Genomic DNA, 906,003 nt, shown 5'->3' with positions numbered 1-906,003 from the left:
GCAGGCAGCCGAGGAATACGGTCGGGAAATCGATGGTATCAAGCGCGCACAGCAGCAGTCGCTCTTCCTGGCGCAAGCCGGCCTCGCGCAGCGCGCCGGCAAAGCGGCGGGCGCGGGCATCGAGTTCGGCATAGGTCAGCGACGTGGTGTCATCGATATACGCGGTCTTGCCGCCGCGCCCGGCCCCGAGATTGCGCGACAGCAGGTCCTCGGCGGCGTTATAGCGTGGCGGCAGCGCCGCGATGCCACTGGCGGCACCGGCGGCACCGGCGGCGGTATCTGGGGGCGTCATGTCTGCACTCCTTGGTGTCGCACGCCGCGGCCTGCCGCTGGCCGGCAGGCATCGCGCCGGCGTCAGGCCAGTCGCTGTTCTGGTGTCCGGCAGTCTTGCACGCCGGCACTCGCTTGTTGATGCATTTTATTTCATATCAGCTATTATGCAAGCGAGGGAATGCACTATAGGACAGGGATTGTCGACGGTAGCCGCCTGAGGCGCCACTTGGCGCGCCGGGCCTGACCGTATAATGCGCCCTTGCATTGATTGCCGGACCCAACCCGACCCACACCATGCGCCGCGATTCCGCCCCGCTGCCCGCCGCCAACGCCGGAAATGCCGACAGCGCCGCCGAGGCCGACACGCGCCCCGCGCCTGCCGCCAACGGCGAACGCGACCCCTACCTGACGCAGCTGGGCGAGCGCATCCGCTCGCTGCGCGCCTCGCGCGGCATGTCGCGCAAGGACCTTGCCCGCGGCGCCGGCGTCTCCGAGCGCTACCTGGCCAACCTGGAAACCGGCACCGGCAATGCTTCGGTGCTGCTGCTGCGCCAGGTGGCGGGCGCGCTCGATGTGCCGCTGCCGGTGGTGCTGGCCGAAGTGGACAGCCTCAACGGGCAGCAAGCCAGCGAGTTCGCGCAGATGGTGCAATGGCTGGCGCAGTTGCCCGCCGGCGACCTGGCGCGCGTGCGCGAAGCCTGCCGCCACGCGCTGGCACCTGAAGAATCCGGCGATGCGCGCCACCGCCGCATCGCGCTGATCGGCCTGCGCGGCGCCGGCAAGTCGACGCTGGGGCGCGCGCTGGCAGCCGCCCGGGACGTGCCCTTCGTCGAACTGAACAACGTGATCGAACAGGAAGCGGGCGCCAGCCTGTCCGAGATCCACTCGCTGTACGGCCAGGCCGCCTACCGCCGCTACGAAATGCGCGCGCTGGAGCGGACCCTGCGCGAGCACGACCGCATGGTGCTGGCCACGCCCGGCAGCCTGGTCTCGGAACCCGCCACCTTCAACCTGCTGCTGGCCCAGTGCTACACCGTCTGGGTGCGCACCTCGCCCGAAGAGCATATGGCGCGCGTGGTAGCCCAGGGCGACATGCGGCCGATGGAAGGCAACCGCGAGGCCATGGCGGATCTGCGCCGCATCCTGCAGGCGCGCGCGCCGCTTTATGACCGCGCCGATATCTCGATCGACACCAGCGGCCAGGACGCCGCCACCTCGCTGCAGCGACTGCGCGCCCAGTTGCACGGCGTGGGCGCCTGATCCCGCCCATTGGCGGGCCAGCGTGACTGACAAAGTCATTGCACCGGCCGTCTCTATGCACTATATTTCATCAAAAGCCGCAAGGCACTATAGTGCACTCAGGAGACAGCCATGTCCATGCCGGCAACCGCCCTGCAACGCCCCGACGACACAGACAAGCCTGCGCCCGTCACCTTCGAGCGCCATCCCGACCAGTACCGCCACTGGAAACTGACCTTCAACGGCCCGGTTGCGACGCTCGCCATGGACGTCGATGAAGAAGGCGGCCTGCGCCCCGGCTACGCGCTCAAACTCAATTCCTACGACCTCGGCGTCGATATCGAACTGCACGACGCCCTGCAGCGGATCCGCTTCGAGCATCCGGAAGTGCGCACCGTGGTGCTGACCAGCGCGCGCGACCGCATCTTCTGCTCGGGCGCCAATATCTTCATGCTGGGGCAGTCGTCCCATGCATGGAAGGTCAACTTCTGCAAGTTCACCAACGAGACCCGCAATGGCATCGAGGATGCCAGCCGGCACTCGGGACTGAAGTTCATCGCCGCCTGCAATGGCACGACTGCCGGCGGCGGCTATGAACTGGCGCTGGCCTGCGACGAGATCGTGCTGGTCGATGACCGCTCGTCCGCGGTGAGCCTGCCCGAAGTGCCGCTGCTGGGCGTGCTGCCCGGCACCGGCGGCCTCACGCGCGTGACCGACAAGCGCCATGTGCGCCGCGACCACGCCGATATCTTCTGCACCACCACCGAGGGCGTGCGCGGGCAGCGCGCCAGGGACTGGAAGCTGGTCGATGATGTGGTCAAGCCGGCCCGCTTTGCCGGGCACATCGCCGAACGCGCGGCGGCGCTGGCGGCCACCAGCGATCGACCGCAGGGCCACCACGGCATCACGCTGACGCCGCTGTCGCGTGCTGTCGAGCCGAACGGCTACCGTTACGAGACCGTGCGCGTGCATGTCGATGCCGCGGCGCGCAGGGCCACGCTGACCGTGTTCGGACCGGACAAGCACCAGCCAACGGATCTCGCTAGCCTGGTCGCGGCCGGCGCGCAATGGTGGCCGCTGAAAATGTCCCGTGAACTCGACGATGCCATCCTGACGCTGCGCGCCAACCATCTCGATATCGGCATCTGGGTACTGAAGACCGATGGCGCCCCCGCCGCGGTGCTGGCGGCCGATGCACTGCTGCAGGCACACGCCGGCCACTGGTTCGTGCGCGAGACCATCGGCATGCTGCGCCGCACGCTGGCGCGGCTTGATGTGTCCTCGCGCAGCCTGATCGCGCTGATCGAGCCGGATTCCTGCTTTGCCGGGACGCTGCTGGAGCTGGCGCTGGCCGCCGACCGCAGCTACATGCTGCACCTGCCCGACGCCCCCGACGACGCGCCGCGCGTATTCGTCTCCGCGCTCAACTTCGGCCACTACCCCATGCCCAACGGGCAAACCCGGCTGTCGGCACGTTTCTACGGCGACGAAGTCGCGCTCACGGCGGTGCAGGAACACATCGGCGCGCCGCTGGATGCGCTCAGCGCCGACTCGCTCGGCCTGATTACCGCCGCGCCCGACGATATCGACTGGGAGGACGAGATCCGCATCGCGCTGGAAGAGCGCGCCAGCCTGTCGCCGGATGCGCTCACCGGGATGGAAGCCAACCTGCGCTTCGGCGGCGCCGAGACCATGGAGACGCGCATCTTCGGCCGCCTGACCGCATGGCAGAACTGGATCTTCCAGCGCCCCAACGCCGTCGGCGAGAACGGCGCGCTGAAGGTCTTCGGCAGCGGCAACAAGGCGCGTTTCGACTGGGACCGCGTGTAGCGGCCGCGTCGCACCAGACAACACAGGAGACAGCACGTGAGCATCGACTACAGCCAGAAGATTCCCAATAACGTCAACCTGTCCGACGACCGCGCGCTGCAGCGCGCGCTGGAACACTGGCAACCGGCCTTCCTCGACTGGTGGCGCGACATGGGGCCCGATGGCTCGCACAACTTCGATGTGTACCTGCGCACCGCGGTGTCGGTCGATCCATCGGGCTGGGCGCATTTCGACCACGTCAAGATGCCGGACTACCGCTGGGGCATCTTCCTGCAGCCGGCCGACCCCGAGCGCAAGATCCACTTCGGCGAGCACAAGGGCGAAGCCGCCTGGCAGGAGGTGCCGGGCGAGCACCGCGCCAACCTGCGCCGCATCATCGTCACGCAGGGCGACACCGAGCCGGCCTCGGTCGAGCAGCAGCGCCACCTGGGCCTGACCGCGCCCAGCCTGTACGACCTGCGCAACCTGTTCCAGGTCAACGTGGAAGAAGGCCGCCACCTCTGGGCGATGGTGTACCTGCTGCACCGCTATTTCGGCCGCGACGGCCGCGAGGAAGCCGAGGCGCTGCTGGAGCGCCGCTCGGGCGACCAGGACAATCCGCGCATCCTCGGCGCCTTCAACGAGCGCACGCCGGACTGGCTGTCGTTTTTCATGTTCACCTACTTCACCGACCGCGACGGCAAGTTCCAGCTGTGCGCGCTGGCCGAGTCCGGCTTCGATCCGCTGGCCCGCACCACGCGCTTCATGCTGACCGAGGAGGCGCATCATATGTTCGTCGGCGAATCGGGCGTATCGCGCGTGATCCAGCGCACCTGCGAGGTGATGCGCGAGCGCGGCATCGAAGACCCGGCCGAGGTGCGCGCCGCCGGCGTGATCGATCTGCCGACCCTCCAGCGCTACCTGAACTTCCACTACAGCGTCACCATCGACCTGTTCGGCGCCGACCAGTCGTCCAACGCCGCCATCTTCTACAGCGCGGGCCTGAAAGGCCGCTTCGAGGAAGGCAAGCGCGCCGACGACCACGTGCTCAAGGGCAATGTCTACCGCGTGCTGGAAGTGCGCGACGGCCACCTGGGCGAGCGCGAGGTGCCGATGCTCAACGCGCTCAATGAAGTGCTGCGCGACGACTACATCAAGGACAGCATGGGCGGCGTGGCGCGCTGGAACAAGGTCATCGAGAAGGCCGGGATCGCGTTCCGCCTGACCGTGCCGCACAAGGCCTTCAACCGCAAGATCGGCACGCTGGCCAATGTCCATGTGTCGCCCGAGGGCCAGTTGATATCCGAAGCCGAATGGCAGGCCAACGCGCGCAACTGGCTGGCCACCGAGCAAGACCGCGCCTTCGTCGCCTCGCTGATGGGCCGCGTGACCGAGCCCGGCAAGTATGCCAACTGGATCGCGCCGCCGGCGGTGGGCATCAACCGCCAGCCGATGGATTTCGAGTACGTGCGTTTCAACTGAACCAGAACAACCAGGCAGGCCAGGGAGACACCGGAGACACGCCATGGGCGCCCCCGACATCATCAAGCAGCACCTGATCGATCCGGAAATCTGCATCCGCTGCAATACCTGCGAGGACACCTGTCCGATCGATGCCATTACCCACGATGACCGCAACTACGTGGTCAGGGCCGACGTGTGCAACGGCTGCAACGCCTGCCTGTCGCCCTGCCCGACCGGCGCCATCGACAACTGGCGCACCATGCTGCGCGGCCAGGCCTACCCGATCGAGGCCCAGCTGTTGTGGGACGAACTGCCGGCCGAGGTGCCGTTGCCGGATCTGGCCGGCCTGGGCGAAGCGCCGGATGCAAGCGCCGACAGCGGCGCGGCCGCCGCGGCGGCCACCGACACCGCCATCCAGTCCGTGGAGACCAGCCACCACACCTCGGCGCGTGCGCCGTGGTCGGCGGCCCATCCCTATGTGAACCTGCATGGCGTGCGCGCGCCGGTCGCGGCGACCGTGGCAGGCAACTACAGGCTCACCGCCGACGACGCATCCAGCGACATCCACCATATCGTGCTGGATTTCGGCACGCACTTCTTCCCGATCCTGGAAGGCCAGTCGATCGGCATCGTGCCGCCGGGCACCGATGCGTCGGGCAAGCCGCACTACATCCGCATGTACTCAGTGGCCAGCCCGCGTGACGGCGAGCGCCCGGGATACAACAACCTGGCGCTGACGGTCAAACGGGTGGACCAGGACCACGACGGCAAGCCGGTGCAGGGCGTGGCCTCCAACTACCTGTGCGACCTGGCCAAGGGCGACACGGTGCAGGTGGTGGGCCCGTTCGGATCGACCTTCCTGATGCCCAACCATGCCGAGGCCAGCGTGATGATGATCTGCACCGGCACCGGCTCGGCGCCGATGCGCGCCATGACCGAGCGCATGCGCCGCAACATGGCGCACTTCAGCGGGCGCCGACTGCTGTTCTTCGGCGCCCGCAACGCCAACGAACTGCCCTACTTCGGCCCGCTGCTGAAGCTGCCCAGGGACTTCCTCGATATCCACTTCGCCTTCTCGCGCGACCCGGCAACCCCGCGCCGCTATGTGCAGGATGCGATCCGCGAGGCGGCCGGCAGCGTGGCCGCGCTGCTGGGCGACACCAATGGCCATGTATATATCTGCGGCCTGAAGGGGATGGAAGAAGGTGTGCTGGCGGCATTTGAAACGGTCTGCGCCAACGCGGGTCTCAACTGGAAGGCGCTGGAAACCACAATGAAGGCGGAAGGCCGGCTGCATATCGAGACCTATTAGCCGAAAACGACAAAACACCTTCGCAACTTGCTGATTTATTCAGCAAGTGCTTCCCTTCTGAAATGCATCGCCTATAATATTTCTCAAGAAACAGGAGCAAAGGCGATGCAATCCAGGCGGATTCCGGAAACCGATCCCGCCGGCGGCCCCGACCCCGGCACCACGCTGACCAAGGCGGTCATGCGCGCCGCTGGCTTTCTCGGCATCAGCCAGGCCATGGTGGCAAGCGTGCTGGGCATCAGCACGGCCTCGGTGTCGCGCATGGCGTCGGGCGGCTATGTGCTCGATGCGCACCGCAAGGAATGGGAGTTCGGCGTCCTGTTCGTGCGCCTGTTCCGCTCGCTGGATGCCATCCTGGGCCATGGCGACCAGGCCCGGCTATGGCTGACCAATGAAAACCTGGCGCTGGGCGGCAAGCCCCTCGAATTGATCCGCTCAACGGAAGGTCTGGTCCGTGTCGTTCACTACCTGGACGCCACCCGCGGTCGCATCTGAGCGCCGGCAGTTCGCGCTCACGCTGTGGCGGGCGGTGGAAGCCCAGCATGTCGTATCCACCATGGCGCTGGTCGACAGCCTGGAAGAACAGGCTGTGCTGGAAGCCGTGCTGGACGCCGGCAAACCCGCCGTGCCCGCCGAGGCACGCCACCTGCACTACCTGCTGTTCACCCCGTTCCGCTATCCGCCCTCGCCCTGGGGCTCGCGCTTTCGCGCCAGCCAGGATCCCGGCGTGTTCTATGGCGCCAACGAGATCCGCACCGCCTGCGCCGAACTCGGCTACTGGCGCTGGCGCTTCCTCAACGACAGCCCGGCGCTGCCGCGCATCGACGCCCGCGCGCAGACACTGTTCGAAGTGCGCGTCGACACCTCGGGCGTGGCCCTCGACGCACCGCCCTTCGACCAGGACCGCGCCACCTGGGCCGACCCCGACCACCACGAGCCCTGCCAGGCCTTCGGCCGCATCGCGCGCGAAGCCGGCCTCGGCATGATCCGCTACACCTCGGTACGCGACCCGCAGCACGGCCCCTGCGGCGCCGTGCTGACCCCGCGCGCGTTCTCGCACCCCACGCCGCTGGCCACCACCACCTGGATGCTGACCGTGCGCCGCGAGCGCGTGATCTGGCAGCGGGACGACCTGCAGCAACGCGACAGCTTCGAGTTCGAAGCCGCGCTGTGGCAGCGCACAAGCGATGACGCGGACAACGGCTGAACCTCTACCCCGTGCCGGCGATCTAATCGTTATGGCAGGCGGCATTGCGCAGCGCTGGAAAGTATTTCCAAACAGGTGTTGCATTGCGCAACCGGATGTCATATAATCTTTTCTTCGACGGACGCGGGGTGGAGCAGTTGGCAGCTCGTCGGGCTCATAACCCGAAGGTCGCAGGTTCAAGTCCTGCCCCCGCAACCAACCGCATGATGCGTATCATGCGCGGCGCCGTCAAAGCAGATAAACCCGCCACTGGCGGGTTTTTTGTTTTTTGCTGCAACCCAACGCCGGCACACCACGCTGGTGTCTCGATGCCAGCCTCCGCGCCGTAGCAGGCGGCGCTGACCCTGACCATTGGTGCCCCACTGCCCCAATCACCCCTGCCGACCTCCTCCGCGAGGGTGATACACTTTCGCCATTCCTCCCGGACGCCCCTCATGAAATTCTGCTCGAACTGTGGTCATGCGGTCGTGTTGCGCGTGCCTGACGGCGACAACCGCCCGCGCAGCGTTTGCGACAACTGCGGCACCATCCACTACGTCAACCCCCGCAACGTCGTGGGCACGATCCCGGTGTGGGAGGACAAGGTCTTGCTCTGCAAGCGCGCGATCGAGCCGCGCTACGGGTTCTGGACCCTGCCGGCGGGCTTCATGGAGATTGGCGAGACCACCGCGCAGGCCGCCTCGCGCGAGACGCTGGAAGAAGCCGGCGCGCGCGTGCAGGTCGGGGAGCTGTTCTCGATCCTGAACGTTCCGCATGTGCACCAGGTACATCTGTTCTACCTGGCCACGCTGGATGACCTGGATATCGCCCCCGGCGAGGAAAGCCTGGAGGTCAAGCTGGTGGAAGAGGCCGATGTGCCCTGGGATGAACTGGCTTTCCCCACCGTAATCCACACGCTGCGCTGCTTCTTTGCCGACCGCGCCGCCGGCCGGTTGCAGGACGGCAGCTTCCGGCTGCACAGCCTGGACATCGACAAACCCATGCGCCCGCTGACCAGCCGGGCGACGGTTACCCCCTGAGCGGCGGGCCTGCCGCGCATCGCCCCGCCCCCGGCGCAGCCCGCATGATTGCCTGGCTGGACCCGCAAGATCCGTTTCCCCCGGTAGAGCACGCGCTCGGGCCCGATTCCGAGGCCCCGGGGCTGCTCGCCGCCAGCCGCGAGCTGTCGCCCCAGCGGCTGCTGCTGGCGTATCGCCAGGGCATCTTTCCGTGGTACTCAAGTGGCCAGCCGGTGCTGTGGTGGAGCACCGATCCGCGCATGGTGCTGGCCCCGCCGGCGCTGCGCATCTCGGTCAACCTGCGCAAGACGCTGCGGCGCGTGCTGCGCGATGCCGACTGGGAGATCCGCGTCGACGACGACTTCCTGGCGGTGATGCGCGCCTGCGCAACCACGCCGCGCGACGGCCAGGACGGCACCTGGATCACCGACGACATCATTGCCGCATACGGTACGCTGCACGGCAAAGGCATGGCCCATTCGGTCGAAAGCTGGTATCGCGGCGAGCGCGTGGGCGGCCTGTATGGCGTGGCGCTGGGACGGATGTTCTTCGGCGAATCGATGTTCGCGCACCGCACCGATGCCTCCAAGATTGCGCTGGCGGCGTTGTGCGCATTCCTCGGCAACCACGGCGTGGCGATGATAGACTGCCAGCAGGAAACCGACCACCTGGCTTCGCTGGGTGCGCACCCGATCCCCCGTGCACAATTCGTGGCCCATGTGCGGGCGGCGACGGCGCAGCCGGCGATCAGTCCGTGGCGGTTCGACAAATCGGTGCTGGAGCGCTGGGCCGCACCGTCCCGCCCGGAGCCCCCTGAGTCATGAGCAAGCTGAAGGAACTACCGCTCTCCGCGCTGCAGTTCTACGCCACGGCGCCCTACGCTTGCAGCTATCTCGACGGCCGCATGGCACGCTCCCAGGTGGCCACTCCAGCGCACCTGATCAACGCCGATGTCTATTCGCGCCTGGTACGCGCGGGCTTTCGCCGCAGTGGCATCTTCACCTACCGGCCGTATTGCGACGAATGCCATGCCTGCACGCCGTGCCGCGTGGTGGTCGACCAGTTCACGCCGGACCGCTCGCAGCGCCGCGCCTGGAGCCGCCACCAGCACCTGCAGGCACTGGTGGCACCGCTGACCTACGTCGAAGAGCATTATTCGCTGTACCTGCTGTACCAGTCGATGCGCCACGCCGGCGGCGGCATGGACCAGGACAGCCGCGACCAGTACGAGCAGTTTTTGCTGCAGAGCCGCGTCAACTCGCGCCTGGTGGAATTCCGCGAGCCGCCGGGCTCGCCCGAGGCCGGGCGCCTGCGCATGGTCAGCATGATCGACGTGCTCGACGACGGGCTGTCGTCGGTCTATACCTTCTACGATCCACTCGAACGCAACGCCAGCTACGGCACCTACAACATCCTCTGGCAGATCCGCCAGACGCGTGAACTGGGCCTGCCGCATCTCTACCTGGGCTACTGGATCGCCGACAGCCGCAAGATGGCCTACAAGGCACGCTTCCGGCCGCTGCAGGTGCTGACCGGCAACCACTGGCATGCGTTCGAGGACGAAGCCGGAACCGGGGATGGCGCCGAGGCCAGCCCGGCGCCACCGGCCACCCACGAGTAGGCTGATCCCGCAGCCCGTCTGCGCGGGCAAGCGGCCCAGCCGCTACAATGCCGGCCTGGTCCTGACTTCTGCGCCGCCCCGCCGGCCGCCTGCCACGTGCTCAACGCGCTCTACCCCCTGTTTCGCCCCGCCCTGTTCTCGATGGATGCCGAGGACGCCCACCATTTCACGCTGAACAACCTGCTGCGCGCCCATCGCATGGGCCTGGGCGGCTGCATCGGCAACAAGATTGCCGAGGATCCGCGCACGGTCATGGGGGTGCGTTTTCCCAACCCGGTCGGGCTGGCCGCCGGGCTGGACAAGGACGGCGCCTATATCGACGGGCTGGCCGCGTTGGGCTTCGGCTTTGTCGAAGTTGGCACGGTCACGCCGCGCGCGCAGCCGGGCAACCCGCGCCCGCGCATGTTCCGGCTGCCGCAGGCGGATGCGCTGATCAACCGCATGGGCTTCAACAACGGCGGCGTCGATGCCTTCGTCGCCAACGTGCGGGCATCGCGCTGGAAGGCCGAGGGCGGCGTGCTGGGGCTGAACATCGGCAAGAACGCCGATACCCCGATCGAACGCGCCAATGACGACTACCTGTACTGCCTGGAGCGCGTCTACCCGCACGCCAGCTACGTGACGGTGAATATCTCGTCGCCCAACACCAAGAACCTGCGCCAGCTACAAGGCGCGAGCGAGCTGGACAGCCTGCTGTCGACGCTGAAGGACGCGCAGCAGCGCCTGGCCGACCAGCACAAGCGCTATGTGCCGCTGGCGCTGAAGATCGCGCCGGACCTGGATGCCGACCAGATCGGCAATATCGGCGACGCGCTGGTACGGCACAGGATCGATGGCGTGATCGCCACCAACACCACGATCTCGCGCGAAGCGGTCAAGGGCCTGCCGCATGCCGAGGAAGCCGGTGGCCTGTCCGGCCGCCCGGTATTTGAAGCATCGACCCGCGTGGTGCGCGCGCTGCACGGCGTGGTCGGCGACGCGGTACCGATCATCGGCGTGGGCGGCATCTTCGGTGGCGCCGATGCGCGCGCCAAGATCGACGCCGGCGCGAAGCTGGTGCAGGTCTACAGCGGCCTGATCTACCGCGGCCCGGCGCTGGTGCGCGACTGCGCCGCGGCGCTGCGCGGCTGAGCCCGGCCCACGCCAACGACACGCAAACCGCCATGGAAACCATCCGACTCGGCCGCAGCGACCTGCAGGTCTCGCGCATCTGCCTGGGTACCATGACCTTCGGCGAGCAGAACACCGAAGCCGAAGGCCACAGCCAGCTGGACTACGCCTTCTCGCGCGGGATCAATTTCATCGACACGGCCGAGATGTACCCGGTCAAGCCGAGCGCCGGCACCTACGGCCAGACCGAGCGCGTCGTCGGCACCTGGCTCAGGCGCCAGCCGCGCGACCGCGTGGTGCTCGCCACCAAGGTGGCGGGTCCGGGCCGCATGCCGTGGATCCGCAACGGCGATGACCTGACCCCGGCGGGTATCCGCGCTGCGGTGGACGAATCGCTGCGCCGGCTGCAGACCGACTATATCGACCTGTACCAGATCCACTGGCCGGCGCGCAATGCGCCGATCTTCGGGCAGCTCAGCTTCGATCCGCGAAATGAGCGCGAGTGCACCTCGATCCAGGCCCAGCTCGAGGTCATGGGCGAACTGGTGCGCGCCGGCAAGATCCGCTACGTGGGCGTATCGAACGAGACCCCGTGGGGCGTGGCCGAGTTCGTCCACCTGGCCGAGCAACACGGGCTGCCGCGCATCGCCACCGTCCAGAACCCGTACAACCTGGTCAATCGCAGCTTCGAGCAGGGGCTGGATGAAGCGTGCTTCCGCACCGATGTCAGCCTGCTGGTGTACAGCCCGCTGGCGTTCGGGCAACTGACCGGCAAATACCTGGCGGGCGATGCGGCCAGCCCGGTTTTCAACGCCGGGGCCAAGGGCCGCCTGTCGCGCTTCCCCGCCGACTGGAGCCCGCGCTACATGCGCGCGGAGACCATGGCGGCCTCGGCCCGCTATGTCGAACTGGCGAAAAGTGCCGGCCTGTCCCCTGCCACGCTGGCGCTGGCCTGGTGCTATTCGCGCTGGTTCGCCGCCAGCACCATCGTCGGCGCCACCACGCTGGCCCAGCTCGAGGAAAATCTCGACGCCTGGAACGCGCAATTGCACGAAGATCTGGTCGGCGCAATCGGGGTAATCCACAAGCAAATCATGAATCCTGCGCAATAAAATGCGCCCCGATGGCGGATAGCGGGCATCTGACAGCATCCGATGCCCCACATCCGCATGATGACTGCCCATATCGTGCGCGGGAAATGGTATCCTCGCAGGCTTATCGCTGTCGCATCCGACGCGCCCGCGCACGCTCCCTCCAGCCGCAGGAAGCCGCCGCGCCCGCCCGGACCGGCATCGTGCGCCAGCATGCGCGCGGGCCAGGACAGCGGACCGAACCATCCGCGGCCGTATCCAATCCAGAACCGAGTTTCGGGGGAGCACAGACAATGAAGTCCATCAAGGGTCTCGCAGCAACCAAGTCCATCCTGGGCGGCGCCGTGGCGCTGGCACTGCTGTACGGCGGCGCCGTGCAGGCCCAGACCGTCAAGGTGCTGTCGATCGTCGACCATCCCGCGCTGGACGCCATCCGCGACGGCGTGCGCGACGAACTGAAGGCCGCCGGCTATGACGCCGACAAGAGCCTGAAGTGGGAATACCAGAGCGCCCAGGGCAACACCGGCACCGCGGCGCAGATCGCCCGCAAGTTTGTCGGCGACAACCCGAACGCCATCGTTGCCATCGCCACCCCGTCGGCCCAGGCCGTGGTTGCCGCCACCAAGACCGTGCCGGTGGTGTACTCGGGCGTGACCGATCCGGTCGCCGCGCAGCTGGTCAAGAGCTGGTCGGCAACCGGCACCAACGTGACCGGCGTGTCGGACAAGCTGCCGCTGGACAAGCAGGTCGCCCTGATCAAGCGCGTGGTGCCCAAGGCCAAGACCGTGGGCATGGTCTACAACCCGGGCGAAGCCAACTCGGTGGTGGTGGTCAAGGAACTGAAGGAGCTGCTGGCCAAGGAAGGCCTGACGCTCAAGGAAGCCGCCGCGCCGCGTACCGTGGACATCGGCCCGGCCGCCAAGAGCCTGATCGGCAAGGTCGACGTGATCTACACCAACACCGACAACAACGTGGTGTCGGCGTATGAGTCCCTGGTCAAGGTCGCCAACGAATCCAAGATCCCGCTGGTCGCCGCCGACACCGACAGCGTCAAGCGTGGCGCCGTGGCCGCGCTGGGCATCAACTACGGTGACCTGGGCCACCAGACCGGCAAGGTCGTAGTGCGCATCCTGAAGGGCGAGAAGCCCGGCGCGATCGCCTCGCAGACCAGCGACAACCTGGAACTGTTCGTCAACACCGGCGCTGCCGCCAAGCAAGGCGTCACGCTGTCGCCGGAGCTGGTCAAGGAAGCGAAGACGGTCATCAAGTAAGCCCTGCCAACCCGCCGCCGCAAGACGGCGGATGCTCCGCCAGGCCTACCCGGCCCGGCGGGACAGAACAGGGCGAGGCGGCCGGCAGCCCCACCCGGGCACGCCGGCCCACCCGCCCCGAAACCGGCGCCAAGGCAGCCGCCGGACCCCGCAACAGGATTCCCCCCATGTCCCTCTTTTCCCTTCTGGGCGCCCTGGAGATCGGCCTGATCTTCAGCCTGGTGGCGCTCGGGGTGCTGATCTCCTTCCGCATCCTCAATTTCCCCGACCTGACCGTTGATGGCAGCTTTCCGCTCGGTGGCGCCGTGGCCGCGACGCTGATCGCCGCCGGCCAGGACCCGTTCGTGGCCACCGCCGTGGCGATCGCAGCCGGCGCGCTGGCAGGCTTCATCACCGGCTGGCTCAATGTGCGCCTGAAGATCATGGATCTGCTCGCCAGTATCCTGATGATGATCGCGCTGTACTCGGTCAACCTGCGCATCATGGGCCGTCCCAACGTGCCGCTGATCACCGAACCGACGCTGTTCACCATCCTGCAGCCCGATTGGATGCCCGACTACGTGCTGCGCCCGCTGGTGCTGTTCGTGGTGGTGGTGGTGGCCAAGGTCGGCCTGGACTGGTTCTTCAGCTCGCAGCTGGGCCTGGCGATGCGCGCCACCGGCGCCAACCCGCGCATGGCCCGCGCCCAGGGCATCCCCACTGGCCGCGCCACGCTGGCCGGCATGGCGTTGTCCAACGCGCTGGTGGCACTGGCCGGCGCGCTGTTCGCGCAGACCCAGGGCGGCTCCGATATCTCGATGGGCATCGGCACCATCGTCATCGGCCTCGCCGCGGTGATCATCGGCGAGACCATCCTGCCGGCACGCCGCCTGATCTGGACCACGCTGGCCGTGGTGCTGGGCGCCATCCTGTACCGCTTCTTCATCGCGCTGGCGCTGAACAGCGAATTCATCGGCCTCAAGGCGCAGGACCTGAACCTGGTCACCGCCGCGCTGGTGACGATCGCGCTGGTGCTGCCGGCGACCCGCAAGAAGCTGTTCGCCCGCAAGAACGGAGGTGCCTGAGATGCTGCGCGCACAAGACCTGAAGCTCACCTTCAACCCGGGCACCCCGATCGAGACCCGCGCGCTGCGCGGGCTCAGCCTGGAGATCCCGAGCGGCCAGTTCGTGGCCGTGATCGGCTCCAACGGCGCCGGCAAGTCGACCTTCCTGAACGCGATCAGCGGCGACCAGATGGTTGACTCGGGCCGCATCACCATCGCTGACACCGACGTCACGCGCCAGCCCGCATGGGACCGCGCCCACCTGGTGGCCCGCGTGTTCCAGGACCCGATGGCCGGCACCTGCGAGGCGCTGACCATCGAGGAAAACATGGCGCTGGCGATGGCCCGCGGCAGCCGCCGCGGCTTCCGCCCGGCGCTGAACCGCGCCTCGCGCGAGCTGTTCCGCGAGAAGCTGCGCCTGCTCAACCTGGGCCTGGAAAACCGCCTGACCGACCGCATCGGCCTGCTCTCCGGCGGCCAGCGCCAGGCAGTGAGCCTGCTGATGGCCTCGCTGCAGCCGTCGCGCATCCTGCTGCTGGACGAGCACACCGCCGCGCTGGACCCGAAGACCGCCGCCTTCGTGCTGGAACTGACCGCCCGCATCGTCGAGGAAAGCAAGCTGACCACGATGATGGTGACGCACAGCATGCGCCAGGCGCTGGACTACGGCCAGCGCACGGTGATGCTGCACCAGGGCCAGGTGGTGCTGGACGTGTCGGGCGACAAGCGCAAGGGGCTGGATGTGCCGGACCTGCTGCGCATGTTCGAGCAGACCCGCCACGAGCAGCTGGACGACGACGCGCTGCTGCTGGGTTGACGAAGACCTGCAGCGCGAAAAGGACGGGGGAGCTTCGGCTCCCCGTTTTGTTTTGCAGCACCGCGTGCGCCAAGTGGCAAGCGAAGCGCCATCAACACTCAGTCGATCGTGATGTTCCGCTGGCGAATCACGCCGGCCCAGCGCGTGCTTTCCTTCTGGATGGTGGCGGCAAGCTGCTGCGGCGTGCCGCCCGCCGCCTCCATGCCCAGCGTCGCCAGCCTCTCCTTGAGCGAGGGGTCGGCCAGCACGGCATCGACATGCTGGCTGAGCTTGCGCACGATCTCCGCGGGGGTACCGGCCGGCGCCATCAACGCGTACCAGGAAACCGCCTCGAATTTCGGGAAGCCCTGCTCGGCGATGGTCGGCACCTCGGGCAGGATCGCCGACCGCCTGGCACTGGCAACCCCCAGCGCATGCAGCCTGCCGGCCTTGATATACGGCAGCGCCACCGAGAGCGGCGCGAACATCATCGTCACCTGGCCACCGACCACATCGGTCATCGCCGGGTTGATGCCCTTGTACGGGACATGGTTCAGCCTGATATGGGCGTCGAGTTGCAGCAACTCGCCCGCCAGGTGGGCCTGGCTGCCCGCGCCGGGGGACGCGAAGCTCAGTTCGCCCGGCTTCTGCGCGGCCAGCTTGCGCAGGTCCGCCAGCGACCGGGCCGGCGTGGCGGCATTGACCACCAGCACGTTCTCGACGGTGGCCAGCATGGCCACCGGCGCCAGGTCCGACGGCTTGTACGGCAGGTTCGGCATCAGCGTGGGGTTCACCGCGATATTGCCCACCGGCACGACGACCAGCGTATAGCCGTCAGGCGCTGCCTTGGCCGCCATGTCGACGCCGATGTTCCCCGCCGCGCCGGCCTTGTTATCGACCAGCACGCTCTGGCCAATGGCCTTGGCTATGCCCTCGCCAACCACCCGGCCGAGCACGTCCGCCGGGCCGCCGGCAGCAAACGGCACCACGATGCGCACCGGCTTGACGGGATAGCCCGGCGGCTGGGCAAGCGCGGAAGTGGCCGCAAGCCACGGCGCGCAGGCCGCCACGCAGGCGAGCACGCCATGCATCGCCACACGCCGCAGGCCTGCCAGTACGGCGGGCTTCACAGCAGTTTCTGTCTCTACAGCGGGTTTCACAGCGGACTTCATCTCAGTTCCCCTATTCGGCGGTTATCAGGCCTGGCTCCCCCACCGCGCCGGCTCCGGCATCGGTCAATGCAAATCCCGCCTGGTCGGCTTCGCGCGCCATGGCGGGCAACACGGCATAGTCGGCGGGCCGCACTGCGGCAAAGCGTGCCAGCCCCAGCATGGCCAGCAGCGCCGTGCCGGTTGTGCCCTCATGCAGCGCCAGCAGCGCAGTACGCACGCGCTCGCACTGCCGCGGATCGATCCGCGCCGCGGCCACCAGCGGCGGAATCGGCGTGGCTTTGGTGACCTCCAGCGTTTTCAGCTGCGCCACCAGCGTGGGCTCGAAGCGGCGCAGCAGGTCCAGTACGTAGCTGTCGATCACCCCCACCTCGGCACGCCCGCCGGTCACCGCTGCGATGACTTCGCGCGGGGTCGGCGTGGGCACCTCGGTCGCGCGGTACAACGCACGCGTGCCCGCCGGCGCCAGCCGCATCAGGTGATGGCGCGGCGCGTTGTAGCCCGAGTTGGACTCAGGCAGCATGCATGCCAGCCGTCCGCCGAAGGTCTGCGCCAGCGTCTGCTCAGGCGCATCGGCGCGCACAATGAACTCCGTGAAATAGACCGGGCGCCCGCCGTAGCGCGGCAGCGCCGGCACCGGCGCCGCCAGCAGTTGCGGCGAGACCGGCGCGCGCGCATAGGGATAGCCGCACATGAACACGCAGCCGCAATCCGGCCGCGCCCACAAGGCGCTGACCGGGGCGGGTGCGGCGTGCTCGACATACGGCAGGTCCACGCCGGCGCGCTCGGCCACGTGCGCCAGCAGCGCACGCCATGCCTGCCCGGCCGGCGCGCTCACCGAATACATGCGGGCGCTGGCGATCATGCGTAGACGAGCCTCTGGCCCAGGCCGCGGCTTTCGGCCTTCTTCAGGATGGCGTGGCCCAGCGCAATATCGCTCAGGGACAGCCCGCGGTGCCAGAACAGGTTGGTCTCGTCATCGCTCTGGCGGCCCGGCTTGCGCCCCGCCGCGATCTCGCCCAGTTCGGCATAAAGTGTCTGCTCCGACAGCTTGCCGGCCTCCACATGTGCCCGCAGCGAGCCGAACATGCCCCCCTTGCACTGCCCCCAGTCGTCCACCACCAGCCTGGCCATGATGTCGGTCAGCGACAACTCGACCGCGCTCATGGTGCCGTAGGGCACGACAAAGGCGCCGCGCTTGATCCAGTCGGTCTTGAGCATCGGCGTCGGGCGCTCCAGGCGCGAAGCCTCGACCACGATGTCGGCATCGCGCACGCACGATTCCCAGTCTTCTGTCACCACGATCTTCTTGCCGAGATCGCGCTCCAGCCGCGCGGCGAAGGCGTTGCGGCTTTCCGGGCGGCGCGAGTGCACGCGGATCTCGTCGAAATCGAACAGGCTGTCGAGCAGGCGCACATTCCAGTAAGAGGTGCCGCGCGCGCCGATATGGCCCAGCACCTTGCTGTTGCGGCGCGCCAGGTACCTGGCGCCGAGCGCGGTGAGCGCCCCGGTGCGCGCATCGGTGATGAAGGTGGCGTCAACCATCGCCACCGGGATGCCGGTACGCGGATCGAACAGGTTGAGCATGGCCATTTCCGATGGCAGGCCGAGCTTGTAGTTGTCGACAAAGTCACCCACGATCTTGACCCCGGCCAGCCCCAGCGGCGCCACGTAGCCGCGCAGCACATTGAAGTGGCCGTTGAACGCGGGGTCGGGAATCAGGTGCACGCGCGGCTCGATCACGGTCTGCCCGTTGCCCTGCGCCACCAGCGCCTGTTCGACCGCGTCCAGGATCTCGGCGTCGGTCATCTCCAGGCGGGCGATGTCCTTGCCGTTGAGATAGGTGAGATGGATGTCGCTCATACAGTCCTTTCCTCCAGGTTTATGCCTGCACACTGCCGGTGCGCCTTGCACCGCATCGCGGCCGCCGCGTTTCAAGGTGGTGCCGTGCCTGCCTTGCAAAGGCCCGGCGTGTTTCGATGGAATTCAGTTTAGGGTTGGCGCCATTGACTGTCATATGCTTATATGTCCACCAGCCTTAACATCAGGTTAATGCCATGAAAATGAACCTGCGCCAGATCGAGGTGTTCCGCGCGGTCATGCTGACCGGCTCGATCAGCGGTGCGTCGAAGCTGCTCTATGTATCGCAGCCGGCAATCAGCCGGCTGATGTCGCACACCGAGCAACGCCTTGGACTGGAGTTGTTCCGCCGCACCAAGGGACGCCTTTACCCCACGCCGGAGGCGCGGCGCCTGCTAGGGGAAGTGAATGCGGTCTACGAGGGCATCGAGCGCGTCAACGAGATCGCCGAAGACCTTGCCGCCAACCGCACCGGCAGCCTGCGCATCTCATGCAGCCCCAACCTGGGCCAGACCGTGCTGCCGCGCGCGATCGCCCGCTTCCGCGCGGCGCACCCGGCGGTGCGGGTGGTGGTGCGCACGCAGATTCCGGGCAATATGCTGCGTGCGGTACTGTCGGGGCAGGTGGACCTGGCGGTGTCGAACATGCCGCTGGTGCATCCCAACCTGGAGGCACGGCTGCTGGTGAAGAACCCGATCGTGGCATTGGTGCCGGCAGGCCATCCGCTGGCCGCGCGCAAGTGGGTGCGCCCGGCCGACCTGACCGGCGAAGACCTGATCGGCTACGGGCCGGATGTCCCGTTCGGCCTGCTGGTGCACGAGATGTTCGGCAACGAGGGCGACCAGCCCGACATGCGGGTCCAGGTGGAGCAGGCGCATGTGGCGCGCGCATTGGCGCAGGCCGGCGCCGGCATCGCGCTGGTCGACGCCATGACCGTGTTTGGCGCGGCCTGGCCCAATATTGTCGCGGTGCCGGTGCGCACCAAGGTCAATGCCTCAGTGCAGATTTTCCATATGCAGACCGAACCGCTGTCACGGCTGTCGCTGGAGTTCGTCGATACGCTGACGGCGATGATGAGGCGCTGACGCGCCGCACCGCGGGCTTCAGACTGTCGCGGCCTTGTCCAGCCAGCGCCGCAGCTGGTCCGTCACCGCCGTGCTCGAGAACGAGCAGCTGTCCTGCGCGAAGACCGCGGACATCTCCATCCGGCGCAGCAACTCCTCCATCGCCTGTCCGTAGACCGGCGGCAGCGCCAACGCGCTGCCGGCGTCGCGCCATGCGCGCACCAGGTCGGCGGCCGGCATCGACCCCGCCAGGTGCTGGTCCAGGGCGGCACGCATGCGTACCAGTGCCTCGCTGTTGGCTGCGCTCATGAACGCGCCCTCCTTTCCTTGTACAGTTCGCGGAACGTGCGGCCCGGCGGGGCCGGCATGTCGCGGGTTTCGGTCCAGCCCTTGCCCGCCAGCGGCAGGCTGGCAATCAGCTTGTTGCTGCCGCCCATACGGCCCAGCACCCAGGCGCCGATGCGCGTAGCCAGGGCATACAGCTCCGGGCGTTTGGCGACGTAGCCCCACGCCTGCAGCGCGAAGCGCTCCTGCCACGGGCGCAGCCCGCGCTCCATCTGTTTCTCGCGCAGCTTGCGCAACAGGTCGGACAGCGGGATCGACGCCGGGCAAACACGGTTGCATTCGCCGCACAGGGTCGCCGCCTGCGGCAGGTCCACCGCATTGGCCAGGCCGACATAGCTGGGCGTCAGCACGCTGCCCATCGGGCCCGGATAAACCCAGCCGTAGGCGTGGCCGCCGATCTTCTGGTAGACCGGGCAGTGGTTCATGCAGGCGCCGCAGCGGATGCAGCGCAGCATTTCCTGGAAGTCGCCGCCGATCAGCCCGCTGCGCCCGCCATCGACCAGCACGAAGTACATATGCTCGGGGCCGTCGCGCTCGCCCTCGGCGCGCGGGCCGGTCAGCAGCGAGAAGTAGTTGGAGATCGCCTGGCCGGTGGCCGAGCGCGGCAGCAGGCGCATCACCGTGGCCAGGTCTTCCAGCGTCGGCAGCACCTTTTCGATGCCGGTCACGGCCACGTGCACGCGCGGCATCACCGTGCACATGCCCTCGTTGCCCTCGTTGGTGACGACCGCCACCGAACCGGTCTCGGCAATGATGAAGTTGCCGCCGGTGACGCCCATGTCGGCGCTCAGGAACTCGGGCCGCAGCACTTCGCGCGCCTCGCGCGTCATCTCCGGGATCTCGGTCAGCCGCGGCTTGTGGTGGACCCTGGCGAACAGGTCGGCGATCTCGTCCTTGTCCTTGTGCACCACCGGCGCAATGATGTGCGACGGCGGCTCCGAGTCGTTGATCTGCAGGATGTATTCGCCCAGGTCGGTCTCGATGCTCTGCACGCCCATCTCGCCGAGCACCTGGTTCAGGCGCATTTCCTCGGTCACCATGGACTTGCTCTTGATGACCTTCTTCACGCCGTGCTTCTGCGCGATCCCGGCCACCAGGCGCGCGGCATCGGCGGTGGTCTCGGCAAACAGCACCGTGGCGCCGCGCCTGGTCGCGTTCTCTTCGAAGGTGGCGAGCCAGACGTCGAGGTTTTCCAGCGCGCGGTTACGGCGCTCTTTCAGGGCCTCGCGCGTGGCATCGAAGTCGATATCGCGGATCGCGTCGGCGCGCGCCGTGACGAACTTGGTTGAAAGCTTCTTCAGGTTCTGCTGCAGGCGCTGGTCGGCCAGCTTCTGGCCGGCGCGCGTCTTGAATTCCATGCTGTGGACTTGCATGTCGCTCTTCCGGATGTCAGGCGTCGCCCGCCAGCACCTGCGCGATATGCAGCACGCGCGTGCTGCTGTCGCCGGTGCGGCGCAGGCGGCCTTCGATATTGAGGATGCAGCCCAGGTCGCCCAGCACCACGGCATCGGCACCACTGGCCTTGATGTTGGCGCATTTCTCGTCGACGATGGCCGTGGAGATATTGCCGTACTTGACCGAGAAGGTGCCGCCGAAACCGCAGCAGGCCTCGCAGTCCTTCATCTCGGTCAGCTGCACGCCTGGCAGGCGCGAGAGCAGCGCGCGCGGCTGCTGCTTGACGCCCAGTTCGCGCAGGCCGGAACAGGAATCGTGATAGGTGACATGGCCGGAGAAGGTCGACGGCAGCGTCTCGATCCTGGCCACGTTGACCAGGAAGTCGGTCAGCTCGAACACGCGCTCGCGCAGGCGCTCATAGCGGCCGTTCAGTTCCGGGTCGTCGCGCAGCAAGTCGGCGTAATGGTGGCGGATCATGCCGCCGCAACTGCCCGACGGCACCACGATGTAGTCGAACATCTCGAACTCGCGCAGGAATTTCTCCGCCAGGTCGCGCGATACCGCGCGCTCGCCCGAGTTGTAGGCCGGCTGGCCGCAGCAGGTCTGCGCCTCGGGCACCATCACCTCGTAGCCGGCGCCTTCCAGCAGCTTGAGCACGGAAAACCCGATCTCCGGACGCATCAGGTCCACCAGGCAGGTAGCGAACAGACCGACTCGCATTGTTGACTTCTCCAGACCCCGAAACCCCGCAATTATGCGCGCTAGGCGCCGCGCGTGGCGCACAAACCGTTCACCGGCGTCGTGAATCCGGTGCAATGCACGACACTTCCGGGCGTGACATCACCGGCCGATTCTTACGGTAATGTCATTTCACCTATTGAAATTTTCACAATGCGAGATAGAATCAGGCAGACGCTTAAAAATGCCGCAAGGCAACATTTCTCCTTTTTCCAGCTATGTCCGACGCAGACAAGTCACCCGGCAAGACGTCCATCCAGGTCATCGAGCGCATGATGACCCTGCTGGACGCCCTCGCGCAGCACGCCGACCCGGTCAGCCTGAAAGAGCTGTCGCTGGCCACGGGGCTGCACCCCTCCACCGCCCACCGCATCCTCAACGACATGGTGGCCTGCCGCTTCGTCGACCGTTCCGACCCCGGCAGCTACCGGCTCGGCATGCGCCTGCTGGAACTGGGCAACCTGGTCAAGGCGCGCCTGTCGGTACGCGACGCGGCACTGGCGCCGATGCGCGCGCTGCACCGTGTCACTGGCCAGACCGTGAACCTGTCGGTGCGCCAGGGCGACGAGATCGTCTATATCGAACGCGCCTACAGCGAGCGCTCGGGCATGCAGGTGGTGCGCGCCATCGGCGGCCGCGCGCCGCTGCACCTGACCTCGGTCGGCAAGCTGTTCCTGGCCGCCGATGAGTCGGCGCGCGTGCGCAACTATGCCACCCGCACCGGGCTGGCCGGGCATACCCGCACCTCGATCACCGACCTGACCAAGCTGGAGCGGGAGCTGAACTGGGTGCGCTCCAACGGCTATGCCCGCGACAACGAAGAACTGGAGCTTGGCGTGCGCTGCATCGCCGCCGGCATCTATGACGACTCGCGCCGGCTGGTGGCCGGGCTGTCGTTGTCGGCACCGGCCGACCGGCTGCAGGACAGCTGGCTGCAAAACCTGAAGGACACGGCGCTGCAGATCTCGCGTGGCATGGGCTATGTGACCGAAGCCGCGGCCTGATCCCCGCTGTACCCGCCACCGCCAGCGCGCGGGCTGCCATCATGGCAGTCCGCGCGTTTTGCTTTGGAGCGCCGGCCAGCCTCATGCAATGGTTTACCCTTAGTTTTCAGATAACCAGCAAACCTTATAATCGGCCGCCATGCGAACCCGCGCCGTCACCCTCACCGAACAGGTCACCCGCCAGCTGCGCGCCGATATCGAAAGCGGCGCCTACCCCGTCGGCAGCCGGCTGCCGACCGGCAGGCAACTGGCCGAGCAGTACGGCGTCAGCGCCGCGGTGATCCGCGAAGTCACGGAACACCTGCGCTCGCAGGGCTTTGTCGAGTCCCGCCAGGGGGTCGGCTGCACAGTGCGCTCACGCACCGGCGTATCCGGCTTCCAGTTGCCGCGCGAGCCCGATATCGACGCCAGCGGGCTGGCTGACCTGTACGACCTGCGCATCGACCTGGAAGGCGCCGCCGCGGCGCTGGCCGCCGTGCGCCGCACGGACGAAGACGTGGCCACGCTGAGCGCCTTGCTGCAGCGCCTGCACGCCCGCCTGTACGATCCGCAGCCGGCGGCGGATATCGACGCGGCCTTTCATATCGGCATCGCCGCCGCCACCCACAATCCGTACTACCGCCAGCTGCTGCAATACCTGAACCTGCAGCTGCACCAGGCCGTGGCCACCGCGCGCGCCAATACCCTGCGCCAGCCAGGGCTGGCCGAGACCGTGCATGCCGAGCACGAAGCGATCGTCGACGCCATCCGCCGCGGCGATGCCACCGCAGCCCGCGCGGCAGCCGTCGCACACCTGCAGTGCGCAGCACGCCGGCTTGGCCTCTCGTTGCGCATGCGTGCCGATGCCCCGCCGGCGGCCTCCGCCGCGAGCCCCCCTTCCCTTTCCTGAAACCACACCGCCATCATGCCAAACGGACCATTCGCCCAGCGGCTCACCGAAGCCCTCGGCGCCGATACCGTCCTGACCAACCCTGACGACATCGCCCCGTGGCTGTCCGACTGGCGCGGCATCTACCGTGGCCAGGCCCAGGCCGTGCTGCGGCCGCGTACCGTGGATGAGGTCTCGCGCGCGCTGGCGCTGTGTCAGCAGGCCGCGGTGCCGGTGGTGCCGCGCGGCGGCAATACCGGCTTGTGCGGCGGCGCCACACCCGATGCGCAGACGCAAAACGTGGTGCTGAGCCTGGACCGCATGAACGCGGTGCGCGCGCTCGACACCGTCGCCAACACCATGGTCGCCGAGGCCGGCTGCATCCTGGGCAACCTGCGCCGCGCGGCACAAGACGCCAACCGCTTGCTGCCGCTGTCGCTCGCGGCCGAAGACTCGTGCCAGATCGGCGGCAACCTGGCGACCAATGCCGGCGGCGTCAACGTGGTGCGCTATGGCATGACGCGCGAGCTGGTGCTGGGCGTGGAAGCCGTGCTGCCCAACGGTGAGGTCTTCCACGGCCTGCGCACGCTGCGCAAGGACAATACCGGCTACGACCTGAAGCAGTTGCTGATCGGCTCCGAAGGCACGCTCGGCGTCATCACCGCCGCGGCGCTGCGGCTGTTCCCGCGCACCGATACGCGCAGCGTGGTGCTGGCGGCGGTGGCTTCGCCCGCGCAGTCGCTGGCGCTCTACGAACTGCTGTTCGAACAATGCGGCGCACGCCTGCAGGCGTTCGAGTTCTTCACCGGCGACTGCCTGGACCTGGTGCTGACCCATGCGGAAGGCGTGCAGGAGCCGTTCGCGCAGCGCTACCCCGCCTACGTGCTGGTGGAACTGGCCGACACCACCGATGAAGCCGCACTGAACGCGCTGCTCGAGCGCGTCGTCGGTGAAGCGCTCGAGCGCGAGCTGTGCCTCGACGCCGCCGTGTCCGCCTCGCTCGCGCAACTTCAGGCGCTGTGGAAGCTGCGCGAGGAAATCTCGGAAGCCCAACGTGCCGACGGCCCGCATCTGAAGCACGACGTGTCGTTGCCGATTGAACTGATCCCGGCCTTCATGGCCTCGATGGAAACGCGGCTGCGCGCGCTCGATGCCGCCATCCGCCCCTTTGTCTTCGGGCACTTCGGCGACGGCAACCTGCACTACAACCTGTCGCGCCCGGCCGGCGCGCCGAAAGACTGGGCCGCCACCCGGGGGGACGCCGTGACTGATGCGGTGCTGGACGAAGTCATGCGCCATGGCGGCAGCATCAGCGCGGAGCATGGCATCGGCCAGCTCAAGCGCCATGCCTTCCTGGCTGCCAAGGATCCGCTGGAATTGCGCCTGATGCGCGAGATCAAGGCCGTATTCGATCCTGCCGGGATCATGAATCCAGGCAAGCTGCTCTGACGGCTGCCGCCGGCACCAAAGAAAAACGCGCCGCAGGACGGCGCGTTTTTTCCGGTCAGGCGTTCCGTATCAGATGCCGCGCGATTGCTGAGATGCCAGCACCGCGTGCGCGCTGTTCGGGCCCTGCGTCAGGTTCGGCGATGCCGGGAAGGCGCGCGGCTGCGGGGACGACGGCGCCGGCGAATGCTCCAGCCAGTCCTTGACGCGGGTGGCATCGGCAAAGCGCGACAGCTTGCCGACGGAATCCAGGAACACCATCACGACATTGCGGCCCTGGACCTTGGCCTGCATCACCAGGCACTGGCCAGCCTCGGAAATAAAGCCGGTCTTCTGCAGCCCGATGTCCCAGTTGCCGCCGCGCACCAGGCGGTTGGTGCTGACGTAGTGCTGGGTGCGGCCCAGCACGTTGACCTCATGCTCGGTCTGCGTCGAGAACTCGCGGATGGTCGGGTTGCGGTACGCGGCATTGACCATGCGCACCAGGTCCGTCGCGCTCGACACATTGCCGCTCGACAGGCCGCTGGAATCGACAAAGTGGCTGTCGTTCATGCCCAGCTCCTGGGCCTTGCGGTTCATCGCCTGCACGAAGGCCGGCAGGCCGCCCGGATAGTTGCGGCCCAGCGCCGAGGCGGCGCGGTTCTCGGACGACATCAGTGCCAGCAGCAACAGTTCCTGGCGCGGCAGCTGCGTGCCGAAGCGCAGCCGCGAGCTGCTGTGCTTCTCGGTGTCGCGGTCATCCTCGGAAATGGTCAGCACTTCGTCCATCGGCAGGCGCGCGTCCATCACCACCAGCGCGGTCATCAGCTTGGTGATCGAGGCGATCGGCAGCACGGCGCTGGCATTTTTCTGGAACAGCACCTCGTTCGAGTTCTGGTCCATCACCAGGGCCACGCTGGAGCGCAGCGCCAGGGCATCGTCCGTGGCGCGCAGGCCCATGGCTTCGCCCAGCGAGGGCTTGGCGGGCGTAAACGCGGCACGCACCGGTGCCGCGCGTTGCGCCATCACGACGTGGCGCTTGCCGTTCTTCAATACGATGACCTTGCGCGAGGACGCTGCCTCGCCCTTGGCCACTTTGCTGTGAGAGCTCTTGGTAGCTGCCTTCGAAGCACCATTTTTCTCGGCGTTAGCCGATTTTGCGTGCTTTTTAGACGTTTTTTGGGTGCTTGCGGACGTGGTGGCCGCGTCGGCCACAGGCGCCGCGACCATCGACACCGACACCAGAACTGCGGCGGCTACGGCGGACAGGGGCGTGGAGCCGAAGAATCTGGAAAAAATGGAATCAGACCGGAACATGATTCGTTCAGCGCATCAGGGATGGCGCTAGTGTAGGAAAGAAAGAAATTGTTAGCAAGATTAAAGACTTACAGACGCTCCTTAAAGTTCGATTAGCAAACATTTCCACATTGCGAAAAAAGTACGCAATACATCACGTTCGCTATCGAACCACGGCGCGCTTGACCCAAGCGCAGTCCGATTCACCTTGCTACCCCTTGGTAACGACGCCGCCAATACGGGAAAGTCGCTTGCTATATCGGCATCCATCGTTACATGTTGAAACAGAATTCACTATGAGAGAAAACGCGCGAACCCGCTGACCGGTTCACGTTCCGTGGTCAGCCGGTTTGCAATGGCCTCCGGATCGGCAAACCCCAGCGACATGCCGCACACCACCATTTCCTCGGGCGGCAGCCGCAGGTGACTGGCAATGATCTTGTGGAACTGTGTGAACGCCGCCTGCGGGCAGGTGTCCAGCCCGCGCGCCCTGGCGGCGACCATGATGCTTTGCAGGAACATGCCGTAGTCCAGCCAGCTGCCCTGCTCCATGATGCGGTCGATGGTGAAGATCATCCCCACCGGCGCGTCGAAGAAGCGGAAATTGCGCGCGTGCTGTTCGTGCATGCGGGCCTTGTCCTCGCGGCTGATCTCCAGCAGGCCGTACAGGTCCCAGCCCACCTTGCGCCGCCGCGACAGATAGGGATCGGCCCACTCGCGCGGGTAGTACGGATACTCCTCCAGGTACTTGCTGTCGCGCTCCGGGTCCTCGTAGGCGGCCAGCACATCGGCGCACAGCTTCGCCTTGGCCTCGCCGGACAGCACATAGACACGCCACGGCTGCGCGTTGGTGCCCGAAGGTGCGCGGCTGGCCACGGCCAGGATCTCTTCGACGGTGCGGCGCGGCACGGGCGTGTCGAGAAAGGCCCGCACCGAGCGCCGCGTGAGGATCGCACGATCCACGCAGTCCGCGGCGTCCTGCGAACCGAGCTGCATCTCGTGGGACATCTTGTTCATCTCCTGTTGCCCCGCCTACCCTTGCACCCCCGTCGCCACCAATGGCAGCAGCGCCTCGCGCAGCGCGCCCGGGAGCGGTACCGGACGGCGCGTGGCGCGATCGACATAGACGTGGATGAAATGCCCTTGCGCCGCGGCGATCTCGTTGTCGCCGCTGAAGAGCCCGACTTCATAGCGTACGCTGGACGTGCCCAGCCTGGCCACGCGCAAACCCGCTACCACGGTCTCGGGGAAGCTCAGCGAAGAGAAGTAGTTGCACTGCGTCTCGATCACCAGCCCGATGGTGTCGCCCGAAGCGACATCGAGCACGCCCTGCCGGATCAGGTAGGTATTCACCACGGTGTCAAAATAACTGTAGTAGACAACGTTGTTAACGTGGCCATAGACATCGTTGTCCATCCAACGCGTGGTGATCGGCTGGAAGTACGGATAGGCACGGCGCGATTCGGCTTGCGGTTTCATGGGGCGGGAAAGAGACAGGACGCGCAACAGGACGGAATAGGAATACTCTGAAACAGCCGCATCAGCGGAACGAACGCGCGGCGGCTAGCGGCGGATGACAAGCGCAACACCAAGCGCCGCAAGCACCATGCCCGCGGCGGCCAGCGGCGGAAAGCGCTCGCCGAACAGCAGCCAGGCCATTACTGCGGTGGTGGGCGGCGTCAGGTACATCAGGCTCGACACCTTGGTCGCCGCGCCCTGCCTGATCAGCAGGAACAACAGTGAGATCGCTCCGATCGACAGTGCCACCACCGACCACGCCAGCGCGCCCAGCATGGCGGCATTCCACTGCACCACACGGGTTTCGAACAGGAACATAAACGGCACGCACGCCAGCGCGGCCGCGGCAAACTGGATCACCGAGCCCATGCGCAGGTCGAATACCGGGCAGAAGTGCCGCTGGTAGACCGTGCCGACGGTGATGCTGAGCAAGGCACCGCCCGCCAGCGCCAGGCTTGCCGGCGTCAGCCCGCTGGCCCCCAGCTTGTTGGCCACCACCAGCGCCACGCCGGCGATGCCCAGCAGCAGGCCCAGCCACTGGCGCGCGCCGATGCTCTCGCCCATGCGCGTGGCGATCGCCGCGGTCAGGACCGGCTGCATGCCGACGATCAGCGCCGACACGCCCGCCGGCATGCCAAGCTTGATCGCGGCCCACACGCCGCCCAGGTAGCCCGCCTGCAACAAGAGGCCAGCCACGGCGATATGCCCGACCGCGCGCCAGTCTGTCACCGCCGTGCCTGGCCGGCGCGGCAGCGGCACGCGCGCCAGCACCACGAACGGCACCATCAGCACCAGCACGCCGGCAAAGCGCAGGAACAGGAAGGTCATCGGCTCCGCATACGGCATGCCGTATTTGGCAACGATAAAACCCGTGCTCCAGATCAGCACGAACAGCCACGGCATCGACGTCACCCACAGCGTGGCGCGAGGGCTGGTCACGGCTGCGTGGCCTGACTTCATCACATCGCTCATGACGCCACCGCCAGTTGTGCGCGGCGCGCGTGATACTGCGCGGCGAGGCGCACGGTCTGCGCGTGCACGGCGACAGTGTCTTCGATCTGGTTGCCATAGCCGCCGGCCATCGCCACCGCCACCGGCAACTGGCGAGCCTGCGCGGCATCGAACACCAGGCGGTCGCGCCGGGCCAGGCCTGCCGTGGTCAGCCTGAGCCGGCCAAGACGATCGCCCTCATGCGGATCGGCGCCGGCCAGGTAGATAATCAACTCCGGCTCGAAGCGGCTGAACAGCGTGTCCAGCGCGGCCTGCAGCGCCTGCGCGTAGGCATCGTCGTCACAGCCGTCCGGCAGGCCAACGTCCAGGTCGCTGGCTTCCTTGCGGAACGGATAGTTCTTCTCGCCGTGCAGCGACAGCGTGAACACCGATGGATCGCCCTGCAGGATCGAAGCTGTGCCGTTGCCCTGGTGCACGTCCAGGTCGATCACGGCCACGCGGCGCACCGCGCCGTCGCGCTGCAGCACCCGTGCCGCGATGGCGGCATCGTTGAAGACGCAGAAGCCGCCGCCCTTGTCGGCATAGGCGTGGTGCGTGCCGCCTGCCAGGTTCACGGCGATGCCTTCGCGCAGCGCCGTCCGGCAGGCCTCGATGGTGGCGCCCGCCGAGCGCCGCGAACGCTCCACCATGGCTTCGGACCACGGAAAGCCGATCTCGCGCTGGCGCGCAGCGTCAAGCGTGCCGGCCGAAGCTGCCCGCACATATTCTGCCGTGTGCGCCAGCAACAGCGCATCGTCGCCGGCGCGCGGGGCCTCGGCCAGACACAGGCCCGGCACCTGCGCCGTGACGGCATCGCGCAGCATGCTGTACTTGCACATCGGGAAGCGGTGCCCGGGTGGCAAAGGCAGCACAAAGTGGTCGGCATAGAAGGCGAGCATGGAGTGGCCTGGCGATTCTGTTCACGTCTTGTTGGATTCCCGGCGCCGGCCAGCCGTGCGGGCGCGGGCAGCCTGCGATGGTAGCACCCCTGCACCGCCGTCGCCCGGAGGGCCCCCGGATGGCGCCGCAGCCACTTCCCCGGCGCGTCTGCAACAGCCTCTTGTGCATCGCACAAAATCCGCTTGACATTGCATCCGGCGTCCCTAAAATGGGAATTGTTGCGGCGCATCAAACAAAGAAATGCGCCTGAACCTACCCACGCGCCTGGGCTGGCCGAAGCGGGCTCAACACCGTCACGGTCCTGACATCTAGGTGGCTTAATTTGCTTGACCTTGAAGTTCACCACTGGAGACCAGCAATGATCCTCACCCCGGAACAAGTTGCAGCAGCACAAAAGGCCAACCTCGAAACGCTGTTCGGCCTGACCACCAAGGCATTTGAAGGCGTCGAGAAGCTCGTCGAACTGAACCTGCAGGTCGTCAAGACCACGTTCGCAGAAAGCGTTGACAACGCCAAGAAGGCGCTGTCGGCCAAGGACGCGCAGGAACTGCTGGCCATCCAGGCCGCAGCCGTGCAGCCGGTCGCAGAAAAGACCCTGGCCTACACCCGTCACCTGTATGAAATCGCTTCGGAAACCCAGAGCGAGTTCACCAAGGTAGCCGAAGCCCAACTGGCCGAAGGCTCGAAGAAGGTGCAAGCCCTGGTCGACAACTTCGCCAAGAACGCCCCGGCCGGTTCGGAATCGACCGTAGCCATCGTGAAGTCGGCGATCTCCGCTGCCAACAACGCCTACGAGTCGGTGCAGAAGGCGACCAAGCAAGCGGTCGAAATCGCTGAGACCAACTTCCAGGCTGCTGCCACGGCTGCCACCAAGGCTGCCCAGCAAGCCAGCGCCACGGCCCGTACGGCCACGGCCAAGAAGACGACGGCTGCCTGATAGCTGTCTCTGTTGAAGATGGACCGGCTGCGGCCGGTCCGTTGGCAAAGCATATCGACGCCTCGCGTTTGCGGTGTGTTTTGCCAACGATGAAGGTAATGCCTGACCGAGTTGCACCGGCGCTGCCTTCTCTGCCGATGTCTCCTCGGTACCGCGGTCTCCTAGTCCAACGTATCGTTAAGCCCGACCTCCAGAGGTCGGGCTTTTTTTGGTTCAACGAGGAATTCCAGGAAATCCCTGTAGCGGCCGGGACGGGTCCCAGAGCGGGACGCCTTCTTCATGAATGGTCCTTGTGCTGCTTGCTGCTCACTGTTACCGACAACACATCCAGGTCGAAGAACGGGCTGTCCGCCGGAGGCGGAGGCAATCCTGCCCCCCAGCCGGCGATGGCATGCTTGATGTACTCTGCCATCTGCTCGTCGGCAACGTCCCTGGGCTGGTCGATTGTCACGACATAGCGGCGATTGCTCATGGCGGATCCTTTATGGCGCCAATGACCGGCAACCATGTGGTCAGTATAGGCTTCGAGGGTATTGGGCGGCTCCGCCGCTACAGGCACCCTGGCCGCGACACAGACGCGTCGTGGCAGCCAGGACCCGTGGACGCCGAAGAAATCCCGGCGGTTAATTGCGTAATAGCCCAAGAAAAAGCCCGCCAATCCAGGCGGGCCTTTCTGTTTGCAGCAACCGGCGCTCAGCGCTTGCGCGGCGGCGGCACGTCCGTGCACGTGCCCTCGTAGATCTCCGCCGCCATGCCGATCGACTCACCCAGCGTCGGGTGCGGGTGGATGGTCTTGCCGATATCCACCGCATCGGCCCCCATCTCGATCGCCAGGCAGACCTCGCTGATCAGGTCGCCGGCATGCGTGCCGACGATGCCGCCGCCGATCACGCGATGGGTTTCCTCGTCGAAGATCAGCTTGGTGAAGCCTTCGTCGCGGCCGTTGGCGATGGCGCGGCCCGAAGCCGCCCAGGGGAACACGCCCTTGCTGTACTTGATCCCCTTGGCCTTGCACTCGTCTTCGGTCACGCCGGCCCAGGCCACTTCCGGATCGGTAAAGGCCACCGACGGAATCTGCTTGGCATCGAAGTAGGCCTTCTCGCCATGTGCGGCTTCTGCGGCCACGTGCGCTTCGTGCACGGCCTTGTGCGCCAGCATCGGCTGGCCGACCACGTCGCCGATCGCGAAGATATGCGGCACATTGGTGCGCATCTGCTTGTCGACGTCGATAAAGCCGCGGTCGGTCACGGCGACGCCGGCCTTCTCCGCGCTGATGCGCTTGCCGTTGGGCGAGCGGCCCACCGACACCAGCACCAGGTCGTAGCGCTGCGGCTCGGCCGGCGCGGCTTCGCCTTCGAACTTGACGTAGATGCCATCCGGCTTCGCGTCCACCCCGACGGTCTTGGTCTTCAGCATGACCTTGCCGAAGCGGTCCTTGTTCTTCTTTTCCCAGACCTTGACCAGGTCGCGGTCAGCGCCGCCCATCAGGCCGTCGAGCATTTCCACGACGTCGATATCGGCACCCAGCGTGCTGTACACCGTGGCCATTTCCAGGCCGATGATGCCGCCGCCGATAACCAGCATCTTGTTGGGCACTTCGGGCAGTTCCAGGGCGCCGGTCGAGTCGACGATGCGCGGGTCTTCCGGGATGAAGGGCAGCTTCACCGCCTGGCTGCCGGCGGCGATGATGGCCTTCTCGAAGCGGATCACGGTCTTCTTGCCGGTCGAGCGCTTGCCCTCGCCCTCGGTCAGCTCGACTTCCAGGTGGTGCGGGTCGAGGAAGTTGCCGATGCCGCGCACCACCTGCACCTTGCGCGCCTTGGCCATGCCGGCCAGGCCGCCGGTCAGCTTGCCGACCACCTGGTTCTTGTAGTGACGCAGGCCGTCCAGGTCGATCTTGGCTTCGCCGAACAGGATGCCGTGGGCGGCCAGCGCCTTGGCTTCGTCGATCACGGCGGCGTTGTGCAGCAGGGCCTTGGACGGGATGCAGCCCACGTTCAGGCAGACGCCACCGAGCGTGCTGTAGCGCTCCACCAGCACGGTGTTCATGCCCAGGTCGGCGGCACGGAATGCGGCCGAATAGCCGCCGGGGCCGGCGCCCAGCACCAGCATTTCGCACTGGATGTCGGCGCCGCCGCTGTGGCTGGCGGCCGCGGGTGCAGGTGCCGGGGCTGCGGCGGCCGGCGCAGGGACCTGGGCCGGAGCCGGGGCTTGCGCGGGCGCCGGGGCGGCCGCTGCCTGCTGGGCCTCGATGGTGCAGATCACCGCGCCCTGGCCGACCTTGTCGCCCACCTTGACCTTGACCTCGACCACCTTGCCGGCGGCCGACGAGGGCACGTCCATGCTGGCCTTGTCGGACTCCAGTACGATCAGGGACTGTTCCACTTCGACCGTGTCGCCGGCCTTGACCAGCACCTCGATCACTTCCACCGCGTCGAAATCGCCGATATCCGGCACCTTGACTTCGATCACACTCATGTTTGCTCCTCTATGCGCGCCTGCCTTTCGGCTTCAGGGCGCGCCGTCGTTGTTGGTTGCCGTGCTGCCGGGTGCCGCATTGCCGCTCGCCGTACCGCCAGCCGCCGCCGGGGCATCGCCCTGGTGCAGTTGCACGGTATGGACCTCGATCGGACCCGCCGAACTCTTGTCGAACTCAACGCCCGCATCGACGCCGATGCGCGCGATCTCGCCCGCATCCAGGTCCGGCCGGTCGTACACCGCATGCATCGCGCCCAGCGCATAGTTGCGGCCCGAGCCGATGCCCCAGAAGCGGTCGAACGAAAACACCTCGCGGTACGAGTAGACGCCGAAGATACCCGCCGGATTGGCGATCAGGCATACGATCTGCGACGACTCGTAGGGATCGTCATCGTCTTCCTTGGTGTTGACGAAGTAGTCCGACTTCAGCTTCTCGTGCACCTTCAGGAAGGTACGGAACACGTCGTCGCGCGAGCCCAGCCGGCACTCTTCGCCCAGGCCCGCCAGCAGCGTGCGCATGACCGGGAAGTGCGCCGTGGTCCCGGCCAGCGCGATAAAGCCGTCGCCCACCGGAAACACCTTCTGGTTGCGCTCGTAGGCGCGCGACAGGCGCGTATCGCCGAACGTGACCAGCGCGTCCGCGGCGATCGCCACTTCGGCGCCCTTCCTGACGACCACACAGGTAGTCATGGCTCGCTCCCGGTTGCGCGTGGTGCGCCGGGCGGGCCAGGCTGTCGCCCCGCCCGCCCGGCGCGACCCCGCTTACAGCAGGATCCGGCGGAAGTCCGCCAGCAGTTGCCCGAAGTACGTGTTGAAGCGCGCGGCCTCGGCGCCATCGATGACGCGGTGGTCCCACGACAGCGACAGCGGCAGCGTCAGGCGCGGCACGAACTGCTTGCCGTCCCAGACGGGCTTCTGGAACGACTTGCACACGCCCATGATGGCCACTTCCGGCGCATTGATGATCGGCGTGAAATACGTGCCGCCGAGTCCGCCGAGCGACGAGATCGAGAAGCAGCCGCCCTGCATCTGGTCCGGCTTGAGCTTGCCGTCGCGCGCCAGCTTGGCCAGCTCGCCCATTTCCTGGCTGATTTCCAGCACGCCCTTCCTGTCGGCATCCTTGATCACCGGCACGACCAGGCCGTTCGGGGTGTCGGCGGCAAAACCGATGTTGAAGTATTTCTTCAGCACCAGGTTGTCGCCGTCCAGCGACGCGTTGAAGTTCGGGAACTTCTTCAGCGCCGCGACCGTGGCCTTGATCATGAACGCCAGCATCGTCACCTTGATGCCGGACTTCTCGTTTTCCTTGTTCAACTGGACGCGGAAGGCTTCCAGCTCGGTGATGTCCGCTTCGTCATGGTTGGTGACGTGCGGGATCATGACCCAGTTGCGGTGCAGGTTGGCGCCCGAGATCTTCTTGATGCGCGACAGGGCCTTGCTTTCGATCTCGCCGAAGCGGGTGAAATCGACCTTCGGCCACGGCAGCAGGCCGAGCTCGCCACCACCGGCGCCAGCCGCGGCGGCCTGCGCGGGCGCGGCGGCCTGGCCGGTCATCACGCCCTTGACGTAGTTCTGCACGTCTTCCTGGGTGATGCGGCCCTTGGGGCCGGTGCCCGGCACGCGCGACACGTCCACGCCCAGCTCGCGCGCGAACTTGCGCACCGAGGGGCTGGCGTGGGCGGCCTTGCCGGTTGCGCCAGCGGCGGCCGGCGCGGCAGCAGGCACAGCGGCCGGAGCCGGGGCGGCTGCGGGGGCCGGCGCCGGTGCTGGCGCGCTGGCGGCAGCGGGAGCCGGTGCGGCGGCGGGCGCGGCGGCAGCCGCAGCGGCGCCTTCCAGAATCAGCAGCAGCGTGCCTTCGGACACGTTGTCGCCAACCTTGACCTTGACTTCCTTGACCACGCCGCTTTGCGGCGAGGGCACGTCCATGGTGGCCTTGTCGGATTCCAGCGTCACCAGCGCGTCTTCGGCGTTGATGGTGTCGCCCGGCTTCACATGGACTTCGATGACGGGCACGGCGTCGTAGTCGCCGATATCGGGCACCTTGACTTCGATGGTGCCGCCACCGCCGGCGGCCGGGGCTGCTGCCGGGGCGGGAGCCGGTGCGGGGGTTGCGGCCGCGGGCGCCGGAGCCGGGGCCGGCGCTGCGGCAGCTGCGGCAGCGGCAGCGGCAGCCGGTGCGGCGGCGGGCTCGTTGGCCGCCTCCAGCATCACCAGTACCGAGCCTTCGGACACGTTGTCGCCTACCTTGATGCGGACGTCCTTGACCACGCCGGCCTGCGGCGAGGGCACGTCCATGGTGGCCTTGTCGGACTCCAGCGTCACCAGCGCGTCTTCCGCGTTGATGCTGTCGCCGGGTTTCACATGCACTTCAATGACGGGAACGGCGTCATAGTCGCCGATATCCGGCACCTTGATTTCAATCGCTTGACTCATTCAGTGTCTCCTGGGCAGGCCGGCACGCGCGACGTCCGCAAGCGGCGAGATTACCTTCGCCGCCCGCTTCTGTCACGCCGCCATGCCGCATGGCGCCGTCCGGCCTCTGGCCGGGGCGCCCGCGGCACGGCGCTGCCGTACTGCGGGGGTTGGTGCAGGCTGCCGGATCAGACCGACATCGGGTTGGGCTTGTTCGGGTCGAGGTTGTACTTCTTGATGGCCTCGGCAACCTTGTCGCGGCCGATCGCACCCTCGTCGGCCAGCGCCTTGAGCGCGGCCAGCGTGACCCAGTAGCGGTCCACTTCGAAGAAGTGGCGCAGCTTCTCGCGCGTATCCGAGCGGCCGAAGCCGTCGGTGCCCAGCACCACGTAGCGGCGCGGCACGAACGGACGGATCTGCTCGGCGAAGGCGCGGATGTAGTCGGTGGAGGCGATCACCGGGCCGCGCGCCGACTTCAGCTTCTGCGCGACAAACGCTTCGCGCTGGGTCTCGGCCGGGTGCAGCAGGTTGAAGCGCTCGGCGGCCTGGCCGTCGCGGGCCAGTTCGGTGAAGCTCGGGCAGCCCCACAGGTCCGACTCGACGCCCCAGTCTTTCTTCAGCAGGTCGGCGGCGGCGATCACCTCGCGGAAGATCGTGCCCGAGCCCAGCAGCTGCACGCGCGGCGCGTTGCTGTTCTCGACGCCCTTGCGGAACTGGTACATGCCCTTGACGATGTCTTGCTCTACGCCAGCCGGCATTTCCGGATGCTCGTAGTTCTCGTTCATCACCGTCAGGTAGTAGTAGACGTCTTCCTGCTCGGCATACATGCGGCGCAGGCCGTCCTGCATGATGACCGCCAGTTCGTACTGGAAGGTCGGGTCGTACGAGATGCAATTCGGGATCACCGCGTGAAACACGTGCGAGTGGCCGTCTTCATGCTGCAGGCCTTCGCCGTTCAGCGTGGTGCGGCCGGCGGTGCCGCCCAGCAGGAAGCCGCGCGAGCGCATGTCGGCGGCGGCCCAGCACAGGTCGCCGATACGCTGGATGCCGAACATCGAATAGTAGATGTAGAACGGGATCATCTGCACGCCGTGCGTCGAGTACGACGTGGCGGCGGCGATCCAGTCGCACATGGCGCCGGCTTCGTTGATGCCTTCCTGCAGCACCTGGCCAGTCTGCGACTCCTTGTAGAACATCAGCTGGTCGTGATCTTCCGGGACGTACTTCTGGCCTTCCTGGTTCCAGATGCCGACCTGGCGGAACAGGCCTTCCATGCCGAAGGTGCGCGACTCGTCCGGGACGATGGGCACCACATGCTTGCCGATCTGCTTGTCTTTCAGCAGCGTGTTCAGGATCCGCACGAAGGCCATGGTGGTGGACACTTCGCGGCCTTCGCCAGTGGCCTTGAGCAGGGCTTCGAACGCCTTCAGCTCAGGCACCGGCAGCGCCTCGGCCTTCTGGCGGCGGGCCGGCAGGTAGCCGCCCAGGTTCATGCGCGCCTGGCGCATGTATTCCAGTTCCTTCGAGCCTTCCTCGAAGGTGACGTAGGGCACGTCTTCCAGCTTGTCGTCGGCGACCGGGATGCTGAACTGGTCGCGGAACTTGCGGATCGCGTCCACCGGCATCTTCTTCTGCTGGTGGGCCACGTTCATGGCCTGGCCGGCGTCGCCCATGCCATAGCCCTTGATGGTCTTGGCCAGGATCAGCGTGGGCTGGCCCTTGTGCTCGCTGGCAGCCTTGTAGGCGGCATAGATCTTGTGCGGGTCGTGGCCGCCGCGGTTCAGGCGCCAGATATCGTCGTCGGACCAGTCCGCCACCATCGCCTTGAGCTCAGGCGTGTTGAAGAAGTGCTCGCGCACGTAGGCGCCGTCCTTGGCCTTGAAGGTCTGGTACTCGCCGTCCACGCATTCCATCATGCGCTTCATCAGCAGGCCCTTGGTGTCGCGTGCCAGCAGCGAATCCCACTTGCTGCCCCAGACCACCTTGATCACGTTCCAGCCCGCGCCGCGGAACTCGGACTCCAGCTCCTGGATGATCTTGCCGTTGCCGCGCACCGGGCCGTCCAGGCGCTGCAGGTTGCAGTTGATGACGAAGACCAGGTTGTCGAGCTTCTCGCGGCCGGCCATGCCGATCGCGCCCAGCGATTCCGGCTCGTCGGTCTCGCCGTCGCCGAGGAAGGCCCAGACCTTGCGGTCGCCGGCCTTGGCCAGGCCGCGGCTGTCCAGGTACTTCATGAAGCGGGCCTGGTAGATGGCCATGATCGGGCCCAGGCCCATCGACACCGTCGGGAACTGCCAGAAGTCCGGCATCAGCCACGGGTGCGGGTATGACGAGATGCCCTTGCCGTCCACTTCCTGGCGGAAGTTGTCGAGCTGGTCCGGCGTCAGGCGGCCGAGCAGGAAGGCGCGCGAATACACGCCCGGAGCCGAGTGGCCCTGCACGAAGACCAGGTCGCCGCCGCTCTGTTCAGACGGGGCGCGCCAGAAGTGGTTGTAGCCGACGTCATACAGCGTGGCCGCCGACGCGAACGACGAGATGTGGCCGCCGACGTTGGTGTGCTTGTTGGCGCGCAGCACCATCGCCATGGCGTTCCAGCGGGTGTACGAGCGGATCCGGTGCTCGATGTCCTGGTCGCCGGGGATGCGGGCCTGCTGCTCTACCGGAATCGTGTTGATGTACTGCGTCTCGGCATGGAACGGCTGCGTGACGCCGTTCACGCGTGCGTATTCGATCTGCTTGTCGATCAGGAAAGCGGCGCGCGACGGGCCTTCGGCGGCCAGGACGCCCTGCAGGGCGTCGAGCCATTCATGGGTTTCCTGGGGATCGGCGTCGTTGGCGCTCGAGGCGCCGAGAATCTGCTCTGGTACGGCGGACATGACTGTCTCCTGGGTGAATTCTTTGCTTCCGCGCCCGCGCTGGCAGCGCCCGGACACGCTCTACGTATGACTCGCACCGACTTGCGGATTCCGGCGCCATGCTGCCTTGCATCGGGGCCGCCGCCGGGAAACCTGTTCCGGTCTCTCCGCGCGGCAGGCGCATGGCTACCGCCCGCATTCTTGGGTCGAAGCGATTCTATGGAAGGCGAAAGTCCAACACAAGGGAAATTTTCAAATTGCGGTATCGTTTTTTATAATGTGGAATTATGTGGCAGTGCACAAAGAATCCCCGGCAGACGCGCCTGCCCTGTGTCACAAGCCCGCCTGCCGCAGCAGGCGCCGCCGGGATTTCATTGGCGCTTTCCCCAAGCGACGCACCGCAATAATCTCGGTACACTGGCCGGTCAGCCGTCAATCCCTCCCATGCCGTTTTTCAGCCGCCTCGATCGTTTTTTCCGCAACCTGCGTGCAGCCGTGCTTCCCTCCGACGTGTCGGGTACAGCCAAGGCGGCGGGCGGCGACCCCGCGCACGGCCCGCACGCGCCTTCGCCGGCGGCCGGACTGGGTCCGGTCGAGGTGCTGGGCCCCGATGACGGCGCCCCGGTAGCGCCGCCGCGCGGACTGTGGTGGCTGCGCTGGCGCAACCTGGTTGCCACCAGCTGGTTCATGTTCATCCCGCTGGTTGCCATCGTGCTCTTCACGGTGGCGATGGGCGTGATCCTGTGGTCGCTGCACGAGACCGAGCGCCAGCAGCAGCGCGACGCGCTGTACCGCGACGCCGCCTGGGCGCAGCAACGCGTGCGCCTGTCCCTGCTGAGCAACCAGGACCAGCTGGCCTCGCTGGCGCGCGATATCGCCGCGGCGCAACTGGAGCAAGGCGCCTACCGCACCGCGGCGCAGGAAATCCTGCGCGAGAACCCCGAGATCGTCTTCATCAACTGGCTCGATGCCACCCGGCACGGCCGCTGGTCGCTGCCCTCGACCTCCGAATTCGCCAGCCGCCTGCGCGAAAACCAGGACCAGCCGCTCGAGCCCGAAGTGCTCGACACCTTCGACGCCGCGCGCGAGACCCAGCGCGTGGTCTACTCGCGCCCGCTGGTCAACGAGCGCGGCGACAGCTTCATGCTGATGGAAGTGCCGATCGTGCGCGACAACGAGTTTCTCGGCACGCTCGGCGCGCTGTACTCGATCAACGGCATCCTGACCCACCTGCTGCCGCCCGAGCTGACCGAGCGCTACCGCTTTTCGCTGATCGACAAGAACAACCAGACCCGCGCCAGCACCTCGCTGCGGCCGGTGCCTGGCAATGCGCTGTCGTACGAGGTGCTGCTGGATCCGCCGGGCCACTCGCTGTCGCTGCGCGCCGATGCCTACCCGCCGCCGTCGAACCTGCCCAACAACATGCTGCTGTGGCTGGTGGTGGGGCTGTCGTGCTTCCTGCTGTGGAGCCTGTGGAGCATGTGGCGCCATACCAGCCGCCGCTCCGAGGCGCAGCGCGCGCTGCTGGCCGAGACCTCGTTCCGGCGCGCGATGGAAAACTCGATGCTGATCGGCCTGCGCGCGCTCGACCTGAACGGCCGCATCACCTACGTCAACCCCGCCTTCTGCCGCATGACCGGCTGGCAGGAGAACGACCTGGTCGGGCGCCTGCCGCCCTTCCCCTACTGGCCGCCCAATGACCAGCAGGAGATGCAAAAGCAGATCGACCTGACGCTGCAGGGCAAGTCGCCCGCGGGCGGCTATGAGATGCGCGTGATGCGCCGCGACGGCAGCAGCTTCTATGCGCGCATGTACGTGTCGCCGCTGGTGGACAGCCGCGGGCGCCATACCGGCTGGATGAGCTCGATGACGGACATCACCGAGCCCAAGCGCGCGCGCGAGGAACTGGCCGCCGCGCACGACCGCTTCACCACGGTGCTGGAAAGCCTGGATGCCGCGGTGTCGGTGCTGGCCACCGACAAGGCCGAGCTCCTGTTTGCCAACCGCTACTACCGGCAGCTGTTCGGCTGGGAGGCCGAAGGACACCTGAAGCTGGCCGGCGACGAGCTCGACAAGGACCAGGTGTCGAGCGACAACACCGATTACGTCGATGCGTACGCCGGCCTGCCCGCATCCGAGCTGATGCCGTACGCGTCCGACGCGCGCGAGGTGTTCGTGCCGGACATGCAGAAATGGTTCGAAGTGCGCCGCCGCTATATCCAGTGGGTCGACGGCCACCTGGCGCAGATGCAGATCGCCACCGACATCACCGTGCGCAAGGCCGCCGAGGAAATGGCGCGCCAGCATGAAGAGCGGCTGCAGTTCACCAGCCGCCTGACCACCATGGGCGAGATGGCCTCGTCGCTGGCGCACGAGCTGAACCAGCCGCTGGCGGCGATCAACAACTACTGCATGGGCGCGGTGGCGCGGCTGCATTCGGGCCGCAGCACGCCGGAGGACCTGATCCCGGTGCTGGAGAAGACCTCGGCGCAGGCGGTGCGCGCCGGCACCATCATCAGCCGCATCCGCGGCTTCGTGAAACGCAGCCAGCCGCAGCGGCGCGAGGCCGCGCTGCATGACATCGTCGCCGACGCGGTGGGCCTGGCCGACCTGGAGGCAACGCGCCGCCGCGTCACCATCCTGACCCGCCTGCCGACGCCGCCGCTGACGGTCTATGTCGACCCGGTGCTGATCGAGCAGGTGCTGGTGAACCTGCTCAAGAACGCGGTCGAGGCCATGGCCGGCCTGCCCGCCCTGCGCGCCGGCGGCGTGGTGCGCCTGCACGCGCGGGTGGAGCCGGGCGAGATCGGCGACAACGTCCATATCGACGTGATCGACCAGGGCCCGGGCGTGGACGAGGCCACCAAGGAGCGGCTGTTCGAACCCTTCTTCAGCACCAAGTCCGACGGCATGGGCATGGGGCTGAACATCTGCCGCTCGATCATCGAGTCGCACCAGGGCCGCCTGTGGGTGGAGAACAACGTCGACGGCATCGGCTGTACATTTAAGATCATGCTGCCGCTGCAATCGGCGCTGGCCGAGCCGTAAGCCGGACCCCAGGCCTCTGTTGCCGGGGCCTTCGCGCCCGGACCTGCCCAGGAATTCCAGAAAATGCCGGCCGCCCCATTTCCCCCATGTGGGGGGCCTGTCTCGCCACAGAGGGTCGCTGCCGGTTACACTTCGCAGCAATGAATTGTTGTCCCCAGGAGACTCCATGACCGCAACGCCAAACCCCACGCCCCACCGCGGCGAGACCGTATTCATCGTCGACGACGATGAAGCCATGCGCGACTCGCTGACCTGGCTGCTGGAGGGCAATGGCTATCAGGTGCGCAGCTTCACCAGCGCCGAGCAGTTCCTCGCCGCCTACGATGCCAGCCAGGTGTCCTGCCTGATCCTGGACGTGCGCATGCCCGGCATGAGCGGCCCGGAGCTGCAGGAGCGCATGCTGGCCGAGCACATCGACATTCCCATCGTCTTCATCACCGGCCACGGCGATGTGCCGATGGCGGTATCGACGATGAAGCGCGGCGCGATCGACTTTATCGAAAAGCCCTTCGATGAGTCCGAGCTGCGCGCGCTGGTCGAGCGCATGCTGACCAAGGCCCGCGCCGACCACTCCACCGCGCGCGAGCAGCGCGCCGCCAAGGACCTGCTGGGCAAGCTGACCACGCGCGAGCAGCAAGTGCTGGAGCGCATCGTGGCCGGCCGCCTGAACAAGCAGATCGCAGACGACCTGGGCATTTCCATCAAGACCGTTGAGGCGCACCGCGCCAACATCATGGAAAAGCTCAACGTCAACACCGTCGCCGACCTGCTGCGCCTGGCGCTGTCGCGCAACAGCTGAGCGGCTGGCGCCTGCCCAGCCTTGTCCGGTGCGGCCCACAGCCGCACCGGCTGCCGTCCCCGCGCGCCGTCCGGTGCAGCGCCTTCCTGCCGCTTCCTGCTTTCCCCGTCAGCCGTTCAGGCATTCCTCGTCCCGGACTGTAACCACCCATTGTGGCCGATAGACCACAGCCATCAGCACCACCGCGCCCAGCCAGGGACAGCAAGGCCGGCAAGGGACCGGACAACAGGCACGCGAGCGTGGTGTGCATGCGGCCGACGCTACCGGCGCCGCCGCGGCGCTGCCCTTGCATCCGGTCAAGCTCCGTGCGGCAAGCCCCAGGCAACCTTTATAATTCCGCCTTTGGCCCATCCCGCGCCCTGGCGCGGGGCGGCGCTTCCACCCTCCCGGCCACAAACCCGCCTGCCTCCATGCCTGCCCAACTGATCGACGGCAACGCCCTTGCCAAACACATCCGCTCCGAAGCCGCCCTGCGCGCCGCCCGCCTGACCGAGCGCGGTCACCGGCCCGGCCTGGCCGTGATCCTGGTCGGCGAGGACCCGGCCAGCCAGGTTTACGTGCGCAACAAGGTCAAGGCCTGCCAGGACAACGGCTTTCATTCTTCGCTCGACCGCTACCCGGCCGACCTGTCCGAGGCGGAACTGCTGGCCCGCATCGACGCACTGAACCAGGACCCGAACATCCACGGCATCCTGGTGCAGCTGCCGCTGCCCAAGCATATCGACAGCCACAAGGTGCTCGAGGCGATCGCCCCGGAAAAGGACGTCGACGGCTTCCACGTGGCCAATGCCGGCGCGCTGATGACCGGCGCCCCGCTGTTCCGCCCGTGCACGCCCTACGGCTGCATGAAGATGCTGGAATCGGTCCAGTTCCCGCTGCGCGGCGCCCGCGCCGTGGTGGTGGGCGCCTCCAATATCGTCGGCAAGCCGATGGCGATGCTGCTGCTGCAGGCTGGCGCCACCGTCACCATCTGCAACAGCAAGACACGCGACATCGGCGCCCACACCCGCGACGCGGATGTGGTGGTGGCCGCGGTCGGCAAGCGCAACCTGATCACGGCCGACATGGTCAAACCCGGCGCGGTGGTGATCGACGTGGGCATGAACCGGGACGACAACGGCAAGCTGTGCGGCGATGTCGACTTCGCCGGCGTGCGTGAAGTCGCGGGCTACATTACACCGGTGCCGGGCGGCGTCGGCCCGATGACCATCACCATGCTGCTGGTCAACACGCTGGAAGCCGCCGAGCGCGCCGCCGGCTAAGGCCCCCGGCGCACCTGCGGCGCACGATAAGCCACCCGGGGCACTGGAAAATCCGGCGCCCCGGCCCAATCTGCGGGATTATTGCCTGACCGAGGCCAGCCAACCGAGAACACGCCATGGACCAAGCCGCCAACGCTACCAATCCTCTGCTGGACTTTTCCGACCTGCCCCGCTTTGCCGAGATCCGGCCCGAGCACATCAGCCCGGCGCTGGACGTGCTGCTGGAGCGCGCGCAGCAGGCCGTCGCCCGTGCCGAAGACCCCGCCACCCCCGCCGACTGGGCCAACGCCGTGCAGGCGCTGGAAGCCGCCACCGAGCCGCTGGGCCGCGCCTGGGGCGTGGTCAGCCACCTGAGCGCGGTGGCCGATACGCCCGAACTGCGCCGCGCCCACGCCGAGAACCTGCCGCGCATGACCGAGTTCTGGTCCTCGCTCGGCCAGAGCCTGGCGCTGTACGACAAGTACAAGGCGCTGGCCGCCAGCCCCGCGTTCGCCGGCATGAGCGCGGCGCGCCACCAGTTGATCGAGAACGAGCTGCGCGGCTTCCGCCTGGGCGGCGCCGAGCTGCCAGAGGACAAGAAGCCGCGCTTTGCCGGGATCCAGGAGCAGCAGGCCCAGCTGTCCAAGGCCTTTTCCGACCACGTGCTCGATGCCACCAACGCCTACGGGCTGTACGTCGAGGACGAAGCCCGCCTGTCCGGGCTGCCCGACGATGCGAAGGAAGCCGCCCGCCACGCCGCGGAAAAGGAAGGCAAGGCCGGCTGGAAATTCACGCTGCATTTCCCCTCCTACTTCCCGGTGCTGCAGTACGCGGACGACCGCGCGCTGCGCCAGACCCTGTACGAAGCCAACGTCACGCGCGCCTCGGAGCTGGGCCTGCAGCACGGCCAGGGCCAGGCCGACTGGGACAACACCGCCAATATGCGCGAGCAGCTGGCACTGCGCCGCGAAGAGGCGCAGATGCTCGGCTACCAGTGCTACGGCGAAGTCTCGCTGGTGCCGAAGATGGCCGAATCGCCGGCCGAGGTGCTGAAGTTCCTCGACGAGCTCGCCGTCAAGGCGCGCCCCTACGCCGAGCAGGACTGGGCCGAGATGAAGGCCTTTGCCGCGACCGAGCTCAACCTGCCCGAGCTGGCGCCGTGGGACGTGGCCTATGCCTCGGAAAAGCTGCGCCAGCAGCGCTATGCGTTCTCCGAGCACGAGGTCAAGCAGTACTTCCCGGAAGCGAAGGTGCTCGAAGGCCTGTTCGGCGTGGTGCAGAAGCTGTTCTCGGTGCGCATCGAGCCCGAGCAGGCGCAGACCTGGCACCAGGACGCGCGCTTCTTCCGCGTCACCACGGCCGAAGGCACGCTGCTGGCCCAGTTCTACATCGACCTGTACGCGCGCGAAGGCAAGCGCGGCGGCGCCTGGATGGACGACGCGCGCGGGCGCAAGGTGCTGGAGCAAGGCGGCGTGCAGACGCCGGTGGCCTACCTGACCTGCAATTTCTCGGCGCCGGTGGGCGGCAAGCCCGCGCTGTTCACGCACGATGAAGTGATCACCCTGTTCCATGAGTTCGGCCACGGCCTGCACCACATGCTGACGCAGGTCGGCGAGCTGGGCGTGTCGGGCATCAACGGCGTGGAATGGGACGCGGTGGAACTGCCGTCGCAGTTCATGGAGAACTTCTGCTGGGAGTACGAGGTGCTGACCGGCATGACCCGGCACGTCGACACCGGCGAGCCGCTGCCGCGCGCGCTGTTCGACCGCATGCTGGCCGCCAAGAACTTCCAGAACGGCATGATGACGCTGCGCCAGATCGTGTTCTCGTCGTTCGACATGCACCTGCACACCGACTTCGACCCGGCCGGCGCCGCCTCGGTGCTGGACCTGTCGCGCCAGATCAACGACCGCGTGCACGTGGTGCCGCAGCATCCGCTGTCGCGCTGGCCGAACACCTTCAGCCATATCTTCGCGGGCGGCTATGCGGCGGGCTACTACAGCTACAAGTGGGCCGAAGTACTGTCTGCCGACGTGTATGCCGCATTTGAAGAGGCCGCGCAACTGTCGGGCACCGTGCTCGACAGCGAGACCGGCGCGCGCTACCAGCGCGAGATCCTGTCGGTCGGCGGCAGCCGCCCGGCGATGGACTCGTTCGTCGCCTTCCGCGGCCGCGCGCCGCAGATCGACGCGCTGCTGCGCCATGGCGGGATGACGGCATGAGTGCGACATTGCCTGCCAACGGTCCCCTGCGCATTGCTTCCTGGAACGTCAATTCCCTGAAGGTGCGCCTGCCGCAGGTGCTGCAATGGCTGGCCGAGCAGGACCAGGCCGGCGCGCCGGTCGACGCGCTGTGCCTGCAGGAACTGAAGCTGCCGGACGACAAGTACCCGCTGGCCGAGCTGGAGAACGCCGGTTTCCACAGCATCTTCACCGGGCAGAAGACCTACAACGGCGTGGCCATCCTCGCCCGCGACGCCAGCATGCCCGCCCCCGCCGACGTGGTGCGCAACATCCCCGGCTTCGACGACGCGCAGCAGCGCGTGATCGCAGGCACCTACGGCGACCTGCGGCTGGTCTGCGCGTACTTTCCCAACGGGCAGGCGCTGGACTCGGACAAGTTCGTCTACAAGCTCAAGTGGCTGGAGGCGATGACAGCCTGGCTGCGCGAGGAGATGCAGCGCTATCCCAGGCTGGCGCTGCTGGGCGACTTCAATATCGCGCCGGAAGACCGCGACGTGCACGACCCCAGGAAGTGGGAAGGCCAGAACCTGGTCTCGCCACAGGAGCGCGCCGCGTTTGCGGGGCTGGTGGAACTCGGCCTGGCCGACGCGTTCCGCAAGTTCGAGCAGCCCGAGAAGAGCTTCTCGTGGTGGGACTACCGCATGATGGCATTCCGCCGCAACGCGGGCCTGCGCATCGACCACATCCTGCTGTCGCCGGCATTGACCAGCGGCTGCAGCGCCTGCGTGATCGACCGCGTGCCGCGCAAGTGGGAGCAGCCGTCGGACCACACGCCGGTGGTCGCCACGCTTGACTGCCGCTGAACGCGCCCTGGCGCCGCGCGCGGGTTCAGGCAAGTCCGGACAAGCCCCGCTCGCACCGCGGCGCCGTGCCCGCTACACTGCGGGCATGAGCCACTCCACCCAGGCCATGTTCCGCCATCGCAACCTTCCTCACCTGCTGCTGCAAGCGCGCGAGACATTGCTGGCCGGCTTTCGCCCGATCCTGCGGCAGTTCGGCATCACCGAGCAGCAATGGCGCGTGATGCGCACGCTCAACGAACGCGAACCGATGGAGCCCAACCAGCTGGCCGAGGCCTGCCTGATCCTGAGCCCCAGCCTGACGCGCATGCTGGGCGGCATGGAAGACGCCGGGCTGGTCGAACGGACCCGCTCTGCCACCGACCAGCGCCGCCAGCTGGTCAGCCTGACGCCGTCGGCGCGCGCCATCATCGTGCAGATGGAGCCATTGATCGATGCACGCTACCAGCAGCTGGCACAGCAGCTCGGCGCCGAGCGGCTGACCGAGGTCTACCGCGCGCTCGACGCCATGCTGGCCGGCCTGGCGCCGCAGCAGAACCCGCCCGAATCCGCTGCCGCGCCACCGGCTGCGCGCGGCGGCGCGGCCGGCTGAGCCAGTTTCCTTCATTGCCGATGGCCCCGTCCCCTGCCGAATCCCTCCTGCCGCGCCTGTTCCCATGGAGCCAGCGCGTCGACAAGACCACGCTGCGCGCCGACCTGGTGGCCGGCCTGCTCGGCGCCGTGCTGGTGCTGCCGCAGGGGGTGGCCTTCGCCACGCTGGCCGGCCTGCCGCCGCAATACGGCATCTACAGCGCGGTGGTGCCGTGCATCGTGGCGGCGCTGTTCGGCTCGAGCTGGCACGTGATGTCGGGGCCGACCAACGCCAATTCGCTGGCGCTGTTCGCGATGCTGAGCCCGCTCGCGTTTGCCGGCAGCCCGGCCTATATCGGGCTGGCGCTGGCGGTCACCATCGTGGTGGGCGTGATGCAGCTGGCGGTGGGCACGCTGCGGCTGGGCTCGCTCGCCAACTTCATCTCGCCGTCGGTGCTGCTTGGCTTTACCTGCGGCGCGGCAACGCTGATCGGCCTGTATGCGCTCAAGGACCTGTTCGGGCTGGCGGTGCCCACCGGCACCAGCGCCTTCGGCGTGCTGCGGCACCTGTTCGAGAACATCGACACGATCAACTGGGGCGCGGTCACGGTAGGCGCGGTCACACTCGCGGTGACGCTGCTGTGCAAGCGGCTGTGGCGGCGCCTGCCGTTCATGCTGCTGGGCCTGCTGGCCGGCTACGGCATGGCGCTGCTGCTGAACCAGTCAGGCGCGGGCGGCACTCATCACGTCAACGTGGTCGGGCCAATCCCGTCGGCGCTGCCGCGCTTCCATCTTCCCGACGTGGACTGGCGCAAGCTGCCCGACCTGCTGGGCATCGCCTCGGCGCTGACCATCGTCGCGCTGGGCCAGTCGATCTCGATCGCCAAGGCGGTGGCGCTGCGCTCCGGCCAGCATATCGATGCCAATCGCGAGTTCATCGGCCAGGGCCTGTCCAATATCGCGGGCGGCTTCTTCTCCGGCTATATCTCGTGCGGCTCGCTCAACCGCTCGGTGCCCAACTTCGAAGCCGGTGCGCGCACGCCGCTGGCGAGCATGTTCTCGGCATTGTGGCTGGTGGCGCTGGTGGCTGTCAGCGCGCCGCTGCTGGCGCAGATCCCGATGGCGGCAATCGCCGCGATGCTGCTGCTGGTGGCATGGGGCCTGCTCGACATCGCGCGGCTGCGCCGCATCTTCACGCTCAGCCGCACGGAATTCGCGATCGCCATCGGCACCTTCGCCGCCACGCTGGTGATCCGGCTGGAGATGGCAGTGCTGCTTGGCACCGTGCTGTCGCTGGTGGCCTACCTGTACCGCACGTCGCGGCCGGCGGTGCGCAGCCTGGTGCCGGATGCCGACGATCCCGGGCGGCGCTTCACGCCGCTGGACGAGCTGCGCCGCCCGCAGCCGGAATGCCCGCAGCTGAAGCTGCTGCGCATGGAGGGAGCAATCTACTTTGGCGCCGTGCAGTACGTGACGGATCGCCTGCACTGGCTGCGCACGGTCAACGCCGGCCAGACGCACCTGCTGGCGATGACCAAGAGCATGAACTTCATCGATCTTGCCGGCGCCGAGATGTGGGAATACGAACTGACCGAGCGGCGCGCGCTGGGCGGCGACCTGTACTTCCACCGCCCGCGCACACAGGTGCTGCAGACCTGGGCGCAGACCGGCTTTGCCGACAAGCTCGGCGCCGACCATATCTTCCCGACCAAGCGGCAGGCGCTGCACACGATCATCGGCCAGCTCTCGCCGGGCATCTGCGCGCAATGCACGGCGCGGATCTTCGAAGAATGCGCGTCGCGGCCGGGTCCCCCGGCGGCGGCACAGCCCGCACGCGCATGAACTGAAGCGCCCGCACGCGCGAGCGCTCGGCAACGATGCGGCTGCAATAAAACTGAAAAAAACGGGGAAACCGGAATCTGCCTGCGCCGGCGGAGCCGGCTGGCACGCAAGGCCGGACGGCCCTACGCTCTGCTGCCTGACAACAGATGGGCGCCCGCGGCATGCCTGGGGCTGGCCGGGGCATCCATCCGCATCAGATCGGCGCCACGTGGGCGCGCTTGACGACGATTGGCTGGGGCGCGCCCTGCTCGATCAGCACCACGGCGGCGCGTTCGATGGTTTCGCGACCGGCGCGGAATGCTTCTTCCAGCGACAGTACCTGGTCGGCACTGAAGCCTTCCCACAGTGCTTCGCGTGTCACCACGCAAGTCACCTTCTCGCCATTGACAAGTGCCTGGAACAACAAGCCTTCGTTATTGATGTCGTAGCGCTCTTGCTCTTGGAATTTGATATCCATCGGTGCGGCCCTCCATATGCAAGTGGAGAAACATCCTAACATGGCTCCGGCAAAATCGTATGGGTACCACCCATGCGAATGCGCTCATTCGGAAGACCATCGCGGCTGCCGTTCGGTTCCATCCGCATGCAGCCTCGCACGCTGGTCACAATGCGGGCGGTTGCTGCGGCAACCGCATCAAACATTTGACAGCGCCAGAAATCATGCTAGAATCTCGTTCTTCGTTGGGGCGTTAGCTCAGTTGGTAGAGCAGCGGACTCTTAATCCGTAGGTCGAGTGTTCGAGTCACTCACGCCCCACCACCGAATACAAAAAGGCCGGAAGCAGCAATGCTTCCGGCCTTTTGCTTTGCAGGCCCGCTTTGTGCGCCCGCCCGCCTCCCTGATCCGCCGTGGCGCAGGCACGTGCCCACGCCACGGCGGCCCTGCATCAGGCGCCCTGGCTGGCCCGCTCGAACAGCGTGCGCGCCAGCGCGCGATGGCGCAGCAGCACATTGGGCAGGTCGGCGGTCAGCAGTGCACCGTCGCGCACCACTTCCCTGCCGTTGATCACGCTGGCCGCGACATTGGCCGGGGTGCAGAACACCAGCGCCGCCACCGGGTCATGGCCGCCGCCGGCAAAGCCGACTTGCGACATGTCGAAGGCGACAAAGTCCGCCGACATGCCCGGCGCCAGCGCGCCGATATCGTCGCGGTTGAGCACGCGCGCGCCTCCCAGCGTGGCGATTTCCAGCGCCTCGCGCGCGCTCATCGCCGCCGGCCCGTAGCCGACGCGTTGCAGCAGCATCGCCTGGCGCGCCTCGCCCAGCATATGCGCGCCGTCGTTCGACGCGCTCCCGTCCACGCCCAGCCCCACCGGCACGCCCGCGTCGCGCATGGCACGCACCGGAGCAATGCCGGACGCCAGCCGCATGTTCGAGCACGGGCAATGCGCCACGCCGGTGCCGGTGCGGGCAAACAGCGCGATGCCTTCCTCGTCCAGCTTGACGCAGTGCGCGTGCCACACATCGTGGCCAACCCAGCCCAGGTCCTCGGCATACTGCGCCGGCGTCAGGCCGAATTTCTCGCGCGAGTAGGCGATGTCGTTATCGTTCTCGGCCAGGTGCGTATGCAGCGACACGCCGTAGTGCCGCGCCATGCTGGCCGATTCGCGCATCAGGTCGCGCGACACCGAGAACGGCGAGCACGGCGCCAGCACCACGCGCAGCATCGCGTGGCGTGCGCTGTCGTGGTACTGCTCCACCAGCCGCTGGCTGTCGCGCAGGATCGCATCCTCCTCTTCCACCACCACGTCCGGCGGCAGGCCGCCCTTGCTGCGGCCCACGCTCATCGAGCCGCGCGCGGCATGGAAGCGCATGCCCATCTCGTGCGCCGCGGCGATCGAGTCATCCAGGCGCGAGCCGTTCGGGAACAAATACAGGTGGTCGCTGGTGGTGGTGCAGCCCGACAGCATCAGCTCGGCCATCGCGGTCTTGGTCGACACCGCGATCATTTCCGGAGTCAGGTGCGACCACAGCATGTACAGGTTGGTCAGCCACGAGAACAGCTCGGCATCCTGCGCCGCCGGCACTGCGCGCGTCAGGCTCTGGTACATGTGGTGGTGGGTGTTGACCAGGCCGGGGGTGACCACGCGGCCGCGCATGTCGAGCACCTGCGCGCTGCCGTCGTCGACCATGCGCCGGTATTGCGGCGGCAGTTCAGCGGTGGAACCGACCCATTGCACGGCGGGTCCTTCGGCAACCAGCGCGCCGTCGCGGATCTCGCGGCGCTGGGCGTCCATGGTGACCAGCACGTCGGCGTTCAGGGCAATCAGGGTCATCGGGGAATTCCTTCTGCAAAGCGAATTGGAGGACTGGATGACCACCAGTCTACGGCGACGCGGTGCTATCCCCCAAGCGCAGAATTCCGACCATCCTGTCCACAAAAAGTGGACAACTGCGTGACTAGCGGGCCTGCGCGAACAATATGGCCAGCGCGTCGCCGATGCGCTCGGCCATCAGTTCGGCCGCGGCGCTGAGCGGGCCGCGCGCGCGCGCCACCAGCGTCAGCGTCTGGCCCTGCAGGTGGCGGTCGCGCAGCGGCACATAGACCAGCGCCTGGCGGGTGCGCTCTTCCATCACATCGAGCGGGTTCAGCAGGGCGATGCCGGTGCCCAGCATCACCAGTTGCCGGATCAGCGCGGTCGAGGTGGACTCCGCCACCGGCGAGACTTCGATCGCATTGCGGGCGAACGCCGCATCCAGGATGGCCCGGATCGACAGCGACGGCGCCGGCAGGATCAGCGGATAGCCGACGCACTCGCTCAGCAGCGCCGATTGGCTGGCCGCCAGCGCATGGCCGGGCGGCACCACCGCGCCGATCTGCCAGTCGCTGGTCGCCAGCACGCGGAAGGCGGGCAACTCAGGCAGGTCATAGCCGAGCCCCAGGTCGGCATCGCCCTGCTCCACCGCCGCGATGATGTCGGCCACCGGCAGGTCATTGACGCGCACCACGATGCCCGGATAGCGCTGACGGAAATCATGCACCAGCGACGGCATCAGCGACCCCGCCAGCCCCGCCGTAACCGCCACCGTGACCTCGCCGCGGCGCGCGCCCTTGAAGTCTTCGATGCGCTCGCGCAGCGCGTCGTGCTCGCGCAGGGTCTGGCGCACATGGGCCAGCACCATCTCGCCCAGCGGCGTCAGCCGCAGGCGCTTGTTGATGCGCTCGAACAACGGCGCACCGAGCTCCGCTTCCAGGTCCAGGATCTGCCGGTTGACCGCGGTCGGCGCCACGTGCAGGTGCTCGGCCGCCCTGCGGATCGAACCGCGGCGGACGACCTCGTCGAGATAGCGCAGGACTCTGGCGTGCATGGACTGGGCAAACGGGTGGATTGGGCGCCGCCGCGCAGGATGCGCATGGCGGCCTGGCATTGTAGCGGCCAGTGCAGGTTGGCTCGCGAAAATTGCGCAAAGCCTATTGCGTCTTATCAGATACCTTGCTACAATCTTTTTCTTCGTTGGGGCGTTAGCTCAGTTGGTAGAGCAGCGGACTCTTAATCCGTAGGTCGAGTGTTCGAGTCACTCACGCCCCACCAGCGAATTCAGGAAAAGCCGGAAGCCTTGCTTCCGGCTTTTTGCTTTTTCGCGATCACCTTCGTTCCCCTCTTTCTTTCCGCGCACGGTCGGCAGCACCGCCGGTTTCTTGATACGCGGGTTCTTACCAATTCCCTTGCATGCGCTTTCCCGGTTGAATCGCTCCCGCGCCCTTTGTGGAACATAGTTCCGTATCGCGGAACTATCGCAAGGTGCCGGCCGTACCGCACCCCGGCACGGCCAGGTCATGCCAGCACGGGAACCCCTGACAGCGCGGGGCACGGACAATGGTCTCGTGCCCGCAGAAACCTGCAGCCCGCCTGGCGAATCAGTGAAAGAAGAACGGAGGCACCCTTTGAAAGCAGTCCTTAACGCCGGCGCAGCCGCCTGCATCGCCGCCCTTGGCCTGGCCCACGGCGGCCTGGCACAGGCCCAGTCCTACCCCACCAAGCCGATCCGCCTGATCGTGCCGTTCGCGGCCGGCGGCACCACCGACATCGTCGCGCGCGCGGTCTCCGAGGCGCTGGGCCGCGAACTGGGCCAGCCGGTAGTGGTTGAGAACCGTGGCGGCGGCGGCGGCGCGATCGGCGCCGACGCGCTGGCCAAGTCCACGCCGGATGGCTACACGCTGGGCATCGCCACCGTCAGCACGATGGCGACCAATCCCGCCACCAACGCGAGGAACCCCTACGACCCGCTCAAGGACTTCGCGCCGATCACCAACCTGGTCAACGTGCCCAACGTGCTGACGGTCAACCCGAAGGTGCCGGCCAAGACCCTGAAGGAATTCGTCGCCATGCTGAAGGCCAACCCGGGCAAGTACAGCTATGCCTCGGCCGGCAGGGGCAGCATCTCGCACCTGGATGGCGAGCTGTTCAAGGACATCACCAAGACCGACATGGTCCACATCCCCTACCGCGGATCGGGCCCGGCGCTGAACGACACGCTGGCTGGCCAGGTCAGCGCGCAGTTCGACAACCTGCCGTCGTCGATGCCCCATATCCAGGCCGGCAAGCTGCGCGCACTGGCCGTGGCGGCGCCCAAGCGCGTCGAAGGCCTGCCTGATGTGCCGACCTTTGCCGAAGCCGGCATGAAGGACATGAACAACATGGCCTGGTACGGCCTGGTGGCCCCTGCCGGCACGCCGGCGGCGATCATCACGCGCGTGCACGATGCCGCGGTCAAGGCGCTGCAGGACCCGAACGCCAGGCGCCGCCTGGCTGACAGCGGTGCCTACACCGACGGCAACACCCCGGCGCAGTATGCCGCGCAGATCAAGCGCGAACTGGACCTGCGCAAGAAGATCGCACACGACCAGAACATCACACTGGAATAAGACGGAAGGGAAAAAGCTTCCCGCGAGGGGGTCACGACCGGCTGCCATGGCAGCCGGTTTTTTTATGGCCGGCGCTTGAAAATGCACCCTATGCCACACACATGTACCTGATTCCTGTTGCATTTGATCGCGCACAGGACGCCGGCAACGCCGTCGGCGTTCAATACGAGTAGAAGAAACTTTCACTTTGCGGACACGCGCCGACTCGGTACATTTACCGGGTGCTCCGCAACGGGCGCCGGCAATCGCCGGCCAACGTCCGGCCCCCAAACCGGCTTCGCGCAGGCGCTGCGCAGCCGTCATTCGCGAGGATTAGAAAGATGCTGAAGAAGACCGTTCCGACCCTGATCGTTGCAGCACTGGCTGCACTGGGCGCGACCCAGGTGTACGCGCAGAAGAACTACACCGAAGGCGGCGACCTCTACGGCGGCAGCCACACCAAGAAGGCCAGCCCGCACCAGAACCCGGCCAAGTCCGGCAAGTTCGACCCGTACACCGACGGCGCCAAGCAGTCGACCAAGTCGGAGCTGACCAATTCGGGCAAGAAGGTCGACCCGAATACGGATGGCGCCAAGACCGGCAAGTTCGATCCTTACACCGACGGCGCCAAGGCCGGCAAGTTCGATCCCTACACCGACGGCGCCAAGGCGCCCGCCAGCCAGGGCGGCAAGGCGCAGTAAGCCTGCTGCGCCGCCAAGCGGCGGCACCACGGCAAACAGCCCGCTTGCGCGGGCTGTTTTGCTTTCTGGCGCAGGTCGAATTCAGGCGGCCAGCGCCTGGGCCGGCCGCATGGTGCCGCGGTCGCGGAAGCCGACATGCCAGGACAGCGCCTCTTCCAGCAGGTGCGGGGTCTGGCCGCCGTGCGTGCTGGCGCGCCGGAAGTAATCGCCCAGCAGTTCGCGGTATTGCGGGTCGGCACAGTTGGCGATGATGGCGCGCGCGCGCTCGCGAGGCGCCAGGCCACGCAGGTCGGCCAGGCCATGCTCGGTGACGATCACGTCGACGTCGTGCTCGGTATGGTCCACATGCGCCACCATCGGCACGATGCTCGAGATATCGCCGCCCTTGGCCACCGACTTGGTCACGAATACCGACAGGTGCGCATTGCGCGCAAAGTCCCCGGAGCCGCCGATGCCGTTCATCATGTGCGTGCCGCCCACATGCGTCGAGTTGACGTTGCCGTAGATGTCGCACTCCAGCGCCGTGTTGATGGTGATCAGGCCCAGCCGGCGCAGGATCTCCGGATGGTTGCTGATCTCCTGCGGACGCAGCACCAGGCGCGAGCGATAACGGTCCAGGTTCGACAGGAAGCGCTGGTACACCTCGCGCGTCAGCGTCACCGACGAGGCCGAGGCAAACGCCAGGCGCCCGGCGTCCAGCAGCTCGATGGTGCTGTCCTGCAGCACCTCCGAATACATCTGCAGGTCGCGGAACGGTGAATCCACCATGCCATGCAGCACCGCATTGGCGATGGTGCCGATGCCCGCCTGCAGCGGCTGCAGCGAGGGCGAGAGCCTGCCGGCGCGGACTTCGTGCTGCAGGAATTCATTGAGATGGCCCGCGATCTGGCGCGTGCCGGCATCCGGCGGCAGCGCGTTGGAGGGGCTGTCGTCTTTGGCGGTGATGACGATGGCCGCGATCCTTTCGGGATCGATGGCGATATACGGCAGGCCGATGCGCTGCTCGGGCGCGATCAGCGGGATCGGCTGGCGGTACGGGCGCTGCACCGGGAAGTAGATGTCGTGCAGCCCTTCCAGCTCCAGCGGCATGTTCAGGTTGATCTCGACGATCACCTTGCGCGCCAGCATGGCGAAGCTGGCCGAGTTGCCGACCGAGGTGCTGGGGACGATGCCGCCCTGCTCGGTGATCGCCACCGCTTCGACCACCGCCACGTCCACCGGCGCGATCTGGCCCGAGCGCAGCTGCTCCACGGTCTCGGACAGGTGCTGGTCGATGAACATCACCTCGCCGGCGTTGATCTTGCGGCGCAGTGTCGCATCGGACTGGAACGGCAGGCGGCGCGCGATCACGTCGGCCTCCGCCAGCACCCGGTCAATGTCGTTGCCCAGCGAGGCACCGGTCATCAGGGTGATGCGCAGCGGCTCCGTTGCCGCCCGCCGCGCCAGCGCGAACGGGACTTCCTTGCAGTCGCCCGCGCGCGTGAACCCGCTCATGCCCACCGTCATGCCGTCGCGGATCAGCGCGGCGGCCTCGTCGGCCGAGACTACCTTGTCGTGAAGCCTGGCCAGGCGAATGCGTTCCTTGTACATCGTCATCTCCGGTCTGACGGCCGGCCCCGTGCCCGCGCCGCGCGCCCCGTGCTGGCCTGAAGGCGCGTTGGCGGGGTCTTAGGCAAGCAGTGTAGCCAGCCATCATTATTCCGGTTGTGATTTAAAATCATGGCACCCAGTCGCTTTATTCATAAACTGGCACGGGCTGCGCGAGACCCGCTCGGCACTATGCCCTTGCTCCGACTCAGGACATTCCCGCAGTGTCATAAAACAGGCAAAAGATTCTGGTAGTGTCTCGCCCATCGGTCGACCCAGCCCGCCAGAGAGGCTGTGGCGTCCGTGCCGCCCGGGCCGGCCATGCTCCGGCCTTTCTGGCGCCCATCAAGGGCGCACAGTGCATCGCAGTGGCGGCAAACCACAACAGGAGACGCCATTCATGCAACCAAGACCCCTCGAACCCAGCGAGCCGGTTGTCCTTGCCCTGATTGACGCGGTAACCGCCTGGCAGGGTGCGTTGAACCAGACGCTGCGCACCTCAGGCCTGAATTACGCCCAGTGGCTGCTGTTGCGGGCCATCCGCCACGGTGCCTTCGTGCGCGGCGCGCCCCTGGCAGGTCCGATGCCGATCGATGCCGCGCGATCCGAGACGATGCTGGACGAGTTGCAGCGCGACGGCTGGATCGAGTTCGCCGCAACCGAGGCGCCCCGCATTGCGGAAGGCGCGGCCAACCGGCTGCAGCGCGCCGCACAGGCCCTCAGCGCGCTGCACAGCGTGTCAGTGGCCGCGTTCAGTTCGCAGGAGCGCGCGGCGCTGGGCAGCCTGCTGGAGCGGATGAAGACCACGCTGAACGGCCACACTTCGCGCCAGATCCGCGCAGGCAGCGATGCCGCCGGGCAGGACAAGCCCGTGCCGCCCGTCCATTGCCCCGGCCTGCCGCCGGTCGCGCACCGGCCTGCCGCCTGCCCCACCCTCGCCGCGACGCGCTTCTGAGCGCAGCGCAAGCCGGTCCCGCAGGTTGCCTCGGGACCGGACCGCTTCCCCTCCCTCGCCATCGCCGACACCCGCCACATTGTTGCGCCGGACTCGCGGTTTTTTCCTAAAGTATGAGCATGCCCCGGCACATGCTGCGGTGGCCCATCGACACCGCGAGGAGGGAATATGCCGCAGGAGAACGAAGACAAAGTCGCGCACCTGCTGGATGAACTGGCCGGCTTCGCGCGCGAGCGGCTGCCGGCGGCGATGTTCAGCGTGGCCGAGCCCTTCCTGCAGCACTACTTCGATCAGACCGACGCCGAGGACCTGCTGCGGCGCGAAGTCGCCGATCTCTACGGCGCCGTGATGGCGCACTGGCAGACGGCACAGAAATTCACCCCCGGCAGCGCCCGCATCCGCGTCTACAACCCCAACCTGGAAGAGCACGGCTGGCACTCCGACCACACGGTGGTGGAGATCGTCAACGACGACATGCCCTTCCTGGTGGATTCGGTGACGATGGAGATCAACCGCCAGGGACTGGCCCTGCACTCGGCCATCCATCCCGTGTTCCGGGTCTGGCAAGGCCCGGGCGGCGGCATCGAGCGGATTGCCCCGGGCGGGGCCGGCAAGGCCGGCGACACTTCGCGCCTGGAATCCTTTATCCACTTCGAGATCGACCGCAGCGGCGAGGCCGCGCGGCTGGAGGCGCTGCGCAGCGGCATCGCGCAGGTGCTGGGCGACGTGCGCGCGGCCGTGGAAGACTGGCCGAAGATGTGCGACATCACCCGGACTACCATCAGCGCCATGGCGCAAGCGCCGGACGCCGCCTCGCCGGACAGCGTCGAGGCGCGCGCCTTCCTGGAATGGATGATGGAGGATCACTTCTCCTTCCTCGGACAGCGCGACTACCAACTGGTGGCGCGGGACGGCCGCTATTTCCTGCGCGGCGTGGCGGGCTCCGGTGCGGGCATCCTGCGCGAAAGCCTGCGCGAGCCCGATGCCGAAGACCTCACGCTGCTGCCCGCGGCGGCCACCGCCATCATCGAAGGCAGCTCGCCGATCTTCCTGACCAAGGCCAATTCGCGCGCCACCGTGCACCGGCCGGGCTATCTCGACTATGTCGGCGTCAAGCTGCTCGATGAAAACGGGCAGCTGTTCGGCGAACGGCGCTTCGTCGGCCTGTACACCTCGACCGCCTACATGGCGCCGATCGCGGAGATCCCGCTGGTGCGGCGCAAGTGCGCCAATATCCTGGCGCGCGCCGGCTTCCTTGCCAAGGGCCACCTGTACAAGTCGCTGGTGACCATCCTGGAGCAATACCCGCGCGACGAGCTGTTCCAGGCGACAGAGGATGAACTGTTCGACATCACCACCGGCATCCTGCGGCTGCAGGAGCACCAGCGCACGCGGCTTTTTGTGCGGCGCGACCGCTTTGACCGCTTTGTCTCGTGCCTGGTGTTCGTGCCGCGCGACAAGTACAACACCGACCTGCGCCAGAAGATCCAGAAGCTGCTGACCGCGGCCTTCCACGGCACCAGTTGCGAGTTCACCCCGCTGCTGTCGGAATCGCCGCTGGCGCGCATCCAGCTGACCGTGCGCGGCGAGCCCGGCAGCATGCCGTACGTCGACACGCACGAACTGGAAGCACGCATCGTCCACGCCAGCCGCCGCTGGCAGGACGACCTCGCCGAGGCGCTGCACGAAAGCCACGGCGAAGAGCAAGGCAACCGGCTGCTGCAGCGCTATGGCGGCTCGTTTCCCGCGGGCTACCGTGAAGACTATCCGGCCCGCACCGCGGTACGCGATATCGAGCTGATGGAGCACGCGCTGCGCGGCAATGGCATGGCGATGAACCTGTACCGCCCGATCGAAGCCGCGCCGGGGGCATTCCGCTTCAAGGTCTACCGCGCCGGCGAACCGATCGCGCTGTCGCTGAGCCTGCCGATGCTGGAGCACCTGGGCGTGCGCGTGGATGAGGAACGCCCCTACCTGATCGAGCCCGACAGCGGCGTGCCGGTGTGGGTGCACGACTTCGGGCTGGAGATCGCCGACAGCGGCGGCGCGGCGGAGTTCGACATCGCGCGCGTCAAGGCGCTGTTCGAGGATGCGTTCGGGCGCGCGTGGCGCGGCGAGATCGAGAACGACGACCTGAACCGGCTGGTGCTGCGCGCCGAACTGGCCGCGCGCGACGTCACCATCCTGCGCGCCTACGCCCGCTACCTGCGCCAGGTGGGGTCAACCTTCAGCGACGCCTATATCGAACGCGCGCTGACCGGCAACGCCGCCATTGCCGCGATGCTGGTGGCGCTGTTCGTGGCGCGCTTCGACACCTTCAGCCAGGTCGCCGCCGACACCGCCCGCCAGGCGCGCTGCGACAAGCTGCTGGCCGATATCGCCGCGGCCCTGGACAAGGTGCCCAACCTGGACGAAGACCGCATCCTGCGGCTGTTCCTGGGCGTGATCAGCGCCACCGTGCGCACCAACTACTTTCATCGCGGCGAGGACGGCCAGCCGCGCCCCTACGTGTCGTTCAAGTTCAATCCCGCGCTGGTGCCCGGCCTGCCCGAGCCTCGCCCGATGTTCGAGATCTGGGTCTACTCGCCGCGCGTGGAAGGCGTGCACCTGCGCGGCGGGCGCGTGGCCCGGGGCGGGCTGCGCTGGTCGGACCGGCGCGAGGACTTCCGCACCGAAGTGCTGGGCCTGATGAAGGCGCAGATGGTCAAGAACACGGTGATCGTGCCGGTAGGTTCCAAGGGCGGCTTCGTGGTCAAGCGCCCGCCCCCGCCCACCGACCGCGACGCCTTCCTGCAGGAGGGCATCACCTGCTACCAGACCTTCCTGCGCGGGCTGCTGGACCTGACCGACAACCTCGCCGGCGGCCAGCTGGTGCCGCCGCCCGAGGTGGTGCGCCACGACGACAACGATCCCTACCTGGTGGTTGCCGCCGACAAGGGCACCGCCACGTTCTCGGACTTCGCCAATGCGATCTCGGCCGAGTATGGCTTCTGGCTGGGCGATGCCTTCGCTTCGGGCGGCTCGGTCGGCTACGACCACAAGAAGATGGGCATCACCGCGCGCGGCGCGTGGGAATCGGTCAAGCGGCATTTCCGCGAGATGGGTGTCGATATCCAGACCACCGACTTCACCGTGGCCGGCATCGGCGACATGTCGGGCGACGTGTTCGGCAACGGCATGCTGCTGTCGCCGCATATCCGGCTGGTGGCGGCCTTCGACCACCGGCATATCTTCCTCGATCCCGATCCCGATCTGGCGGGCAGCCTGCAGGAACGCGCGCGGCTGTTCGGCCTGCCGCGCTCGAGCTGGGCCGACTATGACGCCACGCTGATTTCCGCCGGCGGCGGCATCTATCCGCGCACCGCCAAGACCATCGCGCTGTCGCCGCAGGTGCAGGCGGTGCTGGGCATCACGGCGGCGGCGCTGTCGCCGGCCGAACTGATCCACGCGATCCTGATGGCGCCGGTGGACCTGCTCTACAACGGCGGCATCGGCACCTACGTCAAGTCCAGCCTTGAAACACACCTGCAGGCGGGCGACCGCACCAACGACGCGGTGCGCGTCAACGGCAATGACCTGCGCTGCAAGGTCGTCGGCGAAGGCGGCAACCTGGGCTTCACCCAGCTGGGCCGCATCGAGTTCGCGCGCAAAGGCGGGCGCATCAACACCGATGCCATCGACAACTCGGCGGGCGTGGACTGCTCGGACCATGAGGTCAATATCAAGATCCTGCTCGGGCTGGTGGTGGGCGACGGCGAGATGACCGAGAAGCAGCGCAACAAGCTGCTGGCCGAGATGACCGACGAGGTCGGCCTGCTGGTGCTGCAGGACAACTACTACCAGACCCAGGCGCTGTCGGTGGCCGGGCGCGGCAGCGCCGCGCTGCTCGACGGCGAAGCGCGGCTGGTGCGCTGGCTGGAACGCGCCGGGCGACTCAACCGCGCGCTGGAGTTCCTGCCGTCGGACGAGGAAATCGCCGAGCGCAAGCTTGCCAGCGAAGGGCTTACCTCGCCCGAGCGCGCCGTGCTGCTGGCCTACAGCAAGATGTGGCTGTATGACGAGCTGCTCGGCTCCGACGTGCCCGAAGACGCGCTGGTCTCCGGCCTGCTTTCCGATTACTTCCCGGTGCCGCTGCGCCAGCGCTACGGTGAGGCCATGCAGCGCCACCCGCTGCGCCGCGAGATCCTGTCGACGCACCTGACCAATATGCTGGTCAACCGCATCGGCGCCACCTTCGTGCACCGGATCATGGAAGAGACCGACGCGCGTCCGGCCGACATCGTGCGCGCCTGCCTGATCACGCGCGATGTGTTCGGCCTGACCGCGCTGTGGCAGGAAATCGATGCGCTCGACAACCGCGTGGCCGACGCCGAGCAGGCGCGCATGTTCGGCGCCGTGGCGCTGCTGCTGGAGCGCGCATGCCTGTGGTTCATCCGCTATCTGCGCACCGGCAGCAAGACCACGGAAGACCTGACGCGCTTTGCGCAGGCGGCGCAGTGGCTGGTGCCGCAACTACCGCAGCTGCTGCCGCAGGCCGATGCCGCGGCGTTGACGGAGCGCACCAGGGCGCTGACGGACGCAGGCGTCGACGAAGCGCTGGCCGTGCGCGTGGCCGGCAGCGAAATCTCCGCCGCCGCGCTCGACATCGCCGAAGTCGCGACGGCATGCGAACGCAGCCTGAATCTGGTGGCTGGGGTCTATTTTGCGCTGGACAGCCACCTGAGCTTCAGCTGGCTGCGCGAGCGCGCGCTGGCGCTGCCATCGGACACGCACTGGGACCTGCTGGCCCGCACCACCACGCTGGAAGACCTGGGGCGGCTCAAGCGCGCGCTGACAGTCAGCGTGCAGTCGCACGCGGACGGGCTCGATACGCCTGAAGCCATGATCGACGCCTGGCGGGCCAGCCGCCATGGCGCGCTGGAACGCTTCACGCGCATGCTGGCGGACCAGCGCGCCTCGGGGGCCGCAGGGCTGTCGATGCTGTCGGTGGCGGTGCGCGAGATCGGCATGCTGGAGCGCGGCTGACGCCGCGCTTGCCAGCTCTAGCGCTTACTCGTCCGTGTCGATGTCCACACCGGCACCGCGCGGACGCAGTTCCAGGCCGAGCAGGATCAGCAGCTCGAACGCATCGGACAGCTGGTGCTTCTGCCTGGGCAGCAGGCTGGCGTACGGCATGTCATAGATCGACTGGTGCGCGGCGCGCTCGCCCTTCAGGCCGCGGTCGCGCGCGATATCCGACAGCAGCGCGGCAAACCCGGAGAGGTCCTGCGCCGCCAGCGCCGAATTCAATACCTTCGCAATCACATCGGGCGAAGCGTTTGCCCAGCCCATGCGTTCAGCATTGGAAGCGGAGTCTAGGGGGAGGTCGGCAAAGTCCATATTCTGTTTAACGGTCCTGCCCAAACTAGCTTAAGCCGCCAACGATGTGAATTTGACCCCACACAGGTGGGGTGACATGGCCTGCCGCCGGACCGGGCTAGCGCGTCGGCTTTGCGCCGGTCTTTGGGCGGCCCCTCTCGGCTGTCTTTGCGGGCGCCTTTGCTGGCACCTTTTCGGCGGCCTTTGCGGGCACCTGGCGGTAGACCGTGCTGCCATCGCGCGCCGTGCGTGCCTCGACATGGTTGCGCGCGCCGCATTGCGGGCAACGGAACACCGGCCCCTGCCCTTCATTGCGGATCTGGATCTCGTCCAGCTCCCAGCGTGCGCCGCAAGCCTGGTTCCCACAAACAAACATGAATACTCCTGGAAAGTGACGCCAATCGTGAGTCCGGGGCGCGATCCGGGGCGGACACGGCCCGCCGGGCAGGCAGTCCGCACTTGCACCGCCGCGATTATCGGGCCAGTCGTCCGGCGGCGGGCGAATTTCAACCGTTGCGCTGCACCCATTGCCGCGCCCAAGCAATCGCCGCCGATCGCGCCTCCTCCGCCGTCACATGCGTGGTCGGCGGCCCGCCGCCCTCCAGCACCACGGCGCCCGACTCCCAGATATCGCACAGGGCCTTGAACCGCCCCATGCCCAGCGCATGGCAAAACACATGGACGACGAAGCCGCGGTACTCCACCACATCGGTGGCATCCACGGTCAGCGCCTGGTCCGCGGTGGCATCGGACGGCACCATCGGCGCATCGCGCCGGCGCAGCGCCCGCTCCTGCGCGGCGGCACGCACCAGCATCGCGCAGGAACCGCCCGCCACCGCGCCGAGCACCACGCCCAAGCCGAACCAGCAAGCCTTGCTTCCGCACCTCGCCATGGCACCCCCGTAGCGACCCGGCCGGTCCTGGCACGACAGTGTTATGCGACCGGCCTTGGTTTCAGGTTATACCAATCCGCGGCGAGACCACTTGGAAGCGGCTGGCGGCTTGTGTGAGCCACGGCCCAAAAAATGAGAATCGAGGGGGATGACCGAACGGCAGGCCGGGACTATACTGTACATCCATACAGTATCAGGACACTGCCATGCCCTTGTACCAGTCCGATTCCATCCTGCTCGAGGCCCACTACTTCGGCGACGCCACCGAAACCCTGCGCCTGCCCTGCGGCAGCATCAGTGTGAACGCCGGCGCCATCGTCGTCGACGGCATCGAGCCACGCCAGCTGCAATCCCTGCGCTGGACGCCCGACTTCCTGTCTTTCGACGCTCAGGGCACCCGCCACCGCTATCCAGTGAGCCGCCCGGCCGTGGTCGGTCCGGGACAGGCACGCTTCGCGCTGCTTTAAGCTACGCATTCCGCCTCCCCGATGCGCCACGCGCCCTGCCCCCATGCCAGACCTCAGCCCGACCGCCCGCCAACTGATCCGCTCCCTCGACCTGCAGCCGCATCCGGAAGGCGGCTATTACCGCGAAACCTATCGCAGCGAAGAACAGGTCGCGTGCCAGGACGGACACGCCCGCGAGGCCTGCACCGCGATCCACTACATGCTGTGCGGCAACGATTTCTCAGCATGGCACCGCATCCGGTCCGACGAACTGTGGCACTACCACGCCGGCTCGCCGGTGGACGTGCACCGGATCGTGGACGGTGCCATCGCTACGCAGCGCCTGGGCGACCCGCTGCGGCATCCCGGCGCGGCCTTCCAGGCGATGGTGCCCGGCGGCCAGTGGTTTGCCGCCGAACGCGTGGATCTGGACGACGGCGTGGACTTTGCCCTGGTCGGCTGCACCGTGGCGCCGGCCTTCCAGTTCAGCGAATTCGAACTGGCCGACACAGCGGCGCTTGCCGGGCTGGCAAGGGGATATGACGCGCTGTTGCGCAGGCTGTCGCGATAGGCATCGCATAAAAAAAAAACAGCCCGCCGCCGCGGGGTGCGGGCGGGCCGATGAGTACAGCAGGGCCAGTCTAAGCCGGAGGGCAAAGGCGCCATGGCGAGAGAACCCGGGTATCCGGGGGCCTTTTTCTGGCTTCCGGTCCTGGCCGCGCGGGAATCCGACCCGCGAAATCCCTTTGCCAATAAAGTTAGCAATTTGCTAATATCCACGTGCACGCCATCGAATTCAGCAGGCAAGCCGCACAAGCCCTCAAGGCAATGCCCCGGAACGTCGCGACAATCATCCGCGCCAAGCTCGACGCGCTTGCGGTCGATCCTTACGCGCCAAACCCGAATGCCGGAAAGCTGGCCGGCCGTGAAGGCTACCGCCTGCGCGTGGGCGACTGGCGCGTGCTGTACCAGATCGAGAATGGCCGGCTGGTGATCATGGTGCTGGCAATCAAACCGCGTAGAGGCGCCTACCAATGACAGAAATCCAGTTCATCGAACGCGATGGGCAGCGTGAATTCGCGGTGGTGCCCATTGAAATCTGGGATCGCGTGAAGCACCTCTTCGAAGATCTTGAGGACATCGCGCTCTTCGATGCCGCCAAGGCTAGGGATGACGGCCTGCGTATCCCGGCGGCAGTCGTCGACGCCGAACTGGCCGGCGACCACCCTATCAAGGCCTGGCGCGAATACCGTCGCATGACACAGGATGCCGTCGCCACTGCGGCCGGCGTGAGCACGCCTTACCTGAGCCAGCTCGAGAATCGCAAGCGCGACGGCACCATCGAGGTGTTGCAGAAAATTGCTGACGCACTCGACGTGCCGATGGATGTGCTGGTGGAACCCAACGGCGGGTAAGCCACTCCGGACCTCACGCCGCCGCTGCGAGCATCGCAACGGGCATTGGACACGCCCGTATCCCGTTGCGGCTCGTTGGCAAACGCGGCGCAAACAAAATAAAAAACCCGCCTGGCTATTCACCAAGCGGGTTTCTGTCTGGTCGGGGCGAGAGGATTTGAACCTCCGACCACCTGCACCCCATGCAGGTACGCTACCAGGCTGCGCTACGCCCCGAAGCAAAAGATTATAACAGAAGCATTTCGCGTATGACTAGCGGGTGACGTCGAAATTATCCATGCTTCGCAATCTCGCGCAGTTGCGCAAGCAGGTGCTGGACTTCGACCAGTTCATTGCGCAAGCCGGCGATATCGACCGACAGTGCCGTTGTGCTTTCGTCATCGGCTTCCGCGGCTTCCTGCGCTGCCGTCGCCGCACTGTGGTGGCGGCCTTCATCGAGGCGGTTGCGCGCACCGTTGATGGTGAAGCCTTGCTCGTACAGCAGTTCGCGGATGCGGCGGATCAGCAGGACTTCGTGGTGCTGATAGTAACGGCGGTTGCCGCGGCGCTTGACGGGCTTGAGTTGCGTGAACTCCTGCTCCCAATAGCGCAGGACGTGCGGCTTGACGGCGCAAAGCTCGCTCACCTCACCGATGGTGAAGTAGCGCTTGGCCGGGATCGGCGGCAACGCGATGCGGTCGCTGGATTTGTCCGACATGTGGTATGTAGACGAGCGTCAGGCCATGCCGGCCATGAGGTTGGCGCGCACCGGGTGCGCGCCCAGAAGAATACCGATGCCGGCCGCGGGAAGCAATCCGCCGTTCGGGGGACGCGTCAGCCGGCGATGTCGGCGCGTTCTTCCACCAGGCCCTTGAGCTTCTGGCTGGCGTGGAACGTCACCACGCGGCGCGCGGTGATCGGGATGACTTCGCCGGTCTTGGGATTGCGGCCGGGACGCTGCGGCTTGTCGCGCAACTGGAAGTTGCCGAAGCCGGACAGCTTGACGCTGTCGCCCTGCTCCAGCGCTTCGCGGATGACGTCGAAGAAGGCTTCGACCATGTCCTTCGATTCGCGCTTGTTCAGGCCCACCTGGTCGAACAGCATCTCGGCGAGCTCGGCCTTGGTCAGCGTGGGAACTTCGGTCGCGCGGGCGTCCGGCATTGCATCGTCAAGGGAGGAAGCCTGCCGGTCGCTCATCTCACCCAGTGCTGCAGCGGTCATGGAATTCGCGTCTCGATCATTCATGTCGATCGCTCGAGTGTCTGTCTGGCGATCCGCCCGGGGCTGGCCCGGGCGCCCTTGTTTATCGTGTGTCCGTCGCGTACTTGTCGCGTACTGGCGATGGCTTAGCCGCGCAGCCGGGCCTGGAAGGCCTCTGTCAGCGCGTCGACCATGCAGCGCACTGCGCTGTCGACGGTTTCGTCCTGGAGGGTCGACCCAGTATCTTGCAAGGTCACCCGGAACGCAAGGCTTTTCTCGTCCGCGCCGATGGCAGTGGAAGCGCCCTTGGGACGGAACTCGTCGAACAGCACGAGGCTCTGGCAGTAGCGGCCGTAGCCCTGCTTTTCCAGTGCCGCGCGCATGGCGTCGAGCAGGTCCTGCACGCGTACCGTCTGCTTCACGACCACGGCCAGGTCGCGCACGGCGGCCGGGAATTTGGAGATCTCGGTGTACGCCGGCAGGCCGGTATCGCGCAGCGCGTCGAGCTGCAGTTCGAACAGCACCGGCGCATGCGCCAGCTCGTACTCCTGCAGCCAGCGCGGATGCAGTTCACCGACCACGCCAACCGGCTTGCCGTCGAGCAGCACGCGCGCGGCGCGGCCCGGATGCAGCGCCGGGTGCGACACCGGCTCGAAACGCGGCACGCGCGGATGGAACAGCGCCTCGACATCGCCCTTGATGTCGAAGAAGTCGACGTTGCGCGTGGGGATGCCCCACTGCTCCTCGAAGGCCGGGCCGTAGGCGACGCCCGCGGCCATCATCGGCTGGTCATAGCCGACCACCGTCAGGCCGCCGTCCTGCACGCTGCCGTCGCGATGGAACACGCGGCCCACCTCGAACAGGCGCACGCGCGCGGCCTTGCGGTTCAGGTTGTAGCGCACCTTGTCGACCAGCCCGCCGATCAGCGTCGAGCGCATCACCGCCAGCTGGCTGGCGATCGGGTTCAGCAGGCGGATCGGGTTGTCGTTGGCGGCGAAGTCGCGCTCCCACTGCTCTTCGACGAAGGCGAAGTTGATCACCTCCTGGTAGTCGCGCGCGGCCACGGCATGACGCACCACGTGGGTGGAGCGGCGGGCCTCGTCGGTCGGGCGCATCTCGCTTTCGGCGATCGGCGGACGCGCCGGGATGCGCTCGAAACCATAGATGCGGGCCACTTCCTCGATCAGGTCTTCCTCGATCTCGATATCGAAGCGGTAGCTCGGCGGCGTGACTTCAAACACCTCGCCGTCGGCGCCCTGCGTGCGCGTGAACGGCAGCCGCAGGCGCTGGAACACATCGGCAATGGCCGCCGGCGACAGCTCGATGCCGAGCACGCGCTCGGCGCGCGCCACGCGCAGGCTGACCGGCTTGCGCTGCGGCAGGTTGACCACGTGGTCGTCCACCGGGCCGGCCTGGCCGCCGCAGATCTCGAGGATCAGCGCGGTGATGCGTTCGATGTGCTCGACGGTGGTGGCGTAGTCCACGCCGCGCTCGAAGCGGTGTCCGGCGTCGGTCGAGAAGTTGTAGCGGCGGCCACGGCCCTGGATCGCGGCGGGCCACCAGAATGCGGCCTCGAGATAGATGTCCGTGGTGTCCAGCGTCACGGCGGTGCTGTCGCCACCCATGATGCCGGCCAGGCTCTCGATTTCCTTGTCATCGGCGATCACGCCGACCTGCTCGTCGACCTCGATGGTATTGCCGTTGAGCAGCTTGATCTGTTCGCCCTTGCGGCCCCAGCGCACGTCCAGGCCGCCGTGGATCTTGCTCAGGTCAAACACGTGCGACGGACGGCCCAGCTCCAGCATCACGTAGTTGGAGATATCGACCAGCGCGGAAACGCTGCGCTGACCCGAGCGCTCCAGGCGCTGCACCATCCAGTGCGGCGTGGCCGCGCGCGCGTTGACGCCGCGGATCACGCGGCCGGAAAAGCGGCCGCACAGGTCCGGGGCCGATACCTTGACCGGCAGCTGGTCCTGGATCGTCACCGCCACCGGCTTCATCTCGGGCAGGGTCAGCGGAGCGCCGGTCAGGGCCGACACTTCACGCGCCACGCCATGGATCGACAGGCAGTCGGCCTTGTTCGGCGTCAGCTTGATGACGAAGACCTGGTCGTCCAGGTCGAGGTACTGGCGGATGTCCTGGCCGACCGGCGCATCGTCCGGCAGCACCATCAGGCCGCCGTGGTCTTCCGACAGCTTCAGTTCGCGCGCCGAGCACAGCATGCCGTAGCTGTCCACGCCACGCAGCTTGCCGACCTTGATCTCGAACGGCTTGCCGCCGTCCTCGGCCGGCGGCAGCACGGCGCCCACCAGTGCGCACGGCACCAGGATGCCCGGCTTGACATTGGGCGCGCCGCAGACGATCTGCAGGGTCTCGCCGGTGCCGGCATCGACCTGGCACACGTTGAGACGGTCGGCGTTGGGATGGCGCTCGGTCGACAGCACGCGCGCGACCACGATCTTGTCGAACGGCGGCGCGACCGGGCCCACCTCTTCCACTTCCAGGCCAGCCATGGTCAGGGTGTGCGACAGCGCGTCGGTGGAGATCTTTTCAGGGTTGGCGAAGGTGCGAAGCCAGGATTCCGAGAATTGCATGGCGCTTCTGATCCGGTAAGTATTCTGTGTAGTCGATGTCGAGTGAGGCGGCGGCGCGTCAGGCGAACTGGCGCAGGAAACGCACGTCGCCCTCGAAGAACAGGCGCAGGTCGTTGATGCCGTAGCGCAGCATGGTCAGGCGCTCCAGGCCGGAGCCGAACGCAAAACCGATATAGCGCTCGGGATCGAGGCCCATATTGCGCAGCACGTTCGGATGCACCTGGCCCGAACCGGAGATTTCCAGCCACTTCCCATTACCGAAGGCCATGTCGATCTCCGCCGACGGCTCGGTGAACGGGAAGTACGACGGGCGGAAGCGCACCTGGATGTCGTCGCGCTCGAAGAACTTGCGCAGGAAGTCGGTGTACACGCCCTTGAGGTCGGCAAAGCTGACGTCCTCGCCGATCCACAGGCCTTCGACCTGGTTGAACATGGGCGAGTGCGTGGCGTCGCTGTCGACGCGATAGGTGCGGCCCGGGCAGATCACCTTGATCGGCGGCATCGCCTTGCCGGCATACTTCTCGACGTGCATCTTCGCATAGCGCACCTGCATCGGGCTGGTGTGCGTACGCAGGAGCAGCAGCTTGTCTTCGCTGTCTCGGCCGTCGACGTAAAAGGTGTCCTGCATCGAACGCGCCGGGTGGTTGTCCGGGTTGTTCAGCGCGGTGAAGTTCATCCAGTCGGTCTCGATCTCGGGGCCGTCGGCCACATCGAAGCCGATCGAGCCGAAGATCTGTTCCACGCGCTCCCACGTGCGCATCACCGGGTGCAGGCTGCCGCGGCTGACCGCGCGGCCAGGCAGCGTGACGTCGATAGCCTCGGCGGCCAGGCGCGCGTTCATCAGCGCGTCGGCCAGCCCCTGGCGGCGCGCCTGCAGCGCGGCTTCGACCTGCTGCTTGACCTGGTTGATGCGGGCGCCTTCGGTCTTGCGGGTGTCCGGGTCGAGCTTGCCGAGACCCTTGAGCAGCTCGGTCAGCGCGCCGGTCTTGCCCAGGAAGCGGGCCTTTTCGTTTTCCAGCGTGGCGTTGTCGTTGGCGGCGGCGAAGGCGGCCTGGGCATCGGCGACAATTTGATCCAGATCCTGAGACATGGCGGCGGTCGTGGGATTTTTGGCGTCGGGCCGGTACGCGCCGGTCCGACGTGGGTTGGCACTACGTGCGGTGTTCGTTTCGAATACGGTCTCGGCAACGCGATGGCGGCCACCGAAACGGCATTCGAAATAAAAACGGGGCTCGGTGAGGAGCCCCGTTTCAGCGGACCTTGCGGTCAGCGGTCGACCTTGCGGTCGGTGCTTGCCCGGCTACGCTCGCGCGCGGCCGCAGCCGGCATCAGGCAACGGTGGCTTTCACCTGGTTGACGATGGCGGCAAAGGCAGGCTTGTCGTGAATAGCCATGTCCGACAGCACCTTGCGGTCCAGTTCAATCGAGGCCTTCTTCAGACCGTTCATGAACACGCTGTAGGTCATGCCATGCTCACGCGTCGCGGCATTGATACGCGCAATCCACAGGGCGCGGAACACGCGCTTCTTGTTGCGGCGATCGCGGTATGCGTACTGGCCAGCACGCATGACCGCCTGCTTGGCGATACGGTAGACGTTATTGCGACGGCCGCGGTAACCCTTGGCAGCGTCGATGACTTTCTTGTGACGGGCCCGTGCAGTGACCCCACGCTTTACTCGAGGCATGTAATGCTCCTTTCGTTTTCGTTAGGGGTTATGCGTACGGCATCATCGCGCGCACCGACTTCAGGTTCGTCTCATGGACGTCCTGGGTACCGCGCAGTTGACGCTTGTTCTTGGTGGTCTTCTTGGTCAGGATGTGACGCTTGAAGGCCTGGCCACGCTTGAACGAACCGTTCGGACGGGCAGTAAAGCGCTTGGAAGCGCTTTTCTTCGTCTTCATCTTCGGCATGAAAAACTCCAGCTCATATGACATGCATGCAGGTGGACGGCTCACGCCGACGCTTGCAAGACCCGCATCCACTTGTTGTTGCGCGTGCATCCCTTGCGGGCGACGCGCGGCTTCTGCACGAAGCAACGCCGGGATGCCTGGCATCCCGGCCGCCGCATCGCGCAAGAATTACTTCTTCTTCTTGGGGGCGAGCACCATCACCATCTGGCGCCCTTCCATCTTCGGCATCTGCTCGACCTGGCCGATTTCTTCCAGGTCCGCCTTCAGGCGTTCGAGCATGCGCGCGCCGATTTCCTGGTGCGCCATCTCGCGACCACGGAACCGCAGCGTGATCTTGGTCTTGTCGCCGTCTTCCAGGAAGCGCTTCAGGTTGCGCAGCTTGACGTTGTAGTCGCCATCATCCGTACCCGGCCGGAACTTGACTTCCTTGACCTGGATGATTTTCTGCTTCAGCTTCGCCTCGTGGGCGCGCTTGGCTTCCTCGTACTTGAACTTCCCGTAATCCATGATCCGGGCGACGGGCGGGACCGCGTTCGGCGCGATCTCCACCAGGTCCAAGTCCTTATCTTCAGCCAGCCGGAGCGCGTCCATGAACTTGACGATGCCGAGCTGTTCGTTATCAACCCCTACCAGGCGCAGCTCAGGCGCGCTGATTTCCCGGTTGATGCGATGACCTTTGTCCGTAGCGATGTTGCGTTACCTCAAGAAGACAAAAAAACAAGCCGTGCTCTCCACCCATCAGGCTTTGCTGGCGACGTCGTTTTGCAGACGCTCAACAAACGCGGAGACGGGCATCACACCCAGATCCACATTGCCACGGGCACGCACGGCCACTTGATTGGCATCCCGCTCCTTGTCGCCCACTACCAGCAGGTAGGGAACCTTTTGAAGCGAATGCTCGCGGATTTTATACGTAATTTTCTCGTTACGCAAATCGGCCTTGGCCCTAAACCCTTGTTTTTGCAGCAATTGCACGACGCTTTCAGCGTACTCTGCCTGCGAATCCGCAATATTCATGACCACCACCTGCTCCGGCGCCAGCCAGGCCGGCAGCGCGCCGGCGTGATTTTCCAGCAGGATGCCCAGGAAGCGCTCGAACGAGCCCAGGATGGCGCGGTGAAGCATCACCGGGCGCTTGCGCGAGTTGTCCTCGGAGACGTATTCGGCATCCAGGCGTTCCGGCAGCACCAGGTCCAGCTGCAGCGTGCCGCACTGCCACGAGCGGCCGATCGCGTCCTTGATGTGGTACTCGACCTTCGGGCCGTAGAAAGCGCCCTCGCCCGGTAGTTCCTCCCAATCCACGCCGCAGGCGCGCAGCGCCAGGCGCAGGCCCTCTTCGGCATGGTCCCAGATCTCATCCGAGCCGGCGCGCTGGTCCGGGCGCAGCGACAGCTTGACCTTCACATCCTTGAAACCGAAGTCGTCGTAGACCGAGAACGCCAGTTCGTTGAAGGCCTTGGCCTCCGCGACGATCTGCTCTTCCGTGCAGAAGATGTGCGCATCATCCTGCACAAAGCCGCGCACGCGCATCAGCCCGTGCAGCGCGCCGGACGGCTCGTTGCGGTGGCAGGCGCCGAACTCGGCCAGGCGCAGCGGCAGGTCGCGGTACGAGCGCAGGCCGTGGTTGAAGATCTGCACGTGGCCCGGGCAGTTCATCGGCTTGATCGCGTAGTCGCGCTTCTCCGACTCCGTGACGAACATGTTCTCTTTGTAGTTCTGCCAGTGGCCTGATTTTTCCCAAAGCGAACGGTCCATCACCTGCGGCGTACGGACTTCATCGTAGCCCGCATCCGTCAGGCGGCCGCGCATGTGCTGCTCCACGGCCTGCCACACCTGCCAGCCCTTCGGGTGCCAGAACACCATGCCGGGCGCCTCTTCCTGCAGGTGGAACAGGTCAAGCGTCTTGCCCAGCTTGCGGTGGTCGCGCTTCTCGGCCTCTTCCAGCATGTGCAGGTAGGCCTCCTGGTCTTCCTTCTTCGCCCAGGCCGTGCCGTAGATGCGCTGGAGCATCTCGTTGTTGGCGTCGCCGCGCCAGTAGGCGCCGGCCACCTTCATCAGCTTGAAGACCTTCAGCTTGCCCGTGGACGGCACGTGCGGGCCGCGGCAAAGGTCGACGAAACTGCCTTCGCGGTACAGGCCGATTTCCTGGTCAGCCGGGATCGAGCCGATGATCTCGGCCTTGTACTTCTCGCCCATCGACTCGAACAGCGCCACCGCCTCGTCGCGGTTCCACACTTCGCGCGTGACCTTCTCGTCCTTGCGGGCGAGTTCCGACATCTTCTTCTCGATGGCGGCCAGGTCTTCGGGCGTGAAAGGACGCTTGTAGGCGAAGTCGTAATAGAAGCCGTTTTCGATCACCGGCCCGATCGTCACCTGCGCCTCGGGATACAGCTCCTTGACGGCATAGGCCAGCAAGTGGGCCGTGGAGTGGCGGATCACGTCGACGCCATCGGCGTCCTTGTCCGTGACGATGGCCAGCTCGGCATCGCGGTCGATCCGATAGCTCGTGTCGACCATCTGGCCATCCACCTTGCCGGCCAGCGCGGCCTTGGCCAGGCCGGAACCGATGCTCTGCGCCACTTCGGCAACCGTTACCGGGCCGGGAAACTCGCGGCGGGACCCATCCGGCAGCGTGATTGCGATCATTTCGACTCTCCAGGTTCCGCCGGCCGCGCCTTGCGCATCGTCCGAGCGGATCAAACTGCATCTTGTGGCACCGGCCCGCATGCCTGCGGGGCTGGCGATTCATGCTTTACTGCCCTGCACCGCAGCGCGCGAAGGCGGCAGCTTAGCAGGGTGCTGGCAGGCGACAGACGAAAAAAAAACGCGGCCAAGGCCGCGTTTCTCTTTATCAAACCCGATCCAACCGGGTCGAAGGCGCACCTCGACTACTGTCGCTTGCCAGCGGTAGTAGTTCGCGGTGTCATAACCATGATGCCCTTCCGTTCCGTATGGGGTTGAATCGGACTTGCCGCACTTCTTTTTACTGCTTTACTGCAATTCGTTGGTAGGCTCGATTGGACTCGAACCAACGACCCCCACCATGTCAAGGTGGTGCTCTAACCAGCTGAGCTACGAGCCTAGCGAAGCCGCAAGTATAGCATCACTTTCTTTTCGCCTGCAACACCCCCTGGACCTCTTCGATCAGCTGCAGCGCGCGCTGCAGCTGCGTCGCCTCGGACACCTCGGCGGTGAACTGCATGCGCGCCACGCCCTTGCTGGAGAGTGTCTTGACACCGGTGACGTTGATCTTCTCCCGCGACAGCACTTCCGAGATATCGCGCAGCAAGCCCTGACGGTCGATCGCCTCGACATGGATGTCGACCGGATAAACCGCGGCGTGGCTCTTCTGCCCCCACTCGGTCTGGATCACCCGCTCCGGCGCGCGCGCCGCCAGCTGCTGGAAGGTGTGGCAGCTGCGCCGATGAATTGACACGCCGCGCCCGCGCGTGACAAAACCGACGATATCGTCCGGCGGCGCCGGCTTGCAGCAGCGCGACATCTGCGTCATCAGCGAATCCACCCCCACCACCAGCACGCCGCTCTTGGCGCCGCGCGCCACGCTGGTAGCGCGGCTCTTCTTGGTGACGGCGTCTTCCTCGCTCAGCGGCGCCTGGACCTCGCCCTCCGGGTGGCGCAGCGCGTGCTCAACATGGCGCAGGCTGAACTCGTCCTTCGCCACCGCCGCGAACAGTTCTTCCGGCGTCTTGAAGCCCAGCCGCGCGGCCAGGTCTTCCAGCTTGACCGCGGTCTTGCCTTCGCGCTGCAGCGTCTTGTCGATCAGCACCCGGCCCTGCGCGATGGTTTCCTGCGAATCGAGCGCGTTGAACCACGCGCGCACCTTGGCGCGCGCGCGGCTGCTGGCCAGGTAGCCCAGGTCCGCATTGAGCCAGTCGCGCGACGGCCCGCCCTGCTTGACCGCGATGATCTCCACGGTCTGGCCGTTCTTCAGCGGCGTGTTCAGCGGCACCATGGTGCCGTCGACGCGCGCGCCGCGGCAACGGTGGCCGAGATCGCTGTGCAGGTAGTAGGCAAAGTCCACCGCGGTCGCGCCCTGCGGCAGCGCCACCACGCGCGCCTGCGGCGTGAGCACGTAGATGTGGTCGTCGATCGCGGCGTGCTTGATCTGCTCCCACGACTCATCGTGCGCCACGCTGTGGTCGGCGTCGTCCTTCCACGCCAGCAGCTGGCGCAGCCACGCTATCTTCTCGTCATAGCGCTCGCTGGCGGAGAACTGCCCGGCATAGCCGCGGCTGCCCGCCTCCTTGTAGCGCCAGTGCGCGGCCACGCCGTATTCGGCGAAGTGGTGCATCTCGTGGGTGCGGATCTGCACCTCGAACGCGCGCCCGTCATCGCCGATCACCACCGTGTGCAGCGACTTGTAGCCATTGGCCTTGGGCCGCGAGATATAGTCGTCGAACTCGCGCGGGATCGGCTGCCAGATATGGTGGACGATACCGAGCACCGTGTAGCAGTCCTTGATATCGTCGACGATCACGCGGAAGGCGCGCACATCGTACAGGTCGGCAAAATCCAGCTCCTTGCCGCGCATCTTCTTCCAGATGCTGTAGATGTGCTTGGGCCGGCCGCTGACCTCGGCACGGATGCCGGCCGTTGCCAGTTCGGACTGCAGCCGTTCGATGGCGCTGGCGATATAGCCTTCGCGCTCGATGCGCTTCTCGTCCAGCAGCCTGGCAATGCGCTTGTAGGTATCGGGCTGCTCGAAGCGGAACGCCAGGTCCTCCAGCTCCCACTTCATCTGCCAGATGCCCAGGCGGTTGGCCAGCGGCGCGTAGATGTCCAGCGTTTCGCGCGCCACGCCGGGCAGCGGCGCCTGCTTGGTCTCGGCCAGCCAGCGCAGCGTCTGCAGCCGCGAGGCCAGGCGCACCAGCACCACGCGGATGTCCTGGGCAAATGCCAGCAACATCTTGCGCAAGGCCTCGACCTGCTCGTGGCGGGCCTGCGCTTCGTTCTTGGAGGTGGAGGGCTCGGCGTCGGGGCGGCTGCCGGCGATGGCGCCGATGCGCAGCAGCTGCCGCACGCCATCGACCAGCCGCGCCACCTCGTCGCCGAAGCGCGGCGCGATCTCGGCCTCGGTGCCGGGCACGAATGCCGCCAGCCCGAACAGGCAGGCAGCGGCGCGCGCGGCATCGTCGACGCGCAGGCCATCAAGAATGCGCAGCATGCCCTGCGCGTGCGACAGCACGGTCTCGCCGGTGGGCAGCGCCACCCCGGCGCCGTGCTCGCGCACGTAGGCCAGCGCGCGCTCGACCAGTTCGGTGTCCGGAATCCCCGCGACCCGCCCGGTCAGGTCGGTCGACGTCACCATGTCACTACGCCTGCATCAGTTGAGCGCAGCGGTCACCACCACTTCGATCAGGTAATCGGGATTGGCCAGGCGGGCTTCGACGGTGGCGCGCGGGGGCGTGTTGCCTTGCGGCACCCAGGCGTCCCAGACCTCGTTCATCTCTCCGATCAGGTCGACGTTGGTGAGGAAGATCTGGCACGACAGGATGCGGGTCTTGTCGCTGCCGGCCTCGGCCAGCAGTCGGTCGATATGGCCAAGCACCTCGCGCGTCTGGCCACGGAGATCGGCCTTGGGATCGACCTCGGGCACCTGCCCGGCCAGGTAGACCACGCCGTTGTAGACCGCGTATTCGGACAACCGCTTGCCCACGTGGGCGCGCTTCAGTTCAAGGTTACTCATGACAATGCGTTGACGGATAAAAACAAGGCCGGCGTCAAATGCGATCAGGTCCCGGTAAAGAACTGCCGGGCGATCGCGATCTGCGCCGGATCGACAAAGGTCGGGGCGTGGCCCACGTCGGGCACTTCCACCGAGCTAATATGCTTGCCGCGCGCCACCATCTCCGCGACGGTATCGCGCAGCAGCAGGTCGGACTGCGCGCCCCGCACCACCAGCACCGGGGCCTCGATGGCCTCGAAGCTGCGCCAGAGCGCGGCCTCGCCCGCGGCAATGGCCTCGGGCGTGGACTTGCGGAACGGCACCGCCAGCTGCGGATCGTAATGCAACCCCCATTCCAGGCCGTCGGTGCCCTGCACCGGCTTCAGGATGGCGGCATTGAGTTCGCGCCACTGCTCGGGCGTATGGCGCCCGAACGATGCGCTGATGGTCTGCAGGTAGGCCAGCCCCTCCTCGAAGGTCTTGAAGCGGACCGGCAAGCCCAGGTAGGCGCCGATGCGCTCCACCGCGGAAGGCGCCAGCCTGGGGCCCACGTCGTTGAGCAGCAGCTTGCGCACCGGCGACTTCGGCAGCCCGGCCAGTCCCATGCCGATCAGGCCACCCATCGAGGTGCCGAACCAGTCGACCTTCTCCACGTTGAGCCGCGCAATCAGCGTGACCATGTCCGCGACATACTGCGGCACCACATAGCCGTTGGGGTCCGCCAGCCATTCGGAGCGGCCGCGCCCGGCCACGTCGGGGCAGACCACGCGGTAGTCGCCGCACAGTGCGGCGGCCACGGCGTCGAAGTCGCGGCCGGTGCGCGTCAGGCCGTGCGCGCACACCAGCACGCGCGGATTGGCGGGGTCGCCCCACTCGTGGTACGCCATGCGGTGCAGGCCCGCCGGACTGATGCACTGGACAAAACCGAGGCGCGGACTGGCAGACATCTGGACTCCCTGACGAACCCGACCGCGGAGCGCTGAAAGGCGCCGCCGCCGGAGGTTGAGCAAAGCTGGATTGTACGCTGCAGCGGGTACAATGCCACAGCACAGTGTCTGCGCCCCGCATGCGCGGCCGCGCACCGCCACGGCGCGCGCCGCCAACCCTGTGGCATTCCTTCTGTGGCATCCCTTTCTCTCGACGGAGGCTTACATGCTCAACGGCAAGACCGCACTGGTGACTGGCTCGACCAGCGGCATCGGGCTCGGTATCGCGAAAGCGCTGGCGGCCCAGGGCGCCAACATCATCGTCAACGGCTTTGGTGACGTCGACGCCGCAAAGGCCGAGATCGCGCAGGCCGGCCAGGGCATCCGCGTCGGCTACCACGGCGCCGACATGAGCAAGGCGGCCGAGATCGAAGACATGATGCGCTACGCGCAGTCCGACTTCGGCGGCGCCGACATCCTGGTCAACAACGCCGGCATCCAGTACGTGGCCAGCATCGAGGATTTCCCGCCCGAGCGCTGGGACGCGATCATCGCCATCAACCTGACCTCGGCCTTCCACACCACGCGCCTGGCGCTGCCCGGCATGAAGCAGAAGGACTGGGGCCGCATCATCAACGTGGCCTCCACCCACGGGCTGGTGGCGTCGGCGCAGAAGTCCGCCTACGTGGCGGCCAAGCACGGCATCGTCGGCTTCACCAAGGTGACCGCCCTGGAAACCGCGCAGACCGGCATCACCGCCAACGCGATCTGCCCGGGCTGGGTGCTGACCCCGCTGGTGCAGAAGCAGGTCGAAGCCCGCGCGCAGAAGGAAGGCATTTCCGTCGAGCAGGCCAAGCACGAACTGGTAATCGAGAAGCAGCCTTCCGGCCAGTTCGTGACGCCCGATGAGCTGGGCGCGCTGGCCGTGTTCCTGTCGTCCGAAGCGGCCCGCCAGGTCCGCGGCGCGATCTGGAACATGGACGGCGGCTGGGTGGCGCAGTAAGGAGCCAGCGATGCAACGACGCAGTTTCCTGCGCGCGCTGGCGCTGGGCGCGGTCTCGGCCGGGGCGCTGGCACCGGTGGCGGGCGCGCTGGCGCAAGCCGCCAGGCCGCTTGCCATCGACGTCTACAAGAGCCCGCTGTGCGGCTGCTGCGAGGATTGGGTCAGGCACCTGCGCGGCAACGGCTTCATCGTGAAGGTGCATGACGTCGAAGATACCGGCGTGTACCGCCAGCGCTTCGGCATGCCGGAGCGCTTCGGCTCATGCCATACCGGGTATATCGGCGGCTACGCCATCGAGGGCCATGTACCGGCGGCGGATATCCGCAAGCTGCTCGCCGCAAAACCCAAGGCCGTCGGCCTGGCAGTGCCGGGCATGCCGGTCGGCTCGCCCTGCATGGAACAGGGCCCGCGCAAGGACCCGTTCGACGTGCTGCTGGTCAAGGCCGACGGCGCCGCCAAGGTGTTTGCCAGCTACAACAAGCAGGCCGGCTGACTTCCGTACCCATGAAAAAGGCCCCGCCGGTTCGCACCGGCGGGGCCTTTTTCCTTTCCGCAGGCCGCTGGCCGCTTACAGCAGCGGCGCGCCGGTCTTGGCCTGGATTTCCTCGCGGCTGACGCCCGGAGCCGTTTCCACCAGCTTCAGGCCTGCGTCGGTCACGTCGATCACGCCCAGGTCGGTGATGATGCGGTTGACCACGCCCAGGCCGGTCAGCGGCAGGTTGCAGTCCTTCAGGATCTTGATGTCCTCGGTGCCGTCCTTCTTCTTGGCGGTGTGTTCCATCAGCACCACCACGCGGCCCACGCCGGCCACCAGGTCCATGGCGCCGCCCATGCCCTTGACCATCTTGCCCGGGATCATCCAGTTGGCCAGGTCGCCCTTCTCGCTGACCTGCATCGCGCCCAGGATCGCCAGGTTGATGTGGCCGCCGCGGATCATCGCGAACGAGTCCGCCGACGAGAAGATCGACGAGCCCGGCAGCGTCGTCACGGTCTGCTTGCCGGCGTTGATCATGTCGGCGTCGACCTCGTCCTCGGTCGGGAACGGGCCGATGCCCAGCAGGCCGTTCTCGGACTGCAGCCACACTTCCATGCCTTCCGGCACCCAGTTGGCCACCAGCGTCGGCAGGCCGATGCCCAGGTTGACGTAGAAACCGTCCTGCAGTTCCGCCGCGGCGCGCGCGGCCATTTCGTCACGTGTCCATGCCATGATGTCTCTCCCTCTTACTTGGCGGCACGCACGGTGCGCTGCTCGATGCGTTTCTCGGGGGTGGCGTTCAGCACCAGGCGCTTGACGAAGATGCCGGCCAGGTGGATCTCATCCGGGTCCAGTTCGCCGGTTTCGACAATGTGCTCGACCTCGGCCACGGTGAACTTGCCTGCCATGGCGCACATCGGGTTGAAGTTGCGCGCGGTGCGGCGGAACACCAGGTTGCCGGCCTTGTCGGCCTTCCAGGCCTTGACCAGCGCCACGTCGGCGGTCAGCGAACGCTCCATCACGTACTGCTCGCCGTCGAATTCGCGGACTTCCTTGCCTTCGGCGACGATGGTGCCGACACCGGTCTTGGTGAAGAAGGCCGGGATGCCCGAACCGCCGGCGCGCAGCTTCTCGGCCAGCGTGCCTTGCGGGGTGAATTCCAGCTCCAGTTCGCCCGCCAGGTACTGGCGCTCGAACTCCTTGTTCTCGCCCACGTAGGACGAGATCATCTTCCGGATCTGGCGCGTGGCCAGCAGCAGGCCCAGGCCGAAGCCATCGACGCCGGCGTTGTTGGAGATGCAGGTGAGCTGTTTGACGCCGCTGTCGCGCAGCGCGGCAATCAGCGCCTCGGGGATGCCGCACAGGCCGAAACCGCCTACAGCGATCGTCTGGCCGTCGCGGACGACGCCTGCAAGCGCTTCTGCGGCGCTGGCGTAGACCTTGTTCATGCTTCGCTCCTTCCTCGGTAGTCCCTGTCGATCCTCCCGCCACCGGGTTGTGCGGCGGGCGACGCAGGGAAATTGTAACGGTACAATCGGCAACTGGCGGGCGACCGTCACCGCAACTCGTCCGACCGACAGCATACGCAAGCACAGCCGGCTACGCCATTACGTAAAAATACATAAGCAGATGCCCGCAATCGACTACCGGACCGCCTTCCAGCTCGCTCCCGTGGGCCTGGTGCTGTCACGCGAACGCGTGATCGACGACTGCAACGAGGAGGTCTGCCGCATTTTCGGCACCACGCGCGAGGCGCTGCTGGGCCAGTCGTTCCAGGTGCTCTACCCCACCGTCGACGAATTCGAGCGCACCGGGGCGCGCATTGCGCCGATCATGGGCACGCGCGGCATGTACTCGGACGAGCGCATCATGAAGCGCGCCGGCGGGGAACTGTTCTGGTGCCATGTCACCGGCCGCGCGCTGGACCGCTCGCAGCCGCTGGGCGCCGGGATCTGGACCTTCGAGGACCTGTCGCAGAAGCGCCAGGTCACGGCCGAGCTGACCGCGCGCGAACGCGACATCGCGGCGCAGCTGGTGGAGGGGAAGACCAGCAAGCAGATCGGCAAGCTGCTGGCGATCAGCCCACGCACGGTGGATATCTACCGGGCGCGGCTGATGAAGAAGTACGGGGCCAGCACGTCAGTGGACCTGGTGCAGCGGCTGGTCCACCATTGACGCGCCCCGCGGTGCGGCAGAGGAGCGCGGTTTTGGGTGCTCCCAAGCCGCTCGAACTGCCCTGAGCAAGGTGTTCTCCCTCTCCCCTCATGGCTTGCCTTTACCCACAACTTCCGGCGGCTTACTCGTTTTTCTGGAAGATCCGATACATTTCGGTGATTTCGTGCAAAACGAGGAAGCCGCGCCAGAGGACAGTAGCACCGGGGGGATCGTCGTTTTTGCGACCCAGGTAGCCACCGAGCTTGGCGATCCAAAGGACCGCTTCGCTGAGTTTGGGTGCCTGCTCCGGTGGCTTGGTTGTGCCGTGCGTGCGGCAGTACAAGGCCTGCCATTCGAGCGACTGCAATAGCACCGAGCAAGGGATATCGGCTTCAAGCCGGCCGAGCATGGTCGCGTACATGATGCGCCAGCCGATCACGGCGAACAGCGCCGTGGCGCGCAGGAACCGCTCCAGCGTCCCGAACTGCCGAGCCTCGATCTGGCAGCCACTTTTCAGGACACGATGCCAGGATTCAATGGTCCAGCGCCGGGCATACCAGCTCAGCCGTTCCAGCACATCTTCCAGCGTTTGGGTGGGCATCGAACTGAGCAACATCCATTCGAGCGGCTCAACACCTTCGGGCGGATCGATTTCCAGTGCGTGAATGGCAAACACTTCGAGGCTTGGTAGGGCCTCTGCGCCGCGGCTGCGCGGCGGTCGCAGTTGGACGGGCACACAGCGCAAAGCCAGTCGGGCGCTACGCGCTTGCCTGGCGCCACTCCTGGGCACGTGCAGGACGGTCTCCCCAAGTACGGGGGCCGCAGCAACCGTCTCCCACAGATACTTCTCTGGGTGATCCACGCCCCGATTCCAGGCGGCCCGCACCAACCAGTCCACCCCCGCTGGGCGCTGCGCCAGGAACACGTCGTACACATCGCCCTCGCGATCGCTGACGGCAACAAGGTGCGTGTCCGGACACTGCATCTTGAGCGGCTCAAGGCATTCCAGCCCCTCCAGCCACTTCACGCTTTCCTTGTCACGAATGGACAGCGCCCGGCGCTGCCTGGCCTTGCCCGATGCTTGCGGCGCACGCACCCACGTCTTCATGCTCAACACGCCCAGTGGCAGGCCCTCAGGCGTCACCGCCAGCACGCTGTGCAACATGAATCCGCGCAAATTGCCGCCCGTGCCGTGACCAAGTCCCTCAGTCGCGGGCAAATTTGCCAGATTGAATTCCGTGGTGTCCTGCACCGCCAATACGACAGGTACCTGCTGCATGCGACCCACGGTTTGAACGACGTGGCTCGCCAGTATTCCGTCCGGGTCGACCGCCTCATTATCAAAGAAGCGATATGCCGCCTTGAGTTGGGCACCACTCAAGGCCTGCGGGAACGAAACATGGGCTTTTTGCGCTAGTCCGCGCGCCAATGCCACAAGGCGCTGCGTGCGACGTGCATCGCCCAACTGAGCGCCACCGAATTCGTCGCTGGCCCAGTCTTCCAGATCTTCCGTATCAGACAAAATTGCCACCACTGATTGTCAACTTCCCCGAAGTTAACACCGTCCAATCCCGTTTACAACCTTTCCTATCGAGATGTGGGTAAAGACAAGCCTCATGGGGAGAGGGTTGGGGTGAGGGGTGGTCTAGCTGGGAACCACAAGAAGCGGGGCCAACGGTTTTTCCAGCACGTTGGCTCCGGCCAGCGCCCGCCCTCACCCCCACCCCTCTCCCGCAGGCGGGAGAGGGGAGCTTGCTGCCAGCGTCGTCGCGAGCGAGCAAGCCGAACGCTCAACCCTCGATAATCGCCCTTATCTCCGCCGGCACCGGCACCGATTTTTCCTGCGTGTAATCGCACCACACCACCTTGGCCCCACCCTCCGCCCAGACCACGTCGGGCATGTCGGTACGCCGGATCTCCATGCGGGTCTCGAAACTCGTGCGCCCCAATTGCCCGGCATGGACCCGGCACTCGATATCGCCCGGGTAGCGCAGCTGCTTGAGGAAGGTCATATGCGCATTGATGATGACCGGCCCCTGCCCGCTCGCATCCTTGCCACCGCGGCCCAGCGATGCGAACCACTCGATGCGCGCCTGCTCCAGGTACTGGAAATAGACGGTGTTGTTGACATGGCCCATGGCATCCATGTCGCCCCAGCGGATCGGCATGACCACCGTATAGACGTGCTTCATCACAGCCTCCAGATGCAAAGGCCCGTCGAATCCGGCGGGCCCCCTGCGTGGCTTAGCGCTTGGCGATCGCGCCTTCGGCCTTGGTCACCAGGTCGGCGCCGATCTGCTTCTTCCACTTGTCGTAGACCTTGGCGGTGGCCTTGCGGAAACCGTCGTGCTCGGCCGGCGTCAGGTGCGTGACTTTCACGCCGTGCGCCTCCATGTCCTTCCACGCCGGCGCGCCCGGCTCGGCCAGGCCCTTGCGGGCCAGCGCGATTTCCTGCTTGCCGGCGTCGATGGCGGCCTGCCTGACGATTTCGCGGTCGGCCGGGGTCCAGCTTTCCCAGATCTGCTTGTTGACCACGAAGATCAGCGGATCGGCCACATAGCCCCAGGTGGTGACGAACTTCTGGCCCACCGTGTACAGCTTGGCGGCGGCGAACACCGACTGCGGGTTCTCCTGGCCGTCGACCGCGCCCGAGGCCATCGCCGGCTGCGCATCGGCCCAGCTCATCTGGGTCGGGTTGGCGCCGAGCGCGTTGAAGGTCTCGATATACAGCGGCGAACCCACCACGCGCAGCTTCAGGCCCTTGAGGTCCTCAGGCTTGCGAACCTCGCGCTTGGAGTTGGACACCTCGCGGAAGCCGTTCTCGCCCCAGGCCAGCGGCACCACGCCGGCCTTTTCCAGCGTGGTGAAGAGCGACTTGCCGACTTCGCCCTGCGTGAGGGCGTCCAGCGCCTTGTAGTCAGGCATCAGGAACGGCAGCGAGAACAGGTTCAGTTCCCTGACCTGCGGCGACCAGTTGATGGTCGAGCCCACCGCCATGTCGATCACGCCCTGGCGGATCGCCGAGAATTCGCGCGTCTGGTCGCCGGCCACCAGCGAGGTGCCCGGGTACAGCTTGATGTTGATGCGGCCGTTGGTGCGTTGCTTGACCAGGTCGGCCCAGATCTCGCCGCCCTTGCCCCACGGGAAGGCCGGGCCAAGCACCAGCGACATCTTGTACTCGGACTTGTAGGTCTGGGCCATCGCGCCGGCGGGGGCGAAGGCGGAAGCGGCAATGGCGGCTGCCGTTGCGAGCATCAGGGCACGACGTTTCATTTCATCTCCTCTCGGGAAAGCGTGAGTTCTTGTTGGTGAATGCGGAACATCAATAGCCGAGGTAGTCCGGCAGCCAGGTCGCCAGCGGCGGATAGGCCAGCACCATCAGCATGGCGACAAACATCGCCAGCAGCATCCAGATCACCCAGGGCACGGTCTCTTCCATGCGCACGCGGGCAATCCGGCACGACACCATCAGGTTCACGGCCAGCGGCGGCGTGAACTGGCCCAGCGCCACCTTCAGCGTCAGCACCACGCCGAACCACACCGGGTTCCAGTGGAAGGCATTGGAGATCGGCAGCAGCAGCGGCACGAAGATCAGGAAGATCGAAATGCCGTCCAGGAACATGCCCACCGTCATCAGCAGCAGCACGATCAGCGCCAGCACGCCGTACTCGCCCAGCCCGGAGGTGGCAATGGCCTGCGCCAGCGGGTCGATCACGCCCAGCGTTGACAGCGCATAGGCAAAGATGCCGGCCAGCGCCACCACCAGCAGGATCACCGCCGAGGTCTCGGCCGCCTCCTGGAAGATGGTGAACAGGTCGCGCATGCCAATGCTGCGGTAGATCACCATGCCCACGAACAGGCCGTAGACCACCGCGACCACGGCCGCTTCGGTCGGCGTGAACCAGCCGGCGCGCATGCCGCCCAGGATCAGGAACGGCGCAACCAGGCCCCAGGCCGCTTCGCGCAGGCTCTTCCAGAACGGCGGGCGCGGCAGTCCGGCCTCGATCGCGCCCATATTGTGCTTGCGCGCCAGCCACACCGCCGGGACGATCAGCGCGACGCCGGCCAGGATGCCCGGGATCATGCCGGCCGCAAACAGCGCCGGCACCGATGCGCCAGGCACCAGCACGCTGTAGATGATGAACGCGACCGAAGGCGGGATCAGGATGTCGGTCGCGGCGGCCGCGCCAACCACGGCGGCGCTGTACGAACCGGGATAGCCCGCGCGCGACATCGCCGCGATCATCACCCCGCCCACCGCGGCCGCGTTGGCCGGGCCGGAGCCGGAGATGCCGCCGAGGAACATCGCCACCAGGATCGCCACCAGCGGCAGCATGCCGGGGCCGCGGCCGACGATGGCGATGGCAAAGGTCACCAGCCGCTGCGCCACGCCGGAGCGGTCGAAGATCGACCCCACCAGCACGAACATCGGGATCGCCAGCAGCGGATACTTGGCCAGCCCCGCATAAAAGTTCTGCGGCACGGCCAGCAGGCCGAACATCTGGGTATCCAGGTTGGACAAGCCGATGGCAACCAGGCCGCCCAGGCCCAGCGACACGCCGATGGGCACGCCCAGCAGCATCAGGCCGATAAAGACCACGAACAGGATGATGGCGACGAAGGTCATTGCGCCGCCTCCGTCGTGCCTGCCCTGGCTGCGTGCAGCGCCTTCAGGGCGCGCACGTTGCGCACTGCCAGGCCCAGCGCGCGCAGCGCGATGCCGGCCGACAGCAGCGGCAACCAGATCGAGTACCACCAGCTCGGCACGCCGATGCCCGGCGAGGTCTCGCCGAAGGTGTATTCGTCCCAGGTGATGCGCGCGCCCAGCACCGCCAGCGCGATGAACATGACCGCAACGGCCAGCGCCGACAGGATCGCCAGGCGCCGCTGCCGGGCCGCGCTGCCGCGCTCGAAGAAGAATTCGATGCGGATATTGCGGTCGCGCGCCACCGCCGCGCTGCCGGCGACCAGCGCCAGCACGATCATCAGGAAGACCGAGAACTCCTCGGTCCAGGCAAACGATTCGTCGGTGAAATAGCGGACCACCACGTTGGCGAAAGTGATGCCGACCAGCAGCACCATCACGATCACGCCAATCCAGTCCTCGATGCGGGGCGATACCCGGAATTCAGCGTCCTGCGCTTCGTCGGCGGCCTGCGGGATCAGCGCGGAATCGACGACGTGTTGCGGCACAGCGTTGCGCCGTGCCTCTTCTTGTGGCTCCATCTCCCCGGCCTCCGGTCCAGGGCCGCTCGGGCCATCCGGCCACCGCGGCGTTTTTTTACTTGTATGTAAAGACTTAATCTGCAGACATGGCGGATTATGCCAAGACTGGCCCGCTACGCACGAATTTTCTGACTATTGATTTGTGCTGGCGACGGCGCGCCCAAGGGGGCCGGATAAGCTCTGGGGCCGCAATTTAGGTATCCCGCGCCGCTTACGGCGCGCGCCGGGATGCGGGGGCGTTGCGCCCCCACTGCCAGGAATGAGGCGGTCAGACCATGCCGTCGTCGGCGGTGATGACGGCCCCGTTGATGAACTGCGACTGGTCGGATGCCAGCAGCAGCAACAGGCCGTCGAGGTCCTCGGGCTTGCCCAGGCGCTTGCGCGGCAGCATCTGGATCAGCTTCTGCCCGGCGTCCGAGTCCCAGTGGTGGTGGTTGATATCGGTGTCGATATAACCCGGGCAGATGGCGTTGGTATTGATGCCGTGGCGGGCCCATTCCAGCGCCATGGCCTTGGTCATGTGCACCACGGCCGCCTTGCTCATGCAATAGACGCCGATCTGCGACAGCACCTTGAGCCCGGCCACCGAGGCGATATTGACGATGCGCGCCTGCGGCAGCGGGCTGCCGTTGCGCTCGGCGCCCTTGGCGCGCGCGATCATGCGCTTGGCCACTTCCTGGGCGACGAAGAAGGCGCCGCGGGTATTGGTGTCGAAGACGAAATCGAAATCGTCGGGGGTCACGTCGGTCAGCTTCTGCGTGGTCGACACGCCGGAGTTGTTGACCAGGATGTCGATCGAGCCGGCTTCCGTCTCGGCGTGCGCCACGGCGGCGCGGATGCTGTCCGGGTCGGTGACGTCCAGGCGCACCACGTGGGCGCTGCCGCCCTCGGCCTCGATGGCCGCGCGCAGCTCCTTGAGCCGCTCGCTGCGGCGCGAGGCCAGCACCACCTTGGCGCCGGCGGCGGCCAGCACCGTGGCAAAACGCGAGCCCAGCCCGCTTGAAGCGCCGGTGACCAGCGCGACCTTGCCTTCCAGATTGATCGACAAACCCATGATGACCTCTTGTGCGGGAGCCCCTCTGGCCTGTTCGGGAGCAGAAGGCAGCATATCAGAAAAAAGAACGACCGTTCCAAAAAAATCCTTGCCTGTGGGTGGCGAGTCCCGGACAATGCCGGAGATTCTAAGAACTTGGCCAGCAAAGGGAAAGAGGGAAAACGCGCGATCCGGCAGTCTTCGGGCGCCGTTCGGGCGGCGTTCAAGACCGAAACGCCGCCAACTCGCTTCCTGCGGCTCCTGTCCGCGCGCCGGGCCGGGTTCTCAGCAAAACGATCACCGCATTTCCCACAATTGCCAGCAAGCAGCAAAGAAACAGAGGGTTAGAGACAATGGATCAGCAACAGCTCCTGGAGCAGTTCGGCCCGCGCGAAGCCATGGAATACGATGTGGTCATCGTCGGCGGCGGCCCCGCCGGCCTGGCCACCGCCATCCGCCTGAAGCAACTCGCGCAGGAGAAAGGCGCCGACGTCAACGTGTGCGTGCTGGAAAAGGGCTCCGAGCCCGGCGCCCACATCCTGTCGGGCGCCATCATGGATCCGCGCGCCCTCAATGAGCTGATCCCGAACTGGAAGGAACTGGGCGCGCCGCTGAATCAGGCCGTCACCGAAGACAAGTTCCTGTTCCTGAACGAGTCCGGCTCCAAGGGCACGCCGCCCGCGCTGCTGCCCGAGTGCTTCCACAACGAAGGCAACTACATCATCAGCCTGTCGAACTTCGTGCGCTGGCTGGGCCAGCAGGCCGAGGCGCTGGGCGTTGAGATTTTCCCGGGCTTCCCCGCCGCCGAAGTGCTCTACAACGAGGACGGCTCGGTCAAGGGCGTGGCCACCGGCAACATGGGCATCAACAAGGAAGGCGAGCCCACCGAGAATTTCCAGCTGGGCATGGAGCTGCATGCCAGGTACACCATCTTTGCCGAAGGCGCGCGCGGCCACCTGGGCAAGCAGCTGATCGCCAGGTTCGGGCTGGATGCGGGCAAGGATCCGCAGAGCTACGGCATCGGCCTGAAGGAACTGTGGGAAATCGACCCCGCCAAACACAAGCCTGGCCTGGTGGTGCACACCGCCGGCTGGCCGCTGGATCCGGCCACCTACGGCGGCTCGTTCCTGTACCACATGGAAGACAACAAGGTTGCGGTCGGCTTTGTGGTCGGCCTGGACTACACCAACCCGTGGCTGTCGCCGTTCGAGGAGTTCCAGCGCTTCAAGACGCATCCGGAAATCCGCCAGTACTTCGAAGGCGGCAAGCGCCTCTCCTACGGCGCGCGCGCCATCACCGCCGGCGGCCTGCTGTCGCTGCCCAAGACCGTATTCCCGGGCGGCGCGCTGGTCGGCTGCGACGCCGGCTACCTGAACGCCTCGCGCATCAAGGGCAGCCACGCCGCCATCAAGACCGGCATGCTGGCCGCCGAGGCCGCCTACGACGCGCTGCAGGCCGGCCGCCAGCACGACGAGCTGACCGCCTACCCGGCCGCGTTCGAGCAGAGCTGGCTGCACAAGGAACTGCTGCAGGCCAAGAACTTCAAGCAGTGGTTCAAGAAGGGCCGCACCACCGCCACGCTGATGACCGGCATCGAGCAATGGCTGCTGCCCAAGCTGGGCATCCGCAACCCGCCGTGGACCCTCCACCGCGTGAAGCCGGACCACGTGTACCTGAAGCCGGCCGCCGAGTGCCAGAAGATCGAGTACCCGAAGCCGGACGGCAAGCTGACCTTCGACCGCCTGAGCTCGGTGTTCATCAGCAACACCAACCACGAAGAAAACCAGCCGGCGCACCTGACGCTCAAGGACGCCAGCGTGCCGGTCAACATCAACTGGGACAAGTACGCCGGCCCCGAGTCGCGCTACTGCCCGGCAGGTGTGTATGAGTTCGTGCAGGACGAGACGTCGGGCAAGGAGCGCCTGCAGATCAACGCGCAGAACTGCGTGCACTGCAAGACCTGCGACATCAAGGACCCGACCCAGAACATCGTCTGGGTGACGCCGGAAGGCGGCGGCGGTCCGAACTACGTCGGCATGTAAGCCTGGCGCGCCAGCGGCAGGCATGTGAAAACGGCACCGGAAACCCGGTGCCGTTTTTGCATCTGCGGCCGGCAGCGCTGGCGCATGAAGACAATCAGAACATTGGCGGGATGCCGCTAAACGGCCTCTACAGCCGCGGGCTGCAGGGGCATGCGGGTGCTGGACAGCAGCTGTTCGTAGATGTAGCACTGCAGCAGCGTCAGCTCGCGCTCGGCCAGCACATCGAAGGCCACGCCGAAGGCCGGGAAGTCGGCGTCATCGCTGGCCGCACCCGGGGGCGCAACGCGAATCCAGCCATCGATGGTGACCTCGCTGTCCAGTGACGCCGTCCGCAGCTGGAAGCGCAGCCGCACGCGGCTGCCCGGCGCGGGCGCCGGTGCGGTGGTCTGCACCAGTGCGCCGCCGGTGCTGAGGTCTGACAGCAGCGCCAGGCGCGCCGCGCCGGTGTCGATGGCGTCGTCATCGCCGGGCTCGGTCAGGTAGGCCGCCAGCCGCGTGGGCACGCGCGCCGCCTTGCGCACCGGCGTGGCATGCTGCTGCACCGGCGCCGACAGCACCAGGTAGCGGAACGGGCTGCGGCACACGGCGGTGATGGTCGAGGTGAAGCTGTGGATGGCCTGCCCCGAAAAGCCGCGCAGCAGCACGGCATCGCCTGCCTGCAGCGGCAGGTCGCGCCCGCCCATCTGCGGCCAGGTGACAAAGAGGCCCTGCTCGATAAAGCCGATCAGCCGGCTGGCGGCCGGGCGCGCGGCCTCGCCGTCGAGCTTGATATGCAGCAGCGTGCCGACCTGCAGGCCGAGTGGCCCGGTACTTGGACGCAATTCGTCATCGGCATCGTCGCCGCCATCTTCGCGACACACCACGCCGTGGCGGAACACCAGCGCCAGGTCGCGTTCATCGGGAATGACGTTGCCGCTGCCGAGCACCAGGTTGCCCTCGCCATCAAGCAGCGACCAGGGCAGCGGGTATCCGACGGGAAGTTCGTTAGGTGTGAGCTGGATCATGGCTGTTCGCAGTAGGCCCCGGGGTGGACGCCACGGGGCATGGCAAGCCCTGGGCGGAGCTGACGCGCAGGATCCGCCACCTGTATAGGGTTTCTATCGGCGCCGGTGCGGCGAAATTAAGTGCGCGATGATTGACCGAGGCCGCATGTGTAGCATTCGCTCCCTGCGAAAACCTTGACGCGCCGCAAAGTTATCGCCAGAATCACCAAAAGCTGTCTGACAGCCTGACATATCTAGCCATGACCATTCTGCCCCGCCCGGCCTCGCTGGCCAGCCGCATTGCCCAGACCCTGCACGACGACATCCTCGCCGGCCGCTACGGTGCGGGCGCGCGACTGCCGGCGGAGGCGAACCTGGCCGATACCTTCGGCGTGAGCCGGCCGATCGTGCGCGAGGCCATCGCGCAGCTGAAGGCCGATGGCGTGCTGGTGACGCGCAAGGGCTCGGGCGCTTATGTGTCCGAGACACCGGGCGGCCAGGCCTGGCGCGTGGCCAGCGCGCCCGACGGCGGCCCGACGCTGGCGCAGCTGTTCGAGCTGCGCCGGGTGGTGGAAACCGCCTGCGCCGAAATGGCCGCGCAGCGGCGTACGAGTTCCGATATCGACGCCATCCGCGCCGCGCTGGCGGTGATGCAGGCACAGGCCGACGGGCACGGCGACATGACCAGCGCTGCCGCGACCGACATGGCCTTCCACCATGCCATTGCCGAGGCCGCGCACAACCCCTGCTTTACCGGCCTCACGGATTTCGTCAGCCAGCAGATGCTGGCCGCGCGCCAGCGCGCCTGGGAGAACACCGCGCGGCTGAGCGCGGCGACCGGCGCGCCGCGCGCTGCCGACCAGGAGCATGCGGCACTGGCCGAAGCCATTGCCGCCGGCGACGCCGCGGCAGCGCGCCATGCCGCGCAGCAGCACCTTGCGGCGGCCGCCGCACGCCTGGGCCTGCCGGCCTGAGCCCCGAACACACAGGACATTGGAGCAAGGAACAACCATGGAACAAGTGGATTGCGTCGTCATCGGCGCCGGCGTGGTGGGACTGGCCGTGGCACGCGCGCTCGCGCTGCAGGGCCGCGAAGTGATCATCCTGGAAGCCGAGAACGCCTTCGGCACCATCACCAGCGCGCGCAACAGCGAGGTCATCCACGCCGGCATCTACTACCCTGCCGGCTCGCTCAAGGCGCAGCTGTGCGTGCGCGGCAAGGCCATGCTGTACGACTACTGCGCCAGCCACCATGTGGCGCACCAGCGCTGCGGCAAGCTGATCGTGGCCACCAGCGAGGCCCAGGTGGCCACGCTCGAAGGCATCCGCGCCAAGGCGGCGGCCAACGGCGTCGACGACCTGCGCCTGATCAGCCGCGCCGAGGCGCAGGCGCTGGAGCCGCAACTGCAATGCCATGCCGCGCTGCTGTCGCCGTCGACCGGCATCGTCGACAGCCACGGCCTGATGACCGCGCTGCTGGGCGATGCGGAAAACGCCGGCGCGATGCTGGCGGTGCAGTCGCCGGTGCTGGGCGGCGCGGTGACGCCGGACGGTATCCGGCTGGAGATCGGCAGCGAGGATGGCAGCGCCACCACGCTGCTGGCGCGCACCGTGGTGAACTCGGCCGGGCTGACCGCGCCCGAACTGGCGCGCCGCATCGATGGCATGCCCGAAGCCCACATCCCGCCGCAGTACTACGCCAAGGGCTGCTATTTCACGTTGGCCGGCCGAGCGCCATTCTCAAGGCTGATCTACCCGGTGCCCGAGGCCGCCGGGCTGGGCGTGCACCTGACCATCGACCTGGGCGGCCAGGCGCGCTTCGGCCCCAATGTGCGCTGGATCGACGAGATCGAATATGGCGTGGACCCGGCCGACGCCGATGGTTTCTATGACGAGGTGCGCCGCTACTGGCCGGGGCTGGCCGACGGCGCGCTGCAGCCGGGCTATGCCGGCATCCGTCCCAAGATCAGCGGCCCGCGTGAAGCGGCGGCGGACTTCCGCATCGACGGCCCCGCCGTGCATGGCGTGCCGGGGCTGGTTCACCTGTTCGGCATCGAGTCGCCGGGGCTGACCTCGTCGCTGGCCATCGCCGAACGGGTCTGCGCGGCGCTGGCCTGAACGGCGTCATCGCCTTCCGCGCGGAAGCTCATCACGGCACAGACCGCGCCGGCGGCCGCCGCAATGGCGGCCAGCCCGAAGGTATGCTCCGGCGCCAGCGCGTTCCAGGTCCAGCCCATCGCCAGCCCGCCCAGCGTGCCGCCGACGCCGTAGGAAATGCCCGTGTACAGCGCCTGCCCGCGCCCCTGCAGCGGCCCGGCAAACCATGTCTGCAGCCGCTTCAGGCTGGCGCTGTGATGCGCGGCGAAGGTGGCGGCGTGCAGCACCTGCACCAGCGCCATCAGCCAGGCAAACTGCGCGAAGTAGCCGGTCAGGCCGAAGCGCAGCGCCGCCAGCACGAAGGTGCCGGCCAGGATGGTGCGCAGCGCGTAGCGCGCGAACAGCAGGCCCTGGTAGTAGAAGAAGACGATCTCGGCGACCACGCCGATGGTCCACATCACGCCGATGGCGAACTTGCCGTAGCCCAGCTTCGCCAGCCACAGCGAATAGAACACATAGAGCGCGGCGTGCGCGAACATCATCAGGAAGGCTGAGGCCAGGAACCAGGCCACGTCGGGCCGGCGCAGCAGCGGCAAGGCGCGCGGCGGCGCCGTGCGCGGACCTTCGTCGGCGGCGTCGCGCATGCTCAGCACCACCCCGGCCAGGATCGCCAGCAGCGTGCTGGCCACCCACGGGAAGGCGCGCATGCCGACTGCTTCGAACAGCGCCCCGCCCGCCAGCACCGCGCCGATGAAGCCGACCGAGCCGAACATGCGGATGCGGCCGTAGCTATGGTCGAAGGCGCCGTAGCGGCGCAGCGTGGAGATGGTCAGGGCATCGCCCAGCGGCGACATTGCACTGGTCAGGAGGCTCAGCGTCAGCATCATCGCCATCATGCCGCCGTAGCTGCCGACGCCCGGCAGCATCAGGAAGGCCAGCAACGAGGTGAACGCGCTCACGCGCAGGATGCGCACGCGCGTGTGCATCACGTCGGACAGCCAGCCCCACAAATAGGGCCCGACGATGCGGCTGACCTGGAAGCTCGCCATCAGCACGCCGATCTGCACCGGGTTGAAGCCGCGGTCGGCGAAATACAGGCTGACGTAGGGCGAGATCAGGCCGACATAGCCATAGTAGCCAAGGTAGAAGAGCCCGAAACGGGCATAGTCGGGGCGGCCGGCGCCGCTGGCGCCGCCCTCGCCGCCCGCTGGGTGCGGCGTCAACTCAACGGGTCTGGCCGGCCTGCGCGGGGATGCGCGGCGTTTCGACCCTGACGTCGCCGCACTGGGCGCGGTGGCGCAGCGCGTGGTCGATCAGCACCAGCGCCAGCATGGCCTCGGCGATCGGCGTGGCGCGGATGCCCACGCAGGGGTCGTGGCGGCCGAAGGTCTCGACGGTGGCGGCGTTGCCGGCCTTGTCGATCGATTCGCGCGGGGTGCGGATCGAGGAAGTCGGCTTGATCGCGAGCGACACGGTCACATCCTGGCCAGTGGAGATCCCGCCCAGCACGCCGCCGGCGTTGTTGGTGCGGAAGCCCCCGGCGGTCAGCTCGTCGCCATGGACGCTGCCGCGCTGGGCCACGCTGTCGAAGCCGGCGCCGATCTCGACGCCCTTGACCGCGTTGATGCCCATCATGGCGTGGGCGATATCGGCGTCGAGCTTGTCGAAGAGGGGCTCGCCCAGGCCCACCGGCACCTTGCTGGCTACCACATCGATGCGCGCGCCGACGGAGTCGCCGTCGCGGCGCAGCGCGTCCATATAGATTTCCAGCTCGGGGATGATGTCGGCATTGGCCGCGAAGAACGGGTTCTCCGGCACTTGCGACCAGTCCGTGAACGGCACGGCGATCTCGCCCAGCTGCGACATATAGCCCCGGATTTCGGTGCCGTACTGTTCGCGCAGCCACTTCTTGGCCACCGCCCCGGCCGCCACCACCGGCGCGGTCAGGCGCGCCGACGAGCGGCCGCCGCCGCGATGGTCGCGGATGCCGTATTTCTGCCAGTAGGTGTAGTCGGCATGGCCCGGGCGGAAGGTCTCGACGATATTGCCGTAGTCCTTGCTGCGCTGGTCGGTGTTGCGGATCAGCAGGCAGATCGGGGTGCCGGTGGTCTTGCCCTCGAACACGCCGGACAGGATCTCGACCTGGTCGGGTTCCTGGCGCTGCGTGACATGGCGCGAGGTGCCGGGCCGGCGACGGTCCAGGTCGCCCTGGATGTCGGCCTCGGTCAGCGCCATGCCCGGCGGGCAGCCGTCCACCACCGCGCCGATGGCGGGCCCGTGCGATTCGCCGAAGGTGGTAACAGTGAAAAGCAGGCCAAGGGTGTTGCCGGACATGATGGAAACCGCACAGGAATTGGGGACGGCCTCCATTGTAAGGCCAATGCCGCCCCGCTGGCGGCCCGGCGGGCTCAGGCGGCCGCGCTTTGCGCCACCAGGTCCGGGTAGAACTCGGCCCGCATCCGCGCCATATAGGCCACCAGGTTGGCATGCCCCTCCGCCGCGGTGCGGATCGGGGTGTCGAATACGGGGCACAGCAGGCTGCCGGCGAAGGCAAACAGCGTGGCGTCGGCCCCGCATGGCAGGTTGCCCATCAGGTAGGGCTTGTCGCCGAGGATGTCGGCGATCGAGGTCACGCCCTTGCTGGCCAGCGCCACCAGGTCCTCCTCGCTATGCCGGCCCAGCCCCTGCCCCCACAGCGTCTTGCGCACCTTGTAGCGCACCAGGCGCTCGGCCAGGCCGCGCACCGGCGCCGGCACGCCGCGGAAGAACTGGGCCGGCCCCTTGTCGAAATTGGCCTGGTCCAGCCAGCGCACCCGCGCCACCGCCCAGTACAGGTGGTCTTCCATCAGCTTCTCGGCGGCCCAGGCGATGCCGCGCTCGGCCGCGTTCAGGCCGGCGTCGAAGTCGATGTGGTAGGTCTTCTCGATATGCCAGCGGATCATGGTGGAATCCGCCACGATCCGGCCCATGTCGTCCAGGTAGGGCAGCTTGCCCTTGGGCGCGCGCCGCAGGCTGCCGCGCCGCGCCTGGTAAGGCAGGCCGGCCAGCTTGAGCAGCATCTCGGCCTTGGTGACAAAGGGGCTGGCGTCGGGCAGCCCGAAGGCAGGGCCAAACGTGTAGAGCGTAATCATCGTCGATCCGGTTTGCGCACCATGGATTTAACGCCAGTCGCCACGCAGGGCCTGCACCATCTGCTGCAGCCCTTCGGGCGTGGCGGCCTCCGGCGGCACCGGCTCGCCCACCACCAGTTCCAGCCGGTTCAGGATGCCGCGCCGGAACGGCCGCGACATCGCCGGCGCATCCTTGCGCGAGAAGAAGCTGCCCCACAGCCCGCGCAGCGCCATCGGCACCACCGGCACCGGCGTGCGCTGGATGATCTGCTGCACACCCTGCCTGAACGGGTTGATGTCGCCGGTCGCGGTGATCTTGCCTTCCGGGAAGATGCAGACCAGGTCGCCCTCTTCCAATGCTTGCGCCACACTGTCATAGGCGCGCTTGAGCATGTCCGGATTCTCATGCGCCGGCGCGATCGGGATCGCGCGGGCCTGGCGGAAGAACCACGACAGCAGCGGCACCTTGAAGATATTGTGGTCCATCAGGAAGCGCACCGGGCGCGGGCTGCAGGCCATCAGCACCACCGCGTCGGCAAAGCTGACGTGGTTGCAGACCAGCACTGCCGGGCCGTCGGCGGGGATGCGCTCGGCATTGACGCGGCGCAGCCGGTAGACGGTATGGACCAGGATCCACGCGATGAAGCGCAGCAGGAATTCCGGCACCAGCGAGTAGATATAGACCGCCACCGCCGCATTGAGCAGCCCCACCACCAGGAACAGGTGCGGGATGCTGTAGCCGGCCTGCGTCATCGCCACGCCCAGCAGCGAAGCGGCGATCATGAAGAAGCTGTTCAGGATGTTGTTGGCGGCAATGATGCGGGCGCGGTGCGTGGGCGCGCTGCGGCTCTGGATCAGCGCGTACAGCGGCACGCTGTAGAAGCCGCCGAACATGGCCAGCAGGAACAGGTCCGCCAGCACGCGCCAGTGGTGCGGCTCGGCCAGGAAGCCGCCGAGGCCGCTGAGCGCCGCCGGCGGCTGCCCCTGGCTGGCAAAGAACAGGTCGACCGCGAACACAGTCATGCCGATCGACCCGAACGGCACCAGGCCGATCTCGACATGGCGCCCGGACAAGCGCTCGCACAGCAGCGAACCGGTGCCGATGCCCACCGAGAACACCGCCAGCAGCAGTGTCACCACGTTCTGGTCGCCGCCCAGCACATCCTTGGCATAGCTGAAGAACGAGGTCAGGAAGGTGGCGCCCAGGAACCACAGCCACGAGATGCCCAGCAGGCTCAGGAATACCGTGCGATTGCCGCGCGCCAGCACCAGGTTGCGCCAGGTCTCGGAGAACGGGTTCCAGTTGATGCGCAGGTCCGGCTGCGGCGCCGGCGAGGCCGGGATGCGGCCCGACACCAGCCGACCCGCCACGGCAAGGGCCACGCACACCGCGCCCACGTACATCGGCCCCACGATGGTGCCGCCCTGTTGCAGCCCTGCCAGTTCGCCGCCGATCAGGGTCCCGATCAGGATCGCGACAAAGGTGCCCATCTCGACCATGCCGTTGCCGCCGACCAGCTCGCTTTCATCGAGGTGCTGCGGCAGGTAGGCGAACTTGACGGGCCCGAACAGCGTGGAATGCAGCCCCATCAGGAAGGTGCCGGTGTACAGCAGCGGGGCGCTGTGCCAGGCAAAGCCGGCCAGGCCAAGCAACATGATGGCGATTTCCAGCGACTTGACCAGCCGGATCAGGCGCGACTTCTCCAGCTTGTCGGCGATCTGCCCGCTGGTGGCCGAGAACAGCACGAACGGCGCGATAAAGATGGCCGAGATCAGGAAGGCCGCGCTGCGCGCGTCCACGCCCTCGAACAGCGCCGTGTGGTAGGTCACCAGCGAGGTGAAGGCGACCTTGAAGAGGTTGTCGTTCATCGCCCCCAAGAACTGGGTCCAGAAGAACGGGGCGAAGCGGCGCAGGCCGAGCAGTCGGAACTGGCTGTGTTGGCTCATGGATGGGCCGGTCGGTCAGGGAACCGCCGCCGAAATGGAAACGCCGGCAAGTTTGCCGGAGCCGGCGCCCGGCCGCCACCCCGCCACGCCCGCGTGGCGTCAATTGAGAAAAACTTCAGAATGCCCGTCGTTCCCGCGAAGGCGGGAATCCAGTGACTTTCAAAGACGCTGGATTCCCGCGTGCGCGGGAATGACGGTAGATTCTGCCCCACTCACTCGGCGTGCTCTTCCGGCCAGTCGCGGATATAGGCCTTGAGCATCTTGTTCTCGAAGCTCTGGTCCTCGACCACGGCCTTGGCAACGTCGTAGAAGGAGATCACGCCCATCAGCGTGCGGTTGTCGAGCACCGGCAGGTAGCGCGTGTGACGCTCCAGCATCATGCGGCGGACCTCGTTGACATCGGTCTCCATGGTGCAGGTCAGCGGCGCATCGTCCATCACCTTGCGGATGCTGGTGCTGCCGACATTGCCGTGATTGCGGGCCAGCGTCTCGATGATCTCGCGGAAGGTCAGCATGCCGACCAGGTCGCCGTACTCCATCACCACCAGCGAGCCGATATCGTGCTCGGCCATGGTGTGGACGGCTACCAGCAAGGAGGTGTCAGGCGTCACGGTATAGAGCGTATTGCCCTTGATCTGGAGGATGTCGCTGACTTTCATGTTGGTCTCCGCTGCCTGCGCTCAAACTGAGGGCACCGCTCCGGCCAGGGGCACGGGGGGCGATACCGGTCACATTGTTATCTGTCTATGGGTGTGCGGGCACTGTCCGCCCGTTGGCCGATGCTAGCCCAAACCCGCCGTCCAAGTAAAGCGGGAGGCCGGTTTGCGGGCCGCGGCTGCGCGTGGGCAGGCACACGGTGCTACGATGCTGGCCGGAGACAACTCAAGGCCCACCGACCATGTCCGGAACCCGCTTCGACACGCTGGCGCTGCACGCCGGCGCCGCGCCCGACCCCGCCACCGGGGCCCGCGCCACCCCCATCCACCTGACCACGTCTTTTGTGTTCCGCGACAGCGAGCACGCCGCGTCGCTGTTCAACATGGAGCGCGCGGGGCACGTCTACTCCCGTATTTCCAATCCCACCGTGGCCGTGCTGGAAGAGCGCATCGCCGCGCTGGAAAACGGCGCCGGCGCCATCGCCACGGCCTCGGGCCAGGCCGCGCTGCACCTGGCGGTGGCCACGCTGATGGGTGCGGGCTCGCACGTGGTGGCCTCGTCGGCGCTGTACGGCGGCTCGCACAACCTGCTGCACTACACGCTGCGCCGCTTCGGCATCGAGACCACCTTCGTCAAGGCGCGCGACATCGACGCCTGGCGCGCCGCGATCCGCCCCAACACCCGGCTGCTGTTCGGCGAGACCCTGGGCAACCCGGGGCTGGACGTGCTGGACATTCCCACCCTCGCGCAACTGGGCCAGGACAACGGCATCCCGCTGCTGGTGGATTCCACCTTCACCACGCCCTACCTGCTGCGCCCGTTCGACCACGGCGCCGGCCTGCTCTACCACTCGGCCACCAAGTTCCTGGGCGGCCATGGCACCACCATCGGCGGCGTGCTGGTCGAAGGCGGCACCTTCGACTTCGAAGCCTCGGGGCGCTTCCCGGAGCTGTCGGAGCCGTATGAAGGCTTCCACAACATGGTATTCACCGAGGAAAGCACGGTGGCGCCCTTCCTGCTGCGCGCGCGCCGCGAGGGCCTGCGCGACTTCGGCGCCTGCATGAACCCGATGGCCGCCTGGCAGCTGCTGCAGGGCGTCGAGACACTGCCGCTGCGCATGAGCCGCCATGTCGACAACACCCGCAAGGTGGTGCAGTTCCTGGTGTCGCACCCGATGGTGGAATCGGTGTCGTATCCGGAACTGGAATCGCACCCCGACTATGAACTGGCCAAGCGCCTGCTGCCGCGCGGCTGCGGCGCGGTGTTCAGCTTCAACCTGAAGGGCAACCGCATGGCCGGCCAGCGCTTTATCGAGAGCATGTCGCTGTTCTCGCACCTGGCCAACGTGGGCGACGCGCGCTCGCTGGTGATCCACCCGGCCTCGACCACGCACTTCCGCATGGACGCGGCGGCGCTGCAGTCGGCCGGCATCACCGAAGGCACGATCCGGCTGTCGATCGGCCTGGAAGACCCGGATGACCTGATCGACGATCTCAAGCGCGGCCTGAAGGCGGCCGAGAGGGCCATGAGCGCCAAGGGAGGGCAAGCCTGATGGAACTGAACGTTGCCGGCCAGCCGGCCTACGCCTATACCGGCGGCAAACCCTTCGATCCCGCCCTGCCCTGTGCCGTGTTTGTCCACGGCGCGCAGAATGACCACAGCGTGTGGGCCCTGCAGACGCGCTGGTTCGCCAACCACGGTTTCTCGGTGCTGGCGGTGGACCTGCCGGGCCACAACCGCAGCAAGGGCGCACCGCTGGCCACTGTCGAAGCGATGGCCGACTGGGTCATGGCCCTGGTGGCGGCCGCCGGCGTGAAAGCGCCGGCCTTCGTCTTCGGCCACAGCATGGGCTCGCTGATCGCGCTGGAATGCGCGGCGCGGCATGCGCAGGCGGTGCGCGGCATCGGCCTACTGGCCACGGCCTACCCGATGAAGGTTTCGGACGCGCTGCTGGACGCCTCGCTCAACCGCGAGGACGAAGCCATCGCCATGGTCAACGCCTGGTCGCATTCGAGCCTGGCCAACAAGCCGTCTTCGCCCGGGCCGGGCGCGTGGATGCATGGCGGCAGCCAGCGGCTGATGGAGCGCGTGTCGCGCAACAACCCGCAGGCCCATGTGTTCCACAATGACTTCTCGGCCTGCAACGCCTACGCCCAGGGCGAAGAGGCCGCGGCCGCGGTGGCCTGCCCGGCGCTGTTCATCACCGGCACCAAGGACATGATGACGTCGCCCAAAGCGGCCCAGGCGCTGGCCGGCAAGATGGCCAAGGCGAGCCTGGTGACGGTGCCCTGCGGGCATGCGTTGATGGGGGAGCGGCCGGATGAAGTGCTGGACGCGCTGGCCGGCTTTGCGCGCAAGGTGGTCGCTGCTGGCTAAGTTTGGCCCCGGGTGGCTGGCCGGCTCCGCCGGCAGCCACCCTCCCGACACCTCGGCGCAGTAGGTCTACACTGCACAAAACAAGACCTGCCGGAGACAGCCATGGCCCACGCCCGCGTGCGCGAGTTCGAGAATTTCGCGGCTTTCTATCCCTATTACCTGAGTGAACACCAGGACCGGACCTGCCGGCGGCTGCATTTTGTCGGGTCGACGGTGGCGTTGCTGTGCCTGGCGGCAATGGTGGTGACCGGCAATGCGTGGTGGCTGCTCGCCGCGGTGGTGGCGGGCTATGCCTTTGCGTGGGTCGGGCACTTTTGGTTCGAGAAGAACCGGCCGGCTACGTTTCGGCATCCGGTTTATAGCCTGATGGGGGATTGGGTGATGTATGGGGATATCTGGAGGGGGAGGATTGCGTTTTGAGGGGGGGGTTGGTTGTTTGGGTGGGGGGTATGTCGGTCGGGTTCGATGTTGTCGTAGGTTTTGCCGCCTGGTTCCGCCCTGCTGGGCGGGTCACTTTTTGTCCGAGCCCTCCATGTCAGGATAGTTGTCGCCTCGCCGCCTTTCGATGAAGGACAATGGAGGGCGGTAACGGTTGGAAGATGAAGCGTTATCCGGCGGAGTACAAGGAATGGGTGGTTGAGCAGATGATGCCGCCCTTGAATCGGTCGGTTGTGGAGTTGGCCAAGGAGACGGGTGTCACGACGGTGAGCCTGCGTACGTGGCGCAACGAAGCCCGAGAGCAAGGACAGGTTGTGCCAGGCAACGGCAAGCAGAGTGACAAGTGGTCAAGTGCGGACAAGTTCCGGGTGGTGCTGGAGACAGCGCCCCTGAGCGAGGCGGAGCTGTCCGAATACTGCCGCAGGAAGGGCATTCAGCCGGAACAGATCCGGCAGTGGCGCGCCGCCTGTGAGCAGGCTAACGCGAAGACGCTGGCCAAGCCCGGCCTGGCGCAGCGCCGCGAGGAAGAGACTGCCCAGAAACGGATCCGCGATCTGGAGCGCGAACTCAAGCGCAAGAATGCGGCGCTGGCGGAGACAGCGGCGCTGCTGGTGCTGCGAAAAAAAGCCGAGGCGATCTGGGGAAGGGACGAGGAGGACTGATCAACGTCTCGGATCGCCGCGAAGCCATCATGTTGATCGATGAAGCGGTAAAGAGCGGTGCGCGTCAAGCCAGCGCCTGCAGGGAGTTGGGCCTGAACGAGCGCACCTTGCAGCGCTGGCGTCATGTGCCTGCGGATGGCCGCCCGGGCGCGCAGCGCCCAGTGCCGGCCAATAAGCTCAGCGAGGCGGAGCGGCAGGCCGTGCTGGCCGCGGCCAACCAGCGCGGCTACGAGAGCCTGACGCCGCACCAGATCGTGCCGAAGCTGGCCGACGAAGGCCGCTATGTGGCCTCGGAGTCGACGTTCTACCGCGTGCTCAAGGCCGAAGGCCAGGCGCGCCGGCGCGGGCGCAGCCACAATGCCAAGTCCTCGCGCCCGCTGACTACACACCGCGCCGACGGACCGAACCAGGTGTGGTGCTGGGACATCACGTGGATGCCCACGACGGTGAAAGGTCGCTTCTTTTACTGGTACATGATGCAGGACATCTACAGCCGCAAGCTGGTAGTCAACGAGGTGCACGAGAGCGAATCGGCTGAACATGCCAGCCAACTGCTGTCGCTAGGCTGCCTGCGCGAGCAGACCGCCGGGCGGCCGCTGGTGCTGCATTCGGACAATGGCAGCGTCATGAAAGGAGGGACGATGCTGGCGACGATGGGTTACCTGGGCGTGCAGCCCTCATACAGTCGCCCGCGCGTGAGCAATGACAACGCTTACGCAGAAGCGCTGTTCCGCACAGCCAAGTATTGCCCGCTGTGGCCGGATCGGCCATTCGATACGCTGCAGCAAGCGCGCGATTGGGTCCATCGGTTCGTGCACTGGTACAACGAGGAGCACCGCCACAGTGGCCTGAAGTACGTCACGCCGAACCAGCGGCACCGCGAGGAAGCGGTGCCCCTGCTGGCGCGACGCACGATGCTGTATCAGGCAGCCCGCACCCGACATCCGCAGCGCTGGTCGCGGGGAATCCGGAATTGGAAGCTGGAGCCAGTGGTCTACCTGAACCCCGAGCGAGCTGAATAGGAACCCAAGGAATACCGGAAAGCTGCATGACGGCGAACGCGACAACTACCTTGACACACACCGGAGCGACAAAAAGTAACCAAAAAACGCGTCGCCTCTGGCGGCTGGCCACCAATTCCTCGGTGCGGGTGGTTCGGGCGGCGGTGATTTCCGTTCGGTGGGGTTGGTGGTTCGACCCTGCTACGCACCCTGTCTGTGCCCACATCAACGGACTATTGGACGAACCCGACTTTAGGCTATTGGCAGCCTACTAACCACGGCGTCGGTGGGACGCCTTCGGCTGCGCTACGCGCACGTCCTAAGGGGGCAGAACCAGTGGCCACATCCTGATTTTTTCCTTTGGCCCGGCATCATCCGCGACAACGCCGTGCGAGCGCAGCGACGCGCTCCGTGCCCGAGCACCCGACCTACGATACTGAGTGCGCGCAGCGCAGCCGTAGGCGTCCTACCGATAACCTCGTTAGAAGGCTGCCAACAGCCTAAAGTCGGGTTCGTCCAATAGTCCCTGGACGCAAGGCACATCCCGGGAGCGTAGCAGGGTTGAACCACCTACCCCCACCGAACGGAAATCACCACCGCTCGAACCACCCACACCGTGGAATGGGTGGCCAGCCGCCTGAGGCGACGCGTTTTTTGGTTACTTTTTGGCGCTCGGCCAAAAAGTGACCCGCCCAGCAGGGCGGAACCAGGCCGTAAAACCTACGACAACATCAAACCCGACCGACATAACCAAACCAACGAACAGAACGCCCCATCCCTCAAACCTGCCCATGCCACCCCGGCGGCACCACCTCCAGCGTCCGCCGCTGCCCCGCCCCATTTCCATCCCCCGCCGGAGGCAAATCCACCGCCTGCTGCCGGAACACCGCCTCCAGCGTCTGATCCAGCTGCGGATTATCCAGGATCGACTTGAGCGCATCAGCCCCCCGCAACTCCTGCGCCAGCGCCGTGCGCGGCAACCGCGGCAGGTTCAGCACCAGCCGGTCATGCAGCGTGCGCAGCGTCACCTGCGACGGATCGCACAGCAGCGCCCAGTGAGCCTGCCCACGCTCCTGCTGCAGGCGCCCGATCAGGTGCATGGCCTTGAGCTTGCCGAGCAGGCCCGCGAGGTAGTCGGCCTCGACCCGCAGCTTGCGGCCCAGGTCCAGTTCGCCGACGCTGCGCGGCACTTCGTCGCGCGCGCGGTAGAGCAACAGCAGCACACCCAGGGCATCGAAGAACTCACTGCCGGCAAAGGTGCGGCGCCGCCAGTAGCCCTGCCGGATCACCGGCAGGTTGGCGGCGATGGTGGCACCCAGCAGCGTCACCAGCCAGCTCAGGTAGATCCACAGCAGGAAGATCGGCAGCGCCGCAAAGGTGCCGTAGACCGCCGTGTAAGTCGGGATATGCGTGATGAAGTAGCCGAAGCCGCGCTTGGCGCACTCGAACGCGATTGCCGCCACCAGGCCCGCCACGATGGCATCGCGCCACTCAACATAGGCATTGGGCACGGCCGTGTACAGGAAGGCAAAGGCCAGCGCCGACAGCAGCACCGGCGTCGCGCCCACCAGCAGGCCCAGCCCCACCGGCATGGTGCCGACATAGCCCGCCGAGATCGAGATCAGGTAGGAGCTGATCGACAGGCTGGCGCCGATCAGCACCGGCCCGAAGGTCAGCACGGCCCAGAACACCAGCACCCGCTGCGCCAGCGGGCGCCGCTGCTTGACGCGCCAGATTGCGTTAAGCGCGTCTTCCACGGTGAGCATGGTCAGCACGGAAGTGACCATCAGCGCTCCCAGGCCCATCGCGGTCAGGCCACGCGCGCTCTTGGCGAACATGCCGAGGTAGCGCTGGATCGATTCGCTGACGCTGCCGGGAATCAGGTTCTGGAACAGGAACGCCTCGATGGCGTTGCGGAAGTCGCGGAATACCGGGAACGCGGCCAGCAGCGCGAACGCCACCGTCAGCACCGGCACCACGGCCAGCACGGTGGTGAAGGTCAGGCTGGCCGAGACCTGCGGCAGCCGGTCTTCGCCGGCGCGGCGCAGTGCATAGCGCGTCAGGGCGCGCAGCTTCTGCAGGTTCCATTCCCGGCGCAGGCGGGCGACGCGGGTTCCAATCATGCGCAAACAACCTCCTGGATCTGGTCTGTCGGATCGATGAGCGCCCCCGCTGAACCCGGGGCGCGAGGCCGATGGGAGATGACGCGGGGGGCGCATCTATAATACGCGCATTGTTTCCGGCATCTTTTGTGCAGCGCCCCTCCACCGCCGGCCATCCCGCTCCATGACCGACATCCTCGTCCTGTACTACAGCCGCCACGGCAGCACCCACAAACTTGCCGAACTGATCGCCAACGGAATCGACAGCGTCCCTGGCGCCCAGGCCCGGCTGCGCACGGTGCCGCCGGTATCCACCGTCTGCGAGGCCACCGCATCCGATATCCCGGCCGACGGCCCGCCGTATGCCGAGCTGCGCGACCTGGAGGAATGCGCCGGCCTGGCGCTGGGCAGCCCCACCCGCTTCGGCAACATGGCCGCGCCGATGAAGTACTTCCTGGACGGCACTGTGGGCCAGTGGCTGTCGGGCGCGCTGACCGGCAAGCCGGCCTGCGTGTTCACCGCCACCGGCAGCCTGCACGGCGGACAGGAAACCACGCTGCTGTCGATGATGCTGCCGCTGCTGCACCACGGCATGCTGATCCTGGGCCTGCCGTATTCGGAAAAGGGCCTGATGACCACGGCCTCGGGCGGCACGCCCTACGGTCCCAGCCACCATGCCCACGGCGACAACCGCGGCCCGGTCACGGAAGACGAATCGGCGCTGGCCATCGCCATGGGCCGGCGGCTGGCGCAGACCGCGCTGCGCCTGGCGGGAGACGCGGCATGACCCCCGTTTCCAACAGCGACCAGGCGCTGCACAGTCCCTGGCTGTTCCGCTTCAGCGTCGGCAGCCTGCTCGCGCTGATGGCGCTGTGCATCGCCTGGGAATGGTTCCTGGCGCCGCTGCGTCCGGGCGGGTCGTGGCTGATCATCAAGTTCCTGCCGCTGCTGCTGCCGCTGCGCGGCGTGCTCACGCGCAACCGCTACACCATGCAGTGGTCGTCGATGCTGATCCTGCTGTTCTTCACCGAAGGGATCGTGCGCGCCACCAGCGACCGGGCGCCCTCCTCCACGCTGGCGTGGGTGGAGGTGGCGCTGACGCTGATGTTCTTCACCAGCACCATCCTGTACCTGCGCCCATACAAGCGCCGCGCCCGCGCGGCCGGCAAGGCAGCCGCGCCCAAGTCCTGAACCTCATCCCGCCATCGCCATGACCTCGCCTCAAGACTCCTTCCTCGCACTGTGCCGCGCCGCGCTCGGTGCGCAGCATGTGCTGACCGACGCGGCCGACAAGGCGCCCTACCTGACCGACTGGCGCAAGCGCTACAGCGGCGAGGCGCTGGCGGTGCTGCGCCCCGGCACCACCGAGGAAGTCGCCGAGGTGGTCCATGCCTGCCATGCGCACAAGATCGCCGTGGTGCCGCAAGGCGGCAACACCGGCCTGTGCGGGGGCGCCACGCCGGTGGCAGGGCAGGACCAGGTGGTGGTCTCGCTGCAACGCCTCGCCCGCATCCGCCAGGTCGATCCGCTCAACAACACCATCACCGTCGAGGCCGGCGTGGTGCTGCAGCACCTGCAGGACGTGGCGCGCGAGCACGGCCGGCTGTTTCCGCTGAGCCTGGCGGCCGAAGGCAGCTGCACCATCGGCGGCAACCTGTCGACCAATGCCGGCGGCACCGCGGTGCTGCGCTACGGCAACACGCGCGAGCTGTGCCTGGGGCTGGAAGTGGTGACGCCGTCGGGCGAGATCTGGCACGGCCTGCGCGGCCTGCGCAAGGACAACACCGGCTATGACCTGCGCGATCTCTTTATCGGCGCCGAAGGCACGCTGGGCATCATCACCGCGGCGGTGATGAAGCTGTTCCCGCTGCCGCGCGCCTCGGTCACGGCGCTGGCCGCGGTGCAGAGCCCGCGCGCGGCGCTGGCGCTGCTGGCCATCGCGCAATCGCACGCGGGCGCCATGCTGACCGGGTTCGAGCTGATGTCCGCGCTCAGCATGACGCTGGTGACGCGGCACTTCCCGCAACTGCGCTACCCGTTCGCTGACATCCACCCGCAGCTGGTGCTGCTGGAACTGTCCGACAGCGAAAGCGAAGCCCATGCGCGCGGCATCTTCGAGACCATGATGTCGACCGCGTTCGACGCCGGCGTGGTGGCCGACGCAGTGGTGGCCGAATCTGTGCAGCAGTCGTGCGATTTCTGGAACCTGCGCGAGCATATCCCGCTGGCGCAGGTGGAAGACGGCAAGAACATCAAGCACGATATCGCCGTGCCGGTGTCGCGCGTGGCGGACTTTATCGAAACCACCGACGCGCTGCTGCAGAACGCCTTCCCCGGCGCGCGCATGGTGACCTTCGGCCACCTCGGCGATGGCAACCTGCACTACAACGTGTCGCCGCCGGAAGGCGTCGACCATGACGCGTTCCTGGCGCACCAGGACCAGGTCAATCGCATCGTGCACGACAGCGTGCGCTCGCATAACGGCTCGATTTCCGCCGAGCACGGGCTGGGCCAGCTCAAGCGCGAGGAAAACCGGCTCTACAAGAGCGAAGTCGAGCTGGCGATGATGCGCGCGATCAAGGGCGCGCTCGATCCGATAGGGCTGATGAATCCAGGCAAGGTGATCTGAGCGCGCCGCGCCGTCATCGCGCCAGGGCCTCGCGGATATGTCCCGCCACCTCCTCCAGCAACTGGTCGAGATGGCCGCGCAGCACGGCGAAGCCTGCGTGCGGCGCAAACCGTGCCTCGTCCATATAGAGTGCACGGTTGATCTCGATCTGCAGGCTGTGGCGGCCGCGCGCGGGGTCGGCATAGGCACGGATCAGTTCCGCCCCCTTGTATGGCCAGTTGATACCCACCCGGTAGCCGAAGCCGCGCAGGCACTGCGCCACCAGGTCGATGAACGCAGGCGAGCACGTAGCACCGTCGCCGTTGCTGACCACGACGTCCGGCCGCTCCGCGCCGTTGTCCACGTTCATCGCATTGCCGCGCGACTTCATCGAATGGCAGTCGATGTGCCACACCGCGCCCGAGCGCGCATGGTGCCGCGCCAGCACGCCGGCCAGCGCGGCGTGGTAGGGGTCGTAATAGGTCTTCAGCAGGTACTCCGCCATGTCGGGCGACAGTGGCGCGGCGTAGACCGGCACGCCCGGCAGCGCCAGCCGGCGCAGCACGCCCATGCCGCGCCCGGCCTTGTCGCTGGGCTGCACGGCATAGGGCATGGCGCCGTCGATCAGCGCGGGATCGATATCGTCGCGGGCGCGGTTGACGTCCACCATCCAGCGCGGAAAGCCCGCGCACAGCAGCGTGCCGCCCACCATCGGCGCATGCGCGAACAATTGGTCGACATAGGCGTCCCAGCCCGTCAGCAGGGCTTCGGGCGGCGCGGCCAGCGGCAGGGTCTCGGCATGCACCAGCCCGCTGTGCGGGGAGTCCACCACCAGCGGCAGGGCCGCGCCGGCAGGTTCAGTCAGCGAATAAGGAAGAGCCATTATCAGAATTTGTGCTGGATGCCGATGCCCACCGTGGTCACGGTGTCACCGGGCTTGTGCGAGTTGGGGTCCTCGCGGTCAACGAAGGCGTAGGGCATGGTGCGCTTGCTCAGGCTGTAACCGTAGGCGGCCTGCACCTTCTTGAGCCGGCCCTGCGGGTCGCGCTGCACCGCGCGCTCCATGTAGTTCACGGTGAGCTTGTGGGCGCCATAAGGCACGGTGAAGCCGACCAGCCAGTACGGCACGTCGGTACGCGTGGTGGCAGTGCCGGCGTAGCGGTCGCGCCCGTAGATGCCGTAGAGATTGACCACGGTGAAGTCATAGGAAGCCACCGCCTGCACCTTGTCGCGGAAATCATTGGCCACCAGTCCGCCGGTCTTGGCATCGCGTGAATAGCCCACGCCCGCGGCAAAGTTGCCGGCGGCGTAGTTCAGGCCAAGGTCGTACTGCCGGAAATCGTCCTCGGCCTGGACCGGGGATTTGGCGTTGGGCGTCGCTGGATCGGGACCCGCCAGGTTCACGCGCGCCCGCACCGAAAAGCCGCCGAACGTTGGCGTCACATAGCCCAGCGCATTCGACACGCGGTTGCGCGCATTCAGCACCTTGGTGCCGATGGCGGTGGCGCCGGCATCATGGATGGCGAAGTCGACGTTCTGCGTCACCTGCGAATAGATCGGCGACCCCACGATCGCCGCCGAATCCAGCCGCCCCAGCGCGATCGCGCCGAAGCCGCCCTCCAGACCAACAAAGGCATTGCGGAACTGCGGGTTGGTGGCCATGCCGGTATCGGCGAAAAACCCCTGCTCCAGCCCGAACGCGGCGCGCAGCCCGCCGCCCAGGTCTTCGCTGCCGCGCATGCCCCAGCGCGAGGCATTGTCGGTCATCTGCGTGGCCCCGCCATCCGGGCCCTTCTGGTATTCGATATCGGTGTCGAGGCGACCGTACAGCGTCACCGATGCATCGGCCGCCGCCGACAGCATCGCCAGCGCGCCGCCGATGCAGGCGCGTCCGAGCGCGCTCTTGGTCTGGATACTCTTCATGCTTCTGCTCCCTCTTCGTTATGTGCCATGCACAGGTCCCCTCGGTTGGTCCCAGCTGCCGCGTGGTCTGCCCACGCAGCGCGCACGCTCCCCGCCATCCCGCGCAGGCGGGATGGATGCGATGCAACGCAAGCGTTCAGCCGCGCCGGGCGGCGGCTATCTATTGAGCTTTCCCTAATTCGCGACAGTGCAAAAACAACCACAGTCATTCCCGCGCAGGCGGGAATCCAGCGTCTTTGAAGTCACTGGGTTCCCGCCTGCGCGGGAACGACAAGCAAGAAGCGTTGTCGTGAAATTCGGAAACATCAATAGTCATTCAGATGGCAGGCGGAAAGCCGTCCGCCGATATCGCGCAGCGCGGGTACTTCGGCCGTGCAACGGGCGCTCGCATGCGGGCAGCGCGGATGGAAGGCACAACCACTGGGCGGCGCCAGCGGGCTGGGCAGCTCGCCGCGGATCGGCTGGTGCGCGGGCGGGCTGGCGCCCAGGCGCGGCGCGTCGGCCAACAGCGCGCGGGTATAGGGATGGCTGGGCGCGGCGAACACCTCGCGCGCATCGCCGCTCTCGACGATGCGGCCCAGGTACATGATCACCACGCGGTCCGACATATGCTCCACCACCGCCAGGTTGTGGCTGATGAAGACATAGGTCAGTTCATGTTCCCGCCGCAACCGCATGAACAGGTTGATGATCTGCGCCTGCACCGAGACGTCGAGCGCGGAAACGGCCTCGTCGCAGATCAGCAGGCGCGGACGCAAGGCCAGTGCGCGGGCAATGGCCACGCGCTGTCGCTGCCCGCCGGAGAACTCATGCGGGAAGCGCTCCGCGTAGCCGGGATCGAGGCCCACCTGCTGCAGCAGGTCGCCGGCGAACGACGCCGCGCGCGCCCGCTTGACGATGCCGTGGTACACCGCGCCTTCGGTAATGGCCTGGCCGATGCGCAGCCTCGGGTTGAGCGAGGCATAGGGATTCTGGAACACCATTTGCACCGCGCGGTGATAGCCGGCGGACGCGATATCGGCGCGCTTGCCTTCCCACGCGATCTCGCCGACCGTCTGCGGCAGCAGCCCCGCCAGCATGCGGCCCAGGGTGGACTTGCCGCAGCCGGACTCGCCCACCACGCCCAGCACCTCCCCCTTGCGCACCTGCAGCGAGACATCGTTGACGGCATGCACCGCCTGCACCGGATTGCCGGCCATGCGCGCCAGCAGGCCGGGCTTCAGCGAGAAGCGTTTCTGCAGGTTGCGCGCTTCGAGCATGACTGTCATGCCGCCTCCAGGGGATAAAAGCAGCGCAGCGTCCGGCCGCGCACGGTAGTTTCGGGGGGTGCCTGGCGGCACGCGTCCTGCGCGCGCGGGCAGCGCGGCGCAAAGGCGCAGCCCGGCGGCAACGCGGCCAGCGCCGGCGCGGCGCCCGGAATCGCGCGCAAGGTTTCGCCGCGCATCGCCGGCGTGGGCAGCGAATCCAGCAGGCCTCGCGTGTACGGATGCAGCGGCCGCTCGACCAGGTCGGCGACGGGGCCCTGCTCTACCACCCGGCCCGCGTACATCACGCAGACGCGGTCGACGAGGTCCTTGACCACCGCCAGGTCATGGCTGATCCAGATGGCGGCGGCGCCGGTCTCGCGCACCAGCTGCTTCATCTCGTAGAGGATCTGCGCCTGGATGGTGACGTCCAGCGCGGTGGTGGGCTCGTCGGCAATGATCAGGTCCGGGCGGTTGATCAGCGCATTGGCAATCGCCACGCGCTGGCGCATGCCGCCCGACAACTCGTGCGGATAGGCGCGCATGCGCTCCTCCGGCGCGGGAATGCCCACCCGCGTGAGGGCATCCACCGCCTGCGCATGCGCCTGCGCGCGGGTGCGGCGATGGTGCACCAGCACGGTCTCGGCCAGCTGGTCGCCCACGCGCATCACCGGGTTCAGCGACATCATCGGGTCCTGGAACACCATCGCGATGCGGTCGCCGCGCAGCGCCTGCCACTGGCGCGATGTACACGCGCGCAGCTCCTGCCCCTTGAAGCGGACCGAGCCGCCGGTGACGCGCCCGGGCGGATCCAGCAGGTTCATCAGCGAGAACGCCGTCACCGACTTGCCCGAGCCGGACTCGCCGACAATGCCGAGGATCTCGCCCGGCTCCAGCGCGAACGAAACCCCATCCACCGCCTTCGCCGCCCCGCGCGCAAACGCGAAGCTGGTGCTCAGGCCGGAAACTTCCAGTAGTGCCATGCCGGGCTCCTTATCCTTCCAGCCGCGGATTGAGCACGCGGCGCAGGCGGTCGCCCACCAGGTTGATCGAGCCGATCAGCAGCACCAGGGCCACACCCGGGAAGATGCTGATCCAGTACTTGTTCGACAGCATGTATTCAAAACCATTGGCAATCAGCATGCCCAGCGACGGCTGCGTGCGCGGCAGGCCAATGCCCAGGAAGCTCATGGTGGCCTCGAGCGTGATCGCATGCGCGATCTGCAGCGTGCCGGTCACCACCAGCGGCGCCATGCAGTTGGGCAGGATATGGCGGAACATCACGCGCAGCGCCGGCAGCCCCTGGCCGAGCGCGGCCTCGACATATTCCTTGCGCCGCTCCACCTGCGCCGCGCCGCGCACGGTGCGGGCAAAGTAGGCCCACTGTACGATCACCAGCGCCAGCAGGGTCTTGTCCACGCCCTGCCCCAGCACCGCCAGCAGGATCAGCGCCACCAGCACCGCGGGCAGGCTCAGCTGCAGGTCGACCACGCGCATGATCGCGGCATCGGCTACCCCGCCGAAGTACGCGGCGGCCAGGCCAACGGCGCTGCCCGCCATCAGCGCCACCACCGCGCTGATCACGCCCACGCCCACACTGATGCGGATGCCGTAGAAGATGGCGCTGAGCAGGTCGCGCCCGGCGCCGTCCGTGCCCAGCCAGTAGTGCGCGTGGCCTTCGTAGCCGACGCTGCCCGGCGGCAGTTCGGAATCGATCACCGATACCGTGGCGAGGTCATACGGATTCTGCGGGCTGATCACGTGGGCCAGAACGGCCACCAGCAGCAGTGCCACCAGCAGTGCCAGCGCGGCGGCAGAAACGCGGTTGGCGCAGAAGCGCCGCAGCAGCGAGGGCCGTGCCGCAGGCGGCGCGGCAGGCGACGGTTCCGCCGCCTGCGCTAGCGCAGGCACGGCAGTGTCGATTTCAGATACAGGCAGGGACATCGGTTCAGTCTCGTTCTTCTGCAGGGGGAAAGGCTTGCGGCAGCGTGCGCGGGCGGAGCTATGCCGCCTTGTGCCGCAGGCGCGGATCGAGCACCACGTAGAGCAGGTCCGCGCGGGCGGAGCTATGCCGCCTTGTGCCGCAGGCGCGGATCGAGCACCACGTAGAGCAGGTCGACCACCAGGTTCAGCACCACGAACAGCACCAGCGTGACGAGCAGGTAGGCCACCACCACCGGGCGGTCCAGCGCCAGCACCGAATCGATGATCAGCTTGCCCATGCCGGGCCAGGAGAACACTGACTCGGTCACCACCGAGAACGCAATCAGGTGGCCGAACTCCAGGCCGACCACGGTCACGATCGGGATCAGCACATTGGGCACCACGTGGCGCAGCACCAGCCGCGTCCCGCCCACGCCCTTGGCGCGGGCAAACTTGATGTACTCCTGCCCGGCTACTTCGCGGGTACCGGCTTCGGTGAGCCGCGCCACCAGCGAGATCTTGAACAGCGACAGCGTCAGCGCCGGCAGCAGCAGGAAGCGGATGCCCTCCCAACTCGTCACCGACAGCGGCACGCCCAGCACCGTGCTGACCGGGCCGCGCCCGCCCGAGGGCAGCCAGCCGAGGTTCACCGAGAACACCAGGATGCCGATCATGCCGATCCAGAACGTGGGCATGATCACGCCGCCCAGCGAGCACGCCATCAGCATCCGCGCCAGCCGGCTATCGGGCCTGAGGCCCGCGCACACGCCCATCGGGATGCCGATGCCCAGCGACTGCAGCAACGCGGTCACGGCCAGTTCCAGCGTGGCCGGCACGCGGCTGACGATCAGCTCGATCGCCGGCCGGTTGTAGATGAAGGAATCGCCCAGGTCGCCGTGCAGGGCGCCGTGCAGGAAGCGCAGGTATTGCCGGGACATGGGCAGGTCCAGGCCGAGCGCGTGGCGCGCCTCGGTGATCTCCTGCTCGGTGGCGGTAGGGCTGACCAGCAGGTGCACCGGGTCGCCGATCAGGTTGACGGCGCAGAAGGTCAGCACCGACATGAGCCACAGCACCACGAGGCTCTGCAGCAGCCGTTTGACAAGGGTTTCGAGCATGATGGTTAAGGCGGGATAGTCCGCGGCACGTGTCAGCGTTGCGGGGCGGCCGGCGGCACCGGGCGGATATTGCTGGCATAGGTGAAGCCGTCGCTGCGCGGCTGCACGGCAAGCCCGTCGCGATAGGCCCACGCCGCGCGCAGGTGATGAAGCGGCACGATGCCCGCGTCGGCGGCCAGCATCTCGGCCGCGCGCTGCTGCACCTGGTCGCGCGGCGCTGGCGCCATGGTGCGCATCGCTTCCCCGATCAGCGCATCCACCGCCGGGTTGGCATAGCCGCTGCGGTTGTTGGCGCCCAGCCCGGCCGCCTTGTCCTGCGCATGGGCCACCGCCACCAGCGGCTCCAGCGAATCGCCGCTGACCGCGCCGATGCCCAGCAGGAAGGCGCTGAACTCCGGCTTGCCGCCCTCGCCGCCCGAGGTGGCGCGGGTGATATAGACCGAGTACGGCAGCGTGCGCACCTCGGTGCGGATGCCGGCGCGGGTCAGCATCTGCCCCACCGCCTCGCAGGTCTTGGCGTCGTTCAGGTAGCGGTCGTTGGGGCAATGCAGCGTGAGGCGAAAGCCCTCGGGATAACCCGCCTCGGCCAGCAGGCGGCGCACGCGGGCGGCATCGGCACGCGGCGCCGGCACCGCCGGGGCAAAGCCGAAGAAGCCCTGCGGCACCATCTGCCCGGCCGGCACGGAATCGCCCTTGGTCACGCGCGCCGCGATCAGGTCGCGGTCGATGGCCAGGCTGATGGCCTGGCGCACCCGGGCATCGCGCAATGGATTGGCCGCCAGCGGCTGGCCCGCATTGCTTTGCACATAGGGCGACACCGTGCGCGCCTGGTCCAGCTGCAGGTAGTTCAGCATGTATGACGTCGCCGACACGGTGCGGATGCGGCCGTTGGTGCGTGCAAAGGCTTCGGCGATGCTGGCCGACGAGGCGTCGATCACATCCACCAGCCCGGACAGCAGCGCCGAGGCCCGCGCCGGCTCCTTCGGGATGAACTGGAACACCACGCGGTCCCACGGCTGCGGCCCGCCCCAGTAGCCGGGGTTGCGCGCCAGCGTCAGCTGCTGGCCGTGCTCCCAGGCCACCAGCTTGTACGGGCCGGTGCCGATGCTGGCGCTGCCATGGGCAAAGTCCGCCTCGCGCACGGCCTTGCCCAGCGAGCGCGGCAGCATCGCCACCATGCCGAGGTTCTGCGGCAGCGCCGGGTTGGCCGAGCGCGTGCGCACGCGCAGCGTCAGCGGCCCCGTCACCTCCACCCCCGCAACCGATTTCAGGTAGGTGCGGAAGGTGCGCGCGCCGGGCAACTTCATGGCGCGCTCGATCGAATAACGCGCATCGTCGGCAGTGAACGGCTCACCGTTGCTGAAGCGTACGTCCGGGCGCAGCTGGAACTCCCAGTTGCGGTCGTCCAGCTGGCGCCAGCCGGTGGCAAGCAGCGGCATCGGGCGCAGCGCGTTGTCCAGGCCGACCAGGGTCTCGTACACATGGCCCCACAGGTTGCGGCCGGCGGCGTCCAGCACATGGGGATCGGCCGCGCTGATCTCGGCCTTGTAGCCGATGCGCAGGTCGGCGGCATGCGCAGCCTTGCCGCCCGCAAGCAGCGTCAGGGCGGCAATGGCAACGGCGGCGATACGTGACGCGAGGTGGACAGCAAGGCGAGGCATGGGGATCTGGTTCGTTTCTCGAAACATTGTTTCATTCTGTGATACCGCGTATCGAAGAATAAGACATCGAGACCCATGTCGATAAGCAGGGTTTACCCCTGTGATGCGTGCGGGCAAAGAAAAGCGGCGCCGAAGCGCTAATGCCGTTCAGTTAGCGACTGTCGTTCCCGCGCAGGCGGGAACCCAGTGACGTCATCCCCAAAGGGGACGTGAAAGACGCTGGATTCCCGCCTGCGCGGGAATGACGGTAGGGCTTGGAACTTGACTGAACGGCATTAGCGCCGAAGCGCCGCTTTGAGATGCAGGGAAATTGCGCGGACCTGCCGCGCCTGGCCGGGTTCAGCCGCCGGTGTAGCCGAGCGCCCGGGACAAGGCCGCGGCCTCCGCCACCACCATCGCCACATGCCGGTCCAGCGCCTCCTGCGTGGTCCGGCTGGCCGGGCTGGCGATACTCAGCGACGCCACCGCGGCACCGCTGTGGTCGCGCAGCGGCGCCGCGGTGGACACGGCCTCGGCATCGCGCTCGCCGACCGACACGGCATAGCCGGCGGCACGGATCGCTGCAAGCTCGTCGCGCAGGGACTGCGGCGCGATGATGGTCTTGTCGGTGAAGCGCTCCAGTTGGTGCGCCAGCACCGCGTCCAGCACCTCGGGCGCAGCGAAGGCGAGCAGCAGCTTGCCGGAGGCCCCAACGTGCAGCGGCCGGCGGTTGCCGATCTCGGTATGCACGCGCACCGATTGCATCGACTCATGCCGCGCCACGCAGACCGACTCCAGCCCGTCGCGCACGCGCACGATCACGTTCTCGCCGCAGGCCGCGCCGATCGCCGCCAGCCGCGGCCCCACCAGCTTGACCAGGTCGAACTGCTCGCGCGCGGCATTGCCCACCAGCAGTGCGTTATAGCTGAGCTTGTAGACCGCAGCCGGCGACTCGCGCGCGATCAGGCCGCGATGCTCCAGCGTGGTCAGCAGGCGGAACGCGCGCGCCTTGGTCAGCCCGGCCCGGCGAGCCAGCTCGGTCACGCCCAGCGATGGGTGTCCGGCCACCAGCATCAGCAGGCCCAGGGCTTCATCCACCGCTTCAACGATGTAGGTCATCGATTTTTCTTGCACAGATTTCAGAAATGTCCAACGCGATTGTAGCGGTCGGCGCAAACATTCGGCATGCACTGCGTCACGCGAACATGCGGTTTCAGGAGTCCGCCAGGAATGTTGATTCAGGCAGAGCCTCCGGCATGGGGCCGTCACCCGCGAATCCAGCAATCTGACAATTCCGAATCCAGGCCTCAGCTTATGATCGGCGGGACTCGCTGCACCTCGTGCAAAGATCAGAAATAACGGAGACAACCTTGTACCTGACCAGAGCCCTGCACCGCTCGCTGCAGCAGCAGCCGGACCAAGTCGCCACCATCTTCCGCGGCCGGCACCGCACTTACCGTGAATTCTGTGATCGCGTCGCGCGCCTGGCTGGATCGCTGCAGGCGCTCGGCATGCAGCCGGGCGACCGTGTCGGCATCCTCGCGCAGAACTCCGACCGCTACCTCGAATACGCCATGGCAGCCTGGTGGGGCGGCGGCGTGCTCAATCCGGTCAATGTGCGCTGGAGCGTGCCTGAAGTGGTCTATTCCCTGGACGATTGCGACACCGGCATCCTGGTGATCGACGACCAGTTCCTGCCGATGGCCGCGGGCATCCGCGACACGGCCAAACGCACGCCGGTACTGATCCATGCCGGCGACGGCGCCGCGCCCGACGGCATGCTGTCGTTCGAGCAGCTGATTGCGCAAGCCGCGCCGGTGCCCGACGCGCAGCGCGGTGGCAACGACCTCGCCATCATCATGTACACCGGCGGCACCACGGGCTTTCCCAAGGGCGTGATGCAGACCCACGGCACGCTGTGGTGCGGCTGCCTGCAGCGCATGGCGGATACCCCGCCGCTGCGCGGCGGCCGGGCGCTGCATGTCAATCCGTTCTTCCATGTTGCGTCGATGGCGCGCGTGCTGAACCAGTTCCTGGCAGGCGAGACGCACGTGATCATGCCCATGTTCGAGCCGCGCGAGATGCTTGAGACCATCGAACGCGAGCGCATCACCGAACTGGCGCTGGTGCCGACCATGATCCAGATGCTGATCAGCCACCCGGGTTTCCCGAAGCATGACCTCAGCAGCGTGCGCCGCCTTGGCTACGGGGCTTCCGCCATCAGCGCCGCCGTGCTGGAGCAGACCATGGAGAAACTGCCGGGCGTGGACTTCGCCCACTCCTACGGCATGACCGAGTCCATGATCGTCACCACCAACCCGCCCGAGAACCACAGCCCGGCGGCGCGCGCGCAGGGGCTGCACCTGTCCGCCGGATGCGCCGGCATCGGCATCGAAGTGAAGATCGTCGATCCGGATGGCAACGAGGTGCCGCGCGGCACCGTGGGCGAGATCCTGGTGCGCAGCGCCGGCGTCACGCCTGGCTACTGGAACCGCCCGGAAGACACCGCAAAGGCCTTGCGGGACGGCTGGCTGCACACCGGCGACGGCGCCTGCATGAACGAGCAGGGTTATATCTTCATTGTCGACCGCCTCAAGGACATGATCGTCAGCGGCGGCGAGAACGTCTATTCCGCCGAAGTCGAGAACGTGCTTGGCCGCCACCCGGCCGTGGCGATGAGCGCCGTGATCGGCGTGCCGCATGAGAAATGGGGCGAGGCCGTGCATGCGGTGGTCGTGCTCAAACCCGGCATGCAAGCCACCGGCGCGGAAATCCAGGAGCATTGCCGCGCCCATATCGCCGGCTACAAGTGCCCCAAGACCGTGGAGTTCCGGCAAGCGCTGCCGCTGTCGGGCGCGGGCAAGATCCTCAAGCGCGACCTGCGCGCGCCGCACTGGGAAGGCAAGACGCGCGCGGTGAACTAGTCGCCGGGCAGCGCCTTGACACCGCTCTTCCTGTGCGGCATAGGCTGGCGCGCGCCGGGCCGCGGCGGGCGGCGTGGCACCGGTGGCCGAACGCTTCCTGCACCGGGCACGCCCGCAACGAATACAGCCTTTGGCACATCCGAATTCAAGGCAAGGGTTATGCTGCGTAATATTCTTGATCTTGCATTGCCAGTCCGTGCGTAGCGCAATTTGAAGTACCAGAGGAGAACAGATGAGCATCAACGGCAAGGCCTACATCGTCGGGGCCTACGAGCACCCCACCCGCAAGGCACCCGACAAGACGGTGGCGCAGCTGCACGCCGAAAGCGCCAAGGGCGCGCTGCAGGATGCCGGCCTGACGCTGGCCGACGTGGACGGCTATTTCTGCGCCGGCGACGCGCCGGGGCTGGGCGCGGTCAACATGGTCGACTATCTGGGCCTCAAGGTGCGCCATATCGACTCCACCGACACCGGCGGCTCCGCCTACCTGGTCCATGTGTCGCACGCGGCGCAGGCCATCGCGGCCGGCAAGTGCAACGTGGCCCTGATTACGCTGGCAGGCCGCCCGCGCTCCGAGGGCTCCAGCGGCACGCAGGCACGCAACTGGGGCGCCAACCTCCCGGACATGCCGTTCGAAAGCCCCTTCAGCCCGGTCACCGTCAACCTGTATGCGATGGTGGCCATGCGCCATATGCACGAGTACGGCACCACGGCCGAACAGTTGGCCTGGATCAAGGTGGCGGCGTCGCACCACGCGCAGCACAACCCGCACGCGATGCTGCGCGACGTGGTCACGGTCGAAGATGTGCTGAACTCGCCGATGATCTCCGACCCGCTGCACAAGCTCGACTGCTGCGTGGTTTCTGATGGCGGCGGCGCGCTGATCGTGGCCCGCCCGGAAATCGCTGCCACGCTGAAACGGCCCAGGGTGAAGATCCTCGGCGCCGGCGAGCACATCAAGGGCCAGCTCGGCGGCGAAGTCGACCTGAGCTGGTCCGGCGCGCGCGTCTCGGGCGCGGCGGCGTTTGCCGAAGCGGGCGTCACACCGGCCGACATCAAGTACGCGTCGATCTACGACAGCTTCACCATCACCGTGCTGATGCAGCTGGAAGACCTGGGTTTCTGCAAGAAGGGCGAAGGCGGCAGGTTCGTCGCCGACGGCAACCTGATCTCCGGCGTCGGCAAGCTGCCCTTCAACACCGACGGCGGCGGCCTGTGCAACAACCATCCGGCCAACCGCGGCGGCATCACCAAGGTCATCGAGGCCGTGCGCCAGCTGCGCGGCGAGGCGCACCCGGCGGTTCAGGTCGCCAACTGCGACCTGGCGCTGGCGCAAGGCACCGGCGGCTACCTGGGCTCGCGCCACGGCAGCGCCACCCTGATCCTTGAACGTGAATAATGCGCGGGAGCAATGACATGACGACCCCACACATCCCCACCGTCTACAAGGCGCCCGACGAACAGCCCGACAACCTGCCCTTCTGGCAGGCAGCGCGCGAAGGGAAACTGCTGGTCAAGGTCTGCGACGAGTGCGGCAAGCCCCACTGGTACCCGCGCGTGCTGTGCCCGTTCTGCATGGGCACCACCTCGTGGCAGCAGGCCAGCGGCCGCGGCACCATCTACACCTTCAGCGTGACGCGCCGCGCCGGCCCCAACCCGTTCTGCATCGCCTACGTGAAGCTGGACGAGGGGGTGACCATGATGACCCATATCGTCGACTGCGACCTCGACACGGTGCGCATCGGGCAGAAGGTGCAGGTGAAGTTCTCGCCCAGCGATGGCGGCGCACCGGTGCCGACCTTCACGCTCGCCTGACAACAGGCAGCAAACAGAACGGCGCGCCGGTCCGCAAGGTCCGGCGCGCCGTTTTTCCGTCAGCCGTCAGAGCCGACGGGGCATATCGCCTTCAGGCCGTCAGCACGTCCCTTGCCGGCATCGCGACATCGCGCCGGCTGATGGTCCATGCCATGAAGGGGTCCGCCGCGCTGCGGTGCTGGGTCCAGCGCGTGTGGCAGGTATCGCACTGATGCTCGCGCGTCTGGCATTGCACGCCGGCGGCAAGGCTGCGCCACTGCATGTCGCCCAGCGGGCGCAAGGCACCGTGGCCGTTGGCGCAGCGCGCATCCAGCCGCAGCCGCTCGCAGCGGCGGCATAGCGGCCGCGCCGTCGCGGCGGGCGGCACCTGGCCCTGATCGGCTGTCGCCGCCGCTGGCTGCGCTGCGGCGCCCTGCGCATCCTCCATCTGCGCGGTCGAGCCAAGGCGGCAGCGCGTGCGGTGCAGCGCCGCCCAGTACAAGGCGCGCACCGCGTCGGAGCCGTCGCGCATCGCCGCTGCGCGGCAGCGTTCGGCCTGCCGGTGCAGCGGCAGCCCGAACTCGGCCGCCGAGGCAAAACAGACCACCTGCTTGCGCGGCGAGGCGTCCTCGATCCAGCGCTCGAACAACTGCGCCAACTGATGGCGGCAGGCGTCGTCATCACCGTCGGCCTGCGCGAGCGCAAGACGATGCGCACGCCGGCTCAGCGACCGCACTTCCTGCCTGAGTTCGCTCAGGACCGGCAACAGGCGTGCGGCCTGTCGTGTCCGCGTTGGCGATGCGATGGCGCGCTGGGTATTGCTCACTTCTGGCTCCGGCACATTCAGCTTTCGGCACGCACGGGCGGGCCGCATGGTGAGCCGATTATAGGAGCGCGTTTGTGCACTGCAGAGAAGGTGGGCGGGGTCCTACCTGATACGGGTGGGGGCCCGTCGCGCCTGCTTTTGGTCTACTTGCGACCAGTGCAAAAGGAGAACCACCATGGGTGTACTGAGCGGAATCCGCGTACTCGAATTCGAAGCCATCGGGCCAGGCCCGTTCGGCGCAATGCTGCTGGCCGACATGGGCGCCGACGTGCTGCGCATCGACCGCCCTGCGGCGCCGCAAGACCTGGGGCCCAAGTCGGCCACCGGCAAGCGTGTCGATGTGACCGGCCGCGGCCGGCGCTCGGTCACGCTGGACCTGAAGCAGCCCGAGGCGCAGCGCGCGGCGCTGGCGCTGGTGGAACGCGCCGACGTGGTGATCGAAGGCTTCCGCCCCGGCACCATGGAGCGCCTGGGCCTGGGGCCCGACATTGCGCTGGCGCGCAACCCGAAGCTGGTCTATGCGCGCATGACCGGCTGGGGCCAGACCGGCCCGCTGGCGGACCGTGCCGGCCACGACCTGAACTATGTCGCGCTGTCCGGCGTGCTGTCGGGCATCGGGCGTGCCGGGCAGGCCCCGGTGCCGCCGCTGAACCTGGTCGGCGACTATGGCGGCGGCGGCATGCTGCTGGCGCTGGGCGTGGTGGCGGCGCTGCTCAACGTCCAGCGCGGCGGCAAGGGCCAGGTGGTCGACGCCGCCATGACCGAAGGCGCCGCGCAACTGGGGGCCGTGTTCTGGGGCCTGCTGGCCTCGGGCAACTGGCGCGAGGAGCGCCAGGCCAACGTGCTCGACGGCGGCGCGCCCTGGTATGACAACTACCGCACGCGCGACGGCAAGTACATGTCGATCGGACCGGTTGAAGGGCGCTTCTACGCCGAACTGCTGGACAAGCTGGGCCTGGCCGGCAAGGAGCTGCCGGCCCAGTACGACCGCAAGGGCTGGCCGGTGCTGCGCGAGCAGTTCGAGGCCGTGTTCCTCACGCGCACGCGCGACGAATGGTGCGCCGTGTTCGAAGGCAGCGATGCCTGCATCGCGCCGGTGCTGGAATTCAGCGAAGCGCCCGAGCACCCCCATCACCGCGCGCGCGGCAGCTTTGTCGAAGTCGCGGGCGTGGTGCAACCGGCACCGGCGCCGCGTTTCCTCGGCACGCCTTCCGGGATCTCCGGTCCCGCGCCGGCGCGCGGCGAACATGGCGCCGCCGCGCTGCGCGACTGGGGTTTCGATGCCGATGGCGTGGCAATGCTGCAGGCACAGGGCCTGGGCGTGATGCCGCCGCGCTGAAGCACACACCCGCGCGCGGCACTCGCCGCGCCGTGCAGTCCTGTCTCCACCTGGCCGCCGCTGTCCGGCCGCGTGCTTTGCTCCGGCCCCGCGCCGGAGCATTCGTTTTTATGGCGGCCGGCGACGCGACACTAGGGCAATCCCGCCCAGCCGATATGGGTGGCGTGCAAGGTGCCGCGCATCCGATAACGTCTTGCTGCAGTCTTTGCTGCGCGGTTCCCTACTCCATTCACGAGGTATCAAATCATGCGCATGAAATCCCTGATCGCAATGGCAGTGATGGCGTGGAGCGCCGCCTGCGGCGCCCAGAGCTACCCGTCGCGGCCAATCACATTCGTCGTCCCCGGGCCGCCCGGCGGCGCCACTGACACGGTGGCGCGCGCGCTGGCCGAGGACATGGGCAAGCGCCTGGGACAAACCATCATCGTCGACAACAAGCCCGGCGGCGCCGGCGTAATCGCCGTGCAGGCCGTCACGCGCGCCGCGCCGGACGGCTACACCATCCTGCTCACCCACTCGGCGCCGCTGATCAACACCCCGCACATGTACCGCAACGTGCCGTACGACGTGCGCCGTGACCTGGCCTTTATCACCGAAGTGAGCCTCGCCAAGCTCCTGCTGGTAGTGAACCGGGACGTGCCGGTGAAGAACGTACAGCAGTTCCTGGACTGGGCAGCGAAGAACAAGGGCAAGGTCAGCTTCGGCTCCTATGGCGTCGGCACCTTCCCGCACCTCGTCGGCGCGCACCTGAACCAGGAGCGCGGCCTGGACATGGCACACGTGGCCTACAAGGGCGAAGCGCCGATGGCGCAGGACATGATCGCCGGCAACATTGCCTGGGCCATCGGCTCGATGGGCACGCTCGGCCCGCATATCAAGAGCGGCAGGCTGACTGCCCTGGCAGTGATGGACGACAAGCGCATCAAGGAACTTCCTGACGTTCCGACCATTGCCGAGGCCGGGCTGAAAGGGCAGGAGATGCGCTCGCCGGGCTGGCTAGGCCTGCTCGCGCGCTCCGGCACCCCCGCGGCGGTATTGTCCCAGCTGGAGACAGCAGCGCGAGCGTCGATCCAATCGCCGGCGATGCGCGAGCGGCTGGATGCGTTGGGCATGACTCCGGTGGGCAACTCGCCGGCTGAGTTCAGGCGCGAGTTCGAGGCGACCGAGCCCGTGATTGCCCGGATGATCAAGGCCAGCGGCGCCACCGCGGAATAAGGCAGGCGCTCCCGGGCGCCTGGAAGGCGGGCAGTAGCCGCGAGCGCGGTCAGCCCGGCCGCTGTGCCGCGCGCTACCAGGATGGCATCGTAGCGACGCAACTCCTTGGGCTTGGCGTGGATCTGGCGCAGGTTCCACTTGACGGTGTCCACACTCAGGTTGAGCGGCAGGATCTCGCGCTCGCGCCTTGACACCCGGCAAGCGCCTCCCCACCTGTTCCGGGCGCCCCGGAAGTGCAGCCTGCGCCGCAACCCGGCGCCCTCGCGCGCCGGCCGGTGCGCCTTGGCCGCCGCGCCGCGTCTGCCAGTACAATCGCTGCAAGGTGCTGCCTTGCGGGGCACCGCCCTGCCTCACCGGCATTCCACCAGCAGCGCGCTGCCTCGCCCATGCCCCAGAAGCCCGCCAATACACCAACCAATCCGGCCACCCAGACGCCTGCACTTACGCCAGCCAATCCGCCCGCGCCAGTCTCGCAGCCGTCCCGGCCGGCATCGCTGCGCAGCGCGGCGCGCGTGGTCGCGCGCGAGCGCCTGCTGGCGCAGCTGACCGAGGCCCGGCGCCGGCGCTGCGTCGTGCTGCAGGGCCCGGCCGGCTATGGCAAGACCGCGCTGCTGACGGCGTGGCGGCTAGACTTGCTGGCGCTTGGCTTCGACATGGCCGCGCTGACGCTGGAGCCCGCCGACAACGAACGCCAGCGCTGGCTGGACCGCCTGCTCGGCAGCCTGTCCGAGGTCAGCCCCGCGCTGACGCGCGAAGCCATGGTGCTGGCCGACCGCGGCACCGACGACGAAGCCGTCGAGCGCGCCATCATCGCGCTGGTGCGCGGCATTACCGCCCATCCGCGCGACGTCACGCTGGTGCTCGACGACGTGCACCACCTGACTTCGCCGCGCGTGCTGGAGCCGCTGCAATGGCTGCTGGACTATGCCCCGGCCAACTTCCACGTGGTGCTGGCCTCGCGCGCGGCGCTGGCGCTGTCGCTCGGGCGCCTGCGCGACCAGGGCATGCTGCTGGAGCTGGACCAGCGCGACCTGCGCTTCACGCTGGCCGAATCGCAGCATTTCCTGCGCGCCCAGCTGGGCGACATCAGCACGCGCGATGCGCGCATGCTGCATGAACTGACCGACGGCTGGGTCGCCGGCCTGCAGCTCTTTGCCGCGCACTGGAAACGCAAGAAGGCCAATGCCAGCAGCCTCACCTTTGCCACGGGCTTCGTGCAGGCCAGCGTGCAGGATGCCGGCGCCTTTGCCGAATATTTCGAACGCGAGGTGCTGTCGCGTCTGGCGCCGGATGAAGCCGAGCTGCTGGTGCGCGCCGCCGCGTGCGAGCGCTTCACCGCGTCGCTATGCGAAGCGCTGGGCGAACGGGCGCTGGGCGAAGCCGAAGTCCTGGCGCTGCTGGCGCGGCTGGAGCAGGAGAACCTCTTTATCACGCCGGCGCAGGGCCCCGAACGCGAAGCCTGGTACCGGCTGCATCCGCTGCTGCGCGAAACCCTGGCCCAGCGTTTCCGCTCGCGCGGCGAGGCGCAGCGGCGCGCCGTGCACGCGGCCGCGTGGCGCTGGTTCCGCGACCATCGCATGCTGGAGGAGGCGGTGCGCCACGCGGTGCTGGCCGGCGACGCCGACACCGCCGCCGACCTGGTGCAGCGCTATGCCGACACCCTGATCATGCGCGGCGAGGTGCGCAAGGCGCTCGGCCTGCTGCGCGCCATCCCCGCCGACCAGATCCAGGCGCGCCCGGAACTGCGCCTGCTGGCGCTGCGCACGCAGATGTTCTCGCGCGACCTGGATCAATGCGCCGCGGCCGCCGACCGGCTCGAGGCCGATGTCCCGCCAGGCGACGCCTCGATGCGCTACCGCCTGGCATTGCTGCGCTTCTCGCTGATGCTGCTGCGCGACGACAGCCAGGGCGCGCTGGCGCTGCTGCCGCAGGTCGAGAGCGCGCCCGCCGACATGCCGGCGCTCTTTATCGGCTCGCGCAACAACCTGCTGTCGTGGCTCTACATGCACCTGGGCGACTACGAGCGCGCCCGCCGCATCCAGACCGAGGCGCCGCCGCTGGTGGTCGATGGCGTGCCGCTTCTGGGCACCGCCAGCGGCATGCTCAACGGCCGCTGCATGATCGGCTTCAGCCATGCGCTGGAAGGCAACATGGGCCTGGCCGAGCGCGTCGCCCGCGACGTGCTGCGCGAGGTCGAGCAGGTAGGCCACGGCGCCGGCGCCGAGCCGGAATACTTTGCCGCGGCGCTGCTGGGCGAAGCGCTGTACGAGCAGAACGACCTGGAGGCGGCCCGCCGGCTGCTGGAAGACCGGGTCGACGTGCTCGAGCGGGTCTCGATCCCGGACTCGGTGCTGCGGGTGCACACCGTGCTGGCCGCCGCCCATTGGATCAGCGGCCACCGGCTTGACGCCTTCGCGCAGCTGGAGCGGCTGGAAGACTACGGCACGCAGCTGCGCCTGGACCGGCTGGTCGCGCAGAGCCTGGCCAACCAGGTCCGGCTGCACCTGGCCGGCGGCGACATTAGCGCTGCCGAGGCCACGCTGGCCCGCCTGGACGCCATTGCCGCGCGCCACCGCAACGCGCCGCGCGGCTCGCTGGATGCGATCCACATGGTGACCGAGCGCGCCCACGTGCTGCTCTGCCTGGCGCATGACGACATGCGCGGGGCCGCGGCGCGCGTGACGCCGCTGTTGGCGTATTGCGAGGCGCGCGGCTGGCAGCGCCACGTGGCGCAGCTGCATATGCTGGCGGCGGTGGTGGCATCGCGCCGCGGCGATACCCAGGCGGCGCGCGCCCATGTGCTGGAAGGCCTGCGCCGCGGCCACCGCCTCGGCCTGATGCGCAGTCTGATCGACGCCTGCCCCGGCGCACTCGGCCAGATCGCCGGCGTGGCCGCCGACACCACGCTGGATCCGGTGCTGGCCTTCTACGTCGAGCGTCTGCGGGCCACCGTGCCGCCGCGTGCCGCCGAAGCCTCGGCGTCGGGCACCGCAGCGCCTGGCGCGGCCCGGGCCGACCTCCGCGTTGAGGAGCTGAGCGACCGCGAGGCCGATGTCGTGCGCCTGCTTGGCCAGGCCCTGCCCAACAAGAAGATCGCGCGCACGCTGGGCCTGTCGCCCGAGACCGTGAAATGGCACTTGCGCAACATCTTCCGCAAGCTCGGCGTCAGCAGCCGCGACGAGGCCGTGGCCCGCGCCCGCGACCGCGAGCTGAACCAGGCCGGCGGCGCCCAGCCGCCTGACGCGCCGCGCTGACGGCGCGCCCCTCGCCCTACCGCTCCCCCTCCCCAGCGCCGCGCGTCCCCTGCGTGGCCCCCCCTTGGCCGTCTCCGGCCACCTGACGCGGGTGGTGTTCGCCGCCCCCTCCTCCCCGGTACCTTAGCGCCATACCAGTGGCCGCATACCTTGGCCGAGGCAACCTCCCGCAGACCGATATCCGGAGTCACCCAATGGAAATCAACCGCACCATCTATCGTGACGACCACGAGATGTTCCGCACCACCGTGCGCCGCTTCTTTGAACGCGAATGCCTGCCGAAGCAGGCCGAGTGGGACAAGGCCGGCAAGGTCGACCGCGAAACCTGGCTCAAGGCCGGCCGCGAAGGCCTGCTGTGCGCCACGCTGCCGACCGAGTACGGCGGCGGCGGCGGCGACTTCGGCCACGCCGCGGTGTTTGCCGAGGAATACGCCCGCGCCGGCCTGAGCGGCGTCGGCTTCGGCGTGCACTCGGACATCATCGCCCCATACATCGCCCGCCTCGGCAATGAAGAGCAGAAGCAGCGCTGGCTGCCCAAGGTCTGCTCCGGCGAATACATCCTGGCCATCGGCATGACCGAGCCGGGCACCGGCAGCGACCTCAAGGCGATCCGCACCACCGCCATGCGCGACGGCGACGAGTACGTCATCAACGGCAGCAAGACCTTCATCAGCAACGGCCTGAATGCCGACCTGATCATCATGGTCTGCAAGACCGACCCCGCCGCCGGCGCCCGCGGCGTCAGCCTGATCGTGGTCGAGGGCGACCGCGAGGGCTTCCGCCGCGGCCGCAAGCTGGAGAAAGTCGGCCAGCATGCGCAGGACACCGCCGAGCTGTTCTTCGACAACGTGCGGGTGCCGGCGGCCAACCTGCTGGGCGAGGAAGGCAAGGGCTTTGCCTACCTGATGGCCGAACTGCCGCAGGAGCGCCTGTCGATTGCCGTCGGCGCCGCCGCCAAGCTGGAAGCCTGCCTGGAGCACACGCTGGCCTACGTCAAGGACCGCAAGGCCTTCAACCAGACCGTGTGGGACTTCCAGAACACCAAGTTCAAGCTGGCCGACATCAAGACGCAGGCCATCTCGGTGCGCCTGATGATCGACCACTACATCGGCGAGCACATCCGCCGCCGCCTGACCCTGGAAGAAGCGGCCATCGCCAAGCTGCATTCGACCGAGGTGCTGGGCACCGCGCTGGACCAGATGGTGCAGCTGCATGGCGGCTACGGCTACATGATGGAGTACCCGGTGGCACGCGCCTTTGCCGACATGCGCGTGACCCGCATCTACGGCGGCACCAGCGAAGTGATGCGCGACCTGATCTCGCGCAAGCTGTAAGCACCGCCCATCCCCAGACATTCATCGGAGGACACACATGACTCGCAAGGTATTCGTCGCCGGCGCCGGCATGATCCCGTTCAGAAAGCCGGGCAGCAGCGACAGCTATGACGTGATGGGCGCCACGGCCGTGCGCCAGGCGCTGGAAGACGCCGGCCTCGGTTACGAGGACGTGCAGCAGGCCTACGCCGGCTACGTGTATGGCGATTCCACCTGCGGCCAGAAGGCGCTATACCAGGTCGGCATGACCGGCATCCCGGTGGTCAACGTCAACAACAACTGCTCCACCGGTTCGTCCGCCCTGTTCCTGGCGCGCCAGGCGGTGCAGAGCGGCGCGGTCGACTGCGCGCTCGCGGTCGGCTTCGAGTTCATGCAGCCGGGCGCGCTGAAATCGCGCTGGGACGACCGCGCGCCGGCGCTGGAGCGGGCCATCAACCTGGTCGACGAACTGGTCGACCGCAAGGACCTGCCCAATGCCATCCGCCAGTTCGCCGGCGCCGGCAAGGCCCATATGGACAAGTACGGCACCCGGCTGGAAACCTTCGCGAAAATCCGCGCCAAGGCCAGCCGCCACGCCGCCAACAACCCGCTGGCCGTGTTCCGCAACGTGATGACCACCGAGGAAGTGCTGGCCGCGCCCGCGCTGTGGGAGGGCGTGATCACGCGCGTGATGGCCTGCCCGCCGACCTGCGGCGCCGCGGCCGCGATCGTGGTGTCCGAGGAATTCGCCCGCAGGAAAGGCCTGAAGACCGACGTGCTGATCGCCGGCCAGTCGCTGACCACCGACCGCCCCAGCACCTACGACGCACGCGACATGATCCGCGTGGTGGGCTTCGACATGACCCGCGAGGGCTCGCAGCAGGTTTATGAGCAGGCCGGCGTCGGCCCGCAGGACATCGACGTAATCGAGCTGCACGACTGCTTCGCGCAGAACGAGCTGCTGACCTACGAAGGCCTGGGGCTGTGCCCGGAAGGCGGCGCCGAGAAGCTGATCAACGACGGCGACAACACCTATGGCGGCAAGTGGGTGGTCAACCCGTCGGGCGGCCTGCTGTCAAAGGGCCACCCGCTGGGCGCCACCGGCCTGGCGCAATGCTACGAGATGGTCCAGCAGCTGCGCGGCAAGGCCGACCAGCGCCAGGTGGAAGGCGCGCGGCTGGCGCTGACGCACAACCTGGGCCTGGGCGGCGCGTGCGTGGTCACGCTGTACCAGAAGCACGCCTGAGCACGGCAAGGAGACCCTGATGATCGACAAGAAACATATCGGCAAGGTGGTGGCTGACTTCCGCGCGGCCGCGCCAGCCAGCCAGCTGCGCTTCTTCGCCAAGGCTACCGGCCAGACCGATCCGGTCTATATCGATGAAGCCGCCGCGCGCGACGCCGGCCACCCGGGCCTGCCGCTGCCGCCGACCTTCCTGTTCTCGCTGGAACTGGCAGGGCCGGCCACCGGCTGGCGCGACGAACTGGGCATTCGCATCGACCGCATCCTGCACGGCGAGCAGTCATTCACCTACCACCGCATGGCCTACGCCGGCGACACGCTGCACTTCAAGTCCACCATCTCCGACATCTACGACAAGAAAGGCGGCGCGCTGGAATTCGTGGTGCGCGAGACGCGCGTGACCAACCAGGACGGCGCGCACGTGGCCGACCTGCGCAGCGTGCTGGTGCATCGCAACGGCTGAACCGGAGAACCCGCATGAGCAAACTGAGCTTCGACCAGGTCAAGGTCGGCGACACCCTGCCCCCGCTGACGCTGGAGCCGGTCAACCGCACCACGCTGGCGCTGTTCGCCGGCGCCTCGAACGACCACAACCCGATCCATATCGACATCGATTTCGCGCGCAAGGCCGGCATGCCGGACGTGTTCGCGCACGGCATGCTGTCGATGGCCTGGCTGGGCCGCCTGCTGACGCAGTGGGTGGATCAGCGCCAGCTGCGCCAGTTCGGCGTGCGCTTTGTCGGCATTACGCACCTGGGCCATCGCATCACCTGCACCGGCCACGTCGTGGAAAAGCTGGAAGTCGACGGCGAGAAGCGCGTCAGGCTGGAAATCCAGACCGCCAACCAGTATGGCGAAAGCAAGATCCTGGGCGACGCCGTCGTTGCCCTGTAAATCCAATCGAGCACAAAGGAGTCAGCAATGGGAGCACTTGAAGGCAAGGTGGCACTGGTCACCGGTTCGGGCCGCGGCATCGGCAACGCCATCGCCATGCGGCTGGCGCGCGAAGGCGCGCGCCTGGTCATCAACGACCTGGATGCCGAGCCGGCGCAGCAGACCGTCGAGGAACTGAAGGCAATGGGCGTCGAAGCCGTGGCCTGCGTGGGCAACGTGTCCGCGCCGGACTTTGCCGACCGCTTCATCAACACGGCGATGAGCAACTTCAAGAGCATCGACATCATCGTCAACAACGCCGGCTTCACCTGGGACGACGTGGTGCAGAAGATGAGCGACGAGCAGTGGTACGCCATCCTGGACTGCCACATGACCGCGCCGTTCCGCATCCTGCGCGCCGCCTACCCGCATATCAAGGCGCTGGCGGCAGCCGACAAGGAAGCCGGCCGCGAGGTGTACCGCAAGATCGTCAATATCTCGTCGGTGTCCGGACTGAACGGCAATGCCGGCCAGATCAACTACTCCGGCGCCAAGGCCGGCGTGATCGGCATGACCCGCGCCATCGCGCGCGAGTGGGGCCGCTTTAACGTCAACGTGAATGCGGTCGCGTTCGGGCTGATCCACACTCGCATGACCTCGGCCGACGCCAAGGCCGGCGCCACGGTCAACATCGAAGGCCGCGAGATCCGCGTGGGCCTGAACCCGGAAGCGCTGAAGACGCACGCCCAGCGCAACCCGCTCGGCCGCGGCGGCACCCCGGAAGAAGCCGCGGGCGGCGTGTATCTGTTCTGCTCGCCGGACTCCAACTACATCACCGGCCAGGTGATCGCTGTCGCCGGCAACGTGCAGTAATTGCAGCCACACCGGCACGGGGGCTCGCTCAGGCGAGCCCCTGTTTTTTTGTGCGGCGCCGTCCAGCGATGGCGGCGACCAGGCCACTACCGCCCTTCCAGCTCGAAACTCTGCTTGTAGCTGTAGCGCTCGGCGGGATGCACGCTGAGCGTGACCTCGATGACTTCGTCGTCGACAAAATAGGTCCGGACGATGCGCAGCGCGGCGCTGCCCGGCTCGACCTGCAGCAACTCCGCCTCGTCCTGACTCACCAGCGCGCCTTGGGTGTCCTGGTCGACGCGCGTCACGCGCGTGCCGAACCGCCGCTCGATCAAGTCATGCACCGGCACGTTCAGCGTCGCGCCCAGCCTGGGCAGGCGCGCGTAGCGCGGACTGACGTAGATGTCCGCCAGCGAGATCGGCAAGCCTGCGCCCAGCGTGCTGCGCAAGCCGGCGATATGCAGCCACTTGTCCGCGCCCTCCGCCCCGTCCGCCGGCAGCGGCACCCGGCCCTCGCCCGGCGCCACCATGTGCCGGGAAAGAATGCGGAAGTCCGTCTCCTGCGCATAACGGGCAATGTCGTCCAGCCCGGAGATGCTCTGGTTATAGCGCGCGCGGGCCTGGTTGCTGAGCACGCGCGTGCCGATGCCCTGCTGGCGCGACACCAGGCCCAGATCGATCAGCGCCTTGATGGCCTGGCGCACGCCGTAGCGGCTCAGCTGGTACTTGCGGACCAGTTCGGGCTCGGCCGGCAACTGGTCGCCCACCGCCAGCCGTCCGGCCAGGATCTCTGCCATCAGTTCATTGGCGACCGCCAGGTATTGGGGCTGAGCGGCCCGCAGGAGTTGTGACTGGGAAGTCATGCGGATCCGGGAATCATTCGAATGTTGACATGATACAAAGTAGCGCTATACTCGACAACATTCGAATGTTTGAACATTCGAATTGGCCGCCCCGGCCGCAGGGAGCCAGTCATGATGAACGCACCGATGTACTTCATGGTAATCGCCACCGACAAGCCCGAAGCGCTGGCGCTGCGCAATGCCACCCGCGCGCGCCACCGCGACTGGCTGCGCGGCAGCCATGCCCGCGTCACCGTGGTTGCCAGCGGCGCCTCGCTGGCGGGCGACAGCACCGTGATGAACGGCTCGCTGCTGATCGTCAGCGCCGCCAGCCATGACGACGTGGTCGCGTTCAGCCACGAAGACCCGTACTACCGCGCCGGCCTGTTCGCCAGCGTGGACATCCGCCGCTGGGACTGGACCTTCGGCGGCCCCAACGGCCCCACCGCCTCCGTCAACCCCATCTGAAAGGCCACACCATGCACTGGATCATCTACGCCGTCGACCAGCCCGGCATGCTGCCGACGCGCCTGGCCAACGTCGACAAGCACCGCGCCTACCTTGCCGCCCATCCGATCCGCACGCTGGTGTCGGGCCCGCTGGTGGACGATGCGGGCCACGACATGCAGGGCAGCTTCTTCCTGGTCGAGGCCGATACCCGCGCCGAAGTCGAAGACTTCAACCGCAACGACCCGTTCTGGTCGCTGGGCATCTGGGAAACGGTGCGCATCCATGCGTTCTACAAGCGTGTCGACGATCGCGCAGCGGGAGCGCCGCAATGAGTGCCGACTCATGCGTCGACACCAGGAGCCTGTCATGAATATCGGCTGGATCGGGGCGGGCAAGATGGGCCTGCCGATGCTGGCAAGCCTGCTGGCGGCGGGCCATGCCGTGCGCGTGGCGGAATTGTCCGAGCCGGCGCGCCAACAAGCGCAGGCGCTGGGCGCAACCCTAGCGCAGCTGCCGGAAGAGGCCGCTCGTGGCGCGCAGGCCGTGTTCTCGTCGCTGCCGGACGATGCGGCGCTGCTGGCCGTGGCGCCAGCGGTGTTCGCCGGCGCGCAGCCCGGCATGCTGTACGTGGATACCAGCACCGTGTCGCCGCAGGCCTCCGCCACGGTAGCGCGCGCCGCGGCAGCGGCCGGCGTGCGCTACCTGCGCGCGCCGGTGTCGGGCACGCCGGTGCAGGCGCGGGAGCGCACCCTCGCGACCATGGTGTCCGGTCCGCGCGATGCCTTCGAGGCGGCGCTGCCGCTGCTGTCGGCGTGGGGCCAGCCGCCGCGCTACCTTGGCCCGGACGAACAGGCGCGCAGCATGAAACTGGTGCTCAACCTGATGGTCGGCACCACCGCGGCAATGATGGCCGAGGCGCTGGCCCTGGGCAGCAAGGGCGGCATCCGCTGGGACGACCTGCTCGACGTGATGAGTTCCAGCGTGCTGGCCTCGCCGCTGATCAAGGTCAAGGCCGCGCAATTGCGCCGGCGCGACTTCAGCCCGCTGTTCTCGTGCATGCAGATGGCCAAGGACCTGCGCCTGATCCTGGCCGCCGGCGGCGATGCCGGCGTGCCGCTGCCGCTGGCGGCGCTGGTCAGCCAGCTCAACGGCGTATCGCTCGCCCACGGCCATGGCGGCGACGACTATATCGCCAGCGTGCTCACGGCCGAATTGCTGGCCGGGACCGCGCCCATCCTGGACGGCACCGGCAACGCGTCATGACCGCTTATGACGACCTGATCGTCGGCGCGGGCGCGGCGGGCTCGGTGCTGGCCAACCGGCTCTCGGCGCACGCGCAGCGGCGCGTGCTGCTGCTGGAGGCTGGCCAGGACGTCCGCCCGGGCGCCGAGCCCGCCGACATCCGCAGCATCTTCCCACTGTCCACCTTCAACCCCGCCTACATGTGGCCGGACACGCTGGTGCACTGGGGCCGTGCCAACGGCACCCCGCCTTCCTTCTTCCCGCAGGGCCGGGTGCTGGGCGGCACCTCGCAGATCATGGGCATGTTCGCGCTGCGCGGCCGGCCGGAAGACTACGACGAATGGCGGGCGCTCGGCGCGGCAGGCTGGGGCTGGGACGACGTGCTGCCCTGGTTCCGCAAGCTGGAGTCCGACCAGGACTTTGCCGGCGCGCTGCACGGCAGCGACGGCCCGGTGCCGGTCCGGCGCGAGCCCCCGGCAAGCTGGTCGCCGTTGTCGCGGCGGCTGCACCAGGCCTGCGGCGCGCGCGGCTTCGCGCATATCCAGGACATGAACGCCGACTTCGGCGACGGCTACGGCACGCTGCCGATCAGCCGCTATCCCGACAAGCGCGGCTCGGCCGGCATCTGCTACCTGGATGCCACAGTGCGGGCGCGGCCCAACCTGGACGTGCAGACCGGCATCACCGTCACGCGCCTGCTGCTGGAGCGCCGCGACGGCGCGCTGCATTGCACCGGCGTTGCCGGCACCGACGCGCAGGGCCAGGTGCGCGAATTTCGCGCGCGCCGCGTGCTGCTGGCAGCCGGCGCGCTGCGCACGCCCGCGCTGCTGCTGCGCAGCGGGATCGGCCCGGCCGGCGAGCTGGGCCGGACGGGCATCGCCCCGCAGCTCGACCACAAGGGCGTGGGCCGCAACCTGCAGAACCACGCCATCCTGTACGTGGTGGCCTTCCTGGCGCGCGCCGGGCGCGAACCGCGCGGCGTGCGGCCGGCCTGCGCCACCACCATGCGCTGGTCATCGGCGCAGCCGGGCGGCACGCCGGGCGACATGGGCATGTATATCCGCAGCTGGCTGTCGTGGCACGCGCTCGGGCATCGCATGGCTTCGCTGGCACCGGTGCTGAACAAACCCTGGTCGCGCGGCACGGTCACGCTGTCGCCGCAGGCGCCGCTGGACAAGGCCGTGGTCGAGTTCAACCTCATTGACGACCCGCGCGACCTGGCCCGCATCACCGCGGCTTTCCGCTTTACCGCCTCGCTGTTCGATGCCCTGCACGGCCTCTGCGGCACACCCTACGTCCTGGCCGACGCCGGCAACCTGAGCCGCCTGATGCGCTACAACGAGCCGACCCGCGCCAACGCCGTGCGCGCCGCCGCGGCAGCACGGCTGATCGATGCCATGCCGGGGCTGGGCCAGCGCACGGTGGCACGGCTGTCGAAGATGACGCCGGCCGCCGAAGTGCTGCGCAGCGACGAAGCGCTGGCCAGGTACGCCCGCCGCAGCATCAGCGGCACCGGCCACGTCAGCGGCACATGCCGCATGGGCCCGGCCGGCGATCCGCTGGCGGTGGTGGACCCGCACGGGCGCGTGCACGGCATGCATGGGCTGTATGTCGCCGACGCCTCGGTGATGCCCACCGTCCCCAGCGCCAACACCCACCTGCCGACCATCATGGTCGCCGAGAAGATTGCGGGAGGGCTGCCACGCTGAACGGCACCGCGCCGGGACCCCCAGCTCCTCTCAACCACCAAAACAACCAGAAGCAAGAACTACAGGAGACACCTCATGAAACGCACCCTCATCCGCAACGCGAACGTCATCACCGTCGACCCGGCCATCGGCAACCTGGACAAGGGCGACGTGCTGATCGAAGGCGCCAGGATCGCCGCAGTCGGCACCGGCCTGCAGGCGGCAGATGCCGAGATCATCGACGGCACCGGCACCATCGTGATGCCGGGCATGGTCGATACCCATCGCCACGTGTGGCAGACCACGCTGCGCAATATCGCCGCCGACTGGACCCTGGACCAGTACTTTGCGGGCGTGCGCGGCCAGCTTGGCGAGCATTTCCGCGCCGGGGACATCTACACCGCCAACCTGGCGGGCGCCTGCGAGGCCCTCAACGCCGGCATCACCACCGTGCTCGACTGGTCGCACAACATGAACACCCCCGCGCATACCGATGGCGCGGTGCAGGGCCTGCGCGATTCGGGCGGGCGCTTCGTGATGTGCTACGGCAATTCCAACGCCGAATGGCTGCCGGTCAGCGACCTTCCCACTTCGCGCGATGCCTACCGCGTCAAGAAGGAGCATTTCTCGCGCGCCGACGACCTGGTGCAGATGGGCATGGCATTGCGCGGCCCGCAGTACGCCAGCGAGAAGGTGACCATCGACGACTGGGCCCTGGCGCGCGACCTCGGCGCACTGATCTCGGTGCACGTCGGCGACGGCGCCTGGGGCAAGAACCGGCCCGTGGCCTGGCTGGCCCAAAACGGATTGCTGGGCGAGGACGTGGTCTGCGTGCATTGCAACTCGCTCGCCGACGATGAATTCCGCATCATGGCCGACCACGGCGCTTGGGCTTCGATGACCCCCGACATCGAACTGCAGATGGGCCACGGCTGGCCCGCCACGCGCCGCCTGCTCGACGTTGGCCTGGCGCCCACGCTGGGCGTGGACATCGTCACGTCCAACAGCGGCCACCTGTTCCAGGTCATGCGCACGGTGCTGCTGGTCGAACGCGCCTGGGCGCATCACCACGCCGACCATGCCGGCGAGACCGTGCAGCGCCTGCCGATCGACACCGCCGATGTGCTGGCCTTTGCCACCATCAACGGCGCGCGCGCGCTGGGCCTGGCCGACCGCATCGGCTCGCTGACGCCGGGCAAGGACGCCGACATCGCCATGCTGCGCGCCGACAACCTGGAAATGGCGCCGCTGAACAACGCGGTCGGCGCGGTGGTGCTGGCCGGCCATCCCGGGCTGGTGGATTCGGTATGGGTGGCCGGCAAGGCCGTCAAGCGCCACGGCAAGCTGGTGAATGTCGACGTCGCGCGGCTGATCGGCGACCTGGAGCGCTCGCGCGACCATGTGCTGGCCCAGGCCGGCGTCGCCCCCGGCGAGCGCTTCCTGCCGGCACCCTACGCTCACTGAAACGAACCGCGCCAAGGACACCACCATGCAAAACATGACTGAAGCCCAGTTGACCGACGTCGTCCTGCAGCGTTACCAGGACACCCCCGATCCGCGCCTGCGCGAGATCCTGCAATCGCTGATCCGGCACCTGCACGCCTTTGTGCGCGACGTGAAGCTGTCCGAAGACGAGTGGATGCGCGGCATCCTCTACCTGACCTCGGTCGGCCAGATCTCCGATGACAAGCGCCAGGAGATGATCCTGCTCTCCGACAACCTCGGCATCTCGATGCTGGTCAACATGATCAGCGCGGGCGTGGCGCATGCCGCGACGGAATCGACCGTGGTCGGGCCGTTCTATGTGCCGGGCACGCCGGAACGCCAGTGGGGGGAATCGATCCAGCAGTTGCCGTGCGACGACCCGCCCCTGTTCGTCACCGGCCGCGTGCTTGACCTCGACGGCGCACCGGTGCCCGGCGCGCAGATCGAGCTGTGGCAGACCAACTCCAACGGCATGTACGACATCCAGGATGCCGCGCAGCCCGAGCACAACCTGCGCGGCTGGTACCGCGTCAACGATGCGGGCGAATTCCTGGTGCAGACCGTGCGGCCGGTGCGCTACCCCATCCCCACCGACGGGCCGGTCGGCGAGCTCCTGCAGGCCACCAACCGCCATCCGTGGCGCCCCGCCCACCTGCACGTCAGGATCACCGCGCCGGGCTGCAAGCCGCTGGTGACCCATATCTTCGATGCCGAGGACCCCTACCTCGATTCCGACGTGGTGTTTGCCGTGAAGCAGTCGCTGGTGCGCCGGTTCGAGCCGGTCGCAGCCGGTGAGCGCCGCCGCGAATACGGCATCGGCGGTCCCTGCCTGGAGCTGCGCTACGACTTCACGATCGAGCGCGTGACGCCGGCGGGCTAAGCCCTCCTCCGCCAGCGTCAGCCCACGTCCTTCAGCTCGATCAACAGATCCTTCGCCGCCACACGATCCCCCTGCTGAACATGTACCGCCGCAATCTCGCAGTCCCGGTCCGCAGCGATATGGGTCTCCATCTTCATCGCCTCCAGCGCCAGCAGCGTCGTGCCCGCGGCCACGCGCTGCCCCGGCTGCACCGCCACGGTCACGATCGAGCCAGGCATGGGGGCGGCGACATGCAGCGGGTTGTCGGGCTCGGCAACCGGCCGGCTATGGCGCGCCGCGGCCGCTTGCGTGGTGCTGCGCTGCTCGACCAGCGCGGTGCGCGACTGCCCGTTCAGCTCGAACTGGACCTTGATCAGCCCCTCCTCGGCATCGGGGTGCGTGCCTTGCAGCGAGACCAGCAGGGTCTTGCCGGCGGCGATGTCGATGGCCACTTCTTCCTGCGGCTGCAGGCCGTACAGATAGGCCGGCGTGGGCACCACCGAGGTATCGCTGTAGTTGCGCACATGGGCGTGGTACTCGCCGGCCTGCTTGGGGTACATCAGGTACGAAGCCAGCTGGCGGTCGTCGAGCGGCTGTTCGCACGCGGCTTCGCCCGCGGCGCGCGCCGCGTCGAGATCGACCGGCGGGATCTGGTCGCCGGGCCGGTACGGCGCGGGCGGCTCGCCGCGCAGCACCTTGCGCGACAGTGCCGCGGGGAAGCCGTCGGGCGGAAAGCCCAGTTCGCCCTTGAACAGCGACACCACCGATTCAGGGAAGGCGATTTCCTTGGCCGGATCGCACACATCGGCGGCGCTCAGGTCGTTGGCCACCATCATCAAGGCCAGGTCGCCGACCACCTTGGACGTCGGCGTCACCTTGACGATGTCGCCGAACATCTGGTTGACCTCGGCGTAAGCGCGCGACACCTCAGTCCAGCGATGCTCGATGCCGAGCGAGCGCGCCTGCTCGCGCAGGTTGGTGTACTGGCCGCCGGGCATCTCGTGGCGGTACACGTCGGCGGTGCCGGCGCGGATTTCGGATTCGAATGGCGCGTAGTAGCGGCGCACCCCTTCCCAGTACATCGACGCTTCGTGCAGGCGCTCCAGGCTGAGGCCGGGATCGCGCTCGCTGCCGGCCAGCGCCGCGGCAATGCTCGACAGGTTGGGTTGCGAGGTCAGCCCGCTCATGGCGTCGAGCGCGCCGTCGACGGCGTCGCAGCCGGCCTCGATCGCGGCCAGTGCCGAAGCGGCCGAGATGCCGCTGGTGTCGTGGGTATGGAAATGCACCGGCAGCCCGGTCTCTTCCTTGAGTGCCCTGACCAGCGCCGCGGCCGCCTGCGGACGGCAGATGCCGGCCATGTCCTTGATGCCCAGCACATGCACGCCGGCCTGCTGCAGCTCGCGCGCGATGCCGACGTAGTACTTCAGGTCGTACTTGGCGCGCGACTTGTCGAACAGGTCGCCGGTATAGCAGATCGCGCCTTCGCACAGCGCGCCGCTTTCGCCGACGGCATCGATCGCGACGCGCATATTGCGCACCCAGTTCAGCGAATCGAACACGCGGAACACATCCACGCCGGCGCTGGCGGCCTGGCGCACGAAGAAGCGCACCACGTTGTCCGCATAATTGGTGTAGCCGACCGCGTTGGATCCGCGCAGCAGCATCTGGAACAGCACGTTGGGAACGCGCTCGCGCAGTTGCTCAAGGCGCTGCCACGGGTCTTCCTTGAGGAAGCGCAGCGCCACGTCGAAGGTGGCCCCGCCCCAGCACTCCAGCGAGAACAGTTGCGACAGCTCGCGCGCATAGAACGGCGCGATCGGCAGCATGTCGGCGGTGCGCATGCGCGTGGCGAACAGCGACTGGTGCGCGTCGCGCATGGTGGTGTCGGTCAGCAGCACCCGCTTCTGCTCGAGCATCCAGCGCGAGAACTTCTCCGCGCCCAGTTCGCGCAGCCGGTCGCGCGTGCCGTAGGGCAGCGCACCGCTGGTGTCCAGGGCGGGCAGCACCGGTGCGGACAGCGGCAGCGATGGCAGCGTGCGGCCGCTCATCTCCGGGTGCCCGTTGACGCTGACCTCGCCCAGGTAACGCAGCAGCTTGGTGGCGCGGTCCAGGCGCTTGGTGAACGCCAGCAGCTCCGGCGTCAGGTCGATGAAGCGCGTGGTGACGTCGCCGGACTTGAACGCCGGATGGTTGATGACGTTTTCGAGGAACTGCAGGTTGGACGCGACGCCGCGGATGCGGAACTCGCGCAGCGCACGGTCCATGCGCCGGATCGATTCGGGCGCGGTCGGCGCCCAGGTGGTGACCTTGACCAGCAGCGAATCGTAGTACGGCGTGATCACCGCGCCGCCATAGGCGGTGCCGGCATCCAGGCGCACGCCGAAGCCGGCCGCGCTGCGGTAGGCGGTGAGGCGGCCGTAGTCCGGCAGGAAGCCGTTCTCCGGGTCCTCGGTAGTGATCCGGCATTGCAGTGCATGACCGTTCAGCGAAATGGCTTCCTGCACCGGCACGCCCGCGGCGCGCACGACGATCTCGCCGTTCTCATTACGCGTGTTCTCGGTCATGCCGATATGGCCGCCTTCGGTCACGCGGATCTGCGCCTTGACGATGTCGATCCCGGTGACCATCTCCGTGACCGTGTGCTCGACCTGGATGCGCGGGTTGACTTCGATAAAGTAGAACTGGCCCGAGTCGGCATCCATCAGGAATTCGACCGTGCCGGCATGGGTGTAGCCGACCGCGCGCATCAGCCGCAGCGCCGATTCGCACAGCGCGGCCCGGCCGGCATCGTCGAGGTAAGGCGCGGGCGCGCGCTCCACCACCTTCTGGTTGCGCCGCTGCACGGTACAGTCGCGCTCATAGAGATGCACGAGGTTGCCGTGCGTGTCGCCGAGCACCTGCACTTCGACGTGGCGCGCGTTGCGCACCAGCTTTTCGACATACACCTCGTCGTTGCCGAACGCGGCCAGCGCCTCGCGCCGCGCCGCGGCCAGCGCCCCCTCAAGGTCCTGCTCGCTTTCCAGCACCCGCATGCCGCGTCCGCCGCCGCCCCAGCTTGCCTTGAGCATCAGCGGATAGCCGACGCCGGCGGCCAGGCGCTTGCACGCTTCCAGGTCATGCGGCAGCGGATCGGTTGCCGGCATCACCGGCACGCCCGCCTCGATCGCCGCGTTGCGCGCCGCCACCTTGTTGCCAAGCTTGCGCATGACCTCGGGCGACGGGCCGATCCAGCGGATGCCGGCGTCGATCACGGCCTGCGCGAAGTCCGGGTTTTCCGACAGGAAGCCATAGCCGGGATGAATGGCGTCGACCTTCGCCTGCCTGGCAATGCGCAGGATGTCGTCGATGTCGAGGTAAGCCGCCAGTGGCTTCTTGCCTTCGCCGACCAGGTAGCTCTCATCGGACTTGAAGCGATGCAGCGCGAGACGGTCTTCCTTCGAATAAATCGCCACCGTGCGCACGTTCATCTCGGCGGCGGCGCGCATCACGCGGATCGCGATCTCGGAACGGTTGGCAATCAGCAGGGAGCGGATAGGGGCGTAGTCCATGGGGGTGCAAGGAAGCGACCAGCCATGCGCAACCGCCACGGCAGGGTCAGGTGATCGGGAATGCAGCAAGGGCGCCAGGCTTGCCCGGGCTGCTACTCGTAATGTGCAAATGCGGTGTGCGAATCCATCCAGTCATGATGCGCCGATGCAGCGGCCCATGCCCAGTTGGTTCGCTTTGGCGACTGCCTGTCACGCTCGCCGTGCTCGTTTCGATTCTGGCCGGCACGCGGCTGATCGCCATCTCCGGCAAGCTCGCGGCTATGCGCGCCGGCTCCGTTACGTCCGTAGTACATCGCGGTGCATTCCTCTTCAAGGCCTAGGGCGCCTGCCCTCAACACAACACGATGGCCAGAGGGCGACGGCAGATTGCAGGCACGATGAAGTCCGCGCCTATCCTGTGCGCAGCGCGCAAGAAGCGGGCCACGCTGCATCCTTCTGATTTGAAAGGGATTTCAGAGTACGGAACACGATTTGAATTTCATAATTGAAATTCACTCTTTCAACTCAAGCATGGCACCTAGCGCGCCACACCAGTCTTGTCGATGCACAACGCGAACTCGATGCACTCCGCCGTCGGCCCCGCCCACGGACCAAAACCGATCCAGCCGTGGCCCCTGAGCGTGACCTCATCGCGGCGCAGGATGAATGGCTCGCTGCCGTCCAGGCTGACATGGGTGCCGTTCGAACTCCTGTCGATCAGCACATACCTGCCGGCGCGGGGCTCGGCCATGGCCTGGAAGCGGGATGCCAGCCGGTCCGTCACGACGATCGTCATGCCGGCGTCGCGCCCGATCGTGACCGGCGCCGAGGCGGCACTCATTTCCACCACCGTGTCCCGGTAGCGGAGCGTGAGAAAGCTGGCGTTCAGCAACGGCTGGTTGAAACCCGCAATCAGGGTCAGGTCGGTGGCCTGCTGCCAGATCGCCTCATACAGCTCGACCGGCTGCTCCCTGCCGCGCACTTGTATGGGGTACAGGTAGCGCGTCATCTGGCGCAACGGCGCGGGCAGGTCCGTCACCGCATCCTTGCTGGTGATGATCTGTCCGCGCGAGGCCAGCTTGGACAGGCGGGCGGCAAGATTCACGGCATCGCCGAACACATCGCCCGACGCCTCGCACAGGATCGGACCATGGTGGAAGCCGATATGGGCCGACATGGAAAAGCCGGCCACGGGCGGAAGCTCGGAAATGGCTTGCTGCATGTCGAGTGCTGCCCGCAGCGCCTGCTCAGCGGAGGGGAACAGCACCATGACCTCGTCGCCGATCGTCTTGACGAGGCGGCCCTGCGTCGCCTCGGAACAGGATCGCATCGCACCGATGCAGCGGCCGATCGCGGCAAGGGCGGCGGCGTTGCCAGCCCGCTCATAGAGCCGGGTACTGCCGCTGACATCCGCAAACAGTACCGACCCCTCTGACGCTTCGTGCAGCAGTTCCCGGTCCATGCGCATCCCGATCTGTCCGGCCAGCCAGCGCCGGGCGGCCCGGCAATAGGTGTGACCACATGCCCGGCGCCACGCCCCGCATGTAGGGCATTCTGGCACCGCCGATCCCGATGCTCAATATGAATCTGCCTGCTGCACCAGGCGCCTTCCCGCCCATTGATACCCCGGCGCGGAAGGCATCTAATCGTTCATACAAGGGCCGGATGTGAAGAGGCTATATGCGCTGCGATAGCTGCGGCTCCGACAACCCCGACGGAGCCAGATTCTGCAAGGATTGCGGGGCCAGGCTTGCACGGCGCTGCCCAAGCTGCGGCCATGAAGGGGGCTCCGCGGACAGGTTCTGTACCGCATGCGGCGCATCCTTCGCCATCCCCGCCGGCGGGCCATCCGGCAGCGCCCAGCCGAGCGCACCCGCCCCCATCGACTACACGCCACGTCACCTCGTCGAGCGCATTCTGGCCGAGCAGGCTGCGATGGAGGCCAGGGGATCCACCGCGGGTGAACGCAAGACCATTACCGCCCTGTTCGCCGACATGGCCGGCTCCACGGCCCTGATCCACGACCTGGATCCCGAAGCGGCACGCCACCTGATCGACCCCGTCATGGCCCTGATGATGGAGGCCGTGCATCACTATGAGGGCTATGTCGCCAAGTCCCTGGGAGACGGCATCCTGGCCCTGTTCGGCGCCCCCATCGCCCATGAAGACCATCCGCAGCGCGCCCTGTATGCGGCGCTGCGGATGCAGGATGCCATGCGTCGGCACAGTGACCGCATCCGGCTCGAACAAGGCATACCGCTCCAGATCCGGGTGGGGATCCATGCCGGCGAGGTGGTGGTGCGCTCCATCCGCAGGGACGACCTGCACACGGACTACGATCCCGTGGGACACACGATCCACATCGCCTCGCGGATGGAAACCATTGCCACGCCTTCATCCATTCTCGTCAGCGAGTCGGTGCGCAGGCTGACGGACGGGTATTTCGACTTCAAGGCCCTCGGCGCAACCCAGGTAAAAGGCATTCCGGAACCTCTTGCCGTGTACGAGGTGCTGCGCCCGGGGGTGTTGCGCACGCGCCTGCAAGTGGCGCAGCGGCGCGGCCTGGCGCAATTTGTCGGACGCCAGGACGAGCTGGCGCATTTGCATGGGGCCCTGGACCGCGCCAGGACGGGAAGCGGGCAGATTGTCGGGGTGGTCGGGGAAGCCGGGGTCGGAAAGTCCCGACTGTTCCACGAATTCAAGGCGCTGTCACAGCACGGCTGCATGGTCCTGGAGACGTTTTCCGTCTCGCACGGCAAGTCCTTTGCCTATTTGCCGCTGATCGAACTGGTGAAGAACTACTTCCAGATCGAGGTACAGGACGATGAACGGAGGTGCCGGGAAAAGGTTGCAGGCAGGGTGCTGATGCTCGACCGCACGCTGGAAGACCTCTTGCCGTATCTGCTCCACCTGCTGGGCGTCGCCGACCCGAATTCGGCGTTGCCCAACATGGACTCGCAGATCCGGCGCCAGCGCACGTTCGAGGCGATCACGCGCCTGCTGGTCCGCGAAAGCCACAATCAGCCGCTCGAACTCCTGTTTGAAGATCTGCAATGGCTGGACAATGAAACCGAGGCATTCCTGGATGTGCTCGTTGCGCACTTGCCGGGCGCCAGGATTCTGCTGCTGCTGAATTACCGGCCCGAGTATCGTCATGAGTGGCGTGAAAAGGATCACTACACGCAGCTCAGGCTGGATCCGCTGGGCCAGGTCGAGGCCGGGCAACTCCTCGCCGCGCTGCTTGGCGAAGATGCCACGCTCGCGCCTCTCAAGACGCTCATCATGGAGAAGACGGAAGGCAATCCCTTTTTCATGGAGGAAGTGGTGCAGACCTTGTTCGAGGAGAAGGTTCTGCACGGCGAGCCTGGCCATTGCCGCATCGAGAAGACCCCGACGGCCCTGCATATCCCGACCACGGTGCAAGGCGTGCTGGCAGCCCGCATCGACCGGCTTCCCCGCGCCGGGAAAGACTTGCTGCAAAGCCTTGCCGTGATCGGCAAGGAGTTTCCTTACAGCCTGATCCAGCGGGTTGTGGCGCAGCCTGATGACCCGTTGCACCGGCTCCTGGCCCAGCTGGAAGCTGGCGGATTCATCTACGAGCGGCCCGCATTCCCCGACACGGAATACACGTTCAAGCATGCGCTGACCCAGGAGGTCGCCGGCAGCTCGCTGCTCACGGAGCAACGCACCGCGCTGCATGAACGCACGGCCCATGCGATCGAGGCCCTCTTCCATCATCAGTTGAAGGATTACTACAGTGAACTGGCACGGCATTACAGTCTTAGCGGCAATGATCCGAAAGCTGTGGAGTACCTGCTGGCCACCGGACAGCAGGCCGTTCAGCGCTCCGCCTATCAGGAAGCCATCCGTCAACTGAATGCCGCCCTGGCATTGCTCAAGCGCCTGCCCGACACCGCCGAACGCGCACGCCAGGAACTCGCTTTGCGACTTGCCATCGGACCGGCGCTGATTGCCGCCAGAGGCTTTGCCTCGCCCGAGGTGGAAGCCACTTACAGCCGTGCCCTGGCATTGTGCAGCCAGGTTGGGGAAACTCCGCAGCGCTTTCGAACACAAGTGGGATTGCGCACCTATTTCTCTCTGCGAGCAGAACACGCGAAGGCATACCAGCTCGGGAAGCAACTCCTTGGGCTGGCCAGGAAGGCGCAAGACCCCGAGTTACTGGCGGAGGCGCATATCTCGCTGGGAACGACGTTGTATTACTCGGGAAAGTTCACGGCTGCGGCAGCCCATCTGCGGAATGCACTAGAGCGCTTCGCCAAAGAACCGCATCGCGATCACCTCAATTTTCATGGCGTGGACCCGGAGGTACGCGCGCTATCCATTTCGGCTCTGGTCTTGTGGTGTCTCGGCTATCCCGACCAGGCCAGCAGGAATGCGCAAGGGTCCCTCGCGCTGGCCCGGAAGCTGTCCCACCCGTTCAGCCTGGCGCACGCCCTTTCCTTTGCCGCGGAACTGCACCAGTTCCGCCGCGATCCCAGGCTCACGCAAGAGTACGCCGAGGCCTGCATCGCGCTCTCGACCGAACAAGGCTTCCCGTTCTGGCTGGCATGGACAACCATCCTTCATGGCTGGGCGCTCTCCGAGCAGGGACAGCAGCAGGAAGGCATCGCGCAGATGCGCCAGGGACTGGCCGCCTACCAGGCCACGGGGGCGGCGCTGGGGTATTCGCACTTCCAGGCACTGTTGGCCGAGGCCCATGGGCACATCGGACAGATCGAGTCGGGCCTGAGCGCGCTTGCCGAGGCGAAGGACGCCGTGGAAAGGGTCGGGGAACGCTATTGCGAAGCGGAGTGGCATCGGGTCAAGGGAGAACTGATCCTTCAAAGTTCAGGCCCCGACGGCCTCAGGCCTGGCGGTGAGGCAGAAGCAGAAGCGTGTTTTCGCAAGGCGATCGCGGTAGCGCGCCGGCAGCATGCCAAATCCCTTGAGTTGCGGGCGGTCCTGAATCTGGCGCGGCTCTGGCAACAGCAAGGCAACATCGAACCGGCCAGGCAACTGCTGGCGGAGATCCGGCGCGCATTCACCGAAGGTTTGGACAACGCGGATATGCAGGACGCGGCGGCTGGCGTGCACCGCCGCCCATGAGGGGACCTGTTCCGGCAAGAATTGCCTGGACGGCCATTGCGCCGCTCTGCGGCCGCGATGGGGAAAGATGGAGGCACAAAAAACAAAACCCCGGAAGACCGCGATCTTCCGGGGTTCGCCGCCATTGCTGGCGGAGACGGAGGGATTCGAACCCTCGATCCAGGTTTTGGCCCGGATGCTCCCTTAGCAGGGGAGTGCCTTCGACCTCTCGGCCACGTCTCCCAAACTTGCGTTGTGTGAGGGAGCCACACAACGAAGCGCGTATTCTAGCGACGCTGCGCGCGTTGGTCAACGAAAAATCGATGACACAACACAAAAATCAAATCGCGCCGCCAGAAGTGTTCACGAACGGATTACACCTGTTCCAGTTCGAAGGCCTTGTGCAGGGCGCGCACGGCCAGCTCCATGTACTTCTCGTCGATCAGCACCGAGATCTTGATTTCCGAAGTGGAGATCATCTGGATGTTGATGCCCTCTTCCGCCAGGGTGCGGAACATCTTGCTGGCGATGCCCACGTGCGAGCGCATGCCCACGCCCACCACCGAGACCTTGGACACCTTCGGGTCGCCCGACACGCTGCCGGCGCCGATATGCGACTTCACGCCGTCGTTCAGGATGGCCAGCGCGCGCTGGTAGTCGCCGCGCGGCACGGTGAAGGTGAAGTCGGTCTTGCCGTCGACGGACTGGTTCTGGATGATCATGTCGACGTCGATATTGGCGTCGGCGACCGGGCCCAGGATCTGGTAGGCGATGCCGGGCTTGTCCGGCACGCCCAGAACGGTGATCTTGGCTTCGTCACGGGCAAAGGCGATGCCGGAGATGACGGCTGCTTCCATGGTGGAGTCTTCCTCAAAAGTGATCAGCGTGCCCGAGTGCATTTCCTGCTCGAGCGGCATAAGCGGGTCGGTCAGCGACGACAGCACGCGGGTCTTCACGCGGTACTTGCCGGCGAACTCCACGGAGCGGATCTGCAGCACCTTGGAGCCGAGGCTGGCCATTTCCAGCATTTCTTCGAAGGTGATCTGGTCCAGGCGGCGGGCGTCTTCGACCACGCGCGGATCGGTGGTGTACACGCCGTCCACGTCGGTGTAGATCAGGCACTCGTCGGCCTCGATGGCGGCGGCGATGGCCACGGCCGAAGTGTCCGAGCCGCCACGGCCCAGCGTGGTGATGTTGCCGTCGTCGTCGATGCCCTGGAAGCCGGTGATCACGACCACGCGGCCGGCGTCGAGGTCGCCCAGGATGCGCTCGTCGTCGATCGATTCGATGCGTGCCTTGGTGTAGGCCGAGTCGGTCTTCACCGGCACTTGCCAGCCGGTGTAGCTGACCGCGTCGATGTCCTCGCCGTGCAGCGCGATGGCCAGCAGTGCCACGCTGGCCTGTTCGCCGGTCGAGGCGAGCATGTCCAGTTCACGCGGATCGGGCTGCGGCGAAATTTCCTTGGCGAGTCCCAGCAGGCGATTGGTCTCGCCCGACATGGCCGAAGGCACCACGACTACGCGGTGACCGGCGCGGTGCCACTTGGCCACGCGCTTGGCGACATTCTTGATGCGTTCCGTGGAACCCATCGAAGTGCCGCCGTATTTGTGAACGATGAGAGCCATCTTCTTGTCGACGCCAGCGATTGTGCAAAGCCATTGAAAATACACGAACACGCCCCGTCAGGCAAGGCGGGAGCGGGGCCCGGGCTGCAGATCGGATGTGATGCTGGCGGCGACCCGGCCGTTTCAGTGCGGCGGCGTCGCCACCGCCGGCGGCCGCGGATGCCATTCCACGCGCCAGCGCGGCGCCGCCGGGGCGTCCGGCCAGCGGCGGTGCATGCCGAGGCCGGCGGCCAGCACCAGGGTGTCGCCCGCCCACAGCAACGGCAGCCAGGCCCGGCGCCAGGCCGGGATGCCGGCTTCCTGGCAGGCTTGCTTCAGCGCCCGGGCGGGGCCGCCGGGGCGCAGCACGATGCGCTCGCCGCCGCTGCGGGCGGCCAGGCGCAAAGGCTGGCGCAGCACCGCTTCAGGCACGCCGAAGGTATCGTCGCGGAAGAAGTGAAGTTCGCCGCGCCATGCCGGCACGACAATGCGCGCCTCGCCGCGCCAGTCCAGCATCACGGGTGCCGGCGCGGCTGCCGGTGGCGGCGTGCAGGCCAGCACGCGGTCGCGGAAGCGGCGCAACACCAGGCCCTCATGCGCGATCGCGGGCTCGCCGCCGGCATGCGTGACCAGCTGCTCGCGCATCGCCGCCAGCCGTGCGGTGGACGGCGCGCGCACGCTCAGGTCGCGCAGCCAGAAGCGCAGCACGGCATCGGCATGCGCCGCGGGCAAGGCGCGCAGGCCAGCCAGGTCGAGTTCGGAAAGCGTGTCGGGATCGCGGCCGGGGTGCGCCAGCGCCGCCAGCGAAGCCGAGGCCAGCTCGCCGATCAGTTGGCCAGCCTGGGCGAAATGCGCTGCCGCCTGCACCACGTTGGCCGACAGCGCCGGAAAAGCCTCCAGCAGCGCCGGCAGGTGCGCGCGCAAGGCATTGCGCGCGTAGCGGGCATCGGCATTGGACGGATCGTCGACCCATTGCAAGGCGTTGGCGGCGCAGTAGTCCTCGATTTCGGCACGGGACACGTCCAGCCAGGGGCGCAGCAGCATCACGCCGCTGCCCTCATCCAGCGCGCGCATGGCGGGCATGCCGGCCATGCCCGCCACGCCGGCGCCGCGAAACAGCCGCAGCAGCACGGTCTCGACCTGGTCGTCCTGGTGATGGGCAAACAGCAACAGGTGCGCCCCGCTGTCGGCGCACATCGCCGCCAGCGCGGCGTAGCGCGCACGGCGCGCAGCCGCTTCCACGCCCTCGCCCGCCTCCGGCTGCACCGACACCCGCCGCACGAAATAGCCGACCTGCCACTGCGCGCACAACGCGGCGCAGAATCGGTCCCAGTCGTCGGCCTCGGCTTGCAGGCCGTGGTGGACATGCAGCGCCACCACGCGCGCGCCAACACCCCACGCCGCCGCAGCCGCGCGGGCGGCATGCAGCAGCGCGACCGAATCGCGACCGCCCGACAGGGCCACCGCGATCGTTGCCGCGCCCTCGCCCGCACCGCCACCAGAAACAACAAAGGCCGCACCGGCCTGGAGGGCCTGTGCGACCTTGTCGGTCAGCCGGGCGGACGGGTCAGTCCTGGGTGCCGGTTTCCTTGAACTTGCCATAGGCCAGCAGGCGCTCGTAGCGGCGAGCCTGCAGATCCTTCACGCTCATGCCCTGGAACTGGCGCAGCGACTCGGCCAGCGCGCGCTTGAGCATCGCCGCCATGCCCTTGTAGTCGCGGTGCGCGCCGCCCAGCGGCTCGCTCACGATCTTGTCGATCAGGCCCAGCGCCTTCAGTCGGTGCGCGGTCAGGCCCAGCGCCTCGGCGGCTTCCGGTGCCTTCTCGGCGGTCTTCCACAGGATCGAGGCGCAGCCTTCGGGCGAGATCACCGCGTAGGTGGCGAACTGCAGCATCTGCACCACGTCGCCCACGGCAATCGCCAGCGCGCCGCCCGAACCGCCTTCACCGATGATGGTGGCGATCAGGGGCACCTTCAGGCCGGCCATCACATACAGGTTGTGGCCGATGGCCTCGGACTGGCCGCGCTCTTCGGCGTCGATGCCGGGGAATGCGCCCGGGGTATCGACAAAGGTGAAGATCGGCAGGCCGAACTTGTCCGCCAGCTCCATCAGGCGCTTGGCCTTGCGGTAGCCCTCGGGCTTGGGCATGCCGAAATTGCGCAGGGCGCGCTCTTTCGTGTCACGGCCCTTCTGGTGGCCGATGACCATGCACGCCTGGCCATTGAAGCGCGCCAGGCCGCCGATGATCGACAGATCGTCGGCAAAGGTGCGGTCGCCGTGCAGCTCGTGGAAATCGGTAAAGATCTCGCGCACGTAGTCCAGCGTGTAGGGACGCTGGGGGTGGCGGGCGATTTGCGCAACCTGCCACGGGGTCAGGTTGGCGTAGATATCTTTGGTCAGCTGCTGGCTCTTGCCGGCCAGCCGCGAAATCTCTTCGGAAATATCGACAGCCGAATCGTCCTGCACAAAGCGCAGTTCTTCGATCTTTGCCTCGAGTTCGGCAATGGGCTGCTCAAAATCCAGGAAGGTGGTTTTCATAAAATCACACGTACCTGTCTGTGAAGGGGCGCATTCTACCGGAATTTGGTCGCTATCTTAGCGCCTGCCAGATAGCCCGGACTGCACCTGCCACTAAATTTTCTTGCCGCGATGCCTAATACGTCACTGGCAGCGGGTCGAGACTGCGCCACATATACCACGTTGCGACCGTGCGCCAGGGCTCCCAGTTGGCCGCGACCTCGCGCGCTTCGCTGCGCGTGACCGGTTCGCCGCTGAAGTAATTGGTGGAGATCGCATTGATCAGGCCGACGTCGTCAAGCGGCAGCACATTGGGCCGCATCAGATTGAACATCAGGAACATCTCGGCAGTCCAGCGGCCGATGCCGCGGATCTGGGTCAGTTCGGCGATGACGGCTTCGTCGTCCATATGCGCCCACTCGGCGACGTGCACCGTGCCCGCCTTGAAATGGTCGGCCAGGTCGATCAGGTATTCCGCCTTGCGCTTGGACAAGCCGCAGCCGGCCAGTTTCTCGGGTCCGGCGCGCAGGAACTGCGCCGGTGCCAGCTTCGGGCAAGCCGCATGCAGCCGCTCCCACACCGACTGCGCCGCCTTGACCGAGATCTGCTGGCCCACCACCGCGCGCGCCAGCGTGACGAACGGGTCGCCGCGCGACACCAGGTGTGCCGGGCCGTAGGTCGGGATCATCTTGCGCAGGATGCGGTCGCGCTTCATCAGGTCGGCGCAGGCCTCGTCCCAGTAGGCGGGGCGCACCGCGTCGATGACGGTTTCAACCGGCAGCGGCACCGCATCCGCCTCGGGCAGCACGGCCTTGGCATTGCGTGTGCCTTTTGCCGTGTCCTTGCCATCGGGCAGCGGCGCCTCCTTGGCGCCGGCCTTGTCCGGGCGCGGGCCGGCCGCCTTCGCACGGCCCCGCGTGGCGGCAGGCGCGACGGGCGTCGTGGCGGTGGCGGGCTTGCGCGCGGCAGCGTTCAAGCACGCCTCCACTCGGTGGCACCGCCCGGCTTGTCTTCCAGCACGATGCCCGCTTCCAGCAGTTGCGCGCGGAGGCGGTCCGCCTCGGCAAAGTTGCGCTCGAACTTGGCGGTCTTGCGCGCGGCGATCAGCTTTTCGATCTCGTCCGGCGACGGGCCGTCGTCGGACTTGCCGCCCTGCAGGAAGGTGTGCGGATCGCGCTCGAGCAGGCCCAGCGTGCCGGCCAGCGCCTTGAGCTGGCGCGCGGCCGCGGTCGAGCCGGTGCGGTTGATCTCGCTGGCCAGGTCGAACAGCACCGACATCGCGATCGGGGTGTTGAAGTCGTCGCCCATCGCCTCGGCAAACCGCTTGGCGTGCGGCTCATCCCAGTCCACCGCGCAGCCGCCCGGCTGGCTGTCCTTGAGCGCGGTGTACAGGCGCGTCAGGGCGTGGCGGGCATCGTCCAGGTGCGCGTCGCTGTAGTTCAGCGGGCTGCGGTAATGCGCGCGCAGGATGAAGAAGCGCACGACCTCGGCGTCGTACGACTTCAGGACCTCGCGGATGGTGAAAAAATTGCCAAGCGACTTGGACATTTTTTCGTCGTTGATGCGCACGAAACCGTTGTGCATCCACATATTGACGAAGGGCTTGCCGCTGGCGCCTTCAGACTGCGCAATCTCGTTCTCGTGGTGCGGGAACTGCAAGTCAGCTCCGCCGCCATGGATGTCGAAATGCTCGCCCAGCAGCGCGCAGCTCATGGCGGAGCATTCAATGTGCCAGCCCGGGCGGCCGGCGCCCCACTTCGATTCCCATTTGGTCTCGGGCGGCTCGCTGGCCTTGGCGGATTTCCACAGCACGAAGTCCAGCGGGTCCTGCTTGGCATCGTTGGCACTGACGCGTTCGCCGGCGCGCAGGTCTTCCAGCGACTTGCCCGAGAGCTTGCCGTAGCCGTCGAACTTGCGCACCGAATAGTTCACGTCGCCGTCGCTGGCCTGGTAGGCCAGGCCCCTGGCTTCGAGCTTGCCGATCATGTCAAGCATCTGCGGCACGTAGTCGGTGGCGCGCGGCTCATGGTCGGGACGGATCACGCCCAGCGCGGCCGCGTCCTCGTGCATGTACTGGATGAAGCGCGTGGTCAGCTCGCCGATGGTCTCGCCGTTCTCGGCCGCGCGGCGGATGATCTTGTCGTCGATGTCGGTGATGTTCTGCACATATGTCACCTCGTAGCCGGCGGCGCGCAGCCAGCGGTGCACCATATCGAACACCACCATCACGCGAGCGTGGCCAACGTGGCAGTAGTCGTACACGGTCATGCCGCACACATACATGCGGACCTTGCCGGGTTCGATTGGCACGAATGGCTGTTTCTCACGCGCGAGCGTGTTGTAGATGTTCAGAAGCTGCATGAAACGAAGTGAGTGGTGAGAGGAGACTGCCGGGTTCGCACAGCAGGCAGCGCGGGCCGTGGCCACCGGCGCAATACCGTCGCGCCCCATATCTTACCGGAAGGCGGTGCGCGGGTTGGGCCCGCAGCGTTGCACTGCCGGGGCGCACGCAAGTCGCGCACCATGCGCCGCCATGGCATCGCCTTCGTGCCGGACTTGCCGCTTTGCTAGAATGCCGCGGAGTATAACGGACCCGTCCTCAATGAGCCTGCCGCTGCCCTCCCCGTCCTTCGCCACGCCCGCCGCCGCCGCGCGCCGGCGCGGCCATCGCGCCGTACTGCCCCTGCTGGCCCTGGCGGCCGCCCTGGCTGCCCCCGCCCAGGCGCAGACCGGCCCGCTGTCGCTGGCCGCGCCCACCGCACCGGCCGGCGGCATCCAGTCGACCGACCCGGGCATGAGCGAGGCTCAGCAGGCCGCCAATGCGCGCCGCTATGACGAGGCCATCAAGGGCTTCGATCGCGTGCTGGCCGCCAACCCGCGCAATGCGCAGGCTCGCTTCCAGCGCGCCTGGGCCCTGGCCCAGTCCGGCCGCGAGGATGCGGCCATCCAGGCCTTTGCCGAGATGGCGCAGGACTTTCCGGAACTGCCCGAGCCGCACAACAACCTGGCGCTGCTCTACGCCAGGCGCGGCGACCTGAAGCGCGCCGAGGCCGAGCTGCTGCTGGCCACCCAGGTCAAGCCGGGCTTTGCCATCGGCTACACCAACCTGGGCGATGTCTACCGCCGCCTGGCCGAGCAGTCGTACGCCGAGGCGCTGCGCCGCAATCCGGGCGATGCGCGCGCCAGCGCCGGCCTGCGCCAGCTGAACCCCGCTTCCGCCCCGGCGGCGGCACCGGCAAAGCCGGCCGCACCCGCCGGCAGCCGCAAGGCGGCACCGGCCGGGCGCCAGGCGCCTGCCAGCGCCCCCGCGGCCGACTGACGGCATCCATCCGCATGCCCGGGCGCCGCGCGCCCGGGCCGTGTCCATCCAGACCTACCGGAGTTCCATTCATGATCCGTTCCCGTCGCATCGTCCTGGCCGGCCTGACCGCAGGCGCCCTGGCGCTGTCTTCGTTCAGCGCGCTGGCCCAGCAGAAGGCCGCCGAGCGCGTCCAGTTCGTCACCAGCGCCGGCAAGTTCACTGTCGAGCTCTACCCGGATGCCGCGCCCAAGACCGTCGCGAACTTCCTGGAATATGTGAAGAGCGGCTTCTACAGTGGCACCATCTTCCACCGCGTGATCAACGGCTTCATGGTGCAGGGCGGCGGCTTTGACCGCGACATGAAGGAAAAGCCCACGCGCGCGCCGATCCCGCTGGAAGCCCGCAGCGGCCTGAAGAACAAGGCCGGCACGCTCGCCATGGCACGCACCAGCGACCCCAACTCGGCCACCGCGCAGTTCTTCGTCAATGTGGTGGATAATCCGAGTCTTGACTACCCGCAGCCGGACGGCAACGGCTACGCAGTCTTCGGCAAGGTGGTGGAAGGCATGGACACGATCGACAAGATCAAGACCGTGCCGACCACGGCCTACGGCCCGATGCGCAATGTGCCGGCCACGCCGATCGTGATCGAGTCGGCCAGCGTCGTCAAATAATTACCGAACAGAGGAAACCGCCATGTCCAAGGTCCAGCTCCACACCAACCAGGGTGTCATCACCATCGAACTCGACGCCGAAAAGGCCCCGAAGTCGGTTGAGAACTTCCTGTCGTATGTCCGCAAGGGCCACTACGACAACACCATCTTCCACCGCGTGATCAAGAACTTCATGATCCAGGGCGGCGGCTTCGAGCCCGGCATGAAGCAAAAGGGCACCGACGCCCCGATCGAGAACGAAGCCGGCAACGGCCTGAAGAACGACCGCTACACCGTGGCCATGGCGCGCACCAACGCGCCGCACTCGGCCACCGCGCAGTTCTTCATCAACGTGGTCGACAACGACTTCCTGAACTTCTCCTCGCCCACCCCGCAGGGCTTCGGCTATGCCGTGTTCGGCAAGGTGGTCGACGGCACCGACGTGGTCGAGCAGATCAAGGGCGTGCGCACCGGCAGCTCGGGCTTCCACCAGGACGTGCCGCTGGAAGACGTCGTGATCGAGAAGGCCGTCATCGTCGAGTAAGCCGATGCCTGCCGATTGCGGTCCCGTGCGCGCCCACGTGCCGGCTTTATCCTTCCGACACCACGCATGACCGCAATCCCCCACACGCCGGTGGCCGGTCCCCTCGAGGTACAGGCGCCGGCGTGGTTCATTTCAGACCTGCACCTGACGCCCGGCATGCCCCGCACGCTGGCGGCCTTCGAGCGCACGCTCGAACGCGCCGCGCAGCGCGCACGCGCGCTGTTCATCCTGGGCGACTTCTTTGAATTCTGGGTCGGCGACGAAGAAACCGACTCGCCGCTCGCGCAACGCGTGGCGGGCGTGCTGCGCGCGCTGGCCGCGCGCGGCGTGGCGGTCTACCTGATGCACGGCAACCGCGACTTCCTGCTGGGACAGCGCTTCGCCCGCGCCGCGGGCGCCACGCTGCTGCCCGACCCCACCGTGATCCACTGCGCCGGCGAGCGCGTCGTGCTGAGCCACGGGGACATGCTGTGCATCGACGACGAACGCTACAACCGATTCCGCCGCTGGACCCGCAAGGGCTGGGTGCAGCGCGTGTTCCTGGCGCTGCCGCTGAAGGTGCGTTTGTCGATCGCGCGCAAGCTGCGCGCGGACAGCGAAGGCAACCGCGCCAGGCAGTTGAGCGCCGGCGCGGCCGTGCCGGTGATCTACGGCGATGTGGCACCGGCGGCCGCGGCCGAATTGCTCGGCGCGGCGGGGGCATCGCTGCTGGTCCATGGCCACACGCATCGCCCCGCGCGGCATGAAGAAGCCGGGGGCGTGCGCTGGGTGCTGACGGACTGGGATCTCGATGGCGCGCATCCGCGTGCCGCGGTGCTGCAACTGGATCGCGACGGGTTTCGTCTGCTGCCGCAGACGGACTGACCGGCAGCGCCGGCGCAGTCCGTCTCGCCATCCGCTCACTTCATCAGCTTGCGCAGCACGCTCGCGTCGAAGGGATCATTCGGCGTGTTCTCCAGGTGTTCGCCAAGCCGGTCGAGCGCGGCCAGCACCGCTTCGATGCGGTCGTGCTGGGCCGCCGCATTGTCGATCAGGCTCTTGAGCGCCAGCGACACCGGATCGTCCGCATTGGGCGTGATGCCGTAGGCCGAGAACTCCTGCCTGGCGCCCAGCTGCGCGGATGGCGCATCCGGCAGGATGACGCGGGCCGGAATGCCCACGGCAGTCGCGCCTGGCGGCACCGGCTTGAGCACCACCGCGTTGGAGCCCACGCGCGCACCGTCGCCCACCACGAATCCGCCCAGCACCTTGGCGCCCGCGCTGACCACCACGCCGGCGCCCAACGTGGGGTGGCGCTTTTGGCCCTTGTACAACGAGGTACCGCCCAGCGTCACTCCCTGGTAGATGGTGCAATCGTCGCCGATCTCGGCGGTCTCGCCGATCACCACGCCCATGCCGTGGTCGATGAACACGCGCCGGCCCAGCTTGACGGCCGGGTGAATCTCGATGCCGGTCAGAAAGCGCGACCAGTGCGAGATCCAGCGCCCCAGCCAGTGCAAGCCCGCGTTCCAGCATCCGTGCGCAAAGCGGTGGAACACCACGGCGTGCAGGCCGGGATAGCAGGTCAGCACTTCGAGGCGGCTGCGCGCGGCGGGATCGCGCAGCATGATCGTGTCGATATCTTCCTTCAGGCGAGAGAACATCTTGGTCGTGTCGTGGTGCCGCGCCGTGCGCCGCGCCACGCGGGCTGGTGCCCGGGGCAGGGTCGCCGGCGCGGTCGGTGGCCGGTGGGGACGGGATCAGGGAGTGTAAGTGATTTGCCGGACCAGTCTCTGGCGCCGGCATTTGGCCCCTGATCCGTCAGGGACATTCCATCGATGCCGCGATCAACATCGCCCGGGCTCGCGCAAACCCGCGGCAGCACGGCAACCACCCGCGCACCAGCTGCGTGCGCTTGCCTTGCCTTGCATCGAATCGCCACGGGTTGCTGCCACTGTCCTTGCTCCTGTCACCGGTCCCCTTGCGGGCCCGGCTGGTGTTGCGCGGCGATCAGCATGTGCTTGGCGATGCCGCGCAGGATGTTCACTTCCTCGCGCTCCAGGCCGCTGCGCGCCAGCAGCCGCCGCAGCCGGGTCATCAGCTTGCGCGGGTTGGACGGATCGAGAAAACCGATCGCCTCCAGGCCGGTCTGCAGATGCCCGAACATGGCCTCGACCTGCTCGGCCGTGGCCGGCTCACCAGCATAGCCGATATTGGCGCCCGCGTCCGGGGCCGCCTCCAGCAGTGCCAGGCGCAGTTCGTAGGCGATGAGCTGCACCGCCTGTGCCAGGTTCAGCGAGGTATAAGCGGGATTGGCCGGGATATGGGTGACGGCGTTGCAGCGCTCGACCGCCTCGTTGGGCAGTCCGTAGCGCTCGTTGCCGAACACGAACGCCACGCCGCCGCTGCCGGACAGCGTCTGGCGCGCGCGTTCCGCGGCGGCGCGCGGCAGCAGCCGCGGCGGGCCGAACTCGCGCTGGCGGGCCGTCATGGCCACGGTCAGCGCGGCGCCCGCCAGGGCCGCGTCGATCTGGTCGACGATCACGGCGCCGGCCAGCACATCGTCGGCACCGCTGGCCATGGCGATGGCCTCGGGGTGCCGCAGCACGTCCGGCTCGCGCGGCGAGACCAGCACCAGGCTGCCGAAGCCCATGGTCTTGATCGCGCGCGCCACCGAGCCGACGTTGCCGGGGTGGCTGGTTTCGACCAGCACGAAGCGCACGCGCCCGAAGGCGTCGCCGCCGGTGTCGCCGCTTGTGCCATGGGAAGCGGGCTGGCTCGTATCAATTGCCGGGTTCATATACAATTCGGGATTCTTCTTTGGCGCGGCGCCAGGTTTTTGCTTGCTCGCGAGTCTTTCGCGGCACTTTTGCGAGTTTTCTCAGCAGAGCGCAGCAGAACCGGCGACGCCCGACGTTCTTCTACAATCCGTTGTGTTGTCAGCTGCCCATGAGCGGGCGTGCGGCGCTTTGGCGCCCCGCCGCGCGGTCGTGGCCGGCCTGGAGAGATTCATGCATCCGATGCTCAATATCGCCATCAAGGCGGCCCGCAAGGCGGGATCCATCATCAACCGCGCGTCGCTCGACGTCGATCTGGTGCGCGTCTCGCGCAAGCAACACAACGATTTTGTCACCGAGGTGGACCGCGCCGCCGAAGCCGCGATCATCGAGGTCCTGCGCACGGCCTACCCGGAACACGGCATTCTAGCGGAAGAATCCGGCCAGTCCTGGGCCGAGGGCGAAGACCCCCGCGAGTACACCTGGGTCATCGACCCGCTGGACGGCACCACCAACTTCATCCACGGCTTCCCCCAATACGCGGTCTCGATCGCCCAGCTGCACCGCGGCACGCCGGTGCAGGCCGTGGTCTACGACCCGACCCGTGACGAGCTGTTCACCGCCAGCAAGGGTGCCGGCGCCTTCCTGAACAACCGCCGCATCCGCGTCACGCGCCGCGACAAGCTGGCCGACTGCCTGATCGGCACCGGCTTCCCGTTCCGCGACCTGGAAGGCATGGACGAATACCTGGAAATGTTCGCGCTGATGACCCGCAGCTGCGCCGGCCTGCGCCGCCCGGGCGCCGCCGCGCTGGACCTGGCCTACGTCGCCTGCGGCCGCCTGGACGGCTTCTTCGAGCGCGGCCTGAAGCCGTGGGACATGGCCGCCGGCATGCTGCTGATCACTGAATCGGGCGGCCTGGTCGGCAACTACGCCGGCGAACCGCGCCAGATGGAACAGGGCGAAGTGCTGGCCGGCAACCCCAAGGCGTTCGCCCAGATGGTGCGCCTGCTGTCGCCGTTCTCGCTGGACCACGCCAAGCCCACCGCCGCCTGACACCGGCACATGGCCTGACGGCCATGCCCCCGACGCCCGCCGCACCCCGGCGGGCGTTTTGCTTTATGCGCGGCGCCGGTCAGATCATTCTCAATCCTCCGACGGCCATGATCCTGGTCAAGGTCGCACCACCCTGCCCTCCCCAGAATGAATCCATGCGCCACGCCCCGTGCGCGCGGATCCAGCACAGGAGAGCCAGCATGTTCCCCGAATACCGCGACCAGATCACCGCCCTGAAGACCCAGGATGCCCGCTTCGCGCGCCTGTTCCACCGCCACAACGCGCTGGACCAGGAAATCCACAACATGGAGTCCGGGCTGGTGCCGGCCTCCACCTTCGAGATCGAGCGGCTGAAAAAGGAAAAGCTCCGGCTCAAGGACCAGCTCTACGAGATCCTGCGCACCACCGCTGCCTGACGGAGGACCGCAGATGACCGATCGCGACACCCTCCAGCCGTCGCACACCGCCACCCCGCCACGTCCCCGCGCCACAGCCCGGGGCGATGTGCTGCCCACCACCTCGGCGCTGTCGGCCCGGCGCAATGAAGTCGACAGCGCCGTCGACGCCGCGGTGCAACTCGCGGCCAGCAGCATGCAGGACATCCTGGCCAGCCGCGCCGGCCACGGCGCCGGCATGCTAGAGGCCATGCGCACGCTGCTTGACGGCCTGGCGCCCGACGAGGCCGCGCAACTGCGCAGCCTCATCCTCGAAGGCGATCCCGCCGCGTGGCAGGCCGGGCGCAAGCGGCATCCGGACGATGAGCTGTCCGCGGGCTGGCGCGAAGGCGCGTACCCGTACCAGAACCTGATGTCGCGGCGCAATTACGAGAAGCAGAAGTACCGCCTGCAGGTGGAGCTGCTCAAGTTCCAGGCCTGGGTGCGCGAGACCGGCCAGCGCGTGGTGGTCGTGTTCGAAGGCCGCGACGCCGCCGGCAAGGGCGGCACCATCAAACGCTTCATGGAACACATGAACCCGCGCGGCGCGCGCGTGGTGGCGCTGGAAAAGCCCTCCGAAACCGAGCGCGGGCAATGGTACTTCCAGCGCTATGTGCAGCACCTGCCTGCTGCCGGCGAGATCGTGCTGTTCGACCGCTCCTGGTACAACCGCGCCGGCGTGGAACATGTGATGGGCTTCTGCTCGACGCGCGAATACCAGGACTTTCTGCAGCAGGCCCCGGACTTCGAGCGGCACCTGGTGCGCAGCGACATCCACCTGTTCAAGTTCTGGTTCTCGGTCAGCCAGAAAGAACAGCGCCGGCGCTTCCGCGAGCGCGAGATCCACCCGCTCAAGCAATGGAAGCTCAGCCCTGTCGACGTGGCCTCGCTGGACAAGTGGGACGACTACACCCGCGCCAAAGAGGCAATGTTCGCCCATACCGACACCGCCGATGCGCCGTGGACCGTGATCCGCTCGGACTGCAAGAAGCGCGCGCGGCTCAATGCGCTGCGCTTCATCCTGGCGCGCTTCTCCTACGCCAATCGCGATACCAGCGCCATCGGGCAGCCCGATCCGCTGATCGTGGGGCGCGCGCTGGCAAATTAAGCCACCACAGTGCCGCCGCAGCCGCTCCGCGGCACTGCGGCGGCAGCCCCGTGCTGTACCATATCGCCCATATTCGATAACGCCCCTTCGCGCCCTGGCCACAGGCCGCCGGATGACCGCCCGGACGCCCCGCGCGGCCGCCATCCGGCATGCGCGAGGCGGTGATCCGAGCGGAACGGGCGGCATCGCGCAGGCCCACCGCCAGACAGGCTAAATGGCAATGGGATTGCAGAAAAAGACCGACCCGGAACAGGCGCAGGCAGATTCGTCCGCGAGCCGCCACACGCCCATGATGCAGCAGTATCTCCGCATCAAGGCGGACCACCCCGACACCCTGCTGTTCTACCGCATGGGTGACTTCTACGAGCTCTTCCACGACGATGCCGAGAAGGCCGCCCGCCTGCTCGACATCACGCTGACCGCGCGCGGCGCGTCCAACGGGGTGCCGATCCGCATGGCCGGCATTCCCTTCCATTCGGCGGACCAGTACCTGGCGCGCCTGGTGAAGCTGGGCGAGTCGGTGGCGATCTGCGAGCAGATCGGCGACCCCGCCACCAGCAAGGGGCCGGTGGAGCGCAAGGTGGTGCGCATCGTCACCCCGGGCACGCTGACCGATGCCGCGCTGCTGCCGGACAAGGCCGACACCTTCCTGATGGCGGTGCACCAGCAGACCACGCGCCGCGGCGTCAGCAAGACCGGGCTGGCGTGGCTGAACCTGGCCAGCGGCGAGCTGCGCCTGATGGAATGCGAAGCGGCCCAGCTGGGCCGCGAGCTGGAGCGCATCCGGCCGGCCGAACTGCTGTATGCGGACGGCATCGAGTTGCCCGCGCTCGCCTGCGCCCGCACCCGCCTGCCCGAATGGCATTTCGACCAGGACGCCGGCACGCGCCGGCTGCGCGAGCAGCTTGGCGTGGCCAGCCTGGACCCGTTCGGCTGCGCCGGGCTGGGTGCCGCGCTGGGCGCGGCCGGCGCGCTGCTGAACTACGCCGCCACCACGCAGGGCCAGTCGCTGCGCCATGTGCAGGGCGTGAAGGTCGAGCGTGAATCGGAATATGTGGGCCTGGATTCCGCCACGCGGCGCAACCTGGAGCTGACCGAGACCCTGCGCGGCGGCGAGTCGCCGACACTGTTCTCGCTGCTGGACACCTGCTGCACGGCCATGGGCAGCCGCGCGCTGCGCCACTGGCTGCACCACCCGCTGCGCGACCCGGCAGTGCCGCAGGCGCGCCAGCAGGCCATTGGCGTGCTGATCGACCAGGGCACCGATGCCCTGCGCGCGGCGCTGCGCCGGCTGGCCGATGTCGAGCGCATCACCTCGCGGCTGGCCTTGCTCAATGCCCGCCCTCGCGACCTGTCCTCGCTGCGCGACACGCTGCGCGCGCTGCCGGACGTGCGGGCCTGCATCCTGGCCGACCAGGACAGCATCCTGCTGGCGCAGACCCGCGACGACCTCGCCGTGCCGCATGAGTGCCTTGACCTGCTGGTGCGCGCCGTGGCCGAAGAGCCGGCCACCGTGGTGCGCGACGGCGGCGTGATCGCGCGCGGCTACGATGCCGCTCTCGATGAGCTGCGCGATATCTCCGAGAACTGCGGCCAGTTCCTGATCGACCTGGAAGCGCGCGAACGCGCCCGCACCGGCATTGCCAACCTGCGCGTCGAGTTCAACCGCGTGCACGGCTTCTATATCGAGGTCACCAACGGCCAGGCCGACAAGGTGCCCGACGACTTCCGCCGCCGCCAGACCCTGAAGAACGCGGAGCGCTACATCACGCCCGAACTGAAGGCCTTCGAGGACAAGGCGCTGTCGGCGCAGGACCGCGCGCTGGCGCGCGAGAAGCAGCTCTACGACGGCCTGCTGCAGGCGCTGCTGCCGCATATCGGCGAGCTGCAGCGGGTGGCGGGCGCGCTGGCGCGCCTGGACGTGCTGACGGCGCTGGCCGAGCGCGCGCAGACGCTGGACTGGTCCGCGCCGGAGCGCGTCGCAGAGAACGTGGTCGACATCGTGCAGGGCCGCCATCCGGTGGTCGAAGGCCAGCTCGCGGCGGAGTCGGTGGCGTTCATTGCCAACGACTGCCAGCTCAACGAAGCGCGCAAGCTCTTGCTGATCACCGGCCCGAACATGGGCGGTAAATCCACCTTCATGCGCCAGACCGCGCTGATCGTGCTGCTCGCTTGCGTGGGCGCCTATGTGCCGGCGCGGCGCGCGGTGATCGGGCCGATCGACCGCATCTTCACCCGCATCGGTGCCGCCGACGACCTGGCCGGCGGGCGTTCCACCTTCATGGTCGAGATGACCGAGGCCGCCGGCATCCTGCACCACGCCACCTCGGCCTCGCTGGTGCTGATGGATGAGATCGGGCGCGGCACCTCCACCTTCGACGGGCTGGCGCTGGCGTGGGCGATCGCGCGCCACCTGCTGTCGCACAACCGCAGCCATACGCTGTTTGCCACGCATTATTTCGAGCTGACGCAGCTGCCGCAGGAGTTCCCGCAGGCGGCCAACGTGCACCTGTCGGCGGTGGAGCATGGCGACGGCATCGTCTTCCTGCATGCGGTGCAGGACGGCCCCGCCAGCCAGAGCTACGGCCTGCAGGTGGCGCAGCTGGCCGGCGTGCCGCAGCCGGTGATCCGCGCCGCGCGCAGGCACCTGGCCTGGCTGGAACAGCAGTCCGCCGAAGCCACGCCCACGCCGCAGCTGGACCTGTTCGCGGCACCGCCGGCGCCGGAGGACGACGATGACGATTTCGGCGGTGCGCCGGCGGCGGTGTCCACCGCGCTGGCACCCGAGCAGGCCGCGCTGCTCGACGCGCTGGCCGACCTGGATCCCGACACCCTGACGCCGCGCGCCGCGCTGGAGGCGCTGTACCGGCTCAAGGCGCTGGCAGGCGAGGCAGCCGAGACGGCATGAGCGCCCCGCGCCGGGCCCTGGTCACCCTGTTGTTCCCACTGCTGTGCATGGCCGGCATGGCGGCGGCCGCGCCCGCAGGCCGCGCGGGCAAGACACCAGCCAGGCCGCAGATCACGCGCGTAGCGCTGATTGCCGACCTGCCGCAATGGCCGGCGGCGGAGGCCAATGCGGCGGCGCTGCTCGACTATTTTGCCGAGAGCAAGCTGGACCTGGTGATCCATGCCGGCGGCATCAAGGGCGATACGGAATCGTGCAGCGATGCGGTGCTGAGCAGCCGCCAGCAGCTGCTGGACCAGTCGCCGCTGCCGCTGGTCTACGTGCCGGGTGAAACCGACTGGTCCGAGTGCCGGCTGCCGGTCAACGGCAGCTTTGATGCGGTCGAGCGGCTGAACCGGCTGCGCGAGCTGTTCTTCCCCGAGGATGCCACCCTGGGACAGCATCCACGGCCGGTGCTGCGGCAATCGGACCAGGCACTGTTCCGCAGCTTCCGCGAAAACATGCGCATGAGCGTGGGCGATGTGCTGATCGTTGGCCTGAACGTGCCCGGCGATAACAACCACTACCGCAATGAAGGCGGCCGCAACGGCGAATTCGAGGACCGGCGCGAGGCCAACCGGCAGTGGCTGGCGCGCGCGTTCTCGGTGGCCCGGCAGCGGAACCTGAACGGCATCGTGGTGGTCGTCCACGGCGACCCGCATTTTGCCAACGGCTGGGAGAAGAAGGGCCGCCCGACGCTGCTGGATGGCTTCCTGCGCCACCGCACCCGCGATGGCTACCTGGAGTTCAAGCGCCAGCTGCGCGAGCTGAGCGCGCGTTTCAGCGGCCAGGTGCTGCTGGTGCATGCAAGCGGGAGCGGGACCGAAAGCGGCTTCGGCATCGACAAGCCGCTGCGCGATGCCGCCGGCAAGGTCCTGCAGAATTTCACGCGCGTCTCGCTGCCGGCCGGCACGGTCTCGCAATGGGCCGAGCTGGTGATCACGCCCGCCGCGGCGTCGCCGTTCGCGGTCGTGCTCAAGGACGGGCCGGCGCAGCACTGACCGGCGGCTGAAAGCAAAGAAGCCGGCAACTGCCGGCTTCTTTGTGGATGCGCTGGTTGCGCGCGCTCAGTGCAGCGTGCGCGGCGTATCGTCGTCCTCGTCCTCATCCACCACTTCAACGCCCGAGGCGCCGTGGGCGTGGCCGTGCTCGATTTCCTCGGCGGTGGCTTCGCGCACTTCGGAAACCTTCAGCCAGAAGCGCAGCGCCATGCCGGCCAGCGGATGGTTGCCGTCCAGCACGACCTTGTCCTCGGCCACGTCGGTCACGGTGTAGATGACGGAGTCTTCTTCGTCGCCGTCCTCGGGCATGCCTTCGAACTGCATGCCGACTTCCAGCGGCTCGGGGAAGCGGTTGCGCGGCTCGACCTTCACCATATCGGCGTCGTAATCGCCGAACGCGTCTTCCGGCTCAAGCTGCAGCTGGGTCTCGAAGCCCGTGTCATGGCCGTCGAGCGCTTCCTCGATCTTGGGGAACGTGCCATCATACCCGCCGTGCAAATAGACCATGGCTTCATCTGACTCCTCGATCAGATTGCCTTGCGCGTCCGATAGCTTGTACATCACGGACACTACCGTGTTCTTAGCGATTTTCAATTCTTGACTCCATGAACGATTCCGCATTATACGCGCAGGCCCTGCCCCCTGGCCCCGTCGATCCAGACACTCCGCTCGACCTGCTTGGTGGCATGACGCCTGCTGCATTCATGCGGGATGTCTGGCATCGCAAGCCCCTGCTCATTCGACAGGCGGTGCCGGGAATCGTGCCGCCTGTGTCGCGCGATGCGCTTTTCGACCTTGCCGACCGCGACGACGTCGAATCGCGCCTGGTGACGCACTTCCGCAACCGCTGGAAGCTCGCGCATGGCCCATTTGCGCGTGAAAACCTGCCCGCCGTCAAGACCCGCCAGTGGACTTTACTGGTGCAGGGCGTCAACCTGCACGACGCCGCCGCGGCGGAACTGATGGGCCGCTTCCGCTTCGTGCCCGATGCGCGCCTGGACGACCTGATGATCAGCTACGCCTCCGACGGCGGCGGCGTGGGTCCGCACTTCGATTCCTACGACGTGTTTCTGCTGCAAATCTCGGGCCGGCGCCGCTGGCGCATCTCGTCGCAGACCAGCCTGGACCTGATTCCCGACATGCCGCTGAAGATCCTTGCCGACTTCGGCGCCGAACAGGAATGGGTGCTGGAACCCGGCGACATGCTGTACCTGCCGCCGCAATATGCGCACGATGGCATTGCCGAGGGCGAATGCATGACCTGCTCGATCGGCTTCCGCGCGCCGGCTTATCGCGAACTGGCCGGGCACTTCCTGGCCTGGTTGTCGGAAACGGTCGAGGATAACGAAGACCTCGGCGGCCGCTATGCCGATCCCGGCGAGCGCGCCGCCACGCGCCCCGCGCAATTGCCCGCCGGCATGGCCAAGGCAGTCGCCGAGCGGCTCAAGGCGCTGCAATGGAACAGCCAGATGGTGTCGGAATTCCTCGGCAGCCATCTGTCCGAACCCAAACCTGGTGTTGAATTCGCGGAGATAGCCGACATCCCGCTGCGCCGTTACGCGACAATGGCGGCCCGCCATGGCGTCGTCCTTGCCCCGGCATCGATCGCGCTTTACGACCGCGCCAATTTCTTCCTGAATGGAGAAGCCTACGAACCACCGGCCGAACTGATGCCGTGGTTGAAAAAATTGGCCGATTATCGGCAACTTAGTGGCAGAGATGTTGCTGATTGCGCGGACCTACCCGATCTGATGGAAACATTCCATCACTGGACGCTGGAAGGATGGTTGCAGTTGGGTCCACGGCTGTAATAATGCGTAACATTGCGAATCAGCAAATTTTGGCGCTACACAAGCCGGGAAAACGCGGATATAATCGTCGGCTGGCTAGTACTGCGGACCACTGCATATGTCGGCACCCGGGAGGGCCTCTATTTTGCAGTTCAAGAGCGATAATTACCGGTAATTATTCATCGCCTGTTTTTCGTTATTACAAGTTAAAGGACGAACAATGAAGAAGTCTCTCCTGATCGCATCGCTGCTGGCCGCTGTTGCTCTCGCTGCTTGCGGCAAGAAGGAAGAAGCTGCCGCTCCGGCCGCTGAAACGGCTGCTCCGGCTGCTGCCGCTCCGGCTGCTGAAGCTTCGGCTCCCGCTGCTGCAGCCCCGGCTGCTGCCGCTGCTGACGCTTCGGCTCCGGCTGCTGAAGCCTCCGCTCCGGCTGCTGACGCTTCGGCTCCGGCTGCCAAGCAGTAATCGGTTCCGTACCGATATAAAAAACCGGCCTTCGGGCCGGTTTTTTTATTTTGGGCGCCACTACCGCGCTGCGCCCCGCAGCGCCCTCTTCGCACGCACCAATCCCTCAGGCGCGCACCGCCTGCCAGTCCAGGCCCTCGTCCTGGTCTGCCACCAGCACCTCGGAGGGCAGCGCCCCCAATGCCGCCGCCAGCGCGCCGGTGGCCAGCTCCCGCGTATTGTTCTGCTTGCTGAGATGGGCGGCGACCACGCGGTTCAGGCCGGCATGGGCAACCTGCGCCAGGATGCTGGCCGCGACCTCGTTGGCCAGGTGGCCGAAGTCGCCGCCGATGCGCCGCTTCAGAGAGGCCGGATAGACCGAGTTGCGCAGCATTTCGCGGTCATGGTTGCATTCCAGCACCAGCGCATCCACGCCCGACAGGCGCGCCGTCACATAAGGCGTTTCCATACCCGCGTCGGTCAGCACGCCCAGCCGCGCCTGCCCGTCCGACAGCACGAACTGCACCGGCTCGCGCGCGTCGTGCGGCACGGTGTAGGGCAGCACCTGCAGGTCGCCGATGGCGAAGGCATGGTCGGCACAGCAGACCCGCACGTCGGCAGCATCGGCACCGCGCAGGTGCGAGGTCGCCAGCCACGTGCCGTGGCTGGTGTAGACCGCCAGGCGATGGCGCGCGGCAAAGGCATAGGCCGAGCCGACATGGTCGCCGTGCTCGTGCGTGACCAGCACGGCGTCAAGCTGGTCCGGCGTGACACCGAGGCGCTCCAGGCGCCGGGCGGTCTCGCGGATGCCGAAGCCGCAGTCCAGCAGCACGCGCGTAGTAGTGGTGTCTTCGCGGGATTCGATCAGCAGCGAGTTGCCGTCGCTGCCGCTGCCGAGGAAGGCGAAGCGCATCATGGCCGCGCCCTCCCCGCCAGGCACCGGCCAGAACGGCCGGCTGGCAAGCCAGCAGTCATGCGCCGGCTCAGTGCAGTTGCTCGTCGAGCAGCGACAGGATGCGCTTGCCGATTTCGCTGTTCTCCGGCTGGCCGGCTTCGTTGAGCACCGTCACCAGCGTGCCGCTGCCCGTGCCCTTGAGCGCCACGCGATACTTCTTGGCGGTCTTGGGGTCGTCCGGCTTGGTGAACAGCTTGGAGAAGAAGCCGCGGCTGTCGACGTTGGCGCGCGGATCGACATAGCGCACGTAGTACAGGCCCTGGGCGCGGTCGCGGTCTTCGACGGTGAAGTTCACGCGGTCCAGCGACAGGCCGACCGAGCGCCAGGCGCGGTCGAACGGCTCGGGCAGCTGCAGCGCCGGGGCACCGTTGACCTGGGCCAGGTACGACTTGTTCTGCGCGGCGCCGTCGGCGGCCGCGGCAGCGGTCGCACCGGCGGCCGCGCCAGCAGCCGCGGCGGCCGTGTTGCCTGCCGGCTCCGGGTTCTTGGCCATGCGGTCGGCCTGCTCCTTCTGCACGCCCAGGCGCTGGGCCAGGCGCGACAGGAATTCGGCTTCCAGCTCGGGATCAGCCGGGCGCGGCGTCCAGACCGTGCTCGACTTGTCGACGCCGGTCAGCTGTTCCTGCGCACCGCGATGGCTGATGTAGACCTCGAGCGTGCCATTCTGCGCGCGCTCGACGCGGGTGCGGAACTTGTCGCGCTCGGAGGTCGAGTACAGGCCGTCGAACACCTTGCCGATGGTATTGCGGATGATGTCCTGCGGGATCTTGGCGCGGTTCTCGGCCCAGTCGGTTTCCATGATGCCGGTCTCGGGCGAGTCCTGCACCAGCAGGAAACCGCTTTCCTGCCAGAAGCCGCGCAACTGCTGCCACAGCTGGTCGCCGCGCATGCCGTTGCTGATCACCAGCCAGCGCTGGTTGCCGTCGCGCTCCATGCGGATGCCCTGCGCCGAGGGCAGCACGTTCTCGCTCGGGGATTGCTCGCGCACTTTGGTGGCCTGGCTGTAGGTCGACAGCGTCGAGGTGCCGTTCACATCGGGCACCGAATACCGGCGGTCGCCTTCCAGCTTGGTCAGGTCGGGCGGCACGTCCAGCGTGGGCGTGCGCTTCGAGGCCGACGACTTGTAGTCGATCTTGTCAGGCTGCATCGCCTCGTTGATGCTGCTGCAGCCGGTGATCACGCCGGCGGCAAGCACGGGCACAACCAGTGCGGCGCGGCGGACTTGCGTCGCACCGCGGCGGTTAAGCTTCAGTTTCATTGACACGCAATCCTAGTAGATGGGGCGGACAACAGGGCGCCGTGGAAAATCAGGCCAGCAGGCCGGCGGCGGCCAGTGCCTTGCGGACATAGTCGTGGTTGCCCTCGGACAGCGGGGTCAGCGGCAGGCGGATACCGCCTTCCATCCTGCCCATCTGCTGGAGCGCCCACTTGACCGGGATCGGATTGGCTTCGATGAACATGGCCTGGTTCAGCCCGATCAGTTCCATGTGCAGGCGGCGCGCGGTGACGACGTCGCCCTTCCGTGCCGCGGCGCACATCTCATGCATCTTGCGCGGCGCCACGTTCGCGGTGACCGAGATATTACCGTGGCCGCCCAGCAGGATCAGCGCAACGGCCGTGGGATCGTCACCGCTGTAGATGGCAAAGCCTTCCGGCGCGCCCTTGATCAGCTGCGCCGCGCGGTCGATATTGCCGGTGGCTTCCTTGACGCCGACGATGCCCGGCACCTGCGCCAGGCGCAAGATGGTCTCGTTGTTCATGTCCGCGACCGTGCGGCCCGGCACGTTGTACAGCAGCACCGGCAGGTCCACGGCCTCGGCGATGGTGCGGAAATGCCGGTACATGCCTTCCTGGGTCGGCTTGTTGTAGTACGGCACAACCTGCAGCGAGGCATCGGCACCCACCTTCTTGGCGAAGGCGGTCAGCTCGATCGCTTCCTTGGTGGAATTGCCGCCGGTACCGGCGATGATCGGGATGCGCTTGCCGGCCTGCTCCACGGCAACGCGGACCAGTTCGCAGTGCTCCTCGACGGTAACCGTCGGGGACTCGCCAGTGGTGCCCACAATCACGATGGCGTCGGTGCCCTCGGCCACGTGCCAGTCGACCAGTGCGCGCAGGGCCGGGAAGTCCAGGCTGCCGTCCTCATGCATCGGGGTGACGATGGCGACGATGCTGCCGGTAATCTGTGTCATAACGTTAAGGAATTCGGGATGCGAATAACGGGATTGTACCGGAACCGCGAGCCGCTTCGACCGCTGCCCGGACAGGGGTTGATACCAACTGTTTCAACGCGTGCGGCGCGATTGCCGCCGACAGCGCGGCGCCCCGCTCAGGGATCGAGCCGGTAGCGTGGCGGCGCGGGCGCATCGGCCGCGGCGGCCGCCTCGCGTACCGCACAAATGCGCTGCACGAAGGCTGTTTTCGGCACTTCTGCCAGGCCATCTTCATAGGCCACCACGCGCAGGCCGAACTCGCGCGCCACCTCGAGCAATTCGCCCGGCCGCAGCAGGAAATCCGGCCGCGACGGCTTGCCCACGGTCTCATTGCCGGCGGCGAAGGTCTCATGGATCCAGAACCCGCCTGGCGCCAGCGCCGCCGCCAGGTCCGGCCACAGCGGCCGGTGCAGGTAATTGGTGACGACAATGGCGTCGAACGGCGCCTCGCCGGCCAGCGGCCAGGCGCCCTGCTCCAGGTCGGCCACCCGCCCGGTCACGCCGGCCGGCAGGCCGGCGATGGCTTCGGCGTCGCGGTCGACCGCCAGCACCGTGTGGCCGCGCGCGGCCAGCCAGGTGGCGTGGCGCCCGTTGCCGCAAGCCAGGTCCAGCACCCGCGCACCTGGACGCAGCAAGTGGGCCCAGCGAGTAATCCAGGCGGACGGCGTTGAAATTCCGGCATGCAAGAGCGTCATGGCGTTCCCCGCCCCCTCAATGCAGAAGCATCACGATCGGGCGCAGCAGCAGTTCGATCAGCGCCATCAGCACATTGACTACCGGCGTCATCCAGATCGTCGTGATCACGCCCGCGGCCACCAGCGCCAGCACCACGAAGATGCCGTACGGCTCGATGCGCGACACCGCGCGGGCAATGCCCTGCGGCAGCAGCGCGGTCAGCACGCGGCCGCCGTCCAGCGGCGGCACCGGGAACAGGTTGAAGGCTGCCACCACCAGGTTGACGCGCACGCCCGCCAGCGCCATCTCGCCGAAAAACGGCTCGCGCACGCCGGCCCAGGTCAGGCCGATGGCCAGCAGCACCCAGACGAAGGCTTGCACCACGTTGCTGGCCGGACCGGCCAGCGCCACCCACATGCCGTGCCAGCGCGGATTGCGCAGGCGCTCGAACACCACCGGCACCGGCTTGGCATAGCCGAACACGAACTGGCCGCTGGTCATGATGTAGAGCAGCAGCGGCACCGCGATGGTGCCGATCGGGTCGATATGGCGGATCGGGTTCAGGCTGACGCGCCCGAGCGCATAGGCCGTGTTGTCGCCGAACACCTTGGCCACGTAGCCGTGCGCGGCTTCGTGCAGCGTGATGGCGAACAGCACTGGCAGGGCATAGACCGCGAAGGTCTGGATAAGGGAGGAATCCATGGTCCTTATTGTAACGGCCCGGCGGCGCCCGGGCGCACGCGGGTGCACCCGTCCGGGAAGGTGGCGGTGCCGGAGGAACTCAGAGCCCGAAGCGCCCGACGTCGCCGCGGCCCGCGCGGATCAGCTCGGGTTCGCCGCTGGTCAGGTCGATCACCGTGGTCGGCTGCGCCGGCGCCGGGCCGCCGCACACCACCAGGTCGAGCTGCTTTTCCAGCCGCGCGCGGATTTCCGCCGGGTCGTTGAGCGGTTCCTCGTCGCCGGGCAGCTGCAGCGTGGCCGAGATCAGCGGCTCGCCGGTCTCGCCCAGCAGCGCCAACGGGATCGCGTGTTCAGGCACGCGCACGCCGATGGTCTTGCGCGCCGGATGGGACAGCCGCCGCGGCACTTCCTTGGTCGCTTCCAGGATGAATACATAAGGACCCGGCGTGGCGCCCTTGAGCCAGCGGTATTGCCGGTTGTCGACGCGGGCAAAGTTGCCCAGCTCGGACAGGTCGCTGCACATCAGCGTCAGGTGGTGGCGGTCGTCGATGCCGCGCAGCCGGCGCAAGCGCTCGACCGCGGCCTTGTCGTCGAGCCGGCAGGCCAGTGCATAGCTGGAGTCGGTCGGCAGCGCGATCAGCCCGCCCTTCTGCAGGATCTGGGCGGCCTGCTTGATCAGGCGCGACTGCGGATTGAGCGGATGGATCTCGAAGTACTGTGACATGGGCCAGGATGGCGGATTCGGACGGAGCGGAGCGGAATCTGGGGGATACCCCGGCCAGGCCGGGCGCGCGCTTACCAGTTGTGCCAGACGGGCGTGACCGAGGCCGGCAGCGGCGGCAGCGTGCCCAGCCCCACGCGCCCTTCGCCGGGGCCGTGGAAGTCCGAGCCGCGCGAGGCCAGCAGCCCGTAATGGCGGGCCACCTCCGCGTAGCGGCGGTACTGGTCGGGCGTATGGCTGCCGGTCACCACCTCGACCGCGCCGCCGCCCAGCGAGGTGAATTCATCGAACAGCGCATCGTGCTGGGTATCGGTGTAGTGATAGCGGCCGGGGTGCGCCATCACGGCGATGCCGCCGGCCGTGCGGATCCAGCTGACCGCTTCGGCCAGGCTGGCCCAGCGGTGGCCGACATAGCCGGGACGGCCTTCCGACAGGTACTCGCTGAACACGTCGCCAATGGTGGCGCAACGGCCCTGGTCGACCAGCCAGCGCGCAAAGTGCGTGCGCGAGATCAGGTCCGGGTTGCCCACATAGCGCAGCGCCCCTTCATAGGCGCCGGGGATGCCGACCCTGGCGAGCGCTTCCGCGATATCGCGCGCGCGGCGCGCGCGGCCCGAGCGGGTATCGGTCAGGCCGTCGATCAGTTCCGGGCAGTGCGGGTCGATCTGCAGGCCGACGACATGCACGGTCTGCCCGGCCCAGGTCACCGAAATCTCCACGCCCGGCACGTAGCGCATGCCGAATTCCTCGGCCGCGGCGCGTGCCTCGGCCTGCCCGCCCAGTTCGTCGTGGTCGGTCAGCGCCCAGTACGCGACCCCTGCGTCACGGGCGATTGCCGCCACAGCGCGTGGCGCGAGCGTGCCGTCGGAAACGGTGGAATGGCAATGCAGGTCGGCATTGATGGCGTGGGCGTTTTGCATGGTGTCATTCTACTCCCGTCGCCCCCTTCATGCGTGACGCCGGCGCACCCTGGCGGGCCGCGCCAAAGCCATGCCGGCAACGCTGGCGTCGGCGGAAACCGGGGTGCCGCGGGGTATAGTCGGGCTTTGCACCGTCTATTTGCGGGCACCTGGCGTGCCCGCCACGCCCAATGCCCACCGCTACCCCTGCTGCCGCCGCACCCGTCACCACCACCGATGTCCTGATCGTGGGCGCCGGCCCGGTCGGCCTGTTCGCCGCGTTCCAGGCCGGCGTGCTCGGCCTCAAATGTGAACTGATCGATGTGCTCGACCGAGCCGGCGGCCAGTGCACCGAGCTTTATCCGGAAAAGCCGATCTACGACATCCCCGCCGTGCCGGGCTGCCTGGCGCAGGACCTCGTCGACCGGCTGCTGGAGCAATGCGCGCCGTTCGCCTTCCCGATGCACTTCGGCCAGCGCGCCGAAAGCGTGTCCGAAACCGCGGCACCGCCGGCAGCGGACGGCCATGCCGCCCATGAGCGCCTGCTGGTGACCACCGACGGCGGCAAACGCTTCGACGTTGCCGCGGTGCTGATCTGTGCCGGCGCGGGCGCCTTCGCGCCCCAGCGCGTGGCGCTGCCCGAGGCGCCGGCGCTGGAAGGCCGCCACGTGCACTACGCCGTGCGCGACGTGTCGCGTTTTGCCGGCAAGCGCGTGGTGGTGGCCGGCGGCGGCGACTCGGCGCTGGACTGGGCGCTGGCGCTGCGCAAGGTGGCCGCGCGCGTGACGCTGCTGCACCGGCGTGAGGGCTTCCGCGCAGCCGACGGCACCGTCGCGGAAATGCGCGAGGCCGTGGCCGCGGGTGAGATGGACTTCGTGGTCGGCATGCTGGGCGCCTTGCGCACCGATGGCCAGGATGGCGCGCTGACCGAGGTCGGGGTGCGCACCCGCGACGGCAGCACGGTGCTGCCCGCCGATGAACTGGTGGCGTTGTATGGACTGGTATCCGAGCCGGGCCCGATCGCGCAATGGGACATGGACTTGCGCGCCGGCCGCATCCTGGTCGACACCACCACCTACGAAAGCTCGCGCCGCGGCATCTTTGCTGCGGGCGACATCGCGTTCTACCCCAACAAGCAGAAGCTGATCCTGTCAGGCTTCCACGAGGCCGCGCTGGCGCTGCGAAAAGCCTACCACTATGCCTTCCCGGAAAAGGCCCTCGTGCACGTGCACACCAGCAACAACGCCGCGCTCAAGGAAAAGCTCACGCACGCCTGAGCGGCGGCGCGCCACGCTCACACCGGGCCGCAGAACGACTCAACCAGCGCCGCCACCACGGCGGGCTGGTCGTGATGCAGCATGTGGCCGGCATCTTCCACCACCGCCTCGCGGAAGTCACGGAAGGCGCGGAAGCGCTCCTTGAATTCGTCGATGGTCTGCCTGTGGGCGATATGGCGCAGCGTGTCCGAATCGCGCGCTTCCACGTGCAGCACCGGCGCGCTGACCTGCTCCCAGATCGCCATCACTTCATCGACCCGGTACAGCATCGGGTTGACCAGCTTGTGCGCGGGGTCGCCCAGGATCTCCCAGCGGCCGTCCGCGTTGCGGCGCGACCAGTGCGCGGCCAGGAAGGCGGCACGGTCGTCAGGCAGGCGCGGGTTGGTCTTCTGCAGCCGGGCGGCGACGCCGTCCACGCTGTCATAGGTCTTCAGTTCCGAGCCGGCACGCAGTTCGTCGAGCCAGCGCGCATAGCGCTTTGGCGCATGCTCCGGCCGCGCCGCCGTCATGCCAAAGCCCTCCAGATCGACCACGCGGCGCACGCGCTGCGGGCGCAGGCCGGCATACAGGCAGATCACGTTGGCGCCCATGCTGTGGCCGACCAGGTCGGCCTGGCCGTCCGGCGCGTAGTGGTCGAGCAAGGCCTCCAGGTCGGCAATGTAGTCGGCGAACCAGTACGACTGCGTGCCGGGGTAGCGCGTGGGCCAGTCGGTCTCGCCAAAGCCGCGCCAGTCGGGCGCGATCACGTGCCAGTCGCCGCGCAGGTGGTCGACCAGGAACTGGAACGACGCGGCCACGTCCATCCAGCCGTGCAGCATGAACAGCTTGCGCGCGCCGGGCGTGCCCCAGTGGCGCACGTGGTAGCGCAGCCCGCGCAACGTGATAAATTCGGACCGCGAGGTTTCCTTGATTGTCATTGTCTCCACCCTTGCGTCGCGGTCTTCCCGCCGCGGGGGCTGGCGCGGGAAGCCACAACAAAATAGAACGATCGTTCGCTTGCGGGCATTATAGCGGCCAGCGCCGCTTGCAGCGTGCCGTGCCAGGCGGACCTTCAGGAGACCCTGGATGGCCGCAGCTGCCTTGCCGGCAAGCCGGCGCGACGACTACCGCGCCCTGTACGAATCTTTCCGCTGGGAAATCCCGCCGCATTTCAATATCGCCGAAGCCTGCTGCGGCCGCTGGGCCCGCGACCCGGCCGCGATGGACCGCATCGCGGTCTATACCGAGCACGAGGACGGCCGCCGCAACGCGCATACCTTTGCCCATATCCAGGCCGAGGCCAACCGCCTGTCGGCGGCGCTGCGCGCGCTGGGCGTGGCGCGCGGCGACCGCGTGGCGATCGTGATGCCGCAGCGGATCGAGACCGTGATCGCGCATATGGCGATCTACCAGCTCGGCGCCATCGCCATGCCGCTGTCGATGCTGTTCGGCCCCGAGGCGCTGGCCTACCGCATCGCGCACAGCGAGGCCAGCGTGGCGATCGCCGACGAGACCTCGATCGACAACGTGCTGGCCGCGCGCCCGGAATGCCCGGCGCTGGCGACGGTAATCGCCGCCGGAGACGCGAATAGCCGCGCGCACGGCCGCGGCGACCACGACTGGGACGTGCTGCTGGCGGCGCAGCTGCCGGGCTTTGTCGCCGAGCAGACCAAGGCCGACGAGGCCGCGGTGCTGATCTACACCAGCGGCACCACCGGCCCGCCCAAGGGCGCGCTGATCCCGCACCGCGCGCTGATCGGCAACCTGACCGGCTTTGTCTGCTCGCAGAACTGGTACCCGCAGGACGACGACGTGTTCTGGAGCCCGGCCGACTGGGCCTGGACCGGCGGCCTGTGGGACGCGCTGATGCCGGCACTGTATTTCGGCAAGCCCATCGTCGGCTACCAGGGACGCTTCTCCGCCGAGCGCGCCTTCGAGTTGCTGGAGCGCTACGCCGTCACCAACACCTTCCTGTTCCCGACCGCGCTCAAGCAGATGATGAAGGCCTGCCCGGAGCCGCGGCAGCGCTACGACATCAGGCTGCGTGCGCTGATGAGCGCCGGCGAGGCCGTGGGCGAGACCGTGTTCGGCTGGTGCCGCGATGCGCTGGGTCTGATCGTCAACGAGATGTTCGGCCAGACCGAGATCAACTACATCGTCGGCAACTGCACCGCGCAGAACGACGGCGAGCGCCTGGGCTGGCCGGCGCGGCCGGGTTCGATGGGACGCCCCTACCCCGGCCACCGCGTGCAGGTGATCGACGATGAAGGCCGCCCATGCCCGCCCGGCGAGGACGGCGAGGTCGCGGTGTGCGCGACCGACAGCGCCGGTCATCCGGACCCGGTGTTCTTCCTCGGCTACTGGAAGAACGAGGCCGCCACCGCGGGCAAGTATGTCGAACGCGACGGCCTGCGCTGGTGCCGCACCGGCGACCTGGCGCGTGTCGATGCCGACGGCTACCTGTGGTACCAGGGACGTGCCGACGACGTCTTCAAGTCCTCGGGCTACCGCATCGGGCCCAGCGAGATCGAGAACTGCCTGCTCAAGCATCCGGCGGTGTCAAACTGCGCCGTGGTGCCCTCGCCCGATCCCGAGCGCGGTGCCGTGGTCAAGGCCTTCGTGGTGCTGACGCCGTCGGTGGCGCGCTCGTTCGACGGCGACGCGGCACTGGTCGCGGAATTGCAGGCCCATGTGCGTGGGCAGCTGGCGCCGTACGAGTACCCGAAGGCGATCGAGTTTATCGACCAGTTGCCGATGACGACGACCGGCAAGATCCAGCGGCGGGTGTTGCGGCTGCTCGAGGAGGAACGCGCAAGGGAAGGCCGCCAGTCGGCCTAACCCGCCGATGCCTCCAGCCATGCCAGCTCATCCTCGTCGAAGCCGGCGGCGCGCCGCGCATCCAGGTTGAACGGCCCGCGCAGCTTTGGCGCGCGGTATTGTTCAGCCAGCTGCGCATAGGTGGCAACGGGATCGAGGCCGCGCTGGGCGCACAGCCAGCGGTACCAGTGGTTGCCGATGGCGACGTGGCCGACCTCGTCGCGCAGGATGATGTCGATGATGGCCGCGGCGGCATGGTCGCCGGCGCCGGCCAGCCTGGCGCGCACCGGCGGCGAGGCGTCGAGCCCGCGTGCCTCCAGCGTGCGCGGCACCAGCGCCATGCGCGCCAGCACGTCGCCGGCGGTCTTGTCGGTCATCTCCCACAGGCTGTTGTGCGCAGGGAAGTCGCCATAAGCCGCACCGAGCGTGCCGAGGTGGTCGGCCAGCAGCGTGAAGTGGCAGGCCTCTTCATCGGCCACGCGCAGCCAGTCGCGGTAGTAGCCGGGCGGCATGCCGGGGAAGCGCCAGGCCGCGTCCAGCGCGAGGTTGATGGCGTTGAACTCGATATGGCACAGCGCATGGATCATCGCCGCGCGCCCGGCCGGGGTATGCAGCGAGCGGCGCCGCTCGACGCCCTGCGGCGCTACCAGCGGCGGCCGCTCGGGGCGTCCCGGGATGGCAAGGACGGCATCGGCCTGGATCACCTCGCCGGCGGCGAGCGCTTCGTCCGGCAACGTCATCGCATGGCGGTAAAGTGCCCGCGCCGCCACGGACTTCTGCCGCGGATCCGTCATGCACAGCACCGCCAGCGCATGATGGCGCGGCGAAAGTGACGGATCAGGCGAAGCGGCGGCGGGTGTTTTTTCTGGCATGGGCGTAAAATTCGGGACTGCCGCCATTGTAGGGTCTGGCCGGTACCCGACTGCCGCGCAGTCCCCGGGGCGCCATGCGCCCACGCTCCACCCCGGCCCTTTAAAGTCCGGCGGCAACCCCCACTTCAACAAAAGACTTTCGTGCAGGAGACCTCATGGCGCTTTACCAGCTCGGCGACGTCAAGCCCAATATCGACAGCGATGCCTACGTGGCCCCCGAAGCCACCATCATCGGCAACGTGACCCTCAAGTCCCGCGCCAGCGCCTGGCCCGGTGTCGTGATCCGGGGCGACAACGAGCCGATCGTGGTGGGCGAGGACACCAATATCCAGGAGGGCTCGGTGCTGCATACCGACCCGGGCTGCCCGCTGACCCTGGGCGACAAGGTCTCGATCGGCCACCAGGCCATGCTGCATGGCTGCACCGTGGGCGAAGGCACGCTGATCGGCATCCAGGCCGTGGTGCTGAACCGCGCCGTGATCGGCAAGGAATGCCTGGTCGGCGCCGGTGCCGTGGTGACCGAGGGCAAGGTCTTCCCGGACCGCTCGCTGATCCTGGGCGCGCCGGCCAAGGTGGTGCGCGAGCTCACCGATGCCGACGTCGCCAACCTGTACCGCAACGCCGAGACCTACGCCACGCGCCAGGCCCTGTACAAACAACAGCTCAAGCGGATCGGCTGACGACCGCCGCGGCAACTTACCGAATCATCGACAGATTATTGTGACCGATACCACCACCCCCGACACCCTGCAGAAATTCCTGTTCGACGCGGCCCCCGTGCGCGGCGAGCTGGTGCGCATGGAAGCCACCTGGCAAGAAGTGCTGGGCCGCCACAGCTACCCCGCACCGGTGCGCCGGCTGCTGGGCGAGATGATGGCCGCCGCGGCGCTGCTGTCGGCCAACCTGAAGTTCAACGGGGCGCTGGTGATGCAGCTGCACGGCGACGGCCCGGTGCGCATGCTGGTGGTGGAATGCCTGTCCGACCTGTCGATGCGCGCCACCGCCAAGCTGGCCGAGGGCGCGCAGATCGCCGACGACGCCACGCTGGCGCAGATGGTCAACGCCCACGGCCATGGCCGCTTTGCGATCACGCTGGATCCCAAGGACAAGCTGCCGGGCCAGCAGCCATACCAGGGCATCGTGCCGCTGTCCGATGCGCACGGCCCGCTGGCCTCGATCAGCGCCGTGCTGGAGCACTACATGCAGGCGTCCGAGCAGCTCGACACGCGCCTGTGGCTGGCCGCGGACGACCACGTCGCCGCCGGCATGCTGCTGCAGAAGCTGCCGGCCTACGGCGGCACCGCGGAAGTCGGCGAGACCGGCGCGCCGCTGGCCAGCCATGCCAAGGCGCAGGACCTGGACACCTGGGACCGCGCCGTGCAGCTGGGCACCACGCTCAAGGCCGACGAACTGCTGGCCGAAACGCCCGACACCCTGCTGCGCCGCCTGTTCTGGGAAGACCTGCAGGACGCCGGCCTGCGCGTGTTTGAGCCGCTGACACCGCATTTCCACTGCTCGTGCTCGCGCCCCAAGGTGGCGGGCATGCTGCAGTCGCTGGGCCAGGATGAGATCGAAGGCATCATCGCCGAGCGCGGCCATGTCGAGATCCACTGCGACTTCTGCGGCCAGCGCTATGAGTTCGACCCGGTCGACTGCGCCCAGCTGTTCTCCGCGACCCATATCGCCACCGGCGCCGGTGCCGGCGCGCAGCAGCACCACTGAGCCGCCGCGGCGGCACGGCCCGGGCAGGCTCGGGGCGGCACGGCGGAAACATCCGCCTTGCCGTCCGGTCCAACGGCTGTACGATGGCAGCATCCAGTTGCCGACCAGCGAGCCTGAGAACAACCATGTCCGCCCGAGCTACCTCTCCCCTGCCTGAATCCCCTGCCATGACACCGCGCGTGCTGCGCAGCGCTGCTGCCGGCGCTGCGCTCGGCGCGCTGCTGCTGGCCGCCGGCTGCGCGGAAATCCCGCGCGACGCCAACGGCTGGCCGCCCACCGCCCGGCTGGCGCCCAACGCCATCCCGCCGGCACCGCTGACGGCGGAGGACAAGCAGAAGCTGAGCGCGCTGAACCAGCAAGTCCTGCGCGACCAGGCGGCCGCCATCGCGTTCGACCAGCAGGCGGCAGCCGCACGCGCGGCCTATGGCTATCCGAATACCAGCTGGAACCTGTATTACGGAGGATGGGGTGGCGGCCACTGGGGTGACGGCGTCGGCGTCGGCATGCCCGGCTGGGGCTGGGGCGGCTATCCGTACGGCTGGTGGTGACGGGCAGCCGGGGGGCTGGATCCAAGCCCACCGACAGTGAGAGACAAGACGCCTCTTAGTGGCCGCCTCTGCCGGCCACCGAATTCGGCGGCGGCGGCAACGGCGGCGTGGCGCTGACCTTGGGCGCCGGCGCGACAAACTGCACGAAAACCTCGCCTTCCCGCACCATGCCCAGCTCATAGCGGGCACGTTCCTCGATTGCGCCGGTGCCGTCCTGCAGGTCGGCGACTTCCCCTTCCAGCTTGGCGTTGCGCAGCTTGAGCGTCTGGGTGCGGGTGCCCTGCTCGGTCAGTTGCCGGTTCAGGTCCCACACGCGCAGCCACCCGCCCTTGCCCAGCCAGAGCGGATACTGGATGGCAAGCAGCAGCACGAACAACAGCAGCGAGATCAGGCGCATGAAAAAGTTGCGGACAGGAATTTCCGCACAATGATCTGCGAACTTGGCCTGGAAGGCAATTGCCAGGCAGATTTCGATACAAAAACGGCGGCGGCCGGGCAATGCCGGCCGCCGCCATTCCATCCGCTTGCCGCTATTCCCGCGCCAGCGGGAACAGCCGGGCAAGGTGTCAGCGCAGGTTGTAGAACGCGCCCTTGCCCGGGTAGCTGGCGATATCGCCCAGGTCTTCCTCGATGCGCAGCAGCTGGTTGTACTTGGCCATGCGGTCCGAGCGCGACAGCGAGCCGGTCTTGATCTGGCCGGCGTTGGTGCCCACCGCGATGTCGGCGATGGTGCTGTCTTCGGTTTCGCCCGAGCGGTGCGAGATCACGGCGGTGTAGCCGGCGCGCTTGGCCATTTCGATGGCGGCAAACGTTTCGGTCAGGGTGCCGATCTGGTTGATCTTGATCAGGATCGAGTTGCCGATGCCCTTCTCGATGCCTTCCTTCAGGATCTTGGTGTTGGTGACGAACAGGTCGTCGCCCACCAGCTGCACGCGGCTGCCCAGCTTCTCGGTCAGCGTCTTCCAGCCGTCCCAGTCGCCTTCGGCCATGCCGTCCTCGATCGACACGATCGGGAACTTGTCGCACAGGTTGGCCAGGTAGTCGGCGAACTGCGTCGAGGTCAGCTTCAGGCCTTCGCCTTCCAGCTGGTACACGCCTTCACCCTCGTGGTAGAACTCGCTGGCGGCGCAGTCCAGCGCCAGCAGCACGTCTTCACCGGCGCGGTAGCCGGCCTTCTCGATGGCCTGCACCACGGTGTTCAGGCATTCCTCGTTGGACGAGAAGTTCGGGGCGAAGCCGCCTTCGTCGCCCACCGCGGTGGACATGCCCTTGTCGGCCAGGATCTTCTTCAGCGCGTGGAAGATCTCGGCGCCGCAGCGCAGGGCTTCGCGGAAGCTGGTCTGCGACACCGGCATGATCATGAATTCCTGGATGTCCAGGCTGTTGTTGGCGTGCGCGCCGCCGTTGACGATGTTCATCATCGGCACCGGCAGTTGCATCGCGCCCGAACCGCCGAAGTAGCGGTACAGCGGCAGGCCGGCTTCTTCAGCGGCGGCCTTGGCGACAGCCATCGACACCGCCAGCATGGCGTTGGCGCCCAGGCGGCCCTTGTTCTCGGTGCCGTCGAGGTCGATCAGGGTGCGGTCCAGGAAGGCCTGCTCGGAGGCGTCCAGGCCCATGATGGCTTCGGAGATTTCGGTGTTGATGTGCTCGACGGCCTTCAGCACGCCCTTGCCCAGGTAGCGGCTCTTGTCGCCGTCACGTAGTTCGATGGCTTCGCGCGAACCGGTGGAGGCGCCCGACGGCACGGCCGCACGGCCCATCACGCCGGATTCCAGCAGCACGTCGCATTCGACGGTGGGATTGCCGCGCGAGTCGAGAACCTCGCGACCGATGATATCTACGATTGCACTCATGAATTCCTCTCTGACTGTTGATTCTTGCTGCTGCTGATTACTTCAACCTGTGCGCGTGTCAGGCGCATGTCATGCGCGCATCCCGTGCGCGCATGGCTGCCGCCAGGCACCAGCCGGTCAGGCGGCGCCCTCGACCACGATCATGTTCATCTTCGCCGCATGCTCGCGCGCCTTGCGCGCGGCGCGGTAGGCCTCGCCGTCGTGGAAGGCCTTGGCGGCTTCATAGCTGGGGAATTTCAGCACCACGACGCGCGTCGGCGCCCACTCCCCTTCGAGCGGCTCGGTCTTGCCGCCACGCACCAGCACTTCGGCGCCATGGATCTGCATGGCCTTGCTCGAAAGCACCTTGTATTCCTCGTACTGCTGGGGGTCGGTCACGTCGACGTAGGCGATGATAAAGCCCGCGGCCATGGAGTATCTCCCGATTTTTTGTATGGTCTTTCGATATGGTTTGTCACCGCCGGCGCCAGGGAACGGCGCGGCGGCGGCAAACCCGGCCCGCTCAGGCGCAGGCCGGCCAGCCGAAGTTGTCTTCCAGGAACCCGGCGCGCTTGACCAGCGTGTCCAGGTCCTTGAGCACGGCCAGCAGTTCCTTCATGCGCGACAGCGGCACCGCGTTGGGGCCATCGGACAGGGCCTTGCTCGGGTCCGGGTGCGTTTCCATGAACAGGCCCGCCACGCCGGTGGCGACGGCGGCGCGCGACAGCACCGGCACGAATTCGCGCTGGCCGCCCGAGCTGGTGCCCTGGCCGCCCGGCAGCTGCACCGAGTGGGTGGCGTCGAACACCACCGGGGCACCGGTCTCGCGCATGATCGCCAGCGAGCGCATGTCGGACACCAGGTTGTTGTAGCCGAACGAGACACCGCGCTCGCAGGCCATGAAGACATCGTCGGGCAGACCGGCTTCGCGCGCGGCATCGCGCGCCTTGTCGATCACGTTCTTCATGTCGTGCGGCGCCAGGAACTGGCCCTTCTTGATGTTCACCGGCTTGCCGCTCTGGGCGCAGGCACGGATGAAATCCGTCTGGCGGCACAGGAAGGCCGGCGTCTGCAGCACGTCGACCACGGCGGCGACGGGCTTGATCTCGTCGATCTCGTGAATGTCGGTCAGCACCGGCACGCCGATCTCGCGCTTGACCGTCGCCAGGATTTCCAGGCCCTTTTCCATCCCCAGCCCGCGGAACGACTTGCCCGAAGAACGGTTGGCCTTGTCGAACGACGACTTGTAGATGAACGGGATGCCCAGCGCCGTGGTGATCGCCTTGAGCTCGCCGGCGGTATCCAGCGCCATCTGCTCGGACTCGATCACGCACGGACCCGCGATCAGGAAAAACGGCTTGTCGAGGCCGGCCTCGAATCCGCAGAGTTTCATGACAATCTCCTCTCGTGCCGCCCGGGGGTCAGGCGCCCTTGCGCTGCTGGCTGGCCAGCGCGGCTTCGACGTAGGCCTTGAACAGCGGATGGCCGTCGCGCGGCGTCGAGGTGAATTCCGGGTGGAACTGCACGCCGACGAACCAGGGGTGCATCGACTCCGGCAGTTCCATCATTTCCGGCAGGTTTTCCGTCGGGGTGCGCGCCGAGATCACCATGCCGGCCTTTTCCAGGGTCGGCACGTAGTGGTTGTTGACCTCGTAGCGGTGACGGTGGCGTTCGTTGACCTCAGCGCCGTAGATCGCAGCGGCCTTGGTGCCTTCCCTGACCGGCACGCGCTGGGCGCCCAGGCGCATGGTGCCGCCCAGGTCGGAATCGGCCGAGCGCTGCTCGACCTTGCCTTCGCGGTCCATCCACTCGGTGATCAGCGCGACCACCGGGTGTTCGGTTTCCAGGTTGAATTCGGTCGAGTTGGCATCGGTCATGCCGGCCAGGTGGCGGGCAAACTCGATCACGGCCAGCTGCATGCCCAGGCAGATGCCCAGGTAGGGGATCTTGTTCTCGCGGGCGTACTGGATCGCGCGGATCTTGCCTTCCGTGCCGCGCTTGCCGAAGCCGCCCGGCACCAGGATGGCGTCCAGCGGGGCCAGCACCTCGAGGTGGCCCGATTCCAGCTCCTCGGAATCGATGTACTCGATGTTGACGCGCGTGGCGGTGTGCATGCCGGCGTGGCGCAGCGCCTCGATCAGCGACTTGTACGACTCGGTCAGGTCGACATACTTGCCGACCATGCCGATGGTGATCTCATGCTCGGGGTTTTCCTGGGCGTTGACCAGCTTCTGCCACATCGACAGGTCCGCCGGCCTGGGATCCAGGCGCAGCTCTTCGCAGATCAGGCGGTCCAGGCCCTGCTCGTTGAGCATCTGCGGGATCTTGTAGATGCTGTCAGCATCCCACACCGAAATCACGGCGTCCTGCGGGATATTGGCGAACAGCGAAATCTTGGCGCGCTCGTCGTCCGGGATCGGGCGGTCGGCGCGGCACAGCAGCGCTGTCGGGGAAATGCCGATTTCACGCAGCTTCTGCACCGAGTGCTGGGTCGGCTTGGTCTTGAGCTCGCCGGCGCTGGCAATGAACGGCACCAGGGTCAGGTGCACGAAGGCGCAGTGGTTGCGGCCCATGCGCAGGCTCATCTGGCGCGCGGCTTCCAGGAACGGCAGCGATTCGATGTCACCGACGGTGCCGCCGATTTCCACCAGCGCCACGTCGGCCTTGCCGTCGTGCGAAGCGGCGGCGCCCTTTTCGACAAACGCCTGGATCTCGTTGGTGATATGCGGGATCACCTGCACGGTCTTGCCCAGGTATTCGCCGCGGCGCTCCTTGCGGATCACCGATTCGTAGATCTGGCCGGTGGTGAAGTTGTTCGACTTGCGCATCTTGGCCGAGACGAAACGCTCGTAGTGGCCGAGATCCAGGTCGGTTTCCGCACCGTCTTCCGTGACAAACACCTCGCCATGCTGGAAAGGGCTCATCGTGCCGGGATCGACATTGATGTAGGGATCGAGCTTGAGGAGGGTGACTTTGAGGCCGCGCGACTCAAGAATGGCCGCGAGCGAGGCAGCAGCGATGCCCTTGCCGAGAGAAGAGACGACGCCACCGGTGACGAAGACGAATTTGGTCATAAACCGAGCTTGCCGGGGAAATCGGGATTATACATGAGAGCCCGTTTCCCGCCGACCCGGAAATTGTGACAGCACCCCTCCTCGGCGGGGCTGCAACAGGCTTTCCCGGTGCGTTGCGGCGCATGCGCCGCACGCCAGCCTCAGCACCCCTCGCGGCGCATCGCGCCGATCAGGTCGCGCACCAGTTGCGCCGTCTCCTGCGGCCGTTCCATGGGGTACAGATGGCCGCCTTCGATAAAGCGCAAGTTCGGCCCCACCAGCTTGCGGGTCGCTCCCAGGCCGCACTGCCGCACCTCGCGCGAGCGCGTGCCGGCGACAAAGCCGACCGGCACCGGGGCGCCGCCGGCCACCTTGCGCCCGAGGCTGGTCGGCAGCGTGCGGTAGATCCAGTATTCGACCTCGCGGTCAAAGCGCAGCCGGCGCTCGTCGTCCTTGCCGGTCGGCTCGGTGCCGTGGATGGCGTAGTCGCGCAACACCTCCTGGTCCCACACGGCAAAGTTGGGCTTGGAGCGGAAGTGTTCCCACACCGCCTCGGCATCCGGCCAGTGGGTGCGCCGGTTTTTGGTCACCGCCGCCGGGCCCGGCTTTTCATCCATGCCCAGCATCTGGGCGGTCTTCAGCAGCGACGCGCGCCAGCCGGCGATGATCGGCGAATCCAGCATGACCACGCCGCGCACCCGCTCCGGGCGGCGCAGCGCTGCCATCAGCGACAGGAAGCCGCCCAGCGAATGGCCCACCAGCCACACCGGCTCGCGGTACTGGCGGTCGATCTCGCCCAGCAGTTCCTCCACCAGGTGCGGCCAGCCGCGCGTCACCGGGAATTCGGGCTTGTGCCCGTAGCGGTCGACGGCGCGGAATTCGAAGTCGCCGTCCAGTTCGCCAAACAGCTTGCGGTAGGTCGTGACCGGAAAGCCGTTGGCATGGGAAAAATGGATGATCTCGCGCATTGCCGCTCTCACTCCTGCGTGCGCGGAGGGTTGCGCCGGGCGCGCACCGGCTGGCCCCAGCAGTCGGTTTCGCCGGTACGCGTCAGCGGAAATTCCGCCGTCGCGCCGGCCGCCCAGTCCGGATTGTGGATTTCGCCGAACACCTGCCGCAGGCGCTGACCCCAGGTGTCGCGGATCATGCGGAAATAGGCGTTGCGCTCGTCGATATTGACGAAGCGCGACACGCATAGCGAATCGGCCTCATAGACCAGCAGGTCCAGCGGCAACCCCACTGAAATATTGGACTTGAGCGTCGAGTCCATCGAAATCAGCGCGCACTTGGCGCCCTCGTCCAGCGGCAGCGACGGGTGCACCACGCGGTCGATGATGGGCTTGCCGTACTTGGCCTCGCCGATCTGGAAGTAGCAGTTCTCGGGCGTGGCCTCGACGAAATTGCCGGCCGCGTAGATATTGAACAGCCGCACGCGTTCGCCGCGCACCTGGCCGCCGAAGATCAGGCTGACATTGAATTCGATGCCGGCATCGCGCAGCGCGTGCGCGTCGCGCTTGTGCACCTGGCGCACCGCTTCGCCGACGATGGAGGCGGCCTCGAACATGTCGCGCGCGGTCCACAGCGAGCGCTTTTCGTCATGGCTTTCGGCCAGGATCTGGCGCACCGACTGGCTGATCGCCAGGTTGCCGGCGGTCATCAGCACCATCACGCGGTCGCCGGGCTCTTCGAACACCGTCATCTTGCGCGACGTGGAGATGGCGTCCACCCCGGCATTGGTGCGGGAATCGGACAGGAGTACCAGGCCGGTATCCAGCCGCATGGCTACACAGTACGTCATGGCTTGTCTTGGTATTCTCAGGGCCAGCCGGAAGTGGCCGCCCGTGGCCTGCATCACTCCGGATTCTAGCGCTGGTGCACCGGCACCGCGCCTCGTCTGGAATCAGGCACCTAATCAGGTAGAAAGTGGCGTTATGGTTACCTCGACTTCCAAGGTCTCGCCGGACCCCCCTTCCAGGATGCCCCGGACTGGTGCCGCCGACGCGTAATCGCGCCCCACTGCCAGCCGTATGTGGCGCTCGTCGGTCAGGCAGCCGTGCGTGATGTCGACGCTGCACCAGATCTCGCGCACCGGGTCCAGGCATATATCGGCCCAGGCATGGCTGGCCAGATCGGAGGCGGCCGGATCATAGAAGTATCCGCTCACATAGCGCGCCGGGATGCCCAGCGCCCGGCACGCCGCCACCATCACCTGCGCCTGGTCCTGGCACACCCCGCTTCCCAGCGCGAAGGCATCGGCCGCCGAGGTGCCGACATCAGTCGTATTCGGCTTGTAGCGCACCCGCTCACCGATGCCTTGCGCCAGCGCCAGCAGCGCCGGAATGTCATGGCCCGCGGCCAGGAACGGCGCGGCAAACGCCTGCATCTCAGGCGGCGCCGTGGTCAGTGGCGTGCTGCCAAGGAAGTACAGCGGCGACACCCGCGACTCGCCGGGCGGCGGCGCATCGCAGAACGCATGGTGGCCGTCGCGGTCGAGATCGCCATGCGGCGGCAGCACTTCCACCTCGCCCGTGGCTTCGATGGAGAGTGTGCTGGTCGGCCCTGCCACCGTGAAGTTGTGCACGATATTGCCGAAGCCGTCGCGCGCCGCCGACGGATTGCCGGGCGTCACCAGTTGCCACCTGTGCACGGACTGCAGCGGGCCCGAGCGCGGCTCGAGCCGCACTTCGTGCACGCTGCGCCGCACCGGTTCGGCGTAGCGGTAGACAGTATGGTGATGGATCTTGTATTTCACGGTATCAGGGCGCGGCGGCGGCCCATCTCAGGCAGCCAGCAGCGGCACGAGGAAGTCCCGGCTGATGCCATTGCCGAGGTCGCCGATGCGCTCCAGGAAGCTGGTCAGGTACGCATGCAGGCCGACGGCGAAAATATCGTCGATGCGCGCGTACTTCAGGTCGGCGTGGAGTTTACCAGCCTGCCGTTCGGTTTCCGCCGATTGCTGGTTGCGCACCGTGTGGAGGATGGCCACCACCTCGTCCATGCTCGACACCAGCGAACGCGGCATGTCCGGACGCAGGATCAGCAGCTCGGCCACGCGCTGCGGCGTGATGACGGCGCGATAGACCTTGCGGTAGACCTCGAAACCCGAGACCGAGCGCAGCACCGCGGCCCAGTGGTAGAAGTCGTTCTGGTCGCGATTGGCATTGCTCTCGTCGCTGCCCGACGCCTGGAACTTGACGTCCAGGATCCGCGCGGTATTGTCGGCGCGCTCCAGGAAGGTGCCCAGCCGCATGAAATGAAAGGCATCGTCCTTGAGCATGGTGCCGAACTGCACCCCGCGCGCCAGGTGCGAGCGGAACTTCACCCATTCAAAGAAGCGCGCCGGGTCTTCCTTCAGCACGCCGTCGGCGATCAGGCGCTGCACCTCCAGCCAGGTGGTGTTGACGGTCTCCCAGACTTCGGTGGTCAGCGAGCCGCGCACCGCGCGCGCGTTCTCGCGCGCCGCGCGCAGGCAGCTCATGATGGACGAGGCATTGGTCATGTCGCGCACCATGAAGTCGATCACATCGTCGCGCGACAGCAGGCCGTACTTGTGGTCGAAGACATCGGTCAGCTCGGAGATATCGAGCATGGCCCACCAGCCCTGCTCGGCCACTTCGGCAGATTGCGGCAAGAGCGAGGTCTGGTAGTTGACGTCGAGCATGCGCGCGGTGTTCTCCGCGCGCTCGGTGTAGCGGGCCATCCAGAACAGGTGGTCGGCGGTGCGGCTCAGCATGTGGGCTCTCCTGGCGTGGCGGCGGTCGCCATGGCGGTCATTGCGGCGGTCATCACGTTGTTCGCGTTCATCGTTCCAGCACCCAGGTGTCCTTGGTGCCGCCCCCTTGCGAGGAGTTCACCACCAGCGAACCTTCACGCAGCGCCACCCGGGTCAGGCCGCCGGGCACCATGCGCACTTCCTTGCCCGACAGCACGAACGGGCGCAGGTCGATATGGCGCGGGGCGATGCCCGCCTCCACATAGGTCGGGCAGGTCGACAGCGCCAGCGTGGGCTGCGCGATGTACTGCTCCGGCCTGGACCTGACCACCTCGCGGAACGCATCGATCTCGGCCCGGGTCGCGGCCGGCCCGACCAGCATGCCGTAGCCGCCGGCGCCGTGGGTTTCCTTGACCACCAGCTCGTCCATGTGGTCCAGCACGTAATGCAGGTCGTCCGGGCGCCGGCACATATACGTCGGCACGTTGCTGAGGATGGCCTCCTCGCCCAGGTAGAAGCGGATCATGTCCGGCACATACGGATAGATCGACTTGTCGTCGGCCACGCCGGTGCCGATCGCATTGCAGATGGTCACGTTGCCGGCACGGTAGACCGACAGCAGCCCCGCCGCGCCCAGCGACGAATCGTGGCGGAACACCAGCGGGTCGAGGAAGTCGTCGTCGACGCGGCGGTAGATCACGTCGATGCGCTGCGGGCCCTGCGTGGTGCGCATGAACAGGTGGTCGTCCTCGACGAAGAGGTCGCTGCCCTCCACCAGCTCCACCCCCATCTGCTGCGCCAGGAACGCATGCTCGAAGTACGCCGAGTTGTACATGCCCGGGGTCAGCACCACCACCGTGGGATCGGCGATCGCCTGCGGCGACACGCCGCGCAGCATGTCGAGCAACAGGTCGGGATAGTGGGCCACCGGCGCCACGCGGTTGCGCGCGAACAGGTCGGGGAACAACCGCATCATCATCTTGCGGTTTTCCAGCATGTACGACACGCCCGAGGGCACGCGCAGGTTGTCTTCCAGCACGTAGAACTCGCCCTCGCCGGCGCGCACCACGTCGATGCCGGCCACGTGCGCATAGATGTCGTGCGGCACGCTGACGCCAAGCATCTCGGGGCGGTACTGGGCGTTGTTGTAGATCTGGTCGGGCGGGATCACGCCCGCGCGGATGATGTCCTGGCCGTGGTAGATATCGTGGATAAAGCGGTTCAGCGCGGCCACGCGCTGGCGCAGGCCTCTTTCCAGCAGCGCCCATTCGCTGGCCGGGAAGATGCGCGGGATCACGTCGAACGGAATGGTGCGCTCGGTGCCGCTGTTGGCTTCGTCCTTGTCGCCGTAGACAGCAAAGGTAATGCCCACGCGCCGGAAGATCAGGTCGGCCTCGGCGCGCTTGTTGCCCATCGTGCTTTCGGACTGCCGCGCCAGCCAGTCTGCGAAATGCCGGTAATGCGGGCGAACCGCCCCTTCAGGCAATGCCTGTCCCGCCTGGATAACCATCGGCGCCCCGTCAGTGCGCCAGTCCAGCATCTCGTCGAAATACCGCCCCGCCATGATGGCCGTTCCTCCATGTCGCGGACTTCCGGTGCTACCGCTTCATTGCGACGTCGCGGTCGCTGCCGGCTGCCCTGGTTTTGCCCTGGCTGTCCTGCCCTGGCCCGCCGCGCGCTGTCCGTCCTGCGGGTGCCGCGGTGTTGCCGTCGAGTCACTGGCCCTTTCAGCATACCCGTGCCGGCGAAAGCCGCAAGGTAACTAACCGGCACTGGTACGGGAAATGAACTAGCAAGATGCCTGCCAGGGCACGCACAAACGGCCGCCAGCGAGGCTGGCGGCCGTTTGTGCGAAGCGTGGGAACGCGCCGCCCCGAACGGTGCGCGGCGTCAGCAGGCCAGAGGGTCAGCGCGCCGCGCCGGCGCCTTGCGGCGCGGTGGCCTGCAGGATGGTGCCGACCAGCGCCTCGGGAGACTGCTGGATATCGAGCACCAGCGCATCGCTGGGTTCCTCCAGGGTATTGAACTGGCTTTGCAGCAGGTCGGCATTGAAGAAGTGATCGGTGCGCGCGGACAGGCGCCTGCCGATCAGCGACGGATCGCCCTTCATAAAGACAAAGGTCACGCCGCCGTCGGGCGGGGTCAGGCGGTCGCGGTAGGCCTGGCGCAGCGCCGAGCAGGTGAACACATGGGTGCGGCCTTCGGCCCGGGCCGTGTCGATGGCGGCGCGCATGGCGGCCAGCCAGGGCCAGCGGTCTTCGTCGGTCAGCGGGATGCCCGCGTGCATCTTGGCCTTGTTGGCGTCGCTGTGGAAGGCATCGGCGTCATCGAAGCCGCAGCCCAGGCGCTGCGCCAGCAGCTGGCCAACCGTGGTCTTGCCGCTGCCGGAAACGCCCATCAGGATATAAATCATGTCTGCTCCGTCGGTCTTGGTATCGGATGGTGTCGCCATCCTTGTCTGTACTTGCTTGTCCTGAACGTCGTTCCCGCGCATACCCAAGGGCACGTGGGCGGGAACCCGGTGACTTCTTCCCCGAAGGGGACGTGAAAGACGCTGGATTCCCGCCCACGCGCCCTTTGGATAAGCGCGGGAATGACGGAAGTGATTGAGGCTATTGTGCGACGGTTTGCGCCGCTGCGGCAGGAACGGAGGCGCCTGCGCCGGCTTCGGCATCCGCCTCGGACAGGTCGAGTGCGCTGCCGCCCTCTTCCGCGATGCGCGCATGGCGCCGGAACAGGCCGAACAGGCCGCGCCCCAGGCTGAACTGCGCGAAATCGTCGGCGGGCGCGGCGACCCGTTCGCGCGCGGCGAATTCGGCTTCGTCGCCCAGCCATTGCAGGGTGCCGGCGACGGCATCGACACGGATACGGTCGCCGTCGCGCACGCGCGCCAGCGCGCCGCCGGCCAGCGCCTCGGGGCCGACGTGGATCACCGCCGGCACCTTGCCCGACGCGCCCGACATGCGCCCGTCGGTCACCAGCGCCACCTTGTGGCCGGCGTCCTGCAGCGCGCCCAGCACCGGGGTCAGGCGGTGCAGCTCGGGCATGCCGTTGGCGTTCGGACCCTGGAAACGCACCACCGCGATCAGGTCGCCGGTCAGCTCCCCCGCATCGAAGGCAGCCTGCAATGCCTCCTGCGCATCGAACACCCGCACCGGCGCTTCCACCACGCGGTGCTCCGGCGCCACTGCCGAGACCTTGATCACGCCGCGGCCCAGGTTGCCCTGCATCAGCCGCAGCCCGCCCTCGGCGGAGAATGGCGCCGCGGCCGTCGCCAGCACCTGCGCGTCGCCGCTTTGCGCCGCGCCGTCGCGCCAGCGCAGCACGCCGTCGGCCATCACCGGCTCCTGCGCATAGCGGGCCAGCCCGGGGCCGGCCACGGTCTGCACGTCCTCGTGCAGCAGCCCCGCCTGCAGCAGTTCGCGGATGACGAAGCCGGCACCGCCCGCGGCATGGAAGTGGTTCACATCGGCCGAGCCGTTCGGGTAGACGCGCGCCAGCAGCGGCGTGATGCGCGACAGCAGGTCGAAATCGTTCCAGTCGATGACGATGCCCGCGGCGCGCGCCATCGCCACCAGGTGAATGGTGTGGTTGGTGGAGCCGCCGGTCGCCAGCAGGCCGACCATGGCATTGGCGATGGCGCGCTCGTCGACAATGCGCGCCAGCGGCAGGTACTCGTCGCCGCGCGCGCGCAGGGCGATCGCGCGCTGCGCCGCCGCGGCCGTCAGCGCGTCGCGCAGGCCGCTGTCCGGGTGCACGAAGGCCGCGCCCGGCAGGTGCAGGCCCATGATTTCCATCAGGAACTGGTTGCTGTTGGCGGTGCCGTAGAAGGTGCAGGTGCCGGCACCGTGATAGGCCTGGCATTCGGCTTCCAACAGCGCCTCGCGCCCGACCTGGCCAGTGGCGTAGAGCTGGCGCACGCGCGCTTTCTCCTTGTTGGGCAGGCCGCTGGCCATCGGGCCGGCCGGCACGAACACCATCGGCAGGTGGCCGAACTGCAGCGCGCCCATCAGCAGCCCGGGCACGATCTTGTCGCACACGCCCAGCATCAGCGCCGCATCGAAGGTGTTGTGCGACAGCGCCACCGCGGTGCCCATGGCAATCGCGTCGCGCGAGAACAGCGACAGCTCCATGCCCGGGTTGCCCTGCGTGATGCCGTCGCACATCGCCGGCACGCCGCCCGCCACCTGCGCCACCGCGCCCACCGCGCGCGCGGCCTCGCGGATCACGGCGGGGTAGCGCTCGTACGGCTGGTGCGCAGACAGCATGTCGTTGTACGCGGTGACGATGCCGAGATTGGGGGCATGGTCGACGCGCAGCTTCAGCTTGTCGTTGGCCGGCAGCGCGGCAAAGCCGTGCGCCAGGTTGGCGCACGACATGCCGCGCAGCGGCCCCAGTTCAGCCTGCGCGCGCTCGCAGCGGGCAAGATAGGCGGCACGGCTGGCGCGGCTGCGCGCAACGATGCGGTCGGTAACGGCCAGAAGCTCGGCATGGACAGCGGAAGGCATGGCTCAGACGTTCCTTGTGGGCTAGGTGGCGACGCGATAATGCCGCGCCATCGCTTGTAGATTTTCTACAGATTGCCACCATTATACCGAGCAGGATCGCGCCGTCGACCCGCTCATGCGTCACAATCGTGCAGAAACTCCCGAAATCAGGGCAAACCCCGAGGGCGGGCCACGCACCATTTCGGGCAAGATGCGACGCCATCCGATGTAGAATCTCTACATAGCCACAAACCCCGACCCCACAGCCCCCGCCGCCATGCGCGACCGAATCATTGCCGTCTACGACACGCTCCGCCCCTCTGAACGCCGCCTGGCCGACTATGTCGCACGGCACGGCGCCGCCGTGATCCGGCTGTCGATGCCTGAGCTGGCCGAGCGTGCCGGCGTGTCGCAGCCCACCATCGCGCGCTTCTGCGCGGCGCTGGGCTACGACGGCTTCCGCGAATTCAAGCTGCAGTTCGCGCAGAACCTCGGCGGCGGCACGCCCTTCGTGCACCAGGACGTCGCGGCCGACGACCGCCCAGCGGACATCGCCGGCAAGGTCTTCGACCGCACCATCGCCACGCTGATGAGCGTGCGCAATGCCCTGTCGGCCGACCAGATCGAGCATGGCATCCAGCTGCTCGCCGGCGCGCGCCGCATCGAGTTCTACGGCTGCGGCAACTCGGGCATCGTCGCGCTGGATATCCAGCACAAGTTCTTCCGCCTGGGCATGCCGACGGTCGCGTACTCGGACCCGCATGTGTTCAGCATGTCCGCCGCGCTGCTGGCCCGCGGCGACGTGGCCGTGCTGGTCTCCAACAGCGGCCGCACCTGGGACATGCTGACCGCCGCCACGCTGGCGCGCAGCAGCGGCGCCAGCGTGCTGGCGATCACGCACAGCGGCTCGCCGCTGGCGCGGCTGGCCGACGTCTGCGTGTTCTCCGACGTGGAGGAAGACAGCGAGGTCTACACGCCGATGACCTCGCGCATCAGCCACCTGGTGCTGGGCGACGTGCTGGCCGCTGGCGTGGCACTGGCGCGCGCGGACACCGTCGCGCCCCGCCTGCAGCGCGCCAAGGCGCATCTGCGCGAACGGCGCATCGCCGGAGCGGAACCGGCGCCGGCAAGAAGCCGCGCGACGACCAGGGCGACGCCGGAGCCGGCCGCCCCCGCGCCGGCAGCCACGCGCACGCGCCGCCGCAAGGGTAACTGACCCGAACGCCCTAGCGCGGCGCCGCCGGCCGCGCCCGCCAGTAGCGCGGCTGCGCCTGCCTGAACATCGACAGCGCGTACCCCGCAGGCGTGGTCGTCATGGTCACCGCTCCGGTTTCATCAGTCCGGTAGCGCAGCACGCCGGCGCGGCCGTAGCGCTCCCACACCTCGGCGCCCGGATGCCGATAGCGGTTGGCATGACCCAGCTGGAACACCGCCGCCGACGGTCCCACCGCCTCCACCCAGGCCTCGCCCGACGAGCTGCCGCTGCCGTGATGGGCCACCACCAGCACGTCGGCACGCAGCGCCTCGGCCGGCAGCCTGTCGATCAACGCACGCTCCTGCGCCAAGCCGATATCGCCGGTCAGCAGCAGGCTGTGCGCCGCCGCGTCCACGCGCAGCACGCAGCTGCGCGCATTGCTGGCCACGGCGGACTGCTGCGCCTCTTCGGCCAGCGGATGCAGCACGGTAAAGCGCACGCCGTCCCACTCCCATTGCTGCCCCGCCGCGCATGGCGGCCATTGACCTGCCTGCGCCCCAAGCAGGGCATGACCGACCGGCGCACCCGTGCTGCGCGCCGCCACGGCCACCGCCGTCTCAACGTCCGCCACGCCGCCGGCATGGTCGGTGTCTTCATGGCTGACCATCAGGTGGTCGAGCCGGCCGATCCCCTCGCCACGCAGCCACGGCACCACCACCTGCGCACCGGCGCTGGACCCAGACCCATAGGCTGGCCCGGCGTCATACAGCAACGCATGCGAACGCGTGCGCACCAGCACCGCCGTGCCCTGCCCCACGTCGAACATCGCCGCGCGGAACTGGCCATGCGCCACCGGCGGCCCGCGCGCCAGCAGCATCGGCAGCAATAGCAGCCCGCCGTGCAGGCGCACGCGCGCCGTGGCGACCGGCGCGACCAGCAGCCCGACCCCGAGCGCAGCCAGCACCAGGGCCAACGGCCCGGCACCGGCCGCTTCCCACATCGCCCACGGCAGCACGGATAGCCAGTCCAGCACGGCGGCCAGCACCACCATCGCCAGGTGGGCCACGGCCAATACCGGCATGGCAAGCATCATCGGCAAGGCCGCGCCGAGCAAGGCCAGCGGCGTCACCAGCAGGCTGACGACCGGAATCGCCACCGCATTGGCGAGCGGCGACACCACCGATACCTGTCCGAACAGCAGCAGTGTCAGCGGCACCAGCCCGATGGTTACGGCCCACTGCGTGCGCGCCCCGGTGGCGAGCGTGGCGCGCAGGCGTTGCCAACGCCCCGCCGCCACGGCATCCCGGCCCGGCCGGGCGGCGAAGAAGATCACCGCCACAGCGCCAAACGACAGCCAGAAGCCGGGCAGCATCACCGCCCACGGATCCAGCAGCAATGCCACCAGCGCCGCCCACGCCAGCACCACCGAGGCGGGCGGCGCGCGCGCGCCCCACACCGCAATGGCGGCCACGCAGAGCATGGCCACGGTGCGCAGCGCCGGGATCTGCATGCCGGCCAGCAAGCCGTACCCGAGCGCGCTGGCCACGGCCGCCACCAGCGCGGCCTGCCGGGCCGGCAGCCACAGCGGCAACGGCCGGCGCAGCCAGCGGCCGAGTCCGAACGACTGCCGCCACAGCAGCCCGGCAAGCGACGCCGCCATGCCGGCGATCATGGTGATATGGAGGCCCGAAATGGCCACCAGGTGACTGACGCCGGTGCGCCGGAACAGCTTCCAGTCGTCCGCCTCGATGCCGCGCTGGTCGCCGATGACCAGGGCGATCAGCACCGCGCCAAAGCGCGCATCGGCCGGCAGTGCCGCGCGCAGGTGATCGCGCACCGCGGCGCGCCGGGCTTCGATGCGCCACGCCAGCCGCTCTCCCGACGCATCCTGCGGGGGGGCCAGTGCACGGCGCACATAACCGGTGGCGCCATAGCCTTGCGCCAGCAGCCAGTAGGTGTAGTCGAAACCGAAAGGATTGGCGAGCCCGCGCGGCCGCCGCAGGCGGACCGTCAGCGTGAGACGCTGCCCGGGACGCAGGTCGGGCGGCGCACCACGCCAGTTGAGGATCACGCGGCGCGGCAGATGCTGGCCCGTTTCGCCCTGCTCCACGGTAAAGGCAAAACGCGTCCCGGCGGCGGCATCGGCCGGCAGGCCCGACACCACGCCGCGCACGTCGAGATCGCGCGCTTCCAGCGTCGTCGGCAGCCAGTCGCGCAGGCACAGTTCGGCCCGCCAGGCCGCCCAGCAGAAGGCGGCGCCGAATGCCAGAACGGCAAGCGCCGGGCCATATGGCACGACGTGCAGGCGCCTGCCCCACAAGGCCATGCCGAGCGTGACCAACGCCAGCACCACAGCGCCCAGGTGCAGGCCAACCTGCGGCGGCAGCGCTGACTGCTGCTGCAGCGTCCAGCATCCCGCCACGAACGCCAACACAAACCGACGCACGGTACCTCCCCGACCGAACTTGCATAGCCGGAGTTGTACCCGCGCCAACGCGCGGCAAGCTTGTCAGCCTGTCAAGAAGGATTGGAAGTTGTGTGTCCGGCGGGAATCCGCGGCGCCATGGTGTCCGCAAACGCTGCCAGCCGCGGCATCGCCTCCACGGCATTGCGCCAGGTCGCCTGCGCCAGCGTCATCGCATCGATGCCGCGCAATTCGCTCATCACACGCGCCACGCCCGCCACCTCCGCCGGCGTATTGCGCGCCTTGTGCTGTTCGCCGAACGGGTCGTCCGACAGCCACGCCGGCGCAATATCCGGCGCATCGGTTTCCAGCACCAGCGCTTCCAGCGGCAGTTCCGTCGCCAGCCGTCGGATCTGGCGCGCGCGGCTGAAGGTGACGTTGCCGCCGAAGCCCAGCTTCAGGCCCTGCTCGACAAAGCGCCGCGCCTGCTCGTCGCTGCCGTTGAAGGCATGAGCAATGCCGCGCTTCACGCCCAGCTTGCGCAGTTGCGCGCCAACCTGGTCCTGCGACTTGCGCACATGCAGCAGCACCGGCAGGTCGAACTCGCGCGCGATTTTCAGCTGCTCGATGTAGAGCCAGGTCTGGTGATCCGCATCCAGCCCGGCGACGAAGAAATCGAGCCCGATCTCGCCGATGCCGACAAAGCGTGGATCGCCCATGCTGGCCGCCACCTCGCGCCGCAGCGTGTCGAGGTCGGGCGGGCTGGCACCGGGCGAACACAGCGGATGGATGCCCAGCGCGTAGACGCAGCGCGCGTCCTGCTGCGCCAGCGCGCGCACCGCCTCGAAATTCCACACTGCCACCGCCGGCACCACCATGCCGCGCACGCCGGCAGCCTCGGCCGCGTCGGCGACCTGCTGGCGGTCAGCGTCGAACTCGCTGGCGTCGAGGTGGCAATGGGTGTCGATCCACATGGGCGCGGCCGGCTCAGCGTTCCTGGTGCAGGTGCCCGTCGCGCAGCCGCAGCACGCGGTCGCAGCGGCCGGCGAGGTCCAGGTCGTGGGTGACGATGACAAAGCTGGTGCCAAGCGTGCGCGACAGTTCCAGCATCAGGTCGTAGACGCCGCCGGCGGTGTGGTCGTCGAGGTTGCCGGTGGGTTCGTCGGCCAGCACGCAGGCGGGCTGGCCCACCAGCGCACGGGCGATGGCCACGCGCTGGCGCTCGCCGCCCGACAGTTCGCCCGGGCGGTGCCTGGCGCGCCCGCCCAGACCCACCCGCTCCAGCACGGCTTGCGCCGCGCCGCGCGCGTCATGCTGGGTCAGGCCGCGGATGCGCATCGGCATCGCCACATTGTCCAGCGCGGTGAATTCCGGCAGCAGGTGGTGGAACTGGTAGACAAAGCCCAGCGAGCGGTTGCGCACCACGTTGCGCTCGCGTTCGCGCAGCGAAGTGAAAGGCTTGCCGAGCAGCGCGACCCGGCCCGAGTCGGGCTCGTCGAGCCCGCCCAGCACATGCAGCAGCGTGCTCTTGCCCGAGCCGGAGGCGCCGACAATGGCAACCTTCTCGCCCGCATCGACGCGCACGTCGACGCCGCGCAGCACGTCCACGTCGAGTTCGCCCTGGCGGAAGCGCTTGGTGAGTCCTTCGGCCACCAGCACCGGCGAGCCGGTGCGCGGCTGGCCCGACGCGGGCGCGGGAGTATCGGCTTGCAGCACGGCCTCACTCATAGCGCAGCGCCTCCGCCGGGTTGACGCGGGCGGCACGCCAGCTGGGATAGAGCGTGGCCAGCGTGGCCAGCACGAAAGAGATGATGCCGATGGTGGCGATGTCGTTCACACGGGGATCCGAAGGCAGTTCGCTGATGAAATAGATGTCGCGCGGCAGGAACTGCACGTGCAGCACCCGCTCGATGAAAGGCACGATCACGTCGATATTGGTGGCGATCAGCGTGCCGCCGGCCACGCCCAGCACCGTGCCGATAAAGCCGATGGCCACGCCCTGCACGATAAAGATCTTCATGATCGAGCCCGGCTGCGCGCCCATGGTGCGCAGGATGGCGATATCGGCCTGCTTGTCGGTGACGGTCATCACCAGCGTGGACACCAGGTTGAATGCGGCCACTGCGATGATCAGCGTCAGGATGATGAACATCATGCGCTTCTCGGTCTGCACCGCGGCAAACCAGTTGCGGTTTTGCTTGGACCAGTCGCGCAGGTAGAGCTCGCCCGAGAGGGTGCCGGCCAGCTCCTGCGCCACCTGCGGCGCGCGCTGCATGTCCTGCAGCTTCAGGCGCACGCCGGTGGGGCCGCTCAGGCGGAACAGGGTCTCGGCGTCATGCATGTTGATCAGCGCCAGCGCGCTGTCGAACTCGAAATGCCCGGACGAGAACACGCCCACCACGGTGAACTGCTTGAGCCGCGGCAGCACGCCCGCCGGCGTGATGGTGCCCTGCGGCGCCACCAGCGTGACCTTGTCGCCGACCTGCACGCCCATGGCGTTGGCCAGCTCGTTGCCCAGCGCGATGCCGAAGCCGCCCGGCTCCAGCGCGGTCATGCTGCCGGACCGGAACTGGCTGCCGATGTCGGAGACCTTGGGCTCCTGCGACGGCTCCACGCCGCGCAGCAGCACGCCGCGCACGGCGTCCTCGCGGGTCAGCATGGCCTGGGCCGCCACATAGGGCGCGGCACCGACCACTTCCTTGTTCTGCAAGGCCTCGGCCGCAGTCTTCTGCCAGTCTGGCAGCGCCGACGGGCCGATCACCTCGATATGCGACAGCACCGACAGCATGCGGTCGCGCACCTCCTTCTGGAACCCGTTCATCACCGACAGCACCACGATCAGCGCGGCCACGCCGAGGGCGATCCCCAGCATCGAGATCATCGAGATGAAGGAAATGAAGGTGTTGCGGCTGGCGCGCTTGCTGGCGCGGGTATATCGCCAGCCGATCTGCCATTCGTAGGGAAAGTTCAAGAGGATTCCTGTTGTTTCGGGAAAGCGCCGGCGCCCGGTGGAGGTGCGCCGGCCAGCCGGGAGTTTACAATCTCGCCACCATGATGACGCACCTGACCCTGATTGTGCCCTTTTCCGTCCCGCCGGGCGCCGGCGACGACGGCCGGGACGATGTCGTTCCCGGCGCCCTGCTGCGGCAATTGGAGCTGCCGGCGCTCGGAAAGTTGCTGACCCGGGCCGCGCCCGGCCCGCGCGAGCGGCACGACGACCCCTTCCTGCGCAGCCTGCCGCAGGAGCGCTGGCTCGCCGGCAAGGCGGGGCTGGACACGGCCCGGGTGCCTCTGGCGCCCTATATGCGGCTGGCCGACCGTGGCGGCGCCGTCCCGGCCGCCCCCGACGGACAGTCCTGGACCTGCCTGCAGCCGGTGCACATCCACGCCGCGCGCGATCACCTGGTGCTGATGCCGCCCGGCCAGCTGGGCATCCGGCAGCAGGAAGCCACGGCGCTGCGCGCCGCCGTCGACGCACTGCTGCAGGAATCCGGCATTGCGCTGGAGACGCCCTGCCCGCAGCGCTGGTACCTGCCCGAGGCCGTGTTCGGCCCGCTGGAGGCCACCACGCCGCTGCGCGCGGCGGGCCGCAATATCGATATCTGGATGCAGGCCGGCGAGCGCGCCCGCGACTGGCGCCGCCTACAGAACGAGATCCAGATGACCTGGTACGACCACCGTGTCAACCAGGCCCGCGAGGCCGCCGGCGAGGCGCCGGTCAACTCGGTCTGGCTGTATGGCGGCGGCATGCTGCAGCCGGTGCCGCGGCTGGCCGACACGGTGCTGAGCAACGATCCCTTCCTGAGCGGCCTGGCCCTGGCCGCCGGCAGCCGCGTGCTGCCGGTGCCCGCCGGTCTGGCCGGCAGCGCCGGGACGGAAGGCACGGTGCTGGCCATGCTCGACGGCGCCACCGAAGCGCATATCGCCGAAGACTGGGGCCTGTGGCTGGACCGCATGCATGCGCTGGATGCCGACTGGTTCGGCCCGGCGCTGGAAGCCCTGGCGGCCGGCCAGGTCGGCGCCATCACGCTGGTGCTGGGCGGCGAGAACCACTTTGCCGAGTTCACCGTGCGGCGCGCCGACCTGCGCAAGTTCTGGCGCGGCATGGGCCAGCGCGGCGACTGGCGCGCGCTGCTGTCCGACCTCGCCTATGCCGCCTGAAGCCGCCTGACACGCCGCCCCGCCCCCATCCGAAACATCACCTGCCGCCCCGCTCATGACCCGGATCGCCATCCGCCAGTATTCCCCCGAACACGCCAGCTCGCTGGCCGCCTCCGGCCTGCATCCCACGCTGGCCCGCATCCTGGCCGCGCGCGGCGTCGCGCGCGCCGCCGAGCTGGCGACCGACCTGCCCGAACTGGTGCCGCCCGCGGCGATGAAGGGCATCGGCCACGCCGCGGCCTACCTGGCCGACGCCATCGCCGCCGGCAAGCGCCTGCTGATCGTGGCCGACTATGACTGCGACGGCGCCACCGCCTGCGCGGTGGGCGTGCGCGGATTGCGCATGCTGGGCGCGCGGGTCGAGTACATCGTGCCGAACCGCTTCGAGTACGGCTACGGCCTGACTCCGGAAATCGTCGCGCTGGCGGCAAAGCAGCAGCCGGACGTGATCGTCACGGTCGACAACGGCATCGCCAGCGTCGACGGCGTGGCCGCGGCCAATGCGCTGGGCATCGACGTGGTGGTGACCGACCACCACCTGCCCGGCTCGGAACTGCCGCAGGCCGCGGTGATCGTCAACCCGAACCAGCCGGGCTGCGAATTCCCCAGCAAGAACCTGGCGGGCGTGGGCGTGATGTTCTACGTGCTGCTGGCGCTGCGCGCCGAGCTGCGCCAGCGCGGGGTCTACACGCAGGCGACCCAGCCGCCGCTGCAGACGCTGCTGGACCTGGTGGCGCTGGGCACGGTTGCCGACGTGGTCAGGCTGGACACCAACAACCGCATCCTGGTGGCGCAGGGCCTGCGCCGCATGCGCGCCGCACGGATGCAGCCGGGCGTGGCGGCGCTGTTCCGTGCCGCTGGGCGCGACGCATCGCGCGCCAATACCTTCGACCTGGGCTTCGGGCTGGGTCCGCGCCTGAACGCGGCCGGGCGGCTGGCGGACATGTCGCTGGGCATTGAATGCCTGCTGACCGACGATGCCAACCGCGCCTGGGAGATCGCGCAGGAGCTGGACAGCATGAACCGCGAGCGGCGCGATATCGAGGCCGGCATGCAGCAGGAGGCGCTGCAGATCCTGGAGCAGCCGCTGGCTGGCCCGGACCCGTCGGCACGCTTTACTGTCAGCGTATTCAACGACACCTGGCACCAGGGCGTGATCGGCATCGTGGCGTCGCGGCTGAAAGACAAGTTCCACCGCCCCACCATCACCTTTGCCCCCGGCGACGAGGCCACCGTCAAGGGCTCGGGCCGTTCGATCCCTGGCTTCCACCTGCGCGATGCGCTGGACCTGGTGTCCAAGCGCCATCCCGGCATGCTGCTCAAGTTCGGCGGCCATGCCATGGCGGCCGGGCTGACCGTGCGCGCCGAGCGCTTTGCCGAATTCCAGGAAGCCTTCGAGGCGGTCGGCCGCGAATGGCTGACCGACGACCAGCTGGCGCGCGTGATCGAGACCGACGGCGACATCGAGGACCAGTGCTTCAGCCCCGAATTCGTCACCCTGCTGGAGCAGCAGGTGTGGGGCCAGGGCTTCCCGGCGCCGACCTTCTGCGGCGAGTTCGACGTGCTGCGCCAGAGCGTGCTCAAGGGCAAGCACCTGAAGCTGCAGCTCGGGCGCGGCAGCCAGCGCTTCGACGCGATCTGGTTCAACCATGCCGACTCGCTCGGCGCCAGCGCCCAGGTGGCGTACCGGCTCGACAACAACACCTTCAATGGCGTCACCCGCGTGCAGCTGGTGATCGAGCACGCGCAGTAGCGTGCTCCCCGGGGGGCGATACGCCCGTTCAGCCGCGCGACGGCAGGTAGGCCATCGGGTCGACCGGCTTGCCGTTGCCGCGCACCTCGAAATGCAGCTCGCTCTCGCTGGCGCCCATGCGGCCCACCTCCTGGCCCGCCGACACCTGGGCCCCTTCCGTGACCAGCGGCTGGTCCAGGTTGCCGTAGACGGTCAGCCAGTCGTCGTTGTGCTTGACGATCACCAGCATGCCGTAGCCACGCAGGTTGCCCACGTGGATGGCGCGCCCCGCGGCGGCGGCGCGCACCGTGCCATTGGCCGGCACGGCAATGCGCAGGCCCTTGCTGGCCGGCGGCGCGTAGCCCCCGGTAACCCGGCCATCGGCCGGCCACTGGAGGCGGATGCCGCTGGCGGGCGGCCTGGACGAGCCGCTGTCGACGCGCGGGGTATCGGTCACGGTCTGGCCGGTGCCGGTGGAGGCCGGGGCGCTGCCTGACGCACCACCCGGCGGCCGCACGCGGATCAGCTGGCCCACCTCGATCTGGCCGGGGCTGGTGATGTCGCTGTTCCAGCGGGTCAGGTCGCGCACGCTGCGGCGGTGCTTGCGGGCGATCGAATACAGCGTGTCGCCGCGTTCCACGCGGTAGTAGCCGTCCGGCACCGGGCCGCCGGTGGTGCCGCAGCCGGCCGCAACCGCGGCCGCGGCGGCCAGCAGCAGGCCCAGCGCGCGGCGCCGGCCTGGTTCGATGTCATGTCTGGTTTGCGTCATTCGTCCCTGTTCTTTGTCGTGCCGGGGGGCGGCTTGCGACCGGTATTATCGCCGCCCGGCACGGGGCGGCCCGCCGGATAGACCGCGCGGGGGCCGTTCCGTTCGGTTTGCGGCGCGCCCGGAGCGGCCCGGAAGCCCCGATCCGCCGCGCCAATCCGCTATAATTCAAGGTTTTCGAAGCGCAGGAACATCATGGAAGCAGAACGCCTCAACGCCATCTCCGGTGCCATCTCCGATCTCCGTTCCCGGACGGAAGATCTACGGGGGTATCTTTGACTACGATGTCAAAGTAGGAAGGCTGGACGAAGTCAACGGCTTGCTGGAAGACCCCGACGTCTGGAACAACCCCAAGCGGGCCCAGGACCTCGGCAAGGAAAAGAAGATGCTGGAGGGCGTGGTTGGCGTCCTCGGCAAGCTCACCGACGACCTCAGCGGCGCCGAAGAGCTGTTTGAACTCGCCAGGGAAGAAGGCGACGACGACACGCTCGAAGCGATCGAGACCGACGTCAAGGGCTTCGAGGCCATCGTGGCGGACATGGAATTCCGCCGCATGTTCGCCGGCGAGATGGACCAGGCCAACGCCTTTATCGACATCCAGGCCGGCGCCGGCGGCACCGAAGCGTGCGACTGGGCCTCGATGCTGCTGCGCCAGTACCTGAAGTACTGCGAGCGCAAGGGCTTCAAGGCCGAGGTGCTGGAAGAGTCCGAGGGCGACGTGGCCGGCATCAAGAGCGCGACCATCAAGATCGAGGGCGAATACGCCTTTGGCTACCTGCGCACGGAAACAGGCGTGCACCGCCTGGTGCGCAAGTCGCCGTTCGATTCGTCGGGCGGGCGCCACACGTCGTTCTCGTCGGTGTTCGTCTACCCCGAGGTCGACGATTCGTTCGAGGTCGAGGTCAACCCGGCGGACCTGCGCGTGGATACCTACCGCGCTTCGGGCGCGGGCGGCCAGCACATCAACAAGACCGATTCGGCCGTGCGGATCACGCACATCCCGACCGGGATCGTGGTGCAGTGCCAGAACGACCGCTCGCAGCACCGCAACCGCGCCGAAGCCATGTCGATGCTGAAATCGCGCCTGTACGAGCACGAAATGCGCAAGCGCCAGGCCGAGGCCGACAAGCTCGAAGCCGGCAAGACCGACGTGGGCTGGGGCCACCAGATCCGCTCCTACGTGCTGGACCAGAGCCGCATCAAGGACCTGCGCACCAACGTGGAAATGTCCAACACCCAGAAGGTGCTGGACGGCGACCTGGATCCGTTCATCGAGGCCAGCCTCAAGCAGGGACTGTAGGCAGTACCCGCCGTCCGCCCTGCCGGCGCGGCCGGCGGCGGCACAGCAACCTATCCACCGCTGTACCGCCGCCCGCGCCACACCGGCACGGCGGCAGAGCGACATCTCGACCGGGGCACCATGAGCGAAGCCAATCACCTCTACATCATCACCGGCGCCTCGCGCGGGCTGGGCGCGGCACTGACCAATGCCCTGCTCGTGCCGGGCAACCGCCTGATCTGCGTGGCGCGCAGCCGCAACAACGAGCTCGAGCGCATCGCCACCATGAGCGGCGTGCCGGTGGCCTGGCACCTGCAGGACCTGTCGCAGGCCGGCCCGGCGGCATCCTGGCTCGCCAGCGTGCTCGACACGCTCGACCTCCCGCCGACCAGCGCCACGCTGATCCTGAACGCGGGCGTGGTCGAGCCGATCGGCCCGGTCGCGAATCTGCAGGAAAAGACCCTGGTGCCGCACCTGCTGACCAACCTGGCGGCGCCGATGACGATGACCGCGGCCTTCCTGGAGCGCACCGAGAAGTTCGGCTGCCCGCGCAAGGTGCTGGCGATCTCCTCCGGCGCGGCGCGCCGCCCGGTCGAAGGCTGGAGCGCCTACTGCGCCGGCAAGGCCGGGCTCGACATGTTCATGCGCTCGGTCAACGCCGAGTACGCCCAGGCCGAGGCACCGCGCACCGTGCGCGCGGTGGCGCTGGCCCCGGGCGTGATCGACACCGGCATGCAGGCCACCATCCGCAATGCCGACTTCGCCCAGGTGCAGCGCTTCCGCGAGCTCAAAGCCAATGAACAGCTGGCGTCGGCCGAGGAAACCGCCGGCCGCATCGTCGCCTACCTGCACCGCCCGGATTTCGGCAGCACCGAGCTGGACGATCTCCGCAACCACTAAGCCGCACCCATCAAGCCATCTGAATCCGCGCGCGGCACGCCGCGCGCGATCCGACAAGACATCATGACTGAACCGAACCGCGCCCAGGCCAAGCCAGCCGCCGCAGACACCCCCGCCGTCGACGAGAACAAGATCATCGCGGAGCGGCGCGAGAAACTGGCCGCGCTGCGCCAGCAAGGCGTGGCCTTCCCCAACGATTTCCGCCCCACCCACCAGGCCGCCGCGCTGCAGGCGCAGCACGCCGAGACCGAGCAGGCCACGCTCGAGGCCGCGCCGGTCGAGGTCGCCATCGCCGGGCGCATGATGCTCAAGCGCGTGATGGGCAAGGCCAGCTTTGCCACGGTGCAGGACGGCAGCGGCCAGATCCAGTTCTACATCACGCGCGACAAGGTCGGCGAAGAGGTCTACGCCGCCTTCAAGCACTGGGACCTGGGCGACATCGTCAGCGCCCGCGGCGAGCTGTTCCGCACCAACAAGGGCGAGCTGTCGGTGCAGGTGCGCGAGCTGCGCCTGCTGTCCAAGTCGCTGCGCCCGCTGCCGGACAAGTTCCACGGCCTGGCCGACCAGGAAATGAAGTACCGCCAGCGCTATGTCGACCTGATCGTGTCGCCGGAGACGCGCAGCACCTTCCGCGCCCGCACCAACGCGATCTCGTCGCTGCGCCGCCATATGGCCGATGCCGGCTTCATGGAAGTGGAAACGCCGATGCTGCACCCGATCCCGGGCGGCGCCGCGGCCAAGCCCTTCATCACGCACCACAATGCGCTGGACATGCAGATGTTCCTGCGCATCGCGCCTGAGCTGTACCTGAAGCGCCTGGTCGTGGGCGGCTTCGAGCGCGTGTTCGAGATCAACCGCAACTTCCGCAACGAAGGGGTGAGCCCGCGCCACAACCCCGAGTTCACCATGATGGAGTTCTACGCGGCCTACACGGACTACCGCTGGCTGATGGACTTCACCGAGGACCTGATCCGCAAGGCCGCCATCGATGCCCGCGGCAGCGCCGTGCTGACCTACCAGGACCGCGAACTCGACTTGTCGAAGCCGTTCCATCGCCTGACCATCTGCCAGGCGATCCAGAAGTTCGCGCCGCAGTACACCGACGCGCAACTGGCCGATGCCGCGTTCCTGCGCACTGAGCTGAAGAAGTTCGGCGTCAACACCAACGCGCCGCAATTCCTCAATGCCGGCCTGGGCACGCTGCAACTGGTGCTGTTCGAAGAAACCGCCGAAAGCCAGCTGTGGGAGCCGACTTTCATCGTCGACTATCCGGTCGAGGTCTCGCCGCTGGCGCGCGCCTCGGACACGGTGCCGGGCATCACGGAACGCTTCGAGCTGTTCATCACCGGCCGCGAGATCGCCAACGGCTTCTCGGAGCTGAACGATGCCGAGGACCAGGCCGACCGCTTCCGCAAGCAGGTCGAGCAGAAGGACGCCGGCGATGAAGAAGCCATGTACTTCGACGCCGACTACATCCGCGCGCTGGAATACGGCATGCCCCCGACGGGCGGCTGCGGCATCGGCATCGACCGCCTGGTGATGCTGCTGACGGACAGCCCGAATATCCGCGACGTGATTCTGTTCCCGCACCTGCGCCGGGAAGACTGATGGCTTGCTCCCCTCCCGCTTGCGGGAGCGGGGCAGGGGGTGAGGGCAGGCACTGGCATACCTGCACGTCTCACTTCGTCGATACCCCCGCCCTCACCCCAACCCTCTCCCGCAAGCGGGAGAGGGAGCCCACAATCGGTCGTCGAGATCACCTCGCACCACCTACCGATTGTTACAATCTCCACCGCATCAGCCGGCACATACACAAGCCAACCCATTGATAAAAAAGACTTTTTCCGCCTACATATATTTACAAAATCAAACGGAAATCGTCCCCCGCTTCAGCCACACTGGTTCCATCCCCACGCGGCCTTCGCCGCACCGGAGCCATAACAATGCAAAGCCAAGCCACCCCGAACGACAACACCCCTGCCCCGCTGCCGACGCAACGCCGGCTGCATCCGCTTGTCGGTGCGGCAGCCGTCGCCGTGGTGATCGCCAGCCTTGCCGCAGTCGCCGCCGTGACCGGCGTGCTGCCGATCGGCAAGGCCAGCCCTGACCTGCAGTCGCAGGCCGGTGCGCAGGCAGGCCCGCAAGGACCGCTGCCGGTCACTGCGGCCCCTGCCCCCGGCAGCACCACCCGGCCGCCGGTCTATGACGACGGCCAGCCGCGCCTGGCCAGCCAGGACGCCGCCCGTTCGTCGCAGGCCGCACCGCGCGCCGCCCCGGCACGCCAGCAGGCCGCGCCGCGCGACAGCGAAGCCGGCAGCAGCCAGGGCGCCGATGCCGAACGCCAGCTCCCCAAGGGCAGCCCCTATGCCGGCCGCATTGTCGCCGTGACGCCGGTCCAGACCCAGAAGCCCAACACCAGCGGCCTGGGCGCGCTCGGCGGCGCCGTGGTTGGCGGCCTGCTGGGTAACCAGGTCGGCAAGGGCAACGGCCGCATCCTCGGCACCGTGGTCGGTGCCGTGGGTGGCGGCGTGGCCGGCAACCAGATCGAGAAGGCCGTCAGCAAGGACACGCACTACGAAGTGCGCGTGCGCATGGACGACGGCAGCCACCGCAGCTTTACCTACGAGAAGGACCCCGCCGTACAGGTGGGCGAGCGCGTACACCTGGAGAACGGCGCACTGGTGCGTGGCTGACCCGGCTCTCCCCCCGCGGCACAAAAGCAAGAGGCCGGCGAGATGCCGGCCTCTTGCTTCAATCTGATACGACGGGCGTTACTCCGCTTCCTGGATCCAGGCCTGCTGGATCGCCTCCAGGATCTTCTCGCCCGAACGCTCGGGCACGTCGGCAAAGCCCTCGAGCTCCAGCACCCAGCGGCGCAGGTCGGTAAAACGCACGCCGCCCGGATCGACGTCCGGGTACTTGTCGTACAGGGCAGCCGCGATGGCGTAGGTATCGGTCCACTTCATGAGGTGTTTCTCCGCTGAGGTCAGTGCCGGGCCGCTCAGTGGCTTTCCTTGGCGTGGTTGATGGTGTACTTCGGGATCTCGATGGTCAGGTCTTCCTCATCGACGATGGCCTGGCACGAGAGGCGCGAGTTCGGCTCCAGCCCCCAGGCCTTGTCGAGCAGGTCTTCTTCCTTCTCTTCGGCCTCGTTGAGCGAGTTGAAACCCTCGCGCACGATCACGTGGCAGGTGGTGCAGGCGCACGATTTCTCGCACGCATGCTCGATCGCGATGCCGTGCGAGAGCAGCGCATCGCAGACGCTGACACCCGTCTCGGCTTCAATCACCGTCCCATCCGGGCAGTATTCGACGTGGGGCAAAACTATGATCTGTGGCATCTCGTGTCCTGGTATCTTTAATGCGGTGCAGGCGTGGTGATCAGCCCAGCTCCTGCACCTTGCGCCCCGCCAGCGCGCTCTTGATGGAGCGGTCCATGCGGCGGGCGGCGAATTCGTCGGTACCGTGCGACAGCTTCTCCACCGCGGCGTGGATGGCGTGATGGTCCTCGCCGGCGGCGATCTCGCGCACCGTGGCCATCAGCGCTTCCACCGCGGTGCGTTCTTCCGCCGACAGCAGGTCGCCATCGGTTTCCAGCGCGCGCTGCGTGGCTTCGACCAGCCGATCGGCTTCCACGCGCTCTTCGGCCAGCGCGCGGCTCTTCATGTCGTGCTCGGCTTCGCGGAAGCTGTCCTGCAACATGCGCGCGATATCGTCGTCGGCCAGGCCGTACGACGGCTTGACCGTGACCGAAGCCTCCACGCCCGAATGGGTCTCGCGCGCGGTCACCGACAGCAGGCCGTCGGCGTCGACCTGGTAGGTCACGCGGATGCGCGCCGCGCCGGCCACCATCGGCGGGATGCCGCGCAACTCGAAGCGCGCCAGCGAGCGGCAGTCGCTGGCCAGCTCGCGCTCGCCCTGCAGCACGTGGATCGCCATCGCGGTCTGGCCGTCCTTGAAAGTGGTGAATTCCTGCGCGCGCGCCACCGGAATGGTGCTGTTGCGCGGGATGATCTTCTCGACCAGGCCGCCCATGGTTTCCACGCCGAGCGACAGCGGGATCACGTCGAGCAGCAGCCAGTCTTCGCCCGGGGCATGGTTGCCGGCCAGCAGGTTGGCCTGCATCGCGGCGCCCAGCGCCACCACGCGGTCCGGGTCCAGGTTGGTCAGCGGGGTCTGGTCGAAATAGTCGCCCACCGCCTTGCGGATCGACGGCATGCGCGTGGCGCCGCCCACCAGGACCACGCCCTTGACCTCGTCGGGCCCGACGCCCGCGTCGCGCAGCGCCTTGCGCACCGGTGCCAGGGTCTTCTGCACCAGGTGCGCGGTGACCTGATCGAAGATCTCGACCGTCAGCGTCAGGTGGACGATCTCGCCGGAGTCCAGCACGGCGTCGATCACGGTGTTGTCGCTTTCCGACAGCGCTTCCTTGGCCGCGCGCGCACGCACCATCAGCAGGCGCATGTCCTGCGCCGACAGCGGCTGCAGGCCGGCCTGCTCGACGATCCAGCACAGCAGGCGCTGGTCGAAGTCATCGCCGCCGAGAGCCGAGTCGCCGCCGGTGGCGAGCACCTCGAACACGCCCTGCGTCAGCTTGAGCACCGAGATATCGAAGGTGCCGCCGCCCAGGTCATAGACCGCGTAGATGCCTTCCGAAGCGTTGTCCAGGCCGTAGGCAATGGCCGCGGCGGTGGGCTCGTTGAGCAGGCGCAGCACTTCCAGGCCGGCCAGGCGCGCGGCGTCCTTGGTTGCCTGGCGCTGGGCCTCGTCGAAGTACGCCGGCACCGTGATGACCGCGCCGACCAGGTCGTCGCCAAGGCTGTCCTCGGCGCGCTGGCGCAGCGTGGCCAGGATCTCGGCGGAGATCTCCACCGGGCTCTTCACGCCGGCGGCAGTCTTGATCTGCAGCATGCCCGGCGCATCGACAAAGTCATACGGGCTGTGCTCGATATTGGTCACGTCGCGCAGGCCGCGGCCCATGAAGCGCTTGACCGAAACGATGGTGTTCTTGGGGTCGCGCACCGCTTCTTCCTGGGCCCGGTACCCGATATGGGTGGTACGGTCCGGCAGGTAGCGCACGACCGAGGGCAGCAGCGCGCGGCCGCGCTCGTCGCCCAGCACTTCGGGGATACTGCTGCGCACCGCGGCCACCAACGAGTTGGTGGTGCCGAGGTCGATGCCGACGGCCAGGCGGCGTTGGTGGGGCGCCGGCGACATGCCGGGTTCGGAAATCTGGAGCAGTGCCATGGTAATTCTTCGCTGTCTTGTACGGCAGGGAAACCGCCATGCGGGCGGCATGGGGGCGGTTTTCGCGCCGGGCGCCATTGTGTCACGGCCCCGGCAATCTTGCCGGTCAGTCTTCCAGCCGGTCGATGGCCTCGCTGGTATCGTGCTCGATCTTCTCGATAAACATCAGTTGACGCACCGCGCCGCCGGCCGCCTCGTTGTCGCCGGCATCCAGCAGCGCGCCGAGCGCATCGTGACGCTCGCGCTTTTCCTGGCGCAGGCTGCGCAGCAGCGCATCGAGCCGGTCCACCGCGCGTTCTTCCACCGCTTCCTGCAGCGCCTCGCGCCATTCCATCTGCTGCATCAGGAAGGCCGGCGCCATCGCGGTGTTGTTCTCGGCCTGCACATCGACGCCGCGCAGCCCCAGCAGGTAAATGGCACGCCGCAGCGGCTGGCGCAGCGTGCGGTAGGCTTCATTCGCGTGCGCGGCCCATTGCATCGCCACGCGGCGCTCGGCATCGCCCGCCTTGGCGAAGCGGTCCGGATGCGCCTGCGACTGCACCGTCAGGTACGCCGCATCCAGGGCGGCCTCGTCCACGCCGTACTGCACCGGCAGACCAAACAGTGCAAAAAAATCGTCTTTCAACTGCTTCCCCAAGAAAAAGGAGCGGCCGCGCCGCCCCTTAGTCCATCACCGCTGCCGCTGGCCGGTCAGGCGCGCTGCCGCGCCCACTCGGCCGGCGGCTCGTTGCGGTCGCACTTCAGGCAGTTCACCCGCGTGCCGATCATGCCGGCGCGGCCCTGCTCGCTCTGCGTCCACGGCCGCGACTGCCACGGCGGATCGTGCCTGACGTGCTGGCCGTGGCCGCATTCGAGTTCGGCCACCCAATGGCCTTCCTCGTCACGATGGAACCCTGTGATGCCGCGCTCCACCATGCTGGCGCGTGGCCTGGCTCAGACCGTGAAAGACTCGCCGCAGCCGCACTCGTCCTTGACGTTGGGGTTGTTGAAGCGGAAACCTTCGTTCAACCCCTCACGCGCGTAGTCGAGTTCAGTGCCGTCGATATACGGCAGGCTCTTGGCGTCGACGATGACCTTGATGCCGTGCGATTCGAACACCGCGTCTTCCGGCAGCAGTTCGTCCACGTATTCCAGCTTGTAGGCCAGGCCCGAGCAGCCGGTGGTCTTCACGCCCAGGCGCAGGCCCACGCCCTTGCCGCGGCGTTCCAGGTAGCGGGCCACATGCTTGGCCGCTTTCTCGGTCATGGTGATCATCGTTGCGTCTTCCTTCGTCGATGCCGTGGTCAGTGCGACAGAATCAGGCAGCCTTCTGCTCGGCGCCGTGCTTCTTCTTGTAGTCTTCGACGGCGGCCTTGATCGCGTCTTCGGCCAGGATCGAGCAGTGGATCTTCACCGGCGGCAGCGCCAGTTCTTCGGCGATCTGGGTGTTCTTGATCTCCAGCGCCTGGTCCACGGTCTTGCCCTTGACCCATTCGGTCACGAGCGAGGACGAAGCGATAGCCGAGCCGCAGCCGTAGGTCTTGAACTTGGCGTCTTCGATCACGCCGGCCTCGTTGACCTTGATCTGCAGCTTCATCACGTCGCCGCAAGCCGGCGCGCCGACCATGCCGGTGCCGACCGCGTCGTCGTTCTTGTCGAACGAACCGACGTTGCGGGGGTTTTCATAGTGGTCGAGAACCTTGGTGCTGTATGACATTTTGCTTACCTCTTGCGTATCTTTGCGGGGGTATTGCTTTTATTCTGCTGATCTGCGGCGGACGCGTCAGTGCGCGGCCCACTGGATCGAATTCAGGTCGACGCCGTCCTTGAACATCTCCCACAGCGGAGACAGGTCGCGCAGCTTGCCGATCTTGCTCTTGAGCAGCTCGACGGTGTAGTCGATTTCCTGCTCGGTGGTAAAGCGGCCCACCGTGAAGCGGATCGAGCTGTGGGCCAGTTCGTCGTTGCGGCCCAGCGCGCGCAGCACGTACGACGGCTCCAGCGAGGCCGAGGTGCAGGCCGAGCCCGACGACACCGCCACGTCCTTGATCGCCATGATCAGCGACTCGCCTTCGACGAAGTTGAAGCTGACGTTCAGGTTGTGCGGCACGCGGTGTTCCAGGTCGCCGTTCAGGTAGACCTCTTCCATGTCCGACAGGCCGTTCCACAGGCGGTCGCGCAGCATGCGGATGCGTTCGTTTTCAGTCGCCATCTCTTCGCGGGCGATGCGGAAGGCTTCGCCCATGCCGACGATCTGGTGCGTGGCCAGCGTGCCGGAGCGCATGCCGCGCTCATGGCCGCCGCCGTGCATCTGCGCTTCAATGCGCACGCGCGGCTTGCGGCGCACGTACAGCGCGCCGATGCCCTTGGGGCCGTAGGTCTTGTGGGCCGAGAACGACATCAGGTCGCACTTGAGCTTGCCCAGGTCGATCGCCACCTTGCCGGTCGCCTGCGCGGCGTCGCAATGGAAGATGATGCCCTTCTCGCGGCAGATCTCGCCGATCTGCTCGACGTCCTGGATCACGCCGATCTCGTTGTTGACCAGCATCACTGAGACCAGGATGGTGTCCGGGCGCAGCGCCTGCCTGAACACGTCCATGTCGAGCAGGCCGTCTGCCTTCACGTCCAGGTAGGTCACTTCAAAGCCCTGGCGTTCCAGCTCGCGCGTGGTGTCCAGCACGGCCTTGTGCTCGGTCTTCACGGTGATGATGTGCTTGCCCTTGCCCGCATAGAAGTTCGCGGCCCCCTTGATCGCCAGGTTGTCCGATTCGGTTGCCCCCGAGGTCCACACGATCTCGCGCGGGTCGGCGCCGACCAGTGCGGCGACCTGCTCACGCGCTTCTTCCACCGCGCGCTCCGCTTCCCAGCCGTACGCATGGCTGCGCGAGGCGGGGTTGCCGAACTGCTCGCGCAGGTACGGAATCATCTTGTCCGCCACGCGCGGGTCCACCGGCGTGGTGGCCGAGTAATCCATGTAGATGGGGAAATGTGGGGTGCTCATCGTTATGACTGCCTTGTAAGGGACCGCTGATCGCTGTTTTGCTGTCGTTGCCCGGGCGCGTTCAGGACTGCGCCAGGCTGAAAACTGAATTCACCATTCTGGCCCGGACCGGCTTTTCCTGCTTGTCGGCCTTGCCGCGCGCCGCGGCCGCCACCGGCTGCGCGGCGTCTTCGCGCATGTCGTGGAGCACCGTCGCGGGCTGGCGCTCGCGCTGCTGGTCCACCAGGTTCTTGAGGGAAACGGAGTCGAGGTACTCGACCATCTTCTGGTTCAGCGTGGCCCACAGTTCGTGGGTCATGCAGCGCCCGGAGCCGTCATCTCCGTTACAATTGCCCTTGCCGCCGCACTGGGTGGCATCCAGGGGCTCATCCACCGCGATGATGATGTCCGCAACTGTGACGTCTTCGGCCTTGCGCGCCAGACTGTAGCCGCCGCCCGGGCCGCGCACGCTTTCGACGATCTCATGCCGGCGCAGCTTGCCGAACAGCTGCTCCAGGTAGGACAGCGAGATCTTCTGCCGCTGGCTGATGCCGGCGAGCGTGACCGGTCCCTGGTCCTGGCGCATGGCCAGGTCGATCATCGCAGTGACCGCGAAGCGGCCTTTGGTGGTCAGTCTCATGGTGCAGGGCTCTGGGGTGAAGCGAATACTTGATCGTTTCCGTCAAGTATAAAGGTACCCGACTAATTCAGTCAACTACCCTTGCCGCAGTGCACCACCCGCCATCAGGCTTCGCGCCCGCCCGCGGTCGTTTCCGGGCCTGCCACGCCGGGCGGCATCACCAGCGTTCGTGACAGCGCTGCGCAAGCGGCCGGAAGACGGCGGATGGCGCCGGCGTCAGCCGGCGTTGCCTTGCAGCCGCTGACGCAGCTCGGCCACCAGGCCGTCGCAGGCGTCCTCGATATAGTCGAGCACGCGCTCGAAGCCATCTCCCTCGCCGTAGTACGGGTCCGGGACCTCGTCGGCGTCATGGCGGGTGGCGAAGCTCATCAGCAGGCGCACCTTGTCGCAGGCATCCGGACACAGCCGCATCAGGCCGGCCAGGTTCTCGCGGTCCATCGCCAGGATCAGGTCGAAGCGGTCGAAGTCGGGCACGCCGACCTTGCGCGCACGCAGTGCCGACAGGTCGTAGCCGCGCTGCAGCGCGTGGCGCTGGGTGCGGGGGTCGGGCGCGCGGCCGAGGTGGTATTCATGCGTGCCCGCCGAATCGAGCTCCACCAGCGGCTCCAGCCCTGCCGCCGCCAGCTTGGCGCGCAGCACGCCCTCGGCCGTCGGGGAACGGCAGATGTTCCCCATGCAACACATCAGGATGGCGTATTTCTTCATCGGATCGAGGCTTGGCGGGAGTGGCATGGCAGGCGCAATTCTACCCGCAGCCCCCCGCAGCGCTAGGCCAGTTGCCTGGCCAGCCGCTCGCCATGCGCAAACCCGGCCACTTCCGCGGCCTCGGCCGATTTGTAATGGTCGGTGATGAGCGAGGTCTCGGTCAGCGTGCCCGCGGCCCGGATATTGGTGCGGGGGCGGCAGACGCGCACGGTGTAGGACCATTCGCTCTGCGAGCGTTGCCTGACCTGGACCTGCACTTCGTGGGTTTCATAAACCTTCTTCTTCCATTCACCGATTTCGGTCATTGTGGTTCTCCACGGAAAATGGGGGATGCGCGGCTGGCCGGCTAGTTGACCTCGCCCGCGTCGATCGCGCGCATGGCGCCGGCCTCCGCCAGGGCAATGGCCGCTTCTTGCGTGGGCGCGTCGCCCGCTATCGCCTCGAAACTTGGGCCAGACGGCTCGCCGAAGGCATCGGCGATGCGCATCCGCGCCGCAAACCCGCCCGCGGCATTCGGGATCGCGCTGACCACGATCGCGTAGCCGCCGTATTCAAACTGGCGTTCCATCGCAACTCCTCCTCGGCGCGCACGGCAGCCTGGCCGCCACGCCCTCCATGACGCATTTCACTATAGGCCAGCCCGGGCCGGCATCGTGCGGATCAGGCGGGTGGCAAGGCACCATCGCCGCTGGCGCCGAACACCTGCGCCTTGAGCTTGGCCAGCTGGTCGCGCACCTGCGCCGCCTGCTCGAACTCCAGGTTGCGGGCATGGTCGAGCATGAGCTTCTCCAGCCGCTTGATCTCCCTGGAGACCTGCTTCTCGCTCATATCCTCGTAGCGGGCCTGCTCCTGCGCGGCCTGCAGCTCGGCCCTGGCATCGCTGACGTTGTAGACGCCGTCGATGATGTCCTTGATGCGCTTGACCACGCCGCGCGGCGTGATGCCGTTGGCCTCGTTGAACGCGATCTGCTTGGCGCGGCGGCGCTCGGTCTCGCCGATGGCCTTCTTCATCGAATCCGTCATGCGGTCCGCGTACAGGATCGCGGTGCCGTTGACGTTGCGCGCGGCACGCCCGATGGTCTGGATCAGCGAGCGCTCGGCGCGCAGGAAGCCTTCCTTGTCCGCATCGAGGATCGCCACCAGCGACACCTCGGGAATATCCAGGCCCTCGCGCAGCAGGTTGATGCCGACCAGCACGTCGAAGGTGCCCAGGCGCAGGTCGCGGATGATTTCCACGCGTTCCACGGTGTCGATATCCGAGTGCAGGTAGCGCACCTTGACGCCGTTCTCGGACAGGAACTCGGTCAGCTGCTCGGCCATGCGCTTGGTCAGCGTGGTCACCAGCACGCGCTCGCCGGCCTCGACACGGGCGTGGATCTCGGACAGCAGGTCGTCCACCTGCGTGGTCGCCGGGCGCACCACGATGATGGGATCGACCAGTCCGGTCGGACGCACCACCTGCTCCACCACCTGCCCGGCATTCTCTTTCTCGAACTGCGCGGGCGTGGCCGAGACAAACATCACCTGGCGCATCTTGCGCTCGAACTCGTCGAACTTCAGCGGCCGGTTGTCCAGCGCCGACGGCAGCCGGAAGCCGTAATCCACCAGCGTGGTCTTGCGCGCGCGGTCGCCGTTGTACATGCCGTTGAGCTGCCCGATCAGCACGTGCGACTCGTCCAGGAACATCAGCGCGTCCGGCGGCAGGTAGTCGACCAGCGTCGGCGGCGGATCACCGGGGCGTGCACCGGACAGGTGCCGCGAGTAGTTCTCGATGCCTTTGCAGAAGCCCAGCTCGGACAGCATCTCCAGGTCGAAGCGGGTGCGCTGCTCCAGCCGCTGCGCCTCGACCAGGCGGTTTTCCTTGTGGAAGAATTCCAGCCGCTCGCGCAGCTCCGACTTGATCGCCTCGATCGCGCGCAGCACGGTCTCGCGCGGGGTCACGTAGTGGCTCGACGGGTAGACCGTGAAGCGCGGGATCTTCTGGCGCACGCGGCCCGTCAGCGGATCGAAGAATTGCAGCGACTCGACTTCGTCGTCGAACATCTCCAGCCGCACCGCCATCTCGGCGTGTTCGGCCGGGAAGATGTCGATGGTGTCGCCGCGCACGCGGAAAGTGCCGCGCTGGAAGTCGGTCTCATTGCGCGTGTACTGCATCGCGATCAGGCGCGCGATCACATCGCGCTGGCTGATCTTGTCGCCGGCGCGCAAGGTGAGAATCATCTGGTGGTATTCGGTCGGGTTGCCGATACCATAGATCGCCGAGACGGTTGCCACGATGATGGTGTCGCGGCGCTCCAGCAGGCTCTTGGTCGCCGACAGCCGCATCTGCTCGATATGCTCGTTGATCGACGAGTCCTTCTCGATAAACAGGTCGCGCTGCGGGACGTAGGCCTCGGGCTGGTAGTAGTCGTAGTAGCTGACGAAGTACTCGACGGCATTGCGCGGGAAGAATTCACGGAATTCCGCGTAGAGCTGCGCCGCCAGTGTCTTGTTCGGGGCAAACACGATGGCCGGCCGCCCCATCCGGGCGATCACGTTGGCCATGGTGAAGGTCTTGCCCGAGCCCGTGACGCCCAGCAGCGTCTGGAACGACAGGCCGTCTTCCACGCCCTCCACCAGCTGCCGGATCGCCTCGGGCTGGTCGCCGGCGGGCGGGAACGGCTGGTACAGCTGGAACGGGGAGCCGGTGAATGTGACGAATTTGTCTTCGTCCAGGGCCGGCGCGGCTTCGGCAAGGTTCGTCATAGGGGCGGAATCAGGGAAATACCTCAGGAAAACGGGCGGATACGCTAGAATCTTGGGGTTGTCAGCCCCGCTTCAATCCAGGAAGAGACCGGGCCTGCCAGCCCCCAGCGCAGTACGGAGCATTCTACGCCTTCCGTTTTCTTACATAGCCGACCACGAGATTCCAAATGAGTTTGTTTTCTGCCGTCGAGATGGCCCCGCGCGACCCGATTCTGGGCCTCAACGAAGCCTTCAATGCCGATACCCGCCCGACCAAGGTCAACCTGGGCGTTGGCGTGTACTTCACCGACGAAGGGAAAATCCCCCTGCTGCGCGCCGTCCAGGAGGCAGAAAAGGCCCGTCTGACCACGGCCACCCCGCGTGGCTACCTGCCGATCGAGGGCATCGCCGCCTATGACCAGGCCGTGCAGACGCTGCTGTTCGGCAAGGAATCGCCGCTGATCACGGAAGGCCGTGTGGTGACGGCCCAGGCACTTGGCGGCACCGGCGCGCTGAAGATCGGCGCCGACTTCCTGAAGCGCCTGTACCCGGACGCCAAGGTCGCCATCAGCGACCCGAGCTGGGAAAACCACCGCGCCCTGTTCGAATCCGCCGGCTTCCCGGTGGTCAACTATGCCTACTACGACGCCCCCAGCCACGGCCTGAACTTTGCCGGCATGGTGGAATCGCTGAAGTCGTTCGCGGCCAATACCATCGTCGTGCTGCACGCCTGCTGCCACAACCCGACCGGCGTCGACCTGTCGCCCGAGCAGTGGAAGCAGGTGGTGGAACTGGTCAAGGAACGCAACCTGATCCCGTTCCTGGACATGGCCTACCAGGGCTTTGCCGACGGCATCGACGCTGACGGCGCCGCCGTGCGCCTGTTCGCCGATTCGGGCCTGCCTTTCTTCGTGTCGAGCTCGTTCTCGAAGAGCTTCTCGCTGTATGGCGAGCGCGTGGGCGCGCTGTCGATCGTCACCACCGGCAAGGAAGAAGCGCAGCGCGTGATGTCGCAGGTCAAGCGTGTGATCCGCACCAACTACTCCAACCCGCCGACGCACGGCGGCACCGTGGTCGCCACCGTGCTGAACAGCCCGGAACTGCGCGCCATGTGGGAAGAAGAGCTGGCCGAAATGCGCGACCGCATCAAGCTGATGCGCCACGCGCTGGTGGACAAGCTCGCCGCCAAGGGCGTGCCGGGCGACTTCTCCTTCGTCAAGGCCCAGCGCGGCATGTTCTCGTACTCGGGCCTGACCTCGGCCCAGGTGGACCGCCTGCGCAACGAGCACGGCATCTACGCCGTCGGCACCGGCCGCATCTGCGTGGCCGCGCTGAACAGCCGCAATATCGACGCTGTGGTCGATGCCATCGCTGCTGTGATGTAAAAGACCTTTCGCCCGGCCATCCCGTCACGGGTAATGGCTGGCGCAAGCGTCACAAAGCAATGCACAAAAAGCGGCTTCGGCCGCTTTTTGCATTTGTTTACGATTTATCAGCCAATGTCATCAAGAAATCAGCCATTTACCTTATTGTTTTCCGCAGCTAAGGAAGTACTTTAAGGTATATGCTGCATAGCAAGATCGTCAGCACGGTCGTTCGATTAAGGGCATAATCGCCGGCACGATCCAAGGTGTATTGTCAGTACATTAGTACTTGGTGGTACGTATTTCCAAGCAAGACCCAGGCAGAAAACGGCATGCTCTACCAATTGCATGAGTTCCAGCGCTCGATCCTGCACCCGCTGACCGCGTGGGCCCAGGCGACCGCGAAGACCTTCACCAACCCCCTCAGCCCGCTCTCGCTGGTTCCCGGCGCTCCCCGCCTGGCTGCCGGCTACGAGCTGCTGTACCGGCTCGGCAAGGAGTACGAGAAACCGGCGTTCGACATCAGGTCGGTGCGCTCCAACGGGCGCGACATCCCCATTGTCGAGCAGACCGTGCTGGAAAAGCCCTTCTGCAAGCTGGTGCGCTTCAAGCGCTATGCCGACGACCCGGAAACCATCAAGCTGCTCAAGGATGAGCCGGTGGTGCTGGTGGCCGCGCCGCTGTCGGGCCACCATGCCACGCTGCTGCGCGACACGGTGCGCACGCTGCTGCAGGACCACAAGGTCTACGTGACCGACTGGATCGATGCACGCATGGTGCCCGTGGAGGATGGCGCGTTCCACCTGTCGGACTACATCTACTACATCCAGGAATTCATCCGCCATATCGGCGCCGAGAACCTGCATGTGATCTCGGTGTGCCAGCCCACGGTGCCGGTGCTGGCCGCGATTTCGCTGATGGCCTCGGCCGGCGAACAGACGCCGCGCACCATGACCATGATGGGCGGCCCGATCGACGCGCGCAAGAGCCCCACCGCGGTCAACTCGCTGGCGACCAACAAGTCCTACGAGTGGTTCGAGAACAACGTCATCTACACCGTGCCGGCCAACTACCCCGGCCACGGCCGCCGCGTCTACCCGGGCTTTTTGCAGCATGCCGGTTTCGTGGCGATGAACCCGGACCGGCACCTTTCCTCACACTATGACTACTACCTGAGCCTGGTCGAAGGCGATGCCGACGACGCCGAGGCCCACGTGCGCTTCTACGACGAATACAACGCGGTGCTGGACATGGCGGCCGAGTACTACCTCGACACCATCCGCGAGGTGTTCCAGGAGTTCCGCCTGGCCAACGGCACCTGGGCCATCGACGGCAAGCCGGTGCGTCCACAGGACATCAAGACCACCGCGCTGATGACCATCGAGGGCGAGCTGGACGATATCTCCGGCGCGGGCCAGACCGCCGCCGCGCATGACCTGTGCGCCGGCATCCCGAACAACCGCAAGCAGCACCTGAACGCGGAGCGTTGCGGCCACTACGGGATCTTCTCGGGCCGGCGCTGGCGCGACGACATCTACCCGCAGCTGCGCGACTTCATCCGCAAGTACCACCCCGCCTCGGCCAAGTAAAAGTAATCGCCCGCAACTGCGGTCATGCCGTTCAGTTGGCGACTGTCGTTCCCGCGCAGGCGGGAACCCAGTGACGTCATCCCGAAAGACGCTGGATTCCCGCCTGCGCGGGAATGACGGTAGGGCTTGAGACCTTAACTGGACGGCCTTGCCGCAACTGCGGGCGATTTTTCTTGCGGGCGCCTCCCGGCAACTCAGGACTTCTTCAGGTAGCTCAGCAGCATTTCCGTGTGCAGTTCGGCAAAGCGCTCGTGCTCCTGCTGCGAAGCCACGTCGCGCCCGATCACGGCACTGATGGTGTAGCGGTTGGACAGCACGTAGTAGCCCAGCGCCGAGATCGTCAGGTAGAACTGCGGCACGTCGATATTGTCGCGGAACACGCCCTGTTGCTGGCCGCGCCGGATCACATCGGCGAGCACGTCGACCACCGGGTTGATCAGTTGCTGCAGATGGGCGGACTTCTTCAGGTGCCGGGCCTCGTGCAGGTTCTCGCTGTTGACCAGGCGGATGAACTCGGGGTGCTCGTAGTACCAGTCCCAGACAAAGCGGGCCAGCGCGCGCACGCCGTTGACCGGGTCTTCGTCGATCAGGTGCAGCTGCTCCTCGTCGGCGCGGAAATTTGCGTACTGCTTCTCAAGCACCGCCAGGAAGAGGCCTTCCTTGCTGCCGTAGTAGTAATACAGCATGCGTTCATTGGTTTCCGCGCGCCGGGCAATCTGGTCGACGCGGGCGCCGGCCAGCCCCCCCTTGGCGAATTCCTCGGTGGCCGCTGCGAGGATGCGTCGGCGCGTCCCTTCCGGGTCGCGTTTGGTCTTGGGCTCAGTTGACATGGGGTGTGGTCGATCGTTGCGCGGATTATGGCACAGGCCGGAATGCGGCAATCCTGGCGTGCGACGCGCATCATCGCCGTTTCTGTCCGCCGGCGAAATCGGGGATAATCCTTGCGGCACGAAGGCCGCGAGGGTCCGCAGAGGCCCCGGTGCCGCAGGGCTCCCTGGCATATTGTCCGCCGCCGGGCGCGGCTGTTATGTCGCCAACCCCTCACAGCACCCCGCAAATATCATGCTTTGCCCGTCCCCGGTCCGGCTTTGGCCCCGGTTTTGTTCCCTGATTTCCTGTCCGTTGTCGTGAATCCCGCCGTCAAGTCCCTAGCCGACCGCATCGAGGCACTGCTGCCGCAGACCCAGTGCACCAAATGCGGTTTCAACGGCTGCCGCCCCTATGCCGAAGCCATGGCCAGCGGCGAAGCCGCCTGCAACCGCTGCCCGCCCGGCGGCGTGGAAGGGATCGCGCGCCTGGCCGCGGTGCTGGGCACCGAGCCGCTGCCGCTCGATCCGGAACGCGGCGCCGAGCAGCCACGCGCGGTGGCCCGCATCGACGAGAGCCTGTGCATCGGCTGCACGCTCTGCATCCAGGCTTGCCCGGTCGACGCCATCGCCGGCGCCGCCAAGCAGATGCATACCGTGATCCCGGCACTGTGCACCGGCTGCGACCTGTGCGTGGCGCCCTGCCCGGTCGACTGCATCGACATGATCCCGGTCACCGGCACGCGCACCGGCTGGGCCGCGTGGTCGCAGGCGCAGGCCGATGCCGCGCACGCGCGCTACCTGGCGCGCAATGCGCGGCTGGTGCGCGAGCGCGAGGAAAACGACGCGCGCCTGGCCGCCAAGGCCGCCGCCAAGCTGGCCGCGGTGCAGGCCGAAGCGCCGGAGAACGACGCCGAGCGCGCCGCGCAGGAACGCAAGCGCGCCATCATCCAGGCCGCGATCGAACGCGCCCGGCAAAAGCAGCAGGCCGCGCAGCCGCGCAATACAGAAAACGTGTCGGCCGCGGTGCAGGCCCAGATCGACGCCGCCGAAGCGCGGCGCGCGCGTGCAGGCCTGACTGCGCCGGAACCCGACCGGAAGGCCGGCCAGAATCCCGATACCGACCCAGCAGGGAAACCATGAACGCCGCCAAGTGCCGTGCCATCTTCGAAACGCTGCGCGAAGTCAATCCGGCCCCGGCCACCGAACTGGAATACAGCTCGCCGTTCGAGCTGCTGATCGCCGTGCTGCTGTCGGCGCAGGCCACCGACGTGGGCGTGAACAAGGCCACGCGCCGGCTGTTCCCGGTGGCGCATACCCCGCAGCAGATGCTGGACCTGGGCGAAGCCGGCCTGAGCGATTACATCAAGACCATCGGCCTGTACAAAACCAAGGCCAGGCATGTGATGGAGACCTGCCGCATCCTGGTCGAGCGCCACGGCGGCAAGGTGCCGCCTGACCGCGAAGCGCTGGAAGCGCTGCCGGGTGTGGGCCGCAAGACCGCCAACGTGGTGCTCAACACGGCGTTCGGCGAGCCCACCATCGCGGTCGACACGCATATCTTCCGGGTGTCGAACCGCACCGGGCTGGCGCCGGGCAAGACCGTGCAGATCGTCGAGCAGAAGCTGCTCAAGTGCGTGCCGCACGAATTCCTGCACGATGCCCACCACTGGCTGATCCTGCACGGCCGCTACGTGTGCAAGGCGCGCAAGCCGGAATGCTGGCATTGCGCGATCGAGCCGCTGTGCGAGTTCAGGGAAAAAACGCCGGCGCCGCAACTGTAACCCCGGGGGCGCAGCAGGCGGCGCCCTTAGTCCGGCTCGCGCGCCAGCACCAGCGCCAGCTGTAGCGCGGTGCGCGCGACCACCTCGACACCGGGGGTGTAGCCGTGGCGGATCCAGCGCACGGCGATATGGACCACCCCGCCCGCCACGCCCGCCGCCAGCAGCGGATCGAGCTGGCGCGCCGAAGGCAGCAGGGCTTGCGCCAGCAGCCCGCCGAATTCATCCAGCGAATCCGCCAGCGCCCCGTCGACGTGCTTGCTGACGCCGCGAATTTCCACCAGGAACACCCGCGCCGAACGCGGCTCGCGCTGCAGCGCCCCGAAATAGGCACGCAGCATGGCCAGCGCCCGCTGCTGGCCGTCGCCGCCGGCGCCCTCGCCCGCCAGCGCGAGCGTGTGCAGCAGCCGGTGGGTCACCGTTTGAAACGAAGCCAGCAGCAAGGCTTCGCTGTTGGCGAACGATTCATAGAAATACCGTTCGGTCAGGCCCGCGGCGTCGCACACCGCCTTGACGGTAGCGTTCTGGTAGCCGCGCTCGCCGTAGACCTGCACGGCCGCGGCAATCAGCTGCGCACGGCGTTGGGCACGCCGTTCCTCGGCTTCGGCGCCGCGGTAGCGGCGCGCGGGGGTGAGCTCGGTCGTCATGGGCGCCATTATGACATTCCCTATTGTCAGAATACTTGCCGGATGGCTTCTGACAATCTATGTTGTCAGAAGCGCCACCCGTCCGGATGCCCTCGCCATGACCGCCCCCAGTTCCGATGACGCAGTCCTTGATGTCCTGATCGTAGGCGCCGGCCTGTCCGGCATCGGCGCCGCGCGCCAGCTGCAAACGCGCTGCCCGGGCAAGCGCTACGCCATCCTGGAGGCCCGCGAGGCCATGGGCGGCACCTGGGACCTGTTCCGCTACCCGGGCATCCGCTCGGATTCGGACATGTACACGCTGGGCTACCGCTTCAAGCCCTGGCGCGGCGCCAAAGCCATCGCCGACGGGCCGTCGATTCGTGCCTACATCCGGGAAACGGCCGAGGAAGCCGGCATCACGTCACATATCCGCTTCGGGCATCGGGTCGTCAGCGCGGCGTGGGACAGCGCGCAAGCCTGCTGGACGGTCGAAGCCGAGCGCACCGCGGACCACAGCCGGCTGCGCCTGCGCTCGCGCTTTCTCTATGTGTGCGCGGGCTATTACAGCTATGCCGAAGCCCACCGGCCCAGGTTTGCAGGCGAGGAGCAGTTCCGCGGCCGCATGGTGCACCCGCAGTTCTGGGACGAATCGCTCGACTACGCCGGCAAGCGCGTGGTGGTGATCGGCAGCGGCGCCACGGCGGTCACGCTGGTGCCGGCCATGGCGAAGAGCGCGGCGCACGTGACAATGCTGCAGCGCTCGCCCACCTATATCGTGACGCGCCCCGGCGAAGACGCCATCGCCCACAAGCTGCGCCGCGTGCTGCCGGAGCGGCTGGCCTACGCTGCCACGCGCTGGAAAAACGTGCTGCAGGGCATGATGTTTTTCCAGCTCGCGCGGCGCCGGCCGGATCGCGTCAAACAGCGCCTGATCGGCATGGCGGCAGCGCAACTGGCGCCGGACTTTGACGTCGGCACCCACTTCACACCCCGCTACAAGCCGTGGGACCAGCGCCTGTGCCTGGTGCCCGACGGCGACCTGTTCGGCGCGATCCGCGACGAGCGCGCCGCGGTGGTGACCGATACCATCGAGCGCTTCACCGAAGACAGCATCGTGCTGGCCAGCGGCAAGGCGCTGGCCGCGGATATCGTGGTGGTGGCCACCGGCCTGAAGCTGAACATGCTGGGCGACATTGCGGTGACCGTGGACGGCCACCCGCGCCGCCCCGCCGAATGCCTGGCCTACAAGGGGATGATGCTGAGCAACGTGCCCAACCTGGTGCTGGCCTTCGGCTACACCAATGCCTCGTGGACGCTCAAGGCCGACCTCACCGCCGAGTACGTCTGCCGTCTGCTGCGCCATATGGACCGCCATGGGCACCGCATGGCCGCGCCGCACGCACCCGCTGGCGTGCAGCAGACCCCATTCCTGGATTTCACCTCCGGCTACGTGCAGCGTGCCGCCGGCGTGCTGCCGCGGCAAGGCGACCGCAAGCCCTGGCGCGTGCATCAGAACTACCTGAAAGACCTGCTGACGATCCGGCACGGGCGCATCGCGGACGGCGTGCTGCGCTTCGACGCCCCGCCGCCCGCTCCCCTTGCGCACCGGGTGCACGCGGCAGAGCGGGACAGCCAGGACACCACGACCGACGACACGGTGCCGGCCGTTGCAGCCGGCGAGGTGCAAACATGAACATCGTCCTGACTATCTTCGCCGTACTGATCGGGCTGTGTCTGGTACTGGGCGCGTTGCTCTACCTGTTCACGTGGCGTACTGCCCGGCGCATCGAAGCGGCCATGCCGCCGCCCGGCCGCTTTATCGACGTCCCCGGCGCGCGCCTGCACGTGGTGGAGCGCGGCCAGGGCCCGGCGGTACTGCTGGTACACGGCCTGTCAGGCCAGCTCGAGAATTTTGGCTACGGCATGATCGGGCCGCTGGCCGAGAATTTCCGCGTGATCGCCGTCGACCGCCCCGGCGCGGGCCACTCCACGCGCACGCCCGGCAGCGCCGCCGACCTGCCGGCGCAGGCCGATGCCCTCGCCGCGCTGTGCGACAAGCTTGGCCTGGAGCAACCGCTGGTGGTGGGCCATTCGTTGGGTGGCGCGATTGCGCTGGCGCTGGCCATCCGCCATCCCGGGCGCGTGGGCGGGCTGGCACTGATCGCCCCGCTTACGCACCCGCCCAAGGCGATCTCGCCGGTGTTCAAGGCCATGACCGTGCCGAGTGCATGGCAGCGCCGGCTGATGGCATGGACGCTGGTGGTGCCGATGTCGATCCGGCACCGCGCGGAAGTCATGGATATCGTGTTCGGCCCGGACCCGGTGCCGGACGACTTCCCGACCCGCGGCGGCGGCCTGCTGGCACTGCGGCCGCGCCACTTCCTGGCCGCGTCTGAAGACCTGCTCGGCGCCGCGCAGAGCCTGCCGGCCATGCTGGGCCACTACGGCACGCTGCGCGTGCCGGTCAGCGTGCTCTACGGCCGGGAAGACCGCATCCTGGACTTTGCCGAGCATGGCGAAGCGCTCGTCGCCAAGGTGCCGGGAGCCACGCTGACATTGGTCAGCGGCGGGCATATGCTGCCGGTGACCGCCATCGATACCAGCGTCGAATTCGTGCGCAAGGCCGCCGCGCGGCAGCAAATGTCCGCGCCCGCGCAGGCGCAGTTCGCTTGACCCAAGGAGCCTCCGACCATGGCCACCTCGACCGCCTCCAACCCCTACAAGCAGGATGTCTTCACCGCGCTCAAGGCCGTTCGCAAGCTGATGGCCAATGGCAATGACACGGAGCAGGTGTTCCGCATCATGCGCGCGCTCAACGGGCCGTCCATGCCCCGCAACTTCAGCCGCCTGCTGAGCACGACCGACGGGCGGCGCATGGTCTACCAGCGCATCGAACTGGCCGAGCGCCTGTCCGATCCGGCATACGTCGCCAGGTTCGCACCGGGCACCGTTGGCGCGGCCTATCGCGCGTTCCTGGAACAGACCGGCTACAGCGCCGACGGGCTGGCCAAGGTCTCGAACCTGGACCAGGAACCGGTGGTCGAGGACGCCTACATGTGGTTCGGCCGGCGTACGCGCGACATCCACGACATCTGGCATGTGCTCACCGGCTACCGGGCCGACGAAAGCCTGGGCGAGGCCGCGCTGGTGGCGTTCAGCTATGCGCAGACCGGCGGCAAGGGCTGGGCCTTCATCGCCATCGCGGCGTCGCTGAAGAGCCTGCGCGTGAGCGGCAGCCTGGCCTTTGCGCGGGCCGTGCTGGAAGGCTATCGGCTGGGCCGCCGGGCGCAGTGGCTGTTGGGCGAGGATTACGAGAAGCTGCTGCACGAACCGATCGACGCGGCTCGCGCGCGGCTTGGCATTGCCGAGCCGCGCCGCTACCTGGCCTGCAACCCCATGCAGGAATGGACGGCTTGACACCACCGCCTGCCAACAAAAAAGCGACCACCGGGGGTCGCTTTTTCTGTTTGATGCGCAGCGTGCTCAGACGATGCGGCAGGCTTCGTCGAACGACAGGCGCGGGCCGCGCGGGAACAGCTTGTCGGCCACGCCATAGCCCAGGTTGCACAGGAAGTTGACCTTCCACTTGCCGTCCGGGAAGAAGGCCGCGTTGACCTTGTCGGCGTCGAAGCCGCCCATCGGGCCGCAGTCCAGGCCCAGCGCGCGCGCCGCCAGGATGAAGTAGCCGCCTTGCAGCGAGCTGTTCATGAGCGCGTCACGGGCGATCTTCTCGTCGTTGCCGGCGTACCAGGAGCGGGCATCGGCGTGCGGGAACAGCTTGGGCAGCTGGTCGTGGAAGGCGGTGTCGAAGGCGATGATGGCGGTCACCGGCGCCGAGCGGGTCTTGTCGACGTTGCCGGCCGACACGCAGTCCACCAGGCGCGCCTTCTCGGCGGCGCTCTTGACGAACACGATGCGCGCCGGGCTGCTATTGGCGGCGGTCGGGCCGAATTTCATCGCTTCATAGATCTGGTGCAGCACGGCGTCGTCCACATGGCGGTCCTGCCACACGTTGTGCGTGCGGGCTTCGGAGAACAGCTGCGCCAGCGCGGCGTTGTCGATCTGGGACATGCGCTTCTTTCCTGTACGAGATTTGAGAGAAGCCGCGATTGTACCCAACGGTTTGCGCGGCCCGCGACAGCGCCTTTGAGCAAGCTGTTCAATTCCCTTGCACATCGGCGCGCGCCGGCGCCGGCGCGCTGCCACGGCGGGTCAGCCACAGCACGCCGGCCAGGATCAGCCCGCCGCCGACGGCCTGCGCCGCGCCGATATGCTCGCCCAGCAGCAGCGCGGCCAGCAGCACGGTGACCACCGGCTCCAGCGTCGACAGCATCGACGCCTGCGCCGCGCCCAGCCGCTGCAGGCCGGCGAAGAAGGTCAGGATCGCCAGCACCGTCGACAGCAGCGCGATGCCCGCCAGCGCCAGCCAGCCGCCGGCGTTGGCCGGGAACTGCGGCGGCGTGCCCGCGCCCAACCGCAGCAGGCCGGCGGCGCCGTAGACCAGCGCCGCCGCGGTGCAGATCACCGTGGTGGTCGCGATCGGGTTGACGCCAGCGGTCACGCGCGCGCCGATGATGATGTAGACCGAATAGATCACCGCCGCCGCCAGCCCCAGCGCGATCCCCAGCGGCGAGCCCTCGCCGCCGCCGACGGTCAGCCCCGCGCCCGCCGAGCACAGCACCAGCGCGACCACCGCGGCGGTGGTCAGCCGCTCCTTGAGGAAAACCGCCGCCAGGATCGTCACGAACAGCGGATAGAGGTACAGCAGCAGCGCCACCAGGCTGGCTTGCGCATGGTTGAGTGCGCTGAAGAAGCAGAACGACTGGCCGACATAGCCGATGCCCCCCATCGCCGCCAGCGCCAGCACGCGGCGCCATGGCGGCAGGGCGATGCCGCGCGTGCGCATCACCCACGCCAGCGCCACGGCGGCCAGCGCGAAGCGCACCAGCAGCATCCCGTACACATCCGCGCCGGCCGCGTAGGCAAAGCGCGCGAAGATCGCCATGGCGCCAAAGGCGCTGGCCGAGAGCGCGATCAGCAGCACGCCGGCCAGCTTGTCGCGGGCGTGGGCCGTGGCGGTGGAAGGGGAAGCGGTCATCGGGCGGGCGGGAAGTCGGCGATCCCGCATTCTACTTGGCGGGCAGGCGCGGCCAGCGTGGGGAGCGGGCCTCGTTTACAATGTCGCCACCATGTTCAATCCCTCACGAGAAGAAGTCCGCCGGTTCTTCTGCGATGCCTGGCAGAAGCAGATCACAGGCGGCGTACTGACCCCGCTGGAAGCCATCGCCGTCGACTGGATCGGCGAGCACCCCGAGTACCACGACCTGCTGCGCGACGCCGAAGGTGCGCTGGCGCAGGACTACACCCCCGAGCAAGGCCAGACCAACCCCTTCCTGCACCTGTCGATGCACCTGTCGATTTCCGAGCAGGTCTCGGTCGACCAGCCGCGCGGCATCCGCCAGGCCTATGAGGCACTGGCGCGCCGGCTGGACTCGCCGCACGAAGCGCAGCACCAGGTAATGGAATGCCTCGGTGAAATGCTGTGGCAGGCACAGCGCACCGGCCGGCCGCCCGACGGCGACCACTACGTCGACTGCGTCAGGCGCCGCGCCAGCCGCTGAGTCCGGTTCGCGTCAGGCGCAGCGTACAATTCGTCACAACCCTCCGGCGGGTGCGTGGTAGGCTTTGCGGGTCCGTATTTTCCCTAGCCGCGTTGCCGTCACATGGCGGCGCGGTGCGCGCAAGCCATGTCCCGTACTGCCCTTCCCCGCCGGCGCCGCCTGGCGCCCGCCGGCCGTGCCCTTGCTCCGCTGTGCCTGTCGCTGATGCTGGCCTGGCCCCTGGCCGGTCACGCCGGCGTGGCGCTGCTGCAGCCGCCGCGCGTGATCGACGGCAACCAACCGCTGACGCTGACCCTGATCGTCAGCGCCGACGACACCACGCGCCGCTACCGCATCCCCGACACGCTGGAAGTGACCGCCTCGGGGGACCTGCAGGCGCCGGTGCGGCTGGTGCTGTGGCGCGAGGTCCCGGGCCCGGCCGTGGTCAACCTGCGCCGCGGCGAGCATCGCGCCATCCACTACACCGCGGCCCTGCCGCCGGCCCTGCGCGGCCAGGTGCGGCTGGATGCCACCGGCATCGACGCCGCGCCGGTCCTGGTCACCCTGAACCGGCTGCCGCAACCGGACAAGTCCGCCACGCCCGCCGCACCCCTTGCCGCCGCCCCCGCTGCGGCCGCCAGCCAGGCGAAGGTTGCTGCCGGGACTGCCGAGGCCGCGCCCGTGCCGGTAACCCCCGTCACCACGGCCGGCGCCGCTGCCCCCGCACCGGCCGACCTGCGCGACAGCGCCCGGCTCTCGTTCCACGACCCGATGTACTTCATCGTCGGCGCGCATGACGGCGCCAATGCCAAGTTCCAGCTCAGCTTCAAGTACCGCATCTTCGAGGGCGAGGTCCCGGCCTCGAAGAGCCTGTTCGACAACCTGTACTTCGGCTACACGCAGTTCTCGCTGTGGGACTGGAACAAGGAGTCCAAGCCGTTCCGCGACACCAACTACCGGCCCAGCCTGTTCTACTACCTGTCGGATACGGGCGTGCGCAACAACGCCATCAGCCGGCTGTCGCTGGCGACCGGCCTGGAGCATGAGTCCAATGGCCGCGCCGGCGACGATTCGCGCAGCATCAATACGGTCTTCGTCAAGCCGACCTTCTACTTCGGCGACCAGAACGACTGGCACTGGCGCGTTGCGCCCAAGCTCTACGCCTATGTGGAAAAGGGCGAAAACCCCGACATCGCCCATTATCGGGGCTTCATGGACCTGGGCATCGCCTACGGGCGCCCGGACTCATGGGCGTTTTCGGCCACGCTGCGCAAGGGCACGCGCAAGTGGTACGGCAGCGTTGACGCGCAGCTCACCTACCCGATGGCGCGGCTGATCCCGGGCACCGCCGGCTACCTGATGGCGGGCTATTTCGTCGGCTATGGCGAGAGCCTGCTCGACTACAACCGCAAGCTGCCCTGGCAGTTCCGCATCGGCTACGCGCTATCGCGCTGAGGTCTAGCCCGCCAGCGGCTTGCCGCAGGCCTTGAGCCGCGCATTGGCCACCGCCGCGGCAAACTGGCCGTGGCCATGCCAGCCGGTGGCGCGGCCCAGCCTCTTGCCGTTCCGCAAGAACATGAACACGGGAATGCCGTGCAGGCCGAAGCGCCGCCCCAGTTCGGGGTGTGCATAAACGTTGGCGTGCAGCCAGTGCAGCTCCAGCGCCCGCACCGGTTCTGGACTGGCCAGCATGGCCTGCTTGGCCATCTCGCAGTTGAAGCAGTCCACGCCCCAGAAGAACACGCACACCAGCGCATCGCCGGCCTCGGCGATGGCGGCGTCGATGGTGGTGTCATCGACCTCGCGCATGGCGAACGCGTCGAAAGCGCGGTGGTCGGGATGGGCGTCCCGGGACGGCTCGGGCGCGCCGGCCGGCGGTTCGGTGCTCATGGTTAGCTCCAAAAGGACAAAACGCCCGGGCCAGCAGGCACCGGGCGTCAGGTCAGGAGCCGGGAGCGGCACGCCGCCGCATCCCGGCCGCTTGCCCAGGTGCCGATTTACTTCGGTGCCGCCACCGTCACCAGCGCCGGCCGCAGCACGCGTTCGGCAATGGTGTAGCCGCGCTGGAGCACGGACACCACGGTGTTGGCCTCCTGTTCCGCCGGCACCATCGAGATGGCCTGGTGGCGGTGCGGATCGAATTTCTCGCCCACCGGGTTCAGTTCAACGATCTTGCCGCGCTCGAAGGCCGTGGCCAGCTGGCGCGCGGTCAGTTCCACGCCTTCGCGCAGCTTGGCGATATCGCCCGAGCCGTCGGCCAGCGCGGCCTGCAGGCTGTCCATGACCGGCAGCAGGTTGTCGGCAAAGTTCTCGATAGCGAATTTGTGCGCCTTGGCGACATCTTCCTGCGCCCGGCGGCGGATGTTCTCGCCTTCGGCAACCGCGCGCATGTACAGGTCATAGTGCTCGCGCGCCTTGGCTTCCAGGGCGGCCAGCTGGGCCGCCGCGTCGTCCACGACAGCGGCTTCCGGCGCGCCGGCCTCCTGGCTGGCGTTGGCGGCGGTGGCCGCCTCGTCGCCCGCGGGCGTCGGCGTCTGGGTGGATGGCGTCTGCTTCTGTTCTTCCATGTCGATCCGTATCAATACATTGTCGCGGCCCGCCGATGGCGCGGCTGCGGGTGGTAAATCGGCGTGTGTCCGGCTCAGGTGGTGGCACGGCGCCAGTTTTCAAGTGTGGCGCCGGCGAGACGCGGAAATACACCGTTACAAAGCGTGGCCAAATGCAATCGAGGCCTTATTGCTTTGCTGCATTGCACTCACTAAGATTCTTAGTAAGAAAAATGACAAAAATACCGGGAGCCTTGGAGATGGTTCATTTCTGTGCCTCTTCCGAAAGGTTGGCCATGCACAAGCTGCCAGTCGTGACGCTCTGCCTCGTGGCCGCATTGGCGGTCATGACCGTCTTTATCTGCCTTTCCGGCGCATTCACCCCGCGCGATACGGAGTATGGCAGCGGCAAGGCGGTGTTCAAGCACTACATCGTCCCCTTCGTCATCCAGCAGGAATAGGTCGCTGGCATCCAATACCGCTGCGCGGCGGCGCCGGAGTCATCCGGGCCGCCGCGTTGTCGTTTCAGCCCTTCAGGTGATCGATCCGGCGCCGGTCGCGCTTGGTCGGGCGCCCCTGGATCTGGGCCGATGGCTCGGGCTCCAGGCGCCGGCGCTCGGCATCGGCCAGCCGGCGGGACTGGCTTTCGGCACTTTCCTCATACAGCGTCTGCGCCACCGGCGCCGGGCCGCGCGCCGGGGCAATGCCCTTGACCACCAGTTCCCAGCGCTGCTGGTGCGCTTCCAGCACGACCTTGTCGCCGGGCTTCACCTCGCGCGAGTTCTTGCACGGCTGGCCGTTGACGCTCACCTTGCTGCGCTCCACCGCTTCGGCGGCCAGCGAGCGCGTCTTGAAGAAGCGCGCGCACCAAAGCCATTTGTCGATGCGCTGGCGCGCACCCGGCTCGAAATCCACGTTCATGCCGCCGCCCCCCGGGTCTGCGCGCGCGTGCGCCGCGCTTCCAGTTCATGCGGATGCGGCGTGGCCAGCGGCCAGCCCTGCAGGTGCTGCAGCGCGATCTCCGCCATCGCCGCGACCCACGGCGCGGCATCGTTCATGCACGGAATGAAGTGGAAGTCCTTGCCGCCCGCGACCTTGAATTCAGTCTGCCCTTCCATGGCGATCTCTTCCAGCGTCTCGATGCAATCAGCCGGGAAGCCCGGGCAGAACACGTCCACCCGCCCCGCGCCGACCTTGCCCAACTCAGCCAGCGTTGGCGCGGTATAGGGCTGCAGCCATTCCGCCTTGCCGAAACGAGACTGGAACGTCACTTGATATTGCCCGGGCTGCAGCCCAAGCGCCTCGCCCAGCAGGCGGCCGGTCTTCAGGCACTCGCAGTGGTAGGGGTCGCCCAGCTCCAGCGTGCGCCGCGGCACGCCGTGGAACGACAGGATCAGCTTGTCGCCGCGGGCAAAGTCCGGCATGCCGTGCTGCGTCCAGTAGGCGCCGACCTGCTGGTGCAGCGCCGAGATATAGGCCGGGTGGTCATGGAAATGCTTGACCAGCCGCAGTTCGGGCTGGTTGCGCCACTGGCCCAGCACGCGGAACACCTCGTCGAAGGCCGTGGCCGTGGTGGTGCCCGAGTACTGCGGATACATCGGCAGCACCAGCACCTGCTCGCAGCCCTGGTGGCGCAGCGCCTCCAGCACCGAGGCGATCGAAGGGTTGCCGTAGCGCATCGCGCACGCCACCGTCACTTCGTGGCCGTGCTGGTGCATCAGGCGCTGCAGCGCATGGGCCTGGCGCTCGCTGTAGACCAGCAGCGGCGAACCCGTCATATGGGCCTCGCGCAGCCAGATCGATTCGTATTTCAGCGCCGAGGCGCGCGAGCGCAGCGGCAGGATCACCCCGTACAGCAGCGGCAGCCAGGCCGCGCGCGGGATCTCGACCACGCGCGGGTCGGACAGGAATTCCTTCAGGTAGCGCCCCACCGCCTTGGGTGTGGGGGCGTCCGGGGTGCCCAGGTTGACCAGCAGGATCGCCGTGCGCGGCGCCTGGCCGTGCTGGTAGGCCGGTTCGGGAGAAAACGTCATGTCGCTTCCGTATTGGCACGGTGCCCGGATGGCACCGGTGCGGCGCAACGGCGATTGCCGCGCTCGCCAGGAATGGAGCCGCTTGTCAGACCAGCCAGTCTTTCCACTAGTTCTGGCTCAGGGCGCTGGACAGCAGCCGCGCGGTGATGTCGACGATAGGAATCACGCGCTCATAGGCCATGCGCGTGGGGCCGATCACGCCAAGCGTGCCGACGATCTGCCCGTCAACCTCGTACGGGGCGGTGATGACCGCCATGTCTTCGATCGGCACCAGCCGGCTCTCGCCGCCGATAAAGATCTGCACGCCCTGCGCATGGCTGGACACGTCCAGCAGCTGCAGCAGGCTGGTCTTGTGCTCGAACACGTCGAAGAGGCGCCGCAGCTTGTCCATGCTGGAGGCCAGGTCGTCAACTTCCAGCAGCTTGCGCTCGCCGCTGATATAGACGTGGTCGTCGTCCTCGTCCGCGACGGTGCTGCCGGCCTCGACCGCGGCCTGCATCAGTTGCGACATGTCGCGGCGCAAGTCCTGCAGCTCGACCCGCAGGTGGCCGCGCACTGTGTCGAAGCTCATGCCGGCATAGTGCGAGTTGAAGAAGTTGGCCGCCTCGATCAGCTGAGCCGGCGTGTACGGCAGTTCGGTCTGGATGATGCGGTTTTGCACGTCGCCCTCGGGGCTGACGATGATCAGCAGGATGCGCTTGTCCGACAGCCGCATGAATTCGATCTGCCGGAATGCCTGCGCGCGGCGCGGTGTCATCACCACCCCGGCAAAGTGCGACAGGTTGGACAGCGTGCGCGCGGCCGCCGTGATCATGCGCTGCGGCCCCAGTTGCTGGCCGCCCAGCTGGTCCTGGATCTGGCCGGTCAGCTCGGCCAGGTCGGCGTTGCGCTCGAGCGGCTTGGCCGTCAGCATCGAATCGACGAACAGCCGGTAGCCGCGCGGCGTCGGGATCCGGCCGGCGGAGGTGTGCGGACTGGAAATGAAACCCATTTCCTCCAGATCGGACATCACATTGCGGATCGTCGCCGGCGACAGGTCCAGCCCCGAGTACTTCGACAGGGTGCGGGAGCCGACCGGCTGGCCTTCGGCGATGTAGCGCTCGATCAGGGTCTTGAGCAGCGTTTTGGAACGTTCATCCATGATGCCCCGATTTTACGCAAGTTTTGGACCTTCTGGCGCCCGGCCCGGGTGACCTGCCGGCCCCTGCTGACAACCGTCACGGCGGTATGGTCTAATCCCCGCATGTCCGCCCCCCCTAAAGCCAGCGCCGTGCGCACTCCATTCAAGACCGTCGCCCTGGTGGGCCGGTACTCCACTGCCGGCATCGAAGGGCCGCTGGAGGAGATCGCCTCCTATATCCTGCGCAACGGCCAGGATGTCGTGTTCGAGCGCGAGACCGCGCTGGCCACCGGGCTGACCGGCTACCCTGCCCTGTCCGCCGAGGAAATCGGCCGGCAGGCCGACGTGGCCGTGGTGCTGGGCGGCGACGGCACGCTGCTGGGCATCGCCCGTCAGCTCGCCGGCCACAACGTGCCATTGATCGGCGTCAACCACGGGCGGCTGGGCTTCATGACCGATATTGCGCTCGACGACGCGCATACGGTGCTGCCCGACATGCTCGACGGCCGCTACGAGGCCGAGACCCGCCTGCTGCTGGAATCGCGCGTGGTGCGCGACGACATGGACATTTTTTCAGCGCTGGCCCTGAACGACGTGGTGGTGAACCGCTCGGGCATCTCCGGCATGGTCGAGCTGGCGGTGTCGGTGGACGGCAACTTCATGTACAACCAGAGGTCCGACGGCCTGATCGTGTCGACCGCCACCGGCTCGACCGCCTATGCCCTGTCCGCCGGCGGCCCGATCCTGCATCCGACGCTGTCGGGCGTGGTGCTGGTGCCGATCGCCCCGCACGCGCTGTCGAACCGGCCGATCGTGCTGCCGCACGATGCCGAGGTCACCATCGAAGTGGCCAGCGCGCGCGATGCCAGCGTCAACTTCGACATGCAGTCGCTGACCTCGCTGCTGCCGGGCGACCGCATCGTAGTGCGGCGCTCGGGCAAGACCATCAACTTGCTGCACCCGGTCGGCTACAACTACTACGCCACGCTGCGCAAGAAGTTGCACTGGCACGAGTTTCCGTCCGAAGACAACCGCCTCTGAGCCGCCCCTCAAGCCTCAGCCCGAACCCATCGGACCGACTACCTTCCACGCCACGATGCTGCGCAGCCTGTCCATCCGTGATTTCGTCATCGTCGATACGCTCGACCTGGACTTCGCCTCCGGCTTTACCGTCTTCACCGGCGAGACCGGCGCCGGCAAGTCGATCCTGATCGATGCCCTGGCACTGGTGCTGGGCGAGCGCGCCGACGCCGGCGTGGTGCGCGAAGGCGCGCCGCGCGCCAGTGTCAGCGCCACCTTCTCGACCCACCCCGCGCTGGACGCCTGGCTGGCCGAGCGTGAACTGAACAGCGACGAAGACGGCGGCGTGCCGACCGTGCTGCTGCGCCGGACGGTCGATGCCGGCGGCCGCAGCAAGGCCTTTATCAACGGCGCCGCCGCCACGCTGGCACAACTGCGCGAAGTCGGCGACCAGCTGGTCGACATCCACGGCCAGCACGCGCACCAGCTGCTGCTGCGTCCCGATGCGCAGCGGCTCCTGTTCGACGCCCACGCCGGCCTGACGCAACAGGCCGGCGCCGTGGCCGAGGCCTGGCGCGCGTGGCGCGCCTGCGTGCGCCAGCGCGAGGCGGTGGAACACCAGTCGCGCGAAATGCAGCTCGAGCGCGAGCGTCTCGAATGGCAGGTCGGCGAACTGGACAAGCTCAACCCGCAGCCGGGCGAGTGGGAAGAGATCCAGTCCGAGTACAACCGGCTGTCGCACGCGGCCGGCCTGATCGACGGCAGCCGTGCCGCGCTCGAGGCGCTGTCCGAAGCCGACGGCTCGGTGCTGTCGGCGCTGAATACCATCGTCCACAAGCTGCAGCAACTGGCCGATGTCGATCCCGCGCTGCGCGATGTGCTGGCCGCGCTCGAGCCCGCCCAGGTCCAGGCCGAGGAAGCCGCGCACTCGCTCACGCGCTATGTCGACCGGCTCGAGCTCGACCCCGAGCGGCTGCAGGCCGTGGAAGAACGCATGCAGGCGCTGCACGCCACCGCGCGCAAGTACCGCCTGCCGCCCGAGCAGCTGCCCGACGAACTGATCGCGCGCCGCCAGCAGCTCGACGACCTGCAGGCCGCGCAGGACCTGAACAAGGTGATGGCGCGCGAGGCCGCGGCCAAGGCCGCCTACCTGACGCTGGCGCAGCATCTCAGCCACGCCCGCAATACCGCCGCGCAAGCGCTGTCCGCCGCGGTCACCGACGCCATGCAGGGCTTGTCGATGGCCGGCGGCAGCTTTGTCGCCGCGCTCAACCCGCTCGACGAAGGCCAGAGCTACGGGCTCGAGCAGGTCGAGTTCCTGGTGGCCGGCCACGCCGGGGTGAGCGCGCGGCCGCTGGCCCGGGTGGCCTCCGGCGGGGAACTGGCGCGCATCAGCCTGGCGATCTCGGTGATCACCAGCGAAGCCTCGCCCACGCCCACGCTGATCTTCGACGAGGTCGATACCGGCATCGGCGGCGCGGTGGCCGAGGTGGTCGGCCGGCGCCTGCAGGAGCTGGGCCGCGCGCGCCAGGTGCTGTGCGTGACCCACCTGCCGCAAGTGGCGGCACAGGCGGGCACGCACCTGCTGGTCAGCAAGGAAACCACCGCCGCGGGCGACGGCTCGGTGACGCGCTCGCGCATCCGGGTGCTGGACCCCGCCGGCCGCGTGGTCGAGACCGCGCGCATGCTGGGCGGCGCCACCGTCACCGCCACCACGCTGCAACATGCGCAAGAGATGCTCTCGCAGGGCATGGCCGACAACCCGGGCAGCCAGCCCGCGCGCGCTGGCAAGGACGCCAGGCGCAGCCGCCGCGCCGCCGCCGGCTGACGGGTCCGTCGCATCGTTTGCCCCCCTATACACTGACAGGAGCCTCACCATGACCCGCCAAGCGCCGCCTGCCGGCTTCCGGTCCCGCCCGCGCGCCTCGCTGCGCGCCGTGCTGGCCATCGCCACCGCCGCATCGGCCGCACTGCTGGCACTGTCCGCCTGCCAGGCCCAGCCCAAGGCCTCGGCGCCGCCGCCGGGCAGCATCAGCGATGACCGCGCCATCGGCGACATCATGGTCCGCTTCAAGCCGCCGGCGGTGAACCTGTCCGAAGACGCCGGCAAGCTGCTGGCAGAGATCAAGGGCCCGATCCGCTATGTGGTCAAACGCCCGATGTCCGGCGGCGTGTGGCTGGTCACCGCGATCTCGGCGTCGGCGGACGCCACCATGCAGCAGGCGGTCGAGACCCTGCGCGCCACGCCGCGCATCGAGACCGCCGAACCGGACCGGCTGATCAAGCCCAGCCGCAATATCCCCACCAGCCGCGACATGCCGCAAAGCTGAGGCCAGCATTGCATCAGTACGGAAGCCTTGCATTAGGGACAGGAACCGGACCTTCGGTCGCCCTTGCGCAACCCGGCTGGATCGTATTCGCTACATAACATGCCCGGCGCCACCCGAGCCAGAGCGCGCCACGCCCCAGGGAGGAGTACATGCCGCAATCCGCGCAGCCTGTTTTCTGTCGCAGCTTCATGGCCCGCCGTTGGCGGGCAGTCGTCCTGGCCACGGCCGCTGTATGCGGCGCGGCGCCGACCGGCGCGGCACTCGCTGCCGGTGCGCATGCCGCACCGGCCTATACCGGCCATATCATCGTGCGCTGGCGCGACGACACCACGGCCGCAGCCGATGGCATCGGCGCCAGCAAGACCCCCGCTGCCACGGATGCGCTCAAGCAACTGAGCGAACGCACCGGCATCGCCGTCACGGCGCGCCGGGCCATGGGCGGCAACCTGCAGCTGGTGCAAGTGCCCGACGATGTGGCGGCCGACCCGGAAGCGGCCGCGGCCCGGCTGCGCCAGGACCCGCGCATCGCCGATGCCGTGCCCGACCGCTGGCTGAAGCTGCATGACACCCTGCCCAACGATCCCGAGTTCCAGGTCAACCAGCCCTACCTGATGGGCACGGGCACCGCGGTGGGCGGCGCCAACCTGCCGCGCGCGTGGGACCGCAGCCGCGGCAGCAGCGGCGTGGTGATCGCGGTCGTGGACACTGGCTACCTGCCACACCCCGACCTGGCGGCGCGGCTGCTGCCGGGGTACGACTTCATCAGCAACCCCACCATCTCCAATGACGGCGACGGGCGTGACAGCGACCCGACCGACGCCGGCGACAACGTCCCGGCCGGCTTCACCTGTCCCGGCAGTTCCACGCCCACGCAGACGGCCACCTATAACAGCTGGCATGGCACGCGCGTGGCGGGCGTGCTGGGCGCGCTGACCAATAACGGGCGGGACATCGCCGGCGTCGACTGGAACGCGCGCATCCTGCCGGTGCGCGTCTCGGGGCGCTGCGGCGCGCTGCTGTCCGATACCGTCGACGGCATGCGCTGGGCCGGGGGCCTGTCGGTGCCGAACGTACCGGACAACCCGACGCCGGCGCGCGTCGTCAATATCAGCCTGGGCGGTGGCACTTGCAGCAGCATCGAGCAGCAAGCCGTCAACGACCTGAATGCGCGCGGCGTGGTGGTGGTGGCCGCCGCGGGCAACAACCGCGGCGCAGTAGAAGCGCCGGCCGACTGCAGCGGCGTGATCGCGGTCACCGCGCATGCCAATGACGGCGAGAATGCCAGCTATGCCAATGTCGGACCGCAGGTCACGCTCAGCGCGCCGGGAGGGGGGTGCGGCAACTCGAAGCTTGTCAATGGCCAGTGCACGGTCACGCCCTCGGTCATTCGCACCCTGAGCAACGACGGCAAGACTTCCCTTGGCAATTATGTCGTGTCGTCGTCTGCAGGTACCAGCTTCGCCGCGCCGATGGTCTCGGGCGTGGTGTCGCTGATGTTCGCGGTCAACGGCGCGCTGACGCCGGCCCAGGTCACGGCAGCGCTGAAGGCTTCGGCGCGCCCGCACCCTTCGGGCACCTATTGCACCACCAATCCCGGCGTGTGCGGCGCCGGGCTGCTCGATGCCGACGGCGCGTTGCTGGCAGCAGCGAATACGCCGGCAGCGCCTGCACCAGCCTCGAATGGCGGTGGTGGCGGCGGCGCGGTGGCGCCCTGGACCGCGCTGCTGCTGGCAGTGGCCGGCCTGCTCACCTTCGCGCTGCGGCGCCGCGTGTAGCAGCCAGCCGGGGCGGCTCAGGCGGCAGCGCCGTTGCCGCGCGCCGGCCGCCGCGCCAGCCACCACTCCTGCAAGACCCAGCACAGCAGGCCGGCCACCGCGCCGGCCGCGTGCGCGGCGCGCACCACGCCAAAGCCCCAGGCCGGACTGAACACCACCGGCGCCAGCCAGGATTGTTCCACCCAGACCTTGGCCAGCACGCCCAGGCACAGCAGCACGCCGGTGGCGCGCGCCAGGCCCGGTGCCCGCAACAGCCCGAGCGCACCCCACAGCGCCAGCCCGTGCAAGGCGCCCGAGAGCCCGCCATACCAGGCGATCGCCGGCACGCGCAGCAGCACCACCTGCACGGCAATGCCGCAGGCGACCAGCACCAGCAACAGGCTGCGCGCGCGCGCCACGCGCGCGGAGATGGCCAGCACGCCGGTCGCGGCCAACGCATCGGCCAGCCAGTGATGCGCGTCCAGGTGTACCCACATGGCCGTGGCCAGGCGCCACCACTGCCCGTCCACCCGCACCGCATCGCGCAGGTACAGGCCGTGCGCGTGCCACCACGGCATGAAGGTGAAGCAGGCCGACAGCGCCCACACCAGCGCGATCGCCGCGAGCAGCCCCGGCCACGATGCCCCGGCGGGTGCCGGCGGGCCTGCCGCGGGGTCAGCCCTCACCGAACACGGCCTGCCACAGCGCGCGCACCTGCGCGGTCTGCGCGGCCACCGACGCCGGCGCCACGCGCGCGTGGGCCTGGCCGTCGAGGCGCAGCTGGTGCTGGCGTGCGCGGAACAGCCGGTAGGCATCGCCCACCGCCAGGGCCAGCGCGGCATCGATCAGGCCCAGCTCGCCGGCTTCGCGCAGCAGCGCGATATTGCCGGCGTTGCGCGTCAGCTGCGGATGCCCGCGGCTGTGCAGCAGCACCAGGTACTGCACCGTGAATTCGATATCGACCATGCCGCCGCGATCGTGCTTCAGGTCGAACAGGTCGGTCGGATTGGGATGGCCTTCGGCAACCTTGTGGCGCATCTGCACGATCTCGCCGCGCAGCGCGCCGGCATCGCGCTCCTGGCACAGCACCTCGTCGCGCAGCGCCTCGAAGCGGGCGCCGATGGCGGCGTCGCCCGCGCAGAAGCGCGCGCGCGTCAGCGCCTGGTGTTCCCACACCCAGGCGGTGTTGTCGCCCTCGCGCAGCTGGTAGCGGCGGAACGCATCGAAGCTGGTCACCAGCAGGCCGGCCGCGCCGTTGGGGCGCAGCCGCGTGTCGACATCGAACAGCGCGCCGGCCGCGGTATGGCTGGTGAGCCAGGTGATCAGGCGGCGCGCATAGGCGGCGTAGACATCGGGCGCGCGCTCGTGCTCGTCGTCATAGAGGAAGATGATGTCCAGGTCCGAGGCATAGCCCAGCTCCTTGCCGCCCAGCCGGCCGTAGGCGATCACCGCGAAGCGCGGGGCCTCCCGGTGCCGCGTGGCCAGCTGGCGCCAGACCGTTTCCAGGGTGGCCTCGAGCATGGCATCGGCCAGGTCCGACAGGCGGTCGGCCACCTGCTCCACCGTCAGCATGCCCTGCAGGTCCTGCAGCAGCACGCGGAAGGTCTCGACATGGTGCTCGCGCCGCAGGATGTCCATCTGCTGCTCGATCTGTCCTTCGGCGGCCAGCAGCCGTTCATGCAGCCGCTTGCGGAAGGCGGCCCAGTCGGGCGCGCCGGCCAGCGCGTCGCTGTCGAGCAGTTCGTCCAGCAACTGCGGATGGCGCGTCAGGTAGGCTGCGGCCCAGCGCGAGGCATGCAGCGTCTGCGCGACGCGGTCCATCGCCTGCGGGTATTCGGACAACAGCGACAGGTAGGAGGCGCGGCGGCTGATCGCCTCCAGGAAATCGATAAAGCGCGCGATGGTGCTGTCGGCATCGTCCTGGCGCGCGGCCAGGTCCAGCGCGCGGTTCACCAGCTGGTCGAAGCGCGCGCGGCTGGATTCGGACAGCGCGCGATAGCGCAGCGACGAGGCGATCGCGCGCAGCCGGTCCAGCAGCCCGGTGCAATCGGTGAAGCCGGCGGCCTGCAGCCGATCGCACGGCGCGGCGCCGTCGCCTTCGCTGTCGGCCTCGTCTTCCAGCGGGTTGTCCTGCGCGCGCGCGGCATTGTCGTCCATGACGATGCCCGGCCACAGGGCCTCGCACGGCCCGGCATCCGGACTGGAAAAGGTGGCTTCGAACTGCTGCGCGACGGGGTCTTGCAGCGCCGCCAGCCGTGCCAGCAGCCCGGGCCAGTCGGTGCAGCCCATCATCCGGGCCACCGCCAGTTGCTCGTCGGGCGAAGTCGGCAGGTGGTGGGTCTGGGCGTCGTCGCGGTACTGCAACCGGTGTTCAAGCTGGCGCAGGAAGCGGTAGGCATCGCCCAGCTGCCCGGCCTGGCCGGCGGGCAGCAGGCCGCGCTCGACCGCCACCGCCAGCACTTCCAGCGTTGGCCGTATCCGCAGCGCGGGATCCTGTCCGCCGCGGATCAGCTGGAACACCTGCGCCATGAATTCGATCTCGCGGATGCCGCCGCGCCCCAGCTTGATATTGAACGAGCGCTGGTTGACACCGTGCCCGGCCAGCCCGCCGCTGCGCTTGGCGGCCTCGCTGCGGATCTGCGCGTGCAGCGAGCGGATCGCGGCGATCACGCCGTAGTCCAGGTAGCGCCGGAACACGAACGGCGTGGTCAGCCGCGCCAGCAGGCCGGCGGTGCGCTGCGCATGCGGCGTGCCGAGCGCCGACACCACGCGGCCCTTGATCCAGGCATAGCGCTCCCACTCCCGGCCCTGCACCACCAGGTATTCCTCCAGCATGCCCAGGCTGCACGCCAGCGGGCCGGCGTCGCCGTTGGGGCGCAGCCGCATGTCGACGCGGAACACGTAGCCGTCGGCGGTGACCTCGGCCAGCAGGTTGATCAGCCGGCGGCCGAGGCGGATGAAGTACTCGTGGTTGGACAGGCTGCGCGAGCCGCCCTGGGTCTCGCCGTCCTCGTCGTAGAGGAAGATCAGGTCGATATCGGACGAGACATTGAGCTCGCGCCCGCCCAGCTTGCCCATGCCCACCACCACCAGTTCCTGCACCTCGCCGCTCTGGGCGCCGACCGGGCGGCCGAAGGTGGCGGCCAGGTCGTCGCCCAGCATCGCCAGGCCATGCTGGATCGCCAGCTCGGCCAGGTCGGTCATGGCGCCGGTGACCTCGCCCAGCGTCGCCAGGCCGCGCAGGTCGCGCTCGATCACCGCGCACATGACCTCGGCGCGCAGCCGGCGCAGGGTGCGCTTGGCGGCTTCCTCGGCGTCGGCCGAGGGCTCGTGCAGCGCCTGCAGCCGGGCCTGCATCCAGTCGCGCGTGAGCGGCTGCGCCACCGCGGCGGCGAGGATGGCGGGCAGGTCGGGCCGGGCCTGCAGCACGCGGCGCGCGTAGTGCGAATACGCAGCCGAGTACAATACGTGGCCGCCTGCCTGGGCACCCTCGTCATCCGGCCGCAGACCCTGCGCCGCAGTGACGGCAAAGGCACCGGCGGCCATGCCGCCAGGGCCCTGCGCAGCCGCAGGATCCGGCCGGTTGGCCGGATCCTGGGTGGCGCGCGCGCCATGTTGGTCAGCAGCGTCGCCAGCGGCGGAACTCGTCGGATCAGAGGCAGTCATTCCAGTATTTGAAATGCGAGAAAAGGTGCGGCCAGAGGTGCGCCCGATGCCAGCGCCCCGCTGCACGCGCAGCGGGCGCGCCATCGTCACCTGCGGTGCGCGCAGCTTGCGCGTTCTTGTTTCAGCCGGCCGGGCACCAGATTGGAGAGCGGCTAGTATTGTCGGATAATCTGCGCATGTCCAGCCGCGCCCCACAACCCGCTGACAGTTCTCCCCCCAATGGCGGCGCGGGTGGGCACGAGGCCGCCTCCACGCTGCCGGCCTCGGCCACCATGAGCTCCCAGGGAATCGACGCCAGCGGCGCCCCGCGCAAGCCCTCTGCCGGCGCCCGCGCGGGTGCGTTCGCGCGCGCCGGCGCCCGCGCCATGGTCGCGGCCGTGCGCCACCCCGTCTGGCGCGGCCTTGGGCGCGCGCTGATGCGCCTGGCGCTGGTGCTGGCCGCGCTGGTGCTGGTGGCAGGCCTGCTGATCCGCTTTGTGCTGTGGCCGCAGGCTTCGACCGCGCGCCAGTGGCTGGAAGAGCGCAGCTCGGTGGCGCTGTCGGCCAAGGTCAGCATCGGCTCGCTCGATACCTACTGGGACGGCTGGCACCCCGCCTTCCGCGCCCGCGGCCTGCGCGCCGTGGATGCCCGGCAGCACACGCTGGTTGCGGCCGCCACGCTCGACGGCAAGCTGGCGTGGCGTTCGCTGTTCAGCATGGACCTGCAGTTCGTCAGCCTGAGCGCGACCGGCACCGACATCCTGGTGCGCCGCACGCCCGAGGGCCAGTTGCTGGTCGGCGGCATGGTGGTCGATTCGCCCGGCGGCCTGCAGGACGACGCCCGCTTCCTGGGCTGGCTGATGTCGCAGGGACGCGTGGCGCTTTCAGACGGCAGGCTGCGCTGGCTGGACGAGAAGGCGGGCCTGCCCCAGCTCGACATCGGCGAGATCCGCCTCGACACCCGCCGCGAGGGCGCGCGCCACACGCTCAGGCTGGAAGCGAGCTCGCCGGCACTGGGGCCGCGCCCGCTGGTGGTGCAGTCCGAGTTCCGCAACGACTACCTGCGCAGCGCCGGCAACTGGCGCTACTGGACCGGCCAGGCCAGCTGGGACCTCAGCCAGCTGCAGTTGCCGGTGTTGCAGCGCTACCTGCTGATGTTCGAGCGGGTCGCCAGCGGCACCTTCAGCACCGACGGCAGCATCGAGTTCCGCCAGGGGCGCATCGTGCGCAGCCAGACGCGGCTGCGCGCCAGCGGCGTCGACCTGCTGCTGGCCGGCGCCGCCGCGCCGCTGCGGCTGGCTAACGCGCAGGCCTTCCTGCTGCACCGGACCGAGCGCGACGGCAGCAACCTGCTGACCGTCGACACGCTGCTCTGGCAACCCCTGCAAGCCCGGCCGCCCGCCCAGCCAGCCGACGGCGACGTACCCGCCGCCGACAGCAGCTGGCGCGAAGGCATGCGCAAGGTCACCATCGGCTGGGCCAACGCCAGCGATGGCAGCCTGCGCAAGTTCACGCTGAAGGCACCCTCGCTGGACCTGAACACGGTGCGCGCGCTGGCCACCTCGATGCCGATCGATACCGCCGTGCTGCGCCGCCTGCGCGCGCTGCAGCCGGCCGGCCACCTCGACAACCTCAACGTCACCTGGAGCCGCGAGCGCGCCGGCATGCTCGAGCGCGGCGGCGGCAAGCCGCACTACAGCATCCAGGGCACGCTGCGCAATGTCTCCGTCAACGGGCAGCCCGCCGTGCCGGCAGTGGACGCCGACGGCCACCCGCGGCTGGGCACGCCCGGCTTCTCGCACCTGTCGGGCACCTTCGCCTTCGACGACCAGCAAGGCAATGCGCGCTTCGAGGGCAACGACGCGGCGCTGGTGCTGCCGGGGCTGTTCGAGGATCCGCGACTGCCGTTCGACCAGATCGGCGGCGAGGTGCGCTGGCAGCACAGCGGCGGCAAGCTCGTGGTCACGCTGGAGGGTGTCCGCTTTGCCAATGCCGACGCCGCCGGTTCGGTGCGCGGCACCTGGCGCGAAGGCGGCGACGGCACCTCCGGCATCGCCGACCTTGCCGGCGACATGACGCGTGCCAGGGTCGCGCGCGTGCCGCGCTACCTGCCGCTGAGCATCCCGGCCGGCACCCGGCATTACCTGGACGGCGCGCTCGCGGGCGGCGAAGCGGCCGGTGTCAGCTTCGTGCTGCGCGGCGACCTGGCGCACTTCCCCTTCCACGCGCCGCATGAAAAGGCCGGCGAGTTCCGCGTCGAGGTGCCGATCGAACACGTCAGCTACCAGATCGCCCCGCATGAAGCCGCAACCGCGGCCGGCACCACGGGCGGCGCGCCGCCCTGGCCGCCGTTTACCGATATCGCCGGCCGCGTGGTGTTCGACCGCGGCGGCATGACCTTCCTGGCGCGCCGGGCGACGGTTCAGGACATCGCCGGGGTCACGCTGCAGGATGTCAGCGGCCGCATCGACGACCTCAGCCCGCGCGGCAAGCTGGTGATCGACGGCAGCGCCAGCGGGCCGGTGCAGGGCTTCCTGCGCTATATCGGCGCCTCGCCGGTGCGCGAATGGACCGCGCACGTCGCCGACGCGGCCCAGGCCCGCGGCAACGGCGAGCTGAAGCTGAAGCTCGACATGCCGCTGGAGCACGCCAGCGCGGCCACGGTGGAAGGCCGCTTCCGCTTTCCCGGCAACGATGTCGTGCTCAGCCCGCAGCTGCCGCAACTGGGCAACGCCAACGGCGCCATCACCTTCAACGAGCGCGGCTTCGGGCTGGAGAACATGCGCGCCCGCCTCCTCGGCGGCGACGTCCGTCTGGGCGGCGGCACCCAGCCGGACGGCGCCACGCGCGTGACCGCCAGCGGCCAGGCCTCGGCCGCCGGGCTGCGCGAGGCCGCCGCCAACTCGGCGCTGGCGCAGCTGGCCGGGCGGCTCGAAGGCAGCACCGGCTACAGTGCGGTGATCAGCACGCGCGAGCACCAGTTCCAGGTGCAGATCAGCTCCGAACTCAGCGGCATGGCCATCAACCTGCCCGCGCCGCTGGCCAAGGCCGCGGCACCCGAGCTGCCGTTGCGCGTGGAACTGCGCCCCGCCGGCAGCCAGGTCCGCGCCGGCACCAACGAACTGGCAGTGCAACTGGGCAATGCGCTGAACGCGCGCTACCTGCTGCGCCGGGATGGTGGCAGCAATGGCATCGAGGTGCTTGCCGGCGGCATCGGCGTGCAGCAGGCGTCGCCACTGCCGGCAGCCGGCGTCAGCGTTGCCGCCACCTTCGACGAGCTCGATATCGATGCCTGGCGCGCGGCTTTCGCCGACAGTAATGCCGGCAGCGCCGGCCCCGCCGGCGATGCGCCCTCCCCGTTCATGCCCGGCCGCATTGCGCTGCGCGCGCGCGCGCTGCACGGCATGGGCCGCACGCTGGACGACGTCACCCTGGACGCCAGCCGCGAAGCCGACGGCTGGGATGCGAAGGTCGACTCGCGCCAGGTGGCCGGCGCGTTGCAATGGCGCCCGGCCGGGCCGTCGGCCACGGGTTCGCTGCGGCTGCGGCTGGCACGCCTGAACGTGCCCGATGCCAACGACGAGCGCAACGTGGTGGATGCGCTCGCCGGCAGCATCGACGAGCTGCCCGCGATCGACCTGGTGGCCGACCAGTTCATGCTGCGCGGGCACGATTTCGGCAAGCTGGAAGTCAAGGCACATACAGGCACCAGCGGCGCCGACCCGGTCTGGACGCTGGACAAGCTGCAGATCGAGCAGCCCGGCGCCACCCTGACCGGCAGCGGCAGCTGGCGCGTGCCGCGCCGCCTGCGCGCCGACGGCAATGCCGAGCGCCGCACGCTGCTGTCGTTCGCCATCGACGTGCGCGACGCCGGTGCCACGCTGGACCGGCTTGGACTGGCGCACACGCTGAGCGACGGCAAGGGCAAGCTGGAGGGCCGCGTGGCCTGGCGCGGCTCGCCGCTGTCAATCGACTATCCGACGCTGTCGGGCAAGCTGTCGCTGGACCTGGAAAACGGCCAGATCCTGAGTGTGGAGCCCGGCGCCGCGCGCCTGCTGGGCGTGCTCAGCCTGCAGGGCCTGCTGCGCTTTGCCACGCTGGACTTCCGCACCCTGTCGGGCCGCGGGCTGCTGTTCGACCGCATTACCGGCAGCGGCACCATCGAAAACGGCGTGGGCACGATCCAGGACTTCAATCTCAAGAGCCCGCAGATCATCGCCAGCATGAGCGGCACCGCCAACCTGCTGCGCGAGACGCAGGACCTGCGCGTGGAGGTGGTGCCGCGCATCAACGCCACTTCCACCTCGATCGCCGCGGCCTTTATCAACCCGGCACTGGGCATCGGCACGCTCGCCGCCCAGCTGCTGTTCGCCGACGAGTTCTCCAGGATGTTCACCCAGCGCTACCGCATCGCCGGCACCTGGGCCAACCCGCAGGTCGGCAAACTGGAGGACAATAAGGCGCCAGCCCCGACCCTCCCGAACCGTGCGGATCCCGCCTTCCCGCGCTGAGGAAAACAACGCCCATGACCGCCCCCGCCCCGTTCCGCGTTGCCGCCGTCCAGACCGTGACCGGCACCTCGCTCGACGCCAATCTCGCGCGCGCCGATGCGCTGATCGCCGAGGCCGCCGCCGGCGGCGCGCAACTGGTGCTGCTGCCCGAGTACTTCTGCATGATGGGCCGCTCCGAATCCGACAAGGTGGCCGTGCGCGAGCACGACGGCGACGGTCCGGTGCAGCAGTTCCTGGCCGATGCGGCGCGCCGCCACGGCATCTGGCTGGTCGGCGGCACGCTGCCGATGTGGTGCGACGACCCGGCGCGGGTGTACAACACCTCGCTCGCCTTCGACCCGCGCGGCGAGCGCGTGGCGCGCTACGACAAGATCCACCTGTTCGGCTTTACCCGCGGCGCCGAGAGCTACGACGAGTCGCGCACCATCCTGGCCGGGCGCACGCCGGTGAGCTTTGATGCGCCGTGCGGCCGCGTGGCGATGTCGGTGTGCTACGACCTGCGCTTTCCGGAGCTGTACCGGGGCCTGGCCGCGGACGGGGGCGCCAGCCTGATTCTGATGCCGGCCGCCTTCACCTACACCACGGGGCAGGCGCACTGGGAGATCCTGCTGCGCGCCCGCGCCATCGAGAATCAATGCTACGTGCTGGCGGCGGCACAAGGCGGCAAGCACGAGAATGGCCGGCGCACCTGGGGCCATTCGATGCTGGTCGACCCGTGGGGCGAAGTGCTGGCGATGCTGCCTGAAGGCGAAGGCGTGGTCGGCGGCGTCATCGACCCTGCCCGCCTGGACGAAGTCCGGCAGAACCTGCCGGCATTGCGACACCGGGTGCTGTAGCATGTACGCAAACGCGGGGGCCGCCACCGGCGCCCGCCCAGAGGATTTATTGCCGCGCCGGCCGCAAGCCGGCGCGCCCCCAGCAAGAAAGGACATCTCATGAACGCCGGCGATCTCGGAATCCGCAACCTGGCCACCGCGCAGCAACTGCTGCTGGCGCCGTACGGCCTGGACGAGGCCAGGCTCCAGCGCGTGCTGGCCGATATCTTCACGCACAAGGTCGACTATGCCGACCTGTACTTCCAGTACACCCGCAACGAGGCGTGGAGCCTGGAAGAAGGCATCGTCAAGTCGGGCAGCTTCAGCATCGACCAGGGCGTGGGCGTGCGCGCGGTCTCGGGCGACCGCACCGCCTTCGCCTATTCGGACGACATCAGCCTGGCGGCGCTGTCGCAGGCCGCGGCGGCCACGCGCACCATCGGCCGTGCCGGCAGCGGCCGCGTCAAGGTGGCCGGCGAGCTGGCCACGCACGCCGGACGCAACCTGTACACGCCCAACGACCCGCTCGAATCCATGAGCGCGGCGGAGAAAGTCGCGCTGCTGGAGCGCGTCGAGCGCATGGCGCGCGCCAAGGACCCGCGCGTGGTGCAGGTGATGGCAGGCCTGGCCGGCGAGTACGACGTGGTGCTGGTGGCGCGCAGCGACGGCGTGATCGCCGCCGACGTGCGCCCGCTGGTGCGGGTCTCGGTCACGGTGATCGCCGAACAGGGCGGGCGCCGCGAGATCGGCTCCTCCGGCGGCGGCGGCCGCTATGCCTACGGCTACTTCACCGACGAGCTGCTGCAGAAGTACGTGGATGAAGCCGTCTCGTCGGCGCTGGTCAACCTGGACGCGCGCCCGGCGCCGGCCGGCGCGATGACCGTGGTGCTGGGCCCGGGCTGGCCCGGCGTGCTGCTGCACGAAGCCGTCGGCCACGGCCTGGAGGGCGACTTCAACCGCAAGGGCTCGTCGGCCTTTGCCGGCCGCATGGGCGAACGCGTCGCGGCCAGGGGCGTGACCGTGGTCGACGACGGCACGCTGGCCAACCGCCGCGGCTCGCTCAACCTGGACGACGAAGGCAACCCGACCCAGTGCACCACGCTGATCGAGGACGGCATCCTGCGCGGCTATATCCAGGACACGCTGAACGCGCGCCTGATGAAGATGCCTGTCACCGGCAACGCGCGCCGCGAAAGCTATGCCGCGCTGCCGATGCCGCGCATGACCAACACCTACATGCTCAACGGCGACAAGGACCCGCAGGAGATCCTAGCCAGCGTCAAGCGCGGCCTGTATGCGGTCAACTTCGGCGGCGGCCAGGTGGATATCACCAACGGCAAGTTCGTGTTCTCGGCCAGCGAGGCCTACATGATCGAGGACGGCAAGATCACCTACCCGGTCAAGGGCGCGACGCTGGTCGGCAACGGCCCGGAATCGCTCAAGGACGTGACCATGATCGGCAACGACATGCGCCTCGACTCGGGCGTAGGCGTGTGCGGCAAGGAAGGCCAGAGCGTGCCGGTGGGCGTGGGCCAGCCGACGCTGCGCATCGAGAACATGACGGTGGGCGGCACGGCCTGAGCAAGCAATCACACGGAGCGAACCCAACTGTTTTGGGTGCCCCAAGCCGTCCGAGCTAGCCTAAGCAAGGTGTTCTCCCTCTCCCCTCATGGGGAGAGGGCCGGGGTGAGGGGTGGTTTAGCCAGGAACCACAAAAAGCGGGGCCAACGGTTTTTTCCAGCATAGCGGCTTCGGTAGACGCCCACCCCCACCCCTCTCCCGCAGGCGGGAGAGACCGCCGCATGCGGCCCATGCCGACTTGCCGTACCAGGAACCAGTACTACAGTGGTTGATACTCGGCATGACGCGCAGTGTGGCCGCGTCCCCTCTGGTGCACATTCTGTCGCCCGTGGGAGAGACTGGCTCCGGCAGATGACATTCGGCTTGTTTGGTGAGCGTTGTTAGCTTCCCGCTAGGTAGGTTTGTTTCCATTTTTGTGTCTACCGGGCACGTTGGCGCCGAGCCTTCCGAGCAAGAGGAGGCCGCAGATGAAAACGCTACCGATATTGGATGAACGCGCCACCGGCATCGACGTGGGCAGCCAGAAGTTGCACGTGTCCATCGCGGGTGACACGCCACGGGTCTTTGGCACCATGACCCAAGACGTGTCGATGCTGATCAACTGGCTGCGTGATGAAGGCGTGCGCTCGGTGGCCATGGAGGCGACCGGGGTGTACTGGCTATACCTGTACGGCGCGCTCGAGGCCGCCGGCATCACGGTTCTGGTGGTCAATGGCCGGCAGGTACGCAATCTGCCCGGACGCAAGACCGACATGGCCGACTGTCAGTGGCTGGCCACGCTGCATGCGCACGGTCTGCTGCACTCCGGCTTCGTGCCCCCGGCCGCCATCCGCCGGCTGCAGGACTATTTGCGCCTGCGCCAGGATCACATCACGATGGCCGCTAGCCACGTGCAACACATGCAAAAGGCGCTCGAGCGCATGAACATCAAGTTCCATGCGGTCATCAGCGACCTCACCGGTGTCAGTGGGCTCAAGGTCATCGAGGCCATCCTGGCCGGTCAGCGCGATCCCGCCTGCCTGCTGACGCTATGCGACGTGCAAATCCGCAAGCACAAGGCCGATCGGGTCAAGGAATCGTTGCGCGGCATGTGGAAGGACGAACATCTGTTTGCCCTACGCCAAGCCTTTGAGGGGTGGCAGTTCTACCAACACCAGATCGCCGAATGCGATCGCGCGATTGAACAGGTGCTGCACGAGCTCAGCGGCCCGCACCGTGACGACGATCCGGCGGCCTCGCCGGCCAAGCCGGGTGGCACGCATACGCCCAAGATCGACGGCCTGCACCGCATGCTGCTGCAACTGTGCGGCGGCAATGATCCCACCCAACTGCCGGGGCTGGCCGACTACTCGCTGCTGCTGGTCATCGGCGAGGTCGGCACCGACTTGAGCCGTTGGCCCAGCGAAAAACACTTCACGGCGTGGACCGGGCTCGCCCCCGGCGCCCATCAGAGTGGCAAGCGCCATGGCCACCAGTCCCGCCACCGCAACCGCACCGGTGAACTGTTCTGCCACATGGCACGCAGCCTGGCCAACAGCGTAGACAAGGCCCTGGGCGGCTTCTATCGCCGCCTCAAGGCCCGCCGGGGCGGACTCATCGCCAACAAGGCGCTCGCCCGCAAGCTCGCTGCCTTGTTCTGGCAGACCATGGTCAAGGGCGCAGACTACGTCGAAAAAGGCCTGCGGCATTACCAGGCCCGCGCCGCGCAGTCCGAACAGTGCGTACTGCGCAAGCTCGCGCTGAAACATGGTCTGGCTCTCGTGCCAGTAAAAACAATGGGTTAGCGAAGGTTCCTAGGTAGGGGAGCCTGCCGCAAGCGCAATCGGCAATCACACTTACGGCCGCACCTCGTACACCAGGTTGAACGGCGTCTGCGCCGCGCGGCGGAAGCTGCGGAAGCCGGCCCGCTCCGCCACCCCGCGCATGCGCGCCTCGCCCGCCTGCGCGCCCAGGCACAAGCCGACTTCCTGCGAGCGCGACGCCGGCGTGCAGATAAAGGTGGACGCGGAATAGAACACCCGGCCCACCGGATTCAGGTTCTGCTCCAGCGTGTCGTTGGCAAACGGCTCCACGATCATCCACGTGCCATCGGCGCGCAGGGTCTCGCGCACGTGGCGCGCAGCGCCGACCGGATCGCCCATGTCGTGCAAGCAGTCGAACACCGCTACCAGGTCATAGTCCTTGCCGCCAAAGTCTTTGGCGCTGGCCACTTCGAAGCGCACACGCTCGGCCACGCCGGCGCGGCGCGCGGCTTCAGTGGCATGGCGCACCGAAGGCTCGTGGTAGTCAAAGCCGATAAAGCGCGATGCCGGAAACGCCTGCGCCATGATGATGGTCGAGGCCCCATGGCCGCAGCCCACGTCCGCCACCGTCGCGCCGGCCCTGAGCCGCGCCTCCATGCCGTCCAGCGCGGGAATCCATTCGGAAACGAGGTGCGCCGAGTAGCCGGGCCGGAAGAAACGCTCGGTGCCGTGGAACAGCGCGGGATCATGCTCGTGCCAGCCCAGCCCGCGGCCGTTGCGGAAGATATCGATCATCTTCGGGATGGCGCGGAACTGCGCCACTGCGATCTGGAACGCGCCGGGGATGAAGGCCGGACTGCCCTCCTGCGCCAGCGCATAGGCCTGCTCCTCGTTCAGGCTGAACTGGCCGGACGCCGGGTCATAGTCGACGTAACCGCTGGCCGCCTGGGCCGACAGCCATTCGCGCAGGTAGCGTTCGTCGGTATGGGTCTTTGCCGCCAGCACTTCGGCGGTCATTGCTTTTTCCGCCAGGGCCTTGTACAGGCCGAGTTCATCGCCGACGACCACGGTCGCGGCATGCATCACCGCGCCGATATCGTTGACGAATTTTTCCATGAAGGCATTCAGCCTCGCTTCATCGACGCTCATGATGCACCTCCCCGTGCGCACTGCTCCCCGGTTCCAATATAGCCCCCGGACATGGGGGGGAAAGCCGAAAAGCAACGGCGGCACAAGGCTTGCGCGGTATCGCTGCAAGCCGCCGGCGATCGGTGCGCCAGCGCACCGCATGGCGTCATCGACACTTGCCAACCCCGGCAAAAGGCGCTATAAAGATGCTTCGTCGCGCGACAAGCAACCGATGCGCGGCGAAAATTGACCGACCGGCGCGCAATTTCCTGCCTTTCTGCCACGCAGTGCAGCATAAATTCAGCGCCCGCGAAGAAAATCGATTCAAGCTGACCCAAGCCAACGTCTTTTTCCGCCATGTCCGCCAAGTTTTACTTTTACTTTTTTAGCGATCTCACACCGCTGGCGGATAGAGAGGGACGGCTGTAAGCAGCGCCCTGAATACAAAAGAAACCGCCAGCGACCCTGGCGGTTTTTTTATGCCCGATTGTTTCCCCCACAGACTCACGACCTCACAAGAATCCTGGAGCCATCATGCTGAAGAACACCGACGACCTGCGCATTCGCGAACTCAAGGAACTGCTGCCGCCCGCGCACCTGATCCGCGAGTTCGGCTGCTCCGAACAGGCTTCGGACGTGATCTACGGCGCGCGCCAGGCCATGCACCGCATCCTGCACGGCATGGATGACCGCCTGATCGTCATCATCGGCCCGTGCTCGATCCACGATACCCGCGCCGCGCTGGAATACGCCAAGCTGCTCAAGGTGCAGCGCGAGCGTTTCGCCGGCGAGCTGGAAGTGGTGATGCGCGTGTACTTCGAAAAGCCGCGCACCACGGTGGGCTGGAAGGGGCTGATCAACGATCCGCACATGGACGGCAGCTTCAAGATCAACGACGGCCTGCGCACCGCGCGCGAGCTGCTGCTGAACATCAGCGAGATGGGCGTGCCCACCGGCACCGAGTACCTCGACATGATCAGCCCGCAATATATCGCCGACCTGGTCAGCTGGGGCGCGATCGGTGCCCGCACCACCGAGTCGCAGGTGCACCGCGAGCTGGCCTCGGGACTGTCGTGCCCGGTGGGCTTCAAGAACGGCACCGACGGCAACGTCAAGATCGCGGTCGATGCGATCAAGGCCGCGTCGCAGCCGCACCATTTCCTGTCGGTGACCAAGGGCGGCCACTCGGCGATCGTGTCGACCTCGGGCAACGAGGACTGCCACGTGATCCTGCGCGGCGGCAAGGCGCCCAATTACGACGCGGCCAGCGTGCAGGAAGCGTGCGACGCCATCTCCAAGGCCGGTCTGGCCTCGCGCCTGATGGTCGATGCCTCGCACGCCAACAGCAGCAAGAAGCATGAGAACCAGATCCCGGTGTGCGCAGACATCGGCCGCCAGATCGCCGGCGGCGACCAGCGCATCATCGGCGTGATGGTCGAATCGCACCTGGTGGCGGGCCGCCAGGACCACGTGCAGGGCCAGCCGATCGAGGAACTGACCTATGGCCAGTCCGTGACCGATGCCTGCATCGGCTGGGACGATTCGGTCGGCGTGCTCGAGGGCCTGGCCGAATCCGTGCGCCAGCGCCGGCTGGTGTCGGGCAGCGGCAACTGATAGCGCCGCGGGGCCCCGGCCCCGCGGCCGCGAGGCGACAAAAAAGCCGCTTCCCGGAAGCGGCTTTCTCTTGTTGACGCGAACGCCTTTACTTCTTCAGGATCAGGTCGCCCGGCAGCGATTCGATATAGGCAGCGATGTCCTTCAGCTCCTTGCGGGTGAAGGGGCGCGGCTTGCCGTCCTTGTCGGTCACGGCCGGGTTGGCGTTGACCTGGCCGGCCATGATGGCGTTGGACCGGCCCACCAAGGGGTTGCCCGACACCTGGTACGAGGCCAGCGCGTGGTACAGGTAGTCGGCGTGCTGGCCGGCCAGCTTGGGATAATCCGGCGAGATCGGGGCGTTCAGGCCCGCGCCGTGACAGGCCACGCAGTTGCCCTTTTCCACCAGCGTCTTGCCGTTGGCAAGGTCGGCGGCCGAGGCCGGCATGGCGGCTGCACCCAGCACGAGTGCGCCGAGCGCGAACGAAAGCGTCTTGAGCGTCTTCATGTGGGGTCTCTTACTTGAGGGAATTGTTCTGCGTGCCGGCCTTCTGCTGCGAGTAGTAGGCTGCCACGTTGGCGATGTCTTGCTCGGTCAGCGTCGCGGCGATGCTGCGCATGGTCGGGTGCTTGCGCTCGCCCTTCTGGTAGGCCTTGAGCGCGTTCTCGATGTACTTGGCGCTCTGGCCGCCCAGCATTGGCACTTCATAGACTTCGGGGAATGACGCACGGTAGCCCGGAATGCCGTGGCATCCGATGCACATTGCAACCTTGTCCCTGGCAGCGTCTCCATTGCCCTTGACTTCCTGTGCCTGCGCAGCCGTTGCAGCCGCGCCCAGCACCACCATCGTGAGGAGCTTTTTCATTGTCTTTGCGGATTGGAAGTTAAACCGTGTGACCTGCCCTGCCGGGCGGAGACGGTTTCAGAATGCTGCTGGGGGAAAACCAGGGCAGCCAGTCTGATTGCCGAGGTGCAACCCGCCAGACATGTCGCATCCGGTCTGTTGCCGTGATGTGGAACACCATTCTGGAACCACCTCTCGCATCGCCGCGACCCGGAAGGGCCGCTGGGACTTCTGAACGCGGACTGCCGGATACTGGAGAACTGGACGTGGGGGCGCGTCAAACCGCCGCATTGTACCGCAGCCGGCACCTGCCAGTCCAGCTACCGGGCCCGGCCGCCGGCGGCCTGTCAGCGCGCCCCAACACGAACCGCAAAGGTCTTTTATACTGGCTGATCCCGGGAATCTGCACGACCGTTCGCGAATGCTGCCGCCAGCAGCGCGCGGGCGTCCTGCACCGGACCCTGTTTCCAAAACGAAAGCGCGCATGACAGCGCGAAGAGACCGCGCCAAGCACGCCAACCCGGCCCTCGATCCGAGGCCGTCACCTCAGGTTGCCTCATGTCAAACACCGCCAACGCTTCCGCCCAAGATTCCACCGCCCAGCAGGTCCGTTTCGAGGGCAGCGACCAGTATGTTGCGACCGACGACCTCAAGCTGGCCGTCAACGCCGCGCGCACGCTGCAGCGCCCGCTGCTGATCAAGGGCGAGCCCGGCACCGGCAAGACCATGCTGGCCGAGGAAGTCGCCGCCGCGCTGGGCATGCCGCTGCTGCAGTGGCATATCAAGTCGACCACCAAGGCGCAGCAGGGCCTGTACGAGTACGACGCCGTGTCGCGCCTGCGCGACTCGCAGCTGGGCGACGACCGCGTCCACGACATCCGCAATTACATCGTCAAGGGCGTGCTGTGGCAGGCCTTTGAAGCCGACGAGCAGGTCGTGCTCCTGATCGACGAGATCGACAAGGCCGACATCGAATTCCCCAACGACCTGCTGCGCGAACTCGACCGCATGGAGTTCTATGTCTACGAGACGCGCGAGCTGGTCAAGGCGAAGCACCGGCCGCTGGTGATCATCACCTCGAACAACGAGAAGGAACTGCCCGACGCCTTCCTGCGCCGCTGCTTCTTCCACTACATCAAGTTCCCCGATACCGAGACGATGCAGCAGATCGTCGACGTGCACTACCCCGGCATCAAGCGCGAGCTGGTGGCGGCCGCGCTGGAATCGTTCTACGAGATGCGCAACCTGCCCGGCCTGAAGAAGAAACCGTCCACCTCGGAGCTGATCGACTGGCTCAAGCTGCTGATGGCCGAGGATATCCCGCCCGAGGCACTGAAGAGCCCGGACAAGAAGGCCGCGATCCCGCCGCTGCATGGCGCGCTGCTTAAGAACGAGCAGGACGTGCACCTGTTCGAGCGCCTGGTGTTCATGAACCGCGCCAACCGCTGAGCGCGCCGGCCATGACCGCTTTTGCCAAACCCGTGACCCTGGCCGGCAAACACGCCACGCTGGAGCCGCTGCGCGCCGAGCACGCCGACGGCCTGCGCGCCGCCTGTGCCGACGGCGAGCTGTACAAGCTGTGGTACACCAGCGTGCCGGCGCCCGAGCGCATGGAAGCCGAGATCGCGCGGCGCCTGGGCCTGCAGCAGCAGGGCTCGATGCTGCCGTTCGCGGTGCGCGACGCCGCCGGCGAGCTGGCGGGCATGACCACCTACATGAACATCGACGCGGCCAACCGGCGCGTGGAGATCGGCTCGACCTGGTATGCAGGCCGCGTCCAGCGCACGCCGCTGAACACGGAATGCAAGCTGATGCTGCTGGGCCATGCCTTCGGCCAGCTCGACTGCATTGCCGTGGAATTCCGCACGCACTGGATGAACCAGCAGAGCCGCGCCGCCATCGCGCGCCTGGGCGCCAAGCAGGACGGCGTGCTGCGCAACCACCAGCGCATGCCGGACGGCTCGCTGCGCGACACCGTGGTGTTCTCGATCATCGCCAGCGAATGGCCGGCGGTGCGGCAACACCTGCAATTCCAGCTCGACCGTCCGCGCTGACGCGGCCCCCGACTGAAAGCGAGGCATCATGCTGATCGATTTCTTCTTCTCGCTGCGCCACGCCAAGCTGCCGGTCTCGGTCAAGGAATACCTGACCATGCTGGAAGCGCTCAAGGCGCAGGTCATCTCGCCGTCGATCGACGAGTTCTACTACCTGTCGCGGATGACGCTGGTCAAGGACGAGAAGCACTTCGACAAGTTCGACCAGACCTTCGCCGCCTATTTCAAGGGCGTCGAGAGCCTGGTCGACTGGAAGTCCGACATCCCGCTCGACTGGCTGCAGAAGACGCTGGAGCGCGAACTCTCGCCCGAGGAAAAGGCCAAGATCGAGGCCATGGGCGGCCTCGACAAGCTGATGGAGCGCCTCAAGCAGCTGCTCGAGGAGCAGAAGGAAAAGCACGAGGGCGGCAACAAGTGGATCGGCACGGGCGGCACCTCGCCCTTCGGCCACGGCGGCTACAACCCCGAGGGCATCCGCATCGGCGGCCCGTCCAAGGGCAACCGCACCGCGATCAAGGTGTGGGAAGCGCGCGCCTACAAGGACTATGACGACCAGGTCGAGCTCGGCACGCGCAACATCAAGGTCGCGCTGCGCCGGCTGCGCCGCTTCGCGCGCGAAGGCGCCGACACCGAGCTGGACCTGGACGACACCATCCACTCCACCGCGGCCAATGCCGGCCTGCTCGACATCAAGCTGCGGCCCGAGCGCCACAACAAGGTCAAGGTGCTGATGCTGATGGACGTGGGCGGCTCGATGGACGACCACATCAAGCGCGTGGAAGAACTGTTCTCGGCCACCAAGACCGAGTTCAAGCACCTGGAGTACTACTACTTCCACAACTGCCTGTACGACTACGTGTGGAAGAACAACCGCCGCCGCCACGCCGAGAAGCTGGCCACGTGGGACCTGCTGCACAAGTACACGCCCGACTACAAGATCATCTTCGTCGGCGACGCCACCATGAGCCCGTACGAGATCCTGCAGCCGGGCGGCTCGGTCGAGTACAACAACCCCGAAGCCGGCGCGGTGTGGCTGAACCGGATGACCGAGCAGTTCCCGCACTTCGTCTGGCTAAATCCGGAGCCCGAAGGGCTGTGGCAGTACCGGCAGTCGATCACGGTCATCAACCAGCTGATGAAGGGCCGGATGTATCCGGTGACGCTGGCGGGGCTGGAACAGGCGATGAAGGTGTTGTCGAAGTAAAGCTGATCACTGCCCACGCGCCTGCCGGTTTGCTCCCCTCTCCCGCTTGCGGGAGAGGGGCAGGGGGTGAGGGCAGGCCGTGGCATACCACCAGCCTGAACTTCGTGGAAATTCCTGCCCTCACCCCAACCCTCTCCCGCAAGCGGGAGAGGGAGCACCCAAGCGGCAATTCGAATCCCCTGGCTGCCCTCTTCTCACCTCAGTCCACCGTAATCCCCGCCTGCCGGATGAACTTCCCGTAGCGCGCACGATCCGCATTCTGCCGCTCGGCAAACGCCTGGATGCTCAGCGGCGCCACCGCACCGCCCAGCTTGTTGACGTTCTCCTGCAACTGCGCGCCGGCAAGCGTGCGGTTGATCTCGCGGTTCATGCGTTCGACGATGGCCGGCGGCGTGCCCACAGGTGCATAGACGCCGAAGGTCGAGTCGCCGTCCACATCCTGCAGGCCGGCTTCAGCCAGCGTCGGCGCGTCGGGGTATTGCGCCGCGCGCTTCGTGCTGGCCACCGCCAGCAGCCTGAGCTTGCCGCTGGCCACGTGCTGCAGGCCGGGGCCCGGATCGAACATGAACTGCACCTGGCCTGCCAGCAGGTCGCTCAATGCCGGCGCGGCACCCTTGTAAGGCACGTGCACGGCGTCGAGCTTGCCGGCGCGCTTGAACATCTCGGCGGCGATATGGGGCGTGCTGCCGTTGCCCGCCGAGCCGTAGCTGAGCTTGCCCGGATGCTCGCGCACATAGGCGATGAACGCGTCCAGCGTCTTCGCCGGCACCGACGGATGCACCAGCAGGTAGACCCGCACCAGCGCCACCGACGCGACCGGGGTCAGATCCTTGAGCGGGTCGTAGGGCATCTTCTTGTAGAGGAAGGGATCGATGGCCACCGCGCCGCCCGAGGTCAGCAGGAAGGTATAGCCATCGGCCGGCGCCTTGGCCACGACGTCGCCGCCGACGATGCCGTTGGCGCCGGGGCGGTTGTCGACCACCACCGGGCGCTTCAGCGCCTCTGACAGCCCGGGCGAGATGCCGCGCGCCAGCGTATCCGCGGCGCCGCCGGCCGGGAAATTGACGACCAGGCGGATCGGCTTGTCCGGCCACGCCTGCGCGGCGGCGGGCGCACTCACTACGGCCAGCAGGCCCAGTGCGCACAGTGCCGCGCAAACGGGGCGCGCAATACGGTGGGGGAATCGCATGATGGTTGTCTCCTGTTTCATGATTTGGTACTGCCTGCCGGGGCGCTCTGCGGCGCCGCTCAGAACGGATATTGCCGGGGCGTGGTCTGCACCGTGATCCAGCGCAGTTCGGTGAAAGCATCGATCCCGGCCTTGCCGCCGAAGCGGCCATAGCCGCTCGCCTTGACGCCGCCGAACGGCATCTGCGCCTCGTCGTGCACGGTCGGGCCGTTGACGTGGCAGATGCCGGATTCGATGCGGCTCGCCACCCGCATCGCGCGCGCGACGTCGCCGCCGAACACCGCGGCCGACAACCCGTAGGCCGAATCGTTGGCGCAGGCGATGGCCGCTTCCACGCCCTGCACGCGCACCACGGCCTTGACCGGCCCGAACGACTCCTCGCGATAGATTTCCATGTCCGGCGTCACGTGATCCAGCACCGTCGCCTGCATCAGCGTGTCCGCGGCCTTGCCGCCGCAGACCAGCCGCGCCCCCTTGGCCAGCGCATCGTCGATCATCGCGTTGCAGCGTTCGACCGTGCTCATGTCGACCACCGAGCCCAGCACCGCCGGGCCGGTGCGCGGATCCGCCAGCGGCAAGGCGGCGGCACGCGCGGCAAAGCGCGCCACGAAGGCGTCGGCGATGCTGGCATCCACCACGATGCGCTCGGTGGACATGCAGATCTGGCCCGAGTTGGCGAAGGCGCCGAAGATGGCGCCATCCACCGCGGCGTCCAGGTCCGCATCGTCGAGCACCACCAGCGGCGCCTTGCCGCCGAGTTCCAGCACCACGGGCTTGAGGTAGCGCGCGCAGGTCTGCGCGATCAGCCGGCCCACGCGGGTTGAGCCGGTGAAGTTGATGCGGCGCACGGCCGGGTGGGCGATGATGGCCTCGACCACCGCGGCGGCATCGGCCGGGGCGTTGGTGACGAAGTTGACCACGCCCGGCGGAAAGCCCGCCTGCGCGAGTGCATCGACGATCAGGCCATGCGTGGCCGGGCAGATCTCGGAACCCTTCAGGATGACCGTGTTGCCGCACGCCAGCGCCGTGGCCACGGCGCGCACGCCCAGGATCACCGGCGCATTCCACGGTGCGATGCCCAGCACTACGCCCGCACCCTGCCGCACCGCCATGGCCAGGCTGCCGGGCACGTCGGAGGGGATTACCTCGCCGTTGATCTGCGTGGTCAGCGCGGCCGCCTCCTGCAGCATGCCGACCGCAAGGTGCACATTGAAGCCGGCCCACATCGCCGACGCGCCCGTCTCCGCCGCCATCGCGGCGGTGATCGCCTCGGCCTTGCCGTCGAGTGCCTGCGCGGCACGCATCAGCAATGCGCGCCGTTCGCCCGGACCGGTGTCGCGCCAGGCGGGAAAGGCGCGCGCGGCAGCGTCGGCCGCAGCCAGCGCGTCGGCGGCCGTGGCGGCGGGCGCGCGCGTGGCCACGCTGTGGTCAAGCGGGTTGCGGCGCTCGAAGGTGGCACCGTTGGCGGCCTGCGTGCGCTCGCCGTTGATCAGCATCGCGATGCTTTGCATCGTAGGGTCTCCTGGAATGGTCTTTCGTCTGTCGTCTGCAGCGGCGGCTCAGGCCACCGCAACCTCCACCACGGTCGGCGCGCGCGTCCGCAGGGCCGTCGCCAGCGTTTCGCGCAATGCGCCTGCGTCGGTCACCCGCACCGCCTCGCAACCGTGCCCGCGCGCGATCGACACGAAATCCAGGTCGGGCAAGGCCGTGCCGACCAGCGGATCGCCGCTGCCAAAGCCGAAGGTCGGCGCAAACTCCTGCAGGGCAGCGTAGCGCCGGTTGTTGAGCACAATGAACGTGATCGGCAGGCCCAGCTGCGCGGCACTCCACAGCGCCTGGATCGAATACATGCTGGAGCCGTCGCCAACCAGCCCGATCACCTTGCGCCCAGGCTTGCCCAGCGCGACGCCCACTGCCGCGGGCAGGCCGTAGCCAAGCCCGCCGCTGCACATCGTATAGAAGGTCTCGCTGCGCAGGATGGGCAGGTAGCGATGCATCACCGGACGCGCGCTGGGCGCTTCTTCAACCACGATGGAATCGGGGTCACGCAGTTCCGCCAGCGTCTGCAGGACATAGGCGACGCTCATCGGCGCACCGGGCTCGGCGCGCGGCGCCGGCACGCGCGGGCGCGGCGCTTCGCGCCGCGGCGGCGCCGGGCGCGCCAGCAGGTCGGCCACGCCCTGGCGGATGCTGCCGACCGCGGCCGTGCCCACCGGCGCCCATGCGGCGATATTCGGATCATCGATCAGCTGCACCACCTGGGCCCCGGGCGGCGCATGGGGACCAAACCCCTCGACGTGGTAGGTGAAGGCCGCCGCGCCCAGCGCGAACACAAGGTCGTGGCCCGCCAGCAGCCCGACGATCTTCTCGCGCATCGCCGGCAGGAAGCCGGCAAACAGCGGGTGGTCTTCCGGAAAGCCGCAGCGCCCCGACATCGGCGCCACCCACACCGCAGCCTGGTGCCGTTCGGCCAGGCGCACCACATCGTCCCAGGCGCCGTCGCGGTCCACCGCCGCGCCCACCACGAACGCTGGCCGGCGGCTGGCATCGAGCGCATCGCTGATCTGCGCCAGCAGTGCCGGCTGCACGCGGCTCTCGGTGCTGACCGTGCGCGGCAGCACCGGCTCGCACGGCCGGGCCCAGTCATCGGCAGGCACCGAGATCAGCACCGGCCCGCGCGGCGGCTGCATGGCGATGTAGTAGCCGCGGGCAATCGCCAGCGGCACGTCTTCCGCCCGCGCCGGCTCGCAACTCCATTTCACATAGGGCTTGGGCAGTTCGGTGGCCTGGGCTGAAAACAGGAAGGGTTCGAACGGCAGGATCGAGCGCGCCTGCTGCCCGGCCGTGATCACCATCGGGGTGCGGTTCTTGTGGGCCGTGAAGATGCTGCCCATGGCATGGCCGACGCCGGCCGCCGAATGCAGGTTGACGAAGGCCGCATTGCGGGTGGCCTGGGCATAGCCATCGGCCATGCCGACCGCCACGGACTCCTGCAGGCCGAGGATATAGCGGCAGTCGTCGGGGAAATCGAGGAACAGCGGCAACTCGGTGGAGCCGGGATTGCCGAAGATGGTGGTCATGCCGAACGCGCGCAGCAGGTCCAGCACTGCAGTGCGCACGGTGGTCGGATCGGCGGAAGCGGCAGGCGAGGCGGAACTGGCCATGGTCGTGGAGGCTCCAGTGCGGGATCGGAAGTAAATCTTGCCGGCCAGTATGGTCAATACCGCCTTGCCCTGAAATTGCCGTTTCGGGGCAAAGTCATTACGATTCGGCATGACCCTCGATCTGCGCCAGCTTCTCGCCTTTCTTGCGGTGTGCGAACACGGCAGCCTGGGCCGCGCCGCCGCACAGCTGAATGTGACCCAGCCGGCGCTGAGCCGCACCATCCAGCGGCTGGAAGCGCAGCTGGATGCGCCGCTGTTCGAACGGTATGCCACCGGCATGGTGCTGACCGCCTGCGGCGAGGCTCTGCTGCCGCACGCCAACCTTTTGCGCCACGAAGCCGAGCACGCCACCGAGGCCGTGCGCGCGCTGCGCGGGCTGGCGGCCGGCACCATCCGCGTGGGCGCCGTTGCCAGCGTGGCCAGCGTGGTGCTGCCGGAGGCGATCGAGGCGGTGCTGGCGCGCTGGCCCGGGCTGCGCGTGCGCATCGTCGAAGGCGTGGGAGACTTCCTGGCCGATGCGCTGTTGCGGCGCGAGATCGACCTCGCCATCGGCATTGCCTTGCCCGAGAACGAGGAAATCTGTGCCGTGGCGGATGTGGGCTGGAGCGACAGCAGCTTCGTGGTCGCCGCCGCCGGGCATCCGCTGCTGGGCCGGCCGGCGCTGCGGCTGGCGGATACGGCTGGCTGCCGCTGGGTCATGCCGCCGCGCGGCACGGCACCATTCGACGAACTGCAGCGGCTGTTTGCGCGGGCCGGGCTGCCGCCGCCGGAGATCGTCGCCGAAACCCGCTCGATCATTGCGCTCAAGGCGCTGGTGGCACGCGCGGGCTTCCTCAGCTGGATGGCCGCGCCGATGTACGAGGCCGAGCAAAAGGCCGGCATGATCCTGCCCCTGCCCATCGAAGGCGCGCAGGCGCCGCGCCGGCTGGCGGTCTACCGGCGCCGGCAAGGCATCCTGCCGGCGCCGGCCGCGAAGCTGCTGGAACAATTGCGGCAGCTGACTTCGGGCAATGGCTGAGCCGCGGCCCGCGCCTCAGCCCGGCCGCGCCAGGTCGGCCCCCTCCATCATCCACGCGCGGAACGTGCGCAGCGCCGGCAGGTGCTGCTTCTGTTCGGGGTAGCACAGGTAATAGCCCTTCCTGGCCAGCACCTGGGCCGGGTGCGCCACCACCAGCGCGCCCGTGGCCAGTTCTTCCTCGATCAGGCAGCGCGGGATCAGCGCGATGCCCAGCCCCGACAGCGCCGCCTGCGTGAGCAGCGAAAACTGGTCGAAGCGCGCGCCGCTCCAGGCCTCGCGCGTGGGCACGCCCAGCGTGGCGAACCAGTCGGGCCAGGCTTCGGGCACGGTGGTGTGGTGCAGCAGCGGATAGCGCAGCAACGCGTCCGGGGTGAGCGCCACGCCGCCAGGCTCGGACGCCAGCAGGCCCGGGCGGCAGACCGGCAAGACCTCGCGCCCGGTCATGTAGTCGGCCAGGCTGCCGGGCCAGACGCCGTCGCCGAAGCGGATGGCGGCGTCCAGGTCCGGCTCGGAGAAATCGTAGCCCTGTGCATGCGGCACGAATTCCAGCATGACCTCCGGGTGGCGGGCGAAGAACTGCGGCAAGCGCGGGATCAGCCACTTGGCACCCAGGGTCGGCATGCTGGCGATATGCAGCACGCCGCCCCGCCCCTGGCGCGCCATCAGTTCCAGGGTGGCGGCCTCGAGTTCGTTCAGGCTGGGGCCGATGCGCTCCAGGTAGCGCTCACCGGCCGTGGTAAGCACCAGGCGCTGGCGCACGCGCTGGAACAGTTCCACGCCGAGATAGGCCTCCAGGCTGCGCACCTGCTTGCTGACTGCGCCTTGCGTGACATGCAGCTCACGGGCGGCTACGGTGAAACTGCTATGACGCGCTGCCGCCTCGAAGGCCTGCAACTCAGTCAGCGACGGACATAGGCGTCGCATAAATCACCTCTACTTCACGACCAAATGGAATGAGCCAAGGATTTTATTTCGTTTGCGGCGCGCTCGCCCGGACGCGCAGAATCGTGAAATCCACTTTATTCCTCTCCTCGCCCTGGATCCCTTCATGCAACGTCGCCATCTTCTCCAAGTCCTGGCCGCCGCTTCGGCCGCCGTCGCCGCAGGCATTGCCTTCAGCGCCGCCGCCCAGACCGGCTATCCGACCAAGCCGATCACGCTGGTCGTGCCCTTCCCCGCCGGCGGCACCACCGACATCGTCGCGCGCATCGTTGCCGACAAGCTCGGCCAGCAATTGGGCCAGGCCGTGGTGGTGGACAACCGCGGCGGCGCCGGCGGCAGCATCGGCACCGCTTTCCTGTCCAAGGCCGCGCCGGACGGCTACACGCTGGGCATTGCCACGGCCTCGACCCATGGCATCAATCCGGCGGTCTACCCGCACCTGTCCTACGATGCAACCAAGGACTTCACCACCATCACCAACCTGGCCTCGGTGCCCAACGTGATGAGCATCAACCCGGCGGTCAAGGCCACCGACATGAAGTCCTTCATCGCGCTCGCGCACGCGCAACCCAACAAGCTGGCCTATGGCTCGGCGGGTAACGGCAGCGTCTCGCACATGATGGGGGAACTGTTCAAGATGAGCAGCAAGACCGAACTGCTGCACGTGCCGTACAAGGGCGTGGGCCCGGCGCTGAACGACGCGCTGGCCGGGCAGGTGCAGGTGCTGTTCGACAACCTGCCGTCGTCGCTGCCGTTCATCGAGAGCGGCAAGCTGCGTGCGCTCGCCGTGGCGGCACCCAGGCGCGTGGCCGCGCTGCCCAACGTGCCGACCTTCGCCGAACTGGGCCTGGGCGAAGTCAACGACACCGCCTGGTTCGGCCTGATCGCGCCGGCCAACCTGCCCGCGGATATCCAGGCCCGGCTCAACGCCGCCGCGCTGAAGGTGCTGGCGCTGCCGGAAGTGAAGGCGAAGCTGGACAAGCTGGGTGCCAGCCCGGTGGGCGATACCCCGGCGCACTTTGCCGCCCAGATCAAGAGCGAAGTGGCCAAGAACAAGCGCGTGGCCGCCGCCGCCAGGATCTCGCTCGACTGATTCCACAGCCACACCATGACCGACACCGACCGAACCACCGCGGACCGTCCGTTCTACCTGTACCAGCCCGAGGGCGAGCCCGCGGCGCTGTTCCTGGACTCGCCGCACAGCGCGACGATCTACCCGACGGACTTCCGCCCCGACCCCGCGCTGCCGCTGCCGCTGCTGCGCCAGGCCGAAGACACCTTTGTCGACGAACTCTACGCCGGCGCCCCGGCGCGCGGCATCCCGCTGCTGTGCGCGGGCTTTCCGCGCAGCTACCTGGACGCCAACCGCGCGCTGGAGGAAATCGACGAAACCCTGCTCGACGCGCCCTGGCCTGGCGCGAAGCAGGAAACCTCCAAGACCCGGCTGGGCAAGGGCCTGGTCTGGCGCGTGCTGGACACCGGCGAGGCCATCTATGACCGCAAGCTGAGCGTGGAAGAAGTGCAGGCGCGCATCAACCGCTGCTACCTGCCCTACTACGCGCAGCTGCAGAAGCTGGCGGACCGCGCCGTCTGCAGCCACGGTAGCGCCTGGCACATCAACTGCCATTCGATGCCGAGCCACGCCGCGCCGTTCGCCACCGAGTTCCCGGGCCTGGAGCATCCGGACTTCGTGGTGGGCGACCGCGACGGGACCACCTGCGACAAGCGCTTCACCGACCGGGTCCAGGGCGTGCTCAAGGACCTGGGCTATGACGTCTGGCGCAACCACCCATACAAGGGCGTGGAGATCGTGCGCGTGGTGGGCCAGCCCCAGGCCGGCCGCCACAGCCTGCAACTGGAGGTCAACCGCAAGCTCTACATGGACGAAGCGGGCCTCACGCATACCGCGGGCTTCGCCAGGCTGCGGCATGATCTGAACACGCTGCTCGACGAGCTGCTGCGCTTTACCCGCGCGATGCCGTCGCGCGTGGCCTGAAGCGGGCCGCGCTCGCTTGCGGGTTCACCGCAGTGGCGCGGCTCGGACGGTTCGTGTTAGCGCAAGGATCACTTCCAGCGCGTAGCCATGCGCTGGAAGACTGGGTAACAAGATTTAGGAACTTTGTCGGATAGGTTTCCTCTATCATGGCATTCCTTTGCGAACCCATCCTGCCTGGCGGCATCATGGAACCCAACGGGGTCCCTTGGGCCGGCAGGCAACTCCAAGCACGCACACACCGCTCACACCGTGATCCGACGAATCTCCGAACTGCTCGGCAGCCGGCTCCGCATGGTGGCTGCCGCAGTAGCCGGTGCGATCGCGCTGGCAGGCTGCGCCAACCTGCCGGCCGACGAGGCCGGCGCCGCCGCCAGCCCGGCCCCGGCACCCGCCGCAGCGCCCGCCCCCGTACCGGCTGCTTCCACCCAGCCCCCCACCAAGACCATCACCCTGCCCGACCGTGGCCGCGTCAGCCTGTCCGAGTACCGCGCGCGCATGCGCGAACAGCTGATGAAGACCGAGAACGCCACCAGCGACGTGGCGGACTGCGCGGCCCATGCCAGCTGGGTGGTGCCGCGTTCGGCCACCTACGATGCCCTGAAGATCCCCACCGGCGCCCTCGCCGCGGGACAAGCCACGACCGAACCCTGGAGCGGGCGCTTCTCGCCCGGCAAGCAGGCCGTGCCGGTCAGCTCGGTGGTCACGTTCGCCGCTACCGCGCACAAGCGCCGCGGTGATGATGACTGGCAGCCGGTGAAGGTGCGCTGCGGCTATGACGACGGCATGATGCTGGCGTATGAATTGCAGGACAGCAGCGGCGCCACCATCAGCGAACCGGCCGCCGCGCCGGCCGTGCACACCGCCACGCACACTTCGGCCAGCAAGAGCCGCAAGGGGGCCAAGGGGAAGGGCTCGGCGTCGAAGTCATCGGCGAAGGCGGCAAAGTCTTCCTCGAAAACTTCGACGAAAGCGGCGACGTCGGCCAAGCCGACCAGCAAGCCGAAGAAGAAGCAGTGAGGAGGCGGTGTTAAAAGTCACTGGATCCCCGCCTGCGCGGGGATGACAGAGTGGAAGTGCACAGCGCTGCGGACCTGATCTGCGCTTGCTCTTCAAATCTGCGTCGTTCTCGCGAAGGCGGGAACCCAGTGTCTTTCAACGTCCGTTGCCGGGACTCAGCCCAGGTAGTCCAGGATCGCCTGCAGCATCGCCGTCCCCAGCAGCGCGCTGCGCGCGCCGTTCCAGCCGACTGCCGGATCGGGCAGGTCGGCATTGTCCTTGAACGGCATCTCCAGCGTCAGCGCCAGGCAGCCGAAGGTGTGGCCGATGTACTTGGACGCCAGCTTGAGCGCGTCGGCGTTGTACTTGCTGGCCGCATAGCCGTGCACGTCCTGGAAGTCCGGCGAGGCCCGCTTGAAGGCTTCGATAAAGCGCAGCTGCTCGCGCCGGCGCGCTTCGGTAAAGCCCGGCAGCATCTCGCTGCCGGCGACGAAGTTATACGGCAGGCCCTCGTCGCCATGGATGTCGAAGAACATGTCGCAGCCGCTGGCCTCGATGGCGCGGCGCACGTAGTAGACCTCGGGGCTGGTATCCGCGCTCGGCGTCATCCACTCGCGGTTCAGGTTGGCGCCGGCGGCGTTGGTGCGCAGGTTGCCGCGCGCCGAGCCGTCCGGGTTCATGTTCGGCACGATATGGAAGACCGCGCGCTCCAGCAGCTTGCGCGCGACCGGGTCGCCCGCCCACATGCCGGTGCCGGTCAGGCGCTGCAGCACACCCTCGACAAACCATTCGGCCATGCTCTCGCCCGGGTGCTGGCGCGCGATCATCCAGATGGTCTTCTTGCCGGGGCCGGGCTGGCCCAGCGTGACGCGGGTCATGTCGCGCCCGTCGACGGTGCTGCCCAGGTGCGACAGCCGCGCCAGCGGCGAGCGCTGGCAGGTCGCCAGCAGCGACAGGTGGCGCTCGTCCGGATACGGCTCGAAGTACGCGAACCAGATGCTGTCGTGCCCGGGCGTGCATTCCACCGTCATCACGTGGCCGTCAAAGCGCGTCGGCACGCGGAACCAGTTGGCGCGGTCGTACGAGGCCACCGCGCGGTAGTCGCGCCAGCCATCGGGATAGGTGCAGTCACCCGCGTTCAGGAAGTGCATCCGGCACGCCTGCCCCGCCGCGCCCTGCAGGCGGAAGTGGAACCACTGGCGGAAGTCGGCGTTTGAATCGGCGCGGATGCGCAGGCGGATATCGTCGGCGCGGTCGAGTGCCTCGACCTCGATGGCGCCGGAGTCGAATTGCGAAGAGATATGCAAGGCGGAAGGCATGGCGGGCTGTCTCGTGGCGATGGGTTTCAGTCTTCCAGGCGGCGGCGGAACACCCAGCGGGTGGCATCCGAGGCCGCCTTGTCGAAGGCGTAGCCGTCCTCGGCAAAGCGCTTGAGCTTTTCCGGCTCGGTCACGCGATGCGTCACCGCGTAGCGCGCCATGGTGCCGCGCGCGCGCTTGGCATGGAACGAAATGATCTTGTAGCGCCCGCCCTTCCAGTCCTCGAACACCGGCGTGACGATGCGCGCCGCCAGCACCTTGGGCCGCACCACCTTGAAATATTCCTCCGAGGCCAGGTTGACCAGCACCGGCGCGCCTTCCTGCTTGAGCGCGGCCATGTCGGCGTTGATCATCTGCGTGACATCGTCGCCCCAGAACGCGTACAGGTCCTTGCCCGCGACGTTGTCGAGGCGCGTGCCCATCTCCAGCCGGTAGGGCTGCATCCAGTCCAGCGGGCGCAGCACCCCATACAGGCCAGACAGGATGCGGATGTGCTTCTGCGCAAAACCAAGATCGTCGGCCGACAGCGCCTTCGCATCCAGGCCGTCGTAGACGTCGCCATTGAAGGCCAGCACCGCCTGCTTGCTGTTGGCCGCGGTGAACGCTGGCGACCAGTCGGCGTAGCGCGTCACATTGAGCACCGCGAGCTTGTCGGAGATGTCCATCAGCGCGCCCACGTCCTGCGGCGCGAGCTTGCGCAGGCGCTCGATCAGCATGGCGGAACGGTCGATAAAGCGCGGCAGCGTATGGGTCTTGATGCGCGGGGGAGTCTCGTAGTCCAGCGACTTGGCGGGAGACAAAACGATGAGCATGGCAAAATCGCGGCAGTAGCCAAGGACAAACAAGCCAAGATTGTAGCGAATGCGCCTCGACACCACCGGAACCACCCTCCTCGCCAGCCCCGCCGGCATCACATCTGCGCCGCGCGTGGTGCTGGACTCCAACATCTGGGTGGACCTGCTGGTCTTCCGCGACCCGCACGTGGAGCCGATCCGCGCGGCGCTGGAAGCCGGCACCATCGCCCCGGTGATCCGCGCCGACTGCCGCGAGGAACTGCGCCGGGTGCTGGCCTATCCGCAATTTGCCCGCTTTGACGTCGATATCGATGCCGCGCTGGCCACCGTCGACCGCCTCGCCAGCCTCGAGGCCGCGCCGCCGCAGGCCGACTACGACGCCATCCGCCTGCCGCGCTGCAAGGACACCGACGACCAGAAGTTCGTGGAACTGGCGCACTTTGCCGGCGCCGCGTGCCTGGTCTCGAAGGACAAGGCCGTGCTCAAGCTGCGCACCCGCCTGCGCCGCAGCAGCGGCGTTGAGGTGATGACGCCGCCGGCGTTTGGCGCCTGGCTGGCCGCGCTGGGCGCCGCCACCGCCGCCGATCCGCTTTAGAATGGCGGCTCCCGGCGCTGCCCCTGCGGTGGTGCCGCACGCCTGACTGCAATCCCGTCCCTACCGCATCGACAAGCTCGCACCATGTCCGCAGACACCACCCTCGCCCCGCTGACCCCGCCCCCTTCGCGCCTGCCCGGCGTCGGCACCACCATCTTTACCGTGATGTCCGCGCTGGCCGCCGAGAAGAACGCGGTCAACCTGGGCCAGGGCTTCCCGGACTTCGACTGCGACCCGAAGATCATCGATGCCGTGACCGGTGCCATGCGCGCCGGCCATAACCAGTACCCGCCGATGGCGGGCGTGCCGCGCCTGCGCCAGGCCATTGCCGGCAAGATCGCCAGCCTCTACGGGCACCAGTACAGCTGGGACACCGAGATCACCGTCACCGCCGGCGCCACCCAGGGCATCCTGACCGCGATCCTGTGCGCGGTGCATCCGGGCGACGAGGTGATCGTGCTGGAGCCGTGCTACGACAGCTACCTGCCCGCGATCGAACTGGCCGGCGCCACCGCCGTGCCGGTCACGCTGGAGGCGCCCGAGTTCCGCGTGCCCTTCGACAAGCTCGCCGCCGCGATCACGCCGCGCACGCGCATGATCCTGATCAACACGCCGCACAACCCCACCGGCACGATCTGGCGCGCGGCCGACATGGACCGGCTGGCGCAGATCCTGGCCGGCACCGACATCCTGCTGCTGTCGGACGAGGTCTACGAGCACATGGTCTACGACGGCCAGCCGCATGCCTCGGTGTCGCGCCACCCGGAACTGGCGCGCCGCAGCTTCGTGATCTCCAGCTTCGGCAAGACCTACCACGTGACCGGCTGGAAGGTCGGCTACGTGGCCGCGCCGGCCGCGCTGATGGCCGAATTCCGCAAGGTGCACCAGTTCAACGTGTTCACGGTGAACACCCCGGTGCAGTACGGGCTGGCCGACTACATGGCCGATCCCGCGCCCTACCTGCAGCTGTCGGCGTTCTACCAGGCCAAGCGCGACTTCTTCCGCGCCGGGCTGGCCGGCAGCCGCTTCAAGCTGCTGCCGTCGGACGGCACCTACTTCCAGTGCGTCGACTACTCCGCCATTTCCGACCTCAGCGAGGCCGACTTCGCCATGTGGCTGACGCGCGAGATCGGCGTGGCCGCGATCCCGGTCTCGGCCTTCTACTCGCAGCCGCGTGAATCGGGCGTGGTGCGCTTCTGCTTTGCCAAGAAGGAAGAGACGCTGGCACTGGCGCTGGAGCGGCTGGGCAAGCTGTGATGAGAAGAAGAACGCCCACAAATATATCGTGGGCGTTTTTTCATTCTGCAGAGCATCACAAGCTACCGGTTCGCTCCCCTCTCCCGCTTGCGCTTGCCTTTACCCACAACTTCCGGCGGCTTACTCGTTTTTCTGGAAGATCCGATACATTTCGGTGATTTCGTGCAAAACGAGGAAGCCGCGCCAGAGGACAGTAGCACCGGGGGGATCGTCGTTTTTGCGACCCAGGTAGCCACCGAGCTTGGCGATCCAAAGGACCGCTTCGCTGAGTTTGGGTGCCTGCTCCGGTGGCTTGGTTGTGCCGTGCGTGCGGCAGTACAAGGCCTGCCATTCGAGCGACTGCAATAGCACCGAGCAAGGGATATCGGCTTCAAGCCGGCCGAGCATGGTCGCGTACATGATGCGCCAGCCGATCACGGCGAACAGCGCCGTGGCGCGCAGGAACCGCTCCAGCGTCCCGAACTGCCGAGCCTCGATCTGGCAGCCACTTTTCAGGACACGATGCCAGGATTCAATGGTCCAGCGCCGGGCATACCAGCTCAGCCGTTCCAGCACATCTTCCAGCGTTTGGGTGGGCATCGAACTGAGCAACATCCATTCGAGCGGCTCAACACCTTCGGGCGGATCGATTTCCAGTGCGTGAATGGCAAACACTTCGAGGCTTGGTAGGGCCTCTGCGCCGCGGCTGCGCGGCGGTCGCAGTTGGACGGGCACACAGCGCAAAGCCAGTCGGGCGCTACGCGCTTGCCTGGCGCCACTCCTGGGCACGTGCAGGACGGTCTCCCCGAGTACGGGGGCCGCAGCAACCGTCTCCCACAGATACTTCTCTGGGTGATCCACGCCCCGATTCCAGGCGGCCCGCACCAACCAGTCCACCCCCGCTGGGCGCTGCGCCAGGAACACGTCGTACACATCGCCCTCGCGATCGCTGACGGCAACAAGGTGCGTGTCCGGACACTGCATCTTGAGCGGCTCAAGGCATTCCAGCCCCTCCAGCCACTTCACGCTTTCCTTGTCACGAATGGACAGCGCCCGGCGCTGCCTGGCCTTGCCCGATGCTTGCGGCGCACGCACCCACGTCTTCATGCTCAACACGCCCAGTGGCAGGCCCTCAGGCGTCACCGCCAGCACGCTGTGCAACATGAATCCGCGCAAATTGCCGCCCGTGCCGTGACCAAGTCCCTCAGTCGCGGGCAAATTTGCCAGATTGAATTCCGTGGTGTCCTGCACCGCCAATACGACAGGTACCTGCTGCATGCGACCCACGGTTTGAACGACGTGGCTCGCCAGTATTCCGTCCGGGTCGACCGCCTCATTATCAAAGAAGCGATATGCCGCCTTGAGTTGGGCACCACTCAAGGCCTGCGGGAACGAAACATGGGCTTTTTGCGCTAGTCCGCGCGCCAATGCCACAAGGCGCTGCGTGCGACGTGCATCGCCCAACTGAGCGCCACCGAATTCGTCGCTGGCCCAGTCTTCCAGATCTTCCGTATCAGACAAAATTGCCACCACTGATTGTCAACTTCCCCGAAGTTAACACCGTCCAATCCCGTTTACAACCTTTCCTATCGAGATGTGGGTAAAGACAAGCGCTTGCGGGAGAGGGGCAGGGGGTGAGGGTGGGCGCTGGCATACCAACGCCTTTACTTCGTTGACACTCCGGCCCTCACCCCAACCCTCTCCCGCAAGCGGGAGAGGGAGCACCCAAGCGGCAATTCGAACCGCTGGCTACTTGTTCTTGCTCATCATCAGCTCGAGATTGGCCTTGCGGTCGGCATTGACCTTCTGCACCGATTCACGCGCCGACAGCGTCTTCAGGTAGTCCTTGACCGGCAGCTCGGCCAGCAGGTCGGTACCGTAGATGATCTTGGTGCACGACGACACCAGCGGCAGGTGCACCGCGGCGGCGCAGTCGGCCAGCGTGAAGGTGTCGCCGGCGATATACGGCGAGAATTTCGCCAGCCTGGCGAAGGCGGGGACATAGCGCGTGAGCAGCTTGTGCTGGCGCTCCTTGACGCCGTCGCTGACCTTGCCGCCGAAGAAGGCCTCCGGGTACAGCTCGCGCGCGGTCAGTTCCAGGTACAGCTCCATGAAGACCGTGATCTCGCGCACCTTGGCGGCCTGGAACGGGTCGCGCGGCAGCAGCGGCGTCTGCGGATAAGCTGCCTCCACATAGTCGACGATCGCTTCGGACTCGCACAGTGGGCCGGATTCGGTGATGATGTAGGGCACCTTGCCCGCGGGCGTGGCCGCCGGGTCGGTCTGGCCGATCCAGGCCAGCACCTCTTCGAACGGCACGTTCTTTTCCAGCAGCGCCAGCTTCACTTTGTTGTAATAGTTGCTGGCGGCAAAACCGCAGAGCTTCAGCATGTCGTCTCTCTCCGTTGTTGGAATGATCCCCGCATCGCACGGCGTGGATGGGTCGCAGCGGGTGATTGTGGACCATCCGGGGTCTGCAGTGTACCGGCTGGCCGATCAGCGCACGCCGCCTGCCCTGCCCATCTGTCGCGGAAGGTGCAAAAAACGTACGATCGTGCTAATTTAACCACAACTTTTGGGACAAATGATGAGCACTTTCACCATCGATACCCTGGGTATCGTCGGCACCGGCGCCATGGGCCGGGGCATCGCGCAGATCGCCGCGCAGGCGGGCCTGACCGTCAGCCTGTACGACGCCAACCCGCAAGCGGTGGCCGCCGCGCGCCAGTACCTGCAGGAAACGCTGGCCAGGCTGGCCGACAAGGGCAAGATCAGCGCCGCCGACGCCGAAGCCACGCTGGCCCGCGTCAAGCCCTGCGGCGCGCTGGAAGACCTGGCCGGCTGCGGCATGGTGCTGGAAGCCATCGTCGAGAAGCTGGAGGTCAAGCGCGACCTGATCGCCAAACTGGAAGCCGTGCTGCGTGAGGACGCCATCATCGCCTCGAATACGTCGTCGCTGTCGATCACCGCGATCGCCGTGGGGTCGAAGCACCCGGGCCGCATCGCCGGCTACCACTTCTTCAACCCGGTGCCGCTGATGAAGGTGGTCGAGGTCATCGACGGCCTGTCGGGCAACCCGGCGGTGGGCGACGCGCTGATGGCGCTGTCGCGCCGCATGGGCCATACGCCGGTGCGCTGCAAGGACATGCCCGGCTTTATCGTCAACCATGCCGGCCGCGGCATGAACATCGAAGGCCTGAAGGTCGCGCAGGAAGGCGTGGCCGGGTTCGCCGACATCGACAACATCATGCGCGAGCAGGCCGGCTTCCGCATGGGCCCGTTCGAGCTGATGGACCTGACCGGGCTGGACGTGTCGCATCCGGTGATGGAATCGATCTACAACCAGTTCTACCAGGAACCGCGCTACCGCCCCTCGCCGATCACGGCGATCCGCGCGGTCGGCGGGCTGATCGGACGCAAGGCCGGCGCCGGCTTCTATGCCTACGCCGATGGCCAGAAGCAAGTACCGGCCGCTGCCGTGGTGCCGGGCGCGCGCCCGCCGAGCGTTTGGGTGAGCCACGCCAGCGAGCGCGGCCACGCCATGGTGACCAAGCTGCTGGGCGCGCTGGGCGTGACGCCGGAAGGCGGCAACAAGCCGTCGGCCGACGCGCTGATCATCGTCACGCCGCTGGGCCTGGACGCCACCACCAGCGCGCTGCAACAGGGCCTGGACCCGGCCCGCACCGTCGCCATCGACACGCTGCTGCCGTTCGAGGCCACCAAGCGCCGCACGCTGATGACCACCCCGGCCACCAGCGCCGCCGCGCGCGACGCCGCGCACGGCCTCTTTGCCGGCGACGGCGTGCCGGTCACGGTGATCCGCGACTCGGCCGGCTTCGTTGCGCAGCGCATTCTCTGCTGCATCATCAACATCGCCAGCGATATCGCGCAGCAGCGCATTGCCACGCCGACTGACATCGACCTCGCCGTCAACCTCGGCCTCGGCTACCCGAAGGGCCCGCTGGCGCTGGGCGACGCGGTCGGCCCGCAGCTGGTGCTGGAGACGCTGCGCAACATGGAAGCGCTGACCGGCGACATGCGTTACCGCCCGAGCCCGTGGCTGTGGCGCCGTGCCGGCCTGGGCCTGTCGCTGCTGGCCGAAGAGCAGTAAGCCCGCCACCGACCCACCGACCGAGCCACGCCCATGCCTGCACAGTTGCTTTCCCATCGCGTCGATTCGACGCTGGTGCTGACCATCTCGAACCCCGAGGCACGCAATGCGCTGCACCCGGACATCTATGCTGCCTCGCAGCAGGCGCTGGAGCAGGCCGCGGCCGATGACTCGGTGCGCGCGGTGATCCTTACCGGCGCCGACGGCATGTTCTGCGCGGGCGGCAACCTGAACCGGCTGCTGGGCAACCGCAGCCAGCCGCCCGAGGTGCAGGCCGCCAGTATCGAGGTGCTGAACCGATGGATCGAGTCGCTGCACGCCTTTCCCAAGCCGATCATCGCGGCAGTGGAAGGCGCGGCCGCGGGCGCGGGCTTTTCGGTGGTGCTGGCGTGCGATTTCGTGGTTGCCGCCAGCGACGCCAGGTTCGTGATGGCCTACGTCTCGGTCGGGCTCACGCCGGATGGCGGCGGTTCGTATGAACTGGCGCGTGCACTGCCGCGCCAGCTTGCAAGTGAACTGATGATGGAAGGCAAGCCGGTCAACGCCGAGCGGCTCGCGCAGTTCGGCCTGGTCAACCGCGTCACGCCGCCGGGCGAGGCGCTGGCCGAGGCATTGCGCCTGGCGCAGGGCATCGCGAAGCAATCGCCGCACGCGGTGGGTCGCATCAAAGGCCTGATCAACCATGCGGGCACCGCCTCGCTGGCCGAACATTTGCTGGCTGAGCGCGACAGCTTCGTGGCCGCGCTGCATCACCCCGACGGCGGCGAAGGCATCAGCGCCTTCCTGGAAAAGCGCAAACCGCAGTACCGCTGAAGCGGGCGCCTGGCGCCCTGGCTTCACCCAGACGGCCAGCCCGCGGCAGACGGGCATGCCGACACAATGCAAGGAGACAACGCATGGAATTGCCGCCGTCCTCGCGTCGCCGCATCTACCTGATGCGGCATGGTGCTGTTTCTTACTTCGATGAGGCCGGGCGCCGCACCACCCTGCCCGAGATGGTGCCCCTGAACGAGACCGGCCGCATGCAGGCCACCGCCGCCGGCCGCGCCTTTGCCGCCGAGCAGATCCGCTTCGACCGCGTCGTCGTCAGCGGCCTGCCACGCACGGTGGAGACCGCGGAACGCGTGCTGGCCGAGCTGCCGGAGATGGAGGGCATCATCCCTGAAGTCTGGCCAGAACTACAGGAGATCCGCGGCGGCGACCTGTCCGCGATTGCCGACCAGGACCTGCGCGACGCCTTTGTCGGCGCCTTTGAAGGCGAAGTGCCAGAAGACAAGCGCTTTCTCAACGGCGAGACCATCGGCGCATTCCTGGATCGCGTGCTGCCGGCGCTGGCGCGCCTGCGCGCCGACCCGGGCTGGGACACCGTGCTGATGGTGCTGCATGGCGGCACCAACCGCGCCATCCTGTCGCAGGCCATCACCTGCGGGCGGCGCGTGTTCTTCGGCTCGCTGCTGCAGACCGCGGGCTGCATCAATGTGCTCGACATGGGCGGCGACCCGTTTGACTGGGTGGTGCGCATGACCAACTACTCGCCGCCCACGCCGGTGCACAGCGGCACGCGCCACACCACCATGGAAGTGCTGCTGCACCAGTATTTGCGCGGACGCCAGCCGGCCGGCTGAGCGTACGCGAAAGCCATCCCTACATCGATCGAACCCGAACAGAAAACCAACGGAGACAGCATGACCAGCAACGTATCGCACTTCGAGGGCACGCGCCCGGTGGCGGACCAGCAGCGCTTCGACACCGCCGCGCTGGAGGCCTGGATGCGCCAGCACGTGGACGGCTTCGCCGGCCCGCTGACCGTGGAGCAGTTCAAGGGCGGCCAGTCCAACCCGACCTTCAAGCTGGTCACGCCGGGACAGACTTACGTGATGCGCGCCAAGCCCGGCCCCAAGAGCAAGCTGCTGCCGTCGGCGCACGCGATCGAGCGCGAATACCGCGTGATGGCCGCGCTGGCCGGCAGCGACGTGCCGGTAGCGCGCATGTACGCGCTGTGCGAGGACGAGTCCGTGATCGGCCGCGCCTTCTACATCATGGAATTCGTTGCCGGCCGCGTGCTGTGGGACCAGTCGCTGCCGGGCATGAGCACGGCCGAGCGCAGCGCCATCTATGACGAGATGAACCGCGTCATCGCCGCGCTGCACACGGTCGACTACAACGCCATCGGCCTGGGCGACTACGGCAAGCCCGGCAACTACTTCCAGCGCCAGATCGAGCGCTGGACCAAGCAGTACAAGCTGTCCGAGACCGAGTCGATCCCGTCGATGGACGCGCTGATGGACTGGCTGCCGCAGCATATCCCGCAGGAAGACGCCGACCTGACCTCGATCGTGCATGGCGACTACCGGCTCGACAACCTCATGTTCCACCCGACCGAGCCGCGCGTGCTGGCGGTGCTGGACTGGGAACTGTCCACGCTGGGCCACCCGATGGCCGACTTCAGCTACCACTGCATGAGCTGGCATATCGCCCCGGGCCAGTTCCGCGGCATCGCCGGCCTGGACTTCGCCGCGCTGGGCATCCCCGACGAAGCCAGCTACCGCCGCCTGTATGAGCAGCGCACCGGCCGCCCGATCACCGGCGACTGGAACTTCTACCTGGCCTTCAGCATGTTCCGCATCGCCGGCATCCTGCAGGGGATCATGAAGCGCGTGGTGGATGGCACCGCGTCGTCGGCGCAGGCGCTGGACGCGGGCAAGCGCGCGCGGCCGATGGCGGAGATGGGGTGGCAGTACGCGCAGAAGGCGACGGGCTGATCGCTTGCTGATGGTTGGCTCCCCTCTCCCGCTTGCGGGAGAGGGGCAGGGGGTGAGGGTAGGCGCTGGCATACCGCTGGCCTGACTTCGTCGATACGCCCGGCCCTCACCCCAACCCTCTCCCGCAAGCGGGAGAGGGAGCACGCCCTTGGTGCTTGAAAGACATCGCAGCATATAGCGCCGCCCTGCCTCAATCCCCCAGTGCCACCCCTTCGCGCCGCGGATCCGCGCCGCCGGCCCACATCACCTTGCCGTCAGGCCCCTGCTTGCGCATGATGGCCTGCGTGCCGCTGGTCATCTCGATCTCCGCCACCTGGTGGCCGCGCTGCCGCAGCGCCTGCACCAGCGCCGGCGACACCACGCCCTTCTCCACTTCCGTCGGCCCGTTGCGGCTGCCGAAGTTGCCCATGCCGATGGCGGCCTGCACGTCCATGTTCCAGTCCAGCATGCCGACCAGCGCCTTGGACACGTACTCGATGATCTGCGAGCCGCCGGGTGAGCCGACCGTGGCGACCAGCTGGCCGGTCTGGCGGTCGAACACCAGCGTCGGCGCCATCGACGAACGCGGGCGCTTGCCCGGCTCTACGCGGTTGGCCACCGGCTTGCCGTTCTCGCTTGGCACGAAGGAGAAGTCAGTCAGCTGGTTGTTCAGCATGAAGCCGCGCACCATCAGGTGGGCGCCGAAATAGGCTTCCACGGATGTCGTCATCGAGACAGCGCGGCCGCGGTCATCCACTGCAACAATTTGCGACGTGGAAAGGCGCGGCGGCGACCGGTCGGGCGCAAACGCCACCGTCGGACCCGGCGGGACGCCCGGCTGGGCCTTGACCATGCTGTTGTCAGCGATCAGCGCTGCGCGCGAAGCCAGGTAGTCCGGATCTAGCAGGCCAGCCACGTTGACCGGCACGAAATCCGTATCGGCCACGTACAAGCCGCGATCGGCAAAGGCAAGCCGGTCGGCTTCGGCGATCGCGTGCACCGCGTCAGGATTTGCTTCCAATGCAGCGGCCGTGCTCACGCCTTGCGGCTTGAGCGCTGCCAGTGCGTACTTCGGATTCTTCGTTTCGAGCGCCTGCAGCGCGCCGAGGATCTGCGCGATGGCAATGCCGCCCGACGACGGCGGCGGCATGCCGCAGACCTTCCAGCGCTTGTAGTCGGTGCAGACCGGCTCGCGCTCTTTGGCCTTGTAGTTGCGCAGGTCCGCCAGCGACAGCGAGCCCGCATTGGCACTGCCGTTCACCTTGGCGACGATATCCTGCGCAATGGGTCCGCTGTACAGCACGCCGGCGCCGCGGCGGCCGATTTCGCGCAGCGTCTGCGCGAGCTTCGGATTCTTGAGCACCGTGCCGACGGGCTTGGGCTTGCCCTGTGCGTCGAGGAAATAGGCGGCCATCTCCGGCGAGTTGGCCAGAAACTTGTCCGCGGCCACTTGCGTGTACAGCCGGGGCGAGATCGGGAAGCCCTTCTCCGCCAGGTCGATGGCCGGCTGGAACAATCTGGCCCACGGCAGGCGGCCATGTTGCCGATGCGCCAGTTCAAGCGCGCGCATCACGCCCGGCGCGCCGACCGAGCGCCCGCCGATCTGCGCCTCGCTGAATTCCATCGGCTTGCCGTCGGCGCGCAGGAACAGATTTTCGGTAGCGCCGGCCGGGGCCGTCTCGCGGCCGTCAATGGCCTGCACTCGCTTGCCGTCCCAGTACATGATGAAGGCGCCACCGCCAATGCCGCTGGCCTGTGGCTCGACCAGCGTCAGCACGGCCTGCATGGCGATGGCAGCATCGATGGCCGAGCCACCCTGGCGCAGGATGGCGCGCCCGGCCTCGGTGGCCAGCGGGTTGGCCGCGGCAGCCATGTGGCGCTGCGCATAGACCGTGGACATGCCCGGGCGATAGCCTGAAGCAACTTCCGGGGCCGGCGGCATCGCGGCAGGCGGTGTCGCGGCCGACGGCGCGGCAGTCCCGCCGCCCTGGGTACCACAGGCGCCTAGCAGCGCTGTCAGGGCAAGCGCCAGCGCGCCGCGCCAAGCCATCGAAGTGAGGTCAGGGTGAACCATCCGATATCTCCTGTGGGGAAGGATCGCACGATTGTAGTGGCGATCCGAGCATCCGGGAAACGCGGAAATCAGATGGCGATGGTCAGCGCGTTGTGAACGACCAACTCAGGTCCACCGGCTGCGAGCCCAGCCGGCCGGTGACCCGCACGGAATAGCGCTGCTGGCTGGCCAGCGGCGCCACCGGCGTGCAGATGGCCAGGCCGCTCGCGTCGCTGCTCAGGCCCGACGAACGGCTGTCGACCTTGATGCAGTTGACGTTGTTGCCTTGCGCATCGGTAATGACAAAGTTGTCGGCGGCGAACTGCAGCGAGGTATTGATCGCCTGCAGCAAAACCGGATAGCCCATGGTGCTGTTCTGGTAGCCCGGTGCCGGGTTGGGGCTTTCCGTATTGACCCAGCTGACCGGCACATCGCTCTGGCCGTCGAACGGATAGGCCACCATCTGGTTATCGCTGCCGGCCTTGGACCGGTCGGCCAGGTCGATGGTCTGGTAATAGTTGGCCGAGGTGCCGCTGCCGTTGGCACCCACCCATTCGGCAAAGCCGCTGCCGGCCGAGCCGTAGCTGCCCAGCAGTGCGGCGCGGTGGAACGGCGCGTCGATCAGGTTCGACACCAGCGCGTCCTTGGGCTGCATCGACAGCTGCGCATTGGCGACCGAGGTCCAGCGGTTGGCGCCCGCCACGACTTCCGCGGTGGCATCGGTCGGATAGACGGCCTGGACGCGGCCATTGGCGGTAGCGCCGGTGAAACCCGGATTGCCGCTGATTTCGTCGTGGGTCAGCGTGGCATTGGCCAGCATGTAGGCCGTGTGACTCTGCGCGGTGGTATTGAGCGCGTCGCGCGATACCAGCGGCGGCAGGCCCACCTGCTCGCGGCGATAGTTGGCGTAGCACAGGCCCGCGGTACGCGGCTCGTCCAGCACGCGGTAGTTGCTGACGGCGCTGCCGCGTGCCGGCAGCAGCGAGATGCCGCTGCCCGCCGCAGCCGCGGGCGCCGGACCGCTGACGGTATAGCAGGCGCCAGCCGTGGTGGTCGTGGAGCCCGTGGTGGATGTCTGGGAGGTCGAGCCGGTCTGGCCGCCTGCCGGCGCGCTGGCCTGCCCGCCGGGCTGGGCGGATCCGCTGGGCGCGGCGCTGGCGGAACTACTGTCGCCGCCACCGCCACAGGCGGCAAGTGCCAGTACGGCGGCAGTGCAGAGAGTGGTCAGGGCAAGCGCGGTGTGCTGCGCGCGGCGCGGCAGCTTCGGTTGGCAATCGGCAGGCAAGCGTTTCCCGGGCATCGGTCTGATTCGTCGTGGTGGCGTTCGGCGAGAGGCGACTGCCCGAAGGATCCGCCGCGGCGGACAACCGGCGCGACAATCCGCGCGTGCACCGTGCAGCACGGGTTCGCGGCGGGGGCGCCGGGGGCAGAATAACCGGACGATGGTATGGGCGCCGACCCCGAGGGTCTAGCCCGCGAACAATTGCTTACGTGTGATCCGCGCGCGCCGCACCCGCACGCGTTCGCATGCTGCCAAAGACACTAGCCGGCCGTGGCCACGTCCGGCATGCCGGTGCCGAGCGAGGCCATCACCGCCATCAGCTGCTCGCGCAGCCAGCGGTTGGCGCCGTCGTTCTCGCCGCCGGCGTGCCAGTAAAGGTGCAGTTCCAGGGACGGCACCTTGAACGGCAGCGACAACACGCGGTTGGCATACGGCTCATTGGCGATGCGCGCATAGCGCAGCGGCAGCGTGGCCAGCAGGTCGGTGCAGCTGACCACGCGGCATGCGGCCGCGTAATGCTGGCAGCGCAACCGCACACGCCGCGTCAGGCCCATGCGGTGCAGGGCCTGGTCTTCCAGACCGGCACCGCGGCGGCGCGACGACACATGCACGTGCTCTGCCGCAAGGTAGCGCTCCAGCGTCAGCTCCTTCTTCACCAGCGGATGGTCGCGCCGCGCCAGCACCACCATCGGATCGGCCATGAACGGCGCATGGTGGATCGCCGGCGAGACCGGCAGCAGGATGTCCAGCGCGGCGTCCAGGGTGCCGGCCAGCAGTTCGGATTCCATCTCGCGCCGGTCGAAGCGGATCGCGGCGATTTCCACGTGCGGCGCCATCGCCGTGACGCGGCTCATCAGCGGCGGCAGCAGCGTGGATTCCAGCGCATCGCGCATGCCGATGGTGAAACGGCGCACGGTGTTGGTGGGATCGAAGTGCGGCGTATCCTGCAGCGTGCGCGCGAACGACTGCAGCGCGCCGCGCACCTCGGCGGCCAGCGAGCGCGCCAGCGGCGTGGGCGCCATGCCCTGACCGCGCCGCTCGAACAGCGGATCGTCGAACAGCGTGCGCAGCCGGCCCAGCGCATGGCTGACCGCGGGCTGCGTCAGGTTGAGCTGACGCGCGGCCGCGGTGATGCTGCCTTCACTGTAGATGGCGTCGAATACCACGAAGAGATTGAGGTCGATGCGGGCGAGCTGCATGCTGGTGATTCTGGCACGGAATGCAGCGAATTGATACTGGCAAATCCAGAAAATTCATTTTTATAATTACTAGCTTTCAGATAGAGTGCATTCCATCGGCCCATGCCGCACTGATGCCGAGGCCTGCCCCGGCCAACGAGGCGCCGCCGCCCACCTGGCGTCCACTGATTCCGTAGCGAGGAGACCACATGGATTTCGAGTACAGCCCGAAGGTCAAGGAACTGCAGGCCAAGCTGCTGGCCTTCTTCGACCAGCATATCTATCCGAACGAAAAGCGCTTCGCCGAAGAGATCGACGCCAACCGCCGCGCCGGCAATGCCTGGGTGCCGACCAAGGTGATCGAGGAACTCAAGCCGCTGGCACGCGCGGCCGGCCTGTGGAACCTGTTCCTGCCGCGCTCGCCGCGCGCCCCGCAGGGCCTGTCGAACCTGGAATATGCCACGCTGTGCGAGATCATGGGCCGGGTGCCCTGGTCGGCCGAGGTCTTCAACTGCGCGGCCCCCGACACCGGCAACATGGAGACGCTGGAGCGCTACGCCTCCGAGGAACTGAAGGACAAGTGGCTCGAGCCGCTGCTGGCGGGCGAGATCCGCTCGGCCTTCCTGATGACCGAGCCGGCCGTGGCCTCGTCGGACGCGACCAACATCGAATGCCGCATCGAGCGCGACGGCGACCACTACGTGATCAACGGCACCAAGTGGTGGTCGTCGGGCGCCGGCGATCCGCGCTGCAAGGTCTACATCGTGATGGGCAAGACCAATCCCGATGCCGGCCGCCATGAGCAGCAGTCGATGATCGTGGTGCCGGCCGATACCCCGGGCATCACCATCAAACGCTTCCTGCCGGTGTTCGGCTACGACGACGCGCCGCACGGCCATATGGAGATCGAGCTGAAGAACGTGCGCGTGCCGGCTTCGAACATCCTGCTGGGCGAAGGCCGCGGCTTCGAGATCGCGCAGGGCCGCCTCGGCCCGGGCCGCATCCACCACTGCATGCGCAGCATCGGCGTGGCCGAGCGCGCGCTGGAACTGATGTGCAAGCGTGCGCTGTCGCGTGTGGCCTTCGGCAAGCCGGTGTCCAGCCAGGGCGTGACGCAGGAGCGCATCGCCGAGGCCCGCTGCGAGATCGAGATGGCGCGCCTCTTGACGCTCAAGGCCGCGTACATGATGGACACCGTGGGCAACAAGGTAGCCAAGGCCGAGATCGCCATGATCAAGGTGATCGCCCCGAACGTGGCGCTGAAGGTGATCGACTGGGCCATCCAGGTCCACGGCGCGGCCGGCGTTTCCAGCGACTTCCCGCTGGCCAACTGGTGGGCGCACCAGCGCACGCTGCGCCTGGCCGACGGCCCGGACGAAGTGCACCGCAACGCCATCGCCAAGCTGGAGCTGGCCAAGCACATGAATATCCATCCGGACGACGTCAGGATGCCGGTGGCGCGCGGTTTCTGACCGCCTGGCAATGCCGCCGGGGCTTCGTCCCTGACGGCAGCATGGAGAACGCGCAGCCTGTCTGCGCGTTTTTTTCTTCTGTGCTTAAATCGCCCGGTTCGCCACGTCAGTGACTGACGCAGCCACCACCATGATCGCAGCCAGGAGATCTTTTGCGATGATCGACGCCTACACCTGGGCCACGCCCAATGGCCACAAAGTCCACATCATGCTGGAAGAGTGCGGACTGGAGTACAAAGTCCACCCGATCAACATCGGCGCCGGCGACCAGTTCGGCGAGGACTTCCTGAAGATCAGCCCCAACAACAAGATCCCCGCCATCGTCGACCCCGACGGACCGGACGGCAAGCCGATCTCGCTGTTCGAATCGGGCGCCATCCTGCTGTACCTGGCGGGCAAGACCGGCAAGTTCCTGCCCGAGGACGTGCGCGGCAAGTACGAAACCCTGCAATGGCTGATGTTCCAGATGGGCGGCGTCGGCCCGATGCTGGGCCAGGCGCATCACTTCCGCATCTACGCGCCCGAGAAGATCGAGTACGCGGTCAACCGCTACACCAATGAAGCCAGGCGCCTGTACGGCGTGATCGACACGCAGCTGTCAAAGCACGCCTACCTGGCCGGCGAGCAATACACCATCGCCGACATCGCCACCTTCCCGTGGCTGCGCAGCTGGCAGAACCAGGGCGTGGCGCTGGACGACTACCCGTACCTGAAGCGCTGGTTCAACGAGATTGCCGAGCGCCCCGCGGTCAAGCGCGGCGTGGAAGTGCTGGCCAGCGTGCGCAAGGCGCTGCAGGACGACAAGGCACGCGAGGTGCTGTTCGGCGCCACCCAGTACAAGCGGCACTGAACGCAGCCCGGCAGCCGCCGGGGCGCTGGCCATCAGGCCAGCGCCAGCGCGAGGCGCGCGACGGCATGCCCGTCCGCGCGCCGGCCGCCACGCGCGGCGTCGCCCTCCTCCGCTTCATCGCCCGGCCCGAAGCAGCACAGCAGGCCGGTGCCCGGCAACAGCACGTCGAGCCGGCATGACTCATGCCGCTCCGGCGCGTAGAGCGTGCCGGGCTGCAGGAAGGCCATGTCGCCCCCGGCCCGCGCCAGCGCGCCATGCCAGTGCAGACCGATGGCGCCTCGGTAACACAGCGCCCAGCGCAGCCCGCGCGCCTGCAGCCGCTGCGCCCAGTCATCGTCCGACGGGTCGAGCTGGATGAATTCCGGACGCATCCCCTGCCGTGCTTGTCCGACCTCCACCTGCAATACATCGGCGGGCAACACGTGGATGCCCTCCATCCCCTCGGGCCCAGTGGCACCGGCGGCGGCAATGCCGCCCAGCGCGCAATGCCACCCGCCCGCGGGCAGCGCCACCGGCCGCGACGCATCGGCCGGGCCTTGCGGCACCGCGCGCACCAGGATGGTATCGACCATTGCCTGCACCCGCATCGGCACGCCGGGAGCGGGCGCGAACAGCTCGCCGCCGCCCAGCAGCAGGCAGCCGCGCCCGGGCGACGACAGCCGCAGGCCGCCGCGCAGGCAGCCCCACCACTCATGGCAATTCGCTGAAAACTCGGGCTGGATCTCGCCGGCGCAGAGAAAGACGTAGTCGCAGGTACTGCCGAGGCCGGCAGCGGCGGCAAGCACACAGGTGTGGAATCCGGGAATGAAGTCCGACGGCGCGTGGCAGTCGGCATGGAGGGCGCGCATCCGCGCCTCGAACAGCGTGAAGATCTGCATGGCAATCCCCCAGCAGGGCGACAGCGCACCAGGCGCGTGTCCGCGCAGCACCGCGCACGCCTGGCAGCGTGACGCACAGCATTGCGCAATAGCCCGTTTGGCACGGCCATGCAGGCCGTCCGGTTGATGCCATCGTGCCGCGCCATATTGTCTGGCGCACCCCTTAGTTTGCGGATCGGACACCGATAGTGAGGAAGAGGATAAGTTGTCGTGGCCTCAAGGTCAAACCCTTAGCCTCAGACCACTCCGATCCATTCACGACCTCATGACTACTCGAAATCTCAGACTATTCGGATTGCATCTTGCCTGGCTACGCAAGCAACGAGGCTGGTCCCAGGAGACCCTTTCACTCGAAAGCGGACTGTCGCGCTCATACCTGAGCGGCATTGAAAGCGGCAAGCGCAACCTTGCGCTGGCCAACATCTGCAGGCTCGCCGAGACGCTCGCCGTGCCGACCTCGGAGATGCTCGACTTCAGCCGCCACGACGCCAGCCAGCTGCAGGTGGAACAGTCCCGCGCGCCCTTCGGCAACCGCCAACGGGCCGCCATCGAGGCCACCGTGCACCATATGGCGGAGCTGACCGAGCCCGAGCTGAACCTGGTGGCCGCGGTGGCACGGGCGCTGGCGGGCAAAGGCAGCTTCCGCCCTGCGCTGACCCACGCCAGCTCCGGCGCCAAAGCCGCGCCCGACGCGGATGCAGGCAACGAAGGCTAGACGCCCAGCAGGCCCTGCCGTTCGATAAAGCGGATCACCTCGTCCAGGCCCTGCCCGGACTTGACGCTGCCCATCACGAACGGCCGGGCGCCGCGCATCTTGCGCGCATCGCTTTCCATCACCTCCAGCGATGCGCCGACATAGGGCGCCAGGTCCGTCTTGTTGATCACCAGCAAGTCGGACTTGGTGATGCCCGGCCCGCCCTTTCTCGGAATCTTCTCACCGCCGGCCACGTCGATGACGTAGATCGTCAAATCAGAAAGTTCTGGGCTGAAGGTCGCCGCGAGGTTGTCGCCGCCGGACTCGATGAAGACCACATCGGCATCCGGAAAGCGCGCCAGCATGCGGTCGACGGCTTCCAGGTTGATCGAGGCGTCCTCGCGGATCGCGGTGTGCGGACAGCCGCCGGTCTCCACGCCCATGATGCGCTCCGCCGGCAGTGCGCCGGAGATTGTCAGCAGGCGCTGGTCTTCCTTGGTGTAGATGTCGTTGGTGATGGCGACCAGGTCATAGCGGTCGCGCATCGCCTTGCACAGCATCTCCAGCAGCGTGGTCTTGCCGGAGCCAACCGGGCCGCCGACGCCGACGCGCAGCGGAGGGTTCTTCTTGGTACGGGCCTGGGTCATGGTGCGGTATGGGTTCAGGATCGGAACAGCCGGGAGTACTGCGTTTCGTGGCGCGCGCAAAGCAGGCCCAGCATCGGGGAAAAGGTGGAGAGTTGCGGCGGCGTGGCGTCGGCGCGGCGCGCGGCTTCGTCGACCGTGCCGAGCACCGCGCCATGCAGGCGCCGCAGCATGTGCTGCCCCGCCACCTGGCCCAGGGGCACCGCCTTGATCGCGGCGGCGACCTGGTTCTCGGCCCAGTTGAAGCAATAGGCAGCGAGGCCGTCGCGGGCCTCGATGTCGAGCGCCGCGCAGGCAGCAGTGAAGGCCGTCGGCAGGCACACCGGCGACAATATTGCCAGCGTATCGCGCAGCGCGGGGGTGCCCCACTCCATCTGCGCAATCAGCTTCGCCAGCGACCAGCCCATCTGCTCGGTCTCCAGCCGCAACTCGGAAGTCTCGCGCGTGGCGTGGAACCAGTCGTTCCATGTCCGCACCTGCATGGCGTCGCCGGCTTGCCAGCAGCGATGCAGCAGCAGCCACAGCGGCGCTTCGCATTGCGCCTGCACCTGCAGCAGGTTGTCGCGAATCCAGCGCTCGGCGGTTAGGGCATCGTGCACGCTGCCGCATTCGATCGCTGCCTCAAGGCCCTGGGAATAGCTGAAGCCGCCTATCGGCAGGGATGGCGACGCAAGGTGCAGGAGCGAGATAAGTTGGTGGAGTTGGGTCATGGCAGCCCATCCGATCCGCCGACGGTTTGCTCCCCTCTCCCGCTTGCGGGAGAGGGGTTGGGGGAGAGGGCCGGCGTGTCCCTGTAGCCAAGCCCCAACACAACCTGACGAATTTGTTCCAGCACGGCCGCAGTCTGACCCAACACCTCAGAGTTCCAGAAGCGCAAGACATGAAATCCTTGTTTTCGGAACCATGTATCGCGGGCCACGTCCTTGGCATCACCGTGCTGCCCCCCGTCTGCCTCGATAACCAGCATTGCATCGATACAGATGAAATCCACAATGAAGGGGCCGACCTGGTGCTGGCGCTTGAACTTCAATCCCATGAAGCGGCGGCCGCGCAGCTGGTACCAGAGACGCTGCTCAGCTTCCGTCTGTTGCGCACGCAGCAAGCGAGCGAACGCCGGCTTCGGCATATGCTCACCCTCACCCCCTGCCCCTCTCCCGCAGGCGGGAGAGGGGAGCGAACCAGCAAAGTTCACCGGTGTCGTTGACTCCTTTACCTGCCGAGTGTGTGCTCCCTCTCCCGCTTGCGGGAGAGAGGGGAGCGAACCAGCAGCGCTCACCGGTGTCGTTGACTCTTTTACCTGCCGAGTGTGTGCTCCCTCTCCCGCTTGCGGGAGAGGGTTGGGGTGAGGGCCAGGTGCGTCGACGAAGTCAGGCCCGGCGGTATGCCTGGGCCTGCCCTCACCCCCTGCCCCTCTCCCGCAGGCGGGAGAGGGGAGCGAACCAGCAGCGCTCACCGGTGTCGTTGATTCTTTTACCTGCCGAGTGTGTGCTCCCTCTCCCGCTTGCGGGAGAGGGTTGGGGTGAGGGCCAGGTGCGTCGACGAAGTCCGGCCCGGCGGCATGCCTGGGCCTGCCCTCACCCCCTGCCCCTCTCCCGCAGGCGGGAGAGGGGAGCGAACCAGCAGCGCTCACCGGTGTCGTTGACTCTTTTACCTGCCGAGTGTGTGCTCCCTCTCCCGCTTGCGGGAGAGGGTTGGGGTGAGGGCCAGGTGCGTCGACGAAGTCCGGCCCGGCGGCATGCCTGGGCCTGCCCTCACCCCCTGCCCCTCTCCCGCAGGCGGGAGAGGGGAGCGAACCAGCAGCGCTCACCGGTGTCGTTGACTCTTTTACCTGCCGAGTGTGTGCTCCCTCTCCCGCTTGCGGGAGAGGGTTGGGGTGAGGGCCAGGTGCGTCGACGAAGTCCGGCCCGGCGGTATGCCTGGGCCTGCCCTCACCCCCTGCCCCTCCCCCGCAGGCGGGAGAGGGGAGCGAACCAGCAGCGCTCACCGGTGTCGTTGACTCTTTTACCTGCCGAGTGTGTGCTCCCTCTCCCGCTTGCGGGAGAGGGTTGGGGTGAGGGCCAGGTGCGTCGACGAAGTCCGGCCCGGCGGCATGCCTGGGCCTGCCCTCACCCCCTGCCCCTCTCCCGCAGGCGGGAGAGGGGAGCGAACCAGCAGCGCTCACCGGTGTCGTTGATTCTTTTACCTGCCGAGTGTGTGCTCCCTCTCCCGCTTGCGGGAGAGGGTTGGGGTGAGGGCCAGGTGCGTCGACGAAGTCAGGCCCGGCGGCATGCCTGGGCCTGCCCTCACCCCCTGCCCCTCTCCCGCAGGCGGGAGAGGGGAGCGAACCAGCAGCGCTCACCGGTGTCGTTGACTCTTTTACCTGCCGAGTGTGTGCTCCCTCTCCCGCTTGCGGGAGAGGGTTGGGGTGAGGGCCAGGTGCGTCGACGAAGTCCGGCCCGGCGGCATGCCTGGGCCTGCCCTCACCCCCTGCCCCTCTCCCGCAGGCGGGAGAGGGGAGCGAACCAGCAGCGCTCACCGGTGTCGTTGACTCTTTTACCTGCCGAGTGTGTGCTCCCTCTCCCGCTTGCGGGAGAGGGTTGGGGTGAGGGCCAGGTGCGTCGACAAAGTCAGGCCCGGCGGCATGCCTGGGCCTGCCCTCACCCCCTGCCCCTCTCCCGCAGGCGGGAGAGGGGAGTATTGGCGAGTTCAGTTCGTCGTCGGTTCGCATAGTTCGGCATTCAACCCCTTGCAGCGCAAAGGTCTTCAGTGCTTATGCCCGCAATGCTCGTCATGCACATGTGCGTCGTCATGTTCGTGCGAGTGCGAGTGCGAGTGCGAGTGCGAGTGCGAGTGCGAGTGCCCATGATGCTCATGAAACACCGCCTGCGCCGCCGCATAGTCCTCCGCAAACGTCGCATCGTGCCCATGCTTGTGCCCGCCCCCATAGGCCCCCGCCTCCGGCTCGAACGGCAGCTCGGCCCGCTCGGCGCGCACGCCCAGCCGTTGCAGCATGTCGGCCAGCACTGCGTCGTATTCCAGCCGCAGGTAGTCGCGCCCGATCTCCACCGGCGTATGCCGGTTGCCGAGGTGATACGCCGCGCGCATCAGCGCATGCGGATCTTGCGCGCGCACTTCCAGCACCGCTTCAACGGCAGCCTGGACCTCCACGAAGCTGCCGTCTTCGGCCACCAGCAGGTCGCCGCCGCGCAGCACGGTGCCGCGCGGCAGGAACAGCGCGGCCTCGTCGCCGTTGTCGAGCACCGCGCGCAGGCGGCTCTTGCTGCGCTCGGCGAAGGGCAGGACCAGCTTGGGCGCGCGGCGCACCAGCACGGGTGCGATGCCGTGCGGGGCGCTCAGGAGTTTGTCGATCTTCAGCATGGGCGATCCGGGGCGCTGGCCCCGGCCAGTCAGAACAGGAAATAGCGCTGCGCCATGGGCAGCTCGGTGGCGGGCTCGCAGGTCAGCAACTGGCCGTCGGCAACGACCTGGTAGGTCTCCGGGTCGACCGTGACATGCGGTTGCCAGTCATTGTGCACCATGTCGCGCTTGCTCACCGTGCGCGTGCCGCGCACCGCCGACAGCGTCTTGGCCAGCCCGTAGCGCTCGCCAATGCCTGCGGCCAGCGCCGCCTGCGACACAAAGGTCAGCGACGAGCGGTGCAGCGCGCCGCCGGCGGACGCGAACATCGGCCGGTAGTGCACCGGCTGCGGCGTCGGGATCGACGCATTGGGGTCGCCCATCGCCGCCGCGGCGATCATCCCGCCCTTCAGGATCAGGCTGGGCTTGACGCCGAAGAACGCCGGGCGCCACAGCACCAGGTCGGCCCACTTGCCCACTTCGACCGAGCCCACTTCATGGGCAATGCCGTGCGTCAGCGCCGGGTTGATGGTGTACTTGGCGACATAGCGCTTGACGCGGAAATTGTCGTGTCCGCCGCGTGCATCGTCGGGATCGCCCGGCAGCTTGCCGCGCTGCGCCGCCATCTTGTGCGCGGTCTGCCAGGTGCGGATGATGACCTCGCCCACGCGCCCCATCGCCTGCGAGTCGCTGGAGATCATCGAGAACGCGCCCAGGTCGTGCAGGATGTCCTCGGCGGCGATGGTCTCGCGGCGGATGCGGCTTTCGGCGAAGGCGATGTCCTCGGCGATCGACGGGTCGAGGTGGTGGCACACCATCAGCATGTCGAGGTGCTCGTCCAGCGTGTTGACCGTGTACGGGCGCGTCGGGTTGGTCGACGACGGCAGCACATTGGCCTCGCCGCACACCTTGATGATGTCAGGGGCATGGCCGCCGCCCGCGCCTTCGGTGTGATAGGTATGGATGGTGCGGCCCTTGAAGGCGGCGATGGTCGCCTCGACAAAGCCGGCCTCGTTGAGCGTGTCGGTGTGGATCGCCACCTGGGTGTCGGTCGCGTCCGCCACCGACAGGCAGGTATCGATCGCCGCCGGCGTGGTGCCCCAGTCCTCGTGCAGCTTCAGGCCGATGGCGCCGGCCTCCACCTGCTCGAGGATCGGCCCCGGCTGGCTGGCGTTGCCCTTGCCCAGCAGGCCGATATTCATCGGGTAGGCATCGGCCGCCTGCAGCATGCGCTCCATGTACCACGGCCCCGGCGTCACGGTAGTGGCGAAGGTGCCGGTGGCCGGACCGGTGCCGCCGCCGATCATGGTGGTGACGCCGCTCATCAGCGCCTCTTCGATCTGCTGCGGACAGATAAAGTGGATATGGCTGTCGATGCCGCCGGCGGTGACGATCATGCCCTCGCCCGCGATCACCTCGGTGCCCGGCCCGACCACGATGGTCACGCCCGGCTGGATATCCGGGTTGCCGGCCTTGCCGATCGCCGCAATGCGCCCGCCTTTCAGGCCGATATCGGCCTTGACGATGCCCCAGTGATCAACGATCAGCGCATTGGTGATGACGGTGTCGACGCAGTCCTTGGCCATGCGCTGGCTCTGCCCCATGCCGTCGCGGATCACCTTGCCGCCGCCGAACTTCACTTCCTCGCCATAGATGGTGAAGTCCTTCTCGACTTCGATGATGAGCCCGGTATCGGCCAGCCGCAGGCGGTCGCCGGTGGTCGGGCCGAACATCTCGGCATAGGCCTGCCTGGAGATCTTTGCCATCACAGCGCTCCCATGATCTTGCCGTTGAAGCCGTAGACGATGCGGTCGCCGTCCAGCGCCACCAGTTCCACCGTGCGCGTCTGGCCTGGCTCGAAGCGCACCGCGGTGCCGGCGGCAATGTTGAGCCGGAAGCCGCGCGCGGCCTCGCGGTCGAAGGCAAGCGCGGTATTGGTCTCGTAGAAATGGAAGTGCGAGCCGACCTGGATCGGCCGGTCGCCGGTATTGGCCACCGTCACGCTGACCGTGGCGCGGCCGGCATTCAGTTCGATCTCGCCATCGGCGGGCATCAGTTCACCGGGGATCATGGCGGGCCTCCTCAGGCTACCAGCAGTCCGGCGCCATACAGCGCCACGCCCGCACCCGCCACGCGTGCCAGCCAGCCGGCGTGGCGGCGCAGCAGCGTGCCGGCGCCGATGCCCAGCAGGTGCAGCGCCATGGTGGCGGCGGCAAACCCGCCCACATAGGCCAGCACCGCCGGCAGCGCACCCGCGGTGGCGGGCAGTTCCGCACCGTGGGCATAACCGTGGAAGACGGCAAAGCCGCCGACCAGCAGGGTGCCGGCCCACGCCGGCAGCTTCGCGCGCAGCGCCAGCAGCAAGCCGATCACCAGCAAGGAAGCGGCGATCATCGGCTCGACCGCAGGCAGCGCCACCCCGGACAGCCCCAGCGCCGCGCCCACCAGCATCAGCGCCACGAAGGCCAGCGGCAGGCGCATCGTATCGGCGGCCGAGCGGGCAATCAGCGCGCTCCACACGCCCACCGCCGCCATCGCCAGCAAGTGGTCGGCGCCGGTGAACGGGTGCGCCAGGCCGGCCCACAGGCTGGCACTGACGGTGGCGGCATCGTGGCCGGGATGGGCCAAGGCCGCGCCGGCGGCAACGGTCAGGGAAGTGCCCAGGGCAAGGCGCAGGCAAGCGGTACGGTTCATGTCGGCTCTCGGGTTGGTCTTGTTATCGGGGCAAGATCGGGATCGATCGTGTTCAGACAATGGGATGGTGGACAGTCACCAGCTTGGTACCGTCAGGGAACGTGGCCTCGACCTGGATCTCGGGGATCATCTCGGCCACGCCGTCCATCACGTCCTCTCGGCCCAGCACGGTGGTGCCTTCGTGCATCAGTTCGGCCACGGTGCGGCCGTCGCGCGCGCCCTCCATGATGGCGGCGGTGATCAGCGCCACCGCTTCCGGGTAATTGAGCTTGAGCCCGCGTGCCTTGCGCCGTTCGGCCAGCAGCGCGGCGGTGAAGATCAGCAGCTTGTCTTTCTCTCGCGGCGTCAGTTCCATGTTCGGTTCCTGGTTCTTGTATTCGTTGACTGTTGGCAACCTACGTAGCCCATAAGCGCAGCGGACGCGCGGCGACACCGTGCACCGGCATGCGCAGCGCCTGCCAGCTGTCGACCATGACGTGGCGCACTGCTTCCATCTGCCGGCCCAGCACGCGCAGCAGCAGCATCGACTGGCCGTTGGCGGCCAGGCAGGTCACGCCGGCGCGCAGCTCGGACGTATAGGGCAGCCGTTCGGCGAGCGATTCGGCCAGCGCCTGCGTGGCGCCCTCGCCCACTGCCCACAGCGTGCCCAGCACGTTGAGCCCATCGAGCCCACCCACCGCGGTGCGCAGCGGCGACGTCGCCTCAAGATGCGATTGCTCGATCCACAGCGCGCGCTCGCCGGCGCCGATGCGCGTATCCAGCCACAGCGCACCGCTGGCCCACTGCTCTCCGGACGCCTGGCGCCCCAGCACCACGGCATCCCAGCCGATCGCGCTGCCACCCGGCGCCACGTCGAGCACCGTCGAGATGCGGGCGCGCGCATCGTCGAAGACGATGTTTTCCTGCGGCAGCCAGTCCAGCCGCGCGCCCGCGCCCACCGTCAGGCGCACGTGCTGGGCGGCCTCGCGGCCGAGCGACTTGTACCACTTGGTGGCACCCGGCGTGGCCAGCACGGCGTGCGCGCCGGCCTCCACGGTCACGTCGATGTCCAGGCTGTCGCCGCCCGCCACGCCAGCCGGTGGGTGCAGGATCACCGCGTGGCAGATGCCGCCTTCCGGATACAGCGGCTTCTGCACCAGCAACGGCCCCTGGTGGCGCCGCTCGGTCAGCGCGGTGCGTTCGCCGCGCTGCGCAAAGCGCAGCCGCAGGGTGGCCTGCCATGCGGCGGGCACCGCGAGGGCGGAAGGAAAGTCGGGGTGGCGCATGGCAAGAAAGCCGGCGGAGGGGCGCGCGATGGCGGGAGTTGCAAGCAATCATAGCGCGCCGCCCGCCCGGGCGGAAGCGGCGTGTTACCGACAAGTTCCGGCCTCGCGGCTGGCCTGCCTTACACGGCGATCAGCTCCCGCACGCCGTCCTGCTCCATGCTGGCGCCGGCACCCCGTGCCACCACTTCGCCGCGGCTCATCACCACGTAGTGGTCGGCAATATGCCGCGCGAACTCGTAGTACTGCTCGACCAGCAGCACCGTCATGCCGAACTCGTCGACCAGCAGCCGCAGCGCCCGGCCGATGTCCTGGATGATGGAAGGCTGGATGCCCTCGGTGGGCTCGTCCAGGATCAGCAGGCCCGGCTCGCTCATCAGTGCGCGGCCGATCGCCAGTTGCTGCTGCTGGCCGCCGGACAGGTCGCCGCCACGGCGCAGGCGCATGGTGCGCAGCACCGGGAACAGCTGGTAGATCCGGTCCGGCACGCCGGACGGCCGCGCCCGGCTGGCCGCGCCGATCAGCAGGTTTTCTTCGACCGTCAGGCGCGGGAAGATCTCCCGGCCCTGCGGCACATAGGCCAGGCCGGCGGAGACGCGCTCATACGGCGCCTTCTTCTCCAGCGCCTGCCCGGCCCACTGGATGCTGCCGCTGCGCGTGGGCACCACGCCCATCAAACACTTGAGCAGCGTGCTCTTGCCCACGCCGTTGCGGCCCAGCAGCGTGGTCAGCTTGCCGGCGGGCACCTCGAAGCTGACATCGCGCAGGATATGGCTGCCGCCGTAGAACTGGTTCAGTGCATTGACCTGCAGCATGCTTATCTTCCCAGGTAGGATTCGATCACGCGCTCGTCGCGCTTGACGCTGTCGAGCGTGCCTTCGGCCAGCACGCTGCCCTCCGCCAGCACCGTGACCTGGCCGGCGTCTCCGGCTAGGGCGGCGACGAACTCCATGTCGTGCTCGACCACCATCATCGAGCAGCTCCCGCGCAGGCCGTTGAGCAGCGCCGCCAGCTGCATGGTCTCTTCGTCGGTCATGCCGGCGACCGGCTCGTCCAGCAACAGCAGCTGCGGCTGCTGCATCAGCAGCATGCCGATCTCCAGCCGCTGCTTCTGCCCGTGCGACAGCAGGCCGGCGGGCCGGTAGGCCTCGGCCTCCAGCCCGGTCAGCGCCAGCGTTTCCTCGATGCGGCGATGGCCCTCGCCGGTCAGCCGCGCGCGCAGCGACGACCACCAGCGCTTGTCGGCCTTCATCGCCAGCTCCAGGTTCTCCCACACCGCGTGCTGCTCGAACACGGTCGGCTTCTGGAACTTGCGGCCGATGCCCACCTGCGCGATGCGCGGCTCGGTCATCCGCATCAGGTCGATGGTCTGGCCCAGGAACACGCGCCCGCTGACATTGGCGTTGCGCGGCCCGGTCTTGCCGGTGATGACATCCATCATGGTGGTCTTGCCCGCGCCGTTGGGGCCGATCACGCAGCGCAGCTCGCCATGGTCGATCGACAAAGTCAGCTGGTTGAGCGCGCGGAAGCCGTCGAACTGCACGGTCAGGTCTTCCAGGTACAGGATCGGCCCGTGCGAGACATCGATGGTGCCGGGCTCGACAATGCGGCCCAGGCCGGTGGCGTCACCGCTTTCGGCCGCCTGGCCGTGCTGGAGTGCGGCGTTCATGCTTTGCCTCCGTTGCGGCCCGCCACGGCAGGCGCGGAAGCGGGCTCTGCGGATTGCGGTGCGGCGGGTGCGCGCCGTTCGCACAGGCGCTGCCAGAGGCCGGTGACGCCATCGGGCAGGTAGAGCGTCACCAGCACGAACATTGCGCCAAGCAGGAACAGCCAGTACTCGGCGAAATGCGCCGTGAACAGGGTCTTGGCGCCATTGACCAGGAACGCGCCAATGACCGGCCCGATCAGCGTGCCGCGCCCGCCTACCGCAACCCACACCGCCATCTCGATCGAGTTGCCGGGCGACATCTCGCCGGGGTTGATGATGCCCACCTGCGGCACGTACAGCGCCCCCGCGATGCCGCACAGCACCGCCGAGAAGGTCCACACGAACAGCTTGTAGCCCAGCGGGTTGTAGCCGGAGAACATCACGCGCATCTCGGCATCGCGCACCGCGGTAACGACCCGGCCCAGCTTGGAGGTCACGATGTAGCGGCAGGCGATAAAGCCCGCCAGCAGCGCCAGGAAAGTCAGCACGAACAGCGCCGCGCGCGTCTGCGGCGCGGCGATGGCAAAGCCCGCGATGCGCTTGAAGTCGGTAAAGCCGTTGTTGCCGCCGAAGCCGGTCTCGTTGCGGAAAAACAGCAGCATTGCCGCATACGTCATCGCCTGCGTGATGATCGACAGGTACACGCCCTTGATGCGCGAGCGGAAGGCAAAGAAGCCGAACAGCCACGCCAGCACGCCCGGCACCAGCACCACCAGCAGCAGCGCATAGCCAAGATGCTCGGTGCCATGCCAGAACCACGGCAGCTCCTTCCAGTCCAGGAACACCATGAAGTCCGGCAGGTCGCTCTTGTAGACGCCTTCGCGCCCGATTGCACGCATCAGGTACATGCCCATGGCATAGCCGCCCAGCGCGAAGAACAGCCCGTGGCCCAGGCTCAGGATGCCACAGTAGCCCCACACCAGGTCCAGCGCGATCGCCGCCAGCGCAAAGCACATGATCTTGCCGACCAGCGTCAGCGCATAGGCCGACAGGTGCAGTGGATGGCCCTCGGGCAGCACCAGCGCGCACACCGGCACGCCGATGGCGACGATCACCGCCAGAGCCACCAGCGCCAGCCAGCCGCGCCGCGAAAACAGCGCCTGGCGCTCGGGCACCGCAAGCCGGAACGGCGTGCCCGGAGAATTCGATTGAAATTGCTGCATCATGCCTCCGCGCTGCGCCCCTTGAGCGCGAACAGTCCCTGCGGCCGCTTCTGGATAAACAGCACGATCAGCACCAGGACGAAGATCTTGGCCAGCACCGCGCCATAGAACGGCTCGATGAACTTATTGATGATGCCCAGCCCGAAGGCGCCGACGATGGTGCCTGCCAGCTGGCCGACACCGCCCAGCACCACCACCATGAAGGAATCGATGATGTAGGCCTGGCCCAGGTCCGGGCCGACATTGCCGATCTGCGACAGCGCGCAGCCGCCCAGCCCGGCAATGCCGGCGCCAAAGGCAAAGGCGTAGCTGTCGACCTTCCAGGTGCGCACGCCGACGCAGGCCGCCATGGTGCGGTTCTGCGTGGTGGCACGCACGAACAACCCCAGCCGGGTGCGGTTCAGCACCGCCCACGCCACCGCCACCACCGCCAGCGCGAACAGGATGATGACGATGCGGTTGTACGGGATCACCAGGCCCGGCATCCATTCGATGCCGCCGCTCATCCACGCCGGGTTGGCCACTTCGACGTTCTGCGCGCCGAACAGCGTGCGCACTGCCTGCATCAGCAACAGGCTCACGCCGAAGGTCGCCAGCAGCGTTTCCAGCGGACGGCCATACAGGTGGCGCAGCACCAGCCGCTCCAGCACGAAGCCGACCACCGCGGCGGCCAGGAACGACGCCGGCAGCGCCGCCGGCAGGTACCAGTCGAACGCACCCGGCGCATAGGCGCGGAACAGCGACTGCACCACGTAGGTGGCATAGGCGCCGATCATCAGGAATTCACCGTGCGCCATGTTGATGACGCCGATCAGCCCATAGGTGATGGCCAGCCCGAGCGCGGCCAGCAGCAGCACGCTGCCCAGGCTCAGGCCGGCGAACAGGTTGCCGACCAGCTCGGCGCGGCGCTGGTCGCCGCGCAGCGTATCCAGCGCCTGCTGCGCGGCCAGGCGCACGTCGGCGTCGGGCTCGCGGTAGTTGCCGGCGCTGTCGCGCTCCATCAGCGGCGCCAGTTTCTGGCGGCTCTGCGGGTTGCTGTCGCTGCCGAGGATGCGGATCGCTTCAAGACGGGCATCGTGCGCGGCACGGTCGCCGGCGGCGGCCGGCTCGGCCAGCACCAGGTTGGCCCAGATCACGTTCAGGCTGGTGCGCAGGCCGGCATCGGCCTCGTTCTTGCGGGCGGCTTCGACCGCCGCGCGCGAGGCGCTCTCGGGCTGGTCGCGCAGCGTGGCGATGGCCTGCGCGCGCACCGCGATATCGGGCGACTGCAGCAGCAGGCTGCTGGCGGCGCTGTCGACCAGCGCGCGCAGGCTGTTGTTCAGGGTCAGGGATGCGACCTCGTCGGCCTTCACCGCAACGGGCTTGCCGGTGATGGCATCGACCGTCTTGTCGCCCGCCTGGCGCACCATGCCGACCGACGGCGCGTATTGCAGCGCATCGTCCTGCAGGGCCTTCAGGATCGGGCCGGCCTGCTCGGGCGGGGCCTTGGCCAGCGCGCTCAGGGCCGCGGTCTTGGCATCGAAGTCGTCTTCGGCCAGCGGCTTCAGTTCGGCCTGCGTCAGCGCCGTGGCCCACGGCGCCGCGGCCAGCAGCAGCGCTGCCAGAAGGGCGCGCAGCCAGGGCATGGCGGGCGGGAATAAGGGGTAGCGCATAGGGCTGGGCGAGTGGTGGAACATGGGGGACTGACTGTTTGCGCCCCTCTCCCGCAAGCGGGAGAGGGGCGCCAAACCGGCCGGGCTTACATCACCTTGTCCGGCTTGCCCTCGTTACCCGCGATGTACGGGCTCCACGGTTGCGCGCGCACGGCCTTCGGTGTCTTCCACACCACCGTGAACTGGCCGTCGCCCTTCACTTCCCCGATCATCACCGGCTTGTACAGGTGGTGGTTCTCGCCCATGGTCAGCGTGAACCCGTCCGGTGCCTTGAAGGTCTGGCCGTACATGGCGGCGCGCACCTTGTCGGTGTCCGTCGTGCCGGCCTTCTTCACTGCCTGCGCCCACATATGGATGCCAACGTAGGTGGCTTCCATCGGGTCATTGGTCACGCGCTTGTCGCCGCCGGGCAGGTTGTTGGCCTTGACCCATGCCGCCCACTGCTTCTTGAAGGCTTCGTTCTCTGGGTTCTTGACCGACATGAAGTAGTTCCAGGCAGCCAGGTGCCCTACCAGCGGCTTGGTGTCGATGCCGCGCAGTTCCTCCTCACCCACCGAGAACGCCACCACCGGCACATCCTTGGCCTTCAGCCCGGCATTGCCCAGCTCTTTGTAGAACGGCACGTTGGAGTCGCCGTTGATGGTGGAGATCACCGCGGTCTTGCCGCCCTGCGAGAACTTCTTGATATTGGCGACGATGGTCTGGTAGTCGCTGTGGCCAAACGGGGTGTAGACCTCTTCGATGTCCTTGTCGGCGACGCCCTTGCTCTTCAGGAAGGCGCGCAGGATCTTGTTGGTGGTGCGCGGGTAGACATAGTCCGTGCCCAGCAGGAAGAAGCGCTTGGCGCCGCCGCCTTCCTTGCTCATCAGGTATTCCACCGCCGGGATCGCCTGCTGGTTGGGTGCCGCACCGGTGTAGAAGACGTTCTTCGACATCTCCTCGCCTTCGTACTGCACCGGATAGAACAGCAGCGAGTTCAGTTCCTCATAGACCGGCAGCACCGACTTGCGCGACACCGAAGTCCAGCAGCCGAAGGTCACCGCGACCTTGTCCTTGCTGACCAGCTGGCGCGCCTTCTCGGCAAACAGCGGCCAGTTCGACGCCGGGTCCACCACCACCGGCTCCAGCTTGCGCCCCAGCACGCCGCCGCTCTTGTTGATCTCGTCGATGGTCATCAGGGCCACGTCCTTCAGCGACGTCTCCGAAATGGCCATGGTGCCCGACAGCGAATGCAGGATGCCGACCTTGATCGGCTCCTTGGACTGCGCCAGCGCCAGCGGGCTGGTACCGATCATCGCCGCGGCGGCTATCGCCGACAGCTTCAGCATGTCACGTCGTTGCATTTTGCAGCTCCCGTTTGTCGTGTTGGTCAGGGACTACGCTCCCCGGGGGATGCTTCTGCAACTAGCGTGCCATGGCGGCAAGGCGGTGCGCGCGAGCCCGCCGGGCGCCAGGCGGCTTGCCGGCAAGGCAAGCGGGGGCAAATGCGGAGCAGGCATCCGCCGCCGCACCATGACAGTGCAGTCATGACGCGCACCGCTACTGTGCATGGGCACAAATCCGGGCAAGGTCGGGATCGGCAAATGCCAGCGCATGCGCGGCGGGCGCACCAATGGCGCGCACCATGCCCATCGCCGGCGCCGGGCACAAAAAAACGGGGCCCCTTCCGGGGCCCCGCTTGCGATGCCAGGACGCCAGTCCTTACATCACCATCATATTGGCGTTCAGGTTGTGCATGATCCACAGCGAACCCGCCACCACGATCACCAGGATCAGCGCCGTGAACAGCAGCGCGATCACGTTGCTGCGCTGCCCGGACGACGAGTCCAGGTGCAGGAAGTACTTCAGGTGGACCAGCATCTGGGCCACGGCCATGCCGAGGATGATCCAGAGCATGGTGCCCTTGTCCATGGTGCCGTCCATCACGATCTTGAACGGGATCACCGTCAGGATCACGGCCAGGATGAAGCCGATCGCGTACGACTTGAAGCTGGCGTGGCCGCCGGCGTGGCTGTCGTGCGCGTGCGAGTCGTGGGCGCCGTGCGCCGCCGGAGCGTTGTGTTGTGCCATCACAGATGTCCCATCAGGTAGACCACGGTAAACACGCCGATCCAGACCACGTCCAGGAAGTGCCAGAACAGCGACAGGCAGGTCAGGCGCTTGGTCAGGGTCGGGGTGATGCCCTTCTTCGACAGTTGCCACATCAGCACGATCATCCACAGCATGCCGCTGGCAACGTGCAGGCCGTGGGTGCCGACCAGGGTGAAGAACGACGACAGGAACGCGCTGCGGCCCGGGCCGGCGCCTTCGGCGATCAGGTGATGGAACTCGTTGATTTCCATCGCCATGAAACCCGCGCCCAGCAGGAACGTGATGCCAAGCCACACCATCACGCGGCTCAGGCTGCGGTTCTGCAGCGAGATCATCGCCATGCCGTACGTGATCGAGGAGAACAGCAGGATGAAGGTCTCCACCAGCACGTAGTTGAGCTCGAACAGCTCCTTCGCCGAGGGGCCGCCTGCCAGTTCGCCGCGCAGCACGGCGAAGGCCGCGAACAGTCCGGCGAAGATGATGCAGTCGCTCATCAGGTAGATCCAGAAGCCATACACCGTATTGGCACTGGTATCGTGGTGCGCATGGTCATGGCCATGGGCGTCGGCGTGGGCCGGCGCGCCGGCCTGCGCGGGGATGCGGTCTAGGACTTGAGTCGACATGGTTCTCAGGCTTGCGAAGCAATGCGCTGCAGATGGCGCGTTTCGATCTGCTCGACCTCGGTGGCCGGCACGTAATAGTCGATATGGTCGTCGTTGCTGCGGTGGATGAACGCCCAGATCATGCCCACCAGGCCAACCACGACCAGCCACCAGATATGCCAGGTCAGGGCAAAGCCGAACACCAGGCTGAACGCGCCGATGATGAAGCCCGCGCCCGTGTTCCTGGGCATGTGGATCTTCTCGTAGCCTTCGGTCGGCACGGTCTCGCCACGGGCCTTCATGTCGGCGAACGCGTCCAGGTCACGCACCACCGGGGTGTGTGCGAAGTTGTAGAACGGCGGCGGCGACGAAGTGGCCCACTCCAGGGTACGGCCGCCCCACGGGTCGCCGGTCACGTCGGCCAGCTTCTTGCGGTCGCGGATCGACACGACGATCTGCAGCACCTGGAAGAAGATGCCCAGCGCCACGAACACCACGCCGACCACGGCCAGGTACAGCCACGGCGTCCAGGCCGGGTTGTCGGTGTGGTTCAGGCGGCGGGTCATGCCCATCAGGCCCAGCACGTACAGCGGCATGAAGGCGAAGTAGAAGCCGATCAGCCAGCACCAGAAGGCGCACTTGCCCAGGCGCTCGTTCAGCGTGAAGCCGAACGCCTTCGGCCACCAGTAGGTGATGCCGGCCAGGTAGCCGAACAGCACGCCGCCGATGATCACGTTGTGGAAGTGGGCGATCAGGAACAGGCTGTTGTGCAGCACGAAGTCAGCCGCCGGCACGGCCATCAGCACGCCGGTCATGCCGCCGATCACGAAGGTGACCATGAAGCCCAGGGTCCACAGCACCGGCGAGGTCAGCTGCACGCGGCCGCGATACATGGTGAACAGCCAGTTGAAGATCTTCACCCCGGTCGGGATGGAGATGATCATGGTGGTGATGCCGAAGAACGCGTTGACGTTGGCGCCCGAACCCATCGTGAAGAAGTGGTGCAGCCACACGACGAACGACAGCACCATGATGGCCGCGGTCGCGTACACCATGCCCTTGTAGCCGAACAGCTTCTTGCCCGAGAAGGTCGAGATGATTTCCGAGAAGATGCCGAATGCCGGCAGGATCAGGATGTACACCTCAGGGTGGCCCCAGATCCAGATCAGGTTCACGTACATCATGGCGTTGCCGCCACCGTCGTTCGTGAAGAAGTGCATGCCGAGGTAGCGGTCCAGGCCCAGCAGCGCCAGGGTCACGGTCAGCACCGGGAAGGCAGCCACGATCAGCACGTTGGTGCACAGGGCGGTCCAGGTGAACACCGGCATGCGCATCAGCGTCATGCCAGGCGCGCGCATGCGCAGGATCGTCACCAGGAAGTTCACGCCGGTCAGCAAGGTGCCCAGGCCTGAGATCTGCAAGCTCCAGAGGTAGTAGTCCACCCCTACCCCCGGGCTGTAGTCCAGCCCCGACAGCGGCGGGTAGGCCAGCCAGCCGGTCCTGGCGAACTCGCCGACGCCCAGCGAGACGTTGACCAGCATGGCGCCCGACACGAACAGCCAGAACGACAGCGTGTTGAGGAACGGGAAGGCCACGTCGCGCGCGCCGATCTGCAGCGGCACGACCAGGTTCATCAGGCCGGTCATCAGCGGCATGGCCACGAAGAAGATCATGATCACGCCGTGGGCGGTGAAGATCTGGTCGTAGTGCTCAGGCGGCAGCACGCCGGTCGCGCCATTGGTGGCGAGCGCCAGCTGGGCGCGCATCATGACCGCATCGGAAAAGCCGCGCAGCAGCATGACCAGGGCGACCAGGCAGTACATCACGCCGATCTTCTTGTGATCGACCGAGGTGATCCACTCGCTCCAGAGGTAGCCCCACTTCTTGAAATAGGTGATCGCGCCCAGCAGCGCGGCACCGCCCAGGGCGACGCCGGCCAGAACGACCATGATGATCGGCTCATGAAACGGAATCGCCGACAAACTCAACTTGCCAAACATCATTGCTCCCAGGATTACGCGCCCGCCGGCTTGGCCGGCGTGGTCATCGACAGCTGCTCTTCACCGACGGTGTTGCGCGACGTGCAGATCGGGCCGCCCTTGAACCCGTCGGCGGCCAGTGCGGCGCCGCTGTGGCCCATGTACTTGTGCAGGACGTTGTGGAACAGCTGGTCTTCCACCTTGCCGTAGTACGTGACCGGCTCCTGCTCGCTGGGTTGTGCCAGCGTCTTGTAGCCGTCAACGCCAAGTTCGGTGGACGAGGCGCGAACCTTGGCTACCCACTGGTCGAACTCGTAGTTCGACATGGCCATCGCCTTGAACTTCATGCCCGAGAAGCCGCCGCCGCTGTAGTTGGCGGACACGCCGTCATAGGTGCCGGCATGGTTGGCGATCAGGTGCAGCTTGGTTTCCATCCCTGCCATGGCGTACACCTGGCTGCCCAGTTGCGGGATGAAGAACGAATTCATGATCGCGTCCGAGGTGATCTTGAAGTTCACCGGGGTGTCGACCGGGAAAGCGATCTGGTTGACCGTGGCGATCTTCAGTTCCGGATAGATGAACAGCCACTTCCAGTTCAGCGCCACCACCTCGACGGTGACCGGCTTCTTGCTGGATTCGAGCGGCTTGTACGGGTCCAGGTCGTGCGAGGACTTCCAGGTGATGATGCCCAGCGCGACGATGATCAGGCAGGGGATCAGCCACACCACCACTTCGATCGCGGTGGAGTGCGACCAGTCGGGCTCATAGCGTGCCGAGGTATTGCTAGCGCGGTACTTCCAGGCAAACACCAGCGTCAGGACGATCACCGGCACCACCACCAGCAGCATCAGCCAGGTGGCAATCAGGATGATGCCTTTGATGTCGACGCCGACCTGCCCTTTCGGGTCGAGCAGCGTCAGGTTGCAGCCGGCAAGCAGGAGCAGGCCAAGGCAAGGCAGGAACCGCGTCCACCGCGGCAGTATGGGTTTCTTCATGTCACGACTGGTTTGGTTACACCGCGCTTCGGGCAAAAGCGTGGCTAAACCGCCTGATGCTCGCGCAAGAGGCGTGGGGCTGAGGGAAAACCGGAAGGACGTGTCCTTAGCTGGCGTTGCGGTCTGGCGGCGAATCGAGCGCCGGGGGACCATGCGGCCTTGCAACGCCATGAACACGGAAGGACAACTGACTGCGCGCGCTGCAGGCCCTGTAGGACCTTGCCGGCGCTGCGGCACCTGGTGGCCGAAACCGCGAACGGTCCCGGCTCAGTACAGCGGCCGGGCAGCGTTGGAATACGAGGTTTTTGCACTTCCCGACGGACCTGCCTTCATGGCAGGCGCGGTTTTCGGCCGGGGAGCGCAACACGTAAAACATCGTGGGCGCGACTGTACCGCAACGCAACATTAGGGGTAAACCCAACGCCACAGAACACACTGTTCAGTTAAACGGACAATCGATGCAGCTGCGCATCAAATTGGCCTTGATCCAAGTCAACGTCACAAAATCGGTTATCAATATGCAGAAAGCCGCGCTTTACGCGGCCCTCCAAGGTGCGACATAGCTGTGTGGCATATTGTCGCACCGCGTCAAACTGCGCCGCAGGTCACCCGTAGCGGCGGGTAATCGACTCCGCGATGCACACCGGACGCTCGCCGCCCTCCCGCTCCACCGTCACTTCCCAGGTGGATTGCGCGCCCACCAGCTCAGGCGAGTTCGGCAGCGGATCAAGGCGCTCGACCTTCAGCAATTTGATGCGCGCGCGCAGCTTGCTGCCCACCGGCACGGGCGCCGTAAAGCGCACACGGTTCAGCCCGTAGTTGACGCCGATCCTGGACGGCATGCTCAGCGCGTTGTGCATGAACTTGGGCAGCAGCGACAACGTCAGGAAGCCGTGGGCGATGGGGCCGCCATAGGGCGACTCCTTCTTCGCGCGCTCCACGTCGATGTGGATCCACTGGTGATCACCGGTGGCGTCGGCAAACTGGTTGACCTGCTGCTGGGTCACTTCGATCCAGTCGCTGACCGCGACTTCCTGGCCCTGCAGGCCTTCCAGTTCTTCCAGCGTTGCGATGGTGCGCATGTCGATAGTCTCCTCGTGACGGTTAAGTGTTCTTACGCAGGCCGGCGGCCGTACATGCCCATGCCCTTGACGGTGCAGACCAGTTCGCCGCGCTGGTTGGTGGCTTCCCACTGGGTATGCACCACGCCGCGGTCCGGCTTGGACTGCGACGGGCGGGCGTCCAGCACCTTCAGCACGGCAGTGAGCGTGTCGCCGGCATGGACCGGCTTGAGCCAGCGGATCTCGTCCACGCCGGGCGAGCCCATGCTGGCCGACTTGCCGGTGCTGCTCAGCACCAGCAGCCGCATCATGATCGAGCACGTCATCCAGCCGCTGGAGATCAGGCCGCCATAAATACTCTTGGCGGCGGCCTCCTTGTCGATATGGAACGGCTGCGGATCGTACTGGCGCGCGAAGGCCAGGATCTCTTCCTCGGTGACGAGGTAGGAACCGAGTTCACGGCTGCTGCCGACTTCAAAGTCCTCGAAATACAGCATCGGTTGTCTCTCTGTAGTGATTGGCGAGATCATCGCATGGCTGCCGGAGGCCGGCGTCCGTATTTGCCGAACCCGCCCCTAACGGTCCCCAAAGAAAAAAACCGCGCCTGGACTACAGCGCGGTTTTGACTGGACCAGCCGGATCAGACAGCTTCCTGGAACCCCGGCTGGGCGGCAAACCTGCCCAGGTGGTGATCGACGTCGCCGAAGGTGGTGTTGATCAGCGTCAGCCGCTTGAACATGTGCGCGGCCGGCAGTTCATTGGTCACGCCCATGCCGCCGTGGATCTGCACCGCCTCCTGGCCCACCGTGCGCGCTGCCTGCCCCACGCGCGCCTTGGCGGCGGAGACATAGCGGCGGCGCTCTTCCGGCGTCACTTCCTCGAAGCGGGCCGCGGCCAGCAGCGTGATCGAACGCGACTGCTCGGCGTGGATGAACATCTCCACCATGCGGTGCTGCAGCGCCTGGAAGCGCGCGATCGGCACGCCGAACTGCTGGCGCGTCTTGGCGTATTCCAGCGTGGCGGCATTGAGCGTATCCATCACGCCCACGGCCTCGGCGCACAGCAGCACGGCGGCATAGTCGGCCACCTGCTCGATCAGCGGGAAGGCCTTGCCGGCTTCGCCCAGCAGTTGCGCCGGCGCGTCCTGGAAGGTGATGTCGGCCGCGCGCAGGTTGTCGATGGTGCGGTAGTCCTTGATGCTGACGCCGGCACCTTTCGCATCCACCAGGAACAGCGAGATGCCGTCCTGGCCGGCCTCGGCACCGCTGCTGCGGGCCGACACGATCAGCTTGTCGGCCTGGCCGCCATGCACCACCACGACCTTGCGGCCGTTGAGCTTGCCGTCGCGGGCGGTGACGCGCACGTTGTTCAGTTCATAGCGCGCCTGCGGCTCGTTGAAGGCCACGGCCAGCTTCAGCTCGCCGCCGGCAACCTGTTCCAGCAGCGCGTCCTGGCCACCGGCCAGGCCAAGTGCGTAGGCGCCGGCCACGGTCGCCAGGTACGGCTCCACGATCAGGCCGCGGCCCAGTTCCTGCTGCACCACCATCATGTCCAGGGCCTTGCCCGCGAAACCGCCCTGCGCTTCCGGCACCGGCAGCGCGGTCAGGCCGAGCTCGGCCAGCGAGCCCCAGGCGGCGTCGCCATAGCCGGCTGCGCTTTCGTAGTTCTGCTTGCGGGACTCGAAACCGTAGTCCTTGTCGATGAAACGGCGGACGGCGTCGGCCAGCTGCTTCTGTTCGTCGCTGAGATTGAAGTTCATGTTGCGTGTCTCCTCACAGCCCCAGAATCATCTGGCTGATGATGTTCTTCTGAATTTCGTTGGACCCGCCGTAGATGGAGGTCTTGCGATAGTTGAAGTAGTACGCGGCCAGCGGCGCGGCGTCGTCGTAGCCGGTTACGGCGTGCTCGGTCTCGCACTCCAGGTAGGCGGTATCGAACGGCTGGGCGTACGGGCCGACAGCTTCCACCATCAGCTCGGTCAGCAGCTGCTGGATCTCGGTGCCCTTGATCTTGAGCATCGACGCTTCCGGGCCGGGGCCCTTGCCGGCGGCTTCGCTCGACACCACGCGCAGCACGGTGATCTCCAGCGCCATCAGTTCGATCTCCAGCGCGGCCACCTTGGCGCCGAACACCGGATCTTCCAGCAGCGGCTTGCCGTTCTTCTGCTGCTGGCGCGCCACGCGCTTGAGGAAGCCCAGCTCGCGCTTGGAATTGCCCACGCGGGCAATGCCGGTGCGCTCGTGGCCGAGCAGGTACTTGGCGTAGGTCCAGCCCTTGTTCTCGTCGCCGACGCGGTTCTCGACCGGCACCTTGACGTTGTCGAAGAAGACTTCGTTCACTTCATGCTCTTCGTCGAGCATGATGATCGGGCGCACGGTGATACCGGGCGTCTTCATGTCGATCAGCAGGAACGAGATGCCCTCCTGCTTCTTGGCTTCGGGATCGGTGCGCACCAGGCAGAAGATCATGTCGGCGTGCTGGCCGAGCGTGGTCCAGGTCTTCTGGCCGTTGACGATGTAGTGCTTGCCGTCCGAAGTCAGCTCGGCGCGGGTCTTCAGCGAGGCCAGGTCCGAACCCGAGCCCGGCTCCGAATAGCCCTGGCACCACCAGTCGGTGCAGTCCAGGATGCGCGGCAGGTAGTACGACTTCTGCTGCTCGTTGCCGTACTTCATGATCACGGGCGCGACCATCGCCACGCCGAACGGCAGCACGCCGGGCGCGCCGACGCGGGCATTCTCTTCGTCCCAGATATGGCGCTGGGTGGCGTTCCAGCCGGTGCCGCCGTACTGGACCGGCCAGTGCGGTGCCGACCAGCCCTTGCCGGCCAGGGTCTTGTGCCAGCGCACCAGGTCGTCGCGGTTCGGACGGCGGTGGTTGAGAATCTTGCCGCGGATGTCCGACGGCAAGTTGGCTTCGAGCCAGCTACGCACTTCCTCGCGGAAGGCGTTGTCGGACGCCGAGTAGTTGAGATCCATGCCCGTCTCCAGTGGTGCCGGCATGGCGTGGGCCGCCGGCGGTTTGTTCTGCCTGCGCGTCATGCACCGACAGCAACGGGCACAAGACGCAATTCAGTGAGCCGTCTGCTTCAGCGCATCCGGCACCACGAGCGGGAAAGTCTCGATGCCCTCATCGGCCAGCGCCTGCACCTCTTCCGCCGAGGCCGAGCCGCGAATGCCGCGCTCGGGCGCCTCGTCATAGTGCATGCGCCTTGCCTCTTCGGCAAAGCGGTCGCCAACATCCTCGGTCTGTGCCAGCACCTGCTTCACTGCCTTCATGTAGAGCGTTTGCAGTGTCACCGGTGCGGCAGCCGGCTGCGCCGGCCTGGCGCTGCCTTCACGCGCGGTCGCACCCGACAGGTTCAGGCGCGGCGCGCTCGGCAGCCGCGAAACGGCGTGGTCGCCACAGACCGGGCATTGGACGAGGTCACGCGAGATTTGCGACTGCGCATCTTCCTCCGAGGCAAACCAGCCCTCGAAACGATGGTCACGCGCGCAGCGCAGGTCGAGCACCTTCATGATCTTTCCAGCCCGTCAAAAGCTATATTATCCGCGAATCGAATTTTTGTGAACGGTCGTGCTAAATTTTTTAGAACGACCGTTCGGAACAGCCGCATGGCGCAGAATCCATGCGGCTCACCACTCACTATATGGCCTGATGCCGTTTAACGCGGCAGCGGCTGTTCGCCCGGTTGCCAGGCACCCGAGATCACTTTCTCCAGCCAGAAGGCGCCGATGATGGTCTTCACGTCGGTGATGCGGCCGCTGCGGACCCAGTCGATCACCTGCCCCACCGGCGTGATGAAGGTCTCCAGGAATTCACCGTCGTCGAGCTGCGCCTCGCCATGCGTCAGGTCGCGCGCAAGGAAGACGTCGATGAACTCGGTGGAATAGGAGATGACCGGGTGAATGCGCGTCAGGTAGTCCCAGCGCGCCGCGCGGTAGCCGGTTTCCTCCAGCAGTTCGCGTTCGCCGCAGCGCTGCGCGCCCTCCTCGGGATCGAGCTTGCCGGCGGGGAATTCCAGCATCACTTCGCCGATCGGATAGCGGAACTGGCGCTCCATCAGCACGGTGCCGTCGTCAAACAGCGGGATCATCATCACCGCGCCCGGATGGACCACGTACTCGCGCCCGGTCTGCTTGCCGTCCGGCAGCCTGACGATGTCTTGCTTGAGGGTGAGGAACTTGCCGCGGTGGACCGTGGCCGAGGCGACGCAGACTTCCTTCAGTGCGTCGTCGTTTTCGGACAGTTCTGCGGGAGAGAGGGTGCCGCGGTGGATCTTGTCGGTCATGGACGCTCCGGATCAGGCAGGGCCCGGCGCCGACAAGACCGGCTTCAGGCCGTGCGGTGTTTGACGAGGTATTGCCAGGTGAAGCCAGGAAAGGCAAACACCAGCATCATGCAGGCGGTGATGGCGTAGAACTGCCAGCCCTGCGGGAAAGCGCCGCCAAGGCTGGCCTCCACCGCAAAGCCGGCGGCCCCCGCCACCGCGAACCACACGATCAGTTCCAGCAGCCGCAGCCACAGCGGCTTGCGCGCCTGCCGCAGCGGGATCACCACGAACAGGCGCTGGTTCACAAACGGCAGGTTCGCACTGATCAGTGCCAGCAGGATGACAAACCAGCCGCTTGCGGATGCGCTCATGGTACGTGGCGGATCAGGAACTCAGGGTCGCGCGGATGGCCTGGTAGCACAGGTTCATCAGCGCGGCCGGGAACAGGCCCAGCAGGATCACCGCGGCGCCGTTCACGCTCAGCATCGAGCGCAGGCCGAAGGAAGCTTCCAGCTCTTCTTCGCCGGCGGGCGCGTCGAAGTACATCAGCTTGACGATGCGCAGGTAATAGAACGCGCCGATCAGCGAGAACATCACCGCCACCACGGCCAGCCAGGTCATGCCGGCCTTGATCACCGCGTCCAGCACCGCCAGCTTGGCGTAGAAGCCCACGGTCGGCGGAATGCCGGCCAGCGAGAACATCATCACCAGCATCAGGAAGGCAAACCACGGGTTGCGGCGCGACATGCCCTTCAGGTCTTCCAGCGTCTCGGCTTCGAAGCCCTTGCTGGTGCGCAGCAGGATGATGCCGAAGGTGCCCAGCGTGGTCAGCAGGTAGGTCACCGAGTAGAACATCGCCGAGCTGTACGCATCGGCGGCCCCATCAGCCTTGTTGGCCACCACGCCCGAGAGCAGGCCCAGCAGCACGAAGCCCATGTGCGAGATGGTCGAGTATGCCAGCATCCGTTTCAGGTTGCTCTGCACGATTGCGGTCAGGTTGCCGATCGCCAGCGAGACGATGGAAAGCACTACCAGCATCATTTGCCAATCGCTGGCCAGCGGCAGCAGGCCTTCCACCAGGACGCGGATGAACAGCGCAAAGGCTGCCACCTTGGGGCCGCCGGCGATCAGCAGCGTCACCGCGGTCGGCGAACCCTGGTAGATGTCCGGGATCCACATGTGGAACGGCGCGGCACCCAGCTTGAACGACAGGCCGGCGACAATGAAGACCACGCCGAAGGCCAGCATGGTGGTGTTGACGCGGCCCGACTCGACCACGCGGAACACCTGCCCCAGGTTCAGCGAACCGGTGGCGCCATACATCATCGAGATGCCGTACAGCAGGAAGCCCGAAGCCAGCGCGCCGAGCACGAAGTACTTCATCGCCGATTCCGAGGTCACGCGCGATTCGCGGCGCAGTGCCACCAGCGCGTACGACGACAGCGACAGCAGTTCCAGGCCCAGGTACAGGGTCAGGAAGTTGTTGCCGGTGATCATCACGATCTGGCCGCCCAGCGTGAACAGGGCCAGCATGTAGAACTCGCCGGCGAACATGTCGCGCTCAGCCAGGTAGCGGCGCGTATACACCAGCGTGACGAACAGGCCCGCCGCGCAGAACGCGGACAGGACGTTGGCCATCGGGTCGATCACCACCAGGTTGGCAAACGCATAGTGCGTCTCGCCGGCGGCGGCGTTCAGGCCGAACCACACTGTCAGCACCAGCGTGGTCAGCAGCGACAGCGGGTAGGCAACGCTCTGCTTGCCCTTGCCGCGCGCAAGGTCGATCCAGTTGATCGCGGCAATGGCGATCGCCAGGAAGATGATCGGCGCCACGGGGGCGAGTGTCGAGGACGGTTGCATGTTGATTTCTCTCCCCGATTACAGCTTGGACTGTGCCGCGTGGGACAGCAGGTTCACCACGGACGCGTGCATCACGTCGGTAAAGGGCTTCGGGTGCAGGCCCATGTACAGCGTCATGATGGCCAGCAGGCCTAGCATGACGAATTCACGCTTGTTCAGGTCGGCCAGCTCGCGCACGTGCTGGTGGACGACGTCGCCGAAGATCACGCGCTTGACCATCCACAGCGAGTAGGCGGCGCCCAGGATCAGGGCAGTGGCCGCCAGCAGGCCGATCCAGAAGTCGAACTTGACCGCGCCCAGGATCACCATGAACTCGCCGACGAAACCCGAGGTGGCCGGCAGGCCGCAGTTGGCCATCGCGAAGAACACCGAGAGCGCGGCGAACTTCGGCATGGTGTTCACCACGCCGCCGTAGTCGGCGATCTGGCGCGAGTGCACGCGGTCATACAGCACGCCGATGCACAGGAACATTGCGCCGGAGATAAAGCCGTGCGAGATCATCTGCACGATGCCGCCTTCTACGCCGATGTCGCTGAAGATGAAGAAGCCCAGCGTGACGAAGCCCATGTGGGCGATCGACGAATACGCCACCAGCTTCTTCATGTCGGCCTGCACCAGAGCCACCAGGCCGATGTAGATCACCGCGATCAGCGAGATGGTGATGATGAACGGGGCCAGGTAGTGGCTGGCGTCAGGCGCGATCGGCAGCGAGAACCGCAGGAAGCCGTAGGCGCCCAGCTTCAGCATGATGGCGGCCAGCACCACCGAACCGCCGGTCGGCGCTTCCACGTGGGCGTCGGGCAGCCAGGTGTGAACCGGCCACATCGGCACCTTCACCGCGAAAGCGACAAAGAAGGCAATGAACAGCGCGATCTGCTCGTTCATCGACAGCTTGGCCTGGTGCCATTGCAGGATCTCGAACGTGCCGGTCTTGTTGTACAGGTACAGCAGCGCGATCAGCGTCAGCAGCGAGCCCGCCAGCGTGTACAGGAAGAACTTGAACGCGGCATAGACACGGTTCGGGCCGCCCCAGACGCCGATGATGATGTACATCGGGATCAGCGTGGCCTCGAAGAACACGTAGAACAGCATGCCGTCCAGGGTGCAGAACACGCCGACCATCAGGCCCGACAGGATCAGGAACGAGGCCATGTACTCGGCCACGCGCTCGGTGATCACTTCCCACGCCGAGATCACCACGATCACCGTGATGAAGGCGGTCAGCACCACAAACCACATCGAGATGCCGTCAACGCCCAGCAGGTAGTGGATGTTGAAGCGTTCGATCCAGTTCGCCTTCTCGACGAACTGCATCGCCGCGGAGGCGCGGTCGAAGTGGAACACCAGTGGCAGCGTGACGACAAAGCTGGCGATCGAGCCAAACAGCGACATCCACCGCACGAAGGCCGGGCTGCGGTCCGAGCCGAAGGCCAGGATCAGCAGGCCGAAAAAGACAGGCAGCCAGATTGAGAAAGACAGAACCATTTCCTTGTTTTCCTTACTTGGTGCCTATCACTTGGTGCCGATCACGCCCGTGACCGTCAGCGTCAGCAGCACCAGCATGCCGACGATCATCGCGAACGCGTAGTGGTAGATGTAGCCCGACTGCAGGTAGCGGCTGGCGGCGGCGAACGAAGCCACCACGCGCGCCGCGCCGTTGACGAACAGGCCGTCGATCAGGCTCTGGTCGCCGCCCTTCCACAGGCCGGTGCCGAGCAGGCGTGCGCCGCGCGCGAACACGGCCTGATTGATGGCGTCCATGTAGTACTTGTTGTCGAGCAGCTTGTACAGGCCCGAGAAGCGGTTCTTGATGGCCTCGGGGATGTCCGGGCGCTTCATGTAGAAGAACCACGACAGCACCACACCGGCGATGGCCAGCCACAGCACGGGGGTGGTCAGCGAGTGCAGCGCCATCGGCACCCAGCCGTGGAACGCTTCCTTCAGTTCTTCCATGGCATGGTGGTTCTCGCCAACGAAGATCACGTCCTTGAAGGCAATGCCGTGCTTGAAGAAATCGCCGAACAGCATCGGCGCGATCGCGATCGCGCCAACGATCACCGACGGGATCGCCAGCAGCACCAGCGGCAGGGTCACCACCCACGGCGACTCGTGCGGCGTCTCGCCGGCGGACAGGCCATGGTGGTGGTCGTGCGAGACTTCCTCATCCTCGTGATCGCCTTCATGGTGCTGGTGGGCATGGTTCTGGCCCCAGCGCTCCTTGCCGTGGAAGACCAGGAAGTACATGCGGAACGAGTAGAACGCGGTGACGAACACGCCGGCCAGCACGGCGAAGTAGGCAAAGCCGGAACCAGCGATATGCGACTCGGCCACGGCCTCGATGATCGAATCCTTGGAGTAGAAGCCGGCGAAGAACGGCGTGCCGATCAGCGCCAGGGAACCCACCAGCGAGGTGATCCAGGTGATCGGCATGTACTTGCGCAGGCCGCCCATGTTGCGGATGTCCTGGTCGTGGTGCATGCCGATGATGACCGAGCCCGCGCCCAGGAACAGCAGCGCCTTGAAGAACGCGTGCGTCATCAGGTGGAACACGGCCACCGAGTAGGCCGAAGCGCCCAGCGCCACGGTCATGTAGCCCAGCTGCGACAGGGTCGAGTAAGCGACCACGCGCTTGATGTCGTTCTGGATGATGCCCAGGAAGCCCATGAACAGCGCCGTGATGGCACCGATCACCAGCACGAAGGACAGCGCCGTATCCGACAGCTCGAACAGCGGCGACATGCGCGCGACCATGAAGATGCCGGCGGTCACCATGGTGGCCGCGTGGATCAGTGCGGAGATCGGGGTCGGGCCTTCCATCGAGTCAGGCAGCCAGACGTGCAGCGGGAACTGCGCCGACTTGCCCATCGCGCCGATGAACAGGCAGATGCAGGCCACGGTGATCATCATCCAGTCGGTGCCCGGGAAGATCACGGTTGCCAGCTGCTCGCGCGCGGCGAACACGTCGGTGTAGTTCATGCTGCCGGCGTAGGCCAGCAGCAGGCCGATGCCCAGGATGAAGCCGAAGTCGCCGACGCGGTTGACCAGGAAGGCCTTCAGGTTGGCGAAGATGGCCGTCGGGCGGGTGTACCAGAAGCCGATCAGCAGATACGACACCAGGCCCACCGCTTCCCAGCCGAAGAACAGCTGCAGGAAGTTGTTGCTCATCACCAGCATCAGCATCGAGAAGGTGAACAGCGAGATGTAGGCGAAGAAGCGGTTGTAGCCGGGGTCCCCGTCCATGTAGCCGACGGTGTAGATGTGCACCATCAGCGAGACAAAGGTCACCACGACCATCATCATCGCGGTCAGCGAGTCGACCAGGAAGCCGACCTCCATCTTCAGGCTGCCGATGGCCATCCACTCGTAGACGGTGCCGTTGTAGCCCGCGCCGTTCATCACGTCGAGCAGCACCATCACCGACAGCACGAAGGAAATGGCAACGCCCAGGATCGTGGCGGTATGCGCCAAGATCCGGCCGCCGCGCGACTCCGAGGAAAACAGGTCGAAGAACTTGGTACCGAACAGGCCGGCGATCGCGGAGCCGACTAGCGGCGCCAGCGCAATCGCAAGCAGCAGGTTGGGGTTGAGCGTGGTTGCCATAGGACGCTTAGTGGTGTGCGGTCGGTGAGTCTTGGGTATCTGCGCAGTGCGACACGGATCAGCCCTTGAGGGTATCCAGGTCGTCCACGTTGATCGTATCCAGGTTGCGGAACAGCACAACCAGGATGGCGAGACCGATTGCCGACTCGGCGGCGGCCACCGTGAGGATGAAGAAAACGAAAACCTGACCAGCCAGGTCGCCCAGGTAGTGCGAGAAGGCGACGAAGTTGATATTCACCGCAAGCAGCATCAGTTCGAGCGCCATCAGCAGCACGATCACGTTCTTGCGGTTCAGGAAGATGCCGACGATGCTGATCGCAAACAGGATCGCACCGAGCACGAGGAAATGAGCGAGAGAGAGCACAGCGATTTCTCCGGGCTTTAGTTCTTATTGGCGGCAGCCGCGGCTTCCGTCTGCTGGGTCTGGCCTTCGGACTGCATCGACACCAGGCGCACGCGGTCGCCGCGGCGGGTGCGCAGCTGCGCCGACACGTCCTGGGCCTTGACGTCCTTGCGGCGGCGCAGGGTCAGCGCCACGGCGGCGATGATCGCCACCAGCAGGATGATGCCGGCCACTTCGAACGCGTAGATGTAGTCGGTGTAGATCAGCTTGCCGAGCGCGGCGCTGTTCGAGTAGCCCGGGTCCTGCGAGCCGGCGGCCACCACCGGCGTGGTGGTGCCGATGAAGTTGCGCACCAGCACGATCGCCATCTCGGCGATGATCAGCGCGCCGACGATCGACGCCATCGGCACGTAGGTCCAGAAGTCGCGGCGCAGGTGCTCGATGTCGATATCGATCATCATCACCACGAACAGGAACAGCACCATCACCGCGCCGACGTAGACCAGCACCAGCAGGATGGCGAGGAATTCCGCCTTGAGCAGCATCCAGATCGCCGCGGCCGTGAAGAACGACAGCACGAGGAACAGTGCGGAATGCACCGGGTTCTTCGCAGTGATGACTTTCAGTGCGGAGAGCACCAGCACCAGCGCAAAGACGTAGAAGATGGTGGTCGTGAGTTCCATGGTTCCTATCGGATCCTCTGAGGGCCGTTCGGCACAAGCCATCCCCTTCGGGTGGCCCGCTCCTGCGGCATCCTTGCAGTGGCCCTCTTCAGGAGGGCCGCATTCAAATTCGGTGGCAGCGGCTGCCAGCTTTGGCAGCCACGAACCGGTCAGCGATACTTGGCGTCGGCAGCCTTGGCTGCCGCAATCTGCGGCTCGTAGCGGTCGCCCACCGCCAGCAGCATGTCCTTGGTGAAGTACAGATCGCCGCGCTTCTCGCCGTGGTACTCCAGGATCTGCGTTTCCACGATGGCATCCACCGGGCAGGCCTCTTCGCAGAAACCGCAGAAGATGCACTTGGTCAGATCGATGTCATAACGGGTGGTGCGGCGCGTGCCATCGTTGCGCACGTCCGACTCGATCGTGATGGCCAGCGCCGGGCACACCGCCTCGCACAGCTTGCAGGCGATGCAGCGCTCTTCCCCGTTGGGGTAGCGACGCAGCGCGTGCAGGCCGCGGAAACGCGGCGAGATCGGCGTTTTCTCTTCCGGAAACTGGACCGTGACCTTGCGCGCGAAGAGATAGCGGCCGGTCAGCGCCATACCCTTGAAGAGTTCCTTCAGGAGCAGGCTGTTGAAGAAGTCCTTGATGGCGAGCAGCATGACGATTGCTTCCTAGTATTTCCACGCGGCGCGCCGTGGACAACGCGCCGTCGTTTGGCTGTTCAGTGCCAGATGTTCCAGGGCGACTTGATCCAGATCGCCACGATGATCAGCCATACCACGGTCAGGGGGATGAACACCTTCCAGCCCAGGCGCATGATCTGGTCATAGCGGTAGCGCGGGAACGAGGCACGGATCCAGATAAAGACCGACAGCAGCAGGAATACCTTGATCAGCAGCCAGAAGAAGCCGGGAACCGCGTTGGTGACCAGGCTCGAGAACGGAGGCGCCCAGCCGCCCAGGAACATCAGCGAGGTCATCGTCGAGATGATGATCATGTTGATGTACTCGGCCAGGAAGAATAGCGCGAAGCCCATGCCCGAGTATTCGATCATGTGGCCGGCCACGATTTCCGACTCGCCTTCCACCACGTCGAACGGGTGGCGGTTGGTTTCGGCCACGCCCGAGATGAAGTAGACGCCGAACATCGGCAGCAGCGGCAGCCAGTTCCACGACAGGATGTTGATGCCCATGTCGGCGAAGTAGCCGGTGTTCTGGCCGTTCACGATGGCCGACAGGTTCAGGCTGCCGGCGACCATCAGCACCGTCACCAGCGCGAAGCCCATGGCGATTTCATACGACACCATCTGTGCCGCGGCACGCATGGCGCCGATGAAAGCGTACTTGGAGTTCGAAGCCCAGCCCGCCAGGATCACGCCGTACACGCCGACCGAGCTGATCGCCATCACATACAGCAGGCCGGCGTTGACGTTTGCCATCACCACTTCGGCCTGGAACGGAATCACGGCCCAGACCGCGACGGCCGGCATCAGCACCATCAGCGGCGCGATCAGGTACATGCCCCGGCTGACCTGCGTGGGCATCATCACTTCTTTGAGCAGCAGCTTCAGCACGTCGGCAATCGGCTGCAGCAGGCCGAGCGGGCCCACGCGGTTCGGGCCGAGACGGACGTGCATCCAGCCGATCAGCTTGCGCTCCCACAGGATCAGGTAAGCCACGCACAGCAGCAGCGGCACCACGATGAGCACGGCGCGGATCAGGATCCACAGCGGCGTCCAGTACGCGCCCAGCGCGCCCTGCCCTTGCGAGGTAATCCAGTCAATCATGTCTTCTTCTCGCTCTTGTTCTTACGCCGTGGCCACGGTGCCGGTGGCCGGCGCCAGGTCAATGGCCTTCTCTACGGTGACCGCGCCGAACATCGCGCCCAGGCTCATGGCCGCCGGCGTCGCGGCCGGCACGCGCACGGTGTTGGCCGGCAGCGTGGCTTCGAGCACGGCCGGCAGCACCACGCTGCCCTGCCCTTGCGTGACCCGCACCGGATCGCCGGACTGGATGCCAAGGCTGGCGAACAGGTCGGCCGGCAGTGCGATCTGCATGGCGCGGCGTGCGGCAGCGGTCAGCTGCAGCGACTCGGCGCGGCGCACGATCGGGTCGGCGTGGTAGATCGGCACATCGGCGATGCGCTCGATGCCGTTGGCAGCCGCGGCGCTGACGCGGATCGGCGCATCGGTGCCGTTGTCCAGCAGCGCGTCGACCGGAGCCGACAGCACTTCGGCACGCACCGACTCGGCGGTCTCGTAGTCGAAGCCGGCCACGTCCAGCAGGTTGCCCAGCACGCGCAGCACCTTCCAGCCCGGACGCGATTCGCCCAGGGCGCGCACCACGCCGTTGAAGCTCTGCGGCTTGCCTTCGCAGTTGACGAAGGTGCCGGCGGTTTCCGTGAACGGCGTCACCGGCAGGATCACGTCGGCGTACTGCATGGCCGCTTCCGAACGGAACGGCGACAGCACCACCACCGTGCCGGCCTGGGACAGCGCGGCCAGCGCCTTGCGCGGGTCGGCGGCGTCGAACTCGGGTTCGGTGTTCAGCAGGATGTAGGCCTTGCGCGGCGTGTCCAGCATGGCCTGCGCATTGGCGCCGCCCTGCCTGGGCAGCGCGCCGGCGACATGGCCGCCGACGGTGTTGGCGGCTTCGGTCAGGAAGCCCAGCGTGGCGCCCGTTTCCTTGGCGATCCACTGTGCCAGCGCGTGCAGCGCCGAGAATTGCGGGTGGCGCACGGCCTCGTTGCCGAGGAACACCGCGCGGCGCTCGCCCGAAAGCAGCGCTTCGGCCACCTTGGCGGCGCTGTCGGCACCGTCGAAACCTTCGGTGCCGGCCGGGGCGGCGACGCCCTTGGCCGCAGCCACGGCGCGGGCCACGCCCGCCAGTGCGGCGGTCCAGCCCGACGGTGCTACGTCGATGCGGGTCGCCGGCATCAGCAGGTCCTCACCGCCGGCGCCGAGCACGGCCACGCGGGCACCCTTCTTGGTTGCCTGGCGCAGGCGCGAGGCCAGCAGCGGATGATCCTTGCGCAGCGACGAGCCGATCACCAGCACGCGTTGCAGGGTGGTCACGTCGGCCACCGGCATGCCCAGCCACGGCGTGCCCTTCAGTGCGGCCGAGAAATCGGTCTGGCGCAGGCGGAAGTCGACGTTGTCGCTGCCCAGGCCGCGCATCAGCTTGCCCAGCAGGAACAGTTCTTCCAGCGTGCTGTGCGGGCTGGCCAGCGCGGCGATCTGGTCGGCGCCGTGATCGCGCTTGATGCTGGCGAGGCCGTTGGCCACGTATTCCAGCGCGGTCTGCCAGTCGGTTTCCATCCATTCGCCGCCCTGCTTCAGCAGCGGGCGGGTCAGGCGGTCGGCGCTGTTCAGGCCTTCATACGAGAAGCGGTCCTTGTCGGAGATCCAGCACTCGTTGATGTCTTCGTTTTCCAGCGGCAGCACGCGCATCACGCGCTGGTTTTTGGTCTGCACCACCAGGTTCGCGCCCAGGCCGTCATGCGGCGACACCGACTTGCGGCGGGCCAGTTCCCAGGTGCGGGCCGAGTAGCGGAATGGCTTGCTGGTCAGCGCGCCGACCGGACACAGGTCGATCATGTTGCCCGACAGTTCCGAATCGACGGTCTTGCCGACGAAGGTGGTGATCTCGGAGTGCTCGCCGCGGTTGAGCATGCCCAGCTCCATCACGCCGGCCACTTCCTGGCCAAAGCGCACGCAGCGGGTGCAGTGGATGCAGCGGGTCATCTCCTCCATGGAGATCAGCGGGCCCACGTTCTTGTGGAACACCACGCGCTTTTCTTCCTTGTAGCGCGACTCCGAAGCACCATAGCCCACGGCCAGGTCCTGCAGCTGGCATTCGCCGCCCTGATCGCAGATCGGGCAGTCGAGCGGGTGGTTGATCAGCAGGAATTCCATCACGGACTTCTGTGCCTTGACCGCCTTCTCCGAATTGGTGAAGACCTTCATGCCGGGGGTCACCGGCGTGGCGCAGGCGGGCAGCGCCTTGGGCGCCTTCTCGACCTCGACCAGGCACATGCGGCAGTTGGCCGCGATGGACAGTTTACGGTGGTAGCAGAAGTGCGGGATGTAGGTGCCCAGCTTGCGGGCCGCTTCCATCACCAGGCTGCCTTCAGCAACCTCAACCTTCTTGCCGTCGATCTCTAGTTCAACCATGTTCTGCCACGCTTAGATGTAGGCCGGAACCATGCACTGCTTGTGTTCGACGTGATATTCGAACTCTTTCCAGTAGTGCTTGAGCATGCCGCGGACCGGCATCGCCGCGGCATCGCCGAGCGCGCAGATGGTGCGGCCCATGATGTTTTCCGCGACGTTGTTGAGCAGGTCCAGGTCTTCCTGGCGCCCCTCTCCGTGTTCGATGCGATTGACCATGCGGTAGAGCCAGCCGGTGCCTTCGCGGCACGGCGTGCACTGGCCGCACGATTCCTCAAAATAGAAGTACGACAGGCGCAGCAGCGAGCGGACCATGCAGCGCGTCTCGTCCATCACGATCACCGCGCCCGAGCCCAGCATCGAGCCGGCCTTGGCGATCGAGTCGTAGTCCATGTCGGACGCCATCATCAGGTCGCCCGGCACCACCGGCGCGGACGAGCCGCCCGGGATCACCGCCTTGATGCGCTTGCCGCCGCGCATGCCGCCGGCGAGCTCCAGCAGCTTGGCGAACGGCGTGCCCAGCGGGATCTCGTAGTTGCCGGGACGCTCGACGTCGCCCGAGATCGAGAAGATCTTGGTGCCGCCGTTGTTCGGCTTGCCCATCTTCAGGTAGTTCTCGGGGCCGACGGCCAGCAGGAACGGCACCGCGGCGAAGGTCTCGGTGTTGTTGATGGTGGTCGGCTTGCCATACAGGCCGAAGCTGGCCGGGAACGGCGGCTTGAAGCGCGGCTGGCCCTTCTTGCCTTCCAGCGATTCGAGCAGCGCGGTTTCCTCGCCGCAGATGTAGGCGCCGTAGCCGTGGTGGGCGTGCAGCTGGAAGCTGAAGCCCGAACCCAGGATGTTGTCGCCCAGGAAGCCGGCGGCGCGCGCCTCTTCGAGGGCTTCCTCGAAGATCTTGTATTCGTTCCAGATCTCGCCGTGGATATAGTTGTAGCCCACGGTGATGCCCATCGCGTACGCGCCGATGGCCATGCCCTCGATCAGCGCATGCGGGTTGTAGCGGATGATGTCGCGGTCCTTGAACGTGCCAGGCTCGCCTTCATCGGTGTTGCAGACCAGGTATTTCTGACCCGGGAACGTACGCGGCATGAAGCTCCACTTCAGGCCGGTCGGGAAGCCCGCACCGCCCCGGCCGCGCAGGCCCGAGGCCTTGACGTCGGCGATCACCTGCTCGGGCGGGATCTTCCCGGTCAGGATGCGCTTGAGTTGCTGGTAGCCGCCACGCTTGACGTAGTCTTCCAGGTGCCAGTTCTTGCCGTCCAGGCCGGCCAGGATCAGCGGCTGGATATGGCGGTCGTGCAGACAGGTCATGTTACTTGCCCCCCTTGGCAGCCTCGGCCTTGAGCTCGTCGACCAGGGCGTCGAGCTTGTCGTCGCTCATCCAGCTGCACATGCGGGTGTTGTTGACGATCATCACCGGCGCATCGCCGCAAGCGCCCATGCACTCGCCTTCCTTCAGCGTGAAGCAGCCATCCGCGGTGGTTTCGTTGTAGTCGATCCCGAGCTTGCGCTTCAGGTAGTCGCCAGCCCGCTCCCCGCCCGACAGGGCGCACGGCAGGTTGGTGCAGACGGTGAGCTTGTACTTGCCCACCGGCTTGGTGTCATACATGTTGTAGAAGGTCGCCACCTCTTCCACCCACACGGGCGGCATCTCGAGATAGCTGGCGACGAACTGCATGACTTCGGGGGAAACCCAGCCCACCTCGCCCTGCGCCACGGCAAGCGCCGCCATCACGGCCGACTGCTTCTGGTCGGCCGGATACTTCGCGATCGCGCGATCGATTTCCTTGAGAGCTTCTGCTGATAGCATGGTCATTGCAGTAAAACGGCGAAAGGCAGCGCCACCGGGCGATCCCTTCCGCAGGTTTGCAGCCGTCGCTGCCCGTTCCGCCGGCAGGCCTGAGGCCCTACCGGTCCGCCGCGGGTCTTCCGCCCGCCCCCTGGGGAGCGCCGCGGAAAGCGCCCGGATCGTCGTCCGGGCCGGCGGTCCGTGATTAGCGGTCGATCTCGCCGAAGACGATGTCTTGCGTGCCGATGATCGTTACCGCGTCAGCAATCATGTGTCCCTTGGCCATTTCATCGAGCGCGGCCAGGTGCGGGAAGCCAGGCGCACGGATCTTCAGGCGGTACGGCTTGTTCGCGCCGTCCGAGATCGCGTAGATACCGAACTCGCCCTTCGGGTGTTCCACCGCTGCGTACGCTTCGCCTTCGGGCACATGGATGCCTTCGGTGAAGAGCTTGAAGTGGTGGATCAGTTCTTCCATGTTGGACTTCATGTCCACGCGCGAGGGCGGCGCCACCTTGTGGTTATCGGTGATCACCGGGCCCGGATTGCGGCGCAGCCATTCCACGCACTGCTTGATGATGCGGTTGGACTGGCGCATCTCTTCCACGCGCACCAGGTAGCGCGCGTAGCAGTCGCCGCCCACGCCCACCGGCACGTCGAAGTCCAGCTTGTCGTACACCTCGTACGGCTGCTTCTTGCGCAGGTCCCACTCGATACCCGAGCCGCGCAGCATCGGGCCGGTAAAGCCCATCTGCAGCGCGCGTTCCGGGCTGACCACGCCGATGTCCACCAGGCGCTGCTTCCAGATCCGGTTGTCGGTCAGCAGCGTCTCGTACTCGTCGACGTACTTCGGGAACCGGTTGGTGAAGTCCTCGATGAAGTCCAGCAGCGAGCCCGAACGCGCCTCGTTCATGGCCTTGATGGCGCGCTCGTTGTGTACCTTGGACGCACGATATTGCGGCATCGTGTCAGGCAGGTCGCGATACACGCCGCCCGGACGGTAGTAGGCCGCGTGCATGCGCGCGCCCGACACCGCCTCGTACATGTCGAACATGTCCTCGCGCTCGCGGAAGGCGTACAGGAACACCGCCATGGCGCCCACGTCCAGCGCGTGCGCGCCGATCCACATCAGGTGGTTCAGCAGGCGGGTGATCTCGTCGAACATCACGCGGATGTACTGCGCGCGCACCGGCACCTCGAGGCCCAGCAGGCGCTCGATCGCCATCACGTAGGCGTGCTCGTTGACCATCATCGACACATAGTCGAGGCGATCCATGTACGGCACGCTCTGGATCCAGGTCCTGGTTTCTGCCAGCTTCTCGGTGGCACGGTGCAGCAGGCCGATATGCGGGTCGGCGCGCTGGATGACTTCGCCGTCCAGTTCCAGCACCAGGCGCAGCACGCCGTGCGCGGCCGGGTGCTGCGGGCCGAAGTTCAGGGTGTAATTCTTGATATCTGCCATGGCGCGTTATCCGTGCTGCAAGCCGCCGTAGTTTTCCTCGCGGATCACGCGGGGCGTGATTTCGCGCGGATCGATCGTCACCGGCTGGTAGATGACCCGCTTCTGTTCCGGGTCGTAGCGCATCTCGACAAAGCCGGAAACCGGGAAGTCCTTGCGGAACGGATGGCCGACGAAACCGTAGTCGGTCAGGATGCGGCGCAGGTCCGGATGGCCGTCGAACACGATGCCGTAGAAATCGAAGGCTTCGCGCTCGAACCAGTTGACGCCGTTCCACACGTCGATCACCGACGGCAGCACCGGGAAATCATCATCCGGGGCGAACACGCGCACGCGCAGGCGCCAGTTGTGGGTGATCGACAGCAGCTGCGAGACCGCGGCGAAGCGCGGGCCGTCCCAGCTGCCTTCGCCGTATTCGGAATAGTCCACGCCGCACAGGTCGATCAGCTGCTCGAAGCGCAGCGACGGATCGTCGCGCAGGGTGCGGGCAGCTTCCAGGTAGTCGTCGGCCTTGACGATCAGCGTCAGTTCGCCGGTCGCCTCGATCAGTTTCTGCACGCGCTTGCCGAGAGCTTTCTCGAGCGCGGCCTTCAGGATGTCGAGCTTCGCCATTTCAGCCCTTGCGCGCGATGGTGTTGGTACGCTTGATCTTGTTCTGCAGCTGGATCACGCCGTAGATCAGCGCCTCTGCCGTCGGCGGGCAGCCCGGCACGTAGATATCCACCGGCACGATACGGTCGCAGCCACGCACCACCGAGTACGAGTAATGGTAGTAGCCGCCGCCGTTGGCGCACGAGCCCATCGAGATCACCCAACGCGGTTCCGCCATCTGGTCGTAGACCTTGCGCAGCGCGGGGGCCATCTTGTTGCACAGCGTGCCGGCCACGATCATCACGTCCGACTGGCGCGGCGACGGGCGAAACACCACGCCGAAGCGGTCCAGGTCATAGCGCGCGGCGCCGGCATGCATCATTTCCACAGCACAGCAGGCCAGGCCGAAGGTCATCGGCCACAGCGACCCGGTGCGGGTCCAGTTGATCAGCTTGTCAGCGGTAGTCGTGACGAAGCCTTCATTGAGAACGCCTTCGATTGCCATTTCACATCACTCCCAATCGAGCGCGCCCTTTTTCCAGATGTAGACGAAGCCCACGATGAATTCCAGCAGAAACACGCCCATGGCGATGAATCCCGGCCAGCCGATTTCCCGCAGGGCGACACCCCACGGAAACAGGAAGGCGGTTTCGAGATCGAACAGGATAAACAGGATGGCGATGAGGTAGTAGCGCACATCGAACTTCATGCGCGCGTCCTCGAACGCTTCGAAGCCGCACTCGTACGGCGACAGCTTCGCGGGATCGGGCTTGTTCGGACCGAGGATCCGACCGATCGACATCAGTGCCACGCCAAGCACGACACCGAAGATGATGAAGATGAGAACGGGGAAGTAGGCTTCGAGATTCAAGGTACGGCCAGCCTTATCTGGAATGTTGTCAACAGCACCAGCTGAAGCGGCGTCCTGTTGCCCACCCCAGGCGCTAAGCCATAGACCTCATGGCGCGCCGCCTTGCGGACTGCCGGAGTCCCACGCTCGGGTGCATTGCCCGGCCAGGGACTCCGATCAAGTTGTTTGGTGCCGACGGCGAGACTCGAACTCGCACAGCTTTCGCCACTACCCCCTCAAGATAGCGTGTCTACCAATTTCACCACGTCGGCTGGGGGAGAAACAATATTGCCTGGCGCCGGGTTTTCAGGCCCTTCAGGTCCTTTGCAAAAGCTTTCGTCTTTGCTCGGAACCCATCGCTGGGGAATCGTTTCAAGCCTTGCATTCTAACCCAGATTTCTTGCTTTGTTCAACGCACAACTGCAAAAAAACTCAGGAATCCGCCGCAAGGCAATCGGATTATTTCGGTACAGCGGGGGCTGCCGGCGCCGAAGCGGCCGCAGCGGCAGCCGGCGCTGCGGCGGGAGCCGATGCGCCTGCGACGGCGGGCGCGGATGCCGGCGCCGCGCCCATCACGCCCAGCGACGCAGCGGGCTTGTAATTGCCCAGCAGCGTCAGCGCCAGCGTACAGACGAAGAACAGCGTGGCCAGCACGGCGGTGGTGCGCGACAGGAAGTTCGCCGAGCCGGTGGCACCGAACAGGCTGCCCGAGGCGCCCGAACCGAATGCCGCGCCCACATCGGCGCCCTTGCCATGCTGGATCAGCACCAGGCCAATCACGCCCAGCGCCGACAACACCTGCAGCACCACCAACAATGTCTTGAAGATTGCCATTTGATTTAAATTAGCCTTACTGGCTGGTTACTTGCCTGATCGGTCGATCGGAACGGCCGGCATTCAGGCGTTGCCGATCGCGAGAAAATCTTCCGGTTTCAGCGAGGCGCCGCCAATCAGGCCCCCGTCGATATCGGTCATGGAAAACAGTTCGGCCGCATTGTCCGGCTTGACGCTGCCGCCGTACAGGATGGCCATGCGCCCGGCCACGCCCGCGTCGCGCGCGGCAACCTGGCCGCGCAGGAAAGCGTGCACCGCCTGAGCCTGCTCGCTGGTGGCGGTCCTGCCGGTGCCGATCGCCCAGACCGGCTCATAGGCCAGCACCACGCGGCTCAACTGCTCCACGGTCAGCGCCTCCAGCACGGCCTGCAGTTGCCTGCCGACCACGGCCTCGGTCTCGCCCGCCTCGCGCTGGGCCAGCGTTTCGCCCACGCAGACCACCGGGACGATGCCGAATTCCAGCGCGCGCAGCGCCTTGGCCGCGACGGTCTGGTCGGTTTCGCCGTGGTAAGTGCGGCGCTCCGAGTGACCGACCAGCACATAAGTGCAGCCAAACTCACCCAGCATCGATGCCGCCACTTCGCCGGTAAAGGCGCCGCGCGCCTCGGCCGACACATCCTGTGCGCCCCAGGCCACTTGCGAGCCATTCAGCAACGCCTGACATTGTGCAAGATAGGGGAACGGCGCGCAGACCGCCAGCGTCGCCCTGGCCCCGCCAGCCTTGATTCCGTCCAGCAGCGCCGCGTTCGCAGCCAGGCTGCCATGCATCTTCCAATTGCCGATGACGAGCTTTTGTCTCACGAAGTGCCCCTCCCAAATCAAACCCGGTATTGTAGCGTGTGGCAGGGGCACGGCGCTACCGCCGCCCGATGACGGGGGCGGCAGCATTGGCCACATGCAACGGGCGCTGCGCCTTACCAGGTCAGCACGATCTTGCCGATATGCTCGCTCGACTCCATCAGGCGATGCGCGTCGGCTGCCTGCGCAGCCGGGAACACCTGGTGGATCACCGGCTTGATCTTGCCCGCGGCCAGCAGCGGCCACACCTGCTCATGCAGCGCCGCGGCAATCTTGCCCTTGAACGATGCCGGGCGCGGACGCAGCGTGGAACCGGTCACGGTGATGCGCCGGCGCAGGATATCGCCCAGCGGGATTTCGGCCTTGGCACCGCCCAGCAGCGCGATGATGACGATGCGGCCGTCGTCGGCGATGCACTTGAGCTCGCGCGCCAGGTACGGGCCGGCAACCATGTCGAGAATCACGTCAACACCCTTGCCGCCGGTCAGCGCGGCCACCTCGGCAACGAAGTCCTGGGTCTTGTAGTTGATCGCGCGATCGGCACCCAGGTCTTCGCAGGCCTTGCACTTCTCGTCGGTGCCGGCGGTGACGAAGACCTTGTAGCCCAGCGCCTTGGCGACCTGGATTGCGGTCGTGCCGATGCCGCTGGAGCCGCCCTGGATCAGCAGGGTTTCATCCTTGCCGCGCGGGCCCTGGCCCAGGTAGCCGCGGTCGAACACATTGCTCCAGACCGTGAAGAAGGTCTCCGGCAGCGCCGCGGCCTCGATATCGCTCAGGCCCTGCGGCGCCGGCAGGACCTGCGCCAGCGGCGCCGTGCACAGCTGCGCGTAGCCGCCACCCTGCACCAGCGCGCAGACACGGTCGCCCACCTTCAGGCCGAAGCGGTTGTCGGCATGCGACAGGTCGCCGCCCACCACCACGCCCGCCACTTCCAGCCCGGGCAGGTCCGAAGCGCCCGGCGGCACCGGATAGTTGCCGGTGCGCTGGAACACGTCGGGACGATTGACGCCGGCGGCAGCCACGCGGATCAGGACCTCGCCCGCGCCCGGCACCGGGTCGGGACGCTCGGCCAGCTGGAGGACTTCGGGGGCACCGTATTCGCGGATCTCGATGGCTTGCATGCTGCTCTGCTCCTTGTACTTGTCTTGGCGCGGCTCGACGATGGGTCGCGCCAGGGTCGGTGTGAGCCGTGGCTCGATAGGGTTGCCGGCAGTGTAAACAAAAAAACGGCTGGACATCGTCCAGCCGTTTTTCCGGCGGCACCACCTTGCGGCGGCGCCCGCGGGCAATCCTGCCCCGCTGACTTTACTGCTGTTCCGAGCCTTCGGCCGGGGCTGACGGGGCAGCGGCTTCGCCGGCGTTGATCGGGCTGATGCTGCCGCCCTCTTCGGCCAGCGCGGCCTTCAGCGACAGGCGCAGGCGGCCCTTCTCGTCAGCCTGGATCAGCTTGACGCGGACATGCTGGCCTTCCTTCAGCCAGTCCTTGATGTCCTTCACACGCTCGTTGACGATTTCCGAGATGTGCAGCAGGCCATCCTTGCCCGGCAGGATGTTGACGATGGCGCCGAAGTCCAGCAGCTTCAGCACGGTACCGGCGTAGATCTTGCCCACTTCGGCTTCCGCGGTGATGCCCTCGATGCGGCGCTTGGCTTCGGCCATGCCGTCGGTCGAGGTCGACGCGATCGTGATCGTGCCGTCTTCCTGGATGTCGATGGTGGTGCCGGTTTCCTTGGTCAGCGCCTGGATGGTCGAACCGCCCTTGCCGATCACTTCGCGGATCTTGTCCGGATGGATCTTCATGGTGATCATGCGCGGCGCGTGCGCCGACAGCTCGGTGCGGGCGTGGCCCATCGCATCCTGCATCTTGTGCAGGATGTGCAGGCGGCCTTCCCTGGCCTGCGCCAGTGCAACCTGCATGATCTCCTTGGTGATGCCCTGGACCTTGATGTCCATCTGCAGCGCGGTGATGCCGTTGTCGGTACCCGCCACCTTGAAGTCCATGTCGCCCAGGTGGTCTTCGTCGCCCAGGATGTCGGTCAGCACGGCGAACTTGTTGCCTTCCAGGATCAGGCCCATGGCCACGCCGGCCACGTGCGCCTTGACCGGAACGCCGGCGTCCATCAGCGCCAGGCAGCCGCCGCAGACCGAAGCCATCGACGACGAGCCGTTGGACTCGGTGATTTCCGAAACCAGGCGGATGGTGTAGGCGAATTCATCGTCCTTCGGCAGCACCGGGATCAGTGCGCGCTTGGCCAGGCGGCCGTGGCCGATTTCGCGGCGCTTCGGGCTGCCCACGCGACCGGTTTCGCCGGTGGCGAACGGAGGCATGTTGTAGTGAAGCATGAAGCGGTCGCGGTATTCGCCGGCGAGCGCGTCGATGATCTGCTCGTCGCTCTTGGTGCCCAGCGTGGCCACCACCAGCGCCTGGGTTTCACCACGGGTGAACAGCGCCGAGCCGTGCGCGCGCGGCAGCACCGACGAACGGATCTCGATCGGGCGCACGGTGCGGGTGTCGCGGCCGTCGATGCGCGGCTCGCCGCCCAGGATCTGGCCACGGACGATCTTGGCTTCCAGGTCGAACATGATGTTGCCGACTTCCACCTTGTCAGCTTGCACGCCGGCCGTTTCCAGCGCGGCGGCCACGTTGGCCGACACTTCCTTCAGCTTCTGGCTGCGGGCCGACTTCTGGCGCAGCTGGTAGGCTTCCTGCAGCAGCGGCAGTGCCACTTCGGTGACCTTGGCGATCAGCGGCTCGTTCTTGGCGGCCGGGGCCCAGTCCCATTCAGGCTTGCCACCTTCGCGCACCAGCTCATGGATGGCGTTGATCGCGATCTGCATCTGCTCGTGGCCATAGACCACGGCGCCCAGCATGACGTCTTCGGACAGCTGGTTGGCTTCCGATTCCACCATCAGCACGGCGCGCTCGGTACCGGCGACCACCAGGTCCAGGTCCGAGGTGGCGATCTGCGAGCGGGTCGGGTTCAGCAGGTACTGGCCGTCCTTGTAGCCCACGCGCGCGGCGCCCACCGGGCCGTTGAACGGGATGCCCGACACGGCCAGCGCGGCCGACGCGCCGATCAGCGCGGGGATGTCGGCGGGCACTTCCGGGTTCAGCGACACCACGTGGATCACCACCTGGACGTCGTTGTAAAAGCCCTCAGGGAACAGCGGACGCAGCGGACGGTCGATCAGGCGCGAGGTCAGCGTCTCGTTTTCCGACGGACGGCCTTCACGCTTGAAGAAGCCGCCGGGGATCTTGCCGGCTGCGTAGGTCTTCTCGATGTAGTCGACGGTCAGCGGGAAGAAGTCCTGGCCCGGCTTCGGGCTCTTGGCGGCGACCACAGTCGCGAGCACCACGGTGTCTTCCACATCGACCAGCACCGCACCGCCGGCCTGGCGGGCGATTTCGCCGGTTTCCATGCGGACCGTGTGCTGGCCCCACTGGAATTCCTTGACGACCTTGTTGAACATGGACATTTGCATTCCTTGACTTGCGTGCATGCCGCGCAATCACGCAATCACTCGCGCGCGGCCTGCGACGCCTGCGTTCTCAGCCGCAGGCAAACTGCCGGGTTGCCGGTCGCAGTCACAGGGAAGTGCTATGCCATTCCAGCGCGGCACTGGCATGCCGATGCCGCGCTGGAATGACACAAAGCCCTGGTTCCTTGCCCGATCCGGGTATTCAAAACAAAAAAGAACAACTTACTCCGTTGCGCAGCTTGCTGCAACGGGCGCCCGGGGAATCAGAATGCTCGCCGGGCGACGTGAAGCGAAAATCACTTCATCAACTGCCTTGCATCCCTGGGCAACGCGGATTCACCCCGCCAGAAATGCAAAATGCCTGCCCCAGCAATGCTGAAGCAGGCATCGAGGCCTCACGCGAAACCGTGCAAACCCTGGAATCGCGCTGCCATCTGACGCAACCTCCGACGCAACCTTACTTGCGCAGGCCCAGCTTTTCGATCAGGGCGCGGTAACGGTCGGCATCGTTGGACTTGAGGTAGTCCAGCAGGCGGCGACGGCGGCTCACCATGCGCAGCAGGCCGCGGCGGCTGTGGTGATCCTTCATGTTGGCCTTGAAGTGCGGGGTCAGTTCGTTGATGCGGGTGGTCAGCAGGGCCACTTGCACTTCGGGGCTGCCAGTGTCGTTGGCGCCACGCGCGAACTGCTTGACGACTTCGGACTTGTTGATATCGGCGACTGCCATGATGATTTCCTTTCACTTGCGAACGCTACAGCGCGGGATGCGCCGCATGCGTCGTGCCATGTATTGACTGGCTACTGCCGCCATCAGGCCGATGGCCCGATCACGACAGCCGCGGATTATAGCCGAAAAGCCGCGGCAGGAGTACCCGGCAGCCCCGGCGCTCAGGGGCGCTCCATCCGGCACGTGGTCGGCAGCGTGGTCTGCGCGGCCTTGAGCTTGCGCACGGTACGGAAGCCATAGCCCGAGCCCTCGTTGTCAAAGCGCACCGCCCCGCCCTGGCGCTCCATCACCGACACGTACAGCGGCTGCAGCACCTGGTGGTCGTCGGCGCGCACGGTGGCCTCGTGGAAGTCATTGACGTAGCGCATGTTCTCCAGCGCGCGCGCCACCTTGACCGCATCGGTGGAGCCGGCCTGCTCGATCGCGCGCGCCAGCATCTCCACCATCATCTGCATGCGCAGGTGCACGTAATCGTCCTTCGGGTCCGGATAGCGCGCGCGGAACTGCCGGTAGAAGGCGTCCGACGCCGCGCCGCCCACGTTGGGGTGCCATTCCGCCACCGCGAGCACGCGGCCCACGCCGGCATCGCCCATCGCCGCGGGCGCGCCCAGGCCGTTGCCGTAGAAGGTATAGAACCTGGCCTGCAGGCCGCCTTCGCGCGCGGCCTTGACCATCAGCGTCAGGTCGTTGCCCCAGTTGCCGGTGATGACCGCGTCCGCCCCGCTCGCCTTGATCTTGGCGATATAGGGCGCGAAGTCCTTGATCTTGCCGATCGGGTGGAACTCGTCGCCCACGATATGGATATCCGGGCGGCGCGCCGCCAGCATCTCGCGCGCCGAGCGCGATACCTGGTGGCCGAAGCTGTAGTCCTGGTCGATCAGGTAGACGCGCCGCACGGTCTGGTCCTGGCGGATCACCTCGGTCAGTGCCTGCATGCGCATGTCGGCGCTGGCGTCAAAGCGGAAGTGCCAGAAGCTGCAGTTCTCGTTGGTCAGGCTGGGATCGACCGCCGAGTAGTTCAGGAACAGCACGCGCGCGTCGGGCTGGCGCGCATTGTGGCGGTTGATGGCCGACACCAGCGCGCTGGCCACGGCCGAACTGTTGCCCTGCAGGACAAAGGGGATGCGCTTGTCGGTCAGCGCGCGCAGCTGGATCAGGCTTTCATCGACATTGCCCTTGCTGTCGAAGGTGACCAGCTCCAGCGGCCGCGCGCCCTCGGCGGTCTTGACACCGCCGCGCGCATTGATGCGGTCGATCGCCAGGCGCAGGTTGCGCACCACCGCCTCGCCGGCGTTGGCGAACGGGCCGGACAGGCCGTCGATCATGCCCAGCCGGATCGGCTCCTGCGCCGACGCGCCCGCCGCTGCCACCAGCAACAACCCGCCCAGCCATCCACGCCACCGTGCCGCAACCTTCATTCATCTCTCCCGGAAAGCGCTGGATGGTACGGCAGCCCCCGCCCGGCGGCAAATGCCATGGCGCGCGGCCAGCGGCATGCCGTTCGCCGGGGCAACGGCCATGTTGCAGGAATATCCCCCAAAAAGCAGCGCCCGACGCACAAACGGCGGGGACCGCACTACACTTGCCGCATTCCCGTCCACGCATCGATCGAGGTTCGCCATGATTCCTGTCATCACCAACGGCGCTCGCCGGCTCGCATTGGCGCTGGGTGTCGCCATGTTGTCCGGCTGCACCACGCTGATGCCGGTACAGGAAGGCACCAGGCTGGTGGGCCAGCCGCAAGCCGCGGTACAGGCCGCCTTCGGCCCGCCCACCGATGTGTTCCCGCTGAGCGACGGGACCTCGCGCTGGATCTACTCCAGGCAGCCGCTGGGCCAGTATGCCTATGGCGCCGACTTCGACCGCGGCGGCAACCTGACCGCCTTCCGCAACATGTTGTCGACGCCCGAACTCTACAAGGCGCAGGTCAATACCTGGACCAAGCGGGACGTGGCCGAGCATTTCGGCGCGACGCGCCTGCCGGTCGACTACTACCCCCTGATGCGGCGCGAGGTCTGGTCCTACCGCTTCCGCCATGAAGACATGTGGCCGTCGCTGTTCAACTTCTATTTCGACGACGCCGGCATCCTGCGCCAGACCCAGATCACGCCCGACCCGCTTTACGATCCCGCCGAGCGCCGCCGCTGAGCACATGAAAAAGCCCGCCATCCCCGGGTCGGGAATGGCGGGCTTGGTCCGTACGCTCAGGCCGGATAGGCCTTCCGCCGTCTGACGCAGACGCCTTGGTCAGATCTGCGGGTTGATCTTCTGCACCGCCTTGTCGTGCAGCTTGTTCAGCGCGGCCAGGTAGGCCTTGGCCGAAGCGGCGACGATATCCGGGTCGGTGCCCACGCCGTTGACGATGCGCCCGGCCTTGGACAGGCGCACGGTCACTTCGCCCTGGGCCTCGGTACCGCCGGTAATGGCGTTCACCGAGTAGAGCACCATCTCGGCGCCGCTCGCCACGCGCGACTCGATCGCATGCAGGGTGGCGTCGACCGGGCCGTTGCCCTCGCCCTCGCCGCTCTGCTCCTGGCCGTCCATGCTGAACACCACGCGAGCGTGCGGGCGCTCACCGGTCTCGGAGCGCTGCGACAGCGAGATGAAGCGGAAGTGCTCGTTGGCGTCGTGCTGGGCTTCGTTCGAGACGATGGCGACGATGTCCTCGTCGAAGATCTCGGCCTTCTGGTCGGCCAGTTCCTTGAAGCGGGTGAAGGCGGCGTTGACTTCAGTCTCGCTCTCGAGCTCGATGCCCAGTTCCTGCAGGCGCTGCTTGAAGGCATTGCGGCCCGACAGCTTGCCCAGCACGATCTTGTTGGCGCTCCAGCCCACATCTTCCGCGCGCATGATCTCGTAGGTGTCGCGCGCCTTGAGCACGCCATCCTGGTGGATGCCCGAAGCATGCGCGAAGGCGTTGGCGCCCACCACGGCCTTGTTCGGCTGCACCGCGAAACCGGTGATCTGCGACACCAGCTTGGAGGCCGGCACGATCTGCGTGGTGTCGATGCCGAGGTCCAGGTCGAAGTAGTCGCGGCGCGTCTTCACCGCCATCACCACCTCTTCCAGGCTGGTGTTGCCGGCACGCTCGCCGAGGCCGTTGATGGTGCATTCGATCTGGCGCGCGCCGGCCATCTTGACGGCGGCGAGCGAATTGGCCACGGCCATGCCCAGGTCGTTATGGCAGTGCACCGACCAGATCGCCTTGTCCGAGTTGGGGATGCGCTCGCGCACCGAACGGATCAGGTCGGCGTAGCCCTCGGGCACGGCATAGCCCACGGTATCCGGCAGGTTGATGGTGGTCGCGCCTTCCGCGATCACGCCTTCCAGCACGCGGCACAGGAAGTCCATGTCCGAGCGGCTGCCGTCTTCCGGCGAGAACTCGATGTCATCGGTGAACTGGCGCGCAAAGCGCACCGCCAGGCGGGCCTGGTTATACACCTCGTCCGGCGTCATGCGCAGCTTCTTCTCCATGTGCAGCGCGGAGGTGGCGATGAAGGTGTGGATGCGGAACGAGTTGGCCGGCTTGAGCGCCTCGGCGGCGCGGGCGATGTCCTTGTCGTTGGCACGGGCCAGCGAGCAGATGGTCGAGTCCTTGACCACCTGCGCGATCGAGCGGATTGCCTCGAAGTCGCCGTTGGAGCTCGCCGCGAAACCGGCCTCGATCACATCGACTCTCAGGCGTTCCAGCTGGCGTGCGATGCGGATCTTTTCCTCGCGGGTCATCGAGGCGCCGGGCGACTGCTCGCCGTCACGCAAGGTGGTGTCGAAAATGATGAGTTTGTCAGACATTTTGTGGAGCTCCTGATTGCTTATCGTGTGCTGTCCCCGGCACGCTGCGTCCGGGGCTTTACCGCCTGTTCCGCGCTCCACGGCTGTGGAATGCAAAACGCCCCGGCGTGCGTGCAGCAGGCCGGGGCGTTGGAAAATTCCTTGCGGATTTCGCGCTAAGGGAGTGAGTCTGTCCTTAGCGCGCGCGCGTCCCGACCTGATGGCCTAGTAGGCCACCTAGGGTGATGCGGGCGATTAGGACTTGGCGCGAAATCATGTCAGCGACTATAGCCGAGTTGGCGCGCCCGTGCAATACAGGGTTTAGCCCATTTTGCCCGGATGCGCCAGCGGCACGGATCAGCCCTTGGGCGGGATGCGCAGCTTCTGGCCCGGGTAGATCTTGTCCGGGTTACTCAGCATCGGCGTGTTGGCCTCGAAGATCTTGTTGTACTCGGCGCCGTTGCCATAGGCGGCCTGGGAGATCGCCCACAGCGTGTCGCCCTTGACCACGGTATGCCACGTCGACTCCTCGGACTCGACATTGACCGACATCTTGTCCTCGACCTTGTCCACGCCCTCGACATTGCCGGCGCACAGGATGATCTTCTCGCGCGTGGCCTGGTCGGGCGCGACGCCGAACACGGTCACCAGCCCCTGCGAACCGTCGACCTGCACCATCAGCCCGGTGGCGTCCAGCCCCATCTTCTTGATGTAGCTCTCGATCGCATCGCCCGCGGCGCGATTGGCGGCATCGACATTCTCCGCCGACGCGTCGGCCGCGGCGGCCTCCTGCGCGGCCTTGGCCTCGCCGGTGCCGAACAGCTTTTCTCCCGCTTCCTTGATGAAGTCGAACATGCCCATGACATCCTCCTGACGGTGAGTGGAAAACACTGCAGAGTGCCACGCCCTGATGGCCGTGGCATGAAAGCAATGGTGAATTCTGCAAAGCAAGAAGGGCGCCTGAGCGCCCTTCTGCTTACAACACTTAGGCCTTGCCGCCGTTCTCGCGTGGCTTCTTCTCGATGGCCGGCTTGCCGTGCATGGCCCGCCAGGCCCACAGCACATAGCCCGAGATCGCATAGGCCACGAACAGCCCGAACAGCGCCACCGGCGGATCGGTGGAGACCACCACGAACAGCACCAGGACCAGCACCATCATGCCGAACGGCACGCGGTAGCGCACGTCAAGCGCCTTGCCGCTGTAGAACGGCGCGTTGGACACCATCGACAGCCCGGCGTACAGCGTAATGCCAAAAGCGACCCACGGCATCCACAGCTCCTTGACCGGCAGCTTGTTGTCGATCACCAGCCAGACAAAGCCGGCCACCAGCGCGGCGGCCGCGGGGCTGGGCAGGCCTTGAAAGAAACGTTTGTCGATAACGCCGATGTTGGCGTTAAAGCGCGCCAGGCGCAGCGCCGCGCAGGTGCAGTAGACGAAGGCTGCGATCCAGCCCCACTTGCCGAGGTCATGCAGGATCCATTCGTACATCACCAGCGCCGGCGCGACGCCAAACGAGGTCATGTCCGACAGCGAGTCATACTGCTCGCCAAACGCACTCTGCGTATTGGTGATGCGCGCCACGCGCCCGTCCATGCCATCCAGCACCATCGCCGCGAAGATGGCGATGGCCGCGGCGTCGAAGCGCATGTTCATGGCCTGGACGATGGCGAAGAAGCCCGCGAACAGCGCCGCGGTGGTGAACGCGTTGGGCAGCAGGTAGATGCCGCGCCGGCGCGGTCGCTGGTAGACGACATCGTGGTCGTCGGCGGCATCGTCGTCGAAGTCGTCGTCGGCGCCGCGCAGCTGGTTATGGCGGAACGGCCGCAGGTGGGTCACGTTGCCGTTGCTGCTGCGCTTGTTACGTCGATGGAAGGCAACCATCACAGTCCTCCGGTCAGGCCGCCGCTCACTTCACGTCGAGTTCGGCGAGGATGGTCGATGAGGCCGATACCTTCTCGCCGATGGTCACGCGCGGGCGCGCATCGAGCGGCAGGTAGACGTCCACGCGCGAGCCGAAGCGGATGAAGCCATAGCGCTGGCCGCGCGACAGGTTGTCGCCCACCTTGGTGTAGCACAGGATGCGGCGCGCCACGAGGCCGGCCACCTGCACCAGCGTCACCAGCTGGCCGTCGGAGGCGCGCCGGATCAGCACGGCGTTGCGCTCGTTCTCGACCGATGCCTTGTCCAGGTCGGCATTGACGAACTTGCCGGCGAAGTATTCGACCTTCTCGACCGCGCCGTCGACCGAGACACGGTTCGAGTGCACGTTGAAGACGTTCATGAAGACGCTGATCTTCAGCGCCTCGCGCCCGGCGTACGGATCCTGCGCCTTTTCGACCACGACGATGCGGCCGTCGGCCGGGGCCAGCACGGCGTTGGGCTGAGACGGGATCGGGCGCGGCGGATCGCGGAAGAACTGCAGCACGAATACCGTGATGATCCACAGCGGCAACGCCCACCAGAAACCCGCGCTGGCGTGCACCAGCAGCGAGATGACAAAGGCGCCGGCCAGGAACGGCCAGCCTTCACGGGCGATCAGCGGATGAGGATAGTTCATGCAGTACAGGTGTCGGTGGATACAAGACCATGGCATGGCGGGACGGAAAGCGGCGATAGCAGCCACCGCCGGCGCTCCATGGTCGCGGAGCAGGATAATGCACGCCTTGCCCAAAGTCTGACAAGCATAACAAAAAGCCGTTCAGGCCCCGCGACTCCCTCCTGATGACAGAAGGGCCTGGCACGGGACGCTGAACGGCCGCGGCCCGCCGCCGTGCGGCGCGGGCCATCAGACAGCGATGCAGCTTAGTTCTTCGACTGGTCGACCATCTTGTTCTTGGCGATCCACGGCATCATCGCGCGCAGCTTCTCGCCAACCACCTCGATCTGGTGCTCGGCGTTCAGGCGGCGGCGCGAGATCAGGGTCGGGGCGCCGGCCTTGTTCTCCAGCAGGAAGCTCTTGGCGTACTCGCCGGTCTGGATGTCGGTCAGGCACTGCTTCATCGCCTTCTTGGTCTCTTCGGTCACCACGCGCGGGCCGGTGACGTACTCACCATATTCCGCGTTGTTGGAGATCGAGTAGTTCATGTTGGCGATGCCGCCTTCGTAGATCAGGTCGACGATCAGCTTCAGTTCGTGCAGGCACTCGAAGTAGGCCATTTCCGGCGCGTAGCCGGCTTCCACCAGGGTTTCGAAGCCAGCCTTGATCAGCTCGACGGTACCGCCGCACAGCACGGCCTGCTCGCCGAACAGGTCGGTTTCGGTTTCTTCACGGAAGTTGGTCTCGATGATGCCGGCACGGCCGCCGCCGTTGGCGGTGGCGTACGACAGCGCGATGTCACGGGCGGCGCCGGACTTGTTCTGGTGCACGGCGATCAGGTGCGGCACGCCGCCACCCTGGGTGTACGTGGCGCGCACGGTGTGGCCCGGGGCCTTGGGCGCGATCATGATCACGTCCAGGTCGGCGCGCGGGATCACGGCACCGTAGTGCACGTTGAAGCCGTGGGCGAAGGCCAGCGCAGCGCCCTCCTTGATGTTGTCGTGCACTTCGTTCTTGTACACGTCGGCGATCTGCTCGTCCGGCAGCAGGATCATGACCACGTCGGCACCCTTGACGGCCTCGGCCACTTCCTTGACTTGCAGGCCGGCGTTGGCGGCCTTGTTCCACGACGCGCCACTCTTGCGCAGGCCGACCGTCACATTGACGCCCGAATCCTTCAGGTTCAGCGCGTGGGCATGGCCCTGCGAGCCATAGCCGATGATGGTGACGTTCTTGCCCTTGATCAGGGAGAGGTCGGCGTCCTTGTCGTAAAACACTTTCATGATGATTCCTTCAATCTCTGTCTTTTGTATGAGGGGGGCGGCATCCTCGTGCGCATCGTGTGCGCCCGGATCGCGCCGCCCCGGGGATACTGCGTGAAGCCGTTTGGGTGAGCCGGGGCCCGGTCAGACCTTCAGGATGCGCTCGCCGCGGCCGATGCCCGAGCCGCCGGTACGGACGGTCTCCAGGATGGCGGTGCGGTCGATCGCGTCCAGGAACGCATCGAGCTTGACGCCGTTGCCGGTCAGCTCGATGGTGTAGGTCTTCTCGGTGACATCGATGATGCGGCCGCGGAAGATGTCGGCGGTGCGCTTCATTTCCTCGCGCTCCTTGCCCACCGCGCGCACCTTGACGAGCATCAGCTCGCGTTCGATGTGCGCGCCTTCGGTCAGGTCGACCACCTTGACCACCTCCACCAGGCGGTTCAGGTGCTTGGTGATCTGTTCGATCACGTCATCCGAGCCGGAGGTGACGATGGTCATGCGCGACAGCGAGGCATCCTCGGTGGGTGCCACGGTCAGCGTCTCGATGTTATAGCCGCGGGCCGAGAACAGGCCCACCACGCGCGACAGCGCGCCCGGCTCGTTTTCCAGCAGGACCGAAATGATGTGTCGCATTACAGGTCCTCCGCGCCGAGCAGCATTTCGGAAATGCCCTTGCCCGCCTGGACCATCGGCCAGACGTTTTCGGTGGGATCGGTCTGGAAGTCCAGGAACACGGTACGGTCCTTCAGGCGGAACGCCTCGCGCAGCGCCGGCTCGACGTCGGCCGTCTTTTCGACGCGCATGCCGACGTGCCCGTAGGCCTCGGCCAGCTTGACGAAATCGGGCAGCGCGTCCATGTAGGAGTGCGAGTAGCGGTTGTCGTACTCGATCTCCTGCCACTGGCGCACCATGCCCAGGTAGCCATTGTTCAGCGAGCAGATCTTCACCGGGGTGTCGTACTGCAGGCAGGTCGACAGTTCCTGGATGCACATCTGGATCGAGCCTTCACCGGTGATGGTGACGACTTCCTTTTCCGGGAACGCCTTCTTGATGCCCATGGCGTACGGCAGGCCCACGCCCATCGTGCCCAGGCCGCCGGAGTTGATCCAGCGGCGCGGCTCGTCGAACTTGTAGAACTGCGCGGCCCACATCTGGTGCTGGCCGACATCGGAGCAGATGAAGGCATCGCCGTGGGTCAGTTCCCAGATCTTTTCCACCACGTACTGCGGCTTGATGATCTCGGAGCTGCGGTCGTACTTCAGGCAGTCCACCGAGCGCCATTGCTCGATCTGCTCCCACCATTTGGCGAGCGCCTCGCGCCTGGGCTTGATGTCGCTGGCCTTGATCTGCGCGATCAGTTCCTGCAGCACGTCCTTGACGTTGCCGACGATGGGGATGTCGACCTTGACGCGCTTGGAAATCGACGACGGATCGATGTCGATATGGATGATCTTGCGCGCCTGCGAGGTGAAGTGCGACGGGTTGCCGATCACGCGGTCGTCGAAGCGGGCACCGATGGCGATCAGCACGTCGCAGTTCTGCATGGCCATATTGGCTTCATACGTGCCGTGCATGCCGAGCATGCCGACGAACTGCTTGCTGGTGCCGGGGAACGCGCCCAGGCCCATCAGCGTGTTGGTCACCGGGTGGCCGGTCAGCGCCGCCAGCTGGCGCAGCTCATCGCTGGCATTGGCCAGCACCACGCCGCCGCCGCTGTAAATGAACGGACGCTCGGCGCCCTGCAGCAGCGCCACGGCCTTGCGGATCTGGCCCGAATGGCCCTTGTTCACCGGGTTGTACGAGCGCATGTCGATCGACTTGGGGTACTCGTACTTGCAGGCATTGCGCGAGACATCCTTGGGGATGTCCACCACCACCGGGCCCGGACGGCCGGTCGAGGCAATGAAGAACGCCTTCTTGATGGTCGCGGCGAGGTCGCGCACGTCCTTCACCAGGAAGTTGTGCTTGACGATCGGGCGGGTGATGCCGACAGTGTCGCACTCCTGGAAGGCGTCCTGGCCAATGGCGTGGGTCGGCACGTTGCCGGTGATCACCACCATCGGAATCGAGTCGAGGTAGGCGGTGGCGATGCCGGTGACGGCATTGGTCACGCCGGGACCGGAGGTCACCAGCGCTACGCCCACCTTGCCGGTTGCCCGTGCATAGCCGTCTGCGGCATGGACCGCGGCCTGCTCGTGGCGCACCAGGATGTGCTCGAACTTGGTTTGCTTGTGGAGCTCGTCGTAGATGTACAGCACTGCGCCGCCGGGGTAGCCCCAGACGTACTCGACGCCTTCTTCGGCAAGTGCGTGAACGAGAATTTCCGCCCCGATCATTTCGGGTGCGGCAGATGAATTGCTGTCTGCGTGGGAGAATTCCGCGCTGGGCATGTTCATTTCAGTCCTTTGCAATTTTCGGCAAAAAATTGTTTGGATGCTCTCTGCCGGGCTTGTGGCTCGGGTTCAAGCGGTGCGCGTCTGCATGGAAGACCGCCTCATAAGCGGCCGGATGAGACAACCACTGATGTCGTGTGAACCGGTGATGATACTGCAATGCACCAGCGCGGTCTACGGTTGTTTACACCCCGGGCATCGGGGAGTTCCCGGACAACCGGCATGATTTTTCCGCGCCGCAATGTACTTGTGGCCATACAAGGTGGTACAGAGCGGCGTTTTTTTGCTAGCATCGCACCACCCTGAATGTGCCACGGGCCGTACGCAGCACATTCACCAAAGCCGGGCATTTTGACCCGCAGCAACAAGCCGCAACCGCCTGAATGGCCACCGACCAGGAACTGTCCGATTTTCTTGCCAGCGTCGAGCGCCGCGCCTTCAAGCAGGCCGTGTTCTCGGTCCGCGACGACGAGGCCGCGCTGGATATCGTCCAGGACGCGATGATCAAGCTGGCCGAGAAGTATGGCGACAAGGGCGCCGCCGAGCTGGCGCCGTTGTTCCAGCGCATCCTGCAGAACACCATCCACGACTATTTCCGCCGCCAGAAGGTGCGCAACACCTGGGTCTCGCTGTTTTCCAGCCTGCGCGACGACCGCGACGGCGGCGACGACAACGACCTGCTGGAGACGCTTGAGGCACAGGCGGGCTCCGAATCGGCCGAAAGCAGCGCCGACAAGGTCGAGCGCGCCCAGACCATGCACATCATCGAGCAGGAGATCCAGCGCCTGCCGGCGCGTCAACGCCAGGCATTCCTGATGCGTTACTGGGAGGACATGGACGTTGCCGAAACTGCCGCGGTGATGGGCTGTTCCGAAGGCAGCGTCAAGACGCACTGTTCCCGTGCCACGCACACACTTGCGCAGGCACTGCGTGCACGGGGGGTCCGACTATGAGCAGAAACGACAAAGAAATCAGCGAACGCCGGTTTGCCCATGAGGTTCGGGCGGCACTTGATGCCGGCACCGAGGCCTTGCCGGCCGACATTTCCGAGCGGCTCGCCGCGGCGCGCCGGATCGCGGTCGCCCGCAAGAAGGCCGCAGCGCCCGTGCTGGTGCCGCAACTGGCCATGCCAGGTGCGCACGGCTCCCTGTTTGACGACGACGGCTCGCCGTTGCACCGCGCCGGCGCCTGGCTGCGCCGCCTCGGCCTGGTCTGGACGCTGGTGGCGCTGGCCGCCGGCCTGATTGGCATCTATCGCTGGCAGGAACAGAAACGCATCGAGGAACTGGCCGATATCGACGCCGCCATGCTGCTCGACGACCTGCCGCCCACGGCCTACGCCGACGAGGGCTTCCACGTCTTCCTGAAGCGCGGGCAATAGCATGGCGCGCGCAACGTTCCGCCCCGGCGCCCTGCGCCGCCGGCTGGCCGCGCTGCTCGCCGGCGCCGGGGCTGCCGCTTGCTGGGGCCTGGTGCCGCCCGCGGCGCATGCACAGGGCGCCTCAGCGGTCACCTCCCCCTCTGCCGCGCAGGCTGCCAATGCCCGGCCGGCCTGGGCCGACCTGAGCCCGGTCAACCAGCGCATCCTGGCACCGTTGCAGCCGCTGTGGGACAACCTGCCCGAACTGAACCGGCACAAGTGGCTGCGCATCGCCGAGCGCTATCCGAAGTTCTCCCCGGCCGAGCAGGCCCGGTTGCAGGCGCGGATGGCGGAATGGGTCAAGATGACGCCGCAGCAACGCCGGCTGGCGCGCGAGAACTACCAGATCACGCGCTCGCTGCCGGCCGAGAAAAAGGCCGAGGCCTGGGACAAGTACCAGCAGCTGCCTGAAGAGCAGAAGAAGAAGCTCGCCGCCGCCGACCGTGTCCCGCGCCGCCCCGGCGCCGTCAGCGCGCTGCCCAGCGGCAAGCGCCTGCCCAGCGACACCAGCCGCCAGCTGCGCCGCGAACCGAAGGCTGCCGGCACCTCGGCGGCCCGCGCCGGCAGGCCGGCCAGCGAAGCCCGGGCGCAGCCTGCCACCACGGCAGCCGCGGCGTCGGTGCCAGTGCCTGCGCCGGCTGCCGCGCCGGCCACGCCTGCACCCGCCGCACCGGCCACCACCGCTGCTGAAGCCACCACGGAAGCCGCCGCGCCCGCGGCCTCGGACGCGACCACGCGCCAGTAATCCGCAAGCCATTTGGCATAATGGCCGCTTCATGCCGGCCAGCGATGCAAGAGCCGGCCCCGCCTGCCCTGCCTTCTTCGCCTTCCATGCCCGCTGCCACCTTCGATCCCAAGCCCGCCGCAGCCGCCCTTCCCGCCGCCCCGCCCCTACGCCGCCGCATCGCCTGCATGCTCTATGAAGGCGTGCTGCTGTTCGGCGTGCTGAGCGCATCGACCGCCGCCTATCTGCTGGCGCGGCCGCTGCTGCAGAAGCTCGGCCTGGACGGGCCGCTGGGGATCCAGTTGTGGAGCTTCCTGGTGATGGGGCTGTATTTCACCTGGTTCTGGCAACGCAACGGCCAGACCCTGGCAATGCAGACCTGGCGCATGCGCGTCGAGAACGCCGCGGGCGTGCCGCCGCGCTGGCCGCAAGCGGCGCTGCGCTACGTGCTGGCGTGGCTGTGGCTGCCGCCGTCGGCGGCGGTCGGCCACCTGCTGGGGCTGGTCAAGGGACCATTCGTGGGCGTGCTGTGCGCCGGCCTGCTGATCTGGATCCTGCTGGCGCGGCTGGATCCGCGCCGCCAGTTCCTGCACGACCGCCTGGCCGGCACGCGGCTCACGGACCTGCGCGCCAAGCCATGAGCCTGGGCGCCGCCGGCATCCGCCGCATTGCGGTGGCCTTGCAGGCGGCCGCAGCGCTTGGCATTGCCGCCGGGCTGGCGCACACAGCCGGCTGGCCATGGCCCGGCGCAATCGCCACCGGCGTGGCGGTGATCCTCGGCAGCTTCGCCGGCGGCATTGCCCTCGCCTTCGCCCTGAGCGGGCGCGGCCTGTGGGTCGGGCACGGCGATCGCCCGCCTGCGCCCCCTGTTGAGCTCGCCGCCACGCGGCGGCCGCTGCGCCTGCCCGACGCACTGCGCTGCTATGTCACCGAATGCCTGGCGGTGCTGCGCATGTTTGACTGGCTGCAACCGTTCCGGGCGCGCGCGCGCTTCGCCCCGACAGCCGATGCCCGGCCCGGCCGCGACGCCCCGCCGGTGCTGCTGGTGCACGGCTACGCCTGTGGACGGGCCATCTGGCTCGACATGCAGCCGGCACTGGCCGCCGCCGGCTATCGCTGCAAAGGCATCGATCTCGAACCCGTATTCGGCGATATCGACGACTACGCGCACGCGCTGCTGGCCGCCATGCGGCGCATCAGTGCCGAGACCGGGCGCGCGCCGCTGCTGGTCTGCCACAGCATGGGCGGGCTGGCCGCGCGCGCCGCGCTGCAACTGGCCGGCGACGATGACGCCTGCGCCGGCGTGGTGACGCTGGGCAGCCCACACCACGGCAGCGCGCTGGCGCGCTTTGGCGGCGGCCACAATGCGCGCCAGATGCGTTGCGGCAGCCCCTGGCTGCGCGCGCTTGCCGCCGCGGAAACGCCCCGCTCGCGGGCGCGCATGATCTCGGTCTTCAGCTGGCATGATTCGATCGCCGGGCCGCCCGGCACCGGCTGGCTCGACGGCGCCGGGCATATCCCGCTGTCCGGCATCGGCCACGTGTCGCTGCTGCGCCATCCCGCCGCGGTGCGTGCGGTGCTCGACGCACTGGCCGAACTGTCCGCGCGCGGCCGCTGACGCCTGCACCGTCGCCGGCTGTCCCACTTCCGCCACGATTCACATGTCAGTCATGTTTCCGTCACGGCACCGTCATCGCGGGCTGGCTGAATGCAGCCATCGCCGCAACCGGGACTGCCATGGTGCAAGCAATCCGATCTGCCCGCGGGTATCTGTCGAAAGCCGCGCAACTGACGCAATGGCTGCGCCGCAGCCCTGAGAGCCACTGGGCCAACGGCCCCGACAGCGCCGCGCCGCTGACCGCCTTCATGGCGCCGGCCCTGGATGCCGCCGCGCTGGCGCCCCAGCGCGAACAGCAAGAGACCTATCCGCCCGAGCCGCACCCGATCCAGCGCTACCGCGCCATCTGGCTGTCGGACATCCACCTGGGCACGCCCGGCTGCCAGGCCGACTACCTGCTGGACTTCCTCAAGCACAACGAATCCGAGCAGCTCTACCTGGTCGGCGACATCATCGACGGCTGGCAGCTGCGCCGCGGCTGGTACTGGCCACAGAGCCACAACGACGTGGTGCAGAAGCTGCTGCGCAAGGCGCGCAAGGGCACCGAAGTGATCTACGTGCCCGGCAACCACGACGAGGCAGCGCGCCAGTTCGACGGCATGGCCTTCGGCGACATCACCGTGCGCGAAGAGGCGGTGCACACCACCGCAACCGGGCGCCGGCTGTGGGTGGTGCACGGCGACCTGTTCGACGGGGTGGTGCAGCACGCGCGCTGGCTGGCCTACCTGGGCGATTCGCTGTACACGGTGATCCTCGCGCTGAACCGCCACTTCAACCGGCTGCGCGCGCGCCTGGGCTTCCCGTACTGGTCGCTGTCGCAGTTCCTGAAGCACCAGGTCAAGAACGCGGTCAACTACATCGGCGCGTTCGAGAGCGCGATGGTCGATGAGGCGCGCCGCCGCGGCTGCGACGGCGTGGTCTGCGGCCATATCCACAAGGCCGAGATCCGCGAGGTCAATGGCCAGCTCTATTGCAACGACGGCGACTGGGTCGAAAGCCTGTCGGCGCTGGTCGAGACCATCGAAGGCGAGCTGAAGATCGTCTACTGGACCACGCTGCTGGACGCGCCGGCCCCGGCCACGCGCCGCCGTCGCCGCGCCGCCGTGGCTGGCTGAGCCCGGACAGCCACGCATTGCCACCCATTACTCCATCCGCACTGCCCTTCCAACGCGCCCGAGGAGGCTGCATGAAGATCCTGATCGTCACCGATGCCTGGGAACCGCAGGTCAATGGCGTGGTGCGCACGCTCAAGTCCACGCGCCGCGAACTGGAGGCGATGGGCCACACGGTCGACATGATCACGCCGCTGGAATTCCGCACCGTGCCTTGCCCGACCTACCCCGAGATCCGCCTGTCGCTGTTGCCGGCGGCACGCGTGCAGCGCCGCATCGAGGCCTTCGCCCCCGATGCCCTGCATATCGCCACCGAAGGGCCGCTGGGACTGGCCGCGCGGCGCCATGCGATCCGCCGCCGGCTGCCTTTCACCACGGCCTACCACACGCGCTTTCCGGAATATGTGCAGGCACGCTTCGGCATTCCGCTGGCGTGGACCTACCGCTTCCTGCGCTGGTTCCACGGCCCGGCCCAGTCCGTGATGGCGCCCACTCCGGTGGTGCTGGACGACCTGCGGCAATATGGCATCACCAACGCCGTGCTGTGGACGCGCGGCGTAGACCTGGACGTGTTCACGCTGCAGCGCCCCAATGTGCTCAACACCGCCCACCCGATCTTCCTGTACGTGGGCCGCGTGGCGGTGGAAAAGAATGTCGAGGCGTTCCTGGCGCTGGACCTGCCCGGCTCCAAGTGGGTGGTCGGCGACGGCCCGGCCCTGCCGGCACTGCGTGGGCGCTACCCGGGCGCCAACTACCTCGGCGTGCTGAGCCAGCCCGAACTGGCCCGGGTGTATGCTTCGGCTGATGTGTTCGTGTTCCCGAGCCGCACCGACACCTTCGGGCTGGTGCTGCTGGAAGCGCTGGCCAGCGGGCTGCCCGTGGCCGCCTATCCGGTCACGGGCCCGATCGATGTGCTGGGCGACAGCCCCGCCGGCGTGATGCACGAAGACCTGCGCGAAGCCTGCCTGGAAGCGCTGCGCATCGACCGCGCCACGGCCCGTGCCCATGCCGAGCGGTTCTCCTGGCGCGCCGCCTCCGAGCAGTTCCTGGCCCACCTGCGGCCGTTCCCTGCCGGCAATCCAGGCCGGGGCGGCGCAGCGGCCCAACCCGCCCCGCAACCCCATGTCCAAACCGCGTCCGGAACTGCCGTCCGACCCGCCAATGCAGAAGCCGCCGCAGGCAATGCAGAACGCTGACTACTCCATCGAGCAGAATCCCCACAAGGGCAACCGCGGCCTGGCGCGCGCCTGGCACGCGGCCATCAATTCGCTGTCCGGGCTGCGCTATGCGGTGCTCGAGGAAAGCGCCTTCCGCCAGGAGCTGACGCTGGTGGTGATCCTGACGCCGTGCGCCTTCCTGCTGCCGGTGGGCGCGGTCGAGCGCATCCTGCTGCTGGGCACGCTGCTGGTGGTGCTGATCGTCGAGCTGCTCAACTCCAGCGTCGAGGCCGCGATCGACCGCATCTCGCTGGAGCGGCACAGCTTGTCCAAGCGTGCCAAGGATTTCGGCAGCGCCGCGGTGATGCTGGCGCTGGTGCTGTGCGGCGGCACCTGGGTCACCATTGCCGGGCCGCACGTGGTGCGGTGGGTGCGGGCGCTGGCGGGCTGATCCGGCACACGCGGGCGTGCCCGGATGGGGCAGGCGTAGCCGATTGCTTATAATCGCTACCCTGCCCCGACTTATTGATCGCACCGATCGCCCGGACGCCCATGGAACCGAAACCGCAAACCGGCCCCCGCCGCACCAGGGACCGCATCCTCGACGTCTCGCTGCGCCTGTTCAACGAAGTCGGCGAGCCCAACGTCACCACCACGACGATCGCGGAAGCGATGGAGATCAGCCCCGGCAATCTCTACTACCACTTCCGCAACAAGGACGACATCATCAACTCGATCTTCGTGCGCTTCGAGCAGGAGATGGAGCGCCGCCTGAAGATGCCGGACGACCACAAGGCCACCCTGGACGAGAGCTGGGGCTACCTGCAGTACATGTCCGAGTTCCTGTGGAACTACCGCTTCCTGTACCGCGACATCAACGACCTGCTGGCGCGCAACCGGATGCTGGAGACCAACTTCAAGCGCATCGTCGAGCAGAAGCAGCGCTTTGCGCAAGAGATCTGCCGCCAGTTCATCGAAGACGGCGAGATGGAAGCCACGCCCGAGCAGGTCGAGGCCATCTGCACCAACATGGTGGTGATCGCCACCTACTGGCTGTCGTTCCAGTTCGTGCAGCATCCGCGCCAGTACAACGACCCCGAGCAGATCCGCGGCTACCTGCACGGATCGAGCTACCACATCTTCTCGATCCTGGCCCCCTACCTGCGCGGCCGGGCGCGGGATGCGTTCGACCAGCTGGCGCGCGACTACGCCGCAGCCAGGGCGGCCGCCGACGCGGCAAAGGAAGCGAAGTGAAATCCGTCTGCGTATATTGCGGGTCCAGCCCCGGCAACCGTCCCGAATACGCCGAAGGCGCGCGCCTGCTCGGCCGCACCCTGGCCGAAAGCGGGCTGGCGCTGGTGTACGGCGGCGGCAAGGTGGGCCTGATGGGCATTGTCGCCGACGCCGTGCTGGAGCACGGCGGCCGCGCCATCGGCATCATCCCCGAGGCGCTGATGCAGAAGGAAGTGGGCCACCGCGGCCTGACCGAGCTGCACGTGGTGCGCAACATGCACGAGCGCAAGCAGATGATGGCCGACCGCGCCGACGCCTTTATCGCCATGCCCGGCGGCGTGGGCACCTTCGAGGAACTGTTCGAGACTTTCACCTGGCTGCAGCTGGGCTACCACGACAAGCCGGTGGGCCTGCTGAATCTCACCGGGTTCTACGACGGCATGCTGGGCTTCCTGTCGCATGCCGTGCAGGAAGGCTTCCTGAAGCAGGTGCATGCCGACCTGCTGCATGTGGCCGACACGCCCGCCGGCCTGCTGGCGCAGTTGGCCGCCGCGCCGCGCGTGCGCGTCGACAAATGGCAGAAAGCGCGCGACAAGACCTGAGCGCACGCCCCTCGCCGGGCCTGGCAGGCCCGGCCTAGAACGATGAGCCCGGCTGCTGCAGGAACGCCAGTTCCCCGGCCGTGCTCTGCCGGCCCAGCACCGCATTGCGGTGCGGAAAGCGGCCAAAGCGCGCGATGATCGCGCGGTGCTTCTCGGCCCAGTCCACCACATCGACCACCCCGCCGCTGGCCTCGCGCAGCTGCGTCGCCAGGCGCACTGACTCGTCCTGGTCCGCCAGCGCCTCGGAATGCTCGAACGGCATGTGGCAAAACATGCGGTGGTAGTCCGTGGGCAGCGCGCGGTCCATGCCGGTGGCGACGATGCGCCTGGCCAGCGCCAGCGCCAGCGCATCGCTGCCAAAGCTGCGCGGATCGTTGCGGAACATGTTGCGCGGAAACTGGTCCAGCAGCACCACGCGCGCGCAGGCACCCTCGGGCGTGACCGACCAGTCGTCCGGCGCCCCGTCGCGGGCGACCTGCCAGTCGGACAGGAAGTTCGCGCGGACCTGCGCATCGAAGGCATCCGACTTGGTGAACCATTGCGGCCGCTCGGTATTCCAGGCAGCCGAACCGTGCTGGCCGAACCAGAAATCGAGCACACGCACGGCGTCTTCAGGCAGTTGGTCGGTCATGGGTCTCTGGAAGGTGGAAAGAAGGGAGCGGCGGCGCCTCAGCGCGCCACGTTGCGCATCCAGTCCGCGGTCTGGAAGAAGGCCTGCATCAGGCGCAGCTGCAAGTCCTCGGACAGTCCGACATCCTGCATCGCCAGCGCCATGCAGCGCATCCACTGGTCGCGCTCGCTCACGCCGATCTCGAACGGCATATGGCGCGCGCGCAGGCGCGGATGGCCGAAGCGCTCGATAAAGTGGTTGGGGCCGCCCAGCCAGCCGCACAGGAACCAGAACAGCTTGTCGCGCGAACCCTCCAGCGACGGCGGATGCAGCGCGCGCAGCCCGGCGAACTGGGTCTCCAGGTCCATCAGGTCGTAGAAACGGTCGACCAGCTCGCGCACGCGCGCCTCACCGCCCACCAGTTCAAATGCGGTCACTTCGGCCGTGCCGGGCTTGTCGTTGGATTCAGTACTCATCACACACTCGGTTTGCGCGCCTGAAGCAATCTGCCTCAGGCATCACGCAAGGTAGCCAGTGCAGGCTGGCGCAGCACTTCGCGCAAGCCCAGCCAGCCACCGGCAAAAGCGCACAGCATGCCAGAAACCACGCCCACCGGAACGATCCAGGCATTGAAGCGGTACGGGAAGTCGAAGACGAACTGCGACAGGCCCCAGCCCACCGCGATCGCGCCGAGGCTGGCCAGGAATCCGGCCAGGCCGCCCACCACCAGGAATTCGGCGTACTGGGTCTGGCGCACCAGCGCGGCCGAGGCGCCCAGCGCCTTGAGCAGGCCGGCGTCGCGCATGCGCTCGTCGCGCGCGCCCGACAGCGCGGCGTACAGCACCGTCACGCCGGCGGCCAGCGTGAACACAAAGAGGAACTCCACCGCCGCGATCACCTGGTCCAGGATGTCCTGGATCTGGCGCAGGATCAGGTCGGTATTGACCACGGTGATGTTGGGGAAGGCCGCGATCAGCCGGTTGCCCAGCGCCGCGCTGGCGGGCGGCAGGTGGAACGAGGTGATGTAGGTCTCGGGCAGCCCCTGCATCGCCTGCGGCGGCAGGATCACGAAGAAATTGACGCGCATCGAGCCCCAGTCGAGCTTGCGCAGCGAGGTCACGCGGGCCTGCACGGCCTGGCCGGCCACGTCGAAGCGCAGCATGTCGCCCAGGCGGATGCCCAGCGTCTTGGCGATACCCTCTTCCACCGACGCGCCTGCCCCGGAACCGTTGGACCAGGTTCCCGCAATCACGCGGTTGCCCTCGGGCAGCGCATCGGTATAGGACAGGTTGAACTCCCGCTCCACCAGGTTGCGCGCGCGCCCGTCCTCGAAGCTGTCGCCGCGGATGGCGCGCGCGCCGATATGGGTCAGGCGCCCGCGCACCATCGGGTAGAGCAGGTCCTTGATGCCGGCGCCGGCCAGCATCTGGCGCAGCGGCTCGCGCTGGTCCGGCTGGATGTTGATGATGAAGCGGTTGGGCGCATCGGCCGGCGTGGCGTTGCGCCAGGAATCGACCAGGTCGTTGCGGGTCATGCCGAGCAGCAGCAGCGCCATCAGCCCCACCGCCAGCGCCACGGTCTGCAGCACCGTGACCGCGCGGCGGCGCTCCAGCACCGCCAGCGCAAAGCGCCAGCCCATCGCCGCGCGCCCGCGCAGGCGCCCCCGCAGCAGGCGCGACAGCAGCGTCAGCAGCCCCAGCGCCAGCACGGCAAAGACCACGCCCGCGGCGACAAAGCCGCCCGCCGTGGTCAGCCCGAGCTTCAGGTCGCGCGCCGCCACCAGCAGCAGCGCGACAAAGGCGCCCAGGCCCAGCGCATAGGCCACCCAGGCCAACACCGGCGGCAGCCCGATATCGCGCCGCAGGACCCGCAGCGGCGCCACCCGGGTCAGCGCCAGCAGCGGCGGCAGCGCAAACCCGGCCAGCAGCACCAGCCCGGCCAGCACCCCCACCAGCGCCGGCAGCAGCGACGGCTGCGGCAGCGACACCTTGAGCAGCCCGCCCAGCGACAGCAGCAGCCCATAGTGCGCGAGGTAGCCGAGCAGCACCCCGGCCAGCGCGCCGGCCGCGCCCACCAGCAGGAACTCCAGCCCGAAGGCGCGCAGGATCTGCCCGCGCGACAGGCCCAGGCACTTGTAGACCGCGCAGGCATCGGTGTGGCGCTGCATATAGCGGCGCGCCGACATGGCGATGGCCACCGCCGCGATCATCGACGACAGCACCGCCACCAGCGACAGGAAGCGCTCGGCGCGGTCCAGCGTGGCGCGCATCTGGGGCTGGCCCGACTCCAGCGACTCGATCCGGGTATTGCGCAGCTTGCGGCGTTCGATCTCGTCCTGCGCCCATTTCTGGAAGGCGGCGCCGGCGGCGTCCGGCCCGGCCACCAGCAGCCGGTAGGTCACGCGGCTGCCCCAGCCGATCAGCCCGGTGCTGTCCAGGTCCGACAGCGGCATCAGCACGCGCGGCGCGAAGTTCATGAAGCCGGTGCCGCGATCGAGCTCCTGCGTGATGATGCGGTCGATGCGGAAGCCGCGGCTGCCCAGCCGCAGGGTGTCGCCCACGGCAACGCCCAGCGCGCCCAGCAGCGCCTCGTCGACCCATACCGTGCCCGGTGCGGGAATGCCGTCTGCGGGCGCATCGGGCGCGCCCGGCGCGCCGGCCACCCTGAGCTTGCCGCGCAGCGGATAGCCGTCGGTCACCGCCTTGAGCGCGGCCAGCTGGCTGGGGGCCTCGGCGCCATCCCGCGCCTTGCCGCTGGCGGTGGCCATGCTCGGGAAGGTGACGGTCTGCGCCACGGCCAGCCCCGCCGCCCGGGCCCGCTGCGCGAAGGCGGCATCGAAGGGCTGGTCGGCCACCAGCAGCACGTCGGACCCGATCATCTGGCGCGCGTCGCGCTCCAGGCCCAGCCGCATGCGGTCGGCCAGGAAGCCCACGCTGGTCAGCGCGGCCACGGCCAGCACCAGTGCGAACAGCAGCAGATAGAGCTCGCCCGCGAGCCAGTCGCGCCGGGCCATGCGCAGCGCCTGGCGCCAGGCGGAGAAACTGCCGCCATGCGCAGGGCGCGCGCTTGCAGGATTGGCGGCAGTGGTCGGGATGTCGATGGCGGACTCGGAGGGCATCGGTTGGTGGTTCTTGGTTCCCGGCGCCAGTGCGCTTCGGGTCAATCGAACAATGAAGAAAGGGCGCACCGCTAGTGCGGTGTGTCCGGCCGCTGTGTCCTGCCGCGCAGGCTCGCATGCAGCCGGCGCACGCCGCGCCACAGTTTCGGCAGCAGCCACGCCGACACCAGCAGGAAGAGCACCAGCACCACCAGGAACACCACCGGCAGGAAAAACGCCAGCAGCAGGCTGCCGGTCGCGGTCAGGTCTTCAGTGAATGAGGCCGTCCAGTTGGAAAACGGTTCCGGCGACACGTTGATGAGCGCGCGCGTGCCGGCCTTGACCGCATGCGCGGTGCCGGCCAGCGTGCCGCCGATCAGCCCGGCCGCGACCATCCACTGCGGGTCGAGCTGGCCGAACGCGGCGGCGGCCAGGATCGCGCCGGCGGGGATGCGGATGAAGGTATGGATGCCGTCCCAGACGGTATCGAACGCCGGCACCTTGTCGGCAACGAATTCCGCCACGGCCAGCGCCGCGGCCACGCCGATCACCCACCAGGATTCCAGCGGCTGCAGCCCGGGCGGCAGCTCCAGCCAGCCCAGGCGCGCCAGCACGCCGGCGGCCAGCACGGCAAGGTAGAGGCGAAATCCGCTGGCCCAGGACATGCCCGCGGCCAGCGCGGCGGTTTCCAGCATGGCGCTCCTTGCAAGGGTGCGGCGCGGGCCAGTGCAGACAATGGCGCGCCCTGGCAGGGAGTGTAATACGGACCGGGCGGCGCGGCGCCCGCCGCCTTCACGCGGCCTTCACGCCACCCGAATGCCCCTCAGCCTTCTTCCTTGCCGTCCGGGCCGAACCACGGCAACGCCTCTTGCGGGGTCAGGATGCCAGCCGGCTCCGCCATGGTGTAGCCGGGCAGCGCCTCGATGCGCCGGGCAAAGGCCGGATCCGCCAGCAAGGCCAGCAGCGCGGCCATCCAGCCGGCGGTCTGGTCGTTCTTGCGCAGCGCCAGGTAGTAGGCCTCGCGCGTCAGCGGCACGAAAACCAGCCCAAGGACCTCGGCATTCATGCGCAGCCCGAAGCCAGCCTGGGCGCGGCCGCCGTGCACGGCTTCGGCCACTTTCTCATTGCTGAACTCGGTCTCGTCGTAGCCGGCGATCTGGTCCGGATACAGGCCCTGCGCAGCCAGCAGCTGGTCGAACAGCATGCGCGTGCCCGAACTGCGCTGCCGGTTGACGAAGCGCGCCTGGGTGCGCGCCAGGCTGCGCAGGTCATGCACCTCGCGCGCCACCTCCGGCGCCAGGATCAGGCCCTGCTCGCGCCAGGCCAGCCGCAGCAGCCGCACCGAGGCCGGGCGCAGCCACTTGCGCAGCGTCACATGCGCGACCGAGCCCGCGGTCTGCACCGGCGAGACATAGAACCCGGCCAGTTCCGACTGCCGCTCCTGCAGGCAGATCAGCCCTTCCACGCTGCCGCAGAACACCGTGTCGAGCTGCAGCGGGGCTCTTGCCTGGCCCAGCGCGGCGGCCAGCACCTCCACCGCCGGGTCATGGCTGCCGGTGAAATGCACCTGCGACTGGGGCAGCTGGGCATCGTCCAGTTCGGCAATGAAGTCCGCCATGGCCTTCTGCACCACCGGGTCGACCGATTCGCGCAGGCGCAGTTCGGCACGCAGCAGCCGTTCGCCGAAGCGCGTCAGCGATGCGCCGCGCCCGCGCTCCATGTCCAGCATGCTGCGCCCGAGCATCTCCTCCCAGGTCCGCATCACGCCCCAGGCATGACGGTACGACAGCCCGATCTCGCGCGCGGCACGGTGCAGCGACCCGGTCTCGCGCACGGCCTTGAGCAGCTGGAACACCTTGCTGTTGGCGCGCGGATTGTCGTCGGCCGCGATCACCGGAAACAGGTCAAAGCGGAAGGTCATATGTTCTCCGCTACATATTTACGAGTCGGTCCTGGCTGCACCACAATGAATACCTCATTCTTATGTTCTTTTGCCGCATTCTCCATGAGATCCAAAGGCAAAAGCAATTATGTTTGCTGGAACATAATACAAAGGAACCCACCGCATGCCGCCTCGCCTTGCCCAACGCCTGCGCCGCCCTGTGCGCCATCTCTTTGCGATTGCCTGCGCAGGACTGCTGTCGGCGGCCCATGCCGGGGAACTGAAGCTGGCCACCACCACCAGCACCGAGAACTCCGGCCTGCTGAAGTACCTGCTGCCGCGCTTCGAGCAGAAATCGGGCGTCACCGTGAAGGTGATCGCCGTGGGCTCGGGCAAGGCCATGAAGATGGGCGAGATGGGCGATGTCGACGTGCTGCTGGTGCACGCCCGCAAGATGGAAGACGCTTTCGTTGCGGCCGGCTACGGCGTGAACCGGCGCGACGTGATGTACAACGATTTCATCGTGGTCGGGCCGGCCGGCGACCCGGCAGGCGTCAAAGGCGGCAAGGACGTGCTGACCGGGTTCCGCAAGCTCGCCGGCAGCGGCAGCAAGTTCATCTCGCGCGGCGACAACTCCGGCACCGACGTGATGGAGAAGGAATACTGGAAACAGCTTGGCATCGAGCCCAAGGGCCTGCCGTGGTACGTCAACGCTGGCCTGGGCATGGGCGAGGTGCTGACCATGGCGGCGCAGATGCCGGCTTATACGCTGTCGGACCGCGCCACATACGGCGCCTATCGCGCCAAAACCGGCCTGGCCATCGCCATCGAAGGCGATCCGAAGATGTTCAACCCGTACGGGGTTATCGCGGTCAACCCGGCCAAGCATCCGGGCACCAACTATACGGATGCGATGAAGCTGGTGGATTGGATCACGTCCAGGGAAGGGCAGGACGCGATTGCCGGGTACAAGGTGGAAGGCGAGCAGCTGTTCTTTCCGGACTACAAGGCAAGGTAGGCCCCCTCGCCAGCCACCCCGGCCTGCTCAGCCCGCCTCCGCCTCCAGCCTCGGCAACTGAGGCAGATCCGCCGCCACCTCAGCAATCATCCGCCGGATCCACATCACATCCGGCGCCGCGTGGCAGCGCTCGTGCCACAGCTGGTAGAAGCGCATGCGCGGGAAGGACACCGGCGACGGCACCATGCGGATCGGCAGGTACTGCGCATAGTGCGCGGCGAACTGCCGGCCGGTGGTAAAGACCATATCCGTCTTCATCAGCACATACGGCACCAGGCCGAAGTACGGCAGCGTGACCTGGATATTGCGCTTGTAACCCTGCTCGGCCAGTGCCTGGTCGATCATGCTGCGCTGCATCGACGCATACGGCGCGGGTGCCAGGTGCGGCATCTCCAGGTAATGCTTGAGGGTCAGGCCCTTGCGCGCCAGCGGATGCTGCGCGCCCAGCATGCACACCACCTCGTCGTCGAACAGCGGCGAGATATGCAGGTGCTCCGGCGGCGACAGCCAGTTGCCGACCACGAGATCCAGCTGCCCCTGCTCCAGGTCGTCCAGGAAGTCCGACGACGACGTCATCGGATGCACGAACAGCTTGGCGCCCGGCGCCAGCCGGCGCACGCGCTCGACAATATTGGGCAGGAAGAAGGCATCCAGGTAGTCGGGCGCGCCCAGGTGGAAGGTGCGCGTGGTGGTGGCCGGGTCAAACTGCTGCGGCGGGCGCGCGATGCGGTCCATCGCGGCCAGGCTCTGCTCGGCCAGCGCCAGCAGTTCGCGGCCGCGCTCGGTCGGCACCATGCCGTTTTTGCCCCGCACCAAAATGGCATCACCGGTGATCTCGCGCAGGCGCTTCAGGGTGTTGCTGATGGCAGGCTGGGACTGGCCCAGGCGCACGGCCGTGCGGGTCACGCTCTGCTCGGTCAGCAGGGTGTGAAGCACCCGCAGCAAATAAGTATCGAGATGGTCGCGTCCGTGCATGGCGATGGCGGCCCTCCGGCGGGGGCCAGATGGGTGGCGTGGGGGATGGGAACGGCGCATAGTGTATGACAGGCACCCCACTTACGGTCAAATCACCCCCTCCGGGGGGGGCGCCGCCCGGTGCGGCGGCGCACCGACCGTGGCGCCCGCTGATGGGGCATATCACCTGGGCCGAATATTGCAGGAAAGGCCAGGGTGCTATGTTTCCGCCATCACCAAGAGAGAGAAGACCATGGAGACGCAAACCATCCGCTTTTTCCACCGCGGCCAGGTCAAGGAAGTATCCGACGCCCCCATTACCCGCACCGTGCTGCAGTACCTGCGTGAAGACGCGCGCTGCACCGGCACCAAGGAAGGCTGCGCCGAAGGCGACTGCGGCGCCTGCACCGTCGTGATCGGCGAGCTGCAGGACGGCGGCGATGTCGAATTCAAGGCGGTCAACGCCTGCATCCAGTTCCTGCCCACGCTCGACGGCAAGGCCCTGATCACGGTCGAGGACCTGCGCCAGGCCGACGGCAACCTGCACCCGGTGCAGGAAGCCCTGGTCGAATGCCACGGCTCGCAGTGCGGCTTCTGCACCCCCGGCTTCGTGATGTCGCTGTGGGCGCTGTACCAGCAGCACACCCCGGGTGGCGATGCCCCCCCGCGCCAGACCATCTGCGACGCGCTGACCGGCAACCTGTGCCGCTGCACCGGCTACCGCCCGATCATCGACGCCGGCGAGCGCATGATGGCCCTGCCCGCCCCGACCGCGGACAAGCTCAACCCGAAGCAGATCGCCGACACCCTGCGCAACCTCAAGCGCGGCGAAACCTTCCGCTACCGCGCCCAGGGCCAGGAGTTCTTTGCCCCGCGCACCGCGGCCGAGTTCGGCGCGATCAAGGCGGCGCAGCCCGATATCCGCATCCTGGCCGGCAGCACCGACGTGGGCCTGTGGGTGACCAAGCAGTTCCGCGAACTGGGCAACCTGCTCTACGTGGGCCAGGTGGAAGACCTGAACCAGATCGAACAGCGCGACGGCATGGTCGAGATCGGCGCCGCCGTGACGCTGGAAAAGGCCTACGCCGCGCTGAACGCCGCGCACCCCGAGCTGGAAGAGATGTGGAAGCGCTTTGCCTCGCTGCCGATCCGCAATGCCGGCACGCTGGGCGGCAATATCGCCAACGGCTCGCCGATCGGCGACTCGATGCCGGCGCTGATCGCGCTGGGCACGGAAGTGGTGCTGCAGCATGGCGAGACGCGCCGCACGCTGCCGCTGGAAGACCTGTACCTGGCCTACCAGAAGACCGCGATGCAGCCGGGCGAATTCGTCGCCGCGATGCGCGTGCCGGTGGCCGGTCCGCAGCACTTCCGCACCTACAAGCTGTCCAAACGTTTTGACGAGGATATTTCCGCCGTGTGTGCCGCATTCGGCATCACCGTGCAGGACGGCATCGTCACGCAGGCCCGCATCGCCTTCGGCGGCATGGCCGCCACGCCCAAGCGCGGCGCCGCCACCGAAGCGGCCCTGACCGGCCAGCCGTGGAACGAAGCCACCGCCCGCGCCGGCATGGCCGCGCTGGCGCAGGACTACACGCCGCTGTCCGACATGCGCGCGACCGCGTCCTACCGCAGCCGCGGCGCCGCCAACCTGCTGTACCGCTTCTGGCTGGAGACCAACGCCGAAGCGCTGCCCGCGGCAGCCGTCAACGTCCGCGCCATCGGCGCCGGCGCCCCTGAAACCGCCACGGCCTGAGCCAGAGAAAAAGGAAAGCATCGGCATGAACAAGCAAACCGAACCCTTCCTGCTCGACGCCACCGCCGAGCAGGTTCCGCAGGTCGGCGTCTCGCGTCCGCACGAATCCGCCCACCTGCACGTGGCCGGCACCGCCACCTACACGGATGACATCCCCGAGCTGGCCGGCACGCTGCACGCCGCGCTCGGCATGAGCACCCGCGCGCACGCCCGCATCAAGTCGATCTCGCTCGACAAGGTGCGCGCCGCGCCCGGCGTGGTCGACGTGCTGACGGTGGACGACATCCCCGGCACCAACGAATGCGGCCCGATCATCCACGACGACCCCATCCTGGCGCGCGACGTGGTCCAGTTCATCGGCCAGCCGATCTTTATCGTGGTGGCGACCTCGCATGACGCGGCACGCCGCGCCGCGCGCCTGGGCGCGATCGACTACGAAGACCTGCCCCCGGTGCTGTCGCCGCAAGCCGCGCACGAGGCCGGCAGCTATGTGCTGCCGCCCATGCACCTGACGCGCGGCGAGCCCGCCGCGCGCATCGCCGGCGCGAGCCACCAGGACAGCGGCAGGATCCACCTGGGCGGCCAGGAGCAGTTCTACCTGGAAGGCCAGATCTCTTACGCCGCCCCGCGCGAGAACGACGGCATGCATGTGTGGTGCTCGACCCAGCACCCGACCGAAATGCAGCACGCGGTGTGCCATATGCTGGGCTGGCATGCGCACCAGGTGCTGGTCGAATGCCGCCGCATGGGCGGCGGCTTCGGCGGCAAGGAATCGCAGTCGGCGCTGTTCGCCTGCTGCGCCGCGCTGGCCGCCTGGAAGCTGATGTGCCCGGTCAAGCTGCGCCCGGACCGCGACGACGACATGATGATCACCGGCAAGCGCCATGACTTCGTGTTCGACTACACCGTGGGCCATGACGACGAAGGCCACATCGAGGGCGTCAAGGTCGAGATGGTGTCGCGCGCCGGCTTCTCGGCCGACCTGTCGGGCCCGGTGATGACCCGCGCCATCTGCCACTTCGACAACGCCTACTGGCTGCCGAACGTGCAGATCGACGGCTACTGCGGCAAGACCAACACGCAGAGCAACACCGCCTTCCGCGGCTTCGGCGGCCCGCAGGGCGCGTTCGCGGTCGAGTACATCCTGGACAACGTCGCCCGCGCGGTCGGCAAGGATTCGCTGGACGTGCGCCGCGCCAACTTCTACGGCAAGACCGAGAACAACGTCACGCCTTACGGCCAGACCGTGGAAGACAACGTCATCCACGAACTGATCGACGAACTGGTCGCCAGCAGCGAATACCGCGCCCGCCGCGAGGCCACGCGCGCGTTCAACGCCACCAGCCCGGTCCTGAAGAAGGGCATCGCCATCACCCCGGTGAAGTTCGGCATCTCGTTCAACGTCGCCCACTTCAACCAGGCCGGCGCGCTGGTGCACGTCTACAACGACGGCTCGGTGCTGGTGAACCATGGCGGCACCGAGATGGGCCAGGGCCTGAACACCAAGGTGGCGATGGTGGTGGCGCACGAGCTGGGCATCCGCATGGAACGCGTGCGCGCGACCGCGACCGACACCAGCAAGGTGGCCAACACCTCCGCCACCGCCGCCTCGACCGGTGCCGACCTGAACGGCAAGGCCGCGCAGGACGCCGCGCGCCAGATCCGCGAGCGCCTGGCCGTGTTTGCCGCGCGCAAGGGCGGCGTGGAGCCGTCCGAGGTGCGCTTCAACGATGACCTGGTCAGCGCGGGCGAGTTGCGGATATCGTTCAGCGACCTGGCGCGCGAAGCCTATGTGGCGCGCGTGCAGCTGTGGTCCGACGGCTTCTACACCACGCCCAAGCTGCACTGGGACCAGAGCAAGCTGCAGGGCCGTCCGTTCTACTACTTCGCCTACGGTGCCGCGTGCTCCGAGGTGCTGGTCGACACGCTCACCGGCGAATGGAAGCTGCTGCGTGCCGACGCGCTGCACGACTGCGGCCGCTCGCTGAACCCGGCGCTGGATATCGGCCAGGTCGAGGGCGCCTTTATCCAGGGCATGGGCTGGCTCACCACCGAGGAACTGTGGTGGAACAAGGACGGCAAGCTGATGACGCACGCCCCGTCCACGTACAAGATCCCGACGGTCAACGACTGCCCCGAGGAATTCAACGTGCGCCTGTTCCAGAACCGCAACGTCGAGGACAGCATCCACCGTTCCAAGGCCGTGGGCGAGCCGCCGCTGCTGCTGCCGTTCTCGGTGTTCTTCGCGATCCGCGACGCCGTGGCCGCCGTCGGCGACTACCGCATCAACCCGCCGCTGAAGGCCCCGGCCACCAGCGAGGCGATCCTGGACGCCGTCGACGCCGTGCGCGCAGCCGTGGCACAGCCAGCCTGAGCTGGCTGAACGATCGCAGGAAGCGCGCGCCTGCGGGCGCCCCCGGACTTTCCCCCCTTGGCCGCGTTGACGGGCAAGGGGCCGGAGGAAGAAGCAGGTGCGCGCCCCCCTTGCGATGAGGCCGCGCAGGCAGCAGGACAGCATCAAGCAGCAACAAGCAGTAACCAGGCAACACCGACAAGGCCCCCGACATGCAGGACGCACCGCTCAAACCCTTCCGCTTCGCCGACGCCGCCCGCATGGTGCGCGCCGGCGTGCCGGTGGCGATGGTCACCATTGTCAAGGTCAAGGGCTCGGCCCCGCGCGAAGCCGGCATCCGCATGCTGGTCAGCGCCGACGACCTGGTCGGCACCATCGGCGGCGGCCACCTGGAGTGGCGCGGCATGGATATCGCGCGCGAAATGCTGGCGCGCAATGAAACCCGCCGGATCGAGCGCATCCCGCTGGGTCCCGCGCTGGGCCAGTGCTGCGGCGGCGTGGTACAGCTGGCGTTCGAGGTACTGGGCGAGGCCGACCTGGCGTGGCTTGATGCCGTGGCACGGAAGTTCGCGGCCCACTGCTCGCTGCAGCGGCAGGTCCCGGCCAGCGGCGCGGTCACGTTTGCCGACAGCCGCGCCGTCCTCCCCGGCGTGGCGTTGCACCCGGACGGCAGCTGGATCGATACGCTGGTGCCCGACACCATGCACGTGGTGCTGTTCGGCGCGGGCCATGTCGGCCACGCGCTGGTCAAGGTGCTGGCCACGCTGCCGTGCCGCGTGCACTGGGTCGACGAGCGCGACACGCTGTTCCCGGGCGGGCTGCCCGACAACGTCGAGGCCGAGGCCAGCGACACGCCCGAGGCCGTGGTGGCGCAGGCGCCCGCGGGCAGCTACTTCCTGGTCATGACGCACAGCCATGCGCTGGACCAGACCCTGTGCGAGGAAATCCTCAAGCGCACCGATTTCGCCTACTTCGGGCTGATCGGCTCCAAGACCAAGCGCGCGCGCTTTGAACACCGCATGGCCGAGCACGGCATCGACCCGGCCCGGTTTGCGGAAATGACATGCCCCATGGGGGTTCCAGGGATCACCGACAAGGCTCCGGCTATGATTGCGGTAGCCATCGTCGCCCAGCTGCTCCAGGTCCGCGAACAGCGCCTTGCCGCGCTGCGTGCGGGCCGCCTGGAGGCGGTGCATCCCTGAACCCGTGCCGCCGGCCCCGCCGGCAGGCACAGAAAAGCCCAGAAACGAGGCCCCCATGACCATCGATGCCGCGCTCGCGGAACAGATCCGCCGCACCCCAAAGGCCGAACTGCATGTGCATATCGAAGGCACGCTTGAGCCGGAGCTGATCTTCCGGCTGGCACAGCGCAACCAGGTGGCGCTGCCCTACCCGAGCGTCGAGGCGCTTCGCGCCGCCTATGCCTTCACCGACCTGCAGTCGTTCCTGGACATCTACTACGCCGGCGCCAGCGTGCTGCTGACCGAGGAAGATTTCTTCGACATGACCATGGACTACGTCAAGCGCGCCGTCGCCGACAACGTCCGCCACGCCGAGATTTTCTTCGATCCGCAGAGCCATACCGCGCGCGGCGTTCCCATCGGCGTGGTGATCGACGGCATTGCCGACGCGCTTGCCCAGGCACGCACCGAATATGACTTCTCCAGCAGCCTGATCCTGTGCTTCCTGCGCCATCTGCCAGAGGAAGACGCCTTTGCCACGCTGGAAGCGGCGCTGCCCTACCGCGACCGCTTTGTCGGCGTCGGGCTGGATTCGTCGGAAAAAGGCAATCCGCCGGAAAAATTCGCGCGCGTGTTCGCCAAGGCGCGCGAGCTCGGCCTGCACCTGGTCGCGCATGCGGGCGAGGAAGGCCCGGCGCAGTATGTCACCGATGCACTCGACATCCTCAAGGCGGAGCGCATCGACCACGGCGTGCGCGCCATCGACGATCCGGCACTGGTGGAACGCCTGGCGCGCGAGCGCGTGGCGCTGACCGTGTGCCCGCTGTCCAACGTCAAGCTAAAGGTCTACCCCGACCTGCGCAACCACCCGCTCAAGCGCATGCTCGATGCGGGCGTGATGATCACGCTGCATTCGGACGATCCGGCCTACTTCGGCGGCTATATGAACGCCAACTGGGAAGCCAGCTTTGACGCGCTGCCGCTGGATGCTGCCGACGCCCGCAAGCTTGCCCGCAACAGCTTTGAAGCGGCCTTCCTGCCTGCCATGCAGAAGGCCGAATTCCTGGCGGAAGTCGACCACTTCTGGTCGGCCCCGCCCAAGTCCCCGCCCGCGACGGCCCCGGCGGCCTGAGCACGGCGCACGCCAATAACCCGGCCCGTTGCCTGAACCCTTCGGTTCGGCGCGGGCCGGCCACAAGAGACAAACCATGACGACCAACCCCAAGACTGATTCCCTCACCCGTGCCATTCGCGGCCGCGTGCTGCATTTCCTGCGCGATCCGCAATTCCATGAGGATGCGTATCAGTATTGGGACGACGGGGTGCTGATCGTCACCAACGGGCGCATCGCCGCGGCCGGCGACTACACCCAGTTGTCCGCGCAGATCCCGGCCGACGCCGAGATCGTCGACCACCGCGGCAAGCTGATCGTGCCCGGCTTTATCGACACCCACGTGCACTACCCGCAGACCGACATGATCGCGTCGCCGTCGCCGGGCCTGCTGCACTGGCTCGACACCTACACCTTCCCCGAAGAACGCCGCTTTGCCGACCCCGACTACGCGCGCGGCGTGGCCGGCTTCTTCACCGAGGAACTGCTGCGCAACGGCACCACCAGCGCGGTGGTCTGGAGCACGGTGCACAAGGCCTCGGCCGAAGCCCTCTTCGCCGAGAGCGAGGCGCGCAACCTGCGCATGATCACCGGCAAGGTGATGATGGACCGCAACTGCCCCGAGTTCCTGCGCGATACCGCCGAGAGCGGTGCCCAGGACTCCGCCGACCTGCTGTCGCGCTGGCATAACAAGGGGCGCCTGGCCTACGCGATCACGCCGCGCTTTGCACCGACCTCGACCGAGGCACAGCTGGCCGCCTGCGGCGAGCTGGCGCGCGCCTACCCGGATGCCTTCATCCAGACCCACGTGGCCGAGAACCGCGACGAGGTCAAATGGGTGGCCGAGCTGTTCCCGGACGCGCGCAGCTACCTGGACGTGTACGACCGCTACGGCCTGCTGCGCCCGGGCGCGATGTACGGCCACGCCATCTACCTGGACCAGGACGACCGCCGGCGCCTGGCCGACAGCGGTGCCGCGGTGGCGCATTGCCCCACCTCCAACCTGTTCCTGGGCAGCGGCTTCTATGACTTCCACCAGTCCGACGCCAACCGCCTGAACGTGACGCTGGCCACCGATGTCGGCGGCGGCACCTCGTTCTCGATGTTCCGCACCATGAACGCCGCGCACAAGGTGGCGCGCATGGGCGGCTACTACCTGACCGCGCTGCGCATGTTCTACCTGGCCACCCGCGCCGCGGCCGAGGCGCTGGGCTGGACCGAACGCGTCGGCAGCTTCAGCGAAGGCTGCGAGGCCGACTTCATTGTGCTGGACCCCAAGGCCACGCCGCTGATCGCCCGCCGCAGCAACCGCTCGGAAACGCTGGAAGAGGAGCTGTTCGCCTTTGCCATGCTGGGCGACGACCGCGTGATCGACAGCGTCTATGTGATGGGCGAGGCTGCCCACGTGCCGGCCGCCTGATTCGTCACGCTGCGCCAGCAGCCGCCCGCCGCCCTGTGGCGGGCGTGCTTTTACAGCTACCCCCATCCCTCCGGCTTGACGGCCGTCAAGACTGTCTCCGACAAAGCCTTCTAACCTTGCGGTTCCGCCGCGGCCGTTCTGGCTTGCTGCGCAGATACCCATCGACCGCAATCAGAAGGTTCTGCATGACCGCTTATCAATCCGCTGATCCCGCCCCCGGGCATGCCCACACGCATGTCCCCGGGCACGCGCGCGCGCGCGCCCAGGCCCCACATGAGGCGCCCCTTCCGGAACCGATCGCGCCGGACGCGCCGATGCCCTCGCGCAAGATCATCCGCGGCTGGCTGATCCCGCTGGGCCAGCGCAGCACGCCGCGCGCACTGATGCTGTTCGCCTTCGATTACCTGCTGTTCGGCGCCGTGCTGGCAGGCGTGGTGCTGGCGCCGCACTGGGCGGCCAAGCTGGCGCTGGGCGTGCTGGCCGGGCTGATCATCGCGCGCCTGTTTATCATCGGCCACGATGCCTGCCACCAGAGCCTGACGCCGCGCCGCGGCCTGAACAAATGGCTGGGCCGGCTGACCTTCCTGCCGTCGCTGACGCCATACAGCCTGTGGGAAGTCGGCCACAACGTGGTGCATCACGGCTACACCAACCTGAAGGGCTTTGACTTTGTCTGGGCGCCCTACTCGCTGGAAGAGTTCAATGCGCTGCCGCGCTGGCGCCGCGTGATGGAGCGCATCTACCGCACCGGCTTTGGCCCGGGCCTCTACTACCTGGTGGAGATCTGGTGGTGCAAGCTGTTCTTCCCCAGCAAGCGCCAGATGGCCACGCGCCGCCCGATCTTCGTCGGAGACTGCATGTTGGTGGCCGCCTTCGGACTGGCCTGGATCGGCGCGCTGGTGGCGCTGGCGTTCGCGACCAGCCAGTCGGCATGGATGCTGCTCGGCGCGGGCTTCGTGCTGCCCTTCCTGGTGTGGAATGTCACCGTCGGCTTCGTGCTGTACGTGCACCACACCCACACCAGCGTCGCCTGGTATGACACCAAGGCGATGTGGGCCAAGGCGCAGCCCTTTGTCTCGACCACCGTGCACCTGCGCTTCCGCCACGGCATCGGCGCGGCGCTGCACCACATCATGGAACACACCGCGCACCACGTCGACATGAGCGTGCCGCTGTACCGGCTCAAGCGCGCCCAGGCGCTGCTGGAACACGCGCTGCCGGGCCGCATCATCATCGAGAACTTCTCCTGGCGCTGGTACTTCGACACCGCGCGCCGCTGCAAGCTCTATGACTTCAAGGCGCTGTGCTGGACCGATTTCCGCGGCCGCCAGACCAGCGACAACGCGCCGGTACCGGCCTGAGGCTGGCCTGCCCCGCTGCGGCGGGTGGACGCCTGCCGCCGCTGCCGTTATAATCGCCGCTTCCATTGGGGAGTAGCCGCCCTGCTCTCACCGCGCCGCGCAATGCGGACACCGGGGGACAGGGGCGTACGTCAACAGACTTGACCGCTTGCGGTTATGGCGTGCGCAGCTCCGGACCCGCCTGGGCCGTTCTGATACGGATCCGGCAGCGTCCAGCCTGGCGAGACCGATGACCATACCTTTCTGGCCGGGCCGGGAAAGGTGTGCGTCATTGGCATCTCGCGATGCATTGCGGCCCGGTTACCCCACAAAACAAACATGGAAGCCTTCCTCGTCTCCACAGGCATCGTTGCCCTTGCTGAAATGGGCGACAAGACGCAATTGCTGTCGCTGGTGCTGGCCGCGCGCTACCGCAAGCCCGTTCCCATCATTCTCGGCATCCTGGTCGCCACGCTGTTCAACCACGGCTTTGCCGGTGCGCTCGGCGGCTGGATCACGCACGTGCTGGGCGAAAGCCTGCTGCGCTGGATCCTGGGCCTGGGCTTTATCGCCATGGCCGGCTGGATGCTGATCCCCGACAAGTTCGACGACGACGAGCAGGCCAAGCCGGTCAAGGGCGCGCTCGGCATCCTCGGCACCACCATCGTCGCCTTCTTCTTTGCCGAGATGGGGGACAAGACCCAGATCGCCACGGTGGCGCTGGCTGCGCGTTTCAGCGATGCGGTGATCGCCGTGGTGGCCGGCACCACCTTCGGCATGATGCTTGCCAATGCGCCGGCGGTTCTGCTTGGCGACAAGTTTGCCAACAAGATGCCGATCGGGCTGGTGCACAAGATCGCTGCGGCAATCTTCCTGGTGCTTGGCGTGCTGGCGCTGCTTAACTTCGGCAAATGAAAGACAACTGAAAGCTGACCGGCGGGATGGTGTAACACGCCCTTACAACACTTTGTCCCGCCAGGCATGCGCTCGCCCGTTATGGAAGCCATCCGCATCTACGGACGCCCTGTATTCCATAACGAGGAGAAACTGCAATGCCAACCACAACCCACCCCATACAGCGGCCCCTGCCGCAACTCTGGAAGCCCGCGCTGGTGGCGCTGGCGGCCGCCTGCTCGCTGACCGGCTGCGTGACGGAACGCGTGGTCGTGCGCGAACCCGCGCCGCAGCACCAGGTGGTGCGCGCCATGCCGGCGCCGGTGCACGAAGACCGCGGCGCCGCACCGGGCTACGGCTGGAACTGGGTGCCCGGCCACTGGCGCTGGGCCGGCAATGACTGGCTCTGGGTGCACGGCAAATGGGTGCAGCAGCAGGTGCCGCCCATGCCTGCCGTCATCGTAGAGCAGATCACCGTGGCGCCGGCCCCGCATGCCTACTGGGTACCCGGCCACTGGGTGTGGCGCTACGACGCCGGCGGCGGCTGGATGTGGGTAAGGGGCGCCTGGCACTGAACGCGGGCAGTTGCCGCACAGGCCGCGAAGTAACAAAAAAAAACGGGGCACTAGGCCCCGTTCAAACCCTCGCCGGTCCGGTACTGATGGCTGCCAACTGCACAACCCTCCGGACCGTCGATCACCGATGCTCGGATTTCGCGGGCCGGCGGCACGCGCCGGCCCTGATGCTGTTCAGGTCAAGCCACCCTTAGTTGGTGGTCTTGGCACCGCCTTCGAACCACTGGCCCAGCAGGGCGCGTTCGTCGTCGGTGATCTGCGTCACGTTGCCCAGCGGCATGGCCTTCTGCTGCACGGCCTGCTGGTAGATCAGCTGGGCGTGGGCCTTGATGTCTTCCGCGGTATCGAGCTTGATGCCCTTGGCTGCGGTCGGCATCATCTTCGGCTGCTCGGCGTGGCATTGCACGCAGCGAGCGTTCACGACTTCCTGCACCTTGGCAAAGCTGACGGCGGTGGCGGCGGCAGCGGCGTCACCGCCTTCGGCCTTGGCCACGGTCGGGCGCGGTTGCGGCGCAATCAGCACGGCCACCACGGCCAGCGCGGCAACGCCGGCGGCAGGCCACAGGACGTTGATCTTGCCCTTGTGCTTCAGGATGAAGAACTGGCGGATCAGCACACCGGCCAGCATGATCAGGATCAGCACGGCCCAGTTGTACTTGTAGCTGTAGGTCATGCTGTAGTGGTTCGACAGCATCGCGAACAGCACCGGCAGCGTGAAGTAGGTGTTGTGCACGCTGCGCTGCTTGCCACGCTTGCCGTGGATCGGGTCCACCGGCTGGCCGGCCTTCAGTGCCGCCACCACCTTGCGCTGGCCCGGGATGATCCACACCAGCACGTTGGCGCTCATGATCGTCGCGACCATCGCGCCGGTCAGCAGGAACGCCGCGCGGCCCGAGAAGATATGGCAGGCCACGAATGCCGCAGCAGCAATGTAGAGCGCCACCAGGATGCCGACGGTGCGGTCGCTCTTGCCAAACAGCCGGCAGATGCCGTCGTAGACGATCCAGCCGATCAGCAGGTACGACACCGCAAAGCCGACCGCCGCGCCGGGCGACATGTCGAACACGTTCTTGTCGATCAGGAACGTGCTGGCGTTGAACAGGTACAGCACCACCAGCAGCGCGAAGCCGCTCATCCAGGTGGAATACGACTCCCAGTAGAACCAGTGCAGGTTTTCCGGCAGCGCCTTGGGTGCGGTCAGGTACTTCTGCGGGTTGTAGAAGCCGCCGCCGTGCACGGCCCACAGTTCGCCGTCGACGCCCTTTTCCTTCAGGTCAGGCGCCGTGGGCTTCATCAGGCTGTTGTCCAGCCACACGAAATAGAACGAGGAACCGATCCATGCGATGGCGGTGATGACATGCACCCACCGCAGCAGCATATTGGCCCAGTCGAGGATATAGCCTTCCATGTCTTGTCTCCTGTTTCCCTATGCCACCGCTTCAGCTGCCGCGGTAGGTCGAGTACGACCAGGGCGAAACCAGGAGGGGCACGTGGTAGTGCGCGTTGACATCGGCAATGCCGAAGCGCAGGGGCACCACGTCCAGGAACGCCGGCTCGGGCAGCTTCGTGCCTTGCGCGCGGAAGTAGTCGCCAGCGGCGAATTCCAGTTCATACACGCCGGCGGCAAGGTCGGCGCCTTCCAGCAGCGGCTGGTCGCAGCGGCCGTCGTGGTTGGTGACCACGGTTTTCAGAGTTTCGCGGCGATTGTCGACAATTTTATGGAGCGTAATCGACATGCCCTGGCCGGGCGTGCCGGCAGCGGTGTCGAGTACGTGTGTGGTCAAGCGTCCCATCGTGTTTTTCCTTAGGCGATTGGGTTGTGAGGGGCGCCGCTGCCTTCACTAGCACCGTTTGTGGGAACGGTGCCCGCTCGGTACGTCTGGTAACGCATCCCGGCGCTGGGTTGGTGCGTGGCGACAATGCGCCCGCACCCACCCGGTTGGCAATTCAGGGATTTCCCTGAGTTGTCGAAAACCTGAGTCGGTTTTGTTGACAATATTGAAGCAGTAACCAAATAATTGTCAACAATTTTTGGATCACCGCTGCCTGATGCCCAGGATTTGCGGTGCTCCGCCTGACTGCTGGTGCCACGATGTCCAAGAGCCTGAAGCTGATTGCCGCCAACGCCGAGTCCAAGGCCGACGCCGAGTTGACCGAGATCCAGGCGGGCAAGCCCGCCAAGCCCGCCCGCAAGGGCTCGGTCGAAGAGCGCATGTATCACGAGATCTACGACGCGATCATGGAGCACCGGCTGCCGCCGCGCACCAAGCTGACCGAGCACTCCCTTTGCGAGATCTATGCCACCGCGCGGCACACGGTGCGCAAGGTGTTGTCGCACCTCGCCGCCGACGGCATGGTCGACCTGGAGCCCAACCGCGGCGCCTTTATCGCCAGCCCGTCCACCGACGAGGCGCACGACATGTTCGAACTGCGCCAGATGCTGGAACGCGCGGTGCTGGAAAAGCTCGCCGCCATGCGCGACGTCAAGACCGTGATCGCGCCGCTGCGCCAGATGGTGGCCAGCGAGCGCCAGGCCTTCCTGACGCATGACCGGCCCAAATGGATCCGCCTGTCCGCCGAGTTCCACACGGCACTGGCAGAGCTGTCGGGCAACGCGCTGCTGGTCAACATGATGCGCCGGCTGGTGTCGCGCACCACGCTGATGATCGCCAGCGTGGAAGCCCCGGGCAACAACGCGTGCTCGTTCGATGAACACGAAGAGATCCTTGACGCACTCGAACAGGGCAATGCCGCGCTGGCCCAGTCGCGCATGGCGCACCACCTTGGCGCTTGCGCCGAGCGCGTCCAGCCCGACGAGCCGGGCAATTTCGATCTTCGCAGCGTGCTGGGCCGCTCCACCTAGCACGGTGTTCCCGCCCTGCCCCGCATACAAGGCCAGACCTGGCGGCAAACAGCACCCGGCAGACAAACGAGAGTGCTGAGACGACAGGCAGATAACGGTCCGGAGCCCCACCGGGATCCAGGACCGAGGCCAGGGCAGTGGCGTTCCCATCAAACCAAAGGAGAGGAGACGCACCAATGAATTCCGCAAGCACCACGGTCCCCACGGACCTCACCAACGAGCGTTTGCCTTCCGGGCGCCTGCTCGCGCTCGGGTTGCAGCACGTTCTGGTGATGTACGCCGGCACGGTTGCCGTGCCCCTGATCGTCGGTGGCGCGCTCAAGCTGCCCAAGGACCAGCTGGCGTTCCTGATCAACGCCGACCTGTTCGCCGCCGGGCTGGCCACGCTGATCCAGGCCTTTGGTTTCTGGAAGTTCGGCATCCGCCTGCCGGTGATGATGGGCGTGACCTTCGCCTCGGTGGCGCCGATGATCGCCATCGGCACCGATCCCAACGTTGGCCTGCTCGGCATCTACGGCGCCGTGATCGCCTCGGGGATCTTCGGCATCCTGATAGCACCGATGATGGGGCGCATGCTGGGACTGTTCCCGCCAGTGGTGACCGGCACGGTGATCACGCTGATCGGCGTGTCGCTGATGCGCGTGGGCATCAACTGGGCGGCCGGCGGCCAGCCCACCACCCGCGCCGTGATCGACGGCGTGGCCAAGGAGGTGCCCAACCTCGCCTACGGCGACCTGACCAACCTCGGCATTGCCGGCCTGACGCTGCTGATCATCCTGCTGCTGACCAAGTACGGCCGCGGCCTGGTGGCCAACTGCGCGGTGCTGCTGGGCATCATCGCCGGCACGGTGGTGGCGATGGCCATGGGCAAGGTGTCGTTCGAAGGCCTGAATGAAGCCAGCATCGTCGCCGTCATCACGCCGCTGCACTTCGGCATCCCGACCTTCGAAGTGACCGCGATCCTGTCGATGTGCATCGTCATGCTGATCACGCTGGTGGAATCGACCGGCATGTTCCTGGCGCTGTCGGACATCACCGGCAAAAAGCTGAGCAACGAGGACCTGACCCGCGGCCTGCGCGCCGACGGCCTGGGCACCGTCATCGGCGGCATTTTCAACACCTTCCCGTACACCTCGTTCTCGCAGAACGTTGGCCTGGTCACCGTGACCGGCGTGCGCTCGCGCTATGTGGCAGCCGCCGGCGGCATCATCCTGATCGCCTTCGGCCTGTTCCCCAAGATGGCCCACGTGGTGGCCTCGGTGCCGCAGTTCGTGCTGGGCGGCGCCGGCATCGTGATGTTCGGCATGGTCGCCGCCACCGGCATCCGCATCCTGGGTTCGTGCGATTTCAACCGCAACCGCCACAACCTGTTCATCGTCGCCATCTCGATCGGCTTCGGCATGATCCCGACGCTGGCGCCGACCTTCTTCCAGTACCTGCCGAAGTGGACCGTGCCGTTCACCCACAGCGGCATCGTGCTGGGCACGATCGTGGCCGTGGCGCTGAACCTGTTCTACAACGGCATCCAGTCGCGCGAAGAGGCCATGCGCAACGCCGCCGCCAACACGCACGGCACGGAGTAAGCGAGGCAACGGTATCGAAGTATCCGGCACCAACGGCCCGGCGCGACTGGCACGTTCATTGCGTGACGGCCGGCGCTTGCGGGCAGCGCGGCGGTGCCGGAAGTTTTCCTGAAGCAAGCAACGACACATGACAAAAGATAACTATCCACGCGATCTCATCGGTTACGGTGCCCAGCCGCCGCACGCCCGCTGGCCGGGCGGCGCGCGCGTTGCGCTGCAGTTCGTCCTCAACTACGAAGAGGGCGGTGAAAACTGCGTGCTGCACGGCGATGCCGCCTCCGAGCAGTTCCTCTCCGAGATCGTCGGCGCCGCGGCCTACCCCGACCGCCACATGAGCATGGAGGGCATCTACGAATACGGCTCGCGCGCCGGGGTCTGGCGCCTGCTGCGCGAATTCGAGAAGCGCGGCCTGCCGCTGACCATCTTCGGCGTGTCGATGGCGCTGCAGCGCCATCCGGAACTGACCCGCGCCTTTGTCGAACTGGGCCACGAAATCGCCTGCCACGGCTGGCGCTGGATCCACTACCAGAACATCGACGAAGCCACCGAGCGCGAGCACATGCGCATCGGCATGCAGATCATCAAGGACCTGACCGGCGAACTGCCGCTGGGCTGGTACACCGGCCGCGACAGTCCCAACACGCGCCGCCTGGTGGTGGAGCACGGCGGATTCCTGTACGACTCCGACTACTACGGCGACGACCTGCCCTTCTGGACCGAAGTCGAAGTCACCGGCGGCCAGAAGAAGCCGCACCTGGTGGTGCCGTACACGCTCGACTCCAACGACATGCGCTTTGCCACGCCGCAGGGCTTCAACACCGGCGAACAATTCTTCCAGTACCTGAAGGACGCGTTCGACGTGCTGTACGACGAAGGCGACCCGAGCGGCCAGGACAGCCCCAAGATGCTGTCGATCGGCATGCACTGCCGCCTGCTCGGCCGCCCGGGCCGCTTCCGCGCGCTGCAGCGCTTCCTTGACTATGTGCAGGGTCATGACAAGGTGTGGATCTGCCGCCGTGTCGACATCGCCCGCCACTGGGCCGAAACCCACCCCTACACTCCCCGGAAACAAGCATGAGCCAGACCTACACCATCGCCCAACTCAACACCATGCCGGTCGCGGAATTCGTGCAGGTGCTGGGCGGCATCTACGAACATTCGCCGTGGTTTGCCGAGACCGCTGCCGCGCAACGGCCCTTCGCCGACGCCGCAGCGCTGGCGCTGGCCCTGCGCAAGGCGGTCGATGAAGCCGGCGAGGCGGCCCAGCTCAAGCTGGTGCGCGCCCACCCGGAGCTGGCCGGCAAGGCCGCCGTGCGCGGCGAGCTGACCGCCGAGTCCACGCGCGAGCAAAGCGGCGCGGGCCTGAACCAGTGCACGCCCGAGGAATTCGACCGCCTGCAGTCGCTCAACGCGGCCTACAACCAGAAGTTCGGCTTCCCGTTCATCCTGGCCGTGCGCGGCTACGACCGCCACGGAATCATCGCGGAGTTTGCGCGCCGCGCGGAAAACACGCCGCAGCAAGAGTTGCAAACTTGCATCAGCCAGATCCATCGCATTGCGCAGTTCCGCCTTGACGACTTAGTATCCGCCTGAACAAAAAAGCGTTGCCTGTAGAACAAAAAACGCTGTACCGGATGCCGCCAGCACCCCTTGCACCACATCACCGAGCCAGCCAGCCAGCCAGGCGGCACGAATAATAAGTACCAATACATTAGAAGAACCCGACAGGGACCCAGTACACAACGTTCCCAAGCAGGATCAAACCACGGAGGTCTAACAATGCAGAAGCAGTACAAGCCGGCACTGAAGCTGGCGGCGGTAGCGGCTACCCTTTTCTCCGGCGCGGCCATGGCCCAGTCCAGCGTCACGCTGTACGGCCAGGCCGACATGTTCGTCGGCGGCGTCAAGAACCCCGGTTCGGGCGATCGCGCATGGGTGGCCAACTCGGGCGGCATGCAGACGTCCTACTGGGGCATCAAGGGCACCGAAGACCTGGGCGGCGGCACCAAGGCCATCTTCGACCTGAACGGGTTCTTCCGCACGGACACCGGCTCGATGGGCCGCTTCAACGGCGACTCGATGTTCAGCCGCAACGCCTACGTCGGCCTGCAGAATGACAAGCTGGGTACGCTGAAGCTGGGCCGCAACACGACCCCCTACTTCATCTCGACCATCCTGTTCAACCCGCTGGTCGACTCGTACGTATTCTCGCCGACCATCTTCCACACCTACTTCGGCGCCACGAGCAATGGCGTGGCCGATCCGGGCATCATCGGCGACTCGGGCTGGAACAACTCGGTGCTGTACTCCACGCCGAACTTCGGCGGCCTCACCGGGAACCTGATGTACTCCGCAGGCGAGAAGCCAGGTGCTGACGGCAAGAACAAGTGGGGCGGCAACCTGATGTACTTCAACGGGCCGTTCGCCGCGACCGTCGCGTACCAGCAGGTCCGCTTCAACGCCGTCCCGGACGACCTGTCCGCAGCGGGCTTCAGCCGCCAGGATGCCGTCCAGGCCGGCGTCACGTACGACTTCAAGGTGGTCAAGCTGTTCGCCCAGGGCCAGTACATCCGGACCAAGGCCAGCACGGCCGCCAGCGGCGACATCAAGCACACCAATGGCCAGATCGGCGCTTCGGTGCCCGTCGGTGCCGGCAACGTGCTGGCGTCCTACGCTTACGACAAGACCAAGAACTCGATCGGTGACTTCAAGCGCAACACGTTTGCCGTCGCCTACGACTACAACCTGTCCAAGCGCACGGACGTGTACGCCGCGTACTACTACGACAAGATCACCGGCATCGAGCACGGCGATACCTTCGGCGTGGGCGTGCGTCACAAGTTCTGATGACGTAAGCGCCTCACCGGCAGTCCTGAAGCCCGCCTTTTTGGCGGGCTTTTTCATTGCCGCGTACGCATCACTCCCTGCAAGAATCCGCCGCTGCGATGCTGCACCGCGCCATTCGCTGCCAAGGCGCAGGGCAGATCGAACATCGGCGCTTCATAGGCGGATTCAATTGGAATGGCTTCATTACGCTTCCTAGATTGGTGTTCCAGGCCTGAAAAACCATAGCGAGCGAGGTGACTCATGCGGCGATATGCGAAGACCCGGTCCGAACTGATGGCCATCCTGAACCAGTGCCTCGATAACAACCCCGAGTGCGGCGAATGCGAGTTGCACGCGGTGCGAATGCACCAGCCTGACCATACCGGATGCAACTGGAGCGCCGAGGTCGATTTCCCGCAGGAGTCCGTCGACAATGTGGGCCATCAGTTGGCGGCAGCCAAATCGATCATCGTGGTCATGCGCGAGCAATACAACGTGCTGCAATAGCCACCATGCCAACCGCCCCTGCCGCGCGAATGCGGCGGGGCAGCAAGCAACAAAAAGCCGGGTCATCGACCCGGCTTTTTACATGGCGCGCGCCTCTCGGCGCACCTGTTACTGCATCAACGCAGCGCGTTGCTCTCGGCCACGGCGACAGCCGTCATGTTGACGATACGGCGCGTGGTGGCTTGCGGGTTCAGGATGTGCACCGGCTTGGCCGCGCCCAGCAGGATCGGGCCCACCGTCACGCCCTGCCCGCCCGTGATCTTGAGCAGGTTGAAGGCAATGTTGGCGGCATCCAGCGTCGGCATCACCAGCAGGTTGGCGCTGCCTGCGAGCTTGGTCGACGGCAGGAAGTGGCGGCGCACGTCTTCGTCCAGGGCAGCGTCACCCTGCATCTCGCCTTCCACTTCCAGGTGCGGTGCCACCTTGGCCAGGATTCCCGCGGCCTCGCGCATCTTGCGCGCCGACGCACGGGTAGAGGAACCGAACATCGAGTGCGACATCAGCGCGACCTTGGGGACGAGGCCGAAACGCGCGATTTCCTCGGCGGCCAGTTGCGTGATCGCGGCCAGTTCGTCGGCGGTGGGATCCTCATTGACGAAGGTGTCGGTGATGAACAGCGTATGCTTTTCCAGCATCAGCGCATTCATCGCAGCGAACACCTTGGCGCCCGGCGCCAGGCCGATCACGTCGCGCACGTGCTCGAGGTGTGCCTCGAAGCGGCCCACCGTGCCGCACAGCAGCGCGTCGGCATCGCCCATGTGCATCAGCATGGCGCCGATCAGCGTGTTGGAGCGGCGCAGTGCCACCTTGGCCATGTCCGGCGTAACGCCGTCGCGGCCGCGCAGGGCGTGGAAGGCCTCGTGGTAGGCGCGATAGCGCGGGTCTTCTTCTGGATTGACCAGATCGAAGTCCACCCCGGCCTTGAGGCGCAGGCCGGCCTTCTCGATGCGCATCTGGATCACGTGCGGACGGCCGATCAGGGTGGGGCGGGCCAGCCCTTCGTCGACCACGGTCTGCACCGCGCGCAGCACGCGCTCTTCCTCGCCCTCGGCATAGGCCACGCGCTTGGGCGCGGCCTTGGCGGCCGAGAACACCGGCTTCATGATCAGGCCGGTGTGATAGACATAGGTGGAAAGCTGCTGGCGATACGCTTCCAGGTCCTTGATCGGGCGCGTGGCCACGCCGGACTCTTCGGCGGCCTTGGCCACCGCCGGCGCGATCTTCTCGATCAGGCGCTGGTCGAACGGCGTCGGAATGATGTAGTCCGGGCCGAACTTCAGCTCGCGGCCACCGTAGGCGGCGGCGACGGCGTCGTTCAGCTCGGCCTCGGCCAGCTCGGCAATGGCCTTCACGCAGGCCAGCTTCATCGCTTCCGTGATCTTGGTCGCGCCGCAGTCCAGCGCGCCGCGGAAGATATACGGGAAGCACAGCACGTTGTTGACCTGGTTCGGATAGTCCGAACGGCCGGTGGCGATGATGCAGTCCGGGCGGGCGGCCTTGGCCACTTCCGGGCGGATCTCGGGCTCGGGGTTGGCCAGCGCCAGGATGATGGGCTGGTCGGCCATGGTCTTGACCATCTCGGCGCTCAGCACGCCGGCGGTGGAGCAGCCCAGGAAGACGTCGGCGCCGTTGACGATGTCGGCCAGCGTGCGCGCCGAGGTGTCCTGCGCGTAACGGGCCTTGTTGGCTTCCATGTTGGCGTCGCGGCCAACGTAGATCACGCCCTTGGAATCGACCACCGAGATGTTCTCGCGCTTCACGCCGAGGCTCACCATGGTGTCCAGGCAGGCTATCGCCGCCGCGCCCGCGCCGGACACGGCCAGCTTCACCTTGCCGACGTCCTTGCCGACCACCTTCAGGCCATTGAGCAGCGCCGCGGTCGAAATGATGGCGGTGCCGTGCTGGTCGTCGTGGAAGACGGGAATGTTCATGCGCTCGCGCAGCTTCTGCTCGATGTAGAAGCACTCCGGCGCCTTGATGTCTTCCAGGTTCACGCCGCCCAGCGTGGGCTCCAGCGCGGCAACGATCTCCACGATCTTGTCGGGGTCGCGCGCGTCGAGCTCGATGTCGAACACGTCGATGCCGGCGAACTTCTTGAACAGGCAGCCCTTGCCCTCCATCACCGGCTTGCCGGCCAGCGGGCCGATGTCGCCCAGCCCCAGCACGGCGGTGCCGTTGGTGACCACGGCGACCAGGTTGGCACGCGAGGTGTACTCGGCGGCGGTGGACGGGTCCTTGGCGATTTCCTCGCAGGCATAGGCCACGCCCGGCGAGTAGGCCAGCGACAGGTCGCGCTGGTTGGACAGCGCCTTGGTCGCGGTTACCTGGATCTTTCCCTTGGTGGGGCTGCGGTGGTATTCCAGCGCAGCGAGGCGCAGTTGCGCTTCAGGACTGTTCGGGGCATGTTGCGGTGCATCACCGCTGGTCTTGCTGCTCATTGGCTCGTCCGGAAAATGGCCCGGACCGGAAGCGTCCCTCTCCCGCCATGGTTCGGCCCGGCCCGATCAACAAGAGCCGGCAGCGAAGGACAACATCTGGCAGCGAAACTGACGATTCCGGCAGTCAGGCCGGAAAAATCGAGCAGATATTCTAGCCCACGCGCCCGCGCAAAGTACCCCCGGCGCCCGCCTGCAGGCCGCATTTCGGGCGGATTATTCTCGTTAAACAGCTTTTACCATTGGGTATGCAATGAAGGTGCAGAAGCATGCCTTTGCATGCATCCGCACGCATCGAACTTTCAATGTCCTGTCGTTCCCGCGCAGGCGGGAACCCACTAACTCTTGAAGACGCTGGATTCCCGCCTGCGCGGGAATGACGAGAGGAATTGACACCCTGACGGCCGCCCTACTTAGTGTTCTTCTCGACCTCCAGCGTCACCCGGCGCGGACGGCCGCTCTCAGCCGGGAAGTCGGTAAAGGCGCTGCGAATCAGGTAGGGCATCACGGCCGGCAGGCTGCCGTTCTCGGTCTGGTTCTGCGCGGTGACCTGGTAGACCCGCTTGCCGCTGGCGGCATCCTTGAAATACACCCGCAGGCTGGAAAACGTCACCGGCACGTCGCGCACCACCGTCTGCGGCGGCCAGTAGCCCGGCCCCCACGGGCCCCACGGGCCCCAGGGCCCCCATGGGCGGTAGTAGCCGGGTCCCCAATAAGGGCCCCATGGGCCGTAATCCGGGTAGACCGTCTCGGCCACGCGCACCAGGCCGGGCGCGGCGTCATAGTCCATGCTGACGCGATAGCGCGCCTGCCTGGCCGGCACCTGCTCGAAGCCGAGCCCCGTCAGCGCCGTGGCCAGCCACTGCTCATAGGTCTGCCGGTCCAGTTGCGCGGCCTGCTCGGCGCTGCGCTCGAAGCTGTACGTGCGCGGGGCATCGTTCTGCCAGCCCGCCTGGCCGAACGCCGTGACATCGGTCGTCACGGTGCTGGCGCATCCCGACAGCAACAGCGCCGCCAGCAGCGCCATCGCCCCCCACCATCTGCGCGGTCCCGGCCAAATGCCTGCCGCCCCTTCCTTACCGACACCGCCTGCGCGCTGCCACATAGAGCTACCTCGCTTTCCTGTCCATTGAAATCCTGCGTGTCTCTGAGACCACGCCGACGGCGCGGAATTCCCCGTGCCGCGTTGGTGCGCTCCCCGCCAGACCGTGCCTCGACCCCTTGGCTACAATGAGGACTTCAGCGCCATGCATCGCTTGCACGCGCCTGGCCGCCCCCATTTTCCTAACGGTCTTCCGAAGACAGGATCCTTCCATGCTGCGCACCGACACGCCCGTTACCGTCTATCGCAAGGACTATACCCCGCCGCCGTTCGCCATCGACCATGCCGATCTGGTGCTGGAGCTCGATCCCCAGCGCACCGTGGTCACCAGCACGCTGCGCTTCGCGCGCCAGGCCGGCGCACCCGATGCACTGCTGGTGCTGGCCGGGGAGGAGCTTGAACTGATCGGCGTCAGCCTGGACGGCAAGCCGGTCGCCAACGCCACCCAGGACGGCGGCACGCTGACCATCCCCGGCCTGCCGGCGCAGGGCACGCTGGAGATCACCTCCGCGTGCCAGCCCGCGGCCAACACCACGCTGTCGGGCCTGTACGTGTCCAACGGCAATTTTTTCACCCAGTGCGAGGCCGAGGGATTCCGCCGCATCACCTACTTCCTGGACCGCCCCGACGTGATGGCGACCTACCGCGTCACGCTGCGCGCCGACCGCGCCGCGTATCCGGTGCTGCTGTCCAACGGCAACCTGGCAAGCCAGCGCGAGCTGCCCGGCGGGCGCCACGAAGCCGTGTGGGAAGACCCGTTCCGCAAGCCGTCCTACCTGTTCGCGCTGGTGGCGGGCAAGCTGGAATGCATCGAGGAACGGATCCAGTCCGCTTCCGGCAAGGACAAGCTGCTGCAAGTCTGGGTCGAGCCGCGCGACCTCGACAAGACCCGCCATGCCATGGATTCGCTGATCCACTCGATCCGCTGGGACGAGCGCCGCTTCGGGCTGGAACTGGACCTGGACCGCTTCATGATCGTCGCCGTGGGCGACTTCAACATGGGCGCGATGGAGAACAAGGGCCTAAACATCTTCAACACCAAGTACGTGCTGGCCAACGCGCAGACCGCCACCGACACCGACTTCGCCAATATCGAGGCGGTGGTCGGCCATGAGTACTTCCACAACTGGACCGGCAACCGCGTCACCTGCCGCGACTGGTTCCAGCTCTCGCTCAAGGAAGGCCTGACGGTGTTCCGCGACCAGGAGTTCTCGGCCGACATGATGGGCTCGGAATCGGGCCGCGCGGTCAAGCGCATCGAGGACGTGCGCGTGCTGCGCCAGGTGCAGTTCCCCGAGGACGCCGGCCCGATGGCGCACCCGGTGCGCCCCGACAGCTACGAAGAGATCAACAACTTCTACACGGTCACCGTGTACGAGAAAGGCGCCGAGGTCGTGCGCATGTACCAGACCCTGCTCGGCCGCGACGGCTTCCGCAAGGGCATGGACCTGTACTTCCAGCGCCATGACGGCCAGGCTGTTGCCTGCGACGATTTCCGCGCGGCCATGGCCGATGCCAACGGCCGCGACCTGAGCCAGTTCGGGCGCTGGTACAGCCAGGCCGGCACGCCGGTGGTGACAGCGCGCACGGACTGGAACGGCGACGACGGCAGCCTGACCCTGACGCTGTCGCAGCGCTGCCCCAAGGTCGGCATCGAGACCCGTGCCGGCACGCCCGACAAGCAGCCCTTCCATATCCCGTTCGCGGTGGGCCTGCTTGGCGCGGACGGCAAGGACCTGCCGCTGCAGCTGGAAAGCGAAAGCGCACCGGGCGCGACTACGCGCGTACTCGACTTCACGCACGCCGAGCAGAGCTTCCGCTTCATCAACCTGCCGCGCGGCGCCGGGGCGCCGCTGCCCTCGCTGCTGCGCAACTTCTCCGCGCCGGTGATCGTCGATGCCGAATACACCGACGCGCAGCTGACCTTCCAGCTGTCGCACGACAGCGACGCCTTCAACCGCTGGGAAGCCGGCCAGCGCCTGGCCACGCGCGCGCTGCTGCAACTGGTCGCCGACGTGCAGGCCGGGCGCGAGCTCAGGCTCGAGCCCGCGCTGGCGCAGGCCATGCGCGCGGTGCTGACCGACGATACGCTCAACCCCGCCTTCCGCGAGCAGGCGCTGGTGCTGCCCGCCGAGGCCTACCTGGCCGAACGCATGGGCGTGGCCGATCCCGCCGCCATCCACCGCGCGCGCCAGTTCATGCGCGAAGGCCTGGCCCGCGCGCTGCAGGCCGACTGGCTCGCCGCCTACGACGCCAACGCCACGCCGGGCCCGTACTCGCCCGACGCCACCTCGGCCGCCAAACGCGCGCTGCGCAACCTCGCGCTCGGCTACCTGGCCGACAGCGGCGACGCCGCGATGCAGGCGCTGGCCGAGCAGCAGTACCAGGCCGCCGACAACATGACCGACCGCTTCGCCGCGCTGTCGGCGCTGGTCAACAGCTTCGCCCCCGGCCGCGAGCACGCGCTGGCGGACTTCTACGCGCGCTTCGAGGACGACCCCCTGGTGATCGACAAGTGGTTCTCGCTGCAAGGCATGCAGCGCGGCGAGGTGGGCCCGCACGCCGGCAAGCGCACCATCGACACCGTGCACGCACTGATGGAGCACCCCGCCTTCAACCTGCGCAACCCCAACCGCGCGCGCTCGCTGATCTTCAGCTTCTGCTCCGGCAACCCGGCGCAGTTCCACGCCGAAGACGGCTCGGGCTACCGCTTCTGGGCCGACCAGGTGCTGGCGCTCGACACCATCAACCCGCAGGTGGCCGCGCGCCTGGCGCGCGTGATGGACCGCTGGCAGAAGTATGAACTGGCGCTGCGCGACCGCATGCGCGCCGAACTGGAGCGCGTGGCCGCCAGCAGCACGCTGTCGCGCGATGTGCGCGAGATCGTCGGCAAGGCGCTGGCCGCCTGAGCGGCGCCCATGACACAAGGAGGCCCGCCAATGCCCCCTTTGCCCGGCCCCGCGTGGCCGGGCATGTAGAATTGCGGCCATCCAAGGAGAACCAACCATGACTCGCATCAGCCTCACCCGCTACCTGGTCGAGGAGCAGCGCAAGCACAACACGATCCAGCCCGAACTGCGGCTGCTGATCGAAGTGGTCGCGCGCGCCTGCAAGGCCATTTCCAACGCCGTCAGCAAGGGCGCCCTCGCCGGCGTGCTGGGCTCGGCCGGCACCGGCAACGTGCAGGGCGAAACCCAGCAGAAGCTGGACGTGATCGCCAATGAAGTGCTGCTCGACGCCAACGAATGGGGCGGCCACCTCGCCGCCATGGCGTCGGAAGAAATGGAATCGTTCTACGAGATTCCCAACCGCTACCCGAAGGGCGAATACCTGCTGATGTTCGACCCGCTGGACGGCTCGTCGAATATCGACGTCAACGTCTCGATCGGCACCATCTTCTCGGTGCTGCACATGCCCAAGCCGGGCCAGACCGTGACCGAGGCCGACTTCATGCAGCCCGGCACCCACCAGGTCGCCGCCGGCTACGCCGTCTACGGCCCGCAGACCACCCTGGTGCTGACCGTCGGCAACGGCGTGCACATGTTCACGCTGGACCGCGAGGCCGGCAGCTTCGTGCTGACCCAGTCCAACGTGACGATCCCGGAAGACACCAAGGAATTCGCCATCAACATGTCGAACATGCGTCACTGGGCCCCGCCCGTGCGCCGCTACATCGACGAATGCCTGGCCGGCGACGAAGGCCCGCGCGGCAAGAACTTCAACATGCGCTGGGTCGCCTCGATGGTTGCCGACGTGCACCGCATCCTGACCCGCGGCGGCGTCTTCATGTACCCGTGGGACAAGCGCGAGCCGGAAAAACCCGGCAAGCTGCGCCTGATGTACGAAGCCAACCCGATGGCCATGCTGGTCGAACAGGCCGGCGGCGCCGCCACCAACGGCCACCAGCGCATCATGGACGTGCAGCCCGAAAAGCTGCATCAGCGCGTCTCCGTGATCCTGGGCTCGAAGAACGAAGTGGAGCGCGTCACGCGCTACCACCTGGAAGCCGAAGGCAAAGCCTGAGTCCGGCCACGCGGCAATGAGACAGGGCGCCCAGGTGGCGCCCCGTTTTCTTTGAGCCCCGGCCGGATGGCATGGGCGACACAAAGGGCTTCACAAGGCGAAAGAACGCTGCTACTATTGCGGGCTGTTCCACTTCGCCGGAACATGTTGCCGAAGTAGCTCAGTCGGTAGAGCAGCTCATTCGTAATGAGAAGGTCGGGGGTTCGATTCCTCTCTTCGGCACCAGGAATACAAGGGGTTACAGCGCGCCAGCCTGTAGCCCCTTTCTCTTTTCCGGCAGCCTGTTGGCATCATGCAGGTTTTCTCGCGAATCGCGGTGGTGGCAGGCATGGATTCGCTCAAAAAATCGCTCAGGGCCGCCGGCAGCAAGGCCCGCGTCGAGCGCGCGGCACCGTTCCTGACGGCGATTGTCTGCGCAGGCACCTAGCCTGCCGCGCATGATCGGATGATGGACACCGCCTGCGCGCCGATCCCGTGCCAAGGCGCATCGCCGCTATACGCGTAGGACGGCGAGCAGCCCAAGCACCAGACCGACTACGCCGATGCCATACGACACCATTTGCACCCACCTGCGCCGAGTGAGAATCGTAATGGCCGCCATCGCAATTGCCATCTGCATGGCCACCAATGCCTGCGCCCATCGGTGATGGCGGTGCACTGTCCTCTCGCTGGCTGCATCCGCTTCCTTCGCGGCCTTCTCTTGTGTTTCCGCCTTCAGGCGGCTCTGCTCCTTTTCCCTTGCATAGCGCTGCGCTTCCTGCATAGCCCTGTTGCGATCGACGCCGGGCAACTGCGCGGCCAGTTCGGCAATAGCTTCCTTCTGCCCCTTCGCCTGGTAATACGCCCACTGATTGGCCGCTTCGGTTTTATGGATGGCGGCTTCGTTCTTCAGTAGCAGCGCCTCATTCTGGGTCGCTCCGCCCTCATACCCGAACAACGCGCCAACAGTCGACAAAATCGCTGTCATGACCGCGATCCTGCCGGCGAACTGGTCGGAGGACCCAGACTCGGCAGCATGGTCAAGCGCGTCGTCATGGGCGCCACGTACCTCGAACTCTTCAGACATTCGCTCCCCCGCTTGTCTTTGACTCGACCGCCGCCTACTTCGCCTTATAGCCGGGCAGACCAATGGCCAGCTTGCCCCTTGCCAGCGTCACCGCGCGCTGCACCGCTGCGCGGAAGTCAGCCTTCAGGTCCTCGACAGCAATGGAGCGGCGAAAGAAATCGGCCCAGACGAACTCGGCAAAAGCAGTAGGCGTCTTGTCATACCCGCCGGCATCGCGCACATATCCAGCGAGGGACCGATAGGGATCATCGACCAGTTTTTCAAGATGATGCGGAATGCTCGAGTAGCAGTGCCGCATGCCGTTCTCGTCCAGGGGATGAACCCACAGGTTCTTGTCCATCTCCTCCCAGAATTCATCAGGCCCGCAGGCTGACAAGTCCGACTCCACGGTGAAAAATCCGGTTTTGACGCCGGCCTCAAGTGCGGCCCGCCCGAGATGGTGGTGATCGGTGATGTACAGCTTGCCGCCTGGCCCGTCTACCGCCGGGATAGGATGGGCTTGCATGAACGCTTGTTGTTCCCCGGGTTTCAGCAAGGCCAGATGCTGCCTCTTGTCATTCACTTCAATCATGCCCACCGTGAGTTGGGTCGGGTGGAGTTCATGGATCAAGGATTCGCGGATCTTCGACATACAGACCTCCTGCAGGAAACGAGCGGGCAATTGCGTCGCGCAAGAAGTGAGGGCAACAAAAAGCCCGCCGGGTGGCGGCGGGCTGGTTGCCTACTTCTTGTGGTGGACCAGGCGGCCCCACCAGTAGTGAAGCGGATGCGCATGTTCAGGGTAAAGCGGTGACTTGTGAAAAAACTCAGCCCTGATGGCAAAAATGTACAGGGCAATAATCACGGCCGCCAAGATGAATGCTGCGAGCATGATGACCTCCTGACAGAGTGAAGATCCGCTTTGCATTTTAGGTGCTCTCCCGCAGGTCGGGGAAATCACAAGTCGGGCAGCCCCAGGCCGATTGCCCCTTCGGGCAGTATGTCGCCGACTGCCCACCCTTCCGCGCTTGACCGCGCCTTGCCAACGTCTGGCAATCATGGCTAAGGCATCACACGCTCAGGGGCAGACGAGAGCCTCAGGCTCGTCGGGCTTTTTGTTGGCCGTGATCCGGCGCAATCGGCGGTAGCGGCGGGCGCGACAGCCGTTGCGCCCACCAGTAGCGGAAAGGATGGTCGGGGTCGGGATAAAGCACCGGTTGGCTGAAGCAGCCGGCACGCTTCATCAGGAGATAGGCGGCAAGCATGGCCGCCCAGAAAACTAGCAGTTCCACGATAACGACCACCCTCGGGTGTCCAGGTGGACGTTTTCATTATAGGTAGCCGTCTGCCCAGGGGACCGATGGCGCACCCCGTGCTTACCCTAGGCCGAATGTATTGACCTGCCGCACCTCAAGCGGCGTGGATTAGGCGTGAAAGCGGGGCAGGCCGCCTGACCTGCCCCGCTTTCCTGCCCGATCCTGCAGATTGCGCCAGTTAAGCCGCGGGATTGATGTTGTGGTTATGGCGGAACAGGTTGCCCGGGTCGTAGCGCCGCTTCACCTCGACCAGCCGGCCGTAGTTGGGCCCGTAGGCCGCGCCGACGCGGTCGCTCTCTTCCTGCGTCAGGAAGTTCACATAGACGCTGCCCAGCGCGTATGGCGACGCCGCGCGGAAGACTTCGCGCGCCCAGTTGATGCACTTGTCATCGTCCGCGGGCGCATCCCAGCGTCCGTGCAGGTTCATGATGAAGTTGGCGTCGCGGCTGCAGTAGGCGGTGGCGTCAGGCGCGACACGGTTGGTCTGCCCGCCCATGGCGCCGATGAAGATCTCGCATTGCGGCGAGGGCAGCTTGCCGATCTGCTCGATCAGCATCGTGATCAGTCCATTGTCCAGTCCGGCAAAGTTGTGCGATTTCCAGTAGTTGCGCGCGCCCGGCGTCAGCAACGGATCGAAGGCCTGCTGCCATGCCGCAAGCGGCATGGGACCGACATGCTCGCCATAGGGCGTGCCCAGCTTGCGCAGCGGCTCGACCAGTTGCGGGCCTTTGTCGGGCGGGCCGATATAGCAGATCGCCAGTATCGCGACCGGCTTGCCGTGCACCTCGGGCGGCAGGAACGGCAGCGGCGGCGCCTGGCGCAGCACGGCCCAGACGGTCAGTTCGTCCGGCATCGACTTGAACAGTTCGCTGTAGGCCGGCAATACCGCGGCGGCCTGCTCCAGCGGATAGACGATCAGGCCGCCGTAGACCTCGGGGCCGACCGGGTGCAACCGGAACTCAAACATCGTCACCACGCCGAAGTTGCCGCCGCCGCCGCGCAGCGCCCAGAACAGGTCGGCATTTTCGTCGGCGCTGGCGCGCACCAGCTTGCCGTCGGCGGTCACGACCTGCGCGGACACAAGGTTGTCAACGGTGGTGCCGAACTTGCGGCTGAGCCAGCCAAAGCCGCCGCCCAGCGTCAGCCCGGCTACGCCGGTGGTGGAATTGATGCCCAGCGGCGTGGCCAGGCCAAAGGCCTGCGCCTCATGGTCGAAATCGCGCAGTGTCGCGCCAGGCTCCACATAGCCGCGTTGCGCGCGGGGATCGATGCGCACGGATTTCATCTGCGACAGGTCGAGCACCATGCCGTCCTCGCAGATCGCCAGGCCGCCGATATTGTGCCCGCCGCCGCGTATCGACAGCAGCACGCCATTGTCGCGCGCGAAGTTGACTGCGGCAACCACGTCGGCAGTCCCCGCGGCCTGCACGATCAGCGGCGGACGGCGGTCGATCATCGCGTTCCAGATGCGGCGAGCCTCGTCGTAGCCGCTATCTTGTGGCTGCAGCAGACGTCCGCGCAGTTGCGCCTTGAGTGACTCGGTTTGTTCTTGCGATGGCTGGGCCATGATGTGCCTCCCGATGCTGGTTGGAAACATCGGAAGGCGCGGCGTGCGGGTGCAGGGAGATGGCCACGAAGACCGATGACTCCATCATTTAAGGCAGGCACCGGATGAATGTAAATGGGACACCCGCCCCGCGCCCGCTCCACGCGAACCGTCGCCCCGGAAAGTGCCGCGACGCGATCATGCCGGCGGACCGTCCTATCATTGAGGAACCGCCGGCACGGTGCATCTGCGCCGTCCGGCCGGGCCATGAACACAGCCAGCCACCCTCCCCTGTTCCTGTGCGGCGACGTGATGACCGGACGCGGCATCGACCAGATCCTGGCGCACCCCAGCCAGCCGCTGCTGCATGAATCGTATGTGCATTCCGCCCTTGACTACGTGCGCCTGGCCGAGCGCAAGGCCGGTCCGATCGCGCGCCCCGCCGCGCCGGCATATCCCTGGGGCGATGCGCTGGCGGAACTGGAAAGCCGCGCCGCACAGCCGCGCATCGTCAACCTCGAAACCGCCATCACCACCAGCGACGATGCCTGGCCCGGCAAGGCGGTGCACTATCGCATGCATCCGGGCAACGTCGCCTGCCTGCAGGCCGCTGGCATCGGCTGCGCGGTGCTGGCCAACAACCATGTGCTGGACTGGGGCCGCGCCGGCCTGGCGGATACGCTGGCAGCGCTTGACGGGGCGCACATCGCGCATGCCGGCGCCGGCCCCGACGAGGCCAGCGCGGCGCACGCGGCCACGCTGCCGCGCCCCGGCGGCGGCCGTGTGCTGGTCCTGGCCTTCGCCATGGAAAACGCCGGCACACCCGCGGCCTGGCGCGCCAGCGCCGGGCATTCCGGCGTGAATCTGCTGGACGACTGGTCCGAGGCAGCGCGCGAACGCATTGCCGCGCAAGCGCGCAAGCTCAGGCGTGCCGGCGACGTGGTGGTCGTATCGATCCACTGGGGGCCGAACTGGGGCTACCACATCGATCCCGCGCAACGCGCCTTTGCCCGCGGGCTGGTGGCAGGCGGCGGCGTAGACATTGTGCACGGGCATTCGTCACATCATCCACTGGGCATCGAGCTGCATGCCGGCAAGCCGATCCTGTATGGCTGCGGCGACTTCATCAACGACTACGAAGGCATCGGGGGGTACGACACTTACCGGCCGGACCTGGCGCTGATGGTCTTCGTCAGCTTCGATGCCGGTGGCAGCGCCGACCTGCGGCTGGTGCCGTTACGGCGCAGCCACTTCCGGCTGGCGCATGCGCGCGAAGTGGACCTTGCGTGGCTGCAGGCCATGTTCGAAGACGAAGGCCGGGCGCTTGGCACGCGCGTGGAGCGCAGTGGGTTGCATGAGTTGCGCCTGTGGGCGGCCTGAGGCAGCCGAGGCGCCGTCACGAAAGAGCCCGCCGTAATGGTAATGCCGTTCAGTTGAGGTCTCAAACGCCACCGTCATTCCCGCGCAGGCGGGAATCCAGCGTCTTTGACGTCCCCTTCGGGGATGAAGTCACTGGGTTCCCGCCTGCGCGGGAACGACGGTGGTCAACTAAGGGGCATTACCGCCGTAGTGGCGGGCTGTCCGATAGCGAATCGCCAGACGTCAGTGGCGATGTGTGATCAAACCAGGTCCGCACCGACTGCTCCTGCTGCTGCAGCAGCGTCGGGTTCTTCTCGCGCAGCATCCAGATGACAAATGCGGCGCACGCGACCAGGGCGATCAGCACCAGCGCGGTGATCAAGGTAGCAGCCATAGCAACCTCCGTTGGGTAGTGGTTGCACCTACAGTGTAGTTCGCCCGGCAGCCAGCGCGGAATGCAGAAAGGCCAGCCTCGATGGCTGGCCTTTCCGCTTATTCAAGTGCCACGTGTGTCGGTTCCGTGTAACGCTTCCACAGAGTGCTGATCCGCTTCTGCATTCATTGCCCGACGCTAGCTTTCTCGCCCATCCTGCGGCACCCCAGGACATAACTGCAGCATAGTACAAAGCGCAGCGGATACCGGCGCGATTCAGCTGACCGTAATGCGCTCATCGACCAGCCGGATCTGGCCGCCAGGCTTGTCCTCCATCACTTTGAGCACGCGGCTGCCCACCTGCAGCGTGACCCCGCCATGGATGCGGCGCGCGGCGTCGATGACCGCATCGGCGGCCGGCTGCATCTGCTGCCCCAGTTCGGTCAGACGCGCCTCCAGTTCGAACAGGTCCCGCGACAGCTTGAACAGGGTCGCGCGCGCTTTTTCGCGCAGGTCGCCCACGGCCCGCTCGGGATGCCTGGCAAAAAAGTCAACCAGCTGCCTGACCTTGTTCTGCTCTTCCAGGATGCGGCGGCGCTCGGCTTCCAGCGCGGCGCGCTGCGCGTCGGCGTAGGGGTTAAGGCCGACCTGGATGCTGGTGGCGGTACCCGCGGGGGCGCCCAGCACCGCGGCGCGCACAGCCAGCATGGCGCGGCTGCGGCCGCCGCTGATGCTGCCCTGCACGCCCTTGCCGCCCACCACGATGTGCTCGCCGGCAGCGACGTCGCTCTGCCGGATGCCGCTTTCGACATTGACTTCGGTGCCGGCTTCGACCACCGCATTCTCGATAAAGCGCGCCTTCACCGCGCCCTTGCAGCGCACGCTGGCGCGGCTGATGCCGCCTTCGGCGCGGCCGGCCTCGGCCTTGCCGATGATGCCGCCCTTGACGATGACATTGCCGCCGGCCTCGACACTGGCGGCCTCGATGGTGCCCTCGACCACCACGTCGCCGGTGACGCTGACCGACATGCCGGTGCGGATGTCGCCCGACACGCGCAGCGTGCCGTCGAACGCCACGTTGCCCGAGTGCAGGTCCACCGATTCCACCTGCACCACCGGGCTGACCGAGATGCCATGCACGCCTGCCACCGGCGACCCCGCGATCACCGCGAGCAGCAGGTTGGGGTCGTCCGCATCGGCGGCAGCGCCGGTCAGGCCTTCGGCGAAAGGCGGGTCTTCGACCGGGTCGGCGGCGACGGGCTTGCCGAACACGTCCACGCCGTCATTGCCATGCACGGCCGGGACGCGGCGCATCAGCGGCGTGCCGGGGCTGACCAGCAACAGGTTGCCCAGGTCGCGCAGGTCGACCTTGCCGGCCTCGTCATCGGCCTGCGCCGGCTTGCGTGCCTCCAGCAAGGTGATGAAGCGCGCCGGCTTGCCCTGTCGCGGCGCGACGCCGGCGGCAATCGTGCGCAGCTCGCAGGTGCCTTCCGCCAGCGCGGCATCGAGTGCCAGGGCCTGGACCGGCGCCACCACGCCGCGCTCCGCCACGGCGCGGCGGATGTCTTGCGCGCTGACCGGGCGGCCGCCCTCCGGCGGCATCAGCGTCAGCCGCACGGCCAGGCCGTCGCCGGTGATGTCGAGCTCGAACGCGCCGTCGACCAGCGTGGCGATGGTGGCATCGATCTCATGTTCGGCCCGCTGGCATTGCGCCAGGAACTGCGCCACCGCGCGCGCATCCAGCCGGGCCCCGGCCCAGCCCAGGCGGTCCAGGCATTGCCGCAGGCTGGCCTGGTCCGGCGGCAGCCTGCCTGGCTGCGGCGTGTAGCGCGCAAGCACCTGCTCGCCCGGCTCGGCAAGTTCCAGGCGCAACCCAGATTCCTGCGTCATGCGTCCCCTGAATCGTCTTGCGGCGGCGCGGCGGGTGCCGGCGCTCCGCTTGTTATCGATCCATAAGCAACGGCAGGCGCGCTGAGAACTTTAGCGCACAGCATGCCCCCATCGGCGTCCTTGCCACCCATTCGCGGAGACCCGTGGGGACTTTTCGGTAAACTGTCGGTATTCCGGGACGCGCCGCGTCCCGCAGCCTGCGCAGTCCCCCTCATGTCAAATACCCACGAAATCCGCCCCGGCCAGTCCATCGAGCTGCTCAAGGAACTCCATATCCTGACGCGCGACGGCAAGATGAACCAGGACAGCCGGCGCAAGCTCAAGCAGGTCTACCACCTGTTCCAGTTCATCGAACCGCTGCTGCAGGAGGTCAAGGCCGAGCGCGGCCGCCTCACGCTGGTGGACCACGGCGCCGGCAAGTCGTACCTGGGCTTCATCCTGTACGACCTGTTCTTCAAGACGCTGCAGGACGACTCGCACATCTACGGCATCGAAACCCGCGAAGAACTGGTGAAGACCTCGCAGGCGCTGGCCGCGCGGCTGGGTTTTCCGGGGATGTCGTTCCTGAACCTGTCGGTGGCGGATTCGATCACGTCGCCGCAGTTGCCGCCCACGGTCGACGTCGTCACCGCGCTGCACGCGTGCAATACCGCGACCGACGATGCGATCCGCTTTGCCCTGGCCAAGGAAGCGCGCCATATCGTGCTGGTGCCGTGCTGCCAGGCCGAGGTGGCCAGCGTGCTGCGCAAGCACAAGGGCAAGCTGCTGGCGGGCAATCCGCTGACGGAGATCTGGCGCCACCCGCTGCATACGCGCGAGTTCGGCAGCCAGGTGACCAACGTGCTGCGCTGCCTGCAGCTGGAGGCGCACGGCTACCAGGTCAGCGTGACCGAGCTGGTGGGCTGGGAACACTCGATGAAGAACGAGCTGATCATCGCGCAGTACAAGGACCTGCCGCGCCGCCGCCCGGCCGAGCGGCTGGAAGAAGTGCTGGAAAGGCTCGGGCTGGAAGAAATGCGCGAGCGCTTCTTCACCGCGCCGGTGCCTGCGGCGTAATCAGCCTTTTTCGGGCTCGTCCTCGCCCGCCATCCAGCGCTGCCAGCCGTCGTGGCCCAGGCGGCGCATGGTGGCCTGGTTGCGCTCATAGATATCCGCCGCATCAGGGAACGCCGCCGTCGCGCGGGCGATGGAGTCCTCGCGCAGCAGGTGCAGGATCGGATACGGCGCGCGGTTGGTGTAGTTCTCGATATCGTCCGGCTCGGTCCCGGCAAACTGGTACTGCGGATGGAAGCTGGCAATCTGCAGCGTGCCTTCCAGCCCGAGGCTGCCGAGCAGGCGCTCGGCAAAATACAGCAGGTCGTTGAAGTCGAGGAAGTCCGCCACCGCATCCGGCAGGATCAGCAGGGTGGTGTCGATCTGGTCGGGGTCGGCATCGGCCAGCAGGCGCAGTTCGCGCTCCAGGTCGTCCATCACGTCCGGCGCCTCGGTGACGGCGCTGACCACGTAGCGCACCTGCTCCTTCACATACACGCTCTTGGCGAACGGGCACAGGTTGAGCCCGATCACGGCGCGCTCCAGCCAGTGGCGGGTGGCGGCGATGACGGTGTCTGCGGAGTGAGTGGGGGAGGACATGATGGCGATGCGCGGCAAACCCTCATTCTAGCGCTGGCGCAGGCTCTATAATCCGCGGCGGAAACACCCCCGCCCCTGCCGAGCCCCCTGATGCCCTCTTCCGCCACTTCCGCCCTTTCCCAAGCCAGCCTCGACGTTGCCGTCATCGGCGGCGGCCCGGCCGGGCTGATGGCGGCCGAGGTGCTGGCGGCCAACGGTGCCAGCGTGGCCGTCTACGACGCCATGCCGTCGGTCGGGCGCAAGTTCCTGATGGCCGGCAAGGGCGGCATGAACCTGACCCACGCGGAGCCGGAGCCGGCCTTCCTGGGCCGCTACGGCGCCCGCACCGCGCAGATCGCGCCGATGCTGGCGGGCTTCGGCCCGCAGACCCTGCGCGACTGGGTGCACGGGCTTGGCATCGAGACCTTTGTCGGCAGCTCCGGCCGCGTCTTCCCGACCGACATGAAGGCCGCGCCGATGCTGCGCGCCTGGCTGCACCGGCTGCGCGAGTCCGGCGTGCAGTTCCATATGCGTCACCGCTGGCTGGGCTGGGATGAAGGCGCGCCGCACGCGCTGCGCTTTGCCTCGCCGCAAGGCGAAACCATAGTGCAGGCACGCGCCGTGGTGCTGGCGCTCGGCGGCGCCAGTTGGGCCCGGCTGGGATCGGATGGGGCGTGGGTGCCGCGGCTGGCCGAACGCGGCATCGACATTGCGCCGCTGCGGCCTGCCAACTGCGGCTTCGACGTGGCGTGGAACGAAGCGTTTGCCGGGCGCTTTGCCGGCGAACCGGTCAAGCCGGTCGCCATCGCCCTGACCGATCGTGATGGACTAGCGCACTACCGCCAGGGCGAGTTCGTCATCAGCGCGACCGGCGTAGAAGGCAGCCTGGTCTACGCGCTGTCCGCGCCGATCCGCGACCGCATCGAAGCCGATGGGGACGCCACCATCCACCTCGACCTGCTGCCCGCGCACAGCGCGGAACATGTCAGCACGCAGGTGAAGCATCCGCGCGGTGCGCGTTCGCTGTCGAGCCATCTGCAAAGCCGGCTCGGCCTCACCGGCGTCAAGGCCGGCCTGCTGCGTGAATGCCTGTCGAAGGAAGCGATGCACGATGCCGACACGCTGGCCGCATCGATCAAGGCGCTGCCGCTGCGGCTGCTGCGCGCGCGGCCCATCGACGAAGTGATCAGCAGCGCCGGCGGCGTGCGCTTCGAGGCGATGGATGAAGGGTTGATGCTGCGCGCGCTGCCCGGCGTGTTCTGCGCGGGCGAAATGCTGGACTGGGAAGCGCCCACCGGCGGCTACCTGCTGACGGCGTGCTTTGCCAGCGGGCGCACCGCGGCGCTGGGGGCCGCGGCTTACCTCGGGCAGGCTTAAGCAGTCTTGCCGCCGACGATGCTGAGCGCCACGGCCTCGGCCACTTCGATGCCGTCGATGGCCGCGGAGTAGATGCCGCCGGCATAGCCCGCGCCCTCGCCCGCCGGGTACAGGCCCTTCACATTGATGCTCTGGTAGTCATCGTTGTTGCGGCGGATGCGCAGCGGCGACGAGGTGCGCGTTTCCACGCCGGTCAGCACGGCATCATGCAGTGCAAAGCCGGGCAGCTTCTTGTCGATCTCGGGAATGCCCTCGCGGATCGCCTCGATCACGTAATCGGGCAGCGACGTGCTCAGGTCGGTCGGCGTCACGCCGGGCTTGTACGAGGGCTCGACCGAGCCCAGCGCGGTCGACGCCCGGCCCGCGATGAAGTCGCCCACCAGCTGGCCCGGCGCGCAGTAGTTGCTGCCGCCCAGCTCGAACGCGCGCTCTTCCCACTTGCGCTGGAATTCGATGCCGGCGAGCGGGCCGCCGGGATAGTCCTCCGGCGTGATGCCGACCACGATGCCGGCATTGGCGTTGCGCTCGGCGCGCTTGTACTGGCTCATGCCATTGGTCACCACGCGGCCCGGCTCGGACGCCGCCGCCACCACCGTGCCGCCCGGGCACATGCAGAAGCTGTACACCGAACGGCCATTGCTGCAGTGATGCACGACCTTGTAGTCGCCCGCGCCCAGCAGCTTGTTGCCGGCGAACTTGCCGAAGCGGCTGCGGTTGATCAGCCCCTGCGGATGTTCGATGCGGAAGCCCAGCGAGAACGGCTTGGCCTCCATGAACACGCCGCGCTCATGCAGCATCTGGAAGGTGTCGCGCGCGCTGTGGCCCACTGCCATGATGACGTGGTCGGCCTCCAGGTATTCGCCGCTGGACAGCTTCAGGCCGCGCACCTGGCCGTTGTCGATATCGATATCGTCGACGCGCGTCTCGAAGCGGATCTCGCCGCCCAGCCCGGTGATCTCGGCGCGCATCTTCTCGACCATGCTCACCAGCCGGAAGGTGCCGATATGCGGGCGTGCCTTGTACAGGATGTCTTCCGGCGCGCCGGCACGCACGAACTCGTTGAGCACCTTGCGGCCATAGTGCTTCGGGTCCTTGATCTGGCTGTACAGCTTGCCGTCCGAGAACGTGCCCGCGCCGCCTTCGCCGAACTGCACGTTCGACTCCGGATTGAGCACGCTCTTGCGCCACAGGCCGAAGGTGTCCCTGGTGCGCTCGCGCACCGCCTTGCCGCGCTCCAGGATGATGGGGCGGAAGCCCGACTGCGCCAGGATCAGCCCGGCCAGCAGGCCGCACGGACCCATGCCGATCACCACCGGGCGCGGATGCGCGCCACCCGCCTGCGCGCGCGCGACGAAGTGGTATTCCATGTCGGGCGTCACGCTCCAGTGCGGCTTGCCGGCCATGCGCCGGATGGCCGCGGCCTCGTCCTGCACCTCGATATCGATGATGTAGGTCAGCTTGATATCCGAGCGCTTGCGCGCATCGTGGGCACGGCGGAACACGGTATAGCCGATCAGGCCGTCTCCCTTGACGCCGATCTGCGCGGCGCCGGCGCGCACGGCGGCGTCCAGGTCGCTTTCGGTATGGTCGAGCGGGAGTTTGACTTCACTTAGACGTAGCATGGAGAACCCGAGAACTGCGGCCGGGGGGTTGGGCACACCAATGTGCCAGGCCGGCCGGAGCGCAATTTTATAGTCTTTTGGGCGCGGGGTCGGGAATCTGGCGGGATACGGGCTGGCGGGCCGGGCCGGTGCGGCGCCATGACGACGCCAGCCAGGCTTTCAGCCGGGGCAGCCAGCCCGGCGGGACCGTGACCGAGAGCGCGCCGGCACGGCTTGCCGACACCGCCAGCCAGCCGCGCGCGGGCACGATCCACGTGTCGCCCGCGCGCAGGCGCCGTTGCGGGACATGGCACGTGTCTGCGAGCCACTGCGGTGGCCCGGCCACCTCCAGCTCGCCCGCGCCGGCATGCAGCACGGTACCCGCCGCCACGCGCAGGCGCAAGCACTGCCCGGCCGCCAGTGGCATCACGGTTGATGTGTTGTTGAGATCGCTTTGCATGGCAGGACTCCGGTAGCAGGCACAGGACTCCAGCCTATCGACCGGCCATCGCATGCGGCAGGCACACCGCGGTACCGTCTCGACCGGAACAGCGACCAGGATTTCCGGCTGTTACGATACAGGGGCCCCGCCTCTGTATCTGTACCGATGCGGCCAACCCCGCCACGATGCCGCCATGGACACCACCCCGCTCTACCGCCAGGTTGCCGGCCACTACCGCCGCGCCATTGAATCCGGCACGCTCGCCGCCGGCGACCGCATGCCGTCGGTGCGCGCGCTGATGGCGCTGCACAGCGTGAGCCTGTCCACCGCGCTGCAGGCATGCCGGCAACTGGAGAGCGACGGCCTGCTGGAAGCGCGCCCGCGCTCGGGCTACTTTGTTGCCGCGCCGCTGCGTGCGCCGCTGGCCGGACTGTCGGAGCCCGCCGCCGCGCTGCCCGACCCGGCCCAGTATGTCGGCATCCACCAGCGCATTTCAGGCCTGCTGGCGCGCAGCCAGCATGAACAAGTGCATACCAACCTGGGCGGCGCCTATTGCGCGCCCTCGCTCTACCCGACCGAGGCGCTGCGCAGTGCCGCGGTGCGCGCGCTGCGCCGGCATCCGGACCTGTTCGGCGAAGCGGTCGAACCCGATGGCTACCAGCCGCTGCGCGCGGCGATCGCGCGGCAGGCGCTGCGCAACCGCGTGCAGCTGGCACCGGAAGAGATCGTCATCACGCACGGCTGCACCGAGGCGCTCAATCTCGCGCTGCGCGCGGTGGCCGGCCCCGGCGACGTGATCGCGGTGGAATCCCCGACCTATTACGGCCTGCTGCAGATCCTGGAAAGCCTGGGCATGCGCGCGCTGGAAATCCCGTGCAGTCCCCAGACCGGGATCTCGCTGGAAGCCCTGGAGCTGGCCGCCCAGCACTACGACAACATCCGCGCGGTCGCGGTGGTGCCCAACCTGCAGAACCCGCTCGGCTGCATCATGCCGGATGCGCACAAGGCGCGGCTGGTGCAGTGGTGCGAGGCGCGCGGCATCGCGCTGATCGAGGACGACTGCTTCTCGGCCACCGCCGACAGCGACGCGCCGCCGGCCGCGGCCAAGGCCTGGGACGGCAGCGGCAACGTGATCCACTGCGCCTCGCTGCACAAGGTGCTGGCGCCCGGCATGCGCCTGGGCTGGATCGCCGCCGGCAAGTGGCAGGCGCGGGTGGAGATGCTCAAGTTCGGCCTGTCGCGGCCCAACGAGATGCTGTCGCAGATGGCGGCCGCTGACTTTATTGCGTCGGGCGCGCATGACCGCCACCTGCGCCGGCTGCGCACCCGGCTGCGCGCGCAGCGCGAATGGTTCGCGCAGGCCATCGCCGCGAGCTTTCCAGCCGGCACGCGGCTGGGCGCGCCGCGCGGCGGCATGCACCTGTGGGTGGAGCTGCCAGCGCAGGTCTCGTCCGAGGCGGTGTTCGACCAGGCGCTGCAGGCCGGCATCCGCGTGATGCCCGGCGTGATGTTCTCCAACGCCGGGCGCTTCGATCACTGCCTGCGCATCAACTGCGGCACGCCGCGCTCGGCGCAGATCGAGCGGGCGCTGGGCACGCTCGCCGCCATCGTGCAGCGGCTGGCGGTCTAGGCCTGGCGCCTGTTTGCAATATCCCTCCCCTTTTGCAGGCGGCTCGCCTATCCTAGTGCGCTGGTGCGCAGGGGGCGGCCCGGCTGGTCTCCGGGGGCGAAGACCGACAACGGGCGCCGCGCACCACGGGAAAAAGAATAAGGAGAAAAGCCTTGAGCAGTGCATCCACGGCGAAGTCCGTCGACAAGGGTGCCGGCAATCCTGCCGGCAACAACCTGGACGAATATGAGACCCTGTTCCAGCTGGCACCAGTCTCACTGTGGCTGGAAGACTTCAGCGCCGTGCGCGAGTATTTTGCGCACTTGCGCGAGGAAGGCGTCACCGACCTGCGCGCCCATCTGCGCGCCAACCCGCAGCAGGTGGCGCAGTGCTCCGCACTGATCCGGGTGATCGCGGTCAACCGGCGCACGCTCGAGCTGTTCCGCGCGGCCGACCTCGACGACCTGGTGAACAACCTTGACACAGTCTTCCGCGACGACATGTTCGACCAGCATGTGGAGGAACTCGGCCAGCTGTGGGACGGCGGCAATTGCTTCTCAAGCCAGACCGTCAACTACACGCTCGATGGCGAACGGCTCGACATCCAGCTGGAGGCCACGGTGATGCCGGGCCACGAACAGACCTGGGAGCGCGTGCTGCTGTCGATCAAGGACATCACCGTGCGCATGCGCACCGAGCGCGAGCTGCGCCGCAGCGAGCAATATGCGCTGGGACTGTTCGAGCATTCGCCGGTGTCGCTGTGGGTCGAGGACTTCAGCGCGATCAAGATGCTGCTCGATGAAGTGCGCGCCGCCGGCATCACCGACTTCCGCACCTTCCTCAACGTGCATCCGGACTTTGTCTCGCGCTGCATGCAGGAAATCCGCGTGCTCGACGTCAACCAGCAGACGCTGCTGATGTTCGGCGCGCACAGCAAGGAGATCCTGCTGTCGCGCCTCGGCGATGTGTTCCGCGACGACATGCGCATCCATTTTGCCGAGCAGCTGATCGACCTCTGGCATGAAAAGCTGTGGCAGCAGCGCGAGGTCATCAACTACGCGCTCGATGGCCGTGCCGTGGACGTGTTCATGCAGTGGTCGGTGTTCCCCGGACGGGAAGCCGACTGGGACCAGGTGCTGGTGTCGCTGACCGATATCACCGCGCGCAAGAAGGCCGAGGCCTATGTCGAGTTCCTTGGCAAGCACGACGTGCTGACCAAGCTCTACAACCGTGCCTACTATGAAGACGAGCTGGCGCGGCTGGGCCGCAAGGGCCCGTGGCCGGTCAGCGTGGTGGCGGTGGACCTGAACGGCCTCAAGGTGGTCAACGACCAGTTCGGCCACGCCGACGGCGACGGGCTGCTGCGCCGCACCGGCGAGGTGCTGAAGAAGGCCGTGGGCGAGCAGGCCTGCGTGGCGCGCACCGGCGGCGACGAGTTCATGATCCTGCTGCCCGGGCGCGACGAGCGCGGCGCCGCCACCGTGGTCGAGCAGATCGGCAAGGTGGTCGAACTGAACAACCAGTTCTACCCTGGCACGCGGCTGAGCTTCTCTATCGGCCACGCCACCTGCCTGCAAGGCGACCGGCTCAGCGACATCGTCAAGCTGGCCGACAGCCGCATGTATCAGGCCAAGCGCGACTACTACACCGCGCTGGGCAACGAACGCCGCCGCGACTGAGCCTTAGAGGCTCAGAGGCTTAGCCGGGCGTGCATTCGCCGCGCATCAGCGCCCACTCTTCGCATTGCTTGCCGGACGGGAAGGTGCAGATGCCGGTCTGGCCGGCCGGTGTCGACACGATCTGCAGCTTGCCGCCGCGCTGCGTGCAGTTGACCGAGGCGGGGTTGGCCATGCCGATTGCCTGGCCGCCAGCCGAACGCTCTGCTGGAGTGTTGCTGCAAGCGGCATTGCCAACGATGGCGAAAGCCAGCAACACTGCGATACGGGTGCGCATCGGGGTCTCCGCGAGGGAAGAAACGGGCCGATTGTGTGCTCCCTCTCCCGCAAGCGGGAGAGGGGAGCAAACCGTCGGTAACCGCTTACAGATAAACGATCAGCCCCACGCCCAGCACGATCAGCCCGAACTTGGTGACGTAGTAGAGCTGGCGGTTCCAGGCCTTGAAACGGCGGCGGTACTGGCCGCCCAGCCAAACAAAGCGGAACAGCCGGTTGATCATGCCGGTCTGGTCATGCTCGTCGTTGGGCGAGCTGGCCGCGGTCATGACCTTGCGGCCCATCCAGTGGTTGAACTTCATCGCCCAGCCGTAGCGCATCGGACGCTCGATGTCGCAGAACAGGATCAGGCGGTTGGCGTCGCTGCGATTCTCGGCCCAGTGCAGGTAGGTTTCGTCGAAGACCACGCCCTCGCCGTCGCGCCAGCTGTGGCGCTCGCCGTCCACTTCGATAAAGCAACGGTCGTCGTTCGGCGTGGCCAGGCCCAGGTGATAGCGCAGCGAGCCCGCAAACGGGTCACGGTGCGGATTGAGCTTGCCGCCTGGCGGCAGCTCGGCAAACATCGCCGCCTTGACCGTGGGCAGCTCGCGCAGCAGCGCCACGGTCCTGGGGCAGAACTGCTCGGCCGACGGATGCTGGGCCTCATACCACTTCAGGTAGAAACGCTTCCAGCCATACTTGAAGAAGGAGTTGAAGCCGGCGTCGTCATTCTTGTCCGCGGCCTTGATCTTGCGCATCGCGGCCAGCGCCAGGCCTTCGTCGCGGATCTCGGGCCAGGCGGCGCGCAGCTTTTCCAGGTCGGGGAAATTATCGACCGGAATATACGGCGTGCGGGGCACGCCCGAGAACGCGTACATGAAGCAGTTGATCGGCGCCACCAGGGCCGAATGGTCCAGCAGCTGGCGCCAGATGCGCAGGCGCACCTTGCCGCGGAAGTGCACATACAGGATGGCACCGAGGTAGCCCGCGACGATTATCCACTTGATCACCGAAATCCTCCTGGTCAGCCGCCTCCGCCGCGTGTGTGTCACAGCGCGGACCGGCCGGGCGAAAACCCGTATTTTAGCGAAACGTCGGAGCGACCGCAGCTTGAGGCGGCTGCGGCACATGACCCGGCAGGAAGCCGGGCCGCCAGGCGGCTGCGATCAGGCTCCGCCGCGCGACTGGCGCGCGATGCGGTCGATCAGCGCCTGGGCGTCTTCGGGCAGGCCCTGCAGCGTCAGCAGGCGCGCGTTGAGCACCAGGTTTTCCAGCACCAGCTTGGCGGTCGAGGCCCACATCGTGGCCAGCAGCGCCTCCACCGGCAAGCCCGACGCCTCCATCTCGCTGGAACGCTCGGCGATCAGCCGGCACGCCAGCCGGCGCAGGGCGGCGTCATCGAACGGCAGGTCGGCGTAGTCGATCGGGTCTTCCTTCTCGACTTCCGTCATCAGTTGCAGCAGGGTGTCTTCGGTCATGGGGCTGACTCCTGGCAAGGCGCGGCAAACTACACGCGGAAATCCGCGGCCATGTCGGCATCGGTGCGCGCCTCGAGGCGGCCCGAACGGCACGCGGCGACAAACTGGTCGTAGTCGCGCTCCACCTGGTCGGCATAGCCATTGGCATAGCCTACCATCACGTCGGCCATGCGGTCGCTGCGCCCGAGGTACCCGCTCACTTCGGCAGCCAGGCCGCCAGCCTTGGCGTGCGCCCGCGCCAGCACCCAGCCGCACAGTGAGGCATAGCGGCCAAGCAGCTCGGCATCCATCAGTTCGACCTGTGCCGACAGCTTCATGTCGCGCAGCTGCCGCATATAGAAGTGCCGCCCGAACGGCCCCTTGGTCCAGCCCAGGAACAGGTCGCTGGCGGCCTGCATCAGGCGCTGGCCCTCGACCACGCGGCGGCCCTCGTGCGCGGTCGGCGCGCTCTTGCAGTAGCGCGCCACTACCGATCTGGTGGCCTCCTTCACTTGCAGGAACAGCGGCTTGTCATGCTGGTCCATCAGCAGTTGCACCAGGCAGCGCGTGCCCACGCTGCCCACGCCCACTACCTTGAAGGCCAGGTCATGGCGCGTGAAATGGGCTAGCAAGCGGCGCCGGTCGGGCGCCAGCGTGGCGAGGTAATCCTTGTAGGCCTGGTCCCGCGCCAGCTCGTCGTCGCCCGCCACCAGCCAGTCGTCGTCCGGGCCGAACAGCGTCTGCTCGCCATGCACATGGAAGATGGCCGGCGGCGCATCGAGAATCGACCAGCGGTCGCCAGTACGCTCGGCCAGCTTGGGCAGCAGCGATTCATGGGTGCGGTCGGCGGCGCGCTCCATGCCGCGCCGGATACGCTTCTGGACCTCGGGCAAGGTTTCTTCGTCAAGCAGCCGCTCGAAGGTGATGCGGTCGTACCAGGTGTCGAGCATGCCCATCTCGGCATAGGCGGCCGTGCGCCGCTGGTAGCTGCCCACCACCTCGCGCACCAGGGCTTCGGCCACACCGGCCTTGTGCCGCAGGTGGCGCGCTGCCACCACGAAGCTTGCGCTCAGGCGCTTGAGATCCCACTCCCACGGGCCCGGGCTGGTTTCGTCAAAATCGTTGAGGTCGAACAGCAGCGTGCGCTCGGGCGATGCAAAGCCGCCGAAATTGGCCAGGTGGCAGTCGCCGCAGATCTGCATGGGCAGGCCGGAATCCGGCGTGCCGGCCAGGTCGTGCGCCTGGATGATGGCGCTGCCGCGAAAGAAAGCGAACGGCGACTGGATCATCCGGCCGTAGCGCAGCGGCACCAGCCGCGGGACCCGGCCCTCGCTGCTGGTTTCCAGCAAGGCGACAGGATCGCGGTCGACATTGCCGATGGCATCCTGCGCGCCGCGCGGCACCTGCGTGCGCAGGGACTTGCCGCGTTCGCGCCGGGCCTCGACCGGCATCGCAGCCGGGGCCGCGGCCGGCACCTCAACCTCGGCCGCACCGCCATTCTGACGTGTCGCCACAATGCCTCCCGTGCCGGCACCGCCGGCTGTTGCCTATGTGTGCTCTATCTGCAACAGAAGCTAATGCAGCGCGCGGCGGCTTGTCAATCGGCAGGCCGCTGCGGCAGGCGGGAGGGCAAGGCGCTCAGAGCGCCGGCGGCTGGCGGCGGAAGCCGACGCCGAAGCGGTTCCAGGCGTTGATGGCCGAGATCAGCAAGGTCAGGTCGGCCATTTCCTTCTCCGAGAACTGCTCGCGCAAGGCCTGGTAGTCCGTGTCCGGCGCCTGGCTTTGCGGCAGCAGCGTGAGCGCCTCGGTCCAGGCCAGCGCGGCGCGCTCGCGCGGAGTGAACCATGTCACTTCGCGCCAGGCCGGCAGCAGGTTAAGGCGGCGCTCGCTTTCGCCATGCTTGCGCGCATCGGTCACGTGCATGTCCAGGCAGAACGCGCAGCCGTTGATCTGCGAGGCGCGGATCTTCACCAGTTCCTTCAGCGTGGTCTCCAGCGAGCAGCGCGCCAGGTAGATCTCCACGCCGACCATTGCCTTGTAGGCGTCAGGGGCCACGTCTTGCCAGTTCATGCGTTCTTCCATGATCGATCTCCGATTTGACAGGTTGGATTCGGCGGGCACCGCTGTCGGGCCCGTTGGGATGAAAGATAGACGCAAGCATTGGTCCCGTACACCGCCAATTTCCGGCAAAATTGGTAGACCAATTTCCGCCAGCAAATCCTCTCCATGGAACTGCATCTCTCCCTGGACCATGGCAGCGACCTGACCGCGCAGATCGTCCACCAGATCCGCGATGCCATCCAGGGCGGCCGGCTCGAAGCCGGCGAGCGCATGCCGCCCTCGCGCCTGCTCGGCGCGCAGCTGGGCGTGGCGCGCAAGACCGCGACCACGGCCTATGAACGGCTGGTGGCCGAGGGCTGGCTGCGCGCGCGCGTGGGCGACGGCACCTACGTGGCCGAAGGCCTGGCGCGCCCCGCGATGCGCTCGACCGCGGCGCCGGTGCTGCCGCCCGCGGTGCAGCGCTGGATGGCCGTGCCCACGCCATTCCTGGGCCCTGCAGGCGGCGCTCGCTATGCCTTCCAGCCGGGCCAGGCCGATACCACGCGCTTTCCGCATGAAGCCTGGTCGCGCTGCGTGCGCGCCGCGCTGGCCGCCGAACGCATGCGCCCGCCCGGCCCCGCCGATCCGGCCGGCGAGATGGCGCTGCGCCAGGCCATTGCCCGCCATATCGCCTTCACGCGCGGCGTGCAGAGCGCGCCGACCGACATCCTGGTCACCAGCGGCGCGCAACAGGGCATCGACCTGCTGGCGCGGCTGCTGCTCGGGCCCGGCGCGGTGGTGGCGATGGAGGACCCCGGCTACCCGATGGCGCGCGCGTTGTTCCTGGGCCTGGGCGCGCGGGTGATGCCGGTGCCGGTCGATGACGAAGGGCTGGTGGTGGCGGCACTGCCCAACGCGGCCACGCTGATCTATGTCACGCCCTCGCACCAGTCGCCGCTGGGCGTGCCGATGAGCCTGGCACGGCGCCAGGCCTTGCTCGACTGGGCGGCGCGGCGCCACGCGGTGATCCTGGAAGACGACTACGACAGTGAATTCCGCTACGGCGGCCAGGCGCTGGACGCGCTGCAGACGCTGGACCGGCATGGCCGCGTGGCCTACCTCGGCACGTTCTCGAAGACGCTGGCGGCAAACCTGCGCGGCGGCTACGTGGTGGTGCCGCCGTGGCTGATGCCGGCCGCGCGCAAGGTCAAGCACCTGATGGACTGGCACACGCCGACGCTGCTCCAGCAGGCACTGGCGCGCTTCCTGTCCGAAGGCCACCTGCTGCGCCATATCCGGCGCTCGCATGCGCGCCACGCCCAGCGCCGCGCCCGGCTCCTGGCGCGGCTGCAGGGCGACCTGTCGCCGTGGCTGGAGCCGCTGCCGGCGGTCGCGGGCTTCCACCTGGCGGCAAGGCTGCGCGTGCCGGTGGCAACCGAGGCGCTGGTCTCGATGGCACGGCTGGCCGACCTGGCGCTCGCCACGCTCGATCCCTGCTATGCCAGGCCGCCCGCCACGTGTGCCGGGCTGCTGCTGGGCTTCGGCGCCATCGACCTGCTGGATATCGACCCTGCCCTCGATCGGCTGGCGATGGTACTCTCTGCACTGGCACCCGAGCCGCCGCGCGCTGCGTGATGCAAGCGGCACCGGGGCGATGCCAGGTGACGCAGGCCACGCAGGTGACAAAACCGCGACATGGCGCCTCAGTCACACGGGGATTCGCAAATCGCCGTGAACAAATCGGAAGTACGAAAGTCTCACTCGCACTTCCACACAACCCGAGTCGCGTTCATGACCAAGCGTTTGTTGTCCGCCATGCGTCAGTACGCATGGTTTGCAGGGGTGAAGCACCATGTCGTGCAGGGCGTCGAGGCCCTGGCGGAACTGCTCAAGTCCCCTTCCGCCGCGGCGCGCGCCGTCGCGGCCGTCATTGCCGAAACCGAGCAAGGCGTGCAGGTCTGGGTCTCGTATTTCGGCAAGCCGCTGGATCCGCACACCAACTATGTGCTCTGGCCCAACCGCGCGCTGCGTCCCGCTCGGCGGCGCATCCAGCCCTCTCCCATCGAACTGTTGCAGATGCAGCGACGGCGCGACGAATAGCCGCGCCCGCTTGCCGGCTGTCATCCCGCGGCGCCCTTGGCGAGGGCGCCGCGGGGCGCTCACGCGTCCGCCCAGCGGCGCAACAGGTTGTGATAAACCCCGGTCAGGCCGATCACCGATTCATGCGCCTGGCCGAGTTCCTGCGCCACCTGGCGGATGCCCCCGTCCAGCTCGAACAGCAGCGCGCGCTGGCCGTCGTCGCGCACCATGCTCTGGATCCAGAAGAACGATGACACCCGCGCCCCGCGCGTGACCGGCGTCACGTGGTGGATGCTGGTGGCCGGGTACAGCACCATATGCCCGGCCGGCAGCTTCACGCGCTGCCGGCCATAAGTGTCCTCGATCACCAGTTCGCCGCCTTCGTATTCCTGCGGCTCGGTCAGGAACAGCGTCGCCGACAGGTCGCTGCGGATGCGGAAGCTGGTGCCGCGCAAGTAGCGGATCGCGTTGTCGACGTGATTGGCAAAGGCATGGCCGCCCTCATAGCGGTTGAACAGCGGCGGATAGACCTTCAGCGGCAGCGCCGCGGAGAAAAACAGCGCATGGTTGCCAAGCGCGTCCTGGATCAGGTCGCCCGCCTGGCGCGCCGCGGGCGAGCCCTCCGGCAACTGCAGGTTGCGCTTGGCCAGCGCCGACTGATAGCCCGAGGTCTCGTTGCCGTCGGCCCACGGCGCGGCATCGATGACTTGCCGGATTTGCGCCACCTGGGCCTTGGACAGCAAGTCGGGAATCTGCAGCATCATGATGGCAACCATATCGGGATAAATCGGGCAGGCGACATTGTATGGGAATGCCGGAGCAGGCAATAACAAGAATCATTACCATTTGATTCCGTGCAGACGGCGCCTTCACTACAATGGTCTGAGTATTCCCGTCATCGACAAGGAGAAGACATGTCCGAACCGCTACACGACGAAGCGTTGGTCAATCTCTACCTGGAACGCGTCTCGGCCCTCTCGGTGAGCGCCTTTGATGGTGCCGATGTCAGTGGGGAACTCGATGCAGTGATGCGCGAAGCCGTGACCAGGTGCCAGGCTGCCGGCGGCCCGCAGGCGCAGGGAACACTGACGGTGCTGGCTGCGCGGCTGCGCGACCGGGCCGACGCTGCCGAGCGTGAAGACCAGCCGTTGGTACGCGATACGTTCAGGCGTGCAGCGGCACTTGTGCGTGCATAGCGACCAGACGCACGAACGCTGCAAGGCCGTGTCTGGCTCATGCGCCGGCACTTCGCGGATTCACATCGGAGCAGTGAGTGAGTCAGGCCGGACGGCCTTGGGAACAACGCCTTGAAGGACTGCGGCGAACGCCGCGGATGACTGATGTCAGGCGTTGGTTGCGGGGGCAGGACTTGAACCTGCGACCTTCGGGTTATGAGCCCGACGAGCTGCCAACTGCTCCACCCCGCGTCTGAAGGAAACGGATTATGGGCGATACACAGGCCCGTGGCAAGCACTATCTTGCCTGCGCATGAAATTGTTCGTTTCTGCACGCGCTGTCATGCGATGCGCTTCAGCTTGCCATCGGGTTCGCAGGCCGCAAGCACGGTCTCGATGTAACGATTGACCTGGTCAAGCGCTTCGAGCTTGGTGTCGAACGGATGATTGGGGAAGGGATTGTGCCGTCCCGCAAGAATCTCGCCGTCGGTGCGGCGAATGATCTCGACCAGGATGGCCCACTTGCCCTTGGGCAGCGCAATCACTTCATAAACGATCTTGTAGCCTGCAAATTGCGGCATGGCGGGGCACTCCTTTTGCTGCTATGGCGAGCGAGGCTTCGCCCGCTTCCACTTCCAGCGTAGGAGTGCCGGACCGGATCAAAAATGATCACGGTCAATAACGATAGATCACGTCATGATATAAGCCGTTGCGCCAATCGCAATGACCCGCAGCGCTTATTCCGCGAGCCCCAGCAGGCGATCGACCAGGGCATAGCCGGCACCGAATGCGGCCACCTCTGCCGCATGGCGCGTGGCAAACTGCTGGGGGCCGCTGGCGAGCAATTCGGTGTCGCCGGCGTCCGCCGGATCCGCGCCTTCCTGCGACACGCGCACTTCATAGCCCCAACGGCCTATGCTGCCCCGCCCTTGCGGCGATACCAGGACATAGACATCCATGCCGCGATACTCCTCGACGCGCCACTCGTTTTCCATGCGTTCAGCTCCCGGGATTGGTGTTGTGCCTGATTCGAGCCTAGGAGGCCGCACGCGCGACCGCAAGCGGTGACGCAGCAATTGCGGACATGGCGCGAGCGAAACGGAGGGCAACGAAGGAAAGCGAAGAAGGCAGGAATCCGCGGCGCGCGGACCAACGGCCTGCAAGGACAAGCGTCAGGCGTGGGCGGAAACGAAAAAGGGCTTCCGTTTCCGGAAGCCCTTTTTCTTTCTGCATAGGTGGCGCGGCTGGCAGGATTCGAACCCACGACCCCTTGGTTCGTAGCCAAGTACTCTATCCAACTGAGCTACAGCCGCACGCGAGAAAAAGATTATAACGCAGTTTTTGTTTTTGTGAAGCCCCTTCTCAACTTTTTTGTGATCTTTCTCCGGGAAGGGTCGAAGCGGACGCCCGCCGGCGCAGCCTGCCAGTGGTGTTTTCCTATAATGGCAGACTGAAGAAGTGATCCGGACCATGAACAAAGCATTTGTCAAAGAGTCCTCTGGCGACGAGGACGACGATCTCCCCGAATGCGCAGCGCCGCTGCCTCCCGGCACCAAGAACTACATCACCGCTGAAGGCTACGAGCGCCTGCGCACTGAGCTGATGCAGCTGATCGATGTCGACCGGCCCGACGTGGTGCAGATCGTCTCGTGGGCGGCGTCCAACGGCGACCGCTCGGAGAATGGCGACTATCTCTATGGCAAGAAGCGCCTGCGCGAGATCGACCGCCGCATCCGCTTCCTGACGCGGCGCCTGGACAAGGCCGAAGTGGTCGACCCGTCCCTGCAGGGCGACAACGACCAGATCTTCTTCGGGGCCACCGTGACCTATGCCCACACTTCCGGCGAGGAGACCACCATCACCATCGTCGGCATGGATGAGGTCGACCTGGACCAGAACCATGTCAGCTGGATCTCGCCGATCGCCAAGGCGCTGATCAAAGCGCGCGAAGGCGATACCGTGGCGTTGCGCACGCCGGCCGGGGTCGAGCAGATCGATATCCTGGAAGTTCGCTACCCGCCCCGGAAACACTAAGTATCGTTGCGGTCGCGGAAGATGCGGATGACGTCGGGGTTGCGGCGCAGCCCGCGCATCACGTTGGCCAGATGCAGGCGGTTCTGCACCTGGATGATGAACTGCATATAGGTCGCTTCCTGGTGGCCGGCGTCCTGCTGCTCCATGGCCACGTGCGCCACGTTGGCGTCGGCGGCGGTCAGGTCGGCGGCCACGCGCGCGACGATGCCCTTGACGTTGCGCACCATCACCTTGATCGACACATCGAAGGCGCGCGTGATCTTCTTGGCCCACATCACGTCGATCCAGTGCTCCGGATCCTTGCTGTGCAGGCGCTTGGCCACCTTGCAGTCCTGCACGTGGATCTGCAGCCCTTCGCCCTTGCCCAGGTAGCCGACGATCGAATCGCCCGGGATCGGGCGGCAGCATGCCGAGAAAATCATCGACATGCCTTCGTCGCCGGTGATCGGCACCGCCGGGGCTTCTTCGCCGGCAAAGGTCTGCACCGCCGCCAGCAGCGCGCTGTCGACATCGCCCGACAGCTCCTGCAGCAGGATCTCCATGCGCTTGGCCACCACCGCCGGCACGCGCCGGCCCAGCGCCAGGTCGGCGAAGATGTCTTCGCGATGCTTGTTGCCGGTCCACTGGATCATGCGGTCCCACACCGACTGCGGCACCGCCTTGAGTTCGATGCCGAGCTGGCGCGCCGACTGCTCCAGCAGGCGCTCGCCAAGCTGGATGGCCTCGTCCAGCTTGGTGGTCTTCAGGTAGTGGCGGATCGCCGCGCGCGCCTTGCCGGTGCGCACGAACGACAGCCATGCCGGGTTGGGCTTGGAGTACGGCGCCGTCACCACCTCGACGATATCGCCGCTCTTGAGCTCGGTGCGCAGCGGCAGCAGCTCGTTGTTGATCTTGACGGCCACGCACTGGTTGCCCAGGTCGCTGTGCACGGCGTAGGCAAAGTCCAGCGCGGTGGCGCCGCGCGGCAGCGCGCGGATATGGCCCTTGGGCGTGAACACGTAGACCGCGTCCGGGAACAGGTCGATCTTGACGTGTTCCAGGAACTCCTGCGAATCGCCGGTCTGGCTCTGGATATCGAGCAGCGACTGCAGCCACTGGTGCGCCTGCTGCTGGATATCGTTGGCGTGGTCGGCCTGGTGCTTGTACATCCAGTGCGCGGCCACCCCCGCCTCGGCGATCTGGTGCATGCCGCGCGTGCGGATCTGGAACTCCACCGGCGTGCCGAACGGGCCCACCAGCGTGGTGTGCAGCGACTGGTAGCCGTTGATCTTGGGAATCGCGATGTAGTCCTTGAACTTGCCCGGCATGGGCTTGTACAGGCCATGCAGCGCGCCCATCGCCATGTAGCAGTGCATCTGCGTTTCCACCACCACGCGGAAACCGTACACGTCCAGCACCTGCGAGAACGACAGCTGCTTGTCGTGCATCTTGCGGTAGATGCTGTAGAGCGTTTTCTCGCGCCCGGACAGCTCGGCCACGATGCCGGCGTCGGCCAGCGCCGTCTGCGCGGCCTCCAGGATGCGCCTGACCACCTCGCGGCGGTTGCCGCGCGCGGCCTTGACGGCTTTCTCCAGCGTCGCGTAGCGGAACGGCGAGCCGACCTTGAAGGACAGCTCCTGCAGCTCGCGGTAGATCGTGTTGAGACCGAGACGGTGCGCGATCGGCGCATAGATCTCCATGGTCTCCAGCGCGATGCGGCGGCGCTTCTCCGGCGGCACGAAATCGAGCGTGCGCATGTTGTGCGTACGGTCGGCCAGCTTCACCAGGATCACGCGCACGTCGCGCGCCATCGCCAGCAGCATCTTGCGGAAGCTCTCCGCCTGTGCCTGCTCGCGGCTCTGGAATTCGAGCTTGTCCAGCTTGGTCAGGCCATCGACCAGTTCGGAGACCTTGGGGCCGAATTTCTCGGCCAGCTCGCTCTTGGTGATGCCCTGGTCTTCCATCACGTCATGCAGCAGCGCCGCCATGATGGACTGCACATCCAGCTTCCAGTCCGCGCACAGCTCGGCCACCGCCACCGGATGGGTGATGTAGGGCTCGCCGCTCTGGCGGTACTGGCCCAGGTGGGCCTCGTCAGAGAACTGGAAGGCCTCGCGCACGCGCGCCAGGTCCTGCGCCTTCAGGTACGCGAGTTTCTCCATCAGCCGGGTGATGGAGATGACCTGCTGGCGCGGCGGCACCGCCGGCTGCGAGGTCGGGCCGAAGAAGTGCCGGTATGACTGCGCCAGCACAGCGTCGATGAAGAGGCTGTCAGCTGCCGGCGGCACCACTTCGTGCATCGCGGCCAGTTCGTCCTGCAGCGCCGTGCCCCTGGCCTTGCCCGGCGCCAGCGCGGGCGCGACGGCGCGCTCGCCGACGACATCGCCGCCGAGCGGATCGGGAAGATTGGGAGCGCCGGTGCGCGCGTTCACGGAAGGCTGGCCCGGAATGGTGCGCTTACGCGCCGTGGGCGGGGCCGCATCGCCAGGCGCCGGCGCCAAGGCAGTCGGCGCCGGCTGGGAGGGAGGCTTGGAGGGCGAATGCGGCGAAGGCATGGCGGCGGCCCCTGGTATCCGGCTGGTGAGCCTGGAAAAGTGCTGGCACGATGCAAGGATGAGCCATGGGCCGCCTGGTCAATCAGGTCGGGACCTTTTTCAGCATCTCGATGCCGACCTGGCCCGACGCGATCTCGCGCAGTGCCACCACGGTCGGCTTGTCCTTCGCTTCGACCTTGGGCGTGTGGCCCTGCACCAGCTGGCGCGCACGGTACGTGGCCGCCAGCGCGAGCTCGAAACGATTCGGAATGTGTTTCAGACAATCTTCGACGGTAATACGCGCCATATCAAATCCACCTTGGGACAAAACCTTACATTGGTTTGCTATTTTACAGCACGCGGCGGGAAACGCTGGCGGCGCCCCTCGCGGCTGTCATCCGCACGGCATCCGTTCAGTGGATGCCCAGCTCGATAAACAGCTCCGCATGCCGCGCCTTCTGCGAGGAAAAGCGCAGCCGCGTGGCGCTGATCACGTTGCGCAGCTGCTCCAGCGCGTCGTCGAAGACCTCGTTGATGATGACGTAATCCGACTCCGAGGCATGGGCCATTTCACTGCCCGCGGCCAGCAGCCGGCGCACGATCACGTTGGGCTCGTCCTGGCCGCGCTTTTTCAGGCGCTCTTCCAGCGCGGTCAGCGACGGCGGCAGGATGAAGATCTCCATCGCGTTGGAAAAGCGCTGGTGCACCTGCTGCGCGCCCTGCCAGTCGATCTCCAGCAGCACGTCGTTGCCCTGCGCCATCTGCTGCTCGATCCACACGCGCGAGGTCGCGTAGTAGTTGCCGTGGACTTCGGCCCATTCCAGGAAGTCGCCGCGGTCGCGCGCGGCGCGGAACGCATCGACCGTGACGAAGTGGTACTCGCGCCCGTCCTGCTCGCCCGGACGCGGCGCGCGCGTGGTGTGCGAGATCGACAGGCGGATGGCCGGGTCCTGCGCCAGCAGCGCGTTGACCAGCGTCGATTTGCCGGCTCCCGATGGCGCCACCACCATGAACAGGTTGCCGGGGTAGACGGTATCGATGGCCGTGCGGGGAACGGTTTGAGACGTTTGGCTCATGATGGTTCTTGTAACAGTCTTACTCTAGATTCTGGACCTGCTCGCGCATCTGCTCGATCAGCAGCTTGAGCTCCATCGAGGCATCGGCCAGTTCCTTGGCGGCGGCCTTGGAACCCAGCGTGTTGGCCTCGCGGTTGAGCTCCTGCATCATGAAGTCCAGGCGCTTGCCGGCCTGGCCGCCCTTCTTCAGGATATGGCGCGTTTCGTTCAGGTGTGCCTGCAGCCGCGACAGTTCTTCCGCGATGTCGATGCGGATGCCGTAGACGGTGGCTTCCTGGCGGATGCGCTCGGCGATCTCGTCGCGGCTCATCGACGGCATGCCGCTGGGCGCGGCCAGGTTGAAGGCTTCCTGCAGGCGCTCGGTCAGCTTTTCCTGGTGATGCGCGATCAGCTGCGGGATGGCCGGGGTCAGGCGCTCGACGATGGCCAGCATGGCGTCGATGCGCTCCGCCAGCGTGGCCTTGAGCGCATCGCCTTCGCGGCGGCGCGCTTCCAGCAACTGGTCAAGCGCCTCGCGGGCGGCGCCCAGGACGGCTTCGCGCAGGGCCTCCTGTGACAGTTCCGGCTCGACCAGCACGCCCGGCCAGCGCAGGATCTCGCCCATGCGCAGGGTGCCGGCGCCGGGGAAGGTGCCGGCAACGGTGGTTTCCAGCGCGCGGATCTGGGCCAGCAGGCCGTCGTTCAGCGCCAGGGTGGCGCCGCCGGCATCGGTGCGCTGCAGGTTGATGCGGCATTCCAGCTTGCCGCGCGACAGCTCGGCCATCAGCATCTCGCGCAGGGCCGGCTCGAAGGCACGGCACTCTTCCGGGGCCCGGAACAACAGGTCGAGGAAACGCGAATTGACAGTGCGGAATTCCACCGAAACGGACGCGCTGCGCCCGCTGGGCTCGCCTTGCGCGTTGGTCAATGGCGCCTGGCGCGTCGCCAGGCCATAGCCTGTCATGCTGTGGATCATTGGATATCTCGTGAATGGCGGCGGCCCCGGGGCCGCTGGCGACCCGCAGACGCCCGCCTCGAGCGCCCCGCAACGGGATCCTGGGGGACGCTCTCAATAGGTTGAAAGGAGGGCAACAATGCCCGTATTTGTGTTCTTTACAAGTGACCGATTAGCCCGGACAATCCGGAGGCAGATCAGGTCCCTATTCCCATGACAGAGCCAAAGGGCACGACACAATTGAAGAGTGCACCGCTGCCCGTCGGCACGCTGTTGTCCAACTATCGTATTGTAAAGAAGTTGGCCAGCGGGGGGTTCAGTTTCGTCTACCTGGCCACCGACGAGACCGGCGCGCCGGTTGCCATCAAGGAATACCTGCCGTCGTCGCTGGCGCGGCGCAACCCGGGCGAACTGATCCCCGTGGTGCCCGAGGAAAACGCCGCCGCGTTCCGGCTGGGCCTGAAATACTTCTTCGAAGAGGGCCGCTCGCTGGCCCGCATCTCCCATCCCAGCGTAGTGCGCGTGGTGAACTTCTTCCGCGAGAATTCCACCGTCTACATGGTGATGAACTACGAGCTGGGCAAGACGCTGCAGGAGCACGTGCTGGCCGCCCGCCAGCAGGGCCGCGCCAAGGTGCTGCGCGAGCATTTCATCCGCAAGGTCTTCCACGACCTGATGAGCGGGCTGCGCGAAGTGCATATCCACAAGCTGCTGCACCTGGATATCAAGCCCGGCAACATCTACCTGCGCGAGGACGAATCCCCGATCCTGCTCGATTTCGGCGCGGCGCGGCAGATCCTGACCATGGAAGCGGCGCGTTTCCAGCCGATGTACACCCCCGGCTTTGCCGCGCCCGAGCTCTACGGCAAGCATTCCGACCTGGGCCCGTGGACCGACATCTACAGCCTGGGCGCGACGCTCTACGCCTGCATGGCCGGCATGCCGCCGCAGGAGGCCAACCAGCGGGAAAAGGACGACCGCATGGGCGAAGCGCTGGTGCGGCTGCGCAGCAGCTATACCAACGGCCTCGTGGACCTGGTCGAATGGTGCCTGCGGCTGACGCCGTCCGGACGCCCGCAAAGTGTATTCCGGTTGCAGAAGGAGTTGCGCGAGCAGACCAACGCCCTGGGCGAACAGGCGCTGGCGCCACCGACGCAAGCCCCGGCTCCGGCCCCGGCCCCAGCGGAAAAATCCGCGGTGACATCGCGCTTCCTGACGCTGCTGCGCCGGCGTGACGATGCCACCCCCGGCGCAAGCGTCGACTGAATCACAAAACCTGGCTACCCAGTTGCGGCCAGCCCACTGAATTACCTGAAAGCCAAAGCCAACATGCGATTCTCCGTCTACCAGGAAAGCAGGAAAGGCGGCCGCCGCGTCAACCAGGACCGCATGGGCTATTGCTTCACGCGTGACGCACTGCTGATGGTGCTGGCCGACGGCCTCGGCGGCCATGCCCACGGCGAAGTCGCCGCGCAGCAGGCACTGCAGACGCTGGCGCGCCAGTTCCAGGTGCAGGCTCGGCCCACGGTGCGCAACCCTGCCGAGTTCCTGCAGGACACCATCATGCTGGCGCACCGCGAGATCCACCGCTATGCGGAAGCCAACCAGATGGCCGACGTGCCGCGCACCACGGTGGTCTGCTGCCTGGTGCAGCACGGCCAGATCTACTGGGCCCACGCCGGCGATTCGCGCTACTACCTGCTGCGCAAGGGCCGGCTGCTGACGCGCACGCGCGACCACTCCAAGATCGAGAACCTGCTGCAGCAGGAGCGCGTGCTGCCGATGCACGTGGCCAACCACCCCGAACGCAACAAGCTCTACAACTGCCTGGGCTCGCCCAACCTGCCGCTGATCGACCTGGGCGGGCCGGTGCCGCTGGAACCGGGCGACGTAGCCCTGCTCTGTTCTGACGGCCTGTGGGGCGTGCTGGAAGAACCAGTGCTGGTCGACAAGCTGTCGCGCCTGTCGGTGGTGCAGGCCGTGCCGGCGCTGATCGATCAGGCGCTGCAGAACGCCGGCGAAGGTGCCGACAACACCACCGGCATTGCCATGATGTGGGAGCTGGACAGCAACGTCACGGGACAGGATTCGGTGCTGACCGACACCCTGCCGCTGAATGCCTTCACCACCTCGATCCTGGAGCGCCCCGGCTCCGACAGCGACCTGCTGTCCGAGGAGGAGATCGAGCGCTCGATCGCCGAAATCCGCGCCGCCATCGACAAGACCAGCAACCTGATGCGTTGATGCGCTGCCCCCGGCACCCGCCGGGGCGGCAATACAGCGCGCGCGGGCTGGCGGCGGTAGAATCGCGGTCTCCCCCCGATTCGGATAAACCATCCCATGCGACCCAGCGGCCGCGCAGCCGATGCGCTGCGTTCCATCAGCCTTACCCGCCACTACACCCGCCACGCCGAAGGCTCCGTCCTGTGTGCCTTTGGCGATACCAAGGTGCTCTGCACCGCCAGCGTGCTGGCCAAGGTGCCGCCGCACAAGAAGGGCAGCGGCGAAGGCTGGGTCACGGCCGAATACGGCATGCTGCCGCGCGCCACGCACACCCGCTCGGACCGCGAGGCCGCGCGCGGCAAGCAGACCGGGCGCACCCAGGAAATCCAGCGCCTGATCGGCCGCGCCATGCGCTCGGTGTTCGACCTGGCGGCGCTCGGCGAATACACCATCCACCTGGACTGCGACGTGCTGCAGGCCGACGGCGGCACCCGCACCGCGGCCATCACCGGCGCCTTTGTCGCCGCCCATGACGCGGTCTCGACCATGCTGCGCGACGGCCTGATCGCCGCTAGCCCGATCCGCGACCACGTTGCCGCGGTCTCGGTCGGCATGGTCGACGGCGTGCCCGTGCTGGACCTGGACTACGCCGAGGACAGCAACTGCGACACCGACATGAACGTGGTCATGACCGGCAGCGGCGGCTTTGTCGAAGTCCAGGGCACCGCCGAAGGCGCCCCCTTCAGCCGCGCCGACCTGGACGCCATGACGCGCCTGGCCGAAGCCGGTATCGCCCGCCTGGTGCGGCACCAGCGCGAAGCGCTCGGCCTGGCCTGAGGAACGGGAAGCGCGATGCAACGCCTGGTACTGGCCTCCAACAACCCCGGCAAGCTGCGCGAGTTCGGCGCACTGCTGGCCCCGCTCGGCTTTGACGTGGTGACCCAGGGCGAACTGGGCATCCCCGAGGCCGAAGAGCCCTTTGCCACCTTCGTCGAAAATGCGCTGGCCAAGGCCCGCCAGGCCAGCCGGCTGGCCGGGCTGCCCGCGCTGGCGGACGACTCCGGCATCTGCGTGCAGGCGCTGGGCGGCGCGCCCGGGGTCTATTCGGCGCGCTATGCGCAGATGGCGGGCCAGGCCAAGTCGGATGCCGCCAACAATGCGCACCTGGTCTCGCAACTGGCCGGCAAGCTGAACCGCCACGCGCACTACTACTGCGTGCTGGTGTTCGTGCGCCATGCCGAGGACCCCTGCCCGATCATCGCCGAAGGCCTCTGGCACGGCGAGGTCGTCGACGCGCCGCGCGGCGCCGGCGGCTTTGGCTACGACCCGCACTTCCTGCTGCCGCGGCTGGGCAAGACTGCCGCCGAGCTGTCGCCCGACGAGAAGAACACGGTCAGCCACCGCGCTCATGCGCTGCGCGCGCTGGTGGCACGGCTGCAGGCCGAGGCCGCCGAAGCCACCAAAGCCGCCACCCGATGATCCCGATCGTACCGGTCTCCGCGTCCGTGCCCGTGGACAGCAAGCAGCTCTGGCTCAAGCCCGGGCAGATCAGCCTGCCAGGGTCGCCGCCGCTGTCGCTGTATGTGCATATCCCGTGGTGCGTGCGCAAGTGCCCGTATTGTGATTTCAACTCGCACGCCGCGCCCGGCGCCGACAACCACGAGATCCCGGAAGACATCTACCTGGACGCGCTGCGCGCGGACCTGGAGCAGTCGCTGCCGCTGGTATGGGGCCGGCCGGTGCACACGGTATTTATCGGCGGCGGCACGCCCAGCCTGCTGTCGGCGGCCGGCATGGACCGGCTGCTGTCGGATATCCGCGCGCTGCTGCCGCTAGATGCCGATGCCGAGATCACGATGGAGGCCAACCCCGGCACCTTCGAGGCCGACAAGTTCGCCAGCTACCGCGCCAGCGGCATCGACCGGCTGTCGATCGGCATCCAGAGCTTCAACGACCGCCACCTGCAGGCGCTGGGGCGCATCCACGGCGGCGCCGAAGCCCGCAAGGCCATCGACATCGCCCAGGCCAGCTTCGACAACATCAACCTGGACCTGATGTACGCCCTGCCCGGCCAGACGCTGGACGAATGCCGGCAGGATGTGGAAAGCGCGCTGTCGTACGGCACCACGCACCTGTCGCTGTACCACCTGACGCTGGAGCCGAACACGCTGTTCGCGAAGTTCCCGCCCGCGCTGCCGGACGACGACAGCGCGTACGAGATGCAGGATTGGATCGAAGCGCGCACGGCCGAGGCGGGCTACCGGCACTACGAAACCTCGGCCTACGCCAGGCCGCATCGCGAGGCGCGCCATAACCTGAACTACTGGCGCTTCGGCGACTACCTTGGGATCGGCGCCGGCGCGCACGGCAAGCTGTCGTTCCCGCATCGGATCCTGCGCCAGATGCGGCACAAGCATCCGGCCACCTACATGGAGCAGGCGCTGGCCGGCAATGCCGTGCAGGAAGCGCGCGATGTCGGCGCCGACGAACTGCCGTTCGAGTTCATGCTCAATGCGCTGCGCCTGACCGACGGCGTACCGGCATCGAGCTTCCACGACTACACCGGGCTACCGCTGCATACCATCAGCAAGCAGCTGGCCGAAGCCGAAAAAAAGGGGCTGCTGGAAGCGGACCTGACTACCATCCGCCCGACCGAGCTGGGCCGGCGCTTTCTCAACGACCTGCAGGAAATGTTCCTGAAGGACTGACGATGCGATGGCCTGCCGTCATGGCCAGGACTGCGGCCCAAAATAAAACGGCCATGCAATGGCATGGCCGTCCCGGGTGACTACGGTCAGTGCATCAGTACGGCACCGCCATGTCGTTGGCAACGCGCGCCCGGGCCCCTACCTGCAGGCCGTTGAGGTTGGCCTGCTGAACGGTGGCCACACGCCCGTCGTCCAGCCGGACGTTGACGCGGTAGGTCGTCTGCGAATTCGTGGTGGCTCGCTTGTCGATCTGGTTGCCTGCCACGGCACCCAACACCGCGCCGCCGATGGTCGCCGCGGTCTGGCCGCGGCCGCCACCGACCTGATGGCCGAGCAGGCCGCCGGCGGCACCGCCGATCAGCGTACCCACCAGCCCGTTGCTGCTCTGCTGCTGCGACAGCGGCTCAATGGATTCCACGCGGCCAAAGTAGACCGCGCCCTGCGGCGCCTGCGAGACGTTCGGGTTCTGGTAGCCGGCATTGGGCGGCGGCGGGGCACCGTAGCCACCGTAACCGTTGTTGTAGCCGCCGGGTGCCGCGCAACCCGTAAGAACAGCGGCCGTTGCCGCGGCAACGACACCGAGCCAGCGTTTGCGATTTGCTTGCATCAAATTCTCCTCTGTTGCTTGTCGAATACCAGGCAACGCATTATGCGCTGCGCCCCCGGCACAACCCTAAGAGCCCGCCTCCGTGCACAAGGTTCCGTTGTGTCGGACAAACGCCGACAAGCCGATGCGCAGCGGGCGTCATGCAAACCCTTGTCACACCCCTGTATAATGCCGGGCTTCGCCAAGTAGAGCGTGTGCAATAATCCGCGCTACAATGCGCATTCTCCAGGAAGCGTGGCCGAGTGGTTTAAGGCAGCAGTCTTGAAAACTGCCGATGGGGTGACCCATCCGTGAGTTCGAATCTCACCGCTTCCGCCAGACAGGAAAAACGGCCCGCACCAGTCTCTGGTGCGGGCCGTTTTTATTTGCCTGGTTCGTGCAGGTCTTGCGTCAACAGACGGCCGGCCTCGGCTTCCGAAAGCTTAAGCCGGTACTTACACGCCAGCACGCGCGCCAGGCCATGTGCCGCCCCCGGCGGGCTGTGCCGCAGCTGCAAGCGGCAAGCCCAGCGGCGTGGAAGCGGAGGCGGCAAGCACCCCGGCCTGCCCGCGTGAACGGCCGGAGCTCAGGTACCCCGCGATAGATTCCTGCGTGACCTCGCCCAGGTAGGCGCCGTCAGCGCCCATCACCGGCAGCCAGCTGGTGTTGTGCTGGTACATGCGCGACAGCACGATGCGCAGGTGCTCGTCGAAGGCCGCGGTGACGGCGAACGGGCGCATCACGTCGCTGCACTGGCCCTGGCCCGAACGCGCATCGCGGCGCGTGACGTAGCCCAGCGCGACCTGGGCGTCGTCCACCACCGGCAGGTGGCGCACGTCGGCATCGTCCATTACCGCCAGCGCCTCGGCCAGCGGCATGCCGGGGCGGCAGCTCGGCGGCATGGTGGCGGCGTCGCCGGCGCGCACCAGCAGCAGGCGCTTGAGCGTGTTGTCGTGGCCGACGAAGGCCTGCACGAATTCATCGGCGGGATGCGCCAGCAGCGCGTCGGGGTGGTCGAACTGCACCAGCTTGCCGCGGCGGAACACCGCCACCTTGTCGGCCAGCTTGATGGCTTCGTCGATATCGTGCGAGACCATGATCACGGTCTTGCCGAGCTGGCGCTGCATCTGCAGGAATTCGTTCTGGATGCTCTCGCGGTTGATCGGATCGACCGCGCCGAAGGGCTCGTCCATCAGCAGCAGCGGCGCGTCGGCAGCCAGCGCGCGGATCACGCCGATGCGCTGCTGCTGGCCGCCGGACAGCTCGCGCGGGTAGCGCGTCAGCAGCCGGTTGGGGTCTAGCTGCACCATCGCCATCAGTTCGCGCGCGCGCTCGCGGCATTGCCGCTTGTCCCAGCCGAGCAGGCGCGGCACCACCATGATGTTTTCTTCGATGGTCATGTTGGGGAACAGGCCGATCTGCTGGATCACGTAGCCGATCTTGCGGCGCAGGGCCACGCCGTCAAGGCCGCGTGTATCCTCGCCCTCGATGCGCACCGTGCCCGAGGTCGGCTCGATCAGCCGGTTGATCATCTTCAGCGTGGTGGTCTTGCCGCAGCCCGAGGGGCCGAGGAAGACGCAGATCTCGCCGCGCGGCACCGTCAGCGACACGGCATCGACCGCGCGCGTTTCCGTGCCGTCTTTCTGCGCGAAGGACTTGGTGAGTTGGTCGAGTTCGATCATAGCCGGATTCCTCTTGGCGTCAGCGCCCGCTGCAGCCACTGCAGGAAGGCGTCCGCGACGATGGCAAGCAGGCTGACCAGGACCGCGCCCACGGCCAGCTTGCTCATGTTGCTCTGGCTGATCGCCTGCAGGATCAGCACCCCAAGGCCACCCGCGCCAATGATGGCGGCAATGGTGGCAACCCCGATATTCATCACCACGGCGGTACGCACCCCGCCAAGGATCACCGGCACCGCCAGCGGCAGGTCCACCAGCCGCATGCGCTGCCAGGTGGTCATGCCGATGCCGCGGCCCGCTTCCTGGATGCCGGGGTCGACATTGGCCAGCGCGGTGTAGGTATTGCGCATGATCGGCAGCAGCGAGTACAGGAACACCGCCGTCACCGCGGGCACGTAGCCCAGCGCATGGCCGAAGCGCGCGAAGACCGGGATCATCAGCCCGAACAGCGCGATCGACGGCAGCGTCAGCACGATCGTCGCCAGCGCCAGCAGCGGCGTGGCCAGCGCCCGGAAGCGCGTGATCACGATGCCCAGCGGCACCCCGACCAGGATCGCCAGCCCCACCGCCGAGCCCACCAGCGCCAGGTGCTCGCCGGTCAGCTTCAGCAGCGTGGGCCAGCTGTGTTGCAGGTAAGCGTACAGGTCCATGCCGCCCTCCTCAGATCAGTCCGTGGCCGCGCAGGAAATCCTCCGCCACCTGGTCCACCGGCTGCTGGCCGATGTCCACCTTGTAGTTCATCTCGGTCATGCTCTCGTTGTCGAGCGTGGCCGCGAGCGCGTTGAGCAACTGCGCGAGTTCCGGATGCTGGTCCAGCACCGCCTTGCGCACCACCGGCACCGCGTTGTACGGCGGGAAGAAGTGCTGGTCGTCTTCCAGCAGCACCAGGTCGAAGCCCTTGACGCGGCCGTCGGTCGCGTAGACCAGGCCCAGTTCCACCTGGTTGTTCTTCAGCGCCGTGTAGACCAGCCCCGGGTCGAGCTGGATCACGTCGCGGCGCGAGAACGGCAGCTTGTACAGCGCCTTGAGCGGCTCCAGGCCGTCCGGGCGCGCCGCGAACTCCATGTCGACGGCGAATGGATGGCCAACCTCGGGGCCGGCGCGGCGCATCTGCCCGGCAAAGGCCGACAGCGTGGTCGCGCCGCTGGCCGCCGCGCGCTCCCTGGGCATGGCCAGCGCGTAGGTATTGTTGATGCCCGAGGCGTCCAGCCACACCAGCCCGCGCGCGCCATCCATCCGCCTGACGCGCTCGTAGCTCTCTTTGGCGTCGAGTTTCTCTTCGACCTTGTTGAACACGATCAGCGCGGTGCCGGTGTAGTCCCACACCACGTCGAGCTGGTTGCTCTCCATCGCCTGGCGCATCAGCGTGCTGCCCAGGCCGGCGGTAAGCTCGGTGGTGAAGCCCTTGGCGCGCAGGTACTTCGAAGTCATCGACGACAGCAGCAGCTGCTCGGTGAAATTCTTGCCGCCCACGCGGATCGGCGCGTCCCTGGCATGCGCGTCAGGTGCAGTGGCCAGCGCCAGGCCCGCCGCAAGGGCGGTGACCGCCGCCACGACGATGGCGACGCGCCGGGCACGGCGGCGGATGAATTCCATTGGGTCTTTCATATTGGCCCCCAGGGTCAGCGCGCCAGGCCGCGGCGGCGCAGGTACAGCTGGCCGGCCGCGGCAAAGAGCGCGTCCAGTGCCAGCGCCAGCAGCGCCGTGGCGGCAGCACCCAGCAGCAGCAGCGGCTGGTTGTTCAGGTAGATGCCCGGGAAGATCAGCTCGCCCAGGCTGTTGGCGCCGATCAGGAACGACAGCGGCACCGTGCCCACATTGATGACCAGCGCGATGCGGATGCCGGCCAGCATCACCGGCAGCGCATTGGGCAGTTCCACGCGCACCAGGCGCTGCACCGGCGTCATGCCGATGCCGCGCGCCGCTTCCAGCAGCGTGGGCGAGACACTGCGCAGGCCCTCATAGGTATTGCGCACGATCGGCAGCAGCGAGGCCAGCCACAGCGCCAGGATGGCGGGCCGCTCGCCGATGCCGAGCACGGCCAGGGCCAGCGCCAGCACCGCCAGCGACGGCACGGTATTGCCCACGTTGAAGACCTGCATCAGCCGGTCGGCCCAGCGGCGCATGCACGGGCGGCTCAGCGCGATGCCGGCGGGAATACCGGTGGCCAGCGCCAGGGTCATCGACAGCACCACCAGGCGCAGGTGGTCGGCCACGTCGTAGAGCAGCCGCTCCTGGTACTGGCGGATCACATCGACGCCGATCCACGCCACCAGGGCGGCCAGCGCAGCAAGCGTCAGTCCTGCCCAGGCGAAGGCCCGTGCCGGTTGCTTTGACATAGTCTCCCCTTTTCCCGACCCGAAAAGCGCGTAGAACGCCACTTTTCGACGATGGAAAACAAGATGGGCTGGTGCGTGCGGAGATGGGGCGCCACCAGGCCCGGTTCAGATTGCATTGCCGCCATGACCGGCACGATTGCCGGCGGACGGTCTGTGGATTCCTCCGCCGTGGGCGGGGAGTCCGATTGACGGGATGCCGGGTTGAACGGCAGTCCCTGAAGCGGCGCAACCGGCGGCGCAAGCATCGTTGCGATCGGTTGGCCAGTGGCAGCGCAAGTATTGAAATTTTCCGACGCGCCGCCGGTCCATCGGCCGTTGACTGACAAGGGCTGGCGAGGTATTTCCCACGCCACATCTCGCATCAACGGATGACAAAGAGAGCGCTATTATAGCGATCTTCATCGATTTTGTCATCTTCGCGGTTTCCGGCGCCGATCCTGGGCGAATTCGGGGACATCTTGCGGCATGTTCCGCGAGCACGATTCACCATCCAAAGTCGCCGTGATCGTTCCGGAATCATCATCACAAACCACCAACTCGGTACGCCAGCGGAACAATCTGTTGCCTTGGGACCCTCTACTCTTTCCGCGCCAAACCACTAAATTGACAAGGTAGCTGAAACGACGGGAACCGCCCGGCCATCGCCGCGCCGGACCCGCCTCACAGGAGAAAGACATGGACATCCGAACCACCTTCGCCACCGTTCCCGCCACTGCCACGGAGACCGTGCAACGGTCGCGCACCGTGGACCGCGTCGTGCGGGGCATCGCCACTTCTGACGGCGCCGGCGTCAAGCTGACCCGCGTGCTGACGCAGAACCTGCAGCGCCGGCTGGACCCGTTCCTGATGCTCGATGCCTTCGGCACCGACAGCAAGGACGACTATATCGGCGGCTTCCCCGATCACCCGCACCGCGGCTTCGAGACCATCACCTACATGCTGGCCGGGCGCATGCGCCATCGCGACAGCGCCGGCAACGAGGGCCTGCTGCAGAACGGCGGCGCGCAGTGGATGGTGGCGGGCGCCGGCGTGATCCACTCGGAAATGCCCGAGCAGGAAGACGGCCGCATGGAAGGCTTCCAGCTGTGGCTGAACCTGCCTGCCGCGGACAAGATGACCGCGCCGTGGTACCGCGACCTGCCTGCCGCCGAGATCCCGGCGGTGGCGCTGGACCATGGCGGCACGGTGCGCGTGCTGGCCGGCGCCACGCATGGCGTGGCCGGTGCGATCACGCGCCCGGTGACCGAGCCGGTCTACCTGGACGTGCACCTGCCGGCCGGCCAGACCTTTGCGCAGGCGCTGCCGGCCGGGCACAACGCGTTCCTCTACGTGTACCGGGGCGAGGTCTCGGTCGGCAGCGGCGACGAGCGCACCGTGCTCGAGGCCCAGCGCATGGGCGTGCTGGACAACGCCGGCCAGTCTGACGGCGTCATCGTCAAGGCCGAGGCCGACGCGCGCTTCCTGCTGATTGCCGGCCAGCCGCTGAACGAGCCGATCGCGCAGTACGGGCCGTTCGTGATGAACACGCAGGAGCAGATCTACCAGACGCTGGCGGACTTCCGCGACGGGCGCTTCGCCACCACTGCCGCCGCGACCGGCGCCTGACCCCTGCCGCCGTTCCAGTGCCAGCCGCTGGCTCCGCAAGGAGCCGGCGGCTTTTTTTCGTGCTGTGGCCGGCACGCGACTTGCAACCTCCCATAAACCGTTGCAGGGACTGGAAAGTCGCCGGATTCGGCCCGTCCGGCCCCCTGGCACTTATATAATTCACCACAAATATCGGGCATCACCAGATCATGATGAATGCTGCAATGCGTCGCGGCGATGCTGCGCCACGCACTGCCGCGCTTTTGATGCATCCCACGTTGCTGCCACTACAACAACCCGAGCCGCCTCAGTGACATCACAACTCCCTCCAAGGCTGGCGCTGGCCCATATCAGCAAGCGCTACCCGGGCGTCGTCGCCAATGACGACGTCAGCCTCAGCGTCGCGCCCGGCGAGATCCATGCCGTGCTGGGCGAAAACGGCGCAGGCAAGTCCACCCTGATGAAGATCATCTTTGGCGCGGTCCGTCCGGATGCCGGCGAGATGCACTTCAACGGGGAGCCGGTCGCCATCAACAGCCCGCACGATGCCCGCAACCTGGGCATCGCCATGGTGTTCCAGCATTTCTCGCTGTTCGACACGCTGACCGTGACTGAGAACATCGCACTCGGCCTGCCCGCCGGACAGCAAGGCAACATGAAGCAGCTGGCCGAGCGCATCCGCGCCACCGCCGAGCGCTACGGCCTGCCGCTGGAGCCGAACCGCCATGTGCATACGCTGTCGGTCGGCGAGCGCCAGCGCGTGGAGATCGTGCGCGCGCTGCTGGCCGGTCCGCAACTGCTGATCCTGGACGAACCCACCTCGGTGCTGACGCCGCAAGCGGTGGAAACGCTCTTCGTCACGCTGCGCCAGCTCGCGGCCGAAGGCACCAGCATCCTCTACATCAGCCACAAGCTCGACGAGATCCGCGCGCTGTGCCATCACGCGACCGTGATGCGCATGGGCAAGGTCACCGGCGTCTGCGATCCGCGCCAGGAAACCGCGGCGTCGCTGTCGCGGCTGATGATCGGCGGCGAGCCGCCGCGCGAAGCGCGCGTGGCCGCCGAGCGTGGCCCGGTACGGCTCAGCGTGCAGAATCTGTCGCTGCCGCGCGCGCATGCGTTCGCGACCGAGCTGAACCGGATTTCGCTCGATGTCCATGCCGGCGAGATCGTCGGCATCGCCGGCGTGTCGGGCAACGGGCAGCAGGAACTGCTCGCCGCGCTGTCCGGCGAGGACACGCGCGCGGACCACATGTCCGTACAGCTTGGCGGCAAGCCGGTCGGCCGGCTCGATGCGCGCCAGCGCCGCCGCGCGGGCCTGGCCTTCGTGCCGGAAGAGCGCCTGGGCCGCGGCGCGGTGCCGGGCATGAGTCTGGCCACCAATATCCTGTTGTCGCACCAGACGCCGCCCTATGTGCGGCAAGGCATGATCTCGCCCAAAGCCGCCACCGGGCTGGCCACGGCGGTGATCAACCGCTTCCGCGTCAAGGCCAGCGGGCCGGACGCGCTGGCGCGCAGCCTGTCGGGCGGCAACCTGCAGAAATTCATTGTCGGCCGCGAGATCGAAAGCGGCCCGAAGGTACTGATCGTGGCGCAACCGACCTGGGGCGTGGACGTGGGCGCCGCGGCGCAGATCCACAACGAGATCCTGGCACTGAAGGCCACCGGCTGCGCCATCCTGGTGGTGTCGGAAGAACTCGATGAGCTGTTCGCGATCTGCGACCGGCTGCACGTGATCGCCAAGGGCCGGCTGTCGCCGTCGGTGCCAACCGAGACCGCCACGCGCGAGCAGGTCGGCCTTTGGATGAGCGGACTGTGGGAAGGCGGGCCTGCCCAGGCGCATGCTGGCGCGGAGGTGGCAAGCCATGGCTGATGTGCGACACCTGCTGCCCCGCTCCCCCCTCTCCCTGGCGCCGCGCGGCGTGCCCTCGCGCGCCATGGCCTATGCCTCGCCGGTGATCGCGCTGGCGCTGACGCTCCTGTTCGGCGCGCTGCTGTTCCTGGTGCTCGGCAAGGACCCGGTGGCCGCGCTCAAGGTCTTCCTGGCCGATCCGCTGCGCGACAAGCGCGCCATTGGCGAGGTACTGCTCAAGACCGTGCCGCTGGTGCTGTGCGCGCTCGGCCTGTCGGTGTGCTATCGCGCCAACGTGTGGAATATCGGCGCCGACGGGCAGCTGATTGCCGGCGGCATCTGCGCGGGCGCCACGGTTCTTTACTTCGACGTGCCGGGCCAGGCCGTGAACGGCACCGTGGTGCTGGTGCTGGCCTCGCTGGCCGGCATGGTCGGCGGCATGCTGTGGGCCTCGCTCACGGCGGTGCTCAAGGACCGGTTCAACGCCAATGAGATCCTGGTCTCGCTGATGCTCACCTATATCGCGCAGCAGTTGCTGCTGTGGGTGGTCAACGGGCCGCTGAAGGATCCCAACGGCATGAACTTCCCGCAATCGAAGGTGTTCTCGTCCGAGTACCTGCTGCCCAACCTGATGTCGGGCTCGCGCCTGCATGCCGGCTTTGTCGTGATGCTGGTGCTGGTGGCGGTGATGACCGTGTTCGTGTTCCGCAGCTTCGCGGGCTATCGGCTGCAGGTGGGCGGCACCGCACCGGCGGCGGCGCGCTACGCCGGCTTCTCGGCGCGCAGCGCGCTGTGGAGCGCGCTGCTGATCTCGGGCGCCACCGCGGGCCTGGCCGGCGCGTTCGAAGTGACCGGGCCAATCGGCCAGCTGCTGCCGTCGATCTCGCCGGGCTATGGCTTCACCGCCATCATCGTCGCCTTTATCGGCCGGCTGCATCCGCTCGGCACCGTCTTCGGCGGCATCATGATGTCGCTGTTCTATATCGGCGGCGAGATGGCGCAATCGCGCCTGGGCCTGCCGTCGGCCATTGGCTGGGTGTTCCAGGGCATGCTGCTGTTCTTCCTGCTGGCCTGCGACACGCTGATCGAAAACCGCCTGCGCTGGCGCGCCACCACGGCCTGAGCGGAGCAACAGAACAATATGGAACAACTCGCTCCACTCATCGCCACCGCCATCAACGCCGGCACGCCGCTGCTGCTGGCCGCGCTGGGCCTGCTGATCAACGAACGCTCGGGCGTGCTCAACCTGGGCGCCGAAGGCATGATGCTGGTGGCCGCGGTGGCCGGCTTCATGGTCGGCTACCAGACCCAGTCGCCGCTGCTCGGCTTTGCCGCCGGCGCGCTCGCCGGCATGCTGATGGCCACGCTGTTCTCGTGGCTGGCGCTGGTGCTGGCCACCAACCAGGTCGCCACCGGCCTGGCGCTGTCGATCTTCGGCACCGGCCTGTCGGCCTTCATGGGCCAGCGCTTTGTCGGCTTCGCCATGCCGGCGCAGGCCAAGGCCGTGCCCGGCCTGGCCGACCTGCCCTTCGTCGGCCCGGCCTTCTTCCAGCATCACTGGATGGTGTATTTCAGCCTGCTGCTGTGCCTTGCCATCATGTGGTTCCTGTTCCGCACGCGCGCGGGGCTGACACTGCGCGCGATCGGCGAATCGCCGGAATCGGCGCACGCGCTGGGCTACCCGGTGCGCACCATTCGCTTTGCCGCGCTGCTGTTCGGCGGCGCCTGCTGCGGGCTGGCCGGCGCCTACCTGTCGCTGGTGTACACGCCGATGTGGGTCGAGAACCTGGTCGCCGGACGCGGCTGGATCGCGCTGGCGCTGACCACCTTCGCCACCTGGCGCCCGGGCCGCGTGCTGGTGGGCGCGTGGCTGTTCGGCGGCGTGACCATCCTGCAGTTCTACCTGCAGGGCATTGGCGTGTCGGTGCCGTCGCAGTTCCTGTCGATGCTGCCGTACGCGGCCACCATCGTGGTGCTGGCGCTGATCTCGCGCAACCCGGCCTGGATTCGCCTGAACATGCCGGCCTCGCTGGGCAAGCCTTTCCGCCCGGGCAATGCCTGATCGTTTTTCTGACGGAAATCCCTGAGCTACCAACAATTCACACAAGGAGAAATCATGATCGTCACGCGCAGGAAGACCCTGGCGGCACTTGCCGCCACCGCGTTGCTGGCCCTGGCCGGCTGCGGCAAGAAGGAAGCCGAGAAGCCTGCCGAGACCGCGGCCCCGGCTTCCGCACCCGCTGCCGAGCAGAAGGCCGAACCGCTCAAGGTCGCCTTCGTCTATATCGGGCCGGTGGGCGATGCCGGCTGGACCTACGCGCACGACGCCGGCCGCAAGGCCGTGGAAGCGAAGTTCGGCGACAAGGTCAAGACCACCTTCGTCGAGAACGTGCCCGAATCCGCCGCTGACGCCGAGCGCGTGTTCCGCGACCTGGCCAGCCAGGGCAACAAGCTGATCTTCGGCACCACCTTCGGCTACATGGAGTCGATGCTCAAGGTCGCCAAGGAATTCCCGGACGTGAAGTTCGAACACGCCACCGGCTTCAAGACCGCCGAGAACCTGGCCCAGTACGACGTGCGCACCTATGAAGGCGCCTACCTGGCCGGCGTGGTGGCCGGCAAGATGAGCAAGACCGGCAAGATGGGCGTGGTGGCATCGGTGCCCATTCCCGAGGTGATCCGCAATATCGACTCGTTCACGCTGGGCGCGCGCAGCGTCAACCCCAAGGCCACGGTCAAGGTGGTGTGGGTCAACAAGTGGTTCGATCCGGGCAAGGAGCGCGAAGCCGCCACCACGCTGATCGGCCAGGGCGTTGACATGCTGATGCAGAACACCGACTCCGCCGCCGTGGTGCAGACCGCGCAGGAAAAGGGTGTGTACGCCTTCGGCTGGGACAGCAATATGAGCAAGTTCGGCGAGAAGGCCCACCTGGCCGCCTCGGAAATCTCGTGGGGCGTCTACTACAACAAGGTGGTCGAAGACGTGCTCAACAAGCAGTGGAAGAACAACACCACGTGGTGGGGCCTGAAGGAAGGCATGATCGACCTGAAGGACTTCAACCCCGTCGTATCTGAGGATGCGAAGAAGCTGGTCGAGGAGCGGCGCAAGGGCGTGATCGACGGCACCGCCCCGATCTGGAAGGGTCCGATCAAGGACAACACGGGCAAGGAGCAGCTCGCCAAGGATCAGGTTGCCGACGATGGCTTCCTGCACGGCATCAAGTTCTACGTCGAAGGCGTGGAAGGGAAGATCCCGGGCTGATCGCCGGTGCTCCAAAGCCGCCCGGGCTAGCCTAAGCAAGGTGTTCTCCCTCTCCCCTCATGGGGAGAGGGCCGGGGTGAGGGGTGGTTTAGCTAGGAGCCACGTCAAGCGGGGCCAACGGTTTGCGCCCACAGGCCTCAGCCTTGGACGCCCCCGCCCTCACCCCCTGCCCCTCTCCCGCGCGCGGGAGAGGGGAGCAAACCAGCTGCGTGAGAGCCGTCTTAGGCATATCCACCTCCGGAACTTGAAGCCGTCTCAAACGGCCCAAGCTATCTGTGCACGCGCCAGTAACCGGCGCCGCAATGTGAAGGAGGCCTCTCATGTGGAAGCGATTTTCGGCCCTGTTGACGCTGGTGCGCCGCGACGGCCGTCTGTTCTGGTATGCGCTGCGCCATCCGGACGCGCCGGCCTGGCTCAAGCCCGCCGCTATCGGGCTGCTGCTCTATGCGATCTCGCCGATCGACCTGATCCCCGACTTCATCGCCGGCCTTGGCATCGTGGACGACGTGGTCCTGATTCCGCTGGCCGTGCACCTGATCCTCAAACGCCTGCCGCCTCACATCCTGCGCCAGGCCGAAGCGCGGGCCACGGCCGCCACGGTCAGGCCGCGCTGATCACGCCGGTTTGAAAAACACAAAGCCCCCGGGGCAGCCAGGCTGCCCCGGGGGCTTTGCATTGCAGCGCAGCGGCGGCTGCGTCAGTTCGGCAGCAGGATGGTCGAGCCTGTGGTCTTGCGCGACTCCAGGTCGCGATGCGCCTGCGCCACCTCCGACAGCGCGTAGCGCTGGCGGATGTCGATCTTCACCTTGCCGGTGGCCACGGCGTCGAACAGGTCGGCCACCATGGGCTCCAGCAGTTCGCGATGCACCACGTAGGTCATCAGCGTCGGGCGCGTCAGGCGCAGCGAGCCCTTGTTGCCCAGCACCGACAGATCGAACGGCGGCACCGGGCCCGAGGCATTGCCGAAGCTGACCATGGTGCCGCGCGGCGCCAGGCAGTCGAGCGAGCCCTCGAATGTGTCCTTGCCGATCGAGTCATAGACCGCCGGCACGCCCTTGCCGTTGGTGATTTCCTTGACGCGGTCCACAAACGACTCGCGCGTGTAGACGATGGTGTGGGCGCAGCCGTTGGCGCGCGCCAGTTCGGCCTTCTCGTCGCTGCCGACGGTGCCGATCACGGTCACGCCCAGCGCCTTGAGCCACTGGCTGGCAATCAGGCCGACACCGCCCGCCGCCGCATGCAGAAGCACCGTGTCGCCCGGCTGCACCTTGTAGCTGTCGCGGATCAGGTACTGAGCGGTCAGGCCTTGCAGCATCATCGCCGCGGCGGTGTCGAACGGGATCGCGTCGGGCAGGCACACCACAATGTCGGCCGGCATCACCCGCACCTGCGCATAGGCGCCGTTGGGGCGGCCGGCGTAGGCCACGCGGTCGCCCACGGCGACGTGGCGCACGCCCTCGCCCACAGCCTCGACCACGCCGGCACCTTCCATGCCCAGCCCGGCCGGCAGCGGCTGCTTGTACAGGCCGGTGCGGAAATAAACGTCGATGTAGTTCAGGCCCACCGCTTCATGGCGCACGCGCACTTCGCCAGGGCCGGGTTCGCCCACTTCGACATCGACCCACTGCATGACTTCGGGACCGCCGGTCTGTTCGATCCGGATGGCTTTGCTCATCTGTGTCGCTCCTCGTGATGGTGCTGCATCGATGGGAATTCAGTTGCCGGCTTCGGCCTCGCGCGTCAGCCCGGCGATCAGCAGCTCGGCAGTGGCAACGTTGGTGGCGCATGGCACGTTGTGCACGTCGCAGGCGCGCACCAGCGCGTTGATATCGGGTTCGTGCGGCTGCGGCGTCATCGGGTCGCGCAGGAACACCACGGCGCGCACCTCGCCTACGGCCAGCTGCGCGCCGATCTGCAGGTCGCCGCCCCACGGCCCGGACAGCATCCGCGTCACCTCCAGCCCGACCTCGTCGATCAGGCGCCCGCCGGTGGTGCCGGTGGCCAGCAGCTCGCACTGCGAGAGGAAGGCGCGGTGGCGCGTGGCGAAGGCGACGATATCGTCCTTCTTGTGGTCATGGGCGATCAGCGCGATGCGGGGGCGAGTCATCAGGGATTCCTTGTTGCGGGGTCAGTGAACGTCAGGAAACAAGAGCAGGCAGGGGGATCAGAAGGTGCCCGGGTAGGCGCCGCCGTCGAGCAGGATGTTCTGCCCGGTGATATAGCCCGCGTGGCGGCTGCACAGGAAGGCGCAGGTGGCGCCGAACTCGGCCGGCTCGCCGAAGCGGCGCGTCGGATTCGCCGCGGCGCGGCGCTGCGCCACCTCATCGACGGTCAGGCCAGCTTTTTTGGCGCCGCCTTCCATGGTCTTGAGGAGGCGGTCGGTATTGAACGGGCCCGGCAGCAGGTTGTTGATGGTCACGCCGTGTTGCGCCACTTCGCGCGCCACGCCGGCGACAAAGCCGGTCAGGCCCGAGCGCGCGCCGTTGGACAGGCCCAGCACGTCGATCGGCGCCTTGACCGCGCCGCTGGTGATATTAATGATGCGGCCCCATTTGCGCGCGATCATGCCGTCGACGGTGGCCTTGATCAGCTCGATCGGGGTCAGCATGTTGGCGTCCAGCGCCGCCAGCCAGTCGCTGCGCTCCCAGTCGCGGAAGTTGCCCGGCGGCGGGCCGCCGGCATTGTTCACCAGGATGTCGAGGTCGCCCAGCTTGGCCACCGCATCCAGCGCCGCCTTGCGGCCGTCCGGCGTGGTGATGTCGGTCGCCACCGCGATCACGCGGCGGCCATGGCGCGCGCGCAGGCCGGCGGCGGCCTTCTCCAGCGCCTCGGCGCCGCGCGCCACGATCACCACGTCAACGCCTTCGGCCGCCAGCGCATCGGCGCAGGCAAAGCCCAGGCCCTTGCTGGCGCCGCATACCAGCGCATGCTTGCCGCGCAGTCCCAGATCCATGTCTTTCTCCTTTGTCTGTTGTCTTTGGCGGGCCGTGCCTCTTGTCTTGCGCGGGGCCGGCCCGGAATCACGTTTTTCTTGCCGACAGCAAATACATGCCGCCCAGCACCAGCGCACTGCCGGCCAGCTGCACGCCGCTGACGGGCTCGCCCAGCAGCCAGAAACCCAGGAGCAGCGTCGACACCGGCCCGATCATGCCCGCCTGCGACGCCATCGGCGCGCCGATGCGCGACACCGCCACCATCGTCATCGACACCGGCAGCACGGTGCAGAACACCGCATTGATGAGTGACAGCCACATCACCGGCGCCGGCTGCGCCAGTTCCGCCACCGGCCGGCCCAGCACCAGGTACTGGATCACGCAGCAGGCAGTCGAGACGCACATGGCATACGCCACCAGCCGCAGCGAGCCGATGCGCCGCACCAGCTCGCCGCTCAGGATCAGGTAGATACCATAAGTCATGGCACTGGCCAGCACCAGCGCGCCGCCCAGCCACACCTGGCTGCCGCTGATATCCAGGTCATGCGCGAACACCAGCACGATGCCCGCATAGGCCAGCAGCAGCGACACCCACTGGCGCGTGCCGATCGGGCGGCGGAACACCAGTGCGGTGGCCAGCAGCACGAACGACGGCGTCAGGAACAGGATCAGCCGCTCCAGCCCGGCAGTGATGTATTGCAGCCCGATGAAATCCAGGAAGCTCGACAGGTAGTAGCCGATAAAGCCGAGAAACACGACGCGGCCGCGGTCCGCCCATGACAGCGGCGCCAGCCGGCGCGACTGCCACCAGCCGATTGCCATGAACAGCGGCACCGCGAACAGCATGCGCAGCGTGATCACCATCACGGCATCGACGTTGTAGCGGTACATCAGCTTGGCGACAATCGCCTTGGCGGAGAACAGCACCGCACCGACGGCGGCGATGACAAGGCCCGAGCGCTGCGGCGACGGCAGCGCGGCAGGCGCGGCGAGAGACTTCTGGGAGGCGGTCACGGAGAATACGGGGATAGCGGACCGGCAAGGCGGCCCCGCAAAACGACCCGACGATTGTATTCGAAAAGACGCAACCGCATCGGGCGTCACTCCAGCGGCCTCCGCCACCTTCGCGCTACCTTCCTCGGTATACTCCAAGTCACCTTACCCAATGCACCAAGTTCGTGCCCCAGCCCTCCGACACGCCTCCCGGCAAGACCGCCGCCGACTACGATTTCACCGAGCAGGTGGGCCATCTGCTGCGGCGCGCCTACCAGCGCCATGTGGCGATCTTCCAGCAGACCATCCCGGATTCGCAGCTGACCGCGGCGCAGTTCGTGGTGCTGTGCGCGGTCAGGGACCGGCAACCGTGTTCGATGAACGAGGTAGTGCGCGCCACCGCGATCGACCAGGCGACGGTGCGGGGCATTATCGACCGCCTGAAATCGCGCGAACTGATCGCGGTGTCACACGATCCCAACGACCGGCGCAAGGTGGTGGTGACGGTCACGCCCGCCGGGCTGGCATTGATCGATCAGACCGTGCCGTTCGCGAAGGAGATCTCGGAGCAGACCTTCGGCAGCCTGAATCCGGCCGAGCGCGTGGCAGTGACCTACCTGCTGCGCAAGATGAGTGAGATCGACGAGGGGAACGGCGTCTAGCCGTGCCGCGCTCAGGGCGAGTATCCCGGCGGTGCCGGCGGCGGGTAGTGAGGCTGATAGTTGGCGGGCGGCGTCCTGGGCGGCGCCATCATCTGTCCATAGAACGGCACCCGGTGCCCGCTGGCGTACATGCATTGGATGTAGGCCGCGTCGTACCGGCGCTGCGTGCTGTATCCCGAGTAGTAGGAATTGCTGGCGCCGACCGCCGAGCCGGTCACCAGGCCTGCCCCGGCGCCCGCGGCCGCACCGGAACCGCCGTTGATGGCCGCCCCGGCCGCCGCACCCAGCGCCGTGCCGACCGCCGCGCTGCCCACCGCTGCAGTGTTGGCGGCTTGCTGTGAACTCACACCGCCGACCTGGCCCAGCGCAAACTGGCGACAGTTGTAGTCATCGCCACGAAACTGGTCGAACGTCTTGTTCCTGCCCGGGAGCACCATCACGCTTGGCCCCGATGGCATCGTCGTGCAGGCACCCAGACCGAGCGTGACCGCAAGCAGGAGCGAAAGGGAACACGGCTTCATCGCAGGACCTCCCGCACTACGGCGGCGGCGGCTGGGCCGGCTCCGGCTGCCAGCCGCCCGGACAGTTCTCGATGTATGGGTAATAGCCGCCAGGGCGGTCGCAGCGGTACCACCATGCGTTCCCGTCCGACGCATCACCCTGCTCGATGTATTGCGCCTCGGGTGCGTAGTACCCGGTGTAGTCATTCGGGTAGGGCCAGTAGCCGTACGGATACCCCCACCAGCCCAGGCCGCCGCCAACCACGACAGCCACGCGCGAGCGTCCATGGTGGAACCCGTGGTGGTGAGAGCCGTCGTGGTGAAAGCCGCCGCCAGCACGCATGCCGCCACCGCCACCACCGCGTCCGGCGGCCAGCGCCGGACCGCTGGCGGCCATTGCCGCCCCTGCCACCAATGCCAGAACGATCTGGCAAAGCCTGTGCCCGTTCATGATGTGTTGCCCGCGTTGCAGCCTGCCGCAGGAAGGGTCACTGCGGACCCTTGCCGGACTTTCGTTGCCATCATTGTGTAAACGAACGGACGCCCTGCTTTATTCCCTGTGATACGCGTGCTACGCAAGCTGGTGCTAATGCACTCGTCTCAATTTAAAACTTGTGACGGATGCCAACCACAGCGCCGAACTGATTCTCCGAGCCGCTGACGGTGCCGAAGCCGCTGCCCTGGATCGCGCCGGCGCCGCCCGCGGTCAGGCCCAGGGTCGAACCATCCTTGTTCTTGGTGTAACCGAGGTTCAGGTAGGCATCAGTGCGCTTGGACAGGGTGTAGTCAGCAGATGCCACGAAACTCCATGGATCAGCCCTGGTACCGCGGAAATCCTGGTAATAGGCAGCACCTGTCAACGAGAGCACCGCCGTCAGCTGATAGCCCAGACCCAGCCAGTACAGGTTCGAAACGTTGTTAGCCCCGAGGTTTCCCGGCAGCGTGGCGCCGCCGAGTGCCTGGGCCCAGCGATAACCAGCGTATGTCTTGGCGGGGCCGAGGGCAAATGAACCAGCCAGGCTGGCGCGGCGTATCCTCGCATCCGTCAGCGGCCCCGCCGCGGCCACGCCAAGGTTGGTTTCGTCGTAGATACCGCCAACGCTGAACGAGCCAGCAGCGTAGGTCAGGCCGGTGCTGTACTCGCGCCCAATCCTGGCGCTGCCCGGCACTTCGCCCAAAGAGCCGGCGCCGGTGTTTGAGCCGAAGCTGTACAGGGCACTGACGGTCACGCCGCTGAAGGCGCCTACATACTTGACAGAGTTGTCGGCACGGCTGGTGAAACCCGCGTCCTGGCCGATGATTGAGTAGTTCGTGGAGATGGCCATCGGGTCGAACCGCAACCCGAAATCATAGAAGGGAGTCTGATGGCGCCCCAGGGTCAGGGCGCCCCAGTTGCCTTGCAGCCCGACGAAGGCCTGGCGGCCGAACAGGCGGCCCGATTGCGCTGATTTGCCATCATCAATGGTGAAACCGCCTTCCAGCACGAAGGTTGCCTTCAGGCCACCGCCAAGTTCTTCCGTGCCGCGCAGGCCCCAGCGGTTGCCGGACATGTTGCCGGCACTCAGGCGGGTGACGCTGTGGCCGCCGCCGGGCTGGTTGTTCTGGTATTCGATACCGGCATCAACGATGCCGTACAGCGCCACGCCCGACTGGGCAGATACCCCCCCAGCGACGAAGGCTGCGACAGCGCCGGCAAACCATGTCGTCTTCATATCGGCCGTTTCCTTATCAACTGGTCGTCGACACGGGCGAGCACCGTCAAGGTACGGCGATGTCCGCGACGCGTAGGTGCGTCCTCGTGGCCGGCGAGGCGGTTACGACAGCGGGCATATGGCTATCGCCCACACCGCTCGGCAAGGGTCATGCCCCGCGGATGGTCGCGCCATCCACATTGATGAAGACTATCCCCCAGAACCACAATAATGCATCGACGAGCACTTGGAAAGTCGCCCTTATGGGCTAGATCAGAGAGACGAGGCAGCGCACAATCAGCCCTGCATTGCCGCCAGCACCGTCTCGGGCACGAATGGCGGCCGCCTCAGCCGCATCCCCAGCGCATCGAACAAGGCATTGGCAATCGCCGGCGCGCCCGGCAGCGAGGCCGATTCGCCCGCGCCCAGCGGCGGCTCCGACTGGCGGGGCATCAGCACCACGTCTATCGGCGGGATTTCCGGGAAGGTCAGCAGCGGATAGCTGCCCCATTCGCGGCTGGCGACACCGTCCGCATCGAAGCGCACCTGCTCCTTCAGCACCCGGCTGAGCGTCTGCACCACGTTGCCGTGGATCTGGTGGCGCACGCCGTCGGGGTTGACCATCATGCCGGTGTCCTGCCCCACCACCACCTTTTCGATGGTGATGCGGCCGGTGGCGGCGTCCACCGCCAGATCCACCACCCATGCGGCCCAGGCCGCGCCAAATCCCGGGAAACGGCTGTGGATATAGCGGGCGTAGGCCACGCCCCGGCCGTGCAGCCGGCCATCGGCATCCGCCGCGCCGCGCGATCCGGCCGCGCCCCGCTGCCAGCCGGCCGCTTCGGCCACGGCATGCAGCAGCGCCGCGGCCCGTTCATCGGGCAAGTGCCGCAGCCGGAAATCCACGGGATCCACACCCGCCTCGGCCGCCAGTTCGTCGATCACGCACTCATGCGCAAACGTATTAGGCAGCGCCGACACGCCACGCAGCCATGAAGCGCGCACGATCGCGGGCGTGTCGTCACAGCCGATCCGGCGCGCGCCATAGGCATACGGCGGCACGGCGGTGCGATCGCCCATCTCCAGCGTGCGCGGCGCATTGGGCACGGCACCGGTCAGTACCAGCGCCAGCGTGGGCGCATCGTTGGACGGGTAGCGGCTGGTGAAGTCATAGGCAAGCAGCGCGCCGTCCGGCCCCACCGTCGCACTGACGTCCATCAGCTGGGCCGCGCCCTTGGGCTCCCACAGGTGCTCCTGCTCGCGCGACAGCTGCACGCGCACGGGGCGCCCGACCGCACGCGACAACAGCGCGGCATCGGCGCACACATCGTCGGCGCAGTTGCGCCCGTAGCAGCCGGCGGCTTCCATGCGCACGATCTCGATGCGGTCCTCGCCCAGCCCGCACAGCTTTGCCAGGTCGATACGCAGCACATGCGGGTTCTGCGTGCCGGACCAGACCGTCAGGCCATCGTCATGCCAGTCGGCCACGGCGCATGACGGGCCGATGGAGCCATGCATCTGGTATGGCCACACGTAGCGCCGCTGCAAGGCCGTGCCGATGCCGCTTGCCGGCAGCTCGCCTTCGCACAGCAGCTCGCGCCGCGTGGCCGGGTTGGCGCGCAGCGCGGGCTCGGGATCGTCCAGCGCGGGCAGCGGCGGCACCGGCTTCCAGCGCACGCGCAGCCGGCGCGCGGCCAGCACCGCGTACTCCTCGCGCTCGGCCACCACGCCGACAAAGTCGCCCTGCACCACCACATCGACCAGTCCCGGCACGTCCCGCACGGCGTCGCGGTCGACTTCCAGCAAGCTGTTGCCGACAAAGCCGCCGCTGTCGCGCCCCGCATACGGCGGGCGCACCACGCGGCCGTGCAGCATGCCGGCCACGCGCACGTCGTGGACAAAGGTCAGCGCGCCGCGCGCCTTGTCGGGGATATCGACGCGGCCGGCCGCGCGGCCGACGATGCGGTAGGACTCGACCGGCTTGGTCGGGATGTCGTCGGCGAGCGGCAACTCCACGTGCTCGCCGGCAACCAGCGCGCCATAGCCGATGCTGGCCTGCGTGCCGGGAACGCGGAAGACGCCGTCCTCTGCCTCCAGCGCGCCGGCCTCGACGCCCAGCTGCTGCGCGGCACGCGCCTGCAGCCACGCACGCGCCTGGGCGGCGGCGCGGCGCAGTGGCAGCGCCGAGATCTGGATCGATGCGCTGGCAATCGTGGGGCCCTGGTTCGGGGTGGCTTCGGTATGGCCCAGCACCATGCGCACGTGCCCGAGCGGCACATCGAGTTCTTCGGCCACGATCTGCGCCAGCGCCGTGCGGATGCCGGTGCCCAGGTCGACGTGGCCGTTGAAGGCCAGCACCTCACCGCTGTCACGCACGGCGACGAAGATGTCCGGCAGCGCCGGCACGTAGTCTGACGCCGCGCCGGGCTGGCCGGGCGCGGGCCGCGCCGCCGCCTGCGGGGCGCGCGTCACCAGCAGCACGCCGCTGGCCTGCAGCAGCGCCAGCCGCAGCGTGCGCGGCGTGGCGGCGTCGGCCTGTGCCGCGGGTTGCAGGTTGGTTGCCGTCATCGTTCTTCCATCTCCCTTCACCGGCTGCGGCACGGGGCGCCGTTATACTGCAAGCCAACAGTGAAACAGTTCAACCATCGACCATGACGATCACGACCGCGCCCAAGCCTGCGCTCAAGCCAACCGCGAAGCGGGCGCCAGCCGGCACGCGGGCCAGGCAAGCGCAGGACAGCCGCGACCGCATCCTGAAGGCTGCCATCAAGGTCTTCGCCCAGCGCGGCTACGACGGCGGCCGCGTCGAGCGCATCTCGTCGCTGGCCAAGACCTACGACCGGATGATCTACTACTACTTCGGCAGCAAGGAAAAGCTGTTTGTCGAAGTGCTCGAGACCATCTACCTGCAGCTCAATGAAGCCGAGCAGAAGCTGGAGCATGAACTCGACGCCGCCGACCCCGTGCGCGCGCTGTCGCAGCTGATCGACTTCGTCTGGCAGTACTACCTGGACCATCCGGAGTTCGTCGCCATCCTGACCAGCGAGAACATGAGCCAGGGCAAGCACGCGAAAAAGTCGGAGCGGCTGCGCGAGATCTCCAGCTACGCGCTGTCGGTGCTCGACGGCATCCTCGCGCGCGGCAAGGCCGCCGGGCTGTTCCGCCCGGACGCGGGCGCGCGCGACGTCTATATGGTGATCGCTTCGCTTGGCTACTTCTACAACTCCAACCATCATACGCTCAGCGCCTTCCTGGGCGAACCCATGATGAGCCCGCCCGCGGTGGCGCACTGGCGCGATGTGATGCAGCGGACGGTGCTGCGCGCGGTGGCCGTGCCCGGCGCGGTGCCGGATGCGGATATGGCGCCGCCCGCCGCGCCGCGCAAGGCGGCACGCGGCAGGCGCGCTGCGGCAGCCTGACGCCAGGCCCGGCCGCATCGCCAGGCCTCAGGCCGCGGCGCGCACGCCGGCAACCTGCGCCAGCGCCTCGTCGCGCGTCAGCACCGTCGCGTACTTCTGCGCCATGTCGAACAGGTTGGCGTCGTGCGGGCCCAGCGCGCGGTCGCCCACGCAATCCGACACCACCAGCGGGCGAAAGCCCAGCGACATCGCGTCGACCACGCTGGCGCGCACGCAGCCGCTGGTGACGCAACCCGCCACCAGCAGCGTCTGTACGCCGCGCTGCGTCAGCCACGCCGCCAGCGAGGTGCCGAAGAACGCCGACGGCACCGTCTTGCGCACCACCAGTTCGCCCGGCGCGGGCGCCAGTTCCGGCACGATCTGGCTGTTGTGGCCGTCCTCCTTCAGCGTGAGCATGCCCGGCACCTTCAGCGTGAAGATGTTGTGGTCGCTGTCGTCGTCGGCGAACACGATGCGGCTGTGTGCCACCGGCCAGCCGTGCTCGCGCGCGGCGCGCAGCAGCGGCTGCGTAGTGCGGATCGCCTCGGGGATATTGCCGCCGCCGAACACCGCCGGATCGGCAAAGCCGTTGACGAAGTCGATGATCAGCAGGCCGTACGGCGCACGGAGTTCCATGACTGCGCCGAAGCCCTGGCGCTGGTAAGTCTGCACGGCGTCATCCATGGCGCGCGTCCTTGTAAAGAGAAGCGGCCGGCGCGTGGTGGCCGTCCATCACCTTGCCGCGCACCACCACGGGCTCGCCATCCAGGCTGACGGTGCAGTGGCGCACCGGGATATCGATATGGCAGGCCGTGGTACGGCTGCCGCCGGCCTCGTTGTTGGGGCCGAACGAACACAGGAAGTTGCCCTCGTAGGCGCGCGCGTCCATGCCGATGGTGGCCTCGCGGTCGTACATCGCCAGCGCCGACCAGCTGGCGCGCGGCTGCAGGCCCCAGCCGATATGCGACATGGCATAGGCCTCGGGGTCGTTGAACGACGCCATGTAGTCGGCCAGCAGCTCGGCATCGGGCCCGCCTTCGATGCGGCGCACGTAGCCGGCCTCGACCGTGATGCGGATCGGCGCCTGGATGTAGGACTTCATCGGCAGCAGGATGTCGCCCCGGTCCAGCACGATGGTGCCGTTGGTGCCGCCTTCGTCCGGCCAGGTCAGCACGAAACCGCTCGGCCAGTGGTCCCAGCGGCCGGGCTCGTCGACAAAGCCGTACTCGCTGATCGCGGGGAACTCGCCCAGGCGGCAGCGCAGGTCCATGCCGGCGTCGGACACGATATGCATCTCGCGCGCCTTGCCCAGCCGCGCGGTCGCGGCCTTGACGCGGGCGCGGTCGGCTTCGGTCGGCACCAGCCGCGCCAGCACTTCGGGCGGCTCCACCGCCAGCAGGATCTTCGTGCCTTGCGCCAGGATCTCGTGCTGCTCGGGCGAGAACAGCAGCGTCATCAGGTCCAGCACCAGGTCGCTGGCCTTGAGCGCGGCAATGGCGGCCGGGTTGCCGGTCAGCGGCGTGGTGCCCAGATAGGCCAGCGCGTCACGGCTCAGCGCTTTCTCGCCATTGACCGGCGGCAGGTCGAGCCGGTTGACGATGGCCCCCATCGATGCCGCCGCCATCATCGCGGTGCGCAGCGTCTGCGGATGCGTGGCGGCGCCGGTCAGCACGGTGACGGTCTGTCCCGGCTCCAGCTTCGACAGCGTCAGCACCTGCTTCCACGCCGCGGTCAGGTCGTAATCGCTTACGGGCATGTTCGCTCCATTATCAGTTCAACGCCGCACCGAGGAAGTCGCCAAAGGCGCGGTAGAAGCCGGCCTCGTCGTCCCACGGGATCATGTGGCCGGCATTGGCGACATGCGCCACCAGCAATGCGGGCAGCAGCTTGCGCATCTCCTGCACGTCTTCCTCCCGGATCACGTCGCCACGGCCCGCGGTCATCAGCAGGGCCGGCACGGCGACGTGCGGCAGATCAGCGTGGATGTCGTCCTCGTGGAAGCCATTGAAGCTGGCCAGGATCGCGCGCTCGTCGCACGTATGCAGCCATTGCGCGCGCAGGCGCAGCTGGTCCTCGGTCCAGGTCGGGCAGAAGCGGCGCATGCCTTCCACGTCGATGCCCTGCTGCGCCAGCCGGATCGAATCGATGTACCACGGCAGTTGCGACGGATACGGGCGGCGGCCGGGGCCCGACACCGGCGGATCGACCAGCACCAGGCGCGTCAGGCCTGCCGGATTGCCGCGCGCGGCGCGGATGCCGATGCGCGCGCCCATCGAATGGCCGACGATGGCGTAGCGCGGCAGCCCGAGCGCCTGTGCCAACGCAACCACGTCGGCGGCCTGCGCATCGAGGCTGTAGTCCAGCTCCGCGCCCGCCTGCGACAGGCCGCGGCCGCGCACGTCGAGCACATAGGTATCGAACTGCTGCCCGAACTGCTCGCCGACATAGCCCCAGGTCACCGCCGGGCTGGTGATGCCCGGCACGATGATGACGGCATCGCGCTGCGCGCGCGCGCCGCCCTGCCCGCCATAGCGCAGGTAGTGCTGGCGGATGCCGTTGGCGTGGACGTTAGCGCCGTAGAGGAAGGTGCTGTCTGCCATGGCCGCCTCCTTCAGTACGCGCCCGACAGCAGCGCGCCGGCGCCCGGCACCACCGGCTCCAGCCCGAGCCGCTTGAGCAGCGCGTAGGTGGTGGCGACGGCGGCGGTGACGACGGGCTTGCCGGTCATCGCCTCGACCTTGGCCACGGCCGGCAGCGACGGCATCTGCACGCATGCCGACAGCACGATGACATCGGCGTCGGCCGTGTTCATCTGCGCGACGATCTCCGGCAGGCGTGCCGGGTCGTGGCGGCCGACTTCGAGGTTGTCGGGGATCTCCAGCGCGCGGTAGTCGACCACCTCGTAGCCTTCGTTGCGGATGTAGTCGACCACCAGCTCGGTCAGCGGCTTCATATAGGGCGCCACCACGGCGATGCGCTTCGCGCCCATCACCTTGAGTGCATCGACCAGCGCACCGGCGCTGGTGATCACCGGTGCGTCGCCGCCGTTCTCGGCGGTGTGCGCCTGCAGGCGCTGCTCGGACACGCGGTGGTAGCCGTGGCCCATGGCCATGATGGCCACCAGGCAGGCGTAGCCGAGCACGTCGACGCGGGCGTCGCTGAGTTCCACCGCGCAGCGGTCGGATTCGGCATCCATCGCCGCCAGCTCTTCCTTGACCACCTTCTTCATCCGCATCCGGCTTGAGTGGAAGGTGAAGCGTTCCGGGCGCACCAGCTGGCGCGCGGCCAGCATCGCCGGGATCTCGGTTTCCATGGTGGTGTTGGAGCTCGGCACGATCTGGCCGATTCGGAAAACTTTCTGCACTGTCGACTCCGTATCTGTTTGTCTGTCTACCCGCCTGCCTCGGCCTGGCGGCCCTGCATGCTGCGATTGATTGTAGTGTACACACTTTATCTAGGCAAACAGAATCTGCGCCCCGCGCGATTCACTCGTTCAGTGCATACTGAATTAATCAAACCCTGTTTTTGCGCAGTATTTCGCCGTTATAGCGCGATGTGCGAGCGTCATCACGTTACCACTAGGGTTTTCCATAGGTTCATCATTTTCTTCTTTCACTTTGACAATTTGAGTGTGTACACTCGTTTTCAACGGTCGGCCGAGTGGCCGCCCCAGCCCCCATCGACCTTGTGTCATTGCCAGGAGAAATAACGTGCAAGGCAAACCGCGAATCGCAGTTGTCGGCGCCGGACTCGGAGGGACGGCCGCGGCCGCCCTGCTGCAGCGTGCCGGCTTCCAAGTCAGGCTGTATGAGCAGGCACCGGCGTTCTCGCGCCTGGGTGCGGGCATCCACGTAGGCCCCAACGTGATGAAGATCATGCGGCGCATCGGCATCGAGGACGCGCTCAACGACATGGGCTGCCACCCCGACTACTGGTACAGCCGCGACGGCCTGACCGGCGAGGTAATCGCGCAGATCCCGCTGGGCGACTACGCGCTGCGCCACTACGGCGCCAGCTACCTGACCGTGCATCGCGGCGACTTCCACAAGCTGCTGACCGACGCCGTGGCGCCCGGCACGCTGTTCTTCAACAAGAAGCTGGAAAGCGTCACCGACCAGGGCGACGTGGTGCAGTTGCGCTTCACCGACGGCACGGTCGACGAGGCCGATATCGTGATCGGCGCGGACGGCGTCAACTCGCGCATCCGCGAGACCCTGCTGGGCGCCGAGCCGCCCAAGTACACCGGCTACGTGGCGCACCGTGCGGTATTCCCCATCTCGCGCGTCAAGGGCTTCACGCATGAGCGCTGCACCAAGTGGTGGACCGACGACCGCCACATGATGGTCTACTTCGATACCAGCAAGCTTGACGAGATCTACTACGTCACCGGCGTGCCCGAGCCCGACTGGGACATGAGCAAGAGCTGGGTGCCGAGCAGCATCGAGGAAATGCGCGCCGCGTTCGACGGCTGGCATGAGGGCGTGCAGTCGCTGATCGAAGGCACCGTCGAAGTGACCAAGTGGCCGCTGCTGGAGCGCGACCCGCTGCCGCTGTGGAGCCGGGGCCGCCTGGTGCTGCTTGGCGACGCCTGCCACCCGATGAAGCCGCACATGGCACAGGGCGCCGCGATGGCGATCGAGGATGCCGCCATGCTCACGCGCTGCTTCACCGAAACCGGCGTGGAGGACTTCGCCTCGGCCTTCGCGCTGTATGAGGCGAACCGCAACGAGCGCGCCAGCAAGGTCCAGCTGGTCTCGCACAACAACACCTGGCTGCGCAGCAACGAGAACCCCGACTGGTGTTTCGGCTACGATGTATTCAACGTGCCGCTGGTGTCGGCCGGGAGCACGCCGCTGTCCGCGGCGGCCTGACCGCCTGACCGACCCTGCCCGCCGCAGCCCCTCACCGAAGGGGCGCGGCGCCGCGATGCGTGATGTTCAACCCGCCCCCAGCCCCCGATGAACACGCCCCGCCCCCTGAAGCTGCAAGTCAACCGCGCCGAGCACACGCTGAGCGTGGCCCCTGACACGCCGCTGCTCTACATCCTGCGCAACGACCTGTGCTGCAACGGGCCCAAGTACGGCTGCGGCCTGGGGCAATGCGGCGCCTGCACGGTGCTGGTGGACGGCATGGCGGCGCGCGCGTGCGTGCTGCCGGTCAGGGCTGTGGTGGGGCACACCGTTACCACGCTGGAAGGACTGGGCACCGCCGCACAGCCAGACCCGGTGCAGCAGGCCTTTATCGACGAGCAGGCCGCGCAATGCGGCTATTGCCTGAACGGCATGATCATGACCACCAAGGCGCTGCTCGCGCAGAACCCCGATCCCGACGAGGCCCAGATCCGCGAGGCGCTGCGCTTCAACCTGTGCCGCTGTGGCACCCACGTGGAAATCGTGCGCGCGGTGCAGCGCGCCGCGGTACTGCAACGGCAGGCCGCCGAGGGAGCGGCATCGTGAAGGAAGGCGTCGTCCCGCAGACCGTCCCCGCCGGCGCCATCGCGGGCAGCATGCCGCCGCCCGCCGCCGACTGCCTGGTGGCCCAGGTGCAGACACCGCCCGGCCTGCGCTGGATCGATGGCAAGCCGCTGGCGGCGCGCCTGCTGGGCGCCGACCGCGAAGCCGCGCTGGCGCTGCCGGGCGTGCGCGCGGTCGTCATCCGCAACAACTTTGCCGGCGTGGCGGCGGATTCGACCGCACACGCTGCCAGCGCATGCCGTGTGCTGCAGGTACGCTGGTCCGCCCCGCCCCGCGCGGACGACGCGCCGGTAGCGCGCCGCGCACTGGCTCGGCGCGGCAACGCCAATGCCGTGCTGGCCAGCGCCGATGCGCGTCAGACGCAGCACTACCAGTGGCCACTGGCCGGCACCCGCAGCGCGGTGTATTGCACTGCGGTCGCCGACTGGCGCGACGGCAGGCTGACCGTGTGGCTGCCGAGCACACGCCCCGGCGCGCTGCGCGCCGAGCTTGCCACGCTGCTGGACATTGCACCGCAACAGGTGGCGCTGGTCGGCTGGCAGGCCCCCGACGACAGCGCGGACCTCGCGCTGCTCGCGCCGCACGCCGCCGCCGACGCGGCGCTGCTGGCCCACGCCGCCGGACTGCCCGTGATGCGCCGGCTCTGTGCTGCCGACGTGGGCCTTGCCGATGCCGCGCTTGATGTGCGGATCGACACGGCGCAGGCCGGCGTCGCAGTCGACGCCTATGCCGCAACCCTGGCAGGCACCGCGGCCCCGGCCGTGCCGCTGGCGCTGTGGCTGACGCATACGCCATCGCCCGTGGCAGACAGCATCGCTGCCGGCGACGCAGGCGATGCGGGCATGCCGCCCTATCGCATCCCGCATGTCGACGTAGCTGCGATGGGCAACGCCAACGCGTTCGGCACCGCACCGCTGGCGGCCGCCCGCGCCCAAGTGTTCGCGCGGGAATCCCATCTCGACGAGCTTGCCGCCGCCTCCGGCACCGACCCGGTTGCACTGCGGCTGGCCCATCTCGACGATGCGCGCGGCACGGCACTGGTGCGGCAAGTGGCCGAGCGCGCGGGCTGGACGCCGGCTGCGCCGCGCGCCAACACAGATGCCGGCAATGTGCAGCGCGGCCGCGGCTTTGCCTATGCCCATACCGTCGACCACGACGCCGGCCAGAGCTGGTCCGCATGGGTGGCCGAGGTCGAAGTCGACGGCACCACCGGCGAGCTGGCGGTCACGCGCGTGACCGTGGGGCATGACAGCGAATCGCTGCCACGTCCGCAAGCCGCGCCAGCCACGCGCTCGCTGGAGCAGGCCGTGGCCGATGCCGCCCTGCAGCTGACGTCGGCCACACCGACCTTTGACACCTGGCCGTCCGAAGCGCCGTCTGCCAGCCAGATGCTGCCAGCCGTGCCAGGCAGCGTCCTGCCGGAAATCCGCCTGGCCGGCGCGCTGGCCACCCATGACACGCTGGCAGCGGGACCGACCGATACCCTGCCCGCCGCCGCGGCCGTGGCCAATGCGATCTACGACGCCACCGGCGTGCGCCTGCGCACCCCGCCCTTCAGCGCCGATCGCATCCGCCTGGCGCTGGACGAGTCGAAGCCCGGCAACCAGCGCAAGAAGCGCGCCTGGATCGCCGCTGCCGCTGCAGCCGCGGCAGGCGTGTGCGCCACGCTGCTGCCGTGGCGCGCACCGATCGCGCCGGTGGCGCCGCCCGAGGCCGGCTTCTATTCCGCCGCCACGCTCGAGCGCGGCCGGCTGGTGGCTGCAGCGGGGGACTGTGCGGTATGCCATACCGCACCGGGCGGCGTGAAGAACGCCGGCGGCCTGCCACTGGAGACACCCTTCGGCACGGTCTACAGCACCAACATCACGCCAGATGTGCAGACCGGCATCGGCAACTGGTCCTTCGCCGCGTTCGAGCGCGCCATGCGCGAGGGCATCCACCGCGACGGGCGGCGCCTGTATCCCGCGTTCCCCTACACGGCATTCGCAAAGATCAGCGACGGCGACATGCAGGCGCTGTATGGCTACCTGATGTCGGCGGAGCCGGTGAAATCCGCGGCGCCGCCAACGCAGCTCGCCTTCCCCTTCAACATGCGCCCGCTGCTGGCCGGCTGGAACCTGCTGTTCCATCGCAACGAACGCTTCACGCCGGACCCGTCGCGCTCCGCGCAATGGAATCGCGGTGCGTACCTGGCCGAAGGGCTGGGCCACTGCAGCGCCTGCCATTCGCCGCGCAACGCACTCGGTGGCGAGCAAGGCGGCCGCCAGTACCTGAGCGGCGGCAGCGCCGAAGGCTGGGAGGCGCCGGCGCTGAGCGCGCTGTCGCATGCACCGGTGCCCTGGACCGAAGCGGCTCTGTTCACCTACCTGCGCGGCGGCTACGCGCCGCACCATGGCGCCGCGGCGGGGCCGATGGCACCGGTGGTCGAAGAACTGGCGCAACTGCCTGAAGCCGACGTGCGCGCGATCGCGCACTACGTGGCCTCGTTCGGCACGCCACCGCCCGCGCCGACCGTCCTGGCCGCACAGGCAGCGCAGATCGAGCAACGCAGCGCGCAAGCCGCGCGCACGCTGGGCGGCCCTGGGGAACGCCTGTACCAGAGCGCCTGCGCGGTCTGCCACCAGTCGGACCAGGGCATCGCCCAGTTCGGCGTCAAGCCTTCGCTCGCGCTCAATACAAACCTGCACAGCAAGCGGCCGGACAATGTGATCCAGGTGCTGCTGCAAGGCATGCCGGCGCCGCCCAACAGCGAACTGGGTGCGATGCCGGCCTATGCCGACACGCTCGACGACCAGCAGATCGCGCAGCTGGCGCAGTACCTGCGCGCGCGCTTTGCGCCCGACAAACCCGCATGGCAGGACCTGGAGAACACCGTCGCGCGATTGCGCGCGATGCCTGCCCACTAGGATCAACTGCCGGGGCCGGCTCGCCGTGCCCCGGCACCCACGCTGACTGCATCTGTGCCAGGCCTGGCAAGGCGCTTCGCCACCGGGCAGGGAGACGTGCACCCCCGCGCCGGCGCCAGGCGCGGGAAAACCCCGAGGAGGGAAAACGCAATTCGGCCTTGCCCGCCAATTTCATGTAGCTTACGCTGAACGATCATGTAGTGCGCACTACATGAGTGCCGCATGGCACGCAGCGGTGCCTCCCCGCACAAGGACGGCGCGCCGCAAGCGGCGGACGAGACAACAAAACTACAAGATTGGCCCTTTACATCACCGGAAGCGCTGGCCCGGGGCTTGCATAGTCCACCACCATGCCAACCGGGAGGCCGGGCCTGGACCAACCAAGGGTAGACAACAAGGAGTGACTATGTCGTATCAGTACCGGGAAGTGGTTGCGAGCGTGCTACCGGGTTAGTTCGGGCCTCGCCAAGTTGGAGTAATCATCACGTTTGCCTGCAACTCGACGCAGTTGCATCACGCAGCAGTAGATACCGTAGTCTGGCCCTGCTTCGACAAACGTGTGCTTCCGAGTTCAAGAACCAGCCTATAAAGACAGGTAGACAATATGTCGTCATCAATTTCATCCATGGCAACCACGACAATCCCAGATGCAACGCTAGGCTCGGCCCCACAGCCCAGCGCGCGGGGCGCATCGTCGCAAACCATCACGATCGAGCAAGGTATCCGCGCCGCCGGAGTCGGCCGCTTCCAGTATCTGCTCTTTGTCATATTCGGCCTGGTCTGGCTCGCTGACGCGATGCAGGTTCTGTCGATCGGATTCACCGCGCCGTCGATTGCGGCGACATTCGGCATTCCCGTACCGACGGCCTTGCAGACCGGGACCGTGTTCTTTATCGGCATGCTGATCGGCGCTTTCGTGTTCGGCCGGCTGGCAGACAGGATCGGCCGCCGGCCGGTGCTGATGATGGCGGTGGTCATCGACGCCATCTGCGGTGTCGCGTCCTCTTTCGCACCGGACTTCCAGTGGCTGCTGTTGCTGCGCTTCCTGACCGGCATCGGCGTCGGCGGCACCTTGCCCGTCGACTACACCATGATGGCCGAGTTCCTGCCGTCGGACCGGCGCGGTCGCTGGCTGGTCCTGCTGGAGTCGTTCTGGGCCATCGGCACAATCCTGCTCGCCATTCTTGCGCTGATCGCCGTGTCGCGCGGCGATGGGGCCTGGCGGCTGATTTTCCTCGTCACTGGCATTCCCGCCCTGGTCGGCGTGGTCTTCCGCTTCTTTGTTCCCGAGTCTCCGCTCTACCTGAACAAGTCGGGACGCTCGGCCGAGGCGCGCGCGGTGCTTCAGCGTGTGGCCGCCGCCAATCGCGTGTCTGTGGAAATTGGCCACCTGGAGCCGCAGCCGATGGAGCGCAAATCGGTTTTTGCGCTGTTCGCTGCCGGATGCCGGCGCCGCACCATCTGCCTGCTGGCCGCCTGGGCGCTGATCTCGATCGCGTACTACGGCGTCTTCGTTTATCTGCCGGTGAAGCTGGCCGGCCAGGGCTTTGGCTTCATGCGTGGCCAGGTCTTCCTGATCCTGCTCGCGCTGGTCCAGTTGCCCGGATTCGCGCTGGCCGCACACGGCGTCGAACGCTGGGGCCGCAAGCCGACCCTGATCGGCTTCCTGCTGCTCAGCGCAGCCGGCTGCATGCTCTACAGCCTGGGCCAGTCCACGGCGCTGGTGGTCGGCTCGACCCTGCTGATGAGCTTTGCGCTGCTCGGTACCTGGGGCGCGCTCTACGCCTTCACCCCTGAGGTGTATCCGACGGACCTGCGCGCCAGCGGCATGGGCACTGCCGGTGCGATGGCGCGCTTTGGCGGCCTCTTCGCGCCTTCCATCATTGCACCGATCATGGCCAGCCAGTTCACCCTTGCCCTGGCGCTGCTTTCGTCGTTCCTTGCCGTGGCGGCAATCGCCATCTTCATGGTGGATATCGAGTCGAAGAACCGCGCGCTTGACTAGCGCAAGGCACCGTCGGCCGGCTCCAGCGGTTCAGGGAGCCCGCAAACGGCGCTGGCCTGGGCCGGTTTCGGAAACGAAGCCAAAGGCGGGGTGCCGGCATCCATTACAATCCGGCTGCAACGGCGCGGCGCGCTGGTCCACCCGACCTCGCCGCCCGCTTGACCGCTTGTCCCGCTTGCCCCGATACCCTCGCCGAGCCCACGCCGCCTGCCATGAAACAAGATCCGCGCTTTCCCAACCTGTTCATCCTCGACCACCCGCTGATCCAGCACAAGCTTTCGCACATGCGCGACAAGGAAACGTCGACGCGCACCTTCCGCGAACTGCTGCGCGAGATCACGCTGCTGATGGGCTACGAGATCACCCGCAACCTGCCCCTGACCACGCGCCGCATCGAAACGCCGCTGGTGGAGCTGGACGCCCCGGTGATCGCCGGCAAGAAGCTGACCATCGTACCGGTGCTGCGCGCGGGCGTGGGCATGAGCGACGGCCTGGTCGAGCTGATCCCGTCGGCGCGCATCGGCCATATCGGCGTGTACCGCGACGAGCAGCACCGCCCGGTGGAATACCTGGTGCGCCTGCCTGACCTGGAGGACCGCAGCTTCATCCTGTGCGATCCGATGGTGGCCACAGGCTATTCCGCCGCGCACGCGGTGGAAGTGCTCAAGCGCCGCGGCGTCAAGGACGAGGCCATCACCTTTGTCGCGCTGGTGGCGGCCCCGGAGGGCGTGGAAGTGTTCCAGAAAGCGCATCCGGGCGTGAAGCTGTTTGTCGCCTCGCTGGACAGCCACCTGGACGGCGACGCCTATATCGTGCCGGGTCTGGGCGATGCGGGTGACCGGCTGTTCGGGACCAAGAACTGAGCGGCGCGGCGCGCTGAACCTGCCAGGGCTGCCTTCGTAAGGCCGCCCGTCTCTTCCAGTCCGCTTACTTCTTCTTACCCAGCAAACTCCCCAGCACGCCGCGGATCAGCTCGCGCCCGACCTGCGAGCCCACCGTGCGCGCGGCCGACTTGGCCATCGATTCCAGGATCGAATCGCCGCGGCCGGTCTTGCCGGTGCCCTTGGTCAGCGTGCCGAGGATCTCGCCAGCCGTTCCCAGCCAGCCGCTGTCCTGCGCACCCGCGGGCTGCCCCGCCGGCGCGCTGCCGGCGCCCTTGCCATTGCCGGCCGCCGCCGCGTTGCCGCGCAGCTTTTCATAGGCGGATTCACGGTCAATGGTCTTCTCATAGATGCCCGCCACCAGCGAGTTGGCGATCAGCTGCTTGCGCTCCTCTTCCGTGGCCGGCCCGATGCGGCTGCCCGGTGCCAGCACCCAGGCGCGCTCGGTCACGCAGGGCGTGCCCTTGGCGTCGAGGCACGACACCAGCGCCTCGCCCACGCCCAGCTCGCCGATGGCGGTTTCCAGGTCCAGCTTTGGGTTGGCGCGCATGGTGGTGGCCGCCACCTTGACCGCCTTCTGGTCGCGCGGGGTAAAGGCGCGCAGCGCATGCTGCACGCGGTTGCCGAGCTGGCCCAGCACGGTGTCGGGGATATCGACCGGGTTCTGCGTGACGAAGTACACGCCCACGCCCTTGGACCTCACCAGCCGCACCACCTGCTCGATCTTGTCGAGCAGCGCCTTGGGCGCATCGTTGAAGAGCAGGTGGGCCTCATCGAAGAAGAACACCAGCTTGGGCTTGTCCAGGTCGCCGGCCTCTGGCAGCTTCTCGAACAGTTCGGACAGCATCCACAGCAGGAAGGTGGCATACAGGCGCGGCGCGTTCATCAGCTTGTCGGCAGCCAGGATATTGACCACGCCCTGGCCCTGCTCGGTCTGGATGAAGTCTTCCAGGTTCAGCATCGGCTCGCCGAAGAACACGTCCGCGCCCTGCGATTCCAGCGCGACCAGGCCGCGCTGGATCGCGCCGATCGACGCGGCCGAGATATTGCCGTATTCGGTGGTGAACTGCGCGGCGTTGTCCCCCACGTATTGCAGCATCGCGCGCAGGTCCTTGGCGTCGAGCAGCAAGAGGCCGTTGGCGTCGGCAATGCGGAACACCAGGTTTAGCACGCCCTGCTGGGTGTCGTTCAGCTCCAGCATGCGCGACAGCAGCAGCGGGCCCATGTGCGAGACCGTGGCGCGCACCGGGTGGCCCTTTTCGCCGAACACATCCCACAGCGTGGTCGGGCACGCGCCCCATGCCGGCTCGGGCAGGTTCAGTTCGGCCAGGCGCTGCTTGAGCTTGTCGGACGGCTGGCCGGCCTGGGAAATGCCGGTCAGGTCACCTTTGACGTCCGCCATGAAGACCGGGACCCCCAGGCGCGAGAAACCCTGCGCCAGCGTCTGCAGCGTGACGGTCTTGCCGGTACCCGTGGCGCCGGTGATCAGCCCGTGCCGGTTGCCCATCTGCGGCAGCAGCACCAGTTCATGTTCGGCGTTCTTGGCGATGAGGATGGGGTCGGCCATGATTTTCGTGGGTTCCGTGAGCGTCTGGTGGGATCTGGCGGATCCGGGCGGCGCGGGCAGGCCCGCGTGATAAAATCCTGGGCTGATTATAGCCAGCCGCCAGGCATATCCGTCACCTGGCGCGCGCTGTCCGAGGGCTTTGCTGCCCCGGCCACGGCGCGCATGGCGACCCCGCACAACATCACCGCAGATCACCGCATTCCGCTTCGGAGAGAATCATGGCCGGTCACTCGAAATGGGCCAATATCAAACACAAGAAAGCCGCCGCTGACGCCAAGCGCGGCAAGATCTGGACCCGCCTGATCAAGGAAATCACCGTGGCCGCCAAGCTTGGCGGCGGTGATGTCGACTCCAACCCGCGCCTGCGCCTGTCGATCGACAAGGCCATGGACGCCAACATGCCCAAGGACAACATCCAGCGCGCGATCCAGCGCGGCGTGGGCGGCATGGAAGGCGCCAACTACGAAGAAATCCGCTACGAGGGCTACGGCCTGGCCGGCGCGGCGATCATCGTCGACTGCCTGACCGACAACCGCACCCGCACCGTGGCCGAAGTGCGCCATGCGTTCTCCAAGCACGGCGGCAACATGGGCAACGAGGGTTCGGTGGCGTTCATGTTCACCCACTGCGGCCAGTTCCTGTTTGCCCCCGGCACGCCCGAAGACAAGCTGATGGAAGCCGCGCTGGAAGCCGGCGCCGACGATGTCGTCACCAACGACGACGGCTCGATCGAAGTCACCTGCCCGCCCAACGATTTCCCGGCGGTCAAGGCCGCGCTGGAAGGCGCCGGCTTCAAGGCGGAAGTGGCCGACGTGGTGATGAAGCCGCAGAACGAAGTCAGCTTCAGCGGCGACGACGCGGTCAAGATGCAGAAGCTGCTCGACGCCCTGGAAAACCTGGACGACGTGCAGGAAGTCTTCACCAACGCAGTGATCGAAGACTAAAACAGAGTAACAAGCTCCCTCGGCGGCAGCCCGGCTCCACAGATCCAAGCTGCCGCTTTTTGCATGCGTTTCTTTTCTGGCAGTGGATCATGAAAGTATTGGTTGTCGGCTCGGGTGGACGTGAACACGCGTTGGCCTGGAAATTGGCCCAGTCCCCCAAGGTGCAGGTGGTGTATGTCGCGCCGGGCAACGGCGGGACCGCGCTCGACAAGCGCCTGCAGAATGTTCCGCTGACCGACCCCGAGGTCATCGCCGCCTTTGCCGAACGCGAGGGCGTGGCCTTCACCGTGGTCGGCCCCGAGGCCCCGCTGGCCGCCGGCATCGTCGACATCTTCCGCGCCAAGGGCCTGCGCATCTTCGGGCCCACCCAGGCCGCCGCGCAGCTGGAATCGTCCAAGGACTTCGCCAAGGCGTTCATGCAGCGCCACGGCATCCCGACCGCCGCCTACCAGACCTTCTCCGACGCCACCCAGGCCCATGCCTATATCGACGCCCAGGGCGCGCCGATCGTGATCAAGGCCGACGGCCTGGCCGCGGGCAAGGGCGTGGTGGTGGCGATGTCGCTGGAAGAAGCGCACCAGGCCGTCGACATGATGCTGGCCGACAACAAGCTGGGCGACGCCGGCGCGCGCGTGGTGATCGAAGAGTTCCTGGATGGCGAGGAAGCCAGCTTTATCGTGCTGGTCGACGGCAAGAACGTGCTGGCGCTGGCCACCAGCCAGGACCACAAGCGCCTGCTGGATGCCGACGCCGGCCCCAACACCGGCGGCATGGGCGCGTATTCGCCCGCACCGGTGGTCACGCCCGCGCTGCACGCGCGCGCGCTGCGCGAGATCATCCTGCCGACCGTGCGCGGCATGGAAAAGGACGGCATCCCGTACACCGGCTTCCTGTATGCCGGCCTGATGATCGACAAGGACGGCAACCCCAAGACACTGGAATTCAACTGCCGCATGGGCGACCCTGAAACCCAGCCGATCCTGGCGCGCCTGAAGACCGACCTGGTCGATGTGATGGAGCATGCCGTCAACGGCAAGCTCGACAGCATCGAGCTGGACTGGGACCGCCGCACCGCGCTGGGCGTGGTGATGGCCGCCTACGGCTACCCCGACAGCCCGCGCAAGGGCGATGCCATCACCGGCATCCCAGCGGAGACCGACGACAGCGTGACCTTCCACGCCGGCACCACGCTCAAGGACGGCACCCTGCTGACCTCGGGCGGGCGCGTGCTGTGCGTGGTGGGCCTGGCCGACACCGTCAAGGCCGCGCAGCGCGCCGCCTATGCCGCGGTCGAGCAGATCCGTTTCGACGGCATGCAGTACCGGACCGACATCGGCTACCGCGCCATCAAGCGCTGATCCTGTCCGGGAAATGCCCCTCCCGGCCGGCATGGCCGACCCGCCTTGCCGGCCTGCTTTGGACCTGCGCGACCCGCCCGCGGCCCCAGCCGGTACAATCGTGACAACGCTGTGACGCACCCGGCAGCCGGCAAGGTTGCCGGGCCGCCCCCAGCCCGGTCCATCCGCTTTCCGCCAACCATGATCGATTCCCAGGCAGTCCGTGCCTATCTGCTCGGTCTGCAAGACCGCATCACCGATGCCATCGGTGCCATCGACGGCCAGCCGTTCCTGACCGACGCCTGGGAAAAACCGCCCACCGAACGCCTGCGCGGCAGCGGCCGCACCCGCATCCTGGAAGGCGGCGCGGTGATGGAGCGCGCCGGCGTGGGCTTCTCGCACGTCAGCGGCGACACCCTGCCGCCGTCGGCCACGGCCAACCGGCCGGAACTGGCCGGGCGCAGCTTCGAGGCCATGGGCGTGTCGCTGGTGTTCCACCCGCGCAATCCCTACGTGCCCACGGTCCACATGAACGTGCGCTGCTTCCTGGCGGTGAAGCCGGGGGCGGAACCGGTCTGGTGGTTCGGCGGCGGCATGGACCTGACGCCTTACTACGGCGACACCGGCGACTGCACGCACTTCCACCGCACCTGCAAGCAAGCGCTGGCGCCCTATGGCGACGACCTGTACCCGCGCTTCAAGCAGTGGTGCGACGAGTATTTCTTCCTGCGCCACCGCAACGAAGCGCGCGGCGTGGGCGGGATCTTCTTCGACGATTTCTCGGCACTGGGCTTCGAGCGCAGCCTTGCCATGCTGCAAGCGGTCGGCGACGCCTTCCTGGAGGCCTACCTGCCGATCCTGCAGGCGCGCAAGGACACCCCCTACGGCGAACGCGAGCGGGCCTTCCAGGCCTACCGGCGCGGGCGCTATGTCGAATTCAACCTCGTGTTCGACCGCGGCACGCTGTTCGGCCTGCAGTCGGGCGGACGCGCCGAATCCATCCTGATGTCGATGCCGCCGCAGGTGACCTGGCGCTATGACTGGCAACCGGAAGCGGGCAGCCCCGAAGCGGCGCTGTACACCGATTTCCTGCCGGCGCGCGACTGGGCCTGACGGCTGACCTATGGCCAATCCCGCGCAACACCGCAAGCCCGCCGCCAACGGCGGCGAACCGCCCCAGGCTCAAGCCGTTCGCCCCTATCGTCTGGGTATCCTCGGCGGCACTTTCGATCCACCCCACATCGGCCACCTGGCACTGGCCCGGCTATGCATCGAACACCTCGGGCTGGACGAGCTGGTGTGGATCCCCACCGGCCAGTCGTGGCAGAAAGGCGACGACGTGACGCCCGCCCTCGACCGCCTGGCCATGACCGAACTGGCCGCCGCGGCGCTCGGCGACAGCGGCGCCAGGGTCCGCGTGAGCCGCATGGAAGTGGACCGCGCCGGCCCCAGCTACACCATCGACACCGTGCGCCAGCTGCGCGCCGAATACGGCCCCGAGGCCTCGCTGTGCTGGCTGATGGGGGCCGACCAGCTGCTGCGCCTGCACACCTGGCACGGCTGGCAGGAACTGTTCGGGCATGTGCACTTGTGCACTGCCACACGGCCGCGCTTTGCACTGGCGACGCTGGAAGGTCCGGTGCTGGCAGCACTGGCCGAGCGCCAGGCCGACACGCACCTGATACAATGCACGCCCTCCGGCCGGATGTGGATCGACCAGACGCTCGCCGTCGACCTGTCTTCCACCCATCTGCGCCAGCGGCTGGCAGCCGGCCAGCCGGCAGATGACCAACTGCCGCCCGGCGTGGCACACTACATCGCCAGCCACGGGCTGTACCGCAACGCCCCGGCCAGGGCATGACCGGGGCTGACCCATCCCGGCGCCCACCCCCAACCGATCTCAGCTGAACAAGAAGACACCATGGATATTCGTAAACTGCAACGCGCCATCGTCGACGGCCTCGAGGATGTCAAAGCGCAGGACATCAAGGTGTACGACACCAGCCACCTGACCGAGCTGTTCGACCGGGTGGTGATCGCCAGCGGGACATCCAACCGCCAGACCAAGGCGCTGGCAGCGTCGGTGCGGGATACGGTGAAGGAAGCCGGCGGCCATATCGTGGCGGTCGAGGGCCTGGAAACCGGCGAATGGGTGCTGGTCGATTGCGGCGATGCCGTGGTCCACATCCTGCAGCCGCAGTTGCGCCTGTACTACAACCTGGAAGAAATCTGGGGCGACAAGCCGGTGCGCATGAAGCTGGCCACCGGTGCCCGCGGCCTGGCCAAGGCCAGCGAGCCGATGGACGATGATGAAGACGAAGCCCCGGTGCGCACCGTGCGCCGCGCCAGCAACCTGCGCCCCGCGCTGGCCCGCCTGCCCGAAGGCATGAAGGAGCCGTCGCCGCCGATGGGCCATGAGGACACCGACGCGGACGCCATCGCCACCATCCGCAAGCCGGCCCGCAAGACCGCGACCAAGACGGCAGCCACCAAGACCGCCGGCACCCGCGCCGCCGCGCCGCGCAAGACCGCCGCCGGCACCACCGCGCGCAAGACCGCGACCAAGACTGCAACCAAAACCGCGGCCAAGAAGGCGCCGAGCAAGACCGCCGCAGCCAAAAAGGCCCCGAGCAAGCGCACCACCCGCTCGGCCTGATCCCCGGTGCGCGGCCGCCCCCCCGGGCGGCCGTGCAGCATGACAGCCTCCAATGCAACTGGTGATCGTGGCCGTCGGCCACAAGATGCCCGGCTGGATCGAAACCGGCTTCAGCGAGTACGCCAAGCGCATGCCGCCCGAGCTGCGCATCGAACTGCGCGAGGTCAAGCCCGAAACCCGCTCGTCCAGCAACAACGCCGCCACCGTGATGCAGCGTGAAGCCGCGCGCATCGAGGCGGTGCTGGGCTCGCTGTCGAAGCAGTGCCGCATCGTGGCGCTGGATGAGCGCGGCCGCGACTTCACCACCGTGCAACTGGCCGCGCAGCTGACCGACTGGCAGCGCGAGGGCGGCGACGTGGCCTTCCTGATCGGCGGCGCCGACGGGCTCGAACCGGCCCTGAAAGCCCGCGCCAGCACGCTGATCCGGCTGTCCAGCCTGACCCTGCCGCACGGCATGGTGCGCGTGCTGCTGGCCGAGCAGCTGTACCGCGCCTGGTCCGTCACGCAGAACCACCCCTATCATCGGGCCTGATCCCGGCTGTCGCCGGAAGGCCCCTCCGCCGCGATGCCCGACACCCTGCACGACTATCTTTACCTCGCCTCCCAGAGCCCGCGCCGCCGCGAGCTGCTGACCCAGCTCGGCGTGCGCTACGAACTGCTGCTGGCCGATGACGACGAGGATGCCGAAGCGCTCGAGGCGGTCCAGCCCGGCGAAACCCCCGACGACTACGTCCAGCGCGTGTGCGCGCTGAAGGCCGAAGCCGCGCTGCGCCGCCGCGAACGCCGCGCGCTGCCCGATGCGCCGGTGCTGACCTCGGACACCACGGTCTGCCTCGGTGGCCGCATCCTGGGCAAACCCGCCGACGGCGCCGATGCCGCGGCCATGCTGGGCGCGCTCTCGGGCAGCACCCACCGCGTCCTGACCGCCGTGACTATCGTGTCGACCACAGGCATGCGGCATGCGCTGTCGATTTCGGAAGTCACCTTCCGCCCCATGCAGCCCGCCGAGATCGAGCGCTATGTCGCCAGCGGCGAGCCGCTTGGCAAGGCCGGCGCCTACGGCATCCAGGGCCGCGCGGCCGAGTTCGTGGAACGGATCGCGGGCAGCTATTCAGGTATCATGGGCTTGCCCTTGTTTGAGACGGCGGCGTTACTTCGCCAGGCCCGCCTGCAGTTCTGAGCCTCGGCCTCCGCGCCCGGACCTGCGCCGGGCCACCCCGCCGGTCAACCTTATCCAGCCGGGCTACCGGCGACGCGTTTCACCCGCTATGACTGAAGACATACTCGTCAACATCACGCCCCAAGAGACCCGCGTCGCCATCGTGCAGCAGGCCGCCGTCCAGGAACTGCATGTCGAACGCACGCTGACGCGCGGGCTGGTCGGCAATATCTACCTGGGCAAGGTGGTGCGCGTGCTGCCTGGCATGCAATCGGCCTTTATCGACATCGGCCTGGAGCGCGCCGCCTTCCTCCACGTGGCCGACATCTGGCATCCGCGCGACGCCGACCGCAACAATTCCACCCCGCAGCAGGCCATCGAGAAGACCCTGTTCGAAGGCCAGGCGCTGATGGTGCAGGTGATCAAGGACCCGATCGGCACCAAGGGCGCGCGGCTGTCCACGCAGGTGAGCATCGCCGGGCGCACCCTGGTGTACCTGCCGCAGGACCCGCATATCGGCATTTCGCAGCGCATCGAAGGCGAAGTGGACCGCGAGGCGCTGCGCAGCCGCGTGCAGGGCCTGGTGCCCGCCGATGAGCGCGGCGGCTTTATCGTGCGCACCATCGCCGAGGAAGCGACCGACGAGGAACTCGGCAACGACATTGCCTACCTGCGCAAGATCTGGGGCGCGATCCGCCAGAACGCCACCACCCTGCCCGCGCCCAACCTGCTCTACCAGGACCTGAACCTGGCCCAGCGCGTGCTGCGCGACTTCATCAACGACGCCACCGGCGTGATCCAGATCGACTCGCGCGAGAACTACCAGATGCTGCTGGAGTTCGCCCAGGAGTACACCCCGGCGGTGCTGCCGCGGCTGTCGCACTACACCGGTGAGCGCCCGATCTTCGACCTGTTCAATATCGACGCCGAGATCGAGAAGGCGCTGTCGCGCCGGGTGGACCTGAAGTCTGGCGGCTACCTGATGATCGACCAGACCGAGGCGATGACGACCATCGACGTCAACACCGGCGGCTACGTGGGCGCGCGCAACTTCGACGACACCATCTTCAAGACCAACCTGGAGGCGGCGCACACCATCGCGCGGCAACTGCGGCTGCGCAACCTCGGCGGCATCATCATCATCGATTTCATCGATATGGAGAACGCCGAGCACCGCGACGCGGTGCTGTCAGAGCTCAAGCGCGCGCTCTCGCGCGACCGCACCCGCATCACCGTCAACAGCTTCTCGCAGCTCGGCCTGGTCGAGATGACGCGCAAGCGCACGCGCGAGTCGCTGGCGCACGTGCTGTGCGAACAATGCCCGGTCTGCCAGGGCAAGGGCCAGGTCAAGACGCCGCGCACGGTGTGCTACGACATCCTGCGCGAGATCATGCGCGAATCGCGCCAGTTCAACCCGCGCGAGTTCCGCATCCTGGCCTCGCAGGAAGTGATCGACCTGTTCCTGGAAGAAGAAAGCCAGCATCTGGCGATGCTTGGCGACTTCATCGGCAAGCCGATTTCGCTGCAGGTGGAATCGACTTTCCACCAGGAGCAGTACGACATCATCCTGATGTGAAGATGCCGGCGCCGCCGGTCCGCGCAGTTGTGCAGCTGTCTGCGAACGTAACCATGATGCACTGTCGGCGCAATTCCGATGCCTTACGGACTCGGTATTGGCCCTAGCCCCCTCCCGGTTGCCATCCACTATAAATAAGCGTATGTAATCAGCGGCATCCGCCCGGATGCCGCGCCCTGCTTGCCGCCCCTGCCCTGTGCAAGGCGCGGCGCAACCGGTCGGCGTGCAAGGAGTCCGGCATGAACGCCACGAATCAAGCGGCCTGTCTGCTGGCCCTGCTGTTGTTGGTGGCGTGCGCGCCATTGCCGATCGCCAGACGCGCCGGGCCGCCGCCCGAGGCGCAGGGCGAAGCGGTCGCCGCCGCGCCCAAGGAGCGCGCCACCCCAATCGCGAACAAGACCATCAACATTGCCGCCGCCTGCAAGCGCACCGAGGAAGACGGCTTTCGCGAGGACGCGCTGATGGACGTCAGGGCCAACGAGGTGCGCGCACTGAAATGGAAGCTGTGGGTATCGCGGCGCGGCAGTTGCGAATTCAACCTGGCCGAGTTCCGCCAGGTCCGCGAGACCCCGCACATCGAACTGCAGGCCATCGACGGCAGCCAGTGCAAGCTGCTGGTGTGGCAGGACCCGCGCCGCGTGACGCTGGCCCATGCCCGCTGCGAGAAGCACTGCACGCCGGGCATCTACGAGCAGGCGTGGCCGGTGCTGTTCGATCCCAAGAGCGGAGCCTGCGCCGAGGTGCGCTAAGCCTCTGCAGCGTTACTTTGCCTTAGGCACCCGGCCCATCAGGTAGAACTCGTCGTTCGGGCGCATGCTGATGGTATTGGCCATCCGGTTCGACAGGCCGAAGAACGCCGTGATCGCGGCAATGTCCCAGGCATCCTCCTCGGAGAACCCGTGCGCGCGCAGCGCAGCAAAATCGGCGTCGCCCACTTCATGCGACGCCTTGCAGACCTTCATCGCAAAGTCGAGCATCGCGCGCTGGCGCGGCGGGATATCCGCCTTCAGGTAGTTCACCGCGACCTGGTCCGCCACCAGCGGCTTCTTCTCGTAGATGCGCAGGATCGCCCCATGCGCCACCACGCAGTACAGGCACTGGTTGGTGCCGGAAGTGGCCACCACGATCATTTCGCGCTCACCCTTGGTCAGGCCGCCATCCTTGAGCATCAGCGCATCGTGATAGGCGAAGAACGCGCGGAATTCATCGGGGCGGTGCGCCAGCGCCAGGAACACGTTGGGGACGAAGCCGGCTTTTTCCTGGACTTCCAGGATGCGGGCGCGGATATCGTCGGGGAGGTCGGCCAGCGCGGGGATGGGGTAGCGGCTGATGGGCAATGCCGTGTCTGACATGATGGTCTCCGGTTGGATTGCGGGTCGGGCCCTGGTCTTCTTATCGTTCTGACCGTTCCGATCTTACCGGATCGCCGCAGGTTCGAGCCGGGCGATGCCTCCTATGCGCCGCAGCACGGCTCACGCCGGCGGAATGCAAATGGGCCGGCGTATCACGCCGGCCCATCGCCGAAACGTTGCCCCGCCTTGTCTTACTCGTGGAGGGCGAACTGGATCCTGTGCAGGCCCGCATAAAGGCCGTTGGCGGCCAGCAGTTCCGCATGCGTGCCCAGTTCGGCCAGGCGGCCGTGATCCAGCACGGCGATGCGGCCGGCGTTCTCGATGGTCGAGAGACGGTGCGCGATCACCAGCGTGGTCCTGCCCTGCATCAACCCTTCCAGCGCCGCCTGCACCTGGCGCTCCGATTCCGAGTCCAGTGCCGAAGTCGCCTCGTCCAGGATCAGGATCGGCGCGTCCTTGTACAGCGCGCGGGCAATCGCCAGCCGCTGGCGCTGGCCGCCGGACAGTTTCATGCCGTTGTCGCCGATATTGGTCTGGACGCCCTCGGGCAGGCCCTTCACCGTCTCCGTCAGATAGGCCGCCGCCAGCGCACGCTCGACGCGGGCCATGTCAATCTCGCGCTCGGAATGCGCCCCGTAGGCCACGTTGGCCGCCACAGTGTCGTTGAACAGCACCACGTCCTGGCTGACAAAGGCAATCTGGTTGCGCAGGTCCTTCAGCGACAGGTCGGCCAGCGGCGTGCCGTCGAGCAGTATACGTCCCTGCGTCGGGTCGAAAAAGCGCGGCACCAGGTTGACCAGGGTGGTCTTGCCGCTACCCGACGGGCCCACCAGCGCCACCACCTCGCCCGGGCTGACGCGCAGGTCTATTCCCTCCAACGCGGCGCGCGCTGTGTCGCCATAGCGGAAGCCGACACGCTCGAAGGCCAGTTCACCGCGGGCCCGGCTCAGCGCCTTGCCGCCGCCCTGCGGCTCGACCGGCTCGTCGATCAGCCGGAAGATCATCTCGGCCGCGGTGATCCCGCGCGTGAGCGGCTGGTTGATGTCGGTCAGGTGCTTGAGCGGCGAGATCAGCAGCAGCATCGCCATGACGAAGCCGGTGAACCCGCCCACCGTGGTCTGGTTGGCCTGCGCCTGCACCATCGCGATGGTGATGATCACCGACAGCGCCAGCGCGGCAAGGAAGGCCGTGACCGGCTGGTTCAGCCCGCCGGCGACCGCCATGCGCATCGAGTAGCTCTTCAGCCGTTCCGCCATGGTGCGGAAGCGGCCCAGCTCATAGGTCTCGCCGCCGTGCAGCTTGACCACCTTGTAGCCGCCCACGGCCTCTTCCACCACATAGGCGGCGTTGTTGGTAAAGGTCTGGTGCTCACGGTTGAGCTTGCGCAGCCGGCGGTTGATCTTCGACATCAGGTAGCCGATCACCGGCAGGATCACCGCAACGATCAGGGTCAGGCGCCAGTTCGTATAGAACAGGTAGACCAGCAACGCGACCACCGTCAGCGAATCGCGCACCAGCGTGATAAAGACGCTGGTGAGGATCTGCAGCACCTGGTTGACCTCGAAGATCACCGCGTTGATCAGCGACGCCGCGGTGTTGCGGTGGTAGAACGATGCCGGCGCCTGCAGCAGGCGCTCGAACATCTGGAGCCGCATTTTCAGCAGGACGCGGTTCGACATCAGGTTCAGCAAGTACCCCGAAACGAACTGCGCCACGCCACGGATCAGCGCCACGCCGGTCAGAATGGCGGGCACATGCCACAGCGTGCCGGCGTAGTTGCTGCCAAAGCCCTTGTCGAGTATGTCGTTGACGACCTTGGGAATCACCCCTTCGCTGGCCGCGACGACCGCCATGGCAAGGATCGCGCCGATGAAGATGCGCAGTTCGGGGCGCAGGTAAGACCAGAGCCGGCTGGCCATGCTGGACGGTATGGCGGAACCCGGCGAAATGGGCGGTTTGGATGTGGTCACTGAGTGTCTTATGTCTGGGGGCGGCTTCCCGGCCCGGCGCTAGCCTGGCCGCATCTGCCTGGCTACCTGGAGGAGAGGTCCGAGGACCCGGAACCGGAGGGTGGCATGCATGACGGTGCCGGGCCCGGTGCCCGGGGCGCCCTGCAAGCGCGCCCGGCCGTCATCATTACCAGAAGTTCACAATATCGGGCCATGCCCCGAAAGCGGGTCCTGGCGCGAACACGCGATTATAGTGGATTGGGCCTGACTGCCACGAAGGCCGCCCGAGGCAGCCGCCGGCGTGGTTCAGTCGTAGACCGTACTGACGCTGTCCGGCGACAGCGCCTGCCGCAGCGCGGTCAGCGCATCGTCGGACGGCACCACCTGCCAGTCCTGGCCCAGCATGGCCTCGCAGCAGGCCGCCCTGGCCTCGTAGCGGATCCGCACCGGCAGCCCTTGCACACCGCTGGCCCGGGCCAGGTGCGGCATCAGCAACTCGCGCAGCATCCCGGTCGACGAATTGCCATTCATCGACAGCCGCACCGCGCTGGCAAACCTGACCCGGGCGGCCACCAGGTCCATCACCGACTCGGCGGTGAACCTGACCCCGCCCGTGAACGTATCGTGGCGCGCATTGCCCGTGGCAATCAGCAGCTCGTCCTCGCGGAACATCTGCCGGTTGGCGTCGAAAAGCTCGTTGAACACGGTCATCTCGACCAGCCCGGTGCCGTCGTCCAGGGTCACGATCAGCATCTTGCCGCGCTGGGTCATCTGCGTGCGGATGCCGCTGATCACGCCGGCGATGGTCTTGCCGCGCACATCGCGGCCGAAACCGCCGCCGTTGCCCTGCACTTCCTTTTCCAGCGCGGCCAGCGTGCCCTTGTTGAAGCGGCGGACCTCGTCGCGGTAGGCGTCGAACAGGTGGCCGGAGAAGTAGTAGCCAAGCGCCTGCTTCTCTTCCTGCAGCGTGCGCTTGGGGCTCCAGCGCGGCTCGTCAAGCAGCTCGGGGCGGTGGGCTTCGCCGGCATCGCCCATCAGGTCGAACAGCGACACCTGGTTGGCGGATTCGGCCTTCTGCTCGGCGGCCTCCATGGCGATCGGCACCGATGCCAGCAGTTGGGCGCGGTTGTCGTTCAGGCTGTCGAAGGCGCCGGCGCGGATCAGGGCCTCCATGGTGCGGCGGTTGACCTGGCGGCGGTCGACGCGCTCGCAGAAATCGAACAGGTCGGTGAACGGGCGCTCCTCGCGTGCGCGCAGGATGTCTTCGATGGCGCCCTGGCCGCTGCCCTTGATGCCGCCCAGGCCATAGCGAATGGTCTTGGGGTCGGTCGGCGCAAAGCGGTATTCGCTGGCGTTCACATCCGGCGGCAGCACCGCGATCTTGTTGAGCTTGCAGTCCTCGTAGAGGATCTTGACCTTGTCGGTGTCGTCCATGGCCAGCGACATGTTGGCTGCCATGAATTCGGCCGGGTGATGGGCCTTGAGCCAGGCGGTGTAGTACGCCAGCAGCGCGTAGGCGGCCGCGTGCGACTTGTTGAAGCCGTAGCCCGCGAACTTCTCCATCAGGTCGAAGATGTCGTCGGCCTGCTGCGCGGAAAGGCCGTTCTTGTCGGCGCCTTCGCGGAACATGACGCGGTGCTGCGCCATTTCCTCGGGCTTCTTCTTGCCCATGGCGCGGCGCAGCAGGTCGGCGCCGCCAAGCGAGTAGCCGCCGATGATCTGCGCCATCTGCATCACCTGCTCCTGGTAGACCATGATGCCGTAGGTCTCTTTCAGGACAGGCTCGACGCGCGGATCGGGATACTCCACCTTCTCGCGGCCGTGCTTGCGCGCGCAGAAGCTGGGGATCAGGTCCATCGGGCCCGGGCGGTACAGCGCCACCAGCGCGATGATGTCCTCGAAGCGGTCAGGCTTGGCGTCCTTGAGCATGCCCTGCATGCCGCGGCTTTCCAGCTGGAACACGGCGACCGTGTTGGCCGTCTTCAGGATGTCGAAGGCGGGGCCGTCGTCGAGCGGGATATGGCTGCAGTTCCAGTCGGCCTTGCTCGGGTCCAGGCGGCGGATATAGCGCTCGGCCCAGTCCAGGATGGTCAGCGTGGTCAGGCCCAGAAAGTCGAACTTGACCAGGCCGGCGGCCTCGACGTCGTCCTTGTCGTACTGGCTGACCACGCCGCTCATGCCGTCGTTCTGCGCACCCTGCGTGTACAGCGGGCAGAAGTCGGTCAGCCTGCCGGGAGCGATCAGCACGCCGCCGGCGTGCATGCCGACGTTACGCGTCATGCCTTCCACGCGCTGCGCCAGCTCCAGCAGCTGGCGCACTTCTTCCTCGTTGTTTTCGCGCTCGGTCAGCAGCGGCTCTTCCTTCTTGGCCTCTTCGATGGTGACCAGCTTGCCCGGCTTGAACGGGATCAGCTTGGCGATGCCGTCGACAAAGCCATAGCCCAGGTCGAGCACGCGGCCCACGTCGCGCACCGCGGCCTTGGCCGCCATGGTGCCGAAGGTGGCGATCTGCGATACCGCGTCCTTGCCGTACTTCTCCTTCACGTACGTGATCACGCGATCGCGGCCGTGCTGGCAGAAGTCGATATCGAAGTCAGGCATCGAGACCCGTTCCGGGTTCAGGAAACGCTCGAACAGCAACGCATACTTGAGCGGATCGAGGTCGGTAATGCCCAGCGCATAGGCCACCAGCGAACCGGCGCCCGAACCCCGGCCCGGGCCCACCGGCACGCCGTTGTTCTTGGCCCAGTTGATAAAGTCCGCCACGATCAGGAAGTAGCCGGGGAAGCCCATCTTGATGATGGTGCCGGTCTCGAACTCCAGCCGTGCGTAGTATTCCGGGCGCTTGGCCTCGCGCACCGCCTCGTCGGGGAACAGCACCGCCATGCGCTTTTCCAGGCCGTCCTTGGCCATGTAGACGAGGTAGTCATCCAGCGACATGCCGTCCGGGGTCGGGAACAGCGGCAGGCGCGGCTTGCCCAGTTCCAGCGTCAGGTTGCAACGGCGCGCGATCTCGACCGCGTTCTCCAGCGCCGAGGGGATGTCCGCGAACAGCCCGCACATCTCGTCCTGGGTCTTGAAGTACTGGTCGGTGGTAAAGCGCCGGGTGCGGCGCGGATTGGCCAGCAGCTCGCCCTCGGCGATGCACACGCGGGCTTCGTGCGCGGTGTAGTCGTCCGGCGTCATGAACTGCACCGGGTGCGTGGCCACCACCGGCAGCTGCAATTCCGCCGCCAGCTGCACGGCCTGCTGCACGTAGGCGTCGGTGCCGGCGATGCCGGCGCGCTGCAGTTCGATGTAGAAGCGCTGCGGGAATACCGCCGCCCAGTGCTGCGCGGCGCGGCGCGCGCCTTCGGCGTTGCCGTTGGCCAGCGCCATGCCGATCTCGCCGCCCATCGCGCCCGACAGCGCGATCAGGCCGGTCGCCAGCGGCAGGTCGTCCTCGCCCGGCTCCAGGAACCAGGCCGGATCGATCTCGGCGCGGCCGCGGTGCTGGTTGCCCAGCCACGCGCGCGACAGCAGCATGCACAGGTTCAGGTAGCCGCGGCGGTCCTGCACCAGCAGCAGCAGGCGCGCGGGCTTGTCGCGGTCCTCGGCGTTGGTGAGCCAGATGTCGGCACCGACCACCGGCTTCACGCCCTTGCCGCGCGCCTCCTTGTAGTAACGGATCAGCCCGAAGGCGTTGGCGAGGTCCGTCAGGGCGAGCGCGCCCATGCCATCGGCGGCAGCGGCCTTGACGGCATCATCGAGGCGGACGATGCCGTCCACGATGGAGTATTCGGAATGCAGGCGGAGGTGTACGAAGCGGGGTGCGGACATGGGCGACATTGTACCGGCTCAGCCCGCGGGCATGCCCCCGATATTGCGTGCGAGCCGCGGCGCAAAGCGGATCGGGGTGCTTGGGAATGCGCCGCATGAGCCGTCCGTGCGCGCTATAATTTCGCCTTTCCAATCAGGCAGTTATCGCAAGCCGTCGGCGCCCTTCCGGACGCGGGCGCGCAGGCGCAGTCTCCCATGCAGATCGTCAATATTTCCGCTTACAAATTCGTCTCGCTGGACGACATCGAGACCCTGCGCCCGGCCATGCGCGAGCGCTGCGAAGCGGCCGGCCTGAAGGGCACGATCCTGCTCGCGCCGGAAGGCATCAACATGTTCCTGGCCGGGCCGCGCGCGGCCATCGACGGCTTCATGGCGTGGCTGCATGCCGATGCGCGCTTTGCCGATATCGCGCCCAAGGAAAGCCTGTCGGAGCACCAGCCCTTCAAGCGCATGCTGGTGCGTGCCAAGAAGGAAATCATCACCATGAAGATGCCGCTGATCCGCCCCGAGGAAGGCCGCGCGCCATCAGTGCGGCCGGCCGACCTGAAGCGCTGGCTGGACCAGGGGCACGACGACGAAGGCCGCCCGGTGGTGATGCTCGATACGCGCAATGATTTCGAGGTGGCGGTCGGCACGTTCGAGGACGCGGTCGAGTACGACATCGCCAAGTTCAGCGAATTTCCCGATGCGGTCGCGGCCCACAAGGCCGAACTGGAAGGCAAGACCGTGGTGTCGTTCTGCACCGGCGGCATCCGCTGCGAAAAGGCGGCGATCCATATGCAGGAAGTCGGCATCGAGCGCGTATACCAGCTCGAGGGCGGCATCCTGAAGTATTTCGAAGAGGTCGGCGGCAGCCACTATCGCGGCGACTGCTTTGTCTTCGATTACCGCACCGCGCTGAATCCCAACCTGGAACCCGCCGGCCCCAGGCAGTGCTTTGCCTGCCGCGCCGTGGTCACGCCCGAAGAGCAGCAAAGCCCGCACTACGTGATCGGCAAGAGCTGCCCCCACTGCATCGGCAGCAAGGACCAGGCCGCCGCCTGAGGACGACCGTGGCGGCTCAGGCCGCCAGCAGGTGATAGAGATTGCGCAGCATGCCCGCGGTGGCGCCCCAGATAAAGCGCTGGCCGCCGTTCGCACGCGGATACGGCATGGCGTAGAACACCCGTTCGCCGTCGACCCAGCGGAACAGGCGCCGCTCATGGTGGGACGGGTCCATCAGGAAGGCCAGCGGCACTTCAAAGACATCGGCGACTTCCGAGGCGTCCGGGCGCAGCGTGAAACCGTCGCGCACCAGCCCCACCACCGGGCTCACATGGAAGCCGGTGCCGGTGATGTAGTCCGGCAGCGCCCCCAGCACTTCGACATAGTCGCGCGCCAGCCCCACCTCTTCTTCCGTCTCGCGCAGCGCCGTGTCGATGCGGTTGGCATCCCAGGACTCCTGCCGCCCGCCCGGGAAGCTGATCTGCCCGGCATGCGCGCTCAGGTTGGCATTGCGCTGCGTCAGCAGCACCGTCAGGCCGTCATGCCGCTCCACCAGCGGCACCAGCACGGCGGCGTCGCGCAGCCCGCGGCTGCGGTCGTAGACGCGCGATTCATCGGTCAGCTCTGGCGCCCAGGCCGGCGGCGCTTCGAAGCGGTGCCGGATAAAGTCCACGTGCAGGCGCGGTGCGCTCAGCGCGCCATTGCGCAGGTCGGTGTCGATGACAGGAAGGGATTCGGGGTCGAAAGCAGGACGCATAACATCGCAAGTATGACAGAAGCGCGCAATCTGGCGCCGCAGCAAAAGCGCGGCCTGCTGCCACCGTTGCCTCCGCGCCAATGCAAAAAGGGCACCCTGGGGTGCCCTTCCTGAGGAAACGCTGGCCGGGTCGCCCCGGCCGGCATGCCCAGCTTACTGCGCAGCCTTGGCGGCGACAGCAGCCTTCGACACCAGCTTTTCCTTGATACGTGCGGACTTGCCCGAACGCTGGCGCAGGTAGTACAGCTTCGCGCGACGGACGTCGCCGCGGCGCTTCACTTCGATGCCGGCGATCAGCGGCGAGTACAGCTGGAACGTACGCTCCACGCCTTCACCCGACGAGATCTTGCGCACGATGAAGGACGAGTTCAGGCCGCGGTTGCGCTTGGCAATCACGACGCCTTCGTAGGCCTGCACGCGCTTGCGGGTACCTTCGACCACGTTCACGTTGACGATCACGGTGTCGCCAGGCGCGAATGCGGGGATGGTCTTGTTCGCGGTCAGGCGCGCGATCTCTTCTTTCTCGATCTGCTCGATGATGTTCATCGTTTTCTCCGTAACCATCGTGCCGGCGTTGTATGCCCCAGGCATTGCCCGGGCCCCGGCAGAGGATGGGGTTTTACCTGGCGGGAGTTTCCCCCCGCCCTTCCTTCGCCGCCCGTTCCGACAAGAATTTCTCGTCGGCACGGGTCAGCAAACCTTGTTCGCGAGCGGCCTCGATCAGGTCGGGGCGCTTGCTCGCGGTATTGGCCAGCGCCTGCTGGCGCCGCCATTTCTCGATCTCGGCGTGATGGCCTCCGAGCAGGATGTCGGGGACCCGCACGCCTTCGTATTCTTCCGGCCGCGTGTAGTGCGGACAATCCAGCAGGCCGTTGACAAAGCTGTCCTGCACGGCCGACTGCGCATCGCCCAGCACGCCGGGCAAGTGCCGCACCACAGCGTCGATCAGCGCCATCGCCGGCAGTTCGCCGCCGGACAGCACAAAGTCGCCGAGGCTGATTTCCTCGTCCACGCGGCGGTCGATCAGCCGCTGGTCGATGGCTTCATACCTGCCGCACAGCAGCACCAATCCCGGCCGTTCGGCCAGTTCCATGACCCTGGCATGCGACAGCGTCTTGCCCTGCGGCGACATCAGCACCACATGCGGTTTGGGCACGCCGGCTTGCGCCTGCGCCGCCGCCGCGGCGTCGATCGCGTCATCCAGCGGCTTGGCCAGCATCACCATGCCAGGGCCGCCGCCATAGGGACGATCATCGATGGTGCGGTAGTTGTCGACCGTGAAATCACGCGGATTCCAGGTGCGCAATGCATACCGCTGCTGCTTGGCCGCCCGGCTGGTAATGCCCCAGTCGGTCAGCGCGCGAAACATCTCGGGAAACAGCGTGATCACATCGAACTGCATCCGCTCTCTCCCATCCCAATGCCGCACCAGGCCCGCATCAACGCGGGCACAGGCTCAGTAATCGAGCCCCCAGTCCACCACGATGCGCCTGGCCTCGGTATCCACCGAGCGCAGGAACGCATCGACAAACGGGATCAGCCGTTCGCCGTCCTTGCCGTCAGGCTGCGCAAAGGCAACCTGCAGGATCTGGTGGGCACCGTTGTCGATCAGCCCGGACACCTCGCCCAGCAACTCGCCTTGCTCGTTGCTGACGGTGCAGCCGATCAGGTCGACCCAGTAGAACTCATCTTCTTCCGGCGCCGGAAAATCCGCACGCCGGATCCACACGCGACGGCCCCTGAGCGCTTCCGCAAGATTGCGGTCGGCCACGCCGGAGGCTTGCGCCACGACGGTGCCGCTGTGCTCGCGCGACTGCGCGATCTTTACGCAGACGGGCTGGGCACGCGACGCGTCGGCCACCACCAGCCCCGCCTGCGGCGGGGCCAGCAGCCACCAGCGGCGGGCATGCAGCAGGGCCGAAGCGTCATCGGCATGCGGCTGGACCTTGATCCAGCCACGGATGCCGTAGGCAGCGCCGACGTAGCCAACCTCCACCAGGTCTTCCGGCAGGGGATCGGCATACAGGAGCGCCGCGGGCAGTTTGAGCGCCTTTTGCGGCTCGCCCTGGGGCGGAACCAGCGGCCGGTTCAGTGGCCGGACAACGCCCTGCTTGCGATCAGTCACGTGTGCGTGTGTACCAATACAAACGCGCCCCGCCGGTTACGGCAGGGCGCGCTGCGGGCGACAATCAGGCAGCAGCCTTGGCGCCTTGCTTGACCAGGCGGGCAACGGTCGGCGACAGCTGGGCGCCAACACCTTGCCAGTAGGCCAGACGGTCTTGCGACAGGCGCAGGCCTTCTTCACCTTCGGTAGCCAGCGGGTTGTAGAAACCAACGCGCTCAATGAAACGACCATCGCGACGATTGCGCGAGTCGGTGGCGACGATATTGAAGAACGGGCGCTTCTTGCTGCCGCCGCGAGCCAGACGGATAACGACCATGGAATGATTCCTCAGAAAACGGGGTGTTCGAGGGCGTTCGAACACGAAACGCAAGAGTATAGCCCAATTCCCGAGGCCAAACAAACACTTAGGTGATTGACGCGCGAAGGCGGCGCAGGCATCGTGGCAAAAACCGCGACAGGAGGCCAGACATGCGCCCGGCTCTGCACTTCATGAACGGCACCGTACGGCGTACGGTGCTGTTCGGCATGGTACTGCTGGCAGCCGCCCGCCCTGCGCTGGCCACCCTGCCGCTGGACCAGGTCCGGCTGCCGCCCGGTTTCCGCATCGAGGTGCTGACCGAGGACGTGCCCGGCGCGCGGGCCATGGCGATGTCGCCGTCGGGCACGCTCTTCGTCGGTTCGCGCGGCGAAGGCAAGGTCTACGCGGTAAGCGATGCGCTGGGATCCCGGCCGCGCGTGCATACCGTCGCCACGGGGCTGCGCATGCCGGTCGGCGTGGCGTGGCGCGATGGCAGCCTGTACGCGTCCTCAGTATCGAAGATCGTGCGTTTCGACAACGTCGAGGCCAATCTCGACAAGCCGCGCGCGCCCACGGTGGTGAGCGACCGCTTCCCGACGGATGCGCACCACGGCTGGAAGTTCATCGCCTTCGGCCCCGACGGCTATCTCTATGTGCCGGTCGGCGCGCCCTGCGACATCTGCGAGCCCGACGAGAACCGCTACGCCAACATCATGAAGATGAAGCCCGACGGCAGCGACCTGCAGGTGGTGGCGCGCGGCGTGCGCAATTCCGTCGGCTTCGACTGGCATCCCGCCACCCACGAACTGTGGTTCACCGACAACGGCCGCGACCGCATGGGCGACGACGTGCCAGACGACGAACTGAACCGCGTCACCGCGCCCGGCCAGCATTTCGGTTACCCATACTGCCATGCCGGCACCGTGGCCGACCCCGAATACGGCCGCAAGCGATCGTGTTCCGAGTTCGTGCCGCCGGTGGCCGGCCTGGGCGCGCACGTGGCCGCCCTGGGCATGCGCTTTTACACCGGCACGCAATTCCCGGCCGCCTATCGCAACAACATCTTCATTGCCGAGCACGGCAGCTGGGACCGCAGCGAGCCGGCCGGCTACCGCGTGGTCCGCGTGAGCCTGGACGAGGCCGGCAAGGCGGTGCGCCAGGAAGTGTTCGCACAGGGCTGGCTGCGCGGTGGCAAGGCATGGGGGCGGCCGGTCGATGTCCTGGTTGCGCCGGACGGCTCCCTGCTCGTCAGCGACGACCTGGCCGGGGCTGTCTACCGCATCCGCTACCAACCCTGAATCCCGCTGCAAGCCCCGCCAGGCGCGGCTTTGTGTAACCGAAACAATCCGTTACACCGGTAACGGGATTGGCATAGGCGCCCTGATGGCCCATGCGTACCATGAACCCATCTTCCAACAGCAACACAGCGCGACAGGATCCTGGGAACCCGCATGTTCACCCGCTCTCTCCTGCGCGACCTGGTGGCTGGCATCCTGGTGGCCTCGGGCCTGGTCGGCGCGGTCGCCGCCAGCCATGCCCAGGTCGCGTTCTGGCAACAAGTCCGGACCGACGGCCGGCCCGTGCGGATGCAGCCTCGCGACGGCTGGCAGATGGCCAGCGTGCGCGCCGAGAGCCGCGAACACGTGCAGGCGCAGATCGACCGCATGGAGGCACGCGCCCGCGCCGACGACCGGCTCAGCGGCCGCCGCGCCGCGCTGCCCGGCGGCCGTGACGACGGCCGTGGCCGCGGCCAGGAACGCGACAACGCCAACGAAGCCCGCAACGAGTCCCGCCCGAGCCAGATCGGCCCCGGCTGGCAGGCGCGCGGCCGCGACAACGGTCGCTGACGGCAACTGACCCCCGCCTGCGGCGGCGCGCTTGCCAGGGCACGCCTTGCCGGCTTGCGGAACTCCGCCCCCGCCCTGCCTGTCTCTATTTAAGTGTGCGCCCCGCTTTCCGGGTCCCACGCACAGGCTGCCGCCCGGCGCTGTCCGGGGCTCACAGCGTGCCGTCCAGTGCAGACGGCAATCGAACTGACCTGCCTCTGCCCGACACCTCCTGCCGGACCCGATCCAGACGCCCCGGGCGCAGCCTCCAGAAAGACAATCATTCTGTGAGGTGTGTCATGTCACCCCTTCTAAGCGACCTGGCCGAACACGCAGGCCAGTTATCGCTGTCCATCGTGTTCATGGGCATCCTGACCCTGGTGCTCTACGGCGGGACCCGTATCAGCGAGCAAGCGGCGGCATTTGTCCAGAGCCTGCTGTCCGGCTTGCATTAGCGTCGCCCTGCGCGCCTTCTGAAGCACATCCATTCCCTGCACTGACTGCCGGCGTACAATGTGGGCCGGCCGGTACCCGTGTGCGGCCGCTCCTGTGCCGGCATGCCGCCGGCCCGCAACCGCCTGATATTCGACCATGCCCGCAGCCACGCCAGCCCGTCACGCCACCACGCTTGCCCCGCAGCCCGCCCGCGGCAAATCGAAGCTGCTGACGGTGGCGCTGGCCTTCCTGTTCGGCAGCCTGGGCGCGCACCGCTTCTACCTGGGCGGCCTGCGCGACCCCTATGGCTGGGCACACCTGCTGGCACTGCTCGCAGGCGCCATCGGCGTGGCTTCGATGGCGACCGGCGCAGGCACGCCAGCGCTGAACTGGACCTTCGCCGTCGCCGGCGGCGTTTCCGTCATCAGCGCCTTCCTGGCGGCCATCGTCTACGGGCTGCGCCCGGACGACAAATGGGATGCGCGCTTCAACCCGCACGGCAAACCCACGCGCTCCGGCTGGCCGGTGGTGATCCTGGTGATCCTGTCGCTGCTGATCGGCACCGGCCTGCTGATGGCCGGGCTGGCCATCAGCTTCCAGACTTTCTTCGAATCGCAGGTCGAGGCCGCGCGCGCGCTGTCGCAGTAGCCGCGGCGGATCTGGCAGGTATTTCCCGGCCGGCGGCTGTGACGCCCAAGCCCCTCGGCAGCCCTCCTTGCCGTGACCGTCCAGATATTTAGTGAGCACCGTGCGTTTGCGCACAGTCAAGCCGGCTGAAAAACGGCAGTTCCCCTTTGCGTCAATTCGCCCATACTGGTAGAGCCGTCCGATCCCGGCGGCAATACGCGCGGCGGGGCCATACCCCGGCGGCGCAAAGGAGCAAGCATCGACATGCCAACCTATGAGGAAGGACGCCTGGCGGCGATCGCCGTCCGGCTGGCGCTGTCCTCGGGACTGCCGCCGTCAAGCGCGAAGGCCGCGCTGGAACTCGCCAGCACCATGATCGGCGACCAACAGGCCACTGAAACCGCCCGGAAGACTCAGAAAAGCGAACCCTGCGAGTCGTCCTTGGCGCTGGCCCCCTTGGCTGGCGGGCGGAAACGCGACGTATCCAGATCGAACCGGTTGTAGCGGAAACCGAGCCGTTCGGCGGCCTTGTAGAAACGCTGGCGCAGCAAGTCCGCCCACACGCCCGTCCCGCGCATGCGCGTGGCAAAGCTGGCATCGTAGGCTTTGCCATCGCGCATTTCACGCACGCGGTTCATGACCCGCTCAGCGCGGTCGGGAAAATGCGCCAACAGCCATTCCTCGAACAGCGGCCGCACTTCCCACGGCAGCCGCAGCACGATGTAGTTCGCATAGACGGCGCCCGCCTCGTGCGCCGCCTCCAGCACACGTTCCAGGTCGGGCTCGGTGATGAACGGGATCACCGGGGCGATGCTCACACCTACCGGGATGCCCGCGTCGGTCAGCGTGCGGATGGTGCGCAGCCGGCGCGACGGCGTGGCCGCGCGCGGTTCCAGCGTGCGCGCGATGCCGGCATCCAGCGTGGTGATGGTGACCGCAGCCACTGCCAGCCGCTTCGCCGCCATCGGCGCTAACAGGTCGATATCGCGCTCGATCAGTGACGACTTGGTGATCAGCGCGACCGGATGGTCACACGCCTTCAGCACCTCGAGCAGGCCGCGCGTGATGCGCTGCTCGCGCTCGATCGGCTGGTAGGCGTCGGTGTTGACGCCGAGCGCAATGGTCTCGCAGCGGTACGACGGCCGCGCCAGCGCCTCGCGCAGCCGCTCGGCGGCGTTGGTCTTGGCATACAGCTGCGTTTCGAAGTCCAGCCCCGGCGACAGGTCCAGGTAGGCGTGCGTTGGCCGGGCGAAGCAGTAGATGCAGCCGTGCTCGCAGCCGCGATAGGGATTGAGCGAGACATCGAACGGGATATCCGGCGACGCATTGCGCGTCAGGACCGACCGGGCGCGCTCGATATGGACTTCCGTGCGCAGCGGCGGCAGCGGGGCTTCGTCCGCGGACGGTGCGGCCTGAACCGTCCGCGGCGCCTCTTCAGGCGCACTGCCCCAGCCATCGTCGAACACTTCACGCTGATCGCGCTCGAAACGCCCCTGCAAATTGCTGACAGCGCCCCGGCCCTTGCGCGCCACGGGTGGCCGCGGCCCTGCCTGCGGCGCTTGCGCGTCCGGGTCGGCATCGCGCCGCGTCAAGCGGCTGCTGGCGGGATCGGGCTTCTGCGGGGGGCGCGCCATGCTGGCCTTGGTCACACTGCCTGGCTCTTCTCCTCGACGGAAATCGCCAGCGTCTCCTTGATCTCTTCCATCACCACATAGCTCTTCGACTGCGCCGCGCCGGGCAGCTGCAGCAGGATATCGCCGAGCAGCCGGCGGTATTCGCCGATCTCGCGGATACGCGCCTTGATCAGGTAGTCGAAATCGCCGGAGACCAGGTGGCATTCCAGCACTTCCGGGATGCGCAGCACCTCGCGCCGGAACTGCTCGAACATATTGCCCGACTTGTTGCCCAGCGAGATCTCCACGAACACCAGCAGCGCGCTGCCCAGCAGCGCCGGGTTGAGCCGGGCGTAGTAGCCCATGATGACACCATCGCGCTCCAGGCGCTTGACGCGCTCGATGCAGGGCGTGATGGTCAGCCCGACCGCCTCGGCCAGGTCCTTCATCGACATCCTGCCGTCGCTCTGCAACGCGGTCAGGATCTTGCGGTCGAGCCGGTCGAGGGTACGCTGGGGCTGGCGGCTCGTTCTCATGAGTTTTTCCTGTTTTCGTGAGAAATTCGGTAACTATGACTGGTTTGTATTCAATAGTATAGAGACAAATCCTTCATCTACTTATCATCGCAGTTGGAGCCCCCGATCATGCGCGTTCTCGTACTTGGCAGTGGCGTCATTGGCGTCACCAGTGCGTGGTACCTGGCCAGGGCCGGTCACGAAGTGACCGTCGTCGACCGTGAAGCCGGCCCCGCGCTCGGCACCAGCTTTGCCAACGCGGGCCAGATCTCGCCCGGCTATGCGTCGCCGTGGGCGGCGCCCGGCGTGCCGCTCAAGGCGATCAAGTGGATGTTCCAGGAACACGCGCCGCTGAGTATCCGCCCGGACGGCACGCTGTTCCAGCTGCAGTGGATGTGGCAGATGCTGCTGAACTGCAGCGCCGACCGCTACGCCGTCAACAAGGAGCGCATGGTGCGGCTGGCCGAGTACAGCCGCGACTGCATCCGCGCACTGCGCGCGGAAACCGGCATCGCTTACGAAGGCCGCCAGCAAGGCACGCTGCAGGTGTTCCGCACCGACGAGCAGCTGCAGGGCGCGGCCAAGGACATCGCCGTGCTGGAAGAAGCCGGGGTGCCCTACCAGTTGCTTTCGCGCGAGGAACTCGCCGCGAGCGAACCGGCGCTGGCCGCCGTCAGCCACAAGCTGGCCGGCGGCCTGCGCCTCCCCAATGATGAAACCGGTGACTGCCAGCTGTTTACCCGACAGCTGGCAGGCATGGCCGAAGCGCTGGGGGTGAGGTTCCTGTACAACCGCTCGATCGACAGCCTGGTGACCCAGGGCGACGCCGTCGCCGGTGCCATGGTCAACGGTGAGCCGATGATGGCCGACCTGGTGGTGGTGGCGCTGGGCAGCTGGTCGACGCAGCTGGTCAAGCCGGTCCTGCACGGCATGTCCAACCTGCCGGTCTACCCGCTCAAGGGTTTCTCGATCACGGTGCCGATGACCGATGCCTCGCGCAGCCCGGTGTCGACCGTGCTGGACGAGACCTACAAGGTCGCCATCACCCGCTTCGAGGACCGCATCCGCGTGGGTGGCATGGCGCAGATCGTCGGCTATGACCGCAGCCTGGATCCGGCCAAGCGCCGCACGCTTGAACACGTGGTGACCGACCTGTTCCCGGGCGCCGGCGATGTCAGCCAGGCCACCTTCTGGACCGGCCTGCGCCCGATGACGCCGGACGGCACGCCCATCGTCGGCCCGACCCAGGTGCGCGGCCTGTGGCTGAACACCGGCCATGGCACGCTCGGCTGGACCATGGCGTGCGGCTCGGGCAAGCTGCTGTCGGACCTTGTGTCGGGAACGTCGCCAGCGATCCGCGCCGACGACCTGTCGGTAGGCCGCTACCTGAAGCCCGCGCGCCAGCACCTGGCACCGCGCCCGGCTGCCGCCTGACGCCAGCACAGACTCTGCCAGCAAAAAGGGCGACCCCGCTTGAGGTCGCCCTTTTTCACGTCTGCGCGCCGCGCGTGCCGGTCAGAACTGCTCGGCGCTCAGCGCGTTGACCGGCGCCCCGCCGCTGACGACGGCATCGCGCAGTCCCGATGCCTGCGACAGGATGTGCTCGGCAAAGAAATGCGCGGTCGCGATCTTGGCGTCATGGAAGGCGGGATCCTCGGCACGCTTCGCGTCGGCCGCCAGCATCGCCCGGCCCAGCTGCCAGCCCGAGAACACGATGCCGCACAGCTTCAGATAGGGAACGCTGCCGGCAAATACGGCGTTCGGATCGGACTTGGCATTGGCCACCATGAACGCCACCACGGCCTCGAGCGCGGCGCGGCCCTTGGCCAGCTGCGCCTGCACCGCGGTGAACGCCGCACCGCCGTGCTTGCCCAGCGCGGCTTCGGTCTCGGCGATCTGCGCGCAGATTGCGCGTGCCACGGCGCCGCCGTCGCGCACGGTCTTGCGGCCGATCAGGTCGTTGGCCTGGATCGCGGTGGTGCCTTCGTAGATCGGCAGGATGCGGGCGTCGCGGTAGTGCTGCGCCGCGCCGGTCTCCTCGATGAAACCCATGCCGCCGTGCACCTGCACGCCCAAGCTGGTGACATCGATCGACAACTCGGTGCTCCACCCCTTCACCACCGGCACCAGGAACTCATAGAAGGCCTGGTTCTGCTTGCGCACGGCCTCGTCCGGGTGCTGGTGCGCGGCGTCGCTGGCGGCCGCGGCCACGTAGGCCACGGCACGCGCGCCCTCGATCAGCCCGCGCATTGTCATCAGCATGCGCTTGACGTCGGGGTGATGGATGATGGTCACGGCCTCGCGCGCCGAGCCATCGACCGGACGGCTCTGCACGCGTTCGCGCGCATAGGCCACCGCCTGCTGGTAGGCGCGTTCGGACACCGCGATGCCCTGCATGCCGACCGAGAAACGCGCCGAGTTCATCATGATGAACATGTACTCGAGGCCGCGGTTCTCTTCTCCCACCAGCGTGCCGATGGCGCCGCCATGGTCGCCGAACTGCAGCACCGCCGTCGGGCTCGCCTTGATGCCCAGCTTGTGCTCGATCGACACGCAGTGCACGTCGTTGCGCTCGCCGGTGCTGCCGTCCGCGTTGACCATGAACTTCGGCACGATGAACAGCGAGATGCCCTTGACGCCCTCGGGCGCGTTGGGCGTGCGGCCCAGCACGAGATGGACGATGTTCTTCGCCATGTCGTGCTCGCCGTAGGTGATGAAGATCTTGGTGCCGAACACCTTGTAGGTGCCGTCGCCCTGCGGCTCGGCGCGGGTGCGCACCGCGGCCAGGTCCGAGCCCGCCTGCGGCTCGGTCAGGTTCATGGTGCCGGTCCACTCGCCCGAGATCAGTTTGGGCAGGAAGGTGGCCTTCTGCTCATCCGTGCCGGCCGTCAGCAGTGCCTCGATGGCACCGTCGGTCAGCAGCGGGCACAGCGCGAACGACAGGTTCGCGCTGTTCAGCATCTCGTTGCAGGCGGTCGCGATCAGCTTGGGCAGGCCCTGGCCGCCAAACTCCTGCGGGTGCAGCACACCCTGCCAGCCGCCCTCGCCGAACTGGCGGAAGGCTTCCTTGAAGCCAGCCGTGGTGGTGACCACGCCGTCCTTCCAACTGCTCGGGTCGAGGTCGCCGGCGCGGTTCAGCGGCGCCACCACCTGCTCGTTGAATTTGGCGGCCTCGTCCAGCACGGCCTCGGCCGTCTCCGGCGTGGCTTCCTCGAAGCCCGGCAGCTTGCTGACAGCCTCAAGCCCGGCCAGCTCGTTCATGACGAACAGCATGTCCTTGATCGGCGCACGGTAAGTCATCGATGTCTCCCAACATGTATGAAAAAGCCGTTCGCGGGTCACCCCCGGAACGGCTCGTTACTTGCTAGCTGCGGCTACGCGTGCCGGCCGCCGGGCGGCCGGCGTGGCATCAGCCCAGTGCTGCCACCAGCTCCGGCACCACGGTGTTCAGATCGCCCACCAGGCCGTAGTCGGCCACGGAGAAGATCGGGGCTTCGGCGTCCTTGTTGATCGCGACGATCACCTTGGAGTCCTTCATGCCGGCCAGGTGCTGGATCGCGCCGGAGATACCGACGGCGATGTACAGCTGCGGCGCGACGATCTTGCCGGTCTGGCCGACCTGGTAGTCGTTCGGCACAAAGCCGGCGTCCACGGCGGCGCGCGACGCGCCCAGGGCGGCGTTCAGCTTGTCGGCCAGCGGCGTCAGCACCTTGGTGTAGTTCTCGCCCGAACCCACGCCACGGCCACCCGAGACGATGATCTTGGCGGCGGTCAGTTCCGGACGGTCGCTCTTGGCCACTTCGCGCGAAACGAACTGCGAAACGCCCGCGTCGGCCACGGCCGGCAGGGTCTCGACGGCGGCCGAGCCGCCTTCGGCGGCGGCCGCGTCAAACGCGGTGCCGCGCACGGTGATGACCTTGATCTTGTCTTCCGACTTGACCGTGGCGATGGCGTTGCCGGCGTAGATCGGGCGCTCGAAGGTTTCCGGGGCGTCGACCTTGGAGATTTCCGAGATCTGGGCCACGTCCAGCTTGGCGGCCACGCGCGGCAGGATGTTCTTGCCGTACGGGGTGGCCGGGGCCAGGATGTGCGAGTAGTCGTTGGCGATGGCCAGGGCCTGCTCGGCCACGTTCTCGGCCAGGCCGTCACCAAAATAAGCGGCGTCGGCCAGCAGGACCTTGCTCACGCCGGCGATCTTGGCGGCGGCAGCAGCAGCGGCAGCGGCATTCGAGCCGGCCACCAGCACGTGCACGTCGCCGCCGCACTGGGCTGCGGCGGTCACGGTGTTCAGCGTGGCGGCCTTGATGGATTGGTTGTCGTGTTCAGCAATGACGAGTGCAGTCATGTTATTTCTCCCCCGCGCTCAGATGACTTTGGCTTCGTTCTTCAGCTTCTGCACCAGCGTCGCGACGTCCGGCACCATCACACCCGCGCTGCGCTTGGCAGGCTCGACCACCTTCAGGGTCGACAGGCGCGGCTTCACGTCGACGCCGAGATCTTCCGGCTTGACGATATCGAGCTGCTTCTTCTTGGCCTTCATGATGTTCGGCAGCGTCACGTAGCGCGGCTCGTTCAGGCGCAGGTCGGTCGTGACCACGGCCGGCAGCTTGAGCGACAGCGTTTCCAGGCCGCCGTCGACTTCGCGGGTCACCGAAGCCTTGCCATCAGCCACCACCACCTTCGAGGCGAAGGTCGCTTGGGGCAGGCCGGCCAGCGCGGCCACCATCTGGCCGGTCTGGTTGGAGTCGTCGTCGATGGCCTGCTTGCCCAGGATCACCAGCTGCGGCTGTTCCTTGTCGATCAGCGCCTTCAGCAGCTTGGCCACGGCCAGCGGTTGCAGGTCTTCGTTCGATTCCACCAGGATGCCGCGGTCGGCACCGATGGCCATCGCGGTGCGCAGGGTTTCCTGGCACTGCGTGACGCCGCACGAGACGGCGATCACTTCGGTGGCAACGCCGGCTTCCTTCAGGCGCACGGCCTCTTCCACGGCGATTTCGTCGAAGGGGTTCATGCTCATCTTGACGTTGGCCAGATCGACGCCGGTGCCGTCCGCCTTGACGCGGACCTTGACGTTGTAATCCACCACCCGCTTGACTGCGACGAGTACTTTCATGCGCTCACTCCACTGATAGCTGATAGTCAGAAATTTTGTTCGCTCGTCATTATAACCACCGGGTTGGCGGCTCTCCTGTTTTTCGAACGATCGTACTATTTTATCGGCAAAATGATGCCGGGCATAGCCCGGCAGATCCCAGCCGTCCGACGATTGTGCCGCAAACCGGGGCTTGCGGGCATCGTCTGATTGGATGAAAACCTCAAAGTGACGTCGGCTTACCAGGCGGTAATGACCGAGTCCTTGAAGGTCGATGTGACGTATTGCTTGATTTCGGGCGAGTGGTAGGCCTTCACCAGCTTGGCCACCCAGGGCTTGTTCCTGTCGGCCTCGCGGATTGCGATCAGGTTGGCGTATGGACCCTTCGGGCCTTCGATGGCGATGGCGTCCCTGACCGGCGACAGTCCGGCCGATTCCGCATAGTTGCCGTTGATGGCGGCGGCGTCGAGGTCGTCCAGCGAGCGCGGCAGCTGCGCGGCGTCCAGCTCGACGACGCGGATCTTCTTCGGGTTCTCGACGATGTCCAGCGGCGTGGCCTTCAGGCCGGCGTCGGGCTTGAGCTTGATCACGCCCTTGCTCTGCAGCAGCAACAGCCCGCGGCCGCCGTTGGTGGGGTCGTTGGGCACGCCCACGCGCGCGCCCGGCTTGAGCTGGTCGAGCGACTTGATCTTCTTCGAGTACACGCCCATCGGGAACGTGACCGTATAGGCGATATGCGTGAACTTGTAGCCGCGGTCCTTGATCTGGGCTTCCAGGTACGGCAGGTGCTGGTAGCTGTTGGCGTCCAGGTCGCCGGCGGCGAGCGCTGCGTTGGGCTGGATGTAGTCGCTGAACTCGACCACCTGAATGTTCAGGCCGTCGCGGGCGGCGACCTTCTTCACCTGTTCCATGATCTGGGCGTGCGGGCCGCCGGTCACGCCGATCCTGATCGGCTTTTCCTGAGCGGCGGCACCCGTCGCCAGCGTGGCGCCGATCGCGGCGCCGAGAATCCATTGCAGCAGGTTGCGACGTTGCATGATATGCGTTCCTATTTCAGAGAGAGATTTGGCTTAGCGGTGGCTGATGCGGCGGACGAGCCAGTCACCGAAGCTTTGTACTGCCTGCACGAACACGATCAGGATCACCACCACCGCCACCATCACCTCGGTGATATAGCGCTGGTAGCCGTAGCGGATGCCCAGGTCGCCCAGGCCGCCGCCGCCGATCGCGCCGGCCATGGCCGAATAGCCGACCAGGCTGACGAAGGTAATGGTCAGGCCGGCGACAATGCCGGGCATGGCCTCGGGCAGCAGCACCTTCCACACGATCTGGCCGGTGGTGGCGCCCATCGACTGGGCCGCCTCGACCAGGCCCTTGTCGACCTCGCGCAGCGCGCTTTCCACCAGGCGCGCGATAAACGGGATCGCCGCGATGGTCAGCGGCACGATCGCCGCCGTGGTGCCGATCGACGAGCCGACGATAAAGCGCGTGAACGGGATCACCACCACCAGCAGGATGATGAACGGGATCGAGCGCACCGCGTTGACCACCACGCCGATGGTGCGGTTGAACAGCGGATGCGAAAGCACGCCGCCACGGTTGGTCAGGTGCAGCAGCACGCCCAGCGGCACGCCCAGCAGCGAGCCGACCACGCCCGAGATCGCCACCATCAGCAGGGTCTCGTTGAACGAGGTCAGGAACAGGTCAGACATTTCAGACCACATGCTCGAACTCCTCCACCACGACGCCTTGCGCCTGCAGGTATTCCATCGCCGCCTTGACGTCGGCCAGTTCGCCCGTGGCCATGATCGCCAGCGAGCCGAAGGCCTGGCCCTGGATCTCGTCGATATGGCCATGCAGGATATTGAAGTCCAGCCCGTAGCGGCGGATCGCCTGGGCCAGCACCGGCTGGTCGACGCCCTCGCCGGTAAAGGCGAGCCGGTAGACGTGGTCGCGCCCGTTGCCCAGCCGGCTCTCCACGCGCTTGAGCACGCTCGCCGGCAGCTCCTGCGAGATGACGTCGCCGATCATGGCGCGGGTGACCTCATGCTGCGGGCGCAGGAACACGTCGATCACGCGCCCGGTCTCCACCACCTGGCCGGCTTCGAGCACGGCCACGCGGTCACAGACCTGTTTGATCACTTCCATCTGGTGCGTGATCATCACGACGGTCAGGCCCAGGTCGCGGTTGATCTGCTTGAGCAGTTCCAGGATGGAGCGGGTGGTTTCCGGGTCCAGCGCCGAAGTGGCCTCGTCCGAGAGCAGCACCTTGGGCTTGCTGGCCAGCGCGCGCGCAATGCCCACGCGCTGCTTCTGCCCGCCGCTGATCTGCGCCGGATAGCGGTCCTTCAGCGACGACAGGCCGACCAGGTCCAGCAGCGGCAGCACCGTCGCGGCGATCTCGGCGCGGGGCTTGCCGGCCAGTTCCAGCGGCAGCGCCACGTTGCCATATACCGTGCGCGACGACAGCAGGTTGAAGTGCTGGAAGATCATGCCGATGTCGCGGCGGGCCAGGCGCAGCGCGCCCTTGTCCAGCGCCGTCAGGTCCTGGCCGGCGACGGCCACGCGGCCGCTCGAGGGCCGGTTCAGCAGGTTGATGGCGCGTACCAGCGTACTTTTGCCGGCGCCGCTGCGGCCGATGATGCCGAAGACTTCGCCCGCCGCGATCGACAGGCTGACGTCCCGCAATGCATGCACGTCGCCAGACGCGCCCGGGAAGCGCTGCGACAGTCCTTGCAGTTCGATCATGTAAAGGTGACCAAAAGAAAACGGCAACAGGCGAGGGATCTCCAGCGCTGTTGCCGCTCGTTATTTTTCTGAAGCGCGTATTTTATGCGATTCGCTTCATACCATAAACGACTTTCTTCCGATGTCTTTATGCGTTCCCGGCATATAAGAACCGGGAAAGTCGATCATGAGCCACGCCATGACGGCGCGCGCTTGTCGATAAAGGCCTGAACCCCCTCCAGCGCCGACTCTTCCATCATGTTGCAGGCCATGGTCTGGCCGGCAAGCTGGTAGGCGGCCTCGATGCCCATTTCCAGCTGGCGGTAGAACAGGCCCTTGCCGGCAGCCACCGCGGCGGCCGGCTTGGCGCAGATGCTGGCGGCCAGGCTCGCCACCTCGTCGTCCAGCTGTGCGGCGGGCACGATCCGGTTGACCAGGCCGCGCTCGCGCGCGGCGGCGGCGTCGATCATGTCGCCGGTCAGCAGCATCTCCAGCGCCTGCTTGCGGTGCAGGTTGCGCGACAACGCCACCCCGGGCGTCGAACAGAACAGCCCCAGGTTGACCCCTGACACCGCAAAGCGCGCATCGTCGGCGGCCACCGCCAGGTCGCACATCGCCACCAGCTGACAGCCCGCCGCCGTGGCAATGCCCTGCACGCGCGCAATCACCGGCTGCGGCATCTTCTGGATCGCCATCATCATGCGCGTGCAGCGGTCGAACAGGCGCCGGTAATAGTCATGCGATGGCGAGGCCCGCATCTCGCGCAGGTCGTGCCCGGCGCAGAAGGCCTTGCCCGCGCCGGCCAGCACCACTACGCGCACGGTGTCGTCCGATGCCAGCCGGGCCAGGGCCTCGGTCAGCGCATCGAGCAGGCCCTCGGACAGCGCATTGAACGCCTGCGGCCGGTTCATGGTCAGGCGCGCCACGCCCGCGGCGTCGCGCGACTCGGTCAGCAGCGGTGCATCCACGCGGGCATCGTTCTCGGCCATGGCAACGGTCTCCTATCGCTCCAGCAGCACCTTCAGGTGCGCCAGCACGCTGCGGCCCAGCGCGCTCAGGTTGTAGCCCCCTTCCAGGCAGCTGACGATGCGGCCCTGCGCGTGGGTACGCGCAACGTCGATCAACTGGCCGGTGATCCAGGCGTAATCCTGCTCCACCAGGCCCATCTGGCCGAGGTCGTCCTCGCGGTGCGCATCGAAGCCGGCGGAGATGAACAGCATCTGCGGGCGGAATTCATTGAGCCGCGGCAGCCAGATGGTCTCGACCACTTCGCGCACCGCCATGCCGTTGGTATAGGCCGGCAGCGGGATATTGACCATGTTGGGCGCGAGATGCTCGGTGCCGCTGTAGGGATAGAACGGGTGCTGGAAGAAGCTGCACATCATCACGCGCTCGTCGCCGCGGAAGGCCGCTTCGGTGCCGTTGCCGTGGTGCACGTCGAAATCGATGATGGCCACGCGCTCCAGCCCGTGCGCCTGCAGCGCGTGGCGCGCGGCAATCGCAACGTTGTTGTAGAAGCAGAAGCCCATGGCGCGGTCGGGCTCGGCGTGGTGGCCGGGCGGGCGCACGCAGCAGAACGCGTTCTCGAATTCGCCGGCGATCACCGCGTCGGTGGCCGCCACCGCCGCGCCCGCTGCCAGCGTGGCGGCGGCGAGCGTGTGGGAATTCATCGAGGTGTCCGGATCGATCGCGTGGTAGCCGCTGGCCGGGCTGGCGCTTTCGAGGGAGTCGACATAGTCGGGCCGGTGCACGCGCTCCAGCTGCTCGCGCGTGGCGGGCGCGGCCTCGCGGCGCTCCAGCAGCCCGTCCAGGCCGTGAGAAATCAGGTGATCCTCGATCGCCTGCAGGCGCTCCGGGCACTCCGGATGGAAATGCCCCATCTCATGCCGCTGGAACTCGGGGTGCGTGTAATAGCCTGTCGGCATCTCTTATCGTCGCAATGTTGTCTCCAATCGCTACGTTAGCACACGCAAGGCCATGCTACCCAGCGGGGCCGGCGCGCCATGTCGTGGGCGCCGGCGCTGCAAATGCCGCAGTGGCATCCGCTATACTCGGTGCGACTTGCAAAGGACACCATGACCGACCCCCAGCGCTCACTGCGACGCCCCCTGCTGGGCGCCGCGCTTTCCGCTGCCGCACTCGGACTCTGCGGCCTCTCCCCCAGCCTGCTCGCCGCCGGCAAGCGCCGCGTCAGCGTGCGCGAGGAAGAGATCGAACCCGGCCGCTACCGCGACAACCCGCAAGCGCGCGCCTTTATCGACGAGATGGTGGCCCGCCACGGCTTTGACCGCGGCACGCTGCAGGAATGGTTCAGCCAGGCGGTCTATTCAGCCACCGTGGTGCGGCTGATCATGCCGCCCGCCACGCCCGGCCGCAAAAGCTGGCGCGCCTATCGCTCGCGCTTTATCGAGCCGATCCGCATCAACGCGGGCGTGCGCTTCTGGCAGGACAACCGCGACACCCTGCGCCGCGCCGAAGCCGAGTTCGGCGTGCCGGCCTCGGTCATCGTCGGCATCATCGGCGTGGAAACCATCTACGGCCGCGACATGGGCACCTTCCGCGTGCTCGACTCGCTGTCCACGCTCGCCTTCGACTACCCGGATACGCCCAACCGCGAAGCCCGCAGCGCGCTGTTCCGCAACCAGCTGGCCGACTACCTGCTGTGGTGCCGCGACACCCGCACCGACGTGTACTCGGTGCTGGGCTCCTACGCGGGCGCCATCGGCATCCCGCAGTTCATGCCGACCAGCCTGCGCGAATACGCCATCGACTACGACAACAACGGCCGCATCGACCTGCGCAACAGCCCCACCGACGCCATCGGCAGCGTCGCGCGCTTCCTGCAGCTGCACGGCTGGGAGGCGGGCCGTCCGGTGGTGTGGCGCATTGCCAGCGATCCCGGCAGCCTGGGGGTAGCCGCCGCCGCGGCCGACGGCGAGCCGTGGCCGACGCGCACGCTCAACCAGCTGACCCGCGCCGGCCTGCGCGTGGACGAGCCGATCGACTCCGCGCGCGAAGGCGAGACCGGCGTGCTGGTGGTGGACCTGCCCACGCCCGACCAGCCGACCGAGTACCTGCTCGGCCTGCGCAACTTCTACGTGCTGACGCGCTACAACCGCAGCTTTTTCTATGCGCTGGCGGTGTACCAGCTGGGCGAGGCGGTCAAGGCGGCGATGGGCTGACGCACCACGGCCGTCGCCGGGGCGTCCCGACCCGCCGCGAAGGCCCTGACTCCCACTGGAGAAAGTGCCTTTTCCTCCGCAATGGAGGCAGGGTGGCCGGCTGCGTTCGTTTACAATGGCCGGTCGTTGCCACGCGACTTTCCACATGAGTAATCCGTGACCCAGACCCAGACCTTGATTCCAGCAGAACTGCTTCGGAAGTCGGACAAGATCCTGTTCATCGCCCACCTGGCGCTGGGCGACTTCACCTACCTGCAGAATTTCTTCAAGGCCTTCGCCGAGGCCTACCCGCACCTCAGCGTCCACCTCTGGGTGGATGAAGTGCGGCGCACGAGCAATTCCGCGGAATGGGAGCACCTGAAGAAGTACTCGCTGTACGACTGGGTGGGGGCGTGCGGATTCTTCAAGAAGGTCTATACCCAGACCTACAGCCCTGAACTGTATGAGGCGTCGATCCGCGAGGCCCGGCAGGAGCATTACCCCATCGTCGTCTCGCTGGCCACGTTGCGGCCACACCAGTACGCCACGCTGGCGCGCGCAATCAGTCCCGATGGCTGGATCGTCGGCATGGAAAAACCGGTCAAGTTCTTCCAGCCTCACCATCGGCTGGCCTACCGCAAGCTGGATGCCGCCATCCCCTCATATCGGGTCGACCGCGCCAATCCGCAGCATATCAGTGACGTCTACGCGCACTGGTTCCGGCAGATCGGCGGGCCGGAGGTGGATGCCGCCGGGCGCTTCCCGTTCGTGGAGATCCCCGACGCCTGGCGGCATCATGCGCGCAAACAGCTGGCGGCCTGGGGGTTCGAGCCGCGTCCCGGCAAGCTGGTCTTTGTCAATCCCTACGCCAAGACCAGGAAGCGTTGCTGGCCGCTGGAGCACGCCGCGGAACTGATCCAGGCCATGCAGCGGCTCGACGCGTGGCGCGACAGCAGCTTTGTGGTCAACGCGGTCCCGCAGGAGCTGGCGCATGCCCGCCAGGTCATCGGCAGTTTCCGCCTGCAGCGCACCGAACTGTTCAGCGCCGAGGACAACTTCTTCCAGCTCCCGGCCCTGCTGGCGCAATGCGACCTCATCATTTCCGTGGAAACCGCGGTGATGCACCTGGCCAATGCGGTCCATGTGCCGGTGATCGCGCTGATGCGCCAGAAGAACCCTGAGTGGACCCCCATCGATCGCAACCACAGCACCGTGATCACTGCCCCCAACGCGCGGGACTGGGTCAAGGCCATTTCCGTCGAACAGGTCATCCGAGCCATCCCATGAACCCCCAAGCGACCGCCCCTGCGCTCACCACGACCCCGGAGACGGGTCCGAACGGCAAGCCGTCTTTCCACATCGCATTCTGCGTTGACGATAACTATTTCCGGGCGATGGGCGGCACCATTGGCTCGATCATCGACAACAACCCGGGGCAGCACTTTACCTTCCACGTGCTGACGCTGTCGGCCTCGGCGGATAACCAGCGCCGCCTGGCGCGTCTGGAATCGATGTACCCCGGCGTCAGCACGCGCCTGCACGTGCTGGACCTTGGTTCGTTCAAGCAGTTTTCGCATTTCCTGGGCCACTCGCACTATTCGCTGTCGATCTTCACGCGGCTGGTGATTCCCAGCGTGCTGCAAGGCCAGACGGATCGGGTGCTGTACCTGGATGCCGACATCCTGTGCGTCAACCGGCTGGACGAACTGGTCGACATGGACATCAGCGAGGACATCGCGGTGGTCGTGCCGGATGCGCCGGTCACCCTGCAGCGCCGCGTGGCCGCCCTGGGCCTGAAGCACAACGAGTACTTCAACGGCGGCGTGCTGTTCATCAATATCGAACGCTGGCTGCAAGAGGACATTACCGGGCAGACCATGAAAGCCCTGCTCGAAAGCAAGACCGACATGCGCTTTAACGACCAGGATGCACTGAATATCGTGCTCAACGGCCGCGCCCGCTATGTCTCGCCGCGCTGGAACTACCTGTATGACCTGATTCACGACCTGAATGTGAACAAGTTCGCCATGCGCCCGGTCGGCAAGGCCGTGTTCATCCATTTCGCCGGGTCGGTCAAACCATGGGCGGACTGGAGCGGCCATGACGCGCGCAAGCTGTTCCACAAATACCTGGGATTGTCGCCGTGGCAGGATCTGCCGCTCGATCCGGCGCCGCGCAATACCAAGGAAATGCGCATGCATTCGCGCTTCATGTACCGCCAGGGGCGGCCCGCGGAAAGCCTGAAGTGGTATCTGCGCTATCTGCGCAAGCGGGTCCTGAAATAACGGCTTTGTCCGGCGCCCCGCAGCACTACCGAGTCATCTTCAAGAGTCATGGCAATACGAAGCAAGCATATCCTCGTCTCCCGTACTGACAATATCGGCGACATCGTCCTGACGCTGCCCATGGTGGCACGCCTGCGGCAACTGAATCCCGGCGCCAGGATCAGTTTCCTGTGCCGCGCCTATGCGGCGCCGCTGGTGCGCTTTTGCACGGATATCGACCAGGTCATCGAACTGGAGGATATTGCCGATGCGCCGGCGGAATACCTCAAGCATTCGGATATCGACACCTTGCTGCTGGCGCAACCGGACCGCGACCTGGCCTATGCGGCATTCCGCGCCGGGATCAGGCACCGGATCGGCAATGCGCGGCAGAAACTGTACCTGCTGTTCTACTGCAACCGCCGGGTGCGCTTCAGCAAGCGGATTTCCGAAGATCACGAGGCCCAGATCAATTTTGAGTTCCTGCGCGCCTTCGGCCCCAGATCGATCCCGACGCGCGAAGAGATTCCGGGCATGTATCACTTCGACATCCCGGTCAACAGCGAAATCGCCCGGCAGTTGCAGCCCTACGGCTTCAACCTGGTACTGCATACCAAATCGAACGGACACGGCCGCGAGTGGCCGATCGAACATTACACCGCGCTCGCGCAATGGCTGCGGTCACAGCCGGATGTGCACCTGTGGCTGACCGGCAGCGCCAAAGAAGGGGAATGGCTGAAGATGCACGGGCAGGCGCTGCTGCAGTTGCCCAACGTGACCAGCGTCTGCGGCGCCCAGACCCTGGGGCAGCTGACCCAGCTGATCCGGCAGGCCGACGGTCTCATCGCCAGCGGCACCGGACCGTTGCACCTTTCCGCGGCCATTGGCCAGCGTACGCTGGGGCTGTTCCCGCCGACCCGCCCCATGCACCCGGGGCGCTGGGCAGCGCTGGGGCTTCGCGCTCAGAACCTGTCCATGCAGAAGAGCTGCTCGGCCTGCGAGAAGATCGTGGCCGATACCTGCGACTGCATGCGACAGCTCAAGCCGCAGACGGTCCACGGCATCGTCAACGACTGGATCCTGGAAAAGAAGGAGATGGGGGCCAGGGCGCAAGCGGCCAACTGACGGCCGCCGCCGTCAGCGCGGCCCGGCCGGCGGGCCGGCCGCCTGCCGGGTCTTGATGATAAAAGCCAGGAACGCGGCAACCATGATGGGGTAGTAGCCGGCCAGAACCGGCCAGAAGAACATCAGATCGGTAAGGCCGAAGGCAAAAAAGCCGAGCACCAGGACGCAGCCCATCCGTGCCGCCGTGCGGACAGCGCGGTCCGCGTGGCCTAGTTCCCGTGCGAAGTAGTAGCCCGGAACCAGGTAGAGCAGAAGTATCGATGCCAAGCCAAAAATACCCGAGATCACCATGTTGAAGAGGATCTCGTTGTGGGAGTGTGCAAAGCGCATCAGGTCTTCCGTGACCTCATGCTTATGGACCATTTCCCTGATGCCCGCGTCGTAGTTCTCTCGACCGATACCGAAAACGGGGGCCTTTGCGATCAGCTTCAGCGCCGCGCCCCAAAGTTGCAGCCGATGGCCCGTGGAAGTGGATTTGCCTTCGCCCTGTGAATATGCCTGCAGGTCTGACTGGGTATCGACGAACCGGCTGGCCGCATGCTGGTTCAGGCCGAACATCACCGCAACCACGAGCACCAGCGAAGCGACCCACGCCCATCGATGGCGGATATTCAGTCTCGCGAAAAACAGGAAGAACACCAGGAAGAGCGGCAAGGCGAGCCAGCTGCCGCGCGTGGCGGTCAGTACGCTGGTGTACAACCCCGCTGCACAGGCACCCATTTTCGCCAGCAATACCAGCTTCTGCTTCGGTTCATTCCAGGCAAAGGAAACCAGGGCAAGCACACCGGCCAGCAACGCGATATCCGAATAGGCGATGATCGAGATGAAACCGATATTGCCATCGCGGACATTGCCGCCCTTCGTGAAGATGTATGCCTTGACCATGGCCACGATTGCCGCCAGCACGACACCCCACTGCAGCCATTGGAAATGGCGCCGTGGCACGAAGAACAACACCCAGAAAATCAATGGAAACGCGGCAAGCCGCAAGGCCCGGTCGTAGTACTTGATGCCGAAATCTCCGCTCCAGGCTTGTTGGAACAGGATCGCCAGGCAGGCGGACACCATGGCCAGATGCAGCGGCCAATAGGATCTCAGCAGCGCCGCGAAGCCCTGCCGTTCCGGTTGCAGCCGCATCGCCAGGGCGACCAGGGCCAGGGCCACGAACAGGAAGGCAATGGCATTTCCCGCGTTGTGGATCAACAGTGCGACAACCGGATATACGAGCAGGAGAGACGTGGTCAACCACTGGTACAGCAACTGCAACTTCTTCTTTCCCATCTGTCGTCAGTATCCTTATTAAGCCCGGACGGCCGCTACGCCTCCAAGCCAAGCGAGGCGCTGGTCCCGTAGCAGGCCCCGCGCCATCAGAATGCTCGTGCTATCCGGGACATGGTTTGCACGCCGGCACGCCACGGACGCAACGCTCCACCGCCATAGGTGTTGGCGGTGCAATTCGGGCACGGAGCCGTCGCCGCGCGCCAACTCAGGCCGGAAAGACGCCTGTGGACAAATAGCGATCACCTCGGTCGCAAACCACAAAGACGATCGTGGCGTTCTCAACGGTTTCCGCTACCTGCAGGGCCACGCAGAGCGCGCCCGCCGCGGAAACCCCGCAGAAAATGCCCTCTTCGGCCGCCATCCGACGGGCCATGTGTTCGGCATCTGCCTGGCTGACGGGTTCCGTGCGGTCGATATACTTCGGGTCGTAGATCTTCGGCATATAGGCTTCCGGCCACTTGCGGATACCCGGAATACGCGAACCTTCCGCAGGCTGCGCGCCGACGACCTGCACTTCGGGGTTCTGCTCCTTCAGGTAGCGCGACACCCCGGTAATGGTGCCCGTTGTCCCCATTGCCGACACGAAGTGGGTAATACGCCCCTGCGTTTCCTGCCAGATCTCAGGCCCGGTGGTTTCATAGTGGGCCAGCGGGTTGTCCGGGTTGGCGAACTGGTCAAGGATCACACCCTTGCCCTCGCGCTCCATGGAATCAGCCAGGTCGCGCGCGTATTCCATGCCGCCCTTGACCGGCGTGAGGATGATCTCCGCGCCATAGGCGGCCATGCTCTGGCGGCGCTCCAGGCTGAGATCCTCCGGCATGATCAGTACCATCTTGTAGCCGCGGATGGCGGCCGCCATGGCCAGTGCAATGCCGGTATTGCCGGAAGTCGCCTCGATCAGGGTATCGCCCGGCTTGATGCGGCCGCGGGCCTCTGCGCGGACGACCATGGAAAGGGCCGGGCGGTCCTTGACCGATCCTGCCGGATTGTTGCCTTCCAGCTTGCCGAGGATCACATTGCCACGTGCGTCATTGGCGGCGCCCGGAATCCGCTGCAACCGGACCAGCGGCGTGTTGCCGATGGTGTCTTCTATTGTCTTGTAGGCCATGGTGCGAGAGTCGTATTTTGGCGGCCATTGTAAACCACCGCACTTACCCGTGCCGACGGCCGGGCTTTGCCCACCGGCCCCGGCGCACCATGGCCTGGCCGTGGCTACGCGTCCTTGTTGCCGTCACCCAGCAGGTGATAGAGCAGCATGCAGCCAAAGGTCGCGGTACCGATCCCGCCCAGCGTCATGCCGCCAAGCTTGAGCGTCAGGTCGCCTGCCGCCACGGTCAGCGTGGCGCCGACGGTGATCAGGTTGCGCGAGCTGGAGAAATCCACGTGATTCTGCACCCAGATGCGGCCTGCGGTGGCCGCGATCAGGCCAAAGACCACGATCGTGAGGCCGCCGATGACCGGCCCGGGGATGGTCAGGATCAGCGCGCCAAACTTGGGCGAGAAGCCAAGCAGGATGGCGACGGCAGCGGCCACGACAAAGATCAGCGTGGAGTAGATCCTGGTGACAGCCATCACACCCATGTTCTCGGCATAGGTCGTCACGCCCGTGCCGCCGCCGCTGGCAGAGAGGATGGTCGCGATACCGTCGCCGATGAAGGCCCGGCCGATATACGGGTCGAGATTGCGGCCGGTCATCACGCCGATTGCCTTGATGTGACCCAGGTTCTCCGCCACCAGCACGATGGCCACCGGTGCCACGAGCATCATGGCGCCGACATCGAAGACGGGCGCCGTGAAGGCAGGCATCCCAAACCAGCTGGCCGCCGCCACGCCTGAAAAATCGATCGGCTTGCCGAGGCCCATCAGGTTGGCGCCGACATAGTAGACAAGATAGCCCGCCAGGCCGCCGATCAGCACTGGCAGCCGACCGAGCATGCCCGGCGCACGCACCGCCACCAGGCCGACCGCCAGCACGGCAAGCAGCCCGACCCAGGTGTCGAATGACGACCCGCTGACCGCCTTCACCGCCACGGGGGCCAGGTTCAGCCCGATGGCGGCCACGATCGCACCCGTGACGACCGGCGGCATGAGCCGCTCGACCCATGCATAGCCGACCGCCTGCACCACCAGGCCTATCACCGTGTACAGCACCCCGGCGGCGATGATGCCGCCAAGCGCAACGGGAATATTGGGATTGGACCCGCTGCCGGCATAGCCGGTTGCGGCAATGACGACGGCGATAAAAGCGAAACTGGAGCCGAGATAGCTCGGCACCCGCCCACGTACGCAAAGAAAGAAGATGAGCGTGCCGATGCCCGAGAAAAGGATGGCGATGTTGGGGTTGAACCCCATCAGAATGGGCGCGATTGCCGTCGACCCGAACATTGCCACCACATGCTGGACACCTGCGAGCACGGTCTGCCCGGCCGGCAAGCGCTCGTCAGGTCCGATCACGCCCTCGGTCTTGAGACGCCATCGCGGCAGGAATCCGGCGTCATCGCCATTGTTCATTGTTTTCTCCCTGTTGTTTGGTCAGGCGGTTTGGCCATGCGGCCGGCTTGGCCGCGGCGGCGTCCGCATGATACTCCGGCCCCGGCGGCACGCGAAGGCCTGCGCCTTGCGCTGTGGCATCGCCGCCGTGGCCGGTCCAAAGACATCAGGGGAGAAGTGAGCAAACAGCATGGCGGCATGCACGACAGGCTATCGCCGTGATGCCGCCAGGCGCTAGCGCGCGGCCGACTTCTTGCCCGGCGCTGCCGCCGGAGCCGCCGGCGCCGCTGCGGTCTTGGCAGCGGGCACGGCAGCCTTGGCCCCGAACGTCAGCCCGGCCTCCTCAAGCCGGGCGGCGGATTTCGGGCCCACGCCGCTGACCCGCTGGGCAAGGTCACCGGCATCCTTGTAGGGGCCATGCTGGTTGCGCTCTTCGACAACGCGCTTCGCGGTGGCAGGGCCAATGCCCTTGATCGAGGTCAGCGCCGCCTCGTCAGCCGTGTTGACATCCACTGCCGCAAAGGCAGCGCCCGCCAGGAACATCCAGGCTGCCGCAAGCAGGCAGCCTTGTCCAAACCACGTCTTTAGCATTTGTGAAGCTCCTTCCGGTTGGGCGCCTCGCCGGGATTGGCAAGGGCAGGAACAGGATAGAGCTCACCACATGCGCCGGCGCACGCGGCAACACACGTTCACATGGTTACACAGAAGCGTGTCCGGAGCGGATCGCGGCGCGGCACTCAGGCGCCATGCGCCAGCAGCCACTCGCAATAGCGCGCCACACCCTCTTGCGCGAGAACGAAGGGCGCGGTGTAGCCGGCGCTGCGCAACCGGCTCACATCGGACTGGGTAAAACACTGGTACCTGCCGCGCAGCGCTTCGGGAAAGCGGGAATACTCGATCAGGCCTTCCTGCACGATCTCGTCCAGCGCCAGGGTGGTCTTGCCCTCAGACAGCCTCACCGTATTGACGACGGTGCGGGCAATATCGTTGAAGGTCTCGGCACGTCCTGTGCCGACATTGAAGATCCCAGACTTGCCCTGGTGCTCCAGGAAGTGGAGGTTGACCTTCACCACGTCTTCCACGGCAACAAAGTCATGGCAGTGGGCGCCCGGCCCATACCCCCCGTACTCGCCAAAGATCTTGATCGCGCCCTCGGCACGGAACTGCTCGAGGCCCTGCAGCACCATGGACGCCATGCGTCCCTTATGGGTTTCGCCGGGGCCATAGACGCTGAAATAGCGCAGGCCGGCCACCTGCGACAACGCGCCCGCCATGGCACGCCTGGCCACCTGGTCGAACAGGAACTTCGAATAGCCGTAGATGGCGAGCGGATGTTCGCAATCGCGCTCCTCGCGGAACCCCGGCGCGGCCCCGTACACGGCAGCGGTCGACGCGTAGATGAACTGCACGCCCTGCGCCAGGCACGCTTCCATCAGCGCCTGGCTGTAGCGGTAGTTGTTGGCCATCACATAGCGGCCGTCCTGTTCCGCGGTGTCGGTGCACGCGCCCTGGTGCAAGACGGCCTTCACCTTGCCGAAGTCCCCGCGCGTGAAGCGGGCCAGGAAATCGTCCTTGTCGATGTAGTCCCGGATATCGCAATCCACCAGGTTGCGGAATTTTTCGGAGCGCGCCAGGTTGTCGACGGCAAGGACATTGCCCTCGCCACGCGCGTTCAGTCCCTTGATAAGGTTGCTGCCGACAAATCCGGCAGCCCCTGTGACGATGATAGCCATGTTCGATTCAACGATCAGTTCGACACTGCGCTGAGAATCCGGCTGACGCGCGTCGGTAAGTTGGCGGCGCTTCAGCCGGCGGCCCCGAACAGTTCGGGATAGCTAACCACTGCGGTACCCAGCTTGCCGACCACGATGCCGCCGGCCCGGTTGGCGAGCTGGACTGCCTGCTTGAGCGGCGCACCCGCCGCCATCATGGTGGCAAGCGTTGCAATCACGGTATCGCCCGCCCCCGATACATCATAGACTTCACGCGCCTGGGCCGAAACATGCAGGACCTCGGCCTCGGTGTACAGCGTCATGCCTTCCTCCGAGCGCGTCAGCAGCAGGGCTTCCAGTTGCAGTTCGCGCCGCAGGTTCTGCGCCCGCGCAGTCAGGTCGTGCTCGCTCTTCCAGGCACCGACCACACGCCGCATCTCGGCACGGTTCGGGGTGATCAGGGTGGCGCCGCGGTACTTGGAATAATCATCCCCCTTGGGATCCACCAGCACCTTGCGCCCGGCGGCACGGCCCGCCTCCACCATCCGGCCGACATGGGTGAGTCCACCCTTGCCATAGTCGGACAGCACCAGCACCTCGTACTGCGGGATCAGCTCGTTGAAGCCCTCGAGCACCGACAACAGCACTTCATGCGTGGGCGCTTTCTCGAAATCGACCCGCAGCAGCTGTTGCTGGTGCGCCAGTACGCGCAGCTTGATGGTGGTGCTCAGCGACGGATCGCGCATCAGGTAAGGCTGTACACGGCTCTCGGCGAGCAGTGCCTCCAGCGTGCGGCCCGGCTCATCCTCGCCGACCACGCCCAGCATGCCGACACGGGCACCCAGGGCGGCCGCATTGCGGGCCACGTTGGCGGCGCCTCCAAGGCGTTCGTCGCTGCGCTTTACCTGGACCACGGGTACCGGTGCCTCCGGCGAGATCCGGTCCACATCGCCGAACCAGTAGCGGTCGAGCATCATGTCGCCCACCACGAGGATGCTGGACTGGCTGATCTGTTCCTGCGAAACGCTGTTCTTGCTCATGGAGTTTCCTTGGCAACATCCGGGCCAATGCTCACCGGCATATTGCATTGCATAATCATTGAGCCGGGCTCACTGCCCCGGCATGCCCCGGCCGATCGCCAGATACTCAATGCCCAGTTCGACCATCGCCTCGGGCTCATACAGATTGCGCCCGTCGAAGATCACCGGCGTCTTCAGGCGCTGCTTGATCTGGCCAAAGTCGGGGCTGCGGAACACCTTCCATTCGGTCACGATCGCCAGGGCGTCGGCGCCATCGAGCGCATCCATCTGGTGCTCGTGGAAGCTTACGCGCGCGGCGGCGCCCGGCAGGTCGGCCAGGTCGGCATCGAGCACGCGCCGAGCCTCGGCCATGGATACCGGGTCGTGCACGCGCAGCGACGCGCCGCGCGACACCAGTTCGCGCGCCAGCACCCGCGACGGCGCCTCGCGCATGTCGTCGGTATTGGGCTTGAACGCCAGGCCCCAGATTGCAAAAGTTTTGCCGGTCAGGTCGTCGCCGAAGCGGCGCACGATCTTGTCGCCCAGCACGCGCTTTTGCGCGTCGTTGACGGCCTCCACCGCCTCCAGCACGCGCATCGGCTTGCCGTGGTCGGCGGCCGTGCGCATCAGCGCCTGCACGTCCTTGGGAAAGCACGAGCCGCCATAGCCCGCGCCGGCATACAGGAAGCTGTAGCCGATGCGCGGGTCTGAGCCGATGCCCATGCGCACCAGCTCGATGTCAGCGCCCACCTCATCGGCCAGATTGGCCAGCTCGTTCATGAACGAGATGCGCGTGGCCAGCATCGAATTGGCCGCGTACTTGGTGAACTCCGCCGAGCGCACGTCCATGTAGAAGGTCCGTTCATGGTGGCGGTTGAACGGCGCATACAGCTGGCGCATGGTGGCCTGTGCGTGACGGCCCGCGGCATCGGCATTGCAGCCCAGCACGATGCGGTCCGGGCGCATGAAGTCCTCGACCGCGGCGCCTTCCTTCAGGAACTCGGGGTTCGACACCACCGAGAACTGCAGGTCTTCGAGCCCGCGCGCGGCCAGTTCCTCGCGGATCGCGGCGCTCACCCGGTCGCCGGTACCCACCGGCACGGTCGACTTGTCGACCACCACCTTGAACCCCGTCATGTGGCGGCCGATATTGCGGGCCGCCGCCAGCACGTACTTGAGGTCGGCGGAGCCGTCTTCGTCCGGCGGCGTGCCCACGGCGATGAACTGCACGTCGGCGTGCTCGACGCTGGCGGCCACATCGGTGGAAAAGGTCAGGCGGCCGGCGGCACGGTTGCGCTGGATCAGTTCTTGCAGGCCCGGCTCGTAGATCGGCACGCCGCCCGCGTTGAGCAGGGCGATCTTCTGTTCGTCCAGGTCCAGGCAGAACACATCGTTGCCCTGCTCCGCCAGGCATGCGCCGGTGACGAGACCGACATAGCCGCTGCCAATAATGGTGACTTTCATAGCTTCAATTCAAGATCTGTTGCACCGGCCGCCGGGATCAGCCGAGGGTCTCGGAACGCCGCGGGGCATAGGTTTCCCAGCGGTTGCAGCCCGGGCATTGCCAATAGAAAAGCCGGGCACGGAAGCCGCAATCGCGGCAGGTGTAGCGCGCCAGGTTGCGGGTGCGCAGCTGCAGCAGGTCGCGGATGGCGGCGGTTTCCTTGCCTGCCTCATCGCCGTCCTCGGCGCCGTCGTCAGCGCCATCGGCCGGGCCCGCCGGGGTCTCGCGGATGGTCTGCGTGGCCGCCGCCACGGCCGCCTGCGCCTCGAAATACCTGGTCAGGGCCAGCAGCGTCGGCTGGCGGCGCAGCTGTTCGCGCATCAGGCGCGCCGCGGCTTCAGGGCCGTTCACGTCCAGTTCGGCCCTGTAGGCGGTATCAAGCACCTCAGGCGCCAGCTTGCCCTTGAGCAGGCCGCGCAGCCATTCCAGCGCCGCGCCTTGCTCATCCAGGCTGGCATAAGCCTTGACCACGCGGTCGGCCACCAGCGGCAGGAAGGACGCGTCCTGCCGCTCGATGCCCAGCCAATGGCCAAGCGCCGCGCGCGCGTCGCCTGCGGCCGCGGCCACGTCGCCCAGCAGGATCGGGGCACGCACGTTGGCGGGATTCTCGGCGACGGCCTGGTTCAGCCATTTCACCGCATCTTCCGGGCGTTTGCGCTGCAGCGCATCCTGCGCCAGCTCGCAGCAGAACTGGGCGATCTGCAGACTGTAGTTCTTCTGCTCCAGCGTCTGCAGCTCACGCGCGGCTTCGATCGCCTTCTGCCACTCCTTCTCCACCTCATAGAGCTCGAGCAGCACGCGCTTGGCCGAGGCCGCATAAGGGCCCGACATCAGCCGGCGCAGCGATTCCTCGGCGCGGTCCAGCAGGCCCGCGCGCAGGAAGTCCTGGCCCAGCTCGAACAGCGCGTGCTCGCGCTCAGGCTCGGGCAGGTCTGGGCGTGTGGCCAGGTTCTGGTGCACGCGGATGGCGCGCTCGGTTTCGCCACGGCGGCGGAACAGCGCGCCCAGCGCAAAGTGCAGCTCGGTGGTTTCCGGGTCCAGCCGGGCCACTTCGACAAAGGCATCGATAGCCTGGTCGGGCTGCTCGTTGAGCAGGAAATTCAGGCCCTTGAAGTAGGAGCGCGGCAAGGCGCCCTGCTCGCTGATCAGCTGGCGCACGTCGAAGCGCGCCGCCATCCAGCCCAGGCCAAAGACAAGTGGCAGCGCCAGCAGCCACCAGGTTTCAAACATCATGGATCAGACTTTCGGGCCGACTACGTTATAGGGAGACTTGCCGTCGCGCTGCGCCGGGGCAGCGGCCGATGCCGCCGCCGGCGTCGCCGGGCGCGTGTCCGCGACCGCGCGGCGCAGCTTCGCCAGCTCAATGCGCTGGCGCATCAGCCCGGGGGCCACCGATGCCAGCGCCGCCAGCGCGCCCAGCGCAAAGGCGGCAAACAGGATCAGGATCAGCGGCGCATGCCAGACGGCGTCGAAGAACAGTTGCAGCGAGACTTCGGCGGTATTGCGCAGCGCCAGCACGAACAGCAGCACGAATACGACGATACGGACGATCCAGGCGAACAGTTTCATGCAGATAGGCAGCGTGACGTTGGGACGGGGCTAACGCAAAGGCAGCGGCAGTCGGCAGCGACAAACCACGTGGCCTGTGCAAGGCCCGGCAAGGACCCCGGCATTGTAACGGAATCACTTCCCCTATTCGGTAACGTGGGGGTAACGGGGTGCTAACGCGCTTCCGGCATGGATCGATGACCCGTTCCTGCGCACGACGCAGCACCTGGGAAAAGGCCACGCAGCAAGGCCGGCAGACAAAAAAAGCGCCCCTTGGGGCGCTTTCTTGCAAACAACACAGCGGCAGGCAAAGCCCGGACGCTCAGGAGCGGACGAAATTCAGTCCGTTCTCGTGCAAACCCGCTGGCGCGGCGGGTGCCGCGCCCTGGCCTGCCTTGCCCGGCACGGCCTGGGCCGTGCCGCCGGAATGGCCGTTGCCATTGATGCCCGAGGGCACCGGCTGGCTGCGGTCAACCCGTTCGCGCAATTCCTTGCCCGCCTTGAAGTGCGGCACCCGCTTCTCGGGTACCAGCACTCGTTCGCCGGACTTGGGATTGCGCCCCACGCGAGGCGGACGCTTGTTCAGACCAAAACTGCCGAATCCGCGGATCTCGATGCGGTGGCCATCGGCCAGCGCCTCGGACATCGCGTCGAGTATCGTTTTGACCGAGATGTCCGCATCCCGCAGCAGCAGCTGAGGGAAGCGGGCAGCCAGTTTTTCGACGAGCTCCGACTTGGTCATGGGCATACGCGCAAGCGCGGGGGCCTGCGATTACTGGTTGTCCTGGCCGAGCTTGGCCTTCAGCAGGGCGCCGAGGTTGGTCGTGCCAGCCGTGCCGGTGTCAGCCTGGAACTTCTGCATCGCTTCTTGCTGCTCTGCGCTGTCCTTGGCCTTGATCGACAGGTTGATATTGCGCGACTTGCGGTCGACGTTCACCACCAGGGCGGTGATCTGCTCGCCTTCCTTCAGCACGTTGCGGGCGTCTTCCACGCGGTCAGCGGAGATTTCCGAAGCGCGCAGGTAGCCTTCCACGTCGTCAGCCAGCTGGACCACGGCACCCTTGGCGTCAACGGCCTTGATCGTGCCGTTCACCAGCGAGCCCTTGTCGTTGGCCGAGATGAAGTTGTTGAACGGATCGCCCGACAGCTGCTTGATACCCAGCGAGATGCGTTCCTTGTCGACGTCGATGCCCAGGACCACGGCTTCGACTTCGTCGCCCTTCTTGTACTTGCGCACGGCTTCTTCGCCGGTTTCCTGCCACGACAGGTCGGACAGGTGCACCAGGCCGTCGATGCCGCCAGGCAGGCCGATGAACACGCCGAAGTCGGTGATCGACTTGATCTGGCCGGCCAGCTTGTCGCCCTTCTTGTGGTTACGCGAGAAATCGTCCCACGGGTTGGCCTTGCACTGCTTCATGCCCAGGCTGATACGACGCTTGTCTTCGTCGATATCCAGCACCATGACTTCGACTTCGTCGCCCAGCTGGACAACCTTGGACGGGGCCACGTTCTTGTTGGTCCAGTCCATTTCCGACACGTGCACCAGGCCTTCGATGCCGGCTTCGATCTCGACGAACGCGCCGTAGTCGGTCAGGTTGGTCACCTTGCCGAACAGGCGGGTGCCTTGCGGGTAGCGGCGCGAGATGCCGACCCACGGATCTTCGCCCAGCTGCTTCACGCCCAGCGAGACGCGGTTCTTTTCCTGGTCGAACTTGAGGATCTTGGCGGTGATTTCCTGGCCAACCGACAGCACTTCGCTCGGGTGGCGGACACGGCGCCAGGCCAGGTCGGTGATGTGCAGCAGGCCGTCGATACCGCCCAGGTCAACGAACGCACCGTAGTCGGTGATGTTCTTGACGATACCGTTGACGATGGCGCCTTCCTTCAGGGTTTCCATCAGCTTCTGGCGCTCTTCGCCCAGGGTCGCTTCGACCACGGCGCGGCGCGACAGCACCACGTTGTTGCGCTTGCGGTCCAGCTTGATGACCTTGAATTCCAGGGTCTTGCCTTCGTACGGGGTGGTGTCCTTGATCGGGCGCACGTCAACCAGCGAGCCCGGCAGGAACGCGCGGATGCCGTTGACCATCACCGTCAGGCCGCCCTTGACCTTGCCGGTCACGGTACCCGAGATGATTTCGCCGTCTTCCAGCGCCTTCTCGAGGTTCAGCCACGATGCCAGGCGCTTGGCCTTGTCGCGCGAGAGGATAGTGTCGCCATAGCCGTTCTCGAGCGCATCGATGGCCACGGAGACGTAGTCGCCGGCCTGCACTTCGAGTTCGCCCTGGTCGTTCAGGAACTCCTCCACCGGCACGAATGCCTCGGACTTGAGGCCGGCATTGACGACCACGAAGTTGTGGTCGATGCGCACGACTTCAGCGGAGATCACTTCGCCAGCCTTCATATTGGAGCGGGCGATCGATTCCTCGAACAGTGCGGCAAAGGATTCGTTAGTTTGCAGGTCGGACATAAACGTAAGGTGAAATCCGCAGTACGCTGGCCGGCGCGACTATCGCGCTCAGTCTGCCAGTGCAGCGGGGTCAGGTTTGACAAAAGCCGGCCACAGGCTTGCCCGGGGCCGACGCCATCTGGTGCCGTCGGGGTGCGCCACTTCTACGGATGCGCCCGCATGCATCTCATGCACCGGGCCGCACAGCGGCAAACCACTCCAGCACCTGCGCCACTGCCTGATCCACCGTCATGTCGGAGGTATCGAGCAGCTTTGCATCTTCGGCGGGACGCAGCGGCGCGGCGGCACGGGTGCGATCCCGCGCGTCGCGCGCCTCGAGGTCACGCAAAAGGTCTTCAATACTAGCAGAAATTCCCTTATCAATCAATTGTTTATAGCGCCTGCGTGCACGCGCTTCGACACTTGCGGTCAGGAATACCTTGAGCTGCGCATCCGGGAAGATCACGGTGCCCATGTCGCGGCCGTCGGCCACCAGCCCCGGCAGCTTGCGGAAGCTGCGCTGCAGCTGGGTCAGGGCGTCGCGAACCGGCTGGTGCACGGCAATGGCCGAGGCCCGGTTGCCGATCGCCTCGGCGCGGATCGCCAGGCTCACTTCCTCGCCCTGCAGCCAGACCCGGTCAGGGCCGAACTTCACATCGAGGCGCGAAGCGATTCTTGCAAGGGCGTCCACATCGCCCAGGTCGACCGCGACGCGGTCGCTGGCCAGCGCCACCAGCCGGTACAGGGCACCACTGTCGAGCAGGTGAAAGCCCACGGCATCCGCGACCTTGTGCGCGACAGTGCCCTTGCCCGAAGCAGTCGGCCCGTCAATGGCGATGACGTTGACGATAGTCATTTTTTATAAAAACAAGAGAAACGATTGATTGTTAATTCAAGTGAGAATGATTACCATTTTATCCATGGCACGTTGCCGCAGTGGCGCGGCGCCCCTCATTCAGTCGCGAGGCAATCTACCATGGCCAAAACCCTGACGTTCGGCATCATGCACCTCGGCATCGCGTTCAGCGTGACGTATGCGCTGACCGGCAGCCTTGCCATCAGCGGCGCCATCACCTTCATCGAACCGGCCGTCAATACCGTGGCCCACTACTTCTTCGACCGCTACTGGGAAAAGCGGGAGCGCCGCCGGGCTGACGCCGCCAGCGGCAACATCCCGGCGGCGCCCGACCGCGACCTGGCCAGCGCTTAACTCGTCACGCCTGCAAACACGCCGAAGTAATCCGGGAACGTCTTCGCCACGCAGCCCGGATCATTGATCCGCACCGGCAAGGGCCCGAACGCCGCCAGCGAAAAACACATCGCCATGCGATGGTCATCATAGGTGCCAATGCCGTCGGCGGGGGTCTGCCATGGCTGCGGCGGCGTCACGCGCAGGTAATCCGCCCCTTCTTCCACGACAGCGCCCAGCTTGCGCAGTTCCGTCGCCATGGCCGCGATGCGGTCCGTTTCCTTGACGCGCCAGCTGGCGATATTGGTCAGCGTGGTCGCGCCTTCGGCAAACAGCGCCGCCACTGCCAGCGTCATGGCCGCGTCGGGAATATGGTTGCAGTCCAGTTCGATGCCGTGCAGGCGCCCGTCGTCGCGTTCCGTGCCGCGCACTTCGATCCAGTTGTCGCCGGCCATCACATTGGCGCCCATGCGGTTGAGCGCCTCGGCAAAGCGCACATCGCCCTGGATGCTGGCCATGCCCACGCCCTCCACCCGCACCGGGCCGCCGCCGATCGCGCCGGCCGCCAGGAAATACGAAGCAGACGACGCGTCGCCCTCGACAAAGATCTCGCCTGGCGAGCGATAGGCCGCGCCGGCCGGCAGCACAAAACGCTCCCAGCCCTGGCGCTCCACCTGGATGCCGAAGCGTGCCAGCAGGTTCAGCGTGATCTCGATGTACGGCTTGGAGATCAGTTCGCCCACCACCTCGATCTCGATGCGGCCGCTGGCGGACTGCGCCATCGGCAGGCTCATCAGCAGCGCCGTCAGGAACTGGCTGGAGACGTCGCCGCGCACGCGGATCGGCGCATCGATGCGGATGCTGGCGGGCTGGATATGCAGCGGCGGGAAGCCTGCATTGCCGAGGTAGCCGATCACCGCGCCGACCTGGCGCAGGCCATCGACCAGGTCGCCGATCGGCCGTTCATGCATGCGCGGCACGCCCGACAGCTTGTAGCTGCCGCCCTGCAGCGCGAGCGCGGCGGTGAGCGGTCGGATCGCGGTGCCGGCGTTGCCCATGAAGAGCTCCGCCGCCTTGTTCGGGAAGTTGCCGCCGGCACCGGTGACGATATAGTCGGCGCCTTCCTGCCGCCAGGCCACGCCCAGCGTACGCAGCGCCTGCAGCATCACGCGGGTGTCGTCGGAATCGAGCAGGTCGCGCACGCGGGTTTCGCCGTTGGCCAGCGCGGCCAGCAGCAGCACACGGTTGGAGATGCTCTTCGAGCCCGGCAGCCGGACGGTGCCGTTGGCGCGGGTCAGGGGGCCTAGCGTCAGGTGTTCCATGGTTTCTCGTGGGCGCGAGGCGCCGCGGTCAGGCGATTGGCGAAAAGGACTAGGGTTCGATATTGCTGCCCGCGGCACGCTCGGTGCCCCAGGCCAGCCGGGTCTTGCTGGCGCGCGTGAAGATGCGTTCGAGCGCGTCGCCGTCGCTCTTTTCGATCAGCGTCTTCAGGTGCGCCAGCACCGACTGGTAGGTATTCAGCTCGCGCAGCAGCGCGTCGCGGTTGGCCACGCAGATGTCGCGCCACATCTCCGGCGACGACGCCGCGATGCGCGTGAAATCACGGAAGCCGCCACCGGCGAAATCCAGCTTCAGCGCCGCGTCTTCCGCATTGGCGACCTGCGCCACCAGCGCGTACGACAGCACATGCGGCAGGTGGCTGACCGCGGCGAACACCGCGTCGTGCTGCACCGCCGACATCACGTGGCATTGTGCGCCGGCGCTTTCCCACATGGCACGCACCGCGGCCACATCCGCGCGCGAATTTTCCTGCAGCGGACACAGCACGGTCTTCTTGCCGAAGTACAGGTCCGGCAGCGCCGCCTCGACGCCGTTAAGCTCGCGCCCCGCGATCGGGTGTGCCGGCACGAACTGCGCGACCTTGTCGCCCAGCGCCGTCTTGGCCGCCATGATCACGTCGGACTTGGTGCTGCCGGCATCGGTGACGATGGCGCCCGCCTCCAGGTGCGGCTCCAGCGCGTGCAGCAGCGCAAAGTTCTGCGCCACCGGCGCGCACAGCACGATCACGCTGGCGCCGCGCGCGGCATCGGCCAGCGACGCGGCCTCGTCGATCACGCCAAGGTCCAGCGCCTTCTGCAGCGACGCCGGCGAGCGCCCCACCCCGACCACCGTGCCCACCACGCCGGCGCGCTTGAGCGCCAGCGCGAGCGAGCCGCCGATCAGGCCGACGCCGACAATGACAACACGGGAAAAATGCAATGCACTCACAATCTCAGGCCGCAAGCGGCAGTGGCTCGGATCAGACCGAGGTAATTCAATGACAGGCATTCCAGCGGGCAAAGCGCCCGCCCGGGGACACCGATTGCTGCGGCTGCGCTCACGCCAGCGCTCGCTCCAGCGCCGCGATGAACGCCGCGTTCTCTTCCGGAAGGCCGATGGTCACGCGCAGCCAGCGCGGCAGGTTGTAGTTGCCGACCGGCCGCACGATCACGCCCTGCTTCAGCAGCGCCAGGTTCACGCGGCCACCGGCGCCGTCGTCATCGCCCACGCGCACCAGCACGAAGTTGCCCGACGACGGCACGTACTCGAGCCCGAGTCGATCGAAGGCCCCGGTCAGTTGCGCCTTGCCGTCGCGGTTCAGTTCCGCGCTGCGGCGCAGGAACCCGGCATCGCCCAGCGCGGCGATGGCCGCCGCCTGCGCCACGCTGTTGACGTTGAACGGCTGGCGGATTCGGTTCAGCAGGTCGGTCAGTTCCGGTTGGGCCACCGCGTAGCCGATGCGCAAACCCGCCAGGCCATAGGCCTTGGAGAACGTGCGCGATACCATCAGGTTCGGATAGCGGCGCACCCAGGCAAGCGAATCGTATTGCTGGTCGTCATCGAGGTATTCGTTGTACGCTTCGTCCAGCACCACCACCACATGGGCCGGCACCCGCTGCAGGAAGGCTTCGATCTGCGCGGCCGGCAGGAAGGTCCCGGTCGGGTTGTTCGGGTTGGCGATAAAGACCAGGCGCGTATCCGGCGCGATCGCCGCGGCCATCGCCTCCAGGTCATGGCCGTAGTCGCGCGCGGGCACTTCGATGGCGCGCGCGCCGATCTCCTGCGTGGCCAGCGCGTACACGGCGAACGAGTACTCGGCATAGACGATCGACTGGCCCGGCTCGACCAGCGCATGCGCGGCCAGCTCCAGGATGTCGTTGCTGCCGTTGCCCAGCGTCAGCCAGTCGGCGGGAACGCCAAAGCGCGCCGACAGCGCAGCCTTCAGCGCAAAGCCGTTCGAATCCGGGTAGCGGCCCAGTTCGGCCACGGCTTCAGCGACCGCGCGGCGGGCTGACTCGGGCATGCCCAGCGGATTCTCGTTGGAGGCGAGCTTGACGATGGCGGCCTCTTCCAGGCCGAACTCGCGCGCGACTTCCGCAATCGGCTTGCCGGCAATGTACGGCGAAATCGCCCGCACATAGTCGGGACCGAACACCGTGCCGCCTTGCTTACCCTGCTCTGCCATCTCGTCTCCTGGTTCTTTCTCTAAGGTCTTACTTGCTCGACGGATACGAGCCCAGCACCTTCAGGTAGGCCGCGTTGCGGCGCAGTTCTTCAATCGCGCGCGCCACCGCCGGCTCATGCTGGTGCCCTTCGACGTCGACATAGAAGTAGTACTCCCACGCGCCGCTGCGCGCCGGGCGCGACTCAAAGCGGCACATCGACACGCCGTTCTCGGCCAGCGGTGCCAGCAGCTGGTACACCGCACCGGCCTTGTTGGGCACGGACAGGATCAGCGAGGTCTGGTCGCTGCCCGAGGGCTCGGTCTCATAGCGGCCGATCACCGCAAAGCGCGTGCGGTTGTGCGGATCGTCCTGGATGTGCGTGCGCACCAGATGCAGGTGATAGCGGTTGGCGGCGGACTCGGCGGCAATCGCGGCCACGGTCGGGTCTTCGCTGGCCATGCGCGCGGCTTCGGCATTGCTCGACACGGCCTGGCGCTCCAGGTGCGGATAGTTGGCGGTCAGCCAGTGCTGGCACTGTGCCAGCGCCTGCGCATGCGCGCGCACCACAGTGACGCCCTGCATGTCGGGCGTGGAAGCCATCAGGTTGTGATGGACCTTCAGCGCGATTTCGCCGCTGATCTTCAGCGATGTCTGCAGGAACAGGTCGAGCGTGCGCGACACCGCGCCCTCGGTGGAATTCTCGACCGGCACCACGCCGTATTCGACCGTGCCCGCCTCGACGGCGCGGAACACCTCGTCGATGCTCGGGCAAGGCACGCCCGACACCTCATGGCCGAAATGCGCGTACAGCGCCTGCTCGGAGAACGTGCCGGCCGGGCCCAGGAAGGCCACTTCCAGCGGCTTCTCCAGCCCGCGGCAGGCCGACATCACCTCACGCCAGATGGCCGCCACGCTTTCGCCCAGCAGCGGGCCCGGGTTGGCCCCCTGCACCTTGCGGATGACCTGCAGCTCGCGCTCCGGGCGGAACACCGGCGCGCCGTACTTCTTCTTGACTTCGCCGACCTCGAGCGCCAGTTTGGCGCGGTGGTTCAGCATCGCCAGCAGCTCGCGGTCGACGGTGTCGATCTGCTCGCGCAGCGGGCCCAGCTCGACCGACAGCTTGCGCTCGGCTTCGCTCAGGTGATTGTCGTTGGGCGGCGTCTCCTCGCGCGCAGGGGTGCGGTCTTGGCTTGTCATCTTGTATGAATCCGGTGGGCCGCCAGGCGCGGCGGCCGGGAAAAACTGCCCGCTGCAGCCCGGCGCGCCGTGCGTGGCAGGCGCGGGCCGGCGGCGGGAATGCGCGTCAGGCGGAGGTACGCTCGAACTCGCGCATGAAATCGATCAGCGCCGCCACGCCTTCGAGCGGCATGGCGTTGTAGATGCTGGCGCGCATGCCGCCCACGGTCTTGTGGCCCTTGAGCTGCACCAGGCCGTTGGCCCGCGCCTGCTGCAGGAACGCCTCATTGCGCGATTCGTCGCCCAGGAAGAACGGGACATTCATGCGCGAGCGGCAACTCGGATGGATCTCGTTGCGATAGAAATCGCTCTGGTCCAGGTAGTTGTACAGCGCCGACGCCTTGGCGATATTGCGCTGCTCGATCGCGGGCACGCCGCCCTGGCGCTTGAGCCATTTGAAGACGAGGCCGGCGATATAGATCGCATAGGTCGGCGGCGTGTTGTACATCGAGTTGTGCTCGGCCACCAGGCGCCAGTTGAACGCCGACGGGCACAGCGGATGGGCGTGGCCGATCAGGTCGTCGCGCACGATCACAATGGTGACGCCGGCCGGGCCGATATTCTTCTGCGCGCCGCCGTAGACCACCTGCACGCGCGACCAGTCGATCGGGCGCGACAGGATATGGCTGGAAGCATCGGCCACCACGATGCGGTCGCCCTTGACCTGGCCGATATCGGGAATGTCCTGGAACTCAACGCCGACGATGGTCTCGTTGGTGCACAGGTGCACGTAGCCGGCATCGTCCGACAGCTTCCAGTCCGCAACGTCCGGGATACGGTGGAATTTCTGCGCCTCGCTGGTGGCCGCGATATTGACCGTGCCATAGCGGCGCGCCTCCTGCTCGGTCTTGACCGACCAGGTGCCGGTGACGACGAAGTCGGCCTTGGGCGCGTCGGCGCTGCGCAGGCGCATCAGGTTCAGCGGCACGATGCCGTTTTCGCCGATGGCGCCGCCCTGCAGGAACAGCACGTGGAAATTGGAGGGGATATGCAGCAGTTCGCGCAGGTCCGCGATCGCCTCGGCCTGGATGCCTTCGAATTCGCGGCTGCGGTGGCTCATTTCCATCACCGAAACCCCGGTCCCGCGCCAGGACAGCATCTCCTCGGCAGCCTGTTGCAGCACTTCGGCAGGCAGCGCTGCCGGGCCGGGCGAGAAGTTGTAGACGCGTTCGGCCAATGCACGCTGCATCATGCCGGCAAGAGCGGGATTCTGGGGATCGTTCATGAGACGGGGAATGAAAAAATGGCTGCCGGAGTTACCCAAGCAGCCATTATCCCTCAAACCCGCGCCCCGTTGGGCACCCGGGGCTGGCCCCGGTGCCGCGCCGGCCTGCCGCTGCAGGCGGGCGGCGGTCTGATTCAGTCGTGGATCACGCCGGGATCACTTCGAAGCGGCGGTGATTTCCTTCTCGGCCGCGTCGCGCATCGACTTGCCGACCTGCGGACCGTACTTCTGCATCATCGAACCCCAGATCTCCTGGGTCGCCTTGCCCTGGTTGGCCATGAACTTCTGGCCGGTCGGCGACTTCAGGAAGGTGGTCAGGTCCTTCAGTTCCTGCGTCGTGTAGTACTTGCCGAAGGCATCGTAGTGCGCCTGGATCGCGTCCTTGCGGAAGCCATCGGTGTTGAACGCCGAGCCGGCGCCGTCAACCATGCGCTGCACCGCGCCGTTCTTCTTCAGCTTTTCGACAGCGGCCTGCTTCTGCTTGTCGTTCAGGGTCTTGTTCTCGACCAGCACCTGCTCCAGCACCAGCGGCGCTTCCTGCTTGGCGCCCTGCTGCCAGTTGTCTGCCTGGCCCTTGACGGCCTGGTCTGCCTGCATGACGGAAAGCAGTTCCTTGATAGCAGCCGTCTTTTCCGCATCCTGCGCGTGCGCATGCTGCGCCATCATGAAGGTCGGAACAAAAGCGGCCAGAACAGCGATACGTCGGTAGGTTTTGAGCATTGTGACTCCCTGGTAAATACGTCCGTTTTAGTCCGGCCAGCCGCGAAGCGAGTTCCGGCTGGCGTCCTATTGTTGCAACAACTTACGTTTGGTCTTACGGATTGGCGTCGGCATCGGCCCCGGCTGCACCTTCGGCGCCCTCTGCGCCGTCGGCTTCCTCGGCCTCTTCGCCGCCGGCACCGTTGTCGGCATCGCTTTCGACGATGCGCTGCAGTCCGGACAGCTTGGTGCCTTCATCCACGTTGATCAGCGTGACGCCCTGCGTGGCGCGGCCCATCTCGCGGATTTCGGCCACGCGGGTGCGGATCAGCACGCCGCCGGTGGTGATCAGCATGATCTCGTCCTCGGGCGAAACCAGTGCCGCAGCCACCACACGGCCGTTGCGCTCGCTCGTCTGGATCGCAATCATGCCCTTGGTGCCCCGGCCGTGTCGAGTGTACTCGGCGATGGGGGTGCGCTTGCCGTAGCCATTCTCGGTCGCGGTCAGCACGCTGCCGCGCACGGCGGCTTGCGCGGCCTCTTCGGCGGTTTCCGCGGGCGCCACCAGCATGGCGATCACGGCCTGGCCGTCTTCCAGGTTCATGCCGCGCACGCCACGCGCCTGGCGACCCATCGGGCGCACGTCGTTCTCGTCGAAGCGCACCGCCTTGCCGGCATCCGAGAACAGCATCACATCGTGCTGGCCGTCGGTCACCGCCGCGCCGATCAGGTAGTCGCCCTCGTCCAGGTCGACCGCGATGATGCCGGCCTTGCGCGGGTTGGAGAACTCGGTCAGCGCCGTCTTCTTGACCGTGCCGCGGGCGGTAGCCATGAAGATAAAGTGCTCGGCGTCAAACTGCCTGACCGGCAGGATCACATTGATCTTCTCGCCTTCAGACAGCGGGAACATGTTGACGATCGGCCGCCCGCGCGAGTTGCGCGAGCCCTGCGGCACCTCGTACACCTTCAGCCAGTACAGCCGGCCGCGGTTGGAGAAGCACAGGATGTAGTCGTGGGTATTGGCCACGAACAGGGTGTCGATCCAGTCGTCTTCCTTGGTCGCCGCCGCCTGCTTGCCGCGTCCGCCACGCTTCTGCGCGCGGTACTCGGAAATCGGCTGGCTCTTCATATAGCCGCTGTGCGACAGCGTGACCACCATGTCCTGCGGGGTGATCAGGTCTTCGGTGTCCAGCTCGGTCGCGTTCAGCTCGATCTGCGAGCGGCGCTCGTCGCCAAATTCAGCGCGGATCGCCGTAAGTTCGTCGACGATGATGGTAGTAATGCGTTCCGGCCGTGCCAGGATATCCAGCAGGTCGGCGATTTCCGCCATGATGTCGCGATATTCCTGGACGATCTTGTCCTGTTCGAGGCCAGTGAGGCGTTGCAGGCGCATCTGCAGGATTTCCTGCGCCTGGCCATCGGACAGACGGTACAGGCCGTCCGCCTGCATCCCGAACACCGCCGGCAGCCCGTCCGGACGATAGGAGGCACGTCCGCCCGGCGTTTCGCCTTCGGCGCGCGCGAGCATGTCACGGACCAGCGCGGAATCCCACGCCTTGGTCATCAGCTCCTGCTTGGCGATCGGCGGGGTCGGCGCGGCCTTGATGATGGCGATGAATTCGTCGATATTGGCCAGCGCCACGGCCAGGCCTTCCAGCACATGGCCGCGTTCGCGCGCCTTGCGCAGCTCGAACACCGTGCGGCGTGTGACGACTTCGCGGCGGTGCGCCAGGAAGTACTCCAGCATCTGGCGCAGGTTCAGCAGGCGGGGCTGGCGGTCGACCAGCGCCACCATGTTCATGCCGAAGGTGTCCTGCAGCTGGGTGTTCTTATATAGGTTGTTGAGAACGACTTCCGGCACCTCGTTGCGCTTGAGCTCGATCACCACGCGCATGCCGGACTTGTCAGACTCGTCGCGGATGTCCGAAATGCCCTCGATCTTCTTCTCGGTGACCAGCTCGGCGATGCGCTCGAGCAGGGTGCGCTTGTTGACCTGGTAGGGCAGCTCGTCGACGATGATCGCCTGGCGCTGGCCGCGGTCGATGTCCTCGAAGTGCGTCTTGGCGCGCATCACCACGCGGCCGCGGCCGGTGCGATAGCCTTCGCGCACGCCCTGGATGCCATAGATAATCCCGGCGGTCGGAAAATCCGGGGCCGGAATCAATTCAATCAGTTCATCCACCGTCGCCTGCGGATTGCGCAGCAGGTGCAGGCAGCCATCGACGATTTCATTCAGGTTATGCGGGGGAATATTGGTGGCCATGCCCACCGCAATACCCGACGAACCATTGATTAGCAGATTGGGAATACGCGCCGGCAGAATCGAGGGCTCTTTTTCAGAGCCGTCGTAGTTGCTGTCGAAATCGACGGTTTCCTTGTCGATGTCGTGCAGCATCTCGTGGGCGATTTTCGCCAGGCGGATTTCGGTATAACGCATGGCCGCGGCGTTATCGCCGTCGACCGAACCGAAATTGCCCTGGCCGTCGACCAGCATGTAGCGCAGCGAGAAATCCTGCGCCATGCGGACGATGGTGTCGTAGACTGCGGTATCGCCGTGCGGGTGATACTTACCGATCACATCACCGACGATACGGGCTGACTTCTTATAGGCCCGGTTCCAGTCGTTGTTGAGCTCGTGCATCGCAAACAGCACGCGCCGGTGCACCGGTTTCAGGCCGTCCCGGACATCAGGAAGCGCCCGGCCCACGATCACGCTCATGGCGTAATCGAGATAGGAACGGCGCATTTCCTCTTCGAGGGAGACCGGAAGGGTTTCTTTTGCGAATGGATCCATTGCGGCGTGGTTTATGCGGCAGGTTTAAGCGAATGACAGGCCCTTTGGCGCGCGGCACAGTGGGCGCCTGACGGCTGGGCAACGTGCCATTCTAACATGCCGCCACCCCCCGCCTCCCGCTCTCCGGAAGGCCCTTCCAGACGCCTCGCGAGGCCCTCCCCGAAACCCGGAATCCCTGATGCCACAAGGCTTTGCGGGCGACACAAGACCCATGTTGCACAAACACCACAGGCCCAAAACCCATGCGGCGAATCGAATATATTTACTTCTTAGGAAACGACCCTTGTGGCACAATTCCCCAGCGAAGAGCCAGACATTGTTCGAAGTGGAGCATCCACCACATCGAGAATGTTATACTCCGAAGAATGTATGACTTGTTTTCGTCCATTTGCTCGCAGTAACCCTGCGGTGATCTCATCCTGAGAGGAGAAATATGAAAAAATTTGCCAAGCTCGCGCTCGTTGCAGCTACCGCAGTAATGGCTGCATCCGCTCAAGCTCAGTCCGTCCCTTATGAAAAGAAGGCAGTGAACGACAACTGGGGCAACGGTACGAGCGAGTACGTGTGGAAGAATGGCACGAACGAGCTCTGCTGGCGCGACAGCTCCTGGACCCCGGCCACGGCGAACGCGCTGTGCGACGGCGCCCTGGCCCCGGCCGCTGCGGCACCGGCACCGGCTCCGGTGGCTCCGCCGGTTGTGTCCAGCGAGAAGGTCACTTTCGCTGCTGACACCCTGTTCGATTTCGACAAGGCTGTCCTGAAGCCGGAAGGCAAGTCCAAGCTGGACGACCTGGTCTCGAAGCTGCAAGGCATCACCCTGGAAGTCATCATCGCCGTTGGCCACACCGACTCGTTCGGTTCGGACAAGTACAACGATCGCCTGTCGATCCGTCGTGCTGAATCGGTCAAGGCTTACCTGGTGAGCAAGGGCGTTGAAGCCAACCGTGTCTACACCGAAGGCAAGGGCAAGCGCCAGCTGAAGGTCGATCCGAAGTCGTGCAAGGGCAACCGCAAGGCTCAGATCTCCTGCCAGCAGCCGAACCGCCGCGTGGAAGTCGAAGTGGTCGGCACCCGCAGCGCACGTTAATCGGATCCCTTCCGATCAAGAAAGCCCAGCGCAAGCTGGGCTTTTTTTTTGGTACAGTTGCCCGGACTGCCCCCCCCTTCCCATCACCCCGCCGCGGCATGCGCCGCCGGCTCCGCATACGATGACGTTGCAATCGCAAACCCTTTCCGCAGCCGACGCCGCCAATCAGGACCTGCCGCGCCGGAATGCCGACCCCAAGGAAATCGACAAGTTCAGCGAACTGGCCCACCGCTGGTGGGACCCCGAAAGCGAATTCAAGCCCCTGCATGAGCTGAACCCGCTGCGCCTGGGCTGGATCGACGGCATCGCCGGCCTGCCCGGCAAGCGCGTGGTCGACGTGGGTTGCGGCGGCGGCATCCTGTCCGAAAGCATGGCGCGCCTGGGCGCCACCGTGCGCGGCATCGATCTCTCGTCCAAGGCGCTCAAGGTGGCGGACCTGCACAGCCTGGAGTCAGGCGTTGCCGTGACCTACGAGGAGATCGCCGCAGAAGCCCTCGCCGCGCGCGAACCGGCCAGCGTGGATGTCGTGACTTGCATGGAGATGCTGGAACATGTGCCCGATCCGGCCTCGATCGTGCGGGCCTGCGCCACGTTGGTGAAGCCGGGTGGCCATGTGTTCTTCTCGACCATCAACCGCAACCTGAAGGCCTACCTGCTGGCCATCGTCGGGGCTGAGTACGTGCTCAATATGCTGCCGCGCGGCACGCACGACTACGACAAGTTCATCACCCCGTCCGAACTGGCGCGCTTTGCCCGCCAGGCCGGCCTGGACCTGGTGGAAATACGCGGCATGACCTATAACCCGCTGTCGCAGGTGTACGCGCTGGGCCGCGACACCGATGTGAACTACATGATGGCGTTTCGCCGGGTGGCAGCATGAGCGCGGGTATCGCAGGGGTCTTCTTCGACCTCGACGGCACCCTCGCCGACACCGCCCCGGACCTGGCGGCCGCCGCCAACCGGCTGGTCGTCGAGCGTGGCCAGCCGCCGGTGGCCTATGAAAGGCTGCGCCCCGTCGCCTCGCACGGTGCACGCGGACTGCTGGGTGCGGCCTTCGGCCTGCGCCCGGAGGACGCGGAATTCCCCGCCCTGCGCGACGTCTTCCTCGCCTACTACGAGGCCGACATCGCGGTCCACACGCGCCTGTTCGACGGCATGCCGCAGGTGCTGGCCGCGCTTGAGGCAGCGGGCATCCCGTGGGGCATCGTCACCAACAAGATCGCCCGCTTCACGGTGCCGCTGGTCGCCGCCATCGGCCTCGCGCCACGCGCCAGCGCCGTGGTCAGCGGCGATACCACGCCCCACGCCAAGCCGCACCCGGCTCCGCTGCTGCATGCGGCGGCCAGCGCCGGCGTCGATCCGCGCCGCTGCGTCTACGTCGGCGACGACCTGCGCGACATCCAGGCCGGCAAGGCCGCCGGGATGATCACCGTCACCGCCGCCTATGGCTATTGCGGCGACGGCGAGCCGCCCGAGACCTGGGGCGCCGACCACCTGATCCACCACCCGGCCGAGCTGATCCCCCTGCTGGTACCCGCCGCGGTCGCCTGAAGGTCCCGCCAGGCGGCACCCGGCCCCCGCCTGGAACTCCCCGAGACAGCGTGCGTCCAACCGGGTACAATCCAGCTTCCTCACTGGGGCCGACCTGGTTTCGACGTGGGTTACAAAGCAGTGGAGGGCATACCGAGGACCCGTCACCTCGTTAATCAATGGGAATGCAATAACTGCTAACGACGAACGTTACGCACTGGCCGCTTAATTGCGGCCGTCCTCGCACTGGCTCGCTGACGGGCTAGGGTTCGCAAGAACCAGCGAGGTCATTTACGTCAGATAAGCTCCGGAAGGGTCACGAAGCCGGGGACGAAAACCTAGTGACTCGCCGTCGTAGAGCGTGTTCGTCCGCGATGCGCCGGTTAAATCAAATGACAGAACTAAGTATGTAGAACTCTCTGTGGAGGGCTTGCGGACGCGGGTTCGATTCCCGCCGGCTCCACCAGTATTCAGTCCGATGCAGTACCAGCAGGGCAAGAAACCCGCGATAGCGCAAAGCTTCGCGGGTTTTTTCTTTGCCTGGCCGGGCCCCGCGGCCAGGCTTGTGGCGCAGCCTGGCCCGCTCAGGCCGGCTGGTCCAGCCGCTCCACGTCCGGCATCACGAAGCTGCGGTCCAGCAGCGCGCGCCGCGGCTGGTAGAAGCGCAACGTCAGCGAGAAGCGGCCCGCGGGCGCCGGCAGCCAGTTGGCTTGCCGGTCCGACGCCGGCGCCGCATGCTGGATTTGGATATCCATGCTGCCGTCGGCCGCGCGCGCGACGCCGGGCGTGCGGTCGCCCAGGGTGTAGCGGTGCAGCGGATTGTCAACGAAGAAGCGGCGGCCATCGGGCTCCAGCTCGTACATGCTGAGCGACCAGAACGCATCGATGGGCAGGTCCGCCGGGATATGCAGGCGGTAGCCGTGGCGTCCGTCCAGCATCTCGCCGTCGGCATCGATCATCGCGGTGGCGTAGATGGCCTCCTCGCGCTCCAGCGCGCCCAGGCCCACCAGCGACACAAAGGCGCGATAGGCATAGTCGTCACCGAAATTCCCAAGATGGTCCGCGCCCGAAGTCCAGCTCCCGCCCTCGCGGTTGCGCAGCGTCGTGCCCGAGGGCGTCCTGGCCAGCGCGGCCAGGTTGGCGGCATGGTGCCCGGCCCATGCCGCGCGCACGGTGTCGTCCAGCTCGCGCCAGGCGCCAACGGTGCCGGGACGCACGCCGAGGTCGGCCATGCCTTGCACCAGCGCCTGCTCGTTGGCGGGGATCGGGTTGCGGCCGAGCACCTCGTTCACCAGGTCAAGATAGCGTTCGGGGTCGCGCTCGTCAGGCGCTGCCTGCAGCAGGCGTGCCTGCTGCGCCTGGCCGCCAGCGAGTGGCTCCAGCCGCATCGCATCCTGCAACGCGTGGACGGCGTCGAGGTCGGCTTCGCCATCGACCAGCACGCGGCCCAGTGCCCAGATGTCGTGGCAGGGCAGGCGCAGCACGTGCGCGCCGGCGGGCGCTTCGCCCTGCCAGCCCGGGCCGGCCAGCAGGAAGCTCGCCGCCGCGGTGCCGGTGGTGCGCCGGCCGATGCAGGCCACGTTGTTGGTGAAGATATCGAGGAACGCAAAGCTGTAGTAGCGATCCCGCATATCGGGCAGCGACAGCAGCAACGGGCCGCCTGAGAGATCGAGCCAGGCGATGCTGTACAGCGTGTCGTTGTTGGGCGTGGTGACCGCACGGGCGCGATGGTCGAGCAGCCTGCGGTAGTGGAACAGCGCGTTGGGCGGCGCGCCGTGCGTGTCGGTCCGGTTCTGCGTGAACTGCCAGCGCGCCTGCGCGACGTCATGCACGGGGAAGGTATAGACCAGCGCCTCGCGGATGCGCGCGTCCAGTTGCGAGTTCGATGTCAGGTCTTCTTTCATGATGGCGCCTCTCCTTTTTTAATACGATGGATTAATTCGAGAGATCAATTTACGCCGTGATGGCGCCATGTCAAGGGCGGGATCTTGCCTAGCGGCGGCGCCTCGGCCGCAATCCGGCGGCTGCGCTGGCCTGGCGGCTGATGCCGGGGAAAACCCTAGCGTGCGCTCATGACTCGCCGGAATTAATCTTTGTGATTAACCGATGCGAAAAAAATTCACTCCGCCCGTGTGCGGGTACCGGAACATGGAAAGCATGCTGACAAGCTCTTCGCCCCTGCAGGCCGATGGCAGCCACGCCGACGCCCACGCGTACCGTCCCCGTCAGGCCTGGGGCATCGCGATCTGGCTCACGGTGCTCTCGGCAATCAACTTTCTCGACAAGGTGGTGCTCGGCATGGTGGCCGTGCCGCTGATGCGAGAGCTTCACCTCAGCCCCACGCAGTTCGGCCTGATCGCCGGCAGCTTCTTCTGGCTGTTCTCGCTGTCGGCGGCCGTGGTCGGCTTTGCCGGCAACCGCGTGCCGGCGCGCTGGCTGCTGCTTGGCATGGCGGTACTGTGGTCGCTGGTGCAGTTTCCGGTGGCGCTGGCCGGCACCGCGGCGGCACTGCTGGTGTCGCGCGTGATTCTGGGCGCGGGCGAGGGGCCGGCCTTCCCGGTATCGGTACACGCGCTCTACAAGTGGTTCCCGCACGAGAAGCGCAACCTGCCGGTGACGCTGATCAACCAGGGCGCGGTGATCGGCTTGCTGCTGGCCGGGCTGGGCGTGCCGTTCATCACGCAGCACTGGAGCTGGCGCATGAATTTCATCGTGCTGCCCGCGATCTCGGTGCTGTGGGCGCTGGGCTGGCTGCGCTTTGGCCGCGAAGGCAACCTGCGCACCCACGCCGCCCCTGGCGACGCGGCGCCGGTGCACATCCCATACCGCAGACTGCTTACCGACGCCACCGTGCTGACGGGATTCCTGGCCGGCTTTTCCGCCTACTGGGGCCTGGCGCTGGTGCTGACCTGGCTGCCCTCCTACCTGGAACAGGGGCTGGGCTATGACCCCGTGCAGGCCGGGCGGATGTTTGCCTTTGTCGTCGCGTTCGGCGTGCCGGTCAGCCTGGGGCTCAGCTGGTGCTCGCAGCGCATGCTGCGCCGGGGCGCCACCTCGCGCCTGGCGCGCGTGGTGTTCGGCTGCGTCTGCATCGGGCTTGGCGGCCTGCTGTTCCTGTGCCTGCCGCTACTGCAGTTGCCCCCGGGCGGCAAGGTCCTGATGCTGGCGCTGGCGGCAACGCTGCCGCCGGTGGCGTTTGCGCTGGGACCGGCGATCCTTGCCGAGATCGTTCCCGACAGCCAGCGCAGCGCCGTCATCGCATTGAGCACGGCGGTAGCGACCAGCGCCGGCGCGATCGCCCCGGTGGTGATGGGACGCCTGGTACAGGCGCAGGCGCATGGCAGCGCGCATGGCTTTGAACTGGGCTTCTCGGTGTGTGGCGCGGTGATGCTGGTGGGCGCAGTCGCCGGGCTGCTGGGCCAGCATCCCGCGCGCTCGCTGCGGCGCCTGCGCGGCACCGATGCAGCGGCTTGATCGCCACCCGGCCTTGCGCGGATAATCGCCGGCACTGCCAGCCGCCATGGCCGCCCCTGAACCCTTTGAGCGCCAGCCTATGAGCCGGGTACGCAACCGTTCCCACGAAACCCCGCCCGCCGACGCAGACGCACCGCCGAGCCCGCTGGAAAACGAGACCGCGCGCCGCCTGCTGGAGATCGCCGAGCGCCTGTTCGCGGAAAACGGCGTCGAGCTGGTGCCCCTGCGCCAGATCGTGGTGGAAGCGGGCCAGCGCAACCGTTCGGCGCTGCACTACCACTTCGGCTCGCGCGAGGCCCTGGTCAGCCAGCTGCTCAACTTCCGGCTCGCCCACGTCAACACGCTGCGCAACCGCTACCTGGACGAACTGCGGGCCGCCGGCCAGGACACCGACGTGCGCGCCGTGGTTGAGGCATCAGTGAGCGCGCTGGCCGACACCATCACCAGCACCCCGTGGGGCGCGCGCTATGTGCAGGTGCTGGCGCAGGCCACCTTCAGCCCGCGCCTGCTCAATGCCGAACTGATCGATCCCGAGGCCAAGACCGGCGTGCTGCGCGTGAGGCGGCTGATCGCGGCAGCGTTGCCTGAACTGCCGCGCAAGATCCTGGGCCAGCGCATGTTGTGGTTCCACCAGAGCGTGATCTATTCGCTCGCGCAGTGGTGCCAGCAAGCGCAACTCCAGGGCGGCAAGCCGCCCGTGGCGGACCTGGTCGACTACTGCACCGCGGCACTGACGGCGCCGGTGAGCAAGCCGCGCGCGGTGCGCCGCCGGGCGGCCTAGACTCCCAGCGCCCTGCCGTCACTGCGCGGATCGTGCGCACCGGTGAGTTGCCCGCCGGCATCGATCCGGATCGCGCCCGGATGGCCGGCCAGCTGGCTTTGCGCAGGGATCGGGCTTAGCTGATGGCCGCGCGCTGCAAGCTCGCTGAACACCGGCAGGCCCGCATCCTGCTCCAGCTTGAGGCTGTCGCGGCTGTCCGAGAAGGTCTTGCCGAGCAGGAAGCGCGGCCGGCGCAGCGCCGTCAGCGGATCCATGCCGTAGTCGATCATCCTTGTCAGCACCGCGGCCAGCGTCTGCGGCTGGCCGTCGGCGCCCTGCGTGCCGTACAGCAGGTGCGGCCTGCCCTGCTTCAGGTAGATGCCGGGGTTGAGCGTATGGAACGGCCGCTTGCCGCCCTGCAGCACGTTGGGGCTCTCGGGATCCAGGCTGAACGATGCGCCGCGGTTGTGCCAGAGCACGCCGGTGTCGCCAACGACCAGGCCGCTGCCCCAGTCGAAATAGACCGTCTGCAACATGCTCACGCAGCGGCCCTCGTGGTCGGCGGCGCCAATGTAGACCGTGTCGCCGGGCGTGAACACATGCGGCCACGCCATGGCGCGGTCCATGCGGATACGGCGCGCGTGGGCATCGAGGTTGGACTGAGACAACAGCCGGTCCACCGGCACGTCGACAAAGTCGGGGTCGGCGACGTAGCGGTTGCGGTCCAGGAATGCCAGCTTCACCGCCTCGACCAGCAGGTGGTAGTAGTCCGCGCTGCCCTCGGGGATGCCCGACAGGTCGAAGCGATTGAGGATGCCCATGATTTCCAGCGTGGTCACGCCCTGCGTCGGCGGTCGCAGGCCGAGCAGTTCGCCGTCGCGGTAGGCGACGCGCAGCGGCACCTCCTCGCGCGCCTGGCATCGCGCCAGGTCTCGTTGGCGCAATGGCGAGCCGGCCTTGGCCAGACCGGCGGCAAGGCGCCCGGCCAGGTCGCCCTCATAGAATTCGCGCCCGCCCTGTGTCGCGACGCGGTCCAGCGTGCGGGCAAGTTCGGGCTGCCGGAACATTTCGCCGGGCCTGGGCATGCGGCCATCAGGCATGAAGACCCGGCCGAAGCCATCCCAGCCTGACAGGTCCGCCGAGCGGAACTCCTGCCAGAAGCACTGCGACGGCGTGACGGGGAAGCCGTTGGCGGCATACTCGGTGGCCCGCGCCAGCAACGCGGACCACGATTGCGTGCCGCCCCACTGGTCGCGGCTGAAGGCAAAGGCGCGGTCCCAGATCGCAACCGTGGCCGCCGCGGTGAGCGCCGCTGCAGGCCCCCGCAGCGGAATGGTGCCGGCGTAGCCCGAGGTCTCGGCCGCGGCCTGGCCGATGCCGGAGAAGGTGCGCACATTGCCGCCGCGGTCGCTGACCACCAGGAAGGCGTCGCCCCCCAGCCCGGTAAAGTGGGGATACGTCACGCTCAGCACCGCGCCGATGGCAATCGCGGCTTCGATGGCGTTGCCCCCGGCCTTCAATACCTCCAGCCCTGCCTGGCTGGCCAGTCCATGCGGGCTGGTGACCATGCCCGCGGACGAATGCGCCAGCGCGGCGCGCCCGGATTGCGCCGGCTCCTGCCCGACGGCAGGCAATACCGTGCTGCCGGCCAGTGCGGCCGAGCCGGCCAGAAAGGCCCGGCGCGACGTACCGGTACCGCTAGAATCCACCTCGCCCAGATATTCCATACCCATTTCCCCCGGATGCCTGGCGGCCAACGCTGGGATGCACTGCGCGCCGGCCACCGCTATGTCGATTCGATGATGGCGCCGGGTCATGCCGCGCTTTGCGCGCAACCCCGGCGGAACGCGCCGGTTCAGGCCTCGCTCTTCCAGCCCTGCCACGGACGCTCGGCAACGGAGTCCGGCGCGGCGTAGTGATGCTTGATCCAGGCATAAGCCGGTCCGAGCGCATTCATGGCGATCACCGCGCCGAGCGCGGCAACGGGATCGCCCGGCACCGGACCGAAACCGCCGAACAGCGTCGCAAAGTAAGAGGCAAAGCCAAAGAACATGCCCGGGATGAAGCGCAGCGTGACGAACACGCGCGCGAGATACATCATCGAGGCATTAAGCGTGAACAGGATCACCATCTCCGCCGCGATCAGCGCCGGTCCAGAGAACTGCACGGCCGCCTGCCGGAAGCAAAGCACGATCAAAAAGGCAAAGAGCGAGCCCACCGGCAGCGTCGGCCAGATTTTTTTCAGGTTCTCCGGCGTGGGTCCGCCCATGGCAAAGGTCGCGGCCCAGCTGATAAATATTGCCCAGGGCGGCAGGTGCGAGGCATGCGCGGCGATGGGAACGGTAGTGATGGCAAGCAGCGAGGCCACGACTTCGGCGGGTAGCTTTCTCATGATCGACTCCTTGATGGACGGGGACAGGGGACTGGGGTTGCTTCAGTGCGGGCAGCATTGGTGCCGGTGAATGTCGCAGCGGTGCTGCGTAACGACGGTGATCCTGCCGCGCTTGACCACCCACAGCCGCGCCGGGATGTCGATCAGCGCATCGGCCACCTGGAAGGTATCGAGGACGACCAGGTCGGCCTGCCGCCCGACCTTCAGGCCATAGGTGTCGTGCAGCCCGATCGCGCGCGCGGCGTTGTGCGTGCCCATGTCGAGCACCGCGAGCTGGTGCTCGGGCACGCCGAACTGGGCCACGTGCGCCAGCATGTTGCCGATCTGCAGCATGTCGGCCTTGCCGAATGGCGTGAAGGCATTGCGGATGTTGTTCGAGGAGTACGCCACGTTGACGCCGCCACTGTGCAGCGCCTTCACCGGCGTGAGCCCGCGGCGCTGGTTCTGGGTGTCCTTGCGCCCGCCCAGGTAGAGATCGGTGGCGGGCAGCGTGACGATGCTGATGCCGGCCTCGCGGATCTGCTCGATCAGCGGCTGCAGCTGCGCCGCGTCGAGCGCGCCCAGGCTGGTGACATGGCCCAGCGACACGCGCCCCTGGTAGCCGGCCTCGATGGTCTTCTGCGCGATGTACGACACTGCGGCGAAACGCTGGTCGCCGGTATCGTCGGCAAAGTCGGCATGCATGTCGACCGGCGCGTCATAGCGTTGCGCCAGCTCGAACACCATGTCGATATGGCGCATGGTGTCGGCCCAGGTCAGCTCGTTGTACGGGCAGCCGCCGACCACGTCGGCGCCCATGTCCATGGCCGCTGTCATCAGCTCGCGCGTGCCCTGGGACTTCAGGATGCCCTCTTGCGGGAAGGCCACGATCTGCAGGTCGAGCAGGTCCTGGTACTCCGCCTTCAGCTCAAGCAGCGTCTCCACCCCGATCAGCCCCTGGATCAGGTCGACATCGGGATGCGCGCGGATCGCCACGGTGCCGTTCCTGACCGCCATGTCCAGCACCTGGCGCGAGCGCTCCAGCACATCGTGGCGCTGCTGCTTGCTTTTCAGGATGCCGGTGACGCGGATGGCCTCGTCCAGCGTGCCGAAGCGCGCCGGCAGGCGGCGGTGCAGCAGGGCCTTGTCCAGGTGCAGGTGGGCTTCGACCAGCCCGGGGATGACCGCTCGGCCGCCGGCCTCGATCACTTCATGCGACGGCTCGCCGATGCCGGGCTCGATGGCGGCGATGCGGCCGTCGCGGATGGCGATATCGGTCAGGGGCGCGTCGTCGCGAACGCAGGCGTCCCGGATCAGCAGATCCAGCTGCATGGCTTGTCTCCTCAGGTCTAGTTGTCCGGGCGAAGTCAGGGCTTCGCTGTCTGAAGCGTAGGTGCCAGGGCGGCATCACTGCATCAGGATCGGCTGAATTCGACCTAAGGAATTTCCTAGACGCACCGCAGCAGAACCGCAGCTGGCTAAGCGGCGCCCCCGGCTTCGGCGAGCAAGCCGTGGCGGATGGCGTAGTGCACCAGCCCGGCGGTCGAAGCGATATCCATCTTGCCGAGGATGTTGGCCTTGTGGGTGCTCACCGTCTTGGCGCTGAGCGACAGCGCCGCCGCAATCTCGTTGATGCCCAGCCCCTCGGCCAGCATCTGGAACACCTGCAGCTCGCGCGCCGTCAGCCGCGCGTGCGGCAACATCGCATCCGGCTGCCGCGCCTGGCTGACCAGCTTGTCGGCAATCGCCGGCGAGACCGCGGTGCCGCCGCGCGCCACCTTGCGGATGGCACCGAGCAGCTGGTCGGACTCGACATTCTTGGTCAGGTACCCTGCGGCTCCCGCGCGGATGGCCTGCACCGCATACTGCGACTCGCGGTACATGCTCAGCACCAGGATTGGCAGCGCCGGATGGCTGGCGCGGATCTGCTGGATCAGCAGGATGCCGCTGCGCCCCGGCATCGACATGTCCAGCAACAGCACGTCCGGCCTCTGCCTGCGCAGCAGCGCCAGCACTTCGCAGCCGTCGGCGGCTTCGGCCACCACCTGCATGTCGGGCACGGTGGAGAAAATCGTCTTCAGGCCGTCGCGGATGATGGTGTGGTCGTCGGCAAGCATCAGGCGGATCATCGTGCTTCTTCCTTGCCGGCAGCGCCGGCATTGGGGATCTGCGCCTCGACCCGGGTACCGCCGCCCGCCTCGCCGGTTACGGCCAGCTTGCCGCCCAGCATCAGCGCGCGCTCGCGCATGCCCAGCAAACCCAGGCTGCGGCGATGCCCGGTCCGGGACGCATCGATGCCGCGGCCGTTGTCGGCCACCACCAGCCGCACGGCCCCGCCGGTCTCGCTCAGTTCGACCCGCACGCGATCGGCGCGGCCATGGCGGCAGGCATTGGTCAGCGCTTCCTGCGCGATGCGAAAGACCGCGGTGCTGACCTCCGCGCCGATATCGCCGACGGGCTGCAGCGCCAGCTCGCAGGCGATGCCGCCGCGCTCCGAAAAGGACTCGGCCAGCCACTCGATTGCGGCGGTCAGCCCCAGCTCGTCCAGCAGCGGCGGGCGCAGGTCCGCCGCGATGCGCTGCACCGCGTCCACGGTCGAATCCGCGATCTGCTTGAGCCTCTGCAGATGCTTGCGGCAGGCGTCGCCCGCATCGGGGCCCTGCTGCGCTTCAATGACATTGAGACCGAGGCGCAATGCCGTCAGGGACTGTCCCAGCTCATCGTGCAGCTCGCGCGAGATCCGGGTGCGCTCGGCCTCGCGCACGGACTGCAGGTAGGCGGACAACTCTCGCAGCTGCGCGCGCGATTCCAGCAGCTCCTGCTCGGAGCGCTTGCGGTCGGTGATATCGCGCGAGATGCCGACCGTGCCGACGACCGCGCCGCCCTGCCCGCGAATCGGCATCTTGATGGTATCGAACCAGCGCAGGCTGCCATCCCTGCCGGGGCGGCACTCTTCGTAGCGGCGCCGGATGCCGCTGGTCACCACGGCCCTGTCGGTGCCCAGGTAGACCTTCCCCCATTCCGCCGACCAGACCTTGTCTGGTGTGCTGCCAAGGATCTCGGCCTCGCTGCGCCCGCATGCCGCCATGAAGGCATCGTTGACCAGGATGTAGCGCGAGCTTGCGTCCTTCAGCCAGGCCTGGTCCGGTATGTTGTTGAGTATGGCCCGCTGCAGGTCGACATACGTATCCATGACGTCTCCTCGCAAGGCGCCTGCCTTGCCGGCTGAGGTCACCTCCATTCATGACACGCAGGTATCGATTCATGTCGATTTCTCATCATATGACATACGTTGCGTGCTTCCCGTCGCAGACTATAGCGATCGGCCGCCGACAATGCGCTTGTCGTTTTCCTGAATACGCGCAAGCCGGCGTGATCTTCCCGGCATGGATACGCGCATCGGCATGGCCTCGCGCGCACAAAGCGGCGATGCGCCGCGGCGAAGGACTACAATACCCGGCTGCAGTCCTTGAAGGCTTTCGCCATGTCTGACCATCCCCGCTTCACCATCAACCGTTCCATGGTCGCCCTGGTCCCGGAACAGCCGTTCCTGGACTGGATCCAGGCGGTCGATCCCCAGCCGGTGGCCGGCCTCACGCTAGAGCAGGTGCGCGAGGACCAGAGCGTGTTCCTGCTGCCCGACGAGCTGGCCGACACGCAGGACAATGCAGTGCACTGGGTCGAGAAGCGCTGGCAGGAATTCTTCGAATTCATGCTGGGGGAATGGTTCGACGACTCGGCGTGGCCCGCGGAACTGTCGCTGCCGATGTTCCGCGAGTGGTTCAGCGTGCGCTACCACTCGATGGTGTTCGACATGGCACCTGACGTGCCGGTCATGCATGACGACTGGGACGACGAGGACGACTCGTCGGAGATGCTGCACTAGAAAGCCAGACCAGGAACCCGGCCGGCCGTGCGGCGGCCCGGGGTTCAGCGTCGCCAGGGACGCCTCAGAGGAAGCGGTCGAGGATCTTGCGGCTGTGCTTGTCCAGCGCCATCAGGTCGCGGATCAGGTAGTGGATGCCGTGCGTGTCCGACACCAGCAGCGTGCTGCCGGCCAGGCGCCGGATCGCCTCTTCGCCGCGCAGCACCAGCTCGGTCTGGCCGCGATCGGTCTGCACCGTCCACACGCTGGGCGTGGCATAGGTCGACACGCTGACAATACGCTGGATCTCCGGCATGAACTCGCGCGAGGCGAGTTCTTCTTCGATCATGCTGCGTTCGGCCAGCGGCACATCCTCCAGCCGCGGAAGCCAGGCAACTTCATGCCCGTCGGTGCTCATCAGGCCGATGCCGCCCTGCGGCGCGGAGATCGGGAATGCGCGCACCGGCACCACGCCTTCGTGGACGGTGCCGTCCTCGGCGATCAGGACCAGGCGGCCGAAAGGATTGCGGTCAAGCGTGAACATGGGTGTCGGCGTCGCGGCGGAAATGTCATTAGGCATTGGCGGCCTCCGGCGTTTCGATGGCTTCGCCTTCGTCGTCGCCGTCCTCGGTATCGACGTTGCGCGCCTGCGCCTGGTACAGCTTGTAGTACGCGCCTTCGCGCAGCAGCAGTTCGTCGTGGCTGCCGACTTCGACGATCTGGCCGCGGTCCATCACCACCAGCCGGTCGGCCTTGCGCAGCGTCGACAGGCGGTGCGCGATGGCAATGGTGGTGCGGCCCTGCACCAGGTTGTCGAGCGCCTTCTGGATTTCCTTCTCGGTGGCCGTATCGACCGACGACGTGGCCTCGTCCATGATCAGGATGCGGGGGTTGATCAGCAGCGCGCGCGCAATCGAGATGCGCTGGCGCTCGCCGCCCGACAGCGCCTGGCCGCGCTCACCGACCAGCGAGTCGTAGCCGTGCGGCAGCCGCAGGATGAACTCGTGCGCATGCGCGGCGCGCGCGGCGGCGATGATCTCTTCGCGCGTGGCGTCGGGCTTGCCGTAGGCGATGTTGTCGGCGATTGTGCCGAAGAACAGGAACGGCTCCTGCAGCACCAGGCCGATATGGCGGCGGTACTCGGACACCGGCAGCGAGCGGATATCGACGCCGTCGACGCGGATCGCGCCCTCGGAGACATCGTAGAAGCGGCAGATCAGGTTGACCAGCGTGCTCTTGCCCGAGCCGCTGTGCCCGACCAGGCCGATCATCTCGCCCGGCGCGATCGACAGGTTCAGGCCGCGGATCACCGCGCGGTTGCCGTAGCGGAAGCCCAGGTCGCTCATGTCGATGGCACCCTCGACCTGGTCCAGCCTTGCCGGGCGCACCGGCTCCGGGACGCTCGACACATGGTCGAGGATGTCGAAGATGCGCTTGGCGCCGGCCGCGGCCTTCTGCGTCACCGAAACAATCCGGCTCATCGAATCCAGCCGGGTATAGAAACGGCTGATATAGGTCAGGAACGCCACCAGCACACCCACCGTGATGGCGCTGTGCGAGACCTGCCAGATGCCGAACACCCAGACGATCAGCAGGCCGATCTCGGTCAGCAGCGTCACGGTCGGCGTGAACAGCGACCACACCGCGTTGACGCGGTCGTTGATCGCCAGGTTGTGCTTGTTGGCCTCGCGGAAGCGCGACACTTCGCGCTTTTCCTGGGCAAAGGCCTTGACCACGCGGATGCCGGGGATGGTGTCGGCCAGCACGTTGGTGATCTCGGACCAGATCCGGTCGATCTTCTCGAAGCCGTGGCGCAGCCGGTCGCGCACCAGGTGGATCATCCAGGCGATGAACGGCAGCGGCACCAGCGTCACCAGCGCCAGCCACGGGTTGATCGACACCAGGATCACCGCCGTCATGACGATCATCAGCACATCGGTGGCGAAGTCCAGCAGGTGCAGCGACAGGAAGACGCAGATGCGGTCGCTTTCCGAGCCGATGCGCGCCATCAGGTCGCCGGTGCGCTTGCCGCCAAAATACTCAAGCGACAGCTTTAGCAGGTGTTCGTAGGTGGTTATGCGCAAATCGGCGCCGATGCGCTCCGATACCCGTGCCAGCAGATAGGTGCGCGCCCACCCCAGGGACCACGCCACCAGCGCCGCGCCCAGCAATCCCGCCAGGTACAGGCGCACCAGCCCATAGTCGATCGGCACGCCGTTCTGGAACGGGATCAGCACCTTGTCCATCAGCGGCATGGTCAGGTACGGCGGCACCAGCGTGGCGGCGGTGGACAGCAGCGTCAGCAGGAAGCCCGCCAGCAGTTGCCACTGGTATGGGCGGGCAAAGCGCCACAGGCGCAGCAGCGCCCAGGTCGACGGCGGGGTTTCCAGCTCGCGGCTGCATTGAGGGCACTGCTCTTCGTCCGGCGGCAGCGGCGCCTTGCAGGTGGGGCACAGGATCTCGCCGGCCTCGCCGGCCGGGCGGGAAACGGCCGCGTCTCGCTGCGCTTCGAACTGGTCAGCCAGCCGCAAGGCGGCCGGATTGTAACCAAGCGTGTATCTCCAGCTGGCCAGCCGGCCCGCGGGCCCGCTCAGTTCAAGCGTGCCCACCCCCGCGTGGTCGGTATGCGACAGGCGCAGCGTGGGCCCGATGTTCCATTCCCGCACACTTTTTTCACCGGGAGCCCGGGCAACGATGCGCTGGCCCGTCACAACCAGCCACCCTTGGGTAAAATGCAGCTTCGCGTCGAGGTCCAGGGCCAGTCCGGCCAGGACGGTCTCGCCAGGTCGGAGCCACGATCCGGATTCAGCCCGCCAGGGTTCGTCGGCAGCAGGGGCGGTAGGGACAGGCAGGGAGGGCTGGGTCATGGATGGCGCGGCGTGCGTCCAGGGGGTACGGACATAACTTGAAACAATTTAGGCCGGGCACGCGCTGGCGGCCCGCGAATTCGCCCGCAGTATACATAACGACGAACGCGCGGGTACTCCTGATGCACTGCACAACCACTTTTACACCAAGAAAGTCAACCCGCTCTGTGTTGTAACGTTACTGAAAGGTTAGGCTTCTATTTCTCGGGCGGTTCCGCCCACTGCCTCAAGCTAAATCAATGAAAAAGAAGGACATTGAGATTTTCGATGTCATGTCGCTGCGCGGCCCGAATATGTGGACATATCGGCCCGTCCTGGAGGCATGGGTTGATATCGGGGAACTGGAGGACTTTCCCTCCAACACGATTCCGGGGTTTTACGAGCGCCTGTCGGCCTGGCTGCCGTCGCTGATCGAGCATCGCTGCAGCATCGGCGAGCGCGGCGGCTTCCTGCAGCGCCTGAAGGAAGGCACCTGGCCGGGCCATATCCTGGAACACGTGACGCTTGAGCTGCAGAACCTGGCCGGCATGCCCGGCGGCTTCGGCAAGGCGCGCGAGACCCCGGTGCGCGGCGTCTACAAGGTGATCGTGCGCGCCTGGCACGAGCAAGTCACCCGCGCCGCCCTGTTCGCCGCCCGCGACCTGGTCATGGCCGCGATCGAGGACCGTCCCTACGACGTCCCCGCCACCGTGGACCACCTGCGCAGCCTGGTCGACGAGCATTGCCTGGGCCCCAGCACCGCCTGCATCGTCGATGCCGCGGACGACCGCAACATCCCCGCCATCCGCCTGTCGGACGGCAACCTGGTGCAACTGGGCTACGGCGCGCGCCAGCGCCGCATCTGGACTGCCGAGACCGACCGCACCAGCGCCATCGGCGAAAGCATCTCGCGCGACAAGGACCTGACCAAGAGCCTGCTGGAGTCCTGCGGCGTGCCGGTGCCGGAAGGCCGCATGGTCGAGTCGCCCGAGGACGCCTGGGACGCCGCCGAGGACATCGGCGTGCCGGTGGTGGTCAAGCCCTATGACGGCAACCATGGCCGCGGCGTGTTCACCAACCTGATGACCCGCGAGGAAGTCGAGACCGCCTACGGCGTGGCCATCGATGAAGGCAACGGCGTCATCGTCGAGCGCTTCATCCCCGGCAACGAACACCGCCTGCTGGTGGTGGGCGGCCGCCTGGTGGCCGCTGCCATGGGCGAGACCGCCAGCGTGGTCGGCGACGGCAAGTCCACCATCGATGCGCTGATCGAGCTGCAGATCAATTCCGATCCGCGCCGCGGCAGCACCGAGGACCACCCGCTGAACTGCGTGCGGCTGGATTCGGCCGCGCGGCTGGAACTGAAGCGCCAGGGCATGGACGGCAACTCGGTGCCGCCGGAAGGCCGCACCGTGCTGATCCAGCGCAACGGCAACGTCGCCTTCGACGTCACCGACCGTGTGCACCCGAGCGTCGCCGCGCATGCGGCGCTGGCCGCGCGCGTGGTCGGGCTGGATGTCGCCGGCGTGGACCTGGTGGCCGAAGACATCTCGCGCCCGCTCGCCGGGCAGCGCGGCGCCATCGTCGAAGTCAATGCCGGCCCCGGCCTGCTGATGCATCTCAAGCCGGCCGAAGGCACGCCGCGCCCGGTGGGCCGCGCCATCGTCAACCACCTGTTCCCCGAGTCCAACGACGACCACGGCCGCATCCCGGTGGTGGGCGTGACCGGCACCAACGGCAAGACCGTGGTGGCGCGCCTGGTGGCGCGCCTGCTGCAGCTGTCGGGCAAGCATACCGGCCTGGCCTGCAGCGACGGGCTGTACCTGGACCGCCGCCAGGTGGAAAGCGGCGACCGCGCCAACTGGGAAGCGGGCCACCGCATCCTGATGAACCGCGCGGTCGAGGCCGCCGTGTTCGAGCACGACAGCGGCAGCATCCTCTCCGAAGGCCTGGTCTATGACCGCTGCCAGGTCGGCGTGGTCACCAATTTCGACCAGCCCGACCACCTCGGCGACTACTACGTCGAGGATGAGGACCGCATGTACAACGTTCTGCGCACGCAGGTCGACGTGGTGCTGGAGAACGGCGCGGCCGTGCTCAACGCGCGCGACGAACGCCTGGTGGAGATGGCCGGGCTGTGCGACGGCGACGTGATCTTCTTCGGCCTGACGCCGGACCTGCCCGCGATCGTTTCGCACCGCGCCGCCGGCAAGCGCGCGGTGTATGTGCGCGAAGGCAAGATCGTGCTGGCCACTGGCAACAGCGAGACCGCGCTGGTGGACGTGGCCGCGGTGCCGCTGACCTATGCCGGCCGTGTCGCGTTCCAGGTCGAGAACGTGCTGGCGGCGGTGGCCGCGGGCTGCGCACTGGGCATCTCCAACGACCTGATCCGCGCCGGCGTGGTGACCTTCGATGTCGGCCAGGTCGACGTGCCCGGCCGCTTTACGCTGTTCGAGCGCAACGGCGCCACCGTGGTGATCGACGACGCCCACAACGCCCCCGCGCTGGAAGCGCTGGCTGCCGCGCTGGAGCGCTTCCCGTCCGAGCGCCGCATGGTGGTCTACGGCGCCGGCGTGCAGCGCCGCGACGAAGACCTGGTGCGCCAGGGCAAGGTGCTGGGCCAGCATTTCGACCGCGTTTTCCTGTGCGAAGACCGCAGCGTCAGGCGCGCCCTGCCCGATGCCGAGGCGCGCGCGCTGCTCAAGCAGGGCCTGTACGAAGGCCGGCGCGTGACCAAGATCATCGACGAAGGCACGCGTGCCAGCGCCATTGAAACCGCCCTGAGCCAGCTGGTGCCGGGCGACCTGCTGGTACTGCAGTGCGACGAGGCCGCCACCGGCGCCACCGTCGACCTGGTGCACCACTGGATGGGCCAGCCCGCGCGCCGCGCCTGACGCGGCCCCAAGCTCAACCGCGCATAGAAGACACGGAAACCGTTCTATGGAAGTCTCCCGTATCCGGGCCCTGCGGGGCCCGAACCTGTGGTGCCGCCACACCGCCATCGAGGCGATCGTGGCCTGCCAGGACACCGCCAACATGCTGTCGGCCCTGCCCGGCGTTGAAGACCGGCTGCGCGCCCGCTTCCCCGAGATCGGGCCGCTGCGCCCGGACGAGGAATCGGGCGAGCTGTCGCTGGCCCACGTGCTGGAAGTGACGGCCCTGCGCCTGCAGGCCGCCGCCGGCTGCCCGGTGACCTTCAGCCGCACCGCGCAGACGGTCGAGCCCGGCACCTACCAGGTGATCGTGCAATACAGCGAGGAAGAAGTCGGACGGCTCGCGTTCGAGCTGGCCGAGGCCCTGTGCAACGCCGCCCGCCACGATACCCCGTTCGACCTGGCCGACGCGCTGCACCGCCTGCGCGAGCTGGACGAGGACGTGCGTCTGGGGCCAAGCACCGGCTCCATCGTCTACGCCGCCGTGGCGCGCGGCATCCCCTACCGGCGCCTGACGCAGGGCTCGATGGTCCAGTTCGGCTGGGGCAGCAAGCAGCGCCGCATCCAGGCCGCCGAGACCGACCGCACCAGCGCCGTGGCCGAATCGATCGCGCAGGACAAGGAACTGACCAAGACCCTGCTGCACGCCGCCGGCGTGCCGGTGCCGCTGGGGCGCTCGGTGCGCAGCGCCGAACAAGCCTGGGCCGCCGCGCAGGAAATCGACGCGCCGGTGGTGGTCAAGCCGCGCGACGGCAACCAGGGCAAGGGCGTGGCGGTGCGCATCCGCACCCGCGAGGAAGTGATGACGGCCTATGAGGTCGCCTCGGACATCAGCTCGGACGTGATCGTCGAGCGCTATATCCCGGGCCATGACTTCCGCCTGCTGGTGGTGGGCAAGCAGCTGGTGGCGGCCGCGCGCCGCGATCCGCCGCAGGTCATCGGCGACGGCGTGCATACCGTGCGCCAGCTGGTCGAGGAAGTGAACCGCGACCCGCGCCGCGGCGAAGGCCATGCGACCTCGCTGACCAAGATCCGTTTTGACGATATCGCGCTGGCCACGCTGGCCAAGCAGCACCTGACCGCCGATTCCGTGCCGGCCAACGGCACGCGCGTGGTGTTGCGCAACAACGCCAACCTGTCGACCGGCGGCAGCGCCACCGACGTGACCGACGACGTCCACCCAGACATCGCCGCGCGCGCCGTGGCGGCAGCCCAGATGGTGGGCCTGGACATCGCCGGCGTCGACGCCGTGTGCGAGACCATGCTCAAGCCGTTCGAGGAACAGGCCGGCGGCATCGTCGAAGTCAATGCCGCACCGGGCCTGCGCATGCACCTGCAGCCGTCCTACGGCAAGGGCCGCGCGGTCGGCGAGGCCATTGTCTCGACCATGTTCTCCGATGGCGACGATGGCCGGATCCCGTTGGTGGCCGTGTCCGGCACCAACGGCAAGACCACCACGGTCCGGCTGATCACCCATATCATGGCCACCAGCGGCCTGCGCATGGGCATGACCGGCACCGACGGCGTGTATATCCAGGGCGAGCGCATCGACACCGGCGACTGCAGCGGCCCGCGCAGCGCGCGCAACGTGCTGCTGCATCCGGACGTGGACGCCGCCGTGTTTGAAACCGCGCGCGGCGGCCTGCTGCGCGAAGGCCTGGCCTTCGACCGCTGCGACGTGGCGGTGGTGACCAACGTGGGCGAAGGCGACCACCTGGGCCTGTCGTTCATCAACTCGGTGGAAGACCTGGCGGTGCTCAAGAGCGTGATCGTGCAGAACGTCGCGCCGCACGGCATGGCCGTGCTCAATGCCGCCGACCCGATGGTGGTGCGCATGGCCGACGCCTGCCCCGGCAGCGTCACCTTCTTCGCGCACGATCCCAACCAGCCCGCCATGGCCACGCACCGCGCGCAGGGCAAGCGCGTGGTGTTCGTCGACGGCGCCGACATCGTCGTATCCGAAGGCGATACCGAAGTGCGCATCGCGCTGGCCGAAATCCCGCTGACGCGCAACGGCACCATCGGCTTCCAGGTGGATAACGCGATGTCGTCGATCGCCGCCGCATGGGCGCTGGGCATCGACTGGCCGACCATCCGCCGCGGCCTGGCCACCTTCGTCAACGACGCGCAGACCGCGCCCGGACGCTTCAATGTGTTCGACTACCGCGGTGCGACGCTGATCGCCGACTACGGCCACAACCCGGATGCGATCCTGGCGCTGTGCAACGCGGTCGAGACCATTCCCGCCAGGCGGCGCGTGGTGGTGATCAGCGGCGCCGGCGACCGCCGCGACGAAGACATCCGCCGCCAGACCCAGATCCTGGGCGGCGTGTTCGATGAAGTCGTGCTGTACCAGGACCAGTGCCAGCGCGGCCGCGCTGACGGCGAGGTGCTGGCGCTGCTGCGCGAAGGCCTGCAGGGCGCGCAACGCGCGCACCAGGTCGAGGAGATCCGTGGCGAGTTCGTCGCCATCGATACCGCGCTGTCGCACCTGCAGCCGGGCGACCTGTGCCTGATCCTGGTGGACCAGGTGGAAGAAGCCCTGGGGCATATCGCCGGGCGCATCGCGCAGGGCTGAGCGGCCCGGCGATGAAAAAAAGGCCAACTCCATGGAGTTGGCCTTTTTTCTTTGGCGCGGCGCTCAATGCCTCCCGGGCAGCGACAACCTGCGCTCCAGCACATGCTGCAGCCCTGACAACCCCGTGCTCAGCACCCAGTAGATCGCCGCCACCGCCAGGTACAGCGGCAAGGGCTGGTAGGTGGCCGCGATCACCTCCTGCGCCGTGCGCAGCAGCTCGGTCACGGTGATGACCGACACCAGCGAGGTGTCCTTGATCAGGCTGATCAGGCTGTTGGACAGGCTCGGCACCGCCAGCCGCAGCGCTTGCGGGCCGACCACGTAGCGCAGCGCCTGCACCGGCGTCAGGCCCAGGCTGTAGGCCGCCAGCCATTGACCGCGCGACACACCCAGGATGGCCCCGCGCATGCTCTCTGACAGGTAGGCGCCGACGTTCAGGCTCAGCGTCAGCACGCCCGCGGGCGTGGGCTCCAGCGCAATGCCGATGCCCGGCAGCCCGTAGTAGACCACGAAGATCTGCACCAGCAGCGGCGTGCCGCGCATGATGCTGACATAGGCGCGCGCCACCGCTTTGAGCGGCCGGCTGTGGCTGATGCCCATCAGCGCCACCACCGTCCCCAGCATCAACCCGAACAACATCGACCACAGCGCGAACTTGATGGTCAGCAGCGTGCCCTGCAGCAGCACTGGCAGGGAATCGGTGACGAGCTGGAGAGCGGACATGGGCGTGGCGGCGGCAGAAGAAGGATAAAGAAGCGGCGCGGCAGCCATGCAGGCCGCCGCGCCGCGACATGATACCGCCCGGCTTGCTGGCCGGCTTGCTTGATTGGCTTACTTGATTGGCTTGCCGGCGGGCCTGGTCACGTCGGCCCCGAACCACTTCACCGAGAGCTTGCCAAGCGTGCCGTCCTTGCCCAGGTCATCCAGCGCGTGGTTGATGGCCTGCGCGAACTTGGGGTTGTCCTTGCGGAATGGGATGGCCACCTGCGTGGTGGCACCCGCCACGATTGCGCCCTGCCGCAGCGGCAGGTTGGCGGTCTTGACCAGGTAGGCGACCATCAGCCGGTCGTTCAGCGCGGCGTCGACGCGCTGCGCCGCCAGGTCGCGCAGGTACTCGGGCGCGCCGGGATAGGTCTTGACGTCGATGCCCGGCACGGACTTGGCCAGGTCGTTGAAATTGCTGCCCAGGCTGACGCCGAGCTTGTGGCCCTTCAGGTCTTCCAGCGACTTGAACTGGCGGTTGTCGTCCTTGCGCTGGATCAGCTGCGCATCCGAGTAGACGTAGGGCGTGGAGAAGTCCAGCACTTGCTGGCGCTGAGGCGTGACGTTGACCTGGTTGACGATCACGTCGAACTTGCCCGCCTGCAGGCCGGCGATGATGCCGCTCCATTCGGTGGTGACAAACTCCGGCTTGACGCCCAGCTTGCCCGCCACCGCGCGCGCCACGTCCACGTCAAACCCCTCCAGCTCGTTCTTCGCGCCGCGGAAGCCGAACGGGGGATACGTCCCTTCCAGGCCGATCTTCAGCACGCCGGCCTGCTTGACGGTGTCGAGCAGGTCGGCGGCGTGGGCCGCGCTGGCCGCCAGGCCGGCGCCTGCCATCAGGGAAGCGGCCAGCAGGGATTTGAGCCAGCCAGTACGAATCGATCGCATATGTTCTCCAGTGGATGCGGATAGGCAGTGTCGGGGCAGACTGCGCCGGGCGGCCTCTTGTGAAGGGCCGCCGCGCCGTTGTGCTGCTATGAGCCTATATCGGGCTCCACACTACCGCAAACACTATCGAACGCTAAATATCGATTCATTATGGCTAAATAACCGCCGGGACTGGTGCCAGGCCCGGCGGCATCGCGCCGCCGCTTACTGGTAGGCCTTGTCGTTGGGCGCCGCGAACAGCGCCTTCATGTCGGCCGACAGCGGGTAGTTCATGTTGATGCCGCGCGGCGGGATCGGCGACATGAACCATTTGTTGTAGAGCTTCTCGGCACGTCCGCTGGTCTGCAGGTCGGCAATCACGCCGTCGGCCAGCTTCTTGAACGAGGGATCGTCCTTGCGGAACATGCAGGCGTAGTTCTCGGTCTGCAGCGGCGCGCCGACCACCACCCAGTCACCCGCGCTCTTGGCCTTGGTGCGCTCGCCGTACAGCAGGGGCTCATCCATGACGAAGGCCGCGGCGCGGCCGGTTTCCAGGATCAGGAAGGACTGGCCGTGGTCCTTGGTGCTGATCAGGTTCATGTTCATGGCCTTCTCGCCGTTCATCTTGACCAGCAGGCGCTCGCCGGTGGTGCCGGCGGTGGTGACCACGTTGCGGTCCTTCAGGTCGGTGAACTCCTTCACGCCCGAATCCTTCTTGGTCAGCATCTTGATGCCGTAGACAAACAGGCTGTTGGAAAACGCCACCTGCTTCTGGCGCTCCAGGTTGTTGGTGGTGCTGCCGCATTCGATGTCGATGGTGCCGTTCTGCACCAGCGGGATGCGGTTCTGCGAGGTGATCGGCGTCAGGCGCACCTGCAGGTTGGGCAGCTTCAGCTCGCTCTTCACCTTGTCGACGATCTGCAGCAGGATCTCATGCGAATAGCCCATGACCTCCTTGCCGTCGGTGTACGAGAACGGGATCGACGATTCGCGATAGCCAAGCGAGATCACGCCGCTGTCCTTGATCTTCTTCAGCGTGTCGCCATCGGCGGCATGGGCGGCGCCTGCGGCCAGCAGCAGCGTGGCAGCCGCAAGCGCGCGGCGGGTGGCGGATCGGTGGGGTTGCAGTGTTTTCAAGTGGCGCTCCTGGTAGTGGGGCTTGGTCATTGAGGCATGTTTCGTTGTGGCTTGATGTACTGCGGACTCACGGGTACTGCATGAACCAATGCCTGCCTGCGGCGCTATGCGCGCGCGGCATCAAAATCCCCGGCGTCGATGGCCGGACGGCGCCCCGCCAGCCGGTCGGCCAGCAGGCCAGCGCTGCCCATCGCCAGCGTAAAGCCTAGTGCGCCGTGGCCCAGGTTCAGCCATAGCCCCGACACCCGCGACGGCCCTACCAGCGGCAGGCCGTCCGGCGTGGCCGGGCGCAAGCCGGCCCACGGCTGAAGCTGCGCCGGCGGCAGGTCCGGCACGATGCCCTCGAACAGCGCGCGCGTCTGCGCCAGCAGCGTGCCGACCCGCTCCGGATCGATGCGGGTGCCGCCGCGCACCAGGTCGGCCATGCCCGCCACCCGCAGTGTATTGCCGATGCGCGCATAGACGATCTTGTTGGCAAAATCGGTCACGCTGATATGCGGCGCACGCGCGCCGCTGGCCAGCGGCACCGTGATGCTGTAACCCTTGAGCGGCCACAGCATCGGCCGCACGCCCAGCGGGCGCAGCAGCGGCACGCTGCCGATGCCGCCGGCAACGATCACGACGTCGGCGGGGATGACCTCAGCCGGCGTGCGCACGCCGGTCACGCGCCCGCCCTGCTGCACCAGTTCTTGCACGACAGTGCCAAAGCGCATTGACACGCCGCCGTGCGCCCCGTCTTGCAGCAACCGTGCCAGCGATACGCAGAAGCGGTGGCAGTCGCCCACCTCCTCGCTAGGGGTATGGATGGCGCCGGCAACTTCGTCGCGAATGCCGGCCAGCGCGGGTTCCAGTGCCACGCAGGCGTCGCGGTCCAGCGCCAGCTGCTCGCAGCCCAGGCTGGCCTGGTAGTCCAGCAGCCGGCAGGCCGAGTCGAACGCCGCCGCATCGCGGTGCACCACCAGCTTGCCGCGCCGCGCAAAACTGAAACCGGCGCCGCCGTCGTCATGCTGGTGCTGTGCAACAAAGGCCTGCATCAGGTCGCGCGAATAGAACCCCAGGCGCAGCAGCTTGCGCGTGGTGGCTTCGCTGGCGGCGGCATTGCAGGCGCGCATGAAGGCCGCCAGCCAGCGCCACTGCGCCGGGTCGGCCGCGGGGCGGAAGCGCATCGGCGAATCGTGACGCAGCAGCCAGCCCGGCACCTTCGACATCACCCCCGGGCCCGCCAGCGGCGCCACATAGCTGTAGCTGAGCTGCCCGCCGTTGGCGAAGCTGGTCTCCTCGCCAGGGCCGTGGTGGCGCTCCAGCACCGTCACCTGGTGGCCGTCCCCGGCCAGGCGCCACGCCGTCGCCATGCCCACCACGCCCGCGCCCACGATCACCACCCGCATTGCCATTCCTCTGCTGCCATCGACCTGGCAGAGAGTAGTGCAGCGGCGGCGGCTTGCCCAATGCGAATACGTGCCAGAATATGTCATCAGGCTATGGATGCCTGCCCCGCCCTCTCCGCTTGCCCGAGATTCCATGCGTTTGCGCCAGATCGAGGTCTTCCGCGCCGTGATGCTGACCGGCACCGTCAGCGAGGCCGCGCGCCTGCTGCATGTGTCGCAGCCGGTGGTCACGCGCGTGCTGCAGCATGCCGAGGCCTCGCTCGGCTTCCGCCTGTTCGAACGGGTGCGCGGCCGGCTGCAGGCCACGCCCGAGGCCAATGCGCTGTATGGCGATGTCGAAAGGCTATATGGCGAGATCGAACGCGTGCGCCGGGTCTCGGAAAGCCTGCGCCACAAGGGCGCCGGCCGCCTGCGCGTGGCCGCCACCCCGAGCCTGGCCAATCCGCTGCTGGTGCCGGCAGTGCGGCGCTTCTGCGCGCGCCACCCGGACACGCAGGTGCAGGTGCTGACCCACCATACCGACGAGATCGTCGGCGCGCTGCTGGCCAACCAGATCGACCTGGGCTTCGCCTTTGCGCCGCCCGGCCACGAGGCCATCTCCAGCGAGCCGGTGGCCAGCGGCCGCATGCTGCTGGCAGTGCCGCGCAGCCAGCCGCTGCCCGCCGGGGCGCGCCGCCGCGCGGTGCCGATGCAGAAGCTGATGGAGCGCCCGTTCATCGGCTATGACGACAACAGCTCGCTCGGCCTGCTGGTGCGCCAGACCCTGGCCCGGCACGCGCTGGAGCCGCGCTCGACGCTGGAGGTGCAGACCTACTCGCTGGCGCTGGCGCTGGTCGACGCGGGGCTGGGCATGACGCTGCTGGACCAGTACACCGCGCTCAGCGCCGGCGCGGAGCGCGTCGCGCTGCATGACGTGGCGCCGGCGCTGCCGTTCGAGATCCAGATGCTGCGTGCCAGCCACCGCGCCGGCTCCAGCCTGGCCGACGACCTGCGCACCCAGTTTGCGCTGGCCGCCGAAGCACTGGCGGCAACGCTGCCGCAGCGGCTGGAAGCGCCGACGATCGGCTTTGACGCCGCGCCAGCCAGAGGCCGCGAGTGACCGATTGACAGCCGCGCGCGCCGTGAACCATCATCAAACCGCCTGCGGGCACAACCCGTCAGAGCAAAACCGCCCATGTTCGTCCTGACCCTGCTCCTCCTCGTCCTTGTCAGCGCCTTTTTTTCGATCTCCGAGATCGCGCTGACGGCTGCCCGCCGCACCAAGCTGCAAGTCCTGTCGGAGCGCGGCGACGGCCGCGCCACGCGCGTGCTCAGGCTCAAGGAAGAACCCGGGAATTTCTTCACGATCGTGCAGATCGGGGTCAACAGCGTGGCCATCCTGGCCGGTATCCTGGGCGAGAAGCATGTGTCGGACCTGCTGCTGGAGACGCTGTCGCCCTATATGCAGGTGGTCCATGCGCAGCGCGCCGCCAATATCGGCTCGTTCCTGATCGTGACGCTGCTGTTCATCCAGTTTGCCGACCTGATCCCCAAGCGCATCGCCATGACCTTCCCTGAGCCATGCGCGCTGGCCGTGATCGACCCGATGCTGACGCTGCTGCGCGTGCTCAAGCCGCTGGTCTGGATCTTCAACGCCGCCGCCGATGCGATCTTGCGGCTGCTGCGGCTGCCGACCAAGCCGGTCGATCAGATCACCACCGAAGACATCGCCGCGATGGTCGATGCCGGCGCCGAGGCCGGGGTGCTGCACAAGCACGAGATCCACCTGATCGAGAATGTGTTCGAGCTCGAGTTCAAGAGCATTACCGCGATCATGACGCCGCGCGACGACGTGGTCTACCTGAGTCTCGACGAACCCGCCGACAGCATGCGCCGCAAGCTGGTCAACCAGCCGCATGCGCAATACCCGGTGTGCGGGCACGACCTGGACGACGTGCAGGGCTATATCGATTCCAAGGTCATCCTGCAGCTGCTGCTGGCCGACGAAAGCGCCGCCGCGATCGGCAATATCGCCCGCCACCACGACAAGAACGTGCTGGTGATCCCCGACACGCTGACCCTGTCCGAGTCGCTGACGCGCTTCCGCGAGATGCACCAGAATTTTGCCGTGGTGATGAACGAGTACGGGCTGGTGGTGGGCATCGTCACGCTGGACGATATCGTCGGCGCGCTGATGGGCGACATCCTCTATTCCAGCGAGGACGAGCAGATCGTGCGGCGCGACGACAGCTCCTGGCTGGTCGACGGCCTCACGCCGCTGGTGGACCTGAAGAAGGCGCTGGAACTCGATACCCTGCCCGGCGAGGACTATGTCGACACCGCCGCCGGGCTGGTGATCTACGCGCTCAAGCGCATCCCGAAGAAATCGGAGTCGATCACCGTGGCGGGCTATCGCTTCGAAGTGCTGGACATCGACCATCACAAGATCGACCAGCTGCTGGTGTCGCGCCTGCCGCAGACACCGGAAGGCGCGACGCCACCGAGTCCTTCGGCGCCGGCACGTTAGTCACCGGCCATCCCCGCCGCGCCGGCGATGCGGGCGATATTGGCGCGGGCCGATGCCTCACAGTCGGCGAAGGCGCCGGTCAGAAAAAGTTGCGGGCGCTGCGCCAGCTTGTGCAGGAAGGCCGCGCGGCGGCGCATGAATTCGGCTTGCAGCGCCTCCCCCTGCAAGCCCGTGCGCGCGGCCAGCAAGGCACGGTTCTCGGCGAACACGTCCAGGCTGTACGCATCGAACACGTCCGGCGGCGCGGCCAGCCGGAGCAGGTCGAGATCGAGCACGGTTTCCGCGCCGGCAATGCTGGGGCGATGACCCTGCGTGTCGAGCACGATCCGCGCGGCACGGTCCAGCACCGCGCGCTCCTCGGCGGGTGCCACCGTTTCGATCAGTGCCGCCGATGCCGCTTCATTGTACCCGGACCCCGCCACATAGACCGCGTCGTGGCACAGCACCGCCAGCGCCTGCGCGCGGTCCAGCGCAATACCGCGCGCGTGGGCGGCATCGAACATCTCCAGGATATGGCGGCGGTCGTGGTAGTGCCGGTAAGGCGTGTCGTGCAGCGCCAGCACCGCCAGCGCCGCCTGGCGCGGCAGGAAGTCCAGGCACGCCAGCGCGGCGGGCCAGTCGGGCGCAAAGCGCGGCACCTCGCCCTGCGGTGTGGCCACCGGTTCGGTGAACACATCGGCGCGGCGCACCCATAGCAAGGACGGGTCGCGCATCGCACGATAGACCACCACCGGTGCAAGATCGGCCTCGAAGCGGCCGATTCCGACCGCCGTGTAGGCGCCCCCCTTGTAGTGCCGGTACGGCATGCCGGCGATCAGGTTGGGGTCGGCCGGCAGTTCGGCCGGATCGCCGTGGAAGACCGGTGCGGCGGGTTGGCTGGCGGGTGGCTGTGTCATGGTGCGGCATCCTGCGTTGCGGATCGCCATGATAGTGCACCCGCCCGTGCGGCCGGCACCGGCGTGAGCGCTGCGGCGCATGCCCGTCGCGCGAAAACCGGACGCGGAAAAAACAAAACCGACGCGCACTTTCGTGGGCGTCGGCCTGAGTCTTACTACACTGTTGTTGCCTGCCGGTGGTCGATTCCGACAGCTTTTTGTTATGGCGGAGAGGGTGGGATTCGAACCCACGGTACCGTCGCCGGTACGCCTGATTTCGAGTCAGGTACATTCGACCACTCTGCCACCTCTCCGGTAACTTGTTGCCGTGTGGCGAAACCAAGATTATAGCCATACCCGACCAGCCGATGCAAGAGGCTGGCCGCTGTTTTTTACAGCTCCGGCTCGAGGCGGGTGATGCCGCCCATGTACGGCTGCAGCGCGGCCGGCACCGTGACCGAGCCGTCGGCGTTCTGGTAGTTCTCAAGGATTGCCACCAGCGTGCGGCCCACGGCCAGGCCGGAGCCGTTGAGGGTGTGCACCAGCTCCGGCTTGCCCTGCCCCGTGCGCATGCGCGCCTGCATGCGGCGCGCCTGGAAGTCGCCCATGTTCGAGCACGAGCTGATTTCGCGGTAGGTGTTCTGCGCGGGGATCCACACTTCCAGGTCGTAGGTCTTGGTGCTGCCGAAGCCCATGTCGCCGGTGCACAGCACGATGGTGCGGAACGGCAGCTCCAGCTTCTTCAGGATCGCCTCGGCGTGGCCGGTCAGTTCCTCGAGCGCGTCGAACGATTGCCCGGCCGGCACCACGTGCACCAGCTCGACCTTGTCGAACTGGTGCTGGCGGATCATGCCGCGCGTGTCCTTGCCGTACGAGCCGGCTTCCGAGCGGAAGCACGGCGTATGCGCGACAAAGCGCAGCGGCAGCTTCTCGCCCGCGACGATGGCGTCGCGCACGATATTGGTCAGCGGCACCTCGGCGGTGGGGATCAGGTAGAAGTTCTCGATGCGCTCGCCGTCCTCGCTGCCCACCTTGCGCGGCACCTTGAACAGGTCTTCCTCGAACTTGGGCAGCTGGCCGGTGCCGCGCATCGAGGCGGCGTTGACCATGTACGGCACGTACATCTCGGTGTAGCCGTGTTCCTGCGTATGGGTGTCGAGCATCAGCTGCACCAGCGCGCGGTTCATGCGCGCCATGCCGCCGCGCAGCATCGAGAAGCGCGAACCGGTCACCTTGACCGCGGTGTCGAAGTCCAGGCCCAGCTTCTCGCCAACGTCGACGTGGTCGCGCACCTCGAAATCGAACTGGCGCGGCGTGCCCACGCGACGCACCTCGACGTTCTGGGTTTCGTCGTTGCCCACCGGCACGCTTTCGTGCGGCAGGTTGGGGATCGACAGCATCAGTTCCGACAAGTGCGCCTGGATCTCGTCCAGCCGCGCGGCCGAGGCCTTGAGCGTGTCGCCGATGCCGCCCACTTCGGCCATCACGGCCGAGGCGTCCTCGCCCTTGCCCTTGAGCATGCCGATCTGCTTGGACAGGCTGTTGCGGCGGGCCTGCAGCTCCTCGGTCTGGGTCTGCAGTTGCTTGCGTTCGGCCTCAAGTGCCTGGAACGCCGCCACGTCGAGTTGATAGCCGCGCGTGGCAAGGCGTTGCGCCACGGCGTCGATGTCTTTGCGGAACAGCTGGATGTCGAGCATGTTGCTAAGGTGAAGTGCAGGGCCAGCGACATGCCGGCGGACCCGCCATTTTACTGCACCGGCCCCGTCCGGCGCGAACAGGGCGCGATGCGGCTCGCCCCCGGGGCTTACTCCCCGCCCTTGCCGCCGTCCTTGCCCCTGGGCGTGCGCTGCTCGCGGTGCCAGGCGGCGTCCAGCTCGCGCAGGTGGCGCAGCTTTTCAGCGATCTTGCCCTCCAGCCCGCGCGGCACCGGCTGGTACCAGCCCTGGGCCTTCAGGTCGTCCGGGAAGTAGTGCTCACCGGCGGCATAGGCCTCCGGCTCGTCGTGCGCGTAGCGGTAGGCGTGGCCGTAGCCAAGCTCCTTCATCAGCCTGGTCGGCGCATTGCGCAGGTGCACCGGCACCGCGCGCGACTTGTCCTTGGCGACGAAGGCGCGCGCCGCGTTGTAGGCGTTGTAGCCGGCATTGGACTTCGGCGCCACGGCCAGGTAGACCAGCGCCTGGCCCAGCGCCAGTTCGCCCTCGGGCGAGCCAAGGCGCTCATAGGTCTCGGCCGCGTCCAGCGTGATGCGGGCGGCACGCGGATCGGCCAGGCCGATATCCTCCCACGCCATGCGCACGATGCGCCGCGCCAGGTAGCGCGGATCGGCGCCGCCGTCGATCATGCGGCAGAACCAGTACAGCGCCGCGTCCGGGTCCGAACCGCGCACGGACTTGTGCAGCGCGCTGATCTGGTCGTAGAAGGCGTCGCCGCCCTTGTCGAAGCGGCGCAGGTTCTCCGACAGCGCACTGCCCAGCAGCGCAGTATCGATCTGCGCGGCGCCGGCGGTGCGCGCCGCGCGCGCCACGATCTCGATATTGTTCAGCAGCTTGCGCCCGTCGCCATCGGCGGAGGCCACGATCAGCTGCAGCGCCTCGTCCTGCCATGTCACCCCGCCCAGTTCTTCGCTGGCGCGCAGCGCGAGCTGGGTCAGCTCGGCATCGTCCAGGCTCTTGAGCACGTAGACCGCCGCGCGCGACAGCAAGGCGCCGTTGACTTCGAACGACGGGTTCTCGGTGGTGGCGCCGATAAAGGTGAAGAGCCCGCTTTCCACGTGCGGCAGGAAGGCATCCTGCTGGCTCTTGTTGAAGCGATGCACCTCGTCGACGAACACCAGCGTGCGCCGGCCATGGGCGCGGAACTGCTCGGCGCGCTCGACCGCCTCGCGAATGTCCTTGACGCCCGACAGCACTGCCGACAGCGCGATGAACTCGGCGTCGAAGGCATTGGCCATCAGTCGCGCCAGCGTGGTCTTGCCCACGCCCGGCGGCCCCCACAGGATCATCGAATGCGGCTCGCCGGATTCGAACGCCACGCGCAGCGGCTTGCCGGCGCCCAGCAGGTGCTGCTGGCCGATCACTTCGTCGATGGTGCGCGGGCGCAGGCGCTCGGCGAGCGGTTGCCGGGAACGGTCTGGAGTATCGGAAAACAGCGTGTCCGCCACGGTAGTCAAACCCTGTCAATGCGCAAAATGCAGAACGCCACAGTGTAGACCATCGGCGCCCTGCCCTTGCGGGCGGCTAGGCGGCAAACGCCACCACGTCCTCGATCCCGACGCGGATGCCGATGTGCTCGCCCACGGCATGGTTGTGGTGGGACGGCACCAGCGCCAGCACGCGGCCGCCGCTGGCCAGGCGCAGCGTGTACAGGATCCCGGCGCCGCGAAAGGCCTTGTGGACTACCTCGGCGCGCATCGGGCTGGCATCGTCGTGGATGATGTCGTCGGGGCGCACCAGCACGTCGACGGCCGCCCCCGCCGGGAGAGTGAGCGGCACGGACGAGCGCAGCAGACCCAGTTCCAGCTCGATCTCCGCCGATCCGCGCAGCCGCCCCGCCATCAGCACGCCCTGCCCGATAAAGCCCGCGACAAAGCGCGATGCCGGCCGGTGGTAAAGGTCATGCGCACTGCCCCACTGCTCGATCACGCCGTCGTGCATCACGCCGATCTCGTCGGCCATGGCAAAGGCTTCGTACTGGTCGTGCGTGACCAGGATGGCGGTGGTGCCCTGCGCCTTCAGGATCGCGCGCACCTCCAGGCTCAGGCGTTCGCGCAGGTCGACGTCGAGGTTGGAGAAGGGCTCGTCCAGCAGCAGCAACTCCGGGCGCGGTGCCAGTGCACGCGCCAGCGCCACGCGCTGCTGCTGGCCGCCGGACAGCTCATGCGGATACTTGCCGCCCGCGCCGTCCAGGCCCACCAGTTGCAGCACCTCGTCCACGCGCGCCGCGCGCTCGGCCCGGCTGGCACGCGTCAGGCCAAAGCCCACGTTGGCCGCCACATCGAGGTGCGGGAACAGCGCGTAGTCCTGGAACACCATGCCGATGCGGCGCTGCTCAGGCGCCAGCAGCGCGCCCGACGACGACACGGTCTGCCCGTCCAGCACGATGCGGCCGTCCTGCATCGGCTCGAAACCGGCAATGGCCCGCAGCACCGTGGTCTTGCCGCAGCCGCTGGGGCCGAGCAGGCAGGCGATATTGCCGCGCGCCACCGAGAACGACAGCCCCTTGACCACCGCATGGCGGCCAAAGGCGTGACAGATATGGTCCACCTCGATGACGGCGGCGGCGCCAGGGCAGTCGATGGCGCCTGCGCGGGACACAGGCCGACTGCGGGCCTGGGCCCCGGGCAAGCGTGAATAGGAATCGGTTCGCATTTGCGCATTATAAGGACGCGACCGCACTGCAGGATTGCCTTTCAGGCTGCGCGCATGCCCACCATTGCTAGAATGCGGCAGCCCGCACGCTGCGCGCGGCATTTCCGCCCACGCCGCACTTCCCCCCTCCGACGCATGCTCCTGTCCAGCCGCCGCTTCCATCCCCTGACCCTGGCCACCCTGGCGATGGCGCTGCTGATCGCCGTGCCGGTGCTGGTGATCGCCTCGGCGGTGCTGCTGCCGGCCGGCGAGACCTGGCGCCACCTGATCGACACGGTGCTGGCGGAGTACGTGCTCAATACCGTCTGGCTGCTGTGCGGTGTTGCCACGGGGGTGCTGCTGCTGGGCGTGACCACCGCCTGGCTCGTATCGACTTACCGCTTCCCGGGCCATACCGTGATGGAATGGGCGCTGGTGCTGCCGATGGCGATGCCCGCCTACGTGATCGCCTACGCCTACACCGACGCGCTGCAGTTCGCCGGCCCGGTGCAGGGCTGGCTGCGCGCGCTGACCGGCTGGAAGGCGCGGGAATACTGGTTCCCCGAGATCCGCTCGCTCGGCGGCGCCATCGCGCTGTTCTCGCTGGTGCTGTACCCGTACGTCTACCTGACCGCGCGCGCCGCCTTCCTGCTGCAGACCCAGAACACGCTGGAGGCCGCGCGCCTGCTCGGCCACGGCACCTGGAGCCGGCTCTGGCGCGTGGTGCTGCCGCTGGCGCGCCCCGGCATCGTCGCCGGCACCGCGCTGGCGATGATGGAAACGCTGGCCGACTTCGGCACCGTGGCCTACTTTGCCATCCCGACCTTCTCCACCGGCATCTACCGCGCGTGGTTTTCGCTGGGCGACAAGAACGCCGCGGCACAGCTGTCGGCGTGCATGCTGCTGTTTGTCGCCGCCATCCTGCTGATGGAGCGCGCCAGCCGCGGCCGCGCGCAGGTCTACGGCAACCAGCGCCGCGCCGTGGCCTGGACGCTGGGGGGCGCGCGCGGCTGGCTGGCGCTGGCGGTGTGCCTGGTGCCGGTGCTGCTGGGCTTCCTGGTTCCCGCGCTGATGCTGTGCCGCATGGCCCTTACCGACGGCGATGCGCAGTTCGGCCCGCGCTTTGTCGGGCTGGTGCGCAACAGCTTCCTGCTGGCCAGCGCCACCGCGCTGGCCGCGGTGGCGGTCGCGCTGGCAGTGGGCTACGCCGCGCGCGCGATCAACGGCAAGCGCAGCTGGCTGATGCGCGGCCTGACGCGGCTGTGCGGCATGGGCTATGCGCTGCCGGGCTCGGTCATCGCCGTGGGCGTGCTGGTGCCGGTGGCACGGCTGGACAACGCGCTGTCGGCCTGGCTGCAGCAGCAGTTTGGGGTGTCGGTGGGGCTGCTGCTGACCGGCGGCATTGCCGCGCTGGTCTATGCGCTGCTGGTGCGCTTCCTGGGCGTGGCGCTGCAGACGGTCAATGCCGGGCTGGGCAAGATCACGCCCAGCATGGACGCCGCCGCGCGCAGCCTGGGCCACGGCCCCGGCGCCACGCTGCGGCGCGTGCATTTCCCGATGCTGCGCGGCAGCCTGCTGACCGCGGCGCTGATCGTCTTTGTCGATGTGATGAAGGAACTGCCGGCCACCTTCGTGATGCGCCCGTTCAACTTCGACACGCTCGCCGTGCAGGCCTACAACCTCGCCGCCGACGAGCGCCTGACCGAGGCCGCCACCGCCTCGCTGGTGATCGTGGCCGTCGGCCTGCTGCCGGTGATCCTGCTGTCGCGCACAATCCGGCGCGAAGCGCAGCGTTGAGCGCCCCGCCTTCCCTGCCCTAAAGTCGCGCCTCCCCGCGCCGATAGCCTCTTATGGCCCGGCACTCGCCCGGGAGCGACCCGCGGCATGCCTGCCGCGCAAGAACCTATGCTGCGATATCACATCCTGCTGTTCAAGTTGAACCGGCTGAGCCGCAACAAGCTGAGCGGCGTGGAAGAAGTCTCGCTGGCCGGGCAGTTCGCCGAGATGATCGATTCGGCCGACACCGCCGCGCGCGTCATCGCCGATCTGTTCGATCACGCCAATCCCCAGGTACGCCGCATCGCGCTCAATGCCATCCGCCGCGCGCGCCAGTTCTCATCGCCCGAACTGCAGCCGGCGCTGGTGCGCCGCATGGCCGATGCCGAAGCGGTGGTACGCCATGATGCGGTCTGGATCGTGCAGGAAACCGGCATGGATGGCGCCGAACTGCGCGCCGCGCTGCGCCGCCTGGCCGGCAAGGCGCGGCTGCCGTGGGACGCCGAGCGCGCCCGCGCCAACCCCGGCGATACCGCGCTTGCCGCGCAGGTGCGCGCGCGCACGGCATTGGACAAGCTGCTGGAAAAGAGTGCGGCGCAGCGCAACCAGGCGCTGGCCGCGATGGCGCTGGGCGGGACCTCGGACCAGCCCTATGCCGAAGGCACGGTCGGCCACAAGGGCATGCTGCACCGGGCGCTGGTGCGGCGCCAGGCCGGGCGTCGGCTCAACAGCAGCGTGAAGCTGACGTTCCGCAAGGTCGAGCCGATCCAGGTGACGGGGAACAAGCGGTTCCTGCTGTGACAGGGATGATGACAGGAACGTCTGGCTGCTGACGCATCAACGATCGCTTGTTTGCTCCCTCTCCCGCTTGCGGGAGAGGGTTGGGGTGAGGGCGGGAGTCTCTACGAAGTACGGCTGGTGGTATGCCAGTGCCTGCCCTCACCCCCTGCCCCTCTCCCGCACGCGGGAGAGGGGAGCAAACCAGCAGCAGGCAAAACGCCCCGGACTTACTTGAAGCCCGCGCGGTCCACCAGCTTCTGTGCCTGCGGCTGGTACTTGCCCAGTTCTGCCACATTGATGCTGTCGGCCTTGAACGTGCCCAGCGCTTCCAGCGCCGGGTTGCTGACCTTCACGCCCTGCACCACCGGCCACTCGTTATTGCCGTCGGCAAAGTAGCGCTGCGCCTCGTCGCTGGCCAGGTACTCCAGGAACTTGACCGCCGCTTCCTTGTTGGGCGCGTGCCTGAGCATGCCGCCGCCCGAGACGTTCATATGCACGCCCTGGCTCGACTGGTTGGGCCACAGCACGCCCAGCTTGTCGGCCACGGCCTTGTCTTCCGGCTTGGTCGACTTCAGCACGCGCGCGATGTAGTAGGTGTTGGCGATGGCCACGTCGCACTCGCCGGCGGCAACCGCCTTGAGCTGGTCGGTGTCGCCGCCCTTGGGCACGCGCGCCAGGTTGGCGGCCACGCCGCGCGCCCATTGCTCGGCACGCGCCTCGCCGTCATGGGCGATCAGGCTGGAGACCAGCGACAGGTTGTAGACATGGCCGCTGGAACGCGTGCAGACCTTGCCCTTCCATTTGGGATCGGCCAGGTCTTCATAGCTGGCGATATCGCCGGCCTTGACCGCGGTCTTGTTGTAGGCGATCACGCGGCCGCGCGCCGAGAAGCCGAACCACTCGCCACCGGGATCGCGGTAGTTGGCCGGGATGCGCGACTCCAGCACCTTCGACTTTACTGGCGCGAACACGCCGGCCTGCTGGGCGCGCCACAGGCGGCCGATATCCACCGTGATGAACACGTCCGCCGGGCTGTTGGCGCCTTCGTTGCGGATGCGCTCCAGCAGCGGGTCTTCCTGGCCTTCGATGCGGTTGATCCTGATACCGGTGGCTTTGGTGAAGTTGGCGTACAGCGCCTCGTCGGTCTGGTAATGCCGCGCGGTGTAGAGGTTGAGCACCTTCTCCTGCGCAGCGGCGGCCAGCGGCAGGGTCAGCAGGGCCAGCGCCGCGGCGCGCGGCAGCAAGGTTCGGATAGTGGTCTTCACGCGGATGGCTCCCCAGCATGGTTTGGGCAGCCACCGGGGACTCCGAAGCCGCCCGGTGATTGGATTCCGGTCAGCGGCAAACAATATTGATTCTTGTTCCGGCAGTCAAATTACATTTCCGTCATATTGACTGCTTTTGACAGATCAACGCGGGGGAGATGGACGCATGATCAGCCGCGGCGCACCCAGACCACCTTGCCGGCCTTGACGCCGAGCGTGCGGCGCTGCGGGTTGTAGTCCATGGTGCCGGGGAACTGCTGGCCGTCGCGCTCGCCCAGGCGCCATGCGCAGCCATCGCGGCGGCGTATTGGGCGCAACGGAAGATGGCTCGCATCACTGTCATGGGGTTCTCCTCAGCTCTTGGCCCGGTCGGTCAGTGTCTTCATCGCATCGGCCGGCAACGGGCCGTGACAGGTGCGTTCGCCGCCTGCTTCGCTTACCACCAGCCACACCTGGCCAGGCTGGTCCTTCGGATGCAGTAGCCAGGCCGGGCCGCGCGCACTGCTGCTCGGCGGCAGGTCTTCCAGCACGCCGGTGCTGGCCGATTGCAGCATCACCGCGCAATCGTTGGCCGGCAGGCGCGTGGCCTTGAGGAAGGCCACGTTGCCAAGGACTTCGGGCAACGCCGAGTCCGACGCGCGCAGGAAGGAATCGACATCGAACTTGCTGGCACCGCCGCCAACGCTGGCGCATGCCGCCACCAGCAACGCGCCGGCACCGGCCAGCAGCACCGCGCCCGGACTGCGGCGCGAACGGAGGGTGACTGCCGGAACTGCGTGCGGATCGTTCATGGCGGGCCTCATTGCTTCATCACATCGGCGCCCTTGGGCACCGTGAACCGGAATGCATCGGCCGCCAGCGGCGGGTTCTTCTGCATGCCCGTGAAGGTCAGCAGCGTGGTGTTGCCAAACGCGTCGCGCAACTCCATCGCTTCCAGGTTGCCGGCCTTGAAGCCGATGCCGATGCGTTCGAACTGCGTGTCCCTGGCCTTGGGCGTCAGCTCCAGCCACTCCACGCCGTCGCGCGTCGGCCCGTTCTTCACGACGAAGTTCTTTTCCAGGTCATTGCTGCCGAACAGGATCGCCGCCGGGCTGGAACCGAGCGCGCCATCGAGCTTGCGCTCGGTGACCTGGTTCAGGTCCTTGTCGTAGATGTACAGGGTCTGGCCGTCGGCCTGCAGCAACTGGTCGTAGGGCTTGGTATAGCGCCAGGTGAACTTGCCCGGGCGCGAGAACACGAAGGTGCCGCTGGACGTGCCGGTCACCTTGATGTCGGCGCCCTGGCCCTTGACCTGGCGCTGCGTGAATTCGCCACGCGCGCTCTTCACGCCGGAGACGAAGCTCTGCAGCTGGTCGGTGGCGGCGGCATGGGCCGGCGCCTGGAGGGCAAACATCGCCAGCGCGGCGCAAGCCGACACAAGGAGGCGGTTTCGCATGGTTCGGGTCCTGGTTGTTGTAAGGTGCTGCCGCCGTATCGCGCCAGGCAGTTTGCCGGCGCCGATACGGGCAACCTGTCCTTTTAGAGCCGGCGGCCGCCCGGGGATTCCGTTTGCCGCGCGATGTCGGGTAACCAGATATTACGGTGATTGCCGCGCGCGCGGCGCTCAGTCATCTTCCCGCGCGGCGCCTCCACCCTGCACCAGGATGTCGCGGTTGCCGTTGCCCGACATGGCCGAGACCATCCCGGCCTTCTCCATGTCTTCGAGCAGCCGCGCGGCGCGGTTGTAGCCGATGCGCAGATGGCGCTGCACCAGCGAGATCGACGCGCGCCGGTTCTTCAGCACCACCTCGACCGCCTGGTCGTACAGCGGATCGGCTTCGCCGCCGCCACCGCCGATGCCCGCGCCGCCGCCAAACCCGTCGCCGCCGGCGTCATCGGTCAGGCCGCCTTCCAGGATGCCCTCGATGTAGTTGGCCTCGCCCGACTCCTTGAGTTTTTGCACCACGCGGTGGACTTCCTCGTCCGAGACAAAGGCGCCGTGCACGCGCACCGGCAGGCCGGTGCCCGGCGCCAGGTAGAGCATGTCGCCCATGCCCAGCAGCGCTTCGGCGCCCTGCTGGTCGAGAATGGTGCGCGAGTCGATCTTGCTGCTGACCTGGAACGCGATCCGGGTCGGCACGTTGGCCTTGATCAGGCCGGTGATCACGTCCACCGACGGGCGCTGCGTGGCCAGCACCAGGTGCAGGCCGGCCGCGCGCGCCTTCTGCGCGATGCGGGCGATCAGTTCTTCCACCTTCTTGCCGACCACCATCATCAGGTCGGCCAGCTCGTCGATGACGATGACGATGGTGGGCAGCCGGTCCAGCGGCTCCGGTGCGTCCGGGGTCAGGCTGAACGGGTTGGGGATCTTCTCTTCGCGGGCCGCGGCCTCGTCGATCTTCTTGTTGTAGCCGGCCAGGTTGCGCACGCCCAGCTTGCTCATCAGCTTGTAGCGGCGCTCCATCTCCCCGACCGCCCAGTTCAGCGCATTGCCGGCCTGGCGCATGTCGGTCACCACCGGGCACAGCAGGTGCGGGATGCCCTCGTAGACGCTCATTTCAAGCATCTTCGGGTCGATCAGGATCAGGCGCACGCTCTCGGCCTTGGCCTTGTACAGCAGCGACAGGATCATCGCGTTGATGCCCACCGACTTGCCCGAGCCGGTGGTGCCGGCCACCATGCAGTGCGGCATGCGGGCCAGGTCGGCCACCATCGGCTTGCCGGCGATGTCCTTGCCCAGCGCCATGGTCAGGCTGGACGCGCTTTCGTTGTAGACCTGCGAACCGAGGATTTCCGACAGGCGCACGGTCTGGCGCTTCGGGTTGGGCAGCTCCAGCCCCATGTAGTTCTTGCCCGGGATGGTCTCGACCACGCGGATCGACACCAGCGACAGCGAACGCGCCAGGTCGCGCGCCAGGTTAACCACCTGGCTGCCCTTGACGCCCGTGGCGGGCTCGATCTCATACCGGGTGATGACCGGGCCCGGGTAGGCCGCCACCACCTTGACCTCGACGCCGAAGTCCTTGAGTTTCTTCTCGATCAGGCGCGAGGTGAACTCCAGGGTCTCGGCGCTGACGGTTTCCTGGTGCGCCGGGATCGGATCCAGCAGCGACAGCGGCGGCAGGTCCGAGTCCTGGATGTCGGCAAACAGCGGTTGCTGCTTCTCGCGCTCGACGCGCTCATGCTTGGGCACCGCCTGCGGACGCACGATCTGCACCGGCGCCGCCTCTTCGATGCGCACGCGCTGCACCTCGACGGTTTCCTTGCGCTCGACCTTGGCGGCCTCGCCGATGATGCGGTCCTGCTTGCTCTCGCGGCGGGCCTTGAAGCCCAGGAACAGGGTCTCGACAAAGCCGCCGATCTGCTCGGCCACGGTCAGCCACGAGAAATGGAAGAACAGCGACAAGCCGATCGCCAGCAGCAGCAACAGCAGCAGGGTCGCGCCGGTGAAGCCCAGCGCCACCTGCAGCCAGCCGCCGAGCAGGTCGCCCAGCACCCCGCCCGGGGCGCGCGGCAGCGCGGCGCGCAGCGGGTACATGCGGATCGCCTCCAGCCCCATGCTGGAGAACAGGGTCAGCCCGAAGCCGATCCAGCTGACGGTGACGCCCTGCCGGTGCAGGCTGTGGTCCGCGCGCTCGGGCAGCTCGGCGGTCAGCGCGCGCCAGCCGCGCCAGCAGCGGCGCACCAGCAGCACCGCCAGCCAGTAGGCGGAGAAGCCGAAGATAAAGAACAGCACATCGGCCACCCAGGCGCCGACGCGGCCGCCCAGGTTGTGGATATCGGCCACCTGGTTGGCATGCGACCAGCCGGGATCGGTCTTGCTGTAGCTGGCCAGCACGCACAGGAAGCCCAGCGTGACGGCCAGCAACAGGAACCAGCGGACCTCGCCCAGCAGTTTGCCGATGCGGGATGGCAAGGCTGAGGGGTCGGTGCGGGTGGTCGTGGTAGCTCGGGCCATGCCTGGTTAAGACTCGCGTTTAGGGTGATTCCGGATGCGTTTCGGGCCGATGGCGCGCGCAGTCAGTAGTCACTCACCGGGTGACTGACGGTCATCGTGGCGGCCATTTTAACGTGGCCCGAGACTATCGCACCCATTGGAATTTGCAACAGTGAGCAAATGCCGCTCCTCTTATAATGTCGCTTTCGAGCAATAGCCGGTGGGCAGCATGCCGCACCGGCCACAGGAACGCATCATGGCAAAACACGCAAAAGTGCTGATTCTCGGTTCTGGTCCCGCCGGCTATACCGCTGCGGTCTACGCGGCCCGCGCCAACCTGGAACCGGTGCTGATCACCGGCCTGGCACAGGGCGGCCAGCTGATGACCACCACGGACGTCGAGAACTGGCCGGGCGATGCCAAGGGCGTCCAGGGTCCCGAGCTGATGCAGCGCCTGCTGGAGCACGCCGAGGAATTCAAGACCGAAATCATCTTCGATCACATCCACACCGCCAGGCTGGTCGATGAAAATGGCCAGCCGGCCCGCCCCTTCCGCCTGACCGGCGACGCCGGCGAATACACCTGCGACGCGCTGATCATCGCCACCGGCGCCTCGGCCCAGTACCTGGGCCTGCCGTCGGAGGAGTCCTTCATGGGCCGCGGCGTGTCGGCCTGCGCCACCTGCGACGGCTTCTTCTACAAGAACCAGGAAGTGGCCGTGGTCGGCGGCGGCAACACCGCCGTGGAAGAGGCGCTGTACCTGTCGCATATCGCCAGCAAGGTCACCGTGATCCACCGCCGCGACAGCTTCCGCGCCGAGCCGATCCTGGTCGACCGCCTGCTGCAGCGCGAGAAGGAAGGCCGCGTCGTGATCCGCTACGACAGCGTGCTGGACGAAGTGCTGGGCGACGAATCCGGCGTGACCGGCATCCGCGTGCGCGGCGCCAAGAGCGGCCAGGCCGAAGACCTGAAGCTGGCGGGCGTGTTCATCGCCATCGGCCACAAGCCCAACACCGACCTGTTCACCGGCCAGCTGGCCATGGAGAACGGCTACCTGGTGACCAAGTCCGGCCTGCAGGGCGATGCCACCGCCACCAGCGTGCCGGGCGTGTTCGCCGCCGGCGACGTGCAGGACCATGTCTACCGCCAGGCCATCACCAGCGCCGGCACCGGCTGCATGGCCGCGCTGGACGCCCAGCGCTTTGTCGAAGCCCTGAAGTAGGAGCCCCCGGCCTTCAACTTGACTATCGGGATTTCCGTTCCCGACGTCATTCCCGCGAAGGCGGGAATCCAGCGTCTTCACGTCCCCTTCGGGGATAAAGTCGCTGGGTCCCCGCCTTCGCGGGGACGACGATGAGCAAGTGAAAGTCATCGGAGTACCCAGGCTCCGCGCCGTCCGCCCCGCGCCCCTCTGGATATAATCCCGCCGAGCCCCCGGAGATTTCCAATGACGCACGGCGCCCGCAAACCCGACCGACCGCCCCAACGTTTCGGCCTGAATGACCTTGCCAGGCTGCGCGACACCCTCAAGGCCGATACCGAGCGCCGCGAGGCCGAGCGCGCCGCCGCCGAGCAGGCAGCCCAGCGTGCACGCGAGGAAGCCGACGTGTTCCGCACCAGCGTGGGCCAGGTCAGCCAGCTGCGCGACCGCAACCGCGCCCCGCTGCCCGCCAGCAAGCCGGCCCCCGTGCCGGTGCAGTCGCGCCGCAACGACGAAGCGGTGCTGGCGGCTTCGCTGTCCGATGATTTCGACGTGGAAAGCCTGCTGGAAACCGACGAGACGCTGTCCTTCCGCCGGCCCGGCATCGGCATGGACGTGGTCCGCAAGCTGCGCCGCGGCGAATGGGTGCCGCAGGACAAGGTCGACCTGCACGGCCTGCGCAGCGACGAGGCGCGCGAGGCGCTGGCCGAGTTCCTGCGCCGCTCGGTGCGCAATGGCGTGCGCTGCGTGCGCGTGATCCACGGCAAGGGCCTGGGCTCGCCCGACAAGCTGCCGGTGCTCAAGGGCAAGGTGCGCAGCTGGCTGGTGCAGAAGGAAGAAGTGCTTGCCTTCGTGCAGGCGCGCGAGGCCGAAGGCGGCGCCGGCGCGCTGATGGTGCTGCTGCGCCAGCCGCGCACCTGACGCCCGCGCCCGGATGCATCTCCCGCTTGAATTGCTGATGGGGCGGCTGCCCCTGATCCTCCACATCATGGAGGTGATCGGCGTGCTCGCCTTCGCGGTCTCGGGCGTGGTCGACGCGCGCAAGCAGCGCCTGGACGTGGTCGGCACCTTCGTGGTGGCCTTTGCCACCGCCTTCGGCGGCGGCACCGTGCGCGACGTGCTGCTGGACCGGCGCCCGTTCTACTGGGTCGACCACGAAGGCTATGTGCTGCTGATCTTCGTGATGTCGTTCGGCGCGTCGTTCGTGCTGCGCGTGGTCAGCCGCGTGGCCTCGGACCGGGCCATGATCGTGGCGGACGCTATCGGGCTGGGGCTGTTCTCGGTGACCGGCACCTCGCTGGCGCTGGTGGCGCAGATGACGCCCACCGTGGCGGTGATGATGGGCATCATCTCGGCCGTATTCGGCGGCGTGGTGCGCGACGTGCTGTGCAATGAAGTGCCGATGATCCTGCGCGACCGCTCGCCCTACGCCACCTGCTCCTTCATCGGCTGCTGGATCTATGTCGGCATGACCTGGCTGGCGGTGCAGCAGGAAGCGGCGCTGCTGACCGGGGCGCTGGCGATCATCGCCATGCGGCTGGTGTCGGTGCGCTACGAGTGGAAGCTGCCCAGCTGAATACCGCCCACCAATGAAAACGCCGCCCTGCAAGGCGGCGATTTTCTGTCCTGGCCGGTGACTCAGACCGCGGCTTCGTCCTGCTCGCCGGTGCGGATGCGGATCACGCGCTCGATCTCGGTGACGAAGATCTTGCCGTCGCCGATCTTGCCAGTGTGGGCGGCCTTGACGATGGCATCCAGCACGGTGTCCAGCTGGTTCTCGGCCACCACCACTTCGATCTTGATCTTGGGCAGGAAGTCGACCACGTACTCGGCGCCACGGTAGAGCTCGGTATGCCCTTTCTGGCGGCCAAATCCCTTCACCTCGGTCACCGTCAGCCCGGTCACGCCGACGTCAGCCAGGGCTTCACGCACCTCGTCGAGCTTGAACGGTTTGATGATGGCGGTAATCTGCTTCATGACTGGCCCCTGTTTATCGTTTGTTCACGCGCCTCGCGGCGCGACGCCGCGGACGCGGCGCTCTCCGGCTGGCATTTTAACAGCCCTTGGCCGCTTGCATTTCCGCCTGCCCCGCTCCCGGCGTGCCCGTTGCGTTGGACAGCACGCGTCGGGACAAGCTCGCGCCCTGTGGATAAACCTGTGGACAGCCGCTGGAGAAGTTGTGCACAAGCCGCCACCCAGGCGCCGGGGGCGACACCGGCCCTGCGTTCAAGCCGGCACTTTCTCCAGATCAGCCAGCCACACCACCGACTCCGAATCGCTCGGTGCCCGCCAGTCGCCGCGCGGCGACAGCGACCCGCCCGAGCCCACCTTGGGCGCGTTGGGAATGCATGAGCGCTTGAACTGGCTGGTGCGGAAGAAGCGGTCCAGGAAGATTGCCAGGTTGCGCTTGATCTCCGGCAAGCCGTACTGGTTGCGCGCCACATGCGGGCCGTTGGGCCAGACGCCGTGCTCGCGGTCGCCCCAGGCATGCAGCGCCAGGAAGGCGACCTTGGACGGCGCAAAGCCGAAGCGCAGCGTGTAGTAGAGGTTAAAGTCCTGCAACTCGTACGGGCCGATGGTGCTCTCGGTCTTCTGCTCGGGGCCGTGCTTGCTGTCGCCCGGGACCAGCTCCGGGCTGATGTCGGTATCGAGCACGGCCAGCAGCACGTCCGGGCCGCCCTCGCCTACCTGCCCGGTCTCGGCCACCCAGCGCACCAGGTGCGAGATCAGCGTCTTGGGCACGCTGGCGTTGACGTTGTAGTGCGACATGTGGTCGCCCACGCCATAGGTGCACCAGCCCAGCGCCAGTTCGCTCAGGTCGCCGGTGCCGATCACGATGGCGTGGTGGAAGTTGGCCAGCCGGAACAGGTGGTTGGTGCGCTCGCCCGCCTGCACGTTCTCGAAGGTCACGTCATAGACCTTCTCGCCCGCGGCGTACGGGTGCCCCAGGTCCTTGAGCATGGCCAGGCACGACGGGCGGATATCGATCTCGGTCGCGGTGCAGCCCACCACCTGCATCAGCTGGCGCGCCTGCAGCAGGGTGCGGTCGCTGGTGGCAAAGCCCGGCATGGTGTAGGCGAGGATATTGGCGCGCGGCAGGCCCAGGCGGTCCATCGCCTTGGCGCAGACCAGCAGCGCGTGGGTCGAATCCAGCCCGCCTGAGACGCCGATCACCACCTTGCTGATCTTGCTGGCCGACAGGCGCTGCACCAGTGCCTGCACCTGGATGTTGTAGACCTCCATGCAGCGTTCGTCGCGCTGGCGCGGATCGGCCGGCACGTACGGGAAGCGCGCCACGTTGCGCGCCAGCGGCAGCGACTTCTCCAGCGTCAGGTCGAGCGGGAAGCGCACCACGCGGAACTTGCCCACTTCTTCCTTGTGCCGGCGCACCGAGTGGCCGAAGGTCACCTGGTGCATGCGCTCGCGCGACAGCCGCTCGAGGTCGATATCGGCGCAGAGCAGGTGCGAGGTATCGGCAAAGCGCTCGGATTCCGCCAGCAGTTCGCCGTTCTCGCAGATCAGCGCCTGGCCGTCCCAGGCCAGGTCGGTGGAGGACTCGCCCTTGCCGGCCGAGGTGTACAGGTAGGCAGCCAGGCACCGCGCCGACTGCTGCGAAACCAGCTGGTGCCGGTAGCCCGCCTTGCCGACCACGATATTCGAGGCCGACAGGTTGACCAGCACCGTGGCCCCGGCCAGCGCCGCGAACGAAGACGGCGGGATCGGCACCCACACGTCTTCGCAGATTTCCGCGTGGAAGCGGAAGTCGGGGATGTCTTCGATATCGAACAGCAGCCCGGCGCCAAACGGCACCTCCTGGCCCAGCAGCTGGATGGCGTCGGCCGCGGCATTGTCGGCGGCGCTGAACTGGCGCGCCTCATAGAACTCCGAGTAGTTCGGCAGGTAGCTCTTGGGCACCACGCCCTGGATGCGCCCGCGCGCCACCACCACGGCGCAGTTGAACAACTGGTGCCCGACCCGCAGCGGCATGCCGACGACCAGCGCGGCCGGCAGCTTGCGCGAGGCCTCGACGATGGTGGCCAGCGCCGCCTCGCAGGCGTCCAGCAGCGCGCGCTGGTGGAACAGGTCGTCACAGGTATAGGCCGAGATCCCCAGTTCCGGGAACGCCACCAGCACGGCGCCCTTCTGGGCCGCCTGCGTCGCCAGGTCAATGGTCTGGCTGGCGTTGAAGGCCGGGTCGGCCACCCGGCAGACTGGCACGCCCACCGCGACACGCGCAAAGCCGTGGGAATACAGGTTGAAAAACAGGTTCTTCATGTCGGGCCTTGGTGTTGGGACCATGCGCTGACCATGCAGAGATGCCGCAGGCAGCTGGTCGCCCGCGCATCCGTGGATGCCCGGAACAGCACTATTGACGAGGATGCTCCATTTTACGACGCCCGCCCCGCCCCTGCCGCGCAGCGCAGCAACCGCGCATCGTTTCCGGTAGACTCGGTCGATCCACCGACGCGAACTAGACGGAACTGGTGCCATGCAGTCTGAATCATGCGTGCCCGGCGAGGGCAAGGACCCGCGCCAGCCGGCACCGCACAAGCGCAAGGCGGCGGGCAATCCTGCGCAGGAATACCGTACCGGGATCGTCTCCGACCTGGGCGAGATCGATGCCGCCGCCTGGGACGCCCTGGTGGCGCGCCACGCCGACGCCACGCCCTTCCTCAAGCATGCCTTCCTGCACGCCCTGCACGCCAGCGGCAGCGCCTGCGCCGAGACCGGGTGGAATCCGCGCTACCTGACCTTATGGGCGCCGGCCACGGACGGCCACCCGGAACGGCTGGCCGCCGCCATGCCGCTCTACGCCAAGGCGCATTCCTATGGCGAGTACGTGTTCGACTGGGCCTGGGCCGATGCCTATGCCCGCAACGGGCTCGAGTACTACCCCAAATGGCTGGCGGCGATTCCGTTCACGCCGGTGCGCGGCGCGCGGCTGCTGGCCGAAGACGCCGATGCGCGGCGCCTGCTGCTGCAAATGGCGCTGGCGCTGGCCGCCGAAAGCCAGATGTCGTCGCTGCACATCCTGTTCCCCGATGAGGCGGAAGCCGCCCTGATGCAGCAGGCCGGCATGCTGATGCGGCACGGCGTGCAGTTCCACTGGACCAACGACGGCTACGGCAGCTTTGACGACTTCCTGGCCACGCTGTCGCAGAAAAAGCGCAAGAACATCCGTGCCGAGCGCCGCCAGGTCGCGCAGGCCGGCATTACCTTCCGCCGCCTGCGCGGCACGCAGATCGACGACGACGCGTGGAAGTTCTTCAACCGGTGCTATCGCCAGACCTACCGCGAGCACCATTCCACGCCCTACCTGAACCTGGATTTCTTCCGGCGCATCGGCGCCGCCATGCCGCAGCACCTGCTGCTGGTGATCGCCGAGCGCGCCGGCCAGCCCATCGCCAGCTCACTGCTAGTCTATGACGACGCGCCCGGAGTCAGCACGCTCTACGGACGCTACTGGGGCGCGCTGGAGTACCACGCCTGCCTGCACTTCGAGACCGCGTACTACCAGCCGCTGGAATTCTGCATCGAGCAAGGCCTCCGCACCTTCGAAGGCGGCGCCCAGGGCGAGCACAAGATGGCCCGCGGCTTCCTGCCGGTGGCCACGCGCTCGGCCCACTGGCTGGCGCATCCCGCCTTTGCCGATGCCGTGGAGCGCTTCCTGGAGCGCGAGCGCGAGGGCATCGACGCCTACCTGGATGAGCTGGGCGAACGCAACCCGTTCGCCCGCGCCTGAGGACGCGGCGCGGCGCTCAGCGCCACATCCGCCGCAGCGTGTTGTCGCCCAGCATGTAGTGGTGGAACAGCGACGCCATCGCATGCAGCCCGATCACCAGGTAGAAGGCGGTGCCCAGGGTCTCGTGGATGTCCTTGACGGTGTCCTTCAGCGCCGGGTCGGCCGCGACCAGCGCGGGCACTTCTATCCCCAGCGACGGCAGTGCCAGCAGGTGGCCGCCGGCGTTCATCGCCAGCAGCCCCAGCAACGGCTGGGCCAGGATGAACAGGTACAGCACCCAGTGCATGGCCTCGCCGGCCCACTGCATCCAGCGGGGGCCCGGCTCCGGCGCGGGTGCCCCGCGCACCAGGCGCCACAGCAGGCGCGGCACCGCCAGCACCAGCACCAGCGCGCCCGCCCATTCATGCACCGTCATGGCCAGCGCGCGCGGCGGCGTGCCCTTGGCGAAGTTGCCCTTCAATTCGATGGCGGCATACGCCAGCGCCACCAGCAGGAACACCGCCCAGTGGAAGCACACCGCCAGCCGGTCATAGCGGCGCGACGGCGACAGGACCTGCGGCAAGGCCCGGATCTCGGTGATGGGGTTCATGGGGACTCCTCTTGTCAGCACCCGCATAGCGTAGCGTAAGGCACTTGCCCGGGTGCTCGCGTACATCAAGCGCGCACCAACAAAAAACCCCGCCGGAGCGGGGCTTCTTCAGCGGCGGTTCAGCTTACTTCTTGTAGTTGGCCACGCCGTCGGTGATTTCCTTGTGGGCTTCCTCGATGCCGGCCCAGCCTTCGACCTTGACCCACTTGCCGGCTTCCAGTGCCTTGTAGTGCTCAAAGAAGTGCTTGATCTGGTCCAGCATGTTCTGCGGCACATCCGACAGGCCCTTCATGTAGGCCGTGGCCGGCGACAGCTTGTCCAGCGGCACGGCGACCAGCTTGGCGTCCACGCCCGACTCGTCGGTCATCTTCAGCATGCCGAGTGCACGGCAGCGCACCACGGCGCCGGCCAGGATCGGGAACGGCGACAGCACCAGCACGTCCACCGGGTCACCGTCGCCCGACAGCGTCTGCGGAATGTAGCCGTAGTTGGCCGGATAGCGCATGCCGGTGCCGATAAAGCGGTCGACGAACAGCAGGCCGGTTTCCTTGTCTGCCTCGTACTTCACCGGATCGCTCTGGGCCGAGATCTCGATGATGACGTTGAAATCGTTGGGGATGTCCTTGCCCGGGGACACGAGATTGAAGCTCATGCGGTTCTCCAGATGCCTGCGGTGTGTTGTTGGATGGCGGGCATTATAGCGGCTCATGCCTGACCGCACGCTGACAGGCGGGCCAGGCGCGGCGCATTGCACGCTGGCGCGCGTCGGCGATAATGGCGCATTCTTCAGCCGTCACTGAATAGCGCAGCCGCCGTGCTGCCCTGCTGATGCACCCTGCTGCCCCGGAGCCACCCATGCACGCCCAGCATTTCGTCGCCAACCGCCTGATCGCGCCCGACAACGGCCTGCGCATCAAGGTGTTCGATCCTTCCAACGGCGAGCCGTTCGCCGAGATCGCGCGCGGCAACGCCACCGATATCAATGTCGCCGTCCATGCGGCGCGCCAGGCCGCCGAAGGCGCCTGGGGCCAGATGGCCCCGGCCGAGCGGGTGCGCCTGCTCAACCGCGTCGCCGTGGCGCTGATCGGCCACGAGGACGAACTGGCCGCGCTCGAGGCCCGCGACACCGGCAAGCCGCTGCGCCAGGCGCGCGCCGATGCCTGCGCGGTGGCGCGCTACTTCGAGTTCTACGCCGGCGCGGTCGACAAGCTGCACGGCCAGACCATTCCCTACAACCCCGCCTACACCGTGCTGACGGTGCGCGAGCCGCACGGCGTGACCGGCCACATCATCCCGTGGAACTACCCGCTGCAGATCTTCGGGCGCAGCGTGGGCGCGGCGCTGGCCGCCGGCAACGCCTGCGTGGTCAAGCCGGCCGAGGACGCCTGCCTGTCGCTGCTGCGCGTGGCCGAGATCGCCGCCGAGGCCGGCCTGCCCGAAGGTGCGCTCAACATCATCACCGGCTACGGCCATGAAGCCGGCGCCGCGCTGGCGCGCCACCCGGGCATCAACCATATCTCGTTCACCGGCTCGCCCCAGACCGGCAAGCTGGTGGCCCAGCTGGCAGCCGAGAACCACGTCCCGGTCACGCTGGAACTGGGCGGCAAGTCGCCGCAGGTCGTCTTTGCCGATGCCGACCTGGATGCGCTGGTGCCGGTGGTGGTCAACGGCATCGTGCAGAATGCCGGCCAGACCTGCTCGGCCGGCAGCCGCCTGCTGGTGGAGCGCCCGGTTTACAACATGCTGCTGGACCGGCTGGCATCGGTGTTCGAGTCGCTGCGCGTGGGCCCGTCCGAGCTGGACCTGGAGTGCGGCCCGCTGATCAGCCGCAAGCAGCAGCAGCGCGTGTGGGACTTCGTATCGGACGCGCAGCATGCCGGCGTGGCCGTGATGGCGCAGGGCCAGATCGTGGCCGAGGCGCCGGAGGCCGGCTACTATCAGGTGCCGATGCTGTTCCGCGACGTACCGCCGGCACACCGGCTGGCGCAGGAAGAAGTGTTCGGCCCGCTGCTGGCGGCCATGCCCTTCGACACCGAGGCCGAGGCCATCGCGCTGGCCAACGGCACGCCCTACGGGCTGGTCGCCGGGGTCTGGACCCGCGACGGCGGGCGCCAGCTGCGCCTGGCGCACAAGCTGCGCGCGGGCCAGGTCTTTATCAACAACTACGGTGCCGGCGGCGGCGTCGAGCTGCCATTCGGCGGCACCGGCCAGTCCGGCTATGGCCGCGAGAAGGGCTTCGAAGCCCTGTACGGATTCACCACACTGAAAACTATCGCCATTCGACATGGGTAACATCAATTTTCTGTCCGTCGCCTTTGCCATCTTCTTTTTCTGGATGGCCTGGCATGTCCGCAACAAGCGCGCCACCAACCCGTCCGGCATGCCGCGGCTGCAGGTCTTCAAGCGCAAGTGGGGCGACGTCGTGGGCGACCGCGTGCACTGGTGCCTGTATGTGGCGCTACCCTTCCTGCTGGCGCTGATGATGGTCGCCAACGCGTTGCGCGGACGGGGGCCGTTCTCGCATTAGCCCCCCGTGCAGCACTGATCAACAGAACATAATCACGACACCAGGAGACAAGCGATGAGACTGGCCGACAAGGTAGCGATCGTCACCGGCGGCGGTTCCGGATTTGGCGAAGGCATTGCCCACACCTTTGCGCGCGAAGGCGCCAACGTGGTGGTGGCCGACCTGCGCGAGGAGGCCGCCGAGCGCGTCGCGGCCGCGATCCGCGACGCAGGCGGCCGTGCGCGCGCGGTGCGTGCCGACGTCTCGCGCGAAGCCGGCACCGAGGCCATGCGCGAAGCCGCGCTGGCCACCTTCGGCGACGTGCATATCGTGGTCAACAACGCCGGCACCACCCATCGCAACAAGCCCATCCTTGAAGTCACCGAGGAAGAGTTCGACCGCGTCTACGCCGTCAACGTCAAGAGCATCTACTGGTCGGCGCGCGCCTTTATTCCGCACTTCCGCCAGCGCGGCGGCGGCGTGTTCGTCAATATCGCCTCCACCGCCGGCATCCGGCCGCGCCCGGGGCTGGTCTGGTACAACGGCAGCAAGGGCGCGGTGATCACCGCCAGCAAGGCCATGGCCGCGGAACTCGGCAAGGACAATATCCGCGTCAACTGCGTCAACCCGGTGATCGGCGCGACCGCCCTGCTGGAAGAGTTCATGGGCATGCCCGACACGCCCGAGAACCGCGCCAGGTTCCTCGCCACCATCCCGATGGGCCGCATGTCGACCCCGCAGGACGTGGCCAACGCCTGCCTGTACCTGGCCTCGGACGAAGCGGCCTTTATCACCGGCACCTGCATTGAAGTGGACGGCGGCCGCTGCGTCTGAGCCTGCGCCGGCCGCCTGCATTCCTTCTTAGTCGTACGGTAGCTGTAAGAACGCGTCACACAGAAACGCCATATCCTCAGGAGACAGCATGACAACGACCGCAGTGAACCCCGGCGTCAGCAGCGCCGCCTTTGAAGACGCCACCTACCGCAAGGTCAGCTGGCGCCTGGTGCCCTTCCTCTTGCTGTGCTACGTGGTGGCCTACCTGGACCGCGTCAACGTCGGCTTTGCCAAGCTGCAGATGCTCAACGACCTGAAGTTCAGCGAAACCATCTACGGCCTGGGGGCGGGCATCTTCTTCATCGGCTACTTCCTGTTTGAAGTGCCCAGCAACGTGATCCTGCACAAGGTCGGCGCGCGCATCTGGATCGCGCGCATCATGATCACCTGGGGCCTGATCTCGGCGGCGATGATGTTCGTCACCACGCCGACCATGTTCTACGTGCTGCGCTTCCTGCTGGGCATCGCCGAGGCGGGCTTCTTCCCCGGCATCATCCTGTACCTGACCTACTGGTATCCGGCCAACCGGCGCGGACGCACCACCACCTACTTCATGACCGCGGTCGCGCTGGCGGGCGTGATCGGCGGCCCGCTGTCGGGCTGGGTCATGCAGGGCTTCGACGGCCACAACGGCTGGTCCGGCTGGCAGTGGATGTTCCTGCTGGAAGGCATTCCGTCGATCCTGGTGGGACTGTGGGTGCTGGCCTACCTGGATGACCGCATTGCCCACGCCAAATGGCTGTCGGTGGAAGAGAAGGCGCTGCTGGAGCGCAATATCGCCAGCGAGGATGCGCACAAGGAAGACCCGCCGATCCGCACCGTGATGTCCAGCCCGCGGGTGTGGCTGATGAGCGCGATCTACTTCTGCTTTGTCATGGGCCTGTACGGCGTCAGCTTCTGGCTGCCGACCATCATCAAGCAGACCGGCGTCAAGGGCGCGCTCGATATCGGCCTGCTGACCGCCATCCCCTATGGCTGCGCGGTGATCGGCATGGTGCTGGTGGCCTACAGCGCCGACCGCTCCGGCGAGCGCCGCTGGCATATCGCGATTCCGGCGCTGGCCGGCTCGCTGGGTCTGCTGCTGTCGGTGCAATGGCACAACGACACCACGCTGGCGATGGTGGCGCTGACGCTGGCCACCATCGGCATCCTGACCACGCTGCCGCTGTTCTGGAGCCTGCCTACCGCCTTCCTGGCCGGCACCGGCGCGGCCGCGGGCATTGCGCTGATCAACTCGCTGGGCAATCTTGCGGGCTTCCTCAGCCCGTATGCAGTGGGCTGGCTCAAGGACCTCACGCACAGCACCGATTCCGGCATGTACCTGCTGGCCGCGTGCCTGGTGGTGGGCGCGGCGCTGACGCTGTCGGTGCCCAAGCGGCTGGTAAGCCAGAAGTGAAGTCGCTCGCACGCCGCCTGGCGGCAAGAATGCGCGGTCGGCTGACGTGGATGTAGGACCAAACCCGGCAGTGTCGCCCATCCTTGGGTCCTAGCATGGAATAGAGACACCCGGAGTGATCCCGAGGGGTCCTCCGGGGCATCTGATTCCGAAGCTTGCCCAAGGAGGCCACGATGCCGCAATTGCTCCCGTTTGCCCCTACCCATGCGCTGGAGCGCGCCGAAGCGCAGTTGGCGCACCGTACGCGCGTAAAGCGCCTGGTGATCGCGCTCGGCGCCGGCGTGATCGCACTGCTGGCCATCATGCCGGCCGCCAGCCATGCGCAGGCACCCGTGATGGACGCCAACCCTGTTCCTGCCACTCCCCCTGCACCGGCTGCCCCGGGCAGCGCCATGGCGCCGACGCCAGGTGCCGCCATGCCTGCCGCGCCGCCAACGGCTGCGCCGACACCCGCGCCTGCGGTGGTAGCGCCCGACATGCCGGCGCCGGCGCCAATGGCAGCGCCCGGCCAGCCGCGTCCGCCGCTGGCCATCCCGCCCCCGCCGCCGCCACGTGATGCGATGGTGCAGCGCCAGGCCGGCTCGGTGGCCTATATCTGCGGCGGCGTCGCCGAAGACGAGCAGGTCGCGCTGCAGTCGCAGGCGCGCAAGTACAACATGAGCCTGCTGTTCACGCAGGGCGCGCGCGGCGAGTACCTGTCCGATGTCGACGTCAAGCTGACGCGCGGCGGCAGGGAAGTCGCCAGCTTCGTCGCCGACGGTCCGCGCTGCCTGCTGAGGGCGCCGTCGGGCACGTACAACGTGCGCGCGACCTACCAGGGCCAGAGCAAGACCGCGACGGTCAGCACCGGCGGCAAGAACGCGCAGATGCGCTGGTAGTGAGCTGAAAAGCCGCGATCCTTTGCATGCCGAATGGGTGCTCCCTCTCCCGCTTGCGGGAGAGGGCTGGGGTGAGGGCCGGAGCATCGACGAAGTGAAGCGTGTCGGTCCGCCACCGCCTGCCCTCACCCCCTGCCCCTCTCCCGCAAGCGGGAGAGGGGAGTAAACCCTCAGCCTGCGGGCGCATCCCCCAGCATCTGCCCCACCGATCCCGCCGTACCCGCCGCCCGCTCACCCAGCAGCCGATGCAGCGTGCCCAGCAGCTCATCCTCGTTATAAGGCTTGCCCAGGTACACGTTCACCCCAATCTCTTCGGCATAGCGGCGGTGCTTGTCAGCCGTGCGCGAGGTGATCATCACCAGCGGCATGTGCGCGGTGCGCGCGTCGGAGCGCACGTTGCGCGTGAGATCGAAGCCGTCCATGTGCGGCATCTCGATATCCACCAGCATCGCATCCGGCATCACGTCCTGCAGCTGCTTGAGCGCATCCACGCCGTCGCGCGCCAGCACCACCTGGTAGCCGGCGCGGCCCAGCAGGCGCTGGGTGGCCTTGCGCACGGTCAGCGAGTCATCCACCACCATCACGGTCGGCTGCACGGCCAGGCCGCGCACGGGCTCGGCCGTGCCGTCGCTCGCCAGCTCCGCGACCGCGCCCAGTTGCGCCGGCACGGCAGGCTGCGCTGGCGCCTGCGGCACCGGCTGGCCGCGCTCGCGCAACAGCCGCTGCGCCAGCACCACCGGGTTGTAGATCAGCACGATCTCGCCGTCGCCCAGCGTGGTCGCGCCGGCGATGCCCTCCAGGCGCGCCAGGTGCGGGCCGATGTGCTTGACCACCACTTCGCGGTTGCCGACGACATCGTCCACGTGCACCGCCACGCGCTCGGCGCCGCTGCGCACCACCACCACGGGCGAATACTTGCGTCCCGCCGTCACCGCGTCGCCCTCTTCCAGCAACGCGCCGAAGTAGAAGAACGGCACCTCGGCACCGGCCACCGTGAGGCGGCCCTGGTTGTACGCAGCCAGCAGCGCCGGCGCGCGCAATTGCTGGACCTGGTCGATCATGCCGCTGGGCACGGCATAGCGGCGCGCGCCCAGCGAGATCACCAGCACCTGCGTGATCGCCGTGGTCAGCGGCAGGTGCAAGGTAAAGGTGGCGCCCTGCCCCGGCCGGGACTCTAGCGTGATGCGCCCGCCCAGCGCCACGGTTTCGGCGCGCACCACGTCCATGCCCACGCCGCGGCCGGCCAGTTCGGACACGGACTCCGCGGTGGAAAAGCCCGGCGTGAAGATCATCTCGGTCAGGCGCGCTTCGCTGGCGTCGTCGTCCGGCGCCAGCAAGCGGCGCTCGACCGCGCGCGCGCGGATGCGCGCCAGGTCCAGCCCGCCGCCGTCATCGACGAAATGCAGCACCACCTCGTTGCCTTCCTGCTGCACTTCCAGCGTCAGCGCGCCGGTGGCGGCCTTGCCCGCGGATTTGCGCAGCGCGGCGGCCTCGATGCCGTGCACCACCGCGTTGCGGATCAGGTGCTCGATCGGGCCGGCCATGCGGTCCAGCACCGAGCGGTCGATTTCCACGGTGCCGCCCTTGATCAGCAGCCGCACTTCCTTGCCGGTCTCGGCCGCGGCCTGCCGCGCCACGCGATAGAGCCGTTCGGCCAGGGCGTCGAACTGCACCATGCGCGCCTGCATCAGCGCGCGCTGCAGCCCGCGCGTGAGGCGCGCCTGCGCGGCCAGGTCGCCGGCGGCGCGGTCGAAGCCGCGCTGCAGGTTCTGCTCGACGGTGGACACGTCGTTGACCGACTCGGCCATCATCCGCGTCAGTTCCTGGAAGCGCGTGAAGCGGTCGAACTCGAGCGGGTCGAACTCCTGCTTGTGCTGCGCATCGGCAATGCGCGACGCCATCTGCGATTCGGCCTGGATCTCGATCTCGCGCAACTGGCCGCGCAAGCGCGCGACGTTGTCGTTGAGTTCGCCCAGGTAGGTGCGCATCGCGTCCAGCTCGCTGTCCAGGCGCGCCCGCGTGGCGCCGACTTCGCCGGCTTCGTTGATGAGCGTGTCGAGGGCGCGCGCCTGCACGCGCACCAGCGCGCGCTGCGGTTCGGCCGGCGCGAGTGGCGTGGCCGGCGGCATCGGCACCATCACATCGGCGGGCCCCGGCGCGGCAGGCCGGTTCGGCGTGGATGCCGCAGCCTCGGCGGCATCCGGCTGCGGCATGGCGGCGTCGGCTTCCTGCGGTGTCTCGGCCAGCCCGTTGACCGCATCGGGATCGTCGGCTGGCAGCAGGCGGCCGGCCTGCAGCGCCTCGGCGTGCGCCAGGATGCGGTCGTACCAGGCATAGAGCCGCCCGAACACCTTCGGCCCGACCGGCTGCTGTCCCAGCCCGCGCAGGCTGGCTTCCAGCAGCGTCTCCATCTCGTGCGCGGCCTGCCCCAGCGCCATCGCACCGGCCATGCGCGCACTGCCCTTGAGCGTATGCAGCGCGCGCAGCACCAGGCCGCCATGGCGCGCCTCCTCGGGCGCGGCTTCCCAGCCGCGCAGCAGCTTGCCCAGCTCGGGCAGCGTGCCCTGCGCTTCTTCCAGGAAGATCTGCACCAGCGCGGGATCGGGCGCGCTGTCGGCTTGCGCGGCCGGCGCGGCGGACGCACGGTGCGAAGTCGGCAGCGCGATCACGACCGAGTCGTGCGGCGTGCGTGGCGGCTGCGTGGCTGCCTCGGGCACCGGCTGCGCGGCGGGCGTTTGCTCCGTGGCCGGGGGCGCCTGGCCGAACAGCTGCGCCACCGAGCCGTCGGGCTCGGCCGGCGCCTGCGGCGCGGGCACCGCCACGCGCGGACGCAGCAGCGCGCGCTCGCCTAACTCAACCAGGCTGCGGCGCAGGCCGGCATCGGCTTGCGGCCAGATGCCGGCGGCAAACTGGTGCAGCATGCCGCGCAGGCGCTCGACCGCCTGCTCCAGCAGGCGGAAATCGCCCGGATGCATCGCCACCGGGTGCGAGCCAAGCTGGAGCAACAAGGCTTCCAGCGCTTCGGCAATCTCGCGCACCGGCTCCAGCCCGACAGTCGACGCGCTGCCCTGCAGCGTGTGGGCGACGCGCAGGCCCAGTTCGCTCGGGCATGGGTGGCCTTCATGCCGCCATTCGGAGATATCAGTGGCGAACTGGCGCAGCAGGCCGTCGGCCTCCTGCAGGTAGACGTTGTACAGCGCCAGGCCGATACGCACCGGTCCGATGACCTTGTAGTGATCGTCCTCGTCCGACAGGCCGCCGGTCAGGCGGAAGGGGATCACGTTGCCGTCGGCAGCATCGGCGTCAATGCCGCGTCTTGTGTTGCTGTCGGCCGGCTCAGCCGGCGCTGCCTGATCCCGCTGTGCGTCGTCACCGTCGGCTTCAGGCAACGCCGGCAGTTCTGCCACGGCCTGGGCAACGCCGGCATCGCGCACCCCTTCGGCGGCCGCCACCAGCGGCGCGATGTCGTGCCAGGCCGCGGCATCGCCGTGCAGCCGCGCCACCCATGCCGACAGCTCGGCATGCGCGCGGCGCAGCAGCGACAGCAGCGCCGGCACCGGTTCGCGCGCCTCGGCTATCCACAGGTTCATCACCTGCTCCACCGCCCAGGCCGCTTCGCCGTAGCGATGCAGGCCGACCATGCGGCTGGAGCCCTTGAGCGTATGGAAGGCGCGCCGCAGGCGGCTGAGCAGGTCGGCATCGCGCAGCGCCTCGACGCCCGCGCCGAGGTCGCCGGCAATGCCGCCCAGCACCTCGTCGGCTTCATCCAGGAAGATGTCGAGCAGTTCGGCGTCGATGGCCGCGTGGTCGCCGGCGGCGGGCATGGCCGGCGCGGCGCCGGCGGTAACGGGGGCCGGCTCGGGCAGGCTGGCGGCGAGCGCCATCACCATGCGCGCGCCGGCGTCGTCGCTGCCGGCCAGCCAGGCGTTGCACTGCGTGGTCGCGTCGGCGGCCTGGCGGCGCAGCATGGCATCGTCGTCGATGGCGGCCTGGTCGGCCAGCGCCTGCAGCGCCGCACGCAGGCGCTGCACGGCTGGCGCATCGGAGACGGGGCCGCTGCGCAGCGCCTCGTCCGCGGCGGCTCGCGCCAGGGCCAGCGGGTGCTGCAGTGCATGCATGTCGTCGGCAGCGCCGCCATCCGCGAGCGCGTCGGCGCGGCGCACGCGGCCGAATTCAAGGGCATCGGCAAAGGCGTGGACCACGCCCAGCTCTGCCGCCACCGCACCCAGCAACTCGGCCCGCGCGCCGGCATCGGCAAGGTCGCCCGGATCGGCCAGCCGCGCATTGACAGCCTGCACGGCGGCACACGCCTGCGCGGCATCGCCGGCCAGCGCACGCGGCAGTGCCGCCGAAGGCTGCAGCTGCGCCAGTGTCTCGCTCAGCGCGGCAAAGGCCTGGCGCGCATCGCGCAGGTGCCCGGCGCCATCGGCGCGCGCGGCATTGCGGTCATAGCTGTCCAGCCACGACTCGCCGCTGTCCAGTTGCGTGCGCAGTTGCGCCACGGCTTCGCTGCGCAGCGCCTGCGCGCGCGCCTCGTCGACCATGCGCGCGAGCCACGCCGGCGCGGGCGCGGCGGGATCGGCCAGGCACGCGGCCAGCGCCTCGCACTGCGCGGCAAAACGCGCCGCGGCCGGATGCGCGGATTGCCCGTGCACGCGCCACGGCAATGCGAGCGCGCGCGACAGGAACAGTGCGATGCCAGCGGCGCCAAGCGCATTGCCGGCATCAAACTCTTTGCCCTGCGCGGCGGCCCGCGCCAGGCAACGCTGCAACGGCGGCTGCGCGAGCGGCTGCGCGGCCTCGGCCAGCGCGGCCAGTGCGATCTCCCAGCCGGCCCGGTCGGCCGCGGCGGCGCGCTCCAGCCCTGCGGCGGCCTGCTGCAGGTTACGCGTGTCGATCGGGTCGAGCCAGCCGTAGTAGCGCAGCCGGAAATCGGCTTGGACCTGCGCGTGGGCGGGGTCGAGGCGGAATGCCTCGAGCGTGCGGGCGATATCGGCATGCAGCGCGGCCGCCTCATCATCCCAGCCGGCCCCGGCATCCGCCAGCGCCGTGCAGACCAGCAGGAACACCGCATCGTTGAGCAGCGCCTGCGGCACGCGCACATGCCCTTGCTGGTACTGGCGCAGCAGCAGGTTGGCACGGCCGGCGAAGCGCTTGGCCAGCAGGTCGGACGGCAGCAGGCCCAGGCCCAGTGCCCGGAACACCAGCCCCAGCACATACCAGACGTCGCGGTCCGGATGATCGGAAGCGCGGCGCGGCTCCTGCTCATTGGAGCGCACCTCGTCCAGCGCCACGCACAGCGGCAGCCAGGCTTCGCGCAGCAGTGCCGCGCCGGTGCGGGGCGCAGGCAGGCGCAAGGCCTTGAGCAAGGCCGCTTCAAACTGCTGGCGCGCGCGCGTGACCGCTGCCGGGCCTCTTGCCGGCAGCAGCATGCCGGGCAGCATCTGCAGCTCATCGAGCCACAGGTCGGCCGGATGCACGCGTTCTTCGCCCAATTGCGCGAGCACGCCCGCATAGGGCTGGAACAGGCGCAGCGGCGCTTCGTCGTCGCCGGCCATCAGGTCGTCGACATATTCGGCCAGCGCCTGCACGCCGGCGCGGAACACCGCCAGTGCCTCGGCGCCAGCGGCTACGGTGCCGGCGTCGATGGCGTCGAGCAGGCGGCGCAGCGCCTGGCAATACGGATCGGTCCCGCGCAGGCCGACGATATGCACCGCGCCGGCAGCCTGATGCAGGTGCTGGCCGGCCAGCCGCAGCGAGGTGGTGTCGCGCGCGCCCAGCGCCTCGGGCGCCTGGCGCACTTCATCGACATAATGGCCAAGCTCGGCGGCGGCATCTTCCAGCGCGCTGCGCAGGCTGGGCGCCAGCCACGCCAGGCCGGACAGGTCGCGCGCGGCGCCGCCGGTGTCGGGCAGAGCGTCGGCGCTGGCCGGCAGTGGCGCTGGCTCTGGATCGGACATGGCGAACGGCTCAGCCGGAGCACCGGCTCCGGCGGCATCGCGCGGGACAGGGGAATTCAGGGACATGACGGCTTCCAGTGCGGCGCCTCAATGGTGGCCGCAAGCAGCCCGCCGCAGCGGGCGGCGGGCGCGGAGTTGGCATAAAACGCGGGGCCGCGGTGCGCGGAAGCGGTCGCAGGCGTCATCCGGCCACTCAGGCGATCTTGAATCGCGACACGGAGTTGCGCAGCTCTTCGGTCAGCAGCGTCAGCTGGCGCACCGACTGCGCGGTCTGGCGCGTGCCGGTGGTGGTTTGCTCGGTGACCTGCAGGATGCGTTCGATATGGCGGGCCACGTTGGTGGCGAGGTCGGCCTCGTGCGAGGTGGACTTCGAGATCTGCTCGATCAGCTCGGCCAGCTGGCGCGACACGCGCCCGATCTCGACCAGTGCGGCACCGGCATTGTCCGACAGCCGCGCCCCCTCCACCACGCCCTGCGTGCTGCGCTCCATGGCATGCACGGCGTCCTGGGTATCGGTCTGGATAGTGCGGATCAGCGCGCCGATCTGCTTGGTGGCTTCGCCGGAGCGTTCAGCCAGCCGCTGCACTTCTTCCGCCACCACCGAGAAGCCGCGCCCGGCCTCGCCGGCAGAGGCGGCCTGGATGGCGGCGTTCAGCGCCAGCACGTTGGTCTGCTCGGTAATGTCCGAGATCAGCTCGACGATTTCACCGACCTCCTGCGACGACTCGCCCAGCCGCTTGATCCGCTTGGAGGTTTCCTGGATCTGCTCGCGGATGTCGTTCATGCCGGTGATGGCGTTCTGCACCGCGTTCTGGCCCTGCTCGGCCGCGGCCAGCGAGGCGCGCGCCACGTTGGCGGACTCGGCCGCGCCGCGCGACACCTGCGTGATGCGGTCGGCCATCTCCACCACCGATTCACCGGTCTGGCGGATCTGGCGCGACTGCTCTTCGGTGGTCGACACCAGCTGGGTCGAGGTGGACTGCACCTGCCCCGACGCCTGCGTCACCTCGCCGGCGGTCTGCTGCACCCGGCCGACCAGTTCGCGCAGTTCTTCCACGGTGTAGTTGACCGAGTCGGCAATGGCGCCGGTGATGTCCTCGGTCACCGTGGCCTGGCGCGTCAGGTCGCCGTCGGCGATGTCCTGCAGTTCGTTCATCAGCTGCAGAATGGCCTTCTGGGTATTGTCGTTGTTGCGCTTTTCATCCAGGCGGCGGGATTCGGCCTCACGCTCGCGCGCCTCGGCTTCCAGCGCGCGCATGCGCGAATCGCGCAGATACAGCGCCGCCAGGCCCACCAGGCACAGCAGCGTCATGGCCGCCGACACCACGGTCGCGCCCAGCGTCACTGGGCGCACGCGGGCCGATTGCGCATAGGCGCCCTGCAGCGCGGAAAGTTCACCGCGCAGCGCCTCGTTGTCGTTGAAGATCTGCTGCTGCGCGCGCTTGGCGGCGATCAGGCCGGGCAGGTTCTGCAGGATGGTCTGCGTGGTCTTCTGCACGGCTTCAAAGCGCTGCGACAACTGCTGCAGGTAGCCGCGCGTCTCTGCGTCGGTGGCCGCCGACAGGCGCAGCGCCTCGCTGCCGTTGAGCAGGCCGTCCAGTGTTTCGCGGAAGGTGTTGGTGTCCTTGCCCAGCAGGAACGCGGTCTCGGGGTTGACGCCTTCGCCGGCCAGGAACTCGTTCAGGTTCTTGCCCAGGCGCTGCGTCAGCATCACCAGCTGCGCGGATGCCGCCACCTCCCGCGCATTGGCGCCGGACTGCAGCTTGACCGCCGCCACCTGTTCGGCGGATTCCAGCAGTTCTGGGTTGGAGGCGTTGAAGATCTGCAGGGTCTGGCCGATGGTGGTCAGCACCGGCTGCTGCGCCAGCACGTCGGCGGCGCTTTTCTCGGAGCGCTTCCACGACTGCATCGCGGTCTCGAGCAGGGGCTCGGCCGCGCCGGTGGTGGCGCGCACGCGCTTGTCGTCGCTGCCTTCCTGCAGCGCCTTCAGGTCGCCCGCCAATGCTTCTTTGGACTGGCGCAGCTGGGTGAAGGCCTGCGCATTGCCCAGCAGCGCCACCGGCACTGCCTTGCCCAGGCGTTGCGAGTGCATCAGCATGTCGCCGGCGATTTCGATCTGCGCGGCGGCATTGTTGGCGATGCGGTTATCCAGGTACACCGAGCCGAGCAGCGCCACCAGCGACACCACCACCCCCACCGTCAGCACCCGCTGCTGCGACGAGAACGGCATGCGCCCCAGCCAGCGGGCGACATGGTCCAGCGGCGTCGCGCCCAGCCCTTCGGTGGACGGCGGCGCGGGTGCGGGTTCCGGATTGCCGGCATAGGCCATGCCAGGCCCGCTCACCAGGCCGGTGGCGGCGTCGGCTGCCGGCGTGCGCCGGCCCAGGCTGAATTTCTTGAAACCCATGGCACCCTCTTCCGTTTGTTCGTTGTCATGCCCGGCGGCTCGTGCCGGGTGCGGCAGGCGGCAGCCTGCGCGTCGTTATTGTTTCTTGTTCGCGTGACGCGGCGGCGCGCGTCAGGCGCTGGCCCGTCCCACCTGCAGGAAGGCCGGCGCGTCCAGCAGCGCGCGCACGTCCAGCACCTGCCAGTCGCGCCCCTCGCGGTCGGCAAAGCGCTGCCCTTCCCATGCCGGCGTGCCGTCCGGCGGTGGCGGCGCGTCGCCGTGCGGCAGGCTCAGGTCGGCAGCATGGCGCAAACCCGCCACCCGCGTGGCCAGGATCGCGCAGGCGCGCTCCACCTCGCGCGACAGCACCACGATCTTGCTGCCGGCCTGCAGCGGCGTCGGCGCGCCGCCGCAGAACAGGCTGAAATCGATCACGCCCAGCAGGCTGCCGCGCGCATTGACCAGCCCGCTGTACCACGGCTGCGTCAGCGGCACCGGGCTGGGCTGGCGCATGTCCAGCACCTCGCCGGTATCGGCCAGCGGCAGCAGCCAGTGGCGCGCGCCGACCTGCAGCGCCAGGTAGCTGTCGGCCGCGGGCAGGCTGCGCGCCTCGCGCAGGCGCCGGGCCAGCATGGCCTGGTAGTCCTGCAGGCGGGTCTGGCGGGCGCGGAGGTCTTGGCGTGGCGCGTTCATCTGGCGGTCCCCGGAACAGGTGGCGGTGGCTTCCCGTGCGGCCGGCGCTGGCAGCTCAGTGCAGCAGCGCGGCGATCTTGCCCAGCAGCTCTTCGCCGTCGACGGGCTTGACGATATAGTCCGACGCGCCCTGGCGCATGCCCCAGATGCGGTCGGTGTCCAGGCCCTTGCTGGTGCACATGATCACGGGGATGTCCTTGAAGCGGTCGTCGCGCTTGATCGCGCGGGTGGCCTGATAGCCGTTCTGGCCGGGCATCACCACGTCCATCAGGATCAGGTCAAAGCGCTCGGCCTGCAGGCGCACGAAAGCCTGTTCGCTGTTGCTGGCAACCGAGACCTTGAAGCCACGCTTGCCGAGCAGGTCGGACATGAACAGGGCTTCGGTCGGGGAGTCGTCGACGATCAGGATCTTGTTAGTGGCGGTCATGAGGTTTTCCTTCGATTCGTACCGGCGGGCACGCCCTTTCAGGCGGGCAACACATCGTCCGCGGCCTGGCACGGCAGGCAGGCCTGCACGGCCTGCAACAGCGCGTCGCGGGTAAAAGGCTTGGCAAGATGGTCGTGCGCGCCGACCAGGCGGCCGCGCGAACGGTCGAACACGCCATCGCGCGAGGACAGCATGATGACGGGGGTGGCGTGGAAGCGCGGGCTTTTCTTGATCAGGGAACAGGTCTGGTAGCCGTCCAGCCGGGGCATCAGGATGTCGCAGAAGACCAGGTCCGGGCGCAGCTCGCCCACCTTGGCCAGTGCCTCGAAGCCGTCTTCGGCCAGCATCACCTCGTAACCCGCCTGCGACAGGAAGATCTCCGCGGTGCGGCGGATGGTGCTGGAATCATCGATGACCAGCACCTTGCGGCGCGGCCGCGCCCTGGTGGCCGGTGTGGTGTTCTGAATAGGAACGCCAGGCGCCACACCCTGGACGCCGGCGGTATTGACCCGCTGGTTTTCTTCTGTTTGAGCGACCCGCATCTTGTTCCCGCGACCAGCTGCCCCCTGCGGAGCGCCGGCAAGCACCAGAGAACACCCGTGCGGAGCAACGCGACCCATGCGCGCCCCGACGGACCCCCGACTAATGTTGTTTCCCTTCCAAGGCCGGGCTGTGCCCGGCAGCGGCGATGCGTGGTACCCGCATCTGCCCGCCGTCCCCCCACTGATGGCGGATGGACGGCCAGTTATTTTGCAACAGAGTGTGACAAGACGCCGGGGGACAGTCAATCCGGTCCGGCCAGCCCCTGCCAGCGTTCTGTCGCATTGGCGCTACGCGCGCCCCCGCTGTTTCATTCTTCTACAGGAGATGCCGCCTCAGATGGCGACCATCTCGAAATCTTCCTTGCGCGCGCCGCATTCGGGGCAGGTCCAGTTGATGGGCACGTCTTCCCAGCGGGTTCCGGGGGCGATCCCGTCTTCCGGCGCGCCTGCGGCTTCGTCGTAGATCCAGCCGCAGATCAGGCACATCCAAGTCTTGTATTCCATAACAGGCTCTGGCCACTCTCCATTAAAATCCAGCGCAGATGGTACCGAAACCGTGCCGCCGGCGCCAGCCAGCGACCGCCAGAATCGTGCCAGTTCCGCCGTGTTCGCGCATGTTAGCGCCCTGTTAGCGCCTGATTGGCAGGCAATTGCAGCGAATTTCCGCTGTTCTTGCCGCATGTCAACGATAAGTCCCGGGCCCCGCCGCACACGATCCCTGCCGTCCTTGCTCTCATCTCAACGCCATGTCCCGTAATCAGCAGCTCTTCGACCGCGCCCAGCAGACCATTCCCGGAGGCGTCAATTCGCCCGTGCGCGCCTTCCGTTCGGTGGGCGGCACGCCGCGCTTCATCACGCGCGCCGAGGGCGCCTATATGTGGGACGCGGACGGCCAGCGCTATATCGACTACATCGGCTCATGGGGCCCGATGATTGTCGGCCACGCCCATCCTGAAGTGGTGCGGGCGGTACAGGAAACCGCCGCGCACAGCTTCTCGTTCGGCGCCCCGACCGAGGCCGAGATCACCATGGCCGAGGAAATCTGCAAGCTGGTGCCGTCGATTGAACAGGTGCGCCTGGTCTCGTCCGGCACCGAAGCCACCATGAGCGCGCTGCGCCTGGCGCGCGGCTTCACCGGCCGCGACCTGATCATCAAGTTCGAGGGCTGCTACCACGGCCACGCGGACAGCCTGCTGGTCAAGGCCGGCTCCGGCCTGCTGACCTTTGCCGACACTACCCGGAACGCGCCCTCCTCGGCCGGCGTGCCGGCCGACGTGACCCGCCACACCATGGTGCTGGAGTACAACAACGTCGAGCAGCTGGAACAGGCCTTCGCCAGGCACGCCGGCGAGATCGCCGCGGTGATCGTCGAGCCGGTGGCCGGCAACATGAACCTGGTGCGCGCCAGCAGTGCCTTCCTGCAGGCCATGCGCGAGCTGTGCACGCGCGACGGCGCGGTGCTGATCTTCGACGAGGTCATGACCGGCTTCCGCGTGGCGCTGGGCGGCGCCCAGGCGCACTACGGCATCAGGCCGGACATGACCTGCCTGGGCAAGGTCATCGGCGGCGGCATGCCGGCGGCGGCCTTCGGCGGGCGCCGCGACATCATGGCCAAACTGGCGCCGCTGGGCGGCGTCTACCAGGCCGGCACGCTGTCGGGCAACCCGCTGGCGGTGGCGGCGGGCCTGACCACGCTCAAGCTGATCCAGGCGCCTGGCTTCTACGACCGCCTGGCCACGCAGACCCGCAAGCTGGCCGACGGCCTGGCCGAAGCCGCCAGGGCTGCCGGCGTGCCGTTCGCCGCGGATGCGATCGGCGGCATGTTCGGCATCTACTTCCGCGACGGCGTGCCGGGCAGCTTTGCCGAAGTGACGACGAGCGACAGCGCGCACTTCAACCGCTTCTTCCACGCCATGCTGGATCACGGCGTCTACCTGGCGCCGTCGGCCTTTGAGGCCGGCTTCGTCTCGGCGCAGCACGACGACGCCATCCTGGCGGCCACGCTCGACGCCGCGCGCAAGGCGTTCGCCGCGGGCTGAGGCCCGTCGCGGCAGGCGGCGCCCGCTGCTCCGCCTGCCGCGCATGGTGATAAGGGCGGTGCGCTACACTTGGGATTCGTCCAACCGCCGGAGCCTCCGATGCGCGCTTCTTCGTCCCCCTCGTTGTCCAGCAGTTCGCCGATGCCTGTCTTGCGCTGGCTGCTGCTGGCGGTCATGGCAAGCCTGCTGTCCGCCTGCGGCTACAACGACTTCCAGGCCAGGGACGAGGCGGTCAAGGCAGCCTGGGGCGAAGTCATCAACCAGTACCAGCGCCGCGCCGACCTGATCCCCAACCTGGTCAACACGGTCAAGGGCTATGCCACGCACGAACGCGAGACACTCGAGGCCGTGACCAAGGCGCGCGCCGCCGCCACCAGCATCCAGGTTTCGCCCGAGACCCTGAACGACCCGGAAGCCTTCAAGCGCTTCCAGCAAGCCCAGGGCGAGCTGTCCGGCGCGCTGTCGCGCCTGCTGGCCGTGTCCGAGAACTACCCGCAGCTGAAGGCCGACGCCTCCTTCCGCGACCTGCAGTCGCAGCTCGAGGGCACCGAGAACCGCATCACCGTGGCCCGCCAGCGCTATATCGCCGCAGTGCAGCAGTACAACATCCTGGCGCGCAGCTTCCCGACCAACCTGACGGCGATGATCTTCAAGTACCCGGTCAAGCCGTCGTTCGCGGTGGAAAACGAGAAGGCCATCTCCACGCCGCCCGCGGTCAAGTTCTGAGGCGGGCCACACCATGGGCCACCCCCTGCGCTCACCCTGGCGGCACGCCTGGCTGGCCGCCGCGATGCTGTGGCTGGCGGCGCTGCTGTCCGGCGGGGCGCTGGCGGCCGACGGCTTCGTCGCGGTGCCGCCGCTCACCCAGCGCGTCACCGACCTGACCGGCACGCTGACGCCGCAGCAGCGCAGCGCGCTCGAGAACGTGCTGGCGGAATACGAGCAGCAGCGCGGCAGCCAGATCTTCGTGCTGATGGTGCCCACCACCGATCCCGAACCGATCGATGCCTACAGCATCCGCGTGGCCGACGCCTGGCGCGCCGGGCGCAAGGGCATCGACGACGGCGTGATCGTGCTGATCGCCAAGGACAACCCGCCCGGGCTGCGCAAGATGCGGCTGGAGGTCGGGCGCGGCGTGCAGGGGTCGCTGACCGATGCCATGTCCAAGCGCATCCTGCAGGACGTGATGGCCCCCCACTTCCGCCAGAACGACTTCTACGGCGGCCTGGCCGCGGGCGTCTCCGCAATCCAGGCCACCATTGACAAGGAAGGCCTGGCGGCGCCGCAGCGCAAGGCGCAGCAATCGTCCGCGCTGGCCGACTGGCTGCCGGTGCTGTTCCCGCTGGCGATCATCCTGTTCTTCTTCGTCGGCGCGATCCTGCGCTCGCGCGGGCCGCAGATCGTCACCACCCCGCGCGGGCGCGACGTGATCGCCGGCGGGCTGGGCGGACTGGGCGGCTATGGCATGGGGCAGGACTGGGGCCGCCGCAGCGGCGGCGGAGGATTTGGCGGGGGCGGAGGCGGCGGTGACAGCGGCGGCGGCTTCGGTGGCGGAGGCGGCGGCGGATTCGACGGCGGCGGCGCCTCGGGCAACTGGTGACAGCACAAGGAACGACGACGATGCCATATCTCCGACGCGCCCTGCAGCATATCGCCACTACCCCCGGCGCGGCCCGCAAGCGCTTTCCGGCCGAAGCACGGCAACAGCTGCACGAGGCCGTGCATGCCGGCGAGGCCCACCACCGCGGCGAAATCCGCGTGGTGATCGAGGCCAGCCTGCCGGTCGGCCACGCCTGGGCCGGGGTCACGCCGCGCGAGCGCGCCCGCTTCCTGTTTGGCGCGCTCGAGGTCTGGAACACCATGGACCATACCGGCGTGCTGCTCTATATCAACCTGGCCGACCACGCCGTCGAACTGCTGGCAGACCGCGGCATCAACGCCAGCGTGGGCGCCGCGACCTGGCGCGAGCTGTGCGACGAACTGGCGCAGGGGCTGAAGCAGGATCTGTCGGTGCGGCCGGTGCTGGCCACGGTGGCGCGCATTCATGCGCTGCTGGCCACGCACTTTCCGTCGGACGGCGGGGACAACCCGAATGAGCTGGATGATCGGCCGGTTTTTCTTTAGAGCCCGCCGGCTCAGCGGGCGGCAGCCGCCTCGCGGCGCGCGCGCCTCCCGCCCATCGCATACCACACCGCCGCCAGCGCCTGCAGCGCCACCAGCCCGGCCCATGCCGTCAGGTGCGCCGCCTTCGGGTAATGGCCGCCGGCGGCGGCAGGCCAGAGGTCCAGCACGAAGCCAACACCCACCTGACAGGCAAAGGTCGACAGGAATACGGTCAGCGTCAGCGCCGTGGTGGCACGGCCGATCAGCGCATCCGGGAAGCTGCGCGCCAGCACTGCATAAGTCAGGATGCCGCTGGAGCCGAACACGCCATAGGCCACCCACAGCAGCACCGGCGGCAGCGGCAACTGCGCCATCAGCAGCAGCTGGATCACGATAAAGCCGGTCATGCCGGTGCCGGCAAAGGCATACAGGCTCACGCCCATGCGCTCCAGGTGGCGCGCGGCCCAGCCCGCGCCGACGCAGCCGGCCATCATGGCGAAGCCGATCACCGAAACCAGCCGCGCACTGGCCGCCGCATCGAAGCCGGACACGTCGCGCAGGAAGGCTCCCACCCATAGCGTCTGCACCGCCATGAACACGCCCTGGTTGAGCAGCGTCAGCGGCACCACGCGCCAGAAGCGTTCGCTGCCCAGGATCTGGCGCGTGCCGCGCAACTGTTCACGCAGGCTTTCCTTGCCCGCGCGCGGCTTGTCAGGCACGCCGAACCAAAGCAATGCGGCCATCGCCAGCGTGATGCAGGCCAGCCCCATACTGATGGTGCGCCAGTCTGTGAACGACAGCAGCCACGACAGCGGCGCGCCAACCAGTACCGCGCCCATGCCGCCGATGGCCATCACCACGCCATTCAGCAAGGGCATGCGCGACAGCGGGAACCACATCGACAGCGCCTGGATGGTGGCACCCAGGCATACCGACACGCCCACGCCGATCAGCAGCCGGCCGGCGGCCAGGCCGGCCATGCCCGGCGCCAATGCGAACACCAGCGCGCCAGCCACGGCCACCAGCAGCATCGCTGCCTCGGTGCGGCGAGGGCCGTAGCGGTCCAGCAGGATACCCGCCGGCAACTGCGCACAGGCGAAGCCAAGGAAATAGAAGCTGGTGAGCAGGCCCAGGTCGCCAGCGTTGAGCCCGAGCTCGCGCGTCAGATGCGGCGCGAAGCCCAGGTTGACGCCGCGGAACAGGTAAGACACCAGGAAGCCAAGCGAAAATACCGCCAGCACTCGCCAACGCGCATCGGCGGTGGCTTGCGCATTCGAAGGCGCGGAGGATACGTTTGAGGTCATCGTCGTCATGATGGCCCGCATTGTCATCCTTATTGCATTGCAGCACCAACGAAAGATACCCGCCGCAATTGTGAGTAGAATTTGACGGCTATGGCCAAAATCCCTGCCAGTCTTACCAATCGCCCCGTCCACCTGCCGCCGCTGCAAGCGCTGCGTGCACTGGAGGCCGCCACGCGCCACCGCAGCTTCTCCCGCGCGGCGGAAGAACTGGCCCTGACGCATAGCGCCATCAGCCACCACATCCGCGCGCTGGAAACCAGCCTGGGAACCAAGCTGTTCCAGCGCACCGGCAGCCAGATGACCCCCACCAGCGTGGGCGCGCGGCTGGCCGAACAAGTGCGCGGCGCACTCGACGGCATCGAAAGCGCACTGCGCGAGGCCGGCAACAGCGCCGGGCCGCCGGTGACCAGGCTGCAGGTCAGCGTGATGGCCGACCTGGCCAATGCCTGGCTGATCCGGCGCCTGCCCAGCCTGCACGCCCAGGTGCCGTCGCTGGACCTGCACCTGCGGCTGCACGCGGAAATCACGCCGCCCGACCCGTACAGCGTTGACGTGGGTATCTGGCACCAGCGCATCGACCTGCCGGGCTTCGAGTGCCACAACCTGATCGAAGACCACGTGATCGCGGTGGCCAGCCCCGCGCTGCTGGCGCGCTACCCCGGCTTCACGCTGGCCGACGTGCCGCGCATGCCGATGCTGCGCTTTGCCCTGCGCCCCTGGCGCGACTGGCTTGAAGCCGCCGGCCTGCCCGGCGACGAGCCCGGGCGGGGGCCGATCTTCCAGGACGCCGGCCTGATGCTGCAGTCCGCCGTGGCCGGGCTGGGCGTAGCCACGGCGCGCGCGCAGTTGGCGCACGACTACCTTGCCAGCGGCCAACTGGTGCAGATCGGGCCGACCCGCATCCCGTCGAGCCTGCATTACTGGGTCACCTGGCGCGAAGGCAACCCGCGCGAGAAAGCCATCCATCAATTCCACGGCTGGTTGCAGGAACAGGTGCGGCAAGAAACCTCGCAGGCGAGCCCTGTCGCCGACAACCATGCCGGGCAGTTTCATTCATGAAATTGTTTGGCGCGCCGATGTTGCCAATACGAATCATTTTCGTCTAGATCAGCGAAGTCTATGGCGTGCCGGCCTGCCAGGGACCCCCTGGCACTCTGACCTTCAGCGACGCGGCGACCTTGCATGTCCGGCCGGAGTTTCACCATTGCAACCATTCGGCACAGCGTGCCGGCAGCATTGGAAAAACTGCCGGCCCCATCCTTAAAGATGAGAATTGGGTGAGGTAGCCCAATCCCAGTTCGTGCGAAGGCTTGTCGACGCGCCGATCATCTCCACCCCGCGCCGCTGCCACGGTGCATGCGGCACCAAAAGGCTGAAGCCGGCCACGTCGCCCGATGTCGGCGGAAGATGTATGGGCTTCAAATCCTTGTAACGGAAATGAAACTACTTTGGACTGCCCTCGCGTGCAGCATCCGAGCCCTGCCGCCCCAGCGTTTGAAATCCCGCCCTCCCTCCTTCGGATGGGCACAGACCGTCGCCAGGTAGCTTGTCCGGCACACATTCCTTGTTTCAAATTACTTTTGAGCCACTTTTCTGCAGCAATGAATTTTGCAGCGCATCATTAAAATTCCGCCACGCGTATCAAAAGCGGAACGTTATTCATCGTCCGTCCCCTTTGCCAAGCCCGACGGGAATATCGCTTTCCTTGTTTTTCAATAACTTAGCCAGTTCTGGCACGTTCGTCGCACATATGTCTGCGCGAACAGAAGCCCGGCACAGAAGGGTCAGCTGAAACCGAACCGGCAAACACACGGTCTAGCGTTCGCCCAGGACCAGTTTCAGGACGACCCCGCAACCCAGGGCGGATTCGGACTGGCGCTGCAAGCGCGGGGTCACGCGGCAGGAACTGGCCCGCATCGGCGGAAACAAGCTGTCATCGCCGACAGATCAACGGAGGTCATTCAGGGACACGGGCCGTGAGCTCAGGCGAGCGGCCCGTGAAGCCTGAATCCTGCGGCACGCCGGCCAGACTGGCGCCACGCAGCTTACAAATGGCCGCACCGGCATGCCGGCGCGGCCGGACAAGAATGGGGTGAAGCAACAGGAACTGGGGAACGCGCCGGGCACGACATCGTCACGATGCGGCTGGCGCAAGCCTTAGAGCCAACGAAGCCAGTTGCCGGCAGCACCGGCGCGAGCTCCGTAAAAAACAATAATCCGGGGAAATATCATGAGCGCGTACGCCAACCGCCCGCTGCTGTACCTGTCGCAGCACCATGACGCCACGCTATGCCGCCTGTTCGCACAGCGCGGCTGGAAAATCAGCTTTGCGTCGAGTCCGCAAGACCTCCAGGCCCTGCCACCGGGCAACCAGCCGCTGGCCGCGCTGCTGGACCTGCAATGCGGATTCAGCGACGCCGAACTGGAATCGTTCGAGCCCTGGCTCGCGCAGCCCCATGTCGGCTGGATCGGCATCGTCGCAGGCCAGGATGACTTGACCGAGTCAGCGCGCCGGCTGCTCGGCCTGTACTTCGTCGACTATTACACGGCCCCGGTCGAGCATCCACGCCTGGCAGAGGCGCTCGGCCACGCGCTGGGCATGGCGCAGCTGCGCCCGGGCACGCAACAGGCCCGCCCCGGCACCGCGCGCCCCGACGGCATGATCGGCAGCTGCCCTGCCATGCAGTCGCTGTTCCGCGGCATCGAAAAGGTGTCGCGCTGGGACACGCCGGTGCTGATCTCGGGCGAATCCGGCACTGGCAAGGAACTCGCCGCCCAGGCCGTGCACCGCGCCTCGGAACGGGCCTCGCGTCCCTTCGTTGCGGTCAACTGCGCGGCGATTCCGCCCACGCTGCTGATGTCCGAACTGTTCGGCTATGAGCGCGGCGCCTTCACCGGCGCCACCAAGCGCAAGCCTGGCCGCATCGAAATGGCACAGGGCGGCACACTGTTTCTCGACGAAATCGGCGACATGCCGATCGAGAGCCAGACCAGCCTGCTGCGATTCCTGGAGACCGGCCGCATCGAGCGGCTGGGCGGCACGGAATCGGTGGAGGTGAATGTGCGGATCATCTCCGCCACCCACGTCGACCTGGAAGCCGCGATCGCAGCCGAACGCTTCCGCGGCGACCTCTACCACCGCCTGTGCGTGCTGCGCGTGCGCCAGCCACCGCTGCGCGAACGCGGCAGCGACATCCTGCTGATCGCCGAACACGTGCTGGACAGCGTGCGCAAGCAGTCGCCGGCACGCATTCGCGGCTTCTCGCCGATGGCGCTGCGCGCGATCCAGCTGCATAGCTGGCCCGGCAATGTGCGCGAACTGATCAACCGCATCCGCCATGCCGCCGCCATGTGCGAAGACGGCGTGATCCAGCCAGACGACCTGGAGCTGGCCACGCCCGCCGACGACCGGCCGCTCACGCTTGCGGCTATCCGTGAGGCGGCCGAGCAGACCGCGATCGTCGAGGCGCTGCAGCGGCATCATGAACGGCTGATTGATGTGGCGGCGGAGTTGGGGATCTCGCGCGTGACGCTGTTCAGGTTGATGCGGGATTACAAGTTGCAGGTGAAGAAGGGGGATTTGGGGTTGATTTGCGTGCAGGGCTGACAGTCACCCTCATAGCCCAATCATGCTCCACGCTGGATCACACCCAGACGACGCGACGGGTAGCTCCGCGCGCGAAGTGCTGCGCCAGCACCGTCCGGGGCGACGGACCCTGGCCAAACTGCTTCGCTTCGGCATATCAGGGGTGATCGCCACCGCTATCCACGTTGCCGTGGCCACGCCGCTGATCTACCTGCTGCATGCTTCACAAGTAAGCGCCAACGGCGTGGCCTTCATCATTGCCAATATCTGCTCCTACCTGCTCAACACATTGTGGAGCTTTGGCGCCAGGCCCAGTCGGAATAGTTACTTACGGTTCTTGGCGGTGTCGATGGTGGGGTTGGGCATGACGCTGGGGATGTCGTCGGTAGCGCAAGCGCTGGGCGCCGGGTACTGGCTGGGGCTGGCCGCAATCCTGTCTGTGGTGCCGGTGGTGACGTTCGTGCTGCACCGGTCGTGGACTTATCGATAATTCCAGCGCGGTTCTGACTTTGTGCCGCGCAGTACCTGCCGGCCTTCTGGAGACAGCATGTCCCTAGTCACCGAAATCCCACCGGCACCTGCAGTATCCGAATCAGGGCCGAGCACCTGTATCACCCCGACACGTGTCCGCCTCTATGCGGCCACCTTGCTGTTTCTTGAATTCCTTTTGGTGGCCACATGGTGGTACGGCCATGCCGTCATTGCAAACCCCACCATTCCGGCCATGGGCTGGGACTTCGTCGTCTATTGGAGCGCTTCGGCCCTTGCACAGACACAAGATGCTGCAGCAGCTTACGACTGGGAACTGCTCCGAGCAGCGGAAGCTCCGCTGCTCGACCATACCTTTGGGCCTTTTGCTTACCCGCCAACGTTCTTGCTGCTGCTCTACCCAATTGCGGCTGTGCCATTTGACCTCGCGCTGCTGCTGGCTTCGGTCGGAGGCGTTGCACTCTACCTAGCCACCGTCAAGGCGGCGGTGAACGAACAGATTGTGCATTGGCACATCCCAGCACTGGCCTTCCCTGGCATCTGGGCAGCCTTGCTTGCGGGGCAGAACAGTCTGATCACGGCAGCGGCATGCGGCGGGGCGCTTCTGCTGATGCGACGAAGCGCGATCGCCGCGGGGGCTTGCATCGCAGTGCTGTGCATCAAACCCCAACTCGGCGTACTGTTTCCGCTATTGCTACTATGCGAGCGCCGCTGGTCCGTGATCGCCTGCGCTGCAGCATTCTCCGCATTATTTCTCTCCTTGACCGTACTCTGTTTCGGCACTGAGACGTTCACCGCCTTCGTCCACAGCCTAGCCATGTTCCGCGAAGCGGTGGCAGAACATGCTGGCAGTACCCTGCGAGGCGCCCCGACAGTATTCGGAATCTTGCGCACGGCAGGTGCAGAGGTCCCAATCTCGTATGCAGGCCACACCCTCTGCGCGCTACTTGCCGTTTCCATCTGTGTCTGGATATGGTCAACCTCCGCACGGATAGCACTCAGTGCCTCGGCGCTGGTGGCCTGCACCCTATTGGTGCAGCCCTACATGATCTATTATGACCTCGCCTGGCTGGCGATCCCGATCGCGTTATTGTCTGTCGACATGGCGCGCCATGGCAGCACTTCGGCCGAGCGTCTGCTTCTGCTTCTGACCTGGCTGGTGCCCGCACATGCGCTACTGGTGGTACTCACGTTGCCCTCGCCTCAAATCGCCCCCCTGGTCCTGTTAGCGTTATTGGGAATGATCGCGCGGCGCCACCTACGTACGCGACGAGCCGGCGGGTGATTTGTTGCGTAAGCATTGAGCTGAACGGCACTCCAGCCTTCAGTTGCGTTTTCCCGAGACCAGCGAGATGACGCGCGCATTTCCCGCCACACGCCCTTCTGGACGCCGCTCCTGGTAGCGGCGTTTCACCAGGTAGATCGGACGGCCCTTGGACTCATCGTAGATGCGACCAATATACTCGCCGACTACCCCAAGGCCGATTAGCTGCACACCACCGAAAAACAGAAGCAAGGAAAGCACCGACGCATAGCCGGGCACATCGACCCCAAGTACTAAGGTGCGGATCACGATGTAGATGCCATAGAAGAACGCCACCATGGCGATAAATGTGCCGAGGTAAGTCCAGCTGCGCAGCGGCAGCGTGCTGAAGCTGGTGATGCCTTCCAGCGCCAGGTTCCATAACCGCCAGCCCGAAAACTTGGATTCGCCGGCGCTGCGTGGCTCGCGCTCGTACTGGACGATCACGGTATCAAATCCCACCCACGCAAACAGGCCCTTCATGAAGCGGTGGCGCTCTGGCAGCTGCTTCAACGCATTAACCACCGAACGGTCCATCAGCCGAAAATCGCCTACGTTCTCGGGAATCTTCAGGTCCGACAAGCAGTTATGCACGCGGTAGTAGGCGGCTGCGGTCGCGCGCTTCAGGAACGAATCGGTAGTCCGCCTCGCGCGTTGTGCCAGCACAACCTCGGCCCCTTGGCGCCAGCGCTGCACCAATGTCGGAATCAGTTCCGGAGGATCTTGCAAATCGGCATCGATGGGGATGACGGCATCACCCGTTGCTTCATCGATGCCCGCAGTCAGCGCAGCTTCTTTGCCGAAGTTGCGCGTCAAATCAATCACGCGCACCCGTGCATCGCGCCGCGCAACCGCGATCAGCTTGGCAAGCGTGTCGTCTGCGCTGCCGTCATTGACACAGACAATCTCAAAGCGAGTGTCCGCGATAGACTCCAGAATAGGCACCACGCGCGCAAAGAACGCGTGCAGCACCTCGCCTTCGTTATAGAACGGCACTACCAGCGACAGTAGCTGAGATTCCTCATGGTTGGCCATGGTGTGTTTCCTCCCCGGCACGCGGTTCCGCGCACACTATCATCAGGCATCGCGTGATGCCTTGCCCGTCCTCTCCAGACGTACTCGCCAAATGCATAGCCCAAGCGCGAGCACCAGCCCGAGCGGCATCGGCGAAAACCCGATCCCCTTCCCGATCCATGTACCGAGCAACAGGCCACTTAGTGGCAGCAGCCACAACAAAACCAGCAATTCGCGTTCCCCGAGGTGCCAGCCGGTGCGGTGGGCATGCATGCCCAGCCAGGCGATGGCCACCCCCAAGAACGCGAGGTCATAGTCATAGAGATAGACCGGTACCAACAGCCCGGCACAGATGAGCGCAGCCGCACGCAACGCAAAGCTACAAGGCCTTATCCAAGCGTAGATCACGGCAACTAGCGCACCCACTGCCACCACACCATGGGACGCATAGGCACATGGCAAGCTTCCCGACACCAGTTTCACTGCAGCGAAGACAGTTGGCATGCGCGGCAACAACTCCACACTCTGCTCCAACGTCGCGCGTGCCATGCCGGCATTGCGCAGAAACGCGGCAAACGACTCAGCACGAAACACCAGCAACGCAAGAAGAACAAGCGCCAGCGCGGTGGCAAGCATTGCCCACAACGCACGCCATGCACGCGTGCAAAGGAGCGCAATGGGAAACATCAATGCCAGATGGGGTTTTACTGTTACCAGCCCCAGCAGGATGCCCGCAAGCACTGGGCGCGAACGCAGGCATGTCAGCGCCAGGCCGGCGCAGCCTGCCAGCCACAGTGCATTCTGTCCGGTCGCGACCACCACTGCGACACCAGGAAATGCCACGCCGGCGAGCCAGACGCCACGCGGCACGGTGCGGCACATCGCCCATGCATACCAACCGACACCGCCAGCCAGAAACATCAGCGTGGCCCAACCGTATGGCAGGAACCCGAATGCCAGCACGAACAACAGGTAGGTAGGCGGATATAGCCACGGCAATACTCCGTCACCAATCGGCAACCCGGGCACGGCAGACAGTTCGACCTGTCTCAGCAAGCCATGGTCGTACGGCGCTGCGGCCCCGCTGGCCAACGTCAGCTTGGCGGCGCTCCAGAACGCGACAAAATCGGCTCCCGGGACAACCACACCTGGCGCCGCCAGCACACCCGCACGCACGGCCCAGATGCCGAAGTAAAGGGCGTAGCAGATCAGTGCCGTGCGCGAATACAAGCGAAGACGGTCAATGCCCAACCAGTGATCGTCCGGCGCACAGGACAACCGCTTCCTCGGGGCGAACTGCGAAGCAGCCATATCAGGCCCCCAATGCCGCCGGCGCCACCAGCGTTCGCCGGGCCTTCACCCTGCGCACGGCAGCGACGACAAGCAGCATCGATATAGCCGGCCCGATCTGTGGCAGGCCGATCAGCGGATTAGCACACTCAAACAACGGCAACAGCCATGCCACTACGCACAACAAACGCTCGCGACCAGAAAGACCATATCTGACGCCATCCGCTACCAGCCCAGCCACCGCGACCCCCATCCATGTCAGTTCGTAGTGCCGCACATATGGCGTGGCAAGAAGCGCCGCAGCAGCCAACACCGCAGCCCGCACCGGCACGTCGCGGCTATGCGACCAGACATAGGCCACCGCTGCCGCTGCAGCCAGCGCCATGCCACCCTGCACCCCATACGCAGCGGACGGGCCCAACCCCGCCACTTGCGCAGCAGCCAGCACGGAGGGCATGCCATACCAGGCGTGCGGTGTGCCTTCCATCAGGTTCTCACGCGCCCAGGCAGCGCTACGCAGGAAGGCCGGAATTGTCTCCCAGCCGCACAGCGCCACGCTGAGGGCCGTGAAGAGCATGGCGGTGATCGCAGCGCTAAGCAACGTGCGCCCATGCCGGCCGGCCACCAAGGCCACGGGTACCAGCAACGCAAGCTGCGGCTTGATGGCAAGCAGACCAGCCAAGACGCCGGCGAGCACCGGCCGCTTGCCGAGCTGGCTGACAGCGGCTCCCGCGAGCGCCGCGGTCAACATCGAATTCTGGCCGAGAATGACCGATATCAGGACAGCGGGCGATGCCACCACCGGCAACCACAAGCCGCGATGCCTCTCCGCTTCCGGCCCCAACAGTACAAGGACGGTGCGCAGGTATGCATAGCCGCTGCCGGCCACGAACAGCACATAGCTGAATGCCAGCGGCAGTAGCGCCAGCGGCAATACCGCCAGCAGGAAGGTCGGCGGATATAGCCAGGGCAGCACGACGTCCCGACCGGGTGCGAGGGGGCCGTAAGCGGCCATGACCTGCGTGTGCTTGCCGAGATCGTAGGCATGCACGGCGCCCTCGCTCAGTGCGAGATACGACGCGCTCCAGAATACGGAAAAATCGGCACTGGGCCGGCTCACGTTCCTGTCGGTAAATCCATCGCTGTACCAGGCCCATGTGCCCATCAGCACGATGAACAGCAGCAGCACCACACCGCTGTAGAGACGCACGCGATCCAGGCCCAGCCACGCGCAGCGCGGCTCCCCTACCTGCCCTGACATGCCCGATCGCACGGACTTCTGGTTCATGGTCGCCCCCCGATTGTTTATATGTCGGGCCTCGCACTGTCCTCGCACGCGGTGCCGAGGAACGCCGGCTTTTCGCTAAGTCTTGTGGCAGCGAGGCTGTAACGCAAGGAGCGACGGGCGCATGCAGCACGCTGACCGGCTACGGAGCAAGTGCGCAGCGTGCGACGTTTCGAGGCTGAATCATGGTGTGTCCGTCTCGCGAAATGCGAGCTCCAGCAAGGGGGGGCGGGTCGTCCGCACTGGCGAAGACAGCTACAGCGACGCTATTCCCGCCGGCGGCTGTTTCCATTTGGAAACGTCAAGCCAGACAACGGCCTGCTCGTCCATCTGTCGGCCGCTGGAAATTTCAAGCTCACCGCACACTGTGACCATTCACCCAAACGCAGTACGGATCGCATTCATGACAACGAGTGCTCTCATGCTTTTGGCTGAAGCGAGCCGTCAGCCTCCAAATCATGCACTTGGACATCGCCAACCCGTCATCATCCATAAGGCGCGTCATCCGAATTTCCCTGCAAGCCACGCGTTTCCAGCCGGCAACGAGGCGGTGAAAAAAACACTGCTTTGCGCCAGCCACGGCTGCGGCGCACGCTGTAACGCTTCCCGCAAGCCCTTGTGCCATAACGATCCGGGTACCGCTGGCCCACCGTTTGCCTATGTCAGGCACGCGGTGCCACCGCCAAGGCGAGCACCGTACCTGCCAGCACAGCGATTGCCGGCGGCAAAAAAGTTCAACAAGGGGAGCTACATCGTGCCAGCCGTCCGCCCGCCCGCAATCTCGCGCCGTCACGCCGCACACGTCGAGTACGCCGGGCGCAGCGGCTGCGTGCCGCCGCGCTGCGCGATACGCACTGGCCATACCCAGCACGCGGCCAGATGCGTCCATGCCTCGGCTGAACGCCGCCTCCAGGCGCGTAGCCCGCGAGGCGCGCGTGCTGGCGCCGGATGCTGGCCCTTCCATGCCTGCGCGATCTGTGCACCGCCGGGTTGCCGCGTCGTCTTCCCGTGAAAACGCGGCATCCACAGTTGTTTCCATGCGGCCCCAAGGGACGCACCCATAGAAGGAGATTGTCATGCAACGTCTGACCAAAACCCTAAAGCAGTTTATTCGCGACGAAGACGGTGTCACCGCCATCGAGTACGGCCTGATCGCCGCACTGATCGCGGTGACAATCATTGTCTCCACGAAGCTCGTCGGTACAAATCTCAGCAACCTCTTCAATACCATCGCAGGCGAACTGGCCTAATTGGTGAGGTGCAGCGGCGCAGGCCAAGGTGTGGCGGCGCCGCTGCGAGCGGTCAAACGACCGCCGAATCCGGAGACCACAATGCCAAGTCCAAAGTTCCGATGGCAACTCGTGCTGCAGGACGAGTTCGGCGTGACCTCGATCGAGTACGCACTACTAGGCGCGCTGATCGCGATAGTGATCGTCGGCGCCGTCAGCGCGCTGGGCAGCAGAGTCCAGGCACTGTATGAGTTCGTCGCCGCAGAAGTCGTGGCAGCAATGCCTTGACCTGGCTTGCATAGCCCTGTACCAAACCGAGCCCGCCATGTCCGCCAATCTGACTTTGTCCGCGTTCCTTGGCCCCGTCGCCATCGCTGTTGTGCTGGCCGCCGCAGCCATCGACCTGCTCCACCGACGCATCCCGAACTGGCTGACATTCGGTGCCTGGTTCCTGGCATTGCCGGTGCAACTGATGGTTCATGGAGCCGCCAGCGGCGCTGCCTGGTGGGCGCTCGGCTGGCTGGCCGGCCTCGGCGTGTTCCTGCCCTTCTACCTGTTGCGGGGCATGGCCGCCGGCGATGTCAAGCTGATGGCTGCCGTTGGTGCATGGCTGGGTGCCGGACTGGCATTCCAGATTGCCTTGGCGACATTCCTGCTAGGCGGAGCTTGGGCACTTGTACTTGTGTTGAAGTCTCGCCGACACAAGCAACTGATGGGCAATATCACCGGCCTCTTGTGCACAGGTATGAGCGGACCTTCCATCGGCTCGCTGCCATATGGCGTAGCCATTGCCGCAGGCACCTTGGCCACACTGTTTGCCAGCACATGAACCGGAATCCGAAACCCCGCCTGCCTGCAGCGGGTGACAGAGAGCACACACAGACCAGCGAACAGGGGACGGCAATGAATGAGCATCACGACACAGGTCACGCACCTCGGCTCCTCGAGCCAGTCGCGACCGGCAGAAATGCCCACGCCGAACATGGCACGCTGCCGCCCTGGCACGTGCTGCCTCGCACCATCGCCGACACCGGCCTGGATACTGCGCAGTTGCTTGGCCTGCTGATGAAGGCCGCCTACCTGCACCGCACTGTCACGCTGACAGTGCTGACTGACTCGCTCAAGCTGCCGGCCCTGGTGGTCAACGAAGTTGCCGCAGTGGCCGTGCGCGAACGCTTGCTGGAAATCGCGCACCGCGGCGCCAGCGACCTGGACGTGCGCTTCCGCCTCACCGATGCAGGCTATGCGCGCGCGGCGGAAGCATCTGCCCGCTGCAGCTACGTGGGAGCGGCGCCCGTCACGCTGGATGCCTACCTCGATGCCGTCAAGCGCCACTCGGTCAATCATGCATCGGTGACCAAGGCGGATGTCACCGCGGCCTTTCACGACCTGGTGATCCCGGTCCACCTGCTGGACGCGATCGGCATGGCCCTCAATACATGCCGAGCGCTGATGATCTACGGCCCGGCTGGCAGCGGCAAGACCTACCTGGCGCAGCGCCTGGGCACCCTGCTGCCCGGTGCCGTGCCGGTGCCGCACGCGATCACCGTGGCCGGCGAGATCATCCAGGTGTTCGATCCATTGGTCCATGTGCCGTTCGACGACAGCGCAGCGTCGCTGGCGCGCCGCTCGCTCGACCGCCGCTGGCTCCTGTGCCATCGCCCCGTCGTGCTCTCAGGCGGCGAGCTGACGCTCTCCATGCTGGACTTGCGCTTTGACAGTGCGTCCGGCTTCTACCAGGCGCCCCCGCACATGAAGGCCAACAACGGCATCTATATCGTCGACGATCTGGGCCGGCAGATGGTGGGGGTCACCGAACTGCTGAACCGCTGGATCGTGCCGCTGGATCGCGGCATCGATATGTTCACGCTGCAGACTGGTGTGCGCTTCGGTGTGCCCTTCGACGTGTGGCCGGTGTTCTCGACCAACCTCGAACCTGCGGCGCTGGAAGACGATGCATTCCTGCGCCGCCTCGGCAGCAAGCTCTACGTAGGCCCGCTTTCCATCGACGACTACCGCGAGGTCTACCAGCGCACGGCGGTGGAATTCGGGCTGACCAGTTCGGACGCCATGTTCGGCTTCCTGGTGGAAAGCCTGCATTACGCCAGCGATACGCCGCTGCTCGCCTGCATCCCGCGCGACCTGCTGCGTCTTGTGGGCTCCGGCGTGCGCTACCACGGGCATGCCCCGCAAATCACCGAATCAGCCCTGCTCGCTGCCTGGCAGAGCTATTACGGACTGCGCGCCTCGGCCAACGCCATGCCGGCCGCCGGCTCCATGCATCGATGGTCCGACGACCACCGTGCCGCAAGTTGAACCGCACCACCGAACACACGCACAACCGTAGGGGAAAGGAGAGTCATCATGAAGAACACACGCGCAATCCTGATGCTGCTGATTGCCCTCGTCGCCGGCGTGGCGGCGGTGGTGTCGGCGTCGCGATGGCTGGTCCAGCAGTCGTCCAGCTCGGTGAGGCAGGTGGTCGTTGCCGCCAACGACCTCAATCTCGGCCAGCCGCTCAACGGAAGCCAGCTGCGCATGGTCAGCTGGCCGACAGGCAGCGTGCCGCCCGGCGCGTTTGAAGACATGAAGACGCTGGAGGGCCGCGTGGTCCGCACCAGCCTCCTGCGCGGCGAGCCCGTGCTCGACGCCAAGCTGGCGCCTGTCGGCACCAAGGGCGGCCTGTCCGCGGTGATCAATGACGGCAAGCGTGCCATCACCGTGCGCGTCAATGACGTGGTTGGCGTGGCCGGCTTCGCGCTGCCGGGCAACTACGTCGACGTGATCGTCAATACCAATGATGAAGCCAAGGGTACGCAGAACGGCAGCATCTCGAAGATCGTGCTCGAGAAAATCCTGGTTCTTGCGGTGGCGCAGCAGGTCAGCCGTGACGACACCCAGCCCAAGGTGGTCAATGCAGTGACGCTGGAAGTCACGCCCGACCAGGCCGAGAAGCTGGACGTGGCCCGCAGCGTGGGCACCCTGTCGCTGGTGCTGCGCAACCAGATGGACGTGGCCGACATCAACACCGGCGGCGCCACCAAGGGGACGCTGCTGGGCAAGACACCGGAGGCACCGGCCAAGGTAGTGACCAAGACCGAGACGCGCACCGTCGTCAAGACTCGCACGGTGGCGGCGGCGCCCGCACGCGGCAACTGCATCGGCGTGCTGGCAGGCATGCAGGGCGGCGTCGAGTGCTTCTGAGCACCCGCGCCAGTGCATCCAGCGAATTCTGAGCTGCAATACAGCCTCTCCGGGGGGAGATTCAAAATGAACCAGAAACGATCCGAAGCCGCAGGCGCCACCCGCATCCTGGTGCTGGCCGCCATCCTCTGCACGCCGCTGGCCGCGGCAGCACAGACCGCCCTCGAGGCGGGCAACCTGACCAAGGCGACCGCACCGGCTGCCGCCAAGGCGCCGCAGGGCCCGATGCAGATGACCATCAGCATGACGCCCGCAGGCATCGCGCCGGCTGCATCGACACCACCCGTGTCATCCGCGGAAGCGCGTGGTCCGAACTGCACCGGTGCGATCCGCAGTGAATCCAGCGTGGTGGTGCCGGTCGGCAAGTCGCAGCTGATCTCGCTGCAAGAGCCGGTGCGCAATCGCACGCTGGGCAATCCCAATATCGTGCAAGCCACCATGGTGTCGCCCCAGACGCTGTATGTGCTGGGCCGCATGGTGGGCACCACCAACATGATCGTGCAGGGCCGCAGTGGCAGCTGCACCATCATCAACGTGGTGGTCAATGCCGACGCGGGCGGCCTGCAGACCTCACTCGGCCAGCTCTTGCCCGACGAGCGCGGCATCCGCGTGATGACTGCGGCCGACAACCTCGTGCTGACCGGCAGCGTCACCAGCGCGCAGGCAGCGCTGCAGGCCATGGATATCGCCCAGGCCTATGCCAACGCCGCGCAGGGCGGCGACGGCAACAAGAAGGGCAACGTGCTGAACATGCTGTCGGTAGACACACCGCAACAGGTGATGCTGGAAGTGAAGGTGGCGGAAGTCTCCAAGACGCTGCTGAACCAGCTCGGCTCCGCCGTGAATCTGCAGGGCGGCTTCGGCTCCTGGAGCGGCGGGCTGGTGACATCGCTGCTGACCGGCGCCTCGGCAGCGTTCTTCGGCAACAAGGCCAACCACCGGCCTTTCAATGTCGCCATCGACGCGCAGAAGAACGACAGCCTGGTCAAGATCCTGGCCGAGCCAAACCTGGTCACCATCAGCGGCCAGGAAGCCAGCTTCCTCGCTGGCGGCAAGATCTATATCCCGGTGGCGCAGGCCAATGTGCTGAACGGTGCCGGCACCGTCACGCTGCAGCAGGAAGAGTTCGGTGTGGGACTGAAGTTCACGCCCACGGTGCTGGCCAACGGCCGCATTCACCTGAAAGTCGCGCCGGAAGTGTCCGAGCTGTCACCCACCGGCGCCACCGTAAGCGGTGGCACCCTGGCAGGCCAGACCGTGCTGCCGGTGATCACCACCCGCCGCGCCTCCACCACCGTGCAGATGCGCGATGGCGAAAGCTTCGCCATCGGCGGCCTGCTGACGGACAGCGCGCGCGGCTCGCTCAAGGCGCTGCCGGGTGCCGGCGAAGTGCCGGTGCTGGGCACGCTGTTCCGCAGCACGCAGTACCAGCAGGACCTGACCGAGCTGGTGTTCATCATCACGCCGCGCCTGGTCAAGCCGATGCAGACCAACAACTACCCGCTGCCGACCGACAGCTTCTCCACGCCCAATCCGCTGTCGCTGTACTTCATGGGCAATATGGAAGGCGACGGCAAGCGTGCACCGCAACCCGCGCCGGCGCCGTCGCAGCCTGCCGCACCGGCCGCAGCGCCTGCCTCGACGGCACCCGCACCGCGCAGCGAAAGCACCCCCGGCACCTCGGTCTCGGCAGTGCCCACTGGCAAGCCACTGGATGAGCCCGCGCCGGCCGCACGGGAGCCGGCCGCCGCAGCGAGTACGTACCCTGCTCTGCCAGCCCCATCGCCCGACCGCAGCACGGCGGCCGCGCCGCCGGCCGATGACAGTGCCGCGCGCATCGCCCGCATCGAAGCGACCGCAGCCCGCCTGGCCCAGGCCAGGGCAGCAGGCACGAACGGGCGCAATGCCTCGGGCGCCAACTGACCCGCCGCGCCACCAGCAGAATCGGAGAACGACCATGAACAAGACACTGAAGCTTTCGCGCGGCGCCGCCGTCCTGATGCTGGGCAGCCTGGCCTGCCTCGGGCTGTCGGCCTGCATGACCTCGACCCCCGTGTGGGACAGCCAGCGCGGGGTGGCGCTGGCCACCGTCACGCAGCTGCAGATCATCAATCCGGACGCGCCAGCCGGGCTGCCCACTGTCACCGGTACCGATGGCAAGACGGCGGTGGCAGCGATGAGAAACCTTGACCGTTCGCTGATCCGGATGCAGACGGGCGCCGGTGCACCGGGCGGCTTCAGCGTCGATTTCGGGGCTGGTGGCTACGGTGGTGTGGGCATGGGCGGCGGCGGCTCGCGCTGAGACCGCCCAAGGGTGACGCCAGCACATCCAACCCAGGCAAGCGCAAGAGAATTTGTGAGGACACCATGCTGAAGATCCTGATCGCATCCGAAGACGCCGACCGGCTGGCCGAGATCAACCGGCTCAGCGCAGTGGTCGGCAACTTCCAGGCCATGTCGCTGCAGGAAGGCCTGGCGCGCTTCCCGTTCCATGCCAGCCGGCTGCGCATGGCCGACCTGCTGGTCCTGGAACTGCCCGCCATCAATGCGTCGCAGATGCAGGCCATCGAGACGCTGCGCCAGCAGCATCCCGAACTACCCTGCATCCTGGTCACACAGGCACCAAGCTCCGAGGTGCTGATCAAGGCAATGCGTGCGGGCATCCGCGATGTGCTGTCGTGGCCGCTGGACAAGGGACAGCTGGCCGAAGCGCTGAAGCGCGTGGAAGCCTCCCATGTGCCGCACGCGCAGGAAATGGGCCAGGTGATCTCGATGATCTCATGCAAGGGCGGCGCGGGCACCAGCTTCGTGGCGGCCAACCTGGGCGATGCGCTGGCCCGGCACCTTGGCAAGCGGGTGCTGGTAGTGGACCTGAACCGCCATTTCGGCGACCTGACCTATATTGTCAGCGACAAGACGCCGCCTTCGACGCTGCCGGATATCTGTAACCAGATCGACCGCATGGATAGTGCCTTCCTGGAGGCCTGCCTGGTGCATGTGGGCAACGGCTTCGACGTGCTTGCGGGTGCGGCCGATCCGGTCAAGGCCAGCCAGATCCAGAAGGACAAGCTGGAGTGGATCCTGTCCGTGGTGCAGCCGGCCTATGACTTTGTGATTTTCGACCTGGGCCAGAGCATCGACCCCCTGTCAATCGGTGTGCTGGACCACAGCGACCGCATCTGCGTAGTGGCCGAGCCCGCCATCGCATTCGGGCGGCCCGGGCGCCGCCTGCTCGATATCCTGCGCGCGCTGCACTACCCCGCCGACAAGATCTGCCTGGTGCTGAACCGCGCCGGCCGCAAGCACGAGATGCCGCGCGCGACGATGGAAGAGATCTTCGGCATGAAGGTCTCCTTTTCCCTGCCCGACGATCCGGCCTCTGTCGACGAAGCCGTCAGCCATGGCGAGCCCATCGCCAAGCTGAGCCGGCGCAGTGCCATGGCGCGCGCGCTGCAAGCCATGGCCACGCAGCTGTGCGCCGCCGCCCCGGAACCCGAACGCCGCAGCCGCACCGAAACCGTTTCACCTTTGCGCCGCCTGATGCTGCGCGCGAAGAGCACCTGATTGCGATGATCAGGGCCGGCCTGGCGCCGGCCAACAGAAGCCGACAACGAGGAGTCCACCATGTCCATCCGCGAACAGCTGACCAATGCCGGGCCAGCCTTCACTGCCAACGGCCATGCCGCGATCCATTTTGCGACATCGGCGGCCTCTGCCGCAGGCGGCTACCACCAGCTCAAACGGGACGTGCACGAAACGGTACTGGACCGCGTGGAACTAGAGCGCCTGGCCCGCTATCCTCAGGAGCAGGTGCGGCAGGAAATCGCTGCGCTGGTCAACCTGATCGTCGACGAGCAGAAGGTGCTGCTCAACGACAACGAGCGCCGCCATCTGACGGTGGAAATCTACGACGAGATGTTTGGCTTCGGCCCGCTGGAACCCCTGCTGAAGGACCCGACCGTGTCGGACATCCTGGTCAATACCGCGCGTCAGACCTATGTGGAGCGGCGCGGCAAGCTGGAGCTGACCGACGTGGTGTTCTATGACGATGCCCATCTGATGAAGGTGATCGAGAAGATCGTCTCCCGCGTGGGGCGCCGCATCGACGAGACCAGCCCGATGGTCGACGCGCGCCTGCCCGACGGCTCGCGCGTCAACGCGATCATCCCGCCTTCGGCCATCGACGGGCCGCTGCTGTCAATCCGGCGATTTGCCGTGAATCCGCTGCAGGTATCCGACCTGGTGGACCTGCGCAGCCTGACGCCGCAGATGGCGCAGCTGCTGCAGGCGCTGTCGCAGGCCAAGGTCAATGTGCTGGTGTCGGGCGGCACCGGCAGCGGCAAGACCACGTTGCTGAACATCCTGTCGGGCTTTATCCCGGAAGACGAGCGCGTGGTCACCATCGAGGACGCGGCCGAACTGCAATTGCGCCAGCCCCATGTTCTTCGGCTCGAGACACGCCCGCCAAATATCGAGGGCAAGGGCGAGATCACGCAGCGCGCGCTGGTGCGCAACGCCTTGCGGATGCGCCCCGACCGCATCATCCTGGGCGAAGTGCGCGGCGGCGAGGCGCTGGACATGCTCAACGCGATGAACACCGGCCACGAAGGCTCGCTGACCACCATCCACGCCAACACACCGCGCGACGCGCTGACGCGGCTGGAGAACATGGTCAGCATGGCCGGCCTGACCATGCCGGCAAAGGCCATGCGCCAGCAGATCGCTTCAGCCATCACCGTGATCGTGCAAGCGGCTCGCATGACCGACGGTCGGCGCAAGATCGTCAGCATCCAGGAAATCACCGGCATGGAGGGCGACATCATCAACATGCAGGAGATCTTCACCTTTCAGCGCACCGGCGTGGACAAGGACGGAACGGTGCGCGGCAACTTCCGGGCTACGGGGGTTTATCCCAAGTTTGCCGAACGGCTGCGCGTGTTTGGCGTGGGTCTGCCGGACGAGACCTATGACCCGGCAAAGCGCTACGAAGTTTGATTCGCCTGAACCGAGAGAACCAAGAACGACCCGGGGGAGATACACATGAGCACGATCTTCTATGCCTTCGGCATCCTGCTGTTCGTTGCCGTGGTGCTCTGCGTCGAGGGCATCTACCTGTGGTGGAACAACGCCCACGGCCCGGCGGCCAAGCGTATCGAAGCGCGGCTGCGAGCCCTGTCGGCAGGCGGACATGTCGGCGCCGAGCAGTTGTCGATCCTGAAGACGCGCCTGCTGGCCGGCTCGCCGCGCATGCAGAAGTGGCTGATGAGCGTGCCACGCGTGGGTGCACTTGACCGCTGGCTGGAGCAATCCGGAAGTTCCTGGTCAGTGGCACAGTTGCTTGGATACTGTGCATTGGTGGCACTCTGCACGGTCGCACTAATTCCGCTGCTGCCAGTTCCGATACCACTGGTGCTGGTCGGCGCGGGATTGGCCGCCGTGCTGCCGGTGCTCCACGTCATGCGCCTGCGCGGCAAGCGGCTCAAGCAGATGGAAGCGCAATTGCCCGATGCCGTCGACATGATCAGCCGGGCCTTGCGTGCCGGCCACTCGTTCAGCAGCGCGCTCAGCATGGTCGGGCAGGAAATGAAGGCACCGATCGGGCCCGAGTTCCGCACGACTTTCGAAGAGATCAACTATGGCGTGGCGCTGGACGAGGCCATGACCAACCTGGCCATCCGGGTGCCGGTGGGCGACCTGCGCTACTTCGTCATCGCAGTGCTGATCCAGCGCGAAAGCGGCGGCAACCTGGCGGAGATTCTTGACACCATCGCCACGATGGTGCGCGAGCGGCTGAAGCTGTTCGACAAGATCCGCGTGCTGTCAGCGGAAGGCAGGATGTCTGCGTGGGTGCTTGGCCTGCTGCCATTCGCCACCGCGGGGCTGATCCTGGTGGTCAATCCCGGCTTCATGAGGGTACTGTGGGAAGACCCGATCGGGTTGCGGATGATCGGCGGCGCATTGGTGTCGATGACTCTCGGCGTGCTGTGGATGCGCAAGATCATCCGGATCCGGGTCTGAAGGGGCAGCGCGGTACCGCTACATGCAACGCTTGAAGAAGCAGGGCTTGGACAGCCATCCTGACGGGAGTCCATCATGCAAGGCATTATCCAGGGGTTTCAGGCCGACCAGTTTGTCGTGCTCGCGCTGATCTTCGTGGCGGCATTCGGCACGGTGCTCGGTGTGCTCCATGTGCTCTCCCCCAACCGCTTGCGCGGCCGGGCCGAGCAGATCGCGGGCCAGGCGGGTCAACTCGGAACCGAAGCAGGCCGGCAGCATGCGTTGATCGAGAAGCTGGTGCAATGGGCCCAGCCAGTGTCGCGCTTGTCCCTGCCAAAGGAAGGCTGGGAAAGCTCGCAGCTGCGCGTGCGCTTCATGAACGCCGGCTGGCGCAACGCCAGCGCCGCGCCGCTGTATTTTGGGGCCAAGACCGTGATCGCCATTGCGCTGCCAATGATCGGACTGATGGCAGTTGCCGGACAGCCCGAGTTGCAGGAGCAGGGCATCATGTTCGCGTTGCTGGCAGTGCTCGGCGCGATCGGGTATTACCTGCCCAACCTTGTGCTGGCACGCAAGGTCTCGCAACGCCAGCGCACCGTCTTCGAAGAGTTCCCCGACGTGATCGACCTGCTGACCGTCTGCGTGGAAGCCGGCCTGGGGCTCGATGCCGCGCTGATGCGAGTGGCCGACGAGCTGGCGCTGCGCTGTCCGGTACTTGCCGACGAGCTTCAGCTGATGCTGCTGGAACTTCGTTCGGGATTCTCCAAGGAAAAGGCACTGACCAACCTGGCGCTGCGCACCGGTGTGGAAGATGTGGACAAGTTTGCCTCCATGCTGGTTCAGGCGGATCGCTTCGGCACCAGCCTGGGAGAATCCCTGCGCGTGCTGTCGGACATGCTGCGCACCAAGCGCCGCATGCGCGCCGAGGAGCTGGCCGCCAAGATCGCGCTGAAGCTGCTGTTCCCGCTGATCTTCACCATCTTCCCTTCGCTGCTCCTGGTGCTGCTCGGGCCCGCCTTCATCCAGATCTATCGCATCCTGCTGCCAACCATGGCCGGACAAGGCGGCTGATACTCCCGGGAAACCGCGATCGTTTCCCCCGGCTGTCTCCCGGTGCAATGCCGGCAAGACAGTCACTTGCCCGGGACAAGGTTCCGGGCTTTTTTGGCTTCCGGGCGGAGCCTGGGACTTGACCGTGCGGGCTGGCTTCTGAAGAATGCAGGCAGACCTGCCGCCGCATCGATCCTCACTCGCCCTGGAATCCCGATGAAACTACGCATCCTGAGCGATCTCCACATCGAACACAACCTGCCGCAGTCCGTGCCCGACTGCGATGCCGACCTCGTGGTACTGGCCGGCGACATCGCCAACGGACGTGACGGTATCGACTGGGCCGCGCGCACCTTCAGCCAGCCCGTAATCTACGTGCCTGGCAACCACGAGTACTACGAAAGCAACATCGACGCGGTGGACCAGCTGATGGCCGATGCCGCCGCCGCGCATCCGGCGATGCATCTGCTCAACGGCATGGTCGCCGAGTTCGATGGGGTGCGCGTCATCGGCACGACCTGGTGGACGGACTATATGCTGTTCGGCACCGACCGGCGCGAGGAATCGATGCTGGCCTGCGCCAAGGTGATGCTGGATCACCGGCTGATCGAGGTCGGAGGCGACGACGGCCGGATGCGCCACTTCATGCCGGAGGATGCGCTGGCGCGCCACCAGGCCGCGTCTGACTGGCTTTCCACCCAACTGGCGCAGCCCTACTACGGCAAGACCGTGGTGGTCACGCACCACGGGCCGGACCTGGGCAGCCTGGATCCGCGCTATTCGCATGACCTGGTCTCGGGGGGCTTCCTGTCGCGCCGGCCAGACCTGGTGGCACAGGCGGACCTGTGGATCCACGGCCACACCCACACCAGCTTCGACTACCGCCTCGATGATGCGCGCGTGGTCTGCAACCCGCGCGGTTATGTCAGCCGCCGTACCGGTCAGCTGGAGAACCAGCGCTTCGACTGGTGCTGCGTGGCCGAGATCTGATGCCGGCGCGGGCAGCTTGTGGACCGGAAAGCAACACGCCCCCGTCGGCTTGCGCCGGCGGGGGCGTCCTTGACCCGAGTCCTAACTGCAGACAGTGCTGCTCCCCGCATCCTGGCCCATGATTTCCCGCGGAAGGTAAGTCAGGAAGCCGGGCACCGCCAGACTGGAAAATCCGATCCAGGACGCCGGAGATACCGGAGAAACGGAAAATCCGGCCACGCTGACGGAGACCCCCGTGCAGGAGGTGCTGTCGCAACTGGCACTGATTCCGTTGGCGTCGTACCAGTTGACCGAAACGTTGCCGGACTTGAGGCTTGGCAGAATCTGTTGCATACGGCTGAGCACTGACGGCGATCCCCGGCCGCAGACTACAGCCTGCCTCGCTCCCCACCGGGTGGCTTCTGCGACAGCGTTCCAGGTGTACAGCACCCGCCCGAACTCCAGTATGCCGAGCAGCAACGAAAAGAAGAGCACCGCCACAATGGCGAATTCAACCGCTGTCGTACCTCTCTCGCGCCTATTCATAAGCCTGCCTCATCGTCGCTGAGATGTCGCTGAAGGAAATTGAAGTCATGGAATTGCTGCCACCGGTATAGAACCGGGTGAATCCAAGCAGGTCCAGGACAGGCGTGAACGTATAGCCGGAGATTCGGACCGTCACCGTGTTGATGGCGGGATTGCTACCCTGGCCCATATTCGACGTGCATGCCGGGTTCGCCGCATCGCAGATGCTCACCATGCCGGTAGTCAGGCCCGGCACCAGTGTCGGCTGGTTGGCGCTGGCTACAGGCGTACCGTACACCGCCAGCTGTTGCGCCGTGGCGTGCGCGGCCGGGCTGCCCGCGGCCTGCGTACTCAGGTAGCGCGTCGCGTCACGAACCGATTTCGCCAGCGTGTTGTAGGTGTAGATGGCCCGGCCGAATTCCGTGACCGCAAAGCAGATCGCCAACAGCAAGGAGATGGTGATGCCGAGCTCGACGAGCGCCACGCCTTTTTGTCGCTTCTTCATCGATTTCCCCTACTCAACAAGGGCCGGGATCATGGGACCAAAATTCCCGCCGGCGAGACCGTTCGTGGTGCACGGACTACTGATCGATGCGGCATTGCCCAGATATTCGAACTGGATCGATACGGTAGGTCCGCTGACCGGCTGGAGCATGAGCATGCAGGCGAAATCCACGACTTTCGAGGCGGTCGAGACGACCGGCACGATCACCAGGCGGCGACTCATCCCCAGTTTTGCAAAATCGCCGGTACTGCCTGGCGCCGCCAGGACTTGGTAGCCGCCCTTCATATTCAGACCGGTAATCGTATCGCCGACGTTGACATTGGTACTCGTGTCCGCGTAGCTCGCGTAGGCGAGCCGCTTCGCCTTGAAATTGACCGCTGTCGGATCGGTACCACCCGACGAACCGGAGTATGCCTGCTTGCCGCTCGGCCAGTTCGTGCTCGTATAGGCGTAACCGGTATAGTCCGGCCGCAAGAGCGACATGTCGCCGTTGTTCTTGTAGATGCCAAAGCGGCTGTTCCACTGGTCGTCCACGGCGACCTTGGCACCGGGGGTGCCAACCGTATCGTTGACCTTGGAGTTGCAGTATCCGACGGCCATTTCGTTCTTTGTCTCGTTGGCGTTCTTGGATCCATCAAGATTGAACCAGCCCATCTCCCCAGGGGATGGCGACTTGGTGCCGTCATAAAGCACGGTTACCCAGTCACCAGCCGCGAACCCATAATCAGGCGCGATAGTTGCAGGTTTGGGAACCAGGCCGACTGGAATCGGGCAAGTGCTCTGAGCATGAGTCCGGGTTGCAACACCGACTGCCGCGACGCTGGTGCTGGTTGGACCTCCGACCATCTTGATCAGATAGGCCGCAATCCCCGAGGTGGCATGACTGCATTTTGCGTAACGCGCCTTTGCCACCGGCACAAAGGCCGAACTATAGGCGCCGCCAAGGGTGTCGCTGAAAGTGACGTCTGTATTGACGATGGCCGCGGAGGTCTTCTGGTACTTGACCTTGTTGGCGTTCCCGGCGGTCAGTCCAGCGTTCGTAGCCCTTGTCAGGGCATCCGTCGTGCCATCGAGTTCCTGCGCGGCTGCCAGCGCGCAGCTATCGACCGCGGACTGCAGCTCCGTCTTCGCGACAAACATGGCGCCCAGGTCGATGACCAGTCCGGCCATGCCGAGCAACACGGCCAGGGTCAGGCCCACAATTGGAAGAATGACCCCGTTCGCCTTCTTTTTGCTATACCTGGACATACGCATCGCCCTTGGATAGGAGACAGAGCACCCGCCCTGGGGTCCGCTGTCATAGCCAGACTCCACGGCCGCCAGCGACACATAGGGCACCGGCAAACTACGCCGGGAACATCCGGATCCCTGGCTTCGTACAAGCATTCTTGGTCATGCCGACGGCAATTGGTATCGGCCCTTTGGCGGAATCAGTATGTAGGGAGACAGCCTGGAGGGAGCACGTCAGGCAGTGCGCCGGGATAGTGATGGCGCGATCAGCGATGCCCCGTTCCAGCTCACGGGCAACGCAATTCGACATACTTCGGCGCAATGGTGCTATCAAGATCACTTGCCGGACTCAAAAACCTGCTGGCCGGACCTGCTCAGCCTGACAAGCAAGTGGCAAGCGGTGTCCTGGAGCGGCCAAGGCGTTACAGAATTGACTCATACCTGGCCCACAAGCTGGGCCTCACGCGCGCGGCGGTCAGGCGGCGTTCCGTCAGTGCGGGGCCGACAGAGGAGTCGACGTCTGACGCGCCAGAGCCAGCCCCCGCCTTCTCCACGCGCCCCCTCAGTTGTAGTTGAAGTTGACCGTTGCCACGCTGTCGACCGTGCCGGGCACGAGCGTGCCAAGCCGGTAGTACCTCACCCCTAGCGGAATGGACATGGTCGTCGCCGCGCCGACATTGCCCATGCCGACATCGGTATTGAGCGGCAACGGGGTGCCCGCAGGGCCGCCATTCAGCAGCTGCACGCCAACACCCTGCGCCGAGCCGTTGTTCTGCAGGACGCTGCCCACGGCAGTGGCATCGCCGCTGATGTTGATAGTGACGATCGACTGCGTGACGCAATTCTCGAGATTGAGCCCGAACCTCGTCGCGCCCGCGCTTGAGCCGACCGTGGGCAGGGATGAAGCGCTGATCCTGGGCAAGGTAATGACCTGGTTTGCCGTGCCGGCGCTGAGGTTGCAGCTTGGCGCGATGAAGAGGAAGGTCACCGGCGAAGTAATTTCCTCGCCGAACTGGACCGTGCCCGGCCCCGGTCCCGAGCCCCCTGTCCAGGTGTCCTGGTAGCCGAAGCGCACCAGGCTGTCGCTGAACGTGCCGCTGGTCAGCGCCGTGCTGGTGCGCACAAGGTCCAGCCGGAAGCGGAACGATCGAGTCGAGGTGCCCAAGGGCATCGTGCAGGCGACGCCGCCCGTGGCGGGCCCCATGCAGTTCGCACCAAAGTTGTCGCCCCCGTTGGTGCCATAGCTGGTCGGTGCAATCAGGCTGCCATCGGGCAGATACATGCGATAGCCCAGCCCCGGCATGGCGGTGGCAAAGGTCTGCTGCGAGATCGAAGTCGCCACCAATGGCGTCTGCGGCGTGTAGTTCAGGGCCCAGCCAGTGACGGATGGTTGCCGCAGTCCGGTATCGTCGCACGTCACCGTCAACGTGATGGTGGCGCTGGAGATCACCTGGCCGATGCCGGTGGTCTTGCTGATGCTGACCGTGGACGGCATGAAGGGCGAGGTCACTGTGGTTCCCGAGCAGGCGGCATGCGCCTGGGCGCATGCCAGGCACATGAGTGCCACGCCGGCAAGCAGCGCAGGCACGCGCCTGTTGCACGCTGTGGCATGAACCAGCCAGCGTCGCAGCGATGTAGTGATTCTGTTTTCCATGGCAGCCATGCAATGAGGTGGGTTGATCCGGGAATTGCCGGCGTTTTCTATAGGCGGCGACTGAAAATGTAGCCAGCGCCTTTCGCGCCACAAATAAGGCAAGCCTTAGATCAGGGTGAGAATTTTCTGGGCTCGTGCATGGCAAAGGGTGAGCGTCGCGCTGTCCGGAACGAAAAAAACCCCCGCGGGCTCGCACCCGCGGGGGTTTTTCTTTGACAGCCTGCCCGTGAGGGCAGTCGGTAGGCGATGAATTACATCATGCCTTCCATGCCGCCCATGCCGCCCATGCCGCCCGGCATTGCCGGAGCCGACTCTTCCTTCGGCGATTCGGCAACTGCGCAGTCCGTGGTCAGCATCAGCGAAGCCACCGAAGCGGCGTTCTGCAGTGCGGTGCGGGTGACCTTGGTCGGGTCCAGCACGCCCATTTCGACCAGGTCGCCGTACTCGCCCGAAGCCGCGTTGTAGCCGTAGTTGCCCTTGCCTTCGATAACCTTGGCAACGACCACCGAAGCTTCTTCACCGGCGTTCAGCACGATCTGGCGCAGCGGCTCTTCCATGGCGCGCAGCACGATCTTGATACCGGCGTTCTGGTCGGCGTTGTCGCCGGTCAGTGCCGAGATCGCAGCACGGGCACGCAGCAGGGCCACACCGCCGCCGGGGACGATGCCTTCTTCCACCGCAGCGCGGGTGGCGTGCAGGGCGTCTTCCACGCGGGCCTTCTTTTCCTTCATTTCGACTTCGGTGGCAGCGCCAACCTTGATCACGGCAACACCGCCGGCCAGCTTGGCCACGCGCTCTTGCAGCTTTTCACGGTCGTAGTCCGAGGTCGCTTCTTCGATCTGGGCGCGGATTTGCTTCACGCGGCCTTCGATCGCACCTGCGTCGCCGGCGCCATCGATGATGATGGTGTTTTCCTTGCCGATCTCGATGCGCTTGGCCTGGCCCAGGTCGTTCAGGGTGGCCTTTTCCAGCGTCAGGCCGATTTCTTCAGCGATGACGGTGCCGCCGGTCAGGATGGCGATGTCTTCCAGCATGGCCTTGCGGCGGTCGCCGAAGCCCGGGGCCTTGACGGCGGCAGTCTTCAGGATGCCACGGATGTTGTTGACCACCAGGGTCGCCAGGGCTTCGCCCTCGACGTCTTCAGCGATGATCAGCAGCGGGCGGCCAGCCTTGGCCACTTGCTCCAGCACCGGCAGCAGGTCGCGGATGTTCGAAACCTTCTTGTCGAACAGCAGCACGAACGGGCTGTCCAGCTGGACAACCTGCTTTTCCGGGTTGTTGATGAAGTACGGCGACAGGTAGCCGCGGTCGAACTGCATGCCTTCCACGACTTCCAGCTCGTCGGCCAGCGACTTGCCGTCTTCAACCGTGATCACGCCTTCCTTGCCGACCTTGTCCATGGCTTCGGCGATGCGCTCACCGATCGAGGCGTCGCTGTTGGCCGAGATCGCGCCAACCTGGGCGATTTCCTTGCTGGTGGTGGTGGGCTTGCTGACCTTCTTCAGCTCTTCCACGGCAGCGCCGACAGCCTTGTCGATGCCGCGCTTCAGGTCCATCGGGTTCATGCCGGCGGCCACGTACTTCATGCCTTCGCGCACGATCGACTGGGCCAGCACGGTAGCGGTGGTGGTACCGTCACCGGCGTTGTCGCTGGTCTTGGAAGCCACTTCCTTGACCATCTGGGCGCCCATGTTCTGCAGCTTGTCCTTCAGCTCGATTTCCTTGGCCACGGACACACCGTCCTTGGTCACGGTCGGGCCGCCGAAGCTGCGCTCCAGCACCACATTGCGGCCCTTCGGGCCCAGGGTCACCTTCACTGCGTTGGCGAGGATGTTCACGCCTTCGACCATCTTGGCACGGGCGGCGTCGCCGAACACTACGTCTTTTGCTGCCATGTTCTGATTCTCCTGAATTCTGTACGGGTGGGGTTCTGCAAGTAACGGATTACTTGTTCACCACGGCCATGATGTCTTCTTCGCGCATGACCAGCAGTTCCTGGCCTTCCACCTTCACGGCCTGGCCGGCGTACTTGCCGAACAGCACGCGGTCACCCACCTTGACGTCGAGGACAATGTTGTTGCCCTTGTCATCCTTCTTGCCGGGACCGACGGCGAGCACTTCGCCTTGGTCGGGCTTTTCGGCAGCATTGTCGGGAATCACGATACCGGACGCGGTCTTGGTTTCGTTGTCCAGACGCTTCACGATCACGCGGTCGTGCAAAGGACGCAGATTCATACGGACTCCTAGATACAAAAGTGAGTTTTTAATCACAAATCGGCCGGCTACCGAGGCGACGGCCGTCAGAAATGTTCAGGTGTCGCAGGAGGCTGTTAGCACTCACCCCTGACGAGTGCTAATTATAGGGACGGGGTAGGGGCATTTCAAGACAGGGGGAAGATGCGGGTTTTCCCGAGGGCGTTGCCGAGAATCACTCAGCGTTGAAATCTACCCACTTGGTTTTGAACGCAGACATTGCCGACTTTGTGCAGTGCGCTCGGCAAAGTTTCTTATAAATCAGCAGGTTATCCCTGACCTGCGACCAGGCGGGCTTGTAGGAGCAAAGCCGCCGCTTCATCGGCGTATGCCTGACAGCGCAACCTGACCTTGCTGCCTAGACTGGGCTTGTCGACGCACCTGCCTCGGCAGGTTGTGCGGCATAAGTTGCGCCGCGCCTCATGCGCCGGCGCTTCCGACAATAACCCTGGAGGTGTTCCATGGATCCGAAACAGCCCGCTCGCCATACCCGAATCGCCAGCGTGATTGCGGCAGGCCTGGCAGGCCTCAGCTGTGCCGCGGCCATTGCGCAGACCACCGCAACCCCCGCTACCCCGGCCACGCCGGCAACGCCTGCTGCCCAGGGCATGGGCATGCCAGCAACACCGGCAATGCCTGCCACTGCGGCCAGCCCGGCCGGCGGCGGTCAGGGCGTGCCGCCCGGCATGACCCAGATCCAGCCGCCGAAGGACCCGCTGGTCGAACGACGCGAGGCGCGCCAGAAGGCCGCCGCCGAATACAAGGCCAAGAAGAAGGCAGCCAAGGGTGAGTACAAGCAAGACGTCGGCGCTGCCAGGCAGGAACGCACGGTTGAAAACAAGGCGGCGGACGCAACGGCCAAGCAGGAGATGGCTGCACCGAAGCAATAGCATCAGCCGTTGCACGATGGTGGCCGGGCTCAGCCGGCCACCCCGCAAGGATCAGTCGGCCAGGCCGCTGCTGTCGATATAGCCCAGCGCTTCGCGCACCGCGCGCCGGGCCTTGAGCACGTAGCAGACCTGGCGCTCGCGGATGGACAGTGCCACCACTTCGGCCTGCAGCATTTCCTGGAACATGTGTGCGGCACGCGGCAGGCTCAGCCCGGCCAGTTGCGCCAGTGCGGAGGCGGGCAGCCCGTCCTCGCCGGCGTCCAGCAGCGCGCGGCAGATCGTGGCCCGCGCGGGTTCGGTCATCAGGGCAAGCGTCAGGGCGCTCTCTTGGGTCTCCATGGCCACACCTCGGTCCTCTGGCGTTGTGCGCCGCCGCCCACGACGGGCGGCGGCCGGCCCTCTCCAGGTGCCGTTCCCCAATGTTCTACGCGGCTCGCAGGGCAAAGGCAATAGGACCGCCCACGGGCTGCGCGATTACAACACCAACCGTCACGCCCGCGGGCTCGCCAGGGATCCGACGGGCAGAGTCTATGTGACCTCGATCACGCCGTTCATGGTCTCATGCCCCGATCCGCAGAAGATGTCACAAAGGAAGCCATAGTTGCCGCTGCCGCGCGCCGTTGCCGGCAAACGCACGGTCACGCCTGGCGGCACGTCGGCACGCACGCCGAAATCCGGCACGCCGAAGCCCATGATCACGTCCTGCGCGGTCAGTTCGAATACGACCGCCTCGCCGGCACGCAGCGGGATGCGGTCCGGGGTAAAGACGAACTTGCGCGCGTGGACGCGGATGACGCGCGGCTCAGCCGCATCGCCGCGTCCGGCACCGGCCAGCATGGCCGCCCCAAGGCCAAGCATCCATCCCAGCGCCGCGCGCCGTCCGACCATCGATGACCTCCTCATGGCAGGCTCCGCTCAGGTCGCGATCGGCTGCTCGGCCAGCGCGAACGAGCCGGGTGCCGCCTTTGCTTCGATCTCGCGCCAGCCCAGCCCGCGATAGGGCTGCGCGGCGTCCCACGGCACCGGCAGGCGCTGCGGCTGCGAGCCGGGCGGCGGCAGCGGGAACATCAGCGAGCGCGCGGCATGATGCGCAATATGGCCGGTCATGTGGTGATGTTCCTGATGGATATGGCCATAGAACACGGTCACGTTCGGATAGGGCATCAGGGTGTCGATCACCTGCGCGCCGTCGCGCGTGGCCCAGTCCCATTGCGGATACAGGTCGAACAGCGGACGATGCGTGAACACCACGATGCGCGCCCCCTTCGGTTGCCGTGCCAGGTCCGCGGCCAGCCATGCGCGCTGTGCATCCCCGACCCGTCCGGCCGGATCGGAAACGTTGTCCAGCACAATGAAATGCACGCCCTTGTGATCGAAGGTGTAGTGCGCCGGCCCAAACAGCTCCTGGTAAGCCGCGCCGGCGTCGAGGCCGGCATCGTGCTCGCCCGGCATCAGGTGGACCGCCTTGACCTCCAGGGCGGCAATGACCGACTGGAACTCGCGCAGGCGCCGCCGCCGTTCCTGCGGATCGTCGGTGGTGTGGGTGAGATCGCCGGTGAACATGATGAAGTCGGGCGGCTGACGCAGCGCATTGACGGCGGCGACGGCCTTGGGCAGGGTGCCGCGCGCATCGGGATTGGGCGGCCCCTGGAAGCCCCAGTGCGAGTCCGACAACTGCACGAAGTAAAAGTCCTCATCGCGCCCGAAGGCCCAGCCCGGCAGCCCGGACGCAAACACCGCGCCCCCGGCAGCGCTTGCCAGCCTCAGGAAATCGCGTCGCTTCAGTGTATTCATGGTGCCTCCGTCCATGGTCACAGGGGTGTTCCTGTCATACCGGCTTGCGAGCAGTTTTATTCCCGGCATTACCGATCCGCGAAAAATTCAGGCGTCGCGGGAATAAACTGCATGGAACACCGGTATACCCCGGAGATGCGCCGCGACGAGCGTCACCGGCGCCTGCGCACAAACCGACCAGGGCACGCATGGATCACGCATCCGACGAACGCCGCCGCTTCGATAAGCTGGTGCTGCCGCACCTGGATGCCGCCTACAACCTCGCGCGCTGGTTGTCGGGCAGCGCCAGCGAGGCCGACGACGTGGTCCAGGAGGCCTTCCTGCGCGCTTACCGGCTCTTCGGCAGTTTCCGCGGCGACCAGGCGCGGCCGTGGCTGCTGGCCATCGTGCGCAATACGTGGTTCACCACCTGCCAGAAGCGCAAAGCGGCCGGCGAGGTGTGCGGCTATGACGACCTGCACGAGAACCAGCCCCTGCCGGCCTGGCACGATGGCCGGGACGACCCCGAGCAGTGGCTGCTGCGGCAGGAAAACGTGCGGCTGGTGCACCGGGCGCTGGAGCAGTTGCCGGTAGCGTTCCGCGAAGTGCTGGTGCTGCGCGAACTGGAGGAGTTGCCCTACCGCGATATCGCGCACGTCGCGGATATCGCCATCGGCACGGTCATGTCGCGGCTCGCGCGCGGGCGGCGCATGCTGGCGGCGGCGGTCACCGCGCTGCAACACGGGAGCACGGCACCAGGGCCGGCGCATGCTCGCACACCATCCGGTGCGCTGGCGCCGGCACCTCACCCCGCCGGGGAGACAGGTCATGGACTGCAATGAGTCTTGCGAATTGCTGCCTGCCTGCGCCGATGACGAACTCGGCGCGGCGGAAAGCCTGCGCCTGGAGCAGCACCTGGCGCAATGTGCCGCATGCACGGCTGAACTGGGACGCCTGCGCGCGCTGCGCGCGGCCGTGCGGGAAGGCGCGACCTATCATCGTGCCAGCTCCGCGCTGCGCGCCCGGATTGCGGCCGCGCTGCCCGCGGCCGCCGTGCCTGCCGCCGCCCCGGCATCGCGTCCGCACTGGCTCGAGTGGTTTGCCTGGCGCCCGGCCGCCAATGCCGGGCTGGCGGCACTGACCGTAGCCTCGCTGGCATTCGGGCTGACCTCGTTCATGCTGCAGGATTCCCCGCAAGACGCCATGGCGCGTGAAATCGTCACCAGCCACGTGCGTGCGCTGATCGCCGACCACGCCATCGACGTGGCTTCCACCGATCGCCACACGGTCAAGCCGTGGTTCAACGGACGCCTGGATTACGCGCCGCCGGTGCATGACATGGCGGCCGAGGGCTTTCCGCTGGTTGGCGGACGGCTCGACTACCTGAGCGGGCAGCGGGTGGCGGTGCTGGTCTATCGGCGCAACCAGCATCCGATCGATGTTTTCGTGCTGCGCGGCGCGGGCGCGCGCAAGGCGGCGCCGGACTTCGACAGCACCCTGACCCGGCAGGGTTACCAGATCACGCACTGGCAGGCGGGCGGCATGGACTACTGGGCCGTGACCGATGCCTCGGCAGCCGACCTGCAACGCTTCAGCCAGGCATGGCGCGTGGCCAGCGGCGGCACGCCATAGCGCGCGCCGCCGCCGGTCATCCTGCGTGGCCCGGTTACGCCATCACGAACGGCAGCTGCCGCTGGCGCTTGCCGGTCAGCGTGAACAGCGCATTGGCCACCGCTGGCGCGATCGGCGGCACGCCCGGCTCGCCCAGGCCGGTGGGGTTCTCCTGCGAGGGCACGAAGAACACGTCCACCACCGGCGCATCGGTGATGCGCGGCGGCGGATAGTCCGGGAAGTTGCTGTTCTTCACGGCGCCGTTCTCGATCTCGATGGCAAACCCCGGCCTGGTCATGGCCAGCCCGAACACGCAGGCGCCCTGGATCTGGGCCTCGGCGGACATCGGATTGACCACGCGGTTGGCATGCACGCCGGCGGTCACGCGGTGCACGCGCGGCTCGCCCTTCACCACTGAAACGTCGACCACGTAGGCGACCACGGTGTTGAACGACTCATGCACGGCCACGCCCCAGGCATGCCCCTTGGGCAGCTTGCGCTTGCCGTAGCCGGACTTGTCCACCGCCAGCTGCAGCGCGGCGCGGTGGCGCGCGTGCTTCTTCTCGTCGAGCCGCGCCAGGCGGAACGCCACCGGGTCCTGCCTCGCGGCGGCGGCCATTTCGTCGGCGAGCGTTTCCTTGACGAAGGCGGTGTGCGTATTGCCCACCGAGCGCCACCACAGCACCGGGACATCCACCTGCGGATGGTGCACCGACATCTGCAGCGGCAGGTCATAGTCGTTCTCGACGATGCCCTCGGTCATGGTGGCGTCCACGCCGTTCTTGACCATGAAGGGCTCGAACGGCGTGCCCTTCAGGATCGACTGGCCGACGATGGTGTGCTGCCAGCCCACCACCTTGCCCTGCGCATCCAGCCCGATGCGGGCGCGGTGCAGGTGCAGCGGACGGTAGTAGCCGCCGCGGATATCGTCCTCGCGGCTCCACACCACCTTGAGCGGCTCGGTGTGGCCGGCGGCGACCCAGGCCTTGAGCACGTTGGCCGCTTCCACGATGTAGTCCGAGGTCGGCACCGCGCGCCGGCCAAAGCCGCCGCCGGCCATCATGGTGCTGAGCGCCACCTTGTCCGGCGCCAGCCCCAGCGTGCGCGCCACGGCGGCCTGGTCGACGGTCTGGAACTGCGAGCCCACCCAGACCTTGACCGACTGCATCTTGCCGCCGGCGATTTCCGCCTGCAGCGTGCAGTTCAGCGGCTCCATCGGCGCGTGCGCCAGGTACGGGAAGCGGAAGTCGGCCTCGATCTTGCGCGGCGCGCCGTTGATGGCCGCGGCAATATCGCCCTCGCCAGCGCGCGCCACCGTGCCCGGCTGCCCGGCCAGCTTCGTGTATTCGTCGAACAGGGCCTGCGACGATACCTTCGAGCCCGCGTCCTCCCACTGGATGTCGAGCGCGTCGCGGCCCATCTTGGCCGGCCAGTAGCCGCTGGCAATCACGGCCACGCCGCTGCCGCCGCGGTCGACCGGCACCTGCAGCACGCCGCGCACGCCCTGCACCGCGCGGGCCTTGTCGGCGCTGAAGCGCTTCACCTTGCCGCCAAAGCGCGGCGGGCGCGCCACCACGGCGACCACCATCCCTTTCAGGTGGGTGTCGATGCCGAACGGCGTGGTCGCTTCCATCTTGCCGCGCGCATCCAGCCGCGGCGTGGGCTTGCCGACGATGCGGAACTGCGACGGATCCTTCAGCGTGACTTGCTGCGGCACCGGCATTTCCATCGCCGCCGGCGCCAGTTCGCCGAAGGTGGCACGGTGGCTGCCGGAGGTGACCACGCCCTGCTCGACCTTGCAGCTGGCCACGTCGACCTTCCATTGCTGCGCCGCCGCCGCCACCAGCATCGCGCGGGCGCGCGCGCCCAGTTCGCGGTACTGCTGGAACGAGTGATTCAGCGCGGTGGAGCCGCCGGTCATCTGCATGCCGAAGCCGGGGTCCTTGTACGGGTCGCCGGCCGGCGCCAGCGCGGCGCGCACGTTGCGCCAGTCGGCATCCAGTTCTTCGGCCAGCGCCATCGGCAGCGCGGTGTGCACGCCCTGGCCGAACTCCAGCCGGTTCACGGCCACGGTCACGGTGTTGTCCGGCGCGATGATCAGGAACGCCTGCGGCGGCGCCGGCGGTGCCTTGGGCCTGGCGCCCTCCTGTGCCTGTGCCAGCGGGGCCACGCCCAGCGCCAGCCCGCCACCGGCCAGGCCGGTCAGCTTCAGGAAACTGCGGCGGTCCAGCGTCGCCACGCCGGAGTTCGGGCGGGCTTCGCCGCTATTGCCGGCCTGGCCGCCTGCCAGGGCTTCAATGCCTCGGATACGCATATCGGTTTCCTCCCGCTCAGGCCAGCGCACGGGCGGCGTCTTTGATCGCCGCGCGGATGCGCTGGTACGTGCCGCAGCGGCACAGGTTGCCGGCCATGGCCTGGTCGATGTCGGCGTCGGTGGGCCGGGGCTTGGTGCGCAGCAGGCCGATCGCGCTCATCACCTGGCCGTTCTGGCAGTAGCCGCATTGCGCGACGTCGTGCCTGAGCCAGGCGTCCATCACGGCGCGCCCGACCTTATCGGTGGCAACGCCTTCGATGGTGGTGATGCGCGCACCGGCGACCGCGGACGCCGGCGTCACGCAGCTGCGCGTGGCCTGGCCGTTGACGTGCACGGTGCAGGCACCGCATGCGGCCATGCCGCAGCCGAACTTGGTGCCGGTCATTTCGAGGTTGTCACGCAGCGCCCACAGCAGCGGCGTGGACGGGTCCACGTCGACTTCACGGGTCTTGCCGTTGACGTTGATGGAAAGGGTGGTCATTTGGGGGACACTCCTTGGGTACGTTGCCCGCTGGTTCATTCCGGTGCGCCGCAGCCTGGCGCAAAGGACAAGTGAGGATAGTGCAATTTTTCGCACCTTGCCGGGCGCTTTGCGCACTACCCTGCCCGCCAGCGGTCTTCGCACGAACTTTGTGCAAGGAACGGCTGTCCCTCATGGATTCCCTGCTATCCGATTGCTGCCGCTGAAACAGTGCCATCGACTATTCCAGAACACCGCCTTCCCGGGGCCGGCACGGCATCGGCCCCGCAGGCCGCCGCCGCGCACCCTCCGGCGGCGCAGTCGCCGTCGGTGACCCGGCTCGACGGCATCCAGGCCCTGCGCGGGCTGGCGGCCGCCTTCGTGGTGGTCTACCACTCGGGGCTCACGCTGGGCGGCGCCGATGCACCGGTGCTCAACTGGCTGACCAGCAACGTGATCAAGCGCGGCCATGTCGGCGTGGACGTGTTCTTTGTCATCAGCGGCTTCATCATCGCCTGGGTCGCGGTGCTGGCCCGGCCCCGGCCAGAGCGCCCGCTCAGCTTCGCGATCCGGCGCTGCTGCCGGCTGGCACCGCCGTACTGGACCATGTCGGCCATCCACGCGCTGCTGCTGAACCCGGTCACGCCGGCGGTATTTGCGGCGTCGCTGGCATTCCTGCCGACTTCCGCCGGGCATGGGCCCTACTACGGCTATCCGGCGCTGTACGTGGGCTGGTCGCTCAACTATGAGCTGGCGTTCTACGCGGCCTTCGCGCTCGGCCTGTGGCTGGCCGGGCGGCGCGCGCTGCTGGTGGTGCTGGGCGTGTTCGCGCTGTTCACGCTGGTGCTGCCGTGGTGGCGCTTCGGCACGCTGGTGGCGGATCCCGCGCAGGGCTACCCGTTCGCCGCGCCGTGGCTGGCCATGGCCAGCAATCCGCTGGTGCTGGAGTTCCTGCTTGGCAGCGGGCTGGCGTGGGCCTATGCGCGCTGGCGCCACTTGCTGACGCCGGCCCTGGCTTTGACGATGCTGGCAGCCGGCAGCGCGGCCTTTGCCCTGTCGCTGCCGCTGGTCGGGCCTGATTTCAGCCTGCCGGGACGCGGCTTGCCCGCGGCGCTGCTGCTGGCCGGCGTGGTCGCGGCCGAGCACACCGGCATGCTGCGCGTGCCGCGCGCGCTGATCTGGCTGGGCGAGCTGTCCTACGCGCTCTACCTGACCCACCCCACCGTGATCGAAGGCGTCAAGCGCCTGATGCCGGAGCTGACGCCGGACCAGACCGCATTGCAGCTGCTGCGCTTTGCCATCGATGCCGGCCTGGCCCTGGCGCTGGCCCTGTTGCTGCACCGCTGGGTGGAGCTGCCCGGCATCGCGGCCGGCCGGCGGCTGGCACGGGGTTAAGCCTCAGTGTTGCGGCAATCCCGCCAGGAACAGGTACAAGGCTGTCAGGTCGGTATCGTTCATACGCCCGAATGAATCGAACGGCATCACGCGGCTCACTGCCGTGCCATCGGGCCGCTTGCCACTGCGCATCATCTCGATAAAGGCCGACGCCTGGCCGTAGCGCGCCATCGCGCCGCCGGGCACGGGGCGCAGGTCCGCCGCCGCCGGCCAGTCGGGCGGCGCCCCCGGGATCTTGCCGCCACGGAACTCCGGCCCGTGACACCCCATGCAGACGTTGGCCACATAGCCACCATAGCGGGCTGTCGGCGCCGACTCCATCGCCGCCTGCACGGGCAGGCTGTGGTCAATCTTCGACGCCGCATCCTTCACGACGCCCACGCCATACAGCGCGCGCGCCAGCCAGGGCATGGTGATCTCCGCGGGCGCCCCCATCGCCGGCGGCAGGCTGCGCAAGTAGCCGATCAGCGCGCCCAGGTCTTCATCGCTCAGCCGGTTGTAGTCCTCGCTGGGCATGATCAGCAGCGGGCGGTGCGAGGGCGCCACACCATGGCGGATGCTCCGCACCCAGTCGACCGGCTGGTAGGCGGCAATGGCCGGATTGGCGCGCGTCAGGTCCGGCGCGCGCACGCGCAGGCCGCCGGGATCGTCGATCACCTGCTTGCCGCCCCCGCCGGCGCCATGGCACTCCATGCAGCCGCGCGATTCGTACAGGTACTTGCCATGGGCGATGGCGGCGGCGTCCTCACGGATGGCGACCGGCGCCACCCTGACGTCGAGAATGCGCTGCGCCTTGCGCTCGCCGACCCATGCCGCGGCATAGGCCGCCGCGGCCACAACGACGGCCGTGCCGGCCAGCCCCCAAGCCACCGCCCGCAGAACTCGCGCCATTTGCCTTCCCCTGTCCGCCGCACTGAATGCAGCAGCTTGCAGCCGGTAGGCGGGGGGCTGTCGGTGGGACAGGCCACATAGCGGCGCCGCGCGCCCCGGTCAGGCCAGCCCGGCCGGGGCCCGGTCGATAAAACCGGTCATGCGCGCCAGCCGGCCGTCGACGGACATCGTGGCAAAGTCGGTGCCGACCACCAGCGCCGGCTCTCCCGCCGGGCCGAGTTCCCAGGTAAAGCGCAGGTGTTCGCCGTGCGCATCGACCGGGCTCACGCGGGTGAAGCGGAATCCCGGGAATTTCGCCTGCACCGCGGCGATCATGGCGTCGATGCCGGCATGCCCGTCGCCGCGCATCAGCGGATCGACATAGCTTGCTGTTTCCGTCCACGCCAGCGCGATCAGTTCGCGCCGGCGCGCGGCGTCGGTTTCGTTCCAGGCCGCGAGGTAGCGGTCGGCAAGCGTGGCGGCATCGGCAACCGGGGCGGGCTGGGCTTGGATGGCAACGGACATGGCATTCTCCTGGTCTTGGGTTGGGAATCCGGCAGGGCCTGGCGTCAGGCCATGGCTGCATGATGGGCGCGGCGGCGCCGCGGCGCGATTACCAGGGAGGTTATCGGCGGGGTTACTGGCGAAGTTATCGGAAATGCTGGCGGCGATGCCGCCCCAAGCGGGAGGTGCCGCTTGCCGAACGGCTCAATGCGGGGATTCGTTCAGCTTGACGCGGCGAAGCTGGAAGCCGGTCTTTCGGAATAGCCGCAGCGAGGCGTCGTTCCCAGGGGAAATCCTGGCCCTGCATATGGGGAAGCCTTCAAGGGCCAGCGCGAGGACGGAGCGGCGCAGCAGGTAGGAACCCAGGCCCTGATGCTGTGTGCCGGGAGCAACCGCTATCAATGCAATTACCGGAGCCTTGTAAAGAGCAAAGTTCGTGGCGAGGATCGCCCCGGCCAACTGACCTGATGGCGTATCCGCAGCGAAAGATGCCATCGACAGAAAAGGGCCATATTGATTGCCTACGATAGCCCGGAGTTTGCGCCCCCACGCCTGCGACGGGGCGCTATCTACCGTGCCTGCAAAGGCGGAGTGAACCACCGGGACAAGTCGCTCAAGGTCACCATCATTGAGAGTCCGAACCGCTAGCCTGCAAGAACCGGGGGCCAACCCGGGGCAAGCGCGCTCCCAAAGCAGATCGACATCCTCGCCAGGTACCGGCTCATTCGCACTTGAAGACATGATATTTGCACCGAAGAAGGGAGAGCCCAGGTTGTAATGCCATTCAGTTAACCACCGTCGTTCCCGCGCAGGCGGGAACCCGGTGACTTCATCCCCAAAGGGGACGTGAAAGACGCTGGATTCCCGCCTGCGCGGGAATGACGGTAGCGTTTGATACCTTACCTGAACAGCATTAGAGCCTAGGTTGGGTTTCGCTTTGAAATTCTTGCCGCAACAGTAAGGGAATGCCAGTACCGTAACGGATTGCGATGGCCTGGGCCATGGCGAGACACCTGAGCCCGTCCCCGCCCTACCAAAAAATCCCCCAGAACACCAGAGGCAAGATACCCCCCAACCTACCCCCTGTCCTCCCGATCGCACCCCCCCTATCCTCGCTACATTGCCCCTACGCTGGGCGGCAGTCCGTCCGGGCGTTCCGCGGCCGTGCCGCCGGGCGCGCCGGGCAAGCCGCCTCCTTCCCACCCAGACGCACCGCCTTTGCATCGTTCTCGTCCATGACGCCCGACACGGCCCCGCCGAGCCACCAGGCCGCTCCAGGCCCTTCCGCCCCGCAGCGCCGCTGGCTGCCCTTGCTGCTGGCCGGCGCCGGCTTCTTCGTGCTGGCGGCGGCGGCGCTGTGGCTGGCGCGGCTGCCTGGTACCGTTGCGGCGGTGTGGCTGCCCAACGCCTTCGGGCTGGGCTTGCTGCTGCACCGGCCGCGCGCGGAGAGGCCGTGGTTGCTGGCGGGCATGCTGGTCGCGAGCGTGCTGGCCAATCACGCGGCCGGCGACAGCCTCGGCACCGCGCTGATGCTGACCGGCGCCAACCTGGCCGAGATGCTGTTCGCGCTCGGGCTGCTGCGCCTGCTGGACCAGCATGCCTACCTGGGGCGCCACGGGCCGCTGGCCGCGTTCGCGGTGATGCTGGCGGTGGGCGGCATCCTGGCGCCGGCGATCGGCGCCACGGCCGGCGCGGCGGCGATTGCGGCCACCCAGGGCTCCAGCTTCGCCTCGGTCTGGTGGACCTGGTGGCAGGCCGACGCGATCGGCATGGCACTGTTGCTGCCGATGATGCTGTCGATGACGGCGGTACGCGTGCGGGCCGCCTTCGCGCGGCCGTTGCTGGCGCCGCAGGCGGGCGTGCTGACGCTGTGCCTGGTCATCGGTGCCTTCGCGCAGTGGGAGGGCCACGACCCGTTTGCCGTGATGTCGCTGCCGCTGGTGCTGGTGGCGCTGGCCGGCAATCCGTTTGCCACCGCGCTGCTGACGCTGGTGGCCACGCTCTGCCTGCAGGCGCTGATGCTGCTCACGCACCGCCATGAAGCGGTGCCGCTGTCGGCGGCGGTGATCATGGTGTTTCCGGTCTGCATCGCCTACCTGACCGAGCAGAACCGGCATGGCCGCGCCAGCCTGCGCAGCAGCGACAAGCGCTTTCGCCAGGCGATGGAGCATTCGGCCATCGGCATGGCGCTGGTCGACATGGACGGCCGCTGGCACACCGTCAACCGTGCCATCATCGAGCTGCTGGGCTATAGCGCGGCGGAGTTGCGCGAGCTGAGCTACCAGCAGCTGACCCATCCCGACGACCTGACCGGCGATCTGCGCCAGGTCGACAACCTGTTGTCGGGGAAGATCGAGTCCTATCGCCTGGAAAAGCGCTACCGCCACAAGGACGGCCACTACCGCTGGGTCCTGCTGGCGGTATCGCTGGTGCGTGACGAAGAGACCGGCGAGCCGCAACAATTCATCACGCAGGTCGAAGACATCCACGCGCGCAAGCTGGCACAGCAAGAGCTGGAACGGCTGTCGCGCCGCATCCAGCTGGCCGTGGAGGCCGGCGGCGTGGGCATCTGGGAGCGGGATCTCACCGGCACCGACGTCACCTGGGATGCGCGCATGCATGCGCTGCACGGCACCGACCCCGCCAGCGGCGCGCCGCTGCCGGAACAATGGCTCGCGCTGCTGCACCCGGAGGATCTCAGCCGCGTCACCAGCGAGATGCGCCGGGCCATCCGGGGCGAGGCACCGTTTGACACCGAATACCGCATCGTGCGCCCCGGCGGCGAAGTCCGTCACGTGCGCGCCATGGCCATGGTGGCCCGCGCCCCCGACGGCACCGCGCACGCGCTGATCGGGACCAACTGGGACATCACCGAGCAGCGGCGCCTGACCGAGGCGCTGTTCGAGGAGAAGGAGCGCCTGCACATCACGCTGCGCGCGATCGGCGATGCGGTGATCTGCACTGACGCGGCCATGCGCGTGACCTTCATGAACCCGATCGCAGAGCAACTGACCGGCTGGTCCATGGCCGGTGCCGCCGGCCTGCCGCTGGAGCAGGTCTTCCGCATCGTCGACGAAGCCACCGGCGAGCCCATCCCGAGCCCGGTCGAGACCTGCCTGCGCACGCTCGCGCCCGCCTACCTGCAGGACGGCGCGGTGCTGCAGAGCCTGACCGGTGAGCGCCACGACGTGCAGGACTCGGCCGCGCCGGTGCTGACCGCGCGCGGCGAGGTGCTGGGCGCGGTGCTGGTGTTCCAGGACATCACCACCGCGCGCGCGCTGCAGCGCGAGCTGGCGCGCTCGGCCATGCACGATGCGCTCACGGGCCTGCCCAACCGCACCTGGTTCGAGAAACGCCTGCGCGAGGCCTGCGACGCGGCGCGGCTGCACGGCCACCGCGCCGCACTGTGCTTTATCGACCTGGACCGTTTCAAGATTGTCAACGACACCGCCGGCCACGGTGCCGGCGACGTGCTGCTGCGCGAACTTGGCTACATGATCCGCCACCACGTGCGCCCTGACGACGTGCTGGCGCGCCTGGGCGGCGACGAGTTCGCGCTGCTGCTCAAGGACTGCACGGTCGACCAGGCCGAACAGGTCTGCCAGGGCGTGATCGATGCCATCCGCGGCCGCCGCTTCCCGTGGGAAGGACGCGTGTACGACGTGGGCGCCAGCATCGGCATCGCTGCGATCGACCTGGACGTGCCCCCGGTCAGCGAACTGATGAGCCGCGCCGACGTGGCGTGCTACGCCGCCAAGGCCGCGGGCCGCAGCCGCGTTTCGGTCTACCGCCGCGACGAGAGCGATGCCCGCCGCCACCACCGCGAGCTGGAAGTCGCCGCCGGCATCCACTCGGCGCTGGAGGCCAACCGCTTCCGCCTGTTCGCGCAGGAGATCCGCGCCTTGCAGCCGGAAGCGGACCAAGACGGCGGCGCCCGCCACATCGAGATCCTGGTGCGCATGGTCGACGAGCACGGCGAACTGATCATGCCCGGCGCCTTCATCCCCGCCGCCGAGCGCTACGACCTGATGGGCCATGTCGACCGCTGGGTCATCCGCAACGTGCTGCGCGGCTACGGCGAACGCCTGGGCGCCGTGACGGGGCTGTCGGTATCGATCAACCTGTCGGCCAACTCGCTCGGCGAGCCCTTCCTGCTGCCCTTCCTGCATGCCGAACTGGAAGCCAGCGCCCTGCCCGCCAGCCGCATCCGGCTGGAGATCACCGAGACCGCGCTGATCAACAACATGGCCGCGGCCAACCGGCTGGTGGCCGAGATGCGGCGCGCCGGCTGCACCGTGTCGCTGGACGACTTCGGCTCGGGCCTGTCGTCGTTCGCCTACCTGAAGCAGTTCCCGGTGGACTTCCTGAAGATCGACGGCAGCTTTATCCGGCAACTGGCCGACAACGCCGTGGACCGCGAGATCGTCAGTTCGATCAACGACATCGGGCACCGGCTGGGCGTGCGCACGGTGGCGGAATGGGTGGAGGACGAACGCACCCTTGACGCGCTGCGCGCGATCGGGGTGGACTATGCGCAGGGGTATGTGATCGGCCGGCCGGTCGCGCTGGACGTGTTCCTGGCCGGATGCCGGCAGCGGGACACGCAGGCACAATAACCGACACGTCGTCCCCGCGAAGGCGGGGACCCAGTGACTTTTAAGACGCTGGATTCCCGCCTTCGCGGGAATGACGGAGTGGGGATCACGTTCTGCGGGTCCGGTTCCTAGGTAAGGGATCCTGCCGCCAGCCCTCTTGAAAATCACGGGTTAACACCTAGAACGCCGTTCGGATTTCCGAACGGCGTTGTCTCATGCCGGTCCGGATTCCCGAACCGTGCGCCGGAATCACATCTTTTTCTCCTTTGTATTCAACAGCTTGCACAACGCCTGCAGCCCCTTCGGGCTGGCACGGCGCGTGCAATATAGGCCGCCGCTCACAGCGCCAGACAGGTACGCCGGCACGCCCCCAGCGACCCGGCCGATGCCAAAAAACAAAGGAGGACACACATGACCGACCCCGCCCTGCTCACCCCCTTCGCCACCGCGGCGCCCCCCTGGCACCTGTTGCCGCGCTGAACCAAGACACGGCCGGCCCGGCGCCCCGACATCGCCGCCCAGCCTTCCTGCAATACACAGTCGCCCGTCCCTGCCACAGGAAACGGACGCACAGGCCTGATCCACGATGAAACTGAATCGACTGCCCACCCTGATCTTTATTGCGATGCTGCTCGGCGTGCTGGTCGGCACCGCCGCCCACAACCTGGCGCCGGACGCCGCCACCGCCAAATCGATTGCGGACCACCTGTCCATCCTGACCGACGTGTTCCTGCGCATGATCAAGATGATCATCGGGCCGCTGGTGTTCGCCACGCTGGTGGCCGGCATTGCCAGCATGGGCGACGGCCGCGCCGTGGGCCGCATCGGCATGAAGGCGATGATGTGGTTCGTCGGCGCCTCGATCACCTCGCTGCTGCTGGGCCTGATGATGGCCAACCTGCTGCATCCCGGCCACGGCATGAACCTGCCGCTGCCGCCGGCTGACGCCGCCTCGAACCTGAAGACCGGCGCGCTGAACCTGCGCGACTTCATCGCCCACATGTTCCCCAAGAGCTTCGTCGAGGCGATGGCGAACAACGAGATCCTGCAGATCGTGGTGTTCTCGCTGTTCTTCGGCTTTGCCCTGGGCACGCTCAAGGACGGCGTCGGCAAGCCGGTGCTGCAAGGCATTGAGGGCCTGGGCCAGGTGATGCTCAAAGTCACCAACTACGTGATGGCGTTTGCCCCAGTGGGTGTGTTCGGCGCGATCTCGGCGGTGATCACCGCGCAGGGCCTGGGCGTGCTGGTGGTCTACGCCAAGCTGCTGGGCAGCCTGTACCTGGCGCTGGCGCTGCTGTGGGTGGCGCTGATCGCCGCCGGCTACTTCTTCCTGGGCCGCGACGTGTTCCGCCTGCTCAAGCTGATGCGCGCGCCGCTGATGATCGGCTTCGCCACCGCCAGCAGCGAATCGGCCTACCCGAAAGTGATCGACCAGCTGACCCACTTCGGCGTCAAGGAGCGCATCACCAACTTCGTGCTGCCGCTGGGCTATTCGTTCAACCTGGACGGCTCGATCATGTACACCTCGTTTGCCGCGCTGTTCGTGGCCCAGGTGTATGGCATCCAGCTGTCGCTGACCCAGCAGATCACCATGCTGCTGGTCCTGCTTGTCACCAGCAAGGGCATCGCCGGCGTGCCGCGCGCCTCGCTGGTGGTGGTCGCCGCCGTGCTGCCGATGTTCGGCCTGCCGGAGGCCGGCATCCTGCTGGTGCTGGGCATCGACCACGTGCTCGACATGGGTCGCACCGTGACCAATGTGCTCGGCAATGCCATTGCCACCGCCGTCGTCGCCAAAAGCGAAGGCGCCATCGGCGCGCCGGTACCGTCCGAGGAGGATGAACCCGCCGCGGATACCACCACCGGCCTGGCACCTGCCCAGGTCCTGGCAGGCAAGTAATTCCGTCCGCCAGGCGTGCCAGGGCCCGGTTGCCGATACGGCAACCGGGCCTTTTTGCATTCTGGCGAGGCGCTGACTCCCCGGTGTGGTAAAAGTAGGCACCCGCGCCGGCCCCCCTGCCAGTTTTGCCCGCGCGGCGGCTCTGCCACCTGCCTCACCCAACACCTGATGACCGGCCCGCTACACCCTCCAGGCGATACCGCCCGCGCCACCGCACCCGCCGGATCGCGCCTGCCCCACGGCCTGCGCGGCGCGGCGCCCCTGCTCGCGCTGCTGGCCCTGGCCGTGCTGGTGGGCCTGGCGGGCTCGCTCGGCTACCGCTATAGCTACGACATCGCGCTGGCGCGCCAGGCCGAGCGCGGCCAGGTGCAGTTGCGGCTGTACGCCCAGGCCCTGGAAAGCGAGCTCGCCCACTATGACTACGTGCCCGGCCTGCTGTCGCTGGATGAGCGCATCGCCGCCCTGCTGCTGCGCCCGGACGAAGCGCCCCGCGCCGCGCGCGCCAACGACTACCTGAGCGCGCTCAATGCCCGTGCCGGCACGCGCGTGATCTATGTGCTGGATGCGCACGGCAAGGTGCTGGCCACCAGCAACTGGCAGCGCCCGGACAGCTACCTGGGCGAAGACCTTAGCTTCCGCCCGTACTTCCGGTCTGCCATGGACGGCCAGTTGGGGCGCTTCTACGGCGTGGGCACCACCCGCAGCGAATCCGGCTACTACCTGTCCGCGCCGCTGGGCGAGCGTGACAACCCGGTGGGCGTTGCCGTGGTCAAGATCGGCCTGGAGCCGCTGGAAAACCGCTGGCAGGGCGCCGACAGCCAGATGCTGCTGACCGACGAAAACGGCGTGGTGATCCTGGCCTCGGACCCGTCGTGGAAGCTGGCCGCGCTGCGCCCGCTGTCGCCCGAGGCGCGCGACCGGTTCACGCGCAGCCTGCAATACAACCGCGCCCCGCTGCCGCAACTGCCGCTCACCACCGTGCGCGCGCTCGGCAACGGCAGCGCCAACACCAACAGCGATGAACTGGTGCGCCTGCGCCTTGGGCCGCCGATGCTGGCCCAGCACGCCGCCATGCCCGGCACCGACTGGCAGCTGACGCTGCTGACCAATACCTCGCAGGCACGCGTGGCCGCGCTCAACACGGCCGCGCTGGCCGGGGTCCTGACGGCCTTCGTGCTGCTGCTGGGCGCCGCGTGGAATGTGCGCCGGCGCATCGTCAATGAGCGCCTGGCGGCGCGCGCCGCGCTGGAGGCGGCCAACAGCGAGCTGGAGCGCAAGGTGGCCGAGCGCACCGCCGACCTGTCGACCTCCAACCAGCGCCTGCAGGCCGAGGTCGCAGAACGCGTGCGCGCCGAGACCGTGCTGCGCCAGGCTCAGGACGGGCTGCTGCAGGCCGGCAAGCTGGCCGCCGTCGGGCAGATGTCGACCGGCATCGCGCATGAGCTGAACCAGCCCCTGGCGGCGCTGCGCACCATCTCCGGCAATACCGGCAAGTTCCTCGAGCGCGGCGACTACGCCACGGTGCGCGCCAACCTCGACACCATCATCGGGCTGGTCGAGCGCATGGGCCGCATCACCGGCGCGCTCAAGTCATTTGCGCGCAAATCCGGCAACGGCAGGCGCCGGGCCATGCTGGCCGAGGCGGTGGACAACGCCCTGTTCCTGCTGCAGACCCGCGTCGACGCGGTGCAGCCGGACCTGCAGCGCGATATCGATCCGACACTGGCGGTGGTGTGCGATCCCAACCGGCTGGAACAGGTGCTGGTCAACCTGCTTGGCAATGCGCTAGACGCCGTGGCCGGCAAGGCCGGGCCGTCCGGACCGCGGATTGCGCTGCATGCGCACCTGGCGGGCGCCATGGTCCACCTGACCGTGCGCGACAACGGCGCCGGACTATCCGAGGAAGCCTTCGCGCGGCTGTTCGAACCCTTCTTCACCACCAAGCCCGCCGGACAGGGGCTGGGGCTCGGGCTGACGCTGTCGGCCGGCATCCTCAACGAGAACGGCGGCAGCCTGTCCGCCGCCAACCACCCGGACGGCGGCGCCTGCTTCACGCTGGTGCTGCCGCTGGCGCCGCACGACGCCAACCCACAGGATGCAGAGCATGCCGGCTGACCTCACCGTACTGATCGTCGAGGACGATGCCGATGTGCGCCTGGGCTGCGAGCAGGCGCTGCGCCTGGAAGGCATCGCCACGCGCGGCATGGGCAGCGCCGAGGCCGCACTGCGCGAAGTGGGGCCGGGCTATGCCGGCGTGGTGGTCAGCGATATCCGCCTGCCCGGCCAGGACGGCATGGCGCTGCTCACGCAGCTGCGCGCGCGCGACCCCGCCCTGCCGGTCATCATGATCACCGGCCACGGCGACGTGGGCCTGGCCGTGCAGGCAATGAAGCAAGGCGCCTACGACTTCCTGGAAAAGCCGTTCTCGCCCGAGCAGCTGGTGGATGCCACCCGCCGCGCGCTGGAGCAACGCCGGCTGGCGCTGGAAGTGTCAGAACTGCGAGAACGGCTGGCGGGCCGACAGAAGCTCGAAACCCGCCTGATCGGCCATTCGCCCGCGGTCGATCGGCTGCGGCGCCTGATTGCCGACCTTGCCGGGACCGACGCCAACGTGCTGATCCACGGCGAGACCGGCACCGGCAAGGAACTGGTCGCGCGCTGCCTGCACGAGGCCAGCCAGCGCCATGCGCGCAACTTTGTCGCGATCAACTGCGGCGGCCTGCCGGAACAGCTGTTCGAAAGCGAGATCTTCGGCCACGAGGCCGGCTCCTTCACCGGTGCCGCGCGCCGCCGCATCGGCAAGATCGAACACGCCGAGGGCGGCACGCTGTTTCTCGATGAAATCGAGAGCATGCCGATGCCGCTGCAGATCAAGCTGCTGCGGGTGCTGCAGGAACGCGTGGTGGAACGGCTCGGCTCCAACCAGCCGGTGCCGGTCAACACGCGCGTGGTGGCAGCCACCAAGGCGGACCTGCGCGCGCTGTCCGATGCCGGCCAGTTCCGCGCCGACCTGTACTACCGCCTGAACGTGATCACGCTGGAACTGCCGTCGCTGCGCGAGCGTCGCGAGGACGTCCCTGCATTGTTCGAGCATTTCGTCGCGCAGGCCGCGCTGCGCTTCGGGCGCGATGCGGTGCCCGCGACGCCGGCGGAGCTGGCCGGGCTGGTGGCCTACCCATGGCCGGGCAATGTGCGCGAGTTGCGCAACCTGGCCGAGCGCCACGTGCTGGGGCTGGGCTGCAACCCCGGCCCTGGTGCCACGGCCCCGGAGGCCATGCCGCTCGCGCAGGCGGTCGAGCAGTTCGAGCGCGCGCTGATTGCCGACGCCATGCGCCGCAACGACGGCAACCTGAGCCGCGCCAGCGAAGCCCTTGGCGTGGCCAAGACCACGTTGTTCGACAAAGTGCGCAAGTACGGGCTTTGAAGCACCTGCTGAATTCAGCGCGCGCTACAGACTTCGCATCGGGCGCGGGGAACCACCCCGGCACGAGAGTGTCTGCGTTACTGCTTCTGTGTCATCAGAGCGCGCTCCATGTGCGTTAAGAAACTAAAGCACGACGGAATTATGTTTTTTCCTACAGATAGCCTGTCGTTTGCGGCATATTATTAGCTTCCAGCAAATCCAGCATTGAAGGCATCCAATACATTCGGAGACGCTGAGGTCTGCTGGAAATGAAGAAAAAACAAAAACAATCACAAATAGCAGTTCGACCGGCGAAGGAGCAGGCCGGCACACAGGGTCAGTCAACTTTTGGCAGTGACAACCACGCGGCGCAAGTGCCAGGAGCCGCGTGCGCCATCCAGGCGCTGCTGCCTTCAGGACTACGGGTGATGGGATGAAACTGGATCCGGCACTGGCTGAAAAGCCTTACTACAGCACGCGTACAGCGGCAAAACTGCTTAATGTCTCCCTGGGCACCGTCCAGAAGATGGTCGAGCGCGGCGAACTTGGCGCCTGGAAGACCAACGGCGGCCATCGGCGCATCCACAAGGAAACCGTGCATCGCCTGCTGGCGACGCGCATCGGGCCGGAATCGGCGTCGCCGCACGGCCTGGACCTGGTGGTGTTCCACCCCAACCACCAGGAGGCACAGCGCATCCACGGCCAGCTCGGCAAGTGGGGGCTGCCGCTCAAGAGCGTGGTGGTCGACGATGTGCTGGACACGGTCATCACCTCGGTGAGTGAGCATCCGCGCGTGGTGCTCTACTACGTCGACGAACTCAACGACACCGAGTCGGCCACCATTGAAAAACTGCAGAACTTCTTTGCCAGCCAGCACGTGATCTTTGCCGTGATCACCAACCGCCAGGCTTATGAAGGCGTGGCCGATGCGCTGCAGCACTGGGGCATCATGGTGTTCCTGAAGACGCCGTCGCTGGAAGAGGTCAAGGGCTTCCTGCGCGCGCAGCTGATGATGGGGCGCGCGGCCTGAGGCCGCCGGCCTCAGGCCACCGCCTCCTGCCGGGGCGTTGCCCGCCCCGTTTCGTCGCCCCCCGCCTGCGCCAGCATCCAGCCGTACAGGTTGCGCGGGTCGGGCGGCATCGCCACCAGGTCCACGGCCCTGCCCGCCCGGTGCGCCTGCGCGGCGGCGTAGAGCCAACGCAGCGCGGCGTAGTCTTCCAGCGCAAACCCCACCGAATCAAACACGGTCACCTCGTCCGCCGCGGCGCGGCCGGGCGCGCGGCCGGCCAGCACCTGCCACAGCTCGGTCACCGGCGCGTCAGCCGGCAGCTGCTGAATCTCGCCCTCAATGCGCGTCTGCGGTTCGTACTCCACCACGATGCGCGCGCGCCGCAGGATGTCCGCATGCAGCTCGGTCTTGCCGGGGCAGTCGCCGCCGACCGCATTCAGGTGCATGCCGGGCCGCACCATGGCCGGCGTCAGGATGGTGGCGCGGGTCTTGTCTGCCGTGACTGTGGAGACGATGTCGGCCCCCGCCAGCGCGGCCTCGACCGAACCGGCGCGGCGGATCGACAGCCCGGGCACGCCGGCAAGGTTGCGCATCAGCCGTGCCGTGGCGGCCGGGTCGATGTCATAGGCGGCGATCTCGCGCACCCCCAGCATCGCGTGGAAGGCCAGCACCTGGAACTCGGCCTGCGCGCCGTTGCCGATCAGCGCCATGGCCGCTGCGCCGGGCCGCGCCATGGCGCGCGCCGCCAGCGCCGAGGTGGCGGCGGTGCGCAGCGCGGTGCCCAGGGTCAGGTCGGCCAGCATCAGCGGGAAGCCGGTTTCCACTTCGGCAAGCATGCCGCAGGCCATCACCGTGGGCATGCCGTGCTGCGCATTGCGCGGATGGCCGTTGACGTACTTGAACGCATACTGGCTGCCGTCGCTGACCGGCATCAGCTCGATCACGCCGCGCGCGGAATGGCTCGCCAGCCGCGCGGACTTGTCGAAATCGTCCCAGTGCAGGAATGCCTCCCGGACCTGCCCGGCCAGGTCGACGATGGCGGCCTGCGGGCCAATTGCGGCCACCAGACAGGCAACATCTGTCGCATCGAGAAACAACGTTCTGGCGGTGTTCTTCATACCCCCTCCCTGATGGCCTGCTCAGGCCGCCGCCGCGGCCACCCCACGCCCGCTGCTGCGGTCCAGGCGCAAGGTCATGCAATAGGCCCCGCCGCCGGACAACATGAACGGCGACAGGTCGACTTCATGCAGCTGATAGCCGCGCCGGCCCAGTTCGGTGCGCAGGTGCGGCGTGGTGCGGGTCATCACCACCTGGTCGTCGCGATTGACGGCATTGACGCTGAAGTGGCGCAGGTCATCTGCACTGGCCTCGATGCGCAGCCGCGCCGGCACGCGCGCGTGCAGTTCGCGCAGCGCCGCTTCGCTGAAGGCCGGCGGGTAGTACAGCACTTCGCCGCCGGACAGCGGGCAGAAGCACACGTCGAGGTGGTAGCTCTGCTCGGTGGCCAGCTCCAGCGCCACCACGTCCTTGCCGAAGTAGCCCGACACCGCCACGGCCGCCTCATGCGACGAGCGCGGACCGAACCCGGCCCAGAAGTGGCCGCGGCCCGCGTCCCAGATACAGTCGCCCGCGCCTTCCTGGTAGCAGCCTTCGGGCAGCCACGCGACTTCGTCGAGCAGGCCGCGCTCGCGCAGCTTGCCGAAGATGTCGGCAAACGGCGCTTCCTCGCCGCGGCGCTGCGGGTAGCGGAAGCGCGCCAGCAGCGCGCGGCCATCGAGCACCACGGCGGCGTTGGCCGGGAACACCATATCGGGCAACCCCGGTGCGCCGGGCGCCACTTCCACTGCAAAGCGGGCGCGTCCCAGCGCCTCGCGCAACGCGTCAAACGACTGCATCGCGCTGCGATGCATGCCGCGCGGGTCGCGCGCCCAGGCAGCCGGGTCCATCCACGGATTGATGCTGTACGACACGTCGTAGAAGGTCGGCTCGACCAGCAGGATCGTGGGGGTCTGGATCACGGCGGCTCCTTTTTCAAATGGCAGGGGTTGACATGGCATTCGGGAAATCAATCAGTCAATTGAATTCTCGGGCAAGCGCGCGTTAGCCAATAGCCAGCAATTTGCGCAATTTGCGTCTACCATTATTCAAATCGCCAGAGAATGCTGGCGATTTGCCAAACCACTGCCCTCGCCCCCGATGGATGCCACCGATCAGCAGCTGATTTCCCTCCTGCGCGACAACGCGCGCACGCCGGTGACGGCGCTGGCGCAGGCGCTGCGCGTGTCGCGCGCGACCGTGCAGAACCGCATCGACAAGCTGGAGCAGGAAGGCGTGATCGTCGGCTACACGGTGCGCCTGCGGCCCGAGGCCGAGGCCCACCGCATCCGCGCCTGGATGACGATTGCCGTGGAAGGCAACAAGGCCCGCACTGTGCTGCAGGCCCTGCGCGGCGAGCCCAACGTGCAGGCGCTGCATACCACCAACGGCCGCTGGGACATCATTGCCGAGCTGCGCGCCGAGACCCTGGAGGCGTTCGACCGGGCGCTCGACCGGATCCGGCTGATCGACGGCATCAGCGCCACCGAGACCAGCATCCTGCTGTCGACCTATAAATAGGAAGCAGCAAGTACCCGCTCAGGCTGCGGCGCGGCCGCGCAGGCGCTCGCGCCGCGACTCCTCGTGGAATACGCTGCCGCTGGGACGCAGCAGGTCGCGCAGCGACAGGATGCCGGCCAGGCGCATGGTCTCGGCGCTTTCCACCACCGGCAAGCGCGCCACGCTCAGCGCCGCCATGCTGCCCGCGGCGGCGCGCGCGGTCTGGCCGGGCAGCAGCACTTGCGCCGGCGCGCTGAGCAGGTCGCGGCAGCGCATGCCGGGCGGGATCTCACCGGCGGCCAGGCCACGGATGGCGGCGCGCTCCAGCATGCCCAGCACGCGCCCGTCCGCCACCACGGGGTAGGCGCGATGAGCCGCGTGTTCGCCAAAGTAGCGCGCCATCGCCTCGGCCACCGGCAGGTCGGCGTCGATGGCGACCACCTCGCGCGTCATCAGTTCTTCCACATGGGCGCGCTCGAGCGGGTCCACGCCATATTCGCGATAGATATGCAGGCCGCGCCGGGCGATCTTCTCGGTCATGATCGAACGCTTCATGGCCAGCACCGAGAAGCCATAGGCCACCGCGGTGGTCAATAGCAGCGGCAGCAGCGCCTGTGAGTCATGCGTAAGCCCGAAGGCAAACACGATCGCCGTCAGCGGCGCGCCCAGCACGCTGCCCAGCACCCCGGCCATGCACACCAGCGCCCACAACTGCGGCGAGCCGCCCGGCAGCCACGGCGCCAGCACCACGCCCAGGCCCGCGCCCAGCATCAGGAGCGGCGCGAGCACGCCGCCCGAAGTGCCCGAGCCCAGCGCCGCGATCCAGATCACGGCCTTGACCGCCAGCAGCGCCAACGCGATCTCGATGGCGATGCGGTTGTTCAGCAGGTCGCCGATCACGTCATAGCCCACGCCCAGCGCGCGCGGCTCGAAATAGCCGCCGATGCCGACCACCAGCCCGCCCAGCGCCGGCCACCACATCCAGTGCAGCGGCAGGCGCGAGAAGGCGTCCTCGGTGCGGTACAGCGCCAGTGTCAGCCCCGCGCCCAGCACCCCGCACAGCAAGCCGGCCAGCACGCAGGACAGCAGCGCCGGCGTGCCCGCCGCGGCGGTCTGCAGCGGAAACAGCGGCGCAGCCTCGAAGAACAGCGGCCGCAGGAATCCCGCCACCGCGCACGCCAGCGCCACCGGCAGCAGGCTGCGCGGGCGCAGCTCGAACAGCAGCAGCTCGACCGCCAGCAGCACCGCCGCCACCGGCGTGCCGAAGATCGCGGTCATGCCCGCGCACGCGCCCGCCACCAGCAGCGCCTTGCGCTCGCCCGCGGTCAGGTGCAGGTACTGCGCCAGCAGCGACGCCAGCGAGCCCCCGGTCATGATGATCGGACCCTCGGCGCCGAACGGCCCGCCGCTGCCGATCACGATGCCGGACGACAACGGCTTGAGCACCGCCACCCGCGGCGACATCTTGCTCTTGCCGAACAGCACCGCCTCGATCGCCTCGGGAATGCCGTGGCCGCGGATCTTGTCGCTGCCATAGCGCGCCATCAGGCCGACGATCAGGCCGCCGATGACCGGCACCGCGATCACCCACGCACCCAGCGCGTGGTTCGCCGGCGAGCGCTGAGCCAGCGACAGCGTCTGGTAGAAAAACAGATTGGTGAAGAACCGGATCAGGTTCACCAGCACATCAGCCGCCACGGTGCTGAGGGCACCAATGCCCAGCGCGATCACGGACAGCATCAGCAGGCGGCGATTGACGGCATAGTCGCGTTTTTCGACCGGCATGACAGACGACATTGGGGGCTCCTTGCTCTGTTGCGCTCTTGTGCGGTGCGACATGCCCCACGCTTGGGATTGCACTGCACCAAAGGCGGCCAAATATATCACCTCGTGATATATTACGCGCACCATTTCAAAGCGCCCCCCGTCACAAGAATGCCAACCGCCCCCGCCGTCTCCGCCCTGGCGCAGAATGCCCGTGCATGGCTGCGCACATTCATTCCGCTGCCCGTTCCCGCCAGCCGCAAGGAGCGCTTCAAGAGTTGCCTGGGCGCCCTGCTGGGCCTGCTCTGCACTGAGTGGATCAGCCACCAGACCCTGGGCGGCTTCAATCCCTGGTTTGTCGCGCCGATGGGCGCTTCCGCAGTGCTGCTGTTCGCGGTGCCATCCTCGCCGCTGGCACAGCCGTGGTCGATCATTGGCGGCAACCTGATCGCCTCGGTCATCGGCGTGGCGTGCGCGCGCTGGATCCCCGACCCCGGCCTGGCGGCAGCCGTCGCCGTGGCCATCGCCATCGCCCTGATGTTCCAGTTCCACTGCGTGCACCCGCCCAGCGGCGCCGTGGCCATCACCGCCGTATTCGGCGGGCCGGCGGTGAGCGCGCTGGGGTTCGGCTTCGTTGCCGTGCCGGTGCTGTTCAATTCGATGCTGCTGCTGCTGATGGCGCTCGCCTTCAACAACCTGTCGCGGCGGCGCTACCCGCACCGCCCGCCCGAGGCCGCAGCGCAGCATGGCACGAAAGACGTGCCGCCATCCCAGCGCCTGGGCGTCACCCGCGCCGACCTCGACGAAGCCCTGAAGGTGCGCGGCGAATTCCTCGATATTGAAGAAGACGACCTCGAGCAGATCCTGGTGGCAGCGCAGTTGCGCGCCTACCGGCGCCACTTCGGCAATGTGCTGTGCGGCGAGATCATGTCGCGCGACGTGATCACGGTCACGCCGGACCAGCCCGCGCATGAAGCCGGGCACCTGCTGTCGCGGCACCGCATCAAGGCCCTGCCGGTGGTGGACGCCACCCGCAAGCTGGTGGGCATCATCACCCAGAGCGACTTTTTCGCGGCGCAGCGCGATACCGGCGCGCGCCGCCTGGCAGGGACCGTGCGCAACCTGATGACGCGCGCCGTCGTCACCGCCCGTCCCGAGCAGCCGATGGTGGAACTGGCTCAGGCATTCTCCGACGGCGGGCTGCACCATGCGCCGGTGATCGACGACCAGCGGCGCGTGGTGGGGATGGTGACGCAGTCTGATCTTGTTGCTGCGCTGCTTAAGAGCGGGGTGATGGCGGTGGGGGATTGAGTGTTTTGCCAAGTGGCGGGGTTGGCGTTGTGGGGTCGGACTTCTTGCCGTGTGCAAGGTCGTCGACCTGTGGACGTCAACGCTTATCGCGGCGCGCTCGTTGCCAGACGGGGTTTCGCTGACTGTTACCGCACCGCGTAACGCCGGTTGCCTGCCGGAGACCTAGTGTCATGAGTTGCAAGTTCGTTACATAGGTCTGCAACGAACTTCCAGCTCTGGCACTAGTAAGTCGCAACGCCCTTGCCCTTGTTGGTCTTGTCCGCGTCGTCCTTACCCATATTGTCCTTACTCATGGTGCCCCCCTCCGTCCCCTTGCTCATGGAGCCTTTCTTGTCGTAGTGCTTGTTTGTGTGACTCTTGTTCATTTGGCCCTTTCCCATGCTGTCCTTCCGCATGTCGTCCTTCTCCAGGCCGCCCTTTTCACCCACGGCATTCGGACCCATATTCGGACCCATGTCACCCTTTTTCATGGTGTCCTGCGCAAAGGCATGGCCGGCTAGCAGGAAGGCGGCTGAAAGCAGTGTTGCAAAAAGCTTCGTCATGGTGTTCTCCTCAAGTCGAAAGGAACGCAATGCGGGTGGAATCCGGCCAATCAAAGCCAGCGACGAAGGAACTGCCGCTCACTCTGCAAGCCTTGTCGGCGTTGAGACGATTCCATCTGTGTCGGCGGGCGCCTAGCCGGGCCAGCCGCAGGTTTCATGCCAAACGGACTCTGGCGTTGGTCGCTGGCTTTGATGACCCGGGATGTCGTTTGAAAGTGGATCCGAAATTCGCGCTCGCTTCCCAAACGCATATATGGTGTCCCTCGATTTCATCAGGGACGTCAACGCGAGACGCGCTCACTCGCAGGAAGCGAGTCGTAGCTTTCTTGCTCCGGGGCTAAGGGATGCCTTGAGTCTAAAGGCAATATTTACCATTCCTTTGTAGAAATGCCTCGTACCCGCGCGAGGTTTCCCGAGCGATGACCTCCCGACCGCTGCCGCTGGCCGGTGCGAGGCGTCCCTGGCTGCGATAGGTAGCAGCATGCAGTGTGACTGGCACGCCGGTGGCCTGGCTGTCTGCCCCTCAGATGACCAATTCTCCTTTTTAACTTGCGGGTGCAGCCTCTCAGTCTAGATCCGCATTTGGGAACGAGACAGAACTTTAAATCAGCTCGTGCCGGCATCCGAACCCGATGTGAGCGCGTAAACGACTTGTGTGGGTGCGCCCGCCATCCAGCCCGAGGAGGTCGGCTGGGACGGGCGCCTCACTCAATGGAGGGCAGCTTGGCCTATAGCTGCCTTATGTCTGATCTGCGTTCGAACCGTCGCGCGTCTGACATTTGTCGCGCTGGTTCAAGGAGAGAAACCATGTCAAAGACTACATTGGCCATTGAGCTAATGGCTCAGCGTGCGGAAAAGCTGGCAAGGCGACGAAATTTCTTCTTCCAGGCTGGAGGACTGGGCGCAGGCTTGCTCGGCGGCACCTTGCTGGGTGCTTGCGGCGGATCGGGAGACAGCGCCAAGGCACAAGCATCGGCGCCGGGTGATGGCGATATCCTCAACTTCGCGCTCAACCTTGAGTATCTGGAAGCCCAGTTCTATCACTTCGCGGTATTCGGCACGTCACTGCCCAATGGCATGCTCGGCGGCCAGGGCACACAGGGCTCCGTCACGGGTGGCCACCAGGTGCCGTTCAAGGATCCGCTGGTAGCACAGTACGCCAGGGAAATTGCCATGGACGAGTTGAACCATGTCACCTTCCTGCGCACAGCGCTCGGCAACTCCGCGGTGGCGCAGCCTGCGCTCGATGTCGGCGGCACCGATCCCAACGGGGCGTTTTCCAGTGCGGCACGTGCTGCCGGGCTGGTGGGACCCGGGGTTGCATTCGACCCCTATGCCAGTGATGAGAACTTCCTGCTGGGTGCCTTTATCTTCGAGGACGTCGGGGTCACGGCGTACAAGGGCGCCGCGCCACTGCTTACCAACAAGACCTTCCTGGAAGCCGCTGCCGGTATCCTGGCCGCGGAGGCCTACCACGCCGGCCTGGTGCGTACCGTGCTCTACGCAAAGGGCATGGCGATGCCCAGCTTGCGCACCGCGGCCGGCGCGATCTCCGATGCGCGTGACAGCCTGGATAACTCGAAAGACGATGACCAGGGCATTGTCGGCGCGACGCCCGACGTGGCCAACATCGTGCCACTGGATGCGAACGGGATCGCGTTCAGCCGGAGCTTCGACGATGTGCTCAACATCGTCTTCCTGAACCAGGGGGCAGTGACGCAGGGCGGATTCTTCCCGCAAGGCGTTAACGGGACGTTACGCATGAGCAGTGCGTTCGCCTGATCAAAAAGGACCAGGAGCGCATTGGCTGCAACGCCGACCGGAGATGGGATTGGCCGGCGTTAACTCGTGCAGAGTGGCAACTGCGGAGCGCCAGAGTGAGAAAGGAGGCAAATCATGAACGTCTACTTCAGTCACAACTGGCTGGTGCAGCCGATTCGCATGGGTATTGGCCTGTGCATCGCCGGATCGGGCGCGCTGGTGCTGTTGGCCCGGCTCTTGGGGATGATCGAATGACCGCGCCTGAGGGCCCCGGGGCAGGGGGGGAATCGTGCCTCCGCCTGAACTGACGGCCGTGGCCGATCTCGCCGTCGGATCGGCGACGGTGAACGCGGGGCGCGACTTGATCGGCCTGGATGGTTGTCGGCACACCGTGCCCACGCAGAGTGCCGGCCGGTGGTGGCAGCGTTTGCCAGCCTTTCTCGGACCTGGCTACCTTGTCGCGGTGGGCTATATGGACCCGGGTAACTGGGCCACGGATCTCGCCGGCGGCTCGGCATACGGCTATGCGCTGCTGTGGGTCGTGCTGATGTCGAGCCTGATGGCGATGCTGTTGCAGGTGCTGGCCGCGCGGCTGGGCATGGTCGCAGGCATGGACCTGGCGCAAGCCAGCCGACGTTATGGCGGGCCTCGATCCGTCGTGGCGCAATGGCTGTTGTGCGAACTTGCGATCTGCGCAGCCGACCTGGCCGAGGTGATCGGCACCGCCATCGCCCTCAAGCTGTTGTTCGGCGTGCCGCTGGCCTGGGGCGTGGCACTGACGGTGCTGGATGTGCTGCTCATCCTGTGGATGCAACGTTGGGGCTTCAGACGCCTCGAAGCGGTCGTGATCAGCCTGCTCGGCGTGGTGTTGGCTTGCTTTGTCATCAACCTAGTGCTGGCCCAGCCGCAATGGCGTGACGTGCTGGTCGGCTTCAACCCGGACTTGCGCAAGCTGGGCGATCCCGGGCGGCTCTATATCGCCATCGGAATCGTCGGCGCTACCGTCATGCCGCACAACCTCTATCTCCACTCGTCGACGGTCCAGACCCGGCGCATTTGCGCTGGCGGCCTGCGAGCCGCGCTGACCTGCTCCACAATAGATGTCGTGGTAGCGCTCAGCCTGGCGTTCGTGATCAATGCGGCCATTCTCGTCACCGCTGCCGCGACTTTCCATGGCAGTGGCCATCGCGATGTCGTTGACCTGCAGCAGGCCTATCAACTGCTCGGCCCGATCACCGGATCGGCCGTTGCCAGCGTGTTGTTTGGTCTGGCACTGCTGGCATCCGGCCAGAGTTCTGCACTGACGGCAACATTGGCCGGCCAGATCGTAATGGAAGGGTTCGTGAGGCTGCGCCTTGCACCCTGGGCACGCCGACTGCTGACGCGGGGCTTGGCGATTGTGCCTGCGCTGTGCGTGATGCTCTTTTACGGCGAGCGTGGCATTGCCCAACTGCTCCTTCTCAGCCAGGTGGTGCTGAGCCTGCAGCTGCCTTTTGCCGTGGTGCCGCTGATCCGCTTCACCAGCCGCCGCGATGTGATGGGTGCCTACGCCAATCCACGGGGTGTGGCGATACTGGCGATTGTGGTAGTGGCCGTCATCGTAGCATTGAACGTTGCGATGATCAGCATGGCATTGCTGATGTGAGCGATTCCTTCTCGTTGTTTGCCTTGCCGCGATTGCCAGCATGCCACTATCGTGCTCGAAGCGGCGACGGTGAGGGACTTGGGATCGGCGCGGGGCTGGCACAGCTTGTCGTCACCGCGGCAACACTGTTCGGCGCCTGGTCCTGATCGGCCTGAACTTGGTCACCACGATATCGAGCGCACAGCGCAGCGATGCGGGACCCACAGTGACGTCTGCCCCACCCCGCGCCCCAGTTTCACATTCCCACCCCCGACGTAAGCTATATTTACGCCGTTCCCGTCACACCGGCGGGTCCAAGGGAGAGCCAACCATGAGTTCCGGCCAGTTAATTGAAAAAATCGCAGCCGTCTTTGCCCTGATCGTGCTGATCGGCGGCTCGCTGCTGGTGCTGGCACCGTTCACCACCGCGCTGCTGTGGGGCGCGATCCTGGCATTCAGCTCCTGGTACCCCTACACCGTGCTGTCGCGCTGGCTCGGCAACCGCCGCGGGCTGGCTGCCCTGATCTGCGTGCTGCTGGCCACGGTGGTCGTGCTCGGTCCGTTCGTCTACGCCGGCGCCAGCTTCTCCGCGCACCTGGACGACCTGTCCGCGCTGGTCGACCGCTACATGGAACACGGCCTGCCGCAACTGCCGGTCTGGCTGAGCAGCCTGCCCTTTGTCGGCTCCTACCTGCAAAGCTCCTGGAACAGCGTCATCAACGCCGATTCCGAGATGGTCTCCAACCTGCGCAAGCTGATCGCCCCGGTCGGCCACGCGCTGCTGGGGGCCGGCCTGTCGATCGGCGCCGGGCTGGGGCAGCTGGCGCTGTCGATCATCCTGGCGTTCTTCTTCTATACCGGCGGCGAGTTCGCCATCGCCTGGCTGCGCGCGGGCATGCGCCGCATTGCCGGCGAGCGCGCCGACCACCTGCTGGAACTGGCCGGCAGCACCGTCAAAGGCGTGGTCTACGGCGTGCTGGGCACGGCCTTCATCCAGGCGGTGCTGATGGGCATCGGCCTGTGGATCGCCGGCGTGCCGGGTGCGGCGATCCTGGGCTTCGTTACTTTCTTCCTGTCGGTGATCCCGGTCGGCCCGCCGCTGGTGTGGATTCCGGCCGCATTGTGGCTGTACCACACCGGCACCACCGGCTGGGCCATCTTCCTGGTGGTGTGGGGCGTGGGCGTGGTCGGCATGGCCGACAACATCGTCAAGCCGCTGCTGATCAGCAAGGGCACCGGCATGCCGCTGATCTGGATCATGCTGGGCGTGCTCGGCGGCGCGCTGGCGTTCGGCTTCCTGGGCGTGTTCATCGGGCCGACGCTGCTGGCGGTGGCCTATGCGCTGCTGCGCGACTGGACCATCGGCTCGCAAGGCGAACTGCATCACGACCTGAAGCAAGGCGCGGCGCTGGCCTCCGCGCCTGCACCTGCGGCCCCGGCCGTAGTCGACAATCCCGATGTCCCGCCGGCCGCCACCGGCAAGCATCCCGGCTGATGGCAGGACAAGAAACGCCGGCCGCGCCGGCAGCCGCAACCGCCGACACCTCGCCGGCGGAGCTGCACCGGATGGTGGCATGCGAATACTGTGACGCGATTTATGAGCGCACGCCGATCTCGCCCGGCGAGCGCGCGCTGTGCCTGCGCTGCGGCGGCCAGCTCTACCGCGAAAGCCGCCGCCAGTATCAGCGGCTGCTGCCGCTGGTCATCACCGCGCTGATCCTGTTCCTGGTTTCCAACGCCTATCCGATCGTCGAGATGGACCTGCAGGGGGTCCGCACCGAGACCACGCTGCTGGGCGCGGTGCAGGCCCTGTACACCGACAAGATGGGGCTGGTCGCGGCGCTGGTATTCGCCACCACCATCCTGTTCCCGCTGTCCGAAATGCTGATGATGGCCTACCTGCTGGTGCCGATGGCGCAGCACCGCATGCCGGCGGGCTTCGACCGCATCGTGCGCGGCATCCGCCAGACCCGGCCCTGGGGCATGATCGAAGTCTTCATGATCGGCGTGCTGGTCACGCTGGTAAAGCTGTCCACCATGGCGCGCGTGCTGCCCGGCATCGCGCTGTGGTCGTTTGCCGCGCTGGTGATCGTGCTGGCGGCGATGCTGTCGTTCGATCCGCGCGACCTGTGGCGCCATCTGGATACGCCCGATGACGACGCCGCGGCCGCAGCCGGGGAAAGCCGATGACGGACCCGCAGCAACCTCCGGCACAACCACCGGCGCAGCCACCCCGCCAACCGGGCGGGCGCCTGGCCCGCCCGCGCCAGCTGGCGCGCGAGGTGGTGGCCGAGCTCACCGACGACGACGAGAATACCCCGCTGCCGCAGGTGCCGACCGCGACCCGGCTCGGCCTGCTGTCGTGCCACGCCTGCGACCTGGTCAGCCCGCGCGCGCTGGAGGGCGAGCCCTGCCCGCGCTGCGGCGCCACCCTGCATCATCGCAAGCCCGACAGCCTGGCGCGCACCTGGGCCTTCCTGCTGGCCGCCTACATCCTCTATATTCCGGCCAATGTGCTGCCGGTGATGGTGACGCAGTCGATCCTCGGCGTGCAGCAGGACACCATCCTGTCCGGCGTGCTCTACCTGTGGCTGTCCGGCTCGCACATGCTGGCCGGTCTGGTGCTGATCGCCAGCATCATCGTGCCATTGCTGAAGATGGTGATTCTCACCTTCCTGCTGCTGTCCGTGCATTTCCGCTCGACCTGGCGGATCCGGCAGCAGACCCGGCTCTACGGGCTGGTGGAAGTGATCGGCCGCTGGTCGATGCTCGATATTTTCGTGGTGGCGCTGCTGGCCTCGCTGGTGCGGGCCGGGGCGCTGGCCACCATCATCCCCGGCGGCGGCGCCATGGCCTTTGGCGCGGTCGTGGTCATGACCATGATGGCCTCGCTCAGCTTCGATCCGCGCCTGCTGTGGGATTCGCTGGAAGACGACAATGCCCGACACTGACAACCAAGCCACCCCGCCCGCGGGCTCATCCCCGCCGGCACCGCCGGGCCTGCCGCGGCCCGAACGCCGGCGCCGCGCGCGCTGGCTGCCCTCGCTGGTCTGGCTGATCCCGATCGTCGCCGCGGTGGTCGGCATCTCGCTGCTGGTGCATACGCTGGCCTCGCGCGGGCCGGAGATCAGCGTCACCTTCCGCACCGCCGAAGGCCTCACGCCCGGCAAGACCGCGGTGCGCTACAAGGATGTCGACATCGGCCTGGTCAAGTCGGTGCGCCTGGCGCGCGACCGCTCGCACGTGGTGGCATCGATCGACCTGACCAAGGACGCCGAGAACTTCGCCGTGGCCGACACGCGCTTCTGGGTGGTGCGCCCGCGCTTCGCGGCCAGCGGCGTGTCGGGGCTGGAAACGCTGCTGTCGGGCGCCTATATCGGCGTGGATGCGGGCAAGTCGCAGGAATCCGCGCGCAACTTCAAGGGGCTTGAAGTGCCGCCGGCGGTGACCACCGACGCCTCCGGCAAGCAGTTCGTGCTGCGCGCCTCCGAGCTGGGCTCGCTCGATATCGGCTCGCCGGTCTACTACCGGCGCGTGCTGGTGGGCCAGGTGGTGGCCTACCAGCTTGATCCCAACGGGCGCGACCTCACGCTGCGCGTATTCGTCAACAAACCCTATGACAAGCTGGTCACCGCCGACACGCGCTTCTGGCATGCCAGCGGCGTGGACCTGAAGCTCGATGCCGGCGGACTCAAGCTGTCGACGCAGTCGCTGGTGACAGTGCTGCTCGGCGGTGTCGCCTTCCAGGCGCCGGACCACACCACCGCCACTGCCGCCGCGGCCGAGAACACCCAGTTCCTGCTGGCCAGCGATCAGGCCGAGGCGATGAAGGAGCCGGACGAGCTGGCGCCCACGCTGGCAGTGCTCAATTTCGACCAGTCGGTGCGCGGCTTGTCGCCGGGCGCACCGGTGGACTTCCGCGGCGTGATCGTGGGCCAGGTGCGTTCGATCGGCATCGAGTACCAGCGGGAAAAGAAAGCATTCCGCATGCCGGTGGTGGTGGAGCTGTATCCGTCGCGCATGGGCTTGCGCGAACGCGATGTGCTGGACCGCGAGCGCGCACGAAGGATCATCCTGGGCCTGCTGCAGCGTGGCATGCGCGCGCAGCTGCGCACCGGCAACCTGCTCACCGGCCAGCTCTACGTGGCGCTCGACTTCTTCCCGAAAGCCGCGCCGGCCAAGGTCGACCTGGACGCGCCGATTCCGGAGTTCGCCACCACGCCGGGCACCTTCGATCAGCTGCAGGCGCAGGTGGGAGACATCGTCAACCGCATCGACAAGGTGCCGTTCGACCAGATCGGCCAGGACCTGCGCACCACGGTGGCAAGCCTGAACAAGACCCTGGCCACCGCCGACCAGCTGGTGCAGCAGCTCAACGGCGACGTCGCGCCGCAGGTGCTGGCCGCGCTGCAGGACGCGCGCAAGACCCTGAGCGCGGCCAACGGCACGCTGGCGTCGGACGCGCCGCTGCAGCAAGACACGCGCCGCATGCTGCAGGAGTTGACGCGCACCGCCACGTCGCTGCGCGCGCTGACCGATTACCTGGAACGCCACCCTGAAGCGCTGGTGCGCGGCAAGCCGGAGAAAGAATGATGAAGCGCCTTCCTCTTACCTGCCTCCTCGCGGGCGCGCTGGCCGCGGCCGTGCTGGCGGGGTGCGCCTCGCCCGAGCCGCGCTACTACACGCTGGCGCAGGGCGCGGCCGCGCCGCTGCCGGCCACGACGACGCCGGCATCGACCAATACGCTATGGCTGGAAGTCGCGCCGGTGCGCGTGCCGGAGCGGCTCAACCGCCCGCAACTGGTAGTGCGCGATGGCGGCGACGCCGGCCTGCGCCTGCTGGACCTGGCGCGCTGGTCCGCGCCGCTGCCCGACGAACTGCGCGACGCGCTGTCGCAACGCCTGCAGTCCACGCTGGGCGCGGTCGACACCTATCAGCAGGGGCTGTCGGACGTGCAGCCGCTGTACCGGATCACCACCGAAGTGCTGCGCCTGGATGCCGACGTGGGCCAGCGTGCCGGCGCCACCATCAACTGGACCGTGCGGCGGCTGCCGGACGGCAAGGTAGTCAGCGGCCGCACCCAGGCAGAACTGCCGGCGCCCGGCGCGGTCGATGGCGTCGTCGCGGCGTATCGAGAGATCGTGGCGACTACGGCGACCGATATCGCAGCAGGGGTGCAGTCGCTGCGGCGCTAGCACCAGTCAAGGACCCAAGCAGTCGACGCAAGGCGATTGCGTCAGATTCACCACCGACCAGTCCCCTCTCCCGCAAGCGTCCCGCAAGCGGGAGGGGAGCAAACCAGCGGTGCGCACGCCGTCAGTCATCGCCCCACGCCGCCGCGTCGCGCTCGCGGCGCGCGGCGGCTTCAGCGGCACGCCGGTGCATCGCCTCGGCCATCGCCGCCAGGCATGCGGCGGCCCCGCCCTGCACCAGCTTCACCGAACAGGCCAGCATCAGGTTCTGGCCCAGGCCGAAGTCTTCCACCACGAAGCCGCGCGCATCCAGCGGCGTGCCGTCCGCATCGGTCGCCGCCGCGACGCGCTCGCGCAGCGTGCCCGCGTCGGCGCTGTAGCCCCACACCGGCTTCTGCAGCGCCACTGCAAAACCGACCTCGAACGCCGTGCCGGAATCCGGCTCGCCCGGCCCGCGGAAGTCATCCAGGTTGGCCATCACCATGTCCGCGCGGCGCAGCAGCGCGATATTGGCGTCGTAGATCCAGCGCGCGGTGTCGGGGCCGGACAGGCCCTCGGGCGCGGCCTTGTCGAGCGGATACAGGCCAGCGAAGCCATGCGCGGCGCACAGCGCCTTGAGGTGCTCGCCCCAGGCGCGCGCATCCTTGCGAAAGACGTCAAAGCCAGCCAGGTAGATGGTTTTCATGGCACGTGGAGTGAGCGTGGGGTGGACGAAAGCGGCGAGGATCGCAGCATAACCCAGCGCCTGCGCATTGCGGGTCCTTGCGCTACCATTGCCCGTCACCCCTTGCCTTCCGTCCTCCCATGTCCGCTTCCCAGATCCTCCAGGTCGGCCCGCTCGCGCCGCAGACCAATGCCATCCTGCAGCAACAGTACGGCGCTGCCGCGCTGTGGCAGCAAGGCGATCCGCTCGCGTGGGCACGCAGCGCGGGCCAGCAGGTGCGCGTGCTGGTGACCTCGGCGCGCCACGGCTGCAGCGCGGCGCTGATCGATGCGCTGCCGCGCCTGGAAGCCATCGTCAGCTTCGGCGTGGGCTATGACGCGATCGCGCTGGACGCGGCCCGTGCGCGCGGCGTCCAGGTCAGCAACACACCCGACGTGCTCAATGACTGCGTCGCCGACCTGGCCTTCGGGCTGCTGCTGGATGCGGCGCGCGGCATCGCCCATGGCGACCGCTTCGTGCGCGCCGGGCGCTGGCCGCAGGGCGGCTTCCCGCTGACCACGCGCGTGTCAGGCAAGAAGCTCGGCGTCCTGGGGCTCGGCCGCATCGGCGAGATCGTCGCGCGCCGCGCGCAGGGCTTCGACATGGAGATCGCCTACAACAACCGCCGCCCGCGCGAAGGCGCGCCGTGGCGCTTCGAGCCGGACCTGAAGGCACTGGCGTCATGGGCCGACTTCCTGGTGGTGGCCACCGTCGGCGGCCCCTCTACGGCGGGGCTGGTGTCGCGCGAGATCATCGACGCCCTTGGCCCCAAGGGCATCCTGGTCAATGTGTCGCGCGGCAGCGTGATCGACGAGGCGGCGTTGGTCGCGGCGCTGGTCGAAGGACGCCTCGGCGGCGCCGGCCTGGATGTGTTCCAGGACGAGCCCAACGTGCCGCCCGCGCTGCTGACGCTGGACCATGTCGTGCTGGCGCCGCACATGGCCAGCGGCACGCATGAAACGCGCGCCGCCATGACCGCGCTGACGCTGCAGAATCTGGACGCGTTCCTGGTTGGCGGCAAGGTGCTGACGCCGGTGCTGTAAGCGGCCTACCCGCGTGCCTATACTGGATGCACCGGCTCCAGCCCACTCTGCGGGCCGGCGTCAGGAGGCATCATGGCACGCAAGTTTATCGATTGCCGCGAGTTCCCGAGCGACACCCACTGCACGGTGGCAATGAGCGCCGACAGCGAGGACGAACTGCTCGAAGCCGCGGTCCAGCACGCGGTGGCGGTGCACCAGCATCAGGACACGCCTGAGCTGCGCACCCAGTTGAAATCGTTGTTCAAGGAAGGCATGCCGCCGGCCTGAGACCGGCGAGGCTGGCGCCGGACAGGTGCCAGCCCATCCTCCCTCCCGGGGCGCATTCGCAGCTCCTGATACCGCACTTATGCCGATCCGAATACCCATGACGCCCGTCATGGCGCATCATTGACGCATCGCTATATACAGACGTATATTGCGCCTGACAGTCCACCTGCTTGCGCCCTGCCGCTCATATCGCACATGCCGGCCGGCCGATTCCCGAGGATCACAATGTCTGCCCTCCGTTCCCGCCGCCGCGGGTTCCTGCTGGCCGCCTCCGTCGCCATGCTTGCGCTGGCCGCCCCGCCCGCCTTTGCCGCCGACCTGGTGGTGTCCGCCGCCGCCAGCCTGACCAACGCCTTCAAGTCGCTGGCCGGGTCGTTCGAGCGCGCTCATCCCGGCACGCACGTGGTGCTGAACTTCGGCGCCTCCGACGTACTGATGCAGCAGATCATCAAGGGCGCGCCGGCCGACGTGTTTGCCTCGGCCGACCAGGAAGCGATGAACAAGGCCGAGGCCGAAAAGGTGATTGCCCCGGCATCGCGCCGCAACTTCGCCGCCAACCAGGTGGTGCTGATCGTGCCCGCCGACAGCACGCTGGGCATCAGCAAGCTGCAGGACCTGACGCGCCCGGAAGTCAAGCGCATCGCCTACGGCAACCCGGCCTCGGTGCCGGTAGGCCGCTACACCCGCGGCGCGCTGGAAACGGCCGGGCTGTGGGGCGCTGTCGCCGCCAAGGGCGTGCCGGCGCAGAACGTGCGCCAGAGCCTGGACTACGTGGCACGCGGCGAGGTCGAGGCCGGCTTCGTCTTCGCCACCGATGCCGCGGTGATGCCTGACAAGGTCAAGGTCGCCGTGCAGGTGCCCAGCCAGACGCCGGTGACCTACCCGATCGCCGTCACCAGCCAGACGCGCCAGCAGAAGGAGGCGGCTCAGTTCGTCGACTACGTGGCCTCGCCCGAAGGCCAGGCCATCCTGTCGCGATTCGGCTTCCATAAGCCCTGACCTAGGCCTCGCCGCACCATGGACGCCGTCTGGGTACCGCTGCTGCTGTCGCTGAAGGTGGCCGGCTGGGCCACCGCGCTGAATGCCGTGCTCGGCGTCGGCGCGGCCTGGGCGCTGGCGCGCTGGCGCTCGCCGCTGCGCGATTTGGCCGACGCGGTGCTGACGCTGCCGCTGGTGCTGCCGCCCACGGTGCTGGGCTACTACCTGCTGGTGCTGGTGGGACGCCGTGGCGTGTTCGGCGAGTGGCTGGCGCGCCTGGGCATCGAACTGGTCTTCACCTGGCAGGGTGCGGTGCTGGCCTCCACCATCGTCGCCTTCCCGCTGGTGCTCAAGTCCGCGCGCGCGGCCTTTGAAGGCGTGGACCATCAACTGGAAAACGCCGCCCGCGTGCTGGGCGTGCCCGAGGCCGGCATCTTCTTCCGCGTCACGCTGCCGCTGGCCGCGCGCGGCATCATCGCCGGCGTGCTGCTGGCCTTTGCGCGCGCGCTGGGCGAATTCGGCGCCACGCTGATGATCGCGGGCAACCTGCCCGGGCGCACGCAGACGCTGTCGGTCGCCATCTATGAGGCGGTGCAGGCCGGCGACGACAATACCGCCAACCTGCTGGTGCTGGTGACCTCGCTCACCTGCGTGCTGCTGCTGGTGATTGCCGGGCGCCTGGTGCCGGCCGCCGCGCGCAATCCCGCTGAACTCTATGAACGCCGGCGCCTGCGCCCGCGCACACGCTGAGCCGCCCGCCATGAGCATGCACGTCAGCATCCGCAAGCAGATGGTCTCGGCCGACCGCCACTTTGCGCTGGATATCGATTTCGATTCGGCCAGCCGGCGCATTGCGCTGTTCGGGCCATCGGGCGCGGGCAAGAGCCTGACGCTGCGCGCCATCGCCGGCCTGCTGGCGCCGGACAGCGGCAGTATCGTGCTGAACGGCCGCACCCTGTTCGACGCGGAAGCCGGCATCGACGTGCGTCCGCAAGAGCGCCGCGTGGCCTACCTGTTCCAGGAATACGCGCTGTTCCCGCACCTGACCGTGGGCCAGAACATCGCCTTTGGCCTGATGCGCGGCTGGCGCAACCCGCGCCGCGGCGCCGCGCACCCCGAAGCGCGGCGCTGGATCGATGCCTTCGGCCTGGCCGAGATCGCCGGCAACTACCCGGCGGAGATTTCCGGCGGCCAAAAGCAGCGCGTGGCACTGGCGCGCGCGCTGGTGGCGCAGCCCGATATCGTGCTGCTGGATGAACCCTTCTCCGCGCTGGACCCCGCGCTGCGCGCGCGCATGCGCGCGGAGTTGCGCGCGCTGCAGGCCAGCCTGGACGTGCCGATGCTGGTGATCTCGCACGACCCCGCCGACGTGGAAGCCCTGGGCGACCACGTGCTGGAGATCCGCGAAGGCCGCATCTTCGGCAGCGGCACCAGCCGCCACCATCCGCCGGTCTACGCGCCGGTGTCGGCGCGTGTGGCCTGAGCCGCGCGCAGCAGGTCGACGTAGGCGCCCTCGATCAGGCTCGACGCAGGAATGCCCAGGTGCGCCAGCAGCGCGTGCGCCTCGGCCACGCCGTCGTCCACGCTTTCCTCGTCGGCCAGCACCACTTCCAGCTCCAGGAAATCACCCAGCGCCTCGACCCGGTCCAGGTGCACGCGCGTGCGGCCGGCCAGGTACAGCGTGCGCAACTTGCGCACCCGCCCGCCCTCGCCATGGGCGGCGGCCAGCGCCGCGCGCAGCGTGGCGGGCGATTGCGTCGGCGACAGGATGTAGAAGCTCTCCTTCGGCCCCGCTTCGTCGGCGCGCGCATAGAAGATCAGCTCGCCGCGGTCAGGCGCGAACTCGCGCAGCTTGAGCCGGCCGTTGGCGCAGGGGAAAAAGGTATCGTCCTGGCGGATGTATTCGGGCCCGCTGTCCGCCAGTGCTGCCGCATGCGGCAGCACTGCTTCGATGGTGTCGATGCGGGCCTTGATTTCAATGTTTCTTGGCATGTTCTCATTTTTTGTGCGATCCACCCGGCAGCCGCCGCGCGGCAATTACCCTGGCGCGCTACGCCACGACCCCCAGGATCACGCTTGACGCCTTGAACACCGCCAGCGCAGCTACCCCAACCTCAAGCCCCAACGCCTCCACACTCCCGTTGGTCACGATCGCCGCAATCGTGCCGCCGCCGTCGAGCTCCATCACTACCTCGGCATTCACCGCCCCAGGCATCACGCGCGATACCACGCCCGGCAGCTGGTTGCGCGCCGACAGCCGCATCCCCGGATCGGGCAGCCCCACCAGCACCGACGATGCCTTGATCAGCGCAAACGCCTCCGTGCCCTCGGCCAGTTCCAGCGTCTCGACGCTTTCGTGCGTGATGGTGGACACCACCCGTTGCCCGCCGGGCAACTCCAGCACGACTTCATCATTGACCGCGCCGCCGCGCACGCTCGCCACGCGTCCGAACAGCTTGTTGCGCGCACTGGTCTTGATCATCATTCGCCTCATCAGGTGGATATCGTCGGCCGCGCCCTCGCCCAGGCGCGACAGCTGCGCGACAAAGCGCCGGTGTTCGTCCTCGAGTGCGCGATAGGTGCGGATCAGCTGCTCACCGCGCGCGGTCAGGCGCGTGCCGCCGCCGCCCTTGCCGCCGGCGGCGCGCACCACCAGCGGCTCGCCGGCGCTGTTGTTCATGGCATCGATGGCGTCCCACGCGGCCTTGTAGCTGATGCCGACCGCGCGCGCGGCCGCGGTGATCGAGCCGTGTTCGCCGATGGCGGCGAGCAGCGCGATGCGGTCCTTGCCGCCCCAGTCTTGCGAGCCGGAGCGGAACCAGATGGCTCCCTGGAGTTCAAGCATGGATGTCGGACGCCGCTGGCCAGCGCCGCAATGAAGTCGGAAACGCGGCTATGGTAATCCGATTTGCCGACCGGTCCAGTGCACTCAGAACCCATTTCATGGGTTCTTAGTCCTGGTGCGCCGGGATATACCAGCGCATGATGCTGCCGGCAAAGTACTGGCGGTCGAACCGGCGCAGCAGGCGCCAGGCGGCAAACGGGTCGATATCCAGATCCACCCACGCCCACGGATGGTCGGGATCGCCCTCGCGCACGATTTCCACGGACTTGACCGGGGCATGACCCTTGAGCTTTTCCTGCAGCATGTCTTCGGTCACATCGCGATGCAAACCCCGGATCAGTACCTGCATGGATTCTCCCCATCGGCGCCCCTGTCTGCATTGTAGGCGCCGCCTGCGCCGTGTGCCGACGGTCCGGCGCGCGCTACGCCATGATGTGCACGCCACCATCCACGTACACGGTATTGCCCGAAATGCGGCGCGCATACGGCGTGGCCAGGTAAGCGGTGGCGAAGCCTACGTCCATGATGTCGACCACCTCGCCCAGCGGCGCGCGCCCGGCGGCATCGGCCAGTAGCAGGTCGAAGTCTTTCAGGCCCGAGGCCGCGCGCGTCTTCAGCGGCCCCGGCGAGATGGCGTGGACGCGGATGCCCCTGGGCCCCAGTTCATGCGCCAGGTAGCGGCAACTGGCCTCCAGCGCCGCCTTGACCGGCCCCATCAGGTCGTAGTTGGGCACCACGCGGCTGGCGCCTTCATAGCTCATGGCGAACAGGGTGCCGCCCTGCGTCATCAGCGGCACGGCCAGGCGCGCCATGCGCACGAAGGAGTGGCATGAGATGTCCATGGCGCGCGCAAAGCCTTCAGCCGACGAATTGAGCAAGCCGCCCTGCAGGTCGGCCCTGGGTGCGAAGGCGATCGAGTGGACCACCGCGTCGAGCCTGCCCCATACGCTCTCGATACGCGCGAACAGCGCTGCCATCTGCCCGGGGTCTTCCACGTCCAGCGGCATCAGGATCGACGCCTGCACGGCCTGGGCCAGTGGCGCGACGTGCGGATAGGCCTTGTCGTTCAGGTAGGTCATGGCAACTTCCGCGCCCAGTTCGCGGAAGGCGCGGGCGCAGCCCCAGGCGATCGACTCGGCATTGGCCACGCCGACCACCAGCACGCGGGTGCCGGCAAGCGGCGGATTGGATACGTTGACCATGGCGCCTCCTGTCGCACCGGATACGGTGCGCGACCCTCAACTGCGCGGCCGCGTGGTGCGCGGCGCGGCCTTGCGCTTGCCGGTGGCGCGCGAGGCCTGCGGCTTGCCGTTCCCGGCGTGGCTGGGGGCCATTGCGGCATCCGCCGGACCCACGGCTGCATCGCCAACTGCGGGTGGATGACCGGTGCCCATCACGTCGGCGACTTCGCGAAAGCGCGCCAGCCACTCGCCCTCCAGCGGGCCGCCGACGGTTATCACGCGATGCGCCGCCACCATCAGCTTGCGGCGCGTTTCGCGGTCCGGCACCAGCGCCGGCAACGCGCGGATGGCGCGCTGCGGATCGAGCCCGACGATAAAGCTCTGCTGGCGCACGGCCGTCTTGAACGCGGCCAGGTCGGCATGGCCGCCGGCTTGCGCGGTGGCTGGCTGCTGTTCGCGCGCAATGCGGCGCAGCAGGTTGAACGGCCGCTCCTCGATCGCGCTGGCGTGTTCGGCCACGTAGGCCAGCACACGCACAAAGGCCTCCAGTGCGCCGCCCTGCCCGATCGCCGCCTCGGCATCATGCAGCCGGCGCGCGGCCAGTTCCTTGCGCAGCGCCACGGTGACGGGCGATTCCAGGTTGACCGGCGCCTGCGCGCGCAGGCCCACCAGTGCCGCCATCGCCGGCGATTCATAGATCGCCTCGAAGGTCCGCTCGTACCAGGCATCGCGCAGCTCGCGGAAGTGGTCGAGCGCGCTGACGATCTGCGCCGAGGCCGCCTGTTCCAGCGTCAGCAGCGGATTATCCCGCGCTACCGGCGCGCGATGCTCGCGCACCAGCGGTGCCAGTGCGCCGATCCACGCCATCCACGGGTTCGCGTCGGTCGCCAGCGAGCGCTCCAGCCGCGCGGGATGCAGCGCGCGCAGCCACTGCGCGCTCAGTTCGCTGGACATGGCGCGCACCCATGGCGAGGCAAAGGTGTCATAGATGTGCTGGTTGATCTCGGCCACGCGCCGCACCACCTCGAAGGCGCGCTCGTCGTCGCGGCCGTCGTCCAGCGCCAGGATGTCGGCGATGGCGCGGCGCTCGAAGCGCACCAGGTAGCGGCCTTCGACCAGGTCGCGATGCCGCAGGTCGGGAGCGATGTCTTCGATCTTCGCCTCGTACAGGCCCGGCGGCAGCACGTCGATCAGGTCCAGCGCGCAGAACAGTTCGCTGTGCTCGCGGTTGGCCACGCCCGCGGAAACAAAGATGCCCAGGTGGCCCACGGTCGGGTGCAGGCAGTAGACGATCACCTGGTCGTTGGCGACCAGCTCTTCGTCGCTCGCATACAGGTCCGGAATCCAGTTCAGCGCCTGCTGCGGCGGCGTGATGTTGTCCCCCCAGGACGCAAAGACGATCACCGGCGAGCGCACGTTGCGCAGGTCCACCACGGTCTTGCCGTCGGTGCTGCGCACCTCGCCCGCGGTGAGCCGGTTGCCGACGAACAGCTGCTGCACGATCCAGTCGATCTCGGCGCGGTTCATCAGGAAATGGCCGCCCCACCAGCGCTCGAAGTCAAGGAAGCGCGGGCCTTCGGTGTCGGCCTGCGCATAGACATCGTAGCGCTTCTTCCACAAGGTATTGGCGGGATTGAGCTGCTCGAAGTTCTCTACCAGCCAGGCGCCGTCGAAGCGGCCATTGCCCAGGTCGGCAGTCAGCGATGCCAGCCACGAGCCGCCCAGCAGGCCGCCGCTGTAGCGCATCGGGTTGCGCCCGCGCACGCCGGACCAGTACGCCAGCGGCGCGCCGGCCAGCAGCAGCGGGCCGGCGCGCTCCGGCGCCACCGCGGCCAGCATCATCAGCGCCCAGCCGGCCTGGCAGTTGCCGATGACGAAGGGCTTGCCGGGCGCGTCCGGATGGCGTTCGCCGACGATCTGGAGGAAGGCGGCTTCGGCGCGCGCCACCGATTCGATGGTCTGGCCCGGGCAGGGCTCATGGAAGAAGGTGATGAAGTAGCACGGATGGCCGGTGCGCAGCGCGATGCCGATCTCGCTGTCGGCCTTGAATCCGCCGATGCCGGGGCCGTGGCCCGCGCGCGGGTCGATCACGACGAAGGGGCGCCTGGCGGGATCGGTCGGGCTGTCCGCCGGCGGCACGATGCGCAGCAGCGCGTAGTTGGCGGGCTCCGGCAACGCACGGCCATCGGCCAGCAGTTCGTGCTCGAACACCAGCACGGGCGGCATGCCCTCAAGCTCATGCTCAGCGGACTCGTTGCCGCGCTGGCGCAGGATGTCGAGCAGCAGCACGGTGCGCTGCCAGGCGTCCAGTGCGTACTCCAGCACCGGTTGCGCCAGCGCCGCGAACGGACTGGCGTACGCGGGCAGACTGGTGAAGGTAGAGGTGGCGGTGCTGTCCTGCGGCAGGACGGCGCGTTCGCGTGCGGTCATTCCACTCCCCTGGTGGGCGCCCCGCCGGCACGTCCGCGGGCTTGGCGGCGCGGCCGGAGTGACGCATGTTGCCTTGCAACAAAAACAAGCGTACCAGCCGCTGCCGCGCGCTGCAACCCGCGGACGGGTGGCGCGAAATGGCGCACTGCCGGCGGGGCGCCCGGCCACCAGCGCGACAGAATCGTCGCCTATACTGGCGCGGTGCGCTTTGCGCATCGCAGCAATCCTGGCTTGCGCGCGGCCGGCGCCAGGCTCGACGTCCATGCACAGGCCGGGTACCCTGGCCGCTGCTTCGCTCACGGAACATCGTCATGACCGCTGTCTCGCCTGCCCTGTCCGAACTTGCCGCGCCCGCCGCCGAATCGCCGGACAAGTACGCCACGCTGCTGGCGCGCTGCGCCGGGCTGCCGCCCATCCCCACCGCGGTGGCGCATCCGTGCGACGCCGCCTCGCTGGGCGGCGCCCTGCAAGCGGCGGAGCTGGGCCTGATCGTGCCGATCCTGGTCGGGCCCGCGGCACGCATCCGGCAGGTGGCCGCGGAGCACGGCATGGCGCTGGGCGACACCGTCGTCATCGACACACCGCACAGCCACGCCTCGGCCGAACGCGCGGTCGAAGCCGTGCGAGCCGGCGACGCCGAACTGCTGATGAAAGGCAGCCTGCATACCGACGAACTGCTGCACGAGGTTACCGCCTCGGCCAGCGGCCTGCGCACCGGGCGGCGGCTGTCGCATGTGTTCGCGATGGACGTGCCGCGCTACCACAAGCCGCTGTTCATCACGGATGCCGCGGTCAACATCTTCCCCACGCTCAACGACAAGGCCGATATCTGCCGCAACGCCATCGACCTGCTGCGCATGCTGGGCATCGAGCGGCCCAAGGTGGCGGTCCTGTCCGCGGTGGAGACCGTCACCGACAAGATCCCCTCCACCATCGACGCCGCCGCGCTGTGCACCATGGCGCGGCGCGGCCAGATCACGGGCGGCGTGCTGGACGGCCCGCTCGCCTTCGACAACGCCATCAGCCGCGAAGCCGCCGTCACCAAGGGCATCGACTCCGACGTGGCCGGCGACCCCGACATCCTGCTGGTGCCGGACCTGGAAGCCGGCAATATGCTGGCCAAGCAGCTGACCTTCCTGGCCGGCGCCGAAGCCGCCGGCATCGTGCTGGGCGCGCGCGTGCCCATCATCCTCACCAGCCGGGCCGACAGCGTGCGCGCGCGCATCGGCAGCTGCGCCATCGCGGTGCTGGTGGCCCATGCGCGCCGCTGCGCCGAAGCCGCGGCGCAGGTCTGAGCCGGGCTATGCCAACCCACGGAGCCTTTCCAGCGTGACTGCCATCCAACCCGCCGTGCATCCCGTCATCCTCGTCGTCAACGCCGGTTCGTCCAGCGTCAAGGTCTCGGTCTACGCCGTGCCCGACGCCGCGCATGGCAATGCCGACATCAACCCGGTGCTGAGCGCGCACGGCCAGATCGAAGGCATCGGCGTGGCGCCGCGCCTGACCGCGCGCATGGCCGACGGCCGCGTAGTGGCCGACGAGACCTTCCCGCAAGCCCAGGTGGCCGACCACGACGCCGCCTTCCGGCTGGTGCGCCTGGTGCTGAGCGTGGGCCTGCGCGACAACCCGCCGGTGGCGATCGGCCATCGCGTGGTGCATGGCGGCGCCGACTACGCGCAGGCCGTGCGCATCGACGACGCGGTGATCACAAAGCTGGAGGCGCTGGTGCCGCTGGCGCCGCTGCACCAGCCGCACAACCTGACCGCGATCCGCGCGGTGCGCCAGGCCGTGCCGGACCTGCTGCAGGTGGCCTGCTTCGACACCGCTTTCCACGCCGGCCACGACGTGCTGGCGCAGTTGATGGCGCTGCCCTATGCCTACTATGAGCGCGGCATCCGCCGCTATGGCTTCCACGGGCTGTCGTACGAGTACATCGCGCGCCGGCTGCGCCAGGTCGCGCCCGACCTGGCCGAGGGCCGCGTGGTCGTGGCGCACCTGGGCAACGGCGCGAGCCTGTGCGCAATGCGCGATGGCCGCAGCGTGGACAGCACCATGGGCCTGACCGCGCTCGACGGCCTGCCGATGGGCACGCGCTGCGGCTCGGTCGATCCGGGCGCGCTGCTGTGGCTGGCGCAACAGGGCATGCAGCCGGCGGCGATCCAGGCGATGCTGTACCAGGAATCGGGGCTGAAGGGACTGTCAGGCGTAAGCAGCGACATGCGCGCGCTGCTGGCCAGCGATGCGCCGCGCGCGCGGCTCGCGGTGGACTTCTACGCCTACCGCGCCGCGCAGGAAATCGGCAAGCTCGCGGTCACGCTGGGCGGGCTCGATGCGCTGGTGTTCACCGCGGGCATCGGCGCCAACTCGCCGCCGGTGCGCGCGCGCATTTGCGAACACCTGGCCAGCCTGTTCGGCATCGCGCTCGATGGCGGCGCCAACGGCGAGAACAGCCAGCGCATCAGCCGCGACGACAGCCGCGTGCCGGTGCTGGTGCTGCCCACCGATGAAGAAGGGATGATCGCGCTGAGCACCGCCCGCATCCTGCGCGACAGCAGCAAGCTCTGAGTCAGCCAGCCAGGTAGTGCTGGCGCAGCTGCGCGACGTCAACTGCCAGCGCGTCGCGCAGGTAGTTGTCGACGCTCCCCCAGGCCGCATCGATGGCCTGCATCGAGGCATCGAGATAACTGGCCCGGACTTCCAGCAGCGGCATCATCACCGCGGGGTCCACGCCGAGCCCGGCCATGCGCGCCAGCGCCGATTCATTGAACTGTGCGTTGCGCTGGTTCGATTCCAGGTAGTTGGCGAGGATATCGTCCTGCGCCACCCCCAGCGCCGCCAGCAGCAGCAGCGCGGCAAAGCCGGTGCGGTCCTTGCCGGCGGTGCAGTGGAACAGCAGCGTCTTGCCGCCCTGCGCCGTGTGCATGAAGCCGCCGAAGGCTTCGCGGTAGCGCACCGGGAAGTCGCGGTAGACCTCCAGCATGAAGGCATCCATCCGCGCCGGCGTGCCGGCGCGCAGCCGCGGCATCAGCACCTCCATCGCCATGCTGCCTTCCAGCACCGGCACCGCCTTCCAGTGGAAGCGCTGGCCGAAGGCGGCTTCGTCCGGCGACTTCTCGCCGGGAGAGCGGAAATCCACCACCAAGTCGAGCCCGAGCGCCTGCAGCCGGTCCAGGTCCGCGGCGCTGGCCAGCGCCGGGTTGCCGCTGCGGTACAGGCGGCCCTGGCGCACGCGGCGTCCGCCTGCGCCAGCCAGCCCGCCGAGGTCGCGCGCATTGCTGATGGTGTCGAATGCCAGGTCTTGCAGGCCCTGCTCGCTGCCCGCGTCCGCAGCCGGAGCCTGCGGCACGACCGCATTGGCGTGCAGGCATCCCGCGCGTTGAAGCCACTTGATCATGGTTGTTTCCCGATTGTCCTTGCCATGCGGGCCGATGCCGTGCCGGCGCTTCAGCGCGCGCGGTACGCCGGCACATGCCCGCGCAGGCGGCCGCCCGCGATATAACGCCGGTCCAGCCGCGCCACCAGCTTCCACACCGTCAACGCACTGGCATCGATATCGACCCGCGCCCACGGGTGCCTGGGGTCGCCGGCTTCCACCAGTTCCACCGAACGGATCTTCGCATACCCCGCCAGCGCCTTGCGCAGCGCCACCGCATCCAGCCCCGCCTTTAGTCCGCGTACTAAAACCTTCATGGTCGGCTCCAATTATTTCAGATCACTCCCGCTCATGCATCACCCGGCGGGGCCATCGCGGCACGCTTGAGCACACGACCCGCCGCCAGGCCTTATGTGGCGAGCCTCTCACTCGTATGACGCCTGCGGCGGCCTGTGAATCCGCTAACCACGCATGGACTTGATCTTGCTCATGACAGGCGGAAATAGGATGGAGTCGCCCTCGACATGGCCGGCTACCAGTCACAAAATTCCTATCATGTCGAACGCGGCGGCCGCGTCAGAAGCCAGGCCGCTCCGGACACACCGCACACGGTTGCCGGCTCGCGACCGACATCTGCCTGCCGGCGCCAACCCGGCACGCCACGCCGTCCGCCGCGAGCCGCCCGCACCCGGAGTGCCTGGATACCCGACCAGGATCACCAACCACAAGGATGCCGGCGATGCCAGAGATTCCCGCCCCCAACCCTTCCGCCCCGGCCGCGCAGGCCACGGCCGCGCCTGCACCGAAGCTCACCCTGCACTGGGGACTGTTCGCGGCATTAGCCGTGCTGATCGCAGTCCTGGCGATCCCGCAACCCGAAGGCCTGACCGTCGCCGGCCAGCGCATGCTGGCGATCCTCGCCTTTGCCATCGTGGTGTGGATCACCGAGGCGGTGTCGTACGAGACCAGCGCCATCATGATCACCTCGCTGATGGCGGGGCTGATCGGCTTTGCGCCGACCGTCAACGATCCCTCGGTGCAATACGGCACCTCGAAGGCACTCGGCATGGCGCTGGCCGGGTTCTCGAATACCGCGCTGGCGCTGGTCGCTGCAGCGCTGTTCATTTCCGCGGCCATGACCGTGACCGGGCTGGACCGGCGCATCGCGCTGGTGACGCTGTCGGCCATCGGCACCAGCACGCGCCGCATCCTGATCGGCACGATCGCCGTCACCATCGCGCTGAGCCTGGTGGTGCCGAGTGCCACCGCGCGCAGCGCCTGCGTGGTGCCGATCATGATGGGCGTGATCGCTGCCTTCGGGGTCGACAAGAAGTCCAATATCGCCGCCGGCATCATGATCACGGTGGCGCAGGCCACCAGCATCTGGAACGTCGGCATTCAGACCGCCGCGGCGCAGAACCTGCTGACGGTGGGCTTCATGGACAAGCTGCTCGGCGAGCGCATCACCTGGCTGCAATGGCTGATCGCCGGCGCACCGTGGGCCATCGCGATGTCGGTGGTGCTGTATTTCCTGGTGCGCTTCCTGCTGCCCGCAGAGACCGACGCCATCCCCGGTGGCAAGCAAGCCGTGCAGCGCGAACTGTCCGCGCTCGGCCCCATGAGCGCGCCGCAGAAGCGGCTGGCCGCGGTGTCGCTGGGCCTGCTGCTGTTCTGGGCCACCGAAGGCAAGCTGCACAGCTTCGACACCGCCACCGTGACCTTTGTGGGCCTGGTGATCCTGATGATGCCGCGCATCGGCGTGATGGACTGGAAGACCATGCAGCAACGCACGCCCTGGGGCACGCTGATCGTGTTCGGCGTCGGCATCAGCCTGGGCACGGCGTTGCTGTCCACCAACGCCGGCCAGTGGCTGGGACAGTTCGTGGTCACGAACTCGGGGCTGGCCGCGCATGGCACGCTGCTGGTGTTCGCGATCCTGGCGGCCTTCCTGATCCTGATCCACCTGGGCTTTGCCAGCGCCACCGCGCTGACCGCGGCGCTGCTGCCGATCCTGATCGCGGTGCTGCAGACGCTGCCCGGCGACATCAACCGCGTGGGCATGACCATGCTGCTGGGCTTTACCGTCAGCTTCGGTTTCATCCTGCCAATCAACGCACCGCAGAACATGGTGTGCCTGGGCACCGAGACCTTCAACGGCCGCCAGTTCGCGCGCATCGGCATCCCGGTCACGATCATCGGCTACGCCATGATGCTGCTGTTCGCAGCCACCTACTGGCGCTGGCTGGGCTGGGTCTGAGGCGGGACATGCCATGAAGATCTCCCTCTCCAGCGCCCGCCAGCTTGCCCGCGATATCCTCGCCGCGCAGCAGGTACCCGCCGACATCGCCGACGACGTGGCCGAGCACCTGGTCGAATCTGACCGCTGCGGCTATATCAGCCATGGCCTGTCGATCCTGCCCAACTACCGCACCGCGCTCGACAGCCACAGCGTCAACCCGCATGGCCGCGCCAAATGCGTGCTGGACCACGGCACACTGATGGTGTTCGACGGCGACGGTGGTTTCGGCCAGCATGTCGGCAAGTCAGTGATGCAGGCCGCGATCGAACGCGTGCGCCAGCATGGCCATTGCATCGTCACGCTGCGCCGCTCGCACCATCTCGGCCGCATGGGCCATTACGGCGAGATGGTGGCCGCCGCCGGCTTTGTGTTGCTGAGCTTCACCAATGTGATCAACCGCGCGCCGGTGGTGGCGCCGTTCGGCGGCCGCGTCGCGCGGCTCACCACCAACCCGCTGTGCTTCGCCGGGCCCATGCCCAACGGGCGGCCGCCGCTGGTGGTGGACATCGCCACCAGCGCCATTGCCATCAACAAGGCGCGCGTGCTGGCCGAGAAAGGCGAGCCGGCACCCGAACACAGCATCATCGATGCCGACGGCAACCCGACCACCGATGCTGCCATCATGTTCGGCGAGCACCCCGGTGCGCTGCTGCCCTTCGGCGGCCACAAGGGCTACGCGCTGGGCGTGGTGGCCGAGTTGCTGGCCGGCGTGCTGTCCGGCGGCGGCACCATCCAGCCGGACAACCCGCGCGGCGGCGTGGCCACCAACAACCTGTTCGCGGTACTGCTCAATCCCGCGCTGGACCTGGGGCTGGACTGGCAGAGCGCGGAAGTCGAGGCCTTTGTCCGCTACCTGCACGACACGCCGCCTGCGCCGGGCGTCGACCGCGTGCAGTACCCCGGCGAGTACGAGGCCGCCAACCGGGCCCAGGCGAGCGACACGCTCGACATCAACCCCGCCATCTGGCGCAACCTCGAGCGCCTGGCGCAGTCGCTCAATGTGGCGCTGCCCACCGCCTGAAACCATGGTCGCCGGCGGGGCTCGCGGCCTGCCGCGCGCGGCTGGCACAATACGTGCCATGAAAAGCCTCTGGTCCGCCTTCATCAAGCTGCTGGTGCTCGCCGTGATCGGCGGCGCGCTGCTGGCCGCCATCGCCATCCTGGCCGCCAACCGGCAGCTGCCGTCGCTCGATGCGCTCACTGCCTTCCGCCAGACGCCCGACTACGTTCCCATCGGCAAGATCCCGCGCGAGCTGACCGAAGCGGTGGTGGCGATCGAGGATGAACGCTTCTACGTGCATGACGGCATCGACTACATCGGCGTCATCCGCGCCGGCGTTGCCAACCTGTCGGACGAGCTGTCGCAGGGGGCATCGACCATCACCATGCAGGTGGCGCGCAATTTCTATTTGTCGCGCGACAAGACCTATACCCGCAAGCTGTACGAGGTGCTGCTGTCCTACCGGATTGAAAAGGCGCTGAGCAAGGACGAGATCCTGGAGCTGTATCTGAACAAGATCTACCTGGGACAGGGGGCCTATGGCTTTGCCGATGCGGCGCAGACTTACTTTGGCAAGCGGCTGGACCAGTTGACGCTGGCTGAGTGCGCGATGCTGGCCGGGCTGCCCAAGGCGCCTTCGGCCAACAATCCGGTGGCGAATCCCAGGCGGGCCCGGCAGCGGCAGGTTTATATCCTGAAGCGGATGCTGGAGCTTGGGCGAATTTCGCGGGGGGAGTATGACGGGGCGTTGCTGGAGCCGCTGAGGTTGAGGTGAGGTGGTGACGAGGCTGGCAGAGAATCAAAGTCCCGCAACAATTCGGCGAATGGAGGGAACACCGTCAATCTCGACAGCACAGTGGGCAGCGGACTGCCAAACGCTGCCAAGGCTGCCATCGCGCAACAGATCCGGGGGCCAGTCGCCGCGCATTGACTCTGGCCCGATAACGCCGTCGCTTGATGCGTCAGGCCGGGATGCATCGGCCAGCCGCTTGAGCGAAAGCTGGAACCGGTCACGCCAGCCAGGCCGGTGGTGGGCCCAGAGGGCGTCGACTACCCCGGCAAGGCCGGTTCGGTCCGCCACGCGCGTGTGGTCGCCCACGATTTGCACCAGATCAGTCAGCCACTGTGCGGGCGCGGCAAGGAGATGCGCGGCCCATTGGGCGCTTGCCGCTTGCCAGACCACCAGCGGATAGCGTCGCCCGACCCGGTCATGCGACGCCGCCACGACCCCGACCAGATAGCTGCTCTCGCTGGGGAACTGCAGCCCACGCGGGCGCAGAATGAAGAGGCATGGTTCAGACGGGCGCAATCGGGAATTGCCTGACAGGCAGGGCGGGGTCAGGTGCAGCCAATGCTGGACGTGGCCGCCCGCGGACGGTGACGCCGCCCTCGCCGGAAATTCGCCGTCCTGATGGTCAAACCAGCTCCGCCACACCTGCACCTGGTCCAGCGGCGCGTTGTGGCGCACAAAATCCCCTAGCCCAGGCAGCTTGCCGAAAATCGACGGTGCGGTGATCACCCCGACCTCCCGGGACACTGGAAGCCCTGCAGCAGCCCGGTGGTCCAGGGGTTGGCAAGGCTGCCGGTGTTGATATCGAGCTTTGCCTTGCGGCCGTCAAAGTCATACTCGGCAATGAAATGGCTGGCCGTGGCCGACCCCGCTAGCTTGCCCTTGGCAATCACGCGCATCAGCGCCCACGGGCCGCTGGCGGCCAGCGTTGAAGTATCCGGGCGAATCCGGGGGCTGGCAGTGATCTCGGCCCCTTGCCCCCCTCGCGGACCCGGCCATGTCACCTTGAGCGGGACCACCGGACCGTGCACATAGCGCTGACCTTGCCCGTCGAAGTCCAGGTTCAGCTCAACGATCTCGGGATCGAGTTCCACCACCTTCAGGTCGAGCTTCCAGGCCATCTTCTTCGCCCCCGGGTCCCGGAAGAACACTTCCCGGATCTCAGTGGCGCGCTGGAAAGGCACCAGACTCGGGCCAGCCACTGGCGGCACGTCGGGTGCGGTCAGCTTGTAGCGCCAAGGCGAGATAGTGGTATCCACGTGAGGCGCCAGCACCTTCTGGAAGAAGTCGTCCAATACTCCGCCCGCGGCGAAGACGCGCGCGAAGTCCTCCGGGTCCACGTCCTGCATCGATGCCGGCGTGAACGGATACTTGCCGTCGATAGCCCTGCGGCAGCTCTCGCCGATGATGGCGTCCATTTGCGCAATCAGGATATCGCCCACGCCCTTATTGACGTCCCTGGCCCCCTGTACAACCAGATCGGCGAGCACCGCCTTGAAAGGCGCTGGCAGCTTGGCCGCTTCCATGCGCAGCTGCTCCCCTGCGTCCGCCGGCGGCGGCAGATTCCGGGTACTCAGCGCGTTATTGGCGACTACCAGGCTGGATCATGTACAGCACCGCATTCACTGCAGATCCACTGCCTTATTCCGAGGTCTGCGATACCTTTCGGCCTCTCCGGCGGCATCGCGTCGCACGAAGAGCAGACCTGGGTGGTGAAACGTTCGTCGACTTCCTCGTACCACGCGCCATGCGCAATCGCCTTGTACGCGAGCATTGTGCGGAAGGACGACCAGCCCGCATCGAGGACGGACTTCGCCATGCTGGTCCTGGCGAGGCCGGCGGCATTCACATTACCCACCGCGATGTAGTCAAAGTCCCGCACGATGCGATGCGAGAGCTTGTGCGGGAAGTCGCGCCGCGCATTTTTGATGCGTGCATGGAGGTTCGTCGCCTGTCGTTTCTTGCGCGCACGCTGCGCCTTGGCAAGGGCTTGCTCGAGTTGGCCAAGGTGACGCGGATTCTCGATCTTCTCGCCGATGGAGAGTGTGGCAAGGTCCTTCAAGCCAAGATCGATGCCGACGCCGCGTGCCGGGGGCCGGGCCTGGGTGTCGGCAACTTCGATCACGATGTTCAGAAACCAGTTGCCTCGCGCATCGCGGGAGAAATTCGTGCCGTCCTTGATCTTGCCTTCGGGAAGGGGGCGGGAGTTGAACACGCGAAACGTATTGCCGGCAAAGCGGAATGCCTCGCCCGATCGCTTGAGATCCCGCCCCTTGAGCGGCACCCAGCCGAGCGACCTGCGGCTGCGATAGCGCAAATAGGGCCGGCGATGCTGGCTACGCGACTTGGCGTACTGCTCGCAAACCGCGTTGACGGTGCCGGAATGGATACGGAGTTCCTTGCTGCTGCCGGTCGTCAACACGTTCAGAACGAAACCCGTGGGCCATTTCTTGCCCCACTTGAGCGCGTGCTTCTGTGTGTCATTGCAGAAGTTCCAGACAAAGTTCACTGCGCGGCTCTGCTGATTGAGCAGGCCGTTCAGCGACTTCACCCGATGGCGATAGACGAGAAGCATGCCGGTCATTCTAATTTGGGATTGCTTGCTGCCGGCAGCACTCCTTTCACTCCCTGCCCTGAAGGGCGGGGTTTCTCGGAGCAAGTCAGATGAACGCCAAAGCCAAGGCCGTACCGGTGCCAAGACCTGACCTTCCCTTCCCAGAACTGCGGGACCCGGTCGCACCCGACAGGCCATGCGGTGACGACCTGGAGTACGACCCAGAGTTCGTCGTGCTACTGGCCAAGGCCACTCCGAAGGCAGACGCGCAGTATGGCAACTTCGTCAGCGAGCCAGAAGCCCTCAACTGGGCGGATCTGGAACGCGACTGCCGGCGCCTGCTCCTGCGCACGCGCGACATCCGCATCCTGGTGTTGTTGCTGCGCTGCCGTACCCGGCTAAGTCAGGCAAGCGGCCTGCGCGACGGACTCGCGACCATGGCGCAACTGCTGGCGAAGTGGCCCGATACCATCCATCCGCAAATGTTCGTCGATGGCGAGGCCGATCCCGCGATGCGCGCCAATGCGCTGGCCGCGCTGACCGACCCGGAGGGGCTGATGCGGGATGTGCGGGAGTTGACGATCACGGGTAACGCGGCGCTCCGGCTGCAGATCCGGGATATCGAGCGGTCACTCGGCGTGCCGCGGGCCGCGGACGCCCTCGCGCCGGAATCGGTGCGGCTGCAATTGCAGGATATGCGCCTGCAGAACAGCCCCGCCCTTGCGGCACTGGTCGAGGCCGCGGGCGAAGCAGCGGCCATTGACGCTTGGGCAAAAGCCAACCTCCGCCAGGACAGCCCCGACTTGAGCCCGCTACTCAAGCTGCTTGGCATGATGAAGAGTACGGCTGCGACCGCCCCGGCACCGCCTGTCGCTGCACCAAGCGCGCCACGACCCGAATTGCCTGTCGCTGCTCCTCCATGCGGCGATGCTTCTGGCGGACTTCCCCCTCCCACAACCGCGGAGCCCTCAGGCCCGTGCAATTCCTGGGATCGCGATGCCGCCCTGGCCGGCATCCGCGCCGCGCGTCAATGGTTCGAATTCCACGAACCCAGCAGCCCGGTGGCGCTGCTGCTCCGGCAGGCCGAGCGGCTGACCGGCAAGCGCTTCGATGAAGTATTCCAGGCGATCCCCGCCGACCTGGTGGAGCATTGGGCACAGGACACTTAGCGCGGGCCGGTCTGCAAGCTACTCCAACAACGCCCGATGCCGCCCCAGTGCCTCGCGCACGATATCCAGCAGGCCGCTCCCCGCCTCGGCATCCACATGCCCCAGCAAAGCCCTGCGCATCCGCGGCTCCCAAAACCGCTTGATATGCCCGGCAATATCCGAAACGGCCTCCTCACGATCCGGCATCGCCTCGAAGAAGCTGCCGATCTGGTTGGCCATGGTGATGAGGTTGTCGATCTTCATGCCAGACTCGCTTCGTGCTGCAGACGTTGGGGGTGGGCGTAGACCACGTGCGCACCGGCGCGCACGAAGCCGGCCAAAGTGATATTGGCCTGTTCGGCGAGGCGCACCGCAAGCGCGGTCGGTGCGGATACCGCGGCCAGCACGCCGGCGCCGATGGCGGCCGTCTTCAGTACCATTTCATAACTCGCGCGGCTGGTTACCAGCACCGCGCCACTGGAGATGTCCTCGCCGCTGCGGGCCAGCGCGCCGGCGAGCTTGTCCAGCGCATTGTGGCGGCCCACATCCTCGCGCACCAGCGATACATGGCCATCGGCACGCAGCCATGCGGCAGCGTGGGTGGCCCCGGTGTGTTGCTGCAATTCCTGTCGCAGCTGCAGCTGCACGAAGGCGGCCTGGATCACGTCGGTGTGAAAGCTGGCATCGCTCTGCACCGGTGCCGGCAGGCGCATCACCTGCTCCAGCGATTCGGTGCCGCACAGCCCGCAGCCGGTGCGCCCGGCCAGCGAGCGGCGCCGGTCCTTGAGCCGCATGAAGGCTTCTGACGCGATATCGAGCTGCACCGCGATGCCCTGCTCGCGCGTTTCGATCTCGATGTCATAGACGTCGCGCGCGCTGGCCACGATGCCTTCGCTCAGGCTGAAGCCGAGTGCGAAGTCCTCCAGGTCTGCCGGCGTGGCCAGCATCACCGCGTGCGAGATGCCGTTGTACTCCAGCGCGACCGGCACTTCCTCGGCGACTTCATCGGGGCTCAGCATCAGTTCGCCGCGACGCCAGCGGCTGACGGCGAAGGTGCTGTGGGTGGCGGGCACGGCGTCTTCCGCCGCGGCCGGCTCGACTTCCGGTGACTGCATGCAGCGCATCATGGCGAGGCCCTCCGCTCAGCCCGCGGCCTGCGCCGGGTCGGCGCTGGCGGCTTCCAGCAGTTGCAGCTGCTGGCTGTTGAACTCCTGGTACTCCCGCTGCCACGCCGACGGCTGCGCCACCGGCAGCACCTGCACCGCGGTGACCTTGTACTCCGGGCAGTTGGTGGCCCAGTCGGAGTTGTCCGTGGTGATCACGTTGGCGCCGGACTCCGGGAAGTGGAAGGTGGTGTAGACCACGCCCGGCTGCATGCGCTCGCTGACGATCGCGCGCAGCACGGTATCCCCTGCCCGGCTCTGCACGCCGACCCAGTCGCCGTCCTTGATGCCGCGCTCCTCGGCATCGTGCGGATGGATCTCAAGCCGGTCTTCGGCATGCCAGTAGACGTTGTCGGTGCGGCGCGTCTGCGCGCCGACGTTGTATTGCGACAGGATGCGGCCGGTGGTCAGGATCAGCGGGAAGGCGCGCGTGATCTTCTCGGTGGTCGGCACGTACTTGGTGATGATGAACTTGCCCTTGCCGCGCACGAAGGCATCGATATGCATGGTCGGCGTGCCTTCCGGCGCTTCGGCGTTGCACGGCCACTGGATGCTGCCCAGTTCCTCCAGGCGCTTGTAGCTGACGCCCGCGAAAGTCGGCGTCAGGCGCGCGATTTCGTCCATGATCTCGGACGGGTGCTTGTAGTCCATCGGGTAGCCCAGCGCATTGGCCAGCAGGATGGTCGCTTCCCAGTCGGCATAGCGCGCCTTGGGCGGCATCACCTTGCGCACGCGCGAGATGCGGCGCTCGGCATTGGTGAAGGTGCCGTCCTTCTCCAGGAACGACGAACCCGGCAGGAACACATGCGCGTACTTGGCGGTCTCGTTCAGGAAGATGTCCTGCACCACGATGCATTCCATCGACGACAGCGCCTCGGACACGTGCTGCGTGTTGGGGTCGGACTGGACGATGTCCTCGCCCTGGCAGTACAGGCCCTTGAAGCTGCCGGCCAGCGCGGCTTCGAACATGTTCGGGATGCGCAGGCCCGGCTCCGGGCTGATCTCGACGTTCCACGCGGCTTCGAACAGGCCGCGCGTGGTCGAGTCCGACACATGGCGATAGCCCGGCAGTTCATGCGGGAACGAGCCGATATCGCAAGAGCCCTGCACGTTGTTCTGCCCGCGCAGCGGGTTCACGCCCACGCCTTCGCGGCCGATATTGCCGGTGGCCATGGCCAGGTTGGCAATGCCCATCACGGTGGTGGAACCCTGCGCATGCTCGGTCACGCCCAGGCCGTAGTAGATCGCCGCATTGCCGCCGGTGGCGTACAGGCGCGCGGCGCCGCGCAGTTGCTGCGCCGGAATGCCGGTGACGCTTTCCATGGCCTCCGGCGAGTTCTCCGGCAGCGAGACAAAATCGCGCCATTGCTGGAAGGCGCGGTCCTCGCAGCGCTCGGCAATGAACGCTTCATTGAGCAGCCCTTCGGTGACGATCACGTGGGCCAGCGAGGTCACCAGCGCGACGTTGGTGCCCGGGCGCAACTGCAGGTGATAGTCGGCGCGGATATGCGGCGAGTCGACCAGGTCGATGCGGCGCGGATCGACCACGATCAGCTTGGCGCCGGCGCGCAGGCGCTTCTTCATGCGCGAGGCAAAGACCGGGTGGCCATCGGTAGGGTTCGCACCGATCACCATGACCACGTCGGCCTTCTCCACCGACTTGAAGGTCTGCGTGCCGGCCGATTCGCCCAGGGTCTGCTTCAGGCCGTAGCCGGTCGGCGAATGGCACACGCGCGCGCAGGTGTCGACGTTGTTATTGCCGAAGGCGGCGCGCACCAGTTTCTGGACCAGGTAGCCTTCTTCGTTGGTGCAGCGTGACGACACGATGCCTCCAATCGAATCCTTGCCGTGCTTGACCTGGATACGCTTGAACTCCGATGCGGCGTAATCGATCGCTTCTTCCCACGACACTTCGCGCCAGGGATCGGTGATCTTCGCGCGGATCATCGGCTTGAGGATGCGGTCCTTGTGCGTGGCGTAGCCCCAGGCAAAGCGGCCCTTGACGCAGGCGTGGCCTTCATTGGCCTTGCCGTCCTTGTACGGCACCATGCGCACCACTTCATTGCCCTTCATCTCGGCCTTGAACGAGCAGCCCACGCCGCAGTAGGCGCAGGTGGTCACGGTGCTGTGCGAGGGCTGGCCCAGCTTGATGACGGAGGTCTCGGTCAGCGTCGCGGTCGGGCAGGCCTGCACGCAGGCGCCGCACGAGACGCAGTCCGATTCCATGAACGACTGGCTGGTGCCCGGCGAGACGCGGGAATCGAAGCCGCGGCCGCTGATGGTCAGCGCAAAGGTGCCCTGCGTTTCCTCGCAGGCGCGCACGCAGCGATTGCAGACAATGCACTTGGAGGGGTCGTAGGTGAAGTAAGGATTGGACTCGTCCTTCTTCATCTGCGTATGCGTCGCGATCGGCGGGGCGCTTGAGCCGGGTTCCGGGCCGCCGTCGTTGTAGCGCACTTCACGCAGGCCGACTACGCCCGCCATGTCCTGCAGCTCGCAGTTGCCGTTGGTCGGGCAGGTCAGGCAATCGAGCGGGTGATCGGAGATATACAGCTCCATCACGCCGCGGCGCAGGTCGGCCAGCTTGTCGCTCTGGGTCTTGACCTTCATGCCGGCTTCGACCGGCGTGGTGCACGATGCCGGATAGCCGCGGCGCCCTTCGATCTCGACCAGGCACAGCCGGCACGAGCCGAAGGCTTCGAGGCTGTCGGTGGCGCACAGCTTGGGGACGGCGATCTGTGCTTCCATCGCGGCGCGCATCACCGAGGTGCCGGCGGGCACGGTGACGCTGACGCCGTCGACCTCCAGGGTGACCAGTTCAGTGGATTCGCTGGCGGGCGTGCCGAAATCGATCTCGTTGCGGGCGTTCATGGCGGATTGTCTCCCGTGTCTCTTGCTGGACCTGGTGCTCAGGCGGCGGCCTTGGCCGGATTGGATGCGAGGCCGAAGTCCTCGGGGAATTCATTCAGCGCGGACAGCACCGGGTACGGCGTCATGCCGCCCATCGCGCACAGCGAGCCGTTGAGCATGGTGTCGCACAGGTCGCGCACCAGCGCGACATGCTTGACGGGCTGCTCGCCGGCGATGATGCGGTCCATGACTTCGACGCCGCGGGTCGAGCCGATGCGGCACGGGGTGCATTTGCCGCACGATTCGATCGCACAGAACTCCATCGCGTAGCGGGCCTGCTTTGCCATGTCGACGGTCTCGTCGAACACCACGATGCCGCCGTGGCCGACCACGCCGCCGAACGCGGCATAGGCCTCATAGTCCAGCGGCACGTCGAAGCGCGACTCCGGCAGGTAGGCGCCCAGCGGCCCGCCCACCTGCACCGCGCGGATGGCGCGGCCGCTGCGCGTGCCGCCGCCGTAGTCGACCAGCAGTTCGCGCAGCGTGACGCCGAACGCCTTCTCCACCAGCCCGCCCCGCCTGATGTTGCCGGCCAGCTGGAACGGCAGCGTGCCGCGCGAACGGCCCATGCCGTAGTCGCGGTAGTACTGCGCGCCGCGCGCCAGGATCACCGGCACGGTGGCGAGCGAAATTACGTTGTTGATCACCGTGGGCTTGCCGAACAGCCCTTTCAGCGCCGGCAGCGGCGGCTTGGCGCGCACCACGCCGCGCCGGCCTTCCAGGCTTTCCAGCAGCGCGGTTTCCTCGCCGCAGACATAGGCGCCGGCGCCCTTGCGCACTTCAAGATGGAAGCGCTTGCCGCTGCCGCGGATGTCGTCGCCGAGCCAGCCGGCGGCGCTGGCGATGCCGATCGCGCTTTCCAGCACGGCGATCGCGTGGGGGTATTCGGAGCGGCAGTAGATATAGCCCTGCTCCGCACCGACCGCGAGGGCGGCGATGGTCATGCCTTCGATCAGCATGTACGGGTCGTCTTCCATCACCATGCGGTCGGAGAACGTGCCCGAGTCGCCTTCGTCGGCATTGCAGACGATGTACTTGACCGCGGATTGCGCGCCCAGCACGGTCTTCCACTTGATGCCGGTCGGGAAGGCCGCGCCGCCGCGGCCGCGCAGGCCGGAGTCGGTGACCTCCTGCACGATCTCGGCGGGCTGCATCGACAGCGCGCGCTCCAGGCCGGCGAAGCCCTCATGCGCGCGGTAGTCATCCAGCGACAGCGGGTCGGTGATGCCGACGCGCGCGAAGGTCAGGCGCTCCTGCTGCTTCAGGAAGGGGATTTCTTCGGTCAGGCCCTGCGACAGCGCGTGCTGGCCGCCTTGCAGCAGGCCGGCGTCGAACAGCGCCGGCACGTCCGCGGCGCTGACCGGGCCGTAGGCCACGCGGCCGCTTCCGGTCTGCACCTCGACCAGCGGCTCCAGCCAGAACATGCCGCGCGAGCCGTTGCGCACGATGCGCACGTGTTCGTTGCGCGCGGCGGCCTCGCGCGCAATGGCGCGGGCCACTTCATCCGCGCCCAGCGCCAGCGCGGTGGAATCGCGCGGCACGAAGATGGTGGTGATCGTGATCATGCCTGTGCCTCCGCCGCTGCCGTGGTCTTTTCCGCAGATGACTCGCGCAGCGAGCGCACCAGCGCGTCGAAGCGCTTCGCGTCGACATAGCCGTGCAGTTGCTCGCCGACCATCACCGCCGGGCCGCAGGCGCACTGGCCCAGGCAGTAAACCGGCTCCAGCGTCACCTGTCCGTCCGCGGTGGTTTCATGGAAGCCGCAGCCAAGTGCGCGTTGCGCGTGCTCGGCCAGCGCTTCACCACCGACCGCCTGGCAGGCTTCGGCGCGGCAGACCTGCACCACATGGCGCCCGGCGGGCTGCTGGCGGAAGTGGTGATAAAAGGTGATCACGCCGTGCACTTCGGCGCGCGACAGGTTCAGCGCACGGGCAATCTCGGGCACGGCGGCGTCGGGGATATAGCCCTGTGTGTCCTGGATCTCATGCAGGATCGGCAGCAGGGCGCCCGGCATATCCTGGCGTGCCGCCACGATGGCGGCGATGCGCGTGGCATCGGCGGATGCCGGTGCGTGGGGGGCAATTTCTGGCATAGCGTCTCCTGTGAGGCGTCACACAGACCGGCAGCGCGGCCTCTTATATGCTATTTTTTTCCTATTTACGGGTATCGACGTCGCCGTTTTTCCCGTTTGAAGGACTATATGAGAGTGACAGCGCCCCATCAATAAGCTATTTTCTACATATGATGCGCATTTCGATCCACCCGCACCTGCAGATCCGGGACGACACCAGCCCCGGAGGGGAAGCGCTGGACGTGTCCCGGCTGGTGGCCCTGCTCGGCCATATCGGGGAATCCGGCAGCATCAGCCAGTCGGCACAGGCGGTATCGCTGTCCTACCGCTACGCCTGGGGCATCCTGCGCGATGCCGAGGCCCTGTTCGGCGGCCCGCTGATCGACAAGACCCGTGGGCGCGGCAGTGCGCTGACGCCGCTGGCGCAGCAGCTGGTGTGGGCCAGCAAGCGCATCGGCGCGCGGCTGTCGCCGACGCTGGACAGCCTGGCGTCCGAACTGGAGATCGAGCTGAAGAAGCTGATGGAGCAGCCCGAAGCCACGGCGCGGCTGCACGCCAGCCACGGCTTCGCGGTGGCGGCGCTGCGCGACTTTCTCGACGAGCAGCAGGTGCGGCACGACCTGAAGTACTGCGGCAGTGTCGAGGCCGTGGCGGCTCTGGCCGAAGGCGCGTGCGATATCGCCGGTTTCCATGTGCCGGTGGGCGAGTTCGAGCACGGCATGTGGCGGCACTTCACCACGTGGCTCAAGCCTGACACCCACTGCCTGGTGCACCTGGCGGTGCGCAGCCAGGGCCTGTTCGTGCGGCCGGGCAACCCCCTCGGCATCCGCACGCTGGAGGACCTGACCCGGCGCGAGGTGCGCTTCGTCAACCGGCAGGTGGGCTCGGGCACGCGGCTGCTGCTGGACCTGATGCTGGCCGCGCGCGGCATCGGCACGGCGCGCATCGAGGGCTACAGCAATGGCGAGTTCACGCACGCCGCAGTGGCCGCGTATATCGGCAGCGGCATGGCGGATGTGGGCTTTGGCGTGGAAACCGCGGCGCGGCGCTTCGGGCTCGAGTTCGTGCCGGTGATCAAGGAGCGCTACTTCTTTGCCATCGAGCGCGCCAAGCTGCGCAGCGCGGCGCTGGCCGGTGCGGTAGACGCGCTCACCAGCGAGGCCTTCCGCCAGCGCGTCAATGCACTGCCCGGCTACGACGGCGCTCTGACCGGCACCGTGCTGACCTTGGAAGAAGCCTTTCCGGACTACGGCACCACGCCGCAGCGCTAGCGCTTGAGCAAGGACAAGCGGTCAGGATGATCGGCCCATTGTTCATGGCCGGGGATCGGCCCTTTGGCTTTCAACAGCGGCAACCAGTCTGCGCGCCGCGACAGTTCGGCGTTGAGCGCGATGAAGTGGCGCTGGTCCTCGGGCAGGTCATGCTCCGAGTAGATGGCGCCAACGGGGCACAGCGGTACGCACATCGAGCAGTCGATGCACTGGTCAGGATCGATGGCGAGAAAGTTGGGCCCTTCGTGGAAGCACGACATCGGGCAGACCTCGACGCAATCGGTATGGCGGCACTGGATGCAGGCATCCGTCACGACGAAGGTCATGTGGCAGTTGCAGTACGGCAAGAGATGACCGCGTCATCGTAACATCCCGTTCGTGCGCGCGGGACGCGCCGCGTTGTGCAACTCCTTCAAATCCGCTGATGGGCTGATCAGTTCGCCTTCCGCTGCCTCCACATCGCGGGCGACGCATTCCGGCAGCACCGTGCAATGGGCCCCGGGCACGTTGCCGCCCGGATTTTCGCCAGTCATTGCAACTCCTGCACGAAGCCTTGTAATTGCGCCCGTGGCGGCGCGCCGGCAGACCACAGCTTGCCAGGACGTCTTTCGCGTACATGGCGCGCGTCTACGATCATTCCCAGTCACGCCGTGCGGCGCGGCACGGAAGTTGCGGGATGGCGCAATAGGACGAAACCGGGACATCCCCCTCCAAAATGCAATCGATATCGTATGGCGCGCCCACGTCGTCAGTTGTCACCATGCCCACCACATTCCTCTACTCCAATTGTGCCGACGGCCACCCGGCCATGATGGACGAACTGCAGGCCGCAAACGAGGCCGGTTTCGGCGTGGACGTGCGCCATGCCTTCTGTGAAGAAGAGCCCGCGTCAGTGCCCGCACTGCAGCGCCCGCGCCTGCGCGCGCTGCAGCATCAGGCGCAGCCGGGCGACGCCGTCGTGTCGCTGCGGCTGTGCAGCCTGGGCTGGAGCGTGCCCGAGGTGTTGGCCACCATCCGGCGTTTCCGCCTGCTGGGTGTGGCGCTGTATTGCGAGCAGTTGTCCCGTCACGACCTGGCCAGCCCGACGCCCCCTGAGGCCTTCGAGGTGCTGCGCGCGATCGCCGCGCTGGAAGGCGCCACCCGCAGCATGCGCGTGCGCGAGAGCCTCGCCGCAGCCAAGGCCATGGGGCGCCAGGTGGGCCGCCCGCCCAAGCACACACCCGAGCAGCGCAACGCCATCCTGATGGCGCTGGCCGCAGGCCATTCGGTGAGCGAGACCGCAAGACGCTTCAACACGTCGCGCCAGACCGTGCTGCGCATCCGCGCTGCCGAGCCGGCCGCCGAGCCTCGCGCGGCATCCGCCGCCGAGCCCTGCGCTGAAGAATCCATGACGGAAGCGGCTACCCAATAAGGCTGACAGCAGCGCAGCGCACCGTGCAAACGGCGCGCCGCACAGCCCCAACGCTGACAACCTGACTATCCGATTGCAGCAAGCTGCCGGCATGCCGCCAGGTTGCAAGTCTGAGATCCCCGAATAACAAGCGGAGGCGCTTGGAGCCTTGATGGGCATTTGGCCGCAATCGGTAATGAGGACGCGAGTGGGAGCCAGTCTCAACGAGGAAAGCTATGAGAAGTGGCAGAACCGGACCTACCTATTTCTTCGGCGACGCACCCTGGCCGGTGCTGGCATGTATTTTTTCTGCAATGGGGCACGGAAAGAATTGCCGTGACAAATGCCCATTGCGTGCCGCCAGCACGGCAAATAGTCGGTCTGCCGCAGCCGGGCAGATGGTCCGACTTGGGTCACGTGCGGGCACACGCATTGCATATGCCAAGCATTCGCTCATTTAACCGAAGGAGCACAACATGCAAACGCACCCCCCAAGCAGCCAGGGCGCCGCCATAGTCGGTTCCGGCGTGGGAGCTGGACCCGGCCCGGAAGTCATGGCTGCATCCACTCTTGACGGCACCAAGGCGTTTTCATCCGATGGCGAGCATGTCGGCAAGATCTCGGAAATCATGCTAGACGTACGGCGTGGCAGCATCGCTTATGCAGTGCTGACGACTGGTGGCTTCCTCGGTATCGGCGACACCCTCCACGCGATTCCGTGGAGCGCACTTGTCATGGATACCGATGAGAAATGCTTCCGCATTGCCACGACTGCCGAGCGCATCAAGGCTGATGCGGGATTCAATAAGGACAGTTGGCCGAGCATGGCAGACCAACAGTGGGGCCAGACAGTGCATGCGTACTACGGTCAGAGTCCCTACTGGACCAGGCCACCGCTGTGATGCGGCATTCGGCCCGCAGTCGACAGGCCGACGACAGAGCGTTAGAAGGCTGTTGAAAGCGTCCAACGCCGAGAAGTTTCCAACCGTCAGGACAATCCGGCGACTGCTCCGCTGCCCTGCCAACTGATGGAGTCCAGACTCCATAGCCTCGGTTGTTCCAGCCAGGCCGATCTCCTGCCGAAGGAAGAGCCTGGCCCTGTAAATGGTGGGATTCGCAACTGCCGCTTTGGCCAGTTCAGCGTTGGCGAGCCCGCCGAGACCTTGCGACCCGGAAAAGGCCACTCCTTGAATCAGTTCGGGGTCCAGGTACACAGTGGCGCCGTGCCACAGACGCATTCCCATGCTCACCGTGGCCGTTCAGGAATAGCCGTGTTCCGTTGTTGGCAACAGGCTCTTGGCACCGGAATATGCCGCGGAAAATGCTGGTTTGTACTGCCAGACATAGGTGGTCTGGCCGTGCACTGAAAACCTCTCCTCGGATTTCGAGATTTCACTGTCGCTGGCCGGCGCTATAGCCTCCAGGCTCGACGTGGCGTCAATATTATCTTCCGCCGCTGCATAGTGGGGCGTTGAGAGGGCCGCGAGTAAAAGCACCGCGATGGCAAAGATTCGACGGCGACGCAGGTATTTGTGCATGAGGCAATGGCCTTCCGTTCGCGGTGCGTCTACGCTAGCAAATGACCTTGGGTAAAGCCATCACGACCTCCCGAACCATGCTTGGGCGTCTGGGTCGGCAGCCTGTGGTCTGATTCAACGAATCAATTGCAACATGAACATTGCCAGTACTGCAGCGCCCATTGCTCCGGTCGCAAGCCAGCCTACGACTCGCAGACTGCCCGAAATGGTGAGTTTTCCCATCACGTCCACGCGCCCGGCCATCTTCATCAGGAGTACCATGATCGGAACCGACGTCACACCATTGATGACCGCGCTCCAGAAAAGCGCCTTGATCGGGTCGATCGATGTCAGGCCCAGTGCAAGGCCCACCATGGTGGCAAGCACGATGGTTCCGTAGAATCGCTTGGCAAGGCGAGGTTCCAATTCAAGACTGTTTTTCCACCTGAATGCGCCGGCCATCGCATAAGCCGCAGAGCCGGCGAGAACGGGCAATGCGAGCAGTCCTGTCCCGATAATGCCCAGGCTGAACAGCAGAAATGCGAATTCCCCTGCAATCGGTTTAAGCGCTGCCGCCGCCTCGGACGACGTCTGGATATCGGTGATGTTGTGTTCATGGAGCGTCACAGCGGTGGTAAGAATAATGAAGAACGCGATGAGGTTCGAGAACGCCATGCCGATCCGCGTATCAGAACCAATGCGCCTGAGATTCGCCAGCGCCTGCCAGGGCGCCTTTTTCAATGCGTGCTGGCCGGGCGCAGCCTGGAGCTCCTCCACCTCTTGTGAGGCTTGCCAGAAAAACAGGTAGGGGCTGATGGTCGTACCGAACACTGCGACGATGGTGGTGAGATAGACACTGCTCCAGGACGGATGCGGTAACACCGTCCGGATCGCGACGGTTGCCCACGGAATCCTGATGGCAAAAACGACGCCTACATAGGCAAACAACGCAAGTGTTAGCCACTTGAGTACCCGCACGTAGCTCTTGTAGGGAACGAACACCTGCAGCGCGAGTGAAAACAAGGCAAGTCCAACGGTATAGAGGCGCGCCGGACCACCCACGACCAGGTTGATGGCCGCACCCATCGCCGTCAGATCGGCGGCAATATTAATGGTATTGGCCGCGAGCAGGAGGACGACTGCGCCGTAGAGGAGCCATAACGGATAGTGGCGACGGATATTCGTCGCAAGTCCGTGCCCGCTAACTCGACCAATTCTGGCGCTGATGATCTGGATGGCGACCATCAATGGATAGGTAAACAAGACTGTCCAGAGAATGTTATAGCCGAAAGCTGCACCTGCCTGCGAGTACGTGGCGATGCCACTCGGATCGTCATCGGCGGCGCCCGTTACGATGCCGGGCCCCAGTTTCTCAAGCCAGGGACTGCGCTGGGCGCCTGAGGCGGGCGCAGGAGTAAAGTCGGTTTCCATTCGAACTCCGCTACTCGAGGCTGGGCGCCATTTGCCGAAACACAGTCGCGACCGCCATGGATGCGGTACTGCCCGCTGGCGCCACGCAGCAGGCGCCAGGCTTACCCGCACTGTTCGTCGCGCATGCGCTTCCGCAAGCCCGCTTGCGCTACCTCGCGAACAAGCGTGCCAACTTTGGTGCGATCTTCCGAGCAACGATCATCGCCAGCCTCTAAGACAAAGCCGCCCCGAAAGGCGGCCGAAGAGTATTGCCCTTCCCTTGAGCGAGAACAGCCTTCCGCAGCGTCGGATTGCGCACGTCCGCCTATTGGCTGAAATCAGCCCAGGTGCAATGTATGGCAATCTTTAACGAAGATACTTCACGGGTTGTTCTTTTTTACCTGCTCCTTCGCGTCCCCAGCTTGTTTCCTGGCTTCGCCTGCGCCCTGCTGCAACTTGCCTTTTACTGCCTGCGCCCGGTCGCCCCTAACCTTTCCCACGGCCTCGTTGATCTTGCCCCTGACCTTCTCTCCGACACCCTTGATCTGACTCTTGTTCATGGTTTGCCTCCGAGGCTGCAGGCCGACCGATTCGGCCCGAATTGTCTCAGCAAATTCCGTGCCTTGGACTCCCAAAGCCGAACCGCCGACGTCGAGTACGACGCTACCGGCCAACAGACTGGCATCAGGCTTTGACTAACGGAATGACCCGATTTTTGGTCGGTCCGGCGGCCCGCCAGGCTATCCCCCGTCTGCTACCCCTCTTCTGTCGGTCGACCGATGGCAGATCAGTGTCCGCATCGGCCAAGAGGCGTTCGTAGGTCAGGTACCTATCGAATTGTCGACGACGGTGAATTCATTGTTGGTCGTCAGGCTGCCAGACCTATCAAAACTTGACCTCTCAGATCGGCCGGCATCGAACAATCGTCGATCTATTGAGGCGGTGGGTATCCCCCGAACAAAACAAAACCCCGAACATCTAACGATGCCGGGGCATAAGAGCCAGTGAAGTCGAGTCATCTCTTTGATGCCGACCCTACCTGATTGGGCGCTGAACGCTATGGAGCCACGGAGCTCAAGCAAAGCGCGTCACTGGTATCAAGCCATATTGATCGTGGGTACATCAGTTGATTCAAAGTTTATGCCTTGTTTCAACCTTTATTCCCACGAAACAACCGCGGATCAGCCAGCGAAGTTCTTGCCGGCGAAGTCCCAGTTCACGACATTCCAGAATGCCTCGACGTACTTGGGACGGGCATTGCGGTAGTCGATGTAGTAAGCGTGTTCCCACACGTCGCAGGTCAGCAGCGGCTTGGCATCGGTGGTCAGCGGCGTGGCGGCGTTGGAGGTGGACACCAGGTCCAGCGAGCCGTCGGCCTTCTTGACCAGCCAGGCCCAGCCCGAACCGAAGGTGCCGACTGCGGTCTTGGTGAACTCTTCCTTGAACTTGTCGAACGAGCCCCACTTGGCATTGATGGCATCAGCCAGCGCGCCGGCCGGCTGGCCGCCGCCGTTGGGCTTCATCGATTCCCAGTAGAAGGTGTGGTTCCACACCTGGGCGGCGTTGTTGAAGATGCCGCCCGACGACTTCTTGACGATCTCTTCCAGGGTCGCGTCCTCGAACTCGGTGCCCTTGATGAGGTTGTTCAGGTTGGTGACGTAGGTCTGGTGGTGCTTGTCATGATGGAACTCCAGGGTCTCCTTGGAGATGTGCGGAGCCAGGGCATCATGCGCGTACGGGAGCGGGGGGAGCTTGTGTTCCATTGTTCTGTCTCTGTGGGTTGGGGTTGTGGGTCCGGAATTGCCGATTGTAGGGGACTTGCAAGACCCGCGCAAACCACGGGACAAAGCCCCCTGCTCCGATGTTAGTTTGTCCGCGCGCGGGTTTCCGGAAGATTTCCGGCGGGCCTGTCCGACGCGAATGGGAGGCGTTCCCGGCGCCGCGCGAACCCTCAGAATTCCGGCAGCTTGGCCTGCACGCCGGCAATCGCCAGGTCGGCCACACCCTCGGCCAGATGCGCTTCAAGCACGCTGCCAGCGCGGATCTCGGCGGGCGAACGCAGCGCGCGTCCGCGCTGGTCGAGCAGCACTGCATAGCCGCGTTCCAGCGTGCGCTGTGGCGCCAGCAGTTCCAGCGCGCCGGCGCTGCGCGCCAGGCGCTGGCCGGCGCGCTCGTGCTGGCGCGCAGCGGCGGCCTGCAGCCGTTGCCACAGGCGTGTCACGTGGGCATGGGCCGCGCCGGCATCGGGGCGGCACGCGCTCCAGCGCATTGCCAGCAATTGTTGCCGGTGGCGCTGCGACACTACGGTGTCACGCAATGCCGACCGCAAGTGTCGCGCCAGATTGTCGACGCGCACGCGCCGCTCCTGCAATTGCGCCTGCGGGCTGCGCACGCGCCGCGCCAGCCAGTCCAGGTGCTGCGCGCGCAGGTCCATCCCGCGCCGCATGCTTTGCGTGAGCGCGTCGCGCGCGCGCATGGCCTGTGCCAGCAGGTGCGCGCGATCGGGGCTGACCAGTTCGGCCGCGCCCGTCGGCGTGGGCGCGCGCACGTCGGCGACAAAGTCAGCGATGGTGAAGTCGGTTTCGTGGCCCACGCCGGAGATGACCGGCAGCACGCAGCGTGCAATCGCCTGCGCCACCACCTCTTCATTGAACGACCACAGGTCTTCGATGCTGCCCCCGCCCCGGCACAGGATCAGCACATCGCATTCGCGCCGCGCGCCGGCCGCATCGATCATGTCGGCAATCTTCTGCGCCGCGCCCGCGCCCTGCACCGGTACCGGATAGACCACCACCGGCACATGCGGCGCGCGCCGGCGCAAGGTGGTCAGCACATCGCGCAACGCCGCTGCCTGCAGCGACGTGACCACGCCGATGGTGCGCGGATGCGCCGGCACCGGGCGCTTGCGCTCCGGCGCGAACAGTCCAGCCTGCGCCAGCTTTTCCTTCAGCCGCAGGAAAGCCTCATACAGGTTGCCCAGCCCCGCGCGGCGCATCGCCTCCACGCCCAGCTGCAGTTCGCCGCGCGCCTCATACATAGTGACGACAGCGCGCACTTCCACTGCCTCGCCCTCGCGCGGCTGGAAGTCGACATGCTGATTGCGACCCCGGAACATCACGCAGCGGATCTGCGCGCGCGCGTCCTTCAGCGAGAAATACCAGTGCCCGCTCGCCGCACGCGTGAAGTTTGAGATCTCGCCACGTACCCAGGCGAGCGGAAAGCTGCGTTCGAGCAGCCTGGCAATACTGTGGTTCAGCTCACCGACAGGGATGACATCGCGGCCGCTGCGCGGCGCGGTGGAGGAAGGGTCATGCGCAAGGTTTGGCAAATCAGACATGGCGCACCGGCGGGAAGCGGCGTGAATGGGACATGTCCACAGCATAACCGCTATGTCAAGGGGGCAGCGCTGATGCCGGCACCCTGCCCCGAAAGCCGCATGAACCCATGCAACCCTTTGATTCTTATGCGATTTAAAACCAAAACAGAAATTAGGCAATATAACCAATTCTCTTTTGCATCAACCACTTACATGGCGCCCTACAGGCTTGTTCACAAAGTTATCCACAGCCTCTCCGGGTAAAAGGCGCCGCAAGATCCACTTTTCTGGCGCGAGTGGCCTCTGCCGCGCATGCACTCTCATGGAAAGCGCCGCGCCCTGCGCATGGCACGCGCCAGTTCAGCCCGATGGCGGAATCGGAACGATTGTGCTGCAATTGCACAATTTCCGGGCAGGGTTGTGTGAAATCATAGAAATCAATAACTTGGATATCTTCTCCCGGCTTTGTCCACAGGCCGTCCACAATCCTCTCCCTGCAGATTGTGGAAAAACCCGGCTTCTGCCGCACCAGCGCTAAGGCAGCGCGCCGGGCGGGCTGATACATCCGTTTGCCTGTTTTTTAAGCAGACTCATTCCCCGTCTTTGAAATCAACGACTTAGGTAATCTCTCAGGCAGCTTTCCACAAGCCCTCCACAGCACTGTCCCGCTGCTGTGTGGAAAGCCGCACCAAAACGCGCGCCAGCAAACGGACATGCCCTGCCAGTCTGTGGAATGCCACGGTTTTCAACGTGCACGATGCGCCGCAGGGCCGCCGAGAGGTCTTTGCACAAGATTTAAGCAGCAATCTCTTTGTCCTTACGGATCAGTGTGTTAGCAGGCTTGTCAGTCAGCTTTCCACAATCGATCCACAACACTGTCCCTGCGCGCTGTGGAAAGCCCCAGTCGCAGGCGGCGGACGCGATGCGCGCCCGAGACAGCCACGCATGCCGTCCCTTGCCGCGCGACAGGCCGCAGGTTAGAGTGGCGCCTGATTTTTCAGAGCAATGCCGGAGCGCGGCAAGGCATCACTCAGACGCGCCTCAAGGCATGCCGACAGGTGGTTTGGGGTTTTGTTATCCGGTTGTCGATCGCGGGGGTCCAATTGTTTTCCATCATTCAAGCGGCCGGCTGGCCGATCTGGCCGCTGTTGCTCGCCTCGATCATCGCGCTGGCGCTGATCGTCGAACGTTTTCTTACGCTCAAGCGCAGCAAGGTCCTGCCTTCCAAACTCTACGAAGAAGCGCTGGCGGCCGCCCAGCAGCGCCGCGCCACGCCGGAAGTGGTCAACACGCTGGAACAGAATTCGCCGCTGGGCCGGGTGCTGGCAGCCGGCCTGCGCCACGTGGTGCTGCAGCCGCATACCTCGCGCGACGCCGCCAAGGACGTGGTCGAAGAAGCCGGCCGCGTGGTCGCGCATGAACTGGAGCGCTACCTGAATGCGCTCGGCACGATTGCGTCGGTGGCGCCGCTGATGGGGCTGCTGGGCACGGTCATCGGCATGATCGAGATCTTCGGCAGCCAGGGCGGCACCGGCGCCAGCCCGGAGCAGCTTGCGCACGGCATCTCGGTGGCGCTGTACAACACCGCCTTCGGCCTGATCGTGGCGATCCCGGCGCTGGTCTTCTGGCGCTACTTCCGCCGCCGCGTGGACGACTACGTGGCCGAGCTGGAATTCCGCGCCACGTCGTTCCTCGACGCGATCCTGCCGCAGCGCCGCGCCTGATCGCCGCACGGGACCGAACACCATGCACTTCCGTTCCCGCCAGCGGCGCGAAGAGCCGGAGATCAACCTGATCCCGCTGATCGACGTGCTGCTCGTGATCCTGATCTTCCTGATGATCACGACCACGTACTCGCGCTTTACCGAGCTGCAGATCCAGCTGCCCACCGCCGACGCCGAGCGCGCCCGGCAGCGGCCGCAGGAGATCGTGGTGTCGGTGTCCTCGCGCGGGGTCTATTCCGTGAACAAGCAGGTGATGGAGCAGAAGGACGTCACCAGCCTGGCCGACCAGCTGCGGGCCGCCTCGGGCAGCAACGCCAGCAGCCAGCTGCCGGTCGTGATCGTCAACGCCGACGCGCAGGCCAGCCATCAGGCCGTGATCAACGTGATGGAAGCCGCGCGGCTGGCCGGGCTGTCGCGCCTGACCTTCGCCACGCAGAGCGCGCAGCCGCGCTGATCCCCTGCCACGCCCGCGCATGCGGCCCGCGGGCTTGCCGCATGCGCTGTGCAATGCCCATAATGGTTGGGCCGCCCGAGGGGCGAAGCCGCGAGCGCACTACAATCGCATCCCGACCACCGCCTGCCACCTCGGACCCACCGCCCGCCGCGCCCATGCCCGTTCCCCGACATGCCCTTGCCGACTTCGTGACCGCCCAGTGGCAACGCCGCGGCTGGTTCGCGTGGGTGATGCTGCCGTTCTCGCTGCTGTTCGGACTGATCGCGCGGGTACGCCGCCATGGCTACCAGCGCGGCTGGTTCAAGTCGACGCGGCTGCCGATGCCGGTGGTGGTGGTCGGCAACGTGACCGTGGGCGGCACCGGCAAGACCCCGGCGGTGATCGCGCTGGCGCAGGCGCTGACCGAAGCCGGGCTGCGGCCCGGCGTGGTATCGCGCGGCTACGGCGTGCAGCTGAAGCATCCGCGCCGGGTGAAGCCGACCTCGAAAGCGTCCGACGTCGGTGACGAGCCGCTGCTGATCGCGCGCGCCACCGACGTGCCGGTCTGGGTCTTCCCCGACCGCGCGCTGTGCGCGCAGGCCATGCTGGTATCGCACCCCGGCGTCAACGTGCTGCTGCTCGACGACGGCCTGCAGCACTACAAGCTGCAGCGCGACTTCGAGATCGTGATGTTCGACTCGCGCATGGGCGGCAACGGCCTGCTGCTGCCGGCCGGCCCGCTGCGCGAGCCGCTCTCGCGCCCGCGCGACGCCACCCTGATCAACGACCCCGACTTCCGCGCCACGCCCGACCGTCCCGGCGTGTACGGCATGCGGCTGGAGCTGGATGACGCCTGGCAGCTCGCCGATCCCACCATGGCCCGGCCGGTCGGCGCCTTTGCCGGCCGGCGCGTGCTGGCCGCCGCCGGCATCGGCAACCCCGAGCGCTTCTTCGCCAGCCTGCGCGGCGCGGGCCTGACGCCTAAGACGCTGCCGCTGCCGGACCACTATGACTTTGTCGCCGACCCGTTCGCCGATCATCCCGACGCGCTCGATGCCGACGTGATCCTGATTACCGAGAAGGATGCCGTAAAATGCGAGCGCTTCGACGATCCGCGCATCTGGGTCGTGCCCACCAGGCCCGTGATCGACGCCGGCCTGATCGATAAAATCCGCCGCGCCGTGCAGGCGCAAATCAAACCCGCGCCGACCGCGCCGGCCGCCACCGCCGGCGCCGGCGGGCGCAACAAGGAACACCGAGATGGACAACCGGCTGCTTGAAATCCTGGTCTGCCCGCTGTGCAAGGGCAAGCTGGAATACGACCGCGCCGCGCAGGAGCTGATCTGCCACGCCGACAAGCTGGCGTACCCGATCCGCGACGGCATCCCCGTGATGCTGGCCGACGAGGCCCGCCAGTCGGTGCCGGGCCGCGTGGTCAATCCGGACGCCCCCGCCGCCGGCAATTGAGCGCGCCATGACTGTCCCGGCGTTCACCGTCGTCATTCCCGCGCGGCTCGCTTCGACGCGCCTGCCTGACAAGCCCCTGGCCGATATCGGCGGACGCCCGATGATCGTGCGCGTGGCCGAACGCGCGCATGCGTCGTCGGCGCAGCGCACCGTGGTCGCCACCGATGCGCCTGCCGTGGCGCAGGCCTGCACCGCGCATGGCATCGAAGCCGTGCTGACCCGCGCCGACCACCCTTCCGGCACCGATCGTCTGTCCGAAGTGGCGGCCCGGCTGGACCTGGCCGACGACGCCATCGTGGTCAACGTGCAGGGCGACGAACCGCTGATCGAGCCGTCGCTGATCGACGAGGTGGCGCTGCACCTGGCGCACCATGCCGACTGCGCCATCGCCACCGCGGCGCACCCGCTGCAGGACATCGCCGACGTCTTCAATCCCAACGTGGTCAAGGTGGTGTGCGACGCCGCCGGCCGCGCGCTGTATTTCTCGCGCGCGCCGATCCCCTGGGCGCGCGATGCCTGGTCGGGCGTGCCGGCCGTGCCCGCGGCGCTGGCCCAGGTGCCGCTGCCCGGCATGCCGGTGCTGCGCCATATCGGCCTGTACGCCTATCGCGCCGGTTTCCTGCGGCGTTTCCCGACCCTGGCGGCGGCGCCGCTGGAGCAGACCGAGGCGCTCGAGCAACTGCGCGCCATGTGGCATGGCGAGCGCATTGCAGTGCTGCAGACCAGCGCCGCGCCGGCCCCCGGCGTCGACACCCCGGCCGACCTGGAACGGGTGCGCGCGCTGTGGGCGCAGTCGATGGCCCAGGAAGGCCCCTGAAAAAATCCCCGCGCGGGCGCCTGCCCGCTCAGGTTCATACTGCTGCAACCTGAACCGGGGGGCGGATTTCAGGCCGATTTCGCGCCGCCTCATGGCATAATGCATGCCGATACAGAGCCGCCCGGCTGGCGCGAGCAATCGTGCCGCCGGCCAAGGCTCGGTGGGGAGATAAAGATAGAGCCCGTCCGGTCGCCGCGCCGCCATCCCCCTGGCAGCCGCCACCGGCCGTACGCGTGGGCACGCGTGAGCAGCGCCCGCGCTGAACGCAGTCAGAACGCGACAGGACCGCAGTAAGTCCTGCGTCAAGTTACGGCGTTACCCTCCTTCTGATCTCCCGCCATACCAGATTGAAAACTCTGAGGACCCGTAAATGCGTTTGATCCTGTTGGGCGCGCCTGGCGCCGGCAAAGGCACGCAAGCCAAGTTCATCTGCGAGCAGTTCGGCATTCCGCAAATCTCCACGGGCGACATGCTGCGCGCCGCGGTGAAGGCTGGCACCCCGCTGGGAGTGGAAGCCAAGAAAGTCATGGACGCGGGCGGACTGGTGTCGGACGACATCATCATCGGCCTGGTAAAAGACCGCCTGAAGCAAGACGACTGCAAGAACGGCTACCTGTTCGACGGCTTCCCGCGCACCATTCCGCAGGCCGAGGCGATGAAGGAAGCGGGCGTGGCAATCGACTACGTGCTGGAAATCGACGTGCCGTTCGACGCCATCATCGAACGCATGAGCGGCCGCCGCGTGCACGTGGCCTCGGGCCGCACCTACCACGTCCAGTACAACCCGCCCAAGGCCGAGGGCGTGGACGACGTGACCGGCGAGGCGCTGATCCAGCGCGACGATGACAAGGAAGAGACCGTCAAGAAGCGTCTCGATGTCTACTCGCAGCAGACCCGTCCGCTGGTGGATTACTACTCCGACTGGGCTGCCAAGGGCGATGCTTCGGCCAAGGTGGCGCCGCCCAAGTATCGGAAGATCCTGGGGGTGGGGAATGTGGATGAGATTACTGCGCGGGTGTTTGAGGCGTTGAAGTAATTTTTTCCTGTTCTGCTACGCAATCTGAAAGCGGCCTTTGGGTCGCTTTTGTTATTTGGGGGACGTGTTTGGCGGACGTGGGGTGTTTTGCTGGCGGCAGGAAGCCCCCCCTTGCACATCCCCCACCACCCCGTAAAATACCGCCAACCAATTGACGTTTACGTAAACGGCAACAAACCCCAAAGGAGACACCCCAAATGCAAATCCAGGGCAACGTATTCATCGTCACCGGCGGCGCCTCCGGGCTGGGCGCGGGCACCGCCCGCATGCTGGCCGAAGCCGGCGCCAAGGTCGTGATCGCCGACCTGAACGAGTCCACCGGCCAGGCATTGGCGACTGAACTGGGCGGCCAGTTCGTCCGCTGCGATGTCACCTCCGAAGCCGACGGCCAGGCCGTGGTAGCGGCGGCCCAGGCCCTGGGCCGCCTCTCCGGCATCGTCAACTGCGCCGGCATCGCCTCCGCCAACAAGACCGTCGGCAAGAACGGCCCGCACCCGCTGGACGCCTTCGACAAGACCATCCGCATCAACCTGGTCGGCACCTTCAACATGATCCGCCTGGCCGCCGCGGCCATGGTGCAGAACACCCCCGACAGCGAAGGCGAGCGCGGCGTGATCATCAATACCGCGTCGGTGGCGGCCTTTGACGGCCAGATCGGCCAGGCGGCCTACGCCGCATCCAAGGGCGGCGTGGTGGCGATGACGCTGGCGATCGCGCGCGACCTGTCGCGCGACGGCGTGCGCTGCATGACCATCGCCCCGGGCATCTTCGAGACGCCGATGCTGCTGGGCATGCCGCAGGAAGTGCAGGACGCGCTCGGCAAAATGGTGCCGTTCCCGCCGCGGCTGGGGCGCCCCGCGGAGTACGCCAAGCTGGCGCGTGCGATCATCGAGAACACCATGCTCAACGGCGAGGTGATCCGCCTGGACGGCGCGATCCGGATGCAGCCGAAGTAATTGACTGGCACTGCCCGCTCAGCCGGGCAGCAGCACAAGGTGGCTCTGAGTGATGTTGTGGGCGCGCCAGACCGGCCGATGTGACCGGATCAGGCCGCGGCGCCCAGTGCGGGCGCCTCGGCCCGCACGGTCAGGCGGCGCACCAGCTCCCACACCGCCGCCGCGGCCGGCGACAGTGAGCGGTCCTCGCGCCGGACCATGACGATGCTGCGCTCCTCGCGCGGCACCAGCGGGCGCCATACCAGCGGCGACGCCGCCGGCAGCGGCAGCGAAAACGACGGCAGCACCGAGGCGCCGATGCCGGCCTCGACCATGCCGAACACGCTGGCCGAATGGCCCAGCTCCTGCACCACCTGCGGCACCACGCCATGGCGGCCGAGCACGCGGTCGATCAGCGGCCGGCTGCCCGAGGCAAAGTCCAGCAGCACCAGCCGCATGCCATGCAGCGCCGCCCATGGCACCGACGTGGACTGTGCCAGCGGATGGTCGCGCCGGCACACAAAGCAGAACGGATCGGTCGCCACCGGCTCCACCAGCAGGCCGTCGCGCACCAGCGGATCGATCAGCACGCCAAAGTCCACCGCGCCGGCGCGCACCTGCTCCAGGCCGTCGGCCTGGACGTTGTCGCGCACGGTCAGTCGGATCTCCGGGTACTGGGCGGCGCAGGCGGCCACGTACAGCGGCATCAGCCGGGCCGAGATGGTCGGGGCTCCGGCTATCACGACACGACCTCGATAGCGCTCACCAAGCTGCCGCGTTTCCTCGAGGGTGTCGTCAAGCTGGCCAAGCAGGCGCTCCAGCGCCGGGGCCAGTGCATGGCCGGCCTCGGTCAGCACCACCTCGCGCGTGGTGCGGTCCAGCAGGCGCACGCCAAGTGCTTCTTCCAGCTCAGCTACACCGCGGCTGACCGCGGGCTGGGTCAGGCCGACCACATCCGCAGCCCGGCTGAAGCCGCCGCTATTGGCGACGGCCAGGAAGACGCGCAGCTGGCGCAGTGTGTAATTCATGCAACGACTGGATAAATAGATTCGATAAATGAATTTGCATTCTAGACCCGGCTATCGTCCAATACTAGGCAAAACCCTAGCCTTGCAGGATCCACCCGCAGTCATGTCTCGTATTGTCCGCAACCTCAAGAAGCTCTATGACCTGATCGACGGCTTTGTCCTGGTCATGCTGACGGCCATTGCCGTCGCGCTGGTCGCCCCTGAAATCGGCACCGGCAAAGGCCCGCTGCACCTGGGCGTAGTGACCAGTTTCGGCGTGGCGCTGGTGTTCTTCCTGCATGGCGCGGCGCTGTCGCGCGACAGGCTGGTGGCGGGCGCCAAACACTGGCGCCTGCACGTCTTCGTGCAGACCTTCACCTACGTGGTGTTCCCGATGGTGGGCGCGCTGCTGATGCTGTCACTGCGCCATACGCTGCCACCCGACCTGCTGCTGGGCGTGTTCTTCCTGTGCGCGCTGCCATCGACGGTGTCGTCGTCGGTGGCGATGACCTCGATGGCGCGCGGCAATGTCTCCGGTGCAATCTTCAACGCCACCATCTCGGGCCTGATCGGGATGCTGGTGACGCCACTGCTGATGGGGCTGGTGATCAGCGCCAGCGGCGCATCGATGCCGCTGGGCAAGGCCCTCACCGGCGTGGCGCTGCAACTGCTGCTGCCGTTCGCGCTGGGGCAGTTGCTGCGTCCGCTGATCGGCAGCTGGCTGGCAAGGAAGAAGCACATCACCAACAAGATCGACCGCGGCGTGATCGTGCTGATCGTCTATTCGTCGTTCTGTGACGCTACCGCCGAAGGCCTGTGGCACCAGTACCAGTGGCAGACCATCGGCGCGGTGATGCTGATCGCCGCGGTGCTGCTGCTCGTGGTGCTCGGCTTTACCACGCTGACCGCGCGCCGCCTGGGCTTTTCCGTCGAGGATGAAATCACCGCGGTGTTCTGCGGCTCGAAGAAGAGCCTGGCCAATGGCATCCCGATGGCCAAGATCCTGTTTGCCGGCCATCCGGCACTGGGCCTGCTGGTGCTGCCGCTGATGGTCTATCACCAGCTGCAGCTGATCGTTTGCTCGGTGATCGCGTCGCGCTATGCCAACCGCGATGCCTTGCTGGAGGACCAGGCCGCGGCGCGGGCCTGAATCACGCAGGCATGAAAAAACCGGGGCATGCCCCTAATGCCGTTCAGTTAAGGTCTCAAGCCCTACCGTCATTCCCGCGCAGGCGGGAATCCAGCGTCTTTCACGTCCCCCTTCGGGGATGAAGTCACTGGGTTCCCGCCTGCGCGGGAACGACAGTCGCTAACTGAACAGCATTAGGGGCATGCCCGGTTTTTTTTATACCTGCCAGACTTACACCGACGGATTCTTCGACAGCGGCGGATTGCGCGCGAAGTACGACCGGATCCCCTTCAGGATCGCATTGGCCAGCTGCTCCTGGTGCGCGTTGTCGTTGAGCTTGCGCTCCTCTTCCGGATTGCTGATGAAGGCTGTCTCGATCAGGATCGACGGAATATCCGGCGCCTTCAGCACCGCAAACCCGGCCTGCTCGACACTGCCCTTGTGCAGCTTGTTGATGCCGCCGATCTCGCCCAGCACGGCCTTGCCGACCTGCAGGCTGTCGTTGATCTGCGCGGTGGTGGACAGGTCCAGCAGCACGCGCGCGACCTGCGCGTCCTTGTTGCCCATATTGGCGCCGCCGATCAGGTCGGCGGAATTTTCCTTGTTGGCCAGCCAGCGCGCCGCGGTGCTGGACGCGCCGCGCTCGGACAGCGCGAACACCGATGCGCCGCGCGCCTCGGGCGACAGGAAGGCATCGGCATGGATCGACACGAACAGGTCGGCCTGCACCCGGCGCGCCTTTTGCACGCGCACGTTCAGCGGCACGAAGAAGTCGGCGTCGCGCGTCATCATCGCGCGCATATTGGGCTGGGCGTCGATCTTGGCGCGCAGCCGGTGCGCGATCTGCAGCACCACGTCTTTCTCGCGCGAGCCCGCTGCGCCGATCGCGCCCGGGTCTTCGCCGCCATGGCCGGGATCGATCGCCACGGTCAGCAGCCGGCGCATCTTGAAGGGGCGCTCGGCGGTGGGATTGTCGCGTGCGACCGGCGGCATCGCCGGGGCGCTCGGGGCCGGCACCGGCGGTACGGATGGCCTGGGCCGGGCCGAGGCCACCGGCGGCGGCAGCGGTGCGGTGGTGGGCGGCACGTCACCCTTCTCGTCGAAGCGGCGCACCAGCGCACCGATCGCGTCTTCCTCGGCCCCGGCCGGGGCGCCGGCGATGCCTTCGCTGCCCGGCGCGGGGTCCGAGGTGGCAAAGCGGCGCTGCTTTTCCTCGGTGTCGCGCACCAGCTTCCACAGCGGATCGGGCGGGTTGACCGGGTACAGGTCGAACACCAGCCGGTTGCGGTAGCTGCCGATAGGCGCCAGCGTGAACACCTGCGGCGCCACGTTTTCCTTCAGGTCGAACACCATGCGGACCACGCGCGGCCGGTTCTGGCCCACGCGCACGGTCTGGATATACGGGTCGTTCGGGGTGATCTTGGCCACCAGCTCGCGCAGCGTGGGCGACAGGTCCAGGCCGTCGATGTCCACCACCAGCCGGTCGGGGTCGCGGATCATCTGGTGCACCGCGGCCAGCGGGGAATCGGATTCGATGGTGACGCGGGTGTAGTCCTCGGCGGGCCACACGCGCACCGCGACGATGCCGGCGCCGAACGCGATCTGCGGGCCGGCAAGGGTCAGCACGGCCGTGCCCGCGCCGAGCTTCAGTGCCTGCGCCATCCATTTGCGGCGCGCCTGCAGCAGGCCGTCGGGGCTATCGGGGCGGTCGGTGGCAAGTCGCTTGATCAGCATGCGTTCAGCAAGGTAAGTCCAGTGGGAGTATAGGCGCGCAATATCGCGATCCGCCGCTCGCCGGCGTCATCGGCCCCGGCCATGTCCGATTGGAGCAACACATGGAGATCCGGTTCCCCGAGCAGGCGGCCAGCCTTTTCCGGCCATTCGACCAGGTTGAAGGCCGGTTCGGCGAAACAGTCGCGAAAACCCGCGTCGATCCACTCTTCGGGATCGGCAAAGCGGTACAGGTCGAAGTGGTAGACAGTCAGCGGCGAGCCGTCGGCGCGGGCCACCTCGTAGGGCTCGCACAGCGTGTAGGTCGGGCTGCGGACCTTGCCGGCATGGCCCAGCGCGCGCAGGATCGCGCGCGTCAGCGTGGTCTTGCCTGCTCCCAGGTCGCCGGACAACTGCACATGCACCGTGCGCGGCGGCATGGCCTGCACGGCGGCGGCCAGCGCGGCGCCCAGGCGCGCGGTGGCGGCTTCGTCGGGCAGCGTCAGGGTGCGTTCTTCGAGCAATGGCATTGCGTACAATTCAGGAATGATCGACCGAGTCGCCTCAGGGCAGGCAGATGTGCCGCCCGCCTCCGTTTCAGTTTCGGACACCACCGGCCATCGGGCCGCGGGCCCCGGGGAACTTGCGGCGCTGGCCGCGTCGATCCGCGCATGGGGCGCGGAGCTGGGCTTTGCCTCGGTGCGCATCGCGGATGTCGACCTCAGCCATGCCGAGCCCGGGCTGATGGCGTGGCTGGCGCAGGGCTGCCACGGCGACATGGATTATATGGCGAACCACGGTCTGCGGCGCGCCCGCCCGGCCGAACTCGTGCCCGGTACGGTGCGCGCGGTCGTGGCTCGCATGCCGTACATTCCGACCGCCGGCGCCCAGGCCGGCGCCCCCGGCTGGCGCCGCCACGAGCTGGCGCGGCTGGACGATCCGGCCACCGCGGTGGTGTCGCTGTACGCGCGCGGCCGCGACTATCACAAGGTCCTGCGCAGCCGTCTCCAGCAACTGGCCAGCCGGATCGAGGCCGAAATCGGAAAATTCGGCTACCGCGTCTTTACCGATTCCGCACCCGTCATGGAAGTGGCGCTGGCCAGCCAGGGCGGACTCGGCTGGCGCGGCAAGCATACGCTGCTGCTGGACCGCGACGGCGGCTCGATGTTCTTCCTGGGCGAGATCCTGGTCGACATCCCGCTGCCGGCCGACCCGCCCGAGTCCGGCCACTGCGGCAACTGCCACCGCTGCATCGACATCTGTCCCACGCGCGCCATCATCGCGCCCTACCGCCTGGATGCGCGCCGCTGCATCTCATACCTCACCATCGAGCACAAGGGCCCGATCCCGGTCGAGTTCCGCGCGCCCATGGGCAACCGCGTCTACGGCTGCGACGATTGCCAGCTGGCCTGCCCGTGGAACAAGTTCGCGCACGTGGCCACGGTGCCGGACTTCGACGTGCGCAATGGGCTGGACGCCCCCGACATGGTGGCGCTGTTCCAGTGGACCGAAGCGGAATTCAACCAGCGGCTCGAAGGCAGCCCGATCCGCCGCATCGGCCACGAGCGCTGGCTGCGCAACCTGGCGGTGGGACTGGGCAACAGCCTGCGCGCGGCCTTGTCGGGCACGCGCGCGCAAGACGAGGCACTGGCCGCGCGCATCCGCGTGGCCCTGCTGGCGCGGCGCGAGGCGGCCTCGCCGCTGGTGCGCGAGCATATCGACTGGGCCCTGGCCCAGGGCGAGACGCCGCCGCAGATCAGCTGACCAGCGCCAGCCACAGCGGCGTGGTCACGATCGCCGCCACCGTCATCAGCGAAATCGTCGCCGCCACCATCGGCCCGTTGCCGCCCATGCGCACCGCCAGGATATAGGCGCTGGACGCGGTGGGCAGCGAGGCATACAACACCACGATCTGGTACTGCAGCGCGGTCAGCGGCAGGTGCCGTCCGACCAGCCAGGCCACGCACGGCATCGCCAGCAGCTTGACCCCGGTCCACCAGGCCACCGGCCCGGCGGTGCCGGTGGCGCCGCTCATCTGCAGCCCGGCACCCACTGTCATCAGCCCCAGCGCGGTCGAGGCCGAGCCGAGCCGGTTCAGCGTCATCCCCAGCACCTCGGGCGCGTGCAGCCCCAGCAGGTTGGTGGCGAGGCCGCCGGCGGTGGCCAGGATCAGCGGGTTGCGTGCCAGTTCCCTCCACAGCGCGGTCTGGCCGTGCCGCGCCAGTGCCCACACTGCCGCCACGTTGCACAGCGGCACCGTGCAGCCGACGATCACCGCCATCAGCGCCAGCCCCTCGGAGCCGCCCAGGCGCGAGGCCAGCGCCAGGCCGATGTAAGAATTGAAGCGGAATGCGGTCTGCAGGCCCGAGGCAAAGCTCAGCGCGTCTGGCCGCAAGACCCATTTGACGAGATAGCCGCCGGCCATGCCGGTGACCATCACCAGCAGCGCCAGCCCCAGCATGGCCGAGGTCGAGGAGAAATCCAGCACCGCGGTATTGGTCGACTGCAGCAACAGCGCCGGGAACAGTACGAAATAGACCAGGCGTTCCACGCCGCCCCAGAAGGCGCGGTCGAAGGGGGAATAGCGCACCAGCAGCCAGCCAATGAGGATCAGGCTGAAGTCCGGGACCAGCAGGAGGGCAGAAGACATTTATCGTTGTTGTGAAGGCGATGGCATGGCGCGGCAGCTGCCCTGCTCGCCGCCGCGCAACAAGCGGCGGCGGGGAAAGATAACGGCAGGAAAACCGGAATGTGCAGGCTAGGGCAGATACGGATAGGTATTTTTCCAGATTTGGGCCAGCATGGCATGCCAAGTTGTACGCCTGCCGCCATGTTGTCCCACACCCGGTCCGCGCCAACGCGCCCGGACACCCTCCTCCGCCCCGCCCTTCGCCCTGGTCTGCACCCGGGCCGTTGTCTGCGCCTGGCCGCCGTGCTGGTCGCGCTCTGCGCCGCCACGGGCGCGGGCGCCGTGCCCGAGCCGGCGCGATCGGTGGAAATCGAAGGGATCCGTTTTGACGATGCGGCGCGCGTGGGCGGCAAGGCATTGCTGCTCAACGGCACCGCCCTGCGCGCGGGCTTCCTGGCCAAGGGCTACGTGGCCGCGCTGTACCTGCAGGAAAAAGCCCGCAATGCGGCCGTGGTGCTGGGCACGCCGGGGGCCAAGCGGCTACAGTTGCGCATGCTGCGCGAGACCGAGCCGCCGGCCGTCATGCGCGCCATCCGCCAGGGCATTCGCAACAACCACAGCGAGTCTCAGGTGCAGGAGCTGTCGGCGCGGCTGGTGCAGTTCGAGCGCACCCTGGGCGAGGTTGGCACCGCGCACAAGGGCGACGTGATCAACCTGGATTTCTCCCCGCAGACGGGCACCGTCGTCGCCATCAATGGCACGCCGCGCGGCCGGCCGATTCCCGGCGAAGACTTCTACCAGGCCGTGCTGCGGGTGTTCCTGGGCGAGCGCCCAGTCGACGCCGACGTCAAGCGCGGGCTGCTGGGCGGTTGATACAGATTACGCTGCCGACGCACGGCCCCACCTGTGGCACTGCGGCGGTTTTCTGCTTCCGGGTGGCACCCTGCCCGGATTTCTGACGGGAGACATGATCTCATGCAAGCTGGCAAACTCGCACTGACCCTGGCCCTGGCGGCCGCCGCCACCGCGGCGCAAGCCCAGAGCTACCCCACCAAGCCGATCCGGCTGATCATTCCGTTTGCACCCGGCGGCACCACCGACATCGTCGGCCGCGGCGCGGCGGACCAGATGAGCCGCATCCTGGGCCAGCCGGTGGTGGTGGAAAACCGCGCCGGCGGGGGCGGTTCGATCGGCGCGGACGCGATCGCCAAGTCCGCGCCGGACGGCTACACCATTGGCATCTCCACGGTCTCGACCATGGCCGTGAACCCGGCCTGCAACCCCAAGCTGTCATACGACCCGATCAAGGACTTCAAGCCCATCACCAACCTGGCCAACGTGGCCAACGTGATCGCTGTGAACCCGAACTTCCCGGCCAAGGACTACAAGGAGTTCCTGGCCGTGCTGAAGGCCAACCCGGGCAAGTATTCCTACGCCTCGTCGGGCACCTGCGGCTTCGGCCACATGCTGGGCGAGCAGTTCAAGGTCTCGACCAAGACCTTCATGGTCCATATCCCCTACCGCGGCGCGGGCCCGGCACTGAACGACGTGCTGGCCGGCCAGGTGCCGATCATGGTGGACAACCTGCCCTCGTCGATTCCCTACATCAAGGCCGGCAAGCTGCGTCCGATCGTGGTGGCCTGGAACAAGCGCCTGGAATCGATGCCGAACGTGCCGACCTTTGGCGAAATGGGCCTGAAGGAGCCGAACGACCCGGCCTGGTACGGCCTGGTGGCACCGGCCGGCACGCCTGACGACGTCATCAGGAAGCTCAACGAAGCCGCCGTCAAGGCCCTGCAGGACAAGGACTTCCAGCAGCGCCTGCGCACCGCCGGCGCCGAGCCGTCGGGCAACACGCCGGCGCAGCATGCGGCGGAAATCAAGAAGGAATTCGACAAGATGAAGAATCTTGTGAAGGTGCAGAACATCAAGCTGGAGCAGTAAAAGCCCCCGGCAGAAAGAGCGGTTTGAGTGCTCCCAAGCCGCCCGAGCTTGCCAAAGCAAGGTGTTCTCCCTCTCCCCTCATGGGGAGAGGGCCGGGGTGAGGGGTGGTTTAGCTGGGCGCCATATCAAGCGGAGCCTTCGGTTTTTGAGGGTCTCATAGCTCCGGCCGGCGCCCGCCCTCACCCCCACCCCTCTCCCGCAGGCGAGAGAGGGGAGCCTGCTCCAAGCGCCAACGCGACAGCAGGATTGCCCAAAGGCCGCCACCCAGGCGGCCTTTTTTCTTGCCCCCATCAAAAAGCACTAAAATCCAGCATTCGCCCCAGCCTGACCGCCATGCCCGCCACCTATGACGCCATCCTCCCCGCCCCGTTCGGCAAGATCGGGGTGCGTACGGACAGCGCGCGCATCCGGGCCATCGTGTACCTTCCCGAGCACGTCGAGGCACGCGCCCCGGCGGATGCGCTGACGCAACAGCTCGCGGCGCAGCTGGAGGCTTACTACGCCAATCCGGACGCCACCTTCGACCTGCCGCTGGCCCCGGCCGGCAGCGATTTCCAGCAGCGCGTGTGGCAGGCCATCAGCGCGGTGCCGCGCGGCGCGGTGACCACCTATGGCACCATCGCCGACGCCATCGGCGCAATGCCGCGCGCGGTCGGCCAGGCCTGCGGGCAGAACCCCTTCCCGATCGTGATCCCCTGCCATCGCGTGGTCTCGGCGCGCGGCATCGGCGGCTTCTCGCACCATGCCGAAGACGGCTTCTACCTCGACGTCAAACGCTGGCTGCTGCGTCATGAGGGCGCCATGCTGATATGAGCGGCGCCGCACAGGCACCCGAGATCGCCGCCGCGAGCGATGCCGACGTGGCGCTGGTCAGCCGCTTCTGCGACGCGCTGTGGCTGGAGGACGGCCTCTCGCGCAACACCATCGACGCCTACCGGCGCGACCTGACGCTGCTGGCGCGCTGGCTGCAGCACGAACACCTCGGCGAGCTGCCGGGCGCGGACGACGGCGCGCTGTCGGCCTACTTCAGCGCGCGCCACCCGCAATCCCGCGCCTCGTCGGCCAACCGGCGCCTGGCGGTATTTCGCCGCTTCTACCAGTGGGCGCTGCGCGAACACCTGATCCAGACCGATCCCTGCCTGCTGCTGCGTCCGGCCAAGCAGCCGCCGCGCTACCCCAAGACCCTGACCGAGGCCCAGGTCGACGCGCTGCTCGAAGCGCCCGACACTGACACGCCGCTCGGGCTGCGCGACCGCACCATGCTTGAACTGATGTACGCCAGCGGGCTGCGCGTGTCGGAGCTGACGCAGATGAAGACCGTCGAGATCGGCCTGAACGAAGGCGTGGCGCGCGTGGTCGGCGGCAAGGGCGACAAGGAGCGCCTGGTGCCGTTCGGCCAGCAGGCCGGCGACTGGCTGCGCCGCTACCTGGCCAGCGCGCGCCCCGCGCTGCTGGCCGGGCGCGCCTGCGATGCGCTCTTTGTCACCCAGCGCGGCGACGGCATGACGCGGCAGGCGTTCTGGCACCTGATCAAGCGCCATGCGCGCGATGCCGGCGTGCATGCGCCGCTGTCGCCGCACACGCTGCGGCACGCCTTTGCCACGCACCTGCTGAACCACGGCGCCGACCTGCGCGTGGTGCAGCTGCTGCTGGGCCACGCCGATATCTCCACCACCCAGATCTATACGCACGTCGCCCGCGAACGCCTGCGCGAGCTGCATCAGCAGCATCATCCGCGCGGCTGAGCGGGCGGGCACCCTCCACTGTCATGAGCAAGACCAGGCACGTTTCCGAAACCCCCGCCACGCAGTACCTGCGCAAGCACGGCGTCGCCTTCGGCGAGCATCCGTATGACTATGTCGAGCACGGCGGCACCGGTGAATCGGCGCGCCAGCTGGGCGTGCCCGAACACGATGTCATCAAGACGCTGATCATGGAAGACGAGCGCGCGCAGCCGCTGGTAGTGCTGATGCACGGCGACTGCTCGGTCTCGACCAAGAACCTGGCGCGCCAGACCGGGCGCAAGAGCGTGCAGCCGTGCAAGCCCGACGTGGCCCAGCGCCACAGCGGCTACATGGTGGGCGGCACCTCGCCCTTCGGCACGCGCAAGCGCATGCCGGTCTATGTGGAAGCAACCGTGCTGGAACTGGCGCGCATCTATATCAACGGCGGGCGGCGCGGCTACCTGGTCAGCCTGGACCCGAAGCTGCTGCCGGGGCTGGTAGACGCCCAGCCGGTGCAGTGCGCACTGCCTGACTGAGTTTCCGGCGGCGATATCGAGAGCAGCCTCCATGCCAATCCGGGAAGTCACGGACGTAGCGAGGCCCCTGCCGCGCTACAATCGCGCCAGCCTGAAAACACCCCACTGCACATGGCCAATCTGCTTTTCGCCCTCGCCGCCTACCTGATCGGCTCCGTTTCCTTCGCTGTGGTCGTCAGCAAGCTGATGGGCCTGCCGGACCCGCACTCCTACGGCTCCGGCAATCCCGGCGCCACCAACGTGCTGCGCACCGGCAACAAGAAGGCCGCGATCCTGACACTGATCGGCGATGCCCTGAAGGGCTGGCTGGCGGTGTGGCTGGCCGCGCGCTTCGGGCCGGCCTACGGGCTGAACGAAACCGGCCTGGCCATGGTGGCGCTGGCGGTCTTCCTGGGGCACCTGTTCCCGGTGTACCACCGCTTTGCCGGCGGCAAGGGCGTGGCCACCGCGGCCGGCATCCTGCTGGCCATCGACCCGATCCTGGGCCTGGGCACGCTGGCCACCTGGCTGATCATCGCGTTCTTCTTCCGCTACTCGTCGCTGGCGGCGCTGGTGGCGGCGATCTTCGCGCCGGTCTTCCATGTGCTGATGAACGGCGTGGATGTGATGACGGGAGCGATCTTCGTGATCAGCGTGCTGCTGATTGCGCGGCACCGGCAGAATATTGCCAAGCTGCTGGCCGGGAAGGAAAGCAGGATTGGCGAGAAGAAGAAGGTTTGAGGGGCGTGCAAATCCCTGGCAAGCGCAACGGCAGACAGCATCAGCTTGCCGGCGGTTTGCTCCCTCTCCCGCTTGCGGGAGAGGGTTGGGGTGAGGGCCGGCGTGACAACGAAGTCAAAGCCGTCGGTATGCCACCGCCTACCCTCACCCCCTGCCCCTCTCCCGCAAGCGGGAGAGGGGAGCAAACAAGCGGTCATCACACCGCGGCTGCACCGAACAGCATCTCGACCCTGAACCCGCCACCATCGGCATTCACCAGGTTCAGCTTCCCCCCGGCCTGGCGCACCAGCCGGTCCACGATCGCCAGCCCCAGCCCGGAATGCGCATTGCCGCCGCGCGCCGGGTCCAGCCGCACAAAGGGCAGCGTGGCGCGATCCTTGTCGCCGTCGGGAATGCCCGTGCCCTGGTCCTCCACCACCAGCAGGTAGCCCTCAGGCGTGCGCGAGGTCGCAATGCACACCGGCGGCTTGCCGTAGGCATAGGCGTTGTCGACCAGGTTGCCGACGATGCGGTCCAGCTGCGTGGCAATCATGCGGAAGCCCTCGCCCGCGCCCAGCGACAGCACCACCTGGCGCTCCTGCTCGGCCAGCGATGCGGCCAGCTCGTTGACGCGCCGGTCCACCGGCACCGGCCGCGCGGTCGGCTCGCTGGTCTGGGCAAAACTCAAAAACTGTTCGACGATGGCCGCCATGGAATCGACATCGCGCGTGACCCCCGCTGCGGCCTTGGGATCGGCCAGCATCTCGGCGCGCAGCCGCAGCCGCGCCAGCGGCGTCTTCAGGTCGTGGGCGATGCCGGCCAGCATGGTGTTGCGCTCCTGTTCGATGCGCGCCAGGTCGCCCACCATGCGGTTGAAGCGCTCGATCAGCTGGCGCAGCTCATGCGGGCCGCGCTCGCGCAGCGGCGCCACGGCGTGCTGGCGCGACAGCTGCTCGGCCGCGTTGGCCATGTCGCGCACCGGGCGCTGGATCTGCCAGGCGATCAGCACGGCAAAGACAATGGCCACGCCCACCACCAGCATCACGCCGGGCACCAGCCGGTTGTCGGGCGGCGGGTTGTGGACCCACAGGATCGGCATGGCGATCCAGTCGGCGCGGCTGGGCAGCTTGATCCAGATGCGCGGCGTGGTCTCATCCTCCAGGCGGATCTCGGTGCCTTGCGGCAGCCGTCTGACGAACTGCTCCACCAGCCGGCGCGAGCGCCCGCCCTTGGGTGCGGTGGCGTGCTCGTCGGCAGCGCTGGTGCCGGCGGTCTCCACCAGGCTGGGCAGCCTGCCCGGCGGGCGCGCATCCAGGGCGCGCTCGATGCTGTCGAGCTGGAACAGCATCTGCTCCACCGAATAGTCCACCTGCTGCTGGCGGCGGTCCATGCGCAGGATGGCCAGCCAGGAGAAATGACTGATCACCAGCACGGCCGCAATCAGCAGCGCAATGCGGCCGAACAGGGTATCGATACGTCGCAACTTCATCGGAAGACAGGTCTTGTGGCTGATCCGCCAGCGGCGCCAGCGCGTGGCGGTGGCGGCCGTTATTCGGGGAGGCCCGCGGGAATCTCTTCCGCTTCGTCGGGCACGAAGGTATAGCCGCGCCCGCGCACGGTCTGGATATAGCGCGGGCGCTGCGCGTCCTCATCCAGCAGCCGGCGCAGGCGCCAGATCTGCACGTCGATGCCGCGGTCGCTGATGCCGCTGGCGCTGCCGTACATCAGCTCGACGATGCGCTCGCGCGACAGTACTTCCAGCGGATGCATCAGCAGCAGCTTGAGCAGCGCGAACTCGGTATCGCTGATCGACAGCGCCTGGCCGGCGCGGGTCAGCATGCGCTGGCGGAAACTGACGCGGAACGGGCCGAAGGCGACCGACTCTCGGTCTTCGGGCGCCGCCGCCGGGCGCGCCAGCTTGCGGCGCAGCACGGCATTGATGCGCGCCAGCAGCTCGCGCGGCGAGAACGGTTTGCCGAGGTAGTCGTCGGCGCCGATCTCCAGGCCGACGATGCGGTCGATCTCGTCGCTGCGGGCGGTCAGCAGGATCACCGGGATATCGTCGTTCCTGGCGCGCAGGTTGCGCAGCGCGGTCAGGCCGTCGACCTTGGGCATCATCAGGTCCAGCACGATCAGCGCCGGCCGTTCGCGCTCCAGGCGGGCCTGCAGGCCGTCGCCGTCATGCATCACCGAGACCGCAAAACCCTGCTGGCTCAGGTATTCGCGCAGCAGGTCGCGAAGTTCGGGATCGTCGTCGACGACGAGGATCTGGGTAGGCTGGTTCGTTCGCATAGGCACATGATAGTCAGCCCCGGCGCCACACATGCCGGTTTGGCCGGGCGGTTTTGTTTCCGGAGGTTACACCCGGGGCGCTGGTAATCCGCTGTAATAAAAGCCCCGGGCCATGAAACACGGGCGCCCGGGCCAGCACATTATCCTTGCGGCATGACCTGCCACCGGCGCCGCGGCATTGCGCGCCACACGGCACTTTCCGGCCTGCCGGCCAGCCCGCGGCGTGCCCTCCCACGCGACGCGGCCGGCGCATCTGGCGTTGCGGCATACTGCATGCATCGTCACTTGCCAGACCGAACACTGCCGGCGCGCCGCGCGCGCCGCCCCCAGGATTTGCGGACATGTCCAACCCCGACCAAGGCCAACCTACTCCCTCCCCGACCCCGTCTTCGCGTCCGCCCGAGGGCACCCCGCCGCGGCGCACCGGCGGGCGCCCGCTGATCGCCGGCGTGCTGGTGCTGCTGCTCGCCGGGGGCGCCTGGTACTGGCACGCCCACCGTAACCAGGCGCCCGCCGGCGCGGCCGGGACAGCCAGCGCGCAGCGTGGCGCCAGCGGCCCGGGTGCCCGCGGTGGCCCTGGCGGCGCCGGCATGCCGCGCTCGCCCGTGGTGGTCGCCACCGTGGCCAGGCGCGACATGGACGTGGTGCTCAACGGCCTGGGCAATGTCACCCCCGTGTCCAATGTCACCGTCCGCGTGCAAGTCTCGGGCCCGCTGCTGAAGGTGCTGTTCAAGGAAGGCCAGATGGTCAGGGCCGGCGACGTGCTGGCCGAGATCGACCCGCGCCCGTTCCAGGCGGCGCTGGACCAGGCCGTGGGCCAGCTGGCGCGCGACCAGGCGCTGCTGCAGAACGCCAGGCTGGACCAGCAGCGCTACCGCACCCTGCTGGGCCAGGACTCGATCTCCAAGCAGCAGGTCGATACCCAGGACGCGCTGGTGCGCCAGTACGAGGGCGTGGTCAAGACCGACCAGGGCAATGTCGCCAACGCGCGCCTGCAGCTGGGCTACACCAGGATCGTGGCGCCGGTGTCGGGCCGCATCGGCCTGCGCCAGGTGGACCCGGGCAATATCGTCAATACCAGCGACACCAACGGCATCGCGCTGATCACGCAGATCCAGCCCATCGCCGTGATGTACACCATCCCCGAGGACAACCTGCCCTCGGTGCTGAAAAAGCTCAATGCCGGCGAGAAGCTGCCGGTACAGGCCTGGGACCGCCAGGTGCGCAACCAGCTGGGCGAAGGCACGCTGCTGACCACCGACAACCAGATCGACACCACCACCGGCACGGTCAAGCTCAAGGCGGTCTTCCCCAATGAAGACGGCATGCTGTTCCCCAACCAGTTCGTCAACGTGCGCACGCGCGTCGATACGCTCAGGGACGCCACCGTGATCCCGGTGGCCGCGATCCAGCGCGGCCAGCAGGGCACCTTTGTCTACACCGTGGACGAGGCCAGCAAGGTCAAGGTGCAGGTGGTCACGCTCGGCCCGGGCGACGGCAGCCGCAACGCGGTGCTCAAGGGCCTGGAGCCCGGCCAGCGCGTGGTGGTGGACGGCGCCGACCGGCTCAAGGAAGGCATGACCGTCGAAGCCGTCGATCCGGCAGCGCGCGCCGCCGCGCTGGTGCCGGCCAGCCAGCCGCGCGGGCGCGGCCGGCGCAACCGGGACGGCGGTGCCAGCGGCGCGCACGCCGACGCCAGCGCCGCAACTGCTTCGGGCGCGGCCGGCGAACCGCGCCGCCATCGCGAAGCCGGCGCCAGCGCGCCGGGCGCACGCGGCCAGCAGCAGTAAGGATCGCGCATGAACCCGTCACGCCTCTTCATCGAGCGCCCGGTCGCCACGGCGCTGCTGATGCTGGCCATCCTGCTTTCCGGGCTGGTGGCCTACCGCCTGCTGCCGCTGTCCGCGCTGCCCGAGGTGGACTACCCGACCATCCAGGTCACCACGCTCTACCCGGGCGCGAGCCCCGATGTGATGACCTCGTCGATCACGGCGCCGCTGGAGCGGCAGTTCGGCCAGATGCCGGGGCTCAAGCAGATGTCGTCGTCATCGTCGGGCGGCGCATCGGTGATCACGCTGCAGTTCGAGCTGTCGCTCTCGCTCGACGTGGCCGAGCAGGAAGTGCAGGCCGCCATCAATGCCGGCGGCAACCTGCTGCCGGCCGACCTGCCGATGCCGCCGGTCTACAGCAAGGTCAATCCGGCCGACGCGTCGATCATGACCATTGCCATGACCTCGGACACCATGCCGCTGCCCAGGCTGCAGGACATGGTCGACACGCGCGTGGCGCAGAAGATCTCGCAGATCCAGGGCGTGGGCCTGGTGACCATCAGCGGCGGCCAGCGGCCGGCCGTGCGCATCCAGGCCAACCCGGCCGCGCTGGCGTCGCTGGGCCTGTCGATCGACGACCTGCGCACCGCCATCGGCGCGGCCAACGTCAATGGCGCCAAGGGCAGCTTCGACGGGCCGGCGCGTGCCTCCACCATTGACGCCAACGACCAGCTCAAGTCGGCCGACGAGTACCGGCAGATCATCATCGCCTACCAGAACGGCGCGCCGATCCGCATCACCGACGTGGCCGATATCGTCGACGGCCCCGAGAACAGCCGCCTGGCGGCATGGGCCAACACCAACCCGGCCATCGTGCTGAACATCCAGCGCCAGCCCGGCGCCAACGTGATCGAGGTGGTGGACCGCATCAAGGCGATGCTGCCCCAGCTGCAGAATGCGCTGCCGGCGTCGGTGCACGTGCAGATGCTGACCGATCGCACCACCACCATCCGCGCCTCGGTGCATGACGTGGAGTTCGAACTGCTGCTGGCGATCGCGCTGGTGGTGATGGTGATCTTCGTCTTCCTGCGCAACGTGTCCGCCACCATCATCCCGGGCGTGGCGGTGCCGCTGTCGCTGGTCGGCACCTTCGGCGTGATGTACCTGGCGGGATTCTCGATCAACAACCTGACGCTGATGGCGCTGACCATTGCCACCGGCTTCGTGGTCGACGACGCCATCGTCATGATCGAGAACATCATGCGCTACATCGAGGATGGCGACCCGCCGATGGAAGCCGCGCTTAAGGGTTCGAAGCAGATCGGCTTCACCATCATCTCGCTGACGTTTTCGCTGGTGGCCGTGCTGATCCCGCTGCTGTTCATGGGCGATGTGGTCGGGCGCCTGTTCCGCGAGTTCGCCATCACGCTGGCGGTGTCGATCCTGATCTCGGCGGTGGTCTCGCTGACGCTGACGCCGATGATGTGCGCGCGCCTGCTCAGGCATGTGCCCGAAGCCGAGCAGTCGCGCTTCCACCGCGCCACCGGCCGCTTCTTCGACAACGTGATCCACCGCTACGGCGTTGCGCTCGAATGGGTGCTGGACCGCCAGAAGTCGACGCTGATCGTGGCAGTCGCCACGCTCGTGCTGACCGTGCTGCTCTACCTGCTGGTGCCCAAGGGCTTTTTCCCGGTGCAGGACACCGGCGTGATCCAGGGCATCACCGAGGCGTCGCAGACCACCTCGTTCGCGGCCATGGGCCGCAAGCAGGAAGCCGTGGCGAAGGTGGTGCTGGAAGACCCGGCGGTGGAGAGCCTCTCGTCCTTTATCGGCGTGGACGGCACCAACACCACGCTCAACACCGGGCGCATGCTGATCAACCTCAAGCCCAAGGGCGAGCGCGACCCGATCGGCGTGGTCACCCAGCGTCTGCAACAAGCGGTGGAAGGGCTCGGCGGCGTGTCGCTGTACATGCAGCCGGTGCAGGACCTGACCATCGAAGACCGCGTCTCGCGCACGCAATACCAGTTCACCGTCGAGGACCCGGATCCCGCCACGCTGGCGACCTGGGTGCCGCGGCTGGTAGAGCGCCTGAAGCAGGAGCCCGAACTGCGCGACGTGGCCAGCGACCAGCAGAACAACGGCCTGCGCGCCTACGTGGAGATCGACCGCGACGCCGCCGCGCGCTTCGGCATCACTACCGCGGTGATCGACAGCGCGCTCTACAGTGCCTTCGGCCAGCGGCTGGTGTCCACCATCTTCACGCAGTCCAGCCAGTACCGCGTGGTGCTGGAAACCATGCCCGGCTTCCGCACCGGCCCGCAGTCGCTGTCGGAGCTGCGCTTGCCGTCGTCGTCGGGCGGGCAGGTGCCGCTGGGCGCGTTTGCGCACATCACCGAGCGCACCGGCCCGCTGGTGATCAACCACCAGGGCCAGTTCCCGGCCGCGACCATCTCGTTCAACCTGGCGCCCGGGGAATCGCTTGGCGCGGCGGTAGACAAGATCACCAAGGTGGAACAGGAACTGGGGCTGCCGATCTCGATGCAGACCGAGTTCCAGGGCGCCGCGCTGGCGTTCCGCGCCTCGCTGTCCAACACGCTGTGGCTGATCCTGGCGGCCGTGGTGACCATGTATATCGTGCTGGGCGTGCTGTATGAGAGCACCATCCACCCGGTGACCATCCTGTCCACGCTGCCGTCGGCCGGCGTCGGCGCGCTGCTGGCGCTGCTGGTGGCGCGCCAGGACCTGGGCATCATCGCGATCATCGGCATCATCCTGCTGATCGGTATCGTCAAGAAGAACGCCATCATGATGATCGACTTCGCGCTCGAGGCCGAGCGCGAAGGCGGCATGGCGCCGCGCGATGCGATCTTCCAGGCCTGCCTGCTGCGCTTCCGCCCGATCCTGATGACCACCATGGCGGCCCTGCTGGCGGCGCTGCCGCTGATGCTGGGCACCGGCATCGGTTCCGAGCTGCGCCACCCGCTGGGCGTGACGATGGTGGGCGGCCTGCTGGTCAGCCAGGTGCTGACGCTGTTCACCACGCCGGTCATCTACCTGGCCTTCGACCGTATCGCCTACCGCATGAAGGCCTGGCGCAAGCGCCGCTTCGGCGATCCCGAAGAAGGCGGCACGGGCGACGAGCCCCCGTCGGCGCCACCCACGCTGCCGCAGGGGCCGGGGGCGCGATGAACCTGTCCGCCGCCTTCATCCACCGGCCGGTCGCGACCGCGCTGCTGACCATCGGCATCCTGCTGGCGGGCCTGGCCGCGCTGCGCCTGCTGCCGGTGTCGCCGCTGCCGCAGGTGGACTTCCCGACCATCTCGGTGTCGGCCTCGCTGCCCGGCGCCAGTCCGGAGACCATGGCCGCCACCGTGGCCACGCCCCTGGAACGGGCGCTGGGCACGATCGCCGGCGTGACGGAAATCACCTCCAGCAGCTCGCTCGGTTCGACGCGCGTCACGCTGCAGTTCGACCTGTCGCGCAATATCGACGGCGCGGCGCGCGATGTGCAGGCGGCCATCAACGCCTCGCGCGCCACGCTGCCCACCAGCCTGCCCAGCAACCCGACCTACCGCAAGGTCAATCCGGCCGACGCGCCGATCATGATCATCGGGCTGACCTCGCCGACCATGACGCGCGGCCAGCTCTATGACGCCGCCTCCACCATCCTCGCGCAGAAGCTGTCGCAGGTGGAAGGCGTGGGCCAGGTCACCATCGGCGGCGCATCGCTGCCGGCGGTGCGGGTGGAACTGAACCCCACCGCGCTCAACAAGTACGGCGTCTCGCTGGAGGACGTGCGCAACACCATCAGCGCAACCAATGCCAACCGGCCGCTGGGCACGCTGGAGAACAACACCAATAACTGGCAGGTCTACGCCAACGACCAGGCGATGAAGGCGGACGACTACATGCCGCTGATCATCCGCTACGCCACGCCGGGCACCTTCTCGTCGGCCTCGGCCGGCGCGCTGATCGCGAGCACGGCCAGCGCAACGGCCAGCGGCGGCGTCAGCACCAAGGTGGTCAACGGCGTGACGGTGACTACCCTCACCACCAGCAGCGGCACCACCACCATCACCAGCGGCGCGACCGGCGGCAAGCGCGCCACCAGCGGGCCGAACGCCTTTGCCGTGCCGGTGCGCCTGTCGGACGTAGCCAACGTGGTCGACTCGGTGCAGGACATCCGCAACGCCGGCTCCGCCAACGGCAGGCCGTCGGTGCTGCTGGTGCTCAACCGCTCGCCGGGCGCCAACATCATCGAGACGGTCGACCGCGTCACCGAGATGCTGCCGCAGCTGCAGAAGATGATCCCGGCCACCATCTCGATGGATGTGATGATGGACCGCACCCCCACCATCCGGGCCTCGCTGCGCGAAGTCGAGCACACGCTGATGATCTCGATGGCGCTGGTGATCATGGTGGTGTTCCTGTTCCTGCGCAATGTGCGCGCCACCTTCATTCCCAGCGTGGCGGTGCCGGTGTCGCTGATCGGCACGTTCTCGGTGATGTACCTGGCGGGGTTCTCGCTGAACAACCTGTCGCTGATGGCGCTGACCATCGCCACCGGCTTCGTGGTCGATGATGCCATCGTGGTGCTGGAGAACATCTCGCGCCATATCGAGGAAGGCATGAAGCCGCTCGCCGCCGCGCTGCGCGGCGCGCGCGAAGTGGGATTCACGGTGCTGTCGATGAGCCTGTCGCTGATCGCGGTGTTTATCCCCCTGCTGATGATGGGTGGCATCGTCGGGCGGCTGTTCCAGGAATTCGCCATCACGCTGTCGGTGGCCATCCTGGTATCGCTGGTGGTATCGCTGACCACCACGCCGATGATGTGCGCGCGGCTGCTGCGCCCCATCGAGCCCGGGAAAGAGGGCCGCTTCTTCCGCGCCAGCGAACGCGTCTTCAAGCGGATGCACGACGGCTACGCGCGCACGCTGGGGGTGGCGCTGCGCCACAGCACCATCGTATGGCTGGTGCTGCTGGCCACGATCGCGCTCAATGTGTGGCTGTACGTGATCGTGCCCAAGGGCTTCTTCCCGCAGCAGGACACCGGGCGGCTGATCGGCTTTATCCGTGCCGACCAGGCCACCTCGTTCCAGGCCATGCGCGGCAAGCTCGACAGCTTTATCAAGATCGTCCAGTCCGATCCGGCCGTGGTCAACGTGACTGGCTTCACCGGCGGCTCGCAACGCAATACCGGGCAGATGTTCGTCACGCTCAAGCCGCTCACGGAGCGCAAGGAAACCGCCGATGCCGTCATCGCGCGGCTGCGCGTAAAGCTGGCCAAGGAGCCTGGCGCAAGCCTGTTCCTGCAATCGGTGCAGGACATCCGCATCGGCGGCCGGCAGAGCAGCTCGCAGTACCAGTTCACGCTGCAGTCCGACGACCTCAATGTATTGCGCGACTGGGAGCCCAAGGTGCGGGCGGCCATCTCGAACCTGAAGGGGCTGGAGGACGTCGATACCGACACCAACGACAAGGGGCTGCAGACCTCGGTCGTCATCGATCGCGATACGGCATCCAGGCTTGGCGTGACCGCGCAGCAGATCGACGCGGTGCTCAACGATGCCTTCGGCCAGCGGCTGGTGTCGACCATCTACCATCCGCTCAACCAGTATCGCGTGGTGATGGAGCTGAGCCCGGAATACCTGCAGGGGCCGCACGCGCTGCAGGACATCTACGTGGTCACCGGCAACGGGCGCCGCGTGCCGCTGTCGGCCTTCGCCAAGGTGGAGCCGACCAGCACGCCGCTGGGCGTCAACCACCAGGGCCAGTTCGCGGCGTCGACCATCTCGTTCAACCTGGCCGAAGGCTACTCGCTGTCGCAGGCCACCGATGCGGTCAAGGCCGAGATGGCCCGCATCGGCGTGCCCGAAACCCTGCAGGCCAACTTCCAGGGCGGCGCCAAGGCGTTCCAGGATTCGCTCAAGAGCCAGCCGATCCTGATCCTGGCCGCGCTGATCACGATCTATATCGTGCTGGGGGTGCTGTATGAAAGCTACGTGCACCCGCTGACGATCCTGTCGACGCTGCCCTCGGCCGGGGTCGGCGCGCTGCTGGCATTGCTGGCTTCGAAGACCGAGTTCAGCATCATTGCGCTGATCGGCGTGATCCTGCTGATCGGCATCGTCAAGAAGAACGCGATCATGATGATCGACTTTGCCATCGAAGCCGAGCGGCGCGAGGGGCTGTCGCCGCGCGACGCCATCTACCGCGCCTGCCTGCTGCGCTTCCGCCCGATCCTGATGACCACCATGGCCGCGCTGCTGGGCGCGGTGCCGCTGGCGATCGGCCGCGGCGACGGCGCCGAGCTGCGCGCGCCGCTGGGCATCTCCATTGTCGGCGGGCTGGTGGTGAGCCAGCTGCTGACGCTGTACACCACGCCGGTGGTCTACCTGACGCTGGACCGCTGGCGCCTGAAGGTGAAGGCCTGGCGCCAGCGCCGCCGCGGCAATGCGGGCACGCCCGACCAGCCGGCCGCCGTCTAGATATGCGAAGAGTTCCTATGACCGTTCTTTCCCGCTTCCTGACCCACGCCCTCCCGGTGCCGCTGGCCTGCGCGCTGCTGCTGGCCGGCTGCGCCGTCGGCCCCGACTACAAGCGCCCCGACGCGCCGGTCTCCGAATCGTTCAAGGAGGCCGATGCCGGCACCCCCGCCTGGACCGGCGACTGGAAACCCGCCGAGCCGCAGGATGCACTGGCGCGCGCCGACTGGTGGACCGTGTTCGGCGATACGCAGCTCGATGCACTGATGTCGCAGGTACAGGTCTCGAACCAGAACATCAAGGCCGCCGAAGCACAGTACCGGCAGGCGGTGGCGTCGCTGCAGGCCGCGCGTGCAGGCTTCTTCCCGACCGTCAATGCTCAGGCCGGCGCCTCGCGCTCGCGCGGCGCCAGCGGCAATACGATCAACGCGCAGAACGTGAGCCTGGGCGCAACCTGGGAAATCGACGTCTGGGGCCGCGTGCGGCGCCAGGTCGAAGGCAGCGAGGCCAGCGCACAGGCCAGCCAGGCCGACCTGGCCTCGACGCTCCTGTCGACGCAGGCGACGCTGGCGCAGAGCTACTTCCTGCTGCGCGTGGCCGATGCGCAGAAGGCGCTGCTGGACCGCACCGTGGCCGATTACCAGAGGTCGCTGCAGCTGGTGCAGAACCAGTACGCCGCCGGCACCGCGCAGCGCTCGGACGTGCTGCAGTCCGAAACGCAGCTCAAGAGCGCGCAGGCGCAGCAGATCGACATCCAGGTCACGCGCGCGCAGCTGGAGCACGCCATTGCTGTGCTGGTCGGCAAGCCGCCCGCGGCGCTGACGCTGGCGGCCGGCGACTTCAGCGCCGCGCCGCCGCGCGTGCCCGCCGCGGTGCCGTCGCAGTTGCTGGAGCGCCGCCCCGACATCGGCGCGGCCGAGCGCCGCATGGCGTCGGCCAATGCGCAGATCGGCGTGGCGCAGGCGGCCTACTACCCGACCCTGTCGCTGTCGGCCAGCGGCGGCCTGACCGCCAGCACGCTGGCACGCTGGCTGTCGCTGCCGGACCGGATCTGGTCGATCGGCGGCGGGCTGGCCGGCACGCTGTTCGACGGCGGCCTGCGCAGCGCGGTCAAGGCGCAGGCGGTGGCCGCCTACGACCAGACCGTGGCCAACTACCGCCAGACGGTGCTGGGCGCGTTCCAGGAAGTCGAGGACAACCTCGCCGCGCAGCGGCTGCTGGAACAGGAAGCGGTGGTGCAGAACGACGCGCTGCGTTCGGCGCGCGAGGCGCTGGCGCTGGTGAACAACCGCTACCGCGCCGGCACCGCCGGCCTGCTCGACGTGCTGACGGCGCAGACCAGCGCCTACACCGCCGAGCGCACCGCGCTGACGATCACCGGCCGCCAGTACACGGCGGCGGTGGTGCTGATCAAGGCCCTGGGCGGCGGCTGGCATGCGCCTGGCGCGCAGGCCGGACCGGCACAGGGCGGCACGGAGCAGCCCGTCAGTGCGCCGGTCAGTCAGCCCGCCAGCCAGCCCATCAGCCGGCGCTAGCCGCCGGCGCGCGCGGCAGCGGCTGCCGGCAGATGCGCTCGCGCAGCCAGGTGGCGGCCTTGCCCAGCGGCCGCTGCTTGTGCCAGACCAGTTCCATCGCCACCGGCCAGTCCTGCTGCTGGAACGCCAGCGGCGGCGACACCAGCTGCGCCGCGGCCGGCGAGTTGGCCACCACGTGCCACGGCACGAAGGCCCAGCCCAGCCCGCGCTTGACCAGTTCAACGATCACCCACTGGCTTTCCACCCACCACACGTCGGCGGCCACGCGCAGGCGCATCTTCTCTTCGCTGTCGGTGCGGGTCGCGACCATCAGCTGGCGGTAGCGCTTGAGCTCTTCCCAGTCCACGCGCTGGCCGGCCAGCGGATGCCCGGGCGCGCACAGGATCTGCATCGGCACCCAGCCCAGCGCATGGAAGCCCAGCGCCGGCGGCAGCACCTCCTGCCGCCACATGATGCCGAGGTCGGCACCGCCTTCCAGCACCAGCCGGCTGACGTCTTCCATCAGCGGGAAGAGAAGCTCAAGCTCCACCGCCGGGAAGCGGCTGGAGAACTCCACCAGCAGCATGCCCAGCGTTTCTTCCGGATACAGCTCGTCGACCGCCAGCACCAGCCGCGTCTCCACGCCCTCGCCCAGGCTCTTGGCCACCCCGCGGAAATGCTCGCAACGCTCCAGGATCACGCGTGCCTCGGCCAGCAGCCGCTCGCCTGCCGGGGTCAGCACAGGATAGCGGCCGGAGCGGTCGAAGAGCGCATTGCCGGCGTCGATCTCCAGATTGGACACCGCCGCGCTGACGACCGACTGCGCCTTGCCCAGCCGGCGCGCGGCGGCCGAGAACGAACCTGTGTCGGCCGCGGCGACAAAGGCCTGCAGCTGCTCGATGGAGAGACTCATAAGTATCTTTGGCGATGTATCTATCTGTTTTAACGATAGTATCCAACTTGGCAATCCCTGCCCAGCAGATAGACTAAGCTCCATCGCGTTTTTGCTGCAAGGAGAAACCATGCGCACTACCTGGGACCGGATCCGCCATGCCGTCGGCTTCGAAGTGGTCGGGCTGCTGATCTTCGCCCCGCTGGCCAGCTGGGCCTTCGGCTATGAACTGCACCAGATGGGCCTGATCGGCGCGGTCGCCTCGCTGATCGCCACCGGCTGGAACTACCTGTACAACGTGCTGTTCGACAAGGGCATGCTGCGTTTCACCGGCCAGCTGCGCAAGTCGGTGCCGGTGCGCGTGCTGCACGCCGTGCTGTTCGAACTCGGCCTGCTGATCGTGTTCCTGCCGTCGGTGGCGTGGTACCTGGACATCAGCCTGGTCGACGCGCTCATCATGGACATCGCCGTGGCCGGCTTCTACATGGTCTACGCGCTGGTGTACAACTGGCTGTACGACACTGTCTTCCCGGTGCCCGCGCTGAAGGCACAAGCCAAGCCGGAAGGCACCGCGCTCGGCTGAGCGCGGGTTTTTCCCGACCCCGGAGGCATCATCCCGGGGGGCTCCCCCGTCTTGCGGCGACTGGTCTTCTCTGAGCCGCTGCGCCGCCAGGCCCGCTCGCTGGTCAACCGGATTGCCGAGGCAGGGCGCCAGGGTGGCGCGCCGTTTTGTCTCCGAGGACAAGGTCGACATCATCCTGGGCTCATCCGCGGTGGCGCCGTCGATCGCCATTGCCGAGGTGGCCGATGAAGCCCAGACCGGGCAGCTGGCGTTCTCGCCGATCGAACTGAAGCCCGGGCACGGTGCCTGGACCTTCAGGCTGGCGCAGCCGGTGCGGCTGATGGCCAATGCCGTGGCCGCCACCGCCAAGAACAACGGCGTCAAGACCATCGGCTATATCGGCTTTGCCGATGCCTATGGCGAGACCTGGCTGAAGGACTTCACCGAAGCCGCCACGGCCAACGGCATCCGCCTGATCGCCACCGAGCGCTACGGCCGCGCCGATACCAGCGTGACCGCGCAGGCCATCAAGCTGATCGCCGCCAAACCCGATGCCATCCTGATCGCCGGCGCCGGCACCGGTGCCGCACTGCCGCACACCACGCTGCGCGAGCGCGGTTACGGCGGCACCATCTACCAGACCCACGGCGCGGCCACCAGGGACCTGATCCGCATCGGCGGGCGCCTGGTCGACGGCGCGATCCTGCCGGCCGGGCCGGTGATCGTGCCGGAGCAGCTGCCGGTGGGCGACCCGGTGCGCAAGCCGGGACTCGACGACGTCACCCGCTATGAAAAGCAATACGGTGCCGACAGCCCCACGCAGTTCGGCGCCCATGCCTACGATGCCGGGCTGGTGCTGGAACGCATCGTGCCGGTGGCGCTCCAGCACGCCAGGCCGGGAACGCCGGCGTTCCGCCAGGCGCTGCGCACGGCGCTGGAGACCGAGCGCGACATCGTGGTTTCGCACGGCGTGCTCAATTACAGTGGGCAAGACCACTATGGCTTTGACCAGCGCGGGCGCGTTATGCTGACAATCGAGAACGGCAACTGGAAACTGCTCAAATGAGCTCCGACGCATCCGCCACACCGCCCGCCGCCCGCGCGCGCGCGGGCAGCACCACCGCCGCGCCTGCGCGGCGCAAGGCGCGGGACCCGCTCGCGCCGGATCCGGCTGCCAGCTACGGTGCCGAGGCCGGCTTCGACCCGCATGTGCCGAACGTCGACTACGGCGTGCTCGACAGCCTGATCGGCTACGCCATCCGCCGCGCGCAGATCCGCATCTACGAAGACTTCGTGCATTCGCTGGCGCAATGGCAGATCACGCCGCCGCGCTTCTCGGCGCTGGTGATCATCTCGCGCAACCCGCACCTGAAGCTGACCGAGCTGGCGCAGATCCTCGGCATCGCGCGCTCGGGTGCGGTGCTGCTGGTGGATGCGCTGGAAGAGATGAACCTGGTGGCGCGCCGCCCGGCACCGGGCGACCGGCGCGCCTACAGCCTGGTGCTGACCACGGCCGGGCGCCGCACGCTGGAAGCGGCCACGCAGGTGGTGGTGGCGCACGACGCCCATGCCGGCTCGGCACTGACCGAGGCCGAGCAGGCCACGCTGAAGTCGCTGCTGGCACGGCTGGCTCCGCCGCGCGCCGGCTAAGCGCAGCCGGCAAACCTGTCATCCGCTTGCCAGCGGCCATGCGTTAACATGGCCGCCATGCCAAGAACAATCGCCGCGCTTAACCCATCGCCTCATGCATCGCGACCCGGCGCCCTGCTGCGCCGCCTGTCGCCATTGCTCTCGCCCATCCTTGCCGCCGTGCTGCTGGCCGGCGGTCCGGCGCTCACCCCGGCGCAAGCCAGGCCGCCCGCCAAGGCAGCCAAAGCCGCCAATCCTGCAAAGGCTCCGAAGGCGGCAGCCGATCCGGCGCTGGTACGCGCCGGCGTGCCGGCCCCGGTGGCCGCGGCGCTGCGCCACGCCGGTGTGCCGCCCTCGGCGGCCAGCTTCTACGTGGTCAGGCTGGGCGCCGGCACTGCCCGTGCCAGCTGGAACGCGCAGCAGCCGATGAACCCGGCCTCGACCATGAAGCTGGTCACCACCTTCGCCGGATTGCAGCTGCTGGGGCCCGACTACCGCTGGCAGACCTCGCTCTATGCCGACGCGCAGCCTGCCGCCGACGGCACCATCAACGGCAACGTCTACCTGCGCGGCCACGGCGACCCCAAGCTGGTGCCCGAGGAAATGGCCAAGCTGGTGGCCAAGGCGCGCACCGCGGGCGCCACCGCCATCAATGGCGACCTGGTGCTGGACCGCAGCTACTTTGCCGACGGCCTGGACGGCAGCGGCACCATCGACGGCGAGGTGCAGCGCGCCTACAACGTCGGTCCGGACGCGCTGCTCTATGCCTTCAAGACGCTGTCGTTCACGCTGACGCCGGACCCGGCCACCCGGACCGTGGCGGTCAGCGTCACGCCTGAGCTGGCCCAGCTCAAGCTGGACAACCGGCTGACGCTGACCAGCGGCCGCTGCGGCGACTGGCAGAGCAGCGCCAACCCGGCCGTGCTGCCGCAAGCCGACGGCACCGTGCTGGCCTCGTTCTCCGGCGACTATGCCAGCGACTGCGGCGAGCACGTGCTCAATATCGCCACGCTGTCGCATGCGGAATTCACCTGGGGCGGCTTTGTCGCCGAGTGGCAGCGCGCCGGCGGGACCTTTGCCCACTTGCCCGGGCTGCGCAGCGGCAAGGTGCCGCGCGGCGCGGTGCTGCTGGCGCGCCACTACGGCCTGCCCCTGGCGGACATCGTGCGCGACATCAACAAGTACTCCAACAACGTGATGGCACGCCAGCTGTTCCTGACCATCGGCGCCGAGATCGACCGCGGCGGCCCGGCCAGCACCGGGCGCTCGACCCGCGTGGTGCAGCGCTGGCTGGCGCGCCAGGGGCTGGACATGCCCGGCCTGGTGCTGGACAACGGCTCGGGCCTGTCGCGCGCGGAACGGATCAGCGCCTACGACATGGCACGCCTGCTGCAGCAGGCCGCGGCCAGCGACGTGGGGCCGGCGCTGATCGATTCGCTGCCGGTGCTGGGCGTCGACGGCACGCTGCGCAACCGCCTGACGCGCGCCCATGCCGCCGGCAACGGTTACCTGAAGACCGGCACGCTGGCCGATGTGCGCGCGCTGGCCGGCTATGTCGATGCTGCCGACGGCGGCCGCTACGTGGTGGTGAGCATGATCAACCATCCCAACGCCGCGCAGGCGCAGGAAGCCCACGACGCGCTGCTGCAGTGGGTGTATCGCGGCGCACCTTGAGGGTTCTCAAGGCCCTCTGACGCCAACGCTGCGGCGGCATTTTGTTAAGCGGCCGCTTACCAGCGCGCGATCCCACCTTATAATGCCAGGGTGCCGGCCGCGTCCTGCGGCGGCAGCCTTCCGGGCCGGCCCTCGGCCCCGGGCCTGCATTGCCCCTCTTCCTCTGACATGACTTCCCGACAACCCCCGGTGTGGTTGCGCCTCTGGCATCGCTTCGCACCGGCCGAACGCGCCGGCTTTTTCGACGGCGTGCGCCGCTTTGCCCCATCCCTGCCCGCTGTGTTTTCCTGGGGCCTGGTCACGGGCGTGGCGATGAGCAAATCCGTGCTGACCGTGCCCGAGGCCATCGGCATGTCGCTGCTGGCCTATGCCGGTTCGGCGCAACTGGCGGTGCTGCCGCTGTTCGCGGCCGGGTTGCCGCTGTGGACCATCTGGCTGACCGCGGCCATGGTGAACCTGCGCTTCGTGATCTTCAGCGCGGCCATGCAGCCGCATTTCAGCTACCTGACGCTGGCGCGGCGCACGGTGCTGGGCTTCTTCAACGGCGACCTGCACTTCGTCTACTTCATGCAGAAGTACAGCACGCCCGGCCATGAGCCAGGCAAGGAAGGCTACTTCTGGGGCATGGCGCTGACCAACTTCGCCATGTGGCAGGTGTCGTCGATTCTGGGGATCGTGCTGGCGAGCGTGTTTCCGGACAGCTGGGGACTGGGGCTGGCGGGCACGATGGCCCTGATCCCGGTGATGATCGCCACCATCAATTCGCGCTCGACGCTGATGGCGGTGGTGATCTCGTCAGTGCTGGCGCTGCTGTGCTTCGACCTGCCGTACCGGCTTGGGCTGGTGGTGGCGGTGGTCGGCGCGCTCGCCGCGGGCATGGCCAGCGATGAGCTGATGGCACGCGCGACGCTGCGCGGCATCAATCGGCGCAAGCGTGCGCCTGCGGCCAGTCCCGCGACCAGTAGTGCGGCGGACGTGCCGCCGGGAGACCGCGCATGAGCCATACCGAAATCTGGATCGCGCTGGTCGGCATGGCGCTGGTCACCGTGATCACGCGCGCGCTGTTCCTGATGGCTGGCGAACATGTGAGCGTGCCTGACCGCATCCAGCGGGCGCTGCGCTATGCGCCGGCCGCGGCGCTGGCGGCCATCATCCTGCCTGACCTGATGACGTGGCAGGGGCATTTCACGCTGGCGCTTACCAACTACAAGCTGATGGCGGGGATTGCTGCGACGTTGTTCTACGTGCTGACGCGGAAGATGGTGGGGATGATTCTGGTGGGGATGGCGGTTTATACGGCCTTGAGGCTGCTGGGGTGAGTTGGCGGCAGCGTGCTTGGCATGCGCCGGCCCTCACCCCCGCCCCTCTCCCGCAAGCGGGAGAGGGGAGCAAACCGCCGGCGTGCTGAGGTGGTCAGCCAGCCCGGTTCCATTCGCTTCCCGCTTGTGTGCTCCCTCTCCCGCGTGCGGGAGAGGGCTGGGGTGAGGGCCGGCGCCTCAACGAAGTAGGTCCAGCGACAAGCCGCCGCCCGCCCTACCCCCCAAACGCCGCCGCGGCCCGCTCCAGCCTATCCCGCACCCCGGCCCAGTCCTGCCCTTCCGGCAGCACCTCGAACATCAGCTGCGTATAGCCCTGCTTGTCCAGCTTGCGCAGCAGCCGGTACAACTCCCGCGCATAGGCCGCCGCGTCACCCGGCGCCTGCACCCACGTACAGCGCTGGTCCACCAGCGGCGCCCGGCCCACCCACGCCACGCGGGCATCCTCCGGCAGCAAGGCCAGCTGCGCCGAAGCGGCTTGCGCATCGGCCAGCAGCAGCGGCGTGTGCGGTGCGTAGTGCGCCTTGAGCGTGCCTGAAGCGCGCGGTGCCGCGGCATCGGGCGGCAGCGGGGCCGCGCCCAATACCTGCGCCATCATCGCCGCAGTGATCGCCCCCGGACGCAACAGCACCGGGCCGATGCCCTGATCCAGCCGCGACAGGTCGACGATGGTCGATTCGATCCCCACCTCCACGCCATCGCCTTCCAGCACATAGACCGCGTCGCCGAATTCATCGCGCACATGCTGCGCGGTAGTCGGGCTGACCTGGCCGAACTTGTTGGCCGACGGCGCGGCGATGCCGCCGCGGCCGCGCTTGAAGCGCGCCAGCAGCGCCTGCGCCACCGGGTGCGACGGGCACCGCACGCCGATGCTGTCCTGGCCGCCGGCGACGGCCGGGTGGATATGCGCGGCGCGCTTCAGGATCAGCGTCAGCGGGCCGGGCCAGAAGGCCTCGATCAGCTGCCGCGCGGTCTCGGGGACCGCGTCGGTCCAGTAGCCGATATCGGCGCCGTCGACCACGTGCACGATCACCGGATGGTTCGACGGCCGGCCCTTGAGCGCGAAGATGCGCGCGACCGCCTCGGGGTTCTCGGCGTCGGCGCCGAGCCCGTAAACGGTCTCGGTGGGAAAGGCGACCAGTTGCCCGGCCTCGAGCAGGCGGACGGCTTCGTCCAGTTCAGCGGCCGTGGGCATGCGCGGCGACATCGTATTCCTTGGAGCTATGGCTTCAGAGCGGGATATCAGAGCGGGATGTGCAGCGCCCGCGCGGCGGCGGCAAAGGCGGCGTCGGCCGCTTCGGCATGCTCGCCCACGCAGTTGACGTGCCCCATCTTGCGCGACGGGCGCGCATCGCTCTTGCCGTACAGGTGCAGCTTGGCGCCGGGTTGCGCCATCACTTCGTCCCAGGCCGGCGTGCGTTCCAGGCCGAACTCGAACCACACGTCGCCCAGCAGGTTCAGCATCTTGCCGGCCGAGTGCTGGCGCGTGCGGCCCAGCGGCAGGCGCGCCATGGCGCGCACCTGCTGCTCGAACTGGCTGGTCTCGCACGCGTCCATGGTGATATGGCCGGAATTGTGCGGGCGCGGCGCCATCTCGTTGGCGACCAGCGAGCCGTCGGTCAGCACGAAGAACTCGATGCACAGCACGCCCACATAGCCCATCTCAGTAGCGATGGCCGCGGCCGCGGCGCGCGCGCGGTCGGCGATGTCCGGCGAGACACTGGTCGACGGCATCTCGGTCGAAAACAGGATGCCGTCGCGATGCACGTTCTCGGCCAGCGGCCAGGTGGCGGTGGCGCCGTCCGCGGCACGCGCGGCCAGCACCGATACCTCATAGGCCAGCGGCAGCATCTGCTCCAGCACGCACGGCACGTGCTGCATGGCGTTCCACGCGGCGCGCACGTCGTCGCGCGTCTTCACGCGCGCCTGGCCCTTGCCGTCGTAGCCCATGCGCGCGGTCTTGAGGATGCCGGGGAGGACGTGGTCGGGCACTTGGTCGATATCGGCATCGTGCTGGATCACCCAGTGCGGGGCCGGCGGCACGCCGGTGCGCTCGGCGCAGGCGGCAAAGAACTTCTTCTCGCCGATGCGGTTCTGCGCGATCGACACGCAGTAGCCGCGCGGCGCGACAAAGGCGCCCAGCTGCTCCAGCCGGTCCAGCGACAGCGACGGCACGTTCTCGAACTCGGTGCTCACCGCCTGGCACAGCTTGCCCATCTCGGCGAGCGCGCCTTCGTCGGTGTAATGCGCACAGATATGCTTGTCCGCCACCGAGCCCGCCGGGCTGTCCTGGTCCGGGTCGAGCACGCACACGCGATATCCCATCGCCTGCGCCGCATGCGTGAACATGCGGCCAAGCTGGCCGCCGCCCAGCATGCCGAGCCACGCGCCGGGCAGGATTGGCGCGTCGGGGCGGTCGACGCCGAACTCGGCGCGCGATTCCGGCGTATGGGCTTCGGAGAGGTAGGGATGGATATCGGTAGGCATTGCTCGGTTCCGTGGGAGGTCCGGATGATTACAGCGGCAGCATTACAACGGCAACGTCATCGCGCGCGCGGCTTCGGTCTGCTTCGCGCGGAACGCTTCCAGCGCGCCGGCCAGCGCCTCGTCGGTGGCGGCCAGCGTGGCGATCGCGTGCAGCGCGGCATTGGCGGCACCCGCCTCGCCGATGGCGAAGGTGGCCACCGGCACGCCCTTGGGCATCTGCACGATCGACAGCAGCGAATCCTCGCCGCGCAGGTACTTGGACGGCACCGGCACGCCGAACACCGGCACGATGGTCTTGGCGGCGATCATGCCGGGCAGGTGCGCGGCCCCGCCGGCACCGGCGATGATGGCGCGCAGGCCGCGGCTGCGCGCGCTCTCGGCATAGCGGAACATGTCGTCCGCCATGCGGTGCGCGGACACCACCTGGGCCTCGAACGGCACGCCGAAATCCTTCAGCATGGCCACCGCGTGCTGCATCACGTCCCAGTCGGAACTGCTGCCCATCACTACGCCGACCAGCGGCTTGTCTTGCTTGCTCACTTTGTCTGTTCCTTCTGTTGTCGTTCCCGCGAAGGCGGGAACCCAGTGACTTTGTCTTCGGCTTCAACGCAGCGCAAAAGACGCTGGATTCCCGCCTACGCGGGAATGACGAAGTGGTTTACTGCAGTTCTTCGCCCGTCAGGCGCGTCAGCGCTTCACGGTACTTGGCGGCGGTCTTCCCGATCACGTCGCCGGGCAGTTGCGGCGCCGGCGCGGTCTTGGGCCAGGGCTTGCCGTCGATGCGCACGGCCTCCAGCCAGTCGCGCACGAACTGCTTGTCGAACGACGGCGGGTTGGTGCCAACCTGGTACGAATCCGCCGGCCAGAAACGCGACGAATCGGCGGTCAGCACTTCGTCCATCAGCGTCAGCACGCCGTTGTCGTCCAGGCCAAATTCAAACTTGGTGTCGGCGATGATGATGCCGCGCGTGGCCGCGAACTCGGCCGCTTCCTTGTACAGGCGGATCGAGATCTCGCGCATCTGGCGCGCCAGCGCGATGCCGATGCGGGCCTCGACCTCGGTGAACGAGATGTTCTCGTCATGCTCGCCCATCTCGGCCTTGGCCGCCGGCGTGAAGATCGGCTCGGGCAGCTTCTGCGCGTTCTGCAGGCCCGGCGGCAGCTCGATGCCGCACACCTTGCCGGTGGCCTGGTAGTCCTTCCAGCCGCTGCCGGCAAGGTAGCCGCGCACCACGGCTTCGACCAGGATCGGCTTCAGGCGCTTGACCACCACGGCGCGGCCCTTGACCTGCTCCACTTCCTCCGGCGCGACCACCGTCTCGGGCGCGATGCCGGTCTCGTGGTTCGGCACGATGTGCGCGAGCTTCCTGAACCAGAAGTTGGCCATCTGGTTCAGCACGCGGCCCTTGTCGGGGATCGGCTCGCCCATGATGACGTCGAACGCCGACAGGCGGTCGGTGGTGACGATCAGCAGCTTGTCATTGCCGACGGCATAGTTGTCGCGCACCTTGCCGTGGCCCAGCAGCGGCAGCGAGTTGATGGAGGACTGGTAGAGAGCGTTGGACATGATGGTTCCGATCGAGCGGAGGTAAAGCAAAGCGTCTGCAAAAACACTGACGCTTAAAAATGCGTCGTCCCCGCGAAGGCGGGGACCCAGTGACTTTTGCCTTTGGTCAGCGCCGCGTTAAAGACGCTGGGTTCCCGCCTACGCGGGAACGACGATTAAAACTTACTGCACAACCTGGGCCAGCTTGCCCGCCTTGTACTGCTGCGCGACGTCGGTCAGGCCGACCGGCTTGATCTTGCTGGCCTGGCCTTCGCAGCCGAAGGCGATGTAGCGCGCCTTGCACACCAGCTTGGCGGCTTCGCGGGCCGGCTTCAGGTATTCGCGCGGGTCGAACTTGCCCGGGTTCTCGGCCAGGAAGCGGCGGATCGCCGCGGTCATGGCCAGCCGGATGTCGGTGTCGATGTTGATCTTGCGCACGCCGTACTTGATGGCTTCCTGGATTTCCTCGACCGGCACGCCGTAGGTTTCCTTCATGTCGCCGCCAAACTTGCGGATCTCTTCCAGCAGTTCCTGCGGCACCGACGACGAGCCGTGCATCACCAGGTGGGTGTTGGGGATGCGGGCGTGGATTTCCTTGATGCGGCTGATCGCCAGGATGTCGCCGGTGGGCTTGCGGGTGAACTTGTAGGCGCCGTGCGAGGTGCCGATGGCAATGGCCAGGGCGTCCAGCTGGGTGGCCTTGACGAAGTCGGCGGCCTGCTCCGGATCGGTCAGCAGCATGGAGTGGTCCAGCACGCCGGCGGCGCCGATGCCGTCTTCTTCGCCGGCTTCACCGGTTTCCAGCGAGCCCAGGCAGCCCAGTTCGCCTTCCACGGTCACGCCGACGGCGTGTGCCAGCTGCACCACCTTGCGGGTGACGTCGATGTTGTAATCGTACTCGGCCGGGGTCTTGCCGTCTTCGCGCAGCGAGCCGTCCATCATCACCGACGAGAAGCCCAGGTCGATCGCGCCCTGGCAGATCGCCGGCGACTGGCCGTGGTCCTGGTGCATCACCACCGGAATGTGCGGGTAGGCTTCGACCGCGGCTTCGATCAGATGGCGCAGGAAGTGCTCGCCGGCGTATTTGCGCGCGCCGGCCGAGGCTTGCATGATCACCGGGGCGTTGACCTCGTCGGCGGCCTGCATGATGGCCTGCACTTGCTCGAGGTTGTTGACGTTGAAGGCCGGCAGGCCGTAGCTGTTCTCGGCAGCGTGGTCCAGCAGCTGGCGCATCGAAACGAGTGGCATGTCTAACTCCTAAATGAAAATGGGGTGTCTTCCGCGTATTCTTTTGTCGGCGCTCTCAGCTGCCCACCCTGACGATCTTCAGGGTGTTGGTGCCGCCCGGCTGGCCCATCGGCTCGCCGATGGTCAGCACGATGAAATCGCCGCGCTGCACCACGCCCTGCGCCAGCAGCAGTTCCTCGGCCTGCTCCAGCGCGGTATCGCGGTCGGCGCTGGACTGCAGCGGCAGCGGCACCACGTTGCGGTAGAGCTGCATCTTGCGCTGCGAGGCCAGGTTGGGCGTCATCGCATAGATCGGCACATGGATGCGGTGGCGGCTCATCCACAGGGCGGTGGCGCCGGAATCGGTCAGCGCGGCGATCGCCTTCACCTGCAGGTGATAGGCCGTGAACAGCGCCCCCATCGCCACCGACTGGTCGATGCGCGCAAAGGTCTGGTTCAGGAAATCGGTGTCGAGCTGCACCACCTCGGACTTCTCGGCCTCGACGCAGACCGCGGCCATGGCCTCGACGGTCTCCACCGGATAGCGGCCGGCGGCGGTTTCGGCCGACAGCATCACCGCGTCGGTGCCGTCCAGCACGGCGTTGGCCACGTCCGAGACCTCGGCGCGCGTGGGCACCGGATTGACGATCATGCTCTCCATCATCTGGGTGGCGGTGATGGTCAGCTTGTTGGCCTCGCGCGCGAGCTTGATCATGCGCTTCTGCAGCGCCGGGACGGCGGCGTTGCCGACCTCGACGGCCAGGTCGCCGCGCGCCACCATGATGCCGTCGGAGGCCTGCAGGATTTCTTCCAGCACACCCGGACGGATGGCCTCGGCACGCTCGATCTTGGCGATCATGCGGGCCTTGTGGCCGTGCGGCTGGCCGGCCACGGCGGCCAACTGGCGCGCCATTTCCATGTCGGTGGCGTTCTTGGGGAAACTGACGGCGACGTAGTCCGCGCCCAGGGCCATGGCGGTCTTGATGTCGTCCATGTCCTTGGCGGTCAGCGCCGGCGCCGACAGGCCGCCGCCCTGGCGGTTGATACCCTTGTTGTTGGACAGCTCGCCGCCCACGCGCACGGTGGTGAAGATCTCGGTGCCGAACACGCGCTCCACCACCAGCACGATCAGGCCGTCGTTGAGCAACAGCAGGTCGCCCGGGCCGACGTCGCGCGGCAGGTCCTGGTAGTCCAGGCCGGCGCGCTGCTCGTTGCCGAGCTGGCAGTTCGAATCAAGGATGAACGGGTCGCCCGGCTTGAGCGTGATCTTGCCGTGCTCGAACTTGCCCACGCGGATCTTGGGGCCCTGCAGGTCGGCCATGATGGCGATTTCGCGCCCGCACGCCTGCGCCGCCTCGCGCACCAGGCTGGCCCGGTCGAGGTGGTCCTGGGCGGTGCCGTGCGAAAAGTTCAGCCGCACCACGTCGACTCCCGCTGCGATCATGCGCGTCAGGATTTCCAGCGAGCTGGAGGCGGGGCCGATGGTGGCGACGATCTTGGTGGAACGGGTCATGCGCGGATTTCCTGGTTCAGGGCCAATGGCCCGGGGGCCCACTAGCGCGGACCGGCGGGCCGCTGGGGCACCGCCAGGCCCGGGACGGATGCGTCAGCCTGCGGCGCGCTGCTCCAGCACTTCGAATGCAGGCAGCTTCTTGCCTTCCAGGAATTCCAGGAACGCGCCGCCACCGGTAGAGATATAGCCCACGCGGTCGGCAATGCCGTACTTGGCGATCGCGGCCAGCGTGTCGCCGCCGCCGGCGATCGAGAATGCCTTCGATTCAGCGATGGCCTGGGCCAGCACCCTGGTGCCGTTGCCGAACTGGTCGAACTCGAACACGCCCACCGGGCCGTTCCAGACGATGGTGCCGGCGGCTTTCAACTGCTCGGCCAGCATGGCGGCGGTCCTGGGGCCGATGTCCAGGATCATGTCGTCGTCGGCCACGTCCTTGACGTCCTTGACCGTGGCCGCGGCGCTGGCGCTGAATTCCTTCGCGCACACCACGTCGACCGGAATCGGCACCGAGGCGCCGCGGGCGGCCATGATGTCGATGATGGCCCTGGCATCGCCGGCCAGGTCGGCTTCAGCCAGCGACTTGCCGATCTTCAGGCCGGCGGCCAGCATGAAGGTATTGGCGATGCCGCCGCCGACGACCAGGTTGTCGACCTTGTCGGCCAGCGACTTCAGGATGGTCAGCTTGGTCGAGACCTTGGAGCCGGCCACGATCGCCACCAGCGGGCGGGCGGGCTGGCCCAGCGCCTTGCCCAGCGCGTCGATCTCGGCGGCCAGCAGCGGGCCGGCGCAGGCGATCGGGGCGTATTTGGCGATGCCATGGGTGGTGGCTTCGGCGCGGTGGGCGGTGCCGAAGGCATCGTTCACGTAGACGTCACACAGCCTGGCCATTTTCTGGGCCAGTTCATCGCTGTTCTTCTTTTCGCCCTTGTTCACGCGGCAGTTTTCCAGCAGCACCACCTGGCCCGGCGCCACGTCAACGCCGTCGACCCAGTTCTGCACCAGCCTGACCGGCTTGCCCAGCAACGCCGACAGGCGCGTGGCGATCGGCGCCAGCGAGTCCTCGGGCTTGAACTCGCCCTCGGTCGGGCGGCCCAGGTGGGACGTGACCATTACCGCCGCGCCGGCTGCCAGGCAGGCCTCGATGGCCGGCACCGAGGCACGGATGCGGGTGTCCTCGGTGATATTGCCGGCGTCGTCCTGCGGCACGTTCAGGTCGGCGCGGATAAACACCCGCTTGCCGGAGATTTTGCCTTGGGAAATCAGATCGGAAAGACGCAGGACAGAGGTCATGACGGTGGATGGCGCGAGATTTCGCTGCAAATTCGGGGAATCAGGCATTTTACCTGATCGCGATCAACGCTTTGCCGATTCCGGACCGCGGCGAACTGGTGATGAGTCCTGAAAATCACAAACAGGCAGAGCGCCTGCGCCCCGGCAGGTCCGTATCCCCACGAAAGGAGGGGTCGCGCCCATTTCCCTCATATCCCCCGAGTGCGGTAATGTATGTAACGTCTGGTACAACAGACACGCAGACGCGCCACAGCCGGTCCCGGAATCGGCCATAACAACAGACGGGCAATAACAAGCACCCAGAACAATAAAGCATGCCGGTGTGCGGGCGATCGCATGGCCGTCGCCACGCGAAAAAAGTGTTAAAAATACAAGAAGTAAAAAGAAGGGAAGCCATGAGCGACACACAGATGCACGACACCATTCGCGCGCTGTACGAGGGGATCTTCGACGCCGACGCCTGGCAGCGCAGCCTGGGCGCGCTGTGCCAGGCCAGCCGCAGCACCCATGCCCATCTGCTGGTGCTCGACACGGTCCACGAGCGCGTGCTGGTGAGCCAGGAGGTCAACCCCATGCCGGAGGCCGTGGCCGCCTACCGCGAACAGTACGCAGCCATCGACCCTGCGCTGCCGATCGCCAGGCGCATGTCGGTCGGCAACTGGTATATCGATTCCCGGGACCTGGGCGCGCAGGCGATGCGTCAGTCGCCCTTCTACGGCGAATTCCTGCGGCAGATCGAACAGTCCTCGGTGATGGCCTGCCTGATCGAGCGCCAGCCGCACTACGACGTCTTCCTGTCGCTGCAGCGCCCGCGGGGCCACGACCACTATTCGCCCGAGGACGCGCGCGCGCTCGACTGGGCGATCCCGCACATGCGCCAGGCCATGGCCCTGCGCGAGCGCACCCTCCAGGTGTCGGCACTGGCGCATGCGTCATCGCAGCTGATGGAGCGGCTGCCGTTCGGCGTGATCGTGTTCCGCGACGACGGCAAGCCCCTGCTGGCCAACCGCATCGGCGAGACCTGGGTGCGCCGGCTGCTGCCGGCGGTGTCGATCGAAGCCAGCGCCGCGGCAGCGCCCGCCGCAACCGCGGGAGAAGAAGAAAGATGGCAATTGTCGCGCCCGTTCGCGGACGCGTTGCGGGCCGTGTCCTGCCCGGCCAATCCGCAGCCGGCGCAGGCGCTGCGCGCGGCCGATGGCGCCGGCCGCCAGGCGCAGGTGATCCTGCTGCCGCTGCCCCCTGCCCATCACCTGGCAATGGACTGGCAGCGGCCCAGCGTGCTGGTGGCCATCCATGAGCCCGGCGCCGCGCCGATGACGCTGCCGGCCGTCCTGCGCGACCTCTATGGCCTTACGCCGGCCGAGATCCGGCTGGCCTTGCAGTTGTCATCGGGCATTGGCCTGCCCGAGGCGTGCGAGCTGATCGGGATCCGGCGCGAGACCGGGCGCACGCAGTTGAAGGCGGTCTTCACCAAGACCGGGACCGGCACGCAGGCGCAACTGGCGCACCTGCTCACTCGGCTGGGAGTGCGGACCTAGCGCGTCAGTCGATCGACGCGCCCACAGTCTTGACCACCCCCGACCACTTCTGGCGGTCGGCCTTCACCGTGGCCTTGAACTGGTCCACGGTCTCGACCCGCGGCGTGTTGCCGGCGTCGATCAGCTTCTGGCGGATCGCCGGCGTTTCCAAGGCCACCTTGACCGCGTCATTGATCTTGCGCGCGATCTTCGGGTCCAGCCCCTTCGGCCCGAAGAAGCCGAACCAGATGGTGCTGTTGAAGCCGGGCAGGCCGCTCTCGGCAATGGTCGGCACCTCGGGAATCACCTGCACGCGCTTGCTGGTGGTCACGCCCAGCAGGCGCACCTTGCCGGCGCGGTACTGCGGCAGCACGCTCTGCACCTGGTTGAAGATGCAGCAGACCTCGCCCTTCACCACCGCCTGCAGCGCGTCGGGGCCGCCCTTGTAGGGCACGTGGACCATGTCCAGGCCGGCGCGCGCGTTGAACTCGGCAAACGCCAGGTGCGTGCCGGTGCCATTGCCGGTGGAGGCAAAGTTGTACTTGCCCGGGTTGGCCTTGACCTTCTCGATGAATTCCTTCACCGATTTCACATCGAGCACCGCCGGGTTGACGGTCAGCACGTTGGAGACCTCGACCAGCGGCGCGATCGGGGTGAAATCGGCTTCGGCATCGAACGGCAGGTTCTTGTACAGCGCCGAATTGATGCCGTGCGTGGCGGCGGTGCCCAGCAGCAGCGTGTAGCCGTCCGGCCTGGCATGCGCCACCACCTCGGAGGCGACGTTGCCGCCGGCGCCCGGCCGGTAGTCGTAGACGATGGTGGTCTTCAGCGACTTCTGCAGCGATTCCTGCAGCGTGCGGCCGACGATGTCGACGCCCGAGCCCGCGGTGAAGCCCATCAGGATCGCCACCGGCTGCGCCGGCCACTCGCCTTGCGCGCGGGCGGGCGTGCTGACCGTGCTGACGGCAGCGGCGGCGCACAGCACGGCCAGGCCGGTTGCGGAACGGAAGGACAAGCGCGGCAGCAGGCGGGACGAAGTAGGCATGGGGGCACCGTCGGAAAGTATCAGCAAGGTAAGACCCGGCGCGGCGGGTAATGCCATTCAGTCAACCACCGTCGTTCCCGCGCAGGCGGGAACCCAGTGACTTTCAAAAGACGCTGGATTCCCGCCTGCGCGGGAATGACACTAGATATGGATACCAAAACTGGACAGCATTGCGCGCACGGGTCCGCACAGTGGCCGGGGTCTGAGCCCCGGGCCAGCGCCACACGATAGCAAGGTTCCCGCCAGAACCAAACGACCGAGTTCACTTGAAGGTATGCCTTCGGAGCATATGTGTCGCCCCGCCAACGCCTCAGCGCCGCAGCAACCCCACCAGTTCGTCCACGTCCGGCAGCGGCGCGCCGGTGCCCGCCGCGCTGTCGTCGTCGGCCTCGAGCAGGCCGTCGGCCAGCGCGCGCTTGTCGCGGTGCAGGTCGACGATGCGCTCTTCGATGGTGCCCGCATTGATCAGCCGGTACACCGTAACCGGGCGCTGCTGGCCGATGCGGTGGGCGCGGCCCATGGCCTGGTCTTCGGCGGCGGGGTTCCACCAGGGGTCGGCGATGATCACGTAGTCGGCCGCGGTCAGGTTCAGGCCGAAGCCGCCGGCCTTCAGGCTGATCAGGAAGACATCGCCCTCGCCTGACTGGAAGGCGGCCACGCGGCGCGTGCGCTCGGCCGCGGGGGTGGCGCCATCCAGGTATTGCAGCGCCAGCCCGGCACGCTCCAGGCCCTGGCGCAGCAGCTGCAGGAAATCGACAAACTGGCTGAACACCAGGGTCTTGTGGCCGCTCGCGGCAAGCCCGCTGGCCAGCTCGACAAAGGCGCGCACCTTGGCGCCTTCGGACAGCTGGCCGCTGAGTTCCGGCGTGACCAGGCGCGGATCGCACGCCGCGCGGCGCAGCCGCATCAGCTGCGCCAGCACGTGGATGCGCGCCTGCGCCTGGTGCTGGGCCTGCGCCGGGGCCCGCGCCCGTGCCCCGGCCGGCGCGCCCTGGGTGGCCTTGCGGGCCGCCTCCGCGCGCGCCAGCGCGGCTTCGGCCTCGGTCTGGGCCTGGCGGCGCAACGCCTCGTAGTGCGCGGCTTCGACCGGCTCGGGCTCGACGCGGATCACCAGCTCGGTGCGCGGCGGCAGTTCGTCCAGCACCTGCGCCTTGGTCCGGCGCAGCACGAAGGGCGCGATCATGCGGCGCAGGCGCAGGCGCGCCTCGCGCATGCCGGCGCGCTCGATCGGGTTGGCAAAATGCTCGTTGAAACGGGCCAGCGAGCCCAGCAGGCCCGGATTGCAGAACCGCATCACCGACCACAGCTCGGCCAGCCGGTTCTCCACCGGCGTGCCGCTCAGCGCCAAGCGGAAGCCCGACGGCAGCGCGAACATCGCCTGGGCCCGCCGCGTGACCGCGTTCTTGAAGGCCTGGGCCTCGTCGGCCACCACGGTATGCCATTCGCGCCCGCAGAAGTCCTTGCTGGCCTGCTGCAGCAGCGTGTACGAGACGATGACAAGATCGTGCGGCCCGGCCTGTGCCAGCAGCGTGTCGCGCTCGCCTTCGGCATAGACATGGACGTTGAGCGTGGGCGCGAAGCGCCGCGCCTCGGCGGCCCAGTTGCCGCACACCGAGGTCGGCGCGATCACGAGCGCGGCGCCGCCGCCGGCGCGCGCCACCAGCACCGCCAGCGCCTGCAGGGTCTTGCCCAGGCCCATGTCGTCGGCCAGGCAGGCGCCCAGGCCCGAGGCCGCCAGCGTCATGGCCCAGCGGTAGCCGGCCTCCTGGTAGGGGCGCAGCTCGGCCGCCAGCGTGGCAGGCAGCGCGATGTCGGCCTCGCGCGCGGCGCGCAGCCGGGCGATGCGCTGGCGGAAATGCGCGTCGGGATCGATGCCGGCGCCGGCCAGCACGTCGTCCAGCCAGGGCGTGGCCATCTGCGGCACGCGGATGCCGTCGGGCACCCGCTCGCCGACGCCGGCCAGGTCGCGCAGCCGGCCGCGCAAAGCGCGCGTCAGCGCCACGTAGACGCCCTGCCCCATCGGCACGAAGCGCCCCGCATGGCTGCCGGTCCAGTCGATCAGCTTGCCCAGTTCCAGCACCAGCCCTTCGGCCACGCGCAGCTCGCCGGCCAGCCGGTACCACGCGCCGCGGCTCTCGATCTGCACGCCCAGCTGCGGCAGGTCGGCCGGCAGCACCCGCATCTCCTTGCCGCGCGGCCATTCGACGGCTTGCACTGCGGCCAGGCCGGGCAGCGCCTCGACCACGTCAAGGGCGTCCTCCGGATCGTCCAGCGTCCAGGTGTATTCCCCGCCCGGCGGCGACAGCGCCACCAGTTGCGGCAGCGCGGCGAAGACTTCGGCCACGCTGGCCAGTTCGGCGTCCAGGTCGCGCTGCGTGGCCAGGGTCTCGCCGCGCACCGCGGCCATCAGCCGCTCGCGTCCGGCGCCCGGCGCGAGCCGTGGCCCGAGCGGGCCCAGCGGCGTCACCACCAGGCGCAAAGAGATGCCGCGCCCGACCGGCGCCACTTCGGCGCGCAGGCGCGCCTCGGCCTGCACTGCGCGCGTGCCGCCCGCGGCATCGGCCTGGATCTGGAACTGTCCGGCCAGCGCGCGCAGGGTCTGGTCGAGCCGGGCGTGGCCGTCTTCCGGGATCAACAGGCCATTGCCGATCAGCCGCGCGGCCTCGAACTGCGCCGGGGTATAGCGGATCACCCGCAGCCGGTGCGGGCCATCGCGCACCACCGTGACCTGGCGCAGCGCCTCGGCCTCCTGGCGCGCGGCGGCGGGCAGCAAGGCCTCCATCGCCGGGGCCTCGCGCACCGGCGGGAACATGTGCAGCACGTAGCGGCCGGTGCTGTGGACCGCCTCCAGCGCGGGCGCGTCCTCCACCACCTCGAGCGTCTGCGTGGGCGCGTGGGCCAGCACCACGCCCGGGTGCCCCACCAGCGCCATCACCGCCATGGCGCGGTCCAGCACGTAGCGCCGGCTGTGCGACTGGTCGCGGCGGATGGCCCGGGCCACGCGGGCGTCCCAGGGCTCCAGCCGGTCGTCCTCGGCCACCCGCGCCAGCGCCACCGGCCTGGGCTTGCCCCAGCCGCGCGCGCCGCGGACCTGTTCCAGCGGCTCGATCGTGCCGGGCACGCCGTCGGCATCCAGCGTCAGCGCCCACAGCAGGCGCCGCGCTTCTGCGCCGGCGGCGGGCTCGGTGCCGGCGAGCGCGCGCAGCGCATCCAGCGCCTGCTGCCAGTTGGCTTGCGGCACCTCGTTGGAAGCGGATTCGGACGAGACTATGGAGTCTGAATGTGGGGTCAGAGGCACAGCGGGACTTGGATAGAAAAAGCCTCAACTTCCACCGTCATTCCCGCGCAGGCGGGAATCCAGCGTCTTTCCCCACTGGGGCGTTAAAAGTCACTGGGTTCCCGCCTGCGCGGGAACGACAAGCACTTAAGTGGACGGCATCTGTGCAAAAAACGCATTCTAGACCCTTGGTCGCCGGCCTTCGCGTTGTGACCCATGCCCCCCGGGCTTACAATATTGCTTTTGCAATTTCCACGGCGCACGGAGAACAGACATGTCGATGGCGGATCGCGACGGCAAGATTTGGATGGACGGCAAGCTGATCGAATGGCGCGACGCCAAGATCCACGTGCTGACGCATACGCTGCACTACGGCATGGGTGTGTTCGAGGGCGTGCGCGCCTACAAGACCCCCGAGGGCACCGCCATCTTCCGCCTGAAGGAGCACACCCGGCGCCTGTTCAACTCGGCCAAGATCTTCCAGATGGCCATGCCCTTCGACGAGGCCACGCTCGAAGCCGCCCAGCGCGAAGTGGTGCGCGCCAACAACCTGGAATCCTGCTACATCCGCCCGCTGGTGTGGATCGGCTCGGAAAAGCTGGGCGTGTCGGCCCGGGGCAACACCATCCATGTCGCCATCGCGGCCTGGCCGTGGGGCGCCTACCTGGGCGAGGAAGGCATGGAGCGCGGCATCCGCGTGAAGACCTCGTCCTTCACCCGCCACCACGTCAACGTATCGCTGGTGCGCGCCAAGGCCAGCGGCTACTACATCAACTCGATCCTGGCCAACCAGGAAGCCACCGGCCTGGGCTACGACGAAGCGCTGCTGCTCGACACCGACGGCTACGTCAGCGAAGGCTCGGGCGAGAACGTCTTTATCGTGCGCAACGGCGTGATCTACACCCCGGACCTGGCCTCGTGCCTGGACGGCATCACCCGCGACGCCACCCTGACCATCGCGCGCGACCTGGGCATCGAGGTGCGTGAAAAGCGCATCACCCGCGACGAGATGTACTGCGCCGACGAGGCCTTCTTCACCGGCACCGCCGCCGAAGTCACGCCGATCCGCGAACTGGACGACCGCGTTATCGGCGAAGGCCGCCGCGGCCCGGTGACCAAGCGCATCCAGGACACGTTCTTCGCCGCCGTGGGCGGCACCGACGAAAAATACAAGAAGTGGCTGACGCTGGTCTGAAGCCCGAGCACACCCGCTGTTTTCATCGAACAATAAGCATCAATCCCCGCAACACCATGACGCAAACCGCCACCATCATCGAAATCGGCGCTGAAGATATTCCGCTGCATTGCCCGACCGCCAACACCCCGGCATGGAACTACCATCCGCGCGTGTTTCTCGACGTGGCAGACACCGGCGAGGCCAGGTGCCCCTACTGCGGCACCGTCTACAAGCTCAAGCCGGGCACCGTGCTGAAGGGCCACCACTGACCCGAGCCTCCTGCAATCGCACGATCCCGACGCACCGGGCCGCCCTCAGGCGCCCCGGTGCGTTGGCGTTCCCGGCGTCCGCGCCGGTGCGCCCGTGCCGGCTCCTTGCGCCCCGCCCATGAAGAAAGCCCTCGTCATCGCCCCCAACTGCATCGGCGACGCCCTGATGGCGCAGCCGCTGTTTGCGCTGCTCAAGTCACGCCATCCGCGCCTGGTCATCGACGCACTCGCGCCCAGGGGGGTCGCGCCGGTGCTCGCGCGCATGCCGGAGATCGGCCGCGTGTTCCCGTCCGACCTCGCGCACGGCAAGCTGCAGTTGTCAGCGCGGCTGATGTTCGCGCAGCAACTGAAGAACGAAGGCTACGACCTCGGCTACGTGCTGCCGAACTCGCTCAAGGCGGCGCTGATCCCGTGGCTGGCCGGCATTCCGCTGCGCGTCGGCTACCGTGGCGAAGCGCGCTTCGGCATGCTCAACGTGCGCCACGCCAACCCGCCGCGCGACCAGCGCCCGCCGATGGCCGAGCACTACGCCCGCCTGGCGCTCAAGCCCGGCGCGCGCCTGCCCGAAGACCTGCCCGAGCCGCGCCTGCGGGTCGACCCGGCGCGCGTGGCGGCCACCGCCGAGCGCTTCGGCCTGGCCCCGCACGCGCGCGTGATCGCGTTCTGTCCGGGCGCGGAGTCCGGCCCGGCCAGGCGCTGGCCGGCCGGCCATTTCGCCAGGCTGGCGCAGATGCTGCGGCGTTCCTACCCGTACGCGCAGATGATCGCGCTGGGCTCGGCCAAGGACGCCGAGATCGCCGCGGAGATCGCCAGCGAGGCCCCGTTCGTGCGCAACCTGTGCGGCCAGACCTCGCTCGACGATGCGGTGGACCTGCTGGCGCTGTCCGAAGCCGCGGTCTGCAACGATTCGGACCTGATGCACGTCTGCGCGGCGCTGAGCCGCCCCCAGGTGGCGGTGTACGGTTCGACCGATCCGCGCCACGCGCCGCCGCTGTCACAGGCAGCGAGTATCATGTGGCTGCAGCTGGAGTGCAGTCCCTGCTTCAAGCACGAGTGCCCGCTGGGCCACCTGCGCTGCCTGAAAGAGATCGAACCAGAAATGGTGTTTGTCGAGCTGCGCAAGCTGCTGCACCGGCCCTGACTTCCCCGCCCTTGCCACGTCTACTGCCAACATGCCTCGCTTTGCCCGCCTGTTCGATTCCGCCGAAGACATCGTCGAAGCCTTTCGCGAAGCGCTGAAGCTGCGCGACGCCGAGGGCGCGCTGCGCCTGTGGCTGGACGAAGACTCGATCACCTGCGTGCTGCCCGACGGGCAGCGCCTGATCGGCCACGAACAGCTGCGCCAGGCCTTCTCGCAGCTGCTGGAAGAACAGCCGGTGCTGGTCGACGCCATCGAAACCAGCAGCCATGCGTCGATGGCCGTGTCGATCTTCGACGTGACCGAGGCGCTGCGCTTCGGCAGCGACCGCGTCGAGGCCGACCTGTATGTGCACACCACCTATGTGCTGATGCAGAACCACGAAGGCTGGCGCCTGGCCCATATCCACTGCAGCCCGGCCAATGCCGTGCAGGTAGCCACCGTGGCCGCCGCCCCAGGGCAGGCGCTGCACTGATTCCGCACGGCCGCGCCGCGGCCTGCTGCAACACCACACCGGCATGACGCAGCTTCCGCACCACCGCCTGCCACACGCCGTCCAGGCTGACCTCGCCACCGCACCCGCGCGCGGCTATGGCGATGGCGTGCCGATGCCCTGGTGGCTGCGCGGGGGCCATGCCCAGACCATCATCCCCGCGCGCTTCACGCGCCGCCCGCCGCGCGTGAGCTTTCGCCGCGAACGTTGGGACACCCCCGACCAGGACTTCATCGACCTCGACTGGACCACCCATGCGGTGCAGCCGGATACGCCGCTGGTGGTGATGTTCCACGGCCTGGAGGGCGATTCCGGCAGCCATTACGCGCAGGCGCTGATGCATGCGCTGTCCCAGCGCGGCTGGCAGGGCGTGGTCCCGCACTTCCGCGGCTGCTCGGGCGAACTCAACCTGGCGCCGCGCTTCTACCACTCGGGCGATTCCGCCGAGATCCGCTGGGTGCTGGAGCGCATGCGCCAGCGCCACTGCGCCAGCGGGCGCAAACTGCTGGTGGTGGGGATCTCGTTGGGCGGCAACGCGCTGCTGCGCTTCCTGGGCGAAGACGGCACCAGCGCCGGCCATGTGCATGCGGCCGCGGCGATCTCCGCGCCGCTGGACCTGGCTGCCGGGGGCGCGGCGCTGTCGGCCGGCTTCAACCTGGTCTACACGCGCATGTTCCTGCAGACGCTCAAGCGCAAGTCGCTGGCCAAGCTGGGGCAGTTCCCGGGGCTGTTCGACCGCGACACGATGCTGGCCAGCCGCGACCTGTACGCCTTCGACAACGTCGTCACGGCGCCGCTGCACGGCTTTGCCGATACCGACGACTACTGGCGCCGCGCCGCCAGCAAACCCGTGCTGCGCGACATCGCCGTGCCCACACTGGTGCTCAATGCGCGCAACGATCCCTTCCTGCCGGCCCGGCACCTGCCCGGCCCGGCCGACGCCAGCCCGCAGGTATGGCTGGAGCAGCCCGAGCACGGCGGCCATGTCGGCTTCATGACCCCGCCCGAGGGCTGGCGCCGGCAGCTGCCGCTGCTGCCAGACGGGCGCTTCAGCGGCCATATCGAATGGCTGCCGGCGCGGATCCTGCGCTTTTTTGACAGCATGATGTAGGCGGGGGTCCGCCGGGGAGACAGAGATGGACGAGATCGTCAGGCAAGCGATGGCACGCTGGCCCAACGTGCCCAACGCCTACGGCTGGCTGGCGCTGGACCGCCGCGGCCAGTGGCGCCTGCGCAACGAGTACGCCCAGCAGCACGGGCTGTCGGGCGACCCCATCCGCAACCAAGCGCTGACCGGCTTTATCGAACGCAACTACCTGTGCGACGAGCGTGGTGCCTGGTACTTCCAGAACGGACCGCAGCGGGTGTTCGTAGCACTGGGCTATGCGCCGTGGATCGTGCGGCTGCATGAGGGCGAGTTTCGCACCACCACGCAGCAGGCCTTCACGCTGCAGGCCTGTTATGCCGACGAGCACGGCAACGTGGTGCTGGCTGGCGCGGTCGGGGGCATGGCGCAAGGCAGCGCGCCGGCACCGCAGGCCGCCCTGCTGCACGACCACGACCTGGAACTGTTCAGCGGCACCAGCACCTGGCATGGCGAAGCGTGCGGCGCGGCCCTGGGCGTGTTCCACCACGCCGGCCGCGATATCCCGATCGAGCCCGTCGCGGAAGACGAGGTGCCGAAGCGCTTCGGCTTCGTGCGCGAGCCGGCGCCGCCGGCTGGCTGACTAATATCGGGGCCGTAGCATTGAGCCATTCGGCTAGCCATCGTCGTTCCCGCGAAGGCGGGAACCCAGTGACTTCAAAAAACGCTGGATTTCCGCCTGCGCGGGAATGGCGTAGTGCTTGATACCTTGTCACCGTAGCACCGTAGCGGCACCGCCCCTCAGTTCGGCATGCCCTTGTTGTCCTGCTTGTCCTCGCGGAACTGGCGCTCCAGCTGGTGCAGGCGCGCATCGACCTCGGACAGCGTGTAGAAGTCGCCGTCGCCGGCCTTGCGCGCGATCTGAAGCTGTTCGATGGCGGCCTGGTAGGAGCCGTCCATCGCGTACTTCTCGGCCAGCGCCTGGTGCTGCTGCAGACGCTTGCCCTGCCCCGCGTAAGCGCGTGCCAGCATTTCCCACCAATCGCTGCGCCCGGTCTCCTGGCGCGTGCGCTCGCGCAGGAAGCGCACGGCGTCGTCATAGCGGCCCGAGCCGACCAGGGTCTCGGCATAGGCGATCGCCACCGCGTGCGACAGCGGGAACGCCTTCATCGAGGCACTGGCCTGGGACAGCGCCTCGGGCACTCGGCCCTGCGCGCGCGCCAGTTCCACCGCCATCACGTCGAGCATGGGGCTGCCCGAGGTGGCGCCGGGAATATTGCCGTAGAGGCGGCGCGCCTCGCCCAGTGCCTGCTCGGCGGCGGCGTAGCGGCCCAGGCGCTGCTCCGTAAACGCGATCCCGTAATACACCGCCGGCAGGCGCAGCGCCGAGGCCCCGGGCATCTGCGCCTGCAATGCGGCCCGCAGATTCTGCAAATCGCTGGGCGAGCTCTCCTGGATCACGCGAGCCCGCATGCGGGCAAATTCGTACTCCGGCGTATTGGACACCTTGCGCGCCGCGACGTGCCTGACACGATCCTGCATGTCGGCAATCCGCTCGGAGGTCAGCGGGTGGGTCCGCACATAGGACGGCACCGAGTTCTCCGCGGTCCCCGACGCGCGCTGCAGCCGCATGAAGAAATCGGGCATGCCTTGCGGGTCAAACCCCGCCGCGGTCAGGATCTGGAAGCCGACCCGGTCAGCCTCGCGCTCGGCGCCGCGCGAGAACGACAACTGGTTGGCGATGGCCGCGCCCTGCCCGCCCATCGCCAGCGCCGCCGCCGCATCCGGGCTGCGCGTCGCGGCCAGGCCCGCCAGCACCATCGACGCCAGCGCGATCCACATCGACTGGTCCTGCGAGGTAATGCCGCGCGCGATATGCCGCTGCATCACGTGGCCGATTTCATGGCCCAGCACCGAGGCCAGCTCCGACTCAGTGTCGGACTGCACCAGCAGCCCCGTATGCACGCCGATAAAGCCGCCCGGCAGCGCAAACGCGTTGATGCTGCGGTCGCGCACCGCGAACAGGTCAAAGCCGGTGGCAAACGTGCCCGCCCCGGTCGAGCCGGAAATATTCTGGCGCCGCGCCGCCTGCACCAGCCGGTAGCCGAGCGCGTTCAGGTAATCGGACAGCAAGGGGTCCGCCACGTACTGCGGGTCGCGCCGGATATCGCGCATGATGCGGTCGCCCAGCCGCTTTTCCATGTCGGGCGAGAGCGAAGCCGTGGACGGGTCGCCCAGGTCCGGCAACTGCACGCCGCCGGCCTCGACCACCGCATTGTTGGTACGCAGGCCGAACTCGGATTTCTGGCCTGCCTTCACGCTGCGGTTCAGGTTGTCGTAGACCTGGTCGCTGGCCTCGTCCGGGATGGCGGGCACGGGCTGGCGGCTGGCGGCCACGGGCGTGGCTGGCGCCGCCGCCGTGCGCGGCGTACCCTGGGGCCAGGCCGGCGCCGCGAACGTCAGCGCCAGCAGCGCCGCCAGCGGCCGCCGCCATGGCGTCCAGGCGCCGCGATGTGACGAGGAACCGGCAGGAACAGCGTCCGCCACGGCGCCAGGGCCGCTTGCGGCAGACCTGCGAAGCGATGGGTGTTTTGGCATGTTGCTATGATAGCGGCCTCCCGTGGCCGTTCCCATCGGATGCTTCCCAATGGCGCCGGCGGCCCCTTGCACGCAGTTCGCACCGATGCTCCGATCATGACCCAGCTCACCCATTTCGATACCGCCGGACAAGCCCACATGGTCGACGTCGGCGACAAGGCCAGCACCCACCGCGTCGCGGTGGCCACCGGCACCATCGCCATGCAGCCCGCCACCTTCGCGCTGGTGCGCGACGGCAGCGCCAAAAAGGGCGACGTAATCGGCATCGCCCGCGTGGCGGCGATCATGGCCACCAAGCGCACCGCCGACCTGATCCCGCTATGCCACCCGATCGGCCTGACCAAGGTCGCCGTCGAGTTCAACCTGGATGAAGCCACCGCCACTGTCGCCTGCACCGTGCGCACCGAGACCCGCGGCCAGACCGGCGTGGAGATGGAGGCACTGACCGGCGTGCAGGTGGCGCTGCTGACGATCTACGACATGTGCAAGGCGGTGGACCGGGGCATGGTGATGGGCAATGTCCGGTTGTTGGAAAAGCATGGGGGCAAGTCGGGCGACTGGGTGGCTGATTCAGGCAAGTAATGGTTTTATAAGCCTGAACTGCGCCATTCAGATCAGGTCGCCCTGATGGCGCGATCGTCGCCGCCTTATCTACGGCGCATCCGCCCAATCGGCATGACGCGGGTCCCTGTCCGACGCCGCCGAATCAAATATCGCGAGCGGAAGGGAATTCGCGCCCTTCCCCGCGGATTCGTCCGACCATTGGCGGCACCGGATACTGTTGCGCCCGGAGGCTTTGGCCTCATAGAGCAAGGCATCGGCGGCAGCGATCAAGGATCCTTCGGTCACGTCTTCCCCTGCAACCGAAAAATCGACGGCCAATACGCCAAAGCTGGCCGTGGTGGCAATGCTGCGACCGGGACCATCATTCGTCGGGCTACCCGCGATCGTCGCACGTAGCCGTTCCGCAACGTGCAAGGCACTGTCAAGGTCGGTTTGCGACAAGACCAGAAGGAACTCTTCGCCGCCATAGCGCACGGTGCTGTCAACGTGCCTGCGGGTCAGCGCCCGCAGCACCGTCGCAATGTGCTGCAGGACGGCGTCGCCAGTCTGGTGCCCATAGGCGTCGTTGATCGACTTGAAGTGATCTACATCACATACCACAAGGGTCAACCAGTGTTTATGCCGCCGTGCCCTCGCGACTTCCATCGGCAGTAGCGTTTCATGCAGATGGCGCCGGTTGTAGCACCCGGTGAGATGGTCGCGTACCGACAGATGCTTCAGGTCAATCAGGACACGGTACTCGTCGCGCCATAAGCGATGGTAGCGGCGGGCTGCAACCAGTCCGAAGCTGTTGGCAAGCAGCAAGAGCATCGACATGGTCAGTGCGTCAGAGGGAGTCAGATTGCCCTTTTCCAATGCAATCAGGATGAAAACCACCGTGGTCGCAATGGCAATCCCCTGCGCGATGACCAGCCGATTGGGGATGAAGAGGTAGACGACGATCAACATGATGCACAGGGACATTGCATGCCATGCGATCTCGTGCGGGCGGTTCCAGACGATGAGCATGAACGTTGCCATCCCGACCACTTCAGCGGCGCTTGCCACAAACCAGAGACCCGCTATGGGTTCCGGGTGTTCGCGAATCAGGAACCAGCCCAGGATTGCCGTGATCGCGACGAGAGTGCGGCCAACGAACAGCATCATTGCCACATGCCCATATCCCAGAGCCGCCACATCCGTCATGGCAAAGGCCAGGTAGAAGGTGGAGCAGAAGAACAATGTCAGGCGTAGCGAAGTTCGGCTGTGGCCCAGATGGTGACGCTGGAAGGCAAGTTCCAATTCAGCACTGCGGAACTCCACGCGCAGCGGGTGGATTCCAGATTCAGATGAGGATTCGGCGTTCAAGGTCTTGTCTGCTAAGTTCTGCTTGAAACACTTTATTACATTTCCGCCGACACCGCCCACACCGCCGTGACCGCTTCCTGGCCGCTGATACCTATGCCTGAAATGCTTCATCAGTTATTCGACATTGGCGCAGGACTGACTGATCGGATCGCGCCCTTGATCACGATGTCTTACGCCATCGTTGTTCCCCCGAAATAATGGTAACGCCCCATTTCCAGGCACACCGCCCCGACGCCAGCGCGCGACAATTTGGTATTCAATACGATTGCAGGCCGGCAATGATCGCGGCCTGCTGACCCTGTCCGTGGCGTGCCACCGGCGCGGCGGGGAAAGGGAGATACCATGAACGGGCGCACGCTCTGCCAGCTCGCCCTGGCACTCGCGGCCACGGCCGCAAGCGGCGCCGCCCTCGCCGGGCGGGCCGATTTGGATCACCATGACGGACGCGGCGGCTTCATCAAGACCCGCGTCGGCGTCGGCGTCTACTTCGGGCCCGGTGTGTTCTATGGCGGCTACCCGTACGCCTATCCCGCCTATCCGTACTATCCGCCGGCCGTGGTCGCGGTACCGGCGCCGCCGCCGCAATACATCGAGCAGGGCCCCAACGGGCCGGTTCCCGCCCCCGGCCCGGAGGGTGCGCAACCGCCGCAAAGCTGGTATTACTGCAGCGAGCCGGACGGCTACTATCCCTACGTGCAGTCCTGCCCCGGCGGCTGGCAACGCGTGCCGGCGCAACCGCCGGCCAACTCCTGATGCGGGGTGACACCATGCATGCCTTGACCCGTGCCGCGCTGGCCGCGGCCACCCTGACCCTCGGCGCCTGCGCCGTGATGCCTTCTGGCCCCAGCGTGATGGCGCTGCCGGGCACCGGCAAGAACTTCGACCAGTTCCGCGCCGACGACTACAACTGCCGGCAGTTCGCCCTCGGGCAGGTCGGCGGGGTCTCGTCAGCGCAGGCCGCCAACAATGCCGCGGTCGGCAGCGCCGTGGTCGGCACCGCGCTGGGCGCGGCGGCTGGCGCGGCCTTCAATGGCGGTTCGGGTGCGGCGGTGGGCGCTGGCATCGGCCTGCTGACCGGCGCGGCGGTTGGCGCGGGCAATGCGCAGTACGCGGGCTATGGCACGCAGCAGCAATACGACGCCGCCTATGTCCAGTGCATGTACGCCAGCGGCAACCGCGTGCCGGTCCCGGGGCGTGTGGCCGCCGCGCCGGCGCCGCGGTACTACTACTATCCGCCGCCCCCGCCGCGGGTCTATTACAGCCCGTACCCGTACTACTATTGAGCTTCCCCTAATTCGCGACAGTGCAAAAACATCCACAGTCATTCCCGCGCAGGCGGGAATCCAGCGTCTTTCACGTCCCCTTTGGGGATGAAGTCACTGGGTTCCCGCCTGCGCAGGAACGACAAGCAAGAAGCGTTGTCGTGAATTTCGGAAACATCAATCGGTCAGTGACGGCTTGACCCGGAGAACCGGCGCGAGCGATCTCCCACCCAGGCGCAGAATGCCTGCGGGCGTTCGTCGGGCTTCAGTGCCCGGCAATCCTGCGCGATCGCCGCATACTGCGCGGCTTCATCGCCCAGGTAATACCAGCGCAGCCGTTCCATCCACTGACGGCCCTGCGCGGGATCTCCGGTCAGCGCCAGCAGCAACGCGGTGCGCGAGATCATGGTCGGCGTCGGCAGCAGGTGGACGGCGGCGATGTGGGCGGGCAGCAGCTCCGCCGCGTTCTCAGGCGTGATGGTGGCCTGTCCGGCGGCATCGGCCTGCGCATGCTGGCGGAACCAGAAACGCGGCATCGGCAAGGCATTGCGGCCCTCGCTGCCGGCATATTCGCGCGCTTCGGCGCGGCGGTAGTCTTGCCACATGGTGCCCAGCACGACTGCAGCCACAACGACGAACGCAAGCGCCAGCCCCCGCGCCACCGGCATCGGCACGCGCCAGCGCCCGAAGCCCGACGGCTCCAGCCAACCGAGCATGAAGCAGAACGGCAGGAAGAAATACAGGTAATGCAGCGGGTATTCGAGCATCGAATGCGCGCACAGCATCGCCAGCCAGGCCAGCACCAGCACGGTCTGCTTGCGGTCTTCGCTGTCGCCGTGCCACAAGCGAACGTGAATCACGCGCCATAGCCACGCCAGCAGGATCACGCCCACGCCGGCGGTGCCGACGATGCCCGTCTTCGCCAGCAAGTCGAGAATGGCGTTGTGCGCGTGCAGGGACATCTCCACCTTGACGCCGACTTGCTGCAACTGCTGGAATTGCGCCCAGCCGAACTCACCCCAGCCGACACCGAACCAGGGGTGGGAGCGGAACATTGCCAGCGCATGCGTCCACAGCGCGCCTCGCGCGGACATCTGGTCTTCGGCCTCAAGCTGCGCGATGGTATCGAACAGGTGCCAGTCAAACGCATGGCCTGCCGCGCGGATCGCAGGCTGCAGGATCAACAGCATTGCCACCATCGCGACTGCGGCGACAAGCAGACCGATTGGCCGCTGCATGGGATCCAGGTCGCGTCGAGCGCCTCGCGCGAGCCACGCGGTGACCAGCGCGTACGTCGCAGCCAGACCAACATGCAGCACGCCGGTGCGCGAACCGGATAGCACGATGCCGCTTTCCAGCAAGGCCACGGCTGCGAGCCACATCGGGAAGCGCAGGCGGCCACGCGAGGCCAGCCAGACTGACGCGGCCAGCGCCAGGCCTTCGACGGTGGCTTGGTGGTTGGGCTGGTTCAGGTTGCCCCAGAGGCGGCGGTTGGTGTCGTAGAAGTAGGTGGAGACTAGGCCGAGGGTATGGGGCTCGAGGTGGAAGAGTTGGATCCATTGGGTGAGAGTGCCCAGGAGGCCAGCTAGTAGCAAGGCAATGGCCAAGGCGTCGGCCATGGCTGGCCGAGCGTGCCGGGACGACGACTGACCGCATCGCCACGCCGCAATCATGACCATAGTTCCGAGCGTCAGGGTGAATTGCGTGAGAAGGCGGCTGCCCGAGACATCGAGCATACCGGCCGCAGCCTGTGCAAGGCTGGCGGCAATGGGCCAAAGCGGAAACACTGCGGCCCAAGGCAATACCGTTGCGCTTGGCGACCGCTGATGCCTTAGGACAAAAGCTATACCGCAAAGCGCGGCTGTAAACGATGCCGCCACCCATTCGCCGTAGAACGTTGCAAGTGGCAGCGTATGTTTTGAGACCAGCAGCGGAACAACAATTGCTAGGACAACGGCGGCCGTCGGCATATCGATCCTGGACGGCGGCATGAGGAGCGCCTTGTTGGAGAATTGGCGCATGATAACTTGGACGTTGGGCAAAAAAGGCGCCCGAAGGCGCCTTCATCCTACCTCAAGCCAAGCGGATCAGCTCGATGCGCAGTTGATACCACGGCCGCCCGTGGTTGCCGTGGAGCTACAACCCGTGCCGGTCAGTGCCCAAGCCACAACACCATTAGCCAGCGTCGGAGTAATAGTCAGAGCCATTTTTGCCGAAGGCGAGGCGTTATCCATGCCCGTGGTCGTCAGCGTAATAACGCCATTGGTTGCCGACACGGCATCGACGTATGCGATCGTCGCGCCAGCGTTGTTGGCAGCGATTGCCGCCGGAATGTCGTTAGTACCCGTGTTACAGCCAGTCAGCGTGCCCGTGGTCTGAGCACACATTGCGATCGTCATCTTGAATGAATCAATGCCGGCGAGTGCGCCCGATACCTTGGAACGCTGAGTATAGTCAGAATATTGCGGAATGGCGATTGCGGCCAAAATACCAATGATCGCCACCACGATCATCAGTTCGATTAGCGTGAATCCCTTCTGCACCCGTTTTTTAATTCCCCTCCGTGCTTTTTTCATGTCATGACCCCTAGTTGGCATTTTTGGCGCGCAGCAGCAAACTGCTGGGCACCGCGTTACAGGAGCAGACCTAGCTCGTAGCGGGGCGCCCAATTGCTTACGATCAAATTAGCTCGATGCGCAGTTGATACCGCGGCCGCCCGTGGTTGCCGTGGAGCTGCAACCCGTGCCGGTCAGTGCCCAAGCCACAACACCATTAGCCAGCGTCGGAGTAATAGTCAGAGCCATTTTTGCCGAAGGCGAGGCGTTATCCATGCCCGTGGTCGTCAGCGTTATAACGCCGTTGGTTGCCGAAACGGCGTCGACGTACGCGATCGTCGCGCCGGCGTTGTTGGCAGCGATTGTCGCCGGAATGTTGTTCGTGCCCGTGTTACAGCCAGTCAGCGTGCCCGTGGTCTGAGCACACATTGCGATCGTCGTCTTGAATGAATCAATGCCGGCGAGTGCGCCCGATACCTTGGAACGCTGGGTGTAGTCAGAATATTGCGGAATGGCGATTGCGGCCAAAATACCAATGATCGCCACCACGATCATCAGTTCGATCAGCGTAAAGCCCTTCTGGACACGGCGGCCCAGCTTCTTAAGTTGTACCCGTTGCATGATTTGACCCCTCGAAGAGATTTTGGTTAAGCGTCCCACGTCTTCCGTTTCGTGACGCGGGGGCAATTGAGCAGTAAGCGTGCCAGCGGCATTCCCCGTCCATAGGGCGCAATAAGCGACAAATTTCGTCACCCGTCAGGGGGATACTCGCCGGTTGCGCCAAAAATTGTCACCCTGACCCGCCATCGCCGACCAGACCGACAAAATGTGCGATCACTCACATGAGTTAGTTCGGTTGGAAGTTGTCCATCAAAAACGAGGGCGGCTCGTAGTGAGCCGCCCTCGTTTGTCATTCCCGCGCAGGCGGGAATGACAGGCTGGAAGCGTCCAGGCCCTTTAAGCCGTCTGTGCGGCGCGCCGGCTCAGCAGCTTGCCCATGATCACCACCAGGATCGCCCCGGCGGCGCCGAATACCAGGTGGGCGTGCGGCACATGGACTTCGAACCAGGCGGCGTCGACCGGGTCGCTGACCAGCATTTCGCCAGCCAGGTAGCCCAGCAGCGCGGCGCCCAGCACGATGATGACCGGGAAGCGTTCCATCACCTTGAGCAGGATGGTGCTGCCGAACACGATCAGCGGGATCGACAGGCCCAGGCCCAGGATCAGCAGCATCAGCTGGCTGCCTTCCGGGCCCTTCTGGGCGGCGGCGGCCACGGCGACCACGTTGTCCAGCGACATCACCAGGTCGGCGATCAGGATGGTGCGGATGGCGGCCCAGATATTGTCCTTGGCGTCATGGCCGTCCTCGTCGTCTTCGCCGGTCAGCAGCTGCACGCCGATATAGACCAGCAGCAAGGCACCGATGATCTTCAGGTACGGCAGGCTCAGCAGCTTGACCGCGGCCACGGTCAGCACCACGCGCATGACGATGGCGGCGGCGCTGCCCCAGAAGATGGCCTTCTTCTGCTGGGCGGGCGGCAGGTTGCGCGAGGCAAGCGCGATCACCACGGCGTTGTCGCCGGACAGGACGATGTTGGTCAGGATGATCGATCCCAACGCAATCCAGAAAGTGGTGGAAGACAGCAGTTCCACGGGGAGGCTCCTCGAGTTCTATCTATTGGCCCGGCCCGCCATATGATGGCGATTCGGATGTCTGAAAACACAGACATGAATATTTATCGTACGAACCTTTCGATTCGGTTTCAAACCCCGGCGAGACCACTTGGGAGATACCCTAGGAACCGTCCCGCCAGAATGACATTGCCCCCGCACGGGGCGGGGGCAATCAGATGCTTGTCATTCCCGCGCAGGCGGGAATCCAGCGTTGTTAAAAGTCACTGGGTTCCCGCCTGCGCGGGAACGACAGGCTATCAGCAAATTACAGCATTGCCTTCAGCAGGCGGGCCATTTCAGACGGGTTCTTGGTCACCTTGATGCCGCAGGCTTCCATGATTTCCAGCTTGGCCTGGGCGGTGTCGGCACCGCCCGAGATCAGCGCGCCGGCGTGGCCCATGCGCTTGCCCGGAGGCGCGGTCACGCCAGCGATGAAGCCAACCACCGGCTTCTTCATGTTGTCCTTGATCCAGTAAGCCGCGTTGGCTTCGTCCGGACCGCCGATCTCACCGATCATGACCACGGCGTCCGTTTCCGGATCGTCGTTGAACATCTTCATGACGTCGATGTGCTTCAGGCCGTTGATGGGGTCGCCACCAATGCCCACGGCCGACGACTGGCCCAGGCCCAGCGCGGTCAGCTGGCCCACGGCTTCATACGTCAGCGTGCCCGAGCGCGACACCACGCCGATGCGGCCCTTGCGGTGGATGTGGCCCGGCATGATGCCGATCTTGATTTCGTCCGGCGTGATCAGGCCCGGGCAGTTCGGTCCCAGCAGCAGGGTCTTCTTGTTCTCGCGGCGCATGCGGTCCTTGACTTCCATCATGTCGCGCACGGGGATGCCTTCGGTGATGCAGACCACCAGGTCCAGGTCGGCGTCAACGGCTTCCCAGATCGCGGCAGCGGCGCCTGCGGGCGGCACGTAGATGACCGACACGGTGGCGCCGGTCTGGGCCTTGGCGTCCTTGACGCTGGCGTAGATGGGAATGCCTTCGAAGTCTTCGCCGGCCTTCTTCGGGTTCACGCCTGCGACGAAGCAGTTCTTGCCGTTGGCGTAGTCGCGGCAGCCACGGGTGTGGAACTGGCCGGTCTTGCCGGTGATGCCCTGGGTGATGACCTTGGTGTCTTTGTTGATCAGAATGCTCATTTGCGTTTCCTTTCCGTTTTCCGTGCCTGTCGTTCCCGCGAAGGCGGGAACCCAGTGTCTTTAAACGGCTATCGTCGGATAGAGATCGTTCCAGTAAGGGTTCATTCCTTCAATCAGCCGGACCTTCCAACTTCGGTTCCACTTCTTGATCTGCTTCTCTCGCGTGATGGCCGCATCTGCGGACTCATGGGTTTCGAACCAGACCAGTCGATGGACACCGTGTTTCTGCGAAAAGCCTTTAACAAAATCGTTCTTGTGTTCCCACACGCGCCTTATGAGGTCGGACGTGACGCCAAGGTAAAGGGTCCCATTCCGATCACTCGCCAGCAGGTAGACATAGAACGTCTTGCGCACTGACTAAAGTCGCTGGGTTCCCGCCTTCGCGGGAACGACAAGCAAAACCCAGCGGTATCCTTACTTGCCAGCGGCAGCGGCCACCACCTTCTGGGCGGCTTCTTCCATCGTGTCGGCCGAGATGATGGGCAGGCCCGAGTCGGCCAGCATCTGCTTGCCGAGGTCCTCGTTGGTGCCCTTCATGCGCACGACCAGCGGCACCGTCAGGTGCACGGCCTTGGAAGCGGAGATCACGCCTTCGGCGATCACGTCGCAGCGCATGATGCCGCCGAAGATGTTGACCAGGATGGCCTCCACGTTCGGGTTGCTCAGCATCAGCTTGAAGGCTTCGGTCACCTTCTCGGTGGTGGCACCGCCGCCCACGTCGAGGAAGTTGGCCGGCTCGCCGCCGAACAGCTTGATGGTGTCCATGGTGGCCATGGCCAGGCCGGCGCCGTTCACCAGGCAGCCGATGTTGCCGTCCAGCGAGATGTAGGCCAGGTCGAACTTCGAAGCTTCGATTTCGTTGGCGTCTTCTTCGTCCAGGTCGCGGTAGGCGACGATTTCCGGATGACGGAACAGGGCGTTGGAGTCGAAGTTGAACTTGGCGTCCAGGGCGATGACCTTGCCGTCGCCGGTCAGGATCAGCGGGTTGATTTCGGCCAGCGATGCGTCGGTTTCGTAGAACGCCTTGTACAGGCCTTGCAGGGCCTGGCGGGCTTGCGCCACGCTTGCGTCGGGCACGCCGATCTTGCGGGCGATGTCGTCGGCTTCCGCGTCGGTCAGGCCGACCGACGGTTCGATGATCAGGGTGTGGATCTTTTCCGGGCTGTGGGCAGCGACTTCCTCGATGTCCATGCCGCCTTCGCTCGAGGCCATCAGCGCGACCTTCTGCGAGACGCGGTCCACCACCAGCGAAACGTACAGTTCCTTCTTGATGTCGGCGCCTTCTTCGATCAGCAGGCGGTTGACCTTCTTGCCTTCCGGACCGGTCTGGTGCGTGACCAGCTGCATGCCCAGGATGTTCGAAGCGTAGGTCTTGACGTCGTCGATGCTCTTGGCAACCTTCACGCCGCCGCCCTTGCCGCGGCCACCCGCATGAATCTGGGCCTTGACGACCCACACCGGGCCGCCGAGCGTTTCTGCGGCCTTCAGGGCCTCGTCAACCGAGAACGCGGGAATGCCGCGCGGAACCGGCACATTGTATTTGCGCAGGATTTCCTTGCCTTGATACTCATGGATATTCATGCGTGTTTCCTTTCGGGTAGGCGTAAAAGGTAGAAGGGAAGAATCTGAAAGAAGACGAACTCTCTCGTCGGGCTGGCCAATCCTGAGAATCAGCCGGAGGTGCCGGTCGGCCGCTCGGCCGGGACAGCGTCGTTGCCATCGTTTGCGTCACCACCGCGGTCGCCATTGGCCGCGGCTGGCGCCTGAGGCGCCGTTGCGACGGCAGGCGCGGCCTCGGCCCTTGCCTTGGGCTTCGGCTGGTGACCATACCAGCGCGGGTAAAACTGACGGACCACCTCGCCATCGAAACGCAGGGCATGGCAGCCGTTCAACTGATAGGGCGGTTCCGGATTCGGATCGTCCTCGCCGTTGCCGCGGATATCGATGACTTCACCGGCAAAGGCCTGGATCGCGGTGCTGGGCAACACGCCCGCGGCCTCGGTCAGGTGCGAGCAGCCGTGCATGCCGCCCAGGCGCTCGCGCACGGCCTTGCGGAAACCCTTGAGCAGGTTCAGCCCGATCAGCTTGCGGTAGGCCGGGCCGATCGTGTCGCAATGGGACGGATACGGCACCCAGTCCGAGCAGGCCTCGGCATCCAGCACCGTCATGGCCTCGTTGATCGTGATGCGCAGCCACAAGTCGTGCAGAGGCTGGCCCACCGGCCGGACGCGGTCGCCGGCCAGTTCGATGTCGCGAGGCTTGGTGTCGGTCAGGCGCACCTCGATATCCCACAAGCCGTCCTCTCTCTGGTACGCCTCGGCCGTAATGGCGCGACGGTGACGCTGGGAGCGGTTGACGGGCTGGGACAGAGGCATGGCCAGGCTGGAAATACGGGGGCTGGGGAACGGCGGCGCCGGAGCGCCGAATAACCCGGGGAGTTTAACATGCCGCGCCGCGTTGGCCGGGAACATCCTTGCGCGGCAACTGTCGCGTCGGGATTGTCGGCCGACCATGGCGCCCCGCCATGGCACGGCGCCTTGCCGCAATGCGCCAGCGGACACCGGCTCAACGGTGGCAACAAAATCGTCGCAAGTTCAGGCCGGAGATAATGCAACGCAGTGAATACACCCTGATGCCATTGCAGGTACTCCGGCCGGGAAATGCCGCAAGCACCACGCACTGGCGCTCAACCCTCGTCGCCGTAGTCTTCGTCCGCACCCTGGATGATCTTGCTGACGACCGCACGCGAAAATCCGCGCGCCACCATGAAGCGGATCTGCTTTGCCCTGGCCTCGGGCGTGTCCGGCGGGGTGCCGAAGCGCTTGCGCCAGACCTCGCGCGCGCGCTCGACTTCGGTGGCGCGCAGCCGCTCCTGCAGTTCACCCAGCTCTTCGCTGCCCAGCTTGTGGGTCTTGGCTTCCTGCATCACGCGCGCGGTGCCGTAACGGGCGCCGCGGCGATGCACCAGGCTATCGGCAAAGCGCTGGTTCGACAGCCAGTTCTCGCGCTCCAGCGCGTCCAGCAGCTGCTCCAGTTGCTCGGCCGATTCGGCATGCGGCGCCAGCTTGCGCGCCAGCTCGGCGCGGCTGTGCTCGCGGCGCGACAGGTAGCCGACGGCGCGGGCCTTCAGCGAAAGCGGGGGACGGGTTGACATGGATGGATTGGTAAATTCCACTGTCATTCCCGCGCAGGCGGGAAGGACAGGCAAAAAACTAAAAGGCCGGGGCATCGGCGATGCCCCGGCCTTCCGGATGGCGCAGTGGCCGCCGGCGCGGTCAGTCTTCGACCGCTACCGCCGTGGCCGTGGCTGCGGCCGTGGGGTTCATCGCCACCACACCCAGCGCCGCGCGCACCTTGTTTTCAATCTCGTCGGCAATATCGGGGTTCTCGCGCAGGTATTCGCGCGCGTTGTCCTTGCCCTGGCCGATCTTGTCGCCGTTGTAGCTGTACCACGCACCCGACTTCTCGACGATCTTGGCGTCCACGCCCAGGTCGATGATCTCGCCCTGGCGCGAAATGCCCTGGCCGTACAGGATGTCGAAGAAGGCCTCGCGGAACGGCGGCGATACCTTGTTCTTGACCACCTTGACCTTGGTCTCGTTGCCGATCACGTCGTCGCCCTTCTTGATCGAGCCAATGCGGCGGATATCCAGGCGCACCGAGGCGTAGAACTTCAGCGCGTTGCCGCCGGTGGTGGTTTCCGGCGAGCCGAACATCACGCCGATCTTCATGCGGATCTGGTTGATGAAGATCACCAGGCAGTTGGTACGCTTGATGGTGCCGGTCAGCTTGCGCAGCGCCTGGCTCATCAGGCGGGCCTGCAGGCCCGGCAGCGAATCGCCCATTTCGCCTTCGATTTCGGCCTTGGGCACCAGCGCCGCCACCGAGTCGATCACGATCAGGTCGATCGAGCCCGAGCGCACCAGCGCGTCGGTGATTTCCAGTGCCTGCTCGCCGGTGTCCGGCTGCGAGATCAGCAGGTCGCCGACGTTCACGCCCAGCTTGGAAGCGTAGCTGACGTCCAGCGCGTGCTCGGCGTCGATAAAGGCGCAGGTGCCGCCCAGCTTCTGCATTTCGGCCACGACCTGCAGCGTCAGCGTGGTCTTGCCCGACGATTCCGGACCGTAGATCTCGACCACGCGGCCGCGCGGCAGGCCACCGACGCCAAGTGCGATATCCAGGCCGAGCGAACCGGTGGAAACCACCTGGATGTCCTTCTCGACCTCGCCGTCGCCCAGGCGCATGATCGAGCCCTTGCCGAACTGCTTCTCGATCTGGGAGAGCGCGGCGGCAAGCGCCTTTTGCTTCTCGGCGCTCACGCCGGCACCTGCCTTCTTGTCGTCCATGGTCGTCCTTGAGTCAATGGTGTATAAATAGGCCGCATGTGGCGCGGCACCGGCATTTGCCGGCATCAGCGCCGGCCCGGCTGTCTGCGCGGCCGCACTCCAGGGGGTCTCCCCGGGCGGCCCCAGCGGAACGTGCGGGTACTGTATAAAAAAACAGTATGCTTGGCAAGCCCCATCGCGCCGCCTGCGCCCGTTGCGCATCCGGTGCCGGCTATGCCGGCCAGGGTGGAGACAACCATGCGCATTCTGATCGCCGAAGATGACGACGTACTGGCCGACGGCCTGACGCGCTCGTTACGTCACTCCGGCTACGCCGTCGACTACGTCGCCAACGGCCTGGAAGCCGATTCTGCATTATCGACCCAGACCTTCGACCTGCTGATCCTGGATCTGGGCCTGCCGCGCATGTCCGGGCTGGAAGTGCTCAAGCGCCTGCGCGCGCGCGGCGCCATGCTGCCGGTGCTGATCCTGACCGCCGCCGACAGCGTCGACGAGCGCGTCAAGGGCCTGGACCTGGGCGCCGATGACTATATGGCCAAGCCCTTTGCCCTGTCCGAACTGGAAGCGCGCGTGCGCGCGCTGGTGCGGCGCGGCGCCGGCGGCGGCGCCACGCTGATGCGGCACGGGCCGCTGGCCTACGACCAGGTCGGGCGCATCGCGTATCTCAACGACCAGATGCTGGAGCTGTCCGCGCGCGAGATCGGCCTGCTGGAGATCCTGCTGACGCGCTGCGGCCGCCTGGTGTCGAAAGAGCAGCTGGTGGACCACCTGTGCGAATGGGGCGAGGAAGTCAGCAACAACGCCATCGAGGTCTATGTGCACCGGCTGCGCAAGAAGATCGAGGTGGGCGGCATCCGCATCGCCACCGTACGCGGGCTCGGCTACTGCCTGGAGAAATTCCAGCCGGCGGTGGCCACGCCACATTGATCCACCGACCGACGCCACCGCAGGCCACGCGACTGACCTGAGCGCAATTTCGCCGAGATGAGCCTGCTGCGACTGCCCTGGCGGCGCGTGCCGCGCGCCGCGCCACCGCCCTCCTCCACCGCCCCCGGCACGAACGCGGCGGACGCCACCGACCACGACCTGGCCGACGCCCTGCCGCACCTGGAGGAAAGCTCCGCCCATCCGGCGCCGCGCTCCCTGTTCGGCGAGATCCTCGACTGGATGCTGGCACCGCTGCTGCTGCTGTGGCCGATGAGCATCGCGGTGACTTACCTGGTGGCCAAGTCGATCGCCAATGGCCCCTTCGACCGTGCGCTGGAAGCCAGCGCCATCGTGCTGTCGCAGCAGGTGCGCGAGGTCAACGGCCGCGTCACGCTGCAGCTGCCGCTGTCGGCGCGCGAGATCCTGCGCGCGGACGAGACCGACAACATCTACTACCAGGTGGTCGGCAAGCGCGGCGAGTACATCGCCGGCGACCACGACCTGCCGCTGCCCTCCGAGGACGACCAGGGCCATGCCGGCCTGGTGTCGCTGCGCGATGACCGCGTGTCCGGCAACGACGTGCGCGTGGCCTATACCTATATCGACCTGAAGCAGGTCAGCGGCACCCAGCCGGTGCTGGTGCAGGTGGCCGAGACCCTGGACAAGCGCGCGCGGCTGGCCAACGAGATCATCAAGGGCGTGATCCTGCCGCAGTTCGTGATCCTGCCGCTGGCGGTGGTGCTGGTGTGGTTCGGGCTGTCGCGCGGGCTGGCGCCGCTGACCGCGATCCAGCAGCGCATCCGCGCGCGCAACCCCGGCGATACCAGCCCGATCGACGAAGGCGCCGCGCCGCAGGAAATCACGCCCCTGGTGGGTTCATTCAACGACCTGCTGGCACGGCTGGACCAGTCGGTGCAGACGCAGAAGCGCTTTATCGCCGATGCCGCACACCAGATGAAGACGCCGCTGGCGGGCCTGCGCATGCAGGCCGAGCTGGCGCAGCGCGAGCAGTCGCCGGAGGAACTGCGACGCTCGCTGGCGCAGATCGCCGGCAGCTCGGAACGCACCGCGCACCTGGTCACGCAGCTGCTGTCGCTGGCACGCATGGAGAACCTGGCGGGCACCGGCGGCATGGCCGCGCTGGACCTTGCGGCGCTCGCGCGCGAGGTGGTCAAGGACTGGCTGCCGCAGGCCTGGGCGCGCGACATCGACCTGGGGCTGGATGCCGACGATCATCCGGTAATGATCCAGGGCAACCGCCTGATGCTGACCGAGATGCTGAACAACCTGCTCGACAACGCCATCCGCTACACCCCGCGCGGCGGGCATGCCACGGTGCGCGTCAGCGCCGACGCCTTCGAGCCGTTCGCCTACCTGGATGTGGAAGACACCGGTCCGGGCATTGCGCCGGCCGAACGCGACCGCGTGATGGAGCGCTTCTACCGCGTGCTCGGCACCAATACCGAAGGCAGCGGCCTGGGCCTGGCCATCGTGCGCGAGATCGTGCAGCAGCACGGCGGCGAGGTCAGCATCACCGATCATGTCTACCAGCAGGAACCGCGCCTGGCTGGCGCGCATTTCCGGATCACACTGCGGCGCCCGGACATCGGGCCTTCCTGATGCACAAGCACCCGCAAATTCCGCCTGCCGAGCGGCAGGCCTGGCACCGCAACCTGCGCTGGATCGGCATGCTGCTCGTCATCTGGTTCGTGGTGACGTTTGTCGCCAGCTGGTATGCGCGCGAACTCCGGTTTGATTTCTTCGGCTGGCCATTTTCGTTCTGGGTCGGCGCGCAGGGCGCGCTGATCGTCTACGTGCTGATGGCCGCGCTCTACGCCTGGCTCATGAACCGGGCCGACGAGGACGCCGACGAACACCCGGTCGCCCCCGCCCCTCCTTCGCAGGGCGCCTCGCGCGGCGCACACTCGGATGCTGCATAGCGGCATCGCCGGTGCCCTGCAAATGCCAGTCTGTCGCGGCGGCAACCCACCGCAATGCAGCATGAAAATGCCCGTCGGCGGCTAGCGTATACCCCGACGCAATCAGCACTTCTGCGCGCGAATCTGTCAGAACGCAGTAAGTTTCGCGACCCACAATCCTTGCAACTTCGGCAGCACGGCCGCGGCGTGCCGTTGCGCACGCAACGGCCGGCGGCCCGCCGGAGATCCATTCGACCGACGGAGGGGACAAGATGGCTAACGCGCAGAACGTTGCGGTGCCCGGTGGGGGCGCCCAAAACGCACCGATGACGCATGAAGAGAGGAAGGTGATTCTGGCCTCCTCGCTGGGCACGGTGTTCGAGTGGTATGACTTCTACCTGTACGGCTCGCTGGCAGCCGTGATCGCCAAGCAGTTCTTTGCCGGCCTGGATCCGACCTCGGCCTTCATCTTCGCGCTGCTCGCCTTCGCGGCAGGCTTCATCGTGCGTCCGTTCGGCGCACTGGTGTTCGGGCGCCTGGGTGACATGATCGGCCGCAAGTACACCTTCCTGATCACGATCCTGATCATGGGTATGTCGACGTTCATCGTCGGCCTGCTCCCCGGCTTCAACACCATCGGCTGGGCGGCTCCGGTGATCCTGATCGCCCTGCGCATGCTGCAAGGCCTGGCGCTCGGCGGCGAGTACGGCGGTGCCGCCACCTATGTGGCCGAGCATGCTCCGCATGGCAAGCGCGGTGCCTACACCGCGTGGATCCAGACCACCGCCACGCTGGGCCTGTTCCTGTCGCTGATCGTGATCCTGCTGTGCCGTGAACTGACCGGCCCGAACTTCGATGTCTGGGGCTGGCGGATTCCGTTCCTGGTCTCGATCCTGCTGCTGGCCATGTCGGTGTACATCCGCCTGTCGATGAGCGAATCGCCGGCATTCCAGCGCATGAAGGCCGAGGGCAAGACGTCCAAGGCGCCGCTGACCGAGTCGTTCGCCCAATGGCGCAACCTGAAGATCGTGATCCTGGCGCTGGTGGGCCTGACCGCCGGCCAGGCCGTGGTCTGGTACACCGGCCAGTTCTACTCGCTGTTCTTCCTGACCCAGGTGCTCAAGGTCGACGCCAAGTCGGCCAACCTGCTGATCGCCGGCGCCCTGGTGGTCGGCACGCCGTTCTTCATCTTCTTCGGCTCGCTGTCGGACAAGATCGGCCGCAAGTGGATCATCATGCTGGGCTGCGCGCTGGCCGTGCTGACCTATTTCCCGCTGTTCAAGGCCCTGACGCACTACGCCAACCCGGCGCTGGAGCGTGCCCAGCAGACCGCCCAGATCGTTGTCACCGCCGACCCGAAGCAGTGCTCGTTCCAGGGCAGCCCGATCGCCCGCGAGGTGGACTTCCGCAGCTCCTGCGACATCGCCAAGCGGACCCTGGCCCAGGCTTCCGCCAGCTATGAAGTCGTGAACGCTCCGGCTGGCACCACCGCTACGGTGAAGATCGGCGACAAGGAAATCACCTCGCTGAACGGCACGCTGGTTCCTGCCGGCCACAGCTTCGACGACGCCAGCAAGAAGCAGATCGCCGCCTTCAAGAAGGAAGTGGGCGATTCGATGGCGGCTGCCGGCTATCCGACCAAGGCTGATCCGGCGCAGATGAATACCATCATGGTGCTGGTCATCCTGACGATCCTGGTGATCTACGTCACCATGGTCTACGGCCCGATCGCCGCCATGCTGGTGGAACTGTTCCCGACCCGCATCCGCTACACCTCGATGTCGCTGCCCTACCATATCGGCAACGGCTGGTTCGGCGGCCTGCTGCCCACCATCTCGTTCGCGCTGGTGGCCCAGAACGGCAACATCTACTACGGCCTCTGGTACCCGATCATCATCGCTGCCATCACCTTCGTGGTGGGCGCGCTGTTCGTCCGCGAGACCAAGGACGTGAACATCTACGCCAACGACTGACCGGTCGCGCGGCACTGAATGAAACGGCAGGCCATCCGCCTGCCGTTTTTTTTGCACGAAGCCTTCGTGCAAAATCTTCACGGGAAGGTGTTGACAGCCTCGAAACCCTAGGTATAATCTCAGTCTTCGTTGGCGAATTAGCTCAGTCGGTTAGAGCGACGGAATCATAATCCGCAGGTCCGGGGTTCGAGTCCCTGATTCGCCACCATCTATTTGAAAAGCCGCGATCCCGAAAGGGGTCGCGGCTTTTTGCTTTGGCGAATTGCCAGGACGGAAAAGCAAGCCGCCCATTTTGGGCGGCTACGCTCAACGCTTACCAGTAACGCACGCGCCCGGTATCGATGTGCACGAACTGGTCGGACTCGTAGAAGCCGACACCCCCGCCCTGCAACGACTTGGCCGCGTCTCGCACATCCGCCAGCGGCACGCCTGCCAGGCGGATGTCGATGGCCTTGCCGTCCATATGCAGGCTGTGCCTGGCCACGCCGCCGCCGCGCGTGTTGCGCAGGCGCATGTTGGTGGCCGGGCTGCGGTAGCCGGAGATGACCTGGAACGGCTGGTCGGTGCCAAGCTCGCGGCGGACCTGGAACAGCAGGTCGAACAGCTGCGGGTCGATCGTGCCGACCTGGCCGGAGTAATGGTCGCGCAGGAAGCCATTGAGCGTGGTCAGCGCTTCGGGAACGAAGCGGTCGCCCACGGCGTAGACCAAGGACACGTGCTCGCCGGTATGGGTGTGGTCGAAAGCCAGCGCGCGGGCATCTGGCAGGCCTGCCAGGCCCTGGTTCGCAGGCAGGCTGGCCAGCGCCTGGCGCGGCGCCAGCGGCATCAGGCCGGCGGCGAGGGCCAGGGTTCCGGTGGTATGAAGAAAGCGGCGGCGTGCCTTGCGCGTCGCATCAGTCATTAGAACTTCCTCTGAATGTGCGGGTGGCGCCTCAATGGATGCTGTCAGAGGCGCTTGCGATAGCTGGTTGCCGGGGCCTTCCGCTGCGTTGCTGCAGTGCCTTGTCCAGCAATTTGTCCTGATCGTAAATATCAGGCAAGAAGGATACACGACCGTCGGCGCGCGCAATGACCGTGCCGTAGGCCAGCACCACCGGCAAGGGCTGCTGCAGGCGTACCGTGTTGGACTTGCCTCGCGTCATCGCTTCGCGGATCCGGATTTCGTTCCAGTCCGGCATATCCTGCAACACGAACTGCGCCAACGCTACCGGGGCTTCCACGCGGATGCAGCCGTGGCTGAAGTCGCGCCGGTCGCGCTTGAACAGTTGCGGCGAAGGCGTGTGGTGCAGGTAGATGTTCTCGTTGTTGGGGAACACAAACTTGATATCGCCCAGCGCGTTCTGCGGTCCCGGCCGCTGGCGGATGCGCATGCGGCCGTTCAGCACCGCGTCCAGATTCTCGTCGGACAACGTGGTCACCGCCTTGCCGTCGCCGGTCACGAACTCCAGGCCCTGCTGGTTGAAATAAGCCGGGTCGCGGCGCAGGCGCGGCACGGTCTCGCGGCGGGCGATCGACGGCGGGATGTTCCAGTAAGGGCTGAATTCGATGTACCGCATGTTCTCCTCGAACAACGGCGTGCGCGTGTCCAGTGCCTTGCCGACGATCACCTTCATCTCCAGCTTGATGCCGAGCTTGCCGTCGCGGATCTCGTAGGCGCGCAGCATGAACTCCGGCACATTGACCACGATCATGCGCGGGCCGTCCAGCGGGGTCCAGCGCAGGCGCTCCATGGTCAGTTCGATCTGCCGCACGCGGCTGGCGATGGGCAGGTTGAGCTGTGCCAGCGTGCCCGCGCCGATCACGCCGTCGGCCTCAAGGCCGTGGCGCGACTGGAACGCCTTGACGCCGTCGACCAGCGCGCCTTCATAGCGTGCCGGGGGCTGGGTGCCCGCAGGCAGGTCGCCCAGTGCAACCAGGCGCTCGGTCAGCGCGGCGGCACCCGCCCATGCCCGGCCCGGCGTCAGCTTGCTTGCCGGCAATGGCGGCAGCGGCTCTTGCCAGACCGGCTGCTTTGCGATCTCGCGATGGCGGGCCAGGGCCTCGCGCAGCGTGCCGTAGAGCGGGAACGTGGGCGCTGCCTGGCGAATGGCATCGGGCAAGCGGTGCTGGGCGACGGCGTCGCGCAGCACGGTGGCGGCATCGAAGGAACGCGACGCCTGCGGGCCGAAGTTGGCATGGACCGTGCGCGGATTGATGCGTCCGCCGTGCAGGTCCGCCAGCATCCGCTCCATGGCGGCGCTCAGCGCGGCGTCCAGGCGCGCGGCGGCGTCGGGCGGCAGCGCCGGCCCGCTGGCTGCCTGGGTCACGGTCTGGCGCAAGGCGTCGGCGTCGTAGTCGCGCGGATCGAGGCCGTCGGCAGCGACCGCGGCCAGCGCATCGACCGCCTGACGGGCTTCCGTCACTGGGCGGCCCTGTTCAAACCACATCGGTTCGTTGGCGAACGCCGGCATGGCAAGCCACGCGGCGCAGGCAATCGCGGCAGCGCCGAGGCGGCGCACAGTGGCATTCAGGGACTGGGGCATCGGACGGATAGCTCGGATTCGTCACACATGCCCACAGTCTAACCGCGATGCTGGCGCGGCGCGGCAAGCCCTTCACGCGGCGCTCACCACACCAGCTGATGCCGGCGCGCATAGTCCACCATCTCAACCAGCGAGCCGACATTGAGCTTGGCCATGATATTGGTCTTGTGCGTGCTGACGGTCTTGCTGCTGATCAGCAACTGCGCCGCGATCGACTTGTTGGAATGGCCGCGCGCCAGGTATTGCAGGATGGTGATCTCGCGGTTGCTCAGCCGCGGCAGGCCGATTTCATGCTGCTCGCCGAGCTGGCGCACGGTCTCCAGCGTCTGCATGGGAAACACCAGGTAGCCGCTCAGCACACCGCGCACGGCCTGCATCACTTCGGCCAGGCCGCGCTGCTTGACCACGAAGCCGTGCGCGCCGGCGCGCAGCGCACGCACCGGCGCCTGCGTGGCGTCGGTGCCGGACAGCACCAGCAGCGGCACGGTGGGCAGCATCGCCGAAACCCGGCGGACAAAGTCGATGCCGGGGTTGCCAAAGCGTTCGACATCCACCAGCACCAGGCCGGGCCGGTGCTCGCGGGCCAGGCGGAACCCTTCCCTCACGCCTTCAGTTTCCAGCACCTCGCCCGTGTCCAGCTCGGCGGCAAGTTCGGCGCATAACATGGCGCGGAACTTCGAGGGTTCGTCGACGATCAGCACATGCTGCAATTCGAGGCTCCTTAACAACTGGCGATGGACTGGCTGTGCCAAGATTAAGGGGCCGGCGGGATCTTGAAGCGCCGAATTCTCACTGCGCAGACGCAGCAAATTCTGCACGAGGGTCAGGCTTTTCCTTCGATGACGCGGTCCGCGTCAGGCGCCAGCGGCGTCGAGCACTTCATTCAGCTTGCGGCTGGCATCCAGTGCCGCGGGGAAGCCGCAATAGACCGCGCTGTGCACCATCAGCTCGCGCAGCTCTTGCAGAAACGAGGCGCCGCGGCCCGGGTCACTCCGTGCCGGCGGGCAGGAAGCGCGGCGCCGGCGCCGAGCGCGGCACCTCGCGCTCGCCCTGCTGGTGCAGGCGATAGGTGCCGCGCGCCTGGTTATGCGGATGGCGCGCGGCCTCGTCCAGGGTCAGAACGCGCGCGAAGCACACGTCGGTGCCGCCCAGCACCGACTCCCAGTGCGTGCTCGGCCTGGCGGCGATGCAGGCGGCAATGCGCGCCTTCACTGCCGGCCACTGGGCGCGGTCGTACTGTGCGGCCGGGTCGATGTCGGTCAGTTCGAGCCGCTCGAGCAGTTCCCGGTAGAACTGCGGCTCGAGCGCGCCCAGCGTGATGGCGCGGCCGTCGGCGCAGCGGAACACGTCATAGAACGGCGAATCATGGAACGGGCTGGGCTGCGGGCCGCCCAGCGTGCCGGCGGCGCGCGACACCTGCACCAGCGAGCCGAGCATGGCGACGACATCGGTGATGGCGGCGTCCACCACGCAACCCTCGCCGCTGGCGCGCGCGCTCAGGATGGCGCTGGTGATGCCGAAGGCCAGGCCGAGCGCGCCGGTGGCGTCGCCCATCACGGTCGGCGGCACCATCGGCAGGGCATCATCGCGCGCGGCCATCGACAAGAGGCCGGTCAGCGCGATGTAGTTGAGGTCGTGGCCGGCGCTCTGCGACAGCGGGCCGGTCTGGCCCCAGCCCGTCATGCGGCCGTAGACCAGGCGCGGATTGCGCGCGTGGCACGCCTTGGGGCCCAGGCCAAGGCGCTCCATCGCGCCCGGGCGCAGCCCTTCGATCAGCGCGTCGGCGCCTGCCACCAGGTCCAGCGCGGCGGCCACGTCCTCTGGCGCCTTCAGGTTCAGCTGCACTACGCGCTTGCCGTGCTCAAGTTCCATGTCGGGCGGCACGCCCTGGCCGCGCAGGATGCGGCGGGCATCGGGCGCGACCGGGCGGGTGACCAGCGTGACCTCGGCACCCAGGCCGGCCAGCATGGCACCGCACAAGGGGCCGGGGCCGATGCCTTCGAATTCCACTACCTTGATGCCGCGCAGGGGCAGCAGGTTGCCACGCTCACTCATGATCGTCGTCTCCGGAATTGCCGCTCGCCCGCGCCATGGCCGGGAGGCGGCTTGCATTGTGGTATGGGATAGTCGTGCCCGCCATGGGGCCCGGAAGCATGCTACGCGCGGCCGTGTTGACGGGGCAATGGCCAAATGCTTCAGGCGGATTGACGGAATCCGTCAACCGGGCGGCTATCGCACTGCGACATCGGGTAAATCTGATCCGACTTGATTTAAATCGGGTCCCGGCAGGACACTGGATGGCATGATGGTTCCAGATGGCGTTGCCGCCTCATGGCCGCACCGCCTGCCGACAGCCCCCATCCAGGAGATTCCCCATGACCAATATTGTGCTCGCCACCGACGGCTCGGCCTTCAGCGACGCCGCAGCCCGCTTTATCGTCGAAGGCAAGCTGCTGCAGAGCGGCTTCACCGTGCACGTCGTGCATGTGGCGCCGGAAGTGAGCGGCCAGGTGCGCGCCTTCGTCAGCAAGGAAACCATCGACGACTGGCACAAGGAGGCCAGCGACAAGGCCATGGCGGGGGTATGCGACATCCTGTCCGCGGCCAGGGTGCCGTTCGAGCGGCACCCGCTGCATGGCTTCGCGCCGGAGCGCATCGTCGCCCATGCGCGCTCGGTCGACGCAGCGGCCATCGTGATGGGCACGCATGGCCGGGGCTCGTTCTTCGATGCGGTGATCGGTTCGGTGGCGGGCCGCGTGCTGGCGCAAGCCGAGTGCGCGGTGCTGCTGGTCAAGGCACCGGAAAAGAAGAGTTAAGCAGGCAGCAGACGGTGGGTGCCTGCATGGCGCCACCGCCCCGCAAGCCTCAGGCGCCCCACAGGGGCGCTTCGTCCATCAGCGCAACCTGTTCGCGCAGTTCCAGGATGCGGTCCTGCCAGTAGCGCGCCGTGCCGAACCACGGGAACGCGGCCGGAAAGGCCGGGTCGGCCCAGCGGCTGGCCAGCCAGGCGCTGTAGTGCAATAGCCGCAGCGTGCGCAGCGCTTCTACCAGCCACAGTTCGCGCGCGTGGAATTCGGCGAAATCTTCATAACCGGCAACGATGTCGGCCAACTGGTCCTGCATGGCCGCACGGTCCCCTTCCAGCAGCATCCAGATGTCCTGGATCGCCGGCGCCATGCGGCTGTCGTCGAAATCGACGAAATGCGGGCCGGGTGTGCCATGGGTGCCACCGCGCGCATCGTCCTCGCCGATCCACAGCACGTTGCCGCGATGGCAGTCGCCATGGGTGCGCAGCAGCCGCACCTCGCCGGCGCGCTCATAGCAGCGGCGCACGCCGTCCAGCGCCAGGTCCGTCACCGACTGCCAGGCGGGCAGCAGGTCGGCGGGAATGCAGCCGCTGGCAAGCAGCCAGGCGCGCGGGGCAATGCCGAAAGTGTCGAGATCCAGCGCCGGCCGCGCCTGGTAGGGCTGGGTTGCGCCCAGCGCGTGAATGCGGCCGATAAAGCGGCCGAGCCAGGTCAGCGTGTCGGAGCGGTCCAGCGCGGGCTCGCGGCCGCCGCAGTGGGGGAAGACCGCGAAACGGAAGCCCGCGTGATGCCACAGCGTGCCGGCCTCGCCCGGCGCCAGCGCCATGGCCGGCACGGCCGGGATCTCGGCGTCGGCCAGCTGCCGCACGAAGGCGTGTTCTTCCAGGATTGCCGCGTCGGTCCAGCGGCCCGGGCGGTAGAACTTGGCGATGACCGGCGCGGCATCGTCGATGCCCACCTGCCAGACGCGGTTCTCGTAGCTGTTGAGCGCCAGCAGGCGCCCGTCGGGACGCAGGCCGGCGCCTTCCAGCGCGTCCAGCATCAGCTCCGGCGTCAGGCCGGCATAAGGAACGCCGGAGTCGGCCGGGGCGTCGGACGCGTGCATGGTGTCGCCTGGCCCGCTCAGCGCGCCGGCTTGCGGTTGCCGCCGAGCAGCGCGGCCTGCGGCGCCGGGCGGCGATTGCGTGCCGGTGCCGGGGCGGCGTCTTGCGGCTGGCGCGCGGGCTGGGCCGCGGCCCGTTGCTGGCGCGCCGGCTCCTGGCCGTCGCGGCGCGGAGCGGGGTTGCGCGCGCCGCCGGCGGGTTGGCCGCCACGGTTGCCGTTGGCTGCGCCATTGCCGCGCTGGCCGCCTTCAGCAGCACGCGTGCGCGGCTGGCCGCCCTGCGCTTGCCGCGGCGTGCCCTGCGCCTCGCGCGCGGGACGCTGGCGCTGGCCGCCCTCGCCGTCATTGCCGGCCGGGCGTGCCTGGGCGCGTCCGCGGCCCTGGCCCTGGCCCTGACCCTGGCCACCGCCGCCGCGTTGCTGGCGGCCCTTCTGGATCGGCTCGGGCGCGATGCTCGGGTCCACTTCGAAGCCCGGCAGCACGGTCTGCTCGAGCTTGCGCTTGATCAGGCGTTCGATATCGCGCAGCAGCGCAATCTCGTCCACGCAGACCAGCGAGATGGCCTCGCCTTCTGCGCCGGCGCGGCCGGTGCGGCCGATGCGGTGCACATAGTCCTCGGGCACGTTGGGCAGGTCGAAGTTGACCACGTGCGGCAGCTGGTCGATGTCGATGCCGCGCGCGGCGATATCGGTCGCCACCAGCAGCCGCAGCGTGCCGGTCTTGAATTCGGACAGCGCGCGCGTGCGCGCCGACTGGCTCTTGTTGCCATGGATCGCCAGTGCCGACAGGCCGTCCTTGGTCAGCTGCTCGGCCAGGCGGTTGGCGCCATGCTTGGTGCGCGTGAACACCAGCACCTGGTGCCAGTCGTGCTGGCGCACCAGGTGGGCCAGCAGTTCGCGCTTGCGCTCGCGGTCCACCGGGTAGACACGCTGGTCCACGGTTTCTGCGGTGGTATTGCGCCGCGCCACCTCGATCGAGGCCGGGTTGTTCAGCAGGCGGTCGGCCAGCGCGCGGATATCGTCCGAGAACGTCGCCGAGAACAGCAGGTTCTGGCGCTTGGCCGGCAGCACGTTGAGGATCTTGCGGATATCGTGGATGAAGCCCATGTCGAGCATGCGGTCGGCCTCATCCAGCACCAGCAGCTCCACCTGCGACAGGTCGATGGTGCGCTGGGACACATGGTCCAGCAGGCGGCCGGGCGTGGCCACGACGATCTCGACGCCGCGCTTGAGCTGCTCGATCTGAGGATTGATGCCGACGCCGCCGAACATCACCATCGAACGCAGGCGCAGGTATTTGCCGTAGTTGCGCACGCTCTCTTCGACCTGGGCGGCCAGTTCGCGCGTGGGGGTCAGCACCAGCGCGCGCACGGCGACGCGGCCCGGACGCTGCGCGCCCTGGGCGGCGCGTGCCGCGGATTCGGACAGCAGCTGCAGCATCGGCAGCGTAAAGCCGGCGGTCTTGCCGGTGCCGGTCTGTGCGCCGGCTAGCAGGTCGCCCCCCTTGAGGACGGCGGGAATCGCCTGGGCCTGGATGGGGGTCGGCGTGGTGTAGCCCTGTTCGGCCACGGCACGCACAATCTTGTCGGACAAGCCGAGTTCAGAAAAAGACATGAATTGCTGCTTGGGCCATCGCTGCGCACGCGGTGCGCCAAACGCCGGATGGCTCCTGGTAATCGGAACGGAATCGGAACGCGAACGCCGGGAAGCCGGCCTGGCAGGGCACCGGCCCGCCCGCGAAGGAAAGAGCGGTAGTGTACCAGTCCGGGACAAGCGGGTTCTGCACAGGGATTCGGCCCCGCATGCGTGCCGGCGCACATCGGGTCCGAACAGGTGGCGCTGCGCTATCATGACGGCCTCTGCCCGCCCCATCTCAGTTCCCGCACATGTTCCGCATGTGCCCGGAAAGCCGCCATGCGCTTGCGTTTCCTCGAAGACCAGGAAGTCACCCTGTTCGCGGCCATCCCGGTCGGGATTGTCGCGGCCATCGCCACAACGCTGTTCAAGGAGGCGCTGGAAGGCGCGGGCGTGGTCCTGTTTTCCAGCCATGCCGACGTGGTGGCCGTGTTTGCCACGCTGGCGCTGGCATGGCGCGTGGTGGTGCCGGCCGTGGGCGGCGCGCTGGCGGGCGGCCTGCTGGTACTGGCCAATCGCCTGGCGGGCAGCCACGGCGGCGCCACCGACTACATGGAAGCGGTAGCCAACGGCAGCGGCCGCCTGCCGGTGCGGATCACGCTGCTGCGCGCGCTCTCGTCGTTCTTCTCGATCGTCAGCGGCAGCTCGGTCGGCAAGGAAGGCGCGATGATCCAGCTGGCGGCGCTGTGCGGATCGCTGTTCCCGTCGACCCGGCTGGAGCGCGGCGGCGGCTCGAACATGCGCCGCATGCTGACCGCCTGCGGGGCCGCGGCGGGCCTTGCCACCGTCTACCACACTCCATTTTCCGCCGCTGTTTTCGTCGCTGAAGTGGTGTTCGGGGCGCTCGCGGTGCAGCGCCTGATGCCGCTCTTCCTGGCTTCGGTGGCCGGCGCCATGGTCAGCCAGTGGCACGGCGGCCTGCAGCCGCTCTACCCCGGCCTGGATATCGCCCCCGACCTGCGCCCGCACATCCTGCTGGCCGCGGCCGCGCTGGGCGTGGCCGCCGGCATCGCGGGCGCGCTGTTCATGCGCGCGGCGGGCTTTGCGCGCAGCCGCTTTGCCGCCGTGCCGGGCGGGCCCGTGGCACGGCTGACGCTGGGCGGGGCGCTGGTCGGCGTGCTGGCAATGGCGGTGCCCGAGGTAGTCGGCAATGGCTATTCCACCATCCAGACCATCCTGCAGGAGCAGCCGCTGAGCGTGCCGGTGGCCGGCGTGCTGCTGGCCAAGCTGGCGGCCACGGTGATCAGCATGGGCTCGGGGGCGGTCGGCGGCGTGTTCACGCCATCGCTGTTCGTGGGCGCGGCGCTCGGCCAGTTGCTGGCGATCGGCATGCACGGAACGGCGGCCGGTGCGGCGCCGCTGTTGCCGCTGGTGGGCATGAGCGCGTTTCTGGCCGCCACCAGCCAGGCGCCGCTGATGTCGGTGCTGATGGTGTTCGAGATGACGCTGGCGCCCGCGCTGCTGCTGCCGTCGATGATCGGCGCGGTGGCGGCGTACTACACCGCATCGCGCTGCCAGACGCTGTCGCTGTACAGCGTGATCGCCGAGCGCGCGCAGGCCTCGGCCGCGGCCGAGCATGCCCGCACGCTGACGCTGGCCGGGCTGTGCGACCCGACCGATACGGTGCTCGACCCGACCGCCACGCTGGCGGCCGCCGCCGACAAGTTTGCCGAGACCGGCACGCGCTACCTCTATCTGGTGGAAGCGGACGGCCGCCTGCTGGGCGCGCTGTCGATCCATGCGCTGCAGCGCGCCCAGCGCGAGGGCGCGCCGGACGACGTGCTGGCGCTGGCCGAGCGCGACTTCCCGGCGCTGACCCCGGACTCGCGGCTGCGCGACGCGCTGGCGGTGTTTGCCGAGCACGGCATCAACCGCATCCCGCTGTTGCGCGACGGTGCCAGCCGTGAGCTGATGGGCACTGTGTCCAAGCAGCGTGTGCTGCAAGAGGCATCCTGCCTGTTCTGAGACCGGCTGCATCGCCGCACCAGCCGGGCAGCCCGCGAGCGGGTAAAATGCGGGGTTGCGCCGAATACGGGCGTTCAGAACGAAAGATCGTCGTTCCCGCGCTGGCCGGAACCCAGTGACTTTATCCCCGAAGGGGACGTGAAAGACGCTGGATTCCCGCCTGCGCGGGAATGACAGTCGTTTCCCTATTTGCCGGAGTCCTCCCCCATGCCAGCAGGTCATGATGCGCGCCGCGAGGCGCCGGAGTCTGTCCAACCCAGGCGCGCGCGCAAGCTGTTGCCAACGCTGGCCTGCGGCGCTGCCTTGCTGCTGGGCGCGGCAAGCGCGCTGGCGCAGCCGGTGCGCGTGATCCCGGACGATGCCCAGGCCGCCAGGCTGGTCGTTGCCGCGCCGTCGGCCGGTGCGCCGCAGACAGCCACGCTCGATGGCAAGACTGTCGGCGTGGCGCCCGGCCTGCGCCTGTTCGGCACCGACAACCAGCTGCTGGCCAGCGCCGCGGTGGCGGGCCAGAAGCTGCCGGTGCGGTACAAGCTGGACCTGTACGGCCAGTTGCTGACCGCCTGGGTGCTGAGCGAGCCGGAACAGAAGGCGCTGAAAAAATAATCGTGACCCCGGAAGTGCGACCGGCGTGCCCCACGCGCCGGCCGTGTTGTTGCAACACCCTGATGCCCCCAGGTCAACCACTGAGATCGGCATATGAAGAAAGTTTTCGTCAAGACGTACGGCTGCCAGATGAACGAGTACGACTCGGACAAGATGGTCGACGTCCTCAACGCCAGCCAGGGGCTGGAACCCACTGACCGCGTCGAAGACGCCGACGTGATCCTGTTCAACACCTGCTCGGTGCGCGAAAAGGCGCAGGAGAAGGTGTTCTCGGAACTGGGCCGGATGAAGGCGCTCAAGGCCGTCAAACCCGACCTGGTGATCGGCGTGGGCGGCTGCGTGGCCAGCCAGGAAGGCGCCAGCATCGTCGCGCGCGCGCCGTATGTCGACGTGGTGTTCGGCCCGCAGACGCTGCACCGCCTGCCCGACCTGATCGCGCGCCGCCAGCGCACCGGCCAGTCGCAGGTGGATATCTCCTTCCCCGAGATCGAGAAATTCGACCACCTGCCGCCGGCGCGCGTGGAAGGCCCGAGCGCCTTTGTCTCGATCATGGAAGGCTGTTCCAAGTACTGCAGCTACTGCGTGGTGCCCTACACCCGCGGCGAGGAAGTGTCGCGCCCGTTCGAGGACGTGCTGGCCGAGGTCGCCGGCCTGGCCGATCAGGGCGTGCGTGAAGTCACGCTGCTGGGCCAGAACGTCAACGCCTATCGCGGCAAGATGGGCGACACCACCGAGATCGCCGACTTCGCGCTGCTGATCGAATACGTGGCCGAGATCCCCGGCATCGAGCGCATCCGCTACACCACCAGCCACCCGAAGGAATTCACCTCGCGCCTGGTCGAGCTGTACGGCCGCTGCGACAAGCTGGTCAACCACCTGCACCTGCCGGTGCAGCATGCGTCCGACCGCATCCTGATGGCGATGAAGCGCGGCTACAGCGTGCTGGAGTACAAGAGCATCATCCGCAAGCTGCGCGTGCTGCGCCCGGACATGTCGATGTCGTCGGACTTTATCGTCGGCTTCCCCGGCGAGACCGATGCCGACTTCGACAAGCTGATGGCGATGATCGAGGAGATCGGCTACGACACCTCGTTCTCGTTCATCTTCAGCCCGCGCCCGGGCACGCCCGCGGCCAGCCTGCACGACGACACCCCGCACGAGGTCAAGCTGCGCCGGCTGCAGCGCCTGCAGGCCACCATCGAGGAAAACGTGCAGCGCATCAGCCGGAACATGGTCGGCACGGTCCAGCGCATCCTGGTGGAAGGCCCGGCGCGCAAGGATCCGACCGAGCTGCACGGCCGCACCGAGAACAACCGCGTGGTCAACTTTGCGCTGCCCGGTGTGCCCCAGGCGGGCCGCGACCGGCTGGTGGGCCAGCTGGTCGATGTCAGCATCACGCAGGCGTTCCCGCACTCGCTGCGCGGCGAGATCGTGGTGCGCCAGTAATCCCAGCGAGGCCATCGCCACCGATGAAAATCCCTTCCGCAGAATTCGTCGCCCCAAAGGACGACAACACCCGGCTGCAGAACCTGTGCGGGCCGCTCGACGAAAACCTGCGCCAGATCGAGCAGGCGCTGGACGTGAACATCCAGCGCCGCGGCCACCGCATGACGGTGCGCGGCGGCAACGCGCAGGACGCCGCGATGGCGCTGGAGCGCTTCTACAACCAGGCGCGCACACCGCTGTCGATCGACGACGTGCAGCTGGGCCTGGTGGAAACACGCCAGCTGTCCGCCCACGGCAGCTACCTGCCCGGCAACGCCGACGATGTCGAGGAGCGCGAAATCGGCGACGAATCGCCGGTGCTGCACACCCGCCGCGCCGGACTGCAGGGCCGCACCGTGGCGCAGCGCGACTACCTGCGCAATATCCTGTCGCACGACCTGACGCTGGGTGTCGGGCCGGCCGGCACCGGCAAGACCTACCTAGCGGTGGCGTGCGCGGTCGATGCGCTGGAGCGCGACGCGGTCAAGCGCATCGTGCTGACGCGCCCGGCGGTGGAAGCCGGCGAGCGCCTGGGCTTCCTGCCCGGCGACCTGGCGCAGAAGGTCGATCCTTACCTGCGTCCGTTGTACGACGCGCTGTACGACCTGCTCGGCTTCGACCGCACGCAGAAGATGTTCGAGCGGCAGATGATCGAGATCGCGCCGCTGGCCTATATGCGCGGGCGCACGCTGAACCACGCCTTCATCATCCTGGACGAGGCGCAGAACACCACGCCCGAGCAGATGAAGATGTTCCTCACGCGCATCGGCTTCGGCTCCAGGGCCGTGATCACCGGCGACATCACCCAGATCGACCTGCCCCGCGGGCAGAAGAGCGGCCTGGTGGAAGCGCAGCACGTGCTGCGCGACGTGCGCGGCATCGCCAGCACCCGCTTTACCAGCATCGATGTGGTGCGCCATCCGCTGGTGGCGCGCATCGTCGATGCCTATGACGAATACCACGCCCAGCACAAGGACGCGTAATTGAAACCCCAGAAATCCAAGTCTTCCGGCGTCAGCCTGACCCTGTTCGATAACGAAGGCCGCGCGCGCAAGAGCGCCGCGCACGCGCTGCGCGTGCAGCTGCCCGACGGCCGCAGCCTGACGCTGGACCTGTCGCAGGCCGCCGACGGCGTGGTGGCGCTGCTGGCCGAGCACACCGACACCGGCCAGCAGGCCGGCCTGCTGGTGCGCCCGGACAACCACGACGCGCTATCGGTGGCCGTGACCGCCACGCCGCTGACCACCACCACCGGCACCCCGGCCACGCCGCCGGCGCTGGAACTGGATGTGCAGCACGGCGACGGCGTCGGCAAGGGCGACAGCCTGCCGGCGCGCCGCAAGATCGAAACCTGGGTCAAGTCCGCGCTGTACGCCGATGCGGCGCTGACCATCCGCTTTGTCGGCGAGGAAGAAGGCCGCACGCTGAACCGCACCTATCGCGGCAAGGACTACGCCACCAACGTGCTGACCTTTGCCTATGCCGAGAACGAGGCCGACCCGGTCACCGGCGATATCGTGCTGTGCTGCCCGGTAGTGGAAGCCGAGGCGCGCGAGCAGCGCAAGCCGCTGGAGGCGCACTATGCCCACCTGATCGTGCACGGCGTGCTGCACGCCCAGGGCTACGAGCACGAAGAAGACGCCGAGGCCGAGGAAATGGAAGCGATCGAGACCGAGACGCTGCAGTCCCTGGGCTACGCCGACCCTTACCGGGCAGACGGCGCCGCCTGAGCCCTGCACAAGCCCGTCCCGTTTCACCGACCATGGCATCATCCCCGCGCAGGCGGGGATCCAGTGGCTTTTCCCCAAAGGGGACGTGAAAGACGCTGGATTCCCGCCTGCGCGGGAATGACATCGGGCCTTGAAAGGCTGACGACGCCAGACGGGCGCGTCAGAGTGCGTCGCGATGCACGCGACCGTTCCCGCCGTCACGGGACGGTCAGTCTTTTAGTGTATCCTTCAGACGATCTCCACCACGCGCTCGCCGCGAAATGAACGACCCTTATCCCAGTTCGAAGCCCGCTTACCTGAAGCAGGCCGATCGGCCCCGATCGCTTCTCGAACGCCTGTCAGACCTGATTTCCCCCGAGCCGGACACCCGCGCGGAATTGCTCGAAGTGCTGCAGGAAGCGCATGAGCGCAACCTGATCGATGCTGACTCGCTGTCGATGATCGAGGGCGTATTCCAGGTCTCCGAACTGACCGCCGGCGACATCATGGTGCCGCGCGCGCAGATGGATACGGTCAATATCGCGGACGCCCCGGAGGCATTCATCCCCTTCATGCAGCAGACCGCGCACTCGCGCTTCCCGGTCTACGAAGGCAGCCGCGACAACATCATCGGCATCCTGCTCGCCAAGGACCTGCTGCGCTACTACACCGATCCCGCCTTCGACCTGCGCGAGACCCTGCGCCCGGCGGTGTTCATCCCCGAATCCAAACGCCTGAACATCCTGCTGCGCGAGTTCCGCATCAACCGCAACCATATCGCCATGGTGGTCGACGAATACGGCGGCGTGGCCGGGCTGGTGACGATCGAGGACGTGCTGGAGCAGATCGTGGGCGATATCGAGGATGAATTCGACCTGGACGAAGACCAGGACAACATCCTGCCGATGCCCGACGGCAGCTGGCGCGTGCACGGCCTGACCGAGATCGCGCAGTTCAACGAGGCTTTCGGCACCGCGTTCTCCGATCACGATGTCGACACTGTGGGCGGGCTGCTGTCCAACCACGTGGGCCACGTGCCCCACCGCGGCGAAATCATCACGCTGCCGCCGATCCGCTTCGAGGTGCTGCGCGCCGACGCGCGGCAGGTGCACCTGCTGCAGGTGCACCGCGAATCCAACGGCGACAACGCGGGCGCGGCCGGCGCATGAAGCGTTCCGCCCCGATCCTCAACGGCGCCGCCGCTGCCGACGCCGGCTCGACGGGCGCGCGTGGCACGCGCGCGCACTCGCGCACAGCGGCCATGGCGCGGCTGCTGCTGGCCGGCGTGCTCGGCATCGCCCATACGCAAGCCTTTGCCCCGCGTGACTGGTGGTGGCTGCAGATCCTGTCGCTGGCCGGCCTGGCCGCGCTGATGGCCGATGCGCCGCGCGCGCGCGCGGCCGCCGCCGCGGGCTATGCCTTCGGGCTGGGCTGGTTCCTGTCCGGGATCTGGTGGCTCTATATCAGCATGCATGTCTACGGCGAGATGCCGGCATGGATGGCAGCCCTGGCCGTGGTGCTGTTCTCGGGCTTCCTGTCGCTCTACCCGGCGCTGGCCGGCGCGCTGTGGCATCGGCTCACGGCGCGCCTGCCCAGGGCCACGCTGATGGCGCCGCTGGCGTTTGGCGCGGCCTGGGGCCTCAGCGAATGGCTGCGCGGCGTGGTGTTCACCGGCTTCCCGTGGCTGTCGGGCGGCTATGCACATACAGACGGCCCGCTCGCGGGCTTCGCCCCGCTGGTCGGCGTGTACGGCATCGGCGCGCTGGCGGCCGCAGTGGCAGCCCTGCTGGCGGCCGCCGTGCGCGGACTGGGCCGCGGCGAACGCGGCCGGGCGCTGGGCGCACTGGCGCTGGCACTGGTGCTGCCCACCGCGGGCGCGGCGCTGGCGCCGCTGGCCTGGACCACGCCCGCCGGCAAGCCGCTCTCGGTGCGGCTGCTGCAAGGCAACGTGGCCCAGGACATCAAGTTCGAGCCGGTCGGCATCCAGCGCTCGATCGAGCTGTACCGCGACATGATCACCGCCGCGCCGGCCGACCTGGTGGTGACGCCCGAAACCGCGTTCCCGGTCATCCTGCAAGACCTGCCGGTCGACGTGGCCGTGGCGGTGCGCGACCACGCGCTGGCCAGCGGCACCACCGTGCTGTTCGGCGCCGCGGGCGCCGATTCGCCGGTCGACTTCACCAACAGCGTGTTCGGCCTCGGCCCGCAAACCGAGCGCCTGTACCGCTATGACAAGCACCACCTGGTGCCGTTCGGCGAATTCATCCCGCTGGGCTTCCGCTGGTTCGTCGACATGATGAAGATGCCGCTGGGCGACTTCCGCCGCGGCGGGCTCGACCAGGCTTCGCTGCCGGTGCGCGGCGTGCGCGTGGCACCCAATATCTGCTACGAAGATCTGTTCGGCGAGGAAATCGCGCAGACGCTGCGCCAGCAGCCGGTGCCGGCCAACGTGCTGGCCAACCTGACCAACCTGGCGTGGTTCGGCGACACCATCGCGCTGGACCAGCACCTGCAGATCTCGCGCATGCGGGCGCTGGAAACGCGCCGGCCGATGCTGCGCTCGACCAATACCGGCATGACCGCGGTGGTGCGCCCGGACGGCTCGGTGCAGCAACGCCTGGCGACCTTCACGGTCGGCACGCTGGCGGCCGAGGTGCAGGGCATGCAGGGGCTGACGCCCTATATCCGCTGGGGCAATGCGCCGGTGCTGGCGCTGTTTGCGCTGGTGCTGGGGATGGCGGCCTGGCGCGTGCGCAAGGTGCGCAGCACAGGCTGAGGGCACTGGGAGAAGCAGGCACCGGACGCGGCGGGATCGCCGCCGCAGGCCCGGTGCCGGTCGTGGCGCGTCAGGTCAGCGCCGGCCGGCTCAGTTCAGCAGCCCGGTCGCCACGGACACGGTGGCCGCGGCGATCATGACCGCGATTGCGACCAGGTAAGGTTTGCGAGAAAGAAGTGCCATGATCCAAAGTCCCCATCAATCATCAGTTACCGACAAACAGCTACCGTTGTGCCTTCGGCAGCCGCCGTGCCCGCCATGCCGGCACGGACTGTCAATCGCAACGCTCTGAAACGGGTTGCTGACTCGTACTGTATACAAAAACGTTATCGGCCAGCAGCGGCCAGACCTGAAATCGGCCTCAGTATTTTCCCGATGCGTTGCGCAGGACCGACATCGCCGGACCTCCTCCGGCATCGGTGCGTGCCCTATCCGGCCCCGGCAAACGGGGCGTCCCGCCAAAAAGCCGATAGAATTCAGGGTTTGGCAAAATCCGCATGCGGCGGCTCCGGCACGCGCTGCGCGGCCTGCATGCCGGGGCGGGCGCGACCCCGCCCGGTGCCTCTACCTAGTCTTCATATGCTGACCTTCCAACAAATGATTCTGACCCTGCAGGCCTACTGGGACCGGCAGGGCTGCGCGCTGTTGCAACCCATCGATCTGGAGGTCGGCGCCGGCACTTCCCACGTACACACCTTCCTGCGCGCGATCGGCCCGGAGCCCTGGCGCGCCGCCTACGTGCAGCCGTCGCGCCGCCCCAAGGACGGCCGCTACGGCGAGAACCCCAACCGCCTGCAGCATTACTACCAGTACCAGGTGGTGCTCAAGCCCGCGCCGGAAAACATCCTGGAGCTGTACCTGGGCTCGCTCGAGGCGCTCGGCCTGGACCTGAAGCAGAACGACATCCGCTTTGTCGAGGACGACTGGGAGAACCCCACGCTGGGCGCCTGGGGCCTGGGCTGGGAAGTCTGGCTCAACGGCATGGAAGTGACGCAGTTCACCTACTTCCAGCAGGTCGGCGGCATCGACTGCAAGCCCATCACCGGCGAGATCACCTACGGCATCGAACGGCTGGCGATGTACCTGCAGAAGGTCGAAAACGTCTACGACCTGGTCTGGACCGAGTGGGTCGAGAACGGCGAGACGCGCCGCCTGACCTACGGCGACGTGTACCACCAGAACGAAGTCGAGCAGTCCACCTACAACTTCGAGCACAGCAACACCGAAATCCTGTTCCGCCATTTCGCCGAGCACGAAGGCGAGGCCAAGCGCCTGATGGGCAATGGGGACGGCGCCGACGAAGGCCAGCCTGCCGGCACGCGCCTGGCGCTGCCCGCCTATGAGCAGGTGCTCAAGGCCGCCCACACCTTCAACCTGCTTGATGCGCGCGGCGCAATCTCGGTGACCGAGCGCGCGGCGTATATCGGCCGCATCCGCAACCTGTCGCGCCAGGTGGCGCAGGCCTACTATGATTCGCGCGCAGCCCTGGGCTTCCCGATGTGCGGCAATAGCGGCGGAGCCCGGGCATGACGCTGCTGGCGCGCAGCGCGCAGTGCTGCGCCATGGCCCTCGCCGCGCTGGCCGTGGCGGGCAACGCCATCGGCGCGCGTGTGCAGGCGGCGCCCAGCGCGCAGGCGCTGATACTGCCGGCCGAACTGAGCAACGTGTGCGAGGCCGACCCGCAGGCGCTGCAGCAGGCTATGGCGCGCCAATGGCGCCCGTCGCTGAACGCGCTCGACCAGTGGGCGCAGCTGGTGCGCTCGTTCTCGTGCGACCTGTCCGGCCAGCGCGACCTGGGCTGGCACCGCGTGCCGCTGCGCGCCTATGAAAGCGCGATCCGCTACCCGCTGACCTGGGTGGAGATGGAAACCCAGAACGGCCGCACCCGCCGCACGGTCAAGACGTACTATGCGGCCGCGCAGCTGCCGCCCAAGATCGATTTCTGGGTGGGCGGGCGCATCGACGAGATCCGCTACGACAAGCGCCTGCGCCGCATCGACGCGCGCTTCCCGGCTGCGGGCAGCCGCGGCGGCAGCAACGGCGCGGCCAGCGCCGCGGCGGCCGCGCAGTGCGCCTACACCACGCTGCAATTCCGGCAACAGAACGGCCTGTGGCTGCTGTCCGGAGTGGAACCTAATCTTTCGCCGCGCTGCTCGTAAGCGGCGCGCGCCACAACCTGTTGGATACGATTCATGTCGCAACCCATGACCGACTCGCTGCTGATCGAACTGTTCACCGAAGAGCTGCCCCCCAAGGCGCTGGCGCGCCTGGGCGACGCCTTCGCGCAGGGCCTGTTCGCCGGCCTGGGCGAGCGCGACCTGCTTGAGCCGGGCGCTGCCGTGACGCCGTTCGCGACCCCGCGCCGCCTGGCCGCGCTGGTATCCGGCGTGCGCCGCAGCGCGCCGGACCGCGAGCAGCGCGAAAAGGTCCTGCCGCTGTCGGTGGCACTGGACGCCAACGGCGAGCCCACCGCGCCGATGGCCAAGAAGCTGGCCGCGCTGGCCAAGTCGGTCGGCGTCGCCGAGATCGACTGGCAGTCGCTGGAGCGTGCCTCCGACGGCAAGGCCGAGGCCTTCTTCTTCCGCTACACCGCGCGCGGCGCCGAACTGGCCGCCGGGCTGCAGGCAGCGCTGGAAGACACCATCGCGAAGCTGCCGATTCCCAAGGTCATGACCTACCAGCGCCCGGACGGCAGCACGGTGCAATTCGTGCGGCCGGCGCACAGCCTGATCGCACTGTTCGGCGCCGAGATCCTGCCGGTGACGCTGCTGGGGCTGCAGGCCAGCAACCTGACCCAGGGCCACCGCTTCCTGTCGCGTGGCGCGATCGAGATCGCGCACGCCAACGACTACGCGCAGCAGCTGGAGTCCGCCGGCCGCGTGGTCGCCAGCTATGCCGAGCGCCGCGAGCGCATGCGCACCGCGCTGCTCAAGGAAGCCGGCGCCGACCAGGTGATCATGCCCGAGTCGCTGCTCGATGAAGTCAATTCGCTGGTGGAATGGCCGGTGGTCTACGCCTGCCATTTCGAAGAGGCCTTCCTGGCGGTGCCGCAGGAATGCCTGATCCTGACCATGCAGACCAACCAGAAGTACTTCGCGCTGACCGATGCCGGCGGCCACCTGCGCAACCGCTTCCTGATCGTGTCGAACCTGGCCACCGAGACGCCGCAGTCCATCATCACCGGCAACGAGCGCGTGGTGCGCCCGCGCCTGGCCGACGCCAAGTTCTTCTTCGACCAGGACCGCAAGAAGACGCTGGCCTCGCGCGTGCCGCAGCTGGCCGGCGTGGTCTACCACAACAAGATCGGCACCCAGCTGGACCGCGTGCAGCGCCTGCAGCAGATTGCCGGCCATATCGCCGATGCGCTCAATGCCGCCGGCGTGCCCACCGACAAGGCCGCCGCGATGCGCGGCGCCGAACTGGCCAAGGCCGACCTGCTGACCGACATGGTGGGCGAGTTCCCCGAGTTGCAGGGCACCATGGGCACGTACTATGCCCGCCACGACGATGAAGCCGAGGACGTGGCGCTGGCCTGCTCCGAACACTACCGTCCGCGCTTTGCCGGCGACGCGCTGCCCGCCGGCGCGGTCAGCACCGCCGTGGCGCTGGCCGACAAGCTCGAAACACTGGTCGGGATCTGGGGCATCGGCCTGCAGCCCACCGGCGAGAAGGACCCGTTCGCGCTGCGCCGCCACGCGCTGGGCATCCTGCGCATGCTGATCGAGAAGCCGCTGGCCCTGCCGCTCTCGTCGCTGCTGGCGCTGACGCAGCAGGCCTTTGCCGGCGTCGCCGCGGTCAAGCCGGCGCCCGAGGCAATCATCGACTTCCTGTACGACCGCGTGCGCGGCTACCTGAAGGACAAGGGCTACACCACCAATGAGGTCGAGGCCGTGGTCAGCCTGCGCCCGGACACGCTGCACGACATCCTGGGCCGCATGGAAGCGGTGCGCACCTTTGCCGCGCTGCCCGAGGCCGAGGCCCTGGCCGCCGCCAACAAGCGCATCACCAACATCCTGCGCAAAAACTCCGAGCCGCTCGGCACGGTCGCTCCGGCGCTGTTCCAGGAAGCGGCCGAAGGCGCGCTGCACGCCGCCATCGAGCGCGTGCGCCCCGCCGTGGAAGCGGCCTTCGCCAGCGGCGACTTCACCGCCGCCCTGCGCGACCTGGCCCAGCTGCGCGACGCCGTCGACCGCTTCTTCAACGACGTGATGGTGATGGCCGAGGACGCGCAGCTGCGCGCCAACCGCCTGGCGCTGCTGGCCTCGCTGCATGCGCTGGCCAACCGCGTGGCCGACATCTCCAAGCTGGCCGCCTGAGCGCCGCCCGCAGCCATACACGGAGCCGCACATGCCGCAGACGCCGCCCAAGTTTGTCATCCTGGACCGCGACGGGGTGGTCAACCTCGACAGCGACCAGTTCATCAAGACCCCCGACGAGTGGGTGCCGATCGACGGCAGCCTGGAAGCCATCGCCGCGCTGAACCAGGCGGGCTACCGCGTGGTCATCGCCAGCAACCAGTCCGGCATCGGCCGGGGCCTGTTCGAGATGAGCGCGCTCAACGCCATGCACGAGAAGATGCACACTTCGCTCGCGCGCGTGGGCGGGCGCGTCGATGCGGTGTTTTTTTGCCCGCACACCGCCGCGGACGGCTGCGAGTGCCGCAAGCCCAAGCCGGGCATGCTGGAGCAGATCAGCGAGCGCTTCGGCATCGAGCTGCGCGGCGTGCCGATCGTTGGCGATTCGCTGCGCGACCTTGAAGCCGGCGTGGCGGTCGGCTGCGCGCCGCACCTGGTGCGCAGCGGCAAGGGCCCGAAGACGCTCGACAAGGGCGGCCTGCCGCCCGGCACGCAAGTGCACGACGACCTGCGCGCGTTTGCGCGCTGGCTGACCGGCAACGGCGGCGGGCAGCGCCCGCCTGCCCAGAGCGCCCACGGCGCCGGCTGACCCCCGCCTCCATTTCCTGTTCGCGCCCCCCGCATGATGTTCCTCCGTTCCCTGTTGTTCGCGCTGTACCTGCTGGTGCTGACGCCGCCGTACGCCTGTGCCTGCTTCCTGGTGTTCCCGTTCATGAATGCCGACCAGCGCTTCCGCTTTGTGCGCGGCTGGCCGTGGCTGGTGATCTGGGCCGCGCGCGGCATCTGCGGCATCCGGTACCGCATCCAGGGCCATGAGCACATGGACGGCATGCTCGACAAGCCGGTGGTGCTGCTGTCCAAGCACCAGTCGGCCTGGGAAACCGTGGCCTACGTGGCGCTGATGCCCAAGCCGCTGTGCTTCGTGTTCAAGCGCGAACTGCTGCTGGTGCCGTTCTTCGGCTGGGCGCTGGGCATGCTGAAGATGGTCCATATCAACCGCAAGGAAGGCATCCGCGCCTTTGCCTCGGCCGCGCGCCAGGGCCGCGATCGGCTCGCCGAAGGCGCCTGGATCATCATGTTCCCGGAAGGCACGCGCACGCCGTCGGGCCTGGTCAAGACGCGCTACAAGAGCGGGGGCGCGCGCCTGGCGGTGGAAACCGGCGCCTGGGTGCTGCCGATGGCGGTCAACTCGGGCCGGGTGTGGCCGCGCAATTCGTTCCTGAAGTATCCGGGCATGGTCACGATCTCGGTCGGCCCGCCGATCGCGTCGGCCAACAAGACGGCCGACCAGCTCAACCAGGAGGTGGCGGACTGGATCGAACGGGACATGCGCCGCATCGACCCCGACAGCTACCGGACCGCGCCTCGGAGTGGGCCGGCCGCATGAAGCTGCTGCGACCCACCACCGACGCCGACGGCGCGCAGCTGGAACTGCCGCTGGCCGAGTCCACCCAGGCGCCGCAGCCCGCGGCGCCCCTGGCACAGGAACCGCCGGAACAGCCCGCCTGGCCGGTGCCGCAGCCCAACGCGCGCCTGCTGCATATCGGCGAACGGCCGCTGCACTACACGCTCAAGCGCTCGGCGCGCCGCACCATCGGCTTCACCATCGACGACCGCGGCCTGTCGATCACGGCGCCGCGCTGGGTCACGCTGGCCGACATCGAATCAGCCATCCTGGAAAAACAGCGCTGGATCTTCAACAAGATGGGCGAGTGGCGCCACCGTGAGTCGCGCCGCATCCTGCCCACGGTGCAATGGCGCGACGGCGCCAGCCTGCCCTTCCTGGGCCAGCCGCTGACGTTGTCGCTGGAGTCGCCGATCGGCGCGCTGCTGTTCGATGCCGACCGGCGCGTGCTGCACCTGGCGCTGCCGGGCCATGCCGACGAGCAGCAGATCAAGGACCGGGTGCAGGGCTGGCTGCAGCAGCAAGCGCGCCGGCTGCTGGCCGAGCGGCTGGACCTCTATGCAGAGAAGCTGGGCGTGCGCCACACCGGCTTTGCGCTGACCTCGGCCGCCACGCGCTGGGGCAGCTGCACCGCCGACGGCAAGATCCGGCTGAACTGGCGCCTGATGCATTTCCCGCTGTCGATGATCGACTATGTCGCCGCGCACGAACTGGCACACCTGAAGGAAATGAACCACGGCCCGCGCTTCTGGCAAGCCGTGGAATCGATCTTCCCCGAGTTCCGCGACGCCCGTGCCCAACTGCGCGCGCACCCGCCCGAGCTGTTGCCGACATTCTGAGGGCCGGGAGCGCGCCGGTAGGTTTCGGCCAAAGGCACTAAAATGGCGCCTTCGAATACCTACAACGGTTGAAGGCCCTCAAATGCGACTCCTCCACACCATGCTGCGCGTCGGCGACATGCAGCGCTCCATCGATTTCTACACCCGCGTGCTCGGCATGCAACTGCTGCGCGAGAGCGACAACCCCGAGTACAAGTACCGCCTCGCCTTCGTCGGCTACGGCCCCGAGAGCGAAACCGCAGTGCTGGAGCTGACCTACAACTACGGCGTCGACCAGTATGACCTGGGCACGGCCTATGGCCATATCGCGCTGGAAACCAGCGACGCCGCGGCCGCCTGCGAACGCATCCGCGCCGCCGGCGGCAAGGTCACGCGCGAGGCCGGCCCGGTCAAGGGCGGCACCACCGTGATCGCCTTTGTCGAAGACCCGGACGGCTACAAGATCGAACTGATCGAGCGCCATTCCACCCGCGACGCCAGCCGTCCCTGACGCACGATCACGGTGAGCACGCAAACCCTGACCCGGCAGCCGCTCGACGGCGTCGCCGCGGGCATGATGGTGGTGCTGTGCGCCGCCTGGGGGCTGCAACAGGTGGTGATCAAGGTGACCGCGCCATTGATGGGTGCGGTGCTGCAGGCCGGCGTGCGCTCGGCAGTGGCGGCGCTGCTGGTGTTCGGCTTTGCCGCCTGGCGCGGCACGCCGCTGTGGCGGCGCGACGGCACGCTGAACGCCGGCTTGCTGGCCGGGCTGCTGTTCGGCGCGGAGTTCTTCTGCATTTTCGTCGGCCTGGGGCACACCACGGCCTCGCGCATGGCGGTGTTCCTGTACACCGCGCCGATCTTCACCGCGCTGGGACTGCATTGCGTAGTGCCGGGCGAACGGCTGCACACCGGGCAATGGCTGGGCGTGGCACTCGCGTTCGCGGGGATGGCGCTGGCCTTTGCCGATGGCATTGCCGCGCCGTCGGCGCACGGCAGCACGCTGCCGGGCGATGCGCTCGGCATCCTCGCCGGCGCGCTGTGGGCCGCCACCACCGTGGTGGTGCGCGCCAGCCCGCTGGCCAGCGCCCCGGCCAGCAAGACGCTGCTTTACCAGCTGGCGGTGTCGGCAGTGATGCTGCTGGCGATGGCCATCGCCGCCGGCCAGACCGTCACCGTGCGCATCGACGGGGTGGTGCTGGCGAGCCTGTTCTACCAGTCGGTGCTGATCGCGTTTGCCAGCTACCTGACCTGGTTCTGGCTGTTGCAGCGCTACCTGGCGTCGCGGCTGTCGGTGTTTTCCTTCCTGACGCCGCTGTTCGGGGTCGCCTTCGGCGTGGTGCTGATGCACGACGCAGTGGGCCCGCGCTTTGCCGTGGCGGCCGTGCTGGTGCTGGCGGGGATCGTGCTGGTCAACCGCCGCGCCTGAGCGGCGCGGCTAGTGCAATGCGGCGGCGGCCGGGAGCCGCCGCTTCGTGACACTCAGCGGCGTGCCTCGAACGAGAACATCCCCAGCGCGTCGCGCACCTCATCCAGCGTCTGCTGGGTCAGCGTGCGCGCCTTCGCGGTGCCCTGGCGCAGGATGTCGAACACATAGTCCGGATCCTTGGCCAGTTCTTCGCGGCGTGCACGGATCGGGGCCAGCATGTCCTGCAGGACGCCCTCGATGCGGCGCTTGAGCACCATGTCGCCCAGGCCGCCCTTCTGGTAGTGCTCCTTCAGCGCCTTGACTTCCTCGGTGTTCGGATCGAAGGCATCCAGGTAGGTGAACACCACGTTGCCCTCGACCTGGCCCGGGTCCGACACGCGCAAGTGGTTGGGGTCGGTGTACATGCTGTGCACCGCGGCCTTGATCTGCTCGGGCGAGGCGCCCAGCGCGATCGCGTTGCCCAGCGACTTGCTCATCTTGGCCTTGCCGTCCACGCCCGGCAGGCGGCCGAACTCGGGAATCAGGGCCTTGCACTCGGGCAGCACTTCGCGGCCGACCTGGTGGTTGATGCGGCGCACGATCTCGTTGGTCTGCTCGATCAGCGGCGCCTGGTCTTCGCCCACCGGCACGACATGGGCCTTGAACGCGGTGATATCCGCAGCCTGCGACGCCGGGTAGCACAGGAAGCCGGCCGGGATGTCGCGGCCGAAGCCACGGGCCTGGATTTCGTCTTTGATGGTCGGGTTGCGCTCAAGCCGCGCCACCGTGACGAAGTTCAGGTACATCAGCGTCAGTTCGGCCAGCGCCGGGAGGTGCGACTGCACGGTGATGGTGGTCTTGGCCGGATCGATCCCCACGGCCAGGTAGTCCAGCGCCACCTCCAGCACGTTGCGGCGCACCTTGTCGGGATCGTGCGCATTGTCGGTCATGGCCTGGGTGTCGGCCAGCAGCACGAATTGCTCATGCGATTCCTGCAGCGCCACGCGGCTCTTCAGCGAGCCGACATAGTGGCCGAGGTGCAGCGGGCCGGTGGGACGGTCGCCGGTCAGGATCACGGGACGCCGGTTGGTTTGGGTCTGGGCTGTCATGGGGCGGTCTTGCACGGAAATGGTCGCGGGAGATTCTGGATTCGTCGGAATTCTGGGATTCGGGCTCGGTCAGGCGGCCTGCCCGGACGCCTTGTCGCCCAGGCGCCGGGCCAGCTCGACATACTCGCCGACGGGCACTTCCTCGGCGCGGCGGCCAAGGTCGAAGCCCATCGCGTCAAAGTCGATCTGGTCGCGCAGGAACGACAGCGTATTGCGCAGCACCTTGCGCCGCTGCGAGAACGCCGCGGTGACCACGTCGCCCAGCACGGTGATGTCGCAAGCGGCATGCGGCGAACGCAGCCGGCCATCGCCGTGGCGCGGCCACGGGATCATGCGGACCACGGCGGAATCGACCTTGGGCGGCGGGTTGAAGGCGCCCGGCGGCACATCCAGCACGTGTTCCATGTAATAGCGCACCTGCAGCATGATCGACAGCCGGCCGAAGGCCTTGCTGCCGGGCTCGGCCACCATGCGCTCCACCACCTCCTTCTGCAGCATGAAATGCTGGTCGCGCACGTGGTCGGCGAACTCCATCAGGTGGAACAGCAGCGGGCTGGAAATGTTGTACGGCAGGTTGCCGACGATGCGCAGCGGGCGCCCCGGCACGGCGAGCTTGTCGAAGTCGAACGCGAGCGCATCGCCGGCGTGGACCTGCAGGCGCTCGCCGTAGCGGCGGCGCAGGCGCTCGACCAGGTCGCGGTCCAGCTCAACCACCTGCATCTGCGGGATCCGTTCGAGCAGCGGGTCGGTCAGCGCGCCCAGCCCGGGCCCGATCTCGACCAGCACGTCGTCGGCCTGCGGGCTGATGGCATTGACGATGCCGTGGATGATGGTGTCGTCGACCAGGAAGTTCTGCCCGAATCGTTTGCGGGCCACATGGCCCTGGTGCACGTTTGAACGCATGATTTATTCGTCCGGCTTCAGCCTGGCGGCTGCGTGCCGGAATGGGTGTGGCCGGAATGGCCCGTGGCGCCCTGGCTGCCGTGGCTGCCAGAATGCCGGCCGTTGGCGTGGCCAGCCATGGTAACCGCACTGCGGATGGCCTCGATCATGCTGCCGTGCTCGGCCTGGCCGGTGCCGGCGAGGTCGAGCGCGGTGCCATGGTCCACCGAGGTGCGGATGAAGGGCAGCCCCAGCGTGATGTTCACGCCATGGCCGAAGGTGCCGTATTTCAGCGGCGCCAGCCCCTGGTCATGGTACATCGCCAGCACGCAGTCGGCATCGCGCAGGTGGCGCGGCTGGAACAGCGTGTCGGCCGGAAAGGGCCCGCGCGCGTCGATGCCGGCATCTTTCGCCTGCGCCAGCGCGGGCGTGATGATATCGATCTCTTCGCGGCCCATATGGCCGCTTTCGCCTGCGTGCGGGTTCAGGCCCGTGACCAGGATGCACGGCCGCGCGATGCCGAAGCAGCGGCGCAGGTCAGCATCGATGATCGCCAGCGTCTGCACCAGCAGCGGCACCGACAGCGCATCGGGCACCGCGCGCAGCGGCAGGTGGGTGGTGGCCAGCGCCACGCGCAGCATGGCGTCGCCGTGCGCCGGCTGCGGGCCGGCCAGCATCATCACCACGCGCGGCACGCGGGCGCGCTCGGCCAGGTATTCGGTATGGCCAGTGAAGGGCACGCCGGCGTCGTTGATGGTGCTCTTCTGCACCGGTGCCGTGATCATCGCGGCATACCGGGGCGCGGCCTTGCCCTGCGCCCGGCAGCCGTCGATGGCGGCATCGAGCAGCTTCAGCACATAGGGGCCGTTGCGCGCATCGAGGCGCCCGGCCTCGCACGCCACCGCCAGCGGGATGTCCTCGACGGCCACGTCGCCGTCGGCAATACGCCGCTCCCAGGCGTGCGTGACGCCCAGCGCCGCGGCGCGTTCGGCCAGCAGGCGGGCATCGCCCAGCACATGGAAGCGGTATTGCCCGCCGCCGACGCCATTGTTGGCGCCCGCCAGCTGCAGCAGCGCGCCGATGGTGATATCGGGACCGATGCCGGCGGGTTCTCCGGTCGAAATGGCGAGGGCAAGAGGATCGGGCATGTCAGGTCAGCGGATCGGGGGGCCGGCGCTTCAGCGCTGCCGGTTGATCCGATACTCCACGTACGCCTGCGAACGCAGCTGGCGCACCCAGTCATCATAGGCGGCGCGCAGCTTCTGTTCGCGGACTTCGGCTCGGGCGAAGTCGCGCTGCTTCTCGGGCGACAGCTCGGTCTCGCGGCGGTTCAGCACCTGGATCAGGTGCACGCCGAACTGCGTGACCACCGGTTCCGAGATCTCGTTCGGGCGCAGCCGGCTCATGGCCTGCTCGAACTCGGGCACCAGCTCGCCCGGCGAGACCCAGCCGAGATCGCCGCCGTTCTGCGCCGAACCGTCCTGCGAGAAGCGCTTGGCCGCGTCGGCAAAGTCGCCGCCGTGGGTGATGCGGTCGCGCAGCGTGCCGAGCTGGCGGCGCGCCTCGGCCTCAGGCATGTTGGGGCCGGTGCGGATCAGGATGTGGCGCACCTGGGTCTGGGTGATCTTCGAGGCCGCGGCCGGGCCGGATGCCGGGGCCGCGCGCTTGGCCACCAGCTTGACCACATGGAAGCCGGCGGCGCTCTCCACCACCTGCGGCGCGACCCCGCCGGCCTGCAGGTCGACCACGGCGTTGGCGAACAGCGCCGGCAGGCGGCCGATATCGCGGAAGCCCATCGCGCCGCCCTGGGCCGCTTCGGGGCCTTCGGAATTGGCCTTGGCCAGCTGCGCGAAGTCGGCGCCGCCCTGGGCCTGCTTGAGCAGCTCCTCTGCCTTGGTGCGCAGCGCCTGCTTCTGCGCGTCCGAGGCATTCTCGGGCACGCGCACGAGGATCTGCGCCACGTTGTATTCGGTCGGGCCGCTGGCAGCGCCCTGGCCGCCGCGGGCCGCCAGGTAGTTGTCGATTTCGCCGTCGTAGACCTGCACCTTGGAATCGACCTCGCGCTCGCGCAGGCGGATCACCTGCACCTGCTTGCGCAGCTCGTCGCGGTACTTGGCCCAGGTCATCCCGCTGGCCTCCACGCGGCGGCGCAGATCGGTCGCATTCATCTGGTTCTGCTGCGCCACCGATTCGATGGCGCGGTCGACTTCCTGGTCGGTCACGCGGATGCCGGCATCCTGCGCGGCCTGAGTCTGCACGCGTTCCATCACCAGCCGCTCGAGCACCTCTCCCAGCAGGTCGGCACGCGCGGGCAGCGGACGGCCGGCGGTACGCAGCTGGCCTTCGATCTCGTCGGCGCGGTCGAGCAGCTCGCGCCGCGTGATCACGCTGTTATTCACCACCGCCACCACCTCATCGACCAGCTGCGAACGCTTCTGGCCGTCGGCCTGCGGCACACCCAGCTTGGGCTGGCTTGACGGCGCCGTGACGTCAGACGCCTGCGGCACGAAGATGCCGCTGGTGCGCGGCCCCCCGGGCGCCTTGAGTTGTGCGGCGGCGGGCACCGTCATCGCGGCCAGCACGGCCGGCAGCAGCAGGCGGTGCCAGGACGTCAGCAAACAGGAAAACACGGCGAATTCTTGACGTTTCATCGTAATCCGTCATTCATAGTGATCGAACTGGGTGGTCGGCACCGGCCTGGCGGACACGGGCTCGTAGCCCGGCACGTTCAGCCGGAGGATATCCAGCGGGTTGGAACCGATCTTGGAAAGGCCACGGAACTCCACCTGCAGGAAGATCCGCCCGGTGTAGCCCTGCGTGGTGTTGCGGTAGCGCTGGTAGACCACGCGGCCGACCCAGCAGTCCGCGGCGTACTCGACGCCGGCCAGCGCGTCGACCATCTGGTTGGCGTTCATGTCAAAGGCGAAGCGCGCGAGGCCATAGGCACGGCGCGTGATCGGCCATTGGCTCGACAGCTCGAACTGGTCGATCGCGGTATTGTCGGTCACCGAGGTCGCGCGCCGGTAGCGGTAGCCCACATTGAAGACCTTGCGCGGCCCGGGGCGGTATGAAAATGCCACGTTGCCGTAGTTGACCCGGTCAGTGTCCGGGTTGTACTGCACGCCAGCGTCCAGATAATAGCCCCGGAACATCTGGATGGTGGTGGCAGCCAGCAGGTCCGAGGAACCTGCCTTGGGGTCCGCCAGCGTGCCGTTGATCTGCACGCGCTGGCCAGTGAAGTCGTAGCGCTGCGCGAGGGTGCCGCGAAAGCGCTCGATGCCGGTATCGGCCTCGATCAGGCGCGTGGTCACGCCGCCGGTCAGCTTGTTGTTGTCGGCGACACGGTCATAGCCCGAGAACGGATTCTCGCTAAATATCGTTCCATAGCCGAAATCCGCCTGCACCGTATCGAACAGCGGAAACTGGCTCTGATCCCGGAATGGCGTGTACACGTAGAACAGGCGCGGCTCCAGCGTCTGCACGTAATTCACCCCGAACAGGCGGCTGACGGTCGGCGCTTCGCGCTCGAAGGTCATGCCCGAGTCCAGGCTGACGGTCGGGATCGCGCGCGAAAAATTGTCCTGCCCCGTGGGCGTGTTGGAGGCCGACTCCATCTGGTACTGCGCCGCGTTGAAGATGACCTTTGGCGTCACATACCAGCCTGCCCGCACGATCGGGTAGCTGATGGTCGGCTGGATATACATGCGCTCGCCCTGCGGCTGCTGGAAGCCGGTGGACGTCAGCGGAACGCGGAAGCGCGTGTAGTCCGCTTCCACCTGCACATCGAAACCGCCCAGGTCATAGCGGATGTACTTGCCGTTGAGCTGCGGCACACGCTCGTAGGACGGTTCGCTGGGGCGCAACGTCTGGAACTTCTGCACTCGCGCCAGCAGCGTGAAATCCTGCCAGTTGTAGGTGACGCCGCCCTCCTGCGTGTACTGCCGCAGCGTCGACTGCGACACGCTGCGGGTGAAGTCGTCCGGGTACTGGTTGTCCGACACCCGGCTCACGTTCAGATAGGCATTGAGCCCCTTGGCCAGGTTCTGGTTGTGCTGGATCGAGTAGGCCCAGCGGTCCGTGTTGGTCTTCTTGTCGTTCGGCAGGAACTCGGCGCGCAGCCGCCCATAGTAGCCCTGGCCCAGGTAACGGTACTCGCCGCCGAGCTGCACGCCGCGCTCGGTCATCACGCGCGGATACAGGGTCAGGTCGCGGTTCGGCGCGATATTGACGTAGTACGGCGTGGTCAGGTCGAAGCCCGAACGCGAGCCGTAGCCCATCAGCGGCGAGAGGAAGCCGCTGCGGCGTTCAGCGTTCAGCGGAAAGCTGAACGCCGGCGCTGCCGCGATCGGCACGCCGAAGAAATTGAGCACGCCGCCGTAGGCCACGCCCACCTGGCGGTCGCTGTCCAGGTCGATCCGGTTCGCGCTGAAGTACCAGTCGGCATTGTCGGGCGAGCAGGTGGTGTACGACGCGTGCCTGGCGGTGCTGCGATCCTTGTCCAGGAAATCGATGCGCTCGGCCTTGCCGGTGCCGCCGGTCTGCTCGAAGTAATAGTCCGGCGACAGCATGTAGCCTTCATTGGCCTCGACCCTGAGCCGCGCCTCGGGGCCGACCGCCAGCGTGCCGCTGCGCGACATGCGCACGTTGCCCTGCGCGAAGGCCTCGTCGGAGTCCTGGTCGTAGGTCAGCTTGTCGCCCTTGACCACGCCGCCGTCGCGGCGCAGTTCGGCATGGCCTTCCAGTTCGACGCCGCGCTCGTTGTAGCCGGTCATGCGGTCGCCCTCGATGAAGGTGGGGGCGTCGGGATTGGATTCGCCCTTCCTGGCGGGCTCGGCAAGGCGCGGCACCAGCTCGCCGGATTCCACCGGCAGTGGCGGCGTTTGCGGTGCGGCTTCGAACACAGGCTCGACCCGGTCGAGGTCGGGGATCGCCGAGCCGGACATCTGCGCATGGGCGCCGGCCGACAGGCCGGCCATGGCCAGCACCAGCGGCCGCAGCGCGCCCGCGTGCAGGCCGCCGGCGCGCCTGGCTCGGGCCGGAACGCTGGTGGGGGCAGGCGAAGGCAAGGCCCTGTTGTTCGGTGATCGTCGTTGTTCGGTCATTCGCGCGGGTTGTCAGTCTCGGCGTCGGCTGCGGCTCGCCTGCAAGCCGCCAGTCTCCGCCGAGGCAGGCTGCGGGGCAACGAGGGCCCCTCCCGGAGGCCGCCCGGCGCCCGGGTCTGGTCGGGTATTATACGGGGCAACCCGGGGTGCTCTTCCCGCTTACTTCCGGTTTCATTTACGGGTTTCATTTTCGTTCCGCTCCGCGCCCCTTCCCCACACGTACCTGTATGGCAGCTCTCCCCCACGACCCGCGCCTGGACCAGCTCAAGGCCTGGGTGTCCGGACTTGGACCGGCATGGTCCGCCGACCCCGATTCCTGCGCCCCGGCCTCGGCCGATGCCAGCTTCCGGCGCTATTTCCGCGTTCGCACCGGCCACCCGGCGCATTCCACCGCCATCGTGATGGACGCCCCGCCCGCGCACGAGGACTGCCGCCCCTTCATCCATGTGTGCGCGCTGTTCGGCGCCGCTGGCGTGACCGTGCCGACGGTGCTGGCGCAAGACCTGGACCAGGGCTTCCTGCTGCTGGCCGACCTTGGCAACCAGACCTACCTGTCGCGGCTGGATGATGCCACCGCCCACGGCATGTATGCCGACGCGGCCGCCGCGCTGGTCCGCATCCAGGCCGCCACGCGCCCCGGCGAACTGCCCGCCTACGACCGCGCGCTGCTGCAGCGCGAGCTCGACCTGTTCCCGCAGTGGTATGTGGCCAAGCACCTGGGTGCGACCTTGACCGACGCCCAGCAGGCCGACCTGCGGGAAGTGACGGAAACGCTGCTTGCCAACAACCTGGCGCAGCCCCAGGTCTACGTGCACCGCGACTTCCACTCGCGCAACCTGATGGTGCTCGACGGCACCGCCAATCCGGGCGTGCTGGACTTCCAGGATGCGGTGATCGGCCCGATCACCTACGACGCAGTCTCGCTGTGGCGCGATGCCTATATCGAATGGGATGAAGAGCAACAGCTGGACTGGCTGATCCGGTATTGGGAACGCGCGCGCAAGGCCGGGCTGCCGGTCAACGCCGACTTCGGCGAGTTCTACCGCGACTTCGAGTGGATGGGCCTGCAGCGCCACCTCAAGGTGCTGGGCATCTTTGCCCGCCTGTACCACCGCGACGGCAAGGACGGCTACCTGGCCAACCTGCCGCTGGTCATGAAGTACACGCGCCAGGTGGCCGGCCGCTATACCGAACTGCGCAAGCTGATCCGGCTGCTGGACGCGCTCGAGGGCGTGGCCAGCCCGGCCGGCTATACGTTCTGACCATGTCCGGCGACGCCCCCGCTCCGCACGGCAACGATGCGCCCGCCATCACCGCCGCCGGCGAATGGCTGGCCGGCGCGCGCGCGCTCGCGCCGATGCTGCTGGGCGTGGTGCCGTTCGGCCTGATCTACGGCGTGCTGGCCGTTGGTGCAGGCATGCCCGCGTGGCTGGCCTGTGCGATGAGCGCGATCGTGTTCGGCGGCGCCTCGCAGATGATCCTGACGCAGCTGTGGACCGCCGGCACTCCGGCGGTCGTGATCACGCTGACCGTGGCCATGGTCAACCTGCGCCACGCGCTGTATTCCGCCACCATCGCGCCCACGCTGGCGCACCTGCCGCGGCGCTGGAAAGCGCTGATCGCCTACCTGCTGACCGACGAGGCCTTTGCCGCGATGACGCACCGGCTGGGTGACAGCGGCCCGCGCGCCCGCTACCGCCACTGGTATTACTTCGGCGGCGGCTTCGCGCTGTGGGCCAGCTGGCAGCTGTCGACACTGGCCGGCGTGATGGTCGGCGCCCAGGTGCCGCGCGACTGGCCGCTGGACTTCTTCCTGCCGCTGACCTTCATCGGCATCATCGTGCCGGGCCTCAGGCACCGCTCGCACGTCGCCGCGGCGCTGGCTGCCAGCGTGCTGGCGGTGGTCTGCTACAGCCTGCCGCACAAGCTCGGCCTGATGGTGGCGGCGCTGGGCGGCATTGCCGCGGGCATGCTGGTGCTGGGGCGCGGCAACCGGCCCGGACCCCGCGCGGCCAGCCATGCCGGCAAGCCGGGTACGGTCGGCAAGGAGACCGCATGAATGCCATGACCCTGCTCTGGGTCTTCCTGGCCGCGGGCCTGGCGACCTTCCTGATCCGGCTGTCGTTCATCGCCGTCGAAGGCCGCGTGCGCCTGCCGCCCTGGTTCCGCACTGCGCTGCAGTTCGTGCCCGCAGCGATGCTGTCGGCACTGATCGCCCCTGACCTGCTGATGCAGCATGGCGAACTCGCCCTGACCCCAACCAACGCAAGGCTGGTGGCCGGCGTGGTCGCCATCCTGATCGCCGCGCGAACCCGCAGCGTGGGCTGGACCATTGCCGGCGGCATGGCCACGCTGCTTGCCCTGGAGGCTCTCTTCCGATGAAGGCCATGATCTTCGCCGCCGGCCGCGGCGACCGCATGCGTCCGCTGACCGACACCTGTCCCAAGCCGCTGCTGGCGGTCGGCGGCAAGCCGCTGATCGTCTGGAAGATCGAGGCGCTGGCGCGGGCCGGCCTGCGCGACATCGTCATCAACCATGCCTGGCTGGGCGGACAGATCGAAGCCGCTCTGGGAGATGGCAGCCGCTTCGGCGTGCGGCTGGCCTATTCTGCCGAGGGCACTGCGCTGGAAACCGCCGGCGGCATAGCACAGGCCCTGCCGCTGCTGTCCGCGCACCCGGAGCGCGGCGAGATCTTCCTGGCCGTGTCGGGCGACATTTTCTGCGACTACGACTTCCGCCGGCTGTTGCCTCGCGCGCACGGCATGGCCGGCGCGCCTGCCCCGCGCATGCACCTGGTGATGGTGCCCAACCCGGATTTTCACCCGAACGGCGACTTCACCCTGGAACCGAACGGCCTGCTGACGCTTGACGGGATTCTGGCCAACGGTGGCGAACGGCTGACATTCGGCAATATCGGCCTGTACGACACACGCCTCTTCACCGCCATCGAACCTGGCACCAAAATGCCGATGACACCCTACTACTGGGAGGCCATCGAGGCCGGCGCCGCTACCGGCGAACGCTTCGACGGACGCTGGGAGAACGTGGGCACGCCGGCGCAGCTGGCCGAGCTGGATTCGGCGCTTGCGGCAGCAGCGCCTGTGGCGGCGCACGGGCGCTAAGTCGACTGACTGGGCAGGCTGGCAAGGCGCCCGGAAGATCCCGCGGCCAGCAAGGCGCCAGCGGCGGTAGAATCGCCCTGATCCCCCTCATCCCAGACCCCACCATGTCCGCACCCGACAACGCCCTCCTCGCCGCCTGCCGCGACCGCCGCGCCCGTGTGCTGCAGCACCTGCGCGCCGGCGGCGGTGGCGTGGCGATCCTGCCCACGGCGCCGGAAGCCATGCGCAACCGCGACAGCGACTACCCGTACCGGCACGACAGCTATTTCTATTACCTGAGCGGCTTCACCGAACCTGAAGCGGTGCTGGTGCTGGTGGCCGGCGCGCCCGGCGATCCCGCCGAGGCCGACCGCAGCATCCTGTTCTGCCGCCCCAAGCATGAAGAACGCGAAATCTGGGACGGCTTCCGCTTTGGCCCGGAAGGCGCCCGCGCGGCATTTGGTTTCGACGAAGCGCATTCGGTCGAAGAGATCGACGCTGCGCTGCCGCCGCTGCTGGCCAACCGCGTGCAGTTGGCGTACCCGCTGGCCGATTCGACCCGCACCGACATGCAGATGCGCCGCTGGCTCGACGCCGTGCGCATGCAGGGCCGTGCCGGCGTGGCCGCGCCGTCGGTCGCCATCGACATCCGCACGCTGCTCGATGAAATGCGGCTGTTCAAGGACGCGGGCGAACTGGCCACCATGCGCCACGCGGCGGCGATTTCAGCTGGTGCCCACGTGCGCGCGATGCAGGCCACCCGCGCCGGCCTGCGCGAATATCACCTGGAAGCGGAACTGCTCTATGAATTCCGCCGCCATGGCGCGCAGAGCGTGGCCTACAACTCGATCGTCGCGGCCGGCCCCAACGCCTGCGTGCTGCACTACCGGGCCGGCCCCGCCGAACTGAAGGACGGCGACCTGTGCCTGATCGATGCCGGCTGCGAGTTCGACGGCTACGCCTCGGACATCACCCGCACCTTCCCGGTCTCGGGCCGCTTCTCGCCGGCGCAGCGCGAGCTGTACGACCTGGTGGTGGCGGCGCAGGATGCCGCCATCGCCGAGACCCGCGCCGGCGTGCCCTACAACGTGCCGCATGACGCCGCCGTGCGCGTGCTGGCGCAGGGCATGCTCGATACCGGCCTGCTCGACCGCAACAAGGAGGGCACGCTCGACGACGTGCTGGCCAGCGGCAGCTACCGCCGCTTCTACATGCACCGTACCGGCCACTGGCTCGGCATGGATGTGCATGATGTCGGCGAATACCGCGTCTCTGGCCACAACGGCGAAGGCGAGCGTCCGTGGCGCCCGCTGCAAGCGGGCATGGTGCTGACCATCGAACCCGGCATCTACGTGCGCCCGGCCGAGGACGTGCCCGAGCGCTACTGGCATATCGGCATCCGCATCGAGGATGACGCCGTCGTCACCGATGGCGACTGCGAGCTGATCACGCGCGGCGTGCCGGTGCTGGCCGACGAGATCGAAGCGCTGATGCGCGACCACGCAACCGCGGCCGGAGGTCTGCGATGATCGGCTGGCTGCGCAGGATCTTTCCGGGCCAGGCCCGCGCCGGCAGCAATGCCGGCAACACCCGCCGCCCCGATCCGTCCGAACCCTTCATCATCAACCTGTACGACGACCGCGTGGTGGTGCACCGCCCCGACGGCCAGCGCGAGGAGCTCGCCTGGGACGCGCTCGAGCGCGTGGTGGTGCGCGTGTCCGACCGCGCGCCCTGGGCCGGCACGGCCTGGCTGATCCTGATCGGCACGCCCGACTCGGGCCAGGGCTGCGTGGTGCCGCTCGACGCGGCCAACCATGCGGCACTGGTGGAGCGGCTGCGCGCGCTGCCGGGCTTCAACGACCAGAAGCTCGACAATGCGCTGCGCGACGCCGCGGCAGGCAAGTCGCGCTCGGATGCGATCTGCTGGAAGCGGGGCGCGCAAGCACAACCGGGGACCGATGGGGAGCCTGCTGGAGGCAGCGACGATGCCGGCCGTGCCGCCTGATTTCCAGGGCCTTCGCGATATCGCCATCGTCGGCGGCGGGCCGGTCGGGCTGGCGCTGGCCTGCCAGCTGCTGCGCACGACCGGCGGGCGCCTCACGCTGGTCGATGCCGCCACCCCGGCGCGCGCCGCGCGCGATCCGCGCGCAATAGCGCTGTCGCACGGCAGCCGCCAGCTGCTGGAGCAGATCGGCGCCTGGCCGGTGCCGGGCAGCCCGATCGAGCATATCCATGTTTCGCAGCGCGGCCGCTTCGGCCATGTCCGGCTGCACCATGACGACTACGACGTGCCGGCGCTCGGCTATGTGGTGCGCTACGGCGAGCTGTGCAACGTGCTGGAGCGCGCGCTCGCCCACGCCGCGCAGGGCGCTGGCGATGACCGGCTGCGGCGCGTGTTCGAAACCCGAATCGATCAGATCGAACAGGATCCGTCGCCGCGCGGTGCCGGCGAGGCCGATACGGGTATCGTGCACCTGAGCGGTACCGGCCATGACGACCAGCCGGCGCACCTTGCCGCGCGGGTGGTGGTGCAGGCGGAGGGCGGGCTGTTCCATGAACAGGCCAGGCACCAGGGCAGTGGCGCGCGCACGCGCGACTACCGCCAGACCGCCGTGATTGCCCATGTCACCTGCTCACGCCCGCAACCGGGCTGGGCGTGGGAACGCTTTACCGAGGAAGGCCCGCTGGCGCTGCTGCCACACGAAGTTCATGGTGCGGCGGGCTATGCGCTGGTGTGGTGCTGCCCGCCGGACGAGGCGGCGCGGCGCATTGCGCTGCCGGAAGCGGAGTTCGCCGTGGAACTGGGCCGCGCTTTCGGCGACCGCATGGGCCAGTTCACGCTGGCGGGCAAGCGCCATGCCTTCCCGCTGGGCCTGAATGCCGCGCCGGTGACGGTCAACGGCCGCGTGGTCGCGGTCGGCAATGCCGCGCAGACACTGCACCCGGTGGCCGGGCAGGGACTCAACCTGGGCCTGCGCGATGCCTTTGCGCTGGCCGACTCGCTGCGCAGCGCGTGCACGCCGCAGGCGCTGCAGGCCTTCGCCAGCCGGCATCGCGTGGACCGCGCCGTGACCATCGGCGTCACCGACCTGCTGCCGCGCGTGTTCGGGATTTCCTATCCGCTGGCGGCCCATGCCCGCGGGGCGTCGCTGGCCGCGCTGGCCTGCCTGCCGCCGCTGCGGCACGCGCTGGCGCGCCACATGATGTTCGGCATGCGCCGCTAACCGCCACCTGCGCTCGGCCAGTGGCGCTTGCGCCACTGGCTGCATCCCAATGCGCCGAGGATGCTCAAATCTTGGGCAACCGGGCACGATTGGCGGTAGAATCCTGCCCTCGCACATGTCCCGATCCACCGCCGGCAGCAGTTTCGGCTGGGGCGTGTTTTTCCGTTTCGTCTCTGTCTTGTCTTCCGCCTCAGGGCAGGCTCCCGATCCATCGGCGCGCCAGGACGGGCCACCAGAACCGCCGCCTTATCGCCACCCACGCCGTGCAGATCGGACCTCATCAACTCCGCAACAACCTGTTTGTCGCCCCCATGGCGGGCGTGACGGACCGGCCCTTCCGCCAGCTGTGCAAGCAGCTCGGCGCGGGCTATGCGGTGTCGGAAATGGTGGCGTCCAACGCACAGCTGTGGAAGAGCGAGAAGACCATGCGCCGCGCCAACCATGCCGGCGAGGTCGAGCCCATTGCCGTGCAGATCGCCGGCGCCGAACCGGCGATGATGGCCGAGGCCGCGCGCTATAACGTGGACCGCGGCGCGCAGATCATCGACATCAACATGGGCTGCCCGGCCAAGAAGGTGTGCAACGTCGCCGCCGGCTCGGCCCTGCTGCAGAACGAGCCGCTGGTGGTGCGCATCGTCCAGGCAGTGGTCGGCGCCGTGGGCGACCGCGTGCCGGTCACGCTCAAGATCCGTACCGGCTGGAACCGCGAGAACCGCAATGCGCTGCGCATCGCGCGCATGGTCGAGGACGCGGGCATCAGCATGCTGACCATCCACGGCCGCACCCGCGCCGACCTGTACCACGGCGACGCCGAGTACGAGACCATTGCCGCGGTCAAGGCAACGGTCTCGATCCCGGTGGTCGCCAACGGCGACATCACCACGCCGCAGAAGGCAAAGCAGGTGCTGGCACTGACCGGCGCGGACGCGATCATGATCGGCCGCGCGGCACAGGGCCGGCCCTGGCTCTTCCGTGAAATCGAGCACTTCCTGAAGACCGGCGAGATGCTGCCGTCGCCGGAAGTGGCCGAGATCCGCGCCATCATGAACGCGCACCTGGAAGACCACTACGCCTTCTATGGCGAGTTCACCGGCGTGCGCACCGCGCGCAAGCATATTGCCTGGTACACGCGCGGGCTGCGCGGCGCCAACCTGTTCCGCCACCGCATGAACACGCTGGAAAGCACCGCCGAGCAGCTGGTGGCGGTCAATGCGTTCTTCGACGAGCAGGCGCAGATCTCTGACCGGCTGGTGTACGTGGACGACGCCACGCAAGACAAAGACGAAGCGAACAACAACAAAAACGGGGAGTTGCTTGCCGCATGAGCCGCAACGCTATCGACCAGTGCATCCGGGAAAGCCTGGACACTTATTTTCGCGACCTGGACGGCGAAGAGCCGTCGAATATGTACAACATGGTGCTCGACGCCGTCGAACGGCCGCTGCTGGAAGCCGTGATGCTGCGCGCCGAGCGCAACCAGTCGCTGGCGGCCGCCTACCTGGGCATCAATCGCAATACGCTGCGCAAGAAGCTGCAGCAGCACGGTTTACTTTGAATTTGAAGCATCTCCCACAGCCATGATCAAGCAAGCCCTACTCTCCGTTTCCGACAAGACCGGCATCGTCGATTTCGCGCGCGAACTGAACGCGCTCGGCGTCACGCTGCTTTCCACCGGCGGCACCGCCAAGCTGCTGGCCGACAGCGGCCTGCCCGTGACGGAGGTGGCCGACTACACCGGCTTCCCGGAAATGCTCGACGGCCGCGTCAAGACGCTGCACCCGAAGGTCCACGGCGGCATCCTCGCGCGCCGCGACCTGCCCGAGCACATGGCCGCGCTGGCCGAGCACGGCATCCCGACCATCGACCTGCTCGTGGTCAACCTGTACCCGTTCCAGCAGACCGTGGCCAAGGATGACTGCACCCTGCCCGACGCGATCGAGAACATCGACATCGGCGGTCCGACCATGCTGCGCTCGGCGGCCAAGAACCACCGCGACGTGACCGTGATCGTGGACCCGGCCGACTACGCCGTGGTGCTCGATGAAATGCGCGCCAACGGCAACAGCGTCGGCTACGACATCAATTTCCGGCTGGCCACCAAGGTGTTCGCGCATACCGCGCAATATGACGGCGCCATCACCAACTACCTGACCAGCCTCGGCGCCGACAAGTCGCACCAGGCCCGCAGCGCCTACCCGCAGACGCTGAACCTGGCCTTCGGCAAGGTCCAGGAAATGCGCTACGGCGAGAACCCGCACCAGTCGGCCGCCTTCTACCGCGACCTGAAGGCCGTGGACGGCGCGCTGGCCAACTACGTGCAGCTGCAGGGCAAGGAACTGTCGTACAACAACATCGCCGACGCCGACGCCGCCTGGGAATGCGTCAAGTCGTTCGATGCCGCCAACGGCGCCGCCTGCGTCATCATCAAGCACGCCAACCCGTGCGGCGTGGCGCTGGGCGCGAACGCGCTGGAAGCCTATGACAAGGCCTTCAAGACCGACTCGACCTCGGCCTTCGGCGGCATCATCGCCTTCAACGTCGAACTGGACGAGACCGCCGCGCAAGCCGTGGCCAAGCAGTTTGTCGAGGTCCTGATCGCGCCGTCGTTCAGCGCCGGCGCGCGCGCCGTGTTCGCCGCCAAGCAGAATGTGCGCCTGCTGGAGATCCCGCTGGGCAAGGGCATCAACCAGTATGACTTCAAGCGCGTCGGCGGCGGCCTGCTGGTGCAGAGCCCGGACGCCAAGAACGTGCAGCCGTCCGAGCTGCGCGTGGTGACGCGCCGCCACCCGACCCCCAAGGAAATGGACGACCTGATGTTCGCCTGGCGCGTGGCCAAGTTCGTCAAGTCCAACGCCATCGTGTTCTGCGGCCGCGGCATGACCCTGGGCGTGGGCGCGGGCCAGATGAGCCGCGTGGATTCGGCCCGCATCGCCAGCATCAAGGCGCAGAACGCCGGCCTGACGCTGGCGGGTTCGGCGGTGGCCTCGGATGCGTTCTTCCCGTTCCGCGACGGCCTGGACGTGGTGGTTGACGCCGGTGCCACCTGCGTGATCCAGCCGGGCGGCTCGATGCGCGACGACGAAGTGATCGCCGCCGCCGACGAGCGCGGCATCGCCATGGTGCTGACCGGCACGCGCCACTTCCGTCACTAAGCTCACCGGATTCCACCGGTTTGCTCCCCTCTCCCGCCTGCGGGAGAGGGGCCGGGGGTGAGGGCAGGCGCCGGCATACCACCGGCTGTACTTCGTAGAGACTCCCGCCCTCACCCCAACCCTCTCCCGCAAGCGGGAGAGGGAGCATACAGGCAGCAGCCCCTACCCCCGGGTGTGCGCTCGCCACCCATCTTGGACGCCAGCGCAATCACCCGCACAAAAGGGCAATACACTAGCAGCGGCATCCACCCCACCCACCCAATGCGAATCCTAGGCATCGACCCCGGCCTGCGCACCACCGGCTTCGGCGTGATCGAGAAGCACGGCAACAAGCTTGCCTACGTGGCCTCGGGCACGATCAAGAGCGACGGCAATGCACCCCTGCCGGAACGGCTGAAGACACTGTACGACGGCATCAGCGAAGTGTCGCGCACCTACGCGCCCGACTGCGCGGCGATCGAGAAGGTCTTCGTCAACGTCAACCCGCAATCGACGCTGCTGCTCGGCCAGGCCCGCGGCGCGGCCATCTGCGGGCTGGTGAGCTACGGGCTGCCGGTGTTCGAATACACCGCGCTGCAGCTCAAGGTGGCCGTGGTCGGCTATGGCCGCGCCAACAAGGCGCAGGTGCAGGAGATGGTGACGCGGCTGCTGATGCTGCCCGGCCAGCCCGGCAGCGATGCGGCCGATGCGCTCGGCGTGGCGATCTGCCATGCCAACGGCGGCGACACGCTGGGCACGCTGGCGGGCCTGGCGCCCGACCTGGTGCGCAAGGGCATGCGTGTGCGGCGCGGACGGCTGGTTGGCTGAGCTCGCCGGCAGCGGGCGGTTTTCGCCGCGCTGCCATTCCCGTCTTTTACAATCGGGCATTCGTTTCACCATTGGAAAGTTGCATGCCTAGCCAGTCCCGACTGAGCGCTTTGCGCTCGCGCGCCGCCAGCCTCTTCCCGGTTCTTGCCGCCTCCCGGCGATGGCTGTTCCCTGGCGCGGCGGCGTGCGCCATGCTGGTCGCCGGCTGCGCCACCGTGCCGCGCCCCAGGCCCGCCACGCCCCCCGCGCGCCCGGCTCCCGCCCCCGCCCCGAGCGCCGCACCCGCGGCCGCCGCCCAGCCCAGGCCGCTGGTGATCGCCCATCGCGGTGCCAGCGCGCTGCGTCCCGAACATACGCTTGCCTCGTATGCCAAGGCGATCGAGGACGGTGCCGACGCCATCGAGCCCGACCTGGTGATGACACGCGACGGCGTGCTGGTGGCACGCCACGAGAACGACATCACCGGCACCACCAACGTGGCCGAACTGCCGCAGTTTGCCGAGCGCAAGCGCACCAAGGTGATCGACGGCGAGCGCCTGACCGGCTGGTTCACCGAAGACTTCACGCTGGCTGAACTCAAGGCGCTGCGCGCGCGTGAACGCATCCCGCGCCTGCGCCCCGCCAATGCGCGCCTGAACGACCAGTTCGAGGTGCCGACCTTCGACGAGATCGTGCACCTGGCCGAACAGGCCGCGCTGCGCACCGGCAAAGCCATCGGCATCTATCCCGAACTGAAGCACCCGAGCTATTTCCGTGGCATCGGACTGCCGCTCGAGGACAAACTGGCGGCAGCGGTGCGGGCGCAGCCCTACCTGCGCAATGCGCCGGTGTTCATCCAGTGCTTCGAGAGCGGCAGCCTGCGCGCGCTGCGGCGCACGCTGGGCAGCAACCTGTCCAACATCAAGCTGGTGCAGCTCATCGGCAATCCGCGCAAGGGCCCGGCCGACTGGAAACTGGCCGGCGACGGCCGCACCTTCGGCGACATGCTGAGCGCGACCGGCCTGCGCGAAGTGGCAGCCTACGCCGACGGCATCGGTCCCGAGAAAAACAGCGTGGTGCCGCGCGATGCGCAGGGCGCGCTGGCTGCGCCGACGGCGGTGGTGCGCCAGGCGCATGCCGCCGGGCTGTTCGTCCATCCGTACACCTTCCGCCCGGAAAACAGCTTCCTGCCCAAGGCGCTGCAGACTGGCGGCGACGAGGCCACGCGCAGCCCGTCCGGCATGGAGCGTGAAGTGCAGGCCTTTGTCGCGGCCGGCATCGACGGCTTCTTCACCGACGACCCGGCGCTGGGCCGGCGCGCGGTGGACACGCCCGCGCGCTGAGCCGGCCGGGCGGCCGCTGGGCTACACTTGCGGCCGCCGTTTCCCTGACACCTCACCCCATCCCCTCCTCCGCACCATGATCGGACGCATCGCCGGCACCCTTATCGAGAAGAATCCCCCGCACCTGCTGGTCGACTGCCACGGCGTCGGCTACGAGGTGGACGTGCCGATGAGCACTTTCTACAACCTGCCCGCGGCGGGCCAGCCGGTGACGCTGCTGACGCAGCTGATCGTGCGCGAGGACGCGCACCTGCTGTACGGTTTCGGCAGCGCGGCGGAGCGCAACACCTTCCGCGAGCTGATCAAGATCACCGGCATCGGCGCGCGCATGGCGCTGGCGGTGCTGTCGGGCATGTCGGTCCCCGAGCTGGCGCAAGTCATCACGCTCCAGGAAGCCGGCCGCCTCACGCGCATTCCAGGCATCGGCAAAAAGACCGCCGAGCGGCTGCTGCTGGAGCTCAAGGGCAAGCTGGGCGCGGAACTGGGCCATGCGCCGGGCACGCCGGCGGTGCCGGACAACGCCGTCGACGTGCTCAATGCGCTGCTGGCGCTGGGCTACTCGGAGAAGGAAGCCGCCACTGCGATCAAACAGGTGCCGGCCGGCACCGGCGTGTCCGAGGGCATCAAGCTCGCGCTCAAGGCGCTGTCCAAGGGTTAAGCACTGCACAAGGCGCGTAGAATGGCGGATTGTTGCCGCTGTCCGGGCCCCTGACCGCCATGATCGAAACTGACAAGCTTGCCGCCCCCGCCCGCGTGATCGCCGCCTCCCCCGCCTCGTCGCAGGAGGAGGCCTTCGAGCGCGCGCTGCGGCCCAAGCTGCTGGACGAATACGTCGGCCAGGAAAAGGTGCGCGGGCAGCTCGATATCTTCATGCACGCCGCGCGCAACCGGCGCGAGGCACTGGACCACGTGCTGCTGTTCGGCCCGCCGGGCCTGGGCAAGACCACGCTGGCCCACATCATCGCGCGCGAGATGGGGGTCAACCTGCGCCAGACTTCCGGCCCCGTGCTGGAACGCCCCGGCGACCTGGCCGCGCTGCTGACCAACCTGGAAGCCAACGACGTGCTGTTCATCGACGAGATCCACCGGCTCTCGCCGGTCGTCGAGGAAATCCTGTACCCGGCGCTCGAGGACTACCAGATCGACATTATGATCGGCGAAGGCCCCGCGGCGCGCTCGGTCAAACTCGACCTGCAGCCGTTCACCCTGGTGGGCGCCACCACGCGCGCCGGCATGCTGACCAACCCGCTGCGCGACCGCTTCGGCATCGTGGCGCGGCTGGAGTTCTATACCGCCGAGGAGCTGGCCCGCATCGTCACGCGCTCGGCGCAGCTGCTGCATGCCCGCATCGATCCGCAGGGCGCGCTGGAAATCGCCCGGCGCGCACGCGGCACGCCCCGCATCGCCAACCGGCTGCTGCGCCGGGTGCGCGACTATGCCGAGGTCAAGGGCGACGGCACCATCAGCCGCCAGATGGCGGATGCCGCACTGGCCATGCTGGACGTGGACAGCGTGGGCTTCGACCTGATGGACCGCAAGCTGCTGGAGGCCGTGCTGCACAAGTTCGGCGGCGGCCCGGTCGGAGTGGACAACCTGGCCGCGGCCATCGGCGAGGAGCGCGACACCATCGAGGACGTGCTCGAGCCCTACCTGATCCAGCAAGGCTACCTGCAGCGCACCCCGCGCGGGCGCGTGGCCACCGCCGCGGCCTACCGGCATTTCGGCCTGGCCAGCCCGCAAGGCGCCCAGGGCGGCGGCGCGGGCGAACTGCTCGGCGACGCCTGAGCTTGTGGCGCGGCGCAACATAGATGCGCCGTTTCCGCCTCTCGGCGCGACCAATTAAACGTTTTAATTTCACACCCCAAATTTTTTCGAAGTGGATTGCTGGCCCGTGGCCGATTGTCCACAATGGCTTTATCGGCACCGGCCCGGTGCTGCGATAGCCGTGTCCGCCGGGGCACGGCGCCTTCACAAAACCTGTCAAGGAAAGCCATGATCCGCCAGTCTTCCAGCCTGCTTGCCGCAGCCCTCGCCGCCACCGCGTTCGCCGCCGGCAGTGCCAACGCCCAGCGCCCGCCGGCGCCGGTCGGCGTGGCCGAAGAAGCGGTCATCAGCGGCAAGATCGTCGATATCGACCCCAACACCAAGGCCGTGCTGGTCCAGGGCCCGCGCGGCAATGTCGTCGAACTGGTGGGTGGCGACGAAGTCCGCAACTTCGGCCAGATCCGCAAGGGCGACATCCTGACCGTGGCACGCGGCGCCGCCGTGGTCGCGGCGCTGGAGCCGGTCGACAGCAACGCCACGGCACTGGCCGAATCGGTCGACCGCACCACGCGCGCCGCCGACGGCGGCAAGCCCGGCATCATGCGCGAAATCACCACCACGGTGACGGCACAGATCACCAAGGTCGACCCGGCCAAGCACCTGGTCACCTTCCGCGGCCCGCGCGAGACGCTGCGCACCGTCAAGGTCGAAGACCCTGCCATCGACCTGAAGGCCATCAAGCCGGGCCAGATGGCCAAGATCGTCTACCGTGAAGTCGTGGCCATTACGGTCAAGGCACCCGCGGCAGCCGCAGCAAACTGAGCCACCGAGCCAGACGCGGTACTTTTCCCATCAGGAGGTTACCTATGAATCGCCGCCACTTTGTTACCCGGGTTGCCGGATCGGGCCTGCTCGTCGCCACCGTGATGGCCGCGGGCTGCTCCACGACCGGCACCAGCGCCTCGAGCGACCCGGCCGCCAAGAAGAAAGAGATCGATGCAGGTGTCGACGGCGCGCTGAACCGGCTGTATTCGTCGTCCACCGGCGCGCGCGAGCTGGCCCAGCGCGCGCAGGGCATCCTGGTGTTCCCGCGCGTGATCTCGGCAGGCCTGGTGGTCGGCGGCGAGTACGGCGAAGGCGCGCTGCGCTCGAAGGGTTCGACCGTCGGCTACTACAGCACCACGCAGGCTTCGGTCGGCCTGACCGCAGGCGGCCAGTCCAAGTCCGTCATCATCATGTTCATGACGCCGGACGCTTACAGCAAGTTCACCAACAGCAGCGGCTGGACCGCGGGCGCCGACGCCAACGTGGCCCTGGCCAAGATCGGCGCCAACGGCCAGCTCGATACGCTGACCTCGCAGCAGCCGGTGGTCGGGTTCGTGCAGACCAATGCGGGCCTGATGTTCGATGTCTCGCTGAACGGCTCCAAGATCTCGAAGATGAGTATCTGATGGGGGCACGGGCAGCTCGCCGTGCCCGCCCTGGAGTCTCCAAGGATGAAGATCCCGGCTACGGCCTAATGCTGTTCAGTTAAGGCATCAAACGCTACTGTCATTCCCGCGCAGGCGGGAATCCAGCGTCTTTCACGTCCCCTTTGGGGACGAAGTCACTGGGTTCCCGCCGGCGCGGGAACGACGGTGGTTAACTGAACGGCATGACCGGCTACGGCCGGGATTTTTATTGAGGGTTCAAGGGCGCACCAAAGCCGCCGGAGCTTGTCGGGGCCTTGTACCCGTTCTCCCGCAAGCAAGAGAGGGGAGCACCCCCCGGGTCCGCGCAACCATTACGGCACGCGCCGGTCCACCTCGTCCAGCGCCAGGTTCTCCAGGTGGCTGACATCGCCCCACTGCGCCAGCGTCAGGTGGGTGCTGTCGCTGCGTAGCCGGTTGACGCTGGCATTGAGCAGCTCATGCTGGCGCGGCGCCTCCAGTGTCATGCCGGTGGCCTCACGGTAAAGGCAGTCCAGCACGCCGCCGTGCGCCACCAGTGCGATGCGCTCGCCCGGGTGCCGGCGCGAGAGCGCCAGCACAGCATCGACCGCGCGCTCATGGAACCCCAGCAGCGACTCGCCCTCGGGCGGCGCGTAGTCCGGCACGCGCGCCTGCCAGCGGGCGAAGTCCTCGGGCAGGTGCTCGGCCACCTCGGCGTAGGTCTTGCCCTGCAGCGTGCCGTAGCTGCGCTCGCGCAGGCGCGCATCGGGGCGCACCTGCAGCCCCAGCGCCTCGGCCAGCGGCGTGGCGGTTTCCAGCGCGCGCGACAGGTCGCTGGCATAGACCGCATCGATCGGCTCGCCCGCCAGCGCCGTGGCCAGCGCGCGCGCCTGGGCGCGGCCGGTCTCGTTCAGCGGAATGTCGAGCTGGCCCTGCAGCCGGCGCTCCCGGTTCCAGGCCGTTTCGCCATGGCGGATCACGATCAGGTGGGTGTAGGCCAGCGAATGCGGCCCGGGGCTTTGCGACATGCGTTTCCTTCGGGATTTCCTTCGGAGCTTGCTTGAGGCCGGCGTTACTTCGCCAGCTTCGGGTTCAGCGTATAGGTGCCGGTGAGGCTGGCCTGCGCCAGCACGTGGCCCTGGATCGCCTCGCGCACCTGAGTGCCGGCAAAGGTGCCGTCCAGCGGCAGCCGGTCGATATCCAGCGCATACAGCGTGAACACGTAGTGGTGCAGCAGCGTGTCGTTCCACGGCGGGCACGGGCCGTCATAGCCGTAGTAGTCGCCCTTCATGTCGGCATCGCCGGCAAACCAGCCGGTGTAGTCGTTGACACCGTGGCGCAGGCCGCCCGCGGTGGCGGTGCCGCCGGTGGCTTCGGGACCCGGCTTGCCGCGCGCAATCACGCCATCGCTGTGCGAGCCCGCGGCGATCGAGGTCAGGCCCGGCGGGATGTCGACCAGCACCCAGTGGAAGAAGTCCACGCGCGGCAGCGAGGCCGGCACTTCACGGCCTTCCTGGTTGACGTCGTCGCCCTTGCTGGGGACGTCGCGGTCGTGGCAGATCAGCACGAACGAGCGTGTCTCGAGCGGCGCGTCTTCCCAGTGCAGGTCGGGATTGCGGTTGTTCGACAGGGCCACGTGGGCGGCGGCATCGGGCACGCAGAAGGCGAACTCGCCGGGAATCGGCGCGTTGTCGTTGAAGGACTTGCTCCAGAGTTTCATTTGTCTCTCCTGTCTTGGTGCCGCGCCCGGGGCGCGGCAGCTTGGAATCTGTTCAGGCCGGCGGCACGCGCAGCCAGAAGGTGACCGGGCCGTCGTTGACCAGGCTGACCTGCATCATCGCGCCGAACTCGCCGGTCTGCACCTGCGGATGGGCGGCGCGCGCCTGTGCGACAAAATGCTCGTACAGGCGGCGGCCCTCCTCGGGGGACGCCGCGGGCGTGAAGCTGGGCCGCGTGCCGCTGTTGGTATCGGCCGCCAGCGTGAACTGCGACACCACCAGCAGCCCGCCGGGGCTGCCGTTGCCGTCGATGTTCTGCACCGGCAGGTTCATCCTTCCGGCCGCATCGGAAAACACCCGGTACGACAGCAGCTTGGCCAGCAGCCGCTCGGCCTGCGCCTCGGTATCGCCGCGCTCGGCGCAGACCAGCGCCAGCAGGCCGGCGCCGATTTCACCGGTGGTGCGGCCTTCGACCGTGACGCGGGCCTGGGCCACCCGCTGGATCAGCGCGATCATCCCGGCCGCCTCAGGCCAGCGTCACGCGCGCGAAGCGGCGCTTGCCGACCTGCACGACGTAGGTGCCGGCGGCCACCCTGGTGGCCTTGTCGCTGACCGTGGCGCCGTCGATCTTGACGCCGCCCTGCTCGATATTGCGGTTGGCCTCCGAGGTGGACGGCACCAGGTTGGCCTGCTTGAGCAGCTGGGCGATACCCAGCGGCGCACCGCTCAGGCTCACCGCCGGGATATCGTCCGGCACGCCGCCGCGGGCGCGGTGATTGAAGTCTTCCAGCGCCTTCCCGGCATCGGCCTGGCTGTGGAAGCGCGCCACGATCTCCTGCGCCAGCAGCACCTTGCAGTCGCGCGGATTGCGGCCGCCGGCGATTTCCTGCTTCATCAGGTCGATTTCGGCCAGCGGGCGGAACGACAGCAGCGTGTAGTACTGCCACATCAGGTCGTCCGAGATGCTCATCAGCTTGCCGAACATCTCGTTGGGGGCCTCGGTCACGCCGACGTAGTTGCCCTTGGACTTCGACATCTTCTCGACGCCGTCCAGACCCACCAGCAGCGGCATGGTCAGGATGCACTGCGGCTCCTGGCCGTATTCCTTCTGCAGCTCGCGCCCGACCAGCAGGTTGAACTTCTGGTCGGTGCCGCCCAGCTCCAGGTCCGACTTGAGCGCGACCGAGTCATAGCCCTGCATCAGCGGGTAGAGGAACTCATGCACCGAGATCGGAACCCCGGAGCGGAAGCGCTTGGTGAAGTCGTCGCGCTCCATCATGCGGGCCACGGTGTACTTGGCCGCCAGCTGGATCATGCCGCGCGCGCCCAGCGGATCGCACCACTCGCTGTTGTAGCGGATCTCGGTGCGGGCCGGGTCGAGCACCAGGCTGGCCTGGCGGTAGTAGGTCTGGGCGTTGGCCTCGATCTGCTCGCGCGTGAGCGGCGGGCGCGTGCTGTTGCGGCCCGACGGATCGCCGATGGTCGAGGTGAAGTCGCCGATCAGGAAGATGACCTGGTGGCCGAGGTCCTGCAGCTGGCGCAGCTTGTTCAGCACCACGGTATGGCCGATATGGATGTCGGGCGCGGTCGGGTCCAGGCCCAGCTTGATGCGCAGCGGCACGCCGGTGGCCTCGCTGCGTGCCAGCTTCTGCGCCCATTCGGATTCGATCAGCAGTTCGTCGCAGCCTCGCTTGGAGACTTCCAGGGCCTGCATCACCGACGGCGTCAGGGGGTATTTGGCCGTGGGGCCCGAGGCAACTTCAGTCATGACGTAAGTCTTTGAAATACTTGAAATTTTAGGAAATTTCCCGACAGCCGCCAGGGCCGGACTTTGGTATAATCCGCGATTCCCGGCGCCCACGGAAGACTTTTCCGTGCGCCACCCGCCACTTTGTGAAGCAAGGCAGGCGGCCAGATAATACTGAATACTGAACAGCACGCGCCGCACCTCGGGGGAGGAAGGCAGACGAGACACATCGTCCCCGGCAGCGGGCCCAGACCAAGGTTGAATTTTACGTGATGTGGTCCAGACTCCGCGAAGTTTTCGCTCGCGAGCTGGTGGTTCTCGTCGATCCGACCAACCCCCAGCACGCGCGGCGGCGCAAACAACTGACGGCCTCGGTCGGCGCAATCTTCACGCTCGGCATGGCCGCGGCGATGGGTGTCGCGCCGCCCAGCGCCTATGACGATCCGCGCGCGCCGCGCACGCAGCAGGTGCTGCGCATGCCCGACGTGCGCGAGCAGCTCGAACAGCTTACCGATGACGAAGCCGTCTACGTGCGCGAAGAGCGCATGCAGCGCGGCGACACCATTGCCAGCCTGCTCAGGCGGCTGGGCGTGGACGATGCCGATGCGCAGGCATTCATCGTCAAGAACCCCACCGCGCGCGGCCTCTTCAACCTGAACCCGGGCCAGGCGGTGCAGGCCGAAATCGACGAAAGCAATACGCTGGTGTCGCTGCAGGCCAACCTCGGCGGCGACGCCGCGGCCTCGCGCGAGCTGGTGATCGAGCGCGTGCGCCCGGCCGACGGCGACACTGCCGCCGCTTACAAGGCCAAGGTGGAGCGCGTCGCCAACGACGTGCACTACGAGATGGCCTCGGGCGCGATTTCCGCAGGCGGCTTCTTCAAGGCCATGGATGCGGCCAGCGTGCCCGACGAAGTCGTGCAGCAGATGCTGTCGATCTTCTCCGGCGTGATCGACTTCCACCACGATATCGCCAGCGGCGACCGCTTCCGCATCATCTACGAAGCGGGCTTTCGCGACGGCACCTTCGTGCGCAACGGCCGCGTGGTCGCGGTGGAGCTGATCAACCGCAACCAGCTGCACCAGGCGCTGTGGTTCGCGCCCGAGGACAGCAAGGACGGCGGTGCCTACTACACCTTCGACGGGCGCAGCATGAAGCGGCCGTTCCTGCGTTCGCCGGTGGAGTTCTCGCGGGTGTCGTCGGGCTTCGGCGGCCGCGAGCATCCGCTGCATCATGCCTGGGCGCAGCACAAGGGCGTCGACTTTGCCGCCCCGACCGGCACCAAGGTGCTGGCCACCGGCGACGGCGTGGTCGAGTTCGTGGGCCAGCAGAACGGCTACGGCAATATCGTCATCCTGAACCACGCCAACGGCTACTCGACCTACTACGCGCACCTGTCCGGCTTTGCCGGCATGCGCCAGGGCCAGCCGGTGCGCCAGGGCCAGCTGATCGGCTATGTCGGCTCGACCGGCTGGGCCACCGGCCCGCACCTGCACTACGAGTTCCGCTTCAACGACGTGCCGCAGAACCCGCTGACCATCACGCTGATGGAATCGCCGGCGCTGACCGGCAAGTCGCGCCAGGAATTCCTGACCTATACCAGCGGGCTGCTCAGCCGCATCAATGCGCTGCGCACCTACAACGTGCTGACCGCCTCCAACTGACCGCGCCCACCGTGACCCAGCCCGTGCCTGGCAGTGAACGCTATATCGGCATCATGTCCGGCACCAGCATGGACGGTGCCGATGCGGTGCTGGTGGATTTCAGCGGCGCCCGGCCTGCCGTGCTGGCCGCCGCCAGCCAGCCCTTCCCCGGCTCGCTGCGCGAGGCTTTCGGCGCCTTGCAGCAGCCCGGCGAGGACGAGATCCATCGCGAAGCACTGGCGGCCAACGCGCTGGCGCAAGTGTATGCCGACTGCGTTGCCGCGCTGCTGCGCGAGGCGCGCATCGACGCGGCCTCGGTGGCCGCCATCGGTGCCCATGGGCAAACCATCCGCCACCGGCCCGGCCTGTATGACGGCGTCGGCTACACCCGCCAGAGCCAGCATCCGGCGCGGCTGGCCGAACTGGCCACGATCGACGTAGTCGCGGACTTCCGCAGCCGCGACATCGCCGCCGGCGGCCAGGGCGCGCCGCTGGTGCCCGCGCTGCACCATGCGCTGTTCGGCAGCGAGGCCGAAACCCGCGTTGCCTGCAATATCGGCGGCATCTCCAATATCAGCATCCTGCCCGCGGCGGGCGGCGCCGTCAGCGGCTTCGACTGCGGTCCCGGCAATGCGCTGCTCGACTACTGGATCGGCCGCCACCGCGGCCTGCCCTTCGACAGCAACGGCGACTGGGCCGCCGGCGGGCGCGTCGACGCCGCGCTGCTGGCGCAGTGCCTGGCCGAGCCCTACTTCAACGCAGCGCCGCCCAAGAGCACCGGGCGCGACCTGTTCCATCCCGGCTGGCTCGATACCCGCCTCGCCGCGTTCCAGCACCTCGCGCCTGCCGACGTGCAGGCGACGCTGGCGGCACTGACGGCCGAGGCCATCGCCCGCGACGTGCGCACTCACGCGCCCGATGCGCGCCGCCTGATCGTCTGCGGCGGCGGCGCCCGCAATGCGTTCGTGATGACCCGGCTGGCGCAGGCCTTGCCCGGCGCAGCCATCGAGACCTCGGAAGACTACGGCGTGCCGGTGTCGCAGGTCGAAGCGATCGCCTTTGCCTGGCTGGCGCGCCAGTGCCTGCTGCGCCTGCCCGGCAACGTGCCCGCCGTGACCGGCGCCGCCGGGCCGCGCGTGCTGGGCGCGATCTATCCGCGCTGAGCGCTACGGCTGGCGCACGGCACCGCGCGGTCATCGCTCGTGAAGAAACAAAAACGCACCCGAAGGTGTAATGCCGTTCAGTTAAGGTCTCAAGCCCTACCGTCATTCCCGCGCAGGCGGGAATCCAGCGTCTTTCACGTCCCCTTCGGGGATGAAGTCACTGGGTTCCCGCCTGCGCGGGAACGACAGTCGCTAACTGAACGGCATTACACCCGAAGGTGCGTTTTTGTTTGGGGACCAGGGTCAGTCAGACCGAGAACGACGAGCCGCAACCACAGGTGGTCGAGGCATTCGGGTTCTTGATCACGAACTGCGCGCCGTTGATGTCTTCCTTGTAGTCGATCTCGGCGCCGACCAGGTACTGGTAGCTCATCGAGTCGATCAGCAGGGTGACGCCGTTCTTGACCATGGTGGTGTCGTCTTCGTTGACTTCCTCGTCGAAGGTGAAGCCATACTGGAAGCCGGAGCAGCCGCCGCCCTGCACGAACACGCGCAGTTTCAGTTCGGCATTGCCCTCTTCCTCGATCAACTGCTTGACCTTGTCGGCGGCGCTGTCGGTAAAGACGAACGGTGCCGGCACGTCTTCGGTAACGGGTGCCTCTGCGACTGCGTTCATGGGGTGTTCTCCTGTTTAGATACGCCTGTATTCTAAGCGCTACTGGAAGTTCGTGCCGAAACCCTGAATTTTCAAGGGGTTCCCGGCATGCAAGGTGCCGCTCAGGCGGCCTTTTCGGTGGGACTGGCGTCGGCAGCGGGGGGTTCGTCTTCGGCGGCGGCATCGCCATCAGCCGCTTCCGTCACTTCGACCGCCGGCGCCGCCTCGACCAGGTTCGGCAGCGCCTTGACCTCGCCTTGCATCAGCGGCATCAGGCGGCCTTCGACCAGCGCGCCCTGGTGCATTTCCAGCGCCGCATAGCGCACGTCGCCGAGCACGCGCGCATGCGGCTGCAGTTCAAGCAGGTCGGTGGCCTGCACCGGGCCCTTGACGGTGCCGTTCAACACCAGGTGGCCAACGCTGATCTCGCCCTCGACCATGCCCTTCTCGCTGACCACCAGCATGCTCGGCTTGCCCGGCGCCGCGCTGACGTTGCCGCGCACGCGGCCATCCAGGCGCAGGCCGCCGGCAAACACCAGGTCGCCGTCGATGGCGGTGTCTTCGCCCATCAGCGTATCGATCGAAAGGCCCTTCTTTTTCGAAAACAGCATGACTCTCACTCCTCTCTCGTTCGTGCCGAACTCTGCGGCCGTGGCGCATCCACGCCGGCAAGCTGCACTTGCCGATGGCGACAGGGCGTGATTGTAGCCGCGTGCAGTTCATACCCCACAAAAGTATGGTCTCCCACTCGCTTTTTTCGGCAGGCGCGTGCATTTCCGTACCCTGCGGGCGAAAAAAAACCGCACGGCCAGCGTGCGGTTTTTTCGGTCTCGCAAGATCCGGCAGTGCCGGACCCGCGACAACGCATCAGCGCTTCGAGAACTGCTTGCGACGACGCGCCTTGTGGAAGCCGACCTTCTTACGCTCGACTTCACGTGCATCGCGCGTGACGTAGCCAGCCTTCGACAGGGCCGACTTCAGGGTCGCATCGTAGTCGATCAGGGCACGGGTGATGCCGTGGCGCACTGCGCCGGCCTGGCCGGTTTCGCCACCGCCGGTCACGTTGACCTTGATGTCGAACGTTTCGGCGTGAGCGGTCAGTTCCAGCGGCTGGCGCACGATCATCAGCGAGGTTTCGCGAGCGAAATACTCTTTGATGGGCTTGCCGTTGACGACGATGTCGCCCTTGCCCGACTTGATGAAGACACGTGCCACAGCGCTCTTGCGGCGGCCAGTACCGTAATTCCAGTTACCGATCATGGATTGGCCTCCTTAGATTTCCAGCGCCTTGGGCTGCTGCGCTTCATGCGGATGCTCGGCTTCGGCGTAAACCTTCAGCTTCTTGATCATCGCGTAGCCCAGCGGACCCTTCGGCAGCATGCCCTTGACAGCCTTCTCCAGGGCACGGCCCGGGAAACGCTGCTGCATCTTGCCGAACGTCGTTTCGTAGATACCGCCCGGGTAGCCCGAATGGCGATAGTACTTCTTGTCCGTTTCCTTGGTACCCGTGACACGCAGCTTGGCTGCATTGACGATGATGATGTAATCACCCGTGTCGACGTGCGGAGTGAATTCCGGCTTGTGCTTGCCGCGCAGACGGCGTGCCACTTCGCTGGCGACACGGCCGAGGACTTTGTCCGTCGCGTCAATCACGTACCAGTCGCGCTTTACCTCATGAGGCTTGGCGGAAAAGGTCTTCATGATTTTTCCTGACTATTAGTTCGTGCCCGAAATCCGACTCGCGAAGGCTTGTGCTCGCCCCTGCAAGTCTTGTGGCTGGCCCGCGAAGGCTGGCCGGGACTGCTTTCTTCTCCGCGGGCATGACGGAAAAGCCCACGATTATACTGGCAGCCGCAGGAAGCGCACAAGCAAGGACTAATCTTTTCGTCAAGATCGACGCAGTTGGCGGCCGAACCAGCGCAGCGCAGCGCACTTGGCAACATGCGACAGTGCTGGAGCGCAGGGGCGAAAAAAAACCCAAGCGGTTGAGCTTGGGTTTGAATCCACCAAAGGAGGAGGGTGGAGGAGACACTTGGAGATCGACGGAGAGGCTGGCGGGCGGTGCGGAGGCTTCGGTTTCGCACTCTGGCGCGCTGTCAGTGCCGTCGTTCAATGATTGGAATTATACCTAGGGTTTGTCCGGATGCAAGTGAAATCTGCACTGCGAAATGCAATTTCGTATTGTGGAAAGCAGAAAGGTCCCTGCGGCCCTGCCCTATCCACTGAAAAATCAAATACTTAACCCAATACATGGGATGCCATGAATCTGGCTGACTAGAGGAAACCCTCAGGATTTCTAAGGTTATCGGCATCGAGAACGTGAACTTGACGATGCCATATACTGAGAATTGCAAGATTTATGATCACGCGCTTGTGATCGAAAACACACAACACAAACGACAGGAACGAACAAAATGGAATGCAAAGTGACATGGATGGGCGCCGACGGCATGAGCTTCGTGGCCCAGACCGGCAGCGGCCATATCGTTGCCATGGACGGTGCGCCCGAGGGCGGCGGCCATAACCTGGCACCGCGGCCGATGGAAATGGTGCTGCTGGGCACCGGCGGCTGCACCGCCTATGACGTGGTGCTGATCCTCAAGCGCGGCCGCCAGGACGTCACCGGCTGCACCGTGCAGCTGCAGGCCGAGCGCGCCGGCGAGGACCCCAAGGTCTTCACCCGCATCAATTTCCATTTTGTGGTGACCGGCAAGAATCTCAACCCCGCCACGGTCGAGCGGGCGATCAAGCTGTCGCACGAGAAGTACTGCTCGGCGTCGATCATGCTGGCCAAGACGGCCGAGATCACGCACACGCTGGAAATCGTCGAGGGCTGAATTCCGGATCCTGCTCCGGGGACGACGGCGCCTTACACGTGCCGCACCCTGCGGCCAAGCAGCAGGTGCAGCCAGAACAGCAGCCCGAGCGCCACGCCTGCAGTCCAGTGCAGCCACTCGGTGATGCTGCGCACGTCCTCGCCATTGAAGTAGTAAAGGCCGTAGCCGGTCATGACCAGCAACGCCATGCCGGCGGCAAACAGTCCGCCGGCGAGCCGGTTGCGCCGGCGCATCCAGGCATGGCGGATATGCGCGGACCAGATCGTGCCCAGCAGGAACATGGCTGCCAGCGCCGCGGCGCCGTGCGCCTTCATGCTCCAGGCCATCCAGGGTGCCTGCACTTCCGGTTCGACCACCAGCCAGCGCAGCAGCAGCCACGCCGCGCCGGACAGCAGCAGCAGCCCGAATGCCGCATACAGCGCGAAGCGGCGCTGGCGGTGAATGCGGAAGGCCTGCCGAGGCGGGTGCGTCAGGAAATGTCGGTCGTGCATCGGGTCAGGACTGCGGGTCAGGAAAATGGAATGGCGCCAGCCGGCAGTGTGCCATCGCCGTAGACCAGCGTACAGGCGCCAAACCTGGCCAGCAGCGGATGCCGGGGCGCGCCGGCCGCCAGCACCACCTTGGTCAGGGCATCGGCAAGCATGCAGCTGGGCGCCAGTACGCTGGCGCCGGCACTCGCCGGCAACGGCGAACCGCAGGATCGGCCAGCAATGCGCGGGGCCTGCCCGCGTGCGGGCGCCAGGCCGCCGACTGCCGAACTGGCGATGGCGGCATCGTGCAGGCTCCAGACCAGCACCGTGCGCGCTGGCGCACCGGGATCCCGCAGTGCCACCTGTGCCGGCACCGTGCCGGCATGACGCATATCGCCGCCAGCGTTGACCAGCAAGTAGCTGAGCGGGTCTCCGGGTAGTGCGGCGCGCGCGGCCTCGATCGCGCAATCCACCGCATAACCCTTGGCAATCCCGCCCAGGTCTAGCTGCGCGGGACCATGCCTGAGCACGGTCTCGCCGTCAATGCTCCAGGATGGCCTGTCGCGCGCAACATCGGGCACACGATCGTATGCACAATCGAAAGCGCCCTCGCTGGCCGCGTGCAATGCCGCGGCAAGCTCCAGCACGCGCAGCGTATGCGCATCCACCCTGACCGGAACCCCGACGGGGGCTGCATTCAGCCGTCCGATATCGCTGGCCGGACTGTGGCGGCTCATCAGTTGATGCACCTGTTCCACCGCCGCAAATGCGGCCGCCAGGGCCAGCGCGGCCCCGGCACCGCGCGCCTCGATCTCCACCAGGGTGCCCAGCAGCGGGCGGGCGCGGCGCAATCGCTCCGGCATGACGTGGCGCCTGGCGTTGCTTATTGCGGACCCAGCGCCATCTGCGCCATCACGGCGATGCGGCGGATACCGTCGGTAATGTGGGTGCAGGACAGCGTGGCGCCGCTGATGTTCTCGATATCGTCGCCGATGCGCAGCGCCGAGCGCGCGGACTTGCCGCTGAACTGGCTGCGCCACGGCTTGTTGCGGACTTCATAGCCATGGCTCTCGCGGTAGGCCAGGATCTCGACGTCGCGGATCTCGCCGGCGGGTGTCAGCGCCACGGCATAGCTGATCAGCTCGAACTTGCCGATGACGGCGTCGGCGACCACATAGCCCAGCAGCTTCGCGCCCTGGCGTGCCTGCCAGATGCGCCAGGCACCCATCCGGGCCGGGCCGCCGGCACGCTCGGCCAGCTGCCTGAGCTGGTCCGGGTTGAGCGCCACCATCACGGGCGTGAACTCGGTGGCGTCGGCAAACATCTGCTTCTGACTCTCGGCCACGCTCATGTACTCGGCGGCATGCACGCTGGTCACGACAAAGCCTGCCGACAGCGCGGCGGTGCAGACAAGCAGGGTGGGAACAGGCTGATAGCGCATTGGTGCTTCCTTGTCCCGCACGGCCCGGCCGGGCCGTGCGGGAATTGCGGATCCTGGCGTCAGAACGAAACGCCCAGGCCCAGGTCGAGGCGGTTGAAACTACTATTGGTGCGGAACCACTGATAATCGATCTTGAACACGACGTTCGGGTTCAGGTAGAAGTTCATGCCCGCGGTCCAGACCGTGTCGTAAGGCTTGGCGAAGGTTGCGCCGCTGGCCGTGACGGGGCCGCTCGGCGTTGCCGAGAAGCCAGGGGCAATACCTTCGTAGCTGGCGCCCATGTTGTAGCGCTCGTAGCGGGCGAACGGCACGGCGCGATACTTGCCGTGCTGCCACACGTTGTAGGCAGCCTGCAGGTACCAGCCGTAGAACGACGCCGGCATCGGATTGGCCGTGCCCGGGAACTGCGCATTGACCTGGGCAGTGTTGCTGATGTGGCCCTGCGCATAGAGCGCGGCAAGGTCCCACTTGCCCGGCGTCCAGCGCGTATGCGCTTCCCACAGCGTGGCACGCTGGCTGCCCGCGCCCGGCGCCGGATTGGCATTGCCCGTAAAGACCGAGCCGCCCACCAGCAGACCCGGCACGCCGCGATAGTTCAGCGACAGGTACTGCGAGGCATTCTTCGCATTGGCCAGGCTCATTTCCTGGTGGGTGGCCTGCATCGGCGCCACCTTGTTGTTCTGCAGGTCCAGCGCGGAGTTGTAGAGCGGCGTCTCCGGCGTGAAGTTCCACTTGGACAGGTCAAGTCCGGTGGTGAGGCCAACGTTCCAGTCCAGGCCAAAATCGGTGTTGCCATGCAGGGCGAAGCCGCCTTCGCGCCAGGTGGACGGGATGATCAGCGTCTCGATGAAGTTGCGGTACACGCCATAGTAGGCAGTAGGCTCGTGGTGCTCGTTGATCAGGCCCACCGGCATCAGGAACACACCGGCCGTCATGCCCACCTTGTCGGTGAACATATGGTCGACGTAGAACTGCTCCACCTCGAACTCGCCAGCGTCGGACGACGACGCAACGGCGTGCTCCACCTCGAACTCCGAGGCAAAGCGCGTCTTTTCGTCAAAGCGGTAGCCAAAGCCGAACACCGCCCGGCCGAGGTCGGCCCGGGTGTCGTTGGTATTGCGGCTGGGCCGCGAATAGCCGATCTCGCCATAGCCGAATACGCTCAGGTTGTCGAGCGGCGAGGGCTTGGCGGCGACCTGCTGCAGGGTCTCCTGCGAAGCCTGCAACTGCGCCACCTGGGCGGTCTGCTCGGCCTGCTGCTGCGACTGCGCCTGCTGTTGCGATGCCAGCGTGGCGTTCTGCGCCTTCATGGCCTTGAGTTCGGCCTGCAGCGCCTGCAACTGGCTGGCCATCTCGTCGACCTTGCGTTCGAGCTGCTGCACTGTTGCCGGGCCGGCACCTGCCGTTGCGGCGAACGCCGGCGTGCCTGCCACGGCAAGCACCGCGGCGGCAATCATGGTCCTCTTCATCACACTCCCCTTCCTGGTTTATCTGTCTATGTGTGTCTTACCTGGTGGCCGCCGCGCCTGCGCGCGTGGCGGCCACGCTGGCCGCGGTGGCGTAGCACTGGGCCGGTACCGTGTAGGCCGACGGATTGGCAGGATCGAAGCCATCGGTCAGCGTGCACAGGAAGCGCACGAGGTCGGCCATCTCGCTGTTGGTGAGCGTCGGCGCCAGGCCCGGGATATACGGCACCTCGCTGACGTTGACATTGCCGGCGTAGGCCGTCGGCAAGTCGTTGTACTGGATGTCCGGCATGCCGTTCGCCTTGGTGTACCAGCGGCGAGGATCGGTATCGCGCGTGATGTACCACGCCACGACTTCCTCCAGCGTGTCGAAGACACCGTTATGGAAATACGGCCCGGTCAGCGCGATATTGCGCAGCGTGGGCACCTTGAAGGCGCCGCAGCGCGACGTGCGCGAGGCCAGGTCGTCGCGCAGCGGGCCGCACAGGCCGAGGTCGTAGTAGTCGTGATTGGGCTCACCGAGCGCGGTGCCGTTCTTCGGCACATAGCTGAGCGTATTGCCGTCGATATTTGCGGGGATCTTCCAGTTGCGCGGAATGCCGACGTTGTCGTAACTGAAGTCGGTGAACAGCGCCGGCGTGCTGGCGGTCGGCGTGGATACGTGGCAGGACGTGCAGTTGCCCTTGGCCGGATTGTTGAAGAGCGCCAGGCCGTTCAGTTCCTGCGGCGTCAGCGATGCACTGCCCTTCAGGTAAGCGTCGTACTTGCTGGAAAACTGGCGGAATGCCGGGTCTTCCTTCTGGTACTGGGCCAGTGCCTGGCCGATGTTGTGCAGCGCGGTGGTGGCGTCCTGCACGGACGCCTGGCCGAACACCGCCGTGAACTGGTCAAGGTAGGGCCGCGTCAGCAGCCGTCCAAGCAGCTCCTCGGGCGAAGCATTGGCCATTTCAAACGGCGTGAAGAAAGGCTTCTCAGCCTGGTCGGCCAGCGACGGCGAGCGGCCGTCGCGGAAGAAGCCACCCACCGCCTTGCCATCGGCCCCGATGCTGAAGGTTGGCGTGAACTGGTTGTAGGCCAGCGCAGGCGTGTTGCGCAGGCCGGGCAGGTCCATGCCGGGGCCGCCCAGCGGCACGGCCAGCGGATCATCGCCCGCAAAGGCACGGCCTGCCACATGGCAGGTTGCACATGACTGCTTGCCAGAGGCCGACAGCGCGGTATCCGTAAAAATCTTCTCGCCGACCTGCGCCATGGCGGACAGCTGGCTGCCGGCGGGTGCCGGGCTGGCAGTGTCGCCGCCGCCGCCGCAGCTTGCCACCAGCCATGCGCACAGTGCGGCAGCCAGTCCGGCCAGCGCACGCGCGCCTCCCCTGTGGCGGCGCGCGCGCGCGCTGCCGTCTTTCGTTTTCATGGATTTCCTGGTTCTTTGGATTGCGCACGCCTTTTTGTAATGCTGCTCAGGCGTCACACTGCTGCTCGTACTAGTAATACGAACAATTTTCGTTACGGATTATATGGAAAAGAACCGGGGCCGGATTTGCTTCACCGCAAAAAATCGCGCGGACACATCAAAGTGTTGCCACCATGCCGCACTTGCAGGGCAATTCACGTGGATATCAATGAAGAAAGACGATCTTGCCTTCTTTTAGAGACATTGACACCGGCTGATAATGTCTCATGCACAAGACTTGTCAATGCGGATTTAAATGTCTCTTATCCATAGCCAGACGTGACGACACAAGCATATTTTGTAATGCTGGCGCGTGGCAGTTGCGGGAAATAGTCTGGAGATGTGATTCAGTCTGCAAATCCTCGACTGAGATGCGGGAATTCCGCCGGGCGGACCGGGTCGTCCCAAAGAAGAAGCAAAGCAGGCCGATAAGCCGGATTCTGTGCGCCCCGCCCGCCTTGCGGCCAACGGTGCGTGACAACCATTCCTCTAGGCCGGCTGTTACCAGCCGGCTCCAGCTCCCTACCCGCAGACTCAGCGGGCCGCTTCATCGCCTGCCTATTTGGGATTGCTCCAGGTGGAGGTTACCGCGTTTCACCCTTCCCGCCGGGCGAACCCGGCGGCAAGACTCGTCTCTGTGGCCCTATTCCGCACGTTGCCGTGGATGGCTGTTAGCCAACACCCTGCCCTGTGGAGTCCGGACTTTCCTCCCCCTGCACCTTGCGGTGCAGGCAGCGGTTGTCTGGCCTGCTTTGCGGCCCGCAGTCTAACACCGATTGGCAGTGCCTTCAGCCGGTTCGGCGCCCCGGCCGGAATATCGAGGTATCGGCATAGAAGCCAGAATCGGCATTGTCGCCGCACCAGCCAGGAATGCCCATCACCGGCAGCGGCGCAAAGCTGCGGCCACCGCGCAGCGTGCCAGCCCGGGCCGCGCCAACGAGGGATTCCGCCAGCATGGCGTCAAGCGACGGGCCCGCAGCCTGATGAGGCGCCAGCGGCAGCATCCACGCATGCGCGGTGACCGACTTGTATGGCTGCACCAGCTTCTCCAGCAGCGCATGGCCGAACGGCACCACCGCGCAATCGCTGCCCCAGGCCTGCCGGACCTCGACAAACAGTCGCTGCCACGCAAACCCCTTCAGCGCATCGGCCAGGCCCGGCACGGCGCTGACGAACAGCACCGCATTTTCGTCAAACAGGGTCGCGGCGTCGCGCACGCCGCCTCGCGCGGTCTGCACCCCTTCGCGCGCAATGACTTCGGCCTGGATCTGGTTGAGCACGCGCTTGGCCTGCGGGAAATGCAGCCAGATCAGCGCGTTGAAGAAATCGTGGAGATTGTCCCGGGTCGGGACTTCGCCCGTGGCGTGGATATGCGCCTCATAGGCGCTGCCTTCAGGCAGGGCCTGCTGGGCGATAAAGCGCAGCGGCAGGCCGCGCGCATTGCGCAGCCCGAGCCGGGCGGCGTGCGCGCCGAGCAGCGCACGCAGGTCGGTGCCGCCTTGTACGGCCGCGGCCAGCGCGGCACCCTGCGCGGCAAACGGCTGGAACCACGGCCGGGACCAGTCGATCCCGGCCAGCGCGGCGACGAAGGATTCGTCCGCCGCAAGCGCCTGCATGGTCAAGGCTTGCCGCAGGACTCAGCGGGCCTTCCAGCGCAGCGTCTCACCGCCGCGCAGCGGCACCAGCGTGGTGTCGCCGTAGGGCAGCTCGGCCGGCAGTTCCCAGTCCTCGCGCTCCAGCGTCAGCGTGCCGTTGTTGCGCGGCAGGCCGTAGAAGGCGGGACCGTTGAAGCTGGCAAAGGCTTCCAGCTTGTCCAGCGCGCCGGCGGATTCGAAGGCTTCGGCATACAGCTCCATCGCATGCAGCGCGGTATAGCAGCCGGCGCAGCCGCAGGCGTGCTCCTTCAGGCCGCGCGCATGCGGTGCGCTGTCGGTGCCCAGGAAGAAGCGCGGGTTGCCGGAGACGGCGGCCGCCACCAGCGCCTCGCGGTGGGTTTCGCGCTTGAGCACCGGCAGGCAGTAGTAGTGCGGGCGGATGCCGCCGGTGAAGATGGCGTTGCGGTTGTAGAGCAGGTGGTGCGCGGTAATGGTGGCGCCGACCGGGCCGGTGGCTTCACGCACGTACTCGGCCGCGTCCTTGGTGGTGATGTGCTCGAACACCACCTTGAGCTCGGGCATGTCGCGGCGCAGCGGCGTCATCACGCGGTCGATGAAGACGGCTTCGCGGTCGAAGATGTCGATGCTCGGATCGGTCACTTCGCCGTGCACCAGCAGCGGCAGGCCAGCGCGCTGCATCGCCTCCAGCGCGGGATAGCAGCGGCGGATATCGGTCACGCCGGCGTCGCTGTTGGTGGTGGCACCCGCCGGGTACAGCTTGACGCCGTGCACGAAGCCGCTGGCCTTGGCCGCGGCGATCTCTTCGGCCGTGGTGTTGTCGGTCAGGTACAGCGTCATCAGCGGCTCGAACTGCATGCCGGCCGGCAGCGCCGCCAGGATGCGGGCGCGGTAGGCCTGCGCCTGCGCCACCGTGGTCACGGGCGGCTTCAGGTTGGGCATGATGATGGCGCGCGCGAACTGGCGCGCGGTGTCGGGCAGCACGGCTGCCAGGGCCGCGCCGTCGCGCAGGTGCAGGTGCCAGTCGTCCGGGCGGGTGATGGTGAGCTTCTGGGTCATGGCTAGCTTGGGCCTGCCGCGGCGGCGGCGGGCGTTCGTCGAAATCAGAGAATCAGGATGGCGCGGTAGTCGTTCACATTGGTGCGCGTCGGGCCGGTGACCACGAGGTCGCCGATGGCGTCGAACAGGCCCCAGGCGTCGTGCGCGTCCAGCTGGCGCAGTCCCGGCAGGCCGGCGGCCGCGGCGCGCGCCAGCGTGGTCGGATCGGCCAGCGCACCGGCATTGTCCTCCGAACCGTCGATGCCGTCGGTGTCGGCAGCGATGGCGTGCACGGCGGGCATGCCATCCAGCTCGACCGCCAGCGACAGCAGGAACTCGGAGCAACGCCCGCCACGCGCCCTGGCGGCGCCGCCGCCGGCCGGCAAAGTGACCGTGCACTCACCTCCGGAGATCAGCACCACGGGCGCGGCGAACGGCGCATTGTACGCGCGAATCTCGCGCACCAGCGCGGCGTAGACCCGGGCCACTTCGCGCGCCTCGCCGGTCACGGTATCGCCCAGCACCACCGGCGTGATGCCGCGTTCGCGGAACAGCGCCGCGGCCGCCTGAAGGCTGCCGTGAGCGGTGGCAATCATGCGGTTGTCGACCTGGGCGAACAGCGCGTCGCCGGGCTTGGGCGTCTCCGGCACCTCGCCGCGCGCGCCGCGCTCCAGGTGCGCCTGGACGCTGGCCGGCACCTGCGCGCCCCAGCGGCGCAGGATTTCCAGCGCGTTGGCAAAGGTGCTCGGATCGGCCACGGTCGGGCCCGAAGCGATCGCGCTGGGATCGTCGCCGGCCACGTCCGAGACGATCAGCGTGGTCACCGGGGCCCGGCTTGCCTGCGCCAGGCGGCCACCCTGGATGCGCGAGATGTGCTTGCGCACGATATTCATCTCGGTGATCGGCGCGCCACAGCGCAGCAGTTCCCGGGTGGTTGCCTTCAGGTCGGCCATCGGGATGCCTTCGGCCGGCAGCGACAGCAGGCTGGAGCCCCCGCCCGACACCAGCACCAGCAGGCGGTCCTGCGGCGTCAGCGACTGCACGCTGGCCAGGATATCGGCCGCGGCCTGCTCGCCGGCCTCGTCGGGCACCGGGTGGCCGGCCTCGATCACGCGGATATGGTCGGTCGGCAGTCCGTGCGCGTAACGCGTGACCACCAGCCCTTCCAGCGTGGCCTTGCCGGCATAGGCGCGTTCGACCGCCGCGGCCATCGACGCCGCCGCCTTGCCCGCGCCGACTACCAGCGTGCGGCCGCCGGCATGCGGGGGCGGCAGGTGCTGCGCCACGATCTGCAGCGGATCGGCCGCCGCCACGGCAGCGTGGAAGCTGTCCAGCAGGAGTCCGCGCGGATCGGCCGCGCCCGCCGCGCTCACAGCGCCTCCGCGATGGCCAGGCCCAGGTCGGCCGTGCCGGCCTTGCCGCCGATGTCGCGCGTCAGCGGCGCATGGTCGGGTCCGGCTGCCAGCACCTTCTCGATCGCGCCAAGCACCGCGGCGCCGGCCTCCTCATGGCCCAGGTGCTCCAGCATCATGGCGCCGCACCAGATCTGGCCGATCGGGTTGGCCACGCCGCGCCCGGCAATGTCCGGGGCCGAGCCGTGCACCGGCTCGAACAGGCTGGGGAAGGTGCGGTCCGGGTTGATATTGCCCGACGGCGCGATGCCGATGGTGCCGGTGCAGGCCGGGCCGAGGTCGGACAGGATGTCGCCGAACAGGTTGCTGGCCACCACCACGTCGAACCAGTCCGGGTGCTGGACGAAATGCGCGGTCAGGATGTCGATGTGGTACTTGTCGACCCGGATGCCAGGGTAATTCGCGGCCATCGCCTCGACGCGCTCGTCCCAGTACGGCATGGTGATCGAGATGCCGTTGGACTTGGTCGCTGACGTCAGGTGCTTTTTGGGCCGCTTCCGGGCCAGCTCGAAGGCAAACTTCAGGATGCGGTCGACGCCGGTGCGGCTCATCACGGTTTCCTGCACCACGATCTCGCGCTCGGTGCCCGGGAACATGCGCCCGCCGATGCTGGAGTACTCGCCCTCGGTGTTCTCGCGCACCACGTAGAAGTCGATGTCTCCAGGCTGGCGGCCGGCCAGCGGGCTCCTGATGCCGGGCATCAGCCGCACCGGGCGCAGGTTCACGTACTGGTCGAACGAGCGACGGAACTGCAGCAGCGAGCCCCACAGCGAAACATGGTCGGGCACCGCATCGGGCCAACCCACCGCCCCAAAGTAGATGGCGTCGTACTTGACCAGCGTGTCGAACCAGTCGTCCGGCAGCATCTTGCCGTGGCGGGCATAGTAGTCGCAGCTGGAAAAGTCAAAGTGATCCCACTGGAAGTCGATGCCGAAGCGCCGCGCCGCGGCGTCCATCACGCGGATGCCCTCGGGCATGACTTCCGTGCCGATTCCGTCTCCGGGAATCACGGCGATCTTGTATTGGCGCATGGTTATTGGGGAGCTACGTGCAGGATGGCCGGCCGCCGCACGCCGTCCGGGCCACGCTGCTTGGCAGCGGCCCGGGGGCGCGGGATAATGTTTGCATTCTATTGCAAAGCGGCAGCCCGCTGCCGACCGGTGCCCCGATATGTGCCAGCTGCTAGGCATGAACTGCGCCACGCCGACCGACGTGACGTTTTCCTTCACCGGCTTTGCCGCGCGCGGGGGCCTGACCGACCACCACGCCGACGGCTTCGGTGTCGCCTTCTTCGAGGACAAGGCCTGCCGCCTGTTTATCGACAACCAGTCCGCCGGCACCTCGCCGGTGGCGGAACTGATCAAGCGCTACCCGATCAAGTCCAAGAACGTCATCTCGCATATCCGCAAGGCGACGCAGGGCACGGTGCTGCTGGAAAACTGCCACCCCTTCATGCGCGAGCTGTGGGGCCGCCACTGGATCTTTGCCCATAACGGCGACCTGAAGGGTTTCTCCCCGTTCCTGTCCGGCGTCTACCAGCCGGTGGGCGACACCGACAGCGAGCTGGCCTTCTGCACGCTGATGCAGGGCCTGCGCAAGCGCTTTCCGGGCTCGCAGCCGCCGCTGAACGAGCTGGGCCACGCGCTGGCCGACATCACCCGCGAGATCACGCTGCACGGGGTCTTCAATTTCCTGCTGTGCAATGGCCAGGCGCTGTTCGCGCATTGCTCGACCCACCTGTACTACCTGGTGCGGCAGTGGCCGTTCTCGACCGCGCACCTGATCGATGCCGACCTGTCGATCGACTTTGCCCAGGTCACCACGCCGGACGACCGCGTGGCCGTGATCGCCACCCAGCCGCTGACCGACAACGAGACCTGGACCCGCTTCGCCCCGGGCGAGCTGATCATGTTCGAGGACGGGCGCCCCACCATGACGCTGACGGTGCCGATCCCGCCAGAGGTCCAGGCGAAGAACGCGGCAAATACAGCCTGCACCTGAGCCGCCGGGAACGAAAAAAGGGACGCCAATTGGGTGCTCCCTCTCCCGCTTGCGGGAGAGGGTTGGGGTGAGGGCCAGCGCGTCGACGAAGTAGCGTCCGGCGGTATGCCACCGCCTGCCCTCACCCCCTGCCCCTCTCCCGCAAGCGGGAGAGGGGAGCAAACCATCAGTGGTGCAGGATCTTCGACAGGAACTGGCGCGCGCGCTCCGAGCGGGCCTCGATATTGCCGAAGAACTCTTCCTTGTCGGCGTCTTCGACGATCTTGCCCTGATCCATGAAGATCACGCGGTTGGCCACCTTGCGCGCGAAGCCCATTTCGTGGGTCACGCACATCATGGTCATGCCTTCCTGCGCCAGCTGCACCATCACGTCCAGCACCTCATTGACCATCTCGGGGTCCAGCGCCGAGGTCGGTTCGTCGAACAGCATGCAGATCGGGTCCATCGACAGCGCGCGCGCAATCGCCACGCGCTGCTGCTGGCCGCCCGAGAGCTGGCCGGGATACTTCTCCGCCTGGCTCTTCAGGCCCACGCGCTCCAGGTACTTCAGGCCCTTGGCCAGCGCCTCGTCCTTGGAGCGGCCGAGCACCTTCATCTGCGCGATGGTCAGGTTCTCGGTGATCGACAGGTGCGGGAACAGTTCGAAGTTCTGGAACACCATGCCCACGCGCGAACGCAGCCTGGGCAGGTTGGTCTTGGGATTGCCCACCGAGGTGCCGTCGACCAGGATGTCGCCCTTCTGGAACGGCTCGAGCGCGTTGACGGTCTTGATCAGCGTGGACTTGCCCGACCCGGACGGGCCGCACACCACCACCACTTCACCCTTGGCGACCTTGGTGGTGCAGTCGGTCAGCACCTGGAAGGCGCCGTACCACTTGGAGACATTGTTGATTTCGATCATACAGCCACCTTTTTCTGGTAACGCTTGACCAGCAGCGAAGCGGAGAAGCAGATAAGGAAGTACACGAGGCCGGCAAACAGCAGCATCTCGACGATGCGGCCGTCGCGTTCGCCGATGCCGTAGGCCTGGCCGAAGAAGTCGGCCAGCGCGCTGACATAGACCAGCGACGTATCCTGGAACAGGATGATGCCCTGGGTCAGCAGCAGCGGCACCATGTTGCGGAAGGCCTGCGGCAGGATCACCAGCCGCATCGACTGGCCATAGGTCATGCCCATCGCCTGCGCCGCGAACATCTGCCCGCGCGACACGCTCTGGATGCCCGCGCGGATGATCTCGGAATAGTACGCGGCCTCGAACAGCGCAAAGGCCACCAGCGCGGACGTCATGCGCAGGTCAGTCGCCGGCGACAGGTTGAACAGGTTCTGCAGCACCTGCGGGATGATCAGGAAGAACCACAGCAGCACCATCACCAGCGGGATGGAGCGGAAGATGGTCACGTACCCCTGCGCAAACCAGTTCAGCAGCCTGAACGACGACAGCCGCATCATCGCCAGGATGGTGCCCCAGACGATGCCCACCACCACCGCGGTGACGGTGATCTTGAGCGAGACCATCATGCCCTCGCCCAGGACCGAGAGCGTGGCGGGGTTGATGGAGGTGAAATCGAAGGAATAAGCCATGGCGCCCCCTTACTTGCCGCCGATGAAGCCGGGCACGCGCGTGCGGGCTTCCACCCAGCGCATGAGCAGCATCACCGTCACGTTGATCAACGCGTACATCAGCGTGACCGCGATAAACGATTCATACGGGCGCGCGGTGTAGTCCACCAGTTGCCGGCCCTGTGCCGCCAGTTCCAGCAGGCCGATGGTCGATGCGACCGCCGAGTTCTTGAAGATGTTCAGGAACTCAGAGGTCAGCGGCGGCACGATCACGCGAAACGCCATCGGCAGCAGCACGTAGCGGTATGTCTGCGGCAGCGAGAAGCCCATCGCCAAGCCGGCATTCTTCTGGCCGCGCGCCAGCGAGTTGATGCCCGAGCGCACCTGCTCGCAGACCCGCGCGGCGGTGAAGGTGCCCAGGCACAGCATGGCGGCGACGAACTGCTGTGCAAACGGGTTCATCTGCTTGATCGCCTCGCCGCCGGGCAGCAGCTCGGGCGCGACGAAATACCAGATGAACAGCTGCACCAGCAGCGGGATGTTGCGGAAGATTTCGACGTAGGTGGCGGCGATGCCCGCCAGCCACTTGTTGGGCACGGTGCGCAGCACGCCAAGCACCGAGCCGATGACCAGGGCGATGACCCAGGACGAGAGTCCCAGCGCGAGCGTCACCTTCAGGCCCGAGATCATCCAGTCGAGGTAGGTCTCGTTCTGGGCAGCCTGTTCGAGGAAGACTCCCCAATGCCAGTTGTAGTTCATGTTGCGTCCTCAAAAAGAAACGGAAGGACATGCCTTCCGTTTCGCACTGCTGTCAACGGCAGGTCAATCCAGCGCCTTGTCGTTAGGCGCCTTGATCAGCGCCTTCATGTCTTCGGACAGCGGGAAGTCCAGGTTGAGGCCCTTCGGCGGCACCGGCTGCATGAACCACTTGGTGTACAGGGTGTTGACCGCACCGTCCTTCATCATGCCCGTGATCACGGTATCGGACAGCTTCTTGAACTGCGGATCGTCCTTGCGAATCATGCAGCCATAGGACTCGCGCGATTGCGGCTTGCCCACCACGATCCAGTCGGCCGGGTTCTTGGCCTTGGCGCGTTCGCCGTACAGCAGCGCGTCGTCCATCATGAATGCGACCGCGCGGCCCGACTCCAGTGTCAGGAACGACTGGCCGTGGTCCTTGGTGCTGATGATGTTCATGCCCAGCTTCTGGTCGTCGTTCATCTTGCGCAGCAGGCGCTCCGACGTGGTGCCGGCGGTGGTGACGACGTTCTTGCCCTTCAGGTCGGCCCAGTCCTTGATGCCGCCGTCCTTCTTCACCATGATGCGCGTGCCGATGATGAAGATGGAGTTGGTGAAGGCAACCTGCTTCTGGCGCTCCAGGTTGTTGGTGGTGGAGCCGCACTCGATATCGATGGTGCCGTTCTGCAGCAGCGTGATGCGGTTCTGCGAGGTGATCGGGATTTCCTTGACCTGCAGGCTCGGCAGCTTCAGCTGGTCCTTGATGGCTTCCACGATCTTCATGTTGATATCGTAGGAGTAGCCAACTTGCCGCACGCCGCCCAGGTTGTAGTTGAACGGGATCGACGACTCGCGCACGCCGAGCGTGATGACGCCGGTGTCCTTGATCTTCTTCAGCGTGCCCGTCAGTTGTTCAGCTGCCTGTGCCGTCCCGCACATCACGCCCCCGGCAATCATCAGGGCAGCCAACTTGGCAAAATTCATAACATCTCCTTGACCATGAAGAGAAAGCGGGATTCTAGAGATAAAACTCCCACTGGTGAAACAGTATTGCGCAGCATCCGCCGCAATACAACTGGGTTTTCTCCTAGAACCTCACTTCAGGGCAATCAGTGCGCACCGCGCCCGCATACGACAACGCGGTCTCCGGCGCTTGCCGGAGACCGCGTCTGGCGGTCATGAACCACGGTGTCCGGAACGATTACTGCATTGCACCATGGCAGTGCCTCGTCCCGTTTCGCGTGCCTTGCATATCAGGGATACAGGCCGCGCATCTCGCGCGCCTGCAGGATCCGCGTGCAGGCCACGATAAACGCCGCCGTGCGCAGCGTCACCTTGTTGTCCTGTGCCACTTGCCAGATTGCCCGGAAGGCTTCTTGCATGATCCGTACCAGGCGCTGGTTGATCTCTTCCTCGGTCCAGAAGAAGCTGGAGAAATCCTGCACCCATTCGAAGTAGGACACGGTCACGCCGCCGGCGTTGGCGATCACGTCCGGGGCCACCAGGATATTGCGCTCGCGCAGGATGTCGTCCGCTTCCGGGGTGGTCGGGCCGTTGGCGCCCTCGATCACCAGGCGTGCCTTGATCTGCGGCGCGTTCTCGGCCGTGATCTGGCCTTCCAGCGCGGCCGGGATCAGGATGTCGCAGTCGACTTCCCAGAACTGCCCGGTGCGCAGGACTTCGCCGCGGAAGCCTTCGATGGTGCCGCTGTGCGAGGCGTACTCCATCATCGCCGGCACGTCCAGGCCGGCCGGGTCGAACAGCGTGGTGCGGTGGTCCTGCACCGCCACCACCTTGGCGCCGGCCTCATGGAACAGCTTGGCGGCCACGGCGCCCACATTGCCGAAACCCTGCACCGCGACGCGCGCGCCCTTGATTTCCAGGCCGATATTGCGCGCGGCTTCGGAGCCGACCACGAACACGCCGCGGCCGGTGGCTTCATGACGGCCGAGCGAGCCGCCCAGCGAGATCGGCTTGCCGGTCACCACGCCGGTGGCCGTGCTGCCGGAGTTCATCGAGTACGTGTCCATCATCCAGGCCATGACCTGCGCGTTGGTGTTCACGTCCGGCGCCGGGATATCCTTGCTCGGCCCGATGATGATGTTGATTTCGCTGGTGTAGCGGCGCGTCAGGCGTTCCAGCTCGGCGTGCGACAGCGTGCGCGGGTCGACGCGGATGCCGCCCTTGGCACCGCCGTAGGGCACGTTGACCGCGGCGTTCTTCACCGACATCCAGGCCGACAGCGCCATCACCTCGGACAGTGTCACGTCCTGGTGGAAGCGCACGCCGCCCTTGCCCGGGCCGCGCGACAGGTTGTGCTGCACCCGGTAGCCCTCGAAGTGGGCGATGGTGCCGTTATCCAGTTCGATGGGAACGTCGACGACCATCGCGCGCTTGGGGCGCTTGAGGGTTTCGACCCAGCGTGCCAGCGAGCCCAGGTAAGGCGTGACACGGTCAACCTGCTGCAGGTAGATGCCCCAGGGGCCGAGATTGTCGGCATTGAGGTAAGACGGGAGTGCGTGCTTTTGGCCAGCAATATTGGTCGGTGCTGCGGAAGACATCGGTGGGTTCCGGGGTGGAGAATGCCCGCAAGCTTAGGGGTGGCGCCCCACCCGAATCCAATGCCGTTTGCTCATCCGGTCATGCAAAACCTGCATAACCTTGACTGACCGGCTGTGTACTCCCTCTCCCCCTGCCCCTCTCCCGCAGGCGGGAGAGGGGAGCAAACCGGCGCTCAGCATTAGCCTGCCAACAGCGTCGACCACACCTTGTCGACCAGCTGGCGCTTGCGCCGCGCCCCGGCGCGGCGTTCGTTGCCGTTCTCGCCCGGCCGCTCGCGGTACAGGCGGATTTCCATGTCGATCGACAGCGGCAGCCCGCGCGCCGACTCGGCCCGCACCAGCCGCCCCGCGGCCACGTCCTCGTGCACCGCGCTTTCGGGCAGGAAGGCCATGCCGTGGCCGGCCAGCGCCATCACCTTGAGCGCCTCGGCCATGTCGGTCTCATAGCATTTGTCGAGCTTGAGCGCCTCGGAGGTGTCGGCCAGCAGCAGGTCGACCATGCGGCCAAGGAAGGCGTTGGGCGTGTAGCTGAGGAAGGGCACCGGCTTCTTGTCGGTCCCGGGCAGCCGGAACTGCGGCTTGCCGGCGGCATCCGGCACGCTGTAGGGCGACAGCCGTTCGGTGCCAAGCACCAGCATGTCGTACCGTGCCGGATCCAGCTGGATGGCCTGGCGCGCGTGGTGGTAGACCATCACCAGGTCGCAGCCGCCCTCTACCAGCATCAGCACCGCGTCGTGGACGTTGAGCGCGCGCAGCCGGCACGGCACCGTGCCGATCTTGCGCTCCAGCGCCTTGAGCCATTCCGGGAAGAAAGTCAGCGACAGCGTGTGCGGCACCGCGAACTCCAGCACCTGGGCATTGGCCGAGCGCTGGCCGCGCATCAGCGCACGGGTCTCGCTGACCTGCGCCAGCATGGCCAGCGCCTGCTCGTAGAACACCTTGCCGGCCGGGGTCAGGCTGGTGGGGTAGCTCGAGCGGTCGATCAGCTCGGTGCCGACCCACGCCTCCAGCGACTGGATGCGGCGCGAGAACGCGGGCTGCGTGACATGGCGCAGCTCGGCCGAGCGCGAGAAGCTGTGCGTCTCGGCCAGGCTGACGAAGTCTTCAAGCCATTTGATTTCCATGACGCGGATTATCCACCCGCGCCCGGCAGTTCGTCACGTGCGCGCCGCCTGCCTGCTCTGCCGCGATGTGGCCAGCGCGGTGGCAAAATGTCCTGTCAGGCGTCCTGCGTGGCGTCGCCCACGTCGAGTTCCAGCGCATCCGCGCCCACCGCTTCGCCGCCCTTGGCGGCGGCGCGGGCCTGGATGTCCCACATCTCGGCGTAGCGGCCGCCCGCGCGCATCAGTTCGGCATGGGTGCCGCGTTCGACGATACGGCCGTGGTCCATCACCAGGATCTGGTCGGCATGCACGACGGTCGACAGGCGGTGCGCGATCAGCAGCGTGGTGCGGTTCTGCGCCAGCCGCATCAGCTCGGCCTGGATGGCCTGCTCGGTGCGCGAATCCAGCGCCGAAGTGGCCTCGTCGAAGACCAGCACCGGCGGATTCTTCAGCAGCGTGCGCGCGATCGCCACGCGCTGCTTCTCGCCGCCGGACAGCTTCAGGCCGCGCTCGCCCACCGGCGTGTCGTAGCCCTGCGGCAACTCGCGGATAAAGGTGTCTATCTGCGCGGCGCGCGCGGCGGCGATGACTTCGTCGCGGCCGGCATCGGGCCGGCCGTAGGCGATGTTGTAGAAGATGCTGTCGTTGAACAGCACCGTGTCCTGCGGCACGATGCCGATGGCGCGGCGCAGGCTATCTTGCGTGATCGCGCGGATGTCCTGGCCGTCGATCTCGATGGCGCCGCCATTGGCATCATAGAAGCGGAACAGGAGCCGGGCCAGCGTCGACTTGCCCGAGCCGCTGTGCCCCACCACCGCGGTGGTGGTCCCCGCGGCGATGGTGAAGTCCACACCGTCCAGGATCAACCGGTCCGGCTCGTAGCTGAAGCGCGCGTCGCGGAAACGCACCTGCGCGCCGTTGACCTGCAGCGGCTTCGCGCCCGGCGCGTCGGCCACCTCCTGGTTCGTGCCCAGCAGCACGAACATGCGGTCCATGTCGGTGGTGGCCTGCTTGATCTCGCGGTAGATCACGCCGAGGAAGTTCAGCGGGATATAGAGCTGGATCATCAGCGTATTGACCAGCACCAGGTCGCCCAGCGTCAGCTTGCCGTCGACCACGCCCACGGTGGCGCGCCACAGGATCAGGATCAGCCCCACCGCGATGATGGCCTGCTGGCCGAAGTTCAGGAACGACAGCGAGTTCTGCGAGCGGATTGCCGCGGTGCGGTATTTGCGCAGGTTTTCGTCATAGCGCTGCGCCTCGTACTCTTCATTGCCGAAATACTTGACGGTCTCGAAGTTGAGCAGCGAATCGATCGCCTTCTGGTTGGCGCGCGAATCCAGCTCGTTCATGCGGCGGCGGAAATGCGTGCGCCATTCCGTCACCACGATGGTAAAGACGATATAGCCCGCCAGCGCGCAGCCGGTGATGGCCGCGAACCAGATGTCGTAATGCAGGATAAAGAAGCCGATCACCAGCCCCATCTCGACCAGCGTGGGCAGGATGCTGTACAGCGAATATGAGATCAGCGACTGGATGCCGCGCGTGCCGCGCTCGATGTCGCGGCTCATGCCGCCGGTCTGCCGGTCCAGGTGGAAGCGCAGCGACAGCGCATGCAGGTGCCGGAACACCTGCAGCGCGATCTCGCGCACGGCGCTCTGCGTAACCTTGGAAAAGAGGATCTCACGCAACTCGGTGAACAGCGTCGCCGACAGCCGCAGCACCCCGTAGGCGACGATCAGCCCCACCGGCACGGCCAGCAGCGCGCGCGGGTCGCCCGCCTGCAGGTTCATGCTGTCGATCAGCTTTTTCATCAGCACCGGCACGCCCAGGTTGGCCACCTTGGCGGCCACCAGGCACGCCAGCGCCAGCATCACCCGCCACTTGTAGTGCCAGACATAGGGCAGCAGGTTGCGCACCGTCTGCCAGTCGCTGCGCGGCGCGCGCTGACCGGGGAAGAGCGTGTTGGAAGCAGGAGCGGGGGCCGGCTCAGCGGTCGTGGAATAGCGGCGCATACGTTAGAATTCGGGCCAATGCGCGATTGTCGCAGAGTTCGCATTTCGTGGCAGGCGCAGGGTCATTCGCCGCGCCCCCTTCCGCAGTCCACCACACACCGTCATGAACGCTCCCGACACCGTCCCCGCCCTGCCCGCCGGCAAGAATCCCGCTCTGCGCGTGGTGCCGATGCCCGCCGACGCCAATGTGCACGGCGACGTGTTCGGCGGCTGGATCATGGCGCAGGTGGATATCGCCGGCTCGATCCCGGCGGTGGAACGCGCCCAGGGCCGGGTGGCCACCGTCGCGGTCAACTCCTTCCTGTTCAAGCACCCGGTGTTTGTGGGCGACCTGGTCAGCTTTTATGCGGACATCGTCAAGACCGGCCGTACCTCGGTCACGGTCGCGGTAGAGGTCTATGCGCAACGGATGCGCCACAGCAATGAGATCGTCAAGGTGACGGAGGCCACGCTGACGTATGTGGCCACGGATGAATCGCGGCTGCCGCGGGTGTTGCCGTCGGCTTGAAGATCCGGAGACTTTCGATCATCGATGCGGTGCTCCCTCTCCCGCTTGCGGGAGAGGGTTGGGGTGAGGGCCGGGCGCTGGCCGAAGCTATTGCGCTGGAAAGAAACCTTCGGCTCCGCTTGGTGTGATTCCTAGCTAAACCGCCCCTCACCCCGGCCCTTCTCCCCGTGAGGGGAGAGGGAGAACACCTTGCTTTGGCTAGTTCGGGCGGCTTGGGAGCACCCGACACCGCTCTCCTCTTTTACGCAGTCGCAGGGCCTTACTCGAACTTCGTAAAATCCGGCCTCCGCTTCTCGAAGAAAGCCGCAAACGCCTCTTTCGCCTCCGGCGCCACCAGCATGCGGCGGAACACCGCGCCCTCGTCGGCCATCTGCTTTTCCACCGCGGCCAAGTCGCCCGCCTTCATCAGCCGCTTGGTCTCGCGCAGCGACGATGCCGGCAGCGCCGCCAGCTTGCGGGCCTGCTGCAGCGCAAAGTCATGCAGCTCGGCCACCGGCAGCACGCGCGTCACCAGCCCGATCTCCAGCGCCTCCTGCGCGCTGAAGGCTTCGCCCAGCAGCAGCTTCTCGGCAGCGCGCTGGTAGCCGACCAGGCGCGGCAACAGCAGGCTGGAAGCGGCCTCGGGGCACAGGCCCAGCTGCACGAACGGCAGCGACAGCTTGGCCGTATCGGAGGCATAGACCAGGTCGCAATGCAGCAGCATGGTGGTGCCCACCCCAACCGCGGCGCCGCTGACGGCCGCGACGATCGGCTTGGTGGCGTGGCTGATCTGGTAGAGGAACTGGAACACGGGCGCCTGCTCCGCGCCTTCGCCCGCGGTCGGCGGGCGCTGCATGAAATCTTCCAGGTCGTTGCCGGCGGTGAAGATTTCCGGCTTGCCGCGCAGCAGGATGGCGCGCACGTTGCGGTCGGTCTCGGCCGCGCGCAGCGCGTCGGCCATGGCCTGGTACATCGCCGCGGTGATGGCGTTCTTCTTGTCGATGCGGTCGAACTCGATGGTCAGGATGCCCTGCTCGATGCCGGTGCGGATGCTCATGGTGTCTTCGTCTGTGGATGCATTGCTGGGAGGATTATTCAAAGGGCGGCGGCGCTTCGGACAGATAGCTCAGGCCGAACGCGCGCGCGCCGACATTCAGCGCCACCGTCAGGCTCATCGGCGCCAGCATCAGCTCCACGCCCTGGCCGCGCGCGGTGCGCTCCAGCGACTGGAACGCCGGCATCGCGCGCACCGCGTCGAGCGGCCCGGCATAGCAGACCGAGATTGCCGGCACCATCAGGCCACCACCGCGGATGCACTGCTCGGCATGCTGCAGCACGCGGCGTGCGCCCTCCTCCGAACCGCGCGCCTTGGCGATGGCCTCGGTGTGCCCGCGGTGCATGCGCACCACCGGGCGGATATTGAAGGCGCTGCCCATCACGTAGCGGCCCCAGGTGATGCTGCCCTCGCCCTTCTGGCGCGCGCGCGTGTACATATAAAGCAGCTCGTCGGGCACCAGGAACATGTGGGCGGCATCGCGCAGGCGCGTCTCGACCGCTTCGCGCACCGCCTGCGGGCTCGCGCCGGCGGCGGCCATGCGCGCGGCTTCGCGCACGATCAGCGCCTGCCCCGGGCCGATCGCGCCGGTATCGACCACGGTCAGGTCGAACAGCCCCGTGCGCCCGGCTTCCTTGCGCAGGCGCACGCTGCGCGCCACGGTGCCGATCACCGCGCCGCTCGCATTCGCATACAGCTTGCTGCGCGAACTGGCGATGGTGAACAGGATGGCGCGGTCGCAGTGGGCCACCACGTTGCGCAGCAGGTGTTCTTCCAGCTCGCGCTCGAGCAGCGGGATCGATTCGGCGTAATGGTCCTGGCGGCCGACCAGGTATTGCTGGTAAAGCGTGGGCAGCGCGTCCTCGTCGCGCGTATCGGCGACGAAATGCTCGCCCGCGCGGATGCGGAACGGAATCGTGTGGACCTTCAACTGGGCCATGACGTCGCGCGGCAGATCGCACGCGGCATCGGCCAGGATGGCTGTCTCCTGCATATTGTTGTCTCCCCTACCTGGTGACCCGCATGGCGGGCGGCAGCCCCGGTACTGCTTTCTTCACCTGACAGAAGGGCGGGACGGTCCCTGGACCGCCCCGCAGGCGCGTTTAAACGCGCTCGAAAATACCTGCAGCACCCATGCCCGTGCCAACGCACATGGTCACCATGCCGTACTTCAGGTTGTGGCGGCGCAGCGCGTGCACCACCGTGGCCGAGCGGATCGCACCGGTCGCACCCAGCGGGTGGCCCAGCGCAATCGCGCCGCCCATGCGGTTGACCCTGGCCGGATCCAGATCCAGGTCGCGCATCACCGCCAGCGACTGCGCGGCAAAGGCTTCGTTCAGTTCGATCCAGTCGATCTGGTCCTGGGTCAGGCCCGCGGCCTTCAGCGCCGCCGGAATCGCTTCCTTGGGGCCGATGCCCATGATCTCGGGCGGCACGCCGCGCACCGCGAACGAGACAAAGCGCGCCAGCGGCACCAGGTTGAACTGCTTGAGGATCTTTTCCGAGACCAGGATCAGCGCGCCGGCGCCGTCAGAGGTCTGCGAGCTGTTCCCGGCAGTGACGCTGCCCTTGTTGGCAAACACCGGGCGCAGCTTGCCCAGGCCTTCCAGCGAGGTCTCCGGGCGCGGTCCTTCGTCCAGTGAGATCGTGCGCGTCTTGACGCTGACCTGGCCGCTGGCAAGGTCCGGGAAACGTTCGACGATCTCGATCGGCGTGATCTCGTCCTTGAACTCGCCAGCCTGTTGCGCCGCGATGGCCTTCTGGTGCGAGGCCAGCGAGAACGCATCCTGGTCTTCGCGGCTGACCTGCCATTGCTGCGCCACCTTCTCGGCGGTCAGGCCCATGCCGTAGGCAATGCCGACGTTCTCGTCGCGGGTGAAGATCTCCGGCGACATCGACGGCGAGTTGCCCATCATCGGCACCATGCTCATCGATTCCACGCCGGCGGCGATCATGACGTCGGACTCGCCCACGCGGATGCGATCGGCCGCCATCGCCACTGCGCTCACGCCCGAGGCACAGAAGCGGTTGACGGTGATGCCGCCCACCGTGTTGGGCAGGCCGGACAGCAGCGCGCCGATGCGCGCGACGTTCAGGCCCTGCTGCGCTTCAGGAATCGCGCAGCCGACGATGGCGTCTTCGATCAGCTTCGGGTCCAGGTTGGGCACCTGTGCCACCGCGGCCTTCAGGATGGTGGCCAGCAGGTCGTCCGGGCGCGTATTCTTGAACGCGCCCTTGGGGGCCTTGCCGATCGGCGAGCGGGTGGCCGCGACGATGTATGCGTCTTGCAGTTGTTTCATGATGTCGGTTCCTCGCTTGCCCTGTTAGTTACGCACCGGCTTGCCGGTCTGCAGCATGCCCATGATGCGCTCCTGCGTCTTGCCGGTGCCGAGCAGGTCGACAAAGGCCTTGCGCTCCAGCGCCAGCAGCCAGTCCTCGCTCACCAGCGAGCCGGCCTCGACGTCGCCGCCGCACACCGCTTCGGCGATGCGGCTGGCGATCACGAAGTCGTGCGCCGAGATAAAGCCGCCGTCGCGCATATTGACCAGCGATGCCTTGATGGTGGCAATGCCCGAGCGGCCCGCCACCGGCACCAGCGTCGGCAGCGGCGCGCGGTAGCCCGCGTTGGCCAGCGCGCGCACTTCGTTCTGCGCCACGTACAGCAGCTCATGCACGTTGAAGACGATCCTGTCGGACGGCTGCAGGTAGCCCATCTGGCGCGCTTCCAGCGCCGAACCGGACACCTTGGCCATGGCCGCGCTCTGGAAGCGGCTGGTCACGAATTGCAGGTAGTTGGTGCTGCCCGCGGCCTGCGCCGCACGAGCGGCTGCCAGCGCGGCTTCCTTCAGGCCGCCGCCGGCCGGCACCAGGCCCACGCCCACTTCGACCAGGCCGATATACGTTTCCAGCGCGGCCACGCGTGCGGCCGAATGCAGCATCAGTTCGCAGCCGCCGCCCAGCGCAATGCCGGACGCCGCCGACACCACCGGCACCGAGGCATACTTCACGCGCATCATGCCGTCCTGGAACTTCTTCACGAACGGCTCGATGCCCTTGGCGCCGCCCATCATGAAGGCGGGCATGGCCGCTTCCAGGTTGGCGCCTGCGGAGAACGGACCGCCCGGCGCGCCCAGTTGCAGCGAGGTCGGCTGCCACACCACCAGGCCCTTGTAGCCGGCTTCGGCCAGGTCGATGGCGCGGGTCAGGCCGTCGATCACGTCCGGCCCAATGGTGTTCATCTTGCTCTTGAACGAAACCACCAGCACGTCGTCCTGGCCTTCGCTCACCCAGATGCGCACGGCGTCGTTCTCTTCGACGGTGCGGCCGGCCGTGCGCGGATCTGCCGCGGCGGTGCCCTTGACCGCGGCGCGGAATGCCTGGCGCTGATACACCGGCAGCGAGCTGCGTGCGACGAACGACTGCGTCGCCGGCGACCACGAGCCGGCAGCAGCGTGCACGCCCTGGTTCTCGGCGACGGGGCCGGTGAATACCCAGGCCGGCATCGGCGCGCTGGAGAGCGCCTTGCCGGCGTCAACGTCTTCCTTCACCCACTCGGCCACCTGCTTCCAGCCGGCCGACTGCCAGTCTTCGAACGGACCCGAGTTCCAGCCGAAGCCCCAGCGGATCGCCAGGTCGATATCGGCGGCGGAACCGGCGATCTGCTCCAGGTACACGGCGATGTAGTGGAACACGTCGCGGAACACCGACCACAGGAACTGCGCCTGCGGGTTGGCCGATTCGCGCAGCAGCCTGATGCGCTCGGCCGGCTCCTTCTTCAGCATGCGCACGACGATTTCGTCGGCCTTCTTGCCGGCATCGACATACTGGCCGGTCTTGCCGTCGAGCACCTTGATGGCCTTGCCTTCCTTCTTGTAGAAGCCGGCGCCGGTCTTCTGGCCCAGCGCGCCCGCATCGACCAGGCCCTTGAGCACGGCCGGGGTCTTGTACACCGGCGCGAACGGGTCGTCGTGCAGGGTGTCCTGCATGGTCTTGATCACGTGCGCCATGGTGTCCAGGCCGACCACGTCCGCGGTGCGGAAGGTGGCGGACTTGGCGCGGCCGAGCTTGGAACCGGTCAGGTCGTCGACCACGTCGAACGGAATGCCGAACTTCTCGGCCTCGGCAAACACTGCCAGGATCGAGAAGATGCCGACGCGGTTGGCGATGAAGTTGGGCGTGTCCTTGGCGCGCACCACGCCCTTGCCGAGCGTGGTGGTCAGGAAGGCTTCGAGCTGGTCGAGGATCTGCGGCTGCGTGGTCGCGGTCGGGATCAGCTCGACCAGGTGCATGTAGCGCGGCGGGTTGAAGAAGTGCACGCCGCAGAAGCGCGACTTCAGGTCGGCATCGAAGCCATCGGACAGCGCGGTGATCGACAGGCCCGAGGTATTGGTCGCGAAGATCGCGTGCGCGGCCAGGTGCGGTGCGACCTTCTTGTACAGGTCGTGCTTCCAGTCCATGCGCTCGGCGATCGCCTCGATCACCAGGTCGCACTCCTTCAGCAGCGCGATATCGTCTTCGTAGTTGGCCGCCTGGATCAGGCCGGCCTCGTCCTTGATGCCCAGCGGCGCGGGCGACAGCTTCTTCAGGTTCTCGATGGCACGCAGTGCGATGCCGTTCTTGGGGCCTTCCTTGGCGGGAAGGTCGAACAGCACCACGGGCACGCGCGCATTGATCAGGTGCGCGGCAATCTGCGCCCCCATGACGCCGGCACCCAGCACGGCGACTTTTTTGACGATGAAATTGGACATGCTCGCTCCTGGATTAGTGAGCGTTAAGGTAAGAGTTTGGGCTTCCCCACGGCTGCCGGTTTGCTCCCCTCTCCCATTTACGGGGAGAGGGGCGGGGGTGAGGGTGGGCGTGTGCAGACGCGATATCGCATATCGACCGCCTACCCTCACCCCCTGCCCCTCTCCCGCAAGCGGGAGAGGGGAGAAAACCCTCAGCAGGGGTCAGCCATGCAGATCAAATCAGAACAGGTCTGCGTCCAGCGCCATCAGCGTGGCCGAACCGGCGCGCGCCTTGCGGATCTCGGCGGCGGTTTCCGGCAGCAGCCGGGCAAAGTAGAAGCGTGCCGTCGCCAGCTTGGCGGTGTAGAACTTGTCGCCGCTGCCTTCCTTCTCCAGCGCGATCCTGGCCATGCGGGCCCAGAAGTACGAGAACACCAGGTGGCCCACCACGCGCAGGTAAGGCACTGCGGCGGCGCCCACTTCATCGGCATTGCCCATCGCCTTCATGCCGATTTCCATGGTCAGCTTCTGCACCTTGTCGCCAATGTCGGCCAGCGGGTTGATGAACTCCTGCATGGCTTCATTGGTGCCTTCGGCTTCGACGAACTCCTGCACGATCTTGCCGAAGGCCTTCATCCTGGCGCCCATGTCGCCAAGGATCTTGCGGCCCAGCAGGTCCAGCGCCTGGATGGTGTTGGTGCCTTCGTAGATCATGTTGATGCGCGCATCGCGCACATACTGCTCCATGCCCCACTCGGCGATGTAGCCGTGGCCGCCGAATACCTGCATGCCCTCGTTGGTGGAGGTGAAGGCGTTGTCGGTCAGGAAGGCCTTGATCACCGGCGTGAGCAATGCGACCAGGTCACCGGCTTCCTTGCGCACCGCTTCGTCCGGGTGCGACAGCTCGCGGTCGATCTGCAGCGCGGTCCAGTAGCTGAAGGCGCGGCCACCTTCGGCATAGGCCTTCTGCGTCAGCAACATGCGGCGCACATCCGGGTGCACGATGATCGGGTCGGCGGGCTTGTCCGGTGCCTTCGGGCCGGTCAGCGAACGCATCTGCAGGCGGTCCTTGGCGTAGGCCAGCGAGTTCTGGTACGCCACTTCGGTCAGGCCCAGGCCCTGTGCGCCCACGCCGAGGCGGGCGGCGTTCATCATCACGAACATGGCGTTCAGGCCCTTGTTGGGCTCGCCCACCATCCAGCCGCGCGCGCCGTCCAGGTTCATCACGCAGGTGGCGTTGCCGTGAATGCCCATCTTGTGCTCGATCGAGCCGCACTTGATGCCGTTGCGCTCGCCCGGATTGCCGTTGGCGTCGGGGATGAACTTGGGCACCACGAACAGCGAGATGCCCTTGGTGCCGCCCGGCGCGTCCGGCAGGCGTGCCAGCACCAGGTGGATGATGTTCTCGGCCATGTCGTGCTCGCCGGCCGAGATAAAGATCTTGGTGCCCGAAATCAGGTAGGAACCGTCAGCCTGCGGCTCTGCCCTGGAGCGCAGGATGCCGAGATCGGTGCCGCAGTGCGGCTCGGTCAGGCACATGGTGCCGGTCCACACGCCGGAGACCAGCTTGGGCAGGTAGGTCTGCTGCAGTTCGGGCGTGCCGTGCGCGTGCAGCGCCTCGTAGGCACCGTGCGACAGGCCGGGGTACATGGTCCAGGCCTGGCCGGCCGAATTCAGCATCTCATAGACCACATTGTTGATCACGATCGGCAGGCCCTGGCCGCCGAATTCGGGATCGCAGGCGAGCGCCGGCCAGCCGGCTTCGACAAACTGCTGGTAGGCCTCCCTGAAGCCGGCAGGCGCCTTCACCACGCCGTCGCCGACGTAGGTGCAGCCTTCACGGTCGCCCACCTGGTTGAGCGGAAACACCACGTCCGAGCAGAACTTGCCGGCTTCCTCGATGACCTGGTTGATGGTGTCCGCGTCGATGTCCGCGTGCGGCGGCATCGCCTTGAGTTCGGCTTCGGCGCCGAGCAATTCATGGAGCACGAACTGCATGTCGCGCAACGGTGCGGTGTACTGGCCCATCTGAGACTCCTTGGAGTTATATGATGCCGCCATGCCGCCCGTCCCGCTTGCGCGCGACGGCCCGACCGGGGCGACCTCAGGTACGGTAAGACTGAATCAGTTTGTTGAGCGCGACCATGGCAAGCTCGGCACTGTCAGGCAGGCGCAGGAAACGGGCGTCATGATGCAAGCCTAGTTCAAGGCTATACATCTCGAACAGCATCAGGCGCGGATCGCAATCCGCGCGCAGGTGCCCCTCTTCCTTGGCCTGGTTGATGGCGCGATTCAGCGCTGCCCGCCAGATCGTGACGCTCTTGACCAGCTCGTCACGCACCAGGCTGCCGGTGCGGTCGTCGTACTCCACGGCACCGCTGATGTAGATGCATCCCGTCGTCACTTCCTGGATGCGCTTTTCCATCCAGCGCCGCACCATCGACCACAGCCGGGGCAGGCCGCGCGGCTCCTGCAGCGAGGGATAGAACACCTCCTGCTCGAACCGGCGGTGATACTCCCGCACCACCTCTACCTGCAGGTCCTCGCGCGAACCGAAATGCGCGAAGACACCGCTCTTGCTCATCTGCATGCGTTCCGCGAGCAGCCCGATGGTCAGACCTTCGAGCCCGTCGCGGGACGACAATTCCAGTGCGGCATCCAGAATCGCCACGCGCGTCATCTCGCCCTTGCGCATTGGCGCGGGGGAGGCGGCGGCGGATTCGAGACGGGCTGACTGGTGTCGCATGTTTTTTCTCCGTTCTGCGGGACCCTGCTGCGGCCCCGCGTATGACCCTGACGTTGCATTCAGTGCTTGCGGCCGACCGGCGGAATTGCCGGTGCATACCGCGAATGCACGCAGTCTAAGCCAAAAAAGAACGGTCGTTCAGATTATTCTGGCGCAGCAGTCGACCATCAAGCTTTTAATTAGACCGCTGTTTCTAAACGGACTGCAATGCAGCATGTCCGTCATGGCTTGCGCGGCAACCGGTTGCGGCCCGTTTGCTGCCGCATGGCAACAAACGCACACCGTGCATGGCGGGCTCAGTAGCGCCCGGTCACGCCGGCAATGATCACGCCGAGGCGCAGCAGCATGTAGGCCGCCCAGTTGGCCAGCCGGTGCAGCGGCGAGCGGCGTGCGTGCATGTCCGGCAGCACGCGCGCGCTGCGGTGCGCAATGGCTTGTTCCAGCGCGGTACGCAGTTCAGCGGCGAAGGCTGCATCATAAACGGCGACGTTGGCTTCGCGCGCGAGCAGCAGGCTGAAGGGGTCCATATTGCTCGACCCGACCGTGGCCCAGGCTTCGTCCACCACGCCGACCTTGGCGTGCAGGAAGCTCTCGGCGTATTCGTAGATCTCGACCCCAGCCTCCAGCATCGATGCATACAGCGCGTGGGTGGCGTAGTGCTGCAAGCGGTATTCGACCATCCCCTGCAGCAGCAGGCGCACGCGCACGCCGCGCGCGCGGCAGGCCAGCAGCGCGCGCCGCATCTTGTGCCCCGGCAGGAAGTAGGCGTTGGCGAGAATGACGTCGTGGCGCGCGGCGCCGAGCGCGCGCAGGTATTCGCGCTCGATGGTGCGGCGGTTGCGCAGGTTGTCGCGCAGCAGCAACGCGGCGCGCACCCCGCCGGTCGCTTCCGGGCGCGGCGGCAGGTCGGTGACCAGCGGGTAGTCGGCCACCGCCGCGGCGCGCTCGCTGCCACGCGCCTCGCGCAGCGACAATCGCCACCAGAGCCGCTCCGAAGACAGCGTGATGCGGTCCACCAGCGGCCCGCTGACCTGTACCGCGAAGTCATAGCGCGGCCCCAGGTTGGCGCCTTCGAACGGGCCGTGGTTGTGGTCGTCGATGATATTGATGCCGCCGACAAAGGCCACGCGCCGGTCGATCACCGCCAGCTTGCGGTGCAGCCGGCGCAGGTGGCGCCGCGCCAGCCGGAAGCCGCGCAGCGCGCGGTAGACGCGCAGCTGTACGCCGCCGGCGCGCAGGCGCTCGGCCAGACCGGCGGGCATGTCGCCGGCGCCGAAGCCATCCACCGTGACGCGTACCGTCACGCCGCGCGCGGCGGCGCGGACCAGTGCGTCGGCGACCGCGCGGCCGACGTCGTCGTCGGCATAGATGTAGGTTTCCAGCATGACCTGGAACGCAGCCTGGTCGATGGCGGCGATCAGCGCAGGGAAGAAGTCCTGGCCGCCATGGAGCAGCCGCACGGCGTTGCCGTTGGTGGGCTTGCCGCGGCGCCAGGCCCAGCGCAGCATGTGGTGGCGCGATGCCTGCTCGCCGGCCGCGGCCGGGTCGTGCGCGGGGGCTTCGGCGTGCGCGTCATGGGCGGAGTGGGATATCCGTGACATGCCGTGATTATCGGACAGTTTGCCGCGCCCAAGGCGCCGCCTGCACATTGGCGCGCGGAACTCTGCTATCGTCGATGCCGATGCTTGCCCGCAGGCGGCCAGCCCCGGGCAGACCACTCCTGACGCCCACTCGGAAACCATTGTGAAGGTATTCGGCATTACCGGTTCTTCCGGCAGCGGCAAGACCACGCTGCTGGACCAGCTCATCCCCTGCTTTGTCGGCGCCGGCCTGCGCGTGTCCGGCGTCAAGCACACCCACCACGGCTTTGATCCCGACACGCCTGGCAAGGATTCCTGGCGCATGCGCGAGGCCGGCTGCGCCAATGTCGTGCTGGTCGGCGCGCGCCACCTGACGCTGATGCGCCACTACCCGGAAGCCGTGCCCTCGCCCGAACTGGACGATGCGCTCGCGGTGCTGCCGCCCGACACCGACCTGGTGCTGGTGGAGGGGTACAAGCGCAGTGATTTTCCCAAGCTTGAGGTCTATCGCCCGGCGCTGGGGCGCGCGCCGCTGTGGGACGAGGTGCCGGGCGTGGTGGCGGTGGCGAGCGATGATCCCGCCGCCGTGGCCGCCATGACCGCGCTGCCGGTGCTGGACCTGAACGATCCGCAGGCGGTGTTCGCCTTTATCCGCGACTTCCCCAAGCGCGACTACCCCGGCCGCGCGGGCTGAACTCAGGCCGCCTTGTCCGCGGGCGCGGGACGCTCCAACGCTTCGCCCGGCGGATGCTCCAGTTCCGCCACCAGCGGCACATGGTCCGAGCGCTGCGCCCAGTCGCGGCCGGTCAGCGCGTGGGCGCGCTCGATCTCGTACCCGCGCACATAGATGCGGTCGAGCTGCCACCACGGCATATGGCTCGGGAAGGTATGCAGCCGCGACCCGCGCGCGTGCGAGGCCTCGACCGCGCCCAGCGTATTGCAGATCTGCGCGTCCAGCCGGTGGTTCCAGTCGTTGAAGTCGCCGGCGATCACCAGCGGCACGCCCGCCGGCACCACGGTGCGCACGCGCTCCACCAGCGCGTCGGCCTGGCGCGCGCGGCTGCGCGCGAACAGGCCGAAATGCACGCAGATCAGGTGGGTTTCCACACCGTGCACATCCGCCACCGCATGCAACAGCCCGCGCTGTTCGAAACGGTGGTCGGAAATATCCAGATTCTCGGACATCAGGATCGGGTGGCGCGACAGGATCGCGTTGCCGTGATGGCCGTAGTCATAGACCGCGTTGCGGCCGTAGACCGAGTGCGGATAGGCGTCGGTGGCCAGGTAGTTGAGCTGGGTGTGCTCCGGATCAAACAGCGCCGCGGCCACCAGCCGGTCGTTGCGGTCCTGCACTTCCTGCAGGAAGACGATGTCGGCATCCATCGCATGCAGGCCGGCACGCACGTTCTGGATGCGCGGGCGCCGCGAGATGCCGGTCACTCCCTTGTGGATGTTGTAGGTGACCACGCGCAGCTTCATGGCTGCGCTCCGCAGGCAGCCTGCCGCGCATCGGCCCCCGCCGCGCGCCAGGCCAGCTGGCGGATGGCTTCGGCATTGCTGCTGGAAAAGCACTGCTGCGCCGCCTGCTGCCACGGCAGCCATTTGTATTGCAGGTGCTCGCGTGGCGCCAGCGCCACCGGCAGCGCCTCGGACACACACAGGCCGAACCAGTGCTCGGTATTGCGCGTGACGCCTTCGGCGTAGCGATGGCGCCACTGCGGGTAGATTTCGTACTGGATGGTATGGCCCCAGTCGGTCAGCTGGTGCTCGCCGGCGACGATGCCGGTTTCCTCCGCCACTTCGCGCGCGGCGGTCAGGGCCAGGGGTTCGTCCAGGGTGTCGAGGCTGCCGGTCACGGACTGCCAGAAACCCGGGCGATCGGCGCGTTCCAGCAGCAAGACTTGAAGATCTGGCGTGTAAATCACCACCAGCACGGATTCCGGGATCTTGTAGGACATGGGTCTGGGCGAAAGGACAAACCCAAGGATAGCGCAGCCGCGCCCGCTTGCCACGCGAAAGCGCGACGGCCCTGCCCTCAGGCGGCGTTGCGCGCGCTATGCGCGGTATGAGGTGCCAGATAGGGCTCGGCGGTCCCGTGGCGCTGCCAGGTGTCGAACACTTGTGGCGTGTCGCCATGGCCCCAGGCAGCGCGCAGCTGGTCCATCAGCGGTGCCAGGGCCTGGCGGTAGCGCCTGGACGCGCCATGGGCGTGCGCGGCCAGGGCTTCGGCGCGTTGCCGGACCTCGCCCTGCAACTGCGTGCGCTCCTGCGCGATTTCCTTCTCGCGCTGGCCCAGCGTGTTGAACTTCTGGATCAGGAAGCGCTGGTAGTCGCCGCCATCCATGCCCTGCGCAGCCTGCGCGTTGACCTGCTCGAAGCGCAGCACGATGCTGCCGGTTTCCTGCTCGATATGCGCGACTTCCGCATCCAGCGCCTGCAGCGCCTCCTGCACGCGCTGGGCATCGCGGCGCAGTGCCTGCACCTGCGCGGCCTCGTCCTCGAACGCGCGCTGCGCATCCAGGTAGGCCTGCACCACCGGCTGCGGCGCCACCACCAGCAGCGGGTCGGCGCCGTCGGCGCGCTGGCCGGCCAGCAGCGTGTCGTCGGGCAGGCGCAGGTTGCCGAGTTCGTCCAGCCAGCGTCCGCGCGTCATCACCACGCCGACGGTATCCAGCGCCAGCCGGCGCAGCGCCTCGGCACGCTGCATCTCCACCGGCTCGGCGGTGGCGGCGGGCGCGGCCGACTGCACCGCGTGGGCAATGTCGGGCACGCAGGCCGCCACGGTGGTGGCCACGGATTCAGACATGGCCTGCGCCGAACGGCGCACGGCGCGGCGCAGCTCGAAGCGCGCCAGCAGCATCATCAGCAAGCCGGCCACCAGCCAGGTCAGGATGGTTTGGTCATGGGCCAGCAGGAACTGGCGGATCAGGTCGATATCCAGGGTCACGAATTTCTCCCGAGTGCCGGAAGCCTTCGCTGCGAGGCCCCTCGGCAAATTACGTGTCAAAGAAAGCAGACCCGCCGCGCGTCGCCTTCGTTCCGACCTGTAACAAATCGAAACCAATGCGCCGCCCGCACCACAGTGCAGGCAACCCGACATTGCGCACAAAGCAAAAAAGCCGCGCTATTGCGCGGCTTCCTTGCGGGCTTCAGCTGACTGGCGCAGCTCAGGCCGTCGGCTTGGGCTCGGTGGCGCGCAGGCGGATATGCAGCTCGCGCAGCTGCTTCTCGTCGACCGAGCTCGGGGCCTGGGTCAGCAGGTCCTGGGCGCGCTGGGTCTTCGGGAAGGCGATCACGTCGCGGATCGAGTCGGCGCCGGCCATCATCGTGACGATGCGGTCCAGGCCGAAGGCCAGGCCGCCGTGCGGGGGCGCGCCGTACTGCAGCGCGTCCAGCAGGTAGCCGAACTTGGCGCGGGCTTCCTCGTCGTTGATGTTGAGCGCGCGGAACACCTTGCTCTGGATATCCGAGCGGAAGATCCGCACCGAGCCGCCGCCCATTTCCCAGCCGTTCAGCACCATGTCGTAGGCCTTGGCCAGGCACTTGCCCGGATCGGTCTCGAGGTATTCCAGGTGCTCGTCCTTGGGGCTGGTGAACGGGTGGTGCATGGCCACCCAGCGCGCGTCGTCCTCGTCGTACTCGAACATCGGGAAGTCGACCACCCACAGCGGTTTCCAGGTGTCCTCGAACAGGCCGTTGGCCTTGCCGAAGTCCGAATGGCCAACCTTCAGGCGCAGCGCGCCGATCGAGTCGTTGACCACCTTGGCCTTGTCGGCGCCGAAGAAAATGATGTCGCCGTCCTGGGCGCCGGTGCGCTTCAGGATCTCGGCAATGGCGGCGTCGTGCAGGTTCTTGACGATCGGCGATTGCAGGCCGTCGCGGCCCTTGGCCACTTCGTTGACCTTGATCCAGGCCAGGCCCTTGGCGCCGTAGATGCCGACGAACTGGGTGTAGGCGTCGATCTCGCCGCGCGAGATCGCACCGCCGCCCGGCACGCGCAGGCCGACCACGCGGCCGTTGTCGCTGTTGGCGGGACCCGAGAACACCTTGAAGTCGACGTCCTTCATCACCTCGGTCAGCTCGGTGAATTCCAGCTTGACGCGCAGGTCAGGCTTGTCCGAGCCGAAGCGGGCCATGGCTTCGCGGAACTCCATCACCGGGAATTTCGCGTCCAGGTCGACGTCGATGGCGTTCTTGAACACCGTGCGCATCATGTCCTCGAACAGGTCGCGGATCTCCTGCTCGGTCAGGAACGAGGTCTCGCAGTCGATCTGCGTGAATTCGGGCTGGCGGTCGGCGCGCAGGTCTTCGTCGCGGAAGCACTTGGTGATCTGGTAGTAGCGGTCGAAGCCCGACACCATCAGCATCTGCTTGAAGATCTGCGGCGATTGCGGCAGCGCGAAGAAGTGGCCCGGGTTCACCCGCGACGGCACCAGGTAGTCGCGCGCGCCTTCGGGCGTGCTCTTGCCCAGCATCGGGGTCTCGATGTCGATAAAGCCCTGCGCATCCAGGAACTTGCGCACTTCCATCGCCACCTTGTAGCGCAGGCGCAGGTTGTACTGCATCTGCGGGCGGCGCAGGTCCAGCACGCGGTGCGTCAGGCGCGTGGTTTCCGACAGGTTGTCGTCGTCGAGCTGGAACGGGGGCGTGACCGACGGGTTCAGCACGGTCAGCTCGTGGCACAGCACTTCGATCTTGCCCGAGGTCAGGTTGGCGTTCTCGGTGCCGGCCGGGCGCGCACGCACCTTGCCGGTGATGCGGATGCAGAACTCGTTGCGGATCTCTTCAGCGACCTTGAACATCTCGGGGCGATCCGGATCGCACACCACCTGCACCAGGCCTTCGCGGTCGCGCAGGTCGATGAAGATCACGCCGCCATGGTCGCGGCGGCGCTGGACCCAGCCGGTCAGGGCCACTTCCTGGCCCGAGAATTGTTCGGTCACCAGACCGCAGTAGTGAGTACGCATGGAGGACATAAGGAGATTCCCGGTAAAACGCGGCTGCCCGATCGCATCGGGCAGCCCGTGATCAGATTGGATGCTCAAGGATCGGTCGTTTCGACCGCTTCCTCGTTGCTGGCCCTGCCGGCCGGATTGGCCGGCCTGGCCGGGGCCGCCGGCCGGGGGGCGCTGCCGTTCTTGCGCGGCAATTCCGCCGGTGCCACCACGCCCATCGAGACGATGTACTTGAGCGCGGCGTCGACGGTCATGTCGAGTTCAATGGTGTCGGCCTTGGGCATCATCAGGAAGAAGCCCGAGGTCGGATTCGGCGTGGTCGGCACGTAGACGCTGACGTATTCGCCCTGCAGGTGGTTCTGCACGTCGCCGCCGGGGCGCCCGGTCAGGAAGGCGATGGTCCACGAGCCCTCGCGCGGGTACTGCACCAGCAGCGCCTTGCGGAAGGCATTCCCCGAGGACGACAGCAGCGTGTCCGAGACCTGCTTGACGCTGGTGTAGATCGGGCCCACCACCGGGATATGGCCCAGCAGCGCTTCCCACCAGCGCACCAGGCGCTGGCCGATGAAGTTGTGCGCCAGCAGGCCGACCAGCAGGATGAACAGCAGCGTCAGGATCGCGCCCAGGCCGGTCACGCGCTTGCCGAACATCAGCCGGTCCGGGCGCCAGGCCTCGGGCAGCAGCGCCAGGCTCTGGTCCATCGTGCCGATGATCAGGCTGAGCACCCAAAGCGTGATGCCCAGCGGCACCAGCACCAGCAGCCCGGTCAGGAACCAGGTTTTCAGGGCGGAAGTCTTCTTGGCGACCACGGGGCGGGTCCGGCTCAATGGCAGGCGCAGGCGCTGCCGCAGCCGCCGGCGGCCGGCGCCGCCGAAGCGGTGCTGCCCGACGACTCGGCCGCCGCCGGGGCGCTGGCTGCTGCCGCGGCCGCGCCGCCCGTGGCGCCGGTGGCCGCAGGCGCGCTGGCGGCGCCGCTGCCGCCGCGGAAGTCGGTCGCGTACCAGCCCGAGCCCTTGAGCTGGAAGCCAGCAGCGGTCAGCTGCTTCTTGAACGCGCCGGCGGTGCCGCACGACGGGCAGTCCGTCAGCGGGGCATCGCTCATTTTCTGCAGCACATCGCGCCCGTGGCCGCAGGCGTCGCAACGGTAGGCATAGATCGGCATGGTGTTATTTCGCGAGAAAACTTCGGAATCGGTACAAAGGCGGACATCGCCGCCGGCCATGGCGGCCGCGGGAAATTCCCGCGCGACGATGCAAAGCCTTGAATTATAAACCGTTCCGGGGCTGCCTGATTGCCGGAAATGAGGGGGTTGCGGTCCCCCTTGCGTCAGGCGATATGGACTTCCTTGACCGGCGCGTGATCTGCAATCCACTGGGGCAGCAGCGAGCCGACCATCATGCCGCTGACCGCGAACAGCAGGCCCACCATCTGCGGCGGCACCACGGCGTCGGCAAAAGCGACCTCGCAGGTCAGCCAGGAGGACAGGCCCAGCAAGATCGCCGCCAGCCCGCCCTGGCGGGTGGCGTGCTTCCAGAACATGCCGAAAGCCAGCGGCACGAACGACGACACCAGTGTGACCTTATAAGCATTTTCCACCATATGAAAGATCGACAGGTGCGAGTTCAGCGCGAACAGCGTCACAACCGCCGTGAACACCAGCACCACGGTCTGCATCACGCGCAGGAACTGCCGGTCCTCCAGGTGGCGGAAATACGGCCGCAGGATGTTCTCGGCAAAGGTCACCGACGGCGCCAGCAGCGTGGCCGAGGCGCAGCTCTTGATGGCCGACAGCAGCGCGCCGAAGAACATCACCTGCGCGAACATCGGCGCGTGCTGCAGGATCAGCTGCGGCAGGATCAGCTGCGAATCGGCGTTGATGTACTTGTTGACCATGACCGGGTCGATCATGGTCGCCGAGTACGCCAGGAACATCGGGATAAAGGCAAAGCAGAAGTACAGCACGCCGCCCAGCACCGAGGCCCGCCCGGCGATCTGCTCGGTGCGCGACGACGTCACCCGCTGGAACACGTCCTGCTGCGGAATCGAGCCCAGCATCATGGTGAACAGCGCGGCCGCGAACCCGACGATCTGTATCAGGTCCAGCGAGGGCAGGAACTCGAACTTGCCCGCCGCCGCCGCATGCGACACCACCGCCGCCACGCCGCCGGCCTGGCCGCTGACCTCGTAGCCGATATAGAGCATGCCGACCACGATGATGATCATCTGGATGAAGTCGGTCACCGCCACCGACCACATGCCGCCGAACAGCGTGTAGACCAGCACGCTGGCGGCGCCGATCATCATGCCGGCTTCCTGCGACAGTGCGCCGTCCGACACGGTATAGAACACCAGCCCCAGCGCCTTGATCTGCGCCGCCACCCAGCCCAGGTAGGACACCACGATGCACAGCGTGGTCAGCACCTCGGCCAGCCGGCCATAGCGGTTGTGGTAGTAGTCGCCGATGGTCAGCAGGTTCATCCGGTACAGCGGCCGGGCGAAGAACAGGCCCACCAGGATCAGGCACATCGACGAGCCGAAGGGATCGGAAACGACGCCCGACAGGCCTTCCTTCAGGAAGACGGCGGGAATGCCCAGCACCGTCTCCGAGCCAAACCAGGTGGCGAAAACGGTGGCGGTGACGATATGGAACGGCAGGCTGCGCCCGGCGACGGCGAAATCGGTGGTGTTGCGTACGCGCAGCGCCGCCCACAGGCCGATACCGACCGAGATTACCCAGTAGATGATGACGAACCAGATCAGCATGCCGCTGCCCTATGCAGAAAGTGCCCTTGTGGCGAGAAACCGAATGCCGGGCGGCGCCTGTGAGTCCAATAGCGCATCCTTGCGTGCGCCTGCCCGGAGTCCAATTCATCGGTCGGGGCCGCATGGGTGGCCTGGGAGCGGGTCCCGGCCTGCGGTCGTAGCCGAATCAAAACGCGGATTATAGCGAGGGAGACAAGCGTGGGTTGAATAAATTCCTGTGGGGGGCAGGGGTGTTGTTGGGGAGCGATTGGGGGGTGTCGTTCTTGACTAGCGTGGGCTGTTTCGCCGGCGTAGCCGGCGAGTCACTTTCTGTCCGAGCGACAGAAAGTGACCAAAGAGCGCGTCGCCTCAGGCGGCTGGCCATCAATTCCACAGTGTGGGTGCGTCGGGCGGTGGTGATTTCCGGTCGATGGGGTTGGTGGTTCAGGCCTGCTACGCTCCCGGGATGTGCCTTGCGTCCAGGGACTATTGGACGAACCCGACTTTAGGCCGTTGGCAACCTACTAACCAGGTTATCGGTAGGACGCCTACGGCTGCGCTGCGCGCACTCAGTATCGTAGGTCAGGGGCTCTGGCACAGAGTGCGTCGCTGCGCTCGCACGACGTTGTCGCGGATGATGCCGGGCCAATGGCGAAAAATCAGGACGTGGCCGCTGGTTCTGCCACGTTAGGACGTGCGCGCAGCGCAGCCGAAGGCGTCCGACCGACGCGGCATTCAGCAGGCTGCCAATAGCCTAAAGTCGGGTTCGTCCAATAGTCCCTGGACGCAAGGCACATCCCGGGAGCGTAGCAGGGTTGAACCACCAACCCCACCGAACGGAAATCACCACCGCCCGAACCACCCACACCGTGGAATGGATGGCCAGCCGCCTGAGGCGACGCGTTTTTTGGTTACTTTTTGTCGCTCCGGTGTGTGTCAAGGTAGTTGTCGCGTTCGCCGTCATGCAGCTTTCCGGTATTCCTTGGGTTCCTGTTCAGCTCGCTCGGGGTTCAGGTAGACCACTGGCTCCAGCTTCCAATTCCGGATTCCCCGCGACCAGCGCTGCGGATGTCGGGTGCGGGCTGCCTGATACAGCATCGTGCGTCGCGCCAGCAGGGGCACCGCTTCCTCGCGGTGCCGCTGGTTCGGCGTGACGTACTTCAGGCCACTGTGGCGGTGCTCCTCGTTGTACCAGTGCACGAACCGATGGACCCAATCGCGCGCTTGCTGCAGCGTATCGAATGGCCGATCCGGCCACAGCGGGCAATACTTGGCTGTGCGGAACAGCGCTTCTGCGTAAGCGTTGTCATTGCTCACGCGCGGGCGACTGTATGAGGGCTGCACGCCCAGGTAACCCATCGTCGCCAGCATCGTCCCTCCTTTCATGACGCTGCCATTGTCCGAATGCAGCACCAGCGGCCGCCCGGCGGTCTGCTCGCGCAGGCAGCCTAGCGACAGCAGTTGGCTGGCATGTTCAGCCGATTCGCTCTCGTGCACCTCGTTGACTACCAGCTTGCGGCTGTAGATGTCCTGCATCATGTACCAGTAAAAGAAGCGACCTTTCACCGTCGTGGGCATCCACGTGATGTCCCAGCACCACACCTGGTTCGGTCCGTCGGCGCGGTGTGTAGTCAGCGGGCGCGAGGACTTGGCATTGTGGCTGCGCCCGCGCCGGCGCGCCTGGCCTTCGGCCTTGAGCACGCGGTAGAACGTCGACTCCGAGGCCACATAGCGGCCTTCGTCGGCCAGCTTCGGCACGATCTGGTGCGGCGTCAGGCTCTCGTAGCCGCGCTGGTTGGCCGCGGCCAGCACGGCCTGCCGCTCCGCCTCGCTGAGCTTATTGGCCGGCACTGGGCGCTGCGCGCCCGGGCGGCCATCCGCAGGCACATGACGCCAGCGCTGCAAGGTGCGCTCGTTCAGGCCCAACTCCCTGCAGGCGCTGGCTTGACGCGCACCGCTCTTTACCGCTTCATCGATCAACATGATGGCTTCGCGGCGATCCGAGACGTTGATCAGTCCTCCTCGTCCCTTCCCCAGATCGCCTCGGCTTTTTTTCGCAGCACCAGCAGCGCCGCTGTCTCCGCCAGCGCCGCATTCTTGCGCTTGAGTTCGCGCTCCAGATCGCGGATCCGTTTCTGGGCAGTCTCTTCCTCGCGGCGCTGCGCCAGGCCGGGCTTGGCCAGCGTCTTCGCGTTAGCCTGCTCACAGGCGGCGCGCCACTGCCGGATCTGTTCCGGCTGAATGCCCTTCCTGCGGCAGTATTCGGACAGCTCCGCCTCGCTCAGGGGCGCTGTCTCCAGCACCACCCGGAACTTGTCCGCACTTGACCACTTGTCACTCTGCTTGCCGTTGCCTGGCACAACCTGTCCTTGCTCTCGGGCTTCGTTGCGCCACGTACGCAGGCTCACCGTCGTGACACCCGTCTCCTTGGCCAACTCCACAACCGACCGATTCAAGGGCGGCATCATCTGCTCAACCACCCATTCCTTGTACTCCGCCGGATAACGCTTCATCTTCCAACCGTTACCGCCCTCCATTGTCCTTCATCGAAAGGCGGCGAGGCGACAACTATCCTGACATGGAGGGCTCGGACAAAAAGTGACCCGCCCAGCAGGGCGGAACCAGGCCGTCAAACCTACGACAACATCAAACCCGACCTACAAAACCAAGCCAACAAGCAGGAGGCCCCCGCCGGCTACACCAGCGAAACAGCCCACGCTAGTCAAGCACGACAACCAACCTCACAGCGATAATCCAATCACCCCCTCCGCCGCCAAACCTGCCATCGCTCCTGCCCCTGAAAAACCGGCAGCGGCGCGGCCGAGGGCCGGTCCTCAAGGCGCTCGAAGGCCGGCGCCAGCAGCGCGTCCAACTCGGTCGCGGGCATGGCAAACGGCGGTCCGCCGCGCATGTCGCCCAGATAGAAATAGCCGGCCAGCAGGCCGCCTGGCGGCAGCAGCGCCGCGACCCGCTCGGCGTAGGATTCGCGCAGCGCCGGGGGCAAGGCGCAGAGGAAGGCGCGCTCGTAGATCAGTTCGCAGCGCGGCTGCGGCGCAAACGCGAAGAAGTCCGCCTCGTGCACCACCGCACCGGCGGCCCCAAGCTCGCGCCTGGCGGAAGCCACCGCCTGCGGCGAGAAATCGATGGCCGTCACCGGCCAGCCGCGCTCATGCAGCCAGGCCGCCTCCCAGCCGTTGCCGCAGCCGGGAATCAGCGTCGGGCATGGCGCCATGGCGGCGATGAATGCCTGGAACTCGGCAGGCACGCCGTGCATGTCCCAGGGCGTGAAACCCTGTTCGAAACGCTCGTCCCAGAACGCCGGATCGGCCGCATTGCGGGTGGCGAAGGCCGGCGCGGGCTTGGCGGTGTCGCTCATGGTCACCTCTGATGGATCAGTCCCGGGCAGGCTACCAGTAGCCGGCCCACCCCAGCACATGGGTCAGCACGATGCCGGCGACAAAGCCGCCAACCAGCAGCACCGCGGTGCCGAGCAGCCGGTTGGTGCGGCGCTGCTCCAGCACCAGCATCGCCAGCAGCTTGTCCTGCTCGCCGTTGCTGGTGAGCGCGCGCCGCTCCAGGAACTGGTGCGCCAGGCGCGGGAAGTCGGGGAGCATCTTGGCCCACAGCGGCGCCTCCACCTTGACCCGCTCCCAGGCGCCCTTCCAGCCCACCTGCTCGTGCATCCAGCGTTCCAGGAAGGGCTTGGCGGTCTTCCACAGGTCCAGGTCGGGGTCGAGCTGGCGGCCCAGGCCTTCGATATTGAGCAAGGTCTTCTGCAGCAGCACCAGCTGCGGCTGGATCTCGACATTGAAGCGGCGCGAGGTCTGGAACAGCCGCATCAGCACCATGCCCAGCGAGATTTCCTTGAGCGGCTTGTCGAAGTACGGCTCGCAACAGGCGCGCACCGCGCTTTCCAGTTCTTCGACGCGGGTGTCGGGCGGGACCCAGCCGGATTCCACGTGCAGCAGCGCCACGCGGTGGTAGTCGCGCCGGAAGAAAGCGATGAAGTTCTGCGCCAGGTAGTTCTTGTCGAACTCGGACAGCGCGCCGACGATGCCGAAGTCCAGCGCGATATAGCGGCCGAAGGTCTCGGGCTGGACCGACACCAGGATATTGCCCGGGTGCATGTCGGCATGGAAAAAGCCGTCGCGGAACACCTGGGTGAAGAAGATCTCGACGCCCTCTTCGGCCAGCTGGTGCATGTCCACCCCGGCGGCCTTGAGCGACTCGGTGCGCGAGATCGGGATGCCGTGCATGCGCTCCATCACGAACACGGTGCTGCTGCACCAGTCCCAGAACACCTCGGGCACCAGCAGCAGATTGGTGTCGGCAAAGTTGCGGCGCAACTGGCTGGCGTTGGCCGCCTCGATCATCAGGTCGAGTTCGTCGTGCAGGTATTTGTCGAACTCGGCCACCACCTCGCGCGGCTTCAGCCGCTTGCCGTCGGCCCAGAAGCGCTCAAGCCAGGTGGCCATGTCGCGCATCAGCGCCAGGTCGCTGTCGATCACCGGCAGCATGCCAGGGCGCAGCACCTTTACCGCGACCTCGCGGCCGTGGCTGGGGCCGCCCCTGAGGGTGGCGAAGTGCACCTGCGCGATCGAGGCGCTGGCCACCGGCTGGTGCTCGAAGGTCTCGAACAGCTGGTCGAGCGAGCGGCCCAGCGCGCGCTCGATGATCTTGACCGCCACCACCGAATCGAACGGCGGCACCTGGTCCTGCAGCTTGGCGAGTTCGTCGGCGATGTCCGCCGGCATCAGGTCGCGCCGGGTCGACAGCACCTGGCCGAACTTGACGAAGATCGGGCCCAGCCGCGTCAGCGCCAGCCGCAGGCGCTCGCCGCGCGGCATGTCGAGCTTGCGCCCGATGGTGATGACGCGCACCAGGAAACGGATCCTGCGGCTGCTGAAGCCCGAGAGCACCAGCTCGTCCAGGCCGTAGTAAAGGATGACGAAGAGGATCTTGCCAAGGCGCAGGAGGCGGGTCATTCGGGAGTCTTCACGGGGCCGGGCAGGCAGTCAGGTTGGCGGTGGAGGAATCGGGGCGCGGGCGCAGCCGGCTCAGCGGTGCGGCGACGGCAGCTTGCCGGACTGGCCGGACGCCGGCGGCAAACCGCCGCGCTCCAGCCGCTCCAGCCGTTTTTCCAGGCGGGCCAGGCTGTCGCGCAGCCGGCCCACGTCGGCGCCGAAGTCGTCCAGCGCGGCGTGGCGCACCAGGGTCGGGTGTTCGTCCAGCAGGTAGTCGGTGACGTTGTCCACCAGGGCGCGGCCCACGCGCGTGGCCTGCTCGTGGACCTGGCGCGCGCCGTCGACCACGCGCTGCGCCACGCTGTCGCTGACCGGTCCGCCCAGGATGCCGCGCAGCGCGCGCGACAGGTCCTCGGCGGCATCCCAGCGCAGGTTGCGCGCCAGCGTCGAGACGGTGTTGGCCAGCTCGGCATCGCCCTCGATGCGCACATGGCGCATGGCGGCGGCCTGGCCGCCTTCGGCCACGTCGGCGGCCACCAGCGGCCACTGCTGCACCGGCACGCGCAGGGTCACCGCGGGCGCCTCGGCAGCGGGCGCCAGTTCCGTGCAGCCGTGTTCGGTCACCTTCAGCGACAGCATGAAGGCGGCAGCATCGAAACGGATCACGCGCCCGGCAAACGGCGCAAGCTGATTGCGGGCCCACGGCTCCTGCTCAAGCAGGTGGTTCAGCGCCGAGACTGCGGGCGTGGCCAGGGCGGAAGGCAGAGTATTCATGACAGCGCGGTTGGCGGCGGACGGCGACGCCGCGGGTGGCGGCGTTCCAAACAAGAAGGCCCACGCTTTCACGTGGGCCTCCATTCTAAGCTACTCCCCCCGGCGTATCACCGCCGCGGGGCGCGGCATCAGGACTCTTGCTGGATGCCGGCCAGCAGCCAGCCGCCGGCGCCGCTGGCGGGCTTGGCCAGGTTCCAGACCTCGCTGAACGGCTGGGCCGCCTCGCCGGCGCGCTCGCGGATCATGCCCGAGAAGCGCACGCTGGCCAGATGCTGGGCCGGCGCCGACTCGATCCCGAGCAGCCTGGCTTCCAGCGTGACCACGTCGGTCTTGTTGACCTCGGCGCCGCGCTCGGACAGGTCCATCTTGATCTCGGCGAACATTTCCGGCGTGGTGAATTCGCGGATGTCGTCCAGGTTGCCGGCATCCCACGCAGCCTGCAGGCGCACGAAATGGACCTTGGCGTTGCGCAGGAAGGCTTCGGTGTCGAAGTCGGCCGGCACGCCCCACGGCTGCTGGGCTGCCGCATCGGCGGCCACCGGCGCGGCCGCAGCGGCCGATGTGGCCGGCATCACCGGGTTCGAAGCCGGAGTTGCCGACGGCGTCGGCTGGCTCAGGCTCGGCTCGGCATTGCGGCCCATGTTGCCGATCGGACCCGTGTTGCCGGCGCCGGCATAGGCCGGCTGCTGGCTACGCTGGCTGCCGCCGCGGAACTTGCGGATCAGCCAGATCGCGGCGAACGCCACCAGCGCGATCAGGATCAGGTTGGACAGGAAGCCCAGTGCCGCGCCGCCCAGGCCGAAGTGCGACAGCAGCCAGCCGATACCCAGGCCGGCGGCGATGCCGCCCAGCATCCCGCCCCAGTTGCGCTTGGGCGCCGCCGCGGCGGCCGCGCCGGCGGCGCCAGCCGTGGCCGGGGCTGCCTGGGCAGGCTGCTGCGCCGGTTGCTGCGTTGGCGAAGCGGGCTGCGGCGCCTGCTGGCGCTGCTGCGTGACCGTCGACGACTGCTTGCCGATGCTGCGCGAACCGCCCATGCGCTTGGCGTTGGCGTCGAACACCATCCCGAAGGCAAGCGCGGTAATCAGCGACCCAACCAGGAATTTTCCACGTAATGACGACATATTCTGCTATCCCCTGTCAGTTTCACCCCATATGGGGGCGAGGCATGGCGATTTCAATGCTTCTAATACTTGCGCCCGACGTGGAGCGCCACCACTCCGGCCGTCAGATTGAAGTATTCGACCTTCTCCAGGCCCGCATGTTCCATCAAGCGTACAAGTGAAGCCTGGTCCGGGTGCATTCTGATCGATTCCGCAAGATAGCGATAGCTCGGGGCATCCCCAGCCACCCGCTCGCCCAGCCAGGGCAGCACCTTGAAAGAATAGACGTCGTAGGCCTTCTCCAGGGGTTTCCAGACCTTGGAGAACTCCAGCACCATGACCTTGCCGCCAGGCTTGACCACCCGGCGCATCTCGGCCAGCGCAGCGTCCTTGTGCGTCATGTTGCGCAGGCCGAAGGCCACCGTCACCAGGTCGAAATAGTTGTCGGGGAACGGGATGCGCTCGGCGTCGCACAGGCACACCGGAGTGACGATGCCCTTGTTCAGCAGCCGGTCGCGGCCCACGCGCAGCATCGACTCGTTGATGTCGGTCAGCCAGACCTCGCCGGTCGGGCCGGCCTGTTTCGCGAACGCCTTGGCCAGGTCGCCGGTGCCGCCGGCGATGTCCAGCACCTTGTGGCCGGGGCGCACGCCGGCCTGGGCGATGGTGAACATCTTCCAGAGCCGGTGCATGCCGCCCGACATCAGGTCGTTCATCACGTCATACTTGCTCGCCACCGAATGGAATACGCCGGCAACCTTGTCGGCCTTTTCCGCTTCGTCGACCTTTTCAAACCCGAAGTGGGTTTCACTCATCTTTCAGACTCCAGGGTAATCAGTGCAGCGCGGCTCAGTGATGGCCGCAGCCGTGGCCGCCGGCAGCACCGGCGACGGGCATCGGGGTGTCGCGGTCGGCACCGGCGGCTTCCAGGCGCTGCAGGTAGTCGTGCCAGAGCGCATCCTGGTTGTCGCCGAGGCGGTACAGCAGGTCCCAGGAATAGATGCCGGTGTCGTGGCCGTCGGTAAAACGGATCAGGATCGCATAGTTGCCGACCGGCTCCACCGCGTTGACGCCCACCTCGCGCTTGCCGGTCTGCAGGACTTCCTGCCCCGGGCCGTGGCCCTGGACTTCAGCGGACGGCGAATACACGCGCAGCAGCTCGAACGGCAGCCGGAAGCTGCGGCCGTTGTCGAAGCCGATCTCCAGCACGCGGGATTGCGTGTGGACGGTCAGCGCGGTGGGATGGGGGGTGTCTTTTTCCAGGCCTGCCATGATGATCGCGGCCCCGGTTAGGGGCGCTCCTGATGGGGTGATTGCAGCGTGACGGAGCCGATGCGGCACCGCATCACGCTTCGCATACGACCCGATAGCTTACCCCAGGCAAGCCGGCTTGCGCAGCCTGGGCCGCTTCCCCGTCCTGCGGCACGTAGCGCAGGCGCTTGCCGTGGAAGGCCGCCACGGTGCTGCGGTGGGCAATGCTGATGATCGCCGCCCGCGGCAGCGATTCCACCATCAGCCGGTACATGACGCCTTCGGTTTCCTCGTCCAGCGCGCTGGTGGCCTCGTCCAGGAACAGGTAGTCCGGCTTCTGCAGCAGTGCGCGCGCAAAGGCCAGGCGCTGCTGTTCGCCCGGCGACAGGCGCAGCGACCAGTTGTCGAACACGTCGAGCTGGTCCGCCAGCGCGGCCAGCCGCGCCTGGCGCAGCGCCGCCTGCAGGACTTCCGTGCTGTGCGCGGTGCCGGCATCCGGGTAGGCCAGCGCATCGGCCAGCGTGCCGATCGGCAGGTAGCTGCGCTGCGGCAGGAACAGCATGCGCGCGCCTTCGGGCATGGTCACGGTGCCGCTGCCATACGGCCAGATCCCGGCCAGGGCGCGGAACAGCACGCTCTTGCCGCAGCCCGACGGGCCGCTCACCAGCCAGCGCTCGCCCGGCGCCACCGAGAGCGAGAACGGCGACACCAGCGGCCGCTGGCCCACCGCCGCGCTGCGCGCGGCGCGCACCGGCAGCGCCAGCGCCAGGCCGTCGACGGTGATGCCGCCCTGCGGCTGGCCGGTGTGTGCCACTTCGATATCACGCGTGCCGTGCAGCGACTCGTCCTGGCGCTCGGCCACGCGGATCGCTTCCTGGAAGTCGATCAGGCGGTTGGCCGCCGCCTTCCAGCCCACCAGCGTGGCGTAGCTGTCGACAAACCACGACAGCGCGCCCTGCACCTGGCCAAAGGCGGAACTGGTCTGCATCAGGCCGCCCAGTGTCATCTTGCCGGCAAAGTAGCGCGGCGCCGCCACCAGGATCGGGAAGATGATGGCGAACTGCGCATAGCCGGAACTGACAAAGGTCAGCCGCCGCGTATAGCGCATCAGCTGGTTCCAGTTGGCGCGGATGCGGTCGAAGCGCGCGCGCAGGCCGGCCTGCTCGGTCGGCTCGCCGCGGTAAAGCGCCACCGGCTCGCTGTTCTCGCGCAGGCGCACCAGCGTGAAACGGAAATCTGCCTCGTACTGTTCCTGCTGGAAGTTCAGGCCGATCAGCGGGCGGCCGACCACGTGCGCCACCAGCGAGCCGATCACCGCGTAGCCCGCCGCGAACCACACCATGTAGCCGGGAATGGTCCATTCGGTGCCGCCCAGCGCAAAGCTGATCGGGCCGGACACGGTCCACAGGATGCCGACGAAGGACAGCAGGGTCACCACGGAATTGACCAGGCCCAGCGACAGCGACAGCGCGCCATCGGTGAACTGGCGCAGGTCATCGGCGATCCGCTGGTCGGGGTTGTCGGTGGCGTGGGTCTGCTCGATGCGGTAGTAGGCCTGGTGCCCGAGCCAGTGGCCCATGAAGCGGCCGGTCATCCAGGTACGCCAGCGCATCTGCAGCATCATGGTGTAGTACTGGCGCGAGATCGCCGCGACGATAAAGAATGCGGCAATCCAGGAGAACCGCACCAGCAGCACCTTGAACGAGGCGTAGTCGCGCTGCTCCAGCGCGTTGTAGAACACGCGGTTCCACTCGTTGAGCAGCACGTTGATATAGACGATGCCCAGGTTGAGCACCACCACCAGGGCCAGCAGGCCCAGCCCGGCGACGCGGTCGTCGGATTTCCAGTAAGGCTTGATCAGCGCCCAGGTGGCGCTCATGCGCAGCCGGCTCTGGATCTTGAGGGCCCGCGCCGGGACGGCCGGGCCCGGGACGGTGACGGAAGTCGGAGTGGAGGACATAGCGGCAGCGCTTGGCCCGTCAGCGGATGCCGGCCGGGCTTGTTGTTCTGGATACCGTGGCGGCGGCCACAGCGGCAACAGCATTCAGACGGTCAGGGGCAGGCGCGGGTTCCGCGCGCCTCTCATGCGTCGCCCGCTTCGAGCAGCGAAAGCGCCGCACGCAGCGCCGGCAGCCGGCTGGCCAGCTCCTGCACGCGCGCGGCGTCCGCCGCGCGCTGCGGCGCCGCCCAGATGGCCTCGGGGAAATGCGTGTCCCAGCGGTAGCGCGGAATGATATGCCAGTGCAGGTGCGGCACCATGTTGCCGAACGCGGCGAGGTTGACCTTGTCCGGCGCCATTACCTCGCGGACCACGCGCTCAGCGCGCGCCACCAGCCGCATCAGCCAGGCCTGGTCGGCCTCGTCCAGGTCGCTGAACTCGGCCACGTGGTCGTTCCAGACAATGCGGCAGAACCCCGGGAAACGGTCATGCTCGACCAGGATCAGCCGGGCGCGGTCGCCCATCCAGACCAGTTCGCCGCCGTCGGACCGGCAAAGGGGGCAGTCGGGAACTCCGCTCATGAAGTGATTTTATCCATTGATATTTGCCGTACGCAATCAGCGTGCTGAAAATACAGTCAGGGTTTTCGGGTTTCGCTTATTGTTTCCCGTCTCTGCCGCTGGAATAGTGATTGCATCCACGCAACAATCAGACGAGTAGTCATGACCGGCTGCATTAACCGCAAACAGGCAAGTCGATGGATCGCCGCCCTCAGACTTTGCGCACTCCTGCTCTGGAGCATGAGCCTTGCTTCCCCGGCGGCGGCCGACTGCGGAGTCGCAAGCGGCAATCCCGGCACTGCAACCATCCCGCTACCGGCAACAATCAGTGTACCGCGCAACACGCCGGTGGGAACCGTGCTCTACGACAGCAACTGGACCGTGGCCGGCCCAGTCTCGGTTTCATGCCAGGGCACCTTCCAGCTCACATACGGATTTTCGAGTCCGATGCAGTTGGCGCCGGGCTACAGCAATGTGTACCAATCCACTGTCACCGGCATTGGCATCAAGGCAGGTTGGACCAACGGGATGTCTGGTTCACCCAACTTCGACATCACGCTGATGACATCGCCGGCAACCTCGCAAGCCGTTACCAACCAGGCATGGACCCCATATGGCCCGATGAGCCGCTACCGCGTGCAAATGATCGTCACGGGTCCGGTGATGCCGGGCACCGTTACCCTGCCTGCCCTGCTGGCGCAAGCCAGCTATGGCTCGCTGACCGTCGCCCAGCTGATGATAAGCGGCAATACGCAGATCATCGTCCCGGCCTGCACCGTGCAGAACGCTTCCGTGACAGTCAACATGCCGAAGGTCAGCGCCTCTGCCTTCCAGGCCACGGGCTCGACGGCCGGTCAGACCGGATTCAAGCTATTGCTCAGCTGCTCCGGTCCGACTGCCGTCGCCATGACGCTCACCGATGCCACGCAGCCCGGCAACACAGGCAGCAACCTGTCGCTGGCAAGCGGGTCGAGTGCCGGTGGGGTGGCCTACCAAATCCTCTACAACGGCACGCCGATGAGTTTCGGGCCCGCGTCGGCGGTGGCCGGCAACCTCCACCAGTTCAACGTCGGCACGGTGACCGGCGTCAGCAACATGCAAGTCCCGCTGATTGCGCGCTACATCCGTACAGGCACGGTGACGCCGGGCACGGCCAATGCCGCCGCGACGTTTACCATGAGCTATCAATAGCAGCGCAGAATCGCCGCACGACAGCCCCCGCAGCGGCTAATGCCGTTCAGTTAGCGACTGTCGTTCCCGCGCAGGCGGGCACCCATTGGCTTCATCCCCGAAGGGGACGTGAAAGGCGCTGGATTCCCGCCTGCGCGGGAATGACGGTAGGGCTTGAAACCTTAACTGAACGGCATTACCCCGCAGCGGCACGCTTTCTCTCCCGCCGGAGCTCGCCTCCGGGGACATGCTCGGGAGCCAGTTTTCCCGTAGCCGAGGACTGGCTCCCCTTGCGCCTCAGACCAGCACCCGCTCGATACCGCCCGCGTTGGCCTTCGCCACGTAGTCGGGCATCCAGTTCTCGCCCAGCAGGTGCTTGGCCATCTCGATCACGATGTAATCGGCCTGGACCGAGGCATCCTCGTTGTAGCGCGACAGGCCCTGCAGGCACGACGGGCAGCTGGTCAGGATCTTGACGTCGCCGGTGAAGCCATCGGCGCGCAGCTTGTCGGCGCCCTTGGTCATCTCCTCTTCCTTGCGGAAGCGAACCTGCGTCGAGATGTCCGGGCGTGTCACCGCCAGCGTGCCCGATTCTCCGCAGCAGCGCTCGTTCTTCTCGATCTTGCCCAGGCCGGTGTTGCCGCCCATCAGGTCGTTGACCAGCTTGGTCGGGTCCATGGTCTTGATGGGCGTATGGCAGGGGTCGTGGTACATGTAGCGCGTACCGGTCACCCCCTCGAGCTTGACACCCTTCTCCAGCAGATATTCGTGGATGTCGATGATGCGGCAGCCCGGGAAGATCTTGTCGAATTCATACCCGGCGAGCTGGTCGTAGCAGGTGCCGCAGCTGACCACCACGGTCTTGATGTCGAGGTAGTTCAGCGTGTTGGCCACGCGGTGGAACAACACGCGGTTGTCGGTGACGATCTTCTCGGCCTTGTCGTACTGGCCATTGCCGCGCTGCGGATAGCCGCAGCACAGGTAGCCCGGCGGCAGCACGGTCTGCACGCCGACGTGCCACAGCATCGCCTGCGTAGCCAGCCCGACCTGCGAGAACAGCCGCTCCGAGCCGCAGCCCGGGAAGTAGAACACCGCTTCCGATTCCGGCGTGGTCGCCTTCGGGTCGCGGATGATCGGCACGATCTCGTTGTCTTCGATGTCGAGCAGCGCGCGCGCGGTCTTCTTGGGCAGGTTGCCCGGCATCTTCTTGTTGATGAAGTGGATCACCTGCTCGCGCACCGGCGGCTTGCCCACGGTGGCGGGCGGATGCGCAGTCTGCTTCTTCGCGAACTTCTTCAGCACCTCGTTGCCCAGGCGCTGCGCCTTGTAGCCCCAGTCGATCATGACCTTGCGGGTCAGGTTGATGGTCTCGGGGCTGGTGGCGTTCAGGAAGAACATCGACGCCGCGGTGCCGGGGTTGAACTTCTTCTGCCCCATCTTGCGCAGCAGGTTGCGCATGTTCATCGACACGTCGCCGAAGTCGATCTTGACCGGGCACGGCGTCACGCACTTGTGGCACACCGTGCAATGGTCGGCCACGTCGGAGAACTCGTCCCAGTGCTTGATCGACACGCCGCGGCGGGTCTGCTCTTCATACAGGAAGGCCTCGACCAGCAGCGAGGTCGCCAGGATCTTGTTGCGCGGGCTGTACAGCAGGTTGGCGCGCGGCACGTGGGTGGCGCACACCGGCTTGCACTTGCCGCAGCGCAGGCAGTCCTTGACGCTCTCGGCAATCGCGCCGATGTCGCTCTGCTGCATGATGATCGACTCATGCCCCATCAGGCCGAACGACGGCGTGTAGGCATTGCGCAGGTCGGCGCCGGGCAGGAGCTTGCCCTTGTTGAAGCGGCCCTGCGGGTCGACCTTCTGCTTGTAGGCGCGGAAATCGCCGATCTCTTCCTCGGTGAGGAACTCCAGCTTGGTGATGCCGATGCCGTGCTCGCCCGAGATCACGCCGTCGAGCGAACGCGCCAGGTCCATGATGCGGGCCACCGCGCGGTGCGCGTCCTGCAGCATGTCGTAGTCGTCGGAGTTGACCGGGATGTTGGTGTGCACGTTGCCGTCGCCGGCGTGCATGTGCAGCGCCACGAAGACGCGGCCGCGCAGCACCTGCTTGTGGATCTTCTGGGCCTCGTCCAGGATCGGCTTGAACTCGCCGCCGTTGAAGATCTTGCGCAGCTCGGCGCGGATTTCATTCTTCCACGACACGCGGATGGTGCGGTCCTGCAGCAGGTGGAACACAGTGGCGTCCGGCTGCTGGTGCAGGCGCGCGTCGAACTCCTGCCCGAGCAGCCCCAGGCCATGCCCGATCAGCGAGGCCTTGGCCAGCGTCAGCGGCACGTCCATGTGGTCCTGCAGGTAGCGCCAGCGCGCGCGGATCTCGCGCAACAGCGTCAGCGCGTGCTGCACGCGGTCTTCCAGCAGCTCGGCGCTGGGGATCTCGTTGGCGTCGTCGCTGCGGCCCAGCGGCAGGTTGCCGCGCGCAAAGAACGCTTCCAGCGTGTCGACCAGCTTGAGCTTGCTCTTGATCGACAGCTCGATATTGATGCGCTCGATGCCGTCGGTGTACTCGCCCATGCGATTGAGCGGGATCACCACATCTTCATTGATCTTGAAGGCGTTGGTGTGTTTGGCGATGGCGGCGGTGCGCGAACGGTCCAGCCAGAACTTCTTGCGGGCCTCGGGGCTGACGGCGATAAAGCCTTCGCCGCTCTTGCCGTTGGCCATGCGGATCACTTCCGAGGTGGCGCGCGCCACGGCGTCTTCATCGTCGCCGACGATATCGCCGATCAGCACCATCTTCGGGAAGGCGTTGCGCTTGCTCTTGGTGGCGTAGCCGACCGCGCGCAGGTAGCGCTCATCCAGGTGCTCCAGGCCGGCCAGGATGGCGCCGCCGGGCTTCTTGGTCTCGGCGTCAAGGAAGTCCTTGATCTCGACGATGCTGGGGATCGCGTCGCGCGCCTGGCCGAAGAACTCCAGGCACACGGTGCGGATGTGCTTCGGCATGCGGTGCAGGATCCAGCGCGCGCTGGTGATGATGCCATCGCAGCCTTCCTTCTGCACGCCGGGCAGGCCCGCCAGGAACTTGTCGGTGACGTCCTTGCCCAGGCCTTCCTTGCGGAACCTGCGGCCTTCGATGGCCAGGGTCTCGGTGCGCAGCACCTTCTCGCCCGGGGCGCGGTTGCCGTCGGACCACTTCAGCTCGAAGGTGGCCACCGGCACGTCGTGGATCTTGCCCAGGTTGTGGTCCAGCCGGGTGATTTCCAGCCAGTTGCCTTCCGGGTCCACCATGCGCCACCAGGCCAGGTTGTCCAGCGCGGTGCCCCACAGCACGGCCTTCTTGCCGCCGGCGTTCATGGCCACGTTGCCGCCGATGCACGAGGCATCGATCGAGGTCGGGTCGACCGCGAACACCAGGCCGGCCTTGTCGGCCGCATCGGCCACGCGGCGCGTCACCACGCCGGCGCCGGAGAAGATGGTCGCGACCTTGCGCGACACGCCGGGCAGGTCGGTTTCCTCGACCGGGCCGAGCTCCTCCAGCTTCTCGGTGTTGATCACCGCGCTCATCGGCGTCAGCGGAACGGCGCCGCCGGTGTAGCCGGTGCCGCCCCCGCGCGGGATGATGGTCAGGCCCAGCTCGAAGCAGCCCTTGACCAGGCCGGCGATCTCTTCCTCGGTATCCGGCGTCAGCACCACGAACGGGTACTCCACGCGCCAGTCGGTGGCGTCGGTCACGTGCGAGACGCGCGACAGGCCGTCGAACTTGATGTTGTCCTTCTGCGTGACCCGGCCCAGCACGCGCTGGGCGCGCTTGCGCAGGTCATAGGCGGCGGCGAACTCGTTCTTGAAGTCCTCGATCGCCTGCTTGGCGAACACCACCAGCTGCTCCACCCGGTGCGAGCGGTCCTCGGCGGCGGGCTCAGCGTGCTCGGCACGGTCGGCGGCGCGGCGCTTCTCGATCTCGCTCAGGCGGTGGTGCAGCGCGGTCACCAGCATCTGGCGGCGCTTGGGATTTTCCAGCAGGTCGTCCTGCAGGTAGGGATTGCGGCGGACCACCCAGATATCGCCCAGCACCTCATACAGCATGCGGGCCGAGCGGCCGGTGCGGCGCTCGCTGCGCAGCTCGTCCAGGATGCGCCAGGCTTCCTCGCCGAGCAGGCGGATGACAATCTCGCGGTCCGAGAAGGACGTGTAGTTATAGGGAATTTCACGCAGGCGCGGCGGGGCGTCCTGCGCGGCGAGCTTGGCGTCGAGCACGAGTGGGGCGTTCATTGGGGGACCGCTTCCTGCTGCGCACGGGGACTGTGCGCGAATCGTTCATTAAAGGGCGATTGTACTGCAAGGCCAGGTTTCGCCGCACCGCAACATCGAGGAATCCTTGTTGGAACAAGGGATTAGGCGACATTTCGGGCTGGCAACGGCGTCCCGTGGCGGTGCCGGCAGCGCACCGGATCAGAACCAGGCCTTGAACGTTTGCGCAATGTTGTGCCAAAAGCTGTCCGGGATCCACAGCAGGCTGCCGGTCATGAACAGGTAGCGCAGGAACTTGCCGACCGCCATCCAGGCCAGGCTGGGCCAGAACGGAAGGCGCAGCCAGCCGGCCAAAGTGCACAAAGGATCACCAATCCCAGGCAGCCACGAGACCAGTAGCGTGGGCGGCCCGAGCCGGCGCATCCAGCGGAAGTAGCGGGCATCCAGCTTGGGCTTGGGCGGCTTGCGCGCATGCTCGCGCTGCGCCTCGTGCTCGGCTTCGTGCTGGCGCGCCCGGCGCCGCTGGTGGTAGCGCACCAGCGCCAGCTTGGCGGCATAGCCCATCCACCAGTCGATCGCGCCGCCGATGGTGTTGCCGGCGGTGGCCACCACGATCGCCGGCCAGAACATCTCCGGATTGAGCTTGATGTAGCCGAACACCGCCGGCTCCGAGCCCAGCGGCAGCAGCGTTGCCGAGACCAGGCTGACGATAAAGATGGCAGGCAGCCCCACCTTCGGCAAGGCAAGGGTCTCGAACAGCCAGGCGAAGAAAGCTTCCATGTCAGCGGGTTCGCATGCGCACGTATGGCGCGCAGTCATTCTAGCAGCGCGGCCCGCCCCCCTTTCGGGTTGCGGGCAATCCACATGGCAGGGCCGCAGGTTTTGTGATTAACTGTTAGAGCCTGTCGCGGCCGATCGTTCGCCGGCCGCGGGGAATATCGCACCATCAGCACCCATATCACGAAATAGCCGTATCCAGCGGCAGTACCGCGCAGTGGCCAGTCCCGCGCAGTGACCTTTCGGGAAATTGGCCATGCGCGTCCACCCACATGGAGACAAGCATGGCGATTCCTATCCGCCTGACGGTCAATGGCAAGCCCGTTGACGCCCAGGTAGAACCCAACACCCTCCTGGTCCAGTTCCTGCGCGAACAGCTGCGCCTGACCGGCACCCACGTCGGCTGCGACACCGCGCAGTGCGGCGCCTGCACGGTCCACCTGGATGGCCGGGCGGTCAAGTCGTGCAATATCCTCGCGGTCCAGGCCGACGGCGCCGCCGTGACCACCATCGAAGGCCTGGCCGGCGACAGGATTGGCAACGGCCTGCATCCGATGCAGGAAGCCTTCCGCGAATGCCACGGCCTGCAATGCGGTTTCTGCACGCCCGGCATGGTGATGAGCGCCACCGCGCTGGTGCGGGAACACCCGGGCGCCGACGCCGCCACCATCCGCGCGCACCTGGAAGGCAACCTGTGCCGCTGCACGGGGTACCACAATATCGTGCGCGCGGTGCAGCAGGGCCAGGCGGCCATGCAGGGCACCGCCGCCAGCGCGGAATAAGGGGGACCGGCCATGAACGCACCCGAAAGCCAGCGCCTGGTGGGCGCACCCGTCAAGCGCAAGGAAGACTATCGCTTCCTGACCGGCAACGGCCAGTACACCGACGACATCGTGCTGCCGCAGCAGAGCTACGCGTTCTTCCTGCGCTCGCCGCACGCCCATGCGCGCATCCGCTCCATCGACAAGACCGAGGCCCTGGCCTCGCCCGGCGTGATCGCCGTGCTGACCGGCGACGAGCTGGCGGCCGACAAGGTCGGCGGCCTGCCCTGCGGCTGGCTGATCCACAGCATCGACGGCTCGCCGATGAAGGAGCCGCCGCACCCGGTGATTGCCCACGACAAGGTGCGCCACGTCGGCGACCAGGTCGCGCTGGTCATTGCGGAGACGCTGCAGCAGGCGCGCGACGCCGCCGAGAAGATCGACGTCGACTATGAAGAGCTGCCCGCCGTGGTCAGCGCCGCGGATGCCGCCAAGGCTTCCACGCTGGTGCATGACGAGGTGCCGGCCAATACCTGCTACACCTGGGGCCACGGCGACAAGGCCGCCACCGACGCCGCCTTTGCCAGGGCCGCGCACGTGACCACGCTGGAAATCGTCAACAACCGGCTGATCCCCAACGCGATCGAGCCGCGCGCGGTCAATGCCAGCTATACGCGCCAGGACGACAGCTATACCGTCTACGTGGCCAACCAGAACCCGCACGTCGAACGCCTGCTGATGGGCGCGTTTGTGCTGGGGCTGCCCGAATCGCGCCTGCGCATCATCGCGCCCGACGTGGGCGGCGGCTTCGGCTCCAAGATCTTCCTGTACCCGGAAGACGTGGCACTGACCTGGGCCTCGAAGAAGATCGGCCGCCCGGTAAAGTGGACCGCCGACCGGTCCGAGTCCTTCCTGACCGACGCGCACGGCCGCGACCATGTGACCAAGGCTGAGCTGGCGCTCGACGCCGACGGCAAGTTCCTGGCGATGCGGGTGCATACCACCGCCAATATGGGCGCCTACCTGTCGACCTTCGCCAGCAGCGTGCCCACCATCCTGTATGCCACGCTGCTCGCCGGCCAGTACGCCACGCCCGCCATCTACGCCGAAGTGCAGGCGGTCTTCACCAACACCGCGCCGGTGGATGCCTACCGCGGCGCGGGCCGGCCCGAGGCCACCTATGTGGTCGAGCGCCTGGTCGAGGCCGCCGCGCACGAGACGAAGACCGACCCGGCCGAGCTGCGCCGCAAGAACTTCATCCGCCAGTTTCCCTACGCCACGCCGGTGGGCCTGACCTACGATACCGGCGACTACGAGCCGTGCCTGGCGCGCGCGCAGGAGCTGGCCGACGTCAAGGGCTTCCCGGCCCGGCGCGACGAGGCGAAGCAGCGCGGCAAGCTGCGCGGCCTGGGCTATTCCTGCTATATCGAGGCCTGCGGGCTGGCGCCGTCGAATATCGCCGGCGCGCTGGGCGCGCGCGCGGGGCTGTTCGAGGTGGGCGAGATCCGCGTGCACCCGACCGGCACCGTGACCGTGTTCACCGGCTCGCACAGCCATGGCCAGGGGCACGAGACCACCTTCGCGCAGGTGGTGGCCGACCGCCTCGGGCTGGAGCTGGACCAGGTCGAGATCGTGCACGGCGACACCGGTCGGGTGCCGTTCGGCATGGGCACCTATGGCTCGCGCTCACTGGCGGTGGGCGGCTCCGCCATCGTCAAGGCGCTCGACAAGATCGAGGCCAAGGCCAAGAAGATCGCCGCGCATCTGCTGGAGGCGGCCGACACCGACATCGAGTTCAGCAACGGCGTGTTCCGCGTGGCCGGCACCGACCGCACCAAGACCTTTGGCGAAGTCGCGCTGACCGCCTACGTGCCGCACAACTATCCGCTGGACAAGCTGGAGCCGGGCCTGAACGAGAACGCGTTCTACGACCCGACCAACTTCACCTACCCGTCCGGCGCCTATGTGTGCGAGGTGGAGGTCGACCCCGACACCGGCGAGTCGCAGGTGGTCAAGTTCACCGCGGTGGACGACTTCGGCAACATCATCAACCCGATGATCGTCGAAGGCCAGGTGCATGGCGGCATCGGCCAGGGGCTGGGCCAGGCCATGCTGGAGCAGTGCGTCTACGACAACGACAGCGGCCAGCTGCTGACCGGCTCGTACATGGACTACGCCATGCCGCGCGCCGGCGACCTGCCCGACTTCACCGTCGAGACCGCCGCCGGCACGCCCTGCACGCACAACCCGCTGGGCGTGAAGGGTTGCGGCGAGGCCGGCGCGATCGGCTCGCCGCCGGCGTTCATCAACGCGCTGGTGGATGCGCTCGGCCCGCTGGGCGTGAAGGACATCCAGATGCCCGCCACGCCGCACCGGGTCTGGCAGGCCATCCAGGCCGCCCGGCCGTGATCCACGCACACCGCAAAGGAAACCGACATGTACGCATTCAATTTTGAACGCGCCGCGGATGCCAAGGCGGCCGTGGCCACGCTCAAGGCCGATCCCGACGCCAAGTTCCTCGGCGGCGGCCAGAGCCTGCTGGCCGCGATGAAGCTGCGGCTGGCGCAGCCCTCGGTGCTGGTCGATGTGGCGCGCATTCCCGGCATGGCCGGGATCCGCGTCGAAGGCAATGAGATCGTGGTCGGCGCCGCCGCGCGCCATGCCGACGTGGCCGAGAACGCCGAGGTGCGCCAGCGCATCCCGGCGCTGGCGGCACTGGCCGGCGGCATCGGCGACCGCCAGGTGCGCGCCATGGGCACCATCGGCGGCGCGCTCGCCAATGACGATCCCGCTGCCGACTATCCCGCGGGCGTGCTGGGGCTGGGCGCGGCCGTGGTCACCGACCGCCGCACCATCGCCGCCGACGACTTCTTCAAGGGCCTCTATGAAACCGCGCTGGAACCGGACGAGCTGATCACCGCGGTGCGCTTCCCGATCCCGGACCAGGCAGCCTACGCCAAGTTCCGCAACCCGGCCTCGCGCTTTGCGCTGGTGGGCGTGATGGTGGCGCGCACCGGCAACACGGTGCGCGTGGCGGTGACGGGCGCGGCCGACAGCGTATTCCGCTGCCAGCCGCTGGAGCAGGCGCTGTCGGGGAGTTTCACGGCGCAGGCAGCGCGCGGAGTGCAGGTGGATGCGTCGACGCTGAACGCCGACCTGCATGCGTCGGCGGAGTACCGGGCGCATCTGATCCCGGTGCTGGCGGCGCGGGCGGTGGAGGCGGCGCTGAAGGGATAGCGCTTCCCCACTGCCGCATGTTGTCTCCCCTCGCCCGCAAGCGGGAGGGGAGCAAACCGCCGGCGCCCTTTCCGCGTCGGCACAAAAGATTGCTCATGCTGCCCACCTCCATCGACGACACCATCGCCCAGCTGGAACGCCAGCAATACTTCGCCGACCGCGAGACCGCCACGGTGCTCTATCTCGCCCTGCGCATGCAGCGGCCGCTGTTCCTGGAAGGCGAGCCCGGCGTCGGCAAGACCGCCATGGCGCATGCGATGGCGGGGGTGCTCGGCACGCGGCTGCTGCGGCTGCAATGCTATGAAGGGCTGGATGCCGCCAGCGCGCTGTACGAATGGGACTACCCGCGCCAGATCATGGCGCTGCGCCTGGCCGAGGCACGCGGCGAGCGGCCCGAGGCGCAGTCGCTGTACCACGACGACTTCCTGCTCAAGCGCCCGCTGCTGGAAGCGCTGCTGCCCGACCCCGCCGCGCCCGACGTGCCGCGCGTGCTGCTGATCGACGAGATCGACCGCGCCGACGAACCCTTTGAAGCCTTCCTGCTGGAAGTGCTGTCCGAATTCCAGGTGTCGATCCCCGAAATCGGCGTGATCCGCGCCGAGCGCCCGCCGCTGATCGTGATCACCTCCAACCGCACGCGCGAGGTGCACGACGCGCTCAAGCGCCGCTGCCTGTACCAGTGGATGGGCTACCCGGCGCGCGACCGTGAACTGCAGATCGTGGCCGCGCGCGCGCCCGAGGCCGCCGCGGCGCTGCAGACCCAGGCCATCGATTTCATCCACCGGCTACGCGGCATCGACCTGTTCAAGGCGCCGGGCATCGCCGAGGCCATCGACTGGTGCCGCGCGCTGTCCGCGCTGGGCGCGACCGAGCTCGACCCGCAGTCCGTGCGCGACACGCTGGGCGTGCTGCTCAAGTACCAGGACGACCTGGCGCGCGTGGACGGCCCCACCGTGGCCGAGTTGCTGGCGGGTGCCGCGCCGGGAGGCTGAAGGTGGCCACGCTGCACACCGCTGTACGACCTGCCCCACCGGCCCTGCCGGTGCTGGCGCGCAACGTCACGCACTTCATGCGGCTGTTGCGCGACGGCGGCTTCGCGCTGTCGCCGGCTCATGCGGTCGATGCCTTGCACGCACTGCGCCATGTCGATATCGGCCAGCGCGACGAGGTGCGCGCCGCGCTGGCGGCGCTGGTGCTGTCCGGCCCGGACCAGCGCCCGCTGTTCGATGCCGCCTTCGACCTGTTCTGGCGCGATCCCGACTGGGAAGGCAAGCTGCGCGCGCTGCTGCTGCCGCGTGTCGACAGCGGCGCGCCGCCGCCGAAGCGCAGCAACCGGCTGGCCGATGCGTTGGCCGCGCGCCAGCCCGAGCCGCCGTCGCGCCCGGCACAGAGCGAGGCCGAGCGCATCCACGTGCCGCTGACCTTTTCCGACCAGGAACGGCTGGCGCAGCGCGACTTCGAGACCCTGACCGCGCAGGAATGGCGCGCGCTGCAGCACCTGGTGCGCACGCGTCGCGCCCACCTGGCCATGCAGCGCACCCGCCGCCTGCGCGCCGCCCCCTGCGGCACGCATGCCGACCTGCGCGCCAGCGCGCGCCTGGCGGTGCGCCAGCATGGCGAATGGCTGCGCTGGAAATTCCGCAAGCATGCCGAGCGCAAGCCGCCGGTGGTGCTGCTGCTCGACATCTCCGGCTCGATGAGCCAGTACTCGCGCGCGGTGCTGTACTTCTGCCATGCGCTGATGCAGTCGCGCGAGCGGCTGTCGGTGTTCCTGTTCGGCACGCGGCTGACCAACATCACCCGCTCGCTGCGCGAACGCGACCCCGACGAGGCCGTCGCGGTGATCACCGGCCAGGTGCGCGACTGGGCCGGCGGCACCCGCATCGGCGCTGCGCTGGCGAGCTTCAACCGCCACTGGGCGCGGCGCACGCTTTCCGGGCGCGCCACCGTGCTGCTGGTCACCGACGGCCTGGACCACGAGCATATCGACTTGCTGGGCGAGGAGATGGCGCGGCTGCGCCGCTTTGCCCACCGCATCGTCTGGCTCAACCCGCTGCTGCGCTACCCCGGCTTTACCCCGCAGGCGCGTGGCGTGCAAGCCATCCTGCCGCACGTGGACGCGCTGCGCTCCGCCCATAACCTGGACAGCCTGCTGGCGCTCGAGACGCTGCTGTCCGACCACGGCGGCCCGCCCCGGGCGGCCGCCTCTGCCCTCGCCACGCCTCACAAGGAAGCCCTGCCATGGAAATGAACCAGAGCCAGCGCCTGCCGGTCCCGCAGCAGGTGGCATGGGAAGCGCTCAACGACACCGAGCTGCTCAAGCAATGCATCCCCGGATGTGAGAGTATCGAGCCCGACGGCGACAACGCCTACCAGCTGGCCCTGATGGCCGCGGTTGGCCCGGTCAAGGCGCGCTTCAAGGGCCGCATGGCGCTGGAAGACATCCAGCCCCCCGACAGCTACACCATCCGTTTCGACGGCCAGGGTGGCGCGGCCGGGTTCGGCAAGGGCATCGCCCGCGTCCGACTCGAGCCCGACGGCGACGAAACCGTGCTGAGCTACACCGTCGACGCCCACGTGGGCGGCAAGCTCGCGCAGATCGGCTCGCGGCTGGTGGACGCCGCGGCGCGCAAGATGGCCGATACCTTCTTTGCGCGCTTCACCGAGGCAGTGACGCCGGACAAAGCAGAAGACACGCCAGCGGCCGAGGGCGCCCCCGCCGCAGCCGCCGGCGACAATGAACCGACAGAGGAACCGAAGCGGAAACGATCATGGACAGCGTGGATCTCGAAGTCCTGAAGAACAGCGTGCAGTGGCAGCGGCAAGGCCATCGCGTGCTGCTGGTCACGGTAGTGCGGACCTGGGGCTCGTCGCCCAGGCCCGAAGGCGCGATGCTGGCCGTGCGCGACGACGGCCTGGTGGTCGGCTCGGTCTCGGGCGGCTGCATCGAGGACGACATCATCGACCGCGTGCGCCGCCAGGGCATCACTGCCGACCACCCGGAAGCGGTCAAGTATGGCATCAGCGCCGAGGAAGCCCACCGCTTCGGGCTGCCGTGCGGCGGCACCATCGAGCTGGTCACCGAACCGCTGACCCCGGCCAGCGCGTCGGACAACAACCTCGCCGAGCTGCTCGACGCCGTGGAAAACGGCCGCCTGGTCGCGCGCACGCTGGACATGGCCACCGGCACCGCCACGCTGGGGCCGGCCAACGCCACCGACGGCCTGGTGTTCGATGGCAAGACCCTGCTGACCATCCACGGCCCGCGCTACCGCATGCTGGTGATCGGCGCCGGGCAGCTGTCCAAGTACCTGTGCCAGATCGCCGTGGGCCTGGGCTTCCAGGTCACCGTGTGCGACCCGCGCGAGGAATACACCGAGACCTGGGACATCCCCGGCGTGACCATGGTGCGCACCATGCCGGACGACACCGTCACCGAGATGAAGCTGGACGAGCGCTGCGCCGTGATCGCGCTCACGCACGACCCCAAGCTCGATGACCTGGCATTGATGGAAGCGCTGCGCACCCGGGCCTTCTATGTGGGCGCGCTGGGTTCGCGCCGCAACAACCAGGCGCGCCGTGAACGGCTCAAGGAATTCGACCTGACCGAGCTGCAGCTGGCGCGGCTGCATGGCCCCGTGGGCATCTACATCGGCAGCCGCACGCCGCCGGAAATCGCCATCTCGATCCTGGCCGAGGTAATCGCCGCCAGGAACCACGTATCGCTGCCCGACATCCTGCAGGTGGAAGGCGCCAAGGCCGCGCGCGAGATGGCTGCCGGCACCGGCAGCAGCTGCGACGTCGCGCCCGACCCCACCTGACGACCTCGCGAGTGCCGCCATGACCGCCGCCCCCAACGCCCCCTTGCTCCACACCGACCTGCCCACCGGCATCCTGCTGGCCGCGGGTTTCGGCCGCCGCTTCGATGCGGCCGGCAAACGCAACAAGCTGCTGGAGGTGCTGCCCGGCGGCCGCTCCGTGGCCTGGCGCAGCGCACGCACGCTGGCTGCGGCGCTGCCGCAATCGATCGCCGTCATTCGTCCGGGCAATCCGGCCCTGGCGGAGGAGCTGCGGCGCGGCGGTTGCCGCGTGGTGGAATCGGTCGATGCCGAAGCCGGCATGGGCGCCGCCCTGCGCGCCGCCGTGGCGGCCACGCGCGAGGCACGCGGCTGGGTGGTGGCACTGGCGGACATGCCCTGGCTGCCGATGGAACTGGTCCGGGCGGTGGCATTGACGATCACCACGCCGGATACCATCGCCGCACCCTGGCGTAACGGGCTGCGGGGGCATCCGGTTGGTTTCGGCGCGGCCTGGCGTGAGGAATTGCTGAAGCTGGATGGGGATGAGGGGGCGCGGGCGTTGTTGAAGGACAAGCCTGTGACGCGGATTTTGACCGAAGATGACGGGGCGTTCCGGGATATCGATGTGCCGGGGGATTTGAAGTAAGGGCTGGGGTTGGTTGTCGTTCTTGACTAGCGTGAGCTGTTTCGCCGGGGTAGCCGGCGGGGGCTTCCTGGTCGTTGGTTTGGTTATGTCGGTCGGGTTTAGTGTTGTCGTAGGTTTGACCGCCTGGTTCCGCCCTGCTGGGCGGGTCACTTTTTGTCCGAGCGACAAAAAGTAACCAAAAAACGCGTCGCCTCAGGCGGCTGGCCATCCATTCCTCGGTGTGGGTGATTCTGGCGGCGGTGATTTCCGGTCCATGGGGTCGGTGGTTCGACCCTGCTACGCACCCTGTCTGTGCCTGCGTCGACGGACTATTGGACGAACCCGACTTTAGGCTATTGGCAGCCTGCTGAATGCCGCGTCGGTCGGACGCCTTCGGCTGCGCTGCGCGCACGTCCTAACGTGGCAGAACCAGCGGCCACGTCCTGATTGGCGCTGTTGGCCCGGCATCATTGCCGACAACGCCGTGCGAGCGCAGCGACGCACTCCGTGCCCGAGCCCCCGACCTACGATACTGAGTGCGCGCAGCGCAGCCGTAGGCGTCCTACCGATAACCTGATTAGTAGGCTGCCAACAGCCTAAAGTCGGGTTCGTCCAATAGTCCCTGGACGCAAGGCACATCCCGGGAGCGTAGCAGGGTTGAACCACCTACCCCATCGAACGGAAATCACCACCGCCCGAGCCACCAACACCGTGGAATGGGTGGCCAGCCGCCTGAGGCGACGCGTTTTTTGGTTACTTTTTGGCGCTCGGCCAAAAAGTGACCCGCCCAGCAGGGCGGAACCAGGCCGTCCAACCTACGACAACATCAAACCCGACCGACATAACCAAGCAAGCCTACCAACAGAAGCCCCATCACCCAATCCCCCCCGCCACCTCACTAGTCTTCACCGCCATGATGAAATCATTCCGGTGCAACCCCTTGATCTTCTTGGTCCGCCACGACACCGTGGCATGCCCCCACCCAAAGCTGATCTCCGGATGATGCCCCTGCGCCTCGGCCAGCTGCCCGACGCCGTTCACAAACGCCAGTGCCTGCGCAAAGTTGCCGAAGGTAAAACGCCGCTCGAGCCGCGTCGCGCCATCGGCCAGCTCCCAACCCGGCGCCTGCTGCAATAGCGCCTCGGCTTCATCCGGCGTCAACGGCGGCACCCCGCCGCGGCAAGGCGTGCATGATTGCGCTGCCAGGTCTTCGCTCATGGTCTTGCTCCCCGACCGGAAGACAACCCGCGTCTCAGGCCCCTTCGGTCTCAGTCAGTGCGCGCAGGAACTCGCGGCTCCACCAGTGCACATCCTGCGCGCGGATGCGCTCCAGCAGTTTCCGGTGGCGCTGCTGGCGCTCCGCCAGCGGCATGTGCAGCGCCTGCTGGATCGCCTGCGCGGTGGCGCGCGTGTCGTAGGGATTGACCAGCAACGCCTCGCGCAGTTGCTCGGCGGCGCCGGCAAAGCGCGACAGCACCAGCACGCCCGGGTCCTCCGGATCCTGCGCGGCGATGAACTCCTTGGCCACCAGGTTCATGCCGTCGCGCAGCGGGGTCACCAGCGCCACGCGGCTGGCGCGGCACAGGCCCGGCAGCCGCTTGCGCGCGGTGGTGCGGTGGATATAGCGCACCGGCATCCAGTCCAGTTCACCGAACTCGCCATTGATGGCGCCGCTGAGCTGCTCCATCTCGCGGCGCAGGTCGACGTAGGCATCCACTGATTCGCGCGACGGCGCGGCGATCTGCACCAGCGTCGCGCTCGAGCGGTTCTCGGGATACTCGGCCAGCAGCCGGTAGAACGCCTTGAGCCGCTGCGGCAGGCCCTTGGAATAATCTAGCCTGTCGATGCCCAGCAGCAACCGGCGGCGCGCGTACTGCGCGCACATCATCTCGTAGGTCTCCTGCGCGTCCGCGCCGCGGCCCAGCTCCATGAACTCGTCGACGTCGATGCCGATCGGGAAGGCCTGCGCCCGCACCGTGCGATGGAAGGCGCGGTAGCGGTATTCGCCCATCGGCTCGGCCGGCGCTTCCGTTTGCACGTAGCGCGAAAAATGCTCGACGTCCGCATGGCTCTGGAAACCCAGCAAGTCGTAGGCGAACAGCGCCCGCATCAGCCACTCGTGCTGCGGGATGGCGGCCAGGATCAGCGGCGGCGGCAGCGGCACGTGCAGGAAGAAGCCGATCTTCTGCCCGCAGCCGCTCGCGCGCAGCTCGGACGCCAGCGGGATCAGGTGGTAGTCGTGGATCCAGATGATGTCGTCGGGCTGCAGCAGCGGTGCCAGCTTGCGCGCGAACAGCTGGTTCACGCGCCGGTAGCCGTTCAGGAAGTTGGAGTCGAAATCCGCCAGGTCGAGACGGTAGTGGAACACCGGCCACAGCACGCCGTTGCTGTAGCCCAGGTAATAGGCATCGTGATCCTCGCGGCTCAGGTCGACGGTGGCCAGCGTGACGTTGCCGGCCTGCTGCAGGTGCAGGTCGCCTTCCCCCGGGGTGCCGCCCTGGGCGGTCTCCAGCGCCTTGCCGCTCCAGCCGAACCACAAGCCGCCGGTCTGGCGCAAGGCTTCGGAAAGCGCGACGGCGAGGCCGCCCGCCGCCACGTTGCGGGGATCGGCGACCCGGTTGGATACCGCTACAAGTCTTGGCATAAGTGTTCTTCTTGAGTCCTCTCTCTGTCTGCCGCAGTGCGGGCCGGCTCAGATCACCGTGTCCCACGGCGCCGACAGCCGCATCGCGCCATTGATCAGCCCGACCATCGAATAGGTCTGTGGGAAATTGCCCCACATCTCGCCGGTCACGGGGTGGGTGTCCTCGGACAGCAGGCCGAGCGGGTTGCGCGCGGCCAGCATGGCCTCGAAGATCTCGCGCGCCTCGTCGCGGCGGCCGATTCGGGCGAGCGCGTCGATGCGCCAGAAGGTGCAGATGTTGAACGCGGTCTCGGGCTTGCCGAAATCGTCCGGCGCCTCGTAGCGGCGCATGTAGGGTCCGTCGCACAGCGATGTCTCCAGCGCCTTGACGGTGGCGATGAAGCGCGGGTCGCGCGGATCGATGAAGCTGACTTCGGCCATCAGCAGCACGCTGGCATCCAGCTCGCGCCCGCCGAAGCTTTCGGCAAAAGCCTGGCGCTCTTCGCTCCAGGATTCGGCCAGGATGCGTTCCTTCATGCGGTCGGCATGGTCATGCCAGTATGCAGCGCGCGCCTGCAGCTGCAGCTTGTCGGCAACTTTGGCCAGGCGGTCGCAGGCGGCCCAGCTCATCAGCGCCGACGACGTATGCACGCGCGCCCGCGTGCGCAGCTCCCACATGCCGGCGTCTGGGGTGCCGAACACCCTCACCGCCTGCTCGCCCACCTCCTCCAGCCGGCGGAATTCGGCGGGGCCGCCGCGATGCAGCAGCCGGTGGTCGTGGAAGGCCTGGGCCGCGCCCAGCACCACGTTGCCATAGACATCGTGCTGGAAGTGCTCCTGCGCCTGGTTGCCCACGCGCACCGGACCCATGCCGCGGTAGCCCGGCAGGTGGTCGAGCATGCTTTCCGGCAGCTCGCGCTCCAGGCCGATGCCATACAGCGGCTGGATATGCCCGTCCTGCGACTGCATTACCACGTTGGACAGCCAGCGCAGGTAGTCCTCCATGGTGCCCACTTCGGACAGGCTGTTGAGCGCGCGCACCACGAAGAATGCGTCACGCAGCCAGCAGAAGCGGTAGTCCCAGTTGCGGCCGCTGCCCGGTGCCTCTGGAATGCTGGTGGTCATGGCCGCGACGATGGCGCCGGTTTCTTCGAACAGCGACATCTTCAGCGTGATGGCGGCGCGGATCACCGCGTCCTGCCATTCGCGCGGCACCGCCAGGCGGCGGCTCCACAGGCGCCAGTATGCGGTGGTTTCCTGCTCGAAGTCGCGCGCGGTCTCCTCCACGCCGTGCGCCAGGGTCTCGTCCGGACCCAGGATGAAGTTGTGGCCGCGCGTGACCAGGAACGGCGTGTGCGACAGCACGTAGGCCATCGGGGCGTCGGTGGTCATGCGCAGGGTCATGTCTGCGCCGATATAGCGCACATGGCTGCTGCCGCGCGTCATCTCCGGCGCCTTGCGGCCCCATTCGAAGCGCGGCGCCACCACCACGCGCACGCGCGGCGCGCCGCGCACCGGACGGATGCGCCGGATCAGCGCGGTCGGCCGGAAATAGCGCCCCAGCCGGAAGAAGCGCGGCGCGAAGTCAGTGATCTCCAGGCAGTTGCCGTGGATGTCTGTCAGCCGCGTGCGCAGCACCGCTGTATTCGGCTCGTACCACTGCCGCGACGACTGGAAGTCCTCGATCTCGATCGAGAAATGGCCCGCGTTCTCGCTCGGGTCCAGCAGGGCATTGAAGACCGGGTCGCCGTCAAAGCGCGGCAGGCACGACCAGACGATGCGCCCGCGGCAGTCCACCAGCGCCGAGATGGCACAGTTGCCGATCATGCCCAGCGACAGCGACGGATTGGCAAAGCGGCCGCCGCCGTCCACGGTCTTGTTCACGCCTTCGGTCGGCGGCTTGCCCGGCTCGCTCGGGCTGCTCGGATTGGTCACGGCGATTCCTCCTCAGGATGTCGTTGTGCGCCGGCCCGGGCCGGCGCTGGCGCTTTCCAGTGCGCGCGCCGAGCGGTGCAGCCAGCTGCGCAGCGCCGCCGGCCCGGGCACGCTGACGCTGGCCACGGTCTCGCGCTGGCCCACCAGCACGCCCAGGCCGCCGAGCTTGCGCACCGCGGCGAAACCGGGTTCGTCGGTCATGTCGTCGCCGGCAAAGAGCGGCACGCGCGCGGCAAAGGGGGCGGCCTTCATGAAGGCCGCGATGGCATCGCCCTTGTCGACGCCGGCGGGCTTGATCTCGACCACCATCTTGCCCGGCAGCGCCTCCAGGCCAACTGCATGGCGCAATACGTCAGTGACCGCCGCGTCGACAATGCCGGCCAGTTCGGGCGCCTGCCGGTAGTGGATCGCGACCGCGACCGACTTGCGCTCCAGCCGCAGCGCCGGGTAGGCGCGCACCAGCGCTTCCAGGTGGGGGATCAGGGGCTCCAGGCCAGGGGCCGGTGTCTTGGACACCATGCCGCCGTCGGTGCGGAATTCGGCGCCGTGGATGCCGGCGGCCGGCAACCGCAGCGGCTGCAGGAAATGGTCGAGTTCAAGGATCGGCCGCCCGGAGATGACGGCCAGCGCGCCGTCCAGCCGCTGGTACAGCGTGCGCAGCGTGCCGACCAGTTCTGGTTCGACCTGCACCAGTTCGGGCCGCGGGGCCAGGTCGGCCAGCGTGCCGTCAAAGTCGAGAAACAGGGCGGTATTGGTTTCGATTAGCGGTAGCTGTGGCATCGCGTTAAACCGTAACACGTCGTTTTGACCGGCGTCCACCGGGCGCCGTCCTACATGGCGCAAGGGCAACCCGGGGCCGGCGCAAGTCCGGGGCAGGCCCGCGCCACGCGGAACTGCGCGCCGTCAGCGAGTGAGCTGTCATCCACACAAATGGCGCGTCCAACCTCAGGGGGGACCCAGGCGCGAGGCGGCGGGCACGTCGCCCCGGCCTGTGCGCCAGGCCGCCATCCTTTATCATTGACGGTTTCCGCCAGAATTTCCGGCTTTTTTGCGGCGCCCTATCCGGCGCCCTATCCGGCGCCCCATCCGGCGCCCCACCGGCCAGCCCCAAGACCATGACCCGCCAGCCCGCCGCCAAACCTGATTACCTGAAGAAGATCCTGACCGCCAAGGTCTATGACGTGGCGCAGGAGACCGAACTGACCTACGCGCATCAGTTGTCGGCGCGCACCGGCAATGCGGTCTGGTTCAAGCGCGAGGACACTCAGCCGGTCTTCTCGTTCAAGCTGCGCGGCGCCTACAACAAGATGGCCTCGCTGGCGCCGGAGGAACTCAGGCGCGGCGTGATCGCCGCGTCGGCCGGCAACCACGCGCAGGGCGTGGCGCTGTCCGCGGCGCGCCTGCAGTGCAAGGCCATCATTGCCATGCCGGTGACCACGCCGCAGGTGAAGATCGACGCCGTGCGCGAGCGCGGCGGCCAGTGGGTCGAGATCGTGCTGCACGGCGAGTCCTACAGCGACGCCTACAACCACGCCGCGGAACTGGAGAAGAAGCACAAGCTGACCTTTATCCACCCGTTCGACGATCCCGAGGTGATCGCCGGCCAGGGCACCATCGCCATGGAGATCCTGCGCCAGCACCCGGGCCCGATCCATGCCGTGTTCGTCGCCATCGGCGGGGGCGGGCTGATCTCGGGCATCGCCTCGTACATCAAGGCGGTGCGCCCCGAGATCAAGGTGATCGGCGTGCAGACGGTCGACTCGGACGCGATGAAGCGCTCGGTCGACGCCGGCAAGCGCGTCGAGCTGAAGGAAGTGGGGCTGTTCTCGGACGGCACCGCGGTCAAGCTGGTCGGCAAGGAGACCTTCCGCATCACGCGCGAGCTGGTCGACGACATCATCCTGGTGGACACCGACGCCATCTGCGCGGGCCTGAAGGACGTGTTCCAGGACACGCGCAGCATCCTGGAGCCAGCCGGCGCACTGGCCGTGGCGGGCCTGAAGGCCTATGCCGAGCGCGAGAAGCTCAAGGGCCAGCACCTGGTGGCGATCGCCTGCGGCGCCAACATGAACTTCGACCGCCTGCGCTTTGTCGCCGAGCGCGCCGAGGTGGGCGAGGCGCGCGAAGGCGTGTTCGCCGTCACCATCCCGGAAGAGCGCGGCAGCTTCAGGCGCTTCTGCGAGCTGGTGGGCACGCGCAGCGTGACCGAGTTCAACTACCGCATCGCCGACACCAGCATGGCGCATATCTTCGTTGGCGTGCAGATCGCCAGCCGCGCCGAGAACGACAAGATCGCCGCCAGCTTCCGCAAGCACGGCTTCGACACGCTGGACCTGTCCAACGACGAACTGGCCAAGCAGCATATCCGCTACATGGTGGGCGGACGCTCGGCGCTGGCGCATGACGAACTGCTGTACCGCTTCGAGTTCCCGGAGCGCCCGGGCGCGCTGATGAAATTCCTGTCCAGCATGAGCCCGAACTGGAACATCAGCCTGTTCCACTATCGCAACCAGGGCGCGGACACGTCCAACATCCTGGTCGGCATCCAGGTGCCGAAGAACGAGAAGCGCGCCTTCCGCGCCTTCCTTTCGACGCTGGGTTACGTACACTGGGACGAGACCGAGAACCCGGTGTACAAGCTGTTCCTGTCCTGAAACATCTGCTGAGCGCCACATGAGCCTCCCTGAACACTCGCCGCTGGGCAAGCCCTCGGCCTACAAGACCGAATACGACGCCTCGCTGCTGTTCCCGATCCCGCGCCAGCCCAAGCGCACCGAGATCGGCCTGCCCGCAGGCAAGCCGGTGCCGTTTTTCGGCGTCGATATCTGGAATGCGTACGAGCTGTCGTGGCTGAACCTGAAGGGCAAGCCGCAGGTGGCGCTGGCCAGCTTCATCATCCCGTCGGACACGCCCAACATCATCGAGTCCAAGTCGTTCAAGCTGTACCTGAACTCGTTCAACCAGACCAGGATTGCTTCGCCCGAGGCGCTGCAGCAGCTGCTGCACCACGACCTGTCCGAAGCCACCGGCGGCACCGTGCAGGTGCGGCTGGTGACCGAAGCGGACCTGGGCACGCAGAAGATGGGCGAGCTCGACGGCCTGCTGCTGGACCGGCTCGATATCGAGGTGGACCGCTATGAGCCGGCGCCGGAGCTGCTCAGCGCCGATCAGGAAGAAACCCCGGTGGAAGAAACGCTGGTGTCGCACCTGCTCAAGTCCAACTGCCTGGTCACCGGCCAGCCGGACTGGGGCAGCGTGCAGATCCGCTACGTGGGCGCGCCGATCAACCAGGAAGGGCTGCTCAAGTACCTGATCTCGTTCCGCAACCACAACGAGTTCCATGAGCAGTGCGTGGAGCGGATCTTCATGGACGTGATGCGCCAGTGCAAGCCGGTCAAGCTGGCGGTGTATGCGCGCTATACGCGTAGGGGTGGGTTGGATATCAATCCGTTCCGGACCAACTTCAATACGGCTTGGCCGGATAACAAGCGCAACGCGCGACAGTAAGGGTTTCAAACGGCTGCCGGTTTGCTCCCCTCTCCCGCCTGCGGGAGAGGGAGCCGTCATGGGGGAATTCAGTTGGTATCGCCTGATACCGATGCCCGGTCCTCCGGACTCAAAACTCCCCGTGAAACCGCACCCCGTAGAACTTCGCCGGCCCGCGGTCGCGGTTGTAGCCGGGGTTGCGCACATACTGGAAGTCCGGGCTGATGCTCAGGTACTTCACCGGCTGGAAGCTGTAGTAGATCTCCAGCACCTGCTCGGGCCCATAGCGCAGCGCGCCGTCACCCAGGAATGCGCCCTGCCCGCCCGCAGCCAGGTAGTTGCGGTGGTTGGGCCCCAGCATATTGACCGCCACCGCCACGCCCAGCGCATCGCGCGCCCGGCCCCACGCATCGCCCTTGAGCACGCCGCCCACCGACACCTGCCGGCCGATCTCGGTAAAGGCGTAGGTCTCGGTCTTGTCGTCGGACAGGTTCGCACGCGCGAACATCCCCAGTGAATCCGTGACCTGCTGCAGCAGCGTCACGCCCACGCCGCTCTTGACGTGCTCGCGCCGCACGTCGGCCACATCCGGCGCGGTGTTGTTGGCGATGCCGAAGCCGATGGCATCGCTGAACACGCCCATGCGCGCCTTGTTGCGGAACCACAGCAGGCGCGCGGTGCCGGGCCGGCCGGCCAGCTGGTAGCGCTTTTCCACCTCGATGATGTCGCCGTAGTGCTCGAACATGCGGGTGTCGAGCTCCAGCCCGTTGGACTCCAGCGGCTGCAGGAAGCGCCCGATGCGCGCCGACCAGCCGTCGCCGATGTACTCCAGCGACAAGCCCCAGTTATAGCCGCGCGCATCGGCCGGATAGTCGAACGCGCCATGCGTCATGAACGACCAGTTCATGAACTGCGTGCGTGGGTCCGAGCCGAACTCGTTCTGGTCGAACACATCCAGCACGCTGAAATTGCCCGCGGTCAGCACTACGCGCTGCCGGTCGACCGTGCGCGCGAATTGGTTGAAGTCTTCTTCCAGCGTCTCGCTGCCGCCGCCCATGTTCCAGTTTTGCCGCAGGAAAGCGCGCGCCCGGTAGAACACCGGGTTGGTGCTGGACACCTTGGCCAGTTCGCCATTGGTCAGCCCGCCCATGCCGTGCAGCCCGGAGAACGGCACGCCCTGTGTGACTTCCGGGTTGAAATGGAATTCGGCGCCGCGCCAGAGCTTCACACCCAGGTCCAGCGTCGTGCTGAACGAATAGCTCTTGGCACGTTCAGCACCCAGGCTGTTGGGGCCGGAATAGGCGGCGTTAAAGGCCGGCTTACGCTGCCAGATGTACGTGCTCTGGCCGTGGATCGCAAACGGGCTTTCGGCCACGGCGGCCGCCTGTTCCGGCTCCGCCTGCTGTGCCAGCGCGGGCAGGCATGTGCCGCAGGCCAGCACGGCCAGCGCGCGGCGGAAACGGAACAGGCCGCGCCTTGGCGCGGCAAAAAGTGGCGAGAACAGCATCGGAAACGGGTTGAGTGAGGATGTGCGGGCAAGGGTGCGCTTCGGCGCCCGCAGCATAGCCAAGCCCACATGACATGTCCACCGCTCATGTCGCCCTGGCTCGCGTGCCCCAGGTGCCGAGTTGTAACCGGGCTTGAATTAATTAATGCAAAAATTAATATTGAAGCAACCCGTTCCGCATCGTGCCGTCACATGCCGCGCCAACCCGCCAAGCCCAGACCTTCGCCGCGCCGCAGCCCCGGCCGCCCTGGTCGCCCCGAGGCCGGCCAGCCCGGCCAGCGCGAGCGCATCCTCGACGCGGCCACCGGGCTGTTCTCGCGCCACGGCGTAGCCGGCACGCCGGTCAAGGCCATTGCCACCCAGGCCGGCGTGACCCCGGCGCTGGTCCACTACTACTTCAGCGACCGCGAGTTGCTGCTCGACGCCGTCGTCGAGGAAAAGCTGCAGCCGCTGATCGGCGGGGTCTTCACCGCGGCCGCGGGCGATACCGAGCCGATCGCAATGCTGGTCGGCATCGCCGGGCGGCTGATCCGCGCCGCGGCGGCCACGCCATGGTTTCCCGGGCTGTGGATCCGCGAAGTCGCCAGCGACGACGGCACCCTGCGCGAGCGCGTGCTGGGCCGCTTTGCACTGCAGCGCGCCGGCGCGCTGAGCGCACCGCTGGCCGCCGCGATCGCGGCGGGCAAGCTCAACCCGCAGCTCGAGCCCGCGCTGGTGATGCCATCGCTGGTCGGCCTGACGCTGCTGCCGCTGGCCACCACGCATATCTGGCGCCAGCTGCCCGGCGCCGAAGCGGTCGATACCGAGGCGCTGGTGCGCCACGTGTCGGCACTGCTGACGCAGGGGCTGGCACCAGCCCCCGCCACGCGCGGCCGCAAGGCCAAGAATTCCCCGGAGTCACCATGAACGACGCAAGACCCATGCGCCTGCTGCTGGCCGCATCCATTGCCGCGCTGCTGCTGTCGGGCTGCAGCCCGGAGCGCACCGATACCTGGCAAGGCTATGTCGAAGGCGAATTCGTCAGCGTGGCCTCGCCCTTCGCCGGCCGCCTCGACACGCTCTCGGTGCAACGCGGCCAGCAGGTCACGCAGGGCGCCGCGCTGTTCGCGCTGGAATCCGACGACGAGCGCGCCGCGCGGCAGCAGGCTGAAGACCAGCTGCGCGCGGCCGTTGCGCAGTTGCAGGACCTGAAAACCGGCAAGCGCCCGGTCGAAGTCGAGGTCAGCCGCGCCCAGCTGGCGCAGGCGCAGGCCCAGGCGCAGCGCAGTGCCGTGGCCTTGCGGCGCGACCAGCGCCAGTTCGAGATCGGCGGCATCGCGCAGGCGCAGCTGGACGAATCGCGCGCGCAAGCCAGCGCCGACGCCGCGCGCGTGCGCGAGCTGCAGCGCAATATCGACGTGGCGCGGCTGCCGGGCCGCGATGCACAGCAAGCCGCGCAGGCCGCGCAGGTGGCCGCCGCGCGCGCCGCGCTGGCGCAAGCCGAGTGGAAGCTGTCGCGCAAGACCGTGGCCACGACGCAGGCGGGGCTGGTCTACGACACGCCCTACCGCCTCGGCGAGTGGGTGCCCGCCGGCAGCCCGGTGGTACGCATGCTGCCGCCGGGCAACGTCAAGGTGCGCTTCTACGTGCCCGAGACGTTGGTCGGCGCGCTGCGCAACGGCCAGGCCGTGCAGGTACGCTGCGACGGCTGCGCCGCGCCGGTGGCGGCCACCATCAGCTATGTCGCCAACGAGGCCGAGTACACGCCGCCGGTGATCTACAGCAACGAGACCCGCCGCAAGCTGGTGTTCCTGGTCGAAGCGCGCCCGTCCGCGGCCGATGCGCCCAAGCTTCGCCCGGGCCAGCCTGTCGAGGTGGCGCGGAAATGAACACCAGAGCGAACGGCGGCGCTGGCGAACTCGCCATCGACGTGCGCGGCCTGAACAAGCACTTCGGCGACAAGCACGTGGTCAACGATCTCAGCATGCAGGTCGCGCGCGGCGAGATCTTCGGCTTCCTGGGTCCCAACGGCAGCGGCAAGACCACCTCGATCCGCATGATGTGCGGGCTGCTGACGCCGGATTCCGGCCAGGGCACCTGCCTGGGCTACGACATCCTGAGCGAGTCCGACGAGATCAAGCGCCGCGTCGGCTATATGACGCAGAAGTTCTCTTACTGGGACGACCTGTCGATCCGCGAGAACCTGGACTTCGTCGCGCGCGTCTACGGCATGCCGAACCGGCGCGAGGCCGTCGACCGCGCGCTGGAAGGCCTGGGCCTGGCCACGCGCTCGGCGCAGCTGGCCGGCGCGCTGTCGGGCGGCTGGAAGCAGCGGCTGGCGCTGGCGGCCTGCCTGCTGCACGAGCCCGAACTGCTGCTGCTCGACGAACCCACCGCCGGCGTGGACCCCAAGGCCCGGCGCGACTTCTGGGAGCAGCTGCACCAGCTGGCCGCGCGCGGCATCTCGGTGCTGGTCAGCACGCACTACATGGACGAGGCCGAGCGCTGCCACAAGCTGGCCTATATCGCCTACGGCAAGCTGCTGGCGCAGGGCACCGCGGATGAAGTGGTGGCCAGGCAGCACCTGTCGACCTGGAGCGTGGAAGGCGACGACCTCGCCGCGCTCTCCGAGCAACTGCAAGGCGCGCCGGGCGTGGAGCAGACCGTGGCCTTCGGCACCGCGCTGCATGTGACCGGGCGCGATGCGCAGGCACTGGCCGATACGCTCGCGCGGCTGGCCGGGCCGGGCCGTCGCGTCGAACAGACCCAGACCAGCCTGGAAGACGTGTTCATCCACATGATGAGCGGGGCCGAAGACAACATGGCGGCCCGCAAGGCCAGGGAGGCGTCATGACGGCCGCGCGACAGCACTTCTCGCTGCAGCGCTGGTGGAGCATCGTGCTCAAGGAGTTCCTGCAACTGCGGCGCGACCGCGTCACCTTCGGCATGATCGTCGGGCTGCCCATCATGCAGCTGCTGCTGTTCGGCTTTGCCATCAATACCGATCCGCGTCATCTGCCGACCGCGGTGATTGCTGCCGACCAGAGCGAATTCACGCGCTCCTTCATCGCCAGCATGGAGCAATCGACCTACTTCAAGCTGGTCGGCACGCTGCCGGACGAGCAGGCCGGGCGCGAGGCGCTGATGAAGGGCGAGGTGCAATTCGTGCTGACCATCCCGCCCGACTTCACGCGCCGGCTGCTGCGCGGCGAACGGCCCGCCCTGCTGGTCGAGGCCGACGCCACTGACCCCTCGGCCACCGGCCAGGCCATCGCCGCGCTGCCGCAGCTGCCCTACAGCGTGGCCACGCATGACCTGAAGGGACCGTTGGCGCCGCTTGCCGGCGGCAAGCCGCCCTTCGACGTGCAGGTGCAGCGGCTCTACAACCCGGAAGGCATCACGCAGTACAACATCATTCCCGGCCTGATGGGCGTGATCCTGACAATGACGATGGTGATGATGACCGGCCTGGCGATGACGCGCGAACGCGAGCGCGGCACCATGGAAAACCTGCTGGCCACGCCGGTGCGGCCGCTCGAGGTAATGACCGGCAAGATCGTGCCCTATATCTTTATCGGGCTGATCCAGTCGACCATCGTGCTGCTGGCCGCGCGCTGGATCTTCAGCGTGCCGTTCGTCGGCTCGGTGCTGGCGGTGTACCTGGCCGCGCTGCTGTTCATCGCGGCCAACCTGACGGTGGGCATCACCCTGTCGTCGCTGGCGCAGAACCAGCTGCAGGCGATGCAGCTCACGTTTTTCTACTTCCTGCCCAATATCCTGCTGTCCGGCTTCATGTTCCCGTTCGCCGGCATGCCGGGGTGGGCGCAGGGCATCGGCAACATCCTGCCGATGACGTATTTCCACCGCATGGTGCGCGGCATCCTGCTCAAGGGCAACGGCTGGGTCGAACTATGGCCCAATGTGTGGCCGATGGCGCTGTTCATCGTGGTGGTGATGGCCATCGCGGTGCGCTTCTACCGCCGCACGCTGGATTGAAGGAGCCTGCGATGGATCCGTTCCGCTCCCCCACGATAACCGCAGCGGCGTTTGCCGCGCTGCTGGCCGGCTGTGCAGTTGGCCCCGACTTCCGCTCGCCGCAGGCGCCTGCCGATGCAGGCTATGTGGCCGGCCCGCAACCGCAAACGACAGTGGCCAGCGAGATGCCGGGCGACCTGCCGCACGGACAGGCGCAGGTGCTGGCCAGCGGCGCCGACGTGCCCGCGCAGTGGTGGACGCTGTTCCGCAGCCCCGCGCTCGACCAGACCATCCGCGCCGCCCTGGCCGACAGCCCCACGCTCGCGCAGGCGCGCGCCAGGCTGCGCGAGGCCCAGGAGAACCTCTCCGCGCGCACCGGCGCCACGCACTGGCCGACGGTGGACGCCAAACTTAACACCACGCGCCAGCAGGTCGATTTCCAGTCGCTCGGCATCAATGCCATTCCCAGCCCCGGCCCGTTCACGCTGTATGGCGCCACCGTGCAGATCTCATACGTGCTGGACCTGTTCGGCGGCCAGCGGCGCGAGCTGGAAGGGCTGCAGGCTGCAGTCGACTACCAGCGCTATGAATTCGAAGCCGCCCGCCTCTCGCTGGCCGCCAACGTAGCCACTGCGGCGATCCGCGAAGCGAGATTGCGCGCCCAGCTGGCCGATACGGTGGCCATCGCCGAATCGCAGCGGCGGCAGCTCGGCATTGCCGAAGAACGCCTGCGCGCCGGGGGCGTGGCGCAGGTCGACGTGCAGCGCCAGCGCTCCGAGCTGGCGCAGACACAGGCGCTGGTCCCGGGGCTGCAACAGCAGATCGAAGCCACGCGGCACCAGCTTGCCGTCTACGTCGGGAAGTCTCCCGCCGCTGCCGCGCTGCCCGAGTTCCGCCTGGAAGACCTGCAGCTGCCCGGCACATTGCCGGTCAGCCTGCCATCCACGCTCGCACGGCGCCGCCCCGACATCCGCGCGGCCGAGGCGCTGCTGCACCAGGCATCGGCCAATATCGGCGTGGCCACCGCCAACCTGTATCCGCAGATCACGCTGAGCGCCAGCGGCGGCACGCAGGCCACCGCGGCGCGCGACCTGTTCAACAGGCTCAACGTCTGGAGCCTTGCAGCAGGACTGGTGCAACCGGTGTTCCATGGCGGCGAACTGCTGGCGCGCAAGCGCGCGGCCGAAGCCGCCTACGAGCAATCGCTGGCGGCCTACCAGCAGGCCGTCCTGCAGGGCCTGCACAACGTTGCCGACGCCCTGCGCGCACTGGAAGCCGACGCCGCCACGCTGCGCGCCCGCGCCGACAATGCGCGCCAGGCGCGGGCGACGCTGGCTATCGCGTCAGAGCAGTACCGGCTGGGCGGCGTCAGCCAGCTGACGGTGCTCGATGCAGAGCGGCAATCGCGGCAGGCCTCGCTGGATCTCTCGCAGGCAACCGCGAACCGGCTGGCGGATTCAGCCGCGCTGTTGCAGGCGCTCGGTGGGGGGTGGTGGCAGGAAGACCAGCAGGTCAGCGGCCAATGAACTCGCGCAGGCGCCGCACCCCCTCATCCAGCCGCGCCGGATCGCAGGCATAGCACCAGCGCACGAAGCCCTCTCCCTCGGCACCGAACGCGCTGCCGGGCGCCAGCCCGAGCCGCGCTTCGCGCACCAGCTGCTTGCACAGCGCGAGGCTGTCGCCCGCGCCCGGCAGGCGGAAGAACACGTACATAGCCCCTTCCGGTGCATGCGCGTCGACACCGGGCAGCGCGGACAACGCGCCAACGAGGTGATCACGTGCCGCGCGCAGCCGCTGCACCAGCGCGCGCGTGAACGGCTCACCCTCGCGCACCGCCACCACGCCCGCTTCCTGCACGAACGACGGCGCGCACGAGGTGTTGTACTCGATCAGCTTGCCGAGATCGTCTGTCATCGACGCCGGCAACACCATCCACCCAAGCCGCCAGCCCGTCATCAGCCAGGCCTTGGAGAAAGAGTTGACGTGGATGACGCGCTCGTCGCGCGAAGCAATATCGAGAAAGGACGGCGCGGTGCGGCGCTCGCCACCGCCCGCTTCATCGCCGTAATAGAGGCGTTCGTAGACCTCGTCGGCAATGATCCAGATGCCGTGGCGGCGGCAATGATCCAGCACGGCCTGCTGCGCGGCGCGCGGCATCACCCAGCCGGTCGGGTTGTTGGGCGAGTTGACCATCAGCGCGCGCGTGCCGGGTGTAAGCGCCGCCAGCAGCTTGCCGACATCGAGCGTCCAGCCGTGCGGGCCGTAATCCAGCGATACGGTTTCCACCGCCGCACCGAGGATCTTTGGAATCTCGACCAGATTCGGCCACAACGGCGTCACCGCCACAACGCGGTCGCCCGGACCGGTCACAAGCTGCGCCGCAAGCATCAGGCCATTCACGCCGGCGCTGGTAACCGCGACATTTTCCATGCGCGTGGCGCCGTGCAAGGCGCCTGCATAGTCCGCCAGCGCGCTGCGCAGCGGGGCAATGCCAAGATTGTGGGTATAGAACGTTGCCCCGTTTGCCAGCGCCTGCGCCGCCGCATCGCGGATAAAGTCCGGCGTGGCCTGGTCGGATTCGCCGAACCAGAACGGGAGCACATCGGGCAGGCCGATGCCGGCATTGGCGACTTCGCGGATGCGCGAGGCGCGCAGGTGGCGGACGGTGTCGCGGGCCTGGGGCCGTGTCAGGTTGGACGGATGGGGGCTCGGGCTGGCGGGCATGGGGGCTTCTCGGCTTGGGGGTGAAGGCAAGGGTACCGGAAAGCCGACGTGTGCACCGCGTCGGGGCTATCTGCCCGGCGCAGGCAAGCCAGGACGGCCGAGCCTGTCATACGCGCCGCCTGCGTCCTCGCGCGTAGCACCACCCGGCCTGAGCCTCAGGCCAAAACTGGTTGCTCCCTGCCCGTCGTAGCTCGGACGTAAGGCGTACTGCTCCGAGCGGTCTGGTCTTGCAGCCTGCGCGGCGGAAGCCGGAACCTGATCCTGGCTGGAGGCTCTGCCAGTGTGATGGCTGACGGTCGCTCCTGTTGCCGAGGCGGCGTCCCACAACAGCACGAGTGAGATGAGAAGTCGAAGGGTCACGGGAAGGTACAGTCGCCGCATCCGACTGCAATCCGGGGTGGCGATAAGGACGGCAGGGCCGCAAAGTCGCATTGTGGCAGCGGCGGCGGCATACCGCCAGCCGCCCGCCCTTTGGGACCGCTATTTCCTGTCAGGCTGCGTATACCGGTACGTGCGCCGCCGGCGACGCACGCCTTCAGTTGGTACCGTTGGATTTCCAGTAAACGACCTTGCGCTTCGGAACAATAGTTGGTGTGACCCGTTGCGGTGAAATGGGCGAACTGGCGCCGCCTTCGCGCTGTACAGCCCCGATGACCACCGTTGTCGCCTGTCCGTCGATCGGCACTGTGCCGAACATTGGCGAAGGAGGTAGTCCGCCGCCAACAAACGTCGCGGACCTGTCGCCTCCACAGGAACCCGTTACGCCGATGGCGCCCGACCCATTAAACAGGTTGACCCAGTATCCCCTTGCCTCACCAAGCATGGTTGAGCAGCTACCGGCGCTGGGCGGTATGGGGCGATTGGTGCTGAACGTAACCATGCCGGCGGCGATAAGCGCCGAGGTCACGGTCTGTTCCCCTTGTCCGTTCTGGTTCAGATTCATGAACCAGCCCTTGCTACCGGATCCGGGCAGGACGCCAGTAACGCTGCAACTCGTACCATTCGTGAAATCTTTCATGGCACTGGCATCATCGAGGTTGGTTGCAGTGATGCTGGCAGTATCGTCCAGATACACGTAAAAGCGATTAGTGACATCGGTGAAGGGGTATTGGCTCTGTAACGGGTGCTCGCGATCACCACTACCAAGGGCAAGGTACACCTTGCCCCCGGGTGCCGGCAGAAGCGCTGGCGCAAACAAGAACTTGCGGCCGGAACCGTTCGTGTAGGCGACCCGGTTCATGACCCAGTTGCTGGTGTTGGATGCGAAATCAATGCGATAGATGTTCCCACCTGTGTCGACGGCGTACGCATGGTCGACCACGCCGGCAGTGGCAACTGCGACAAGCGATACATCTGCGACTACGCTGCGCAGCGTCTTGAACGATTTGATCACTGCCCCGGTCTTAGCGTCCAGTATATAAACGAGTGCGCCCTTTGGACTGGTGCAATTTGGTACCGCCTGATTCGCGTCCTCGCAGCCATCGTATCCACCGCCGACGATCAGGACAGGACTCGAATAGCCAAGTACGGTCGGTACCACCTTTGGCATCGACCACGTCTGGCCAATTCCAGTGAAATCATCCCCGCTGACAGGAGCTACGCAGTTGCTGTTGTCCGTGGGGTTCGGGCAACCCGCCTTCCACATAATTACCGGCGAAGCAGGCTTGGTGACATCGAGCGCATACAGCATCCGCCCGCCACGGCGCATGGTCGGGTAAATCCAGACCTTGGAATTGTCGGCGGACTGATAGACACCAATCGAGCCGTCAAAGAAATAGTCCTTCGGGATGGGTGTCGGTGTAACACCTGCCGGCGTGGTCGGGTAATTGATCAGCGGGCTGTTGTCCATCAGCCGTTGAAACTTCCCAAAGAACTCGGGTGCAATGAACGCCCAGCGCTCGGCTCCGGTAGCCGAGTCTACAGCACGCAGCATGCCGTCGTTCGAGCCATAGTAAGCAGTGACCCCAAGCGTGCTGCCATAGTCAATCGGCAGGGGCCTTGAATGAATGGCATCGCCGTGGAGCGACGGCCGTGTATCTGTCACGCTGCCATTGTTATTCTCATCATTGACGTCGTTGCCAAGTACGAAATTCACCAGCGATTGCGAGAGCCCGGACGTACTCGTGCTGAATGTAACCAAATTGCCACCGGATTGTGTATAGATTTGTCGATTGACCGTCCAGGTCGGCGTCGCATTGGTAGTGGCTGGGGCATTGCCCTTGCGAACGACCTCGGCGACTCCACCTTTCTCAACAAACGGGCCGTCGGGTGCGTCCGAGAACTGAGATGCTGTAGTGCAATTCCCCTTTGGTGAGACGTCCTCGGATACGGTTGACCAATACTGTTGCGAGTCCGTCGTCCAGTAGCTGACAGCACAGTCAGTGGGATACCCGGTTAAGGGATTTACGGCTAACTGGGCCGGAATAGAGCTGTCACCAAGGGCAACCGAATTGCCATTGTTGATCAGTTGGTACTGTTTCAGATTCCCCATCCAACGCGGCTTGGTCGCCGCATCCGGTCGGAACATGGGAATGAACACCTGGTTCTTGTCCTGGGCGCGATTGGTAGTATTGACCGGGAGACTGGCTGAAGCGAAAGTGGAGTTGACTCCCTGGATCTCGGCCAGGATGAGCTTAAGTTTTGTCTCTATGTCGGTCTGGCCATCTGCATGAAGATACTTGCCGCCACCTTTATCTGCTGCACTGATCAGGGAGTTGGAGTAGGCAGCATTATTCTGATCGTGGTACACGTCGATCACGTATGTGATGATCGAACCATTACCGCCGCCCGGCACGACTGCTCCCCTGTTGCGGAGGAACAGGGTCCACTCATCGGTCCAGGTGTCGATGCTGCTCGTTGGCGACGGCAGGGCCTTTCCGACGGTGGCAACACTTGGTTCGTAGGTCTGCAGACCTGACGAACCGGTGTTGTTTGCATTATTTACGATATAAATGATGAAATTCTTCGCGCATGGATTGGCAGAGTTGATCGGGCTCTGGTATATCCCATTATTGATCGCAAAACCGGATCTCAGACCCTGCCCATATGCGGAATATGCTGCCGTTGTATTGTTGGAGGCATCGGCATTGACATTCGGGTATGAACTGTTCGGAAGATATGCCCCACTGAAAGGGGCGAGCCCGGAGAAATATTTGTAGAGCTCATACAGCCCGGCTGATTCGTCCTTGTGGGCCATGCCACCCACTTTCTCGGTGGACGAGGTTACGTTATTTCCGATATACGTCAGAATGCTCTGAAAAGCAGTTCGATTTGTCGCATTAGACATATCACGCGCACCGAACCGGACATATCCGCCGCCGGCAATGCTTGTCGTGCCGTTCGTCGTAGCTCCCACATTATCCGTGAGCAATGCCAATCCGATATTCGCCGGATTCGTCGCAGTGACTGTGTTCAGTGCATTGCTCAGTGCCTTAACTTCGGACTGCCCCTGGCGCTGGCTGTTATCCCACCCCTGAGAATTGCGACTCCAGTTGGGACCGTTGTCAAGGAGCACCATGATGTTGGGCGCGTCAGCCCTGCCGGCTGCGCCGATAAAAATGTCGATATCGTCGGCCATACCGCGCAGCGGCATAGCCGCAAGGGTGCAGGTAACAAGCAGCGCAATACATCTTGAGATTGAAGCAGCAGGATAGGCCACGGCAATTTCCCTCGCGATTTTAAGGACAGACAGTGGTCGCTGGAACCCTGACGGCAGCGCCCTGGTTGATTGTTGCTTGCGCATTGCCCAGGGTATCCGTAGCGACTGCCTGGACATCCCACAAAGTGTTCGCACAAAGCGAATTGTTGGAAGCGCCACCCTCCACGCCAAAATCCTGGCCCGCGCCCAACAGGCATCCGGCATCGTCGGCTTTCGTGAAGTCGAGGGCTGCGGCCGGTATGACTTGGGCTGACACACATTTCGATGTGACGGCCACCGTCACATCGGTAACGCCATCGCCGTTCACATCGACACAGCTTGTATTTGCCACATTGCCGCACGGATTGGGTATGGCATTCGCAGGCGTGCTCGTGAACTGAGTGCTGCTGATAGTCTGCTCAATTGCCCCCTGAGCGGCCGAGATTGCCTGGTCCCTCTGCTGGGCGTTGCCAGCAGCCTGCAGATTGCCCTTGGCCATCTTGAACGAAGTGATGGCCAGCAGCGTGATCAGGAGCAGCATGATCATGCCCACCAGCAAGGTGGCGCCGCGCTGGCGGAATGTCATTGATCTCATGGCGTATTCCTGCCGGCGGTGTTATTTACGCGGACAAGGGAGGTGTAGACATGACGCCTGTAGGCATCGTTGAAGGGGCCGATCGTGTTGGCGGTGCCATCGGCGTTCAGGCCCATGGCGAAGGTCTTGACCTTGCCGTCGGTGTAGCCCATGGTCTGCTTCTTGTTGCGCGCCAGCAGATGGATCTTCGCCGAGACGATATTGCGCCAGTAACCGACGCAGACTGCTCCCGCGCAACCGCCATAGCTGGCCGGATCGGCCGTAAAGACGCTCGCCACGCCCGTGGTCGGAGTCGCAGTCTCGATGCCATACTCAATCTGCATGTTCTCGATACCCTCGACCAGCGGTACGGTGGTAAAACCGGAGGCCCCAAGTTCTGCACGCTTCAGCGTGGGAATGCCATCGCCATTCTGGTCATTGTTGGCGATGAAATAGATGTGCGTGCGGTACTGATGCAAGGGAGCCAGGGTTCCCGGCGTTGTCGGCGGATTGCAGTTCTTCTGGTGCAACGTCAGCTTTGTGGTATCGACATCGAGCCCATAGTAGTTGGCTACATTAGGGGACGAGAGTTCTGCCGGACTGGTGCAACCCGATGCCTGGAAATATGGAGCACCGGTGATCAAGGGATCGCAGTCGGTGGCACCGACCGCGCAGGCACTGGCGCGGCGGACCACAACGATATCCGTCCCCGCCTTAACGTCGCTCAGGCAAGTTGGGATGCTTGCAGCATTGTCATTGCCTTGAACGGCGATCGGCAAAGCCGTTTTCAGATCGGTCAGTGCAGTGGCGCAGGGATCTGGGGTTGTGGCCGGCAGCGACAACAAGGCCGGATTGAACTCCGCAAGGTAGCCGGCATTGCGCAGTTCGTCGGTGAGCAATTGGATGGCGTAGCGACCATTCTCGGTCTGCTCATTGGCGCGCTCGATTTCGTCGCGTGTCTGGCTGTTGTTGACAAAGATCGTTGTTAGTGCGGCGATGATCAGCAGGCCAAGTGTGATCGCCACCATCAATTCGATGATCGTATAGCCGCCCTGCGCGGTTCTGCGGTCGACTTTCATATTGACATCAATCCGGAATCATGACGATAACGCCAGGAGATCAGAAACAAGCAGGCTGCCCAATGAATACCTGCGCGGCGATGACGCGGCGATAGGCGTCATCGGTACCATACTTTCCTTGGGCACAGCTGATGGCAGGCGCCGCGGTATGGTGAACTCCCTGCCAGGCAACTGCGACTTGATAAATCCCCGGCGTACAGGTCCCCGGGGTGGGATCGGGCGCCTGTAGCTGCGTGATACAGCCGCGCGCACCCAGCATTGCACCCACATTCACTGCAGATGCATTCGGTGCAGATTTTTGCTCAGCCGCCCCCTTCAGCGTATTGCTCCATTCGCAAATATCGCGAGCGGATCCGGCCGCAAGGGCGGCACAGGAAATAGGTTGGTTATCCCCCGTGCCAATCGCACTGGCAGTAACGTAAGTCGAAGCCAGCGTGCGGTTGGCGCTGATTCGCTCGGCCATGTCCTGTAGCAGCAACGTCGCCTGCGTTCGCTGGTAGGACTCAATTTCTGCGAGGTAGACCTTGGCCAGCAAGGCTGCAGTGCCCAGCAAGCCGAAGGTCAGGATAACGATGGCTACCAGTACCTCCAGCAGGGAAAATCCGCGCCGGTGCCGATGTATACGCCGCGCGGAAGTCAGCATGATGAGGCTGCCAGCATATAAGGACGACCGCTCAGATCGACCGACACGCACTGATACGTAGTGGTCGAACCGGAGGTCGCAGTAACGAGAAACGATGGCGCAGCGCCTGCCTGGAGTCGTCCCGACGGCCGGTAGACAACATTCGCGGGACCGCTAATGCCAGCACCAGTCGTGCTGCCGCGATCATCCAGTGCATTGGCCGCATTGGCCGGATCAAGGATCTGCCAGCCGTTTTTCCAGTCCCCGGCTTTAGGTGACAAGGTGACTGCCGCATTGCGCGCGATTGCCTCGCTGCGCGCCCTTGTCAACGTTGCAAAGAGTTCCGAAGCTACCGCCTTGGCGCGCTGCGACGCAATCAAGCTGGCAAACGAGGGGGCGGCCATCGCAGCCAGGATGCCGGTGATGGTAATGGCGACCAGCAATTCCGGCAGAGTAAATCCCGCTCTGCTCCTCTGTGGCCGCATCTCAGCGAGGTACGCCGATCGATTCTGCAGATGACCAGTAGACATGGCTGCACCTACCAGGTGTTCACAGGCGCTTTGGCACCTGTGTTGTCGATACTCAGGGTGACGTCGTTTGCCTGGGAGGTGCCCGCTATGGGCGTTGCAGTAACTGTAAAGGTTGGCGGGGATCCCGCAGGTGCGGCGATGCTGATGGTGTAGTAGGCCGTAACATCAGCTGACGGTGTCACGTTAAGTGTCGCCAGACTGGTGGTATAGCTTCTGGAATCTAGCAGGTACTGCTGCTGGCGCTGGGCGATGTCCAACAGGCTGGCTTGCGCCGCGGCGCGCCTGCCCTTGATGATTTGATTGATGTACGAGGGATAGGCAATCGCTGCAAGGATTGCCACGATGGCCACGGTGATCATCAATTCGATCAGCGTGAAGCCAAGCACCGCCCTGACGCCGCGCAGGCGCCTACGTCGGCATGGCATGCCGCCGGCCTCAACTTCCCCAAAGACCCGAAACGACAGCTTGACCCGTCTGCCGTGTCGCACCGCAGGGCTTCTATGTCCCATGCTCGCGCTCCGATACTAATTATGTTCCGGACGACCCAGTTCCGGTGTTATGGCGCCGAGTGTAAGTCACGATCTTTCAAATGGGTAAGGAAAATATGATGTCGGGCCGCCGGAGTTGTGGCGATCAGACAGTGGCATGGCGATCCGGGCACGGAATACAGCTCGGCATAGGGTGGACGTTAACGCAAATTAAGTGGCAACCCGGCCGCCCGCTCCGACCTGCATCGATGCGCATCCGGACGCCCTGTGCAACAATCGTTACAACCACCGAATCCGGAGTGCCCATGCCGACCGACAGCCCCGCGCAAGCGCTGCCCCCTCCACAAGCGCTGCCGCAAGACCTGGAGGCCCTGCTCGCGCTGCTGCGCAGCAGCTTTCCTTCCCTCAGCACGCAGTTCCAGGGCGGCGCGCGCTACCTGCTCGACCATCCGCAGGACGTGCCGGTGCTGTCGATGCGCAAGATCGCTGCCAGCGCCGGGGTACAGCCGGCCACCCTGGTGCGGCTGTCGCAGCATCTGGGCTTCGAGGGCTGGCAGGGACTGCGCGAACTGTTTGTCGACGCGCTGCGCGGCGGCACCCAGCCGTACGCGCGCCGCGCGCGCAAGGTGGTGCGTGAAAGCAGCGCCAGCCGCATGCTGGGCGAGATGCTGGACGCGCAGCACCACAACCTCGACCTGATCGCCGCCAGCAACGAAAAGACGCTGCCGCAGGCCGCCGAGCTGCTGTCGCAAGCGGCCTGCGTGCATGTGGCGGGCTTCCGTTCCTGCTTTCCGATCGCGTTCACCTTCCACTATGTCTACCGGCTGTTCCGCAGTTCCGTGCACCTGATCCGCGCCGATGCCGGCACACTGGAAATGGAGCTGCGCGGCCTCGCGCCCAAGGACGCGGTGGTGGTGGTCAGCTTCGCCCCGTATTCGCAGGAGAGCATCCGCGTGGCCGCGGCCGCGCGCGAGTGCGGCTGCAAGGTGATCGCGCTGACCGACAGCACGGTGGCGCCGATCGCGCTGGCGGCGGACTGCACGCTGCTGTTCTCGGTGGAAAGCCCGTCGTTCTTCCCGTCGATCACCGCCGGCGTGGCCATGGTCGAGGCGCTGGTCGAACAGTTGCTCGCGCGCAAGGGCAAGGGCGCGATCCGCGCACTGGAGCAGGCCGAGGGCGAGCTGCACCGCACCGGCGCCTACGTGGCGGCCGGGCGCGCTTAATCGAAAGCCTCGTCGTTGGGGTTGGCGTAGGCCTTCTTCAACGGCTCGCTCATCGGCAGCCCGAAGTTCACCTGCTTGGGCGGCACCGGCGCTGCAAACCATCTGGCATAAAGCTTGTTGATCTCGCCGCTGCGGATCAGCCCGGTGATGGCGCCGTCGACCACCTGCTTGAAGCCGGGGTCGTCCTTGCGCATCATGAACGCGTAGGCCTCGAACGACTGCGGCGTGCCCACCACCGTCCATTCCGCGGGATCGGGCGCCAGCGTGCGCGCGCCCGACAGCAGCACGTCATCCATCATGAATGCCGCTACCCGGCCCGACTGCAGGATCAGGAACGACTCACCATAGTCCTTGGCGCTCTGGATGGTGATGTTGGCCTGCTTCTCGTCGTTGAGCCGGCGCAGGATGCGCTCGGACGTGGTGCCGGCGTTGGTCACCACCGCCTTGCCTGACAGGTCGCCAAAGTCGCGCACCGGGCTGCCCTTCTTCACCAGCAAGCGCGTGCCCGCCACAAAGAAGGTGGTCGAGAACGCCACCTGTTGCTGACGCGACTTCAGGTTGGTGGTGACACCGCATTCCAGGTCCACGGTGCCGTTCTGCACCAGCGAGATCCGGTTCTGCGAGGTCACCGGCACCATGCGCACCTGCAGGCCGGCTACGCCGGCCTCGCGCTTCACCGCATCGACTACGCGGTCGCAGATGTCCTGCGAGAAGCCGATCACCTTCTGGTTGGCGTCGTAATACGAAAACGGGATCGACGAGGTGCGATGGCCGATGGCGATCGTGCCTGAGGACTTGATCTTGCTGAGCGTCGGGCTGGCCGCGACGTCGGCGGCACCCGCCGTCCGGGAAAGCAGGGCCAGCATGGCGACGGCAAGCGGCACCGCGAGGGGCCGGCGGCGCCGGGAACTACGCGGACAGGTGACTTGTGCTGCTTTCATACCAGGCTCTCCTTGGGTGGCGTGCGCGCGATGCGCCTTCGCATCGGAATGCTAGGCAAACAGCAACAATTGTTCCATCATGGATAACCATGAAACATATGTGTTTTTCCCCGGCATGGTGAAACAGCCATGCCTGGCGGCATGCGGATGCGTCGCCATGGGGCAGCCATGCGCCGGACGGGTGCCTGGCGATCGGTTTGCGCCGGGAAAAGTCGGGACGGAGCGGCCGGGGGAAGGGAAGGCAGAAAAGGCAACGGGCGGCTGTTGTGCCGCCCGCCATGCAATGCCAGTTGAGGCCGAGTGACCGGCCGCGCGCAGCTTATTGCGCGCACTTCTCCCGGTACGCCTGCTGCAGCGATTTCTTCGGCCGGTCACGCTCCAGTTCCGGGACCTTGCGGCCCTGCGCGGTCTCGATGGCTGGCTGGGTGGCGCGGTATTCGCGCTTGGGCGCCTCGGCGATCTGGGCCGCCAGGGCGCGGCATTCGTCCGACTGGATGCTGCCCGGCGTCGCGGCCGGGTCGGGGCGGTAGGGGGTGGTGCCCTGCTGCACCGCTTCGTTGATGGCGGCGGCTGCAGCATTGTCCCCGTCCGGCTTCTGCGCATGGGCGCTGCACGCCAGCGCCAGGGCGGCAATGGCGGCGATGCGGGTCAGGGTTCTCTGGCGGCTCGGCATGATTGACTTCTCTCCTGTGGCTCGATGAATTTATGCAAAGGCTGCCAGCTTAATCGTTCACGGCCTGCCTGACACTACCGGCACTATCGGTATTTCCGGCATTTGCGGTGTCGGTGCCGCCTGCGACGGGCCTGGATGGCGTTGTCCAGCGCATCGGGGCCGCTAGCCGCGGCGGCGGTCGCTTCCCTCGTCCCGCTCCAGCTCCCAGTCGCGGCGCATCATGACGTAGGTGAACGAGGTGGACCAGCCGATCAGGATCAGGCCGACCAGCGGCTCGATACTGGCGATCAGGCGGGTGGCGCCCACCGGGACGATATCGCCCAGGCTCTGCGTGGTAAATGTTTCCAGCGCAAAGTAGGCATAGACCAGCGCGCCTGGCTGCGCGTGCACACCCGATGTCTTGCCGCCCGGCGCGGCAACGCCTGCCAGCCCGCCCAGGCCCAGCACCTGGTCGGCAAACCAGAAACCCAATGCGAACAGCAGCGCCTCAAGGCAATGAACCACGATGATGCAGACGATCAGCACGCCGATATTGACGCGCCCGCTCCAGCGCCGGGGGTGCATCGCGGACAGCAGCCGCAGCGCCTCGTAGTGGATGCCGACCACTGTCACGGTCAGCACGGCGGCGCACAGCAGGGCCAGCGAATAGTGTTCGGCGGAGGTTTCCATGCGCAGCGGCAGGTCCGGTAAGGCGTTGGGGCGAGCGGGATGGTACGGGACGGCGCGGACAAAAAGCGACGCCCTCCAAAATAACACTGGAGGGCGTGCTGGAAAACCACGGCGCAGTCAGTGGCTGGAGCGCTGCTGTGCTGGCAGCCCTGGCAGAGGGCTATGGCTGGCGGCGGCATTGCGGCCGCCAGCTGGCGCGGTTTCAGGGCTTGCAATACAGGTTGACATACAGCCCGCCGTTCCAGTTGAAGCTGTTGTTGCCACTGACCTGTACCTGGACGATGTCGTTGGCCGCCACCGGTGTTGTGGCCGGCGCCGAGCAGGTCCGGTCGGCGTTGTCGAGCCCGCATTGGGACGCATCGGTGAGCGGCGACGAATCGAGCTTGTCCAGCGCCGTGCCGCTGGCGACACGGTATGCCGTCACCGTGTATGCCGCGTTGGCCGGCACTGCGCCCGCCAGGATTGCCGTCAGGGTAAAGCCGCCGGCGCAGGCCACGGGCATCACCGCGCCGAAATAGGGATCGGAACTCTGCTGCGTCAGCCCCGAGCCGGTCATGACGTAGGTCCCCTTGCCGCCGGGCGGGGAGGTGACAGCGAAATTGGCGGTGTAGACGGCTCCGCCCGTGCCGGGATCTCCCTTGTCGCCCTTTTCTCCCGTAGCACCGGTTGCACCCGTCGCGCCTGTTGCGCCTGTTGCGCCTGTTGCGCCTGTTGCGCCTGTTGCGCCTGTTGCGCCTGTTGCGCCTGTTGCGCCCGTTGCGCCCGTTGCGCCCGTTGCGCCCGTTGCACCCGTTGCACCCGTTGCACCCGTTGCACCCGTTGCACCCGTTGCGCCCGTCGCGCCCGTCGCGCCCGTCGCGCCCGTCGCGCCGGTATCGCCCTTTTCCCCCTTCTCCCCTGCCGGCCCTGGCACCCCGTCAGCCCCCGCGGGACCCGCGGGGCCGACCGGCCCCGTCAGTCCGACCACGGATATCCCGGCCGGCCAGCCGTCCGCCGTCTTCGGGCCGAACAGCATGCTGGTGGTCGTATTCAGGTAGAAGCTGCCGACCCCGCCGTCCGCCGCAGCGGGATCGGCGGCGCCGTGCAGCAGCACGGCGCCAGGCGCACCGGCCACGCCCTGCGGGCCGATCAGCGACACGCCGGCAGGCCAGGCCCCGCCAGCCTTGGGGCCATAGAGCGTCGAGCTCGAGACATTGATGTAGAAGTCGCCATCTGTGCCGACGTCAGCGGTCGGTGCATTGGTGCCGGACAGGATGGTCTTGCCGTTGGCGCCAGCAGGGCCGGGCACGCTGGCCGACGGCCCGGCGCTGGCCGGCGCGGCATCGCCGCCGCCGCCTCCGCAACCGCCGAGCAGGATGGCGAAGCAGGCGAGCGGAATCGCTGCGCGTTTCAGGTCGATATGTTGCATGATGAAAGCCCCCCGGATTCTTTTTTGAACTGGATCCCCGGATCGATGCCGGGCAGACCCAATCTAAAGATCGCGTCGCCTTCGATAAATCGTGCATTCGCATGGGCTGTTTCATTATTGAAGCGCACCGAAAAAAACCGGGAAATTCCGCGCCAGGCCAAATGATTCACACACCCGTTTAAATGCAGAAAAGCCGTGCAAAATGCTTATGGAAAAACCCGGACTGCCGCGCCAGGCCGCGCGAATGCCGGCAGGCGACGCCGGCAGGGACCAGTTGCCGTCAGCGTTCGTGGCGCCGCTGCGAGAGGCGCCGGCGCAGCCATCAAAGCCCGGGCATGGTCTCGCCCAGATGGTTGAATAATGGTTGGACTCCGGATGAGACGGCCTGGCGATGTCCCGCGATGGCCCGTTCAAAAGAGAAACAAATAATCGCCATTTACCCCTTTATGGGGGAATATTTACGGTGCAGCCGCAACCAGCCATTTATTCGCCTCCCGGCCAGGCTTCGGCGCGGAGGCGATGCACTATGCTGAATACTCCAACTGCTCCAGGTGGAGGCCAACGTGCGCAAACTCTTTCCGATCCTTACGGCAGTGCTGCTGTGCGGCGCCACCGGCATGGCGTTCGCCCACAACTGCCCCAATGAGATGAAGGCCATCGACGCCAAGCTGTCGACCAGGCCAGCCCTGTCGCCAGAAGACGCTGCCAAGGTCGCCAGGCTGCGCGCGGACGGCGAGGCCTATCACAAGGCCGGCAATCATGACGAAGCGATGAAATCGCTGCTCGAAGCGAAAAAGATCCTGGGTATCTGAAACCTGCACAAAAAAACCGCCAGGCGCCCAGGCGTGGCGGTTTTTCTTGTTTTCCTGCGGACCACGCCGCGGCCGGCTGGCTCAGGAGCCTGATCCCACCTGCTGGATCACGCCGTTGGGCGCCACCAGGTAATACTCGGCGCCAATCCCGACCCAGCGCGTGCCTTTGCGCGGCGCGGGCAGGCTGTACTGCTGGTAGTCGTCGATCACATACTGGCGATCCCGGAACTCGGTGGGCAGCCGGTCGCCCTTCTTCCATTGCTGCACCTGCATATAGGGCGAGTTCTGCGCCGCCGGCTCAGAGGCGGCCATGGAATCCTTCATCGGCCTGGACCTGGCACCGCCCTGCGCCATCGCGAACGGCGCCGCCAGCACGCTTGCCACCAGCAACAGCACCGGCATCGCTTTCTTGGTATTCATCGTGATCTCCTTGCGTACGGGAAAACCGAACTGCCGGAGGATCCGGCAGCATCTACCAGATTAGTCACAAATACTGAAGATCTGGCCTCCGCCAGGTCTTGCGGTTTTGATGAATGCGGCAGTCAAGGCACGCGGCGGCGGCCAGGCTGTTCACAATTGTTTGCCAGATGGCACCCATCGGGGGGGAGCCTCTGACGGCACCCATGACTACAATGGGACCGGACAGAAACACTTTGTTACGAGCGTGCGCCGCGCAGTCTCTGAGCGGGCCGCGACCTGCGGGCTTTGTCGCCAGCGGGATCCAGCGCCCACGCCGACGCAAACCGCTCGCCATGTTCCCTGGCTCACGCGCTGCTCACGGCGCTTCGCATGCGGGCTCCATCCCCGCCAGAGAACCACAACGACAGGGGACTCTCCGTGTTGCACGATGCCGGTCATTTCCTGGCCCTGGTCAATCCCGCCATCGCCTTGCTGCTTTCGCTCTGCTTCCTGATGGCGTGGAACCATGAGCGCGCGCGGCACTACCTGCTGCAGGTCGGTGCCTGCTACCTGCTGTACGCCATCGCGATCGGCCTGCAGACCATCTGGCCGCCGCGCCATGGCGGCGGCAACGCCACCGTCACCGGTGCGTTCTACCTGGGCAGCGGCGTGCTGTTGCTGCGCGGCATGCTGGCACGCATCGGCGCGCGCCCCGATCGCTGCGCGGTGGTGGGGCTGCCGCTCATCCTGTTCGGCATGCTGGCGTGGTTCGACCTGGTACAGCCGAACCTGGTTGCCCGCATCTACATCCTGAATGTCGGCATCGCACTGATCCTGCTGCTGGGCATTGCGCCGCTTGCCCGCCTGCGCACGGGACGCACCGTGGACCGGGTCCTGTTCTGGGTGTTCCTGGTGTTCGCGCTGCAGTTCCTGCCGCGCACGGTGCTGACCCTTGTCCCGGTAGGGACACATGATGCTGACGTGCTGACCCGCACGGCCTACTGGCTGTGGCTGCAGGCCACACTGGCCTTGCTGCTGCTCACGCTGGCGCTGGCACTGCTGGCCGCCACCGCGCAGGACGTGATCGACGGGCTGCGGCATGAGCGCGATACCGACCCGCTGACCCAGCTGCACACGCGCCGCAGCCTCGAGGCGCTGGCCGCGCACCAGATTCCGCCGCGCGCCGGCGAGAAGCTGAGCGTGCTGCTGTGCGACCTGGATTTCTTCAAGTTCATCAACGACAACTACGGCCATAGTGCCGGCGACGCGGTGCTGGCGCAGGTCGGCCGCGTCGTTGCCGCGGGCATCCGCCGCCGCGATATCGCCGCGCGCCTGGGCGGCGAAGAATTTGTCGTGCTGTTGCCCGACACCCCGCACGACGCGGCACTGCAGCTGGCAGAGCGGCTGCGCCAGACGCTGGAGCAGACCAGCATGGACGTCCTGCCGGGCATGCACACCGTGACCGCAAGCTTTGGCGTGGCCACGCTGCGGCCCGGCGAAGACCTCGAAGCGCTGCTGATACGCGCGGACAACGTGCTGTACGTGGCCAAGAACAACGGCAGAAATTGCGTCGAGTGGGAGCGCGAGGCCGGGTTTCCGGTGCTTGCCTGAGGGATAGTCGCCCTGCCCGCCGTGCGCGACGATCAGCGCCGAGGCGGTCTCGCACAGCGGCGGCATGCCCGGCCTCGTTGCGGCTGTGCGGCCACCCGATGCGAATGTGTTCGCATCGGGTCATGCCGTTTTGCGCGGAAGGCGCCTGGCCTGGGCGCGTAGAATCTGCCGGTTTCAGGAAGTCAGACGGGTAAGACCATGGACTGGACGGGATTCGCGCGAACTTTTGCATTGTTCTTCGCTACGGCGGTCGCTGAGCTTGTCGGATGCTACCTGCCGCTACTCTGGCTCACGGGCAAGGGAAGCGGCTGGCTGCTCCTGCCGGCAGCGCTGAGCCTGGCCGTTTTCGTCTGGCTGCTGACGCTGCATCCGACGGCCAGCGGCCGGGTCTATGCCACTTACGGAGCGGTCTATATCGCGACCGCGCTCGGCTGGCTGTGGACAGTCGACAAGGTGTCCCCGACGTGGAATGACGTCGTCGGCGTCGGGTTGGCGTTGTGCGGAGCAGGCGTAATCGCCATGGGACAACGGCCGGGCTAGTCTTGCAGCGGTCGCCGCGTGCCGGCAAGGTCACGGGGTGCAGATCGTTGCGATCTTTCCATATTTCGAATATATTCGAAATATGGAAACTAACACTGCGCT

General features: G+C 67.0%; 825 protein-coding genes, 13 tRNA genes, 2 other RNA genes, 2 pseudogenes and 1 riboswitch (2 of these 843 cut by a window edge). Of the genes and pseudogenes, 378 read left to right on the top strand and 464 right to left on the bottom strand.

Annotated elements, in window-relative coordinates; genetic code table 11:
• Positions 1–292 carry the 5' end (the start) of a benzoate-CoA ligase family protein gene (locus tag ACREYQ_RS06315; RefSeq protein ID WP_432259903.1) on the bottom strand. Its footprint begins 1,346 nt before the window's first position, so 292 of the gene's 1,638 nt are visible here — the first part of the coding sequence; the start codon lies at positions 290–292; its stop codon lies off the left edge, out of view.
• Between the two features lie 275 nt (positions 293–567).
• Between ACREYQ_RS06315 and ACREYQ_RS06310 the strand changes: the two genes are divergently transcribed.
• From ACREYQ_RS06310 to ACREYQ_RS06240, 15 genes are all read left to right on the top strand, one after another.
• Complete coding sequence (locus ACREYQ_RS06310) at positions 568–1,533, top strand: helix-turn-helix transcriptional regulator (protein WP_432259902.1); 966 nt, start codon at positions 568–570, stop codon at positions 1,531–1,533.
• 111 nt (positions 1,534–1,644) lie between these two features.
• Complete coding sequence (boxC, locus tag ACREYQ_RS06305) at positions 1,645–3,342, top strand: 2,3-epoxybenzoyl-CoA dihydrolase (RefSeq protein WP_432259901.1); 1,698 nt, start codon at positions 1,645–1,647, stop codon at positions 3,340–3,342.
• 36 nt (positions 3,343–3,378) lie between these two features.
• Positions 3,379–4,803 carry a benzoyl-CoA 2,3-epoxidase subunit BoxB gene (gene boxB, locus ACREYQ_RS06300; RefSeq protein ID WP_432259900.1) on the top strand — a complete coding sequence of 475 codons (1,425 nt, stop codon included), beginning with the start codon at positions 3,379–3,381 and terminating at the stop codon, positions 4,801–4,803.
• Between the two features lie 43 nt (positions 4,804–4,846).
• Positions 4,847–6,097: a benzoyl-CoA 2,3-epoxidase subunit BoxA gene (boxA, locus tag ACREYQ_RS06295; RefSeq protein WP_432259899.1), complete on the top strand. Its 1,251-nt coding sequence runs from the start codon at positions 4,847–4,849 to the stop codon at positions 6,095–6,097.
• 105 nt (positions 6,098–6,202) lie between these two features.
• Complete coding sequence (locus tag ACREYQ_RS06290; protein WP_432259898.1) at positions 6,203–6,592, top strand: antitoxin Xre/MbcA/ParS toxin-binding domain-containing protein; 390 nt, start codon at positions 6,203–6,205, stop codon at positions 6,590–6,592.
• Positions 6,552–7,304, top strand: a complete 753-nt coding sequence (locus ACREYQ_RS06285) for an RES family NAD+ phosphorylase (RefSeq protein ID WP_432259897.1) — start codon at positions 6,552–6,554, stop codon at positions 7,302–7,304. Before ACREYQ_RS06290 ends, ACREYQ_RS06285 begins: the two co-directional genes overlap by 41 nt.
• A 122-nt stretch (positions 7,305–7,426) precedes the next feature.
• Positions 7,427–7,502 (top strand) — tRNA-Met (locus ACREYQ_RS06280).
• A gap of 236 nt (positions 7,503–7,738) precedes the next feature.
• The gene (locus ACREYQ_RS06275; RefSeq protein WP_035815703.1) at positions 7,739–8,323 is read left to right on the top strand and encodes an NUDIX hydrolase; all 585 of its coding nucleotides are present in this window, start codon (positions 7,739–7,741) and stop codon (positions 8,321–8,323) included.
• Between the two features lie 44 nt (positions 8,324–8,367).
• Positions 8,368–9,126 carry a leucyl/phenylalanyl-tRNA--protein transferase gene (gene aat / locus ACREYQ_RS06270; protein ID WP_432259896.1) on the top strand — a complete coding sequence of 253 codons (759 nt, stop codon included), beginning with the start codon at positions 8,368–8,370 and terminating at the stop codon, positions 9,124–9,126.
• Positions 9,123–9,923, top strand: a complete 801-nt coding sequence (locus ACREYQ_RS06265; RefSeq protein ID WP_432259895.1) for an arginyltransferase — start codon at positions 9,123–9,125, stop codon at positions 9,921–9,923. Before aat ends, ACREYQ_RS06265 begins: the two co-directional genes overlap by 4 nt.
• Before the next feature lie 96 nt (positions 9,924–10,019).
• Entirely contained in the window at positions 10,020–11,054 is a 1,035-nt protein-coding gene (locus ACREYQ_RS06260) for a quinone-dependent dihydroorotate dehydrogenase (protein ID WP_432259894.1), read from the top strand.
• Positions 11,055–11,086: 32 nt separating this feature from the next.
• Positions 11,087–12,145, top strand: coding sequence for an aldo/keto reductase (locus tag ACREYQ_RS06255; protein WP_432259893.1), 1,059 nt, complete (start codon positions 11,087–11,089; stop codon positions 12,143–12,145).
• Positions 12,146–12,417: 272 nt separating this feature from the next.
• A complete protein-coding gene (locus ACREYQ_RS06250) occupies positions 12,418–13,395 on the top strand; it encodes an ABC transporter substrate-binding protein (RefSeq protein ID WP_432259892.1) in 978 nt (325 codons plus the stop codon).
• Between the two features lie 167 nt (positions 13,396–13,562).
• Positions 13,563–14,459 carry an ABC transporter permease gene (locus ACREYQ_RS06245; protein ID WP_432259891.1) on the top strand — a complete coding sequence of 299 codons (897 nt, stop codon included), beginning with the start codon at positions 13,563–13,565 and terminating at the stop codon, positions 14,457–14,459.
• A 1-nt stretch (position 14,460) separates the two neighbouring features.
• Positions 14,461–15,255 (top strand): ABC transporter ATP-binding protein, encoded by a 795-nt coding sequence (locus tag ACREYQ_RS06240; RefSeq protein ID WP_432259890.1) that lies wholly within the window; start codon positions 14,461–14,463, stop codon positions 15,253–15,255.
• A gap of 98 nt (positions 15,256–15,353) precedes the next feature.
• Here ACREYQ_RS06240 and ACREYQ_RS06235 read toward each other — a convergent pair whose 3' ends face one another.
• The 3 genes from ACREYQ_RS06235 to ACREYQ_RS06225 all read right to left on the bottom strand — a co-directional run bounded on the left by ACREYQ_RS06235 (position 15,354) and on the right by ACREYQ_RS06225 (position 18,266).
• Entirely contained in the window at positions 15,354–16,325 is a 972-nt protein-coding gene (locus ACREYQ_RS06235) for a Bug family tripartite tricarboxylate transporter substrate binding protein (RefSeq protein WP_432260368.1), read from the bottom strand.
• A gap of 91 nt (positions 16,326–16,416) precedes the next feature.
• Positions 16,417–17,268, bottom strand: coding sequence for a phosphate/phosphite/phosphonate ABC transporter substrate-binding protein (locus ACREYQ_RS06230; RefSeq protein WP_432259889.1), 852 nt, complete (start codon positions 17,266–17,268; stop codon positions 16,417–16,419).
• Positions 17,265–18,266 (bottom strand): ornithine cyclodeaminase family protein, encoded by a 1,002-nt coding sequence (locus ACREYQ_RS06225; protein ID WP_432259888.1) that lies wholly within the window; start codon positions 18,264–18,266, stop codon positions 17,265–17,267. The genes ACREYQ_RS06230 and ACREYQ_RS06225 overlap by 4 nt, the downstream gene beginning before the upstream one ends.
• Before the next feature lie 194 nt (positions 18,267–18,460).
• On the opposite strand from ACREYQ_RS06225, the gene ACREYQ_RS06220 reads away from it, so the two are divergent.
• A complete protein-coding gene (locus ACREYQ_RS06220) occupies positions 18,461–19,348 on the top strand; it encodes a LysR family transcriptional regulator (RefSeq protein WP_432259887.1) in 888 nt (295 codons plus the stop codon).
• Between the two features lie 18 nt (positions 19,349–19,366).
• Here the strand turns inward: ACREYQ_RS06220 and ACREYQ_RS06215 are convergent, their stop codons facing one another.
• The 3 genes from ACREYQ_RS06215 to ACREYQ_RS06205 are packed head-to-tail and all read right to left on the bottom strand — an operon-like array spanning position 19,367 to position 21,787.
• On the bottom strand, positions 19,367–19,636 hold the full coding sequence (locus ACREYQ_RS06215; RefSeq protein WP_432259886.1) for a hypothetical protein: 270 nt from the start codon (positions 19,634–19,636) through the stop codon (positions 19,367–19,369).
• Complete coding sequence (locus tag ACREYQ_RS06210; RefSeq protein WP_432259885.1) at positions 19,633–21,045, bottom strand: LutB/LldF family L-lactate oxidation iron-sulfur protein; 1,413 nt, start codon at positions 21,043–21,045, stop codon at positions 19,633–19,635. Before ACREYQ_RS06210 ends, ACREYQ_RS06215 begins: the two co-directional genes overlap by 4 nt.
• A 16-nt stretch (positions 21,046–21,061) precedes the next feature.
• Complete coding sequence (locus tag ACREYQ_RS06205) at positions 21,062–21,787, bottom strand: (Fe-S)-binding protein (protein ID WP_432259884.1); 726 nt, start codon at positions 21,785–21,787, stop codon at positions 21,062–21,064.
• Positions 21,788–22,023: 236 nt separating this feature from the next.
• Between ACREYQ_RS06205 and ACREYQ_RS06200 the strand changes: the two genes are divergently transcribed.
• From ACREYQ_RS06200 to ACREYQ_RS06190, 3 genes are all read left to right on the top strand, one after another.
• Positions 22,024–22,809, top strand: a complete 786-nt coding sequence (locus tag ACREYQ_RS06200; protein ID WP_432259883.1) for an IclR family transcriptional regulator — start codon at positions 22,024–22,026, stop codon at positions 22,807–22,809.
• 139 nt (positions 22,810–22,948) lie between these two features.
• Complete coding sequence (locus tag ACREYQ_RS06195; protein ID WP_432259882.1) at positions 22,949–23,698, top strand: FadR/GntR family transcriptional regulator; 750 nt, start codon at positions 22,949–22,951, stop codon at positions 23,696–23,698.
• Between the two features lie 15 nt (positions 23,699–23,713).
• On the top strand, positions 23,714–25,126 hold the full coding sequence (locus ACREYQ_RS06190; RefSeq protein WP_432259881.1) for an FAD-binding oxidoreductase: 1,413 nt from the start codon (positions 23,714–23,716) through the stop codon (positions 25,124–25,126).
• Positions 25,127–25,195: 69 nt separating this feature from the next.
• Here ACREYQ_RS06190 and pbpG read toward each other — a convergent pair whose 3' ends face one another.
• The gene (gene pbpG, locus ACREYQ_RS06185) at positions 25,196–26,197 is read right to left on the bottom strand and encodes a D-alanyl-D-alanine endopeptidase (protein WP_432259880.1); all 1,002 of its coding nucleotides are present in this window, start codon (positions 26,195–26,197) and stop codon (positions 25,196–25,198) included.
• Between the two features lie 16 nt (positions 26,198–26,213).
• Here pbpG and ACREYQ_RS06180 point away from each other — a divergent pair, with 16 nt between their 5' ends.
• Positions 26,214–26,450, top strand: a complete 237-nt coding sequence (locus ACREYQ_RS06180; protein WP_432259879.1) for a hypothetical protein — start codon at positions 26,214–26,216, stop codon at positions 26,448–26,450.
• Positions 26,451–26,692: 242 nt separating this feature from the next.
• On the opposite strand, the gene ACREYQ_RS06175 is transcribed toward ACREYQ_RS06180, so the two are convergent.
• The 4 genes from ACREYQ_RS06175 to ACREYQ_RS06160 all read right to left on the bottom strand — a co-directional run bounded on the left by ACREYQ_RS06175 (position 26,693) and on the right by ACREYQ_RS06160 (position 29,805).
• Positions 26,693–27,415, bottom strand: a complete 723-nt coding sequence (locus ACREYQ_RS06175; protein ID WP_432259878.1) for a nitroreductase — start codon at positions 27,413–27,415, stop codon at positions 26,693–26,695.
• Between the two features lie 15 nt (positions 27,416–27,430).
• Positions 27,431–27,877, bottom strand: coding sequence for an acyl-CoA thioesterase (locus tag ACREYQ_RS06170; protein WP_432259877.1), 447 nt, complete (start codon positions 27,875–27,877; stop codon positions 27,431–27,433).
• Positions 27,878–27,961: 84 nt separating this feature from the next.
• A complete protein-coding gene (locus ACREYQ_RS06165) occupies positions 27,962–28,888 on the bottom strand; it encodes a DMT family transporter (RefSeq protein ID WP_432259876.1) in 927 nt (308 codons plus the stop codon).
• Positions 28,885–29,805 (bottom strand): histone deacetylase family protein, encoded by a 921-nt coding sequence (locus tag ACREYQ_RS06160; protein ID WP_432259875.1) that lies wholly within the window; start codon positions 29,803–29,805, stop codon positions 28,885–28,887. Before ACREYQ_RS06160 ends, ACREYQ_RS06165 begins: the two co-directional genes overlap by 4 nt.
• Before the next feature lie 359 nt (positions 29,806–30,164).
• Between ACREYQ_RS06160 and phaP1 the strand changes: the two genes are divergently transcribed.
• Complete coding sequence (gene phaP1, locus ACREYQ_RS06155; RefSeq protein WP_432259874.1) at positions 30,165–30,743, top strand: TIGR01841 family phasin PhaP1; 579 nt, start codon at positions 30,165–30,167, stop codon at positions 30,741–30,743.
• A gap of 277 nt (positions 30,744–31,020) precedes the next feature.
• On the opposite strand, the gene ACREYQ_RS06150 is transcribed toward phaP1, so the two are convergent.
• The 5 genes from ACREYQ_RS06150 to aceE all read right to left on the bottom strand — a co-directional run bounded on the left by ACREYQ_RS06150 (position 31,021) and on the right by aceE (position 38,509).
• The gene (locus tag ACREYQ_RS06150) at positions 31,021–31,215 is read right to left on the bottom strand and encodes a hypothetical protein (protein WP_432259873.1); all 195 of its coding nucleotides are present in this window, start codon (positions 31,213–31,215) and stop codon (positions 31,021–31,023) included.
• Positions 31,216–31,436: 221 nt separating this feature from the next.
• The gene (lpdA, locus tag ACREYQ_RS06145) at positions 31,437–33,221 is read right to left on the bottom strand and encodes a dihydrolipoyl dehydrogenase (RefSeq protein ID WP_432259872.1); all 1,785 of its coding nucleotides are present in this window, start codon (positions 33,219–33,221) and stop codon (positions 31,437–31,439) included.
• Positions 33,222–33,254: 33 nt separating this feature from the next.
• The gene (locus tag ACREYQ_RS06140) at positions 33,255–33,911 is read right to left on the bottom strand and encodes an MFS transporter (protein WP_432259871.1); all 657 of its coding nucleotides are present in this window, start codon (positions 33,909–33,911) and stop codon (positions 33,255–33,257) included.
• 72 nt (positions 33,912–33,983) lie between these two features.
• Complete coding sequence (gene aceF, locus ACREYQ_RS06135) at positions 33,984–35,654, bottom strand: dihydrolipoyllysine-residue acetyltransferase (protein ID WP_432259870.1); 1,671 nt, start codon at positions 35,652–35,654, stop codon at positions 33,984–33,986.
• 167 nt (positions 35,655–35,821) lie between these two features.
• A complete protein-coding gene (gene aceE, locus ACREYQ_RS06130; protein WP_432259869.1) occupies positions 35,822–38,509 on the bottom strand; it encodes a pyruvate dehydrogenase (acetyl-transferring), homodimeric type in 2,688 nt (895 codons plus the stop codon).
• A gap of 423 nt (positions 38,510–38,932) precedes the next feature.
• Between aceE and ACREYQ_RS06125 the strand changes: the two genes are divergently transcribed.
• The 7 genes from ACREYQ_RS06125 (at position 38,933) to ACREYQ_RS06095 (ending at position 49,031) form a co-directional block, all read left to right on the top strand.
• Positions 38,933–41,536: a PAS domain S-box protein gene (locus ACREYQ_RS06125; protein WP_432259868.1), complete on the top strand. Its 2,604-nt coding sequence runs from the start codon at positions 38,933–38,935 to the stop codon at positions 41,534–41,536.
• A 166-nt stretch (positions 41,537–41,702) separates the two neighbouring features.
• Positions 41,703–42,335 (top strand): response regulator transcription factor, encoded by a 633-nt coding sequence (locus ACREYQ_RS06120; RefSeq protein WP_432259867.1) that lies wholly within the window; start codon positions 41,703–41,705, stop codon positions 42,333–42,335.
• A gap of 410 nt (positions 42,336–42,745) precedes the next feature.
• A complete protein-coding gene (gene folD, locus ACREYQ_RS06115; RefSeq protein ID WP_432259866.1) occupies positions 42,746–43,597 on the top strand; it encodes a bifunctional methylenetetrahydrofolate dehydrogenase/methenyltetrahydrofolate cyclohydrolase FolD in 852 nt (283 codons plus the stop codon).
• A gap of 116 nt (positions 43,598–43,713) precedes the next feature.
• Complete coding sequence (locus ACREYQ_RS06110; protein ID WP_432259865.1) at positions 43,714–45,798, top strand: M3 family metallopeptidase; 2,085 nt, start codon at positions 43,714–43,716, stop codon at positions 45,796–45,798.
• Positions 45,795–46,622 carry an exodeoxyribonuclease III gene (gene xth / locus ACREYQ_RS06105; protein WP_432259864.1) on the top strand — a complete coding sequence of 276 codons (828 nt, stop codon included), beginning with the start codon at positions 45,795–45,797 and terminating at the stop codon, positions 46,620–46,622. Before ACREYQ_RS06110 ends, xth begins: the two co-directional genes overlap by 4 nt.
• Before the next feature lie 85 nt (positions 46,623–46,707).
• Entirely contained in the window at positions 46,708–47,211 is a 504-nt protein-coding gene (gene hpaR, locus ACREYQ_RS06100) for a homoprotocatechuate degradation operon regulator HpaR (RefSeq protein WP_432259863.1), read from the top strand.
• A 20-nt stretch (positions 47,212–47,231) separates the two neighbouring features.
• On the top strand, positions 47,232–49,031 hold the full coding sequence (locus tag ACREYQ_RS06095; RefSeq protein ID WP_432259862.1) for a SulP family inorganic anion transporter: 1,800 nt from the start codon (positions 47,232–47,234) through the stop codon (positions 49,029–49,031).
• 193 nt (positions 49,032–49,224) lie between these two features.
• Here the strand turns inward: ACREYQ_RS06095 and ACREYQ_RS06090 are convergent, their stop codons facing one another.
• Complete coding sequence (locus tag ACREYQ_RS06090; protein WP_018006788.1) at positions 49,225–49,488, bottom strand: DUF1488 domain-containing protein; 264 nt, start codon at positions 49,486–49,488, stop codon at positions 49,225–49,227.
• Positions 49,489–49,714: 226 nt separating this feature from the next.
• Here ACREYQ_RS06090 and ACREYQ_RS06085 point away from each other — a divergent pair.
• Positions 49,715–49,790: transfer RNA gene (locus tag ACREYQ_RS06085), tRNA-Lys, on the top strand.
• Positions 49,791–49,917: 127 nt separating this feature from the next.
• On the opposite strand, the gene ACREYQ_RS06080 is transcribed toward ACREYQ_RS06085, so the two are convergent.
• Positions 49,918–51,306 carry an 8-oxoguanine deaminase gene (locus tag ACREYQ_RS06080; protein WP_432259861.1) on the bottom strand — a complete coding sequence of 463 codons (1,389 nt, stop codon included), beginning with the start codon at positions 51,304–51,306 and terminating at the stop codon, positions 49,918–49,920.
• A gap of 124 nt (positions 51,307–51,430) precedes the next feature.
• Positions 51,431–52,339, bottom strand: a complete 909-nt coding sequence (locus tag ACREYQ_RS06075; RefSeq protein ID WP_432259860.1) for a LysR family transcriptional regulator — start codon at positions 52,337–52,339, stop codon at positions 51,431–51,433.
• Positions 52,340–52,487: 148 nt separating this feature from the next.
• Between ACREYQ_RS06075 and ACREYQ_RS06070 the strand changes: the two genes are divergently transcribed.
• The 3 genes from ACREYQ_RS06070 to ACREYQ_RS06060 all read left to right on the top strand — a co-directional run bounded on the left by ACREYQ_RS06070 (position 52,488) and on the right by ACREYQ_RS06060 (position 54,577).
• A tRNA-Lys gene (locus ACREYQ_RS06070) sits at positions 52,488–52,563 on the top strand.
• A 353-nt stretch (positions 52,564–52,916) separates the two neighbouring features.
• Positions 52,917–53,897 (top strand): tripartite tricarboxylate transporter substrate binding protein BugE, encoded by a 981-nt coding sequence (locus ACREYQ_RS06065; RefSeq protein WP_432259859.1) that lies wholly within the window; start codon positions 52,917–52,919, stop codon positions 53,895–53,897.
• Positions 53,898–54,217: 320 nt separating this feature from the next.
• Complete coding sequence (locus tag ACREYQ_RS06060) at positions 54,218–54,577, top strand: hypothetical protein (protein WP_432259858.1); 360 nt, start codon at positions 54,218–54,220, stop codon at positions 54,575–54,577.
• An 81-nt stretch (positions 54,578–54,658) separates the two neighbouring features.
• On the opposite strand, the gene ACREYQ_RS06055 is transcribed toward ACREYQ_RS06060, so the two are convergent.
• Complete coding sequence (locus ACREYQ_RS06055) at positions 54,659–56,167, bottom strand: acetyl-CoA hydrolase/transferase family protein (protein WP_432259857.1); 1,509 nt, start codon at positions 56,165–56,167, stop codon at positions 54,659–54,661.
• A gap of 397 nt (positions 56,168–56,564) precedes the next feature.
• On the opposite strand from ACREYQ_RS06055, the gene ACREYQ_RS06050 reads away from it, so the two are divergent.
• On the top strand, positions 56,565–57,119 hold the full coding sequence (locus tag ACREYQ_RS06050) for a MarR family winged helix-turn-helix transcriptional regulator (protein ID WP_432259856.1): 555 nt from the start codon (positions 56,565–56,567) through the stop codon (positions 57,117–57,119).
• A gap of 168 nt (positions 57,120–57,287) precedes the next feature.
• Entirely contained in the window at positions 57,288–62,144 is a 4,857-nt protein-coding gene (locus tag ACREYQ_RS06045) for an NAD-glutamate dehydrogenase (protein ID WP_432259855.1), read from the top strand.
• Between the two features lie 24 nt (positions 62,145–62,168).
• Here ACREYQ_RS06045 and ACREYQ_RS06040 read toward each other — a convergent pair whose 3' ends face one another.
• The 3 genes from ACREYQ_RS06040 to ACREYQ_RS06030 form a co-directional block, all read right to left on the bottom strand.
• A complete protein-coding gene (locus ACREYQ_RS06040; RefSeq protein WP_432259854.1) occupies positions 62,169–62,498 on the bottom strand; it encodes a hypothetical protein in 330 nt (109 codons plus the stop codon).
• A 97-nt stretch (positions 62,499–62,595) separates the two neighbouring features.
• Positions 62,596–62,853 carry a hypothetical protein gene (locus tag ACREYQ_RS06035; protein WP_432259853.1) on the bottom strand — a complete coding sequence of 86 codons (258 nt, stop codon included), beginning with the start codon at positions 62,851–62,853 and terminating at the stop codon, positions 62,596–62,598.
• 130 nt (positions 62,854–62,983) lie between these two features.
• Entirely contained in the window at positions 62,984–63,370 is a 387-nt protein-coding gene (locus tag ACREYQ_RS06030; protein ID WP_432259852.1) for a hypothetical protein, read from the bottom strand.
• Between the two features lie 206 nt (positions 63,371–63,576).
• On the opposite strand from ACREYQ_RS06030, the gene ACREYQ_RS06025 reads away from it, so the two are divergent.
• The 4 genes from ACREYQ_RS06025 (at position 63,577) to ACREYQ_RS06010 (ending at position 65,231) form a co-directional block, all read left to right on the top strand.
• Complete coding sequence (locus ACREYQ_RS06025; RefSeq protein ID WP_432259851.1) at positions 63,577–63,837, top strand: hypothetical protein; 261 nt, start codon at positions 63,577–63,579, stop codon at positions 63,835–63,837.
• Between the two features lie 43 nt (positions 63,838–63,880).
• Positions 63,881–64,387 (top strand): cupin domain-containing protein, encoded by a 507-nt coding sequence (locus ACREYQ_RS06020; RefSeq protein WP_432259850.1) that lies wholly within the window; start codon positions 63,881–63,883, stop codon positions 64,385–64,387.
• Between the two features lie 209 nt (positions 64,388–64,596).
• Complete coding sequence (locus ACREYQ_RS06015) at positions 64,597–64,854, top strand: type II toxin-antitoxin system RelE family toxin (protein WP_432259849.1); 258 nt, start codon at positions 64,597–64,599, stop codon at positions 64,852–64,854.
• A complete protein-coding gene (locus tag ACREYQ_RS06010; protein ID WP_432259848.1) occupies positions 64,851–65,231 on the top strand; it encodes a helix-turn-helix domain-containing protein in 381 nt (126 codons plus the stop codon). Before ACREYQ_RS06015 ends, ACREYQ_RS06010 begins: the two co-directional genes overlap by 4 nt.
• A 139-nt stretch (positions 65,232–65,370) precedes the next feature.
• Here the strand turns inward: ACREYQ_RS06010 and ACREYQ_RS06005 are convergent.
• The 13 genes from ACREYQ_RS06005 to ACREYQ_RS05945 form a co-directional block, all read right to left on the bottom strand.
• A tRNA-Pro gene (locus tag ACREYQ_RS06005) sits at positions 65,371–65,447 on the bottom strand.
• 55 nt (positions 65,448–65,502) lie between these two features.
• Complete coding sequence (locus ACREYQ_RS06000) at positions 65,503–65,928, bottom strand: MerR family transcriptional regulator (protein ID WP_432259847.1); 426 nt, start codon at positions 65,926–65,928, stop codon at positions 65,503–65,505.
• A 116-nt stretch (positions 65,929–66,044) separates the two neighbouring features.
• Entirely contained in the window at positions 66,045–66,455 is a 411-nt protein-coding gene (locus ACREYQ_RS05995; RefSeq protein ID WP_432259846.1) for an integration host factor subunit alpha, read from the bottom strand.
• Positions 66,456–66,556: 101 nt separating this feature from the next.
• Positions 66,557–69,004, bottom strand: a complete 2,448-nt coding sequence (gene pheT / locus ACREYQ_RS05990) for a phenylalanine--tRNA ligase subunit beta (protein WP_432259845.1) — start codon at positions 69,002–69,004, stop codon at positions 66,557–66,559.
• A gap of 58 nt (positions 69,005–69,062) precedes the next feature.
• A complete protein-coding gene (pheS, locus tag ACREYQ_RS05985) occupies positions 69,063–70,094 on the bottom strand; it encodes a phenylalanine--tRNA ligase subunit alpha (RefSeq protein WP_432259844.1) in 1,032 nt (343 codons plus the stop codon).
• A 238-nt stretch (positions 70,095–70,332) separates the two neighbouring features.
• Positions 70,333–70,689 carry a 50S ribosomal protein L20 gene (rplT, locus tag ACREYQ_RS05980; RefSeq protein WP_008650487.1) on the bottom strand — a complete coding sequence of 119 codons (357 nt, stop codon included), beginning with the start codon at positions 70,687–70,689 and terminating at the stop codon, positions 70,333–70,335.
• A 28-nt stretch (positions 70,690–70,717) separates the two neighbouring features.
• Entirely contained in the window at positions 70,718–70,915 is a 198-nt protein-coding gene (gene rpmI / locus ACREYQ_RS05975) for a 50S ribosomal protein L35 (RefSeq protein WP_006575466.1), read from the bottom strand.
• Positions 70,916–71,083: 168 nt separating this feature from the next.
• Positions 71,084–71,605, bottom strand: coding sequence for a translation initiation factor IF-3 (infC, locus tag ACREYQ_RS05970; protein ID WP_078195944.1), 522 nt, complete (start codon positions 71,603–71,605; stop codon positions 71,084–71,086).
• A gap of 48 nt (positions 71,606–71,653) precedes the next feature.
• Positions 71,654–73,561, bottom strand: coding sequence for a threonine--tRNA ligase (gene thrS / locus ACREYQ_RS05965; RefSeq protein WP_432259843.1), 1,908 nt, complete (start codon positions 73,559–73,561; stop codon positions 71,654–71,656).
• A 359-nt stretch (positions 73,562–73,920) separates the two neighbouring features.
• Positions 73,921–73,997 (bottom strand) — tRNA-Val (locus ACREYQ_RS05960).
• Positions 73,998–74,018: 21 nt separating this feature from the next.
• On the bottom strand, positions 74,019–76,244 hold the full coding sequence (locus ACREYQ_RS05955; protein WP_432259842.1) for a RelA/SpoT family protein: 2,226 nt from the start codon (positions 76,242–76,244) through the stop codon (positions 74,019–74,021).
• Between the two features lie 15 nt (positions 76,245–76,259).
• Positions 76,260–76,622: a RidA family protein gene (locus ACREYQ_RS05950; protein ID WP_432259841.1), complete on the bottom strand. Its 363-nt coding sequence runs from the start codon at positions 76,620–76,622 to the stop codon at positions 76,260–76,262.
• A gap of 44 nt (positions 76,623–76,666) precedes the next feature.
• A complete protein-coding gene (locus ACREYQ_RS05945; RefSeq protein WP_432259840.1) occupies positions 76,667–77,548 on the bottom strand; it encodes an alpha/beta fold hydrolase in 882 nt (293 codons plus the stop codon).
• A gap of 205 nt (positions 77,549–77,753) precedes the next feature.
• Between ACREYQ_RS05945 and ACREYQ_RS05940 the strand changes: the two genes are divergently transcribed.
• Together ACREYQ_RS05940 and ACREYQ_RS05935 are read left to right on the top strand one after the other, a co-directional pair.
• Positions 77,754–78,530, top strand: a complete 777-nt coding sequence (locus tag ACREYQ_RS05940) for a 3-hydroxybutyrate dehydrogenase (protein ID WP_432259839.1) — start codon at positions 77,754–77,756, stop codon at positions 78,528–78,530.
• A 10-nt stretch (positions 78,531–78,540) separates the two neighbouring features.
• A complete protein-coding gene (locus tag ACREYQ_RS05935; RefSeq protein WP_432259838.1) occupies positions 78,541–79,023 on the top strand; it encodes a DUF411 domain-containing protein in 483 nt (160 codons plus the stop codon).
• Between the two features lie 75 nt (positions 79,024–79,098).
• On the opposite strand, the gene ACREYQ_RS05930 is transcribed toward ACREYQ_RS05935, so the two are convergent.
• On the bottom strand, positions 79,099–79,737 hold the full coding sequence (locus tag ACREYQ_RS05930) for a CoA transferase subunit B (protein ID WP_432259837.1): 639 nt from the start codon (positions 79,735–79,737) through the stop codon (positions 79,099–79,101).
• Positions 79,738–79,751: 14 nt separating this feature from the next.
• The gene (locus ACREYQ_RS05925) at positions 79,752–80,453 is read right to left on the bottom strand and encodes a CoA transferase subunit A (protein WP_432259836.1); all 702 of its coding nucleotides are present in this window, start codon (positions 80,451–80,453) and stop codon (positions 79,752–79,754) included.
• Between the two features lie 181 nt (positions 80,454–80,634).
• Between ACREYQ_RS05925 and ACREYQ_RS05920 the strand changes: the two genes are divergently transcribed.
• Positions 80,635–81,180: a LuxR C-terminal-related transcriptional regulator gene (locus ACREYQ_RS05920; RefSeq protein ID WP_432259835.1), complete on the top strand. Its 546-nt coding sequence runs from the start codon at positions 80,635–80,637 to the stop codon at positions 81,178–81,180.
• A 121-nt stretch (positions 81,181–81,301) separates the two neighbouring features.
• Here the strand turns inward: ACREYQ_RS05920 and ACREYQ_RS05915 are convergent, their stop codons facing one another.
• The 6 genes from ACREYQ_RS05915 to ACREYQ_RS05890 form a co-directional block, all read right to left on the bottom strand.
• Positions 81,302–82,690, bottom strand: a complete 1,389-nt coding sequence (locus ACREYQ_RS05915) for an IS4 family transposase (RefSeq protein ID WP_432257801.1) — start codon at positions 82,688–82,690, stop codon at positions 81,302–81,304.
• A gap of 259 nt (positions 82,691–82,949) precedes the next feature.
• Positions 82,950–83,351: an acyl-CoA thioesterase gene (locus ACREYQ_RS05910; protein ID WP_432259834.1), complete on the bottom strand. Its 402-nt coding sequence runs from the start codon at positions 83,349–83,351 to the stop codon at positions 82,950–82,952.
• A gap of 52 nt (positions 83,352–83,403) precedes the next feature.
• Complete coding sequence (locus tag ACREYQ_RS05905) at positions 83,404–84,432, bottom strand: DctP family TRAP transporter solute-binding subunit (RefSeq protein WP_432259833.1); 1,029 nt, start codon at positions 84,430–84,432, stop codon at positions 83,404–83,406.
• Positions 84,433–84,481: 49 nt separating this feature from the next.
• Positions 84,482–85,786: a TRAP transporter large permease gene (locus tag ACREYQ_RS05900; RefSeq protein WP_432259832.1), complete on the bottom strand. Its 1,305-nt coding sequence runs from the start codon at positions 85,784–85,786 to the stop codon at positions 84,482–84,484.
• Positions 85,783–86,385, bottom strand: a complete 603-nt coding sequence (locus tag ACREYQ_RS05895) for a TRAP transporter small permease (protein ID WP_432259831.1) — start codon at positions 86,383–86,385, stop codon at positions 85,783–85,785. The genes ACREYQ_RS05900 and ACREYQ_RS05895 overlap by 4 nt, the downstream gene beginning before the upstream one ends.
• A gap of 268 nt (positions 86,386–86,653) precedes the next feature.
• Complete coding sequence (locus tag ACREYQ_RS05890) at positions 86,654–87,439, bottom strand: SDR family oxidoreductase (protein ID WP_115013865.1); 786 nt, start codon at positions 87,437–87,439, stop codon at positions 86,654–86,656.
• Between the two features lie 332 nt (positions 87,440–87,771).
• Between ACREYQ_RS05890 and ACREYQ_RS05885 the strand changes: the two genes are divergently transcribed.
• Entirely contained in the window at positions 87,772–89,460 is a 1,689-nt protein-coding gene (locus ACREYQ_RS05885) for a 4Fe-4S dicluster domain-containing protein (RefSeq protein ID WP_432259830.1), read from the top strand.
• Between the two features lie 116 nt (positions 89,461–89,576).
• Here ACREYQ_RS05885 and ACREYQ_RS05880 read toward each other — a convergent pair whose 3' ends face one another.
• On the bottom strand, positions 89,577–90,464 hold the full coding sequence (locus ACREYQ_RS05880; protein WP_432259829.1) for a flagellar brake protein: 888 nt from the start codon (positions 90,462–90,464) through the stop codon (positions 89,577–89,579).
• A 239-nt stretch (positions 90,465–90,703) separates the two neighbouring features.
• Between ACREYQ_RS05880 and ACREYQ_RS05875 the strand changes: the two genes are divergently transcribed.
• Both ACREYQ_RS05875 and ACREYQ_RS05870 read left to right on the top strand, forming a co-directional pair.
• Positions 90,704–91,417, top strand: coding sequence for a FadR/GntR family transcriptional regulator (locus ACREYQ_RS05875; protein ID WP_432259828.1), 714 nt, complete (start codon positions 90,704–90,706; stop codon positions 91,415–91,417).
• A gap of 37 nt (positions 91,418–91,454) precedes the next feature.
• The gene (locus ACREYQ_RS05870; protein WP_432259827.1) at positions 91,455–92,561 is read left to right on the top strand and encodes an NAD(P)/FAD-dependent oxidoreductase; all 1,107 of its coding nucleotides are present in this window, start codon (positions 91,455–91,457) and stop codon (positions 92,559–92,561) included.
• Here the strand turns inward: ACREYQ_RS05870 and ACREYQ_RS05865 are convergent.
• From ACREYQ_RS05865 to ACREYQ_RS05845, 5 genes are all read right to left on the bottom strand, one after another.
• Complete coding sequence (locus tag ACREYQ_RS05865) at positions 92,483–93,763, bottom strand: MFS transporter (RefSeq protein WP_432259826.1); 1,281 nt, start codon at positions 93,761–93,763, stop codon at positions 92,483–92,485. The two genes, ACREYQ_RS05870 and ACREYQ_RS05865, sit on opposite strands and share 79 nt — an antisense overlap.
• A gap of 1 nt (position 93,764) precedes the next feature.
• Positions 93,765–94,874: a chorismate synthase gene (gene aroC, locus ACREYQ_RS05860; protein ID WP_432259825.1), complete on the bottom strand. Its 1,110-nt coding sequence runs from the start codon at positions 94,872–94,874 to the stop codon at positions 93,765–93,767.
• Positions 94,875–94,948: 74 nt separating this feature from the next.
• Complete coding sequence (locus ACREYQ_RS05855; RefSeq protein WP_432259824.1) at positions 94,949–95,671, bottom strand: glutathione S-transferase C-terminal domain-containing protein; 723 nt, start codon at positions 95,669–95,671, stop codon at positions 94,949–94,951.
• Positions 95,672–95,698: 27 nt separating this feature from the next.
• Positions 95,699–97,597, bottom strand: coding sequence for an MFS transporter (locus tag ACREYQ_RS05850; protein WP_432259823.1), 1,899 nt, complete (start codon positions 97,595–97,597; stop codon positions 95,699–95,701).
• A gap of 212 nt (positions 97,598–97,809) precedes the next feature.
• The gene (locus ACREYQ_RS05845) at positions 97,810–98,256 is read right to left on the bottom strand and encodes a CBS domain-containing protein (protein WP_432259822.1); all 447 of its coding nucleotides are present in this window, start codon (positions 98,254–98,256) and stop codon (positions 97,810–97,812) included.
• A 239-nt stretch (positions 98,257–98,495) separates the two neighbouring features.
• Here ACREYQ_RS05845 and ACREYQ_RS05840 point away from each other — a divergent pair, with 239 nt between their 5' ends.
• The 4 genes from ACREYQ_RS05840 (at position 98,496) to ACREYQ_RS05825 (ending at position 102,752) form a co-directional block, all read left to right on the top strand.
• The gene (locus ACREYQ_RS05840; protein WP_432259821.1) at positions 98,496–99,806 is read left to right on the top strand and encodes an O-acetylhomoserine aminocarboxypropyltransferase; all 1,311 of its coding nucleotides are present in this window, start codon (positions 98,496–98,498) and stop codon (positions 99,804–99,806) included.
• Positions 99,806–100,630: an alpha/beta fold hydrolase gene (locus ACREYQ_RS05835; protein ID WP_432259820.1), complete on the top strand. Its 825-nt coding sequence runs from the start codon at positions 99,806–99,808 to the stop codon at positions 100,628–100,630. The genes ACREYQ_RS05840 and ACREYQ_RS05835 overlap by 1 nt, the downstream gene beginning before the upstream one ends.
• A gap of 102 nt (positions 100,631–100,732) precedes the next feature.
• Positions 100,733–101,050, top strand: a complete 318-nt coding sequence (locus tag ACREYQ_RS05830; protein WP_432259819.1) for an Mpo1-like protein — start codon at positions 100,733–100,735, stop codon at positions 101,048–101,050.
• Between the two features lie 179 nt (positions 101,051–101,229).
• Positions 101,230–102,752 (top strand): IS3 family transposase gene (locus ACREYQ_RS05825; RefSeq protein WP_432258225.1). Its coding sequence is split into 2 segments (ribosomal slippage): positions 101,230–101,716 and positions 101,716–102,752, totalling 1,524 coding nucleotides; the frame shifts between segments, so codons are not numbered across the junction.
• Between the two features lie 758 nt (positions 102,753–103,510).
• Here the strand turns inward: ACREYQ_RS05825 and ACREYQ_RS05820 are convergent.
• Complete coding sequence (locus ACREYQ_RS05820) at positions 103,511–104,854, bottom strand: YihY family inner membrane protein (protein ID WP_432259818.1); 1,344 nt, start codon at positions 104,852–104,854, stop codon at positions 103,511–103,513.
• 163 nt (positions 104,855–105,017) lie between these two features.
• On the opposite strand from ACREYQ_RS05820, the gene wrbA reads away from it, so the two are divergent.
• The 3 genes from wrbA to ACREYQ_RS05805 are packed head-to-tail and all read left to right on the top strand — an operon-like array spanning position 105,018 to position 107,462.
• Positions 105,018–105,620, top strand: a complete 603-nt coding sequence (wrbA, locus tag ACREYQ_RS05815; protein WP_432259817.1) for an NAD(P)H:quinone oxidoreductase — start codon at positions 105,018–105,020, stop codon at positions 105,618–105,620.
• Positions 105,617–106,024 (top strand): DUF2069 domain-containing protein, encoded by a 408-nt coding sequence (locus ACREYQ_RS05810; protein ID WP_432259816.1) that lies wholly within the window; start codon positions 105,617–105,619, stop codon positions 106,022–106,024. The genes wrbA and ACREYQ_RS05810 overlap by 4 nt, the downstream gene beginning before the upstream one ends.
• A 19-nt stretch (positions 106,025–106,043) precedes the next feature.
• A complete protein-coding gene (locus tag ACREYQ_RS05805) occupies positions 106,044–107,462 on the top strand; it encodes an FAD-binding oxidoreductase (protein WP_432259815.1) in 1,419 nt (472 codons plus the stop codon).
• A 13-nt stretch (positions 107,463–107,475) separates the two neighbouring features.
• Here ACREYQ_RS05805 and ACREYQ_RS05800 read toward each other — a convergent pair whose 3' ends face one another.
• From ACREYQ_RS05800 to ACREYQ_RS05765, 8 genes are all read right to left on the bottom strand, one after another.
• Entirely contained in the window at positions 107,476–108,324 is an 849-nt protein-coding gene (locus tag ACREYQ_RS05800) for an N-formylglutamate amidohydrolase (protein ID WP_432259814.1), read from the bottom strand.
• 2 nt (positions 108,325–108,326) lie between these two features.
• Positions 108,327–109,364, bottom strand: a complete 1,038-nt coding sequence (locus tag ACREYQ_RS05795; protein WP_432259813.1) for a porin — start codon at positions 109,362–109,364, stop codon at positions 108,327–108,329.
• A 305-nt stretch (positions 109,365–109,669) separates the two neighbouring features.
• On the bottom strand, positions 109,670–110,632 hold the full coding sequence (locus tag ACREYQ_RS05790; protein ID WP_432259812.1) for an ABC transporter ATP-binding protein: 963 nt from the start codon (positions 110,630–110,632) through the stop codon (positions 109,670–109,672).
• Positions 110,629–111,591, bottom strand: a complete 963-nt coding sequence (locus tag ACREYQ_RS05785; protein WP_432259811.1) for an ABC transporter ATP-binding protein — start codon at positions 111,589–111,591, stop codon at positions 110,629–110,631. Before ACREYQ_RS05785 ends, ACREYQ_RS05790 begins: the two co-directional genes overlap by 4 nt.
• 10 nt (positions 111,592–111,601) lie before the next feature.
• Positions 111,602–112,552: an ABC transporter permease gene (locus ACREYQ_RS05780; protein ID WP_432259810.1), complete on the bottom strand. Its 951-nt coding sequence runs from the start codon at positions 112,550–112,552 to the stop codon at positions 111,602–111,604.
• A 122-nt stretch (positions 112,553–112,674) separates the two neighbouring features.
• Positions 112,675–113,646 carry an ABC transporter permease gene (locus ACREYQ_RS05775; protein ID WP_432259809.1) on the bottom strand — a complete coding sequence of 324 codons (972 nt, stop codon included), beginning with the start codon at positions 113,644–113,646 and terminating at the stop codon, positions 112,675–112,677.
• Between the two features lie 32 nt (positions 113,647–113,678).
• Entirely contained in the window at positions 113,679–115,307 is a 1,629-nt protein-coding gene (locus ACREYQ_RS05770; protein ID WP_432259808.1) for an ABC transporter substrate-binding protein, read from the bottom strand.
• Between the two features lie 339 nt (positions 115,308–115,646).
• Positions 115,647–116,405, bottom strand: coding sequence for an IclR family transcriptional regulator (locus ACREYQ_RS05765; RefSeq protein ID WP_432259807.1), 759 nt, complete (start codon positions 116,403–116,405; stop codon positions 115,647–115,649).
• A 251-nt stretch (positions 116,406–116,656) separates the two neighbouring features.
• Between ACREYQ_RS05765 and ACREYQ_RS05760 the strand changes: the two genes are divergently transcribed.
• The 3 genes from ACREYQ_RS05760 to ACREYQ_RS05750 all read left to right on the top strand — a co-directional run bounded on the left by ACREYQ_RS05760 (position 116,657) and on the right by ACREYQ_RS05750 (position 120,025).
• Positions 116,657–118,210, top strand: a complete 1,554-nt coding sequence (locus ACREYQ_RS05760) for an acyl-CoA synthetase (RefSeq protein WP_432259806.1) — start codon at positions 116,657–116,659, stop codon at positions 118,208–118,210.
• 232 nt (positions 118,211–118,442) lie between these two features.
• Positions 118,443–119,609, top strand: a complete 1,167-nt coding sequence (locus ACREYQ_RS05755) for a thiolase domain-containing protein (protein WP_432259805.1) — start codon at positions 118,443–118,445, stop codon at positions 119,607–119,609.
• Positions 119,610–119,626: 17 nt separating this feature from the next.
• Complete coding sequence (locus tag ACREYQ_RS05750; RefSeq protein WP_432259804.1) at positions 119,627–120,025, top strand: Zn-ribbon domain-containing OB-fold protein; 399 nt, start codon at positions 119,627–119,629, stop codon at positions 120,023–120,025.
• 91 nt (positions 120,026–120,116) lie between these two features.
• On the opposite strand, the gene ACREYQ_RS05745 is transcribed toward ACREYQ_RS05750, so the two are convergent.
• A complete protein-coding gene (locus ACREYQ_RS05745) occupies positions 120,117–120,830 on the bottom strand; it encodes a hypothetical protein (RefSeq protein ID WP_432259803.1) in 714 nt (237 codons plus the stop codon).
• A gap of 175 nt (positions 120,831–121,005) precedes the next feature.
• On the opposite strand from ACREYQ_RS05745, the gene ACREYQ_RS05740 reads away from it, so the two are divergent.
• From ACREYQ_RS05740 to ACREYQ_RS05705, 8 genes are all read left to right on the top strand, one after another.
• Positions 121,006–122,169, top strand: a complete 1,164-nt coding sequence (locus ACREYQ_RS05740; RefSeq protein WP_432259802.1) for a CaiB/BaiF CoA transferase family protein — start codon at positions 121,006–121,008, stop codon at positions 122,167–122,169.
• Positions 122,170–122,415: 246 nt separating this feature from the next.
• Positions 122,416–123,384, top strand: coding sequence for a Bug family tripartite tricarboxylate transporter substrate binding protein (locus tag ACREYQ_RS05735; protein ID WP_432259801.1), 969 nt, complete (start codon positions 122,416–122,418; stop codon positions 123,382–123,384).
• Positions 123,385–123,770: 386 nt separating this feature from the next.
• A complete protein-coding gene (locus ACREYQ_RS05730) occupies positions 123,771–126,638 on the top strand; it encodes a LuxR C-terminal-related transcriptional regulator (RefSeq protein ID WP_432259800.1) in 2,868 nt (955 codons plus the stop codon).
• 194 nt (positions 126,639–126,832) lie between these two features.
• On the top strand, positions 126,833–127,972 hold the full coding sequence (locus tag ACREYQ_RS05725) for an acyl-CoA dehydrogenase family protein (protein ID WP_432259799.1): 1,140 nt from the start codon (positions 126,833–126,835) through the stop codon (positions 127,970–127,972).
• 37 nt (positions 127,973–128,009) lie between these two features.
• A complete protein-coding gene (locus tag ACREYQ_RS05720) occupies positions 128,010–129,197 on the top strand; it encodes a lipid-transfer protein (protein WP_432259798.1) in 1,188 nt (395 codons plus the stop codon).
• A 19-nt stretch (positions 129,198–129,216) separates the two neighbouring features.
• The gene (locus ACREYQ_RS05715) at positions 129,217–129,657 is read left to right on the top strand and encodes a MaoC family dehydratase N-terminal domain-containing protein (protein WP_432259797.1); all 441 of its coding nucleotides are present in this window, start codon (positions 129,217–129,219) and stop codon (positions 129,655–129,657) included.
• A gap of 14 nt (positions 129,658–129,671) precedes the next feature.
• Entirely contained in the window at positions 129,672–130,088 is a 417-nt protein-coding gene (locus ACREYQ_RS05710; RefSeq protein WP_432259796.1) for a MaoC family dehydratase, read from the top strand.
• Positions 130,089–130,115: 27 nt separating this feature from the next.
• Positions 130,116–130,940 carry an SDR family NAD(P)-dependent oxidoreductase gene (locus tag ACREYQ_RS05705; RefSeq protein ID WP_432259795.1) on the top strand — a complete coding sequence of 275 codons (825 nt, stop codon included), beginning with the start codon at positions 130,116–130,118 and terminating at the stop codon, positions 130,938–130,940.
• An 86-nt stretch (positions 130,941–131,026) separates the two neighbouring features.
• On the opposite strand, the gene ACREYQ_RS05700 is transcribed toward ACREYQ_RS05705, so the two are convergent.
• Entirely contained in the window at positions 131,027–131,782 is a 756-nt protein-coding gene (locus ACREYQ_RS05700; RefSeq protein WP_432259794.1) for a GntR family transcriptional regulator, read from the bottom strand.
• A gap of 111 nt (positions 131,783–131,893) precedes the next feature.
• Here ACREYQ_RS05700 and ACREYQ_RS05695 point away from each other — a divergent pair, with 111 nt between their 5' ends.
• The 6 genes from ACREYQ_RS05695 to ACREYQ_RS05670 all read left to right on the top strand — a co-directional run bounded on the left by ACREYQ_RS05695 (position 131,894) and on the right by ACREYQ_RS05670 (position 137,506).
• Positions 131,894–132,229: a YciI family protein gene (locus ACREYQ_RS05695; RefSeq protein ID WP_432259793.1), complete on the top strand. Its 336-nt coding sequence runs from the start codon at positions 131,894–131,896 to the stop codon at positions 132,227–132,229.
• Between the two features lie 11 nt (positions 132,230–132,240).
• Entirely contained in the window at positions 132,241–132,543 is a 303-nt protein-coding gene (locus ACREYQ_RS05690; protein WP_432259792.1) for a YciI family protein, read from the top strand.
• 34 nt (positions 132,544–132,577) lie between these two features.
• Positions 132,578–133,474: an NAD(P)-dependent oxidoreductase gene (locus tag ACREYQ_RS05685; protein WP_432259791.1), complete on the top strand. Its 897-nt coding sequence runs from the start codon at positions 132,578–132,580 to the stop codon at positions 133,472–133,474.
• Positions 133,471–135,162: a GMC family oxidoreductase gene (locus ACREYQ_RS05680; protein ID WP_432259790.1), complete on the top strand. Its 1,692-nt coding sequence runs from the start codon at positions 133,471–133,473 to the stop codon at positions 135,160–135,162. Before ACREYQ_RS05685 ends, ACREYQ_RS05680 begins: the two co-directional genes overlap by 4 nt.
• A gap of 75 nt (positions 135,163–135,237) precedes the next feature.
• Positions 135,238–136,605, top strand: coding sequence for an amidohydrolase family protein (locus ACREYQ_RS05675; protein ID WP_432259789.1), 1,368 nt, complete (start codon positions 135,238–135,240; stop codon positions 136,603–136,605).
• Positions 136,606–136,630: 25 nt separating this feature from the next.
• Complete coding sequence (locus tag ACREYQ_RS05670) at positions 136,631–137,506, top strand: intradiol ring-cleavage dioxygenase (RefSeq protein ID WP_432259788.1); 876 nt, start codon at positions 136,631–136,633, stop codon at positions 137,504–137,506.
• Between the two features lie 17 nt (positions 137,507–137,523).
• Here the strand turns inward: ACREYQ_RS05670 and ACREYQ_RS05665 are convergent, their stop codons facing one another.
• Entirely contained in the window at positions 137,524–141,033 is a 3,510-nt protein-coding gene (locus ACREYQ_RS05665; RefSeq protein ID WP_432259787.1) for a pyruvate carboxylase, read from the bottom strand.
• A gap of 517 nt (positions 141,034–141,550) precedes the next feature.
• Positions 141,551–142,480, bottom strand: coding sequence for an adenylate/guanylate cyclase domain-containing protein (locus ACREYQ_RS05660; RefSeq protein WP_432259786.1), 930 nt, complete (start codon positions 142,478–142,480; stop codon positions 141,551–141,553).
• A gap of 212 nt (positions 142,481–142,692) precedes the next feature.
• Here ACREYQ_RS05660 and ACREYQ_RS05655 point away from each other — a divergent pair, with 212 nt between their 5' ends.
• A complete protein-coding gene (locus ACREYQ_RS05655) occupies positions 142,693–146,118 on the top strand; it encodes an adenylate/guanylate cyclase domain-containing protein (protein ID WP_432259785.1) in 3,426 nt (1,141 codons plus the stop codon).
• A 128-nt stretch (positions 146,119–146,246) separates the two neighbouring features.
• Here the strand turns inward: ACREYQ_RS05655 and ACREYQ_RS05650 are convergent.
• From ACREYQ_RS05650 to cysS, 6 genes are all read right to left on the bottom strand, one after another.
• Positions 146,247–146,340 (bottom strand) — tRNA-Ser (locus ACREYQ_RS05650).
• A 131-nt stretch (positions 146,341–146,471) separates the two neighbouring features.
• Positions 146,472–147,722, bottom strand: a complete 1,251-nt coding sequence (locus tag ACREYQ_RS05645) for an aspartate kinase (protein WP_432259784.1) — start codon at positions 147,720–147,722, stop codon at positions 146,472–146,474.
• Between the two features lie 123 nt (positions 147,723–147,845).
• Complete coding sequence (gene tilS / locus ACREYQ_RS05640; protein WP_432259783.1) at positions 147,846–149,303, bottom strand: tRNA lysidine(34) synthetase TilS; 1,458 nt, start codon at positions 149,301–149,303, stop codon at positions 147,846–147,848.
• Positions 149,269–150,240, bottom strand: coding sequence for an acetyl-CoA carboxylase carboxyltransferase subunit alpha (locus tag ACREYQ_RS05635; RefSeq protein WP_432259782.1), 972 nt, complete (start codon positions 150,238–150,240; stop codon positions 149,269–149,271). The genes tilS and ACREYQ_RS05635 overlap by 35 nt, the downstream gene beginning before the upstream one ends.
• A 115-nt stretch (positions 150,241–150,355) precedes the next feature.
• Positions 150,356–151,195, bottom strand: coding sequence for a DNA-3-methyladenine glycosylase family protein (locus tag ACREYQ_RS05630; protein ID WP_432259781.1), 840 nt, complete (start codon positions 151,193–151,195; stop codon positions 150,356–150,358).
• Positions 151,192–152,580 (bottom strand): cysteine--tRNA ligase, encoded by a 1,389-nt coding sequence (cysS, locus tag ACREYQ_RS05625; protein ID WP_432259780.1) that lies wholly within the window; start codon positions 152,578–152,580, stop codon positions 151,192–151,194. Before cysS ends, ACREYQ_RS05630 begins: the two co-directional genes overlap by 4 nt.
• Positions 152,581–152,821: 241 nt before the next feature.
• Here cysS and ACREYQ_RS05620 point away from each other — a divergent pair, with 241 nt between their 5' ends.
• The 4 genes from ACREYQ_RS05620 (at position 152,822) to ACREYQ_RS05605 (ending at position 155,581) form a co-directional block, all read left to right on the top strand.
• Positions 152,822–153,538, top strand: a complete 717-nt coding sequence (locus tag ACREYQ_RS05620) for a tetratricopeptide repeat protein (RefSeq protein ID WP_432259779.1) — start codon at positions 152,822–152,824, stop codon at positions 153,536–153,538.
• A 71-nt stretch (positions 153,539–153,609) separates the two neighbouring features.
• Positions 153,610–154,194 (top strand): peptidylprolyl isomerase, encoded by a 585-nt coding sequence (locus tag ACREYQ_RS05615; protein WP_432259778.1) that lies wholly within the window; start codon positions 153,610–153,612, stop codon positions 154,192–154,194.
• Positions 154,195–154,216: 22 nt separating this feature from the next.
• Entirely contained in the window at positions 154,217–154,717 is a 501-nt protein-coding gene (locus ACREYQ_RS05610) for a peptidylprolyl isomerase (protein WP_432259777.1), read from the top strand.
• 66 nt (positions 154,718–154,783) lie between these two features.
• Entirely contained in the window at positions 154,784–155,581 is a 798-nt protein-coding gene (locus tag ACREYQ_RS05605; RefSeq protein WP_432259776.1) for a UDP-2,3-diacylglucosamine diphosphatase, read from the top strand.
• A 35-nt stretch (positions 155,582–155,616) separates the two neighbouring features.
• Here the strand turns inward: ACREYQ_RS05605 and cysE are convergent, their stop codons facing one another.
• Both cysE and ACREYQ_RS05595 read right to left on the bottom strand, forming a co-directional pair.
• Positions 155,617–156,360: a serine O-acetyltransferase gene (cysE, locus tag ACREYQ_RS05600; RefSeq protein WP_432259775.1), complete on the bottom strand. Its 744-nt coding sequence runs from the start codon at positions 156,358–156,360 to the stop codon at positions 155,617–155,619.
• A gap of 305 nt (positions 156,361–156,665) precedes the next feature.
• The gene (locus tag ACREYQ_RS05595) at positions 156,666–157,496 is read right to left on the bottom strand and encodes an RNA methyltransferase (protein WP_432259774.1); all 831 of its coding nucleotides are present in this window, start codon (positions 157,494–157,496) and stop codon (positions 156,666–156,668) included.
• A gap of 211 nt (positions 157,497–157,707) precedes the next feature.
• Here ACREYQ_RS05595 and ACREYQ_RS05590 point away from each other — a divergent pair, with 211 nt between their 5' ends.
• The 5 genes from ACREYQ_RS05590 to ACREYQ_RS05570 all read left to right on the top strand — a co-directional run bounded on the left by ACREYQ_RS05590 (position 157,708) and on the right by ACREYQ_RS05570 (position 164,016).
• Positions 157,708–158,529, top strand: a complete 822-nt coding sequence (locus tag ACREYQ_RS05590; RefSeq protein WP_432259773.1) for an inositol monophosphatase family protein — start codon at positions 157,708–157,710, stop codon at positions 158,527–158,529.
• Positions 158,530–158,729: 200 nt separating this feature from the next.
• The gene (locus tag ACREYQ_RS05585) at positions 158,730–158,945 is read left to right on the top strand and encodes a YdcH family protein (RefSeq protein WP_432259772.1); all 216 of its coding nucleotides are present in this window, start codon (positions 158,730–158,732) and stop codon (positions 158,943–158,945) included.
• A gap of 13 nt (positions 158,946–158,958) precedes the next feature.
• Entirely contained in the window at positions 158,959–160,071 is a 1,113-nt protein-coding gene (gene ppk2 / locus ACREYQ_RS05580; RefSeq protein WP_432259771.1) for a polyphosphate kinase 2, read from the top strand.
• A gap of 220 nt (positions 160,072–160,291) precedes the next feature.
• Positions 160,292–162,979: a DNA mismatch repair protein MutS gene (gene mutS, locus ACREYQ_RS05575; RefSeq protein ID WP_432259770.1), complete on the top strand. Its 2,688-nt coding sequence runs from the start codon at positions 160,292–160,294 to the stop codon at positions 162,977–162,979.
• On the top strand, positions 162,976–164,016 hold the full coding sequence (locus ACREYQ_RS05570; RefSeq protein ID WP_432259769.1) for a hypothetical protein: 1,041 nt from the start codon (positions 162,976–162,978) through the stop codon (positions 164,014–164,016). The genes mutS and ACREYQ_RS05570 overlap by 4 nt, the downstream gene beginning before the upstream one ends.
• A gap of 66 nt (positions 164,017–164,082) precedes the next feature.
• On the opposite strand, the gene ACREYQ_RS05565 is transcribed toward ACREYQ_RS05570, so the two are convergent.
• Positions 164,083–164,610 carry an FKBP-type peptidyl-prolyl cis-trans isomerase gene (locus ACREYQ_RS05565; protein WP_115014968.1) on the bottom strand — a complete coding sequence of 176 codons (528 nt, stop codon included), beginning with the start codon at positions 164,608–164,610 and terminating at the stop codon, positions 164,083–164,085.
• Positions 164,611–164,621: 11 nt separating this feature from the next.
• Here ACREYQ_RS05565 and ACREYQ_RS05560 point away from each other — a divergent pair, with 11 nt between their 5' ends.
• Positions 164,622–165,827 (top strand): JmjC domain-containing protein, encoded by a 1,206-nt coding sequence (locus ACREYQ_RS05560; protein ID WP_432259768.1) that lies wholly within the window; start codon positions 164,622–164,624, stop codon positions 165,825–165,827.
• Positions 165,828–166,026: 199 nt separating this feature from the next.
• Complete coding sequence (locus tag ACREYQ_RS05555) at positions 166,027–166,269, top strand: hypothetical protein (RefSeq protein ID WP_432259767.1); 243 nt, start codon at positions 166,027–166,029, stop codon at positions 166,267–166,269.
• 106 nt (positions 166,270–166,375) lie between these two features.
• Here ACREYQ_RS05555 and ACREYQ_RS05550 read toward each other — a convergent pair whose 3' ends face one another.
• The 7 genes from ACREYQ_RS05550 to ACREYQ_RS05520 all read right to left on the bottom strand — a co-directional run bounded on the left by ACREYQ_RS05550 (position 166,376) and on the right by ACREYQ_RS05520 (position 172,413).
• A complete protein-coding gene (locus tag ACREYQ_RS05550; RefSeq protein ID WP_432259766.1) occupies positions 166,376–167,164 on the bottom strand; it encodes an MBL fold metallo-hydrolase in 789 nt (262 codons plus the stop codon).
• A 67-nt stretch (positions 167,165–167,231) separates the two neighbouring features.
• Positions 167,232–168,461 (bottom strand): outer membrane protein assembly factor BamC, encoded by a 1,230-nt coding sequence (gene bamC / locus ACREYQ_RS05545; RefSeq protein ID WP_432259765.1) that lies wholly within the window; start codon positions 168,459–168,461, stop codon positions 167,232–167,234.
• A gap of 49 nt (positions 168,462–168,510) precedes the next feature.
• Positions 168,511–169,395, bottom strand: coding sequence for a 4-hydroxy-tetrahydrodipicolinate synthase (gene dapA / locus ACREYQ_RS05540; protein WP_432259764.1), 885 nt, complete (start codon positions 169,393–169,395; stop codon positions 168,511–168,513).
• A 137-nt stretch (positions 169,396–169,532) separates the two neighbouring features.
• A complete protein-coding gene (locus tag ACREYQ_RS05535) occupies positions 169,533–170,111 on the bottom strand; it encodes a class I SAM-dependent methyltransferase (protein ID WP_432259763.1) in 579 nt (192 codons plus the stop codon).
• Positions 170,112–170,127: 16 nt separating this feature from the next.
• Entirely contained in the window at positions 170,128–170,793 is a 666-nt protein-coding gene (locus tag ACREYQ_RS05530; protein ID WP_432259762.1) for a site-2 protease family protein, read from the bottom strand.
• 79 nt (positions 170,794–170,872) lie between these two features.
• Complete coding sequence (locus tag ACREYQ_RS05525) at positions 170,873–171,496, bottom strand: L-threonylcarbamoyladenylate synthase (RefSeq protein ID WP_432259761.1); 624 nt, start codon at positions 171,494–171,496, stop codon at positions 170,873–170,875.
• A 71-nt stretch (positions 171,497–171,567) separates the two neighbouring features.
• Positions 171,568–172,413 (bottom strand): 3',5'-nucleoside bisphosphate phosphatase, encoded by an 846-nt coding sequence (locus ACREYQ_RS05520; protein ID WP_432259760.1) that lies wholly within the window; start codon positions 172,411–172,413, stop codon positions 171,568–171,570.
• 170 nt (positions 172,414–172,583) lie between these two features.
• On the opposite strand from ACREYQ_RS05520, the gene ACREYQ_RS05515 reads away from it, so the two are divergent.
• Entirely contained in the window at positions 172,584–173,669 is a 1,086-nt protein-coding gene (locus ACREYQ_RS05515) for an NAD(P)/FAD-dependent oxidoreductase (RefSeq protein ID WP_432259759.1), read from the top strand.
• Positions 173,670–173,686: 17 nt separating this feature from the next.
• Here ACREYQ_RS05515 and ACREYQ_RS05510 read toward each other — a convergent pair whose 3' ends face one another.
• Positions 173,687–174,586: an alpha/beta fold hydrolase gene (locus ACREYQ_RS05510; protein ID WP_432259758.1), complete on the bottom strand. Its 900-nt coding sequence runs from the start codon at positions 174,584–174,586 to the stop codon at positions 173,687–173,689.
• Between the two features lie 148 nt (positions 174,587–174,734).
• On the opposite strand from ACREYQ_RS05510, the gene ACREYQ_RS05505 reads away from it, so the two are divergent.
• The gene (locus ACREYQ_RS05505) at positions 174,735–176,486 is read left to right on the top strand and encodes an acyl-CoA synthetase (RefSeq protein ID WP_432259757.1); all 1,752 of its coding nucleotides are present in this window, start codon (positions 174,735–174,737) and stop codon (positions 176,484–176,486) included.
• On the opposite strand, the gene ACREYQ_RS05500 is transcribed toward ACREYQ_RS05505, so the two are convergent.
• On the bottom strand, positions 176,483–177,364 hold the full coding sequence (locus ACREYQ_RS05500; RefSeq protein ID WP_432259756.1) for a ferritin-like domain-containing protein: 882 nt from the start codon (positions 177,362–177,364) through the stop codon (positions 176,483–176,485). The genes ACREYQ_RS05505 and ACREYQ_RS05500 overlap by 4 nt on opposite strands.
• Before the next feature lie 128 nt (positions 177,365–177,492).
• Between ACREYQ_RS05500 and ACREYQ_RS05495 the strand changes: the two genes are divergently transcribed.
• The 3 genes from ACREYQ_RS05495 to ACREYQ_RS05485 all read left to right on the top strand — a co-directional run bounded on the left by ACREYQ_RS05495 (position 177,493) and on the right by ACREYQ_RS05485 (position 179,607).
• Complete coding sequence (locus ACREYQ_RS05495) at positions 177,493–178,017, top strand: gamma carbonic anhydrase family protein (protein WP_432259755.1); 525 nt, start codon at positions 177,493–177,495, stop codon at positions 178,015–178,017.
• 40 nt (positions 178,018–178,057) lie between these two features.
• Positions 178,058–179,059: an Hsp33 family molecular chaperone HslO gene (locus ACREYQ_RS05490; protein ID WP_432259754.1), complete on the top strand. Its 1,002-nt coding sequence runs from the start codon at positions 178,058–178,060 to the stop codon at positions 179,057–179,059.
• 125 nt (positions 179,060–179,184) lie between these two features.
• Positions 179,185–179,607, top strand: a complete 423-nt coding sequence (locus ACREYQ_RS05485; protein ID WP_432259753.1) for a hypothetical protein — start codon at positions 179,185–179,187, stop codon at positions 179,605–179,607.
• Between the two features lie 55 nt (positions 179,608–179,662).
• Here the strand turns inward: ACREYQ_RS05485 and ftsB are convergent, their stop codons facing one another.
• The 12 genes from ftsB to edd form a co-directional block, all read right to left on the bottom strand.
• A complete protein-coding gene (gene ftsB / locus ACREYQ_RS05480; RefSeq protein ID WP_432259752.1) occupies positions 179,663–180,004 on the bottom strand; it encodes a cell division protein FtsB in 342 nt (113 codons plus the stop codon).
• 169 nt (positions 180,005–180,173) lie between these two features.
• Positions 180,174–181,463, bottom strand: coding sequence for a phosphopyruvate hydratase (gene eno / locus ACREYQ_RS05475; RefSeq protein ID WP_432259751.1), 1,290 nt, complete (start codon positions 181,461–181,463; stop codon positions 180,174–180,176).
• A gap of 117 nt (positions 181,464–181,580) precedes the next feature.
• Positions 181,581–181,874: a DUF1330 domain-containing protein gene (locus ACREYQ_RS05470; protein WP_432259750.1), complete on the bottom strand. Its 294-nt coding sequence runs from the start codon at positions 181,872–181,874 to the stop codon at positions 181,581–181,583.
• Positions 181,875–181,965: 91 nt separating this feature from the next.
• The gene (kdsA, locus tag ACREYQ_RS05465; RefSeq protein WP_432259749.1) at positions 181,966–182,835 is read right to left on the bottom strand and encodes a 3-deoxy-8-phosphooctulonate synthase; all 870 of its coding nucleotides are present in this window, start codon (positions 182,833–182,835) and stop codon (positions 181,966–181,968) included.
• Between the two features lie 28 nt (positions 182,836–182,863).
• The gene (locus tag ACREYQ_RS05460) at positions 182,864–184,516 is read right to left on the bottom strand and encodes a CTP synthase (RefSeq protein ID WP_432259748.1); all 1,653 of its coding nucleotides are present in this window, start codon (positions 184,514–184,516) and stop codon (positions 182,864–182,866) included.
• Between the two features lie 140 nt (positions 184,517–184,656).
• Entirely contained in the window at positions 184,657–185,463 is an 807-nt protein-coding gene (locus ACREYQ_RS05455) for an alpha/beta fold hydrolase (protein ID WP_432259747.1), read from the bottom strand.
• An 8-nt stretch (positions 185,464–185,471) separates the two neighbouring features.
• Complete coding sequence (locus tag ACREYQ_RS05450) at positions 185,472–186,293, bottom strand: peptidase (protein ID WP_432259746.1); 822 nt, start codon at positions 186,291–186,293, stop codon at positions 185,472–185,474.
• 114 nt (positions 186,294–186,407) lie between these two features.
• The gene (locus ACREYQ_RS05445; RefSeq protein WP_432259745.1) at positions 186,408–187,247 is read right to left on the bottom strand and encodes a transglutaminase family protein; all 840 of its coding nucleotides are present in this window, start codon (positions 187,245–187,247) and stop codon (positions 186,408–186,410) included.
• 27 nt (positions 187,248–187,274) lie between these two features.
• The gene (locus ACREYQ_RS05440; protein ID WP_432259744.1) at positions 187,275–188,228 is read right to left on the bottom strand and encodes an alpha-E domain-containing protein; all 954 of its coding nucleotides are present in this window, start codon (positions 188,226–188,228) and stop codon (positions 187,275–187,277) included.
• A gap of 67 nt (positions 188,229–188,295) precedes the next feature.
• Positions 188,296–189,771 (bottom strand): circularly permuted type 2 ATP-grasp protein, encoded by a 1,476-nt coding sequence (locus ACREYQ_RS05435; RefSeq protein WP_432259743.1) that lies wholly within the window; start codon positions 189,769–189,771, stop codon positions 188,296–188,298.
• A 342-nt stretch (positions 189,772–190,113) separates the two neighbouring features.
• Entirely contained in the window at positions 190,114–190,620 is a 507-nt protein-coding gene (locus tag ACREYQ_RS05430) for a gluconokinase (protein WP_432259742.1), read from the bottom strand.
• A gap of 199 nt (positions 190,621–190,819) precedes the next feature.
• Positions 190,820–192,715 (bottom strand): phosphogluconate dehydratase, encoded by a 1,896-nt coding sequence (gene edd, locus ACREYQ_RS05425; protein WP_432259741.1) that lies wholly within the window; start codon positions 192,713–192,715, stop codon positions 190,820–190,822.
• Positions 192,716–192,971: 256 nt separating this feature from the next.
• On the opposite strand from edd, the gene ACREYQ_RS05420 reads away from it, so the two are divergent.
• On the top strand, positions 192,972–193,910 hold the full coding sequence (locus tag ACREYQ_RS05420; protein ID WP_432259740.1) for a MurR/RpiR family transcriptional regulator: 939 nt from the start codon (positions 192,972–192,974) through the stop codon (positions 193,908–193,910).
• A gap of 10 nt (positions 193,911–193,920) precedes the next feature.
• On the opposite strand, the gene ACREYQ_RS05415 is transcribed toward ACREYQ_RS05420, so the two are convergent.
• The 4 genes from ACREYQ_RS05415 to ACREYQ_RS05400 form a co-directional block, all read right to left on the bottom strand.
• On the bottom strand, positions 193,921–196,335 hold the full coding sequence (locus ACREYQ_RS05415; protein ID WP_432259739.1) for a DNA internalization-related competence protein ComEC/Rec2: 2,415 nt from the start codon (positions 196,333–196,335) through the stop codon (positions 193,921–193,923).
• A gap of 71 nt (positions 196,336–196,406) precedes the next feature.
• Positions 196,407–197,267 (bottom strand): TatD family hydrolase, encoded by an 861-nt coding sequence (locus ACREYQ_RS05410; RefSeq protein WP_432259738.1) that lies wholly within the window; start codon positions 197,265–197,267, stop codon positions 196,407–196,409.
• A gap of 13 nt (positions 197,268–197,280) precedes the next feature.
• Complete coding sequence (lolD, locus tag ACREYQ_RS05405) at positions 197,281–198,021, bottom strand: lipoprotein-releasing ABC transporter ATP-binding protein LolD (RefSeq protein WP_432259737.1); 741 nt, start codon at positions 198,019–198,021, stop codon at positions 197,281–197,283.
• A complete protein-coding gene (locus ACREYQ_RS05400; RefSeq protein WP_432259736.1) occupies positions 198,014–199,264 on the bottom strand; it encodes a lipoprotein-releasing ABC transporter permease subunit in 1,251 nt (416 codons plus the stop codon). The genes lolD and ACREYQ_RS05400 overlap by 8 nt, the downstream gene beginning before the upstream one ends.
• Positions 199,265–199,344: 80 nt before the next feature.
• On the opposite strand from ACREYQ_RS05400, the gene ACREYQ_RS05395 reads away from it, so the two are divergent.
• Complete coding sequence (locus ACREYQ_RS05395) at positions 199,345–200,454, top strand: hypothetical protein (RefSeq protein ID WP_432259735.1); 1,110 nt, start codon at positions 199,345–199,347, stop codon at positions 200,452–200,454.
• A 55-nt stretch (positions 200,455–200,509) separates the two neighbouring features.
• Positions 200,510–202,207, top strand: a complete 1,698-nt coding sequence (recJ, locus tag ACREYQ_RS05390; protein WP_432259734.1) for a single-stranded-DNA-specific exonuclease RecJ — start codon at positions 200,510–200,512, stop codon at positions 202,205–202,207.
• Between the two features lie 28 nt (positions 202,208–202,235).
• On the opposite strand, the gene ACREYQ_RS05385 is transcribed toward recJ, so the two are convergent.
• Positions 202,236–202,955 (bottom strand): peptidoglycan DD-metalloendopeptidase family protein, encoded by a 720-nt coding sequence (locus tag ACREYQ_RS05385; RefSeq protein WP_432259733.1) that lies wholly within the window; start codon positions 202,953–202,955, stop codon positions 202,236–202,238.
• A 192-nt stretch (positions 202,956–203,147) separates the two neighbouring features.
• Here ACREYQ_RS05385 and prfB point away from each other — a divergent pair.
• From prfB to ACREYQ_RS05365, 4 genes are all read left to right on the top strand, one after another.
• Positions 203,148–204,252, top strand: a protein-coding gene (prfB, locus tag ACREYQ_RS05380; protein WP_432259732.1) for a peptide chain release factor 2 whose coding sequence is annotated in 2 segments (ribosomal slippage) — positions 203,148–203,228 and positions 203,230–204,252 — 1,104 coding nt in all. Because the reading frame shifts where the segments join, the coding sequence is not laid out codon by codon here.
• A 120-nt stretch (positions 204,253–204,372) separates the two neighbouring features.
• A complete protein-coding gene (locus tag ACREYQ_RS05375; RefSeq protein WP_432259731.1) occupies positions 204,373–205,131 on the top strand; it encodes an SDR family oxidoreductase in 759 nt (252 codons plus the stop codon).
• A 63-nt stretch (positions 205,132–205,194) separates the two neighbouring features.
• A complete protein-coding gene (gene lysS / locus ACREYQ_RS05370) occupies positions 205,195–206,739 on the top strand; it encodes a lysine--tRNA ligase (RefSeq protein ID WP_432259730.1) in 1,545 nt (514 codons plus the stop codon).
• Positions 206,740–207,074: 335 nt separating this feature from the next.
• Positions 207,075–207,824: a glycine zipper 2TM domain-containing protein gene (locus ACREYQ_RS05365; protein WP_432259729.1), complete on the top strand. Its 750-nt coding sequence runs from the start codon at positions 207,075–207,077 to the stop codon at positions 207,822–207,824.
• Positions 207,825–207,902: 78 nt separating this feature from the next.
• Here ACREYQ_RS05365 and iscX read toward each other — a convergent pair whose 3' ends face one another.
• The 13 genes from iscX to uvrB all read right to left on the bottom strand — a co-directional run bounded on the left by iscX (position 207,903) and on the right by uvrB (position 217,426).
• Positions 207,903–208,097, bottom strand: coding sequence for a Fe-S cluster assembly protein IscX (gene iscX, locus ACREYQ_RS05360; RefSeq protein ID WP_432259728.1), 195 nt, complete (start codon positions 208,095–208,097; stop codon positions 207,903–207,905).
• 35 nt (positions 208,098–208,132) lie between these two features.
• Positions 208,133–208,471, bottom strand: a complete 339-nt coding sequence (fdx, locus tag ACREYQ_RS05355; RefSeq protein ID WP_432259727.1) for an ISC system 2Fe-2S type ferredoxin — start codon at positions 208,469–208,471, stop codon at positions 208,133–208,135.
• A gap of 40 nt (positions 208,472–208,511) precedes the next feature.
• Positions 208,512–210,377: a Fe-S protein assembly chaperone HscA gene (gene hscA / locus ACREYQ_RS05350; protein ID WP_432259726.1), complete on the bottom strand. Its 1,866-nt coding sequence runs from the start codon at positions 210,375–210,377 to the stop codon at positions 208,512–208,514.
• Between the two features lie 106 nt (positions 210,378–210,483).
• Positions 210,484–211,002: a Fe-S protein assembly co-chaperone HscB gene (gene hscB / locus ACREYQ_RS05345; RefSeq protein ID WP_432259725.1), complete on the bottom strand. Its 519-nt coding sequence runs from the start codon at positions 211,000–211,002 to the stop codon at positions 210,484–210,486.
• 65 nt (positions 211,003–211,067) lie between these two features.
• Positions 211,068–211,289, bottom strand: a complete 222-nt coding sequence (locus ACREYQ_RS05340) for a DUF3565 domain-containing protein (protein ID WP_432260367.1) — start codon at positions 211,287–211,289, stop codon at positions 211,068–211,070.
• Between the two features lie 21 nt (positions 211,290–211,310).
• Positions 211,311–211,631, bottom strand: a complete 321-nt coding sequence (gene iscA, locus ACREYQ_RS05335) for an iron-sulfur cluster assembly protein IscA (RefSeq protein WP_010809024.1) — start codon at positions 211,629–211,631, stop codon at positions 211,311–211,313.
• Positions 211,632–211,674: 43 nt separating this feature from the next.
• Positions 211,675–212,073, bottom strand: a complete 399-nt coding sequence (gene iscU, locus ACREYQ_RS05330; protein WP_010809025.1) for a Fe-S cluster assembly scaffold IscU — start codon at positions 212,071–212,073, stop codon at positions 211,675–211,677.
• Positions 212,074–212,139: 66 nt separating this feature from the next.
• Positions 212,140–213,363: an IscS subfamily cysteine desulfurase gene (locus ACREYQ_RS05325; RefSeq protein WP_432260366.1), complete on the bottom strand. Its 1,224-nt coding sequence runs from the start codon at positions 213,361–213,363 to the stop codon at positions 212,140–212,142.
• Positions 213,364–213,418: 55 nt separating this feature from the next.
• Positions 213,419–213,976 carry a Fe-S cluster assembly transcriptional regulator IscR gene (iscR, locus tag ACREYQ_RS05320; RefSeq protein WP_115015122.1) on the bottom strand — a complete coding sequence of 186 codons (558 nt, stop codon included), beginning with the start codon at positions 213,974–213,976 and terminating at the stop codon, positions 213,419–213,421.
• 216 nt (positions 213,977–214,192) lie between these two features.
• Positions 214,193–214,681: a low molecular weight protein-tyrosine-phosphatase gene (locus ACREYQ_RS05315; RefSeq protein ID WP_432260365.1), complete on the bottom strand. Its 489-nt coding sequence runs from the start codon at positions 214,679–214,681 to the stop codon at positions 214,193–214,195.
• Positions 214,682–214,743: 62 nt separating this feature from the next.
• Positions 214,744–214,986: a hypothetical protein gene (locus ACREYQ_RS05310; protein ID WP_432259724.1), complete on the bottom strand. Its 243-nt coding sequence runs from the start codon at positions 214,984–214,986 to the stop codon at positions 214,744–214,746.
• Between the two features lie 41 nt (positions 214,987–215,027).
• Entirely contained in the window at positions 215,028–215,249 is a 222-nt protein-coding gene (locus ACREYQ_RS05305) for a hypothetical protein (protein WP_078195811.1), read from the bottom strand.
• A gap of 92 nt (positions 215,250–215,341) precedes the next feature.
• The gene (gene uvrB, locus ACREYQ_RS05300) at positions 215,342–217,426 is read right to left on the bottom strand and encodes an excinuclease ABC subunit UvrB (protein ID WP_432259723.1); all 2,085 of its coding nucleotides are present in this window, start codon (positions 217,424–217,426) and stop codon (positions 215,342–215,344) included.
• 167 nt (positions 217,427–217,593) lie between these two features.
• Between uvrB and ACREYQ_RS05295 the strand changes: the two genes are divergently transcribed.
• Positions 217,594–218,790 carry an amino acid aminotransferase gene (locus ACREYQ_RS05295; protein ID WP_432259722.1) on the top strand — a complete coding sequence of 399 codons (1,197 nt, stop codon included), beginning with the start codon at positions 217,594–217,596 and terminating at the stop codon, positions 218,788–218,790.
• A 311-nt stretch (positions 218,791–219,101) separates the two neighbouring features.
• Entirely contained in the window at positions 219,102–220,358 is a 1,257-nt protein-coding gene (locus ACREYQ_RS05290; protein ID WP_432259721.1) for a polyhydroxyalkanoate depolymerase, read from the top strand.
• 194 nt (positions 220,359–220,552) lie between these two features.
• Here the strand turns inward: ACREYQ_RS05290 and ACREYQ_RS05285 are convergent, their stop codons facing one another.
• Positions 220,553–221,188 carry a TetR/AcrR family transcriptional regulator gene (locus ACREYQ_RS05285; protein ID WP_432259720.1) on the bottom strand — a complete coding sequence of 212 codons (636 nt, stop codon included), beginning with the start codon at positions 221,186–221,188 and terminating at the stop codon, positions 220,553–220,555.
• Between the two features lie 297 nt (positions 221,189–221,485).
• Here ACREYQ_RS05285 and rsxB point away from each other — a divergent pair, with 297 nt between their 5' ends.
• Positions 221,486–222,307, top strand: coding sequence for an electron transport complex subunit RsxB (rsxB, locus tag ACREYQ_RS05280; protein WP_432259719.1), 822 nt, complete (start codon positions 221,486–221,488; stop codon positions 222,305–222,307).
• The gene (gene nth / locus ACREYQ_RS05275; protein WP_432259718.1) at positions 222,304–222,948 is read left to right on the top strand and encodes an endonuclease III; all 645 of its coding nucleotides are present in this window, start codon (positions 222,304–222,306) and stop codon (positions 222,946–222,948) included. The genes rsxB and nth overlap by 4 nt, the downstream gene beginning before the upstream one ends.
• Positions 222,949–222,974: 26 nt before the next feature.
• Here the strand turns inward: nth and ACREYQ_RS05270 are convergent, their stop codons facing one another.
• Positions 222,975–223,601 carry a TetR/AcrR family transcriptional regulator gene (locus ACREYQ_RS05270; RefSeq protein WP_432259717.1) on the bottom strand — a complete coding sequence of 209 codons (627 nt, stop codon included), beginning with the start codon at positions 223,599–223,601 and terminating at the stop codon, positions 222,975–222,977.
• A gap of 88 nt (positions 223,602–223,689) precedes the next feature.
• Between ACREYQ_RS05270 and ACREYQ_RS05265 the strand changes: the two genes are divergently transcribed.
• From ACREYQ_RS05265 to ACREYQ_RS05255, 3 genes are read left to right on the top strand one after another with little or no spacing between them, the layout of a single operon-like run.
• Positions 223,690–225,264, top strand: coding sequence for a flavin-containing monooxygenase (locus ACREYQ_RS05265; RefSeq protein WP_432259716.1), 1,575 nt, complete (start codon positions 223,690–223,692; stop codon positions 225,262–225,264).
• On the top strand, positions 225,261–226,244 hold the full coding sequence (locus tag ACREYQ_RS05260; protein ID WP_432259715.1) for an alpha/beta fold hydrolase: 984 nt from the start codon (positions 225,261–225,263) through the stop codon (positions 226,242–226,244). Before ACREYQ_RS05265 ends, ACREYQ_RS05260 begins: the two co-directional genes overlap by 4 nt.
• An 18-nt stretch (positions 226,245–226,262) precedes the next feature.
• Positions 226,263–226,988, top strand: a complete 726-nt coding sequence (locus tag ACREYQ_RS05255; protein WP_432259714.1) for a Coq4 family protein — start codon at positions 226,263–226,265, stop codon at positions 226,986–226,988.
• A 66-nt stretch (positions 226,989–227,054) separates the two neighbouring features.
• On the opposite strand, the gene ACREYQ_RS05250 is transcribed toward ACREYQ_RS05255, so the two are convergent.
• Both ACREYQ_RS05250 and ACREYQ_RS05245 read right to left on the bottom strand, forming a co-directional pair.
• The gene (locus ACREYQ_RS05250) at positions 227,055–227,642 is read right to left on the bottom strand and encodes a malonic semialdehyde reductase (RefSeq protein WP_432259713.1); all 588 of its coding nucleotides are present in this window, start codon (positions 227,640–227,642) and stop codon (positions 227,055–227,057) included.
• A gap of 88 nt (positions 227,643–227,730) precedes the next feature.
• On the bottom strand, positions 227,731–228,699 hold the full coding sequence (locus tag ACREYQ_RS05245; protein WP_432259712.1) for a DMT family transporter: 969 nt from the start codon (positions 228,697–228,699) through the stop codon (positions 227,731–227,733).
• A 61-nt stretch (positions 228,700–228,760) separates the two neighbouring features.
• Here ACREYQ_RS05245 and ACREYQ_RS05240 point away from each other — a divergent pair, with 61 nt between their 5' ends.
• Complete coding sequence (locus ACREYQ_RS05240; RefSeq protein ID WP_432259711.1) at positions 228,761–229,192, top strand: DUF1841 family protein; 432 nt, start codon at positions 228,761–228,763, stop codon at positions 229,190–229,192.
• A 126-nt stretch (positions 229,193–229,318) separates the two neighbouring features.
• Positions 229,319–230,626, top strand: a complete 1,308-nt coding sequence (locus ACREYQ_RS05235) for a phospholipase A (RefSeq protein WP_432259710.1) — start codon at positions 229,319–229,321, stop codon at positions 230,624–230,626.
• A gap of 3 nt (positions 230,627–230,629) precedes the next feature.
• Here the strand turns inward: ACREYQ_RS05235 and ACREYQ_RS05230 are convergent, their stop codons facing one another.
• Positions 230,630–231,061: a thioredoxin family protein gene (locus ACREYQ_RS05230; RefSeq protein ID WP_432259709.1), complete on the bottom strand. Its 432-nt coding sequence runs from the start codon at positions 231,059–231,061 to the stop codon at positions 230,630–230,632.
• A 107-nt stretch (positions 231,062–231,168) separates the two neighbouring features.
• Positions 231,169–231,738 carry a nucleotide exchange factor GrpE gene (gene grpE, locus ACREYQ_RS05225; protein WP_432259708.1) on the bottom strand — a complete coding sequence of 190 codons (570 nt, stop codon included), beginning with the start codon at positions 231,736–231,738 and terminating at the stop codon, positions 231,169–231,171.
• A 275-nt stretch (positions 231,739–232,013) separates the two neighbouring features.
• Here grpE and ACREYQ_RS05220 point away from each other — a divergent pair, with 275 nt between their 5' ends.
• Positions 232,014–232,178, top strand: coding sequence for a hypothetical protein (locus tag ACREYQ_RS05220; RefSeq protein ID WP_432259707.1), 165 nt, complete (start codon positions 232,014–232,016; stop codon positions 232,176–232,178).
• Between the two features lie 64 nt (positions 232,179–232,242).
• Here ACREYQ_RS05220 and ACREYQ_RS05215 read toward each other — a convergent pair whose 3' ends face one another.
• The 3 genes from ACREYQ_RS05215 to hrcA form a co-directional block, all read right to left on the bottom strand.
• Positions 232,243–232,638 carry an RNA-binding S4 domain-containing protein gene (locus tag ACREYQ_RS05215; RefSeq protein WP_432259706.1) on the bottom strand — a complete coding sequence of 132 codons (396 nt, stop codon included), beginning with the start codon at positions 232,636–232,638 and terminating at the stop codon, positions 232,243–232,245.
• Positions 232,635–233,750 (bottom strand): ferrochelatase, encoded by a 1,116-nt coding sequence (hemH, locus tag ACREYQ_RS05210; protein WP_432259705.1) that lies wholly within the window; start codon positions 233,748–233,750, stop codon positions 232,635–232,637. The genes ACREYQ_RS05215 and hemH overlap by 4 nt, the downstream gene beginning before the upstream one ends.
• 106 nt (positions 233,751–233,856) lie before the next feature.
• Positions 233,857–234,891: a heat-inducible transcriptional repressor HrcA gene (gene hrcA, locus ACREYQ_RS05205; RefSeq protein ID WP_432259704.1), complete on the bottom strand. Its 1,035-nt coding sequence runs from the start codon at positions 234,889–234,891 to the stop codon at positions 233,857–233,859.
• A gap of 102 nt (positions 234,892–234,993) precedes the next feature.
• Here hrcA and ACREYQ_RS05200 point away from each other — a divergent pair, with 102 nt between their 5' ends.
• From ACREYQ_RS05200 to mprA, 4 genes are all read left to right on the top strand, one after another.
• On the top strand, positions 234,994–235,911 hold the full coding sequence (locus tag ACREYQ_RS05200; RefSeq protein WP_432259703.1) for an NAD kinase: 918 nt from the start codon (positions 234,994–234,996) through the stop codon (positions 235,909–235,911).
• A 55-nt stretch (positions 235,912–235,966) separates the two neighbouring features.
• A complete protein-coding gene (gene recN / locus ACREYQ_RS05195) occupies positions 235,967–237,718 on the top strand; it encodes a DNA repair protein RecN (protein ID WP_432259702.1) in 1,752 nt (583 codons plus the stop codon).
• 49 nt (positions 237,719–237,767) lie between these two features.
• On the top strand, positions 237,768–238,220 hold the full coding sequence (locus ACREYQ_RS05190) for a hypothetical protein (protein WP_432259701.1): 453 nt from the start codon (positions 237,768–237,770) through the stop codon (positions 238,218–238,220).
• Positions 238,221–238,369: 149 nt separating this feature from the next.
• Positions 238,370–239,995 carry an MprA protease, GlyGly-CTERM protein-sorting domain-containing form gene (gene mprA, locus ACREYQ_RS05185; RefSeq protein WP_432259700.1) on the top strand — a complete coding sequence of 542 codons (1,626 nt, stop codon included), beginning with the start codon at positions 238,370–238,372 and terminating at the stop codon, positions 239,993–239,995.
• Between the two features lie 17 nt (positions 239,996–240,012).
• On the opposite strand, the gene rrtA is transcribed toward mprA, so the two are convergent.
• Together rrtA and glnE are read right to left on the bottom strand one after the other, a co-directional pair.
• Positions 240,013–240,660: a rhombosortase gene (gene rrtA / locus ACREYQ_RS05180; protein ID WP_432259699.1), complete on the bottom strand. Its 648-nt coding sequence runs from the start codon at positions 240,658–240,660 to the stop codon at positions 240,013–240,015.
• Positions 240,650–243,640: a bifunctional [glutamate--ammonia ligase]-adenylyl-L-tyrosine phosphorylase/[glutamate--ammonia-ligase] adenylyltransferase gene (gene glnE / locus ACREYQ_RS05175; RefSeq protein ID WP_432259698.1), complete on the bottom strand. Its 2,991-nt coding sequence runs from the start codon at positions 243,638–243,640 to the stop codon at positions 240,650–240,652. Before glnE ends, rrtA begins: the two co-directional genes overlap by 11 nt.
• Positions 243,641–243,816: 176 nt before the next feature.
• Between glnE and ACREYQ_RS05170 the strand changes: the two genes are divergently transcribed.
• From ACREYQ_RS05170 to ACREYQ_RS05155, 4 genes are all read left to right on the top strand, one after another.
• Positions 243,817–248,130: a YhdP family protein gene (locus tag ACREYQ_RS05170; protein ID WP_432259697.1), complete on the top strand. Its 4,314-nt coding sequence runs from the start codon at positions 243,817–243,819 to the stop codon at positions 248,128–248,130.
• Positions 248,131–248,144: 14 nt separating this feature from the next.
• Complete coding sequence (locus ACREYQ_RS05165) at positions 248,145–248,966, top strand: carbon-nitrogen hydrolase family protein (protein ID WP_432259696.1); 822 nt, start codon at positions 248,145–248,147, stop codon at positions 248,964–248,966.
• A 99-nt stretch (positions 248,967–249,065) separates the two neighbouring features.
• Entirely contained in the window at positions 249,066–250,526 is a 1,461-nt protein-coding gene (gene tldD / locus ACREYQ_RS05160; protein WP_432259695.1) for a metalloprotease TldD, read from the top strand.
• Positions 250,527–250,993: 467 nt separating this feature from the next.
• Positions 250,994–252,310, top strand: a complete 1,317-nt coding sequence (locus tag ACREYQ_RS05155; protein WP_432257995.1) for an IS110 family transposase — start codon at positions 250,994–250,996, stop codon at positions 252,308–252,310.
• A 51-nt stretch (positions 252,311–252,361) separates the two neighbouring features.
• Here the strand turns inward: ACREYQ_RS05155 and ACREYQ_RS05150 are convergent, their stop codons facing one another.
• Positions 252,362–253,417 (bottom strand): class I SAM-dependent methyltransferase, encoded by a 1,056-nt coding sequence (locus tag ACREYQ_RS05150; protein ID WP_432259694.1) that lies wholly within the window; start codon positions 253,415–253,417, stop codon positions 252,362–252,364.
• A 513-nt stretch (positions 253,418–253,930) separates the two neighbouring features.
• Between ACREYQ_RS05150 and aroG the strand changes: the two genes are divergently transcribed.
• The gene (gene aroG / locus ACREYQ_RS05145; protein ID WP_432259693.1) at positions 253,931–255,010 is read left to right on the top strand and encodes a 3-deoxy-7-phosphoheptulonate synthase AroG; all 1,080 of its coding nucleotides are present in this window, start codon (positions 253,931–253,933) and stop codon (positions 255,008–255,010) included.
• 88 nt (positions 255,011–255,098) lie between these two features.
• On the opposite strand, the gene ACREYQ_RS05140 is transcribed toward aroG, so the two are convergent.
• Together ACREYQ_RS05140 and ACREYQ_RS05135 are read right to left on the bottom strand one after the other, a co-directional pair.
• Positions 255,099–255,497 (bottom strand): c-type cytochrome, encoded by a 399-nt coding sequence (locus tag ACREYQ_RS05140; protein ID WP_432259692.1) that lies wholly within the window; start codon positions 255,495–255,497, stop codon positions 255,099–255,101.
• Between the two features lie 10 nt (positions 255,498–255,507).
• A complete protein-coding gene (locus ACREYQ_RS05135; RefSeq protein WP_432259691.1) occupies positions 255,508–255,855 on the bottom strand; it encodes a c-type cytochrome in 348 nt (115 codons plus the stop codon).
• 537 nt (positions 255,856–256,392) lie between these two features.
• On the opposite strand from ACREYQ_RS05135, the gene ACREYQ_RS05130 reads away from it, so the two are divergent.
• From ACREYQ_RS05130 to ACREYQ_RS05120, 3 genes are read left to right on the top strand one after another with little or no spacing between them, the layout of a single operon-like run.
• A complete protein-coding gene (locus ACREYQ_RS05130) occupies positions 256,393–257,283 on the top strand; it encodes an AAA family ATPase (RefSeq protein WP_432259690.1) in 891 nt (296 codons plus the stop codon).
• A gap of 11 nt (positions 257,284–257,294) precedes the next feature.
• Entirely contained in the window at positions 257,295–257,888 is a 594-nt protein-coding gene (locus ACREYQ_RS05125) for a GNAT family N-acetyltransferase (RefSeq protein WP_432259689.1), read from the top strand.
• A gap of 28 nt (positions 257,889–257,916) precedes the next feature.
• Positions 257,917–259,092, top strand: a complete 1,176-nt coding sequence (locus tag ACREYQ_RS05120) for a vWA domain-containing protein (RefSeq protein WP_432259688.1) — start codon at positions 257,917–257,919, stop codon at positions 259,090–259,092.
• Between the two features lie 199 nt (positions 259,093–259,291).
• Here ACREYQ_RS05120 and ACREYQ_RS05115 read toward each other — a convergent pair whose 3' ends face one another.
• From ACREYQ_RS05115 to mdlC, 3 genes are read right to left on the bottom strand one after another with little or no spacing between them, the layout of a single operon-like run.
• Positions 259,292–260,281, bottom strand: a complete 990-nt coding sequence (locus tag ACREYQ_RS05115) for a Bug family tripartite tricarboxylate transporter substrate binding protein (RefSeq protein WP_432259687.1) — start codon at positions 260,279–260,281, stop codon at positions 259,292–259,294.
• Positions 260,282–260,340: 59 nt separating this feature from the next.
• Positions 260,341–261,792: an aldehyde dehydrogenase gene (locus ACREYQ_RS05110; protein WP_432259686.1), complete on the bottom strand. Its 1,452-nt coding sequence runs from the start codon at positions 261,790–261,792 to the stop codon at positions 260,341–260,343.
• Positions 261,793–261,840: 48 nt separating this feature from the next.
• Positions 261,841–263,445, bottom strand: a complete 1,605-nt coding sequence (gene mdlC / locus ACREYQ_RS05105; protein ID WP_432259685.1) for a benzoylformate decarboxylase — start codon at positions 263,443–263,445, stop codon at positions 261,841–261,843.
• Between the two features lie 109 nt (positions 263,446–263,554).
• Here mdlC and ACREYQ_RS05100 point away from each other — a divergent pair, with 109 nt between their 5' ends.
• Entirely contained in the window at positions 263,555–264,463 is a 909-nt protein-coding gene (locus ACREYQ_RS05100; RefSeq protein ID WP_432259684.1) for a LysR family transcriptional regulator, read from the top strand.
• 15 nt (positions 264,464–264,478) lie between these two features.
• Here the strand turns inward: ACREYQ_RS05100 and ACREYQ_RS05095 are convergent, their stop codons facing one another.
• On the bottom strand, positions 264,479–265,387 hold the full coding sequence (locus ACREYQ_RS05095; protein ID WP_432259683.1) for a LysR substrate-binding domain-containing protein: 909 nt from the start codon (positions 265,385–265,387) through the stop codon (positions 264,479–264,481).
• 124 nt (positions 265,388–265,511) lie between these two features.
• Between ACREYQ_RS05095 and ACREYQ_RS05090 the strand changes: the two genes are divergently transcribed.
• From ACREYQ_RS05090 to ACREYQ_RS05080, 3 genes are all read left to right on the top strand, one after another.
• Entirely contained in the window at positions 265,512–266,498 is a 987-nt protein-coding gene (locus tag ACREYQ_RS05090) for a tripartite tricarboxylate transporter substrate binding protein BugE (RefSeq protein WP_432259682.1), read from the top strand.
• Positions 266,499–266,513: 15 nt separating this feature from the next.
• Positions 266,514–267,401: an N-formylglutamate amidohydrolase gene (locus ACREYQ_RS05085; RefSeq protein ID WP_432259681.1), complete on the top strand. Its 888-nt coding sequence runs from the start codon at positions 266,514–266,516 to the stop codon at positions 267,399–267,401.
• 249 nt (positions 267,402–267,650) lie between these two features.
• Positions 267,651–268,418 (top strand): BspC domain-containing protein, encoded by a 768-nt coding sequence (locus tag ACREYQ_RS05080; protein WP_432259680.1) that lies wholly within the window; start codon positions 267,651–267,653, stop codon positions 268,416–268,418.
• A 155-nt stretch (positions 268,419–268,573) separates the two neighbouring features.
• Here the strand turns inward: ACREYQ_RS05080 and ACREYQ_RS05075 are convergent, their stop codons facing one another.
• On the bottom strand, positions 268,574–269,716 hold the full coding sequence (locus ACREYQ_RS05075) for a M14 family metallopeptidase (RefSeq protein ID WP_432259679.1): 1,143 nt from the start codon (positions 269,714–269,716) through the stop codon (positions 268,574–268,576).
• Positions 269,717–269,742: 26 nt separating this feature from the next.
• On the bottom strand, positions 269,743–270,528 hold the full coding sequence (gene yaaA, locus ACREYQ_RS05070) for a peroxide stress protein YaaA (RefSeq protein WP_432259678.1): 786 nt from the start codon (positions 270,526–270,528) through the stop codon (positions 269,743–269,745).
• A gap of 49 nt (positions 270,529–270,577) precedes the next feature.
• Between yaaA and ACREYQ_RS05065 the strand changes: the two genes are divergently transcribed.
• Both ACREYQ_RS05065 and ACREYQ_RS05060 read left to right on the top strand, forming a co-directional pair.
• Complete coding sequence (locus ACREYQ_RS05065) at positions 270,578–271,105, top strand: PIN domain-containing protein (RefSeq protein WP_432259677.1); 528 nt, start codon at positions 270,578–270,580, stop codon at positions 271,103–271,105.
• A gap of 84 nt (positions 271,106–271,189) precedes the next feature.
• Positions 271,190–272,362 carry a pyridoxal phosphate-dependent aminotransferase gene (locus ACREYQ_RS05060; RefSeq protein ID WP_432259676.1) on the top strand — a complete coding sequence of 391 codons (1,173 nt, stop codon included), beginning with the start codon at positions 271,190–271,192 and terminating at the stop codon, positions 272,360–272,362.
• Between the two features lie 120 nt (positions 272,363–272,482).
• Here ACREYQ_RS05060 and ACREYQ_RS05055 read toward each other — a convergent pair whose 3' ends face one another.
• Together ACREYQ_RS05055 and ACREYQ_RS05050 are read right to left on the bottom strand one after the other, a co-directional pair.
• Positions 272,483–273,871 (bottom strand): IS4 family transposase, encoded by a 1,389-nt coding sequence (locus tag ACREYQ_RS05055; protein ID WP_432257801.1) that lies wholly within the window; start codon positions 273,869–273,871, stop codon positions 272,483–272,485.
• A gap of 219 nt (positions 273,872–274,090) precedes the next feature.
• Entirely contained in the window at positions 274,091–274,732 is a 642-nt protein-coding gene (locus ACREYQ_RS05050; RefSeq protein WP_432259675.1) for a glutathione S-transferase, read from the bottom strand.
• A 196-nt stretch (positions 274,733–274,928) separates the two neighbouring features.
• Here ACREYQ_RS05050 and ACREYQ_RS05045 point away from each other — a divergent pair, with 196 nt between their 5' ends.
• The 4 genes from ACREYQ_RS05045 (at position 274,929) to ACREYQ_RS05030 (ending at position 279,214) form a co-directional block, all read left to right on the top strand.
• A complete protein-coding gene (locus ACREYQ_RS05045; RefSeq protein WP_432260364.1) occupies positions 274,929–276,452 on the top strand; it encodes a 3-hydroxyacyl-CoA dehydrogenase in 1,524 nt (507 codons plus the stop codon).
• 33 nt (positions 276,453–276,485) lie between these two features.
• Entirely contained in the window at positions 276,486–277,265 is a 780-nt protein-coding gene (locus tag ACREYQ_RS05040; RefSeq protein WP_432259674.1) for an oxepin-CoA hydrolase, alternative type, read from the top strand.
• 83 nt (positions 277,266–277,348) lie between these two features.
• Entirely contained in the window at positions 277,349–278,077 is a 729-nt protein-coding gene (locus tag ACREYQ_RS05035) for a histidine phosphatase family protein (RefSeq protein ID WP_432259673.1), read from the top strand.
• 60 nt (positions 278,078–278,137) lie between these two features.
• Complete coding sequence (locus ACREYQ_RS05030) at positions 278,138–279,214, top strand: phosphotransferase (protein ID WP_432259672.1); 1,077 nt, start codon at positions 278,138–278,140, stop codon at positions 279,212–279,214.
• A 190-nt stretch (positions 279,215–279,404) separates the two neighbouring features.
• On the opposite strand, the gene ggt is transcribed toward ACREYQ_RS05030, so the two are convergent.
• The 3 genes from ggt to ACREYQ_RS05015 form a co-directional block, all read right to left on the bottom strand.
• A complete protein-coding gene (ggt, locus tag ACREYQ_RS05025; RefSeq protein WP_432259671.1) occupies positions 279,405–281,267 on the bottom strand; it encodes a gamma-glutamyltransferase in 1,863 nt (620 codons plus the stop codon).
• A gap of 82 nt (positions 281,268–281,349) precedes the next feature.
• Positions 281,350–282,546: a CAP domain-containing protein gene (locus ACREYQ_RS05020; protein WP_432259670.1), complete on the bottom strand. Its 1,197-nt coding sequence runs from the start codon at positions 282,544–282,546 to the stop codon at positions 281,350–281,352.
• 242 nt (positions 282,547–282,788) lie between these two features.
• On the bottom strand, positions 282,789–283,727 hold the full coding sequence (locus tag ACREYQ_RS05015) for a LysR family transcriptional regulator (protein WP_432259669.1): 939 nt from the start codon (positions 283,725–283,727) through the stop codon (positions 282,789–282,791).
• Between the two features lie 188 nt (positions 283,728–283,915).
• Between ACREYQ_RS05015 and ACREYQ_RS05010 the strand changes: the two genes are divergently transcribed.
• Together ACREYQ_RS05010 and ACREYQ_RS05005 are read left to right on the top strand one after the other, a co-directional pair.
• Positions 283,916–285,178: an acyl-CoA dehydrogenase family protein gene (locus ACREYQ_RS05010; protein ID WP_432259668.1), complete on the top strand. Its 1,263-nt coding sequence runs from the start codon at positions 283,916–283,918 to the stop codon at positions 285,176–285,178.
• A 157-nt stretch (positions 285,179–285,335) separates the two neighbouring features.
• A complete protein-coding gene (locus ACREYQ_RS05005) occupies positions 285,336–286,028 on the top strand; it encodes a glutathione binding-like protein (RefSeq protein WP_432259667.1) in 693 nt (230 codons plus the stop codon).
• 32 nt (positions 286,029–286,060) lie between these two features.
• Here the strand turns inward: ACREYQ_RS05005 and ACREYQ_RS05000 are convergent, their stop codons facing one another.
• Positions 286,061–286,906, bottom strand: a complete 846-nt coding sequence (locus tag ACREYQ_RS05000; RefSeq protein WP_432259666.1) for a hypothetical protein — start codon at positions 286,904–286,906, stop codon at positions 286,061–286,063.
• A gap of 265 nt (positions 286,907–287,171) precedes the next feature.
• Between ACREYQ_RS05000 and ACREYQ_RS04995 the strand changes: the two genes are divergently transcribed.
• Complete coding sequence (locus ACREYQ_RS04995) at positions 287,172–287,621, top strand: helix-turn-helix domain-containing protein (RefSeq protein WP_432259665.1); 450 nt, start codon at positions 287,172–287,174, stop codon at positions 287,619–287,621.
• On the opposite strand, the gene ureG is transcribed toward ACREYQ_RS04995, so the two are convergent.
• From ureG to ACREYQ_RS04765, 46 genes are all read right to left on the bottom strand, one after another.
• Positions 287,618–288,247 carry an urease accessory protein UreG gene (gene ureG / locus ACREYQ_RS04990; RefSeq protein ID WP_432259664.1) on the bottom strand — a complete coding sequence of 210 codons (630 nt, stop codon included), beginning with the start codon at positions 288,245–288,247 and terminating at the stop codon, positions 287,618–287,620. The two genes, ACREYQ_RS04995 and ureG, sit on opposite strands and share 4 nt — an antisense overlap.
• Positions 288,248–288,261: 14 nt before the next feature.
• Positions 288,262–288,954 carry an urease accessory protein UreF gene (locus ACREYQ_RS04985; RefSeq protein ID WP_432259663.1) on the bottom strand — a complete coding sequence of 231 codons (693 nt, stop codon included), beginning with the start codon at positions 288,952–288,954 and terminating at the stop codon, positions 288,262–288,264.
• The gene (locus ACREYQ_RS04980; RefSeq protein WP_432259662.1) at positions 288,951–289,370 is read right to left on the bottom strand and encodes an endonuclease domain-containing protein; all 420 of its coding nucleotides are present in this window, start codon (positions 289,368–289,370) and stop codon (positions 288,951–288,953) included. Before ACREYQ_RS04980 ends, ACREYQ_RS04985 begins: the two co-directional genes overlap by 4 nt.
• 1,616 nt (positions 289,371–290,986) lie before the next feature.
• Entirely contained in the window at positions 290,987–291,601 is a 615-nt protein-coding gene (ureE, locus tag ACREYQ_RS04975; RefSeq protein WP_432259661.1) for an urease accessory protein UreE, read from the bottom strand.
• Positions 291,602–291,630: 29 nt separating this feature from the next.
• On the bottom strand, positions 291,631–293,349 hold the full coding sequence (gene ureC / locus ACREYQ_RS04970) for an urease subunit alpha (protein ID WP_432259660.1): 1,719 nt from the start codon (positions 293,347–293,349) through the stop codon (positions 291,631–291,633).
• On the bottom strand, positions 293,346–293,651 hold the full coding sequence (locus tag ACREYQ_RS04965; protein ID WP_018313224.1) for an urease subunit beta: 306 nt from the start codon (positions 293,649–293,651) through the stop codon (positions 293,346–293,348). Before ACREYQ_RS04965 ends, ureC begins: the two co-directional genes overlap by 4 nt.
• A gap of 11 nt (positions 293,652–293,662) precedes the next feature.
• Positions 293,663–294,274 (bottom strand): HupE/UreJ family protein, encoded by a 612-nt coding sequence (locus ACREYQ_RS04960; RefSeq protein ID WP_432259659.1) that lies wholly within the window; start codon positions 294,272–294,274, stop codon positions 293,663–293,665.
• A 52-nt stretch (positions 294,275–294,326) separates the two neighbouring features.
• Positions 294,327–294,629, bottom strand: a complete 303-nt coding sequence (locus tag ACREYQ_RS04955; RefSeq protein WP_010809101.1) for an urease subunit gamma — start codon at positions 294,627–294,629, stop codon at positions 294,327–294,329.
• A 40-nt stretch (positions 294,630–294,669) separates the two neighbouring features.
• Entirely contained in the window at positions 294,670–295,539 is an 870-nt protein-coding gene (locus ACREYQ_RS04950; RefSeq protein WP_432260363.1) for an urease accessory protein UreD, read from the bottom strand.
• A gap of 119 nt (positions 295,540–295,658) precedes the next feature.
• Positions 295,659–296,351, bottom strand: coding sequence for an urea ABC transporter ATP-binding subunit UrtE (urtE, locus tag ACREYQ_RS04945; protein ID WP_432259658.1), 693 nt, complete (start codon positions 296,349–296,351; stop codon positions 295,659–295,661).
• A 2-nt stretch (positions 296,352–296,353) separates the two neighbouring features.
• Positions 296,354–297,205, bottom strand: coding sequence for an urea ABC transporter ATP-binding protein UrtD (urtD, locus tag ACREYQ_RS04940; RefSeq protein WP_432259657.1), 852 nt, complete (start codon positions 297,203–297,205; stop codon positions 296,354–296,356).
• Positions 297,202–298,407, bottom strand: a complete 1,206-nt coding sequence (urtC, locus tag ACREYQ_RS04935) for an urea ABC transporter permease subunit UrtC (protein WP_432260362.1) — start codon at positions 298,405–298,407, stop codon at positions 297,202–297,204. Before urtC ends, urtD begins: the two co-directional genes overlap by 4 nt.
• Entirely contained in the window at positions 298,407–300,059 is a 1,653-nt protein-coding gene (gene urtB / locus ACREYQ_RS04930) for an urea ABC transporter permease subunit UrtB (protein ID WP_432259656.1), read from the bottom strand. The genes urtC and urtB overlap by 1 nt, the downstream gene beginning before the upstream one ends.
• An 86-nt stretch (positions 300,060–300,145) precedes the next feature.
• A complete protein-coding gene (urtA, locus tag ACREYQ_RS04925; protein WP_432259655.1) occupies positions 300,146–301,402 on the bottom strand; it encodes an urea ABC transporter substrate-binding protein in 1,257 nt (418 codons plus the stop codon).
• A 358-nt stretch (positions 301,403–301,760) separates the two neighbouring features.
• Positions 301,761–302,129, bottom strand: a complete 369-nt coding sequence (cyoD, locus tag ACREYQ_RS04920) for a cytochrome o ubiquinol oxidase subunit IV (RefSeq protein ID WP_115212267.1) — start codon at positions 302,127–302,129, stop codon at positions 301,761–301,763.
• A complete protein-coding gene (gene cyoC, locus ACREYQ_RS04915) occupies positions 302,129–302,773 on the bottom strand; it encodes a cytochrome o ubiquinol oxidase subunit III (protein ID WP_432259654.1) in 645 nt (214 codons plus the stop codon). The genes cyoD and cyoC overlap by 1 nt, the downstream gene beginning before the upstream one ends.
• Before the next feature lie 5 nt (positions 302,774–302,778).
• Positions 302,779–304,752: a cytochrome o ubiquinol oxidase subunit I gene (gene cyoB, locus ACREYQ_RS04910; RefSeq protein WP_432260361.1), complete on the bottom strand. Its 1,974-nt coding sequence runs from the start codon at positions 304,750–304,752 to the stop codon at positions 302,779–302,781.
• Between the two features lie 14 nt (positions 304,753–304,766).
• Positions 304,767–305,726 carry a ubiquinol oxidase subunit II gene (gene cyoA / locus ACREYQ_RS04905; protein WP_432259653.1) on the bottom strand — a complete coding sequence of 320 codons (960 nt, stop codon included), beginning with the start codon at positions 305,724–305,726 and terminating at the stop codon, positions 304,767–304,769.
• 605 nt (positions 305,727–306,331) lie between these two features.
• A complete protein-coding gene (locus ACREYQ_RS04900) occupies positions 306,332–306,808 on the bottom strand; it encodes a MaoC family dehydratase (protein ID WP_432259652.1) in 477 nt (158 codons plus the stop codon).
• Positions 306,809–306,840: 32 nt separating this feature from the next.
• Entirely contained in the window at positions 306,841–307,284 is a 444-nt protein-coding gene (locus tag ACREYQ_RS04895; protein ID WP_432259651.1) for a MaoC family dehydratase, read from the bottom strand.
• A 143-nt stretch (positions 307,285–307,427) separates the two neighbouring features.
• Positions 307,428–308,546: an acyl-CoA dehydrogenase family protein gene (locus ACREYQ_RS04890; protein WP_432259650.1), complete on the bottom strand. Its 1,119-nt coding sequence runs from the start codon at positions 308,544–308,546 to the stop codon at positions 307,428–307,430.
• A 13-nt stretch (positions 308,547–308,559) separates the two neighbouring features.
• Positions 308,560–309,762 (bottom strand): acyl-CoA dehydrogenase family protein, encoded by a 1,203-nt coding sequence (locus ACREYQ_RS04885; protein ID WP_432259649.1) that lies wholly within the window; start codon positions 309,760–309,762, stop codon positions 308,560–308,562.
• Between the two features lie 93 nt (positions 309,763–309,855).
• Complete coding sequence (locus ACREYQ_RS04880; RefSeq protein ID WP_432259648.1) at positions 309,856–310,302, bottom strand: DUF1178 family protein; 447 nt, start codon at positions 310,300–310,302, stop codon at positions 309,856–309,858.
• Between the two features lie 146 nt (positions 310,303–310,448).
• Positions 310,449–311,075 carry an NUDIX domain-containing protein gene (locus ACREYQ_RS04875; RefSeq protein WP_432259647.1) on the bottom strand — a complete coding sequence of 209 codons (627 nt, stop codon included), beginning with the start codon at positions 311,073–311,075 and terminating at the stop codon, positions 310,449–310,451.
• Positions 311,076–311,119: 44 nt separating this feature from the next.
• Positions 311,120–311,428 carry a DUF2818 family protein gene (locus ACREYQ_RS04870; protein WP_078195734.1) on the bottom strand — a complete coding sequence of 103 codons (309 nt, stop codon included), beginning with the start codon at positions 311,426–311,428 and terminating at the stop codon, positions 311,120–311,122.
• 13 nt (positions 311,429–311,441) lie between these two features.
• Positions 311,442–312,917, bottom strand: a complete 1,476-nt coding sequence (gene nuoN / locus ACREYQ_RS04865; RefSeq protein ID WP_432259646.1) for an NADH-quinone oxidoreductase subunit NuoN — start codon at positions 312,915–312,917, stop codon at positions 311,442–311,444.
• A gap of 18 nt (positions 312,918–312,935) precedes the next feature.
• Positions 312,936–314,402, bottom strand: coding sequence for an NADH-quinone oxidoreductase subunit M (locus ACREYQ_RS04860; RefSeq protein WP_432259645.1), 1,467 nt, complete (start codon positions 314,400–314,402; stop codon positions 312,936–312,938).
• 27 nt (positions 314,403–314,429) lie between these two features.
• Positions 314,430–316,517: an NADH-quinone oxidoreductase subunit L gene (gene nuoL, locus ACREYQ_RS04855; RefSeq protein ID WP_432259644.1), complete on the bottom strand. Its 2,088-nt coding sequence runs from the start codon at positions 316,515–316,517 to the stop codon at positions 314,430–314,432.
• Positions 316,518–316,575: 58 nt separating this feature from the next.
• Positions 316,576–316,881, bottom strand: coding sequence for an NADH-quinone oxidoreductase subunit NuoK (nuoK, locus tag ACREYQ_RS04850; protein ID WP_018005450.1), 306 nt, complete (start codon positions 316,879–316,881; stop codon positions 316,576–316,578).
• A gap of 17 nt (positions 316,882–316,898) precedes the next feature.
• The gene (locus tag ACREYQ_RS04845) at positions 316,899–317,543 is read right to left on the bottom strand and encodes an NADH-quinone oxidoreductase subunit J (RefSeq protein ID WP_432259643.1); all 645 of its coding nucleotides are present in this window, start codon (positions 317,541–317,543) and stop codon (positions 316,899–316,901) included.
• 149 nt (positions 317,544–317,692) lie between these two features.
• Entirely contained in the window at positions 317,693–318,184 is a 492-nt protein-coding gene (gene nuoI, locus ACREYQ_RS04840; RefSeq protein ID WP_022534067.1) for an NADH-quinone oxidoreductase subunit NuoI, read from the bottom strand.
• 62 nt (positions 318,185–318,246) lie between these two features.
• Complete coding sequence (gene nuoH / locus ACREYQ_RS04835) at positions 318,247–319,311, bottom strand: NADH-quinone oxidoreductase subunit NuoH (RefSeq protein ID WP_432259642.1); 1,065 nt, start codon at positions 319,309–319,311, stop codon at positions 318,247–318,249.
• Positions 319,312–319,332: 21 nt separating this feature from the next.
• Positions 319,333–321,696, bottom strand: a complete 2,364-nt coding sequence (gene nuoG / locus ACREYQ_RS04830) for an NADH-quinone oxidoreductase subunit NuoG (protein ID WP_432259641.1) — start codon at positions 321,694–321,696, stop codon at positions 319,333–319,335.
• Positions 321,697–321,708: 12 nt separating this feature from the next.
• Complete coding sequence (nuoF, locus tag ACREYQ_RS04825; RefSeq protein ID WP_432259640.1) at positions 321,709–323,004, bottom strand: NADH-quinone oxidoreductase subunit NuoF; 1,296 nt, start codon at positions 323,002–323,004, stop codon at positions 321,709–321,711.
• A gap of 1 nt (position 323,005) precedes the next feature.
• Complete coding sequence (nuoE, locus tag ACREYQ_RS04820) at positions 323,006–323,503, bottom strand: NADH-quinone oxidoreductase subunit NuoE (protein WP_078198488.1); 498 nt, start codon at positions 323,501–323,503, stop codon at positions 323,006–323,008.
• A 184-nt stretch (positions 323,504–323,687) separates the two neighbouring features.
• Entirely contained in the window at positions 323,688–324,941 is a 1,254-nt protein-coding gene (locus ACREYQ_RS04815) for an NADH-quinone oxidoreductase subunit D (RefSeq protein ID WP_432259639.1), read from the bottom strand.
• Between the two features lie 6 nt (positions 324,942–324,947).
• On the bottom strand, positions 324,948–325,550 hold the full coding sequence (locus ACREYQ_RS04810; RefSeq protein ID WP_432259638.1) for an NADH-quinone oxidoreductase subunit C: 603 nt from the start codon (positions 325,548–325,550) through the stop codon (positions 324,948–324,950).
• Position 325,551: 1 nt separating this feature from the next.
• A complete protein-coding gene (locus ACREYQ_RS04805) occupies positions 325,552–326,034 on the bottom strand; it encodes a NuoB/complex I 20 kDa subunit family protein (RefSeq protein WP_011297145.1) in 483 nt (160 codons plus the stop codon).
• A gap of 6 nt (positions 326,035–326,040) precedes the next feature.
• On the bottom strand, positions 326,041–326,400 hold the full coding sequence (locus tag ACREYQ_RS04800; RefSeq protein WP_078195723.1) for an NADH-quinone oxidoreductase subunit A: 360 nt from the start codon (positions 326,398–326,400) through the stop codon (positions 326,041–326,043).
• A gap of 166 nt (positions 326,401–326,566) precedes the next feature.
• Positions 326,567–326,651, bottom strand: a tRNA-Leu gene (locus ACREYQ_RS04795).
• Positions 326,652–326,838: 187 nt separating this feature from the next.
• On the bottom strand, positions 326,839–327,213 hold the full coding sequence (gene secG / locus ACREYQ_RS04790; RefSeq protein ID WP_432259637.1) for a preprotein translocase subunit SecG: 375 nt from the start codon (positions 327,211–327,213) through the stop codon (positions 326,839–326,841).
• A 63-nt stretch (positions 327,214–327,276) separates the two neighbouring features.
• On the bottom strand, positions 327,277–328,014 hold the full coding sequence (gene tpiA / locus ACREYQ_RS04785; RefSeq protein ID WP_432259636.1) for a triose-phosphate isomerase: 738 nt from the start codon (positions 328,012–328,014) through the stop codon (positions 327,277–327,279).
• A gap of 113 nt (positions 328,015–328,127) precedes the next feature.
• Complete coding sequence (locus tag ACREYQ_RS04780; RefSeq protein ID WP_432259635.1) at positions 328,128–329,132, bottom strand: NAD(P)H-quinone oxidoreductase; 1,005 nt, start codon at positions 329,130–329,132, stop codon at positions 328,128–328,130.
• Between the two features lie 184 nt (positions 329,133–329,316).
• Positions 329,317–331,488, bottom strand: a complete 2,172-nt coding sequence (gene pnp / locus ACREYQ_RS04775) for a polyribonucleotide nucleotidyltransferase (RefSeq protein ID WP_432259634.1) — start codon at positions 331,486–331,488, stop codon at positions 329,317–329,319.
• Between the two features lie 460 nt (positions 331,489–331,948).
• Positions 331,949–332,218: a 30S ribosomal protein S15 gene (gene rpsO / locus ACREYQ_RS04770; RefSeq protein ID WP_432259633.1), complete on the bottom strand. Its 270-nt coding sequence runs from the start codon at positions 332,216–332,218 to the stop codon at positions 331,949–331,951.
• Between the two features lie 161 nt (positions 332,219–332,379).
• Positions 332,380–333,636 (bottom strand): branched-chain amino acid ABC transporter substrate-binding protein, encoded by a 1,257-nt coding sequence (locus tag ACREYQ_RS04765; protein WP_432259632.1) that lies wholly within the window; start codon positions 333,634–333,636, stop codon positions 332,380–332,382.
• A 202-nt stretch (positions 333,637–333,838) separates the two neighbouring features.
• Between ACREYQ_RS04765 and ACREYQ_RS04760 the strand changes: the two genes are divergently transcribed.
• Positions 333,839–334,366 (top strand): hypothetical protein, encoded by a 528-nt coding sequence (locus ACREYQ_RS04760; RefSeq protein ID WP_432259631.1) that lies wholly within the window; start codon positions 333,839–333,841, stop codon positions 334,364–334,366.
• Positions 334,367–334,465: 99 nt separating this feature from the next.
• On the opposite strand, the gene ACREYQ_RS04755 is transcribed toward ACREYQ_RS04760, so the two are convergent.
• The 7 genes from ACREYQ_RS04755 to ACREYQ_RS04725 form a co-directional block, all read right to left on the bottom strand.
• The gene (locus ACREYQ_RS04755; protein WP_432259630.1) at positions 334,466–336,007 is read right to left on the bottom strand and encodes a 2-isopropylmalate synthase; all 1,542 of its coding nucleotides are present in this window, start codon (positions 336,005–336,007) and stop codon (positions 334,466–334,468) included.
• Positions 336,008–336,343: 336 nt separating this feature from the next.
• Positions 336,344–336,847, bottom strand: coding sequence for a peptidoglycan-binding protein LysM (gene lysM, locus ACREYQ_RS04750; protein WP_432259629.1), 504 nt, complete (start codon positions 336,845–336,847; stop codon positions 336,344–336,346).
• A 124-nt stretch (positions 336,848–336,971) separates the two neighbouring features.
• Positions 336,972–337,868 (bottom strand): CDP-diacylglycerol--serine O-phosphatidyltransferase, encoded by an 897-nt coding sequence (pssA, locus tag ACREYQ_RS04745; RefSeq protein ID WP_432259628.1) that lies wholly within the window; start codon positions 337,866–337,868, stop codon positions 336,972–336,974.
• Between the two features lie 25 nt (positions 337,869–337,893).
• The gene (locus tag ACREYQ_RS04740) at positions 337,894–338,544 is read right to left on the bottom strand and encodes a phosphatidylserine decarboxylase (protein ID WP_432259627.1); all 651 of its coding nucleotides are present in this window, start codon (positions 338,542–338,544) and stop codon (positions 337,894–337,896) included.
• Between the two features lie 245 nt (positions 338,545–338,789).
• Positions 338,790–339,806, bottom strand: coding sequence for a ketol-acid reductoisomerase (ilvC, locus tag ACREYQ_RS04735; RefSeq protein ID WP_432259626.1), 1,017 nt, complete (start codon positions 339,804–339,806; stop codon positions 338,790–338,792).
• A 123-nt stretch (positions 339,807–339,929) separates the two neighbouring features.
• The gene (gene ilvN, locus ACREYQ_RS04730; protein WP_010809144.1) at positions 339,930–340,421 is read right to left on the bottom strand and encodes an acetolactate synthase small subunit; all 492 of its coding nucleotides are present in this window, start codon (positions 340,419–340,421) and stop codon (positions 339,930–339,932) included.
• The gene (locus ACREYQ_RS04725) at positions 340,421–342,184 is read right to left on the bottom strand and encodes an acetolactate synthase 3 catalytic subunit (RefSeq protein ID WP_432259625.1); all 1,764 of its coding nucleotides are present in this window, start codon (positions 342,182–342,184) and stop codon (positions 340,421–340,423) included. The genes ilvN and ACREYQ_RS04725 overlap by 1 nt, the downstream gene beginning before the upstream one ends.
• Positions 342,185–342,564: 380 nt before the next feature.
• On the opposite strand from ACREYQ_RS04725, the gene ACREYQ_RS04720 reads away from it, so the two are divergent.
• The 10 genes from ACREYQ_RS04720 (at position 342,565) to ACREYQ_RS04675 (ending at position 350,047) form a co-directional block, all read left to right on the top strand.
• Complete coding sequence (locus ACREYQ_RS04720; protein WP_432259624.1) at positions 342,565–343,134, top strand: RNA polymerase sigma factor; 570 nt, start codon at positions 342,565–342,567, stop codon at positions 343,132–343,134.
• On the top strand, positions 343,131–343,562 hold the full coding sequence (locus ACREYQ_RS04715) for a DUF3619 family protein (protein ID WP_432259623.1): 432 nt from the start codon (positions 343,131–343,133) through the stop codon (positions 343,560–343,562). The genes ACREYQ_RS04720 and ACREYQ_RS04715 overlap by 4 nt, the downstream gene beginning before the upstream one ends.
• A gap of 1 nt (position 343,563) precedes the next feature.
• Positions 343,564–344,346 carry a DUF3106 domain-containing protein gene (locus ACREYQ_RS04710; RefSeq protein WP_432259622.1) on the top strand — a complete coding sequence of 261 codons (783 nt, stop codon included), beginning with the start codon at positions 343,564–343,566 and terminating at the stop codon, positions 344,344–344,346.
• Between the two features lie 86 nt (positions 344,347–344,432).
• Positions 344,433–344,966 carry an RDD family protein gene (locus ACREYQ_RS04705; RefSeq protein WP_432259621.1) on the top strand — a complete coding sequence of 178 codons (534 nt, stop codon included), beginning with the start codon at positions 344,433–344,435 and terminating at the stop codon, positions 344,964–344,966.
• Positions 344,963–345,943, top strand: coding sequence for an esterase/lipase family protein (locus tag ACREYQ_RS04700; RefSeq protein WP_432259620.1), 981 nt, complete (start codon positions 344,963–344,965; stop codon positions 345,941–345,943). The genes ACREYQ_RS04705 and ACREYQ_RS04700 overlap by 4 nt, the downstream gene beginning before the upstream one ends.
• 248 nt (positions 345,944–346,191) lie before the next feature.
• Positions 346,192–347,058 carry a UDP-2,3-diacylglucosamine diphosphatase gene (locus ACREYQ_RS04695; protein WP_432260360.1) on the top strand — a complete coding sequence of 289 codons (867 nt, stop codon included), beginning with the start codon at positions 346,192–346,194 and terminating at the stop codon, positions 347,056–347,058.
• A gap of 71 nt (positions 347,059–347,129) precedes the next feature.
• On the top strand, positions 347,130–348,251 hold the full coding sequence (locus ACREYQ_RS04690) for a glycosyltransferase family 4 protein (protein ID WP_432259619.1): 1,122 nt from the start codon (positions 347,130–347,132) through the stop codon (positions 348,249–348,251).
• Positions 348,178–348,663 carry a diacylglycerol kinase gene (locus tag ACREYQ_RS04685; RefSeq protein ID WP_432259618.1) on the top strand — a complete coding sequence of 162 codons (486 nt, stop codon included), beginning with the start codon at positions 348,178–348,180 and terminating at the stop codon, positions 348,661–348,663. The genes ACREYQ_RS04690 and ACREYQ_RS04685 overlap by 74 nt, the downstream gene beginning before the upstream one ends.
• Positions 348,664–348,764: 101 nt before the next feature.
• Positions 348,765–349,466 (top strand): TetR/AcrR family transcriptional regulator, encoded by a 702-nt coding sequence (locus ACREYQ_RS04680; RefSeq protein WP_432259617.1) that lies wholly within the window; start codon positions 348,765–348,767, stop codon positions 349,464–349,466.
• Complete coding sequence (locus ACREYQ_RS04675) at positions 349,463–350,047, top strand: TIGR00730 family Rossman fold protein (RefSeq protein ID WP_432259616.1); 585 nt, start codon at positions 349,463–349,465, stop codon at positions 350,045–350,047. The genes ACREYQ_RS04680 and ACREYQ_RS04675 overlap by 4 nt, the downstream gene beginning before the upstream one ends.
• 34 nt (positions 350,048–350,081) lie before the next feature.
• Here the strand turns inward: ACREYQ_RS04675 and ACREYQ_RS04670 are convergent, their stop codons facing one another.
• The 5 genes from ACREYQ_RS04670 to ACREYQ_RS04650 all read right to left on the bottom strand — a co-directional run bounded on the left by ACREYQ_RS04670 (position 350,082) and on the right by ACREYQ_RS04650 (position 355,675).
• Positions 350,082–350,678 carry a DUF924 family protein gene (locus ACREYQ_RS04670; RefSeq protein WP_432259615.1) on the bottom strand — a complete coding sequence of 199 codons (597 nt, stop codon included), beginning with the start codon at positions 350,676–350,678 and terminating at the stop codon, positions 350,082–350,084.
• Between the two features lie 38 nt (positions 350,679–350,716).
• Positions 350,717–351,133 (bottom strand): group II truncated hemoglobin, encoded by a 417-nt coding sequence (locus ACREYQ_RS04665; protein ID WP_114131430.1) that lies wholly within the window; start codon positions 351,131–351,133, stop codon positions 350,717–350,719.
• A gap of 35 nt (positions 351,134–351,168) precedes the next feature.
• A complete protein-coding gene (locus ACREYQ_RS04660; RefSeq protein ID WP_432259614.1) occupies positions 351,169–353,775 on the bottom strand; it encodes an ABC transporter permease in 2,607 nt (868 codons plus the stop codon).
• 71 nt (positions 353,776–353,846) lie between these two features.
• On the bottom strand, positions 353,847–354,449 hold the full coding sequence (locus ACREYQ_RS04655; protein WP_432259613.1) for a DUF4126 domain-containing protein: 603 nt from the start codon (positions 354,447–354,449) through the stop codon (positions 353,847–353,849).
• A 128-nt stretch (positions 354,450–354,577) separates the two neighbouring features.
• Positions 354,578–355,675 (bottom strand): substrate-binding domain-containing protein, encoded by a 1,098-nt coding sequence (locus tag ACREYQ_RS04650; RefSeq protein WP_432259612.1) that lies wholly within the window; start codon positions 355,673–355,675, stop codon positions 354,578–354,580.
• Positions 355,676–355,820: 145 nt separating this feature from the next.
• Here ACREYQ_RS04650 and ACREYQ_RS04645 point away from each other — a divergent pair, with 145 nt between their 5' ends.
• Positions 355,821–356,654, top strand: a complete 834-nt coding sequence (locus ACREYQ_RS04645; RefSeq protein ID WP_432259611.1) for a substrate-binding domain-containing protein — start codon at positions 355,821–355,823, stop codon at positions 356,652–356,654.
• 27 nt (positions 356,655–356,681) lie between these two features.
• Here the strand turns inward: ACREYQ_RS04645 and ACREYQ_RS04640 are convergent, their stop codons facing one another.
• Positions 356,682–357,629, bottom strand: a complete 948-nt coding sequence (locus ACREYQ_RS04640) for a LysR substrate-binding domain-containing protein (RefSeq protein ID WP_432259610.1) — start codon at positions 357,627–357,629, stop codon at positions 356,682–356,684.
• A gap of 232 nt (positions 357,630–357,861) precedes the next feature.
• Here ACREYQ_RS04640 and xdhA point away from each other — a divergent pair, with 232 nt between their 5' ends.
• The 8 genes from xdhA (at position 357,862) to ACREYQ_RS04600 (ending at position 368,238) form a co-directional block, all read left to right on the top strand.
• Positions 357,862–359,364, top strand: coding sequence for a xanthine dehydrogenase small subunit (gene xdhA / locus ACREYQ_RS04635; RefSeq protein WP_432259609.1), 1,503 nt, complete (start codon positions 357,862–357,864; stop codon positions 359,362–359,364).
• A 25-nt stretch (positions 359,365–359,389) separates the two neighbouring features.
• Positions 359,390–361,738: a xanthine dehydrogenase molybdopterin binding subunit gene (gene xdhB, locus ACREYQ_RS04630; RefSeq protein ID WP_432259608.1), complete on the top strand. Its 2,349-nt coding sequence runs from the start codon at positions 359,390–359,392 to the stop codon at positions 361,736–361,738.
• Positions 361,739–361,929: 191 nt separating this feature from the next.
• Positions 361,930–362,919 (top strand): xanthine dehydrogenase accessory protein XdhC, encoded by a 990-nt coding sequence (xdhC, locus tag ACREYQ_RS04625; protein WP_432259607.1) that lies wholly within the window; start codon positions 361,930–361,932, stop codon positions 362,917–362,919.
• A gap of 55 nt (positions 362,920–362,974) precedes the next feature.
• The gene (locus ACREYQ_RS04620) at positions 362,975–364,030 is read left to right on the top strand and encodes an adenosine deaminase (RefSeq protein ID WP_432259606.1); all 1,056 of its coding nucleotides are present in this window, start codon (positions 362,975–362,977) and stop codon (positions 364,028–364,030) included.
• Between the two features lie 76 nt (positions 364,031–364,106).
• On the top strand, positions 364,107–365,429 hold the full coding sequence (gene guaD, locus ACREYQ_RS04615) for a guanine deaminase (RefSeq protein ID WP_432259605.1): 1,323 nt from the start codon (positions 364,107–364,109) through the stop codon (positions 365,427–365,429).
• Between the two features lie 185 nt (positions 365,430–365,614).
• Positions 365,615–366,790 carry a fatty acid desaturase gene (locus ACREYQ_RS04610; protein ID WP_432259604.1) on the top strand — a complete coding sequence of 392 codons (1,176 nt, stop codon included), beginning with the start codon at positions 365,615–365,617 and terminating at the stop codon, positions 366,788–366,790.
• A 44-nt stretch (positions 366,791–366,834) separates the two neighbouring features.
• Positions 366,835–367,044: riboswitch (yybP-ykoY riboswitch) on the top strand.
• A 64-nt stretch (positions 367,045–367,108) separates the two neighbouring features.
• A complete protein-coding gene (locus tag ACREYQ_RS04605; RefSeq protein ID WP_432259603.1) occupies positions 367,109–367,684 on the top strand; it encodes a TMEM165/GDT1 family protein in 576 nt (191 codons plus the stop codon).
• A 137-nt stretch (positions 367,685–367,821) separates the two neighbouring features.
• The gene (locus tag ACREYQ_RS04600) at positions 367,822–368,238 is read left to right on the top strand and encodes a hypothetical protein (RefSeq protein WP_432259602.1); all 417 of its coding nucleotides are present in this window, start codon (positions 367,822–367,824) and stop codon (positions 368,236–368,238) included.
• A 190-nt stretch (positions 368,239–368,428) separates the two neighbouring features.
• On the opposite strand, the gene ACREYQ_RS04595 is transcribed toward ACREYQ_RS04600, so the two are convergent.
• Positions 368,429–369,646: a urate hydroxylase PuuD gene (locus tag ACREYQ_RS04595; protein WP_432259601.1), complete on the bottom strand. Its 1,218-nt coding sequence runs from the start codon at positions 369,644–369,646 to the stop codon at positions 368,429–368,431.
• 31 nt (positions 369,647–369,677) lie between these two features.
• Positions 369,678–370,031, bottom strand: coding sequence for a hydroxyisourate hydrolase (gene uraH, locus ACREYQ_RS04590; RefSeq protein ID WP_029044808.1), 354 nt, complete (start codon positions 370,029–370,031; stop codon positions 369,678–369,680).
• Positions 370,032–370,330: 299 nt separating this feature from the next.
• Here uraH and ACREYQ_RS04585 point away from each other — a divergent pair, with 299 nt between their 5' ends.
• The 5 genes from ACREYQ_RS04585 (at position 370,331) to ACREYQ_RS04565 (ending at position 375,531) form a co-directional block, all read left to right on the top strand.
• Complete coding sequence (locus tag ACREYQ_RS04585; protein WP_432259600.1) at positions 370,331–371,101, top strand: GntR family transcriptional regulator; 771 nt, start codon at positions 370,331–370,333, stop codon at positions 371,099–371,101.
• 176 nt (positions 371,102–371,277) lie between these two features.
• Positions 371,278–372,684, top strand: coding sequence for a nucleobase:cation symporter-2 family protein (locus ACREYQ_RS04580; RefSeq protein ID WP_432259599.1), 1,407 nt, complete (start codon positions 371,278–371,280; stop codon positions 372,682–372,684).
• Positions 372,685–372,811: 127 nt separating this feature from the next.
• Positions 372,812–373,762: an allantoinase PuuE gene (gene puuE, locus ACREYQ_RS04575; protein WP_432259598.1), complete on the top strand. Its 951-nt coding sequence runs from the start codon at positions 372,812–372,814 to the stop codon at positions 373,760–373,762.
• A complete protein-coding gene (gene uraD / locus ACREYQ_RS04570; RefSeq protein ID WP_432259597.1) occupies positions 373,759–374,277 on the top strand; it encodes a 2-oxo-4-hydroxy-4-carboxy-5-ureidoimidazoline decarboxylase in 519 nt (172 codons plus the stop codon). The genes puuE and uraD overlap by 4 nt, the downstream gene beginning before the upstream one ends.
• Before the next feature lie 186 nt (positions 374,278–374,463).
• Positions 374,464–375,531, top strand: a complete 1,068-nt coding sequence (locus tag ACREYQ_RS04565) for a porin (RefSeq protein ID WP_432259596.1) — start codon at positions 374,464–374,466, stop codon at positions 375,529–375,531.
• 53 nt (positions 375,532–375,584) lie between these two features.
• Here ACREYQ_RS04565 and ACREYQ_RS04560 read toward each other — a convergent pair whose 3' ends face one another.
• Positions 375,585–375,773 (bottom strand): hypothetical protein, encoded by a 189-nt coding sequence (locus tag ACREYQ_RS04560; RefSeq protein ID WP_432259595.1) that lies wholly within the window; start codon positions 375,771–375,773, stop codon positions 375,585–375,587.
• Between ACREYQ_RS04560 and ACREYQ_RS04555 the strand changes: the two genes are divergently transcribed.
• A complete protein-coding gene (locus tag ACREYQ_RS04555) occupies positions 375,772–376,017 on the top strand; it encodes a hypothetical protein (RefSeq protein WP_432259594.1) in 246 nt (81 codons plus the stop codon). The genes ACREYQ_RS04560 and ACREYQ_RS04555 overlap by 2 nt on opposite strands.
• A gap of 116 nt (positions 376,018–376,133) precedes the next feature.
• Here the strand turns inward: ACREYQ_RS04555 and ACREYQ_RS04550 are convergent, their stop codons facing one another.
• Together ACREYQ_RS04550 and ACREYQ_RS04545 are read right to left on the bottom strand one after the other, a co-directional pair.
• Complete coding sequence (locus tag ACREYQ_RS04550; RefSeq protein ID WP_432259593.1) at positions 376,134–378,455, bottom strand: NADP-dependent malic enzyme; 2,322 nt, start codon at positions 378,453–378,455, stop codon at positions 376,134–376,136.
• A 406-nt stretch (positions 378,456–378,861) separates the two neighbouring features.
• Positions 378,862–379,479, bottom strand: coding sequence for a DUF4136 domain-containing protein (locus tag ACREYQ_RS04545; protein WP_432259592.1), 618 nt, complete (start codon positions 379,477–379,479; stop codon positions 378,862–378,864).
• Between the two features lie 287 nt (positions 379,480–379,766).
• Here ACREYQ_RS04545 and pepN point away from each other — a divergent pair, with 287 nt between their 5' ends.
• The 3 genes from pepN (at position 379,767) to ACREYQ_RS04530 (ending at position 383,802) form a co-directional block, all read left to right on the top strand.
• Positions 379,767–382,463 carry an aminopeptidase N gene (gene pepN / locus ACREYQ_RS04540; RefSeq protein ID WP_432259591.1) on the top strand — a complete coding sequence of 899 codons (2,697 nt, stop codon included), beginning with the start codon at positions 379,767–379,769 and terminating at the stop codon, positions 382,461–382,463.
• 97 nt (positions 382,464–382,560) lie between these two features.
• Positions 382,561–383,577, top strand: a complete 1,017-nt coding sequence (locus ACREYQ_RS04535; protein WP_432259590.1) for a class 1 fructose-bisphosphatase — start codon at positions 382,561–382,563, stop codon at positions 383,575–383,577.
• Positions 383,578–383,726: 149 nt separating this feature from the next.
• Positions 383,727–383,802: transfer RNA gene (locus tag ACREYQ_RS04530), tRNA-Thr, on the top strand.
• 268 nt (positions 383,803–384,070) lie between these two features.
• Here ACREYQ_RS04530 and ACREYQ_RS04525 read toward each other — a convergent pair.
• From ACREYQ_RS04525 to ACREYQ_RS04505, 5 genes are all read right to left on the bottom strand, one after another.
• Positions 384,071–384,643, bottom strand: a complete 573-nt coding sequence (locus ACREYQ_RS04525; protein ID WP_432259589.1) for a DUF4337 family protein — start codon at positions 384,641–384,643, stop codon at positions 384,071–384,073.
• A 34-nt stretch (positions 384,644–384,677) separates the two neighbouring features.
• A complete protein-coding gene (locus ACREYQ_RS04520) occupies positions 384,678–385,274 on the bottom strand; it encodes a ParB-like protein (protein WP_432259588.1) in 597 nt (198 codons plus the stop codon).
• A gap of 90 nt (positions 385,275–385,364) precedes the next feature.
• Positions 385,365–385,514, bottom strand: coding sequence for a hypothetical protein (locus tag ACREYQ_RS04515; protein ID WP_432259587.1), 150 nt, complete (start codon positions 385,512–385,514; stop codon positions 385,365–385,367).
• Between the two features lie 205 nt (positions 385,515–385,719).
• The gene (locus ACREYQ_RS04510) at positions 385,720–385,914 is read right to left on the bottom strand and encodes a hypothetical protein (protein ID WP_432259586.1); all 195 of its coding nucleotides are present in this window, start codon (positions 385,912–385,914) and stop codon (positions 385,720–385,722) included.
• 202 nt (positions 385,915–386,116) lie between these two features.
• Positions 386,117–387,505, bottom strand: coding sequence for an FAD-binding oxidoreductase (locus ACREYQ_RS04505; protein ID WP_432259585.1), 1,389 nt, complete (start codon positions 387,503–387,505; stop codon positions 386,117–386,119).
• Positions 387,506–387,751: 246 nt separating this feature from the next.
• On the opposite strand from ACREYQ_RS04505, the gene ACREYQ_RS04500 reads away from it, so the two are divergent.
• Positions 387,752–388,864 (top strand): CapA family protein, encoded by a 1,113-nt coding sequence (locus ACREYQ_RS04500; RefSeq protein WP_432259584.1) that lies wholly within the window; start codon positions 387,752–387,754, stop codon positions 388,862–388,864.
• 178 nt (positions 388,865–389,042) lie between these two features.
• On the opposite strand, the gene ACREYQ_RS04495 is transcribed toward ACREYQ_RS04500, so the two are convergent.
• Entirely contained in the window at positions 389,043–389,237 is a 195-nt protein-coding gene (locus tag ACREYQ_RS04495) for a hypothetical protein (RefSeq protein WP_432259583.1), read from the bottom strand.
• Positions 389,238–389,492: 255 nt separating this feature from the next.
• Complete coding sequence (locus tag ACREYQ_RS04490; RefSeq protein ID WP_432259582.1) at positions 389,493–391,106, bottom strand: FapA family protein; 1,614 nt, start codon at positions 391,104–391,106, stop codon at positions 389,493–389,495.
• A 213-nt stretch (positions 391,107–391,319) separates the two neighbouring features.
• On the opposite strand from ACREYQ_RS04490, the gene ACREYQ_RS04485 reads away from it, so the two are divergent.
• Positions 391,320–392,162 carry a class I SAM-dependent methyltransferase gene (locus tag ACREYQ_RS04485; RefSeq protein WP_432259581.1) on the top strand — a complete coding sequence of 281 codons (843 nt, stop codon included), beginning with the start codon at positions 391,320–391,322 and terminating at the stop codon, positions 392,160–392,162.
• On the opposite strand, the gene ACREYQ_RS04480 is transcribed toward ACREYQ_RS04485, so the two are convergent.
• Positions 392,163–392,738, bottom strand: a complete 576-nt coding sequence (locus ACREYQ_RS04480; protein WP_432259580.1) for a DUF1415 domain-containing protein — start codon at positions 392,736–392,738, stop codon at positions 392,163–392,165.
• A 90-nt stretch (positions 392,739–392,828) separates the two neighbouring features.
• On the opposite strand from ACREYQ_RS04480, the gene ACREYQ_RS04475 reads away from it, so the two are divergent.
• Complete coding sequence (locus ACREYQ_RS04475; protein ID WP_432259579.1) at positions 392,829–394,094, top strand: TIGR03862 family flavoprotein; 1,266 nt, start codon at positions 392,829–392,831, stop codon at positions 394,092–394,094.
• Here ACREYQ_RS04475 and ACREYQ_RS04470 read toward each other — a convergent pair.
• Both ACREYQ_RS04470 and ACREYQ_RS04465 read right to left on the bottom strand, forming a co-directional pair.
• Positions 394,091–395,716, bottom strand: a complete 1,626-nt coding sequence (locus ACREYQ_RS04470; RefSeq protein ID WP_432259578.1) for an NAD(P)/FAD-dependent oxidoreductase — start codon at positions 395,714–395,716, stop codon at positions 394,091–394,093. The two genes, ACREYQ_RS04475 and ACREYQ_RS04470, sit on opposite strands and share 4 nt — an antisense overlap.
• A gap of 67 nt (positions 395,717–395,783) precedes the next feature.
• On the bottom strand, positions 395,784–396,155 hold the full coding sequence (locus ACREYQ_RS04465) for a hypothetical protein (protein WP_432259577.1): 372 nt from the start codon (positions 396,153–396,155) through the stop codon (positions 395,784–395,786).
• 175 nt (positions 396,156–396,330) lie between these two features.
• Between ACREYQ_RS04465 and ACREYQ_RS04460 the strand changes: the two genes are divergently transcribed.
• Complete coding sequence (locus ACREYQ_RS04460; protein ID WP_432259576.1) at positions 396,331–397,767, top strand: PLP-dependent aminotransferase family protein; 1,437 nt, start codon at positions 396,331–396,333, stop codon at positions 397,765–397,767.
• A 152-nt stretch (positions 397,768–397,919) separates the two neighbouring features.
• On the top strand, positions 397,920–399,425 hold the full coding sequence (locus ACREYQ_RS04455; protein ID WP_432259575.1) for a sensor domain-containing diguanylate cyclase: 1,506 nt from the start codon (positions 397,920–397,922) through the stop codon (positions 399,423–399,425).
• A gap of 19 nt (positions 399,426–399,444) precedes the next feature.
• Here ACREYQ_RS04455 and ACREYQ_RS04450 read toward each other — a convergent pair whose 3' ends face one another.
• The 5 genes from ACREYQ_RS04450 to ACREYQ_RS04430 form a co-directional block, all read right to left on the bottom strand.
• Positions 399,445–399,699, bottom strand: coding sequence for a putative hemolysin (locus tag ACREYQ_RS04450; RefSeq protein WP_432259574.1), 255 nt, complete (start codon positions 399,697–399,699; stop codon positions 399,445–399,447).
• A gap of 85 nt (positions 399,700–399,784) precedes the next feature.
• A complete protein-coding gene (gene lpxO, locus ACREYQ_RS04445; protein ID WP_432259573.1) occupies positions 399,785–400,687 on the bottom strand; it encodes a lipid A hydroxylase LpxO in 903 nt (300 codons plus the stop codon).
• Positions 400,688–400,843: 156 nt separating this feature from the next.
• Positions 400,844–401,155 (bottom strand): hypothetical protein, encoded by a 312-nt coding sequence (locus ACREYQ_RS04440; protein WP_432259572.1) that lies wholly within the window; start codon positions 401,153–401,155, stop codon positions 400,844–400,846.
• Between the two features lie 29 nt (positions 401,156–401,184).
• Positions 401,185–402,585 carry a DUF2252 domain-containing protein gene (locus ACREYQ_RS04435; protein WP_432260359.1) on the bottom strand — a complete coding sequence of 467 codons (1,401 nt, stop codon included), beginning with the start codon at positions 402,583–402,585 and terminating at the stop codon, positions 401,185–401,187.
• A gap of 187 nt (positions 402,586–402,772) precedes the next feature.
• Positions 402,773–403,216, bottom strand: a complete 444-nt coding sequence (locus tag ACREYQ_RS04430) for a carboxymuconolactone decarboxylase family protein (protein WP_432259571.1) — start codon at positions 403,214–403,216, stop codon at positions 402,773–402,775.
• Between the two features lie 144 nt (positions 403,217–403,360).
• On the opposite strand from ACREYQ_RS04430, the gene ACREYQ_RS04425 reads away from it, so the two are divergent.
• Positions 403,361–404,809 carry a PLP-dependent aminotransferase family protein gene (locus ACREYQ_RS04425; protein ID WP_432259570.1) on the top strand — a complete coding sequence of 483 codons (1,449 nt, stop codon included), beginning with the start codon at positions 403,361–403,363 and terminating at the stop codon, positions 404,807–404,809.
• Between the two features lie 156 nt (positions 404,810–404,965).
• The gene (locus ACREYQ_RS04420; protein ID WP_432259569.1) at positions 404,966–405,274 is read left to right on the top strand and encodes a hypothetical protein; all 309 of its coding nucleotides are present in this window, start codon (positions 404,966–404,968) and stop codon (positions 405,272–405,274) included.
• 59 nt (positions 405,275–405,333) lie between these two features.
• On the opposite strand, the gene ACREYQ_RS04415 is transcribed toward ACREYQ_RS04420, so the two are convergent.
• Positions 405,334–406,017, bottom strand: a complete 684-nt coding sequence (locus ACREYQ_RS04415; protein ID WP_432259568.1) for a Fe2+-dependent dioxygenase — start codon at positions 406,015–406,017, stop codon at positions 405,334–405,336.
• 150 nt (positions 406,018–406,167) lie between these two features.
• Between ACREYQ_RS04415 and ACREYQ_RS04410 the strand changes: the two genes are divergently transcribed.
• Positions 406,168–406,449, top strand: a complete 282-nt coding sequence (locus tag ACREYQ_RS04410; RefSeq protein WP_432259567.1) for a hypothetical protein — start codon at positions 406,168–406,170, stop codon at positions 406,447–406,449.
• A 155-nt stretch (positions 406,450–406,604) separates the two neighbouring features.
• Here ACREYQ_RS04410 and ACREYQ_RS04405 read toward each other — a convergent pair.
• The 4 genes from ACREYQ_RS04405 to ACREYQ_RS04390 form a co-directional block, all read right to left on the bottom strand.
• Positions 406,605–406,680: transfer RNA gene (locus ACREYQ_RS04405), tRNA-Met, on the bottom strand.
• Between the two features lie 89 nt (positions 406,681–406,769).
• Positions 406,770–407,009: a hypothetical protein gene (locus tag ACREYQ_RS04400; RefSeq protein ID WP_432259566.1), complete on the bottom strand. Its 240-nt coding sequence runs from the start codon at positions 407,007–407,009 to the stop codon at positions 406,770–406,772.
• Positions 407,010–407,165: 156 nt separating this feature from the next.
• A complete protein-coding gene (locus tag ACREYQ_RS04395) occupies positions 407,166–407,423 on the bottom strand; it encodes a hypothetical protein (RefSeq protein WP_432259565.1) in 258 nt (85 codons plus the stop codon).
• Positions 407,424–407,664: 241 nt separating this feature from the next.
• Positions 407,665–407,741, bottom strand: a tRNA-Arg gene (locus tag ACREYQ_RS04390).
• Positions 407,742–407,898: 157 nt separating this feature from the next.
• Here ACREYQ_RS04390 and greB point away from each other — a divergent pair.
• A complete protein-coding gene (gene greB / locus ACREYQ_RS04385; protein ID WP_432259564.1) occupies positions 407,899–408,462 on the top strand; it encodes a transcription elongation factor GreB in 564 nt (187 codons plus the stop codon).
• Here the strand turns inward: greB and ACREYQ_RS04380 are convergent.
• From ACREYQ_RS04380 to ACREYQ_RS04365, 4 genes are all read right to left on the bottom strand, one after another.
• A complete protein-coding gene (locus ACREYQ_RS04380; RefSeq protein ID WP_432259563.1) occupies positions 408,459–410,873 on the bottom strand; it encodes a RelA/SpoT family protein in 2,415 nt (804 codons plus the stop codon). The two genes, greB and ACREYQ_RS04380, sit on opposite strands and share 4 nt — an antisense overlap.
• A 205-nt stretch (positions 410,874–411,078) precedes the next feature.
• Positions 411,079–411,282, bottom strand: a complete 204-nt coding sequence (rpoZ, locus tag ACREYQ_RS04375) for a DNA-directed RNA polymerase subunit omega (RefSeq protein ID WP_006578656.1) — start codon at positions 411,280–411,282, stop codon at positions 411,079–411,081.
• 106 nt (positions 411,283–411,388) lie between these two features.
• Positions 411,389–412,051: a guanylate kinase gene (gene gmk / locus ACREYQ_RS04370; protein WP_432259562.1), complete on the bottom strand. Its 663-nt coding sequence runs from the start codon at positions 412,049–412,051 to the stop codon at positions 411,389–411,391.
• Positions 412,052–412,070: 19 nt separating this feature from the next.
• Positions 412,071–413,006 carry a YicC/YloC family endoribonuclease gene (locus tag ACREYQ_RS04365; RefSeq protein WP_432259561.1) on the bottom strand — a complete coding sequence of 312 codons (936 nt, stop codon included), beginning with the start codon at positions 413,004–413,006 and terminating at the stop codon, positions 412,071–412,073.
• Positions 413,007–413,198: 192 nt separating this feature from the next.
• Between ACREYQ_RS04365 and ACREYQ_RS04360 the strand changes: the two genes are divergently transcribed.
• From ACREYQ_RS04360 to hemW, 5 genes are all read left to right on the top strand, one after another.
• A complete protein-coding gene (locus tag ACREYQ_RS04360) occupies positions 413,199–414,251 on the top strand; it encodes a serine/threonine protein kinase (protein ID WP_432259560.1) in 1,053 nt (350 codons plus the stop codon).
• 63 nt (positions 414,252–414,314) lie between these two features.
• Positions 414,315–415,229 (top strand): PP2C family protein-serine/threonine phosphatase, encoded by a 915-nt coding sequence (locus ACREYQ_RS04355; RefSeq protein WP_432259559.1) that lies wholly within the window; start codon positions 414,315–414,317, stop codon positions 415,227–415,229.
• A gap of 96 nt (positions 415,230–415,325) precedes the next feature.
• Positions 415,326–416,045 (top strand): ribonuclease PH, encoded by a 720-nt coding sequence (rph, locus tag ACREYQ_RS04350; protein ID WP_432259558.1) that lies wholly within the window; start codon positions 415,326–415,328, stop codon positions 416,043–416,045.
• Positions 416,046–416,060: 15 nt separating this feature from the next.
• The gene (rdgB, locus tag ACREYQ_RS04345; protein ID WP_432259557.1) at positions 416,061–416,687 is read left to right on the top strand and encodes an RdgB/HAM1 family non-canonical purine NTP pyrophosphatase; all 627 of its coding nucleotides are present in this window, start codon (positions 416,061–416,063) and stop codon (positions 416,685–416,687) included.
• Complete coding sequence (hemW, locus tag ACREYQ_RS04340) at positions 416,684–417,916, top strand: radical SAM family heme chaperone HemW (RefSeq protein ID WP_432259556.1); 1,233 nt, start codon at positions 416,684–416,686, stop codon at positions 417,914–417,916. Before rdgB ends, hemW begins: the two co-directional genes overlap by 4 nt.
• Before the next feature lie 94 nt (positions 417,917–418,010).
• Here hemW and ACREYQ_RS04335 read toward each other — a convergent pair whose 3' ends face one another.
• Positions 418,011–418,523: a glycine zipper 2TM domain-containing protein gene (locus tag ACREYQ_RS04335; RefSeq protein ID WP_432259555.1), complete on the bottom strand. Its 513-nt coding sequence runs from the start codon at positions 418,521–418,523 to the stop codon at positions 418,011–418,013.
• Between the two features lie 228 nt (positions 418,524–418,751).
• Between ACREYQ_RS04335 and ACREYQ_RS04330 the strand changes: the two genes are divergently transcribed.
• Positions 418,752–418,841, top strand: a tRNA-Ser gene (locus ACREYQ_RS04330).
• Between the two features lie 116 nt (positions 418,842–418,957).
• Here ACREYQ_RS04330 and ACREYQ_RS04325 read toward each other — a convergent pair.
• Genes ACREYQ_RS04325 through ACREYQ_RS04310 form a run of 4 tightly spaced genes read right to left on the bottom strand, consistent with a single transcriptional unit; the run spans position 418,958 to position 422,520 of the window.
• On the bottom strand, positions 418,958–420,184 hold the full coding sequence (locus ACREYQ_RS04325) for an osmoprotectant ABC transporter ATP-binding protein OsmV (RefSeq protein ID WP_432259554.1): 1,227 nt from the start codon (positions 420,182–420,184) through the stop codon (positions 418,958–418,960).
• Positions 420,181–420,831, bottom strand: a complete 651-nt coding sequence (locus ACREYQ_RS04320) for an ABC transporter permease (RefSeq protein ID WP_432259553.1) — start codon at positions 420,829–420,831, stop codon at positions 420,181–420,183. Before ACREYQ_RS04320 ends, ACREYQ_RS04325 begins: the two co-directional genes overlap by 4 nt.
• A gap of 10 nt (positions 420,832–420,841) precedes the next feature.
• Positions 420,842–421,777, bottom strand: a complete 936-nt coding sequence (locus tag ACREYQ_RS04315) for a glycine betaine ABC transporter substrate-binding protein (protein WP_432259552.1) — start codon at positions 421,775–421,777, stop codon at positions 420,842–420,844.
• 26 nt (positions 421,778–421,803) lie between these two features.
• A complete protein-coding gene (locus ACREYQ_RS04310) occupies positions 421,804–422,520 on the bottom strand; it encodes an ABC transporter permease (RefSeq protein WP_432259551.1) in 717 nt (238 codons plus the stop codon).
• 675 nt (positions 422,521–423,195) lie between these two features.
• Between ACREYQ_RS04310 and ACREYQ_RS04305 the strand changes: the two genes are divergently transcribed.
• The 6 genes from ACREYQ_RS04305 to ACREYQ_RS04280 all read left to right on the top strand — a co-directional run bounded on the left by ACREYQ_RS04305 (position 423,196) and on the right by ACREYQ_RS04280 (position 429,832).
• Positions 423,196–424,125, top strand: coding sequence for a pirin family protein (locus ACREYQ_RS04305; protein WP_432259550.1), 930 nt, complete (start codon positions 423,196–423,198; stop codon positions 424,123–424,125).
• A gap of 289 nt (positions 424,126–424,414) precedes the next feature.
• A complete protein-coding gene (locus tag ACREYQ_RS04300) occupies positions 424,415–425,977 on the top strand; it encodes an ABC transporter ATP-binding protein (RefSeq protein ID WP_432259549.1) in 1,563 nt (520 codons plus the stop codon).
• Positions 425,970–427,079, top strand: a complete 1,110-nt coding sequence (locus ACREYQ_RS04295; RefSeq protein WP_432259548.1) for an ABC transporter permease — start codon at positions 425,970–425,972, stop codon at positions 427,077–427,079. The genes ACREYQ_RS04300 and ACREYQ_RS04295 overlap by 8 nt, the downstream gene beginning before the upstream one ends.
• An 18-nt stretch (positions 427,080–427,097) precedes the next feature.
• On the top strand, positions 427,098–428,018 hold the full coding sequence (locus ACREYQ_RS04290; protein WP_432259547.1) for an ABC transporter permease: 921 nt from the start codon (positions 427,098–427,100) through the stop codon (positions 428,016–428,018).
• Positions 428,019–428,072: 54 nt separating this feature from the next.
• Positions 428,073–429,218, top strand: a complete 1,146-nt coding sequence (locus ACREYQ_RS04285; RefSeq protein WP_432259546.1) for a BMP family ABC transporter substrate-binding protein — start codon at positions 428,073–428,075, stop codon at positions 429,216–429,218.
• Between the two features lie 320 nt (positions 429,219–429,538).
• Positions 429,539–429,832 (top strand): YkvA family protein, encoded by a 294-nt coding sequence (locus tag ACREYQ_RS04280; protein ID WP_432259545.1) that lies wholly within the window; start codon positions 429,539–429,541, stop codon positions 429,830–429,832.
• A gap of 83 nt (positions 429,833–429,915) precedes the next feature.
• On the opposite strand, the gene ACREYQ_RS04275 is transcribed toward ACREYQ_RS04280, so the two are convergent.
• The 4 genes from ACREYQ_RS04275 to ACREYQ_RS04260 all read right to left on the bottom strand — a co-directional run bounded on the left by ACREYQ_RS04275 (position 429,916) and on the right by ACREYQ_RS04260 (position 433,126).
• A complete protein-coding gene (locus ACREYQ_RS04275; RefSeq protein ID WP_432259544.1) occupies positions 429,916–430,893 on the bottom strand; it encodes a quinone oxidoreductase family protein in 978 nt (325 codons plus the stop codon).
• Positions 430,894–430,932: 39 nt separating this feature from the next.
• Positions 430,933–431,325, bottom strand: a complete 393-nt coding sequence (locus ACREYQ_RS04270; RefSeq protein ID WP_432259543.1) for a methylglyoxal synthase — start codon at positions 431,323–431,325, stop codon at positions 430,933–430,935.
• Between the two features lie 57 nt (positions 431,326–431,382).
• The gene (locus tag ACREYQ_RS04265) at positions 431,383–432,171 is read right to left on the bottom strand and encodes an SDR family oxidoreductase (protein ID WP_432259542.1); all 789 of its coding nucleotides are present in this window, start codon (positions 432,169–432,171) and stop codon (positions 431,383–431,385) included.
• Positions 432,172–432,238: 67 nt separating this feature from the next.
• Positions 432,239–433,126: a DMT family transporter gene (locus ACREYQ_RS04260; protein ID WP_432260358.1), complete on the bottom strand. Its 888-nt coding sequence runs from the start codon at positions 433,124–433,126 to the stop codon at positions 432,239–432,241.
• Positions 433,127–433,329: 203 nt separating this feature from the next.
• Between ACREYQ_RS04260 and ACREYQ_RS04255 the strand changes: the two genes are divergently transcribed.
• Positions 433,330–433,806: a MarR family winged helix-turn-helix transcriptional regulator gene (locus ACREYQ_RS04255; protein ID WP_432259541.1), complete on the top strand. Its 477-nt coding sequence runs from the start codon at positions 433,330–433,332 to the stop codon at positions 433,804–433,806.
• 11 nt (positions 433,807–433,817) lie between these two features.
• Here ACREYQ_RS04255 and ACREYQ_RS04250 read toward each other — a convergent pair whose 3' ends face one another.
• From ACREYQ_RS04250 to ACREYQ_RS04235, 4 genes are all read right to left on the bottom strand, one after another.
• Positions 433,818–434,327: a hypothetical protein gene (locus ACREYQ_RS04250; protein WP_432259540.1), complete on the bottom strand. Its 510-nt coding sequence runs from the start codon at positions 434,325–434,327 to the stop codon at positions 433,818–433,820.
• Positions 434,328–434,343: 16 nt separating this feature from the next.
• On the bottom strand, positions 434,344–434,757 hold the full coding sequence (locus ACREYQ_RS04245) for a hypothetical protein (protein ID WP_432259539.1): 414 nt from the start codon (positions 434,755–434,757) through the stop codon (positions 434,344–434,346).
• 154 nt (positions 434,758–434,911) lie between these two features.
• On the bottom strand, positions 434,912–436,018 hold the full coding sequence (locus ACREYQ_RS04240) for a porin (protein ID WP_432259538.1): 1,107 nt from the start codon (positions 436,016–436,018) through the stop codon (positions 434,912–434,914).
• A 276-nt stretch (positions 436,019–436,294) separates the two neighbouring features.
• On the bottom strand, positions 436,295–438,565 hold the full coding sequence (locus ACREYQ_RS04235; protein WP_432259537.1) for a molybdopterin cofactor-binding domain-containing protein: 2,271 nt from the start codon (positions 438,563–438,565) through the stop codon (positions 436,295–436,297).
• 83 nt (positions 438,566–438,648) lie between these two features.
• On the opposite strand from ACREYQ_RS04235, the gene ACREYQ_RS04230 reads away from it, so the two are divergent.
• Positions 438,649–439,416: a TetR/AcrR family transcriptional regulator gene (locus ACREYQ_RS04230; RefSeq protein WP_432259536.1), complete on the top strand. Its 768-nt coding sequence runs from the start codon at positions 438,649–438,651 to the stop codon at positions 439,414–439,416.
• Positions 439,417–439,443: 27 nt separating this feature from the next.
• On the opposite strand, the gene ACREYQ_RS04225 is transcribed toward ACREYQ_RS04230, so the two are convergent.
• The 4 genes from ACREYQ_RS04225 to ACREYQ_RS04210 are packed head-to-tail and all read right to left on the bottom strand — an operon-like array spanning position 439,444 to position 442,759.
• Positions 439,444–440,079 (bottom strand): N-carbamoylsarcosine amidohydrolase, encoded by a 636-nt coding sequence (locus tag ACREYQ_RS04225; RefSeq protein ID WP_432259535.1) that lies wholly within the window; start codon positions 440,077–440,079, stop codon positions 439,444–439,446.
• Positions 440,072–441,151, bottom strand: a complete 1,080-nt coding sequence (locus ACREYQ_RS04220) for a 2,5-dihydroxypyridine 5,6-dioxygenase (RefSeq protein ID WP_432259534.1) — start codon at positions 441,149–441,151, stop codon at positions 440,072–440,074. Before ACREYQ_RS04220 ends, ACREYQ_RS04225 begins: the two co-directional genes overlap by 8 nt.
• A 13-nt stretch (positions 441,152–441,164) precedes the next feature.
• Positions 441,165–441,995: an alpha/beta fold hydrolase gene (locus ACREYQ_RS04215; protein ID WP_432259533.1), complete on the bottom strand. Its 831-nt coding sequence runs from the start codon at positions 441,993–441,995 to the stop codon at positions 441,165–441,167.
• Positions 441,996–442,006: 11 nt separating this feature from the next.
• Positions 442,007–442,759, bottom strand: a complete 753-nt coding sequence (locus ACREYQ_RS04210; protein WP_010812897.1) for a maleate cis-trans isomerase family protein — start codon at positions 442,757–442,759, stop codon at positions 442,007–442,009.
• A 346-nt stretch (positions 442,760–443,105) separates the two neighbouring features.
• On the opposite strand from ACREYQ_RS04210, the gene ACREYQ_RS04205 reads away from it, so the two are divergent.
• From ACREYQ_RS04205 to upp, 5 genes are all read left to right on the top strand, one after another.
• Positions 443,106–444,266, top strand: a complete 1,161-nt coding sequence (locus ACREYQ_RS04205; protein WP_432259532.1) for an FAD-dependent monooxygenase — start codon at positions 443,106–443,108, stop codon at positions 444,264–444,266.
• An 87-nt stretch (positions 444,267–444,353) separates the two neighbouring features.
• Positions 444,354–444,851 (top strand): (2Fe-2S)-binding protein, encoded by a 498-nt coding sequence (locus ACREYQ_RS04200; RefSeq protein ID WP_432259531.1) that lies wholly within the window; start codon positions 444,354–444,356, stop codon positions 444,849–444,851.
• A gap of 50 nt (positions 444,852–444,901) precedes the next feature.
• Positions 444,902–447,775, top strand: coding sequence for a c-type cytochrome (locus ACREYQ_RS04195; RefSeq protein WP_432260357.1), 2,874 nt, complete (start codon positions 444,902–444,904; stop codon positions 447,773–447,775).
• Positions 447,776–448,379: 604 nt separating this feature from the next.
• A complete protein-coding gene (locus ACREYQ_RS04190; protein WP_432259530.1) occupies positions 448,380–449,780 on the top strand; it encodes an MFS transporter in 1,401 nt (466 codons plus the stop codon).
• A gap of 212 nt (positions 449,781–449,992) precedes the next feature.
• A complete protein-coding gene (gene upp / locus ACREYQ_RS04185; protein ID WP_432259529.1) occupies positions 449,993–450,643 on the top strand; it encodes a uracil phosphoribosyltransferase in 651 nt (216 codons plus the stop codon).
• A gap of 64 nt (positions 450,644–450,707) precedes the next feature.
• Here the strand turns inward: upp and ACREYQ_RS04180 are convergent, their stop codons facing one another.
• The gene (locus ACREYQ_RS04180; protein WP_432259528.1) at positions 450,708–452,228 is read right to left on the bottom strand and encodes a helicase HerA-like C-terminal domain-containing protein; all 1,521 of its coding nucleotides are present in this window, start codon (positions 452,226–452,228) and stop codon (positions 450,708–450,710) included.
• Positions 452,229–452,446: 218 nt separating this feature from the next.
• On the opposite strand from ACREYQ_RS04180, the gene ACREYQ_RS04175 reads away from it, so the two are divergent.
• The 9 genes from ACREYQ_RS04175 (at position 452,447) to ACREYQ_RS04135 (ending at position 460,649) form a co-directional block, all read left to right on the top strand.
• Positions 452,447–453,172 (top strand): YebC/PmpR family DNA-binding transcriptional regulator, encoded by a 726-nt coding sequence (locus tag ACREYQ_RS04175; RefSeq protein ID WP_432259527.1) that lies wholly within the window; start codon positions 452,447–452,449, stop codon positions 453,170–453,172.
• A gap of 89 nt (positions 453,173–453,261) precedes the next feature.
• Complete coding sequence (purD, locus tag ACREYQ_RS04170) at positions 453,262–454,530, top strand: phosphoribosylamine--glycine ligase (RefSeq protein WP_432259526.1); 1,269 nt, start codon at positions 453,262–453,264, stop codon at positions 454,528–454,530.
• Between the two features lie 180 nt (positions 454,531–454,710).
• Positions 454,711–455,622, top strand: coding sequence for an oxygen-dependent coproporphyrinogen oxidase (gene hemF / locus ACREYQ_RS04165; RefSeq protein ID WP_432259525.1), 912 nt, complete (start codon positions 454,711–454,713; stop codon positions 455,620–455,622).
• 10 nt (positions 455,623–455,632) lie between these two features.
• Complete coding sequence (locus ACREYQ_RS04160; RefSeq protein ID WP_432259524.1) at positions 455,633–456,370, top strand: nicotinate-nucleotide adenylyltransferase; 738 nt, start codon at positions 455,633–455,635, stop codon at positions 456,368–456,370.
• Positions 456,371–456,430: 60 nt separating this feature from the next.
• A complete protein-coding gene (gene rsfS / locus ACREYQ_RS04155) occupies positions 456,431–457,165 on the top strand; it encodes a ribosome silencing factor (protein WP_432259523.1) in 735 nt (244 codons plus the stop codon).
• 52 nt (positions 457,166–457,217) lie between these two features.
• The gene (gene rlmH, locus ACREYQ_RS04150) at positions 457,218–457,697 is read left to right on the top strand and encodes a 23S rRNA (pseudouridine(1915)-N(3))-methyltransferase RlmH (RefSeq protein WP_432259522.1); all 480 of its coding nucleotides are present in this window, start codon (positions 457,218–457,220) and stop codon (positions 457,695–457,697) included.
• Positions 457,698–457,730: 33 nt separating this feature from the next.
• Positions 457,731–458,345, top strand: a complete 615-nt coding sequence (locus tag ACREYQ_RS04145) for a Maf family protein (protein ID WP_018312396.1) — start codon at positions 457,731–457,733, stop codon at positions 458,343–458,345.
• Between the two features lie 88 nt (positions 458,346–458,433).
• Positions 458,434–459,900, top strand: coding sequence for a ribonuclease G (rng, locus tag ACREYQ_RS04140; protein ID WP_432259521.1), 1,467 nt, complete (start codon positions 458,434–458,436; stop codon positions 459,898–459,900).
• 239 nt (positions 459,901–460,139) lie between these two features.
• Entirely contained in the window at positions 460,140–460,649 is a 510-nt protein-coding gene (locus ACREYQ_RS04135) for a hypothetical protein (RefSeq protein ID WP_432259520.1), read from the top strand.
• Between the two features lie 12 nt (positions 460,650–460,661).
• Here the strand turns inward: ACREYQ_RS04135 and ACREYQ_RS04130 are convergent, their stop codons facing one another.
• From ACREYQ_RS04130 to dnaE, 3 genes are all read right to left on the bottom strand, one after another.
• Positions 460,662–461,252, bottom strand: a complete 591-nt coding sequence (locus ACREYQ_RS04130; protein WP_432259519.1) for a peroxidase-related enzyme — start codon at positions 461,250–461,252, stop codon at positions 460,662–460,664.
• A gap of 191 nt (positions 461,253–461,443) precedes the next feature.
• Positions 461,444–463,171, bottom strand: a complete 1,728-nt coding sequence (gene msbA, locus ACREYQ_RS04125; RefSeq protein ID WP_432260356.1) for a lipid A export permease/ATP-binding protein MsbA — start codon at positions 463,169–463,171, stop codon at positions 461,444–461,446.
• A 336-nt stretch (positions 463,172–463,507) separates the two neighbouring features.
• Positions 463,508–467,020, bottom strand: a complete 3,513-nt coding sequence (dnaE, locus tag ACREYQ_RS04120) for a DNA polymerase III subunit alpha (protein ID WP_432259518.1) — start codon at positions 467,018–467,020, stop codon at positions 463,508–463,510.
• Between the two features lie 195 nt (positions 467,021–467,215).
• Between dnaE and ACREYQ_RS04115 the strand changes: the two genes are divergently transcribed.
• Complete coding sequence (locus ACREYQ_RS04115; protein WP_432259517.1) at positions 467,216–468,064, top strand: sulfurtransferase; 849 nt, start codon at positions 467,216–467,218, stop codon at positions 468,062–468,064.
• Positions 468,065–468,080: 16 nt separating this feature from the next.
• Here ACREYQ_RS04115 and ACREYQ_RS04110 read toward each other — a convergent pair whose 3' ends face one another.
• The 5 genes from ACREYQ_RS04110 to rpsP form a co-directional block, all read right to left on the bottom strand.
• Complete coding sequence (locus ACREYQ_RS04110) at positions 468,081–468,761, bottom strand: CoA pyrophosphatase (protein ID WP_432259516.1); 681 nt, start codon at positions 468,759–468,761, stop codon at positions 468,081–468,083.
• 153 nt (positions 468,762–468,914) lie between these two features.
• Entirely contained in the window at positions 468,915–469,307 is a 393-nt protein-coding gene (gene rplS, locus ACREYQ_RS04105) for a 50S ribosomal protein L19 (protein WP_013955882.1), read from the bottom strand.
• Between the two features lie 73 nt (positions 469,308–469,380).
• Positions 469,381–470,163 (bottom strand): tRNA (guanosine(37)-N1)-methyltransferase TrmD, encoded by a 783-nt coding sequence (gene trmD, locus ACREYQ_RS04100; RefSeq protein ID WP_432259515.1) that lies wholly within the window; start codon positions 470,161–470,163, stop codon positions 469,381–469,383.
• A 54-nt stretch (positions 470,164–470,217) separates the two neighbouring features.
• Positions 470,218–470,886, bottom strand: a complete 669-nt coding sequence (rimM, locus tag ACREYQ_RS04095; protein WP_432259514.1) for a ribosome maturation factor RimM — start codon at positions 470,884–470,886, stop codon at positions 470,218–470,220.
• A gap of 64 nt (positions 470,887–470,950) precedes the next feature.
• Positions 470,951–471,202 carry a 30S ribosomal protein S16 gene (rpsP, locus tag ACREYQ_RS04090; RefSeq protein WP_373379541.1) on the bottom strand — a complete coding sequence of 84 codons (252 nt, stop codon included), beginning with the start codon at positions 471,200–471,202 and terminating at the stop codon, positions 470,951–470,953.
• A 152-nt stretch (positions 471,203–471,354) separates the two neighbouring features.
• On the opposite strand from rpsP, the gene ACREYQ_RS04085 reads away from it, so the two are divergent.
• From ACREYQ_RS04085 to ACREYQ_RS04070, 4 genes are all read left to right on the top strand, one after another.
• The gene (locus tag ACREYQ_RS04085) at positions 471,355–472,482 is read left to right on the top strand and encodes a PQQ-dependent sugar dehydrogenase (RefSeq protein ID WP_432259513.1); all 1,128 of its coding nucleotides are present in this window, start codon (positions 471,355–471,357) and stop codon (positions 472,480–472,482) included.
• Between the two features lie 153 nt (positions 472,483–472,635).
• Positions 472,636–473,031, top strand: coding sequence for a hypothetical protein (locus ACREYQ_RS04080; protein WP_432259512.1), 396 nt, complete (start codon positions 472,636–472,638; stop codon positions 473,029–473,031).
• A gap of 278 nt (positions 473,032–473,309) precedes the next feature.
• Positions 473,310–473,465 (top strand): hypothetical protein, encoded by a 156-nt coding sequence (locus ACREYQ_RS04075; protein ID WP_432259511.1) that lies wholly within the window; start codon positions 473,310–473,312, stop codon positions 473,463–473,465.
• Between the two features lie 136 nt (positions 473,466–473,601).
• Entirely contained in the window at positions 473,602–474,093 is a 492-nt protein-coding gene (locus ACREYQ_RS04070; protein WP_432259510.1) for an NINE protein, read from the top strand.
• Positions 474,094–474,485: 392 nt separating this feature from the next.
• Here ACREYQ_RS04070 and ACREYQ_RS04065 read toward each other — a convergent pair whose 3' ends face one another.
• Together ACREYQ_RS04065 and ACREYQ_RS04060 are read right to left on the bottom strand one after the other, a co-directional pair.
• Positions 474,486–475,706, bottom strand: a complete 1,221-nt coding sequence (locus ACREYQ_RS04065) for a PA0069 family radical SAM protein (RefSeq protein ID WP_432260355.1) — start codon at positions 475,704–475,706, stop codon at positions 474,486–474,488.
• An 11-nt stretch (positions 475,707–475,717) separates the two neighbouring features.
• Positions 475,718–476,221, bottom strand: coding sequence for an Lrp/AsnC ligand binding domain-containing protein (locus tag ACREYQ_RS04060; protein ID WP_078195573.1), 504 nt, complete (start codon positions 476,219–476,221; stop codon positions 475,718–475,720).
• 108 nt (positions 476,222–476,329) lie between these two features.
• Between ACREYQ_RS04060 and ACREYQ_RS04055 the strand changes: the two genes are divergently transcribed.
• Positions 476,330–477,634 (top strand): D-amino acid dehydrogenase, encoded by a 1,305-nt coding sequence (locus ACREYQ_RS04055; RefSeq protein WP_432259509.1) that lies wholly within the window; start codon positions 476,330–476,332, stop codon positions 477,632–477,634.
• 81 nt (positions 477,635–477,715) lie between these two features.
• Here the strand turns inward: ACREYQ_RS04055 and ACREYQ_RS04050 are convergent, their stop codons facing one another.
• From ACREYQ_RS04050 to ACREYQ_RS04015, 8 genes are all read right to left on the bottom strand, one after another.
• Positions 477,716–479,500: an acyl-CoA dehydrogenase gene (locus tag ACREYQ_RS04050; protein WP_432259508.1), complete on the bottom strand. Its 1,785-nt coding sequence runs from the start codon at positions 479,498–479,500 to the stop codon at positions 477,716–477,718.
• A 109-nt stretch (positions 479,501–479,609) separates the two neighbouring features.
• Positions 479,610–480,545 (bottom strand): electron transfer flavoprotein subunit alpha/FixB family protein, encoded by a 936-nt coding sequence (locus ACREYQ_RS04045; RefSeq protein ID WP_432259507.1) that lies wholly within the window; start codon positions 480,543–480,545, stop codon positions 479,610–479,612.
• Between the two features lie 18 nt (positions 480,546–480,563).
• Positions 480,564–481,313: an electron transfer flavoprotein subunit beta/FixA family protein gene (locus ACREYQ_RS04040; protein ID WP_432259506.1), complete on the bottom strand. Its 750-nt coding sequence runs from the start codon at positions 481,311–481,313 to the stop codon at positions 480,564–480,566.
• Between the two features lie 218 nt (positions 481,314–481,531).
• The gene (locus ACREYQ_RS04035) at positions 481,532–482,329 is read right to left on the bottom strand and encodes a MetQ/NlpA family ABC transporter substrate-binding protein (RefSeq protein WP_432259505.1); all 798 of its coding nucleotides are present in this window, start codon (positions 482,327–482,329) and stop codon (positions 481,532–481,534) included.
• Positions 482,330–482,362: 33 nt separating this feature from the next.
• Complete coding sequence (locus ACREYQ_RS04030; RefSeq protein ID WP_042884496.1) at positions 482,363–483,016, bottom strand: methionine ABC transporter permease; 654 nt, start codon at positions 483,014–483,016, stop codon at positions 482,363–482,365.
• On the bottom strand, positions 483,006–484,040 hold the full coding sequence (locus ACREYQ_RS04025; RefSeq protein ID WP_432259504.1) for a methionine ABC transporter ATP-binding protein: 1,035 nt from the start codon (positions 484,038–484,040) through the stop codon (positions 483,006–483,008). The genes ACREYQ_RS04030 and ACREYQ_RS04025 overlap by 11 nt, the downstream gene beginning before the upstream one ends.
• A 164-nt stretch (positions 484,041–484,204) precedes the next feature.
• Positions 484,205–485,008, bottom strand: a complete 804-nt coding sequence (locus ACREYQ_RS04020; protein ID WP_432259503.1) for an enoyl-CoA hydratase — start codon at positions 485,006–485,008, stop codon at positions 484,205–484,207.
• A 12-nt stretch (positions 485,009–485,020) separates the two neighbouring features.
• Positions 485,021–485,944 (bottom strand): histone deacetylase family protein, encoded by a 924-nt coding sequence (locus tag ACREYQ_RS04015; RefSeq protein WP_432259502.1) that lies wholly within the window; start codon positions 485,942–485,944, stop codon positions 485,021–485,023.
• 150 nt (positions 485,945–486,094) lie between these two features.
• Here ACREYQ_RS04015 and mltB point away from each other — a divergent pair, with 150 nt between their 5' ends.
• From mltB to ACREYQ_RS03995, 4 genes are all read left to right on the top strand, one after another.
• Positions 486,095–487,201 (top strand): lytic murein transglycosylase B, encoded by a 1,107-nt coding sequence (gene mltB / locus ACREYQ_RS04010; RefSeq protein ID WP_432259501.1) that lies wholly within the window; start codon positions 486,095–486,097, stop codon positions 487,199–487,201.
• Positions 487,202–487,357: 156 nt separating this feature from the next.
• Entirely contained in the window at positions 487,358–488,467 is a 1,110-nt protein-coding gene (locus ACREYQ_RS04005; protein WP_432259500.1) for a glycosyltransferase family 9 protein, read from the top strand.
• A complete protein-coding gene (locus ACREYQ_RS04000; protein WP_432259499.1) occupies positions 488,464–489,465 on the top strand; it encodes a glycosyltransferase family 8 protein in 1,002 nt (333 codons plus the stop codon). The genes ACREYQ_RS04005 and ACREYQ_RS04000 overlap by 4 nt, the downstream gene beginning before the upstream one ends.
• Positions 489,466–489,513: 48 nt before the next feature.
• A complete protein-coding gene (locus ACREYQ_RS03995; protein WP_432259498.1) occupies positions 489,514–490,569 on the top strand; it encodes a glycosyltransferase family 9 protein in 1,056 nt (351 codons plus the stop codon).
• A 12-nt stretch (positions 490,570–490,581) separates the two neighbouring features.
• Here ACREYQ_RS03995 and ACREYQ_RS03990 read toward each other — a convergent pair whose 3' ends face one another.
• From ACREYQ_RS03990 to cmk, 12 genes are all read right to left on the bottom strand, one after another.
• Complete coding sequence (locus ACREYQ_RS03990) at positions 490,582–491,850, bottom strand: O-antigen ligase family protein (RefSeq protein ID WP_432259497.1); 1,269 nt, start codon at positions 491,848–491,850, stop codon at positions 490,582–490,584.
• 205 nt (positions 491,851–492,055) lie between these two features.
• A complete protein-coding gene (cysM, locus tag ACREYQ_RS03985) occupies positions 492,056–492,958 on the bottom strand; it encodes a cysteine synthase CysM (protein ID WP_432259496.1) in 903 nt (300 codons plus the stop codon).
• A 104-nt stretch (positions 492,959–493,062) separates the two neighbouring features.
• Positions 493,063–494,361, bottom strand: coding sequence for a solute carrier family 23 protein (locus tag ACREYQ_RS03980; protein ID WP_432259495.1), 1,299 nt, complete (start codon positions 494,359–494,361; stop codon positions 493,063–493,065).
• Positions 494,362–494,574: 213 nt separating this feature from the next.
• Positions 494,575–494,931 (bottom strand): ComEA family DNA-binding protein, encoded by a 357-nt coding sequence (locus ACREYQ_RS03975; protein ID WP_432259494.1) that lies wholly within the window; start codon positions 494,929–494,931, stop codon positions 494,575–494,577.
• A gap of 146 nt (positions 494,932–495,077) precedes the next feature.
• Positions 495,078–496,073, bottom strand: coding sequence for an ADP-glyceromanno-heptose 6-epimerase (gene rfaD, locus ACREYQ_RS03970; protein ID WP_432259493.1), 996 nt, complete (start codon positions 496,071–496,073; stop codon positions 495,078–495,080).
• A 71-nt stretch (positions 496,074–496,144) separates the two neighbouring features.
• Positions 496,145–497,092 (bottom strand): D-glycero-beta-D-manno-heptose-7-phosphate kinase, encoded by a 948-nt coding sequence (gene rfaE1, locus ACREYQ_RS03965; protein WP_432259492.1) that lies wholly within the window; start codon positions 497,090–497,092, stop codon positions 496,145–496,147.
• A gap of 69 nt (positions 497,093–497,161) precedes the next feature.
• The gene (locus ACREYQ_RS03960) at positions 497,162–498,535 is read right to left on the bottom strand and encodes a UDP-glucose dehydrogenase family protein (protein WP_432259491.1); all 1,374 of its coding nucleotides are present in this window, start codon (positions 498,533–498,535) and stop codon (positions 497,162–497,164) included.
• Positions 498,536–498,572: 37 nt separating this feature from the next.
• Positions 498,573–499,808: a lipopolysaccharide assembly protein LapB gene (lapB, locus tag ACREYQ_RS03955; RefSeq protein WP_432259490.1), complete on the bottom strand. Its 1,236-nt coding sequence runs from the start codon at positions 499,806–499,808 to the stop codon at positions 498,573–498,575.
• Positions 499,809–499,811: 3 nt separating this feature from the next.
• Entirely contained in the window at positions 499,812–500,144 is a 333-nt protein-coding gene (locus tag ACREYQ_RS03950) for a lipopolysaccharide assembly protein LapA domain-containing protein (protein ID WP_432259489.1), read from the bottom strand.
• A gap of 301 nt (positions 500,145–500,445) precedes the next feature.
• Positions 500,446–500,865: an integration host factor subunit beta gene (locus ACREYQ_RS03945; RefSeq protein WP_432259488.1), complete on the bottom strand. Its 420-nt coding sequence runs from the start codon at positions 500,863–500,865 to the stop codon at positions 500,446–500,448.
• Positions 500,866–500,895: 30 nt separating this feature from the next.
• Positions 500,896–502,590, bottom strand: coding sequence for a 30S ribosomal protein S1 (gene rpsA, locus ACREYQ_RS03940; protein WP_432259487.1), 1,695 nt, complete (start codon positions 502,588–502,590; stop codon positions 500,896–500,898).
• Positions 502,591–502,756: 166 nt separating this feature from the next.
• Positions 502,757–503,425 (bottom strand): (d)CMP kinase, encoded by a 669-nt coding sequence (cmk, locus tag ACREYQ_RS03935; protein ID WP_432259486.1) that lies wholly within the window; start codon positions 503,423–503,425, stop codon positions 502,757–502,759.
• Positions 503,426–503,545: 120 nt separating this feature from the next.
• Between cmk and ACREYQ_RS03930 the strand changes: the two genes are divergently transcribed.
• A complete protein-coding gene (locus ACREYQ_RS03930) occupies positions 503,546–503,779 on the top strand; it encodes a DUF2061 domain-containing protein (protein WP_432259485.1) in 234 nt (77 codons plus the stop codon).
• Here the strand turns inward: ACREYQ_RS03930 and aroA are convergent.
• The 7 genes from aroA to gyrA form a co-directional block, all read right to left on the bottom strand.
• Positions 503,776–505,080, bottom strand: a complete 1,305-nt coding sequence (aroA, locus tag ACREYQ_RS03925; protein ID WP_432259484.1) for a 3-phosphoshikimate 1-carboxyvinyltransferase — start codon at positions 505,078–505,080, stop codon at positions 503,776–503,778. The two genes, ACREYQ_RS03930 and aroA, sit on opposite strands and share 4 nt — an antisense overlap.
• Positions 505,081–505,129: 49 nt before the next feature.
• Positions 505,130–506,026: a prephenate dehydrogenase gene (locus tag ACREYQ_RS03920; RefSeq protein WP_432259483.1), complete on the bottom strand. Its 897-nt coding sequence runs from the start codon at positions 506,024–506,026 to the stop codon at positions 505,130–505,132.
• Positions 506,027–506,135: 109 nt separating this feature from the next.
• The gene (gene hisC / locus ACREYQ_RS03915; protein ID WP_432259482.1) at positions 506,136–507,263 is read right to left on the bottom strand and encodes a histidinol-phosphate transaminase; all 1,128 of its coding nucleotides are present in this window, start codon (positions 507,261–507,263) and stop codon (positions 506,136–506,138) included.
• A gap of 28 nt (positions 507,264–507,291) precedes the next feature.
• Positions 507,292–508,440, bottom strand: coding sequence for a prephenate dehydratase (pheA, locus tag ACREYQ_RS03910; protein ID WP_432259481.1), 1,149 nt, complete (start codon positions 508,438–508,440; stop codon positions 507,292–507,294).
• Between the two features lie 106 nt (positions 508,441–508,546).
• Entirely contained in the window at positions 508,547–509,704 is a 1,158-nt protein-coding gene (gene serC, locus ACREYQ_RS03905) for a 3-phosphoserine/phosphohydroxythreonine transaminase (protein WP_432259480.1), read from the bottom strand.
• A gap of 156 nt (positions 509,705–509,860) precedes the next feature.
• Positions 509,861–510,424: a DUF2059 domain-containing protein gene (locus ACREYQ_RS03900; protein WP_432259479.1), complete on the bottom strand. Its 564-nt coding sequence runs from the start codon at positions 510,422–510,424 to the stop codon at positions 509,861–509,863.
• 94 nt (positions 510,425–510,518) lie between these two features.
• Positions 510,519–513,197 carry a DNA gyrase subunit A gene (gyrA, locus tag ACREYQ_RS03895; RefSeq protein WP_432259478.1) on the bottom strand — a complete coding sequence of 893 codons (2,679 nt, stop codon included), beginning with the start codon at positions 513,195–513,197 and terminating at the stop codon, positions 510,519–510,521.
• A gap of 433 nt (positions 513,198–513,630) precedes the next feature.
• Between gyrA and ompA the strand changes: the two genes are divergently transcribed.
• The 4 genes from ompA (at position 513,631) to ssrA (ending at position 516,280) form a co-directional block, all read left to right on the top strand.
• Positions 513,631–514,284 carry an outer membrane protein OmpA gene (gene ompA, locus ACREYQ_RS03890; RefSeq protein ID WP_432259477.1) on the top strand — a complete coding sequence of 218 codons (654 nt, stop codon included), beginning with the start codon at positions 513,631–513,633 and terminating at the stop codon, positions 514,282–514,284.
• Positions 514,285–514,405: 121 nt separating this feature from the next.
• Complete coding sequence (ubiG, locus tag ACREYQ_RS03885) at positions 514,406–515,164, top strand: bifunctional 2-polyprenyl-6-hydroxyphenol methylase/3-demethylubiquinol 3-O-methyltransferase UbiG (protein ID WP_432259476.1); 759 nt, start codon at positions 514,406–514,408, stop codon at positions 515,162–515,164.
• Positions 515,161–515,835 carry a phosphoglycolate phosphatase gene (gene gph / locus ACREYQ_RS03880; RefSeq protein WP_432259475.1) on the top strand — a complete coding sequence of 225 codons (675 nt, stop codon included), beginning with the start codon at positions 515,161–515,163 and terminating at the stop codon, positions 515,833–515,835. Before ubiG ends, gph begins: the two co-directional genes overlap by 4 nt.
• Positions 515,836–515,920: 85 nt before the next feature.
• Positions 515,921–516,280: a transfer-messenger RNA gene (gene ssrA / locus ACREYQ_RS03875) on the top strand.
• A gap of 118 nt (positions 516,281–516,398) precedes the next feature.
• Here ssrA and ACREYQ_RS03870 read toward each other — a convergent pair.
• Positions 516,399–517,718, bottom strand: coding sequence for a DUF1254 domain-containing protein (locus ACREYQ_RS03870; protein WP_432259474.1), 1,320 nt, complete (start codon positions 517,716–517,718; stop codon positions 516,399–516,401).
• 244 nt (positions 517,719–517,962) lie between these two features.
• Here ACREYQ_RS03870 and ACREYQ_RS03865 point away from each other — a divergent pair, with 244 nt between their 5' ends.
• A complete protein-coding gene (locus ACREYQ_RS03865) occupies positions 517,963–519,288 on the top strand; it encodes an MFS transporter (protein ID WP_432259473.1) in 1,326 nt (441 codons plus the stop codon).
• Between the two features lie 79 nt (positions 519,289–519,367).
• Positions 519,368–520,069 (top strand): TetR/AcrR family transcriptional regulator, encoded by a 702-nt coding sequence (locus tag ACREYQ_RS03860; RefSeq protein WP_432259472.1) that lies wholly within the window; start codon positions 519,368–519,370, stop codon positions 520,067–520,069.
• Here ACREYQ_RS03860 and ACREYQ_RS03855 read toward each other — a convergent pair.
• The 5 genes from ACREYQ_RS03855 to ACREYQ_RS03835 all read right to left on the bottom strand — a co-directional run bounded on the left by ACREYQ_RS03855 (position 520,066) and on the right by ACREYQ_RS03835 (position 525,612).
• The gene (locus ACREYQ_RS03855; protein WP_432259471.1) at positions 520,066–521,775 is read right to left on the bottom strand and encodes a gamma-glutamyltransferase family protein; all 1,710 of its coding nucleotides are present in this window, start codon (positions 521,773–521,775) and stop codon (positions 520,066–520,068) included. The two genes, ACREYQ_RS03860 and ACREYQ_RS03855, sit on opposite strands and share 4 nt — an antisense overlap.
• Positions 521,776–521,903: 128 nt before the next feature.
• Positions 521,904–522,440 (bottom strand): DUF1097 domain-containing protein, encoded by a 537-nt coding sequence (locus tag ACREYQ_RS03850; protein ID WP_432259470.1) that lies wholly within the window; start codon positions 522,438–522,440, stop codon positions 521,904–521,906.
• Between the two features lie 42 nt (positions 522,441–522,482).
• Entirely contained in the window at positions 522,483–523,751 is a 1,269-nt protein-coding gene (locus ACREYQ_RS03845) for an amidohydrolase family protein (RefSeq protein ID WP_432259469.1), read from the bottom strand.
• 146 nt (positions 523,752–523,897) lie between these two features.
• Positions 523,898–524,548 carry a response regulator gene (locus ACREYQ_RS03840; RefSeq protein WP_432259468.1) on the bottom strand — a complete coding sequence of 217 codons (651 nt, stop codon included), beginning with the start codon at positions 524,546–524,548 and terminating at the stop codon, positions 523,898–523,900.
• Positions 524,545–525,612, bottom strand: coding sequence for a PAS domain S-box protein (locus ACREYQ_RS03835; RefSeq protein WP_432259467.1), 1,068 nt, complete (start codon positions 525,610–525,612; stop codon positions 524,545–524,547). The genes ACREYQ_RS03840 and ACREYQ_RS03835 overlap by 4 nt, the downstream gene beginning before the upstream one ends.
• A 291-nt stretch (positions 525,613–525,903) precedes the next feature.
• Here ACREYQ_RS03835 and ACREYQ_RS03830 point away from each other — a divergent pair, with 291 nt between their 5' ends.
• Complete coding sequence (locus ACREYQ_RS03830; RefSeq protein WP_432259466.1) at positions 525,904–526,305, top strand: hypothetical protein; 402 nt, start codon at positions 525,904–525,906, stop codon at positions 526,303–526,305.
• A 64-nt stretch (positions 526,306–526,369) separates the two neighbouring features.
• On the opposite strand, the gene ACREYQ_RS03825 is transcribed toward ACREYQ_RS03830, so the two are convergent.
• Positions 526,370–526,864, bottom strand: coding sequence for a DUF1854 domain-containing protein (locus ACREYQ_RS03825; RefSeq protein ID WP_432259465.1), 495 nt, complete (start codon positions 526,862–526,864; stop codon positions 526,370–526,372).
• Entirely contained in the window at positions 526,857–529,151 is a 2,295-nt protein-coding gene (locus ACREYQ_RS03820; RefSeq protein WP_432259464.1) for an ABC transporter ATP-binding protein, read from the bottom strand. The genes ACREYQ_RS03825 and ACREYQ_RS03820 overlap by 8 nt, the downstream gene beginning before the upstream one ends.
• Positions 529,152–529,390: 239 nt before the next feature.
• On the opposite strand from ACREYQ_RS03820, the gene cphA (ACREYQ_RS03815) reads away from it, so the two are divergent.
• Positions 529,391–532,024: a cyanophycin synthetase gene (cphA, locus tag ACREYQ_RS03815; protein WP_432259463.1), complete on the top strand. Its 2,634-nt coding sequence runs from the start codon at positions 529,391–529,393 to the stop codon at positions 532,022–532,024.
• A 46-nt stretch (positions 532,025–532,070) separates the two neighbouring features.
• Complete coding sequence (cphA, locus tag ACREYQ_RS03810) at positions 532,071–534,641, top strand: cyanophycin synthetase (RefSeq protein WP_432259462.1); 2,571 nt, start codon at positions 532,071–532,073, stop codon at positions 534,639–534,641.
• Between the two features lie 63 nt (positions 534,642–534,704).
• Here the strand turns inward: cphA (ACREYQ_RS03810) and ACREYQ_RS03805 are convergent, their stop codons facing one another.
• The 4 genes from ACREYQ_RS03805 to ACREYQ_RS03790 form a co-directional block, all read right to left on the bottom strand.
• Entirely contained in the window at positions 534,705–535,364 is a 660-nt protein-coding gene (locus ACREYQ_RS03805; protein ID WP_432259461.1) for an amino acid ABC transporter permease, read from the bottom strand.
• A gap of 108 nt (positions 535,365–535,472) precedes the next feature.
• Positions 535,473–536,294, bottom strand: a complete 822-nt coding sequence (locus ACREYQ_RS03800) for a transporter substrate-binding domain-containing protein (RefSeq protein WP_432259460.1) — start codon at positions 536,292–536,294, stop codon at positions 535,473–535,475.
• Between the two features lie 204 nt (positions 536,295–536,498).
• Entirely contained in the window at positions 536,499–537,410 is a 912-nt protein-coding gene (locus ACREYQ_RS03795) for a glutamate/aspartate ABC transporter substrate-binding protein (RefSeq protein ID WP_432259459.1), read from the bottom strand.
• A gap of 104 nt (positions 537,411–537,514) precedes the next feature.
• On the bottom strand, positions 537,515–538,798 hold the full coding sequence (locus ACREYQ_RS03790; RefSeq protein WP_432260354.1) for a D-amino acid dehydrogenase: 1,284 nt from the start codon (positions 538,796–538,798) through the stop codon (positions 537,515–537,517).
• 133 nt (positions 538,799–538,931) lie between these two features.
• Here ACREYQ_RS03790 and ACREYQ_RS03785 point away from each other — a divergent pair, with 133 nt between their 5' ends.
• Positions 538,932–539,897, top strand: a complete 966-nt coding sequence (locus tag ACREYQ_RS03785; protein WP_432259458.1) for a LysR family transcriptional regulator — start codon at positions 538,932–538,934, stop codon at positions 539,895–539,897.
• A gap of 75 nt (positions 539,898–539,972) precedes the next feature.
• Positions 539,973–541,304, top strand: coding sequence for a hemolysin family protein (locus tag ACREYQ_RS03780; RefSeq protein WP_432259457.1), 1,332 nt, complete (start codon positions 539,973–539,975; stop codon positions 541,302–541,304).
• On the opposite strand, the gene ACREYQ_RS03775 is transcribed toward ACREYQ_RS03780, so the two are convergent.
• From ACREYQ_RS03775 to ACREYQ_RS03755, 5 genes are all read right to left on the bottom strand, one after another.
• Entirely contained in the window at positions 541,301–542,230 is a 930-nt protein-coding gene (locus ACREYQ_RS03775; RefSeq protein WP_432259456.1) for a DUF1653 domain-containing protein, read from the bottom strand. The genes ACREYQ_RS03780 and ACREYQ_RS03775 overlap by 4 nt on opposite strands.
• A gap of 173 nt (positions 542,231–542,403) precedes the next feature.
• Positions 542,404–542,493 (bottom strand) — tRNA-Ser (locus tag ACREYQ_RS03770).
• A gap of 78 nt (positions 542,494–542,571) precedes the next feature.
• The gene (serS, locus tag ACREYQ_RS03765; protein WP_432259455.1) at positions 542,572–543,876 is read right to left on the bottom strand and encodes a serine--tRNA ligase; all 1,305 of its coding nucleotides are present in this window, start codon (positions 543,874–543,876) and stop codon (positions 542,572–542,574) included.
• 107 nt (positions 543,877–543,983) lie between these two features.
• Positions 543,984–545,339 carry a replication-associated recombination protein A gene (locus tag ACREYQ_RS03760; RefSeq protein WP_432260353.1) on the bottom strand — a complete coding sequence of 452 codons (1,356 nt, stop codon included), beginning with the start codon at positions 545,337–545,339 and terminating at the stop codon, positions 543,984–543,986.
• Between the two features lie 76 nt (positions 545,340–545,415).
• The gene (locus tag ACREYQ_RS03755; RefSeq protein ID WP_432259454.1) at positions 545,416–546,546 is read right to left on the bottom strand and encodes an ABC transporter ATP-binding protein; all 1,131 of its coding nucleotides are present in this window, start codon (positions 546,544–546,546) and stop codon (positions 545,416–545,418) included.
• A 135-nt stretch (positions 546,547–546,681) separates the two neighbouring features.
• Here ACREYQ_RS03755 and ACREYQ_RS03750 point away from each other — a divergent pair, with 135 nt between their 5' ends.
• Positions 546,682–548,322: an ABC transporter permease gene (locus ACREYQ_RS03750; RefSeq protein ID WP_432259453.1), complete on the top strand. Its 1,641-nt coding sequence runs from the start codon at positions 546,682–546,684 to the stop codon at positions 548,320–548,322.
• A gap of 108 nt (positions 548,323–548,430) precedes the next feature.
• Complete coding sequence (locus ACREYQ_RS03745; protein WP_432259452.1) at positions 548,431–549,102, top strand: hypothetical protein; 672 nt, start codon at positions 548,431–548,433, stop codon at positions 549,100–549,102.
• Between the two features lie 206 nt (positions 549,103–549,308).
• Here ACREYQ_RS03745 and ACREYQ_RS03740 read toward each other — a convergent pair whose 3' ends face one another.
• The 5 genes from ACREYQ_RS03740 to ACREYQ_RS03720 form a co-directional block, all read right to left on the bottom strand.
• On the bottom strand, positions 549,309–550,346 hold the full coding sequence (locus ACREYQ_RS03740; RefSeq protein WP_432259451.1) for a Fe(3+) ABC transporter substrate-binding protein: 1,038 nt from the start codon (positions 550,344–550,346) through the stop codon (positions 549,309–549,311).
• A gap of 170 nt (positions 550,347–550,516) precedes the next feature.
• Positions 550,517–550,663: a hypothetical protein gene (locus tag ACREYQ_RS03735; protein WP_432260451.1), complete on the bottom strand. Its 147-nt coding sequence runs from the start codon at positions 550,661–550,663 to the stop codon at positions 550,517–550,519.
• A gap of 36 nt (positions 550,664–550,699) precedes the next feature.
• Complete coding sequence (locus ACREYQ_RS03730) at positions 550,700–551,137, bottom strand: hypothetical protein (RefSeq protein ID WP_432259450.1); 438 nt, start codon at positions 551,135–551,137, stop codon at positions 550,700–550,702.
• A gap of 8 nt (positions 551,138–551,145) precedes the next feature.
• Positions 551,146–551,781 carry an outer membrane lipoprotein chaperone LolA gene (gene lolA / locus ACREYQ_RS03725; RefSeq protein ID WP_432259449.1) on the bottom strand — a complete coding sequence of 212 codons (636 nt, stop codon included), beginning with the start codon at positions 551,779–551,781 and terminating at the stop codon, positions 551,146–551,148.
• Between the two features lie 168 nt (positions 551,782–551,949).
• Positions 551,950–554,283 carry a DNA translocase FtsK gene (locus ACREYQ_RS03720; protein WP_432259448.1) on the bottom strand — a complete coding sequence of 778 codons (2,334 nt, stop codon included), beginning with the start codon at positions 554,281–554,283 and terminating at the stop codon, positions 551,950–551,952.
• Between the two features lie 235 nt (positions 554,284–554,518).
• On the opposite strand from ACREYQ_RS03720, the gene trxB reads away from it, so the two are divergent.
• From trxB to ACREYQ_RS03705, 3 genes are all read left to right on the top strand, one after another.
• Entirely contained in the window at positions 554,519–555,484 is a 966-nt protein-coding gene (trxB, locus tag ACREYQ_RS03715; protein WP_432259447.1) for a thioredoxin-disulfide reductase, read from the top strand.
• Between the two features lie 225 nt (positions 555,485–555,709).
• A complete protein-coding gene (locus ACREYQ_RS03710) occupies positions 555,710–556,384 on the top strand; it encodes a Smr/MutS family protein (RefSeq protein WP_432259446.1) in 675 nt (224 codons plus the stop codon).
• Between the two features lie 13 nt (positions 556,385–556,397).
• Entirely contained in the window at positions 556,398–557,039 is a 642-nt protein-coding gene (locus ACREYQ_RS03705; RefSeq protein ID WP_432259445.1) for a trimeric intracellular cation channel family protein, read from the top strand.
• 62 nt (positions 557,040–557,101) lie between these two features.
• On the opposite strand, the gene glnK is transcribed toward ACREYQ_RS03705, so the two are convergent.
• Both glnK and ACREYQ_RS03695 read right to left on the bottom strand, forming a co-directional pair.
• Entirely contained in the window at positions 557,102–557,440 is a 339-nt protein-coding gene (gene glnK / locus ACREYQ_RS03700; protein ID WP_006162803.1) for a P-II family nitrogen regulator, read from the bottom strand.
• A 249-nt stretch (positions 557,441–557,689) separates the two neighbouring features.
• Positions 557,690–559,738 carry an NAD(+) synthase gene (locus ACREYQ_RS03695; RefSeq protein ID WP_432259444.1) on the bottom strand — a complete coding sequence of 683 codons (2,049 nt, stop codon included), beginning with the start codon at positions 559,736–559,738 and terminating at the stop codon, positions 557,690–557,692.
• A gap of 214 nt (positions 559,739–559,952) precedes the next feature.
• Between ACREYQ_RS03695 and ACREYQ_RS03690 the strand changes: the two genes are divergently transcribed.
• Positions 559,953–561,206, top strand: coding sequence for a GNAT family N-acetyltransferase (locus ACREYQ_RS03690; protein WP_432259443.1), 1,254 nt, complete (start codon positions 559,953–559,955; stop codon positions 561,204–561,206).
• A gap of 16 nt (positions 561,207–561,222) precedes the next feature.
• On the opposite strand, the gene ACREYQ_RS03685 is transcribed toward ACREYQ_RS03690, so the two are convergent.
• Together ACREYQ_RS03685 and ppa are read right to left on the bottom strand one after the other, a co-directional pair.
• Entirely contained in the window at positions 561,223–561,795 is a 573-nt protein-coding gene (locus tag ACREYQ_RS03685) for a cytochrome b (protein ID WP_432259442.1), read from the bottom strand.
• A gap of 124 nt (positions 561,796–561,919) precedes the next feature.
• Complete coding sequence (gene ppa, locus ACREYQ_RS03680; protein WP_115214961.1) at positions 561,920–562,447, bottom strand: inorganic diphosphatase; 528 nt, start codon at positions 562,445–562,447, stop codon at positions 561,920–561,922.
• A gap of 203 nt (positions 562,448–562,650) precedes the next feature.
• Here ppa and ACREYQ_RS03675 point away from each other — a divergent pair, with 203 nt between their 5' ends.
• The 5 genes from ACREYQ_RS03675 to ACREYQ_RS03655 all read left to right on the top strand — a co-directional run bounded on the left by ACREYQ_RS03675 (position 562,651) and on the right by ACREYQ_RS03655 (position 567,409).
• Positions 562,651–564,087, top strand: coding sequence for an aldehyde dehydrogenase family protein (locus tag ACREYQ_RS03675; RefSeq protein WP_432259441.1), 1,437 nt, complete (start codon positions 562,651–562,653; stop codon positions 564,085–564,087).
• On the top strand, positions 564,080–564,322 hold the full coding sequence (locus ACREYQ_RS03670) for a hypothetical protein (RefSeq protein WP_010813008.1): 243 nt from the start codon (positions 564,080–564,082) through the stop codon (positions 564,320–564,322). Before ACREYQ_RS03675 ends, ACREYQ_RS03670 begins: the two co-directional genes overlap by 8 nt.
• Before the next feature lie 54 nt (positions 564,323–564,376).
• Positions 564,377–565,135 carry an SDR family oxidoreductase gene (locus ACREYQ_RS03665; RefSeq protein ID WP_432259440.1) on the top strand — a complete coding sequence of 253 codons (759 nt, stop codon included), beginning with the start codon at positions 564,377–564,379 and terminating at the stop codon, positions 565,133–565,135.
• A gap of 88 nt (positions 565,136–565,223) precedes the next feature.
• On the top strand, positions 565,224–566,531 hold the full coding sequence (locus ACREYQ_RS03660) for an MFS transporter (RefSeq protein WP_432259439.1): 1,308 nt from the start codon (positions 565,224–565,226) through the stop codon (positions 566,529–566,531).
• Between the two features lie 494 nt (positions 566,532–567,025).
• Positions 567,026–567,409 carry a hypothetical protein gene (locus tag ACREYQ_RS03655; RefSeq protein WP_432260352.1) on the top strand — a complete coding sequence of 128 codons (384 nt, stop codon included), beginning with the start codon at positions 567,026–567,028 and terminating at the stop codon, positions 567,407–567,409.
• A gap of 170 nt (positions 567,410–567,579) precedes the next feature.
• On the opposite strand, the gene ACREYQ_RS03650 is transcribed toward ACREYQ_RS03655, so the two are convergent.
• The 6 genes from ACREYQ_RS03650 to ACREYQ_RS03625 all read right to left on the bottom strand — a co-directional run bounded on the left by ACREYQ_RS03650 (position 567,580) and on the right by ACREYQ_RS03625 (position 577,921).
• A complete protein-coding gene (locus ACREYQ_RS03650; RefSeq protein WP_432259438.1) occupies positions 567,580–573,435 on the bottom strand; it encodes an Hpt domain-containing protein in 5,856 nt (1,951 codons plus the stop codon).
• 127 nt (positions 573,436–573,562) lie between these two features.
• On the bottom strand, positions 573,563–575,776 hold the full coding sequence (locus ACREYQ_RS03645) for a methyl-accepting chemotaxis protein (RefSeq protein ID WP_432259437.1): 2,214 nt from the start codon (positions 575,774–575,776) through the stop codon (positions 573,563–573,565).
• A 111-nt stretch (positions 575,777–575,887) separates the two neighbouring features.
• Positions 575,888–576,448, bottom strand: a complete 561-nt coding sequence (locus ACREYQ_RS03640; RefSeq protein ID WP_432259436.1) for a chemotaxis protein CheW — start codon at positions 576,446–576,448, stop codon at positions 575,888–575,890.
• Between the two features lie 55 nt (positions 576,449–576,503).
• Entirely contained in the window at positions 576,504–576,875 is a 372-nt protein-coding gene (locus tag ACREYQ_RS03635; protein ID WP_432259435.1) for a response regulator, read from the bottom strand.
• Positions 576,876–576,913: 38 nt separating this feature from the next.
• Positions 576,914–577,417: a response regulator gene (locus ACREYQ_RS03630; protein ID WP_432259434.1), complete on the bottom strand. Its 504-nt coding sequence runs from the start codon at positions 577,415–577,417 to the stop codon at positions 576,914–576,916.
• Positions 577,418–577,750: 333 nt separating this feature from the next.
• Positions 577,751–577,921 carry a rubredoxin gene (locus tag ACREYQ_RS03625; protein ID WP_010813017.1) on the bottom strand — a complete coding sequence of 57 codons (171 nt, stop codon included), beginning with the start codon at positions 577,919–577,921 and terminating at the stop codon, positions 577,751–577,753.
• 242 nt (positions 577,922–578,163) lie between these two features.
• Here ACREYQ_RS03625 and hemL point away from each other — a divergent pair, with 242 nt between their 5' ends.
• From hemL to ACREYQ_RS03605, 4 genes are all read left to right on the top strand, one after another.
• Positions 578,164–579,456 carry a glutamate-1-semialdehyde 2,1-aminomutase gene (gene hemL / locus ACREYQ_RS03620; protein ID WP_432259433.1) on the top strand — a complete coding sequence of 431 codons (1,293 nt, stop codon included), beginning with the start codon at positions 578,164–578,166 and terminating at the stop codon, positions 579,454–579,456.
• 99 nt (positions 579,457–579,555) lie between these two features.
• On the top strand, positions 579,556–580,182 hold the full coding sequence (locus ACREYQ_RS03615) for a LemA family protein (RefSeq protein ID WP_432259432.1): 627 nt from the start codon (positions 579,556–579,558) through the stop codon (positions 580,180–580,182).
• A 13-nt stretch (positions 580,183–580,195) separates the two neighbouring features.
• Positions 580,196–581,056, top strand: a complete 861-nt coding sequence (locus tag ACREYQ_RS03610) for a TPM domain-containing protein (protein ID WP_432259431.1) — start codon at positions 580,196–580,198, stop codon at positions 581,054–581,056.
• Between the two features lie 20 nt (positions 581,057–581,076).
• Positions 581,077–581,580, top strand: a complete 504-nt coding sequence (locus ACREYQ_RS03605; protein ID WP_432259430.1) for a TPM domain-containing protein — start codon at positions 581,077–581,079, stop codon at positions 581,578–581,580.
• An 11-nt stretch (positions 581,581–581,591) separates the two neighbouring features.
• On the opposite strand, the gene ACREYQ_RS03600 is transcribed toward ACREYQ_RS03605, so the two are convergent.
• Positions 581,592–582,872: an MFS transporter gene (locus tag ACREYQ_RS03600; RefSeq protein WP_432259429.1), complete on the bottom strand. Its 1,281-nt coding sequence runs from the start codon at positions 582,870–582,872 to the stop codon at positions 581,592–581,594.
• A gap of 81 nt (positions 582,873–582,953) precedes the next feature.
• Here ACREYQ_RS03600 and ACREYQ_RS03595 point away from each other — a divergent pair, with 81 nt between their 5' ends.
• The 4 genes from ACREYQ_RS03595 (at position 582,954) to ACREYQ_RS03580 (ending at position 588,223) form a co-directional block, all read left to right on the top strand.
• On the top strand, positions 582,954–583,922 hold the full coding sequence (locus tag ACREYQ_RS03595) for a LysR substrate-binding domain-containing protein (RefSeq protein ID WP_432259428.1): 969 nt from the start codon (positions 582,954–582,956) through the stop codon (positions 583,920–583,922).
• A gap of 1,171 nt (positions 583,923–585,093) precedes the next feature.
• Positions 585,094–586,470, top strand: a complete 1,377-nt coding sequence (locus tag ACREYQ_RS03590) for a sigma 54-interacting transcriptional regulator (RefSeq protein WP_432259427.1) — start codon at positions 585,094–585,096, stop codon at positions 586,468–586,470.
• A gap of 22 nt (positions 586,471–586,492) precedes the next feature.
• Positions 586,493–586,939 carry a GtrA family protein gene (locus ACREYQ_RS03585; protein ID WP_432259426.1) on the top strand — a complete coding sequence of 149 codons (447 nt, stop codon included), beginning with the start codon at positions 586,493–586,495 and terminating at the stop codon, positions 586,937–586,939.
• Between the two features lie 57 nt (positions 586,940–586,996).
• Positions 586,997–588,223 (top strand): glycosyltransferase family 87 protein, encoded by a 1,227-nt coding sequence (locus ACREYQ_RS03580; protein WP_432259425.1) that lies wholly within the window; start codon positions 586,997–586,999, stop codon positions 588,221–588,223.
• A 39-nt stretch (positions 588,224–588,262) separates the two neighbouring features.
• On the opposite strand, the gene ACREYQ_RS03575 is transcribed toward ACREYQ_RS03580, so the two are convergent.
• Genes ACREYQ_RS03575 through ACREYQ_RS03565 form a run of 3 tightly spaced genes read right to left on the bottom strand, consistent with a single transcriptional unit; the run spans position 588,263 to position 591,833 of the window.
• The gene (locus ACREYQ_RS03575; RefSeq protein ID WP_432259424.1) at positions 588,263–589,276 is read right to left on the bottom strand and encodes a glycosyltransferase family 2 protein; all 1,014 of its coding nucleotides are present in this window, start codon (positions 589,274–589,276) and stop codon (positions 588,263–588,265) included.
• Between the two features lie 42 nt (positions 589,277–589,318).
• Positions 589,319–590,566: a glycosyltransferase family 87 protein gene (locus tag ACREYQ_RS03570; protein WP_432259423.1), complete on the bottom strand. Its 1,248-nt coding sequence runs from the start codon at positions 590,564–590,566 to the stop codon at positions 589,319–589,321.
• A gap of 1 nt (position 590,567) precedes the next feature.
• Positions 590,568–591,833 carry a glycosyltransferase family 87 protein gene (locus ACREYQ_RS03565; protein ID WP_432259422.1) on the bottom strand — a complete coding sequence of 422 codons (1,266 nt, stop codon included), beginning with the start codon at positions 591,831–591,833 and terminating at the stop codon, positions 590,568–590,570.
• 1,073 nt (positions 591,834–592,906) lie between these two features.
• Between ACREYQ_RS03565 and ACREYQ_RS03560 the strand changes: the two genes are divergently transcribed.
• The 12 genes from ACREYQ_RS03560 (at position 592,907) to ACREYQ_RS03505 (ending at position 604,300) form a co-directional block, all read left to right on the top strand.
• Positions 592,907–593,080, top strand: coding sequence for a Flp family type IVb pilin (locus ACREYQ_RS03560; RefSeq protein WP_432259421.1), 174 nt, complete (start codon positions 592,907–592,909; stop codon positions 593,078–593,080).
• Positions 593,081–593,161: 81 nt separating this feature from the next.
• Entirely contained in the window at positions 593,162–593,347 is a 186-nt protein-coding gene (locus tag ACREYQ_RS03555) for a Flp family type IVb pilin (protein ID WP_432259420.1), read from the top strand.
• A gap of 37 nt (positions 593,348–593,384) precedes the next feature.
• Positions 593,385–593,888, top strand: a complete 504-nt coding sequence (locus ACREYQ_RS03550) for an A24 family peptidase (protein ID WP_432259419.1) — start codon at positions 593,385–593,387, stop codon at positions 593,886–593,888.
• Positions 593,889–593,962: 74 nt separating this feature from the next.
• Positions 593,963–595,375, top strand: coding sequence for an ATP-binding protein (locus tag ACREYQ_RS03545; protein ID WP_432259418.1), 1,413 nt, complete (start codon positions 593,963–593,965; stop codon positions 595,373–595,375).
• 48 nt (positions 595,376–595,423) lie between these two features.
• Positions 595,424–596,263 carry a Flp pilus assembly protein CpaB gene (cpaB, locus tag ACREYQ_RS03540; protein ID WP_432259417.1) on the top strand — a complete coding sequence of 280 codons (840 nt, stop codon included), beginning with the start codon at positions 595,424–595,426 and terminating at the stop codon, positions 596,261–596,263.
• 66 nt (positions 596,264–596,329) lie between these two features.
• On the top strand, positions 596,330–598,186 hold the full coding sequence (locus tag ACREYQ_RS03535) for a type II and III secretion system protein family protein (protein ID WP_432259416.1): 1,857 nt from the start codon (positions 596,330–596,332) through the stop codon (positions 598,184–598,186).
• Between the two features lie 34 nt (positions 598,187–598,220).
• Positions 598,221–598,565 carry a hypothetical protein gene (locus tag ACREYQ_RS03530; protein ID WP_432259415.1) on the top strand — a complete coding sequence of 115 codons (345 nt, stop codon included), beginning with the start codon at positions 598,221–598,223 and terminating at the stop codon, positions 598,563–598,565.
• 65 nt (positions 598,566–598,630) lie between these two features.
• On the top strand, positions 598,631–599,827 hold the full coding sequence (locus tag ACREYQ_RS03525; protein ID WP_432259414.1) for an AAA family ATPase: 1,197 nt from the start codon (positions 598,631–598,633) through the stop codon (positions 599,825–599,827).
• Between the two features lie 60 nt (positions 599,828–599,887).
• A complete protein-coding gene (locus ACREYQ_RS03520; RefSeq protein WP_432259413.1) occupies positions 599,888–601,258 on the top strand; it encodes a CpaF family protein in 1,371 nt (456 codons plus the stop codon).
• A gap of 45 nt (positions 601,259–601,303) precedes the next feature.
• Complete coding sequence (locus ACREYQ_RS03515; protein WP_432259412.1) at positions 601,304–602,281, top strand: type II secretion system F family protein; 978 nt, start codon at positions 601,304–601,306, stop codon at positions 602,279–602,281.
• A gap of 75 nt (positions 602,282–602,356) precedes the next feature.
• Complete coding sequence (locus tag ACREYQ_RS03510; RefSeq protein WP_432259411.1) at positions 602,357–603,331, top strand: type II secretion system F family protein; 975 nt, start codon at positions 602,357–602,359, stop codon at positions 603,329–603,331.
• 195 nt (positions 603,332–603,526) lie between these two features.
• A complete protein-coding gene (locus tag ACREYQ_RS03505; protein ID WP_432259410.1) occupies positions 603,527–604,300 on the top strand; it encodes a metallophosphoesterase in 774 nt (257 codons plus the stop codon).
• Positions 604,301–604,381: 81 nt separating this feature from the next.
• Here the strand turns inward: ACREYQ_RS03505 and ACREYQ_RS03500 are convergent, their stop codons facing one another.
• From ACREYQ_RS03500 to groES, 6 genes are all read right to left on the bottom strand, one after another.
• Positions 604,382–604,825, bottom strand: a complete 444-nt coding sequence (locus ACREYQ_RS03500) for a TadE/TadG family type IV pilus assembly protein (RefSeq protein ID WP_432259409.1) — start codon at positions 604,823–604,825, stop codon at positions 604,382–604,384.
• Positions 604,818–605,309: a TadE/TadG family type IV pilus assembly protein gene (locus ACREYQ_RS03495; RefSeq protein ID WP_432259408.1), complete on the bottom strand. Its 492-nt coding sequence runs from the start codon at positions 605,307–605,309 to the stop codon at positions 604,818–604,820. Before ACREYQ_RS03495 ends, ACREYQ_RS03500 begins: the two co-directional genes overlap by 8 nt.
• Before the next feature lie 9 nt (positions 605,310–605,318).
• Positions 605,319–606,557 (bottom strand): pilus assembly protein TadG-related protein, encoded by a 1,239-nt coding sequence (locus ACREYQ_RS03490; protein WP_432259407.1) that lies wholly within the window; start codon positions 606,555–606,557, stop codon positions 605,319–605,321.
• 544 nt (positions 606,558–607,101) lie between these two features.
• Positions 607,102–608,127, bottom strand: a complete 1,026-nt coding sequence (locus tag ACREYQ_RS03485) for a fimbrial protein (protein WP_432259406.1) — start codon at positions 608,125–608,127, stop codon at positions 607,102–607,104.
• Between the two features lie 317 nt (positions 608,128–608,444).
• Positions 608,445–610,088: a chaperonin GroEL gene (gene groL, locus ACREYQ_RS03480; protein ID WP_432259405.1), complete on the bottom strand. Its 1,644-nt coding sequence runs from the start codon at positions 610,086–610,088 to the stop codon at positions 608,445–608,447.
• A gap of 49 nt (positions 610,089–610,137) precedes the next feature.
• A complete protein-coding gene (gene groES / locus ACREYQ_RS03475) occupies positions 610,138–610,428 on the bottom strand; it encodes a co-chaperone GroES (protein WP_018312524.1) in 291 nt (96 codons plus the stop codon).
• A gap of 479 nt (positions 610,429–610,907) precedes the next feature.
• Between groES and ACREYQ_RS03470 the strand changes: the two genes are divergently transcribed.
• Positions 610,908–611,336: a hypothetical protein gene (locus ACREYQ_RS03470; protein ID WP_432259404.1), complete on the top strand. Its 429-nt coding sequence runs from the start codon at positions 610,908–610,910 to the stop codon at positions 611,334–611,336.
• 51 nt (positions 611,337–611,387) lie between these two features.
• Here ACREYQ_RS03470 and ACREYQ_RS03465 read toward each other — a convergent pair whose 3' ends face one another.
• The 3 genes from ACREYQ_RS03465 to ACREYQ_RS03455 form a co-directional block, all read right to left on the bottom strand.
• Positions 611,388–611,675: an ArsR family transcriptional regulator gene (locus tag ACREYQ_RS03465; protein WP_432259403.1), complete on the bottom strand. Its 288-nt coding sequence runs from the start codon at positions 611,673–611,675 to the stop codon at positions 611,388–611,390.
• 189 nt (positions 611,676–611,864) lie between these two features.
• Positions 611,865–612,239: a cupredoxin domain-containing protein gene (locus ACREYQ_RS03460; protein ID WP_432259402.1), complete on the bottom strand. Its 375-nt coding sequence runs from the start codon at positions 612,237–612,239 to the stop codon at positions 611,865–611,867.
• A 12-nt stretch (positions 612,240–612,251) separates the two neighbouring features.
• A complete protein-coding gene (locus ACREYQ_RS03455) occupies positions 612,252–613,130 on the bottom strand; it encodes a metallophosphoesterase family protein (protein ID WP_432259401.1) in 879 nt (292 codons plus the stop codon).
• A 188-nt stretch (positions 613,131–613,318) separates the two neighbouring features.
• Between ACREYQ_RS03455 and ACREYQ_RS03450 the strand changes: the two genes are divergently transcribed.
• The gene (locus ACREYQ_RS03450; protein WP_432259400.1) at positions 613,319–613,951 is read left to right on the top strand and encodes an RNA polymerase sigma factor; all 633 of its coding nucleotides are present in this window, start codon (positions 613,319–613,321) and stop codon (positions 613,949–613,951) included.
• The gene (locus tag ACREYQ_RS03445; protein WP_432259399.1) at positions 613,938–614,741 is read left to right on the top strand and encodes an anti-sigma factor family protein; all 804 of its coding nucleotides are present in this window, start codon (positions 613,938–613,940) and stop codon (positions 614,739–614,741) included. The genes ACREYQ_RS03450 and ACREYQ_RS03445 overlap by 14 nt, the downstream gene beginning before the upstream one ends.
• Before the next feature lie 34 nt (positions 614,742–614,775).
• Here ACREYQ_RS03445 and ACREYQ_RS03440 read toward each other — a convergent pair whose 3' ends face one another.
• Both ACREYQ_RS03440 and ACREYQ_RS03435 read right to left on the bottom strand, forming a co-directional pair.
• Positions 614,776–617,034: a molybdopterin cofactor-binding domain-containing protein gene (locus ACREYQ_RS03440; protein ID WP_432259398.1), complete on the bottom strand. Its 2,259-nt coding sequence runs from the start codon at positions 617,032–617,034 to the stop codon at positions 614,776–614,778.
• A 16-nt stretch (positions 617,035–617,050) separates the two neighbouring features.
• Positions 617,051–617,515: a (2Fe-2S)-binding protein gene (locus ACREYQ_RS03435; RefSeq protein WP_432259397.1), complete on the bottom strand. Its 465-nt coding sequence runs from the start codon at positions 617,513–617,515 to the stop codon at positions 617,051–617,053.
• Positions 617,516–617,824: 309 nt separating this feature from the next.
• Between ACREYQ_RS03435 and ACREYQ_RS03430 the strand changes: the two genes are divergently transcribed.
• Positions 617,825–618,889, top strand: coding sequence for an acyltransferase family protein (locus ACREYQ_RS03430; RefSeq protein WP_432260351.1), 1,065 nt, complete (start codon positions 617,825–617,827; stop codon positions 618,887–618,889).
• Positions 618,890–618,892: 3 nt separating this feature from the next.
• On the opposite strand, the gene ACREYQ_RS03425 is transcribed toward ACREYQ_RS03430, so the two are convergent.
• The 3 genes from ACREYQ_RS03425 to ACREYQ_RS03415 all read right to left on the bottom strand — a co-directional run bounded on the left by ACREYQ_RS03425 (position 618,893) and on the right by ACREYQ_RS03415 (position 620,758).
• On the bottom strand, positions 618,893–619,780 hold the full coding sequence (locus ACREYQ_RS03425) for a c-type cytochrome (RefSeq protein WP_432259396.1): 888 nt from the start codon (positions 619,778–619,780) through the stop codon (positions 618,893–618,895).
• Between the two features lie 99 nt (positions 619,781–619,879).
• Positions 619,880–620,284, bottom strand: coding sequence for a nuclear transport factor 2 family protein (locus ACREYQ_RS03420; protein WP_432259395.1), 405 nt, complete (start codon positions 620,282–620,284; stop codon positions 619,880–619,882).
• 183 nt (positions 620,285–620,467) lie between these two features.
• Positions 620,468–620,758, bottom strand: a complete 291-nt coding sequence (locus ACREYQ_RS03415) for an N-acetyltransferase family protein (protein WP_432259394.1) — start codon at positions 620,756–620,758, stop codon at positions 620,468–620,470.
• 740 nt (positions 620,759–621,498) lie between these two features.
• Between ACREYQ_RS03415 and ACREYQ_RS03410 the strand changes: the two genes are divergently transcribed.
• The 5 genes from ACREYQ_RS03410 (at position 621,499) to ACREYQ_RS03390 (ending at position 631,188) form a co-directional block, all read left to right on the top strand.
• Positions 621,499–624,879, top strand: a complete 3,381-nt coding sequence (locus ACREYQ_RS03410) for a diguanylate cyclase (RefSeq protein WP_432259393.1) — start codon at positions 621,499–621,501, stop codon at positions 624,877–624,879.
• Between the two features lie 565 nt (positions 624,880–625,444).
• Entirely contained in the window at positions 625,445–626,755 is a 1,311-nt protein-coding gene (locus ACREYQ_RS03405) for a dicarboxylate/amino acid:cation symporter (protein ID WP_432259392.1), read from the top strand.
• A gap of 168 nt (positions 626,756–626,923) precedes the next feature.
• Positions 626,924–628,870: a sensor histidine kinase gene (locus ACREYQ_RS03400; RefSeq protein ID WP_432259391.1), complete on the top strand. Its 1,947-nt coding sequence runs from the start codon at positions 626,924–626,926 to the stop codon at positions 628,868–628,870.
• Positions 628,860–630,179: a sigma-54-dependent transcriptional regulator gene (locus ACREYQ_RS03395; protein ID WP_432259390.1), complete on the top strand. Its 1,320-nt coding sequence runs from the start codon at positions 628,860–628,862 to the stop codon at positions 630,177–630,179. Before ACREYQ_RS03400 ends, ACREYQ_RS03395 begins: the two co-directional genes overlap by 11 nt.
• A 412-nt stretch (positions 630,180–630,591) precedes the next feature.
• On the top strand, positions 630,592–631,188 hold the full coding sequence (locus ACREYQ_RS03390) for a helix-turn-helix domain-containing protein (RefSeq protein WP_432259389.1): 597 nt from the start codon (positions 630,592–630,594) through the stop codon (positions 631,186–631,188).
• Positions 631,189–631,199: 11 nt separating this feature from the next.
• On the opposite strand, the gene ACREYQ_RS03385 is transcribed toward ACREYQ_RS03390, so the two are convergent.
• Complete coding sequence (locus tag ACREYQ_RS03385; protein ID WP_432259388.1) at positions 631,200–632,285, bottom strand: ornithine cyclodeaminase; 1,086 nt, start codon at positions 632,283–632,285, stop codon at positions 631,200–631,202.
• Positions 632,286–632,306: 21 nt separating this feature from the next.
• On the bottom strand, positions 632,307–633,185 hold the full coding sequence (locus tag ACREYQ_RS03380; protein ID WP_432259387.1) for a dimethylarginine dimethylaminohydrolase family protein: 879 nt from the start codon (positions 633,183–633,185) through the stop codon (positions 632,307–632,309).
• 178 nt (positions 633,186–633,363) lie between these two features.
• Between ACREYQ_RS03380 and ACREYQ_RS03375 the strand changes: the two genes are divergently transcribed.
• A complete protein-coding gene (locus ACREYQ_RS03375; RefSeq protein ID WP_078195437.1) occupies positions 633,364–633,783 on the top strand; it encodes an Lrp/AsnC family transcriptional regulator in 420 nt (139 codons plus the stop codon).
• Between the two features lie 18 nt (positions 633,784–633,801).
• On the opposite strand, the gene ACREYQ_RS03370 is transcribed toward ACREYQ_RS03375, so the two are convergent.
• A complete protein-coding gene (locus ACREYQ_RS03370; protein WP_432259386.1) occupies positions 633,802–635,559 on the bottom strand; it encodes a chloride channel protein in 1,758 nt (585 codons plus the stop codon).
• A 138-nt stretch (positions 635,560–635,697) separates the two neighbouring features.
• Here ACREYQ_RS03370 and ACREYQ_RS03365 point away from each other — a divergent pair, with 138 nt between their 5' ends.
• Entirely contained in the window at positions 635,698–636,837 is a 1,140-nt protein-coding gene (locus tag ACREYQ_RS03365) for an HPP family protein (protein ID WP_432259385.1), read from the top strand.
• A 221-nt stretch (positions 636,838–637,058) separates the two neighbouring features.
• Here the strand turns inward: ACREYQ_RS03365 and ACREYQ_RS03360 are convergent, their stop codons facing one another.
• Positions 637,059–637,379: a pentapeptide MXKDX repeat protein gene (locus ACREYQ_RS03360; RefSeq protein ID WP_432259384.1), complete on the bottom strand. Its 321-nt coding sequence runs from the start codon at positions 637,377–637,379 to the stop codon at positions 637,059–637,061.
• A gap of 807 nt (positions 637,380–638,186) precedes the next feature.
• Here ACREYQ_RS03360 and ACREYQ_RS03355 point away from each other — a divergent pair.
• From ACREYQ_RS03355 to ACREYQ_RS03325, 7 genes are all read left to right on the top strand, one after another.
• Positions 638,187–639,161 (top strand): ferritin-like domain-containing protein, encoded by a 975-nt coding sequence (locus ACREYQ_RS03355; protein ID WP_432259383.1) that lies wholly within the window; start codon positions 638,187–638,189, stop codon positions 639,159–639,161.
• Positions 639,162–639,453: 292 nt separating this feature from the next.
• Positions 639,454–640,785, top strand: a complete 1,332-nt coding sequence (locus ACREYQ_RS03350) for an Nramp family divalent metal transporter (RefSeq protein WP_432259382.1) — start codon at positions 639,454–639,456, stop codon at positions 640,783–640,785.
• A gap of 310 nt (positions 640,786–641,095) precedes the next feature.
• Positions 641,096–642,259, top strand: coding sequence for an AI-2E family transporter (locus tag ACREYQ_RS03345; protein WP_432259381.1), 1,164 nt, complete (start codon positions 641,096–641,098; stop codon positions 642,257–642,259).
• On the top strand, positions 642,259–642,954 hold the full coding sequence (locus tag ACREYQ_RS03340; protein ID WP_432259380.1) for a paraquat-inducible protein A: 696 nt from the start codon (positions 642,259–642,261) through the stop codon (positions 642,952–642,954). Before ACREYQ_RS03345 ends, ACREYQ_RS03340 begins: the two co-directional genes overlap by 1 nt.
• Positions 642,951–643,715: a paraquat-inducible protein A gene (locus ACREYQ_RS03335; RefSeq protein ID WP_432259379.1), complete on the top strand. Its 765-nt coding sequence runs from the start codon at positions 642,951–642,953 to the stop codon at positions 643,713–643,715. The genes ACREYQ_RS03340 and ACREYQ_RS03335 overlap by 4 nt, the downstream gene beginning before the upstream one ends.
• Positions 643,702–645,357, top strand: a complete 1,656-nt coding sequence (locus ACREYQ_RS03330) for an intermembrane transport protein PqiB (RefSeq protein ID WP_432259378.1) — start codon at positions 643,702–643,704, stop codon at positions 645,355–645,357. Before ACREYQ_RS03335 ends, ACREYQ_RS03330 begins: the two co-directional genes overlap by 14 nt.
• The gene (locus ACREYQ_RS03325) at positions 645,354–645,959 is read left to right on the top strand and encodes a PqiC family protein (protein WP_432259377.1); all 606 of its coding nucleotides are present in this window, start codon (positions 645,354–645,356) and stop codon (positions 645,957–645,959) included. The genes ACREYQ_RS03330 and ACREYQ_RS03325 overlap by 4 nt, the downstream gene beginning before the upstream one ends.
• Before the next feature lie 121 nt (positions 645,960–646,080).
• Here the strand turns inward: ACREYQ_RS03325 and ACREYQ_RS03320 are convergent, their stop codons facing one another.
• Complete coding sequence (locus ACREYQ_RS03320) at positions 646,081–646,641, bottom strand: nucleoside 2-deoxyribosyltransferase (protein WP_432259376.1); 561 nt, start codon at positions 646,639–646,641, stop codon at positions 646,081–646,083.
• 119 nt (positions 646,642–646,760) lie between these two features.
• Between ACREYQ_RS03320 and ACREYQ_RS03315 the strand changes: the two genes are divergently transcribed.
• The 5 genes from ACREYQ_RS03315 to ACREYQ_RS03295 all read left to right on the top strand — a co-directional run bounded on the left by ACREYQ_RS03315 (position 646,761) and on the right by ACREYQ_RS03295 (position 650,430).
• Positions 646,761–647,702: a 2-hydroxyacid dehydrogenase gene (locus tag ACREYQ_RS03315; protein WP_432259375.1), complete on the top strand. Its 942-nt coding sequence runs from the start codon at positions 646,761–646,763 to the stop codon at positions 647,700–647,702.
• 72 nt (positions 647,703–647,774) lie between these two features.
• The gene (locus ACREYQ_RS03310) at positions 647,775–647,969 is read left to right on the top strand and encodes a DUF1059 domain-containing protein (RefSeq protein ID WP_013955718.1); all 195 of its coding nucleotides are present in this window, start codon (positions 647,775–647,777) and stop codon (positions 647,967–647,969) included.
• 225 nt (positions 647,970–648,194) lie between these two features.
• The gene (gene modA / locus ACREYQ_RS03305) at positions 648,195–648,968 is read left to right on the top strand and encodes a molybdate ABC transporter substrate-binding protein (protein WP_432259374.1); all 774 of its coding nucleotides are present in this window, start codon (positions 648,195–648,197) and stop codon (positions 648,966–648,968) included.
• A gap of 18 nt (positions 648,969–648,986) precedes the next feature.
• Positions 648,987–649,697, top strand: coding sequence for a molybdate ABC transporter permease subunit (gene modB / locus ACREYQ_RS03300; RefSeq protein ID WP_432259373.1), 711 nt, complete (start codon positions 648,987–648,989; stop codon positions 649,695–649,697).
• 10 nt (positions 649,698–649,707) lie between these two features.
• Positions 649,708–650,430 (top strand): ATP-binding cassette domain-containing protein, encoded by a 723-nt coding sequence (locus ACREYQ_RS03295; protein ID WP_432259372.1) that lies wholly within the window; start codon positions 649,708–649,710, stop codon positions 650,428–650,430.
• On the opposite strand, the gene ACREYQ_RS03290 is transcribed toward ACREYQ_RS03295, so the two are convergent.
• From ACREYQ_RS03290 to ACREYQ_RS03270, 5 genes are all read right to left on the bottom strand, one after another.
• The gene (locus ACREYQ_RS03290) at positions 650,400–650,939 is read right to left on the bottom strand and encodes a class IV adenylate cyclase (RefSeq protein WP_432259371.1); all 540 of its coding nucleotides are present in this window, start codon (positions 650,937–650,939) and stop codon (positions 650,400–650,402) included. The two genes, ACREYQ_RS03295 and ACREYQ_RS03290, sit on opposite strands and share 31 nt — an antisense overlap.
• 58 nt (positions 650,940–650,997) lie before the next feature.
• On the bottom strand, positions 650,998–651,792 hold the full coding sequence (locus tag ACREYQ_RS03285) for a TOBE domain-containing protein (RefSeq protein ID WP_432259370.1): 795 nt from the start codon (positions 651,790–651,792) through the stop codon (positions 650,998–651,000).
• A gap of 106 nt (positions 651,793–651,898) precedes the next feature.
• The gene (locus tag ACREYQ_RS03280; RefSeq protein ID WP_432259369.1) at positions 651,899–652,141 is read right to left on the bottom strand and encodes an RNA-binding protein; all 243 of its coding nucleotides are present in this window, start codon (positions 652,139–652,141) and stop codon (positions 651,899–651,901) included.
• A gap of 73 nt (positions 652,142–652,214) precedes the next feature.
• Complete coding sequence (gene fabI / locus ACREYQ_RS03275; protein WP_432259368.1) at positions 652,215–652,994, bottom strand: enoyl-ACP reductase FabI; 780 nt, start codon at positions 652,992–652,994, stop codon at positions 652,215–652,217.
• 36 nt (positions 652,995–653,030) lie between these two features.
• Positions 653,031–655,403 (bottom strand): DUF3141 domain-containing protein, encoded by a 2,373-nt coding sequence (locus ACREYQ_RS03270; protein ID WP_432259367.1) that lies wholly within the window; start codon positions 655,401–655,403, stop codon positions 653,031–653,033.
• A gap of 311 nt (positions 655,404–655,714) precedes the next feature.
• Between ACREYQ_RS03270 and ACREYQ_RS03265 the strand changes: the two genes are divergently transcribed.
• Both ACREYQ_RS03265 and ACREYQ_RS03260 read left to right on the top strand, forming a co-directional pair.
• Positions 655,715–656,698 carry a phosphate acetyltransferase gene (locus ACREYQ_RS03265; protein ID WP_432259366.1) on the top strand — a complete coding sequence of 328 codons (984 nt, stop codon included), beginning with the start codon at positions 655,715–655,717 and terminating at the stop codon, positions 656,696–656,698.
• Positions 656,699–656,732: 34 nt separating this feature from the next.
• The gene (locus ACREYQ_RS03260; protein WP_432259365.1) at positions 656,733–657,968 is read left to right on the top strand and encodes an acetate/propionate family kinase; all 1,236 of its coding nucleotides are present in this window, start codon (positions 656,733–656,735) and stop codon (positions 657,966–657,968) included.
• 1 nt (position 657,969) lies between these two features.
• On the opposite strand, the gene ACREYQ_RS03255 is transcribed toward ACREYQ_RS03260, so the two are convergent.
• Both ACREYQ_RS03255 and ACREYQ_RS03250 read right to left on the bottom strand, forming a co-directional pair.
• The gene (locus ACREYQ_RS03255) at positions 657,970–658,797 is read right to left on the bottom strand and encodes a tyrosine-protein phosphatase (protein ID WP_432259364.1); all 828 of its coding nucleotides are present in this window, start codon (positions 658,795–658,797) and stop codon (positions 657,970–657,972) included.
• A 50-nt stretch (positions 658,798–658,847) separates the two neighbouring features.
• Positions 658,848–659,093: an RNA-binding protein gene (locus ACREYQ_RS03250; RefSeq protein WP_432259363.1), complete on the bottom strand. Its 246-nt coding sequence runs from the start codon at positions 659,091–659,093 to the stop codon at positions 658,848–658,850.
• A gap of 422 nt (positions 659,094–659,515) precedes the next feature.
• Here ACREYQ_RS03250 and ACREYQ_RS03245 point away from each other — a divergent pair, with 422 nt between their 5' ends.
• Genes ACREYQ_RS03245 through ACREYQ_RS03235 form a run of 3 tightly spaced genes read left to right on the top strand, consistent with a single transcriptional unit; the run spans position 659,516 to position 662,850 of the window.
• The gene (locus ACREYQ_RS03245; protein WP_432259362.1) at positions 659,516–661,033 is read left to right on the top strand and encodes a DASS family sodium-coupled anion symporter; all 1,518 of its coding nucleotides are present in this window, start codon (positions 659,516–659,518) and stop codon (positions 661,031–661,033) included.
• 13 nt (positions 661,034–661,046) lie between these two features.
• Positions 661,047–662,096 carry an Ldh family oxidoreductase gene (locus tag ACREYQ_RS03240; RefSeq protein WP_432259361.1) on the top strand — a complete coding sequence of 350 codons (1,050 nt, stop codon included), beginning with the start codon at positions 661,047–661,049 and terminating at the stop codon, positions 662,094–662,096.
• A gap of 58 nt (positions 662,097–662,154) precedes the next feature.
• Positions 662,155–662,850 carry a transglycosylase domain-containing protein gene (locus ACREYQ_RS03235; protein WP_432259360.1) on the top strand — a complete coding sequence of 232 codons (696 nt, stop codon included), beginning with the start codon at positions 662,155–662,157 and terminating at the stop codon, positions 662,848–662,850.
• 24 nt (positions 662,851–662,874) lie between these two features.
• On the opposite strand, the gene ACREYQ_RS03230 is transcribed toward ACREYQ_RS03235, so the two are convergent.
• From ACREYQ_RS03230 to ACREYQ_RS03220, 3 genes and pseudogenes are all read right to left on the bottom strand, one after another.
• Positions 662,875–663,594 carry a TagF domain-containing protein gene (locus ACREYQ_RS03230; RefSeq protein WP_432259359.1) on the bottom strand — a complete coding sequence of 240 codons (720 nt, stop codon included), beginning with the start codon at positions 663,592–663,594 and terminating at the stop codon, positions 662,875–662,877.
• Entirely contained in the window at positions 663,591–664,391 is an 801-nt protein-coding gene (locus ACREYQ_RS03225; protein ID WP_432259358.1) for a type VI secretion IcmF C-terminal domain-containing protein, read from the bottom strand. The genes ACREYQ_RS03230 and ACREYQ_RS03225 overlap by 4 nt, the downstream gene beginning before the upstream one ends.
• Before the next feature lie 77 nt (positions 664,392–664,468).
• A pseudogene (locus ACREYQ_RS03220) lies at positions 664,469–665,440 on the bottom strand (RNA-guided endonuclease InsQ/TnpB family protein); the annotation flags it as partial.
• Between the two features lie 89 nt (positions 665,441–665,529).
• Between ACREYQ_RS03220 and ACREYQ_RS03215 the strand changes: the two are divergent.
• Complete coding sequence (locus tag ACREYQ_RS03215) at positions 665,530–666,588, top strand: ImpA family type VI secretion system protein (protein ID WP_432259357.1); 1,059 nt, start codon at positions 665,530–665,532, stop codon at positions 666,586–666,588.
• Positions 666,589–666,606: 18 nt separating this feature from the next.
• On the opposite strand, the gene ACREYQ_RS03210 is transcribed toward ACREYQ_RS03215, so the two are convergent.
• From ACREYQ_RS03210 to ACREYQ_RS03190, 5 genes are read right to left on the bottom strand one after another with little or no spacing between them, the layout of a single operon-like run.
• Positions 666,607–666,831, bottom strand: coding sequence for a formate dehydrogenase subunit delta (locus tag ACREYQ_RS03210; protein WP_432259356.1), 225 nt, complete (start codon positions 666,829–666,831; stop codon positions 666,607–666,609).
• On the bottom strand, positions 666,828–667,694 hold the full coding sequence (gene fdhD / locus ACREYQ_RS03205) for a formate dehydrogenase accessory sulfurtransferase FdhD (protein WP_432259355.1): 867 nt from the start codon (positions 667,692–667,694) through the stop codon (positions 666,828–666,830). The genes ACREYQ_RS03210 and fdhD overlap by 4 nt, the downstream gene beginning before the upstream one ends.
• Before the next feature lie 15 nt (positions 667,695–667,709).
• A complete protein-coding gene (gene fdhF / locus ACREYQ_RS03200; protein WP_432259354.1) occupies positions 667,710–670,601 on the bottom strand; it encodes a formate dehydrogenase subunit alpha in 2,892 nt (963 codons plus the stop codon).
• Positions 670,602–670,639: 38 nt separating this feature from the next.
• Positions 670,640–672,205 carry a formate dehydrogenase beta subunit gene (locus tag ACREYQ_RS03195; RefSeq protein ID WP_432259353.1) on the bottom strand — a complete coding sequence of 522 codons (1,566 nt, stop codon included), beginning with the start codon at positions 672,203–672,205 and terminating at the stop codon, positions 670,640–670,642.
• On the bottom strand, positions 672,202–672,732 hold the full coding sequence (locus tag ACREYQ_RS03190; RefSeq protein WP_432259352.1) for a formate dehydrogenase subunit gamma: 531 nt from the start codon (positions 672,730–672,732) through the stop codon (positions 672,202–672,204). Before ACREYQ_RS03190 ends, ACREYQ_RS03195 begins: the two co-directional genes overlap by 4 nt.
• Positions 672,733–672,881: 149 nt before the next feature.
• On the opposite strand from ACREYQ_RS03190, the gene ACREYQ_RS03185 reads away from it, so the two are divergent.
• Positions 672,882–673,982, top strand: coding sequence for a substrate-binding domain-containing protein (locus tag ACREYQ_RS03185; RefSeq protein ID WP_432259351.1), 1,101 nt, complete (start codon positions 672,882–672,884; stop codon positions 673,980–673,982).
• Here ACREYQ_RS03185 and fdxA read toward each other — a convergent pair.
• Positions 673,979–674,308 (bottom strand): ferredoxin FdxA, encoded by a 330-nt coding sequence (gene fdxA, locus ACREYQ_RS03180; RefSeq protein WP_432259350.1) that lies wholly within the window; start codon positions 674,306–674,308, stop codon positions 673,979–673,981. The two genes, ACREYQ_RS03185 and fdxA, sit on opposite strands and share 4 nt — an antisense overlap.
• A 33-nt stretch (positions 674,309–674,341) precedes the next feature.
• Complete coding sequence (locus ACREYQ_RS03175) at positions 674,342–674,515, bottom strand: hypothetical protein (protein ID WP_432259349.1); 174 nt, start codon at positions 674,513–674,515, stop codon at positions 674,342–674,344.
• A 227-nt stretch (positions 674,516–674,742) separates the two neighbouring features.
• On the opposite strand from ACREYQ_RS03175, the gene ACREYQ_RS03170 reads away from it, so the two are divergent.
• Both ACREYQ_RS03170 and ACREYQ_RS03165 read left to right on the top strand, forming a co-directional pair.
• Entirely contained in the window at positions 674,743–675,393 is a 651-nt protein-coding gene (locus ACREYQ_RS03170) for a recombinase family protein (RefSeq protein ID WP_432259348.1), read from the top strand.
• Positions 675,394–675,848: 455 nt separating this feature from the next.
• Positions 675,849–676,274: a PRC-barrel domain-containing protein gene (locus ACREYQ_RS03165; RefSeq protein ID WP_432259347.1), complete on the top strand. Its 426-nt coding sequence runs from the start codon at positions 675,849–675,851 to the stop codon at positions 676,272–676,274.
• A 357-nt stretch (positions 676,275–676,631) separates the two neighbouring features.
• On the opposite strand, the gene ACREYQ_RS03160 is transcribed toward ACREYQ_RS03165, so the two are convergent.
• The gene (locus ACREYQ_RS03160) at positions 676,632–676,910 is read right to left on the bottom strand and encodes a hypothetical protein (protein WP_432259346.1); all 279 of its coding nucleotides are present in this window, start codon (positions 676,908–676,910) and stop codon (positions 676,632–676,634) included.
• A 114-nt stretch (positions 676,911–677,024) separates the two neighbouring features.
• Positions 677,025–678,320 carry an NRAMP family divalent metal transporter gene (locus tag ACREYQ_RS03155; protein ID WP_432259345.1) on the bottom strand — a complete coding sequence of 432 codons (1,296 nt, stop codon included), beginning with the start codon at positions 678,318–678,320 and terminating at the stop codon, positions 677,025–677,027.
• Positions 678,321–678,376: 56 nt separating this feature from the next.
• Here ACREYQ_RS03155 and ACREYQ_RS03150 point away from each other — a divergent pair, with 56 nt between their 5' ends.
• Positions 678,377–678,535, top strand: coding sequence for a hypothetical protein (locus ACREYQ_RS03150; RefSeq protein ID WP_432259344.1), 159 nt, complete (start codon positions 678,377–678,379; stop codon positions 678,533–678,535).
• Positions 678,536–678,679: 144 nt separating this feature from the next.
• Here the strand turns inward: ACREYQ_RS03150 and ACREYQ_RS03145 are convergent, their stop codons facing one another.
• The 3 genes from ACREYQ_RS03145 to xseA all read right to left on the bottom strand — a co-directional run bounded on the left by ACREYQ_RS03145 (position 678,680) and on the right by xseA (position 681,636).
• Entirely contained in the window at positions 678,680–678,859 is a 180-nt protein-coding gene (locus ACREYQ_RS03145) for a CsbD family protein (protein ID WP_432259343.1), read from the bottom strand.
• A 621-nt stretch (positions 678,860–679,480) separates the two neighbouring features.
• A complete protein-coding gene (gene sodB / locus ACREYQ_RS03140; RefSeq protein ID WP_432259342.1) occupies positions 679,481–680,062 on the bottom strand; it encodes a superoxide dismutase [Fe] in 582 nt (193 codons plus the stop codon).
• Between the two features lie 188 nt (positions 680,063–680,250).
• Entirely contained in the window at positions 680,251–681,636 is a 1,386-nt protein-coding gene (xseA, locus tag ACREYQ_RS03135) for an exodeoxyribonuclease VII large subunit (RefSeq protein WP_432259341.1), read from the bottom strand.
• 1,082 nt (positions 681,637–682,718) lie between these two features.
• On the opposite strand from xseA, the gene ACREYQ_RS03130 reads away from it, so the two are divergent.
• The 7 genes from ACREYQ_RS03130 to ACREYQ_RS03100 all read left to right on the top strand — a co-directional run bounded on the left by ACREYQ_RS03130 (position 682,719) and on the right by ACREYQ_RS03100 (position 688,048).
• Positions 682,719–683,339 (top strand): MotA/TolQ/ExbB proton channel family protein, encoded by a 621-nt coding sequence (locus ACREYQ_RS03130; RefSeq protein ID WP_432259340.1) that lies wholly within the window; start codon positions 682,719–682,721, stop codon positions 683,337–683,339.
• Positions 683,340–683,361: 22 nt separating this feature from the next.
• Positions 683,362–683,793: an ExbD/TolR family protein gene (locus ACREYQ_RS03125; RefSeq protein ID WP_432259339.1), complete on the top strand. Its 432-nt coding sequence runs from the start codon at positions 683,362–683,364 to the stop codon at positions 683,791–683,793.
• Positions 683,794–683,948: 155 nt separating this feature from the next.
• A complete protein-coding gene (gene lpxK / locus ACREYQ_RS03120; protein WP_432259338.1) occupies positions 683,949–685,052 on the top strand; it encodes a tetraacyldisaccharide 4'-kinase in 1,104 nt (367 codons plus the stop codon).
• A complete protein-coding gene (locus ACREYQ_RS03115; RefSeq protein ID WP_013955684.1) occupies positions 685,033–685,239 on the top strand; it encodes a Trm112 family protein in 207 nt (68 codons plus the stop codon). The genes lpxK and ACREYQ_RS03115 overlap by 20 nt, the downstream gene beginning before the upstream one ends.
• Before the next feature lie 7 nt (positions 685,240–685,246).
• Positions 685,247–686,056, top strand: a complete 810-nt coding sequence (gene kdsB, locus ACREYQ_RS03110; RefSeq protein ID WP_432259337.1) for a 3-deoxy-manno-octulosonate cytidylyltransferase — start codon at positions 685,247–685,249, stop codon at positions 686,054–686,056.
• A gap of 370 nt (positions 686,057–686,426) precedes the next feature.
• Entirely contained in the window at positions 686,427–687,092 is a 666-nt protein-coding gene (adk, locus tag ACREYQ_RS03105) for an adenylate kinase (protein ID WP_432259336.1), read from the top strand.
• 197 nt (positions 687,093–687,289) lie between these two features.
• A complete protein-coding gene (locus ACREYQ_RS03100; RefSeq protein WP_432259335.1) occupies positions 687,290–688,048 on the top strand; it encodes a 3-hydroxyacyl-CoA dehydrogenase in 759 nt (252 codons plus the stop codon).
• Between the two features lie 89 nt (positions 688,049–688,137).
• Here the strand turns inward: ACREYQ_RS03100 and ACREYQ_RS03095 are convergent, their stop codons facing one another.
• A complete protein-coding gene (locus tag ACREYQ_RS03095; protein WP_432259334.1) occupies positions 688,138–689,055 on the bottom strand; it encodes a LysR family transcriptional regulator in 918 nt (305 codons plus the stop codon).
• A gap of 103 nt (positions 689,056–689,158) precedes the next feature.
• Between ACREYQ_RS03095 and ACREYQ_RS03090 the strand changes: the two genes are divergently transcribed.
• Positions 689,159–690,184, top strand: coding sequence for a bile acid:sodium symporter family protein (locus ACREYQ_RS03090; protein ID WP_432259333.1), 1,026 nt, complete (start codon positions 689,159–689,161; stop codon positions 690,182–690,184).
• Between the two features lie 210 nt (positions 690,185–690,394).
• Here ACREYQ_RS03090 and ACREYQ_RS03085 read toward each other — a convergent pair whose 3' ends face one another.
• Together ACREYQ_RS03085 and tsaE are read right to left on the bottom strand one after the other, a co-directional pair.
• Positions 690,395–691,897 (bottom strand): N-acetylmuramoyl-L-alanine amidase, encoded by a 1,503-nt coding sequence (locus ACREYQ_RS03085; RefSeq protein ID WP_432259332.1) that lies wholly within the window; start codon positions 691,895–691,897, stop codon positions 690,395–690,397.
• Positions 691,891–692,403, bottom strand: a complete 513-nt coding sequence (gene tsaE, locus ACREYQ_RS03080; protein ID WP_432259331.1) for a tRNA (adenosine(37)-N6)-threonylcarbamoyltransferase complex ATPase subunit type 1 TsaE — start codon at positions 692,401–692,403, stop codon at positions 691,891–691,893. Before tsaE ends, ACREYQ_RS03085 begins: the two co-directional genes overlap by 7 nt.
• Before the next feature lie 16 nt (positions 692,404–692,419).
• On the opposite strand from tsaE, the gene queG reads away from it, so the two are divergent.
• The gene (gene queG, locus ACREYQ_RS03075; RefSeq protein ID WP_432259330.1) at positions 692,420–693,637 is read left to right on the top strand and encodes a tRNA epoxyqueuosine(34) reductase QueG; all 1,218 of its coding nucleotides are present in this window, start codon (positions 692,420–692,422) and stop codon (positions 693,635–693,637) included.
• On the opposite strand, the gene ACREYQ_RS03070 is transcribed toward queG, so the two are convergent.
• Positions 693,630–694,523, bottom strand: a complete 894-nt coding sequence (locus ACREYQ_RS03070; protein ID WP_432259329.1) for an AEC family transporter — start codon at positions 694,521–694,523, stop codon at positions 693,630–693,632. The genes queG and ACREYQ_RS03070 overlap by 8 nt on opposite strands.
• 156 nt (positions 694,524–694,679) lie before the next feature.
• Here ACREYQ_RS03070 and ACREYQ_RS03065 point away from each other — a divergent pair, with 156 nt between their 5' ends.
• The 6 genes from ACREYQ_RS03065 (at position 694,680) to plsY (ending at position 699,426) form a co-directional block, all read left to right on the top strand.
• Positions 694,680–695,375 (top strand): chalcone isomerase family protein, encoded by a 696-nt coding sequence (locus ACREYQ_RS03065; protein WP_432259328.1) that lies wholly within the window; start codon positions 694,680–694,682, stop codon positions 695,373–695,375.
• A 102-nt stretch (positions 695,376–695,477) separates the two neighbouring features.
• A complete protein-coding gene (locus ACREYQ_RS03060; protein WP_432259327.1) occupies positions 695,478–696,446 on the top strand; it encodes a tripartite tricarboxylate transporter substrate binding protein BugE in 969 nt (322 codons plus the stop codon).
• 333 nt (positions 696,447–696,779) lie between these two features.
• Positions 696,780–697,259 carry a methylated-DNA--[protein]-cysteine S-methyltransferase gene (locus ACREYQ_RS03055; protein WP_432259326.1) on the top strand — a complete coding sequence of 160 codons (480 nt, stop codon included), beginning with the start codon at positions 696,780–696,782 and terminating at the stop codon, positions 697,257–697,259.
• Positions 697,256–698,191 (top strand): site-specific tyrosine recombinase XerD, encoded by a 936-nt coding sequence (gene xerD / locus ACREYQ_RS03050; protein ID WP_432259325.1) that lies wholly within the window; start codon positions 697,256–697,258, stop codon positions 698,189–698,191. Before ACREYQ_RS03055 ends, xerD begins: the two co-directional genes overlap by 4 nt.
• A gap of 23 nt (positions 698,192–698,214) precedes the next feature.
• Entirely contained in the window at positions 698,215–698,706 is a 492-nt protein-coding gene (locus tag ACREYQ_RS03045; RefSeq protein ID WP_432259324.1) for an aminoacyl-tRNA deacylase, read from the top strand.
• A gap of 111 nt (positions 698,707–698,817) precedes the next feature.
• Entirely contained in the window at positions 698,818–699,426 is a 609-nt protein-coding gene (plsY, locus tag ACREYQ_RS03040) for a glycerol-3-phosphate 1-O-acyltransferase PlsY (RefSeq protein WP_432259323.1), read from the top strand.
• Positions 699,427–699,622: 196 nt separating this feature from the next.
• On the opposite strand, the gene ACREYQ_RS03035 is transcribed toward plsY, so the two are convergent.
• On the bottom strand, positions 699,623–700,894 hold the full coding sequence (locus ACREYQ_RS03035; protein WP_432259322.1) for an ATP-binding protein: 1,272 nt from the start codon (positions 700,892–700,894) through the stop codon (positions 699,623–699,625).
• A 59-nt stretch (positions 700,895–700,953) separates the two neighbouring features.
• Positions 700,954–701,697 carry a response regulator gene (locus ACREYQ_RS03030; protein WP_432259321.1) on the bottom strand — a complete coding sequence of 248 codons (744 nt, stop codon included), beginning with the start codon at positions 701,695–701,697 and terminating at the stop codon, positions 700,954–700,956.
• 341 nt (positions 701,698–702,038) lie between these two features.
• Between ACREYQ_RS03030 and ACREYQ_RS03025 the strand changes: the two genes are divergently transcribed.
• From ACREYQ_RS03025 to ACREYQ_RS03010, 4 genes are read left to right on the top strand one after another with little or no spacing between them, the layout of a single operon-like run.
• Positions 702,039–703,487, top strand: a complete 1,449-nt coding sequence (locus ACREYQ_RS03025) for an MdtA/MuxA family multidrug efflux RND transporter periplasmic adaptor subunit (RefSeq protein ID WP_432259320.1) — start codon at positions 702,039–702,041, stop codon at positions 703,485–703,487.
• A gap of 9 nt (positions 703,488–703,496) precedes the next feature.
• Positions 703,497–706,658, top strand: a complete 3,162-nt coding sequence (locus ACREYQ_RS03020) for an MdtB/MuxB family multidrug efflux RND transporter permease subunit (protein WP_432259319.1) — start codon at positions 703,497–703,499, stop codon at positions 706,656–706,658.
• Complete coding sequence (locus ACREYQ_RS03015; protein ID WP_432259318.1) at positions 706,655–709,957, top strand: efflux RND transporter permease subunit; 3,303 nt, start codon at positions 706,655–706,657, stop codon at positions 709,955–709,957. Before ACREYQ_RS03020 ends, ACREYQ_RS03015 begins: the two co-directional genes overlap by 4 nt.
• A gap of 17 nt (positions 709,958–709,974) precedes the next feature.
• Complete coding sequence (locus ACREYQ_RS03010) at positions 709,975–711,489, top strand: efflux transporter outer membrane subunit (RefSeq protein WP_432259317.1); 1,515 nt, start codon at positions 709,975–709,977, stop codon at positions 711,487–711,489.
• Here the strand turns inward: ACREYQ_RS03010 and ACREYQ_RS03005 are convergent.
• On the bottom strand, positions 711,476–712,381 hold the full coding sequence (locus tag ACREYQ_RS03005) for a LysR family transcriptional regulator (RefSeq protein ID WP_432259316.1): 906 nt from the start codon (positions 712,379–712,381) through the stop codon (positions 711,476–711,478). The genes ACREYQ_RS03010 and ACREYQ_RS03005 overlap by 14 nt on opposite strands.
• A gap of 109 nt (positions 712,382–712,490) precedes the next feature.
• Between ACREYQ_RS03005 and ACREYQ_RS03000 the strand changes: the two genes are divergently transcribed.
• The 6 genes and pseudogenes from ACREYQ_RS03000 to ACREYQ_RS02975 all read left to right on the top strand — a co-directional run bounded on the left by ACREYQ_RS03000 (position 712,491) and on the right by ACREYQ_RS02975 (position 717,544).
• Positions 712,491–712,943 carry a PACE efflux transporter gene (locus tag ACREYQ_RS03000; protein WP_432259315.1) on the top strand — a complete coding sequence of 151 codons (453 nt, stop codon included), beginning with the start codon at positions 712,491–712,493 and terminating at the stop codon, positions 712,941–712,943.
• 115 nt (positions 712,944–713,058) lie between these two features.
• Positions 713,059–713,988, top strand: a pseudogene (locus ACREYQ_RS02995) (ABC transporter substrate-binding protein); the annotation flags it as partial.
• Positions 713,985–714,572, top strand: a complete 588-nt coding sequence (locus tag ACREYQ_RS02990; RefSeq protein ID WP_432259314.1) for a MarR family winged helix-turn-helix transcriptional regulator — start codon at positions 713,985–713,987, stop codon at positions 714,570–714,572. The pseudogene ACREYQ_RS02995 and the gene ACREYQ_RS02990, both read left to right, overlap by 4 nt.
• A 48-nt stretch (positions 714,573–714,620) precedes the next feature.
• Positions 714,621–716,225 carry a D-alanyl-D-alanine carboxypeptidase/D-alanyl-D-alanine endopeptidase gene (gene dacB, locus ACREYQ_RS02985; RefSeq protein WP_432259313.1) on the top strand — a complete coding sequence of 535 codons (1,605 nt, stop codon included), beginning with the start codon at positions 714,621–714,623 and terminating at the stop codon, positions 716,223–716,225.
• 168 nt (positions 716,226–716,393) lie between these two features.
• Positions 716,394–717,224, top strand: coding sequence for an AzlC family ABC transporter permease (locus ACREYQ_RS02980; RefSeq protein WP_432259312.1), 831 nt, complete (start codon positions 716,394–716,396; stop codon positions 717,222–717,224).
• The gene (locus ACREYQ_RS02975) at positions 717,221–717,544 is read left to right on the top strand and encodes an AzlD domain-containing protein (RefSeq protein WP_432259311.1); all 324 of its coding nucleotides are present in this window, start codon (positions 717,221–717,223) and stop codon (positions 717,542–717,544) included. Before ACREYQ_RS02980 ends, ACREYQ_RS02975 begins: the two co-directional genes overlap by 4 nt.
• A 214-nt stretch (positions 717,545–717,758) precedes the next feature.
• Here the strand turns inward: ACREYQ_RS02975 and ACREYQ_RS02970 are convergent, their stop codons facing one another.
• The 7 genes from ACREYQ_RS02970 to ACREYQ_RS02940 all read right to left on the bottom strand — a co-directional run bounded on the left by ACREYQ_RS02970 (position 717,759) and on the right by ACREYQ_RS02940 (position 725,604).
• On the bottom strand, positions 717,759–718,748 hold the full coding sequence (locus ACREYQ_RS02970) for an L-threonylcarbamoyladenylate synthase (protein WP_432259310.1): 990 nt from the start codon (positions 718,746–718,748) through the stop codon (positions 717,759–717,761).
• Between the two features lie 35 nt (positions 718,749–718,783).
• Entirely contained in the window at positions 718,784–720,028 is a 1,245-nt protein-coding gene (locus ACREYQ_RS02965) for a 5-(carboxyamino)imidazole ribonucleotide synthase (protein ID WP_432259309.1), read from the bottom strand.
• Between the two features lie 42 nt (positions 720,029–720,070).
• Positions 720,071–720,568 carry a 5-(carboxyamino)imidazole ribonucleotide mutase gene (purE, locus tag ACREYQ_RS02960; RefSeq protein ID WP_432259308.1) on the bottom strand — a complete coding sequence of 166 codons (498 nt, stop codon included), beginning with the start codon at positions 720,566–720,568 and terminating at the stop codon, positions 720,071–720,073.
• A 118-nt stretch (positions 720,569–720,686) separates the two neighbouring features.
• On the bottom strand, positions 720,687–721,595 hold the full coding sequence (locus tag ACREYQ_RS02955; protein WP_432259307.1) for a phosphoribosylaminoimidazolesuccinocarboxamide synthase: 909 nt from the start codon (positions 721,593–721,595) through the stop codon (positions 720,687–720,689).
• Between the two features lie 162 nt (positions 721,596–721,757).
• Positions 721,758–722,822, bottom strand: a complete 1,065-nt coding sequence (gene fba, locus ACREYQ_RS02950) for a class II fructose-bisphosphate aldolase (RefSeq protein WP_432259306.1) — start codon at positions 722,820–722,822, stop codon at positions 721,758–721,760.
• 55 nt (positions 722,823–722,877) lie between these two features.
• Positions 722,878–724,314, bottom strand: a complete 1,437-nt coding sequence (pyk, locus tag ACREYQ_RS02945; protein WP_432259305.1) for a pyruvate kinase — start codon at positions 724,312–724,314, stop codon at positions 722,878–722,880.
• A 93-nt stretch (positions 724,315–724,407) separates the two neighbouring features.
• Positions 724,408–725,604 (bottom strand): phosphoglycerate kinase, encoded by a 1,197-nt coding sequence (locus ACREYQ_RS02940; RefSeq protein ID WP_432259304.1) that lies wholly within the window; start codon positions 725,602–725,604, stop codon positions 724,408–724,410.
• Positions 725,605–725,999: 395 nt separating this feature from the next.
• Here ACREYQ_RS02940 and ACREYQ_RS02935 point away from each other — a divergent pair, with 395 nt between their 5' ends.
• Complete coding sequence (locus ACREYQ_RS02935) at positions 726,000–727,142, top strand: helix-turn-helix transcriptional regulator (protein WP_432259303.1); 1,143 nt, start codon at positions 726,000–726,002, stop codon at positions 727,140–727,142.
• A gap of 4 nt (positions 727,143–727,146) precedes the next feature.
• Here ACREYQ_RS02935 and ACREYQ_RS02930 read toward each other — a convergent pair whose 3' ends face one another.
• Together ACREYQ_RS02930 and ACREYQ_RS02925 are read right to left on the bottom strand one after the other, a co-directional pair.
• A complete protein-coding gene (locus ACREYQ_RS02930; RefSeq protein WP_432259302.1) occupies positions 727,147–728,166 on the bottom strand; it encodes a Bug family tripartite tricarboxylate transporter substrate binding protein in 1,020 nt (339 codons plus the stop codon).
• A 310-nt stretch (positions 728,167–728,476) separates the two neighbouring features.
• Positions 728,477–731,407 carry a DEAD/DEAH box helicase gene (locus ACREYQ_RS02925; protein ID WP_432259301.1) on the bottom strand — a complete coding sequence of 977 codons (2,931 nt, stop codon included), beginning with the start codon at positions 731,405–731,407 and terminating at the stop codon, positions 728,477–728,479.
• Positions 731,408–731,717: 310 nt separating this feature from the next.
• Between ACREYQ_RS02925 and ACREYQ_RS02920 the strand changes: the two genes are divergently transcribed.
• The 6 genes from ACREYQ_RS02920 (at position 731,718) to ACREYQ_RS02895 (ending at position 736,247) form a co-directional block, all read left to right on the top strand.
• Positions 731,718–732,638 (top strand): branched-chain amino acid transaminase, encoded by a 921-nt coding sequence (locus ACREYQ_RS02920; protein WP_432259300.1) that lies wholly within the window; start codon positions 731,718–731,720, stop codon positions 732,636–732,638.
• Between the two features lie 56 nt (positions 732,639–732,694).
• Positions 732,695–732,889: a zinc-finger domain-containing protein gene (locus ACREYQ_RS02915; RefSeq protein WP_078195358.1), complete on the top strand. Its 195-nt coding sequence runs from the start codon at positions 732,695–732,697 to the stop codon at positions 732,887–732,889.
• A 118-nt stretch (positions 732,890–733,007) separates the two neighbouring features.
• Positions 733,008–734,030 carry a lipopolysaccharide heptosyltransferase II gene (waaF, locus tag ACREYQ_RS02910; protein ID WP_432259299.1) on the top strand — a complete coding sequence of 341 codons (1,023 nt, stop codon included), beginning with the start codon at positions 733,008–733,010 and terminating at the stop codon, positions 734,028–734,030.
• A gap of 31 nt (positions 734,031–734,061) precedes the next feature.
• Positions 734,062–734,502 (top strand): YybH family protein, encoded by a 441-nt coding sequence (locus tag ACREYQ_RS02905; RefSeq protein ID WP_432259298.1) that lies wholly within the window; start codon positions 734,062–734,064, stop codon positions 734,500–734,502.
• Between the two features lie 43 nt (positions 734,503–734,545).
• Positions 734,546–735,631, top strand: coding sequence for a YheT family hydrolase (locus ACREYQ_RS02900; protein ID WP_432259297.1), 1,086 nt, complete (start codon positions 734,546–734,548; stop codon positions 735,629–735,631).
• 25 nt (positions 735,632–735,656) lie between these two features.
• A complete protein-coding gene (locus ACREYQ_RS02895) occupies positions 735,657–736,247 on the top strand; it encodes a DUF2946 family protein (protein WP_432259296.1) in 591 nt (196 codons plus the stop codon).
• Between the two features lie 158 nt (positions 736,248–736,405).
• Here the strand turns inward: ACREYQ_RS02895 and ACREYQ_RS02890 are convergent, their stop codons facing one another.
• Positions 736,406–738,202 carry a beta-barrel assembly-enhancing protease gene (locus ACREYQ_RS02890; protein ID WP_432259295.1) on the bottom strand — a complete coding sequence of 599 codons (1,797 nt, stop codon included), beginning with the start codon at positions 738,200–738,202 and terminating at the stop codon, positions 736,406–736,408.
• A gap of 96 nt (positions 738,203–738,298) precedes the next feature.
• Between ACREYQ_RS02890 and moaC the strand changes: the two genes are divergently transcribed.
• Complete coding sequence (gene moaC, locus ACREYQ_RS02885) at positions 738,299–738,784, top strand: cyclic pyranopterin monophosphate synthase MoaC (RefSeq protein ID WP_432259294.1); 486 nt, start codon at positions 738,299–738,301, stop codon at positions 738,782–738,784.
• A gap of 69 nt (positions 738,785–738,853) precedes the next feature.
• Here the strand turns inward: moaC and ACREYQ_RS02880 are convergent, their stop codons facing one another.
• Positions 738,854–740,113 (bottom strand): diguanylate cyclase, encoded by a 1,260-nt coding sequence (locus ACREYQ_RS02880; RefSeq protein ID WP_432259293.1) that lies wholly within the window; start codon positions 740,111–740,113, stop codon positions 738,854–738,856.
• Positions 740,114–740,455: 342 nt separating this feature from the next.
• Between ACREYQ_RS02880 and ACREYQ_RS02875 the strand changes: the two genes are divergently transcribed.
• Together ACREYQ_RS02875 and ACREYQ_RS02870 are read left to right on the top strand one after the other, a co-directional pair.
• Positions 740,456–740,866 carry a hypothetical protein gene (locus ACREYQ_RS02875; RefSeq protein ID WP_432259292.1) on the top strand — a complete coding sequence of 137 codons (411 nt, stop codon included), beginning with the start codon at positions 740,456–740,458 and terminating at the stop codon, positions 740,864–740,866.
• Between the two features lie 14 nt (positions 740,867–740,880).
• A complete protein-coding gene (locus ACREYQ_RS02870; RefSeq protein ID WP_432259291.1) occupies positions 740,881–741,396 on the top strand; it encodes a hypothetical protein in 516 nt (171 codons plus the stop codon).
• A 164-nt stretch (positions 741,397–741,560) separates the two neighbouring features.
• Here the strand turns inward: ACREYQ_RS02870 and ACREYQ_RS02865 are convergent, their stop codons facing one another.
• The 10 genes from ACREYQ_RS02865 to recA all read right to left on the bottom strand — a co-directional run bounded on the left by ACREYQ_RS02865 (position 741,561) and on the right by recA (position 751,097).
• Positions 741,561–743,366 (bottom strand): PglL family O-oligosaccharyltransferase, encoded by a 1,806-nt coding sequence (locus tag ACREYQ_RS02865; RefSeq protein ID WP_432260350.1) that lies wholly within the window; start codon positions 743,364–743,366, stop codon positions 741,561–741,563.
• A gap of 96 nt (positions 743,367–743,462) precedes the next feature.
• Complete coding sequence (locus ACREYQ_RS02860) at positions 743,463–743,951, bottom strand: pilin (RefSeq protein WP_432259290.1); 489 nt, start codon at positions 743,949–743,951, stop codon at positions 743,463–743,465.
• A gap of 108 nt (positions 743,952–744,059) precedes the next feature.
• Positions 744,060–744,551: a pilin gene (locus ACREYQ_RS02855; protein WP_432259289.1), complete on the bottom strand. Its 492-nt coding sequence runs from the start codon at positions 744,549–744,551 to the stop codon at positions 744,060–744,062.
• 336 nt (positions 744,552–744,887) lie between these two features.
• Positions 744,888–745,583 (bottom strand): TerC family protein, encoded by a 696-nt coding sequence (locus ACREYQ_RS02850; RefSeq protein ID WP_432259288.1) that lies wholly within the window; start codon positions 745,581–745,583, stop codon positions 744,888–744,890.
• Between the two features lie 286 nt (positions 745,584–745,869).
• On the bottom strand, positions 745,870–746,751 hold the full coding sequence (gene sucD, locus ACREYQ_RS02845; RefSeq protein WP_432259287.1) for a succinate--CoA ligase subunit alpha: 882 nt from the start codon (positions 746,749–746,751) through the stop codon (positions 745,870–745,872).
• A 60-nt stretch (positions 746,752–746,811) separates the two neighbouring features.
• Positions 746,812–747,105 (bottom strand): GIY-YIG nuclease family protein, encoded by a 294-nt coding sequence (locus tag ACREYQ_RS02840; protein WP_432259286.1) that lies wholly within the window; start codon positions 747,103–747,105, stop codon positions 746,812–746,814.
• A gap of 60 nt (positions 747,106–747,165) precedes the next feature.
• Complete coding sequence (gene sucC, locus ACREYQ_RS02835; RefSeq protein WP_432259285.1) at positions 747,166–748,332, bottom strand: ADP-forming succinate--CoA ligase subunit beta; 1,167 nt, start codon at positions 748,330–748,332, stop codon at positions 747,166–747,168.
• A gap of 89 nt (positions 748,333–748,421) precedes the next feature.
• Positions 748,422–749,126 (bottom strand): DUF2889 domain-containing protein, encoded by a 705-nt coding sequence (locus ACREYQ_RS02830; RefSeq protein ID WP_432259284.1) that lies wholly within the window; start codon positions 749,124–749,126, stop codon positions 748,422–748,424.
• Positions 749,127–749,437: 311 nt separating this feature from the next.
• On the bottom strand, positions 749,438–749,905 hold the full coding sequence (recX, locus tag ACREYQ_RS02825; protein WP_432259283.1) for a recombination regulator RecX: 468 nt from the start codon (positions 749,903–749,905) through the stop codon (positions 749,438–749,440).
• 121 nt (positions 749,906–750,026) lie between these two features.
• Positions 750,027–751,097: a recombinase RecA gene (gene recA, locus ACREYQ_RS02820; protein ID WP_432259282.1), complete on the bottom strand. Its 1,071-nt coding sequence runs from the start codon at positions 751,095–751,097 to the stop codon at positions 750,027–750,029.
• 237 nt (positions 751,098–751,334) lie between these two features.
• Between recA and ACREYQ_RS02815 the strand changes: the two genes are divergently transcribed.
• The 5 genes from ACREYQ_RS02815 (at position 751,335) to ACREYQ_RS02795 (ending at position 756,124) form a co-directional block, all read left to right on the top strand.
• Complete coding sequence (locus ACREYQ_RS02815; protein WP_432259281.1) at positions 751,335–752,024, top strand: response regulator; 690 nt, start codon at positions 751,335–751,337, stop codon at positions 752,022–752,024.
• A gap of 57 nt (positions 752,025–752,081) precedes the next feature.
• Positions 752,082–753,644 (top strand): sensor histidine kinase N-terminal domain-containing protein, encoded by a 1,563-nt coding sequence (locus ACREYQ_RS02810; RefSeq protein WP_432259280.1) that lies wholly within the window; start codon positions 752,082–752,084, stop codon positions 753,642–753,644.
• Positions 753,644–753,964: a DUF4212 domain-containing protein gene (locus ACREYQ_RS02805; protein ID WP_432259279.1), complete on the top strand. Its 321-nt coding sequence runs from the start codon at positions 753,644–753,646 to the stop codon at positions 753,962–753,964. Before ACREYQ_RS02810 ends, ACREYQ_RS02805 begins: the two co-directional genes overlap by 1 nt.
• 251 nt (positions 753,965–754,215) lie before the next feature.
• A complete protein-coding gene (locus tag ACREYQ_RS02800) occupies positions 754,216–755,916 on the top strand; it encodes an MFS transporter (RefSeq protein ID WP_432259278.1) in 1,701 nt (566 codons plus the stop codon).
• Between the two features lie 131 nt (positions 755,917–756,047).
• Positions 756,048–756,124, top strand: a tRNA-Met gene (locus ACREYQ_RS02795).
• Positions 756,125–756,229: 105 nt separating this feature from the next.
• Here the strand turns inward: ACREYQ_RS02795 and ACREYQ_RS02790 are convergent.
• From ACREYQ_RS02790 to ACREYQ_RS02775, 4 genes are all read right to left on the bottom strand, one after another.
• A complete protein-coding gene (locus ACREYQ_RS02790) occupies positions 756,230–756,817 on the bottom strand; it encodes a YcbK family protein (RefSeq protein WP_432259277.1) in 588 nt (195 codons plus the stop codon).
• Positions 756,818–756,848: 31 nt separating this feature from the next.
• Positions 756,849–758,438: a L,D-transpeptidase family protein gene (locus tag ACREYQ_RS02785; protein WP_432259276.1), complete on the bottom strand. Its 1,590-nt coding sequence runs from the start codon at positions 758,436–758,438 to the stop codon at positions 756,849–756,851.
• Between the two features lie 83 nt (positions 758,439–758,521).
• Positions 758,522–759,139, bottom strand: coding sequence for a LuxR C-terminal-related transcriptional regulator (locus tag ACREYQ_RS02780; protein WP_432260349.1), 618 nt, complete (start codon positions 759,137–759,139; stop codon positions 758,522–758,524).
• Positions 759,140–759,425: 286 nt separating this feature from the next.
• Positions 759,426–760,493 (bottom strand): CaiB/BaiF CoA transferase family protein, encoded by a 1,068-nt coding sequence (locus ACREYQ_RS02775; protein ID WP_432259275.1) that lies wholly within the window; start codon positions 760,491–760,493, stop codon positions 759,426–759,428.
• A 320-nt stretch (positions 760,494–760,813) separates the two neighbouring features.
• On the opposite strand from ACREYQ_RS02775, the gene ACREYQ_RS02770 reads away from it, so the two are divergent.
• Positions 760,814–761,254 carry a universal stress protein gene (locus tag ACREYQ_RS02770; RefSeq protein ID WP_432259274.1) on the top strand — a complete coding sequence of 147 codons (441 nt, stop codon included), beginning with the start codon at positions 760,814–760,816 and terminating at the stop codon, positions 761,252–761,254.
• A 49-nt stretch (positions 761,255–761,303) separates the two neighbouring features.
• Here the strand turns inward: ACREYQ_RS02770 and ACREYQ_RS02765 are convergent, their stop codons facing one another.
• The gene (locus tag ACREYQ_RS02765) at positions 761,304–762,350 is read right to left on the bottom strand and encodes a serine/threonine protein kinase (protein ID WP_432259273.1); all 1,047 of its coding nucleotides are present in this window, start codon (positions 762,348–762,350) and stop codon (positions 761,304–761,306) included.
• 17 nt (positions 762,351–762,367) lie between these two features.
• Positions 762,368–763,960, bottom strand: a complete 1,593-nt coding sequence (locus ACREYQ_RS02760) for a DEAD/DEAH box helicase (RefSeq protein WP_432259272.1) — start codon at positions 763,958–763,960, stop codon at positions 762,368–762,370.
• Between the two features lie 300 nt (positions 763,961–764,260).
• On the opposite strand from ACREYQ_RS02760, the gene ACREYQ_RS02755 reads away from it, so the two are divergent.
• The 15 genes from ACREYQ_RS02755 (at position 764,261) to ACREYQ_RS02685 (ending at position 780,526) form a co-directional block, all read left to right on the top strand.
• A complete protein-coding gene (locus ACREYQ_RS02755) occupies positions 764,261–765,946 on the top strand; it encodes a ClcB-like voltage-gated chloride channel protein (RefSeq protein ID WP_432259271.1) in 1,686 nt (561 codons plus the stop codon).
• A gap of 207 nt (positions 765,947–766,153) precedes the next feature.
• Positions 766,154–766,549: a hypothetical protein gene (locus tag ACREYQ_RS02750; RefSeq protein WP_432259270.1), complete on the top strand. Its 396-nt coding sequence runs from the start codon at positions 766,154–766,156 to the stop codon at positions 766,547–766,549.
• A gap of 93 nt (positions 766,550–766,642) precedes the next feature.
• Positions 766,643–767,995: a tRNA (N6-isopentenyl adenosine(37)-C2)-methylthiotransferase MiaB gene (gene miaB / locus ACREYQ_RS02745; protein ID WP_432259269.1), complete on the top strand. Its 1,353-nt coding sequence runs from the start codon at positions 766,643–766,645 to the stop codon at positions 767,993–767,995.
• A 23-nt stretch (positions 767,996–768,018) separates the two neighbouring features.
• Positions 768,019–769,017 carry a PhoH family protein gene (locus ACREYQ_RS02740; RefSeq protein WP_432259268.1) on the top strand — a complete coding sequence of 333 codons (999 nt, stop codon included), beginning with the start codon at positions 768,019–768,021 and terminating at the stop codon, positions 769,015–769,017.
• The gene (gene ybeY, locus ACREYQ_RS02735) at positions 769,018–769,764 is read left to right on the top strand and encodes an rRNA maturation RNase YbeY (RefSeq protein WP_432259267.1); all 747 of its coding nucleotides are present in this window, start codon (positions 769,018–769,020) and stop codon (positions 769,762–769,764) included. It begins immediately after the preceding gene.
• Between the two features lie 260 nt (positions 769,765–770,024).
• On the top strand, positions 770,025–770,912 hold the full coding sequence (locus tag ACREYQ_RS02730; protein ID WP_432259266.1) for an HlyC/CorC family transporter: 888 nt from the start codon (positions 770,025–770,027) through the stop codon (positions 770,910–770,912).
• Complete coding sequence (gene lnt, locus ACREYQ_RS02725) at positions 770,909–772,519, top strand: apolipoprotein N-acyltransferase (protein ID WP_432259265.1); 1,611 nt, start codon at positions 770,909–770,911, stop codon at positions 772,517–772,519. The genes ACREYQ_RS02730 and lnt overlap by 4 nt, the downstream gene beginning before the upstream one ends.
• Positions 772,520–773,098: 579 nt before the next feature.
• The gene (gene glyQ, locus ACREYQ_RS02720; RefSeq protein WP_432259264.1) at positions 773,099–774,049 is read left to right on the top strand and encodes a glycine--tRNA ligase subunit alpha; all 951 of its coding nucleotides are present in this window, start codon (positions 773,099–773,101) and stop codon (positions 774,047–774,049) included.
• A complete protein-coding gene (locus ACREYQ_RS02715; RefSeq protein ID WP_432259263.1) occupies positions 774,046–774,678 on the top strand; it encodes a hypothetical protein in 633 nt (210 codons plus the stop codon). The genes glyQ and ACREYQ_RS02715 overlap by 4 nt, the downstream gene beginning before the upstream one ends.
• 33 nt (positions 774,679–774,711) lie before the next feature.
• Entirely contained in the window at positions 774,712–776,835 is a 2,124-nt protein-coding gene (gene glyS / locus ACREYQ_RS02710) for a glycine--tRNA ligase subunit beta (protein WP_432259262.1), read from the top strand.
• A gap of 31 nt (positions 776,836–776,866) precedes the next feature.
• Entirely contained in the window at positions 776,867–777,463 is a 597-nt protein-coding gene (gene gmhB / locus ACREYQ_RS02705) for a D-glycero-beta-D-manno-heptose 1,7-bisphosphate 7-phosphatase (RefSeq protein WP_432259261.1), read from the top strand.
• 33 nt (positions 777,464–777,496) lie between these two features.
• Positions 777,497–778,261 (top strand): lysophospholipid acyltransferase family protein, encoded by a 765-nt coding sequence (locus ACREYQ_RS02700; RefSeq protein ID WP_432259260.1) that lies wholly within the window; start codon positions 777,497–777,499, stop codon positions 778,259–778,261.
• Positions 778,258–779,118, top strand: a complete 861-nt coding sequence (locus tag ACREYQ_RS02695; protein ID WP_432259259.1) for a M48 family metallopeptidase — start codon at positions 778,258–778,260, stop codon at positions 779,116–779,118. Before ACREYQ_RS02700 ends, ACREYQ_RS02695 begins: the two co-directional genes overlap by 4 nt.
• An 82-nt stretch (positions 779,119–779,200) precedes the next feature.
• Positions 779,201–779,608 (top strand): lactoylglutathione lyase, encoded by a 408-nt coding sequence (gene gloA / locus ACREYQ_RS02690; RefSeq protein WP_432259258.1) that lies wholly within the window; start codon positions 779,201–779,203, stop codon positions 779,606–779,608.
• Between the two features lie 63 nt (positions 779,609–779,671).
• Positions 779,672–780,526, top strand: coding sequence for a DMT family transporter (locus ACREYQ_RS02685; RefSeq protein WP_432260348.1), 855 nt, complete (start codon positions 779,672–779,674; stop codon positions 780,524–780,526).
• Between the two features lie 53 nt (positions 780,527–780,579).
• Here the strand turns inward: ACREYQ_RS02685 and trpS are convergent, their stop codons facing one another.
• From trpS to ACREYQ_RS02660, 5 genes are all read right to left on the bottom strand, one after another.
• Positions 780,580–781,614: a tryptophan--tRNA ligase gene (gene trpS / locus ACREYQ_RS02680; protein WP_432259257.1), complete on the bottom strand. Its 1,035-nt coding sequence runs from the start codon at positions 781,612–781,614 to the stop codon at positions 780,580–780,582.
• A gap of 69 nt (positions 781,615–781,683) precedes the next feature.
• Positions 781,684–782,517 (bottom strand): 16S rRNA (adenine(1518)-N(6)/adenine(1519)-N(6))-dimethyltransferase RsmA, encoded by an 834-nt coding sequence (gene rsmA, locus ACREYQ_RS02675; protein WP_432259256.1) that lies wholly within the window; start codon positions 782,515–782,517, stop codon positions 781,684–781,686.
• Between the two features lie 17 nt (positions 782,518–782,534).
• On the bottom strand, positions 782,535–783,644 hold the full coding sequence (gene pdxA / locus ACREYQ_RS02670; RefSeq protein ID WP_432259255.1) for a 4-hydroxythreonine-4-phosphate dehydrogenase PdxA: 1,110 nt from the start codon (positions 783,642–783,644) through the stop codon (positions 782,535–782,537).
• Between the two features lie 30 nt (positions 783,645–783,674).
• The gene (locus ACREYQ_RS02665; protein ID WP_432259254.1) at positions 783,675–785,147 is read right to left on the bottom strand and encodes a peptidylprolyl isomerase; all 1,473 of its coding nucleotides are present in this window, start codon (positions 785,145–785,147) and stop codon (positions 783,675–783,677) included.
• A gap of 9 nt (positions 785,148–785,156) precedes the next feature.
• Positions 785,157–787,598: an LPS-assembly protein LptD gene (locus ACREYQ_RS02660; protein WP_432259253.1), complete on the bottom strand. Its 2,442-nt coding sequence runs from the start codon at positions 787,596–787,598 to the stop codon at positions 785,157–785,159.
• Between the two features lie 227 nt (positions 787,599–787,825).
• Between ACREYQ_RS02660 and ACREYQ_RS02655 the strand changes: the two genes are divergently transcribed.
• The 16 genes from ACREYQ_RS02655 (at position 787,826) to ACREYQ_RS02580 (ending at position 802,419) form a co-directional block, all read left to right on the top strand.
• On the top strand, positions 787,826–788,860 hold the full coding sequence (locus ACREYQ_RS02655; protein ID WP_432259252.1) for an aminoglycoside phosphotransferase family protein: 1,035 nt from the start codon (positions 787,826–787,828) through the stop codon (positions 788,858–788,860).
• Positions 788,861–788,862: 2 nt separating this feature from the next.
• A complete protein-coding gene (locus tag ACREYQ_RS02650; RefSeq protein ID WP_432259251.1) occupies positions 788,863–789,657 on the top strand; it encodes an AzlC family ABC transporter permease in 795 nt (264 codons plus the stop codon).
• The gene (locus tag ACREYQ_RS02645) at positions 789,654–789,980 is read left to right on the top strand and encodes an AzlD domain-containing protein (protein WP_432259250.1); all 327 of its coding nucleotides are present in this window, start codon (positions 789,654–789,656) and stop codon (positions 789,978–789,980) included. Before ACREYQ_RS02650 ends, ACREYQ_RS02645 begins: the two co-directional genes overlap by 4 nt.
• Complete coding sequence (gene murU, locus ACREYQ_RS02640) at positions 789,977–790,720, top strand: N-acetylmuramate alpha-1-phosphate uridylyltransferase MurU (RefSeq protein WP_432259249.1); 744 nt, start codon at positions 789,977–789,979, stop codon at positions 790,718–790,720. The genes ACREYQ_RS02645 and murU overlap by 4 nt, the downstream gene beginning before the upstream one ends.
• A 104-nt stretch (positions 790,721–790,824) precedes the next feature.
• Positions 790,825–792,228, top strand: a complete 1,404-nt coding sequence (locus tag ACREYQ_RS02635) for an aminopeptidase P N-terminal domain-containing protein (protein ID WP_432259248.1) — start codon at positions 790,825–790,827, stop codon at positions 792,226–792,228.
• Complete coding sequence (locus ACREYQ_RS02630; RefSeq protein WP_432259247.1) at positions 792,225–792,704, top strand: hypothetical protein; 480 nt, start codon at positions 792,225–792,227, stop codon at positions 792,702–792,704. Before ACREYQ_RS02635 ends, ACREYQ_RS02630 begins: the two co-directional genes overlap by 4 nt.
• Positions 792,685–793,923 carry a UbiH/UbiF/VisC/COQ6 family ubiquinone biosynthesis hydroxylase gene (locus tag ACREYQ_RS02625; RefSeq protein ID WP_432260347.1) on the top strand — a complete coding sequence of 413 codons (1,239 nt, stop codon included), beginning with the start codon at positions 792,685–792,687 and terminating at the stop codon, positions 793,921–793,923. Before ACREYQ_RS02630 ends, ACREYQ_RS02625 begins: the two co-directional genes overlap by 20 nt.
• A 263-nt stretch (positions 793,924–794,186) precedes the next feature.
• The gene (gene dusB / locus ACREYQ_RS02620; protein WP_432259246.1) at positions 794,187–795,248 is read left to right on the top strand and encodes a tRNA dihydrouridine synthase DusB; all 1,062 of its coding nucleotides are present in this window, start codon (positions 794,187–794,189) and stop codon (positions 795,246–795,248) included.
• The gene (locus ACREYQ_RS02615) at positions 795,245–795,478 is read left to right on the top strand and encodes a Fis family transcriptional regulator (RefSeq protein ID WP_432259245.1); all 234 of its coding nucleotides are present in this window, start codon (positions 795,245–795,247) and stop codon (positions 795,476–795,478) included. The genes dusB and ACREYQ_RS02615 overlap by 4 nt, the downstream gene beginning before the upstream one ends.
• A 22-nt stretch (positions 795,479–795,500) precedes the next feature.
• Positions 795,501–797,075: a bifunctional phosphoribosylaminoimidazolecarboxamide formyltransferase/IMP cyclohydrolase gene (purH, locus tag ACREYQ_RS02610; RefSeq protein WP_432259244.1), complete on the top strand. Its 1,575-nt coding sequence runs from the start codon at positions 795,501–795,503 to the stop codon at positions 797,073–797,075.
• 261 nt (positions 797,076–797,336) lie between these two features.
• A complete protein-coding gene (gene ruvC, locus ACREYQ_RS02605; RefSeq protein WP_432259243.1) occupies positions 797,337–797,882 on the top strand; it encodes a crossover junction endodeoxyribonuclease RuvC in 546 nt (181 codons plus the stop codon).
• A gap of 83 nt (positions 797,883–797,965) precedes the next feature.
• Positions 797,966–799,204, top strand: a complete 1,239-nt coding sequence (locus tag ACREYQ_RS02600) for a glycerophosphodiester phosphodiesterase (protein WP_432259242.1) — start codon at positions 797,966–797,968, stop codon at positions 799,202–799,204.
• A gap of 76 nt (positions 799,205–799,280) precedes the next feature.
• On the top strand, positions 799,281–799,862 hold the full coding sequence (ruvA, locus tag ACREYQ_RS02595; protein WP_432259241.1) for a Holliday junction branch migration protein RuvA: 582 nt from the start codon (positions 799,281–799,283) through the stop codon (positions 799,860–799,862).
• 59 nt (positions 799,863–799,921) lie between these two features.
• Positions 799,922–800,989: a Holliday junction branch migration DNA helicase RuvB gene (gene ruvB / locus ACREYQ_RS02590; protein ID WP_432259240.1), complete on the top strand. Its 1,068-nt coding sequence runs from the start codon at positions 799,922–799,924 to the stop codon at positions 800,987–800,989.
• Between the two features lie 207 nt (positions 800,990–801,196).
• The gene (locus tag ACREYQ_RS02585; protein ID WP_432259239.1) at positions 801,197–801,790 is read left to right on the top strand and encodes a hypothetical protein; all 594 of its coding nucleotides are present in this window, start codon (positions 801,197–801,199) and stop codon (positions 801,788–801,790) included.
• 44 nt (positions 801,791–801,834) lie between these two features.
• The gene (locus ACREYQ_RS02580) at positions 801,835–802,419 is read left to right on the top strand and encodes a BPSL1445 family SYLF domain-containing lipoprotein (protein WP_432259238.1); all 585 of its coding nucleotides are present in this window, start codon (positions 801,835–801,837) and stop codon (positions 802,417–802,419) included.
• Between the two features lie 332 nt (positions 802,420–802,751).
• On the opposite strand, the gene ACREYQ_RS02575 is transcribed toward ACREYQ_RS02580, so the two are convergent.
• Genes ACREYQ_RS02575 through tyrS form a run of 4 tightly spaced genes read right to left on the bottom strand, consistent with a single transcriptional unit; the run spans position 802,752 to position 805,884 of the window.
• Positions 802,752–803,426 carry a histidine phosphatase family protein gene (locus tag ACREYQ_RS02575; RefSeq protein ID WP_432259237.1) on the bottom strand — a complete coding sequence of 225 codons (675 nt, stop codon included), beginning with the start codon at positions 803,424–803,426 and terminating at the stop codon, positions 802,752–802,754.
• 44 nt (positions 803,427–803,470) lie between these two features.
• The gene (locus tag ACREYQ_RS02570) at positions 803,471–804,118 is read right to left on the bottom strand and encodes a YbhB/YbcL family Raf kinase inhibitor-like protein (protein WP_432259236.1); all 648 of its coding nucleotides are present in this window, start codon (positions 804,116–804,118) and stop codon (positions 803,471–803,473) included.
• Positions 804,119–804,170: 52 nt separating this feature from the next.
• Positions 804,171–804,632, bottom strand: a complete 462-nt coding sequence (dtd, locus tag ACREYQ_RS02565; protein WP_432259235.1) for a D-aminoacyl-tRNA deacylase — start codon at positions 804,630–804,632, stop codon at positions 804,171–804,173.
• A 10-nt stretch (positions 804,633–804,642) separates the two neighbouring features.
• Positions 804,643–805,884 (bottom strand): tyrosine--tRNA ligase, encoded by a 1,242-nt coding sequence (gene tyrS / locus ACREYQ_RS02560; RefSeq protein ID WP_432259234.1) that lies wholly within the window; start codon positions 805,882–805,884, stop codon positions 804,643–804,645.
• A gap of 251 nt (positions 805,885–806,135) precedes the next feature.
• On the opposite strand from tyrS, the gene ACREYQ_RS02555 reads away from it, so the two are divergent.
• Both ACREYQ_RS02555 and ACREYQ_RS02550 read left to right on the top strand, forming a co-directional pair.
• Entirely contained in the window at positions 806,136–807,527 is a 1,392-nt protein-coding gene (locus tag ACREYQ_RS02555) for a M23 family metallopeptidase (protein WP_432259233.1), read from the top strand.
• 11 nt (positions 807,528–807,538) lie between these two features.
• Positions 807,539–808,669 (top strand): anhydro-N-acetylmuramic acid kinase, encoded by a 1,131-nt coding sequence (locus ACREYQ_RS02550; protein ID WP_432259232.1) that lies wholly within the window; start codon positions 807,539–807,541, stop codon positions 808,667–808,669.
• A gap of 247 nt (positions 808,670–808,916) precedes the next feature.
• On the opposite strand, the gene erpA is transcribed toward ACREYQ_RS02550, so the two are convergent.
• From erpA to rplM, 4 genes are all read right to left on the bottom strand, one after another.
• Entirely contained in the window at positions 808,917–809,285 is a 369-nt protein-coding gene (gene erpA, locus ACREYQ_RS02545) for an iron-sulfur cluster insertion protein ErpA (RefSeq protein WP_010813904.1), read from the bottom strand.
• A 101-nt stretch (positions 809,286–809,386) separates the two neighbouring features.
• The gene (locus ACREYQ_RS02540) at positions 809,387–809,875 is read right to left on the bottom strand and encodes a bactofilin family protein (RefSeq protein WP_432259231.1); all 489 of its coding nucleotides are present in this window, start codon (positions 809,873–809,875) and stop codon (positions 809,387–809,389) included.
• A gap of 256 nt (positions 809,876–810,131) precedes the next feature.
• Positions 810,132–810,524 (bottom strand): 30S ribosomal protein S9, encoded by a 393-nt coding sequence (gene rpsI, locus ACREYQ_RS02535; protein WP_012351769.1) that lies wholly within the window; start codon positions 810,522–810,524, stop codon positions 810,132–810,134.
• A gap of 12 nt (positions 810,525–810,536) precedes the next feature.
• On the bottom strand, positions 810,537–810,965 hold the full coding sequence (gene rplM / locus ACREYQ_RS02530) for a 50S ribosomal protein L13 (RefSeq protein WP_010813907.1): 429 nt from the start codon (positions 810,963–810,965) through the stop codon (positions 810,537–810,539).
• Positions 810,966–811,678: 713 nt separating this feature from the next.
• On the opposite strand from rplM, the gene ACREYQ_RS02525 reads away from it, so the two are divergent.
• Entirely contained in the window at positions 811,679–812,101 is a 423-nt protein-coding gene (locus ACREYQ_RS02525; RefSeq protein ID WP_432259230.1) for an OsmC family protein, read from the top strand.
• Positions 812,102–812,133: 32 nt separating this feature from the next.
• Here ACREYQ_RS02525 and ACREYQ_RS02520 read toward each other — a convergent pair whose 3' ends face one another.
• The 10 genes from ACREYQ_RS02520 to ACREYQ_RS02475 form a co-directional block, all read right to left on the bottom strand.
• Positions 812,134–812,592 carry a hypothetical protein gene (locus tag ACREYQ_RS02520; protein ID WP_432259229.1) on the bottom strand — a complete coding sequence of 153 codons (459 nt, stop codon included), beginning with the start codon at positions 812,590–812,592 and terminating at the stop codon, positions 812,134–812,136.
• 17 nt (positions 812,593–812,609) lie between these two features.
• The gene (locus tag ACREYQ_RS02515) at positions 812,610–813,434 is read right to left on the bottom strand and encodes an FAD:protein FMN transferase (protein WP_432259228.1); all 825 of its coding nucleotides are present in this window, start codon (positions 813,432–813,434) and stop codon (positions 812,610–812,612) included.
• A gap of 20 nt (positions 813,435–813,454) precedes the next feature.
• A complete protein-coding gene (locus tag ACREYQ_RS02510; RefSeq protein ID WP_432259227.1) occupies positions 813,455–814,012 on the bottom strand; it encodes an FMN-binding protein in 558 nt (185 codons plus the stop codon).
• A gap of 59 nt (positions 814,013–814,071) precedes the next feature.
• Positions 814,072–815,481 (bottom strand): porin, encoded by a 1,410-nt coding sequence (locus tag ACREYQ_RS02505; RefSeq protein ID WP_432259226.1) that lies wholly within the window; start codon positions 815,479–815,481, stop codon positions 814,072–814,074.
• A gap of 37 nt (positions 815,482–815,518) precedes the next feature.
• Entirely contained in the window at positions 815,519–816,886 is a 1,368-nt protein-coding gene (locus ACREYQ_RS02500; protein ID WP_432259225.1) for a cytochrome-c peroxidase, read from the bottom strand.
• 452 nt (positions 816,887–817,338) lie between these two features.
• An RNA gene (rnpB, locus tag ACREYQ_RS02495) (RNase P RNA component class A) lies at positions 817,339–817,679 on the bottom strand.
• 34 nt (positions 817,680–817,713) lie between these two features.
• Entirely contained in the window at positions 817,714–818,541 is an 828-nt protein-coding gene (locus tag ACREYQ_RS02490) for a DUF3025 domain-containing protein (RefSeq protein ID WP_432259224.1), read from the bottom strand.
• Between the two features lie 21 nt (positions 818,542–818,562).
• The gene (pyrC, locus tag ACREYQ_RS02485; RefSeq protein ID WP_432259223.1) at positions 818,563–819,597 is read right to left on the bottom strand and encodes a dihydroorotase; all 1,035 of its coding nucleotides are present in this window, start codon (positions 819,595–819,597) and stop codon (positions 818,563–818,565) included.
• Between the two features lie 44 nt (positions 819,598–819,641).
• Positions 819,642–820,949: a glycerate kinase type-2 family protein gene (locus tag ACREYQ_RS02480; RefSeq protein ID WP_432259222.1), complete on the bottom strand. Its 1,308-nt coding sequence runs from the start codon at positions 820,947–820,949 to the stop codon at positions 819,642–819,644.
• Complete coding sequence (locus ACREYQ_RS02475) at positions 820,946–822,019, bottom strand: tartrate dehydrogenase (RefSeq protein ID WP_432259221.1); 1,074 nt, start codon at positions 822,017–822,019, stop codon at positions 820,946–820,948. The genes ACREYQ_RS02480 and ACREYQ_RS02475 overlap by 4 nt, the downstream gene beginning before the upstream one ends.
• Positions 822,020–822,158: 139 nt before the next feature.
• Here ACREYQ_RS02475 and ACREYQ_RS02470 point away from each other — a divergent pair, with 139 nt between their 5' ends.
• Positions 822,159–822,989 carry a class II glutamine amidotransferase gene (locus ACREYQ_RS02470; protein ID WP_432259220.1) on the top strand — a complete coding sequence of 277 codons (831 nt, stop codon included), beginning with the start codon at positions 822,159–822,161 and terminating at the stop codon, positions 822,987–822,989.
• Positions 822,990–823,155: 166 nt separating this feature from the next.
• Here ACREYQ_RS02470 and ACREYQ_RS02465 read toward each other — a convergent pair whose 3' ends face one another.
• The 7 genes from ACREYQ_RS02465 to ACREYQ_RS02435 all read right to left on the bottom strand — a co-directional run bounded on the left by ACREYQ_RS02465 (position 823,156) and on the right by ACREYQ_RS02435 (position 830,966).
• Positions 823,156–823,890 (bottom strand): amino acid ABC transporter ATP-binding protein, encoded by a 735-nt coding sequence (locus ACREYQ_RS02465; protein WP_432259219.1) that lies wholly within the window; start codon positions 823,888–823,890, stop codon positions 823,156–823,158.
• Positions 823,887–824,570, bottom strand: a complete 684-nt coding sequence (gltK, locus tag ACREYQ_RS02460) for a glutamate/aspartate ABC transporter permease GltK (RefSeq protein WP_432259218.1) — start codon at positions 824,568–824,570, stop codon at positions 823,887–823,889. The genes ACREYQ_RS02465 and gltK overlap by 4 nt, the downstream gene beginning before the upstream one ends.
• Before the next feature lie 9 nt (positions 824,571–824,579).
• Positions 824,580–825,308 (bottom strand): amino acid ABC transporter permease, encoded by a 729-nt coding sequence (locus ACREYQ_RS02455; protein ID WP_432259217.1) that lies wholly within the window; start codon positions 825,306–825,308, stop codon positions 824,580–824,582.
• Positions 825,309–825,371: 63 nt separating this feature from the next.
• Positions 825,372–826,271 carry a glutamate/aspartate ABC transporter substrate-binding protein gene (locus ACREYQ_RS02450; RefSeq protein WP_432259216.1) on the bottom strand — a complete coding sequence of 300 codons (900 nt, stop codon included), beginning with the start codon at positions 826,269–826,271 and terminating at the stop codon, positions 825,372–825,374.
• A gap of 269 nt (positions 826,272–826,540) precedes the next feature.
• Positions 826,541–827,848 carry a Glu/Leu/Phe/Val family dehydrogenase gene (locus tag ACREYQ_RS02445; RefSeq protein ID WP_432259215.1) on the bottom strand — a complete coding sequence of 436 codons (1,308 nt, stop codon included), beginning with the start codon at positions 827,846–827,848 and terminating at the stop codon, positions 826,541–826,543.
• Positions 827,849–828,027: 179 nt separating this feature from the next.
• The gene (locus tag ACREYQ_RS02440) at positions 828,028–828,972 is read right to left on the bottom strand and encodes a LysR substrate-binding domain-containing protein (RefSeq protein ID WP_432259214.1); all 945 of its coding nucleotides are present in this window, start codon (positions 828,970–828,972) and stop codon (positions 828,028–828,030) included.
• A 95-nt stretch (positions 828,973–829,067) separates the two neighbouring features.
• Positions 829,068–830,966: an ABCB family ABC transporter ATP-binding protein/permease gene (locus tag ACREYQ_RS02435; RefSeq protein ID WP_432259213.1), complete on the bottom strand. Its 1,899-nt coding sequence runs from the start codon at positions 830,964–830,966 to the stop codon at positions 829,068–829,070.
• Positions 830,967–831,069: 103 nt separating this feature from the next.
• On the opposite strand from ACREYQ_RS02435, the gene ACREYQ_RS02430 reads away from it, so the two are divergent.
• Positions 831,070–831,474, top strand: coding sequence for an acyl-CoA thioesterase (locus ACREYQ_RS02430; protein ID WP_432259212.1), 405 nt, complete (start codon positions 831,070–831,072; stop codon positions 831,472–831,474).
• 259 nt (positions 831,475–831,733) lie between these two features.
• Here the strand turns inward: ACREYQ_RS02430 and ACREYQ_RS02425 are convergent, their stop codons facing one another.
• The 7 genes from ACREYQ_RS02425 to clsB all read right to left on the bottom strand — a co-directional run bounded on the left by ACREYQ_RS02425 (position 831,734) and on the right by clsB (position 841,629).
• Complete coding sequence (locus ACREYQ_RS02425) at positions 831,734–832,510, bottom strand: enoyl-CoA hydratase (protein WP_432259211.1); 777 nt, start codon at positions 832,508–832,510, stop codon at positions 831,734–831,736.
• A 34-nt stretch (positions 832,511–832,544) separates the two neighbouring features.
• Entirely contained in the window at positions 832,545–833,501 is a 957-nt protein-coding gene (locus tag ACREYQ_RS02420; protein ID WP_432259210.1) for a DegV family protein, read from the bottom strand.
• Positions 833,502–833,610: 109 nt separating this feature from the next.
• A complete protein-coding gene (locus tag ACREYQ_RS02415) occupies positions 833,611–834,810 on the bottom strand; it encodes an acetyl-CoA C-acyltransferase (RefSeq protein ID WP_432260346.1) in 1,200 nt (399 codons plus the stop codon).
• Positions 834,811–834,831: 21 nt separating this feature from the next.
• Positions 834,832–837,255 (bottom strand): 3-hydroxyacyl-CoA dehydrogenase/enoyl-CoA hydratase family protein, encoded by a 2,424-nt coding sequence (locus ACREYQ_RS02410; protein WP_432259209.1) that lies wholly within the window; start codon positions 837,253–837,255, stop codon positions 834,832–834,834.
• A gap of 219 nt (positions 837,256–837,474) precedes the next feature.
• Positions 837,475–839,262: an acyl-CoA dehydrogenase C-terminal domain-containing protein gene (locus ACREYQ_RS02405; protein ID WP_432259208.1), complete on the bottom strand. Its 1,788-nt coding sequence runs from the start codon at positions 839,260–839,262 to the stop codon at positions 837,475–837,477.
• Positions 839,263–839,338: 76 nt separating this feature from the next.
• A complete protein-coding gene (locus ACREYQ_RS02400; protein WP_209768496.1) occupies positions 839,339–839,929 on the bottom strand; it encodes a TetR/AcrR family transcriptional regulator in 591 nt (196 codons plus the stop codon).
• A gap of 347 nt (positions 839,930–840,276) precedes the next feature.
• The gene (clsB, locus tag ACREYQ_RS02395) at positions 840,277–841,629 is read right to left on the bottom strand and encodes a cardiolipin synthase ClsB (RefSeq protein ID WP_432260345.1); all 1,353 of its coding nucleotides are present in this window, start codon (positions 841,627–841,629) and stop codon (positions 840,277–840,279) included.
• Positions 841,630–841,723: 94 nt separating this feature from the next.
• Here clsB and mobB point away from each other — a divergent pair, with 94 nt between their 5' ends.
• On the top strand, positions 841,724–842,254 hold the full coding sequence (gene mobB, locus ACREYQ_RS02390; RefSeq protein ID WP_432259207.1) for a molybdopterin-guanine dinucleotide biosynthesis protein B: 531 nt from the start codon (positions 841,724–841,726) through the stop codon (positions 842,252–842,254).
• 2 nt (positions 842,255–842,256) lie between these two features.
• Here mobB and ACREYQ_RS02385 read toward each other — a convergent pair whose 3' ends face one another.
• The 16 genes from ACREYQ_RS02385 to ACREYQ_RS02310 form a co-directional block, all read right to left on the bottom strand.
• Complete coding sequence (locus tag ACREYQ_RS02385; RefSeq protein WP_432259206.1) at positions 842,257–843,039, bottom strand: endonuclease/exonuclease/phosphatase family protein; 783 nt, start codon at positions 843,037–843,039, stop codon at positions 842,257–842,259.
• Entirely contained in the window at positions 843,036–843,518 is a 483-nt protein-coding gene (nudB, locus tag ACREYQ_RS02380; RefSeq protein ID WP_432259205.1) for a dihydroneopterin triphosphate diphosphatase, read from the bottom strand. The genes ACREYQ_RS02385 and nudB overlap by 4 nt, the downstream gene beginning before the upstream one ends.
• A 77-nt stretch (positions 843,519–843,595) precedes the next feature.
• Complete coding sequence (locus ACREYQ_RS02375) at positions 843,596–844,507, bottom strand: hypothetical protein (protein WP_432259204.1); 912 nt, start codon at positions 844,505–844,507, stop codon at positions 843,596–843,598.
• Positions 844,508–844,727: 220 nt separating this feature from the next.
• The gene (gene aspS / locus ACREYQ_RS02370) at positions 844,728–846,536 is read right to left on the bottom strand and encodes an aspartate--tRNA ligase (protein ID WP_432259203.1); all 1,809 of its coding nucleotides are present in this window, start codon (positions 846,534–846,536) and stop codon (positions 844,728–844,730) included.
• Positions 846,537–846,601: 65 nt separating this feature from the next.
• Entirely contained in the window at positions 846,602–847,324 is a 723-nt protein-coding gene (locus ACREYQ_RS02365; RefSeq protein WP_432259202.1) for a DUF502 domain-containing protein, read from the bottom strand.
• Between the two features lie 14 nt (positions 847,325–847,338).
• Positions 847,339–847,677, bottom strand: a complete 339-nt coding sequence (locus ACREYQ_RS02360; RefSeq protein WP_432259201.1) for an FmdB family zinc ribbon protein — start codon at positions 847,675–847,677, stop codon at positions 847,339–847,341.
• Positions 847,678–847,841: 164 nt separating this feature from the next.
• Entirely contained in the window at positions 847,842–849,278 is a 1,437-nt protein-coding gene (locus ACREYQ_RS02355) for a sodium:solute symporter family protein (protein ID WP_432259200.1), read from the bottom strand.
• Between the two features lie 939 nt (positions 849,279–850,217).
• Positions 850,218–851,770, bottom strand: a protein-coding gene (locus ACREYQ_RS02350) for an IS3 family transposase (RefSeq protein ID WP_432258890.1) whose coding sequence is annotated in 2 segments (ribosomal slippage) — positions 850,218–851,284 and positions 851,284–851,770 — 1,554 coding nt in all. Because the reading frame shifts where the segments join, the coding sequence is not laid out codon by codon here.
• A gap of 245 nt (positions 851,771–852,015) precedes the next feature.
• Entirely contained in the window at positions 852,016–852,633 is a 618-nt protein-coding gene (locus ACREYQ_RS02345; RefSeq protein ID WP_432259199.1) for a methyltransferase domain-containing protein, read from the bottom strand.
• Positions 852,634–852,664: 31 nt separating this feature from the next.
• The gene (gene ubiB / locus ACREYQ_RS02340; protein ID WP_432259198.1) at positions 852,665–854,242 is read right to left on the bottom strand and encodes a ubiquinone biosynthesis regulatory protein kinase UbiB; all 1,578 of its coding nucleotides are present in this window, start codon (positions 854,240–854,242) and stop codon (positions 852,665–852,667) included.
• Between the two features lie 72 nt (positions 854,243–854,314).
• Positions 854,315–854,995: a ubiquinone biosynthesis accessory factor UbiJ gene (locus tag ACREYQ_RS02335; RefSeq protein ID WP_432259197.1), complete on the bottom strand. Its 681-nt coding sequence runs from the start codon at positions 854,993–854,995 to the stop codon at positions 854,315–854,317.
• Between the two features lie 128 nt (positions 854,996–855,123).
• Positions 855,124–856,116, bottom strand: coding sequence for a Tim44 domain-containing protein (locus ACREYQ_RS02330; RefSeq protein ID WP_432259196.1), 993 nt, complete (start codon positions 856,114–856,116; stop codon positions 855,124–855,126).
• A gap of 62 nt (positions 856,117–856,178) precedes the next feature.
• Positions 856,179–856,910 carry a bifunctional demethylmenaquinone methyltransferase/2-methoxy-6-polyprenyl-1,4-benzoquinol methylase UbiE gene (gene ubiE / locus ACREYQ_RS02325; protein WP_432259195.1) on the bottom strand — a complete coding sequence of 244 codons (732 nt, stop codon included), beginning with the start codon at positions 856,908–856,910 and terminating at the stop codon, positions 856,179–856,181.
• 34 nt (positions 856,911–856,944) lie between these two features.
• Entirely contained in the window at positions 856,945–857,367 is a 423-nt protein-coding gene (locus ACREYQ_RS02320) for a gamma-butyrobetaine hydroxylase-like domain-containing protein (protein ID WP_432259194.1), read from the bottom strand.
• Positions 857,368–857,440: 73 nt separating this feature from the next.
• Positions 857,441–859,306: an ABC transporter ATP-binding protein/permease gene (locus ACREYQ_RS02315; RefSeq protein WP_432259193.1), complete on the bottom strand. Its 1,866-nt coding sequence runs from the start codon at positions 859,304–859,306 to the stop codon at positions 857,441–857,443.
• A 122-nt stretch (positions 859,307–859,428) separates the two neighbouring features.
• Positions 859,429–859,866, bottom strand: a complete 438-nt coding sequence (locus tag ACREYQ_RS02310; RefSeq protein WP_432259192.1) for an HIT family protein — start codon at positions 859,864–859,866, stop codon at positions 859,429–859,431.
• 141 nt (positions 859,867–860,007) lie between these two features.
• On the opposite strand from ACREYQ_RS02310, the gene ACREYQ_RS02305 reads away from it, so the two are divergent.
• Positions 860,008–861,036: a fimbrial protein gene (locus tag ACREYQ_RS02305; RefSeq protein ID WP_432259191.1), complete on the top strand. Its 1,029-nt coding sequence runs from the start codon at positions 860,008–860,010 to the stop codon at positions 861,034–861,036.
• Between the two features lie 276 nt (positions 861,037–861,312).
• Here ACREYQ_RS02305 and ACREYQ_RS02300 read toward each other — a convergent pair whose 3' ends face one another.
• Both ACREYQ_RS02300 and ACREYQ_RS02295 read right to left on the bottom strand, forming a co-directional pair.
• A complete protein-coding gene (locus tag ACREYQ_RS02300) occupies positions 861,313–865,287 on the bottom strand; it encodes a DUF3683 domain-containing protein (protein ID WP_432259190.1) in 3,975 nt (1,324 codons plus the stop codon).
• Between the two features lie 180 nt (positions 865,288–865,467).
• Positions 865,468–866,046, bottom strand: coding sequence for a YqaA family protein (locus ACREYQ_RS02295; RefSeq protein WP_432259189.1), 579 nt, complete (start codon positions 866,044–866,046; stop codon positions 865,468–865,470).
• 281 nt (positions 866,047–866,327) lie between these two features.
• Between ACREYQ_RS02295 and ACREYQ_RS02290 the strand changes: the two genes are divergently transcribed.
• The 8 genes from ACREYQ_RS02290 (at position 866,328) to ACREYQ_RS02255 (ending at position 874,487) form a co-directional block, all read left to right on the top strand.
• Complete coding sequence (locus tag ACREYQ_RS02290; RefSeq protein WP_432259188.1) at positions 866,328–866,825, top strand: (2Fe-2S)-binding protein; 498 nt, start codon at positions 866,328–866,330, stop codon at positions 866,823–866,825.
• 12 nt (positions 866,826–866,837) lie between these two features.
• Entirely contained in the window at positions 866,838–869,213 is a 2,376-nt protein-coding gene (locus ACREYQ_RS02285; RefSeq protein ID WP_432259187.1) for a xanthine dehydrogenase family protein molybdopterin-binding subunit, read from the top strand.
• 27 nt (positions 869,214–869,240) lie between these two features.
• The gene (locus ACREYQ_RS02280; protein WP_432259186.1) at positions 869,241–870,041 is read left to right on the top strand and encodes an FAD binding domain-containing protein; all 801 of its coding nucleotides are present in this window, start codon (positions 869,241–869,243) and stop codon (positions 870,039–870,041) included.
• Between the two features lie 95 nt (positions 870,042–870,136).
• On the top strand, positions 870,137–871,033 hold the full coding sequence (locus tag ACREYQ_RS02275) for an AAA family ATPase (protein ID WP_432259185.1): 897 nt from the start codon (positions 870,137–870,139) through the stop codon (positions 871,031–871,033).
• Positions 871,034–871,035: 2 nt separating this feature from the next.
• Positions 871,036–872,292, top strand: a complete 1,257-nt coding sequence (locus tag ACREYQ_RS02270) for a vWA domain-containing protein (protein ID WP_432259184.1) — start codon at positions 871,036–871,038, stop codon at positions 872,290–872,292.
• Positions 872,283–872,840 (top strand): CoxG family protein, encoded by a 558-nt coding sequence (locus tag ACREYQ_RS02265; RefSeq protein WP_432259183.1) that lies wholly within the window; start codon positions 872,283–872,285, stop codon positions 872,838–872,840. Before ACREYQ_RS02270 ends, ACREYQ_RS02265 begins: the two co-directional genes overlap by 10 nt.
• A complete protein-coding gene (locus ACREYQ_RS02260; protein WP_432259182.1) occupies positions 872,813–873,862 on the top strand; it encodes an XdhC family protein in 1,050 nt (349 codons plus the stop codon). The genes ACREYQ_RS02265 and ACREYQ_RS02260 overlap by 28 nt, the downstream gene beginning before the upstream one ends.
• 19 nt (positions 873,863–873,881) lie before the next feature.
• Entirely contained in the window at positions 873,882–874,487 is a 606-nt protein-coding gene (locus tag ACREYQ_RS02255; RefSeq protein ID WP_432259181.1) for a nucleotidyltransferase family protein, read from the top strand.
• Between the two features lie 852 nt (positions 874,488–875,339).
• Here ACREYQ_RS02255 and ACREYQ_RS02250 read toward each other — a convergent pair.
• Genes ACREYQ_RS02250 through otsB form a run of 4 tightly spaced genes read right to left on the bottom strand, consistent with a single transcriptional unit; the run spans position 875,340 to position 879,804 of the window.
• Complete coding sequence (locus ACREYQ_RS02250) at positions 875,340–875,684, bottom strand: 4a-hydroxytetrahydrobiopterin dehydratase (RefSeq protein ID WP_432259180.1); 345 nt, start codon at positions 875,682–875,684, stop codon at positions 875,340–875,342.
• 34 nt (positions 875,685–875,718) lie between these two features.
• The gene (gene otsA / locus ACREYQ_RS02245; protein WP_432259179.1) at positions 875,719–877,110 is read right to left on the bottom strand and encodes an alpha,alpha-trehalose-phosphate synthase (UDP-forming); all 1,392 of its coding nucleotides are present in this window, start codon (positions 877,108–877,110) and stop codon (positions 875,719–875,721) included.
• Positions 877,111–877,158: 48 nt separating this feature from the next.
• Entirely contained in the window at positions 877,159–879,024 is a 1,866-nt protein-coding gene (locus tag ACREYQ_RS02240; protein ID WP_432259178.1) for a glycoside hydrolase family 15 protein, read from the bottom strand.
• A 12-nt stretch (positions 879,025–879,036) separates the two neighbouring features.
• A complete protein-coding gene (gene otsB, locus ACREYQ_RS02235) occupies positions 879,037–879,804 on the bottom strand; it encodes a trehalose-phosphatase (RefSeq protein WP_432259177.1) in 768 nt (255 codons plus the stop codon).
• A gap of 335 nt (positions 879,805–880,139) precedes the next feature.
• On the opposite strand from otsB, the gene ilvA reads away from it, so the two are divergent.
• Together ilvA and queF are read left to right on the top strand one after the other, a co-directional pair.
• Positions 880,140–881,678, top strand: coding sequence for a threonine ammonia-lyase, biosynthetic (gene ilvA / locus ACREYQ_RS02230; protein ID WP_432259176.1), 1,539 nt, complete (start codon positions 880,140–880,142; stop codon positions 881,676–881,678).
• Between the two features lie 19 nt (positions 881,679–881,697).
• Positions 881,698–882,531 carry an NADPH-dependent 7-cyano-7-deazaguanine reductase QueF gene (gene queF / locus ACREYQ_RS02225; RefSeq protein ID WP_432259175.1) on the top strand — a complete coding sequence of 278 codons (834 nt, stop codon included), beginning with the start codon at positions 881,698–881,700 and terminating at the stop codon, positions 882,529–882,531.
• A gap of 109 nt (positions 882,532–882,640) precedes the next feature.
• Here queF and ACREYQ_RS02220 read toward each other — a convergent pair whose 3' ends face one another.
• Complete coding sequence (locus ACREYQ_RS02220) at positions 882,641–884,017, bottom strand: carbohydrate porin (RefSeq protein ID WP_432259174.1); 1,377 nt, start codon at positions 884,015–884,017, stop codon at positions 882,641–882,643.
• A 192-nt stretch (positions 884,018–884,209) separates the two neighbouring features.
• On the opposite strand from ACREYQ_RS02220, the gene ACREYQ_RS02215 reads away from it, so the two are divergent.
• The 5 genes from ACREYQ_RS02215 to ACREYQ_RS02195 are packed head-to-tail and all read left to right on the top strand — an operon-like array spanning position 884,210 to position 889,497.
• Positions 884,210–884,923, top strand: a complete 714-nt coding sequence (locus ACREYQ_RS02215) for a TetR/AcrR family transcriptional regulator (protein WP_432259173.1) — start codon at positions 884,210–884,212, stop codon at positions 884,921–884,923.
• Entirely contained in the window at positions 884,920–885,885 is a 966-nt protein-coding gene (locus ACREYQ_RS02210; RefSeq protein WP_432259172.1) for an HlyD family secretion protein, read from the top strand. Before ACREYQ_RS02215 ends, ACREYQ_RS02210 begins: the two co-directional genes overlap by 4 nt.
• Positions 885,882–886,850 (top strand): ABC transporter ATP-binding protein, encoded by a 969-nt coding sequence (locus ACREYQ_RS02205; protein WP_432259171.1) that lies wholly within the window; start codon positions 885,882–885,884, stop codon positions 886,848–886,850. The genes ACREYQ_RS02210 and ACREYQ_RS02205 overlap by 4 nt, the downstream gene beginning before the upstream one ends.
• Positions 886,847–887,992 (top strand): ABC transporter permease, encoded by a 1,146-nt coding sequence (locus ACREYQ_RS02200; RefSeq protein ID WP_432259170.1) that lies wholly within the window; start codon positions 886,847–886,849, stop codon positions 887,990–887,992. Before ACREYQ_RS02205 ends, ACREYQ_RS02200 begins: the two co-directional genes overlap by 4 nt.
• 11 nt (positions 887,993–888,003) lie before the next feature.
• On the top strand, positions 888,004–889,497 hold the full coding sequence (locus ACREYQ_RS02195; RefSeq protein ID WP_432259169.1) for an efflux transporter outer membrane subunit: 1,494 nt from the start codon (positions 888,004–888,006) through the stop codon (positions 889,495–889,497).
• Here the strand turns inward: ACREYQ_RS02195 and ACREYQ_RS02190 are convergent.
• The 7 genes from ACREYQ_RS02190 to ACREYQ_RS02160 form a co-directional block, all read right to left on the bottom strand.
• Positions 889,484–890,695, bottom strand: a complete 1,212-nt coding sequence (locus ACREYQ_RS02190; protein WP_432259168.1) for a pyridoxal phosphate-dependent aminotransferase — start codon at positions 890,693–890,695, stop codon at positions 889,484–889,486. The two genes, ACREYQ_RS02195 and ACREYQ_RS02190, sit on opposite strands and share 14 nt — an antisense overlap.
• 535 nt (positions 890,696–891,230) lie before the next feature.
• Entirely contained in the window at positions 891,231–894,437 is a 3,207-nt protein-coding gene (locus tag ACREYQ_RS02185) for a pilus assembly protein (protein WP_432259167.1), read from the bottom strand.
• Positions 894,373–894,918, bottom strand: coding sequence for a hypothetical protein (locus ACREYQ_RS02180; protein WP_432259166.1), 546 nt, complete (start codon positions 894,916–894,918; stop codon positions 894,373–894,375). Before ACREYQ_RS02180 ends, ACREYQ_RS02185 begins: the two co-directional genes overlap by 65 nt.
• Positions 894,919–894,923: 5 nt before the next feature.
• A complete protein-coding gene (locus tag ACREYQ_RS02175; RefSeq protein ID WP_432259165.1) occupies positions 894,924–895,985 on the bottom strand; it encodes a PilW family protein in 1,062 nt (353 codons plus the stop codon).
• A 40-nt stretch (positions 895,986–896,025) separates the two neighbouring features.
• The gene (gene pilV / locus ACREYQ_RS02170; protein WP_432259164.1) at positions 896,026–896,628 is read right to left on the bottom strand and encodes a type IV pilus modification protein PilV; all 603 of its coding nucleotides are present in this window, start codon (positions 896,626–896,628) and stop codon (positions 896,026–896,028) included.
• Complete coding sequence (locus ACREYQ_RS02165) at positions 896,622–897,137, bottom strand: GspH/FimT family pseudopilin (protein ID WP_432259163.1); 516 nt, start codon at positions 897,135–897,137, stop codon at positions 896,622–896,624. The genes pilV and ACREYQ_RS02165 overlap by 7 nt, the downstream gene beginning before the upstream one ends.
• 8 nt (positions 897,138–897,145) lie before the next feature.
• Entirely contained in the window at positions 897,146–897,646 is a 501-nt protein-coding gene (locus ACREYQ_RS02160; protein WP_432259162.1) for a type IV pilin protein, read from the bottom strand.
• A 284-nt stretch (positions 897,647–897,930) separates the two neighbouring features.
• Between ACREYQ_RS02160 and ACREYQ_RS02155 the strand changes: the two genes are divergently transcribed.
• The gene (locus ACREYQ_RS02155) at positions 897,931–898,848 is read left to right on the top strand and encodes a MurR/RpiR family transcriptional regulator (RefSeq protein WP_432259161.1); all 918 of its coding nucleotides are present in this window, start codon (positions 897,931–897,933) and stop codon (positions 898,846–898,848) included.
• Here ACREYQ_RS02155 and ACREYQ_RS02150 read toward each other — a convergent pair.
• The 4 genes from ACREYQ_RS02150 to ACREYQ_RS02135 all read right to left on the bottom strand — a co-directional run bounded on the left by ACREYQ_RS02150 (position 898,845) and on the right by ACREYQ_RS02135 (position 902,539).
• Entirely contained in the window at positions 898,845–899,714 is an 870-nt protein-coding gene (locus tag ACREYQ_RS02150) for a transporter substrate-binding domain-containing protein (RefSeq protein ID WP_432260344.1), read from the bottom strand. The genes ACREYQ_RS02155 and ACREYQ_RS02150 overlap by 4 nt on opposite strands.
• Positions 899,715–900,108: 394 nt before the next feature.
• Positions 900,109–900,462: a hypothetical protein gene (locus ACREYQ_RS02145; protein ID WP_432259160.1), complete on the bottom strand. Its 354-nt coding sequence runs from the start codon at positions 900,460–900,462 to the stop codon at positions 900,109–900,111.
• A 162-nt stretch (positions 900,463–900,624) separates the two neighbouring features.
• A complete protein-coding gene (locus ACREYQ_RS02140; protein WP_432259159.1) occupies positions 900,625–901,131 on the bottom strand; it encodes an ion channel in 507 nt (168 codons plus the stop codon).
• Positions 901,132–901,333: 202 nt separating this feature from the next.
• Positions 901,334–902,539, bottom strand: coding sequence for a collagen-like protein (locus ACREYQ_RS02135; RefSeq protein WP_432259158.1), 1,206 nt, complete (start codon positions 902,537–902,539; stop codon positions 901,334–901,336).
• A 563-nt stretch (positions 902,540–903,102) separates the two neighbouring features.
• Between ACREYQ_RS02135 and ACREYQ_RS02130 the strand changes: the two genes are divergently transcribed.
• A complete protein-coding gene (locus tag ACREYQ_RS02130; protein WP_432259157.1) occupies positions 903,103–903,351 on the top strand; it encodes a hypothetical protein in 249 nt (82 codons plus the stop codon).
• Between the two features lie 81 nt (positions 903,352–903,432).
• Here ACREYQ_RS02130 and ACREYQ_RS02125 read toward each other — a convergent pair whose 3' ends face one another.
• Entirely contained in the window at positions 903,433–903,771 is a 339-nt protein-coding gene (locus ACREYQ_RS02125) for an RcnB family protein (RefSeq protein ID WP_432259156.1), read from the bottom strand.
• Positions 903,772–904,188: 417 nt separating this feature from the next.
• Between ACREYQ_RS02125 and ACREYQ_RS02120 the strand changes: the two genes are divergently transcribed.
• The 3 genes from ACREYQ_RS02120 to ACREYQ_RS02110 all read left to right on the top strand — a co-directional run.
• Positions 904,189–905,361: a diguanylate cyclase gene (locus tag ACREYQ_RS02120; RefSeq protein WP_432259155.1), complete on the top strand. Its 1,173-nt coding sequence runs from the start codon at positions 904,189–904,191 to the stop codon at positions 905,359–905,361.
• A 198-nt stretch (positions 905,362–905,559) separates the two neighbouring features.
• Positions 905,560–905,901 carry a YnfA family protein gene (locus ACREYQ_RS02115; RefSeq protein WP_432259154.1) on the top strand — a complete coding sequence of 114 codons (342 nt, stop codon included), beginning with the start codon at positions 905,560–905,562 and terminating at the stop codon, positions 905,899–905,901.
• 82 nt (positions 905,902–905,983) lie between these two features.
• Positions 905,984–906,003, top strand: partial view of an ArsR/SmtB family transcription factor gene (locus ACREYQ_RS02110; protein ID WP_432260343.1) — the beginning only. It continues 325 nt past the right edge of the window; 20 of the gene's 345 nt are visible here — the first part of the coding sequence; it begins with the start codon at positions 905,984–905,986; the stop codon falls past the right edge of the window.

It is taken from the genome of Cupriavidus sp. TMH.W2, assembly GCF_050847365.1.
Lineage (GTDB): Bacteria > Pseudomonadota > Gammaproteobacteria > Burkholderiales > Burkholderiaceae > Cupriavidus.
This window is presented reverse-complemented; position numbering and strand designations above follow the sequence as displayed.

Excerpts from the sequence above, each read along its gene's own strand:
- ACREYQ_RS05610 (WP_432259777.1), top strand. The coding sequence starts at position 154,217 with ATGTCCAAGGTCCAGCTCCACACCAACCAGGGTGTCATCACCATCGAA.
- ACREYQ_RS02695 (WP_432259259.1), top strand. The coding sequence starts at position 778,258 with ATGAAGCTGCTGCGACCCACCACCGACGCCGACGGCGCGCAGCTGGAA.
- ACREYQ_RS04045 (WP_432259507.1), bottom strand. The coding sequence starts at position 480,545 with ATGACTGCACTCGTCATTGCTGAACACGACAACCAATCCATCAAGGCC.
- aceE (WP_432259869.1), bottom strand. The coding sequence starts at position 38,509 with ATGTCCGCCGTACCAGAGCAGATTCTCGGCGCCTCGAGCGCCAACGAC.
- ACREYQ_RS04025 (WP_432259504.1), bottom strand. The coding sequence starts at position 484,040 with ATGATCGAACTGCAAGGACTGTCGCAGCGCTTCCCGGGCGCGTCTGGC.
- ACREYQ_RS03565 (WP_432259422.1), bottom strand. The coding sequence starts at position 591,833 with ATGAACCAGAAGTCCGTGCGATCGGGCATGTCAGGGCAGGTAGGGGAG.
- ruvC (WP_432259243.1), top strand. The coding sequence starts at position 797,337 with ATGCGAATCCTAGGCATCGACCCCGGCCTGCGCACCACCGGCTTCGGC.
- ACREYQ_RS05375 (WP_432259731.1), top strand. The coding sequence starts at position 204,373 with ATGAGCGAAGCCAATCACCTCTACATCATCACCGGCGCCTCGCGCGGG.
- ACREYQ_RS02360 (WP_432259201.1), bottom strand. The coding sequence starts at position 847,677 with ATGCCGATCTATGCCTACCGTTGCGACGCCTGCGGCCACGGGCGCGAT.
- ftsB (WP_432259752.1), bottom strand. The coding sequence starts at position 180,004 with ATGCGCCTGATCTCGCTGCTGTTGTTCGTGCTGCTGCTTGCCATCCAG.
- ACREYQ_RS05595 (WP_432259774.1), bottom strand. The coding sequence starts at position 157,496 with ATGAACCCGGCAATTGATACGAGCCAGCCCGCTTCCCATGGCACAAGC.
- ACREYQ_RS06025 (WP_432259851.1), top strand. The coding sequence starts at position 63,577 with ATGCCCTTGTACCAGTCCGATTCCATCCTGCTCGAGGCCCACTACTTC.
- ACREYQ_RS02200 (WP_432259170.1), top strand. The coding sequence starts at position 886,847 with ATGACGGCCGCGCGACAGCACTTCTCGCTGCAGCGCTGGTGGAGCATC.
- ACREYQ_RS03345 (WP_432259381.1), top strand. The coding sequence starts at position 641,096 with ATGAGTTCCGGCCAGTTAATTGAAAAAATCGCAGCCGTCTTTGCCCTG.
- ACREYQ_RS03675 (WP_432259441.1), top strand. The coding sequence starts at position 562,651 with ATGCACGCCCAGCATTTCGTCGCCAACCGCCTGATCGCGCCCGACAAC.
- ACREYQ_RS04315 (WP_432259552.1), bottom strand. The coding sequence starts at position 421,777 with ATGGAATTCATCCGCCGCCGTGCCCGGCGCGTCGCCATCGTCGTGGCG.
- ACREYQ_RS03960 (WP_432259491.1), bottom strand. The coding sequence starts at position 498,535 with ATGAAAGTCACCATTATTGGCAGCGGCTATGTCGGTCTCGTCACCGGC.
- ACREYQ_RS05150 (WP_432259694.1), bottom strand. The coding sequence starts at position 253,417 with ATGAGCGTCGATGAAGCGAGGCTGAATGCCTTCATGGAAAAATTCGTC.
- edd (WP_432259741.1), bottom strand. The coding sequence starts at position 192,715 with ATGCCTTCCGCTGTCCATGCCGAGCTTCTGGCCGTTACCGACCGCATC.
- cysS (WP_432259780.1), bottom strand. The coding sequence starts at position 152,580 with ATGCAGCTTCTGAACATCTACAACACGCTCGCGCGTGAGAAACAGCCA.
- ACREYQ_RS02330 (WP_432259196.1), bottom strand. The coding sequence starts at position 856,116 with ATGTCGTCATTACGTGGAAAATTCCTGGTTGGGTCGCTGATTACCGCG.
- gyrA (WP_432259478.1), bottom strand. The coding sequence starts at position 513,197 with ATGGATCCATTCGCAAAAGAAACCCTTCCGGTCTCCCTCGAAGAGGAA.
- ACREYQ_RS03525 (WP_432259414.1), top strand. The coding sequence starts at position 598,631 with ATGCTGAAGATCCTGATCGCATCCGAAGACGCCGACCGGCTGGCCGAG.
- ACREYQ_RS02740 (WP_432259268.1), top strand. The coding sequence starts at position 768,019 with ATGAAAATCCCTTCCGCAGAATTCGTCGCCCCAAAGGACGACAACACC.
- ACREYQ_RS05430 (WP_432259742.1), bottom strand. The coding sequence starts at position 190,620 with ATGATTTATATCCTGATGGGCGTTTCCGGCAGCGGCAAGACCACGGTT.
- lysS (WP_432259730.1), top strand. The coding sequence starts at position 205,195 with ATGACTGAACCGAACCGCGCCCAGGCCAAGCCAGCCGCCGCAGACACC.
- ACREYQ_RS04115 (WP_432259517.1), top strand. The coding sequence starts at position 467,216 with ATGCAGATCGTCAATATTTCCGCTTACAAATTCGTCTCGCTGGACGAC.
- ACREYQ_RS06160 (WP_432259875.1), bottom strand. The coding sequence starts at position 29,805 with ATGCTCGCCTTCTATGCCGACCACTTTGTGCTGCCTTTGCCACCCGGG.
- ACREYQ_RS03835 (WP_432259467.1), bottom strand. The coding sequence starts at position 525,612 with ATGGATACGTATGTCGACCTGCAGCGGGCCATACTCAACAACATACCG.
- tsaE (WP_432259331.1), bottom strand. The coding sequence starts at position 692,403 with ATGCCATTGCTCGAAGAACGCACCCTGACGCTGCCCGACGAAGCCGCC.
- trxB (WP_432259447.1), top strand. The coding sequence starts at position 554,519 with ATGGCAAAACACGCAAAAGTGCTGATTCTCGGTTCTGGTCCCGCCGGC.
- ACREYQ_RS02860 (WP_432259290.1), bottom strand. The coding sequence starts at position 743,951 with ATGAAAAAAGCACGGAGGGGAATTAAAAAACGGGTGCAGAAGGGATTC.
- ruvB (WP_432259240.1), top strand. The coding sequence starts at position 799,922 with ATGATCGAAACTGACAAGCTTGCCGCCCCCGCCCGCGTGATCGCCGCC.
- ACREYQ_RS03170 (WP_432259348.1), top strand. The coding sequence starts at position 674,743 with ATGCCCACCACATTCCTCTACTCCAATTGTGCCGACGGCCACCCGGCC.
- ACREYQ_RS03455 (WP_432259401.1), bottom strand. The coding sequence starts at position 613,130 with ATGAATACACTGAAGCGACGCGATTTCCTGAGGCTGGCAAGCGCTGCC.
- ACREYQ_RS03755 (WP_432259454.1), bottom strand. The coding sequence starts at position 546,546 with ATGCGAACCGATTCCTATTCACGCTTGCCCGGGGCCCAGGCCCGCAGT.
- ACREYQ_RS04685 (WP_432259618.1), top strand. The coding sequence starts at position 348,178 with ATGTCCAAACCGCGTCCGGAACTGCCGTCCGACCCGCCAATGCAGAAG.
- ACREYQ_RS06255 (WP_432259893.1), top strand. The coding sequence starts at position 11,087 with ATGGAAACCATCCGACTCGGCCGCAGCGACCTGCAGGTCTCGCGCATC.
- ACREYQ_RS03600 (WP_432259429.1), bottom strand. The coding sequence starts at position 582,872 with ATGACGACGATGACCTCAAACGTATCCTCCGCGCCTTCGAATGCGCAA.
- ACREYQ_RS05945 (WP_432259840.1), bottom strand. The coding sequence starts at position 77,548 with ATGTCTGCCAGTCCGCGCCTCGGTTTTGTCCAGTGCATCAGTCCGGCG.
- ACREYQ_RS05835 (WP_432259820.1), top strand. The coding sequence starts at position 99,806 with ATGGAACTGAACGTTGCCGGCCAGCCGGCCTACGCCTATACCGGCGGC.
- ACREYQ_RS03990 (WP_432259497.1), bottom strand. The coding sequence starts at position 491,850 with ATGGGAAAGAAGAAGTTGCAGTTGCTGTACCAGTGGTTGACCACGTCT.
- ACREYQ_RS02180 (WP_432259166.1), bottom strand. The coding sequence starts at position 894,918 with ATGACATTCCGCCAGCGCGGCGCCACCTTGCTGGTGGGCATGATCATG.
- ACREYQ_RS05010 (WP_432259668.1), top strand. The coding sequence starts at position 283,916 with ATGGATTTCGAGTACAGCCCGAAGGTCAAGGAACTGCAGGCCAAGCTG.
- hisC (WP_432259482.1), bottom strand. The coding sequence starts at position 507,263 with ATGGCAGAGCAGGGTAAGCAAGGCGGCACGGTGTTCGGTCCCGACTAT.
- ACREYQ_RS04780 (WP_432259635.1), bottom strand. The coding sequence starts at position 329,132 with ATGCAAGCCATCGAGATCCGCGAATACGGTGCCCCCGAAGTCCTCCAG.
- ACREYQ_RS05155 (WP_432257995.1), top strand. The coding sequence starts at position 250,994 with ATGAAAACGCTACCGATATTGGATGAACGCGCCACCGGCATCGACGTG.
- ACREYQ_RS03155 (WP_432259345.1), bottom strand. The coding sequence starts at position 678,320 with ATGGAAACCGACTTTACTCCTGCGCCCGCCTCAGGCGCCCAGCGCAGT.
- ACREYQ_RS06190 (WP_432259881.1), top strand. The coding sequence starts at position 23,714 with ATGCCAAACGGACCATTCGCCCAGCGGCTCACCGAAGCCCTCGGCGCC.
- mdlC (WP_432259685.1), bottom strand. The coding sequence starts at position 263,445 with ATGGCCAGTTCCGCCTCGCCTGCCGCTTCCGCCGATCCGACCACCGTG.
- ACREYQ_RS05805 (WP_432259815.1), top strand. The coding sequence starts at position 106,044 with ATGACCTCGCCTCAAGACTCCTTCCTCGCACTGTGCCGCGCCGCGCTC.
- ACREYQ_RS05635 (WP_432259782.1), bottom strand. The coding sequence starts at position 150,240 with ATGAAAACCACCTTCCTGGATTTTGAGCAGCCCATTGCCGAACTCGAG.
- ACREYQ_RS04145 (WP_018312396.1), top strand. The coding sequence starts at position 457,731 with ATGCCCGACACCCTGCACGACTATCTTTACCTCGCCTCCCAGAGCCCG.
- ACREYQ_RS05090 (WP_432259682.1), top strand. The coding sequence starts at position 265,512 with ATGCAACGTCGCCATCTTCTCCAAGTCCTGGCCGCCGCTTCGGCCGCC.
- ACREYQ_RS02770 (WP_432259274.1), top strand. The coding sequence starts at position 760,814 with ATGACCAATATTGTGCTCGCCACCGACGGCTCGGCCTTCAGCGACGCC.
- ACREYQ_RS04400 (WP_432259566.1), bottom strand. The coding sequence starts at position 407,009 with ATGCCGCAATTTGCAGGCTACAAGATCGTTTATGAAGTGATTGCGCTG.
- ACREYQ_RS02135 (WP_432259158.1), bottom strand. The coding sequence starts at position 902,539 with ATGCAACATATCGACCTGAAACGCGCAGCGATTCCGCTCGCCTGCTTC.
- ACREYQ_RS03640 (WP_432259436.1), bottom strand. The coding sequence starts at position 576,448 with ATGAACGCGCCACGCCAAGACCTCCGCGCCCGCCAGACCCGCCTGCAG.
- modA (WP_432259374.1), top strand. The coding sequence starts at position 648,195 with ATGTCTGCCCTCCGTTCCCGCCGCCGCGGGTTCCTGCTGGCCGCCTCC.
- ACREYQ_RS02345 (WP_432259199.1), bottom strand. The coding sequence starts at position 852,633 with ATGAGCGACACCGCCAAGCCCGCGCCGGCCTTCGCCACCCGCAATGCG.
- ACREYQ_RS05065 (WP_432259677.1), top strand. The coding sequence starts at position 270,578 with ATGCGCCTCGACACCACCGGAACCACCCTCCTCGCCAGCCCCGCCGGC.
- aroA (WP_432259484.1), bottom strand. The coding sequence starts at position 505,080 with ATGGAACACCTGACGCTAGGCCCCCTGACCCGCGCCAACGGCACCGTC.
- glyQ (WP_432259264.1), top strand. The coding sequence starts at position 773,099 with ATGCTGACCTTCCAACAAATGATTCTGACCCTGCAGGCCTACTGGGAC.
- ACREYQ_RS05230 (WP_432259709.1), bottom strand. The coding sequence starts at position 231,061 with ATGAGCACCGAACCGCCGGCCGGCGCGCCCGAGCCGTCCCGGGACGCC.
- ACREYQ_RS03605 (WP_432259430.1), top strand. The coding sequence starts at position 581,077 with ATGCCATATCTCCGACGCGCCCTGCAGCATATCGCCACTACCCCCGGC.
- ACREYQ_RS05095 (WP_432259683.1), bottom strand. The coding sequence starts at position 265,387 with ATGCGACGCCTATGTCCGTCGCTGACTGAGTTGCAGGCCTTCGAGGCG.
- ACREYQ_RS04640 (WP_432259610.1), bottom strand. The coding sequence starts at position 357,629 with ATGCACGGACGCGACCATCTCGATACTTATTTGCTGCGGGTGCTTCAC.
- ACREYQ_RS03745 (WP_432259452.1), top strand. The coding sequence starts at position 548,431 with ATGCTGCGATATCACATCCTGCTGTTCAAGTTGAACCGGCTGAGCCGC.
- ACREYQ_RS04160 (WP_432259524.1), top strand. The coding sequence starts at position 455,633 with ATGGCCAATCCCGCGCAACACCGCAAGCCCGCCGCCAACGGCGGCGAA.
- ACREYQ_RS05830 (WP_432259819.1), top strand. The coding sequence starts at position 100,733 with ATGGCCCACGCCCGCGTGCGCGAGTTCGAGAATTTCGCGGCTTTCTAT.
- ACREYQ_RS04130 (WP_432259519.1), bottom strand. The coding sequence starts at position 461,252 with ATGTCAGACACGGCATTGCCCATCAGCCGCTACCCCATCCCCGCGCTG.
- ACREYQ_RS02635 (WP_432259248.1), top strand. The coding sequence starts at position 790,825 with ATGTCCGCACCCGACAACGCCCTCCTCGCCGCCTGCCGCGACCGCCGC.
- ACREYQ_RS02525 (WP_432259230.1), top strand. The coding sequence starts at position 811,679 with ATGGAATGCAAAGTGACATGGATGGGCGCCGACGGCATGAGCTTCGTG.
- ACREYQ_RS04195 (WP_432260357.1), top strand. The coding sequence starts at position 444,902 with ATGCCGCCGCCCGCCGCCGACTGCCTGGTGGCCCAGGTGCAGACACCG.
- ACREYQ_RS04060 (WP_078195573.1), bottom strand. The coding sequence starts at position 476,221 with ATGAGAACGAGCCGCCAGCCCCAGCGTACCCTCGACCGGCTCGACCGC.
- ACREYQ_RS05755 (WP_432259805.1), top strand. The coding sequence starts at position 118,443 with ATGAGCATCAACGGCAAGGCCTACATCGTCGGGGCCTACGAGCACCCC.
- ACREYQ_RS02430 (WP_432259212.1), top strand. The coding sequence starts at position 831,070 with ATGAACGCTCCCGACACCGTCCCCGCCCTGCCCGCCGGCAAGAATCCC.
- ACREYQ_RS05050 (WP_432259675.1), bottom strand. The coding sequence starts at position 274,732 with ATGCTGAAGCTCTGCGGTTTTGCCGCCAGCAACTATTACAACAAAGTG.
- ACREYQ_RS05665 (WP_432259787.1), bottom strand. The coding sequence starts at position 141,033 with ATGGACTACGCCCCTATCCGCTCCCTGCTGATTGCCAACCGTTCCGAG.
- ACREYQ_RS03710 (WP_432259446.1), top strand. The coding sequence starts at position 555,710 with ATGACGCACGGCGCCCGCAAACCCGACCGACCGCCCCAACGTTTCGGC.
- ACREYQ_RS02175 (WP_432259165.1), bottom strand. The coding sequence starts at position 895,985 with ATGAAAGTCGACCGCAGAACCGCGCAGGGCGGCTATACGATCATCGAA.
- ACREYQ_RS05710 (WP_432259796.1), top strand. The coding sequence starts at position 129,672 with ATGAGCAAACTGAGCTTCGACCAGGTCAAGGTCGGCGACACCCTGCCC.
- ACREYQ_RS05955 (WP_432259842.1), bottom strand. The coding sequence starts at position 76,244 with ATGGTGACGTCGACCGACCTGACCGGGCGGGTCGCGGGGATTCCGGAC.
- ACREYQ_RS04135 (WP_432259520.1), top strand. The coding sequence starts at position 460,140 with ATGAACGCCACGAATCAAGCGGCCTGTCTGCTGGCCCTGCTGTTGTTG.
- nudB (WP_432259205.1), bottom strand. The coding sequence starts at position 843,518 with ATGTCCTACAAGATCCCGGAATCCGTGCTGGTGGTGATTTACACGCCA.
- ACREYQ_RS05620 (WP_432259779.1), top strand. The coding sequence starts at position 152,822 with ATGAGCCTGCCGCTGCCCTCCCCGTCCTTCGCCACGCCCGCCGCCGCC.
- ACREYQ_RS05015 (WP_432259669.1), bottom strand. The coding sequence starts at position 283,727 with ATGCAGCTCGCCCGCATCGACCTCAATCTCTTCGTGGTATTCGACGCC.
- ACREYQ_RS05485 (WP_432259753.1), top strand. The coding sequence starts at position 179,185 with ATGTCCGCCCGAGCTACCTCTCCCCTGCCTGAATCCCCTGCCATGACA.
- aceF (WP_432259870.1), bottom strand. The coding sequence starts at position 35,654 with ATGAGTCAAGCGATTGAAATCAAGGTGCCGGATATCGGCGACTATGAC.
- nuoE (WP_078198488.1), bottom strand. The coding sequence starts at position 323,503 with ATGCTATCAGCAGAAGCTCTCAAGGAAATCGATCGCGCGATCGCGAAG.
- fdxA (WP_432259350.1), bottom strand. The coding sequence starts at position 674,308 with ATGACCTTCGTCGTGACGGATGCCTGCATCCAGTGCCGCCATACCGAT.
- ACREYQ_RS05550 (WP_432259766.1), bottom strand. The coding sequence starts at position 167,164 with ATGATGCGCTTCGCCTTCCTCGGCAGCGGCAGCGACGGCAACTCGCTG.
- ACREYQ_RS05100 (WP_432259684.1), top strand. The coding sequence starts at position 263,555 with ATGACCCTCGATCTGCGCCAGCTTCTCGCCTTTCTTGCGGTGTGCGAA.
- ACREYQ_RS05270 (WP_432259717.1), bottom strand. The coding sequence starts at position 223,601 with ATGGCGCCCATGACGACCGAGCTCACCCCCGCGCGCCGCTACCGCGGC.
- ACREYQ_RS02970 (WP_432259310.1), bottom strand. The coding sequence starts at position 718,748 with ATGTCGCCGCGCATGCCCACGGCCGCTGAACTGGACGAAGCCGTCCGC.
- ACREYQ_RS05140 (WP_432259692.1), bottom strand. The coding sequence starts at position 255,497 with ATGAAGACGCTCAAGACGCTTTCGTTCGCGCTCGGCGCACTCGTGCTG.
- ACREYQ_RS04900 (WP_432259652.1), bottom strand. The coding sequence starts at position 306,808 with ATGCGCACCATCGCAACGCTGGAAGAACTGGAAGGCCTGCAGGGCCAG.
- cysE (WP_432259775.1), bottom strand. The coding sequence starts at position 156,360 with ATGTTCTCTCGCCTGAAGGAAGATATCGACACGATCATGCTGCGCGAT.
- ACREYQ_RS03185 (WP_432259351.1), top strand. The coding sequence starts at position 672,882 with ATGATGCGCATTTCGATCCACCCGCACCTGCAGATCCGGGACGACACC.
- ACREYQ_RS03225 (WP_432259358.1), bottom strand. The coding sequence starts at position 664,391 with ATGGAAGCGGCCAAGCTGCCAGCGCCTTTCAAGGCGGTGCTCGCCGAT.
- ACREYQ_RS04495 (WP_432259583.1), bottom strand. The coding sequence starts at position 389,237 with ATGGCTGCTACCTTGATCACCGCGCTGGTGCTGATCGCCCTGGTCGCG.
- uraH (WP_029044808.1), bottom strand. The coding sequence starts at position 370,031 with ATGGGACGCTTGACCACACACGTACTCGACACCGCTGCCGGCACGCCC.
- ACREYQ_RS03070 (WP_432259329.1), bottom strand. The coding sequence starts at position 694,523 with ATGTCTTCTGCCCTCCTGCTGGTCCCGGACTTCAGCCTGATCCTCATT.
- rplM (WP_010813907.1), bottom strand. The coding sequence starts at position 810,965 with ATGAAGACCTTTTCCGCCAAGCCTCATGAGGTAAAGCGCGACTGGTAC.
- ACREYQ_RS04760 (WP_432259631.1), top strand. The coding sequence starts at position 333,839 with ATGATTCCTGTCATCACCAACGGCGCTCGCCGGCTCGCATTGGCGCTG.
- ACREYQ_RS06290 (WP_432259898.1), top strand. The coding sequence starts at position 6,203 with ATGCAATCCAGGCGGATTCCGGAAACCGATCCCGCCGGCGGCCCCGAC.
- ACREYQ_RS06240 (WP_432259890.1), top strand. The coding sequence starts at position 14,461 with ATGCTGCGCGCACAAGACCTGAAGCTCACCTTCAACCCGGGCACCCCG.
- ubiG (WP_432259476.1), top strand. The coding sequence starts at position 514,406 with ATGACGTTGCAATCGCAAACCCTTTCCGCAGCCGACGCCGCCAATCAG.
- ACREYQ_RS03370 (WP_432259386.1), bottom strand. The coding sequence starts at position 635,559 with ATGTCGTCTGTCATGCCGGTCGAAAAACGCGACTATGCCGTCAATCGC.
- ACREYQ_RS04555 (WP_432259594.1), top strand. The coding sequence starts at position 375,772 with ATGCGGCGATATGCGAAGACCCGGTCCGAACTGATGGCCATCCTGAAC.
- xth (WP_432259864.1), top strand. The coding sequence starts at position 45,795 with ATGAGTGCGACATTGCCTGCCAACGGTCCCCTGCGCATTGCTTCCTGG.
- ACREYQ_RS02935 (WP_432259303.1), top strand. The coding sequence starts at position 726,000 with ATGAGCGACACACAGATGCACGACACCATTCGCGCGCTGTACGAGGGG.
- recN (WP_432259702.1), top strand. The coding sequence starts at position 235,967 with ATGCTGCGCAGCCTGTCCATCCGTGATTTCGTCATCGTCGATACGCTC.
- ACREYQ_RS03010 (WP_432259317.1), top strand. The coding sequence starts at position 709,975 with ATGACCGTTCTTTCCCGCTTCCTGACCCACGCCCTCCCGGTGCCGCTG.
- hemH (WP_432259705.1), bottom strand. The coding sequence starts at position 233,750 with ATGACGTTTTCTCCCGAACCGGCCTACCAGCACGGCCAGGCGCCGCGC.
- ACREYQ_RS05730 (WP_432259800.1), top strand. The coding sequence starts at position 123,771 with ATGCCCCAGAAGCCCGCCAATACACCAACCAATCCGGCCACCCAGACG.
- ACREYQ_RS02505 (WP_432259226.1), bottom strand. The coding sequence starts at position 815,481 with ATGAAGAGGACCATGATTGCCGCCGCGGTGCTTGCCGTGGCAGGCACG.
- ACREYQ_RS02115 (WP_432259154.1), top strand. The coding sequence starts at position 905,560 with ATGGACTGGACGGGATTCGCGCGAACTTTTGCATTGTTCTTCGCTACG.
- ACREYQ_RS05260 (WP_432259715.1), top strand. The coding sequence starts at position 225,261 with ATGAACATCGTCCTGACTATCTTCGCCGTACTGATCGGGCTGTGTCTG.
- urtA (WP_432259655.1), bottom strand. The coding sequence starts at position 301,402 with ATGCAACGACGTGACATGCTGAAGCTGTCGGCGATAGCCGCCGCGGCG.
- ACREYQ_RS02785 (WP_432259276.1), bottom strand. The coding sequence starts at position 758,438 with ATGCCCCAGTCCCTGAATGCCACTGTGCGCCGCCTCGGCGCTGCCGCG.
- sucC (WP_432259285.1), bottom strand. The coding sequence starts at position 748,332 with ATGAATATCCATGAGTATCAAGGCAAGGAAATCCTGCGCAAATACAAT.
- ACREYQ_RS04545 (WP_432259592.1), bottom strand. The coding sequence starts at position 379,479 with ATGGCGCTGCTGGCGGCGCTGTTGCTGTCGGGATGCGCCAGCACCGTG.
- ACREYQ_RS05590 (WP_432259773.1), top strand. The coding sequence starts at position 157,708 with ATGCATCCGATGCTCAATATCGCCATCAAGGCGGCCCGCAAGGCGGGA.
- dtd (WP_432259235.1), bottom strand. The coding sequence starts at position 804,632 with ATGATCGCGCTGATCCAGCGGGTGGCCCAGGCCCGCGTCACGGTCGAA.
- ACREYQ_RS02300 (WP_432259190.1), bottom strand. The coding sequence starts at position 865,287 with ATGAACGCCCCACTCGTGCTCGACGCCAAGCTCGCCGCGCAGGACGCC.
- ACREYQ_RS02800 (WP_432259278.1), top strand. The coding sequence starts at position 754,216 with ATGGCTAACGCGCAGAACGTTGCGGTGCCCGGTGGGGGCGCCCAAAAC.
- hemF (WP_432259525.1), top strand. The coding sequence starts at position 454,711 with ATGATCGATTCCCAGGCAGTCCGTGCCTATCTGCTCGGTCTGCAAGAC.
- hpaR (WP_432259863.1), top strand. The coding sequence starts at position 46,708 with ATGAGCCACTCCACCCAGGCCATGTTCCGCCATCGCAACCTTCCTCAC.
- ACREYQ_RS03355 (WP_432259383.1), top strand. The coding sequence starts at position 638,187 with ATGTCAAAGACTACATTGGCCATTGAGCTAATGGCTCAGCGTGCGGAA.
- ACREYQ_RS04700 (WP_432259620.1), top strand. The coding sequence starts at position 344,963 with ATGAGCCTGGGCGCCGCCGGCATCCGCCGCATTGCGGTGGCCTTGCAG.
- ACREYQ_RS02320 (WP_432259194.1), bottom strand. The coding sequence starts at position 857,367 with ATGGCAGGCCTGGAAAAAGACACCCCCCATCCCACCGCGCTGACCGTC.
- ACREYQ_RS02765 (WP_432259273.1), bottom strand. The coding sequence starts at position 762,350 with ATGCACGCGTCCGACGCCCCGGCCGACTCCGGCGTTCCTTATGCCGGC.
- ACREYQ_RS04085 (WP_432259513.1), top strand. The coding sequence starts at position 471,355 with ATGCGCCCGGCTCTGCACTTCATGAACGGCACCGTACGGCGTACGGTG.
- ACREYQ_RS04670 (WP_432259615.1), bottom strand. The coding sequence starts at position 350,678 with ATGACCGACCAACTGCCTGAAGACGCCGTGCGTGTGCTCGATTTCTGG.
- tilS (WP_432259783.1), bottom strand. The coding sequence starts at position 149,303 with ATGGCAAGTTCAAGGAAACCGGCACCCAGGACTGACCCGTCCGCCCGG.
- ACREYQ_RS05675 (WP_432259789.1), top strand. The coding sequence starts at position 135,238 with ATGAAACGCACCCTCATCCGCAACGCGAACGTCATCACCGTCGACCCG.
- secG (WP_432259637.1), bottom strand. The coding sequence starts at position 327,213 with ATGGCAATCTTCAAGACATTGTTGGTGGTGCTGCAGGTGTTGTCGGCG.
- ACREYQ_RS03045 (WP_432259324.1), top strand. The coding sequence starts at position 698,215 with ATGAGCAAGACCAGGCACGTTTCCGAAACCCCCGCCACGCAGTACCTG.
- ACREYQ_RS04365 (WP_432259561.1), bottom strand. The coding sequence starts at position 413,006 with ATGATCCACAGCATGACAGGCTATGGCCTGGCGACGCGCCAGGCGCCA.
- ACREYQ_RS03265 (WP_432259366.1), top strand. The coding sequence starts at position 655,715 with ATGACCGCTGTCTCGCCTGCCCTGTCCGAACTTGCCGCGCCCGCCGCC.
- ACREYQ_RS02275 (WP_432259185.1), top strand. The coding sequence starts at position 870,137 with ATGCTGCCCACCTCCATCGACGACACCATCGCCCAGCTGGAACGCCAG.
- pheS (WP_432259844.1), bottom strand. The coding sequence starts at position 70,094 with ATGTCTCAGGATCTGGATCAAATTGTCGCCGATGCCCAGGCCGCCTTC.
- fabI (WP_432259368.1), bottom strand. The coding sequence starts at position 652,994 with ATGGTCAACGTATCCAATCCGCCGCTTGCCGGCACCCGCGTGCTGGTG.
- ACREYQ_RS05995 (WP_432259846.1), bottom strand. The coding sequence starts at position 66,455 with ATGAATGATCGAGACGCGAATTCCATGACCGCTGCAGCACTGGGTGAG.
- ACREYQ_RS06275 (WP_035815703.1), top strand. The coding sequence starts at position 7,739 with ATGAAATTCTGCTCGAACTGTGGTCATGCGGTCGTGTTGCGCGTGCCT.
- ACREYQ_RS05310 (WP_432259724.1), bottom strand. The coding sequence starts at position 214,986 with ATGACCGAAATCGGTGAATGGAAGAAGAAGGTTTATGAAACCCACGAA.
- ACREYQ_RS04410 (WP_432259567.1), top strand. The coding sequence starts at position 406,168 with ATGTCCGAACCGCTACACGACGAAGCGTTGGTCAATCTCTACCTGGAA.
- ACREYQ_RS05040 (WP_432259674.1), top strand. The coding sequence starts at position 276,486 with ATGCCTGCACAGTTGCTTTCCCATCGCGTCGATTCGACGCTGGTGCTG.
- ACREYQ_RS03315 (WP_432259375.1), top strand. The coding sequence starts at position 646,761 with ATGTCCGCTTCCCAGATCCTCCAGGTCGGCCCGCTCGCGCCGCAGACC.
- lpxK (WP_432259338.1), top strand. The coding sequence starts at position 683,949 with ATGCCCGTTCCCCGACATGCCCTTGCCGACTTCGTGACCGCCCAGTGG.
- ACREYQ_RS04860 (WP_432259645.1), bottom strand. The coding sequence starts at position 314,402 with ATGGTTCTGTCTTTCTCAATCTGGCTGCCTGTCTTTTTCGGCCTGCTG.
- fdhF (WP_432259354.1), bottom strand. The coding sequence starts at position 670,601 with ATGAACGCCCGCAACGAGATCGATTTCGGCACGCCCGCCAGCGAATCC.
- ACREYQ_RS04490 (WP_432259582.1), bottom strand. The coding sequence starts at position 391,106 with ATGACGCAGGAATCTGGGTTGCGCCTGGAACTTGCCGAGCCGGGCGAG.
- ACREYQ_RS06010 (WP_432259848.1), top strand. The coding sequence starts at position 64,851 with ATGACAGAAATCCAGTTCATCGAACGCGATGGGCAGCGTGAATTCGCG.
- ACREYQ_RS05190 (WP_432259701.1), top strand. The coding sequence starts at position 237,768 with ATGACCCGCCAAGCGCCGCCTGCCGGCTTCCGGTCCCGCCCGCGCGCC.
- grpE (WP_432259708.1), bottom strand. The coding sequence starts at position 231,738 with ATGGAAGAACAGAAGCAGACGCCATCCACCCAGACGCCGACGCCCGCG.
- ACREYQ_RS03320 (WP_432259376.1), bottom strand. The coding sequence starts at position 646,641 with ATGAAAACCATCTACCTGGCTGGCTTTGACGTCTTTCGCAAGGATGCG.
- uraD (WP_432259597.1), top strand. The coding sequence starts at position 373,759 with ATGAGCCAGACCTACACCATCGCCCAACTCAACACCATGCCGGTCGCG.
- ACREYQ_RS02255 (WP_432259181.1), top strand. The coding sequence starts at position 873,882 with ATGACCGCCGCCCCCAACGCCCCCTTGCTCCACACCGACCTGCCCACC.
- ACREYQ_RS06195 (WP_432259882.1), top strand. The coding sequence starts at position 22,949 with ATGCGAACCCGCGCCGTCACCCTCACCGAACAGGTCACCCGCCAGCTG.
- ACREYQ_RS02425 (WP_432259211.1), bottom strand. The coding sequence starts at position 832,510 with ATGAGCATCCGCACCGGCATCGAGCAGGGCATCCTGACCATCGAGTTC.
- gph (WP_432259475.1), top strand. The coding sequence starts at position 515,161 with ATGAGCGCGGGTATCGCAGGGGTCTTCTTCGACCTCGACGGCACCCTC.
- ACREYQ_RS02310 (WP_432259192.1), bottom strand. The coding sequence starts at position 859,866 with ATGAGCGGAGTTCCCGACTGCCCCCTTTGCCGGTCCGACGGCGGCGAA.
- ACREYQ_RS03125 (WP_432259339.1), top strand. The coding sequence starts at position 683,362 with ATGCACTTCCGTTCCCGCCAGCGGCGCGAAGAGCCGGAGATCAACCTG.
- ACREYQ_RS04200 (WP_432259531.1), top strand. The coding sequence starts at position 444,354 with ATGAACACGCCCCGCCCCCTGAAGCTGCAAGTCAACCGCGCCGAGCAC.
- ACREYQ_RS03270 (WP_432259367.1), bottom strand. The coding sequence starts at position 655,403 with ATGACCGCACGCGAACGCGCCGTCCTGCCGCAGGACAGCACCGCCACC.
- ACREYQ_RS05910 (WP_432259834.1), bottom strand. The coding sequence starts at position 83,351 with ATGAAGCACGTCTATACGGTGGTCATGCCGATCCGCTGGGGCGACATG.
- ruvA (WP_432259241.1), top strand. The coding sequence starts at position 799,281 with ATGATCGGACGCATCGCCGGCACCCTTATCGAGAAGAATCCCCCGCAC.
- ACREYQ_RS04075 (WP_432259511.1), top strand. The coding sequence starts at position 473,310 with ATGTCACCCCTTCTAAGCGACCTGGCCGAACACGCAGGCCAGTTATCG.
- iscX (WP_432259728.1), bottom strand. The coding sequence starts at position 208,097 with ATGAAGTGGACCGATACCTACGCCATCGCGGCTGCCCTGTACGACAAG.
- ACREYQ_RS05855 (WP_432259824.1), bottom strand. The coding sequence starts at position 95,671 with ATGATTACGCTCTACACGTTTGGCCCTGCCTTCGGGCTGCCCGACGCC.
- ACREYQ_RS05790 (WP_432259812.1), bottom strand. The coding sequence starts at position 110,632 with ATGACAGTCATGCTCGAAGCGCGCAACCTGCAGAAACGCTTCTCGCTG.
- ACREYQ_RS05785 (WP_432259811.1), bottom strand. The coding sequence starts at position 111,591 with ATGGCACTACTGGAAGTTTCCGGCCTGAGCACCAGCTTCGCGTTTGCG.
- hemW (WP_432259556.1), top strand. The coding sequence starts at position 416,684 with ATGATCCCGATCGTACCGGTCTCCGCGTCCGTGCCCGTGGACAGCAAG.
- ACREYQ_RS05875 (WP_432259828.1), top strand. The coding sequence starts at position 90,704 with ATGACCATTCTGCCCCGCCCGGCCTCGCTGGCCAGCCGCATTGCCCAG.
- ACREYQ_RS05840 (WP_432259821.1), top strand. The coding sequence starts at position 98,496 with ATGTCCGGAACCCGCTTCGACACGCTGGCGCTGCACGCCGGCGCCGCG.
- ACREYQ_RS06250 (WP_432259892.1), top strand. The coding sequence starts at position 12,418 with ATGAAGTCCATCAAGGGTCTCGCAGCAACCAAGTCCATCCTGGGCGGC.
- ACREYQ_RS05680 (WP_432259790.1), top strand. The coding sequence starts at position 133,471 with ATGACCGCTTATGACGACCTGATCGTCGGCGCGGGCGCGGCGGGCTCG.
- ACREYQ_RS05740 (WP_432259802.1), top strand. The coding sequence starts at position 121,006 with ATGGGTGTACTGAGCGGAATCCGCGTACTCGAATTCGAAGCCATCGGG.
- ACREYQ_RS05285 (WP_432259720.1), bottom strand. The coding sequence starts at position 221,188 with ATGTCAACTGAGCCCAAGACCAAACGCGACCCGGAAGGGACGCGCCGA.
- ACREYQ_RS04870 (WP_078195734.1), bottom strand. The coding sequence starts at position 311,428 with ATGAGCGCATCCGCAAGCGGCTGGTTTGTCATCCTGCTGGCACTGATC.
- pheA (WP_432259481.1), bottom strand. The coding sequence starts at position 508,440 with ATGACAAGCCAAGACCGCACCCCTGCGCGCGAGGAGACGCCGCCCAAC.
- iscA (WP_010809024.1), bottom strand. The coding sequence starts at position 211,631 with ATGATCACCATGACCGAGAAAGCGGCCAAGCATGTGGCCCGCTACCTG.
- pyk (WP_432259305.1), bottom strand. The coding sequence starts at position 724,314 with ATGACCCGTTCCACCAAGATCGTCGCCACCATCGGCCCCGCCTCCAGC.
- nuoN (WP_432259646.1), bottom strand. The coding sequence starts at position 312,917 with ATGCAACCGTCCTCGACACTCGCCCCCGTGGCGCCGATCATCTTCCTG.
- pilV (WP_432259164.1), bottom strand. The coding sequence starts at position 896,628 with ATGCTGACTTCCGCGCGGCGTATACATCGGCACCGGCGCGGATTTTCC.
- queF (WP_432259175.1), top strand. The coding sequence starts at position 881,698 with ATGAGCCTCCCTGAACACTCGCCGCTGGGCAAGCCCTCGGCCTACAAG.
- ACREYQ_RS03850 (WP_432259470.1), bottom strand. The coding sequence starts at position 522,440 with ATGAGAAAGCTACCCGCCGAAGTCGTGGCCTCGCTGCTTGCCATCACT.
- ACREYQ_RS02155 (WP_432259161.1), top strand. The coding sequence starts at position 897,931 with ATGCCGACCGACAGCCCCGCGCAAGCGCTGCCCCCTCCACAAGCGCTG.
- ACREYQ_RS03750 (WP_432259453.1), top strand. The coding sequence starts at position 546,682 with ATGCTCCTGTCCAGCCGCCGCTTCCATCCCCTGACCCTGGCCACCCTG.
- ACREYQ_RS03280 (WP_432259369.1), bottom strand. The coding sequence starts at position 652,141 with ATGCAGGTACTGATCCGGGGTTTGCATCGCGATGTGACCGAAGACATG.
- aat (WP_432259896.1), top strand. The coding sequence starts at position 8,368 with ATGATTGCCTGGCTGGACCCGCAAGATCCGTTTCCCCCGGTAGAGCAC.
- ACREYQ_RS05705 (WP_432259795.1), top strand. The coding sequence starts at position 130,116 with ATGGGAGCACTTGAAGGCAAGGTGGCACTGGTCACCGGTTCGGGCCGC.
- urtB (WP_432259656.1), bottom strand. The coding sequence starts at position 300,059 with ATGCGCTACCCCTTATTCCCGCCCGCCATGCCCTGGCTGCGCGCCCTT.
- rfaE1 (WP_432259492.1), bottom strand. The coding sequence starts at position 497,092 with ATGAGCAAGAACAGCGTTTCGCAGGAACAGATCAGCCAGTCCAGCATC.
- ACREYQ_RS02700 (WP_432259260.1), top strand. The coding sequence starts at position 777,497 with ATGATGTTCCTCCGTTCCCTGTTGTTCGCGCTGTACCTGCTGGTGCTG.
- ACREYQ_RS05750 (WP_432259804.1), top strand. The coding sequence starts at position 119,627 with ATGACGACCCCACACATCCCCACCGTCTACAAGGCGCCCGACGAACAG.
- ACREYQ_RS04875 (WP_432259647.1), bottom strand. The coding sequence starts at position 311,075 with ATGACCGACAAGATCCACCGCGGCACCCTCTCTCCCGCAGAACTGTCC.
- ACREYQ_RS03560 (WP_432259421.1), top strand. The coding sequence starts at position 592,907 with ATGCAACGTCTGACCAAAACCCTAAAGCAGTTTATTCGCGACGAAGAC.
- ACREYQ_RS03060 (WP_432259327.1), top strand. The coding sequence starts at position 695,478 with ATGCAAGCTGGCAAACTCGCACTGACCCTGGCCCTGGCGGCCGCCGCC.
- ACREYQ_RS04610 (WP_432259604.1), top strand. The coding sequence starts at position 365,615 with ATGACCGCTTATCAATCCGCTGATCCCGCCCCCGGGCATGCCCACACG.
- recX (WP_432259283.1), bottom strand. The coding sequence starts at position 749,905 with ATGTCAACCCGTCCCCCGCTTTCGCTGAAGGCCCGCGCCGTCGGCTAC.
- gmk (WP_432259562.1), bottom strand. The coding sequence starts at position 412,051 with ATGAGCCAAACGTCTCAAACCGTTCCCCGCACGGCCATCGATACCGTC.
- ACREYQ_RS03470 (WP_432259404.1), top strand. The coding sequence starts at position 610,908 with ATGGATCCGAAACAGCCCGCTCGCCATACCCGAATCGCCAGCGTGATT.
- ACREYQ_RS02870 (WP_432259291.1), top strand. The coding sequence starts at position 740,881 with ATGCATGCCTTGACCCGTGCCGCGCTGGCCGCGGCCACCCTGACCCTC.
- ACREYQ_RS04955 (WP_010809101.1), bottom strand. The coding sequence starts at position 294,629 with ATGGAACTGACGCCGCGAGAGAAAGACAAGCTGCTGATCTTCACCGCC.
- ACREYQ_RS02645 (WP_432259250.1), top strand. The coding sequence starts at position 789,654 with ATGAATGCCATGACCCTGCTCTGGGTCTTCCTGGCCGCGGGCCTGGCG.
- ACREYQ_RS02385 (WP_432259206.1), bottom strand. The coding sequence starts at position 843,039 with ATGAAGCTGCGCGTGGTCACCTACAACATCCACAAGGGAGTGACCGGC.
- ACREYQ_RS05895 (WP_432259831.1), bottom strand. The coding sequence starts at position 86,385 with ATGGAGCCACAAGAAGAGGCACGGCGCAACGCTGTGCCGCAACACGTC.
- ACREYQ_RS05905 (WP_432259833.1), bottom strand. The coding sequence starts at position 84,432 with ATGAAACGTCGTGCCCTGATGCTCGCAACGGCAGCCGCCATTGCCGCT.
- ACREYQ_RS02865 (WP_432260350.1), bottom strand. The coding sequence starts at position 743,366 with ATGCCGCCGTCCAGGATCGATATGCCGACGGCCGCCGTTGTCCTAGCA.
- ACREYQ_RS05130 (WP_432259690.1), top strand. The coding sequence starts at position 256,393 with ATGTCAAACACCGCCAACGCTTCCGCCCAAGATTCCACCGCCCAGCAG.
- ACREYQ_RS05460 (WP_432259748.1), bottom strand. The coding sequence starts at position 184,516 with ATGACCAAATTCGTCTTCGTCACCGGTGGCGTCGTCTCTTCTCTCGGC.
- phaP1 (WP_432259874.1), top strand. The coding sequence starts at position 30,165 with ATGATCCTCACCCCGGAACAAGTTGCAGCAGCACAAAAGGCCAACCTC.
- ACREYQ_RS04055 (WP_432259509.1), top strand. The coding sequence starts at position 476,330 with ATGCGCGTTCTCGTACTTGGCAGTGGCGTCATTGGCGTCACCAGTGCG.
- ACREYQ_RS02260 (WP_432259182.1), top strand. The coding sequence starts at position 872,813 with ATGGACAGCGTGGATCTCGAAGTCCTGAAGAACAGCGTGCAGTGGCAG.
- ACREYQ_RS06020 (WP_432259850.1), top strand. The coding sequence starts at position 63,881 with ATGCCAGACCTCAGCCCGACCGCCCGCCAACTGATCCGCTCCCTCGAC.
- aroC (WP_432259825.1), bottom strand. The coding sequence starts at position 94,874 with ATGTCCGGCAACACCCTTGGCCTGCTTTTCACTGTTACCACCTTCGGC.
- ACREYQ_RS03290 (WP_432259371.1), bottom strand. The coding sequence starts at position 650,939 with ATGCCAAGAAACATTGAAATCAAGGCCCGCATCGACACCATCGAAGCA.
- ACREYQ_RS02455 (WP_432259217.1), bottom strand. The coding sequence starts at position 825,308 with ATGAACTACAACTGGCATTGGGGAGTCTTCCTCGAACAGGCTGCCCAG.
- ACREYQ_RS05470 (WP_432259750.1), bottom strand. The coding sequence starts at position 181,874 with ATGGCCGCGGGCTTTATCATCGCCTACGTCGACGTGACCGACCCCCAG.
- ACREYQ_RS04270 (WP_432259543.1), bottom strand. The coding sequence starts at position 431,325 with ATGACTCGCCCCCGCATCGCGCTGATCGCCCATGACCACAAGAAGGAC.
- ACREYQ_RS06110 (WP_432259865.1), top strand. The coding sequence starts at position 43,714 with ATGGACCAAGCCGCCAACGCTACCAATCCTCTGCTGGACTTTTCCGAC.
- ACREYQ_RS05515 (WP_432259759.1), top strand. The coding sequence starts at position 172,584 with ATGCCCACCGCTACCCCTGCTGCCGCCGCACCCGTCACCACCACCGAT.
- mltB (WP_432259501.1), top strand. The coding sequence starts at position 486,095 with ATGACCGACCCCCAGCGCTCACTGCGACGCCCCCTGCTGGGCGCCGCG.
- uvrB (WP_432259723.1), bottom strand. The coding sequence starts at position 217,426 with ATGACGAACCTTGCCGAAGCCGCGCCGGCCCTGGACGAAGACAAATTC.
- ACREYQ_RS05845 (WP_432259822.1), bottom strand. The coding sequence starts at position 98,256 with ATGAAAGTCAGCGACATCCTCCAGATCAAGGGCAATACGCTCTATACC.
- clsB (WP_432260345.1), bottom strand. The coding sequence starts at position 841,629 with ATGTGCAGGCGGCGCCTTGGGCGCGGCAAACTGTCCGATAATCACGGC.
- aspS (WP_432259203.1), bottom strand. The coding sequence starts at position 846,536 with ATGTCCTCCATGCGTACTCACTACTGCGGTCTGGTGACCGAACAATTC.
- ACREYQ_RS04690 (WP_432259619.1), top strand. The coding sequence starts at position 347,130 with ATGAAGATCCTGATCGTCACCGATGCCTGGGAACCGCAGGTCAATGGC.
- ACREYQ_RS03635 (WP_432259435.1), bottom strand. The coding sequence starts at position 576,875 with ATGACCGCCACTAACAAGATCCTGATCGTCGACGACTCCCCGACCGAA.
- ACREYQ_RS02295 (WP_432259189.1), bottom strand. The coding sequence starts at position 866,046 with ATGGAAGCTTTCTTCGCCTGGCTGTTCGAGACCCTTGCCTTGCCGAAG.
- wrbA (WP_432259817.1), top strand. The coding sequence starts at position 105,018 with ATGACCGACATCCTCGTCCTGTACTACAGCCGCCACGGCAGCACCCAC.
- ACREYQ_RS05555 (WP_432259767.1), top strand. The coding sequence starts at position 166,027 with ATGAAGAAGTCTCTCCTGATCGCATCGCTGCTGGCCGCTGTTGCTCTC.
- adk (WP_432259336.1), top strand. The coding sequence starts at position 686,427 with ATGCGTTTGATCCTGTTGGGCGCGCCTGGCGCCGGCAAAGGCACGCAA.
- rlmH (WP_432259522.1), top strand. The coding sequence starts at position 457,218 with ATGCAACTGGTGATCGTGGCCGTCGGCCACAAGATGCCCGGCTGGATC.
- waaF (WP_432259299.1), top strand. The coding sequence starts at position 733,008 with ATGAAGAAAGCCCTCGTCATCGCCCCCAACTGCATCGGCGACGCCCTG.
- ACREYQ_RS02160 (WP_432259162.1), bottom strand. The coding sequence starts at position 897,646 with ATGGGACATAGAAGCCCTGCGGTGCGACACGGCAGACGGGTCAAGCTG.
- ACREYQ_RS02215 (WP_432259173.1), top strand. The coding sequence starts at position 884,210 with ATGCCGCGCCAACCCGCCAAGCCCAGACCTTCGCCGCGCCGCAGCCCC.
- recA (WP_432259282.1), bottom strand. The coding sequence starts at position 751,097 with ATGGACGACAAGAAGGCAGGTGCCGGCGTGAGCGCCGAGAAGCAAAAG.
- ACREYQ_RS04960 (WP_432259659.1), bottom strand. The coding sequence starts at position 294,274 with ATGAACCGTACCGCTTGCCTGCGCCTTGCCCTGGGCACTTCCCTGACC.
- ACREYQ_RS04435 (WP_432260359.1), bottom strand. The coding sequence starts at position 402,585 with ATGCCGGTCGAGGCCCGGCGCGAACGCGGCAAGTCCCTGCGCACGCAG.
- ACREYQ_RS02660 (WP_432259253.1), bottom strand. The coding sequence starts at position 787,598 with ATGACCGAACAACGACGATCACCGAACAACAGGGCCTTGCCTTCGCCT.
- ACREYQ_RS02665 (WP_432259254.1), bottom strand. The coding sequence starts at position 785,147 with ATGAAACGTCAAGAATTCGCCGTGTTTTCCTGTTTGCTGACGTCCTGG.
- ACREYQ_RS03415 (WP_432259394.1), bottom strand. The coding sequence starts at position 620,758 with ATGGCATCTTTCGCTGCGGATACGCCATCAGGTCAGTTGGCCGGGGCG.
- ACREYQ_RS04895 (WP_432259651.1), bottom strand. The coding sequence starts at position 307,284 with ATGCTGTATTTCGAGGACTTTGAAGTCGGCAGCAGCCGTGAACTCGGT.
- ACREYQ_RS04980 (WP_432259662.1), bottom strand. The coding sequence starts at position 289,370 with ATGCCGAAGCCGGCGTTCGCTCGCTTGCTGCGTGCGCAACAGACGGAA.
- ACREYQ_RS05560 (WP_432259768.1), top strand. The coding sequence starts at position 164,622 with ATGAACGATTCCGCATTATACGCGCAGGCCCTGCCCCCTGGCCCCGTC.
- ACREYQ_RS04320 (WP_432259553.1), bottom strand. The coding sequence starts at position 420,831 with ATGGACCTGTACGCTTACCTGCAACACAGCTGGCCCACGCTGCTGAAG.
- nuoL (WP_432259644.1), bottom strand. The coding sequence starts at position 316,517 with ATGGCAACCACGCTCAACCCCAACCTGCTGCTTGCGATTGCGCTGGCG.
- ACREYQ_RS04335 (WP_432259555.1), bottom strand. The coding sequence starts at position 418,523 with ATGCAAGCAAATCGCAAACGCTGGCTCGGTGTCGTTGCCGCGGCAACG.
- ACREYQ_RS05085 (WP_432259681.1), top strand. The coding sequence starts at position 266,514 with ATGACCGACACCGACCGAACCACCGCGGACCGTCCGTTCTACCTGTAC.
- greB (WP_432259564.1), top strand. The coding sequence starts at position 407,899 with ATGAACAAAGCATTTGTCAAAGAGTCCTCTGGCGACGAGGACGACGAT.
- lpdA (WP_432259872.1), bottom strand. The coding sequence starts at position 33,221 with ATGAGTGTGATCGAAGTCAAGGTGCCGGATATCGGCGATTTCGACGCG.
- ACREYQ_RS05850 (WP_432259823.1), bottom strand. The coding sequence starts at position 97,597 with ATGAGCCAACACAGCCAGTTCCGACTGCTCGGCCTGCGCCGCTTCGCC.
- ACREYQ_RS04620 (WP_432259606.1), top strand. The coding sequence starts at position 362,975 with ATGACCATCGATGCCGCGCTCGCGGAACAGATCCGCCGCACCCCAAAG.
- ACREYQ_RS04355 (WP_432259559.1), top strand. The coding sequence starts at position 414,315 with ATGCGATTCTCCGTCTACCAGGAAAGCAGGAAAGGCGGCCGCCGCGTC.
- cphA (WP_432259463.1), top strand. The coding sequence starts at position 529,391 with ATGAAAAAGAAGGACATTGAGATTTTCGATGTCATGTCGCTGCGCGGC.
- ACREYQ_RS02220 (WP_432259174.1), bottom strand. The coding sequence starts at position 884,017 with ATGCTGTTCTCGCCACTTTTTGCCGCGCCAAGGCGCGGCCTGTTCCGT.
- ACREYQ_RS05780 (WP_432259810.1), bottom strand. The coding sequence starts at position 112,552 with ATGTCCCTGCCTGTATCTGAAATCGACACTGCCGTGCCTGCGCTAGCG.
- ACREYQ_RS06075 (WP_432259860.1), bottom strand. The coding sequence starts at position 52,339 with ATGCACGCCAGAGTCCTGCGCTATCTCGACGAGGTCGTCCGCCGCGGT.
- ACREYQ_RS05935 (WP_432259838.1), top strand. The coding sequence starts at position 78,541 with ATGCAACGACGCAGTTTCCTGCGCGCGCTGGCGCTGGGCGCGGTCTCG.
- ACREYQ_RS03570 (WP_432259423.1), bottom strand. The coding sequence starts at position 590,566 with ATGGCTGCTTCGCAGTTCGCCCCGAGGAAGCGGTTGTCCTGTGCGCCG.
- urtD (WP_432259657.1), bottom strand. The coding sequence starts at position 297,205 with ATGAACGCCGCACTCCAGCACGGCCAGGCGGCCGAAAGCGGTGACGCC.
- iscR (WP_115015122.1), bottom strand. The coding sequence starts at position 213,976 with ATGAGACTGACCACCAAAGGCCGCTTCGCGGTCACTGCGATGATCGAC.
- ACREYQ_RS03515 (WP_432259412.1), top strand. The coding sequence starts at position 601,304 with ATGAGCACGATCTTCTATGCCTTCGGCATCCTGCTGTTCGTTGCCGTG.
- ppk2 (WP_432259771.1), top strand. The coding sequence starts at position 158,959 with ATGACCGATCGCGACACCCTCCAGCCGTCGCACACCGCCACCCCGCCA.
- folD (WP_432259866.1), top strand. The coding sequence starts at position 42,746 with ATGCCTGCCCAACTGATCGACGGCAACGCCCTTGCCAAACACATCCGC.
- hscA (WP_432259726.1), bottom strand. The coding sequence starts at position 210,377 with ATGGCACTGCTCCAGATTTCCGAACCCGGCATGTCGCCGGCGCCCCAC.
- gltK (WP_432259218.1), bottom strand. The coding sequence starts at position 824,570 with ATGGCTTATTCCTTCGATTTCACCTCCATCAACCCCGCCACGCTCTCG.
- guaD (WP_432259605.1), top strand. The coding sequence starts at position 364,107 with ATGACGACCAACCCCAAGACTGATTCCCTCACCCGTGCCATTCGCGGC.
- ACREYQ_RS05765 (WP_432259807.1), bottom strand. The coding sequence starts at position 116,405 with ATGACCTACATCGTTGAAGCGGTGGATGAAGCCCTGGGCCTGCTGATG.
- ACREYQ_RS03945 (WP_432259488.1), bottom strand. The coding sequence starts at position 500,865 with ATGACCAAGTCGGAGCTCGTCGAAAAACTGGCTGCCCGCTTCCCTCAG.
- ACREYQ_RS03805 (WP_432259461.1), bottom strand. The coding sequence starts at position 535,364 with ATGTCCGCTCTCCAGCTCGTCACCGATTCCCTGCCAGTGCTGCTGCAG.
- ACREYQ_RS05075 (WP_432259679.1), bottom strand. The coding sequence starts at position 269,716 with ATGCCTTCCGCCTTGCATATCTCTTCGCAATTCGACTCCGGCGCCATC.
- ACREYQ_RS03720 (WP_432259448.1), bottom strand. The coding sequence starts at position 554,283 with ATGGCCCGAGCTACCACGACCACCCGCACCGACCCCTCAGCCTTGCCA.
- erpA (WP_010813904.1), bottom strand. The coding sequence starts at position 809,285 with ATGAACGCAGTCGCAGAGGCACCCGTTACCGAAGACGTGCCGGCACCG.
- ACREYQ_RS05045 (WP_432260364.1), top strand. The coding sequence starts at position 274,929 with ATGAGCACTTTCACCATCGATACCCTGGGTATCGTCGGCACCGGCGCC.
- ACREYQ_RS04475 (WP_432259579.1), top strand. The coding sequence starts at position 392,829 with ATGCCCTCTTCCGCCACTTCCGCCCTTTCCCAAGCCAGCCTCGACGTT.
- ACREYQ_RS05880 (WP_432259829.1), bottom strand. The coding sequence starts at position 90,464 with ATGATCCAGCTCACACCTAACGAACTTCCCGTCGGATACCCGCTGCCC.
- ilvC (WP_432259626.1), bottom strand. The coding sequence starts at position 339,806 with ATGAAAGTGTTTTACGACAAGGACGCCGACCTCTCCCTGATCAAGGGC.
- ACREYQ_RS03450 (WP_432259400.1), top strand. The coding sequence starts at position 613,319 with ATGGATCACGCATCCGACGAACGCCGCCGCTTCGATAAGCTGGTGCTG.
- ACREYQ_RS06245 (WP_432259891.1), top strand. The coding sequence starts at position 13,563 with ATGTCCCTCTTTTCCCTTCTGGGCGCCCTGGAGATCGGCCTGATCTTC.
- moaC (WP_432259294.1), top strand. The coding sequence starts at position 738,299 with ATGACCCAGCTCACCCATTTCGATACCGCCGGACAAGCCCACATGGTC.
- nuoH (WP_432259642.1), bottom strand. The coding sequence starts at position 319,311 with ATGATTGACTGGATTACCTCGCAAGGGCAGGGCGCGCTGGGCGCGTAC.
- ACREYQ_RS06150 (WP_432259873.1), bottom strand. The coding sequence starts at position 31,215 with ATGAGCAATCGCCGCTATGTCGTGACAATCGACCAGCCCAGGGACGTT.
- ACREYQ_RS04505 (WP_432259585.1), bottom strand. The coding sequence starts at position 387,505 with ATGGCCCAGCCATCGCAAGAACAAACCGAGTCACTCAAGGCGCAACTG.
- ACREYQ_RS06040 (WP_432259854.1), bottom strand. The coding sequence starts at position 62,498 with ATGGACTTTGCCGACCTCCCCCTAGACTCCGCTTCCAATGCTGAACGC.
- sucD (WP_432259287.1), bottom strand. The coding sequence starts at position 746,751 with ATGAGCATTCTGATCAACAAAGACACCAAGGTCATCACCCAGGGCATC.
- ACREYQ_RS03785 (WP_432259458.1), top strand. The coding sequence starts at position 538,932 with ATGCGTTTGCGCCAGATCGAGGTCTTCCGCGCCGTGATGCTGACCGGC.
- ACREYQ_RS06215 (WP_432259886.1), bottom strand. The coding sequence starts at position 19,636 with ATGAGCGCAGCCAACAGCGAGGCACTGGTACGCATGCGTGCCGCCCTG.
- ACREYQ_RS03030 (WP_432259321.1), bottom strand. The coding sequence starts at position 701,697 with ATGCGAACGAACCAGCCTACCCAGATCCTCGTCGTCGACGACGATCCC.
- ACREYQ_RS05005 (WP_432259667.1), top strand. The coding sequence starts at position 285,336 with ATGATCGACGCCTACACCTGGGCCACGCCCAATGGCCACAAAGTCCAC.
- rplT (WP_008650487.1), bottom strand. The coding sequence starts at position 70,689 with ATGCCTCGAGTAAAGCGTGGGGTCACTGCACGGGCCCGTCACAAGAAA.
- ACREYQ_RS05735 (WP_432259801.1), top strand. The coding sequence starts at position 122,416 with ATGCGCATGAAATCCCTGATCGCAATGGCAGTGATGGCGTGGAGCGCC.
- ACREYQ_RS04050 (WP_432259508.1), bottom strand. The coding sequence starts at position 479,500 with ATGACTTACCGTGCGCCGATCAAGGACATGCTGTTCGTCATGAACGAG.
- rng (WP_432259521.1), top strand. The coding sequence starts at position 458,434 with ATGACTGAAGACATACTCGTCAACATCACGCCCCAAGAGACCCGCGTC.
- ACREYQ_RS03445 (WP_432259399.1), top strand. The coding sequence starts at position 613,938 with ATGGACTGCAATGAGTCTTGCGAATTGCTGCCTGCCTGCGCCGATGAC.
- ACREYQ_RS04710 (WP_432259622.1), top strand. The coding sequence starts at position 343,564 with ATGGCGCGCGCAACGTTCCGCCCCGGCGCCCTGCGCCGCCGGCTGGCC.
- ACREYQ_RS04015 (WP_432259502.1), bottom strand. The coding sequence starts at position 485,944 with ATGCCGACAGGCTATTACACGCACCCCGAGTTCCAGCGGCATGAGATG.
- ACREYQ_RS05220 (WP_432259707.1), top strand. The coding sequence starts at position 232,014 with ATGCACAAGCTGCCAGTCGTGACGCTCTGCCTCGTGGCCGCATTGGCG.
- kdsA (WP_432259749.1), bottom strand. The coding sequence starts at position 182,835 with ATGAAACTCTGCGGATTCGAGGCCGGCCTCGACAAGCCGTTTTTCCTG.
- ACREYQ_RS02195 (WP_432259169.1), top strand. The coding sequence starts at position 888,004 with ATGGATCCGTTCCGCTCCCCCACGATAACCGCAGCGGCGTTTGCCGCG.
- ACREYQ_RS02515 (WP_432259228.1), bottom strand. The coding sequence starts at position 813,434 with ATGCCGGAGCGATTGCGCCGCGCCCGCCCGCTGCTGGGCACCCTGGTG.
- ACREYQ_RS05110 (WP_432259686.1), bottom strand. The coding sequence starts at position 261,792 with ATGCAAAGCATCGCGATGCTGATCAACGGCGAGCGCACGCAGGCCGCC.
- ACREYQ_RS04985 (WP_432259663.1), bottom strand. The coding sequence starts at position 288,954 with ATGACCCAACTCCACCAACTTATCTCGCTCCTGCACCTTGCGTCGCCA.
- ACREYQ_RS02830 (WP_432259284.1), bottom strand. The coding sequence starts at position 749,126 with ATGCCTCTGTCCCAGCCCGTCAACCGCTCCCAGCGTCACCGTCGCGCC.
- rpmI (WP_006575466.1), bottom strand. The coding sequence starts at position 70,915 with ATGCCGAAGATGAAGACGAAGAAAAGCGCTTCCAAGCGCTTTACTGCC.
- ACREYQ_RS03930 (WP_432259485.1), top strand. The coding sequence starts at position 503,546 with ATGGCCAAAACCCTGACGTTCGGCATCATGCACCTCGGCATCGCGTTC.
- ACREYQ_RS02145 (WP_432259160.1), bottom strand. The coding sequence starts at position 900,462 with ATGCCGAGCCGCCAGAGAACCCTGACCCGCATCGCCGCCATTGCCGCC.
- ACREYQ_RS03435 (WP_432259397.1), bottom strand. The coding sequence starts at position 617,515 with ATGACCACCCTTTCCATCAACGTCAACGGCAAGACCCGTGAAGTCGAC.
- ACREYQ_RS04805 (WP_011297145.1), bottom strand. The coding sequence starts at position 326,034 with ATGGCAATCGAAGGCGTTCTCAATGAAGGCTTCGTCACGACTACCGCT.
- ACREYQ_RS03995 (WP_432259498.1), top strand. The coding sequence starts at position 489,514 with ATGGCAATACGAAGCAAGCATATCCTCGTCTCCCGTACTGACAATATC.
- ACREYQ_RS06000 (WP_432259847.1), bottom strand. The coding sequence starts at position 65,928 with ATGTCGGACAAATCCAGCGACCGCATCGCGTTGCCGCCGATCCCGGCC.
- ACREYQ_RS05585 (WP_432259772.1), top strand. The coding sequence starts at position 158,730 with ATGTTCCCCGAATACCGCGACCAGATCACCGCCCTGAAGACCCAGGAT.
- ACREYQ_RS02920 (WP_432259300.1), top strand. The coding sequence starts at position 731,718 with ATGTCGATGGCGGATCGCGACGGCAAGATTTGGATGGACGGCAAGCTG.
- ACREYQ_RS06210 (WP_432259885.1), bottom strand. The coding sequence starts at position 21,045 with ATGCAAGTCCACAGCATGGAATTCAAGACGCGCGCCGGCCAGAAGCTG.
- nuoI (WP_022534067.1), bottom strand. The coding sequence starts at position 318,184 with ATGCTGCTCGCCATCAAGGACTTCTTCAACAGCCTGCTCCTGAAGGAA.
- ACREYQ_RS03400 (WP_432259391.1), top strand. The coding sequence starts at position 626,924 with ATGACCGGCCCGCTACACCCTCCAGGCGATACCGCCCGCGCCACCGCA.
- cyoD (WP_115212267.1), bottom strand. The coding sequence starts at position 302,129 with ATGGCACAACACAACGCTCCGGCGGCGCACGGCGCCCACGACTCGCAC.
- ACREYQ_RS03095 (WP_432259334.1), bottom strand. The coding sequence starts at position 689,055 with ATGAATTACACACTGCGCCAGCTGCGCGTCTTCCTGGCCGTCGCCAAT.
- pdxA (WP_432259255.1), bottom strand. The coding sequence starts at position 783,644 with ATGCCCGATCCTCTTGCCCTCGCCATTTCGACCGGAGAACCCGCCGGC.
- ACREYQ_RS02580 (WP_432259238.1), top strand. The coding sequence starts at position 801,835 with ATGAATCGCCGCCACTTTGTTACCCGGGTTGCCGGATCGGGCCTGCTC.
- ACREYQ_RS04755 (WP_432259630.1), bottom strand. The coding sequence starts at position 336,007 with ATGTCTGACAAACTCATCATTTTCGACACCACCTTGCGTGACGGCGAG.
- puuE (WP_432259598.1), top strand. The coding sequence starts at position 372,812 with ATGACAAAAGATAACTATCCACGCGATCTCATCGGTTACGGTGCCCAG.
- ACREYQ_RS03535 (WP_432259416.1), top strand. The coding sequence starts at position 596,330 with ATGAACCAGAAACGATCCGAAGCCGCAGGCGCCACCCGCATCCTGGTG.
- ACREYQ_RS03335 (WP_432259379.1), top strand. The coding sequence starts at position 642,951 with ATGACGGACCCGCAGCAACCTCCGGCACAACCACCGGCGCAGCCACCC.
- ACREYQ_RS03165 (WP_432259347.1), top strand. The coding sequence starts at position 675,849 with ATGCAAACGCACCCCCCAAGCAGCCAGGGCGCCGCCATAGTCGGTTCC.
- ACREYQ_RS04225 (WP_432259535.1), bottom strand. The coding sequence starts at position 440,079 with ATGGATGACGCCGTGCAGACTTACCAGCGCCAGGGCTTCGGCGCAGTC.
- serS (WP_432259455.1), bottom strand. The coding sequence starts at position 543,876 with ATGCTCGACATCCAGCTGTTCCGCAAAGACATCGACGCCGTGGCGCAA.
- ACREYQ_RS04325 (WP_432259554.1), bottom strand. The coding sequence starts at position 420,184 with ATGATCGAACTCGACCAACTCACCAAGTCCTTCGCGCAGAAAGACGGC.
- ACREYQ_RS02905 (WP_432259298.1), top strand. The coding sequence starts at position 734,062 with ATGCCTCGCTTTGCCCGCCTGTTCGATTCCGCCGAAGACATCGTCGAA.
- ACREYQ_RS05950 (WP_432259841.1), bottom strand. The coding sequence starts at position 76,622 with ATGAGTAACCTTGAACTGAAGCGCGCCCACGTGGGCAAGCGGTTGTCC.
- ACREYQ_RS02730 (WP_432259266.1), top strand. The coding sequence starts at position 770,025 with ATGAACGACCCTTATCCCAGTTCGAAGCCCGCTTACCTGAAGCAGGCC.
- ACREYQ_RS06090 (WP_018006788.1), bottom strand. The coding sequence starts at position 49,488 with ATGGATATCAAATTCCAAGAGCAAGAGCGCTACGACATCAATAACGAA.
- ACREYQ_RS03820 (WP_432259464.1), bottom strand. The coding sequence starts at position 529,151 with ATGACCCAGCCCTCCCTGCCTGTCCCTACCGCCCCTGCTGCCGACGAA.
- ACREYQ_RS04310 (WP_432259551.1), bottom strand. The coding sequence starts at position 422,520 with ATGTCAAAGCAACCGGCACGGGCCTTCGCCTGGGCAGGACTGACGCTT.
- ACREYQ_RS03460 (WP_432259402.1), bottom strand. The coding sequence starts at position 612,239 with ATGAGGAGGTCATCGATGGTCGGACGGCGCGCGGCGCTGGGATGGATG.
- ACREYQ_RS04415 (WP_432259568.1), bottom strand. The coding sequence starts at position 406,017 with ATGATGCTGCAGATTCCCGACTTGCTGTCCAAGGCCCAGGTGGCGCAA.
- ACREYQ_RS05495 (WP_432259755.1), top strand. The coding sequence starts at position 177,493 with ATGGCGCTTTACCAGCTCGGCGACGTCAAGCCCAATATCGACAGCGAT.
- ACREYQ_RS02435 (WP_432259213.1), bottom strand. The coding sequence starts at position 830,966 with ATGCGCCGCTATTCCACGACCGCTGAGCCGGCCCCCGCTCCTGCTTCC.
- hrcA (WP_432259704.1), bottom strand. The coding sequence starts at position 234,891 with ATGGATGAACGTTCCAAAACGCTGCTCAAGACCCTGATCGAGCGCTAC.
- ACREYQ_RS05925 (WP_432259836.1), bottom strand. The coding sequence starts at position 80,453 with ATGAACAAGGTCTACGCCAGCGCCGCAGAAGCGCTTGCAGGCGTCGTC.
- ACREYQ_RS04430 (WP_432259571.1), bottom strand. The coding sequence starts at position 403,216 with ATGGAAGAACGCATGAACTGGCAAGACGTGGCCCCTGACGCCTACAAG.
- ACREYQ_RS02555 (WP_432259233.1), top strand. The coding sequence starts at position 806,136 with ATGTGGTCCAGACTCCGCGAAGTTTTCGCTCGCGAGCTGGTGGTTCTC.
- ACREYQ_RS04740 (WP_432259627.1), bottom strand. The coding sequence starts at position 338,544 with ATGAACTATCCTCATCCGCTGATCGCCCGTGAAGGCTGGCCGTTCCTG.
- ACREYQ_RS05295 (WP_432259722.1), top strand. The coding sequence starts at position 217,594 with ATGAGTTTGTTTTCTGCCGTCGAGATGGCCCCGCGCGACCCGATTCTG.
- ACREYQ_RS05435 (WP_432259743.1), bottom strand. The coding sequence starts at position 189,771 with ATGGCGGGGCGGTATTTCGACGAGATGCTGGACTGGCGCACTGACGGG.
- ACREYQ_RS04230 (WP_432259536.1), top strand. The coding sequence starts at position 438,649 with ATGACGATCACGACCGCGCCCAAGCCTGCGCTCAAGCCAACCGCGAAG.
- ACREYQ_RS02405 (WP_432259208.1), bottom strand. The coding sequence starts at position 839,262 with ATGGGCCAGTACACCGCACCGTTGCGCGACATGCAGTTCGTGCTCCAT.
- ACREYQ_RS05530 (WP_432259762.1), bottom strand. The coding sequence starts at position 170,793 with ATGGATTCCTCCCTTATCCAGACCTTCGCGGTCTATGCCCTGCCAGTG.
- ACREYQ_RS04180 (WP_432259528.1), bottom strand. The coding sequence starts at position 452,228 with ATGGCCGACCCCATCCTCATCGCCAAGAACGCCGAACATGAACTGGTG.
- ilvN (WP_010809144.1), bottom strand. The coding sequence starts at position 340,421 with ATGCGACACATCATTTCGGTCCTGCTGGAAAACGAGCCGGGCGCGCTG.
- ACREYQ_RS05685 (WP_432259791.1), top strand. The coding sequence starts at position 132,578 with ATGAATATCGGCTGGATCGGGGCGGGCAAGATGGGCCTGCCGATGCTG.
- ACREYQ_RS03420 (WP_432259395.1), bottom strand. The coding sequence starts at position 620,284 with ATGTCCGTTGCCATCCAAGCCCAGCCCGCCCCGGTTGCCGATGCCGCC.
- ACREYQ_RS03055 (WP_432259326.1), top strand. The coding sequence starts at position 696,780 with ATGCCCGCCACCTATGACGCCATCCTCCCCGCCCCGTTCGGCAAGATC.
- ACREYQ_RS04650 (WP_432259612.1), bottom strand. The coding sequence starts at position 355,675 with ATGACCTTCCGCTTTGACCTGTTTCCGGTGATCGCGGCCGACGACAAT.
- ACREYQ_RS02980 (WP_432259312.1), top strand. The coding sequence starts at position 716,394 with ATGACTTCCCGACAACCCCCGGTGTGGTTGCGCCTCTGGCATCGCTTC.
- ACREYQ_RS02305 (WP_432259191.1), top strand. The coding sequence starts at position 860,008 with ATGACCGGCTGCATTAACCGCAAACAGGCAAGTCGATGGATCGCCGCC.
- cysM (WP_432259496.1), bottom strand. The coding sequence starts at position 492,958 with ATGGCCTACAAGACAATAGAAGACACCATCGGCAACACGCCGCTGGTC.
- ACREYQ_RS02265 (WP_432259183.1), top strand. The coding sequence starts at position 872,283 with ATGGAAATGAACCAGAGCCAGCGCCTGCCGGTCCCGCAGCAGGTGGCA.
- ACREYQ_RS06310 (WP_432259902.1), top strand. The coding sequence starts at position 568 with ATGCGCCGCGATTCCGCCCCGCTGCCCGCCGCCAACGCCGGAAATGCC.
- ACREYQ_RS04720 (WP_432259624.1), top strand. The coding sequence starts at position 342,565 with ATGGCCACCGACCAGGAACTGTCCGATTTTCTTGCCAGCGTCGAGCGC.
- purD (WP_432259526.1), top strand. The coding sequence starts at position 453,262 with ATGAAAGTATTGGTTGTCGGCTCGGGTGGACGTGAACACGCGTTGGCC.
- ACREYQ_RS05000 (WP_432259666.1), bottom strand. The coding sequence starts at position 286,906 with ATGCAGATCTTCACGCTGTTCGAGGCGCGGATGCGCGCCCTCCATGCC.
- ACREYQ_RS06225 (WP_432259888.1), bottom strand. The coding sequence starts at position 18,266 with ATGAGCGACATCCATCTCACCTATCTCAACGGCAAGGACATCGCCCGC.
- glyS (WP_432259262.1), top strand. The coding sequence starts at position 774,712 with ATGTCGCAACCCATGACCGACTCGCTGCTGATCGAACTGTTCACCGAA.
- ACREYQ_RS02280 (WP_432259186.1), top strand. The coding sequence starts at position 869,241 with ATGTACGCATTCAATTTTGAACGCGCCGCGGATGCCAAGGCGGCCGTG.
- ubiE (WP_432259195.1), bottom strand. The coding sequence starts at position 856,910 with ATGAGTGAAACCCACTTCGGGTTTGAAAAGGTCGACGAAGCGGAAAAG.
- ACREYQ_RS05775 (WP_432259809.1), bottom strand. The coding sequence starts at position 113,646 with ATGCTCGAAACCCTTGTCAAACGGCTGCTGCAGAGCCTCGTGGTGCTG.
- ACREYQ_RS05170 (WP_432259697.1), top strand. The coding sequence starts at position 243,817 with ATGTCCAGCCGCGCCCCACAACCCGCTGACAGTTCTCCCCCCAATGGC.
- ACREYQ_RS05135 (WP_432259691.1), bottom strand. The coding sequence starts at position 255,855 with ATGAAAAAGCTCCTCACGATGGTGGTGCTGGGCGCGGCTGCAACGGCT.
- fdhD (WP_432259355.1), bottom strand. The coding sequence starts at position 667,694 with ATGATGCGCTGCATGCAGTCACCGGAAGTCGAGCCGGCCGCGGCGGAA.
- ACREYQ_RS02500 (WP_432259225.1), bottom strand. The coding sequence starts at position 816,886 with ATGAAAACGAAAGACGGCAGCGCGCGCGCGCGCCGCCACAGGGGAGGC.
- ACREYQ_RS02335 (WP_432259197.1), bottom strand. The coding sequence starts at position 854,995 with ATGAATACTCTGCCTTCCGCCCTGGCCACGCCCGCAGTCTCGGCGCTG.
- thrS (WP_432259843.1), bottom strand. The coding sequence starts at position 73,561 with ATGATCGCAATCACGCTGCCGGATGGGTCCCGCCGCGAGTTTCCCGGC.
- ACREYQ_RS02975 (WP_432259311.1), top strand. The coding sequence starts at position 717,221 with ATGAGCCATACCGAAATCTGGATCGCGCTGGTCGGCATGGCGCTGGTC.
- ACREYQ_RS03115 (WP_013955684.1), top strand. The coding sequence starts at position 685,033 with ATGGACAACCGGCTGCTTGAAATCCTGGTCTGCCCGCTGTGCAAGGGC.
- ACREYQ_RS04035 (WP_432259505.1), bottom strand. The coding sequence starts at position 482,329 with ATGCAACGTCGCAACCTGCTGCAATGGATTCTCGGCGCCGCGATCGGC.
- ACREYQ_RS02875 (WP_432259292.1), top strand. The coding sequence starts at position 740,456 with ATGAACGGGCGCACGCTCTGCCAGCTCGCCCTGGCACTCGCGGCCACG.
- ACREYQ_RS04020 (WP_432259503.1), bottom strand. The coding sequence starts at position 485,008 with ATGGCCGAGAACGATGCCCGCGTGGATGCACCGCTGCTGACCGAGTCG.
- ACREYQ_RS04500 (WP_432259584.1), top strand. The coding sequence starts at position 387,752 with ATGAACACAGCCAGCCACCCTCCCCTGTTCCTGTGCGGCGACGTGATG.
- lolA (WP_432259449.1), bottom strand. The coding sequence starts at position 551,781 with ATGCGAAACCGCCTCCTTGTGTCGGCTTGCGCCGCGCTGGCGATGTTT.
- nuoF (WP_432259640.1), bottom strand. The coding sequence starts at position 323,004 with ATGACCTGTCTGCACGACCGCCATATCCAGCCGCTGATCCTGGCCGGC.
- ACREYQ_RS06140 (WP_432259871.1), bottom strand. The coding sequence starts at position 33,911 with ATGACTACCTGTGTGGTCGTCAGGAAGGGCGCCGAAGTGGCGATCGCC.
- ACREYQ_RS04215 (WP_432259533.1), bottom strand. The coding sequence starts at position 441,995 with ATGGCAGACAGCACCTTCCTCTACGGCGCTAACGTCCACGCCAACGGC.
- ACREYQ_RS02250 (WP_432259180.1), bottom strand. The coding sequence starts at position 875,684 with ATGAGCGAAGACCTGGCAGCGCAATCATGCACGCCTTGCCGCGGCGGG.
- ilvA (WP_432259176.1), top strand. The coding sequence starts at position 880,140 with ATGACCCGCCAGCCCGCCGCCAAACCTGATTACCTGAAGAAGATCCTG.
- ACREYQ_RS02655 (WP_432259252.1), top strand. The coding sequence starts at position 787,826 with ATGGCAGCTCTCCCCCACGACCCGCGCCTGGACCAGCTCAAGGCCTGG.
- ACREYQ_RS03490 (WP_432259407.1), bottom strand. The coding sequence starts at position 606,557 with ATGTCCAGGTATAGCAAAAAGAAGGCGAACGGGGTCATTCTTCCAATT.
- ACREYQ_RS05615 (WP_432259778.1), top strand. The coding sequence starts at position 153,610 with ATGATCCGTTCCCGTCGCATCGTCCTGGCCGGCCTGACCGCAGGCGCC.
- cyoB (WP_432260361.1), bottom strand. The coding sequence starts at position 304,752 with ATGTTTGGCAAGTTGAGTTTGTCGGCGATTCCGTTTCATGAGCCGATC.
- ACREYQ_RS04880 (WP_432259648.1), bottom strand. The coding sequence starts at position 310,302 with ATGAAGGTGCTCGACCTGCGCTGCGCGCGTGACCATCGTTTCGAGGGC.
- pheT (WP_432259845.1), bottom strand. The coding sequence starts at position 69,004 with ATGCAATTCTCGGAATCCTGGCTTCGCACCTTCGCCAACCCTGAAAAG.
- ACREYQ_RS06095 (WP_432259862.1), top strand. The coding sequence starts at position 47,232 with ATGGCCCCGTCCCCTGCCGAATCCCTCCTGCCGCGCCTGTTCCCATGG.
- plsY (WP_432259323.1), top strand. The coding sequence starts at position 698,818 with ATGGCCAATCTGCTTTTCGCCCTCGCCGCCTACCTGATCGGCTCCGTT.
- ACREYQ_RS03775 (WP_432259456.1), bottom strand. The coding sequence starts at position 542,230 with ATGGCGATCCGCAACGCAGGATGCCGCACCATGACACAGCCACCCGCC.
- ACREYQ_RS03250 (WP_432259363.1), bottom strand. The coding sequence starts at position 659,093 with ATGAAGGTTTTAGTACGCGGACTAAAGGCGGGGCTGGATGCGGTGGCG.
- ACREYQ_RS04515 (WP_432259587.1), bottom strand. The coding sequence starts at position 385,514 with ATGCTCGCAGCATTCATCTTGGCGGCCGTGATTATTGCCCTGTACATT.
- ACREYQ_RS05535 (WP_432259763.1), bottom strand. The coding sequence starts at position 170,111 with ATGACGCTCTTGCATGCCGGAATTTCAACGCCGTCCGCCTGGATTACT.
- ACREYQ_RS04220 (WP_432259534.1), bottom strand. The coding sequence starts at position 441,151 with ATGCCCGTAAGCGATTACGACCTGACCGCGGCGTGGAAGCAGGTGCTG.
- ACREYQ_RS03670 (WP_010813008.1), top strand. The coding sequence starts at position 564,080 with ATGGGTAACATCAATTTTCTGTCCGTCGCCTTTGCCATCTTCTTTTTC.
- ACREYQ_RS04065 (WP_432260355.1), bottom strand. The coding sequence starts at position 475,706 with ATGGCGCGCCCCCCGCAGAAGCCCGATCCCGCCAGCAGCCGCTTGACG.
- murU (WP_432259249.1), top strand. The coding sequence starts at position 789,977 with ATGAAGGCCATGATCTTCGCCGCCGGCCGCGGCGACCGCATGCGTCCG.
- rpsO (WP_432259633.1), bottom strand. The coding sequence starts at position 332,218 with ATGGCAGTCGCCGATATCAACAAGTCCGAAGTCGTCAAGCAGTTCGCG.
- sodB (WP_432259342.1), bottom strand. The coding sequence starts at position 680,062 with ATGGAACACAAGCTCCCCCCGCTCCCGTACGCGCATGATGCCCTGGCT.
- upp (WP_432259529.1), top strand. The coding sequence starts at position 449,993 with ATGAAACAAGATCCGCGCTTTCCCAACCTGTTCATCCTCGACCACCCG.
- ACREYQ_RS05505 (WP_432259757.1), top strand. The coding sequence starts at position 174,735 with ATGGCCGCAGCTGCCTTGCCGGCAAGCCGGCGCGACGACTACCGCGCC.
- serC (WP_432259480.1), bottom strand. The coding sequence starts at position 509,704 with ATGAACGATCCCCAGAATCCCGCTCTTGCCGGCATGATGCAGCGTGCA.
- ggt (WP_432259671.1), bottom strand. The coding sequence starts at position 281,267 with ATGGTTCACCCTGACCTCACTTCGATGGCTTGGCGCGGCGCGCTGGCG.
- ACREYQ_RS05120 (WP_432259688.1), top strand. The coding sequence starts at position 257,917 with ATGCTGATCGATTTCTTCTTCTCGCTGCGCCACGCCAAGCTGCCGGTC.
- ACREYQ_RS05200 (WP_432259703.1), top strand. The coding sequence starts at position 234,994 with ATGTCCGCCCCCCCTAAAGCCAGCGCCGTGCGCACTCCATTCAAGACC.
- ACREYQ_RS03145 (WP_432259343.1), bottom strand. The coding sequence starts at position 678,859 with ATGAACAAGAGTCAGATCAAGGGTGTCGGAGAGAAGGTCAGGGGCAAG.
- ACREYQ_RS04890 (WP_432259650.1), bottom strand. The coding sequence starts at position 308,546 with ATGAACTTCAATCTCAGCGACGAACAGAAGCAGCTGGCCGACGCCGTC.
- ACREYQ_RS03655 (WP_432260352.1), top strand. The coding sequence starts at position 567,026 with ATGGCAGCGCCCGGCCAGCCGCGTCCGCCGCTGGCCATCCCGCCCCCG.
- ACREYQ_RS05115 (WP_432259687.1), bottom strand. The coding sequence starts at position 260,281 with ATGCGATTCCCCCACCGTATTGCGCGCCCCGTTTGCGCGGCACTGTGC.
- ACREYQ_RS03645 (WP_432259437.1), bottom strand. The coding sequence starts at position 575,776 with ATGGGTTTCAAGAAATTCAGCCTGGGCCGGCGCACGCCGGCAGCCGAC.
- ACREYQ_RS03550 (WP_432259419.1), top strand. The coding sequence starts at position 593,385 with ATGTCCGCCAATCTGACTTTGTCCGCGTTCCTTGGCCCCGTCGCCATC.
- lolD (WP_432259737.1), bottom strand. The coding sequence starts at position 198,021 with ATGAGTGAGGCCGTGCTGCAAGCCGATACTCCCGCGCCCGCGTCGGGC.
- ACREYQ_RS04810 (WP_432259638.1), bottom strand. The coding sequence starts at position 325,550 with ATGGCGAAGCTCGACATCCTGAAGGCCGCGCTCGAGAAAGCTCTCGGC.
- ACREYQ_RS05455 (WP_432259747.1), bottom strand. The coding sequence starts at position 185,463 with ATGCGCGAGATCATCCATTTTTCCCATGCCAACGGCTTTCCGGTCACG.
- ACREYQ_RS02140 (WP_432259159.1), bottom strand. The coding sequence starts at position 901,131 with ATGGAAACCTCCGCCGAACACTATTCGCTGGCCCTGCTGTGCGCCGCC.
- ACREYQ_RS02600 (WP_432259242.1), top strand. The coding sequence starts at position 797,966 with ATGCCTAGCCAGTCCCGACTGAGCGCTTTGCGCTCGCGCGCCGCCAGC.
- ACREYQ_RS04565 (WP_432259596.1), top strand. The coding sequence starts at position 374,464 with ATGCAGAAGCAGTACAAGCCGGCACTGAAGCTGGCGGCGGTAGCGGCT.
- xdhA (WP_432259609.1), top strand. The coding sequence starts at position 357,862 with ATGGAGACGCAAACCATCCGCTTTTTCCACCGCGGCCAGGTCAAGGAA.
- pssA (WP_432259628.1), bottom strand. The coding sequence starts at position 337,868 with ATGGTTGCCTTCCATCGACGTAACAAGCGCAGCAGCAACGGCAACGTG.
- dnaE (WP_432259518.1), bottom strand. The coding sequence starts at position 467,020 with ATGTCCGCACCCCGCTTCGTACACCTCCGCCTGCATTCCGAATACTCC.
- ACREYQ_RS04040 (WP_432259506.1), bottom strand. The coding sequence starts at position 481,313 with ATGAAAGTACTCGTCGCAGTCAAGCGGGTGGTGGATTACAACGTCAAG.
- ACREYQ_RS06060 (WP_432259858.1), top strand. The coding sequence starts at position 54,218 with ATGCTGAAGAAGACCGTTCCGACCCTGATCGTTGCAGCACTGGCTGCA.
- ACREYQ_RS03325 (WP_432259377.1), top strand. The coding sequence starts at position 645,354 with ATGATGAAGCGCCTTCCTCTTACCTGCCTCCTCGCGGGCGCGCTGGCC.
- ACREYQ_RS03830 (WP_432259466.1), top strand. The coding sequence starts at position 525,904 with ATGTCTGACCATCCCCGCTTCACCATCAACCGTTCCATGGTCGCCCTG.
- ACREYQ_RS04705 (WP_432259621.1), top strand. The coding sequence starts at position 344,433 with ATGCCCGCTGCCACCTTCGATCCCAAGCCCGCCGCAGCCGCCCTTCCC.
- ACREYQ_RS06165 (WP_432259876.1), bottom strand. The coding sequence starts at position 28,888 with ATGAGCGATGTGATGAAGTCAGGCCACGCAGCCGTGACCAGCCCTCGC.
- hemL (WP_432259433.1), top strand. The coding sequence starts at position 578,164 with ATGTCCCGTAATCAGCAGCTCTTCGACCGCGCCCAGCAGACCATTCCC.
- ACREYQ_RS04070 (WP_432259510.1), top strand. The coding sequence starts at position 473,602 with ATGCCCGCAGCCACGCCAGCCCGTCACGCCACCACGCTTGCCCCGCAG.
- dapA (WP_432259764.1), bottom strand. The coding sequence starts at position 169,395 with ATGACACAGATTACCGGCAGCATCGTCGCCATCGTCACCCCGATGCAT.
- ACREYQ_RS03215 (WP_432259357.1), top strand. The coding sequence starts at position 665,530 with ATGAACGCCAAAGCCAAGGCCGTACCGGTGCCAAGACCTGACCTTCCC.
- queG (WP_432259330.1), top strand. The coding sequence starts at position 692,420 with ATGATCGACCGAGTCGCCTCAGGGCAGGCAGATGTGCCGCCCGCCTCC.
- ACREYQ_RS05645 (WP_432259784.1), bottom strand. The coding sequence starts at position 147,722 with ATGGCTCTCATCGTTCACAAATACGGCGGCACTTCGATGGGTTCCACG.
- ACREYQ_RS04605 (WP_432259603.1), top strand. The coding sequence starts at position 367,109 with ATGGAAGCCTTCCTCGTCTCCACAGGCATCGTTGCCCTTGCTGAAATG.
- ACREYQ_RS06230 (WP_432259889.1), bottom strand. The coding sequence starts at position 17,268 with ATGATCGCCAGCGCCCGCATGTATTCGGTGAGCGCGCCGGCCGGGCAG.
- ACREYQ_RS04645 (WP_432259611.1), top strand. The coding sequence starts at position 355,821 with ATGCCGCCTCGCCTTGCCCAACGCCTGCGCCGCCCTGTGCGCCATCTC.
- ACREYQ_RS03590 (WP_432259427.1), top strand. The coding sequence starts at position 585,094 with ATGAGCGCGTACGCCAACCGCCCGCTGCTGTACCTGTCGCAGCACCAT.
- mutS (WP_432259770.1), top strand. The coding sequence starts at position 160,292 with ATGGGATTGCAGAAAAAGACCGACCCGGAACAGGCGCAGGCAGATTCG.
- ACREYQ_RS06235 (WP_432260368.1), bottom strand. The coding sequence starts at position 16,325 with ATGCATGGCGTGCTCGCCTGCGTGGCGGCCTGCGCGCCGTGGCTTGCG.
- ACREYQ_RS04665 (WP_114131430.1), bottom strand. The coding sequence starts at position 351,133 with ATGAGTACTGAATCCAACGACAAGCCCGGCACGGCCGAAGTGACCGCA.
- ACREYQ_RS06050 (WP_432259856.1), top strand. The coding sequence starts at position 56,565 with ATGCAACCAAGACCCCTCGAACCCAGCGAGCCGGTTGTCCTTGCCCTG.
- ACREYQ_RS02775 (WP_432259275.1), bottom strand. The coding sequence starts at position 760,493 with ATGAGTGAGCGTGGCAACCTGCTGCCCCTGCGCGGCATCAAGGTAGTG.
- ACREYQ_RS04460 (WP_432259576.1), top strand. The coding sequence starts at position 396,331 with ATGGACACCACCCCGCTCTACCGCCAGGTTGCCGGCCACTACCGCCGC.
- ACREYQ_RS02445 (WP_432259215.1), bottom strand. The coding sequence starts at position 827,848 with ATGTCTTCCGCAGCACCGACCAATATTGCTGGCCAAAAGCACGCACTC.
- ACREYQ_RS03630 (WP_432259434.1), bottom strand. The coding sequence starts at position 577,417 with ATGCGGGTCGCTCAAACAGAAGAAAACCAGCGGGTCAATACCGCCGGC.
- ACREYQ_RS03440 (WP_432259398.1), bottom strand. The coding sequence starts at position 617,034 with ATGCGTATCCGAGGCATTGAAGCCCTGGCAGGCGGCCAGGCCGGCAAT.
- groL (WP_432259405.1), bottom strand. The coding sequence starts at position 610,088 with ATGGCAGCAAAAGACGTAGTGTTCGGCGACGCCGCCCGTGCCAAGATG.
- boxA (WP_432259899.1), top strand. The coding sequence starts at position 4,847 with ATGGGCGCCCCCGACATCATCAAGCAGCACCTGATCGATCCGGAAATC.
- ACREYQ_RS02290 (WP_432259188.1), top strand. The coding sequence starts at position 866,328 with ATGGCGATTCCTATCCGCCTGACGGTCAATGGCAAGCCCGTTGACGCC.
- ACREYQ_RS03235 (WP_432259360.1), top strand. The coding sequence starts at position 662,155 with ATGAAAAGCCTCTGGTCCGCCTTCATCAAGCTGCTGGTGCTCGCCGTG.
- ACREYQ_RS02210 (WP_432259172.1), top strand. The coding sequence starts at position 884,920 with ATGAACGACGCAAGACCCATGCGCCTGCTGCTGGCCGCATCCATTGCC.
- ACREYQ_RS03865 (WP_432259473.1), top strand. The coding sequence starts at position 517,963 with ATGGAAAGCATGCTGACAAGCTCTTCGCCCCTGCAGGCCGATGGCAGC.
- ACREYQ_RS05720 (WP_432259798.1), top strand. The coding sequence starts at position 128,010 with ATGACTCGCAAGGTATTCGTCGCCGGCGCCGGCATGATCCCGTTCAGA.
- ACREYQ_RS03780 (WP_432259457.1), top strand. The coding sequence starts at position 539,973 with ATGTTCGTCCTGACCCTGCTCCTCCTCGTCCTTGTCAGCGCCTTTTTT.
- ACREYQ_RS03090 (WP_432259333.1), top strand. The coding sequence starts at position 689,159 with ATGTCTCGTATTGTCCGCAACCTCAAGAAGCTCTATGACCTGATCGAC.
- ACREYQ_RS03900 (WP_432259479.1), bottom strand. The coding sequence starts at position 510,424 with ATGCTCAAAACCTACCGACGTATCGCTGTTCTGGCCGCTTTTGTTCCG.
- rfaD (WP_432259493.1), bottom strand. The coding sequence starts at position 496,073 with ATGGCTATCATCGTCACAGGGGCTGCCGGATTTGTCGGCAGCAACCTT.
- ACREYQ_RS03975 (WP_432259494.1), bottom strand. The coding sequence starts at position 494,931 with ATGCTAAAGACGTGGTTTGGACAAGGCTGCCTGCTTGCGGCAGCCTGG.
- mprA (WP_432259700.1), top strand. The coding sequence starts at position 238,370 with ATGCCGCAATCCGCGCAGCCTGTTTTCTGTCGCAGCTTCATGGCCCGC.
- ACREYQ_RS04470 (WP_432259578.1), bottom strand. The coding sequence starts at position 395,716 with ATGCTACGTCTAAGTGAAGTCAAACTCCCGCTCGACCATACCGAAAGC.
- ACREYQ_RS03020 (WP_432259319.1), top strand. The coding sequence starts at position 703,497 with ATGAACCCGTCACGCCTCTTCATCGAGCGCCCGGTCGCCACGGCGCTG.
- ACREYQ_RS06120 (WP_432259867.1), top strand. The coding sequence starts at position 41,703 with ATGACCGCAACGCCAAACCCCACGCCCCACCGCGGCGAGACCGTATTC.
- ACREYQ_RS02940 (WP_432259304.1), bottom strand. The coding sequence starts at position 725,604 with ATGACCTCTGTCCTGCGTCTTTCCGATCTGATTTCCCAAGGCAAAATC.
- rpsP (WP_373379541.1), bottom strand. The coding sequence starts at position 471,202 with ATGGTCGTTATCCGTCTGGCTCGCGGCGGCAGCAAGAAGCGCCCGTTC.
- ACREYQ_RS02150 (WP_432260344.1), bottom strand. The coding sequence starts at position 899,714 with ATGCTGGCCCTGCTTTCCCGGACGGCGGGTGCCGCCGACGTCGCGGCC.
- ACREYQ_RS04680 (WP_432259617.1), top strand. The coding sequence starts at position 348,765 with ATGGAACCGAAACCGCAAACCGGCCCCCGCCGCACCAGGGACCGCATC.
- aroG (WP_432259693.1), top strand. The coding sequence starts at position 253,931 with ATGCTGAAGAACACCGACGACCTGCGCATTCGCGAACTCAAGGAACTG.
- ACREYQ_RS02575 (WP_432259237.1), bottom strand. The coding sequence starts at position 803,426 with ATGTCGCAAAGCCCCGGGCCGCATTCGCTGGCCTACACCCACCTGATC.
- xerD (WP_432259325.1), top strand. The coding sequence starts at position 697,256 with ATGAGCGGCGCCGCACAGGCACCCGAGATCGCCGCCGCGAGCGATGCC.
- rdgB (WP_432259557.1), top strand. The coding sequence starts at position 416,061 with ATGCAACGCCTGGTACTGGCCTCCAACAACCCCGGCAAGCTGCGCGAG.
- ACREYQ_RS04175 (WP_432259527.1), top strand. The coding sequence starts at position 452,447 with ATGGCCGGTCACTCGAAATGGGCCAATATCAAACACAAGAAAGCCGCC.
- ACREYQ_RS05365 (WP_432259729.1), top strand. The coding sequence starts at position 207,075 with ATGCAAAGCCAAGCCACCCCGAACGACAACACCCCTGCCCCGCTGCCG.
- ACREYQ_RS02440 (WP_432259214.1), bottom strand. The coding sequence starts at position 828,972 with ATGGAAATCAAATGGCTTGAAGACTTCGTCAGCCTGGCCGAGACGCAC.
- ACREYQ_RS05215 (WP_432259706.1), bottom strand. The coding sequence starts at position 232,638 with ATGAACGTGGATTTCGAGCCGGGTGCGCGCCAGCGCATCGACAAATGG.
- ACREYQ_RS05315 (WP_432260365.1), bottom strand. The coding sequence starts at position 214,681 with ATGAAGAAATACGCCATCCTGATGTGTTGCATGGGGAACATCTGCCGT.
- ACREYQ_RS02585 (WP_432259239.1), top strand. The coding sequence starts at position 801,197 with ATGATCCGCCAGTCTTCCAGCCTGCTTGCCGCAGCCCTCGCCGCCACC.
- glnK (WP_006162803.1), bottom strand. The coding sequence starts at position 557,440 with ATGAAGCAGATTACCGCCATCATCAAACCGTTCAAGCTCGACGAGGTG.
- ACREYQ_RS03545 (WP_432259418.1), top strand. The coding sequence starts at position 593,963 with ATGAATGAGCATCACGACACAGGTCACGCACCTCGGCTCCTCGAGCCA.
- ACREYQ_RS03015 (WP_432259318.1), top strand. The coding sequence starts at position 706,655 with ATGAACCTGTCCGCCGCCTTCATCCACCGGCCGGTCGCGACCGCGCTG.
- ACREYQ_RS02630 (WP_432259247.1), top strand. The coding sequence starts at position 792,225 with ATGATCGGCTGGCTGCGCAGGATCTTTCCGGGCCAGGCCCGCGCCGGC.
- ACREYQ_RS04580 (WP_432259599.1), top strand. The coding sequence starts at position 371,278 with ATGAATTCCGCAAGCACCACGGTCCCCACGGACCTCACCAACGAGCGT.
- ACREYQ_RS03500 (WP_432259409.1), bottom strand. The coding sequence starts at position 604,825 with ATGAATAGGCGCGAGAGAGGTACGACAGCGGTTGAATTCGCCATTGTG.
- ACREYQ_RS03730 (WP_432259450.1), bottom strand. The coding sequence starts at position 551,137 with ATGAACGATCCGCACGCAGTTCCGGCAGTCACCCTCCGTTCGCGCCGC.
- xseA (WP_432259341.1), bottom strand. The coding sequence starts at position 681,636 with ATGTCTGATTTGCCAAACCTTGCGCATGACCCTTCCTCCACCGCGCCG.
- ACREYQ_RS03510 (WP_432259411.1), top strand. The coding sequence starts at position 602,357 with ATGCAAGGCATTATCCAGGGGTTTCAGGCCGACCAGTTTGTCGTGCTC.
- ACREYQ_RS03310 (WP_013955718.1), top strand. The coding sequence starts at position 647,775 with ATGGCACGCAAGTTTATCGATTGCCGCGAGTTCCCGAGCGACACCCAC.
- ACREYQ_RS03410 (WP_432259393.1), top strand. The coding sequence starts at position 621,499 with ATGACGCCCGACACGGCCCCGCCGAGCCACCAGGCCGCTCCAGGCCCT.
- ACREYQ_RS05930 (WP_432259837.1), bottom strand. The coding sequence starts at position 79,737 with ATGGCATGGACACGTGACGAAATGGCCGCGCGCGCCGCGGCGGAACTG.
- ACREYQ_RS04885 (WP_432259649.1), bottom strand. The coding sequence starts at position 309,762 with ATGGATCTCAACTACTCGGCGTCCGACAACGCCTTCCGCGAGGAAGTG.
- ACREYQ_RS04235 (WP_432259537.1), bottom strand. The coding sequence starts at position 438,565 with ATGACGGCAACCAACCTGCAACCCGCGGCACAGGCCGACGCCGCCACG.
- ACREYQ_RS03175 (WP_432259349.1), bottom strand. The coding sequence starts at position 674,515 with ATGACTGGCGAAAATCCGGGCGGCAACGTGCCCGGGGCCCATTGCACG.
- ACREYQ_RS02930 (WP_432259302.1), bottom strand. The coding sequence starts at position 728,166 with ATGCCTACTTCGTCCCGCCTGCTGCCGCGCTTGTCCTTCCGTTCCGCA.
- ACREYQ_RS03650 (WP_432259438.1), bottom strand. The coding sequence starts at position 573,435 with ATGTCCCTGAATTCCCCTGTCCCGCGCGATGCCGCCGGAGCCGGTGCT.
- ACREYQ_RS04290 (WP_432259547.1), top strand. The coding sequence starts at position 427,098 with ATGGAACAACTCGCTCCACTCATCGCCACCGCCATCAACGCCGGCACG.
- ureG (WP_432259664.1), bottom strand. The coding sequence starts at position 288,247 with ATGACCCAGGCCCGTACCAAGAAGAACCCTCCGCTGCGCGTCGGCGTC.
- ACREYQ_RS03005 (WP_432259316.1), bottom strand. The coding sequence starts at position 712,381 with ATGAGTCTCTCCATCGAGCAGCTGCAGGCCTTTGTCGCCGCGGCCGAC.
- ACREYQ_RS04110 (WP_432259516.1), bottom strand. The coding sequence starts at position 468,761 with ATGCGTCCTGCTTTCGACCCCGAATCCCTTCCTGTCATCGACACCGAC.
- ACREYQ_RS04280 (WP_432259545.1), top strand. The coding sequence starts at position 429,539 with ATGTGGAAGCGATTTTCGGCCCTGTTGACGCTGGTGCGCCGCGACGGC.
- tldD (WP_432259695.1), top strand. The coding sequence starts at position 249,066 with ATGAACGCCGGCGATCTCGGAATCCGCAACCTGGCCACCGCGCAGCAA.
- ACREYQ_RS05265 (WP_432259716.1), top strand. The coding sequence starts at position 223,690 with ATGACCGCCCCCAGTTCCGATGACGCAGTCCTTGATGTCCTGATCGTA.
- ACREYQ_RS05525 (WP_432259761.1), bottom strand. The coding sequence starts at position 171,496 with ATGTCACAGTACTTCGAGATCCATCCGCTCAATCCGCAGTCGCGCCTG.
- ACREYQ_RS03000 (WP_432259315.1), top strand. The coding sequence starts at position 712,491 with ATGCGCACTACCTGGGACCGGATCCGCCATGCCGTCGGCTTCGAAGTG.
- ACREYQ_RS04250 (WP_432259540.1), bottom strand. The coding sequence starts at position 434,327 with ATGAAGCCGTGTTCCCTTTCGCTCCTGCTTGCGGTCACGCTCGGTCTG.
- ACREYQ_RS03285 (WP_432259370.1), bottom strand. The coding sequence starts at position 651,792 with ATGCTTGAACTCCAGGGAGCCATCTGGTTCCGCTCCGGCTCGCAAGAC.
- ACREYQ_RS06220 (WP_432259887.1), top strand. The coding sequence starts at position 18,461 with ATGAAAATGAACCTGCGCCAGATCGAGGTGTTCCGCGCGGTCATGCTG.
- ACREYQ_RS05395 (WP_432259735.1), top strand. The coding sequence starts at position 199,345 with ATGATGACGCACCTGACCCTGATTGTGCCCTTTTCCGTCCCGCCGGGC.
- ACREYQ_RS03505 (WP_432259410.1), top strand. The coding sequence starts at position 603,527 with ATGAAACTACGCATCCTGAGCGATCTCCACATCGAACACAACCTGCCG.
- ACREYQ_RS04525 (WP_432259589.1), bottom strand. The coding sequence starts at position 384,643 with ATGTCTGAAGAGTTCGAGGTACGTGGCGCCCATGACGACGCGCTTGAC.
- ACREYQ_RS02685 (WP_432260348.1), top strand. The coding sequence starts at position 779,672 with ATGATGGTGGTGCTGTGCGCCGCCTGGGGGCTGCAACAGGTGGTGATC.
- ACREYQ_RS05795 (WP_432259813.1), bottom strand. The coding sequence starts at position 109,364 with ATGAAGAGTATCCAGACCAAGAGCGCGCTCGGACGCGCCTGCATCGGC.
- trmD (WP_432259515.1), bottom strand. The coding sequence starts at position 470,163 with ATGCAGTTCGATGTGATCACGCTGTTTCCCGAGATGTTTCGCGCGCTG.
- ACREYQ_RS05660 (WP_432259786.1), bottom strand. The coding sequence starts at position 142,480 with ATGCGCATGGACCGGGAACTGCTGCACGAAGCGTCAGAGGGGTCGGTA.
- ACREYQ_RS06045 (WP_432259855.1), top strand. The coding sequence starts at position 57,288 with ATGCCGCAGGAGAACGAAGACAAAGTCGCGCACCTGCTGGATGAACTG.
- ACREYQ_RS04765 (WP_432259632.1), bottom strand. The coding sequence starts at position 333,636 with ATGAAGGTTGCGGCACGGTGGCGTGGATGGCTGGGCGGGTTGTTGCTG.
- ACREYQ_RS05810 (WP_432259816.1), top strand. The coding sequence starts at position 105,617 with ATGACCCCCGTTTCCAACAGCGACCAGGCGCTGCACAGTCCCTGGCTG.
- ACREYQ_RS03625 (WP_010813017.1), bottom strand. The coding sequence starts at position 577,921 with ATGGAATACAAGACTTGGATGTGCCTGATCTGCGGCTGGATCTACGAC.
- ACREYQ_RS05410 (WP_432259738.1), bottom strand. The coding sequence starts at position 197,267 with ATGTGGATCGACACCCATTGCCACCTCGACGCCAGCGAGTTCGACGCT.
- ACREYQ_RS04600 (WP_432259602.1), top strand. The coding sequence starts at position 367,822 with ATGCCAACCACAACCCACCCCATACAGCGGCCCCTGCCGCAACTCTGG.
- ACREYQ_RS03555 (WP_432259420.1), top strand. The coding sequence starts at position 593,162 with ATGCCAAGTCCAAAGTTCCGATGGCAACTCGTGCTGCAGGACGAGTTC.
- bamC (WP_432259765.1), bottom strand. The coding sequence starts at position 168,461 with ATGAAACTGAAGCTTAACCGCCGCGGTGCGACGCAAGTCCGCCGCGCC.
- ACREYQ_RS04550 (WP_432259593.1), bottom strand. The coding sequence starts at position 378,455 with ATGAGCAGCAAGACCAGCGGTGATGCACCGCAACATGCCCCGAACAGT.
- ACREYQ_RS02750 (WP_432259270.1), top strand. The coding sequence starts at position 766,154 with ATGCCAGCAGGTCATGATGCGCGCCGCGAGGCGCCGGAGTCTGTCCAA.
- ACREYQ_RS03465 (WP_432259403.1), bottom strand. The coding sequence starts at position 611,675 with ATGGAGACCCAAGAGAGCGCCCTGACGCTTGCCCTGATGACCGAACCC.
- ACREYQ_RS02625 (WP_432260347.1), top strand. The coding sequence starts at position 792,685 with ATGCCGGCCGTGCCGCCTGATTTCCAGGGCCTTCGCGATATCGCCATC.
- ACREYQ_RS04080 (WP_432259512.1), top strand. The coding sequence starts at position 472,636 with ATGTTCACCCGCTCTCTCCTGCGCGACCTGGTGGCTGGCATCCTGGTG.
- ACREYQ_RS05900 (WP_432259832.1), bottom strand. The coding sequence starts at position 85,786 with ATGACCTTCGTCGCCATCATCCTGTTCGTGGTCTTTATCGGCCTGATG.
- ACREYQ_RS02615 (WP_432259245.1), top strand. The coding sequence starts at position 795,245 with ATGAGCCGCAACGCTATCGACCAGTGCATCCGGGAAAGCCTGGACACT.
- ACREYQ_RS04965 (WP_018313224.1), bottom strand. The coding sequence starts at position 293,651 with ATGATCCCCGGTGAACTGATGCCCGCCGATGGCGAGATCGAACTGAAT.
- ACREYQ_RS03610 (WP_432259431.1), top strand. The coding sequence starts at position 580,196 with ATGGGCCACCCCCTGCGCTCACCCTGGCGGCACGCCTGGCTGGCCGCC.
- ACREYQ_RS05030 (WP_432259672.1), top strand. The coding sequence starts at position 278,138 with ATGACCAGCAACGTATCGCACTTCGAGGGCACGCGCCCGGTGGCGGAC.
- ACREYQ_RS05920 (WP_432259835.1), top strand. The coding sequence starts at position 80,635 with ATGCCCGCAATCGACTACCGGACCGCCTTCCAGCTCGCTCCCGTGGGC.
- ACREYQ_RS02900 (WP_432259297.1), top strand. The coding sequence starts at position 734,546 with ATGACGCAGCTTCCGCACCACCGCCTGCCACACGCCGTCCAGGCTGAC.
- rph (WP_432259558.1), top strand. The coding sequence starts at position 415,326 with ATGCGACCCAGCGGCCGCGCAGCCGATGCGCTGCGTTCCATCAGCCTT.
- ACREYQ_RS04660 (WP_432259614.1), bottom strand. The coding sequence starts at position 353,775 with ATGCCCTCCGAGTCCGCCATCGACATCCCGACCACTGCCGCCAATCCT.
- ACREYQ_RS03360 (WP_432259384.1), bottom strand. The coding sequence starts at position 637,379 with ATGACGAAGCTTTTTGCAACACTGCTTTCAGCCGCCTTCCTGCTAGCC.
- ACREYQ_RS04995 (WP_432259665.1), top strand. The coding sequence starts at position 287,172 with ATGACTACTCGAAATCTCAGACTATTCGGATTGCATCTTGCCTGGCTA.
- ACREYQ_RS05290 (WP_432259721.1), top strand. The coding sequence starts at position 219,102 with ATGCTCTACCAATTGCATGAGTTCCAGCGCTCGATCCTGCACCCGCTG.
- ACREYQ_RS05770 (WP_432259808.1), bottom strand. The coding sequence starts at position 115,307 with ATGCCTCGCCTTGCTGTCCACCTCGCGTCACGTATCGCCGCCGTTGCC.
- ACREYQ_RS03365 (WP_432259385.1), top strand. The coding sequence starts at position 635,698 with ATGCCAACCGCCCCCGCCGTCTCCGCCCTGGCGCAGAATGCCCGTGCA.
- gloA (WP_432259258.1), top strand. The coding sequence starts at position 779,201 with ATGCGACTCCTCCACACCATGCTGCGCGTCGGCGACATGCAGCGCTCC.
- ACREYQ_RS02890 (WP_432259295.1), bottom strand. The coding sequence starts at position 738,202 with ATGCCAAAACACCCATCGCTTCGCAGGTCTGCCGCAAGCGGCCCTGGC.
- eno (WP_432259751.1), bottom strand. The coding sequence starts at position 181,463 with ATGAGTGCAATCGTAGATATCATCGGTCGCGAGGTTCTCGACTCGCGC.
- ACREYQ_RS04295 (WP_432259548.1), top strand. The coding sequence starts at position 425,970 with ATGGCTGATGTGCGACACCTGCTGCCCCGCTCCCCCCTCTCCCTGGCG.
- urtE (WP_432259658.1), bottom strand. The coding sequence starts at position 296,351 with ATGCTGCAGGTCAATGCACTGAACCAGTTCTACGGCGGCAGCCATATC.
- ACREYQ_RS03665 (WP_432259440.1), top strand. The coding sequence starts at position 564,377 with ATGAGACTGGCCGACAAGGTAGCGATCGTCACCGGCGGCGGTTCCGGA.
- ACREYQ_RS04655 (WP_432259613.1), bottom strand. The coding sequence starts at position 354,449 with ATGCTGGAAACCGCCGCGCTGGCCGCGGGCATGTCCTGGGCCAGCGGA.
- urtC (WP_432260362.1), bottom strand. The coding sequence starts at position 298,407 with ATGCAGCAATTTCAATCGAATTCTCCGGGCACGCCGTTCCGGCTTGCG.
- rsfS (WP_432259523.1), top strand. The coding sequence starts at position 456,431 with ATGGATATTCGTAAACTGCAACGCGCCATCGTCGACGGCCTCGAGGAT.
- cphA (WP_432259462.1), top strand. The coding sequence starts at position 532,071 with ATGGAAGTCTCCCGTATCCGGGCCCTGCGGGGCCCGAACCTGTGGTGC.
- ACREYQ_RS03065 (WP_432259328.1), top strand. The coding sequence starts at position 694,680 with ATGCCAAGTTGTACGCCTGCCGCCATGTTGTCCCACACCCGGTCCGCG.
- kdsB (WP_432259337.1), top strand. The coding sequence starts at position 685,247 with ATGACTGTCCCGGCGTTCACCGTCGTCATTCCCGCGCGGCTCGCTTCG.
- gmhB (WP_432259261.1), top strand. The coding sequence starts at position 776,867 with ATGCCGCAGACGCCGCCCAAGTTTGTCATCCTGGACCGCGACGGGGTG.
- ACREYQ_RS04485 (WP_432259581.1), top strand. The coding sequence starts at position 391,320 with ATGTCAAATACCCACGAAATCCGCCCCGGCCAGTCCATCGAGCTGCTC.
- ACREYQ_RS03255 (WP_432259364.1), bottom strand. The coding sequence starts at position 658,797 with ATGATCAAGTGGCTTCAACGCGCGGGATGCCTGCACGCCAATGCGGTC.
- ACREYQ_RS02410 (WP_432259209.1), bottom strand. The coding sequence starts at position 837,255 with ATGTCCAATTTCATCGTCAAAAAAGTCGCCGTGCTGGGTGCCGGCGTC.
- ACREYQ_RS06080 (WP_432259861.1), bottom strand. The coding sequence starts at position 51,306 with ATGACCCTGATTGCCCTGAACGCCGACGTGCTGGTCACCATGGACGCC.
- ACREYQ_RS03195 (WP_432259353.1), bottom strand. The coding sequence starts at position 672,205 with ATGATCACGATCACCACCATCTTCGTGCCGCGCGATTCCACCGCGCTG.
- ACREYQ_RS04395 (WP_432259565.1), bottom strand. The coding sequence starts at position 407,423 with ATGGAAAACGAGTGGCGCGTCGAGGAGTATCGCGGCATGGATGTCTAT.
- ACREYQ_RS03330 (WP_432259378.1), top strand. The coding sequence starts at position 643,702 with ATGCCCGACACTGACAACCAAGCCACCCCGCCCGCGGGCTCATCCCCG.
- boxC (WP_432259901.1), top strand. The coding sequence starts at position 1,645 with ATGTCCATGCCGGCAACCGCCCTGCAACGCCCCGACGACACAGACAAG.
- modB (WP_432259373.1), top strand. The coding sequence starts at position 648,987 with ATGGACGCCGTCTGGGTACCGCTGCTGCTGTCGCTGAAGGTGGCCGGC.
- ACREYQ_RS03295 (WP_432259372.1), top strand. The coding sequence starts at position 649,708 with ATGAGCATGCACGTCAGCATCCGCAAGCAGATGGTCTCGGCCGACCGC.
- ACREYQ_RS05500 (WP_432259756.1), bottom strand. The coding sequence starts at position 177,364 with ATGGCGGCAGTCCCGAATTTTACGCCCATGCCAGAAAAAACACCCGCC.
- glnE (WP_432259698.1), bottom strand. The coding sequence starts at position 243,640 with ATGACTGCCTCTGATCCGACGAGTTCCGCCGCTGGCGACGCTGCTGAC.
- rsmA (WP_432259256.1), bottom strand. The coding sequence starts at position 782,517 with ATGCGTTCAAACGTGCACCAGGGCCATGTGGCCCGCAAACGATTCGGG.
- ACREYQ_RS05305 (WP_078195811.1), bottom strand. The coding sequence starts at position 215,249 with ATGGAACGCCAGTTTGAATACGGCGGCTACGCGATCGTGGTCAGCGCG.
- ACREYQ_RS05520 (WP_432259760.1), bottom strand. The coding sequence starts at position 172,413 with ATGCAAAACGCCCACGCCATCAATGCCGACCTGCATTGCCATTCCACC.
- ACREYQ_RS03405 (WP_432259392.1), top strand. The coding sequence starts at position 625,445 with ATGAAACTGAATCGACTGCCCACCCTGATCTTTATTGCGATGCTGCTC.
- ACREYQ_RS02315 (WP_432259193.1), bottom strand. The coding sequence starts at position 859,306 with ATGTCCTCCACTCCGACTTCCGTCACCGTCCCGGGCCCGGCCGTCCCG.
- purH (WP_432259244.1), top strand. The coding sequence starts at position 795,501 with ATGATCAAGCAAGCCCTACTCTCCGTTTCCGACAAGACCGGCATCGTC.
- ACREYQ_RS02470 (WP_432259220.1), top strand. The coding sequence starts at position 822,159 with ATGTGCCAGCTGCTAGGCATGAACTGCGCCACGCCGACCGACGTGACG.
- ACREYQ_RS05235 (WP_432259710.1), top strand. The coding sequence starts at position 229,319 with ATGTCCCGTACTGCCCTTCCCCGCCGGCGCCGCCTGGCGCCCGCCGGC.
- ACREYQ_RS05725 (WP_432259799.1), top strand. The coding sequence starts at position 126,833 with ATGGAAATCAACCGCACCATCTATCGTGACGACCACGAGATGTTCCGC.
- ACREYQ_RS03855 (WP_432259471.1), bottom strand. The coding sequence starts at position 521,775 with ATGGAATATCTGGGCGAGGTGGATTCTAGCGGTACCGGTACGTCGCGC.
- ACREYQ_RS03800 (WP_432259460.1), bottom strand. The coding sequence starts at position 536,294 with ATGCGATCGATTCGTACTGGCTGGCTCAAATCCCTGCTGGCCGCTTCC.
- ACREYQ_RS03685 (WP_432259442.1), bottom strand. The coding sequence starts at position 561,795 with ATGAACCCCATCACCGAGATCCGGGCCTTGCCGCAGGTCCTGTCGCCG.
- ACREYQ_RS03425 (WP_432259396.1), bottom strand. The coding sequence starts at position 619,780 with ATGGCGCGAGTTCTGCGGGCGGTGGCTTGGGGGCTGGCCGGCACGGCC.
- ACREYQ_RS06125 (WP_432259868.1), top strand. The coding sequence starts at position 38,933 with ATGCCGTTTTTCAGCCGCCTCGATCGTTTTTTCCGCAACCTGCGTGCA.
- rplS (WP_013955882.1), bottom strand. The coding sequence starts at position 469,307 with ATGAACATCATCGAGCAGATCGAGAAAGAAGAGATCGCGCGCCTGACC.
- ACREYQ_RS03660 (WP_432259439.1), top strand. The coding sequence starts at position 565,224 with ATGACAACGACCGCAGTGAACCCCGGCGTCAGCAGCGCCGCCTTTGAA.
- ACREYQ_RS05700 (WP_432259794.1), bottom strand. The coding sequence starts at position 131,782 with ATGACTTCCCAGTCACAACTCCTGCGGGCCGCTCAGCCCCAATACCTG.
- ACREYQ_RS03615 (WP_432259432.1), top strand. The coding sequence starts at position 579,556 with ATGCGCGCTTCTTCGTCCCCCTCGTTGTCCAGCAGTTCGCCGATGCCT.
- ACREYQ_RS02650 (WP_432259251.1), top strand. The coding sequence starts at position 788,863 with ATGTCCGGCGACGCCCCCGCTCCGCACGGCAACGATGCGCCCGCCATC.
- ACREYQ_RS05510 (WP_432259758.1), bottom strand. The coding sequence starts at position 174,586 with ATGACAATCAAGGAAACCTCGCGGTCCGAATTTATCACGTTGCGCGGG.
- ubiB (WP_432259198.1), bottom strand. The coding sequence starts at position 854,242 with ATGACCCGCCTCCTGCGCCTTGGCAAGATCCTCTTCGTCATCCTTTAC.
- ACREYQ_RS02355 (WP_432259200.1), bottom strand. The coding sequence starts at position 849,278 with ATGCTGATCTGGTTCGTCATCATCTACTGGGTAATCTCGGTCGGTATC.
- ACREYQ_RS04950 (WP_432260363.1), bottom strand. The coding sequence starts at position 295,539 with ATGCGCCACCCCGACTTTCCTTCCGCCCTCGCGGTGCCCGCCGCATGG.
- ACREYQ_RS05035 (WP_432259673.1), top strand. The coding sequence starts at position 277,349 with ATGGAATTGCCGCCGTCCTCGCGTCGCCGCATCTACCTGATGCGGCAT.
- fba (WP_432259306.1), bottom strand. The coding sequence starts at position 722,822 with ATGCCACTCGTTTCGATGCGCCAGCTGCTGGACCACGCTGCCGAGAAC.
- ACREYQ_RS05245 (WP_432259712.1), bottom strand. The coding sequence starts at position 228,699 with ATGCGGGATCGCCGACTTCCCGCCCGCCCGATGACCGCTTCCCCTTCC.
- ACREYQ_RS05420 (WP_432259740.1), top strand. The coding sequence starts at position 192,972 with ATGCGCGACCGAATCATTGCCGTCTACGACACGCTCCGCCCCTCTGAA.
- ACREYQ_RS05250 (WP_432259713.1), bottom strand. The coding sequence starts at position 227,642 with ATGTCCCAGATCGACAACGCCGCGCTGGCGCAGCTGTTCTCCGAAGCC.
- ACREYQ_RS04715 (WP_432259623.1), top strand. The coding sequence starts at position 343,131 with ATGAGCAGAAACGACAAAGAAATCAGCGAACGCCGGTTTGCCCATGAG.
- ACREYQ_RS05655 (WP_432259785.1), top strand. The coding sequence starts at position 142,693 with ATGCGCTGCGATAGCTGCGGCTCCGACAACCCCGACGGAGCCAGATTC.
- ACREYQ_RS03870 (WP_432259474.1), bottom strand. The coding sequence starts at position 517,718 with ATGAAAGAAGACCTGACATCGAACTCGCAACTGGACGCGCGCATCCGC.
- ACREYQ_RS02815 (WP_432259281.1), top strand. The coding sequence starts at position 751,335 with ATGCGCATTCTGATCGCCGAAGATGACGACGTACTGGCCGACGGCCTG.
- ACREYQ_RS05890 (WP_115013865.1), bottom strand. The coding sequence starts at position 87,439 with ATGGGTTTGTCGATCAATCTGGAAGGCAAGGTCGCGCTGGTCACCGGC.
- otsB (WP_432259177.1), bottom strand. The coding sequence starts at position 879,804 with ATGCCACAGCTACCGCTAATCGAAACCAATACCGCCCTGTTTCTCGAC.
- ACREYQ_RS03395 (WP_432259390.1), top strand. The coding sequence starts at position 628,860 with ATGCCGGCTGACCTCACCGTACTGATCGTCGAGGACGATGCCGATGTG.
- ACREYQ_RS04535 (WP_432259590.1), top strand. The coding sequence starts at position 382,561 with ATGACTCGCATCAGCCTCACCCGCTACCTGGTCGAGGAGCAGCGCAAG.
- ACREYQ_RS06035 (WP_432259853.1), bottom strand. The coding sequence starts at position 62,853 with ATGTTTGTTTGTGGGAACCAGGCTTGCGGCGCACGCTGGGAGCTGGAC.
- rpsI (WP_012351769.1), bottom strand. The coding sequence starts at position 810,524 with ATGATCGGTAACTGGAATTACGGTACTGGCCGCCGCAAGAGCGCTGTG.
- ACREYQ_RS04420 (WP_432259569.1), top strand. The coding sequence starts at position 404,966 with ATGACCAAGCGTTTGTTGTCCGCCATGCGTCAGTACGCATGGTTTGCA.
- ACREYQ_RS03150 (WP_432259344.1), top strand. The coding sequence starts at position 678,377 with ATGGATGCGGTACTGCCCGCTGGCGCCACGCAGCAGGCGCCAGGCTTA.
- ACREYQ_RS03240 (WP_432259361.1), top strand. The coding sequence starts at position 661,047 with ATGAAGATCTCCCTCTCCAGCGCCCGCCAGCTTGCCCGCGATATCCTC.
- ACREYQ_RS02570 (WP_432259236.1), bottom strand. The coding sequence starts at position 804,118 with ATGAAACTCTGGAGCAAGTCCTTCAACGACAACGCGCCGATTCCCGGC.
- ACREYQ_RS04285 (WP_432259546.1), top strand. The coding sequence starts at position 428,073 with ATGATCGTCACGCGCAGGAAGACCCTGGCGGCACTTGCCGCCACCGCG.
- ACREYQ_RS04245 (WP_432259539.1), bottom strand. The coding sequence starts at position 434,757 with ATGAACGGGCACAGGCTTTGCCAGATCGTTCTGGCATTGGTGGCAGGG.
- ACREYQ_RS02715 (WP_432259263.1), top strand. The coding sequence starts at position 774,046 with ATGACGCTGCTGGCGCGCAGCGCGCAGTGCTGCGCCATGGCCCTCGCC.
- ACREYQ_RS06175 (WP_432259878.1), bottom strand. The coding sequence starts at position 27,415 with ATGAACAAGATGTCCCACGAGATGCAGCTCGGTTCGCAGGACGCCGCG.
- nuoG (WP_432259641.1), bottom strand. The coding sequence starts at position 321,696 with ATGGTTGAACTAGAGATCGACGGCAAGAAGGTTGAGGTTGCTGAAGGC.
- ACREYQ_RS03035 (WP_432259322.1), bottom strand. The coding sequence starts at position 700,894 with ATGAAGTTGCGACGTATCGATACCCTGTTCGGCCGCATTGCGCTGCTG.
- ACREYQ_RS04845 (WP_432259643.1), bottom strand. The coding sequence starts at position 317,543 with ATGGAACTCACGACCACCATCTTCTACGTCTTTGCGCTGGTGCTGGTG.
- ACREYQ_RS04440 (WP_432259572.1), bottom strand. The coding sequence starts at position 401,155 with ATGACCGAAGACACCCTGCTGCAACTGATGACGGAAGTCGAGAAGGAA.
- ACREYQ_RS05820 (WP_432259818.1), bottom strand. The coding sequence starts at position 104,854 with ATGATTGGAACCCGCGTCGCCCGCCTGCGCCGGGAATGGAACCTGCAG.
- ACREYQ_RS06030 (WP_432259852.1), bottom strand. The coding sequence starts at position 63,370 with ATGGCGAGGTGCGGAAGCAAGGCTTGCTGGTTCGGCTTGGGCGTGGTG.
- ACREYQ_RS03390 (WP_432259389.1), top strand. The coding sequence starts at position 630,592 with ATGAAACTGGATCCGGCACTGGCTGAAAAGCCTTACTACAGCACGCGT.
- ACREYQ_RS04305 (WP_432259550.1), top strand. The coding sequence starts at position 423,196 with ATGGACATCCGAACCACCTTCGCCACCGTTCCCGCCACTGCCACGGAG.
- ACREYQ_RS02205 (WP_432259171.1), top strand. The coding sequence starts at position 885,882 with ATGAACACCAGAGCGAACGGCGGCGCTGGCGAACTCGCCATCGACGTG.
- ACREYQ_RS05020 (WP_432259670.1), bottom strand. The coding sequence starts at position 282,546 with ATGCCCGGGAAACGCTTGCCTGCCGATTGCCAACCGAAGCTGCCGCGC.
- ACREYQ_RS03340 (WP_432259380.1), top strand. The coding sequence starts at position 642,259 with ATGGCAGGACAAGAAACGCCGGCCGCGCCGGCAGCCGCAACCGCCGAC.
- pepN (WP_432259591.1), top strand. The coding sequence starts at position 379,767 with ATGCTGCGCACCGACACGCCCGTTACCGTCTATCGCAAGGACTATACC.
- ACREYQ_RS03690 (WP_432259443.1), top strand. The coding sequence starts at position 559,953 with ATGCAGTCTGAATCATGCGTGCCCGGCGAGGGCAAGGACCCGCGCCAG.
- recJ (WP_432259734.1), top strand. The coding sequence starts at position 200,510 with ATGACCCGGATCGCCATCCGCCAGTATTCCCCCGAACACGCCAGCTCG.
- ACREYQ_RS05165 (WP_432259696.1), top strand. The coding sequence starts at position 248,145 with ATGACCGCCCCCGCCCCGTTCCGCGTTGCCGCCGTCCAGACCGTGACC.
- ACREYQ_RS04465 (WP_432259577.1), bottom strand. The coding sequence starts at position 396,155 with ATGCAAAGCGATCTCAACAACACATCAACCGTGATGCCACTGGCGGCC.
- cpaB (WP_432259417.1), top strand. The coding sequence starts at position 595,424 with ATGAAGAACACACGCGCAATCCTGATGCTGCTGATTGCCCTCGTCGCC.
- ACREYQ_RS02465 (WP_432259219.1), bottom strand. The coding sequence starts at position 823,890 with ATGATCGAAATCAACAATGTCTCCAAGTGGTACGGCGCCTTCCAGGTG.
- ACREYQ_RS03950 (WP_432259489.1), bottom strand. The coding sequence starts at position 500,144 with ATGAAACTGTTCGCCTGGATCGTCCGTATCGTCGTATTCGTGCTGCTG.
- nth (WP_432259718.1), top strand. The coding sequence starts at position 222,304 with ATGAACGCCGCCAAGTGCCGTGCCATCTTCGAAACGCTGCGCGAAGTC.
- trpS (WP_432259257.1), bottom strand. The coding sequence starts at position 781,614 with ATGACAGCCCAGACCCAAACCAACCGGCGTCCCGTGATCCTGACCGGC.
- ACREYQ_RS04360 (WP_432259560.1), top strand. The coding sequence starts at position 413,199 with ATGACAGAGCCAAAGGGCACGACACAATTGAAGAGTGCACCGCTGCCC.
- ACREYQ_RS05125 (WP_432259689.1), top strand. The coding sequence starts at position 257,295 with ATGACCGCTTTTGCCAAACCCGTGACCCTGGCCGGCAAACACGCCACG.
- ACREYQ_RS02285 (WP_432259187.1), top strand. The coding sequence starts at position 866,838 with ATGAACGCACCCGAAAGCCAGCGCCTGGTGGGCGCACCCGTCAAGCGC.
- ACREYQ_RS05695 (WP_432259793.1), top strand. The coding sequence starts at position 131,894 with ATGATGAACGCACCGATGTACTTCATGGTAATCGCCACCGACAAGCCC.
- ACREYQ_RS03705 (WP_432259445.1), top strand. The coding sequence starts at position 556,398 with ATGCATCTCCCGCTTGAATTGCTGATGGGGCGGCTGCCCCTGATCCTC.
- ACREYQ_RS02400 (WP_209768496.1), bottom strand. The coding sequence starts at position 839,929 with ATGCGCAAGGGCGAGATGACGCGCGTGGCGATTCTGGATGCCGCACTG.
- ACREYQ_RS02520 (WP_432259229.1), bottom strand. The coding sequence starts at position 812,592 with ATGCACGACCGACATTTCCTGACGCACCCGCCTCGGCAGGCCTTCCGC.
- ACREYQ_RS03840 (WP_432259468.1), bottom strand. The coding sequence starts at position 524,548 with ATGATCCGCCTGATGCTTGCCGACGACCACACCATCATCCGCGACGGC.
- ACREYQ_RS02760 (WP_432259272.1), bottom strand. The coding sequence starts at position 763,960 with ATGTCTTTTTCTGAACTCGGCTTGTCCGACAAGATTGTGCGTGCCGTG.
- msbA (WP_432260356.1), bottom strand. The coding sequence starts at position 463,171 with ATGGCCAGCCGGCTCTGGTCTTACCTGCGCCCCGAACTGCGCATCTTC.
- ACREYQ_RS03100 (WP_432259335.1), top strand. The coding sequence starts at position 687,290 with ATGCAAATCCAGGGCAACGTATTCATCGTCACCGGCGGCGCCTCCGGG.
- ACREYQ_RS02915 (WP_078195358.1), top strand. The coding sequence starts at position 732,695 with ATGACGCAAACCGCCACCATCATCGAAATCGGCGCTGAAGATATTCCG.
- ACREYQ_RS03845 (WP_432259469.1), bottom strand. The coding sequence starts at position 523,751 with ATGCAGCTGGATCTGCTGATCCGGGACGCCTGCGTTCGCGACGACGCG.
- ACREYQ_RS02185 (WP_432259167.1), bottom strand. The coding sequence starts at position 894,437 with ATGCGCAAGCAACAATCAACCAGGGCGCTGCCGTCAGGGTTCCAGCGA.
- ACREYQ_RS06170 (WP_432259877.1), bottom strand. The coding sequence starts at position 27,877 with ATGAAACCGCAAGCCGAATCGCGCCGTGCCTATCCGTACTTCCAGCCG.
- ACREYQ_RS04275 (WP_432259544.1), bottom strand. The coding sequence starts at position 430,893 with ATGAGCAAAGCCATCCGGATCGAACAGACCGGCGGTCCCGAAGTCATG.
- ACREYQ_RS04425 (WP_432259570.1), top strand. The coding sequence starts at position 403,361 with ATGGAACTGCATCTCTCCCTGGACCATGGCAGCGACCTGACCGCGCAG.
- ACREYQ_RS02955 (WP_432259307.1), bottom strand. The coding sequence starts at position 721,595 with ATGTCCAACGCTCTCTACCAGTCCTCCATCAACTCGCTGCCGCTGCTG.
- xdhC (WP_432259607.1), top strand. The coding sequence starts at position 361,930 with ATGCAGGACGCACCGCTCAAACCCTTCCGCTTCGCCGACGCCGCCCGC.
- ACREYQ_RS05570 (WP_432259769.1), top strand. The coding sequence starts at position 162,976 with ATGAGCGCCCCGCGCCGGGCCCTGGTCACCCTGTTGTTCCCACTGCTG.
- cyoC (WP_432259654.1), bottom strand. The coding sequence starts at position 302,773 with ATGTCGACTCAAGTCCTAGACCGCATCCCCGCGCAGGCCGGCGCGCCG.
- cyoA (WP_432259653.1), bottom strand. The coding sequence starts at position 305,726 with ATGAAGAAACCCATACTGCCGCGGTGGACGCGGTTCCTGCCTTGCCTT.
- ACREYQ_RS03860 (WP_432259472.1), top strand. The coding sequence starts at position 519,368 with ATGAGCCGGGTACGCAACCGTTCCCACGAAACCCCGCCCGCCGACGCA.
- ACREYQ_RS02510 (WP_432259227.1), bottom strand. The coding sequence starts at position 814,012 with ATGCGCTATCAGCCTGTTCCCACCCTGCTTGTCTGCACCGCCGCGCTG.
- ACREYQ_RS04725 (WP_432259625.1), bottom strand. The coding sequence starts at position 342,184 with ATGAACATGCCCAGCGCGGAATTCTCCCACGCAGACAGCAATTCATCT.
- ACREYQ_RS05060 (WP_432259676.1), top strand. The coding sequence starts at position 271,190 with ATGTCCGCAGACACCACCCTCGCCCCGCTGACCCCGCCCCCTTCGCGC.
- ACREYQ_RS02490 (WP_432259224.1), bottom strand. The coding sequence starts at position 818,541 with ATGCAGGCGCTTGCGGCGGACGAATCCTTCGTCGCCGCGCTGGCCGGG.
- ACREYQ_RS04560 (WP_432259595.1), bottom strand. The coding sequence starts at position 375,773 with ATGAGTCACCTCGCTCGCTATGGTTTTTCAGGCCTGGAACACCAATCT.
- ACREYQ_RS04240 (WP_432259538.1), bottom strand. The coding sequence starts at position 436,018 with ATGAAGACGACATGGTTTGCCGGCGCTGTCGCAGCCTTCGTCGCTGGG.
- ACREYQ_RS04190 (WP_432259530.1), top strand. The coding sequence starts at position 448,380 with ATGTCGTCATCAATTTCATCCATGGCAACCACGACAATCCCAGATGCA.
- ACREYQ_RS02855 (WP_432259289.1), bottom strand. The coding sequence starts at position 744,551 with ATGCAACGGGTACAACTTAAGAAGCTGGGCCGCCGTGTCCAGAAGGGC.
- ACREYQ_RS02805 (WP_432259279.1), top strand. The coding sequence starts at position 753,644 with ATGCACAAGCACCCGCAAATTCCGCCTGCCGAGCGGCAGGCCTGGCAC.
- ACREYQ_RS03575 (WP_432259424.1), bottom strand. The coding sequence starts at position 589,276 with ATGGCCAACCATGAGGAATCTCAGCTACTGTCGCTGGTAGTGCCGTTC.
- ACREYQ_RS05690 (WP_432259792.1), top strand. The coding sequence starts at position 132,241 with ATGCACTGGATCATCTACGCCGTCGACCAGCCCGGCATGCTGCCGACG.
- ACREYQ_RS03580 (WP_432259425.1), top strand. The coding sequence starts at position 586,997 with ATGTCCCTAGTCACCGAAATCCCACCGGCACCTGCAGTATCCGAATCA.
- ACREYQ_RS05450 (WP_432259746.1), bottom strand. The coding sequence starts at position 186,293 with ATGACGTACTGTGTAGCCATGCGGCTGGATACCGGCCTGGTACTCCTG.
- miaB (WP_432259269.1), top strand. The coding sequence starts at position 766,643 with ATGAAGAAAGTTTTCGTCAAGACGTACGGCTGCCAGATGAACGAGTAC.
- ACREYQ_RS05885 (WP_432259830.1), top strand. The coding sequence starts at position 87,772 with ATGGATCAGCAACAGCTCCTGGAGCAGTTCGGCCCGCGCGAAGCCATG.
- ACREYQ_RS06055 (WP_432259857.1), bottom strand. The coding sequence starts at position 56,167 with ATGTACAAGGAACGCATTCGCCTGGCCAGGCTTCACGACAAGGTAGTC.
- ACREYQ_RS05440 (WP_432259744.1), bottom strand. The coding sequence starts at position 188,228 with ATGCTGAGCCGCACCGCCGACCACCTGTTCTGGATGGCCCGCTACACC.
- ACREYQ_RS06265 (WP_432259895.1), top strand. The coding sequence starts at position 9,123 with ATGAGCAAGCTGAAGGAACTACCGCTCTCCGCGCTGCAGTTCTACGCC.
- ACREYQ_RS02190 (WP_432259168.1), bottom strand. The coding sequence starts at position 890,695 with ATGCCCGCCAGCCCGAGCCCCCATCCGTCCAACCTGACACGGCCCCAG.
- lapB (WP_432259490.1), bottom strand. The coding sequence starts at position 499,808 with ATGATGTTTGAAACCTGGTGGCTGCTGGCGCTGCCACTTGTCTTTGGC.
- ACREYQ_RS03210 (WP_432259356.1), bottom strand. The coding sequence starts at position 666,831 with ATGAAGATCGACAACCTCATCACCATGGCCAACCAGATCGGCAGCTTC.
- ACREYQ_RS02990 (WP_432259314.1), top strand. The coding sequence starts at position 713,985 with ATGAGCTCCGACGCATCCGCCACACCGCCCGCCGCCCGCGCGCGCGCG.
- ACREYQ_RS03825 (WP_432259465.1), bottom strand. The coding sequence starts at position 526,864 with ATGCCTAATGACATTTCCGCCGCGACGCCGACACCCATGTTCACGCTT.
- ACREYQ_RS02420 (WP_432259210.1), bottom strand. The coding sequence starts at position 833,501 with ATGCAGGAGACAGCCATCCTGGCCGATGCCGCGTGCGATCTGCCGCGC.
- ACREYQ_RS03190 (WP_432259352.1), bottom strand. The coding sequence starts at position 672,732 with ATGCCAGAAATTGCCCCCCACGCACCGGCATCCGCCGATGCCACGCGC.
- ACREYQ_RS04265 (WP_432259542.1), bottom strand. The coding sequence starts at position 432,171 with ATGGATCTGGGACTGCGCGGCAAGCATGCGCTGGTATGCGGCGCCAGC.
- rpoZ (WP_006578656.1), bottom strand. The coding sequence starts at position 411,282 with ATGGCGCGTATTACCGTCGAAGATTGTCTGAAACACATTCCGAATCGT.
- ACREYQ_RS06205 (WP_432259884.1), bottom strand. The coding sequence starts at position 21,787 with ATGCGAGTCGGTCTGTTCGCTACCTGCCTGGTGGACCTGATGCGTCCG.
- pyrC (WP_432259223.1), bottom strand. The coding sequence starts at position 819,597 with ATGACCCAGAAGCTCACCATCACCCGCCCGGACGACTGGCACCTGCAC.
- ACREYQ_RS05800 (WP_432259814.1), bottom strand. The coding sequence starts at position 108,324 with ATGGCTCTTCCTTATTCGCTGACTGAACCTGCCGGCGCGGCCCTGCCG.
- tyrS (WP_432259234.1), bottom strand. The coding sequence starts at position 805,884 with ATGACTGAAGTTGCCTCGGGCCCCACGGCCAAATACCCCCTGACGCCG.
- ACREYQ_RS05255 (WP_432259714.1), top strand. The coding sequence starts at position 226,263 with ATGGCCACCTCGACCGCCTCCAACCCCTACAAGCAGGATGTCTTCACC.
- ACREYQ_RS04480 (WP_432259580.1), bottom strand. The coding sequence starts at position 392,738 with ATGTCCTCCCCCACTCACTCCGCAGACACCGTCATCGCCGCCACCCGC.
- ACREYQ_RS02755 (WP_432259271.1), top strand. The coding sequence starts at position 764,261 with ATGCGCTTGCGTTTCCTCGAAGACCAGGAAGTCACCCTGTTCGCGGCC.
- ompA (WP_432259477.1), top strand. The coding sequence starts at position 513,631 with ATGAAAAAATTTGCCAAGCTCGCGCTCGTTGCAGCTACCGCAGTAATG.
- ACREYQ_RS03375 (WP_078195437.1), top strand. The coding sequence starts at position 633,364 with ATGGATGCCACCGATCAGCAGCTGATTTCCCTCCTGCGCGACAACGCG.
- ACREYQ_RS04595 (WP_432259601.1), bottom strand. The coding sequence starts at position 369,646 with ATGGAAGGCTATATCCTCGACTGGGCCAATATGCTGCTGCGGTGGGTG.
- cmk (WP_432259486.1), bottom strand. The coding sequence starts at position 503,425 with ATGACTATCGTCAACGTCATCGCCATTGACGGGCCGACTGCTTCGGGC.
- ACREYQ_RS04450 (WP_432259574.1), bottom strand. The coding sequence starts at position 399,699 with ATGCGCACCCGTATCGCAGTGTTGCTGGCTTTCGCCATCGTTGGCAAT.
- ACREYQ_RS04815 (WP_432259639.1), bottom strand. The coding sequence starts at position 324,941 with ATGGCAGATATCAAGAATTACACCCTGAACTTCGGCCCGCAGCACCCG.
- ACREYQ_RS03520 (WP_432259413.1), top strand. The coding sequence starts at position 599,888 with ATGTCCATCCGCGAACAGCTGACCAATGCCGGGCCAGCCTTCACTGCC.
- ACREYQ_RS03160 (WP_432259346.1), bottom strand. The coding sequence starts at position 676,910 with ATGCACAAATACCTGCGTCGCCGTCGAATCTTTGCCATCGCGGTGCTT.
- ACREYQ_RS03385 (WP_432259388.1), bottom strand. The coding sequence starts at position 632,285 with ATGAAGAACACCGCCAGAACGTTGTTTCTCGATGCGACAGATGTTGCC.
- ureE (WP_432259661.1), bottom strand. The coding sequence starts at position 291,601 with ATGCTGAAGATCGACAAACTCCTGAGCGCCCCGCACGGCATCGCACCC.
- ACREYQ_RS03695 (WP_432259444.1), bottom strand. The coding sequence starts at position 559,738 with ATGAAGAACCTGTTTTTCAACCTGTATTCCCACGGCTTTGCGCGTGTC.
- iscU (WP_010809025.1), bottom strand. The coding sequence starts at position 212,073 with ATGTCATACAGCACCAAGGTTCTCGACCACTATGAAAACCCCCGCAAC.
- ACREYQ_RS03980 (WP_432259495.1), bottom strand. The coding sequence starts at position 494,361 with ATGAACAATGGCGATGACGCCGGATTCCTGCCGCGATGGCGTCTCAAG.
- ACREYQ_RS04000 (WP_432259499.1), top strand. The coding sequence starts at position 488,464 with ATGAACCCCCAAGCGACCGCCCCTGCGCTCACCACGACCCCGGAGACG.
- ACREYQ_RS05715 (WP_432259797.1), top strand. The coding sequence starts at position 129,217 with ATGATCGACAAGAAACATATCGGCAAGGTGGTGGCTGACTTCCGCGCG.
- ACREYQ_RS05605 (WP_432259776.1), top strand. The coding sequence starts at position 154,784 with ATGACCGCAATCCCCCACACGCCGGTGGCCGGTCCCCTCGAGGTACAG.
- pnp (WP_432259634.1), bottom strand. The coding sequence starts at position 331,488 with ATGTCCATGTTCAACAAGGTCGTCAAGGAATTCCAGTGGGGCCAGCAC.
- xdhB (WP_432259608.1), top strand. The coding sequence starts at position 359,390 with ATGAACAAGCAAACCGAACCCTTCCTGCTCGACGCCACCGCCGAGCAG.
- ACREYQ_RS04585 (WP_432259600.1), top strand. The coding sequence starts at position 370,331 with ATGTCCAAGAGCCTGAAGCTGATTGCCGCCAACGCCGAGTCCAAGGCC.
- ACREYQ_RS02540 (WP_432259231.1), bottom strand. The coding sequence starts at position 809,875 with ATGCTGTTTTCGAAAAAGAAGGGCCTTTCGATCGATACGCTGATGGGC.
- lysM (WP_432259629.1), bottom strand. The coding sequence starts at position 336,847 with ATGGGCATGTTCGACTTCATCAAGGAAGCGGGAGAAAAGCTGTTCGGC.
- fdx (WP_432259727.1), bottom strand. The coding sequence starts at position 208,471 with ATGCCACAGATCATAGTTTTGCCCCACGTCGAATACTGCCCGGATGGG.
- ACREYQ_RS03245 (WP_432259362.1), top strand. The coding sequence starts at position 659,516 with ATGCCAGAGATTCCCGCCCCCAACCCTTCCGCCCCGGCCGCGCAGGCC.
- ACREYQ_RS03085 (WP_432259332.1), bottom strand. The coding sequence starts at position 691,897 with ATGCTGATCAAGCGACTTGCCACCGACCGCCCCGATAGCCCCGACGGC.
- ACREYQ_RS02450 (WP_432259216.1), bottom strand. The coding sequence starts at position 826,271 with ATGAATTTTGCCAAGTTGGCTGCCCTGATGATTGCCGGGGGCGTGATG.
- ACREYQ_RS03585 (WP_432259426.1), top strand. The coding sequence starts at position 586,493 with ATGCTCCACGCTGGATCACACCCAGACGACGCGACGGGTAGCTCCGCG.
- ACREYQ_RS03530 (WP_432259415.1), top strand. The coding sequence starts at position 598,221 with ATGAACAAGACACTGAAGCTTTCGCGCGGCGCCGCCGTCCTGATGCTG.
- ACREYQ_RS06200 (WP_432259883.1), top strand. The coding sequence starts at position 22,024 with ATGTCCGACGCAGACAAGTCACCCGGCAAGACGTCCATCCAGGTCATC.
- ACREYQ_RS05870 (WP_432259827.1), top strand. The coding sequence starts at position 91,455 with ATGGAACAAGTGGATTGCGTCGTCATCGGCGCCGGCGTGGTGGGACTG.
- ACREYQ_RS02790 (WP_432259277.1), bottom strand. The coding sequence starts at position 756,817 with ATGACTGATGCGACGCGCAAGGCACGCCGCCGCTTTCTTCATACCACC.
- ACREYQ_RS05670 (WP_432259788.1), top strand. The coding sequence starts at position 136,631 with ATGCAAAACATGACTGAAGCCCAGTTGACCGACGTCGTCCTGCAGCGT.
- ACREYQ_RS05240 (WP_432259711.1), top strand. The coding sequence starts at position 228,761 with ATGTTCAATCCCTCACGAGAAGAAGTCCGCCGGTTCTTCTGCGATGCC.
- ACREYQ_RS02810 (WP_432259280.1), top strand. The coding sequence starts at position 752,082 with ATGAGCCTGCTGCGACTGCCCTGGCGGCGCGTGCCGCGCGCCGCGCCA.
- ACREYQ_RS04520 (WP_432259588.1), bottom strand. The coding sequence starts at position 385,274 with ATGTCGAAGATCCGCGAATCCTTGATCCATGAACTCCACCCGACCCAA.
- lnt (WP_432259265.1), top strand. The coding sequence starts at position 770,909 with ATGAAGCGTTCCGCCCCGATCCTCAACGGCGCCGCCGCTGCCGACGCC.
- dacB (WP_432259313.1), top strand. The coding sequence starts at position 714,621 with ATGGCCGCCATGCCAAGAACAATCGCCGCGCTTAACCCATCGCCTCAT.
- ACREYQ_RS03025 (WP_432259320.1), top strand. The coding sequence starts at position 702,039 with ATGTCCAACCCCGACCAAGGCCAACCTACTCCCTCCCCGACCCCGTCT.
- ppa (WP_115214961.1), bottom strand. The coding sequence starts at position 562,447 with ATGAGCTTCAATCTCGTGTCCCCGGGCAAGGACATCCCCAACGATTTC.
- ACREYQ_RS03790 (WP_432260354.1), bottom strand. The coding sequence starts at position 538,798 with ATGCGGGTGGTGATCGTGGGCGCGGGCGTGGTGGGCATGGCGACGGCG.
- ACREYQ_RS03595 (WP_432259428.1), top strand. The coding sequence starts at position 582,954 with ATGGCCAAAATCCCTGCCAGTCTTACCAATCGCCCCGTCCACCTGCCG.
- ACREYQ_RS04030 (WP_042884496.1), bottom strand. The coding sequence starts at position 483,016 with ATGTGGTCTGAAATGTCTGACCTGTTCCTGACCTCGTTCAACGAGACC.
- ACREYQ_RS03495 (WP_432259408.1), bottom strand. The coding sequence starts at position 605,309 with ATGAAGAAGCGACAAAAAGGCGTGGCGCTCGTCGAGCTCGGCATCACC.
- ACREYQ_RS02475 (WP_432259221.1), bottom strand. The coding sequence starts at position 822,019 with ATGCGCCAATACAAGATCGCCGTGATTCCCGGAGACGGAATCGGCACG.
- ACREYQ_RS05385 (WP_432259733.1), bottom strand. The coding sequence starts at position 202,955 with ATGACGCAAACCAGACATGACATCGAACCAGGCCGGCGCCGCGCGCTG.
- ACREYQ_RS05940 (WP_432259839.1), top strand. The coding sequence starts at position 77,754 with ATGCTCAACGGCAAGACCGCACTGGTGACTGGCTCGACCAGCGGCATC.
- rpsA (WP_432259487.1), bottom strand. The coding sequence starts at position 502,590 with ATGTCCGACCTGCAAACTAACGAATCCTTTGCCGCACTGTTCGAGGAA.
- ACREYQ_RS02965 (WP_432259309.1), bottom strand. The coding sequence starts at position 720,028 with ATGCCTACCGATATCCATCCCTACCTCTCCGAAGCCCATACGCCGGAA.
- otsA (WP_432259179.1), bottom strand. The coding sequence starts at position 877,110 with ATGCCAAGACTTGTAGCGGTATCCAACCGGGTCGCCGATCCCCGCAAC.
- ACREYQ_RS02125 (WP_432259156.1), bottom strand. The coding sequence starts at position 903,771 with ATGAATACCAAGAAAGCGATGCCGGTGCTGTTGCTGGTGGCAAGCGTG.
- ACREYQ_RS02895 (WP_432259296.1), top strand. The coding sequence starts at position 735,657 with ATGGACGAGATCGTCAGGCAAGCGATGGCACGCTGGCCCAACGTGCCC.
- ACREYQ_RS04695 (WP_432260360.1), top strand. The coding sequence starts at position 346,192 with ATGGCGCCGGCCCTGGATGCCGCCGCGCTGGCGCCCCAGCGCGAACAG.
- groES (WP_018312524.1), bottom strand. The coding sequence starts at position 610,428 with ATGAATCTGCGTCCTTTGCACGACCGCGTGATCGTGAAGCGTCTGGAC.
- ACREYQ_RS02165 (WP_432259163.1), bottom strand. The coding sequence starts at position 897,137 with ATGTCTACTGGTCATCTGCAGAATCGATCGGCGTACCTCGCTGAGATG.
- yaaA (WP_432259678.1), bottom strand. The coding sequence starts at position 270,528 with ATGCTCATCGTTTTGTCTCCCGCCAAGTCGCTGGACTACGAGACTCCC.